The organism is Halomonas binhaiensis (assembly GCF_008329985.2).
GTDB lineage: Bacteria > Pseudomonadota > Gammaproteobacteria > Pseudomonadales > Halomonadaceae > Halomonas > Halomonas binhaiensis.
Map to the genome: position 1 here is coordinate 3,685,308 of NZ_CP038437.2, position 922,746 is coordinate 4,608,053.

The 922,746-nt window shown below is 57.7% G+C and carries 774 protein-coding genes, 12 tRNA genes, 6 rRNA genes, 1 other RNA gene, 3 pseudogenes, 1 CRISPR repeat array and 2 riboswitches (2 of these 799 running past the window's edge); of the genes and pseudogenes, 351 read left to right on the forward strand and 445 right to left on the reverse strand.

The genetic code is table 11. From position 1 onward, the window contains the following. The 4 genes from adk to ampD all read right to left on the reverse strand — a co-directional run. On the reverse strand, nt 1-391 hold the 5' portion of the coding sequence (gene adk / locus E4T21_RS16125) for an adenylate kinase (protein WP_149286020.1). The gene continues 266 nt to the left of window position 1, outside the view; only the first 391 of its 657 coding nucleotides appear in the window; its start codon is at nt 389-391; its stop codon lies beyond the left edge, outside the window. 337 nt (nt 392-728) lie between these two features. Then, on the reverse strand, nt 729-2,693 hold the full coding sequence (aceF, locus tag E4T21_RS16130) for a pyruvate dehydrogenase complex dihydrolipoyllysine-residue acetyltransferase (RefSeq protein ID WP_149286021.1): 1,965 nt from the start codon (nt 2,691-2,693) through the stop codon (nt 729-731). Between the two features lie 71 nt (nt 2,694-2,764). Further along, entirely contained in the window at nt 2,765-5,437 is a 2,673-nt protein-coding gene (aceE, locus tag E4T21_RS16135) for a pyruvate dehydrogenase (acetyl-transferring), homodimeric type (RefSeq protein WP_149286022.1), read from the reverse strand. Between the two features lie 345 nt (nt 5,438-5,782). Next, nucleotides 5,783-6,352, reverse strand: a complete 570-nt coding sequence (gene ampD, locus E4T21_RS16140; RefSeq protein WP_149286023.1) for a 1,6-anhydro-N-acetylmuramyl-L-alanine amidase AmpD — start codon at nt 6,350-6,352, stop codon at nt 5,783-5,785. Between the two features lie 253 nt (nt 6,353-6,605). On the opposite strand from ampD, the gene nadC reads away from it, so the two are divergent. Beyond that, a complete protein-coding gene (gene nadC, locus E4T21_RS16145; RefSeq protein ID WP_149286024.1) occupies nt 6,606-7,454 on the forward strand; it encodes a carboxylating nicotinate-nucleotide diphosphorylase in 849 nt (282 codons plus the stop codon). Between the two features lie 66 nt (nt 7,455-7,520). Here the strand turns inward: nadC and E4T21_RS16150 are convergent, their stop codons facing one another. Beyond that, complete coding sequence (locus E4T21_RS16150; RefSeq protein WP_338036101.1) at nt 7,521-8,084, reverse strand: GNAT family N-acetyltransferase; 564 nt, start codon at nt 8,082-8,084, stop codon at nt 7,521-7,523. 34 nt (nt 8,085-8,118) lie between these two features. Here E4T21_RS16150 and tsaA point away from each other — a divergent pair, with 34 nt between their 5' ends. Continuing rightward, complete coding sequence (gene tsaA, locus E4T21_RS16155) at nt 8,119-8,886, forward strand: tRNA (N6-threonylcarbamoyladenosine(37)-N6)-methyltransferase TrmO (RefSeq protein WP_149286025.1); 768 nt, start codon at nt 8,119-8,121, stop codon at nt 8,884-8,886. Between the two features lie 249 nt (nt 8,887-9,135). On the opposite strand, the gene purC is transcribed toward tsaA, so the two are convergent. The 4 genes from purC to dapA form a co-directional block, all read right to left on the reverse strand. Continuing rightward, a complete protein-coding gene (gene purC / locus E4T21_RS16160; protein ID WP_149286026.1) occupies nt 9,136-9,852 on the reverse strand; it encodes a phosphoribosylaminoimidazolesuccinocarboxamide synthase in 717 nt (238 codons plus the stop codon). 69 nt (nt 9,853-9,921) lie between these two features. Continuing rightward, nucleotides 9,922-10,716, reverse strand: coding sequence for an MBL fold metallo-hydrolase (locus E4T21_RS16165; protein WP_149286027.1), 795 nt, complete (start codon nt 10,714-10,716; stop codon nt 9,922-9,924). Further along, on the reverse strand, nt 10,716-11,681 hold the full coding sequence (locus E4T21_RS16170; protein ID WP_149286028.1) for a lipoprotein, NlpB: 966 nt from the start codon (nt 11,679-11,681) through the stop codon (nt 10,716-10,718). The genes E4T21_RS16165 and E4T21_RS16170 overlap by 1 nt, the downstream gene beginning before the upstream one ends. Before the next feature lie 93 nt (nt 11,682-11,774). Then, nucleotides 11,775-12,659, reverse strand: a complete 885-nt coding sequence (gene dapA / locus E4T21_RS16175; protein ID WP_149286029.1) for a 4-hydroxy-tetrahydrodipicolinate synthase — start codon at nt 12,657-12,659, stop codon at nt 11,775-11,777. A gap of 459 nt (nt 12,660-13,118) precedes the next feature. Here dapA and bcp point away from each other — a divergent pair, with 459 nt between their 5' ends. Then, a complete protein-coding gene (gene bcp, locus E4T21_RS16180) occupies nt 13,119-13,592 on the forward strand; it encodes a thioredoxin-dependent thiol peroxidase (RefSeq protein WP_149286030.1) in 474 nt (157 codons plus the stop codon). A gap of 131 nt (nt 13,593-13,723) precedes the next feature. Here the strand turns inward: bcp and E4T21_RS16185 are convergent, their stop codons facing one another. Then, on the reverse strand, nt 13,724-14,812 hold the full coding sequence (locus E4T21_RS16185; protein WP_149286031.1) for an AI-2E family transporter: 1,089 nt from the start codon (nt 14,810-14,812) through the stop codon (nt 13,724-13,726). Further along, on the reverse strand, nt 14,809-15,057 hold the full coding sequence (locus tag E4T21_RS16190; protein WP_149286032.1) for a sulfurtransferase TusA family protein: 249 nt from the start codon (nt 15,055-15,057) through the stop codon (nt 14,809-14,811). The genes E4T21_RS16185 and E4T21_RS16190 overlap by 4 nt, the downstream gene beginning before the upstream one ends. Before the next feature lie 188 nt (nt 15,058-15,245). Between E4T21_RS16190 and E4T21_RS16195 the strand changes: the two genes are divergently transcribed. Together E4T21_RS16195 and E4T21_RS16200 are read left to right on the forward strand one after the other, a co-directional pair. Further along, nucleotides 15,246-16,787: a M48 family metalloprotease gene (locus E4T21_RS16195; protein ID WP_149286033.1), complete on the forward strand. Its 1,542-nt coding sequence runs from the start codon at nt 15,246-15,248 to the stop codon at nt 16,785-16,787. After that, nucleotides 16,787-17,323: a DinB family protein gene (locus E4T21_RS16200; RefSeq protein WP_149286034.1), complete on the forward strand. Its 537-nt coding sequence runs from the start codon at nt 16,787-16,789 to the stop codon at nt 17,321-17,323. The genes E4T21_RS16195 and E4T21_RS16200 overlap by 1 nt, the downstream gene beginning before the upstream one ends. Before the next feature lie 63 nt (nt 17,324-17,386). Here E4T21_RS16200 and nadA read toward each other — a convergent pair whose 3' ends face one another. The 9 genes and pseudogenes from nadA to purL all read right to left on the reverse strand — a co-directional run bounded on the left by nadA (nt 17,387) and on the right by purL (nt 29,025). Beyond that, nucleotides 17,387-18,415 (reverse strand): quinolinate synthase NadA, encoded by a 1,029-nt coding sequence (nadA, locus tag E4T21_RS16205; RefSeq protein ID WP_149286035.1) that lies wholly within the window; start codon nt 18,413-18,415, stop codon nt 17,387-17,389. Between the two features lie 336 nt (nt 18,416-18,751). Beyond that, nucleotides 18,752-18,827 (reverse strand) — tRNA-Lys (locus tag E4T21_RS16210). A gap of 76 nt (nt 18,828-18,903) precedes the next feature. Then, nucleotides 18,904-18,979 (reverse strand) — tRNA-Lys (locus E4T21_RS16215). Nucleotides 18,980-19,073: 94 nt separating this feature from the next. Next, nucleotides 19,074-19,925 carry a 23S rRNA pseudouridine(2605) synthase RluB gene (gene rluB / locus E4T21_RS16220; protein ID WP_420827711.1) on the reverse strand — a complete coding sequence of 284 codons (852 nt, stop codon included), beginning with the start codon at nt 19,923-19,925 and terminating at the stop codon, nt 19,074-19,076. After that, nucleotides 19,918-20,976 (reverse strand): SMC-Scp complex subunit ScpB, encoded by a 1,059-nt coding sequence (gene scpB / locus E4T21_RS21710; RefSeq protein ID WP_149286037.1) that lies wholly within the window; start codon nt 20,974-20,976, stop codon nt 19,918-19,920. The genes rluB and scpB overlap by 8 nt, the downstream gene beginning before the upstream one ends. Before the next feature lie 176 nt (nt 20,977-21,152). Beyond that, nucleotides 21,153-22,013: pseudogene (locus tag E4T21_RS16230) on the reverse strand (segregation and condensation protein A); the annotation flags it as partial. A 273-nt stretch (nt 22,014-22,286) separates the two neighbouring features. Next, nucleotides 22,287-24,182: a DNA repair helicase RadD gene (gene radD, locus E4T21_RS16235; protein ID WP_149286038.1), complete on the reverse strand. Its 1,896-nt coding sequence runs from the start codon at nt 24,180-24,182 to the stop codon at nt 22,287-22,289. Continuing rightward, complete coding sequence (locus E4T21_RS16240) at nt 24,182-24,982, reverse strand: enoyl-CoA hydratase-related protein (RefSeq protein ID WP_149286039.1); 801 nt, start codon at nt 24,980-24,982, stop codon at nt 24,182-24,184. The genes radD and E4T21_RS16240 overlap by 1 nt, the downstream gene beginning before the upstream one ends. A 122-nt stretch (nt 24,983-25,104) precedes the next feature. Beyond that, nucleotides 25,105-29,025, reverse strand: a complete 3,921-nt coding sequence (gene purL / locus E4T21_RS16245) for a phosphoribosylformylglycinamidine synthase (protein WP_149286040.1) — start codon at nt 29,023-29,025, stop codon at nt 25,105-25,107. 159 nt (nt 29,026-29,184) lie between these two features. Between purL and mltF the strand changes: the two genes are divergently transcribed. Next, complete coding sequence (gene mltF, locus E4T21_RS16250; RefSeq protein ID WP_149286041.1) at nt 29,185-30,642, forward strand: membrane-bound lytic murein transglycosylase MltF; 1,458 nt, start codon at nt 29,185-29,187, stop codon at nt 30,640-30,642. 115 nt (nt 30,643-30,757) lie between these two features. Here mltF and tadA read toward each other — a convergent pair whose 3' ends face one another. Beyond that, nucleotides 30,758-31,258, reverse strand: a complete 501-nt coding sequence (gene tadA, locus E4T21_RS16255) for a tRNA adenosine(34) deaminase TadA (RefSeq protein WP_149286042.1) — start codon at nt 31,256-31,258, stop codon at nt 30,758-30,760. A gap of 82 nt (nt 31,259-31,340) precedes the next feature. On the opposite strand from tadA, the gene E4T21_RS16260 reads away from it, so the two are divergent. From E4T21_RS16260 to E4T21_RS16270, 3 genes are all read left to right on the forward strand, one after another. Continuing rightward, nucleotides 31,341-32,150 carry an acyl-CoA thioesterase gene (locus E4T21_RS16260; protein WP_149286043.1) on the forward strand — a complete coding sequence of 270 codons (810 nt, stop codon included), beginning with the start codon at nt 31,341-31,343 and terminating at the stop codon, nt 32,148-32,150. A gap of 39 nt (nt 32,151-32,189) precedes the next feature. Further along, on the forward strand, nt 32,190-32,708 hold the full coding sequence (locus E4T21_RS16265; RefSeq protein ID WP_149286044.1) for a GNAT family N-acetyltransferase: 519 nt from the start codon (nt 32,190-32,192) through the stop codon (nt 32,706-32,708). Between the two features lie 146 nt (nt 32,709-32,854). After that, nucleotides 32,855-32,930 (forward strand) — tRNA-Thr (locus E4T21_RS16270). A 119-nt stretch (nt 32,931-33,049) separates the two neighbouring features. Here E4T21_RS16270 and E4T21_RS16275 read toward each other — a convergent pair. The 4 genes from E4T21_RS16275 to E4T21_RS16290 all read right to left on the reverse strand — a co-directional run bounded on the left by E4T21_RS16275 (nt 33,050) and on the right by E4T21_RS16290 (nt 35,677). Then, nucleotides 33,050-33,775, reverse strand: coding sequence for a LecA/PA-IL family lectin (locus tag E4T21_RS16275; RefSeq protein ID WP_149286045.1), 726 nt, complete (start codon nt 33,773-33,775; stop codon nt 33,050-33,052). Nucleotides 33,776-34,197: 422 nt separating this feature from the next. Then, nucleotides 34,198-34,542 carry a carboxymuconolactone decarboxylase family protein gene (locus tag E4T21_RS16280; protein ID WP_149286046.1) on the reverse strand — a complete coding sequence of 115 codons (345 nt, stop codon included), beginning with the start codon at nt 34,540-34,542 and terminating at the stop codon, nt 34,198-34,200. Next, a complete protein-coding gene (locus tag E4T21_RS16285; protein WP_149286047.1) occupies nt 34,535-35,158 on the reverse strand; it encodes an FMN-dependent NADH-azoreductase in 624 nt (207 codons plus the stop codon). The genes E4T21_RS16280 and E4T21_RS16285 overlap by 8 nt, the downstream gene beginning before the upstream one ends. Before the next feature lie 27 nt (nt 35,159-35,185). After that, nucleotides 35,186-35,677 (reverse strand): GNAT family N-acetyltransferase, encoded by a 492-nt coding sequence (locus E4T21_RS16290; RefSeq protein ID WP_149286048.1) that lies wholly within the window; start codon nt 35,675-35,677, stop codon nt 35,186-35,188. A gap of 109 nt (nt 35,678-35,786) precedes the next feature. On the opposite strand from E4T21_RS16290, the gene pdxR (E4T21_RS16295) reads away from it, so the two are divergent. Next, a complete protein-coding gene (gene pdxR / locus E4T21_RS16295) occupies nt 35,787-37,202 on the forward strand; it encodes a MocR-like pyridoxine biosynthesis transcription factor PdxR (protein WP_149286049.1) in 1,416 nt (471 codons plus the stop codon). 68 nt (nt 37,203-37,270) lie between these two features. Here pdxR (E4T21_RS16295) and E4T21_RS16300 read toward each other — a convergent pair whose 3' ends face one another. From E4T21_RS16300 to E4T21_RS16310, 3 genes are all read right to left on the reverse strand, one after another. Further along, entirely contained in the window at nt 37,271-37,996 is a 726-nt protein-coding gene (locus tag E4T21_RS16300) for a 2OG-Fe(II) oxygenase (protein ID WP_149286050.1), read from the reverse strand. Further along, a complete protein-coding gene (gene ada, locus E4T21_RS16305; protein ID WP_149286051.1) occupies nt 37,993-39,063 on the reverse strand; it encodes a bifunctional DNA-binding transcriptional regulator/O6-methylguanine-DNA methyltransferase Ada in 1,071 nt (356 codons plus the stop codon). Before ada ends, E4T21_RS16300 begins: the two co-directional genes overlap by 4 nt. Nucleotides 39,064-39,188: 125 nt before the next feature. Continuing rightward, a complete protein-coding gene (locus tag E4T21_RS16310; RefSeq protein ID WP_149286052.1) occupies nt 39,189-39,968 on the reverse strand; it encodes a YiiX/YebB-like N1pC/P60 family cysteine hydrolase in 780 nt (259 codons plus the stop codon). Nucleotides 39,969-40,212: 244 nt separating this feature from the next. Here E4T21_RS16310 and E4T21_RS16315 point away from each other — a divergent pair, with 244 nt between their 5' ends. Next, nucleotides 40,213-40,848, forward strand: coding sequence for a glutathione S-transferase family protein (locus tag E4T21_RS16315; RefSeq protein ID WP_149286053.1), 636 nt, complete (start codon nt 40,213-40,215; stop codon nt 40,846-40,848). Between the two features lie 210 nt (nt 40,849-41,058). Beyond that, nucleotides 41,059-41,766 carry a fumarylacetoacetate hydrolase family protein gene (locus tag E4T21_RS16320; protein WP_149286054.1) on the forward strand — a complete coding sequence of 236 codons (708 nt, stop codon included), beginning with the start codon at nt 41,059-41,061 and terminating at the stop codon, nt 41,764-41,766. Nucleotides 41,767-41,879: 113 nt separating this feature from the next. Here E4T21_RS16320 and pcaG read toward each other — a convergent pair whose 3' ends face one another. From pcaG to E4T21_RS16365, 9 genes are all read right to left on the reverse strand, one after another. Beyond that, the gene (gene pcaG / locus E4T21_RS16325) at nt 41,880-42,512 is read right to left on the reverse strand and encodes a protocatechuate 3,4-dioxygenase subunit alpha (protein ID WP_149286055.1); all 633 of its coding nucleotides are present in this window, start codon (nt 42,510-42,512) and stop codon (nt 41,880-41,882) included. A 51-nt stretch (nt 42,513-42,563) separates the two neighbouring features. Next, complete coding sequence (gene pcaH, locus E4T21_RS16330) at nt 42,564-43,307, reverse strand: protocatechuate 3,4-dioxygenase subunit beta (RefSeq protein ID WP_149286056.1); 744 nt, start codon at nt 43,305-43,307, stop codon at nt 42,564-42,566. 113 nt (nt 43,308-43,420) lie between these two features. After that, nucleotides 43,421-44,353, reverse strand: coding sequence for a pca operon transcription factor PcaQ (gene pcaQ / locus E4T21_RS16335; RefSeq protein ID WP_149286057.1), 933 nt, complete (start codon nt 44,351-44,353; stop codon nt 43,421-43,423). Between the two features lie 97 nt (nt 44,354-44,450). Then, nucleotides 44,451-45,629 (reverse strand): alpha/beta fold hydrolase, encoded by a 1,179-nt coding sequence (locus tag E4T21_RS16340; protein ID WP_149286058.1) that lies wholly within the window; start codon nt 45,627-45,629, stop codon nt 44,451-44,453. A 97-nt stretch (nt 45,630-45,726) separates the two neighbouring features. Continuing rightward, the gene (locus E4T21_RS16345) at nt 45,727-47,049 is read right to left on the reverse strand and encodes a short-chain fatty acid transporter (RefSeq protein WP_149286059.1); all 1,323 of its coding nucleotides are present in this window, start codon (nt 47,047-47,049) and stop codon (nt 45,727-45,729) included. 147 nt (nt 47,050-47,196) lie between these two features. Beyond that, nucleotides 47,197-48,405, reverse strand: coding sequence for a 3-oxoadipyl-CoA thiolase (gene pcaF / locus E4T21_RS16350; RefSeq protein ID WP_149286060.1), 1,209 nt, complete (start codon nt 48,403-48,405; stop codon nt 47,197-47,199). A 12-nt stretch (nt 48,406-48,417) separates the two neighbouring features. Further along, on the reverse strand, nt 48,418-49,191 hold the full coding sequence (locus tag E4T21_RS16355) for a CoA-transferase subunit beta (protein ID WP_149286061.1): 774 nt from the start codon (nt 49,189-49,191) through the stop codon (nt 48,418-48,420). Then, the gene (locus tag E4T21_RS16360; protein ID WP_149286062.1) at nt 49,191-50,021 is read right to left on the reverse strand and encodes a CoA transferase subunit A; all 831 of its coding nucleotides are present in this window, start codon (nt 50,019-50,021) and stop codon (nt 49,191-49,193) included. Before E4T21_RS16360 ends, E4T21_RS16355 begins: the two co-directional genes overlap by 1 nt. 500 nt (nt 50,022-50,521) lie before the next feature. Next, nucleotides 50,522-51,856 (reverse strand): class-II fumarase/aspartase family protein, encoded by a 1,335-nt coding sequence (locus tag E4T21_RS16365; protein WP_149286063.1) that lies wholly within the window; start codon nt 51,854-51,856, stop codon nt 50,522-50,524. 117 nt (nt 51,857-51,973) lie between these two features. On the opposite strand from E4T21_RS16365, the gene E4T21_RS16370 reads away from it, so the two are divergent. The 5 genes from E4T21_RS16370 to E4T21_RS16390 all read left to right on the forward strand — a co-directional run bounded on the left by E4T21_RS16370 (nt 51,974) and on the right by E4T21_RS16390 (nt 57,405). Further along, nucleotides 51,974-52,759: an IclR family transcriptional regulator domain-containing protein gene (locus E4T21_RS16370; protein ID WP_149286064.1), complete on the forward strand. Its 786-nt coding sequence runs from the start codon at nt 51,974-51,976 to the stop codon at nt 52,757-52,759. A gap of 139 nt (nt 52,760-52,898) precedes the next feature. Continuing rightward, entirely contained in the window at nt 52,899-53,678 is a 780-nt protein-coding gene (locus E4T21_RS16375) for an IclR family transcriptional regulator (RefSeq protein ID WP_149286065.1), read from the forward strand. Between the two features lie 7 nt (nt 53,679-53,685). Further along, nucleotides 53,686-54,639, forward strand: coding sequence for an AEC family transporter (locus E4T21_RS16380; protein ID WP_149286066.1), 954 nt, complete (start codon nt 53,686-53,688; stop codon nt 54,637-54,639). Between the two features lie 134 nt (nt 54,640-54,773). After that, nucleotides 54,774-56,561 (forward strand): FAD-dependent oxidoreductase, encoded by a 1,788-nt coding sequence (locus tag E4T21_RS16385; protein ID WP_149286067.1) that lies wholly within the window; start codon nt 54,774-54,776, stop codon nt 56,559-56,561. Continuing rightward, nucleotides 56,548-57,405: a sugar phosphate isomerase/epimerase family protein gene (locus E4T21_RS16390; RefSeq protein ID WP_205423404.1), complete on the forward strand. Its 858-nt coding sequence runs from the start codon at nt 56,548-56,550 to the stop codon at nt 57,403-57,405. The genes E4T21_RS16385 and E4T21_RS16390 overlap by 14 nt, the downstream gene beginning before the upstream one ends. Nucleotides 57,406-57,446: 41 nt before the next feature. Here the strand turns inward: E4T21_RS16390 and E4T21_RS16395 are convergent, their stop codons facing one another. From E4T21_RS16395 to E4T21_RS16410, 4 genes are all read right to left on the reverse strand, one after another. After that, nucleotides 57,447-58,502, reverse strand: a complete 1,056-nt coding sequence (locus E4T21_RS16395) for a Gfo/Idh/MocA family protein (RefSeq protein WP_149286069.1) — start codon at nt 58,500-58,502, stop codon at nt 57,447-57,449. 15 nt (nt 58,503-58,517) lie between these two features. Continuing rightward, complete coding sequence (aroQ, locus tag E4T21_RS16400; protein ID WP_149286070.1) at nt 58,518-58,973, reverse strand: type II 3-dehydroquinate dehydratase; 456 nt, start codon at nt 58,971-58,973, stop codon at nt 58,518-58,520. Then, entirely contained in the window at nt 58,970-59,836 is an 867-nt protein-coding gene (locus tag E4T21_RS16405; protein ID WP_149286071.1) for a shikimate dehydrogenase family protein, read from the reverse strand. The genes aroQ and E4T21_RS16405 overlap by 4 nt, the downstream gene beginning before the upstream one ends. Before the next feature lie 84 nt (nt 59,837-59,920). Continuing rightward, nucleotides 59,921-61,780, reverse strand: coding sequence for a bifunctional sugar phosphate isomerase/epimerase/4-hydroxyphenylpyruvate dioxygenase family protein (locus tag E4T21_RS16410; protein ID WP_187775026.1), 1,860 nt, complete (start codon nt 61,778-61,780; stop codon nt 59,921-59,923). A gap of 629 nt (nt 61,781-62,409) precedes the next feature. On the opposite strand from E4T21_RS16410, the gene E4T21_RS16415 reads away from it, so the two are divergent. The 4 genes from E4T21_RS16415 (at nt 62,410) to E4T21_RS16430 (ending at nt 66,495) form a co-directional block, all read left to right on the forward strand. Next, nucleotides 62,410-63,477 (forward strand): tripartite tricarboxylate transporter substrate binding protein, encoded by a 1,068-nt coding sequence (locus E4T21_RS16415; RefSeq protein ID WP_149286072.1) that lies wholly within the window; start codon nt 62,410-62,412, stop codon nt 63,475-63,477. 93 nt (nt 63,478-63,570) lie between these two features. Next, the gene (locus E4T21_RS16420; RefSeq protein WP_149286073.1) at nt 63,571-64,047 is read left to right on the forward strand and encodes a tripartite tricarboxylate transporter TctB family protein; all 477 of its coding nucleotides are present in this window, start codon (nt 63,571-63,573) and stop codon (nt 64,045-64,047) included. Between the two features lie 15 nt (nt 64,048-64,062). Further along, the gene (locus E4T21_RS16425) at nt 64,063-65,565 is read left to right on the forward strand and encodes a tripartite tricarboxylate transporter permease (protein WP_149286074.1); all 1,503 of its coding nucleotides are present in this window, start codon (nt 64,063-64,065) and stop codon (nt 65,563-65,565) included. A gap of 210 nt (nt 65,566-65,775) precedes the next feature. Then, nucleotides 65,776-66,495 (forward strand): HAD family hydrolase, encoded by a 720-nt coding sequence (locus tag E4T21_RS16430; RefSeq protein ID WP_240349187.1) that lies wholly within the window; start codon nt 65,776-65,778, stop codon nt 66,493-66,495. Between the two features lie 86 nt (nt 66,496-66,581). On the opposite strand, the gene E4T21_RS16435 is transcribed toward E4T21_RS16430, so the two are convergent. The 3 genes from E4T21_RS16435 to E4T21_RS16445 form a co-directional block, all read right to left on the reverse strand. Then, nucleotides 66,582-67,841: a WD40/YVTN/BNR-like repeat-containing protein gene (locus tag E4T21_RS16435; protein ID WP_149286075.1), complete on the reverse strand. Its 1,260-nt coding sequence runs from the start codon at nt 67,839-67,841 to the stop codon at nt 66,582-66,584. Beyond that, nucleotides 67,842-69,047, reverse strand: coding sequence for a hypothetical protein (locus tag E4T21_RS16440; protein WP_149286076.1), 1,206 nt, complete (start codon nt 69,045-69,047; stop codon nt 67,842-67,844). Nucleotides 69,048-69,113: 66 nt separating this feature from the next. After that, entirely contained in the window at nt 69,114-70,619 is a 1,506-nt protein-coding gene (locus tag E4T21_RS16445) for a hypothetical protein (protein WP_149286077.1), read from the reverse strand. Nucleotides 70,620-70,969: 350 nt separating this feature from the next. Here E4T21_RS16445 and E4T21_RS16450 point away from each other — a divergent pair, with 350 nt between their 5' ends. Then, the gene (locus E4T21_RS16450) at nt 70,970-72,316 is read left to right on the forward strand and encodes a hypothetical protein (protein ID WP_149286078.1); all 1,347 of its coding nucleotides are present in this window, start codon (nt 70,970-70,972) and stop codon (nt 72,314-72,316) included. Nucleotides 72,317-72,398: 82 nt separating this feature from the next. Next, nucleotides 72,399-72,923, forward strand: coding sequence for a hypothetical protein (locus tag E4T21_RS16455; protein ID WP_149286079.1), 525 nt, complete (start codon nt 72,399-72,401; stop codon nt 72,921-72,923). Nucleotides 72,924-73,185: 262 nt separating this feature from the next. Here E4T21_RS16455 and E4T21_RS16460 read toward each other — a convergent pair whose 3' ends face one another. The 8 genes from E4T21_RS16460 to E4T21_RS16495 all read right to left on the reverse strand — a co-directional run bounded on the left by E4T21_RS16460 (nt 73,186) and on the right by E4T21_RS16495 (nt 85,245). Continuing rightward, nucleotides 73,186-74,205 (reverse strand): DUF6708 domain-containing protein, encoded by a 1,020-nt coding sequence (locus E4T21_RS16460; RefSeq protein WP_149286080.1) that lies wholly within the window; start codon nt 74,203-74,205, stop codon nt 73,186-73,188. A 293-nt stretch (nt 74,206-74,498) separates the two neighbouring features. After that, nucleotides 74,499-75,548, reverse strand: coding sequence for a DUF6708 domain-containing protein (locus tag E4T21_RS16465; RefSeq protein ID WP_149286081.1), 1,050 nt, complete (start codon nt 75,546-75,548; stop codon nt 74,499-74,501). 73 nt (nt 75,549-75,621) lie between these two features. Then, nucleotides 75,622-76,680 (reverse strand): DUF6708 domain-containing protein, encoded by a 1,059-nt coding sequence (locus E4T21_RS16470; RefSeq protein ID WP_149286082.1) that lies wholly within the window; start codon nt 76,678-76,680, stop codon nt 75,622-75,624. 108 nt (nt 76,681-76,788) lie between these two features. Then, nucleotides 76,789-77,841, reverse strand: a complete 1,053-nt coding sequence (locus tag E4T21_RS16475) for a DUF6708 domain-containing protein (protein WP_149286083.1) — start codon at nt 77,839-77,841, stop codon at nt 76,789-76,791. 3 nt (nt 77,842-77,844) lie between these two features. Further along, a complete protein-coding gene (locus E4T21_RS16480; RefSeq protein ID WP_149286084.1) occupies nt 77,845-80,556 on the reverse strand; it encodes a T6SS effector BTH_I2691 family protein in 2,712 nt (903 codons plus the stop codon). Next, nucleotides 80,553-81,458, reverse strand: a complete 906-nt coding sequence (locus E4T21_RS16485) for a DUF4123 domain-containing protein (protein ID WP_149286085.1) — start codon at nt 81,456-81,458, stop codon at nt 80,553-80,555. Before E4T21_RS16485 ends, E4T21_RS16480 begins: the two co-directional genes overlap by 4 nt. Before the next feature lie 6 nt (nt 81,459-81,464). Next, nucleotides 81,465-84,104, reverse strand: a complete 2,640-nt coding sequence (locus tag E4T21_RS16490; protein WP_149286086.1) for a type VI secretion system Vgr family protein — start codon at nt 84,102-84,104, stop codon at nt 81,465-81,467. A gap of 244 nt (nt 84,105-84,348) precedes the next feature. Further along, a complete protein-coding gene (locus E4T21_RS16495; RefSeq protein WP_149286087.1) occupies nt 84,349-85,245 on the reverse strand; it encodes a LysR family transcriptional regulator in 897 nt (298 codons plus the stop codon). A 245-nt stretch (nt 85,246-85,490) separates the two neighbouring features. Between E4T21_RS16495 and E4T21_RS16500 the strand changes: the two genes are divergently transcribed. After that, nucleotides 85,491-86,732, forward strand: a complete 1,242-nt coding sequence (locus tag E4T21_RS16500) for a benzoate/H(+) symporter BenE family transporter (protein ID WP_240349188.1) — start codon at nt 85,491-85,493, stop codon at nt 86,730-86,732. 124 nt (nt 86,733-86,856) lie between these two features. Then, the gene (locus E4T21_RS16505) at nt 86,857-87,903 is read left to right on the forward strand and encodes a DMT family transporter (protein ID WP_149286088.1); all 1,047 of its coding nucleotides are present in this window, start codon (nt 86,857-86,859) and stop codon (nt 87,901-87,903) included. On the opposite strand, the gene pobA is transcribed toward E4T21_RS16505, so the two are convergent. Continuing rightward, entirely contained in the window at nt 87,885-89,099 is a 1,215-nt protein-coding gene (gene pobA, locus E4T21_RS16510; protein WP_149286089.1) for a 4-hydroxybenzoate 3-monooxygenase, read from the reverse strand. The genes E4T21_RS16505 and pobA overlap by 19 nt on opposite strands. Nucleotides 89,100-89,242: 143 nt before the next feature. On the opposite strand from pobA, the gene E4T21_RS16515 reads away from it, so the two are divergent. Continuing rightward, nucleotides 89,243-90,196, forward strand: coding sequence for a helix-turn-helix domain-containing protein (locus E4T21_RS16515; RefSeq protein ID WP_338036102.1), 954 nt, complete (start codon nt 89,243-89,245; stop codon nt 90,194-90,196). A 98-nt stretch (nt 90,197-90,294) separates the two neighbouring features. On the opposite strand, the gene E4T21_RS16520 is transcribed toward E4T21_RS16515, so the two are convergent. The 4 genes from E4T21_RS16520 to salA form a co-directional block, all read right to left on the reverse strand. After that, nucleotides 90,295-91,584: a TRAP transporter large permease gene (locus tag E4T21_RS16520; protein ID WP_149287283.1), complete on the reverse strand. Its 1,290-nt coding sequence runs from the start codon at nt 91,582-91,584 to the stop codon at nt 90,295-90,297. Between the two features lie 13 nt (nt 91,585-91,597). Next, a complete protein-coding gene (locus tag E4T21_RS16525) occupies nt 91,598-92,125 on the reverse strand; it encodes a TRAP transporter small permease (protein ID WP_149286090.1) in 528 nt (175 codons plus the stop codon). Between the two features lie 5 nt (nt 92,126-92,130). Next, nucleotides 92,131-93,207 carry a TRAP transporter substrate-binding protein gene (locus tag E4T21_RS16530; protein WP_149286091.1) on the reverse strand — a complete coding sequence of 359 codons (1,077 nt, stop codon included), beginning with the start codon at nt 93,205-93,207 and terminating at the stop codon, nt 92,131-92,133. A gap of 136 nt (nt 93,208-93,343) precedes the next feature. Beyond that, nucleotides 93,344-94,567, reverse strand: a complete 1,224-nt coding sequence (gene salA / locus E4T21_RS16535) for a salicylate 1-monooxygenase (protein ID WP_149286092.1) — start codon at nt 94,565-94,567, stop codon at nt 93,344-93,346. Between the two features lie 515 nt (nt 94,568-95,082). Between salA and E4T21_RS16540 the strand changes: the two genes are divergently transcribed. Next, nucleotides 95,083-95,988 carry a LysR family transcriptional regulator gene (locus tag E4T21_RS16540; RefSeq protein WP_149286093.1) on the forward strand — a complete coding sequence of 302 codons (906 nt, stop codon included), beginning with the start codon at nt 95,083-95,085 and terminating at the stop codon, nt 95,986-95,988. A 16-nt stretch (nt 95,989-96,004) separates the two neighbouring features. Here the strand turns inward: E4T21_RS16540 and E4T21_RS16545 are convergent, their stop codons facing one another. The 4 genes from E4T21_RS16545 to E4T21_RS16560 all read right to left on the reverse strand — a co-directional run bounded on the left by E4T21_RS16545 (nt 96,005) and on the right by E4T21_RS16560 (nt 100,797). After that, complete coding sequence (locus E4T21_RS16545) at nt 96,005-96,907, reverse strand: LysR family transcriptional regulator (protein ID WP_149286094.1); 903 nt, start codon at nt 96,905-96,907, stop codon at nt 96,005-96,007. A gap of 43 nt (nt 96,908-96,950) precedes the next feature. After that, complete coding sequence (locus tag E4T21_RS16550; RefSeq protein WP_149286095.1) at nt 96,951-97,472, reverse strand: gamma carbonic anhydrase family protein; 522 nt, start codon at nt 97,470-97,472, stop codon at nt 96,951-96,953. A 14-nt stretch (nt 97,473-97,486) separates the two neighbouring features. After that, complete coding sequence (locus tag E4T21_RS16555) at nt 97,487-99,688, reverse strand: TRAP transporter permease (RefSeq protein WP_149286096.1); 2,202 nt, start codon at nt 99,686-99,688, stop codon at nt 97,487-97,489. Between the two features lie 134 nt (nt 99,689-99,822). Continuing rightward, nucleotides 99,823-100,797 carry a TAXI family TRAP transporter solute-binding subunit gene (locus tag E4T21_RS16560; protein ID WP_149286097.1) on the reverse strand — a complete coding sequence of 325 codons (975 nt, stop codon included), beginning with the start codon at nt 100,795-100,797 and terminating at the stop codon, nt 99,823-99,825. A gap of 364 nt (nt 100,798-101,161) precedes the next feature. Here E4T21_RS16560 and E4T21_RS16565 point away from each other — a divergent pair, with 364 nt between their 5' ends. The 6 genes from E4T21_RS16565 (at nt 101,162) to E4T21_RS16590 (ending at nt 107,172) form a co-directional block, all read left to right on the forward strand. Next, the gene (locus E4T21_RS16565) at nt 101,162-101,989 is read left to right on the forward strand and encodes an HTD2 family dehydratase (protein WP_205423405.1); all 828 of its coding nucleotides are present in this window, start codon (nt 101,162-101,164) and stop codon (nt 101,987-101,989) included. Then, complete coding sequence (locus E4T21_RS16570; RefSeq protein ID WP_149286099.1) at nt 101,989-103,152, forward strand: acyl-CoA dehydrogenase family protein; 1,164 nt, start codon at nt 101,989-101,991, stop codon at nt 103,150-103,152. Before E4T21_RS16565 ends, E4T21_RS16570 begins: the two co-directional genes overlap by 1 nt. A 65-nt stretch (nt 103,153-103,217) precedes the next feature. Further along, nucleotides 103,218-104,423 carry a CaiB/BaiF CoA transferase family protein gene (locus E4T21_RS16575; RefSeq protein WP_149286100.1) on the forward strand — a complete coding sequence of 402 codons (1,206 nt, stop codon included), beginning with the start codon at nt 103,218-103,220 and terminating at the stop codon, nt 104,421-104,423. Between the two features lie 18 nt (nt 104,424-104,441). Then, on the forward strand, nt 104,442-105,257 hold the full coding sequence (locus tag E4T21_RS16580) for an HpcH/HpaI aldolase/citrate lyase family protein (RefSeq protein ID WP_149286101.1): 816 nt from the start codon (nt 104,442-104,444) through the stop codon (nt 105,255-105,257). A 185-nt stretch (nt 105,258-105,442) separates the two neighbouring features. Beyond that, a complete protein-coding gene (locus E4T21_RS16585; RefSeq protein ID WP_149287284.1) occupies nt 105,443-106,192 on the forward strand; it encodes an electron transfer flavoprotein subunit beta/FixA family protein in 750 nt (249 codons plus the stop codon). An 11-nt stretch (nt 106,193-106,203) separates the two neighbouring features. Then, nucleotides 106,204-107,172 (forward strand): electron transfer flavoprotein subunit alpha/FixB family protein, encoded by a 969-nt coding sequence (locus E4T21_RS16590; RefSeq protein WP_149286102.1) that lies wholly within the window; start codon nt 106,204-106,206, stop codon nt 107,170-107,172. 446 nt (nt 107,173-107,618) lie between these two features. On the opposite strand, the gene E4T21_RS16595 is transcribed toward E4T21_RS16590, so the two are convergent. Then, nucleotides 107,619-108,083: an Lrp/AsnC family transcriptional regulator gene (locus E4T21_RS16595; RefSeq protein ID WP_240349189.1), complete on the reverse strand. Its 465-nt coding sequence runs from the start codon at nt 108,081-108,083 to the stop codon at nt 107,619-107,621. 226 nt (nt 108,084-108,309) lie between these two features. On the opposite strand from E4T21_RS16595, the gene E4T21_RS16600 reads away from it, so the two are divergent. Beyond that, complete coding sequence (locus E4T21_RS16600; protein ID WP_205423406.1) at nt 108,310-109,038, forward strand: AzlC family ABC transporter permease; 729 nt, start codon at nt 108,310-108,312, stop codon at nt 109,036-109,038. Nucleotides 109,039-109,053: 15 nt separating this feature from the next. After that, complete coding sequence (locus tag E4T21_RS16605; protein WP_205423407.1) at nt 109,054-109,383, forward strand: AzlD family protein; 330 nt, start codon at nt 109,054-109,056, stop codon at nt 109,381-109,383. A gap of 28 nt (nt 109,384-109,411) precedes the next feature. On the opposite strand, the gene E4T21_RS16610 is transcribed toward E4T21_RS16605, so the two are convergent. The 4 genes from E4T21_RS16610 to E4T21_RS16625 all read right to left on the reverse strand — a co-directional run bounded on the left by E4T21_RS16610 (nt 109,412) and on the right by E4T21_RS16625 (nt 116,192). Beyond that, the gene (locus E4T21_RS16610; RefSeq protein WP_149287287.1) at nt 109,412-109,732 is read right to left on the reverse strand and encodes an antibiotic biosynthesis monooxygenase family protein; all 321 of its coding nucleotides are present in this window, start codon (nt 109,730-109,732) and stop codon (nt 109,412-109,414) included. 54 nt (nt 109,733-109,786) lie between these two features. Continuing rightward, a complete protein-coding gene (locus E4T21_RS16615) occupies nt 109,787-112,855 on the reverse strand; it encodes a bifunctional diguanylate cyclase/phosphodiesterase (RefSeq protein WP_149286104.1) in 3,069 nt (1,022 codons plus the stop codon). 162 nt (nt 112,856-113,017) lie between these two features. Continuing rightward, nucleotides 113,018-114,880, reverse strand: a complete 1,863-nt coding sequence (locus tag E4T21_RS16620; RefSeq protein WP_187775027.1) for an ABC transporter ATP-binding protein — start codon at nt 114,878-114,880, stop codon at nt 113,018-113,020. Between the two features lie 127 nt (nt 114,881-115,007). Next, complete coding sequence (locus tag E4T21_RS16625; protein WP_149286106.1) at nt 115,008-116,192, reverse strand: M24 family metallopeptidase; 1,185 nt, start codon at nt 116,190-116,192, stop codon at nt 115,008-115,010. A gap of 186 nt (nt 116,193-116,378) precedes the next feature. Between E4T21_RS16625 and E4T21_RS16630 the strand changes: the two genes are divergently transcribed. Continuing rightward, nucleotides 116,379-117,101, forward strand: coding sequence for a YebC/PmpR family DNA-binding transcriptional regulator (locus E4T21_RS16630; RefSeq protein WP_149286107.1), 723 nt, complete (start codon nt 116,379-116,381; stop codon nt 117,099-117,101). A 190-nt stretch (nt 117,102-117,291) separates the two neighbouring features. Further along, nucleotides 117,292-118,431: a GGDEF domain-containing protein gene (locus E4T21_RS16635; RefSeq protein WP_149286108.1), complete on the forward strand. Its 1,140-nt coding sequence runs from the start codon at nt 117,292-117,294 to the stop codon at nt 118,429-118,431. Here E4T21_RS16635 and E4T21_RS16640 read toward each other — a convergent pair. Together E4T21_RS16640 and E4T21_RS16645 are read right to left on the reverse strand one after the other, a co-directional pair. After that, the gene (locus E4T21_RS16640) at nt 118,346-119,161 is read right to left on the reverse strand and encodes an META domain-containing protein (RefSeq protein ID WP_149286109.1); all 816 of its coding nucleotides are present in this window, start codon (nt 119,159-119,161) and stop codon (nt 118,346-118,348) included. The two genes, E4T21_RS16635 and E4T21_RS16640, sit on opposite strands and share 86 nt — an antisense overlap. A gap of 42 nt (nt 119,162-119,203) precedes the next feature. Then, complete coding sequence (locus E4T21_RS16645) at nt 119,204-119,668, reverse strand: DUF4399 domain-containing protein (RefSeq protein ID WP_240349191.1); 465 nt, start codon at nt 119,666-119,668, stop codon at nt 119,204-119,206. 478 nt (nt 119,669-120,146) lie between these two features. Between E4T21_RS16645 and E4T21_RS16650 the strand changes: the two genes are divergently transcribed. Further along, nucleotides 120,147-120,452: a hypothetical protein gene (locus E4T21_RS16650; protein WP_149286110.1), complete on the forward strand. Its 306-nt coding sequence runs from the start codon at nt 120,147-120,149 to the stop codon at nt 120,450-120,452. A 114-nt stretch (nt 120,453-120,566) separates the two neighbouring features. Here E4T21_RS16650 and E4T21_RS16655 read toward each other — a convergent pair whose 3' ends face one another. Further along, complete coding sequence (locus E4T21_RS16655) at nt 120,567-121,376, reverse strand: sulfite exporter TauE/SafE family protein (RefSeq protein WP_149286111.1); 810 nt, start codon at nt 121,374-121,376, stop codon at nt 120,567-120,569. A gap of 106 nt (nt 121,377-121,482) precedes the next feature. Here E4T21_RS16655 and E4T21_RS16660 point away from each other — a divergent pair, with 106 nt between their 5' ends. Then, the gene (locus E4T21_RS16660) at nt 121,483-122,253 is read left to right on the forward strand and encodes an AraC family transcriptional regulator (RefSeq protein ID WP_149286112.1); all 771 of its coding nucleotides are present in this window, start codon (nt 121,483-121,485) and stop codon (nt 122,251-122,253) included. A gap of 10 nt (nt 122,254-122,263) precedes the next feature. On the opposite strand, the gene E4T21_RS16665 is transcribed toward E4T21_RS16660, so the two are convergent. From E4T21_RS16665 to E4T21_RS16675, 3 genes are all read right to left on the reverse strand, one after another. Next, nucleotides 122,264-123,169 (reverse strand): NAD(P)/FAD-dependent oxidoreductase, encoded by a 906-nt coding sequence (locus E4T21_RS16665; protein WP_149286113.1) that lies wholly within the window; start codon nt 123,167-123,169, stop codon nt 122,264-122,266. 90 nt (nt 123,170-123,259) lie between these two features. Further along, nucleotides 123,260-123,697, reverse strand: coding sequence for an Rrf2 family transcriptional regulator (locus tag E4T21_RS16670; protein ID WP_149286114.1), 438 nt, complete (start codon nt 123,695-123,697; stop codon nt 123,260-123,262). A 129-nt stretch (nt 123,698-123,826) separates the two neighbouring features. After that, a complete protein-coding gene (locus E4T21_RS16675; RefSeq protein ID WP_149286115.1) occupies nt 123,827-124,543 on the reverse strand; it encodes an FMN-dependent NADH-azoreductase in 717 nt (238 codons plus the stop codon). Between the two features lie 115 nt (nt 124,544-124,658). On the opposite strand from E4T21_RS16675, the gene E4T21_RS16680 reads away from it, so the two are divergent. After that, nucleotides 124,659-125,555: a LysR substrate-binding domain-containing protein gene (locus E4T21_RS16680; protein WP_149286116.1), complete on the forward strand. Its 897-nt coding sequence runs from the start codon at nt 124,659-124,661 to the stop codon at nt 125,553-125,555. 2 nt (nt 125,556-125,557) lie between these two features. On the opposite strand, the gene E4T21_RS16685 is transcribed toward E4T21_RS16680, so the two are convergent. Both E4T21_RS16685 and E4T21_RS16690 read right to left on the reverse strand, forming a co-directional pair. Then, nucleotides 125,558-126,451: a dihydrodipicolinate synthase family protein gene (locus E4T21_RS16685; protein ID WP_149287289.1), complete on the reverse strand. Its 894-nt coding sequence runs from the start codon at nt 126,449-126,451 to the stop codon at nt 125,558-125,560. Nucleotides 126,452-126,599: 148 nt separating this feature from the next. Next, nucleotides 126,600-127,376: an AraC family transcriptional regulator gene (locus tag E4T21_RS16690; RefSeq protein WP_149286117.1), complete on the reverse strand. Its 777-nt coding sequence runs from the start codon at nt 127,374-127,376 to the stop codon at nt 126,600-126,602. A gap of 104 nt (nt 127,377-127,480) precedes the next feature. On the opposite strand from E4T21_RS16690, the gene E4T21_RS16695 reads away from it, so the two are divergent. Beyond that, entirely contained in the window at nt 127,481-128,632 is a 1,152-nt protein-coding gene (locus tag E4T21_RS16695) for a multidrug effflux MFS transporter (protein ID WP_149286118.1), read from the forward strand. Between the two features lie 17 nt (nt 128,633-128,649). Here the strand turns inward: E4T21_RS16695 and E4T21_RS16700 are convergent, their stop codons facing one another. Then, nucleotides 128,650-129,003, reverse strand: coding sequence for a VOC family protein (locus E4T21_RS16700; protein WP_149286119.1), 354 nt, complete (start codon nt 129,001-129,003; stop codon nt 128,650-128,652). 130 nt (nt 129,004-129,133) lie between these two features. After that, nucleotides 129,134-129,499: a MerR family transcriptional regulator gene (locus E4T21_RS16705; protein WP_149286120.1), complete on the reverse strand. Its 366-nt coding sequence runs from the start codon at nt 129,497-129,499 to the stop codon at nt 129,134-129,136. Nucleotides 129,500-129,587: 88 nt separating this feature from the next. Between E4T21_RS16705 and E4T21_RS16710 the strand changes: the two genes are divergently transcribed. Beyond that, nucleotides 129,588-130,403, forward strand: a complete 816-nt coding sequence (locus E4T21_RS16710; RefSeq protein ID WP_149286121.1) for an aminotransferase class IV family protein — start codon at nt 129,588-129,590, stop codon at nt 130,401-130,403. Nucleotides 130,404-130,532: 129 nt separating this feature from the next. On the opposite strand, the gene E4T21_RS16715 is transcribed toward E4T21_RS16710, so the two are convergent. The 7 genes from E4T21_RS16715 to E4T21_RS16745 form a co-directional block, all read right to left on the reverse strand. Continuing rightward, nucleotides 130,533-131,297 (reverse strand): ABC transporter ATP-binding protein, encoded by a 765-nt coding sequence (locus E4T21_RS16715; RefSeq protein ID WP_149286122.1) that lies wholly within the window; start codon nt 131,295-131,297, stop codon nt 130,533-130,535. Then, the gene (locus tag E4T21_RS16720; RefSeq protein ID WP_149286123.1) at nt 131,294-132,349 is read right to left on the reverse strand and encodes a FecCD family ABC transporter permease; all 1,056 of its coding nucleotides are present in this window, start codon (nt 132,347-132,349) and stop codon (nt 131,294-131,296) included. The genes E4T21_RS16715 and E4T21_RS16720 overlap by 4 nt, the downstream gene beginning before the upstream one ends. Next, on the reverse strand, nt 132,346-133,383 hold the full coding sequence (locus E4T21_RS16725) for an ABC transporter substrate-binding protein (RefSeq protein WP_240349194.1): 1,038 nt from the start codon (nt 133,381-133,383) through the stop codon (nt 132,346-132,348). The genes E4T21_RS16720 and E4T21_RS16725 overlap by 4 nt, the downstream gene beginning before the upstream one ends. A gap of 266 nt (nt 133,384-133,649) precedes the next feature. Further along, nucleotides 133,650-134,327, reverse strand: a complete 678-nt coding sequence (locus tag E4T21_RS16730; RefSeq protein ID WP_149286124.1) for a phosphoribosyltransferase — start codon at nt 134,325-134,327, stop codon at nt 133,650-133,652. A gap of 180 nt (nt 134,328-134,507) precedes the next feature. Next, nucleotides 134,508-135,410, reverse strand: coding sequence for a carbon-nitrogen hydrolase family protein (locus E4T21_RS16735; RefSeq protein WP_149286125.1), 903 nt, complete (start codon nt 135,408-135,410; stop codon nt 134,508-134,510). Between the two features lie 55 nt (nt 135,411-135,465). Next, on the reverse strand, nt 135,466-136,083 hold the full coding sequence (locus E4T21_RS16740; protein ID WP_187775028.1) for a GNAT family N-acetyltransferase: 618 nt from the start codon (nt 136,081-136,083) through the stop codon (nt 135,466-135,468). Further along, nucleotides 136,076-136,483 (reverse strand): ketosteroid isomerase-related protein, encoded by a 408-nt coding sequence (locus E4T21_RS16745; protein ID WP_149286126.1) that lies wholly within the window; start codon nt 136,481-136,483, stop codon nt 136,076-136,078. Before E4T21_RS16745 ends, E4T21_RS16740 begins: the two co-directional genes overlap by 8 nt. Before the next feature lie 173 nt (nt 136,484-136,656). Between E4T21_RS16745 and E4T21_RS16750 the strand changes: the two genes are divergently transcribed. Next, on the forward strand, nt 136,657-137,559 hold the full coding sequence (locus tag E4T21_RS16750) for a LysR family transcriptional regulator (RefSeq protein WP_149286127.1): 903 nt from the start codon (nt 136,657-136,659) through the stop codon (nt 137,557-137,559). A 69-nt stretch (nt 137,560-137,628) separates the two neighbouring features. Here E4T21_RS16750 and E4T21_RS16755 read toward each other — a convergent pair whose 3' ends face one another. The 8 genes from E4T21_RS16755 to E4T21_RS16790 form a co-directional block, all read right to left on the reverse strand. Beyond that, nucleotides 137,629-138,636 (reverse strand): ArsA family ATPase, encoded by a 1,008-nt coding sequence (locus E4T21_RS16755; RefSeq protein ID WP_149286128.1) that lies wholly within the window; start codon nt 138,634-138,636, stop codon nt 137,629-137,631. 125 nt (nt 138,637-138,761) lie between these two features. After that, complete coding sequence (locus E4T21_RS16760) at nt 138,762-139,064, reverse strand: cory-CC-star protein (protein ID WP_149286129.1); 303 nt, start codon at nt 139,062-139,064, stop codon at nt 138,762-138,764. Nucleotides 139,065-139,080: 16 nt separating this feature from the next. Then, entirely contained in the window at nt 139,081-140,760 is a 1,680-nt protein-coding gene (locus E4T21_RS16765; protein ID WP_149286130.1) for a carbon starvation CstA family protein, read from the reverse strand. A 228-nt stretch (nt 140,761-140,988) separates the two neighbouring features. Further along, nucleotides 140,989-141,918, reverse strand: a complete 930-nt coding sequence (locus E4T21_RS16770; RefSeq protein ID WP_149286131.1) for a nucleotidyl transferase AbiEii/AbiGii toxin family protein — start codon at nt 141,916-141,918, stop codon at nt 140,989-140,991. After that, nucleotides 141,902-142,690: a type IV toxin-antitoxin system AbiEi family antitoxin domain-containing protein gene (locus E4T21_RS16775; RefSeq protein WP_240349195.1), complete on the reverse strand. Its 789-nt coding sequence runs from the start codon at nt 142,688-142,690 to the stop codon at nt 141,902-141,904. Before E4T21_RS16775 ends, E4T21_RS16770 begins: the two co-directional genes overlap by 17 nt. 282 nt (nt 142,691-142,972) lie before the next feature. Then, nucleotides 142,973-143,545, reverse strand: a complete 573-nt coding sequence (locus E4T21_RS16780) for a nuclear transport factor 2 family protein (protein ID WP_205423408.1) — start codon at nt 143,543-143,545, stop codon at nt 142,973-142,975. Then, the gene (locus E4T21_RS16785) at nt 143,542-143,823 is read right to left on the reverse strand and encodes an Atu4866 domain-containing protein (protein WP_149286133.1); all 282 of its coding nucleotides are present in this window, start codon (nt 143,821-143,823) and stop codon (nt 143,542-143,544) included. The genes E4T21_RS16780 and E4T21_RS16785 overlap by 4 nt, the downstream gene beginning before the upstream one ends. 169 nt (nt 143,824-143,992) lie before the next feature. Beyond that, nucleotides 143,993-144,712 carry an SDR family oxidoreductase gene (locus E4T21_RS16790; RefSeq protein WP_205423409.1) on the reverse strand — a complete coding sequence of 240 codons (720 nt, stop codon included), beginning with the start codon at nt 144,710-144,712 and terminating at the stop codon, nt 143,993-143,995. A gap of 111 nt (nt 144,713-144,823) precedes the next feature. Here E4T21_RS16790 and E4T21_RS16795 point away from each other — a divergent pair, with 111 nt between their 5' ends. After that, nucleotides 144,824-145,699: a LysR family transcriptional regulator gene (locus E4T21_RS16795; RefSeq protein ID WP_240349196.1), complete on the forward strand. Its 876-nt coding sequence runs from the start codon at nt 144,824-144,826 to the stop codon at nt 145,697-145,699. Nucleotides 145,700-145,802: 103 nt separating this feature from the next. On the opposite strand, the gene E4T21_RS16800 is transcribed toward E4T21_RS16795, so the two are convergent. Then, the gene (locus E4T21_RS16800; protein WP_149286136.1) at nt 145,803-146,690 is read right to left on the reverse strand and encodes a LysR family transcriptional regulator; all 888 of its coding nucleotides are present in this window, start codon (nt 146,688-146,690) and stop codon (nt 145,803-145,805) included. Between the two features lie 135 nt (nt 146,691-146,825). Here E4T21_RS16800 and E4T21_RS16805 point away from each other — a divergent pair, with 135 nt between their 5' ends. Both E4T21_RS16805 and E4T21_RS16810 read left to right on the forward strand, forming a co-directional pair. Next, entirely contained in the window at nt 146,826-147,440 is a 615-nt protein-coding gene (locus E4T21_RS16805; protein WP_149286137.1) for a glutathione S-transferase family protein, read from the forward strand. Between the two features lie 223 nt (nt 147,441-147,663). Continuing rightward, complete coding sequence (locus E4T21_RS16810; RefSeq protein ID WP_149286138.1) at nt 147,664-148,074, forward strand: VOC family protein; 411 nt, start codon at nt 147,664-147,666, stop codon at nt 148,072-148,074. A gap of 141 nt (nt 148,075-148,215) precedes the next feature. Here the strand turns inward: E4T21_RS16810 and E4T21_RS16815 are convergent, their stop codons facing one another. Then, nucleotides 148,216-149,214 carry an alpha/beta hydrolase gene (locus tag E4T21_RS16815; RefSeq protein WP_149286139.1) on the reverse strand — a complete coding sequence of 333 codons (999 nt, stop codon included), beginning with the start codon at nt 149,212-149,214 and terminating at the stop codon, nt 148,216-148,218. Continuing rightward, nucleotides 149,211-150,155: an MBL fold metallo-hydrolase gene (locus E4T21_RS16820; protein WP_149286140.1), complete on the reverse strand. Its 945-nt coding sequence runs from the start codon at nt 150,153-150,155 to the stop codon at nt 149,211-149,213. The genes E4T21_RS16815 and E4T21_RS16820 overlap by 4 nt, the downstream gene beginning before the upstream one ends. A gap of 73 nt (nt 150,156-150,228) precedes the next feature. Between E4T21_RS16820 and E4T21_RS16825 the strand changes: the two genes are divergently transcribed. Next, nucleotides 150,229-151,152 (forward strand): LysR family transcriptional regulator, encoded by a 924-nt coding sequence (locus E4T21_RS16825; RefSeq protein WP_149286141.1) that lies wholly within the window; start codon nt 150,229-150,231, stop codon nt 151,150-151,152. A gap of 73 nt (nt 151,153-151,225) precedes the next feature. Here the strand turns inward: E4T21_RS16825 and E4T21_RS16830 are convergent, their stop codons facing one another. Continuing rightward, on the reverse strand, nt 151,226-152,068 hold the full coding sequence (locus E4T21_RS16830) for a putative RNA methyltransferase (protein ID WP_149286142.1): 843 nt from the start codon (nt 152,066-152,068) through the stop codon (nt 151,226-151,228). A gap of 300 nt (nt 152,069-152,368) precedes the next feature. Between E4T21_RS16830 and E4T21_RS16835 the strand changes: the two genes are divergently transcribed. Next, nucleotides 152,369-153,949, forward strand: coding sequence for a DHA2 family efflux MFS transporter permease subunit (locus tag E4T21_RS16835; protein WP_240349197.1), 1,581 nt, complete (start codon nt 152,369-152,371; stop codon nt 153,947-153,949). Between the two features lie 30 nt (nt 153,950-153,979). Then, nucleotides 153,980-155,137, forward strand: a complete 1,158-nt coding sequence (locus tag E4T21_RS16840; protein WP_149286143.1) for an HlyD family secretion protein — start codon at nt 153,980-153,982, stop codon at nt 155,135-155,137. Between the two features lie 120 nt (nt 155,138-155,257). On the opposite strand, the gene E4T21_RS16845 is transcribed toward E4T21_RS16840, so the two are convergent. Further along, nucleotides 155,258-155,998, reverse strand: a complete 741-nt coding sequence (locus E4T21_RS16845; protein ID WP_149287294.1) for a dienelactone hydrolase family protein — start codon at nt 155,996-155,998, stop codon at nt 155,258-155,260. Between the two features lie 215 nt (nt 155,999-156,213). Between E4T21_RS16845 and E4T21_RS16850 the strand changes: the two genes are divergently transcribed. After that, nucleotides 156,214-156,921, forward strand: coding sequence for a class I SAM-dependent methyltransferase (locus E4T21_RS16850; protein WP_149286144.1), 708 nt, complete (start codon nt 156,214-156,216; stop codon nt 156,919-156,921). A 14-nt stretch (nt 156,922-156,935) separates the two neighbouring features. On the opposite strand, the gene E4T21_RS16855 is transcribed toward E4T21_RS16850, so the two are convergent. Next, complete coding sequence (locus E4T21_RS16855) at nt 156,936-157,250, reverse strand: ArsR/SmtB family transcription factor (protein ID WP_149286145.1); 315 nt, start codon at nt 157,248-157,250, stop codon at nt 156,936-156,938. Nucleotides 157,251-157,271: 21 nt separating this feature from the next. Further along, on the reverse strand, nt 157,272-158,240 hold the full coding sequence (locus tag E4T21_RS16860; protein ID WP_149286146.1) for a cation diffusion facilitator family transporter: 969 nt from the start codon (nt 158,238-158,240) through the stop codon (nt 157,272-157,274). A gap of 228 nt (nt 158,241-158,468) precedes the next feature. On the opposite strand from E4T21_RS16860, the gene E4T21_RS16865 reads away from it, so the two are divergent. Then, entirely contained in the window at nt 158,469-159,326 is an 858-nt protein-coding gene (locus tag E4T21_RS16865) for an alpha/beta hydrolase family protein (protein WP_149286147.1), read from the forward strand. 113 nt (nt 159,327-159,439) lie between these two features. On the opposite strand, the gene E4T21_RS16870 is transcribed toward E4T21_RS16865, so the two are convergent. Together E4T21_RS16870 and E4T21_RS16875 are read right to left on the reverse strand one after the other, a co-directional pair. After that, a complete protein-coding gene (locus tag E4T21_RS16870) occupies nt 159,440-160,009 on the reverse strand; it encodes a GNAT family N-acetyltransferase (protein WP_149286148.1) in 570 nt (189 codons plus the stop codon). A 126-nt stretch (nt 160,010-160,135) separates the two neighbouring features. Then, on the reverse strand, nt 160,136-160,528 hold the full coding sequence (locus E4T21_RS16875) for a MerR family transcriptional regulator (protein ID WP_187775029.1): 393 nt from the start codon (nt 160,526-160,528) through the stop codon (nt 160,136-160,138). 108 nt (nt 160,529-160,636) lie between these two features. On the opposite strand from E4T21_RS16875, the gene E4T21_RS16880 reads away from it, so the two are divergent. Beyond that, nucleotides 160,637-161,545, forward strand: a complete 909-nt coding sequence (locus E4T21_RS16880) for an alpha/beta fold hydrolase (RefSeq protein WP_149286149.1) — start codon at nt 160,637-160,639, stop codon at nt 161,543-161,545. A gap of 105 nt (nt 161,546-161,650) precedes the next feature. On the opposite strand, the gene E4T21_RS16885 is transcribed toward E4T21_RS16880, so the two are convergent. Together E4T21_RS16885 and E4T21_RS16890 are read right to left on the reverse strand one after the other, a co-directional pair. Next, nucleotides 161,651-162,595 carry a pirin family protein gene (locus tag E4T21_RS16885; RefSeq protein WP_240349198.1) on the reverse strand — a complete coding sequence of 315 codons (945 nt, stop codon included), beginning with the start codon at nt 162,593-162,595 and terminating at the stop codon, nt 161,651-161,653. Between the two features lie 343 nt (nt 162,596-162,938). Next, on the reverse strand, nt 162,939-163,910 hold the full coding sequence (locus tag E4T21_RS16890; RefSeq protein WP_240349199.1) for a LysR family transcriptional regulator: 972 nt from the start codon (nt 163,908-163,910) through the stop codon (nt 162,939-162,941). A 90-nt stretch (nt 163,911-164,000) separates the two neighbouring features. On the opposite strand from E4T21_RS16890, the gene E4T21_RS16895 reads away from it, so the two are divergent. Together E4T21_RS16895 and E4T21_RS16900 are read left to right on the forward strand one after the other, a co-directional pair. Further along, nucleotides 164,001-164,654 (forward strand): hydrolase, encoded by a 654-nt coding sequence (locus tag E4T21_RS16895; RefSeq protein ID WP_149286150.1) that lies wholly within the window; start codon nt 164,001-164,003, stop codon nt 164,652-164,654. A 123-nt stretch (nt 164,655-164,777) separates the two neighbouring features. Next, a complete protein-coding gene (locus E4T21_RS16900; protein WP_149286151.1) occupies nt 164,778-165,611 on the forward strand; it encodes an alpha/beta fold hydrolase in 834 nt (277 codons plus the stop codon). Nucleotides 165,612-165,687: 76 nt separating this feature from the next. Here E4T21_RS16900 and E4T21_RS16905 read toward each other — a convergent pair whose 3' ends face one another. The 3 genes from E4T21_RS16905 to E4T21_RS16915 form a co-directional block, all read right to left on the reverse strand. Then, entirely contained in the window at nt 165,688-166,692 is a 1,005-nt protein-coding gene (locus tag E4T21_RS16905; protein WP_149286152.1) for a saccharopine dehydrogenase NADP-binding domain-containing protein, read from the reverse strand. Nucleotides 166,693-166,837: 145 nt separating this feature from the next. Beyond that, entirely contained in the window at nt 166,838-167,239 is a 402-nt protein-coding gene (locus E4T21_RS16910) for a VOC family protein (RefSeq protein WP_149286153.1), read from the reverse strand. A gap of 12 nt (nt 167,240-167,251) precedes the next feature. Beyond that, nucleotides 167,252-167,995, reverse strand: a complete 744-nt coding sequence (locus tag E4T21_RS16915) for an SDR family NAD(P)-dependent oxidoreductase (protein WP_149286154.1) — start codon at nt 167,993-167,995, stop codon at nt 167,252-167,254. 134 nt (nt 167,996-168,129) lie between these two features. On the opposite strand from E4T21_RS16915, the gene E4T21_RS16920 reads away from it, so the two are divergent. Beyond that, nucleotides 168,130-169,014: an AraC family transcriptional regulator gene (locus tag E4T21_RS16920; protein WP_149286155.1), complete on the forward strand. Its 885-nt coding sequence runs from the start codon at nt 168,130-168,132 to the stop codon at nt 169,012-169,014. A gap of 324 nt (nt 169,015-169,338) precedes the next feature. Here the strand turns inward: E4T21_RS16920 and guaA are convergent, their stop codons facing one another. From guaA to E4T21_RS16945, 5 genes are all read right to left on the reverse strand, one after another. Next, complete coding sequence (guaA, locus tag E4T21_RS16925) at nt 169,339-170,916, reverse strand: glutamine-hydrolyzing GMP synthase (protein ID WP_149286156.1); 1,578 nt, start codon at nt 170,914-170,916, stop codon at nt 169,339-169,341. 133 nt (nt 170,917-171,049) lie between these two features. Continuing rightward, a complete protein-coding gene (gene guaB, locus E4T21_RS16930) occupies nt 171,050-172,519 on the reverse strand; it encodes an IMP dehydrogenase (RefSeq protein ID WP_149286157.1) in 1,470 nt (489 codons plus the stop codon). 91 nt (nt 172,520-172,610) lie between these two features. Continuing rightward, the gene (locus E4T21_RS16935; protein ID WP_240349200.1) at nt 172,611-173,723 is read right to left on the reverse strand and encodes an ABC transporter substrate-binding protein; all 1,113 of its coding nucleotides are present in this window, start codon (nt 173,721-173,723) and stop codon (nt 172,611-172,613) included. Then, nucleotides 173,720-175,120 carry a sensor histidine kinase gene (locus E4T21_RS16940; protein WP_149286158.1) on the reverse strand — a complete coding sequence of 467 codons (1,401 nt, stop codon included), beginning with the start codon at nt 175,118-175,120 and terminating at the stop codon, nt 173,720-173,722. Before E4T21_RS16940 ends, E4T21_RS16935 begins: the two co-directional genes overlap by 4 nt. After that, nucleotides 175,117-175,785, reverse strand: a complete 669-nt coding sequence (locus tag E4T21_RS16945; protein ID WP_149286159.1) for a response regulator — start codon at nt 175,783-175,785, stop codon at nt 175,117-175,119. Before E4T21_RS16945 ends, E4T21_RS16940 begins: the two co-directional genes overlap by 4 nt. Nucleotides 175,786-175,956: 171 nt before the next feature. Here E4T21_RS16945 and E4T21_RS16950 point away from each other — a divergent pair, with 171 nt between their 5' ends. From E4T21_RS16950 to xseA, 5 genes are all read left to right on the forward strand, one after another. Then, nucleotides 175,957-176,961, forward strand: a complete 1,005-nt coding sequence (locus E4T21_RS16950) for a Bug family tripartite tricarboxylate transporter substrate binding protein (RefSeq protein ID WP_149286160.1) — start codon at nt 175,957-175,959, stop codon at nt 176,959-176,961. Further along, nucleotides 176,958-177,410, forward strand: a complete 453-nt coding sequence (locus E4T21_RS16955) for a tripartite tricarboxylate transporter TctB family protein (RefSeq protein WP_149286161.1) — start codon at nt 176,958-176,960, stop codon at nt 177,408-177,410. The genes E4T21_RS16950 and E4T21_RS16955 overlap by 4 nt, the downstream gene beginning before the upstream one ends. Before the next feature lie 49 nt (nt 177,411-177,459). Then, on the forward strand, nt 177,460-178,965 hold the full coding sequence (locus tag E4T21_RS16960; protein WP_149286162.1) for a tripartite tricarboxylate transporter permease: 1,506 nt from the start codon (nt 177,460-177,462) through the stop codon (nt 178,963-178,965). A gap of 61 nt (nt 178,966-179,026) precedes the next feature. Beyond that, nucleotides 179,027-180,097, forward strand: coding sequence for an AbrB family transcriptional regulator (locus E4T21_RS16965; protein WP_149286163.1), 1,071 nt, complete (start codon nt 179,027-179,029; stop codon nt 180,095-180,097). 127 nt (nt 180,098-180,224) lie between these two features. Then, on the forward strand, nt 180,225-181,577 hold the full coding sequence (gene xseA, locus E4T21_RS16970) for an exodeoxyribonuclease VII large subunit (RefSeq protein ID WP_149286164.1): 1,353 nt from the start codon (nt 180,225-180,227) through the stop codon (nt 181,575-181,577). Here the strand turns inward: xseA and glrR are convergent. The 7 genes from glrR to E4T21_RS17005 form a co-directional block, all read right to left on the reverse strand. Continuing rightward, nucleotides 181,546-182,931, reverse strand: a complete 1,386-nt coding sequence (gene glrR / locus E4T21_RS16975) for a two-component system response regulator GlrR (RefSeq protein WP_149286165.1) — start codon at nt 182,929-182,931, stop codon at nt 181,546-181,548. The genes xseA and glrR overlap by 32 nt on opposite strands. A gap of 113 nt (nt 182,932-183,044) precedes the next feature. Further along, nucleotides 183,045-183,689: a coiled-coil domain-containing protein gene (locus tag E4T21_RS16980; protein WP_240349201.1), complete on the reverse strand. Its 645-nt coding sequence runs from the start codon at nt 183,687-183,689 to the stop codon at nt 183,045-183,047. Then, entirely contained in the window at nt 183,686-185,212 is a 1,527-nt protein-coding gene (locus tag E4T21_RS16985; RefSeq protein WP_149286166.1) for a sensor histidine kinase, read from the reverse strand. Before E4T21_RS16985 ends, E4T21_RS16980 begins: the two co-directional genes overlap by 4 nt. Before the next feature lie 849 nt (nt 185,213-186,061). Then, a complete protein-coding gene (gene argA / locus E4T21_RS16990; protein ID WP_149286167.1) occupies nt 186,062-187,372 on the reverse strand; it encodes an amino-acid N-acetyltransferase in 1,311 nt (436 codons plus the stop codon). Nucleotides 187,373-187,591: 219 nt separating this feature from the next. Then, nucleotides 187,592-189,550, reverse strand: coding sequence for a tripartite tricarboxylate transporter permease (locus E4T21_RS16995; protein ID WP_149286168.1), 1,959 nt, complete (start codon nt 189,548-189,550; stop codon nt 187,592-187,594). Nucleotides 189,551-189,620: 70 nt separating this feature from the next. Beyond that, the gene (locus E4T21_RS17000) at nt 189,621-190,739 is read right to left on the reverse strand and encodes a type 2 periplasmic-binding domain-containing protein (protein ID WP_240349202.1); all 1,119 of its coding nucleotides are present in this window, start codon (nt 190,737-190,739) and stop codon (nt 189,621-189,623) included. Between the two features lie 67 nt (nt 190,740-190,806). Next, nucleotides 190,807-191,949, reverse strand: coding sequence for a 4-oxalomesaconate tautomerase (locus E4T21_RS17005; RefSeq protein WP_149286169.1), 1,143 nt, complete (start codon nt 191,947-191,949; stop codon nt 190,807-190,809). 150 nt (nt 191,950-192,099) lie between these two features. Here E4T21_RS17005 and E4T21_RS17010 point away from each other — a divergent pair, with 150 nt between their 5' ends. After that, on the forward strand, nt 192,100-193,014 hold the full coding sequence (locus tag E4T21_RS17010) for a LysR family transcriptional regulator (RefSeq protein ID WP_149286170.1): 915 nt from the start codon (nt 192,100-192,102) through the stop codon (nt 193,012-193,014). 99 nt (nt 193,015-193,113) lie between these two features. Here the strand turns inward: E4T21_RS17010 and E4T21_RS17015 are convergent, their stop codons facing one another. Next, nucleotides 193,114-194,379, reverse strand: a complete 1,266-nt coding sequence (locus E4T21_RS17015; protein WP_149286171.1) for an inorganic phosphate transporter — start codon at nt 194,377-194,379, stop codon at nt 193,114-193,116. Between the two features lie 78 nt (nt 194,380-194,457). Then, nucleotides 194,458-195,138, reverse strand: coding sequence for a TIGR00153 family protein (locus E4T21_RS17020; protein WP_149286172.1), 681 nt, complete (start codon nt 195,136-195,138; stop codon nt 194,458-194,460). Between the two features lie 115 nt (nt 195,139-195,253). On the opposite strand from E4T21_RS17020, the gene E4T21_RS17025 reads away from it, so the two are divergent. Then, nucleotides 195,254-196,132, forward strand: coding sequence for a CYTH domain-containing protein (locus E4T21_RS17025; protein WP_149286173.1), 879 nt, complete (start codon nt 195,254-195,256; stop codon nt 196,130-196,132). 20 nt (nt 196,133-196,152) lie between these two features. On the opposite strand, the gene E4T21_RS17030 is transcribed toward E4T21_RS17025, so the two are convergent. Both E4T21_RS17030 and E4T21_RS17035 read right to left on the reverse strand, forming a co-directional pair. Continuing rightward, the gene (locus E4T21_RS17030) at nt 196,153-196,773 is read right to left on the reverse strand and encodes an L-threonylcarbamoyladenylate synthase (protein ID WP_149286174.1); all 621 of its coding nucleotides are present in this window, start codon (nt 196,771-196,773) and stop codon (nt 196,153-196,155) included. A 98-nt stretch (nt 196,774-196,871) separates the two neighbouring features. Continuing rightward, complete coding sequence (locus tag E4T21_RS17035) at nt 196,872-197,786, reverse strand: PHP domain-containing protein (RefSeq protein WP_240349203.1); 915 nt, start codon at nt 197,784-197,786, stop codon at nt 196,872-196,874. Between the two features lie 275 nt (nt 197,787-198,061). Here E4T21_RS17035 and E4T21_RS17040 point away from each other — a divergent pair, with 275 nt between their 5' ends. Beyond that, entirely contained in the window at nt 198,062-198,361 is a 300-nt protein-coding gene (locus E4T21_RS17040) for a YciI family protein (protein ID WP_149286175.1), read from the forward strand. Nucleotides 198,362-198,613: 252 nt separating this feature from the next. Further along, nucleotides 198,614-200,668, forward strand: coding sequence for a bifunctional tRNA (5-methylaminomethyl-2-thiouridine)(34)-methyltransferase MnmC2/FAD-dependent 5-carboxymethylaminomethyl-2-thiouridine(34) oxidoreductase MnmC1 (gene mnmC / locus E4T21_RS17045; protein WP_240349204.1), 2,055 nt, complete (start codon nt 198,614-198,616; stop codon nt 200,666-200,668). Nucleotides 200,669-200,812: 144 nt separating this feature from the next. Here the strand turns inward: mnmC and E4T21_RS17050 are convergent, their stop codons facing one another. From E4T21_RS17050 to ccmA, 13 genes are all read right to left on the reverse strand, one after another. Beyond that, nucleotides 200,813-201,097, reverse strand: coding sequence for a YheU family protein (locus E4T21_RS17050; RefSeq protein WP_149286177.1), 285 nt, complete (start codon nt 201,095-201,097; stop codon nt 200,813-200,815). Next, nucleotides 201,094-203,163: an NAD-dependent DNA ligase LigA gene (gene ligA / locus E4T21_RS17055; protein WP_149286178.1), complete on the reverse strand. Its 2,070-nt coding sequence runs from the start codon at nt 203,161-203,163 to the stop codon at nt 201,094-201,096. Before ligA ends, E4T21_RS17050 begins: the two co-directional genes overlap by 4 nt. 109 nt (nt 203,164-203,272) lie before the next feature. Further along, complete coding sequence (locus E4T21_RS17060; RefSeq protein WP_149286179.1) at nt 203,273-205,027, reverse strand: cell division protein ZipA C-terminal FtsZ-binding domain-containing protein; 1,755 nt, start codon at nt 205,025-205,027, stop codon at nt 203,273-203,275. A gap of 223 nt (nt 205,028-205,250) precedes the next feature. Further along, on the reverse strand, nt 205,251-208,745 hold the full coding sequence (smc, locus tag E4T21_RS17065) for a chromosome segregation protein SMC (RefSeq protein ID WP_149286180.1): 3,495 nt from the start codon (nt 208,743-208,745) through the stop codon (nt 205,251-205,253). 3 nt (nt 208,746-208,748) lie between these two features. Further along, entirely contained in the window at nt 208,749-209,987 is a 1,239-nt protein-coding gene (ccmI, locus tag E4T21_RS17070; RefSeq protein WP_149286181.1) for a c-type cytochrome biogenesis protein CcmI, read from the reverse strand. After that, nucleotides 209,984-210,502 carry a cytochrome c-type biogenesis protein gene (locus E4T21_RS17075; RefSeq protein ID WP_187775030.1) on the reverse strand — a complete coding sequence of 173 codons (519 nt, stop codon included), beginning with the start codon at nt 210,500-210,502 and terminating at the stop codon, nt 209,984-209,986. The genes ccmI and E4T21_RS17075 overlap by 4 nt, the downstream gene beginning before the upstream one ends. Beyond that, nucleotides 210,493-211,041 (reverse strand): DsbE family thiol:disulfide interchange protein, encoded by a 549-nt coding sequence (locus E4T21_RS17080; RefSeq protein WP_149286182.1) that lies wholly within the window; start codon nt 211,039-211,041, stop codon nt 210,493-210,495. Before E4T21_RS17080 ends, E4T21_RS17075 begins: the two co-directional genes overlap by 10 nt. After that, on the reverse strand, nt 211,038-213,035 hold the full coding sequence (locus E4T21_RS17085; RefSeq protein ID WP_187775185.1) for a heme lyase CcmF/NrfE family subunit: 1,998 nt from the start codon (nt 213,033-213,035) through the stop codon (nt 211,038-211,040). Before E4T21_RS17085 ends, E4T21_RS17080 begins: the two co-directional genes overlap by 4 nt. A 5-nt stretch (nt 213,036-213,040) precedes the next feature. Beyond that, nucleotides 213,041-213,514: a cytochrome c maturation protein CcmE gene (gene ccmE, locus E4T21_RS17090; protein ID WP_149286184.1), complete on the reverse strand. Its 474-nt coding sequence runs from the start codon at nt 213,512-213,514 to the stop codon at nt 213,041-213,043. Next, entirely contained in the window at nt 213,504-213,782 is a 279-nt protein-coding gene (ccmD, locus tag E4T21_RS17095; RefSeq protein WP_149286185.1) for a heme exporter protein CcmD, read from the reverse strand. Before ccmD ends, ccmE begins: the two co-directional genes overlap by 11 nt. Then, nucleotides 213,782-214,522 (reverse strand): heme ABC transporter permease, encoded by a 741-nt coding sequence (locus E4T21_RS17100; RefSeq protein ID WP_149286186.1) that lies wholly within the window; start codon nt 214,520-214,522, stop codon nt 213,782-213,784. The genes ccmD and E4T21_RS17100 overlap by 1 nt, the downstream gene beginning before the upstream one ends. A 16-nt stretch (nt 214,523-214,538) precedes the next feature. Continuing rightward, a complete protein-coding gene (gene ccmB, locus E4T21_RS17105) occupies nt 214,539-215,258 on the reverse strand; it encodes a heme exporter protein CcmB (RefSeq protein ID WP_149286187.1) in 720 nt (239 codons plus the stop codon). Next, entirely contained in the window at nt 215,236-215,916 is a 681-nt protein-coding gene (gene ccmA / locus E4T21_RS17110; protein WP_149286188.1) for a cytochrome c biogenesis heme-transporting ATPase CcmA, read from the reverse strand. The genes ccmB and ccmA overlap by 23 nt, the downstream gene beginning before the upstream one ends. Before the next feature lie 212 nt (nt 215,917-216,128). Between ccmA and lexA the strand changes: the two genes are divergently transcribed. Further along, a complete protein-coding gene (gene lexA / locus E4T21_RS17115; protein ID WP_149286189.1) occupies nt 216,129-216,689 on the forward strand; it encodes a transcriptional repressor LexA in 561 nt (186 codons plus the stop codon). Then, entirely contained in the window at nt 216,689-217,309 is a 621-nt protein-coding gene (locus E4T21_RS17120) for an IMPACT family protein (protein WP_149286190.1), read from the forward strand. Before lexA ends, E4T21_RS17120 begins: the two co-directional genes overlap by 1 nt. Here E4T21_RS17120 and olsF read toward each other — a convergent pair. The 4 genes from olsF to E4T21_RS17140 form a co-directional block, all read right to left on the reverse strand. Beyond that, nucleotides 217,275-219,116: a bifunctional ornithine lipid synthase OlsF gene (gene olsF / locus E4T21_RS17125; RefSeq protein WP_149286191.1), complete on the reverse strand. Its 1,842-nt coding sequence runs from the start codon at nt 219,114-219,116 to the stop codon at nt 217,275-217,277. The two genes, E4T21_RS17120 and olsF, sit on opposite strands and share 35 nt — an antisense overlap. A gap of 311 nt (nt 219,117-219,427) precedes the next feature. Beyond that, nucleotides 219,428-220,750 (reverse strand): sodium ion-translocating decarboxylase subunit beta, encoded by a 1,323-nt coding sequence (locus E4T21_RS17130; protein WP_149286192.1) that lies wholly within the window; start codon nt 220,748-220,750, stop codon nt 219,428-219,430. 10 nt (nt 220,751-220,760) lie between these two features. Continuing rightward, nucleotides 220,761-222,569 carry a sodium-extruding oxaloacetate decarboxylase subunit alpha gene (gene oadA, locus E4T21_RS17135; protein ID WP_149286193.1) on the reverse strand — a complete coding sequence of 603 codons (1,809 nt, stop codon included), beginning with the start codon at nt 222,567-222,569 and terminating at the stop codon, nt 220,761-220,763. Nucleotides 222,570-222,680: 111 nt separating this feature from the next. Continuing rightward, entirely contained in the window at nt 222,681-222,929 is a 249-nt protein-coding gene (locus tag E4T21_RS17140) for an OadG family protein (protein WP_149286194.1), read from the reverse strand. A 198-nt stretch (nt 222,930-223,127) separates the two neighbouring features. Between E4T21_RS17140 and E4T21_RS17145 the strand changes: the two genes are divergently transcribed. Continuing rightward, nucleotides 223,128-224,156: a tRNA dihydrouridine synthase gene (locus E4T21_RS17145; RefSeq protein ID WP_149286195.1), complete on the forward strand. Its 1,029-nt coding sequence runs from the start codon at nt 223,128-223,130 to the stop codon at nt 224,154-224,156. A 131-nt stretch (nt 224,157-224,287) separates the two neighbouring features. Here the strand turns inward: E4T21_RS17145 and dbpA are convergent, their stop codons facing one another. From dbpA to E4T21_RS17205, 12 genes are all read right to left on the reverse strand, one after another. Then, nucleotides 224,288-225,691, reverse strand: a complete 1,404-nt coding sequence (gene dbpA / locus E4T21_RS17150) for an ATP-dependent RNA helicase DbpA (RefSeq protein WP_205423410.1) — start codon at nt 225,689-225,691, stop codon at nt 224,288-224,290. Between the two features lie 237 nt (nt 225,692-225,928). Then, on the reverse strand, nt 225,929-226,786 hold the full coding sequence (locus E4T21_RS17155) for a PA4780 family RIO1-like protein kinase (RefSeq protein WP_149286196.1): 858 nt from the start codon (nt 226,784-226,786) through the stop codon (nt 225,929-225,931). Between the two features lie 486 nt (nt 226,787-227,272). Further along, a tRNA-Arg gene (locus E4T21_RS17160) sits at nt 227,273-227,349 on the reverse strand. A gap of 46 nt (nt 227,350-227,395) precedes the next feature. Then, nucleotides 227,396-227,472, reverse strand: a tRNA-Arg gene (locus E4T21_RS17165). A 73-nt stretch (nt 227,473-227,545) separates the two neighbouring features. After that, nucleotides 227,546-227,638, reverse strand: a tRNA-Ser gene (locus E4T21_RS17170). A gap of 89 nt (nt 227,639-227,727) precedes the next feature. After that, nucleotides 227,728-227,931 carry a carbon storage regulator CsrA gene (gene csrA / locus E4T21_RS17175; RefSeq protein WP_149286197.1) on the reverse strand — a complete coding sequence of 68 codons (204 nt, stop codon included), beginning with the start codon at nt 227,929-227,931 and terminating at the stop codon, nt 227,728-227,730. A gap of 198 nt (nt 227,932-228,129) precedes the next feature. Continuing rightward, complete coding sequence (locus tag E4T21_RS17180; protein WP_149286198.1) at nt 228,130-229,380, reverse strand: aspartate kinase; 1,251 nt, start codon at nt 229,378-229,380, stop codon at nt 228,130-228,132. A gap of 165 nt (nt 229,381-229,545) precedes the next feature. Next, nucleotides 229,546-232,152, reverse strand: a complete 2,607-nt coding sequence (alaS, locus tag E4T21_RS17185) for an alanine--tRNA ligase (protein ID WP_149286199.1) — start codon at nt 232,150-232,152, stop codon at nt 229,546-229,548. Between the two features lie 196 nt (nt 232,153-232,348). Further along, nucleotides 232,349-232,816 carry a regulatory protein RecX gene (locus E4T21_RS17190; protein WP_149286200.1) on the reverse strand — a complete coding sequence of 156 codons (468 nt, stop codon included), beginning with the start codon at nt 232,814-232,816 and terminating at the stop codon, nt 232,349-232,351. Then, nucleotides 232,813-233,886, reverse strand: coding sequence for a recombinase RecA (recA, locus tag E4T21_RS17195; protein WP_149286201.1), 1,074 nt, complete (start codon nt 233,884-233,886; stop codon nt 232,813-232,815). The genes E4T21_RS17190 and recA overlap by 4 nt, the downstream gene beginning before the upstream one ends. Before the next feature lie 178 nt (nt 233,887-234,064). Continuing rightward, nucleotides 234,065-234,583 carry a CinA family protein gene (locus E4T21_RS17200; protein ID WP_149286202.1) on the reverse strand — a complete coding sequence of 173 codons (519 nt, stop codon included), beginning with the start codon at nt 234,581-234,583 and terminating at the stop codon, nt 234,065-234,067. A 116-nt stretch (nt 234,584-234,699) separates the two neighbouring features. Next, a complete protein-coding gene (locus E4T21_RS17205; protein WP_149286203.1) occupies nt 234,700-234,858 on the reverse strand; it encodes a YqaE/Pmp3 family membrane protein in 159 nt (52 codons plus the stop codon). 204 nt (nt 234,859-235,062) lie between these two features. Here E4T21_RS17205 and mutS point away from each other — a divergent pair, with 204 nt between their 5' ends. Then, a complete protein-coding gene (mutS, locus tag E4T21_RS17210) occupies nt 235,063-237,651 on the forward strand; it encodes a DNA mismatch repair protein MutS (RefSeq protein WP_420827712.1) in 2,589 nt (862 codons plus the stop codon). A gap of 445 nt (nt 237,652-238,096) precedes the next feature. Then, on the forward strand, nt 238,097-238,420 hold the full coding sequence (gene fdxA / locus E4T21_RS17215; protein ID WP_149286204.1) for a ferredoxin FdxA: 324 nt from the start codon (nt 238,097-238,099) through the stop codon (nt 238,418-238,420). Between the two features lie 134 nt (nt 238,421-238,554). Here the strand turns inward: fdxA and E4T21_RS17220 are convergent, their stop codons facing one another. From E4T21_RS17220 to zapE (E4T21_RS21565), 3 genes are read right to left on the reverse strand one after another with little or no spacing between them, the layout of a single operon-like run. Further along, nucleotides 238,555-239,022, reverse strand: coding sequence for a GNAT family N-acetyltransferase (locus E4T21_RS17220; protein WP_149286205.1), 468 nt, complete (start codon nt 239,020-239,022; stop codon nt 238,555-238,557). 31 nt (nt 239,023-239,053) lie between these two features. After that, entirely contained in the window at nt 239,054-239,656 is a 603-nt protein-coding gene (gene zapE / locus E4T21_RS21560) for a cell division protein ZapE (protein WP_275898206.1), read from the reverse strand. Beyond that, a complete protein-coding gene (gene zapE, locus E4T21_RS21565) occupies nt 239,545-240,243 on the reverse strand; it encodes a cell division protein ZapE (RefSeq protein ID WP_275898207.1) in 699 nt (232 codons plus the stop codon). Before zapE (E4T21_RS21565) ends, zapE (E4T21_RS21560) begins: the two co-directional genes overlap by 112 nt. A gap of 137 nt (nt 240,244-240,380) precedes the next feature. Between zapE (E4T21_RS21565) and E4T21_RS17230 the strand changes: the two genes are divergently transcribed. Together E4T21_RS17230 and E4T21_RS17235 are read left to right on the forward strand one after the other, a co-directional pair. Beyond that, complete coding sequence (locus E4T21_RS17230; protein WP_149286206.1) at nt 240,381-240,851, forward strand: DUF2946 domain-containing protein; 471 nt, start codon at nt 240,381-240,383, stop codon at nt 240,849-240,851. Between the two features lie 89 nt (nt 240,852-240,940). Next, nucleotides 240,941-242,335 (forward strand): PepSY-associated TM helix domain-containing protein, encoded by a 1,395-nt coding sequence (locus tag E4T21_RS17235; RefSeq protein WP_149286207.1) that lies wholly within the window; start codon nt 240,941-240,943, stop codon nt 242,333-242,335. Between the two features lie 85 nt (nt 242,336-242,420). Here the strand turns inward: E4T21_RS17235 and E4T21_RS17240 are convergent, their stop codons facing one another. The 14 genes from E4T21_RS17240 to E4T21_RS17305 all read right to left on the reverse strand — a co-directional run bounded on the left by E4T21_RS17240 (nt 242,421) and on the right by E4T21_RS17305 (nt 257,756). After that, nucleotides 242,421-243,347: a DUF808 domain-containing protein gene (locus E4T21_RS17240; RefSeq protein ID WP_149286208.1), complete on the reverse strand. Its 927-nt coding sequence runs from the start codon at nt 243,345-243,347 to the stop codon at nt 242,421-242,423. 131 nt (nt 243,348-243,478) lie between these two features. Then, nucleotides 243,479-244,834 (reverse strand): N-succinylarginine dihydrolase, encoded by a 1,356-nt coding sequence (gene astB / locus E4T21_RS17245; protein WP_149286209.1) that lies wholly within the window; start codon nt 244,832-244,834, stop codon nt 243,479-243,481. After that, nucleotides 244,831-246,300 carry a succinylglutamate-semialdehyde dehydrogenase gene (astD, locus tag E4T21_RS17250; RefSeq protein ID WP_149286210.1) on the reverse strand — a complete coding sequence of 490 codons (1,470 nt, stop codon included), beginning with the start codon at nt 246,298-246,300 and terminating at the stop codon, nt 244,831-244,833. The genes astB and astD overlap by 4 nt, the downstream gene beginning before the upstream one ends. Continuing rightward, nucleotides 246,300-247,343, reverse strand: coding sequence for an arginine N-succinyltransferase (astA, locus tag E4T21_RS17255; protein WP_149286211.1), 1,044 nt, complete (start codon nt 247,341-247,343; stop codon nt 246,300-246,302). Before astA ends, astD begins: the two co-directional genes overlap by 1 nt. Further along, entirely contained in the window at nt 247,343-248,413 is a 1,071-nt protein-coding gene (locus E4T21_RS17260) for an arginine N-succinyltransferase (protein WP_149286212.1), read from the reverse strand. The genes astA and E4T21_RS17260 overlap by 1 nt, the downstream gene beginning before the upstream one ends. A gap of 47 nt (nt 248,414-248,460) precedes the next feature. After that, complete coding sequence (locus E4T21_RS17265; protein WP_149286213.1) at nt 248,461-249,675, reverse strand: aspartate aminotransferase family protein; 1,215 nt, start codon at nt 249,673-249,675, stop codon at nt 248,461-248,463. 217 nt (nt 249,676-249,892) lie between these two features. Further along, nucleotides 249,893-250,876, reverse strand: coding sequence for a GlxA family transcriptional regulator (locus E4T21_RS17270; RefSeq protein ID WP_149286214.1), 984 nt, complete (start codon nt 250,874-250,876; stop codon nt 249,893-249,895). Between the two features lie 87 nt (nt 250,877-250,963). After that, nucleotides 250,964-251,521: an isochorismatase family protein gene (locus E4T21_RS17275; RefSeq protein WP_149286215.1), complete on the reverse strand. Its 558-nt coding sequence runs from the start codon at nt 251,519-251,521 to the stop codon at nt 250,964-250,966. Nucleotides 251,522-251,734: 213 nt separating this feature from the next. Next, nucleotides 251,735-252,709, reverse strand: a complete 975-nt coding sequence (gene ttcA, locus E4T21_RS17280) for a tRNA 2-thiocytidine(32) synthetase TtcA (RefSeq protein WP_149286216.1) — start codon at nt 252,707-252,709, stop codon at nt 251,735-251,737. A 147-nt stretch (nt 252,710-252,856) separates the two neighbouring features. Continuing rightward, nucleotides 252,857-253,096 (reverse strand): hypothetical protein, encoded by a 240-nt coding sequence (locus E4T21_RS17285; RefSeq protein WP_240349205.1) that lies wholly within the window; start codon nt 253,094-253,096, stop codon nt 252,857-252,859. Then, nucleotides 253,083-253,715 carry a 3'-5' exonuclease gene (locus tag E4T21_RS17290; RefSeq protein WP_149286217.1) on the reverse strand — a complete coding sequence of 211 codons (633 nt, stop codon included), beginning with the start codon at nt 253,713-253,715 and terminating at the stop codon, nt 253,083-253,085. The genes E4T21_RS17285 and E4T21_RS17290 overlap by 14 nt, the downstream gene beginning before the upstream one ends. Nucleotides 253,716-253,765: 50 nt before the next feature. Then, a complete protein-coding gene (locus E4T21_RS17295) occupies nt 253,766-255,589 on the reverse strand; it encodes a DUF294 nucleotidyltransferase-like domain-containing protein (RefSeq protein WP_149286218.1) in 1,824 nt (607 codons plus the stop codon). A 94-nt stretch (nt 255,590-255,683) separates the two neighbouring features. Further along, a complete protein-coding gene (locus tag E4T21_RS17300) occupies nt 255,684-257,462 on the reverse strand; it encodes a sodium:solute symporter family protein (RefSeq protein WP_149286219.1) in 1,779 nt (592 codons plus the stop codon). Nucleotides 257,463-257,498: 36 nt separating this feature from the next. Further along, on the reverse strand, nt 257,499-257,756 hold the full coding sequence (locus E4T21_RS17305) for a DUF4212 domain-containing protein (protein WP_149286220.1): 258 nt from the start codon (nt 257,754-257,756) through the stop codon (nt 257,499-257,501). 422 nt (nt 257,757-258,178) lie between these two features. Between E4T21_RS17305 and E4T21_RS17310 the strand changes: the two genes are divergently transcribed. Beyond that, a complete protein-coding gene (locus E4T21_RS17310; protein ID WP_149286221.1) occupies nt 258,179-262,117 on the forward strand; it encodes a hybrid sensor histidine kinase/response regulator in 3,939 nt (1,312 codons plus the stop codon). A 15-nt stretch (nt 262,118-262,132) separates the two neighbouring features. Here the strand turns inward: E4T21_RS17310 and E4T21_RS17315 are convergent, their stop codons facing one another. Next, nucleotides 262,133-263,683 (reverse strand): protein adenylyltransferase SelO, encoded by a 1,551-nt coding sequence (locus tag E4T21_RS17315; protein ID WP_149286222.1) that lies wholly within the window; start codon nt 263,681-263,683, stop codon nt 262,133-262,135. A 61-nt stretch (nt 263,684-263,744) separates the two neighbouring features. Next, a complete protein-coding gene (locus E4T21_RS17320) occupies nt 263,745-264,428 on the reverse strand; it encodes a GntR family transcriptional regulator (protein ID WP_149286223.1) in 684 nt (227 codons plus the stop codon). Nucleotides 264,429-264,654: 226 nt separating this feature from the next. Between E4T21_RS17320 and E4T21_RS17325 the strand changes: the two genes are divergently transcribed. The 3 genes from E4T21_RS17325 (at nt 264,655) to E4T21_RS17335 (ending at nt 267,845) form a co-directional block, all read left to right on the forward strand. Beyond that, entirely contained in the window at nt 264,655-265,713 is a 1,059-nt protein-coding gene (locus E4T21_RS17325; RefSeq protein WP_149286224.1) for a TRAP transporter substrate-binding protein, read from the forward strand. Nucleotides 265,714-265,863: 150 nt separating this feature from the next. After that, a complete protein-coding gene (locus tag E4T21_RS17330) occupies nt 265,864-266,499 on the forward strand; it encodes a TRAP transporter small permease (protein ID WP_205423411.1) in 636 nt (211 codons plus the stop codon). Then, nucleotides 266,499-267,845, forward strand: a complete 1,347-nt coding sequence (locus tag E4T21_RS17335) for a TRAP transporter large permease (RefSeq protein ID WP_149287307.1) — start codon at nt 266,499-266,501, stop codon at nt 267,843-267,845. The genes E4T21_RS17330 and E4T21_RS17335 overlap by 1 nt, the downstream gene beginning before the upstream one ends. A gap of 36 nt (nt 267,846-267,881) precedes the next feature. Here the strand turns inward: E4T21_RS17335 and E4T21_RS17340 are convergent, their stop codons facing one another. Then, nucleotides 267,882-268,073, reverse strand: coding sequence for a hypothetical protein (locus E4T21_RS17340; protein ID WP_149286225.1), 192 nt, complete (start codon nt 268,071-268,073; stop codon nt 267,882-267,884). Here E4T21_RS17340 and E4T21_RS17345 point away from each other — a divergent pair. From E4T21_RS17345 to E4T21_RS17365, 5 genes are all read left to right on the forward strand, one after another. Continuing rightward, complete coding sequence (locus E4T21_RS17345; protein WP_149286226.1) at nt 268,072-269,421, forward strand: malonyl-CoA decarboxylase; 1,350 nt, start codon at nt 268,072-268,074, stop codon at nt 269,419-269,421. The genes E4T21_RS17340 and E4T21_RS17345 overlap by 2 nt on opposite strands. Continuing rightward, nucleotides 269,418-270,983, forward strand: coding sequence for a malonate--CoA ligase (locus E4T21_RS17350; RefSeq protein ID WP_149286227.1), 1,566 nt, complete (start codon nt 269,418-269,420; stop codon nt 270,981-270,983). The genes E4T21_RS17345 and E4T21_RS17350 overlap by 4 nt, the downstream gene beginning before the upstream one ends. A 12-nt stretch (nt 270,984-270,995) precedes the next feature. Then, nucleotides 270,996-273,017 carry an alpha/beta hydrolase domain-containing protein gene (locus E4T21_RS17355; RefSeq protein ID WP_240349207.1) on the forward strand — a complete coding sequence of 674 codons (2,022 nt, stop codon included), beginning with the start codon at nt 270,996-270,998 and terminating at the stop codon, nt 273,015-273,017. A gap of 215 nt (nt 273,018-273,232) precedes the next feature. Continuing rightward, nucleotides 273,233-274,669, forward strand: coding sequence for a DNA-3-methyladenine glycosylase 2 family protein (locus E4T21_RS17360; RefSeq protein ID WP_149286228.1), 1,437 nt, complete (start codon nt 273,233-273,235; stop codon nt 274,667-274,669). Then, a complete protein-coding gene (locus E4T21_RS17365; protein WP_149286229.1) occupies nt 274,650-275,183 on the forward strand; it encodes a methylated-DNA--[protein]-cysteine S-methyltransferase in 534 nt (177 codons plus the stop codon). Before E4T21_RS17360 ends, E4T21_RS17365 begins: the two co-directional genes overlap by 20 nt. 100 nt (nt 275,184-275,283) lie before the next feature. Here E4T21_RS17365 and E4T21_RS17370 read toward each other — a convergent pair whose 3' ends face one another. The 3 genes from E4T21_RS17370 to E4T21_RS17380 all read right to left on the reverse strand — a co-directional run bounded on the left by E4T21_RS17370 (nt 275,284) and on the right by E4T21_RS17380 (nt 278,946). Further along, nucleotides 275,284-275,703 carry a helix-turn-helix domain-containing protein gene (locus tag E4T21_RS17370; RefSeq protein ID WP_149286230.1) on the reverse strand — a complete coding sequence of 140 codons (420 nt, stop codon included), beginning with the start codon at nt 275,701-275,703 and terminating at the stop codon, nt 275,284-275,286. Further along, the gene (locus E4T21_RS17375) at nt 275,700-275,993 is read right to left on the reverse strand and encodes a type II toxin-antitoxin system HigB family toxin (protein WP_149286231.1); all 294 of its coding nucleotides are present in this window, start codon (nt 275,991-275,993) and stop codon (nt 275,700-275,702) included. Before E4T21_RS17375 ends, E4T21_RS17370 begins: the two co-directional genes overlap by 4 nt. Nucleotides 275,994-276,071: 78 nt before the next feature. Then, a CRISPR array of direct repeats spans nt 276,072-276,519; the repeat unit is 28 nt; unit sequence TTTCTGAGCTGCCTATCCGGCAGTGAAC. A gap of 237 nt (nt 276,520-276,756) precedes the next feature. Then, nucleotides 276,757-278,946, reverse strand: a complete 2,190-nt coding sequence (locus tag E4T21_RS17380) for an OsmC domain/YcaO domain-containing protein (protein WP_149286232.1) — start codon at nt 278,944-278,946, stop codon at nt 276,757-276,759. 443 nt (nt 278,947-279,389) lie between these two features. Between E4T21_RS17380 and E4T21_RS17385 the strand changes: the two genes are divergently transcribed. The 5 genes from E4T21_RS17385 (at nt 279,390) to E4T21_RS17405 (ending at nt 284,221) form a co-directional block, all read left to right on the forward strand. Next, nucleotides 279,390-280,310 (forward strand): dihydrodipicolinate synthase family protein, encoded by a 921-nt coding sequence (locus E4T21_RS17385; RefSeq protein ID WP_149286233.1) that lies wholly within the window; start codon nt 279,390-279,392, stop codon nt 280,308-280,310. Between the two features lie 115 nt (nt 280,311-280,425). Beyond that, nucleotides 280,426-281,391 carry a Bug family tripartite tricarboxylate transporter substrate binding protein gene (locus E4T21_RS17390; RefSeq protein ID WP_205423412.1) on the forward strand — a complete coding sequence of 322 codons (966 nt, stop codon included), beginning with the start codon at nt 280,426-280,428 and terminating at the stop codon, nt 281,389-281,391. Between the two features lie 53 nt (nt 281,392-281,444). Next, nucleotides 281,445-281,948, forward strand: coding sequence for a tripartite tricarboxylate transporter TctB family protein (locus tag E4T21_RS17395; RefSeq protein ID WP_149286234.1), 504 nt, complete (start codon nt 281,445-281,447; stop codon nt 281,946-281,948). 3 nt (nt 281,949-281,951) lie between these two features. Beyond that, nucleotides 281,952-283,496 carry a tripartite tricarboxylate transporter permease gene (locus E4T21_RS17400; RefSeq protein WP_149286235.1) on the forward strand — a complete coding sequence of 515 codons (1,545 nt, stop codon included), beginning with the start codon at nt 281,952-281,954 and terminating at the stop codon, nt 283,494-283,496. Continuing rightward, nucleotides 283,493-284,221, forward strand: coding sequence for a FadR/GntR family transcriptional regulator (locus tag E4T21_RS17405; RefSeq protein ID WP_149286236.1), 729 nt, complete (start codon nt 283,493-283,495; stop codon nt 284,219-284,221). Before E4T21_RS17400 ends, E4T21_RS17405 begins: the two co-directional genes overlap by 4 nt. Nucleotides 284,222-284,420: 199 nt before the next feature. Here the strand turns inward: E4T21_RS17405 and E4T21_RS17410 are convergent, their stop codons facing one another. Both E4T21_RS17410 and E4T21_RS17415 read right to left on the reverse strand, forming a co-directional pair. Continuing rightward, nucleotides 284,421-285,278 carry a sigma-70 family RNA polymerase sigma factor gene (locus E4T21_RS17410; protein ID WP_149286237.1) on the reverse strand — a complete coding sequence of 286 codons (858 nt, stop codon included), beginning with the start codon at nt 285,276-285,278 and terminating at the stop codon, nt 284,421-284,423. Continuing rightward, entirely contained in the window at nt 285,278-285,751 is a 474-nt protein-coding gene (locus E4T21_RS17415; RefSeq protein ID WP_149286238.1) for a carboxymuconolactone decarboxylase family protein, read from the reverse strand. The genes E4T21_RS17410 and E4T21_RS17415 overlap by 1 nt, the downstream gene beginning before the upstream one ends. A 268-nt stretch (nt 285,752-286,019) precedes the next feature. On the opposite strand from E4T21_RS17415, the gene E4T21_RS17420 reads away from it, so the two are divergent. From E4T21_RS17420 to chrA, 5 genes are all read left to right on the forward strand, one after another. Beyond that, on the forward strand, nt 286,020-287,609 hold the full coding sequence (locus E4T21_RS17420; RefSeq protein WP_149286239.1) for an ABC-F family ATPase: 1,590 nt from the start codon (nt 286,020-286,022) through the stop codon (nt 287,607-287,609). A 422-nt stretch (nt 287,610-288,031) separates the two neighbouring features. Next, a complete protein-coding gene (gene recC, locus E4T21_RS17425; RefSeq protein WP_149286240.1) occupies nt 288,032-291,658 on the forward strand; it encodes an exodeoxyribonuclease V subunit gamma in 3,627 nt (1,208 codons plus the stop codon). Then, the gene (gene recB / locus E4T21_RS17430; RefSeq protein ID WP_149286241.1) at nt 291,655-295,734 is read left to right on the forward strand and encodes an exodeoxyribonuclease V subunit beta; all 4,080 of its coding nucleotides are present in this window, start codon (nt 291,655-291,657) and stop codon (nt 295,732-295,734) included. The genes recC and recB overlap by 4 nt, the downstream gene beginning before the upstream one ends. Further along, a complete protein-coding gene (recD, locus tag E4T21_RS17435) occupies nt 295,731-297,872 on the forward strand; it encodes an exodeoxyribonuclease V subunit alpha (protein ID WP_149286242.1) in 2,142 nt (713 codons plus the stop codon). Before recB ends, recD begins: the two co-directional genes overlap by 4 nt. Nucleotides 297,873-297,930: 58 nt before the next feature. Further along, nucleotides 297,931-299,157 carry a chromate efflux transporter gene (gene chrA, locus E4T21_RS17440; RefSeq protein WP_149286243.1) on the forward strand — a complete coding sequence of 409 codons (1,227 nt, stop codon included), beginning with the start codon at nt 297,931-297,933 and terminating at the stop codon, nt 299,155-299,157. Between the two features lie 26 nt (nt 299,158-299,183). Here chrA and E4T21_RS17445 read toward each other — a convergent pair whose 3' ends face one another. After that, nucleotides 299,184-299,897, reverse strand: a complete 714-nt coding sequence (locus tag E4T21_RS17445; protein ID WP_149286244.1) for a DUF3581 family protein — start codon at nt 299,895-299,897, stop codon at nt 299,184-299,186. A gap of 605 nt (nt 299,898-300,502) precedes the next feature. Here E4T21_RS17445 and nhaD point away from each other — a divergent pair. The 5 genes from nhaD (at nt 300,503) to E4T21_RS17470 (ending at nt 307,704) form a co-directional block, all read left to right on the forward strand. Beyond that, nucleotides 300,503-301,924, forward strand: a complete 1,422-nt coding sequence (nhaD, locus tag E4T21_RS17450; RefSeq protein WP_240349209.1) for a sodium:proton antiporter NhaD — start codon at nt 300,503-300,505, stop codon at nt 301,922-301,924. A gap of 233 nt (nt 301,925-302,157) precedes the next feature. Continuing rightward, nucleotides 302,158-302,697: a hypothetical protein gene (locus tag E4T21_RS17455; protein ID WP_240349210.1), complete on the forward strand. Its 540-nt coding sequence runs from the start codon at nt 302,158-302,160 to the stop codon at nt 302,695-302,697. After that, the gene (locus tag E4T21_RS17460; RefSeq protein WP_149286246.1) at nt 302,666-303,883 is read left to right on the forward strand and encodes a hypothetical protein; all 1,218 of its coding nucleotides are present in this window, start codon (nt 302,666-302,668) and stop codon (nt 303,881-303,883) included. The genes E4T21_RS17455 and E4T21_RS17460 overlap by 32 nt, the downstream gene beginning before the upstream one ends. Beyond that, the gene (locus E4T21_RS17465; RefSeq protein WP_338036103.1) at nt 303,883-306,735 is read left to right on the forward strand and encodes a bifunctional diguanylate cyclase/phosphodiesterase; all 2,853 of its coding nucleotides are present in this window, start codon (nt 303,883-303,885) and stop codon (nt 306,733-306,735) included. Before E4T21_RS17460 ends, E4T21_RS17465 begins: the two co-directional genes overlap by 1 nt. Nucleotides 306,736-306,903: 168 nt before the next feature. Further along, nucleotides 306,904-307,704, forward strand: coding sequence for a GNAT family N-acyltransferase (locus E4T21_RS17470; RefSeq protein WP_149286247.1), 801 nt, complete (start codon nt 306,904-306,906; stop codon nt 307,702-307,704). On the opposite strand, the gene E4T21_RS17475 is transcribed toward E4T21_RS17470, so the two are convergent. The 12 genes from E4T21_RS17475 to ltnD all read right to left on the reverse strand — a co-directional run bounded on the left by E4T21_RS17475 (nt 307,622) and on the right by ltnD (nt 320,475). Next, on the reverse strand, nt 307,622-308,809 hold the full coding sequence (locus tag E4T21_RS17475; RefSeq protein WP_187775031.1) for a DUF3541 domain-containing protein: 1,188 nt from the start codon (nt 308,807-308,809) through the stop codon (nt 307,622-307,624). The genes E4T21_RS17470 and E4T21_RS17475 overlap by 83 nt on opposite strands. Before the next feature lie 38 nt (nt 308,810-308,847). Next, the gene (locus E4T21_RS17480; protein WP_149287312.1) at nt 308,848-309,615 is read right to left on the reverse strand and encodes a trimeric intracellular cation channel family protein; all 768 of its coding nucleotides are present in this window, start codon (nt 309,613-309,615) and stop codon (nt 308,848-308,850) included. A 387-nt stretch (nt 309,616-310,002) separates the two neighbouring features. Further along, nucleotides 310,003-310,887 (reverse strand): NAD(P)-dependent oxidoreductase, encoded by an 885-nt coding sequence (locus tag E4T21_RS17485; protein WP_149286249.1) that lies wholly within the window; start codon nt 310,885-310,887, stop codon nt 310,003-310,005. A gap of 99 nt (nt 310,888-310,986) precedes the next feature. Then, nucleotides 310,987-312,447, reverse strand: a complete 1,461-nt coding sequence (locus E4T21_RS17490) for an aldehyde dehydrogenase family protein (protein WP_149286250.1) — start codon at nt 312,445-312,447, stop codon at nt 310,987-310,989. Nucleotides 312,448-312,537: 90 nt separating this feature from the next. Further along, nucleotides 312,538-313,812: a TRAP transporter large permease gene (locus E4T21_RS17495; RefSeq protein WP_149286251.1), complete on the reverse strand. Its 1,275-nt coding sequence runs from the start codon at nt 313,810-313,812 to the stop codon at nt 312,538-312,540. Next, nucleotides 313,809-314,372, reverse strand: a complete 564-nt coding sequence (locus tag E4T21_RS17500; protein ID WP_149286252.1) for a TRAP transporter small permease — start codon at nt 314,370-314,372, stop codon at nt 313,809-313,811. Before E4T21_RS17500 ends, E4T21_RS17495 begins: the two co-directional genes overlap by 4 nt. Before the next feature lie 64 nt (nt 314,373-314,436). Further along, entirely contained in the window at nt 314,437-315,462 is a 1,026-nt protein-coding gene (locus tag E4T21_RS17505) for a TRAP transporter substrate-binding protein (protein ID WP_149286253.1), read from the reverse strand. A 161-nt stretch (nt 315,463-315,623) separates the two neighbouring features. After that, entirely contained in the window at nt 315,624-316,595 is a 972-nt protein-coding gene (denD, locus tag E4T21_RS17510) for a D-erythronate dehydrogenase (protein WP_149286254.1), read from the reverse strand. 96 nt (nt 316,596-316,691) lie between these two features. Continuing rightward, nucleotides 316,692-317,528 (reverse strand): 2-oxo-tetronate isomerase, encoded by an 837-nt coding sequence (otnI, locus tag E4T21_RS17515; protein ID WP_149286255.1) that lies wholly within the window; start codon nt 317,526-317,528, stop codon nt 316,692-316,694. Nucleotides 317,529-317,555: 27 nt separating this feature from the next. Beyond that, a complete protein-coding gene (gene otnC / locus E4T21_RS17520) occupies nt 317,556-318,215 on the reverse strand; it encodes a 3-oxo-tetronate 4-phosphate decarboxylase (protein ID WP_149286256.1) in 660 nt (219 codons plus the stop codon). Beyond that, complete coding sequence (gene otnK, locus E4T21_RS17525) at nt 318,212-319,519, reverse strand: 3-oxo-tetronate kinase (protein WP_149286257.1); 1,308 nt, start codon at nt 319,517-319,519, stop codon at nt 318,212-318,214. The genes otnC and otnK overlap by 4 nt, the downstream gene beginning before the upstream one ends. Further along, the gene (ltnD, locus tag E4T21_RS17530) at nt 319,516-320,475 is read right to left on the reverse strand and encodes an L-threonate dehydrogenase (RefSeq protein WP_420827746.1); all 960 of its coding nucleotides are present in this window, start codon (nt 320,473-320,475) and stop codon (nt 319,516-319,518) included. The genes otnK and ltnD overlap by 4 nt, the downstream gene beginning before the upstream one ends. Nucleotides 320,476-320,732: 257 nt before the next feature. On the opposite strand from ltnD, the gene E4T21_RS17535 reads away from it, so the two are divergent. The 6 genes from E4T21_RS17535 to E4T21_RS17560 all read left to right on the forward strand — a co-directional run bounded on the left by E4T21_RS17535 (nt 320,733) and on the right by E4T21_RS17560 (nt 327,794). Continuing rightward, nucleotides 320,733-321,767: a LacI family DNA-binding transcriptional regulator gene (locus E4T21_RS17535; RefSeq protein WP_149286259.1), complete on the forward strand. Its 1,035-nt coding sequence runs from the start codon at nt 320,733-320,735 to the stop codon at nt 321,765-321,767. A gap of 225 nt (nt 321,768-321,992) precedes the next feature. Then, on the forward strand, nt 321,993-322,628 hold the full coding sequence (locus E4T21_RS17540; protein WP_149286260.1) for a MarC family protein: 636 nt from the start codon (nt 321,993-321,995) through the stop codon (nt 322,626-322,628). 672 nt (nt 322,629-323,300) lie between these two features. Beyond that, nucleotides 323,301-324,785, forward strand: coding sequence for a sugar ABC transporter ATP-binding protein (locus tag E4T21_RS17545; protein WP_149286261.1), 1,485 nt, complete (start codon nt 323,301-323,303; stop codon nt 324,783-324,785). Nucleotides 324,786-324,857: 72 nt separating this feature from the next. Further along, nucleotides 324,858-325,850: an ABC transporter permease gene (locus E4T21_RS17550; protein ID WP_149286262.1), complete on the forward strand. Its 993-nt coding sequence runs from the start codon at nt 324,858-324,860 to the stop codon at nt 325,848-325,850. A 139-nt stretch (nt 325,851-325,989) separates the two neighbouring features. Beyond that, nucleotides 325,990-326,985, forward strand: a complete 996-nt coding sequence (locus E4T21_RS17555; protein ID WP_149286263.1) for a substrate-binding domain-containing protein — start codon at nt 325,990-325,992, stop codon at nt 326,983-326,985. A gap of 38 nt (nt 326,986-327,023) precedes the next feature. Beyond that, entirely contained in the window at nt 327,024-327,794 is a 771-nt protein-coding gene (locus E4T21_RS17560; protein ID WP_149286264.1) for an SDR family oxidoreductase, read from the forward strand. 178 nt (nt 327,795-327,972) lie between these two features. Here E4T21_RS17560 and E4T21_RS17565 read toward each other — a convergent pair whose 3' ends face one another. From E4T21_RS17565 to rpiB, 14 genes and pseudogenes are all read right to left on the reverse strand, one after another. Continuing rightward, nucleotides 327,973-328,479 carry a FadR/GntR family transcriptional regulator gene (locus tag E4T21_RS17565; protein WP_187775196.1) on the reverse strand — a complete coding sequence of 169 codons (507 nt, stop codon included), beginning with the start codon at nt 328,477-328,479 and terminating at the stop codon, nt 327,973-327,975. Nucleotides 328,480-328,497: 18 nt separating this feature from the next. After that, nucleotides 328,498-328,734 (reverse strand): annotated as a pseudogene (locus tag E4T21_RS21715) (GntR family transcriptional regulator); the annotation flags it as partial. Nucleotides 328,735-328,742: 8 nt separating this feature from the next. After that, nucleotides 328,743-329,501: an SDR family NAD(P)-dependent oxidoreductase gene (locus tag E4T21_RS17575; protein ID WP_205423413.1), complete on the reverse strand. Its 759-nt coding sequence runs from the start codon at nt 329,499-329,501 to the stop codon at nt 328,743-328,745. 2 nt (nt 329,502-329,503) lie between these two features. Next, nucleotides 329,504-330,343 carry a sugar phosphate isomerase/epimerase family protein gene (locus E4T21_RS17580; RefSeq protein ID WP_187775032.1) on the reverse strand — a complete coding sequence of 280 codons (840 nt, stop codon included), beginning with the start codon at nt 330,341-330,343 and terminating at the stop codon, nt 329,504-329,506. After that, nucleotides 330,336-331,286, reverse strand: coding sequence for an NAD(P)-dependent oxidoreductase (locus E4T21_RS17585; protein ID WP_149286268.1), 951 nt, complete (start codon nt 331,284-331,286; stop codon nt 330,336-330,338). Before E4T21_RS17585 ends, E4T21_RS17580 begins: the two co-directional genes overlap by 8 nt. Nucleotides 331,287-331,296: 10 nt before the next feature. Further along, entirely contained in the window at nt 331,297-332,556 is a 1,260-nt protein-coding gene (locus E4T21_RS17590; protein WP_149286269.1) for a TRAP transporter large permease, read from the reverse strand. After that, nucleotides 332,553-333,137: a TRAP transporter small permease gene (locus tag E4T21_RS17595; RefSeq protein WP_149286270.1), complete on the reverse strand. Its 585-nt coding sequence runs from the start codon at nt 333,135-333,137 to the stop codon at nt 332,553-332,555. Before E4T21_RS17595 ends, E4T21_RS17590 begins: the two co-directional genes overlap by 4 nt. Then, on the reverse strand, nt 333,124-334,101 hold the full coding sequence (locus E4T21_RS17600; protein ID WP_149286271.1) for a TRAP transporter substrate-binding protein: 978 nt from the start codon (nt 334,099-334,101) through the stop codon (nt 333,124-333,126). Before E4T21_RS17600 ends, E4T21_RS17595 begins: the two co-directional genes overlap by 14 nt. 236 nt (nt 334,102-334,337) lie before the next feature. Then, nucleotides 334,338-335,336 carry a transketolase family protein gene (locus E4T21_RS17605; protein WP_149286272.1) on the reverse strand — a complete coding sequence of 333 codons (999 nt, stop codon included), beginning with the start codon at nt 335,334-335,336 and terminating at the stop codon, nt 334,338-334,340. A gap of 11 nt (nt 335,337-335,347) precedes the next feature. After that, nucleotides 335,348-336,208 carry a transketolase gene (locus E4T21_RS17610; protein WP_149286273.1) on the reverse strand — a complete coding sequence of 287 codons (861 nt, stop codon included), beginning with the start codon at nt 336,206-336,208 and terminating at the stop codon, nt 335,348-335,350. Between the two features lie 439 nt (nt 336,209-336,647). Further along, complete coding sequence (locus tag E4T21_RS17615; protein ID WP_149286274.1) at nt 336,648-338,321, reverse strand: hypothetical protein; 1,674 nt, start codon at nt 338,319-338,321, stop codon at nt 336,648-336,650. A gap of 340 nt (nt 338,322-338,661) precedes the next feature. Then, nucleotides 338,662-339,117 (reverse strand): sugar-binding domain-containing protein, encoded by a 456-nt coding sequence (locus E4T21_RS17620; RefSeq protein ID WP_240349211.1) that lies wholly within the window; start codon nt 339,115-339,117, stop codon nt 338,662-338,664. 418 nt (nt 339,118-339,535) lie between these two features. Then, the gene (locus E4T21_RS17625) at nt 339,536-341,254 is read right to left on the reverse strand and encodes a dihydroxyacetone kinase family protein (protein ID WP_149286275.1); all 1,719 of its coding nucleotides are present in this window, start codon (nt 341,252-341,254) and stop codon (nt 339,536-339,538) included. 152 nt (nt 341,255-341,406) lie between these two features. Further along, nucleotides 341,407-341,910, reverse strand: coding sequence for a ribose 5-phosphate isomerase B (gene rpiB, locus E4T21_RS17630; RefSeq protein ID WP_149286276.1), 504 nt, complete (start codon nt 341,908-341,910; stop codon nt 341,407-341,409). 321 nt (nt 341,911-342,231) lie between these two features. Here rpiB and tal (E4T21_RS17635) point away from each other — a divergent pair, with 321 nt between their 5' ends. The 3 genes from tal (E4T21_RS17635) (at nt 342,232) to E4T21_RS17645 (ending at nt 346,344) form a co-directional block, all read left to right on the forward strand. Then, a complete protein-coding gene (gene tal, locus E4T21_RS17635; protein WP_149286277.1) occupies nt 342,232-343,185 on the forward strand; it encodes a transaldolase in 954 nt (317 codons plus the stop codon). Nucleotides 343,186-343,393: 208 nt separating this feature from the next. Then, entirely contained in the window at nt 343,394-345,448 is a 2,055-nt protein-coding gene (gene tkt, locus E4T21_RS17640) for a transketolase (protein ID WP_149286278.1), read from the forward strand. A gap of 147 nt (nt 345,449-345,595) precedes the next feature. Further along, nucleotides 345,596-345,780: riboswitch (FMN riboswitch) on the forward strand. Between the two features lie 84 nt (nt 345,781-345,864). Beyond that, nucleotides 345,865-346,344, forward strand: coding sequence for a 6,7-dimethyl-8-ribityllumazine synthase (locus tag E4T21_RS17645; RefSeq protein ID WP_149286279.1), 480 nt, complete (start codon nt 345,865-345,867; stop codon nt 346,342-346,344). Nucleotides 346,345-346,426: 82 nt separating this feature from the next. On the opposite strand, the gene E4T21_RS17650 is transcribed toward E4T21_RS17645, so the two are convergent. The 3 genes from E4T21_RS17650 to E4T21_RS17660 all read right to left on the reverse strand — a co-directional run bounded on the left by E4T21_RS17650 (nt 346,427) and on the right by E4T21_RS17660 (nt 350,897). Continuing rightward, nucleotides 346,427-348,112 (reverse strand): glycerol-3-phosphate dehydrogenase, encoded by a 1,686-nt coding sequence (locus E4T21_RS17650; RefSeq protein WP_149286280.1) that lies wholly within the window; start codon nt 348,110-348,112, stop codon nt 346,427-346,429. Nucleotides 348,113-348,144: 32 nt separating this feature from the next. Then, the gene (locus tag E4T21_RS17655; RefSeq protein ID WP_149286281.1) at nt 348,145-349,731 is read right to left on the reverse strand and encodes an FGGY-family carbohydrate kinase; all 1,587 of its coding nucleotides are present in this window, start codon (nt 349,729-349,731) and stop codon (nt 348,145-348,147) included. 179 nt (nt 349,732-349,910) lie between these two features. Beyond that, nucleotides 349,911-350,897, reverse strand: coding sequence for a sugar-binding transcriptional regulator (locus tag E4T21_RS17660; protein WP_187775033.1), 987 nt, complete (start codon nt 350,895-350,897; stop codon nt 349,911-349,913). Between the two features lie 134 nt (nt 350,898-351,031). Here E4T21_RS17660 and E4T21_RS17665 point away from each other — a divergent pair, with 134 nt between their 5' ends. The 6 genes from E4T21_RS17665 (at nt 351,032) to E4T21_RS17690 (ending at nt 357,240) form a co-directional block, all read left to right on the forward strand. Further along, nucleotides 351,032-351,829 (forward strand): hydroxypyruvate isomerase family protein, encoded by a 798-nt coding sequence (locus tag E4T21_RS17665; RefSeq protein ID WP_149286283.1) that lies wholly within the window; start codon nt 351,032-351,034, stop codon nt 351,827-351,829. Between the two features lie 16 nt (nt 351,830-351,845). Next, entirely contained in the window at nt 351,846-352,655 is an 810-nt protein-coding gene (locus E4T21_RS17670; protein ID WP_149286284.1) for a triose-phosphate isomerase, read from the forward strand. 110 nt (nt 352,656-352,765) lie between these two features. After that, a complete protein-coding gene (locus tag E4T21_RS17675; protein ID WP_149286285.1) occupies nt 352,766-353,416 on the forward strand; it encodes a DUF2291 family protein in 651 nt (216 codons plus the stop codon). A gap of 11 nt (nt 353,417-353,427) precedes the next feature. Next, nucleotides 353,428-355,014, forward strand: coding sequence for a sugar ABC transporter ATP-binding protein (locus tag E4T21_RS17680; RefSeq protein ID WP_149286286.1), 1,587 nt, complete (start codon nt 353,428-353,430; stop codon nt 355,012-355,014). A 27-nt stretch (nt 355,015-355,041) separates the two neighbouring features. Beyond that, nucleotides 355,042-356,211, forward strand: coding sequence for an ABC transporter permease (locus E4T21_RS17685; protein WP_149286287.1), 1,170 nt, complete (start codon nt 355,042-355,044; stop codon nt 356,209-356,211). A 72-nt stretch (nt 356,212-356,283) separates the two neighbouring features. Beyond that, nucleotides 356,284-357,240 (forward strand): D-ribose ABC transporter substrate-binding protein, encoded by a 957-nt coding sequence (locus E4T21_RS17690; protein ID WP_149286288.1) that lies wholly within the window; start codon nt 356,284-356,286, stop codon nt 357,238-357,240. Between the two features lie 106 nt (nt 357,241-357,346). Here the strand turns inward: E4T21_RS17690 and E4T21_RS17695 are convergent, their stop codons facing one another. The 5 genes from E4T21_RS17695 to fabV form a co-directional block, all read right to left on the reverse strand. After that, nucleotides 357,347-358,927, reverse strand: coding sequence for an HAL/PAL/TAL family ammonia-lyase (locus tag E4T21_RS17695; RefSeq protein ID WP_240349212.1), 1,581 nt, complete (start codon nt 358,925-358,927; stop codon nt 357,347-357,349). Then, nucleotides 358,920-360,536, reverse strand: a complete 1,617-nt coding sequence (locus E4T21_RS17700; RefSeq protein WP_149286289.1) for a BCCT family transporter — start codon at nt 360,534-360,536, stop codon at nt 358,920-358,922. The genes E4T21_RS17695 and E4T21_RS17700 overlap by 8 nt, the downstream gene beginning before the upstream one ends. A gap of 345 nt (nt 360,537-360,881) precedes the next feature. Further along, complete coding sequence (locus E4T21_RS17705) at nt 360,882-361,328, reverse strand: acetyltransferase (RefSeq protein WP_205423414.1); 447 nt, start codon at nt 361,326-361,328, stop codon at nt 360,882-360,884. A gap of 106 nt (nt 361,329-361,434) precedes the next feature. Further along, on the reverse strand, nt 361,435-362,412 hold the full coding sequence (locus E4T21_RS17710) for a GlxA family transcriptional regulator (protein WP_187775034.1): 978 nt from the start codon (nt 362,410-362,412) through the stop codon (nt 361,435-361,437). Nucleotides 362,413-362,737: 325 nt separating this feature from the next. Then, entirely contained in the window at nt 362,738-363,937 is a 1,200-nt protein-coding gene (gene fabV / locus E4T21_RS17715; RefSeq protein WP_149286291.1) for an enoyl-ACP reductase FabV, read from the reverse strand. 208 nt (nt 363,938-364,145) lie between these two features. On the opposite strand from fabV, the gene E4T21_RS17720 reads away from it, so the two are divergent. Further along, complete coding sequence (locus tag E4T21_RS17720) at nt 364,146-364,532, forward strand: DUF7079 family protein (RefSeq protein ID WP_149286292.1); 387 nt, start codon at nt 364,146-364,148, stop codon at nt 364,530-364,532. Here the strand turns inward: E4T21_RS17720 and E4T21_RS17725 are convergent. Further along, nucleotides 364,529-365,020, reverse strand: a complete 492-nt coding sequence (locus E4T21_RS17725; protein WP_149286293.1) for a glutathione peroxidase — start codon at nt 365,018-365,020, stop codon at nt 364,529-364,531. The genes E4T21_RS17720 and E4T21_RS17725 overlap by 4 nt on opposite strands. 5 nt (nt 365,021-365,025) lie before the next feature. Further along, entirely contained in the window at nt 365,026-365,574 is a 549-nt protein-coding gene (locus tag E4T21_RS17730) for an NUDIX hydrolase (RefSeq protein ID WP_149286294.1), read from the reverse strand. A gap of 270 nt (nt 365,575-365,844) precedes the next feature. Between E4T21_RS17730 and E4T21_RS17735 the strand changes: the two genes are divergently transcribed. Next, nucleotides 365,845-367,548: an acyl-CoA dehydrogenase family protein gene (locus E4T21_RS17735; protein ID WP_149286295.1), complete on the forward strand. Its 1,704-nt coding sequence runs from the start codon at nt 365,845-365,847 to the stop codon at nt 367,546-367,548. Between the two features lie 5 nt (nt 367,549-367,553). On the opposite strand, the gene E4T21_RS17740 is transcribed toward E4T21_RS17735, so the two are convergent. From E4T21_RS17740 to E4T21_RS17770, 7 genes are all read right to left on the reverse strand, one after another. Then, complete coding sequence (locus E4T21_RS17740) at nt 367,554-368,162, reverse strand: LysE family translocator (protein ID WP_149286296.1); 609 nt, start codon at nt 368,160-368,162, stop codon at nt 367,554-367,556. A 94-nt stretch (nt 368,163-368,256) separates the two neighbouring features. After that, nucleotides 368,257-368,664: a nucleoside diphosphate kinase regulator gene (rnk, locus tag E4T21_RS17745; protein ID WP_149286297.1), complete on the reverse strand. Its 408-nt coding sequence runs from the start codon at nt 368,662-368,664 to the stop codon at nt 368,257-368,259. 208 nt (nt 368,665-368,872) lie between these two features. Next, nucleotides 368,873-369,943 carry an ACR3 family arsenite efflux transporter gene (gene arsB / locus E4T21_RS17750; protein ID WP_149286298.1) on the reverse strand — a complete coding sequence of 357 codons (1,071 nt, stop codon included), beginning with the start codon at nt 369,941-369,943 and terminating at the stop codon, nt 368,873-368,875. Nucleotides 369,944-369,952: 9 nt separating this feature from the next. Next, nucleotides 369,953-370,699 (reverse strand): arsenical resistance protein ArsH, encoded by a 747-nt coding sequence (gene arsH / locus E4T21_RS17755; protein WP_149286299.1) that lies wholly within the window; start codon nt 370,697-370,699, stop codon nt 369,953-369,955. Beyond that, nucleotides 370,696-371,109, reverse strand: coding sequence for an arsenate reductase (glutaredoxin) (gene arsC / locus E4T21_RS17760; protein ID WP_149286300.1), 414 nt, complete (start codon nt 371,107-371,109; stop codon nt 370,696-370,698). Before arsC ends, arsH begins: the two co-directional genes overlap by 4 nt. Before the next feature lie 7 nt (nt 371,110-371,116). Further along, nucleotides 371,117-371,467 carry an ArsR/SmtB family transcription factor gene (locus tag E4T21_RS17765; RefSeq protein ID WP_149286301.1) on the reverse strand — a complete coding sequence of 117 codons (351 nt, stop codon included), beginning with the start codon at nt 371,465-371,467 and terminating at the stop codon, nt 371,117-371,119. A 224-nt stretch (nt 371,468-371,691) separates the two neighbouring features. Continuing rightward, nucleotides 371,692-371,778: transfer RNA gene (locus E4T21_RS17770), tRNA-Leu, on the reverse strand. Between the two features lie 193 nt (nt 371,779-371,971). On the opposite strand from E4T21_RS17770, the gene E4T21_RS17775 reads away from it, so the two are divergent. From E4T21_RS17775 to E4T21_RS17805, 7 genes are all read left to right on the forward strand, one after another. After that, nucleotides 371,972-373,435 carry an SLC13 family permease gene (locus tag E4T21_RS17775; protein ID WP_149286302.1) on the forward strand — a complete coding sequence of 488 codons (1,464 nt, stop codon included), beginning with the start codon at nt 371,972-371,974 and terminating at the stop codon, nt 373,433-373,435. 163 nt (nt 373,436-373,598) lie between these two features. Continuing rightward, complete coding sequence (gene queA / locus E4T21_RS17780) at nt 373,599-374,636, forward strand: tRNA preQ1(34) S-adenosylmethionine ribosyltransferase-isomerase QueA (protein WP_149286303.1); 1,038 nt, start codon at nt 373,599-373,601, stop codon at nt 374,634-374,636. An 89-nt stretch (nt 374,637-374,725) separates the two neighbouring features. After that, on the forward strand, nt 374,726-375,844 hold the full coding sequence (tgt, locus tag E4T21_RS17785) for a tRNA guanosine(34) transglycosylase Tgt (protein WP_187775035.1): 1,119 nt from the start codon (nt 374,726-374,728) through the stop codon (nt 375,842-375,844). 66 nt (nt 375,845-375,910) lie between these two features. Then, complete coding sequence (gene yajC / locus E4T21_RS17790; protein ID WP_149286305.1) at nt 375,911-376,246, forward strand: preprotein translocase subunit YajC; 336 nt, start codon at nt 375,911-375,913, stop codon at nt 376,244-376,246. Between the two features lie 116 nt (nt 376,247-376,362). Next, a complete protein-coding gene (gene secD, locus E4T21_RS17795) occupies nt 376,363-378,213 on the forward strand; it encodes a protein translocase subunit SecD (protein WP_149286306.1) in 1,851 nt (616 codons plus the stop codon). Nucleotides 378,214-378,248: 35 nt separating this feature from the next. Continuing rightward, nucleotides 378,249-379,172, forward strand: coding sequence for a protein translocase subunit SecF (secF, locus tag E4T21_RS17800; protein ID WP_149286307.1), 924 nt, complete (start codon nt 378,249-378,251; stop codon nt 379,170-379,172). 228 nt (nt 379,173-379,400) lie between these two features. Beyond that, nucleotides 379,401-380,441, forward strand: coding sequence for a CNNM domain-containing protein (locus E4T21_RS17805; protein ID WP_149286308.1), 1,041 nt, complete (start codon nt 379,401-379,403; stop codon nt 380,439-380,441). Between the two features lie 107 nt (nt 380,442-380,548). Here E4T21_RS17805 and E4T21_RS17810 read toward each other — a convergent pair whose 3' ends face one another. Next, complete coding sequence (locus E4T21_RS17810; RefSeq protein WP_149286309.1) at nt 380,549-381,373, reverse strand: inositol monophosphatase family protein; 825 nt, start codon at nt 381,371-381,373, stop codon at nt 380,549-380,551. A gap of 204 nt (nt 381,374-381,577) precedes the next feature. Here E4T21_RS17810 and trmJ point away from each other — a divergent pair, with 204 nt between their 5' ends. The 15 genes from trmJ to E4T21_RS17885 all read left to right on the forward strand — a co-directional run bounded on the left by trmJ (nt 381,578) and on the right by E4T21_RS17885 (nt 395,994). Beyond that, the gene (gene trmJ, locus E4T21_RS17815) at nt 381,578-382,384 is read left to right on the forward strand and encodes a tRNA (cytosine(32)/uridine(32)-2'-O)-methyltransferase TrmJ (RefSeq protein WP_149286310.1); all 807 of its coding nucleotides are present in this window, start codon (nt 381,578-381,580) and stop codon (nt 382,382-382,384) included. Nucleotides 382,385-382,467: 83 nt separating this feature from the next. Next, the gene (gene cysE / locus E4T21_RS17820) at nt 382,468-383,460 is read left to right on the forward strand and encodes a serine O-acetyltransferase (protein ID WP_149286311.1); all 993 of its coding nucleotides are present in this window, start codon (nt 382,468-382,470) and stop codon (nt 383,458-383,460) included. 82 nt (nt 383,461-383,542) lie between these two features. Next, the gene (locus tag E4T21_RS17825) at nt 383,543-384,013 is read left to right on the forward strand and encodes an Rrf2 family transcriptional regulator (RefSeq protein WP_149286312.1); all 471 of its coding nucleotides are present in this window, start codon (nt 383,543-383,545) and stop codon (nt 384,011-384,013) included. A 34-nt stretch (nt 384,014-384,047) separates the two neighbouring features. Beyond that, nucleotides 384,048-385,208, forward strand: a complete 1,161-nt coding sequence (locus E4T21_RS17830) for an aminotransferase class V-fold PLP-dependent enzyme (RefSeq protein WP_149286313.1) — start codon at nt 384,048-384,050, stop codon at nt 385,206-385,208. Between the two features lie 7 nt (nt 385,209-385,215). Beyond that, nucleotides 385,216-385,542 carry a HesB/IscA family protein gene (locus E4T21_RS17835; protein WP_149286314.1) on the forward strand — a complete coding sequence of 109 codons (327 nt, stop codon included), beginning with the start codon at nt 385,216-385,218 and terminating at the stop codon, nt 385,540-385,542. Between the two features lie 312 nt (nt 385,543-385,854). Next, complete coding sequence (ndk, locus tag E4T21_RS17840) at nt 385,855-386,280, forward strand: nucleoside-diphosphate kinase (RefSeq protein ID WP_149286315.1); 426 nt, start codon at nt 385,855-385,857, stop codon at nt 386,278-386,280. Between the two features lie 78 nt (nt 386,281-386,358). After that, entirely contained in the window at nt 386,359-387,483 is a 1,125-nt protein-coding gene (gene rlmN, locus E4T21_RS17845; RefSeq protein ID WP_149286316.1) for a dual-specificity RNA methyltransferase RlmN, read from the forward strand. 135 nt (nt 387,484-387,618) lie between these two features. Further along, nucleotides 387,619-388,320, forward strand: a complete 702-nt coding sequence (gene pilW / locus E4T21_RS17850; RefSeq protein WP_149286317.1) for a type IV pilus biogenesis/stability protein PilW — start codon at nt 387,619-387,621, stop codon at nt 388,318-388,320. Between the two features lie 59 nt (nt 388,321-388,379). Beyond that, the gene (locus E4T21_RS17855) at nt 388,380-389,354 is read left to right on the forward strand and encodes a RodZ domain-containing protein (RefSeq protein WP_149286318.1); all 975 of its coding nucleotides are present in this window, start codon (nt 388,380-388,382) and stop codon (nt 389,352-389,354) included. Nucleotides 389,355-389,364: 10 nt separating this feature from the next. Further along, nucleotides 389,365-390,480: a flavodoxin-dependent (E)-4-hydroxy-3-methylbut-2-enyl-diphosphate synthase gene (ispG, locus tag E4T21_RS17860; RefSeq protein ID WP_149286319.1), complete on the forward strand. Its 1,116-nt coding sequence runs from the start codon at nt 389,365-389,367 to the stop codon at nt 390,478-390,480. 118 nt (nt 390,481-390,598) lie between these two features. Next, nucleotides 390,599-391,891: a histidine--tRNA ligase gene (gene hisS, locus E4T21_RS17865; RefSeq protein WP_149286320.1), complete on the forward strand. Its 1,293-nt coding sequence runs from the start codon at nt 390,599-390,601 to the stop codon at nt 391,889-391,891. A gap of 24 nt (nt 391,892-391,915) precedes the next feature. Then, complete coding sequence (locus E4T21_RS17870; protein WP_149286321.1) at nt 391,916-392,575, forward strand: YfgM family protein; 660 nt, start codon at nt 391,916-391,918, stop codon at nt 392,573-392,575. After that, complete coding sequence (gene bamB / locus E4T21_RS17875; RefSeq protein ID WP_149286322.1) at nt 392,572-393,723, forward strand: outer membrane protein assembly factor BamB; 1,152 nt, start codon at nt 392,572-392,574, stop codon at nt 393,721-393,723. The genes E4T21_RS17870 and bamB overlap by 4 nt, the downstream gene beginning before the upstream one ends. Continuing rightward, nucleotides 393,720-395,123 carry a ribosome biogenesis GTPase Der gene (gene der, locus E4T21_RS17880; protein ID WP_149286323.1) on the forward strand — a complete coding sequence of 468 codons (1,404 nt, stop codon included), beginning with the start codon at nt 393,720-393,722 and terminating at the stop codon, nt 395,121-395,123. Before bamB ends, der begins: the two co-directional genes overlap by 4 nt. Nucleotides 395,124-395,370: 247 nt before the next feature. Continuing rightward, a complete protein-coding gene (locus E4T21_RS17885; protein WP_149286324.1) occupies nt 395,371-395,994 on the forward strand; it encodes a hypothetical protein in 624 nt (207 codons plus the stop codon). Nucleotides 395,995-396,080: 86 nt separating this feature from the next. On the opposite strand, the gene E4T21_RS17890 is transcribed toward E4T21_RS17885, so the two are convergent. Beyond that, nucleotides 396,081-396,956: an ATP-binding protein gene (locus E4T21_RS17890; RefSeq protein ID WP_149286325.1), complete on the reverse strand. Its 876-nt coding sequence runs from the start codon at nt 396,954-396,956 to the stop codon at nt 396,081-396,083. A 251-nt stretch (nt 396,957-397,207) separates the two neighbouring features. Here E4T21_RS17890 and E4T21_RS17895 point away from each other — a divergent pair, with 251 nt between their 5' ends. Further along, nucleotides 397,208-398,017, forward strand: a complete 810-nt coding sequence (locus E4T21_RS17895) for a M48 family metallopeptidase (protein ID WP_149286326.1) — start codon at nt 397,208-397,210, stop codon at nt 398,015-398,017. A gap of 249 nt (nt 398,018-398,266) precedes the next feature. Here E4T21_RS17895 and E4T21_RS17900 read toward each other — a convergent pair whose 3' ends face one another. Continuing rightward, nucleotides 398,267-399,172, reverse strand: coding sequence for a YeeE/YedE thiosulfate transporter family protein (locus E4T21_RS17900; protein ID WP_187775036.1), 906 nt, complete (start codon nt 399,170-399,172; stop codon nt 398,267-398,269). Nucleotides 399,173-399,626: 454 nt separating this feature from the next. Between E4T21_RS17900 and E4T21_RS17905 the strand changes: the two genes are divergently transcribed. Genes E4T21_RS17905 through arfB form a run of 3 tightly spaced genes read left to right on the forward strand, consistent with a single transcriptional unit; the run spans nt 399,627 to nt 400,918 of the window. Further along, nucleotides 399,627-400,055 carry a guanyl-specific ribonuclease gene (locus E4T21_RS17905; RefSeq protein WP_149286328.1) on the forward strand — a complete coding sequence of 143 codons (429 nt, stop codon included), beginning with the start codon at nt 399,627-399,629 and terminating at the stop codon, nt 400,053-400,055. Next, the gene (locus tag E4T21_RS17910) at nt 400,055-400,495 is read left to right on the forward strand and encodes a barstar family protein (RefSeq protein WP_149286329.1); all 441 of its coding nucleotides are present in this window, start codon (nt 400,055-400,057) and stop codon (nt 400,493-400,495) included. Before E4T21_RS17905 ends, E4T21_RS17910 begins: the two co-directional genes overlap by 1 nt. A 9-nt stretch (nt 400,496-400,504) precedes the next feature. Beyond that, the gene (gene arfB / locus E4T21_RS17915) at nt 400,505-400,918 is read left to right on the forward strand and encodes an alternative ribosome rescue aminoacyl-tRNA hydrolase ArfB (RefSeq protein ID WP_149286330.1); all 414 of its coding nucleotides are present in this window, start codon (nt 400,505-400,507) and stop codon (nt 400,916-400,918) included. A gap of 42 nt (nt 400,919-400,960) precedes the next feature. Here the strand turns inward: arfB and aroE are convergent, their stop codons facing one another. The 4 genes from aroE to dprA form a co-directional block, all read right to left on the reverse strand. Next, entirely contained in the window at nt 400,961-401,779 is an 819-nt protein-coding gene (gene aroE, locus E4T21_RS17920; RefSeq protein WP_149286331.1) for a shikimate dehydrogenase, read from the reverse strand. A 38-nt stretch (nt 401,780-401,817) separates the two neighbouring features. Next, nucleotides 401,818-402,729 (reverse strand): oxygen-dependent coproporphyrinogen oxidase, encoded by a 912-nt coding sequence (hemF, locus tag E4T21_RS17925; protein WP_149286332.1) that lies wholly within the window; start codon nt 402,727-402,729, stop codon nt 401,818-401,820. A gap of 100 nt (nt 402,730-402,829) precedes the next feature. Further along, the gene (gene tsaC, locus E4T21_RS17930; protein ID WP_149286333.1) at nt 402,830-403,387 is read right to left on the reverse strand and encodes an L-threonylcarbamoyladenylate synthase type 1 TsaC; all 558 of its coding nucleotides are present in this window, start codon (nt 403,385-403,387) and stop codon (nt 402,830-402,832) included. Nucleotides 403,388-403,488: 101 nt separating this feature from the next. Further along, nucleotides 403,489-404,661 carry a DNA-processing protein DprA gene (gene dprA, locus E4T21_RS17935; protein WP_149286334.1) on the reverse strand — a complete coding sequence of 391 codons (1,173 nt, stop codon included), beginning with the start codon at nt 404,659-404,661 and terminating at the stop codon, nt 403,489-403,491. Nucleotides 404,662-404,949: 288 nt separating this feature from the next. Here dprA and def point away from each other — a divergent pair, with 288 nt between their 5' ends. The 6 genes from def to E4T21_RS17965 all read left to right on the forward strand — a co-directional run bounded on the left by def (nt 404,950) and on the right by E4T21_RS17965 (nt 411,161). Further along, on the forward strand, nt 404,950-405,462 hold the full coding sequence (gene def / locus E4T21_RS17940; protein WP_149286335.1) for a peptide deformylase: 513 nt from the start codon (nt 404,950-404,952) through the stop codon (nt 405,460-405,462). A gap of 143 nt (nt 405,463-405,605) precedes the next feature. Continuing rightward, the gene (fmt, locus tag E4T21_RS17945; RefSeq protein ID WP_149286336.1) at nt 405,606-406,601 is read left to right on the forward strand and encodes a methionyl-tRNA formyltransferase; all 996 of its coding nucleotides are present in this window, start codon (nt 405,606-405,608) and stop codon (nt 406,599-406,601) included. A gap of 20 nt (nt 406,602-406,621) precedes the next feature. After that, a complete protein-coding gene (gene rsmB, locus E4T21_RS17950) occupies nt 406,622-407,983 on the forward strand; it encodes a 16S rRNA (cytosine(967)-C(5))-methyltransferase RsmB (RefSeq protein ID WP_149287315.1) in 1,362 nt (453 codons plus the stop codon). Between the two features lie 48 nt (nt 407,984-408,031). Then, complete coding sequence (locus E4T21_RS17955; RefSeq protein WP_149286337.1) at nt 408,032-408,238, forward strand: dodecin; 207 nt, start codon at nt 408,032-408,034, stop codon at nt 408,236-408,238. A gap of 144 nt (nt 408,239-408,382) precedes the next feature. After that, on the forward strand, nt 408,383-409,756 hold the full coding sequence (trkA, locus tag E4T21_RS17960; protein WP_149286338.1) for a Trk system potassium transporter TrkA: 1,374 nt from the start codon (nt 408,383-408,385) through the stop codon (nt 409,754-409,756). 172 nt (nt 409,757-409,928) lie between these two features. Further along, nucleotides 409,929-411,161: a TraB/GumN family protein gene (locus E4T21_RS17965; protein WP_149286339.1), complete on the forward strand. Its 1,233-nt coding sequence runs from the start codon at nt 409,929-409,931 to the stop codon at nt 411,159-411,161. A gap of 176 nt (nt 411,162-411,337) precedes the next feature. On the opposite strand, the gene E4T21_RS17970 is transcribed toward E4T21_RS17965, so the two are convergent. From E4T21_RS17970 to E4T21_RS17980, 3 genes are all read right to left on the reverse strand, one after another. Next, the gene (locus E4T21_RS17970; RefSeq protein WP_149286340.1) at nt 411,338-412,132 is read right to left on the reverse strand and encodes a tRNA-uridine aminocarboxypropyltransferase; all 795 of its coding nucleotides are present in this window, start codon (nt 412,130-412,132) and stop codon (nt 411,338-411,340) included. 191 nt (nt 412,133-412,323) lie between these two features. Further along, nucleotides 412,324-414,066 (reverse strand): bifunctional isocitrate dehydrogenase kinase/phosphatase, encoded by a 1,743-nt coding sequence (aceK, locus tag E4T21_RS17975; protein ID WP_149286341.1) that lies wholly within the window; start codon nt 414,064-414,066, stop codon nt 412,324-412,326. Nucleotides 414,067-414,275: 209 nt separating this feature from the next. After that, nucleotides 414,276-415,754 (reverse strand): TrkH family potassium uptake protein, encoded by a 1,479-nt coding sequence (locus tag E4T21_RS17980; RefSeq protein WP_149286342.1) that lies wholly within the window; start codon nt 415,752-415,754, stop codon nt 414,276-414,278. Nucleotides 415,755-415,965: 211 nt separating this feature from the next. Here E4T21_RS17980 and E4T21_RS17985 point away from each other — a divergent pair, with 211 nt between their 5' ends. The 3 genes from E4T21_RS17985 to E4T21_RS17995 are packed head-to-tail and all read left to right on the forward strand — an operon-like array spanning nt 415,966 to nt 417,820. Continuing rightward, nucleotides 415,966-416,718 (forward strand): pseudouridine synthase, encoded by a 753-nt coding sequence (locus tag E4T21_RS17985; protein WP_149286343.1) that lies wholly within the window; start codon nt 415,966-415,968, stop codon nt 416,716-416,718. Then, entirely contained in the window at nt 416,715-417,581 is an 867-nt protein-coding gene (gene tcdA / locus E4T21_RS17990; RefSeq protein WP_149286344.1) for a tRNA cyclic N6-threonylcarbamoyladenosine(37) synthase TcdA, read from the forward strand. Before E4T21_RS17985 ends, tcdA begins: the two co-directional genes overlap by 4 nt. A gap of 14 nt (nt 417,582-417,595) precedes the next feature. Then, complete coding sequence (locus E4T21_RS17995) at nt 417,596-417,820, forward strand: DUF1653 domain-containing protein (RefSeq protein ID WP_149286345.1); 225 nt, start codon at nt 417,596-417,598, stop codon at nt 417,818-417,820. Nucleotides 417,821-417,998: 178 nt separating this feature from the next. On the opposite strand, the gene bfr is transcribed toward E4T21_RS17995, so the two are convergent. The 8 genes from bfr to E4T21_RS18035 form a co-directional block, all read right to left on the reverse strand. After that, nucleotides 417,999-418,481 carry a bacterioferritin gene (gene bfr, locus E4T21_RS18000; protein WP_149286346.1) on the reverse strand — a complete coding sequence of 161 codons (483 nt, stop codon included), beginning with the start codon at nt 418,479-418,481 and terminating at the stop codon, nt 417,999-418,001. Nucleotides 418,482-418,711: 230 nt separating this feature from the next. Further along, complete coding sequence (locus E4T21_RS18005) at nt 418,712-418,933, reverse strand: (2Fe-2S)-binding protein (RefSeq protein ID WP_338036104.1); 222 nt, start codon at nt 418,931-418,933, stop codon at nt 418,712-418,714. Nucleotides 418,934-419,244: 311 nt separating this feature from the next. Beyond that, a complete protein-coding gene (locus E4T21_RS18010; protein WP_187775037.1) occupies nt 419,245-425,184 on the reverse strand; it encodes a BapA/Bap/LapF family prefix-like domain-containing protein in 5,940 nt (1,979 codons plus the stop codon). A gap of 675 nt (nt 425,185-425,859) precedes the next feature. Continuing rightward, entirely contained in the window at nt 425,860-427,503 is a 1,644-nt protein-coding gene (locus E4T21_RS18015; protein ID WP_149286349.1) for an AGE family epimerase/isomerase, read from the reverse strand. A 382-nt stretch (nt 427,504-427,885) separates the two neighbouring features. Continuing rightward, complete coding sequence (locus E4T21_RS18020) at nt 427,886-433,390, reverse strand: Ig-like domain-containing protein (protein WP_149286350.1); 5,505 nt, start codon at nt 433,388-433,390, stop codon at nt 427,886-427,888. A 562-nt stretch (nt 433,391-433,952) separates the two neighbouring features. Next, entirely contained in the window at nt 433,953-443,315 is a 9,363-nt protein-coding gene (locus E4T21_RS18025; protein WP_149286351.1) for an Ig-like domain-containing protein, read from the reverse strand. A gap of 852 nt (nt 443,316-444,167) precedes the next feature. Beyond that, nucleotides 444,168-448,868, reverse strand: coding sequence for an Ig-like domain-containing protein (locus E4T21_RS18030; protein ID WP_149286352.1), 4,701 nt, complete (start codon nt 448,866-448,868; stop codon nt 444,168-444,170). Between the two features lie 514 nt (nt 448,869-449,382). After that, nucleotides 449,383-450,075: a pyridoxamine 5'-phosphate oxidase family protein gene (locus E4T21_RS18035; RefSeq protein WP_187775038.1), complete on the reverse strand. Its 693-nt coding sequence runs from the start codon at nt 450,073-450,075 to the stop codon at nt 449,383-449,385. Between the two features lie 106 nt (nt 450,076-450,181). On the opposite strand from E4T21_RS18035, the gene pdxR (E4T21_RS18040) reads away from it, so the two are divergent. Next, nucleotides 450,182-451,762 (forward strand): MocR-like pyridoxine biosynthesis transcription factor PdxR, encoded by a 1,581-nt coding sequence (pdxR, locus tag E4T21_RS18040; protein WP_187775039.1) that lies wholly within the window; start codon nt 450,182-450,184, stop codon nt 451,760-451,762. A gap of 13 nt (nt 451,763-451,775) precedes the next feature. Here the strand turns inward: pdxR (E4T21_RS18040) and E4T21_RS18045 are convergent, their stop codons facing one another. The 3 genes from E4T21_RS18045 to lptF are packed head-to-tail and all read right to left on the reverse strand — an operon-like array spanning nt 451,776 to nt 454,407. Then, complete coding sequence (locus E4T21_RS18045) at nt 451,776-452,264, reverse strand: RDD family protein (RefSeq protein WP_149286355.1); 489 nt, start codon at nt 452,262-452,264, stop codon at nt 451,776-451,778. Continuing rightward, nucleotides 452,261-453,325 (reverse strand): LPS export ABC transporter permease LptG, encoded by a 1,065-nt coding sequence (gene lptG, locus E4T21_RS18050; protein ID WP_149286356.1) that lies wholly within the window; start codon nt 453,323-453,325, stop codon nt 452,261-452,263. The genes E4T21_RS18045 and lptG overlap by 4 nt, the downstream gene beginning before the upstream one ends. Then, on the reverse strand, nt 453,322-454,407 hold the full coding sequence (gene lptF / locus E4T21_RS18055; protein WP_149286357.1) for an LPS export ABC transporter permease LptF: 1,086 nt from the start codon (nt 454,405-454,407) through the stop codon (nt 453,322-453,324). The genes lptG and lptF overlap by 4 nt, the downstream gene beginning before the upstream one ends. A gap of 502 nt (nt 454,408-454,909) precedes the next feature. Between lptF and E4T21_RS18060 the strand changes: the two genes are divergently transcribed. From E4T21_RS18060 to E4T21_RS18070, 3 genes are all read left to right on the forward strand, one after another. Next, nucleotides 454,910-456,442, forward strand: coding sequence for a leucyl aminopeptidase (locus E4T21_RS18060; protein ID WP_149286358.1), 1,533 nt, complete (start codon nt 454,910-454,912; stop codon nt 456,440-456,442). Nucleotides 456,443-456,678: 236 nt separating this feature from the next. After that, complete coding sequence (locus tag E4T21_RS18065) at nt 456,679-457,773, forward strand: branched-chain amino acid aminotransferase (protein ID WP_240349213.1); 1,095 nt, start codon at nt 456,679-456,681, stop codon at nt 457,771-457,773. A 151-nt stretch (nt 457,774-457,924) separates the two neighbouring features. Next, nucleotides 457,925-458,371, forward strand: coding sequence for a DNA polymerase III subunit chi (locus E4T21_RS18070; RefSeq protein ID WP_149286360.1), 447 nt, complete (start codon nt 457,925-457,927; stop codon nt 458,369-458,371). Nucleotides 458,372-458,452: 81 nt separating this feature from the next. Here the strand turns inward: E4T21_RS18070 and E4T21_RS18075 are convergent, their stop codons facing one another. Further along, nucleotides 458,453-459,316: an MBL fold metallo-hydrolase gene (locus E4T21_RS18075; protein ID WP_205423415.1), complete on the reverse strand. Its 864-nt coding sequence runs from the start codon at nt 459,314-459,316 to the stop codon at nt 458,453-458,455. A 335-nt stretch (nt 459,317-459,651) separates the two neighbouring features. Between E4T21_RS18075 and E4T21_RS18080 the strand changes: the two genes are divergently transcribed. Continuing rightward, nucleotides 459,652-460,734: an alpha/beta fold hydrolase gene (locus E4T21_RS18080; RefSeq protein WP_187775040.1), complete on the forward strand. Its 1,083-nt coding sequence runs from the start codon at nt 459,652-459,654 to the stop codon at nt 460,732-460,734. Between the two features lie 246 nt (nt 460,735-460,980). Continuing rightward, complete coding sequence (locus E4T21_RS18085) at nt 460,981-463,827, forward strand: valine--tRNA ligase (protein WP_149286361.1); 2,847 nt, start codon at nt 460,981-460,983, stop codon at nt 463,825-463,827. Between the two features lie 164 nt (nt 463,828-463,991). On the opposite strand, the gene E4T21_RS18090 is transcribed toward E4T21_RS18085, so the two are convergent. Next, on the reverse strand, nt 463,992-465,371 hold the full coding sequence (locus E4T21_RS18090) for an aminotransferase-like domain-containing protein (protein ID WP_149286362.1): 1,380 nt from the start codon (nt 465,369-465,371) through the stop codon (nt 463,992-463,994). Between the two features lie 206 nt (nt 465,372-465,577). Between E4T21_RS18090 and E4T21_RS18095 the strand changes: the two genes are divergently transcribed. Genes E4T21_RS18095 through E4T21_RS18105 form a run of 3 tightly spaced genes read left to right on the forward strand, consistent with a single transcriptional unit; the run spans nt 465,578 to nt 468,572 of the window. Next, on the forward strand, nt 465,578-465,883 hold the full coding sequence (locus E4T21_RS18095) for a Bax inhibitor 1 family protein (protein ID WP_187775041.1): 306 nt from the start codon (nt 465,578-465,580) through the stop codon (nt 465,881-465,883). A 2-nt stretch (nt 465,884-465,885) separates the two neighbouring features. After that, the gene (locus E4T21_RS18100) at nt 465,886-467,244 is read left to right on the forward strand and encodes a tripartite tricarboxylate transporter permease (protein ID WP_149286363.1); all 1,359 of its coding nucleotides are present in this window, start codon (nt 465,886-465,888) and stop codon (nt 467,242-467,244) included. A gap of 50 nt (nt 467,245-467,294) precedes the next feature. Beyond that, nucleotides 467,295-468,572 carry a hydroxymethylglutaryl-CoA reductase, degradative gene (locus E4T21_RS18105; protein WP_149286364.1) on the forward strand — a complete coding sequence of 426 codons (1,278 nt, stop codon included), beginning with the start codon at nt 467,295-467,297 and terminating at the stop codon, nt 468,570-468,572. Nucleotides 468,573-468,671: 99 nt separating this feature from the next. Here E4T21_RS18105 and E4T21_RS18110 read toward each other — a convergent pair whose 3' ends face one another. Both E4T21_RS18110 and E4T21_RS18115 read right to left on the reverse strand, forming a co-directional pair. Beyond that, nucleotides 468,672-469,937, reverse strand: coding sequence for a serine hydrolase domain-containing protein (locus E4T21_RS18110; RefSeq protein WP_205423416.1), 1,266 nt, complete (start codon nt 469,935-469,937; stop codon nt 468,672-468,674). A 229-nt stretch (nt 469,938-470,166) separates the two neighbouring features. Next, entirely contained in the window at nt 470,167-470,628 is a 462-nt protein-coding gene (locus E4T21_RS18115; protein WP_149286365.1) for an META domain-containing protein, read from the reverse strand. A gap of 151 nt (nt 470,629-470,779) precedes the next feature. Here E4T21_RS18115 and E4T21_RS18120 point away from each other — a divergent pair, with 151 nt between their 5' ends. The 4 genes from E4T21_RS18120 to E4T21_RS18135 all read left to right on the forward strand — a co-directional run bounded on the left by E4T21_RS18120 (nt 470,780) and on the right by E4T21_RS18135 (nt 474,712). Further along, nucleotides 470,780-471,184, forward strand: coding sequence for a DoxX family protein (locus tag E4T21_RS18120; RefSeq protein WP_149286366.1), 405 nt, complete (start codon nt 470,780-470,782; stop codon nt 471,182-471,184). 271 nt (nt 471,185-471,455) lie between these two features. Further along, a complete protein-coding gene (locus E4T21_RS18125) occupies nt 471,456-472,922 on the forward strand; it encodes a DASS family sodium-coupled anion symporter (protein ID WP_149286367.1) in 1,467 nt (488 codons plus the stop codon). A gap of 103 nt (nt 472,923-473,025) precedes the next feature. Next, nucleotides 473,026-473,469: an NfeD family protein gene (locus E4T21_RS18130; RefSeq protein ID WP_149286368.1), complete on the forward strand. Its 444-nt coding sequence runs from the start codon at nt 473,026-473,028 to the stop codon at nt 473,467-473,469. 199 nt (nt 473,470-473,668) lie between these two features. Then, nucleotides 473,669-474,712 carry an SPFH domain-containing protein gene (locus tag E4T21_RS18135; RefSeq protein WP_420827713.1) on the forward strand — a complete coding sequence of 348 codons (1,044 nt, stop codon included), beginning with the start codon at nt 473,669-473,671 and terminating at the stop codon, nt 474,710-474,712. Nucleotides 474,713-474,836: 124 nt separating this feature from the next. Here the strand turns inward: E4T21_RS18135 and gloA are convergent, their stop codons facing one another. Beyond that, the gene (gene gloA / locus E4T21_RS18140) at nt 474,837-475,277 is read right to left on the reverse strand and encodes a lactoylglutathione lyase (protein ID WP_149286369.1); all 441 of its coding nucleotides are present in this window, start codon (nt 475,275-475,277) and stop codon (nt 474,837-474,839) included. A 98-nt stretch (nt 475,278-475,375) separates the two neighbouring features. Here gloA and E4T21_RS18145 point away from each other — a divergent pair, with 98 nt between their 5' ends. Beyond that, entirely contained in the window at nt 475,376-475,930 is a 555-nt protein-coding gene (locus E4T21_RS18145) for a DNA-3-methyladenine glycosylase I (protein ID WP_149286370.1), read from the forward strand. Nucleotides 475,931-475,948: 18 nt separating this feature from the next. Next, nucleotides 475,949-477,082, forward strand: a complete 1,134-nt coding sequence (locus E4T21_RS18150; protein WP_149286371.1) for a metal-dependent hydrolase — start codon at nt 475,949-475,951, stop codon at nt 477,080-477,082. A 66-nt stretch (nt 477,083-477,148) separates the two neighbouring features. On the opposite strand, the gene E4T21_RS18155 is transcribed toward E4T21_RS18150, so the two are convergent. Then, complete coding sequence (locus E4T21_RS18155; protein WP_149286372.1) at nt 477,149-478,114, reverse strand: helix-turn-helix domain-containing protein; 966 nt, start codon at nt 478,112-478,114, stop codon at nt 477,149-477,151. Nucleotides 478,115-478,279: 165 nt separating this feature from the next. Between E4T21_RS18155 and E4T21_RS18160 the strand changes: the two genes are divergently transcribed. The 3 genes from E4T21_RS18160 (at nt 478,280) to eat (ending at nt 482,082) form a co-directional block, all read left to right on the forward strand. After that, complete coding sequence (locus E4T21_RS18160) at nt 478,280-479,698, forward strand: ethanolamine ammonia-lyase subunit EutB (protein ID WP_149286373.1); 1,419 nt, start codon at nt 478,280-478,282, stop codon at nt 479,696-479,698. Then, a complete protein-coding gene (eutC, locus tag E4T21_RS18165) occupies nt 479,688-480,521 on the forward strand; it encodes an ethanolamine ammonia-lyase subunit EutC (protein ID WP_149286374.1) in 834 nt (277 codons plus the stop codon). Before E4T21_RS18160 ends, eutC begins: the two co-directional genes overlap by 11 nt. Before the next feature lie 130 nt (nt 480,522-480,651). Then, nucleotides 480,652-482,082 (forward strand): ethanolamine permease, encoded by a 1,431-nt coding sequence (gene eat / locus E4T21_RS18170; protein WP_149286375.1) that lies wholly within the window; start codon nt 480,652-480,654, stop codon nt 482,080-482,082. Nucleotides 482,083-482,148: 66 nt separating this feature from the next. Here eat and E4T21_RS18175 read toward each other — a convergent pair whose 3' ends face one another. Both E4T21_RS18175 and E4T21_RS18180 read right to left on the reverse strand, forming a co-directional pair. Then, on the reverse strand, nt 482,149-482,754 hold the full coding sequence (locus tag E4T21_RS18175) for an FMN-dependent NADH-azoreductase (protein WP_149286376.1): 606 nt from the start codon (nt 482,752-482,754) through the stop codon (nt 482,149-482,151). 406 nt (nt 482,755-483,160) lie between these two features. Then, a complete protein-coding gene (locus E4T21_RS18180) occupies nt 483,161-483,910 on the reverse strand; it encodes an MliC family protein (RefSeq protein WP_149286377.1) in 750 nt (249 codons plus the stop codon). 274 nt (nt 483,911-484,184) lie between these two features. On the opposite strand from E4T21_RS18180, the gene E4T21_RS18185 reads away from it, so the two are divergent. Next, nucleotides 484,185-485,099 carry a LysR family transcriptional regulator gene (locus E4T21_RS18185; RefSeq protein WP_149286378.1) on the forward strand — a complete coding sequence of 305 codons (915 nt, stop codon included), beginning with the start codon at nt 484,185-484,187 and terminating at the stop codon, nt 485,097-485,099. Nucleotides 485,100-485,127: 28 nt separating this feature from the next. Here the strand turns inward: E4T21_RS18185 and E4T21_RS18190 are convergent, their stop codons facing one another. Continuing rightward, nucleotides 485,128-486,732, reverse strand: a complete 1,605-nt coding sequence (locus E4T21_RS18190) for an ATP-binding protein (RefSeq protein ID WP_149286379.1) — start codon at nt 486,730-486,732, stop codon at nt 485,128-485,130. A 4-nt stretch (nt 486,733-486,736) separates the two neighbouring features. Beyond that, nucleotides 486,737-487,456: a winged helix-turn-helix domain-containing protein gene (locus E4T21_RS18195; protein ID WP_149286380.1), complete on the reverse strand. Its 720-nt coding sequence runs from the start codon at nt 487,454-487,456 to the stop codon at nt 486,737-486,739. A 437-nt stretch (nt 487,457-487,893) separates the two neighbouring features. On the opposite strand from E4T21_RS18195, the gene E4T21_RS18200 reads away from it, so the two are divergent. The 4 genes from E4T21_RS18200 to E4T21_RS18215 all read left to right on the forward strand — a co-directional run bounded on the left by E4T21_RS18200 (nt 487,894) and on the right by E4T21_RS18215 (nt 493,262). Continuing rightward, nucleotides 487,894-490,782: a ribonucleoside-diphosphate reductase subunit alpha gene (locus E4T21_RS18200; RefSeq protein WP_149286381.1), complete on the forward strand. Its 2,889-nt coding sequence runs from the start codon at nt 487,894-487,896 to the stop codon at nt 490,780-490,782. Nucleotides 490,783-490,890: 108 nt separating this feature from the next. Beyond that, on the forward strand, nt 490,891-492,150 hold the full coding sequence (locus E4T21_RS18205; RefSeq protein WP_149286382.1) for a ribonucleotide-diphosphate reductase subunit beta: 1,260 nt from the start codon (nt 490,891-490,893) through the stop codon (nt 492,148-492,150). Between the two features lie 378 nt (nt 492,151-492,528). Continuing rightward, entirely contained in the window at nt 492,529-492,831 is a 303-nt protein-coding gene (locus E4T21_RS18210; protein WP_149286383.1) for a hypothetical protein, read from the forward strand. Next, the gene (locus E4T21_RS18215; RefSeq protein ID WP_149286384.1) at nt 492,831-493,262 is read left to right on the forward strand and encodes an NUDIX hydrolase; all 432 of its coding nucleotides are present in this window, start codon (nt 492,831-492,833) and stop codon (nt 493,260-493,262) included. The genes E4T21_RS18210 and E4T21_RS18215 overlap by 1 nt, the downstream gene beginning before the upstream one ends. Before the next feature lies 1 nt (nt 493,263). On the opposite strand, the gene E4T21_RS18220 is transcribed toward E4T21_RS18215, so the two are convergent. Both E4T21_RS18220 and E4T21_RS18225 read right to left on the reverse strand, forming a co-directional pair. Continuing rightward, nucleotides 493,264-495,342 (reverse strand): TRAP transporter permease, encoded by a 2,079-nt coding sequence (locus E4T21_RS18220; RefSeq protein ID WP_149286385.1) that lies wholly within the window; start codon nt 495,340-495,342, stop codon nt 493,264-493,266. A 135-nt stretch (nt 495,343-495,477) separates the two neighbouring features. After that, the gene (locus E4T21_RS18225; protein WP_149286386.1) at nt 495,478-496,500 is read right to left on the reverse strand and encodes a TAXI family TRAP transporter solute-binding subunit; all 1,023 of its coding nucleotides are present in this window, start codon (nt 496,498-496,500) and stop codon (nt 495,478-495,480) included. 942 nt (nt 496,501-497,442) lie between these two features. On the opposite strand from E4T21_RS18225, the gene E4T21_RS18230 reads away from it, so the two are divergent. The 3 genes from E4T21_RS18230 (at nt 497,443) to E4T21_RS18240 (ending at nt 510,069) form a co-directional block, all read left to right on the forward strand. Beyond that, nucleotides 497,443-499,077, forward strand: a complete 1,635-nt coding sequence (locus tag E4T21_RS18230) for a ShlB/FhaC/HecB family hemolysin secretion/activation protein (RefSeq protein WP_187775042.1) — start codon at nt 497,443-497,445, stop codon at nt 499,075-499,077. Nucleotides 499,078-499,193: 116 nt separating this feature from the next. Then, nucleotides 499,194-509,636, forward strand: coding sequence for a two-partner secretion domain-containing protein (locus E4T21_RS18235; RefSeq protein WP_149286388.1), 10,443 nt, complete (start codon nt 499,194-499,196; stop codon nt 509,634-509,636). A 10-nt stretch (nt 509,637-509,646) separates the two neighbouring features. Beyond that, nucleotides 509,647-510,069, forward strand: coding sequence for an SMI1/KNR4 family protein (locus E4T21_RS18240; RefSeq protein ID WP_149286389.1), 423 nt, complete (start codon nt 509,647-509,649; stop codon nt 510,067-510,069). A gap of 270 nt (nt 510,070-510,339) precedes the next feature. On the opposite strand, the gene E4T21_RS18245 is transcribed toward E4T21_RS18240, so the two are convergent. The 8 genes from E4T21_RS18245 to E4T21_RS18280 all read right to left on the reverse strand — a co-directional run bounded on the left by E4T21_RS18245 (nt 510,340) and on the right by E4T21_RS18280 (nt 517,972). Next, complete coding sequence (locus E4T21_RS18245) at nt 510,340-510,828, reverse strand: integrase core domain-containing protein (protein ID WP_149286390.1); 489 nt, start codon at nt 510,826-510,828, stop codon at nt 510,340-510,342. A gap of 285 nt (nt 510,829-511,113) precedes the next feature. After that, the gene (yddG, locus tag E4T21_RS18250) at nt 511,114-512,121 is read right to left on the reverse strand and encodes an aromatic amino acid exporter YddG (RefSeq protein WP_149286391.1); all 1,008 of its coding nucleotides are present in this window, start codon (nt 512,119-512,121) and stop codon (nt 511,114-511,116) included. Nucleotides 512,122-512,201: 80 nt separating this feature from the next. Continuing rightward, nucleotides 512,202-512,981, reverse strand: a complete 780-nt coding sequence (locus E4T21_RS18255; protein WP_149286392.1) for an AraC family transcriptional regulator — start codon at nt 512,979-512,981, stop codon at nt 512,202-512,204. Between the two features lie 11 nt (nt 512,982-512,992). After that, nucleotides 512,993-513,898, reverse strand: coding sequence for a LysR family transcriptional regulator (locus tag E4T21_RS18260; protein WP_149287320.1), 906 nt, complete (start codon nt 513,896-513,898; stop codon nt 512,993-512,995). Between the two features lie 30 nt (nt 513,899-513,928). Next, entirely contained in the window at nt 513,929-514,168 is a 240-nt protein-coding gene (locus tag E4T21_RS18265) for a hypothetical protein (protein WP_149286393.1), read from the reverse strand. 48 nt (nt 514,169-514,216) lie between these two features. Continuing rightward, entirely contained in the window at nt 514,217-514,375 is a 159-nt protein-coding gene (locus E4T21_RS18270) for a hypothetical protein (RefSeq protein WP_187775043.1), read from the reverse strand. A 37-nt stretch (nt 514,376-514,412) separates the two neighbouring features. Beyond that, nucleotides 514,413-515,216 carry an SDR family oxidoreductase gene (locus E4T21_RS18275; protein WP_149286394.1) on the reverse strand — a complete coding sequence of 268 codons (804 nt, stop codon included), beginning with the start codon at nt 515,214-515,216 and terminating at the stop codon, nt 514,413-514,415. Nucleotides 515,217-515,533: 317 nt separating this feature from the next. Then, nucleotides 515,534-517,972, reverse strand: coding sequence for a glucose/quinate/shikimate family membrane-bound PQQ-dependent dehydrogenase (locus tag E4T21_RS18280; protein ID WP_149286395.1), 2,439 nt, complete (start codon nt 517,970-517,972; stop codon nt 515,534-515,536). Between the two features lie 194 nt (nt 517,973-518,166). Between E4T21_RS18280 and E4T21_RS18285 the strand changes: the two genes are divergently transcribed. Further along, the gene (locus E4T21_RS18285) at nt 518,167-518,775 is read left to right on the forward strand and encodes a glutathione S-transferase family protein (RefSeq protein WP_149286396.1); all 609 of its coding nucleotides are present in this window, start codon (nt 518,167-518,169) and stop codon (nt 518,773-518,775) included. A gap of 127 nt (nt 518,776-518,902) precedes the next feature. On the opposite strand, the gene E4T21_RS18290 is transcribed toward E4T21_RS18285, so the two are convergent. The 4 genes from E4T21_RS18290 to E4T21_RS18305 all read right to left on the reverse strand — a co-directional run bounded on the left by E4T21_RS18290 (nt 518,903) and on the right by E4T21_RS18305 (nt 524,708). Further along, nucleotides 518,903-521,206, reverse strand: coding sequence for an ATP-dependent DNA helicase (locus E4T21_RS18290; protein ID WP_240349215.1), 2,304 nt, complete (start codon nt 521,204-521,206; stop codon nt 518,903-518,905). 107 nt (nt 521,207-521,313) lie between these two features. Then, nucleotides 521,314-523,005: a VRR-NUC domain-containing protein gene (locus E4T21_RS18295; protein WP_240349216.1), complete on the reverse strand. Its 1,692-nt coding sequence runs from the start codon at nt 523,003-523,005 to the stop codon at nt 521,314-521,316. Between the two features lie 105 nt (nt 523,006-523,110). Beyond that, entirely contained in the window at nt 523,111-524,151 is a 1,041-nt protein-coding gene (locus tag E4T21_RS18300; RefSeq protein ID WP_149286399.1) for an NAD(P)H-dependent flavin oxidoreductase, read from the reverse strand. Further along, nucleotides 524,148-524,708 carry a retropepsin-like aspartic protease family protein gene (locus E4T21_RS18305; RefSeq protein ID WP_149286400.1) on the reverse strand — a complete coding sequence of 187 codons (561 nt, stop codon included), beginning with the start codon at nt 524,706-524,708 and terminating at the stop codon, nt 524,148-524,150. The genes E4T21_RS18300 and E4T21_RS18305 overlap by 4 nt, the downstream gene beginning before the upstream one ends. 77 nt (nt 524,709-524,785) lie before the next feature. Here E4T21_RS18305 and E4T21_RS18310 point away from each other — a divergent pair, with 77 nt between their 5' ends. After that, nucleotides 524,786-525,397 (forward strand): flavin reductase family protein, encoded by a 612-nt coding sequence (locus tag E4T21_RS18310; protein WP_149286401.1) that lies wholly within the window; start codon nt 524,786-524,788, stop codon nt 525,395-525,397. Here the strand turns inward: E4T21_RS18310 and E4T21_RS18315 are convergent. Then, nucleotides 525,381-526,751, reverse strand: coding sequence for an MFS transporter (locus tag E4T21_RS18315; protein WP_149286402.1), 1,371 nt, complete (start codon nt 526,749-526,751; stop codon nt 525,381-525,383). The two genes, E4T21_RS18310 and E4T21_RS18315, sit on opposite strands and share 17 nt — an antisense overlap. A gap of 136 nt (nt 526,752-526,887) precedes the next feature. Continuing rightward, nucleotides 526,888-527,553: a hypothetical protein gene (locus tag E4T21_RS18320; protein WP_149286403.1), complete on the reverse strand. Its 666-nt coding sequence runs from the start codon at nt 527,551-527,553 to the stop codon at nt 526,888-526,890. 178 nt (nt 527,554-527,731) lie between these two features. On the opposite strand from E4T21_RS18320, the gene E4T21_RS18325 reads away from it, so the two are divergent. Further along, nucleotides 527,732-528,556: a helix-turn-helix transcriptional regulator gene (locus E4T21_RS18325; RefSeq protein ID WP_149286404.1), complete on the forward strand. Its 825-nt coding sequence runs from the start codon at nt 527,732-527,734 to the stop codon at nt 528,554-528,556. A 33-nt stretch (nt 528,557-528,589) separates the two neighbouring features. Here E4T21_RS18325 and E4T21_RS18330 read toward each other — a convergent pair whose 3' ends face one another. Then, nucleotides 528,590-529,840, reverse strand: coding sequence for a M20 family metallo-hydrolase (locus tag E4T21_RS18330; RefSeq protein ID WP_149286405.1), 1,251 nt, complete (start codon nt 529,838-529,840; stop codon nt 528,590-528,592). A 214-nt stretch (nt 529,841-530,054) separates the two neighbouring features. Between E4T21_RS18330 and E4T21_RS18335 the strand changes: the two genes are divergently transcribed. From E4T21_RS18335 to E4T21_RS18350, 4 genes are all read left to right on the forward strand, one after another. Continuing rightward, a complete protein-coding gene (locus E4T21_RS18335) occupies nt 530,055-531,470 on the forward strand; it encodes an aminotransferase (protein ID WP_149286406.1) in 1,416 nt (471 codons plus the stop codon). Between the two features lie 72 nt (nt 531,471-531,542). After that, nucleotides 531,543-532,889, forward strand: a complete 1,347-nt coding sequence (locus E4T21_RS18340) for a Na+/H+ antiporter NhaC family protein (RefSeq protein ID WP_149286407.1) — start codon at nt 531,543-531,545, stop codon at nt 532,887-532,889. Between the two features lie 8 nt (nt 532,890-532,897). Further along, complete coding sequence (gene aguA / locus E4T21_RS18345; RefSeq protein ID WP_149286408.1) at nt 532,898-534,001, forward strand: agmatine deiminase; 1,104 nt, start codon at nt 532,898-532,900, stop codon at nt 533,999-534,001. A gap of 112 nt (nt 534,002-534,113) precedes the next feature. Then, nucleotides 534,114-534,383: a hypothetical protein gene (locus E4T21_RS18350; RefSeq protein WP_149286409.1), complete on the forward strand. Its 270-nt coding sequence runs from the start codon at nt 534,114-534,116 to the stop codon at nt 534,381-534,383. A 411-nt stretch (nt 534,384-534,794) separates the two neighbouring features. On the opposite strand, the gene E4T21_RS18355 is transcribed toward E4T21_RS18350, so the two are convergent. Together E4T21_RS18355 and E4T21_RS18360 are read right to left on the reverse strand one after the other, a co-directional pair. Next, a complete protein-coding gene (locus E4T21_RS18355) occupies nt 534,795-534,989 on the reverse strand; it encodes a hypothetical protein (RefSeq protein ID WP_149286410.1) in 195 nt (64 codons plus the stop codon). Between the two features lie 201 nt (nt 534,990-535,190). Next, nucleotides 535,191-536,879 (reverse strand): BCCT family transporter, encoded by a 1,689-nt coding sequence (locus E4T21_RS18360; RefSeq protein ID WP_149286411.1) that lies wholly within the window; start codon nt 536,877-536,879, stop codon nt 535,191-535,193. Nucleotides 536,880-537,184: 305 nt separating this feature from the next. Between E4T21_RS18360 and E4T21_RS18365 the strand changes: the two genes are divergently transcribed. Continuing rightward, nucleotides 537,185-538,180: an LLM class flavin-dependent oxidoreductase gene (locus tag E4T21_RS18365; protein ID WP_149286412.1), complete on the forward strand. Its 996-nt coding sequence runs from the start codon at nt 537,185-537,187 to the stop codon at nt 538,178-538,180. Nucleotides 538,181-538,184: 4 nt separating this feature from the next. Here E4T21_RS18365 and E4T21_RS18370 read toward each other — a convergent pair whose 3' ends face one another. The 15 genes from E4T21_RS18370 to E4T21_RS18440 form a co-directional block, all read right to left on the reverse strand. Continuing rightward, nucleotides 538,185-539,663 carry an amidase gene (locus tag E4T21_RS18370; protein WP_149286413.1) on the reverse strand — a complete coding sequence of 493 codons (1,479 nt, stop codon included), beginning with the start codon at nt 539,661-539,663 and terminating at the stop codon, nt 538,185-538,187. 149 nt (nt 539,664-539,812) lie between these two features. Further along, nucleotides 539,813-540,289: a bacteriocin immunity protein gene (locus tag E4T21_RS18375; protein WP_149286414.1), complete on the reverse strand. Its 477-nt coding sequence runs from the start codon at nt 540,287-540,289 to the stop codon at nt 539,813-539,815. A gap of 158 nt (nt 540,290-540,447) precedes the next feature. Beyond that, nucleotides 540,448-541,923: a xylulokinase gene (gene xylB, locus E4T21_RS18380; protein ID WP_149286415.1), complete on the reverse strand. Its 1,476-nt coding sequence runs from the start codon at nt 541,921-541,923 to the stop codon at nt 540,448-540,450. A 29-nt stretch (nt 541,924-541,952) separates the two neighbouring features. After that, on the reverse strand, nt 541,953-543,422 hold the full coding sequence (locus E4T21_RS18385) for a mannitol dehydrogenase family protein (RefSeq protein WP_149286416.1): 1,470 nt from the start codon (nt 543,420-543,422) through the stop codon (nt 541,953-541,955). Between the two features lie 30 nt (nt 543,423-543,452). Further along, nucleotides 543,453-544,076 carry a nucleoside triphosphate hydrolase gene (locus E4T21_RS18390; protein WP_149286417.1) on the reverse strand — a complete coding sequence of 208 codons (624 nt, stop codon included), beginning with the start codon at nt 544,074-544,076 and terminating at the stop codon, nt 543,453-543,455. A gap of 17 nt (nt 544,077-544,093) precedes the next feature. After that, a complete protein-coding gene (locus E4T21_RS18395) occupies nt 544,094-544,876 on the reverse strand; it encodes an L-iditol 2-dehydrogenase (protein ID WP_149286418.1) in 783 nt (260 codons plus the stop codon). A 51-nt stretch (nt 544,877-544,927) separates the two neighbouring features. Beyond that, the gene (locus tag E4T21_RS18400; protein ID WP_149286419.1) at nt 544,928-545,608 is read right to left on the reverse strand and encodes an HAD-IA family hydrolase; all 681 of its coding nucleotides are present in this window, start codon (nt 545,606-545,608) and stop codon (nt 544,928-544,930) included. 68 nt (nt 545,609-545,676) lie between these two features. Continuing rightward, nucleotides 545,677-546,813 (reverse strand): ABC transporter ATP-binding protein, encoded by a 1,137-nt coding sequence (locus E4T21_RS18405; protein WP_149286420.1) that lies wholly within the window; start codon nt 546,811-546,813, stop codon nt 545,677-545,679. 13 nt (nt 546,814-546,826) lie between these two features. Next, nucleotides 546,827-547,597 carry a carbohydrate ABC transporter permease gene (locus E4T21_RS18410; protein ID WP_240349400.1) on the reverse strand — a complete coding sequence of 257 codons (771 nt, stop codon included), beginning with the start codon at nt 547,595-547,597 and terminating at the stop codon, nt 546,827-546,829. 122 nt (nt 547,598-547,719) lie between these two features. Next, a complete protein-coding gene (locus E4T21_RS18415) occupies nt 547,720-548,610 on the reverse strand; it encodes a carbohydrate ABC transporter permease (RefSeq protein ID WP_149286422.1) in 891 nt (296 codons plus the stop codon). Between the two features lie 72 nt (nt 548,611-548,682). Then, nucleotides 548,683-549,942, reverse strand: a complete 1,260-nt coding sequence (locus E4T21_RS18420; protein WP_240349401.1) for an ABC transporter substrate-binding protein — start codon at nt 549,940-549,942, stop codon at nt 548,683-548,685. A gap of 447 nt (nt 549,943-550,389) precedes the next feature. Next, entirely contained in the window at nt 550,390-551,337 is a 948-nt protein-coding gene (locus E4T21_RS18425; RefSeq protein WP_149286424.1) for a sugar-binding transcriptional regulator, read from the reverse strand. A gap of 51 nt (nt 551,338-551,388) precedes the next feature. After that, a complete protein-coding gene (locus E4T21_RS18430) occupies nt 551,389-552,744 on the reverse strand; it encodes a sensor histidine kinase (RefSeq protein WP_149286425.1) in 1,356 nt (451 codons plus the stop codon). 20 nt (nt 552,745-552,764) lie between these two features. Continuing rightward, complete coding sequence (locus E4T21_RS18435; protein ID WP_149286426.1) at nt 552,765-553,439, reverse strand: winged helix-turn-helix domain-containing protein; 675 nt, start codon at nt 553,437-553,439, stop codon at nt 552,765-552,767. 9 nt (nt 553,440-553,448) lie between these two features. Next, on the reverse strand, nt 553,449-553,793 hold the full coding sequence (locus E4T21_RS18440; RefSeq protein WP_149286427.1) for a PepSY domain-containing protein: 345 nt from the start codon (nt 553,791-553,793) through the stop codon (nt 553,449-553,451). Between the two features lie 281 nt (nt 553,794-554,074). Between E4T21_RS18440 and E4T21_RS18445 the strand changes: the two genes are divergently transcribed. The 5 genes from E4T21_RS18445 to E4T21_RS18465 all read left to right on the forward strand — a co-directional run bounded on the left by E4T21_RS18445 (nt 554,075) and on the right by E4T21_RS18465 (nt 558,173). Next, nucleotides 554,075-554,548 (forward strand): PepSY domain-containing protein, encoded by a 474-nt coding sequence (locus E4T21_RS18445; protein ID WP_149286428.1) that lies wholly within the window; start codon nt 554,075-554,077, stop codon nt 554,546-554,548. Then, nucleotides 554,541-554,906 (forward strand): hypothetical protein, encoded by a 366-nt coding sequence (locus E4T21_RS18450; RefSeq protein WP_149286429.1) that lies wholly within the window; start codon nt 554,541-554,543, stop codon nt 554,904-554,906. The genes E4T21_RS18445 and E4T21_RS18450 overlap by 8 nt, the downstream gene beginning before the upstream one ends. A gap of 323 nt (nt 554,907-555,229) precedes the next feature. Continuing rightward, on the forward strand, nt 555,230-555,700 hold the full coding sequence (locus E4T21_RS18455) for a PepSY domain-containing protein (protein ID WP_149286430.1): 471 nt from the start codon (nt 555,230-555,232) through the stop codon (nt 555,698-555,700). 187 nt (nt 555,701-555,887) lie between these two features. Beyond that, a complete protein-coding gene (locus tag E4T21_RS18460) occupies nt 555,888-556,601 on the forward strand; it encodes a carbonic anhydrase (RefSeq protein ID WP_149286431.1) in 714 nt (237 codons plus the stop codon). Nucleotides 556,602-556,655: 54 nt separating this feature from the next. Then, nucleotides 556,656-558,173: a SulP family inorganic anion transporter gene (locus E4T21_RS18465; protein WP_149286432.1), complete on the forward strand. Its 1,518-nt coding sequence runs from the start codon at nt 556,656-556,658 to the stop codon at nt 558,171-558,173. Between the two features lie 88 nt (nt 558,174-558,261). On the opposite strand, the gene E4T21_RS18470 is transcribed toward E4T21_RS18465, so the two are convergent. Further along, on the reverse strand, nt 558,262-559,080 hold the full coding sequence (locus E4T21_RS18470; RefSeq protein WP_240349217.1) for an ion transporter: 819 nt from the start codon (nt 559,078-559,080) through the stop codon (nt 558,262-558,264). A 202-nt stretch (nt 559,081-559,282) separates the two neighbouring features. Here E4T21_RS18470 and E4T21_RS18475 point away from each other — a divergent pair, with 202 nt between their 5' ends. Next, entirely contained in the window at nt 559,283-561,343 is a 2,061-nt protein-coding gene (locus tag E4T21_RS18475; RefSeq protein ID WP_149286434.1) for a TonB-dependent receptor family protein, read from the forward strand. 73 nt (nt 561,344-561,416) lie between these two features. Here E4T21_RS18475 and E4T21_RS18480 read toward each other — a convergent pair whose 3' ends face one another. After that, nucleotides 561,417-562,715, reverse strand: a complete 1,299-nt coding sequence (locus E4T21_RS18480; RefSeq protein ID WP_149286435.1) for an OmpP1/FadL family transporter — start codon at nt 562,713-562,715, stop codon at nt 561,417-561,419. 356 nt (nt 562,716-563,071) lie between these two features. Between E4T21_RS18480 and E4T21_RS18485 the strand changes: the two genes are divergently transcribed. Together E4T21_RS18485 and E4T21_RS18490 are read left to right on the forward strand one after the other, a co-directional pair. Next, the gene (locus E4T21_RS18485) at nt 563,072-563,497 is read left to right on the forward strand and encodes a MerR family transcriptional regulator (protein ID WP_149286436.1); all 426 of its coding nucleotides are present in this window, start codon (nt 563,072-563,074) and stop codon (nt 563,495-563,497) included. Next, entirely contained in the window at nt 563,494-566,055 is a 2,562-nt protein-coding gene (locus E4T21_RS18490; protein ID WP_149286437.1) for a heavy metal translocating P-type ATPase, read from the forward strand. The genes E4T21_RS18485 and E4T21_RS18490 overlap by 4 nt, the downstream gene beginning before the upstream one ends. Before the next feature lie 101 nt (nt 566,056-566,156). On the opposite strand, the gene E4T21_RS18495 is transcribed toward E4T21_RS18490, so the two are convergent. The 14 genes from E4T21_RS18495 to ffh form a co-directional block, all read right to left on the reverse strand. Further along, nucleotides 566,157-566,573, reverse strand: a complete 417-nt coding sequence (locus tag E4T21_RS18495; RefSeq protein WP_149286438.1) for a VOC family protein — start codon at nt 566,571-566,573, stop codon at nt 566,157-566,159. Nucleotides 566,574-566,706: 133 nt separating this feature from the next. Beyond that, nucleotides 566,707-566,958 (reverse strand): DUF2442 domain-containing protein, encoded by a 252-nt coding sequence (locus E4T21_RS18500; RefSeq protein ID WP_149286439.1) that lies wholly within the window; start codon nt 566,956-566,958, stop codon nt 566,707-566,709. Further along, nucleotides 566,939-567,175 (reverse strand): DUF4160 domain-containing protein, encoded by a 237-nt coding sequence (locus E4T21_RS18505; protein WP_149286440.1) that lies wholly within the window; start codon nt 567,173-567,175, stop codon nt 566,939-566,941. The genes E4T21_RS18500 and E4T21_RS18505 overlap by 20 nt, the downstream gene beginning before the upstream one ends. A gap of 115 nt (nt 567,176-567,290) precedes the next feature. Next, on the reverse strand, nt 567,291-569,000 hold the full coding sequence (locus tag E4T21_RS18510) for a single-stranded-DNA-specific exonuclease RecJ (RefSeq protein WP_420827747.1): 1,710 nt from the start codon (nt 568,998-569,000) through the stop codon (nt 567,291-567,293). A 209-nt stretch (nt 569,001-569,209) separates the two neighbouring features. Next, entirely contained in the window at nt 569,210-569,827 is a 618-nt protein-coding gene (locus tag E4T21_RS18515; protein WP_149286442.1) for a glutathione S-transferase family protein, read from the reverse strand. A 64-nt stretch (nt 569,828-569,891) separates the two neighbouring features. Further along, on the reverse strand, nt 569,892-571,283 hold the full coding sequence (thrC, locus tag E4T21_RS18520; protein ID WP_149286443.1) for a threonine synthase: 1,392 nt from the start codon (nt 571,281-571,283) through the stop codon (nt 569,892-569,894). Nucleotides 571,284-571,358: 75 nt separating this feature from the next. Continuing rightward, nucleotides 571,359-572,675 (reverse strand): homoserine dehydrogenase, encoded by a 1,317-nt coding sequence (locus E4T21_RS18525; RefSeq protein ID WP_149286444.1) that lies wholly within the window; start codon nt 572,673-572,675, stop codon nt 571,359-571,361. Between the two features lie 130 nt (nt 572,676-572,805). Continuing rightward, on the reverse strand, nt 572,806-573,534 hold the full coding sequence (locus E4T21_RS18530) for a DsbC family protein (protein ID WP_149286445.1): 729 nt from the start codon (nt 573,532-573,534) through the stop codon (nt 572,806-572,808). Between the two features lie 3 nt (nt 573,535-573,537). Continuing rightward, nucleotides 573,538-574,440 (reverse strand): site-specific tyrosine recombinase XerD, encoded by a 903-nt coding sequence (gene xerD / locus E4T21_RS18535; protein WP_149286446.1) that lies wholly within the window; start codon nt 574,438-574,440, stop codon nt 573,538-573,540. Nucleotides 574,441-574,606: 166 nt separating this feature from the next. Continuing rightward, nucleotides 574,607-574,963: a 50S ribosomal protein L19 gene (gene rplS / locus E4T21_RS18540; RefSeq protein ID WP_149286447.1), complete on the reverse strand. Its 357-nt coding sequence runs from the start codon at nt 574,961-574,963 to the stop codon at nt 574,607-574,609. A 124-nt stretch (nt 574,964-575,087) separates the two neighbouring features. Then, entirely contained in the window at nt 575,088-575,882 is a 795-nt protein-coding gene (gene trmD / locus E4T21_RS18545) for a tRNA (guanosine(37)-N1)-methyltransferase TrmD (RefSeq protein ID WP_149286448.1), read from the reverse strand. A 38-nt stretch (nt 575,883-575,920) separates the two neighbouring features. Further along, a complete protein-coding gene (gene rimM, locus E4T21_RS18550; protein WP_149286449.1) occupies nt 575,921-576,463 on the reverse strand; it encodes a ribosome maturation factor RimM in 543 nt (180 codons plus the stop codon). 146 nt (nt 576,464-576,609) lie between these two features. After that, complete coding sequence (gene rpsP, locus E4T21_RS18555) at nt 576,610-576,858, reverse strand: 30S ribosomal protein S16 (RefSeq protein WP_149286450.1); 249 nt, start codon at nt 576,856-576,858, stop codon at nt 576,610-576,612. Nucleotides 576,859-577,117: 259 nt separating this feature from the next. Continuing rightward, complete coding sequence (gene ffh, locus E4T21_RS18560; protein WP_149286451.1) at nt 577,118-578,503, reverse strand: signal recognition particle protein; 1,386 nt, start codon at nt 578,501-578,503, stop codon at nt 577,118-577,120. Between the two features lie 166 nt (nt 578,504-578,669). Between ffh and E4T21_RS18565 the strand changes: the two genes are divergently transcribed. Both E4T21_RS18565 and E4T21_RS18570 read left to right on the forward strand, forming a co-directional pair. After that, complete coding sequence (locus E4T21_RS18565; protein ID WP_149286452.1) at nt 578,670-579,470, forward strand: cytochrome C assembly family protein; 801 nt, start codon at nt 578,670-578,672, stop codon at nt 579,468-579,470. A 100-nt stretch (nt 579,471-579,570) separates the two neighbouring features. Next, nucleotides 579,571-580,866, forward strand: coding sequence for an HlyC/CorC family transporter (locus E4T21_RS18570; protein WP_149286453.1), 1,296 nt, complete (start codon nt 579,571-579,573; stop codon nt 580,864-580,866). 86 nt (nt 580,867-580,952) lie between these two features. Here E4T21_RS18570 and E4T21_RS18575 read toward each other — a convergent pair whose 3' ends face one another. Both E4T21_RS18575 and E4T21_RS18580 read right to left on the reverse strand, forming a co-directional pair. Next, complete coding sequence (locus E4T21_RS18575; protein ID WP_338036105.1) at nt 580,953-581,654, reverse strand: 1-acyl-sn-glycerol-3-phosphate acyltransferase; 702 nt, start codon at nt 581,652-581,654, stop codon at nt 580,953-580,955. Beyond that, nucleotides 581,651-582,271, reverse strand: a complete 621-nt coding sequence (locus E4T21_RS18580) for a TetR/AcrR family transcriptional regulator (RefSeq protein ID WP_149286454.1) — start codon at nt 582,269-582,271, stop codon at nt 581,651-581,653. The genes E4T21_RS18575 and E4T21_RS18580 overlap by 4 nt, the downstream gene beginning before the upstream one ends. A gap of 234 nt (nt 582,272-582,505) precedes the next feature. Here E4T21_RS18580 and E4T21_RS18585 point away from each other — a divergent pair, with 234 nt between their 5' ends. Next, the gene (locus tag E4T21_RS18585; RefSeq protein WP_149286455.1) at nt 582,506-583,192 is read left to right on the forward strand and encodes an SOS response-associated peptidase; all 687 of its coding nucleotides are present in this window, start codon (nt 582,506-582,508) and stop codon (nt 583,190-583,192) included. After that, the gene (locus E4T21_RS18590; RefSeq protein ID WP_240349218.1) at nt 583,192-586,119 is read left to right on the forward strand and encodes an insulinase family protein; all 2,928 of its coding nucleotides are present in this window, start codon (nt 583,192-583,194) and stop codon (nt 586,117-586,119) included. The genes E4T21_RS18585 and E4T21_RS18590 overlap by 1 nt, the downstream gene beginning before the upstream one ends. An 80-nt stretch (nt 586,120-586,199) precedes the next feature. On the opposite strand, the gene sbcB is transcribed toward E4T21_RS18590, so the two are convergent. From sbcB to minC, 4 genes are all read right to left on the reverse strand, one after another. Beyond that, the gene (sbcB, locus tag E4T21_RS18595) at nt 586,200-587,690 is read right to left on the reverse strand and encodes an exodeoxyribonuclease I (protein WP_149286456.1); all 1,491 of its coding nucleotides are present in this window, start codon (nt 587,688-587,690) and stop codon (nt 586,200-586,202) included. Between the two features lie 267 nt (nt 587,691-587,957). Beyond that, nucleotides 587,958-588,212, reverse strand: a complete 255-nt coding sequence (minE, locus tag E4T21_RS18600) for a cell division topological specificity factor MinE (protein WP_149286457.1) — start codon at nt 588,210-588,212, stop codon at nt 587,958-587,960. After that, entirely contained in the window at nt 588,209-589,027 is an 819-nt protein-coding gene (gene minD, locus E4T21_RS18605) for a septum site-determining protein MinD (RefSeq protein WP_149286458.1), read from the reverse strand. Before minD ends, minE begins: the two co-directional genes overlap by 4 nt. A gap of 78 nt (nt 589,028-589,105) precedes the next feature. Beyond that, nucleotides 589,106-589,858, reverse strand: coding sequence for a septum site-determining protein MinC (gene minC, locus E4T21_RS18610; protein WP_149286459.1), 753 nt, complete (start codon nt 589,856-589,858; stop codon nt 589,106-589,108). A 254-nt stretch (nt 589,859-590,112) separates the two neighbouring features. Between minC and E4T21_RS18615 the strand changes: the two genes are divergently transcribed. Then, nucleotides 590,113-592,899: a DUF349 domain-containing protein gene (locus E4T21_RS18615; protein ID WP_149286460.1), complete on the forward strand. Its 2,787-nt coding sequence runs from the start codon at nt 590,113-590,115 to the stop codon at nt 592,897-592,899. A gap of 116 nt (nt 592,900-593,015) precedes the next feature. Here E4T21_RS18615 and phbB read toward each other — a convergent pair whose 3' ends face one another. Next, entirely contained in the window at nt 593,016-593,762 is a 747-nt protein-coding gene (gene phbB / locus E4T21_RS18620) for an acetoacetyl-CoA reductase (RefSeq protein WP_149286461.1), read from the reverse strand. Nucleotides 593,763-594,011: 249 nt separating this feature from the next. On the opposite strand from phbB, the gene E4T21_RS18625 reads away from it, so the two are divergent. Then, nucleotides 594,012-594,088: transfer RNA gene (locus E4T21_RS18625), tRNA-Met, on the forward strand. A gap of 711 nt (nt 594,089-594,799) precedes the next feature. Continuing rightward, a complete protein-coding gene (locus E4T21_RS18630) occupies nt 594,800-595,729 on the forward strand; it encodes a tetratricopeptide repeat protein (RefSeq protein ID WP_149286462.1) in 930 nt (309 codons plus the stop codon). A 72-nt stretch (nt 595,730-595,801) separates the two neighbouring features. Here the strand turns inward: E4T21_RS18630 and E4T21_RS18635 are convergent, their stop codons facing one another. After that, complete coding sequence (locus E4T21_RS18635) at nt 595,802-597,001, reverse strand: MalY/PatB family protein (RefSeq protein WP_149286463.1); 1,200 nt, start codon at nt 596,999-597,001, stop codon at nt 595,802-595,804. Between the two features lie 53 nt (nt 597,002-597,054). Here E4T21_RS18635 and E4T21_RS18640 point away from each other — a divergent pair, with 53 nt between their 5' ends. From E4T21_RS18640 to E4T21_RS18665, 6 genes are all read left to right on the forward strand, one after another. Continuing rightward, the gene (locus E4T21_RS18640; RefSeq protein WP_149287323.1) at nt 597,055-597,486 is read left to right on the forward strand and encodes a hypothetical protein; all 432 of its coding nucleotides are present in this window, start codon (nt 597,055-597,057) and stop codon (nt 597,484-597,486) included. A gap of 156 nt (nt 597,487-597,642) precedes the next feature. After that, nucleotides 597,643-598,053, forward strand: coding sequence for an acyl-CoA thioesterase (locus tag E4T21_RS18645; protein ID WP_149286464.1), 411 nt, complete (start codon nt 597,643-597,645; stop codon nt 598,051-598,053). Continuing rightward, a complete protein-coding gene (gene ybaK, locus E4T21_RS18650) occupies nt 598,050-598,517 on the forward strand; it encodes a Cys-tRNA(Pro) deacylase (protein ID WP_149286465.1) in 468 nt (155 codons plus the stop codon). Before E4T21_RS18645 ends, ybaK begins: the two co-directional genes overlap by 4 nt. An 11-nt stretch (nt 598,518-598,528) precedes the next feature. Next, entirely contained in the window at nt 598,529-598,855 is a 327-nt protein-coding gene (locus tag E4T21_RS18655) for a hypothetical protein (RefSeq protein WP_149286466.1), read from the forward strand. After that, on the forward strand, nt 598,827-599,348 hold the full coding sequence (locus E4T21_RS18660; protein ID WP_149286467.1) for a DUF501 domain-containing protein: 522 nt from the start codon (nt 598,827-598,829) through the stop codon (nt 599,346-599,348). Before E4T21_RS18655 ends, E4T21_RS18660 begins: the two co-directional genes overlap by 29 nt. A 108-nt stretch (nt 599,349-599,456) precedes the next feature. Beyond that, the gene (locus E4T21_RS18665; RefSeq protein ID WP_149286468.1) at nt 599,457-600,020 is read left to right on the forward strand and encodes an LOG family protein; all 564 of its coding nucleotides are present in this window, start codon (nt 599,457-599,459) and stop codon (nt 600,018-600,020) included. A gap of 27 nt (nt 600,021-600,047) precedes the next feature. Here E4T21_RS18665 and E4T21_RS18670 read toward each other — a convergent pair whose 3' ends face one another. Further along, nucleotides 600,048-600,560: a hypothetical protein gene (locus E4T21_RS18670; RefSeq protein WP_149286469.1), complete on the reverse strand. Its 513-nt coding sequence runs from the start codon at nt 600,558-600,560 to the stop codon at nt 600,048-600,050. A gap of 50 nt (nt 600,561-600,610) precedes the next feature. Further along, nucleotides 600,611-601,135 (reverse strand): tetratricopeptide repeat protein, encoded by a 525-nt coding sequence (locus E4T21_RS18675; RefSeq protein ID WP_149286470.1) that lies wholly within the window; start codon nt 601,133-601,135, stop codon nt 600,611-600,613. A gap of 281 nt (nt 601,136-601,416) precedes the next feature. On the opposite strand from E4T21_RS18675, the gene E4T21_RS18680 reads away from it, so the two are divergent. Beyond that, complete coding sequence (locus tag E4T21_RS18680; RefSeq protein ID WP_149286471.1) at nt 601,417-602,448, forward strand: NADP(H)-dependent aldo-keto reductase; 1,032 nt, start codon at nt 601,417-601,419, stop codon at nt 602,446-602,448. A 158-nt stretch (nt 602,449-602,606) separates the two neighbouring features. Continuing rightward, nucleotides 602,607-603,383, forward strand: coding sequence for a peroxide stress protein YaaA (yaaA, locus tag E4T21_RS18685; RefSeq protein WP_149286472.1), 777 nt, complete (start codon nt 602,607-602,609; stop codon nt 603,381-603,383). Between the two features lie 107 nt (nt 603,384-603,490). Here yaaA and E4T21_RS18690 read toward each other — a convergent pair whose 3' ends face one another. From E4T21_RS18690 to E4T21_RS18740, 11 genes are all read right to left on the reverse strand, one after another. Further along, nucleotides 603,491-603,832, reverse strand: a complete 342-nt coding sequence (locus tag E4T21_RS18690) for a cupin domain-containing protein (RefSeq protein WP_149286473.1) — start codon at nt 603,830-603,832, stop codon at nt 603,491-603,493. A gap of 451 nt (nt 603,833-604,283) precedes the next feature. Beyond that, nucleotides 604,284-604,399: ribosomal RNA gene (gene rrf / locus E4T21_RS18695) — 5S ribosomal RNA — on the reverse strand. 97 nt (nt 604,400-604,496) lie between these two features. Further along, nucleotides 604,497-607,362: ribosomal RNA gene (locus tag E4T21_RS18700) — 23S ribosomal RNA — on the reverse strand. Nucleotides 607,363-607,636: 274 nt separating this feature from the next. Continuing rightward, nucleotides 607,637-607,711: transfer RNA gene (locus E4T21_RS18705), tRNA-Ala, on the reverse strand. A gap of 110 nt (nt 607,712-607,821) precedes the next feature. Beyond that, nucleotides 607,822-607,898 (reverse strand) — tRNA-Ile (locus E4T21_RS18710). A 71-nt stretch (nt 607,899-607,969) separates the two neighbouring features. Continuing rightward, nucleotides 607,970-609,507, reverse strand: a 16S ribosomal RNA gene (locus E4T21_RS18715). The 16S, 23S and 5S rRNA genes sit together here with 2 tRNA genes alongside, the layout of an rRNA operon. Before the next feature lie 570 nt (nt 609,508-610,077). Next, entirely contained in the window at nt 610,078-612,954 is a 2,877-nt protein-coding gene (locus tag E4T21_RS18720; protein WP_149286474.1) for an FAD-binding and (Fe-S)-binding domain-containing protein, read from the reverse strand. Beyond that, nucleotides 612,951-615,068 (reverse strand): hypothetical protein, encoded by a 2,118-nt coding sequence (locus E4T21_RS18725; protein WP_149286475.1) that lies wholly within the window; start codon nt 615,066-615,068, stop codon nt 612,951-612,953. Before E4T21_RS18725 ends, E4T21_RS18720 begins: the two co-directional genes overlap by 4 nt. A gap of 172 nt (nt 615,069-615,240) precedes the next feature. Further along, a complete protein-coding gene (locus E4T21_RS18730) occupies nt 615,241-615,921 on the reverse strand; it encodes a LutC/YkgG family protein (protein ID WP_149286476.1) in 681 nt (226 codons plus the stop codon). Beyond that, entirely contained in the window at nt 615,918-617,375 is a 1,458-nt protein-coding gene (locus tag E4T21_RS18735) for a LutB/LldF family L-lactate oxidation iron-sulfur protein (protein ID WP_149286477.1), read from the reverse strand. Before E4T21_RS18735 ends, E4T21_RS18730 begins: the two co-directional genes overlap by 4 nt. Then, nucleotides 617,372-618,127: a (Fe-S)-binding protein gene (locus tag E4T21_RS18740; protein WP_149286478.1), complete on the reverse strand. Its 756-nt coding sequence runs from the start codon at nt 618,125-618,127 to the stop codon at nt 617,372-617,374. Before E4T21_RS18740 ends, E4T21_RS18735 begins: the two co-directional genes overlap by 4 nt. Before the next feature lie 191 nt (nt 618,128-618,318). Between E4T21_RS18740 and E4T21_RS18745 the strand changes: the two genes are divergently transcribed. The 3 genes from E4T21_RS18745 to E4T21_RS18755 are packed head-to-tail and all read left to right on the forward strand — an operon-like array spanning nt 618,319 to nt 622,453. Further along, nucleotides 618,319-619,092, forward strand: coding sequence for a GntR family transcriptional regulator (locus E4T21_RS18745; RefSeq protein ID WP_149286479.1), 774 nt, complete (start codon nt 618,319-618,321; stop codon nt 619,090-619,092). Between the two features lie 6 nt (nt 619,093-619,098). After that, entirely contained in the window at nt 619,099-621,084 is a 1,986-nt protein-coding gene (locus E4T21_RS18750) for a sensor histidine kinase (protein WP_149286480.1), read from the forward strand. Then, complete coding sequence (locus E4T21_RS18755; protein ID WP_149286481.1) at nt 621,077-622,453, forward strand: sigma-54-dependent transcriptional regulator; 1,377 nt, start codon at nt 621,077-621,079, stop codon at nt 622,451-622,453. The genes E4T21_RS18750 and E4T21_RS18755 overlap by 8 nt, the downstream gene beginning before the upstream one ends. Here E4T21_RS18755 and E4T21_RS18760 read toward each other — a convergent pair. From E4T21_RS18760 to E4T21_RS18775, 4 genes are all read right to left on the reverse strand, one after another. Then, the gene (locus E4T21_RS18760; protein ID WP_149286482.1) at nt 622,429-623,100 is read right to left on the reverse strand and encodes a metal-dependent hydrolase; all 672 of its coding nucleotides are present in this window, start codon (nt 623,098-623,100) and stop codon (nt 622,429-622,431) included. The two genes, E4T21_RS18755 and E4T21_RS18760, sit on opposite strands and share 25 nt — an antisense overlap. A gap of 111 nt (nt 623,101-623,211) precedes the next feature. Further along, a complete protein-coding gene (locus E4T21_RS18765; protein WP_149286483.1) occupies nt 623,212-623,784 on the reverse strand; it encodes a gamma carbonic anhydrase family protein in 573 nt (190 codons plus the stop codon). Nucleotides 623,785-623,844: 60 nt separating this feature from the next. After that, entirely contained in the window at nt 623,845-624,873 is a 1,029-nt protein-coding gene (locus E4T21_RS18770; RefSeq protein WP_149286484.1) for a patatin-like phospholipase family protein, read from the reverse strand. 73 nt (nt 624,874-624,946) lie between these two features. After that, on the reverse strand, nt 624,947-626,287 hold the full coding sequence (locus E4T21_RS18775; protein ID WP_149286485.1) for a sodium-dependent transporter: 1,341 nt from the start codon (nt 626,285-626,287) through the stop codon (nt 624,947-624,949). A 110-nt stretch (nt 626,288-626,397) separates the two neighbouring features. Here E4T21_RS18775 and prlC point away from each other — a divergent pair, with 110 nt between their 5' ends. The 4 genes from prlC to E4T21_RS18795 all read left to right on the forward strand — a co-directional run bounded on the left by prlC (nt 626,398) and on the right by E4T21_RS18795 (nt 632,414). After that, nucleotides 626,398-628,446 carry an oligopeptidase A gene (gene prlC / locus E4T21_RS18780; protein WP_149286486.1) on the forward strand — a complete coding sequence of 683 codons (2,049 nt, stop codon included), beginning with the start codon at nt 626,398-626,400 and terminating at the stop codon, nt 628,444-628,446. Nucleotides 628,447-628,504: 58 nt separating this feature from the next. After that, nucleotides 628,505-628,750, forward strand: a complete 246-nt coding sequence (locus tag E4T21_RS18785; RefSeq protein WP_149286487.1) for a YheV family putative zinc ribbon protein — start codon at nt 628,505-628,507, stop codon at nt 628,748-628,750. A gap of 388 nt (nt 628,751-629,138) precedes the next feature. After that, nucleotides 629,139-630,119: a TAXI family TRAP transporter solute-binding subunit gene (locus E4T21_RS18790; RefSeq protein ID WP_149286488.1), complete on the forward strand. Its 981-nt coding sequence runs from the start codon at nt 629,139-629,141 to the stop codon at nt 630,117-630,119. A gap of 108 nt (nt 630,120-630,227) precedes the next feature. Next, nucleotides 630,228-632,414 (forward strand): TRAP transporter permease, encoded by a 2,187-nt coding sequence (locus tag E4T21_RS18795; protein WP_149286489.1) that lies wholly within the window; start codon nt 630,228-630,230, stop codon nt 632,412-632,414. A gap of 95 nt (nt 632,415-632,509) precedes the next feature. Here the strand turns inward: E4T21_RS18795 and metF are convergent, their stop codons facing one another. After that, nucleotides 632,510-633,355 (reverse strand): methylenetetrahydrofolate reductase [NAD(P)H], encoded by an 846-nt coding sequence (gene metF / locus E4T21_RS18800; protein WP_149286490.1) that lies wholly within the window; start codon nt 633,353-633,355, stop codon nt 632,510-632,512. A 250-nt stretch (nt 633,356-633,605) separates the two neighbouring features. Between metF and E4T21_RS18805 the strand changes: the two genes are divergently transcribed. After that, nucleotides 633,606-634,535 (forward strand): AEC family transporter, encoded by a 930-nt coding sequence (locus tag E4T21_RS18805; protein ID WP_149286491.1) that lies wholly within the window; start codon nt 633,606-633,608, stop codon nt 634,533-634,535. 75 nt (nt 634,536-634,610) lie between these two features. On the opposite strand, the gene E4T21_RS18810 is transcribed toward E4T21_RS18805, so the two are convergent. From E4T21_RS18810 to E4T21_RS18840, 7 genes are all read right to left on the reverse strand, one after another. Further along, nucleotides 634,611-636,029 (reverse strand): Na+/H+ antiporter NhaC family protein, encoded by a 1,419-nt coding sequence (locus E4T21_RS18810; RefSeq protein ID WP_149286492.1) that lies wholly within the window; start codon nt 636,027-636,029, stop codon nt 634,611-634,613. A 43-nt stretch (nt 636,030-636,072) separates the two neighbouring features. Then, on the reverse strand, nt 636,073-637,362 hold the full coding sequence (locus E4T21_RS18815; protein ID WP_149286493.1) for an NAD(P)/FAD-dependent oxidoreductase: 1,290 nt from the start codon (nt 637,360-637,362) through the stop codon (nt 636,073-636,075). 7 nt (nt 637,363-637,369) lie between these two features. Beyond that, on the reverse strand, nt 637,370-638,167 hold the full coding sequence (locus E4T21_RS18820) for an IclR family transcriptional regulator (RefSeq protein ID WP_149286494.1): 798 nt from the start codon (nt 638,165-638,167) through the stop codon (nt 637,370-637,372). 142 nt (nt 638,168-638,309) lie between these two features. Next, nucleotides 638,310-638,963: a glutathione S-transferase family protein gene (locus E4T21_RS18825; protein ID WP_149286495.1), complete on the reverse strand. Its 654-nt coding sequence runs from the start codon at nt 638,961-638,963 to the stop codon at nt 638,310-638,312. A 139-nt stretch (nt 638,964-639,102) separates the two neighbouring features. Then, on the reverse strand, nt 639,103-642,183 hold the full coding sequence (locus tag E4T21_RS18830) for an efflux RND transporter permease subunit (RefSeq protein WP_149286496.1): 3,081 nt from the start codon (nt 642,181-642,183) through the stop codon (nt 639,103-639,105). Beyond that, on the reverse strand, nt 642,180-643,301 hold the full coding sequence (locus E4T21_RS18835) for an efflux RND transporter periplasmic adaptor subunit (protein ID WP_149286497.1): 1,122 nt from the start codon (nt 643,299-643,301) through the stop codon (nt 642,180-642,182). The genes E4T21_RS18830 and E4T21_RS18835 overlap by 4 nt, the downstream gene beginning before the upstream one ends. A gap of 81 nt (nt 643,302-643,382) precedes the next feature. After that, a complete protein-coding gene (locus tag E4T21_RS18840; RefSeq protein ID WP_149286498.1) occupies nt 643,383-644,000 on the reverse strand; it encodes a TetR/AcrR family transcriptional regulator in 618 nt (205 codons plus the stop codon). A gap of 173 nt (nt 644,001-644,173) precedes the next feature. On the opposite strand from E4T21_RS18840, the gene E4T21_RS18845 reads away from it, so the two are divergent. Next, nucleotides 644,174-644,959 (forward strand): SDR family NAD(P)-dependent oxidoreductase, encoded by a 786-nt coding sequence (locus tag E4T21_RS18845; protein WP_149286499.1) that lies wholly within the window; start codon nt 644,174-644,176, stop codon nt 644,957-644,959. A gap of 33 nt (nt 644,960-644,992) precedes the next feature. On the opposite strand, the gene E4T21_RS18850 is transcribed toward E4T21_RS18845, so the two are convergent. The 3 genes from E4T21_RS18850 to ligB form a co-directional block, all read right to left on the reverse strand. Further along, nucleotides 644,993-645,823, reverse strand: coding sequence for a UDP-2,3-diacylglucosamine diphosphatase (locus tag E4T21_RS18850; protein ID WP_149286500.1), 831 nt, complete (start codon nt 645,821-645,823; stop codon nt 644,993-644,995). A 414-nt stretch (nt 645,824-646,237) separates the two neighbouring features. Then, nucleotides 646,238-647,659 (reverse strand): adenosylhomocysteinase, encoded by a 1,422-nt coding sequence (gene ahcY / locus E4T21_RS18855; RefSeq protein ID WP_205423417.1) that lies wholly within the window; start codon nt 647,657-647,659, stop codon nt 646,238-646,240. Nucleotides 647,660-647,787: 128 nt separating this feature from the next. Continuing rightward, on the reverse strand, nt 647,788-649,569 hold the full coding sequence (gene ligB / locus E4T21_RS18860; protein WP_205423418.1) for an NAD-dependent DNA ligase LigB: 1,782 nt from the start codon (nt 649,567-649,569) through the stop codon (nt 647,788-647,790). A gap of 297 nt (nt 649,570-649,866) precedes the next feature. On the opposite strand from ligB, the gene E4T21_RS18865 reads away from it, so the two are divergent. Then, nucleotides 649,867-651,555: an amidohydrolase gene (locus E4T21_RS18865; RefSeq protein WP_149286501.1), complete on the forward strand. Its 1,689-nt coding sequence runs from the start codon at nt 649,867-649,869 to the stop codon at nt 651,553-651,555. Nucleotides 651,556-651,663: 108 nt separating this feature from the next. On the opposite strand, the gene metK is transcribed toward E4T21_RS18865, so the two are convergent. Beyond that, nucleotides 651,664-652,884 (reverse strand): methionine adenosyltransferase, encoded by a 1,221-nt coding sequence (metK, locus tag E4T21_RS18870; protein WP_149286502.1) that lies wholly within the window; start codon nt 652,882-652,884, stop codon nt 651,664-651,666. 342 nt (nt 652,885-653,226) lie between these two features. Here metK and tkt (E4T21_RS18875) point away from each other — a divergent pair, with 342 nt between their 5' ends. After that, nucleotides 653,227-655,236, forward strand: coding sequence for a transketolase (gene tkt, locus E4T21_RS18875; protein WP_205423419.1), 2,010 nt, complete (start codon nt 653,227-653,229; stop codon nt 655,234-655,236). 115 nt (nt 655,237-655,351) lie between these two features. Here tkt (E4T21_RS18875) and E4T21_RS18880 read toward each other — a convergent pair whose 3' ends face one another. After that, nucleotides 655,352-656,404, reverse strand: coding sequence for a class I fructose-bisphosphate aldolase (locus tag E4T21_RS18880; RefSeq protein ID WP_149287326.1), 1,053 nt, complete (start codon nt 656,402-656,404; stop codon nt 655,352-655,354). 309 nt (nt 656,405-656,713) lie between these two features. Here E4T21_RS18880 and E4T21_RS18885 point away from each other — a divergent pair, with 309 nt between their 5' ends. The 9 genes from E4T21_RS18885 to E4T21_RS18925 all read left to right on the forward strand — a co-directional run bounded on the left by E4T21_RS18885 (nt 656,714) and on the right by E4T21_RS18925 (nt 665,846). Further along, nucleotides 656,714-657,166 (forward strand): CidA/LrgA family protein, encoded by a 453-nt coding sequence (locus E4T21_RS18885; RefSeq protein WP_149286503.1) that lies wholly within the window; start codon nt 656,714-656,716, stop codon nt 657,164-657,166. Beyond that, nucleotides 657,163-657,870 carry an LrgB family protein gene (locus E4T21_RS18890; protein ID WP_149286504.1) on the forward strand — a complete coding sequence of 236 codons (708 nt, stop codon included), beginning with the start codon at nt 657,163-657,165 and terminating at the stop codon, nt 657,868-657,870. Before E4T21_RS18885 ends, E4T21_RS18890 begins: the two co-directional genes overlap by 4 nt. Nucleotides 657,871-658,016: 146 nt before the next feature. After that, the gene (locus E4T21_RS18895; protein WP_149286505.1) at nt 658,017-659,042 is read left to right on the forward strand and encodes a type I glyceraldehyde-3-phosphate dehydrogenase; all 1,026 of its coding nucleotides are present in this window, start codon (nt 658,017-658,019) and stop codon (nt 659,040-659,042) included. A 42-nt stretch (nt 659,043-659,084) separates the two neighbouring features. Continuing rightward, nucleotides 659,085-660,251 (forward strand): phosphoglycerate kinase, encoded by a 1,167-nt coding sequence (locus E4T21_RS18900; RefSeq protein ID WP_149286506.1) that lies wholly within the window; start codon nt 659,085-659,087, stop codon nt 660,249-660,251. A 109-nt stretch (nt 660,252-660,360) separates the two neighbouring features. Then, nucleotides 660,361-661,425: a class II fructose-bisphosphate aldolase gene (fba, locus tag E4T21_RS18905; protein WP_149286507.1), complete on the forward strand. Its 1,065-nt coding sequence runs from the start codon at nt 660,361-660,363 to the stop codon at nt 661,423-661,425. A 343-nt stretch (nt 661,426-661,768) separates the two neighbouring features. Then, nucleotides 661,769-662,455, forward strand: coding sequence for an HAD family hydrolase (locus E4T21_RS18910; protein WP_149286508.1), 687 nt, complete (start codon nt 661,769-661,771; stop codon nt 662,453-662,455). 283 nt (nt 662,456-662,738) lie between these two features. Further along, nucleotides 662,739-663,761, forward strand: coding sequence for a LacI family DNA-binding transcriptional regulator (locus tag E4T21_RS18915; RefSeq protein ID WP_149286509.1), 1,023 nt, complete (start codon nt 662,739-662,741; stop codon nt 663,759-663,761). Nucleotides 663,762-663,789: 28 nt separating this feature from the next. Then, nucleotides 663,790-664,764, forward strand: coding sequence for a sugar kinase (locus E4T21_RS18920; RefSeq protein WP_149286510.1), 975 nt, complete (start codon nt 663,790-663,792; stop codon nt 664,762-664,764). 98 nt (nt 664,765-664,862) lie between these two features. After that, nucleotides 664,863-665,846 carry a 2-hydroxyacid dehydrogenase gene (locus E4T21_RS18925; protein ID WP_149286511.1) on the forward strand — a complete coding sequence of 328 codons (984 nt, stop codon included), beginning with the start codon at nt 664,863-664,865 and terminating at the stop codon, nt 665,844-665,846. A gap of 35 nt (nt 665,847-665,881) precedes the next feature. Here E4T21_RS18925 and E4T21_RS18930 read toward each other — a convergent pair whose 3' ends face one another. Next, nucleotides 665,882-666,619, reverse strand: a complete 738-nt coding sequence (locus E4T21_RS18930) for an NUDIX hydrolase (RefSeq protein ID WP_149286512.1) — start codon at nt 666,617-666,619, stop codon at nt 665,882-665,884. Nucleotides 666,620-666,767: 148 nt separating this feature from the next. Here E4T21_RS18930 and E4T21_RS18935 point away from each other — a divergent pair, with 148 nt between their 5' ends. From E4T21_RS18935 to E4T21_RS18950, 4 genes are all read left to right on the forward strand, one after another. Beyond that, nucleotides 666,768-667,400, forward strand: a complete 633-nt coding sequence (locus tag E4T21_RS18935; protein WP_149286513.1) for an adenylyltransferase/cytidyltransferase family protein — start codon at nt 666,768-666,770, stop codon at nt 667,398-667,400. 121 nt (nt 667,401-667,521) lie between these two features. Further along, nucleotides 667,522-668,901: a nicotinate phosphoribosyltransferase gene (locus E4T21_RS18940; protein ID WP_149286514.1), complete on the forward strand. Its 1,380-nt coding sequence runs from the start codon at nt 667,522-667,524 to the stop codon at nt 668,899-668,901. A gap of 198 nt (nt 668,902-669,099) precedes the next feature. Continuing rightward, nucleotides 669,100-669,798 carry an HAD-IA family hydrolase gene (locus E4T21_RS18945; RefSeq protein WP_149286515.1) on the forward strand — a complete coding sequence of 233 codons (699 nt, stop codon included), beginning with the start codon at nt 669,100-669,102 and terminating at the stop codon, nt 669,796-669,798. Between the two features lie 118 nt (nt 669,799-669,916). Continuing rightward, nucleotides 669,917-671,095 carry an acetyl-CoA C-acetyltransferase gene (locus E4T21_RS18950; RefSeq protein ID WP_149286516.1) on the forward strand — a complete coding sequence of 393 codons (1,179 nt, stop codon included), beginning with the start codon at nt 669,917-669,919 and terminating at the stop codon, nt 671,093-671,095. A gap of 70 nt (nt 671,096-671,165) precedes the next feature. Here the strand turns inward: E4T21_RS18950 and E4T21_RS18955 are convergent, their stop codons facing one another. From E4T21_RS18955 to rlmE, 23 genes and pseudogenes are all read right to left on the reverse strand, one after another. Next, entirely contained in the window at nt 671,166-672,677 is a 1,512-nt protein-coding gene (locus E4T21_RS18955; RefSeq protein WP_149286517.1) for a sodium:solute symporter family protein, read from the reverse strand. Further along, entirely contained in the window at nt 672,670-672,897 is a 228-nt protein-coding gene (locus tag E4T21_RS18960) for a hypothetical protein (RefSeq protein WP_149286518.1), read from the reverse strand. Before E4T21_RS18960 ends, E4T21_RS18955 begins: the two co-directional genes overlap by 8 nt. Before the next feature lie 126 nt (nt 672,898-673,023). Then, nucleotides 673,024-674,487, reverse strand: coding sequence for an amidase (locus tag E4T21_RS18965; RefSeq protein WP_149286519.1), 1,464 nt, complete (start codon nt 674,485-674,487; stop codon nt 673,024-673,026). Between the two features lie 116 nt (nt 674,488-674,603). Further along, the gene (locus tag E4T21_RS18970; RefSeq protein WP_149286520.1) at nt 674,604-675,527 is read right to left on the reverse strand and encodes a LysR family transcriptional regulator; all 924 of its coding nucleotides are present in this window, start codon (nt 675,525-675,527) and stop codon (nt 674,604-674,606) included. A gap of 90 nt (nt 675,528-675,617) precedes the next feature. After that, nucleotides 675,618-676,811 (reverse strand): MFS transporter, encoded by a 1,194-nt coding sequence (locus E4T21_RS18975; RefSeq protein ID WP_149286521.1) that lies wholly within the window; start codon nt 676,809-676,811, stop codon nt 675,618-675,620. 103 nt (nt 676,812-676,914) lie between these two features. Then, on the reverse strand, nt 676,915-679,047 hold the full coding sequence (gene pnp / locus E4T21_RS18980) for a polyribonucleotide nucleotidyltransferase (RefSeq protein ID WP_149286522.1): 2,133 nt from the start codon (nt 679,045-679,047) through the stop codon (nt 676,915-676,917). Between the two features lie 263 nt (nt 679,048-679,310). After that, on the reverse strand, nt 679,311-680,876 hold the full coding sequence (locus tag E4T21_RS18985; protein ID WP_149286523.1) for a porin: 1,566 nt from the start codon (nt 680,874-680,876) through the stop codon (nt 679,311-679,313). A gap of 56 nt (nt 680,877-680,932) precedes the next feature. After that, on the reverse strand, nt 680,933-681,856 hold the full coding sequence (locus E4T21_RS18990; RefSeq protein WP_149286524.1) for an alpha/beta hydrolase family protein: 924 nt from the start codon (nt 681,854-681,856) through the stop codon (nt 680,933-680,935). Between the two features lie 164 nt (nt 681,857-682,020). Further along, complete coding sequence (locus E4T21_RS18995; protein ID WP_149286525.1) at nt 682,021-682,815, reverse strand: SGNH/GDSL hydrolase family protein; 795 nt, start codon at nt 682,813-682,815, stop codon at nt 682,021-682,023. A gap of 302 nt (nt 682,816-683,117) precedes the next feature. Then, entirely contained in the window at nt 683,118-683,387 is a 270-nt protein-coding gene (rpsO, locus tag E4T21_RS19000) for a 30S ribosomal protein S15 (protein WP_149286526.1), read from the reverse strand. Between the two features lie 91 nt (nt 683,388-683,478). Beyond that, complete coding sequence (truB, locus tag E4T21_RS19005) at nt 683,479-684,435, reverse strand: tRNA pseudouridine(55) synthase TruB (protein ID WP_149286527.1); 957 nt, start codon at nt 684,433-684,435, stop codon at nt 683,479-683,481. Then, nucleotides 684,435-684,851: a 30S ribosome-binding factor RbfA gene (gene rbfA, locus E4T21_RS19010; protein WP_149286528.1), complete on the reverse strand. Its 417-nt coding sequence runs from the start codon at nt 684,849-684,851 to the stop codon at nt 684,435-684,437. The genes truB and rbfA overlap by 1 nt, the downstream gene beginning before the upstream one ends. Nucleotides 684,852-684,872: 21 nt before the next feature. Beyond that, nucleotides 684,873-687,422 (reverse strand): translation initiation factor IF-2, encoded by a 2,550-nt coding sequence (gene infB, locus E4T21_RS19015; RefSeq protein ID WP_149286529.1) that lies wholly within the window; start codon nt 687,420-687,422, stop codon nt 684,873-684,875. Between the two features lie 28 nt (nt 687,423-687,450). Further along, nucleotides 687,451-688,944: a transcription termination factor NusA gene (gene nusA / locus E4T21_RS19020; protein ID WP_149286530.1), complete on the reverse strand. Its 1,494-nt coding sequence runs from the start codon at nt 688,942-688,944 to the stop codon at nt 687,451-687,453. Between the two features lie 40 nt (nt 688,945-688,984). Then, the gene (gene rimP / locus E4T21_RS19025; RefSeq protein WP_149286531.1) at nt 688,985-689,446 is read right to left on the reverse strand and encodes a ribosome maturation factor RimP; all 462 of its coding nucleotides are present in this window, start codon (nt 689,444-689,446) and stop codon (nt 688,985-688,987) included. Between the two features lie 225 nt (nt 689,447-689,671). Beyond that, a tRNA-Met gene (locus E4T21_RS19030) sits at nt 689,672-689,748 on the reverse strand. Between the two features lie 114 nt (nt 689,749-689,862). Further along, nucleotides 689,863-689,949: transfer RNA gene (locus E4T21_RS19035), tRNA-Leu, on the reverse strand. Between the two features lie 178 nt (nt 689,950-690,127). Further along, nucleotides 690,128-690,490 (reverse strand): annotated as a pseudogene (gene secG / locus E4T21_RS19040) (preprotein translocase subunit SecG); the annotation flags it as partial. Nucleotides 690,491-690,494: 4 nt separating this feature from the next. After that, nucleotides 690,495-691,241 carry a triose-phosphate isomerase gene (gene tpiA / locus E4T21_RS19045; protein WP_149286533.1) on the reverse strand — a complete coding sequence of 249 codons (747 nt, stop codon included), beginning with the start codon at nt 691,239-691,241 and terminating at the stop codon, nt 690,495-690,497. Nucleotides 691,242-691,390: 149 nt separating this feature from the next. Further along, nucleotides 691,391-692,737 (reverse strand): phosphoglucosamine mutase, encoded by a 1,347-nt coding sequence (glmM, locus tag E4T21_RS19050; protein WP_149286534.1) that lies wholly within the window; start codon nt 692,735-692,737, stop codon nt 691,391-691,393. Next, entirely contained in the window at nt 692,730-693,590 is an 861-nt protein-coding gene (gene folP, locus E4T21_RS19055) for a dihydropteroate synthase (protein WP_149286535.1), read from the reverse strand. Before folP ends, glmM begins: the two co-directional genes overlap by 8 nt. 78 nt (nt 693,591-693,668) lie before the next feature. Then, nucleotides 693,669-695,654, reverse strand: coding sequence for an ATP-dependent zinc metalloprotease FtsH (gene ftsH, locus E4T21_RS19060; protein WP_149286536.1), 1,986 nt, complete (start codon nt 695,652-695,654; stop codon nt 693,669-693,671). A gap of 239 nt (nt 695,655-695,893) precedes the next feature. Beyond that, on the reverse strand, nt 695,894-696,586 hold the full coding sequence (gene rlmE, locus E4T21_RS19065) for a 23S rRNA (uridine(2552)-2'-O)-methyltransferase RlmE (protein WP_149286537.1): 693 nt from the start codon (nt 696,584-696,586) through the stop codon (nt 695,894-695,896). A 200-nt stretch (nt 696,587-696,786) separates the two neighbouring features. Between rlmE and yhbY the strand changes: the two genes are divergently transcribed. Next, nucleotides 696,787-697,113, forward strand: a complete 327-nt coding sequence (gene yhbY / locus E4T21_RS19070; protein WP_149286538.1) for a ribosome assembly RNA-binding protein YhbY — start codon at nt 696,787-696,789, stop codon at nt 697,111-697,113. 89 nt (nt 697,114-697,202) lie between these two features. On the opposite strand, the gene E4T21_RS19075 is transcribed toward yhbY, so the two are convergent. From E4T21_RS19075 to dapB, 5 genes are all read right to left on the reverse strand, one after another. Further along, the gene (locus tag E4T21_RS19075) at nt 697,203-698,117 is read right to left on the reverse strand and encodes a pirin family protein (RefSeq protein ID WP_149286539.1); all 915 of its coding nucleotides are present in this window, start codon (nt 698,115-698,117) and stop codon (nt 697,203-697,205) included. Nucleotides 698,118-698,296: 179 nt separating this feature from the next. Then, nucleotides 698,297-698,773, reverse strand: coding sequence for a transcription elongation factor GreA (greA, locus tag E4T21_RS19080; RefSeq protein WP_149286540.1), 477 nt, complete (start codon nt 698,771-698,773; stop codon nt 698,297-698,299). Beyond that, nucleotides 698,770-702,000, reverse strand: a complete 3,231-nt coding sequence (gene carB / locus E4T21_RS19085; RefSeq protein WP_149286541.1) for a carbamoyl-phosphate synthase large subunit — start codon at nt 701,998-702,000, stop codon at nt 698,770-698,772. The genes greA and carB overlap by 4 nt, the downstream gene beginning before the upstream one ends. A 64-nt stretch (nt 702,001-702,064) precedes the next feature. Further along, the gene (gene carA, locus E4T21_RS19090; protein WP_149286542.1) at nt 702,065-703,210 is read right to left on the reverse strand and encodes a glutamine-hydrolyzing carbamoyl-phosphate synthase small subunit; all 1,146 of its coding nucleotides are present in this window, start codon (nt 703,208-703,210) and stop codon (nt 702,065-702,067) included. 471 nt (nt 703,211-703,681) lie between these two features. Continuing rightward, a complete protein-coding gene (gene dapB, locus E4T21_RS19095) occupies nt 703,682-704,497 on the reverse strand; it encodes a 4-hydroxy-tetrahydrodipicolinate reductase (protein WP_149286543.1) in 816 nt (271 codons plus the stop codon). A 519-nt stretch (nt 704,498-705,016) separates the two neighbouring features. Here dapB and E4T21_RS19100 point away from each other — a divergent pair. After that, nucleotides 705,017-705,994, forward strand: a complete 978-nt coding sequence (locus E4T21_RS19100) for an esterase-like activity of phytase family protein (RefSeq protein ID WP_187775044.1) — start codon at nt 705,017-705,019, stop codon at nt 705,992-705,994. A gap of 61 nt (nt 705,995-706,055) precedes the next feature. Here E4T21_RS19100 and E4T21_RS19105 read toward each other — a convergent pair whose 3' ends face one another. Next, nucleotides 706,056-706,988 carry a DMT family transporter gene (locus E4T21_RS19105; protein ID WP_205423420.1) on the reverse strand — a complete coding sequence of 311 codons (933 nt, stop codon included), beginning with the start codon at nt 706,986-706,988 and terminating at the stop codon, nt 706,056-706,058. Nucleotides 706,989-707,100: 112 nt separating this feature from the next. Beyond that, the gene (locus tag E4T21_RS19110; RefSeq protein WP_149286545.1) at nt 707,101-707,376 is read right to left on the reverse strand and encodes a DUF2218 domain-containing protein; all 276 of its coding nucleotides are present in this window, start codon (nt 707,374-707,376) and stop codon (nt 707,101-707,103) included. A gap of 186 nt (nt 707,377-707,562) precedes the next feature. Between E4T21_RS19110 and E4T21_RS19115 the strand changes: the two genes are divergently transcribed. The 3 genes from E4T21_RS19115 to E4T21_RS19125 are packed head-to-tail and all read left to right on the forward strand — an operon-like array spanning nt 707,563 to nt 710,436. Further along, nucleotides 707,563-708,630, forward strand: coding sequence for an ABC transporter substrate-binding protein (locus E4T21_RS19115; RefSeq protein WP_240349220.1), 1,068 nt, complete (start codon nt 707,563-707,565; stop codon nt 708,628-708,630). Further along, nucleotides 708,623-709,693 carry a FecCD family ABC transporter permease gene (locus E4T21_RS19120; RefSeq protein ID WP_149286546.1) on the forward strand — a complete coding sequence of 357 codons (1,071 nt, stop codon included), beginning with the start codon at nt 708,623-708,625 and terminating at the stop codon, nt 709,691-709,693. The genes E4T21_RS19115 and E4T21_RS19120 overlap by 8 nt, the downstream gene beginning before the upstream one ends. Next, complete coding sequence (locus tag E4T21_RS19125; protein ID WP_149286547.1) at nt 709,687-710,436, forward strand: ABC transporter ATP-binding protein; 750 nt, start codon at nt 709,687-709,689, stop codon at nt 710,434-710,436. The genes E4T21_RS19120 and E4T21_RS19125 overlap by 7 nt, the downstream gene beginning before the upstream one ends. Here the strand turns inward: E4T21_RS19125 and E4T21_RS19130 are convergent. The 4 genes from E4T21_RS19130 to grpE form a co-directional block, all read right to left on the reverse strand. After that, nucleotides 710,414-711,295 (reverse strand): DMT family transporter, encoded by an 882-nt coding sequence (locus tag E4T21_RS19130; protein WP_149287328.1) that lies wholly within the window; start codon nt 711,293-711,295, stop codon nt 710,414-710,416. The genes E4T21_RS19125 and E4T21_RS19130 overlap by 23 nt on opposite strands. A gap of 165 nt (nt 711,296-711,460) precedes the next feature. After that, entirely contained in the window at nt 711,461-712,597 is a 1,137-nt protein-coding gene (gene dnaJ / locus E4T21_RS19135; protein ID WP_149286548.1) for a molecular chaperone DnaJ, read from the reverse strand. Nucleotides 712,598-712,776: 179 nt separating this feature from the next. Next, nucleotides 712,777-714,711, reverse strand: a complete 1,935-nt coding sequence (dnaK, locus tag E4T21_RS19140; RefSeq protein WP_149286549.1) for a molecular chaperone DnaK — start codon at nt 714,709-714,711, stop codon at nt 712,777-712,779. A gap of 255 nt (nt 714,712-714,966) precedes the next feature. Further along, nucleotides 714,967-715,602, reverse strand: a complete 636-nt coding sequence (grpE, locus tag E4T21_RS19145; protein ID WP_149286550.1) for a nucleotide exchange factor GrpE — start codon at nt 715,600-715,602, stop codon at nt 714,967-714,969. A 363-nt stretch (nt 715,603-715,965) separates the two neighbouring features. On the opposite strand from grpE, the gene recN reads away from it, so the two are divergent. Next, nucleotides 715,966-717,639 (forward strand): DNA repair protein RecN, encoded by a 1,674-nt coding sequence (gene recN, locus E4T21_RS19150; protein ID WP_149286551.1) that lies wholly within the window; start codon nt 715,966-715,968, stop codon nt 717,637-717,639. Between the two features lie 196 nt (nt 717,640-717,835). Here recN and fur read toward each other — a convergent pair whose 3' ends face one another. Next, nucleotides 717,836-718,279: a ferric iron uptake transcriptional regulator gene (gene fur, locus E4T21_RS19155; protein WP_149286552.1), complete on the reverse strand. Its 444-nt coding sequence runs from the start codon at nt 718,277-718,279 to the stop codon at nt 717,836-717,838. A 33-nt stretch (nt 718,280-718,312) separates the two neighbouring features. On the opposite strand from fur, the gene E4T21_RS19160 reads away from it, so the two are divergent. Continuing rightward, complete coding sequence (locus E4T21_RS19160; protein WP_149286553.1) at nt 718,313-718,792, forward strand: outer membrane protein assembly factor BamE domain-containing protein; 480 nt, start codon at nt 718,313-718,315, stop codon at nt 718,790-718,792. 11 nt (nt 718,793-718,803) lie between these two features. Here the strand turns inward: E4T21_RS19160 and E4T21_RS19165 are convergent, their stop codons facing one another. After that, on the reverse strand, nt 718,804-719,139 hold the full coding sequence (locus tag E4T21_RS19165; RefSeq protein ID WP_149286554.1) for an RnfH family protein: 336 nt from the start codon (nt 719,137-719,139) through the stop codon (nt 718,804-718,806). Then, entirely contained in the window at nt 719,129-719,563 is a 435-nt protein-coding gene (locus tag E4T21_RS19170; RefSeq protein WP_149286555.1) for a type II toxin-antitoxin system RatA family toxin, read from the reverse strand. Before E4T21_RS19170 ends, E4T21_RS19165 begins: the two co-directional genes overlap by 11 nt. Nucleotides 719,564-719,824: 261 nt before the next feature. On the opposite strand from E4T21_RS19170, the gene smpB reads away from it, so the two are divergent. Together smpB and ssrA are read left to right on the forward strand one after the other, a co-directional pair. Beyond that, complete coding sequence (gene smpB / locus E4T21_RS19175; RefSeq protein WP_149286556.1) at nt 719,825-720,310, forward strand: SsrA-binding protein SmpB; 486 nt, start codon at nt 719,825-719,827, stop codon at nt 720,308-720,310. Nucleotides 720,311-720,374: 64 nt separating this feature from the next. Beyond that, nucleotides 720,375-720,748: a transfer-messenger RNA gene (gene ssrA / locus E4T21_RS19180) on the forward strand. Nucleotides 720,749-720,865: 117 nt separating this feature from the next. Here ssrA and E4T21_RS19185 read toward each other — a convergent pair. Continuing rightward, nucleotides 720,866-721,771 (reverse strand): LysR family transcriptional regulator, encoded by a 906-nt coding sequence (locus tag E4T21_RS19185; protein ID WP_149286557.1) that lies wholly within the window; start codon nt 721,769-721,771, stop codon nt 720,866-720,868. Between the two features lie 140 nt (nt 721,772-721,911). On the opposite strand from E4T21_RS19185, the gene E4T21_RS19190 reads away from it, so the two are divergent. The 10 genes from E4T21_RS19190 (at nt 721,912) to modC (ending at nt 730,536) form a co-directional block, all read left to right on the forward strand. Continuing rightward, nucleotides 721,912-722,304, forward strand: coding sequence for a RidA family protein (locus E4T21_RS19190; RefSeq protein WP_149286558.1), 393 nt, complete (start codon nt 721,912-721,914; stop codon nt 722,302-722,304). 262 nt (nt 722,305-722,566) lie between these two features. Further along, nucleotides 722,567-723,532 (forward strand): LysR family transcriptional regulator, encoded by a 966-nt coding sequence (locus tag E4T21_RS19195; protein WP_149286559.1) that lies wholly within the window; start codon nt 722,567-722,569, stop codon nt 723,530-723,532. Nucleotides 723,533-723,619: 87 nt separating this feature from the next. Further along, nucleotides 723,620-724,654: a TRAP transporter substrate-binding protein gene (locus E4T21_RS19200; RefSeq protein WP_149286560.1), complete on the forward strand. Its 1,035-nt coding sequence runs from the start codon at nt 723,620-723,622 to the stop codon at nt 724,652-724,654. Nucleotides 724,655-724,760: 106 nt separating this feature from the next. Continuing rightward, nucleotides 724,761-725,267, forward strand: coding sequence for a TRAP transporter small permease (locus E4T21_RS19205; protein ID WP_240349221.1), 507 nt, complete (start codon nt 724,761-724,763; stop codon nt 725,265-725,267). Continuing rightward, nucleotides 725,264-726,541, forward strand: coding sequence for a TRAP transporter large permease (locus E4T21_RS19210; protein ID WP_149286561.1), 1,278 nt, complete (start codon nt 725,264-725,266; stop codon nt 726,539-726,541). Before E4T21_RS19205 ends, E4T21_RS19210 begins: the two co-directional genes overlap by 4 nt. Before the next feature lie 6 nt (nt 726,542-726,547). Then, nucleotides 726,548-727,303, forward strand: a complete 756-nt coding sequence (locus E4T21_RS19215) for a M15 family metallopeptidase (protein ID WP_149286562.1) — start codon at nt 726,548-726,550, stop codon at nt 727,301-727,303. Nucleotides 727,304-727,398: 95 nt separating this feature from the next. Then, nucleotides 727,399-727,779: a winged helix-turn-helix domain-containing protein gene (locus tag E4T21_RS19220; RefSeq protein ID WP_149286563.1), complete on the forward strand. Its 381-nt coding sequence runs from the start codon at nt 727,399-727,401 to the stop codon at nt 727,777-727,779. A 98-nt stretch (nt 727,780-727,877) separates the two neighbouring features. Then, nucleotides 727,878-728,687 carry a molybdate ABC transporter substrate-binding protein gene (gene modA / locus E4T21_RS19225; protein WP_149286564.1) on the forward strand — a complete coding sequence of 270 codons (810 nt, stop codon included), beginning with the start codon at nt 727,878-727,880 and terminating at the stop codon, nt 728,685-728,687. Nucleotides 728,688-728,699: 12 nt separating this feature from the next. Further along, a complete protein-coding gene (modB, locus tag E4T21_RS19230; RefSeq protein WP_149286565.1) occupies nt 728,700-729,395 on the forward strand; it encodes a molybdate ABC transporter permease subunit in 696 nt (231 codons plus the stop codon). A 10-nt stretch (nt 729,396-729,405) separates the two neighbouring features. Further along, nucleotides 729,406-730,536, forward strand: a complete 1,131-nt coding sequence (modC, locus tag E4T21_RS19235; RefSeq protein WP_149286566.1) for a molybdenum ABC transporter ATP-binding protein — start codon at nt 729,406-729,408, stop codon at nt 730,534-730,536. Between the two features lie 143 nt (nt 730,537-730,679). On the opposite strand, the gene E4T21_RS19240 is transcribed toward modC, so the two are convergent. Beyond that, the gene (locus E4T21_RS19240; protein ID WP_149286567.1) at nt 730,680-731,885 is read right to left on the reverse strand and encodes an MFS transporter; all 1,206 of its coding nucleotides are present in this window, start codon (nt 731,883-731,885) and stop codon (nt 730,680-730,682) included. 244 nt (nt 731,886-732,129) lie between these two features. On the opposite strand from E4T21_RS19240, the gene E4T21_RS19245 reads away from it, so the two are divergent. Beyond that, a complete protein-coding gene (locus E4T21_RS19245) occupies nt 732,130-732,483 on the forward strand; it encodes a hypothetical protein (protein WP_149286568.1) in 354 nt (117 codons plus the stop codon). A gap of 155 nt (nt 732,484-732,638) precedes the next feature. On the opposite strand, the gene E4T21_RS19250 is transcribed toward E4T21_RS19245, so the two are convergent. Continuing rightward, nucleotides 732,639-733,097 (reverse strand): ATPase, encoded by a 459-nt coding sequence (locus E4T21_RS19250; RefSeq protein WP_149286569.1) that lies wholly within the window; start codon nt 733,095-733,097, stop codon nt 732,639-732,641. A gap of 12 nt (nt 733,098-733,109) precedes the next feature. Next, entirely contained in the window at nt 733,110-733,499 is a 390-nt protein-coding gene (locus E4T21_RS19255) for a hypothetical protein (RefSeq protein ID WP_149286570.1), read from the reverse strand. Nucleotides 733,500-733,524: 25 nt separating this feature from the next. Between E4T21_RS19255 and E4T21_RS19260 the strand changes: the two genes are divergently transcribed. The 8 genes from E4T21_RS19260 to tal (E4T21_RS19295) all read left to right on the forward strand — a co-directional run bounded on the left by E4T21_RS19260 (nt 733,525) and on the right by tal (E4T21_RS19295) (nt 742,204). Then, complete coding sequence (locus tag E4T21_RS19260) at nt 733,525-734,157, forward strand: LysE family translocator (RefSeq protein ID WP_149286571.1); 633 nt, start codon at nt 733,525-733,527, stop codon at nt 734,155-734,157. Between the two features lie 137 nt (nt 734,158-734,294). Further along, nucleotides 734,295-735,023, forward strand: a complete 729-nt coding sequence (locus tag E4T21_RS19265) for an SDR family oxidoreductase (protein ID WP_149286572.1) — start codon at nt 734,295-734,297, stop codon at nt 735,021-735,023. A gap of 173 nt (nt 735,024-735,196) precedes the next feature. After that, the gene (locus E4T21_RS19270) at nt 735,197-736,135 is read left to right on the forward strand and encodes an ABC transporter substrate-binding protein (protein ID WP_149286573.1); all 939 of its coding nucleotides are present in this window, start codon (nt 735,197-735,199) and stop codon (nt 736,133-736,135) included. Between the two features lie 87 nt (nt 736,136-736,222). Beyond that, the gene (locus tag E4T21_RS19275; RefSeq protein WP_149286574.1) at nt 736,223-737,725 is read left to right on the forward strand and encodes a sugar ABC transporter ATP-binding protein; all 1,503 of its coding nucleotides are present in this window, start codon (nt 736,223-736,225) and stop codon (nt 737,723-737,725) included. Continuing rightward, complete coding sequence (locus tag E4T21_RS19280; protein WP_149286575.1) at nt 737,722-738,702, forward strand: ABC transporter permease; 981 nt, start codon at nt 737,722-737,724, stop codon at nt 738,700-738,702. The genes E4T21_RS19275 and E4T21_RS19280 overlap by 4 nt, the downstream gene beginning before the upstream one ends. A 46-nt stretch (nt 738,703-738,748) precedes the next feature. Continuing rightward, nucleotides 738,749-740,395 carry an FGGY-family carbohydrate kinase gene (locus tag E4T21_RS19285; RefSeq protein ID WP_240349222.1) on the forward strand — a complete coding sequence of 549 codons (1,647 nt, stop codon included), beginning with the start codon at nt 738,749-738,751 and terminating at the stop codon, nt 740,393-740,395. 9 nt (nt 740,396-740,404) lie between these two features. Beyond that, nucleotides 740,405-741,136, forward strand: coding sequence for an SDR family oxidoreductase (locus E4T21_RS19290; protein ID WP_149286576.1), 732 nt, complete (start codon nt 740,405-740,407; stop codon nt 741,134-741,136). A 108-nt stretch (nt 741,137-741,244) separates the two neighbouring features. Next, nucleotides 741,245-742,204, forward strand: coding sequence for a transaldolase (gene tal / locus E4T21_RS19295; protein ID WP_149286577.1), 960 nt, complete (start codon nt 741,245-741,247; stop codon nt 742,202-742,204). A 22-nt stretch (nt 742,205-742,226) separates the two neighbouring features. On the opposite strand, the gene E4T21_RS19300 is transcribed toward tal (E4T21_RS19295), so the two are convergent. Continuing rightward, nucleotides 742,227-743,225: a LacI family DNA-binding transcriptional regulator gene (locus E4T21_RS19300; RefSeq protein WP_149286578.1), complete on the reverse strand. Its 999-nt coding sequence runs from the start codon at nt 743,223-743,225 to the stop codon at nt 742,227-742,229. Nucleotides 743,226-743,768: 543 nt separating this feature from the next. Here E4T21_RS19300 and E4T21_RS19305 point away from each other — a divergent pair. Then, entirely contained in the window at nt 743,769-744,209 is a 441-nt protein-coding gene (locus E4T21_RS19305; protein ID WP_149286579.1) for a hypothetical protein, read from the forward strand. Nucleotides 744,210-744,282: 73 nt separating this feature from the next. Here the strand turns inward: E4T21_RS19305 and ampC are convergent, their stop codons facing one another. Next, the gene (ampC, locus tag E4T21_RS19310) at nt 744,283-745,485 is read right to left on the reverse strand and encodes a class C beta-lactamase (protein WP_149286580.1); all 1,203 of its coding nucleotides are present in this window, start codon (nt 745,483-745,485) and stop codon (nt 744,283-744,285) included. 223 nt (nt 745,486-745,708) lie between these two features. Here ampC and E4T21_RS19315 point away from each other — a divergent pair, with 223 nt between their 5' ends. Continuing rightward, nucleotides 745,709-746,923 (forward strand): MFS transporter, encoded by a 1,215-nt coding sequence (locus E4T21_RS19315; protein ID WP_149286581.1) that lies wholly within the window; start codon nt 745,709-745,711, stop codon nt 746,921-746,923. A 33-nt stretch (nt 746,924-746,956) separates the two neighbouring features. On the opposite strand, the gene hemB is transcribed toward E4T21_RS19315, so the two are convergent. From hemB to E4T21_RS19330, 3 genes are all read right to left on the reverse strand, one after another. Continuing rightward, nucleotides 746,957-747,931 (reverse strand): porphobilinogen synthase, encoded by a 975-nt coding sequence (gene hemB / locus E4T21_RS19320; protein WP_149286582.1) that lies wholly within the window; start codon nt 747,929-747,931, stop codon nt 746,957-746,959. Nucleotides 747,932-748,021: 90 nt separating this feature from the next. Continuing rightward, on the reverse strand, nt 748,022-748,801 hold the full coding sequence (locus tag E4T21_RS19325; protein ID WP_149286583.1) for a DUF899 domain-containing protein: 780 nt from the start codon (nt 748,799-748,801) through the stop codon (nt 748,022-748,024). 130 nt (nt 748,802-748,931) lie between these two features. Next, on the reverse strand, nt 748,932-756,320 hold the full coding sequence (locus E4T21_RS19330; RefSeq protein ID WP_187775046.1) for a DUF4781 domain-containing protein: 7,389 nt from the start codon (nt 756,318-756,320) through the stop codon (nt 748,932-748,934). A gap of 807 nt (nt 756,321-757,127) precedes the next feature. On the opposite strand from E4T21_RS19330, the gene E4T21_RS19335 reads away from it, so the two are divergent. Further along, complete coding sequence (locus E4T21_RS19335) at nt 757,128-757,319, forward strand: hypothetical protein (protein WP_149286585.1); 192 nt, start codon at nt 757,128-757,130, stop codon at nt 757,317-757,319. An 88-nt stretch (nt 757,320-757,407) separates the two neighbouring features. On the opposite strand, the gene nspC is transcribed toward E4T21_RS19335, so the two are convergent. Next, nucleotides 757,408-758,559, reverse strand: a complete 1,152-nt coding sequence (gene nspC, locus E4T21_RS19340; RefSeq protein ID WP_149286586.1) for a carboxynorspermidine decarboxylase — start codon at nt 758,557-758,559, stop codon at nt 757,408-757,410. 6 nt (nt 758,560-758,565) lie between these two features. Continuing rightward, on the reverse strand, nt 758,566-759,765 hold the full coding sequence (locus E4T21_RS19345; protein ID WP_149286587.1) for a saccharopine dehydrogenase family protein: 1,200 nt from the start codon (nt 759,763-759,765) through the stop codon (nt 758,566-758,568). A 257-nt stretch (nt 759,766-760,022) separates the two neighbouring features. Here E4T21_RS19345 and E4T21_RS19350 point away from each other — a divergent pair, with 257 nt between their 5' ends. From E4T21_RS19350 to E4T21_RS19390, 9 genes are all read left to right on the forward strand, one after another. Further along, nucleotides 760,023-760,463, forward strand: coding sequence for a DUF411 domain-containing protein (locus E4T21_RS19350; protein WP_149286588.1), 441 nt, complete (start codon nt 760,023-760,025; stop codon nt 760,461-760,463). A gap of 346 nt (nt 760,464-760,809) precedes the next feature. After that, on the forward strand, nt 760,810-762,291 hold the full coding sequence (locus E4T21_RS19355) for a TrkH family potassium uptake protein (protein ID WP_149286589.1): 1,482 nt from the start codon (nt 760,810-760,812) through the stop codon (nt 762,289-762,291). A 24-nt stretch (nt 762,292-762,315) separates the two neighbouring features. Next, nucleotides 762,316-763,689, forward strand: a complete 1,374-nt coding sequence (gene trkA / locus E4T21_RS19360) for a Trk system potassium transporter TrkA (RefSeq protein ID WP_149286590.1) — start codon at nt 762,316-762,318, stop codon at nt 763,687-763,689. Nucleotides 763,690-763,824: 135 nt separating this feature from the next. Further along, nucleotides 763,825-766,428: a bifunctional diguanylate cyclase/phosphodiesterase gene (locus E4T21_RS19365; protein ID WP_149286591.1), complete on the forward strand. Its 2,604-nt coding sequence runs from the start codon at nt 763,825-763,827 to the stop codon at nt 766,426-766,428. An 87-nt stretch (nt 766,429-766,515) separates the two neighbouring features. Next, nucleotides 766,516-766,968: a manganese-binding transcriptional regulator MntR gene (mntR, locus tag E4T21_RS19370; RefSeq protein ID WP_149286592.1), complete on the forward strand. Its 453-nt coding sequence runs from the start codon at nt 766,516-766,518 to the stop codon at nt 766,966-766,968. A gap of 218 nt (nt 766,969-767,186) precedes the next feature. Then, nucleotides 767,187-768,242, forward strand: a complete 1,056-nt coding sequence (locus tag E4T21_RS19375; RefSeq protein ID WP_240349223.1) for a metal ABC transporter solute-binding protein, Zn/Mn family — start codon at nt 767,187-767,189, stop codon at nt 768,240-768,242. Continuing rightward, nucleotides 768,239-769,042: a metal ABC transporter ATP-binding protein gene (locus E4T21_RS19380; RefSeq protein WP_149286593.1), complete on the forward strand. Its 804-nt coding sequence runs from the start codon at nt 768,239-768,241 to the stop codon at nt 769,040-769,042. The genes E4T21_RS19375 and E4T21_RS19380 overlap by 4 nt, the downstream gene beginning before the upstream one ends. After that, nucleotides 769,039-770,184 carry a metal ABC transporter permease gene (locus E4T21_RS19385; RefSeq protein ID WP_149286594.1) on the forward strand — a complete coding sequence of 382 codons (1,146 nt, stop codon included), beginning with the start codon at nt 769,039-769,041 and terminating at the stop codon, nt 770,182-770,184. The genes E4T21_RS19380 and E4T21_RS19385 overlap by 4 nt, the downstream gene beginning before the upstream one ends. Continuing rightward, nucleotides 770,181-771,332: a metal ABC transporter permease gene (locus E4T21_RS19390; RefSeq protein WP_149286595.1), complete on the forward strand. Its 1,152-nt coding sequence runs from the start codon at nt 770,181-770,183 to the stop codon at nt 771,330-771,332. The genes E4T21_RS19385 and E4T21_RS19390 overlap by 4 nt, the downstream gene beginning before the upstream one ends. A 26-nt stretch (nt 771,333-771,358) precedes the next feature. Here E4T21_RS19390 and E4T21_RS19395 read toward each other — a convergent pair whose 3' ends face one another. Further along, nucleotides 771,359-771,823, reverse strand: a complete 465-nt coding sequence (locus E4T21_RS19395) for a DUF2628 domain-containing protein (RefSeq protein ID WP_149286596.1) — start codon at nt 771,821-771,823, stop codon at nt 771,359-771,361. Nucleotides 771,824-772,017: 194 nt separating this feature from the next. Here E4T21_RS19395 and E4T21_RS19400 point away from each other — a divergent pair, with 194 nt between their 5' ends. Both E4T21_RS19400 and E4T21_RS19405 read left to right on the forward strand, forming a co-directional pair. Continuing rightward, nucleotides 772,018-772,692, forward strand: a complete 675-nt coding sequence (locus E4T21_RS19400) for a M15 family metallopeptidase (protein WP_240349224.1) — start codon at nt 772,018-772,020, stop codon at nt 772,690-772,692. Beyond that, nucleotides 772,689-773,276: a hypothetical protein gene (locus E4T21_RS19405; protein ID WP_240349225.1), complete on the forward strand. Its 588-nt coding sequence runs from the start codon at nt 772,689-772,691 to the stop codon at nt 773,274-773,276. Before E4T21_RS19400 ends, E4T21_RS19405 begins: the two co-directional genes overlap by 4 nt. On the opposite strand, the gene E4T21_RS19410 is transcribed toward E4T21_RS19405, so the two are convergent. The 12 genes from E4T21_RS19410 to E4T21_RS19465 form a co-directional block, all read right to left on the reverse strand. Then, entirely contained in the window at nt 773,257-775,065 is a 1,809-nt protein-coding gene (locus E4T21_RS19410; protein ID WP_149286597.1) for a TRAP transporter permease, read from the reverse strand. The genes E4T21_RS19405 and E4T21_RS19410 overlap by 20 nt on opposite strands. Before the next feature lie 237 nt (nt 775,066-775,302). Then, complete coding sequence (locus tag E4T21_RS19415) at nt 775,303-776,274, reverse strand: TAXI family TRAP transporter solute-binding subunit (protein ID WP_149286598.1); 972 nt, start codon at nt 776,272-776,274, stop codon at nt 775,303-775,305. Between the two features lie 374 nt (nt 776,275-776,648). Continuing rightward, the gene (locus E4T21_RS19420; protein WP_149286599.1) at nt 776,649-777,590 is read right to left on the reverse strand and encodes a sugar phosphate isomerase/epimerase family protein; all 942 of its coding nucleotides are present in this window, start codon (nt 777,588-777,590) and stop codon (nt 776,649-776,651) included. Between the two features lie 22 nt (nt 777,591-777,612). Continuing rightward, nucleotides 777,613-778,620, reverse strand: coding sequence for a Gfo/Idh/MocA family oxidoreductase (locus E4T21_RS19425; protein ID WP_149286600.1), 1,008 nt, complete (start codon nt 778,618-778,620; stop codon nt 777,613-777,615). A 90-nt stretch (nt 778,621-778,710) separates the two neighbouring features. Continuing rightward, on the reverse strand, nt 778,711-780,417 hold the full coding sequence (locus E4T21_RS19430) for a purine-cytosine permease family protein (RefSeq protein ID WP_240349226.1): 1,707 nt from the start codon (nt 780,415-780,417) through the stop codon (nt 778,711-778,713). A 312-nt stretch (nt 780,418-780,729) separates the two neighbouring features. Continuing rightward, a complete protein-coding gene (locus tag E4T21_RS19435) occupies nt 780,730-782,232 on the reverse strand; it encodes a CoA-acylating methylmalonate-semialdehyde dehydrogenase (protein ID WP_149286602.1) in 1,503 nt (500 codons plus the stop codon). An 85-nt stretch (nt 782,233-782,317) separates the two neighbouring features. Continuing rightward, nucleotides 782,318-783,217, reverse strand: a complete 900-nt coding sequence (gene iolE / locus E4T21_RS19440) for a myo-inosose-2 dehydratase (protein ID WP_149286603.1) — start codon at nt 783,215-783,217, stop codon at nt 782,318-782,320. Nucleotides 783,218-783,255: 38 nt separating this feature from the next. Then, the gene (gene iolD, locus E4T21_RS19445) at nt 783,256-785,106 is read right to left on the reverse strand and encodes a 3D-(3,5/4)-trihydroxycyclohexane-1,2-dione acylhydrolase (decyclizing) (protein WP_149286604.1); all 1,851 of its coding nucleotides are present in this window, start codon (nt 785,104-785,106) and stop codon (nt 783,256-783,258) included. Nucleotides 785,107-785,131: 25 nt separating this feature from the next. Then, complete coding sequence (locus E4T21_RS19450; protein ID WP_149286605.1) at nt 785,132-787,060, reverse strand: bifunctional 5-dehydro-2-deoxygluconokinase/5-dehydro-2-deoxyphosphogluconate aldolase; 1,929 nt, start codon at nt 787,058-787,060, stop codon at nt 785,132-785,134. A 408-nt stretch (nt 787,061-787,468) separates the two neighbouring features. Then, nucleotides 787,469-788,479, reverse strand: coding sequence for a Gfo/Idh/MocA family oxidoreductase (locus E4T21_RS19455; protein ID WP_149286606.1), 1,011 nt, complete (start codon nt 788,477-788,479; stop codon nt 787,469-787,471). 27 nt (nt 788,480-788,506) lie between these two features. After that, entirely contained in the window at nt 788,507-789,406 is a 900-nt protein-coding gene (locus tag E4T21_RS19460) for a sugar phosphate isomerase/epimerase family protein (protein ID WP_149286607.1), read from the reverse strand. 93 nt (nt 789,407-789,499) lie between these two features. Next, a complete protein-coding gene (locus E4T21_RS19465; RefSeq protein ID WP_149286608.1) occupies nt 789,500-790,315 on the reverse strand; it encodes a TIM barrel protein in 816 nt (271 codons plus the stop codon). 433 nt (nt 790,316-790,748) lie between these two features. On the opposite strand from E4T21_RS19465, the gene E4T21_RS19470 reads away from it, so the two are divergent. Both E4T21_RS19470 and iolB read left to right on the forward strand, forming a co-directional pair. Continuing rightward, the gene (locus E4T21_RS19470) at nt 790,749-791,639 is read left to right on the forward strand and encodes a MurR/RpiR family transcriptional regulator (protein WP_149286609.1); all 891 of its coding nucleotides are present in this window, start codon (nt 790,749-790,751) and stop codon (nt 791,637-791,639) included. Between the two features lie 33 nt (nt 791,640-791,672). Beyond that, nucleotides 791,673-792,476, forward strand: coding sequence for a 5-deoxy-glucuronate isomerase (gene iolB, locus E4T21_RS19475; protein WP_149286610.1), 804 nt, complete (start codon nt 791,673-791,675; stop codon nt 792,474-792,476). A 111-nt stretch (nt 792,477-792,587) separates the two neighbouring features. On the opposite strand, the gene iolG is transcribed toward iolB, so the two are convergent. Continuing rightward, nucleotides 792,588-793,574 carry an inositol 2-dehydrogenase gene (iolG, locus tag E4T21_RS19480; protein ID WP_149286611.1) on the reverse strand — a complete coding sequence of 329 codons (987 nt, stop codon included), beginning with the start codon at nt 793,572-793,574 and terminating at the stop codon, nt 792,588-792,590. Between the two features lie 292 nt (nt 793,575-793,866). Here iolG and E4T21_RS19485 point away from each other — a divergent pair, with 292 nt between their 5' ends. The 7 genes from E4T21_RS19485 to E4T21_RS19515 all read left to right on the forward strand — a co-directional run bounded on the left by E4T21_RS19485 (nt 793,867) and on the right by E4T21_RS19515 (nt 801,164). Beyond that, nucleotides 793,867-794,976, forward strand: coding sequence for an ABC transporter permease (locus E4T21_RS19485; RefSeq protein WP_149287334.1), 1,110 nt, complete (start codon nt 793,867-793,869; stop codon nt 794,974-794,976). Further along, nucleotides 794,976-795,806, forward strand: coding sequence for an ATP-binding cassette domain-containing protein (locus tag E4T21_RS19490; RefSeq protein ID WP_187775047.1), 831 nt, complete (start codon nt 794,976-794,978; stop codon nt 795,804-795,806). The genes E4T21_RS19485 and E4T21_RS19490 overlap by 1 nt, the downstream gene beginning before the upstream one ends. 13 nt (nt 795,807-795,819) lie before the next feature. After that, nucleotides 795,820-796,695, forward strand: coding sequence for an SDR family oxidoreductase (locus E4T21_RS19495; protein ID WP_149286612.1), 876 nt, complete (start codon nt 795,820-795,822; stop codon nt 796,693-796,695). Next, nucleotides 796,692-797,852, forward strand: coding sequence for a phytanoyl-CoA dioxygenase family protein (locus E4T21_RS19500; protein ID WP_205423421.1), 1,161 nt, complete (start codon nt 796,692-796,694; stop codon nt 797,850-797,852). Before E4T21_RS19495 ends, E4T21_RS19500 begins: the two co-directional genes overlap by 4 nt. Nucleotides 797,853-798,149: 297 nt before the next feature. Then, nucleotides 798,150-799,088 (forward strand): sugar ABC transporter substrate-binding protein, encoded by a 939-nt coding sequence (locus E4T21_RS19505; protein ID WP_149286613.1) that lies wholly within the window; start codon nt 798,150-798,152, stop codon nt 799,086-799,088. Between the two features lie 70 nt (nt 799,089-799,158). Next, on the forward strand, nt 799,159-800,325 hold the full coding sequence (locus E4T21_RS19510; protein WP_149286614.1) for a Gfo/Idh/MocA family protein: 1,167 nt from the start codon (nt 799,159-799,161) through the stop codon (nt 800,323-800,325). A gap of 437 nt (nt 800,326-800,762) precedes the next feature. Then, entirely contained in the window at nt 800,763-801,164 is a 402-nt protein-coding gene (locus E4T21_RS19515) for a (R)-mandelonitrile lyase (RefSeq protein ID WP_149286615.1), read from the forward strand. A gap of 40 nt (nt 801,165-801,204) precedes the next feature. Here the strand turns inward: E4T21_RS19515 and E4T21_RS19520 are convergent, their stop codons facing one another. Together E4T21_RS19520 and gap are read right to left on the reverse strand one after the other, a co-directional pair. Then, nucleotides 801,205-801,948, reverse strand: a complete 744-nt coding sequence (locus E4T21_RS19520) for a sulfite exporter TauE/SafE family protein (RefSeq protein WP_149286616.1) — start codon at nt 801,946-801,948, stop codon at nt 801,205-801,207. 120 nt (nt 801,949-802,068) lie between these two features. Continuing rightward, a complete protein-coding gene (gene gap, locus E4T21_RS19525) occupies nt 802,069-803,070 on the reverse strand; it encodes a type I glyceraldehyde-3-phosphate dehydrogenase (protein ID WP_149286617.1) in 1,002 nt (333 codons plus the stop codon). A 556-nt stretch (nt 803,071-803,626) separates the two neighbouring features. Here gap and E4T21_RS19530 point away from each other — a divergent pair. After that, entirely contained in the window at nt 803,627-804,103 is a 477-nt protein-coding gene (locus tag E4T21_RS19530; RefSeq protein WP_149286618.1) for a methylglyoxal synthase, read from the forward strand. A gap of 15 nt (nt 804,104-804,118) precedes the next feature. Continuing rightward, nucleotides 804,119-805,777, forward strand: coding sequence for a glucose-6-phosphate isomerase (gene pgi, locus E4T21_RS19535; RefSeq protein ID WP_149286619.1), 1,659 nt, complete (start codon nt 804,119-804,121; stop codon nt 805,775-805,777). Nucleotides 805,778-805,908: 131 nt separating this feature from the next. Here the strand turns inward: pgi and E4T21_RS19540 are convergent, their stop codons facing one another. Further along, nucleotides 805,909-806,304 carry a fluoride efflux transporter FluC gene (locus E4T21_RS19540; protein WP_149286620.1) on the reverse strand — a complete coding sequence of 132 codons (396 nt, stop codon included), beginning with the start codon at nt 806,302-806,304 and terminating at the stop codon, nt 805,909-805,911. Further along, entirely contained in the window at nt 806,301-806,684 is a 384-nt protein-coding gene (locus E4T21_RS19545) for a fluoride efflux transporter FluC (RefSeq protein WP_149286621.1), read from the reverse strand. The genes E4T21_RS19540 and E4T21_RS19545 overlap by 4 nt, the downstream gene beginning before the upstream one ends. 176 nt (nt 806,685-806,860) lie before the next feature. On the opposite strand from E4T21_RS19545, the gene E4T21_RS19550 reads away from it, so the two are divergent. After that, nucleotides 806,861-809,215, forward strand: coding sequence for a mechanosensitive ion channel domain-containing protein (locus E4T21_RS19550; protein ID WP_149286622.1), 2,355 nt, complete (start codon nt 806,861-806,863; stop codon nt 809,213-809,215). 60 nt (nt 809,216-809,275) lie between these two features. Here the strand turns inward: E4T21_RS19550 and E4T21_RS19555 are convergent, their stop codons facing one another. The 5 genes from E4T21_RS19555 to hemC all read right to left on the reverse strand — a co-directional run bounded on the left by E4T21_RS19555 (nt 809,276) and on the right by hemC (nt 815,048). After that, nucleotides 809,276-810,316 (reverse strand): DUF2167 domain-containing protein, encoded by a 1,041-nt coding sequence (locus E4T21_RS19555; protein ID WP_149286623.1) that lies wholly within the window; start codon nt 810,314-810,316, stop codon nt 809,276-809,278. A 214-nt stretch (nt 810,317-810,530) separates the two neighbouring features. Further along, on the reverse strand, nt 810,531-811,766 hold the full coding sequence (locus E4T21_RS19560) for a heme biosynthesis HemY N-terminal domain-containing protein (protein ID WP_149286624.1): 1,236 nt from the start codon (nt 811,764-811,766) through the stop codon (nt 810,531-810,533). Continuing rightward, nucleotides 811,763-813,307 (reverse strand): uroporphyrinogen-III C-methyltransferase, encoded by a 1,545-nt coding sequence (locus tag E4T21_RS19565; RefSeq protein WP_149286625.1) that lies wholly within the window; start codon nt 813,305-813,307, stop codon nt 811,763-811,765. Before E4T21_RS19565 ends, E4T21_RS19560 begins: the two co-directional genes overlap by 4 nt. 50 nt (nt 813,308-813,357) lie before the next feature. Next, the gene (locus E4T21_RS19570; protein ID WP_149286626.1) at nt 813,358-814,110 is read right to left on the reverse strand and encodes a uroporphyrinogen-III synthase; all 753 of its coding nucleotides are present in this window, start codon (nt 814,108-814,110) and stop codon (nt 813,358-813,360) included. Next, nucleotides 814,110-815,048 carry a hydroxymethylbilane synthase gene (gene hemC, locus E4T21_RS19575; RefSeq protein WP_420827714.1) on the reverse strand — a complete coding sequence of 313 codons (939 nt, stop codon included), beginning with the start codon at nt 815,046-815,048 and terminating at the stop codon, nt 814,110-814,112. Before hemC ends, E4T21_RS19570 begins: the two co-directional genes overlap by 1 nt. 281 nt (nt 815,049-815,329) lie before the next feature. Here hemC and argH point away from each other — a divergent pair, with 281 nt between their 5' ends. From argH to E4T21_RS19610, 7 genes are all read left to right on the forward strand, one after another. After that, entirely contained in the window at nt 815,330-816,760 is a 1,431-nt protein-coding gene (gene argH, locus E4T21_RS19580; protein WP_149286627.1) for an argininosuccinate lyase, read from the forward strand. Beyond that, nucleotides 816,757-816,996, forward strand: a complete 240-nt coding sequence (lptM, locus tag E4T21_RS19585; protein ID WP_149286628.1) for an LPS translocon maturation chaperone LptM — start codon at nt 816,757-816,759, stop codon at nt 816,994-816,996. Before argH ends, lptM begins: the two co-directional genes overlap by 4 nt. A gap of 2 nt (nt 816,997-816,998) precedes the next feature. Continuing rightward, nucleotides 816,999-818,267, forward strand: coding sequence for a diaminopimelate decarboxylase (lysA, locus tag E4T21_RS19590; RefSeq protein ID WP_149286629.1), 1,269 nt, complete (start codon nt 816,999-817,001; stop codon nt 818,265-818,267). After that, nucleotides 818,267-819,100 (forward strand): diaminopimelate epimerase, encoded by an 834-nt coding sequence (gene dapF / locus E4T21_RS19595; RefSeq protein ID WP_149286630.1) that lies wholly within the window; start codon nt 818,267-818,269, stop codon nt 819,098-819,100. The genes lysA and dapF overlap by 1 nt, the downstream gene beginning before the upstream one ends. A gap of 94 nt (nt 819,101-819,194) precedes the next feature. Continuing rightward, nucleotides 819,195-819,914 carry a DUF484 family protein gene (locus tag E4T21_RS19600; protein WP_149286631.1) on the forward strand — a complete coding sequence of 240 codons (720 nt, stop codon included), beginning with the start codon at nt 819,195-819,197 and terminating at the stop codon, nt 819,912-819,914. Then, nucleotides 819,907-820,824, forward strand: a complete 918-nt coding sequence (locus E4T21_RS19605) for a tyrosine recombinase XerC (protein WP_149286632.1) — start codon at nt 819,907-819,909, stop codon at nt 820,822-820,824. The genes E4T21_RS19600 and E4T21_RS19605 overlap by 8 nt, the downstream gene beginning before the upstream one ends. Continuing rightward, nucleotides 820,821-821,555 carry an HAD family hydrolase gene (locus E4T21_RS19610; protein WP_149286633.1) on the forward strand — a complete coding sequence of 245 codons (735 nt, stop codon included), beginning with the start codon at nt 820,821-820,823 and terminating at the stop codon, nt 821,553-821,555. Before E4T21_RS19605 ends, E4T21_RS19610 begins: the two co-directional genes overlap by 4 nt. Here the strand turns inward: E4T21_RS19610 and yihA are convergent. Beyond that, on the reverse strand, nt 821,552-822,172 hold the full coding sequence (gene yihA / locus E4T21_RS19615) for a ribosome biogenesis GTP-binding protein YihA/YsxC (RefSeq protein WP_187775048.1): 621 nt from the start codon (nt 822,170-822,172) through the stop codon (nt 821,552-821,554). The two genes, E4T21_RS19610 and yihA, sit on opposite strands and share 4 nt — an antisense overlap. Nucleotides 822,173-822,359: 187 nt before the next feature. On the opposite strand from yihA, the gene E4T21_RS19620 reads away from it, so the two are divergent. From E4T21_RS19620 to E4T21_RS19640, 5 genes are all read left to right on the forward strand, one after another. Further along, entirely contained in the window at nt 822,360-822,971 is a 612-nt protein-coding gene (locus E4T21_RS19620) for a c-type cytochrome (RefSeq protein ID WP_149286635.1), read from the forward strand. 152 nt (nt 822,972-823,123) lie between these two features. Beyond that, nucleotides 823,124-823,795, forward strand: a complete 672-nt coding sequence (locus E4T21_RS19625) for a thiol:disulfide interchange protein DsbA/DsbL (RefSeq protein ID WP_149286636.1) — start codon at nt 823,124-823,126, stop codon at nt 823,793-823,795. Then, nucleotides 823,792-824,652 (forward strand): endonuclease/exonuclease/phosphatase family protein, encoded by an 861-nt coding sequence (locus E4T21_RS19630; RefSeq protein ID WP_149286637.1) that lies wholly within the window; start codon nt 823,792-823,794, stop codon nt 824,650-824,652. The genes E4T21_RS19625 and E4T21_RS19630 overlap by 4 nt, the downstream gene beginning before the upstream one ends. Before the next feature lie 373 nt (nt 824,653-825,025). After that, on the forward strand, nt 825,026-825,376 hold the full coding sequence (locus tag E4T21_RS19635; protein ID WP_240349227.1) for a TRAP transporter small permease subunit: 351 nt from the start codon (nt 825,026-825,028) through the stop codon (nt 825,374-825,376). Beyond that, on the forward strand, nt 825,376-826,779 hold the full coding sequence (locus E4T21_RS19640) for a TRAP transporter large permease (RefSeq protein WP_149286639.1): 1,404 nt from the start codon (nt 825,376-825,378) through the stop codon (nt 826,777-826,779). The genes E4T21_RS19635 and E4T21_RS19640 overlap by 1 nt, the downstream gene beginning before the upstream one ends. Before the next feature lie 185 nt (nt 826,780-826,964). Here the strand turns inward: E4T21_RS19640 and E4T21_RS19645 are convergent, their stop codons facing one another. After that, a complete protein-coding gene (locus E4T21_RS19645; RefSeq protein ID WP_149286640.1) occupies nt 826,965-827,396 on the reverse strand; it encodes a YqaA family protein in 432 nt (143 codons plus the stop codon). A gap of 71 nt (nt 827,397-827,467) precedes the next feature. Between E4T21_RS19645 and thiD the strand changes: the two genes are divergently transcribed. The 4 genes from thiD to E4T21_RS19665 all read left to right on the forward strand — a co-directional run bounded on the left by thiD (nt 827,468) and on the right by E4T21_RS19665 (nt 831,425). Continuing rightward, nucleotides 827,468-828,298: a bifunctional hydroxymethylpyrimidine kinase/phosphomethylpyrimidine kinase gene (gene thiD / locus E4T21_RS19650; protein WP_149286641.1), complete on the forward strand. Its 831-nt coding sequence runs from the start codon at nt 827,468-827,470 to the stop codon at nt 828,296-828,298. A gap of 163 nt (nt 828,299-828,461) precedes the next feature. After that, nucleotides 828,462-829,307 carry a universal stress protein gene (locus E4T21_RS19655; protein ID WP_149286642.1) on the forward strand — a complete coding sequence of 282 codons (846 nt, stop codon included), beginning with the start codon at nt 828,462-828,464 and terminating at the stop codon, nt 829,305-829,307. A gap of 75 nt (nt 829,308-829,382) precedes the next feature. Then, nucleotides 829,383-829,820 carry a D-aminoacyl-tRNA deacylase gene (gene dtd / locus E4T21_RS19660; protein WP_149286643.1) on the forward strand — a complete coding sequence of 146 codons (438 nt, stop codon included), beginning with the start codon at nt 829,383-829,385 and terminating at the stop codon, nt 829,818-829,820. Between the two features lie 180 nt (nt 829,821-830,000). Further along, nucleotides 830,001-831,425, forward strand: a complete 1,425-nt coding sequence (locus tag E4T21_RS19665; RefSeq protein WP_149286644.1) for a uracil-xanthine permease family protein — start codon at nt 830,001-830,003, stop codon at nt 831,423-831,425. Here E4T21_RS19665 and E4T21_RS19670 read toward each other — a convergent pair. Further along, the gene (locus E4T21_RS19670) at nt 831,414-833,345 is read right to left on the reverse strand and encodes an ATP-binding cassette domain-containing protein (protein ID WP_149286645.1); all 1,932 of its coding nucleotides are present in this window, start codon (nt 833,343-833,345) and stop codon (nt 831,414-831,416) included. The two genes, E4T21_RS19665 and E4T21_RS19670, sit on opposite strands and share 12 nt — an antisense overlap. 80 nt (nt 833,346-833,425) lie before the next feature. On the opposite strand from E4T21_RS19670, the gene E4T21_RS19675 reads away from it, so the two are divergent. The 6 genes from E4T21_RS19675 (at nt 833,426) to E4T21_RS19700 (ending at nt 838,545) form a co-directional block, all read left to right on the forward strand. Continuing rightward, nucleotides 833,426-833,953: a TIGR02444 family protein gene (locus tag E4T21_RS19675; RefSeq protein ID WP_187775049.1), complete on the forward strand. Its 528-nt coding sequence runs from the start codon at nt 833,426-833,428 to the stop codon at nt 833,951-833,953. Between the two features lie 159 nt (nt 833,954-834,112). Further along, the gene (locus tag E4T21_RS19680; RefSeq protein WP_149286647.1) at nt 834,113-835,132 is read left to right on the forward strand and encodes a TRAP transporter substrate-binding protein; all 1,020 of its coding nucleotides are present in this window, start codon (nt 834,113-834,115) and stop codon (nt 835,130-835,132) included. A gap of 99 nt (nt 835,133-835,231) precedes the next feature. Next, on the forward strand, nt 835,232-835,810 hold the full coding sequence (locus E4T21_RS19685; RefSeq protein WP_149286648.1) for a TRAP transporter small permease: 579 nt from the start codon (nt 835,232-835,234) through the stop codon (nt 835,808-835,810). A gap of 105 nt (nt 835,811-835,915) precedes the next feature. Next, on the forward strand, nt 835,916-837,199 hold the full coding sequence (locus E4T21_RS19690) for a TRAP transporter large permease (protein ID WP_149286649.1): 1,284 nt from the start codon (nt 835,916-835,918) through the stop codon (nt 837,197-837,199). Nucleotides 837,200-837,247: 48 nt separating this feature from the next. Further along, nucleotides 837,248-837,688 carry a universal stress protein gene (locus tag E4T21_RS19695; RefSeq protein WP_149286650.1) on the forward strand — a complete coding sequence of 147 codons (441 nt, stop codon included), beginning with the start codon at nt 837,248-837,250 and terminating at the stop codon, nt 837,686-837,688. A gap of 77 nt (nt 837,689-837,765) precedes the next feature. Continuing rightward, on the forward strand, nt 837,766-838,545 hold the full coding sequence (locus E4T21_RS19700) for a BamJ family beta-barrel-assembly machinery protein (protein WP_149286651.1): 780 nt from the start codon (nt 837,766-837,768) through the stop codon (nt 838,543-838,545). 83 nt (nt 838,546-838,628) lie between these two features. Here E4T21_RS19700 and E4T21_RS19705 read toward each other — a convergent pair whose 3' ends face one another. Together E4T21_RS19705 and E4T21_RS19710 are read right to left on the reverse strand one after the other, a co-directional pair. Next, nucleotides 838,629-839,225, reverse strand: a complete 597-nt coding sequence (locus E4T21_RS19705) for an SCO family protein (protein WP_149286652.1) — start codon at nt 839,223-839,225, stop codon at nt 838,629-838,631. 132 nt (nt 839,226-839,357) lie between these two features. Beyond that, nucleotides 839,358-839,873, reverse strand: a complete 516-nt coding sequence (locus E4T21_RS19710) for a hypothetical protein (RefSeq protein WP_149286653.1) — start codon at nt 839,871-839,873, stop codon at nt 839,358-839,360. 147 nt (nt 839,874-840,020) lie between these two features. On the opposite strand from E4T21_RS19710, the gene E4T21_RS19715 reads away from it, so the two are divergent. After that, complete coding sequence (locus E4T21_RS19715) at nt 840,021-840,938, forward strand: AEC family transporter (protein WP_149286654.1); 918 nt, start codon at nt 840,021-840,023, stop codon at nt 840,936-840,938. Between the two features lie 593 nt (nt 840,939-841,531). Here E4T21_RS19715 and trmB read toward each other — a convergent pair. The 3 genes from trmB to thiS all read right to left on the reverse strand — a co-directional run bounded on the left by trmB (nt 841,532) and on the right by thiS (nt 843,490). Further along, the gene (gene trmB / locus E4T21_RS19720; protein WP_149286655.1) at nt 841,532-842,287 is read right to left on the reverse strand and encodes a tRNA (guanosine(46)-N7)-methyltransferase TrmB; all 756 of its coding nucleotides are present in this window, start codon (nt 842,285-842,287) and stop codon (nt 841,532-841,534) included. A 97-nt stretch (nt 842,288-842,384) separates the two neighbouring features. After that, a complete protein-coding gene (locus E4T21_RS19725) occupies nt 842,385-843,179 on the reverse strand; it encodes a thiazole synthase (protein WP_149286656.1) in 795 nt (264 codons plus the stop codon). 110 nt (nt 843,180-843,289) lie between these two features. Further along, entirely contained in the window at nt 843,290-843,490 is a 201-nt protein-coding gene (gene thiS / locus E4T21_RS19730) for a sulfur carrier protein ThiS (protein WP_187775050.1), read from the reverse strand. Nucleotides 843,491-843,663: 173 nt separating this feature from the next. Between thiS and E4T21_RS19735 the strand changes: the two genes are divergently transcribed. Then, nucleotides 843,664-844,056, forward strand: coding sequence for a DUF423 domain-containing protein (locus E4T21_RS19735; protein ID WP_149286658.1), 393 nt, complete (start codon nt 843,664-843,666; stop codon nt 844,054-844,056). A 29-nt stretch (nt 844,057-844,085) separates the two neighbouring features. On the opposite strand, the gene E4T21_RS19740 is transcribed toward E4T21_RS19735, so the two are convergent. Then, on the reverse strand, nt 844,086-844,499 hold the full coding sequence (locus E4T21_RS19740) for a PaaI family thioesterase (protein WP_149286659.1): 414 nt from the start codon (nt 844,497-844,499) through the stop codon (nt 844,086-844,088). A gap of 160 nt (nt 844,500-844,659) precedes the next feature. Next, a complete protein-coding gene (locus E4T21_RS19745; protein WP_149286660.1) occupies nt 844,660-846,852 on the reverse strand; it encodes a malate synthase G in 2,193 nt (730 codons plus the stop codon). A 290-nt stretch (nt 846,853-847,142) separates the two neighbouring features. On the opposite strand from E4T21_RS19745, the gene E4T21_RS19750 reads away from it, so the two are divergent. The 5 genes from E4T21_RS19750 (at nt 847,143) to E4T21_RS19770 (ending at nt 850,612) form a co-directional block, all read left to right on the forward strand. Then, nucleotides 847,143-848,147, forward strand: a complete 1,005-nt coding sequence (locus E4T21_RS19750; protein WP_149286661.1) for an alpha/beta hydrolase — start codon at nt 847,143-847,145, stop codon at nt 848,145-848,147. After that, nucleotides 848,120-848,662 carry a hypothetical protein gene (locus tag E4T21_RS19755; RefSeq protein WP_149286662.1) on the forward strand — a complete coding sequence of 181 codons (543 nt, stop codon included), beginning with the start codon at nt 848,120-848,122 and terminating at the stop codon, nt 848,660-848,662. The genes E4T21_RS19750 and E4T21_RS19755 overlap by 28 nt, the downstream gene beginning before the upstream one ends. A 563-nt stretch (nt 848,663-849,225) precedes the next feature. Beyond that, nucleotides 849,226-849,576, forward strand: coding sequence for a RidA family protein (locus tag E4T21_RS19760; RefSeq protein WP_149286663.1), 351 nt, complete (start codon nt 849,226-849,228; stop codon nt 849,574-849,576). Between the two features lie 48 nt (nt 849,577-849,624). Next, entirely contained in the window at nt 849,625-850,038 is a 414-nt protein-coding gene (locus E4T21_RS19765; RefSeq protein WP_149286664.1) for a cupin domain-containing protein, read from the forward strand. 163 nt (nt 850,039-850,201) lie between these two features. Further along, nucleotides 850,202-850,612 carry a carboxymuconolactone decarboxylase family protein gene (locus E4T21_RS19770; protein WP_149286665.1) on the forward strand — a complete coding sequence of 137 codons (411 nt, stop codon included), beginning with the start codon at nt 850,202-850,204 and terminating at the stop codon, nt 850,610-850,612. Between the two features lie 821 nt (nt 850,613-851,433). Here the strand turns inward: E4T21_RS19770 and rrf (E4T21_RS19775) are convergent. The 4 genes from rrf (E4T21_RS19775) to tyrS form a co-directional block, all read right to left on the reverse strand. Next, nucleotides 851,434-851,549, reverse strand: a 5S ribosomal RNA gene (rrf, locus tag E4T21_RS19775). Between the two features lie 97 nt (nt 851,550-851,646). After that, nucleotides 851,647-854,523: ribosomal RNA gene (locus E4T21_RS19780) — 23S ribosomal RNA — on the reverse strand. Between the two features lie 248 nt (nt 854,524-854,771). Then, nucleotides 854,772-856,309 (reverse strand): 16S ribosomal RNA (locus E4T21_RS19785). Between the two features lie 559 nt (nt 856,310-856,868). Beyond that, nucleotides 856,869-858,068 (reverse strand): tyrosine--tRNA ligase, encoded by a 1,200-nt coding sequence (tyrS, locus tag E4T21_RS19790; protein WP_149287338.1) that lies wholly within the window; start codon nt 858,066-858,068, stop codon nt 856,869-856,871. A 160-nt stretch (nt 858,069-858,228) separates the two neighbouring features. Here tyrS and E4T21_RS19795 point away from each other — a divergent pair, with 160 nt between their 5' ends. From E4T21_RS19795 to E4T21_RS19825, 7 genes are all read left to right on the forward strand, one after another. Next, nucleotides 858,229-859,359, forward strand: coding sequence for an anhydro-N-acetylmuramic acid kinase (locus tag E4T21_RS19795; protein ID WP_149286666.1), 1,131 nt, complete (start codon nt 858,229-858,231; stop codon nt 859,357-859,359). A gap of 137 nt (nt 859,360-859,496) precedes the next feature. Beyond that, the gene (locus E4T21_RS19800) at nt 859,497-860,192 is read left to right on the forward strand and encodes a YggS family pyridoxal phosphate-dependent enzyme (RefSeq protein WP_149286667.1); all 696 of its coding nucleotides are present in this window, start codon (nt 859,497-859,499) and stop codon (nt 860,190-860,192) included. Nucleotides 860,193-860,260: 68 nt separating this feature from the next. Continuing rightward, on the forward strand, nt 860,261-861,082 hold the full coding sequence (gene proC, locus E4T21_RS19805; RefSeq protein ID WP_149286668.1) for a pyrroline-5-carboxylate reductase: 822 nt from the start codon (nt 860,261-860,263) through the stop codon (nt 861,080-861,082). Nucleotides 861,083-861,167: 85 nt separating this feature from the next. After that, on the forward strand, nt 861,168-861,761 hold the full coding sequence (locus E4T21_RS19810; RefSeq protein ID WP_149286669.1) for a YggT family protein: 594 nt from the start codon (nt 861,168-861,170) through the stop codon (nt 861,759-861,761). Between the two features lie 60 nt (nt 861,762-861,821). Next, complete coding sequence (gene metX / locus E4T21_RS19815; protein ID WP_149286670.1) at nt 861,822-863,003, forward strand: homoserine O-succinyltransferase MetX; 1,182 nt, start codon at nt 861,822-861,824, stop codon at nt 863,001-863,003. Then, nucleotides 862,993-863,604: a methionine biosynthesis protein MetW gene (metW, locus tag E4T21_RS19820; protein ID WP_149286671.1), complete on the forward strand. Its 612-nt coding sequence runs from the start codon at nt 862,993-862,995 to the stop codon at nt 863,602-863,604. Before metX ends, metW begins: the two co-directional genes overlap by 11 nt. Further along, on the forward strand, nt 863,594-864,934 hold the full coding sequence (locus tag E4T21_RS19825; protein WP_149286672.1) for a hypothetical protein: 1,341 nt from the start codon (nt 863,594-863,596) through the stop codon (nt 864,932-864,934). Before metW ends, E4T21_RS19825 begins: the two co-directional genes overlap by 11 nt. A gap of 7 nt (nt 864,935-864,941) precedes the next feature. On the opposite strand, the gene sfsA is transcribed toward E4T21_RS19825, so the two are convergent. Both sfsA and E4T21_RS19835 read right to left on the reverse strand, forming a co-directional pair. Then, a complete protein-coding gene (sfsA, locus tag E4T21_RS19830) occupies nt 864,942-865,676 on the reverse strand; it encodes a DNA/RNA nuclease SfsA (protein ID WP_149286673.1) in 735 nt (244 codons plus the stop codon). Nucleotides 865,677-865,689: 13 nt separating this feature from the next. Continuing rightward, entirely contained in the window at nt 865,690-866,856 is a 1,167-nt protein-coding gene (locus E4T21_RS19835; protein ID WP_149286674.1) for an aminotransferase class I/II-fold pyridoxal phosphate-dependent enzyme, read from the reverse strand. A 281-nt stretch (nt 866,857-867,137) separates the two neighbouring features. Between E4T21_RS19835 and dksA the strand changes: the two genes are divergently transcribed. The 8 genes from dksA (at nt 867,138) to E4T21_RS19875 (ending at nt 874,177) form a co-directional block, all read left to right on the forward strand. Beyond that, entirely contained in the window at nt 867,138-867,575 is a 438-nt protein-coding gene (gene dksA / locus E4T21_RS19840; RefSeq protein WP_149286675.1) for an RNA polymerase-binding protein DksA, read from the forward strand. 108 nt (nt 867,576-867,683) lie between these two features. Continuing rightward, nucleotides 867,684-868,595: a tRNA glutamyl-Q(34) synthetase GluQRS gene (gene gluQRS, locus E4T21_RS19845; protein ID WP_149286676.1), complete on the forward strand. Its 912-nt coding sequence runs from the start codon at nt 867,684-867,686 to the stop codon at nt 868,593-868,595. Nucleotides 868,596-869,584: 989 nt separating this feature from the next. Beyond that, nucleotides 869,585-870,994 carry a polynucleotide adenylyltransferase PcnB gene (pcnB, locus tag E4T21_RS19850; RefSeq protein WP_149286677.1) on the forward strand — a complete coding sequence of 470 codons (1,410 nt, stop codon included), beginning with the start codon at nt 869,585-869,587 and terminating at the stop codon, nt 870,992-870,994. Then, nucleotides 870,991-871,494, forward strand: a complete 504-nt coding sequence (folK, locus tag E4T21_RS19855; protein ID WP_149286678.1) for a 2-amino-4-hydroxy-6-hydroxymethyldihydropteridine diphosphokinase — start codon at nt 870,991-870,993, stop codon at nt 871,492-871,494. The genes pcnB and folK overlap by 4 nt, the downstream gene beginning before the upstream one ends. Before the next feature lie 143 nt (nt 871,495-871,637). Beyond that, nucleotides 871,638-872,429: a 3-methyl-2-oxobutanoate hydroxymethyltransferase gene (gene panB / locus E4T21_RS19860; protein ID WP_149286679.1), complete on the forward strand. Its 792-nt coding sequence runs from the start codon at nt 871,638-871,640 to the stop codon at nt 872,427-872,429. A gap of 122 nt (nt 872,430-872,551) precedes the next feature. Further along, nucleotides 872,552-873,403: a pantoate--beta-alanine ligase gene (gene panC, locus E4T21_RS19865; protein ID WP_149286680.1), complete on the forward strand. Its 852-nt coding sequence runs from the start codon at nt 872,552-872,554 to the stop codon at nt 873,401-873,403. A gap of 9 nt (nt 873,404-873,412) precedes the next feature. Further along, nucleotides 873,413-873,793 carry an aspartate 1-decarboxylase gene (panD, locus tag E4T21_RS19870; protein WP_149286681.1) on the forward strand — a complete coding sequence of 127 codons (381 nt, stop codon included), beginning with the start codon at nt 873,413-873,415 and terminating at the stop codon, nt 873,791-873,793. A 9-nt stretch (nt 873,794-873,802) separates the two neighbouring features. Next, a complete protein-coding gene (locus tag E4T21_RS19875; RefSeq protein ID WP_149286682.1) occupies nt 873,803-874,177 on the forward strand; it encodes a translation initiation factor Sui1 in 375 nt (124 codons plus the stop codon). A gap of 6 nt (nt 874,178-874,183) precedes the next feature. On the opposite strand, the gene E4T21_RS19880 is transcribed toward E4T21_RS19875, so the two are convergent. Beyond that, nucleotides 874,184-875,041 carry an NAD-dependent protein deacetylase gene (locus E4T21_RS19880; RefSeq protein ID WP_338036106.1) on the reverse strand — a complete coding sequence of 286 codons (858 nt, stop codon included), beginning with the start codon at nt 875,039-875,041 and terminating at the stop codon, nt 874,184-874,186. Nucleotides 875,042-875,148: 107 nt separating this feature from the next. Between E4T21_RS19880 and E4T21_RS19885 the strand changes: the two genes are divergently transcribed. Then, nucleotides 875,149-876,057: a nuclease-related domain-containing protein gene (locus E4T21_RS19885; protein WP_149286683.1), complete on the forward strand. Its 909-nt coding sequence runs from the start codon at nt 875,149-875,151 to the stop codon at nt 876,055-876,057. 16 nt (nt 876,058-876,073) lie between these two features. Here the strand turns inward: E4T21_RS19885 and E4T21_RS19890 are convergent, their stop codons facing one another. Continuing rightward, nucleotides 876,074-877,411 carry a deoxyguanosinetriphosphate triphosphohydrolase gene (locus E4T21_RS19890; RefSeq protein ID WP_149286684.1) on the reverse strand — a complete coding sequence of 446 codons (1,338 nt, stop codon included), beginning with the start codon at nt 877,409-877,411 and terminating at the stop codon, nt 876,074-876,076. Between the two features lie 377 nt (nt 877,412-877,788). Here E4T21_RS19890 and E4T21_RS19895 point away from each other — a divergent pair, with 377 nt between their 5' ends. Both E4T21_RS19895 and E4T21_RS19900 read left to right on the forward strand, forming a co-directional pair. Continuing rightward, complete coding sequence (locus tag E4T21_RS19895) at nt 877,789-879,375, forward strand: peptide MFS transporter (protein ID WP_149286685.1); 1,587 nt, start codon at nt 877,789-877,791, stop codon at nt 879,373-879,375. A 3-nt stretch (nt 879,376-879,378) separates the two neighbouring features. Next, a complete protein-coding gene (locus tag E4T21_RS19900; protein ID WP_149286686.1) occupies nt 879,379-881,190 on the forward strand; it encodes an aminopeptidase P family protein in 1,812 nt (603 codons plus the stop codon). A 117-nt stretch (nt 881,191-881,307) separates the two neighbouring features. On the opposite strand, the gene ntrC is transcribed toward E4T21_RS19900, so the two are convergent. From ntrC to glnA, 3 genes are all read right to left on the reverse strand, one after another. Then, a complete protein-coding gene (gene ntrC, locus E4T21_RS19905) occupies nt 881,308-882,714 on the reverse strand; it encodes a nitrogen regulation protein NR(I) (RefSeq protein WP_149286687.1) in 1,407 nt (468 codons plus the stop codon). Continuing rightward, a complete protein-coding gene (gene glnL / locus E4T21_RS19910) occupies nt 882,707-883,756 on the reverse strand; it encodes a nitrogen regulation protein NR(II) (RefSeq protein WP_149286688.1) in 1,050 nt (349 codons plus the stop codon). The genes ntrC and glnL overlap by 8 nt, the downstream gene beginning before the upstream one ends. Before the next feature lie 430 nt (nt 883,757-884,186). After that, entirely contained in the window at nt 884,187-885,593 is a 1,407-nt protein-coding gene (glnA, locus tag E4T21_RS19915) for a glutamate--ammonia ligase (protein ID WP_149286689.1), read from the reverse strand. 636 nt (nt 885,594-886,229) lie between these two features. Between glnA and E4T21_RS19920 the strand changes: the two genes are divergently transcribed. After that, on the forward strand, nt 886,230-886,769 hold the full coding sequence (locus tag E4T21_RS19920) for a glycosyltransferase family protein (protein ID WP_149286690.1): 540 nt from the start codon (nt 886,230-886,232) through the stop codon (nt 886,767-886,769). A gap of 66 nt (nt 886,770-886,835) precedes the next feature. Here E4T21_RS19920 and E4T21_RS19925 read toward each other — a convergent pair whose 3' ends face one another. Together E4T21_RS19925 and nhaC are read right to left on the reverse strand one after the other, a co-directional pair. Further along, nucleotides 886,836-888,152, reverse strand: coding sequence for a D-amino acid dehydrogenase (locus E4T21_RS19925; protein ID WP_149286691.1), 1,317 nt, complete (start codon nt 888,150-888,152; stop codon nt 886,836-886,838). Between the two features lie 9 nt (nt 888,153-888,161). After that, nucleotides 888,162-889,667, reverse strand: a complete 1,506-nt coding sequence (gene nhaC / locus E4T21_RS19930; RefSeq protein ID WP_149286692.1) for a Na+/H+ antiporter NhaC — start codon at nt 889,665-889,667, stop codon at nt 888,162-888,164. A 323-nt stretch (nt 889,668-889,990) separates the two neighbouring features. Between nhaC and typA the strand changes: the two genes are divergently transcribed. The 7 genes from typA to E4T21_RS19965 all read left to right on the forward strand — a co-directional run bounded on the left by typA (nt 889,991) and on the right by E4T21_RS19965 (nt 897,765). Beyond that, nucleotides 889,991-891,817, forward strand: a complete 1,827-nt coding sequence (gene typA, locus E4T21_RS19935) for a translational GTPase TypA (RefSeq protein WP_149286693.1) — start codon at nt 889,991-889,993, stop codon at nt 891,815-891,817. 295 nt (nt 891,818-892,112) lie between these two features. After that, nucleotides 892,113-892,421, forward strand: coding sequence for a hypothetical protein (locus E4T21_RS19940; protein ID WP_149286694.1), 309 nt, complete (start codon nt 892,113-892,115; stop codon nt 892,419-892,421). A 335-nt stretch (nt 892,422-892,756) separates the two neighbouring features. Continuing rightward, a complete protein-coding gene (locus E4T21_RS19945) occupies nt 892,757-893,527 on the forward strand; it encodes an ABC transporter ATP-binding protein (RefSeq protein ID WP_149286695.1) in 771 nt (256 codons plus the stop codon). A gap of 155 nt (nt 893,528-893,682) precedes the next feature. Next, nucleotides 893,683-894,387, forward strand: a complete 705-nt coding sequence (locus tag E4T21_RS19950; RefSeq protein WP_149286696.1) for an ABC transporter ATP-binding protein — start codon at nt 893,683-893,685, stop codon at nt 894,385-894,387. A gap of 32 nt (nt 894,388-894,419) precedes the next feature. Further along, entirely contained in the window at nt 894,420-895,424 is a 1,005-nt protein-coding gene (locus E4T21_RS19955) for a branched-chain amino acid ABC transporter permease (RefSeq protein ID WP_149287340.1), read from the forward strand. Then, nucleotides 895,424-896,734 carry a branched-chain amino acid ABC transporter permease gene (locus tag E4T21_RS19960; RefSeq protein ID WP_149286697.1) on the forward strand — a complete coding sequence of 437 codons (1,311 nt, stop codon included), beginning with the start codon at nt 895,424-895,426 and terminating at the stop codon, nt 896,732-896,734. Before E4T21_RS19955 ends, E4T21_RS19960 begins: the two co-directional genes overlap by 1 nt. Before the next feature lie 239 nt (nt 896,735-896,973). After that, a complete protein-coding gene (locus E4T21_RS19965; RefSeq protein WP_149286698.1) occupies nt 896,974-897,765 on the forward strand; it encodes an acetoin reductase in 792 nt (263 codons plus the stop codon). A gap of 60 nt (nt 897,766-897,825) precedes the next feature. On the opposite strand, the gene E4T21_RS19970 is transcribed toward E4T21_RS19965, so the two are convergent. Next, nucleotides 897,826-899,031, reverse strand: a complete 1,206-nt coding sequence (locus E4T21_RS19970; protein ID WP_149286699.1) for an ABC transporter substrate-binding protein — start codon at nt 899,029-899,031, stop codon at nt 897,826-897,828. A gap of 194 nt (nt 899,032-899,225) precedes the next feature. Here E4T21_RS19970 and E4T21_RS19975 point away from each other — a divergent pair, with 194 nt between their 5' ends. The 3 genes from E4T21_RS19975 to E4T21_RS19985 all read left to right on the forward strand — a co-directional run bounded on the left by E4T21_RS19975 (nt 899,226) and on the right by E4T21_RS19985 (nt 902,646). Then, nucleotides 899,226-899,987 carry a dienelactone hydrolase family protein gene (locus E4T21_RS19975; RefSeq protein WP_149286700.1) on the forward strand — a complete coding sequence of 254 codons (762 nt, stop codon included), beginning with the start codon at nt 899,226-899,228 and terminating at the stop codon, nt 899,985-899,987. A gap of 256 nt (nt 899,988-900,243) precedes the next feature. After that, entirely contained in the window at nt 900,244-901,503 is a 1,260-nt protein-coding gene (locus E4T21_RS19980) for a dicarboxylate/amino acid:cation symporter (protein ID WP_149286701.1), read from the forward strand. Between the two features lie 93 nt (nt 901,504-901,596). After that, nucleotides 901,597-902,646 (forward strand): C45 family autoproteolytic acyltransferase/hydrolase, encoded by a 1,050-nt coding sequence (locus E4T21_RS19985; RefSeq protein ID WP_149286702.1) that lies wholly within the window; start codon nt 901,597-901,599, stop codon nt 902,644-902,646. Here the strand turns inward: E4T21_RS19985 and E4T21_RS19990 are convergent. After that, the gene (locus E4T21_RS19990; protein ID WP_149286703.1) at nt 902,617-902,883 is read right to left on the reverse strand and encodes a hypothetical protein; all 267 of its coding nucleotides are present in this window, start codon (nt 902,881-902,883) and stop codon (nt 902,617-902,619) included. The genes E4T21_RS19985 and E4T21_RS19990 overlap by 30 nt on opposite strands. A gap of 163 nt (nt 902,884-903,046) precedes the next feature. Here E4T21_RS19990 and E4T21_RS19995 point away from each other — a divergent pair, with 163 nt between their 5' ends. Next, a complete protein-coding gene (locus E4T21_RS19995; RefSeq protein ID WP_149286704.1) occupies nt 903,047-904,090 on the forward strand; it encodes a ChuX/HutX family heme-like substrate-binding protein in 1,044 nt (347 codons plus the stop codon). A 59-nt stretch (nt 904,091-904,149) separates the two neighbouring features. Here the strand turns inward: E4T21_RS19995 and E4T21_RS20000 are convergent, their stop codons facing one another. Further along, entirely contained in the window at nt 904,150-904,734 is a 585-nt protein-coding gene (locus E4T21_RS20000; RefSeq protein WP_149286705.1) for a DUF4202 domain-containing protein, read from the reverse strand. A 265-nt stretch (nt 904,735-904,999) separates the two neighbouring features. Further along, a complete protein-coding gene (locus tag E4T21_RS20005; RefSeq protein ID WP_149286706.1) occupies nt 905,000-905,548 on the reverse strand; it encodes an outer membrane beta-barrel protein in 549 nt (182 codons plus the stop codon). A 486-nt stretch (nt 905,549-906,034) separates the two neighbouring features. Between E4T21_RS20005 and E4T21_RS20010 the strand changes: the two genes are divergently transcribed. The 7 genes from E4T21_RS20010 to thiE all read left to right on the forward strand — a co-directional run bounded on the left by E4T21_RS20010 (nt 906,035) and on the right by thiE (nt 911,688). Continuing rightward, complete coding sequence (locus E4T21_RS20010; RefSeq protein WP_149286707.1) at nt 906,035-906,757, forward strand: metal ABC transporter ATP-binding protein; 723 nt, start codon at nt 906,035-906,037, stop codon at nt 906,755-906,757. Next, nucleotides 906,758-907,648: a metal ABC transporter permease gene (locus tag E4T21_RS20015; RefSeq protein ID WP_149286708.1), complete on the forward strand. Its 891-nt coding sequence runs from the start codon at nt 906,758-906,760 to the stop codon at nt 907,646-907,648. Nucleotides 907,649-907,686: 38 nt separating this feature from the next. Next, complete coding sequence (locus E4T21_RS20020) at nt 907,687-908,796, forward strand: metal ABC transporter solute-binding protein, Zn/Mn family (protein ID WP_149286709.1); 1,110 nt, start codon at nt 907,687-907,689, stop codon at nt 908,794-908,796. Nucleotides 908,797-909,073: 277 nt separating this feature from the next. After that, nucleotides 909,074-909,418: a hypothetical protein gene (locus tag E4T21_RS20025; protein ID WP_149286710.1), complete on the forward strand. Its 345-nt coding sequence runs from the start codon at nt 909,074-909,076 to the stop codon at nt 909,416-909,418. Nucleotides 909,419-909,500: 82 nt separating this feature from the next. After that, nucleotides 909,501-909,986, forward strand: a complete 486-nt coding sequence (locus E4T21_RS20030) for a C40 family peptidase (RefSeq protein ID WP_149286711.1) — start codon at nt 909,501-909,503, stop codon at nt 909,984-909,986. 76 nt (nt 909,987-910,062) lie between these two features. Next, nucleotides 910,063-910,162, forward strand: a riboswitch (TPP riboswitch). 34 nt (nt 910,163-910,196) lie between these two features. Continuing rightward, nucleotides 910,197-911,048: a hydroxyethylthiazole kinase gene (gene thiM, locus E4T21_RS20035; protein WP_240349228.1), complete on the forward strand. Its 852-nt coding sequence runs from the start codon at nt 910,197-910,199 to the stop codon at nt 911,046-911,048. Next, a complete protein-coding gene (thiE, locus tag E4T21_RS20040; RefSeq protein ID WP_149286712.1) occupies nt 911,038-911,688 on the forward strand; it encodes a thiamine phosphate synthase in 651 nt (216 codons plus the stop codon). The genes thiM and thiE overlap by 11 nt, the downstream gene beginning before the upstream one ends. A 135-nt stretch (nt 911,689-911,823) precedes the next feature. On the opposite strand, the gene E4T21_RS20045 is transcribed toward thiE, so the two are convergent. The 3 genes from E4T21_RS20045 to E4T21_RS20055 all read right to left on the reverse strand — a co-directional run bounded on the left by E4T21_RS20045 (nt 911,824) and on the right by E4T21_RS20055 (nt 915,369). Next, complete coding sequence (locus tag E4T21_RS20045; protein ID WP_149286713.1) at nt 911,824-912,699, reverse strand: DMT family transporter; 876 nt, start codon at nt 912,697-912,699, stop codon at nt 911,824-911,826. A 142-nt stretch (nt 912,700-912,841) separates the two neighbouring features. Beyond that, nucleotides 912,842-914,470, reverse strand: coding sequence for a D-alanyl-D-alanine carboxypeptidase (locus tag E4T21_RS20050; RefSeq protein WP_149286714.1), 1,629 nt, complete (start codon nt 914,468-914,470; stop codon nt 912,842-912,844). Between the two features lie 137 nt (nt 914,471-914,607). Then, the gene (locus E4T21_RS20055) at nt 914,608-915,369 is read right to left on the reverse strand and encodes a sulfite exporter TauE/SafE family protein (RefSeq protein WP_149286715.1); all 762 of its coding nucleotides are present in this window, start codon (nt 915,367-915,369) and stop codon (nt 914,608-914,610) included. A 384-nt stretch (nt 915,370-915,753) separates the two neighbouring features. On the opposite strand from E4T21_RS20055, the gene E4T21_RS20060 reads away from it, so the two are divergent. Next, on the forward strand, nt 915,754-916,275 hold the full coding sequence (locus tag E4T21_RS20060; RefSeq protein WP_149286716.1) for a peroxiredoxin-like family protein: 522 nt from the start codon (nt 915,754-915,756) through the stop codon (nt 916,273-916,275). A 102-nt stretch (nt 916,276-916,377) separates the two neighbouring features. Here the strand turns inward: E4T21_RS20060 and hglS are convergent, their stop codons facing one another. Next, nucleotides 916,378-917,718 carry a 2-oxoadipate dioxygenase/decarboxylase HglS gene (gene hglS / locus E4T21_RS20065; RefSeq protein WP_149286717.1) on the reverse strand — a complete coding sequence of 447 codons (1,341 nt, stop codon included), beginning with the start codon at nt 917,716-917,718 and terminating at the stop codon, nt 916,378-916,380. Nucleotides 917,719-917,998: 280 nt separating this feature from the next. On the opposite strand from hglS, the gene E4T21_RS20070 reads away from it, so the two are divergent. After that, a complete protein-coding gene (locus E4T21_RS20070; protein ID WP_149286718.1) occupies nt 917,999-918,937 on the forward strand; it encodes a LysR substrate-binding domain-containing protein in 939 nt (312 codons plus the stop codon). Here E4T21_RS20070 and E4T21_RS20075 read toward each other — a convergent pair. The 3 genes from E4T21_RS20075 to E4T21_RS20085 form a co-directional block, all read right to left on the reverse strand. Beyond that, a complete protein-coding gene (locus E4T21_RS20075; protein ID WP_149287342.1) occupies nt 918,931-919,659 on the reverse strand; it encodes an amino acid ABC transporter ATP-binding protein in 729 nt (242 codons plus the stop codon). The two genes, E4T21_RS20070 and E4T21_RS20075, sit on opposite strands and share 7 nt — an antisense overlap. A 299-nt stretch (nt 919,660-919,958) precedes the next feature. Beyond that, the gene (locus E4T21_RS20080) at nt 919,959-921,062 is read right to left on the reverse strand and encodes an amino acid ABC transporter permease (protein ID WP_149286719.1); all 1,104 of its coding nucleotides are present in this window, start codon (nt 921,060-921,062) and stop codon (nt 919,959-919,961) included. A gap of 1 nt (nt 921,063) precedes the next feature. After that, nucleotides 921,064-922,239, reverse strand: a complete 1,176-nt coding sequence (locus E4T21_RS20085) for an amino acid ABC transporter permease (RefSeq protein WP_149286720.1) — start codon at nt 922,237-922,239, stop codon at nt 921,064-921,066. A gap of 17 nt (nt 922,240-922,256) precedes the next feature. Between E4T21_RS20085 and E4T21_RS20090 the strand changes: the two genes are divergently transcribed. After that, complete coding sequence (locus E4T21_RS20090; RefSeq protein WP_149286721.1) at nt 922,257-922,436, forward strand: hypothetical protein; 180 nt, start codon at nt 922,257-922,259, stop codon at nt 922,434-922,436. Here E4T21_RS20090 and E4T21_RS20095 read toward each other — a convergent pair. Then, nucleotides 922,415-922,746, reverse strand: the final stretch of a protein-coding gene (locus E4T21_RS20095; protein WP_149286722.1) for an amino acid ABC transporter substrate-binding protein. Its footprint extends 700 nt past the window's final position; the window shows 332 of its 1,032 coding nt (coding positions 701-1,032); the start codon falls outside the window, past its right edge; it ends in the stop codon at nt 922,415-922,417. The two genes, E4T21_RS20090 and E4T21_RS20095, sit on opposite strands and share 22 nt — an antisense overlap.

Sequence of the window (922,746 nt, forward strand, 5' to 3'; positions counted from 1 at the left end):
GACCGGAAGCCGGGTGGCAACGACGCCCTGCCATACGGCTGACGATTTCCTCATCATCCACGGCAATCTCCAGCACATGATCAATCTTCACTCCGCCATCCTTCATGGCGTCGGCCTGTGGAATCGTGCGCGGAAAACCATCGAACAGGAAGCCCTTGGCACAATCCGGCTGAGCAATGCGCTCCTTGACCAGGGCAATGATGATGTCATCGGACACCAGCCCACCAGTGGTCATGATTTCCTTGACCTGCAGACCCAGCTCAGAACCTTCCTTGACTGCGGCGCGCAGCATATCCCCGGTAGAAATCTGGGGAATACCGTAACGTTCGCAGATGAACTTGGCTTGGGTACCCTTGCCGGCACCAGGGGCGCCCAACAGGATCAAACGCATTAGTGTTACTCCTATGAATGTCAGAAATATGAATGACAGAAATGAGTCAATGAAGAAATGAGATTTGGCGAACGATACCCGGGCCAGGGGGCCGACACAACCAACGAAGCGCTGTGACCACCACCAAATATTTCCCAATCACATTAATATCATACAGTTATAAAAAATATTGCACTTTGGTCCCGACTGCATATCTCAAGTCCTGTCTGGTACCAAACAAGGCATCAGACAGGGCTGCCAGCAAGACCGGGCCATAAGGCAACAAATAGAAACGGCGCCTTGCGGCGCCGCTTCTACAGCTATTGCCCGAACAGCAATCGGCTAGCCACTCGAGGTATCACAGCAACAGACGACGGACATCGCCCAGCAGTTGTCCCAGCAGAGTGGTAAAGCGCGCTGCGTCGGCGCCATTGACCGCACGGTGATCGTAGGACAGGCACAGCGGCATCATCAGGCGCGGCTGGAAGGCTGTACCATCCCATACCGGCTTCATGGAAGCCTTGGATACCCCGAGGATACCCACCTCCGGCGGATTGACGATCGGTGTGAACGCCGTACCGCCGATAGAGCCCAGGCTGGAGATGGTGAAACAACCACCCGTCATCTCTTCGCGCTTGAGCTTCTTGGTCTGTGCCTTCTTGGCCAGCTCCACAGACTCCTTGGCCAGGTCGATCAGCGACTTTTGATCCGCATTGCGGATCACCGGCACCATCAAGCCATCCGGGGTATCCACTGCGATACCGATGTGGATGTACTTCTTGTGCACCATGGTCTCGCCGTCGGCCTTGAGGCTGACGTTGAACTGCGGATACTTCTGCAGTGCATAGGCACAAGCCTTGATCATGAACGGCAGCGGTGTCAGCTTGGCGCCCTGGGCTTCTGCCTCGGCCTTCATCGACTTGCGGAAGGCTTCCAGCTCGGTGATGTCAGCTTCATCGAATTGCGTCACATGGGGGATGTTGACCCAACTGCGATGCAGGTTCATCGCGCCCATCTTGAGCAGGCGGCCCATGGGCTTCTCTTCTACTTCACCGAACTGGCTGAAGTCCTGGTCAGGAATCGGCGGGATGCCGTTACCACCACTTGCCGCAGCTGCAGCAGGCTTGGCTGCACCAGACATCACCTGTTTGACGTAGTTCTGCACGTCATCCTTGATCACCCGGCCCTTGGGACCTGTCGGAGTGACCAGACTGAGGTCGACACCAAGCTCGCGAGCCAGCATGCGAACGGCGGGACCTGCATGGACATTCTTGCTCGGCTTACCGGTCGCTTCGGCAGGTGCCGGTGCAACCGCTTGAGCCGCGGCCTGTTGAGGTGCTGCTGCCTGCTGAGGTGCCGCTGCCTGCTGAGGTGCCGCGGACTTCTTCACGACACTCCCAGCGACTTCGATATAACCGATCAGATCGCCTTCGGAAACCGTGTCACCTTCCTTGACGGACAGCTCGACCACCTTGCCCTTGAAGGGGCTCGGTACATCCATGGAAGCCTTGTCGGACTCCAAAGTGATCAGGGCGTCTTCGACATCGACTTCATCGCCAACGGCGACAGCCATCTCGATGATCGGTACATCGCTGGAGCCGGACAGATCCGGCACCCGGATTTCCTGGCGGCCGCCAGCAACTTCCTCGACCTCTTCCTCGGCCGCCGGCGCCTCTGCCGGAGCAGCAGGGGCAGCCGCTTCAGGAGCCGACGCAGGTGCTGATTCAGCCGCTGCGCCACCACTGACTTCCATGCTGCCGATCAGATCGCCCTCGGAAACCGTATCGCCTTCCTTGATTGCCAGACTGATCAGCTTGCCGGCATGGGGACTAGGGACATCCATGGAGGCCTTGTCGGACTCCAGAGTGATCAGGGTATCTTCCGCCCCGACCTCGTCGCCCACACTGACCGGTACCTCGATGATTTCCACATCGCTGGAGCCGCCCAGGTCAGGCACGCGAATCTCGACAGTCTGACTAGCAACCGGAGCTGCTTCGGCAGGAGCCGGCGCAGGCTCGGCAGCTGGAGCGGCAGGAGCCGCTGCAGGTTCCGGCTCGGCCTGGGATTGTGATTCAGCAGTCGCGCCTTCGACTTCCAGCTCGACGATGTCATCACCTTCGGAAACCTTGTCGCCTTCGGAGATCAGCACCTTGACGACCTTGCCGCCCTTGGGCGCAGGCACGTCCATGCTGGCCTTGTCGGACTCCAGGGTGATCAGGGTGTCTTCCGGGGCGATGACATCGCCAACTGACACCGCGACTTCGATGACTTCCACATCGGTATCACCACCGATGTCGGGAACTTTGATGATTTCGCTACTCAAGGTCGCGCTCCTTCAAACTCTTGACGGGGGCGAGCCCTCGGGGGCTCGCCATGCCACGGGATCTCGGCGCCTCACACCTCAAGCGGGTTCGGCTTGTTCGGATCGATAGCGTACTTCTTGAGGGCTTCGGCCACGACCTTGCGATCTATCTCGCCACGATCGGCCAACGCCTTGAGCGCTGCCACGGTGACGTAGTAACGATCCACTTCGAAGAACGCACGCAGCTTCTCGCGGGTATCGGAGCGACCATAGCCATCGGTACCCAGCACGTGGTAATCAGTCGGCACCCATGCACGCACCTGGTCAGCATACAGCTTCATGTAATCCGTAGAAGCGATGGCCGGTCCCTTGCGTCCTTCCAGACACTTGGTAACGTGCGGCTTGCCAGGCTCAGCTTCAGGGTTGATGAAGGCCTGACGATCCAACCCCAGAGCCTCACGGCGCAGCTCGTTGAAGCTGGTGACGCTCCAGATATCGGAACCGACGCCCCACTCCTCGGCCAGCATAACAGCGGCAGCCTCGACCTCACGCAGAATGGTGCCGGAGCCCAGCAGCTGGACGTGGCCATTCTTGCCTTCGGTTTCGCGGAGCAGGTACATGCCCTTGATGATATCCTCGGCAGGGATATTCTCCAGCTCAGGATGCTCGTAGTTCTCGTTCATCACTGTCAGGTAGTAGAAGCAGTTTTCCTTGTCGGAGAACATGCGCTTCAGACCATCCTGCACGATGACAGCAACCTCATGGGCATAGGTCGGATCGTAGGTACGGCAGTTCGGAATCATTGCCGCCTGCAGCAGACTGTGGCCATCCTGGTGTTGCAGACCTTCGCCATTCAGCGTGGTACGACCGGCAGTACCGCCGACCAGGAAACCGCGCGCCTGCAGATCACCTGCCGCCCAGGCCAGGTCACCGATACGCTGGAAGCCGAACATCGAGTAGTAGATGTAGAACGGCAACAGTGTGCAGTTGTTGTTCGCGTACGATGTCGCCGCCGCCATCCAGGCGGACATGGCGCCCGCTTCGGTGATGCCTTCCTCGAGGATCTGACCCTTCTGGTCCTCGCGGTAGAACATGATCTGGCCTTTGTCGACGGGTTCGTACTTCTGGCCTTCGGAGGTGTAGATACCCAACTGGCGGAACATGCCTTCCATACCGAAGGTACGCGCCTCGTCCGGGATGATCGGAACCACCTGCTTGCCGATCTTCTTGTCCTTCACCAGGCCGTTGAGGACACGCACAAAGGCCATGGTGGTGGAAATCTCACGACCCTTCGAGCCGCTGGTCTGGGAAGCGAAGGTCTTGTCGTCGAGAGGCGGAATTTCCAGTGCCTCGAAGTCGCTACGGCGCTGCGGCAGATAGCCACCCAGACGCTCGCGCTGGAGGTGCATGTACTTCATTTCCGGGGAATCATCCTCCGGCTTGTAGTACGGCACATCCTTGAGCTGCTCATCGGAAATCGGGATGCCGAAGCGATCGCGGAAGCGCCTGAGCGCTTCGTATTCCATAGTCTTGACCTGGTGCGCTTCGTTGGCGGCCTCACCATCGCCACCACCCATACCGTAGCCCTTGACGGTATGCGCCAGAATTACGGTCGGACGGCCATTGGCATTGGTCGTTGCCTCATGATAGGCCGCGTAGACCTTGAACGGATCGTGGCCACCACGGTTAAGCTTCCAGATGTCCTCGTCGGACATGTCCTTGACCAGCTCAGCAGTCTCCGGGTACTTGCCGAAGAAATGCTCGCGAGTGTACGCGCCGCCATTGGCCTTGTAGTTCTGGTAGTCGCCGTCGACCGCCTCGTCCATGCGCTTCTGCAGGATACCTTTCTTGTCCTTCTCGAACAGCGGATCCCATAGACGTCCCCAGGTGACCTTGAGCACGTTCCAGCCAGCGCCACGGAACACACCTTCGAGCTCATCCATGATGCGCGAGTTGCCGCGTACCGGACCATCCAGACGCTGCAGGTTGCAGTTGATGACGAAGATCAGGTTATCGAGCTTCTCGCGGCTGGCCAGGTGGATGGCGCCCAGAGATTCCGGCTCATCGCACTCACCATCGCCCATGAAGCACCAGATCTTGCGATCCTGCATATCATGCAGTTCACGAGAATGCAGGTACTTCATCACGTGAGCCTGATAGATGGCCTGAATCGGTCCCAGCCCCATGGATACCGTCGGGAACTGCCAGAAATCAGGCATCAGCCACGGATGCGGATAGGAGGACAAGCCATCGCCATCGACTTCCTGACGGTACTTGTCCATCTGCTCCTTGGTCAGGCGACCTTCAAGGAAAGCACGAGCGTAGATGCCAGGAGCCACGTGACCCTGGATATACACCAGATCGCCTTCGAAATCGCCGTTCGGAGCACGGAAGAAGTGGTTGAAGCCCACATCGTACAACGTCGCGGAGGACATGAAGCTCGCGATATGCCCACCAAGTCCAGGATTCGCACGGTTGTTGCGAATGACCTGGGCGATCGCGTTGTAGCGAATCAGTGAACGGATGCGACGCTCCATGAAGAGATCGCCCGGCATCGGGGCTTCACGGTGCACCGGGATAGTATTGCGATGCGGTGTCGTAACCGAGAAGGGAACCTGCATGCCATCACGGCGATAGCGGTCGGCCAGCCGCGTCATCAGGTAACGGGCGCGGTCCTCGCCCTCGCGATCCAGTACCGATTCCAGGGCGTCCAGCCATTCCTGGGTTTCGACCGGATCGAAGTCTTCTCTTGAACCAAGACTCATAGAACGTCTCTCCGAATGACGATGTGGGGGTCATTTGCCCCGCGATCGAGGCCAATGAGCGAGCGGAGAAAGGATCAGACTCTCATACCGCTGCGCAACGTCAGGCATGTAGTAATTTTACGAGATTTTCGTATCTTTCCGATGACTCGATGGCAGAAAGATACCGTAAACACCTGGGGCTGCCAATTGAAGCAGACATGGAAATATTTTTCAATACCGCCATATTGCACTGCAACACAACAACTTAGCCGCCTCTATCGCTCAGCAAATCGACGCCAGACAAGAACTTGTAAACAAACTAACGTTTGACAGCCATTGTCCTCGCGCAATATGCAAATTCGCTATTCATTGCTCTAACTCAGGGCATGCAAGACATTGACGCAAATATGCCCAGTCAAATGCTGGACCTGGATCAGTCTTGCGTAGTGGAGCTACACGGGCATGACTGGTGACACGCTGAGGGGTAATGTCCGGATAGCTCAGGAACAAGGTGTGGAGCACCTTGACCAGACACTGGTACTGAGCATCACTGTAGGCCGAAATTTCATCTCCCTCGAGTTCAATGCCAATGGAAAAGTCATTGAGCTCTCGGCGCCACCGGCGACCATCGAACCACCGCGAACGTCCTGCATGCCAGGCCCGGGCTTCAAAGGGGGCAAATTGAACGCATTCTCCATCACGCAGGATCAGAAGATGAGCAGATACCTGAAGTCCAGCAATGGTGGCGAAGTAAGGATGGGCCTCGCCATCAAGACGGTTGGTAAACAAGCGCTCTATGTCATCACCACCAAACTGGCCTGGCGGCAGGCTGATCGAGTGCAGCACTACTGCTGATACTTCTCCCTCGGGGCGCTGGTTTACATTGGGGGAAGGCACACAACGCACCCCTTCCAGCCAACCGTTAACGGATTTCATTGAATAACTCCTTGGAGAAAGGCGAATGCACCAGCAGATGCATGATGACAGCGACTTGCCCCGGCACGCCGGTGCCATCTCCTTCGTTTCCTTACTGGTTACAGCATGCGCGCCACAGACTTCAACATGAGAGAATTCCGGCCACCACTGTGCAGATGGAGCCGACACCCCAGCAGTGTGCAACATAGAGGCTCGCACAGGCATTTGTTAACCCCCTATAATGTCGCCTTCACGTCTTGCAGGACATAGCCCCATGCATTTTCAGGATGCCCTTGCCGAAGAAATTCGCAATAGTGCCGCCCGCATGCTCTCAGAGGATGTCGGCCCCATGGACATCACCGCTCAGTTGATTCCCGAGCAGAGCCAGGGCCGAGCCCGGGTCATCAGCCGCGAACCCGCCGTTCTGTGTGGTGTTGCCTGGGTCGATGAACTATTTCGACGCCTCGATCCACGGGTAGTTCTGACATGGCACGCAGCGGATGGCGATCGCATTCAAGCCAACCAGCCATTCCTTGAGCTGGAAGGCCCTTCACGCAGCCTGTTGAGTGGCGAGCGAGCGGCCTTGAACCTGCTGCAGACACTTTCTGCCACCGCAACACGCACGCGTCACTACGTCGACCTGCTGCAGGACACCGGCGTCAAGTTGCTGGACACTCGCAAGACCCTGCCCGGCATGCGTGTGGCCCAGAAGTATGCTGTTGCCTGCGGAGGCGGTACCAATCACCGCATTGGTCTGTTCGATGCCTTCCTGATCAAGGAAAACCATATCGCCGCTTGCGGTGGCATTGCTGCAGCGGTCCAGGAAGCACGCAACATCGCCAAGGAACTGACCGTGGAGGTCGAGGTAGAGAATTTTGACGAGCTGGACCAAGCGCTCGAAGCAGGCGCGGATGTCATCATGCTTGACAACTTCTCCCTGGATGAGATGCGGGAAGCCGTCAGGCGCACAGCCGGCCGCGCCACTTTGGAGGCCTCCGGCAATGTCGACGAAACCACCCTCAGGGCCATTGCCGAAACCGGTGTGAACTGCATCTCCAGTGGCGCCCTGACCAAGGATGTAAAGGCCATCGACCTTTCCATGCGCATGGTGGAAGAGTCCTGAGCAGGTAAGCGGACAGCAGTCGCAACACGCACCCTCTCCTTCAGTGCAGTTCAGCAGCGCGTCACTTCATGAGAGATTCTTGCTCATGTTGTGACGCGGCAGACGTTCTCCAGCACGTTCGACCCATTCCACGCCATGGCTGTCCCAGCCATGGCGCATCAGGTACTCAGCCAGTCCGAGGCTGGCGTCAATCGTCATGCGCACGGCCCCGCCTTCACGCAGGTTGCACTCGGCCAATGCCAACAGGGAACGACCTATACCCATCCCTGCCAACGATGGCCAGACATACAGCATCTCGACATTGGCCTTTTCCATATCCAGCTCGACAAAGCCGACGCAGCGCCTGTCACATTCCGCTACCAGAGTCCGGTAACGGGACTGGCGATCCATCCAGACACTGGCATCGCGCGATAATGCCGACGCCCAGGCCTGGCGCTGAGCCATCGTGTAGTGGCGGCTAGTGCCCTGCATGACCGCATGGTGAAACACCTCTGCCTGGTCCGCCGCATCATCTGACGTTGCCTCACGGTAGTGGATACGCGCCATGGGACCTGTACCTCGGGAAACAGGCGGAGGCATGGAAGAAGGCTGAATCGTGGCGCGATTTGAGCATGGCTTGATGTGTGACATGATGGCAACGCCTGTCGAATACATGAGACCGCGAATGGATCATTCAGACCCCACCGACACTTTCAACCTGACAGCTATCGGCAGGATTCATAGCGATTTTCCGGACAAGTTTGGCATACCACGCCAACCCGGCCTAGCCGATGAAGCAATCGCCCGCCTTATCCTTGCTCCACCCTTCAACGACCCACAAGCCGTACGTGGCCTGGAAGGCTTCAGTCATCTGTGGCTGACCTTCATCTTCCACCTGAGCCCGTCTTCTCATTGGAAACCCCTTGTGCGACCGCCACGCCTCGGCGGCAATACACGAATGGGGGTTTTTGCCAGCCGCAGCACGCATCGCCCCAACCGTCTCGGCCTGTCGCTGGTAGAGCTGCTTGATGTGGATACCCACAAGGGAGTCACGCTGACCCTGCGCGGAGCCGACCTGGTCGATGGCACCCCAGTGGTCGATATCAAACCCTACCTGCCATGGGCAGAATCGATCCCCCAGGCACGTACCGGTTTTGCCCCGGAAGCCCCGACTCTGTGCCCTGTGGCATTCTCCAGTGCAGCAGAGACTGTGCTGTCCGTACGTGCCGACGGTGACTCTCTGCGCCGTCTGATCATTCAGGTACTGGGGCAAGACCCCCGCCCGGCATATCGCGGCACCGAAGATGAAGATGAGCGTGATTACGGGGTCTACCTGCGCGACGTCAACGTGCGGTTCCGTGTTTCCCCCTTATCTGCTGGCAGCACCTTTCTCGTAGAAACCATCGAGCCACATGCACACGCCCCCGCATCACGCCGTACCATGCAGGAATAGCGCAGTACTATGCAGGAATAACGCCGTACTATGCAGGAATAGCGCAGTGCAGAAATATGCTGTTGGCATGCAACACGCAGCCGCCCCAAGACGCCATCGCCCTGAACCACAGTGCAGTTCAGGGCGATGCCAGTACCTCAAGACGAAGCCTCTCATCTGCTCGGCGGGTGTTAAGTCTGGATCCATGAACCCAGAACTCTGGGCTCAGTCCTCGGACTCAAGCTTTCAGGCCCGCTGCTGCAGAAGACCTCAGGCGCCGAAATCGACGCCGATGCGGCGACCAACTTCTTCATAAGCTTCGATCACACCACCAAGCCCTTGGCGGAAGCGATCCTTGTCCAGCTTTTCACGAGTGTCGGCATCCCATAGACGACAACCATCCGGAGAGAACTCGTCACCGAGAACGATGCTGCCCTTGAACAAGCCAAACTCCAGCTTGTAATCCACCAGCAGCAAGCCGCCATCGGCGAACAGCTTCTTGAGTACCTCATTGACCTTGAAGGTCAGCGCCTTCATCTCTTCCAACTGCTCGGCTGTCGCCCAGCCGAAAGTGACGGCCAGCGACTCATTGATCATCGGATCGTGAAGCTCGTCATTCTTGAGGAACAGCTCGAAAGTCGGCGGATTGAGTTCCTGGCCTTCCTCCACGCCAAGACGCTTCACCAGGCCACCGGCAGCAATATTGCGCACCACGCACTCGACCGGGATCATGTCCAGCTTCTTGACCACACACTCGGTATCGGACAACAGCTGCTCTACATGGGTGGGAATACCCGCTTCTTCCAGCTTGCCCATGATGAAGGCATTGAAACGGTTGTTGACCATCCCCTTGCGCTCCAGGGATTCCATGCGCAGGCCATCGAAAGCGCTGGTATCGTCACGGAAGTGCAGGATCAGACGGTCAGGGTCGTCAGTGGCGTAAACCGATTTAGCCTTACCGGCATAGAGTTCTTCAAGCTTTTGCATTATGGGCCTCCACAGGCGAAACAGGTGATGGAACGCCGTCTGAATTCAGTGTTCCTGGGAATTATAAAGTCAGTGGATCGCCTGCCAATCCAGGCCTTCATCCTGGTCGGCCACGGTCAGGCGGTTCGCATCGCCATCGAGCAGGGGCATCAATGCCTCCAATGCCAACTCGGGACGATTATTATGCTCGGAAAGATGCGAACAGACGATATGCTGCAGGCGGTCGAGCCCGATGCGCTTGAGTAGAGTAGCGGCCTGCACATTGGCCAGGTGCCCCCAGTCTCCTCCTACACGACGCTTGAGACTTGGTGGGTAAGGTCCTTCTGCCAGCATCTGTACATCGTGATTGCATTCCAGGACCAAGGCATCACACCCGGTGAAAGCCTGGCACACATGATCGCTGGGATGCCCAAGATCCGTAAGCAAACCCAGTCGCCTGCCAGCCGCACTGATGGTGAATTGAACAGGTTCTCGCGCATCATGAGGTACCGTGACTGGCTCGATACTGAAGCCTTTCACCTGGAATGCTGCCTGCGGAGTAATCCAGTGGCACTGTGGCAGGCGGCCAAGCTTGCCGGACAGCCAGGTACCCGGGGTGATATGAACAGGCAGTTGATAGCGCCTGGCCAATGGCCCTACACCGCGGACATGGTCGCCGTGCTCATGAGTGACCAGGACAGCGTCAAGCTGGCTGGGATCCATTCCCAGGCGAGCCAGCCGACGCTCGGTCTCCTTCAGTGCGAAGCCACAATCCACCAGCACATGTGACTCGCCATCACTTACCAGGGTGGCATTACCCTTGCTGCCACTGCCAAGGGAGGCAAAACGCAGCCCTCCCCCAGCCTTGTCCGACCACTGAGGCATCAGCGCAACAGGCCTGACACGAAGTCCAGCAGTTCACGCTGATCATCGGCCGACAGCGTCTCATCTTCAGCACTGCTGACCTGCATCACTGTGACACTGCCCTGTGGGGTCAGGGTCAGGTTGAGTCGATGTGTCGACTCCCACAGGCTCAAGGAAGTCAGGGAATCGACGAAGCCACGGGTGCGCTCGCTCTCGGTCACATAATCAATGACAAAACTCTTGCTGGTCTCATCAGCAGATACCAGCTCGCGGCGCCCTTGCATGTCGAAATTGTTGCTCAACTGGAAATTCAACTCTGCCCAGGCGCGATCGATCGCAAACGGCATGATCATGACCCAGTCATTGCCCCGCTTCTGGAGCTCCATCGACTGGGCGCCTGGAGCCTGCTGGGCAGACATGGAAGCAATGCTGGCAGAGGCGCTACGCGCCTCAAGGTGGCTCTGCAATTCGGTCAGGCACAGGGTATTGGTCTGTCCTGCCGTCTCACAGCGGATCTCACTGGAACCCTGGCGCAACCCCTGGCGCAATTCGATATCGGCATCGGCCGTTGAAATTACACCACGCGAGGCATCCTTATTGGTGACCTGCAGGCCACGCATCTGGGAGAAACGCTCCAGCTCAGGCCAGACTGCAGCGGGAGGAGCACCCACAACCAGCCAGCTACCAGCGGCAGATTCGCGCAAGGCAACCTGGCCGGCATTCACCGCGCTGCTGGAAGCCATGGTCTGCGGCAGAGGCGCTTCGAACTCACTTTCACGAGCATAGAACTGCCCTGCCGCCTCAGGCACTGGCATGATGTCGCGATAACGGCTGGTATCACGGGTCTCCGGGAGCTTCAGAGGAGCCGCCACCTTAGCACCGGCATAGTCCTCATTACGGTCATGGTAATAACCGTCCTTGGCACAGCCAGCCAGTGTTACAGCCACAAGCGCCACCAGCGGCAGTCCTTTCAGCGCAGAATTCATGCATCCACCTTGATTGATTAATAGGTCCAGTCACCGCTGCCCAGCAACACATCACGATCAGGGGCAGCGCATGCCGTGCCCCTCCGACAACCGTCAGTCGTCAATCAGACCAGCCGACTGCAGGGCACCACTGACAGTGGAATGATACTTCTCGGATAACCAGGTCAGCGGCAGGCGAATTCCAGTGTCGATGATTCCCATACGATGCAGCGCCCACTTCACCGGGATCGGGTTGCTCTCGATACCCAGGTTGGTGTGCAACGGCAGCAAGCGTGTATTGATCTGATGAGCCTTCTCTGCATCCCCGGCAATCGCAGCCATGCACAGCTCGTGCATCGCTTTCGGCGCGACATTGGCAGTGACAGAAATGTCGCCGTTGCCACCCATCAACATAAAATCGCAAGCAGTGGCATCATCACCGGAATAGAGCATGAAGTCACTGCCCTTGAGACGCTGAATCAGCTCCTGGGCCCGCTCCAGATTACCGGTGGCATCCTTGAGACCGACGATGTTATCCACTTCGGCCAGGCGCAGCACTGTCTCGTTATAGATGTCAGAGATGGTGCGACCAGGCACGTTATACAGAATCACAGGAAGATCACAGTTCTCGGCAATGGCCTTGAAGTGCTGATACATGCCTTCCTGGGTAGGCTTGTTATAGTACGGCGCCACGCTCAGGCAATAGTCGGCACCCACCTCTTTGGCATAACGGGTCAGCTCGATCGCTTCAGTGGTGTTGTTGGAACCCGTTCCGGCAATCACCGGAATACGGCCATCGACCTCTTCCACCACCGTGCGGATCACATCGAAGTGCTCGGCGAATGACATGGTGGCAGGCTCACCAGTGGTGCCCGCTGCCACGATGGCATCAGTGCCATTTTCCAGATGGAAGCTCACCAGCTTGCGCAGCACTTCCCAGTCAATCTCGCCATTACTCTTCATCGGTGTCGCCAACGCGACGATACTACCCGTGATCATCCTCGTTATTCCTCTCGATTTGTCGCCAAGGTGCCACGCAGGTATTGCCTTGCGCGCTGACGTGATAGCCCTGAATCCGGTGCATCAGGGGGAGCAACCAGCCTCAGGTGCTGTACAAAAAGCCGATGAGCCATGGACAAGATCGGGCCCGCCATCAATGGGCGATGTCTTTCCCGCCCCTGAGTGAGCGCATGACGAAACCGGTCAAAAGCAGAGCTTATGAGCTGAAAACAAGCATTTTGAGACCAGATTCGATGCAACGTCACCAACGTGCAGACACTTTCCGTACAGAGCCTAAAGGATAAATGGTACTCAGGCGGCTAGACCCTGTACAGCCGCGCGTACGGGAAACCTCGATAATCTCTGTTCGACAGGGCGACAACCGGTCATTGCCCTTTACAGAGTCCCCCCCTTTTCCGTCTAATCGGAAGCCTTTGAATCGCATGATGGAGAACCACCATGAGCCTGGAGATTGGCGCAGTCGTTCCGGATTTCACAACCCCGGCCACCGATGATACCGAAATCACCCTGTCACAGCTGCGGGGCAAGCAGGTAGTCATCTACTTCTACCCCAAGGCCAGCACTCCGGGCTGCACCACTGAAGGAGGTGACTTCCGCGATCGCAAGGCACAGTTCGATGCCGCCAACACCGTCATCATTGGCGTTTCTCGTGATGGCATTCGAGCGCAACAGAACTTCAAGAACAAGCAGGAGTTCAACTTTGCCCTGCTCTCCGACAAGGACGAGACCGTCTGCAACCTGTTCGATGTCATCAAGCTGAAGAAGCTCTACGGCAAGGAATACATGGGGATCGAGCGCAGCACCTTCCTGATCGACAGCGAAGGCAAGCTTGCCCAGGAATGGCGCAAGGTCAAGGTAAAGGACCATGCTCAAGAGGTTCTGGAAGCTGCCCAGTCGCTACATCAGGGCTAGCTAGAGGGCATCAGGACGAGCCCAGTACGCTTCACATCCTGCACTGTTCTGAATCAGGGCTCAAACCGACAAGGCCGGTCAATGACCGGCCCTGTCGGAAGTTGCTGCACCGCCATTTATTCCTTTACCTGCTATTCCCCTACCTTCTGGGCAATGCTGTGCTGCTGTATTCCCCTGGGCCAGGCATAGACCAGGGCCTTGAGTAAGGTTGCCAGGGGAATCGCAAAGAACACTCCCCAGAATCCCCAGATACCACCAAACACCAGCACGGCCAGGATGATGGAGACCGGGTGCAGGTTGACCGCTTCGGAGAACAGGATCGGCACCAGCACATTGCCGTCCAGGGCCTGAAGTACGCCATAGGCCACCAGGACATAGAGAAACTGGTCACCCAACCCAAAGTGGAACCCCGCTACAGCGGCCACTGGCAACGTTGCAACGGCAGCACCGATATAGGGAACCAGCACCGAGAAACCGACCAGAACCCCAAGCAGGGCCGAGTATGGCAGGCCAAACATGGCAAAGGTGAAGAAGGCCACTGTACCGACAATGATGATTTCAGTGGCCTTGCCGCGTATGTAATTGGCAATCTGGCTATCCATCTCCTGCCATACCCGGGTCATCAGATCCCGCTTCGTGGGCAGAAATGAAACAAGAAAGCCAATCAGCCTGTCACGGTCCTTGAGCAGGAAGAACACCAGGATAGGCACCAGGACCAGATAGATGATCAGGCTCATCAAGTTGCCCAGGGAAGCCAGTGATAATGACACGGCCCGCTGGCTCAACTGGGTTGCCTCGCGACTGATCACACCGATCCAGTGCTGGACCAGGTCAGGAGTGATCAGCTGCGGATATTCCTTCTGCAACTCATCAAGCATATCCTGGCCACTGGCAAACATGCGGGGCGCCTCTTGAATCAAGCTGGTCAACTGTTCCCAGACCAGTGGCAGCAGGATGAAGGCCATGGCCAGCATCACGCCGATGAAAGCAAGAAACACGATCAATACCGCCATCAGGTGCGGCACCTTGCGCCGAGTCAGCCCATTGACGGGCCCTTGCAGCAGGAAAGCCACTACCAACGCCGTGAGGAAAGGTGCCAATACCTGTCCAAGCCAGATCACCGCGGCAAATCCGGCGACCAACAGCGCGAGCAGCAGCACCGCTTCTTCGTCGGAAAAATAACGATCAACCCAATTGCGAACAACCGTGCGCAATGTCATGTGTTGGCCTTCCCTGCTTTTCGCAGCCAGTAATAATAAACGTCGTCGCGCACTTCCCGGCCTTCCAGCACATGCTCACTTTGTTCGGCAAATGTCTCGAAATCCCGCCAGGAGCCTGCATCCGTTGCCCTGACCTCGAGCAGTTGTCCGGCTTCAAGGTGCGCCAGAGCCTGCTTGGCCTTCAACAATGGGAGTGGACATGGAAGCCCGCAGGCATCTAGCACATTATCAGGTTGCACTGTCATGATCTCTCCCGAGAAAATGCTTGAATCATATCGACAAGCTATCAGCTGTCGTACTTTCCTGAACTAGGCAAGTCCTTGGGATTTAAAGGCACTTTTGAGGTCGAAGCAATGTCATACCCAAGCGCACTTAACATAAACTTGCCACTATACAATGTTGCCAACATGCAATGCTGCCAATGAGGTCGAAGATGCCTGTGCGAACTCTGTCACGCCCTTGTGCCGGCCTACTGGTCCTCGCGCTGGCCGTATGTTCCTCCTCCATGGCCACGGCATGGACGCTCAACGAACCCCGGGACGATGCCACCAGCAGTCAGGGCAGCAGCCTCTACGACTCCTCAGGCACTCTCGATAGCGATCAGAACGACTTCGAACTCCCCAGTCTAGTGGCCACCGGCAGCCAGGCCATCAGCGGAGAAGAGTATCGTCTTGGCCGTGCATGGCTGCGACAGTTCCGAGCCCACGTACCGGAGTGGCGCGACCCTATCGCACAGGACTACATCGAGTCACTGGTCAGTCGCCTGGTCCCCTATAGCGGCCTGCCTGGCGTCAATACCACTATCACTCTGGTAGCCAATGGCAGCCTCAACGCCTTTGCCGTCCCTGGAGGAGTAGTAGGCGTCAACAGTGGCCTGTTTGCCTTCGCACGCGATGAAGCCGAAGTCGCTTCGGTACTGGCCCACGAACTCGGCCACCTGTCCCAGCGCCACTATGCACGCAGCAAGTCTCGTGCCGAACAGACTCAGATTCCGGCCATGGCTGCCATGCTTGCCGGCCTGGTCGTGGCAGCCGCAGGTGGTGGCGATGTCGGCATTGCCGCCATGGCCGGCACCCAGGCAGCCATGATACAGGACCAGTTGCGCTACTCGCGGCGTTATGAACAGGAAGCGGATCGTATCGGTCTCCAGGCCATGACTCAGGCAGGATACGACCCGAATGCCATGATCGACCTGTTTCGCTCCATGCAACGCATGATGAGCCTGCAAGGTGGCACACCACCAGAGTTTCTGCTGACTCACCCTGTTACCGAGTCACGCATCAGTGACGCCGAAGAACGGGTTCGTCAGCTACACGCTTCCGTCACCCGGGGAGATGACCTGCAATATCATCTGATCCGAGCTCGCGCATTACTGGCAATTCACCAGCGCTCGCCTAATCAGGCCATGACGATTCTACACCAGGACAATGCTCCCCAGGCAGCCCAGCAATATCTCCAGGCATTACTCGATGCCGAATCCGGCAACATAGATGCTGCCCTGTCCAGTCTCGATCAATTGGCTCAGAGTCACCCGGATATCGCCATGCTGCCAGCCAGTGCCGCCCAGGTCGCCTTCGAAGGTGGCCGAACCAGTGATGCCATCGCGCGTGCCCAGCGCCAGCTGCGTCTCATGCCGGATTATTACCCAGCATCCCTGCTGCTTGGCGAAGCCCTGCTACAGCAGGACCCTGAGCGTTCTTATCAAGTCCTCAGCAACCTTTCGCGCCGACGCACGGAAGACCCTTCGGTATTCTCGCTGCTCGCAGAAGCAGCGGGACACAGCGGCCATCAAGCCTGGGGGCACCTGGCCCGGGCTGAACAAATGCAGCTCGATGGCGATATCGACCGAGCCATTCGCCAGCTCGACGTGGCCGAAGCCGTGGCACGCCGCAGCGACGACTTCAATGCCCAAGGCCGAGTCGTCCAGCGCAAGAAGGCGTTCCGCGAATATCGCGAGACCATGGAGAAATTCTGATGCAGCTCATGGAACACTTCATGCTGCTGGCCCGCTATAACCAGTGGATGAACACAAAAGTCTATGCAGCAGCGAGCCACCTGCCCACGGAAGAGCAGTGGAAAGATCGTGGCGCCTTTTTCGGCTCTATCCTGGGTACCCTGAACCACATCATGGTTGGCGACATTCTTTGGCTCAAGCGCTTTGCAACACATCCTTCATCGCATGCCTCATTGCACGGCATCGTGAGCCTGGCAATGCCCAGCAGCCTCGAGCAGATACTCATCGATGAATTCGAACCATTACACCAGCGTCGCAAATGGATGGACGAACAGATCATCAACTGGATCGAGCAGCTCTCCTACCGGGACCTCGATGACTCGCTCAGCTACCACAACATCCAGGGCACTCCCGCTACCCAACCCTACTCCAGTCTGATACTCCACTTCTTCAATCACCAGACCCATCACCGAGGACAGGTGTCCACGTTGCTGTTACAGGCAGGAGAAGACATTGGCAGCACGGACTTATTGGATCTGATAGCACAGCAACAGTGATCCCCAGATACAAAGACGCCCGCAGTCATGTCGGCTACGGGCGTCTTAAGCAAGCCGGCGTCGTCACGCCTGGAATTCAAGCATCCGGGTCAGAGGCTTGAGAGCCTGGGTGCGCAGTTCGTCACTGACGTCGATCTCCCCGCTTCCTTCACGCAAAGCCTCCGCCAGATTATCGAGCGCATTCATCGCCATCCAGGGGCAATGGGCGCAGCTACGGCACGTCGCACCATTACCAGCGGTTGGAGCCTCGAACAGCGTCTTGTCCGGCACAACCTGCTGCATCTTGAAGAAGATACCGCGATCGGTCGCCACGATCAGCTGCTCATTGGGCAATTCCTTGGCTGCCTTGATCAACTGGGACGTCGAGCCGGCCACATCAGCAAGGGATACCACAGACTCAGGAGATTCCGGGTGCACCAGAACGGCGGCATCAGGGTAAAGCGCCTTGAGGTCCTCGACCCCTTTGGCCTTGAACTCCTCGTGAACAATGCATGCGCCGTCCCAGAGCAGCATATCTGCCCCGGTCTTCTTCTGGATATAACCACCCAGGTGCTTGTCCGGGGCCCACAGAATCTTTTCCCCCTTGGCCTGTAGATGCTCGATCACCTCCACTGCGATGGAAGATGTCACCACCCAGTCGGCACGAGCCTTGACGGCCGCCGAGGTATTGGCATAGACCACCACGGTGCGATCCGGGTGCGCATCACAGAAGGCGGAAAACTCATCGATAGGACAACCCACATCCAGGGAACAGGTCGCCTCCAGAGTCGGCATCAGCACACGCTTCTCGGGAGACAGGATCTTGGCCGTCTCGCCCATGAAGCGCACTCCCGCCACCACCAAGGTGGAAGCATCATGACGCGCGCCAAAACGTGCCATCTCAAGGGAGTCAGCGACACAACCGCCTGTTTCCTCGGCCAGCTGCTGGATAGCATCATCGGTATAGTAGTGAGCGACGAGGACGGCATTCTGCTCGTTGAGCAAACGCTTGATTTCTGCAACGCGAGCAGCATCCTCGGCAGGGATACGGGTAGGGCAATAAGGGCGTGCGAGATAATCCCGGATCTCGGCCCGTGAAGTCATGACTGTCATCGTGTCTACCACTGTGACCAGCAGGGAATCCCCCTGCACATGAGCTTGTGCGCAGACAACTCTCCGTTGCTGCAACACGCCTGTGAAACCACCGGCCGCCCTCGACACCTTGAGAGCACTCGCCAGTAACTTCAACTATCGGCATCCCCATGCGTCTCTCGCCCTGGCGATGCCTCTCGTCGGCTAGGCCATCGAAACAACCACTGCAGTGCCTAGCAGACGAACATAACAAGATGATGACGCCAGGATGGCGATGATGCAAGACTAGAGACGCTATTCAAGCCTCGATACCCGCAAACAGAAACGGCCCCGTTCCGAGGAACGAGGCCGTAAATCTGGTGGGTCGTGTAGGATTCGAACCTACGACCAATTGGTTAAAAGCCAACTGCTCTACCAACTGAGCTAACGACCCGGCTCATGGCCTCTGCATTACACTTGATGATGTGTTGCCACTCCAACAAGGCAAGGCTGCCATGTACAGGTTCGGTTGGTGGGTCGTGTAGGATTCGAACCTACGACCAATTGGTTAAAAGCCAACTGCTCTACCAACTGAGCTAACGACCCGTCCCGAACGCGTGCAGATACTACGGATATACCCCTTTCATTGCAAGCACTTTTTTCGATAAAACATCAAAGTGCGTCGAGTGCCGTGCAGGTTTCAGCGTTTGCGACTGCGCTGCATCGTCTGTACCGGGCGACGCTTGTGCTTGTCGCGGCTCCAGCGATTACGCTCATCCGGTGTCAGTTCCGGAACCTTGCGTGTTTCCAGCCCAGCCACCTCAGCCAGGTCGTCGACCTCAGTCTGGGACAACTCCACCCACTCACCTGCCTTGGCACGCTTATCGAGGAAGATATTGCCATAGCGTACACGCTTGAGGCGGCTGACGGTCAGCCCCTGGGACTCCCATAAGCGGCGTACCTCACGGTTGCGGCCTTCCATGAGCACCACATGAAACCAGGTATTGATGCCTTCCCCGCCAAACTCCTGGACATCAGTGAAACGTGCAGGGCCATCGTCGAGCATCACGCCATCCACCATGGCCACCACATTCTCGCGCTTGACCTCTCCCATCACCCGTACGGCGTACTCACGCTCGACTTGGGTGGAAGGATGCATCAAGCGATTGGCCAGCTCGCCATCCGTTGTGAACAGCAACAGTCCACTGGTATTGATATCCAGGCGGCCAATGGCAATCCAGCGTTCTCCCTTGAGCCGAGGCAGACGGTCGAATACGGTACGCCGTCCCTCAGGATCCTTGCGTGTGCACAGCTCGCCTTCCGGCTTGTTGTACATGATTACTCGGCGCGGAACCTCTTCAGCAGCGCGCAGAGTGACCGGGCGGTCATCGAGGCTCACTTTGTCACGGGCCTCGACCCGGTCCCCCAAGGTAGCGACCTGGCCATTGACCTTGACTCGGCCATCTGCGATCGCCGCCTCCATCTCACGACGGGAACCCAGACCGGCACGGGCCAGGACCTTCTGCAGTTTTTCGCTGGTGGTGTTACTCATCGGTATCATTCTCGGTATCGGTGTATTCCGTGCCCGAGGCAGCGTCATCATCGACGCGACCGCGGGCCCGTTCGGACAACCTGGCTTCCAGATCAGCGAAGCTCAGGCCTGTCCGCTCAGACGCCATCTCGGCGTGACCATCGAGGCCTTCGGACATCATGTCGCTTGCTTCCATAGCAGCCTCTGTCCCCGAAGCTCCTCTCGCCTCTATAGAAAATCTCGTCTCGTCGTCATGCGATACAGCGACAAGACTTTCTATCCTGGTACGATCTTCAATATTAGTACTGCTTTCACTCTTGGTATCGCTGTCTACTCCGCCTTCCACTTCTTCAGCTTCCTGAGCTTCTGTTCTCATGGCTGCTGTCTTCTGGTCCTCTGACTCAGAAGGCTCTTCATCAGAAGACACTTCGCCAGATGACGCCTCACCAGAAAGCTCTTCATCCAGAGGCAGATCAGCCTGGGCAAGAAGAGGAGACGGCGGCGGAGGCAGATCCTCTTCCAGTTGCACCTCTTCAAACTGCTTGAGCTCGTGCATCGGCGGCAGTTCGTCCAGGGTCTTGAGTCCGAAGTCATCAAGAAAGCTGCGAGTTGTTGCATAGACGGCCGGGCGCCCAGGGACATCGCGATGCCCCACCACTCGAATCCATCCACGTTCCAGCAGCGTCCGCATGATCGAGCCACTGACCGTGACGCCACGCACTTCCTCGATATCCCCGCGAGTGACGGGCTGGCGATAGGCGATCATCGCCAGGGTCTCGAGCAGTGCTCGGGAATAACGCTGTGGGCGTTCATCCCACAGCCGTGCCACCCAGTTGGCCAGGCGCGGACGTATCCGTAGCTGGTAGCCTGAAGCGGTCTCGATAAGCTCCATGGCACCACGCACATGACGCTCGGTCAGGCGCTCCAGGGCCTCTCGCAACGCACGACGTGGCGGCCGTTCGTGATCATCGAACAGCAGTTCCAGGCGATCGAGCCCCAGCGGCTCCCCTGCAGAGAGCAATGCAGCTTCAATGATGTCATCCAGCGCATCGGGTGCTTCCATCACGCTCATGCGGGCTCTTCCCCTTTACCTGCAGATTCGCTCCAGACATCACCCTCAGGAACATCCAGGTCATCCTCGAGCTCATCGTCCAGGCCCCCAGGACGACCTTCAAGCTCGTCTTCATTTTCCAGCTCAGCCAGCGCCTCTTCCAGCTCTATGGCAGAGGCGACCGTATCACCAGCGCCAGGCTCATCAAAGGCACTTTCTCCGCCGTCCATATCATCCAACTCATCGAAGGGGGCCTCCTCGCCCTCTTCCGCCAGCCGCGCGCGCACATGAATCGGCGACAAGGCTTCGTTCTGGACGATTTCGATCATGGATTCCTTGGCCAGTTCCAGAATCGCCATGAACGTCACCACAACCCCCGAGCGCCCTTCCTCCAATGTGAATAGCGCCTCGAAGGGGGTGTAGCGCTCATGGTGCAATTTTTCCATGATGGCCAGCATGCGCTCCCGGGTCGACAGGACTTCTGTCTCGATATGGTGAGACTTGTTCAACTCGGCTCGGCGCAACAGCCCCGCCAGAGCACCGAGCAGTTCATCCAGCGCGACATCGGGATGAATCACCCGGGCTTCGAGCGGCGGCAAGCCTGCCTTGGCCGGAAACCAGTCGCGTCCTATCCGGGGCAGATCAGCCAACGACTCAGCAGCCAGTTTCAGCCGCTCATATTCCTGCAGACGACGTATCAACTCAGCACGAGGATCATCGTCTTCACTGCCATCTTCGCTCTTCGGGGGCCGGGGCAGCAGCGAGCGCGACTTGATCTCTGCTAACATGGCCGCCATCAGCAGATATTCGCCCGCCAGCTCGATTTCCATGGCCTTCATCAGTTCCACATACTCAATGTACTGATGCGTGATGGCAGCCACGTCAATCGACAGGATGTCGAGATTCTGGCGTCGAATCAGATACAGCAGCAGGTCGAGCGGGCCTTCGAAGGTTTCCAGGAAGACTCTCAGAGCCTCCGGCGGAATGTACAGATCTTCAGGCAGTTCGGTGATCGGCTCATCGAACAGGCGGCCCAACGCCTGAACCTGCGGCACCACTTCCTGGTCTTCTGCAGCGCTCTCACCCGCCTTATTGGCAGGATCGCTCGAACACTCGGCAGCCGCCTGATCGGCAACTTCCTGAAGCAAGGCTTGATCTGTCGTCGGCGAGTCACTCACGCGAGGCCCGTCTCCCGGAAAGTGCCGGCGGCACAAGGTTGGCGTCAATCGTTCAGTTTATCAATCTCCGCGCAGGGCTTCTATTTCGCGCAGAGTTTATATTTCGCGCGGGCTTCTCTTTCAGAAGCATCATCACCTTACAGGTGACACCGCCTACTGCAGATGACAGCACTCATGCCCGATAGCATCATCTGCATCCTGCTCGCCATCTGCACTCGCTGCCTTACGATAGCGCCCGACATAGTCGAACAGTTTCTCGCGTACCTTCCAATGGCGGCCCACCTTGCGCCCGACCACAAAGTCCGGTGCTCGCAAGCGCTGCTGTCCAGCGCAGACCTCCTGTGGTGACCTGGGCGACCAGGGTATCCCTGGAGCACGCGAGTGGTGGCGCAGGAACACTGCACCAAAGGCATTCCTCTGAGCAGCGGTTTCCAGAGCGAACCATTCATGCAGGGTGGCACCATCTTCATCGTGATAGGTCACCTTGAGACGAGGAAGGCCTCGGCCATTCACCACGGCATCCAACTGCATGCCACTGACCCTCAGCACCTTGGCATCGCGCAACTTCAAGGCCGCGCGCAGCTTGTCATCGGCATCGACCAGCAACGCCTGGCAGCCATGGCAACAACGTGCCGCAATATCATTCTCGACACCACACTCCCCGCAAACCTTGAAGCGAAAGCGGAAAGTACACTGCTGCCCGGCCGTACCCGCCCCTTCTGGGTCATCCACCAACCCCTGACAGCGGCGACCATAGTGTTCGATGACGATCTCACCGTCACGCTTGCCCCAGAACAGGTTGGCATGGCCACAGGCCGGACACTCGACCTGCACAGGCTCGCTATCGCTCTGTGGACGCGCTCCCCCGACTTCGGGCGCATACAGATCCCAGGGGTTACCGGCATAATCCAGCACCAGGCAATCGCTCTTGCCTGGCGACAAACGTAGGCCACGGCCGACGATCTGCTGGTAGAGGCCCACCGACTCTGTGGGTCTGAGAATTGCGATCAGGTCTACATGTGGTGCATCAAAACCGGTAGTCAACACGGACACATTGACCAGAAACTTGATGTGCCTGGCTTTGAACGCCTCGATCAAGCGAGTGCGTTCGTCACCATCGGTATTGCCAGTCACGAGAGCTGAGCTCTCCGCCGGCAGATATCCCATGATCTCCTGGGCATGCGGAACACTGGCCGCAAAGATCATCACTCCCTGGCGTTGCCTGGCATGCTCAACGACATCGGCAATGATGCCCGGCGTTGCTCGATTCCCCGAAACAATTCTGTTGATCTCTTCTTCACGGAACAGACCGCTTCCCCCAGGCACCAGGGATGAGAAATCATAATGCGCCACGGCGGCATCGACCTTCACCGGTTCGCAGAGAAAGCCCTGACGCACCATCAGGCGTAAAGGTTGCTCGAATACGCAGTCCCGGAAAAAGGCCTCGTCCTCACCACGCACCATGCCATGATAGTGACGGTGATAGATAAACCCTTGCCCAAGACGATAAGGCGTTGCGGTCAACCCCAGCACCTTGAGCCGCGGATTGCGGTTTCTCAGATGTTCGATCACCTTGCGATAACTGGAATCCTGCTCCAGGGACACCCGGTGGCATTCATCAATCACCAGCAGGGTAAAAGGGCCATATCTGGCCTCGGTATCGCTGACCGCGTCCAGATGCCGTACTACCGACTGCACCGAGCCAAAGACCACCTGGCGGTCGCTTTCCCTGCGCTTTAGTCCGGCACTGAAGATATCCGCCTGCAGGCCATAGGCCAGGTATTTGGCGTGATTCTGCTCGACCAGCTCACGCACATGCGCCAGCACCAGCACGCGCCCGCGAGCAAGGCGCGCCAGCTCGGCGATGACCAGCGACTTGCCACTGCCTGTCGGCAACACCACTACGGCAGGATCATCAGTGCCGCGAAAGTGCTGGATGACTCGTTGAACCGCGTCGCGTTGATAAGGACGTAGCTGTGGAACCGATGGCGGAACCGGTTGTGATGTCGATTGTGAAATCGGTTGTTGAGCCGGTTGTGACGATGTCATCACGCAAGCCGGGGCCGACGCCCTTCCAGGCGCGCCCGTGTTGCCTCGCGCTGCTCGGGCCCGCCTATCAGGTTACGCTGCAGACCGGACTCACGTTCCAGACATTCGCGTTCGCTCATTGCCGGGGCCTCGCGACGCAGACGACGCGCCGCCGCCACGGCCCTGGGGGAGCGGAGAGCCAGGGATTGCGCCAGCTCTCTCCCGCCTTCGCGAGGGTCTTCATCAAGCCGTGAGGCCAGGCCAAGAATCACGGCTTCTTCACCGCTCAAGTGACGCCCGGTCAGCATCATGTCATGGATGACATCCTGGCGCAGCGCGGCCCCTGAGACACTGACCCCCATATCGGCAACCAGCCCCCACTCAATCTCCGGCAGCGCCAGCGATGCCTCTGGATGGACAATACGAATATCCGCCGCCAGGGCCATCTGCAGACCTGCACCAAAGACATGGCCATGCAAGGCAGCAACCACGGGGCCCCCAACATCACGCCAGCCCAGCGCCAAGCGTTGAGCTGGCGTCATGCCGGTGGCATCCGGCTGAAGCAACCAGGCGATACGCTCAGGAGTCGATACCACTGCGGCCACATCCAATCCCGAACAGAAACTTTCGCCTTCGCCCAGCAGCACCACTGCACGCACACCGACCCGCTCGGCCAGCCACACCTGAGCTTCCAGCAAGGCGTCGATCATTGCGACATCCATGCAGTTGTGGCGTTCAGCATGATCGAGGCGCACTTCAGCCACATGATTGTCCAAGATCACCTGGAGACGATCGTGGAAAATCTTGGTAACAGCAGTCATGGCAGGCTCCTGGAGAAATAGTGTGGGCTAAATGATGCGTTCAACAGCAATGTTAGGCTCTCAATGCAAGTGCCGCCCGAAAAGGGCGGCACTCGAGACTGATTCAGCAAGTCATCCGTTGCTTACCCCAGCCATACCCGGGCGTTGCGGAACAGCCTCATCCAGGCACCATCCTGGCTCCACTCAGCCGGGCGCCAGGAGTTGGTCACCGCACGCACGACACGCTCGGGGTGAGGCATCATGATGGTCACCCGGCCATCTGCCGTGGTCAAACCAGTGATACCGGATGGTGAACCGTTGGGGTTGGCCGGATAACGTGTAGTGGCCTGGCCATAGTTATCGACGTAGCGCAATGCGACCTGACCGGAGCCCTGGATGCTGCGCAAATGGGCGCTGTCACGGAATTCGGCACGCCCCTCGCCATGGGCAACAGCGATGGGCAAGCGAGAGCCTTCCATACCGGCCAACAGAATCGAAGGCGATTTCTCGACTTCGACCATGGCCACACGCGCCTCGAACTGTTCGGACTCATTGCGAACAAAGCGCGGCCACGCCTCTGTGCCCGGAATCAGCTCCTTGAGCTGGGACAGCATCTGACACCCGTTACACACTCCCAGAGCAAAGCTGTCATCGCGGCCGAAGAAGCCAGCAAACTGTTCGCGGGCACGCCCGTTGAACAGCACTGACTTGGCCCAGCCACCGCCAGCCCCCAGCACATCGCCGTAAGAGAAACCACCACAGGCGGCCACCCCCTTGAAGTCCTCCAGGGACACACGGCCACTAAGGATATCGCTCATGTGCACATCCACGGCTTCGAAGCCAGCCTTGTCGAAGGCCCAAGCCATTTCCAGATGGCCGTTGACGCCCTGCTCACGCAGGATGGCTGCACGTGGACGCGTCACATTGATGAAGGGCGCTGCGATATCTTCATCCACATCGAAAGTCGTGGTCACGGACAGGCCAGGATCACGTGCATCGAGCAGATTATCAAACTCATTCTTGGCACATTCGGAATTGTCACGCAGTGCCTGCATGCGGTAGCTGGTCTCAGCCCAGCTACGCTGCATCAGCTGGCGAGTCGTCTCAAGCAGCGGCTCTTCGAACAGCGTGATACGGATCTGGTCGTCATAACGCGGGCGAGCGATGACGCCGCACGTTTCGATACCTGCCGCCGCGAACTGAGCCAGTACTTCCTCCGTATGCGCGCGATTGACCTGAATCACGGCACCCAGCTCTTCACTGAACAGCGCACTGGAAGCCCTGGAAGGTTCGTCGACCAGCCAGTCGAGCTTGATCTCGAGACCTGCGTGGGCAGCAAAGGCCATTTCCAGCAAGGTGACAATCAAACCGCCATCGCTGCGGTCGTGATAGGCCAGTATCTTGCCATCAGCATTGAGGCCCTGGATCACACTGAAGAACGCCTTGAGATCTTCAGGATCGTCCAGGTCCGGGCATTCATTGCCTACCTGGCCGTAAACCTGAGCCAATGCCGAACCACCCAGACGATTCTGGCCGGCTCCCAGGTCAATCAACAGCAGATCGCTTTCATCCTGCTCCAGGGAAATCTGCGGCGTCAGCGTGCGCATGGCATCCACCACCGGAGCAAAGCCGGTGATGTTCAACGTCAGCGGTGATGTCACTGACTTGTCTTCGCCTTCCTCCTGCCATGCGGTACGCATGGACATGGAGTCCTTGCCTACCGGCACAGCAATGCCCAGCGCCGGGCACAGTTCCATGCCCACGGCATGCACGGCATCGTACAAGGCCTGATTCTCGCCGGGATGATCGGCTGCACTCATCCAGTTGGCCGACATCTTGATATCGCCCAGCTTGGCAATCGGTGCCGCCGCCATGTTGGTAATGGCCTCGGCAACGGCCAGACGGGCACTGGCCGCAGGATCGATCAATGCGACAGGGCTACGCTCCCCCATCGCCATGGCTTCACCCGCATGGGTATCGAAACTGGCGGTGGTAACGGCGACGTCAGCGACCGGTACCTGCCAGGGGCCGACCATCTGATCCCGGGCGACCATGCCAGTAATCGAGCGGTCACCGATGGTAATCAAGAAACTCTTCGAGGCCACGGTGGGCAGCTTCAACACACGATCCAACGCCTCTCGCAGATCAAGGTTGTCCAGTTCCACACCGGGCAGCTCCAGGGTCTCGCGCTGGAATTCGCGGGTCATCTTGGGCGGTTTGCCGAACAGCACGCTCATCGGCAGGTCAACGGGCTGTGTGTCGAAGTGACCATCGGCCACTGTCAGATGATGAGCCTGCTGAGCCTCGCCGACCACGGCATAGGGACAACGCTCACGCTTGCACAGGGCATCGAACAGTTCGAGATTGTCTGGAGCCACCGCCAGCACATAGCGCTCCTGTGCCTCGTTGCACCAGATTTCCAACGGGCTCATGCCCGGCTCGGCATTGGGGACATCGCGCAGCTGGAACAGACCTCCACGGTCTCCATCCTTGACCAGTTCCGGCAGAGCGTTGGACAAGCCACCTGCCCCCACGTCATGAATGAAGCAAATGGGGTTCTGCTCTCCCAGCGACCAGCAACGGTCGATGACTTCCTGGGCCCGACGTTCGATCTCGGGGTTGTCGCGCTGCACCGAAGCAAAATCAAGATCGGCACTGGAGGAACCTGATGCCATGGAAGACGCAGCACCGCCACCCAGGCCGATAAGCATGGCCGGGCCGCCCATCACGATCAGCTTGCCGCCGACGGGGATCTCGCCCTTGGCCACGTGTTCCTGGCGAATGTTGCCGTAGCCACCCGCCACCATGACCGGCTTATGGTAACCGCGACGCTCGATGCCATTGGCCCCCAGGGCATCCTGCTCATAGGTACGCAAGAAGCCCGTCAGGTTGGGGCGGCCAAATTCGTTGTTGAACGCGGCACCCCCGATGGGACCTTCCAGCATGATGTCCAGGGCGCTGACGATGCGCTCTGGCTTGCCGTAGTCGAAAGCTTCCCAGGGCTGGACGAACTCGGGGATACGCAGGTTGGAGACGGTAAAACCCGTCAGGCCAGCCTTGGGCTTGCCGCCGATACCGGTAGCGCCCTCATCGCGAATCTCACCGCCTGCCCCGGTGGCGGCACCGGGGTGAGGTGCGATCGCCGTCGGATGGTTGTGCGTCTCGACCTTGGTCAGGATATGGATCGGTTCGACTTCTCCACCATAGGTGGCCCGTTCCCCCTCCTTGCCCGTCAGCGGAACAGCAAAGAAGCGCCGTGCGTCACTACCTTCGATCACAGCAGCATTATCGCTGTAGGCAGAAAGAATACCGTCAGGAGAAGCTTCGAAGGTGTTCTTGATCATCTTGAACAGCGAATGAGTCTGCGGCTCCCCGTCGATCAACCAATCGGCATTGAAGATCTTGTGGCGGCAATGTTCGGAGTTGGCCTGGGCGAACATCATCAGTTCAATGTCAGTCGGGTTACGGCCCAGTTCCCCGAAGGCATCGACCAGATAATCGATTTCATCATCGGCCAGGGCCAGCCCCAGCTCGACATTGGCCGCTTCCAGCGCCTTGCGCCCGCCTTCGAGAATGTCCACCTTGCCCAGAGGCGCTGGCTCATGGTGGGCAAACAGCTGGGCAGCATCAGAGGCATCACCAAGTACTGCCTCGGTCATGCGGTCATGCAGTCCAGCAACAATGGCCTCGAAGTGGCTTTCCTTCAGGGTTCCTCTGAGCGCGATGCGATAGGCGATACCACGCTCCAGCCGCCTGATCTGGGTCAATCCACAGTTATGGGCAATATCGGTAGCCTTGGAGGACCAGGGCGATTGGGTACCAATACGCGGAACCACCAATACCGCCAGCCCGTCCGTCAGCCGCTCTTCTGCATAGCTGGGACCATAGTCCAGGAGCTGTTCGAGCAGAGCATGCTCCGCAGGGCCAAGATCGCCTTCAACATCCACGAAATGTACATATTCAGCGTACAGTTCGGTGATCTCGGGAACGGATGCACGCAGGGTGGCCAGCAGCTTGGCATGACGGAAGGCAGAAAGGGCGGGCGCACCACGCAGTTGGAGCATATCCTGGAGCCTCTGAAAATCGACGAGAAGATGATGTGCCACAGCGGGCCTTATAGAGGGCAGTATGATACTGGAAAGCGGCAGATCGATAAATCGTCCGAGTGACAGTTCGTCGCACTGTGGGTAAGGTGACGGCTCAATAACCATGAACACGCCGATATGACCGATGGCTTTCACCGCCCTCGCCGCCGGGGCGTATTACTGTTGGCGGGCCTCGGCCTGGCCTTGTGGCCAGTCGATCCCACGCCTCCCCCCGGTGCGGCCTTGGAGGGCGTGAAGTCCCGTGATTTCCTGACTGTTCATACTCGCAATACGCCCTTGACCTATTACGAAGGACGTCTGGGGCCGACAGGTTTCGAGTATGAGCTGGTACGCCGTTTTGCTGACTATCTTGGCGTTAGCCTGACCCTGGAAGATGACCACAATGTCTCCAGTGTATTGGCTTCCGTACGCGAACAAGGTGACCTGGGGGCAGCCGCCCTGCCGCTGGATCCCGCCACTCCAGGCGTCATCTATACCCAGCCGGTGATGCTGATGCAGCCCATTGTGGTCTACCGGCGTGGCCTGCATCCCCCGCGCACTCCCGCCGATCTGGTCGGTCTGCAGATTGGCACCCTCAAGGGCACCGGCATCAGCCGAGTCATGCATGAACTGCAGGACAGTGTCCCCGAACTCAGTTGGAAAGAAGCAACCGATCTCGAGATTGCTTCTCTGCTGAAGCGCGTGGAAGACGGCAGCCTCGATGCCGCCGTGGTATTCGAACATCAGTTCCGCCTCAACCGCCTGTTCTTTCCTGAAGTCGAAGATGGCTTCAAGGTTGGCGAAAAAGTGGCCATGGCCTGGGCCCTGCCCGACAACCAGGGTATGGGGCTGATTGATGCCGCCAATGAGTTTCTCGTCACACTGCGCGCCAGCGGCAAGCTGGATATGTTGATCGATCGCTACTTTGGTCATGACGATTACCTGGAATACGTCGGCGCCAGGACCTTCATCCAGCATGTCCATGGCCGCTTGCCACGCTACGAGGAACTGTTCCGTGAAGCGGCACGACGGGAGAATTTCGACTGGAAGCTGCTGGCAGCAGTGGCGTATCAGGAATCGCACTGGAAACCCGATGCTACCTCTCCGACCGGTGTCCGCGGCATGATGATGCTGACCAACGCCACCGCCGAAGAAATGAATATCTCCAATCGCCTCGATCCGGCGGAAAGTATTGAGGGTGGCGCTCGCTATCTGCGCAGCATCGAGCAACGCCTGCCGGAGGAAATCACCGGAAATGACCGCCTGTACATGACCCTGGCCGCCTACAACGTGGGCCTGGGGCACCTCTACGACGCGCGCAAGATCGTCTCCATGCTAGGCCGGGATCCCGACCGCTGGGATGACATCCGCGACGCCTTGCCGCTGCTGCAGGAAAGCAAGTGGTACGAAAGAACGCGCCATGGTTATGCCCGTGGCAGCGAACCGGTCATCTATGTGCGCAATATCCAGCGTTATCTGGAAATACTCGATTACGTGGACCACAACCAGCAGCAGTTCCATCAGCTCAATGCGCGCCTGCCCGATGACAACGACAATGCACTGTTTCAGATCGTGCCGCCGAAGTCCAAGGGCTGAATGTCAGGACGGATAGAGAAGCCTGTTCAGGCCTGGAGTACACTGGCTGCCAACGCGCGACACGGCCTTCTTCTCTTTATTATTGGCTTTATTATTGGCTTTGTTATTCGCCCTCTTATTTGCCGTGATTTCGCGTATCGCCTTCCGCATCACCCGTTGAACCTTCACGACGCATGGCAAAGAACGCCTTGAGCAAACGTGACGCCTGGGTGGCAAGCACGCCGCCCTCCACTTCGACCCGATGAAAATACCAGGGTTGAGCGAATAGATTGGCCTTGGACTCGACCATGCCACTGCGTGGCTCCGCAGCGCCATAGACAACCCGCCTTACACGCGCATGGATGATCGCTCCCGTACACATCAGGCAGGGCTCCAGCGTTACATACAAGGTGCAGCCTTCCAGGCGATAGTTTCCGATGCGGGCGCCTGCATCGCGCAGCGCCTGGACTTCTGCATGAGCGCTGGGATCATGATTGGCCACGGGCGCATTGAATCCCCGTCCGATGATCTCACCATCAGCATTGACCACCACCGCACCTACCGGGACTTCTCCGGCATCGGCCGCCTGATGGGCGAGCTCTAGCGCCCGGTGCATGTAGAATTCATCGCTGCGCAAGATCATCGACTCCCGTAGAATGACTAAAACGACCGTATGACAGCCGGTCAAAACCTCACCGGCAAGGAAGGAGGATACCCGAATGTCGCAGCCCTTGACGGCTCTCGTCGATCTGCTCGGTCTGGAAAAACTGGAAGAGAACCTGTTCCGTGGCTACAGCCAGGACCTCGGGCTTCCCCAGCTGTTCGGCGGCCAGGCGCTCGGCCAGTCGATCTCCGCCGCCAGCCAGACCGTCGACACATCACGCAAGGTGCATTCCATGCACGCTTATTTTCTGCGCCCAGGTGACGCCCAGATGCCAGTGATGTACCAGGTCGACCGCGTCCGCGATGGTGGCAGCTTCACCACTCGCCGGGTCACTGCCATCCAGAAAGGCCGCCCGATCTTTTTCTGTAGTGCCTCTTTCCATGCCGAGGAGGATAGCATCAGCCACCAGCAGTCCATGCCGGCAGTGCCAACTCCCGAGGAACTCGATGGCAGCTCGCAGCTCATCCGCTTTCCCGGTCACCCGATTGAGTTCCTGCACCTGGAAGATTCCCCTGAGCCCGCACGAAAACGCTTGTGGTTTCGGCTAAAGGGAGAGCTTCCCGATGATCAGGCTCTGCACCGCTATCTGCTGGCCTACAGCTCCGACTTCAATCTGCTGACCACAGCACTGGTACCCCATGGGATCAATTTTCGCAGCCCCGAGATCCAGATTGCCAGCCTCGATCATGCTCTGTGGTTCCATCGCGATGTCACCGTCAACGACTGGCTACTGTACGACATGGAAAGCCCCTGGGCGGGTAGTGCCCGCGGCCTGGCACGGGGCAGCATCTACAATCGCCAAGGGCAGCTGGTTGCCTCCGTTGCGCAGGAAGGCCTCACTCGTCTGCGCCAGCAACAGACCTGAGATCAAGCGTGCCGATACCAAGCCATCAGGAGAACATGCGTGAACCTCCACATTCGCCCAGAATCTGCCGATGATCGCCAAGCCATTTCACGCCTGACCCAGCGTGCCTTTGAGCATGCTCCGCATGCCAGTCATACTGAGCACTTGATCGTTGATGCGCTACTGCTTTCTGTTTCCCTGGTCGCCACCAGGGATGACGAGGACGAGATAGTGGGACACGTCGCTCTTTCCCCGATCATGCTGTCCTCAGCACCTCCTGGATCAACGGCAGCCACTGGCTGGTATGGGCTGGGGCCGATTTCCGTGTCTCCTGAATGCCAGGGCCAAGGCATCGGTTCTCAACTCATGCAAGCGGCACTGCAGCATCTGGAAAAGACGGAAGCCAGCGGCTGCGTATTGCTAGGCGATCCCGCCTTCTATTCTCGCTTCGGTTTTCGCCCGCGCGATGAGCTGGTGCTTCCCGGCGTGCCCCCGGAATATTTCCAGGCCATTTGCCTGCGGGGAGACTGGCCCCGGGGCATCGTCAGCTTTCACCCAGCCTTCGATATCAGCCTCTAACCCTGGCAGACACCGGACAGGACCTTGAACTTGCGCCGTATCGAGGCTTGTATCAATTCCAAGCAGAAGGCTGATGTATCAGGCTTGGCGAAGGTTGGGACGAGTCACTATGCTGCGAAGCAGGTAGGCAACGCAGACATAGCATTGCCGGCATAGCTCAGTTGGTAGAGCAGCGCATTCGTAATGCGAAAGTCGGAGGTTCGACTCCTCTTGTCGGCACCAGAATTTATTTCCCAGACATTAAACTGATACAGCACCTTACCGAAAAAGTAAGGTGCTGTATGTGTTGTCCAACTTAGTATGTGTTGTCCAACTTAAGACTTATTACCGATATTTCTTTGTTATGCTCGTTTCACATCCATGTGGATGGAAAACTCCCCTCTATTATCGGCATGTGAACCAGGCTCATCATTCACAATAAATGAGACTTCTCCATCCTCCGGAACAACAAATTCAGACAGCTCTTTTCCTACAGGATAGTAAGTACCAGCTATTTTCATCACTACTGATGCGAGCTGCGCAGGAGGGAATATGGCATTTTTGCTCGATCCACGCATTGACCCATCGGGTCCTAATTCCTTGCCTTCTTGGGATATATGAATCCCTCCACTGGCCCTGATACTAATAACGTCACCCTTCTTCACGGCCATATTTGTTTCAACGCCATCTACACTATTTCCTGGCAGGACCCCATCCCAGGTTTCGGCATTAGACTGCGAGGCTTCAGCATAGACTTCGACATCAAACTCCCCAGAATTATCTGAGAAAGTTCCAGGTCTATCATTGAATAAAAATGAAATTTCACCAGCCTCAGGAACTTCCCAACGATAGAGATAATTTCCAACCGAGTATTTCGTGCCATTTATTACTGCGACCAGGGTAGCAATGGATTCAGGCAGGTCACTTCTACCTGCCGCTCCCTGAGGAGCTGCCCATGCATGCTCACTGCTTGCATACTTGACCCATCCGTTGGCCAGAATAGTGATGACGTCTCCCTTGCTCACCTTGACTCCGCTTGAAATTCCATTTTCTGCTGCGGCGCTAACATTTCCTGACCATAATTTCATGACAATTCCTCCAGATCCATCTGTCGATAAAGAAAACCCTCACACCTTCGGCATCTTGCCAAATAGGGTTTCCAATATTAAATTCCAATAATCTCTTGAGATAAATGTTATGTATAACATTTATACACTCACATATGTTGCAGGACAAAATCTAGCAGTAAACGTGAAATCTTATGTTATTTGTTTACACTTTTTTGTGCATGGATGTTGGTTAATCAAGGCGTGGTGTGATCATGATTTCATAAACCATGATAATACCGCCATATTTAGACAAACTGTTTAATATTATTTCTTGTCTCAGGCATTCATTCCCTGGCATCATCAATTACCACACACCTCCTGAACTTCAGTGTCGCACCCGCTGCGGGGCTCAGGAGGGTTGCGGGGCTCAGGAGGGTTGATGCCAGGCATTGGCCACGGCATCAGGTCATCTCGACAGGTGAGTGCGTGTCAGGAGCCTGGGTTTCAGATATTCGCGTCACTGCTTCGGCCCAAGCAAGTGCTGCACGTTCGCGGGCACTGTAGAGTTCGCTTACCTGCCAGCCAGCCAAGCTGTCCAGCTTGTGTGTCTCTTCACCTAGTTCGCGCAGTGTCGCTGCATGGTTCTGCAGGCAGAACGCGCAGCCATTGATCTGGGAAACGCGAAGGTAGATCAGTTCAACCAACCTGCGACCAAGACTGCTCTGATCCAGGCTGCGATATGCACTCAGCAGGTTTTCATAGGCTACCGGCGAGAGTTCTCCATAGGGAAGACGAGTATTACTCATGAGATTCTCCTGTAACGGACATCAAGGATGTTGCGTATTGATTCATCTGCTGCCGCGCCTGACTCGAAGCCGCATGACGAGCGTCATCGCCCTGGGCCAGGCCTTGCATGGCGATAAACTCCACTGAATGAATACCGATGGTCGATAGAACGTGGCGTAAATAGGGCGTTAGAAAGTCAGGCTGCATCGACATTTCCCCCTGGAAGATTCCACCGGCACTGACAAAGACGAACGTCGGGCGATCCCGTAGCAGGCCCTGCTTGCCCTGTGCTGTGGCGCGAAAACTACGATGAATGCGTACTACATGATCGATCCACAGCTTCAAAGCCGCTGGCACAGTGAAGTTGTGCATCGGCGTGGCGATGAGCAAGTAATCGCAGTGCTCGAGTTCGGCTATCAGGTTTTCGGAAATATTGAAGTGCGGGCTGGTATCTGGAGCCGATGTAACGATGGCATCGGCATAGTTGGCATCGATGGGCGGCAATGGCTCGCTAGCCAGGTCTCGTATCACCAATTGGGCTTGTGGATCCAGGCGAGCGGCATACTCCATGGCCAACCTGCTGCCCTGTGATGCTGTCCCATGAGGGCTGCATGCCAATAACAAAATGCTGTTCACGAAGGTACACCTCTCATTACCGTCCCGTTATCGTCCCGCTTCTTCTGACGTCTCTGTGGCGAGAGACAGACTGAAGTGCATGCCAGTAGCAAGCAGCCCCTGTCGGTAGTAGAAGCGCTGTGCCAGTGCATTACCCAATCCAGTATCCAGCACGACTCGCCGGCACCGATGCAAGTGAGCCACTTTCTGGATCTCTCCCAGCAAGGCAGCACCAATGCCATGACTTCGCTTGTCCGCTCGCGTCACCAGATCATCAACATAGAGAAAACGGCCATACATCAGGTTTTCCTGTAGCCGGTATCCCGCCAGCCCCACTGCTTCCCCACCTTCCCAGGCTGCCAGCAGCCGATAGTTCTGCTCGGCCTGGCGTGTCACCTGGTCGACAAAATCCTCGGCATGCGTCAGATGGGGGCGAAGCTCACGCATGAGAGCAAAGCAGGCACGTAACGTCTGAGGGCTGTCGGCATGCTGCAATATGGGTGCCTGCAGTGTATCGGAAGGTTGAATGGGTGAGTGCATAGAAGTCTCCTCATGAATTAATGACTACTCTATGCAGAAGATGGCCTATGCAATAGGTACAAAAACCGCCCAATCAAATGGGACAAGAAAGCCGAATGGGACAAGAAGAATGACGGATGTCTCGCCACCTGACCGAACGTTGGATACTCCTCTTTATTTACAGCTGTACCAGCGTTTCCAGGAAGCGATCCGCACGGGACGCTTGAAACCGGGAGATCGCGTGCCAGCCATTCGCAATCTGGCAAGTGAGCTCAACCTGGCAAGAGGTACGGTGGAGACCGCCTATCAATTGCTGATCAGCGAAGGCTATCTGGAACCTCGCGGACCAGCAGGCACCGTGGTGTCACCACGTCTGGACGCCGCTAATATTCTCATCCATCACTCCCGGAGCACCACTGTGCCCAGTGCCCAGGCATCCCAAGAGACCAGGCCAGGTTCTACGATCCTGCCCTTCCAGCTTGGTCTCCCTGCCCTGGATGCCTTCCCCCACGCACTATGGCGACGCCTGACGACCCGGCGGCTGCGAGAGCTCCGAGCGGACGACCTGAACTATCCCGATCCGCTTGGCTATCGCCCGTTACGCGAACACCTTTCTGCCTACCTGGGTATCTCGCGAGGTATTCACTGCGCTCCAGAGCAGCTATTCATCACGGCAGGATACAAGGGAGCCCTCAGCATGATCTGCCACTGCCTGATGGAGCATGACGACCAGGTCTGGTTCGAAGACCCTGGCTACCATCTTGCACGCCGCCAGTTGGAGCACGCGGGAGCAAGGCTAATTCCCGTGCCGGTAGATGAGCATGGCCTTGACGTGGACCATGGACAGCACTGCGCGCCTCAAGCCAGGTTTGCTGTCGTCACCCCATCTCACCAGAGCCCGCTCGGCAACGCTCTCTCCCTGCCTCGGCGCTTGGAACTGTTGAACTGGGCAGCCAGGGCCGAGAGCTGGATCATCGAGGATGATTATGACAGTGAGTATCACTACGAAGGCCATCCACTGCCGGCACTGAAGAGTCTCGACCAGCAACAGCGAGTGCTCTACATCGGCTCCTTCAGCAAGGTGCTGTTCCCAGGGCTCAGGCTTGGCTATCTGGTGGTTCCCGAGTCTCTGGTGGAAACGTTTCAACTGGCCTGCCACACCACATTCGGTGGCAGCCCGTGGCTATCTCAGGCCATCGTCAGTGACTTGATGCATGAAGGGCACTTCTCTCGCCATTTGAAAAAAATGCGCAGTCTCTACGCCCAGCGTCGAGCGGTTACGGCTGAAGCATTGCGCGAGTGCTTCGGCGAACGCTTGGAGATCAAGTTGAAAGCAGGTGGCATGCATCTTCTAGCCGAGCTGCCCTTGGCAACAGATGACGCTGCCATTGCAGCCCGAGTGCAGGCAGGCGGCCTGGCCGTGCAACCTCTGTCCCATTGGTGCATCGACGCCCAATGCTCTCCAGGGTTGCTGCTGGGTTTCACTAATGTCGCCAGCCGCGAGGAGGCGGGACAGCTAGCCAGAAAATTGGCAACACTGGTCTAGTGGCAGATCAATGCCACCGGAACCCAGTGTGTCCCTTCTTTACCACGGCAATCACCTTGGCATGGCACCTATCTGGCGTCATGAAAGATGATCCCCAGCGTATGGCGCTGGCCGCTTCGGACGGTACTGACGCCATGACGCATGTTGACGCGGTAGTCTCCGCGGGAGCCGCGAACCGGACGCTGATGGACTGCCAGGACGACGGCATCGCCCTGGCGCAAGGGCACTACCTCTACGCGACTTTGCATTCGGGGGCGCTGTTCTGTCAGCACGAACTCACCTCCGGTAAAATCCTGTTCGGGCTCGGAGAGCAGAAAGGCCATCTGCAGTGGGAAGGCCAGCTCGCCGTACAGGTCCTGATGCAGGCAGTTGAAGTCACCCTCGCCATATTGCAATAGCAGAGGTGTTGGACGGGTCTGTCCTTGTGTATGGCATTTACGCAGGAAAGCCTCCAGCGTGGCGGGATAGCGAGTATCGATGCCCATGCGCTCATTCCAGCGATTCGCGACTACCGCCAGGGGTGCATAAAGTCTTGCTCGCAGCTCCGCAATCAGATCCGGCAGAGGGTAGCTGAAATAGCGATATTCACCCCTGCCGAACCCGTGTCGGTTCATGTGGATATGGGCACGGAAGGCATCCTCTCGCACATAAAGCGCAGCAAGGTCGCGGCACTCGGCAGCCGTCAGAACATGGGGCAGGATGGCATAGCCATGCTCATCCAGTGCTGCCCCGACAGATGACCAGTCATGGCACGCCAGGCGATCCTGCAGCCCTGTGATGATTGCCATATTCATTCCCGCGCCTCCTTCTCCAGCAAAGCGCATTTGCGTGGCACGCCCCAGCGATATCCCGACAGGCTGCCATCGGCGCGCACAACCCGATGACAGGGAATAGCCACGGCAATCCTGTTGGCAGCGCAAGCTGCCGCCACCGCACGAACCGCACGAGGAGCGCCGATACGGCTGGCGATATCGCTGTAGCTGGCCGTCTGGCCGACGGGTATCTCGCGCAGGGCCTGCCAGACGCGAATCTGGAATGTCGTGCCTTGGATATCGAGCGGTAAATCCAGTCCGATCCGGGGCGCTTCGATAAAACCGACGACTTTCGCGATCAGGCTGGCAAAACCTGAATCGTCACCGATCAGATGCGCCAGGGGAAAGCGGTCCTGCAATTCACGCACCAGGGCGTCAGGATCATCGCCAAGGCTGATCGCGCAGATGCCCCTGTTGCTTTGCGCAACCAGAATGGCGCCCAGGGTGCATTGCCCTACCGCGAAGCGAATCTCGGCGTCTTTGCCCCCCTTCCTGTAAGCCGATGGTGGCATGCCAAGCATGTCGGAAGACTGCTCGTAAAAACGACTGCTCGCATTGAAACCAGCAGCATTGATGGCATCTGTAACGCTAGGGGAACCGGGCAATTCGGCGCGAACACGCCCGGCTCTATGTGCCGACGCATAGGCTCGGGGGGTCACCCCGGTAATCGCCTTGAACTGACGGTGAAAGTAATGCGGGCTCATGCCGACCCTTGCGGCCAGATCGTCGAGATGAAGCATCTCGTCGGCCTGCTCGATGATACGGCAGGCCTCAGCAACGATGGCGGCATTCGCCTCGGCCGAAGACTGGCCCTTGGGGTGACAGCGCAGGCAAGCCCGGAACCCTGCCGCTTCAGCGTCCTCTGCTGAACGATAAAAGGTCACGTTGTGGGGTTTTGCCCGGCGCGAAGGACAGGAAGGACGGCAATAAACACCCGAAGTCTTTACGCCGTAGACAAACTCCCCGTCGCTGGCCGGATCACGGGCAAGAACGCATTTCCAGCGCGGATCGCGCTCGGTTTCAGTGACGCTTTCTGTTACCTGTTTCATCGCTTACGTCCTGCTTCTCGGATGTCACATGAGAATAGGGGGTGTTGCTACTGGCCTCTTCCCGATACTTGCTTTCAAATCCCGCTCCCCTTATGACAGGAAATGCAGCTTGCGCTTTCTTGTCCTTAATCACACTCAGCATCCCCCGACCTGGAAAGAAGGGAAGGTTCTCCTCCCCAGATAAGCTGACGATGATCGAAATTGACATCGAGTGTCGGCTTGATGATCAGAAAATAGGGCGAGACATCGAAATCGCGAGGGACGAAATAGGAAAAGTGCCGAGGATAGAGCACTTCGAACTCCTGGTGCCCAGGGCTCAACGATTGCGCCGCTGCAATACGCGGCAGGATCGGGTAGCGGATTGACTGGAATGCCTCGGCAATCAAGGTCGAGCAAATCGCTCGAGTGGGGTCACCGCTACCGAGCGCCAGCATCTTTCTGCGCCAACGTACCGGCACCGGCGGAGTAGGCATCAGATAGCGCACCAGATCGATGATATTGCGCAAATCGTAGCAGCTACCCAAACGTTGAGCAGCATAGTCGATCAGTGCCTGACGCTCCTCTGGTACGAGCCCGACAGGACGACAGATACGGCAATGTTGCCCAGCGTAGCTCTCCAGACCAACACGACGCACACCATCATTGATATCGGCCTCGATCAGGCCGTAAGGGCCACCTCCGGACTCTTCGTATGCATTGCCCACATACAGCGCGGCATGAGACCAGGTAGATTGCGTCAGATACTTGATTGCCGTACTGATACGGGTATTGCCATCGATCAGCAGGACATCGCCAGGCTTCATGCAGGCCCTCAGATGCTCGATCTCAACGGGAGCCTGTATGCTTGCTGACTTGAGAGGATGGCTGAGATAACGACTCAACCACTTTCCGATACCTTCCAGCATATCGCCTCCTCACAGCCCGAATGCCTGGGCTCGTATGGTTGAGTCGAGCAAAAGGAAAAATACTTTCGTGCCCGGTCTTGTGGCTCCAACCTTCCATGGCAGGCCTGCAATGCGCCTGCCATGGCAAAACAGCTATGCTCTCTGATGTTCAAACATTCTGGCGACGATTCCCAGCTCTTTGCGCCAGCAGATCGTGAGATGCCTTAGACCAGCGCCACATCCCATCGCAGGAGAACATGACACCATGGCCAACAAGCCTGTCCTTTACGGTTTCGACGGATCGACCTATGTGCGCACTGTACGCATGGTGCTCGTCGACAAGAATATCGACTACGATCAGATCCCGGTACACGTACTCAAGGGCGAGCCCCGTGAGCCCGAACATCTTGCCCGCCACCCCTTCGGCAAGGTCCCGGTCATGGATATCGATGGTGTGCGGATTCGCGAGACAGATGCCATCTGTCGTTATCTTGACGATACCCGACCAGGTCCGTCGCCGGTCCCGCATACCGCCAAGGATCGCGCGCGGATGACGGAAATCATGAACCTGACCGAAAGCTATGGGTACAACGCCTTGCTGGGGGCTGCCGGTTACCATCTCTTCCCTGATTTTCTGGGGAATCCCGATGAATCCGTGCGCGATGCCTGTGTCCGGGACGGCGAGACATTCCTGAAACTGCTGATGGAAATCAAGGCATCCAGCCGTTGGCTGGCCGGAGATGCGCCAACGCTGGCTGACTATTATCTGGCGCCCATCCTCTTCTATGTTGCGATGACCCCAGAGGCCGACCATCTGATCGGTGTCGACGGGGTATCAGACTGGTGGGGGGCGATGCAGCAGGTCAAAAGCTACAAGGCAACAGAACCCGACCTTGGCTGACTGTTTTGGCTGACTGTTTTGGCTGACTGTTTTGGCTGACTGTTTTGGCTGACTGTTTTGGCTGACTGTTTTGGCTGACTGTTTTGGCTGACAGAGCTTTAGCTAAGTAGCGTGCTAAGATCTTACGTTCGCCGTGTCAAAAAAGAACAGATCACAAGCATCTATCATCCCCAATCCATCTCTATATCTATCACAACAAGGAACCCGTTCATGGTCGATTATGTTTTTGCCCCCCACCCCATTGCCAGCGTTGCCATTGAAGGAGATGACAAGCAATTCCCGGTGCGTCGCATCTTCTGCGTAGGGCGTAACTACGAGGCTCACGCCAGGGAAATGGGACGTGACCCAAGCCGTGAACCGCCTTTCTTCTTCACCAAGCCTGCCGATGCCCTGGTTCCCGACGGCAGCGAAGTCCCCTACCCTCCCCAGACCAAGAACTTCCAGTACGAAATGGAACTGGTCGTTGCCATCGCCAAGGACGGTTTCGAGATCCCGGTCGAAGATGCACACGACTACATCTATGGCTATGCCGTCGGCAACGACCTGACACGCCGCGACCTGCAGGCAGAAGCCAAGGAGCTCGGGCGGCCCTGGGATTGGGGTAAAGGGTTCGATGCCTCTGTGGTCATCTCGCCGATCAAGAAGGCCAGTGAGATTGGCCATCCCTCCAGTGGCCGCATCTGGCTGGCAGTGAACGATGAAATCAAGCAGGACCAGGATATTGCCGACTTGATCTGGAGCATTCCGGAAGTCATCTCCATCCTGTCGCAATCCATGCGCATTCGCGCTGGGGACCTGATCTACACCGGCACACCTGCCGGCGTTGGGGCACTTCAGGTAGGCGACCGCATCAGCGGCGGTGTCGATGGTGTTGGCAGCCACACCATGACTATCGTAGCGCCCAAGGCTGGCATATGAGCAATCCCCGGAAAGGTGTCTTCAAGGCACCTTTCCGGGGACTTTAATCACACAGGCCCTGCTACTGCAGGGCCTGTGTGAAACTTCACAAGAGCGTGATCCGGAAGCCAGCATCAGAAATCAAAAAATACCGTCTCACCTTCCCCCTGCAGACGTATATCAAGGCGATAGCGCACCTTGCCATCGACTTCTTCGCGCTTGGCGATCAGGGTCTGGCGACGTGCCGGTGACTCAATGGCATTGAGCACCGGACAAGCGGCATTGGCTTCAGCTTCGTCCTCGAAGTAGAGGCGTGTCTGCAAGTGAATATTGATGCCCCTGGCGAAGATGGCCAGATTGATGTGCGGGGCCATCACTCGGCCATTGGAAAGCGCCACGGCACCTGGCTTCACCGTGATCAATGACCACTCGCTATCCCCTTCTGCGGTCGTCGCCGTACGCCCGAAACTATTGAACGGCTTGTGCTGATCGTACTCCGGCTGATACTCGCCATGAGCATCGGTCTGCCAGGCTTCGAGCAGTGCATCACGCACCAGGTCACCATTGCCATCGATCACCTTGCCGATGACCTCGATATGCTCACCTTCGGCTTCGGGCCTGGCCATCTGGTTCCACAGCTCTTCATCACGCTTGGGCAAGCCGGCCACATGCAAGGCCAGACCGATATGTACATAGGGCCCAGCAGTCTGTGACGCTGTCTCGCGCAGCATCAGCTCACTGCAGGATACGGAATTCGGCTGTTGCATTGTCTTTGTCTCCATTCAGATTCTCAAACCTGTCACTGGTTTTCGAACCTGTCACTGGTTTTCGAAATAGGTCTGCAGTTCACCGCGCACCACGATATCGAAGCGGTAGGCCAGACTATCCATCGGACGGCTGCGCGCCATATCGAGCCGGGCAGTCATGGTCTCGACGGCTTCCTGATCGTTGAGCGTCTGCACAATGGGACAAAGCGGGATCAGCGGATCTCCTTCGAAATACATCTGCGTGATCAAGCGGGTGGAGATCGCCGGTCCCATCACGGAAACGTGAATATGCGCCGGGCGCCAGGTGTTGATGCCATTACCCCAGGGATAAGGGCCAGGCTTGATGGTACGGAAACGATACCAACCATCTTCATCCGTCAGGCAGCGCCCCACTCCACCGAAATTGGGATCCAGCGGCGCCAGATAGGCATCTTTCTTGTGGCGATAGCGGCCGCCGGCGTTGGCCTGCCACATCTCCACCAAGGTATGCGGGACAGGCTTGCCGAACTGATCGAGCACACGGCCGAACATGATGATGCGCTCGCCCACCGGCAAGCCGGGCTTCTCGGCATCGCGATGGTTGAGCAACAGATCATTGTCATGCGGCCCCATACGCAACTTGCGAAAATCGGGCCCCATCAGCTCGGACGCCGTCGGGTTCCACAGGCTCACCAGTGCCTGGCTGGGGGAGCGGGCCACGGAAGTCTTGTAGCCAGGAGCATATGCAGGGGGGTGCCAGTCGCGGTCGCGCTCCACATAGCGCTTGTTCAGTGCGCGCTTGTTATTATCTTGCATAGCAATTTATCTCTGAATGGAAAGCATAGAGGTACATCTTTGCCAGTGTGGCGCCCGCCAGGGCCAGTGCCAATTGACGTCTTCACCACCTCTCATAACCTATGGGTTATACCTCAATCTGCCGCCACCTCACGCAGGGTTTCGCAGAAGGCTTCCAGAGCCAGGCATGACTGCAGGCTGGCGTTGCGACACAACCCGACCGAGCCGCCCTGCTGCTCTATCGCCAGGTCAAGTTCGCACAATTCTCCTCGCCCTATCGCCTCCACGACGGCTTCTTCAGGCGCCACCCAGATGGCGTCGCTGCCTTGGGTATAACCGCGGCTGATGGAGAGTGACAGGGTCTCCAGCAAGCGGGATGGCAGGGTCATTGCCTGACGCACACAAAAGCTGTCGAGTTGCTGACGCAGTGTCGTCTGGGGCGGTGGCACCACCCACGGATAGACACTCAGGTCCTCAGCCACAAGTGGCGACACTCCTGCCAATGGATGCCCGGCTCGCACCACCAGCAGCAAGCGTTCGTAATAGAGATGCTCGAAGGCCAGATCCTGAATCTCGCGGGCCTCGGTCATGCGCCCGACGACAACATCCAGATCTCCACGGCGCAGCCGTGATAACAGAAAGGCACTGGATCCTGTTACTACATTGACCCCGACTTCAGCGAACCTGCCCTGGCCGTCATCGCTGCCCTTGGCATGCCAACGGCGCAATGCCTCTGGCAGCAGGCGGCTTTCCACCGTGGACAGCGCACCGACTCTCAGCCAGCGCGCACTTCGCTCCTCTTCACCCAGAGCCCCGACGCCTTCTTCCAGCGCCCGCATGGCAGGCCCGGCATGGCGCAACAAGGTCAGGCCGGCCTGGGTCAGTGCCACTCCCCGGGCCGTGCGCTCGAACAGGCTGGTACCCAGAATGTCCTCCAGCTCGCGAATCGCCTTGGACATGCCGGGTTGAGTGATGGACAAGCGCTCGGCAGCCCGAGCAAAGCTGCGCTGTCGGGCCACTTCAAGAAAGGCCTGCAAGTGACGCAGCTTGATACGCGCATTGAGCATTCGAGCCTCTCTGTCATTTGTCTGGGCGGTTACCCCTGCCTGCCCAATTTCTTTTTTACCAGCCCAGCTTCTTCTTTTACCGACCCAGTTTCTTCTTTTACCAACCCAGTTTCTTGGCCAGGGCAAAGGCATGGTTGGCAGCGGGGACTCCGGCATAGATGGCGACATGCATCAATACCTGACGCAGTTCTGCCTCACTCAGGCCGATGCGCTTGGCCGTCTTGAGATGAAGTTCCAGCTCTTCCCGCCCCAGGGCCGCCAGAATCGCGGTGGTGATCATACTGCGTTCGCGACGGCTGATGTCATCGTTGCTCCACAGCTCCCCCCAGGCCAGGCGGGTGATCATCTGCTGGAACGGTGCATCCAGGCTGGTGGCGTTGTGGCTGGCACGCTCCACATGCTCGGCACCCAGCACCTGCTTGCGTGTTTCCAGCCCGGTGTCATAACTCACGCCATGCTGGCCGACGTCTTCCAGCGCTGGGGACAGGATCGCCAGCAGCTTCTCGGCAAACAGCGCAGGCACTTCGACGGAAGGCACATGGCCGACACCTTCAAGAATTTCCACCGCGGCTCCAGCACACTCGGCAGACAGCGTTTCCAGCGCCTCCGGCGGTGTCGCCAGGTCTTCGCTGCCACCAAAGAGATGCACCTTCACTTGTTCACTGGCAGTTGCCAGCTTGCCAACAAAAGAGTGGCTACCCAGCATTTCGCAAAGACGGGCATAGGACTCATCATCGCCAAGCCCCATCTGCGTCATCCAGCCGGTCTTGAGTGCCGGATTGGCCTCGAAACAGGCAGCGGCAAACCAGCGCGGTACAATCTCACTGGACATCGCACCCAGGCCTTCCGTACGCACCCGCCCGGCACGCGTCGTCCACAGCTCACTGGTACCGATCACCGCGCCAGTGTTGGTCAAGGTGGCAGAGAGCAGACGTCCGCCATGTTCCGCCACCAGTTGCTGCCCTACCACGCCACCGATGGAAGTACCGACGAAGTGGAAACTCCCACCTCCGGCCACCTGATCCACCAGGGCCAGCACGTCATCGGCAAGGACCGCTGGCGTAATGGGGCCCGCCTGATCCGGCCAGGCCTGACTGACACCATGCCCAGGCAGGTCCCAGGTCAGCACACGATAACGCGGCAACAGTGCGGGGAGTACGTCATCCCATACGGCCTGGCTCATTCCCAGCGGATGAGCCATCACCACCAGAGGATTGGCTGCAGCGCCGAGCAGGCGATAGGCCACGTTACGACCATTGATCGTCACAAATGCCATGATTTTCTCCGTTTCCTATGACGAATGATTCAACTATCGTGTGTTTTCCAAGAACTGGCGTTTATTCAAGAACTGCGTGTTATCCAAGAACCGCGTGTTATCCAAAAACCGAAAGCGCAACAAAAGTCCCGGCAATCGCCACCCCTGAAATCAATAGCCACACCAGGCAGTAGCCCATGATGTCGCGGGCCGCGAGGCCAGCAACGCCAAGCAAGGGTAGCGCCCAGAACGGCTGAATCTGGTTGGTCCAGCCATCCCCCCAGGTAAACGCCATGATCGTCTGGGCCGGGTCAGCGCCAATGGCTGCCGCCGCCTCCATCATGATAGGTCCCTGAATCGCCCACTGGCCGCCGCCAGAAGGGATGAAGAAGTTGACCAGTCCCGCGGAGAAGAACGTCAGCAGCGGGAAAGTGGCTGGCGTGGCCACTGAAATGATGGCCTCCGAAAATGCCGTGACCATGCCCGAGTTGGTCATCATGCCAGCGATACCGGCATACAGCGGAAACTGCACGATGATGCCTCGTGCCGCACCGATGGCACGCTCGACAGCCTGAAGGTATTGCGCAGGATTCTTGTGCAGCAGAAGACCCAGCGCCAGGAAGATCAGAATCACCGTGTTGAGGTTGATGCTGAAACTGCCTTCGAGCCACTGACCACCAAGAAACGCTGCGATCAGCAAGCCGAGAAACAGGGTCGGCAGGCGGCTGTGCTCGACGCGATCGGAAGGAGTCATTGGCCGGTCGTCATGACTTGCCTGTCCAGACAAGGGTTTCTCTGCACTGCCCTTGAACTGGATGATGTTCTTCGGCTGTTTCTGCAGCAGGTAGAAGACCAGCAGCAAGACCAGCAGAGACGCCGTCAACGCAACGTTCCACCAGGCGTAGAGCGTCTCGGTCACTGGCACGATGCCGATGGCATCTTCAAGGAAATGCTCCGGTGTCGCGATGACCAGCGGAATCGATGACGAAGGTCCACGAATCAGCTCGCCACCATAAGCGGCAGCAACGATAAAAGGAAAGTGCAGGCCTATGACCCTGCGCCCCATCTCGCGGGCAAGAATGGCGCCTACCACCATGCCGAAGGCCCAGTTGAGGTAATAGCATACGAAGCTGACGACAATGGTCAGAACCAATGCCTGGCGCGGAGTGCTGGCTCTCTGAGTCAGACTGTTCAGCCAGCCCTGAACCAGGGGAGTCAACGCCAGCACATAGCCTGTCAGCAGCACCAGTGTCATCTGCATGCCGAAGGTGAACAGCGAAGAAAACCCCTTGCCCCAATAGGACGCCATGTCCAGCGGCGATGTACCCGTCGTGGTGATACCCAGCACAAACACAATGAAAGTCAGTATCACCGCCAGCACAAAGGCACTGGGCAGATAACGCTGAACAAAGCGTACCGACAAGTTGATTGCTGCATCCATAAGCCAACCGCCCCTTGTTTTGTTTATAAATCTGTTTTGTTTATAAATCGAAAGGCTTATTTTCCGCCGCCTTATATAAAAACCACCCAGCAAGGCCGAAGGCCTTGCTGGGTAGTTGCCCTGTCAGCGATGACAAGGGCGTCTCGCTCAGGCTCGCTCGATCAAGGTGGCGATGCCCTGCCCGACACCGACACACATGGTGCACAGTGCATAACGCTTGCCGGTTTTCTGCAGCTCGTGTGCTGCGGTCATCAGCAAACGCGCCCCGGACATGCCCAGCGGATGCCCCAGTGCAATTGCGCCACCATTGGGATTGACCCGGGGGTCATTGTCGGCGAGGCCAAGATCCCGCATGCAGGCCAGGGCCTGAGCCGCAAAGGCCTCATTGAGTTCGATGACATCGATCTCGTCCAGGCCGACGCCGGTACGTTCGAGCAGGCGGCGCACCGCGGGTACTGGTCCGTACCCCATGATGCGCGGCTCGACCCCTGCCGTAGCCATGCCAAGAATCCTGGCCATGGGCTTGAGCCCATGCTGGCGCACCGCGGCTTCGCTGGCCACCAGCATGGCCGCGGCGCCATCATTGACCCCAGAGGCATTACCCGCAGTGACACTGCCATTCTCACTGGCAAAAGGTGCCGGCAACTTGGCCAGCTTTTCGGCACTGGTACCCGGGCGCGGGTGCTCGTCAGTATCGAAGATCAGGGGATCCTGCTTGCGGCGCGGAACCTCGATGGCCACGATCTCTTCGGCAAAACGGCCAGCCTGCTGGGCCTTGTCTGCCTTGTCCTGGGAGCGGGCGGCAAAGGCGTCCTGATCCTGGCGCGAGATATTGAACTGCTGGGCCACGTTCTCGGCGGTCTCGGGCATGGAGTCCACCCCGTAGGCCTTCTTCATCGCCGGATTGATGAACCGCCAGCCAATCGTCGTGTCTTCGATCTTCTGCCCACGCGAGAACGCGCTATCCGCCTTGCCCATCACGTAGGGAGCACGCGACATGGACTCCACACCACCCGCCAGGGCCAGGTCCATTTCTCCAGCCTTGATCGCCCGGAAGGCCGTACCGACCGCATCCATGCCAGAACCACACAGGCGATTCATGGTAGTGCCGGGTACCGAGGTCGGAATCCCTGCCAGCAAGGCTGACATGCGCGCGACATTACGATTGTCTTCACCGGCCTGGTTGGCACAGCCCATGAAGACTTCCTCGATGGCAGCCGGATCGAGCTCCGGCGCTTCAGCCAGCACCGCCTTGAAGATATCGGCCGCCAGATCATCGGGGCGCACGCTGGCCAGGGTGCCGCCGAAGCGGCCGATGGCACTGCGGCGCGGATGACAAAGGTAGACATCCGTCATGTTCAATTCTCCCTATTTGCCTGCATGAGCGCGCGCAGTGCGTGCCTTCAGTTCACGTAATACTTCCAGCTCACGTTCGCTGGGCTCTGGCGTTGTCTCCAGTTCAGCCGCAAAGCGAATTTCCCAGCCGGTCGCTTCCTGGACCTGCTCGCGGGTCACTCCCGGGTGCAGGGAGACCACGGTCAGTTCGTGATCGTCAGGATCCGGCTTCATCACGCAAAGGTCGGTGATCACGCGGGTCGGGCCCTGGCCGATATTGGGCACGTTGTCACGTCCCTTGCCATCACGCCCAAAGCCCAGGGTAGTGATGAAGTCCACATCCTTGACGAAGGCGCGTGGGGAATGCTTCAGGGTGATGAACACTTCGCCGGCATTGGTGGCAATCTCAGGAGCACCGCCGCCCCCAGGCAAGCGCACCTTGGGCGCTTGATAGTCGCCGATCAACGTCGTGTTCAGGTTGCAGTAGCGGTCGATCTGGGCTGTGCCGAGAAAGCCCACATCGACCTTTCCGCCCTGCAGCCAATAACGGAACATCTCCGGTACGGATACCGTGGTCAGGGCCGATTCACACAGCTCGCCATCACCAATCGAAAGCGGCAACACATCAGGCTTAGTCTGCAACGTGCCAGATTCATAGATCAGGGTGACCTGCGGAGCATGGGTCAGGCGAGCCAGGTTGGCGGCTTCACTGGGCAGGCCGATGCCCACGAAACAAGCCATGCCATTCTTAAGCGCCCGGGCAGCGGTGACGGTCATCATCTCCGCGGAGGTATATTCGAGGCTCATCAGGCTTTCTCCCCTGCGTTCATGACATTTTCTTCAATCCACTTGGTGAAGGCTTCGCGGTCACGGGCGATGCCATCCCACTCCTTGTAGAAAGCGTTATCGCGCGGATAGTAGCCATGGGCATACGAGGGCAGAGAACCCTTTTCCGCCACGGCGACGGCGTCGATGGCCCATCCCGGAATGATGCAGGCATTGGGGTGATAGCCCGGCTCCTTGGTCAGGTCCTCGACAATCTCTTCCACGGTGACGATGGATTTTCTGGCGGCCAGTATGGCTTCCTTCTGCACCCCGATGATGCCTTCGACCAGCACATTGCCAGCACGATCGGCCTTCTGGGCATGCACAATGGAGACATCCGGACGCACAGAAGGCACTGCCGCCAGCCGCTCACCGGTGAAGGGGCACTCGATGAACTTGATCTGGTCATTGACGTTGGGCAGCTCACTGCCCACGTAGCCACGCAGCACGGCCAAGGGCAGGCCGGCAGCACCCGCCTCGAAGGCGCAGGCCATGGCGGCATGACTGTGCTCGAGAATCTCGATCTTGTTCGGCCAGCCCTTCTCTACGGCATCACGCAAGCGATGCAGGGACCCGACACCAGGGTTTCCTCCCCAGGAAAAGATCACCTTCTTGACGCAACCGGCACCGATCATCTGGTCATAGACCAGGTCCGGCGTCATGCGGATGAGTGTCAGATCACGCTTGCCCTGACGAATGACTTCATGACCCGCAGCGAAAGGAATCAGGTGGGTAAAGCCTTCCATGGCAACGGTAGCGCCATCCTCGACATAGCGTGCTACAGCGTCATGCAGGCTGAGAAATTCGGCCATGACTGCTCCTCAGGTTGTGACCGCCAGCACTCCCCGGGAGTCCCAGCGTTCTTGTTCGTATCAACGTGCTTGTATCAACGTGCTTGTATCAAAGTGCTCTCTGCAATTTGTTCACACATCTTGTTCGTATAACGAACTTATGTATTGCAATACGAACACAATATTCCTGAAGCAGGATGTCGTCAAACATCCAATACGGTTGCCTCAACCGAGCCGCAAGCGTGGGAACCGCAAGAAAAAGCCGGAAAAATCGCGCCATTGAGAAAGACCAGCGATAAAAAAAGCGGCGTCTTTCGACGCCGCTTTTTTAGACCAAAGTATGATTTTTTGAGAAAGGACAGAATGAAAAGTAGATACTAAACAGCAGAACTTAGGAAACGCTGCAAAAATCGACGAGCATGCTCAAACGCAAGGCGCCCGGAGCACAGGAACCGGAGCCTATGGGGTATAGGTGAGGATTCCGAGCACAGAGTAACGCAGTGATTGAGCTGCGCAGACATTTATGCAGCGTTTCCCATCAACCACTCCATGGCACGCCGTACCTGCTCCCTACTCGTGCCCACATACCCGGCAGGATCCGTAGCCTGCAACAATGCCTGATGATCGACCTTGCCCAACACCTCGGGATGACTCGCCAGCACGTCGGCATAGGACTTACCGCTCAAGCGGGCGCTTTCGGCAGCTTCAGCACTGATGCGCTTGGCAGCGTCCACTCCCAGGGCAGGTGTCAGTATCCGGGATACCGGCTCCGCCATGATGCCGCCTCCCGTCACGGCCAGGTTGCGCTGCATGGCGGCGGGGTTGACTTCCAATCCTTCGAGTAGCACCACGGTCTGCTCCAGGGCCCCTTCCAGCAGCAGCAGGCTGTCGATCAAGGGAGCCCATTCGGCATGCCACTCCCCCAGACCACGTTCAAGCGGCTGAGCCACGGCATTGAGCAGCACGCTGGCCTGGCCATGAACCTGGCGGGCAGCGCCACGGATCAGCGCACAGCGCACCGGGTTACGCTTGTGCGGCATGGAAGACGATTCGCCCATGCCTGGCGCCGATGGTTCTGCGACCTCCCCGATTTCCGTCTGCGTCAGCAGAGCGACATCCAGGGCCAGCTTTTCCGCTGCACCGGCTACCGCATCAATGGCAGTGCCCAGCGCGTGGATGGGCTGGCGGTCGGTATGCCAGGGCAACACGGCAGTATCCAATTCCAGTCGCTCGGCGAGGGCATCCATGAATGCCAGCCCTTGCTCATCCCAACCGGAATGCACCCCTACGGCACCACCAAACTGCACGGGTAGCTCTACTGCTGCCAGGCGTCGACGCGCTTGTTCCAGCCCGATGGCCCAATGCGCCACCTTGACCCCAAAGGTGATCGGCAAGGCCTGCTGCATCAGTGTGCGCCCTACCATGACCGTCTGTTCGTGGTCACGCATCAGCTCGATGGCCGCAGCACGGCAGCGCAGCAGCAGTTGATCCACCGCGCTCAAGCGTGGCTTGACCAGCAACATCAAGGCGCTGTCGACGACATCCTGGCTTGTTGCTCCCTGGTGAAAGTAGCGCTTGATATCGGCGGGCAGTGCACCACGTGCCTGCTTGACGAAGGGAATGGCTGCATTGCCTCCCGTGGCAATGCCTGCGGCAATGGCCTCGGCATCAAAGTCATGGGCTTCGAGCACCTGGCGCAGTTGCTGGCTGACACCTTCCGGTACGGCACCACGGGCTTGCTGCACATCGGCCAGCGCCAGTTCAAATGCCAGCATGGCCCTGATCATGGCCTGGGCGTTGCTCTCGCTCACGGCATGCTGACTCATGAAAGGGTGTTGCAGTAACGCTGCTGACATATCGTTGGCTCCGGCGGGATAAGACGAAAGACCGATTGTCGCACAAGTGTTCGCAATTCGAACACTGTGCTAGATTTATGAGGAAAACTCACTTCTACATCATGAGATGGAACGACGATGACATCAGAGCAAGAGACGCTCAGCCCCGACGACAGGGATTTCGTAACGGCCCTGGCCAGTGGCCTGGAAGTCATCCTGACCTTCGACAATGAGCATCCCCGCATGACCCTGAGTGAAGTCGCCAGCCGTACCGGCATGAACCGTGCCCGGGCCCGACGCTTCCTGCTCACTCTGCATGCCCTGGGTTACGTACGCAAACAGCAGCGCTACTTTGAGCTGGCACCCCGGGTCCTCCAGCTTGGCTACTCGTTCCTTTCCGCCAACGGTTATCGTAGCGTGATCCAGCAGGTGCTGGAGGACATCACCGCCCAGTGCGGAGAATCGTCATCCCTGGGTGCACTGGATGGCGACGATGTCATCTACGTGGCACGTTCCTCTGCCCCGCACCGCTTGATGGCCATCACCCTTTCCGTGGGAACCCGTCTGCCAGCGGCCCACACCTCCATGGGCCGTGTGCTGCTCGCCCAACTGCCCGATGATCAGCTCGACGCCTATCTCCAGCGGGTCCAGCTGGAACACCATACGGACAAGAGCATCACTGATCCGGCCCAGCTCAAGCAATGCCTGCTCAAGGTGCGCCAGCAGGGTTATGCCATTGCCGACCAGGAACTCGACCCCGGCCTGCGCTCCGTGGCCATCCCGGCTTTCGATGCCAATGGCAAACTGCTTGGCGCCATCAACATCAGTACCAATGCTGCCCGCGTGAGCTTCGACACCCTGGTGAAGGACTATCTGCCCCTGCTGCTCGAGAAAGGTCGTGAAATTCGCGCCTCGATCAGTTGAGCATGAGCCTCTCGCAATGACGTCAGGATGCATTTTTTGAACAGAATTCTAAAATAGTGTGTAGTTCAAGGATCGACAAGTTCAAATCACTGCTCACATATTCTGTTCAGTCACATATTCCGTATAGCGAGACATCACCATGGCCGGCAGCCTGATCGAACGCACCCTCAGGGTACTCGAAGCCCTTTCCACCGATGCCGATGGCCTGCCATTGCTGGTGGTCGCCGAACGCTTGGACATCCCCAAGAGCGCGGCTCACCGCATCTGCAATGAACTGATTCGCCTGGGGCATGTGCGCCAGGACCCGATCAGTCAGCGCTACAAGCTCACTACCAAGCTGGTCGGGCTGGGCTTGCGCTATCTCTCCAGCACGGGCGCTCCCGATATCGTGCAACCGGTGCTCGATCAACTGGCCCAGAGAAGCGGTGAGCTGGTACGTCTGTCGGTCATTGAAGGTCCTCGCCTGACCTGGATCGCCAAGGCCCAGGGCGCGCGCAGCGGACTGGTCTACGATCCGGACATGGGCAAGGAAGCCCCGCTGTTCTGTACCGCCAGTGGCCACGCCTGGCTGGCCGCGCTCAGTGACGCGGACGCCGAGGCCATGCTCGATGCCCAGGGCCTGGAAACCGATCATCCCGTGGGACCCAATGCGCCACGCAGCAAGCAAGAGGTCTTCGAGCATCTGAGTCAGGCTCGCCAGCGCGGCTATAGCTGGGCTCAGGACATCATGGGCCCTGGCACCGCGGCCATGGCGGCGTTGATTCGCCATCCACGAGACGGACATCCGCAGGGCGTACTGAGTATCGCGGGTCCCAGCGTACGCCTGGATGCAGCCCGGGTAGAGGAACTTGGCCCGGAGCTCATGAATGCCGCGGCAGAAATTTCCCAGGCCACACCGACATCACGCCTGTTCACCTGAGGCCTTCATGCTCGATATCGTCGCCATCACCGCGCCGATCTTCCTGATCATCGGCGCCGGATACCTGGCCATGGCCAGTCGCCTGCTCAACCGAGAGCAGATTCAGGGCATTGGCACCTTCGTACTCTATTTCGCCCTGCCGGCGCTGGTGATTCGAGCACTGACCCAGAACCCTCTCAGCGACGTCATCCAACCCAGCTATCTACTGGCTTATGGGCTGGGTTCATTGCTGGTCTTCAGCCTGGCCCTGGTGGTTTCACTGACACTGCGCCGCAAGTCGCTCAGCGAAAGCGCCCTGCTGTCCCTTGGCATGTCGGCCTCCAACAGTGGCTTCATCGGCTATCCGCTGGCGGCCACCGTACTTGGCGCCTCGCCTGCCGCCATCTTTCTGGCACTGAACATGGTGGTCGAAAACCTGCTCATCATTCCTGCCGCCCTGATCCTCGCCGAAGCCGGTCGCCAGAGTGGCGCAAGCATTTTGACCGTGGCCCGCAAGACCTGCGTGCGCCTGGTGCGCAACCCCATCCTGATCGGCCTGGCCGTTGGCCTGGCACTGGCCACATCGGAAATCTCGCTACCCGGCCCTCTGGTTCAGGTCATCGACATGCTGGCCAATGCTTCCGGCCCTGCGGCGCTGTTCGTCATTGGCGGCACGCTCTATGGGCTCAAGGTCGGCGGCATGGTCAACGATGTCGGTCAGATCGTTATCGGCAAGCTGCTGCTGCACCCTCTGGCTGTGCTCCTGCTGTTCATGCTGCAGCCTCCGGTGGATCCAGTGTGGATTGCCGGCGCCCTGCTGTTCGCCTGCAGTCCCATGATCAGTGTCTATCCCTTGCTCGGCCGCCGCTACGGCATGGCAGAAGTCGGCGCAGCCGCCCTGATGGTCGGTACGCTGAGCGCCTTCTTCACGCTGAGTGCCGCGATCTGGCTGATGCACCACTACGGCCTGCTGCCAGACTGATACGCCTTTCTCCAGTCATCCCTGATGTTGGTCTGACACCAGCCCTCTGTCAGGGATGACTACACATATGGGCTTATTGCAAATACTGGAACCTTGTTCTAGATTTGTTGCTTAGCCTGTTAATGAGATCTTCCATGCCTGACACTCAGCATCACTTCGACCTGGTCATCATCGGCTCCGGGGCTGCAGGCCTCTCCGCCGCAGTTACCGCCGCCTATCATGGGCTCAAGGTCGTGGTGGTGGAAAAGGCCAGCACCCTGGGCGGTGCCACGGCCTGGTCCGGGGGATGGATGTGGGTGCCACGCAACTTCCTGGCGCGTGATGCAGGCATTCACGAGGATGCCGCCACCATACGCACCTATCTGCGTCATGAGCTGGGGGAACGCTACGATCCAGCCCGTATTGATGCCTTCCTCGAATATGCCCCGCGCATGGTGGAGTTCTTCCACCACAAGACGGCTCTCAAGTTTGCCGGCGGCAATGCCATCGCCGATATTCACGGCAACACACCGGGCGCCGGAACCGGCGGCCGTTCGGTCATTGCCGCCCCCTTCGATGGCCGCGAGCTATCCCGGGAAACGCTGAACAAGCTGCGCCACACCATGCCGGAGACAGCATTCCTCGGCATGCCCATCCAGGCGGGAGCGGACCTGAAGGCCTTTCTCACCTGCATGCGCTCGGCCACATCGTTGTGGCATGTCAGCAAGCGTTTCACCCGTCATCTCTACGATCTGGCTCGCTACGGACGCGCCATGCAACTGGTCAATGGGGTGGCCCTGGTTGGCCGCCTGGCCAAGTCCGCGGAGGAGCTTGGCGTGGACATGCGCGTCAACTCCCCCGCCATACGTCTGCTCAAGGAGGATCACCACAACGGCGCCAAGGTCAGCGGCGTGGTGATCGACAGCCCGGAAGGCGAACAGACACTGCATGCCCGCTGTGGTGTCATCCTCGCCGCCGGTGGTTTTCCCTGGGATATCGAACGCCGTCGAGCGCTGTTTCCACGCACGCCAAGCGGCAAGGAACACTGGCCCTTGCCGCCCCCCTCGACCACTGGCGACGGCCTGCGCCTGGGCGAGTCGGCTGGTGGCCAGGTCGCGGACGATCTTTACTCAGCGGTCGCCTGGGCCCCCGTTTCGCTGGTGCCCTGGAAGTCATCGGCTCAAGACAAGATTCATGGCAGGGGCAGACAGCAAGAACGTATCGGTCACTTTCCGCACATCATCGACCGCGCCAAACCCGGCATCATCGCGGTACTCAGCAACGGCAAACGCTTCGTCAATGAAGCGGGTGGCTATTACGACTATGTCGACGCCATGATCAAGGCAGTGCCGGAAGGTGAGGAAGTGTGCTCGTGGCTGATCTGTACACACCGCTTCCAGCGCCGCTATGGCATCGGCATCACCCGGCCGGCGCCTGTGCCCTTCAAGCACTGGATCAAGAAAGGTTATCTCAAGGCAGGCAACAGCCTGCGCGAACTGGCTGCCGCCTGCGCCATCGACCCCGATGGCCTGGAAGCCACCGTGGCCGAATACAACCGCCACGCGGTACAGGGCGAAGACCCGCAGTTCGGCCGAGGCAGCACCCCTTATAACCGCAAGAACGGTGACCCCAAGCATGGCCCCAACCCATGCGTGGCGGCACTGGACGAAGGTCCCTTTTATGCCATCAAGGTGGTGCCTGGCAGCTTTGGCACTTTTGCTGGCCTCAAGACCAATGAACACGCCCAGGTGCTCGATGCACAGGCAGCCCCCATTACCGGCCTGTATGCCGCGGGCACGGACATGGCCAGCATCATGGGGGGCTATTACCCCGCAGGAGGCATCAACCTCGGCCCAGCCATGACCTTCGGCCATATCGCAGCCTTGCATGCCATTCGCCAGACCTTAGCCACCCGCACTGAAGATGCCCATGACTGCCGCTAACCCGTCCCATTCACCACGACAGTTTTCCCTGGCCGCTCTGACCGTGCTGGAGCTGTCTCCGCCGGATATGATCGAAGTGGCCGCCCAGGCGGGTTATGACGCCGTCGGCCTGCGCCTGATACCAGCGACAGCTGAAGAACACCACTTCCCTCTGGCCAGTGATGCTGGACTGCTCAGACGTACCCGACAGCGCCTCAGCGAAACCGACATCAAGGTGCTGGATATCGAGATTCTGCGACTCAAGCCCGATACCCGGGTCGAGCAGGATTTTCAGCATATTCTGGAGATAGGCGCAGAGCTTGGCGCCAGCGAAGTGCTGGTGGCGGGCAACGATGACGATGAAGCGCGCATGAGCGACCATTTCGCCGCGCTATGTGACATCGCCCGGCCTCTCGGGCTGCATCCGCATCTGGAGTTCATGCCCTGGACGGGGGTCAAAGACCTGGCCCAGGCCCGGCGCATCGTTGCTAGCGCCCGGAACGCCGGTCACGACAACGCCTGCTTGCTGGTCGATGCCTTCCACTTCAACCGTTCGGCCAGCCAGCTCGATGACTTGCGCCAGACACCTGATGAATGGCTGCGTTATATGCAGCTATGTGATGTCGTCGGCGCGATCCCTGACAGCATGGAGCAGATCCTGTTCGAAGCACGCCAGCAACGCTGCTTTCCCGGAGATGGCGATATCGACCTGAGACGTCTGCTGAACACCCTGCCACGCAGCCTGCCACTGAGCCTGGAAATTCCCACCGAGGCCTTGCGCCAGCAAGGTGTCAGCGCGCTAGAGCGAGCGCAGCGAGCATTGGAGAAAGCCAGAGTCGTGGTGGCCCGCACCGGGGATGCATAAGCACCGGGGGTACATAAACCCAGGACAGGCCCCCCTACACCCTACAACATCTCCTTCACCGCCACTCTGCGCCCTTCCCTGGCGGCCTTTTCCACTGCCAGGGTGGCGGCCAGGGTCATGACACCTTCGCGAGCATCGATCACCGGCCTTGCCTCACCGCGAGCCACGGCCACGAAGTGTTCGAGCTGCTCGGTGTAGCAGCGGGTGCGCGGTGGCTGCATGCGTTTCTGCACCAGTTCGCCGCGCCAGTCTGCGCCTTCGGAGTGTTGCCAGAGCGACATGCCGGGCACGCTCAGGCTGCCCTTCTGGCCACCGATGACATAGCAGTCACTGGGATAATGCGGGAAGTTGGGTGATTGCCCGGAGGCCACGTCCCACATGAAGGGGGAAGGCACTGCGTCACTCCCGACGAAGCTGCCGACGGCACCATTCTCGAAAGCCATGACCACAGCGAAGCTGTCTTCCACGTCAAAGCCACGAGCCTGGTTGGAAGTGACAGCCTGGACGCTTTCGATCTCACCGCACAGATAGCGCAGGATATCGATTTCATGAATCAGGTTGATCAGGATCGGGCCACCCCCGGCCTCGCGGCGCCAGGCCTGGTCGAAATAGTCATCATGCTTGCGACACAGCCACATGCCATTGAGCGCTACCAAGGGGCCCAGCTCACCGGCTTGAATCGCTCGCCGAGCTTCCACCATATCCGGGCTATGACGACGATGATGACCGACCAGCACCGGCACGCCGGCTCTTTCACTGGCCTCGGCCAGCGCCACTCCGGAGCCAAGCGTATCGGCGATCGGCTTCTCCATCAGCGTCGGCAGGCCACGGTCGATACAGGCCAGACCCGCTTCCAGGTGCAACGCATTGGGCAGGGCCACAATGACGGCATCCAGCCCACCACTATCGAGCATCTCATAGTAGTCGGCATGACACGGCACCCCTTGCTGTAGCGCAAACTCCCTGCCAGCCTCGGTGACATCGGCAATCGCTACCAGGCGGGTGTTGGGCGAGGCATTGACCAGAGCGACATGCTCACGGCCGATGACACCGGCCCCCATCACACCAATACGTAATGGAGAAGAACGTTCTGACATCTTGCCTCCAGAGGATTACCGGGATGAAGCCGCCTTGGCCTTGATCAACGCATCCAGGGCTGCCTGATATCCTTGCGTTCCCAGACCAGCAATCACGCCATTGGCGCGCAACGACACATAGGAATGGTGACGGAAGCTCTCGCGCTGGTGCACGTTGGAAATATGCACTTCGTAGACCGTACCCTCGAAGGCGTTGAGCGCATCGAGAATGGCCACCGAAGTATGGGTATAGGCGGCTGGATTGATGATGATGGCACCGGTGCCGTCCAGACGAGCCGCGTGAATGGCATCGATCAGCACGCCTTCATGGTTGCTCTGCAGGCAGTCGATGTCCCAGTCCGCCTGTACTGCCTTCTCACGCAGCGCGTTGTTGACGTCATCCAGGGTCTCGTAGCCATAGATTTCCGGCTGGCGGGTGCCCAGCAGATTGAGATTGGGTCCATGCAGTACCAGCACCTTGCCCTGACTCATGCGTCTTTCTCCTTCAGCAGTTCACGACGATAGTGAGCGAACAGAGTAGCAGCCTGAGCGTCGGCAGCGGAGCGCTTGTCCTGATCTTCACAGAACAGCTTGAAGGCATCGACGCCCTGGAACACGAACAGGCTGACACCACTCATGATGGCGGCACCGGCAACCTGGGCGGCAGCAACGAATTCGGTGACGGCCGGCACATAGACCGCATCGAATATCCAATGCTTCGCAGTGACCAGTTCCCTGGGCAGCGGGCAGCCGGGGCTCTTTTCATGACCGATGGGGGTGCAGTTGACCAACCCATCGCACTCGGGCACCACCTCGGCGACCTGCTCCGCATGAATGATCGAGGCCTTGAAGCCATGGGCACCAAGTTCATCGGCCAGCCGCTGCGACTTGCTGTCATCGAGATCCATCAGAACGATTTCCGTTGCGCCCAGGCTGGCCAGGCCAAAGGCAACTGCCTTGCCCACGCCGCCGGTGCCCAGTTGCAGCACCCGACCCGGTCGACGCTCGCCCAGGGTCGCACGAAAGCCGCTCATGAAGCCGGTGAAGTCGGTATTTTCGGCAATGATCTCGCCTTGCTCGAACACCAGGGTGTTGGCAGAACCGACCATGCTGGCTCCCTGGGAGGGCCGGGTCGCCAGCGTTACCGCGTCTTCCTTCCAAGGAAAAGTGACATTGACCCCACGATAGCCCTCCGCGATGACCTTGCGCACCTGGCTTTCCAGCGTTTCGATGGGCTGCTCGTTGGCATCGAAAAGATCATAGGTGGCAGGAATACCGGTCAGTTGGCCAAGCCTGACATGCAGGTCCGGCGAACTGGAATTCATGATGGCCTTGCCGATCAAACCAAGCTTCATCCTGATCTCCTGCTGTTCGTCGTTTTTTTGATCATCGTTTTTCTGTTCACCGCGATACGAATCATCACTTCACGAATCATCACTTCACGAAGCCTCGCGCCTGGCTGCCTGCGCCGCCAGGCGAATGCCGGCATTGGCCTCGCCGAACTGCTGGTAATGGCCGCGGCGCTCGACGATCTCGAAGAAGAAGCGCCCGAGGAAGGTCTCGGTATAGGCGTGGAAAAAATCACCCTCGTCATTGCGGTCGAAAAGAATGTTGCGCGAGCGCATCGCGTCCAGTAGCTCGGCATCGAGATCGAAGCGAGCTTCCAGGTCGTCGTAGTAGTTCTGTGGAATCTTCAGCAGTGGCAGCCCGCGGGCTTGGAATTCATCCACGCTGGCAAAGATGTCACGGCTGGCAAAGGCGATCTGCTGCACGCCTCCGCGAAACTCACTGAGGAAACGTCCGGGCTGGGTTTCCTGCACCTGGGACACGGTAAGCGGCAGGCGGATGCTGCGATCCGGGCTGATCACCGCCTGGCTGACCATCATGCCGTGCGGATCGACCATTTCATGCTCACTCGCCGCGCCAAAACCGAACACCGTATGGTGGAACAGTTTCCAGCTCAGCAGTTGAGTCGCTGGCAGCACATAGGACAGATGATCGATGCACACCAGACCGGCCTCATCACGACTTTCCTGATCGAACAGCTCAAAGTCAGTGCGCCATTGCAGGTCGGAGGCGGCATTATCGTCCACCAGATAGACCAGACTGCCTTCGATGCCTCGCAAGGCAGGAATCTCCATCTCGCCTTCGCCAACATGGCCGCGGAACTGAGGAGCCTTGAAGGCACGAGCCCGCTCCAGAGCCTGGGCCACATCATCGACCCGAAACCCTACCGCACACACGGAAGTACCGTGCAGTAGCCGGAAGGTGTGGGCGAAGCTGTCGGTCTCGAAGTTGAGCACCAGGTGAATATCGCCCTGCTTCCACAGTTCGACATTCTTGGAGCGATGGCGACCGACATGGCGAAAGCCCAGCGCATCGATGAACTCCCCCAGGGGAGCGGCGCTATCTTCATCGAGCGTGAACTCAATGAAATGCACGCCACGGTAATTGGGAGTGGCAGGCAGCGTCTTCGACCAGGGAGCTCCCTCCACCAGGCTTTCCAGCAGGATCAGGGAACGCAGCCCATCCAGTGCGGTGATCTCGGTCGGTGCCGCGCGGAAGGCATCACTGAAGATCTCCAGCGACAACGGACCGTCATAACCGGTCTTGGCCAGCTCGGTCATGAACGCCTTGAGCGGCATTCGCCCCTGCCCGGGGAAGCAGCGGAAGTGACGGCTCCACTGCAATACATCCATGTCCAGCAGCGGGGCATCCGCCAACTGGACAAAGAAGATCTTGTCCTTGGGAATCCGGCCAATTGCCGACAGGTCGCTATTGCGTGACAGGATATGAAAGCTGTCGAGCACCAGCCCCAGATGGGGATGATCGGCTCGCCGCACGACTTCCCAGGCATCACGGTAATCGGCGATGTGGCGCCCCCAGGCCAATGCCTCGAAGCCAATGCGAATATTGCGCTTGGCCGCCCGCTCGGCCAGCTCGCGCAGATCAGCCACTGCCTGATCCATGTCATCACTGGCCTGGGGGGAGACATTGCTGCATACCAGCAGGAAGTCGGTTCCCAGCTGTTCCATCACATCGAACTTGCGTTCGGCCCGCTGCAGGTTACGACTGCGACCGGGCTCTGGCATGCCTTCGAAATCGCGAAACGGCTGAAAGGCGACAATCGTCAGCCCCAGCCGCTCACACAATTGGCGGACTTCCTCAGGCGAGCCATCGAAGGACAGCAGATCGTTCTCGAAGATTTCCACCCCTTCGAAGCCTGCACGGGCGATGGCTTCCAGCTTGGTTCTCAGGTCGCCGCTCAGGCATACCGTGGCAATGGCACGCATTGTCATCCTCCAGGCTCCCTAGCCCATCATGCTGTGTCGAACAAACAGTACAGTGTCGAACAGTGCTGTATCGGACCCTACAGAGTAGAAAATATGGTCCCGAACGCTTCATCAAGCACTGTCTAATTCTAGAACATGGTTCCAATGTTCGCATTGCGACCTATTGAAACGCAATACGAACAAAGTAGAAGACGTGTTCAGCCACGCATGGCCAATCACTCATGGCAAAAAAGTACAAAGGCCTGTACAGAGAGTATGAAAGAGAATCCAGCCTGAAAGAGCACACCTTGTGTGCCAGCTACTATTGATCTGTCAGATTATCTTTGTCCGTCAGGCCATCGCCATTTCTCGGTCACGTTCTCCACCAGAAGGACACTCTGGAATAACAGAATGGAGAACCGATCAGGAGAGCCGGCCTGGTGACTCGCAGAGGAGACATTCGAGCCCAGCCTGCGCTGAGGGATTAAACATTGGTATAAGATAGCGGACCGCATCGTTGACACTTTTGGAACCAGATTCTAGTGTTCGCTATAAGAACATGTCGTTCGAACAGCGAACACAACCTGATCACCCTTGTTGCACACCCTTTTTCTGTCTTGGCCACCGCCAGAACAACAACTCCCGGAGGACACTTCATGTTCAAGCCTCTCGTCACCTCCATTGCCATCGCTGCCGGCACTCTGGCCTTTGCTGGCAACGCCTTTGCTGAATACCCGGATCGCAACATTCAGGGCACCATCCAATGGGGAGCCGGCGGCGCAACCGATAACGTCGTGCGCAGCCTGACACCCTATGTAGAAGACATTCTGGGCACCACTATCGTCTTGACCAACCGCCCGGGCGGTACCGGCGTGATCGGCATGAACCATGTCATGCGCCAGCGCCCCGACGGCTACAACCTGCTGTTCGGTGCAGAAAACCCTGAGCTCTACCAACTGATGGGGCTGGCTGACTTCTCCTACGATGACATGCAGCCGATCAACATCATCGCCCAGGGCCTGGTGGTGATAGCTGCACCGGCGGATAGTCCGTTCGACAGCCTTTCTGACCTGCTCGACTATGCCCACGAGCATCCCGGCGAGCTACGCATGGGTGGCACCGGCGCTGGCGGCCTGCCGAGCACGGTTCATGCCATGATCAACGCCGTGGATGAACTGGATGTACGCACCGTGACCTTCGGCGGCGACGGCCCCGGCATTACCGCCATGATGGGCGATCATATCGACTTCATGCCCTTGAGCCTGGCCGCGGCCGGCGAGCAGATTCGCGGTGGCAAGATGAAAGGCCTCGCCGTGCTGACCAAGGAAGAAATCGATGCCCTGCCGGGCGTGCCGCCGATCACCGAGGCGCTGCCGGATATCGCGGACTTCCTGCCATGGGGACCGTTCTGGGGCGTTTTCGTACGTAAGGAAACCCCGCAAGACGTGGTCGGCGTACTGCAGGATGCCTACCAGCAGGCGGTGGCCAGCGATGAGTTCACCCGCTTCCTGCGTGACTATGGCGCCGAGCCGCTCAACCTGAATGGTGATGAAGCCCAGCAATACCTGGATAACTGGCAGTCCGTCACCGCTTGGTCCATGTACGACGCTGATCCAGATAGCCTCAAGGCTACCCCTGAAGAACTGGAGATTCCGCGCCCAGCCGCTGCCAAGACTAAAGCGGCCGCTGAGGACGAAGCCGAATCCGAAGCCGCTGCGGAATAAGCGTTTCCATAACGCCTTTTCACGACGACGTTTCTCAACGATATCTCATGATCACCACGGGGGAGGCACCACGCCTCCCCTGGGAGCTTTTAGATGAGCAAGCACATCGAGCGTGTCCAGCCCGGTGAAAAGATATTTGACTGGCTGCTGCTGCTGCTGAGCATCGGCATTCTGTTCGAGGCCTTCCGCATCGATGGCGGACTCAAGCTCAATTCCGCCGGGTCCTTTCCGGTAGGGCTGGGCCTGGTGATGCTGGCTTCTTCTCTCGCCATCCTGTTCAGCCACCGTTATAAGCGGCGCGCGGAACATCTGCACAATGCTGCTGAAGAATTCCGGGCCTTCATTCGCGACCACTTCAAGCCTTATATCGTGGTATTCAGCGTTGCCGCCATTCTCTATCTGGCCGCTATCGTCTGGTTCAGCTTCTACCTCAGCACTGCTGTCTTTCTGGCCGCCATGTTCATCTTCCTGCGCCGGGGCAAGATCATCAGTTCTTTGGTCATCACCGCCTTGGCGACCGGGGTGATCTATGCCCTGTTCACCCTGGTATTCCGTGTCTACCTGCCCTGACATTCGAGGCATTCTATGAGTGATACACTCTCCTACCTGCTCATGGCCTGGCTCGATCCAAGCCTGCTCGGCCTGACCGCCCTCGGCGTGCTGGGCGGTATCTATATCGGTGCCATTCCGGGTCTTTCCGTGACCATGGCGGTATCGATCCTGATTTCCTTTACCTTTTCCTGGGACATCAACAACGCCCTGGCACTGATGGTCGGCATCTATGTCGGCGGCGTCTACGGCGGCTCCCGCACCGCCATTCTGTTGAACATTCCCGGCGCGCCCTCGGCGGTCACCACAGCATTCGATGGCTATCCCCTGGCCCAACGGGGAGAAGCCGGCAAGGCCATCGGCCTTTCTACCGTCATGTCGGTCATCGGCGGCATCATGGGTACCGTGGTACTCGCCGGCACCGCGCCCTATCTTTCCGACCTGTCGCTGCAGTTCGCCCCGCGCGATTACTTCCTGATTGCCGTGCTCGGCCTGCTGCTGGTCAGTTCCCTGTCCGGGAAGTCCCTGGCCCGGGGCATCTTCGCCGTTGCTCTCGGTGCCACCATCGGCCTGGTCGGCATGGACCCGGTCACGGCCCAGCCCCGCCTGACCTTGGGCAGCATGGAATTGATGGGCGGCATCTCCTATGTGGCAGTGATGATCGGCCTGTTCGGTGTCGCCGAAGCCCTGTACCAGTTGCATAACCTGGCCAAGGTGCCGGTCAAGCAGAACGTCGACAAGATCGTGCCGCCGCTGAACATGATCTTGAAGTTCCTGCCGCTATCGATGCGCGCGTCACTGATCGGGGTAATCGTGGGCGCCCTGCCCGGTACCGGCGGCGATATCGCCTCGCTATTCGCCTATGACCACGCCAAGCGCAGCGTCAAAAATCCCAGCCGTCCCTTTGGTGAAGGTGCCTATGAGGGTCTGGTGGCCCCGGAAACCGCCAACAATGCTGCGGTGGGCGGTGCCTATGTGCCGATGCTGACCCTCGGGATGCCCGGCGATGCGGTCACCGCAGTGATCATCGGTGCCCTGGTCATTCATGGTCTCAACCCCGGCCCCATGCTAATGATCGAGACGCCGTACATTTTCTGGTTCACCGTCGGCAATCTGGCACTGGCTAACATCTTCCTGCTGATCTTCGGCCTGACCGGGATCAAGATCTTCTCCAAGATCGTCGAAGTACCCAAGGCCATTCTGATTCCGCTGATCGTGGTGTTGTGCGTGGTCGGCGCCTACTCCATCAACAGCAACATGATGGATGTCTACTGGATGCTCGGTTTCGGTATTCTCGGTTACTGGCTCAAGGTGTTCGGCTTCCAGATGGGCCCTATCATCCTGGGCGTCATCCTGGGGCCGATGCTCGACGAGTCCTACCGCCAGGCCATGTCATCAGTGGGTGACCAGGGTGGCCAGTTCCTGCTGTCGCTGTTTACCAACCCGCTGTCGTTGATCCTCAGCAGCGTGACCATCCTGGTACTGCTCAGCAACACGCCACTCAAGGGCTGGGTGCTGGCACGTTTCAAGAGACAATGATGTGATGATCTGACCAGAGACACGCGGCCCCTTGCACTTTCCATTGTGGTACTGCCATTCCTGCATTTCCCCAGGGCCGCGTGTCGCGAATCACAGAACTGAGAGAACAAGACTTCGAGAACAGAGCTGAGAGAACAGAGCTGAGAGAACAGAGCTGCAACAACCGAACTGCAAGAACAGAGCCGCGAGAAAACAGGGGACAACTGATCCGTGAACGACGGCAGCTTTCGACCTGGCACGAACCAGGACATCAGCGCGCTGCGCACCGGTGACGCCCCCGGCTTCACCCAGTATGCCCTGGTCTTCGATTTCGATGGTGTGGTGCTGGATTCCGCCAGCCTGAAACGGCAGGCCTTCGCCGACCTCTATCGCGACGAGCCTGAAGAGAAATACCGCGCGGTGGTAGCCTACCTGAGCCGTCGAGGCGGCCAACCTCGCGAGGTGAAGTTCCGCCATATCGAGGCGCATATCCTGCACCGAGATGCCGGAGACAAGCGCATCCGCGAGCTATGTGAACGCTTCAAGCAAAGTGTCGAGCAGCGCCTGCTCCAGGCCCCCGCCATCTCAGGTGCCTTGAAGTTTCTCGAACGCTGGCGAGGCCAAGTGCCGATCTACCTGCTTTCCGCCACCCCTCAGGCCGAACTGACCTCCATCACCCAACGCCGCAACCTCTCCCACTATTTCCTCGAAGTCATCGGCGCCCCACCCGACAAAGCCACCGCCCTGCGCAACCTGATGACCCGCCGCCGCCACGCCCCTCATCAGACCGTGATGATCGGCGACTCCTACAACGACTTCCGCGCCGCCCGTTCCAATGGCGCCCGCTTCGTAGGCGTCACCGCCGACCCACACGCCTCCCCCTTCCCCAGCGATACCCTGACCACCCGTGACCTGCACGGACTGGAGGATGCTCTGCGGGGGTTGGGGTGAGGTATGTCGGGGGAGGGATGGCAATAAGGTGGTGAAAGGGAGAAAGGTGACGAAAGAGAGCTAGAAAGGATGATAGCCCTACCGCTTCATGGACGAAGCCAGCGGTAACCGTAATGATCTTCGGAGTTCGGGTAGCGGAACTCCAGAATGCCGGCTCCTGCCGGATCAAACACCCGCTTATCCTCGTAATAAGGCAGGTCTTCGATTGCCTTCCAGGTTTCACCTGCGTCTCGACTGAACAACATGTGTTGTCCATCTCCCCGCCCAGCCTCCATCAACAGTAGCTTGTCACTACCCTGCAAGTTGGTCAGTGGCGAACGGCCACTGGCCTTGATCGGTAACCACTCACCAGCGGACAGGCGATATAAGGTATAGCGTTCACGTTCCTCTGCACGGTAAATAGCGTACAGCTTGCCATCTGGACCACTGACGAGATCCCGCAGCTCACCAGGGCGTTCACCAGCATCAACGACCTTGCCGGTTTGATCAAACTGAAACATCACTATGGAGTGGGGTCCACGCCCCTGATCACTCACCATGGCGTAAATCCGCCCGGTTTCATCCATGTTCCAATGAAAAAATACCAGTGAATCGTTATGCAGCAGTACACGTAGCGGAGACTCACTCAACAGTGAACGAGCATTGACCAGCTCATTCCAGTGACTCCCACCATCCTCCGAGAAATAGAGTGATCCTGAATCAGCAGCCCAGATGCGCTCACCATCGATTCGCAGTACTTCAACAGTAATGGCACTATCAAGCACGTCTTGAGCAGCCAACCGCCAGTGCACACCGCTATCGTCAGAGACGAAAACACTTTGGTTATAAACCTTGGCGAGCTCGGCAAACAGATAGCAGCGTCCCTGTTTATTGCAGCCCATCCCAGAAACCTCGCCCTTCAAGCGCCCCACCACTTCCACTTGATTGCCATTGGTGCGCATCAGGTAACTCAAGCCTTGACGGCCAATCTCCCCCAAAAGAGCAACACTATGGCGCACTTGCCCACCAGTTTCCGGTACCACAAGACAATTGAACACGGGAAGGTGCGAACCGGTTTCCACTTCCCCCTGTGCAAGGCAAGAAGTACGGCATCCTCCCGCACTGGAACACTTTTCAACTTCGCCATCGCGGCCTCTCGACTCCACACTCAACAGGCTTCCATCGTTGGTGGCCGTGGCTTGAAGCGTATTCCATTCAACAGGCTCCTTGAGTTTCACCGAGAGCGTCTGTTCCGGCTCGACATGCCAGGCCTGGGCATAACCGACCATCAGATACCAGACAAAGGCGAAAGCGCCATAGCATAATGAAGCGGCATACAGCCACGGGCGAATCCATTCAGGCAGCATTCAGGAAAACTCGTTAATAACCGGGGAACGCCCATTGTGCAGACGCCACTGCAGCGCCAAGGCAACCACTTTTTCTACCGGTATCCCATGCAATGAGATCTTTCTTGAAGAGTGCCGCTGGATATACCAGATAATCAAACCAATGCCACTGAACATCATCATAAACATCATCATGAAAAAACTACTGATCTCAGCCAGTTCCACCCAGTCCCAATAATCTGGCCCCACCCCCCGAGAGTGCCAGTCATAAAGGGTAAAACCACCCAGGCACAGAGCCATGAATGTCACTATTCCTACTACTACCCCAAACGCAACTCGACGCGTCTGTGGTGAGTATGGGCTGCCATGATAATTCGCGTGAGCAATACCATCGGTAAGGTTGAGCACGCCATGCACCTCGCCATCGTCGACCATGGTCAGCAACACGATACGATCTGACTCTCCGATAAATAGTGGTGCTTGGCGCCGAAACACAAAGCTCTTCGAGCCAAGCATTCCCGACGATTCTGCCAGTGTGAACGTCTCTCCTGCACAGCGCAGCTGATAGCGCCTGATATTCTCGTCAATACGAAAGAGTCCTATCTCTGAGGCAACCCCCTGGATCAAGCCGACGCCACCATAAACACCGTCGTCAAGCGGTAGTGTGTCAGCCTCTGAACATGACGGCCCTTCGCTCAACACGATTGGCTTTCCGGCCTTCAATGCGACAAGCTCTCGCCGCAGTTTCCACTTTATCGGATGTAGCCATAGGACTAGCGCCACTAATGTAAATGGCAGAATGACTGTGCCAATGATACCAAGGAAGGTTTGGACCATAATCAGCATCGGTTTATCGCTTGGCATCATGAAAATCACTATCGACAGGGCAAGAATCAGCCCAACACCCAGCAATGGCCAACGCAAGTCCTGCCGCTCAGGTTCCCAGGATTCGCCATTGGCGAGCTGGAACCAGTGGAGCCAGGCACTGCCATCACGTAGACGATGTGCCCCAATTGTCAGTTGACCTCCCTTCCGAAGCTCCTGTTCAGGTAGACCGTACTCGAACTGCTCACTTAGAAAAAAGAAGACACCTTTATCCGTGCGTAGCCGGCACAGCGTACTGCCATCATGGATAACACGCTGCTTGAAATCTTGGCACTGGGCATTGACACAGAAGACCTCTCCAGCACGAACAACTCCCAAAGAACGAACAGCGGAAGCAATCATCGGTCGATCGCCCTATTGATAAATTTCAGTACAGTAATGGTGGTACATGGAATCAGATTACGCGGGTCATTCACTGGCGGAACCATCCTTGAATCGTCGTGTTGAAAAGTGCGAAATGTCCACGCCCTGCTGTCGAAAAGATGTCTCAAGAACCTGAACAACCTGAGCAAACTCCTCATCACTCATACCATGATAATCAGACGAAGCTACCATTAAGCGTGGTGAGGGCGTCATCTTCAACCAGTGTTCTACAAGCATCATGGGAAGACCTATCTCACCCTGTCTAATTCGGGCAGGAAGGTCAGAAATGTTGTGATATCGGATACGCCATGCTGAATCACTCATCAGAGATTTTTTGGCATCTTTTCGAGCCTGTCCTTCGGGCATAAGCATAAAGAAGAACAACTCTTTCTCACCTGGGATTGGCTGCATCGAGATATTTGATACATTCACCAGAGTCAGCTTGCCATCATGCCTTAGACCAATTCGATATCCTTCAACTTCGCCATTGCGCAGAAACCTGGAAATATCGCCTGCGATGTTCATCGTATCGATCGATGTAATGCCAATTTGATGCCGAGTGGAGACATTCGGTATCAGTACTGGCTTGATATTGCTTCCGATATCACGTCCCCAGAGATAGACCGGTCCTTTCTGCGTCACAGCATGCTGCAGCCTGCTGGAGCTGCGCTCGAGTGCCTGAGGTGCTTGCTGTTGCATCCTGGTAAATGGATCAGGCGCGATCACCGACTTGATCTCAGGTCCACAGGCCCGTACCAGATAGGCCAGCGACAACAGCACCATCGCGACAGAATAGAGCTTATGATCCCTGGCCAAATGCTGCTTGAAACGCACCCCTGCCTGGCGATTGGCCTCTCCCAGTTGCCTGGCAACCGAAGGCATATTCTGGTCTTGCCTTGCGGTACCCTTTCCAGGCGTTTGCATAGCAGATGGTTTCTGCTTCGCCTTGGTACTGCCGTTCGGGGCCATGTACCGCACAAAATCACGTGGCAAGAGGGATGGTGCGTGTTTTGTTTTTGCACCAAACAGTTGTTGCTTACCGGGCAGCCCTGCCTCGAAATACGCTTCAGTCTGTCCCCGCACCCCAGCCAATACGGCTTCGATGAAGGCGAGATAGTCCAACAAGTCTTCGGCGTAATAACGATTATCGAGATGAAAATGCAGCCGACGGCCACTCTTGAGTCGCAGACACAGCGATGGTGCTGTGGCGCCTTTGCGCCTCAGTGACACGTCACGGCCTTCGGCATGCCTGGTAATATCGCTAAAGTCGATTCGCCCGAAGAGCCGAGAGTCGAACCCCGTATGATCAAGTTCAACCATTTCCTCCTGGCCTCGTACTCGCCGGCCACGCCACCAGTAGAAAAGCACCGATACCAACCAGGCGCCAATCGCGACGGCTTCTACCCACCTGATCCATTCTTCGGACAATGCAACATTCAAGACAGGAAGGACAATCGCCAATAGTGCAAGGCCAACGCATGCGATCACCACTGCTATCCCGCTCAAGTCGGCTCGTACATGGTGATATTGCAGAATGATCGGTGGTTTCATCGGCTAGCGCTTTTTCGTCCATTGAAAAAGATCAAGTAGATATTACCTACCTGATGGCGAAGTCAGCCATTATATGAGAATACTTCTCGAGCGTCATGAACAGAGAGTTTCCATATTGCAAAGTTTCAACATCTCATCTAACCACATCAAATCATCCAGCCACACCAAAACATTGACTTCCTCTCTTATACAATGTGCCATTTCAGCCAACTGGACTTTTCTTGACCTTACTAGCTTCATTGCCATCACTTGGCTGTTACCCTTCGCTTTGTTACGGCATACTTGCTCTTCTCCATCATTTCTAAAATGACTATTCATTCATCCTGTTATCAGCCACCGCTTCCGACCCTATGACACTTGCCACCAGTGATACATCTCCTGCACATACCTCCGCTATCCCGCTTCGCCTGGGCTTCCGTGGAGGATTTCTTATCGTTCCTTTGTTACTGATCTGGCTGATTCAGACACCGTCTCCACAGAGCAACAGGGTAGTAATAACACTTCTTCTTGCATTTTTTTTCTTATGGTGGCTCAAGTTTCACTTCAAGAAGCGTCAGAAGATTGATGACTTGAACACTGTTGTGCGTCTTAACGTTATTTCTCTGCTTTTAGCAACCGTCGCCTTTCTGGTAGGTACAGCGTTATGCTGGCCATGGAATATCTGGCTGACCCGGATCGACGAAGCCTTGAAAGGTCATCGTCAGATACATATTTCCTCCTTGGAGCAGCTCCAACAATACCAGCCTCAATATAATGATGAAGTCATCATTACCGACCTGCCAGCTACCTGTGCCGCCGAAGAGCTCGACGATCGCTGGGGAGTATCCCATATATCAACTCGCTGGGATTGCAGCCGAGCAGTAGCTGGACCAATCCAACCCATCGGCGCCATTCATATCGATGACGATAAACGCACTGCACTTAGAGACTTGATCACACTCTACGACAGCGAATTCACTCAGCTGACTGGTGATGAATATGCCGCTCTATACAAAAACGTCCGTTATAGTAAATATTTGTATGCCCACCGTGAACATCAAGTTAATCACCTTGCAGAGTTAATCCATGCCGTGGCTTCAATCTGTCCAGGTTCCGATACGGACTTAGAACAGTGCGCTACGCTCAAGGATAAATTGCCTCTCGATGGCTATAACTGGGAACAGGCCGTAGCTCAGGCTAATAGCAACGTTCCTCTTCCTGAACGACTGCTGAATGATCAAGACTACGCCGTGCTGAAGAGAGACATGAGAGACATGGTGAGTGGTTTCTACGCACAGGTCATTCAGCACACCTGGAAAATTCTGAAGCAACAACAGTCTTCTTCCTTGCTACTGGATGATGCTGGTAAAAACGATAGAGTTGTCTTCTTTTCCCCGAAAGAATCCTCTAATACCATGGAAGAAGAACGTTTACCATACAACGACCTTTCTCAAAATGCTTCTGTCTGGAGCACTCTGAGCCGGGACTTGCAGCTAAGTGGCACAGCACGCCTGAGTGGCTACTGGGTCGCCAGCTACCCCAACGCTCAACCACCAATACTACTTCTCGATTCCAGCTACTTCTGGATCCCTCTATGGATCGCCGTGCTACCATTTATTGCGCTAAGTGCAGTTGCACTGCAGTGGTTCTACTGGCTATATAGAAGTCTCAAGGATTATCGCCGCTTAATGCGAAAAAGACAGGAAGCAGTATTGTGAACCATGGAATCGACTTCAACATAGCGCCATTTCAGCGACCATATATTCTGTAGTCGTACGCCACATAACAGGGATGTTTACAATGAGCGTAGTGGTTATTGGGGTTCTTGTAATTTTTGTCTTTTTCATTGCATTGGGAGCGCTTCTTTTACTGCTCTGGAGAGGCCTGCCTGGGCCGAAGACCATTGCCATCTCAGCTATCTTACTGTTTGGGTTGATGGTATGGCATGAAATTGACACCGTAACCCCTACGGCCTTGGCCAATTTCACATATGGCTTGCTTATTGGCAGTGGTTTTACACTTATATGGAAAGGCGGATTTCTGACGATAGGTAAAGTCGCCTCGTGGGAACCATCACATTCTTCCAAGGATCGGCTTCAAACCATTTTAATCCTTGGTGGTATCCTGGCCATGGTGGTTGGTATATTGCTTCTAATTGTATCTACAGGCTGGGTTACTACACTGATCTTCGGCTTCAATGTCGTTGCCACATGGCCACCATCACCGTGGGGGCTGCCTCCCTCAACAGGATTGGCAGGTCTCGCTCTCGGCGCAGGTTTACTTTGGGTAATTTGGGCATTTCTGCCATGGAAACGTCCGGCCTGACATTATTCAGCAAAATCATGTATCCCATCAATTAGAGCTGACAACCGGGAAACTCCCAGGCCACCAGTGGTGTTTTGCTCGATTTTTCTGACCGAAGCGTACTGGGCGCTCAGCATCGGTCAACGGCCGGTTGATGGGAAAGTGGTTTCTCTTTCCAAGTCCAGCGTAATCTATGTGTTACCTCGCCTAAAAAAACAAAGCCGGAGCGCCCACCACCGGCCTCGCCTTTCAGGTTCCAAAACCTGTCGATTGCTAATAACAACTAGAAAAGCTCCTTTACCACCCAAGCAATAGCAACGCCGTCTACCGCTAGTCCGATCATAAAACAGATCACTGGCCAACCCAGCTCCCAGAAGTCATATTTGCCATTACTGCGCCAATCCTTTTGATAGGGATCATCAGGATCCACCTTGCACTCAGCTTCTATCTCTTTAGGCCAGCATGGAACTTTACATGTGCACATGGAAAACCATCGACCAAGGACGTTTAGCGCTTCGATCGGGGACATCAATAATTGCATGAGCATGTGATTTGCAGTCGTGGAAAACACCCTAATGATTCCGAAAGCAAGCCCTTCACGCTGCCCATTAATGGGCAATAAAATCTCGGCAGTTTGATAACTTCTCTCTACCCCATCAGACTCTTCCATATAACATCTAATATACTCCCATAGCTGCAGTAAACCTTCCTCATCCCCCATATAAGGATAGCCAAGAGTAAACGTATCCTTTACACTCTCATTATTCTTATCTAATATATTTGCTCTGATATCATAAGATATTTGTCCCATCGTCAACTTATTCTTCATTTTACATATAAACAAGTCATCCCAACTTGCCTTAATAATTGTTCCATTTGGTCGATAAGCATAGACTTTTCGCGTCTTGCGATTCAGACGTATGGGGTAATGAGTCATACGAAACGCATCATGCTTTATGACCCAGACACCAGCCAAAACAATTAAAGAAAAAAGAAGAACAACAAATGCTCCCCCAGCCCAGATCTCAACAGTATTTTTCTCAATCATCAGCCAAAAAAAAGCAGCAACTCCCATTGAAAAAGGAATCATAAACATTAACCCAAGCCAACTAGAAAAACCTCTTCCAGCATACCATCGATCAACTAACTCCAGATAAGTATTATTAATTTTTATTGTTGACAGCCAATCCAGTGATTCTACTCCAACAGATTGCTTTTTACTTAGCTCTCCCTTTTCCTCCTCTACAGTCAAAGGGCGGTTTAGCTTATAAGCATTGAACCTATTCAGCCCAGTAAAATCCATTATCACCCGCACCCTATAGAATTAGTGTTTTTTCTCTTGATCGCCAGACTTAACACCCATGGCTTTCATTGCTAACTCAAACTGTTGCATTTCGCTCGTTAGATCTGCATACCGATCATTTTTCAGCTCACCAAATCAGCAACGCTCCCACAAGTGCTGCACCTATTGTCTTTGATGACCTCGACCAAAGCAGCGACTGCCCGCATTACGTTCAACTCGGACGCGAGAAGCAGCAGCCAATATCAGCCCATGCATATCGGCTGCCAAAAAGAGAATAAACTTCCCGCCCTGCACTAAGGACCAAACACGATGATCCAACCGATCACCCCCATGAAGGCTCCCACGCCAACAACCGTGCAGATCAGTGGCCAATACAGCTCCCACCATCCGATTGTGTCATTGTCGCGCCAGGTCAGCACGTAAGGGTCATCCGCATCCAGCTGGCTTTCCTGTTCCACCTCTGCCGGCCACTCTGGCACCTTGCTGGTCCACATCGCCAACATTCGGCCGACGGCGTTCAGGCCCAACACGGGCGAAGCGATGAACTGTAGCCATGGCCAATGAGCTGACCAGGCATAGTTCTGTACGATGCTCCAGCGCCAACCTTCCTTACGGCCATCTACCGGCACCAAGTAGCCTGTTTGCTCTTTGAGATGATGCCAGGTGCGTTCTACACCATCTTCCGCTTCCATATAGGGCTGCAGAAAGGCCCAAAACTTATCGATCGACTCGGCATTTCCCAGTAATGATGGATAGCCCAACGAAAACGACTCGCGTACCGTTTCGCCGTCAGCATCCAGCACATGGGCACGTAAATCATAGGTGTTACTGGTAATGGGACTCTTGGCTTCACCAAGAGTGAGGAACAGGTCATCCCACGGCACCGTCAGTACCGTGCCGTTCTGGCGGAAGAAATGCACTTGGCGCGTCTTGCGATTTAGGCGCATGGGATAATGGGTCCAGCGACCACATTCGGTGCGGATCAACCACCAACCACACCAGACAAGCCCCAGTGAAATAGGGAGCAAGACGATCATCATAAACCATAGCGCTTCACGTTCATCTGTCACCGGCGCCCAAAAAAATGCCCAAACAATAATACAGGCTCCAACAAGACTGAGTCCTGAAACAAACATCCCAAACCAAGTGTTGAACCCCTTGATCGAATACCAGCGATCCACCAATTCTATATAGCTACTGTTGCATTTTATGACCGATAGAAAATCCATCGGCGGCGCGTTGCTTGGCGTCTTCTGATGATAACGTGCGGCACGCTCGGCCTCGGTCAAGGGGCGGTCCACGGGAAAGCGGATATTGCGGTAATCCAGTCCAGCGTAATCCATCACTCAGGCCCGGTAGCAGCAGCCAACATCAGCCCATGCATATTGGCTGCTAAAAAGATAATAAACTTCCCGCTCAGCGCCAAAGATCAGACACAACCCAACCAATCACCCCCATGAAGGCTCCTACACCAATAACCGTGCAGATCAGTGGCCAATACAGCTCCCACCATCCGATCGTGTCGTTGTCGCGCCAGGTCAGCACGTAAGGGTCACCCGCATCCACCTGACTTTCCTGCTCCACCTCTGCCGGCCATTCCGGCACCTTGCTGATCCACATCGCCAACATCCGCCCGACAGCGTTCAGGCCAAAAAAAGGCGAAAACACCAACTGCAGGTAGGGCCAATGAGCCGCCAGCATAAAGCTACGTGCAATACTCCAACGCCAGCCCTCCTTACGGCCGTCTACTGGTACCAAATACCCGATATTCTCTTTGAGATGATGCCAGGTTCGCTCTACGCCATCTTCCGCTTCCATATAGGGCTGCAGAAAGGCCCAGAACTTATCGATCGACTCCGCGTTACCCAACGGAGAGGGATACCCTAGTGAAAACGACTCGCGTACCGTTTCGCCGTCGGCATCCAACACATGGGCACGAAGGTCATAGGTGGTGCCGCTGAGAGGACTCTTGGCTTCGCCAAGAGTGATAAACAGGGAGTCCCATGGCACCGTCAGTACCGTGCCATTCTGGCGGAAGAAATGCACCTGACGTGTCTTGCGATTCAGACGCATGGGATAGTGTGTATAGCCCATGCATTCAACTTTGAACGCATACCACGCACCGAACCAGGCGAATAAAAAAAGTACGACCGACAATAAAACCAAAAATATAGCTGGACCAAGTTCTGAAACCATCGGATCTCCTACAGGGAGAAAAACAGCATAAAGTAATGCACCTCCTGCAATCACTGCTGCTCCACCCAACATGACCGAAAGCCATGCCCAAAACCCTCGAATGGAATACCAGCGATCAACAAATTCGATATAGCTACTATTGAATTTGATCACTGAGAGGAAGTCCATCGGTGGTGCTTCTTTCGACTTCTTCTGATCGAAACGTGCTGCGCGCTCAGCATCGGTCAACGGACGGTTGATAGGAAAGAGATTCCTCTTTCCAAGCCCAGCATAATCCATAATTCAGGCTTTGATGTAGTTAAGGACCAGTTCCAATTCCAGCTCGGTCGACAGCAGCCAACATCAGCCCATGCATATTGGCTGCCAACAAGATAATAAACTGCCCACTCAGCGCCAAAGGTTGGACACCATCCAGCCAATCAACCCTACGAAGCCTCCTACGCCAATAACCGTACAGATTAGTGGCCAATAGAGCTCCCACCATCCGATCGTATCGTTGTCGCGCCAGGTCAGCGTGTAGGGGTCATCCGCATCCACCTGACTTTCCTGTTCCACCTCTGCCGGCCACTCCGGTACTTTGCTGGTCCACATCGCCAACATCCGCCCGACGGCGTTCAGGCCAAAAAAAGGCGAAAACACCAACTGCAGGTAGGGCCAATGAGCCGCCAGCATAAAGCTGCGTGCGATACTCCAACGCCACCCCTCCTTGCGGCCGTCTACTGGTACCAAATACCCGATATTCTCTTTGAGATGGTGCCAGGTGCGTTCTACACCATCCTCCGCCTCCATATAGGGCTGCAGAAAGGCCCAGAACTTATCGATCGACTCGGCGTTGCCCAACGGAGAGGGATACCCTAGTGAAAACGACTCGAGTACCGTTTCTCCATCGGTATCCAGCATATGAGCGCGCAGGTCATAGGTAGTGCCGCTGAGAGGGCTCTTTTCTTCACCCAAAGTCAGGAACAGGTCGTCCCATGGCACCATCAGTACCGTGCCGTTCTGGCGGAAAAAATGCACCTGACGCGTCTTACGATTCAAGCGCATGGGGTAGTGAGTCCAACGGCCACATTCAGTGCGGATCAGCCACCAACCACCCCAGACAAGCCCCAGTGAAATGGGAAGCAAGACGATCATCATAAACCATAGCGCTGCACGCTGATCAGTGACTGGCGCCCAAAAGAAAGCAAGTACGATCATAGTGGCAAAAAAAAGACCACCCAGTGCGACACATACCCCAAACCAAGTATTGAACCCCTTGATCGAATACCAGCGATCTACCAATTCTATATAGTGGTTGTTACATTTTATGACCGATAGAAAATCCATCGGCGGCGCATTGCTTGGCGTCTTCTGATGATAACGTTTCGCACGCTCGTCCTCGGTCAGTGGTCGGTCCACGGGGAAACGGATATTGCGGTAATCCAGTCCAGCGTAATCCATGTGTCAGCCTTTCATGTCATTAAGGGCCAGTTCCAACTCGTTCAGTTCCAACGTCGGGTCCTGGTAACGTTCGCCTTCCTTGAACTTGCCGAAATAGCACCGTTCCATCCAGTCTTGCACCTTATTGTCCTTGAAAATCTCGATCATGACGGCGATCACAATCACCAACACTACCAAGACAATACCCACACCTGTGGCGGCAGTGCCGAAAATCAGTGCACCCAGTTTCGTGAAGGCCACCATCGCAACAAAACTTGATATACCTGAAATGAAGAACATCGTGCCAACCCAGCCGTTCCCCTCTTGAATCTCCTGCCATCCCCGGATGCCATCCCATACCGCCATCACCACACCTGCGCCAATACCCAGGCCTCGGCCGGCAAAACGCAAGATGCGTCCAACATAACGCTCGATGCCTTTCCCCAGTCGGCTGCCTACCTTAGATGCGCTCTCCGACCATTTGCCCACCGTCTCCGCCAGTGTACCTGTCAAGCCCACAATGCCGGTGTGATAGCGCCAGCTGTTTTCGTTCTTTTCATGCGCCATGCCGCTGGCCAGGTCATCGGCCAGCTTGCCCAACGCCATGCATTGCAGAATACCGGTCACCACGCCCAAGCCGGCTTCGGTGGGCAGCAACTGGCGCCAACGCAGACGTGTCAGCTCTGTACGGTCGGCCTCGGTCAAGATCGCAGCCTCGGCGAAGTGTCGCGCATTGCCCTGAGCATCCTTTCCGGGGAAATCTCCAACGACTCTGGGGTCGGCCATGATCAGGTAGCGGTACTTGCCAGTACCTTCAAGGTGAGTCCCGTAGATACGCGCCTTGCGCATCTGGATATCGATCGCCCGGTTCAGGTCATCCAACGTTCCCACTTGTGGGTTGACCGCCATCATACGTGCGACCAGCTCCGCAATCGCAGCGCGTTTGCTCATCGTCACATCGGCCATAATCACCGGTGCACGGGCAATGACACCCATTGCCACCAGCGCTGGCCCCACAGCCTGGTCAACCGCATTGGCCGCCACCTTGGCGAAGGGGCCACCCAATGCGGCTGCCAGCCGTACTACCGCGTTCTGGCTGCCGTTGCGCAGGGCATCGAGTGCCTCGCCGTAACCGGTAATCAAGCCATCCCAGGGTAGCCCGCGCAGGGCATCTGGCTTCAGGCCACCCTGCAATGTCTCATCCCACTGTCCCAGTATCACCTCCTGGTGGTAACCCATGGCTCTCAGCACCAGGTTGCGTCGCTCAATCGTCTTGGCAGAAAGCCAACGGTGGTACAGCGCTGCACATGGAGAATACTCCTGCGTATCCTGAATACACAGCAACAGCGTATCGACAAAGGCAGCACCGGATTCGATATCGTTATCGTCGTGCTGGGTGTCCAGATGTTTGTGGAGGTTATCACTCTCCATCCACTGCACATGTGCCCGAGCCAACGGGTTAAGCTGTTCGATGTCGAGGGTACGCAATTCCTTTTTCCAGGCGCTCTCCCAGGATTGCAATTCCCCCATATTGAGCTTGTCGGTGTAATCGCTCCAAGCGTCTTCCCGAGCGGCAGCCAGTTGCTCGGGAGTGGGGTCACGAAAGCGTTCCAGCGTCTCTTGCTGCTGTTCGCGCACTCCAGGGACGAGCATTGCTGCCAACGCCATTCCACCGGCACCGGGACCACTGCCATATGCCAGTTGAATGGCTTGGCGCTCGGTACGATAGATCTGTCGATTTTCGGCGTCTTCGCGAATACTGTGGCGGATATTGGCAATGGCAGAGGAGATTGCCAGCGGTCGAATGTTCTTCGTATCAGCCATCTTCTCGTCTAGTTTTGCCCTCATCAGGCCTGCCAGATCAGCCGCGATGCCCACCGGATCGTCCAGCGCGACCATCAGTGGCGGCATGTCCAGCGGTTCGGCCTGTTCCTGGGCCCAGGCCACCAGACCTTCGACCTGATCATCCATGCCATGGATTGGCGCCGGGCTATGGCTGAAAGGATAATGCAATTGGTAGAGGTCACTACGCATCAAGGTGACAGGCGGCAGATTGGGTGACATCCATGGATATCTAGCTTCCGCCACCCGCTCGGCCAGCTCGGCTATTGGCGCGGCATGCTTGGCGCTACCGCCGCGCCATGCCGTCAACGAAAGCCTGCGCATATGGTCGCGCCGCTTCAGACCGCTGTCGCATATTTGGGCATTGGTGGCATGTTCCTTCCACACCCGCTTGGTCCAGGCGGTGTCGGAAAAGGCCAGATAGATATTATCGGCCTGTTCCGCATTGGGGATGGTGATGCAACGCCCGGGGTAGTGGTGCTCCGGGTTGGAGGTGCAGGTGAATTCTTCATCCTGGGTTGGCGGCTGCAATCTGCTGTCGATACTGCCCTGCGCCTTGTTCGGGTCCAGGCGCAGCAGCACGTCGTGTTTGATTTCCGTGACGTAGGGGAACAGATAACCCTTTTCTGTCACCACATAGCCAGACCAGCTGCCACGGGTTTCATTGAACACATACAGATAACCGCCGCGCACCAGGCGCAAGGTATAAGCCTGCCCATCCGGCAGCGCAATATCTGTCACGCCATCGCCAAACGGCCCGCTCAGCGCAGGGCCTACTGCTTCCCTGTTACCGCCGTCGGTACGCGTGATGGCATAACGCAAGGGCAGGATCGGCAGGCCCTTCTTCTGGCAATACGGGCACTCTGCAATCGTCTTGTTGTCTGCTTCGCTCATGGAGCCTCCTTGCGTATGTCACGGTCATCCAGCTCTGCGGCCAGATCCATCATCCTGGCATCATCGAGATCCGCACAGGCCTGGGTATAGGTCATCCCCGGCTCTCTCGCGCGCTTCAGGCAGGACAGAATAACGGGGTGGTCATGCATTCTGGGGTGGAAGCGTACCGCCTGTTCGGCGTATAGCTGGCGGTCGTCGTCTTCCGGCAATGGCCACTGTTCTGCCTGTTCAAGCAGGTTGTCGACCCATTGCCACAGCACAGCGTTTTGCTCCACTTCTGGAGCCAACAGCACCAACATCTCCAGCGTGCTGTTGAGTAGCGCCAGCCGATCGATGCACTGCCATTGTTCCTTGCTGAGAAACAAGTGATACACCTTGGGTGCCTCACTCGACTGATGGCGCTGGCTATGCCAGCGTCCGTCGTCATCCGGCCAAGTCCATGCATGCACCGGCCCCAGCAGCACATCCATTTGCTCGGCGTCCAGCTGCCAGCACAGGTGGCGAAAAACATAAGGATCGTAGAACCGCAGCCACCAATAGCGCGAATCGCCCTGGCGGCGCTGCTCCAGATGGTGCATGAGATGCCTGGCGACCCGCTCCGCCGGTGCATGGCTACCAAGCAAGGCACAGAAGAACGCAACACCACGCTGCCGGTGTCGTTCGATACGTTCGCGCAGGGCCAACCTCGCGTCTTTGGGCATCTCGTTCAAGCGCACCAGTTGCGGCAACAAGTGCGGGCGGGCGTTGACATTGGGAGTCAGTAGCGGCTCACAGGGCAGATCCGCCCAGTCTTCGGCATCAATAGACAACGGGTTAAGCAATGCATATTGGTGCACCAGCAAGGCGTCTTCCGGCAAGGTATCGACCGTACTCTGTCCTTTGGGGGCTTGGTATTGCCGCATCCTGCCTTAACCCCCTAACGGTGCAGCGCCGCTACGCTGCTGGTCGGCGCCTGTCAGTTGCGTTTCGCAGCCGCCTTCCGGCAGCTCCGGTATGGCACCGTCCATGCCCTGCGGGCCGGAAAAGGCTTGCTGTGCGCCTTTGATATCGACCTTGCCTGGGCAATGCACTTCGATATCGCCGCCCTTGATACGGATATACCCGCCACCGCTGGTGAGCAGGATTTCCTCGGCGGCTTCGATGCGCACCTTGCTCTCGGTCGAGGTGATCTTGACGTCCTTCTCGGCGGTCAGCGCCATTTCGTCGCTTTGGGCCTGGATATCGACCTTGCCCTTGGCGGCGAACAGCTTGATGCCAGCACGCTGCACAAACAGGGAAATCCTGTCGGAGATGGCGCCGATCAGGCTCTTGCCTGCGGCCAGGTTGATGTCATCACCGCTGGTCACGCTCAATGACTTGCCCTGGGCCAGATGGGTCGATTCCGGCGTGCTGGCGGCAATCCCTGCCGGTGAGCTCAGGTGCAGCCAAGGCGCCTTGAGATGCGCGGCCTCGCCGCGTCCAGCCTGACTGGCGCCACGGGCGGTGGACTGGTCCTGATCCGCGGCAGCATCGGCGCTGCCTGTATCGGCACTTCCATAAGCCCCCTGGGAGTCGTCACTGGCCTGCTTGAGATTGGTACGCGACTCGAGAGCGTCGGCATTGTGCTGGGTGGCGCTTTCACTCAAGGCGTCAGCCAGGCGATGCGCGCTCGAAAGCTGCTCGGTGGCCTGCGTCAGTTCAAGCTGGTCGCCAGAAGCGCCGAGTTGGCCCCAACTGGTCAACAGCAGGCCCTGATTGGCGCGGATGGCACCATAGGCATCGGAACGCAGTTCGAAGCCGGTGCCGCGGAAAGCACCGCGGGTATTGCCGTTCTGGTGAATCAGATAGCCAAGGTTGAGCTGGCTCTTGTCATACTCGGAATTGAGCCGCACCCGCTCCTGATCGGTGGCGTCGTCGAACACCAGTTCGTTGAACTTACCGCCCCGGTAGGTCTTGGTCTTGAAGCCGGACAGCAGGCCGTTGCTGTGCCATTCGGGGGTCTGGTCGCCGTTGTACACCCGGCCAGTGATGAGTGGCCGCGAGGGATCGCCCTCGAGAAAGCTGACGGTCACTTCCTGGTCGATACGCGGCACGAACACGCCGCCCCAACCGGCCCCGGCATTAGGCTCGGACACGCGCAGCCAGCAACTGGAATGGTCATTGCGCTGGCCCTGGCGGTCCCAGTGGAACTGCACCTTCACCCGGTTGAGGTGATCGGTATGGATCTCTTCGTTTTCCGGACCGACAACGATGGCCGTCTGCAAGCCGCTCAGCACCGGGCGCGGATGATCGAGAGAAGAACGGTACGGCTGACTGAGGCGCTGAGATTCGAAATCAACCAGGTAATGACCGGTACCGGCCTGCTGGTAGTCGTCACGGTACAGGCTGTCATCTTGCTTATCTTCAAGAGCTAAGCCATACGCCTTGCGTGCCTCGTCTATCTGTTTCTGCAGGCTGCCCGGCAGGGTATTGAGATGCACCGATACCGGCAGCGCATTTTCGGCATGAATGGTCAGGCCGAGCACCAGGAACTGGCGTTCGCTCTCGTTACCCTGCTCGTGGCGAGCATGCTGGCTGAGTTCGAACCACTGGCCGGCCTGTAGCTGGCGAACCCCGCCAGCCCCGTGAAACCGCTTGGCCTGGGATTCCAGGGCTTCCATGCGATTGACAGTCAGGCGCTCGCCACGTGGATAGTCGTGATAATGGTACTCGCCGGGATAGTCGTAGACTTCGATATCCGGCAGGTTGCCCTGGTCACGAATGGTGTCCAGACCCGTTCGCTTCTCCAGCCGTGGCTGCTTGTAGTCGAAGGTACCAACGCTGACACGCTTGGGTTGCTGGCGGCGCCGACCACTCCATTGAGTGATGGTGTCTTCTGTCTCCGTGGCATCCTGGCGATGGAAGCGGATGGTCTGCGGCGCAACCGCGGAACAGGTTGCGGGGTCATCGGTGAACACGATGCGATGGCCATCGGAATCATCATCTTCACCGGCATGTTCCGCATACCACCAAATGCCTTCTTGCTCCATGAGTCGACTGATGAAATGGAAATCCGATTCGCGATACTGCACTTCGAAGGAGCGAACGGGATACTCGCGGCGCAGATCAAAGCGCCAGCGCGCGGTATTTCCGCCCATGGCCGTCGTGTGAGGCTCGAACACCGCCTCGAGAATCTCGACGACGTTCTTGTCCTGGAAGATGCGGCTGTCGCGGCCCAGCTGGAGCATCGCCAGCCACGGTACCAGGGTCAATTGATAATAAAATACACCGCCATCCTCACCGAGCATGGCAGCCGACTCCACCAGCCCGGACAGCGGGCGGTACTGGCCATCGGCCTGGCGGATGCCCAATTCAGCGGGTTGCGCGATCAGGCTCTTGAGTTCGATATCGCCGCGCTGGGAAATGCAATCGAGAGTGTAGGAAAACGGTCGCGACAGGCGCTCTTCACCGACCAGACGATGCGGGATCAGATCCGTGCCGCCGAGCTTCAGGGTCAGCAGGCGTTCGTGCTGCGATAGCGGCCCCGACAGGATACGGGCCAGTAAATCACCGGTGTCATCCGTGAACATGATTGCGTTTTCCTCGATGCCGCTATGTTTTTCTTCGTGCCGCGATGTTTTTTCATGCCACTAGCAAGGGCAACGCAGCATATATTTACATGGCTCAATTGCAGTGTTGTGTTGCGCTGAGCGTGCACACTGATTGATTCAGCATTTCCCGAATGGAGCACATTACAGCAAGTACACAAAGTCGCCCACTGGAGACATCACTCACATCTTGTAAGTAATAACGTAATTGATTGTAAGAGATCGCTTACAATTCGCCTGAGAACAGCTCTACCAGCCAATCGATGAACACTCGCAAGCGTGGACTCAGGTGGCGATGGTGCGGATAGAGCACTGCCATGGGCAAAGGCGTCAGACGATACTGCGGCAGGATCTCGACCAGACTCCCCGCCTGCAGTTGCCGCTCGACATGGTAACGCGGCACCTGGATGATGCCAAAGCCCGCTTCACAGGCGGCCACGTAGGCTTCGCCGTGATTGACAGCGACATTGGCGGGCATATCCCAGGGCACTTCCTTGTCAGCAACGCGAAACGCCAGTGGATCCGGCCGTCCGGTGGTCGGCGACTGATAGGCCACGCAGCGATGGCCTTCCAGTTCAGCAAGTTCGGTCGGTACACCATGAAGATTCAGATACTCCGCGCTGGCACAGGTTACCTGCTCCAGGGTTGCCAAGGGCCTGGCGACCAGCGAGGAATCTTCCAGCACACCGATGCGCACCACACAATCCACGCCTTCACGCACCAGGTCGACCATGCGATCGCCAATACCGATTTCAAGCACAATGTCCGGGAAGCGCTGGTGAAAATCCGGTAACGCCGGCATGACCACCAAGCGCCCCAGGGACGCCGGCAGATCGACTCGTAGCCGACCATGCGGCTGGTGCGCCACCTGGGACAGCGCACTTTCGGTTTCTTCGATCTGGGCCAGAATGTCGCGACAGTGCTGATAATAGGACTGACCATCCAGGGTGGTGCTGACCTGGCGTGTGGTACGTTGCAACAGGCGCACGCCCAGGCGGGCTTCCAGCTGGCGAATGATGGTGCTGGCCGAGGCCCTGGATATTGCCAGTTGCTCGGCGGCCTGGGTGAAGCTGCCGAGTTCCACGACCCGGGCGTAGAGCCGCATGGCATCGAAGCGGTCCATGAATGCCTCAACACTGTTCAATGAGACTGAACAGTGTTGCCACTCCAGGTCTATTTATCAATTTTTCTTCACCCAATACGCTACGCCTCATAAGTTACGGACCATTCGTTACGAGCTATTCGTTACGAGCTATTTGTTACGAGCTATTTGCTACAAGCCATAAGCTACGAACCATAAGCGACAATCAACAAGCCGCCGTACAGCTCAAACAACAGGTCTACAGACAACAGGTGTACAAACAAAAGATGCACAAACAACAGATGTACAGAGACGTATCCCTGTCTACCGTGATGGCGGGATTTCTGGCGGTGCTGGTGTCTTATTCCGGCCCGATGATCATCTTTTTCCAGGCCGCCAACAGTGCCGATGTGTCCAATGCCATGCTGACCTCCTGGGTATGGGCGGTTTCCATTGGCGCGGGCATATCCGGCATTCTGCTCAGCCTGTGGCTCAAGGTTCCCGTGGTCACGGCATGGTCGGCTCCTGGAACCGCGCTGTTGATCACGCTGTTTCCGGGGATCACGCTGAATGAGGCGGTAGGTGCCTACATCAGCGCTGCTGTCATCCTGTTCGCGATTGGCATCAGCGGCTATTTCGACCGGCTACTCGCGGTCATTCCGCGGGGCATCGCCAGCGCCATGATGGCCGGTATCCTGTTCCAGTTCGGGGTCGGCATCTTCCATGCGGTTGAGGTCTCGCCAGCGCTGGCCTTTGGCATGATCGCGGCCTACCTGGTGCTCAAGCGCCTGTTTCCGCGTTACTGTCTGGTGCTGTTGCTGGCTGTGGGCGTAGCCCTGGCCGTTGTCTTCGAGGATGCCAGCCTGGAAGGCGTGAGCCTGTCGCTGGCCATACCGCAGTTCATCACCCCGGAATGGAGCTGGTCATCGACATTGAGCCTGGCCTTGCCTCTGGTACTGGTCAGCCTGAGCGGACAGTTCATGCCCGGCATGACCATTCTGCACACCTCCGGCTACAACACTCCGGCCCGCCCGATCCTGGTCGGCACCGGTATTCTGTCTGTGCTGGTAGCCTTCTTCGGAGGCATCACCATTGTGCTGGCCTCGATCACCGCGGCCCTTTGCACCAGCAAGGATGCCCACGAGAACCCCGACAAGCGCTATATGGCTGGCGTCGCCAATGGCGTCTTCTATCTGATCGGTGGTTGCCTGGCCGGTACCATCGTACTGCTGTTCACTGCCCTGCCGGCGACGTTCATCGCCGTGCTTGCCGGCCTGGCGCTGGTTGGCGCCATCGGCAACAATCTGATGGGCGCCGTCAATGCCGAGGATCATCGTGAAGCCTCACTGTTGACCTTCCTGGCCACCGCTTCGGGAATGTCTTTTGCTGGCCTGGGCTCTGCCTTCTGGGGAGTAGTGATCGGCGCTGTCACCTACCTGGTGCTGCACAAGCCCTGGCAACGCCAGATGATCACCGCCAAGCAAGCGGTTGCCGAGTCGCCAAAGCTCAAGTCTTCAAGCCGCCCATGAAGTGAGCTTCAAAGGTGGATTGAAAACGTGCTTCCAATTAGCATCCTAAAGATGCGCTGACCTTTCCTCGGTCAGCGCGCGGCCGTTGCCTTTTTCGCTCCCCTTCACTTCTGCGTGGTCCACCATGGCGTCCCGATCCCCCTCCGTGCCCCCATCCACTGCCGATGCCAATCCGCCGGAACCGGGCCTGGATACCAAGGGCCTGGAAGCCCAGAACTTGGAAGCGCAGAACCTGGAGACAAAGTACGACCGTCCGCTGAAGGGCATTGCCTATATGCTGGCGGCGGGGCTGCTGTTCACCATGCTCGATTCCAGCGTCAAGGCGCTGGCACAGGACTACTCTCCCGTGCAGGTGGTGTGGGCGCGCTATCTCGGCCACATGCTGGTACTGAGCGCCTATTTCATCTGGCTGGGCAAGCGCCGTGGCAGTGCCATGCTGAAGACGACTTCGCTGAGCGGCCAGTTCACCCGAGGGCTGTTGTTGCTTGGCGCCAGCACCTTCGCTTACCTGGCCTTTCGCACACTGCCATTGCTGCAGGTCTATGTGGTCAACTTCAGCTCACCGCTGCTGGTGACACTGCTGGCCATTCCGCTGCTCAAGGAAAGGGTCAATACCCTGCAGATGCTGGCCATTCTGCTGGGCTTCGCTGGCGTGGTGATCTGCGTCGGACCGATCGACTGGCGTTCCCAGCCGGCCATTCTGCTGCCCTTCGGCATGACCCTGTGCTTCGCCCTGTACCAGCTGAGCACGCGCAAGTTCGGTCGTGAAGATCATCCACTGACGTCACTGTTCTATGCGGGACTGGCCGGGGCACTGGTCAGCAGCGCCGTGGTACCGGCGTTCTGGTCGAGCATCGAGTTACGCCACTTCCCCTTGTTCGCTGCGGTAGGCATCTTCGGTGCAGCCAGCCAACTGGCTCTGATTCTGGCCATGCGTTATGCCCCGGCCTCGCTGGCTTCGCCTTTCCTCTATCTGCAGATTGTGTGGGCGGCGCTATTCGGCTACGTGTTCTTCGATGATGTGCCGCGCCCTGAAACCTGGGCCGGTGCTGCGTTGATCACCCTGGCGGGCATTGCCCTGGCCGTCACCAAGAGGCGCGCTCCCAAGCAGGCCAGCACGCCTCACTCCAGCGCTTCTCATTCCAGCGCTTCTCACTCCAACGACTCATAGGGCAGGCCAACGTAGTTTTCAGCGAAGGTGGTAAGGCCAGCGGTGGAACGGCTTACGTAGTCCAGCTCAGCCTGCTGCATGCGTGTATTGAAATCATCTTCGTCAGAGAAGGTATGCAGCATGGATGTCATCCACCAGGAGAAGCGCTCGGCCTTCCAGATGCGCCGCAGACAGGTCTCGGAGTAGCGCTCGATCAGGTCGGTACGACCTTCCTGATACACCTTGCACAGCAGGCGATAGAGCGTATTGACGTCACTGGCGGCGAGATTCAGCCCCTTGGCTCCGGTGGGCGGCACGATATGCGCTGCATCGCCGACCAGGAACAGGCGGCCGTATTGCATGGGCTCGACCACAAAGCTGCGCAGCGGAGCGATGCTCTTCTCCAGCGCAGGCCCCGTGACCAGGTCGCGGGCTGTGTCCTGCGGCAAACGACGCTTGAGTTCCTCCCAGAAGCGCTCGTCTGACCAGTCCTCCACTTTCTCATCCAGTGACACCTGAAGGTAATAGCGGCTGCGATGGGTAGAGCGCATGCTGCACAGGGCAAAGCCGCGCTCATGCCGCGCATAGATCAGTTCCTCGGACACCGGCGGGGTATCCGCCAGCAACCCTAGCCAGCCGAAGGGATACACACGTTCGAAGGTCTTGATGCGATGCTCGGGAATCGAGCGGCGCGAAACACCATGGAAGCCGTCACAGCCGGCAACATAATCGCAGTCGATGCGATAGCGCTCACCATCCTTTTCGTAGGTGATGTAGGGCGACTCCGTTTCCAGGTCGTGGGGCTGTACATCGTCGGCTTCGTAGATGGTCGTGCCGCCGCTGGTATCGCGCGCTTCCATCAGGTCCCGGGTGACTTCGGTCTGGCCATAGACCATGACCGTCTTGCCTCCCGTCAGTGTCTCCAGATCCACCCGCACCCGGCGATTGTCGAAGGCCAGTTCGACCCCTGAGTGAGGCAGCCCTTCGGCCTCCATGCGCTCTGCTACGCCCGCTTCGTGCAGCAGGTCGACCATGCCCTGCTCCAGCACACCGGCACGAATGCGGCTCAACACGTATTCGCCGCTCTTGCGTTCCACAATGATGTTATCGATACCCTGGCGCTGCAGCAGTTGGCCAAGCAGCAGGCCGGAAGGACCGGCGCCAATGATGGCGACTTGAGTCTTGTGGCGTGAGGGCGTTGAGGAATGGGGCGTCATGGGGCTGTCTCTTGTGCAATCGCGTTCTTGTGATAAGTTGCATTTTTCAATGAAACCCATCCTTTCTTAAGGCATGATTGGCAGCATTACTTGGACATTTCGCATATTCGCGCTAGACCTTCGTCGAACACTGAGAAACCATCATGGCAATGACTCCTCATACTGCGCTTGCTGACGACGCGCTTGCCGACAATGCTCTCGCCGATGACAGCGCTGTTCCGGTTTTCAAGCTATATGGTGAAACGCGGCCCTGGCCTACACCTGACTTGCTGCATTGCGAATCCATTCCCGAGCGCAGCCAGTTGCACAATTGGCATATCCGTCCCCACCGCCATGCCGACCTGTTCCACATCCTGCATGTTGCCAGCGGCAGTGTGACGCTGGAGCTGGAAGGTACCGCTCATACGGCCAATGGCCCGTTGGTCATCGTGGTCCCGGCCATGACCATCCATGGCTTTCGCTTCGCCGAGGATATCCAGGGCCACATCATCACCCTCGCCCGTCCTCTGGCGGAACGCTTCGTACATGTCCTTGAGCGGCAGGCCAAGGTCCTGGAACGTGCCGATTACCTGCGTCTGGAAGGAGACAACACTGCCCAGCGCGTCATGCAGCTGGTCGATCATATCGCGGAGGAATATCGCCACCCGGCAACGGGACGTACCAGCCTGCTGGAATCACTGGTGCTGGCATTGCTGGTGATGCTGTCGCGGCTCGGACACGATGCACCCAGTGCACGCTCCCATGGACTTCGGGCCGACAGCAAAGGACGTGAACATCTGGCCAGGTTCCAGGCGTTGATTGAAGCGCAGTATCGCCAGCAGCCCAGTATCGAGACCCTGGCCAGCGAGCTGAGCCTGACCAGCGCTCACCTCAATACCCTATGCCGACGCCTGGCCAACCGCAGCGCCCTGCAAATGCTGCATGAACGCCTGCTGCTCGAAGCCAAGCGCCAGCTCACCTACACCAACATGACCGTCAGCCAGGTTTCCGACTCGCTCGGTTTCTCTGAACCCGCTTACTTCACGCGCTTCTTCAAGCGACTCACCGGGCACTCTCCCCGGGCCTTTCGGCTAGGTCAGGAGGAGAGCGCGCATTGATGTACGGATACCAGGCCTGTTGTCGCCAAACCTGCAGCAGTCCGACCGGTTGTCATTAAACCGGTCGCCGTTATAGCGATGTCGTTATACCGACACCGCTATAACAACAGGAACGTGGTCAATACGGGGAAGAGAATCAGCAGTGCCAGGCGGATGAAATCCGAGACAATGAACGGTGCTACACCGCGGAAGATCTCACCCAGGCCAACATGCGGGGCCATGGCCTTGATCACGAACACGTTCATGCCCACTGGCGGGGTGATCAGGCCCAGCTCCACGGTCAGCACGGTGATGATGCCGAACCACACCGGATCGATGCCCAGGAACTGGATGATCGGGTACACCACCGGCACCGTGATCACCAGCATGGCGATGGAATCCATGAACATGCCGAGCAGGAAGTACAGCAACAGGATGCACAGCACCACCAGCATCGGTGACAGCTCGGCGGCATAGAGCAGGTCGCTGATCGAGAAGGAAATCCGCGACACCGAGATGAAATAGCCCAGCGTCTCGGCCCCCACCAGCATGAAGAACACCACCGCCGACAGGGCCAAGGTTTCCTGCACGCTCTGCCATAGCCCGGCCATGCGCATACCCTTGGCCAGGGCATACAACAGTGTGGCAAAGGCCCCGACACTGGCGCCTTCCGTAGGCGTGAATACGCCCTGGTAAATGCCCAGAATCATCACCAGAAATACGGCAAAGAATGGCACCAGCCCACCCAGGGAACGGAACTTCTCGCTCCACGCCGTCGGCTCGCCCGCCACTGCCAGCGATGGTTTCAGGCGCATCACCACGCTGACCGTCAGGGCATACATCACCAACCCCATCAGCCCTGGAATCAAACCGGCCATGAACATGTCACCGACGGATTGCTCGGTGAGAATGGCGTAGATCAGCAAGGCGATGGAAGGCGGAATCATGATCCCCAGGGTGCCACCCGCCGCCAGCGTGCCGGTCGCCAGACCACGGTGATAGCCGTAGCGCTCCATCTCCGGCAGGGCGACACGGGTCATGGTACTGGCGGTGGCCAGGGACGAGCCGGAAATCGCCGAGAAGATGCCGCAGGAGCCGACCGAGGCAATCGCCAGCCCGCCCTTCCAGCCACCGCAGATCACCCGGGTGGAATGGAACAGCTTGCCGGCCATGCCCGAATGCGCGGCCAGCACGCCCATCAGGATGAACATGGGCACGGCGCTGAAGCTGTAGTTGGACAGTACCTCTACCGGTACGGTCTTGAGCTGAGCGATGGCCGCACCCCAGCCGACTATCTGAGCAAAGCCGACCACCCCGACCAGCAACATGGTCAGCGCCACCGGCACACGCAGGGCCATCAACAGAAGCAGGCATCCAAGGCCAATGGCGCCGATCATCTCGCTGCTCATCTCAATACCGAGCTCAATCCCCATGCGACACCTCCACCTCGGCAGCGAACAGCATGCCCAGCAAAGCGTGGAGCAGGCTGCGCACTCCCAGCAGCAGGCTGAGCAGCGCGGCGACCAGATAGATGGGCCCCATCGGCAAACGCAGGTCCTGGGTAATTTCACCATGCTGGGTAGCCGCCATGGCCGATTCGAGCAGGCCGAAGAACAGAATCGCCCCCAGGGCAGCAAAGCCCAGCAGATAGACGCCATGCAGGCGATGCTTGAGCCTGTCGGGCAAACCGTGGGAGAACACTTCCACCACCACTTGGCTCTTTTCCACATTGGCCGCCATGGCCGCCAGCAAGGCATACAGCATCAGGTAGCTGACCAGCTCGACGCTGCCGCTCACGCGCAAGGCAATGGTGCCTTCGGTCAGTCGATACAGATAACGCGTGCTGACATCGGCGATCGTCACCGCCAGCAGGGCCACCAGGGCCACGCCAGCCACCAGCCGACACGACAGGGCCAGCCAATGGCTGGCCCGTTCCAGAAAGGTCTGCATGGTGATTACTCTTGTGTGGCCGTCGCTTGTGGGGCCGTTTCTTGTGTGACCGTTTCTTGTGTGACAGAACAGGCTTCGCTGGCATCCAGCGCTGCCTGGTAAACATCGTGAGCGTTATCGATGCCACGTTCTTCCAACTCAGCGAGATAGCCGTCAATGCCATCCTGCAGCGGCTTCTGCCAATCCGGATCCTGCAGCGGATTTTTCACCTCACGAATGGTATGACCAGCGTCCTCGGCTTCCTGCTTGCCTTCCACATCCAGCTGATCGAAGACGCCACCGGCCTTTTCTGCCCACTTCATGCCGGAGTTGGCGTCGATCACCGCCTTCTGTTCTTCGCTCAGGCTGTCATAGACGCGCTGATTCATGGTGGCAACGAAGATCAGCGTATAGAACGGCACCTCGGTGTGATAGTTGACCAGCTCATTGATGCGGAAGCCTTTCAGGCCTTCCCAGGGGAAACTCAGTCCATCGATCACGCCACGTTGCATGGCGGTGTAGATATCCGGCGCCGGCATGCCCACCGGGCTCGCGCCCATGTTTTCGAGGATATCCCCGGCCACTGCGGTCGGGCGGCGAATGCGCAGGCCTTCCAGGTCGGAAGGTTTCTGGACATCGGTATCGATGGTATGTATCCCGCCTGGGCCGGTGGTGAACATGAACAACGGATGGGTATCGGCATATTCATCGTCCAGATAGCCATCGTCATACAGGCTCTGCAGCACGCAGGCACCCTGGCTGGCACTGCTCGCGACACCGGGCAGTTCGACAATCTGCGATAGAGGGAAACGCCCCGCCGTATAGCCCTGGGCCGTCGCGCCGATGTCCGCAATTCCCTTGGATGCCGCGTCGTAGATGGCATCTGGCTTGGCCAGGGTGCCGGAAGGGAACATCTGCACCCGCAGCTCGCCACCGGACTCTTCCTCGATGGTCTTGGCCCAGGCTTCGAAGATGTCCTGATTGACTCCGGATGCGCCCGGCCAGAAGTGAGCCATGCGCAAAGTGGTCGCCGCTTGAGCAGCGGTGATGGTCAGGCCGGCAATGGAAGCCACCAGCAGGCAACGGGTCAAGGTACGTTTCATCGGCGGGGCCTCGGGGTTCGCATATCGAACAAATGTTCTTGTTGGTATAAATGCTACAAACGTTACCCGATGATCGAAGCAGGTGTTAAACGACTTTAGTTGTATTCATCATGCCCTGCCCTATGGATATGCCTGCCTAGCACCAACCAAGTTGCCCTTTTGCGTGGGCGACATCATCGAGAGGATCGTGCTGCCAGATCCAATCAAAACGGGATTCCAGATCGGACTTGATCCTGTGTTCATCTCGGCCAGTGTCCTGCCCGGCATATTCATAGACATCACCGGCCTTACGCTGCACCACATTCGGCTCTCGATCACAATCAGCATCCGTCAGCAGCTCAGCCAGCACGACGGCATCTTCCAATGCCTGACCGGCCCCTGAACCCTGATGCGGCAACATGGCATGTGCAGCATCACCAGCCAGCAACACCCGATGACGGCAGTAATGAGGCAGTTGCGGCAAGTCATGCAGGGCCCAGCGCGTCGGCTGTGGAATGCCTTCAAGAATCGCCTGTGAAGCCGGCCCCCAACCTTCGAAGTCAGCCAGCATCTGCTCCTGGCTCACACCAGTGACCCACGCTTCTCCTTCCGGCAACCGGGGATTCGGCGTCGAACGGTCAGTAATGAACGCCACCACATTGATCAGGGAGGAATGCTTCACCGGGAAGGTCAGGATGTGGCGATCAGGGCCAAGATACATCTGCGGCACCACGGCCAAGCGGGAATCGGCCCCCTTGGCCTGCATGGCAGACGCCAAGGTATCGCTGTCGATCATGCCCCGATAGGCATAGGTACCGCTCCACTGTGGACCCAGATCGCCATATTGCGAGGCAGGCAGGACATGCTCGCGAACAGCTGACTTGATGCCATCGAAACCGATCAGAGCATCGCAATGAAAGTCACTGCCATCCTCGAAATGCAGGGTGACGCCATCATCATCCTGCTCGATGGTGATACAACGCTTGCCGAAGTGAGCCGTGCCCTGCGGCAGATGCTGCACAATGGCATCGAGAAAATCGGCCCGATGCACGGAAGACTGCCCACACCCGGGCGCCAGCGAAGCGCTCAAGTATTCATCATCATGCCAGCGCCTCCACTCGAACCAGACATCCTCGCTAGGCGGTGGGGTCGAGTCAGCAATACTGCGATAAGCGTCTTCCAGGCCCAGCAGGCAGATACTGCGTACCGCATTGGGGCCGAAGGAAACACCGGCACCAATCTCGGAGAACTGCTGAACGGCCTCGAACAGGTGTACCTCCAACCCAGGGTCTCGGGACAGACCGACAGCCAGCGCCACGCCACCGATGCCGCCGCCGACAATGGCGATGGAAAGACGTTTGTTATCCGAACGGGATAGCATGATGATTAACCTCACGAAGCGAAGAGTGAACACCGCTTCACGCTACGACCCGCCCCATTCATTCACCACTCAACGCCTTTCATTTTTCCCATAAACAGCATTAATAAACTGTATTATCAATATATTAAAAGATATCTCGTCGAGCGATCTCGACCTATGTCCAATACGCTTTCTCTTTAGCCCACACGCACTTTAGGGAAGCGCTGGATAAATCGACGAGCATGCTCAATCGGCCATGTTCGTTCCCGACGAACAATCACACTTCCCACATCCATGTGGGTCGCAGGGCCCCCGAAGCACAGACTCGTAGTGCAGTGATTGAGTAGCGCAGGCATTTATGCAGTGTTTCCTTAAGACTGTCATCCACCCAGTGGATGAGCAGCATTCAGCTCACGACTCGAGCCGAATAAAGTATCTATTCGGCTCACCAGCAAAAGTCGAAGCAAAAAAAGGGAGAGACTCATGTGGCATGAAGGACATTCAGCAGAAGAACTCTCAGAAATAGGGCTGCGGTGATGCTCAAACTTTCCGACATCGACCTGAACCTGCTGGTGGTCTTTGATCTGCTCTATCAGGAACGCAACACTCGCCGTGTTGCCGAGCGCCTCAGCATCACCCAACCCGCTGTGAGTCACGCGCTGAAACGGCTCCGTACTCTGTTCGGCGATGAACTGTTCGAACGAACCTCTACGGGACTGGCACCCACTCCCGGGGCCGATCGGCTGTATGGTCCGGTCAGTGAGGCGCTAGTGCAGCTTCAAGAGACCATCAATCTGAGTGACGATTTCGAACCAGCCATCAGTCAACGTACCTTTCAGCTATCCATGACGGATATCGGCGAGATTGTTTTCCTGCCCCGTCTGATGCAGAAATTGGCCGTGGTCGCGCCAGGTATTCGCCTGAGCACGGTGCGCAGTCATAACGATGATCTCAAGCGCGACATGGAAGAAGGTCGCGTCGATCTGGCCATCGGTCTGATACCTCAGCTTGGTGCCGGCTTCTATCAACAACGGTTATTCATCCAGCGTTATGTATGCCTGATGCGACAAGGGCATCCTCTCGCTAGAGACAGCTTTGATCTTGATGCCTTCAATGCCGCTCAACATGCGGTAGTCATCGCCAGGAGTACCGGACACGGCCAGGTGGAAGACGGATTGGCAAAGGCAGGTATCACACGGCCCGTGTGCCTGGAAGTGCCCCATTTTGCTGCCGTGCCCTATCTGATCCGTGATACCGACATGGTGGTAACCGTGACCAGCAAGCTGTTCGAGGCAACAGGCGAAATATTCGGCCTGTGCGCATTTGACCACCCGTTGGATCTGCCCGAGATCACCATCAACCTGTTCTGGCATCGGCGCTTCCATCAGGATGCCGGCAACCGCTGGCTGCGTGGTCTGATCTTCGACATGTTTGCCGAATGAAAAAGCGAGTGAGCGATCACTGCTCGGGATAGTGGTGATAGCGCCGAATGGCACTGATCAAGGCCCTGGCGGACTCCGGCAATGATGCCAGCTCACGTACCACCACTGCGCGCTCCCGCTGTGCCCAGTCATCTTCCAGCTGTACCGTCTGCACCTGCATGGTCTTCTGGTAACGCATGGCGCTGGATTCCGGCAGGATGCCAATACCAACGCCAGCCTCGATCATGCGGCATGCAGGCTCGAAGCCATAGACCTGGATACGCAACGGCAGCGTCTCACCGATCTCATTGACCTGCGCCTTGAGGAACTGCAATAACGTGCTGCCTTCATGCAGGCCAACATAGGGAAAGCCAAGGGTATCCTTGAAGGCGATGATGTCTTCTTTCACCAGAGGGTGACCGGAAGGCACCACGACCACCAGGCGATCCATGCTGAACGGAATGATTTCCAACCCATGGATCTTGATATCGCCCGATGTCACACCTAGGTCGGCCGCACCATCCAACACCCCACGGAAGATGTCATTGGTCAGCCGTTCCTGAAGATCGATGGTGATACCCGGGCGATCACTGAGGAACTCCGCCAGGACTTCAGGCATGAATTCCGTCACCGCGGTGGTATTGGCGAAGATCCGTATATGCCCTGCTTCGCTGTTGGCGTATTCGGAAAAATCACTCTTCACATACTCGACCTGGCGCATGATCGCCCGAGCATGGTTCAGCAGTCTCTCCCCTGCCGGCGTCAGCTCCACCCCCTGGCTACCGCGATAGAACAGGCGGCTGCCAAGCTGGCCTTCAAAGGCCTTGATACGCGTACTGGCTGCCGCCGTGGAAAGGTTTGCCCGACGTGCGCCTCCGGTCAGGCTGGAGGCCTCTGCCACATGAATGAACAAGCGAATATCGGCTAGGTCGAAGTGCATCAGCCTCCTCCTGCAGTAAGTCCATGACCACAAACCTGTGCAATCAGCATTCCTGCAACTGGTCCAGACAGCGCCTGGCCAGTTCGACATAGCGCTGTGTTGCCTGATGCTTGCGTTGTATATCACGCTCGTCAAGCTGGCGGACCACCTTGGCGGGAGAGCCAAGCAGCAATGAAGCCGCTTCACAGCAGAACCCGGCCTTGACCATGGCGCAAGCCCCAATGATCGATGATGCGCCAATCACACTGCCATCCATGACGACCGCATTCATGCCAACCAGGACATCCTCGCCAATGTCACAGCCATGCACCACAGCACCATGGCCGATATGCCCCCTGTGCCGGATACGTGTCAGCGATCCTTCCGTGCCATGCACCACGCAGTTGTCCTGCAGGTTGGATTCCGGCTCCATGATGATGGCGCCGAAGTCACCGCGCAAGCTGGCTCCTGGGCCCACATAGCAGCCATCTCCTATTTCGACATGGCCGATCACCACCGCCATGGGATGCACAAAAGCCGCTGGCGATATGGATGGCCGGATACCCTCGAACATATAGACTGCCATGGCGTTCCCTCTAGTTAGTCGGCAAGACGCTGCGAACAGCTTTTCATCTCAGCGTTCGCATCACCGCGCCGGCGCTGGTACTGCCAGACAATCACCACTACCGCCAGGAACACTCCGCCCAGGTCGGTCTGCCATCCGCCTGCCATCATCGACAAACCCGCCACCAGCGCCACGATTCTCACGGGGGTATTCAGCGCCCCTAGCAGCCAGCCCTGTACGGCCGCTGCCAGCAAGTAAATGCCCAGGGCTCCTGTGACCAGCACGCGGGAAACTTCCAGCCAACTACCCTGCATCAGAATCGCCGGGCTGTAGAAGAACAGGAATGGCACCACGAAGGCCGCCAGGCCGAACTTGAAGGATGTCATGGAAGTCTTGAGCGGATCGGAGCCAGAAATCGCTGCTGCTGCATAGGACGCCAGGGCCACCGGAGGTGTGATGGCCGAAATCACCGCGTAATAGAAAACAAAGAAATGCGCCACCAGCGGTGAAATGCCGATTTCCTGCAATCCGGGGGCAATGACGGAGGCAGAAACCGCATAGGCCGCCGTGGTGGGCATGCCCATTCCCAGCAGAATACTGATCAGCATGGCAAACAGCAGTGCCAGGAACTGGCTGCTATCGGCAATTTGCAGCAGCAAGGAAGCAAAGCGTGCCCCCACCCCTGTCATGGAAATGACGCCGACAACGATCCCGGCACAGGCACAGACAGCCACCAGGGGAACCACCATGCGAGCTGACAGCGCCAAGGCGGCCAGGATGGCTCTGGGTCCCATGCGATAAGGCGTCAGCCAGGACACCACGGCCGCTGATACCATCGCCAGTGTGCCGGCACGAATCACCGAGTAGCCCATGAACAGCGTGGTGATCAGGATCACCACTGGCAGGAACAGATAGGCCTGCCGGAGCATCGGCGCAAGCCGGGGAAGCTCGTCACGACTCAGGCCATGCATTCCTTTGCGCCGGGCTTCCAGGTCCACCATGAAATAGATGGACAGAAAATAAAGCGCGGCAGGAATGATCGCTGCAAAGGCAATCTCGGTATAAGGAATACCGGTCACTTCCGCCATGATGAAGGCACCCGCCCCCATGATGGGAGGCGCAATCTGTCCGCCCGTCGAAGCGGCTGCTTCAATCGAACCCGCACTCCTCGGGGAATAGCCGACCCGCCGCATCAAGGGAATGGTCAGGCTGCCTGTCGATACGACATTGCCTGCCGACGTGCCATTGATCATGCCCATCAGGCCGGAAGCAAATACCGCGACCTTGGCGGGTCCACCTCTTGAGCGTCCTGCTACCGAGAAAGCGAAGTTGACGAAGTACTCGCCAACACGAGACTTCTGCAGGAAGGCGGCGAAAGTAATGAAAAGCACGATGTAGGTGGAGGACACGGCAATGGTCGGGCCCAGTACACCGTTGTCGGTATACAGGTAGGTGAAAAGCTTTTTCGCACCATAGCCATTGTGCTCCAGAATACCTGGCAGCCAGGGGCCAGCGAAGGCATAAGCAATGAACACTCCCGTGATCACCACCAATGCCATGCCCGCCACGCGACGCGTCAACTCCAGGATCAGCCCGATGCCTAGTGCGGCCATCCAGGCATCAATCCCCCCGATCAGCGGCGTTCCGGCAACCATTCGCCAGGAACTGAGGCCAGGAATGATGTAGGCCGCCACGGCCAATGCCAGAATGCCCAATGACACGTCAGCATGGTTCAGGCTGGCTCGGGGGCCTCTATAGCAGTAGCTGGTACTCAGTGACACCAGCAAGGCCAGCAGTGCCATGCCACCGAGGTAATGGCGTGCCAGCATGGCGGTACCATCCAGTGCAGCGTAATGCGGTTGCAGCCTCACAACCGCTACCATCAGCAACACACCCAGCGACAGCACCAGCGCCACAATGCCGAGCCCTCTTGCCCAAGGTGGCGCGTCTCCCACTGCTGCGAAATGGTGCGAAGATCCCAGCAACAGGAAACCGACCAGCAGGCCTGCTGCAATGTGCAGGATGCGATACACCCAGGTCTCGACGGGCTGGATGTTCAGTGCATATAGATGAAAGGCGATATAAGCCACACAGACCACGAAGACAATGGCAGCTGGCGTTCTTCCAAGGATACGTTCATTCCCTGCGGGCCTGACTTCATCGACAACTGCAGTGTCGAGAACATCAAGGCTTTCCTGCCCGGCCTCCCTTGCCGGCATCTCATTCTGGCTACTCATCACGACACCCCTTTCTCATCTCGACACCCCTTTCTCATCCCGACACGCTATGGGCAATGGGCAATCAATGAAATGACTGCAGGATTTCCAGGGGTAATCACATACCCAGGAGGAAATCCTGCAGTGAGCATGAATCATCCCTTGAGCTCATCCGGAATGTCGTAACCGTTCTCCTCGAACCACCTCACTGCACCGGGGTGGAAAGGAATCTGTGTGTTATAGATGACGTTCTCGGGAATCGTCTCGGCAGCCGAGCGATGCACCTTGAGCATGGCTTCATGGTTTTCCATCACAGCCTTGACCACTTCGTAGGCCAGCGATTCCGGCATATCGGCATTGACCACGACGAAGTTCCAGATGGATACCGTGGGGATATCTTCCGTGACGGCCCGGTAAGTACCTGCGGGGACAACAGAGCGGGAAATCTCGGAATATTCTTTTACGATCTTGTCGATATCATCCTTTGGAAAGCTGAAGACATTGATCTCTGACTGGGCTTCCAACTGACTGACAGATGACACAGGCAGCCCGGCACCGAAAGCAAAGGCATCCAGCAGGCCATCCTGCATCTGACCCGCCTGGTCACCGGAACCACCCTCAAGAGTGGTGATATCGTAGCCCAACAGGTCAAAGAACCGCGGCCAATAGACACTATTGGTGCCGCCGGCAGAACCAACGCCAGCACGCTTGCCTTCCAGGGCATCCACGCCGGAAATTGCGGAATCCTTCATGGTGCTGATATGAAAGATGGTCTGATACATGGGAAATAGTGCGCGAACCTTGTCATGCTTGACGCCAGGAAGGATAGGACTCTTGCCTTCGATGGCTTCCAGTGCCGGCCCCATCGTCACCAGGCCGAAGTCATGTTCACCCAGTTGAACCATGCTGACATTCTGTACTGGCCCCCCGGTGATTTCGGCACCGATATTGGTACCCAGCTTCTGATTGATCAGATTGGCCCACCCGGAGCCATAGATGTAATAGGTACCGCCTTGACTGGAAGTCCCTACGGTCATGCTGGATGGCCAGTCCGAGCGGTCATCGCCGACAGCAAATGCTGAAAAGAAAAGAAGAAGAGACGTGGAGAGAGCAAGCGTAATCTTGTTCATGATCGACCTCTGATTATTGTGTTTTTCGAGACACTAAAGATGCTTTTTGTTTGCAACTTGCTGTCTGCGAAGCCCAGCGCGCGAATTGAGCCTGCAACACCTATCCCCTGAGATGAAGTTGGATTTCTCAACACCCCCTTTCGGAAACACTTAATAGACTTTTGTCGAATAACATATATTTCTTATCATCCTGATTAGATGAAAATAAAATATAATCATATACCTATATATATCTCGTTCGCGGTACAGAGAGGATGGCGTTAGGAATTCCAGAACACCCGCTTATTGATTTACAAATTCTCTCCAGCACATGAGTTGCGCATCCTGAGCTTGTCGAAAAGCACAAGCGAACAGGATGGGCCATATGAAAATCGACAGTTGGGTAGGAAATCAGGAGGTCAGCAGAGACGTTATTGCGTCAACTCTCGTGTACAGAATTGCTACAACATTTTGTGAAGAGTCGCCCCGACCGGGAGAGGCTTTACCCCATCTCTGGCACTGGGCTTTCTTTCAGGAACCGGTTGTTGAATCCCAGTTGGGCGACGATGGCCATCCTGCCCGGGGACTGTTCCTGCCTCCCATAGAAGGACGCAACCGCATGTGGGCAGGCGGACGCGTCAATTTCCTCGAACCCTTGCGCGTGGATGCTCCTGCCGAGCGCCGCTCGACTATTACCAATGTTCAAGAAAAGCAAGGAAGGAACGGCGATCTGCTCTTCGTTACGGTAGAGCACACCTATGTGCAGAACGACATACTGTGTATTCGAGAAGAGCAGGACATTGTCTATCGCGAACCCAGTCCACCCAAACTTAGAAGCACCCTACCAGTCCCATCAACTAGCTGGCAGGACAACATCCAGCCCTCTCCGGTCATGCTGTTCCGCTACTCCGCGGTGACATTCAATGGACACCGGATTCATTACGACCAGCCCTATGTCACAGAGCGTGAAGGCTATCCTGGCCTCGTCGTTCACGGCCCCATGATTGCGACACTGCTTCTGCGCAGCTTCACGCGGCGCCATCCCGACAAGATCCCGCGCTATTTCTCCTATCGGGGGCTCAGGCCGCTGTTTGCCAATACAGGTTTCCATATAGGGGGCGTCGAGCGTACGGATCAGCAGTTTTCACTCTGGGCATTCAATGATGACGGCCCGGCACATCAGGCAGAAATACAATACCAGGAGCAACGCTAATGTTTATCCGTGACCCTGAATCTATCGAGGCCATCCGTGACGGAGTCCGTTGCCTCTGTGCCAATTTCGATGATGCCTACTGGCGCCAGGTCGACGAGGAAAAAGGCTTTCCTGAAGCATTCGTCAATGCCCTGACCGAGGCTGGATGGCTTGCCGCAATGATTCCAGAAGAATACGGCGGATCAGGCCTTGGGTTGACCGAAGCCTCGGTCATTCTCGAGGAGGTCAACCGCTGTGGCGGCAACTCCGGCACCGTTCACGGCCAGATGTACAACATGTTCACCCTGCTGCGGCATGGCAGTGAAGAACAAAAGCGCCAGTACCTACCCAGGATTGCCGCTGGTGAATTGCGCTTGCAGTCCATGGGCGTGACCGAGCCCACCACAGGCACGGATACCACCAAGATCAAGACCACTGCCGTGCGCCGGGGAGACAAGTACGTCATCAACGGCCAGAAGGTGTGGATCTCACGTATCCAGCATTCCGACCTGATGATCCTGCTGGCACGCACCACTCCCATCGACCAGGTACAGCGCAAGTCCTTGGGAATGTCGATTTTCCTGGTAGATCTCCATCAGGCCATTGGCAATGGCCTGAGCGTTCAGCCTATCCCCAACATGGTCAACCACGAGACCAATGAACTGTTCTTCGACAATCTGGAAATTCCCGCGGATAGCCTGATCGGAGAAGAAGGCATGGGGTTTCGCTACATTTTGGATGGCCTCAATGCGGAACGTACCTTGATTGCCGCCGAATGCATCGGCGATGGGCGCTGGTTCATCGACAAGGCCACCCGCTATGCAAGAGATCGCGAAGTATTCGGCCGGCCCATCGGCATGAACCAGGGCGTTCAATTCCCCATCGCCCAGGCCCATATTGACGTCGAGGCCGCCGACCTGATGCGCTGGAGAGCCTGTCATGAGTACGACAGCGGCCAGAATGCCGGTGCCAGTGCCAACATGGCCAAATACCTGGCCGCGGAAGCCTCATGGAAAGCCGCCAACGTGTGCCTTCAGACCCACGGTGGGTTCGGGTTTGCCTGTGAATACGACGTCGAACGCAAGTTCCGCGAGACACGTCTGTATCAGGTAGCCCCGATTTCGACCAACCTGATTCTCTCCTATGTTGCCGAGCACTTGCTCGACCTTCCTCGCTCGTTCTAGGGCCTGTCTGCAAACGAGACTCCCGCAGTGGGCATCCTGCTGGCTGCGGGCAGAAAGGAGTACTCATGCACGATACCACCACTTCCCCCCGGCCTCTCGATGGCATCACTGTCGTCAGTCTTGAGCACGCCATCGCTGCCCCGTTCTGTACACGTCAACTGGCGGACCTTGGTGCGCGAGTGATCAAGGTGGAACGGCCCAAGGTCGGTGACTTCGCCCGCAGCTATGACGAAAGGGTCTCCGGCCTGGCATCTCATTTTGTATGGACCAACCGCTCCAAGGAGAGCCTGACCCTCGACGTGAAGGCCGAAGAATCCAGCGATATCATGGAACGCCTTCTCTCCGAGGCGGATGTTCTGGTCCAGAACCTTGCTCCAGGCGCAGCCGCTCGACTCGGCCTATCTTTCGACAGCCTGCATGAGCGTTTCCCGCAGCTGATCGTCTGCGACATTTCCGGCTATGGCGATGACGGTCCTTACCGCGACAAGAAAGCCTATGACTTGTTGATTCAGAGCGAAGCAGGTTTTCTCTCGACGACCGGAAGCCCGGAAGAGGACGGAATGGCAAAGGCGGGCTGTTCCATTGCCGACATTGCCGCAGGCATGTATGCCTACTCCAATGTGCTATCGGCACTTCTGCTACGCGAGCGCACAGGCAAGGGCAGTCATATCGATGTCTCGATGCTCGAATGCCTGGTCGAGTGGATGGGCTACCCACTTTACTACGCCTATAAAGGTGCCACACCGCCGGCACGTGCCGGTGCTGCCCATGCCACCATCTATCCCTATGGCCCCTTCCCTGCCGGTGATGGGAATACTGTCATGCTCGGCCTGCAGAATGAACGCGAGTGGCAAACCTTCTGCGACGTTGTCCTGCAGGATTCTGTACTTGCCAGCGACCCGCGTTTCTCCAGCAATTCCCAGCGTTCTGCCCATCGCCAGAAACTACGTGAGTTGATCTGTCATGCCTTTCAGGAACTCAGCGCCGATGAGGTCATCGCCAGACTGGAAGATGCCAATATCGCCAATGCCCATGTCAATGACATGCATGACGTCTGGCAGCATCCACAACTCATGGCGCGCCAGCGTTGGACACAGATTTCCTCTCCTGCCGGCCCGCTGCCGGCACTCCTGCCGCCAGGACGCAGCAATGCCTTCATGCCTCGCATGGACGAGGTGCCTGATCTTGGTCAGCACAGTGTCGACCTGCTGCTGGAACTGGGCTTCAGTGACGACAGCATTTACCGCCTTGCCGCCAAGGGCGTCATTTGAATCACACGGAGAGCTACCATGAATTCGCCCCTGCAACGCTCTTTCCTGTTCGTCCCGGCGACTCGGCCGGAGCGGATCGTCAAAGCGCTGAACAGTGACGCCGATACGGTCATTGTTGATCTCGAAGACGCTGTCGCATCGCATGAGAAAGACCTGGCCCGCCACCATCTGGACGAATTCCTCCAGGCTACCCCTGAAGCCCGGGTACTGGTGCGCATCAACTCGACAGCGCAGGACATCAGGAAGGACCTGGCGGTATGCGCAAAGTTCTCCAATGTCTGCGGCATCATGCTACCCAAGGCCGAGACCTGCAAACAGATCGAACTGGTCGCCACCTGCCGCAAGCCGGTCTGGCCCATCATCGAAACCGCCAGGGGGCTGGTATCAATGACCAGCCTGGCCTTTACCAGTGGCATAGAAAGGCTCACCTTTGGTGCTCTGGACCTGGCGACAGATCTCAACCTGGAGCCAGGAAGCCCCGGCGCGGCGATTATCCTCGACCAGTGCCGCTATCAACTGATTGTCTGTTCTCGTTCCGCCAGATTGCCGTCTCCAGTGGAAAGTGTCGCGCCTCATATCCACGATACCGCCAAAGTGGAGCAGGCTGCGCAGAGGGCCGCCGAAATGGGGTTTTCCGGCATGCTCAGCATTCACCCAAAGCAGATACCCGCGATCCACAAGGCCTTCACTCCCAGCGGCGAATCCCTGGCCTGGGCACGCAAGGTACTGGATGCAGCCCAACACCATGACGGCGCCTTCCAGCTTGATGGCCAGATGGTCGATGAGCCGGTCATTATTCGCGCCAGAACGCTGCTGGCACGTGCTGGAGAGTGAGAACAATCGTCCTTTCTCGACAACCCGACGATCTACTCCAATGCCCCGGGCCAAACTGTCTGTCAAACAATCTGTCCGTCTAACAAGCAGTCCGTCTAACAAGCAGTCCGTCTAACAAGCAGTCCATCTAACAAGCAGCCCGTCAAACACGCCCATCAAACATGCGAACAAAAATGGAGCCTGATATGAAAATCCTCGTCGCGGTCAAACGCGTCATCGATTACAACGTCAAGATCCGGGTCAAGCCGGATCATTCCGACGTCGATCTCACCAACGTCAAGATGGCCATGAACCCCTTCTGTGAGATCGCCGTGGAAGAAGCGGTTCGCCTCAAGGAAAAAGGCGTGGCCAGCGAAATCGTGGCGGTGACCGTCGGTCCCAAGGCCGCTCAGGAACAGCTGCGCACCGCTCTGGCGCTGGGCGTCGACCGAGCCGTGCACGTGGAAACCGACGCGACGGTAGAGTCCCTCGCCGCGGCCAAGGCCCTGGCCAAGGTGGTCGAGGCTGAACAGCCGGGCCTGGTGATCCTGGGCAAGCAGGCCATCGACTCCGACAACAACCAGGTCGGGCAGATGCTCGCGGCGTTGAGCGGTATGCCCCAGGCCACCTTTGCCTCGCAAGTGGTCGTTGAAGGCGACCAGCTCAAGGTCACCCGGGAAGTCGATGGCGGCCTGCAGACCCTGTCGCTCAGTCTGCCGGCGGTGGTCACGACCGACCTGCGGCTCAACGAGCCGCGCTACGCCAAGCTGCCGGACATCATGAAGGCCAAGAAGAAGCCGCTGGAGGTCAAGACGCCGGCGGATCTGGGTGTGGATGTCGCCTCGCGCCTGACGCTGGTCAAGGTCGAGCCGCCGGCGGAACGCCAGGCCGGCATCAAGGTGGGTTCCGTGGATGAGCTGGTCGATAAGCTCAAGAACGAAGCCAAAGTGATTTAAGGGGAGATAGCATGAGTATTCTGGTCCTTGCCGAACATCACGATGGCCAACTGGCTGATGCGACAGCTCATGTAGTGGCTGCGGCCACACTTATCAACAACGCGATAGGTGGTGATATCGATGTTCTCGTCGTGGGAAACAGCACAGCGGGTGAGAATGTCGCCGCCATTGCGCAGGCGGCAGCCAAGCTGGAAGGCGTAAGCAGGGTGCGCGTGGCCGACAATGCCGTGTATGCGCATCAACTGGCCGAGCCCCTGGCGGATCTGCTCACGGCGCTGGCCGGTGACTACAGCCATGTGCTGGCGGCGGCTTCCACCACGGGCAAGAACGTGCTGCCGCGCCTGGCGGCACTGAAGGATGTGGCGCAGATTTCCGAGATCATTGCGGTCGTCAGCGCCGATACCTTCCAGCGTCCGATCTACGCCGGCAATGCCATTGCCACGGTGCAGAGCAGTGATGCGCTCAAGGTCATTACCGTGCGTCCCACGGCCTTCGATGCCGTGGATCAGAGTGGTTCCGCGAGCGTCGAAGCTGCGGACAGCTCGATCGACAACATCAGGGTCGCCAACCCCCAGTCCCGCTTCGTTGGTGAAGAGCTGGCGCAGAGTGATCGTCCAGAGCTGGGTGCCGCCAAAGTGGTCATCTCGGGTGGGCGTGGAATGGGCAGCGGCGATAACTTCAAACTGCTTGATGGAATTGCTGACAAGCTGGGCGCTGCCATCGGCGCCTCTCGCGCGGCGGTGGATGCCGGCTTCGTGCCCAACGACATGCAGGTCGGTCAGACCGGCAAGATCGTGGCGCCGGAGCTGTACATCGCCGTGGGTATCAGCGGCGCCATCCAGCACCTGGCCGGGATGAAGGATTCCAAGGTCATCGTGGCGATCAACAAGGATGAAGAAGCGCCGATCTTCTCGGTGGCTGACTACGGCCTGGTCGCGGACCTGTTCGAGGCACTGCCCGAGCTTGAGAATAGGCTGTAATAGCTACGAGCTACGAGCTACGGGCTGCGAGCTGCGAGCTGCGGGCTGCGAGCTGCGAGCTGCGGGCTGCGAGCTGCGAGCTGCGGGCTGCGAGCTCAGAGCTGCGAGCTGCGAGCTACGAGCTACGAGCTGCGGGCTACGAGCTACGGGCTGCGAGCTGCGAGCTGCGGGCTGCGAGCTGCGGGCTGCGGGCTGCGGGCTACGGGCTACGGGCTACGAGCTACGGGCTGCGGGCTGCGGGCTGCGAGCTGCGGGCTGCGGGCTAGGGGCTACGAGCTGCGAGCTGCGAGCTACGGGCTACGGGCTACGAGCGGCAAGCTGAGGGCTAGGAGCTAAGAAGAACGATACTCTCTCGCCGAGACACGTTCTCGGCGAGGTTCTCTGGTTCGTTGGCTCTTTGGTTTACCGGGTCTTTGGTTCACTGGGTCTTTCACCGCTGCGCCAATTCAAAGCTCGATCTTCAGGGTGTGCTTGACCTTCTGCATCGGGATATCTGTCTTGATGCTGTGTACCCCAGGAATGTTCGACAGGTGCTTGACCTGAAACTGGCGGTAGGCTTCCAGATCGGCCACGGCAATGCGCAACTGGAAATCGCAATCCCCTGCCATCAGATGACATTCCATCACTTCAGGCATGCCCTGCACTGCCGCAATGAAACGATTGACGGTGCCCTCGTCCTGGGCGCCCAGCCACACTCTGGCAAATACCGTCAGGCCAGCTCCTATCTGGGCCGCATCCAACAGCGCCACATAGCCTTCTATAACGCCGGCATCCTCCAACCGTCTCACTCGCCGCAGGCAAGGTGAAGGGGAAAGTCCAACCCTCTTGGCCAGTTCCACATTCTGCAGCCTTCCATCTTCCTGAAGTGCATTCAGGATACGCCGATCGATGCGATCCAGCTTGATTGGCACGAATGATCTCCTCAGCAAGTATATTTGGCATTAAATACCAATATTTCTTTCAATTGAAAAACAAAAGCAACCACATGCCACGCCAAAAGACGTACATTAGCCGCTCTTTATACTTTGGTTGGAGCTGCTCATGTCTTCCGATGCGACGCATGCACAAGCTATTGATTCTGAAACGTCTTCATTCGGCGCTTCATCCAGAGAGAGCAAGGAAATCAGGCGTGGTCTCATGGACGCCCTGCCCGTGATGATCGGCTTCATTCCCTTCGCGCTGGTACTGGGGGCACAAGCCTCGCAGAAAGGCCTGAGTATCGTGGAAGTGCCGCTGATGACCGGGCTGAACTTCGCTGGTGGCTCGGAATTTGCTGCCATCGGGCTATGGACATCGCCACCGCATCTGGCCCTGATCCTGGCCATTACCTTCCTGGTCAACAGCCGTCACCTGCTGATGGGCGCAACACTGGCTCCCCTGCTGCGCCACTTACCTAAACGCAAGGCATTCGCTGCACTGTTCTTCATGTGCGATGAAAGCTGGGCCATGGGCCTGTCCCATGCACGCAAGCGTGCCGAGGCCGGCCACATGATCCCCTTCAGCCTGCCTTACTATCTCAGCCTGTCTGCTGGTCTCTACCTTACCTGGGTCGTGTTCACGGCACTGGGCGCCGGGCTTGGGCCGATGATTGGCGACATCGAGTCGCTGGGCTTCGACATGGCCTTTCCTGCCGTTTTCCTGGTCTTGCTGCGTGGAATGTGGAAGGGGTTCCGCCAGGCTCGCCCCTGGCTGGTCAGCCTGGTTGTCGCTGCGCTGACCTATCTGCTGGTACCGGGTGGATGGTATGTGGCTGCCGGCGCGTTATCCGGCATTGTCGCAGCGTATCTGTGGGTGGAAGAGAACCCCCTGGAAGAGAAACCGGCGCAAGAGAAAGAGATGCAAGAAAAACAGGTAAAAGAGAAATAACTGGCCGAGGCTAACATGATCGAGACTGACCTGATCGAGACTAATTTGATCGATACCACGGTGCTGCTCACCATCGTGCTGATGGCCTGCGTAACCTATTTCACTCGCCTTGCAGGGTACCTGGTAATCCGCCGTGTCTCCCTCAGCCAAAGAGCCATCACCGTACTGGAGGCCGCTCCAGGGTGCGTGCTGGTTTCCGTCATCGCGCCCTACTTTGTCTCCGAGCGTCCAGCCGACCTGGCAGCACTAGCCATCACCCTGCTGGCTGCCACCCGCTTTTCCCTGCTGCCGACAGTGGTCATCGGCATCGTTTCCGCTGGCGTGCTGCGTCACCTGCTGGCATGACGCAGCACGCGAACATGAAGCAGGCCGCCTATAGGCCATACTCCCGCTCGACCTTGCAAATGCGGACACGAAAGGCGCTGTACCAGCGCTCACGCCCGAGCTTCTGGGCTTCACGGTGTTCAAGATTGGCCTTCCAGGCAGCAATGGCTTCCAGGCTCTGCCAGTAGGATACCGTGATACCCACGCCCTCCCTAGCAGACTCCACACCAAGGAAACCTGGCTGCTGGCTGGCCAGCGCGACCATGCGCTCGGCCATCTCGCCATAGCCATCATCGCCTTCGGTACGCAATGAAGTGAAGATAACTGCATAATACGGCGGTTTGGGTGTATTGGCTGGAACAGTGCCCATGGGGGCAGTCGCATTGCTGTCGACCATGAAAACCCTCTTGTCGGCGGGGAATCATCATGCGCAGGAGGTCTCTGGACCCTGGTCAAGAGGCGCGGGGATGCTGAACAGGTAACCCTGAAAGCAATGGCAGCCATTTTCCAGCAACCAGGCGCGTTGAGCCTCGTTCTCCACACCTTCTGCAATCACATCGAGTTCGAGAGTATGCGCCAGGGCAATGGTGCTTGCCACAATGGCTGAACTGGTACTGTTGTCCAGCACGTCGCGGACGAAGGACTGGTCGATCTTTAGCTGGTCCAGAGGTAAACGCTTGAGATAGGAAAACGATGAATAGCCTGTACCAAAGTCGTCGAGAGCGAAGGTCACGCCCAGAGACTTGAGCGCTATCATTCGTTGACGGATATCCTCATGGTCATCCATGAACAATGATTCCGTCACCTCGAGCTTGAGCTTGTTCGCTGGTGCTTTGGTTCTCCGCAGGATTTCATCGACCCGCTGCACGAAATCAGGTGCATGAAACTGCTTCGGGCTGACATTGACCGATAGGGAGAGGGTCGTCCACATGTCGCTCTGCGACCAGGCCACCAGCGTTTGACAGGCCGTTTCTATCACCCATAGACCAATCTGGTGGATCACCTGCTGTTGCTCGGCGATAGGGATAAACTCCGAGGGAGGCACCAGCCCGCGCAGAGGATGGCGCCAGCGTAGCAGAGCTTCAGCACCGATAGTCTTGCCGAATTCATCCACCTGGTATTGATAGACCAGGAAGAGCTCTTCATTGCCCAGTGCCTGGCCCAGATCCTTCTCCAGCTGAGTCCGCTGCCGGATGCGCTCCTGCATCTCCAGATCGAAGAAACAGGCCATGTTGCGCCCCAGGGACTTGGCCTGGAATAACGCCATATCGGCCTGGCGTAACAACTCATCTGCCGTCACATCATTACGCAGCAAGGTAATGCCGATGCTGGCGGTGACGGTCAACGTCTGGCCCGCCAGGGTAATGGGTTGTTCCAGTACATCCAGCAATGTCCGAGCCACGCATTCTGCCGCTCGACACTCCACCTGCGTACTCGCCTCCAGCTCGCCAATCAACACGACAAACTCATCGCCGCCAAAACGCGCCAGACTGTCACCCTCCTGCAGAACCGATTCCAGACGCTGTGCCATGCATTTCAGTAATTCATCGCCACCTTGGTAGCCCAGTGCTTCATTGACCTGCTTGAAGTCATCCAGGTTGAGGAATATCAAGGCACCAAGTTCCTCATTGCGGCGGTGACTGGCAAGGGCCTTATCGATGCGTTCCAGCATCAAGCGGCGATTGGGCAAGCCCGTCAAGGTATCGAAGAAAGCCAGCTGATGAATCTCTCGTTCAGCCGCCTTGCTCTCGCTGATATCACTCAGGGTTCCTACATAATGTGTGCACTGTCCACACTCATCCTTTACCGCACTGATGGTCAGCCACTGGGGGTAGGTTTCACCATTCTTGCGCCGACTCCAGAGCTCTCCCTGCCAACTGCCATATTCCAGCACCGCTCCCCACAGCCGCTGGTGAACCTCCTCTTCATGCAGCTCTGAGCTGAGCATGGATGGAGTCCTGCCCACGACCTCACTCTCTATATACCCAGTGATTCTGGTAAAGGTATGGTTGACCTTGAGAATATTTCCTTGAACATCAGTGATCATCATCCCGAGATGGGTTTCAAAGGCCAGTGCAGCGATACGCAACTGCACCTGCTGGGCCTGTTCCTCGGTCACATCCCGCACCACTGCCAGAACGCCGCGCAGCTCACCATGCTCTTCGTATACCAGAGGACTCAACAGGGCGCTGAAAAAATGCAGTTCGTCTCCCAGCTCAAGGCAATAATCGACAAGTTGGGGAGCCCGAGTAGACTCGACATCAGAGAGGGCAACATCAATCTGCACAGAAACATCCGCTGGCAGGACCTCGCGAATGTTCATGCCAAGCAGCTCTGACTTCGGTGTCAGAAGCATGCTTTCATCTCCGGCATGGATATAGACGAAATGCCCTGCGGTATCGAACACGAAGAGCATGTCCTGCATCGAGCCAATCAGTGCCCGCAGGCGAGCCTCTCGGCTCATGGCATCTTCCTGGGCCTTTTGGCGTTCAATCACTTCATACCGCAAGGCTTCCTTTGCCTGCCACAGGGCCAGAATGTGGCGAATCAGCCAGCCCCCCAGCAACGCCAACAGCAGGCCGGCAAACACTAGTGCCCATAACCGCTGGGTCCAGCCAGCAAGAAGCTCCTCGGTTCCCTGTCCCGATATCACCAATAAAGGAACAAAGTCTGTACGATGCGCAACATAGAGACGGTGCTTGCCATCCACACGCGATGCTCTGGAATACTCCCAGGGGCCTTCCCCATCCTGGAAGCTATCTGTCGTGCTGGCCGCCGCGATCACATTACCGAGCCTAATCTTTGCAGCTGGCTTACGTGTGACTAGACGTCCATTGGAGTCGATGATGGCAATGCTTTCTCCAGACTGCAGATCGATATCGCTCAGCATTCCATCAAGCTTTATTGGCATGATACGCGCCACAGCCAGAGCGCGGACCTCGCCACTGGCATCACGCAGGCGCAATGCCATCAGAATACGATAATCTTGCGCCTGTTCAGACCAATACAGAGGGGTGATCAACACATCACTGTGTGTCGATGACTGGAATCGAGGAGGAGACTGCTCCTGCCATAGCTCAGGGGGACCGCTGGCCCCAGAACTAGAAGTGGCAATAGTCCTGCCAGCGGTATCCATGACAAACAATTCATCGATGAAATCGAGACCAGAGCCACGCTTGCGCAGGAAGGCACTGACTTCGTCCGAGTGTTTCATGACTATCGGCTGCCCTGCGGTATCAAACAGATCGGACAGCCCTACCAGCACTTGTTCCGTCGTAGAAAAAGAGCGCTCTACCAGCTCTACGACCAGATCGCTTTTGGCGTGAAGACGCCCCCGCGCACCTTGAATCTCCGCAACATACTGTTCGCGTAGTAACCAGGTGATACTGCAGACCATTACCAGCAGGAAGGTAGCGTACAACACCACAGGCCACCAACGCCGCCCAAGGGGCCGTTTTTCGGAGGTAAGCCTGAATGAAGTACTGACTGGCATTGCAATGCCTCATAGGTAAAACGAAATGCATCACCTGCGTCTGCTGGCCTTTCTCACCGAGCAATGAATCCATTGGGCAAACGAATCCTTGGCCCTCAAGCTCGCTCAGCACTCAGGTCGATGCATTTTACGCTTACCTCGAAAAGCATCTTCTGCCTTCGGTCAAGCCTCCTCTGGAACCTCCACATCAATTCCTAAAAAACCACCAGACTGGCGCCGCCACAAGGAGGCATAGAGCCCACCCGCGGCCAGAAGACTGGCGTGATCGCCCATTTCGACAATGCGCCCGGCATCGATCACCACCAGGCGGTCCAGCATGGCAATGGTCGAAAGACGATGCGCAATGGCAATCACCGTCTTGCCTTCCATCAAGGTATACAACTGCTCCTGGATGGCTGCTTCCACCTCAGAATCCAGGGCAGATGTGGCCTCATCCAGTACCAGAATCGGCGCATTCTTGAGCAGCACGCGAGCAATGGCGATACGCTGCCGTTGCCCACCGGACAGTGTGACACCACGCTCGCCTACCAGTGCGTCCAGGCCGCGGCGACCATGAGGATCCACCAGCGATTCAATGAAGTCTCCGGCATGAGCCTGGCTCACTGCCCGCCAGATATCCTCGTCGGAGGCGTTCTCGCAGCCATAGCGCAGGTTGTCCCGCAATGATCGGTGTAACAAGGAGGTATCCTGGGTGACCATGCCAATCTGGTGGCGCAGCGATGTCTGGGTGACCCGGGAGATATCCTGGCCATCGATCGTGATACGCCCTTTCTCCAGATCATGAAAACGCAGCAACAATGACGCCAACGTCGACTTGCCAGCCCCGGAACGACCGATGATGCCAACTTTCTCGCCAGGTGCGATGTCGAGATCAAAACCATCGAATACGCGTACCCCCTGGCGACGGCCACGGGAATAACCAAAATGCAGGTTTTCGAAATGAATCGCGCCACGACTAACCTCAAGCTGTGTCGCATCCAGAGCATCCACGACTTCAGGGGAGCGGGACAGGGTATTGATGCCATCCTGAACGGTACCAATGTTCTCGAACAGTCCGGCCACTTCCCACAGGATCCAGTCGGACATGGCACGCACCCGCATGACCAGGGCAATGGCAACGGCCGTCACTCCTGGAGACACCCATTGCTGATGCCAGGCAAGTACCGCCAGTCCCGCCATGCTGACGAGCAGCATCGTATTGAGCACCGTCAAGGTGACGGTCAGCCCCGTGGCCAGACGCATCTGTCGATGCACGGTACTCATGAAGACATCCATGGACTCCCGTGCATAGTTCTGCTCCAGCGTCTCGTCTGCAAACAGCTTGATGGTCTGGATGTTGCTGTAGCTATCTACCACGCGGCCTGTCATTACTGCCCGGGCATCGGCCTGCTCCATCGATACCCTGCGCAGGCGTGGAATGAAGTGGCGCATCAATCCCCCATAGCCCAACAGCCAGATCACCAATGGCGCCATCAGCCAAGGCTCAGCACTACCCAGCAACAGCAGTGCGCCGGTGAAATAGACCAGCACATAGACCAGCATATCGAGAAGTTTGGTGACAGTTTCGCGCAGCGCCAACGCGGTCTGCATCACCTTCTGGGAAACGCGACCAGCAAACTCGTCATGAAAGAAGGCCAAGCTCTGGCGCAGCATCAGACGGTGCGACAGCCACCGCCCCAGCATCGGGTAGTTGCCGAAGACACCTTGATGCGTCAGCAAAGAACGCATCAACACCAGCACCGGCACCCCGATCAGAACCAGGACACTCAGGACCACCAGCTTGAGAGCATGCTGTTCGACAAAGGTGTCACGATCAGCCGTGGACAACCAATCGACCAACGTCCCCATGTAGTGGAAAAACAGTACTTCGGCTGCCGATACAAGAGCCGTCGCGACCGACATGGCCAACAGCAGGCCAAGGAATGGCCGTGAGTAGTACAGCACAAAGGGCCACAGACCCTCCGGCGGGGTCCGTGGCACTTCCTCTGGATAAGGGTTGACCAGATTCTCGAAGAAACGAAGCATGCATCGGGCCTCCATGCCGAAACAGGAACCCGACAGTGTAGCCCAGCCTTTTCTGTTAGCGGGATTTTTCTGTTAGCGGGATAAGATCTTTCTATGGATGCTCTGTATGGCGCTCGGTGGGGGCACTTTACCGAATCACCAATTGCCCATCGTGGCTGGTGATCGGTACGGCCCCCCGTTCGGTAACACGTACCGTATGACTCAGGCCTATCCCCCAGCGCCCAGGAGAACGCAGGCACAACGGGAGATGGAAGACCATGTCCTTGGCCAGGTGTCGCTGCTGACCGGGAGCGATAAAGCCTGTACCTTCTACCCAACTGGGTGGAAACTGGGCCCCGACCGCATAGCCGAACACGCCCGAGTGGAACAGGGTTTCCCGCCATGGCGCCAGCTCTTCCGCAGCCATCCGGGCAACCTCCTCGAAGCTGGCACCAGGCTGCATGGCATCGCACAACCGCTGTTGCAGCCGAAGGCATAACTCAGCCGCACGGCTCATCTCATCGTCTGGCTGACCAATGACCGCTGTTCGCATGCAGGGAGCCGTATAGCGCTGCCATACTGCGCCAAATTCCAGAAACACGACGTCGCCCTGGGCAATGACATGGCGCTTGTGGTTGACATGGATGAGGCCACTACGCGCGCCCACGGTGACAATGGGCCCAAGGCTGAAGAACTCACTGCCGGCGGCCAGCATGGCTCGTGCACCTTCCGCCGCCACCTCATTGTCCTGCACGCCTTCCGCGACCATATCGAGAGCAGACGTCAGGCCCGCTTCGGTCATCCGAGCGCTGCGCTCCAGGCAAGCCAGTTCCCGTGGACTCTTGACCAGGCGCAGCTCAGCCATCACTGCGGCAGTTCGGTCAACAAAGCATTCACTTCCCAGCCGCGCCTGCAAGCGCTGTATCACGCCAACACGCAGGCCACTTCCCAGCCCATCGAAGCCGACCTGGCGACAACCGCTGAGCGCATCCGCGAGCGGCCCGATCACCTCTTCCGGCGCTTCCCAGCGATAGCTCACCAGTTCGTCGACCTTGGCCGTCACTACGGCAGCGCCCGTCTCGATGGATGCCACCTGCAGCAAGGTATGCGTATCCGTCACCACCAGCGCAGCATGCACCGAGACTTCGAAGGTGTGATATCCACACAGATAGAAGATGTCAGCAGCGGAAGACACCAGCAAGGCATCCAATCCTTCACGCTGCATGACCTCGCGCACGCGGGCGACGCGCATGTCGAATTCGCCCTCCGGAAAGGGAAGTTCGCTGCGCGCATGGCGGGACAAGAGCATTTTCTGATAATCAAGATGATCCATGGCAAACTTCGCAGACCTCGGTCGCCATTGTTCACTCACGAAGGTTCCCCCACGAAGTGTAGACATCATCCTCATGGTTCGACCAATGCCTTTCGACAGAACACGCGTCTGGAGAATTTAGGGCTGTTCGCCCGGGGCAGCGTTTCGTAAAATCCCATCTTGTGTTTCACATTACAGGACAACGCAATGGGCAGGGCCTTCCAAAACCGCAAGGAATCCATGGCCAAGACGGCTGCGGCCAAGACCAAGGTCTACAGCAAGTATGGGCGTGAAATTTATGTATGCGCCAAGTCCGGGGGTACCGACCCCAACGGCAACCTGGCACTGCGCGGCCTGATCGATCGCGCCAAGAAGGACCAGGTGCCCTCCCACGTCATCGATAAAGCCCTGGACAAGGCTTCCGGTGCCGGTGGCGAGGATTATTCACCGGCTCGTTACGAAGGCTTCGGTCCGGGCAACATCATGGTCATCGTGGAATGCCTCACCGATAACCCCAACCGTACCTTCGGCGACGTTCGCGCCTGCTTTACCAAGACCAAGAGCAAGATCGGCACTCCCGGCAGTGTCAGCCACATGTTCGATCACCTGGCGATCCTGGCCTTCCCCGGCGACGATGAAGAAGCCGCCCTGGAAGCGTTGATGGAAGCGGAAGTCGACGTCACGGATATCGAAAACGAGAATGGCCTGATCACCGTCTTCGCTCCACCGACCGATTACGCCAAGACCCGTGAGGCTCTGCGCGCCGCTTTCGGTGATGTGGAGTTCGAGATTGATGAGATTCAGTTCCTGCCTCAGGCCGCCACACCGCTGGCAGACGATGACATCCCGATGTTCGAGAAACTGCTGGACATGCTCAACGAACTCGATGATGTGCAGAACGTCTACCACAGCGCTGAGATGCCTCAGTAATTCCTCTGATCAGCGTATGGCTGGTCCATATCGTTCCGGCACCCACTTCGTCTCATACGGTTTAGTAGCAGTGGGCCGGAACACTTGCCTTATTCTTTTTTCTTTCTTCCTCCCTACACTGACTGATTCAGCTCTCTGCTAAAGTACTATACACTTGTCCCTGCACAGCACGGTGCCTGAATCACGCTTTATGCCCCCATTCTCGGTTCCTGAACTCAACGTTGTCCTCGCCCAGGAATATCGCAAATCAGTGCTTGTTCAGTGGACGGCTGTCCTTGGCGCACTGGCGCATCTTTCCTTCATTCCCCTGTTCTGGGTCTATGGGCATCCTTATCTTGCGCTGCTCAATGTGCTGAGCGTCAGCATGTGGTGTGCTTCCCTGGTTGCCAACTACAAGGGAGCCCATCGACTTGCCATCTATCTGATTGCCACTGAGGCATATGGCCATGCTGCCATTGTCACAATAGTGCTGGGCAACATGCCCGGGTTTCATTATTACCTGTTACCCCTGGCTTGCCTGGCAGCACTCAGCCCGGCCATTACCCGCTGGAAATCGGCATTACTGGGAATGCTGGGCATGCTGCTGTTCATTCTGCTGGAGCGCCTGCCTGACGGATTCACTCCAGTTGAGGACGCTCCCGGCCTACCTCCCGCCATGGCGACCATCAATCTCACAGCGGCCCTGGCAGGGATGGTGTGCTTCGTCATCATCATCAGCTACCTGATTGAAAAACAGGAAAGAAGCCTGACCAAGATCGCCACTCGTGATGCGCTTACGGGGCTGTTCAATCGTCGTTTTGCCACTGACTATCTGCGCCAGCTCATGGAACAGCAACGCCGATCGCCATCGCCCTGCTGTCTGGCACTGATCGATGTCGATCACTTCAAGCTGATCAATGACGAGTATGGTCATCGGGTCGGTGACAAGTGCCTGGTACAGATAGCGGACATGTTGACGACTCACTTTCGCCGTTCAGACACCCTGTGTCGCTGGGGAGGCGAGGAGTTTCTGTTGATCTTCCCCGGTGCAGGACAACGTGAAATGTTGCCCGTCATAGAAAGCTTCCGCGAGCGTCTCAGAACCCAACCCCTACGGCACCAGGGCGAGCAGATCATCGTCACGATCAGCGTGGGGTTGACCAATGTCACGCCCGGCACGGCCCCTGACGCTCTGGTCAACCAGGCCGATAGCTTGCTTTACCAGGCCAAGGCAGAAGGCCGGGATCGTATTGTCAGTGGCAGCGTCAAAGATGAACCACCTCAAAACGTGCGACCACGTCCCCCTGGGAATCCCGAAAGTTCAAGCGATCAGCCAGAACCCGCCAACTGACACTCCGTTGCAGCACATCAATGAATGCCTGCTGTTGTGTCGATGCCTGGGCAGGACAATCGGCGCTTTCCACTTTGCCCCATTGCGGGGAAATCTCGATGGCCTGGGCAGAACGCTGATAGCTGCCTGACAACCATTGGCACCCTCCTGACCCTGTCAGGCTCATGTCAGTAGAGCGTAGCACCAGATAGGGTTCTCTCTGGCCTGCCGATACCGAGACTGCCTTTCCCTGGATCTCGATCAAGCGCCAGTATCGATTCTCCAGCGGCTCACCGACATACTCTGGCAGACGAGAAAGCCTGGCGCCGGGCTCAGGATCATCGCCCTCCGTTTTCATGAGGATCAAGTCACCATTCGGTTCGATCTGCCAGCGCATCTTCTGTCCATCGACATCCATGACCAGAAGTCCGTCCTGCTCCACCGCCCATTGCCCCTGGTCATGGAAACGTCGAAGCTCCCCCGGGCCCAGATAGACCCGTTTGAGAACGTAGTTGAGAGCGTCGTTGGGAACGTCGTTGGGAACGTCGCCGAGGGCATCGGAATCTTCATCGTCATCGAACAGGGATAGTTCGTAGCGAATCGCCTTGCAATCATCGCAGGGCAACTGCCCCAGATAGCTGGCCGGCAGCGCCCCCAGTTCCGAGGGCGCAGCTCTTTTAGTCTGGTCTGTGCAGGCCACGCAGAAAAGTGCCATGCCCAGCAGGGCACCAAACATTGAAATCCCTTTCATCCTTACCTTCCTGCATTGCCTGTACTAACCGTCGCGACTATATCACTCCACCTGGATGGTGATGACATCCGATGTGACGGGCGGATCGAAGCTGACATGGCGATAGTCATTGAACAACAACTGCAGAGTATGCTCTCCCGGCTCAAGCTCCAGCGTGGTTTCTGTCTGACCACCACCGAAGTGAACGGTATTGTCGGTGGCTGGCAGAGGAGCATCCAGATCCAGTGATTCAAGGGGGGTGTCGATCAACACGTGGTGATGGCCAGTATTTTCCATTTCGACACCGGAAGGTGCCACCCCCATACCTTCCAGCCCCATGCGTACAGTGACCGAACTGGAAACGGTATCGCCATCCGCAGGTGAAATGAAATACACCTTGGCGCCTTCTGGCGCAGCCAGTCGTTCCATCGAATCCTGTGCCATCGCCGATGAGGCCAGTCCACCACTCGCCAAGGCCAGCGCCAACATGGCCATGACACCACGATACGTGTAGCTATTGCTGTGCATGATTCCCTCCTGTTCTTCCTTTTCCTGAGTCTCTCCGGATAGAGAGGCTTTCCACTTTTACCTGCATTCTCCAGGCAAGGTTGGCTGCGCCCTGCGTTAATATGCAAGAACGCGCATCCAGTCTAGCAGCATGAAACCGACAAGGACGCGACATCGTTTGAAACAATGTGCCCACCATGGTGTCCGAAGTCATGACGTCCAGCACAACATAGACCAGCCTGGTGCGCCAATACGTCAGGCTACAGCGACATCAACCAATGTTGTGTCTCTCGTTTTCCATCCCCCAGCGAGGACTTACTAACGTCTTGCTCCGCATCAGTGAAGACATGGAGATTCGCGCTGGTAGAACAATAAACAGCGTGGCAACCTGTCCAAGGACACTTATGCTGTAACCTATACCTGCACTATCCATACCCCACGAAGGAGCAGCCAACCGACACGCGCTAAATCATCCCTACAGCCAGCAAGGAGGTTCGCTATGAAGGTGTACAAGGCAGAGTGGCAATGCACCCTGAACGTCACCGAAGGTGTGGACGCATCAGCCGGCTGGAGATACCGATTGGCTTGGTATCTACGCAATATTGCGGAACGTATTGATGGGGCGCAGCGCACCCTGACGCTAGATCTCAATGTCTGTCCCGAGATCGAATCAGGCGAGGTCGATACCTGCCTGGGCAAGGGCTTTGCTGTCTCTCAGCAATTGCTCATGGAACTTGCCCAGCATGCTGCCTGCGAAAGTGCCATGCGCGATACCAAGGCGGAACTTTTCGATGGCGATGAATGATAGGCATGCCTCTTGTCATCCGGGTTTTCCATCCACGCTTAGAGAATGAATAGCGGGCTCCACCAGCAAGCACTTGCTTACTTGCAAAGTGCTTGCTGGAGGAGTGCGGACGGATCAACTGATCACGAGCATGACCAGCAGAGCCAGAACCAGCAGCAACACATAGATCTTCGCGTGAGCATGGTCCGGAATACGGCCGATCCAGGCTGAGGCAAGCTGAATGCCAAGCCATGATCCCAACGCCAGCATCATGAAGGCTCTCAGATCGACATACCCTGCATGCCAAGGCCCCAGAGAGACATCATGCCTGGCCAGTAACACATAGGTGGTCGTCGCGGTGATGGCCATCGGCAAAGATAACGGATTGGCCATGGCTGTAGCCGCCGTCATGCTCGCCCCCCTTCTGCGCATGAGAGGAACCGTCATCACACTGCCCCCCACCCCCAGGAACGCGGCAATGACACCGATGACTGTACCTGCCGCAGCCGTGAACGAACGCCCCATCGGACGCATGTGCGATGTCTCTGCCTGCATGAACCCGGGCCGCAGGATGCTGTCCATGATCGTGACGGCCAGATAGACAACGAAAGCCCAGCGGACCCAGGATCCACTCAATGCCTGCGCCGCAGCCGCTCCACCAACAGCACCGATGGCAATGTAGCCGATCAGCGGCTTCACTTGATGCCATGCCAGTGTTCCCGCCCGCTGGTGCCGCCAGGTCGACAACAGAGCAGCAAAAATCATCACTGCCGTGGAGGTGGCCACCGCAATATGCATCGCAGATTGGCCGACTACGCTGTCTACGCCATAACTCATGACCAGCATGGCATACATCAGCGGAACGACGACGAAGCCGCCGCCAAACCCGAACAGCACCGTGGTGACACCCGCCATGCCTCCACATAGCAACAGCACGCTATACACTCGAAGCTCCCATCCGTTGATGTGTGCCATCGACGATAGCTTGTGCCGTGCTGGCTGACTCTCGAGGGCTGGACAATAATCATCTTGTTTCAGCCAGGAGAAGACGATGCTCAACACCCCGTTGCACAGCGTGGATCACATCGCACGCCCTATCGTGGCCATCGGCACCGACTACGCTCGCGGCACGCTGCTCGATACCCATGATCATCGTCGCGCCCAGTTCCTGTACGGCATGACAGGCTTGATGGAAGTCGAAACCGATGATGGGAGCTGGGTAGTGCCGCCCTATAACGGCGTCTGGATTCCTGCACGCAAGCGCCATCAGGTACGCATGCACGGTGTCAGCACGCGTAGCCTGTACATAGAACCGCAGGCAGCACCACGCCCTTCCAGCTACTGCGAAGTCCTGGTCGTTTCTCCCTTGCTGCATCAGTTGCTGCTGGCATCTGCCAACATGCCTGCGCAGTATGAAGAAGACGGACGCGATGGAGCCCTGGCACAACTGCTTCTGCATGAGCTGCGCCTGGCACAGACATTGCCACTGTTTGCCCCTCTGCCCCGGGAGCAACACCTTGCCAGGCTGTGCAAGAGCTTCCTGCAGCAACCCCACATTGGCACCCGTCCTGAGGACTGGGCCCGCCAACTGAACAAGAGCCAGCGTACCTTCAGCCGGCTGTTCCGCCAGCAGACAGGAATGTCTTTCGCCACATGGCGGCAACAGGCCTGCGTGATGGCCGCACTCCCCAGACTGTTGTCCGGTACACCGGTCACCCAGGTGGCGCTGGACCTCGGTTATGACAGCCCCAGTGCCTTCTCCAGCATGTTCCGCAGGGTCCTGGGAAAGTCACCTACGTCATTCGTGCATACATCCGTGTAATACCCGCATGTCACGCAAAGATGAGCTTACGGTGTGCCGATATCCCCGCTTGGGCGCCATCTCCCAGAGCAAAGGACACGCTGCCTGCCATACGCGCGGCATCACCGCACGCGAACACACCGGGTACCGAGGTTTCCTTGGTTTCATCGGTGACGATATATGGCCCCATGGGCCCCTCTTCCATGACACATCCCAACTGTTCTGCAATCGGGCTCGCCATGCGTGTGCGGCTGACGGTAAAGATTCCATCGAGCGCGATCTGTCTACCATCCTGCAGCTCGACCGTGGCCGTATCGACAATGCGCTTGATGCCTTGCGGCTCAATGGTCACTCCCTTGTCGATCAGCACTTGGTGCTCGTCTGGACCGGGTTGCAACGCCTGATTGGTGAACAGGGTCACATCCCCCCAATCCGGCAGCATCATGGCATGATGCAAGGACATGGGGCCCACGGCGATCACACCGATGCGCCCCTGCTCCAACTCATATCCGTGGCAATATGGACAATGGAATACGCTTTTCCCCCAACGTTGTTCCAGCCCTTCTATAGCGGGCAATTCATCGACCACTCCGGTTGCAATGACCAGCGTGGCAGCCTGAAAACACCGACCCGACGCGCTTTCCACTTCAAACCCCTGATTCCCATGGCGCGCCCGCAATGCCGAGTCTTCCCACCACTCGACATTGGGGTATGCCTCCACCTGGCGCCGCCCATCCAGGGCAATGGCATCAGGCGAACGTCCATCCTGACCGACCAGGCCATGGGACGATGCGGCAAAGCGATTGCGGCGTAACCCGGCATCCATGACCACCACTCGCTTGCGTGCCCTGGCCAATTGCATGGCTGCCGACTGGCCGGCATAACTGCCGCCAATCACGATGACATCTGCATCCCTTGCCTGCCGTTCAATGGTCATGATGTGACTCCCTGGGTTTGAGACTGGGTTGGAAACTGGAGTTGAAATTGAAGTGGAAGTGGAAGCTGTCATTGAAGGCTGAAGCTAGGCCTAAGCCCTGGACTGAATACGAAAGCGCCGACTGAAGTCATCCGACAGGTCAGCCAGCGTGACATCACCCAGGCGTTCGATCAGCAACGCTTCGGCATCACGGAAGGCCTCATCGAGTGCCTGGTTCACCGCCTGCTCCACCAGACATTGTGGATCCTCGACCCGGTGGCCCATGGCAAATACCGAAGGAGTGCCCACAGCATCATAGATATCGCGCAACGTGACCTGCTTCAGGTCACAAGTGATGGACCAGCCACCGCCGTGCCCTTTAACCGAGTCGACATAGCCCAGCTCACGCAGTCCGGCGAGCAAGCGCCGCACCACCACGGCATTGGTACGCAGGAAAGCGGCCAACTGCTCGGAGGTGAGCGGCTGGCCGCTGTGTGCCATGTGCAATAACACATGGAGAACGGAGGAAAGTCTGCTGTCTTTTTTCATGTAACAAACAATAGTACATGAAATCCGACCAGGCAAGCACCTCTAGATAAAAGCACCTCTAGATAAAAGCACCTCCAGATAAAAAGCACCTTCAGGCAAAAGCACCTGTGAGCAGCGGTGAGCGTATTCTCAGCCAGTCAGGCATTCCTGGTCTCTGCGCTGAACACCTTCAAGCGGCTTGTCACCGAGCTTGGCCACCAGCTCATCGACGGCTGCCTCTCCTTGCTGGATCGAAGCGGCCAGGCGGTGATCAGCAAACTCGTCGTACTCGATGGCCGCTTCATGCACATCGGTCACGCCGATGTAAGCAAACGCCGTGCGTACCGATGACTCCACATGGTTGCGATGAGCGATACGCCCACCGGGCTGATAGCCGTAGTCACCACGCGATGAAAGAATCACCAGTCGCTTGCCGGCATCCGCCAGCAATGGCCAGTACGGCTCACCTCCCCGGCTCCTGTCGAATCCGAATGTGCGCCCCACACGTACAATGTTGTCGATGTATGCCTTGAACTGCGCGGGAGGCCCAAAGTTGTACATCGGCACGCCTGCCACAATGATATCGGCCTGAAGCAATTCATCGATCAGCACATCGCTGGCACGCAGTTCCTCATGCATCCAGTCTTCGCGGGCATGCGCAGGGGTGAAGGCAGCATGTATCCACTTTCCCGTAATGGGAGACGGCGACTCCAGGCCAACATCTCGATAGATCACTCGTGTTTCCGGGTGCTGCGTTGTCCACTGCCTGACAAAGCGAGAAGTCAGTCGGCGTGAATGCGAACCATGGGCGGCAGTGTCAGAACCTCCTGGGCGAGCGCTGGCATCGATGTGCAATAGTGTGGTCATGTTCATCAAACTCCTTTCAGGTGATATATATTCATCAACTGCAAGTCTTGATGAAGCCAGTACACGCAACAAACGATATATTCTCAGCACATAGATGACATGAGATCACCCATATATGAGCATGCGCCTCCCTTCGCTGACGTCGCTTCGCGCTTTTGAGGCAGCCGCGCGTTTACGCAGCTTCAAGAAAGCGGCTGAGGAATTGGCTGTCACACCGACAGCCATCAGCCACCGTATTCGTGATCTGGAGGAGTACTTCGAAAGCCCCTTGTTTCTGCGCAAGGTGCGGGAAGTCGAGCTGACGCCCAATGGACTGACGTTATTCACTGCTGTACGCAACGGCCTGGAGAGCATTGCCGCAGGTGTCGAGCAAGTGCGCAATGCCGGCCGAGCATCGGTCACTTTATCCACGACGCCGGCATTCGCGAGCAAGTGGCTGGTGCCAAGGCTGGCATCGTTTCAGGCAGAACATCCCGATATTGACCTGCATGTTCATGCTTCCAACACACCGGTCAATCTGAATTCGGCAACAGCAGATCTGGCCATCCGCTACGGGCATGGTCCGTTCGAAGGTCTGGCAGCGACCTTATTGATGGAGGACCATTTTGCCCCGGTTGCCTGCCCCTCTCTGCTGACGACACTCGGCCAGGATGCCACGCAGTGGCCCTTGATCCACTTCGACTGGGATCGTCCTCTGATGGTAGATCTGACCTGGGATGCCTGGGCACAAGCCGCGGGATATGCCTCAGCAAGCCTGGAGCATGGCATCTGTTATTCCGAGGAAAGCCACGCGATTCAGGCCACCGTTGCGGGCCACGGAGTAGCACTATTGAGCCTGTTGCTGGTAGAGGAGGAACTCGACCAGGGGCTGTTGCGGGTCGTATCCGAGCCGGTTCTCAAGGGAATGTCCTATCACATCCTCAAGTCCCGCAACCGCCCAACATCAGAAGCCGTTTCCGCCGTGGAAGCATGGCTGACGCGTATGTCCCGACATGCGCCGGAAACCCCATGACATCACGTCAGTTCCAGTGCCTCGAGAAGCGTTGCCAGTTTCTGTTTGCCAGGACCATCCAGCGCCTTGAGAGGCAGCGGCAGACAGGGTGATTCGGTCAGGCCCTGAAGCTCGGCTGCTGCGGCCATGACACGCAGACTGCCACCATACTGGCCAAACAGCTCCCACAATGGTTGCAAGCGTTCGGACAAGCGCATGGCCTGGTGAACATCGCCACTCTGCGCGGCACGGGTAATCGCCAGAGCTGTTCGAGGGAATAGCCCGCCGATGACCGAGTACCATGCGTCGCAGCCCGCGTTCAGGCCCGTTGCTGCCAGGACATCACCACTGACGCCAATGGTCACATGCGATGGGATCAGTGCCCGAAGACGATCGACTCGTGCCTTGGCTGCTTCGGGCTCCACTGGCACACCGGGAATCTTGATCGAGCGTACATTCGGTAGCTGGGCAATACGACCGTGCAATTCGTCACTGAATTCAAAGTGTGTGGTCGTCGGATTGTCGTACACACATAACGGCACGGACAGGTGGCGTGTCACGCTGTCGAACAGGCCGAAGACTTCATCTTCAGACAACTTCTGATACGACATTGGCGCCAGCAATACACCGCTTGCCCCGGCTTTTTGTGCATCCTCAGCCGCATCCAGCACATCACGGGTACGCAGAGCGCCAATACCGACGATCACAGGCACCTTGCCGGCCTGTGCTACTGCAAGCTGTGTCACTTGTTCCCGCTCAGCGCGATTGAGATAGGCATAGCTGCCCGTCGATCCAAGCGCCCCGATGGAGTCGACCCCAGCAGCAACCAGGCGATCGATCAGCCGGGCAAACGCCGCCTCATCAATGCCGCTCTCATTCATCGGTGTCAAAGGAAAAGCACTGAGTCCGGAAAACATCATGAAAGCTCCCTATTCTTGTGGTCGACATCAAGTATCGAATAACTGTCGGAATCGAAAAGCACAAATACCACCTGCTTCACTACTCGGCGGCAACGATCATCCTTGGCAGATTGCACCGAGCCATAACATTGCTCCACTGATGCTATCACTCCGAGCTTTCATGCCGAGTTAGATAAGCCCGAGGAGAAAACCCTGTCATCTTGCGGAAGAAAGCGATGAAGGCGCTGTCACTGGTGAAGCCAAGCACACTGGCCACTCCCGTCGTGCGCGCTCCTCTTGCCAGTAACTCAATCGCCTTGATCAAGCGCCATTGTTGACGCCATTGCTGATAGCCAAGTCCTGTTTCGCGGCGAAATATCCTACCAATGGTCCTTTCACTGGCTCCCACCTGAGTGGCAAGTATCGCCAGAGGAGGCGGTAATTCGTGCAACGACATTCTGGCAAGACGACTATCCATCGGTAACGGCAAAAGCGTAGGCTCCCGACGTGCTGCATGAATTTCATCCAGACATACCGCTAAAAGATGGGCAGCGGGCCCTCCTTGCCAGTCGGTATCGAAGCGCGATAGAGCAATACGCTCCAGAATAGCCCTCAACAACGGCGTCACCTCGAGCACCTGGACACTTTCCGGCAATCCCCCAACCTGTTTGGTATCGAGGTAAATGGATCGATAATCCACCGTCTCCATCATCTCAGCCCGATGGGGTGCCGAAGGAGGAATCCAGGCAACACGCGTCGGCGGCAGCATGCATAATTGGTTCGTCAGGGTAATGCGAATACAGCCACGCTGGGCAAACAGCAGTTGCCCCATGTGGTGCTGATGGACACCTGAATCATGATGCCTCAGGTCGGCTGCGATACCCACCACAGGTTGCCCCAACACATCAGGTGAAAAAACGTCATCAGCCTGCAACCAAGCCATATCTGTCCGATCTCAAACATTTATTGTCATAATTGTTGTAACAGAGCATTTGATGCATGTCTAAGATCCATCGCCTCATATTCACTTACAGGCGATGAAAGATCATGCAACGCCCCTTTCCTCCCGGGCTTCCATTGGCCACAGCGCTGATGATGTTCCCCCAGGTCGTCGAGACCATCTATAGTCCAGCATTACCCGATATTGCCCGAGGCTTCTCCGTCACTGCGGAGCATGCGGGACAAACGCTATCGCTGTACTTTCTCGCCTTTGCACTCGGGGTGGTGACATGGGGGCGCTCATGCGATCAATGGGGGCGGCGTCCCACCATGCTGGCAGGGCTGTCACTCTACGGCGTAGCCTCTTTGGTTGCCTTGTTGAGCCCCAATTTTGAATGCCTGCTGATAGCAAGAATGTTGGCGGCATTTGGTGCAGCCCTAGGCTCAGTGGGTACGCAAACCATGCTTCGCGATAGTTATCATGGCGAAAAACTGGCCCGCATTTTTGCGTTGATGGGGGTGGCACTGGCTGCCAGTCCAGCTCTCGGCATGATCAGTGGCGCCGTACTGACAGATTATTCCGGTTATCAGGGTGTGTTTACTTGTCTGGCCATGCTCGCCGCAGTGTTGCTCGGCTGGTCCACTATCATGCTGCCAGAAACTCGCCCCCCGCGTATTGCCAGCGTATCGCTTACCCAGACGTTGATGATGATGCTCAAGGACCAGGATATCTGGAGGACAGCCCTGCTCGTGGCGTTATTCAATGTATGCCTCTTTGCCTACTATCAATTGGCTCCCTTCGACTTCAAGAGAATGGGGCTTTCAAATGAAATGTTTGGCTATAGTGGCATGGCCATGGCCAGTGGCGTTGGCCTGGGAGCACTGTTGAACCATTATCTGCTCAAGGCAGGGCGGTCATCGAGCTTCCTGGTGTTGCTGGCAGCATTGCTGGTCTTGATAGGCGCGATGGGAGTGACTATTGCATCGACATGGAGATTCATCATGCCGATGGTTCTGGTCGTGATGGCCTATGGCATTGCTATCCCCAATATCCTGGCAACAGCACTAGCGAATTATGCAGATCGTAAAGGAACAGCAGGCGCTGTACTTGGTCTTCTCTATTATTTAATGCTAGGTATCGGGCTGATGATGACTTCCGAGATCCAGCACCTTGGAGAAGTACTTTTCTGCTGTGGCATTGGTGCGTTGCTCTGCGCAATTCATGCGCATTTGGCAGCACCACGAACAACGACAAGCTAACATCCGAGCTTATTTTTTCAACCCTCATGCTGCAGAATATTGACCAGTTTTCCGAAGGGATCACGAACATAGAACCGTCGCACTCCCCATGGCTCGCTTACCGGCCCATATTCAATGGGAATACCCGCACTAATGAACCTTGCCAGTGCAGTATCCAGGTCGTCGACTTCGATCGACAGGTCAGGCACTGGCGTCCCTGAACCGCCCTCGTTTCCAAAGCTTACTTGAGCTTTCATCGTCGCATCTGAACCATATGTCTGGAACCAACCATGGTCCATGATCAGCTCGAGACCCAGTATGTCACCGTAAAAGGCCTTCGCTTTGTCAAGATCTGATGTCGCGATATTGGACATGATACGTTTGACTTTCATGCGCCGTCCCACCCATCTTTTCAGTTTTAAATAAATTGTTTTCAAGACCTTTTTTAAGATTTCTTATAAGAACCAGCTCCCAAAAGGGCTTCAACAAGCTTGTTTTTCTCACGCCACATGATCGAGCCATTTACTCCTGCTCGATTTCATGTCCTATTTCATACAAAAATGTCTCCAGAACTTTCCGGCTTTGCGCCAGCTCTTGCGCTTTCTGGTCGGCCAGGCGAATTTGTTCGTGCAAGGTATTGCGCAGCTCGTCACACGGTTCAAAGACGGGCCCGTCGCCTCTCACACACGGCAGGAACTGGCGGATCGTCGCCAGCGTCATGCCTGCAGAGCCCAGCAGCCTGATCCGTTCGACAGTGCGAATCTCTGCGGGATCATAATCACGATAGCCGCTTGTAGTGCGTTGTGGCTTGAGCAGCCCTTCGGCCTCGTAATAACGCAGCATGCGAACACTCACGCCGGTGCGCTTTGATAGTTCGCCTATTTTCATTGTCTCATTTCACCCCCTTGACTCTGACAGCGCTGTCAGGGTTTATGGTAGCGGCTCTTTGATGTGAATCCACTCAGGAGCAAACCCCATGTCCAATGAAGCCAGCATCTACCAAGCCCAGCTCGATGGCCGCCCCGTCACTCAGGCAGAACTGGTTCCCCTGGCCTTTTCAGGTTTCGCCCACTTTACGGCGATGCAGGTGCGAAGTGGCAAGGTCAAAGGGCTGGACCTGCACCTGGAGCGTCTGCGCAACGCCTCCACCGAGTTCTTTGGCAAGGCGCTACCCGACGAACAGCTGCAGTCTCGTATCAAGGCAGCCATCGATGAGAGCCCAGAAGACCTGTCATTGACCGTGACCGTCTTTTCTCGCCACGGCGAGTTCAGCGCAGGTAGCATGGATGTAGAACCCTCGGTTCTCGTTCGTACCAGCGCCCCATCCAATGGCCCTGAAGGGCCGCTGAGGCTGAGTATCGTGGAACATGAAAGACCTCTGGCCACCATCAAGCATGTTGGCGAGGCAGGCAAGACCTATTACCTGCACCAGGCCATTCGCCAGGGCTTCGACGATGCCGCATTTGCCGATCGCCATGGGCGCTTGAGTGAGGCGACCATTTGGAACCTGGTCTTCTGGGACGGTGAAACCGTTATCTGGCCAAAGGCGGATATGTTGCGAGGCACCATGATGAGCATCGTTCAGCGGCAACTGGAACGGCTTGGTATCCCCCAACGTCATGAAGACATCAGCGTCGGACGTCTTGCCGATTTATCCGGTGCGGCAGTGATGAACTCATGGACACCAGGCATTGCCGTAACCGCCATAGGGCCGCATGACATTGCGCAGGCCACCCCATTTATTCGCTTGCTGCATGAGGCCTATGAAGCGGAGCCAGGCAGCTTGCTTTAAGGCGCCCAGATATAAGACCCCCAACTGTCTGCCTGTCCAGCCGACAGTTGGATAGCTTGGTCTGGCGTCACTGCGTTCATCAAGAATAGTAAGATTTGGGAAGGGGCGATAGCGCCTGCGTCTCTCGCCTTATACCGCGTTGCGAAAACGCATGATCTGGCTGCCATTGATGGGATCATCAAGAATATCGGCATTCACTCCGAAGGTATGGCGCAATCTCTCAGTTGTCAGCACCCGATTGGGCGGGCCGATATCGATCAGACGCCCATTACCCATCACACCAACCCGGTCACAATCCATGGCTTGATTGAGGTCGTGCAAAGCGATGATCACGGTAACCGGTAGTTGCTTGACCAACTGCAGGATGGATAACTGGTGACGAATATCCAGGTGGTTAGTGGGTTCATCGAGTAACAGTATCTTCGGTTGCTGGGCCAAGGCGCGGGCAATATGAGCGCGCTGACGTTCCCCCCCAGACAGCGTGTTCCAGAGACGATCCGCCAGATGCTGCATGCCCACATCATCAAGGACGCGAGAAACGATAGCATTGTCCTGGTCCGACCATGGGCGCAACGGTGAGAGGAAGGGAGTCCGGCCCAGCGCCACCGCCTGTCGTACGCTGACTCGGTCAGTGGTTTCCGCATGTTGCTCTACCAAAGCAATGCAGCGAGCGATATCGCGCTGACGCATATTGGCCATGGACCGCTCATCGATCGTGATGGATCCAACCTGCGGCCTGGCCAGACCCGCGAACATCCGTAGCAAGGTCGTCTTGCCGGATCCATTCGGCCCAATCAGACCGAAGGTCTGGCCAGGCTCCACAACAAGGCTGACCCTATCCAGCAACTTGCGTCCATGGACTGTCCAACCGACTTGTCTGGCCGTCAGCTTCATCGTTTTCTCATCCCCCGAACCAGAATCAATGCAAAAGCTGGCGCTCCGACCAGCGATGTAATGACACCAATCGGCAGTACCTGCCCAGGCACCAGGACACGCGAGAGAATATCCGCCGCGACCAGGAACACCGCGCCTGCCAGTGCCGAAGCAGGCACCAGACGGGTATAGCGACTGCCAACGATAAAGCGCATGGCATGAGGTATCACCAGGCCAACGAAACCAATGGCTCCGACCATGGAAACCATGACGGCTGTCACCAACGCCATGGAGGTAATCAAGATGCCTCTTACTTGACGCACAGCGATACCCATCGAAGCGGCACTGTCCGTACCGAAGGTGAAGGCGTCCAGCGCGCGCCGGTACCACAGACATATCAGCAGACCGCCAAGCGCAACAGGCACTGCCAGCACGACATCATCCCAACGTACGCCAGAAAGGTTTCCCAGTAGCCAGAACATGATCCCGCGTGCCTGCTCGGCACTGGCCGACTTGGCAATGATGAAAGCGGTCAGAGCATTGAATAGCTGAGACCCAGCGAGTCCAGCCAGGATGATCGCCCCGGCAGCCTGAGAGCTGCGCCCGCCACTCGCAGCCTGGGCAAGCAGCAGTACCAGCCCAAAGGCCAGGCCTGCCCCGGCGAAGGCGCCAGCCGAAAGGGTCAAGGCTCCAGCCCCCATTCCCGCGATGGTCACTGCCACAGCACCGGTCGAGGCACCGGCCGAGATCCCCATCAGAAATGGATCCGCCAAGGGGTTGCGCAACAGCGCTTGAAGGACGAGGCCAGCCAGGGCGAGCCCCGCTCCACAGCAGGCCGCTACAATGGCGCGGCTGAGCCGATAGTTCCAGATAATGCCGTCATCGATTCTGTCAACGGCATAACCAGCCCCCCAGAGCCGGTTCGCCAATACCTTGAAGATCGTCTCAAGCGAAATTGAGGTCTCGCCAATCGCAGTGCCCGCTATTAAGACAGCAAACAACACTAGTGGGGCCAGCCACAACCAGCGCCACCCTGGCCGGACCCGGGAGCTTAATGCAATGGCTGAACTCATTGCTCGAAAGACATCGTGGACAAGGCGTCAGCAAGTACTTCAAGGCCAAAGAACGTACGCATGGTGGCACTCATGGCATGGGCGTCCATCTCCACAATGTGCCCTCTCTTGACGGCCGTCATCTCACGAGTCACCGGATCGCTGCGCAGAAATTCCAGCTTCGCGTCGACATCATCTGCGGGATAACGACGACGCTCCATGCGGGCCACCACGATGACATCCGGATCAGCCTTGGCAATGGACTCCCAACCAACGGTAGGCCATTCCTCATCAGACTGAATCACATTGCGGATGCCAAGCTTGTCCATCATGTAGCCTGGTGCGCCCAGTCGTCCCGCGACAAAAGGGTCGGTCGACAGTTCCGGGGACGAGAACCAGAACACGGCCGTCAGGTCTTCCGGTAGCTCAAGGCGTGCAGCATGGGCAATGGCGCCAGCTTCCCGAGCCTGAAGATCGGCCACCAAGGCTTTCCCCTTGTCTTGCACATCAAAGATCCTGGCCAGCTCGGTGATGCCCTTGTAGATCGATGCCGAGGAGAAAGCCGCAGTACGCGTTCCATCGCCTCCTGTGGCGTTGTTGTCCTTGCCATCGCAGTCAGCAGGCATGACATAGGTGGAGATACCAAGTTCATTGAACTGGTCACGGCTCGCTACACTTGCAGCTGGCCCGACATGGAGCTCGTACTGGACAGCAACAAGGTCAGGCTTCTTGCTCACCACAGCCTCGAAACTGGGATCATTATCGGCAATTCTCTCGATACCAGCATCAGCGTCGCGAAACTGCGGCAAGACCGGATTGAACCAGACGGAAGTCCCTTTGACCTTGTCAGCCAGCCCCAACGCATAGAGGATCTCAGTGGCCGATTGGCCGATGGTGACGATGCTCTCGGGGGCTGACTGAAAGCTGACTTCCCTGCCGCAATTGGTCACGGTGAGTGGATAGACGGAAGCACCCGCACTCGCATGAGCATCCGCACTCGCATGAGCAACGGGTAGAAGCCATAGCACCATCGATAAGTGGCGAACGAAGTTCATGCGCCGATTTCCAGATGATCGGGAATGGCAGTACTTGGTACGTTTTTCATGTCGTTGTTGCTCTTCATTCCGCTACAACCCTTCATGCCGCTGCTGCTCTTCATGTCGACACCTCTTGCAGACCATGATGCTAGAATCAAAAGAGATGTTATATCATAACAATATTGATGCAAAGCCCTCTGCACTTCAGCCGGCCCTGATATCAGTTCTTCTGACACTCATTCACCCAAAGCGACGATGCTGAGGTTTCATCACCTCGGGTTTCATCACCTCGGAGCAGCCCCTTGCCCCACGGCAATCAGGTCACCCTCGGCAAGCCAGGCGATAACCTGCTGATCACTCACCTGCTGAAAGTCGTCATAGTAGGGGCTGATGGAATAGAAAAGCTCAGGACTTTCGAGGCAGACAATCTCGTCGACTTCGCCTCGCAACTGCTGCAGCGTATCCTTGGGGGCTACGGGGACCGCCAGCACAAGTCTTTCCGGCTCGGCCTGACGCAATGCCTTGAGTGCGGCACGAACCGTGGCGCCAGTGGCGATCCCATCGTCGATGACGATGGCCGTCATGCCCTTCACACTGACGCGCTTGCGCCCTTTCAGGTAACTCGACCGGCGACGCTCGATTACCTCCAGCTCATGGGCCTTGAGCGCCTCGAACTCATCGTCGCTGACATTCGCGTGGTACTGGACATCCTCATTGATCACCACCTGAGGGGGATCACCATCAACCACTGCCCCCAGTGCCAGCTCAGGCTGATACGGCACCCCTATCTTGCGCACGAGCAGCAGATCTAGAGGTGCCTGGAGCACTTTGGCAATTTCCAGCGCGACAGGCACGCCACCACGCGGTAACGCTAGAGCGACCGGGTTTGTGTAATGCCTTTCCCTGAGACGTTCTGCCAGAAGCTGCCCCGCTTCCGTACGGCTGGCAAAGTGGCTGCCCATGATGACTTCCTGACGAAATGTACGCTGAACGACACTCGCCGCTTACCTATCAAGTCTCACCGTTTACCGATCAAGCCTGCCATTCATCTACCAGGTCTCACCGATGACCAAGCAAGTCTGCCATTCACTTATCAAGTCTAGTCCAGGGGAACGAAGCACAACGAAGATTCGCCTGGCGTTTCAGTCGACCGGCTCGTCCACTTTTCCCGTCTGCAGGATGGCCTGCCGAAACGCTGGCACAAACTGCCCATCCCAATCCCGGTCCACGGCGACCTGGGCCTGGACCCGGCTCTCTTCGAGCGCGTCAAAGTCAAGGTCGGCTACCGCCCACACCTGGTCACCCTGGGTGATGGCAAGAATACCGTCGTCGGGAAAGCCATGGTCCATCGGCGCATAGAGCGCGGCTTCGCCGGTATTCGTATCCAACGCCGGGCTCCACTCGGCATCCCCCGCGGTGACGGAATGTGCCACGAACATGCGGTTTTCCAGTGCCCGCGCCATGCAACCCACGCGTACTCGGGTAGCACCGGCAGCCAGATCGGTGCAGCTCGGTACAAGCAGCAGGCGGGCACCTGCCTCTTGCTGAGCCCGCACCGGCAGCGGGAATTCCGAGTCGTAGCACACGGCAATAGCGCTACGGATGCCGTTCATGTCGAACACGTTGAGGACATCGCCGCCATCGATCACTTCGGCAGCCTTCTCAAAACCGGTCAGTTGCAGCTTGTCCTGATACCCCTGCCGCCCATTCGGTGCAAACCACCATGCGCGATTGCGATATCGTCCATCACCCACTGCGGTGAGGAAGGTCCCGGCCTGAATGATCAGGCCCAACTCGCGGGACAAGTCCGCATACAGCGCTATCCAGTCCTGCTGAAAACGTTGCAGTGCCGCCAGCGATTTATGCAGGTCTCCCCGGATATCGTCCGCAAACATTCCTGCAAGCTCGAGCGAGAGGTACTCAGGCAGCACTGCCAGTTCCGCTCCTGCCTGCCTGGCTTCCACCAGCAGTTGACGCTGCCGGGCGGCGAATTGCTCAAAATCTTTCGGTGCCTGTACCGGGTACTTCGCTACGGCAACTCTCATGATGTCTTTCTCCCGGGCGTCTTTCTCGCAAGTGCCTTTCTCACATGCACTCCTCTCAATGCACATTCTCCAGAGGACGCAGCCAGAAGGTCAGGGCTTGCTCTGTTTCCTGCTCGTCTCCGATCTGCTTCCAGGCCAGCTGCATCTGCATGTCTGGATGCCGAACATATCCACGGCGGGTCCAGAATGGATCATTGGCACGGTAGTCGGCAGGGCGTCGTGGATCATCCTCGCTGCGATCAACCGCAGCGAAGGCTGTCCACTTGAAGCTGCCGAACGCACGGGCATGCGCCTCGCGCTCGTCGAAGAAGCGATGGCCCAGCCCTTGGCCGCGATATTCGGGCAGCAGAATGGATTCGCCGAAGTAGAAGACATCGTTCATATCCATGCCACGCTCGTGGAATGGTGCCTGGAAATCAGCTTCCGCCTCAGCCAGCGGCAGGCCGGTAGATGCGCCAACCACTCGTTCACCATCCAGCGCAAGGACAAGCAGAGCATCGGGCGTACGGGTATAGGTCTGCAGGTAATTGGCTTCGTAATCCACATCACCATCATAGAGATAGGGATAATCGCGAAATACCTCGATCCGCAGCTGCGCCACCGCCGATAGCCACTCGGCGATGTCACCTCCACGACATATAACCACACGCAGGCCAGGCCCCACCTCAGGCATCTCCAGCGACCTGTGCAATCCAGTCACCCAGGTTGTAGTAATTGGTGACTCGCGTGATCAGGCCATCGCGGATATCGAAGAATGCGCCCCCCGGAAGTACATAGCGCTGCTCGTTCGCCTCGGGCAACCCCTCGTCGGTGAACCGATAGGTACCATGCACGACATACTCGGCCCCTGCCCGCGAACCATCGGCACTTGGCATCACTACGATGTCATGCAACTGCTCGCTGTAACTGCGATCCATGCGTTCGAGGAAGGTGCGGAAAGCATCGCGTCCGATTTCGCGATCGCCCTGGTTGAGATCGTGCACCACATCGTCGGACAGCAGCGCGAGCATGGCCTCGCGGTCGCCACTATTGAACGCGGTGTAATAGGCATTGATCAGGTCCAGCGTGTTCATTCAGGTCTCCACATTGTTCGATCCGCTCTGTAAGCCATTCAATGGCCGGACAGCAGTATGGAAAGGCATGCGCATCGCTGTATATGGAATCATGTCGATTTCATAATTCCAGCTTGTGGAATAAAAGCCGCAGCATAGAATGACCCTGAATGGGGTCAGATCGGAACACCTCGATGCAGAACGAACTCGAATTGCTGCGAATCTTCCGGGCAGCCGCGGAATCCTCGAGCTTCCGCGAGGCAGCGGTCCGTCTCGGCCTGTCACCGCAGGGAGTCACGCGCGCCATCAAGCAATTGGAAGCGCATTACGGCGAGCTGCTGTTTCATCGCAATACGCGACAGGTGCGGATCACCGCCTTCGGCGAAACGCTGCTCGCTCGCTCCCGCCCCATACTTGAGCAGTTCGAGGATCTGTGGCGCCCTCCTGGCACCACAAAGGATGCGGTCCTCAGCGGTCTGGTCCGTGTTACCGCACCACGTAGCCTCGGTGCACGAGCCGTATTGCCCGCCATGAAACATGTCGCCGCCCATCATCCCGGTATCGTGCTTGATCTGCGCCTGTCAGACCGTATCAGCGATGCCGTCGATGAAGGCATCGATGTCGGCCTGCGGGTAGGCTTCATGCGTGATAGCCGATTTGTCGCCCGCCAGGCGGGTCGAATGCAGCTGCACACGGTGGCCAGCCCACAGTTGCTCAAGCGTACCGGGACACCACGCGATATCGACGAGCTGGCCCGTATGCCTGTCACGGCGGCACTCGATATCAACACCGGTCGGCCCTGGCCCTGGTACTTCAAGGGAGGACGACAATGGGTGCCGCCATCACCTGCCGTGATCGCCGATGACGCTGACATGGAGATGGGCGCAGTGCTGGCCGGTATTGCCTTCGCCCAGCTCGCTGATTACATGGCCCGCCCCTACATCGCCAGCGGTAAGCTGGTGAAAGTGCTGGAGGATCAGGCACCACCTGCATGGGGCTTGTACGTCTACCGGCCACAACGTGGGCCTGTTCCCGGGCGCGTGCGTGCCGTGTTCGATGCCTTGTCCAATGCCGTCAGCGAACTGGCCGGTGCCTAGACACTATCCGAGAAGCGTCTGTGATTGCGCCAGCAAATCGTCATCGAACAAGCCCTGCCAGAGGTCTCGTCAGAAGCCCGCGTCCTCAAGGTAGTCCGCCAGGGATTCCAGGATCTCCAGCCCCTGTACGTCGGTGGGCAGCCAAGGTAACCGTGGCCGCGGCAGATGGCCAAGTTCGGTGTCGATACGCTCGAGATAGCGGGCTTCCTGCTCACGACGGGCACTCAGGAAATCGCCATCGGCCTGCGCAGGAATCACTCTGTTGACCAGCGTGCCAGCCACCGGAATCTGGACCTCCTCCAGCGCTGCCACCGCGCGCACGGTCTCGAGGATCGGCAGACGCTCCGGAGTCAGCACGAAAAGAAATCCTGTCTGCCCAGCATCCTCGATACATCGCCGGGCACGATGAAAGAGCCGACGCCGCTCGATCAGCGTACGTGCCACATCGCGGGTGCGCTCGTCGAGATCGGACAGCGGGTCCTCCTGGGGGTCGTCAAAGGGTGTGGCCACATCCCGCCCCCGCTTGGGTGTCAGGTGGGAGAGGACCTTGCCGAGTTCCTCGGACTTGCGGCTGTGGGCCAGCAAGCCGTCGGTCCAGGCGACCATGGCTTCGGGAAGACTCAGGAGTCTCAATGTATGGCCGGTGGGGGCTGTGTCGATGATGATCAGGTCATGATCGGAGTCCTCCGCGGTGATCAGCCGCGACAATCGCTCCAGCAAAGCGGCTTCCTGAGTGCCCGGTGACTGTCGGGTCAGACGCATCTGGCGCTCCAGCTCCTTCATCATTTCCGGAGCAGCATAGCGGCGCATCTGTTGAGTGACCCTTGTCAGATAGGACTCCACCTCCGCATCAGGATCAATCTCCATGGCCTCCAGGCCGGGTAGCAGGCGTCGCGGAACATCGCCCAGTTCACGGTCGAAGACATCCCCCAGGCTATGGGCAGGGTCGGTGGAAACCACCAATACTCGCTGGCCACGCCGCGCAGCCAGCACCGCCAACGCTGCCGACACCGTGGTCTTGCCCACTCCCCCCTTGCCACCGACCCACAGCAAGCGTTTTTCCAGCAACTCTTTCATGCACCCTTTCATGTTTTTTCCTGTGTCCATTCCACGCCCTTTTCATTGACGCAATCATCCTCAATCACGGATACAGGAGGAGTGTCGCGCGGCAGCGGCCGACACCAAAGGAAACGCTGAATAAATCAGCAGCACCTGAAATGATCGAGCGGCGAGTGCTCCATGCCCATGCGCTTGTGCCAGTCGTGGAAGCGCTCCAGCAGTAGCGGCTGAAGCTCCAGGGTGTAGTAGGCCACCGGGTTGGGCATTCCCATCATCTCGGAGAACACCAACAGCATGAACAGGTCGTCTTCATCCCGCTGGGCACGGGCAATGGCCCCACGATAGCGGACAGAATAGGTTTCTTCGGCGAAGAATCGAGCCTGGCTCAGCCAGGCTCGAATCCGCTTGAGACGCGGATCATGCTCCTTGTCATCATCGTCATGCATTTGCTATCTCCCGGGCTCACTCCGGTTCGGCGGCCACCTCTGCACGCGAGCGCTTGAGTGCCGCGGCGCATTCCATGGCCACCAGGATGGCGGCAATCAGCACCACGATATCCATCAACAGCAGGAAGATATTGCCCTGCTCGTAGAAGGTCCGCAGTTGGAGCAGCAACGCGCCGATGGTCATCACCAACAGGAAGCACAGCGGTGCCAGGGTGTACCACATGGGGCGCCGCAGACGCACCAGCATCACCGTGATCACCAGCAGGGTCAGGCCCGCCAGCAACTGGTTGGTGGTACCGAACAAAGGCCAGATGATCATGCCCCCAGAGCCATCAGCACCACCGGCACCGAAGGCCAGCAGCAGGCAACTGCCCACGGCCAGCAGAGTGGCCGGTGCCCCTTTCTTCATCCAGGGCAGGTTATATATCTCGCCCCACTCCTGGAAAATATAGCGCTGCAGACGCAGGCCGGTATCCATGGTAGTGCCGGCGAATAGTGCGGCCATCACGGTGAGCAAGGTCGCCGCCGTGGCTTCAGGCATCCCCAGACCGTTGTGGATAATGTAGGCGCCACCTTGCACAAAGGCCGTGACGCCGCCGCTGCCGAAAGCGGTGTACATGGCCTGCCAGTCGGCAACAGAGGCAAAGCCGGCGGTGGCGGCCAGAATGGCGGCGAGTGCCAGCATGCCCTCGCCCACCGCACCGAAATATCCAACAAAACGGGCATCCGTCTCGCGATTCAACTGCTTGGAAGTGGTGCCCGAGGAAACCAGTCCGTGGAAGCCGGAAATGGCGCCACAAGCGATGGTCACGAACAACAGTGGTAACAGCGAGGGAGTGCCAGGCGGTACGTCGGTATTGAAGGCTGGCGCCACCAGAGTGGGATTGAGCAGCACCACGGCACCATAGAGCACAATCAGACCGATAAATAGCTGCAGACCATTGATGTAGTCACGGGGCTGCAACAACATCCACACCGGCAGCAACGAGGCAATGGCAGCATAACCAAACAACAGCAGAATCCAGGCAGCGTTGCCGGAAAGGCCTGGCATCACCTCGGTCGGCATCTGAATCGGCACGGAGGGTCCGACCCAGATCAATGCATAGAGGGCAATGACTCCCAGCACCGAGACGACGGGTAGGCTGAGAATACGCCGGTAAATCAATTGCCCGATGACTAACGCAACCAGAATTGCGCCCCAGACCGGAACCACGGCGCTGGAGAATTTCATCATCAACCCGGCGATGACCACCGCGAACACCGCGTTGACCATCAGCAGAACCAGGAAGATGACAATCATGAAGATGCTGCGGGCACGCTTTCCTACCACGTCGCCAGTCAATGAACCCACCGACTTGGCCTTGTTGCGTACACTGGCCCAGATGGCGCCAGAGTCATGCACCCCAGCAAAAAAGATCGTGCCCAGCACCACCCACAGGAAGGCCGGTAGCCAGCCCCAGATCACCGCAATGGCTGGCCCGACGATAGGCGCCGCCCCAGCCACTGAGGTGAAATGGTGACCCCACAGAATGAAACGGTTGGTCGGCACGAAGTCGATACCGTCTTCATATTCGTGGGCAGGTGTCTTGAAGTCAGGATCGAGTCGGTAGATCTTCTCGGCGATGAACTTCGAGTACACCAGGTACCCTGCCGCCATTGCGGCAAGACCCAGGACCAGCAGAACGATGGCGCTCATTCGACCCTCCATTATTGTTGTGGCAAGACCAGTCTGTCATGAATATAGCGATAGAGTTGTCACCATGGGGTACAACTATAGTCATGCTAACTATCATCATGATGCATACAGATCTTGCCTTTATTGGAAGATCATCCCTTTATTTGCTGAATGAACTCCGTCTCTCCCCCCCTAGTTGTAGGTCACGAACAGCCGAAACGCTCGCCAGTACTCCAATAACGTCATGCTTCAAGAAAGTTCGTACAACACCTGCTCCAGCTTCAATCGATCAGAATCCCGTTTGCTATTCGAGCGCCGAGCCAAATTGTGTAGTTTTCGCCGAACGCCGGGTAATTCTTGGGCCTCAGGTAATCCAATCAAGCCAAAATCAGGTTGCTCGTTTTCTAAAGACAAAAGAAAAGTGCTCGACGACTCATCCAGCCAAGCAGCGATCCGCGCCAATAGCCTTGCTCGGTACCTCAGCAGTTGGTCAGAGCTTATCGGTTTGGTCGTCATCCCCTTGAAATGAGTATCGAATATCGCTTCGAAATTCGAAGGTTCTCTCGGCGCCAGCATTTCCCAAGCAGGCTTGGGGCTGCAAGACAGGTAGACAAGGAAGGTACGCCATAGTGTTGTATCTGCTCGCTCATCTTCTAAAAGCAAGCCGATATCAAAGAGGTCACGTGGATGTTGTCGTGTCAACGCTGCAGCCAACTTGCCCGCATAGAGATCAGCGAAGTGGAGCACCTGCACAGAAGCAAAACCAAATGCTTCTTCCACTGTCGGTCTAACCACCAGCTCTCGCACCGGATGCACTGTGCCACGCATTACCGGTGTGGTCTCGATATGTACACGTGCTCGGCCACGACTGACCACCAGCCGCGTAACTCCTCGAGTCCTCTCACCCGCCGACAGCTGAACCTGCAGCTGAAGTGGACGAGCACTCAAAATATCTGCCAGTCGCTCCAGCGCGGCGGCAATGGATGCCGAATCCTCATTAAAATCACGTACCGGCAACCAAGTAAGATCAATGTCGACCGACAACCGGGGTAAATCATGTTCAAACAAATTGATCGCAGTCCCGCCCTTCAAAGCGAAACGTGGTTCCTGAGCAAGAAAAGGCAAAACATCGACCAGCAACTGCACGCGATCAAAGTAGCGCCTATCCCAAGTGCTCATCCAAATCTCCTGGTAATGTGATCTGATAAGTCGGATGCAGCTGCCCTCCAGGCACTAACGAGCGTTTTCCACTCCCCAGATCCACATCATCCATCTGAACATGCGATAGCCATGCATGGCGGTGCCTTTCCGCCAAAGCCAGAAACAAGCGCTTAGCCTTGATACTGCGACAATGACGCAGCAGCCTTCCAACCCGTTGCGGTCGCAGGGTCGTCATTCCTTGCATCAGCGCGTCGGCTTCATAGACCAAGGATGCCTCCGGGGGACCATCACACAACTCCAGCATGGCCCGTTCTGGCATAGCACAGACGACGCTTTCCACACTGGAACTGGCCTTGCTCCACCCCAGCCCCTGATCAAGCAGCAGGTTTTCAGACATCTCTGGAGAGAAACGAATCACAGGAAAATCAAAGATTTTCTTTCTGTAAGCCTCAAAATGCTCTGATAGCGGTAGCTTGGGTACCCATCCAGGAAGCCGATCCGGACCATATAGTGTCACGGTGGCGGCTTCTCCCAGCCTCAGGTAGTGTTCGTACCCTTGCCAGGCCAATGCAAAGCGCCCTCCCACATGCAGGGACAACCTTTCCCCGAATTGCAGGGTACGCACCACTCCCTCCCATTGCAGCCGTCCGCCCTTCCTCATGTAGACGCCACGTGCCGGCGACTCCAGCCAGCCACTAGCCACGTAACGCGCGACAAGGCTGCTGGAGTAGCCATGAGCTCGCAGCCAGCGGCTGGAAACCAGCTCAGCATCATCCAAGCTAGCCAACAATCGGTTTATAAGTCCTGAATTTTGCTTACTCATAGTGTGCAAAATATACCCATCGCAAACCGATGCCAATATCTAGGTCTATATCTATGGTTTATGAAATATGAATTTTACATGCTAATAGTGAGCATTTTTTTCTTTTAATAAACCCCCTGATACATCACACCTTTCTGAGCATGGAAATGAAAAAGCCGCCGGTGATGATTCACCAGCGGCTTGCCCCTCAAAACACCCGAGCGGCTGCTCCGGCAACATCCGGGAAAGCCCCCCCTTTTGGATTCTTCATCAGCCCTCCCTGGGTTCATTGCTGTTGACGGCTTCGCGGTACGCGGCGAGATCAAGGAACGCTTCAGCTCGGGTCACCACGCCGTCTTTCATCCAGAAGATCCACACAAACTCATTGCGGTAAGGCGCGCCGGAGGTTGTCGTTGCACTGCCATCGAAGCGCACGATGACAACATCCCCTTCCGCCCAGAGCGCGTGTACCTCAGGCACTATCGGTGTCTGGAGCCGACTCACCAACGGTGCCGATGCGCGTGACAAGAAATCTTCCTTGCCGTTGTAAGTACCCGCGACTGGATCCGAGCCGTGAATTGTCCAGATGACGTCGTCTGCGAGAAGGTCATTGAAGACATTTTCCCCATTGGCCCATGCTTCGAACGCACGTTGGACAATGTCACGATTGCGCTCCGTCTCTGTGCGCTCTATTGCTCCCGGGGAAGCCACCTCCTGTCCGCTTGGCTGGGACAGTGCCGGTGTCACAGTCAGAAGCGGCATCCCCCAGGCGACGGTATAGATGAGGGCAAGCCGGTAGAGTGGACGAGACTTGTGCAAAAACGAACGCGCGCGACTGTTCATTGCTCCGTCTCCTCTCGATGCATGATCATTCCAGCATGGTGCAGCACGCCGTCGATGAAGGTTCCGTCGGCGGTGAACCCCGTGTCGTCCCAGTACTCGATGTCATTTCCCGTGATTTCGTAGCGCCCCTGGTAGGCCTTTTCTCGCGTGCCACGCGCCTCGACATAACGACCATTGGCAAGCAACTGGTGGCGGATATAGCCATCCTTGGTGACCCACATGCCGACATAGGAGCGGTTTTGTGCATCGCTTTCGATAGGTTCCCGGTGGTGTTTCATTTGAGCGAGGCTCCTTTGTCGAGAGACGTCTGTGTCAGAGTGCCGAGCAGACCTTTCAGCCTGAGCAGTGACAGAAAACGAAGCCATTCCCAGCGCCAGCACAACAGCAATCGTTGGCGAAATGGGCTGGTGAGCGGACCTGGATGGATGAGAGCACATGACTCATCTCCTACATCGCGGCGGTAGGACGAACCACGATTTCGTTCACGTCAACGTCCTCTGGCTGTTCGATCGCGTAGCGGACCGCGCGGGCGATCGCGTCCGGCTGCAAGGCAATGGCCCGGTATGTCGTCATGGCCTTGGCTGCAACCGGGTCGGTGATCGTGGACGCCAGCTCACTCTCGACCACTCCGGGATGGATACAGGTGACGCGGAGCTTGCCATTTTCCTGCCTCAGCCCATCCGAAATCGCCCGTACGGCATACTTCGTCGCGCAGTAGACAGCCGCCGTCGGCACGACACTCAAGGCCCCGACAGAGGCAATGTTGATGATGTGTCCTGCCTCTCGCTCGTTCATTTCAGGCAGAACCGCGGCAATACCATGCAGTACGCCCTTGATGTTGACGTCGACCATCTGCTCCCACTCGTCGGTCTTCATCGAACTCATGAGGGACAGCGGCATGATGCCGGCGTTATTGATGAGCACATCGACACGCCCCCAAGCCGCTCGGGCTGCATCGGCAAAGGCGAGGACACTATTGCGATCCGTCACATCGAGATGGCAAGTCAGCACCTCGCCACCGCTTGCCGCGATCTCCGCGGCGATGCCCTCGAGCCGATCGACGCGCCGAGCCCCAAGCATGACCTTTGCTCCACTACCGCCAAGTTCACGTGCGATTCCTGCACCGATACCACTGGACGCACCCGTAATAAGAATGACCTTGTCCATGCTGTACTCCATTGTTGGATGACGTGGACAAGAGTGGACTTTTGCGTCTGTCGCCGGTATCTATCACTTACTTAACTCAATGGTTAGCAATGCTGGACAATGAAAATCGACATGAACCTTCTGCCGCTGTTCCTCGCCGTTGCAGAAGAGGACAACTTTCGCGCGGCAGCCGATCGGCTTGGTGTGACCCGTTCGGCCGTCAGCCAAGGAATACGACGGCTCGAGGATGCCTTCGGCACGGCTCTCGTCATTCGCACGACGCGATCGGTGCATCTGACGGAAGCCGGGGAGCGCCTGCACCAGGCCATGTCGCAGCCAATGTCGGATATCGCGACAGCACTCGATCAAGTCGCGGCTGAGGATGAGCCACGCGGCCTCCTGCGCATTGCGGTGACTTCCATCGCTGAGCGATTCCTGTCCGGCCCGCTCATCGCGGCCTTTGCACAGGCATACCCCCGGGTGACGATAGACGTCACTGTCACGGACGAGGAATTCGACATCGTGGCCGCCGGTTTCGATGCAGGCGTCAGGCTGGGAGAAGTCATCGAGCAGGATATGATCGCCGTGCCTCTGACAGGCAACCAGCGCGAGATGGCAGTTGCAACCCCCTCCTACCTCGCCAAGCATGGAGCCCCGACACATCCACGCGAGCTGGTGCATCATCGCTGTATCGGTTGGCGACCAGCCCCGAACGTCGCTCCTTATCGCTGGGAGTTCGAAGAAAATGGTATTCCCTTCGATGTCGCTGTCGAGCCACAGATCACCACCAATGACCTGCGCTTCATGCTTCGCTCTGCGCTGTGCGGGGCCGGGATCACCTTCGCCACGGAAGAGACTTTCCGGCCCTATGTGGAATCCGGTCAACTCATTCCGCTGCTGCAGGACTTTCTGCCGCCATTCCCCGGTTTCTTCCTCTATTTCCCACAGCGCCACAACATGGCGCCCAAGCTTCGAGCGCTGATTGATCATGTCCGGCAGTGGCAATAACAACCGAGGTTTCCGATTCGCTCTTCCTGGCAGGTAGCTTCGCAGCGTTCGAAATCAGCCCCCTGGTCAGGAGACAGGCCACGCTTGAAATCACACTCACCGACTACAGCGATATCCCCTGCAAGTGACGCTTCGCGGCTTCAATAAAAGCGCGTACGTTCGGGTGATTCTTGCGCCCACTTTGAAACAGCAAGGAAATGGGCAGAGCGGGTGCCGCATCATCGGTCAGGAGTCGTTCAAGCCGGCCTGCCGCGACATGATCGGCGATTTGATAAGACAGCGTCCGAACCACACCGAGCCCGGCGACGGCAGCGGAAACGGCCGCATCCACATTATTGACTGACAGACGCGCGGGGTTCCCGGAACGCCGGGCATCGTCGGGCCCCCACCCACGATGCGGCCCGACCTCGTCCTCGACTCGGATCAGGTCATGATGTCGCAGATCGGACTGAGACATCGGCCTGCCACGCGCAGCAAGGTAGTCCGGGCTCGCGCTCAACACGCGCTGAACCTGACCCACTCGCAGCATGTGGAGCGAACTGTCTGGCAGATCGGCGATACGAATAGCGATATCAATGCCTTCTTCGACCAGACGGACCACCCGATCCAGCAACAGAAGCCTGACCTGAAGATTGGGGTACAGCTGTAACAGCTCGACCACAACAGGCAGGACATGCAACCGGCCAAACATGACCGGAGCTGTCACCGTCAGCGTTCCGCGTGGCGTCGACTGGCCACCCTGGACGATGTCGACTGCCGCATCGATCTCGGCAACCCCTGCCCGGCACCGCTCCAGAAACAGCGCACCTTCTTCGGTCAGCCGAACACTGCGTGTCGTACGCATCAAAAGCTGAACGCCAAGACTCGCTTCCAGGGCCGCAATCGTCCGCGTCACCGTTGTCGGCGACATATTCAGCCGTCGTCCCGCTTCAGCGAAACTTGCATGCTCCGCCACACAGATAAACGTTCTTAGCGTTCGCAGCCGGTCCATCGCGCCTCCTCTATTTCTCCTCTTCCTCCAAGCATTATTGCCCAAAACCGCAATAATGAAGTGCGGATTCAACGGATTGTCCCACCTTGGGACGAAAGACAGAATAAACACATTGTTGCCAAGAGGATATTTGCCGTGAAGCTCTACCATTACCCACTGTCAGGACATGCGCATCGCGCCGCCCTTTTTCTCTCCATCACGGGGGTCGACCATGAACTGATCGAAGTCGACCTGTCAGCCGGTGTACACAAGCAACCGGACTTCCTGGCACTCAATGCGTTCGGCGAGGTTCCGGTGCTGGACGACAACGGCACTATCATCGCGGACTCACTTGCGATTCTTGTCTATATCGCGAGAAAGGTCGGTCCCTCCCACTGGTTACCCACGGATCCGACTGAGGAAGCCCAGGTGCAACGGTGGCTTTCGGTTGCAGCGGGAAAAGTCGCCTATGGCGTCTGCGCCGCTCGGCTCATCACGGTATTTGGTGCGCCCTTCAACGCTGACGAGGTGATCGAGCGCGCGCACGCCACACTCGCTGTCATGGAGCGGACGCTGGCAGACCACCACTGGATCGCCGGGACACACGAACCCAGCATCGCGGACATCGCACTTTATAGCTATGTCGAGCGGGCGCCCGAGGGGAATGTAGATCTATCTGGATATCCAAGAATCCAGGCCTGGCTGCGCCAGATCGAAGGCCTCCCCGGCTTTATTCCCTTCCAGCGGACCCGCGCCGGTCTCGAAGCCTGAATCGATCTCTTTATGTCAGGAGTCTTCAACGTCCCTGTATCAAGAGTCTTCAACGTGTCAGGAGTCATCAACGTTCCTGTATCAAGAGTCTTCAACGTGTCAGGAGCCATCAACGTTCCTGTATCAAGAGTCTTCAACGTGTCAGGAGCCATCAACGTTCCTGTATCAAGAGTCATCAACGTTCCTGTATCAGGTAGCCATCAACGTATAAGGAGACATCAACATGCGTTTTGACACACTACGCCTCGATCATGTCGGTATCCGCGTCACGGATCTTGCGATAGCGGAGGACTTTTACGCCAAGCTGGGCTTCACCCGCGATCCCGAGGAGTTCTCACCAGAGGCCAAGGCCTGTGGGCTGGTGCATCCCACTGGTCTGCGGATCCACCTGATCTACAACGGCCAGCCTGCAGAGGAAGGCAACGTGCTGCTTGATGCGCCGGTCAAGCGGCCCGGCTACACGCACGCCGCCTTTATCATCGACAGCATGGACGAATTGGTGGAGTGGCTGGCGCGCGAAGATATCGGCATCAGCGAAGGGCCGGTCATGATGGGCCACGGTCGCCGTAACGTCTGCTTTATCCGTGACCCCGACCTGAATGTGCTGGAATTCAATGAGATATTGGCGCACTAGCGTATGAAAGCGTCCAGCAATAAAGCGTAGACAACGACTGTTCCTTTTCCCGTTTCCAGGCTGAAGGAACAGCCGCTTTACCGTCAGACCCGTTTCTTTCGGGTAGCCGGTGGAAAAGGCGGTCTCTTATCTGCGCCCCTTCTATGCCCCTCTTGTTGGCTCTCGCAAGAAGGCGATGATGGCATCGAAGGCCTGCCAGCGGCCTGGTTCCATCAGGATCATATGAGTGCCGCTGCCAATCTCGATCCAACGTCGATAGCTAGCGTTATCAAGACGTGAGAACAGATCCTGCATCATGTCGAGTCGCACATCCTGGTCCCACTCGGCGTGCACCAGCAGTACCGGAGCGGTGATTGCTCCCGGGTCATAGAGTGGACGACCGGCAAGCCAATGTTCACGGGTATCCTGGATTGCCCCGCCAGGAGCCCGAATGGTGCCCGATTCGGGAGCATCCAGATCGGTGGCATTGGTCACTGCAGCCCACTGCTCGAACCAGCCTGGTGGCAACAAGGCCTCGTGCTGTTCTATCGGCACTCCCGTCAACCATGCCTCACGGAAGGCATCGACATTCACTGAACGCCAAGCCGTCAGCGGCTGGCCTGCATCGATGCGCAATGGTCGACTCGACAGCCATAACGGTGCTACCAGCACCAGTTTTTCGATGTACTCGCCATGCTGGCTGGCATAGATCCCTGCGACCGAGCCACCCCAGGACATGGCTACGAGATTGAGGCGCTCGATGGCATTTTCGTCAAGAATGTATTCGACTGCCGAAGCCAGATCTCGCGCTGCGACGCGAGCCGGTGTCAGTGGCGGGTTGGCATCGTCTGGCGCTGACATCTCGACCGGTCGAGTCGAACCTCCGTAGCCCCTGGCATCCACTGCCCAGACGTCAAATCCGGCCATGGCCAACACGTCCATGAACGAAGCGCCATCCACAGGAACGTCGAACAGGCTCTCGCTGGGAAAGGTGGCACCGTGCATCAGCAGCAACGTGTTGCACGAGCTGGGCTCGCACATATCGGAACGACGTCTCCGACGTAGCTGCAACTGGATACCGGAAGTATCGCTGTCAATAAGATATGTATCGCGACGTACTTCATCTCGACCTAGTTCATCCACCGAGGCGCCAGTGTTCATGCTTGGACTCCCTGAACGAACTGCCAATCGAAACCCTGTGCATGTCGGCTGACCCTGCCGACGGAACTGTCACCGAAGTGTGTAGTAAAGACCAGGGCATCGAGCTCGACGGCTTGACGCATGGCCTTGTCACGGGATTGCCTTGCGGCCTGCGCGAACTCGCAATACACCGAGTTGACCTCGGGATGTCGGAACTGCAATGGGTGGTGCATGATGTCGCCCCAAAACAGCGCCGTCTGGCCTTGAGAGGTCAAGGAGATGGAGGCATGGTCAATGCTGTGCCCAGGGGTGGAATGGAAGCGAAAGCCCTCAATCTCGGTATCGTCGATATCGATTCGCTGATCCAGCCCAGCCTCCACGATAGGCAGGACACTATCTTCAAAGACGCCGCCAATCGGCTCGTGTCCCGGCTCACCAAGCCCTGCCTGCCGCAGGATTGGCGCTACCGCATCGCGTTCCTGGGAAAGCGCCCGGTTATACGCGTATTCACGTTCGGAAAAGACATAGCGAGCATTGGGGAAGGTCGCCACCCAACTCCCGCCCTGTAGCGTGGTGTTCCAGCCAACATGATCGGCATGAATATGGGTCAGCAGTACCAGATCCACCGTCTCGGGCGATACGCCGATCGCCTTCAGTCGCTCCAGAAAGGGTTCATCGAGCTGATGGAACAGCGGTGCCGTTGGGCGCTGCTTGTCGTTACCAGTGGCCGTATCGACCAACACGGTGTGCGTCGGCGTCTGGACCACCCAGGCGTGGATGCTCTGGCGCAGCAAGCCGTGATCGGCGTCGAAGCTTCGCTCGCCCCAATGCATGGCGGCGCGGGCCAGTACCTGGGCATCGCCTTGCGGGAACAGCTGCTCGGTCTCGACAGTATCCAGGGCGAGTTCCGGCACTTTGGTGATCAAGGCATTGCCGACACGAAACGTTGTCAGAGGCGTCATGAGGTTTTCCTGTTGACTGATGACAGCAGCCAGGGTATTCCTGTCATCACCATTAGAAAAATCGATTCAAAGAATGCAGCCAATTGATCATTTCGATCTTCGTAACTTCGACCTGAACCTGTTGATCGCCTTCGACGCGATGATGCGCGAGCGCAGTGTGACCCGAGCCGCAGAAAGGCTGAAGATTCGCCAGCCGGCCATGAGCCACAACCTTTCGTTGCTAAGAACCCTGTTTCAGGACGAACTGTTCGTGCGTGTGGGGACGGCCATGCAACCGACAGCGCGGGCTCAAGCCTTGGCCAATCCGATAGCGCAGGCACTGAGTGCGATGCAATCGATCATCCATGACACCTCGGAATTCGACCCCGCACGTGACCAGCGTATCTTTCGAATGGGGTTCTCCAGTGAGGTAGAACTGCTGTTGATGCCAGAGCTTGCTTCGCATCTGCGTCAACAGGCTCCGGGAGTGAGACTCCATGGCCGCCCGGTGCAGCAGCGCGATGTCTACCGCATGCTGGATGACCGAGCGCTGGACCTGGCGATCGGTTGCTTCGACAGTCAGGCTCAGCGTTATCGACAACAATTGCTGTTCGAACAGTCGCTGAGTTGCGTGTTTCACCCCGACATGATGGCACTCGGAGAGACGGTCTCTCTCGAGGAATACTTGAACCTGCCGCATGCTCTCGTCAGCCTCAGCGAGAGTCTGCATGGCTGTCTCGAATCGGCACTCGATGCCGTCGGTGGCAAACTCAACGTGGCCGCTACCTCGTCGGAGTTCCTCGGCGTGCTGGGCATGATCGCGAACGCCCCGCTGATCGCTACGCTACCGACCCGAATGGCTCGACGTTACGGCAAGGCGTTCGGCCTGCGAGTGGCCCCGCTGCCGATGACGCTGACGGTACCCGACGTGTCCCTGGTGTGGACGGCTCAGGAGGATAACCACCCTGCATCGCAATGGTTGCGAAATGAGATTGCCGACATACTGGGACGGATGTAAATGATGTTCTAGGCCGGGTGTAAATGGTGTTCTAGATAGCGTATCGCGCACTTGGCGTGGTGGGTGTGACGGTTCACTGGCAGGTAAATCGCGTTATTTGCACATCCACGCTAACGGTCAGCGATTCCAATGCCGCGGCTCGCGCTCGCCCCTCGGCATTGGCACGGTGAAGATGTGGTGTCATGGCCAGCAGGTCAGCAATCTGTGCGGCATGGGCAAGATCGATCGTGTAGCTCAGCCTCTCGCAGGATGTCCGAGTAAAACCTTCCGGCACGCTATTGTCTTCGTTGCGCGGCGACTTGATCGTGGGATAGATAACTTCGCGTAATTCACGCAAGTGATCAGCGCCAGCATCAACCTGAAGCAGCTCACCGCCTGGCTTCAGCACGCGGGCAAACTCCGTGTATACGGGGAAGCCGAACATGCATAACACCCGCTCCAGGCTACACGTTTGAACAGGCAACTGAGCATTGGTGCCTACCACCCAGGTGGCAGCCTTCTGGCTTTTAGCAGCCGCGAGCACCGCCCACTTGGAGATATCCACACCCAGTAGCGCCAGCTTTTGGTCATCACCGGCGGCGCCTTCCAGCTCACGCAGGTAGTAGCCCTCTCCACTGCCGGCATCAAGGCAGTGCAGCGCCCTATCCGCAGGCGCTTCCTTCAGCACTGCCTGGGCCACAGCCTGGGCAATCGGCTGATAATGACCAGCCTCGAGGAAGCGCCGCCGCGCCGCGACCATTTCCTTGCTATCCCCGGGATCACGGGAACGCTTGCGCTGCACTGGCAACAGATGCACATAGCCTTGTCGAGCGATGTCAAAACCATGGCCAGCCTCGCAACACCAGGCGCCATCGCGTCGATGCAGCGGATCTCCATCCAATGGGCAAGCCAGTGCTTCGAACGCTATTGTACTCATGCTCACTTTTCTCTCTTCATCATCCTGTAGGCACACAGGTCATCATCCAGCCACATATTGTAAGCCGCTGCAGCGCCTTTTACCGCAGCTACCGCACCGGCTTCTTCTTGCTGTCCCCCTGTTTCTTTCTGCCCCCTGTGCTTCACTGCCAGGATACGCTAGCATCCTTAGCATACGAATTATAAACCCGCTATTGCACGTTGATGACCCGCAGCCCATCCGGGCCGGTGTCCCTCCGGATACCGGCCCGTTTCTTGCGCGTCAATGGGTCCCTCCCCGACTGCATGAAGGAGAGTCTCCTTGTCGAATGACACCTCTCTGCGCGAGACGCCCCCCATGACTCAGGTGGAACGTCTGTTCAAGCGCTATGGCCCTCGCTATCGATTATGGGTAACGCTCACGGTGATGCTGGGCCTGGTAGCGCTCGGTATGTCGATCACTATCGTCAATGTGGCGATTCCCTATATCAAGGGTGCCTTCGGCATGAGCGATTCCCAGGTACAGTGGCTATCCACCGGTTTCCTGGCCTCCACCACCGTATCGCTGCTGGTCGCACCCTGGTTGGTAGCCGCCATCGGCCAGCGTGCTACTTTCATGGGCCTTTTGCTGGTATTCATCGCAGCATCGATCCTCGGCGGCCTGGGCCAAGGCATGGCAACACTGGTCGCCGCCCGCATTATCCAGGGCGCGATGACCGGGTTGATCCGACCGGTGGCCATGCAGGCGTTGTTCGCTGCCTACCCCCCGGAAGGACGGGGCATGGCTGTGGCCATGTACGGCATGTGTCTGGGGTTGCCGTTGACGTTGGCAACGGTGATCGGCGGCTGGCTAGTGGAGAACTTCACCTGGCGATACGTATTCTTCATTACCCTGCCGATCTGCCTGGCGGCGGTAGCGATGGGCTATATTTTCCTGCCATCGCGTGAGCAGAAGGGGCCGCGTCCACCTTTCGACTGGGCGGGTGTCGCCATGCTCTTCGCCGCGGTCTTCTCCATCCTCACGGCGCTCTCCAACGGCCAGCGCTGGGGCTGGGACGATCCACGAGTGCCAGTGCTGGTGCTGTTCTCGCTACTCTGTGCCGCAAGTTTCATTGCCTGGCAAAGGCACACCAAACACCCGCTGCTCGACCTGGCGATCTTCCGCTACCGGATCTTCGTGGTCGGCGCCCTGGCGATGCTGCTATTCGGCGGTGCCTTCTACGGCGTGATGTATCTGCTGCCACAGTTTGTGCAGTCGGTCCTGCACTACAGCCCCATCACCGCCGGGATGATCTTCGTACCATCGACAGCAGTGCTCGGCGTTCTGGTGCCACTGGTAGGCTGGCTCAGCGACCGCCACCCACCACACTGGATCACCCTGCCGGGACTGGCTTGCACGGTGTTCTCGGTATGGCACATGGCACAGATGGACTGGAACACCTCCTTCGCTTTCCTGGCCGGCAGCATGGCGATCATGTCCATCGGCATGGCGTCCTTCCCACCACCCACGCTGTCCAATGCCATCGCTGCGCTTCCGCTGCAGCTTACCGGTCACGGCTCAGGAGCGATCAACTTCGCCATGCAGCTGGGGGGAGCGTTAGGTACAGCGGGCCTGGTCATTCTGCTCGACCGCCAGACAGCGCTGCATGGCCACCACCTGAATGCAGGCATCAATGCCAATAACGCCATGGCCAATGAACAACTCAGCTACTTGGCGGAGTTGACCGCCCGTCTCGGCATTCCAGATACCCAGCAGCAGACCATGGCGGGTTATCTGACAGGGCGCCTGGAGTCGATCTGGGCCTCGCTCCTCGCCTACCAGGATGGTTTCTGGCTACTGGTAGGCGTCCTGTTGATCGTCAGCATTCCCTCGGTGCTGCTCAGCCGCTGGCGGTATGCCTAATCCTTTTTCGCTCGTTCGAGGATCTTCGACATGACAACACCAAGCTCACAAGCCGCATCCCGCCGCTTGCCCAAAGCCTCCCGGCTAGCACTGCTCACCCTGTTGGTGCTGGCCTGTCTGATCTGGGCTGGCCTGGCGATTTATCACCGCCTGACGCATGTCAGTGCCCAGGATGCGCGGGTAATGGCCGATCAAGTCACCATCAGCAGCCGCCTGCCAGGCTGGGTCACGGATTTCACCCTTATCGAGGGAGACACTCTGGCCAAGAACGACATGGTCGCGCGGCTTTACAGCCAACCGGATGAGCGCCAGCTCGAGGCACTGCAAGCTGGAGTAGCCGCTGCACAGGCCCGGCTGAACTACCAGAACTCACGTCTGAAGCTGTCCCAGGCACAGCTCGAGGGCGGGCTGAATATCACCCAGCAGGAGCTGGAGGCCAGTCGAGCCGCCATGGATGCCGCCAATGCGCGTCTGGAGCAGGCTCGCAAGGACTATGAGCGCTCCAACTCCTTGCTGGCCAGGCACTCGGTCTCGCAGCAGCAACGTGACGAGGACTACTACGCCCTGCAATCTGCCCAGGCGGAGTCCCGCCAGGCCACCCAAGAAGTGGCCGTCAGCCAGGCTCAGGCCGACAACGCCCAGGTCGGCTTCATCAACGGTTCGCAGATGCCACTGCCCAATCCCGACGTGATTCGCGCCCAGTTGGAGATGGCGACTCAGGAGCTGGCCCAGGCTCGTTCCCAGGTGGCTCAGCAACAGTTGCGCCTCAGCGACCTGCAAGTGCCAAGCCCGATCGGCGGGATAGTCGACAAGACACTGATCGACGAGGGCGAATACATCAGCGCCGGTCAGCCGATCCTGATGATGCATAACCCCGACGCCCTGTGGGTCGAGGCCAACATCAAGGAAACCGATGTTGGCGAGCTGCGTCTCGGCCAGCCGGTCGACATCACCGTCGATGCCTACCCCAACGACGACTTCCATGGCCATGTCGCCGTCATCGGACGCGCCGCGACCAGCCAATTCGCGCTGTTGCCAGACCCCAACCCGTCCGGCAACTTCACCAAGATCACTCAGCGTATTCCTGTGCGTATTGCCCTGGATGATGGCCCCTTCGAGCTGATCGGCCCCGGAATGATGGTCGAGGTCGACATCGATGTCACCGTGGATGGCCAGCGCCATGGCTGACATCATCGCGACCATGGCATTCGGCTGAGACAAGGGAAGGTACAGAGACAAGAGAGGGCAACGTGCTTGCCCTCATCGTCGAGCTTGGCAGGGGAAAACCATCCGTCCTTGCCATACAACTCAGCGAAGCGTGCGCTCGAGCAGTTCGAACATCTCGGCCCACCCCTTGTCGGCCGCGGCCTTGTCATAGATGGGAAAGTCCGGCTTCATCCAGCCGTGAGACGCACCTCGATACAGTTCACTACGATACCTCACCCCAGCATCGCTCAACGCTCTCTCGAAACGTTCGGCCATTGCCGGTGGGTAGCTCTTGTCATTGTCGGCCACAGCGATATACAACTCGGCCTGGATCTTCGGTGCCAGCAGATGCGGGCTGGTGGGCTGGTCGGTGGCCAGATTGCCGCCATGAAAGCTCACCGCTGCCGCCACGCGATCCGGATAGTGGGCAGCGGCGGTGATCGCCATGCCACCCCCCATGCAGAAGCCGACCATGGCGACCTTGCCACCGATGACATCTTCACGCGCATCCAGATACTTCAGAAACGCCTCGGTATCCGCTGCTGCCTTATGGTTGTCGGTGCTGGCCATCAGCGGCCCGATCACGGCACGAAAATCGTCACCGGCAAAGATGTCCTTCGGTACCAGCGGGCCGTAGTTTCCCAAGCGGTAGAACAGGTCCGGCAACAGCACCAGGTAGCCACTAGCGGCGATGGTTTCTGCCATCTGCTTGAGCCCAGGCCGGATGCCAAAGGCATCCATATAGACAATCACTGCAGGCCATGGGCCTTGCCCTTCCGGGGTGAACACATAGGCAGGGCATTCTCCGTCCCTGGCCTGGAGGGTGATCTCGTCGTAGGTCATCGTCATGTCTCCTTGCGGCAGCGCCCTGACGCCTTGCTGATAAGCGTTTCGAGGTAATGGGTACAGCTCATGAAACGAGCCGCTCTCTCGACAGGAGCGGCCCATGGTAGCAGTGAACCCACTGTAATGGCCCAGTGACATCTGCCCCTTGCTTGGCGAGGCATGCAATAACATGTAACATCAAAGATTACGTCACATGCTCGTCTGGAGGAAACATGCAACGCAAAGAGCTGGAAGCGATCTTCGATCAACAAGCCGACGGTTACGACCAGCAATGGTCCAGACTGGCTCCGATTCGTGATGGATTGAACCTGCTGGTCAGCGCAGTGTTTTCCGGTCTTCCCGCCGATGCACGAGTGCTGTGTGTCGGGGCCGGAACCGGCTCCGAGATTCTCCACCTCGCGCAGCGCTTTCCCGAATACCACTTCACGGCCGTGGAGCCTTCCGCGTCGATGCTGGAAGTCTGCCGCCGCCGCACGGAGGAACACGGGATTGCATCTCGCTGCGAGTTTCACAACGGCTATCTCGAGACGCTGGCACCCTCGACGCCCTTCGATGCGGCCACCTCGCTCCTTGTGTCCCAGTTCATCATGGAAGAAGAAAAGCGGTCGGATTTCTTTCGCGAGATCGCCGGGCGGCTTCGGCCAGGTGGCTATCTGGCCAGCGCCGACCTGGCGTCAGACATGAATTCCCCGGAGTATCAAAGCCTGCTGGACGTCTGGGTGCAACTGATGAGCGCCGGGGATGTAGCCCCTGACACGGTAGAACGGTTCCGCGCCATGTACGGCCGCGACGTCGCAGTACTGCCACCCGAGCGCATCAGTGCCATCATGACAGCAGGAGGATTCGATGCACCGGTGCCATTCTTCCAGGCCGGGCTGGTTCACGCCTGGTATGCCAGGCGGACATCGAGTGGCATTTGATGACGCCATAGACACTAGTCATCCGTAGCGTCCTCCTCCACATGGCTCACCATGTCGACCAGCATGTCGCTTACATGGCTGTCGGCCACTTCGTAGAATACTTGCCTTGAGCGGCGTTCCCTTCTGACCAGTCGCGCTCCCCTGAGCAGACGCAAATGGTGGCTGACCAGTGTCTGGGACAGATCCAGGCTTTCCGAAATATCACCCACCGACTTGGCTTCGCGCAGGCAAAAGAACAGAATCCTCAGTCGGGTCGGTTCCCCAAGCAGATGAAAGGTTTCTGCCAGAATGGCAATGTCATTCTGTGACGGTGAATTCGCGTGATTCAATGACAGTCTCCTGCTGGGCGTTCAATGCTTATGTCCACAACTGCCATGCCCATCGGCTGAAGCCTGGGACAGGCTGCATGACTCGTCTTCGTCACTCCAGTCGAGAGCGACGGTGGCATGTTCAATCTCGAAACGAGACTTCAATTCCTGCTCGACCGATCTCACCACTGTCCGAGCATCGGCATCGCTCTCTGGCTGCACATGCATCGTGGCCAGAATACGCCCGGACGTGATCGACCAGACGTGAATGTGGCTGACAGTGGCGAGCCCCGGCACGGACTCGGTGAGATGGCGTTCGATCAGTTCTGGCGTCGCATTGTCGGGAGCGCCTTCCAGCAAGATATGCAGCGATTTGGCCAGGAGCTTCCAGGCACTACGCAAGATCAGCAAGGACACCACCACCGACAGAATGGGATCGATCGGAGTCCAGCCCGTGAAGTAGATCACTACGGCGGCAACGATCGCACCGACCGATCCGAGCAGATCGCCCAGCACATGCAGGGCCGCGCCCTTGATATTGACGTGCTCACTATCCCCACGCGTCAGAATCCAGAATACAACGACGTTGACCAGAAGCCCGACGACGGCAACGCCCAGCATCGGCCCGGCAAGAACGGCATGGGGTGCCTGGAAGCGTTGCCAGGCTTCATAGATGATCCACAACACGATGGCGAACAGGGTGACAGCGTTGACGAAGCCTGCAATAACCTCGAAACGCAGATAGCCAAAGGTCCGCTTGGCGTCCGCAGCACGCCGGCCAAAGCGAAAGGCGGCATAGGCAAGCGCCAGCGCCACGGCATCTGTCAGCATGTGCCCCGCATCAGCGAGCAGGGCCAGCGAGCCCGAGATAAGCCCCCCTGCCACCTCCACGATCATGAAGGAAAAGATCAGGAAGAACGACAATAGCACCTTGCGCTCGTTGCCCGCAGTGACCGTCGGCGCATGAGAATGATCGTGGTCGTGATGATCATGCGAGTGTGAATGAGCCATACCTGCCCCCCGGACGTTTTAATACAACACATGAATACATGTTCATATATTGTGCGTCAACACCCCAGATATGATCCCGCTGCCAACCACATAACGAAAAGCCACAAGTCATCAGGCTATCCAGGCTTCCAGCGGTAACCCGTTCTGCCCACTGACTAGCCAGTGCCTGATGGGAATGGCATGCTATGAACTCTCGCATTAAAACAATCGTTTGAATGAGAGGAAGAAATGGAAGCCACTCGCCATCAACTTGGCGCCCCCTGTCACCATCCGCTTGAATTGACATTGCACAAGGCGTCGAATGACATCAAAGGGGTCGTTCAAATCAATCCTGCTACGGGTGTCACAGAGCGGATGTATCTTCCATTCGCTCAATATCTGGCGGCTCAGGGGTTTGCCGTGGTCACCTTTAATTACCGAGGCGTCGGACTCCAGAGCATGGAGGCCAAGTCGGTGGATGCAGGATTCACCGATTGGGCTGACCATGACATAGAAAGGATAACGTCTTGGGTCAGTGAGCATTTCGACTCACTGCCGCATTTTGCCATTGGGCATAGCTTTGGTGGACATGCCATAGGGCTTTGCGAAAGTAGCCAGCGGCTCACGGCTGCTGTCACCATATGTTCTCAAGCAGGATGCTTGCGTTTTATCCGTCCGCTTCATGAACGCTGGAAGGTGGCTTTACTATTAAAGGTCATTGGCCCCGTCACAGCCAAGCTACTTGGTTACTTTCCAGGAAAAAGGCTCGGAGTGAGCGAGAATGTTCCGGCAAAAATCATGCAGCAATGGTCTCGCTGGACAAGCATGCCCAATTATTTCTTCGATGACCCGGAAGTGGATGCTGCCAAACGCTTTGCCAGGCCAGCCATGCCGCTGCTCGCGATAGGCATTGACGATGATCGATGGGCACCTTCCGAAGCCATTGATCTAATGACGTCATACTTCACCGGTTGTGCTGTCACTCGGATGCAACTTGGAAGTCATGAAAGCCAAGGAGCCCCAGTTGGTCATATGGGGTATTTTCGATCAAGACATGCCGACACTTTATGGCCGGTGATAGGACAATGGTTACACAGGCAGCTATGAGCCCCATTGGCGATAGATAGTCAGGGGCTACCGGGCCTGTTCAATCAGCCAACACCGCACCTGTCGATCTTGAAGGTGTCGATGATCTGCTCTTCAGTACGTCCCCTCTCATCTTACCTCTGCCTGGCTGTCATGGCCTGGTGGTCAGCAGACAGCATTCCATAAAGCGCCGAGTCAGACACAACGCCATTGATCTCCCAGCGTTGTCGAAGAAGCCCTTCTCTAATGAAACCGAGACGCTCCAATGTCTTCCCGGATGAAATATTATCAGGATCGATTTCTGCCTCGACCCGACGAAGCCCTAAGACATTAAAGCCGTAATCCAGAAGAGCCTCACCGGCCTCGGACACAAACCCTTTCCCCCAGTAGTTTCGCCCAATACCAAAACCAATTTCCGCACGCTTCGACTCTTTTTCATAACTGAACAGCATGCACTTTCCAATCAGCTCGTTAGTATCTTTTAGCACAACCCCGAGTATGATGGATTCCTGCCGAGCCATTTCTTCAGCACTAGCGTTGATAAAGTCATGTGCATCATCCAGTCCCTTCCATGGCGAAGTATTCCAATATTTCATCACTTCAGGATCAGAAAATATTCCGAGTAACGCCTGCGAATCCTCTAAGTTCAAAGGGCGCAGTAGCAGTCGCTCTGTATCAATGGTTGGCATGAAGTCTTGTGTCATACGACCCTCTTTATCAGACGATGCAAGAAGCATCGTTTCATGCACAAGGATGAACCGCAAGAATTCGGCAGTCAGCTGATTGAGAGAGATACGAGAGGAGAAAAAAAGGAGAACAAACGACAATATTCAGTCCAAGGGAGGCGCCGCTCCTTCAGCCAACATCTGGCGCAGACGCACACGTCGGCGCTCGAGATCGGCGATCTGACGTTCTATGGACGCAAGCCGCTTACGCTGGATCTCGGATGTCTCCGGGCAAGACATCGCCCCTTCGATCAAGAGCATGCAATCAGGAAAGCTTCGAATCTCGGCCAGGCTAAAACCTGCTGCAATCAGGCGTTGAATCTGTCTGACCTGTACAATCGCCTCGGTTGCTGGGAACACTCGATAGCCATTGCTGGCACGGGAGGAAGTGAGCAAGCCATGCCCATCATAATGGCGGATCGAGCGCACGCTCGCCCCCGTCTCCCGGGCGAGGTCGCCAATCGACAACCAACACTCTGACATTGAAGAATCTGGCATTGAAGAAGTAGCCTGGCTCATAGTTCAGCAGCATAGCATGGGGCTCTTGACCCTGACATCAGTGTGAGGGGGGATACTGCACGCCTTCCCCCTTCAGGAGCTTCTGTCATGCTTCACCTTATCGCGCTAGACGCACTCCGCAGGCTGGCCCTGATCAGCCTTCTGCTTATCGTCTCAACGACTTCATGGGCTGAAACGAAAACCTACACCATCACCGCACCAGATGGGGTCACGATCGCCGTTCAGGAGTCAGGCGCCCCGGATGGCCAACCCGTCATCCTCATTCATGGTCTTCTTGGCAGCCACCTGAGCTGGGAAGCCCAGGTGAGAAGTCCAGCGCTTCAAGGCTACCGCCTGATCACCTACGACCTCCGCGGTCATGGCGTATCCGGAATGCCCAGCAGCCCAGAGGCGTACACGGATGGGCGCCGCTGGGCGGACGATCTGGCAGCGGTGATTGCAGCCTCGAATGCCCACAACCCCGTGTTGGTCGGATGGTCTCTGGGCGCCGCCGTCATCACGAACTACCTGGCCGCATACGGCGACGGTCGCATCGCTGGTGCACTATACGTTGGCGGTGTGATTGAGCTACAACCGGATCAAATCGTGGCGCATCCAGCGGTATACCATGGTCTTAGTTCAGCGGACTTAAGAACACACCTGGACGCTGAGCGCGAGTTTCTTGCACTGTGCTTCCAGACTCAGCCCGACACTGTTACCTTCCAACGCCTGCTGGCCAACGCGGCCCTGGCCTCACCCACAATGCAGGACGCCGTACCTTCCATGACCATCGCCGTTGCAGAGGGGCTGGGCGCGACGCGCAAACCGATGCTGCTCCTTTACGGTACGCAAGATGCACTCGTGCATCCCGAACCTTCTATTGCACGAGCGAAAGCCTTGAACTCGAATATTCGCAGCATCATGTACTCTCAGTCTGGCCATGCTCCGTTTCTTGAGGAAGCCGATCGATTCAATCGCGATCTATCCGCTTTCGTCGATGAAGTGACACAACCCTGAACCCTCTTCTTGTAGCAAGTGCCACTGCTGAGCTGACTCAGCAGTGGCATGGGTTACCTGCCGACGAACATGGGCCGCGACCGGCCATAATGTGCGATGCCCCGCTCAGCCCGGAAGGGGAATGTGCTCATCCCGGTCATCAACGGGGAGATCGAAACGTCCCTTGCCCCAGTTCTGCGCACTCCATTCGGCCTTGGCTTCTTCGATACGCTCCATGGAGGAGGCAACAAAGTTCCACCAGATATAACGTGGCCCGTCGAGCGTCGCGCCACCGAGGATCATCAACTGCGCGCCTCTGTCTCCGGCCGCGACCGTGATCCTGTCACCAGGACGGAAGACCATCATCTGAGGCGCCTCAAAATCCTGGCCAGCGACCGAGATAGAACCTTCCACGATGTAGATGCCCCTGTCCTCATGATTGTCCGGCATCGGCAGTCGGCCTCCTGCTGCGAGCTTCACATCGGCGTAGAAGGTATCCGAGAACAGCGTCGCAGGCGCGCGCTTGCCGTAGGCATTCCCTAGGATAAGTCGAACGGAGACGCCCTGGTCCTCGATGAGCGGAAGCGCCTCCTTACCGTGATGCTCGAACATCGGCGCCATGTCTTCATGACTTTCGGGCAGGGCTAACCAGGTCTGAATGCCAAGCACGCTGTGTGGTCCGCTTCGGCTCGCTGCTGACGCTCGCTCCGAATGGGAGATTCCACGCCCAGCGACCATCCAGTTCAGCGCGCCCGGGCGGATGATCTGGTCGGAACCGATGCTATCGCGGTGATGGAAGTCACCGCGATACAGGTAGGTAACAGTACCAAGGCCGATATGCGGGTGCGGACGAATATCAATGCCCTGCCCAGTCAGAAACTCGGCCGGCCCGACTTGATCGAAGAAGATGAACGGCCCGATCATCTGCCGTTTCGGCGCAGGCAAGGCGCGCCGAACCTCGAAGCCACCAATGTCTCGGGACCGCGGAACGATAAGGGTATCGATCACGTCGATGCCCAACTCATCAGGGCAGCCTGGTTCGATTGCAGGGTTCCAGCTCATGCGCGTCATCCTCTCCTGGACAGCCTCAACGATGTGAGGCAAAGGCCGGGGGTCGATCAATATGCACTGCGCGAGCGGGTTGAGCGCTCCCGGCAACGACTTGCCAATCTAGCGAGCTCCCCTCTCCATCACTAGCCCCGTCATGCATGAAACACTGTTGCCGGAAGTGGAACTCGAAGGTAATACCGCTGAGCTCGGCGGCTCACAGTAGCGCGCCGCCCTTTTGATGAGGTCGATCCCTGGCGGACAATGCAGATCTGAATCAGTCGGGCATGATGACCTCGGATCAGCCCTCGACCACCGCCGTCTCGGTTCCCGCGCGGCCGAAATATGGCTTCGCGCTGTTCATGCCTTAGCGTCCAGGGCCCCAAAGGTGAGGAGCTTGCTCGAAGCACTCGATCAGGAGTTCGGTGAGGACCCGTATCTTCCGGGCGGGATGTTGACCTGGCGGGCGGATGACATAAGCCCCTGCTGGCGGTGGTGGATGGTTTGTCATGATCGGTACCAGCGCCCCGGAGGCCACATATTCATGGGTGAGGCAGTCAGGCAGGTAACCGATACCGAGCCCGGCAACCGCGGCGGCCACAAGAGCAGTGCCGTTGTCAGCCTTGAAGTTTCCCTGTGGACGCACCGTGATGACCTTGTCGCCATCCATGAGTTGCCAGGCTTCGGTGCCCTGCATGAGGGCCTGATGGGCAACGAGTTCTTCCGGCGTCTCGGGTGCTCCATGCGCCTCGATATAGTCCGGACTCGCGACGAGCTTCCCATAAATCGGGCCAATGCGTCTGGCGATCAAGTTGGAATCCTGAAGATAGCCAACCCGTATCGCACAATCGTATCCCTCTGCAATGAGGTCAACGAAGCGATCGCTGTAGCAGGCTTGGATATGAAGCAGAGGGTGACGTCGCGCCATTTCCGCAAGCATGGGAGCGAAGTGAGTCGGGCCGAAAGAAAGCGGTACGGCAATTCGCAAACGGCCGCGAAGGTCGCCGGCGGGCAGGATCGTTTCCCTGGCCACATCAATCTCAGCACAGACCCTGGCTGCATAGTCTCGGAACGTGGCACCAGCCTCCGTGAGAGCGGCACCACGGGTAGTTCGAGCAAGCAGCTGGACGCCAAGTTCCGCTTCCAGCCGGACGAGTCGTCGACTGACGATTGACTTGGAAACGCCGAGCCGACGTGCAGCGGGTGATACTCCTCCAGCATCAGCCACTTCGACGAATGTCTGCAGCTCTTCGATGTCCATCGAGGCGTTCCCCATTTCGCGACATAGCTTGTCGCAGATGGACACTACCGCATCTCGCCTTGGAACGGCAATGTCCATCTAGGCAGCACCGCAATCGGCGCATGCCTTTCGGTAAATCAAACTCGTCGATACATCAAACTCGCTTATAACGGCAACTAGAGGATGATCATGACTTTTCGTAACGGCCTTGCGTCGCTTCTTCGTCCCGAGGACTCAGTGCTTGTTCTGATCGATCACCAGCCCTACCAGCTCGCGAACGTGAACAGTCACGAACCACAGATGGTGGTCAACAATGCGACGGCGCTGGCCAAGGCCGCCAAGGCCTTCGGCGTACCCACCATCCTGACCAGCGTTATCGCGGATCGGGGCGGTCTCATCTTTCCCCAGATCACCGATGTGTTTCCCGATCAGGAGGTGATTGATAGGACATTCATCAACACCTGGCAGGACCAGAAAGTGGTGGACGTGGTCAAGGCCACCGGCCGCAAGCAACTGATCATTGCTGGCCTGTGGACAGAAATCTGCGTCGCGATGCCAGCGATCCAGGCTCTTGGTGAAGGTTGGGACGTGACAGTCGTCACTGATGCCTCGGGCGCCGTTTCGGTAGAGGCACACGAGGTTGCCATCCAGCGCATGATCGGGGCTGGCGCGAACATGATGACCTGGCTGGCTGTAGTGTCCGAATGGCAGCGCGACTGGGCCCGGACAGAGCATGCTGCCGAGCTGTCGGAGTTACTTGTGCAGCATGTCGGTGGCAGCGGAATAGCCCTCTTGTGGGAGCAACAACTCCTCAACACACCGGTACCGAGCAAAGCAGGCTGATCTGAGCGGGGGTGATGGGAATCCTGAACCCGATGAGGAGATCCTCATCACCCCCGTCTCATTCCCCTTCTATTCTTTCTCTGTTGCAAAGCCCAAACCGCTTTTGATCAAGAGGAAACCGCAATGGCGACAATCACCGCTCAGGACGGCACGAATATCTTCTACAAGGACTGGGGAGCGAAGGACGCCCAGCCCATTGTCTTCCACCACGGCTGGCCGCTTTCATCGGACGACTGGGACAGCCAAATGCTGTTCTTCCTCTCGCAGGGTTATCGCGTCGTCGCGTTTGACCGGCGCGGGCACGGCCGCTCCGACCAGACCGATACCGGCAATGACATGGACACCTATGCGGCCGATACGGCAGAACTGGTGAACGCACTCAACCTGAGAGAGGCGATCCATATCGGTCATTCGACCGGTGGCGGCGTTGTCGCACGTTATGTCGCTCGAGCAGAACCAGGCCGCGTCGCCAAGGCAGTTCTGATCGGAGCGGTGACGCCGGTCATGCTTCAGTCGGCATCCAATCCGGAAGGCACCCCTATGGAGGTGTTCGATGGCTTCCGCAGCGCTCTGGCGTCCAACCGCGCCCAGTTCTTCCGCGACGTGCCCTCAGGTCCGTTCTACGGGTTCAATCGCGAAGGCACCGAGATCCAACCAGGCCTGATCGATAATTGGTGGCGTCAGGGCATGGCGGGTGGCGCCAAGGCCCAGTACGACTCCATCGAGGCTTTCTCCGAAACCGACTTCACCAGCGACCTTCAAGCGATCGATATCCCTGTATTGGTGATGCATGGTGAAGACGACCAGGTTGTGCCGATCGCAGCATCCGCTTACAAGGCCATCGACTTGCTGCCAAACGGTACGCTCAAAACCTATCCCGACCTGTCGCATGGCCTGTTCGCCACACACCCCGAGCAGATCAATGCCGATCTGCTTGAGTTCATCCGAGCCGGTTAGCCTGCTTCTCATGAGGGAAAGAGCCTCCTGCCCTGCAAGCTGCGCATCCGTTCAATCGCTCAAGATCGCGACGCTATCAATACTCATCAGGCAGAAGATCAGTAATCCGCGTATCGGCAATGGTCTCTGCGAAGACATGGCCGAACAACCCGACGGGCGTTTGAAAGCCGGGCCGAACCTCACCCGCAAGCACACGCCGGGCAGCTTCCGCTGCCGCCATGGCGGTAAAGGTGTAGCCATTCACCGTATCGAGCACCGAGTACACTACATTGCCGTCCGTGTCGGAGACCTCAACGGCTGCCCGGTACCGATTCGCCGCTCGCTCTTCGGTGCCGGGACCGGCAGGCAGGTCCTCGATGTCTCCGCTCGGAAATGCCCCAGCAGTGACATGAACAAAGGTCTCGATATCAGTCACGCCCGTCGCCTGGTGAAGAGTCACGAGATCAGGAAGGGTCACGGGAACCGAGGATTGCGGCCCCTTGCCAAAGTCAAAATCGCGCACGTCCTCGGAGCTACGCACAACGAGTTCACCGTCGACGAGATGGAGCGTCTCCGTCACGATGTTCTGGCTCGCACTGATCGCCGATCCCCTCGACATTCCTCCCGCCACATGAAGGGCAATACTGATCTTGTGTGGATCCTTGATCCGCGCGACAGCATGGCCTGCGAGGCTCCCCAGCATCGCAACACTGCCTCCACTTCCCGGCAGCAGCATCACACCCGCGGCACGAGCTTGGCCGTCGAGCGCCAGCGCCTGCCGATAGGTATCGATTTCGGCCGAGAAATCGAGGTAATGAACTCCGGCACGGATCGCGGCAGACATGAGCGGCTCGGCTGTGTTGTTGAACGGCCCGGCGGTGTTGAGCAGAACGGAAATACCTTCAAGGCCTGTTTCGATGGCACCGGAGTCATCCAGTGCAAAGAGCCGCACATCGGTGCCGAGACGCGCGGCCAATACCTCAAGCGCCGCCCGGTCTCGATCACGGCCGGCGAGAACGAGGTCGAGTCCTGCGGATGCAGCGTGCTCCGCCGCCATGCTACCGGTGTAGCCGGCAGCACCATAAATCATCAGTTTATTCATTGGGGCTCCGACTTCTGTCCTGATTAATCCATTTCCAACAGGCCGATCTCATGCCCAGAATCGCCGGTAAAATCGACCTTTACGTGCACCCGGTTATCAGCGCCCGGTCGCACTACGAAGCTTGTCTTTCTGCTGGGCCATTACGTCAACTCTCGTGCTGCCAACTCTTGTAGACGAATTCCAGGCTGTAACCATCCAGGTCCCTGACCTGAGCCGCGTAATAGCGTGGATCGTAGTGAAGCTGCGGCCCGGGAGGGTGTATCTCTGTTGCGCCAGCCATCAATGCCTCGGCATGAGCGGCATTCACCATCGCCTCGGAGTCTGCAACGAAGCCAACATGCACCGCTTCAGGCGCAGCCGCCCCCTGACTCAGCCAGAAAAACACGCGGCCCTTTGCCCCAAAACCTTTCAGGTCCGGGTGATGCGCAGGGCCATGTTTGCCGTCATAGTCGAGTCGGCTGGTGATTCCCAGAACGGGAAGCACGCGTTCGTAGAATGCGATAGAACGATCGGTGTCGCTGACCGTGAGGAAGATATGATCAAGCATGGGACACTCCTTTCAGATGATGTAACCGCCGGAAACTTCGATGTTTTGTGCATTGATCCATGCACCATCCTCGGTCAACAGCGAAGCAATCACACGAGCGACCTCCTCCGGTTCACCGACCCGGCCAAGCGCCGTCTGTGAGGCCAACAGGGTTTCGAATGCTTCATTCAGCCCACCGCCCAGCTCAGTACGGATCGGTCCCGGCGACACCGAATTGACTCGAATGCGACGCTCACCGAACTCCCTGGCCATATAGCGAGACAGTACCTCCAGCCCACCCTTGAACGTCGCATAAGGCGCGACACCTGACGTTGCCACGCGTGTGGTTGCACTGGTCAGGTTGACGATGCTGGAACCTTCCATCAGTAGCGGAAGCAACGTTTGGGTCAGGAAGAACGGTCCTTTGAGATGCACACTCAGCAGACCATCAAACTGCTCCTCGGTAACGGTCTCGATCAGGTGGTACAGACCATAGCCAGCGTTATTCACCAGCCCACTCAGCGACCGGGAGTTCCACTTGGCCTCCAGGGTCTGTTCCACCACTTGTCGGAAGTTCGCGAAAGACCCGACATTGCCAACATCCAGGGGAAGCGCGACAGCCTTGCCGCCCTCTGCCTGGATTTGACTGACCACTGTGTGGGCGGCATCCGGGTTGCGGTTATAGGTAAGTATGATGCCCATTCCTCTGCGGGCACATTCCAGTGCAGTGCTTGCGCCGATGCCCCGACTACCGCCAGTGATCACGATGATGCTCATGTGTCGCTCCAATGAAGACCAATGCCTACACGATAAGCATCCACGCGCATTCCCACTCACCGGTTCCTGTCGCAATCCTGCCTATTTCTGCTTATCCGCTTGTTCCTGAGTCGAGGCTAACGTTCAATGGAGCCATGGAAGAACAACTGAACGAACTTCGAAGCCTTGCTGCTCATGCGGAAAATCGCCGGACCGAAACCGGTATTCCGCGTGTGGCGATGGTCCAGGGAGCCATCCCAGAGCACGAGCTTGCTGCCGTGTACGATCCGATGGTCAACCTGATCCTGCAGGGCAGCAAGTCCATGACCGTGGGCGAGCAGACCCTGCACTACGATCCCGCGACCTATTTCGTCATGTCTGTCGATCTTCCAGCAGCCGGCGTCATCCGTAGCAGCACTTCTGGCGCGCCCTATCTCGCCGTCAGCCTGACCCTTGATGCTCCTCTTCTGACTGGCCTGTTGTCGGATCTCCCCAATACCGCCAACAGAGTCGGGCAGGATACGGGCTTCTCAGTCGCGGCAGTGACGCCGGAACTTCTTGATGCCTGGGTACGCATGTTGCGCTTGATGAAGCAGCCATCCGATATTCCTGCGCTGGCACCGGCCTATGAGCGCGAGATCCTCTACCGAGTTCTTCAGGGGCCGATGGGGTGGATGCTGCGCGATATCGCAACGCCTGATACCGCACTTGCCCGAGTGAACCAGGCTATCCAACGCATTCGTCGCGAGTACGAAAAGCCCTTACGAGTGGAAGAGCTCGCTGCAGATGTCGCCATGAGCGTGTCGGCGTTCCATCGCCACTTCAAGGCAGTGACAGCACTCAGCCCCTTGCAATATCAGAAGCAAATTCGACTGCTGCAAGCACGCACACTGCTCATTGCCGCGGGGTACAGCGTCACTGCAGCTGCGCACGAAGTCGGTTATGAAAGCCCGACGCAGTTCAGTCGAGAATATGCACGCACCTTTGGTATGCCCCCGGCGAAAGATACGACACGGATCATTACCAGCATGAAGGCCTAGGACTCGAGTGCCAGCAACAACCAAGGCACGTATCAAGCCTTTCACAACGGCACAAGTTCAGTTGCGTTCCGCAAGCGTGGGCTACCACCCGCTTCAATACGCCACCCTTGAGCCTCGGCAGGCGTCTCACAACTTTAGCTGAATCCCCTGTCAGGCACTGCAGTCACGCGTGATGCGAGCCGATAGCTGCGAAATGCTCTCCAGCCGTTGATCGGTGCCTATCGGTGTAACTGCCATATGTGAAAAAGCCGCCGGTGATCTCTCACCGGCGGCTTTTTCGTCAAAGTACTTGAGCAGTTGCTCTAGCTAGTACCTAACGTGTGATCATTCCCACTCAATCGTCGCGGGCGGCTTGCTTGATACGTCGTAGGTCACGCGGGAGACGCCGGGCAGCTCGTTGATGATGCGGTTGGACACCTTCTCCAGCAGTTCGTAAGGCAGGTGGGCCCAACGGGCGGTCATGAAGTCGATGGTTTCCACGGCGCGCAGGGCGATGACCCATTCGTAACGACGACCGTCGCCGACCACGCCGACGGACTTGACCGGCAGGAACACGGCGAAGGCCTGGCTGGTCTTGTGGTACCAACCGGAAGCGTGCAGTTCTTCGATGAAGATGGCGTCGGCATCGCGCAGGATATCGGCGTATTCCTTCTTCACTTCGCCGAGGATGCGCACGCCCAGGCCCGGTCCCGGGAAGGGATGACGGTAGACCATGTCGTACGGCAGGCCAAGTTCGAGACCCAGCTTGCGCACTTCATCCTTGAACAGTTCGCGCAGCGGCTCGACCAGTTGTAGCTTCATGTCTTCCGGCAGGCCACCAACGTTATGGTGCGACTTGATCACATGGGCCTTGCCGGTCTTGGCGGCGGCAGACTCGATCACGTCCGGATAGATGGTGCCCTGGGCCAGGAATTCGACGCCTTCGATCTTGGCGGATTCCTCATCGAATACTTCGATGAAGGTGTTACCGATGACTTTGCGCTTCTGCTCGGGATCGCTGACACCTTCCAGCTTGCCGAGGAACAGCGACTCAGCATCGGCACGAATCACGCGCACGCCCATATGCTTGGCGAAGGTTTCCATGACCTGATCGCCTTCGTTCTTGCGCAGCAGGCCATTGTCGACGAATACGCAGGTCAGCTGGTCGCCGATGGCCTTGTGCAGCAGCGCTGCCACCACGGAAGAATCGACACCACCAGAAAGTCCCAGCAGTACATGACGATCACCGACCTGGTCACGCACTCGAGCGATCTGGTCTTCAATGATCTGTGCCGGCGTCCAGTTGCACTCGCTCTGACAGATATCCACCACGAAGTGCTCAAGGATTCGCTGGCCCTGCAGGGTATGCGTCACTTCCGGGTGGAACTGCACACCGTAGAAGCGCTTTTCTTCCCAGGCCATGGCAGCGATCGGGCAACTGGGCGTAGAAGCGGTAATGGTGAATTCCTTGGGCGCTTCCGCCACCTTGTCACCGTGGCTCATCCACACATCCAGCAGGCCACGGCCAGTCTCGTGGTCGACGTGGTCCTTGATGTCCTTGAACAGGGCGTTCTCGGCATCTACACGAATCTGGGCATAACCGAACTCGCGCTTGTTGGAGCCTGCAACACTGCCACCCAGCTGCTCGGCCATGGTCTGCATGCCATAGCAGATGCCCAGTACCGGCAGTCCCATCTCGAACACGCAATCGGGGGCGCGCGGAGAGTCCAGTTCGGTCACCGACTCCGGGCCACCGGCAAGAATGATACCGTTGGGCTGATACTCGCGGATTTCTTCTTCGCTGATGTCGAAGGCGCGAACCTCGGAGTAGACACCGATTTCCCGTACCCGACGCGCAATCAGCTGGGTGTACTGGGAACCGAAGTCGAGGATCAGGATCTTGTGGGCGTGAATATCGGTCATCGGACTTTCCTGGTAGAGGAACCTGAAACGTTACGGAAAGCGAAAAGCTGGAAGCGGTGCCTGCCCTTGCAAGGACCGACCACTCCCAGCTCGTTCATGCGGCCTGGCGAGTCATTGCTCAATCAGGACGCTACTAGCCAACACGATAGTTGGGCGCTTCCTTGGTGATCTGGACGTCATGGACGTGAGACTCGTTGAAGCCGGCAGCGGTGATCTTGACGAACTCCGGCTTGGTACGCATCTCATCGACGGTGGAACAGCCGGTGTACCCCATGGAGGCACGCAAACCGCCCATCAACTGATGGACGATGGCGCTCATCATGCCTTTGTAAGGTACGCGACCTTCGATGCCCTCCGGCACCAGTTTCTCGACACCGTCATCCTTGTCCTGGAAGTAGCGGTCGCTGGACCCCTGGGTCTGGGACATGGCTCCCATGGAACCCATGCCGCGGTATGCCTTGTAGGTACGGCCCTGGAACAGCTCGACCTCACCGGGAGCTTCCTCGGTGCCGGCCAACAGGCCACCGACCATGATGCAGCTGGCACCCGCGACCACCGCCTTGGCAATATCACCGGAGAAGCGGATGCCTCCATCGGCAATCAGCGGGATATCATATGGCTCGAGAGCTTCGGCAACGTTGGCCACGGCACTGATCTGGGGAACACCGACACCAGCGACGATACGTGTGGTACAGATGGAACCCGGGCCGATCCCGACCTTGACCGCGTCCGCTCCCGCTTCGGCCAGTGCCTTGGCAGCAGCAGCGGTAGCGATGTTGCCACCGATGACCTGAATCTGCGGATAGTTCTCCTTGACCCAGCGCACACGCTCGATCACGCCCTTGGAATGGCCATGAGCGGTATCGACCACGATGGCATCCACACCGGCTTCGGCCAGGGCGGCAACACGATCGGGCGTGTCAGGGCCAGTACCGACCGCGGCACCGACCAGCAGACGACCATCGGCATCCTTGGCTGCATTGGGGAAAGTACGAGCTTTCTCGATATCCTGGAACGTGACCAGGCCACGCAGGTGGAAGTCGTCATCCACGACCAGCATCTTCTCGACGCGGTGCTCCTGCATCTTGCCCTTGATCACATCCAGCCCAGTGCCTTCCGCTACCGTGACCAGGCGCTCACGCGGGGTCATGATATCGGCCACGCTATCGCCATGATTGGGCTGGAAGCGCATGTCACGCTCGGTGACCAGACCGACCAGGCTCTCGCCTTCGACAACAGGGAAACCAGAGAAGCCATACTCCTTCGCCATGGCCAGCAGATCGGACAGCTTGGCCTTGGGTCCCACGGTGACCGGGTCCTTGACGATGACGCTCTCGTGCTTCTTGACCTTGCGCACTTCCGTCGCCTGCTGGGCGATTGTCATGCTCTTGTGGATGATGCCGATGCCGCCTTCCTGCGCCATGGCAATCGCCAGGCGCGCTTCGGTGACAGTGTCCATGGCAGCGGAAGCGAGAGGAATGTTGAGGAAGAGGTCGCGCGTCAAGCGGGTCCGGAGACTGACATCCTTGGGGAGGATTTCGGAGTAGCCGGGAACGAGCAATACGTCGTCAAACGTAAGTGCTTCTTGGGCCATACGTAACATAATCGGCAACACCCACAGGCTGGTAGGAGGGAGATAAGTTAATCGAGCATTATAACGTTTTGACGACGTTTCGGGCAATGTGCTCTAGCGATTACCTAGGGATCAAGGCGCCACTTTCTCGTTCATGTCTCTCGTCCACGGCCTCCCTGTCCCCGGAGAAAGCCTGCCGCCAGTGCTCGATGAAGGCTTCACGCCTGGCGGGGTCGACGAAGGCCAGCAGTGAGGCATTGATAGGGATCGGATACAGGCGATCTCCTACTTGCCCGAGCAAGCGAGCCGCGGTGTAAGGCCCCTTGATCCCTGGCCGAATGCTGAACATCGGCGTCTGCCCTGCGAGTACGCCCTGCCCTTCCTCGCTGAGCAGGAAATTGACGAATGTCGTCGCAGCGGCAGGATGTGGTGCATCCCGATGCACGAACACCATACGCATCATGACCAGGCTGTAATCCGTGGGAATCTGGACGATGACATTGGGGTGTTCCTGGGCATAGACCAGGGCATAGGAGCCCAGCAGGTTATAGCCTAGCCAATAACGTCCGCTATCTATGCCCTCAAGCATGCGCAGGGTATTCTCCAGCGCCTCTGTCTCGACCCTCCCCATGCTGGTCACCAGATCCCAGAAACGCGAAGAATAGCGCGCATCCTGCTGGAACAATGTGTATCCGATGCCACTGTTAAAAGGCGAATAGGTCACGACCCGACCGCGCAGAAGGTTCTGTCGGGAATCCAGCAACTCAAGCAGGTCCGCATGGGTTTCCGGGGGCAGAACATGACGGGAAAGCTCGAGATGGTAAGCCATCACAATAGGTTCGAAAGTGAAGCCGAAGACTTCATCGCGCCATTTGGCCCATTCCGGCCAGTTGCGTGTCTCCTCGCTATCCAGGTGGCGCGCCAGCCCCGCATTGACCTGGGCCATCTGCCAGGGCATCGCCGAACTGATCACCACATCCGGTGGATTTCCCTCGGTGACACTGCGGTCAACCTCCAGGGAGCTCCGGTCGCGATATTCGAACTGAATATGCGGATAGGCGCGGCCAAAGGCCTCCAGCAGCGGCGCCACTACCGCTTCATCCAGCGCCGCAGCGATCACCAGCTTGGATGGCGGCGGAACACTGCCCTTGGGCCGTTCCACGACCAGCCACATGGAGGCCAGCCCAATAACCAGCAAGACAGTGGCCGCCAGGCTGATACGCAGGGCAGTCATGAGGCCTCCTCCTCTGCCAGGCGTAAGCGCAACTCAACAACGAGCCCTGACGGCGACAGGTTCGCTACTTTCAAATGACCGCCAAGACGCCGAGCGATGCTATCGACAATCGCCATACCCAGCCCCGAACCCTCGGTTCCCTGCCTGCCCAGACGCTCAAAGGGTCGGCACAGGCGTTCCAGCTGTTCTTCGGGCACACCGGGGCCATCATCACGAATCGTCAGGCAACCTTCGTTTTCTTCTCTCCGCAGCCCCAGAGTAATGCTGCTGCCAGCCGGCGTATAACGCAGTGCGTTATCGATGACATTGCCGATCAACTCGCGCAACGCCCAGGCTTCCGCTTCCACCCACAACGGCTGGGTCGGTAACGTATCAAGCCCCAGGTCATGCCTATTGGCTTCATCGCGCCCCGCCCATTCCAGAGCAACATCCCTCACCAGTCCGCACAATTCCACACGCTGGCGCTGCGGCGCGTCATCAAGATGGCGCAAGCGCGCCAGCGACAGTAATTGTCCAGCAAGTCGACTGGTACGTTCGGCGCTGCCATGTACCTCTTCCAGCGCTGCGCGCCACTGTCCAGGGTCCGAGCTGCGCAGCGCCAGTTCACTGATGGTCTGCAAGCCGGCCAGTGGCGTCTTGAGCTGATGGCTGGCATCGGCGGTGAAACGCAGCAGCACTTCTCGTCCTTCACGTTGGCGTGTGAACAGTTGATCCAATGTCTGAACCAATTCATGCATTTCCTTGGGCACTTCGGCGTCCAGCGGACGCATGTCGTCAGCCTCGCGCAGACGCAACTGGTGACGCAGGCGACGCAAAGGCATCAATGCCACGCGTATGGTCAGCGCCATCAGAACGCCGGCCAGCAACACCATGGCAAGGAAACGCGATACTGCTTGCTTGAACAGCGTAAGGGCCAGTGTTTGACGTCCACCGAGCGTGTGCCCGACCCAGACCTGAACCGGTCCCTGGCTGACCCACCCAGGCGCTGACACTTCGCGACCGTAGACACGCAATTCGCCATAGGCGGTATGCAATGCCGTTTCCAGAGGGGCCTTGCGCACGCTGTCACGCAAGGCTTGCGGAATCGTCACCTCCCAGTTGGAGGACAAGCGACGTTCTTGGCTATCGAGAACGGCATAAAACACTCGTTCCTGAGAACTGGTGGCAAGGATCTGCAACGCCGATACAGGAATCACCACTTCCGGGCGTCCATCCTGCCACTGGACGGCCTCGGAGATGCTCAAGGCGGCCGCCTCGAGTTGCGCATCGAACGCACGGTCCGCCGCCTGACGGCTGCTGACCCATGCTTCGATCATCAACAAAGCACCAAGCCCGATGACGGTCACCAGCAACCAAGCGGCCATGCGCCGCTTGAGCGAACCAGTGACGACAATCACCCCTGCTCTTCCTCGAGACGATATCCCAGGCCACGAAAGGTGCGGATGCGCAAACCACTTCCCTTGAGCCGCTTACGTACTCGGCTGACGTAGACTTCCAGTGCATTGGAGCCAACTTCGCCAAAACCGAACAGGCGGCTTTCCAGTGTCTCCCGAGGCACGATGTTGCCGGCATGCAGCAGCAGGCTCTCCACCAGCAGGCGCTCGCGGTGAGGCAATGACAGGGCACAACCGTCAAGGCTTGCTGCCCCTGTTGCCGGGTCGAACATCAGCGGTCCAAGCCTCAACAGGTTCTCGGTTCGCTGCTGGCTTCGGCGCAGCAATGCGCGGACCCTGGCTTCCAGTTCCGCCAACTGGAACGGCTTGGCCAGATAATCATCGGCACCAAGATCCAGCCCGCGTACACGATCATCCAGGTTATCCCTGGCCGTCAGAATCAGTACCGGCGTGGAATCTCCTCGCTCACGCATCTCTTCCAGCAACCCCAGTCCATCACCATCCGGCAGGCCCAGATCCAGCAGCAGCAAGTCGAATGCTCCCTGGTGTATGGCCTCCTTTGCCGTGCGATAGGTCGAAAAGGTCTCGACGGTATTGCCAAGGGACGTGAGAGCCTGAGTCAGGGAACGCGAAATCAATGAATCGTCTTCGACAACGAGAAGGCGCATACGACCAAAGTCTCGGTAAGAAGGGGTCAAGATGACAGGTAGATGAAAGCTCCACTGCCTAGCATCGAAAACTTCCAGCATCTGCTTTTTCTGAACGACAGCTGTTCTCGCTGAACGATAGCTGTTTCCGCTGAACACCCAAACACAACAAGATGCATTCAGGAGTCCGCCATGAAGATTACCACATCGTTCCCATTGCGCCGTTCCCTCCCATTACTGGCCTGCACAGCGCTTGGTACCGTTCTGCTCGGTGGCGCAGGAGTCGCTCAGGCTGCCGAAAAGACCGAGTGCATTGCACCAGCAAAACCTGGCGGTGGCTATGACCTGACCTGCCGCCTGGCCGCCAATGGCCTGCTCGATGCCAAGCTGATCGATGCCCCCATGCTGGTCACCTACATGCCCGGCGGTATCGGTGCCGTGGCCTACAACCATGTCAACGGCGTGCGCAAGGATGACGGCAATATGATTGTCGCGGCCAGCACGGGCGCAGCCGTCAACCTCGCGCTGGGCAAGTTCGGCCAGTACGATGCCAGTGAAGTGCGCTGGCTGGGGGCGCTGGGTGTTGATTATGGTGCCATCGTGGTCAAGGCCGACGCTCCCTGGCAGAACCTCGAAGAGCTGATGACAGCACTCAAGGAAAATCCTTCCCAGGTCGCTTTCGGGGCTGGCGGCAGCATCGGTAGCCAGGATTGGATGAAGGCGGCACTTACCGCCCAGGCTGCGGATATCGATCCCAAACGCCTGCGTTATGTCGCCTTCGAAGGGGGCGGTGAAGCTCTGGCAGCGCTGCTGGGCAATCATATCCAAGTGTTTACCGGCGACCTGTCCGAGCTCAAGTCTCAGCTCGAGAGCGGCGACATCCGTGTCCTGGCGGCGCTATCTGAAGAGCGCATGGATGGGCCCTACGCTGATATTCCTACTGCTGCAGAACAAGGCTATGACGTGGAGTGGCCGATCTGGCGCGGCTACTACACGGGCCCAGAAGTCAGCGATGAAGACTATCAGGCCTGGGTGGATCGCATCCAGAAACTGGCCGAAGATCCCGGCTTCGCCAAGCTGCGTGAAGACCGTGGCCTGTTCCCCATGGATATGGTCGGTGATGAGTTCGACGCTTACGTCAAGCAGCAAGTCGCTGACTTCAAGGAGCTGGCGCAACAGGTGGGGCTGACCCAATGAGCAACTCCACCAGCCAGGCAGCGGACCGCTGCCTGGGCATTGCCTTGATCGTCCTGGCGGCATTCTGTGCCGCCCATGCCTTATCCCTCCATGTGCCCTTCAGCTATGACCCGGTTGGCCCCAAGGCTTTCCCTCTGGGGCTATCGATCCTGCTGGGCCTGTTGTCCCTGGTGCTGATCTTTCGCCCAGGCCTCAACGGCCATTGGCCGGATGGCCGCCTGGCACTGAAGCTCTGCGCAGTACTCGCTCTGCTGCTGGCCTATGCCCTGCTGTTCCCGCGCCTGGGGTACGCCGCCAGCTCGTGCATTGTCATCACGCTGCTGGCACGCCTGTTCTCTGCCTCATGGCGGCAGGCCATCATCACCGGTGTTCTCATGGCCCTGGGCAGCTACTGGCTGTTCACTCAGGGGCTGGACATCACCCTGCCTAGTGGCACCTGGCTGAGTTAGCAGTTTCTGGCCGAGGCAGCCATGCCCCCGCCAAGAATGAGGTATTTCCATGTTCGACTTTCTGATCGAAGGCTTTTCTGTCGCCCTGACACCACTCAATCTGGGGCTCGCCTTCCTTGGTGCCTTGCTTGGCACCCTGTTCGGGGCCCTGCCAGGCATCGGCCCGATCAATGGCATTGCCATCTTGATGCCGCTGGCCTACACGCTGGGCCTGCCGGCTGAATCAGCCCTGATCCTGCTCGCGGGCATCTATACCGGCGCCGAGTACGGTGGCCGCATGTCCAGCATTCTGCTCAATGTGCCTGGTGATGCCGGTGCGGTAATGACGACACTGGACGGCCATCCGCTGGCCAAGAAAGGTCTGGCGGGACCTGCACTCGGGCTTTCTGCGGTCAGTTCCTTCGTTGGCGCGACCATCGCCATTCTCGGCCTGACCCTGTTCGCCCCCCTGCTGGCCCAGGTGGCAGTGATGTTTGGCCCCGCCGAGTTCTTCGCCTTGATGGTATTCGCGTTTTCCTCCATGGCCGTGATGATGGGCAAGGACCCGATCAAGACCGCCATTGGTGCCGTGCTTGGCGTGATGATTGCCATGATCGGCGTCGACTCCGCCACCGGTGTCATGCGCTACACCTTTGGCATGCCCGAGCTGTTCGACGGTGTCGACTTCGTTGTCATGATCATTGGCCTGTTTGCTATCAGTGAAATCCTGTTGATGCTGGAACACGCCAGTCGCCCGGATGATGACGGTAAACTGCCTCCCCTGGGGCGTGTGTTCGTGTCCACCAAGGAACTGCTGCTGTGCAAGGGCACCATGCTGCGTTCAGGCCTGCTGGGCTTCATCATCGGCGTGCTGCCCGGGACAGGTGCTTCGGTGGCCGGTGCGGTATCCTATACCACGGAAAAACGGCTGAACGACAAGCACGGCACCTTTGGCAAGGGCGACATGCGCGGCCTGGCCGCTCCCGAAGCCGCCAACAATGCTTCTGCTGCGGGCTCCTTTGTGCCCATGCTGACGCTGGGTATCCCTGGATCTGGCACCACGGCAGTACTGTTGGGCGCGTTGATGCTCTATAACATCACTCCTGGCCCGACCATGTTCAGCGATAACCCGGAAGTTGCCGGAGGCCTGATTGCCTCACTGTATATTGGCAACCTGGTGCTGCTGGCACTCAACCTGCCACTGGCAGGCGTTTTCGCCCGGGTGCTGACCATTCCCCGCTGGGTTCTGGTACCTGCCATCGCGGTCCTGTCCTTCGTCGGTGTCTATCAGCTGCATTCCGACCTGGCGGCGATATATCTGATGCTGATCATCGGTATTGTCGGCTACCTGCTGCGCAAGCTGGGCTTTTCGCTGGCACCGATCATCCTTGGCTACGTGCTGGGCGGACTGATGGAAGACAACTTACGCCGTGCACTGGCCATCAGTGGGGGAGACACGAGCATCCTGTGGCAATCCGGCATCTCGTTATTCCTGTGGATTGCTGCCACCGCACTGCTGGTGCTGCCCTGGTTGTTGCCCAAGCTCATGGCAGGACGCAAGGCCGGCAATGCTTGAACCTTTCATGCTCCGGGATCCATGGATCCTGGAGTGTCTTTCTTCTCATCCAGGAGCTTGAATGTCGCCCCCTTCGCCCATCGCCATGTCTGGCATCCTGCGTTATATCCCCACTCTGGTACTGGGTGGCCTGGGGGGATTCGTTGCCTACTACTTGAATATGCCTCTGCCTTGGCTGCTGGGCGCGCTGATCACGACGACAGCCGTCAGTCTTGCCGGTATTCGCCTCGGTTCTCCAGGACGTGTGCGCAAGGCAGTGCTGGTGGTCATTGGCGTGATGCTGGGATCTGCCTTCGCCCCCGGCGTGGCCAGTGATTTCGCAGCCTGGTCAGGTAGCCTGATCATCATGCTGATCGCGACCGCCAGCATGATGGTAGTCGCGGTCTGGTTCTCCCACCGGATTGCCGGACATTCGCTGGATACCGCCATTTATGCAGGGGCTCCAGGTGGCCTGTCATCCCTGTTGCCCATGGCGCAGGAAGCCGGTGCCGACCTGCGTGCAGTGGGCATGACACATGCCGTGCGCATCCTTGTGCTGCTGGTGTCCATTCCGCCATTGCTCAATCTGATTGGCCACGTGGATATCAGCGCGAGTCGCAGCAATGCCAGCCAATGGCTCAGTTTTCCGGGACTGGAGGATACCGGCTGGCTTGCAGGTGCTGCCGTGGTGGGTGTCGTCATCGGCCGTCTGCTGCGCTTGCCCAACCCACTACTGTTCGGCCCGGCCCTCGCCTCCTCTGTCCTCCACCTGAGCGGTACCACCCATGCCGTGTTACCTCCTGCCCTGATCGCCTTGGCTCAGGTGATCATTGGTACTTCGGTGGGCGTACGCTTTGTCGGTGTCACGCTGAGAGAAATGGCCAGGCAACTTGGCCTGGCCCTGATACAGGCAATAATGCTTACCTTGCTGGCCGTGGCGGCAGCATGGATCGGGCATGAGCTAACCGGCTATTCTGTGGCAGCGGCCTTGATTGCCTACATGCCAGGCGGGGCTCCCGAGCTCAGCCTGGTCGCCCTGGCGCTCAATATCGAGCCAGCCTTTGTCACCTCGCACCATCTGTTGAGAATCACGGTACTACTGATCACCCTGCCGCTATTGGTCGGTTGGTTGACACCCAGGGTCGCCCGCTAGACAGCAGGCGATGCTGCGACACGAGGATCGCTCGGTTCATGGTAGGCTGGATACAGGTTTTACTGCTGCCCTGTTCTCATGTCAGCCCGCTTTCACCTCAGCTCCGCCCGGCGACAAGGAAGCTCCCATGAACGATGCCCCTCAGGACATTCTCTCTGTCAGCGACCTCAATCGTCGTGCTCGCCAGGCCCTGGAAGCCAACATCGAGGAATGCTGGGTCGAGGGGGAGCTGTCTGGTGTTTCTCGGCCGTCATCAGGCCATGTCTACTTCACCCTCAAGGACGACCGAGCCCAGGTGCGTGCCGTGCTGTTTCGCACCCGCGGCCGCTTTGTGTCGACGCCGATGCGCGATGGCGACCTGGTTCGCGTGCGTGGACGGATCTCGCTGTTCGAACCGCGGGGAGACTATCAACTGATCGTGGAAGCGGTACAGGCGGCGGGGATTGGGGCTCTGCTTGCGGCTCTCGAGGCACTCAAGACCAAGCTGGCCGGGGAAGGTGTGTTTACCAATGACCGCTCTCTGCCATACCCACCGCGCCACCTGTTGGTACTGAGTTCAGCCACCGGTGCTGCCATTCGCGATGTCCTGGCCGTCCTGCGAGCACGCTGGCCACTGGTCAATGTCACTCTGATTCCGGTGCCCGTACAGGGTAGCGAGGCAGCTCCAGCCATGATTTCTGCGCTGGGCCTGCTCAACCGGCAGTCGACACTGGATCCCCAGCAGGATGTCGTGTTGATCACACGCGGAGGCGGGAGCCTGGAGGACCTCTGGGCCTTCAACGATGAGCATCTCGCCCGGGCCATCCACCACTCACGCCTCCCGGTCATGGCCGCGGTAGGCCATGAGATCGACTCCAGCATCGCCGACCTGGCCGCTGATGCCAGTGCTCCCACGCCTTCTGCCGCGGCCGAGCGTCTGGTCCCCATGCGTGACACCATGCTCCAGCGCTTGAGCCAGCTTGAAGTCCAGATGATTCGCGCACAGCGCAGGCGTCTGGAGGTCGAAAGCCAACGCCTGGATCATCTTCGCCTTCGCCTGCGCCATCCAGGTGAGCACCTGCAGCGCCAGCACCAAACACTGCTCCAACTGCAACGCCGCCTGCAGCGCGCCATGCAGGATACGCTCGACCGTTGTTCCCGCTCCCATCACGAACTCGCCCACCGCCTGCGCTTGCGCTCCCCTCAAGCGACATTGCATGAGGCCCGCACCCGACTGCAACGCCTCGAGCAACGCTTGATCAATGCACAGCACCATGCCCTGGAACGCCATCGCGAGCAGTTGGCTTCGCGCATGCGCCAGCTACATGCCGTCAGCCCGCTCGCAGTCCTTGGTCGCGGCTATGCCATCCTTGCAGACGACGCTGGCCGAGTGATCCGCTCAGCGAATCAGACTCGGCCAGGTGAAGTGCTCGACGCCCGGTTGGGCGAAGGGGAATTGACGCTGACGGTCAGTGCTGTACGTTCTGAGCCCCGGGCTTGAAGGCAGAAGGCTCCAGTTCATGACGCGACAACAGCTTGTAGAAGTCGGTGCGATTACGTCCGGCGATCCGTGCGGCTTGCGTCACATTGCCTTCGGTAATCTTCAGCACCTTGACCAGATAACTGCGTTCAAAACCGGCACGGGCATCATTGAAGGTAGGCAGCGCGTTATCTTCTGCCACGAGCGCCTGAGCCACCAGAGCTTCAGGAATCATCGGAGCACTGGACAGTGCCACGCACTGCTCGACCACATTGACCAGTTGACGCACATTACCGGGCCAGGAACTGGTCGCCAGCAGGTTCATGGCCTCCGGGGAAAAGCCCTTGACGAAAGGCTTGTGGCGCGAAGCGGCCTGGGCGACCAGGTGCTTGACCAGTAGCGGCACATCCTCGGCACGATCCTTCAATGGCGGCAACTTCAAGTTGACGACATTGAGGCGGTAGTAAAGATCCTCGCGAAACTCCCCTTCGTGCATGGCCTGATCCAGATCGCGGTGTGTCGCAGACAGCACGCGCACATCCACCGGTATGGAAGAGGTCGAACCCAACGGGCGCACTTGTCGCTCCTGCAGGACACGCAACAGCTTGACCTGTAGCGACAGCGGCATGTCACCGATTTCGTCAAGGAACAGAGTACCGCCATCGGCTGCCTGGAACAGTCCGCCATGTTCACTGATCGCGCCGGTAAACGCCCCTCGGGCGTGACCGAACAACTCACTTTCCAGCAGTTGCTCAGGCAAGGCGCCACAGTTGATGGCAACGAATGGCTTGTCGGCCCTTGAGCTTGCTTTATGGATGGCATTGGCCAGCAGTTCCTTGCCCGACCCGGAAGGGCCAGTGATCAGAACACTGACATCAGAACCTGCCACCATGCGGGCCTGTTCCAGGATGCGTTCCATTTCCGGGCTACGGGTGATGATTTCATCCCGCCAACTGTCATCACCCTCACCGGTATTGGTCAAATGCGCCAAGGCATCGTCAATGGCACCGAACAACTCATCGCGATCCACCGGCTTGGTCAGAAAGCTGAAGACTCCCTGACGCGTGGCACTGACGGCATCGGGAATAGAGCCATGAGCCGTCAGGATGATGACGGGCAGGCCTGGCATACGACGCTGAATTTCCTGAAACAACGCCATGCCATCCATTTCATCCATACGCAGGTCGGACAGCACCAGGTCCGGACGCGCCTCATCCAGCCGCTTCAGAGCATCACGTCCGCTCTCCGCCGTGGTCACACGATAGCCACGGCTTTCCAGGCGCATACCCAACAGTTTGAGCAAGCTGACATCATCGTCAACCAGCAGAATGTGGGCCGATATCTTAGCGCTTGGCGTCGTTGCAACGTGTTTCATTTCGGAGTCTCCACAGGGCCTTTCCAGACCCCTGTCTATCGCAGGTTGATGCTTTTTCCATCTGCTAGCGCAGATAGATGATCAAGTCGACCTGCCGATGCAGATTGATACTACTATTCCACCTGCTGACGCAGGTTAATGTTTTGCTCAATGGCAGTTAGAGCTTCAAGTTTCTTGGCAAGTTCCTGATTCTCCTTGCGCAGTTGAGCTACTTCGTCATCGTTGTAGCCAACACGCCCCTGCAATGCGAGGCGTCCTTCCAGCTCATTGCGCCAGTAGCGCATAAGCGGTTGCAGCTCCTCGGGCGCCGACTCCAGGTCCGACTTGAGCACACCCGATGCCTCGCGCCACTGGGACACGGAGCCCCAGGCCTGCACGACAGCTCGAGCCAGGCGCTGCTCAGGCGCGTATCCTTCGGTACGCCCCAGCATATCCGTGCGCCATTGGTGATCGCCGCGCTGGGAAGCCAGGCCAAAGGCGACCCAGTTTTCCAGCATGCAGTCCGACTTCGCAAAGTTCGGCACCACGTTGTTACTGGCATCGTTACTGGCATCCACAGCACACTTCAGGGATGAGTCCTCAACCACAGTGGGTGTTCCATCACGTCCCTGCAGTATCAATGCATCGCATCCTGCCAAACCCGTAAAGCTGACAAGGAGGACCGCCAGGGCCAGGCGTTCCATGCCTTTGTGGAAAAGCGGGCTGTCGCTCCATGGATGACGACATCCGCATAACAGGGTCTGCGCCCTCGTAATCATAAGGTCAGGTTCCTTGCGTCCTTGCCCGACGACGCGGGCTCATGTCGTGATTGTTGCAATTGTCGTGATTGCTGTGCTGCCTTGCTTCCCTCATTGGCAGGCAGCGTCAAGCGAAAGCAGACCGCGAGATCGGAGTCATCCACCAGGGCCAATGCTCCGCCTTGCAGGCGGGCGCAGTCGGCAGCCACGGAAAGGCCTATTCCGGAGCCCTTCAATGCGCCCTTGCGCTTTGCCTGACCCTGATAGAACGCCTCGAACAGATGAGGACGATCCTGCTTCGCAATAGGGTCGCCACTATTGGCAACTTCCAGTTCCAAGCGGTCATGCAAGGCTTTGGCGCGAATCACCAGCTCTCCACCATCCTCACCATATGCGATGGCATTGGATATCAGGTTGTCCAGCACTCGGGCTGTCGCCTGATGGTCAGCGAACCAGTTGAGAGGCCCGGGAAAAGCCTCGACGCGCATCTCCTTCGACTGGAGAGCCAGACGATGCTTGGCTAACACCTCACTCACGACAGTGGCCATGTCGAGACGCTCAATCTCGGCATTGCGTGAGTGCTGTATCAAATTATAGTCAAGCAGTTGCTCGATAAGGCGCTGCAGCTCTCCTCCGCTGGCATCCAGCAATCTGAGAACTTCATGCTGTTGTTCGGTCAACTCTCCGACCACGCCATCAGACAGCAACGCCGTACCTTCCCTCACACTGGCAAGAGGTGTTTTCAATTCATGTGACATATGGCGCAGGAATTGCTGCTTCTGCGCTTCCAGCTCCTCGAGTCGCATTGTCAGCCAGTCGAGCCGCTCGCCAAGCACCACCAGTTCTGCAGGCCCTTGCACCCGCTTCACTTTTCCATCCTCTTGACCGGCACGACCGGTGCCAATGCCCAGAATACGACGCTCGAGCTGTCGCACAGGACGAGTGATCAAGCGGGTGAATAACAGCATCAGCAGCAGACTGGACGTTACCAGCGCAGCCGTTTGCCACCACAGGCGTCGTTGCACCTGTATGGCCCGTTCACGAATATCATCCAGGCGCTCATCAATGCGAAGGTTGGTGGCCTTGCGCATGCCCTCTACGTTTTTCGAGAACGGTTCGAACCAGCCCAGGGCCTTCTCATAGGCTTCTGCATCAAGCTTCGGCAATGTCGCCAAGTCATCCAGCAACTTTTCCAGGGCTACCACATGCTCTTCATCTACCAGCAGCAAACGCTGCTGGGTAAGCAACTGACGAAACTCTTCCAGTCGCTCGTCATAGATATCGAGCAGGCTCTGTTGCTGAACCACTGCGTACTGACGCGCACCACGTTCTATTTCCACCGCCAGCGAACTCAATGTCCGCGCACGGCGGGTTTCTACCACAGCCTGGCGTGCACTGACTTCGGCTAATCGCGACCACTCGGATAACGCCTGGCCTGCCTGGTACATCAGCACGCCAAGAGGAAGCATGACCACGACAAAGGCCAACAATACTAATTGCAACAGTGAACGGGGGCGCCATCGGCGCGAGGCAGCAGAAGTCATGTCCAGCGTTCTATGAAGAAAAGTGAATGAAGCGTCCATCAATTCCTCCACAGAATACCAGAAGTGGGGTCCCAAACCCTCGTCATCACTTGTCGTAATCCATCCTTCTTCACCAAGAAAGGCTCCCTAAAAAAAGGGCCGGCATAGCCGGCCCGAATACGCAGGGAACTGAAGGGGTTGAAAAACCGATCAATCGATAGCCTGGTCCACCCATTGAACGACCTTCCAGTGGCCCGAAGGCCCGAAGCCGCACCAACGCCTACATCACCAGGAACCAGGTCGTTGGAGCATGGATGGCAACCATCCAGCCTCGTTCATCGCACTGACACCTTTCGGGCACCAGCGCTAAATTCTCCCCGATAAGGGGGGCATCCATGCCAGAGCATCCTTGCTCTTCACGATACCTATCCATGCCATTCAGGCCGGTACCGTCTCATCGCAACCTTTGTGTCGCACATCTCGCGCGGAGCAGACGCTGGACACTTTTCGGGACACACAGGGCAGTGATTTCCCGAAGAGCGATCCGGGAAGAAGCATGGCCGGAGCCGACTTCTTCCCCTGCTCTCCAAGTCATATAGCCAGCATCGTGCCAATTATAAAAATATTTATATTTATCATTATGTTGTAATGATCTTGTTTTTCTCTTCCAGCGCTATCGAAGCAGATGTCGATAAAACAGCAGGAGAAACGTCTCCAAACGGCAACGCAAATATCACAGTTTTTAGGTAACTTATAAAAATCAATAGATTATCTCGTCTCCATATGGAGACATCGCAATAAGACCAGAGTACGAAGAAGAACCACCGCCCGAGAGTCGGGCGGTGGTAGAGGGAAAGATGATTCGGTGTTCTAGAGTGCCTTGAGCAAGACTTTCGACTTCCTCGCATGGTTGTATGCATCCCGCTTGAGCGGTGGCAACTCTTCCAGAGTTGCCTGGATGAAACCATGCTCCAGAAACCAGTGGGCAGTATGAGTCGTCAGGGCGAACAGACTATCCATTCCGCGCCGCCCGGCAATGCGTTCGACTTCGGCCAAAAGACGCTCACCACGAGCACCACTGCGATAGTCCGGATGCACTGCGACACAGGCAAGTTCACCGAGTTTACTGCCATCAAAGCGATGCAGGGCGGCACATCCAATGATCATGCCGTCGCGCTCGATCACCAGGTAGTCATCGATATCATGCTCGAGCCTTTCACGAGAACGAGGCACCAGCATCCCCCGCCGCTCCAGAGGCTCAAGCAGCTCGAGCAGGCCACCGATATCACTCACCTCGGCCATTCGCAGCTGCTCATAACGATGCTGAGTGATCATCGTGCCCACCCCGTCGCGAGTGAACAGCTCACCAAGAAGAGCATCGGCATCACGCCAGGACAGCAGATGGGTGCGTGACACACCATGCAACGCTGCTTCGCAGGCAGCCCCCAGATGGCGAGCCAGTTCACTGTCAGGAGATGCAGACTGCAATAGCGGCGCTGCCTCGGCAGGACTCAGCTGACGCAGCAGCAGCCCCGCTTCATCCCGCAAGCCATCGGCCTCACCCAGCAGGATGAGCTTGTCCGCATTCAGTGCCACGGCAGCATGTTGTGCCACATCGGCGGCATCCAGGTCGAAGACCTCTCCTGTGCTGGAATACCCTAGCGGAGGCAGCAATACCAGGGCCTTCTGCTCCAGCAATGCCCTGATACCCGCCGCTCGCACCCTGCGTACTTCACCGGAGCGATGAAAATCGACACCGTCACGCACCCCCAGGGGCTTGGCCATCACCAGGTTGCCCGACACAGCGGTCAGCTCGATGCCATGCAATGGAGTATTCGGCAGTCCCAGCGATAACCGTGCCTCAAGCCATAGGCGCTGCTCTGCCGCCACCCGTTCCACCTTGGCCATGATCGCCTCATCCGCCACCCAGCGCCCGGCATGGCGCTCTGGCGTAATCCCCTCCTCGGCCAACGCGGCATTTACCTGGGGGCGAATGCCGAATGCAACGACCAGGTTCACCCCCAGGGTATGCAGCAAGGCCAAGTCTTGAATCAGCGACTCCCCTCGCCCAGCGGCCATGGCCTCACCTTCAATCAGCACAACAAAGGTTCGGCCTCGGTGTGCATTGATATAGGGAGAAGAGTGGCGAAACCAGTCAACGAAGGAAAAGCGCGTGTTCAATGTTGTGAGAACTCCAGCAAGGGCAGGGTTGTAGAATCAAGTATCTACGCACTATATCAGACGATAGTGAGCACCGGAGAGGCTCTGGAATACACGGCAGCAAAAATGCATAAAATGACAACGGCGCCTCTTCTTCGCCGTATCTCAATGAGCATATTGAAATGAAGAAGAGGCGCCGCTTCAGGTTGGCTTTAGACTGGCTTCAGATGGTAGAGAACACTACTGAAACAGCAGAGGATCGAGAACACCTGCAGGATAGGTCAATGTCAGGATATGCCCCATGCCCACAAGAAAGCCTGCGATGCACATGGCCATGCCGGTTGCTATCCAAGGCTTGACCCGCGCGACCAGCAACAGGAAAAGCAAGGAGAACAGCGTCGCGGTCAAGACAAACCCCAGCGCCAGGATAGCGCCAATCAGCAAAAAGAACCCTCCAATCCAGAGCAGTTGAACGGCAATGGTCTGCTTCACCCAAGTGACCGGATGCATCAAGTTCCGAGCCATCTCGCACACAAGCGACAATACCAGGATGCCAATGGCCAGCCATGGCATGATCCCGCCGGTCAACGACAGCCCCCAGGTATCGACCAGAGCAACACCGGCCAGCAGCAACATGCCTGTGATGATGACCAGATCAACTCTCCCAAGGGAGTTGGTGCCACTGGGCTCACTGCCAGAGGTTTCCTCATCTGTTCCGGATGCGACTGAACGACGATTCAACCAAGTACGCTTGAGCATGGGCATGAACAGGATCGCGACAATCAATGCTCCGATAATGATGACCCCGGGGCGCGAAAACGCCGCCGTCCCCTGGAACTGAACTGCCTGATAGAAGTAGTTTTCAGCCCCTGGGGCAAGCACGAAACCGATCAGGAAAGCCGGTCGCGACCATCCTGCCTGCTTGAACAGGATTCCCATGGCCCCGATTGCGCCCAATGCCACAAGGTCGGCGACTGAACGAGTCGACTGATAGGCAGCGAACATGATCAGCACCAGGATGACTGGCGCCAGGATGGTAAAACGGACCCGTGTCAGACTTGCCACTGGTCGTGCCAGTACCAGACACAACGCCGCTCCCAGTACATTGGCCAGTGCCAGCGACCAGATGATGGTGTAGGTCAGGTCGAGATGCGTCTCGATCATTCCAACCCCTGGCTGAAGGCCCAGCAGCAGCAGACCGCCCAGAAAGATTGCCGCAGTTCCTGAGCCAGGTACTCCAAACAGCAATGTTGGCACCATGGCTCCACAGGCACAGGCGTTGTTTGCTGATTCTGGTGCAATCACACCACGTATATCCCCCTTGCCGAACTGAGACTTGTCGCGAGCAGACTGAACGGCATGGCCATATGTCATCCAGTCGACCACAGATCCTGCCAAGCCGGGAATCGTACCCACGAGACTGCCAATGGCAGCACAGCGCGCAACGAGCCCTTTCTGCTCACGAACATCTCTCAGCCCTCGCGCCCATCCTTCTCCCAGGCGACAAGGACTCTCAGAGATAGCACCACGCTTGAGCAACAGCTCGACAATCTCAGGCAGAGCAAAAATCCCCAGCCCGACCACAACCAACGGCAGGCCGTCATAGAGATAATCGAGTCCAAAATTTAGCCGAAACTCGCCTGTCGCAGGAGCCATGCCGATAATCCCTACCAGCAGGCCCAGCCCACAGGCAGCAAGTCCCTTGAACAACTCCTTCCCGGACAGCACCGCTACCATGGAAAGCCCCAGCAGGGTCAGCATGAATAGCTCTGATGATGAGAAGGACAGCACCAACGGTCGTGCAACGACGATGAACGCGGAAAGCACTACTGCCCCGAGCAACCCTCCAAGCATCGATGACAGGAAGGCACTGGACAGCGCGCGCGCAGCCTGGCCGCGCTTTGCCAAGGAAAAACCATCGACCACGGTGGCCTGAGAAGCGCTGGACCCAGGAATACCCAGCAATACTGATGCAAAGGTATCACCAGTGGGAATCACTGCCACCAGGCCCATCAGCATACCCAGGGCAACGGATGGTTCCATGCCATATAGAAAGGGCAGCAACAATGACATTCCGGCAATACCGCCAAGGCCCGGTATGATGCCGACCACCAGTCCCACCAGAACGCCGGTGGTCATGAATAGCAGATGGGAGACAGTAAACAACTGACTCAAGCTGGACAGCATGACATCAATCATGACAGTCACTCTCTCTTGAAATGAGTGGAATCCAGCCCTGATAGCGCACCATCAAGGCCACGGATGACTATCAGATCGAAGCGCCATGTTCGGTCTTGAGCCAGTTGACGAGCCATTCGCGCGTGCTGTCCTTGAGATCCATGGACTCATCCAGATGGCGCTGCACCACTTCTCCGATCACCGGCTCGTAAGGACCAAGCTGGGCTTGGGCTTCTTGCTTGAAGGCATCGCTGGCCACGAACTCCCTGGCGGCTTCACGATAGGTATCGATCAGTTCCTGAGGAGCATCCTTCGGTACCATCACCAGCTTCTGCAACGTGTAGCCGGAGGCAAAGAACTTGCGATAAGCGGTGTACGCCTCACCCGTTGGCATCTGGTTATCATTCAGAGAGGCATAGACTTCCAGGAAGGTCGGCAACTCAGGGAATGCGGGGTCGCGCACGATGTCTCCCTGTTCATCAAGTATTCCCAGGGAAAACAGCGGAATCGCCTTGCCGGCCTCGACCAGCGGCTGCACGCTGCTCAGGTATGCGGAAGTTGTCTGGAAATCAATGTCCGCCTCACCGCGTTCAAAGGCCAACCGCCCTTCTCCTCGACTGCGCATACCGAAAACGGCATCCACATCTACACCGAGAAGATCCAGCGCCAGCAGCACCGGCAGCTCGACCCCTGTCGGACTCTGGGCAGCCAGCTTGACCGGCGACTTCAACATGCTCGCCATCACTTCATCGGCGGACTCTCCCAGGCGAGGCTGTGCGTACACCACACCTCCTGTTGGCGTGGCCAGAATCGGTGTCCAGTCTGCATAGTCGTAGCGAACTCGAGGGTCACCCAACATGGCGGGATATTGAGTGGAAGCAGATGTCCCGATCCAGTTGTCTCCCTTATGGCTAGCCCTGATCGAAAAGATATTGGCGCCGTTGATGGATCCCCCTCCAGGTACGTTATCGATCACTACTGTTGGGTTGTCCGGCAGGTTCTGGCTGAACCAGGGAGCAAAAAAGCGTGCCCAGACATCCGTCCCACCGCCCACTCCGAAGGGGATTGTCCATTTGATCTGTGAGGGCACTTCCGTGGATGCCTGGGCCTGCGGGGAAACGGTTGCCGAGATAGCCACGGCGGACATGGCAATGGCCAATGTCACACCAAGTGAGAATTTGCGCTGAGCAATAAATGCAGGGATATGCATGGCGTGATACCTCATGATTAAAGTTGTTATGTGATCCTGATGCTGTGCTTGAATCCTGGCGGGTGCATCAGGAGCCCAGGGCAATGTCTACCACAGGGCCTGATGGCAGAGGCGCTACCTTCCTCTGGGGTAACGCATAGAAGAGTGTCCCGCTCATGATCTTGCGGGCTGTACGCACCAGGGATACCTGGGCCAGTTCATGGGCATTGCCGTCACGATGTTCGACTCGGAGCTCCATGACACCGGACGGATGCTCAATGCACACATCACACAGACACTGTCCTTGGCTGATTCGGCCAGCTTGAAGGGCAATGCGATTGGCGATGGTGCCTGGCACACTGACGGCGGCCGATACCGCTATGCCACCGGTGACGGCAATGGCCTTGTGGCATCGGGTAGGTACGAAGTAGCGGGCGGTGAGAACGCCTTCTTTACTGCGTGGTGCTGACAGCACCACCGGCTTGGGCAACACACTGTCACGGACATCTCCCAGTCCCATGCGCTGCCCGGCTTCAAGACGCAGGTATTCCAGTCTCGCCAGGAGCTCTGCATCCATATCCATCTTTTCAGGAGTCTCATCGCCTTCCAGCCCCAGGTCATGCGCAGCCACCATCATGACCGGCGTGGCAGCGTCGAGACAGCTGACCTCGGTACCGTCGATCATCTCCATGGCTTGGCCAGTGGGTAAGAGCGCTCCCGTCTTGGAGCCGGCAATATCGAGAAAACTCAGACGAATCCCCGCTGCCTGACCAGGCACACCACTGATTCGGGTGTTGCCTTCATATATCACTCGGCGCCCGGGAGTAGGCACATGGCAGTCGATCAGGCGGTGGGTATTGATGTTGAAGACACGAACGATGGTCACCCCGTCTTCAGGCTCCACCAGGCCGGCCTCAATGGCATAAGGGCCAACAGCAGAAAGCATGTTGCCGCAGTTGGGACTGAAATCGACATGACGCTCAAGGACGTTGACCTGGGCAAAGAGGTAGTCGATATCGGCATCATCGCGCTCCGAACACTCGACAATGGCTACCTTGCTTGTCAGAGAGTTACCGCCACCGATGCCATCTATCTGCAGTGCATGCCCCGAACCCATGGCATTGAGCAGCAGTTCACTCAACTCCTGCTGACTCTGCGGCAGGTCACGCCTCCTCAGGAAAGGGCCACGGGAAGTACCACCACGCATGATCACACAGGGAATGCTGTTCATGAGCCTTGCACCATTGTTCGGTCGTTAGTGGTGCAAGGATTGCAGCGGGCAAATCATGCTTCAAATGCAAATATCCGCCTATAATAATCACAAAATCACATTAATTAGAAATACGCATTAATATGGCCAACACCATGCAAGGAAGAGCATATGCAACATCGATTAGAGTTCCTTGACCTGCAAGCCTTCGTGCAAGTCGCGGAACTTGGCACCTTTCATGAAGCGGCCAACCGCTTGCACTTGTCACAACCGGCGTTATCTCGGCGTATCCAGAAGCTGGAAGAAGTCCTCGAAGTCACCCTGCTCGAACGCACGACGCGCCGCACTCGCCTGACTCCGATCGGCATCGATTTTCTGGCCAAGGCAAGGCGCATGCTCGATGAGTACGAATCATCGATTCTTGGCATCCGAGATCTGGCGACCCACCAGAAAGGCACCATCACCATCGCTTGCCTGCCGACAGCAGCGTTCTACTTCCTGCCTAGTGTGATCCGCGAATTCAACACAGCCTGGCCAGGTATTCGCATCCGTATTCTGGACGTCAGTGCCCATCAAGGACTGGAGAAGGTAGTTCGCGGAGAAGCAGATTTTGGCATCAACATGTTCAGTGCCCAGACCTCAGAGATATCATTCACCCCCCTGCTGAAAGACCCCTTTGTGCTGGCACTGCGTGCCGACCACCCCTTGGCAGGCAAGCAGCATCTGGAATGGAGCGATCTCGAGCAGGTCCGTCTGATCACCGTGAGCCGGGACAGCGGCAATCGAACGTTGCTGGACAACGCTCTGGCACCGACCGGCATTCATCTCAATAGCTTCTACGAGGTTCAACACCTGTCGACGTCTCTGGGCCTGGTGGAGTCAGGTCTTGGAGTGGCGATTCTGCCGCGCATGGCCATGCCAGGCCCTGATCACAAGACACTGTGTGCCAAGCAGCTACCACCGCCATATATTCATCGCACTATTGGCCTGGTGCGCAGCAATGCACACAGCCTGTCTACCACCGCTCAGCTGTTCATCAACATGCTCCTGGAACACTGGGCAGAAGAAGCCGTCAGCCCTGAATAAAAAAACGGCGCCCCTTCTTCACACAGTGTCGGTGAAGAAGGGGCGCCGCTTGAAGCAAGGTCAGGGGATGACTAGCTCATTGGCCGTGTCGAGCCTGAATCAGCCAAAGATACCCTTGAACATGAAGAAGAAGGCGATGGCCAAGCCTGCGCCGGCCGGCAGAGTGATCAGCCAGGACATCACGATGGTGCCCAGCACACGCATGTTGAGAGCGGCAATACCTCGAGCCAGACCGACACCGAGTACAGCGCCTACCAGAGTGTGCGTGGTGGAGATCGGCAGGCCAGTACCGGAAGCCAATACTACCGTAGTGGCAGCAGCCAAGGTCGCGGCAAATCCGCGGCTCGGCGTCAGTTCTGTGATACCGGTGCCAACCGTGGCAATGACCTTGTGGCCATAGGTGATAAGGCCCGCCACGATACCACCGCCACCGAGGATCAGCACCCACCAGGGAACAGAAGCGGAACCTCCGACATCACCCTGGGTATTGACCACGCTGATCACTGCAGCCAGCGGACCAACGGCATTGGCCACATCATTGGAACCATGAGCGAAGGCCATGGCACAGGCGGTGAAGATCATCAGCACGCCGAAAACCCGTTCCACGCCCTGGAAACCGAAAGCGTCAGACTGACGCTGACTGCGTGCGATACGCTTCTCGCGCTGGATACCGATGAACATCAATACCAGGCCAAGCAGCACCGAAAGCAACAGACTCTGAGTGAAGTTCAGATGCAGACCGACATGCTTGAGCCCTTTGGTCAGTGTCACCATGGAAACGATGAACCCCACCAGGAACACGTACATGGGTACATAGCGCTTGGCGGCAGCAAAGGGATCCTCGGCGTCGAAGATCATGCTCTGGATGGACTTGAACAGCATGAAGGCAATGGAGCCAGCAAGCAGAGGAGAAACCACCCAGCTGGCAGCAATCTGACCGACCTTGCTCCACCCTATGGCATCAATACCGAGTCCGGCCAAGGCAAAACCGACAATGGCGCCAACGATGGAATGAGTCGTGGAAACCGGCCATCCCTTCATGGAAGCGATCATCAACCAGGTGCCAGCAGCCAGCAATGACGCCAGCATGCCGTAGATCAGAAGCTGAGGATCTTGTTCGAGTAGTGCAGGGTCGATGATGCCCTTGCGGATCGTCTCTGTGACCTGGCCGCCTGCCAACCAGGCCCCCAGGAATTCAAAGACAATGGCGATCAGGATCGCCTGTTTGATGGTGATTGCCCGGGAACCAACAGAGGTCCCCATGGCATTGGCTACGTCATTGGCGCCAACGCCCCAGGCCATGAAAAAGCCAAATGCGCAGGCCAGTAGGATGAAGATATCACCGTGCTGGGCAATGATCGACATGGGGGAATATCCCTCGTGTATCTATCTAGAAAGGAGCTAAAGCGAAGAGACCGCCCTGGGGCGGCCTGTCGTTGTTCATCAGTGCGCAGTCATGATCTGCAGTCGGCTACCCACACGCTCGGCGCGGTCAGACAGCTCACCGATCCACTCGATGATCTTGTAGAGGAACATCACCTCCACCGGAGGCAGATCGGCCTCCAGGGCGAACAACTGACGACGAATGGCGATCTGTTGCTCATCGGCACGATTCTCCAGGTCATGGAGGTCGCGAATCAGCTTCTGCATCAGGTCGCTGACATTGCGTCCGAAGCCGGACTCAAGCAGATCCTGAAGCTCTTCCAGAGCCTGACGAGCCTTGGCGACACACGATACAGATGTCTCGATGTAATCACGCATCGGTGCGGCCAGCTCACTGGGGACACGCATCTGGCGACCGAGCATGATACCGGTGATATCTCGAGCCTTGTTGGCAATCTTGTCCTGGACGCTGATCAAGTCGAGCAGGTCGGAACGTGATACCGGCAAGAACAGGGTGTTAGGCAGATTCAGGCGCAACTCAGTCTTGAGCGAGTCGGCTTCGTGCTCGAGCCTGGTGATGGCTTCTCGATGCTGGGTTGCCGCTTCCCAGTCACCCTGGAGGGTAGCTTCGAAGAAAGGCAGCAAGGCGGCAGAGCAATCATGGGCCTTCTCGATATGTGCCAACAGAGGTTGGAACGGAGAACGACCGAACATCGCGGAAAACGGGTTTGTTGTCACCATAGTGAATCACAGACACTGGGAAATGGCGGCGTTAGTATAGTGATCCCCTGCTGTCACGTCATGGAAAACTTTCGGCCATGTCCCGATCAACCTTGTCTTTGCCACGAGGCCCAGAATGAGCAACGAAGTCGAAATGAAGCTGGCCCTCGGGCCCCTGGGGCCCGACTACTTGCACCGCCATCCTATTCTGGCGGGCGTCCCTTCACACCGCCGCACCCTGCTCAATACCTACTTTGATACTCCCGAAGGCGACCTCCAGCGCATGCGTGTGGCACTGCGCTTGAGGTGCAGCGGTGATGCCTGGGTGCAGACCCTGAAAACAGGTGGCAAGGGCGGCGGAGGCCTATCGGTACGAGGAGAGTGGGAATGGCCTGTGCCTGGCCCACACCTGGACCTGGAAGGCCTGGCAAGGCTGCCAGCGGTACAGGCATTGGATCAAAGCCTTCTCGCCAAAGTGCAGGAGCGCTTCACCACCGACTTCGAACGCGACACCTGGGACATCGAATATCAGGGTAGCCAGATCGAGATTGCCCTGGATCAGGGTGAGATAACGGCAGCCGGACACAAGGTCCGGATTCGGGAAGCGGAACTGGAACTCAAAGCGGGAGACAGTGCCTCGCTACTCGCTCTGGCCGATGAACTTGCTGCCAGTGTACCGCTGCGTCCTTCGGACACCAGCAAGGCAGCACGAGGATCCGCCCTGCTCACCGGGAGCTGGAAGCTTCCCGAAGCCAGCGCGCCAGCCCATTGGCTACATCGCGCTACGGTCGCCATGGATGCGTACAGTGACACGCGCGAGAGCGACTGGCTGACTCAGGCGGCCACAGCGCTGGAACGACTCGCCGAAACTGTCCCCAAGGCTGGCCATATCGCTCTTCATCTGCGCACTCATCAACTGCACAATGATGATGAAGATGACTGGTTGAGCCCAGAGGTCGGTGCCGCCCTGCTCACTCTCTCACGCCAACTTCCGGACAGCACCGAGATGTCATGAGCAGGGCATTCACTTGCCCCTCACGTGAAGGGCGAGATGTCTCCCCGCCCTTCACGCACGATGACCGGAGGCAACTCACGGAGATCTATGACACTGGTGGGTTCCAGGTGACAGGCTCCGCCATCGATGATCAGGTCGAGGTGTGCACCAAAACGCTCACGGATTTCCTCGGGATCGGTCATCGGCAACTCTTCCCCCGCTGGTATCAAGGTCACACTCATCAGCGGCTCTCCCAGCCCCGAGAGCAACTCCCTGGTGATGGCATGGTCCGGCACACGGACGCCAATGGAGCGACGCTTGGGGTGCAGCAGCAGGCGTGGCACTTCCGTCGTGGCATTGAGAATGAAAGTGTAGGAGCCCGGTGTATGCGCCTTGAGCAAACGAAATACCGCATTGTCGAGCTTGGCATAGGTACCAATTTCTGAAAGATCAGAACACACCAGTGTGAAGTTGTGCTTGTCATCCAGGGAGCGTAGCCACTTGATCTTCTCGATGGCCTTCTTGTCGCCAAGATGACAGCCCAGGGCATAGCCAGAATCGGTGGGGTAGGCAACCACTCCCCCTTTGTTGATGATCTCTACCGACCGATCGATCAGGCGCTTATGAGGGTTGTCCGGGTGGATCTGGAAATATTGGGTCATGGGCGCATCCCTTCTTCGGTGTTTTCATTTTGATGTTTTCGTTTTCCAGCCTAGGCAACTCCCCCCTAGGTTGTGCATAAAAAGTCGAATACAAGTATTTACGCCATGTTTCCCTGGCGCCGCCACTGTGCCAGACGCTCATGCGTCCACACCGGTGCAACGGCAGTACGTGGTATCGGGCTCATGGTTCCGGGTGCCAGCGGCCCGCCAGGAAAGTGGAAGTCACTACCCAACGAGGCCAACAGGTCGTATTCCTGTAACTGACGGGCCAGGTCTCGGGTCGCATCGGGATTCTGATAACCGCTGACCAGCTCTGCAGCCTGGCCTCCGGCACGACGAAATTCATCCAACAGCAGGCCACGCTTGCGCCGGGTCATCTTGTAACGCAACGGATGAGCCAACACGGCCACCCCTCCCGCATCAAGAATCCATGTCACCACCTCGGACAGATATGGCCAGTGAGACTTCACATCTCCCACCTTGCCGTTACCCAGATATTTCTTGAATGCACTGGCCAGGTCCGGCACCAATCCGTCTTCCACCATCACATGGGCAAAGTCCGGGCGGCCCAGTGGACGCTCTCCGGCTCGCGCATGCGCCTTGGCCAGCGCATCCTTCAAGCCAACCTTTTCCAGGCGCTTGGCAATGGCTTCCGCACGTGTGTTCCGGGCACGGGACTGGGACTCCAGTCCCTCCACCAGAGTCCCCACCGCGCCTGATGGCAATAACCCGACCACATGAATGTTGGCTCCACGCCATTGCGCAGACAGCTCCGTTGCCGGCAACACGGATATACCACACTGCCTGGCCTCTTTCTGTGCATCTTCAACCCCATCCAGGGTGTCATGATCGGTCAGGGCAATATGGGACAAGCCTCTCTCGGCACAGAGCCTCACCAATTCTTCAGGAGAAAGAGCGCCATCAGAGGCGGTAGAATGCATATGCAGGTCGACGCTCAATGCGTCTCCCTCGAAAGTCTCGGGCAGTAGTGGCATGGTCGGGAAAGCGCTCATCGGCATGACGCCGGCGGGCGTCTTTGACAGAATATGTGCTTATGGTGCTCGCACGACCACCCAGGGTCAATTGCGGCACTATAGGTCATCCCCTCACAACAGCAGCACATGAATCGGCGAGCGGGATGAAAAGGCGCATATTGCACTGCCCCTTTGCCCCATTCACAGACAACAAACTGGGGTGGCCTTCGAGATGTTGCGAGGGGTAGCCGCCAGACATGGTGGCGATAGCATGGTGATTCACCTGCGCAGCCATTTATGACGAGGATTATTCGATGCTCTACGCAATCATCAGTGAAGATGTACACGACAGCCTGGAACGGCGCATGGCAGCCCGCCCCGATCACCTGGCACGACTCGAAGCCCTGCGCGATGAAGGACGTCTGGTGATGGCAGGCCCCCACCCTGCCGTAGACAGTGAAAACCCGGGAGAAGCGGGATTTACCGGCAGCCTGGTCGTTGCAGAGTTCAGTGATCTGGCCACGGCCCAAGCCTGGGCCGATGCCGACCCCTATCATATTGCCGGTGTCTACGCCAAAGTCGTGGTCAAGCCGTTCAAGAAGGTTCTGCCTTGAGCAATACACAGGCCCCAATTCCTGTGTGCATGAATCATCTGACTGTAGCCACCATGCCGGGCGGCTCCTCTTCGAGCCGCCCGGCATGAATCACTCGCTCCTTGTGAACGACCTGGCAGAGTTTTCCCACCGGAGTTTTACCCACAGCGTCTGTGGAAAAGTTTGTTGAAACACCGCGGACGCTTTTGCCAAGCCCCCATGTCACGGCCATGTCACGCCGATGATCAAATTTTGACCGCAGGAAGTATCCCCGTGTCTATCGCTCCAGATGGCCTGCCAGCACTATGTGCCGCCGAACTCGCTCACCTCGATTGGCGCTCAGATGACACCGGTGAAAGCAGCCCTCACTCCCAGGCCTTCGATGACGTCTACTTTTCCCGTCATGATGGTCGTGCCGAGACAGAGCACGTTTTCATTGCTGGCAATCACTTGCCGGAGCGTTTCGCTGCCTGGCAGGCATCCCGCCCCTTTGTCATCGCTGAAACGGGATTCGGTACAGGCCTCAACATGCTTTGCGCCTGGGCAGCATTCGAACGTCATGCTCAAGCGGAGTCTCGCTTGCATCTGGTCTCTACCGAATGTTACCCCATGGGACGAGATGATCTTGAACGAGCCCTTGCTGCCTGGCCGGATCTGGCTGACAAGGCTCGAGTCATCATCGCCCAGTGGCCCGCTCCCGTCAGTGGGGTGCATCGCCTGATACTGTCGTCACGGGTCATTCTCGATCTGCATATTGGCGACAGCACTGAGCGACTGGCCCTGCTGGACGGCCAGGTCGACGCCTGGTTTCTGGATGGCTTCGCCCCTTCCAAGAACCCGGAAATGTGGCGCCCTGAATTGTTCGAGCAAATGGCTGCTCGTTCTCGTCCCAACGCCACCTTCGCCACATTCACCTGCGCCGGCATCGTCAAACGTGGCCTCAAGGCTGCAGGCTTCGCATGGCGCAAGGTGCCGGGCTTTGGACGCAAGCGGGAGATGCTTGCCGGGGAGATCAGTACACCGGCCCAGGATGCACGGCGTAATTCCACCCCCTGGTTCCATCCTCCCGCTCCGCATTCAACCCAACATATCGCGGTGATCGGTGCCGGCATTGCCGGTTGTACTGCCGCAGAGGCTCTGGCCCGGCGCGGCATTGCCGTCACGCTGATCGATGCCCACGGCCCCGGTGCAGAGGCCTCCGGCAACGAGCAGGGCGCGCTTTATGTCAAGCTGGCTGTAGATACCAACCACCAGAGCCGCACCTATCTCTCCGGCCTGCTGTATAGCTACCGCTGGCTGTCTCGCCTGGATCCCGCTCATCGCCTATGGCAACCGAGCGGCGTGCTGCAGCTCGCCACCAGCGAGCAGGAAACCAGGCGCCAGATACGTTTCCTGGAGCACCATCCATTACCTGCAGACGTCGTGCATGCCGTGGATGCCGAGCAAGCTTCACGCCTGGCGGGTGTCTCCATTGATCATGGCGGCCTGTTCTACACCCTGGCGGGCTGGGTACGCCCACGTCTGTTGTGCGAGAAGCTGGCTTCCGGGCCAGGCATTCGTCAGATACGTGCAAAAGTTACTCAACTGGAACACAGGGACGAAGGCTGGTTGCTGACGCTTGATGGCGAACAGCAAGCACTGACTGTCGATCAGGTTGTAGTCGCTACCGCCGCCGACAGCACACGGTTTGCCCAGCTCGAGGGCCTGCCACTGCAGCCCGTGCGCGGCCAGGTCAGTCGTATGCCGGTAGCCGAGATGGCCACACCCGCCACGGTGATCTGTGCCGGAGGGTATCTGGCGCCCCCCTTGAATGGCTGGCTGACCTTCGGTGCCACCTTCACACCGAACTCCAGCGACAGAACGGTAACCGCCGAAGATCACCGGGCCAACTTGGACGAGCTTGAGCGAACCCTCCCCGGTTACCTCAAGCACCTGGCGGATAACGGATTGGCCATCACACCTGATGCATTGGAAGGACGCGCTGCGGTACGTGCCGCCAGCCCGGATAAATCACCCTATGCCGGGCCAGTACCCATGCGGGATGCCTGGCTGGAAGACTACGCTCGCCTGGGCAAGGATGCGACACGCATACCGAACACTGCCGGCCAGTACTATCCGGGCATGTGGATCAGTGCCGCCCATGGTTCCCGAGGCCTGGCCAGTGCCCCGCTATGCGCAGAGCTGCTGGCTTCACGCATCTGCGATGAGCCCTTGCCCCTGGAACTGCCCCTCGCGGATCACCTGCATCCAGGACGCCGGATCATCCGCGACCTGATACGCGGTAAGCGAGGAAGCGGCGGGCGGCGAGCTGTAAGCTGTAAGCCATGAGCCCAGGCACCAAGTGAAAGCCCCTGCAGTGATTGAGCTGCAGGGGCTTTTGTCTGTGATCCATGGGAGGCTCTGGGCAGCTCGTAGCTCATAGCTCGTAGCTCGTGGCTCGTAGCTCGTGGCTCGTGGCTCGTGGCTCATAGCTCATAAGATCGCGTCATGGTCGCCCTCTTCCTCGTCATCCGCCAGGTCGCGACCGAAAGCCCGCCACTGGGCCAGGGTCAGTACCTCGGTGGATTCGGTCTTGAGGTCATGGGCAATGATCAGTTCACTGCGTTCAAGCTGGTCCTTGAGCTGGGCGACCCAGCCTCTCATGCCGCTTCCCGTGTCGGTGGTGTCATAACCCTGGCGGGTGACGAAGGTCTCAAGCAAGGCATCGAGGGTTTCGGCCGGCAGCATGCGGTAGGGGACTTCAATAAAACGGCTCATGCGTCACTCACTCCATCATCTTCTTCGTCCCCAGCTGGCATGGCTTCCCACTCGGCAAGGCGGACAAGAAACGTATCCTCGTCAATGACGGGTACGCCCGCCTGCTCGGCCTTGGTCAGCTTGCTGCCCGCTCCGGGACCGGCAACCAGGCAACTGGTTTTCTTCGATACGCTACCGGCGACCTTGGCACCCAACGCCTGAAGCCTCGCCTTGCCTTCGTCCCGAGTCATGCTTTCCAGTGTGCCAGTCAGCACCCAAGTCTGGCCTTCCAGGGGCGTGGCCCTTTGCTCGATCACGGTTTCATCCCAGTGCACGCCCGCTTCGATCAGGGCCCTGATCGTCTCGATGTTGTGCTCTTGTTGAAAGAACGTCGCCACATGGGCCGCCACGATCGGTCCTACATCATTGACCTGCTCCAATGTCTCACGCCCGGCTTGCATGAGCGCCTCCAGAGTACCGAAGTGAGCTGCAAGGTTAGCTGCTGTGGCTTCGCCCACCTCACGAATCCCCAGAGCAAAGACAAAGCGCGCCAACGTCGTGCCACGCGCCTTGTCCAATGCTGCCACCAGATTATTGGCAGACTTCTCGGCCATGCGCGGTAAATCGGCCAGTTGTTCAGCAGGGAGGAGGAACAGGTCTGCAGGCGTCATTACCATCTCTCGGTCGACCAGCACATCGATCAGCTTGACCCCAAGCCCATCGATATCCATGGCACGCCGGCTGGCGAAATGCTTGAGCGCCTCCTTGCGTTGGGCTGCGCAATACAGGCCACCTGAGCAGCGCGCTACCGCTTCACCCTCGACACGCTCGATTTCCGAGTCACACACGGGGCAACGGGCAGGAAATACGATGGGGCATGCATCTGCCGGACGCTCACCCTCGATCACCCGCACAACCTGGGGAATGACATCGCCAGCCCGGCGGATGGCAACGGTGTCGCCAATCATCACTCCGAGACGTTCAATCTCGTCAGCATTGTGCAAGGTTGCATTGGATACTGTCACACCTGCCACGTTGACAGGTTCCAGGCGTGCCACCGGAGTAATGGCACCGGTACGGCCGACCTGAAATTCCACATCATTGAGCCGCGTGGTCTGCTCCTGGGCTGGAAACTTGAAGGCAATGGCCCAGCGCGGCGCCCGTGCGACAAAACCCAGTTCCCGTTGCAGGCGCAGATCATCAACCTTGATCACCGCACCATCGATATCGTAACCAAGCCCATCACGGCGCTCACCAAGACGATGGCAATAGTCGATGACACCCTTGGCCCCTTTTACCACTTTCAGTTCGCGACTGACCGGAATACCAAGCGATGCCAGGCGCTGCATCAGTTGGCTATGTGTTTCATCACCAGCCTGAGGCTCAAGGCGGGCAAGTTGATAGCCGGAAAACTCCAGCGGACGGGTCGCCGTCATCTTCGGGTCGAGCTGACGCAGGCTCCCGGCAGCAGCATTACGGGGATTGGCGAAGACTTTGCCATCCTGCTCTCGAGCACGTTCGTTCATGGCCTCGAAGCCCGCGTGGCTCATGATGACTTCGCCCCTGGCTTCAACCAGGGCAGGCACATTCTCGCCACGTAACTGCAAGGGAATGGAACGCAGCGTCTTCAAATTGGACAGGATGCCCTCTCCAGTACGCCCATCTCCTCGCGTCGCCCCACTGACCAGCGTCCCATTTTCGTAGACCAGAGACACCGCTGCTCCATCGAGCTTGGGCTCACAGCTGAACACCAGGGATTCAGGATCGACTTCCAGTCGCTCCGCCACACGTTCGACAAAGGCACGCAGCTCATCATCACTGAACGCATTGTCAAGCGACAACATGGGAATGGCATGGGTTATCTGAGGAAAACCATCGGCAGGCTGGGCGCCAACCCTTTGCGTAGGTGAATCCGCTGTCACCAGCTCAGGATGCTTATCCTCGAGTTCCTGCAGGCGACGCAGACGACGATCGTACTCGGCATCGGTCAGCAGCGGATCATCGAGCACATAGTAACGGTAATTGGCGTCATTGAGTTCGGCGCGCAGCCGGCTGGTTTCGTCGAGGATCGAAGCGTCGGTGGTCATGGGAACCTTCAGCGGAACGTGTTGAGCCTGGCCATTCTACCCCAGAATGAAAACAACCCCATGTTTCCATGGGGTTGTTTTCTTCAGGCTGAAGAAACATCAAGGCCGATCAGTTCGCCTGGTAGCGATGCAGGCGATGGCGACGTTCGAACTCCTGAACCCGCTGACGGGCAAATTCTACCGTCTGGGCCGTCATCACACTGCGATTCTCATCTTTCAGTTCACCGCCCAGGTGACGAACGATGACCATTGCCGTTTCGACCATGGCTTCGAAAGCCGCAGATGTGTCATTGGCACTTGGCAATGGCATCAACAGGGTGACACCAGGTGTGGAGAACTCATCCATGGCTTCAATCGGGAAAATCCCCGGCTTGAGTACATTGACCATGGAGAATTGCAGCGCACTGTCAGCATCTGCCGTCTCGAAGCGATGGAAAATGCCCATATCGCGGCTATAGCGTAAGCCGCAGGCCATCATCAGCTCCAGCAGCGTGGAGCCCGGGAAGCCACTGTCATCGCGCGACATTACACTGATGACGATGATTTCCTCGGCGTTGCTCAGGGCATCGCGAGCATGTTCAGCCTTGACATCATGACGCAAGGCCTTTTCCAGTACAGGATGCGTCCGGACCTTGCTGTAATCCGGCTCATCCCAGGCAGGCTCCATCGCTTCGTCAAACGTGACGTCTCCGCGAACCTCGCTGTAGCCATGGTCCTCAATGTCATCCATGGTTTCACGTGCAGGTCCTGCAGTGAACTGTGGCTCTGCATACTGTCCGCGGTCAACATTCGGCTCGCGACGCGGTGAAAACAGCGGATCGTTATCATCCAAGGAAGGCGCTGCTGCTGCCTGGGCTTCCTTGGCCGCTGCCTTTTCCGCTGCCTTCTGCTCAGCCAGGCGCGCTGCTTCGGCAGCTTTCTCTGCTTTCAACTGCTGGCGACGCTCACGCTCTACCCGCTTGTGCTCGCGGCGCTCGGCCAGGTTCTTTTTCATGGAAGCACTGAAGCGCTGCATGGAAGAACCGACCTTGCGGGAACGAGACTTCATGGAATCGCCGATACCTTCGAAATCGACCAGGCGATATTGGTCCTCATCGAAATCATCATGGTCAGCCGGATCAGCAACCAAAGGTTCATGCTCGGAAGCTTCCGCGACGACATCATTCGCATCGCCGCTTCCCAGTACCGGCTCGGTACGCTTGTCCTTGCCAGCTCCCGCTTGTTCAGCTTCAGCCTTTACAGAGCCATCGGCCCCAGTCGTCACCGACTCGGCCTTGTTATGGCTGGGCGCATCTGCCACTGGCGCTTGCATGTCGGAGGAAGCCGCTGGAACCTCGGAAGCTGCAACAGGCTCTCTAGACGTCTTATCGGGCTCGACCTTATCAACCTCGACCCTGGCCTCTTGCGACGCCGCGGCCGCTCCTGAGGAGCTCCCAAAAGACGTGACTCCGGATTCAAGACGCACACGCGGCTTTTCCACCCGGCTCCCGTCTTCTACGCCTTGACTCTGCGTGTGGCTCTTCTGAGCCTGCCGAAACTCATGCAGCACACGGGAAGGTCCCGGATGCTCCTGACGTTCCAGCTTGGGTTTCTGTTGCGGCCGGGAGGTGGCTTCAGCGGGTCTGACGACGCGCGCCCCTCCATTGGGCAACTCCCAATTGGCGTCTTCGTCGACGGTTTCCTCACCGGCTCCGCCACCAGACATGCTGGTACGCTCACCGGCGTCTACGCCGTTCGAGACATCCATCCCCACTGCATCCAAGCGGGGAGTGCGACGCTGACGCTGCAGGCGACGAACCCCATCAATCACGATGAGTGTCACCAGTGCCAGCCCCAGAATGATCAGCCACTCTCTAAGTTCCATGGGTCGTCATGCCTTTGCTAAGGCGCCATGCCTGAAGGTTATTCGTCAATAGCATAGCGTGATCGCGAAAAAAAGGGCCACTTTTTTGTTTGTCAAGCGCCGATTTTTTTGCCGGTCTTCTCAACAATGCCCTTCGCATTCGCCCTTCCAACTCCCTCTGCTTTCTTTGCTTTGCAATATTATCGCCGTTTAGCAAACATTTCTTTACAGCATCTCAGACACGTCACGCCTCGGCAAGAGCTGCGGCCTCATCCACATCCACAGATACCAAACGTGACACACCTGGCTCCTGCATTGTCACCCCCATCAATCGCTCTGCAGCTTCCATTGCAATCTTGTTATGGGTGATATAGATGAACTGAACGCTCTCTGACATTTCTTTCACCAACTTTGCGTAACGACCAACATTGGCATCATCCAAAGGAGCATCAACTTCATCCAACATACAGAACGGTGCCGGGTTCAATTGGAAGATCGCAAATACTAGTGACAACGCAGTAAGGGCTTTTTCTCCCCCCGAAAGCAAATGAATCGTGCTGTTCTTCTTGCCAGGAGGTCGTGCCATGATCGCCACACCTGTCTCAAGCAAATCCTCTCCTGTCAGCGTCAACCATGCGGTTCCACCACCGAAGACCCGCGGGAAAAGAGACTGAAGACCAGCATTGACCCGTTCAAAGGTGTCACGAAAACGTGTCCGCGTCTCCTGATCGATACGCCGAATCGCCTTGTCCAGGGTTTCCAGTGCCTCGTTCAATTCAGCCTGCTGGGCCTGCAGGTAGTCGCGACGCTCAGCCTGCTGCTCGTACTCTTCGATGGCCGCCAGATTGATCGCCCCCAGGCGTCGAATCTTGTCGCCCAGTTCCTCCAGGCGAGTCTGCCAGGCAGATTCGGTAGCGTTGGGATCCAGTCCTTCGCCAAGAAGGTCGGCATCATGCCCCAGCTCCTTTAACTGCTCATCCTGGCTTTCTGCCTTCAACGCCAATGCTTGAACCTGCATACGGGCTTCCTGCAGGCGCTCGCGAATTCCTTCCAGCTGTCTCTCGTGTCCCTGGCGAGCGTGCTCATCGTCGCGCAGACGCTCGACCAGTGCTGCCGCCCGGGCCCGCGCTTCATTGAGATCCCTTTCTTCCCGCTCCCGCCGATAGAGCAGTTCGTCGAGTTGCTCGCGGCGTTCTTCGCCCGGCTCCTGCAGGCCTTCGCGGGTTTCCTCCAGCTCAGCGATGCGTTCCTCGAGACGGGTTCGGGTATCGCCTGCCCGCCCCTGCTGTTCGGCCAGGCCAGCACGTTCCGTGGTCAAGCGCTGGTATTCCAGGGTCAGTTGTTGAGCCCGCTCACTCAGGGGACGCTGGCGGGTACGCAAGGACATCAACCGCTCGCGAGCCTCTGTACGCTGACGCTCAAGCCGCTCGCGAATCTCTGCGCCTTCCTCCAGCCGGCTCATGGCCGCCTGCCATTGCTCGCGCATTTCCTCGATGGCCAGCCTGGCCTCTTCATCAGCTTCGGCCAGGCTCTCCAACTCTTCGTGGATCTCGGCGCCTCGACTCGACAGGTGCTCCAGACGGCTTGCCAGCCCACTATCCTGAACCGCCAGTTGCTGACGCTCCTGGTCCAGCCCACGCTCTTCCAGACGCAACTGCTCAAGGGTTTCCTCAGCAGATTCAACCTGAGAGACTGCCTGATCGCGCTGCTCTTCGAGCAGTTCCAGACGCGCTTCTACCTCAGCGAGCTCCTCGGAGACTTCTCCCAGGCGACGGCGGCTGACCAGCAAGGCATCGGGACCTTCCCCGGCACCGCGCTGACGTACCCAGCCACGACCAAGCCACAGCCCATCAGCAGTGATAAAGCTCTGTCCTGCTGCCAGATCGCTACGCAGCTCCCAGGCCTGGTCTCGCGACTCGGCACAGCGAATACCGGCCAACCATTCTCCGGCCGCTCCGGCGCCAGACACCTTGACTGCCAGGCTGTCGGCAGGGGCCGAAACATCTGCATGGTCGAGCAACACCAACTCGGCCTGCAACGCAGGGCTCAGCGCCTCACGGACCTGCGACAGCGATGTCAGTCGAGCCTTGAGCCATGGCGCCAGAACCCAGGACACAACTTCTTCCCAACCGTTTTCCACGGACAGGCTTTCACCCAAACGTGGCAATGCTCCCAGGCCATGTTCGCTCAGATGGCGATCAAGCCCCTCGTCGTGCTCAGCCAAGGCCGCCTCAACCAATGCCTCGAGAGACGATATTTCCCCTTGCAGGGCACTGCGCCGAGAGCGTTCACGTTCACGGTTGGCATCGTGTTCACTGAGAGTCTGCCGGCCTTGCTCACGCTGAGCAGCAAGCTGTTCACGACGTTCTTCCAGGGTTTCCTTGCGCTCATCACAGGCAGCCAGGCGCTCCTTGATTTCATCGCGCTGGGCCGAAAGCCCTGCAATATCGGGCAGCTCATCCAACTGCTGACGGCGCTTGGCACGCTCGGTCGCCACCCTCTCCAGGCGGCTTTCCAGCTCACGCAGTCGGTCCTGGCTACGTTCGGCAGCCAGGCTATCGGAGCGCCAGCGCTCATTGAAAGCGTCCCACTCGGCATCAGCTTCCTCTACTGCCGGTTCAGCTTCCTCGAGAGCGGCCTCCAGCTCAGCCAGTTGCTCAGCCAGTTCTTCCTGCTCCGGCCCCAGGGTTTCCAGACGCTCTTCCAGACGCGTCAGGCGCTGGTCATCGTCCTCTCCCAGCCGGGCCAGTTCCTTGAGTTCACGACGGGCACCTTCCAGGTCACGGGCCAGTTGCTGATCACGCGAACGGGAGTGCTCGAGCTCTTGCTCGATCCGGGCAATAGCCGTGGTGGTTTCGTAGAAGCTTGACTGGCGAGTATCCAGCTCCTGGGCCAGGCCGTCGTGTTCGGAGCGCACCTCTTCAAGGCGCGTCTCACATTGACGCATGCCAAGGATCTCTCGCTCGACAGCGGTTTCCAGCTCAGCAACTCGGCTGTCCTGTTCACTCTGTGTGGCTCGCAGTGCCCTGCCACGTAACAGGGCAAGCTCGCCCTTGACCCGGTGCTCTTCCGTCTTGAGCGTCTGATAGCGCTTGGCCGCCTCAGCCTGACGACGCAGGCGCTCGAGCTGCTTGTCCAGTTCTTCCCGGATATCCTCGAGACGGTCCAGGTTCTCCTGAGTACGGCGCATGCGATTTTCCGTTTCGCGGCGCCGCTCCTTGTACTTGGAAATACCGGCGGCTTCTTCCAGGGTCGAGCGCAGATCTTCCGGTCGCGCTTCGATCAACCGGGAGATCATGCCCTGACCGATGATGGCATAGGAGCGCGGTCCCAGGCCGGTCCCCAGAAAGAGATCCGCAATATCGCGGCGACGGCACTTCTGGCCGTTGAAGAAATAGTTGGACTGAGCGTCTCTGGTAACCTGACGCTTGACCGAGATTTCGGCGTACTGAGCGTAGGCTCCACCCATGGAACCATCGCGATTGTCGAACACCAGCTCCACTGAAGCCATGCCTACCGGTTTACGCCCGGTCGAGCCATTGAAGATGACGTCGGTCATCGACTCGCCACGCAGGGTCTTGGCCGACGACTCCCCCATCACCCAGCGCACCGCGTCGATGGTATTGGACTTGCCGCAACCATTGGGGCCGACGATGGCGGTCATGTTGCCATCGAAAGGCACCGTCACTGGGTCGACAAAGGACTTGAATCCTGACATGCGGATCGACGTCAGACGCATGGGCTACTCAATCACTTGATCAATCGTAAGCGCGACAGGATCCGCATCTATGCCGGAGACTGCAACCTTTTGTTGCTCTCCCCATAGGTCTCCAGGTTGCGGCTGGGCCTGCCCAGAGCGCGAGACACGCGCCACCAGGCGCACCTCCTGGGCATCAGCAAGGCTGGCCATGGGCGACATGGCATCGCTCACTCCAAGGGTCAGGGTCAACGGCAACTCACCCAGGTTCACCTGGCGAATGGCCAAGGGCGGCAGGCGCCCATCACTGTCTCGCGCGACCACGAAGACCGAGGTGTCTGCCGGCAGATCTGCCCCGATGCCATCAGCCAGAGACAAGTGCACCTGTATGCTGGCAGCAGCCTCCATTGCCTTGTCACTGCCACTGGAGGCCGCAGCAATCCTTGCCTGGGCGACAGCAATACCTTCGCGCATGGCACCGGCCACCGCCGGGGGAAGATCAGCCGCCAGAGCACGCCGCCAATAGTCGATAGCATTGTCAAAGTCTTCATGCTCGAAGGCATCGATGCCAAGCAGCCCCATCACGGTAGGCTCATTGGCATTCTGGGCCAGGACTTCATCGACCAGAGACTGGACTTCAGGCGTCAACTGACGCCCCTGCTGGAAATATTCCAACTGGGCCAGTTCCGCCAACCACCACGGATGACGTCCATCCAGAGCAATCAACTGCTGCAAGGCATGGCGAGCTTGTTCCAGTTGGCCACCATCGCGGTATAGCGGATACAGTGTGCGCCAGACCTGAGGGTTATCCGGTTGCTGTTTGGCCTGCTGTTCAAGCGCCGCCACAAACCCGGCAGGGTCTCCATTCTGGCGGGCCTGTTCGATGGTCCGATACAAGGCCAGATTTCCCGCAGCACCTTCTTCGTGGTACCAGAACAGACTCGCCACGACCACCGCCAGCAGAACCAGAGGCACGACAAGCTTGCCGGAAGTGACGCCCTTCAAGGACGATTTTTCTTGCCGGGAAGCATCATCGAGCAGGCTGCGTTGCAGTTCACGCAGATCCTCGGCAAAGCGCTCGGTATTGATGTCGCCCCGTGCGTAGGCCTCCTCCAGAGAGGCTTCCCTGCGGCGATAGATAGCCACATTCTGGGCGGTAACATCATCACGGGCTTCCACGGCCTGCTGTACCCGCGCGACACTTCCGCTGCGTCTCAGAGGCAACATCAACAACCAGGCCGCCGGCACCAGCAACAGGGCAAAGATAATCCACAGTTCGATCATTTGCCCTCCTTGTGAGAATGCCGCTCTCCAGCCATATCATCCGCTCCAATCAGAGCATCCAGGCGACGCCTTTCTTCGTCGGACAGCTCTGCGGCCCGCATATTGCGGCGCGAACGAACCAGTACGGCCACCACCAAGGCTCCTACCAGGATCAAGGCGCCAGGCAGCCCCCACAACAGCAACGTTCGCCCTTCAAGGCGAGGATTGTAAAGCACATAGTCGCCGAAGCGCTGGACCATGAAGTCGATGATTTCCTTGTCCGAGCGCCCTTCCTGAAGTTGCTGGTAAACCCTCTCGCGCATATCTGCCGCAATGGGTGAATTGGAATCACCAATGGCTTGATTCTCACACTTGGGGCAGCGCAACGTGGCCGACAGGTCATCGAAACGCTGTTCCATGACTGGATCATCAAAGGTTCGCACCTCAATGGCGGCCGAGGCGCTTCCCGCCGCACCAGCCAGGTAGAGTGCCAGCATGGCCATCAGAGCCAGGGAGGAGATATGTCTCAACGCCATTTTTCTACCTCCGGCAAGATCACCTTGCGAACATCTTCCGCAGTGATATAGCCCGTATGGTGATAACGGATGACGCCGTCGGCATCGACCAGGAAACTCTCTGGCGCGCCATAGACACCAAGATCAAAGCCAAGCGTTCCTTCAGGATCGAACACATTGATCTCGAACGGATTCCCGAACTGGCGCAGGAAGTCTTCTCCCTTTCTGCGTTTTTCTTCCTCGGTAGCCCCTTCCTCCTTGTAATCGACTCCGACCAGACGCACACCCTGCTTGGCCAGGGCAAGCAGTTGAGGCATTTCCTGCCGGCAAGTCGGGCACCAGGAGCCCCATACGTTGACCAGCGTGACTTCTCCCTTGAGCAACCCTTGATCGACGATGCGCTGCGGCTCGCTCAAGGTGGAAAGCTCGAAGACAGGAAAATCACGTGCGATCAGGGCTGAATCCCGTTCTGATGGATTGATCGAAAGGCCACGAAAGAGGACCACGCCCAGTACCAGGAATACCAGCAGGGGCAACAGCAGCATCAGGCGTCGCTTCATACCGCTGCCTCCTCACGAACTTGGGCAATATCTGTCTGGGCCTGACGATCCACCTGCTTGCGCCGGTAACGCCGGTCAACCACGGCAATCAAACCACCGGCTGCCATCAGCAGGGCCCCCAGCCACAACCAGCGCACAAAAGGCTTGATCTGAATGCGCAGCGCCCAACTGCCATCCCCCAGGTCTTCTCCCATGGCGACATAAAGGTCCTGGAACAGGCCAGGACGCAGGGCCACCTGGGTCATGGGCATGCCTCGAGCAATATACAGACGCTTTTCCGGGGTCATCACGAAACTGGTTGCACTACTTTCGCCGCCACGACGAACTTCCAGTGTCGCCACTTCGGCAATGTAGTTGGGGCCTCGGCGCTCTTCGAGATGGGACATGGTGAAATGGATACCGCTGACATCGACACTATCACCCTCTGCCATGCGAACATTGCGCTCGACGGAATAATTGGAGACCAGCGTCACGCCGATAATCGTTACCGCCAGCCCCAGGTGCCCGATGACCATTCCCCAATAGGCGGGGGTCAGCGCTTTCATGCCAGCCCAGCGCGAACCGCTGCGAGCGCTCTTGTCCCACAGATCGCGCACGAGAGAAAGTACCAGCCACAAGGCAATGGCCAGGCCGATGGATACCTTGAGATCCCATTCGCCGTGATAGACCAGCGGCAGCACGGCCGCGATCAACAATGCCACCAGCCCCGACAGCCACAGGCGAGCAAGCAGCTCGCGCCCTGCCATGCGCTTCCACCGGGCCACCGGACCAAGGCCCATGAAAATGCACAAGATCACGGTCAATGGCACGAACAACGCATTGAAGTAAGGCGGGCCGACACTGATCTTGCCCAATTTCATGGCATCGAGAATCAACGGGTAGATGGTCCCGAGCAGAACCGTGACCGTCATCACCACCAGCAGGATGTTGTTGACCAGCAGCAAGGCATCTCGCGACAGCCAGGTGAAAGCGCCTGGGCGGCTGACGCGTGGCGCACGCAGTGCAAACAGCAGCAACGATGCACCCACGGTGATCCCAAGCAGGACCAGGACAAACAAGCCACGAGCCGGGTCATTGGCAAAGGCATGAACGGACGTCAACACACCGGAGCGAACCAGGAAAGTGCCCAGCAACGACAGCGAGAAGGTCATAATCGCCAACAACACTGTCCAGCTCTTGAAGGTTCCACGCTTTTCGCTCACCGCCAGGGAGTGGATCAGGGCCGTACCGGCAAGCCAAGGCAGCAGCGAAGCGTTTTCCACCGGATCCCAGAACCACCAGCCTCCCCAGCCCAGCTCGTAATAGGCCCACCAGCTACCCAGGGCGATACCCACCGTAAGGAAAGCCCAGGCGATATTGGTCCAGGGGCGAACCCAGCGTGTCCAGGCAGCATCCAGCCGACCACTGAGCAATGCGGCGATGGCAAAGGCAAACACCACGCTGAACCCGACATAACCTGTGTACAGCATGGGGGGATGCACGATCAGGCCAAAATCCTGCAATAGTGGATTGAGGTCAGCACCATCTGCAGGTACATCAGGCAGCGAACGATCGAAAGGATTGGAGGTAAATAGCACGAAGGCCAGGAAGCCAAGACTGACCAGTCCCATGACACCCAATACCCGTGCCACCATGTCCGGCGGCAGGCCGCGGGAAAAGCGGCTGACGGCATAGGTCCAGGCGGACAGAATCAAGCTCCACAGCAATACGGAGCCTTCATGGTTGCCCCATACGGCACTGAACTTGTAATACCAGGGCAGCATGGAATTGGCATTGTTGGCCACGTTGATGACACTGAAATCATCAAGCAGATAGCTGGCCGTCAGACAACCATAGGCCAGCAATAGAAACAGGAACTGTCCCGTTGCCATCGGCCAGGCATAGGCCATCCATAATGGGCGCCGGGTAGCCGCCCCGGCCAGGGGCATGACTGCCTGAACGGCAGCCATCAACAAGGCAATGATCAGGGCATAATGGCCAACTTCAGGAATCATCTCGATCATGGAGCCTCGCCGCTGGTCGCCATTTTCTTGTAGTCCTCGGGCTCATATCCCGAACGTTTCAAGGCCTCGGCCACTTCCGGGGGCATGTAGTTTTCATCATGCTTGGCCAGTACCTGATCGGCGTTGAGTTCATGCTTGTCATTGAGCTTACCGACTACTACCACTCCCTGTCCTTCACGGAACAGGTCGGGCAGGATGCCGCTGTAATGCACAGTCACATCGTCGACGTAGTCGGTAATCACGAAGCTGACCTGCAGGCCTTCCTGCGAGCGCTTCATACTGCCTTTCTTGACCATCCCTCCGGCACGAATCTGACGCTCGACAGGTGCCTCTCCGGAAACGATCTGTACCGGGCTGAAAAACAGATTGATATTGCTGCGCAAGGCATACAGCGTTAGCCCGATCGCCACCCCGCACAAGGCAACGAGCCCCACGATCAATAACAAACGATTGCGCCGCTTAGCTCTCATTTTTTTCTACCCTCTCCGCAGCACTACCATCGCGGCTTTCATCCAACGTCCTCGACACACCGCCAGCACCTGTTCCTCCTGCCCACTCCGACCGGGCAGCGACTTCCCTTTTCAACTGGCGGTGCAACATGCGTCGTACCTGGCGGCTTTCCCGCCACACCAGTAACAGGCTCAAACCAAGAAGCCCCAGGCTTATCCCCCAGGCACTCCATACATACGGACCATGGCGCCCCATGGCAAGGAGCTCAGCCAGTGAGTCGAAAGCCATCAACCCGCCCTCTCGAACAAGTCTCGCACCCAGCGCTTGTGCCTCTCTCTGCGCAGGATCTCGCTACGCAGTCGAGTCAACGTCCAGGCAATGAACAAGGCATAAAAGCCCAGCACCATGATCAGCAGCGGCAACCACATCTCCATTGGCATGGCCGGGCGTTCAGTGATAGTGAAGCTTGCTGGCTGGTGTAATGTATTCCACCACTCCACCGAATACTTGATGATGGGAATGTTGATCACGCCGACCATGGTCAGGACCGATGCTGCCTTGGCCCCACTTTCCAGGCGCGGAAAGGCACTACGGATCAGAATCACACCGCCATACAGGAACAGCAGAATCAGCATCGATGTCAGACGGGCATCCCATTGCCACCATGTGCCCCAGGTTGGTTTGCCCCAGATCGAGCCACTCATCAAGGCGATAAAGGTCATCAAGGCTCCAAGTGGAGCCATCATGGCTGCCGCCATGTCAGCCACTTTGATCTTCCATACCATGAAGACCATCCCAGCTGCGGCCATGGCGACGAAGATAGTCTGAGCGAGGAAAGCCGCAGGCACGTGAATATAGATGATGCGAAAACTGTTGCCTTGCTGATAATCCGCAGGTGCATAAGCTAGGCCCCAGATGCTGCCAACGATAATCAGCATCAACGCCATTGCCCAGCACCAGGGAGATAGACGGCCTGAAATGGCATAACACCAGGGTGGTGAACCTAGTTTGTGCACAAAAGTCCACATAAGAGCCTCTTGTTGTTTAACCATGAAGACTGATGCGCAGCGAAGCGGCAATGGCGATAGGTACCAGCATCAGCGCCAGTGCCAACATCGCTCCGAGAATCGCCAGATGAGATAGCCACACCCCACCTGAGACAGCCGTACCAATAGCACCAGTGCCAAAGATCAGCACCGGCATGAACAAAGGCAATACCAATAAGGCCAGCAGCATACCCCCTCTGGCCAATCCCACAGTGAGTGCTGCACCGATAGCGCCGATCAGGCTGATGCAGGCACTTCCCAGGGCCAAGGATGCCATCAAGGCAACAAAACTCCCTTGTGGCAACGCCATCGTCACACCCAGTAGTGGCGCCATCAGTGCCAGCGGCAGCCCCGTAACCAACCAATGCACCAGCACCTTGGCAAGAACCAGAACAGCAAGCGGATGCGGCGAAAGCAGCAGTTGCTCGAGAGTGCCATCGTCATAGTCACTGCGAAACAGGCCATCCAGGGAGAGCAGTGCCGACAGCAGCGCAGCAACCCACAGCACGCCTGGCGCTATCAGTGACAGTCGCTCCGGATCCGGAGAAATCCCCAGAGGAAACAGGGTGATGACCATGGCAAAGAAAACCAATGGCGTCAGCACATCACCTGGCCGCCGGGCCATGACCAGCAGATCACGTCGAGCTGTAGCCAGTAATGCCTGCCATAACCCTTCGCCGTTGGCTTCGACGACATCAAGCGGACGAAGTTGCATCATGCCGTCGCCCCCCTCCCGGCGCACAGGTGCCTTGATATTGCCCCAAGTGGAGACGCCGCAGGTCAGGAATATTGGACAAGGCATGGTGCGTCGTCACCAGTACTGCGCCTCCTCGATGTGCATGCTCCACCAGGCGCTGTTCGAGAATGGCCACCCCGGAGACATCGATGGCAGTGAAGGGCTCATCCAGTACCCATAGGGCCCGTGGAGATAACTCCAGGCGTGCCAACGCCACCCGACGTTGCTGGCCAGCAGAAAGCTGGCCGCAGGGGATATCCTCGAAGCCGCTCAATCCAACCCTTTCCAGCGCCTGCTCGCAGGCACCCATGGATATCGGCTCTGCTGCCATGGCCTGATACCAACGCAGGTTTTCAAGCGCAGTCAGGCTCTTCTTGATGGCCGGGGCATGCCCGATATAGAGCAGATTGCTCAATAGCTCGGCCCGGGCACGCCGCAGGGGCTTTCCCTGCCACAGCACTTCGCCTTCCACGTCGCTGACCTGTCCACACAGGATCTTCAGCAAGGTCGTCTTGCCACTACCGTTGGGGCCTTCTACACGCAGCACCTCACCATCGGAAAGTCGCAGGTCCAGACCGTGAAACAACCAGCGCCCATCACGCTCACAAGCGAGTTGCCGGGCTTCCAGACACAGACTCAAAACACACCCTCTCGCAAGCCCCGGGACGAATATAAAAAGTTTTTCCAAATACGCAATCGACTTTACACGGATTGGTCATACCGAGCTACCCACCACAAGGAGCATAGACATGGAGATTCATCGATCAGGCTTGCGCCTTTTTCAGACACTGCTATGCTTCGTCAAAACACTGTATGTATCGACAGGTTTTTGCCGCAGGGAGACCAAGCGCCATGACCAATGCAACAGTCGCAGCAACAAGCACAGCGAAAACAATCAACGCAGTTGGAACAACCTGTACAGACGGGACAACCTGTACAACGAAAACGCTTTTCCTGGAACGCCTCCCCAATCTGCCCATTGCCGAAAGCTGGGCCCAGATCGAGGCCAGCGACGATACTGATGGCATGATGGAGATACCCTTGATCGGTCATGTCTCCGCAGGATTGCCCATCGAAGCATGTCGCGACGACCGCACACTGCGAGTTCCTTCGCGTATGGTCCGGCGCAATACTTACGCCCTCCAGGTACGCGGAGACTCCATGATCGATTGCAATATCTTCGATGGAGATGTGATCATCATCGAACGTCAGGAAAGCGCCGAGAACGGCGAAACTGCTGTTGTGATGATCAATGACCAGGAGGTCACCCTGAAAAAGCTGTATATCGAAAAGAGCGGTGTTCGTCTACAGCCCGCCAATACCAGCATGCCCCCTATCTATTTGAAGAACAGCGACATTCGCGTTCTGGGCCTGGTCATGGGCGTGGCCCGACAGGCGGAGATGGCTGCCTGATGCGATACCCTGTACCGGACCTGGCAGCCGATGCCTGGTTCGAGAGCGAGATAGAAATTGAACGCAGCCGTTTCATTACCTGGCTAGCCCACGCGCCGGATGTTCCCGCTTTTGACCAACTGCTGGCTGAAGCGCGGAAAACACACCCCAACGCCTCTCATCATTGCACGGCCTTCATCGCCGGCCCTCCCGGGGAACAGGTGCATATCGGCTTTTCCGATGATGGCGAGCCCGGCGGCACAGCTGGTCGCCCGATGTTCCAGGCGCTCAGCGGCGATGGCATCGGCCAGGTAGCCGCTGTAGTGACGCGTTATTTCGGAGGAATCAAGCTTGGCACAGGAGGGCTGGCTCGGGCCTATACCCAAGCCGTGGTCACGGCCTTGGCTGAAGTACCCCGGCGGGAAGAGACAGAACGCAAGCCCGTCAGAATTCGCATTGACTTCGCTGGTGAAGCGGAAACCCGTGACTGGTGCCGGCAGCGTGACATCTGCATTGATGATGCAGACTATGGTGCCGAGGGCGTCATGCTTACCCTCGGCTGGCCACGGGATGACAGCGTCGACCTGACGACCCTGACTTCGCGCCTCAAGGGAAGGCTGCAGCTCCAGTCTGACGAGTGACTGGCGCATCAGCCAGGGGCTTGGTCGCGCTCGTCCTGGAGGGAGCTTCCTCGACAACCGAATCCTTCTCGCGATTCCGTGTCGTCATGACGGTAGCATCTCCGATATAGCGAGCCCGCTTTTCCGGTTTCAGGCGCGTCACATCTACTGCTACCAAGCCATCGATGCAGTAACTGAAACCGGTGTCCACGCCAAAGGCATGGAAACGCACTCCCCCCTCTTCGGCCACCTCTACATACTGCTTGTATAGTGCAGGAACCCCAGCTCCCATGGCTTGCAGAGCCTCCTTGAGACGTACAAAGTCCTCGCGTCGACTGTTTCCGACAAACAACCGCTCAGCTTCGTGTCTTCCGGCATCAGACAACTGGCATGGAGCCTTGGGACGAATGGCGTACTCGCCATCTCCATGATAATGACGGTAGTAACTGACCAACAGCTCCTTGGCCAATGGCGGCATGTGGTTGGGTATGGTCACAGGGCCGAACAACCAGCGAACTTCGGGATGCGCACGCAGGTATGCGCCAAGCCCGAGCCACAGGTAATCCAGGCTTCGTCGCCCCCAGTAACGCGGCTGAACGAAGCTCCGCCCCAGCTCCAGCCCGTTGCGCCACTCGCTCATCGGCGCTGACTCCAGATGAAAGATGGTGGCGCTATACAGCCCTGAAATGCCCTTGGCATCAAGGATTCGTCCAACTTCTCCCAGGCGATAGGCACCGGCAATTTCCAGGTCCTTGTCATCCCACAGGACCAGGTGACGGTAATGTTCGTCATATTCATCCAGATCACGCCTGAGGCCCGTACCCTCGCCCACACGGCGAAAGGCAATCTCGCGCAAACGACCTATCTCACGCATCACCGCAGAATCAGGTTGATAATCAAACAACAGTATCTGCTTGCCATCCGGTGTTGCGCCAAGGTGTTCAGCACCGGCCAGCTCCTCGCGCAATTGCTGACGCTTCTCCGGATGAGCAATTCCGGCCTCGCCGACGAACACCCCCTTCTTGGCCTTGCCCAGGCGATAGACATGCTTGCGCAACAGCTTGAGCTTGGCCGGCGCACTCAGATCATCGCGATCGAAGCGCTCCAGGGTGATGGAACCGCCTACCTTGAGGGCAATCTGGCGCCCCCTCTGGTGGAACATTTCATGAGGAAGCAACAGGGTACCCAGCGGTGAATACAACCAGGCCAGGGAATAGAAAAGACTGGTATTACGCCCTCCCACATGCACCGGCACGATGGGAGCATTGGTCTTGCGCGCTGCATGCAGGAAGCCGGACATCCATTTACCATCCTTGATACCCGAAGGACTGGCTCGGGACACCTCTCCTGCGGGGAAGACGATCACGGCTTGTTCAGCGTCCAGAGCATCCACAATGCCCTGCAGGCTCTTGCGGAACCCCCTGCGCGACAGGTTGTCCACCGGCAGCAGACGCGAAGCCAGGGGCTCGATCTGCAATAACAGGTCATTGGCTACGATCTTCACGTCAGGGCGCACGTCTGCCACCATGCGCACCAGTGCCAGCCCGTCCAGGGCACCCAAAGGATGATTGGCAACGATCACGACCCGGCCTGTCACCGGAATATTGTCGCGCTCCTTGGAAGACAGGGTGTAACCGAAGTTGAGGTATTCCAGGACACGATCGATGAATTCAAGCCCACCAGCACGCTGATGGCGGACGAGAAAGTCATTGATTTCCTGCTCATGGACCAGACGCTTGAGCGCCGCGACCAGCAGGCCGCGGCACCAGGCGGGCCAGCGCTTGACACTCGGCGCCTTGGCCCGGAGCGCTCCTTCGATATCGATCATGCCCCCACCCCCTTGTTTGGCAATATGGCCAGACTAGGGCGGGCTCATGACAGTTGGATGGCCAGACCAGGACGGAGAAATGACAGTGCGATGCGAGCCGTAAGCCGTAAGCCGTAAGCCGTAAGCCGTAAGCCGTAAGCCGCGAGTGTCGAACTGCGAGTCACGAGCAGTCCAGTGCCGCTCTGTGGATCATCGACAAGAATGGGGGTTCGGGGTTACTTGCAGCTTAAAACTTACAGCTTATAGCTCGTTTATAAGCAACCTGACCGGCACCCTCCGGAGAGCAGGGCACCGGTCATTACAGGACAAACTTACCCCAGGTACTTGATCATCACCCCTGCAGCCACCGCTGAACCGATGACTCCAGCCACATTGGGGCCCATGGCATGCATCAACAGGAAGTTATGGGGGTTGGATTCCAGGCCGATCTTGTTCGACACCCGTGCCGCCATGGGTACCGCCGAAACCCCGGCAGAGCCGATCAAGGGGTTGATCGGATGCTTGCTGACAGCATTGAGCAACTTGGCCATCAGCACACCACTGGCCGTACCGATACCAAAGGCAACAATGCCAAGGCCGAGAATACCCAGCGTCTCCACTGCCAGGAAACGCTCAGCCATCAGTTTCGAGCCGACGGACAGACCGAGAAAGATGGTCACCGTATTGATCAGCGCATTCTGGGCCGTATCGGAAAGCCGCTCGACCACACCACATTCGCGCATCAAGTTGCCGAAGCAGAACATGCCCAGCAAGGGTGCAGCATCAGGCAAGAACAGCACGACCAGAATCAGCAGGACCAGCGGAAACAGAATCTTCTCGACCTTGGAGACCGGACGCAGCTGGGTCATGACGATCTCACGCTCCTTGGCAGATGTCAGAGCGCGCATGATCGGCGGCTGAATCAACGGCACCAGAGCCATGTAGGAGTATGATGCCACCGCGATGGCACCCAGCAGCTCCGGTGCCAACAAGCTGGACACATAGATCGAGGTCGGACCGTCAGCACCACCAATGATACCAATGGCAGCCGCCTGCTTGAGCGAGAAGTCCATCCAGCCCATGCTGGTCAGCCCCACTGCACCCAGCAAGGTAGCAAATATGCCAAATTGAGCCGCAGCGCCAAGGAACAGCGTGCGAGGGTTGGCCAGCAACGGACCGAAATCGGTCATGGCTCCGACCCCCATGAAGATCACCAGAGGTGCGATGCCCGATGCAATGGCAACGCTGTAGAACTGATACAGCATGCCATGCGCATACCCCGCATCCATGGCCTGGTCATTGGCAGCGCGTAGCAAGGCAGGAGAAATATCTGCATGCAACGCTTCGCCTACCGCATGCCGCCAGCTTTCCATATCGGCACTGCCCGGTAGTGCAACTCCAAGCGTCTGGGCCAACTGCTGAAGCAGGGCTGAATTGCCCAGGTGAGCCGCTTGCTCCGCAGCCGACATGGCAAGCCCCGCCTCGGGAATATTGGCCAGGATGCCACCAAACCCGATGGGCACCAGCAACAGCGGTTCGAATCGCTTGGCGATGGCAAGCCACAGCAGCAACAGCCCCACCACGATCATCACCGCCTGGCCGAGACTCAGGTTATACAGTCCGGAGCCGTACCAGAGTGTCAGAATCTTCTCCATGAAATGACCCTCAAAGTACGACGAGCGTATCGCCGACGGCGACACTATCGCCCTCGGACACCTTGACCGCCGACACAGTGCCGGCATTGGCCGCCCGAATCTCGGTCTCCATCTTCATGGCTTCAAGAATGATCACCACATCACCTGCGGCCACGCTGTCTCCCGCCGAGACATTGACCTTGAAGATGTTGCCTGCCAATGGCGCCGTGATGGCTTCACCTGAAGATGCCGCGGGCGCCGTCGACGCTGCAGGTTCCGGCGTGGCGCTGGCCTCACTGATCTGGGTGATATCGCCACCTTCGCTGACTTCGACAACATAGGCACTGCCATTGACCTTGACGGTATAGGTCTCGGACCCAGCCTCGGACGCCGGCACACGGGAAGCAGCAGGAACCACTGCCTTATTGCTCTCGCCAGCCTCGGGTGCAGGCTCGAAGGCCTCGGGGTTATCACGATTGCTCAGGAACTTGAGGCCAATCTGCGGGAACAGGGCATACGTCAGCACGTCGTCGACTTCCTGCTCCCCCTCAGCCAGACGAATGCCTTCGGCCTTGGCCTTTTCGCGCAACTCGCCGGCCAGCCTGTCCATTTCCGGTGTCAGGTTGTCAGCAGGACGACAGGTGATCGGCTCGCCACCATCCAGTACCCGGCCCTGCAACTCTGTGTTGAAGGAGGAAGGCGCACAACCGTATTCCCCCTTGAGCAGTGCCTGAACTTCCTTGGAAATGGACTTGTAACGCTCGCCCATCATCACATTCATCACAGCCTGGGTGCCGACGATCTGCGATGTCGGTGTGACCAGAGGAATGTAGCCAAGATCCTCGCGCACCCGTGGAATCTCTGCCAGTACCTCATCCAGCTTATCGCCTGCCCCCTGCTCCTTGAGCTGGCTCTCCATGTTGGTCAGCATGCCCCCCGGCACCTGAGCCACCAGGATGCGCGAGTCGATCCCCCTGAGAGAACCCTCAAAGGCAGCATACTTCTTGCGCACTTCACGGAAATAGGCCGCGATGTCTTCGAGCAGCTCCAGATCCAGGCCGGTATCACGCCCGGTACCCTGAAGTATCGCCACCACCGACTCGGTGGGGCTATGCCCATAGGTCATGGACATGGAAGAAATGGCAGTATCGACATTGTCGATGCCGGCTTCGGCAGCCTTGATGGCCGTCGCAGTGGACATGCCAGTGGTAGCATGACACTGCATGTGGATAGGTATATCAACAGCCTGTTTCAGGCGAGACACCAGCTCGAAGGCATCGTAGGGCTTGAGCAGACCTGCCATGTCCTTGATGCACAGGGAGTCCGCTCCCATGGCGGCGATACGCTTGCCAAGCTCCACCCACCCTTCCAAGGTATGCACAGGGCTCACGGTGTAGGACATGGTGCCTTGAGCATGCCCCCCGACCTTGCGCACAGCCTGAATAGCACGTTCCAGATTGCGTGGATCGTTCATGGCATCGAAGACACGGAACACATCCACGCCATTGACCTTGGCTCGCTCGACAAAGCGATCGACCACATCATCGGCATAGTGGCGATAGCCCAACAGATTCTGCCCACGCAGCAGCATCTGTTGAGGTGTATTGGGCATGGCTTCCTTGAGCGCGCGGATACGTTCCCAGGGATCCTCGCCCAGGTAGCGAATACAGGCGTCGAAGGTGGCTCCTCCCCAGGATTCCAGAGACCAGAAGCCAACCTTGTCCAGCTTTTCGGCGATGGGCAGCATGTCATCTAGACGCATGCGGGTAGCGAACAGCGATTGGTGGGCATCGCGAAGGACGACATCAGTGATGCCGAGCGGGCGTTGAATCTCGCTCATCGTCGGTTCCTTGAATGTGTTGGAAGTTATCGTTGAAAGCGTCAGAGAAACCTATGTCCAAGCCATGAGGGCTGCTACAATCGCCGCCCCGTGTAGGCCTGTGGAATCACCCTAGCGACGATGGCGCTGGCGATATTTGTGCACTGCCGCTGAAATCGCGGCGATCAAAGCCTCGTCTTTCTTGCCTGAGACATCAGAAGATTGGCCGGCTACTGCTGGAAGGCTTGGCTCGGGCTCAGGGAAAAAGCGCCCGAGAACTCGAGACATCAAGGTGGTGGCAATCACCAGCACCGTAAGAAAAACAAAAACGAAGCCCATTCCGAGCCCCATCAGGGCAAGACCTTCATTTAGCAACGGCATTCAGAATCCTCCGGATTAGCGCAAGAAAACTCTTCGAGTTGTCGTGATTTTCGCAAAATTGCCGTATTTATAACGAATTCATTGTTATAGCCTGCCACATTCCCGGCCCGTGACAATGGCGTAAAGGTAGCAGCTTTGGTTGTTAAATTACTACATAATGACCAGGGCCTAGACAAAGGTCGTATAGGTCTAGCACCCATGGAAGGCGTCATCGACGCTCACTGCCGCGACCTGCTCACCCGCGAAGCAGGCTTTGACTGGACCGTCACCGAGTTCGTCCGCGTTGTCGACGCGCGCCTGCCACCCCGTGTCTTCTATAAACACTGCCCAGAGCTGCTGCACAAAAACTGCCCAGAGCTGTTGCACAAAAACCGCTCAGGGCTGTTGCATAAAAACCGCTCAGGGCTGTTGAACCCACCCGCAACACCCTCCGGAATCCCTGTACATCTGCAACTGCTGGGGTCGGATCCAGATGCCCTGGCTGCCAATGCTCATCAGGCACTACGCCTGGGAGCCATCAGCCTGGACCTGAACTTTGGCTGCCCGGCCAAGCTCGTCAACCGTCATGACGGCGGGGCCTCCATGCTACGCGACCCAGAGCGCCTCTACCGTGCCGTGGACGCCGTCCAGAGTGCCGTAGGCGACCACATCCCGGTGACCGCCAAGATCCGCCTGGGATTCTCCGACCGCCGACTGGCTCTGGCTTGCGCTCAGGCCGCAGAAGCCGGAGGCGCCGCACAACTGGTGGTACATGCCCGCACCCGCAACGAAGGCTATCGCCCTCCGGCTCACTGGGAGTGGATCGGGCGCATCCGAACCCGACTTTCCATACCTGTCGTCGCCAATGGCGACATATGGAGTCTAGAAGATTACTGGAAAGCCAGAACTCTCTCGGGTTGCCGCGATGTCATGCTTGGGCGCGGCGCCTTGGCCGACCCCTGGCTGGCCCCTCGCATTCGCCACTGGCAGCTCACCGGGCATCGCCTGCCACCGACCAGCTGGCCCCAGCGCGCTAGCCTGCTCAGTGCATATGCTGCAATGCAGCGTAATACACTACCAGACAAAGTAGTAGTCTCGCTATTGAAGCAATGGCTGAATCACATGCGCGCTCGAAACCCCGAAGCCGCCCAACGTTTCCAGGCTTTGCGCCGCATTACTGATCTCGACACCTTCCTCGACGGACTCAACCAACCGACGCCCTCGGCCATTGCCGTCGGCCAGTCATGAACATGAAAGTCCTCCCCGCTACCTACGCACAATCCTTCAGGGATTATTTGACTGCCAGGGAGAGGTCACTGATGACATTACTGCTGATGACCTTACTGCTGACCGCATTTCGGGGCATATTGGCCTAGCGCTCAGACACCCACAATCCGCGCGCGGAATTTACGGCCTTTCAGCTTTCCATTGGCAAGCTTGCCCAGCGCCTTTTTGGCGACCTCTCGCTCCACCGCTACAAAAGTAGAGAAATCAAACAACTGAATTTTTCCGATCTGAGCTGCGTCAATACCACCCTCCCCAGTCAGCGCACCAACAACATCCCCTGCACGCACCTTCTGCTTCTTGCCACCATCGATCTGCAGCGTAGACATCACCGGCCGTGAAGCCACAAAGCCCTTGGGCAACGGCGGAACTTCCTGCAGCGTTATTGACTGCTGCGTCAACGCCTCCAACCGCTCCAGCTTGTAGATCTCCTTCTTGCTGACCAGCGACAGCGCCACACCCTTCTGTCCCGCCCGCCCGGTGCGACCGACCCGGTGCACATGCACCTCCGGGTCTCGTGAGAGGTGGTAGTTCACCACCACAGGCAACTCCTCAATATCCAGCCCGCGCGCGGCCACATCCGTCGCCACCAGAACGGAAGCGCTGCCGTTGGCAAACAGCACCAGCGTACAATCACGATCCTTCTGCTCCATATCTCCATGGAGCGCGAGCGCAGAGACGCCGGCACGCTTCAGCGCCTGCGCAGCCTCATCGGCTTCCTTCCTGGTATTGCAGAAAACCAGTGCCGATGAAACATCGAAATTGGCCAGCAACTGATATAGCGCTGCAGGCCGCTCCTCGTTGTTCTCCACCTGGTAGTATTTCTGCTCGATCGTGTTCTGGGTGTGCGCCGAGGTGACTTCCACCTTGACTGGATTGCGCAGCACCCGCGTCGCCAATGCATCGATGGTGTTAGGGTATGTGGCTGAAAACAGCAGCGTCTGCCGCTGCGATGGCAACTCCGCCAGAATCTGGTCCAGCACTGCCTGAAAACCCATATCCAGCATCCGGTCCGCTTCGTCCAGCACAAGAGTCTGCACCCCTTGCAGATCGAGATTACCCTTGCGTAGATGATCTTCAATTCGCCCGGGCGTACCCACCACGATATGCGCCCCATGCTTGAGCGAGCCGACCTGCGGCCCGAAGGGCATACCGCCACATAGCGTCAGGATCTTGATGTTATGAATAGTCCGCGCCAGCTTGCGCAACTCCCTTGCCACCTGGTCCGCCAGCTCGCGGGTAGGACACAATACCAGTGCCTGCACTCGGAATTGCCCTACCTGCAGCTTGTGCAGCAGGCCCAGACCAAAGGTCACGGTCTTGCCTGAGCCGGTCCTGGCCTGGCCGATCACATCCCGCCCATCCATAATCGCCGGCAGCGCAGCGGCCTGAATTTCCGTCAGGCGGGTATAGCCGAGATCCTCCAGGTTTGTCAGCAGAGACTGCTGTAGTGGCAGGGACTGGAAATCGCGTGGGTGGTTGGTGTCAGAGGTTGTCAAAGCAGGGACTCATTTGGTTTGGTTTGGAAGGCGAGAGGGAGGGCAGCGCATTGTAGGTTAGCGCGGGGCAATCTTCTGGTGGAAATGAGCGTGAGCCGCATTGGGCTCATTCCGGTTCCCTGCCCTTACCCCAGGCAGCCTTCGCCACCGGGGCACGGTGCATACTGTTGGCGGCAAACACACCGAGGAAGCGTGTCAGGTTGACACGCGGCTTGAGCACAAGGGCCGATAGGCTCGTCAATCGTCGTTCTGTTCATCCCAGGTCGGCGCCATGCGCTCGGCCTGCTCTTCACGCACGTCATCAATGACGGCCATCAGATTCCCGACATCGACACTGGTCGTGTCATGTTCAAAATGCCCAGTAAGGGAGCTGTCCGGGTGCAGCTCACCCGCCTCATAGAGCGCCCAGACCTCCTTGCCGTAATCGGTAGACAATAGCTCCGGAGCGAAACGGCCGAAATAGGCGCGCATATTGTCGACATCGCGCTCCAGCATCATGGCAGCGCTGTTGTTGCCGGCAGCATCCACCGCCTGGGGCAAATCGATGATCACCGGGCCGTGGCGGTCCACCAGCACGTTGAACTCGGAAAGGTCACCATGTACCAGGCCGGCACACAACATGCGCACGACATCGGCCATCACCTGGCCGTGGTAGTCGCGGGCCTGCTCCGCGCTCAGCGTGACATCATCCAGCCTCGGGGCGGCGTAACCCTCGCCGTCGGATACCAGCTCCATCAGCAGTACGCCATTGACGAAGCCGTATGGCCGAGGGACGCGAACGCCGGCCGACGCCAGCCGATACAGGGCATCGACTTCAGCATTCAGCCAGGCCTGTTCATGTTCTTTCTGGCCGTAGCGAGACTTCTTCGACATCGCACGTGCACGGCGACTGTTGCGCACCTTGCGGCCTTCCTGGTACTGCACCGCTTGCTTGAAGCTGCGCTGCCTGGCTTCCTTGAAAACCTTGGCACAGCGCAAGTCGCTACCGCAGCGCACCACATACACCTGCGCTTCCTTGCCGCTCATCAACTGGGCGATGACTTCATCGATCATGCCATCATCGACCAGCGGTTGTAATCTCTTGGGTACTTTCATGGTTCTTGGCAATCCGTCCTATTCGGTCCTGAATTCAACCAATAAGTACAGCACCCGCTGCATCCAGGGTTCCCGAGTTTGCACCCAGAAAAACCTGCGCCGGTGTCCGAGACGCTTTCGTGGGCGATTGTTCAGCTTGTTTACCGATCATCGTACCTCGGCCTTGCACCCCACACCTCTTCGGAAGCACCTCTTCGGAAAGTACCGCCACAACAGGCCTTCACGACACCTTCGCTCTTCAGACTTCACCTCGCAATGGCCCCTTACCGCTCGACCAGCACTACCCACTGCTCGGCGTGCTGGGGGAATCCCCCCAGCACCTCTCTCAAGACCAGCGCCAGTCAAGGCGCTATGGGCTATGCCTAGCGCGCAAAAAAACACCCTCACAAGGAGGGTGGACAAACGATCGCGACCAGACAGCAACTCCGTCCGCCAACCGGTCAGCAAAAACAGAAAACCCGCCCTCATCGAGGACGGGTAGGAATCTGGCGCGCCCGGGAGGATTCGAACCTCCGACCACCTGATTCGTAGTCAGGTACTCTATCCAGCTGAGCTACGGGCGCGTAGGCAATGCGAGTCAATAACACAAGCACTGCAATGATGTATAAATGGCGCGCCCGGGAGGATTCGAACCTCCGACCACCTGATTCGTAGTCAGGTACTCTATCCAGCTGAGCTACGGGCGCATACCTACATCTGATACCACATCTAACATGTACCAACTTCGAGATCAGTTCTCAGAAAGAACTTGAGCCCGAATGGCGGAGAGGGAGGGATTCGAACCCTCGATGGGGCTATAAACCCCATACTCCCTTAGCAGGGGAGCGCCTTCAGCCACTCGGCCACCTCTCCCTCATCGGCACGGTGCGTATCCTACCGATATCCCAAGGCTTTGTCCAGCCTAATGATAAAAAATCTTCTCACCAGGCCAGGCAGCAGCATCATTCACCGCTGTCCCCATCGGTGGTGCCACCACCGGCCTTTTCACGCTGGATTCTCTGGTAGATCTCTTCGCGATGCACCGCAACATCCTTCGGGGCATTAACGCCGATACGCACCTGGTTTCCCTTGACCCCAAGAACAGTGACTGTGATGTCATCACCAATCATCAGGGTTTCGCCAACGCGGCGGGTCAGGATAAGCATGACTGATCTCCTTCTCAGACCAATAACGAGAGTCGCTTCAACACCCCAGGCTCAGCCGAGACAACTCTATATAATTATGTAAATTGCAGGCGACAACGACTCATGACACCTGATTGTCCCGTTTAAGGGAAGCCCAGACATCACTTTAGGATATCCAGGCCTACCTTAAGCGTAGAAGGTGTACGCGATGGCGGAAGCTTATTCGCTCTCGATATCAGCTTTGTCGAGACCAAAAGCACTATGCAGGGCCCGAACCGCCAGTTCCATCTGCTTTTCATCGATCACAACAGAGATCTTGATTTCAGACGTGGAGACCATGCGAATATTGATGTTCTCTTCAGACAACACCTTGAACATCTTGGAAGCGACACCTGCATGAGAGCGCATGCCAACACCCACCAAGGATACCTTGGCAATGTTATCGTCGCCACGCAGCTCACCACCACCAAGATCCGGAATTACCTGTTCTTCAAGGATGCGCATGGTCTGCTTGTAGTCACCCTTGGCCACAGTGAAGGTGAAATCCGTGTAATCACCAGCCGGAGCAACATTCTGGACAATCATGTCCACTTCAATGTTGGCATCGGCAATCGGACCCAGGATACGAGATGCCACACCAGGCACATCAGGAGTATTCAACAGGGTCAGCTTGGCTTCATTAGCGGTGAAGGCGATACCGGAGATCAGCGGTTCTTCCATAGAGTCCTCGTCTTGTTCTGAGTCTGCAACAATCAGGGTGCCGGGACCGTCCTCGAAGCTGGACAGCACACGCAGCGGAACATTGTACTTGCCGGCAAATTCAACCGAACGAATCTGCAATACCTTGGAGCCGAGGCTGGCCAGCTCGAGCATTTCCTCGACAGTAATGGTATCCAGGCGCTGGGCCTTGGAGCAGACGCGCGGGTCAGTCGTATAGACACCATCTACATCGGTGTAGATCTGGCACTCGTCGGCCTTCAGGGCTGCAGCCAACGCCACACCGGTCGTGTCGGACCCCCCACGCCCCAAGGTGGTGATGTTGCCTTCTTCATCAACCCCTTGAAAACCGGCCACTACCACAACACGACCTTCATCCAGGTCCTCGCGCATTTCATCGGTTTCGATGCGCTGAATACGTGCCTTGGTATGGGCACTGTCGGTGAGAATGCCTACCTGCGATCCAGTGTAGGAAGTAGCGGGCACACCAAGCTTGTGCAACGCCATGGCCAACAGAGAGATCGTCACCTGCTCACCGGTGGATACCAGCATGTCCATCTCGCGAGGCGTCGGATCTTCGTTGATCTCGTTGGCTAGACCAATCAAGCGGTTGGTTTCACCACTCATGGCTGAAAGCACGACCACCACCTGATGGCCTGCGTCACGAAAGCCCTTGACCTTCTCGGCAACCGCTTTGATCCGCTCGACAGAGCCGACTGAAGTACCACCGAATTTCTGTACGTATAGTGCCATATATGCCGATTTCCTCGCTCGCTGTACTGTTCAGGAAGCCCGGGCTGATCTGCACTGTTGCCAGCACATCCAGCAAGCCCCCATGTATGAATGAACTCTTGTATCGAGTGTCGTCAGAGGCAGAAAAAAGGCCGGGGAGCCACAACGTCTTCCCGGCCATCAGGCTCAGAGTTTGGCTTCAAGCCACGCAGGCACACTTTCGAGTGCCGCTGGCAATGCCGCTACATCACTTCCTCCCGCCTGGGCCATGTCAGGACGACCACCACCCTTGCCACCGACTTGGCTGGCTACGTGATTGACCAGTTCCCCGGCCTTGACCTTGGAAGTCAGATCCTCTGTTACGCCTGCGATCAAACTGACCTTGCCAGAATCCTTGTCGGCTACACCGAGCACCACCACTCCGGAACCCAGCTTGCTTTTGAGTTGGTCGAGCATACCGCGAAGATCCTTACTGGATACCCCTTCCAACTGAGTGGAAAGCACCTTGATACCCTGAACATCCCGGGCCTGACCAAGCATGTCGCTACCGGCAGCACTGGCAAGCTTGGCCTTGAGGCGTTCCAGCTCCTTTTCCAGGCCACGGTTGCGCTCGACCAAAGATTCTACACGCTCTTCCACCTGTTCCGGCTTGGCCTTGAGGCGGGCAGCGACACGCCCCAACGTCGCTTCCTGATCCGCAAACCAGGCCAGGGCACCCTCACCGGTAATAGCTTCAATACGGCGAACACCAGCGGCGATACCACTCTCTGCCACGATGTGGAAACAACCGATATCGCCACTGCGGCGCACATGCGTGCCACCACACAGCTCGATGGAAAAGTCATCTGCACCAATCGTCAGCACTCGCACGCTATCTGCATACTTGGCCTCGAACAGCGCAGCCGCTCCCTTGGTCTTGGCTTCGTCCAGCGTCATGCTCTCGACTTTCGTATCGGCGTTGGCCAGAACCTGCTCATTGACCAGACGCTCGACCTCGGCCAGTTGCTCCGCTGTCACTGCCTCGAAATGGTTGAAGTCAAAACGCAGGCGCTCAGGCGTCACCAGTGAGCCCTTCTGCTGGACATGCTCGCCCAGCACCATGCGCAAGGCCTTGTGCATCAAATGAGTCGCGGAGTGGTTGCGCACGGTGGCGGCACGCAAGGCCGGATCGACCTTCGGTGCCACGTCGGCCCCCACCACCAACTGACCTTCCAGCATCAGGCCCTGGTGAAGGTGGTGACCAGACTGCTTCTGAGTATCGTTGACCAGGAAGCGGCCGCCATCGGTGTAGAGATAGCCGGTATCCCCCACCTGGCCACCGGACTCACCGTAGAAAGGTGTGCGGTCCAGCACCACCGTCCCTTTCTGCTCGGCGCCCAGGCTTTCCAGTGCATTGCCCGCAACATCATAGATAGCAACGACCTTGGCACTGTCTTCCAGGCGATCATAGCCAGTAAAGTCTGTCTGACCATCCAGCTCGATGGTGACACCGTAGTCAGCACCGAACTGGCTCGCAGCCCGCGCGCGCTCACGCTGGGCTTCGAGTTCGCGCTCGAAGCCAGCCTCGTCCAGCGTTACACCACGCTCGCGACAGACATCAGCCGTAAGGTCATACGGGAAACCGTAAGTGTCATAGAGCTTGAACACGGTTTCACCTGGCAACACATCGCCAGACAACCCCGCCAGTGCGTCTTCCAGCAAGCCCATGCCGTGATCCAGGGTGCGGGCAAACTGCTCTTCTTCCTTGAGCAACACACGCTCGATCTGTTCGCAAGCCTGATGCAGCTCCGGATACGCATCGCCCATTTCTGCATCAAGGGCAGTCACCAGGCGATGGAAGAAGGCACCCTTGGCGCCCAGCTTATGCCCATGGCGCACCGCACGACGAATGATACGACGCAGCACATAGCCGCGACCTTCATTGGACGGCAGAACACCATCGGCAATCAGGAAGGCACAAGAACGAATATGGTCGGCAATAACGCGCAAAGACGGCGTCTTGGTATCGGCATGACCAGTCGCTTCGGCAGCCGCTGCCAGCAGGTTCTGGAACAGGTCGATCTCATAGTTGGAGTGCACGCCCTGCATCACCGCAGCAATACGCTCCAGCCCCATGCCCGTATCGATGGACGGCTTGGGCAACGGGTTCAGGTTGCCCTGGGCATCGCGATCGTACTGCATGAACACCAGGTTCCAGATCTCGATGTAGCGGTCACCGTCTTCATCGGGGCTTCCAGGAGGGCCTCCAGCCACCTCTGGGCCATGATCATAGAAGATCTCAGAGCTGGGGCCACAAGGGCCTGTGTCACCCATCTGCCAGAAGTTGTCCTCGTCCAGCTTGGAGAAGCGTTCTGGATCGACGCCCATCTCGTCCTTCCAGATACGCTCGGCCTCGTCATCGCTGATGTGTACCGTGACCCACAGCTTTTCCTTGGGCAAACCCAGCACTTCCGTCAGGAAGGTCCAGGCAAAACGAATCGCATCGCGCTTGAAATAGTCGCCGAAGCTGAAGTTGCCCAGCATCTCGAAGAAAGTGTGGTGACGAGCGGTGTAACCGACGTTATCCAGGTCGTTATGCTTACCGCCAGCACGGACACAACGCTGCGCTGAAGTGGCACGAACGTAGTCACGCGGATCACGGCCAAGGAACACATCCTTGAACGGAACCATGCCAGCATTGGTGAACAGCAAGGTCGGGTCATTGCCCGGCACTAGAGAACTGGACGGTACGCGGGTGTGGCCGTGTTCCTCGAAGTAACTCAGAAAGGCCTGTCTGATGTCTGCGCTATTCATGAAATATCCGTGGCGATGAGCGGGGTACGCGTCGAGCCCACGGCACGCTGCCGAGGCACGCCGACGACCTCACGGGGGTGAACTCAGCAGGAAACGAGCCTGCGATTTCAGGACCCCAAGGTGTCGAAAGGGGGAATATTATAACGCAGATGTCAAGCGACTAAAGTGGCGGGGCCATTGAAAGTCATTAAAACACTCAATCGCGACGGCTGAGTGCCTTTCTCACTTGCTCGAAAGTGAAGCCGCGCGACGCAAGAAAGCGCTCTCGACGGCCCTTTTCCTTTACAGGCAACGTAGCAAAATCCTCTTCGCCGAAGCGCCGTTGCAGCACTTCTCGCGCCTGTTCTTCCCAATCGACGCCCAGGTCGCGCTCGATCTGCGCCAGGACCTGACTGGCCATGGATCGATCAATGCCTCGCAGAGAAATATCCGCCAGCATCTTCACGACCCCTTGGCCACGTTGCACCCGACCTCGCAGAAAGCTTTCAGCAAAACGTTCATCGCTTTGCAGTCCCTGCATCTCCAGATCGTTCAGCGTGTCGCTGATGACACTGGAGGCATGCCCCCTGGCCTTCAGGCGTTCCACCAGCTCCTGGCGCGAATATTCGCGTCGCGCCAGCAGCCGAATGGCGTCATCACGGGCAGTTGGCTGCGCTGGTGTCACAGCAGGTCGTCACCCAGATCATCCACACCAGACAGCGTGGCTACCGGTGCTTCCTCTTTTTCCTGCTTGGGCTCAGGCTGAGTCAACAACTGAGCACGAATCTGAGTTTCAATCTCGGCCATGATCTCGGGGTTGTCCTCGAGGAACTGGGCAGAATTGGCCTTGCCCTGCCCGATCTTGTTGCCGTTGTAGCTGTACCACGCACCCGCCTTGTCGACCAGTTTGCATTGCACCCCCAGGTCAATGACCTCTCCAGCATGGTAAATACCCTTGCCGTAGAGGATCTGGAACTCGGCCTGGCGGAATGGGGGAGCCACCTTGTTCTTGACCACCTTGACCCGGGTTTCATTGCCCGTGACCTCATCGCCCTGCTTGACCGAGCCAGTACGACGGATATCGAGGCGCACGCTGGAATAGAACTTCAGCGCATTACCACCGGTCGTGGTCTCAGGGCTGCCAAACATGACCCCGATCTTCATGCGAATCTGGTTGATGAACACCACCATGCAATTGGCATTCTTGATGTGGCCCGTGATCTTGCGCAGAGCCTGGGACATCAGGCGAGCCTGCAGGCCCACATGGGAATCGCCCATCTCGCCTTCGATTTCCGCGCGTGGCGTCAATGCCGCCACCGAGTCGATGATGATCACATCGACACCGCCGGAACGTACCAGCATGTCGCAGATTTCCAGGGCCTGTTCGCCAGTATCCGGCTGAGACACCAGCAGGTCGTCCAGGTTGACACCCAGCTTCTCGGCATAGCTGGGATCCAACGCATGCTCGGCATCGATGAACGCGCAGGTCTTGCCGTCCTTCTGGGCCTGGGCAATGACAGAAAGGGTCAGGGTCGTCTTGCCGGAAGACTCCGGACCGAAGATTTCGACAATACGGCCATACGGCAGTCCACCGATGCCCAAGGCAATGTCGAGACTCAGGGAGCCGGTGGAAACAGAAGGCATCATCACCCGCGGCGCATCACCCAGGCGCATCACGGTTCCCTTGCCGAATTGGCGCTCAATCTGGGAAAGAGCGGCGTTCAACGCCTTGCTGCGGTTGTCGTCCTGGGCCATGTGGGAGCTCCTGTCTTGAACTAGCGCCTGATTGCCAGCATTGATTAGTGGCGGCGGTCAGCAATCGAAAAATCGAGTAAGAGTACTGTATGACTGAACAGTAGTATGACGAAAAATACAGGCTTCGACCAGCCCTTGATTGAGCCAATTTCAGTGAGGCTGTGATAACAAGGGCGGCTTATGCGCCGGCTTCAAGCGCCTGAATCAGCCCCAGCAACGCATGGCGTACGGCCTGCTCGCGGACTTCTCCACGCCCACCTGGGAAGCAGCAGCTCTCGGTAGATACCCGGCCATGTGCTGACCAGGCAAACCACACCAGTCCTACTGGCTTGTCGGGAGTGCCGCCTGAAGGTCCAGCAACGCCGCTGACCGCCACACCGAGTTCGGCACCACTATCCTGGCAGGCTCCTTGAACCATGGCCTCAACCACCGCCTGGCTGACAGCACCATGTTGCTCCAGAGTCGCTTCTGGAACTCCCAGCAGACGAGTCTTGGCCGCATTGGAATAGGTGACGTAGCCTGTCTCGAAATATGCCGAACTGCCGGAAATATCAGTGATGGCGGCAGCCACACCTCCTCCGGTGCACGACTCAGCGGCAGTCACCGCCACGCCCTGGGCCAGACATACTTTCCCCAAGCGTTCAGAAAGCATCATCAACGGCGTAGAAGGAGCAGTAGAAGGAACATCAGATGGCATCGGGACGCTCCGGAAACTGTGTTTAAGCAGTCACAGCCCATGGGGATCGGAAGCTTTCCGGCCCCATGGGCATTCTGCTATTCAATGATTCGGTGGATGGCCGTATTCGACGATGATCAATATTTGGTAATAACCCAGATAGCGTGAATGATGCCCGGGATGTAGCCGAAGATGGTCAACAGGATATTGAGCCAGAACTGCAGGCCGAGACCAACCTGGAGAAATACGCCCACCGGGGGAAGCAGAATGGCCAACAGAATGCGAACGACATCCATATGCATGACTCCTTGGTAAATATCTACAAAGAGTAGCCTTGGCGCTCTTCGTAGAGCAACACTCAGCCAGCAATCATCATGCTATGTGCACGATTGCAAGTACTGGATTACGGATGCTGGGCAGTGTTTGCCCATGCTATTCTGAGCGGCCAAATGCGCCATCAGCAGAGCGCCACATCCATGTATCAGGAAAGTCCCTAGCCCATGAACGACATGGCCAAGCCCAGCGCCCCCACTCATACGCCGATGATGAGCCAGTACCTCAAGATCAAGCGTGAGCATCCCGAGGTGCTGCTGTTCTATCGCATGGGGGACTTCTACGAACTGTTCTATGACGACGCTAAGCGCGCTGCTGCGCTGCTGGACATTACCTTGACCCAGCGCGGGCAGTCCGCCGGCCAGCCGATCCCGATGGCAGGCGTGCCTTACCATAGTGCAGAAGGTTACCTGGCACGCCTGGTCGCCGCTGGCGAGTCCGTGGCCATCTGCGAACAGATTGGCGATCCAGCCAAGTCCAAGGGGCCTGTAGAACGCAAGGTCGTACGCATCGTCACCCCCGGAACCCTCTATGACGAAGCGTTGCTCGACGCCCGCCGCGACAACCTGCTTGTCTCGCTGGCACCACTGGGAGAGCGCCTGGGACTGGCGTGGCTGGAGTTGTCCAGTGGACGTTTCAGCGTGCTGGAGGTCGAAAGTGAAGCAGAAATGCTTTCCGAGCTGACCCGTCTCGACCCTGCTGAACTGCTGGTTCCGGAAAGCCAGAGCCTTCCGCCAAGCCTGGCCGAGCGTCGGGGATTGCGTCGCCAGAGTGACTGGTTGTTCGACCTGGAAAGCGCCACCCGTGCACTGTGCAACCAGTTTGGAGTCCAGGACTTGCGCGGTTTCGGCTGTGCACACCTGTCAGCCGCCATTGTTGCCGCCGGTGTACTGGTGGAATATGCCCGGGACACTCAGCGCAGCGCATTGCCTCATGTCACCGCCATCGGCGTCGAGAACCGCGATGATGCAGTCGTCATCGATGCCGCCAGCCGCCGCAACCTGGAAATCGATACCAATCTCAATGGCACTGGTGACAACACACTGGCCAGCGTCCTCGATACCAGCGCCACCGCCATGGGCTCACGCTTGCTCAAGCGCTGGCTCAATCGCCCACTGCGAGATCGTGCCCAGGTCCAGGGGCGGCAGGCGGCCATCGCGCTGTTGCTCGATCGTGATGATTACGAACCCCTGCGCGATGATCTCAAGGCCATCGGCGACGTAGAACGTATCCTGGCCCGCGTTGCGCTCTACAGTGCCCGCCCTCGGGATCTGGCTCGCCTGCGGGATGCGCTCAACGCCCTTCCCGCACTTCAGGCCAATCTAGCCAATTTCGATGACGGCACCGCGCTTGACGAGATTCGCCACCATATACGCCCTTATCCGGAACTGGCTGACACACTCAACCGGGCCTTGATCGACAACCCTCCGGTCGTGATCCGGGATGGCGGCGTCATTGCAGAAGGCTTCGATGCCGAGCTTGACGAATACCGCGGCCTGGCGGAACACGCCGGCGACTACCTTGTGCAACTGGAAACACGGGAAAAGGCTCGCACCGGCTTGAGTGGACTCAAGGTCGGCTATAACCGAGTGCATGGCTATTACATCGAAATTCCCCGTTCACAAGCCAAGGAAGCACCGGCAGATTATGTGCGTCGCCAGACGCTGAAGAATGCCGAACGCTTCATCATTCCTGAACTCAAGGAATTTGAAGACAAGGCGCTGTCGGCCAAGTCCCGCGCTCTGGCAAGGGAAAAGTTGCTGTATGAGGCCTTGCTCGACGAGCTCAATGCCGAACTCTCCCCTCTGCAGGCCACCGGCCGTGCTCTGGCGTCCCTTGACGTGCTTTGTGCTCTGGCCGAACGTGCTCGCGCCCTGGACTTCGTCCGCCCGACCCTGTCCGAAGAATCCGGCATAGCGATCTCCGGCGGTCGTCATCCCGTCGTGGAACACGTCAGCGATGGTCCCTTCGTGCCCAACGACCTGCGTCTGGATAACGAACGTCGCATGCTGGTGATCACCGGCCCCAACATGGGGGGTAAATCTACCTACATGCGCCAGGCCGCACTGATCACCCTGCTGGCTCACACGGGCAGCTTCGTACCCGCAGACGCAGCAACTGTCGGCCCAGTGGATCGTATCTTCACCCGTATCGGCTCCAGCGATGACCTTGCTGGTGGCCGTTCCACCTTCATGGTGGAGATGACCGAGACCGCCAATATCCTGCACAATGCTACTGAATGCAGCCTGGTGTTGATGGACGAGATTGGCCGCGGCACCAGCACCTTCGATGGCTTGTCACTCGCCTGGGCCAGTGCCGAACACCTGACCAGCACTCGGGCCTTCACCTTATTCGCTACCCATTACTTCGAAATGACCGCCTTGGCGGATCAGGCATCCAGCGTCGCCAATGTGCACCTGACCGCTACCGAGCACAATGACGGCATCGTCTTCATGCACCGGGTAGAAGAAGGTCCTGCCAGCCAGAGTTATGGCCTGCAGGTCGCCCAGCTTGCAGGCGTACCTCAGAATGTCATTGCACGCGCGCGAACCAAGCTGGCCAGCCTCGAGCAACAGGAAGTCGACCATAGCCGCCCCGCCGCTGGCGGCAATGTATCTCCGGATGCTCCTCAGCAGGCTGACTTGTTCGCCAGCGCTCCGCACCCGGTTGTGGAACGGATTGGCCAGTTGCAGCCCGATGAGCTCACTCCTCGCCAGGCATTGGTATTGCTGTACGAGCTGAAAGCCAACCTTTGACCCTGTCTTTTTCCGCAAAGGCCCGGGACAGGCATTGCAACGCTTGCCCCGGGCCCGACCCGGAGACTAGAATGTGGCAGCAAAGGACCGTGACTTATAAAAAGCCATTGGTTAATAACCAATGGCGATAAGAGAATGCTCGCCAGGTCACCTTGCGGCGAGCCCAGGCAAGCCCTCGAACGGCGTGAAAAAGGCCATGCGCCAAGGCTTTTGTGCTCAATCCTTTAGTGATTGGTCCTGAAGCATATCGCCCAATAGAGTGGATAATAGCCTGAAGAGTGAATAATAGCCTGAAGAGTGAATAGAGCCCCTTGATGAGAACTTCTGGCTTGATCGAGAATTTCTGACTTGATCGAGAGTTTCTGAAGAGCGGGCCTGTAGCGTACTTACCCATCATATTTGAGTATCACCGGCAGCCAATCCGGTGAGAGGAAGGGAGACTGGCATGGCATTCGTCGTCACCGAAAACTGCATCAAGTGCAAGTACACTGACTGTGTTGAAGTATGTCCGGTGGACTGCTTCTACGAGGGCCCGAATTTCCTGGTGATCCATCCTGACGAATGCATCGACTGTGCACTGTGCGAGCCAGAGTGTCCTGCCGAAGCCATCTTCTCGGAGGATGAATTGCCGGAAGGTCAGGAGCAGTTTGTCGAGATCAACGCCGAACTGGCTGAAGTGTGGCCGAACATCACCGAGAAGAAAGATGAGCTGAAAGACGCCAAGGAATGGGATGGCAAGGAAGGCAAGCTGGAGCATCTCGAGCGCTGAACCAGTACCCGCCAATGTCTCCCATGCAAAAAATCGCCAGGTTCATGCCTGGCGATTTTTTTGTCTCGAGATAGAGGTTGAGCTAGGAAGTGGTTGAACTAGGGCTAGTGACTGGACTAGAGATAGTGGCTGGATTAGAGAGGTTGATACATGACCGTCACATCTTCGCCACGATAGCTGAGCGCTTCGAGATCCCGCCAACCAAGTCGACGATAGAGCGACTGCTGGTCTGGCGTATAAAGATATAGCCGATTGACACCATGTTCACGGGCCTCATCCTCGACACGACGCACCAGGGCCGAAGCCAGCCCCTGACCGCGCTGCTCAGGCAACACGAAGACAGAAGCCAGCCAGGGAGAATATTCCCGGCGGATGCTCATGTCATCCGGCGACAGGCTGGCCGTGCCGACTGGCTTTCCATCACGCATGGCCACGAATACCGAAGGTACACCGCCATTGCCACAGAAGCTGGCCACTTCCTTGCTCCAGCTTTCGAAATCACTATCAGGGTGTAGATGCCCCCAGGCCTCATAGGTCCAGGCAGCCACCTTAGCCAGATGAGGAGAGTCAGCCTCCAGGCGCTCGATGGTCCATGCTCGCATTACTCGATTCCTCCTTGACGTGTCTTTGTCTTCAGCCGCGTCCAAAACGTTCAAGCTGCATTTCGCTGAGGCGGCTCAGGGTGCGTCGAAAGGCAAAGGCAAGATGGCCATCGGGATAGAGTTCGTCCATCGGCACTTGCGCTTCAATCACCAATGGAACACCGCGGTCATAGCACTCATCCACCAACGCGATGAAACGCCGCACACCATCATCCTTGGGCGATAGTGGCGGCAACTGTCGGTCACCGGCCTGAACCTGCTCGCTGGCATCTTCGGTACCCCGGGCAATACGTGCCGGCTGCGCACATCCGGCAAGGGCTGGTACCTGCCCCAGCATCAGCACATCGAAGCGGTCACACAGGGCAATGAAATCCAGGGCTGCCAGGGGCGCTTCACACAGAGCAGCGTAATCGCACCAGAGCACCTTCCTTCCCATGCCACGGGCCTCGATGGTACGGCTGCCCACCCTCAGCTCCACATCTCGACGGGCATCAGGATCAAGCGCGGCAAGCTGATCCGCCATCACGCTGGGTTGTCCTTCACGCTGAACAAAGTACCGCTGACAGGCAATACCAGGGTGCTCGCGATGGTCGACTCCCCCATCCAGGTGCACCAACACCATATGCTGTTCCATGGCCGCGATCGCCGGCAGCAGACGATCACGATTGTAACCATCGCGATAGAGCTCTGCCGAGGCTGATTGGAGGTCGCGATCACGACCAGGTCACGCTCAAAAAGCCGGATCAACAGACCACCAAGCAAGGTAGCATCGGCAATATCCTCTACATACAGCTCATCAAGGCACAGAACCTTGACTTCCGCGACCAGCTCTTCGGCCAGGGCGGCCAGAGGATCCGGCCGCCCCCGCCAATGAAACTGGCGCTGGTGTACCCAACGCATGAAATGATGGAAGTGCCAGCGCCGAACAGGAACCGGGCATGACAACACGAAACGATCCATTAGCCAGGTCTTGCCCCGCCCGACACTTCCCCACAGGTAGACACCGGCTATCGCACGGCCATCCGCCTTGAGTGACGAGCCCTTGAGGGCCTGATGACACTCATCCAGCATTTCGACGGCACGCCATTGAGCCGCATCCTCGACGATACGCCCCGCCTCCAGGGCTGCCTGGTATGCCTCCACGGGAGACAATGGCGATGTCACGCTGGTCAAAACGCTATCATCGGCTTGCATGACAACGGTGGGGCTCGAATTGGGCACGTATCTCCTCCTTGTTTGCTGCGTCACTACACCACAGGCATAGGCAGCACTTCGCGGGTCGCCTATAGTAGGCTGTCATATTCATTTGATCTGGCATTCACCGCCCTCATCCATCACTCCGCTTGAACGGCCTCTCGATGTTGTCACGCAGTGCTCGCTTCCAACGCTGGCTTGGCTATCTGGCCCTGTTCGCCATGCTGATGATGTTTATCGGCCCGGTGATCAGCCAGACCCAACGCCTGCTCCTGAGCGAAGCCAGCGCCAGAATGGCTGCAAGTACAGGCGTTGATGCAAGTCCGGGGGTTGATGCCAGCACAGGCGTTGGTAAAAGTACCAGGACATCACACGAGCATCACCACGGTCATCATGGTGATTCGCCATTCAGCAGTCTGCCTGGCAGTCCTGAATCAGGCTCTCACCACGATCTGTCCGCCTGTGGCTATTGTGTGCTGTTCACTCTGGTACCGGGGCAGGCAATCGCAGTGGTCCTGCCCGACCTGATTCCTCCTCGGAATGCCCCCCCCGTTGCCATCAATGGCACTCGAGCGCCGCCCTCACGGGCGTACACTCATCCTGAAACCCGCGCCCCACCTGCCCTCTTCTCCTGAATGATTTCGGCGTCTTCCATGACTCAGGCCTTTATCTGTGCCCAGTGACATGGAGAGACAGTATGCCTCCAGGAAAAGAGAATCCAAAAATGCACTCCGCTCATTCTCGCGAAGCCCCACCAAAGGCTTCCTGGGCACCTGCGCTTAAAGCGCTGGTGATCCGCCTGCATTTCTATGTCGGCCTGCTGGTCGGTCCTTTCATCTTCTTTGCAGCCCTCAGCGGCACGCTGTATGCGCTAACCCCGGCACTAGAGAAGATGCTTTACCAGCATGCATTATCAACAGGCACCGTGACGTCTGACGTCGCGCCTCACTCCCTGGCTGAGCAAATTGGTGCAGCACAGCAATATCTGGGACATGACGTTCTGCCCAGCGCCGTGCGTCCCGCTCCCGAAGCTGGGGCCACGACCCGGGTCATGTTCAGCGACCCAAAGCTGAAGTCAGGTGAGCATCGCGCCATCTTCATTGACCCGACCAACCTCGAGGTTCGGGGCGACCTGACGGTCTACGGTACCAGTGGCGTGCTGCCACTGCGCAAGACTATCGATCAACTCCACCGCAGCCTGATGCTTGGCGATCTCGGCCGCCTTTACAGTGAACTGGCTGCATCCTGGCTATGGATCGCTGCCCTGGGAGGGTTGGCCATCTGGTGGTTCAGCCCAAAGGTGCCCAGGCAAGATTCGAGCAAGCTTAGCCGTAGCGCCAGACGTCTACGCACACGTCGTCGTCATTCTACTCTCGGCCTGGTGCTGCTGGTGGGTCTGCTGGGGCTATCCGCCACGGGCATGACCTGGTCGAAATGGGCGGGAGACAACTTCTTCACGCTGCTCAAGATCGGCGGCTGGACGACTCCCCGTGTTTCCGTGGAGTTGGATGCCTCGGAGAGTGCCAGCACAGATCCCCATGCCGGGCATCATGATCACAGCGTATCTCATGCCGGCCACGCTATCCCTCTGGATGATTTCGATCATGTATTGACCCAGGCCAGGAGCGCAGGACTGGATGCAGGCCTTATCGAGCTGATAGTGCCAGGCGAGCAGCAGGCCTGGAAAGTGCGTGAAATCGACCGCAGTTGGCCAAGCCAGGTGGATGAGGTCACCGTCCATCCCAGCAGTTTCCAGGTGCTCGAACAGGTGGCCTTCTCCGACTACCCGCTGATGGCCAAGCTCACTCGCTGGGGGGTCGATGCGCATATGGGGGTATTGTTCGGCCGTCCCAACCAGTTGCTGCTGACCGCATTGGGTATCGGCATCATGACCATGGTGGCCTGGGGTTATGCCATGTGGTGGAGGAGGCGGCCTTCTGTGTCTCAACCCTTGTGGCACACCCTCGGCAGGCTGCCTTTCCCTGCTCTGCTGTTGACCGGCATCATCAGCCTCGGCCTTGGTTATGCCATGCCGGTGATGGGCGTCAGCCTGCTGGTCTTCCTGTTGATCGATGGCGTGCGCAGCCTGGCCAGTACACGTCAGGCCACAACGGCCTGACACCTCCTGGGCACATCATGAAAACGAGACGGGCGCCGAAAATCGGCGCCCGTCTCGTTTGTCAGCAACCCCTCATCGAAACCGCTCAATGTTTGCCACGTACCTTCTGCACCCCGGTCACGACGGCAACCAGGACAGCGCCAACCACCACACCGAAAAGGCCATTGCTGAGCATCGGCACGACACCATGCAAAATGGCATCAACGCCGGGAATGGACACATCCGCTTCGGCGATATCCTCGATCATGTGATGTACCGCGGGAATGCCATGCGCAAGGATCCCCCCGCCAACCAGGAACATGGCCAAAGTGCCGAAGATCGACAATCCCTTCATCAGTAATGGTGCGCCCTTGAGCAGCATCGCACCGATCGACTTGGCCACGGAGCCATCCTTGCCGGAAAGATAGAGGCCAAGGTCATCGAGCTTGACCAGGCCTGCCACCAGCCCATAGACACCCACGGTAATCAGCAGTCCAATGGCAACCATCACCGCAATCTGGGTCGTCAAGGGTGCATGGGTCACCGTACCCAAGGATATGACGATGATCTCTGCCGAAAGAATGAAGTCGGTACGAATAGCGCCCTTGATCTTGTCCTTCTCGAAGGCGCGTATGTCGGATTTAGCATCCGCCAGGGCCTTGAGGCGAGCCTCATGCTCCACTTCTTCCTCATGCTTGTGCAGGAACTTGTGAGCCAGCTTCTCGGCGCCCTCGAAACATAGATAGGCACCACCGATCATCAGCAGTACCGTCACCAACCAGGGCAGAAACGCACTGATCAGCAACGCTGCCGGAATCAGAATGGCCTTGTTGAGCAAGGATCCCTTGGCTACGGCCCACACCACCGGCAACTCACGATCGGCCTTGACGCCACTGACCTGCTGGGCATTAAGCGCAAGATCATCACCCAATACCCCAGCGGTCTTGTGGGCCGCCACCTTGGTCATCGCACCAACATCGTCAAGTAACGTGGCGATATCATCAATCAGCGTCAGCAGACTACTTCCGGCCACAGAGGCTCCCTCCTTGGGTTGCGAAGATATGAAGATTGAAACTCAGCATACCCCACAAATGCGAACCCCGCCGATAGCGGCGGGATTCGTTGGAACATGCAAACTGGCACGGCAAACTTTCGGATCAGGATTCAGCCTCGCTGGAATGGGTACACCGGCCCGATCTGCAGAATGCGTGTCAGTTCATCCAACGCCGCCAGGCATTCCTCGGCCAGCTTGGGATCGGCCAGGTCCTCTGGCGCCAGGCGCTCACGGTAGTGACGCTCGACCCAATCCACCAGTTCTGCATAGAGCGTATCATCAAGCATCACTCGGCCAGCAATGGCCTCTCGCTCGGCCTGGTTGAGCACCACACGCAGCCGCAGGCAGGCAGGGCCGCCTCCATTGCGCATGCTCTGCTTGACGTCCTTGACCACCACCTCGGAGATAGGATTATTGCCCGCCAGTAGATAATCCTGAATGAAGCGCCATACCGCTTCGCGTTCCTGGCATTCTCCTGGCACGACCAAGGTCATGCTGCCATCCGCATTGGACAGCAACTGGGAGTTGAACAGGTAAGTGGACACGGCATCCTCGAGGCTGACAGCTTCCAGCGGCACCCGTACCGGGATCAGCGGCGTAGACATCTTGGTGCGCAACTCGTCCAGCACAGCCTCTTCGTCGCGGAAAGCCAGCTCATGATAGAGCAGCACCGGTCCATTACCTACAGCAATGACATCGTTATGGAACACACCAGCATCGATGGCCTCAGGATGCTGCTGAGCATAGACCACCTGATCATCGCTCAAGCCATGCTGGCGAGCGATCGCCTGACTGGCTTCCAGCGTCTGGCGGGCCGGAAAACGACGGGGCTCAACCCCGTCGCCACCGAACGCCTGGCGTCCATAGACGAACAAATGCACACCTGGTTCACCATACTCACCGCACAAGCGGGTATGGTTGGCCGCGCCTTCATCAGAAAAGGCCGGAGTGGCTGGCAACGACGGATGATGGGCAAAATGCTCCTGGCTGGCAAAGATCGCCGCCAGAACGCGCCCAGTGGTTTCCGGCTCCAGATAACGATGGAAGCTGGACTGCAGGTTGGCAGGAGTGAAGTGCACACGAGCATCCTTCACATCACGGCTTGGCGTTATAGTCCCCGCATTGGCCGTCCACATGCTGGAAGCGGAACACACAGCACGCAACAACTGAGGGGCCTGCTCGGCAGCCTGCGCCAGCACCTGGGCATTATCACCACTGAAACCCAGGGCTCTCAGAGCCCCCAGGTCCGGACGCTGCTGAGGAGGCAGGACACCTTGGGCGTAGCCAGCGTCCTTCAGCGCCTTCATCTTGGCCAGCCCCTGGAGTGCCGCTTCCCTGGGATTGGATACCAGGCCGCCATGAGACATGGAGGCAACATTGCCATGGGCCAACCCAGAATAGTTGTGAGTCGGGCCAACCAGGCCATCGAAGTTGACTTCAATGTAATTGTTATCTTCGGCGTTCACAGACTGACTCCCGGAGGCAGCTTGTCGGGCAGGTTAAGGTCTTCGCTTTCCACGGAAGCCACCGGGTAAGCGCAGTAGTCAGCGGCATAGAAAGCGCTGGGGCGATGGTTACCACTGTCACCCACGCCACCGAAGGGCGCATCACCAGAGGCGCCGGTGGTCTGGCGATTCCAGTTGATGATGCCGGCACGGATGTGCAGCAGGAAATCGTCCCAGTCGGCACGCTCGCCGCCAATCAGGCCAGCCGACAGGCCATAACGCGTGTCATTGGCCAGTTGCAGGGCTTCATCCCAGCTCTTGTAACGGTATACCTTGAGCAATGGACCAAAGTGCTCTTCATCAGGCACATCGACGCCAGTGACATCGACCAGGCCTGGGCTCAACAGGCTTGTGCCTTCCTTGAGGCGCGTCATTCGGGCCAGCACCTTGCCACCGCGATTTTCCAGATCGTCCTGGGCAGCCAGCAGGCCATCGGCAGCAGCCACACTGACCAGGCCGCCATAGAATGGCGCCTCCTCAGAGAAGGGATCGGCGACACGCAGGCGCTCGATGGCCCGGGTCAGCGAGGCAACCAGGCTATCACCGCTAGCGCCTTCTGGAATCATCAGGCGACGGGCACAGGTGCAACGCTGGCCGCCAGACAGGAATGCGGACTGCAGAATGGTCAGTACTGCGGCATCTTCATTCGGCACATCCTTGACCACCAGCGGGTTGTTGCCGCCCAACTCCAGGGCCAGCACCTTGCCCATCTGGCCAGCGAACTGGCGGTGCAACAGACCACCGACCTTGGCACTGCCGGTAAACAGCAGGCCATCGATACCCAGGTCGGCTGACAGCGCCTGACCGACCTCGGCCGCGCCCTGAACCAGGTTGATCACCCCATCAGGCAACCCTGCTTCCAACCAGCATTGCAGAGTCAGGTCCGCTGTCTGCGGTGTCTGCTCGCTAGGCTTGAATACGACCGTATTACCTGCCAGCAGCGCCGGAATGATATGCCCGTTGGGCAGGTGGCCCGGGAAGTTGTATGGGCCGAATATCGCCATCACCCCATGTGGACGATGACGCAGCACCGCATGAGAGTCGCCGAGGTCACGCTCACGCTCTCCTGTACGCTCCTCTCGGGCGCGAATGGAAAGTGCCACCTTGCCGATCATCGCGCCAACTTCCGTGCGGGCTTCCCACAGCGGCTTGCCGGTTTCATGGGCAATACTGGCAGCAAGGTCCTCACGATGAGTCTCGAGCACTTCACGGAAACGTTCGACCAGGGCCTGGCGCTGTTCCTGGGGGCTGCGCGCCCATGTCGAAAAAGCCCGACGGGCGGCGGCCACTGCCGAAGCGACCTGCTCGGCACTGGCAGCAGCGCCCTGCCACAGGGCCTCACCACTCACCGGATCAATCTTGGTGAAGACATCTCCCTGACCGTCCTGCCACTGGCCGTCGATCAGAATTTTCTGGGTCGGCTTCATCACGCCTCCTCGTCAGTATCCAGGATGCGCAGGGTGTCGCCGGAGACGACCTCAAGCCTGCGAGCTTCATTTTCATTCAACGTCATGACGCCATTGGCGTCGGGACCACGTCCCACCCAAGCGGCACGGAACCCGGCCATGCTGGTGGTAGCCGCCAGCCACTGGGGTCGTCCTGTACTCTGTGCATTAGGGTCAATCTCGACCCGGGCGTGGTGCGACAGACGCACGCCCTTGACGTCATCGATATAGGCTTCCACGGTGGGGCCGCCATCAAAGATGTCGATATAGCCTTCCCAGCGCAGCCCCTGCTTCTTGAGCATGGCCAACGCCGGGCGAGTCTGGTCATGAACCTGGCCGATACAGGCACGCGCCTCTTCGGACAGGAATGGGGTATAGATCGGGAACTTGGGCATCAGCTCGCCGATGAAGCTCTTTTGCCCCATCCCGGTGAGGCGATCGGCTTCATTGAAGTCCATGGGGAAGAAATTGCTGCCCAGGCATTCCCAGAAAGCACTGCGCCCGTTCTCGTCGAAACGTCCGCGCATTTCGGCAAGCACCTTGTCCGGAAAGCGGTCTCGGAACTCAGCCATGAACAGCCAGCGCATCATGGACAACATGGCGCCGTTGCGTTCCTTGCGCCGATCATCACCACGGTATTGCGGACGCAGGAACAATGATGCGACTTCAGCGTCACCGGTATGATCGGAGCTCAGGAACAGCGTATCGATGGTGCGATGCAGATCGAGCTGCTTGGATGAGTGAGCCAGAGTACCCACGCGATAGTGGTAAAACGGCACTTCGCGCCCCACCTGGCCGTCGATGGCACAGCATCCTGCCAGCTTGCCCTGCTCTTCATCTTCAAGGACAAAGAAGTACAGACGCTGGTCAACCGGCGTAGCTTCAGTGAAGGAGCGGGTCGCCGAGGCAATCTTCTCGGCAAGAAATTCACGATTGTCCGGAAGTGAGGTAAAGCCCACACCGGTCTCTCTGGCCAGTGACTGCAGTTCGTCGAGATCGCTGTCGCTAATCGGTCGAATACGCATTACAGCTCTCCCTCATCGTATCCTGGATCCAGCTCACTGCCAGGAAGCGTCAGCGGCGCAACCAGCACAGCACGACCCTCTTCCACACCAAGCAGCTCTGCATGCTGCGGCGACAGCATCAACTGCCCCGTCGGCGACAACGCATAGCGCGCGACAATGCAGCGGAAGTCATCAAGACGCTGGTTGGCGATCATCGCTGGCTCGGCATCCGGCAAGGTATGCTCTGGCCGAATGCGTACTGGATGCCAGGCAGCACGACGGAAGCTCTCCAGACGCACTCTTTCGCCCTTGACGATGGGGCCTGCATCGAACAGGTCCACATGGCGCGAGCGCAGGAAGCCCTCGGCCAGCATCTCGTCCAGTGCCGGTTCATGAGCCGGGTGCTCACGGCCGATAGCGGCACGGGCCTGGGGAGTCAGCAAGGCAAGATACAGCGGAAACTGCGGCATCACTTCAGCAATGAAGCTCTTTGAGCGCACCCCGGCGATGTAGTTGATGTCCTGGAAGTCACGCACGAAGAAATGACGTCCGACGCTATTCCAGAACGGTGATTCATTGTCATCGTCCAGGTAACCCGGGAACGCCATCGCCAATACTTCAGCAAAGCGTTCCGGATACTGGGCGATGAACATCAGCCGTGCGCGACGCAGCAGGCTCTCGGCACTGGTGCCCTTGTAGCGGGCATCAAGTGATAGCGCGCACAGCAGGCTGGCATCGGACACCTCGTGGGACAAGGCCAGCGTCTGAACTTCACGGCGCACATTGAGCTGATGCGAGGCGTGGATTAGGGTTTCCTGACGGTAGGTATAATAGGCCTCGTTGGCACCTGCCAAAGCACGGATGGTAGCCGTGCCCACCACTTCGCCTCTTTGCGTATCCTCGAGCACGAAGGTGTAGTGCTCGTCACCAGGGCCATCAACCTCAGCGGCGAACGCCCGCTGGGAGCGCGCAATGCGCTCCTCAAGGCGGTCACGATGAGCGGGCAGATTGGTCAGCCGCGGCGTCGCACTCCCTGCCAGCCGTTCAAGGGCTGGCAGGTCGGAAAGCCGCGTGGGGCGAACGACCAGCATGGGGTTGCCTCCTCGCAAGGCGCTTGCATCCGATTGACTATCTGCCATCACTTGCCTGCGACCAGGCGTGCAATGGCACGCTCAAGACGCTGCATACCTTCGGCAATATCGGCTTCCGGAATCACCAGGGAAGGAGCCATGCGCAACACATTGGGACCAGCAACCAGCGCCATCAGGCCTTCTTCAATGGCCAACGGCAGGATGTCCTTGGCGCGATCCTTGTACTCCGGCGCCATCTCGGCACCAATCAGCAGGCCCATGCCGCGAACTTCCTTGAACACCCCATGCTTGCGATTGATGGCTTCGAGATGTTCACGGAACAGGTCATGACGCTTGGCCACGCCTCCGAGAACTTCAGGAGTATCGATGTGGCGGACAGCAGCCAGGGCCACGGCAGACGCCAGGGCATTGCCACCGTAGGTCGAGCCATGCGTTCCAATCGCCATGGCAGGGGCCACACGGTCAGTGGTCAGCATGGCGCCCACCGGGAAGCCACCACCCAGGCTCTTGGCACTGGTCATGATGTCCGGCGTCACCCCATAGTCCATATAGGCATAGAAAGAGCCGGTACGGCCAACCCCTGTCTGTACTTCGTCGAAGATCAGCAGCGCATTGTGGGCATCACACAGCTCACGCAGCCCCTCGAGAAACTCAGGTGTTGCCGGCTTCAGCCCGCCTTCACCCTGCATCGGTTCCACCATGATGGCGCAGGTATCGTCGTTGATCAGCTCACGCACGCTGTCCAGGTTGTTGAACTCGGCGTGAACAATTCCTCCCGGTACCGGGCCAAAGCCCTGGGAATACTTGGGCTGGCCACCAACGCTGACCGTAAAGAAGGTACGGCCATGGAAGGACTGGCTGAAGGAGATGATCCGGCTCTTCTGCTCGCCATAGTTGTCATGAGCCCAGCGGCGTGCCAGCTTCAGCGCAGCTTCGTTGGCCTCTCCACCGGAAGAACACAGGTAGGCCTTGTCAGCGAAGGTACGCTCGGTCAGCTCACGAGCCAGTTCCAGAGCAGGCTCATTGGTGTAGACATTGGACAGGTGCCAAAGCTTGTCGGCCTGGGCCTTGAGTGCATCGACCAACACTGGATGGCAATGGCCCAGAGAGTTCACCGCGATACCACCGGCAAAATCGATATATTCACGACCTTCCTGGTCCCACAGGCGACTACCCTCGCCGCGTACCGGAATGACCTTCTGCGGTGAGTAGTTGGGCACCATGTACTGATCGAAGTCGGCACGGGTCGGGGTATGGCTCATGTGGGCTCTCCGCTTGTTCGGTGATGACATCCGTTCTGGAACACTCCAGCGACGGGAGGTGTTTCATTGTGTCATTCGAGTATAGGGAGAGCCGGGATTTCAGGCTTTCAGCAATGGGACCCAGATTTTCATAAAGGCTGAAATCCGCCACTAGACAAAGGCGAAATGCTGGAGAAAACGCGTGCGCAAGAAAGACCGTCAGGAAGTCCTGCGGCGCTCATGACTGACAGCAGCGGCGCCGCCATACACCCGGCGAGTCCTGCTCGTAGCGTCCCCAGACCCGGCGTAGCTGGCGATCATCCTGCAACCCGACACGTTCAGCGATATCCGCAAGGCCAAGTGATGTTTCCTGCATCAAGCGCCGGGCCATGTTCAAGCGTAGACGCGCCAGATACTCCGGCAACGACATGCCAGTGAGCCGTTGAAAGCGCCGGCGCAGATGACGCTCGCTGAGTGCCACTTCTGCCGCCATTCGCGGCATGTCCCAATCCTGTTGCGGCGCTTCGGTCAGGCGGTCCTGCAGTCGATGAATACGAGCATCCACATGATTGCGCCCTTGCAGCCAGATGCCTAGTTGCGGCTCCTGACCGCTGCGACGCAGATAGAGCACCATCTCCCGGGCAACTGCCAGGGACAATTCATGGCCAAAGCGCCGAATCAGCCAATGCAGCATGGTGTCGATGCCGGTGGAAATACCGGCGCTGGTCAGTACCCGTCCATCATCGATGAAGATGCAGTCACGCTGGACCCTGGCAGCTGGCGCCAGCCTGCTCAGACGCTCGACGAGATCATGATGAGTCGTGCAGCGATGGCCGCCCAGCAGCCCCGCTTCAGCCAGCAGCAGCGTGCCGGAACAGATGCCCATGACCTGGCCCGGTTCATGGCCTCGCTGGCGTAGCCAGTCGACCGCTGCCTGCTGCATGCTGGGGTCGATGGCTGCCGCATACTGCCCCGGCACCACCAACAGGTCGAGGTGTTCAAGGGACTCCGGTAACGGCTGCATGCCACTCAAGCGCAAAGGGCCCAGCCAGTCTACCGACTCACAAGGCCCGAAATAGCTCACCTCGAAGGAGGATGACAGGCGCTGGGCGCAGTGCAATACCTGCCAGGGCCCGACCAGATCCAGCGGCACCTGCCCTGGCAACATCAGGATACCTACCCGACATCTTGGTGAATGTATTGCGGCCTCGCGAGCGGTCATGCGCCTCCTTCTTTCTATACAAACGGTGGCCAAGCGGGAGCGCGGTCCTGAGTACCACATTGATGTGCCGCGTCAGACCAAAGCACGTCAGACCAAAGCACTGCGGTACTCTTTCGCCAGTGTCGCCACATCGACAATTCGGGCAAAACGCCCTTCCAGCACCAACTCTGTACGCGCCTTGATCTCATCCGCCGACCAGGTTACGCCGTGTCGCGTCATGGCAAAGGTCAAGGTCGCCTCGCTGACAAAGTCCACCTCAAACCCGAGATCGCTGGCAACACGCGTGGTGGTCTCGCAACATTGCTCGGTACGAATACCACTGACCCATAGCCGGGTAATGCCATGTTCGCGCAACCAGGCCTCCAGTTCAGTATCGGTGAAGGCATTATGCACATTCTTGTGGAAAGTCACCGCGGCCGGATCCTCGAAGCCTGACAGAGGATAAATGAGCCCATGTTCAGGATCGAAGGGACCATCACTCCCCGGTTCCTGGTGAAAGATACGCACCAGCGGCATCCCCAGCTCACGAGCCAGGTCCAGCAAGGACCGCTGAGCATCCTGCCATGGGCCAGTCGACTCAGGCGTCCAATAGTCACGCGCAGTGAAAGAAGCTTGTACATCGACAAGAAACAGCGCTGTGGACATGAGAGTCTCCTAAGGGGTAGCAATGAAAGGAGCTACCACTCTAGCCGCTGGACTCGCTATCACCGAGGGGGGATTCGGACCCTGAGCGGACAATTTCGGACAACCCGCTGACACAGCCGTAACGACTACCCTATCGCCACATGAAAAGGGCGCATCCTGCGGATGCGCCCTGAGACTGCTGATAACCCACTCGGGCTATTCCGCCCTTATGCATCACGCCTCATTGAGGATATCAATACGATTCGCTCTGCGCTCCGCCTGCACGTTCTCCAGGCCTTCGAAATCGAACAACTCGCGATCGGCCAGCTGCGACGGAGCAACATTGGTCACTGCCTTGAACATGGTTTCCAGACGGCCTGGGTGCTTGGCTTCCCACTCTGCCAGCATTTCCTTGACCACCTGACGCTGCAGGTTAGGCTGGGAACCACACAGGTTGCAGGGAATGATGGGGAATGCCATCTGTTCAGCGTAGGAGGCGATATCAGCCTCACGGCAATATGCCAGCGGGCGGATGACAATGTTCTTGCCATCATCGGACAGCAATTTCGGCGGCATCGCCTTGAGGCTGCCAGCGAAGAACATGTTGAGAAACAGTGTCTCGAGGATATCCTCGCGATGGTGCCCCAGGGCAATCTTGGTCGCACCGATCTCTTCGGCAAAGCCATACAGCGAACCCCGCCGCAGGCGCGAGCACAATGCGCAGGTCGTCTTGCCTTCCGGGGTCTTTTCCTTGACCACCGAATAGGTGTCCTTTTCCAGAATGTGGTAATCCACCCCCGTGCCCTCGAGATATTCGGGCAACACATGCTCGGGAAAACCCGGCTGCTTCTGGTCCAGGTTGACCGCTACCAGAGAAAAGTTCACCGGAGCATTACGCTGCAGGCTACGCAGGATCTCGAGCATGGTATAGCTGTCCTTGCCGCCGGACAGGCAGACCATGACCTTGTCACCTTCCTGGATCATGTTGTAGTCGATGATTGCATTACCGACCTGCCGGCGCAGGCGTTTCTGCAACTTGTTGAACTCGCGCTTCTGCTTGGCCGTGGGTTCATTGTCCCCGGCTGCCGCTACGTGCTCCTCGGCGTCATCATCAGCACCGACCAGGGGCGCGGGCGTGCCTACCAGAGTAGAGGAAGGATCAAACAGTTCGGCGGGGGACGTCGCTGCGGACACGGTAGCTGCGGACATGATCGGAGAACATCGGCTGGAAAATGAAGGGGCGCCATTCTACCACTGCCCTGGCATTCTCGCGAAATAATGGGGCATGCCGACATGCCCCATCCCACCTCAATTCGCTTATTTCCTGAACCGCCAGATAGTTATATCTAAAAGTAGTTAGATCAAACCCAGCACCAACACATACCTCACCACAATCCCCAACAGCAGCATGACGATCCCCGCTCGTTGCCAGGCATGTTCGCCACGGCTGAGTGCCAGGCGCCTTTCCCAGAAACGCACCACCGCACGAAAATCCCGGGTGCGACGGGCATACTGGAAGTAGGCAAACAGCACCATGCCCAGGCCTGACAACAACAGCACGGGTTCAACGACAGAAAACACGTCAACTGGATTCATGAGTTTTCTCCAGCAAGGCGCCGCTTTGTAAACGCACATGCATCAGGGCCGTCGTCACTGCATCACCCAGTGCGGTGTGTCGTCCCATCACGGGCACATCCAGTTGCCTGGCAACTTTCTCGAACTCCGGCTGGATGATCAGCTCGGGGTGGCTGCGCCGCATGTGCTTGCGGTATTTCTGGGCCACATCCACCACGGCATTGGGTAGTGAGAACCCCAGGTGGGCCTTGAGGTAGCGATCGAGAATGGCCAAGTCAAAATCGATGCACCAGCCTACGAGAGGCCGATTGCCGATGAAGTCGAGCAGCTGCGACAGCGCTTCCTCGATGTCCAGGCCATCATCCAGGTCCATCTCACGCAGGTGATGAATACGAATGGAGTCCCCGGTCAGCGTCTCAGGCTTGGCCAGACGCAAATCGAGGGATTCGCTGGTCAGTACTCGATCATCACGTATACGCACAGCCGCGATCGATACCAGCTCCGCTGTCTTGGGATCGAGCCCGGTGGTCTCGCAATCCAGGGATACCAGTTCGTTGCCGGTATAAGGGTTGAACAGCCAGGCATAATCACCATTGGCCTGGCGGCGACGGTCAGCAACGCGTCTTAAAGCTCGCAGCATAGGGGTCTCTCCCAATCGTGATAGCCATCCTTGCCAAGGCGAGTCAGCACTCATGCATACTCCAGGTGATAGCGATGCGACAGTCTTGCCTTGAACTCCTTGACGATATGCAAGGCTTCTCGCAGCATGTCCCGCTCCAGCGATGACAATTTCTGCACCACAACCTTGTCATCAGCATCACTGGCATCATCACCATGTTTCCTGGCCTCAAGCTGCGCACGCAGGCGCAGCTCACTGAACAGCGCATGAGCCTCGCCCAGATCTTCCGCTGTTTCCCTTTCTATCCGCCCATCCGCCACCAGAGCATCCAGGCGCCCCAGTGTCGAAGTGGCTCTTATTCCGCGCTCCAGTGCCATGGTGCGCACACCATGAACAATGGGAAAAATGCCTCCTTTCTTGATGTCTATGCCATGCTCTGGCTTCTTGAGCGTTCCGAACAGGGTCAGAGGCGTAGAAAAACGCAGCACTCCCCTGGCGAAATGGGTCAACAACAGCTCGTTGCCTCGGGTTTCTTCAATCAATACGTCACGCAGATGCGCGCTCAGGCGCAGATCACCGGCCACTCCATCCGCATCCAGCAGAATTGCCAGGCGCATCAGGCTGTTCGCATCCAGGCGCTCGACCCAGGAGCGAATGCGTTGCCGCCATTGCACCAATGTCCCTACCCAGTCGGGATTCGAGACCATGATGTTACCTGGACAGCGTGGATAACCCAGATCAGTGAGCACCTCCGTGAAGCGCTGGGCATCTTCTCTCAGGCTTGACCAGTCATGGCCATCGGCCAGGATCAGTGCGTTGTCCTGGTCGGTCTTGAGCATCTGCTCCCCCCGACCTTCACTACCCATGACCAGCAGGCAGGCAGCCTGGCTCCGGCTTTCGCCCATGGTGAAGTCCCAGGCTTTACTGACAATGCGACCATTGAGGGCAGCCAACATGCCCATGGCAAAACGCATGCGTACGCCCTGGGCCAGCAATGCCTGAATCAGTTCCGGAGTACGCTGACTCGCCCGGCTCAAGTCCTGCAGACTCTGGGCCTGCTCCACTTGCAGGCTGACCACATAGCTGCGGCTGGAAAAGAAGCTCAGTACATCAGTGAGTTCGACTACGCCCACTAATGCCCCGTCCTGCATTACCACCACTCTGGCCACCTTGTGCCGGGTCATTTCAATCAGCGCTTCAAACAGATACTGGCTGTGCTCCACAGCTACAAGGCGCAGGTTGGCGATGTCTGCCACAGCACTGGTTGGTGGGCGTCCAGACGTCACCAAGGCTTCGAGCAGGTCGGTCTTGGTGATCATGCCAAGCCCCTCCGGCTCCTCCACCAGCAGGCTATCGGCCTGGCTATCGCGCAAGGTCTTCACGGCCTCATCAATACGCGTGGTGTGACCGACCACCAATGGCTCACGCATGCATTCACTGACTTTCGCCAACATGAAACCTGCCAGCGTGATACCACCTTCCGAGCGACGTTCGGCCAACATGCGCGTCTTTTCTGTCAGACGCTGACGGAAGTACTCGGCGAAAACCGTATTGCTGTCACACAACGACAGGAACAGCTCTCGCGACATCAGATAACAAAGGCTTTCCTGTTCGGCGACAAAACGATAGCGACTGCTGCCATTGAGCACGCTGATGGCACCAAACAGATCACCTCTGGTGTAATGACCAATTCGGGCTTCCCCTGGCCCGCTTTCGGGGTCCAGCTCCGCGACTTCGCCCTTGAAAATGACAAAGACGAACTCGCCGGACTGACCTGCCTCGAGGATCACTTCATCACGCGAGAAATACACCAGGTCGAGCCCCGCACGCACACGCTCTTGCTGAACATTATCAAGCAAGGAGAATGGTGGTTCGGACAGGTCGATGTCGACCATGATGCCCTCCTGCTGCTATCCCAAGCCCGCCTCCGGCCCAAAGGCCGGAGGCGGGTCATCCCTGGATGAAAGAAGTTCCCTTCCTTCTGTGTGGTCAGTGAGCGTGAGCTGTACCTGATCCGCGAGGTACACGTACATGCTCGACCAGATCCTGAATCTCCTCGGGCGGTGCTTTCGTCACACGAGACACCACGAAAGCCACGATAAAGTGGAAGATCATGCCCAGAGTACCGATACCCTCAGGCGAGATGCCGAACCACCAGATCGAAGGATCAGGGTTGATGAACTTGGTGTAGACGATATAGCTGAAGGTGAAGGTCAAACCCACGACCATGCCGACAATGGCACCTTCACGGTTCATGCGCTTGTCGAAGATCCCCATCAAGATGGCCGGGAAGAACGATGAAGCCGCAAGACCGAAGGCAAAGGCCACCACCTGGGCAACGAAGCCTGGCGGATTGATACCGAAATAACCCGCGATGACGACCGCTACCGCAGCGGCAGAGCGTGCCGCAATCAGCTCTCCCTTCTCGCTGAGGCCAGGGTTGATCTGCTTCTTGATCAGGTCATGCGACACCGCCGCCGAAATCACCAGCAACAGGCCCGCAGCCGTGGACAGTGCCGCAGCGATACCGCCAGCAGCCATCAATGCGACCACCCAGGCCGGCAACCCGCCGATTTCAGGGTTGGCCAAGACAATGATGTCGCGGTCGATATAGACTTCACCTGCACTATCTGTCGGAGTGTTGGTGATCACCCGCTCGCCATGCTCACCTCTGGCACCATCATCGAACGCCGGCTTGCCCTCGAATGGGTCTCCGGCCCCCATCTGCACCTTGCCATCACCATTCTTGTCCAACCAGCCGATAAGGCCGACGCCTTCCCAGCTCTTGAACCAGTGCGGTATTTCCTCATAGGAGGTTTCATTCACCGTATCGATGATATTGGTTCGTGCAAACACACCAACTGCCGGGGCAGTGGTATACAGCAAGGCAATGAAGATCAGCGCCCAACCGGCACTGATACGTGCATCACGCACACGCGGCACAGTGAAGAAACGCACGATGACATGAGGCAGGCCCGCCGTACCGCACATCAGTGCCGCAGTGATGAAGAACACATTGATCATCGGCTGGCTGCCATCGGTATAAGGCGTAATGCCCAGCTCATCGAGCAGCCCATCGAGACGGTCGAGAATGTACTGGCCTGTGTCATTGCCAGCGGCATCGACATAGGTAGACCCTAGTCCAACCTGGGGCAGGATATGACCTGTCATCATGATCGACAGGAAAACCGCCGGCACAATAAATGCGGTGATCAGCACGCAATACTGCGCCACCTGAGTGTAGGTGATGCCCTTCATGCCACCGAGGACAGCGTAGAAGAACACGATGACCATACCGATGACGACACCGACATTGACATCCACTTCAAGGAAACGGGCAAACACGATTCCCGTTCCTCGCATCTGCCCTGCCACATAAGTGAAAGAGACGAAGATCACGCAGATGACCGCAACGGTGCGGGCCACATTGGAGTAGTAACGGTCACCGATGAAATCAGGCACCGTGAACTTGCCGAACTTGCGCAGATATGGGGCCAGCAGCATCGCCAGCATTACATAGCCACCGGTCCAGCCCATCAGGTAAACCGAAGCGTCGTATCCCAGGTAGGCAATCAGGCCAGCCATGGAGATAAAGGACGCAGCTGACATCCAGTCAGCAGCAGTCGCCATGCCATTGGCAGCAGGGTGAACCCCTCCACCAGCGACATAGAAATCCTTGGTCGAACCGGCCCGAGACCAGATGGCAATACCGATATAGAGCGCGAAGGAGGCCCCCACGAATATATATGTCAGCAGCTGTACATCCATAAATTGCTCCCTTGATTGACATTATTGTTAGGGGAATCACTGCTCGTGGACGTCGAATTCTTCATCCAGCCGATTCATTTTCCAGGCATAGAAGATGATCAGGCCAATGAAGCAATAGATGGAACCCTGCTGGGCAAACCAGAAGCCAAGCTTGAAACCGAAGAAACGGATCTCATTGAGCTGATCGACCAACAGAATTCCAAAGCCATAGGAAACGACAAACCAGACGACCAAACAGCTGATGATCACTCTGAGGTTACGTTTCCAGTAGGCCTGTGCGCTCTTGTCTAGCATAAGGCTACCCTCATAAAGATGGTTTAATCACTAATTGCCCCTTTAAAGGCGACAGTTAAGCTTGAATCAAAGACTAGCCAAGAGCCTGCATTCGCATAACGAAAACTTTAGTCGAAAGCGTTATATGCATCGCAACACATATTTTAAAAATAATTAAAAATCATACAGATACACTTTATTTTAAAATACTATCCAATGGTCTATCGATACAAAGGTGCAATGCACCATAGTCGAATTGCTAGAGCAACATTATTAATTTCTAAACAAAGGTACTATGGCCAATATTCGACAAAAGGCGATAAGTAGCATCTTGCCTACCTCTATCGACAATCACTTGACTGAAGCGACTGAGCTGACGTATCTGCTTTTCCCGAGACGCGCTGCAATAGCGTAGAATGGCCGCTGATGTCGAGGAGATGCCCATGTTCGTCGGTTGGTTGTTGATTCTTGTCTCTCTGCTATATATCGCTGTGCTGTTCGCCATCGCCTGGCGTGGCGATCGCCATGCTCGGAAGCAGGGGGCCAGTCAACGCCGTCCTCTGGTCTACAGCCTGGCATTGGCCATCTACTGTACCTCATGGACATTTCACGGCGCCGTTGGCCAGGCCGCTACTTCTGGCTGGTCTTTCGCCAGTATCTTCGTCGGCCCGATCCTGACGTTCCTGCTATTCTGGCCGGTACTGGCAAAGATGGTGCGGGTTGCCAAGCACCAGAACGTCACTTCCATCGCTGACTTCATTGCCTCACGCTACGGCAAGACCCAATCCCTGGCTGCCTTTGCCAGCCTGGTAGCCCTGATCGGCACCCTTCCTTACATCGCCCTGCAGTTAAAGGCGGTGTCGACATCCTTTACCTTGCTGACCAGCGCTTCGGACATTACCCGGGCCCCGCTGTTCGGAGACACGGCCTTTTATGTGGCCATTGTCATGGCCATCTTTGCCATTCTGTTTGGTACCCGCCATACCGATGCCACCGAACACCATGAAGGCCTGATCCATGCCGTCGCTTTCGAGTCGTTGGTCAAGCTGGTGGCATTCCTGGTCCTGGGGGCCTATGTCACCTGGGGCATGTTCGATGGCCTCGGCGACTTGCTGTCCCGCGCCAACACTCAGCTGGAACTCCAGCGTCAATTGGAACAACAGGATTTTGGCCAGAGCTTCTGGGCCCAGACACTGCTGGCCATGCTGGCGGTCCTGTGCCTGCCTCGCCAGTTTCATGTCACGGTGGTGGAAAACACCCACCGCGACGATGCAGCCCGGGCTCGCTGGATGTTCCCACTGTACCTGGTGGCCTTTGCCTTCTTTGTTCTCCCCCTGGCTGCTGCCGGTCTGACACTGTTTTCCGATACCGATATTTCTCCGGATACCTATGTATTGATGCTACCGGTATCCGCCAATCAGACCTGGCTAACCCTGCTGACCTTCATCGGTGGATTCTCTGCCGCCACGGGCATGGTCATCGTCGCAGCGGTGGCGGTCTCGATCATGATCTCCAACGAGATTGTCATACCGGCCCTGTTCCGCCTGCGCTGGTTCGACACCAAGGCCAGGGACTATGGCCGCCTGGTACTGCGCGCACGGCGAATCACCATCGCTGTGGTGCTGGCCATGGCGTATGTCTTCTATCAATTGATCGGTGAGTTCACCTCGCTGGCCTCCATCGGCATGCTGTCCTTCGCCGCCGCCGCCCAGTTTGCCCCAGCAGTGATTGGCGGCCTGTACTGGAAACGCGGCAATCGCCTCGGGGTCATTGTCGGCATGAATGCCGGCTTTGCCATCTGGGCCTATACCCTGCTGCTGCCTGCCATGATCCATACCGGGGTTCTGCCCCATGCCTGGCTGGACGGTGGCCCCCTGGGCATGTCCTGGCTCTCGCCCACATCTCTGTTCGGCCTGCGTGTCGGCGACAGCTTCACTCACGGGGTCATGCTGTCCCTGGGCGTCAACCTGTTCGCCTATATCTTCATTTCGCAGGTCACTCCCCAGCGCGTGGTGGAGCGTATTCAGGCATCGTTGTTCGTCGACAGCGTCGAGACCCGCCAGACATCGGTCAACCGTCCCTGGACCGGGGCCACCACGGTGGGCGACCTAAAGGTACTGTGCCAGCGCTTTCTCAGCGCCTCTCAAGTGGATCGTGCTTTCAGTGACTATGCCCGGCGCAACGGCAAGGCGCTGGAGGACAACAGCCGTGCCTCGATCGACGTGATCCAGTTCACCGAGCGCTTCCTGGCGTCGGTGCTGGGTGCCTCCTCTGCACGCATCGTGGTTAACTCCGCCCTGCAAGGTCGCGGCATCGGGATTTCCGATGTCATTTCGATCGTCGATGAAGCCTCGCAGGTGCTGGAGTTCAACCGTGCCCTGCTCCAGGCCACCATCGAGAACATCAATCAGGGCATCAGCGTGGTGGATCAGAACCTGCGCCTGGTGGTCTGGAACCAGCCCTATCTGGAACTGTTCCGCTTCCCCGACCATTTGATCCGGGTCGGAGCCCCCATTGACCAGATCTTCCGCTACAACGCCCACAATGGCGAATATGGCCCCGGCGATCCCGAGGAACACGTCCAACTGCTGCTGGACAATATCCGCGAGGGCCAGCCGCATCGCTATGTGCGCTATCGTCAGGACGGCAGCGTGCTGGATGTCCAGGGCAACCCCATGCCCGGCGGTGGGTTCGTCTACACCTACCAGGACATCACCCAACAGAAGCGCACCGAAGAGGCCCTGATCCGCTCGGAAAACAATATCCGCATCTATACCGACAATGTGCCGGCATTGATTGCCTACTTCGATCGCGAGTGCCGTTACCTTTTCACCAACCGTGCCTATGAGCAGGCCTTCGGCATCGACCGAAACGATGTCATCGGCAAGCCTATCCATCAGGTGATGTCCGCCGAAATGGCTGACGAGCGCATGCCCTGGATCGAGCAGACCCTGCAGGGAGAACGGGTCACCTTCGAGGTGTCTCTATCAGGCGATACGACTCGCTATATGCTGGTGACCTATACCCCGCACTTCGGCGAGAGCGGCGCCATCCTGGGTTTCTTCTCTCTCTATCAGGACATCACTGAACGGCGTCTGGCGGAAATCGCCCTCAAGGAAACCAACGAAACCCTGGAAGAACGGGTGCGCGAACGTACCCAGGCACTTTCCGAGGCCAACGTCGCCCTGCGCCAGGAAAACCGTGTGCGCGCCGAGGCCGAACAGGCACTGCGCCAGGCCAAGCAGGTCGCTGAAGATGCCAATGCCTCCAAGACCCGCTTCCTCGCCGCGGCCAGCCATGACCTGCTGCAACCGCTGAATGCCGCCCGCCTGTTTACCTCGGCCCTGTCCCAGGAAATGGACGCGGCAGACATGAAACGCACCATCGGCCATATCGACAGCTCACTGCAATCGGCCGAGGAGCTGCTCAGTACCCTGCTCGATATATCCAAGCTGGATGCCGGCGCCCTGACGCCACGCCGCAGTCATTTCGCTCTGGCCGATATCCTGCGTCCGCTGCAGGCCCAGTTCGCCGTCATGGCCGAAGACCGCGGGCTGGACCTCAGGATGGTAGCGACCCAGCTATGGGTAGACAGCGACAGCCAGATGCTCCGCCGTATCATCCAGAACTTCCTGTCCAACGCTATCCGCTATACCCAGGAAGGCCATGTGCTGCTGGGTGTGCGCCGCCGAGGAGAACGCATATTGGTCGAAGTCTGGGATTCCGGCCCAGGCATCCCTGAAGCCAAGCAATCAGAAATCTTTCAGGAGTTCCGTCGCCTCGACCAAGCCACGCGGCACAAGGAAAGCGAGAAAGGCCTGGGCCTGGGGCTGTCGATCGCTGACCGCATGAGCCGGGTTCTCGATCACCCCATCCGGGTACGCTCCTGGGTCGGCATCGGCACCGTATTCTCGGTCAGTGTACCTCGGGTCGAAGCACGCGAGACGACAGCAGAGACAGAGACAAGCCCCGTACGCAAGGCCGGCAACAAGCTGGCTGGCAAGCGCATCCTGTGCATCGACAACGAAACGCTGATTCTGGAAGGCATGAAGGCCATGCTGTCAGGTTGGGGGTGCGAGGTGTTCACCGCCACCTCCATCGGAGGTGCGAAGTCGGTACTGCGTCACCTGGGCAGTGATCCGGATGCCATCCTCGCCGATTACCACCTGGATAATGAGGTCACCGGCATCATGGCCCTGGATGCACTGGCTGAACGCCTCGAGGATGCCGTACCCGGCATTGTCATCACCGCCGATCGCACGGAAGAAGTTGCCGAGGAAGTCCGCCGCAGCGGTTTCCAGCTATTGCTCAAGCCCGTGCGCCCCGCGGCCCTGCGTGCCCTGCTGACGAGGACACTGCAGGCCAGCAAGGCACCGCAATAGCGTGAGCCAAGCTGATCATGTGCCGCAGAACGTTCTCAACACTCGTTCTGCTGGCCGTGGAGGCTCGAGGAAACCTGGGTCATCAGGCATGGAGAAGGGCTGGGTGACCGCTTCAAGCAGGCGTTCGAAAGGCGTGAAATCATCGTCGTCAGCCGCGGCTCGAATGACCTTTTCCACCAGGTGATTACGTGGAATGACTAACGGATTGGTCGCTTCCATCCGGCGCCGGATCTCGCTTTCCGTCAGCACTTCGCGGGCCAGGCGCTGACGCCAGCGAGGCAACCAGGCCTCCAGTGCCTTGGCGCCTTCGCCCTGTCCATTGACGCCAGTGCCATCACTGAAGCCTGCGCGTAGCTCGTTCTCAAGATTGTTCTCAAGTGCAGAGCCGCCTTCAGGTGAGATGGCCCCGGCCAGGTGCCGGAAGGTCAAGGTGAAATCGGCACCGGCCTTGTCCATGGCATCCAGCAGGGCTTCGCCCAGCGCCAGATCATCACCATCTGCTATCTCGCTGGAAGCACTCAAGCCCAGCTTGGCCCGCAACACCGTCGTCCATTCTCGTTGATAGATGTCGCTGAATGCCACAATCGGCTTGGTCGCCAGCTCAATGGCCTTCTGCTGATCCTCGTCGATCAACGACAGCAGGGTTTCGCCAAAACGCGCCAAGTTCCATTGCGCAATGGGGGGCTGATTGATCCAGGCATAACGCCCACCTTCATCAATGGAGCTGAATACCGTGCGCGGATGAAACTCGTCCATGAAGGCACACGGACCATAATCGATGGTCTCGCCAGAGATCGCACAATTGTCGGTATTCATCACGCCATGAATAAAGCCCAGCCCCTTCCACTGCGCGACCAGGCGCGCCTGGCGGGCAACGACAGCTTCCAGCAGCGCCAATGCCTTCTCACTCCAGGAGGCTTCCTGAAGATCATCCAGCAGATTGGGGTAATGGCGCTCGATGGCCAGATCGACCAGAAGCTCCAGCGCTTCCCGGTCACTACGCACGGAAAAATACTGGAAGGTGCCGACACGCAAATGACTGCTGGCGACCCGGGTCAGCACGGCTCCCGGTTCGGGCAGTTGACGAAGCACCATTTCACCCGTGGATACTGCTGCCAATGCGCGGGTGGTCGGCACACCAAGGGCATGCATGGCCTCGGAAACCAGATACTCGCGCAATACGGGGCCCAGCGGAGCACGACCGTCGCCACCGCGTGAAAAGGGAGTGCGCCCAGCCCCCTTCAGTTGCACCTCGTATAGCCCGCCATTGCGATGTTTCAGCTCACCTAGCAGCAGCGCCCGGCCATCACCAAGCTGGGGCACAAAATTACCAAACTGGTGGCCTGCATAAGCCGCGGCAACAGGCTGGGCACTCTCAGGCACAGCATTGCCAGATAATGCTTCTGCGACACGTTTCCCATCGAAGGCATCGAGATCAAGCCCCAGTTCCTCGGCAAGGGCATGATTGAAGGCCAGCAAACGCGGGGCGGTCACCGGTGTCGGCTCACACTCGGCGCGCATGCGAGACGGCAGAGAAACATAGCGATGGTGAAAAGCGGGAAACATGGCGGGGCCCCATCAGGTAACAACGGATTCTTTAAAGCGAGCTCTTTTACATGAGACGGTATCAGTTGGTCGCAACGTCCGCACGCCGTTCCATCTCTCTCACACTGGACACAAAGTCACTGAAGCGCTCGCCCTGGATCAGGACATGATCACGCAGTGTCCGCTCAGCCTTTTCGGCATCACCTTCTTCTATGGCAGCAAGAATCTCGCTGTGTTCATTCAGCGAACTCTGCATGCGGCTGCGCACCTGCAACTGCAAGCGCCGGTAGGGTTTCAAGCGTTGCTTGAGCGAACGGGCTTCATCGGCGAGAAAGGCATTGTGACTGGAGGCGTAGATACAGGCGTGAAATTCCTCGTTCTCATAATAATACTCATCGCTATCTCCTGACTCGCAGGCCTCTCGACAGCGTTCGTAGGCCTGGCGCAACCCGGCCAGTTCCTGCTCGGTGATGCGCCGGGCCGCCAGCCGACCACACATGCCTTCCAGTTCGGCCATTACCTCGAACATTTCGATCAGCCGATCCAATCCTACCCGGGCAACGAACGTCCCTTTCTTCGGCGATACCGTGACCAGCCCACTGGCCACCAATTGCTGGATAGCCTCACGCACTGGGGTGCGGGACACATTATAGATACGGCACAAGGCTTCCGGATCCAGTCGCTCTCCTGGCGCACGACGTCCATTGATGATGTCATCCTCAAGCGAATCTCTCAGCCGCTGGGCATTGGACGGTTTCTTGCTCATGCCTCTTCTCCTGGCTCCTGACGTCCCTGCATCCAAGTGTTGTCCTGATGAGGTCGAAAAACCGGTGAGGCGCCACTGTGCACCTCATCGCTCACCACCTTGGTCTAACCCTCGGCGTTTGACACTGATATACACAAGGTCTATTGAAGTATACATCAGCACGCCTGATGCATTTTCACTTCAGTGAAAGATACAACAATAACACCCCTTTCCAGGAGTCACTCCTATGAAACGCCAAGCTCCTAAGAAACGCCAAGCTTCTACCCCAACCACTTCTGTCTCAACCACTGCTACCTCAGCCATTTCCATCTTGATCATCGCTGGTCTCACATTGGCAGCCCCTGCCCTTGCCACAGCAGAGACAGTGCTGCGTGTTTCCCACCAGTTTCCCGGTGGCAAAGGTGATGTCCGCGACGAGATGGTCCAATTGATGGCCAAGGAAGTCGCAGCTGCCGATGTCGACCTCAAGTTGCAGGTATACCCCGGTCAATCACTGTTCAAGGCCAGTGAGCAATGGGGCGCATTGGTGCGTGGCCGACTGGATATGACCTCACTACCGCTGGACTATGCCAGCGGCCGTCACCCGGAATTCTCCGCCACCTTGATGCCAGGCCTGGTGCGCAACCATGAGCGTGCCGAACGCCTCAACGACTCTGAATTCATGGGCATGATCAAGGAAGTGATCCAGGATGCCGGCGCTCGGGTCCTGGCCGATGCCTGGCTTGCCGGAGGATTCGCCTCCAACAAGCAGTGCATCACCTCGCCTGATAGCGTGAAAGGCCAGACACTGCGTGCCGCTGGCCCTGCCTTCGAGGATATGCTGAGTGCTGCCGGGGCCTCTATTTCTTCCATGCCTTCTTCCGAGATCTATACCGCGATGCAAACCGGCGTGCTGGACGCCGCCAATACCTCATCGGGCTCCTTCGTCTCCTATCGCCTCTATGAACAAGCCAGCTGTCTGACGGCACCAGGCGAGAACGCGCTATGGTTCATGTACGAGCCCATTCTGATTGCCGAGCAAAGCTGGAGCCGGCTCAACGAAGCACAACAGCAGGCACTGATCGATGCCGGCGAGAAGGCCGAAGCCTATTTCTCCGAACAGGCAGCGGAGCTCGATCAGAAGATGATCGATGTGTTCAAGGAAAATGGTGTCGAAGTGGTGGAAATGTCGCCTGAGGACTATCAGAGCTGGCTCGATATCGCTCAGCAAAGCGCCTACAAGAATTTTGCCGAGAACGTCGACAATGGCCAGGCACTGATCGACGCCGCACTGGCGGTGGAGTGACATCACTGGGTTGAAAGCATCAAGCACAACTTGCTCTCAGCCCACCGACAAGAAGCAGGCTCCCGCCCGAGGCTGCTGACAAAGGTCATGAACAATAGTTTGTCAGCAGGCTGGCCCAGGAGCCTTGTTACCGTCACCTTCGGAGGTTGCATGCCTCATTCCACCTCTGGTCATGCCCAGCCGAGAGATCCCCGCGGTCATGGGCAGTCCCTTGTGTGTCGTCTGATCAATGCCTATTGCCACCTGATGGATCGCCTGTCCATTGCGGCAGCGGTCCTGGCTGCAGCCCTGCTGGGCCTTGGTGTACTAGCGGTCTGCCACATGATCTTTGTCCGCTACATCTTGGGCGCAAGCACCAGTTGGCAGACCGAGTTCTGTGTCTTTTCCATTTCCGCTGCCATGCTGTTGGGCGCTCCCTACGTGCTGCTGACAGGTGGCCATGTTGCGATAACAGCCCTGCCCGACGTTCTGCCGCCATTACCTCGCTTCGTCATGAACCTGATCGCCTCGCTGGTCGGCCTGGGATTCTGCATTGCCCTCGCCTACGGCGCCTGGCTGTATCTGCTCGAAGCCTGGCATGCAGGCTGGACCACCGGCACGGTGTGGAACCCTCCTCTTTGGCCGGCACTATTGCCCATTGCCCTGGGTGCAACGCTGCTGGTGACCCAGTATCTCGCGGAGATTGCACGCGCCAGGATCTTGCCATCCAGCAAAGGCTTGTCACCCAGAAAAGGCTTGTCATCCACTGAAGACTTGCCACCTTCCAAAAATCAGGAGGCGCGATGATGGACCCAGTGACCAGCGGTATCTTCATTGTCGGTGCATTGTTCCTGCTGATGGCCATTGGCACGCCGATCGCCTTCGCCCTGGGTGGCGTGTCCCTGACAGCCCTTGTCATGACCCGCGGCATGAGTGAACTGACCTACTTCGGCGAAACCTTCTACGGCAGCCTGGCCTCCTTCAGTTTCGTGGCCATCCCCATGTTCATCCTGATGGGAGCCGCCGTTGCCTCTTCTCCCACCGGGCGTGATCTCTATCGCTCGCTCGACCTGTGGCTCGGCAAAGTGCCTGGAGGTTTGGCGATTTCCAATATCGGCGCCTGTTCGATCTTTGCTGCACTATCCGGATCCTCACCCGCCACCAGTGCCGCCATCGGCAAGCTGGGTATTCCGGAAATGCGCAAACGTGGCTATCCCGATGGCGTGGCTGCCGGCAGCATCGCTGCAGGTGGCACCCTGGGCATCCTGATTCCGCCTTCGGTGACCATGATCGTCTATGGCATTTCCACGGAAACGTCCATCGGCCGCCTGTTCATTGCCGGGGCCGTGCCCGGCATCATGCTGGCGTTGCTGTTCATGATCTGGACGCTGATTGCCTGCCGCATGGGGGGTTATGGCGCACCCAGCGCGACAATGGAGGCTGCCTCCCGACTCAAGAACCACTTGCAGGACAATGTGGAGGGGAACCTCAAGGCACTGGTACGCGTGCTGCCTTTCCTGGTCGTGGTGATGCTGATTCTGTTCGCGCTGTACGGCGGCGTTGCCACACCATCGGAAGCAGCAGGTGCCGGGGCCTTTCTGTGCCTGGCGCTGGCCATCCTGGTCTATCGCATGTGGCAGGTGAAGCCACTGAGCGGCATCATGCGTGACGCCCTGCGCGAAAGTGTGATGATCATGTTGATCATCGCCTGTGCTGAAATCTTCGCCTACACATTGTCGTCACTGTTCATCACCCAGACCGTGGCTGAATCGATTGCCTCGCTCGAGGTCAATCGCTGGGTGCTGATGGCACTCATCAACCTGTTCCTGCTGGTCGCCGGGTTCTTTCTACCACCGGTCGCCGTGATCGTGATGACAGCCCCGATCTTGCTACCGATCATTGTCGCAGCCAACTTCGACCCTTACTGGTTCGCCGTGATCCTGACCATCAACCTGGAAATCGGACTGATCACCCCTCCGGTAGGACTCAACCTGTTCATCATCAAAGGCATCGCACCGGATATTTCCCTGCGAGACATCCTGCTGGGCAGCCTGCCCTATGCCCTGTGCATGGTGCTCGGCATCATCCTGCTGTGTTTGTTCCCGAGCATCGCTCTGTGGTTGCCAGACCTGATCATGGGGGCCGGAGGTTGATCCTTCACGCTCTAGTGAATAGCGAATACACAGGGATCAAGACAACAACGGGGGCAATGGCAATGAAAGGAAAAGAAACAGGAACAGCAACAGGACAAAGGACAGGCGCAAGGCAAAGACCAGGTGCAGAGCAAAGACCAGGTGCAGTGCAAAGACCAGGTGCAGTGCAAAGACCAGGTGCAGTGCAAAGACCAGGTGCAGTGCAAAGACTAAGGAGCCAGACACCATGAACTTCAGCTTTCTCCAGGAGCTGTTCAGTAACATTACCCAGCGCGACGCACTGCTCCGAAGGCGTGGCGGTACGGGTTCCACCAGTCACCGCCAGGTGGTGGAAGCCTGCCGTCGCCTGCTCGACAGCGATGGTGAAGCCTCCAGCATCAGCCTGGCCAGCCAGGCCTTGAATGGTTACGCCCAGCTCGACGATAACGGGAAAAGTCGTTTCTTCCATTGCCTGACCGAAGATTTTTCCGCCGACCCTTCCGCTGTGGATGCCGCCTACGAAGCCTACAAGGCCACTCGCGGCAATACCGAACTGCAACACCTGAATGAAGCGAGCGAACCGCAACGCCAGGAGTTATTGCGCCGCCTCAACCTCACCGCTGGCGGCACTTATGACCTGGTGCGCATGCATGCGGACCTGCTCTCCCTGATCCGTTCTGAACCAGGGCTTCGCCCGCTGGATGCAGACTTCATTCATCTGTTCACCTCCTGGTTCAATCGCGGCTTCCTGGTGCTCAAGCGCATCGACTGGAACACCCCTGCCGCTATTCTGGAAAAGATCATTCACTACGAAGCCGTCCATGAAATCTGCGACTGGAATGACCTGCGCCGCCGCCTGGATGCCCGCGACCGGCGCTGCTTCGCCTTCTTTCATCCAGCCACTGGCGATGAACCCCTGATCTTCGTCGAAGTGGCCCTGACCAAGGGCCTGCCGGACCGTATCCAGCCGATTCTCAACGCCAGTCACGCAGCCATTGAAGCAGAGGACGCCGACACGGCAGCCTTCTTCGGCATCAGCAATTGCCAGACAGGGCTGCGCGGCATCTCCTTCGGCAACTTCTTGATCAAGCAAGTGGTCCAGGAACTCAGCAGCGAACTACCCGGACTCAAGAACTTCGTCACCCTGTCACCGGTACCAGGCTTTCGCGCCTGGCTTGATCAGCAGCGCGAGGAAAATCGATTCAACGAGGAGATCCACGAAGTCCTTGATGACCTCGACCAGGAAGGCTGGCAACAGGACAGTGATCGCCTCAAGGCCCTTGGCGATGTGATTCGCCCCCTGGCGGCCTACTACCTGACCAAGCAACGCAATCCTCACGGCCTGCCACTCAACCCCGTCGCTCGCTTTCACCTGGGCAACGGCGCACAGCTACACCGTATCAATTGGCCAGGCGATGTATCGCACAAGGGCATCACCCATGGCGCAGGCCTGATGGTCAATTACCTCTACGTGCCCGATGACATCGAACGCAACCACGAGCAATACACCACCGAAGGCAAGGTGGTCTGCTCATCGACAGTACGTGATCTTGGCCGACGTGCGCGCAAGCATCTCAAGGGAGAACCCGTTACATGAACCACAACCTCTTTGCGACCTTTGAACAACGTATGACAGCCCGGGGCCAGGCACCTTTCATTACGACAAGGAAAGACATAACTAAAGACATAACTAAAAACATAACTACGCGGGAAAGTCGCAACTATTCCTATGCCGAAGCCCTCAGTGTCAGCTCCAAGCTGGCCGGCGCCCTGGTGGCCATGGGCGTCGCTCCCGGCGACCGGGTTGCCGTTCAGGTCGACAAGAGTCCCGAAGCGATTCTGCTGTATCTGGCCTGTCTCAAGGTCGGTGGTGTCTATCTGCCCCTCAACACAGGCTATACCTCGGAGGAAATTCGCTACTTCCTCAGCGATGCTGAACCGGCCTTGTTTGTATGCCGCCCCGCTGCCCTGGATGCCGCTCGCACAGTCGCGGCCGAATGCGGCAATGTGCGTGTCGAAACCCTAGGCACGGCGGCGGAAGGCAGCCTGATGGCGGCGACGGCAAAGGCCACAGCACATGACACCATTACCCCGCGCGCCAGCGATGACCTGGCGGCCATCCTGTATACCTCCGGCACGACCGGCCGCTCCAAGGGTGCCATGCTGACCCATGCCAACCTGGGCTCCAATGCGCTATCGCTGGTCGAAGCCTGGCGCTTTACCGAGCAGGACCGCCTGATCCACGCCCTGCCCATCTTCCATACACATGGTCTGTTCGTTGCCTGCAACGTCATCCTGATGGCCGGAGCCAGCATGCGCTTCCTGCCCAAGTTCGACGTCGACGTGATCTTCGAGGAATTGGCCGAAGGCACGACCATGATGGGCGTTCCAACCTTCTATACTCGCCTGCTCAAGGATCCGCGCTTGACCCGAGAGGCCTGCGCCAACATGCGCCTGTTCACTTCGGGCTCAGCCCCCTTGACGGCAGAAACGCATCAGGATTTCGAGGCGGCCACAGGCCATGCCATTCTCGAACGCTATGGCATGACCGAAACCAACATGAACACTTCCAACCCTTATGATGGCGAGCGCATTGCCGGTACTGTCGGCATGCCATTGCCGGGGGTGGAAATTCGTATTACCGAGCGTGAAGGAGGACATCACAAGCCCCTGCCCCAGGGCCAGATTGGCATGCTCGAAGTGCGTGGCCCCAACGTGTTCAAGGGCTACTGGCGCATGACGGAAAAGACCCGGGAGGAACTGCTGGAAGACGGCTTCTTCATTACCGGCGACCTGGCCCTGGTAGACGAACGCGGCTATGTGCAGATCGTCGGCCGCGACAAGGACCTGGTCATCTCCGGCGGCTACAACGTCTATCCCAAGGAAGTGGAAGGCCATATCGATGAAATGGCAGGTGTCGTGGAGTCTGCCGTCATTGGCTTGCCCCATCCGGATTTCGGCGAAGGCGTTACCGCCGTTGTCGTTGCCGAGGAAGGTGCAGCACTCCAGGAAGATGCCATCATCGCGGCTCTGGCCGACAAGCTGGCCAAATACAAGCAGCCCAAGCGGGTGTTCTTCGTCGACAGCCTGCCACGCAATACCATGGGCAAGGTGCAGAAGAACCAGTTGCGCGAGCGATTCGCCACCACTTATCAGTAGTGAGGAAGCCACGTGACTCAAGCAAGGATGCGGATATTGGCGGCCGGTGCCATGGCGATGGCCGGGACACTTGCCTCTCAAATGGCGACAGCCAAAGTGGAAGAATTCGAGGTCATCGATACGGTCTCACCGGCCTTCGAAGGCGCCACATTCGGTAATGTAGGGCAGTACGAACGGATCAATGCCATTGCACACTTTGCCATCGATCCCGATTCGCCGCGAGGGCGCTCCATTGTCGATCTTGATCAGGCTCCCATCGATGATGATGGCCTGGTGCGCTACTCGACAGAGGTCATCATGCTTCGGCCTGTCGATGCGTCCCGCGGCTCAGGCGTGCTGTTCTACGATGTCCCCAACAGAGGCAACACCCTGGGCCCGATATTGATGAACCTGGCAGACAATTCGACGCCGCCAGTCAGTGCTGCAGATACCGGAGACGGCTTTCTGTTGAAACAAGGCTATACCGTGGTCTGGAGTGGCTGGCAAACCGGGCTTCCAGACGATGCCATCAATCTGATGTTGCCGCAGCTTGATGGTGTGACCGGGCAGAGTCGCGAGGAATTCATCTTCGACACGCCGGGTACACGCGATACGGTACCGCTCAGTTACCCCGTGGCCAACAGCGATCCAGACAAGGCAACGCTGTCGGTTCGGCTGCACCCTACCGAGCCACGCTCGACCGCCCCAGGGCTGAGCTTTCGCTATCTTTCCGACAGCGAAGTGGAGATCACCCGTCCGCAAGGGCTGGATGCCGGCGCCATCTACGAATTCATCTATCCTGCCAAAGGTGCCCAACCGACCGGGCTAGGGTTCACCGCAACCAGCGACCTGATTTCCTTCCTGCGCGGCAATCCTGGTCATGACACCGAAACTCCGCTTCAGGGAATCAAGGCCGCCATGGCCCTTGGCATTTCACAATCTGGCCGCTATCTGAGGGATTTTGTCTACCAGGGCTTCAACGCAGACGAAAGCGGAGCTCGTGTCTTTGATGGTGTCATTCCGCACATCGCGGGCTCGCGCAAAACCTTTACCAATTATCGCTTTGCCCAGCCAGGCCGCTATTCCCGCCAGCACGAGGATCACGATTTCCCCGGAGACCAGTTCCCGTTCAGCTATGCACAGGTGACCGACCCCATCAGCGGGCGTAGCGACAGCATTCTGGCCAATTGCACCGCGACCGATACCTGCCCGAAGATCATGCACACGGATACGTCCACCGAATTCTGGCAAGCGCGCGCGGCACTGGTTTCCACTGCCCCAGATGGCACCCCCCTGGCATTACCCGATTCGGTAAGGCTCTATTACTTGAGTGGCTTGCGGCATTTTGCTCCATTCTCGGAGAACATCGCTCTGGAACAGAGTTCCTCAGAGCAAAACCCGGACACCCCGCTTTGCCGCTTCTCTCAGAACCCGGTCAGCGCATCGCCTATCATGCGAGGGTTGCTGACAGCCATGAAAAACTGGGTAACCAAGGATCTCACGCCTCCCCCATCACGTTATCCCAGTGTCTCGGACAATACTCTGGTGGATCTCGCGGAACTTAACCTGCCAGAACTGCCCTCAAGCGATTTCATCCCGGCCTACAACGAACTGCGCCTGCGCGATCACGGCAGCCTGCCGCCAACCGCCGGGCCCACATATCCGGTGTTGGTCCCGCAACTGGATGCTGACGGAAATCCGCAGGGCGGTATCGCAACACCGAGGGTTGCCGTACCACTGGGTACTTATTGGGGCTGGAATCTTCGCAACGAGGGTTATGCTGGCGGAGACCTGTGCGGATTGGCGGGCAGCTTCATTCCCTTCTCTCAAGGCAAGTTTGCTCAAGGCACATCCGCTCAAAACACATTTGCTCAAGGCACAACGGAGGGAAACAGCCGCACCAGCCTAACCAAGCGCTATGCCAATCAGGATGACTATGCCCGTGCGGTGCGAGATGCCGCGTCAGCACTGACAAAGGATGGCTACATGCTCAAGGAAGACATCGACCTGGTGACGGAGAGGGCCTTGCAGGATTTCCAGGCCGTTGCCCCGTAACCATGCGCGCCCAGTAACACACGGCCCTGGTCCCTTCGCAACAGCCACCTCACGACATCCGCGTGCGCCCAGCGACATGGGCGCTTCTGGCATACAGGGTTGATGATCCAGTGCCGATTCCGGCTAGTCTTGTCAGCATGGCCGGATACACTGCTATCAGAATCCTGGATATCAGAACACGGGATATCAGAATCATGTATCTGGAGGCGCCTTCCATGTCTTCCTCGCTCACCCTGGCTCCCGACCAGTGCCGTCGCGCTCGACTGGCCAGGGATGCCCGCTTCGATGGATGCTTTTTCGTCGGAGTGGTCACTACTGGCATTTACTGCCGCCCTATCTGCCCGGCGAAAGCTCCTCTGGAACGCAACGTGCGTTACTTCGATACGGCATTCGCTGCCGCGGAAGCGGGCTTTCGACCTTGCCTGCGCTGCCGTCCCGACAGCGCCCCGGGCTCACCCGCCTGGCGCGGCACCGACACGACATTACGCCGTGCATTGCGCCTGATCGATGAAGGCGCTCTGACGGATGGCAACATGACCCAACTGGCCGAACGCCTCGGTATTGGTGAACGCCATCTGCGCGGTCTGTTCCAGCGCCGCTTTGGTGTCTCTCCCAAGGCCTATGCGCTGCATCGTCAGTGTCTGTTCGCCAAGCAACTGCTGCATGAAACTCAATTGCCCATCACCGAGATTGCCTTTGCCAGCGGTTTTTCCAGTGTGCGACGCTTCAATGACACCTTTCATTCACGCATCGGCCTGTCTCCACGGGAAGTGCGCCGACAGCAGAAGACTCACGACACGCCAGGTATCGAGCTCAAACTCAGCTATCGACCACCATACGCCTGGGAGACCTTGCGCGACTTCTATGCTCAGCGCTCGATCGAAGGAATGGAGTGGGTTGGCGACCATTACCTGGGGCGGCATTTCCAATGGGGCAGCGCCTCGGGAAAATTCACGGCCTATTTCGATGAACCTGGGCCAAACAATGAACCAAGCCAACGCCATGGACGCCATGCCATGCGTGTCGAACTGACACTGGATGACCTGCGCCAGTTGGCCCCCGTGGTCGCCAATATCCGCCGTGTCCTCGACCTGGATGCGGACCCTGAGGTTATCGCAACCGTCATCGAACCCACTATCGAACGCTCGTCAATAGAGGGGCTGCCCAAGCCATCCCTGGTGAGCGGATTGCGCCTGCCCGGTATCTGGTCGCCTTTCGAAGCCAGGATACGCGCCATTCTCGGGCAGCAGGTCAGCATCATCGCAGCACGACGCCTGACCCAGACATTGGTGAATACCCTGGGCGAACCCGCCAGCGACGGTGGTCGTCATTTCCCCACACCCAGCGCCATTGCCCAGGACGACCTAGCATTTCTCGGCATGCCGCAACGCCGCCGACAGACTCTGAAAGACCTGGCCACCGCGATCATGAATCAGCAAGATAGCGAGAGCATTCCAGGTATTGGCCCCTGGACTCGTGACTACGCCCGCCTGCGCGGCGACTCGGATCCCGATGTCTGGCTCCCGGGCGACGCCGGGGTGAAGCGAGCCTTGAAACAGTTGCCTTGCGTCGATCCGGAAAGTGCCACGCCATGGCGCAGTTACCTGCTACTTCAACTATGGAATCTCGATCATGAGCATCAAGCCCGCTGAATACGACACACTAAGCCAGTACGCCGGCCTCGATATCTACTATCCCCCCGAATCCGCCGCATTGGGCTGCCTGGTGATCGCCGCCAGTGGCAACGGCCTCGCGCACCTGGATTTTGCCGACGAAGAGCAGGTCCAGATGCTGTCCCTTCGCCCCAACGAACATACCGACACCTGCAAGGCCCAACTTGGCGAATATTTCCAGGGCAACAGAAAGGATTTCGACCTCAACCTGGACGCCGCCGGAACCGACTTCCAGCGTCAGGTATGGCAGGCCCTGACCACCATTCCCTACGGCGAAACCCGCAGCTATGCCGAAATTGCCGAGGGGCTTGGCCGTAAAGGCGCCCAACGCGCCATCGGCATGGCCAATGGCCGTAACCCCATTGCCATTGTCGTACCCTGCCACCGCGTCATCGGCAGCGATGGCCGCCTCACCGGCTACGCCGGCGGCATCGGCCGCAAACAGTGGCTGCTCGCCTTTGAAGCAGGAGAAGTCCCATTGGGATTGTGTTGATGAGCCAGAACTGGAAGACAAAAGAGGACACCTGAACTTCAGATGTCCTCTTTTATTGAAGTGTCTGAATGGTGCCTGAATGGCGGCCGATCCCAGGCTTTTACCTGCTTTCTGAGATGCTGCGGAAGGCATCGGCAGACACGCCAAATCGCTCAGAAAGTTCGCATATCTGACGCCAGTTCAATTGGCGTTTACCGGAGAGAATCGCCGACACAACCGATTGAGCACCTACCTCAGGTAAATCGCTCTGCGTGATGTCGTGTTCAGCCATGAGATAGCGCAAGACTTCCACACCGGATGCCTGCGGAATGGGGCGATTGGCTTCATCATATGCCTCAATGACATCACCAAGCCGCAGCGCCAGGCTGGCCAATGGATGGTCCTCGTCATCACCAACCACCTCAAGCAGTTCATCCAGGGCCGCCACCTTGGCATCATAGTCCTCTTCATCATGCGGCTCTGCGAGCAGTGGAGCAATGTGTGCCCAGTGTGCGGCAGCCTGATCAAGAATGGCATTCATGGGTCACTCCTCCATTTTCCTTTGTCGTACTCGGCATGATCGAGAATGTGGCGAATGAACACTCTCTTGGCCCGGTAGTGCACCGTGGCAATCAGCCTGATCTTGTTACCACCAATATCAAATACGTGATAACTCCCTACCTTGTCAGCAGCAGGGAAGATGCCCTTCATTGCAGCGAAGTCCTTAGGCTCCGAGGTTTTCATGAGTCGATACCATGAGTTCAGAGCCGTCGCCGCATGTGGCCACCTCTCCATGGCTTCCCAGATGCGCTTCTGCGTGATGATGTGCATGGAAACCTTCCCTGTCTTGACAGGGAAAGCGTATAGCACATTGCTATATATAGCAATGTGCTATGGCCAGCCTTTTAATTTCTGAGCTGCCTGTGCGGCAGTGAACGTACCGTCCGCGAAGTGTGCCGCTATCTGTCCTTTCTGAGCTGCCTATCCGGCAGTGAACGTCGAACACCTTGCCGTAGTCAGCTATCTTCTTTTCTGAGCTGCCTATCCGGCAGTGAACCGCCTCACATACTATCTCGAAGAGGAGCTTGATTTCTGAGCTGCCTATCCGGCAGTGAACGTCCAGCAACGCGGCCACGTTGACGATTCGACTTTCTGAGCTGCCTATCCGGCAGTGAACTTTGTTCAGTGCGTCGATCATGACGTCCGTTTTTTCTGAGCTGCCTATCCGGCAGTGAACGGTGGATTATGACCACTTTTGCGGAACAAATATTTCTGAGCTGCCTATCCGGCAGTGAACGAAGACGTGTCACGGATGTTGTCAATGTTTTGTTTCTGAGCTGCCTATCCGGCAGTGAACTAGGGCAACATTCTGCTAACAAGTTGATTTCTATGCAACAAGCTTGAACTTTATGGCATTCACCCTTTTTTGACACAGGCTCCTAACCCATTGTTTTTCAACAACCGAAAATGACTGCTGAAAAAAGGGTCAGGATTTGGGGCATAACCTTCCCTGGTATCAGCCTTGAATGCTGCCGAGGCTGTGCGGGATGAATTCCCGACACAGCCTGCGCGATTTAACGGTATTTCCCAGTAATCAAGACTTCCCGGCCAGTGCGGCACGTGCTGCATGCAGCTTCTTGTAGCTCTCGATCAGGCGCTGGTGCTTGTCCAGCCCCTCCAGTTGCATGCTGGTCGGGGTCAGGCCTGGGAAGCGCACCTCGCCATTCACTGAATCCACCACTGTCTGCATGGTGTCCTTGCCGAACATGCGCTCAAGGTTGAAAAGATAGTCGTCCAGTTCGAGCTCATCGTCGATGACGATCTCCAGTGCGGCCTGCATAGCCTGGTAGAACAGGCCGCGCTCGACGGTATTGTCGTTGTACTGCAGGAACATCTGGGTCCGTTCCAGCGCTTCCTCGTGCTGCTGCAGCGCCAGGTGAATCAGCAGTTTCAGCTCGAGAATGGTGAGCTGTCCCCATATGGTGTTCTCGTCAAACTCGATGCCGATCAGCGTGATGATATCCATGTGCTCATCGATCTGGCTTTCTTCCAGGCGTTCGAGCAGATCGGCGAGTTGTTCGTCACTCAGCGAGTGGATAGTGAGGATATCTTCACGGTAATCCAGGGCCATGTTGGTGTTGTCCCAGATCAGGTCCTCCACCGGGTAGACCTCGGAATAGCCCGGCACCAGAATGCGACATACCGGTGCGCCCAGGTCCGTATGGACAGCCATGTAGGCCTCCATTCCCAGCTCCTCCAGGATCCCCATCAAGGCACTGGCTTCCTCATCATTGGTGCCTGAAAAGTCCCACTCGCAGAATTCGAAGTCGTGCTTCGAACTGAAGAAGCGCCAGGACACCACGCCGGAAGAATCGATGAAGTGCTCAACGAAGTTGTTTGGTTCGGATACTGCCAGCGAGTTGAAGGTCGGTGGCTGAAAGTCGTTCAGCCCCTCGAAGCTGCGGCCCTGCATCAGCTCGGTCAGGCTGCGCTCCAGCGCCACATGGAAACTCGGATGGGCACCGAAGGAGGCAAAGACGCCGCCGGTCTTCGGGTTCATCAGGGTGACGCAGGCCACCGGAAAGCGCCCGCCCAACGAGGCATCCTTGACCAGGATCGGAAAGCCCTGAGCTTCCAGCGCCTGCACACCTTCGAGAAGATCGGGATATTGCTGCAGCACTTCCATGGGGACATCTGGCAGCGCGATTTCCTGTTCGATGATCTCGCGTTTCACCGCGCGCTCGAAGATTTCCGACAGGCACTGCACCTGGGCTTCGGCCAGCGTATTGCCAGCGCTCATGCCGTTGCTGAGATAAAGGTTCTCGATCAGGTTGGAAGGAAAATAGACCACTTCACCATCGGACTGGCGCACGAACGGCAGCGCAACGATACCGCGCTCCGCGTTGCCGGAGTTGGTATCGATCAGGTGCGAGCCACACAGCTCACCGTCCGGGTTGTAGATGTCCAGGCAGTAGTCGTCCAGCAGTCCTTCCGGCAGGGCATCATCCAGCCCCGGCTTGAACCATTCCTCGTTGGGATAGTGGACGAATTCGCTATTGGCGATCTCCTCGCCGAAGAACTGGTCGTTGTAGAAGAAGTTGCAGCTCAGGCGCTCGATGAACTCGCCCAGTGCCGAACACAGCGCGCTTTCCTTGGTAGAGCCCTTGCCATTGGTGAAGCACATCGGGGAGGCCGCATCGCGAATATGCAGCGACCACACATGTGGCACGATATTGCGCCAGGAAGCGATCTCGACCTTCATGCCGAGCCCTTCCAGAATGCCGGTCATGTTGGCAATGGTCTGCTCCAGCGGCAGGTCCTTGCCTTCGATCCAGGTATTGCTGCCACCCTCCGGTGCCGCCATCAGCAGCGCCTGGGCATCCTCATCGAGATTATCGACGGTCTCGATCTGGAACTCCGGCCCGGTCTGCACCACCTTCTTGACCGTGCAACGGTCGATCGCACGCAGAATGCCCTGGCGATCCTTGTCGGAAAGATCCTCAGGCAACTCGACCTGAATCCGGAAGATCTGGTTGTAACGGTTCTCCGGATCGACAATGTTGTTCTGCGACAGGCGGATATTCTCGGTGGGAATATCCCGCGCCACACAGTAGACCTTGACGAAATAGGCCGCGCACAGCGCAGAGGAGGCCAGGAAATAGTCGAACGGACTCGGCGCCGAGCCGTCTCCCTTGTAACGGATCGGCTGATCAGTAATGACAGTGAAGTCGTCAAACTTCGCTTCAAGCCGAAGGTTGTCGAGAAAGTTGACCTTGATTTCCATGGGCAGTGCACCGGATGTGTAAATTTTGGCGTTGCTGAGCGTCAGGAGAGCCGAACGTCAGGGAAAAAGCGACGATTGGATCGCTCAAGCATGTTTGCCGTGTTTCCGCATCCCGCCATTATCCAGCTTTTGCCCCGCCCCGTCTTGGGGCTCCGCGAGAATTCGCCCACCAGTCCCCTCGGCACGCCCTTCCCTATCCAGTCCGCCATCACTGGCTGTCAACTTGCCACGCCTGACACTCTCCTTATCGGCATAAATTTGTCATGTTGTAATCATACTTTAGACGCAGGAAATATGCCTTATTTTTACTATTTAGTTGATTATATTGATTTTTTGTAAATCACCAGAAAACCAACTTGTTTGACAAATTTTCATATCAATACCTAACCTTCCCATCCTCTGGTGGTTGACAATGATCAGCCCTATCACGAAGGAGGGTTCCGATGTCCAAGCAAGAATCACGCTCACGAGTCGAACAGGCCTTGGCGGGTGTATCTGGGGTACATGTGACCCCGTATCAGGAAGACGGTCGTATCAATCATCAATTACTGAGCAAGGTCGTTGACGATATCGCGCAATCAGGGGTTCACAACATCGTCACCGGGGGCAATACGGGAGAGTTCTATGCTCTGACCCTTGATGAGATCGAGACCGTCTATCGCCTGGCCGTCGACAGCAACAAGGGAAGAAGTGTCGTCACCGCAGGAGTCGGACGCAGCCAGGCTGACGCCATTCATCTGACCCACGCAGCCCAGGCAGCCGGCGTCGATGCCATCATGGTCCATCAGCCACCGGATCCGTTTGCGTCACCGCGCATGCTCACCTCATACATTCGCGGCATTGCCGATGAAACCGACCTGCCCATCATCGCCTATGCACGTAATCCGGGATTGACGCCTGGCGACTTTGCCACGCTTGCCGAAATCGACAATGTCGTTGCCATCAAATATGCCATTCCCGACCCACTGCGCATGGCCGAATGCATTCGAGCAACGCAAGGGACATCTCTGTTGTGGATCTGCGGACTGGCTGAAAGCTGGGCATTGCCCTTCTATGCCTACGGCGCCAGGGGGTTCACCTCGGGCCTGGTCAACGTCAACGCCAGACTCACTATGCAATTCCACCAAGCACTCGAAGACCAGCGCTGGGAAGAAGCCCGTCGGCTAATCGATCTCATCGCCGATTTTGAAGACATGCGCACGCTGGAACAGAACGGCACCAATGTCACGGTCGTCAAGGAAGCCATGCGTCTGCAGGGAAGTGACGTTGGCCCCGTGCGTCCCCCGGGGGTGGATCGACTCCATGCGCCCCAGGCTCATAGCCTGAACAACATACTCGAAGGATGGGCATCCACTCAGGCATAACCCGTCAATAGATTCCCAGCACCCATCAATTTCCAGCACCCATCAATTTCCAGCATCAATTGATTTTCAACGCCAATTGACTGCCAAGAACAGTAATAAACATGGAGATTCGTGCATGCCAACTCACAGATTCATGAACCGGCTGATTTGCCTTGTGGGCGCCTCTCTGCTGGCGTCATCCGCTATCGCGGCAGACTTCCCCCAACGCGACATCCGCTTGATCGTGCCCTGGGCTGCTGGCGGAGGTACCGATGGTATCTCGCGCAAGATCAGCAACCTCGCCGAGCAGGACCTGCCGGCTTCTATCTATGCCGAAAACATCACCGGTGCCGTCAGCGCCACTGGGCTCACCCAGATGATGCGTGCCCGCCCTGATGGCCACACGCTCAGTGTGCTGACCTACGACAGCGTGATCACCATACCTCGCGACGAACTGGTACCGGGCTACTCTCTCGACAAGATGACACCCATTGCGCGCATCACCCAGGAGGCTGATGCCATCGTCGCCTCCAAGCAGTCCGGAATCGAGAGTCTCGAGGAGCTCATCGAGACCGCCAAGGCCAAGCCTGGCACTGTCCGTATCGGGGTCATGCCCGAGGGGTCGGGTCCATATCTCGCCGCACGCCGCCTGGAGAACACGACCGGAGCCGACTTCAACATCATTACCTACCCGGGCGCCGCCGCTGCCGAATCAGAAGCCCTGCTGTCCGGCGAGATCGATGCTGCCATCGCCAGTCTTGGCGACTTCGCAGGACTGATTGAATCTGGAGACGTAAAGGGGCTGGTGGAGCTCTCCTCCGAGCAGAACCCGACCTATCCGGATGTACCACCGATCAGTGAAAACGGTATCGATCTGGAGTCCGGCAGCTTCATCGTTCTGGTGGCCCCGGCCAACACGCCCGAAGATGCCATTCAGACACTGGAAGCGGCCTATCGGAAAGCATACGACAGCGATGAATTCCAGCAGTGGATTTCCCAGATAGGCGTTACCCCAAGCTGGCTGGGGTCCGATGAGGTTGGCGACTGGATGCTTACTCGTCAGGAACAGGTGTTCGCGCTAATGGACGAGCTGGGACTTTAATTCATGCGGCCTGGCCTCCGCTCAAGGAGGCCTTTCCATCAGGATGACCCATCATGAACCAGTACAAGACCAGCAAGATACCTGAAGTCGCTTTCCCTGCTATATTGTTCGCGACCTCCCTCGGCTATCTGGCATATTCTCTTCTGCTTGGAGCACCGGTAAGCAAAGGCCTTCCTAGCCCTTTATTCTTTCCAACGGTTCTGGGAGCTGTTGCTCTTCTCCTCTCCACCACTCTGCTGTATAGAGCTATTCGTTCATTCAAGAACAGCTCGCGAGAAGCCAAGAAAGATGAAACCAAGAAAGATGAAATAGCGAAGGAGGAAACGACAGAGCTAAGGCCAGCATTGATCGTTATTGCAACCATTGCATATATCTCAATATTCAACTTCTCTGGATATTTCCTGTCGTCTTTATTCTACATTTTCTGCATTATTTCTATCTTCTCGGATCTCAAGAAGCCGCTCATCACAGCAGTGGGAAGCATCATTATAACCGCCATGGGACTTGTGGTTTTTGAGTATATCTTCCGCATCCGCCTGCCTGGCATTCTGGGGTGATATATGGATTTCACGCTTCTCGTCTTCAGTAGTTTTTCAGAATTATTCAATCCCGTCACACTTATATATGTTGTATCAGGCTTTCTGATAGGGACGGTCTTTGCCGCCATCCCCGGCCTGACAGCCACACTGGCTCTGGCACTCTTGCTGCCCCTGACGTATAGCCTCGATCTCACCACGGCCTTGATGGCCTGTGCCAGTATCTACATGGCAGGCATGTGTGGCGGCAGCATTACCGCAACGACCATCAACATCCCGGGCGCGCCATCATCCATGATGACTGCGCTGGAGGGGTATCCCATGCAGCAACGCGGACAGGGGGCCCAGGCTCTGGGCCATGCGTCGCTGGCCTCGATGATCGGTGGCAGCATTGGTGCCCTGCTCCTGATCATGCTTGCCCCCTTCGTCGCTCAAGCATCGTTGCTGGTGCAGACCGCCGGCAAGTTCTCCCTGATCGCCTTTGCCCTGATCGTCATTGTCATTGCCCAGCGAGGTCGCATTGTAAAAGCCGCCATGGCGGCCTGCCTTGGCCTGATGCTGGCAACGATCGGGCTCGACAGCATGGTTCCCATGGCGCGCTTCACCTTCGGGACAGAGGCGCTGACGGCAGGCATTGACCTGATGCCGGTCATCATCGGCACCTTTGCCATCAGTGAGTTGCTGATCCAGGCCAGAACCGTTGCCGAACACAAGCGTCTACGCCGTGAAGCTCTCCAGACTCCGACCATTCGCCGGCGGGACTTCGTGCCGCCACTGTCCTCGATTCGCGATATCGGCCTCTGGTGCTACATCAAGTCATCACTGATTGGCTATCTGGTCGGCACCTTGCCCGGAGCAGGCGGTTCCATGGGCAGTTTCCTTGCCTATGCCGAAGCCGTGCGCACATCTCGCGAGCCCGAGCGTTTCGGCAAGGGCAATCCCCAAGGCATTGCTGCAGCCGAGAGCGCCAACAACGCCGTCTGTGGTGGCGCCCTGGTTCCCATGCTGACCTTCGGTATTCCAGGCGATCCTATTACCGCCATCGTACTCGGTGTGTTGATCATCAATGGTATCCAGCCAGGCCCTCAGCTATTGGCAGATCAGGCTGGGCTGATTGCTCCCATGCTGGCCTCGCTTCTGTTCAGCGCCATTGTGCTCATTCCCCTGACACTATTTCTCATCGGGCCGTACTTCATTCGCATCGTCTCCATACGCAAGGACATGTTGTACGGTGCCATCGCCCTGCTTGCCGTGGTTGGCAGTTACGTTGCCACCTACTCGGTCTACCAGATGGGGCTGACCCTCGCGCTAGGCGTTCTTGCCTATTACCTTCGCAAGCATGGCTACCCCGTTATCACGCTGCTACTGGGCTTTATTCTTGCACCCAACCTGGAAGAGTTTCTCAGAAGATCGCTGACACTTTCCCAGGGAGATCCATCCATTTTCTTCACCAACATGGATAGTCTGTTCTTTATTGTTCTCACTTTGATTTTTGTCTACTTTCTCGCCATAAAACGCCCAGTTCAATATAATTCAGACAATAGAAGCACTAGCGGAATTACCAAATGAACCTTGATAAAAGCAGCATCCTCGGGACACCTCCCCGAAGAGAGAAACTGGCTGACAAACTTTATGGAAAACTTATGCAGGCCATCATTGATGGCCAGTTCAAGAAAGGCGAAAAGTTGCCATCAGAGCACCGCATATGTCAGCACTACTCGGTTTCTCGCCCTGTCGTCAGAGAGGCGCTGATGCGCCTCCAGGCCGATGGCATCATCATTTCTCGCCAAGGCTCAGGCAGTTTCATTCAACGTATTCCTCCCGCTGGTCTCATTCAGTACGCCGATGCCTCTGATGTCTCTCTTCTGCTCAAGAGTTACGAGGTCAGAATCGCGCTGGAATGCGAGGCCAGCGCGCTGGCGGCGGAACGGCGCAATGAAGGACAGCTGATCCAGCTGCGCGATGCACTCAAGGGAATGGAAGAAGACTTTTCACAAGGCCGCATCGCCAGCGAAGCGGACTTCACCTTCCATATGGTGATTGCAGAAGCCACCGGGAACGATATGTTCCCGAGCATTCTCGAATCCATTCACATCGATATCGAAAAGGCCATGACCATGGCCTTGAGCATCACGCAAAGCGCCAGCCAGGAACGTATCGACCGGGTCATAGGCGAGCATCGCATGATTCTGGAAGCCATCGAGCAGAGAGACAGCGACGGCGCTCGACTGGCCATGCGCTGCCACATCAACGGAGTCCGCAAACGCGTCACGGATAACCTCAGCGATACATGATGTGGCGACGGAAAAGCGCAGTGATTCGCACGCATAGGCACTTAAGCAGGCTTCCGATGGAAGCGCTGAATAAATCAGCCGAGCGTGATGAGGCACAAGGCGCACGGAGCACAACAACCGGAGCCTATGGGGTATAGGTGAGGATTGTGAGCACCGCGCAACACAGTAATTCGCACGCATAGGCATTTATGCAGGCTTCCTAATGCAGATGCCTCAACTTGTCAGGATTCCTCACCACATAGATGGCAGAGATCCTGCCGTCTTCAATATCGAGCGCTGTCGTCTGGAACTCGCCATCGGCTTCCAGCGTGATGAACCCCGGCAAGCCATTGACGAACCCGGTACGCACCAGTGTCGATCCGTGCTCCCGGAGCTTGTCCGCGAGAATTTGCTGAAACTTCATCACGGCATCAAACCCGAAAATGGGCGTGATGGCTGCAGCACGCTTGCCACCGCCATCGGCATGCACACTGATATCGGCAGCCAGCATGTCACCAAGGGCCTGCATATCGCCGCTGCGCGACGCGACGAAGAAGGCCTTGGCAATCTCCAGGCCCTGATGCCTGCTCACCTGATAACGCGGTCTCTCCTCACGCACATGGGTACGTGCACGGGCGGCGAGCTGGCGACAGGCGGCCACATCACGCTGAATGGTCGTGGCGATTTCCTCGTATGCCAACCCGAACACATCGTGCAGCAGGAACGCCGCTCTCTCGAGCGGCGATAGACGTTCCAATGCCAGCATCAAAGGCAAGGTAACGTCTTCTTCCTCCTCCTCTTCCACCACCGGCTCGGGGAGCCACGGGCCGACATAGGTCTCGCGCTGATGCCGTGCCGACTTGAGCTGATCGAGGCAAAGCCGTGTGACCGTGCGACGCAGAAACGCTTCGGGCTCCATCACCTCACCGCGGTCGACCTTCATCCAGCGGATGAAGGCCTCCTGCAGAATGTCCTCCGCGTCAGCGACAGAGCCGAGCATGCGGTAGGCAACGCGCATGAGTCCTGGACGCAGGGTATCAAAACCGACGACGGCATCTTCATGTCTGGCATCCGTCATCAGGCACTCACCCTGGCCACGCTGGCTTTCACTTCGGCAGGATCGACCCAGACACCGAACCCGGTAGCGATACGATTCCAGCCATTGATGACACTGAGTATCAAGGTAAGCTTCACCTGCTCCTCCTCGTTGAACTGATCCTGCAGGGCCTGATAGGCAGCATCCCGCGCATGCCCTTCCGAGAGTCGCGTCATCGCCTCGGTCCAGCCAAGTGCGGCACGCTCACGATCGGTATAGCAGGGAGCCTCACGCCATGCTGCAAGCAGATTGATGCGCTGTTCGGTCTCACCGTTCTCTCGCGCAAACACGGTATGCATGTTGAGGCAGTTAGCGCATCCGTTGATCTGGGAGGCGCGGATCTCGACGAGTCCGACAAGCGTCGGATCCATACTCTTGTTGATGGCAATTGACACACGCTGCCAATCCATCATCAGGGAAGGTGCGGCGGCAAAGGGGTCAACTTTCACCGTCATGGTTCGTCTCCTTCAGAGGGTTTCGATACATTCAGAGGGCTTCGATACATTCAGAACGTTTCGATACCTAGACGAGTGAAGAACCACTGATGTGACATCACATCGAAAATCTGCGGGTATCTACCGCATCACACATCACCATGACACCGAATAGAACGGGAGCTTGGGTGGATAGCACCATGGTCTGACGCGTACAATATGCGCTCCACTTTGGTCGAAGCGTCGGCCCAAGTCCCTCATTCATGTTCCTCCCGCGAGATTCTCCGCTGTGCTCTCTACCGCCAACATCACCATGCAGTTTGGCCCCAAGCCGCTGTTCGAGAACGTTTCTGTCAAATTCGGCCAGGGTCATCGCTATGGCCTGATCGGGGCCAACGGTTGTGGCAAGTCGACCCTGATCAAGATTCTCGGGGGCGACCTGGAGCCTACCAGCGGCCAGGTGATGAAAGACGCCACCACACGACTGGGCAAGTTACGCCAGGATCAGTTCGCCTTCGAGAACGAGCGTGTCATCGATACGGTGATCATGGGTAACGAAGAGCTGTGGTCTGTCGCGGCCGAGCGTGAGCGTATCTATTCGCTGGCCGAGATGAGTGAAGAAGATGGCATGGCGGTGGCGGATCTCGAAGTGCGCTTTGCCGAACTCGATGGCTATACCGCCGAGTCGCGTGCCGGTGAGTTGCTGCTTGGCCTGGGCATCCCCCTGGAACAGCATGATCAGCCGATGAGCGTGGTCGCTCCGGGCTGGAAGCTCCGGGTACTGCTGGCCCAGGCTCTGTTCAGCGACCCCGATGTGTTGCTGCTGGATGAGCCGACCAACCATCTCGATATCAATACGATTCGCTGGCTTGAGGATATCCTCAAGGCGCGTTCGTCGACCATGATCATCATCTCTCACGACCGCCACTTTCTGAACAGCGTCTGTACCCACATGGCGGACCTGGACTACGGCGAGCTGCAGCTGTTCCCAGGCAACTACGATGAGTACATGACCGCTGCCACTCAGGCGCGCGAGCGTCTGCATAACGAGAATGCCAAGAAGAAGGCCGAGATTGCCGAGCTCAAGCAATTCGTCAGCCGTTTCTCGGCCAATGCCTCCAAGGCCAAGCAGGCAACCTCGCGCCAGCGCAAGATCGACAAGATCCAGCTCAATGAGGTCAAGCCCTCATCACGCATCAGCCCCTTCATTCGCTTTGAGCAGAACAAGAAGATTCATCGCCAGGCGTTGGCGGTAGAAGCACTCTCCAAGGCCTGGGACGACAATGTACTGTTCGATCGCTTTGACCTGAGAGTCGAAGCGGGAGAACGCATCGCCATCATCGGGCCCAACGGCATCGGCAAGACCACCTTGCTCAACTGCCTGGTCGGCGCGATGGCGCCTGACACCGGCGAGGTAAAATGGACCGATGCGGCTGAAGTCGGTTATTTCGCCCAGGACCACGCGGCGGACTTCGACGGTGGCGAGACGCTGTTCGAATGGATGCAGCAATGGACGACCGCCGGTGAACAGACAGTGCGTGGCGCCCTCGGCCGGATGTTGTTCTCCAACGACGACATCGGCAAGTCTGTCAAAGTCATTTCAGGTGGTGAGCAAGGACGTATGCTGTTCGGAAAGCTCTCGCTGCAAAACCCCAACGTGCTGGTCATGGATGAGCCCACCAACCACCTGGACATGGAGTCCATCGAGGCGCTCAACCTGGCATTGGAGCACTATCCTGGCACCCTGATTTTCGTTAGCCACGACCGAGAGTTCGTCGGCTCGCTGGCCACGCGCATCATCGAGATGAAAGACGATGGCATCGTCGATTTCAGCGGCAGCTATGATGACTACCTGCGCAGTCAGGGCGTGTTCGGCTGAGGAATATCTGAATAAGTGCCTACGCTACTCAATCGCTGCGTTGCGCGGTGCGCGGAATCCTCACCTATACCCCATAGGCTCCGGTTGACCATCCTTTGGATGTTCTCTCCGCTACGCTTCGGGTCTGTGCTCCGGGCGCCTTGCGCTTGAGCATGCTCGTCGACTTATTCAGAGTATCCCTAAGCCTATCTCTCCTTACTTTCCTTCACTCATGAAGGGCAATCCTCGCTGCCCTTCATGAGTCATCAGCCCCAACTCCGTTCTTCCATGCCGAATCGTCGCATACTCGACGCGGAAGGCTGTTGCCTCGGCGTCAGTGACCCGGCAGGTCGTTGTTCAACGAGACGGTGATGCTTCCCGCCTTTCACAACACCGTGGTTTACGGCACCATTTCCCCAGCACAGTAACCTCAAGGAAGCCGCATGGCGCAGTCGACTGCCCTCACACCGGGATTCATGGTGATCCATGGCAATCACCTGGAAGCACTGCGCGACCTGGCGGTGAACTGGATGCGCCAGCATCCGCTGGGACCGCTGGAAAACGAGGTGCTGCTGGTGCAGAGCAACGGCATCAGCCAATGGCTCAAGTTGGCGCTGGCCGCCAATCCGGAGGACGGTGGCTGCGGTATCGCGGCGGCACTGGATGTCACCCTGCCGGCGCGTTTCCTGTGGCAAGCCTATCGCACGGTGCTGACACATTTGGATGGCCCCGATTCGGTGCCTTCCACATCGCCCTTCGACAAGTCACGCCTGACCTGGCGGCTGATGCGCCTGTTGCCCAGCCTGCTGGACGCCCCAGATACTGCTGAAGCGTTCACTCCATTGAAGCGCTTTCTCGATACCGACGATGACCAGCGCAAGCGCCACCAGTTGGCCGAGCGCCTGGCGGACCTGTTCGACCAGTATCAGGTCTATCGCGGTGACTGGCTGGAAGCCTGGTCCAATGGCGATGATGTACTGATCGATGCACGAGGCCAGTCCCGCCCACTGCCGCAAGACCAACACTGGCAAGCGGTGCTGTGGCGAGTGCTGCGTGCCGATATTGGCGAAGCCGGTATTGCCTCCAGCCGTGCTGGCGTCCACCAGCGCTTTGTCGCTGCCTGCCAGTCTCTCGATGATTCGACGCGTCCAGCAGGGCTGCCACGTCGAATCATGGTATTTGGTATCTCGTCGTTGCCCAGCCAGACCCTGGAGGCCCTGGCCGCCCTGTCGCGGATGTGCCAGGTCGTGCTGTGCGTGCATAACCCTTGTGAGTTCTACTGGGCCGATATCATCGAACACCGCGATCTGTTGCGTGCCGCCCGGCGTCGCCAGCAGCAGCGCCCCGGCATGCCACTGGATCTCGACGACAGCCAGATGCACCTTCACGCCCATCCCTTGCTCGCAGCCTGGGGCAAGCAGGGCCGCGATTACCTGCGCCTGCTCGATGAGTTCGATGAACACCAGCAATATGCCAAGCTGTTCGAGAACGATGCACTACGCATCGACCTGTTTGAACCACATGCCCTGCCCGATGGCCGCCAGCAACTGTTGCATCAGTTGCAGGATGATATTCGCGCCCTGCGCCCGCTGAGTGAAACTCAATCACTTTGGCCCGCGGTTGAAAAAGAAAAGGATGTTTCACTGACATTCCATATTGCGCACAGCCCATTGCGCGAAGTGGAAATACTCCACGATCAGTTGCTCGCCGCTTTCAGTGCCGATGAAACCCTCAGGCCACGAGACGTGCTGGTGATGGTACCGGAGGTGGATGCCTATGCAGCGGCAGTGACATCCGTGTTCGGACGTCTGGAAAGCGACGACCCACGCTACATTCCCTTTACCCTCTCCGACCAGGCCAGCCGCCATCGCCAGCCACTGGCCATCGCCGTGGAAACCCTGACCCGGCTGCCAGAGCTTCGCCTTTCGGTATCGAACCTGCTCGACCTGCTCGAAGTGCCAGCCGTGCGAGAACGCTTTGCCATCCGCGAGGACGATCTCCCGGTGCTGGAACGCTGGATCGCGGGTAGCGGTATCCGCTGGGGACTGGATGCCGAGCAGCGCCAGAGCCTCGACTTGCCAGGAGGGTTGAGCCAGAACACCTGGACCTTTGGCCTGCGCCGTCTACTGCTGGGCTACGCCGTGGGAGAAGGGGCAGCAGATGAACCGACACCAGCGCCAGGACAGGATACGGCCTGGCACGATATCGCGCCCTACGGTGACATCGGCGGACTGGAAGCCGCCTTGGCTGGCCCGTTGGTGCGTCTGATCGACACCCTCGAACATCATTGGCATGCGCTTTCCACACCGACGGATGTAGGCAACTGGTGCATCCGGCTGCGCGCGCTGCTCGACGATTGCCTCAGCCCGGTGGACGATAACGACAGCAACCTGCTCAGCCGTCTCGATCTAGCCTTGGAAACCTGGCATGAATCGGCTATCGAAGCGGACTTCGATGGCGAGATTCCCCTGGCGGTGGTGCGCGAGCAATGGCTGACGACCCTGGACGACGGCGGTCTGTCCCAGCGCTTCCTGGCCGGTGCCGTCAATGTTGCGACCCTGATGCCCATGCGCGCCATTCCGTTTCGCCATGTATGGCTGCTGGGCATGAACGATGGCGACTATCCGCGTACCCAGATTCCCCAGGACTTCGACCTGATGGGCCAGGACTATCGGCCCGGGGATCGTTCGCGTCGGGAGGATGACCGCTACCTGTTTCTCGAAGCCCTGCTCTCCGCCCGGGAGCGCCTGTCCATCAGTTGGGTAGGACGCAGCATTCATGACAATAGCGAATGTCCCCCATCCGTACTGGTCAGCCAGCTGCGCGATCACCTGGCCCGGGGCTGGCAACTGGACGAGAGCGATGAAAATGGCAGTACCGCCCTGCTGGAGCACTTGACCACCGAGCACCCGCTGACGCCTTTCAGCCCTCACTATTTCATGGGCCAGCCACACCTGTTCAGCTATGCCCACGAGTGGCGTCAGGTGCATGATCGTGATGCCCTCACGGACCAGGTCATTGCTCCCCTGCCAGCCTGGGAAGCCAACGCCCCCCTGACACTGGCTCGCCTGTCCCGGTTGCTGGACGACCCCGTCGCTACGTTCTTCAACCAGCGGCTTGGCGTCCGGCTGGCCTTGCCGGAGTCTGGCCGGCTCGACCAGGAGCCCTTTGCCTTGAATGGCCTGGACAGATGGCAGTTGCAAGACACGCTGATCCAGGCCCAGCGCAGGGCCGTCGACAGTACTGAAGGCGGTGAAGACGACAGGCACCAGGCTCGTCAGGATGCCTTGTACAGCACACTGGATCGGCTGGCCCGGGAAGGTCATCTCGCCATGGGGGGCTTTGCCGAACGTATGCGTCAGCACCTGGTCGAGCCCATGGATGAATTGTTCGAGCTATATGCCCGAACCTGCCAACGCTGGCCCCATGCCCATCAGGTCGCCACCCCGGTTTCCCTGACACTGGGAGGTCTGGAAATCGAGGATGTCATCGATGAACTTCGCCAAGACGCTGATGGCCAGCGCTGTCGAGTGGTATTGCTGACATCCAGCTTGATTCGCAACAACCGTTACCACTGGAAGCATTGGGTCCGCCCCTGGGTGGTGCATCTCGTGGCTCAGATCTGTCTCGGCCCGACCACCACCCGCCTGCTGTCCCGCGTGGGAGATGGCCATCTGCCCCCACTGTCCGCCGATGAGGCACAGTCCTGGCTCGGCAACATTGCCACCGTCTGGCATCAAGCGATGTGTCGCCCGCTACCCTTGGCCAGAGATTCGGCTTTCGCCTGGCTGCGCAAAGGCGGAACTCCTGCAGCCATGTCTCGTATTCTCGAGGGACAGTCTGAAAAAGCGGATGAAGCGGCCCTGGATGATGCCTGGAAAGTCCTGGTAGGCAATGAATTCCAGCCTGGGGAATTCCCTCGCAATGCTTACCTGACCCGTGTCTGGGCCGGACCAGAAGCCCTGATCAATGAGCATGGCAATGAATTTGCCGCTCTCGCCGAATCGCTATATGGGCCGCTCAGCCGTCTTGCGAGGTCCGGGGAAGCTGACAATGGAGGCAACCAATGACCACCAGCATCATGCTTGATCCGGTCACGCTGCCTCTCGACGGCAACCGGCTGATAGAGGCCAGCGCCGGGACCGGCAAGACCTTTACCATCGCCTTGCTGTACGTGCGCCTGGTCCTCGGCCCCAGACCCTGCACTGCCGATGGCGAACCGGATACTGCTGCCTTTCCACGTCCGCTGACACCGCCTGAAATTCTGGTGGTGACCTTTACCAATGCCGCCACACTGGAGCTACGCGACCGCATTCGTGCACGCCTGGTGGAAGCGGCAGAGCTTTTTCAACAACCCGTTCAACAACCAACTCAACAACAGGCGCCGCAATCAACAGAGCCGCAGGATGCCGACAACGCAGGCGATCCCCTGGTGCGCCTGCGCAACCAGTGGCCACAGGAACACTGGCCCGCCTGTGGTCGGCGCTTGCAACTGGCCGCGGAATGGATGGACGAAGCGGCCATCTCGACAATCCATTCCTGGTGCCACCGCATGCTCAGCGAGCATGCCTTCGACAGCGGCAGCCTGTTCTCGCTTTCCCTGGAAACCGATCAGAGCGAACTGGAACTGGACGTCGCCCGTGACTATTGGCGCACCTTCCTCTATGCATTGCCCAGCGAATATCTCGACCAGCTCACGAGTCATTGGGAAACGCCGGAAGCCCTGCACAAGGCCCTGGGAAGATTGTTGCCCCATGCTGAAAGCCTGGACGAAGCTCCAGTTCCTCTGGAAACCTTTGAGCATGTCAGTGCCGAAACCGAGCACTGCCTTGCCGAACTCAAGGCACCCTGGCCTGCCTGGCTGGATGAGATGGAGGCCGTACTTGAAGATGCTGCTTCGCGCAAAGCCTTCAATGGCCAGAAGTTCAACTCCCGGAGTCGCGCCAACTGGCTCGCCGCCCTGCGCCAGTGGGTGGAAGATCCAGGCCAGAAACAGCCTGTCCTGAGCGATGCCGCCTGGAAACGTCTCACCCCGCAAGGCATGGCCGATATCTGGAAAGAGGGTCCACCGCCGGACTTGCCCGCCCTGAATGCACTGGCCGAACTGCCTGCGCACTTGAACGACCTGCCCGACGCCTACCCGGCACTGGTCAGTCACGCGGTGCGCTGGATGGCGGAGCGCCGCCGCCAGGCCCAGGCCCGCCGGGCAGAAATTGGTCCCGATGACCTGCTGATTCATCTGGATCGAGCGCTTTGCGGAAGCGATTCCGCTCAGGCTGGTTCTCAAGCCGACTCTCAGAGCAAACGGCTGGCCGAACGTATCCGGCGTCAGTTTCCCGTGGCCATGGTCGACGAGTTCCAGGACACCGACCCGGTGCAATATCGCCTGTTTGATCGTGTCTATCGGCTCAGTGGCAATGACAGCCCCGAGGAGGAAATCGAGCCGAGCGCCGTATTGCTGATTGGCGACCCCAAGCAGGCCATCTACGCTTTCCGTGGCGCCGATATCCATACCTACCTGGAAGCCCGGCATGCCACCCAGGGACGTCATGCCACACTGGGCAGAAACTTCCGCTCCACCGAAGCCATGGTCCGCGCCGTCAACCACTGCTTCGCGCAGGCCGAAGGTTATGCCAGTGGCGCATTCCTGTTTCGGCATGGCACCGACAACCCCTTGCCCTTTGTACCCGTGGCAGCCAACGGTCGCGACGAAACCCTGATGGACAATGGCACGTCATTACCTGCCCTGACGCTGTGGTATCAGGACAGCGAAGACGACGTATCCGGGGGTAGCTATTCCAAGGGCAGCGACTCCAAGGGCAACTATTCTAAAGGCCACTACCGCGAGACCATGGCCGAAGCCTGCGCCAGCTATATGACCAGGCTGCTGATCGGTGCCCGCGAGGGGCGTACCGGCTTCAGCTCTCCCACAACCGACTCTTCCACAACCGGTTCTTCAACAGACAAGCATGCTGAGTTGCGGGAGTTGACACCGGGCGAGCTGGCGGTACTGGTCAACAATGGCAGCGAAGCGCGCGCCATTCGCCAGGCCCTGTCGCGGCGGGGAATAAAGAGTGTCTATCTGTCGGACAAGGACGGCGTCTTCGCGACGCCAGCCGCTGTGGAAATCGAAACCTGGTTGCGCGCTGTCAGCCATCCGGACGATGGGATGGCCTTGCGCGCCGCATTGGCCACCCCCAGCTTGGGGCTACGCCTGGATGAGCTGGATGCATTGTCCAGTGCGCGGGAGCAGGATGACCTGGCCTGGGAACGCCGGGTGCTGCAGTTCCGAGACTATCGCCAGCGTTGGCGGCGACAGGGGGTCCTGCCGATGCTTCGCCGCCTGCTGGGCGACTTCAATGTCGCGGCCCGCCTGCTGGCCGACCAGGAGCGTGGCGAGCGCCATCTCACCGATCTGCTGCACCTTGGAGAGTTGCTTCAGCAAACCAGTCAGGAGCTGGATGGCGAGCATGCGCTGATCCGCTACCTGGCCGAGGGCCGACAGGCAGACCCCGCGCGGGATGATCGCCACCGGCTACGCCTGGAAAGTGATGCTGACCTGGTGCAGGTCGTGACCATCCACAAATCCAAGGGGCTGGAATACCCCCTGGTGTTTCTACCCTTCATCGCCAGTTTCAGGGAACAGAAAAAGACCGATGTCCCATTGTGGTGGCACGACGGCCAGCACAAACGACTGGCCCTGCAAGCCAGCGACGAGATTCTCGAACACGCTGACCGAGAACGCCTGGCCGAGGATCTGCGCAAGCTGTATGTGGCCTTGACCCGGGCACGTCACGCCTGCTGGCTTGGGCTGGCTCCATTGCCGCAACTCGAACGCAGCGCCATCGGTTACTTGCTCGGCGGAGGCGAAGCCCTGGGGCCGAACAACCTGAAGATGGTGCTGTCGCGCCTGGCTGCCGGAGAAGCCTCCATTGCCCTGACCGCTTTGCCGGAAGCCGACACCACCCGGCTCACATCCGACACTGACAACGTACTGCTCGAACCTGCCCGAACCCCACGACGGGCGGCCAGGGAGCACTGGTGGATTGCCAGCTATTCCGCACTGCAGCTCGGCAGCTTGCGTAGCTCTACCTCCACCGCTCAGCACAGCTTGATGCTGGATGACCGCATCGATACGGCTTTCCAGGCTATTGAGTCTCCCGGCGATACACTGCAAGACAGCGAATCCCGGAAGCACGCCGAACCCACCACCGCCTTGGAAGCCAATGTCCGCGAGCTGGCCTTCGAGCCGGATGATAAACGCGGTGCCATGCTCCCCGCGGCCACCAGCTTGCACCGCTTTCCCCGCGGGCCCGCCGCAGGCACTTTCCTGCATGGTCTGCTCGAGTGGGCAGGCGAGCAGGGGTTTGCTAATGCCCTGGAGGAGCAACGCTTGGCCGACATGGTCCAGCGCCGCACCCGCCTGCGCGGGTGGGAAGACTGGGCCTCCCCCCTGTGCCAGTGGTTGACCCAGCTTGTCTCGACCCCGCTACCTCTTCCTTCGGCGCCCCCTATGGCACTGCAAGATATCCATGGCTACCAGGTCGAACTGGAGTTCTGGCTTGCCAGCCACAACGTCGACACCCGGCGCCTGGATGATCTGGTCAGCGCCAATCTGCTACCCGGCCATCCTCGTCCACGCCTGGAGGCCGATACCCTGAACGGCATGCTCAAGGGGTTCATTGATCTGGTGGTGGAGCACCATGGTCGCTTCTACGTGGTGGATTGGAAATCGAACTACCTGGGTGATGACGACTCGGCCTACCATGCCGATGCCATGCGCGATGCCGTCCTGAGCAAGCGCTACGATGTCCAATACGCCCTTTATCTGCTGGCCCTGCATCGCCTGCTGGCTGCGCGACTGCCTGACTACGATAGTCAGCAGCACCTTGGCGGTGCCATCTACGTGTTCCTGCGTGGTATCACCGCCAGCAGCCGCGGCGTTCATGCCGAGTGTCCAGCGCCCGCCTTCATCACGGCATTGGATGAGCTGTTTCGTGGTGCACCTTCAGTGACGAAAGAGCCTTCAGCCAAAAAAGAGCCTTCAGCTAAAGAAGAGCCTTCAGCTAAAAAAGAGCCCTCAGCTAAAGAAAAGCCTTCAGCGATAAACGAAACGCCCGCAGCCAAAGGAGAACATCGCCAATGAGCCAGCATCACCCCGCCCTGAGCGATCGCGGCACGTTGCTTGCCCTGCTCGATCGTTGGGTGACACGCGGCTGGCTCAAGGAACTGGACCGGACGTTTGCAGAGTTCCTTGTCCAGGAATGTCCCGATGCCCCGCCGTTGTTGCTGCTGGCAGCGGCGCTGACCAGCCATCAACTGGGCCGGGGCCACTTGTGCCTCGACCTGGCCGAGACCTTGAACGTTCCCGACCTAGCCCTGTCCTTGCCACCGGAAGGAGATGGGCTGGAGGACCTGCCACCTCTGCCAAGCCAAGTGCTGGCCGAATTGAGCACGGACGAATGGGCTGCGGCTCTGGCACACCCGCAACTGGTCGGTCATGGGCACGGAGTAACCCCCCTCGTCGCAGAGAGCGTCGGGCATGACGCTAACATCACGACACGCCTGTATCTGCGCCGCTACTGGCAGCATGAGCAGGATATTCGACATAGCATCTCTGCCCGTCTCGAAACGGCAGCATCGAATCCTGACGACTTTGCCACGCCCCTGGATGCGTTGTTCCCCCGCGCCACAGACATCGATTGGCAACGCCAGGCCTGTGCCCTCGCTGCCCGCTCGCCATTCGCCGTCATCACCGGGGGACCCGGTACCGGCAAGACCACCACCGTCGTCAAGCTGCTGGCCCTGCTGCAGAGCCATGCTCTCAAGCAAGCCGGCCGAGCCTTGCGCATTCGCCTGGCAGCCCCTACAGGCAAGGCAGCGGCCCGGCTCAATGCCTCCATTGCCGCCCAGGTGGAAAACCTGATGCTGGATGGTCTCAGCGAGGATCCCCAGCGATTGCGCGATGCCATCCCCAGCGAGGTTGTCACATTGCATCGCCTGCTGGGCTCACGCCCGGACACTCGGCGCCTGCAGCACAACGCACAATCGCCTTTGGCACTCGACATGCTGGTGGTGGACGAAGCATCCATGGTCGATGTAGAGATGATGGCAGCGTTGCTCAAGGCTTTGCCAAACCAGGCACGCCTGGTACTGCTTGGCGACAAGGATCAGTTGGCTTCGGTGGAAGCCGGAGCCGTGCTGGGAGACTTGTGCCGACGCGCCGAGGGCGGCCATTATCTCCCGGAAACTGCCGCCTGGCTTCGCACCGCCACCGGCCAGAGCCTGCCGAATGATGTCATCGATGCCAACGGCCTCAACCTGGATCAGGTCGTGATGATGCTGCGTGTCAGCCACCGCTTTGACGCATCAAGCGGCATTGGACAACTGGCCAAGGCCGTCAATGCCGGGGCTCCAGATGCCGCTCGGCGCATTCTCAACCAAGGCTTTCCGGATCTGGTCGGCCTGTCGCTGTCCGCCGATGATGCAACCACGGGGAAACGGCTTGAACAGCTGGTTGTCGAGGGGTCGGCTCACAAGGCAGGCAATGCAGCAAAAGGCTACCGTCATTATCTGGATGTCATGCTCCGGACACGCCCTGCACATCAAGCCGCCGGCACGCCTGACATGAATATCGACGGCAATGTCAGCCACAGCAATGCCAACGACGGCAACCTGGTGTGGGATGACTGGGCCAGGCGTGTGCTCCACGCTCATGGCAGTTTCCAGTTGCTGTGTGCCTTGCGCCGGGGACCATGGGGAGTGGAAGGGCTCAATATCCGGATTCGCCAGGCCCTTTCCCGTAGCGGCTGGTTGCCGGGCTGGACCGCCGAGGTGTCGGAGGAAACCTGGTATCCCGGCCGGCCTGTCCTGATCACTCGTAATGACTATGGCCTTGGCCTGATGAATGGCGATATCGGCATCACCCTGGCCCTCCCTGACCCGGAGCATGCTAGAGGTACCACGCTTCGAGTTGCCTTTCCGGCGACGGATGGCAGTGACCGCATTCGCTGGGTGCTACCCGCCCGCCTGCGCGATGTCGAAACAGTTTTCGCCATGACAGTGCACAAGTCACAAGGCTCCGAGTTCGAGCACACCGCCCTGGTCCTGCCGAATGCCCCCAACCCCATCCTGACTCGGGAACTGGTCTACACCGGCATCACCCGAGCCCGACACTGGCTGACACTGGTGGAAAACGGGCACGGCATCCTCGACCAGGCCATCACCCGTCGGGTGATACGCGCCAGCGGCCTGAATTGGGAGCCTTCTCTATTCCCATCATGACCCTGTCATATGAACGCGCCAGGATGATCGCTCAATGAACACCAGCAGATGACGCTACATGACGACCTCTTCCTCGTATTCATCCTTGCGTGAAATTTTCCGCGCCTTCCTGGTGTTGGGGCTTACCTCCTTCGGTGGCCCCGTGGCCCATCTTGGATATTTTCGCCAAGCTTTCGTCGCTCGCCGAGGATGGCTGAGCGAAAGCAGTTATGCCGACCTGGTGGTGCTATGTCAGTTCCTTCCCGGTCCGACAAGCAGCCAGGTAGGGTTATCCATCGGCCTGATGCGCGGAGGACTCAAGGGGGCACTGGCTGCCTGGTTGGCTTTCACCCTGCCTTCTGCCCTGGCCATGATGCTATTTGCCCTCGGAGCTTCCGCCATGGGCGGGCCACTGGGCGAATCGCTGATACATGGTCTCAAGCTGGTAGCAGTGGTGATCGTGGCCCAGGCCGTGCTGGGCATGGCGCGCAGTCTTTGCCCCGATGCCATTCGGGCTTCCATTGCGGCCCTGGCCATCGTAATGATCGCCATGGCTGATCACATTGGTGCAGCAGTATTTGGCCAGGTCATCGCCATCGCGAGTGGTGCCCTGATCGGGTGGGGCCTGTGGCGTGATGAGAAGGAACATGACGCCTCTGCCCACAAGGACCTTCAGATGGTGTTTGGCGTCCCGCTCCCACCCTGGTTGCCTGCCCTGTCGTTGAGCCTGTTTGTCGTGCTATTGGCAGGGCTGCCGCTGCTGGCTCTGGTGAGTCAACACCTGGGGCTGGGGCTGGCAGATGCGGCCTTCAGAGCCGGTGCTCTGGTGTTTGGCGGTGGCCATGTCGTGCTGCCCCTGCTGGAAGCCGAGACAGTCGGGCCGGGCTGGGTGACACAGGATGCCTTTCTGGCGGGATATGGTGCAGCACAGGCAGTACCCGGACCGTTATTCACCTTTGCGGCCTACCTGGGAACCGAGGCAGGAGATGGCAGCCTGTTACTCGGCCTGGTGGCGCTGATCGCGATTTTCCTGCCGGGAACACTGCTGGTCACAGGATTGCTGCCACTATGGCAACAACTCCGTACCCGTCGTGGTCTACAGGCCGCCATGCGTGGGGCCAATGCAGCCGTCGTCGGCCTGCTGGGGGCGGCACTCTACGACCCGGTATGGAAAACCGCCGTGACCTCCATGAGCGACCTGTCCATCGTCGTCATCGGGTTCGTCATGCTGGTGGCCTGGCGCCTGCCACCCTGGACTGTCGTGCTGTTGTGCCTGGGCATCGGACTGATCCAGGGGCTGATCTGAGTGCACTCAAACCTGGCCCCGAGGATTCAGGCAGAGACCGTGTGGGCTGCCTTGAGGCGATAGAACTCACTGACGATATCGTCCATAGCCTCGGCATCATAGGCGCACAGGCCACTGACCACGAGTTTCTTGGAGCCCACGCCGATATCCTCTCCGTCGGCCTTGATGCCAAATTCCAGGCTGACATCCCCCCGTTTGCCAAGCACGGCAAGCTCGGAGTCGCGAAGCTGCAGCTCGGGTTGCAATGCATCGAGCCTGTCCAGTGAAAAGCCCATGCTGTCGTAGATCACCAGCGGGCGCTTGGGATTGAACATCACGCCATGCTGCTGCATCAGCGGCTTGAGGTAGTGAGGAAAGTTCTTGCCCGAAAATGCTACATAGCAACGTGTGAAGGCTTCGATCACGCTGGCGTCCTGAGTGGTCTCACCGCGCCGCATCACTTCGAGATAGCACTTGCCTTCGTCATCGAAGACGCGAATCACACCATCATCACTAGAAGCAAAGGTCAGCGAGCGGTCTGCTCCCACCATGGCCAGGAAACGAAAACTCATATGCTGGGACAATCCGAAACGCGATAGCACCAGGGCGAACAGCAGGTCGCCAGGCACGCAGAAACGCCGTGCCCCCGGGGTATGAATGGGGTTGAAATCACCCGCGATGCGCTTGGCAAAGCGGCTTGCCTGGTCGGCCGAAATCAGAATGCGATCGTCGACACAGCGGTGAAATTCGTCGAGAAACATGTGACAAACGCCTGGCTGGATCATGAGAGAAGGAGAACGTTCCTGCTCCCCCGAACCCGCATAATGCCATAGAACATGCCCTCTGAGCAGGCAAATGGCGTGACCGAGCGACGCACAATGGGCGTATTGCCTTATTCAGCGTACTTTGCTTTGCACTTTTGCCTTCGCCTCGCGCCTCTCATCGACGCCCTTCAGATGAACATTAAGGCAGGAGTCCTCCCCCACCTTTTGCCGCATATTGCGCCGCAAAAGCCTGTGCTAGGCTCAATCTCGATTTCTCACCTTTTCCATACACTTAGGAATCGCTGAATAAATCAGCCGAGCGGAATGAAGCACAAGGCGCACGGCGCGCAACAACCGGAGCCTATGGGGTATAGGTGAGGATGGTGAGCACCGCGCACCAATTCGCAGGGAGCGAATTGGAACATCCTTCGGATGGCCCGAAGGGTAGCCGCCATGGATGGCGGCTATAGCACAGTGATTCGCACGCGCAGGCATTTATACAGTGTTTCCCTTACTCGGGACTCGTCGTCATGATAACCAACAACGCGACACCTGAACGTCCAAGCCTCAGGATGACATATTCCTGTCAATGGCCGGCCCTCATGGCTACCGCTCTACTATTGCTAGGGTTCAGCGGTGCCAGTCATGCCGTTACCGGTGAACTGAACCTGACAGGCTCCACGACAGGCTTCCTTGCCGTGGCCGTTTTCGTGGTGGCCTATGGTCTGGTCATGGCGGAAGAAAAACTGCACATGCGCAAGTCCAAGCCGGTCCTGGTGGCTGCTGGCATCATCTGGGCATTGATTGGTTGGGTTTATGTGCAATCAGGACTGCCGGATGAGGCGGAGCATGCCTTCCATGCCACCTTGCTGGAATTCTCGGAGTTGATGCTGTTCCTGCTGGTCGCCATGACCTACATCAACGCCATGGATGAACGCCAGGTATTCGATGGACTGCGAGCCTGGATGGTGCAAAAAGGCTTCAGCTATCGCAGCCTGTTCTGGCTGACCGGCGGGTTGGCATTCATCATCTCGCCTGTCGCCGATAACCTGACGACCGCCTTGCTGATGTGTGCCGTGGTCACCAAGGTGGCCGAGGGCGACCGCAAGTTCATCAACCTGTCCTGCATCAATATCGTCGTTGCCGCCAATGCTGGCGGCGCCTTCAGCCCCTTCGGCGACATCACCACATTGATGGTGTGGCAAGCGGGCCTGGTCCAGTTCCAGGAGTTCTTCGAGCTGCTGGTGCCATCATTGGTCAACTTCCTGGTCCCGGCTCTGGCCATGACGCTGTTCATTCCCAAACGCACGCCTGAAAGCCTGGATGAGGCGGTGGAACTCAAGCGCGGTGCAAGGCGCATCATTCTACTGTTCCTGCTGACTGTCGCCACGGCCGTTGCCTGCCATACGCTGCTGCATCTGCCACCGGTGCTGGGCATGATGACCGGCCTCGGTTACCTGCAGTTCTTTGGTTACTACCTGCGCAAGAGCTTGCCTCGGTCCCTGGATCGCAAGCGTACCCAGTATGTTCAGCGAGGCGACTGGCGGAAGCTGGAGCAGTTGGGCAGCGTCGTGCCTTTCGACGTCTTCAATCGTATCGCTCGTGCCGAGTGGGACACCTTGCTGTTCTTCTATGGCGTTGTCATGTGTGTTGGCGGGCTTGGCTTCATGGGCTATCTGGGGCTGTTGTCCGATGTCATGTATACCCAGTGGAACGCAACCTGGGCCAATATCGCCCTGGGCATCATGTCGGCCGTCATCGATAACATTCCCGTCATGTTTGCCGTGCTGACCATGGAGCCCGACATGTCGCATGGCCACTGGCTGCTGATCACACTCACCGCAGGTGTTGGCGGCAGTTTGCTATCCATTGGCTCTGCTGCCGGCGTGGCCCTGATGGGGCAGGCTCGTGGCTACTACACTTTCATGGGCCACTTGCGCTGGACGCCCGTCATCGCACTCGGCTATGCCGCCAGCGTGGCCACGCATTTATGGCTTAACCAGGCCAGCTTCACTCTCCCCTGATCCCCTCCGTTCCTCCCACTGACGCTGGCTTTTCGCCAGCGTCAGTCATTTTTTCGCCGTCTTTTTTGAAGATTATGTCGTTTTATTAGATATTTACCTTGTAAAGATGTGGTATAGACTAATCTTTTAATCACTAAAACAACGCAACCACCAAGAATAACTCTGCAGCAGGGAACCTCTCCCTATCCGGGCAAGGCCCATAAGCCCCGGCTCAGTGGAGAAGTGGAGTCACTATGGCCTGGCAGTCGTCGCTCCTGGCGCAAATGTGGAAGCAGTACACATCCGGCCTCTCCGAGAGAGGCGGACCTAATCTATTGCGGCGAGCAGCCTTGCAAGGGCTATTCGTCGCAGGCTTGGCCTATCTGGCAATCTCGCTCGGAAGCACACCTGCCGTTGCTCAGGTGAGCTCGCGACAGGACATATTGGTCATTGCCCATCCCGGCGTAGCCTCACGCAGGCTCGACCGTGACACGCTGCGCGCGCTGTTCGCCATGCGCCAGCGCACCTGGCCAGACGGTAATGCGGCTCAGGTCTTCGTATTACCCAATGATTCATCCACTCATGCGACATTTGCCAAGGAATGGCTGTCCGTTTACCCACATCAACTACAACTGGCCTGGGACCGCATGGTCTTTTCCGGGACAGGTCAGGCGCCCCACCGTGTCCGTACACAGCGGCAAATGGTGGCTGCGGTGTCATCCACACCAGGCGCTATTGGTTACATCAACAGGGAGTACCTGGATGAAAGCGTCCAAGTCATCAACGTGGAGTAGAGCCGCAGGCGGCACCCTCGCCGTAGCAATCTCTGCGCTTGGCGTCTCGCCATCCATGGCAACGGATACCAATGCTCTGGACTCGCTGCAGTTGCATGGCTTCCTCAGCCAGGCCTATATCGTTACCGATCACAACAATTTCTTTGGCTCCAGCAGCGATGGCAATGGCAGTTGGGATTACACTGAACTCGGCTTCAACGCTTCCTTGCGTCCAACCAAGAACCTGCTGATCGCCGCCCAGGCATTGAGCCGCCGTGCAGGCAAAGACGATGATGGTTCGCCGACACTCGACTACGGCATCATCGACTGGCAGATGCTATCCACGGCAGACCAGACCTTTGGCATCCAGCTTGGCCGCTTCAAGAATCCCCTCGGCTTCTACAACCAGACCAGGGACGTAGCCTTCACTCGCCCCAGCATTCTGCTTCCTCAATCCATCTACTTTGACCGTACACGCTCCGTTGCCATGTCAGGTGATGGCGTGAGCCTGTATCACGAAGCGCGCCTCGACAATGGTGGCCTGCTGCACAGCCAGTTTGGCGTCGGCAGGTCTCAGGCCGGCGACGACGCGGAAAGCAGTCTGGGACTGGACGACCTGCCTGGCTCTCTGGAAGGAGACCTTTCGGTCATTGGCCAGGTTCGCTACGAACATGACGGGGGACGTATCGTGCTGGCGGTGAGCGCCGCATCCGTGCACGAGAAGTATGAATCTCCAGGCGACTTTCCCGGTGACGGTGAATTCTCCTTTCAGCCAGTGATTCTCTCCGCCCAGTACAATGCAGAACGTTGGAGCCTGACAGGCGAATACGCCCTGCGCAGAGTAGAGACCAGCGGCTTCAATGCCTTCGATGACATCAGCCAGACCGGGGAAAGCTGGTACGTACAATACACTCGTCGCTTCCTGGATGACTGGCAATGGCTGGTGCGTTACGACACTCTCGTCCACAACCGCAACGACCCCAATGGCCACAAGTACGAGGCGGCAGGTTTCGGCCCGGCGTATTCCCAATATGCCGATGACCTGACCTTTGGCGTGCAGTGGACACCTCATCCCAATGTGATGTTGTCAGGTGAATACCATCACGTTGACGGTACGGGATGGTTGTCATTGCAGGATAACCCCGACTCATCTCAGACCGAACAGATCTGGAATATGTGGCTGATGCAGCTGTCGCTGAGGTTCTGATGAACATGGCCAAGGATCATGATGCTCCCCGGCGCCCTCGCCCCAGCCTGACCTGGCGGGTGGTCATGCTGTCCAGTCTGCTCCTTGTCGCCTTGGCAGTACTGATCACTTATCTTTCCTGGGCGAACATGAACAAGCAGCTCGACAGCGACCGCCAGGAGCAGGTCGAGCAACATCGACGTGAACTGCACTTTGCCCTGTCCCGAGCGGAAACCAGTCTGAAGCAACTTGCCGGTGTCGTCGCCGCCGCACCCCAGCTTAGCCAGGCCCTGGAAGCCTCCGATGCCTTGGCAGTAGACGCAGCCCTGTCGTCACAGTGGCCTACGCTGCAGCTGGAATCCGGCATCGAGGAAATCCGTGTTTACGATTCCTCCAACCACCTGTTGTTCAAGCAGGGGACACCAACCCTGGAGGATGAAAAGGACTTCCGTGCCTGGACTGCTCAGGTCATGGGCCAGGAAAGGCCGCTGTCGACACTGCGCTGCACCCCGCAGTGCTTCCACTATGCAGCGGTCCCCATACTAGGTGATGGTGGCAGCGTCGGTAGTCTCGTGATATCCAGTTCCCTGGCTTATGTCACTCGCCAGGCCAAGGAGTTATCGAGCAGCGAAACCGCGCTGGTCGTCAATCATACTCGTGGCCCCGTGGATGCACGGCCCGAGAGGCACATCGATTCCTGGAACGCCTGGGTCATCGCGGTGACCAATCAGGATGTCAGCATGCCCATCCTGCATCAGGCAGCCCCCAAGATTGCATTGCAGGACCTGGAAACTACGCCTTGGCGCTTGACTCACAGTAGCCGGGAACTGGAAATATCTGCCATACCCATCCTCCCTCAACCAGCTCGCGCATCATCAAACAACGCAACCAGCGCCTATTTTCTCCTGGTCTCGGATGTCACTGCGCAGATCAACGCCATCCGCCTCGATACCCGCACGCTGATGCTGGCCAGCCTGTTTGGCTGGCTATCAGCAGAGTTGCTGCTGCTGGCCATCCTGCTCAATCCCATGGCCCGGTTACGGCGCATAGCTGCCGTTCTGCCCCCTTTGGCCAGCGGCGGGTTCGATCAGGTACGCGCGGCCTTATCCCCCAAGAACAAGCTGTGGCCTGACGAAATCGATATCCTGGAGCACAGTACCCTGTCCCTGGCCAACCAGCTTGACCTTCTTCAGCAGGAAGTCCAGATACGTGGTGACGAGCTGGCCCAGAGGGTCAACGAACTGGCCCGAGAGCGCGACTTCATCAGCAGCCTGATTGACACAGCCCAGGTCTTCATCGTGACGCTGGATGATGAAGGGCGTATCAACCTGGTCAATGCCCACCTCGAAGAGAAACTGCAGACCCCCGCTTCAACACTGCTTGGCCGACGGTTCGATGACGTCTTCCCTGATGAAGGCGCAGCACAACCCTCCTCCAACGTGACTGAGCTGCGTTATGAAGAGCGGGAACTGGTCATTCCCAGTGGCGAATGCCATACCATCATCTGGCATCACAGCCCTTTCCCTCGTGATAACGAAAACTCCCAGGCACGCATCTCAGTCGGCCTGGATATCACTGAACGCAAGGCTGCCGAGGCCCGGCTGACCTGGTTGGCGGAACGCGATCCACTGACGGAACTGTATAACCGGCGCTTCTTCCAGGAAGCACTCAACAAGGCACTGGCCCAGGGCCATCATGGCTCTGTACTGCTGTTCGACCTGGACCAGTTCAAGGAAGTCAACGAGCTGAGTGGTCACCATGCCGGGGACCGCATGCTGCATGAGGTTGCCCGCCTGCTGCAGCAGGAGTATACCCACCGTGGTACCGTGGCCCGGCTTGGAGGCGATGAATTTGCTCTGCTGCTGACAGGCGTCGACAGCGACCAGACCATCAGTGTCGCCAAGCACCTCAATCAACTGCTGGACAGCTTGAGCTTTGTGGCGGAAGGCCACCGCCATCGTATCTCGGCCAGCATCGGCATCGTGCAGTTCCCTACCCACGGCACGACACCTGCAGACCTGATGGCAAGCGCCGACATGGCCATGTACAAGGCCAAGGAGAATCCGCTACAACGCTGGCATCTGTTGTCGGCACTGGCCAATGCCCGCGATGAGCTCAATGAGCGTGTCTACTGGTCCGAACGAATTCGTCGCGCGCTGGACGACGATGATTTCGTACTGATGGTGCAACCCATCGTGCATATGAAGAGCCATAGCATCCGCCACTACGAAGTACTGCTGCGCATGCGCGATGGCGACCGCCTTATTCCCCCTTCACGCTTCATTCCGCTTGCCGAGCACAGTGGCCAGATCATTGCCATCGACCGCTGGGTGCTGCATCACTGCGTACAGGCTCTGGCGCACCTGAAAGGCATCAGCCTGGCAGTCAACCTTTCGGGACAGTCACTGCATGACGAAGGTCTCAATCAGTTCCTCGCCGACGAGCTCGCTGAATATGATGCCGATCCTCACCATCTGATTCTGGAAGTGACGGAAACCGCGGCAATTACCGACTTTTCCACCGCACGCGGCGTACTGCAGAGCATGCGTGACCTGGGTTGCCATACAGCCCTGGACGATTTTGGTGTCGGATTCTCAAGTTTCCATTACCTGGGTCAGCTACCCGTGGACTACATCAAGATCGATGGATCATTCATCCGTAGCCTGGCGGTCAGTGCCGACAGCCGAGTGATCGTCAAGGCGGTGGCTGATATTGCCTTCGGGTTCGGCAAGCAGGCCATTGCCGAGTACGTCGATCACGAAGCATTGATTCCCCTGCTGACTTCCTACGGAATCGAGTACGGACAGGGCTTCCACCTCGGTCAACCTGTGCCGATGGAAGAAGCTTTCGGCTTCGACCCGGTCAAGCTTTAGCCAGTCACGCTTTCGTCAGTCAAGCCATAGCCAACCATTTCGAGCCTCGGCCAGGAAACGGATAACCACAGAAATGGACGAAAACAGGAAATAAATAGGTATCCGCCTTACGATTGTAAGGTTCAACATTTATAAAACTAGCGAACAAACACCAGGGACACCCCATTCATGTCACAAAATACGAGAGCTGAAGAGAGGCACGTCAAGGGTGAACAGTTGTGCAAACGCTTTGCCAAGGAATTTCGCTGTTCTCTAGCCGAAAGTGATCACGACCGACAACGTGTCTATGCATTGCGCCATCAAATCTATCTCGGCGAGATGCACTGCAACTTGCCGGAAGACCCAGAGAAACGCCTGGAAAGTGATGAGTTTGATCAGCACGCGCTGCATTGCATGATCGAACACCGCGAAAGCGGGCAACTGGCTGGTTGCATGCGCCTTGTCATCCCACACCCGGACCAGGACAACCGTATGCCGGTGGTCCACGTGGCCGGCCCGCAATTCACCCGGCCAGAACTCCACCCCAGTCTCTTTCCCAGCACGACTATTTGTGAAATCTCCCGGCTGGCCGTCGCCCCTTCCTTTCGCAAACGGGCGGTCACCTTCCCCCTGGTCATGATCGGCCTGTTCCTGAGCAGCTCCGCCCTGGCGGGTCTGACCCATCGCCGCAACATCTATGCATTGATGGAACCCAGGCTGCCACGTCTGCTGGCACAATCCGGATTCCGCTTTCACACCGTCAGCGAAGGAATCCATTACTACGGCATACGCCATGCTTACTACATTGATCATGTTCAGGCAGAACAGGAGATGCACCACGAGCTCGATGACCTGTACCAGTACATCAGAGGTCTCCTGGCTGACCAGCTACAGGCCCGTGCCAGCGTCACGGGTGAAAGGCAGAAAGATCCACACTCCTGCTCAGATCAGGTCCTGGAGTTAGCTCAGCCCCCCAGCCAAATACCATGATCGCCAGTACATTGCGATGCTCGCCGAGCTCCAGGTCGACATCGTCCGTGGTGGAAGGAATGATCCCGGAAACCGGATCCCTGGCAGCGGCAAGATGTGCGCGAATCTGCTCTACCAAAGGGTGATTTTCATTACCGGTGAGTAGAAAACACAGCGCCACTTCCGCCAGGATATCCTCCTTGGCTCGGCCAATCAGGGACGGAGCTTCACGCTCGAAGTCCTCCAGTATCCACTCGACCTGATTTTCAGGGACCAACCGCTGATAGTAACGACTGCGAGCAATGATGATGTGGGTGAGCCCATACAGCCAGTTGCTGTACTCATCCTCATCGAGCTTGGCGACGCGCTGCGGCGAGTATTGTTCCTGGAATGCGCCCAGCACCTCTTCACGCAGGTCCATCAGGCCAAGGTGATAGAGGAAGGCCACCTGGTTGGCGACCTGCGCGGCATACACCGATATCACCTCAGGGTCCGTCAGGAAGCTACGCCAGTCCACCGCCATGACAGCCGCATTCAGCGACTCGCGGGTTTCCTCGGGGATCAGCGGCAGAATATCGTGGTACTGGGCCTGGGCCAGACGGAACAGCAGACGCCGGGGCAGCATCATTTCGGTACGGCTGGCAAACATCTCCTTGCGCTGACGATCCCTGACAGAATCCGTGGGAAAGCTCTCGTACAGTTCCTGGTTACGCTGTGCCACAAGAGCGGGGTCTTTCACCAGCTGCGCATCACTGGCCAGGTCTGCCAACAGGCTCTCACCATATTCGCGATTGAGCGGCAGATACTGCGACTCTCCGGTCAAACGCCATAGGCGCTGGACATAATGGCGTTGCTTGTCCTCGGAAAGCTGATCCAGATTGTCTTCATAGACATCGCGCATTTCAGCGGCAATGCGTGCGTAATCATAGGACTCTTGCGCACTGCCGCTGGCCTGAACCTGCTGATCCAGAGGCGCAGTTGCTTGGCTGACCGCCTGTGCGGATGCAACATCCGCGACCTGGGCTTGCCCCGTTACCTGCTCGGCAATTGCCACACCCTGTGCAGCACTGAAGCACAGGGTAAAAAGCAGGATGAGCCTGGCTGATGACCGTCCCTTGATTTTCATTGTCATTACTCCTGGACTGACCCTATGTCGAGCCTACCCTAGCGGGAACTCTCTTCATCATTATCCGGCCACAGGCTTTGCGCCTTGCTGCGGGATACCATTCTCACTCTCAGCTTGGGACGGGAAGCTGGAGGAGCCGAAGTTTGAACGACATTGGTCGTTGGTGCATCAACATCAGGTTCTGTTGCCTCGCTTGTCTCCCGCGGAAGCTGTGGCTCAATCACCACCCAAGCGAACAACGGTAATGCCAGGTTCCAGTAAATCGCTGCCAAGCGTAAGCCCAGGGTCGTCACCAACGACAGCACAATGGCCAGGGAGCCAACACCAAGGTTGATCAACAGTACGTAGACCATGCCACCTGCTATCGCTGCCGTGGCGTAGATCTCCCGGCACAGCACCATGGGCACACGCTGGGCCAGCACATCACGGATCACACCACCGACCACTCCCGTGAACAGCCCCATGGACACTGCCACGACGCCGGGCATGCCCATCAGCAACGCCTTGTTGGCACCGATCACGACAAACAAGGCAAGACCAAAGGCATCTGCCACCGGCAGGATACGGCGATCGAGGCGATGAATATAACGAAAGCCAATCAACGAACCGATGACAGTCGCCAGCACCACCCAGATATAGGTCGGGTCAGTAATCCAGAACACCGGTAGAACACCCAGCACCAGATCCCTGACCGTGCCACCGCCAATTGCCGTCACGGCAGCCAGTATCAGCATGCCAATGGGATCCATGCGCGAACGACATGCCAGCAGCACCCCCGACAGAGAAAAGACCACAGTTCCCGCCATATCCAGCCAATAGACAAGTATGCTGTCCACGACAACTCCATACGTTGCCAAGTGATATACGCTGCCGACCTAATAAATCAGCATGTTATGCATGCATGAGCAGCATAACCTCATCCTGCTCCCATACAGGGTGACTTACGACCAAGGTCGCCCCTGAAGCGTGCAGGCCCCAAACTATTCTTGATACTCCCTGATCTTGATAGCGCATTCCTGATCGAGCATGGCAGCCTACCGCGCCATCCTGGCTGCCGTGAACAGCAGACTGGATGGCACGGTAAGAGATAGAACGGTAAGGGATGGGGTGGTTCAGCCGCGCGGCAGAAGATATGGCGAGATAAGCAGCAATGTCTGTCAAGAACCTTGCTGACAAGGCCGCGATCTCTGGTCTCAGGACTTCTCGGCCAACAGCGCAATCAACTCCGGCACCAGGCGCTCGCCATGCCCTGCATCCACCACTTGCCGATAGAGCGAGACGATGGCATCGGCCACTTCCTTCGAAGCGCCCAGGTCCGCGGACATCTGCTGGTAATAGCCCACATCCTTGAGTGTATTCGACAGACTGAAACGAAACCCCGATGGATCATGGTCACTGATGAACGGGCGCATGCGCTCCAGCACCACCCCACCGCCACCGCCATTACCCAGCACTTCGAGCAGTACGTTATCGGCGATATCCGCCCGCCGGGAAGCCGCGACGGCTTCGGCCAGTACGCTGGTGAAGCCCAGGGAGACGAAGTTATGCAGCAGCTTGAGCGTGTGTCCTGACCCTACCGGGCCGCCATGTGTGATGTGTTCGGAGAAGCTTTCCAGTACAGGCCGCACTTCCTCAAACAACGTATCCGGGGCACCCACAATCAGGTTCAGCCTTCCTTCAGCCGCTTCCTTTGGCGTGCGCGTCATGGCGGCATCCATGAAGCGACCGCCTGCTGCTTCCACACGCTGAGCAATCACCTGGGTAGAAGCAGGAATTGCCGTGGAACAGTCGATGATGACCTGCCCGGGACTCAGGCCTTCAAGCACGCCACCGGTCTCGAACAACACCGCTTCCACCTGAGGCGTTCCGGTGACACACAGAATCACCACGTCGGCCACTCTGGCCACATCGCATGGACTCCCCTCGGCACTGGCGCCCGCTGCCATCAGGTCTGCACAAGGTTGATTACCGGGATGCTCCAGAAAACTCAGCCGGTGCCCCGCTCGCAACAGGCTCTGGGCAATACCGTGCCCCATCAGGCCAACACCAATCAGACCGACATGTGTTTGTGACTGCATGATCTCTCCCTGGAAAAGTCTGGTTCAATGCCTGAAGGCCAAGCGGCGATGACTGCCACAGGTCTCTCAGGCAATCATCCCGCGGCCAGCTCAAGGGCATCAGCCGTGACGAATCGCGACTGTCTTGATTCGGGTATAGCTCCTGAGTCCTTCGAAGCCCTTCTCGCGCCCATGACCTGAGCGCCCGACACCACCAAAGGGCAATTCGACGCCACCGGCAGCGCCATAGTTGTTGATGAACACCTGTCCACTACGGATAGCCTTGGCCAAGCGCAACTGACGTCCACCATCACGGGTCCAGACGCCCGCACACAGGCCAAAATCCGTCGCATTGGCCAGGCGAATGGCATCGGCTTCATCCGCAAACGCCTGAACCACCAGCACCGGCCCAAATAGCTCCTCGCGACTGACCACATGCCCTTGCGGTACTTCCGTCAACAGATGCGGTACGACGAAATGGCCATCCAGTGGGGCGTCATCCGCCAATTGCCCCTTCGCCGTAATGGTGATGCCGTCCTTCACGGCAGCATCGATCAACGCCACCACCTTGTCCTGCTGCCGAGCGTTGATCAGCGGACCACAGTCAGGGTCGCGCTCGCCGACATCGCAGCGCAGAGCCTCGAAGCGCGCCTTGAGCTGCGCCACCACTTCGTCATGAATCGAGGCTTCCACCAACAGCCGGCTCCCTGCAGAGCAGGTCTGTCCCGCATTCTGGATGATGCCTCGTACCACGGCCTCTAGTGCGGCCTCTCGATCGGCATCGGCAAATACCAGTTGAGGCGACTTGCCTCCCAGCTCCATGGTCACCGGTACATGGTGCTCAGCACAGGCCTGAGTCACACGAGTGCCGGTCTGCGGAGACCCGGTAAAGGACAGGTGGTCGATATCCGGATGCTCCGCCAGGGCAGCCCCCGCTTCACTACCAAGCCCAGGCACCACATTCAACGCCCCCTCAGGAAGGCCACTCTGTACTGCCAGTTCCGCCATGCGCAGGACACTAAGGCAAGCATCTTCGGCCGGCTTGAGCACACAGGTATTGCCTGCGGCCAGGGCAGCCGCGACGCAGCGTCCGAAAATCTGTGCGGGATAGTTCCAGGGAATGATCTGGGCACAGACTCCCCAGGGTTCGCGCAGCGTCATCACAGCATAATCATTGGCGAACGGCAGCGTTTCCCCATGCAACTTGTCGGCAGCCCCGGCATAGAAGCGAAAGTATTTCGCACAAGCGGCAATATCCCCTTTGGCCTGGGTCATGGGCTTGCCAGTGTCGGCACACTCCAGCCTGGCCAGATTCTCGGCATCCGCTTCGATAGCATCGGCAAAGGCATACAACCACGCTCCACGCGTACCGGCTGACCAGCTCGCCCATGCCCCCAGCTTCCCTTCGAAGGCGGCTCGAGCCGCCGCCACGGCAGCGGCAACGTCATCAGCCTGGCAACGTGCGATAAAGGCGATGGTGTCACCGGAGGCCGGACGCTGGACAGCCAGGGTTTCGGAGGTATCACGCCATTGCCCGCCAATCAGGGCTCCACAGGGAGGTGTGATGGGTAGTGAGAACATTGAACCAACTCCTTTGGCAAAACGTAGGATCCTCAGACCAACTGCCTGTTAGGGCCAATCACGACGACTTACAGAGGCTCCTTCATGAATTCAATACAACAGCTCAACCAGCCCGAGCGAAATCCACGGCAGATAGGTGATGGCCATCAGACAGGCAAACACCACCAGTACGAAGCGCAGCAGCCAGGGCATCAGCTCGTCAATGGACAGCTTGGCCACGGCACAGGCAGCAAACAGGTTGACCCCGAGTGGTGGGGTGAACATGCCCAGTGCCAGATTGACCACCACGATCAGGCCGAAATGTACGGGGTCGATACCGTACTGCACCGCAATCGGTGTGAAGATCGGCGCCAGCACCAGAATCGCGGCGGATGTCTCGACGAACATCCCGACCACCAGCAACATCAGGTTGACGGCCAGCAGAAAGCTCACCGGGCTCGCAAACACTTCCGTCACCCAGGCCGCCACATGCCCCGGCAGTCCTGAGCGACTGATCAGGAAGCTGAACAGTGCCGCCGCAGAGATGATCAGCATGACCGTTGCCGTGGAGATGACGCTCTGACGCAGAATCGGCAGCAACTCCGCCAGGCTCAATTCACGATAGACGAGCCCACCGACCACCAGAGCATAGACCACGGCAACCGCCGAGGCCTCAGTGGGAGTGAAGACACCGCCATAGATACCGCCGATGACAACCACCGGCATCAACAGCGCTGCCCAGGCACGGCGAAAGGCCTGGGGAAACGCCGCTCGGTCTTCACGATCACGCAGCCCATAGCCACGCAGTTTGCAGAACACATACAGAAACAGCAGCAGAGCACCACCAATCAACAGCCCCGGACCGACACCGGCAATGAACAGCCGACCGATGGAGGTATCGGTGCTCACACCATAGAGAATCAAGGGAATCGACGGCGGAATCAGTACGCCCAGTTCCGCCGACGAAGCCTGGATCGCAGCCGCCAGAGGACGAGGATAGTCATGCGACACCATGGCCGGAATCAGGATCGAGCCAATCGCAAAGGTGGTCGCGACACTGGAGCCTGAAACGGCAGCAAACAGCATGCAGGTCAACACACAGGTCATCGCCAGGCCACCCTGCAAACCGCCGACGATTGACTTGGCCAGGTCCACCAGGCGCTGGGAAATGCCACCCGCCGACATCAGGTTGCCCGCCAGGATGAAGAACGGAATCGCCATCAGCGGGAAGTTGTCGATACCAACGAACATCTGCTGGGGCACCATCAACAAGGGAAAGCGGGTGAAGAACTCTATGCCGATGATCGACGCCAGCAGGATCGACACGGCAATGGGAACACCCAGGGCAAACAGAATGATCAGGGACAGACCGATGGCAGCATTCATGAGCGCACGTTCTCCGTATCATTCTTCATGTCATCGTGCTGCACGGAGGAGTCCTGGACGTCGATTTCCGCTCCTTTCGATGGCTCTCGGCCATTCAACTGAGCCAGCAGCCTGGCCACCACCGACAGTGATGAAAACGCCGCCCCTACCGGAATGGCAGCATAGATCCAGGCAATCGTGATCCCCACACCGGACAGTGTTTGGGAACTGACCCTCAAGGTCATATGGGTGCCGTACACCACCAGTACCATCAGGACGATGAGACAACATATGGCGATGAACACTTCGATCCACTTGATCGCCTTTTCAGGTACCAGCTTGTAGATCGCCTCCACCGCCATCATGTAACCGCCGCGAAAGCTGGCCGCCGCCCCCAGAAACACGCACCAGATCATGCTTGAGCGGGCCATGACTTCGGACCAGGTAGATGGCGCATCGAGGACAAAGCGCGTCAATACCTGATAGAACGCCAGGCTGACCGAAGCGATCAACATCAGCACCGCCACATACAGAGCGCACTGCGATAGCGTGCGCTCGAAGCGCAGGAACAGGTCCAGCATCAGCACTCCCTCCAGAAAACGCTTTGCCGGGCACGAGGCTCAGCCATCTCGTGCCCTGCCTGTTTCAGGATTCGCTACACTCGCTGCCACGAATGCGGTCCAGCCATTCGCTGCCGTACTCGTCGGTGTAGATCTTGTAGGCCGGCTGAACCGCCTCACGGAAGGGTGCCTTGTCGATGTCACGCACCACGCTCATACCTTTGCTTTCAAGCTCGTCGACGCCTTCGGTTTCCAGCCGGGACACCATCTCCCGGGTTGCTTCAGCGCCAGCTCGGGCTGCTTCGATGAACCAGCCTTTCTGCTCATCGTTGAGCCCATCCCACAATATCGGGGAACCCAGCATGATGGCGGGTGAATAGACATGGCCCGTCAGCGACAGATGATCCTGCACTTCCCACAGGTTGCTGGTGAGAATCACCGAGATAGGGTTTTCCTGGCCATCGACCGTACCCTGTTGCAGGGCGGTGAACAGTTCCGGGAACGCCATTGGGGTCGGATGTGCGCCCATGGCCTTGAACGCCGCCATGTGCACTTCGTTTTCCATGGTCCGGATCTTGAGACCAGCATCGTCCTGAGGTGTCTTGATGTCGCGCACATTATTGGTCATGTGGCGAAAGCCATTCTCACTCCAGGCCAGGCCGACAAGGTCATGTTCGCCGACCTTGTCGAGCAGCTCCTGGCCTATCTCACTGTCGAGTACGCAGCGGGCATGGTCGTAGTCATCGAACAGGAACGGCAGATCAAGTACATAGGATTGTGGAACGAAATTACCCAAAGGCCCGGTGGACGTGATCACGGCATCAATGGTGCCGATCTGCAGCCCCTCGATCATGGCCCGCTCACCTCCCAGTGATCCCGAGGTGTGCTCCTCGACCACAAACTCGCCTGTGGAAAGTTCTTCCAGCTTGGCCTTGAAGGCATCGACACCCGCGGAATAGTGGGAGTTGTCCGACAGTGTGTGCCCGACATTGATGGTCTGGACCGCCAGCGCCGGAAGCGACAGGCAAAACAATGCCGGCAGCGTCATGCCCGCCAGCCTCTGGGGCAAGCGCAGGGCGGAGGAAGTAGCTGGGCGTGCTTGTATTGTCATTGTTATATCCTTTTGGCTTTATTGCTCAGGGAACACGAGGCTGCGGACAAGCTACTGCGCTCGACCATCTGGCATTGACATTCGCCTTGCCTGGCCATTGCTCGTCACCTTTATCAGTCGCCTCTCACTGCATAAATACCTGCTGCGTGCGTATCAGTCGGTTATCCCGCTTGTTCTGAAATGAAAGCATCCACCACCGCGTCGAAGTCGTCGTCAGCTCGGAAACCCAGGCGCAGCGCCTTGGCGGTATGGAAGCGTCCTGGCCAACTGGCAACGATAGCCGTCACACCTTCATCAGGTTCATGGTGCACTCGTGACAGCGCCTCCTCACCGCCCTTGCGCTGCAAGGCATCGAGCATATCGGCAACGGTTACCGTAATACCGGGTAGCATCAATGCACGGCATGCGCCCAGCTCAGCAGCATCCACTTCAGCGCCATGTACCAGGCACTCGACCACCCGAGCGGGCGACATCACGAACAGTTCAAGATCAGTGGGAACCGGGCATATTGCCTCTTCGTCGTTGAGCGGCTCACGCAGAATGCTGGACGCAAAACTGGAAGCCGCTGCGTTGGGCCGGCCAGGACGAATGACAATGGTCGGCAGGCGCAGCACCCGACCATCGACCAGACCTCGGCGACTGTAGTCATTGATCAGCAACTCACACATGGCTTTCTGGGTGCCATAGCTGCTCTGTGGCATCAAGGCGGTCATGTCATCGAGCACATTGGGCAATTGGCCGCCATACACTGCCACGGAGCTGGCCATGATCAGGCGTGTCTGGTTCAGGCCTCGTGCCCGACAGCCTTCGAGCAGGAAACGGGTGGTATCGAAATTCACTCGCATGCCCAGGTCGAGGTCGGCCTCGGCAGCAGAGCTGACGACAGCAGCCAGGTGATAGATGACATCAGGGCGCTCGTCCAGCAGCGTATCCCAGGCGTCGGGGGCACTCAGGTCCCGCGAAGCGGTGGTAATGGCAAGCTCTGGCGGTGTCGTGTGATCGACCGAAGGCGCCACCTGATCCACCAGTGTCATGCGTGTCAGCGTGCGTCCATTGAGCTCGCCCCTGGCAATCAGGGCCTTGATCAGGCGCTGACCAAGAAATCCGGCTGCTCCAGTGATCAGAATATGCATAAGTGCGCCGCCTTGTAGTTACAGAAATAAGTTACAGAGATAAGTTACAGGGATGGGTTACAGAGATAGGTCACGGGAATAAGCCTCGGAGATGCGTCACAGAAAATTACCCGCAGCGGAACTGCCTGCGACTGGCGTCGCAGACTCCAGACCATAGGCACGCCCCCAGCCCAGTCCTGCCAGCGTCTCGCCCGCGGGACGATACTCACAGCCAACCCAACCGCCGTAGCCAAGCGCTTCGAGTCGCTCCAGCACTGCCGGATAGTGGACTTCGCCCCGGTCAGGTTCGTGGCGTTCTGGCACGCCAGCGATCTGGACATGCCCGATGCGTGAAAACTGGGTTTCAAGGTGACGGATCAGGTCCCCTTGCACGATCTGACAGTGATAGACATCGAACTGGACCTTGAGATGGGAAGAAGCAATCTCGTCCACGATGTGGCGCGCCATTTCCTGGGTCTGGAGAAAGTAACCTGGCATGTCACGCCCATTGATGGGTTCGATCAACAAGGTGCGTCCCGCCTGCTCGCAAGCCCTGGCAGCGTGACGCAGATTGCCGAGATAAGTCTGCAGGTGTGCCTGCCGAATGCCTTGATCGGCACCATCAGGCAGCACTCCGGCCATGGCATGCAGGCGCGGACAGTCCAGGACAGCGGCGTATTCCAGCGCCCGCTCGAGGCCCTCTCGAAACTCGGTTTCACGCCCCGGCAAACTGGCCAGGCCGCGCTCTCCTGCACCCCAGTCTCCAGGCGGCAGATTGAACAGCACCTGTGTCAGGCCATGAGCCTCCAGACGCTGCCGAATCTCCTCTGCGTCATGGGCATAGGGAAAAAGGTATTCGACGCCCCGGAAACCGGCTTCAGCCGCTGCCGCAAAGCGATCGAGAAAGTCATGTTCCTGGAACATCATGCTGAGATTGGCAGCCAGGCGAATCATGTTTGTCCTCAACGATAAGAGCGGCTCTCAATCCCGTGGAAAGCGGGCTTCAAGCTCAGCAATCTGTTCATGGGTCAGGCAGCGCGGATTGTGTCCTCGCAACAGCAGAAACAGCTTGGCCGTTTCTTCCAGCTCTTCGGTGGCATATACCGCTGCCTCCAGTGACTTACCCGCCACTACCGGGCCATGGTTGGCCAGCAATACCGCACTGTGCTTGCCCGCCAGCCCTTTGACGGCATCACCCAATTTCGGGTCTCCCGGGACGTGGTAAGGCACCAGCGGCAGTTTCCCTACGCGCATGACGTAATACGCAGTCAGTGGTGGAATACAGTCGTGAGGGTCGACATCCGGCAGGCAGGACACCGCCACGGAATGCGTCGAATGCAGATGCACAATGGCCTGAGAGCGCGGACGCTCGGCATACATTGCCATGTGCAAGAAGCTTTCCTTGGTCGGCTTGTCACCATCGACCCACTCGGCAGAGGAAGAAAGCCGCGAGATACGCGCAGGGTCCAGATGTCCAAGACAGGCATTGGTTGGTGTCATCAGCCACCCGCCATCTGCCAGGCGTACACTGATGTTGCCACTGGAACCCATGGTCAGGCCGCGCTCGAACAGAGACTTGCCATACTTCACGATCTGCTCACGCAGCAGATTGTCGTCGCGATGCTTGAGGATCTCGCTCATGCCGTATGCCCCTCCAGGTCCGCGGCATCCAGAGATTGAAAGGCGCGGCTAAAGATATCGACGCCGCCAAAATTTCCGGACTTGAGTGCCAGGGATAGCGTGCGGCCATTGACCTGGGCCTGTGTCCAGGGCACCCCCACATCGATCTGCGGGCCAATGCGCAGCTCGCTCAGGGCCAGAGCCGACACAACCGCGCCAGAAGTCTCCCCACCCGCTACCAGCAGACGCCCGACGCCTTCCTTCACCAGCGTGACAGCCAGCCTGGCCATGGCGGCTTCGACCACGGCTCCCGCCTTGGCCACACCCAGCTTCTGCTGAGCAGCCTTGATGCTCTCCGGGGCAGCCGAGGCATAGATCAACACCGGCTTATCCGGGTGCTGGGCATAATGATCGCGAGCAAAATCCAGTGCTGATTCAATGGCAGCATCACTGGCAGCCAGTTCCAGGGGATCCAGCGCCAGCCCCGAATGGTGTTCAAGGAAATGCGCCACCTGGCCCAGGGTTGCCCGGGAGCAACTGCCGGACAGCACCAGTTGATAGCCTTCGGCACGAGACAGTCGAGCCGCATTTTCCTGCGCCATCAGCCAGCCCTTGCGGCGATACTGTGCTGGCAGTGCCAGCCCAAGCCCCGAGCCTCCGGTGACCAGTTCATGGTCTACACAAGCCTCGGCCAGCACATCGAGATCGGCATCATCCAGCGTATCGCAAATCACATGACGCACCTCTTCATCGTGCAGTCGCTCCAGGCGTTCCCTGACAGTGCCAGCACCTGCCGCGATGGCAGCATGTGACACGGCTCCTACTCGATGCGATGTCTGGCGCCCCAAGACCCTGACCAGATCAGCATCGGTCATGGGATTTAGCGGATGGTCCTGCATGCCGCTGTCATTGAGCAGGCGATCCCCCACAAACAGGTGTCCTTGATACACCGTACGCCCGGTGGCGGGAAAAGCCGGCACCATCACGGTCTGTTCGGCGTTAAGTCGATCCAGCAAGGCATCGGCCACCGGGCCGATATTGCCCTGACCGGTGGAATCGAACGTCGAGCAGTACTTGAAGAAGATCTGCTTCGCGCCCCTGGCCTTGAGCCAGCCCAACGCAGCCAGGCTATCGGCAATGGCCTCGTTGACAGGGCAAGAACGTGACTTCAGCGCCACGACCACGGCATCCACGTTATCCGGCAAGGCCCTGTCTCCCGGCACCCCCAGCACCTGGACCGTACGCATGCCAGCACGTACCAGGTTGTTGGCCAGGTCAGTGGCCCCGGTAAAGTCGTCGGCGATAGCTCCCAGTACCAGGCTCATGATGTCTCTCCCGCCTCAAGGCAGGCATCATTGGCTGCTGGCAGCGAAAAGCCTGCCGTTGCTTCATAGACCTTGATCACGGCAGCATCGTCCTCACGCCCCAGCCCCATGCCGCTGGCAGCAGTGAACTGCTGCAATGCGCTTGCTGCCAGCGGCATGGCAAGGCGCAATTCACGCCCGGTGTCATGCACGATGTTCAGGTCCTTGACGAAGATATCCACCGCAGAGAGCGGGGTGTAATCGCCATCGAGGATGTGCGGCACTCGGTTCTCGAACATCCACGAGTTGCCTGCCGACTGAGTGATGACCTCATAGAGACGACGGCCATCGATGCCCATTCTCAGCCCCAGCGCCATGGCTTCGGCCGCTGCCGCAATGTGCACGCCGGCCAGGTGTTGATTGACCAGCTTGACGCTGGAGCCGGCCCCCGGTGCATCGCCCAGGTGGTGCACGGTAGCAGCCATGCCCTCAAGTACCGTGGCCGCCTTGGCAAAAGCCTGTGAACTTCCGGATGCCATCACCGATAGCTCACCACGGTTGGCCTTGGCGGCTCCCCCGCTGATCGGCGCATCCAGACACTCCAGCCCCATCCCGGCCAGGCGCTCACCCAGCGACGCAGCATAGGCCGGAGCCACAGTGGCACACTGGACCACCAGGCTGCCGGGGGTCAGTCTGCCTGCCAGCCCTGGTTGCTCTTGGGTGCCAAACAGTACCGCTTCAACCTGAGCGGAATTGACCACCACCAGCAGCACGACGCTACACGACTCCGCCAGTTCCTGTGGAGACGCCACGCTGCGCCCGCCCTCGGCCTCGAAAGTCCTGCAGGCCTCGGCCGAGACATCGCAACCCACTACCTCGAGCCCGGCCCGCAGCAGGGAGCGGGCGATACCCATGCCCATGGCGCCCAGGCCAACAACCCCGACCCTCTCTCGGCCTGTCATCGACCTGCTCTTCATCGATGCAGGTCTTTCAGAATCAAGGGAGGGCGGCGAGTCGTGGCTCATGGAAAAGTCCTCAGTCGCGTATAGAAGGCTTGGCGTCATTGCCACCGGCGTGTGGGTGAACGGTGGCATCGATTAAATGTTAGCGCTAACATTTTGTAGCCAAGAACACCGGACATCGCAATACTCAAATACCAGTCATCGACCAAGGTATAAGCAAGTAGAGCACTCCGGTATACCATCAGGGAAGTGCAGAACAGAGACACCAACACATGACCGACCAACCATCTACGGAACGCAGGCGGCGCAAGGGACTGGACAGCCCGACGCTCAGCGATGTGGCCAGAGAAGCCGGGGTCTCCTCGATCACCGTGTCACGGGCGCTCAACGATCCTGACAGCGTTCGTGCCAACACACGCAAGAAAATCGAAGCGGCCATCGACAAGGTCGGCTATGTGCGCAACATGGTGGCAGGAAGCCTGGCCTCGGCCAGTTCGCGTTTCATTCCCGTCATCGTGCCGTCACTCTCCAACGTGGTTTTCGTTGAGGTGATCCAGGGATTGCAGGCCACTTTTGAACAGCATGGTTACCAGATATTGTTGGGCAACACCGATTACAGCATGAAGCGAGAGGAAGAGCTGATCCGCACTTTCCTTGGCTGGTCGCCGACGGCCCTGGTCACTACCGGCCTGCGCCACCAGGAAAGCCTGAGCAACCTGCTCGCACGCTATCAGCGACCACTGGTAGAGATCATGGAACTGGGCGATGCCATCGACATGAACGTCGGCATGTCCCACTACCAGGCCGGGCACTGCATGGCCGATCACCTGGTATCCCGGGGCTATCGCCGCATTCTCTATGCTGGCACCCAGATGCAAGGCAACTATCGCACACGACAGCGGTATGAAGGCCATCGCGAGCGCCTGCTGCAAGCCGGGCTCGACGCCCCCTTGATGGAATGGCAGAGCCCAAGCCATTTCGAGCTCGGTGCCACAGCACTGGATGCCGCGCTAAGCGAATATCCCGATATCGAGGCTATCCACTTTACTGATGATGTCATGGCCTCCGGCGCCTTGCTCCACGCCACGAAAAAGGGCCTCAAGATACCCGAGGACATTGCCATTGCCGGCTTCACCGGCCTACCGTTCGGCCAGGCACTGAGCCCCCGCCTGACCACCGTTGTTTCCCCACGCGAAGCTATTGGCCGGCTTGCCGCCACCCAGATCATCACACGACTGCAAGGCCAACAACCGAAACAACGCAGCATCGACGTGGGTTTCGAACTGATTGTTGGAGAAAGCAGTTGAGATGATGCCGAGTTTCGCCTGCCATGCCAGGACTGGATTCGCCCATGGCCTGAATGATGAATGGCCGCTGCAATAGCGTGACGCATTCGATGGCACTTGCACTACTGAAGAGAAACTTCCCAAACCACGATGGGAAAGCTCTTGTTCGGATCACTCCCCATACCAGAACCATTAAGAGGCTTCTATGATTGGCCGACAAAACTCCTTTTACAACGAGATAACATCATGGAAGGCATGCTATTTCTCAAATCCATTGGTGCGCTTTTTGCCATCATGAACCCATTCATCGTATTGCCACTTTTTCTGTCAATGACAGACAAGATGGACATAAAAACCCAACGATCAACTGCCGTAAAAGTTGCCATTTCCAGCACAATACTATGCATAGTAATTGCTTTTTCCGGACAACGTATTCTAGAATTCTTTGGCATTGAAATTGATGATTTTCGTGTAGCAGGCGGCATTGTCCTGATGCTTATTTCGCTAGGAATGCTGAATGGAAACAATGCTCCATCGCACTGCGGATCTTCAGAGGAAGATGTTACCAAGGCAGTGGTGGATGATATTTCTTTTTATCCGCTGACATTCCCCATGACGATTGGTCCTGGGACCATTGCCACCATTATCGTATTTACTGGATTGGTACACGATACACGTGATGCGATAGCGCTAGGCGCGTCGCTGGCTATTGTGCTGGCAGCCATGGCCATCGTGCTGTGGTTTTCATCTGATATCGGCCGCCATATGTCCCAGAACCTACGCGTCATAATGACTCGCATAATGGGAATGATCCTTGCAGCAATATCGGTCGAGATGGTAGTAGAAGGGCTACAATCCCTATTCCCTGGCCTTATGGGCTAAACTTTCCCCTTCCATTCAGGTTATTCGGTCATGATCAATCGCATGGCTCAGACTACCCTAGGGGTTCTGTGATCAAGACCTGTGATTGAAGATGATCAGCGGGGTATCGAAGCGGCCATCGACACAAACGCTGGCATACCCCGCTCCCAGGTCGACCACTGCAAAGGCGTTCATGGATACCCTGAGAAGCTGTCGTCATTGCCGACTTCACCGACCTGCCATTCGGTCAGGCCCTCCCCCTCGCCTGACCACCCTGACCACCGTTGTTTCCACTCGCTAGGCCACAGGATGGTCTGTCGGTGCACAGGACCATCACACGCCAGGAAGATCAGCAATCGACACAACGCAGTATCGATGTGGGATTCGAATTGATTGCCAGAGAAAGTTGATTGCCGGAAAGAGTAGCTCCGCCGCCTCTCACCTCCCCCTCATCTCCCTTGCCTCTCATCTCCCTTGCCGATCAAACGAACACATCCAACACATATGAACAAAAGATGCCGGAATGAAATATTGTTCACCTACTGAACAAGGACAATATTTTTTATATAAAACAATGAAAACAATATTATATAGACTAATGTCTAGGCAATGGTCACGATCATTTCTTTGACTCAATAGGCCAAATCCACCATACATAGGCTCACACATTGAACATATGAACAATGGTGGATCATGAGTTCTCCTTACCTCCTGCATGCAGAAGGCATCCGCAAGTCTTTCTCTGGAGTCCCTGCCCTGATGGATGGCCGTCTGGCCCTGCGCCACGGTACCGTACACGCTTTATGCGGTGGTAATGGTGCCGGCAAGTCCACCCTGCTCAACACCTTGATGGGCATCCTTGAGCGCGATGCAGGCACGGTCAGGATGGATGGACATGAAGTCCACTTCAGCAGCCCTCACGATGCACTGAAAGCAGGCATTGCCATGATCAGCCAAGAGCTGGAGCCAGTTCCCGAGATGAGCGTGGCAGAGAACATCTATCTCGGCCGCGAACCTCGCACACGCCTCGGGCTGGTCGATCATCGCACCATGCATCGACAGGCACGCGAGTTACTCACCTCCCTGGAACTGGACCTGGTGCCTGAAGCCAAGCTGGGTAGCTTGAGCATCGCGGACATGCAAATGGTGGAAATCGCCCGCGCAATTTCCCAGGATGCCCGCGTCATCATCATGGATGAGCCGACTTCTGCCATTGGAGAACGGGAAACCGAACTGCTGTTTGCCGCCATCGAACGCCTGAAGCAGCGAGGAGCAGGCATCATCTATGTTTCCCACCGCATGAATGAGCTATATCGCATCGCTGACGACTACACCATCATGCGCGACGGCACCTTCATTGAATCCGGCGCCATGGCGGACATAGACCGCCATCGCCTGATCACCACTGTTCTGGGCAAGGAATTGGATGAAGAGTTTGCCAAGTTCAACCGCCCCAGCGACACCCCCCTTCTCGAAGTCGATGGATATGGGCGTGGCAATGTATTCCAGCAGGTATCTCTACAACTGAGGTCCGGGGAGATTCTCGGTATTTTCGGGTTGATGGGCTCCGGGCGCAGCGAGTTTCTCGACGCCCTGTTTGGTGCCACCCCTGCCGAACACGGCGAAGCGCGCCTGGAGGGAGTTCCATACCACCCGCGCCACCCAGGTGATGCCATGCGCGCAGGCTTTGCCTATGTCACCGAGGACCGCAAAGGCAGCGGCCTGGTGATGGATGCCAGCATCAAGCGCAATGTCACTCTGGCTTCCATTGCCGAAGTCGCACATTCCGGCCTGATCAATGAAACCCGGGAAAACCTCGCGACCCGTCCTTTCATCGACAGGCTGCAAATCAAGGCCAGCTCCATCGACATGCCGGTACGGCAGATGAGCGGAGGCAACCAGCAGAAGGTCGTGCTGGCCAAGTGGCTACAGACCAACCCGCGAATCCTCATGCTCGATGAACCTACTCGAGGTGTCGATGTAGGAGCCAAGCGCGAGATTTATGCCTTCATGTCGGAGTTTGCCCAGGATGATCGCGCCATTCTCATGACGTCATCGGAAATCCCGGAAGTATTGGGCATGAGCGACCGCGTGATCGTATTCCGCAAAGGCCATGTCAGCGGCGAATTATCTGGCGCAGAACTGACGCAGGAAAACCTGGTACGCCTGTCTTCCTGACGCTTACGGCAACTCACCTGCAAGCACTACACAACTTCTACAAAAACCCAAGAAACGGCGAGGAACCTTGCCATGTCACAGTCTTCATCCCTGACCTCCGCCCCGCCTTCCAAGGGCAAGCCAAATCATAGCCTGGCATCCTTCATGAGCAACTATGGCATCGTGATTGCCTTCGTCGTGCTGTGCCTGGTGCTGTCCGTGGTCTCGCCATATTTTCTTGGCGTCAACAATCTGCTCAATGTGCTGCGCCAGGTATCGATCAATGGCGTCCTGGCCATCGGCATGACCTTTGTCATTCTGACCCGAGGCATCGACCTGTCCGTCGGCTCCATGATGGCCTTTTCCGCCATGGTTGCCGCCAGTTTCGCCGGGGCCGGCGCCGACTATTCCCTGATCCTGCCTATTCTTCTCGGCCTGGGAGCCGGCTTGGTGCTGGGCAGCATCAATGGCGTGATGGTGGCACGCTTCGCCATTCCGCCGTTTGTCATGACATTGGGCATGCTAAGCATGGCGCGCGGACTCACTTACATCTACAACGACGGCATGCCGATCTCCAGCCTGTCATCACACTTCCTGTGGCTCGGCCAAGGCACCGTGGCTGGCATTCCCGTACCAGTCCTCCTGTTCGCGACGGTTTTCATCCTTGCCTGGTTCGTCCTGCGTTACACCACCTTTGGCCGCTACGTCTATGCCGTGGGCGGCAACCCCACTGCCTCTCGCCTGTCGGGGATCAACGTGCGCCGCATCACCTTCTCTGTCTACGCCATTTCCGGTGTCCTCTGCGGGCTGGCCGGCCTGATGATTGCTGCACGCACGTCCGCCGCCCTTCCCCAGGCAGGGGTGGCCTATGAGCTCGACGCCATTGCCGCTGTTGTGATTGGCGGCACCAGTCTGGCGGGAGGCAAGGGGCGCATCATTGGCACCCTGTTCGGCGTGCTGATCATCGGTGTCATCAACAACGGTCTCGATCTTCTCGGTGTGTCGTCCTTCTATCAGCAGCTGGTCAAGGGCGCCATCATCGTCATCGCCGTCATGCTCGACCGCTCGCGCATAGCAAATGCCTGATGCTCTGTATCTAAATCACATAGCGGAATCACGCAGCCGAATAAGCCGCTGCACGACACGCAGGCGATCCCCTGCAGCAATCGCAACGAACCGCAACGACGAACCACGATACGACAGCTCGCAAACGAGGTAGATCACAATGAACAAGCTTCTCGCAGGATTCGCCTTTTCCGCCCTCGCAGCCGCCACCTCAACCGCCGCCCTTGCCGCAGACCCCATTCGCATTGGAGCGGCAACCTACGGCCTTCAAGGTGAGTTCATGCAGTTGTGGAGCAACGCCCTGCAGGATCATCCGGCAGTCAAGAGCGGCGATGTCGAAATTACCGTGTTTGACGGCCGCTACGACGCGCTGGTGCAATCCGGCCAGTTCGACAGCATGATCACCCGCCAGTACGACGCCATTCTCTTCGTCCCCATCGATGCCAATGCTTGCGTCGGCCCTGTCATCCAGGCCACCACGGCAGGCATTCCCGTCATCGGCTCCAACACCCGCTGCAATACCGATCAACTTGCTGCCTTTGTCGGCTCCGATGACGTCCTGGCCGGCCAGATGGTGGCAGAGGAAGTCATCGACAAGGTGGGCGATACAGGAAAAGTCGTCGTCATCGAAGGGCCTATTGGACAGTCTGCACAAATTGATCGTGGCAAGGGCATCGACAATGTCCTCGCCGAACACCCCAATGTCGAAGTCCTGGAGCGGCGCACGGCCAACTGGTCCCGCGCAGAATCCTTGTCACTGATGGAAAACTGGCTGACGGCTCATCGTGGAGAAATCGATGGTGTCATTGCCCAGAACGATGAAATGGCCATCGGTGCCATTCAGGCCATTCAAGCCAGCGGCCTCTCCCTCGACGACATCAGCGTGGCTGGCGTGGATGGCATCACCGATGCACTGAAAGCCGTGCAACAAGGCCAGATGGCCACCATCCTGCAGGACGCTACTGCCCAGGCACAGGGAGCACTGGACGTTGCCTTGGCAAAATTGGGCAAGGCTGATGAACTGCCGCAATCCGATACCTGGACTCGATACCCCGACCTTGCCTGGAATGATGGTGAAAGCGATACCTACAACATTCCCTGGACAGTGGTAAGCAATGACAATGTCGAATCACTGCTCGCTCAGCGCCAGCAGTGACAGGCTGCCCATTCACAAGGTAACGAGGAGCCTTATCCATGTCCTTCCATTACAGCCTGTCACTCAACGGCAAGGTAGCGTTGGTTACCGGCGCCGCTGCCGGCATAGGCAAGGCCATTGCCGAAGCCTATCTCGACCAGGACGCAAAGGTCGTGTTGATAGATCGCAACCCTGATATTCAGGGCATTGCTACTCAGCTCTCCCACCAGGCAGGAAAGACTGGGAACGCTGTCGGCATCGTCTCCGACCTGACCGATAAGCAGAGCCTGGAAAGCGCTGTGCAGGAGGCTATTTCAGCATTTGGCAGGATCGATATTCTGGTCAACTCTGCAGGCGTCGTGGAGCTTGAACCAGCGGAAACCATGTCTGAAGCCAACTGGGACAAGACGTTGTCGATCAACCTCAAGAGCGTTTTCATGATGTGCCAGGCTGTCGGTCGCCATATGCTTGAACGCGGAACTGGACGCATCATCAACTTGGCTTCCCAAGCTGGTCTGGTTGCCCTGGACCAGCACCTGGCCTACTGCGCAAGCAAGGCTGGTGTCATTTCCCTGACTCAGGTACTGGCACTGGAATGGTCTCCTCGGGGCATCAATGTCAATGCCATCTCCCCCACCGTGGTACTTACTGAACTAGGCCGCAAGGCCTGGGCAGGGGACGTCGGCGAAGCCATGAAACAGAGGATTCCTACCCGCCGCTTTGCCGAGCCAGAGGAAATCGCCATGGCGGCACTGTATCTGGCCGGTCCTGGCTCCGGCATGATCAGTGGCGAAAACCTGGTGATAGATGGTGGCTACACGGCTCAGTAAAACAACACCGCCGTTACGCTCACAAAGAGACAAGGCCACCAGCAAGGTGGCCTTGTCGCATCCGAACACCCGGCTTCCTGCCAGCAGGAGTCCAGCGATAACTCACTCTTCCGCCAGGTTGCTTGGCACCTGGCTATAACTCATTCTTCCGCCAGGCTGCTTGGCACCTGGCTATAACTCATTCTTCCGCCAGGCTGCTTGGCACCTGGCTATAACTGCGCATCGTCTGCTGGTTCCAGGTCTCGAAGTGCTGATCCATCGCCTGGCGAGCCATCTCACGGTTGCGTGTCTTGACAGCAGCCACAATGGCGACATGGGTTTCGTTGGTCTTTTCCTGAGAAACAGGAGACTGGCGAGCCAGCACTCGGCGTTGATGAAGCACTTTCTTCAGCACCGATGAAAGCCCCTGAAAGATGATCAATATGGCCGGGTTCTTGGCCATGATGGCCAGCTGTTCATGGAACTCATAATCCGCCTGAAGCCCTTCCATCACATCCGTGGAGTTGACGATCTTGTCACATAGAGCTTCCAGGCGATCCAACTCATGATCCTGATGATTGACGGCAGCTGCCTGCACAATTTCCCGTTCAAACATTTCCCTGGCAGTTTCCAGATGATCCACGGAAATGTAATTGAGCTTTAGCGCCAGTTCAAAATACAGTTGGATAAAAACAGGCTCAGGCATTTTCAGGAAGGTACCACTTCCTTGCCTGCGTTCGATAAACCCAAGACTGTGCAAGACAGAGAGAACGTTTCTCACTGAAGTCCTGTGCATATCGAAATGCTCACACAAGGCTCTCTCTGGAGGTAGCTTCAAACGACCATCTTTGGAGAGCTCGGAGACAGAAACAAACTCTTTTAGTCTGTCCAACAGATTCGGATCAATATCACTCATACCATTATCCAATACTGCCCCTGGCGAGGCGCACAGTGGCAGCATAGCATTACTCAGTGAATGTGCATGCCACCATTCACATCTATGGTAGCACCGGTGATATAGCCGGAAAGGTCAGACGCCAGAAACAGGAAAGCCTTGGCGACATCTTCCGGGGTGCCGAGGCGGTTGAGCGGAATACCTTCCAGAATCTTCTGTTTCATGGCGTCATCCAGCTTGCCCCCTGTGATATCCGTGGCGATCAGGCCTGGGGTCACGGAGTTGACGCGTATTCCATAAGCACCAAGCTCACGCGCCATGGCCTTGCCCAACCCCAGCATGCCAGCCTTGGCAGCGCTGTAGTGAGGCCCACCAAAGATCCCGCCTCCGCGCTGCGCAGAAACGGACGACGTATTGACAATGGAACCGGATGCCTGATGTTTCATCTGCGGGGTAACAGCCTGAGACATGTAGAGCATCCCCCTCAGATTGACGTCAAGGATTTTATCATAATCCTGGGGCTGAATTTCATCGAATTTCACAGGTTGGGTGATCCCCGCATTGTTGACCAGGACATCAATACGGCCAAATTTTTCCACTACGGCATCAGCCACCTTCTGGCAGTCTTCCTTGCTGGTGACATTACTTACCATGACAAGGCATCGGCCAGCTTCGAACAAAGCACGAACCTCATCACAAGCCTGTTCATTGACATCGGTAATCACGATATTGGCGCCATGCTCATAGAACAATTTTGCGGTACGCAGACCAATGCCATTGATACCCGCCGCCCCAGTGACAATGCATACCTTATTTTCAAGCAATTGTGACATTTTCATATCTCCTGATTTATATCGCTCACCCACTCAATAGAGTGTTTTATTTTGTCTTCTATCTCTGACATTGGCACACAGAAATCCAGGCGCCATGGTTGTGCATCCGCGTCACGCCTAAGACGAAAAGGAAGCTCCAGAGAAAATGGAATACTCCTACTGAACAGTTCCTTGACCAGCGGCGCCTCATCGATGTCGCCCATTCCCAGAGAAGTAAAGACAATGCCGTCCTTCACTCTGGAACAGGACTTGATATGGAAATGGTCAACATCAGAGATTGCGGCAAGCGAATCCGTCAATGGATCCAGGTCAGGACAGTGGGAAAGAAGGTTGCCTACATCGAAGTTGATTCCGAAACTTTCGGACGCCAAGCGCTGTATCATCGGGCGAAGATCACTCGAGTTGTCGATCAGGTTTGCCACCCTGTTCCCCGGATTCTCCAGCAGAATGCGAATACCGTGGGCTCGTGCAATAGCAGCCAACTGGTCCGCCTGGGCCAGAAAAGTGTCGCTGGAAGCCATGGACGCTGCATTGGTGATCACATAGCGGGCACCCAGCTCGGCAGCAAACCGGCAACGCGCCTCCAGCCGCTGGCAGGCATTGCGCTCGCCAAGGTCGATGTGACCTGAAAAATACCGGCATTCCTGATCGTGGCGACGCATCTCCGCTTGCAGTTCACGTGCATAGGCGACACTGAGATCGTCATCGGTAAAGGCCTCGACATAACCTTCAATGAAAGCGACCTCGACCTGCCTGACGCCACAACGGGCCAATGACGGAAATATCTCTTCGAAAGCGTAGCCATCATAGGCTGCCGTACTGACAGACACGTAACTAGGCATCACCTTCCCCAGCCTGAGCGGTTGCATCCGAATCCTGTTCATTCAACAACTGCCCATTCAACAACTGATAAGTGCGAATGACCTGGCTGTCGTCGAGCCGGCCTTCACCACGCTCGGAAGAAGCGACAAACAATTGATAGGCGGACTGGGCCAGAGGCGTATAAGCCCGCGACTGCCTGGCGGCCTCGCAGACGATGCCAAGATCCTTGCAGAAGATATCGACGGCGCTGGTCACCTCACCAGGCGGCAGGATCATGCGCGGGCCGCGATCATTGATCATCCAGCTGGAGGCAGCAGAACCTCCGAGCATGCGCACCATCACATCCAGATCGAGACTATTCTTTTCGGCCAGTGCCAACGCTTCGGCCGCCACTGCAATATGCACACCACACAACAGCTGATTGACGGCCTTGAAGGCAGAGCCCTGCCCCACCCGATCACCGGCATGGAAGAGATCACGCCCCAGTACTTCAAAGGCTCGCTGGCAGGCGGCCAGGGCTTCGGGCTCACCCGCAGACATGATGGTCAGGCTCCCGGCCCTGGCTCCCACAACACCGCCGGATACCGGCGCATCGACATAGTGCAGGTCGGTACGCAAGGTCTTGAGGTCGGCGTGAATAGCAGCAGCGTCTCCCGGCGCGATGGTCGACATCTGAATAATGCAGGCTCCGGGCTTCAGAGCTTCAGCCATGCCCTGGTCAAACAATAACTGCCGTACCTGATCGGCATTGACCACCATGATGAGCAGAGCATCCGCTTCGCCCAGGCGACGGACGGTATGCGTCAGCGCATCTTCATTTAATGACACATCACCATCGCGATAGAACACCTCGACACGACCAGCATCGACATCATAGGGCAGTACTTCGAAGCCCCCTTCCCGGAGGTTGGACGCCATGGGCCAACCCATGGCGCCAAGTCCGGCGAAGACAATCGTTTCCATGTCAGCTTCCTCAGTAGATGATCAGGGCAGGAACGTAGGACACCAGCAGCAACACGATGAGAGCCACCAGATAGAACGGTACGAGCTCCTTGACCACCGTGCCAATCCGCTCCTTGGCAATAGCCGAGGCAACAAACAGCGTGGTTCCTATGGGCGGTGTGAACAGACCGATACTGAGGTTGACGCACATCATGATGCCCAGTTGCACCAGGTCCAGGCCGATGGCATTGGCAATGGACACCAGGGTCGGGCCCAGCAGCAGAATGGCAGCCGGCAGGTCCAGGAACATACCGATGAACAGCAGCAACAGGTTAATGGCCAGAATGATCAACAAGGGATGCTTGAGATACTCCACCGCCCAGTTGGCCACCGCTTGAGGGACGCCACCGGATGTCAGGATATAGCCGATGATATTGGCCGCCGCGATGATCAGCATGACCACACCGGTGGTGATCACCGTATTGGTGAGAGCCGCCATGACCCGGGCACCAGTCAGGTCCCGATAGAGCAGTGAACTGACCACGATGGCGTATGCCACGGCGATGATGCTGACTTCCGTGGGCGTCGCAATACCGGCTCGCAGCAGCACCAGGATGAACACCGGCATCATCAGGGCAGGCAAGGCACCGAGGATGGTCGAACACACCTGGGCCCGAGTGTATTTCATCTGCAGGCGTGGAAAGCCCCTGCGCTTGCCGGTGAAGTAACAGGCCGCCATCATGCCGAAGGCCAGCAGCAGCGCCGGTATCACGGCCGCGATGAACAGCGAGGCAATCGAAGAGTTCGATACCACCGCGAACAGGATCAAAGGAATCGAAGGCGGCATCAGTCCGGCAATCACCGATGAAGAAGACGTCACTGCCGCACCAAAGGCGCCTGGATAACCTTCCTTCTTCTGCCACGGAATCAACATTGAGCCCAGCGCAGAAGCCTCGGCAACAGATGAGCCGGATACACCACCGAAGATGGTGGAACCAACGACGGAGACCTGCCCCAGGCCACCGTGATACTTGCCGACCAGCATCGAAGCCAGGCCAACCAGCTTCTGCCCCAGCTTGCCGGACATCATCAGGCTGCCGGAGAGGATGAAAAAGGGAATGGCAAGCAAGGGAAAGCTTTGCGTCGGCTGAAAGATCTTCATGACCGCCATGCTGGATGGCAGGGAGCCAAACACGGAAAGTGCCGCCCAACCACTGATGACCAGGGAGTACCCCACCGGCATGGCCAACAGCATGAAGATGATGAAGCCAAGCAACATATTGATGGTCATAGCCCTTCCTCCCCATGGGATACCTGGGACTCGGAGTGCCCGGTCAGCAGCAACCCAATGTTGATCAACGCCACCAAGGCCAAGGCAGCAAAGCCGATCACCACCGACCAGTACGCCCACGACATGGCAATATGCGTGATGGGCAAGCGCTGGCCGCCAGCGATCTCAATGACATTCAGCCCATGGAAGGCCATGGTCGAGAAGGCCACCAGCGCCAGGCCATCAACGGCCAGGGTCACGAGCAGCTTCATCGATGCCGGCAGGCGCGCAATCACGATCTCGACGCCGATGTGCTCATTTCTGGCAGCGGCCGCGACAATGCCGCACATGGTCAACCACGGGAAAAACAGATTGGGAACCTCGGCCACCCAGCCCAGGTTGGTCGACAGCACATATCTCACGATCACTCCGGCCATGAGTGCCAGGAACATGACCACAATAGAGACGATGGCACCCCATCTGGCGACCTGATAGATCAGTTGTTTCGAGCCCAGCATCAGTGAAGCGACCGCAGCCACTTCACTGATGCGGCTCTCCTCGGAGAGCTTCATCACTGCCACCTCCCGCTCACTGAGCGTCACCACGGGCTTCCTTCACGACCAGGTCGACGAGTTCTGGATACTTCTCACGCCAGGCGTCATACACACCAGCAGTCGCCTCGACAAAAGCGGGCTTATCGATGTCATTGAACTTGACCCCAGTCTCTTCCATCTTGCCGCGAAGCTCTTCATCCGCCGCGAGCGATGCCTGGCGATTGAATTCCCCTGCCTGCTCAGCAGCGTCCACAATCACTGCCTGGTACTCAGGGGATAGGGTGTCCCATACCATCTTGCTCATGAGCACCGGGGTGGACTCATACTTATGCCCCGTCATGGAGATGTATTTCTGTACCTCATGCAGTTTGGATGAATAGATATTCATCAGTGGATTTTCCTGGCCATCCACCACACCCTGCTGCAGAGCGATATATAACTCGGAAAAATTCATGGGTGTTGGATTGGCACCCAGAGACTCGAAGATATCCACTGTCATTTCATCTGGTGGAGTGCGGATCTTGAGTCCTTTCAGGTCTCTCGGTTCATTGATAGGGTGTTTGTTATTACTGACGTTTCGGATGCCATTATCCCAAAGTGCCAGTAACACCAGGCCCTTTTCTTCAGCCATCTTTTTCAGCTCATCTCCGACTTCTCCATCCATGACTCGCCACGCATCCGGCAGGGAGTCAAACAGAAAAGGCAGGCCGAGAACTGCAAACTGCGGGACCACTGAGGATGTCGTTCCCTGGGAATTGGCACTGAATGCCAAGGTTCCCAGACGCATCTGGGTCAGCGCTTCTACATCATCTCCATATTGCGCATTCCCTCCCACATCAATCTTGATCTCGCCATTGGTTCCTTCTTCCACCAATTGGGCGAACTTCTCGGAGGCCTCCCACTTAGGGTTTCCTTCAGCGGCATTGTGCGCCATTTGAAACGTCTGGGCTGCAAATGCTGATGAACCGACAAGCACTGAGCTGGCAATTAACATACTGCTGATCAATTTCATGACAGTAGCTCCTATTTTCCACTGCTCTTGTATATTTATTCTTGAATATCGATCTTAAACACCCACTTACCACCTACAAAAAATCAAACCGCCTACAGATAAAACACTTCAGATTTAAAACAAGACAACAATTTCGCAGAAAGCACATCACCTATAAGTTCAACACACCATTTACCCTTCTCAACTTACCTCTAACCGATTACAGCCCGACATTTCACAAAAGCCTGATACAAGCTCTATCCTCTAACGGAGGCTTCCACTCTTTTCACGACTTCCTTTGTAGAAATTCCGTAGCGGTCGTGAAGCGTGGGTAAGGCACCGGCTTCCAGGAACTCATCCGGCAACCCAATCTGTTCGAGATTTGCGTTGAGCTTGCTGCGCATCAGCAGCGCGGCAACAGACTCTCCCAGGCCGCCTACCACGGAATGGTTCTCTGCAACGAAGACAGGCTTGCCACTGTGACGGCGCACTTCATCCACAATTGTCTGCCCATCCAGAGGCTTGATGGTCGGGCAGTGAACCACCGTTACCTTGATGCCCTTTTCCAACAACTCATCCGCAGCTTCCACGGCACGCATGGTCATGAGGCCGGATGAAATGATCAGCGCATCCCCGCCATCAATCAGGCGCTTGGCCTTGCCAATTTCGAAGCGATAGTCATCGAAACGATCCAGAACATTGGGCACCTTTCCGCGCAGCAAGCGCATGTAGACAGGCCCATCGAACTCGACCATGGCAGCGACCGATTGCTGAATATCAATCGCGTCACAGGGGTCAATGATGGTCAGGTTAGGCATGCCGCGGAAAATGGCGATATCTTCCGTCGCCTGGTGGCTCGGTCCATAGCCAGTGGTCAGGCCTGGCAATGCACAGACGATCTTGACGTTGAGGCGCTCTTCAGCAATCGCCATGCAGATGAAGTCGTAGGCGCGACGAGAAGCAAACACGCTGTAGGTCGTGAGGAACGGAATAAAGCCTTCACGAGCCATGCCCGCGCCAGCGCTCATCAGCAGCTGCTCTGCCATGCCCATCTGATAGAAGCGCTCAGGAAACTCCTGGGCGAAAATATGCAAGTCGGTATATTTGCCCAGGTCCGCTGTCATCCCGACAATCTTGTCGTTATCGCGCGCGGCTTCCACCAACGCATGCCCGAATGGAGCCGATGTCGTCGGCTGCCCTTCTGCGGCAATGGATGCAATCATTGCCGAAGTTTTCAGTTTCTTCTTGGCCGCCATCTCTGCTCTCCTCACTTGATCCCGTAGACTTCGTCCAGCTGCTCCAGCGCCAGGCTCCACTCGTTTTCATCCACACGAATGAAGTGCGTCTTGTCACGAGTTTCGAGCAGCGGTACGCCACACCCCATCAAGGTGTCGCAGATAATGACGCGGGGCTTGTCGGACGAACTGCCAATGGCAGCACTGAAGGCGTGCATCAAGGCGCCAAGATCGTTGCCATCCACGCGCCAGGTTTCCCAACCGAAAGCGGCCCATTTATCGGCAATCGGCTCGTAGTTGAGCACTGTCGAGGACTTGTCATCGGCCTGCTGATCATTCACATCGACAATGGCGATGAGGTTGTTCAGCTGCCAATGGCCAGCGGAAGCCGCCGCCTCCCAGGTAGAGCCCTCGTTGAGCTCGCCATCCGACAGCAGGTTGTAGACCAGTGAGGTGCTGTTCTTGCGCTTCAGCCCCAGCGCCATCCCTACCCCGATGCCCAGGCCATGCCCCAGAGACCCACCGGTGATCTCCATGCCAGGGGTATAAGCTGCCATGCCTGACATGGGCAGGATGCTGTCGTCACTGCCGTAGTTCTCGATTTCGCTCTCACTGATGATTCCCGCTTCAATCAATGCGGCATACAGCGCAATGGCGTAATGGCCGATGGACAGCAGAAAGCGATCACGGCCTTCCCACTCAGGGTCATCGGCCTTGAACTTGAGCGCCTGAAAATAGGCAACGGCCAACACATCAGCCACACCCAGCGCCTGGCCGACATAGCCCTGCCCCTGAACCTCTCCCATCAGCAGCGCATTGCGCCGAATGCGATAGGCATGCTGCTTCAGCTTTTCAATGTCCTTGGCGTCACTATCTGACAACGAGGCATTCATTGGACATCCCTCTAAATTGGTTGACCAATTCAAGGTAGCCTCGTTGAGGGAAATTAAAAATGCCACTTTGGTCTATGCACAACGAACACACTAACAACATGTTTTTATTATAAATTCTTGCAAAAATCCCTTTTATTTCAATAGAAAGCACATTCACTGAAGATAGAAATAAATTTGTTGACCAATCAGATCAACTCACACGAAACAGGCGGATACGCTGCGTGCTCACTGCTCAGCAACCGGCGATGCGCACGGACGCACGAACAGCAAAAAGCGCACCAAAACCAACAACGGGAAGGCCGGGAAGATCAACAAAAGGAAGGGAAAGAAAAACAAAAGCCACCTGAGCGGTGGCTGGATGCTGGCAAGCAGCGCCTATCATCGACAGTGCTGCCCAGAGGGGCTAGAGCCTATGTTTCATCATTATCCCGGACGGATCTCACTGCGGTTGATCGAGAAGCGTCTCGGCGACCCTGCTCAAAGCATGAAACTTGGCTTCACTAATATCCATCATTTGCACAGTGGAGAGTGCCTCACCAAGCAGGCCTACCTTGGCTTGCACTTCAGAAACGTCCAATAGAATACTGTTCCTGGTACTATCATCAGCAATGGATTTCGCCATCGCTATGACAGACGAAGACGTTGTGCTAACCGCATCTTTCTGCCCCTTTTCAGCCTGGGCAGTAGCGATGGCAACAAGCACTTGACTGGGACTGAAGTTAATATACGTCACACGCTGGGCAACCTTTTCAGCCTCAGCCAATGCCTCATTCGCGGCATTTTCTCGCCCCACCATGGCCTGGGCAATAGCAAGGGCTGAAAAACTATCCAGCTTTCCATAGCCATCTTCAAGGGAATACGCCACCTCTGAGGCAGCCGCAAATGTTGCATCAGCCGCTTCTTCTCTACCTGCTTCAGCCTGCGCCTTTGCGAGCTCCAGAAGACTACTCAGCCTGGACTCATCATTCCCAATGGCGTCAATGCTCTGTGCAGCAGCCGCAAATGTTGCATCTGCAGCATCCTCTCGCCCTGCTTCAGCCTGGGCTTTTGCAATAACGGCAAGCATGGATGACTTATCCTTGCCATCTGCTATAGCCTGCGCGGCTTTTTCAGCATTGCTAAAGGCAGTATCAACCGCACCCTCTCCACCCGCTTCAGCTTGAGCCAATGCAATGACGGTAAACACATAAGACTTCACCGCATCATCCGATATCGCTTCTGCCGTTGAGAACGCCTCAGCAACCTGGCCCGCTTCGGCCTGAGCCTTCGCAACACGCATAAAAGCATCGTACTTCAACTGTTTTAGATCGTCCGGCATCCGAGCGACAGCTGAAAATGCATCAGATAACCGGCCCGCTTCAACCAGCCCTTTCCCGATAGAGTAAAGTGCGTAAAGCTTAAACCTACCATTTGATATCTGTTCTGAAGTTGAGAGTGCCTCATTCAACTGGCCGGCCTCGACCTGAATACTCACTATATAATTCAGTGCAGCGGACCGTTCTATATCATTCGACACCCGGCCCTGAATTTCGGTCGCATCATCAAGTATTCTACTCAGGGCTTCTTTTTTCCCCACCAAGGCATACGCTTCCGCGGTATAGTCCAAAGCTTCAAGCTTTGACATGCCAGCAGGCATAGCGCTCACAATTCCCTCGATGTCTTCAAGCGTCTCAGCCGCCGAATCCAATTGCCCGGCCTTTTCCTGTAGCTTTACGATACCCACAAGACCACGAACCTTATATAAATCACCTTTCAGCTCGTGAGACTCGTCAATCGCCATCCGGATAACACAATCAAAGCCATCAATTGCACACAGGTCCTGCTGGATGATATCAAGTGACAGTATATTTCCATCGGCCACTTCCAGCTCGCCACCTTCTGCCAGCGTCTTGGCGAATACGCTGCCAGGGTAAGTCTCAATAAGCTCTTTCAATACTTGCCTGGCTTCGATCAGCTTTTCCTTCGCGTCATTGCCATCGAGAGTTCCTGCACTGGTATAAGCCGTTGCTGCTTTTTCAAGCAAACCCGCCTCATCAGCCACAACCGAAAAAGGCACTATCAAAACAGCACCCAGCACTAAAACTCGTAGAAACTTCCCTGCGAAATTAATCATAGGCATCCTTTAAAACAAGCCATATGCAATAATTTTCTCGACCATGTCACCAACAGGTCTCGAAGTATTGGTTATTGTGACGACACCTTCACTGGGCTACACGGCAAGCCAAATAATGTCATGAAAGCCTCGGAACAAGTTTTCCTCGCCACTGAATAATCTCTTCCTCGGCACCAAGTTCAGACGAATATCTGTGCTCACGCATGAAGTTATTGATCCGACTTATTCTTCATTCACGAGCCATGGCATTGCCAAAGCCGTCACAGTCAACTGTGAATAGTCTTGAACGAGACAGCAACGACACTTACAGAGGTTATTGACCACAGGCAGGAAAACACAACTACCCCAGCTCCACCTCTTCCCCCCTCTGAGTGGCTTCATCAAGGCGAATGATGGTATGGGCATTGGTCGCGCTAGTGGCAAGGGTGTCAATCACGCCGGTGCGCAAGGCACCGAGAATACCCACTGCCTTGGTGTGCTCGCTGGCAATGGCGACCACGTCGGGAATGCGGGTCAGGTCCTGGATATTAAGGCCGATGACGCGCCCCTGCATCGGAGTCACGGAGGGACGACCATGGATGTCGATGAAGTCATAGCCCATCATGTCGCCGACCGTGCCTGACAAACGCGCCTCGGCGATTTCCTGAGGCGTGAACCAGCCCATGCGCACCATATTGCTGTTCTCGCTGACATCGCCCACGCCGATCAGGGCAATATCAGCCCGGCGTGCACGATCCAGAGTCTGGCGCACAGTAGAATTCTCATACAACGCATCACGCAGCTCGCTGTTCTGCACCAGGGCCGGTGCATACAGTGTTTCGCTCTCACAGACGCAGCGCCGACCGCCGATGGCACAGACGCAGGGTGATCAGCACCGCACCCAAGCCGCCATTGCCCATCATGCAGATGACCAGGCTCCTGACGCTGTTCCCCACTGCCACGAGTGCACGCTTGAGCAGACGTGGATAGAGTCACGTACAAAGCGATATCGGCGGAGTCCTGACGCTCATTCATGTTGTGTTCCCGACCTGGCTTTCAGCGCGTCACCTTAGCATAACCTGAGCGGATACCTCTCAGTCTGAAAAAACCTGTCTGAAAACTCAGTCAGAAAGCTCAGTCTGAAAAACCTGCCTGACTAAATCCCACCCGACTAATCCAGCCCGATGACTCGATGAAATGCCGGCAATGCTTTGAAGCACACCCTGAAGTAACACTCACGAGCAGCGCTGAATCACCGGCACCAGCGCCGTGACAATCAACGCCAGTGATGTAGCACCTGCATCTGGCGTGCCGAGGCTCTTTTCCGCCAGGGGCCGAGCACGCCCTACCCTGGGCAGCAGTTCCGCAGTCGCCTGGGCCGCTTCTTCCGCCCGCTGAGCCGCTCGCTCCCAGGTCACCGCGACACCATCAGCAGCATGTTCCGCCACGGCCTCGGCAAAAGGCACCAGCACGTCTACCAGTGTCTTGTCTCCGGGCACCGCCTTGCCGAAGCTCATGACGTTATCACTGGCAGCAGACACCCCTCGCACCAGGCGATCGACATTGAGCGGAAGGTCATTACCCAAGGCCTCACCGATGGAAGACAGAATGACACCCCAGATCGCACCGGAAGTTCCGCCTGCCCGATCAGCCCAGCGCTCAGCAGCAAACGACAGCACCGTTTGCGCACCAGCGCCTTCTGCCAGGGCCTCTCGGGCCGCCTCGAGACATGCCTTGCTGCCTCGCTGCATACCGATGCCATGATCGCCATCACCCGCTATGGAGTCGATGCGCCCCAGCTCTTCCGCATGCGCATCGACAGTGGCCACCAGCGTTTCCAGGGCAGATACCACGCCTTTGGCCAACTGCCTGGATGCCTCGCTGGCAGGCGGTATTTCCTGTCGCTCCATCGCTTCCAGTTCGGCAGGATCCAGCGCCTCAGCCGCCGCCACACTGCCCTTGCGATAGGCCGGAGTGTCGGCAGGCGCTTTCCATCGTTGTTCCATCTCATCATCCAGCCAGAACAGGGTCAACGACACACCGGCCATATCGAGACTGGTGACCATTTCCCCTACCTCTGGCTCGATGATGGTCAGGCCCGCCTCATGCAGCAATTCATCGACACGCCGATAGACGACAAACAGTTCTTCATACTTGACCGTACCAAGCCCATTGAGGATGGGAACCACCCGAGCACCCTCACGCTCGATGCCTGCCGGCACCTCCTCAAGCAGGCGCGACACCAGGGCCTCGGCAAGACCATCCGCCGTGGGAATATCCTGCTCGCTGACACCAGGCTCACCATGAATCCCCAGTCCGATGGCCATCCTGCCCGTTGGCACATGGAATAGCGCGTCTTCCGCCCCTGGCAACGTACACCCATCGAATGCCACACCGAAGGAGCGCGTCCGGCGATTGGCTTCCTCGGCCACTGCCACTACTTGCTCAAGCGAGGCACCAGCCTCTGCTGCTGCTGCAGCGGCCTTGAACACCGTCAGATCACCTGCGATCCCCCGACGCTTGTCGAACTCTTCCAGTGATGCACTGGCCACATCGTCTGTAATAGTGACGATTTCGCAGGGAATGCCTTCTGCAATCAAACGTTCTCGCGCCTGGCCGAAGTGCAATACATCACCGGCATAATTGCCGAAGGTCAGCAGCACACCACCGCCGTTATCAGCAGCCTTGGCCACGGAATAGACCTGCTGGGCCGAGGGTGATGCAAACAGGTTGCCCATGGCCGCTCCGTGAGCCAGCCCCTGCCCGACAAGGCCGGCAAAAGCCGGATAATGGCCACTGCCACCGCCAATGACGACAGCCACACTACCCGGTTTGCTACGCGTGCTGCGCACGACGCCGCCGTACACCGCCATCAGCTTGTCGCGATGAGCGGCCACCAGCCCCAGGCGGGCCTGTTCAGGAAAATCACTGGGATCGTTGTACAGAATGGTCATGGGATATTCCCCCTGGACAGAGCGGCTGCCGAACCTGGCTGCAGGTGGCCAATGCTTTTTTGTGTCATGGACGCCATGTCATGGGCATGGCGTCACTGAAGAAGCGTATTACTGAAGAACCTTATTCCTGAAGAGCTGTAGCACCCGCAAACTTATGCCTCTGGTGAAGGTGCTCCTGATGAAGAAGGCCCCGCGAGACGCTCTTCATATTCATGAATCTTGGCGACCTTCTCGGCGGATGGCCCACCCGGAAATGACTTGCCGAGGAAGGTGGTGACGATATCCTTGGCCAGCTCCGGCCCTACGACTCGAGCCCCCAGCGTCACGATCTGGGCATCATTGCTGGTACGAGCCTTGCCCGCCGAATACGTATCGTGAGCCTGGGCCGCACGAATGCCTGGCACCTTGTTGGCCGAAATCGCCACGCCAATGCCCGTGCCGCATACCAGCACGCCGCGATCGAAGCGCCCTTCCTTGATCGCAGTCGCCACCTCGATGGCCACATCGGGGTACAGGATCGGCTCAGCATTGAAGGTACCAAAATCTTCAACCTGGTAGCCCTGCTCCTGCATATGCGCAATCAGAATTTCCTTGAGAGCGAAGGCCGCCTCATCACCACCAATGGCAACCTTCAAGGAAGACGCAGTATCAGACATAGGGTTTCTCCTCCGGTGAACGTCTCGGATCCTGCCGAACATATGCTCAAAGTATCACCAGACGAACATATGTAAAACCTGTTGCACAAAAGAACAGTGAAAGAGAGCAGCCTCCACACCTGCTACGCAGCAACCAACCTCACTTAGAATCGTTTAAAAACAATCATATAACCACAACATCTTCATAAACGCTGGACAATTACACCTTTGGTCTAATGATCACAACCAGATCATTCGTGCATTATTCTTTGACTCTCTCAGGCCAACACGCTATTCATTTGATCAGGAGATGATCAGATTCCCACACAAGGAGTCTCTGCCATGTCATGCCTCGATGCCCTGCGCCAGCATTCCCTCGTTGTCGCCGACACCGGCGACCTCGACGCCATCAAGCGTTATCAGCCGCAGGATGCCACCACCAACCCATCGCTGATCCTCAAGGCCTTCAAGCTCCCCGGCTATCAAGAGCTGATCAATGACGTTCTCGGCCAGATAGACAACAGTGGCACTCTGGCGGACAGGGCAAGCCGGGCGGTGGATCACTTGTCCGTTGCCATGGGCAGCGAGATTGCCGCCCACATCCCTGGTCGCATTTCCACCGAAGTCTCGGCACGGCTTTCCTTCGATACCCAGGCCAGCATTCGCAAGGCCCACGAACTGATCGAGCGCTATCAGCAGCGAGGCATTGGGCGTGATCGGGTACTGATCAAGCTGGCCTCCACCTGGGAGGGTATTCGTGCAGCGGAGGTGCTGGAGAAGGAAGGTATTCAGTGCAACCTGACCCTGCTGTTCAGCGATGCCCAGGCTCAGGCCTGTTTCGATGCAGGCGTGTTCCTGATTTCTCCCTTTGTTGGCCGGGTCAGTGATTACTACAAGCAGGCCACAGGCAAGACATTCCAGGCTGACGAAGATCCCGGCGTGCGCTTCGTGCGCAGCGTATGCCAACGCGCCAGCAGCGGTGGCTACTCCACTGTCTTGATGGGCGCCAGCTTCCGTAGCGTGGAGCAGGTCCTGGCTCTGTCTGGCTGCCCACGACTGACGATTGCGCCGGAACTGCTGGAGCAGCTGGCCTCCAGCCAGGGCAATGCCGCTCGGGCCATCCCCTCCACCGAGCCCTTCTCACCGCTTGCTCAACCTATCGGACACAGCGACTTCCTGTGGCACCACAACGCCGATGCCATGGCCGTGGACCGCCTTGCCGACGGCATTCGCCGCTTTGCCGAAGACCAGAGCAAACTCGAAGCCCTGATCGCAGAACGACTCGCGAAGCCGTAAGCCATGAACACAAGCCGCGAGCATCGAGCTGCGAGTAACGAGCAGTCCAGTGCCGCTTGAAGCCCGTAGCTCGAAGCTCGAAGCCCGTAGCTCGAAGCCCGAAGCCCGTAGCTCGAAGCCCGTAGCCCGTAGCCCGTAGCTCGTAGCCCGTAGCCCGTAGCCCGTAGCTCGTAGCTCGTAGCTCGTAGCTCAAGACAATGGATTTCCCATGACGATTCGATTCCAGCTTGCCAATGCCATTCGCGCTCTATCCATGGATGCCGTCCAGAAGGCCAACTCCGGCCACCCTGGCGCCCCCATGGGTATGGCTGACATCGCTGAAGTGCTGTGGAACGATTACCTTGTCCACAACCCGAACGATCCCAAGTGGGCCGATCGTGACCGCTTCGTGCTGTCCAACGGCCACGGCTCCATGCTGTTGTACTCCTTGCTCCATCTGACCGGCTATGAGGACATGAGCCTCGAAGAGCTGCAGAACTTCCGCCAGCTCCATGCCAAGACCGCCGGTCACCCCGAATACGGCTACGCCGGTGGCATCGAAACCACCACCGGCCCTCTCGGCCAGGGCCTGGCCAATGCCGTCGGCATGGCCATGGCCGAACGCACCCTCGGCGCTCAATTCAACCGCCCTGGCCATGACATCGTCGATCACTACACCTACTGCTTCCTCGGCGATGGCTGCCTGATGGAAGGCATTTCCCACGAAGTGGCTTCCCTGGCCGGAACCCACAAGCTGGGCAAGCTGATCGCCTTCTATGACGACAACGGCATCTCCATCGATGGCGAAGTCGAAGGCTGGTTCACCGACGACACGGCCAAGCGTTTCGAAGCCTACGGCTGGCACGTGGTGCCTGCTGTCGATGGCCACAAGCCGGAAGAGATCAAGGCCGCCATCGACATGGCCCGGACTCAGGACGACCGCCCCAGCCTGATCATCTGCAAGACCGTGATCGGTTTCGGCGCACCCAACAAGCAGGGCAAGGAAGATTGCCATGGCTCGCCGCTGGGCGAGGCCGAAGTCGCCGCTGCACGTGAACAGCTCGATTGGCCCCATGCGCCCTTCCATATCCCCGAGCCGATCTACCAAGCCTGGGATGCCCTGGAGAAAGGCCGGGCGGCCCAAGAGGCCTGGCAGACCCGCTTCGACCGCTACGCCGAAGCGCACCCGGAATTGGCCAAGGAATTCCTGCGCCGCATGCAGGGCAAACTGCCCAGCGAACTGCCTACCGAGGCCATGCTGCAGAAGGCTCAGGACGACGCGGAAAGCATCGCCTCACGCAAGGCCTCGCTCAACTGCCTCAACACCTTGGGCCCGGCCCTGCCCGAGCTGCTCGGTGGCAGTGCTGACCTGGCACCGTCCAACCTGACGTTCTGGAACGGCGCCAAGGCCATCACTGGCGAGCTTTCTACACATCCTGCCGCAGGTTCTTCCCAAAACCCCGCCGCAGGCGCTTTCGACGGCAACTACCTGCACTACGGGGTACGCGAGTTCGGCATGGCGGCGATCATGAATGGCATCGCCCTGCATGGTGGCTTCATCCCCTATGGCGCGACCTTCCTGATCTTCATGGAATACATGCGCAACGCCGTGCGCATGGCGGCGCTGATGGGCAAGCAGGCCATCTATGTGTTCACCCATGATTCCATTGGTCTGGGTGAAGACGGCCCGACTCACCAGCCCATCGAGCAACTGACCAGCCTGCGCACAACACCAAATCTCAGCACCTGGCGTCCCTGCGATGCCACCGAGACCGCCGCGGCCTGGGGGGCGGCCATCAAGCGTCAATCCGGCCCCACCGCCTTGATCCTGTCGCGCCAGAACCTGCCGCATCAGCCGCGCACCAAGCAGCAATTGGCCGACATCCAGCGCGGTGGCTATGTGCTCAAGCACGAGGCCGATACACACCAGGGCAAGCCGGAGCTGATCCTGATTGCCACCGGTTCCGAAGTGACCCTGGCCATGGACGCTGCGGCCGAACTGGAAAAGCAAGGCCGTGCAGTGCGCGTGGTGTCGATGGCTTGCTGCGATGTGTTCGATCAGCAGGATGCTGGCTACCGCGAATCTGTAATGCCTAACGCGGTACGTGCACGCCTGGCCGTAGAGGCCAGCCACCGCGACTACTGGAGCAAATACGTCGGCCTCGATGGCGATGTCGTGGGCATGACCACCTTCGGTGAATCCGCCCCAGCGGGCGAACTGTTCAAGCACTTCGGCTTCAGCGTCGAGAATGTAGTGAAAAAGGCGCTAGCCCTAGTGAGCTGAGCCTCCTTGGCGCAGACTGATAGCAAGAGACTCGACGCGAACTGGCACACTCTTTAGAATGTGGTGCGTCGCAATATGTGCGGCAAATGGGTCAATAAGCTCGTTGGCATGACTCGTAAACAGAGTTTATGCACTCAGCTTGGCGACATAAGTTCTCAGGGCGGGGTGAAAGTCCCCACCGGCGGTGATCTCTCGAACGGCGCCACTTCAAGCGCGCCAGAGAGTCAGCCCGCGAGCGCCCTTCTGCCACCATGATGAACTGGCGGAAGGGGTCAGCAGATTCGGTGAGAATCCGAAGCCGACGGTGATAGTCCGGATGGAAGAGAACGGTAGCAAACGCTTGGCATTGCCTGGACAGGCGGTGTCAGCGTCGGCGTCCGCTTGCCCTGATTCTGGTGATTTGTAGAGGAAAAACCATGAATCAGCCTAATGCTAGTCAAACTCCCCGCATCGCCTTCATCCAGGCCAGCTGGCATGACGATATCGTCGGCCGTGCACGGGAATCCTTCATTGCCACCCTGGCCGAAAAGCATGCCATCGACGCTTCCCAGGTCGATGTATTCAGCGTTGCTGGTGCCTACGAGATTCCGCTTCAGGCCAAGATGCTGGCCAAGAGCGGCCGTTATTCCGCCATCGTTGGCGCCGGCTTCGTCGTGGATGGCGGTATCTATCGTCATGATTTCGTCGCCCAGGCAGTCATCGACGGCATGATGAAGGTCCAGCTCGACACCGAAGTCCCGGTGCTCTCCGTGGTGCTGACTCCCCACCACTTCCATGAGCATGCCGTGCACACCGAGTTCTTCCACGAGCACTTTGTGGTCAAGGGACGTGAAGCCGCCGATGCCTGCGCCTTGACGCTGGAAAACCAGCGCAAGCTCCAGCAGCTGTTCGTGTGATACAAGCTCGGGTTACTTTTCGGTACACCTGAAAAACGGCGCCGCAGGGGTAACCCCTGCGGCGCAAAAGAAGGCGTAAAGGTTATTCACTGACCACGCGCCTTTTCTCCTTTATCGTTACCCTATCAGCCGCACTTTTCTGTGCTTTCGCCCAAGCCCTGACCCGGGCAACCTCTTCATCATTCATTACCAGGTACAGCTTGGTGCGCCGCTCAAGCATGTCTTCTGCCGTGCAAGCCCACTCCTGCTCCATCAGGTAGCGTGCTTCCCGCGCGTATAGATCCGCCCCGAGCTGCTCCCCGAGGTCCTCATAGCCCTTGGCTTCCCCCAGAATCTGCCGGGCGATAGTGCCATACAGGCGCGCATAACGCTTGAGCGTGGCATGCTCAAGCCAAGGGTAATCATGTTCCAGACCAGCAAGAAAGGCGTCGAAATCAGCCCCGGGCATGTCGCCGCCGGGCAAAGGAGAAGCGTCATTCCAGGCCTCGCCCATCTCCGGGAAATAGGGGCGCAGTTTTTCCAGGCCATGCTCTGCCAGCTTGCGATAGGTCGTGATCTTGCCGCCGAACACTGACAACAGTGGCGCTTTACCGTCTTCATCGGTGATATCGAAGACATAATCCCGAGTCACCGCCGAGGGGTTCTCCCGCGAGTCATCGAACAAGGGACGAATGCCGGAGAAGCTGTCGAGGATATCGTCACGGCTGTATGGCTCGGCAAAGTAGCGGTTGACCACCCCCAGCAGGTAGTCGATTTCATTGTCATCGATCGCCACCTTGTCCGGATCACCTTCATAGACAATATCCGTGGTGCCTACCAGAAGCTTGTCGCCCTCGTAGGGATTGACGAAAATCACCCTCTTGTCATCGTTCTGCAGCAGGTAGGAGTTTGCGGTGGCATAGCGCTTGGGCACAATGATGTGACTGCCCTTGACCAGCTTGACGCGATCTCTGTCGGCTTCGCTCTTGTCCACACGCCCTTTGTCTGCATTGCCCTTGTCTATATTAACTTTGCCTGTATTAACTTCGCCTGCACTAACTTCGCCTGCATCGACTTTGTCTACGTTACCCAGGGCTCCCTTGAGCACCTGATCCACCCAGGGTCCCGCAGCATTGATCACCGCTCTGGCGCGTAGCCGAATGGTCTCTCCATTTGATTCGAGACCTCCGTCAGGATGACGGCAGCTCAGTTCGACCTGCCAGTAGTCGCCCTGACGCACGGCAGAAGCACAGGACGCACGGGTATGAACCTTGGCCCCTAGGCGCTGGGCATCCAGGGCGTTGAGTATCACCAGCCGAGCATCATCGACCCAGCAGTCCGCATACTCAAAGCCCTTGGGAAAATCGTCCTTGATCGCCTGGCCTTCGGGGCAGCGCAGCATGTTCAGACTGCGACTGCCGGGCAACAGGTCATCCTTGCCCCCCAGGTGATCGTAGAGAAACAGGCCTGCGCGAATCAGCCAGGCGGGGCGCTGTTCGGGGCTATGAGGTAACACGAAACGCATCGGCCAGATGATATGTGGCGCTTTCTTCAACAACACACTGCGCTCTCGCAAGGCCTCCCGCACCAGTCGAAACTCGTAGTATTCCAGGTAACGCAGCCCGCCATGCACCAGCTTTCCGCTACGTGATGAGGTGCCCTGGGCCAGGTCGTCCTTTTCACACAACACCACGGAGAGCCCTCGCCCTGCCGCATCCTGGGCGAAACCCGCACCGTTGATGCCTCCGCCGATCACCAGCAGGTCATAGAGAGGATCTTGTTCGCTCATCCACATGTCTCCTTCCGGACGCACATCCGGTTCTAAAACTCGGCAGTAACGCGCTCGAAATGGCGCCAGAAACCATCGGCATTGGCATAGGAACGGCGATAGACACCGAACATGCGCTCATAAAGGTTCTGCAGGTCGGGATCAGGCATGACCCTTTCTTCTGCCAGGAACGGCGTCACCCAGGTCTGGCAGGCATCCGCCAGAGTGCGGTGATGGCCCAAACTAAGGCTGGCCACCATGGCGGCTCCCGCCGCCCCCGTTTCATCCCGGGTCAATGTCCGCACCGGTACCCCCATGACAGCAGCAAGGATGCTGCATAGCGTCCGGGAGCGTGCCGCACCCCCGGTCAGACGCAGCTCCTCCGGGTGTGCTTCCAGTGCGTGATAGCAATCACGGGCAGCAAAAGCGACGCCTTCATAGATGGCACGCACCATATGCAACTGATGCGTACCACTGTCGAGCCCCAGGAATTGGGCCCGGGCGCGGGGGTTGAAGAATGGACCCCGCTCACCATTGGTACTTATGAAAGGGTGGTAGATGACCCGCCCTGGTTCCGTGCGGGCCAGAGCATCATCCAGGCGCGGCAGCAGACCCTCCGCATTGAGCGGAGTTTCCCCCAGGGCCTCGAGCATCTCGTTCAAGCCCTTGAGGAACCATTCAAGATTGAGCGTCGCCGCCATGTTCGAGCACAGCTGAACCCAGGTTTGCGGCGCCACACAGGGCATGGTGTAGCAGGACTGGTTGCTGAGCACGACATCACGCATGTCCTCGCGCACGGTGAGATGCGCCCCGGTGCTGCCGATGATGCTGCAGGCCACACGCTTGCCCGGCTCATAGACACCGGCACCCAATGCCGTAGCCAGCATGTCCACCGGCGCCAGCACCACCGGAAGCCCCGCTCGTACGCCAATGGCTCGGGCCACGTCAGCATTCAGCGCAGCATGCTCCTGACTGCCATCGACGATGGGAGGCAACAGGTCGCGATAGCGGGACAGGCCGAAGCCTTCCAGCACCTCTTCGCTATAGTCGCCACTACGGTAGTCGCCATAGGTCCACAGCGCTTCCGCCGGATCGGTGGCACGCTCTCCAGTGAGACAGAAGTACAGCCAGTCCTTGCAGTGGAAGACCGTGGCGGCCTTGGCCATCTGCTCAGGATGATGTGTCTCGAGCCAGGCCAGTTGGCCGCTCTGCAGTGACTGGTTGAGCCCTGTTCCCGTGCGCCGATAGGCTTCGGGGCCAGTCCGCGTGGCACGCCAGTGGGCAACGATGTCGCTGGAACGCTTGTCGAGCCAGAGCAAGGCATTCCCCACAGGATGACCTTCGGCGTCGATCATCCAGGTGCCATCGCCCTGACCGGTCACGGCAATGGCTGCCAGGCGAGGCACCAGTTGCGGATGCTCCCCGAGCAATGTGGTGAGCGTGGTCAAGGCGGCATCCCAGGTGCCGGAAAGGCTCTGCTCCACCCCGCCCGAAGCGGACTGATGAAGCTGATTACTGCATTGAGACTTGGCCAGTTCCTTGCCCTGGCCATCAAAAGCCACGGCCTTGATCACCGAGGTACCGGCATCCAGGCCGATGATCACATCGGTTTCCAGCGAAGCTGGCACTGTGCTTGGCATGCGCGTATCTCCCGCTTGTTTTTATCGCTGTCATTCTTTGTCGTCGTTCTAGTCGTCGTTGTTGTCTTTATCGCTTAATGGCTATCGTTCTGCTGACTGTCACGCTGATGACTATCGTTGCCTGCCTGGCATCGTTGCCTGCCTGACATTGCTGTCGCGCTCTCGGCGCTCCCCGGTCTTTATAGGGAGTCTGATGAAGCGTCTGCTGAGGCGAGAATCCGGCGAGCAACGGCTTCGTCGGTGATCAACCCCTTGAGCAGACCGCTGGCCAGCACTGCGCGGATCGCCTCGACTTTCTCTTCTCCCCCGGCTACCGCAACGATGTGGTGGCGACGGAGTTGCTCCATGGACAATCCCAGAGCACGCTCATTGATGCCGCACTCGACACGCTGTCCATGCGCATCCAGAAACTGGCCCAGGATCTCGGCCACGGCTCCCGCTTCGCGCAGGCTCTCCGCGGCGGCCTCGTCGATCTCCCCCAGTTCCATCAACAACGAATGCCCCATGTCCGGTACGGCACCGAGCCCGACCATGGTCAAGTCAGCCTGCACAGCAACCCCCATCACATCCTGGACACTGCGCTGAGCCATCAGCACTTCGCGATGCTGGGCGGTATCGGCGAACAGCGGCACGGGCAGCAGATAGCCTTCGCCACCGGTCTTGTCGACCAGCCGGTGGATGACGTCATAAGGGTTGAGGGACATCTTGCGCACCACGCTGCCGAGCACTGGCACCATGCGTACGGCGGAGCAATCCATCACCGGCAGGCAATTGACCATCTCTGCCAGACTGCGCCCCCAGCCCAGACCCAGTACGTCCACACCCCCAGATTCCAGGCGAGATTTCAGGTAATGCGCGGCAGCACGCCCCAGATTGGCCTGGGCATTTTCTGCCTCGGCAGGCAGCTCCGGCACCACGATGCAAGTTTCGAGGTCCATCTTCTCCTTGAGTCCATCCTCCAGGAGGATCAGGGCTTCCGGCGATCCTTCGATAAAGACCTGCACGGCGCCCATGTCATGGGCCATGGCCACCAGGCGGTGGACCTTCATCCGCGATACCCCAAGGCGATCCGCAATATCGGCCTGGGTATAACCCCCTACATAGGACAGCCACGCAGCACGCAGTGCCAAGTCGGCTTCGCTATGGTTTTCAGGTCTCGGTTTCACGTTCTTTAGTCTCGTTTTTTTCTGCTGCTTTGAAATTTTGTTCATTGGCTGTTAAAAATCACGTTAGTGAATCTTTGATAGCGAGTCAACGCCATCATCCATACCTGCACGGGGAACCCTGGACGGAGACCACCATGCTCAAGTTCGCCACCAACCTCACCTTCATGTTCACTGAGGTGCCTTTCCTGGAACGCTTCGCCATGGCGCGCGAGGCCGGTTTCCGTTATGTGGAGTTCCACAACCCTTATCCATTCTGCACAGACACCGACACCATCCGCGCGGCGGCAGAAAGTGCCGGTGTCCAGATAGCCCACTTCAACCTGCCTGGCGGAGACTGGGAAGCAGGAGAGCGTGGCATCGCGGTACTGCCCCAGCGCAGCGAGGAGTTTCGCCAAGGCGTCTCCAGCACCATTGCGACAGCCCAGCGCCTGGGTTGTCGCCAGCTCAACTGTCCGCTGGGCTATCCCGATGGGCAAACCTCTGCACAGCAACAGCAACACACCTTGATCGACAACCTGCGTTACGCGGCTCAAGCCACACAGGACGCGGGTATCACACTGCTGGTCGAGCCACTCAACCCGATCACCCACCCAGGCTATCCCCTGGTCAATACGACCCAGGCCATTGCGCTGCTCGAACAAGTGGATCACCCCAACCTGATGATTCAGCACGATTTCTATCAGATGCAGCGCTCTGAAGGGGAACTGACCGCCACCTTGAATCGTTACCTCGATCGCATCGGTTTCATTCAACTGGCCGACAACCCTGGGCGCCACGAACCCGGCAGCGGGGAAATCAACTACCGCCACCTGTTTGCCGAACTTGAACGGCTCAAGTTCGACCGGCTGATTTCTCTGGAATACAGCCCACGCACCAGCACGCTCGAGTCCCTGGGCTGGATCGAGGAATACGGCCTGTCACTCGCCCACTGATTAGCGGAGATTGCCCATGACAACGCCAAACGCAACATTTTGGATCGGCACCAGCTGGAAGATGAACAAGAACCTGAGCGAGGCTGCCCACTATGTCGAACAGATAGCCCAGGCCAGGATTTTCCATGATCCACGCCTGCAAGGGTTTGTGATCCCGCCCTTCACTGCCCTGGCCCAGGTGTGCCGTGATCTCGCTGGCAGTCCGATAAAAGTTGGTGCCCAGAACATGCATTGGGCAGAGAGCGGCGCCTTTACCGGCGAAGTCTCGCCAGGCATGGTCGCCGATTGCGGCGCCACGATCGTCGAGCTGGGCCACAGCGAACGACGCGAGTACTTCGCGGAAAACGATATCGACCTGAACCGCAAGGTCCACGCCGCCCTGAACAAAGGGCTGACCCCCTTGCTGTGCGTCGGTGAAACCAGCGAAGAAAAAGCCCTGGGCGCCGCTGCCGAAACGGTGGTACGCCAATGCCGCATGGCGCTGGCGGGTGTCGATGGCCATGACCTGGACCGGGTGTTGATTGCCTACGAACCCGTATGGGCCATTGGCGAGAACGGCGTCCCAGCCAGTGCCGAATATGCTGCCCACATGCATCGCCAGATCCGTCAGTCACTGCCGACCAACTCCCGGGGTGAACCGCTGACCGTGCTCTATGGAGGCAGCGTCAACGCCGAGAATTGCGAGGAACTGGCCGCACTGGACGATATTGGTGGCCTGTTCATCGGCCGTAGCGCCTGGCAGGCGGAAGGCTTGGTGGATATCGCCACCCGGGCATTGGGTGCACGTTTCGGTGCCCACAATATGCCCACGACCAACACAGCGTAATCCTGGGTCTGAAATCCAGCTCAGCCTCAGTAACTGGATGCATTGGCGAACCTGACAACCCAATCCATCACTCATTTCATAACTCATTTCATAACAACAGAGGTCGCAACATGAGCACGTACGCCAGTCTCAGTCCGCTGCCCACGAAGAAGCGTCGGCGAGTTGTCGGAATCGCCATCGTTGCCGTGCTCCTTGGCGCCATGGCACTGGACACCAAGATCGTGAAAATCGGCTCCGAAGCAGATAGCCGCCAGGCAGGCTTTTCCGCCGAGAGCTTTGGTGCCGAACAGTTTCCATTGATTCGTGACGATGTCAGTTCCCGCGCGGTCGATGCCGTCACCCTGGCCAATGCCATCAGCACAGACCAGCAGGCCGCCAGCGAGCAATACGGTGTCGCCACCGATATCGGTCCTGTCATGCCGGTGTCATTCAACGGCGTCGTCGGAGAAGGCAAGTCCGGTATCTACAACATCGAGGTCGAAGGCCTGCCGGATTCCCTGGGCATTCGTCTGCAGACCGGCCCTGCCATCAACGGCACGGACCTGCGCGATGCGACCGGCACCATCAAGTTTGGCCAGTTCACCAACCAGATCGAGTATCAGAACGCCGGATCTGCCATCAACAACGAGATGAAGAAGCAATTGCTGGCGGACATTGACACCTCAAGCCTGAGCGGCAAGAGCATCAGCGTCATTGGGGTATTCAAGTTGATCAACCCAGACAACTGGCTCGTCACTCCGGTCAGTCTCGAACTCCAGTGAGGCCTTCGATCATGACCCATGCATCCTTGACCGACCCACAGCAGAACGATTCGACCCAGCCCTCTTTCCTCGACGAAGGCAAGATCGGCGACCCTATCCTCTCGGCACGAAACATCGCCAAATCCTTCGGTAATGTGCATGCCCTGAAGACGGTGAACTTCGATATCCATCGTGGTCAGGTCACCACGCTGTTTGGCGAGAACGGTGCCGGAAAGTCCACCTTGATGAAGATTCTTTCCGGTGTCATGCAGCCCACTTCCGGCGACATTCTCCTCGAAGGCCAGCCGGTGCACTTCGCTTCCACCACCGAAGCCCAGCTCCATGGCGTGTCGATCATCCACCAGGAACTGAGCCTGGCACCCAACCTGAATGTACGCGACAACATCTTCATGGGACGTGAGCTGATCGGCCCCATGGGCGTGGACTTTGCCGAGGAAGAACGTCAGACCCGCCTGCTGATGGAAGAGCTGGACGAGCCGATAGATCCGCTGACGCCAGTGGAGGAACTGCGCCTGGGGCAGCAGCAGATTGTCGAGATTGCCCGTGCGCTATCGACCAAGTCTCGCATCCTGATCATGGACGAACCCACCTCTGCGCTGTCTGCTTCGGAAGTGGAAGTGCTGTTCCGGGTCATCGCCGACCTCAAGCAACGCGGCGTGTCCATCGTCTATATCTCTCACCACCTGGAAGAGGCACTGCAGATCACCGACCACGCTGTCGTGTTGCGCGATGGCAGCATGACGGCCTACGCCCCGCGCCAGGACATCGACCTCGAGTGGATCGTGCGCAACATGGTGGGCGAAGGGTTTGATCTTGGCTCTCCACCCAGTGGCTACGACATGGGCGAGATAGCCCTGTCCCTGCAGGACATCAGCGTGACCGACCCGACAAATCCTGATCGAGCCCTGGTCAACCAGCTGTCACTGGACCTGCGCGCGGGAGAAATCGTCTGTATCTACGGCCTGATGGGTGCTGGACGCACCGAATTGCTCGAAAGCGTCGCCGGACGCATGCCCATCAGTGGCGGCAGCGTTCTGCTTGGCCCTCACGATGTCTCCCAGCTGACCATCGCACAGCGTATCGAGCAGGGCCTGGTACTGGTACCGGAAGATCGCCAACGCGATGGTCTGGTGCAGACCATGCCAGTGGGCCAAAACCTGTCGCTGGCCAGCATTGGCGCCTTCACCCGTGGGCTTTTCACTTCCGTGGCTCGGGAAATGGAAGTGATCGAGGACTCCATTCGCAACGTGCATATCAAGACCGACGGTGGCAGCGCCGAGATCGGCAGTCTTTCCGGAGGCAACCAGCAGAAGGTGGTGATCGGCAAGATGCTGGCCACGCATCCGCGCGTGGTGATGCTCGATGAACCCAGCCGCGGCATCGACATCGGCGCCAAGGCGGAAGTGTTCAAGCTGCTGGCCGAAGGTGCCAGGCAGCAAGGCCTGGCCGTGCTCTATTCCACCTCGGAAGTCGGCGAGTGCCTGAGCATCGCCCACCGCATCCTGGTGATGAGTCGCGGAAGTATCGTCGCCGAGTTCTCGGCCGACGTCACCAAGGAACAGATCATGGCTGCCTCCGGTGAGTCCGTGGCCGCCTGAACCTTTGAATCAGCGGAGTGCAAGACAATGTCCAACAACAGCCCAGCCGCAACCCACGCGAAACCGTCCACGACACAGGCGCGCCCTCAGAAAGGTTTCGACCTGGCCCGTCTGCTTCTTGATGGACGCGCCTTCTTCGCCCTGATTGCGATCATCATCATTTTTTCCGCGCTATCGCCGGTTTACTTTTCCGCCAGCAACTTCCTGACCATGTCGTCCCATGTGGCGATATTCGGCCTGCTGTCCATCGGCATGCTGCTGGTCATCCTGACCGGTGGCATCGATCTCTCGGTGGGCTCGACCCTGGGGTTGGCAGGCGTCTTCGCTGGCTTTCTGATGCAGGGTGTGTCCTTCGAAGCTTTCGGCGTGATGGTCTATCCGCCGGTGTGGGTTGTGGTCATCCTGACCTGCGCGCTTGGCGCCTTCATCGGTGCCATCAATGGCGTGCTGATTGCCTATTTCAAGGTGCCTGCCTTCGTCGCCACCCTGGGGCTGCTGTATGTCGCCCGTGGTGCTGCACTGCTGATGACCGATGGCCTCACCTACAACAACCTGAGCGGAGACCCGGCCCTGGGCAATACCGGCTTCGACTGGCTCGGTTTCAATCGCCTGCTGGGCGTGCCGGTAGGCGTCTGGGTACTGGCTGCCGTTGCCATCCTGTGCATGCTGGCACTGAATCGCACCCCCTTCGGCCGCTGGGTCTATTCCACCGGAGGCAATGCCCGTGCCGCAGAGCTGTCCGGTGTGCCGGTCAAGAAGGTCAAGGTCACGGTCTACGTGCTATCCGGCATTTGCGCAGCCCTGGCTGGCCTGGTGCTGTCCTCTCAGTTGACCTCTGCCGGCCCGACTGCCGGCACCACCTATGAACTGACGGCCATCGCAGGCGTGGTCATCGGCGGTGCCGCCCTGACGGGCGGGCGCGGCAATATCCGCGGCACTCTGCTGGGTGCTTTCGTCATCGGCTTCCTTTCCGATGGGCTGGTGATCATCGGTGTGTCGGCCTACTGGCAAACCGTGTTCACCGGCACTGTCATTGTGCTTGCCGTCATGCTCAACAGCGTCCAGTACAGCGGCCGCAAGGCCAAGAACTCGTCCAAGGACACCTCGCAGAAGACACCACAAGACGAGGAACCTGGAACGACACATGCCCACCACGGCAGTAGTCAGGCAACGTCACGGACTGCCAAGGCAACGTGACCCCTCGACCACTGTCATCACTTGCATCATGTGTACGACCACTGACAACCACAAACCAGAAGGTGTATCGCTATGCTCATGAAAGGAAAGCGTCTGCTGATCGCAGCTCTCGCCATTGCCACCCCACTGATGGTGGGTACCGCCAGTGCCCAGGACAAGGGGCTGATCTCGATCATCGTCAATGACTCATCCAATCCCTACTGGTTCACCGAAGGCGAGGTGGCCAAGAAGACGGCCGAGGAACTCGGCTATCAGGCCCATGTCAGCTCTCATGTCGGTGATACCAACAAGGAAAGCAACCAGGTCGACACCGCCATTACCAACCAGGCCAAGGCCATCATTCTCGATCCGGCCAATGCCGACGGTTCCATCGGCGCGGTACGCAAGGCAGTGAATGCCGGTATTCCCGTATTCATCGTCAATGCAGAAATCAACCAACAGGGGCTGGCCAAGGCGCAGTTCGTTTCCAACAATGCCCAGGGTGCAGCCATCGGGGCCCAGCAATGGGTCGAAAGCGTCGGCGATGAAGCCAACTATGTGGAACTGAAAGGAGCACCCTCCGACAACAATGCGGCGACCCGCTCCAATGGCTTTGAAACCGTGCTCAGCCAGTACCCCGACCTGACCAGAGTCGCTGGAGACGTAGCCAACTGGGACCGCACCCAGGGCTATAACAAGATGCAGAGCATGCTGCAGGCCAACCCGGATATTCAGGGGGTGATCAGCGGCAACGATGAAATGGCCTTGGGGGCCATCGCTGCACTCAAGGAGTCTGGCCGCCTGGATGGCGTCGTGGTCGGTGGTTTTGATGGCTCTCCGGATGCCATCGAGGCAATCAAGTCCGGCGAACTGGCCTACACCGTACTGCAGCCTGTCGCCATCTTTGCCGAGGAAGCCGTGCGCCTGGCCGATACCTTCATCAACACCGGGGAAACAGGCCTGGAGAATGAGAAGAAGCTGTTCAACTGCATCCTGGTCACCCAGGACAACGTGGACAAGTACAGCTCACCTTTCGTGCTCGACCAGTAGCACTGAGACAGCAGTGCTCGATCAGTAGCACTGGGACAGCAGTGTTCGGTCAGTAGTTTGTCAGCAGTCTCGAACGCCCCCGATTGGGGGCGTTCTTCATCTGGATTCAGCCGACATAGCCGGCGAACGGGCTCAGGCTATGCGGGTGCCTTAGCCAGGCGTGCAAGTTCTCGATATCCCGGTGCAAGGGATGTTCTTCCATGTAATAGGCCACCTGTTCACGGATCAGTCTCCGCGCCAGCTCCGTTCCCGAAGCAAAGCCCGGTGCTTCAATCAGGTCGAGCGCCTGGGCAGCAAGCAGCATTTCGATGGCGAGGATCTGATAGGTGTTCTCCAATGCCTGATCCAGCTTCAGCGCTGCACTCTCGCCGAAGCTGAGATGGTCTTCCTGCAGTCCTGATGTCAGGAAGTTGTCGACCACTGCCGGCTGGGCCAGGCGTTTGTTGTCTGCAGCCAGGGAAGCTGCCGTGTATTGGGCAATCATCATGCCCGACTTGATACCGCCTTCCCGCGTCAGGAAGGCAGGCAGGTCATTGGCCTGGGGAGTCACCAGGCGATAACTGCGGCGTTCGGACATCGAGCCCCACTCGGCCACTGCCATGGCCAGCACGTCACAGGCCATGGCCACGGAAGCACCATGGGGGTTGGCCTGGGAAACAATTCGGTAGTGGCCATCTTCTGCGATGACCAGGGGATTGTCGGTCGCTGACTGCAGTTCAAGATCGATCTGGCGCGTGGCATGCTCCCATTGATCTCGGCAGGCACCATGTACCTGGGGCATCGAACGCAGGCTGAGCGCATCCTGCAGATGGTCTCCCTGGCACTGCTCCAACCATGGACTATCCGTCAGCAGACGGCGCAGTATCCCTGCGGAATGCTGGACCCCGGGGTGGCGCTTGAGCCCTGTCACCGCCGGGTCCAGTGCATCACGCTGGCCGCGCAGTGCCTCGAAGCTCATTGCCCCGGCAACCTCGGCCCAATCCGCGACACGCGCCGCATCGTCCAGCACCAGGCAGGCCAGCCCTGTCATGGCAGGCGTCCCATTGACCAGACTCAGGCCATCTTTCGGCCCCAGTTCCAGTGGCGTGATAGCGTGTTGACGCAGCACCTCGGACGCCGCCATCCGCCCGCCTTCGACCAGCACTTCTCCCTCGCCGATCAGCACCAGGCCGATATGGGCCATATGCGTGAGATAACCTACGGAGCCTCGGGACGGCACCCACGGCACGATGTTGGCATTGAGCAGCTGGACAAGCCTTTCGACCAATGCCGGACTGATACCAGAATGGCCATGAGAGTAGTTGATGACGGCACAGCACATGATGGCGCGGACCTGATCCTCACGCAGGGGGGCACCGACACCGCAGGCATGGCTCATCAACGTATGCTTCGACAGGCTCGATAGCGCTTCACGTTCCAGCACCACATGGCACAGAGCACCAAGCCCGGTGTTGATGCCATAGTGAGGCACTGTACTGGCCGCAACCTGCTCAACGACGTCTCGGGCTTGCTGCACTCTTTCCCGACAAGCGCGAGACAACACCAGGGGAGCCGCATGGCGGGCAACATTCACCACATCCCGCCAGGACAAGGGAATATCGCCAATCACAACCTGCTGGTCCATCCGCTCATACTGGTCCATCTTCTTCTGCTTGCCCGACATCATTTGCATGGATACATCACTCATTGCGAGCTCCTTGCGTCGCGACGCGGCCGTCTGGCTCAGCATCCGCCTCGGGGACGCCCTTGATATGTCCGTGGAGCACCTTGGCTGCCGATATCAGGATCAGTGCAAACAGGAACACCACCGTAAAGCCACCGGCTGCCGCCAGGTACTTGATGCCATCGACACCTTGAGCACCACCGCCAAAGGCCACCATCAGATAGGCAATGGCGCTGATCGACAGCCCCCAGATGACCTTCTGGCTTCTGGGTGATTCCTCATCCGCGGTGATGTTCCGCGTGCAGATGGTCGCAATGGTGGCCGACATGGAGTCCGCTGCCGTGGCGAAGGAAAGAATCAACGTGAATATCGCCATCGGCACCAGCAACCCGGACAGCGGAATGTTCTGCAGAAAGCCCCACAACCCCGACACCGCGCCATGCTCCTGCACCACGGAGATCAGGTCGAGCGTGCCATCGAGCTGCCACTTCAATGCCGAGCCACCCCAGATGGCGAACCAGACGATGCCAAAGGCGGAAGGCAGCACCCAGTTGATAATCAGGAATTCACGCAGGGTTCGGCCGTAGGAAATGCGCGCCAGAAACAATCCCATCAATGGTGCGTAGGCGACCCAGATGGCCCAGTCATACATCGTCCACCAGGTCACCAGCGCTTCACCACCGGATTCCTTGGTGTCGAATGACCAGCTCAGCAGATGATTGAGCCAATAGCCGAAACTGGTCGTGGATAGGCTGAGAATGTAGGTCAGAGGCCCCACCACGATCAGGATGGCCAGGAATGCGTAGAACACATAGGCATTGATCGATGACAGCCAGCGAATGCCTCGCTTGAGCCCTGATACTGCGGAAATCACGAAGATACTGGTGATCACCAGCGTCAGTACCAGCCAGGTGACAGGGTTGGAGGCAATGCCGTATTGCGCCTGGATGCCGGAGCCGATAAGCGCCAGGCCAGCGCCCATGGAAGATGCCAACCCCAGGGTGATAGCCAGCACCGAAATCACATCGATGAGGCCTCGCACCCAGGGTGCATCGCCGTGGCGGCCAAGCACTGGAGCGACCGTGGCGGATATCGAGAAGCGCATGCCACGGTTGTAGTGCATGTAGCCAATCATCAGGCCAACGATCGAGTAGATGGCGTAGGGGATGAAACTCCAGTTGTGGAAGCTGCGAGCCATGGCAAAGACGGCCGCGTCATTGCTGCCGGCGGCAAAGCTCTGCTGGCTGAGCTCACCATAGATATTGCCCAGGTAGATGACCGGCTCATTGACCGCATATGTCACCACACCGGTGGCAATCCCTCCGGTCAGTGCCATGGCGAAGGTCGCTGGCATGGAAAACCGGGGCTTGGCGTGCTCTCCCCCCAGGCGGATGCGCCCTGCCCGGGAAAAGAAGAACACGCAAGTGATCACCAGGGCCGATACCGCGATCAGCTGATACAGCCAACCGAAGTCGGATAACGATATGTAGAAAATCTTCCGCGTGATTTCCACCAGCAACTCGTTATTCGTCATGCCGACAATCACGGCCAGGATGACGATGGAAAAGACCGGAAAAAACACCTTCTTGTTGAGAGATTTCTTGTCGGGCAGCTTGTTGTCATTGTTCGGCATGCGAAGGATTCCTTGCAGCACGGCCGAGAGGCGTCGTCGAACCACCCTCGGCATGGGTCAGTGGGCCTGTCGATGCTACATACGCAGCACAATATGTATATACATTAAGATGAAATCGACCGCCATTATTTTTTCCTAGACACAAAATCGGCAGGAAACACCCCGGGAGACCAAGGGCGGCATGCTTGAGCCCGCACTTATGTATATACATATAGAGGAGAATCCAGAACATCTCTCTGGATTCGTCAGATGGGGAGATCACGAAAGACCATGGAATCGACGTGCGTCAGTCGTTATGGCTGCAGCATCATTGATTCAGCTGTTTCTGATTCGTCCGTTACTGGCTCATTCGTTACTGGGATAGCGCAAGTGAATCAGCGGATAGGGGCGCCCCTGATCGTCGGTAGTGGAACGCCCCGTACGCTGAAATCCCATGCGCTCATAGAAACCCACTGCCTGGACATTCTGTTCATTGACGTCAGTGCTCAGCGCAGGACACAGACTCAGGCCATGCTCGACCAGAGCTCGCCCCACACCGGCCCCGCGGTGCTCGGGATCCACAAACAAGGCATCCATGTGGCAGTCCGTGAGCAACATGAAGCCAAGCCCCCTATCCTGGCTGTCGACGGCCAGCCATAAGGGAGCATTCGGCAGGAATCTCTCCAGCTCCTGCTCTATATCGTGTCGGTCCTGCTCGGAAAGGAAATCGTGAGTCGCATCCACGGCTCCCCTCCAGATTCGCATGGCGCATTGTCCATCCGCAGCAGTCGAGCGACGAAACTTGATAGCCATGGTCTTCATTCCTTGAAGCTTCCTCAGCGTCAATGGGTGGTAATCCTGGCTGGCAGTAGTCCCGGCGGGTGGCAACCCCGGTTGGTGGCAATCAGCGGAGCAAGAATCAGCCCAGTCGCTCTTCCCTTGGCGTCATGCCAAAGTGGTTGCGATAGGCGGTGGAGAAATGGGCAGCAGAGGAAAACCCTGTCTGCAGGGCAATTTCTCCAGCCGGTCGATCACTTTCACGCAGCATGCGCCGGGCTTTCTGCAAGCGCAGATCAAGATAATAGCGACTCGGCACTGACTTCAGGTATTTCTTGAACAAGCGTTCCAGCTGACGGCGGGAAATCCCGAGGTGTTCGGACAGTTCATGGGTCGTCAACGGCTCTTCAATGTTGGCTTCCATCAACTGGACCGCCTCGATCAAGCTCTCCGGGGCATGAGCCAGGCGTGAACGCAAAGGCACCTGCTGAGGCTCATCGCCCATGCGGATGCGTTCCATGACGAAGTATTCCGAGATCCGCGTCGCCAGCGCCGGACCATGCTGACTTTCCACCAGGGTAATCATCATGTCCATGGCCGCAGTACCTCCCCCGCAGGTAATGCGATCACGATCAATCTCGAACAACTGCTGGGAAAGGCGCACCCGGGGATGAGCCTGTGCGAAAGCCTCAAAGCGCTGCCAGGGCAAGGTGGCATGATAGCCATCCAATAGCCCAAGCCGCGCCAGTGCCTCGGTGCCGCCCCCAATTCCCCCCAGCACGACGCCAGCCGCGGCCAGGCGCTTGAGCCAGGCTGCCAGCTCGTCGGGTATTCCTGCCGGCAGCTTGGCCGGCCCGCAGACCAGCACCATGTCAGGCTGCACCGGAGAGTCATCAATGGAGGCTTTAGGTTGCACGGTTTGCTGTGAAGCACTGGTCACCGTCTCGCCAGAACAGGAATAGCTGGTCAGACGATAGAGTGTCTTGCCATACAACAGGTTGGCCACATGCAGAGGTTCAGTGGCGCAGGCATGAGCCAGCAGGGAGAACCCGGGCATCACCACAATTCCCACCTGGCGCAACAATGCCGGTGAACGAGTGGTGATCGAAGGGTTGGGCATGGGAAAATCTCAAAATAATGCTGGCGATAAACCCATTCTACGTTAGCCGAGCGCATACATCAGCGCTGATTCACTTTGTGCATAAGGTACACCGCCGGAGGCATATCCGGCGGCGTACAGGAAGCGTTGCATAAATGTCTGCGCAGCCCAATCACCACGTTGCGCGGTGCGCGGAATCCTCGCATATAACCCATATGCTCCGACTCCTGTGCTCCGTGCGCCTTGCGCTTGGGCATGCTCGTCGATTTATTCGCGCTTTCTTAGCGTGGCGCTATCGATATCGGTCACGAGCAGATTGTGCCATCAGCGCTTGCCATGATGCGTTTTACAGCTGGACGACGTCGAAGTTCACCTCCGGATTGACATCCGCGTCGTAATCCACGTCCTTGCGCTCGAAGCCGAACAGCTTGAGGAACTCATGCTTGTAGCCGGAATAGTCGGTAATGGTGGACAGGTTCTCGGTGGTGACCTTGGCCCACAGGTCCTTGCAGGCCTGCTGAACATCGTCACGCAGCTCCCAATCGTCCAGGCGCAGGCGGCCATGGTCATCGGTCGCCAGGCCCAGGCCGCCATAGAGACGTTCGCCGAACAGGCGATTGAGCTGCTCGATGGTACCCTCGTGGATATCCTGTTCCTTCATGATCTTGTAGACCATGGCGATATATAGCGGCATCACAGGAATGGCGGCACTGGCCTGGGTCACTACCGACTTCAGCACGGCCACGTTGGCACCGCCGCCACTGGTCTTGAGAGACTCATCGATGGCAGCAGCAGCACGATCGAGGTCTTCCTTGGCTTTGCCCAATGCTCCATGCCAGTAGATCGGCCAGGTGATTTCGGTACCGATATAGCTGAATGCCACACTGCGGGCGCCTTCAGCCAGCACACCGGCCTCGGCCAATGCCTTGATCCACAGTTCCCAGTCCTCGCCACCCATCACCGCGATGGTATCTTCGATTTCCTGCTCGGTAGCCGGCTCCACCGATGCCTCGATGATGGTGTCCTTGTTGGTGTCGATGGCGGTCGCGGTGTAGGTTTCGCCGATGGGCTTGAGGCTGGAACGCTTGAGTTCTCCTGTATCCGGCAGTTTGCGCACCGGAGATGCCAGGGAGTAGACCACCAGGTCGATCTGTCCCATATCCTGCTTGATCAGTTCAATGGCCTTGTCACGAGCTTCATGGGAGAAGGCATCACCATTGATGGACTTGCTGTACAGTCCTTCGGCCTTGGCAAACTTGTCAAAAGCGGCAGAATTGTACCAACCCGCAGTACCCGGCCTGCTTTCGGTGCCAGGCTTTTCGAAGAACACCCCGAGCGTGTCAGCTCCATAGCCAAAGGCGGCAGTGATACGCGCAGACAGACCATAGCCACTGGATGCTCCGATCACCAGCACCTTCTTCGGCCCCTTGGACGTATCGAGACCACGGGCACGTGTCGCCTCGATCTGCTCGAGAACATTCTTCTCGCAGCCGACAGGATGGGTTGTGGTGCAGATAAAACCGCGGACCTTGGGCTTGATGATCACGACATACCTCTTCGTTCTACGCGGTTCCCTGCGAGAACCGCTTTACTCAAATAGGAAGTGGAAACCGCTTCCCTCTGTATTGGTGCAATAACGTATTGATGCAATAACGCGTTAATGCGTCATTCTAGCGAGCCACGTCCACGCTGTCCGCACTTGTGGTGACAAAGCCTCTGGTGCACCATCCCCTCCACCGTTCGAGGAGAAGTCTATGGACGCACAAACCCTGGTCGATGAACGCGGCGAATTGTGGCTGGCCCTGGCCCCGCTGTGGCTGGAGCGAGAGCCTCGCGAGGCCGATTATGCCCGCATGGTGGAAGTCATCACCCGTCACGACATCAGCCTGAAGGAACTGGAGTGGATCTTCCGCCTGGAACTGGCGCCTGTGCTATCGCGCTCACAGATGTCAGTGGCAGGCGAATGGAGAAAGTTTGACGACCTGCAGCTGATGAAGCGCCTGGTCGCCCATAACCTGAGACTCAAGGGTTGGCGACGCAAGACCTGGGCACTGTTCTCGGGGCTGACCACCATGATGACACGCCACCGCTTCAACGAGCTGGTAGAACGTGTCGCCGTTGCGCGTGGTGAGGCCGTTTAAGCGATAGGCTCATCCAACGCTTCCTCCAACACCACCAGCATGGCATCCGCACCATCTTTTGGTGCAAAGCGCCGTATTACCCGGCCGTCACGTGCCACCAGAAACTTGGTGAAGTTCCACTTGATCGCCCGGGTCCCCATCACGCCCGGTGCGGCTTCCTTGAGCTCACGAAACAGAGGATGCGTCAGGGAACCATTGACAGCCACCTTTTCCATCAAAGGAAACGTCACGCCGTATTGGCGTTCACCAAAAGTACAGAACATTTCAGCAGACTCTGGCGATTGACGACCGAACTGATTGCAGGGAAACCCCAATACCGTGAAGCCGCGTTCACGATGCTCACGGTATAGCGCTTCCAGCTCAGCCAATTGCGGGGTGAAACCACATTTGCTGGCCACATTGACGATCAACAGCACTTGTCCCCTCAAGGCCCGCAAGTTGAAGGGCTCGCCGCTATGGGTGCGGCATTCATGATCATGTACGCTCATCTGAATCACCACCTTTCCCGCTCGCGCAACCGGCGCACGGCAAGCAGAGTATCCGGCGTCACCCCAGGCAGGGCCATGGCTTCATCAGGCTCGACCCAGAACACCTGGGCCACTTCTTCTTCTTGCAGCTCCAGCGGGCCATCGTGGACCACTCCATAGACACTACCGAAGATATGATGGCCATCCTGGCGATAAACAAACGCCAACTCTTTACCCAGTTTCACTTTTCTGATGCCTAGCTCTTCAGCCAGTTCCCGCTCTGCAGAATGACGCACTGCCTCTCCGGCACATACCACCCCCCCTGCTGCCAGGTCGATACCACCGGGAAAAACTTCCTTCTGCAGCGTCCGGCGCTGGGCACACAACAATCCTGCAGAGTTACGCACCACAATATAGGTTGCACGGTGCCAATAGCTCATGCGTCGCATCTGCGCACGCCATGCACTGCCGCACGGCCGGTTGCGGGCATCGACCAGCTGGATCCGTTCCCTGGCGGTCACCTGGCTGACAGATGCCTCAGCGACGTTGGCGGCAGCAATGCTATCCATGGACATGGTAAGGCTCCGTGCAAAAGCCATCAGACTACCCGCGCTGCGCAAATGCGTCACCTGCTTGTATGCAGGATCACTTTGACCTCTCGTAACTCGCAACCCATGCTCAAGAAAGCACAGTCAAGAAAGCACACCTACATCTAGACAGCATACTTAATATCCAGGAAGGGCACTTATCCAGAAAGCGTACCTATATCCAGAAAACATACTGATGAAAGCATGTCCTCATGAAAATGCACTTCCATAACAGCATAGTTCCAGGAGGGCTCCTCCATGTCCAAGGATGCCGACCGAGCCATCAGTCGTGAAACGCATGAGTCGGGCGACCATGCTCCCCGCGAACGTCTTGCCACGCATGAGGTGGTCAATCAGCCCTGTATTGGCGGAGACTTCAATGCTTTCAGTGACGATATGCCCTTGCGCCACCTAGCGGCCAGGGAGGCTCCGGAATGGATCGTCCAGCACCTCACCACTCTGGGACAGCAGGTCGGCAGCAGTGACGTTCAGGCTCTGGGTGAAACCGCCAACCGTCACCCTCCAGAACTTCACCTGTTCGACCGTTATGGCCGACGACTGGACGAAGTGTACTACCACCCGGCCTATCACGCGCTGATGCGACTTGCCATCGGCCATGGCATTCATTCTATTGCTTGGCGGGAAGAAGGTCGCGGTGGGCATCAGGCCCATATAGCAGGCCTTTACCTGATGACCCAGGCAGAAGCTGGTGTATGTTGCCCTGTCACCATGACCCACGCGGCATTACCCGTATTGCGCCAGGACACCCGACTCCCGGCTCTCTGGACACAGGGCCTGATGTCGACCGACTACGACCCTCGACCACTACCCGCTACGGCCAAGAAGGGACTGACCTTCGGCATGGCAATGACCGAGAAGCAAGGAGGGAGCGATGTTCGCGCCAACACCACCCGGGCCGAGGCCTGCGAGGATGGCTGGAGGCTCGTTGGTCACAAGTGGTTCTGCAGCGCCCCCATGTCCGATGCCTTCCTGACCCTGGCCCAGCATGATGAAGGCCTGAGCTGCTTCATGGTGCCACGCTTCTCCCCGGACGGTGAGCGCAACCCCATGGAGATCCAGAGGCTCAAGGACAAGTGCGGCAATCGCTCCAATGCTTCCGCCGAAATCGAATACCTCTACGCTTGGGCACAACCCATTGGCGAGCCCGGGCGCGGCATTGCCACCATTCTGGAAATGGTGCAGCAGACTCGCCTGGATGCTGCCACCGCCCCCATCGGCATGATGCGTCAGGCATGGCGCGAAGTCTGGCATCACCTCAACCAGCGCAAGGCCTTTGGCACGACGCTGACAAGGCAACCTCTGATGCGCATTCTGCTTGCCGATATGGCTGTGGAAATTGAAGCAGGCCTTGCCTTGTGTCTGCGCACCGCACGCGCCTTTGATCGCGCCAGCCAGGGCGACCGTCACGAAGCAGCCCTGGCCCGACTGCTGCCTAGCCTGGCGAAGTATTGGCACAACAAGCGCGGCCCAGGATTCATGGCGGAGGCCATGGAGTGCCTGGGCGGTATCGGTTATGTCGAGGAGGCGCCACTGGCACGGCTGTATCGAGAGGCCCCGGTCAACTCCATCTGGGAAGGTTCTGGCAATGTCATCTGTCTGGATGTACTGCGTGTGCTGGCACGTCATCCTGAGTCTATCGATGCATTACGCCAGGAATTCGCTCCCATTCACCATCAAAGCTCGGTACTGGACCGTGCACTCGGCGCACTTGAATGCGAGCTCCCGGCTCCAGTGGAGGATCTGCTGCCACGAGCACGCTGGATCACTCAGCGCCTGGCACAATGCTTCCAGGCCAGGTTGTTGCTCGAGCACTCGCCGTCATGCATTGCCGAGGCATATTGTCGTTCGCGCCTCGGCAACGAGGCCAGTCCAGCTTATGGTGTGTTACCGAGGGGCACTTCGGTTGACGAGATCCTGCAGCGCGCCATACCCGCCGCTTGAGCGACTCATCCCAGCACGACCCGAATGGCAATACCGAGCAGCAAGACGCCTGTAATACGGTTGATCCAGTGAGCCCGGGCCTGCAGCCATGGCAGGACACGAGAATGAGACAGGCCCAGCGCCACCAGGATGTACCAGCCGCCATCAATGAGCATGGCCGTCAGCACAATGATCGCGCGCTGCCCAGCCCCCATGTCAGGCGTCACAAACTGGCTAAGCAGCGCCACGAAGAACAGGATCAGCTTGGGGTTGGCCAGCGCCACCATCAGCCCATCCCTGGCGGCATGCCCCATGCTGGTCTGTGCAGCCTGCGCATGCAGCGCTCCCCCACGTCCTGCCCGCAGAGCCTTGATGCCTAGCCAGGCTAGATAGGCGGCACCGCCCCAGGTGATCACCTGAAAAAGGGCAGGATGACGCTCGATCACTGCCCCCAACCCCCAGACCGTCAGCAACGCGTAGAAGCCGACGCCAAAGGCATGGGACACCCCCGCGATGACCCCTGGAGCTCGACCGCCCCCCAAGGTGTGGCGCAATACCATAGCCAGACTGGGACCTGGCGACATCGCTCCCATGGCACAGATGGCAGCCAAGGACATCCACAGTGATAGCGGCATGAACATTCCTCGTCAGTTCCCTATAACGGAAACGAAAATGTAAGCGTAACACCACTTCACAGACATGCAGATCATCACAAGGTCATGATGGCCCTTAGCGGTGATATTCATGCTCTCGCTCGGGCTGCCACAGGATCTCTTCCAGACGCCAACGACGCACACCAGACGTTGTTCTAGGGCCATCCCATTGCTCTCCAAGGCGCCGCCCCAGCAATGATGCTCCCAACGGTGCCATCACCGAAATCGCACCTGGCGTCGATGCCAGGGCATGAGGATAGACCAGTGTGCGTGCCAGCGACTCGCCGCTACTGACATCCGTGATGCGCACTTGGCTGTTCATGCTGACGACATCCGACGGCATGTCTTCTGGATCCATCACTTCCGCCATCAGCAGATATTCTTCCAACGTCTCGGCGACCGCTTCATCCTGCTGCTCGACAGCGTCGATCAGCCGCTGCAAACGCTCGACATCCAGGCGATTGATGACCCTTGGTGAATGCATACGACCTCCTAACCCGGGCCTGGCATGGACCGGGACAACAAGAAAAAAAGCCCTCCTCCACAAGGGAGAAGGACTCGTTCACTTGATGAGCATACTGCAGCCAACAAGATTAAGGAATGGGGGTAATCTCGGCTCTACCAGTCAGTGGCGCAATGCGATGAGAGGAATCCGTTTTGCCAGGCAGGTGACGTTCATCTCACGCGGTTCTCTACACCGGAAATCGATCTCGGGTGTTGTTGGCAATTCGCACCAGAACCAGCATCAAAGGCACCTCCACCAACACCCCGACCACCGTGGCCAATGCCGCTCCGGACTGCAGGCCAAACAAGGCAATGGCGGCGGCCACGGCTAGCTCGAAGAAATTGCTTGCTCCGATCATGGCTCCCGGCGCAGCAATACAGTGACGCACCTTCCAGAGTCTTGCCCAACCGTAGGCGATGAAGAACACCAGAAAGGTCTGGACGACCAGCGGCACCGCGATCAGGGCAATATGCAGGGGATTGGCCAGGATGACCTCGCCCTGGAAGGCAAACAGGAGCACCAGGGTGACAATCAGGGCCGCAGGAGTGATTGGCGCCAGACGCTTGAGAAAGACCGACTCATACCACGGCTGACCATGACGATTGATCAGCGTGCGCCGCACCAGATAGCCTGCACTCAGGGGAATGACGATATACAACACCACCGACAGAATGACGGTATTCCAGGGCACTTGAATATCTGAAATCCCCAACAGCAGAACAACGATAGGAGCAAAGGCAAACAGCATGATCAGGTCATTCAGAGAGACTTGCACCAGAGTGTAGGCAGCATCCCCTCGGGTCAGATAGCTCCATACGAATACCATGGCCGTACACGGCGCAGCACCCAGCAAGATAGCTCCCGCCAGATACTCACTGGCAAGTGACGGCTCGATCCAGGGCTTGAACAGCACCATCAGGAAAAACCAGGCAATGGCAAACATAGTAAATGGCTTGATCAGCCAATTCACTACGGTCGTGATCGCCAGCCCCTTGGGCTCCTTGCGCACGCCTGCCACGGCATTGAAGTCGATCTGAGCCATCATCGGAAAGATCATCGCCCAGATCAGCATGGCGACAGGAATGGAGACCTGAGCATATTCGAAGCGTGCGAGAGCATTGGGCACCGATGGTGCAAACTGCCCAAGCGCGACACCCGCGACAATGGCCAGCGCTACCCATAGAGACAGGTAGCGTTCGAACAGGCCCATACCACCGGACGTTTCCTCTGCTTGTGTGGCCATATGCTGCTCACTCATGATGCCGCCCTATACAGAGCCCTGGTTAACGCGCTGAGACACTTGTTCAGCACTCTCTACCCGCTCGGAATAACGGTCGGTCAGGTACTCGCTGCGCCCCCGAGTCAGCAAGGTAAACTTCACCAGCTCTTCGCATACATCCACGATACGCAGATAGAGAGGCGAAGACTTCATGCGACCGTCGTCATCGAACTCGGTGAAAGCCTTGGGTACCGAAGACTGATTGGGGATCGTCAGCATGCGCATCCAGCGCCCCAGAATGCGCATTTGATTGACCGCATTGAAACTCTGGCTTCCGCCACATACCTGCATCAATGCCAAGGTCTTGCCCTGGGTCGGACGTATTCCACCAAGAGACAGAGGAATCCAGTCTATCTGGGCTTTCATGATGGCCGTCATCGCCCCATGCCGTTCCGGGCTGACCCACACCATGCCCTCTGACCATGCGGCAAGATCGCGCAGCTCTTGAATTTTTGGGTGATCGGCGCCAGTGGCATCGGGCAAGGGAAGGTCCCTTGGGTCGAAGGTCCGTACTTCGCAGCCAAACCAGCGCAGCAAACGCCCCGCTTCCTCCGCGACCAACCGGGAGTATGAACGTTCGCGCAAGGAACCATACAGCACCAGAATTCGCGGAGCGTGCTGCGCCTCCCCCGGGGCGACCAACATGCCTTCGTCGATGGGACGAAGCTGCTCCGGGTCTATATTGGGAAGGTCATGATTGGGAAGGTCATGCGGCGTTATCGTTGTCAGTGTCATTGCCCGGCTCCAGCACGCTGCACCACTTCCCCATCTTCCTTCACGAAGCGCTCGACAGGGTTTTCCAGCAGGTCCAGTACTGTCTCCGAGGGGCGGCATAGCCTGGCCCCTTTCGCTGTCACGACAATGGGGCGATTGATCAGGATCGGGTGCTCCATCATGGCATCAATCAGTTGCTCATCGCTCAGCCCAGGGTTATCCAGCTTCAGTTCGTCATATGGCGTGCCCTTGCGACGCAGCAAGTCCCGAGGAGCGATTTCCATCATCGACAGGAGCTCCACGAGACGCGCTCGACTCGGAGGGGTCTGGAGATACTCGATCACCTCCGGGACTTCACCGGAAGCCTTGAGCATTGCCAAGGTATTGCGCGAGGTACCGCAGTTCGGGTTGTGATAGATCTGGGGATTCATAACCGCCTCATCTAGTCTCTTGGTCCGGAATGCAATCGCTCAATGACATGCCTAGAGGACCGCACACTTCTGGGTGGCCCCCACAGCAATCACGTACTAGAAAGCGGATCGCTTCCTGCATATGCTTCAGGTTGGCCCTGTAGATGATCGACCGACCTTGGCGCTGCGACGCTGCCAACCCTGCGCGTGTCAGCACCGCCAGGTGCGCTGACATGGTGGCGTGGGGCACAGACAGTTGCCGTGCTATTTCCCCGGCCGGAAGCCCTTCAGGTTCGTGCCGCACCAACAGGCGAAAAGCCTCCAGTCGCGTTTCCTGAGCCAGGGCGGAAAAGCTTTCGATGACGTTTGAAATTTCCATATTTCCAAAAATATGGAAATATTGATTCAACGTCAAGCATCCAATGACTTCGTCATTCCCTGTTTGGAGGGTTATCCGTGAAGGCTCGCCATGCGCACGGGAATGGACGAGAAGATCAAACACTAATTTAGGTCAAGTACTGACCACTTAGGTCAAACACTGACTAACTAAAGCAGAGGGGTAAAAAAACAAAAACAGCCGCTCGTAAGCGACTGTTTTTAATGTGGTACCGGTGGTCAGACTCGAACTGACAAGGGCTTGCACCCGGCGGATTTTGAATCCGCTGCGTCTACCAATTCCGCCACACCGGCAATGGGCGATGATTATACTCAGGACTCATTCCAGGTCAATGGATTTGCTGAGGTTTTATGACATTCACCGATCTCTTGTTAAGCCTGCTAAGATGCCGCGCAAGCTGGAACATTCCCGTAGCAAGGAAAATTCCCATAACAAGTAGCTACCAGCTCGATCTACCTATCGATGCCCCCTGCCCAGGAGACCGCCATGGCAGCTTCTCGTAATCACGCTGTACCCAGCTCATCCGTGGCCAGCCGTATTGGCTTGGTGCTTGGTCCGCTGTTTCTTCTCATCACCCTGCTACTTCCAGCCCCCACGGGCATGGCGCCAGCCGCCTGGCACTGTGTGGGCATGGCATTGCTGATGGCTTGCTGGTGGTCCACTGAGGCGATTCCCATTCCCGTCACCTCTTTGTTACCCATCGTGCTGGCACCTGCCCTCGGCATTTCCGATATCAAGACAGCCTCGGCGGCCTTTGCCAACCCGATCATCTATCTGTTTCTCGGTGGCTTCCTGCTCGGCATCGCCATGCAGACCTGGAGCCTGCACCGACGTATTGCCCTGCATGTGCTGCAGGCTGTAGGAAGTCAGCCACGCCGTCAGGTGGCCGGCTTCATGATCGCCACTGGCTTTCTGAGCATGTGGGTGTCCAACACGGCAACCGCCATCATGATGCTGCCCATCGGCATCTCCGTACTGAGCCTGATGGAGCGCTCCGATCCGGCTGAGCTCCGCCGTTTTGCCACTGCCTTGCTGCTGGGTATCGCCTACTCGGCCAGCATCGGCGGCGTAGCCACGTTGATTGGCACCCCGCCCAATGCTTTGCTGGCTGGTTACCTGGCCCAGGAGCAGGGTATCGACCTTGGCTTCGCCCAGTGGATGCTGGTGGGCCTGCCAATTGCCGTGGTGATGATGGTGACGGCCTGGTGGTGGCTGACTCGTCGCGACTTCCAATTAGTGATTGGAGATGATGAAGGCGGAAACATGCATGACATGATTTCCAGGCAGCTCCACGACATGGGACCGATGAGCAGCGCCGAACGCCGTGTGGCCATGCTGTTTCTTGCCGCCGCAGCGGCCTGGATCGCGCGACCGTTGCTCAACAGCACAGGTTTGTCCTGGCTATCAGATACTTCCATCGCCATCGTGGCCGGCATGGCCCTGTTCCTGATTCCCAGCGGTCGTAACAAGGGCGAGAAGCTGATGGTATGGGAAGATGCCGTCAAACTGCCCTGGGGCATTCTGCTGCTGTTTGGGGGTGGCCTGGCACTGGCAAGCGCCATCAGCAGTTCAGGACTGGCAGAGTGGATCGCCAATCAACTATCGATGCTGGGCGCCTTGCCGTTGCTAGCCGTCATCACTGGTGTGGTGCTGGTAATCATCTTCCTCACCGAGGTAACGTCCAATACCGCGACAGCGGCTGCTTTCCTGCCACTGCTCGGCGCATTGGCCCTGTCACTGGATATTCCGATCATGCTGATCACGGTGCCTGCCGCCATAGCTGCCAGCTGTGCCTTCATGATGCCCGTGGCCACGCCCCCCAACGCCATCGTGTTTGCCACTGGGCACATGAAGATTCAGCCCATGATCCGCGCCGGCTTCGCACTCAACCTGCTGAGCACAGTGATCGTCACCTTGATGGCCTATGCATTGATTACCTTGTTGTGGTGAACGCCTGCGGATGAGGGCGCCCTGCATTTTTCCTGCTGAGACGCCATCCCGCGTGTTTCGGGGCCTTCAGGGCCCCGAAAATCCTGACGCGGCGGTCAGGAAAGGGTATCCTTGTGCGCCGCAACCTTTTCTACCCCATCGTTAAAACGACTTGCGAACCTCCATGCAGCGCTCCGATTTTCACTTCGAGCTTCCTGAAGAGCTCATAGCCCGCTATCCGTCCGATGAGCGCAGCGACTGTCGTCTGCTGTGCGTCGACGGCGCCAGCGGCCACCTCGACCATCGCCGCTTCCCTGATCTCGTGGATCTTCTCGAAGAAGGCGATCTGCTGGTGTTCAATGACACTCGCGTGATCCCCGCCCGCCTGCATGGCCACAAGGCCAGTGGAGGCAAGGTCGAGATGCTGCTGGAACGCCCGCTGGATGCCCATCGTGGGCTCGTGCACCTGCGCTCCAGCAAGTCACCCAAACCTGGCACGGAACTCCATTTCGAAGGCGGCATCCAAGCCGTGGTCGAAGGGCGCCACGACGCGCTGTTTGAACTGCGTTTCCTGGGTGATACACCGATGATCACCCTGCTTGAGCGTCACGGCCACATGCCGCTGCCGCCATATATCACTCGCCCGGATGAAGGAAGTGATCGCGAACGCTATCAGACCGTCTATGCCCGCCGTGATGGTGCCGTCGCAGCTCCCACTGCCGGCTTGCATTTCGATGAAGCCCTGCTGGAACGTCTTGCGGCCAAGGGGATCGAATCCGCCTTCGTCACCTTGCATGTGGGCGCAGGCACCTTCCAGCCCGTGCGCGTCGACGATATTCGCGAGCACAAGATGCATAGCGAATGGCTTGAGGTCGGCGACGAAGCCTGTGCCAAAGTGCGCAAAGCCAGGGCGGCTGGCAAAAAGGTGATCGCCGTAGGCACAACCAGCGTGCGCTGCCTGGAAACTGCCAGTGCCGGCGGGAATATCACCCCCTACAGTGGCGACACCGATATCTTCATCTATCCGGGCTATCAGTGGCGCTGTGTGGATGCACTGATCACCAACTTCCACCTGCCGGAATCGACCCTGCTGATGCTGGTGTCGTCCTTCTCCGGCTACGATACCGTGATGACGGCATACAAGGAGGCAGTAGAACAGCGTTATGCCTTCTTCAGTTATGGCGATGCGATGTTCCTGACTCCCGCGTCGCCACGTTTTTGACTCCCGTTTCTGGATGCCAGACCAGCCGTTCTTGAGCCCCCGCAGACCCGGGCATGGAGTAACTTCAGATCATGCGTAAAGAATGTTTCATGAGCTTCGAACACCTGGCCAGTGATGGCCGGGCACGCAGGGGCCGTATCACTTTTCCTCGGGGCACCATCGAAACCCCGACCTTCATGCCTGTCGGCACCTACGGCACGGTCAAGGGCATGACGCCAGACTCCGTCAAGGAAATTGGCGCCGAAATCATCCTTGGCAACACCTTTCACCTATGGCTGCGCCCGGGTACAGAGGTGATCGAGAAGCATGGCGACCTGCACGATTTCGCTCAGTGGGACAAGCCAATCCTCACGGATTCCGGTGGCTTTCAGGTATTCTCCCTCGGTGAAATGCGCAAGATCACCGAGGAAGGTGTGCATTTCCGATCCCCCGTCGACGGCTCCAAGGTCTTCATGGGGCCCGAGGAGTCCATGGCCGTACAGCGCTCCCTGGGATCGGACATCGTCATGATCTTTGACGAATGCACGCCCTACCCGGCGACCCACGACGAAGCTCGCAAGTCCATGGAGATGTCCCTGCGCTGGGCCAAGCGTTCGCGCACCGCCCACGCCGATTCACCTTCAGCGCTGTTCGGTATCATCCAGGGCGGCATGTATGCAGACCTGCGCGAGCAGTCCCTCAAGGGACTCGAGGACATCGGCTTCGACGGCTATGCCATCGGTGGATTATCAGTAGGCGAGCCCAAGGACGAAATGATCAAGGTCCTCGACTATCTGCCAGAGTGGATGCCCGCGGACAGGCCTCGTTACCTCATGGGAGTCGGCAAGCCAGAAGACCTGGTGGAAGGTGTACGCCGTGGCGTGGACATGTTCGACTGCGTGATGCCGACCCGCAATGCGCGTAACGGCCATCTGTTCACCTTCGAGGGAACCATCAAGATCCGCAACGCCAAGTACCGCCATGACACTCGTCCTCTCGAAGAGGACTGTGACTGCCATACTTGTCAGCATTTCTCCCGCGCTTACCTGCACCATCTTGACCGTTGCGGTGAGATGCTCGGGGCAATGTTGAACACTATCCACAACCTGCGTCATTACCAGCGCGTGATGGCCGGTTTGCGCGGTGCTATCGAAGCGGGTACATTGGCGGACTTCGTGGAAGGGTTCTACGCGCAGCGCGGGCTGCCGGTACCCCCTGCTCCGAATTGATCCACGGTCGGCATATGCCGGCCGTATCCATACTTACCCACGAATCCTTTCAGGAGAGTTTCATACATGCTGGATTTCTTTATCTCCCCGGCCATGGCAGAAGGTGGCGCAGCTGCTGGTGGTGGCATTGCTCAGATTGTGATGCTGGTCGGCTTCGTACTGATTTTCTATTTCCTGCTGTGGCGCCCTCAGGCCAAGCGTGCCAAGCAGCACAAGCAGCTGATCGCCAGCCTGTCCAAGGGTGACGAGATCGTCATCGGTGGTGGCCTCATGGGTCGCATCACCAAGGTCAGCGAAGATGGTGATTATCTGACCATGGAAATTTCCGAAGGTACTGAAGTTTCCGTTCAGAAGAGCGCCGTAGCCGCCGTTCTGCCCAAGGGCACCATCAAGTCCATTTAATCGGCTGCCTGACCCCGCACACGGTGTGGGGTCTGCCCATGTTGATGCGGGGCCAGCCCGGCTGCCTCGCGTCGGCCTAGCCGTCTTTTCGTCAGCAAATTGAGGGCAAAGCCCCGATGCTCAATCGTTACCCCCTATGGAAGTACCTGCTGATCCTGGTAGTGCTTCTTGTCGGCCTGGTCTATTCCCTTCCCAATCTGTTTCCTGCCGACCCTGCCGTTCAGATCAGCAGCGACCGAGGCGAACTGACCCTCGACGAGTCCCAGCGAATGGGCCTCGAAGATGCCCTTTCTGCTGCCAACATTGAGGTCAAGTCTGTCGAGGAAGAGCCTAACAGTCTCCTCATTCGCCTCAGGAAGGCCGACCAGCAGATCAATGCCCGAGACCTGATCAGCCAGAGCCTTGGCGAGGATTATGTCGTGGCGCTCAACCAGGCTGAATCCACTCCCGACTGGCTGTCTTCATTGTCCGCCTCGCCCATGTCCCTTGGTCTCGACCTGCGTGGCGGAGTGCACTTCCTGCTCGAAGTCGACATGGATGCCGCGGTCAAGCAACGCCTTGAAGTCAACGCCAGCGCCATGCGCGAGAGCCTGCGCAAGGAACGCATTCGCTATCGCAACAGCGAAGTCGATGGCGACACCATTTCCATGGACTTCATGGATGCCGAGGATCGTGATACTGCTCGTCAGTTGATCAGCCGCGAGTTCCCCAACTTCCAGTACCTGAATGTCGAACGTGAGCGTGGCGCTGGGCTGTCCATGACCATCAGCGAAGCCGCGATCAAGGAAATTCAGGATTATGCGATCAACCAGAACCTGACTACGCTGCGCAATCGTGTCAACGAACTGGGAGTCGCCGAACCGCTGGTCCAGCGCCAGGGCCCTGATCGCATCGTCGTCGAGCTGCCGGGCGTACAGGACACTGCTGCGGCCAAGCGTATCGTGGGCGCCACCGCCAACCTGGAGTTCCGCCTCGAGGCTCGCCCCGACACTCCAGACAACGAGACCGAGTCCCTGTCCTTCCGCAACGAGCCCAATCGCAGTGCGGACCTGATGCGTGATGTCATCATCTCCGGCGACAGTGTTTCCAGCGCCAACCGTGGTTTCGATGAAAATGGCCGCCCTCAGGTCAACATCAACCTGGACGGTACTGGTGGCACGCTGATGAACCGCGCCACCCGCACCAATATCGGGCGCAACATGGCCGTGGTGTTCATCGAGCACAAGACGCATGATCGTACTGTGATCAAGGATGGCAAGGAGGTCGTGGAGCGCGAACCGTATACCGAGCGCGGCATCATCAGCCTGGCCACGATTCAGAGCGCCCTGGGCAACAGCTTCCGCATCACCGGCCTGGATTCGCCGACCGAAGCGGGCGAGCTGTCCCTGTTGCTGCGTTCCGGCTCACTGGCGGCACCGATCTACTTCGTTCAGGAACGCACCATCGGCCCGAGCCTGGGTGCCGACAATATTGAGCGTGGTCTGCTTTCCGTTCAGGTCGGCCTGTTGCTCGTCGTGCTGTTCATGCTTATCCGCTACAAGGCCTTCGGCCTGATTGCCAACGTTGCACTGGCTTTCAACCTGACGCTGCTGGTCGCCGCCATGTCACTGCTCGGGGCCACCCTGACATTGCCCGGCATTGCCGGCATCGTCCTTACCTTGGGCATGGCCGTGGACGCCAATGTCTTGATATTCGAGCGGATACGGGAAGAGCTGCGTAGTGGAATGTCGGTCCAGCAGGCCATTCATGCAGGCTACGAGAAAGCTTTCACCTCGATTATCGATGCCAACCTGACCACCTTACTGGTCGCCGTGATTCTGTTCTCTATCGGCACAGGGCCGGTCAAGGGCTTCGCCGTCACCCTATCACTGGGCATTCTGACGTCCATGTTCACTGCCCTTCTGGTGACCCGTGGAATGGTCAATCTGGTCTATGGCGGCCGCCCACTGAAGAAGATCTGGATCTAGTCCATGGCCCATTGTAATCACTACAGGGAGAGGACATGAAAAACCTCACCAACCTGAATATCGACTTCATGGGCCGTCGCCGACTGGCTTACGCCTTCTCGGCGCTGACCCTGCTGATCTCGATCATCTCTCTGGCCGTGAATGGCCTGGCACTGGGCTTGGACTTCACTGGCGGTACTCTGGTGGAAGTGCATTACGCTACAGCTCCGACCCTGGACAGCGTGCGCCAGGCATTGCAGGGCGGTGGTTTTCAGGATGTTTCCGTGCAGACCTTCGGTGCTGCCAATGAAGTACTGATCCGCCTGCAGCAAGCCTTTGACGCCAGTGTCGGCCAGCAGGTCACCAGTCTGCTGACCCAGGACGGCACCCAGGTAGAGCTGGTACGTGCCGAGTTCGTTGGTGCCCAGGTCGGCGACCAATTGCGCGACCAGAGCGGCCTTGGCATGTTGCTGGCCATGGGCGGCGTCATTCTCTATGTCGCCTTCCGCTTCCAGTACAAGTTCGCCCTCGGCGCACTGCTGTCACTGGGTCACGATGTCATTGTCGTGCTCGGCGTCTTCTCGCTGTTCCAGCTCGAGTTCGACCTTACCGTGCTGGCGGCGGTATTGGCGGTGATCGGCTATTCACTCAACGACACCATCGTGGTCTACGATCGCATCCGTGAAAATATCCGCAAGTCACGCATCGATGACATGCCGCAGATTTTCAATGAAGCGATCAACCAGACCCTGGCACGGACCCTTGCCACCTCCGGCACCACCATGCTGGTACTGGTGGCACTGTTCCTGCTCGGTGGCGATCTGATCCACAACTTCTCCATTGCCCTGCTGGTCGGTATCGGCCTGGGTACATTCTCTTCCATCTACGTCGCCGCAGCACTGCTGATTCAGCTCAATCTGCAGCGTAAAGACCTGATTGCGGAGAAGAAGGAAGATCCCGAGGCTGAAGAGCTGCCATAAGCCAGCCGCTCAGCTCTGAATAGCAATCAGCTCTGGAAAACAGTCAGTTCTGGAAAACAGTCAGTCCTGGAAAATAAAGAGCCCCGCTACCTACCCGGCAGCGGGGCTCTTCCGTATTCGGTGCTGCACACTGGTCGCTCAATATCCCTTGCCTTGAAGCACACAGCTGTCAGATGATAGCGGCGATGCCGCAAGCGGCATCATCCCTTGGTCACCTATAGAGGCTACATGTTACTCCTGGCTGCATTTGCCACCATCTCCATCGGCGTATCCTTCCTGTGCTCCGTTCTCGAAGCCGCACTGCTATCATTGACCCCGAGCTACATTGCCCAGCTCAAGGACAGTAACGAGCGGTTGCATCGGCGCCTTGCAGCTCTCAAGCAGGACATCGACAGACCACTTTCTGCCATACTCACGCTCAATACCATTGCTCACACAGGCGGTGCCACCGGCGTCGGGGCCCAGGTAACGGTTGTCTTCGGTGAAGCCTGGCTGGGTATCGCATCAGCCGTGATGACACTGCTGATCCTGGTACTGTCTGAAATCATTCCCAAGACCATCGGTGCCGCCTACTGGCGCCAACTGTCGCACTGGCTACCAGCCTTTCTGGTACCCATGGTCTGGATATTGCGGCCTTTCATCTGGTTGTCCGAACTGATTACCCGGCGTATCACGCACAGTGCCAATGACACGGACATGCGCGGGGAGATCAAGGCCTTGGCAAGCATCGGACTGGATGAGCAGGCGCTGGATCGCGATGAAGCCCGCACTATCATCAATATTCTGAACCTGCATGAAATCAAGGTGAGCAGCGTGATGACACCTCGCACGGTGTGCGCCACGGTTCGTCCCTCCATGACGGTCGCCGAGTTCGACCAGGAACTGTCGCGCTCGCCGTTCACCCGCTTTCCGGTCATGGATGGTGGTGAACAGTCGCTGGGCTACGTGCACAAGGCAGACACTTACCATGCCGACGACCAGGCAACCATGAAGGATGTCATGCACGCCGCGCCATCTATCAGTGCCAACGACAGTGTCGAAGGCATCTTCATCATGATGCAGCGCGAACGGCAACACCTGGCGGTGGTCTACGATGACCTGGGCACCTGGGTCGGTATCGTCACCATGGAAGACGTCTTTGAAACCATCCTGGGCCAGGATATCGTCGATGAGACGGACAACATCACCAACATGCGCAAGTATGCCAAGCAGCGCTGGACGCAGCGCAAACAAATGGCTCAGCCTACACAGCAACCGCCTGTCGACTGATCGAATAGCCAGGGCAATATATAGCCCGAAAATAAAAAACCGCCCCGCAGCCAAGCTGCGGGGCGGTTTTCATGTCATCAGTAACTTAATTCATCAGTAACTTATCGTCACTCCTGCTCATCTCGCCCAGGGGTGTGCGCAACATGAGGGGCAAGGGTCTTGATCAGAGCCTTGAACAAGCGCGGATTGGCTGCCATCAACGGCCCATCGGCGCTTACGCTGGGGCGACCATCCGGCGTACCAATCAAGGCGCCAGCTTCCTTGAGGATCAGGGTACCGATATCCAGGTCCTGCTCATCGATGCCAAGCACGAAAACGGCATCGGCCCGGCCAGCGGCCACATGGGCGATATCAAGCAGACCACAGGCACTGGACTGGAGCTGATCCGCAACCGGACCAAGCTGCTGGACCAACGTCATGTAGGTCGGCAGATAACGGGAACGCAGGTGATTTTCAGGCAGGCTCATGGACAGACGCGTGCCACCGGTGGTGTGAGTCTTGGTGACTCGCAGACGCTTGCCATTGAGTTGGGCACCACGACCACGGCTGGCCAGGTACTCATCGTCGCTGAAAGGACAGATCACCACCGCATGCTCCGGCCGGCCCTTGACCAGACACACCACGGAAATCGCAAACTCAGGAGAAGCCACGCTGAGATTGGAATAGCCATGGAAAGGTTCAATACGCCACAGGATGTCGCGCCCCTCATCTTCACCGGAACGATGAGGCGTGTAGCGGCCGCTGATGCCGTGCTGGGGGTAACCACGAGATAGCTGACGAACGATCAGCGCCTCTGCATTACGGGCACTGTCCTCGAGAAGACGATCGAGGTTGTGTTCTTCATGGGCATTCTCGATTCGCTCGCGAATGCGCAAAAACTGCTCGCCGGCACTACGTGCTGCACGTAGGGCGTACTGGACCATCGGATGCATGATCAGGCCTTTGGAGTCGGTGGTGTTAAAGAACGGAGTCGCTATCGGGAACGTCGCTGTATCAAGGACGATACCGTGTCATGAACAAGAGGCAAAAAGGACTCGGCGCGAATCCTAGCAGAAGCTTGTCACTAACGCCACGCAAAGTGGCACCTCATGATAGACTTTTGGCCTTATCGTTTTCCCAGCACCACAGGGCCCAGCATGCTTGATCGAATCCGTATCGTTCTCATCGGTACCAGCCACCCCGGCAACATCGGCGGAACCGCCCGCGCCATGCATAACATGGGGCTCGCAGACCTGGCCCTGGTTTCCCCGCGCTGTGAAGTCGTCACCGCGGATAGCGTATCGCGTGCTTCCGGCGCCGATGCGCTGGTGCACCAGGCTCGCGTCGTCGATAGCCTGGAGGACGCCGTCAGCGACTGCTCTCTGGTCGTCGGCGCCAGTGCCCGCTCCCGCACCCTGCCATGGCCAATGATCACTCCGCGCGAACTGGGCGCTCGACTGCCCAAGGAGCTCGCCCAGCCACAGGCTCGGATTGCCCTGGTCTTCGGTCGTGAGGACAGCGGCCTGTCCAACGCTGAACTGCAGCGCTGTCACGCTCACGTGCACATCCCGACCAACCCGGACTTCAGCTCCTTGAACCTGGCCGCGGCAGTACAGGTGCTTGCCTATGAATGCCGTCTGAGCTGGATAGAGCAGCCGGATGCAGCGCCAGAGCAGAGCGATGAAGAACTCTCTCAACCACTGGCCACCCACGAAGAGCTCGAACACTACTTCGCTCACCTGGAGCGCACCCTGGTCGGCATTGGCTTTCATGATCCGGCCACGCCACGCCAGTTGATGGCCCGCCTGCGACGCATGACCCTACGCTCGCGCCCCGAGCGCATGGAACTCAACATCCTGCGCGGCATTCTCAGTGCCACTGAAAAGGCAACCGGCCAGAAATCCCTGGGAGGCAGAACAGGGAATTCTTCTTGTGATGCGGAAGATGATGCGCCGCACAAGTAAATGAAAACTTGAATAGGGTCGCCACAAGCCTCATATAGAAAGGCTAATCTTATAAATACCCCGCGACCCAAGGACCGCCACACATGTTTCAACGCCTACGCGAGGACATTAACAGCGTATTTGCCAGGGATCCGGCGGCACGCAATTTCCTCGAGGTTCTGACCAACTATCCGGGGCTGCATGCACTGATGCTGCATCGACTGTCCCATTCGCTGTGGAAGCACAACCTCAAATGGCTGGCGCGCACCCTGTCGACGATCGGGCGTTGGCTGACCGGTATCGAGATTCATCCAGGTGCCACCATTGGCCGGCGCTTCTTCATTGACCACGGTATGGGTGTGGTGATTGGCGAAACGACGGTAGTCGGTGATGACGTGACCCTGTACCAAGGCGTTACTCTGGGCGGCACCAGCTGGAACAAGGGCAAGCGCCACCCGACCCTGGAAGACGGCGTTATCGTCGGCGCCGGCGCCAAGATACTGGGTCCTTTCACTGTAGGTACCGGTGCCAAGATTGGTTCCAATGCCGTGGTGACCAAGGAAGTCCCGGCCGGCGCCACAGTGGTAGGCATCCCTGGCAAGGTCGTCAAACGTGCCGAGCCGGACACCGAGCCGACGCTGGAAGTCGACCCCGAACGCCGCGCCGCCATGTGCCAGAAGTTCGGCTTCGATGCCTACGGCATCAGTCAGGACATGCCCGATCCGGTCGCAAAATCGATTCAAGCCATGCTCGACCACATGCATGCCGTCGATGAGCGCATCAACACCATGTGCCAGACACTGCGCAAGGTCGATGAGAACTATCGCTCCAGCCAGATGCCGGAACTGCGCGACGAAGATTTTGCCGACATGCTGGAAGACCTGGACTGCGGTGCCCCGCAGACGCCAGCCAACGCTGACAGAGATGCATCGACAGATACACCACAGCCGTCAGCCAAAGCTCCACAAACACCAGAGGCGCCTGAACAGCAGAAGCCATCTGAAAAGCAGGCAGGCAGCAAGCCATCGGCAGCAGAAAAAGGCAAGCAGACCGCCGATACCTTGAGCGATGGCGATGAACCTCGGGAGAATGGTTGACCGTTACACTCGGTCTTTCTCATAATACCCTTTCCGATCATCCAAGCTGTCCACGTTGTGACGACAGCCAAGGTGTTGCCTCATGCGCCTGACCACCAAGGGACGTTACGCCGTTACTGCCATGCTCGACATGGCGGTCAATGATGATGGCGACCCCATTTGTCTTGCCGACATCGCCTGCCGTCAGCAGATATCGCTGTCGTACCTGGAGCAGCTGTTTGCCCGCCTGAGGCGTGCCGGCCTGGTGGAAAGCGTGCGTGGCCCTGGTGGCGGTTATCTGTTGACCGAGTCTCCTGACGCCATTTCCGTGGCCCGGGTTATCGAGGCCGTCAACGAGTCTGTCGATAGCACACGCTGCGGCGGCCAGAGCGACTGCCAACAAGGCAGTACCTGCCTGACCCATCATTTATGGTTCGAACTGTCCGAACGCATCCAGGACTTTCTCGATAACGTCACGCTTGGTGAATTGGCCAAGCGCCAGGATGTGACTGACATTGCCGTTCGCCAGCGCCACCGACAAGTGGATAACGGTATCCTGGCTTCTGCTCCTTGACCTTTATGCCACACAGTCTGATTGCTGCGAGCCTATGAAAGCACCTGCCTATCTCGATTATGCCGCCACCACTCCCGTCGACCCGCGTGTTGCGGAAGTGATGAGCCGCCACCTGACGATGGACGGCATCTTTGCCAATCCGGCGTCACGCAGCCATATGCCCGGCTGGACAGCCGAGCAAGCCGTGGAGAACGCCCGTCGTCAGGTAGCAGACCTGATTCAGGCCGACCCCCGAGAGATCGTCTGGACCAGCGGCGCAACCGAGTCCGACAACTTGGCCATCCTCGGCTATCTGCGCGCCAACCGTGAGCGCGGCCGGCACATGGTCACTTCGTTGATTGAGCACAAGGCTGTCATCGATTCGGCCAAGGCTGCAGAAAAGGAAGGCTTCGATGTCACATGGCTGACACCGCAACAGGATGGCCGCATCACCCCAGAACAACTGGCCTCTGCCATGCGTCCGGACACCGTCCTGGTGTCGTTGATGGCCGTCAACAACGAGCTCGGCACGATCAATGACATTGCCGCCCTGGCCAAGGTGGCTCATGAACATGGCGCAGTGCTGCATGTAGACGCCGCCCAGGCCTCTGGCCGCATTGCCTTGAATGTGCGCGAGCTGGGTATCGACCTGATGTCCCTGTCCGGACACAAGCTCTATGGCCCCAAAGGCATTGGCGCACTCTTCGTCAAGCGCGATCCTGACATGCGTATTGAAGCGCTGATTCATGGCGGTGGCCACGAGCGCGGCATGCGCTCAGGAACGCTGGCGACGCACCAGATCGTCGGCATGGGAGAGGCATTTGCCATTGCCTCACGGGAAGGCCCGACAGATCAGGCACATATCACTGCTCTGCGTGACCGGCTGCTGGATGCCCTGGCAGGACTTGATGGTATCCATCACAATACGGACATTCAGACTTCCGTCCCCAATATCATCAATCTGGGATTCGATGGTGTAGATGGCGAGTCGCTGCTGATGGCACTTCGCGATATCGCCATTTCCACAGGATCGGCGTGCAACTCCGCCAGCGTGGAACCATCCTACGTTCTCCGTGGCATTGGCGTTCCTCGACGCCTGGCCCTATCTTCCCTGCGCTTGAGCTTTGGACGTTTCACCACCGAAGACGATATCGACCGCGCAGCCCAGGCACTTCGCCAAGCCCTGATCGGCCTGCGTGAACGCGCTACACAGTGAGGTTTTCATGGCACAACTGACTATCACACCTTCTGCTGCAGACCAGATCCGCCGTGTCCTCGATGAAAGGGGCCATGGCCTGGGCCTGCGCGTATCAGTGAAGCCCAGCGGTTGTTCAGGCTACAGTTACGTTCTCGATTTTGCCGACGAAGCCGACGCCAATGACGTGGCTTTTGAAGATCATGGCGCTTGCGTCTTTGTCGCGCCAGATGCGCTCGAAATGCTCGATGGCAGCGAAGTCGACTATGTCAACGAAGGACTCAACCGCTTCTTCCGCTTCAACAACCCCAACGTCAAGGATCAGTGTGGTTGCGGCGAAAGCTTCAGCGTCTGACCCGGTCAGGAAAGTCCCTGGGATGGCAAATGGTTATCGAGGCACTGGAAGACTCGGAACAAGGTTTGAAACCTTGAGACAAAGGGACTTGAGGCCTTGAGACAAAGGGACTTGAGATAAAGGGCTCAAGATAGTAAGTCTCGATAGTGTTCAATGCCTCTGACTAAGGCTATAATGCGCCCGCCTTCGGCGAAGCGGGAAATCCCCACGCCGCATCCCAAAATTGCAGTGTCGCGCCGCTCCCGCATAGCGAGAGCGGCGCGCCGTTATCTCTCTGAACAAGTCTGTTCAACATAAAACTGGAGCTTTCCCATGGCCCTCGAGCGCACTCTGTCCATCATCAAGCCTGACGCTGTCGCCAAGAACGTTATCGGCGAGATTCTCACTCGCTTCGAAAAGGCTGACCTGAAGATCGTCGCTGCCAAGATGATCCAACTGTCCCAGGAACAAGCCGAAGGCTTCTACGCCGAGCACAAGGAACGCCCCTTCTTTGGCGATCTGGTATCCTTCATGACATCAGGCCCGGTCGTCGTTCAGGTTCTCGAAGGTGACAATGCCATCGCCAAGAACCGTGAGCTGATGGGTGCCACCAACCCGCAGGAAGCCGCTGCCGGCACCATTCGCGCCGACTTTGCATCCTCCATCGATGCCAATGCTGTTCACGGCTCCGATTCTCCGGCTTCTGCCGAGCGTGAAGTGGCCTACTTCTTCGCTGCTGACGAGATCACTTCTCGTTAAGGCTTATTTGCCCAGAAAGCCCTCCGCGGGGAGGTACCTCACCTTCCCGCCTCTTCTGCCCCGACCCACCGACTGCCTATGACCACCACCGCCCCCCTACGTACCAATCTGCTCGGCATGACCCGCGAGGAGCTGGAAGCCTTCTTCGTCTCCATCGGCGAGAAGAAATTCCGTGCGACCCAGGTAATGAAGTGGATTCACCATGAAGGTTGCGATGATTTCTCGGCCATGACCAACTTGTCCAAGGCGCTACGTGCACGCCTGGCTGAGACGGCTGAAATCCGTGGTCCCAAGGTGGTCTACGAAGGAACGTCCAACGACGGTACGCGCAAATGGGTCGTTGAAGTCGAGGATGGCAGTTATGTAGAGACGGTGCTGATTCCTGCCGACAACGGCAAACGTCGCACCCTGTGTGTCTCTTCCCAGGTAGGTTGCTCTCTGGATTGCAGTTTCTGCTCCACGGGCAAACAAGGTTTTCAGCGCAACCTGACTGCCGCCGAGATCATCGGACAGGTCTGGGTTGCCTCCCGCAGCGCGGGCCCCTGCCGTGATACATCTCAGCGCCCCGTCACCAATGTGGTAATGATGGGCATGGGGGAGCCGCTGCTCAACTACGACAATGTCATACCCGCCATGAAGCTGATGCTGGATGACTGTGGTTATGGTCTGTCCAAGCGTCGCGTGACACTCTCCACCTCGGGTGTCGTTCCGATGATCGACCGCCTGGGCGACGAACTCGACGTCAGCCTGGCCATTTCTCTGCATGCAGCCAACGATGAGCTGCGCAACGAGCTCGTGCCGCTCAACCGCAAGTACAACATCCGCACGCTACTTGACGCCTGTCAGCGCTACCTGAAAAAGTGCGATGACACTCGCCTGGTCACTATCGAGTACACCGTGATCAAGGAGGTCAATGATCAACAGGAACATGCCCAGCAGCTTGCCGAACTGCTGCGTGAGCTACCTTGCAAGATCAACCTGATCCCGTTCAATCCTTTTCCTCATTCCGGCTACGAAAAGCCTTCCCGCAATCAGGTGATGCGCTTTCAACAGTGGCTGTATGAGCTGGGTTACACAGCACCGATCCGCTCCACACGTGGCGACGATATCGATGCAGCCTGTGGCCAGTTGGTTGGACGAGTCAAGGACCGCACACGACGTCACGAGCGTTATATCCAGTCGATTCAGATCGATGCCGACTGAACCTCTGCCAGCTTGACTTCGTGAGGGTGTAGCGCTTTGATGGTCGGGCTTTTTCTCCGCCTCTGGAGAAATACCTGCCTTGTGCTGACGATGGGGCCAGCACGGATGACACCAGTCCGACATGAAGAGGATGCCATGACGCACCGACCGAGCACACCCAGGGTACTTGCCTGCGGCCTTCTCGCTGCGTTGGTATTGTTCGGTGTATCGGGTTGTGCCAGCACTTCATCCACCAGTTCAGACAATAGTCCCGTCATGGCCTACCGGGAGTTGGGCGAGGCATACCTGCAGGATGACAATCTGGTTCGCGCTGCAACTGCACTGAACCGAGCCCTTGCTCTCGATCCCAACGATCCTGGGGCACTTCAGGCGATGGCGCTTGTCTATCAACAGCAGGGCGAGAACGAGCTGGCTGATGAGTACTTCCAGCATGCTCTGGACGAAGACCCGAACTTCACCCGAGCACGCAACAATTACGCCGCCTTCCTGTATGATCAGGGGCAAACGGAATCTGCCTGCCATGAATTGGAGCAGGCTGCCATGGATATACACTACGACCATCGCGCCCAGCTGTTTGCAAACCTGGGGCGATGTCAGTGGGAACTTGGCCGACTGGCGCCAGCCCGGGCAGCCCTTGTACGGGCACAGGAGATTGATCCGCGCCAGCCACTGAGCTTTCTCACCATGGCAGAGCTGGAATATGCACAGGGCAACCTCGAACATGCCCAGACACAATTGAATCGCTATGTTCACCTCGTCGGGGTGACACCGGACTCCCAGCATCTGGCGACTGCCATTACTCAGGCTATAGCTGCGGAGCAGGGCAAGAATTCTTGAATGATGTTCGCCACTAAACACATGTTGATAACTGTTTTCAAAATGAAGGATGCTCAGCCATGAGCGACACCCCACACAGCGAACCCGATGTCATCCCGTCTCAGGCTCCCGCATCCCCCGGTGCCATTCTGCGTCACGCACGCGAAAGCCAGGGGCTTTCATGCAGCGAAGTAGGGACAGCGCTCAACCTGCGTGCTGCTGTGATCGAAAGCCTGGAAATGGACACCTACGACGAGGTGCCAGTGGCGGCCTATCGTCGCGGCTATCTGCGCAGCTACGCACAACTGCTGGGTGTCGACGTCAAGCAGGTGATGGACCTGTACCAGGCACGCATGGGCAATGAAGAAATAGAGCGCAAGGTCACACCGGTATACATTGCCAAGCCTCCCTCGCGCTTAGGTGCCTGGCTGTTCCGCCTGATGACCCTGGTCGTCATTGCTGGTGTTGTTGGCCTTACCTTGATGTGGTGGCAAAGCCGTGGTGGCAGCGAGCCCCCCACTGTCGGGGACAATGGCCCTGTATCGGTAGACAGCATCGATGGCAGCCGCACAGAGACCAGCCCTGAGCCAGACGAGGCACAGCCACAGCCCACGCCTGAGACTGACAGCGCCGCTGCGGTGGCTGAAGAAGCTGCCGAGACTGAGACTGCAGAACCACAGACCTCGGCCATCGTCGCGGCAACCGAAGCGGCCGCGGAGCAGGAAGCAGAGGCACAAGCGGCAGCACCCGACGCCAATGCCGAGGAAGAAGCCAATGCTACTTCAGCGCAGGAAGCTGGCAGCGACGCTAGTGCGAATACCCTGCAGCTGTCGTTCAATGAGCAGTCCTGGACCGAAATCTATGATGGTACCAACACCAGAGTCCTGAGCGGACTGCAAGGTGCCGGCACCAAGGCCACAGTAGAAGGCGAACCACCCTTCCGCCTGGTCATTGGCAACGCTTCCGGCGTTGAGCTGAACTACCGTGGCGAAACTGTTGACCTGCGCCAGCGCGCCGGTGCCAGCAATGTCGCCCGCTTTACTCTGGGGGAGTGATTTCACCGCCATGCATTCACACTCACCGATCCAAAGACGCCAATCCCGCCAGATCCATGTCGGCACTGTTCCGGTAGGAGGTGGAGCCCCCATCTCTGTGCAGAGCATGACCAACACCGACACCCTGGATGTGGAAGCGACTCTTGCCCAGATTCGCGCCCTTGAGCAGGCCGGAGCGGACATTGTCCGAGTATCGGTGCCCACCATGGAGGCGGCCGAAGCCTTCGGCAGAATCAAGCGCGGCACCCAGGTTCCTCTGGTAGCCGATATCCACTTTGATTACCGCATCGCCCTGCGTGTAGCCGAACTTGGTGTCGACTGCCTGCGCATCAATCCAGGCAATATCGGTCGTGAAGACCGGGTCAAGGCAGTGGTTTCAGCTGCTCGGGACAACGGCATTCCGATTCGCATCGGCGTCAATGCAGGCTCCTTGGAAAAGGACCTGCAGAAGAAATACGGCGAACCAACACCACAGGCTCTGGTCGAATCCGCCATGCGTCATATCGATCACCTGGAGCGCCTAGATTTCCCGGATTTCAAGGTCAGCGTCAAGGCGTCTGATGTGTTCATGGCCGTCGCCGCTTATCGCGACTTGGCACAACGCATCGAGCAACCCTTGCACTTGGGTATTACCGAGGCAGGCGGGCTGCGCTCAGGAACGGTGAAGTCCTCCATCGGGCTGGGCATGCTGTTGATGGATGGTATTGGCGACACCATTCGCGTGTCCCTGGCCGCCGATCCGGTCGAAGAGATCAAGGTCGGCTTCGATATGCTCAAGAGCTTGCGCCTGCGCGCCAAGGGCATCAACTTCATCGCCTGCCCCAGTTGCTCGCGTCAGAATTTCGATGTCATCAGCACGATGAACGCCCTGGAAGAGCGCCTGGAAGATGTACGGACGCCACTGGATGTGGCCGTCATCGGCTGCGTCGTCAATGGTCCAGGGGAAGCCAAGGAAGCCGACCTCGGCCTTACTGGCGGCAGCCCTAACAACCTCGTGTACATCGATGGAAAACCGGCCAGCAAACTGCGCAACGATCATCTCGTCGATGACCTGGAAGCGCTGATCCGCGAGAAGGTTCGTGAAAAGGAAGCTGCCGAACAGGATGTCATCGTCCGCCAGGGCTAGTCAGTTCGCCAATAGCGGTCGCCGACAACATGGCGAAGCACGCATCGCGAATCGCATGAGAAGGCCCCCAGAGTGTTCAGGAAGTGCCCGATAGGGCATTTCCTTTAAGGAGTCAGCATTGAGCAAGAAGATCCAGGCCATCCGTGGCATGAATGACCTGTTACCGGACCAGTCTCCGGTATGGCAGTACTTCGAAAGTCAGGTTCAGGCGTTGATGAAACGCTATGGCTATGACGAGATCCGCACGCCCATCGTCGAGCAGACGGCTCTTTTCTCGCGCTCCATCGGCGAAGTCACCGATATCGTCGAAAAGGAGATGTACACCTTCGAGGACCGCAATGGCGACAGCCTGACACTGCGTCCTGAAGGTACTGCCAGTACGGTGCGGGCCGCCATGGAACATGGCCTGTTGCACAACCAGACCCAACGCCTGTGGTACCAGGGCCCGATGTTCCGGCATGAACGCCCGCAGAAAGGCCGTTATCGCCAGTTCCACCAAGTCGGTGTCGAGACTTATGGCCTGGACGGTCCGGACATCGATGCCGAGGTCATACTGCTGTCAGCGCGGCTGTGGAAGCAGCTAGGCCTGTTCGAACATGTCACCCTGGAGCTCAACTCCCTGGGTTCCAACGAAGCACGTGCCGCCTATCGAGACCTGCTTGTCTCTTACTTCGAGCAGCATCATGAGCTGCTCGACGAAGATTCCCGGCGTCGCCTGACCAGCAACCCTCTGCGCATTCTGGACTCGAAGAATCCGGACATGGCAGAGATGCTGGCCGGTGCCCCAAGGTTGATGGACCATCTTGACGCAGAGTCCCGCGAGCACTTCGAAGCCCTCACTGCCCGCCTCGATACCGCGGGTATCGACTACGTCATCAATCCGCGCCTGGTACGCGGGCTCGACTATTACTGCCGCACCGTGTTCGAGTGGACCACCAATGCGCTCGGCAGCCAAGGCACAGTTTGCGCCGGTGGCCGTTATGATGGGCTGGTCGAACAGCTGGGCGGAAAACCGACCCCAGCGGTAGGCTTTGCCATGGGAATCGAGCGCTTGATACTCCTGCTCGAGACGCTGGACATCGTACCGGCAGAAGCGCGAGCCCCCCTGGATATCTATGTACTGGGCATGGACGAGTCCGCAGATGGTGCCGCCATGGCGCTGGCCGAACACCTGCGTGATGATTCGCCGAAGCTGAATGTACAGCTGCACTGCGGCGGCGGCAGCTTCAAGAGCCGTATCAAGAAAGCCGACCGCAGCGGAGCCCGTATCGCCTTGCTGCTGGGAGAAAGCGAGCTGACAAGCGGACAGGTAGCGGTCAAGTTCCTGCGTGACGACCGTGAACAGTGTCTTGTCGCCCAGAGCGCATTGGCTACAACCTTGGATTCCCTGCTGTCCACAGCGACCGCATGACGACAGATCAAAAGGAGACCGCCCGTGGCGGACCTGAGAAGCGAAGAAGAACAGCTTGATGCTATCAAGCGCTGGTGGAAGGAAAACGGTACGGCCCTGATCGTTGGTGCAGCCCTGGCTGCAGCAGGTGTGTTCGGCTGGAAGTACTGGCAGGATTATCAGCACAACCAGGCCGTTGCTGCCTCAGTGACATATCAGCAGCTACTTGACCTGGCCAGCCGTAATCAGCTCGACGACAGTGCACGAGCCCAGGCCAAACAACTGAGTGAGCAACTCGGCAATGAGCACGGTGACAGCCTCTATACCGATCTCGGCCTGCTGCTGAATGCACGGGTCCAGGTGGATGCTGGTGAGTTCGAGGCTGCCAAGTCCAGCCTGGAAACACTGATCAACGACGACAACGATGCCTACATTGTCGGCATTGCCCGTCTGCGTCTGGCCCGATTGCAAAGTGCTCAGGGTGAGAATGATGCCGCCCTGGCCACATTGGACGGAGACATTCCCGATACTCTCGCTGCTCAGCGCGCCAATATCCGTGGCGACGTCTACTATGCCAACGGCCAGCAAGACCTTGCTGGCGAAGCCTGGAATGAAGCCCAGAACCTGTCAGAGCAAAGTGGTCAGCCGTTGTACGGCATCGCCCTCAAGCTTGATAACCTGGGTGACAAGGAGGTCACGCTATGAAGCCCATGAAAGCCCTGGCAGCCAGCGCCGCCATTACTGCCCTTCTGGCCGGCTGTGCCAGCGATGTGGAGCCCCGTTTCAAGCCCAAGGAGCTGCAATCCATTTCAGCTTCCACCCAGGTGGAAGAACGCTGGAGCGAAAGCGTCGGCAAGGGCCTGGGCAATGCGACCTACCCCATCGAGCCTGCGCTTGATGGCAACACTCTCTTCGCTGCCGATGAAAGAGGGCTGGTTGAAGCTCTCAACACCTCGAATGGCGACACTCGCTGGGAAATCGAACTCGATAACCCGGTATCCAGTGGCCTGACAGCACGGGAGGGTGTGCTTTATCTGGCCACCCGCAATGGCCAGGTGGTTGCTATCGATCAGTCCAATGGCAAGGTCAAGTGGCGTACCCGCGTATCCAGCGAAGTGCTGGCAGCCCCTCAGCCAACGACCAACCTGCTGATCGTGCAGGCCGTGGATGGCAGCGTCACCGCCCTGGACCGTGTCAGTGGCGATCGCCAGTGGACCTATCGTGCCAACATGCCAGCACTGTCACTGCGCAGCGTCGGCACCCCTACTGCCATCGACCAGGTCACGTTTGCCGGCTTTGCCAACGGCCACCTGGCTATCCTGGATAACCGCAGTGGGCAGCAGCTTTCCGAGCGCACCATCGCTGTCTCCACTGGGCGCAATGAAGTCGACCGTCTGGTTGATGTCGCTGGCCAGCCCGCGTTGACTCCGGATGGTCGCCTGTTCGTGACCAGCTATAACGGCCGGACAGTGGCTCTCAACGCTCAGAACGGTGAAACCCTGTGGTACAAGGAAATGTCCAGTTACCACACTCCTGTTCTGGTCGGCGAGACACTCTATGTGGTCGATGAGGCCAGCCGCCTGACGGCCTTCGATGCCGGTAGCGGTGGCGAACTGTGGACCATGGATGATCTCTATGGCCGCTCCCTTACTGCCCCCGCCTATGCCGATGGACGCATCGTAGTCGGCGACAACGAAGGGTACGTGCACTTCATCGACGCCGACAGTGGCCGCTTGGTGGGACGTACCCGTATCGATAAATCTGGTATCAGCGTACGCCCTGTTACCGATGGCAAGCGCGTATATGCTCTGGCCAATGACGGAAGCCTGGAGGCTCTGGACATCCGCCCATGACCCCCGTGATCGCCCTGGTCGGCCGCCCCAATGTCGGCAAATCGACCCTGTTTAACCGCCTGACCCGCTCGCGGGATGCCCTGGTTGCTGATTTCCCTGGTCTGACCAGGGATCGCAAGTATGGCAATGGCATGCTTGGCAACAAGGCCTATACCGTCATCGATACTGGCGGTATCAGCGGCGATGAAGAAGGCATCGATGCAGCGATGGCGGAGCAGTCCCTGCAAGCCATCGATGAAGCCGATATCGTATTGTTCCTGGTCGATGCTCGGGCCGGCCTCAATGTGGCTGACGAGGCTATCGCCAACCACTTGCGCATCAACCAGAAAAAGACCTGGCTGGTGGTCAACAAGACAGATGGCCTGGAAGAACATTCCGCCATGGCCGACTTCTGGCAGTTGGGGCTGGGAGATCCTCGCCCCATCGCCGCAGCCCATGGCCGCAATGTGACCACGCTGATAGACGAGGTGCTCGCACCTTTCCCCGAACGCGATATGGACATCCCTGCCGACACCGGTACCAAGGGTATTCGTATCGGGGTGATCGGTCGCCCCAATGTGGGCAAGTCGACGCTGGTCAATCGCCTGCTGGGCGAAGATCGTGTTGTCGTCTTCGACGAGGCTGGCACCACTCGTGATGCCATCGAAATCCCCTTCGAACGTCACGGCAAGCCATATGTGCTGGTCGATACTGCCGGTGTCCGCCGCCGCAAGAACGTTCACGAGGTGGCCGAAAAGTTCTCGATCATCAAGACCCTGGATGCGATCAAGGAATGCCATGTTGCCATCATGGTGTTGGATGCTCGCAGTGGGCTTGTCGAACAGGATCTGCACCTGCTCGACTACGTGCTGACGACCGGTCGTGCCCTGGTACTGGCAGTCAACAAGTGGGACGGACTGGAACAGGAAGCCAAGGAAAAGATGCGTGCTGAGATCAAGCGCCGTCTAGGCTTCGCCGACTACGCCGAGCTGCATTTCATCTCTGCGCTACACGGTACGGCGGTGGGTGATCTTTACCCGTCCATCGAGAGAGCTTTCGCTTCAGCCAACAGCCACTGGTCCACCAACCGCCTGACCACACTGCTGCAGGATGCCGTCGAACAGCATCAGCCGCCCATGGTCAATGGTCGCCGAATCAAGCTGCGCATGGCCCACCAGGGTGGCTCCAATCCGCCGATCATCGTGGTCCATGGCAACCAGACTCATCAGTTGCCCGAAGCGTACAAGCGTTATCTGACCAATACCTTCCGTAAGGTATTGAAGGTACGCGGCACCCCGATACGCTTCGAGTTCCGTTCCGGCAAGAACCCTTTCGACAGCATGGCAGATGCTTCAGACCGCGAGAAGGCCAAGAAACGCGAGCTGAACCGCACCAAGGATGCCCGCAAGTCCCGTCGTTAATGGCAGACTGGCTAGAGCGGCTTCTTTAGAAGAAAGAATCTCGCCAGAGAAGCTCTCCATCAAGAGAAGCCCTCCATCAAGAGAACCTCTCTACCAAGATAAGCCCCCCCACCAAGGGGAACAGCACTACCCTATAAGTGCTGTTCCCCTGGTTCACGACTCGTCTTACTCTAGTACCCGATCACCAACTGTGCCGAACAGGGCACCCTGACGCCACGACTCCTCTGACTGGTCGGAGATATCCTTCATGCTGAGCCGTTCTACGCGCCGTGTACGGCGTATCCGTCTGCTTGTCCCTTTCTGCCTGACCTTCATGCTGGCAGGCTGCTTCACGCTGCCCACGGCAGGCCTGTATGCCTTTCGGCTTGCCGTGACCTCTCTGGGGGTGGAGAACGTCAAGATCGGCCCGCTTTCCATCAATGCCGGCCTCGATACCAGCGATATCACCTCTCTGGTGTTATCCAGCCTTGGCGCAGGCAGTCTACCGGTGCAGGCCACCATGGCATTGGGGCTAGGCTTGCCTGTCGGCATGCCTGCCGTGGAAATGTCCGGCTTCAAGTGGACGCTGGACATGCCCGGTGTAGAGCAGGTCAGCGGTGACTATCAGGAAAACGTGACGCTTACTTCAGGCAAGGATGCCAATCTGCGCCTGCCGATCAGCTTTGACATCTTTGGCGACAGAGAAGAGCTAAAGCCCATGATCGAAATGGCTGCCCAGTTGGCGCGCCAAGGAGAACTGCCCGCCGGCAGCCAGCTTGCCATTACCCCTGGCGATCTGACGGGACTGGGCATGACCCTGCCTTCAGGGTTGCTTACCCCCACCATTCGCCTGAATGTGGGTGAGGATGGCAGCCTGACCCCCCAAGGCTAGCCTCCACGATTACCTGAACAGCCCTCACAGCAACGCACCGCCAATAGGCGGTGCGTTACTGTGAGGAGCGGCAATATTTCCCGCTGTCAGAGGCCCTCATGCAGCCGACGCTTACCCACCCAGTCAGTAGCAAACTGATAGGCACAGCGCCCGCTGCGTCCACCACGCAAGGTAGCAAAGCGCACGGCAGCCAGTTGCGCCTCTTCGTTCCAGTCACCCGAGCGCCCCAGACGCCCAACCCAATGCTGGCAGGTATCCAGATAGCTCTGTTGATTGAATGGGTGAAAGGCCAGCCATAGGCCGAAACGGTCTGACAGGGAGATCTTCTCTTCCACTGCATCACCATGATGCAGCTCTTCTCCATCCGAGGTGAGATGGGATGCGTCGTTATCGCTCATATGTTCAGGCAGCAGGTGACGACGATTGGACGTGGCATAGAGCAGAACATTGTCCGGCGGGCCGGTCAAAGTACCATCGAGCACACTCTTGAGCGCCTTGTAAGCATCATCCGAACCTTCGAAGGACAGGTCATCGCAATACACCACAAAACGTGCAGGCTCCCGGCGCAACTGCTCTACCAGCACTGGCAGGCCAGCCAGGTCATGGCGGTCCACCTGTATCAGGCGCAACCCTTCATCCGACAGGCTGTTCAACAGTGCGCGCACCATGGATGACTTGCCGCTGCCACGAGACCCCCACAGCAACACGTGATTGGCCGGCAGCCCCTTGAGAAAGGCCCGAGTATTGGCCAGCAGGGCTTCTTTCTGACGTTCAACACCGACCAGATCATCGAGACTCATGGCGTCACGAGGCGGTACGGGAACCAGATGCCCTCCCAGGGCATGTCGTTGCCATAGCGCGGCAACATCCCGCGTCCAATCGACGCGCGGTGGTGTATCTGGCAGCCAGGGCTCGAGCCGGTCCAGAACCTGCATCAAGCGCTGGGTGAAGTCGGTGTCCATGCTGTTTTCTCCTTACTCTTCCGCAGTGCTTTTGCTCGCACTGTCTTGATTCTGAATTGCATTGCGGCGGCCAGATATCGGCCAAGGGCCACAAGCGTAGGGCATTGGCGACAGATTGTGCATGCTTTTGCGATTGACCATCGCCACGGGACAGGTATCTTGACAACATTACTCGCCTTTCCTGTCGGAGCCACCGCCGCATGCTCACCCCATGATCCGGTGTTTCCGCAGTTACTCTCAAGGAGTCGATCATGAGATTGATGAAATCCCTCGGCGTGTGTGCGCTGATGGTGTCAGTGGCTGCCTGTACCACGTCTCCCACTGGACGTAGCCAGTTGCTGATGATGAATGATCAGGAGCTCGACCAGATGGGAGCTCAGGCCTTCCAGCAATACCAGCAGGAGCTGCCCAGCGTAAATGGGGCTCCGCTCGAGTATGTACAGTGCATCACCCGCAATATCGTCGCAGTCTTGCCTCCGGAAGAGCGCGATCAGAATTGGCAGGTCAAGGTTTTCAAGTCTGATGATGCCAACGCCTTCGCCCTTCCCGGCGGTTATGTAGGGGTGAATACCGGGCTGCTCAAGGTCGCCACCAATCAGGATCAGGTAGCAACGGTCATCGGCCACGAAATCGGCCATGTCCTTGCCCATCACGCCAATGAGCGAGCCTCTACCCAAGGCCTTACTCAGTTAGGCATGTCTGTGGGCGGCTCCCTGCTCGGTGCTGGTGGCGGGGCTGGAAGTGATGCGGCCATGGCCGCCATGGGCATGGGTGCCCAATACGGTATCCTGCTGCCCTTCTCTCGCAGCCATGAAAGTGAAGCCGATACCATCGGTCTGGATCTGATGGCCAATGCAGGCTTCGATCCTCGTGCGAGCATCGACCTGTGGCACAACATGGCGGCTTCCGGCGGTGGCCAACCGCCTGAGTGGATGTCCACCCACCCGAGCAACAGTGGCCGTATCTCCGGCCTGGAAGCCCACATGTCCGAGGCCATGGCACTCTACCAGCAAGCCCAGGCGGCAGGACGAGTGCCTCAGTGCAAGGCTCCCTCTGCCTGAGACCATGCAGGCTGAGTCTGGCCAGCTAAACAAACAAAAGGAGAGCCCTCAGGGGCTCCCCTTTTTTTCTGGTCGAAAGCTTTGCTGACAGAGAACTTTTCTGACAGAGAGCTTTTCCTAACAGAGAGCTTTTCCTGGCAGAGCTCGAGACGCGGAAATGATGCCGCACCACAAGCCGCATTACTCCTGCTGCCTATAATGGCTGCTGTAGCGTTCACAACGTCTCTGCGTGACTGTCGGCTGTCGATATCACAGGGCTTTCTTTCGGCAAAGGTAACGCTGCTCTATCGCCAACCCCAACCAGATACCGGCAATCATGCTGGCCAAAGCAAGAGCGGCAGCAGGAGAACCGGAAGGCAGCGCCAATAGTAGCTGGCTATCATTGCCACCAAGAGCCAGAGCACTCCCCACGCCCATGACACTACCAGCAAGAAGATGCTTGGCCCAACGTGTCGGGCCGCTCTGATACTGACGCCAGGAGACCCGCGGAGTTGCCGCGAGAATCATTCCGGCCACCAATGCAATACTGATCAACACCCGTTGCATATCCGGCCATGGCAGTCTTCCTGTCAGCACCCGGGTACTGACCTGCTCAATCAGTTGGCTGGGAGACCAGGAAGGCTCCATTATCCCGAGAACCCCAGCTGTTGCCCCGAAAACCATCACACCGGCATAGATGCGACGATGACTTGGCGCCAACCGCCAGATGATCAGTACTGACCCGACTGCGGCAATACCAATCAACCACCATGGTGGAGGGTGGGCACCACCGAGAGATTGATATTCGATAACAGGTGACAGCCAACCCAGCCACCACCAGCCCAATACCCAGCCGGCCATGGTGGCCAGCATATGATAGTGACCACGTGACAGTGCCGTCAGTGTGGAGAGGGTACATCCCTGATTGAAAGCAGCCGCAATGCCAAAAAGTCCTCCACCAAGAGCAAATGGCCACGTACTGGCATAACGGGTGATGCCTTTGCTCCATGGCGTATCGGTAAATACCGGTGTTGCCAGCCAGAACCACACACCACATCCCAGTATCACAATAAGCAGCCCCGGCTGCCTGGTTCTCAAGCGTTGTACGGACTTCACCATGCATAGTCCGGTGCGCTGTGCCAATATTCCCAGCAATGCGGCCAGCAGCAATATCATCAGTAGCTTCTCCTCGGCTGTACTCCCAGAGCTTCGATGATCTGGCGAGTCTACTTGAATCAGGTCAGCCATTTGTGGCCTGAATGTCTGTCTCCGCTTGTGACTGCCAACCAAGCATCGAAGCCCTGGTCGGTTCAGCTCTGGTAACCAAGCGCTTTCGGCAGGCCCACCAAGGGTGAGGACATTCCGTCACTGGCAGATGGCTTAGGGGCATGCACAGATCACGCTTGTCTTAGACGGCCTTACACTGCAGAACTTTCTGCAACTTCGACCAATGTCCAGCGCCAAGCAGTCACCGTGGTACAGGAAAACCGCACCGCCGGTGTGTGGAAATCGAAACGGTACGAGTTTTCTCTTTTATGGCAACATATTGAGTCAAGCATCAATAACGAAATAAATGGCTTTCGAGAACCAAGCATTACCCACTCATGAAGGGACGACAGGGAACGCCTCCATGCTGAAACGATTACTGATGATTGCCGTGTTGGCCATTGCCGGGTTGGTGATTTACGAGGACCCTGGGCATTGGCTGGGAGACACTGCCCAGGACTCGAACACCCAGACGATCGAGCAGACCACACCACAAGCCGACAGCCAGCAGGCAGGCTCAGGGCATCTGGAAGGCCAGGCGCAGATCGACGCCACCATGCGCCTGATCGACAACGGAGGCCCATTCCCCTACTCACAGGACGGCACGGTCTTCCAGAACCGTGAAGGACGCTTGCCGAATGAGCCTCGGGGCTACTATCACGAATATACCGTCGAGACACCTGGACTCGATCACCGTGGTGCACGGCGAATTGTCACTGGAGGCAATCCACCGGAAATCTTCTACTACACCGCGGATCACTACGATTCCTTCATTGTGCTGGAAGAACGCTGATGAGCATTCAACTTCCTCAAAATGGCGTCTACCGGCTGTCGGCCCAAGCAGCCGAAAGCCTGGACGCGACCGTCGTTCCACAGGTCGTCGTGCTGAACTGGCACAAGCTGCCGGTAACGCAATGGAGCAGGGATGAGCTTCTGGATGGGCTGGCCCGGGGACTGAACTTCCCGGATCACTTTGGGCACAACTGGGATGCTGCCTGGGACTGCCTGACAGAATTGACCTGGCAGGCCGGCGAACACAAGATCATTGTATTGCCCAACACCGACCAGTCCTCGCACGACACTCAGGCAATGACCACCTTCCTCAACCTGATGGGAGAGGCTTGTGAGCATTGGAAGGAACAAGGACAGCAGTTGCTGGTATTGATTGCCTGGGATGAAGGCAGCCCTGTCCCCGAGTGGTTGTCAGGCGTGCCCGTCTTGGCGGATGAGTGAGTCTTCACCATGCTTCGCCTTTCCAGTAACGTGACCATCCCCGCCCGAGAAATCGAGATCACCCAGATTCGTGCCCAGGGCGCGGGCGGGCAGAACGTCAACAAGGTGGCTTCAGCGGTTCATCTGCGCTTCGATGTACCACATTCCAGCCTGCCCCCCTTCTACAAGGAACGGCTGCTGGCCATCACCGACAGCCGCATCACACAGGATGGCGTGATCATCATCAAGGCTCAGCGTTATCGTACTTTCGAGCTCAATAAGGCCGATGCCCTGCAAAGGCTGCATGACATGATCACGGATGCCACCAAGACACAGAAGACACGCCGGGCAACCAAGCCCAGCAAGGGCTCCCAGAAACGGCGGATGGACAGCAAGACCCGCCGCGGTAATACCAAGGCGCTACGCGGCAAGATACGCGACTAGGGGAATGTCGGAATAAGTGTCTGCGCTTGCTCAAAACCAAATTTACGCCTTGAGCTGCTCGCGCAAGGCAGACAGCACAGGGGCCGTGGAAGGCACCACTCCACGCCACTGAGCAAAGGATGCTGCAGCCTGCTCTACCAGCATGCCCAATCCATCAACGCAACGTGCCCCCCTGGCTTCGGACCATGCCAGAAATACCGTAGGCTCAGCGCTGTACATCATGTCGTAGGCAAAGGCACCATCATTGAACAGCGTCTCTGGCAAGGGTGGCAGATCCCCCGCCAGACTGGCACTAGTACCATTGATCACAACATCGTAGCGGCCGCCAATCGCATCGAACCCGCTACCCAGAATATTGCCCAGATCCGTGAAATCCGCTGCCAGTGACTCAGCCTTGTGTGCAGTGCGATTGGCAATATGCAGTTCACTGGGTGATTCTCCAAGCAGAGGCGCCAGCACACCTCTTACGGCTCCTCCAGCCCCCAGCAGCAGCACTCGTGCTCCTTCAAGCTGAACGCCATGGCGCTTGAGGTCCGCTACCAGTCCAACACCATCCGTGGTGTCACCATAGACACGGCCATCCGCTTCCAGCTTGAGTGTGTTCACTGCACCTGCCCGTCTGGCCTGGTCACTAAGACGATCGCACAGACGATAGGCATCTTCCTTGAACGGCACTGTGACGTTGGCTCCTTTGCCTCCATCCGCGACGAAGGTACGCCAGGCGCCGGCAAAATCATCCACAGGCGCTTCAATGGCGATATACATCATGTCCTGGGCGGTTTCCGCAGCAAAAGCCTTGTGAATAGCCGGGGACTTTGAATGGGTTATGGGGTGGCCGAATACACAGTAACGATCGGTCATCGAGATTCCTCATCAGGGGCTGAACACACGTCAGTCCATCATTCATTTAACCAGTCGCGAGGGCGCAGGTAGTCATCGAGTTCAGCCTCGGCGGAGCCCGGCTCGGGGTGATAATCGTATTCCCAGCGAGCAAGAGGAGGCATCGACATCAGAATGGATTCGCTACGCCCCCCGCTCTGCAGGCCAAACAGCGTGCCACGATCCCATACCAGGTTGAACTCCACGTAACGCCCTCGGCGGTATAGCTGAAAGTCCCGCTCGTTCTCTCCCCAGGGCTGGTGACGACGGCGTTCGATGATCGGCAGGTATGCCTCGAGAAAGGCGTCTCCCACCGCGCGCTGAAAGGCAAAGCAACGCTCGAAGCCCCACTCATTCAAGTCGTCGAAGAACAGCCCCCCTACGCCTCGGGTTTCACCACGATGCTTGAGAAAGAAATAGTCATCGCACCAGGACTTATAGCGGGTATAGACATCATCACCAAAGGGCTGGCACAGACCTTGGGCGACCTGATGCCAGTGGCGGACATCCTCCAGATGCGGATAGTAGGGGGTCAGGTCAAAACCACCGCCAAACCACCATACCGGCGGCTGGCCTTCGGCTTCGGCAATGAAAAAGCGCACATTGCCATGGCTGGTGGGCACATGTGGATTGCGTGGATGCAGCACCCAGGACACGCCGACGGCGTGGAAGCCGCGACCGGCCATCTCTGGACGCGCCGCTGTTGCAGAAGGCGGCAGCTTGTCGCCATAGACATGGGAAAAGTTCACCCCGCCCTTCTCGAACAGAGCACCCTCCTCGATCACCCGCGTGCGACCACCACCGCCGCCTTCACGCTGCCAGGCATCCTCATGAAAGTTGGCAGAGCCGTCGGCCCCGGCCAAGCCCTCGCACAGGCGATCCTGAAGATCGAGCAGATAATGTTTCACCGCATCAAGGTTAGGCTGGGTCACAGGACCTCCGATTGGCTTTCAACTTTCACTACATTCAAGCACGCCATTCAAGCTTTCATCAGAGGCATTTTACTGCCGCCTGATGCTCGCCGACTGCGACTCATGCACGCAGTACGCTGCCGCTCAACAAGTCCCGAATAGTACTGGGACGAGGATTGCCACCCAGCGCACCGGGAACGATGGCATCAAGCTGTCCGGCAAAGATCTCGCGAATATCGGCTTCGCTCATTGCAGGGTCCTGCCCAGCGCGATTGGCAGACGTAGACACCAGCGGACCGCCAAATGCCTGGCACAGTTGACGCACCCCCGGATGATCACTGACGCGCAACGCTACCTTGTCATGCTCTCCACGCACCAGCGCTGGCGTGCGGCCATTGTCCGGTACCAACCAGGTATTGGGACCCGGCCAGCTTGTTTCCAGTATCTCGCGTTGCGGGATGGTCAGTTGATCGAGCCAAGGGGCAAACTGCTCAATGCTGGCAGCTACCAGAATCACTCCCTTGGCAGGATCACGTTGCTTGAGCTGCAGCAGCCGGGTCAATGCATCCGGGTTATCCGGATCGCACCCCAACCCCCAGACGGCTTCAGTGGGATAGGCAATGACACCGCCGCGCTGCAGTGCCTGCACCGCGGTATCGAGAACGGCAGAATCGATCATGACGACTCAATCAGGGCTTAAGTGATGGGCCGTTATCCTAACATGTGCATGGAAGGAGCCTAAGGGGTCTGTGCATGAATTCCCGCGCGCAGGAGGAAAGATCAAGCCGCCTGTCGCACCCAACCTCCCGGCACCAGCGCTACCAGCCCTTCCATTTCCAACTGGGTCAGTTCGCGCTGGCAAGTGGCGACATCACAGCCCGCCAGCTCGATCAGGACATCCACCGGCGTCGGTGTCTGACTGAGCCAACGCAGCAACGGTGATGATGCTTCCATCGCTCGGGCATGACGGCTCGCCTCATCATTATCTTTCTGGCTTGCCCGGACAGTACCACCTCCCCAGCTATCGGCAGCCTCATCTTCCGCTCTCTCGATGAATGCTGCATGCCCCAACCGGGGACCCCAGCCGGACAACGCCTCAATGACATCATCCATGTCACGCACCAGAGCGGCACCTTGCCGGATCAGATGCAGGCAACCACGAGACTGGGGCGCATGAATCGATCCTGGCAACGCCATGACTTCCCGCCCTTGTTCCAGCGCCAGGCGAGCACTGATCAGCGAACCACTCTGTTCTGCTGCCTCAACCACCAGCACGCCACAGGACAATCCCGTCACGATGCGGTTGCGGCGAGGAAAGTCGCCCGGATAAGGCTTATAGCCGGGAGGGCGCTCCGCCACAATCAGGCCGTTCTCACGCTGCAATCTTTGATAGAGCCCAGCATGACGGGGAGGATAGATCACGTCGACGCCGCCGGGCAGCACGGCAATGCTGGCCCCCCCGGCATCCAGTGCTGCCTGCTGGGCTACGCCATCGATTCCCAGCGCCATGCCGCTGGCGATGCACCAGCCCCGCCCAGCCGCTGCTGATGCAAAGCTCTTGGCGCTCAATAGTCCCTCTCGGGTCGGCCGACGCGACCCTACGATGGCCAGTTTAGGAGAAGGCAGAACGTTGATGTCACCGAGGGCCCACAGGACCGCAGGTGGATCGGCTATCTGCTCCAGCAACGCTGGCCAGCATGGATGTTCAGGGCTGAGTAGATGGTGATCGAGCCCCGCAGCTTCCCATTCCAGGGCATTCTGGACACTGGCATACAGCGGGCTGCGTTTCGGGTGATCAAGCCACAGGCGCAGGGCTGTCGCCGCTGCCGTCGGCATATGGGCCAGCCATCCGGTTGGCCATGGCGGGTTCTGCTGGCGCAAGGCCGCCAGCCTGACCAGGCCCAGCCGGGGCAAAGAGCCGAGCACCAGCCATTCAACACAAGTGAGCGTCATCCTTGAGCACTCCATATGGCAGCTTGATGAATTATCGAGACAATGACTGAATTCGACTGACCATTGGTCAGTTGACGATAACTCGACTGACTATAGAACGTTGATGGATAGCGCTCTTGAGGTAACTACGCTGTCTCAATCATCCCCAAGGACTCATGCGTGTTATGCCATATGCGTGTTATAGTGAACGGCTATGACAAGGATTGAGGGAACCCTATATTCCTGAACCGATCCAACGTCATACAATGCATCCATTCTCTATTTTCCAGCGACGATGGTAATGACGTCATGGCCAAGCTCCCCATTCTCGAATTTCCCGACGAACGCCTGCGCACCAAGGCTGCGCCGGTAGAAAGCGTCGATGACGAGGTCCGCAAGTTGGTCGACGATATGCTGGAAACCATGTACGCGGCCCCGGGTATCGGCCTTGCTGCAACCCAGGTCGATGTACACCGCCGCATCATCGTCATTGATGTCAGTGAAGACCAGTCCACACCGTTGGTACTGATCAATCCTGAATACACTCCCATTGGTGAAGAGCGCGAACCGATGCAGGAAGGTTGCCTGTCGGTACCAGAATACTTCGCCGAAGTCCCGCGCGCGCTCAAGGTCCACCTCAAGGCCCTGGACCGCGATGGACAGCCTTATGAGATCGAGGCTGACGGCTTGCTCGCTCATTGCATCCAGCATGAAGTGGATCATCTGGAAGGCGTACTGTTCGTCGATTACCTGTCACCACTGAAGCGTGACCGGGTGATGAAGAAGATGCAGAAACGTCATCGCATGATGCAATCTGCCTAAATAGCTACCTGAATACCTAAATAGCTACCTGAATAATTGCGACAGATCGAAACCAGGGCCGGCAAATGTGATTTGCCGGCCTTCGTCGTTTGGGCCACTCTCCGTTAACATGTACCAGCACTTCTTCCGCCAAGGCTCCAAACATGACTCAACCGCTGCGCGTGATTTTTGCTGGTACCCCTGACTTCGCTGCCGACAACCTGGCAGCACTACTGGCAAGCCAGCATGATGTGATTGCTGTTTATACCCAACCCGATCGCCCTGCAGGACGTGGCCGCAAGCTGACACCGAGCCCAGTCAAGGTCCTGGCCCAGAAGCATGGCATCGAGGTCTTTCAACCTAGTAGCCTCAAGGGTGAGGGCGAACAGCAAGCACTGGCAGCCCTTGATGCGGATATCATGGTGGTCGTGGCCTATGGACTGCTGCTGCCCCAGGCAGTACTCGATATTCCGCGCCTTGGCTGTATCAACGTCCACGCATCATTACTGCCCCGCTGGCGAGGAGCCGCCCCCATCCAGCGAGCTATCGAGGCAGGCGATACACAGAGTGGCGTCACCATCATGCAGATGGATGCGGGCCTGGACACCGGTGATATGCTGATGATCCGTACTACCCCGATCACGAAGACCACCACTGGCGGCGAACTCCACGACACTCTCGCCAAGCTCGGCGCAGAGGCCCTGATCGAAACCCTGGATGCCTTGACCGCAGGCGGGCTTGCACCAACGCCACAACCAGAAGCAGGCGCGACCTATGCCGCCAAGCTATCCAAGGCCGAAGCTGAGCTGGATTTTCACCAGGATGCCTCGGCACTGGCCGCCCGGGTTCATGCTTTCAACCCCTGGCCGGTCACCTGGTGTGCCCTCGGCGATGACCGCCTGCGCATTCATCTTGCCCATGTGCTGGATGATGGCGAAGCCACTGTTCCCGGCACCCTGGTCAGTCATCAAGGTGGCCTGATCGTGGCCTGCGGCAAGGAAGGCCGCGAGCGTCTGGCCATTACCCATGCCCAGTTACCTGGAGGCAAGGCACTACCCGTAAGCGAGCTGTTGCGCTCCCGCGCTGACCGCTTTCCTATTGGATCGACTTTCGGTCACCCCCAAGCTGATGGCAAAGCCAACACGGAGGCACCTTCATGAGTGATGCCGACATTCGTCACATGACGACATCCAGATCCGGCCGTCACCAGAACCGTGCGACCAATGCTCGTAACGACAAGGGCGAATGCGTACGTTTCTCGGCCGCCAAAGCCTTGGTGCCAGTCATCACAGGCAAGGGCTCCCTGGCTTCCATGGATGAGCATCAGGTGGTTGCCAAGGACCGCGCCCTGTTCAAGGCCATGTGCTTCGGTGTATGCCGCACCCTGCCCCGACTCGAGGCCATCGCCTCACAGTTGCTGGAGAAACCCTTCAAGAGCCGCGATGCCGATGTACAGGCGCTGTTGCTGCTTGGCCTCTTCCAACTGCTGTACCTGCGTATACCTGCCCATGCTGCCGTAGGCGAGACAGCCGGAGCTGCACGCTTGCTGGGCAAGTCCTGGGCGACCCGCGTGCTCAATGGTTGTCTACGCCGTTTTACTCGGGAATCCGCAACGCTGCAGGCCGAAGCGGACCGGGATCCTGCCGTGGCACTGTTGCATCCGCGCTGGTGGGTGAAAACCATGCGCCAGGCCTGGCCGGATGATTGGAAGGACATTCTGGAAGCCAACAATCAGCCCGGTCCCATGACCCTACGAGTCAATCGTCGTCTCAGTGACCGCGAGGCCTACCTGGAAGAACTCGGCGCTGCGGGAATCTCGGCACATCTATGCGCTCATGCTCCGGATGGCCTGACTCTGGAAACGCCGATTGATGTGGATAGCCTGCCCAATTTTCGTCAGGGGCATGTCAGCGTTCAGGACGAAGCTGCACAAATTTCGGCAGTACTGCTCGGTCCCGCCATCGCTCCACGTCCCGGCGCCAGAGTGCTGGATGCCTGCTGTGCCCCAGGCGGCAAGACAGCGCATCTGCTGGAGTTGTTCGATATTCAACTCCAGGCCATCGATTCAGATTCCACTCGTCTGGCCCGCGTCGAAGATACTCTGACCCGCCTGGGGCTGTCAGCCACCCTGGCCCAGGGAGATGCCACCGAGCGTGACTGGTGGGATGGCACTCCCTTCGATGCCATTCTGCTTGATGCCCCTTGTTCCGGAAGTGGCGTCATCCGGCGTCATCCGGATATCAAACGCCTGCGCCGCCAGGGCGACATTACCCAACTGGCCGAGTTGCAGGCCAAACTGCTCGATAATCTCTGGCCATTGCTCAAGCCTGGCGGCACGCTGCTGTATGCCACCTGCTCGGTGCTGCCAATGGAAAACAGTGAGCAGATAGCAGCGTTTCTCGAACGCACACCGGATGCCCGTCCGCATATGCCAAGCGGAATCAGTTGGGGACGTGAAGCCGGAGCCGGACGCCAGCTGTTACCCGTGCCCAACAGCCACGATGGCTTCTTTTATGCCAGACTCCTAAAAGAAAGCGCATAACGGGACATAATGGAATTTGAATGATGGAAGATAAATAGGGGGAATGTCATGAGCCAACATGTCTACAAGCAGGTCGAGTTGACGGGTTCTTCCGAGACCAGTATCGAAGATGCTGTCCAGCGAGCGATTTCCAAGGCTTCCGAGAGTATCCACAATCTACGCTGGTTCGAGATCACCAATACTCGTGGCCATATCGAGAATGGCCGAGTGGCTCACTGGCAGGTAACGATGAAGGTGGGCTTCACGTTGGAATGACCATCTGACATGCCGCCATCATGGGCAGGTCAATGCTCCTTGCTGCCCTGATGGCCTCTCTCTCACAACCCTGTTGCCCAAACGGGCAGCTGAGTTATGCTGCGATTTCATTGCAGCGCATCATACGCCCCAGACAGGACAACGATGAAGATCATCATTCTCGGTGCTGGCCAGGTCGGCGGCACCCTGGCGGAGCATCTGGCTCGCGAGGATAACGACATTACGGTGGTGGATACCGAAGGTGTTCGCCTTCGAGAACTGCACAACCGTCTCGACATCCGCACTGTGGCCGGCCCGGCTTCCTATCCCACAGTACTGCGCCAGGCAGGCTGTGAAGATGCTGATATGTTGATCGCGGTGACCAGCTCCGATGAAGTCAACATGGTGGCCTGTCAGGTTGCGCATACCCTGTTCCGTACTCCAACCAAGATTGCCCGGGTACGTGCCACCGCCTATCTCGCTCGCCAGGGGTTGTTCGCCCATGAGGCGATACCTGTCGATGTACTGATCAGCCCTGAGCAGGTAGTCACCGACCACATTCGCCGCCTGATCGAGCATCCTGGCGCATTGCAGGTACTGGAATTCGCTGGCGGCCTGGTTCAGTTGGTGGCTGTACGCGCTTACTACGGAGGTCCGCTGGTCGGTCAGGAACTGGGCTTCCTGCGCCGCCACATGCCCAATGTCGATACTCGGGTTGCTGCCATCTATCGCCGCAACCGGGCCATCATTCCACGTGGTGATACTGTCATCGAGGCAGATGACGAGGTGTTCTTCATCGCCGCGCGCAAGGACATTCGAGCAGTAATGAGCGAACTGCGCCGTCTCGATCGTGACTTCCGCCGAGTGATCATCGCCGGAGGCGGTAATATTGGCGAGCGTCTGGCCGAGCACCTGGAGCACAGCCATCAGGTCAAGATCATCGAGTTCAACCTGGAACGCTGTACCCAGTTGTCCGAGCGTCTCGACCGCACAGTGGTCCTTCATGGCAGTGCCACCAACAAGCGTCTGCTGGAAGAGGAAAACATCGAGGACTGCGATATCTTCTGTGCACTGACCAACGACGACGAAGTCAACATCATGTCGTCGATGTTGGCCAAGCGCATGGGGGCCAAGAAGGTGCTCACTCTGATCAACAATGCCGCCTATGTGGATCTCGTGCAAGGCGGCGAGATCGATATCGCCATCTCCCCCCAGCAGACCACCATTTCCAGCCTGCTGACCCACGTGCGCCGTGGCGACATCGTCAATGTCCACTCGCTGCGCCGGGGAGCTGCCGAAGCCATCGAGGCCATCGCCCATGGCGACAAGCAGTCCTCCAGGGTGGTGGGTCGTGCAATTGGCGAGATCAAGCTGCCTGCAGGCACCACCATTGGCGCTATCGTGCGCGGCAAGGAAGTGTTGATCGCCCATGATGACGTGGTGATCGAAAGTGGTGATCACGTCATGCTGTTCGTGGTCGACAAGCGCAAGATCAGGGATGTCGAACGCCTGTTCCAGGTCGGCTTGACGTTCTTCTAAGCCATTCAGCACCGATACGATCAGCATGAGGAGAGTGCGAGCCGCCTGCTGATCATGGAACCTGGAGGGTATCTCCAGAGTCTTAACAGTCCTGTACTTGATTGGGGCAGGTTGGCCTGCCTCGAGCGTTCGTGGATAATCGATCCTTCATTTGTTTCAGGCCCTGAGGCCCATGTCCGAAACCGAAGATACTCTGATCGCCGAGCGGCCACAGACTGACGGTGGTCCGCGTCGCGATGTGCAAGTGGGTGACACCACCTTTACCCTGCTGGGAACCGCTCATGTCAGTGCCGAAAGTGCCAATGAGGTGCGAGCGCTGATCGCCTCTGGCGAGTTCGACGCTGTCGCCATCGAATTATGCGATGCCCGCCATCACAACCTGGCCAACCCTGATGCACTGGGCGAACAGGATCTGTTCCAGATCTTCCGCCAGGGCAAGGCTGGCATGGTGGCCGCCAACCTGGCTCTGGGCGCATTCCAGCAGCGCATTGCCGAACAGTCCGGCATCGAACCCGGTGCCGAAATGCGCGCCGCTCTGGAAGCCAGTCAGGAAAAGAACCTGCCACTGCTGCTGATCGACCGAGACGTGGGCGTCACCCTCAAGCGTATTTACCAGAATGTCCCCTGGTGGCAGCGCTTCAATCTGATTTCAGGATTGCTGGGCAGTGTGCTGTCGCGGCAGGATGTCTCCGCAGAGGAAGTCGAACGGCTGAAGCAGGGCGATGTACTGGAGTCCACCTTCAGCGAATTCGCGGCTGAATCGGAGACGCTCTACACCCCACTGATCAGCGAACGTGATCGTTACATGGTCATGCGCCTTGCCCAACAGTGCCCTCCTGGCGAGTACCAGCGTGTACTGGTCGTCATCGGTGCGGGCCATCTCAAGGGTATGGCGGAGCACCTGGAGGGGCCTGCTCCTGTCGATCCTGCCGCCGAGATCGAAGCGCTGGAAAGCGTCAAGCCGCGTTCCAAGGTATGGAAGCTGATTCCCTGGCTGATCACCGCCCTAGTACTCACTGGTTTTGCCATCGGCTTCTCGCGCAACACTGACCTTGGCTGGCAGCTGGTAGGCGAGTGGTTCGTGATCAATGGCGTGCTGGCAGGCATTGGAGCACTGATTGCCCTGGGGCACCCCGTCACCATCATCGCCTCGGTATTCGCCGCTCCTCTTACCTCACTGAACCCTACCATCGGTGCTGGCTTTGTCGCCGCCGGAGTAGAATTGGCCATGCGCAAACCCAAGGTACGCGACTTCGCCACCCTGCGTCACGACGTAACAGAAGTGAAAGGCTGGTGGCGTAACCGCGTTTCTCGCACCCTGCTGGTGTTCCTCGGCGCCACCATAGGTTCTGCCGCCGGCACTTGGATCGCAGGCTTGCGTATTGCCGGCAACCTGCTTGGCTGATCAGCCTGTTGGCATGAACATGCTTGAATGGAATAGCTTGAATAGAAACAAGGAACGGCTTGGATAGAAACAACAAGGGCGCCCGGATCGGCGCCCTTGTGGCTTGTTCCACATCAGCGGCCTCTCACATTAGCTATTTCCCACATTCGCTATTTCTCGCATTGGCTGTTACGCCATCACGCTTGGCTACCTGAAGCGCATTGCTGCGCGTGGCGCTTTTCCAGCAAACGCTTCATCGCGGGACTGGGTGTTTCGATCTTTTCGTAGCGACGACTGCAGGCATAGCTGTGATTGAAGGCATCAAAATAGTCATCCAGGCTATTGGCAGCCTCGCTTTCCCCGGCCTGACGCAGCAACTCGGCAGCGACTTCAGCCGTGCATAAATGCGCATCGGAAGCGGGCTTGCGCAGCCGGTAGCGTGTCAGTCGCTGGGTACGTAGCGGCAATACCGGCAAGCCGTCGAGATACGGACTCTTGCGAAAGATTCGCCGCGCCTGACGCCAGGTACCGTCCAGCAGGATCAGCACTGGAATACGCTGCTTCCGTTCATGCTTCACTGCCTCGATATCAACGACACGGTGAGCGTAGTCCGGCTGGTCGTCGGGAAACACCACAAAGGGAGCATAACGCTCATCGGTCAGCAGACTCAGCAGTACTTCATCCGGCGCTGTGCGATACCAGGTAAAGACACGCGTCGGGGCCAGCACATCGGCAATCAGACGACCCGTATTGGTTGGCTTGTTATGTTCCAGCGGGTGAGTGATCAGCCACACCTGCACGCCACTTTCCGCCTCGACCTTATAGGGGCACAGGCAGTTCAGCTCCGGCAACTTGCACCCTTCACAACGAATGACAAAGCTGCCACGAGCCTTGAACTCACGCCGTGGCGGACGAGGATGCCCGGTTGCGGGGTCGACATGCTGAGGACAGTTATCGGCCATCTCAGGCGCAGAAGACGAGGAATCGGGCATGGGTACACAGATCGGTGATTCGAAGGGCGCCTAGTCTAACACTCTCACCGACAACTCACCGCCAAGTTCCTTATGCTTCCGCCCTCATTTCTAAGGCCGATTGACTCGCTTCGCTCGCCCTTCGGCTGTTGTCTCCGCTACGCTCCGGCTCAACACGGCATGAACAAGCGCAGACACTTTTCGCACAGAGCCTAATACGTCAGTTCCCCTTGGTCCTCCGCAAAACGCTGCTTGTTGCGGTAGGGGTAAACATCAATGACCTGGCCACTGGCGATGGCATTCTGCAGCCCTTTCCAGTAGTCCGCGTCAAACAGCTCTGGATGCAGCTCGTAGAACAGCTTGCGCAAGCGTATATCAGCAAACAGGAACGGGCCGAACTCTTCGGGAAAAATGTCATTGGGCCCCACGGAGTACCAGGGCTCGTCAGACATTTCCTGTTCAGGGTACAGCGCCTCGGGAATATGCCGGAAGTTGCATTCGGTCAGGTAGCAGACCTCATCGTAATCGTAGAAGATCACTCTCCCATGACGCGTCACACCGAAGTTCTTCAACAGCATGTCGCCCGGGAAGATATTGGCCGCAGCCATCTGCTTGATGGCATTACCGTAATCCTTGAGTACCGCGCGCGTTTCCTCCACATCACACTGTTCGAGATACAGATTCAGCGGCGTCATCATGCGCTCGGTATAACAGTGCTCGATGATCACCTTGTCATCCTTGAGCCTCACCGTGGATGGAGCCACGGCCAACAACTCATCCAGACAATCCGGATCGAAATGATCCCGCCGTGACACCAGATAGGTGAACTCCTGGGTATCTGCCATGCGCCCTACCCGATCATGCCGCTTGACCAGGCTATATTTCTCGCGCACGTTCTCGCGACTCATTTCCTTGGTCGGATCGAAGCGGTCCTTGATGATCTTGAACACGGTTCGGTGGGAGGGCAGCATGAACACCGCCATGACCATGCCGCGTACCCCTGGCGCAATGATGAACTTATCCTCGCGCCTGGCAACCTGGCGATTGAGTTCACGAAAGAACTCGCTTTTACCATGCTTGAAGAAACCGATAGCGGCATACAGCTCATTGAGCGGCTTGTCCGGCATCAACACCTGCAGGTAGCGGACAAACTCTCCCGGAACAGTCGCGTCCACCTGAAAATACACCCGGGTGAACGAGAAGATGATCGATACTTCCTGAGGCTCGATAATCACCGTATCCAGCTTCAGGCCCTTGCCTTCATCGTGGAGAATCGGCAAGACCAGAGGTACCTGAGTATCACCAGCCAGAATGCGCCCGACCAGATAGGCCCCTTTGTTGCGATAGAAGACGCTCTTGAGCCATTCGATTTCGGCGTCTGCCGCGTCACGCAGCGCCACCGGCAGATGGGTGGACAGAAACTCCCCTGCCAAGTGCGCGCACAGGTCCAGGTCGACGAATGGCACCTCGAACCCTGCCTCCACCAGCACGCCCTTCACAGCAGCTTCCCAGTCTCCTTCAGCCTTGCGATGGTGACATAGTTCAATGCCGGAATGATGCGGCGCACTATCCAGGGAAGAATAGACGAACATCCAGTCGTCGCGAATATGGCGATGATGGAAAACCGAGCAGAACAGTGAGTTGAAATAGGTTTCAGCCAGCTCGTAATCCAGTCGCTGACTGATCATCTCAGCATAATGCTGCTTGGCTTCTCGCCAGCACTCGCAATGAGTAAGAGAGTCTCCGTCGATGGTGCGCCTGAGCTTGCCCAGCGTTTCATCGACTTTTTCCTGATAGAGGTTGATACGTTCCGCGGACGCCTGCTGAGCCTCTTTCCATGCGGCCTCTTGAAAGCGCCTTCTGGCATCCAGCGTAATCAGCTTGAAGCGTGAACGATATTCATCAAACCCATGCAGGATGGTAGCGGCAAGACGGTAGGCGGGTGACAGTTTCATCGCAGGGCTCCCGGCAGATATCAGCTCAGAGTGCAGAATCTCGCCACATCATGCGAGACGACCAATGTCGACTGTCATGTTGCCCTGCAACATACCTCAAACCTAGCCCCCCTGCACATCAAAGCACAGGATAAGGTTGATTCATCAGAAACAAGGCTGTCCTTCCTTGGTAATAGCTTCTGCCTGAACGGTTATTTCTGCCAGAACGGTTACTTCTGCCAGAACATCGGCGTCAGCAATACCAGCACGGTCAAGATTTCCAGGCGCCCCAATAGCATGCCAAAGCTCAATAGCCATTTCGCCGCATCCGGCAAGGTGCCGAAATTGCCCGCTGGCCCAATGACATCTCCCAGGCCTGGGCCGACATTGGCGACAGCGGTGGCAGCTCCGCTCAAGGCGGTCACGTAATCAAGCCCGAGCAGAGCAAGGGCCATGGCCAGTCCAGCAATCGTCAGGAAGAAGAAGAAGGAAAACGCCACGACGCCACGGCCCACATCATCGGACAGGGGAAGCCCATTGAAGCGGGAAACAAAGACTCCACGCGCATGGATCAAGTAACGCAGCTGACTGAGCAGCATCTTCATCGAAATCTGAAAACGGAAAATCTTCATTCCACCCGTTGTCGAACCACTACATCCACCGACAAAGGTCAGGTAGAAGAAAGCCATCACCGCCAGTGGTCCCCACTGCATATAGTCATCGCTGGCATAACCCGTGGTGGTCACCACCGATACCACATTGAAAGCCGTGTGAGTAAGGGACATGAAGGGAGCTTCACCACGCGAGACCCGATACAACGTGATGCACAGTACCACCACTACCAGCAGAATCAGCAGGCCGCGCACCTGTTCATCACGCCACAGAGCCTTGGGAGAACCACGCAGGCAGCGGATATAAAGCACGAACGGCAAGGAGCCACAAAGCATGAACAAAGTGCCCATCCAGATCAGGTGAGGTTGGTCACTATACGCGCCGAAAGAGGCATCACTGTTAGCGAAGCCGCCGGTGGCAACCGAGGTCATGGCATGCACCACGGCATCCAGAGGCTGCATTCCCCCAAGCCAGTAAGACAGCATGGCCAGCAGCGTTACCCCGACATAAATGCCCAACGAAGCCTGGGCAATACCACCGGTGCGTGGCAAGACTTTATCTGACCAGTCGGAGGACTCGGTCTGAAACAGACGCATGCCCCCCACTTTCAGGAACGGCAGGATGGCAATCCCCATGACGATGATGCCGATGCCCCCCATCCACTGCATCAGCCCTCGCCATAGCTTGATGCCATCGGACAGGTGCTCGATCCCACTGAGTACCGTGGAGCCCGTGGTCGTTACCGCAGACACCGACTCAAAGAACGCATCCGTGATACCAAGCTCAGGCACTCCGAAGACCAGAGGAAGGCTGGCAAAAGCACAGATCGACAGCCAGCTCAGCGTGGTCAGCACAAACATCTGCTGCGTCTTGAGCGCAATATGCACGCCACGGGTCAACCACCAGCTCAGGCTTACCGTGACCAGCAATACCACCAGTGCGAGTCCGAAGGCGTGAGTATCCGCATCGCCCTCGAAGTGCAGCACCAGCCAGGGCACCAGCATGAAGACCGCGAGGACCAGCCACAACAAGGACAATACCCGGAGCACCGGCGCCCAATCCCACCACCAGCGCCTGACTTGGTTCCCTCCCGCCATTCACAGTCCCCCGGTATCGTCACGATAAAAGCAATATGATGAAAATCAGATGATAAAAACAACGTCATGCAATGATTCGCGGCGCCCATCATAGACCAACAGCATACAATTGCGAGACCTCTGGTCGAGCAGATGCGCTTTTCGAGGGTGACAGGTGCCGCCATGGCGGAGACAATAAGCCTCCTTGTGCCAGCATCTTCTTTGACAGAGCATCCCCTTGTCCCTACCCATCCTATTTCAGGACGATCATCTGGTCGCGGTACACAAGCCCTCCGGGCTCCTGGTTCACCGCAGTCCCTTGGCAGGCGCCGAAAGCGACTTCCTTGTCCAGCGCCTGCGTGATCAGCTGGGCCAGAAGGTCTATCCGGTTCACCGCCTGGATCGTCCAACATCAGGAGTGATTGTCTTCGCCCTGAGTAGCGAAGTGGCGGCCCGGCTCAACACAGCCTTCAGCGAACGCCTTGTGGAAAAGCGCTATCTGGCGGTGGTACGAGGCATCGGCCCGGAAGAACAATGCATCGAGCGGCCCCTGCGCGAAGAGGATGGCTCGCGGCCCAAGGCCGAGATGCCAGCACTCGATGCCACGACCGTGGTACGCCGCCTGGATAGCGTAGAATTACCCGTACAGGTCGACCGTTATCCACAGGCACGTTATTCACTGATGGTGGCGAACCCTCTGACAGGACGACGTCATCAGATTCGTCGTCACCTTGCGGGGATTGGCTATCCCATCATCGGCGATGCCAAGCACGGCAAAGGCAATCATAATCGCTTCTTCCGCGAAGCACTGGACTGCCCTCGCCTGTTGCTGGCCGCTGTGGGGCTGCGCTTCCAGCATCCCATGACAGGCCACCGACTGGTTTTGGACTGCCCATTGGATGACACCATGACGCGGCTGTTCGACCGCTTTGGCTGGAATGCCCATCTACCCCGCCCTGCCGCCATAGAGACAATGATTTCATGACCGAGGACGCCATGAACGATGACGTTTCGCTCACCACACCTTCTGCTACAGGCCCCGAGAATGTCACTTCCGATGGTGTGACTGCGGGCGACTACGACCTGCGCTTCGGTGGTATCCGGCGGCTCTATGGCGCCACGGGAGCTGCACGCCTGGCCGATGCTCACGTTGTGGTCGTGGGTGTCGGTGGCGTCGGTAGCTGGGCGGTGGAGGCCCTGGCCCGTTCTGGTATCGGCAAACTGACATTGATCGACCTGGATGACGTTTGCGTCTCCAACGTCAACCGTCAATTGCACGCTCTGGACGGCACCATAGGACGCCCCAAGGTGGAAGTCCTGGCAGAACGCTGCCGTGCCATTCATCCCGCTATCGAGGTGATCGCTGACATCGCCTTTGCCACGCCAACCAATCTGGCCGAACGTATCCCCGAGGATGCCGATCATCTGATCGATGCCATTGATAGTGTCGCCGCCAAGGCCGCGCTCATCGCCTGGTGCAAAAGACGCAAGCTACCGATCACCGTCACCGGCGCAGCAGGCGGCCAGACTGACCCAACCCGCATTCGAGTTGCCGACCTCACCCGTACCGAGCATGACCCCTTGCTGGCCAAGGTACGCTCCCAATTGCGCCGAAATCATGGTTTTTCACGCAATCCCAAGCGCCGCTTTGGCGTGGAATGCGTCTATTCCGACGAACAACTGGTCTACCCCGGCAGCGACGGCGAGGTTTGCCACACCAAGCCCGGTGCTGGTGATTCAACCCGTCTGGATTGCGCAAGCGGCTTTGGCGCCGCCACCTTTGTCACCGGCACCTTCGGCTTCACTGCAGCCGCTCGCGCCTTGGCTCGCCTGACGCGAAACACTTGAAAGGAACCCCTACCATGACAGCCTCCCTCGTTCCCGGTATCTATCGACACCACAAGGGCCTGCTCTATGAAGTCATGGGTGTTGCCCAGCATAGTGAAACCGAAGAACCACTCGTCGTCTACCGCGCCTTGTATGGCGACTACGGCCTGTGGGTCAGGCCCTTGGACATGTTTCAGGAAAGCGTCGAGAAGAATGGCCAGCGGGTCCCCCGTTTTGCGCTGGAAAGAGCCTTCAGCTAAGTGAAATAAAGAGCCTTTAGCTAAGTAAAATAAAGAGCCTTCAGCGAAGCGAGGTAAACGACCTTCAGCGGAGATGGCCGAAGCACTACCTGTAGGATAGACAATCCAAGCATAAAAAATGGGAAGGCCATCGGCCTCCCCATTTTTATATTGCAGCAACAAAGAAGCTGTCAGCGGATCACTCGCCACCCGCTTCATGCATCTGCTTCTGCAGGTAATTCTGCAAGCCAACCTTGTCGATCAGGCCAAGCTCGGTTTCGATGATGTCGATATGCTCTTCTTCATCATCAAGGATCTGGCGGAACAGGTCGCGGCTGACGTAATCCTTGATCTGCTCGCAGTAGGCAATAGCCTCGATCAGGTCATTGCGCCCCTGGTGCTCGATTGTCAGGTCACTCTCGAGCATTTCCTTGGTGTTCTCGCCAATGTGCAGCTTGCCGAGATCCTGCAGGTTGGGAATACCTTCGAGAAACAGGATACGCTCGATCAACACATCGGCATGCTTCATTTCCTCGATGGATTCGTCGTACTCCCACTTGGCCAGACGAGCCAGGCCCCAATCCTTGTACATCTTGGCATGCAGAAAGTACTGATTGATGGCCACCAGCTCATTCCCGAGCACAGTGTTCAAATGTTCGATGACTTTAGGATCGCCCTTCATTGTGCCTCTCCTCGTTGCAATGGCGCGTCCGAGGCCGGCCCTAATTAGGAAAGCACCTCGTCCTACGACAACAAGCTGGCACGACAAAACCGGCCTTACCAGCTCCTTTAAGAGCCAGTATAGGCCGGAAATATAAAAATTCAATTAAATCAATTAGTTGAAAAAGGCAAAGTAAACGATAGTGATTGCCAACTCAGATGCCTTTTTACAACCGTTCCCACTATGGTGGATCACACTGCATACGCCAGGTGCTGTACCTCCTGGCTAAGCTTCTCATGAATGGCCTCACGTACGATCTGCTTGCCTACACAAGCGCACTTCCCGCACTGCGTTCCGCAGCCGGTTTCGCGCTGGACCTGACGCCAGCTGTGTGAACCATCCTCGACACTCTGGCGGAGGTGGCGGTCACTGATCCCTTTGCATAGGCATACATACATAAGACTCAACCTCATTCTCTGGAAGCACCCTATTGTTCATGCCGAGAGGTGCGCCTTCGGCTCATGCTTCCCTTTCGATAGAGAATGTAAATGATTCCCATAGCGATAACAACCTTTTTGCTAACAGTTCCTATTTGCGCACGCTAATCAATTGAATTCACATAATTTTCACCCAACAGAAAACAACCCTCCGTTTTTCAGCCATCAAAAAAGGGCCGCCGAGGCAGCCCAAAAACTCTTCAAGGAAACAACACGATCAGAGCCTCCCTGGCGGGGAACATGATACCCCCCGCCAGGTGACAGTACCTGCTTTCAGCAATGGAGCATCAACTGACCACCAACTGGTGATTGGCCAGCAGCGTGGCTAGGTCCGTTTGCACACCAGACAGGGTAACGATAGTGGTCATCTCATGGGCAATTCCAGAACCATCCAGGTCGATGGCAATTTCCGTGTCACTGCCCTGCACGGTCACTTTCAGGTAATCCTCAATATCCCCCGCCTCTGGATCCAGCACACCATTACTGGCACTTGCTGAGCCATAGTATGCACTCCCAGACAGCAGGTCACTGAGGTCAATGCGATCCGCATCAGCAGTATTGCCCCAACTGCCGAGAGTGAAACCACTGACTCGATCAGCTCCATTACCACCGGTAGCATCAGCAGCATCCAACATGCGGAACACCACGGAGTCATTACCGCCATTGCTGATAATGAAGGTATCGTCGCCACCGCGACCCTCCAAGCGGTTATTGGCTACAGACCCCGTCACCACATCATTCCCGCTACCACCTGAGAACGACTCGATGTCCTTCAGGGTCGATGTATTGAAACCCGTGTCCTGGGCTTCGTCACTGGAGAGATCCAGTGTTACACCTGTCACGGCTACGCCAAAGTCAATGCGGTCATCGCCACCAATATCTGACCACTTTGCACCATCAATTGTATTTTCCCAACCACCCGCACCATCGTAGACATCATTGCCTGCCGTGGCGGTAAAGATATCGTTGTAGCCTGTACCAACGAAGGATCCATCATGGCTTTCACCACCCCGCTCAGCAGTCAGCACATAGTTGGTGAACTCACCTTCCGCCGGACTCAAACCACTCCAGCTCTGGTTGACCGAGGCATCGACATCACTACGCACGCCATCTTGGATGCGTATCAGCTCTGCACTGTAGGTTTCGTTAGGATCCAGACCATAGAAATACACCAGCCCCGTAGAGAAGGTACTCAAGCCTGTCGACGGATTGATCTGCTGAGTGGCCACACGATTACCGGAACTGTCATACAGGTTGACCGTATTGCCATAAAACACATTGAAACCTTCCTGATCAACAATGCGCAGAGCTATGTAAGTATCGCGATCCAGCTCATTGGTATTCATATCAGACCACCAATGGCCATCAGTATCGATACTCAGAATGTCCTGACGACCATCCCAATCATAGTCAACAACCGTTGATCCTTCTACGATACGACCTTCATCATAAGTCAGGGTATCGATATCGGCCTTGGTCCAAGAAAGGCCATCGCCATCATTGAGAGATAGGGTTGCTCTAGTCTTATCATGCTTACCATCCCCCATCTGAGCGATATCAACATCACCATCCATGTCCCAATCCAAGCCCAACGCGATGCTGGAATACGAATAAGCCCTGGACCCTTCATCATTCTCGTAGCCCCCCAAATCTACGAACTTATACCCGTCAGAGAACGTCCCGTCGCCATTATTTAACGCTAATGCTGGATCGTCACTGCCAAAGTTACTTCTTGATGTCCATGCGTCCAGCTGTCCATCATTATTATAATCAGCAGTAAGTATAGCCCATGTACCATCTGAAGAAGTCCCTCCATTTGAACCAGAGGACGAGAAGAACTTATCGATCAAGCTAACTCTTTCAAATGTATTATCAGACTTATTCTCCAAGACCTGAAGATCACTATAGCCAGAGCCATTTTCATTAATACGGCCGATAATATCCACAGCTCCATCATTATTATAATCAACAACTCCCGCAACTAGCGCATGGTCATATATTTGATAATCATCATCCGTTTTATTATTTGCACTTACCTCGGTAAAAGTGCCATCTTTATTATTCCTCATGAAGGCAGTGGTGGAAATCAGACCATCTCCAGCACGTGCAAAATCGACATAACCATCACCAGTCATGTCCAGTGCTACTATACCTCCATAAGTCTTGCTTGATCCCTGCTTCCAGAAAGGTAATATGGCTTCCACACTGTAGGTCCCATCGCCGTTGCCCTTCCACAGGTTTGAATAGTCGCCTTGGTCGCGTACGGATACCAGGTCCATATCCCCATCACGGTCAATGTCCCCGCTGGCATAACGCACATCCGCATCAGCGATGATACTGGACTGGGCATAGTCATTACGATCCGCACCTTGCTGGGTAAAGACTTGCTGTTGGGTCGTCATCCGCCAAGTACCGTCTTCACTCAGTGCCAGGCTCATGCCCAGGGTTTTATTGTTATCCGTCGTGATATCTTCGTGTACATAATGGGTGAACTGCATGGCCCCCGAGATATCCGAGTCAGGTGTTTCCGCCCAGGGGCTAGCGATATGCACTTCCCCGCTACCATAATGCGTGGTGCCTTCGAAGGCATCCACTATCTTGGTCTGTACAGCATAATTACCAAGAGCCAGTTCCTCGCCAGCGGGTAATTGCAGCGACCAACGCTCTCCGTCCACTACCACTTCACCGCGGAGATTACTGTATGTCCGTCCATTTAGGGTGACGAACAACACATCATCACCATCTAGAGGAGCACTCAATGAACCTATAACGTTTGGCAACGCACCAAATCCGGTAAATTCTACTTCTGCGTATTGCTGAACATCACCCATTTCAGGATTACCATCATGGTTGGCATCGACCGTCACCATAAAGTCATTGCTGACAATCGCGCTCGTATCGCTTTCAACATGTTTGATACGCGCGGAGAATTCATAGTCGCCATCAGCTAGTGATGCGGGCAAGCTCATAGACCATGAAGTACCATCGACCTTGGCATTACCGATATAGTGTTCCGTACCGGGCACTTTTCGGCATATCACCTGTATCTCGTACCCCTCGTTCAGCGGAGCATCCAGAGTACCATGCAACGTGATTGTCTTGTCATCGGTCTCTGAACCACTGGGCATTTTACCGACTTCCGGTCCGACATTATCGGTGAATGTATCAATACTGATCGAGGTTGCCCCGGGATCGTCCAGTATCACGGTGCGATCTACACTATGAGCACTACCCGCTGTGTCGGTCGCCACAGCAGTGACCTTGGTCGCACCGTCGAGACCATTCCAGGCTTCGGAGGGAACGTTTACCGCCCAGTGGCCGCTTTCATCAGAGGTCGTAGTATACTTCTCACCATTTACTGTCACTACCAGTTCGGAACCAGCCAAGGCAGTACCGTCAATGGTGATGTCCGCGGCTTCTTCAGCCGCATCAATAACATCGTCACCTGTGACAGGATAGATAGTAACCGGAACCACGGAGATCGGATGTTCAACCGAGTCGACATTGCCAACACTATCAGTCGCCACTACCGTAACACTGGTTGCATCATCAAGGCCGTTCCATGCTTCAGTGGGAACATCTATAGCCCAACGACCATCCTGGCCGGCAGTGGTATTGAACTGTTCACTACCTAGAGTGACCTCTATCTTGGAGCCCGGTTCAGCGATGCCGTCAATGGTAACGCCCGCTGCAGCTTCATCTGCTTTGACAATATCATCCCCCGTGACTGGGTTCACGAACGGTATACCTCCAGTCACGATAAGGACAGGGTGATCAATCGCCGCTGTGTCGCCATCAGGCTCGGTAACTACGACGGTGATGCTCTCTTCCCCGTTCGCCCCATCCATCACGTATTGAGGGATATCGACGGCCCAGTTACCTTCCTTATCAGCTGTGGTCGGAAACTTCTTGCCATCGACTACAACCACCACCTCGGCACCTGGGGTCGTTGTGCCATCAATCACCACGCCATCGGTGACCTCATCACCAATGATGACATCGTCTCCGGTAACAGGGTTGACGGTGATTGGCACATCGTCCACACCCACGGTGACCGGGTGATCGATCACACCAGTACTGCCATCCGGCTCAGTCACCTCTACGGTGACATTGCCATCGTTTTCCTTGGCCCAGGCCTCGGCTGGAATATCCGCTGACCAATTGCCCTTGTCGTCAGCCTTGGCAGGGAACTCCTCATCACCAACCTTCACCACAACATCAGACCCCGGCGTGGTAGTCCCATCAATCGTCACGCCACCAGTGGCTTCTTCGCCGGTGATAATGTCATCCCCGGTAACCGGATTAACTGTGATTGGCACAGTGTCCGCGTCAGCGTCAGCGTCAGCATCGGCATCGGCATCGGCATCGGCGTCAGCATCCGCATCGGCGTCAGCATCCGCATCGGCGTCGGCATCGGCATCGGCATCGGCATCGGCGTCAGCATCCGCATCGGCGTCAGCATCCGCATCGGCGTCGGCGTCGGCGTCGGCGTCGGCGTCGGCGTCGGCGTCGGCGTCAGCATCCGCATCGGCGTCGGTATCATCCGTGTCGATAGTGACTGGGTAGTCAATTGCCGCAGTGTCGCCGTCTGGTTCAGTGACGACCACGGTGATGCTGTCTTCACCGTTAGCCCCGTCCAGAGTTTCTTCAGGAATATCCACCGCCCAATTGCCATCGCCATCAGCAGTCGTCGGGTATTCCTTACCATCGATCACTACGACCACCTCTGCATTCGGGGTCGTTGTGCCATCAATGGTCACCCCATTGGCGGCTTCTTCATCAGTGATGATGTCATCACCGGTAATCGGATTAACCGTGATCGGCACATCATCGGTACCAATGATGACGGGATGATCTATCTCTGTCGTATTGCCGTCTGGATCGGTGACCACCACGGTGATGCTGTCGTCACCGCCGGCTCCATCCAGGGTCTCTGCAGGAATATCCACCGCCCAATTGCCATCACCATCAGCAGTCGTCGGGTATTCCTTGCCATCGATCACTACGACCACCTCTGAATCCGGGGTCGTCGTGCCATCGATGGTCACGCCATTGGCAGCTTCTTCATCAGTGATGATGTCGTCACCGGTAATCGGGTTAACCGTGATCGGCACATCATCAGTGCCGATGATGACCGGGTAGTCAATTGCCGCAGTGTCGCCATCCGGTTCAGTGACGATCACCGTGATGCTGTCGTCACCACCGGCTCCATCCAGGGTTTCTTCGGGAATACCTACCGCCCAGTTGCCATCGTCATCGGCGGTGGTCGGGTATTCCTTGCCATCGATCAATACGACCACCTCTGAATCCGGGGTCGTCGTGCCATCAATGGTCACGCCATTGGCCGCTTCTTCATCAGTAATAATGTCGTCACCGGTAATCGGGTTAACCGTGATCGGCACATCATCAGTACCGATGATGACCGGGTGATCTATTTCTGTTGTTCCGCCCTCTGGATCGGTAACGATCACGGTGATGCTGTCGTCACCGCCTGCCCCATCCAGGGCTTCTTCGGGAATATCTACCGCCCAGCTGCCATCGCCATCGGCGATGGTCGGGAATTCCTTGCCATCGATCACCACGACAACATCTGAACCGGGGGTAGAGGTGCCATCAATGGTCACACCACCAGCTGCGTCGTCATCAGTGATGATGTCATCGCCGGTTATCGGATTGACCACAACAGCGGGATCGTTTCCGCCACCATCATTATCATCGTCGCTACCGCCCTTGCTGCTACCACCATGGCCAGCACTGGCGGCGAGTCCAAGCAAAGTCACTGCCAGACCAGCGCCGATCAAAGGGATCAGGGCACCGCCATCGACATCGCCGTACAGCAACGGCTCAATGCCTGTCGTCAAAGGTTCTACGTTGGCCGCCAACTCGATCACTTCGCCCTGGGCAAGCTGATCTGTCATTGCCGCATCATCAAAGATGACATGCTGCACCGCTTGGCCGTCCTCGCCAGGCTCGCCAAAAACCAGTTCACTGTGATTGCCTTCCGCATCCTTTTCAAAGAACTGGGTGCAACGAATCGTGCTTCCATCCTTCATATGGATAATCAGGTCATTTCCCATGCGTTCATAACGCAGGACATCCTGAGTGTTACCCTGCACCAGCACGACACTGGACTCTGCGATATTCAGGGTAATATTGGCACTATCACCTTGTTTGAATGACTGATGAACGTGCTCTTCTCGTGAAATGGTTTCAATGATTCTTTTCATGGTCATATTCTTCCTTGAAACAAAAACGATGAACAAAAGGACTATAAAAGACTATTTTTCAATAGCCTTTATCAACATCATTCACCTGGATAACCTCATTGTCGTTAACAAAGAAAATACTTGAACTTTTATGAGCCATGACAAGGGTCAAGTACTGAGTCAAGCTATTTTCCTCCTTGAGTCTTGCATAAGGAGAAATAGACGGGATTAAGAAGAATCTCTGTGTCAAGTAGGGGAATTCTTATTCGCTATCGCACAAGCGCCATACAATTACGCACAAAAGACAAATTACTAGAGTGCATTCATATACTTTTGTAAGGAATTTCCCACACACGAGAGTAATTGGCACAATCATCATAGCCTGGTAACTCTTCATCCAATAAAAACACCTCTTCCAGAGTAGGCTTATGGCTGACTCTGGAAGAGGCGCTACCAAAGGAATCTATCTAGACGCCTTGGTTATAACATGTCAGTGTTGTGATAAATCACCGGATCCAGATCTACGACAAAAAATGGTGCTTCAGCGAACTGACCATATGCTATTTTTTGAATATATCCAGTAACAATTAATTGTCTAATATTTAAACTACTTATCAGCTAAATCACTTAAGTATAAAAATTCTTTCATATATGAGCTGCCAATCTACATAGTCAGTGAGTAGTTGCCATATCTCTCTATTTCTTTTCCAGAAATCCTAAATACGCCACAAACCCGGAAAGATAGTGTTCCACATCATCAATTCGCACCCTGAAGGCATGATGACGAATATAGAAACTTCCCAAAATTCTCTCTGGGTTCTTGAAATACATGGCATATTCCGGCCAGAAATGACCATTGAGAAGATACTCCGCACGAGTCTCAAGAGCGCGATAGAACTTGTCGATATCCAACTGATCAAGAAGGTGCCTATGAGTATCATTCTCCTGAATTCTGCAGATCATCTTTTCTGCCGCCATCATAAGCTCAAGAAGCGTCGGAAAAGTGGTAATACGATTCATCATGAAATCCAGATAGCCAGCCACATTCTGGATACCAAAGCGGTAATATTTCTCTTCCGGCCTGTACCTTGTCAATTCATTGACACAATAGCTCAGCCAGTGATCATGAGCCTTCCAGGTATCATTGGCGATAAAGTGGTTGAAGGCTTTTTCTACTATCTCGATCCAGCGTGGGTCCTTGGTCAAGCCATAGGCTCTCATCAGGCCAAATGCCGCCTCCCCCTCGTAATAGATGATACGGAACCTCTCCTTGATACTTAGATCGGGGTAATTAAGGACGTGGATAAAAGCTCCTGTATCAGGGTCTTGCATAAACCGGATACCCAGAGCCAGGCGCTCGATCAGCCCAAGGTAAGCCTCATCGCCCGTCAGTTCCGTATACTTGGCCAAGGCCAGCAGGCAGACAGCATTGCCACCTAGTTTCACTTCGCCACCCTGGTCGACGAGAAATGCCGCCTCGTCGCCATTATGCAAGGATGCATTCTGGATTAGAGTCCCAGTGAGATAGTTGAGTGAGCGGTCTATGGATGCCTTGAGCGTTTCGTCTCGAGTGACCTCCCACGCTTCCAGCATGGAATAGGTGGTACTGGCATGCCGCAAGGTGTTGTAGGCATTGATAGGCCTGTCGAAGCATGGGTGCCAACCATAGTAAAACTGCCCACTGGATTGCACTTGCGTAGAAAGATAATGACTGCTCCTCTGAATCAGACCGTATATAGCCTGTGGATCCATGGGCTCCATGCGCCTTCCCGCATTTTTTCCTGCAGGAAAAAGCAGTCGAGGCGATTCATCTACAGAACAAAACACCCCTTGCGTATCCAGCACATACACATCATCAGAAAAGTTTGGCACATAGTCCTTGTACCTTTTTCTGGCATATATCTCGAAGTTTTTCTTGTTGATTACTGAATGAGAAATCTGATTACCGCCATATAGCATGGCGTTGGCATTGATTTCCTGTTCTAAAAACACTTTATGGAAACCACTGTCCAACGCCAGGCCATGGCGAAAATAATTGCGTTTGACTTTCTTTAACCGAGTATCCAGTTCTTTCCAGGAAATTTTCTCAGCAGACCTCACCCAGTCAATTCTTAGCCATCCAGTCTGTAGTCTATCTTTCTCCGCTTGCCTTCGGCATTTGAAAACAGCTTTCCCCCACGCCTTATGGAAGGTATCTGCTGAAGCATTGACGATGCTTGCTCTATTCTTTCCATCACTCATGGAGATAAAAATAGTGTACGAGGGCATAGGGATTTTCAGAGCTTCTATATTGTCTTTTACTAGGGGTAATGCCTTGGCCAACAACTCATTCAACGACATGATGCTCTACCTTTTCCCTTAGTGATTAGTGTGCGTGATGAATAAGCCTGGCACTCGCGAATTCTTAGTCTAACCGTATGACTATCTTCAGGTTCTTACTCAATATTTGAAGCGGAGAGACACTATCTCCATTTGCAATGAGGTAACAGCATATTGATGCAGGGTCACCCAGCCTGTAGGACTCGCCCTATTTGATAGTCAGTAAATTCTTATTTCATGTTTCGTTTCTATTAGTTTCGTCTCCGCTCTATGCTAATCAATTCTTGATGTGACATTGAAAAAACGCCGAGCCATGTGGCCCGGCGTTCACCCTACTGTTTATCGCTAGCGAAGAGCATGCTCCACGTCAGCTCGATGCCTTGTACCGCTCTGATTATTCACCTTAATTGACGATCAGTTGGTGATTGGCCAACAATGTTGCCAGGTCCGTCTGCACACCAGACAGGGCCACCAAGGTGGTCATCTCATGGGCACTACCAGTTCCATCACGGTCGATGGCAATTTCTGTATCACTACCATTCACCATGACACTGAGATAATCAGCGATATCCCCTGTTTCCGCATCCAGAACATTACCAGTAGCGGTTGCTGCGCCATAGTAACGACTATCGGCAAGCAGATCGCTAAGATCGATACGATCAGCATCCAGCGTATTGCCCCAGTTGCCTAGGGTGAAACCACTCACCCGGTCAGCCCCATTACCACCTGTAGCATTAGCAGCATCCAGCACATTGAACACTACCGAGTCATTACCACCATTGCTGATAACGAAGATATCGTCGCCACCACGCCCCTCGAGACGATTATTGGCAGCAGAACCGATCACTACATCATTCCCGTTACCGCCGGAGAACGACTCGATATCTTTCAGGGTCACGATATTGAAACCGGTGTTCTGAGCCACCGTACTGGACAAATTCAGACTAACTCCGGCAGTAGCCGCACCGAAGTCGATGCGGTCACCCCCTCCAATATCCGACCAACGGGCGCCACCTACCGTGTTTTCCCAACCACCAGCACCATCATAGACATCATTGCCTGCCGTGGCGGTAAAGATATCGTTATAGCCTGTCCCCACAAAGGTGCCATCGTGGCTCTCACCATCCCGCTCAGCGGTCAGCATATAATTGGTGAACTCACCTTCCGTCGGACTCAAGCCACTCCAGCTCTGGTTGACCGTGGCATTGACATCGCTGCGTACCCCATCCTTGATGCGCACCAGCTCCGCACTATAGGTCTCGTTGGGATCGAGGTTATAGAAGTACACCAACCCGGTAGAGAAAGTACTCAAGCCTGTCGACGGATTGACCTGCTGGGTGGCCACCCGATTACCGGAACTGTCATATAAATTGACCGTATTGCCATAAAACACATTGAAGCCTTCCTGATCAACAATACGCAGAACTATATAAGTATCACGATCCAGCTCATTGGTATTCATATCTGACCACCAATGGCCATCGGTATCGATACTGAGAATATCCTGACGCCCATCCCAGTCATAATCGACAACCGTAGCTCCTTCCAAAACACGGCCTTCATCATAAGTCAAGGTATCGATATCAGCCTTGGTCCAGGAAAGGCCATCACCATTATTCAGCGATAGAGTAGCTCTGGTCTTATCATGCTGGCCATCTCCCATCTGAGCGATGTCCACATCACCATCCATATCCCAATCCAAGCCCAATGCGATGGTAGAATACGAATAAGACCTGGACTCTTCATCATTCTCATAGCCACCCAAATCTACGAACTTATACCCATCAGAGAACGTCCCGTCACCGTTATTTAACGCTAATGCTGGATCGTCACTGCCAAAGGTGCTTCTTGATGTCCATGCATCTAGATTTCCGTCATTATTGTAGTCCGAGACAACAATAGACCATCCATCAGCCGATGAGTCTTCTCTATCCGAGCCTGCTGAATTAAAGAATTTATCAAGCAGATTGACCCGTGTAAAAGTATTATCTGCATTATTATTCATAACCCCAAGTGAAGAATATGAATTAGTATTTTTACCAATACGTCCAATAAGATCAACAGCCCCATCATTATTATAGTCAGAAAGACCAACAATCATGGAATTGTCATATATTTGGTAATCATCATCTATGAGATTATTTGCACTTACCTCAGTAAAAGTACCATCTTTATTATTTCTCATAAATGCTGTTGTTGAAAGCTGACCATTTGCAGCCCGTGCAAAGTCGACATAGCCATCACCGGTAAAGTCCAGAGCCACTATACCACCAAATGTACCTTTTTGGCCTTGTACCCAAGGGGAAATTATTTCACTGGTATAAGTTCCATCTCCATTGTTTTTCCATAAGTTAGAGTAATCACCTTGATCACGAACGGAAACCAAGTCCATATCCCCGTCACGGTCAATATCTCCACTGGCGTATCGTACATCGGCATCAGAATGAATCTGGGTTTGTGAATAGTCATTACGATCCATACCCTGCTGGGTGAAGACTTGCTGCTGAGTCGTCATCCGCCAGGCACCATCACCACTCAACGCTAAGTTCATACCCAGGGTGTTATCATTATCGGTCGTGAGATCCTCACGTAAGTAATGGGTGAACTGCATGGCCCCCGAGATATCCGGGTCAGGCGTTTCCACCCAAGGGCTGGCAATATGCACTTCCCCACTACCATAGCGCACAGTACCAAGGGACTCATCAACCACCTTTGTTTGTACGGCATAATTGCCTAGTGCCAGTTCTGCTCCAGCCGGCAGTTGCAAGTGCCAACGCTCACCATTCAGCTCCACTTCTCCGTTCTTGCTGCTATAGGTGCGACCGTCCAAGGTAACGTACAACGTTTCATTGCTATTCAGCGCTTCATTCAGCGAGCCATTCACCTTTGGCAGAGGACCAAATCCGGTGAAGTCCACTATGGCATGAGGAATATCACCGAGCGACAGCGTCATCGCAAAATCATTGCTGCGGGACACATTACTTCCCGCGCTCACAATTTCGGCACTGAATACGTGTGTACCCTCTTGCAGGGTCGGCACTGCATAACTCCACGTCAGACCACTAGCCAGGGCTTTGCCAAGATATTCGCCATTACGGTAAATATGTATCTCATCTCCTGATCTCAATACCTCGTCCAATGAGCCATTCAGTGCTACTCGATCATCATCGGTCGACGCACCATTTGGCATATCACCTGTCATGACTCCGACATCATCAGTGAAGCTGTCGATGGTGATAGCAGCCGCTTGCGGGCCAGTATCGGCATTCGGGTCGTAGGTCAGGTTGAATACCTGATCAACCGTCGCTACAGCGGCACTCGCTGCGTCAACAACCGAAGCGGCTACACTGTACTTCCCGTATTGCCCTGTTTCATCCAATGCCAACGGCAGCTCGAAGGTCCAGGAGGTACCGTCGACTATCGCATAGCCCGTCTTGGCCTTATCGCCACCAACAGCATCATTGTAATAAACGACCTCCACTCGCTGGCCATCCTGCAGCGGCGCATCCAGCGAGCCGTTCAATGTGACCAGGGTATCGTCTGTGACCGAGCCGCTGGGCATATCTCCCTGAACCGGGCCAACATCATCGGTGAAGCTATCGATGGTGATAGTAGTCACCGGCACCAGGCCTTCCACGCTGACATCACGCTCGACATTCGCCGGGTTACCCGCCTTGTCGCTTACGCTGACGGCCACGGTGTGCTCACCATCCGCCAGGGCCATGACATCCTTCGCGCCGATATACAGTTCCCAGTTACCATCCGCATCCACGGTCGTGGTGTAGCTCTTGCCATTCAGCTCGACCGTGACCACTTCGCCGCCAGTCAGACCTGTAGTGGTGCCGCTGACTTCCAGGGCCTGCTGCTGTTCGGCGGCATTGATGATGTCGTCCCCGGCCAGCGGGTTCAGACTCAGGGTCGGGGCTTCGGTATCCAACAGCACATCGCGGGTGGCGCTGCCGGAACTGCCTGCACTGGAAACTTCCGCGCTAACCGTGACATTGCCATCGGCCAGGTTGGCCCAGGCATCGGCAGAGACCGGCACCGACCAGGTGCCATCAGCAGCCACGTATCCTGTGTACTGCTGGTCACCGATGCTCACGGTGACCACCGCACCTGCCGGGGCCTGTGCCGCGCTGCCGGTAATCGCCAGTTCGCTCGCGGCCTCCGCGGCATTGATCTGGTCATCGCCGGTGATCGGGTCGATCACCACGAAGTTGGCGCCCTGCTCGGAGTTCACCACCACGAAGTCGGTCGCCTCACCGGTGTTGCCGATCGGGTTAGTGGCGCTCACTGAGACAATTTTCAGGCCGTCATCGAACGTCGACACTTCAAGGCGCGAAAGCCCCAGGAACCAGCTGCCATCGGCTTCGACCTCGGTGGTATAGATGTGCTCACCGATGGCGATCGTGACGATGGAGCCTTCGTCCAGCCCGGTCGAGGTACCACTGACTTCCAGTGACTGGGACAGTTCAGTCGCATCGATAACGCCGTCACCGGCCAGCGGGCTGTTGATCGTCACCGTCGGTGTCACGGTGTTGACCACCATGGTGTGCTCGCCGCTGGCCGGGTTGCCGGCATGGCTCTCGACCGTGGCGGTCAGCGTGTGCTCGCCATCGCTCAGTGCGGCCACATCACCGGCACGGACCACGACGGACCACTCGCCAGAGGCGCTTACGGTGGAGGTGTAGGTCTGGCCATCCAGCTCGACGCTGATCACCTCACCGCCCTGCAGGCCGGTGGTCGTGCCGGAAACTTCCAGGGCCTGGCCATGTTCAACGGCATTGACGATGTCGTCTTCAGACAGGGTGTTGATGGCCACGCTCGGTATCTGCGTGTCCAGTGTCATCTCGCGCGTGGCACTGCCACTGTTGCCGCCAGCGTTGGTCACCGTAGCGGTCACGCTGATGTCGCCGTCGGTCAGGCGCTGCCAGATATCGGCCGGGACATCCACGCTCCACTGGCCCTGGGCATCGACCACGCCGGTATACTCGCGGTCCAGTACGCTGACCACCACTTCATCGCCTGCCGAGGCGTTGTTCACCGAACCGGTCACGCTCAACGGCATCTGAGCTTCGGCGGCGTTGAGCAGGCCATCGCCAGCCAGTTCATCGATCGTGACCTGCACCCCACCGGTAATGACGAAGACTGAATGACTATCCTGCACCACTGCACCGCTGGCACTCGTAACGCTGGCGGCAATACTGGCCACGCCAGCCGGCACCGCGATCATGTCTTCAGCCAGTACCACCACCTTCCAGCTACCGTCCGCTTCCACGGCGGTGGAGTAGGTCTTGCCATTCAGCACCACCAGCACCACATCATCCGTCTGCAGACCAGTGGAGGTACCGGTAATTTCCAGGGCCTGGCCATATTCGGCGGCACTGATGACGTCATCACCCGCCAGGGGTGCGTCAATGCTCAGGCTCGGGGCCTCGTCGGCCAGCAGTACGGGGGCTTCGGCCTGCAGGGTGGAGACTTGCACGTCCGCCTGCCCTTCACCCAGCGTTTCATCACCGACATTCGCCAGGGTCTGGGCCAGTGCTTCCGGAAGTGCAGCCAGTTGCGGCGTCAGTACCACGGCCTCATCGGCAGATGCTGCAGCCGCCTGGTCCCGGGCTTGAGAAAAGGTGACGTGGGTGGCTGTCTGAAGTGTATCGCCAAGTACCAGATCACTTGTCTGGCCCTGGGCATCCGCCTTGAAGAACTGGGACAGTTGAATGACACGCTCGTCATTATGAATCAGCAGGTCATTGTCCACTCGCTCGTAGTGAGTAGTATCTGTCACCGCTTCGTGCACCATTACTACGCTGGGCTCAAGGATGGGGACGAAGACCTCGTCTGCCACTGAGCGTACGGGCTGGCGTGTCTGATTGGCAAGGGTGATTAGACTCAGCATTGTTTCCATGGAAGCCCCTTTCGACTAGATCTGTTTGCAAGACAAACAGCAAAGTTTTTTCGATAAAAACTTTTCACTCAGATAGTTGAGTGATTTTTCGAGTTGACGAACACAATGACGGAGGATGATCAGAGAAACTGAGAGAGAGGTACATAAAGTGCATATGATTTTATATAATCCATATGATGCATATACAAAATCCTTTATCTCATAATATCACCTACCGTTACCGCTTCGTAAAATGCTGGCATACAACGCAAATAACAAAACTAAGAAAATTCCTACTTCCAAGGATTTAACTTCCTATTGGAGTTAATATGATATCATCTAATATAAATACATATACATTACAGCACAGATACGTCTTATTTAATATAAGGCAGTTATTTGTTTAACTAAAATCCATCAATATATATAGTTATTTATAATTATGCTGAAATAAAAAAAGGACCGTCAAAGACGGTCCAAACCTAGGGGGCATTCATTAAAAACGAGTACAGCCTGCCGCTTTTCGCTGGCGAGGGACATGCCCCCGCCAGCTTGATGCAGTGTACTGCTCTGATAGCTCGCCTTAGTTGACGACCAACTGGTGGTTGGCCAGTAGTGTTGCCAGATCCGTCTGCACACCAGACAACGTCACCATGGTAGTCATCTCATGCACGCTTCCGGTCCCATCACGATCGATAGCAATCTCGGTATCACTGCCTTCCACCGTTACCTTGAGATAGTTGGCCAGCGCCTTGGCATCCACCTCTCCGTCAGCCGCACCTTGGTAGCCACCATCCACCAGCAACTCGCGCAGATCGATACGATCGGCATTCGACGTGGCATCCGCCTTGCCAACGGTAAATCCACTTACACGATCGGCCCCATTGCCACCGGTGGCATCGGTTGCGTCCAGCAGGCGATAGGTCAGGGTGTCATTGCCACCGTTGCCAATGGTGAAGTGATCATTGGCTTGCGTACTTTCCATTATGTCGTCAGTGCTGGTGCCAGCAACGACATTGTCTACCAAGGCTTCTTCATGACTTGTGACCAACGGCGCTGCAACGGGTTCACTCAGCGCGGATGCCACCGCCCCAACATCGTCTCCTGTCACCATGTCATCATGAGCACTCAACAAGTTCAGGCGCGGCTGCAAGTCAGCACCGAAAGAACCACCTTCCACCTTGATATCGTCAAGATAGATCAGCCTGAAAACATCATTTGATCCGACACTAAAGTGTACAGAGGCAAATTCGTTTCCGTACGGCAAGGTTATCGATGTGTACGTTGAGCCATCGGGTGTTTGATAAGTCTTATTCTCTGAATAAATGTATTGGCCTTGGGCATTATAGAAGCGGGCCGTTACAACATCTTCCGAGTCACCATACCTGAAAGAGATCTTATTGGCTGTCCATCCATTATTTAATGTCAGCTGCGCACCAGCATCAGTCACCTTCAGCGCAGATGATTGATTATGGTAGATAATCCCCCCATCACCTTTTGGTATAACCGATGCACTTCCTGTTACTGTAAATAAACCAAACTTAAGCCCTTGTTCCGAACTATACCCCTCAAAATCCTCAGGGTTCTTGAACTTCGGAGCATCAGCATTGGCATCGATCGTCACCATCTGGCTGGCCAAGTTTCCTATATTGCCTGTCTTCGTTTCGATGGTACGAGCCTGGACATTGTGCTGTCCTTCGGACAAGGCACTAGGAACGACATAACTCCAATTGGTCTGGTTGACTGTGGCAAAATCCCAGGTCTTGCCGCCATCGACGCTGACCTGCACGCGGTTACCGGAATACAGAGTATTGCCCAGAGTGCCATGGATCGTCAGGGTCGTGTCACTGGTAATGAAGTCACCAGCCGTACCGGTATCATCTGAAATAGCCGTGATGCGTATGGTGGCCGCCGGAGGTGTAGTATCTACCAGCATTGCCCGCTCTGCATTCGCAACGTTACCGACAGCATCACGCACGGAAGCAGTCACTGTCTGCGTGCCGTTAGCCAGGCCAGCGACATCTCCTGTCGGCACATTAATGGACCAGCTTCCATTGGCCGCCACGGTGGCGGTATAGCTCTTGCCATTCAGCGTGACGTCAACCGACTCACCACCGGAAAGCCCCGAGGTTGCACCACTGACCGTCAGAGCCTGCGTGTACTCAACAGCATTGACAATATCGTCTCCCGCCAGGGTATTGATCGTGATGGTTGGTGCAGAAACATCTACCGTCACCATCTGGCTGGCCATGTTGCCCACATTGCCTGTCTTCGTTTCGATGGTACGAGCCTGGATATTATGCTGGCCTTCGGACAAGGCATTCGGGACGACATAACTCCAATTGGTCTTGTTGACCGTGGCATAATCCCAAGACTTTCCGCCATCGACGCTGACTTGCACGCGGTTACCGGCATACAAGGTATTGCCCAGGGAACCGTGGATTGTCAGCGTCGTGTCACTGGTAATGAAGTCGCCAGCTGTACCGGTGTCATCTGAAATAGCCGTGATGCGTATGGTCGCCGCCGGTGGCGTGGTATCCACCAGTACTGCCCGCTCAGCATTCGCAACGTTCCCGACAGCATCACGCACGGAAGCAGCCACCGTCTGCGTGCCGTTGGCCAGGCCAGCGACATCGCCTGCCGACACATTGACGGCCCAGTTACCATTGGCCGCCACGGTGGCGATATAGCTCTTGCCATTCAGCGTGACGTCAACCGTTTCACCACCAGAAAGCCCAGAGGTCGTACCACTGACTGTGAGTGCCTGCGTGTATTCAACAGCATTGACAATATCGTCTCCCGCCAGGGTATTGATCGCAATCGCCGGCCCTGCAGCATCTACCGTAATGCCAAACACATTGCTTTCAGCAATAACAGCACTATCATCAATACCACTATTATTGCTATCCCACACATAAGCGACTAAATCATGTACGCCGTTGATCAGTGCATTTGTTGATGGCACTGCATAGGACCATGATGTAGCTGTGATCTGAACATCTTGAACAGCAGAGTTAGCTATTACCTGGCCTGTCGATTTATCAGCGATGACCAGTTGATAACCTTCTTTCAGTGGTGCATCCAGAGAACCATACAATGTCGGCGTCGCATCATCCGTGACCGAGCCACTGGCGGTCACGTCACCCGTCGCCGGCCCTTGATCATCAACAAAACCATCGATGGTGATTTCAGAAACGACCGAAGGCGTGGTATCCACCTGCACCGTCCGTTCCGCACTGACGCCCGCTGCCGATGACGAAGCACGTACCAGATAGGAACCATCTCCCAAGCCAGCAATGTCATTGGACGACAGATTGATCTGCCAGCTTCCATCGGCTTGAATCTCTGCCAAAAAAGGCAACTGGGAGCTTTCGCCCGCAACGGAGATGGCAATCTTGGTACCTGCTACCAGACCCGTGCTATCACCACTGATGGTCACCGATGTCGCGGCTTCCTGTGCATCGATGATATCGTCACCCGCGACCACATCAATCGTCAGAGTGGCAGCTGGCTTGGTATCGATGGTCATGGTGACCTGGTCCGGCTGACTCCAGTTTCCTGCCTCATCGATCAGACGCGCCATGACCTCATACTGACCATCCGCCAGCGCCTGCCCGACCGCATACTCCCAGGAGCCATCCGCCGCAGGCGTGGACGCCGTATCCCAGGTCTTACCGCCATCGAGGCTGACTTCCACTCGAATCCCTGCATACGGAGCCGCACCACCGGTGCCTCCGGAAATCACTGGTGTGGTGTCGCTGGTGATGAAGTCACCAACCACTCCGGTATCTTCGGTGATGCTGTCGATGGTGGCGACTCGCACCGGCGGCCTGGTATCCACGATCACGACCTGGCTGGCCATCTTGCCGACATTACCAGCGGGATCGATTGTCCGCGCCATTACGTCATATTGACCATCTGCCAGCGTTTGCTCCGGGGTGTAGCTCCAGTCCCAATTACTGTTTCTCTCGGCATCGTTCCAGGTAGCACCACCATCAAGACTGACTTGAATTTTGTTGCCGGGATATAAGCTGTTATCCGTCGTGACAAGGTGGATCGTCAGCGACGTATCACTCGTGATGAAATCACCGACCACTCCAGTATCATCGGAAATGGCAGTGAATTGGATCCCCGTCGTCGGAGGCACAGTATCCACCGTGACCGAGTGCTGGGTGCTGATGCTATTACCTATTCCGTTGATAGCGCTGGCAGTGATCACCACCTGACCTTCCGGCAAGGCAGCGACATCTCCCGCGGACACGCTCAGTGCCCAGCCACCATCCGCTGCTACCGTGGTGACATAGTCTTTGCCGTTGAGCGCGACGGTGACACTGGTTCCTGCTGCCAGCCCTGAAGAGCCTCCGGTGATCGTCAAGGGCTGTTCATGTTCAACAGCATTGATCACATCGTCCCCTGCCAGCGGGGCCATGATGCTCAGAGCAGCACTATCACTTGCGGCCACTACACTGATGTCACGCGCAGTACTTGCCTGATTACCCGCAATATCTTCTACGGTAGCAATCACGCTGTAATCGCCATCAGCCAGCGCCGAAACATCACTGGCAGGCACGTTCAATGACCAGCGGCCATCGGTCGCCACGGCCGTGGTGTATGTCTTGCCATTTAATGTGATCTGGACTGTCTCGCCGCCATCCAGCCCCTTGGTGGTGCCACTGACCACCAGGGCCTGCCCATGCTCCGTGGCATTGACAATGTCATCTCCTGCCAGAACATCGATGGCGATAGTCGGTGCAGTGGTATCGATGATCATGGTCACCGTGTCCGGCTGACTCCAGTTCCCTGCCGCATCGATCAGGCGCGCCATGACATCATACTGGCCATCTGCCAGTTCCTGCTCGACCGCATACTCCCAGGAGCCATCTGCCGCAGGCGTGGAAGCCGTATGCCAAGTCTTACCACTATCGAGGCTGACTTCCACCCGAATATCGGCATACGGAGCTGCACCACCGGTGCCCCCGGAAATCACTGGCGTGGTGTCGCTAGTGATGAAGTCCCCGGCCACACCCGTATCGTCCGTGATGCTGTCGATAGTAGCGACTCTTACTGGTGGCGTGGTATCCACCGTCATCGTCACCGAGTCTGGCCGACTCCAGTTCCCTGCCGCATCCACCAGGCGTGCCATGACCTCGTACTGGCCATCCGCCAGTTCCTGTTCAACCGCATACTGCCAATAACCACCCGAATTCGGCTTGATACTCCCCTGCCATGTCTTACCACCATCCAAGCTGACCTCTACCCGCATCTCAGGATACGGAGCACCATTTGTGCCTCCCGATATCACTGGCGTAGTGTCGCTGGTGATGAAGTCTCCCACAACGCCGGTATCGTCCGTAATCCCCGTGATATTGGCGACTTTCGAAGGAGGCGTGGTATCCACTGTGATCGTATGCTGGGTGTCAACCGTATTTCCTGCATCACTAGTAGCACTAGCGGCGATGACTACGCTGCCTTCTGGTAAGGCACCGACATCTCCCGCGGGCACGCTAAGTGTCCAGCTACCATCCGACGCCACAACAGCGGCATAGTCCTTGCCATTCAGGCTGACACGCACCACATCACCACCAGCTAGCTCGGTAGAGGTACCACGGATATCCAGCGGCTGGTCATGCTCGGCAGCATTGATCACATCATCACCAGCCAGCGGCGTGGTAATCGTCAGGGTCGGGAACGTATCCGCCGCACTGTCAACATGGATCGTAAAGTCATTACTTCGGGCAATAAGAGTCGAGTTGCCATCTACAGTGGATGACCACGCGAAAACGAATAGGTCATGCACACCATTGGATAGGGCATGATCTTCCGGAAAGGTAAAGGACCAGGACGTATCGGTGATCTGGAAATACTCTGGATTTTTAGTTGAACTCGCTATCACCGCATTATTGGCTTGAGACGCGATGAGAAGCTCATCACCCTCTTTCAGCGGGGCGCTGAGAGAACCGAACAATGTCGGTGTCGCATCGTCTGTTACCGCACCACTGTTTGTCACTTCCCCTGTCACCGGCCCTACATCGTCGATGAAGCCATCGATGGTCAGAGAAAACGCTGGAGTGGACTCCAGCAAAGCACTACGTTCTGCATCATTACGGTTGCCGACACTGTCGGTCGCAGTGGCCGTAACGCTGACCTCTCCTTCAGGCAGGCTCTCCCAGACCTCCGCTGGCACCATCACCGACCAAGCGCTGTCACTGCCTGCTGTGACGGTATACTCATTACCGCCTACCTGAACCACGACCTCCGCGCCCGGCTCTGCTGTGCCACTGATCGCCACGCCGGCCGCCGCCTCCTCGGCATTGATCACGCCATCGTCACTGATCGGGTCGATGGCAAGTGCAGGCAACGCAGTATCCACCGTGACCTGATGGCTGGTATCAACGGTGTTGCCTGCGCTATCCGTGGCACTGGCCGCGATCACTACTGCCCCATCCGGCAAGGCACTGGCATCCGCCGCCGATACAACCAGTGCCCAGCTACCATCCGACGCCACAACAGCGGCATAGTCCTTGCCATTCAGGCTGACACGTACCACGTCATCAGCAGCAAGGCCGGTAGAGGTACCACGGATTTCCAGCGGCTGGTCATGCTCGATGGCATTGATCACATCATCGCCGGCCAACGGCGTGGTAATGGTCAGGGTCGGGAGGTTACCCGCCTCACTGTCGACGTGGATCGAAAAATCATTACTCTCGACGACAAGGCCATAACTGCCATTATCAGGCCTTGGTGCCCATACGTAGGCATATAGGTCATTCACCCCTTCAGGTAGTGCAAAGTCTTCTGGCAGGGCAAAAGACCATGATGAATCCGTGATCTGGAAATCATCCTGGAACACCGGAAGGCTGGAGTTACCGATAACGTCTCCTGTTTTTGAGGCAATGACTAGCTGGTAGCCGTCCTTCAATGGTGCATTGAGAGAACCGAACAGTGTCGGTGTCGCATCGTCTGTCAGCGTGCCACTGGTCGTGACTTCCCCCGTCACCGGCCCCACATCATCGATGAAGCCATCGATGGTCAAGACACTCAGCGAGGTCTCCAGCAGAGCACTGCGTTCCGCGCCACTGCTGTTGCCGACACTGTCGGTCGCAGTGGCTGTAACGCTGATCTCTCCTTCAGGTAAGCTTTCCCAGACTTCTGCAGGCACCATCACCGACCAAGCGCTGTCATCGCCAGCGGTGATGATATATTCGTTATCACCTACCTGAACCACGACCTCCGCGCCAGGCTCTGCCGTACCGCTGATGGGCACGCCAGCCGCAGCCTCCTCGGCATTGATCACGCCATCGTCACTGATCGGATCAATGGCAAGCGCTGGCGGTATGGTATCCACCGTGACCTGATGGCTGGTATCAACGGTGTTGCCTGCGCTATCCGTGGCACTGGCCACGATCACCGCCGTCCCATCCGGCAGCGCACTGACATCCGCCGCCGACATGGCCATGGACCAGCTACCATCCGCTGCAATGCCTGTGCTGTAGGTCTTGCCGTTGAGTTCCACCGTCACCAACGTGCCTGCCGCCAGGCCTGTTGACGCTCCGGTGATCGGCAGGAGCTGCTCATGCTCGGCAGCATTGATCACATCATCACCGGCCAGCGGCGTAGTGATAGTCAGGGTCGGGAGGCCCGATGCCGCTACGGTGATATCACGCTCGACATTCGCCGGATTGCCTGCGGCATCACTCACGCTGGCGGTCACACTATGCTCACCATCCGCCAAAGCCGTGACATCCTTCGCGCCAATGTATAGCTCCCAGTTACCATCCGCACTCACGGTCGTGGTGTAGCTCTTGCCATTCAGCTCGACCGTCACCACTTCGCCGCCAGACAACCCTGTGGTGGTACCGCTGACACCCAGCGCCTGCTGCTGTTCGGCGGCATTGATGATGTCGTCCCCGGCCAGCGGATTCAGCGTCAGGGTCGGAGCTTCGGTATCCAACAGCACATCGCGGGTGGCGCTGCCGGAACTACCTGCGCTGGAAACTTCTGCCGTGACAGGGACGTTGCCATCGGCCAGGTCGGCCCAGGCATCGGCAGAGACTGGCACCGACCAGCTGCCATCGGCAGCCACGTATCCGGTGTATTGCTTACCATCGATGGTCACGGTGACCACCGCACCTGCAGGGGCCTGTGCCGCGGTGCCGGTAATCGCCAGTTCGCTCGCGGCCTCTGCGGCATTGATCTGGTCATCGCCGGTGATCGGGTCGATCACCACGAAGTTGGCACCCTGCTCGGAGTTCACCACCACGAAGTCGGTCGCCTCACCGGTGTTGCCGATCGGGTTAGTGGCGCTCACTGAGACAATTTTCAGGCCGTCATCGAACGTCGACACTTCAAGGCGCGAAAGCCCCAGGAACCAGCTGCCATCGGCTTCGACTTCGGTGGTGTAGTTATGATCACCAATAGAAACATTGACGATCGAGCCTGCATCCAAGCCGGTCGAGGTACCACTGACTTCCAGTGACTGGGACAGTTCAGTCGCATCGATAACGCCGTCACCGGCCAGCGGGCTGTTGATCGTCACCGTCGGGGTCACGGTGTTGACCACCATGGTGTGCTCGCCGCTGGCCGGGTTGCCGGCATGGCTCTCGACCGTGGCGGTCAGCGTGTGCTCGCCATCGCTCAGTGCGGCCACATCACCGGCACGGACCACGACGGACCACTCGCCAGAGGCACTTACGGTGGAGGTGTAGGTCTGGCCATCCAGCTCGACGCTGATCACCTCACCGCCCTTCAGGCCGGTGGTCGTGCCGGAAACTTCCAACGCCTGACCATGTTCAACGGCATTGACGATGTCATCTTCGGCCAGGGTGTTGATGGCCACGCTCGGTATCTGCGTGTCCAGTGTCATCTCACGTGTGGCACTGCCACTGTTGCCGCCAGCGTTGGTCACCGTGGCCGTCACGCTGATGTCACCATCGGTCAGGCGCTGCCAGATATCGGCCGGGACATCCACGCTCCACTGGCCCTGGGCATCGACCACGCCGGTATACTCGCGGTCCAGTACGCTGACCACCACTTCATCGCCTGCCGAGGCGTTGTTCACCGAGCCAGTCACGCTCAGCGGCTGCTGAGCTTCGGCGGCGTTGAGCAGGCCATCGCCAGCCAGTTCATCAATCGTGACCTGCACCCCACCGGTAATGACGAAGACTGAATGACTATCCTGCACCACTGCACCGCTGGCACTCGTAACGCTGGCGGCAATACTGGCCACGCCAGCCGGCACCGCGAGCATGTCCTCGGCCAGTACCACCACCTTCCAGCTACCGTCCGCTTCCACGGCGGTGGAGTAGGTCTTGCCATTCAGCACCACCAGCACCACATCATCCGTCTGCAGACCAGTGGAGGTACCGGTAATTTCCAGGGCCTGACCATATTCGGCGGCACTGATGACGTCATCACCCGCCAGGGGCGCGTCAATGCTCAGGCTCGGGACCTCGTCGGCCAGCAGCACAGGCGCTTCGGCCTGCAGGGTGGAGACTTGTGCGTCTGCCTGCCCTTCAGCCTGTTCTTCACCTTGTGCTTCAGCCAGTTTTTCACTATTAGCATTGGCCAGGGTCTGGGCCAGGGCCTCCGGAAGCGCGGTCAGTTGCGGTGTCAGCACGACGGCCTCATCGGCAGATGCCGCGGCCGCCTGGACCTGGGCTTGAGAAAAGGTGACGTGGGTGGCCGTCTGCAGCGTGCTGCCAAATACCAGATCACTTGTCTGGCCCTGGGCATCCGCCTGGAAGAACTGGGACAGTTGAATAACACGCTCGTCATTATGAATCAGCAGGTCATCACCCTGACGGGCGTAGCTGACAACACTGCCGGCTGACTCATGCACTCGCACCACACTGGGTGTATCGAGTACCAAAGTGACGATCCCATGGGTCGAAGAAATGGACTGACGCACATGCTGATCACGGCTGATAATGTCAATCATTGAGGGCATAATAAGCCTCCTTGTCTCGATGCAATACAAGTCAAATATGGGAAATCGGGAAATAGGCAAGAAAAACGGCTACTGCCTGGGGCACGACAAGCGATAACCCCGTAGTTTGATGACGCGAGCTTTGATAGCCAGCTGCTAATAATCCAGCTTTAAAACCCAGTCTATATAACCAGGCATTTATCACCGAACATATTAAAACTATTTAGCCAATATTTGTTATCCAACACTTCTTACAACTCCTCTTGACTAATGCTTTTTTACCACTCTCAATCCACATACTTTCTATTCACCACCCTCATGCTGACCACACCCGATCGGGCCACAAAAAGCACGCCACCTTACATTGAAAACGGTTATATCAATCTGCATAAACACTATGACAAAACACACTAAACAAGGAACAAACGCACCTCTTTAAACCATTCACAAATAGCCTAAAGAGGGAAGGAAAATACAACAAAATAGCAAAAAAAATCCTACAACAATCATAACCTTATGTTTTTTATGAGAAACATATTATTCATCTATAATATTATCTGGAACTACAGCATATACCGGACCTAAAACCGGCATATGATCACAACCTTCAGGCAATGATGGAGCAGACTCATGACAAAGCATCAGAGAAGAGACCATAAGATCGACTCCGGCTGATACAGGTATTCTCTCCCTTGAAGGGCCTATTGATACTTCCAGTTCGAAAAAGCAAAAGACATGCAAGTTGAGATGGCATGAAAAAAGGGCCGCTATGGCGGCCCAAGGTTACCCACTAGGGATGGGTAGGGAATGGAAATTTCACTTTGTACGACACATCAGCCTGGCCCACGGAGGTTCCTCCGCGGGCCAGGTGACTTAGCTAACCACCAGCTGATGATTGGCCAACAGCGTGGCCAGGTCCGTCTGCACACCGGAAAGCGTCGCCAAGGTGGTCATCTCATGTGTGGTACCCGCGGCACCATCACGGTCGATGGCAATCTCGGTATCGCTGCCTTTTACTGTCACCTTGAGATAGTCGGCCAGCGCCTTGGCATCCACCTCACCACCGGCAGCACCTTGATAACCGCTGTCGGCCAGCAGCTCACTGAGATCGATACGGTCAGCATCCGACGTGCTATCCGCCTTGCCGACAGTAAAGCCTCCGACATGATCAGCACCGTTACCACCCGTGGCATCGGTCGCATCCAGCAGGCGATAAGTCAGGGTGTCATTGCCACCGTTGCCAATGGTGAAGTGATCGTTGGCGGCAGTACTTTCCAGCTGATCATCATTCACCGTGCCAGCAATGGTGCTGTCGTCAGTATCCAGAGCTGCATTGTGGAGCGCTGTGATATCGTCCCCTTGGAGGCTCTCGATTCCTTCATGCTGAACAGCAGCCACGTCAGGGCTATATTGCCATGCGAAATTATCTATGACGACTCCTGCCATTTCATCTTCTATATTAAATCGGATGTGGTCAATATGAACTCCTTCAGGTGCTTCATAGGTAAAGTTGTAAGGTCCTGATGGGCCAACTTCGTTTATTCCTGTCAGCTTTTCTGTCGCAATACGATTACCATTGGCATCATAGATCTCGACAAAAGCGTCATAGTTCACATACTTGTATTGGAACGAGAAAGAATCAATCAAGCCACCAAACGATACATCACCAATGCTTCCTTCTCCGGCACTACCAGCTTCAGTGACATAACCCTTGGCAATTATTGATGTGCCTTGAATAGGGTCAATTGCGACTTCAAATACACTCCCACTTTCCTTGCCAACATTATTTTTAACTCCAGTCAACGTCAGACCTGAAGCATAGGTATATGATTCTCCTTCGCTAATATAGGAAGTGCCTGCTTCAAAATCTTCCGTCCCAACTTTACTCCCCCATACGAAGTTGTCCATGACAACTCCCGCCGCTTCATCCTCAAAGTCAAATCGGATGTGGTCGACATAGACGCCTTCCGGCGCGTCATATGAGAAAATGTAAGGTCCAGAGGGACCAATTTCATTGATACCAGTCAGTTGCTCTGTCGTAATAAGGTTTCCATTGGCATCATAGATTTCTACAAAAGCATCATAATTTACATACTTGTATTCGAAAGAAAATGAATCAACCAACCCACCAAATGATGCTCCCCCTATACCTCCCTCTCCAGGATTTCCTGATATATTGGAATAACCTCTAGAAATGATTGAGGTACCTTGGATCGGACTAGGAGCCTCTTCATATACGAGGCCGTCTCCAGCTCGACCTTTAATTCCTGTTAACGTTAGGCCTGAAGCATAAGTGTATGACTCTCCTTCCTGAAGAGAAGGGGATCCTTCTACTTCAAAATTCTCCGAGCCTCTGACAAGAGTCAGTTGAGCATCGACAGTCAAGACACGCTCTGTACTCTCAGCATTCCCAGCAGCATCATTCACCGAAGCCGTGACGGTATATTCCATATTCTTCAGTGCTGAAACATCATCTGCTGGGACGTTCAGCGACCAAGTACCATTGGTCGCCACAGCCGCGGTATAGCTCTTGCCATTCAGCGTGACTTGAACTTGCTCGCCACCAACAAGACCACTGGTAGAACCACTAACGATCAACGCCTGCTTATGTTCAGTGGCATTGATGATATCGTCTTCTGCCAGGGTCCCGATCACAATAGTCGGCGCAGTGGTATCCACAACCATGGTCACCGTATCTGGCTGGCTCCAGTTCCCTGCGGCGTCGATCAGACGTGCCATGACATCGTACTGACCATCCACCAGGTCCTGTTCGACCGCATATTCCCAGTAGCCATCCGCCGCGGGTGTGGAAGCCGGCTGCCAGGTCTGACCACCATCCAGACTGACCTCCACCCGGATATCGGGGTTCGGAGCCGCCCCACCGGTGCCGCCCGAGATCACCGGCCTGGTGTCGCTAGTGATGAAGTCGCCCGCGGTCCCGGTATCCTCTGTGATGCCCGTGATCGTAGCGACTCTCACCGGCGGCATGGTATCCACCGTGACCTGATGACTGGTATCAACGGTGTTGCCTGCGCTATCCGTGGCACTGGCCACGATCGTCGCGATGCCATCAGGCAGAGCCCCCACATCCTCGACGGGTACGATCAGCGTCCAACTGCCATCGACCTCTACCGTGGCGGAGTAGTTCTTGTCATTCAGGGTGATATTGACTGGCTCTCCAGCGGTAATGCCTGTGCTGGTACCTCTGATTTCCAGCGGTTGGTCCTGCTCTGCGGCATTGATCACACCATCACCTGCCAGCGGCGTAGTGATGGTCAAGGTTGATTGGCTGGCCGCCGCTACGGTGACATCACGCTCGACATTCGCCGGATTGCCTGTGGCATCGCTCACACTGACGGCCACGGTATGCTCACCATCCGCCAGAGCCATGACATCCTTCGCGCCGATATACAGTTCCCAGTTACCATCCGCATCCACGGTCGTGGTGTAGCTCTTGCCATTCAGCTCGACCGTGACCACTTCGCCGCCAGTCAGACCTGTAGTGGTGCCGCTCACCCCCAGCGCCTGCTGCTGTTCGGCGGCATTGATGATGTCGTCCCCGGCCAGCGGGTTCAGGCTCAGGGTCGGGGCTTCGGTATCCAACAGCACATCGCGGGTGGCGCTGCCGGAACTGCCTGCACTGGAGACTTCCGCGCTAACCGTGACATTGCCATCGGCCAGGTCGGCCCAGGCATCGGCAGAGACCGGCACCGACCAGCTGCCATCGGCAGCCACGTATCCAGTGTATTGCTTACCATCGATGGTCACGGTGACCACCGCACCTGCTGGGGCCTGTGCCGCGGTGCCGGTAATCGCCAGTTCGCTCGCGGCCTCTGCGGCATTGATCTGGTCATCGCCGGTGATCGGGTCGATCACCACGAAGTTGGCACCCTGCTCGGAGTTCACCACCACGAAGTCGGTCGCCTCACCGGTGTTGCCGATCGGGTTAGTGGCGCTCACTGAGACAATTTTCAGGCCGTCATCGAACGTCGACACTTCAAGGCGCGAAAGCCCCAGGAACCAGCTGCCATCGGCTTCGACTTCGGTGGTGTAGTTATGATCACCAATAGAAACATTGACGATCGAGCCTGCATCCAAGCCGGTCGAGGTACCACTGACTTCCAGTGACTGGGACAGTTCAGTCGCATCGATAACGCCGTCACCGGCCAGCGGGCTGTTGATCGTCACCGTCGGGGTCACGGTGTTGACCACCATGGTGTGCTCGCCGCTGGCCGGGTTGCCGGCATGGCTCTCGACCGTGGCGGTCAGCGTGTGCTCGCCATCGCTCAGTGCGGCCACATCACCGGCACGGACCACGACGGACCACTCGCCAGAGGCACTTACGGTGGAGGTGTAGGTCTGGCCATCCAGCTCGACGCTGATCACCTCTCCGCCCTGCAGGCCGGTGGTCGTGCCGGAAACTTCCAGCGCCTGACCATGTTCAACGGCATTGACGATGTCGTCTTCAGACAGGGTGTTGATGGCCACGCTCGGTATCTGCGTGTCCAGTGTCATCTCACGTGTGGCACTGCCACTGTTGCCGCCAGCGTTGGTCACCGTGGCCGTCACGCTGATGTCACCATCGGTCAGGCGCTGCCAGATATCGGCCGGGACATCCACGCTCCACTGGCCCTGGGCATCGACCACGCCGGTATACTCGCGGTCCAGTACGCTGACCACCACTTCATCGCCTGCCGAGGCGTTGTTCACCGAGCCAGTCACGCTCAGCGGCTGCTGAGCTTCGGCGGCGTTGAGCAGGCCATCGCCAGCCAGTTCATCAATCGTGACCTGCACCCCACCGGTAATGACGAAGACTGAATGACTATCCTGCACCACTGCACCGCTGGCACTCGTAACGCTGGCGGCAATACTGGCCACGCCAGCCGGCACCGCGAGCATGTCCTCGGCCAGTACCACCACCTTCCAGCTACCGTCCGCTTCCACGGCGGTGGAGTAGGTCTTGCCATTCAGCACCACCAGCACCACATCATCCGTCTGCAGACCAGTGGAGGTACCGGTAATTTCCAGGGCCTGACCATATTCGGCGGCACTGATGACGTCATCACCCGCCAGGGGCGCGTCAATGCTCAGGCTCGGGACCTCGTCGGCCAGCAGCACAGGCGCTTCTGCCTGCAGGACGGAGACTTGCACGTCCGCCTGCCCTTCACCCAGCGTTTCATCACCGACATTCGCCAGGGTCTGGGCCAGGGCCTCCGGAAGTGCAGCCAGTTGCGGCGTCAGTACCACGGCCTCATCGGCAGATGCTGCGGCCGCCTGGTCCTGGGCTTGAGAAAAAGTGACGTGGGTGGCTGTCTGAAGTGTGTCGCCAAGCACCAGATCACTTGTCTGGCCCTGGGCATCCGCCTGGAAGAACTGGGACAGTTGAATGACACGCTCGTCATTATGAATCAGCAGATCGTCACCCTGACGGGCGTAGCTGACGACACTGTCGGCTGACTCATGCACTCGCACCACACTGGGTTCTACAATCTGAAGAGTGACGGTGTTGTCCAATGAGGAAATCACCCGGTGCTGGGAGCCAGCACGGCTAATAAGTTCGATTGTCATTTTCATGAAAGAGTCTCTTGCCTCCTAGGGTACGGGGTAGCAACACCAATATTTGCCCCCCAACAACGTCCGCTCTTTTCTTGAGTCAGCCTTGAACAAGGAACATCAAGAACACCAGCCCATGCCCAAAATAGGCCGGTAAGCACACGCATACTTGGCAGAGAAGTCTGTCACAGCCGACATTCCATAAAACCGGGATGCTTCCTACATGAAATTGCCACACCTCGTACTACGGAGGGAAAAAATCCAATGAAACTCACTAAATTGTACTAACAAGAGGGTAACGGCATGAATTTATTGAATAATCTCACATACCTATAATAACAAGTGGCACTAAAAAGAATTAATACAGTAGTGCTATAACGCACTACAAGCAGACCGAAACATACTGATTTGAAAAGAGACAGGGTCCGCGAGTACTTCCACGAAAATACTCACGCCCCTGCCAACCATTCCATCAAGATTCATGAAGATTGCTGTCCAGCATAGTTAGACAGCCCGATTAGACAGGCCACCATGATTAGAAAAGCCCCTCACCCAGCACTGGTCTCTCCTGCTCCTTGGTCACATGTGAATCCGGCAAGGCCTTGCCCCATATAGACTCCCTCGGCACGACGCCTGCCCAAGCTGGCCAGTCAAGGTCAGCCTCATCGTCGACCGGCATACCACTACGCACCTTCAGGGACGCTTCATTGATTGGAATACGCGACACACCTGTCGCTGCCAACTCCTGACGGGTCATCGGGCGTAGCTGTGCCCACCGGCCTGGGTACAGCTTGTCCACAAAACGCTCCAGATGAAGGGCTTTCTGTTCGTCGTTGGTGATTTCCTCTGGTATCCCGAACAGGGTCAACGAGCGATAGTTCACCGAATGATGGAAGGCTGAACGTGCCAGCACCAAGCCATCCAATGCACAGATATTGATGGAAACCTCTGTATTTCCACGGCCTTGACCAGGACTGACGACGTTTCGAGCCAGTCGATGCCCATGCCAATACAGGTGATCACCTTCTCGCCAATGACAGGTCGGCGTGACCACGACATGTCCTTCCACCAAATGAGCCAGGTGACACACTACGCTATGGTCGATCAACGCATAGGCCGCTTTGCGATCAAAGGATGCCCGATTGGCACCACGCTTGATTTTGGTGCGGCCGGTTACCTTCAAGTCCGGCATGCTGTTTTGATCTGACATGACACTTTCATCTGACATGATGCTCTCCTCTAGCCATGTAGAAATTTGCTCGTACGAAACTCGCTGGTCCGCAAGAGATTGTTCCAGACTAAACTGACCTGGATACTCAGAAGAGAGCCAGTTGGTGAAAAAAATACAAGGCCAGAAGAAGCTGACAGCTTCCGGACTGCGACTCACTTGGAGTCGCAACGGAACCGCCATCTATGCGCAGTTGATCGAACAGGTCATTGCCGCGATTCACGACGGCCGGTTGCAGCCAGGGGAGCGTTTACCATCATCGCGCCAGCTCGCTGATACCTTGGGGGTGTCGCGCACTACAACGGCCCGTGCGCTGGACCAGCTACTGGCTGAAGGCTATGTCACCAGCGAGCCACGCCGCGGCTTGTTCATCGCTCACTCTGCCACTGATCTTGCCCGGCCCAGTTCACGCCGTTCTATCTCTCCCTCTCGCGTGATCACGGAACCTGCTCGCCCTTCCCGCTTCACCGAGACAGCCTCTGGCATGCCACACTCTCCCGGAGAGACCCGTTATCGGCTGTCTGCACTTCCTGACTATCGCTTGTTCCCTGCCCGTGCCTGGGCAGCCAGCCTGCGCCGTAGCTGGCTATCTCCCTCACGGGAAGTCTTGCACGGTAGTGCTCCTGGTGGGCTGTTCGTGTTGCGCGAGGCGATTGCGGAATACCTTCATCAGGTACGTGGCGTGACGGTAGCCGCTCAGCAGATTGTCGTTACCGGCGGCAACCGCGATTCATTGAGCCTGGTCTGCCATGCTCTGAAGATCACCGCTGCGGATGCTGGCTGGTGGCTCGAAGCCCCTTGTTACCCCCCCATACGCGAAGCCATTGACCATTACGGCAAACATGCCCGCTGGCTGGCCCTGGATGATGAAGGACTGACGCTTCCTCCTGGCCCAGGGCCTGACATAGTGGTCTGCACCCCTTGTCAGCATTTCCCCTTGGGTACAGGCATGAGCCGCCAGCGCCGCCAAGCGTGGCTACAGCGCTTGTCAGAGGGGAACACCTGGATGGTAGAAGATGATTACGACAACGAATTCCGCTACGAAGGTGCGGCTACAGTCCCGCTGTTCCAGGCTGACCATTCCGAGCACACCCTGCTGCTGGGCAGCTTTTCAAAGGTGATGTTCAAGGGCTTGAGACTGGGCTATATCGTCGCCCCTCCCAGCATGTGCGCCACTCTTGAAGCTTCGCAAAGTGCATTGGGCAATACGGCCTCGTTGGCCATGCAGCCTGCTCTGGCAGATTTCATGCATCAGGGGAATTTCGGACGCCACCTGAACCGTATGCGCAGACATTATCGCCAACGACGGGATGCATTGCTGGTGCTGCTGGAAGAGTACTTGTCGACGTGGTGCGAGTGGGATTTGCCCGCTGGGGGTATGCATGTTCTGGTACGGCTACGTCCGCCGCTCAATGAAGCACTTCCAGAGAGCAGGGTACCTTCTGACAAGACTCAGGCAACCACAAGGTCCTGGGACCAGTGGATTGCAGAGACATTACGTCATGAGGGCATCGCGATCGACCCGCTGTCACGCTATTACCCAGCCGACAGAGGCTCTCCGGCCAACCGCGGTCAGGACATATTGGTGAGGACGGGGTTCATTCTCGGTTTTACCGACTGGAATGAGGCAGATGCACACCATCTGCTGGGGCGCCTGAGAAACGCATTGGAGCATCTGGTGACATGAAGGGAGGGTCAGGTCAGGATCCACTACCTTTTACAGCCTTGGGCAGTACCACCACCTGACTGCCTGAGACCATATCGCTCCAGCTGCGCCGCTGGCCATCGAACAGTACCCACAGATACCCCAGGCCAAACACCAGGAAAGACAGCGTGCCCACAGCGAACCGTATCATGGCCTGGCGCAGGCTGATGGGGGCTCCGTCCTGTCCTTGTACCCGCAGGCGCCAGGCCTGCATGCCGAGTGTCATGCCCCCCCGGCACCAGAAGAAGGCAAAGAACAGAAATGCCGAACCCAGCATCAACATGCGCAAGGTAAAGACTTGCCAGTTTCCCTGTCCTACCGCTTCTGCTGGCAGACCAAGCAGCTTGCGCACCACCAGCACATGCAATGCGCTGATAGCGACCCAGATGGCCAGCACCAGGAAGCCATCGTAAAGCATGGCGCCAAGGCGCCGGCCAAGTCCCGCCGGCCATACATCGTCGAGTTGGGTGAAGTACCTGCTCATCCGCTGCGCCGCAGCAGGTACAAACCGAACACCACGCAGAGCATCGTCGGCGCCAGCACTGCCCAGGCTGGAGAAAAACCGAACACAGTAGAAGCCGGCGCCAGCAGGTCCTGCATGTACTTGAAAATCAGGCCGGTGATTACGCCATAGAACACCCTGGTGCCGGCAGCCACACTGCGTAGCGGACCGAACACGAAAGAGGCAGCGACCAGCACCAGAGAAGCCATGGTCAGCGGCATCAGCACCTTCTGCCAGAAATACAGCAACGGCTGTGTCGCCCCTTGACCTTCCGCTTCCAGATACTGGGCATAGGCCCACAGTTCGGAAGGCGCCTGGGTTTCTACATCCCGCAGCAGGCGTGCCAGCTGCTGGGGCGACATGGCCGTATCCCAGCGCATGGTAGGCACGACCTCAACCCGCGTGCTGTCCTCGCTGATGTGTGTCACGGCAACCTCCTGGAGCTGCCAGTGATCATCCTGCCAGACAGCCTGCTTGGCCGTGGTCACGGAAAGCAACTTGTGGTTGTCGAAGTGGTACCGGGTCACGCCAAGCACGGTGTCATCGGAACGAATCGTGGCGAAACGGTAGAAGTCATCCCCTTCGCGCTGCCATCCCCCCCTTTCGGTAATCAAGGTGCCTGCACCTTGCTGCTTCTGCACTCTCCAGGCTTCGGCAAACTGTTCCGTACGGGGACTGACGAACTCGGCAACACATAGCACGATGACGACAACCAGAATGATCGGCTTCATCACGCCCCACAGGATGCGGGTCAAGGAACGCCCTGCAGCACGCATCACTGTCAGTTCATTGCTCGACGCCATGCTACCCAGGCCAATCAGGGCACCGATCAACACGCCCACTGGCGAGTACTGGTAAAAACGCCAAGGCAGACGCATGCACAGATAGACCAATACATCGAAGGCACCATAACCCCCTTCGATATCACCGAGGTTATCGATATAGGCAATGATCAGGTCGAGGCCTAACAGCACTACCTGCACCACGATGATGGCAAAGAGAACATTGCGAGCGATGTAGCCATCCAGGCGATCGAGAATCATCCGCTCATCCCCTTGCGTTGGGCATTGAAGGTCAACAGCAGGCCAATGGCCAGGAACGCCAGGTGAATCGGCCACATGCCGATCACTCCTGGAATCTTGCCTTTACCTACAGCATCCATGGTCGCCAGCAACAGGCTGAGATAGGCCACATAGATGAAGATCGCCGGCAGCAGCTTGGCAAAACGACCCTGGCGTGGATTGACCTTGGACAACGGCATCGCCAGCAATGTCAGGATCAGCACCATCACCGGAGCGCCCAAGCGCCACTGTAGCTGCGCCATGGCTTCTGGATCGTCGATGCCTTTCAGCAAATCCGTTGTGGTCGCAAACTCGGCATCATCGGTCTCGACCGCTTCGGAAGCCCTCGTCAGGCGCACAGCATAAGTGCCGAACTCCAGGCGCTCTGCTTCGGCACGCCCAGCTTCCACGCTATAGCGGTCACCATCTTCAAGTACCAGATAGCGGCTACCGGTATCCTCGTCGGTAGTCTGGTACCCCAGGGAAGCGCGAGTCACCACGTTTTCCGGCGTTCCATCACTACGCTTCTGGGATTCACTGATGAACACTTCCTGCAGGCGTCGGTCATCCTCGTCCACATCATTGGCATAGGCAGTCCGCCCACTGCCGAAGCTCTGGAAGCGTCCAGGCGTCAGTGACGAGAAATCCACATTGCTGCGCTGCTCTTCCAGCAGCAGCTCGTTATGCAGCGAGCTTGTCGGAGTCAACCACATGCTGCACGCCCCCACCAGGACAGCAACGATGAGGGCTGGCAGCAGGGTCACGGTCAACAGCCGGTTGGGGCTGGTGCCACAGGCCACCAGCACAGTGATCTCACTGTTGAGGTAAAGCTGTCCGTACGCCAGCAGGATGCCCAGAAAGAAAGACAGCGGCAGAATCAGCTCAAGAAATCCTGGCATGTGGAACAGCATCAACGTTCCCAGGATGCTGACAGGAATATCGCCATCAGCGGCGCTGGTGAAGTAGCGAATGAAGCGACTGCCCATGATGACCAGCAACAGCACGCCCGCCACAGCAGACATGGTCAGCAGGATCTCGCGCGTCAGATAACGAAATATGATCAAACTTTACTCCTGGGCTCCTGGGCTCCTGGCCAAAGGCATCACGCCTTGTGCTTGTTCCATCTCGTACTTTCCCGTCTTGTACTTTCCCGTCTTGTACTTTTTCATCTCGTCCTTGCCTAGTGTAACCACCCTTCGACCACCAGGGGGTGCCGACTTGATAATACTGCTCATATCGTCGACCTTAATCACCTGCGCCGATAACCATGCATTGCCGGCAATGCGTGGGGTACACTGGCCAGGAGGCGACAACGGAAACTCAGAGTGAAGAGAGTGCTGACCCAGCATGACAAGCGAAGGCCAGGCTGTTTGAAACCCTCCGAGATCGTAAGCATGCTTTAAAAATCAGCAGCTTACGGAGAACTTCCGGAAAGTTTCAATCGCACAGGACCTAACGTGCAGTTGCGTTGGCGGTTGAGCCAATAGTGCGTCAGCAGTCTCGTGAACAGTGTTTCCTATGCCTGCATTATCCCGAATCCCTCTCAGCTTGTCTTGTGGAGTCAGCATGGAATTCCCTGTTACGACGGCCAACCCTGTCAAAGTCGAAACCGCCTGCATGGTGGTCCCGGTGTTCAAGGACGGCGAACTGCTCCCGGCTGCAGCCAAGCTCGACGACGCCAGCGAGCGCCTGATACAGCAACTGATCGAGCGCGGCGACTTCACTCCTGGACTGGGCAAAGTACAGTTGGTTCCGTTTGCTCCCGGCCTGTCTGCGGAGCGCCTGCTGTTGGTCGGCCTTGGTGAGCGCGCAAAATTTCAGGAAGGTGCCTTCTGCAAAGCGGCCGATGCAACGTTCACAGCTCTGGGACAACTCAAGCTCGACGACGTTGCCGTGACCCTGACCGATGCACCGGTTGAAGAGCGTGACGTCGGCTGGAAAGCTGGCAAGATTGCCGAAAGCGCGCTGCGAGCCCGCTACCAGTTCAACGATTTCAAGAGTGAACCCGCCCCTGCTCCGACCCTCGAGAGTGTCGGCATCCTGCTCAGCAACGGGGATGACATCGATGTCGCGCAGCAAGGTGCTCGCATCGGTGAGGCCGTGGGCCAAGGCATCAACCTGACACGCCAGTTGGGCAACCTGCCCGGCAATGTCTGCACCCCACGCTACCTGGCGGCTCAGGCCGAGCGCATGGCGGCAGAATCTGGCGGCGCCATGTCCGCGGAAATTCTCGACGAGGAAGCCCTGGAGGCCCTCGGCGCCCACTCTCTGCTGTCCGTGGGCCGTGGCAGTGAAGAACCCTCACGCCTGATCGTGATGCACTATCGCGGTGCCGATGATGCCGAGGAAGCCCCGCATGTGCTGGTTGGCAAGGGCATCACCTTCGATACCGGCGGTATTTCGATCAAGCCCGGCGCCGGCATGGACGAAATGAAATTCGACATGTGTGGTGCCGCCAGCGTTTTCGGCACCATGGCCGCTATTCTTGCCATCAAACCCAAACTCAATGTGATCGGTGTCGTTGCCAGTGCCGAGAACATGCCCGATGGCCGTGCCACCAAGCCCGGCGATATCATCAAGACCCTCAAGGGCCTGTCCGTGGAAGTGCTCAACACCGATGCCGAAGGTCGTCTGGTGTTGTGTGATGCGCTGACCTATGCCGAACGCTTCAAGCCAGCCAGCGTAGTCGATATCGCCACCCTTACCGGCGCCGCGATCATCGCCCTGGGCCACCAGGCGACAGGGCTGATGGCGAATGATGATGACCTGGCGCTGGACCTGCTCGATGCCGGCGTAACTGCCTGGGACCGCGCCTGGCACCTGCCACTGTGGGACGAATATCAGGAACAGTTGGATTCCAACTTTGCCGATCTGGCCAATATCGGTGGCCGGCCGGCTGGCACCATCACTGCCGGCTGCTTCCTGTCGCGTTTCGCCACCGAATACCCCTGGGCCCATCTGGATATCGCCGGTACGGCCTGGAACAGTGGCAGCAACAAGGGGGCTACTGGTCGCCCTGTGGCATTGCTGACTCGTTACCTGCTTGACCGTGAAAACGAGCTCAGCGGCATCGAGAATGAAGCAGGCGGCTCCGAGTAACGGCGGTCTACTCGGGCTATACACGATCAAGAACGCGATACGATCAAGAACCGCAGTAAGACCCAAAACCACGACACGGCGCCTGACTACCTCAGTCTGGGCTTCCACAACCTAAGGGCGCTGTGTCATTCTGAAAATATTGGGCGACACTGATTATGGTGTCGCCCGCCTTTTTCCCCGAGACGATAGGCACCGGCCATCGCCACGGTGAGACTCGTTTTTTTGGAGAACGCCCCGTGTCCACCCAAGGTTTCTCGCTCGAACCCTCAGCCAAGCCGACTGCCGAAAGCGTCCTTGCCAGCATCCTTGAGAATCCCGGCTTCGGTCGTTACTTTACTGACCATATGGCCCATATCCGCTGGACAGAAGCAGACGGTTGGCACGGCCATCAGGTGCGCCCCTACGGCCCCCTGACCCTGGACCCCGCAGCGTCGGTGCTGCATTACGCCCAGGAAATCTTCGAAGGCATCAAGGCCTATCGCCATGCCGATGGCAGCGTCTGGACCTTCCGTCCGGAAAAGAATGCGGCACGCTTCCGCACCTCGGCCCGTCGCCTCGCGCTCCCCGAGCTGTCCGATGAAGACTTTCTCGGTGCCATCAAGGCCCTGGTCACTCAAGACAGAACCTGGGTGCCTACTCCCGCCAGTGAAGCGGAAGAGTCCAGCCTTTATCTGCGCCCATTCATGATTGCCAGCGAGGCTTTCCTGGGAGTCCGCCCGTCCAAGGAAGTCGACTTCTACGTCATTGCTTCCCCCGTGGCGGCATATTTCAAGGGCGGCGTGAAACCGGTATCCATCTGGCTGTCGTCCAACTACAAGCGTGCGTCTCCCGGAGGCACCGGTGCGGCCAAGTGCGGCGGCAACTACGCAGCGTCCCTGCTGGCGCAGAAAGAAGCTGCCGAGCATGGCTGCGACCAGGTCGCCTTCCTGGACGCCGTCGAAAACACCTGGATCGAAGAGCTGGGCGGCATGAACCTGTTCTTCGTCACCAAGGATGGTCGTCTGGTGACGCCTCGCCTGACCGGCACCATTCTGGAAGGCGTAACCCGTGACTCTCTGCTGACCCTGGCCAAGGAAGAAGGCCTGACACCAGAGGAACGCCCGATCAGTATCGATGAATGGCGTGATGGCGTCGCTTCCGGAGAGATCACGGAAGTCTTTGCCTGCGGTACCGCCGCCGTCATTACCCCCATTGGCAAGCTGGTCAGCGAAAACGGCACCATCGAACATCCGGAAGGCAATCAAGTTGCTGCCCGCCTGCGCAAACGCCTGCTGGATATCCAGTACGGCCGCGCCGAAGATACGCATGGCTGGCTGACTCGCCTGGCTTAAGCCATCAAGCATCGAGCCACGAGCTTCGAGTCGCGAGCCAGTAGGCTCGTAGCTCGTAGCTCGTAGCTCGTAGCTCGTAGCTCGTAGCTCGTAGCTCGTAGCTCGTAGCTCGTAGCTCGTAGCTCGTAGCTCAAATTATCAGACCCCGGCCATGACCAAAGTCGATTTCTACATACTTCCCGATACCACCCTCGAGGCGCGCCTGGATTTCGCCTGTCGCCTGACCGAAACCATCGCTCGTAAAGGTTATCGGCTTTACCTGTTCGCCGAAGACGAGCGCATGGCGCGTGAACTGGATGACCGCTTGTGGGACTTCCGCCCGGATGCCTATGTGCCCCATGCGCTGGAAGGCAGTGACGAAGCTCAGGGTGTGGCCATTACCATCGGTTGGCAGGGCCCCCCGGCCAGCCTCGACCCGCCCCCTCAGGCCATGCTCAACCTGTCTCCGGAAATACCCGAGTGGTTCTCGCGTTTTGAACGGGTGGCAGAAATCATCAACCAGCATCAGGAGGTGCTCAGCACCAAACGTGAATGCTGGAAGACCTACAAGCAACGCGGCTATCCCGTGACACCACATCACTTGAATGGACAGCGGTAGGCAACAGCTACTACTGGGCCAAATGGCTCTGGCCCAGTGATAGTGCCGTGTGGCTGAGCGTAAAAACTATCCAGACAGAGCCTAGATTTCCATCAAGTCCCGGCCCACGATCACCTCTCCCGAAAAGCCCTGCTGAGCCGCCTCGCGCCAGACGTCATCCTCGATGAAGGGATAACCTCCCGGAACGAAGTGCGACAGCACCAGGGTCTTCACCCCAGCCTGCTCAGCAATGCTACCCACCTGCGCCACCGATGTATGACTTGCCTTCAAATGCTCCATCAGGCGGTCGGCCTGGGGCTCGGTGCTGACGAGCTGTTCCAGGGACGGTACATGCATGACTTCATGCACCAGCACATCGGCACCCTTGGCAAGTTCGATCAGCGCCGGCGTGGGAGCGGTGTCACCAGAAATGACGATGCTTCTGTCCGGAGTGTCAAAACGGAAGGCAAAGGATGGCGTGACTGGGGGATGCTGGACCAGAACACTGGTCACCTTGACACGTTCGTCTTCCATCACGATACCGGGTTCACTGTGCTCGTGAACGCGATACATCTGCGAAAACGGAGCACGCCCTTCATCCTCGACCCTAATGTCGATATCCCCCCGGTTGAGACTGGCAAAGTCCTCCATCATCTGCTTGGCCGGTGGTGGCGCATAAATGTCTACCGCATGGTTCAGAGGCCCGCTCCAGGCAAGGAATATGGCATTTCCTAAATCTGCATTGTGATCCGAATGGTGATGGGTGAGAAAAACCGCCTCCAGGCTATTCAGATCGATACCCGCCTTGACCAGTTGCCTGGCCACACCGTTGCCGGCATCAATGAGATAGGTATGACCATCCACCACAATGGCCTGGCTCGGAGCCGCGCGATTGGCCTTTGGCGTCGGCCCTCCTGCCGTTCCCAGCAGTATCAGGCGAGAAGAGGAGGATGGCGTTGCCGCCATCGCAGTTGTCACCATCGTTGTTGTTACTATCGTTGCAGCGCTTCCAAGGGAGGCCATTGCAGCACTGGCCGTTCCCCATTTAAGCAGTGTCCGTCTCGAGAACATGGGCAGATCCTGGCAGGTAGTCGTTTGAAACCATACGCAGGGAAATGCACTATGTTCAACTGGTTTGCTGGCTATCGTTGTACTGGTGACGTGTACCGGTGACTTGTGCCGATGAAGAGCAGTCACGAGCCGCCATGCTGCATCATTCACCCGCTTGTAGACGTAGACATTGACGTAAAAGACAGACATAAAAGACCGCCGTGAAAGATTGACGTGAAAAGGAGCTGCGCATGTACACCGCCCTACCCGACACACACCTTCGTAATCGTTCGAAATGGTTGGCCGCTGTCGGTTCTACCATCGGTGGTCTCACCTTGGCGGGAGCCGCTCTCATGGCCGGGAATGCCCTCGCGGACACATCAAGTGATGATGCACCTGTCTATGGCGGGGAACTGGAAGGCTTCGAGTACCCCTATCCGGTACAGCGCTTCACCTTTCAGTCACAGCAACAGAACCTGCAGATGGCTTACCTGGATGTCGCGCCCGAACAGCCTAATGGCAGAACCATCGTACTGATGCATGGAAAGAACTTCTGCGCAGCCACCTGGCAGGATTCCATCGAGCGCCTGACGAAAGCAGGATATCGCGTCATTGCCCCGGACCAGATCGGTTTCTGCAAGTCGTCCAAGCCACAGCAATACCAATTCAGCTTTCATCAGTTGGCGCAAAACACTCATCAGTTGCTGCAGCAGCTCGACATCGACAATGTCACCGTGATGGGTCACTCCATGGGCGGCATGCTGGCCAGTCGCTATGCGTTGATGTACCCGGAGCAGACCCAGCAACTGGTGCTCGTCAATCCTATCGGGCTCGAAGACTGGAAGGCGAAAGGCGTGCCGTATCAAAGCATCGACGATGCTTTTGCCGCCGAGAAACAGAAAACAGCGGAGGCCATCCGTAGCTATCAGCAATCCACATACTATGTGGGGGACTGGAAGCCCGCTTATGACCAGTGGGTCGAAATGCTGGCCGGCATGTATGCCGGGAAGGATGGAGAAATCGTTGCCTGGAACCAGGCACTGACATCCGACATGGTGTTCACCCAACCCGTTGTCCATGAGTTCGAGCAGATTCAGGTCCCAACCCTGCTGTTGATCGGTGAGCAGGATAATACTGCAATCGGCAAAGCGTTGGCCTCGCCAGAAGTACAGGACACCCTGGGCCATTATGATGTGCTGGGTGAGCAAGCCGCCGAGCGCATTCCCGACGCTACTCTGGTGGAGTGGCCGGAGCTGGGCCACTCACCGCATATCCAGCAACCGGATGAATTCCACGCAGCCTTGCTGGAAGGTCTCCAGTCGATAGAAGACTGAAGGCGCCATTGCCCACGGGCCTAGTATCGCCGCTTGTCTTTGCTCCATGCCTACCTCCAGCCCGTGGGCAACCCGCTCGTAGCTCGTAGCTCGTAGCTCGTAGCTCGTAGCTCGTATCCACCATGACGCGGATGGTGCCTTCGAGGTATAATCGGCCCCATTTTTCTAGTTGCTGACCCAGATTCTCTTGCAGGGCATTTGCTGAGCACTGCGAGACGAGTACCTTACAGAGCACCGCGAGCATCCATGGACAAGACATACCAACCCGAGCAGATCGAATCACGCTGGTACCAGCGTTGGGAGAACGACCAGCGCTTTGCGCCGTCTGGCCAAGGCGAGCCCTATGCCATCATGATCCCGCCGCCCAACGTCACCGGCAGTCTGCACATGGGACATGCTTTCCAGGACACCATCATGGACACCCTGACCCGCTGGCGGCGGATGCAGGGGCGCAACACCCTGTGGCAAGTGGGTACCGATCATGCCGGTATCGCCACTCAGATGCTGGTCGAGCGCAAGGTGGCCGCGGAGGAAGGCAAGAGTCGTCATGACCTGGGCCGCGATGCCTTCATCGACAAGGTATGGGAGTGGAAGAACGAGTCCGGCGGCCAAATCACCCGTCAGTTGCGTCGCATGGGCGCCAGCGTCGACTGGAGCCGTGAGCGATTCACCATGGATGACGGCTTCTACAAGGCGGTGCAGGAAGTCTTCGTGCGCTTGTACGACGAAGGCCTGATCTACCGTGGCAAGCGTCTGGTCAACTGGGACCCGACCCTGAACACGGCGATCAGCGATCTGGAAGTGGAAAACCGCGACCAGCAGGGCCAGTTCTGGCATTTCCGCTATCCGCTGGCCGATGGCGTCAAGACCGATGCCGGTCTCGATTATCTGGTAGTTGCTACCACCCGCCCGGAAACCCTGCTCGGCGATAGCGCTGTGGCGGTGAACCCGGAAGACGAACGCTACGCTTCGCTGGTCGGCAAGTACGTCGAGCTGCCGCTGGTCGGTCGGCGCATTCCCATCGTCGCCGATGAACACGCCGACATGGAGAAAGGCTCCGGCTGCGTGAAGATCACCCCGGCCCACGACTTCAACGACTATGAAGTCGGCAAGCGTGCCGGTCTGCCGCTGATCAACGTGTTCACCAAGCACGCCCATATTCTTGAAGCGGCTGAAGCTTTCGATCTTCAGGGCCGCCCGCTGGCCGATGTCGATACCCAACTGCCCAGTGCCTATGCCGGCATGGATCGCTTCGCTGCGCGCAAGGCAGTCGTGGCCGACATGGAAGCTGCCGGCCTGCTGGAAAAGACCGAGACAGTCAACAACACCCTGCCCTACGGCGACCGCTCCGGCGATGTCATTGAGCCACTGCTCACTGACCAATGGTTCGTGGCCGTGGAAACGCTGGCTAAACCGGCTATTGAAGCGGTGGAGAACGGCGATATCCAGTTCGTGCCCAAGAACTACGAAAACATGTACTTCTCCTGGATGCGCGACCTGCAGGACTGGTGTATTTCCCGCCAACTGTGGTGGGGACATCGCATCCCGGCCTGGTACGACGCCGAAGGCAACGTCTACGTCGCCCGCACGGCGGAAGAAGCGCGTACCAAGTACACCCTCGCCGCTGATCTCGAACTGAGCCAGGACGAAGATGTACTCGACACCTGGTTCAGCTCCGGCCTGTGGACCTTCGGTACCCTGGGCTGGCCCGAGCAGACACCGGAACTGGCCACCTTCCACCCGACCAGCGTGCTGGTCACTGGCTTCGATATCATTTTCTTCTGGGTCGCACGGATGATCATGCTGACCCTGAAGTTCACTGGCCAGGTGCCGTTCAAGCAGGTCTACGTGCATGGCCTGGTGCGCGATGGCCAAGGCCAGAAGATGTCCAAGTCCAAGGGCAACGTGCTCGACCCCATCGACCTGATCGATGGCATCGACCTGGAAGCCCTGGTCGAGAAGCGTACCGGCAACATGATGCAGCCGCAGAAAGCCAAGGCCATCGAGAAAGCCACACGTGGCGAATTCCCGGATGGCGTCGAGGCTCACGGTACCGATGCGCTGCGCTACACCTTCCTGTCCCAGGCCACGACCGGACGTGACATCAAGTTCGATATGGGCCGCCTGGACGGCTATCGCAACTTCTGCAACAAGCTGTGGAACGCCTCCCGCTATGTGCTGATGAATGCCGAAGGCGAGGATTGCGGTGTTGATAATGGCCAGGTCGAACTGTCGCTGGCAGATCGCTGGATCGCCTCCCGACTGCAGCAGACCGAGGTTCTGGTCACCAAGGCGATGGAAGAATTCCGTTTCGACCACGCCTCTCAGGCACTTTACGATTTTGTCTGGAACGAATACTGCGACTGGTACCTGGAGCTTTCCAAACCCGTGCTGTGGGATGAAAACGCCAGCGCGGAAGCCAAGCGCGGTACCCGTCGCACCCTGGTGCGCGTACTGGAAGCCATTCTGCGCCTGGCTCACCCGATGATGCCTTACATCAGCGAAGAGATCTGGCAGCGTGTTGCACCTCTGGCGGGGACTTTCTCCGCAGAGGGTGACTCGATCATGAACCAGCCGTGGCCGGTGGCAGATGAAAGCAAGATCGACGAGTCTGCCACCCGCGATATCGAGTGGCTCAAGGGTGTCATCATCGCGGTGCGCAACATCCGTGCCGAGATGAACATCGCTCCCGGCAAGCCGCTGGATGTCATGCTGACCAAAGGCGAAGCTGCCGACCAGCAGCGCCTGGAAGCCAACCGCCTGTTCCTGGCCAAGCTGGCCAAGCTGTCGTCCATCAACTGGCTGGACAACCCGGCGGAAGCGCCACTGTCCGCCACCCAGCTCGTCGGCGAGATGGAAGTGCTGGTCCCCATGGCCGACCTGATCGACAAGGATGCCGAACTGGCTCGCCTGACCAAGGAAATCGACAAGCAGGACAAGCTGATCCAGGGCATCGAGAGAAAGCTGTCCAATGAAGGCTTTGTCGCCAAGGCTCCCGCGGTCGTGGTCGAGAAAGAGCGCGGCAAGCTGGCCGAGTTCCAGGCTGCCCGTCGCCTGCTGGTAGAACAGCACGAGAAAATCTCCGCGCTATAAACCAGCCTGCATAGCAATATCACGGACGCTCAGCCGTCCTGACCCCATCAAGCCCCGTTCGGCTCATTGCCAACGGGGCTTGATATTGAGCCAGTCAGATATTCTGCGTCTCTGCGCGGGTCGTGTTTTCAAGAACAGATTCCGCAGGGAGCATTGCCACCGAATCAGCCCTGGTATTTCAGCTCTCGGGCCAGGAACTCCAACAACCGGTGATCGGCAGCATGGGCGATATTCACCCGCATGGCACGGCCACTATTCTCATCCTGGCCCAGGGAGAACAGCGGGCCAGGTGCAATGAAGATGCCGTACTGTGACGCGCGCTTGGCCAGGCTCACTGCCTCCATGCCCGGGGGTAGCTTCACCCACAGATAGAGCCCTCCACCGGAACCTTGAATATCCGTCAGGCCAATGGCGGACAGCTCCTTCACGGCAATGGCCGTGGCCTTGCTGATACGCTCGCGCAACTGCTTGAGGTGACGGCGATAGCGTCCCCGCAGCATCAGGTCGTGGACCAGCATTTCGGTCAGTGCCGAGGAGTTGACGACGGTAAGCATCTTGATGTCGGTGAGCACCTTGATCAGCGACTCGCTGCCGGCGATGAAGCCACAACGCAGTCCCGTCGACATGGTCTTGGAAAATGAGCCGAGATAGATCACCCGCTCCAGACCGTCCAGCGCGGCCAGACGGGGCGTGGCACGAGGCAGGATATCGGCGAAGATATCGTCCTCGACCAGTATGACCCCATGGCGATTGGCGATATTGACCAGGCGATGCATGTTGCTCAGCGACATGCTGCTGCCGGTGGGGTTATGGGCGTTGGGCTGCAGAAAGAACAGTCGCGGACGGTACTGCCGTATATGCTCCTCCAACTGGTCCAGATCCGGGCCATCGCGGCGGCGAGTTACCCCGACCAGTCTCGCCCGTGCCAAGCGCAGCTTGCCAAACAGCGGATAATAACCAGGAGACTCCACCAGCACGCTATCACCAGGGGCGACAAAGTGGCGGATGATCAGATCGAGAGCATGATTGGCGCCAAAGGTCATCAGCAACTGAGATGCCGAGACATGTACCGAGCGCTCGACCAGTGTCTGGGCAATCAACTCACGCAACGCCGGATAACCCTGAGGCTGTCCGTACTCGATCTCCACCTCATCGTTATGGACACCCCCACGCTGCCGCAGGCGACGCGCCAGCTCCAACCCCGCCGTCCAGCTGCTGGGCACGCGGCCATCACCGGCGCGCACGCTGAAACGTCCCTCCAGTTGCTCACGCAACAGGCTGACCGTATCGACGGCCTCCGAGACGTATTCCGTCTTCTCCACCACTTTGAGTGACTTTGGCCGCGAGACGAAGAACCCGGAGCCTCGTTTGGCTTCGAGATAGCCCATGGCCGTCAGTCGGTCATAGGCGTCGATGATGGTGTTCTTCGATACGCCGAACTGTCGCGCCGCTTCACGAATCGACGCCACTCTGGCCCCCGGCTGCAACCGACCTTCATCGATGGCCTTGAGGATGGAATCGGCGACCCGCCCTGCCCTGGACATCGATAACGCTCCTCTCCAATTCAACAACTGTACCCATTCTTCTACTGGAACAGTACCAGCCAACTGGACACAAACTGTACCTTTTTCTAACGACCATAAGCGGTAATGCTGACCACTTGACTGACGATACCACCGCTGGCGACTCGGCGGCTGGTAGACAGGAGCCCCCGTCTCCTCAATAACGATAACAGAACCAGGTAATCATCATGCCAGACGCCACCTCCAGCAGATCGTACCTGCAGGTATGGGACGACACTGTCACTCTGCGTGACCTGCTGCTGTCTTTGATCATCACCACCACGCTATGCCTCGGCGGTTACATCCTCGCTCCTGAACGACCACCACTGCCATTGATGTTCGGCCTTGGCGGCGCCCTGCTCGGCTTCGTCATATCGACCATTGCTTTCCGCCCCAAGCGCAGGGTGGATGAAGAGCCATCGAGCGGGGTAAGTGAAGAGCCATCGAGCGGGATAAATACAACGTCACCCGGCGATACCGTCGAGGAGGTGTGATCATGGATCCCGTTCTCATCCTGCAGATGATCGTGGCAGCGGTCATCGCCGCTGTCGTCTACACCGCTATCGGCGTCGCCCCCGGTACCGACGAGACTGCCGTACTGGCTCCAGTCACCCTGGCGTTGATCGTGGCCGGCATCCCGCTACCGGTGGTATTGGCCTTCTTCATGGCGGCCATCGTGGCCAAGAAACTCACCGACTCGATCCCGGTCGCTGTCGCCGGCATTCCCGGCGGAGTCATGTCGGCGCCCATGGTCGAACATGCCATGATCCTCAAGCGCGAGGGCCAGGCCACGCTATCCATTCGCAAGATGGCCTCTGGCTCGGTGATCGGCACCCTCGTCGCCCTGCCGATCAGCCTGTTGCTGGCAGCCCTGCTGACACCCCTGGCCGATGTGGTAGGCCAGTACGCCAGCCAGATCTTCTTTGCCGGCGCTATCTTCCTGGCCCTGATGAGCAAGGCCCGCTTGATCAGTCTGATCAGCATTCTGTTACTGGCTGTACTGATTCAGGCCCTGCGCCATTTCTACTGGGGCATGGGCATCATTCCCGAGGACAAGGTGGTATTCATCTCCTTCTTTCTCGGCATCACCATCGGCCCGATGATGCTCAACCTGCTGCAACTGACGGTTGGCAGCGAACGCGACAAGCTCAAGAGCAATGAGCCGAAGACCATCACTCTACAGCGTCAGGACAAGACCGAAAGCCAACGCTGGCCCAACCCGTTCAAGGTGCTGACGCCTCAGGAATCCGCTTCAGCAGCGGTCAGTTCCACCATTGGTTCCGCGACCTTCTTCATGAGCCCGGTCGGCATCACTATCTTTCTTGGCGAGGTCATGTCGAGCCTGGCCAAGGGCAAGGTCGCCAAGGCCTGCAGAGCCATTTCGTCCATGGATGCAGTGACCAATGCCTCGTATATTGCCGGCATCCTGATTCCGCTGGCAGCGCTCGGGATTCCGATGAGCCCGATGGCCATCGGGCCAGGTAACGCCTTCTTCAACGCACCGCCGGTGCTGACGCTGGAAAACAATGCCCACCACTTGATGAGCTTCAGCGATATCACCATCGCCAGCATCATTGGTGCTGCCGTTGCTCTGTTGCTGACCTATCCCATCGCCGTGCGTTATGCCCGCGCCATTTGTGCCTTCGTGTTCCGCCATATTCCTCACGAAGCTTTCATTGGCACCTTCTTCGCCCTGGTCATGCTGTTGGCCTACATGGACGCAGGTACCGTCGGCATCCTCGGCGTACTGGTGCTGGCGCTGGTTTCCGGTGTGCTCAATCGTTGGGGCGTCAACTATGGCGTGCAGTTCATGACCCTGTATGCCGCTCCCTGGCTGATGGGCCTGATTGCCTGACAACACGTTCTGCTCGATCCCCTTTTATCTCTGGCTACGGAAATCCTTTCATGACCGCAACATCTTCACGTATTCCCGGCTTCTATCGCTTGAGCCTCGGAGAGCGCTTCGAACAGGTTAATCAGCGTGTGTCGCTTCCCGAAGAGGCGCGCCAGCACTTCGCCAACACCGGAAACCTCAGTGCCCAGACCGCCGATTCCTTGGTCGAGAACGTCATCGGCACCTTCAATCTGCCTCTCGGCATCGCCACCAACATGATGATCGATGACGAGGAACGCCTGATTCCGATGGTCACCGAGGAGTCTTCAGTGATCGCCGCAGTGTGCAATGCAGCACGCCAGTGCCGCAGTAGTGGAGGCTTCATCACCAGCTACTCAGCGCCGGTGATGATTGCGCAAATACAGCTCACTCAGGTGTCCAACCCGGCATTCGCGCGTCTACGGATCCTTGAGTCCATCGAGCAGATCCGTCAGATCTGCGATGCCACCGATCCGGTACTGCTCAAGCATGGCGGTGGATTGCAGGATGTCGAGGTGCGCCAGGTCGACGACATGCTGGTGGTGCATCTGCTGGTTGATGTCCGCGACGCCATGGGGGCCAATGCGGTCAACTCGATGGCCGAAGCGGTGGCACCATCACTCGCCGAGTGGAGCGGCGGCAAGGCCGGCCTGCGTATCCTCTCCAATCTGGCGGATCGCCGTGTGGCCCGTGCCCGTGCCATCTGGCGTCTGGATGACATTGCCGTCGAGGGACTAAGCGGCGAGGACGTGCGCGACGGCATGCTGTCGGCCTATCGCTTCGCCGCCCTCGACCCCTACCGTGCAGCCACGCACAACAAGGGCATCATGAATGGCGTCAGCGCCATTGTCCTGGCTACCGGCAACGATACCCGCGCCGTCGAGGCCGGCGCGCATGCCTATGCCGCTCGCCATGGCAGCTACAGCTCACTGAGCCACTGGGAATGCGATGTGGACGGCAACCTGTGCGGCAGTCTGGAGTTGCCCATGCCGGTAGGCCTGATCGGCGGCGCCACACGCCTCCACCCTACGGCCCAGTACAGCCTGAACATTCTTGGCGTTTCCAGTGCAGAACAACTGGCTCGCACCATCGCTGCAGTAGGGTTGGCACAAAATTTTGCGGCCATGAAGGCACTGGCGACCACCGGTATCCAGAAAGGCCACATGGCCTTGCATGCCAAGAACATTGCCGTGATGGCGGGTGCCGCAGGCGAAGAGATCGACACCATCGCCAGCGCACTCGTCAAAGGGGGCAAGGTACGTATGGATATCGCCGAGCAGCTCCTTGGTGAACTGCGCAAGAATGCCTGACAAAGCTGAATAGCCGCAGCGGTCTCATCACAAACAAACTGCCCCGCCCAAAAAAGATGGGCGGGGCAGTTTCGTGAGCAAACAGTGCCGAGTTCGGGTTTACTGCTCATCCAGAGTTGTCACTACCGCATCGAAGAACACCATGGGATCGATGACTTCCTTGCCGGTCGGCTTGGGTTCTGCGGCATTCTGGGCAATCACGATATTGTGGGCCGGATTGACATAGACATATTGCCCCTGGATACCCACGGCAGAATAGGCGTGGTCCTCTTCCGAGGGTTTGGTCCAGCCCGTCCACCACATGTAGCCATAGTCGAGTGTTTCGCCTCCCGCCAGTTGGGTCGGCTGGGTCGCTTCTTCGATCCAGCCTTCCGGCAACACGCGTTGTCCATCGATCACACCACCATCGAGCATGAACTGGCCGAAGCGCGCATAGTCACGCAGTGTCGCACTGATACCGCTGCCACCGATTTCCACACCATCCGGTGATTCCAGCCACCAGGTAGCATCGCTTTCCATGCCATAAGGCTGCCACAGCTTTTCCGATAGATATTCGGCTAGTGGTCGCTTGATGGCTCCATGGATCACTTCGGCCAGGATCTGTGTTTCACCTGTGCTGTAATTATTGACGGTACCCGGATCGGCAGCACGCGGCAGTTGCGACATGACCTCCATGGCACCCCCCGGCTGCTGGGCAATCTGGGCGCGCAGTAGATCGCGCCGGTCCGAGTTCACATCGGTATAGGTCTCGTTCCAGGCCACCCCTGACGACATCATCAGAATATTGCGCAGACTCACGCCATCGTAGGCACTGCCCTTCAACGCAGGGACATAATCAACCACCTGCGCATCAAGACCATCGATCAGGCCATCCTTGATCGCCATGCCGGCCAGGGTCGAGGAAATCGACTTGGCAACAGACATCGACATCCAGCGTGTATCGGGGCCATTACCACGCTGATAGGTCTCGTAGACGACTTCTCCATCCTTGAGGACCACAAGCCCGGTGACATTATTCAGCGCCAGATAGTCATAGATATCGTATTGCTTGTCGTCAGCCGTGAAAGTCAGGTTCTCGAACGCAACGGGAGCTTCCACCAACGGGCGAGGATCATCCCCCGCTTCAATGATTCGCGAAGGAAACAAGCGATCGATATTGCGATAGGTATTGACCGCCATATCCGGTGTGAGATGCCCACTGTAGACCGCTTCGACATCACCGATAGGCTCTTCGGCATGCCGATATTCATTGGCCATGGCTGCGGAAGACACGGCAATACCTAGTGGCAATGCCACGGCCCATGTCCAATGCCTTGACCGACGATGCTTGCTTCCCATCTGGGTAATGGAGTGTCCGCGCTGCATGCATGTCCTTGTCGTTTGACAGAGCATGTCACTTCTCCTTGTTGTGTCAGCACCTTCTTGTGTTGTTGGCTTCTTCATTGCGGGCGTAAAGAATATTCACCAGCCAACACAAGCTAGTTGAAGAGCTGATACGCGGCAAGCAGGACGGTGGGATATCGCCACCATCCTGCTCTATCACTCATGGGTCAGGATGAAATACCGCCACCACTACGGTTCAATACACCATGGCTCAATGTGCCAGCCGAAAGCCACCAAGCACCAGGGAGTTCGGGCCGAAGAAGACAATGCGATCATGATCGATCAGGTAACGATATGCCTGGCCGAAAATATTCTGCACTCGAGTGGCGTCCGCCATCTGCGGACAGGCTTTTCGCGTGGATGCCAGTTCACTGAATTCGATGCGCTGGCTGTCGCCAAAGCTGACGGTACCCGTGAGGTTATTGCAGCCATCACTGCCACTGACACTCCCATCCGCAGCCACCTTGAAATAAGGTGTCGACGGCATCGAGACACGCTCATCGGTACCTATCAACAGCAAATTCCAGCGCTTTCCGGCTATGGTTTCCGGAACGCCTGCATCGGGGTCTGCCTTCCCATCGCCCCCGGAAGATGGAGGTTGACTGGAACACGCAGCCAACAATAGCGTTATCACTGCTAACGCAGCTAGCTGGCGAACTCGTATCAGGGTCATGCTATCTTCCTTAATCACTGAAAGAGAAAATAGTTGCTGAAAGAAAAAATGATTCAGCCAGCCGCTAGTGTGCCGCAGCCTAACCACCAGGGAAATGGTACCGCGGCGATTTCACACAGCAATTTCATGACTTCGGTATAAGGACGCTACCATGCTGAACGCTCTCAACAACGATGCTCTGGGCAAACTGATCCTGCGCCTGGCGCTGGGTATCTTGATCCTGTTGCATGGAATCTCGAAGCTGGTCAATCCAGACAGCCTCTCCTGGATCAGCGATACACTCGCCTCCCTTGGTCTGCCCACCGTATTGGCTTATGGCGTACTCCTTGGCGAGGTCATTGCTCCATTGATGGCGATAGTCGGCTGGCATACGCGTATCGCCGGCCTGTTGATTGCCGGCAATATGCTGGTGGCCATCTACCTGGTACATATGAACCAGCTGTTCAGTCTGACCGACAGTGGCGGCTGGGCACTGGAGCTGCAAGGCATGTTCCTGTTCGGTGCCTTGGCCATGATGTTCATGGGCAGCGGACGCATGGCGATCAAGCCGGATTGACCCTCCAGGGGCATGCCCACATGCCCCACCCTCTTTACTTCCTAGCAGTCACCATGGCCTCCTCGGCGCCATGTTGCGCTTCATGGCGCCGACCACCCGGCCTGCGGCCCTGCTCGCGAGGCCCTGTGTCGCCCTTGATCCGCACTAATTCAGGTGTTGATGGGGATCAGGCCCCCAACACGCTCGTTATGGGTTAATGAGTGAGAGCTGCTTTCTGGTGTCCCAGGCCCGACGAGGGCCGAGGACGGACATCCATCCTGTCTGGAGGATCATGATGCGTCCCTTCGCCCCCATCCCTACCGCCATTGCCCTGATCATCGGGCTGGCCATCTGGTTCGTGATTCCCGTCCCTGACGGCGTTGCCCCCGAGGCCTGGCATCTACTGGCTATTTTTGTCGCCACCATTGCGGCGATTATCGGCAAGGCAATGGGCATCGGTGCCCTTGCCATGATCGGGATCACGCTGGTTGCCATCACTGGCGTCACCAATCCCGATAGTCCCAAGGGCGCGATACTGGATGCACTGTCTGGCTTCTCCAATCCACTGATCTGGCTGATCGGCCTGGCCATGATGATCTCCCGAGGCCTGGCCAAGACCGGACTGGGCAACCGCATCGGCTATGCCTTCATCTCCATCTTTGGCAAACGAACCCTTGGCATCGGCTATGCCCTGACTCTCGCCGAGCTGACCATTGCACCGATCACGCCCAGCAATACCGCACGTGGTGGCGCTATTATTCACCCCATCATGCGCTCGATTGCCGATAGCTTCGGTTCCTCTCCGGAGCAGGGCACCAGCGGCAGAATCGGTCACTATCTGGCGCTGGTGAACTACCACGCCAACCCGATCAGCTCCGCCATGTTCATCACCGCCACCGCCCCCAACCCATTGATCGTTGACCTGATCAGCAAGACCACCGGCGGCAGTTTCAGTATCACCTGGACCCAGTGGGCACTGGCAGCACTGGTACCTGGCCTCGTGGCCCTGCTGGTAATGCCATTGGCGCTCTACTTCCTGTATCCCCCGGAGCTGAAGCGCACACCGGATGCCACCCAGTTCGCTCGGGACAAGCTCGGCGAGATGGGTCCCTTGTCAGGGCAGGAATGGATCATGATCGGTGTTTTTGCCATGCTGCTTCTGCTGTGGGCCGGTATTCCCGCCATGCTATTCGGCCCAGGCCTCGCGGTGAACGCAACTACCGTGGCCCTGCTCGGCCTATCTATCCTGCTGATCAGTGGCGTCCTCACCTGGGACGATGTACTCAAGGAAAAGTCCGCCTGGGACACCATCGTATGGTTCTCGGCCCTAGTAATGATGGCTTCCTTCCTCGGCAAGCTGGGATTGATCAGCTGGTTCTCTGGCGTCATCCAGCAGGGTATCGCCAGCTTCGAAATGGGCTGGTTTGCCATGACCCTGGCACTGGTGGCAATTTTCTTCTACACCCATTACTTCTTCGCTAGTGTCACCGCCCACGTCACCGCGATGTTTGGCGCCTTCCTTGCCGCGGGTATCGCCCTGGGCATTCCGACCCCATACCTCGCCCTGATGATGGCCGGGGCTTCCTCACTGATGATGTCGCTGACCCACTATGCGACCGGCACCGCGCCAATCATCTATGGCTCCGGCTACATCGAAATGGGCGCCTGGTGGAAGGCTGGATTCATCATGAGCCTGATCAACCTCGCCATCTGGATCACCGTCGGCAGCCTGTGGTGGAAAGTGCTCGGTTACTGGTAAACCAGAGCGCAATACACAGTCTCCTTGCAGCGGGCACCACCGCAGAGCAGAATCGGGAAGGTGACAGGATGTCACCTTCCCGATTCTGCCTTGTGAGGCGTCGATGGACCTGCTCAACCCTGCTCTGTTGTGGTTACTGCTTGCACTCGCCATTCTCGTGATCGAGTTGCTTACCGGTTCCTATGTACTACTCGCCATTTCCCTGGCCGCTGGCTTGACGGCTGCCGCGGCCTGGCTGGGGCTTTCTCTGGCCAGCCAACTGATCGTCATGGCCCTTGGCTGTGGCATCTTGGTGCCGCTTGCCATAAGGCGACTCAGGAAGCGTCAGAGCAAATCCACATTTGGCGTCGCAGGAACCGGCAGCAATACCGGTCAACGCTTCGTGGTAACACAACGCGATTACGATGGCGCTGCCTGTATCAAACTCGATGGAGACTTCTATCGGGCTGTTCTCGAAACCAGCGAAGAACCTGAGCTAACACCAGGCGATCCAGTGATGCTGGTGCGCTTCGATGGCACTCAGGCCATCGTCAAGCGCAGTCACTGATACGATAAAAAACTATCCTTGAATTCCACCCAAAGGAAATACTGAATAAATCAGCCGAGCGGGATGAAGCACAAGACGCACGGAGCGCAACAACCGGAGCCTATGGGGTATAGGTGAGGATTGTGAGCACCGCGCAACGTAGTGATTCGCACGCGCAGGCATTTATGCAGCGTTTCCCCAACGCAAGGGAACTGCCACCATGTACCTGCTTTCCGACCTCAGTCCGGGACTCGTCATTTCTCTCATCATCGCTCTGATTGCACTCATCGTGGTGTTCAAGGGCCTGCTCATCGTGCAGGAATCAGAAGTCATTGTGATAGAGCGCCTCGGTGCCTATAACCGCACTCTGCAGCGCGGCGTCAACTTCATCATTCCATTCCTCGACAAGCCGCGCCCGATCAAGATGGTGCGCTACAAGCGTCACGGTGCGGAATTCATTCCTCTGATGACCCACGAGGCTCGCATCGATCTGCGCGAGTCGGTAATGGACTTCCCCTCCCAGCCGGTCGTCACCACCGACAACGTGACCGTCCGTATCGATGGCGCTATCTATTTCCAGATTGTCGATCCCGCCAATGCGGTCTACAAGATCGAGAACATGAGCCAGGCGGTGGAGGTTCTCGCCAAGACCACGCTGCGCTCCGTCGTGGGTCAGATGGAGCTCGACAAGATCTTCGAGTCCCGCGCCGAGGTGAACGCACAGATCAAGGAGCAGATGGAGGAGCCCGCTTCCAAGTGGGGCGTGGCGATCAATCGCATCGAGGTTCAGGACATCGAGATGCCCGAGGAGGTCAAGGAGGCCATGCACCTGCAGATGTCCGCCGAGCGCCGCCGACGTGCAACGGTCACCGAAGCGGAAGGTGACAAGGCAGCAGCCATCGCCAAGGCTCAGGGGCAGAAGGAATCCGCCATTCTCAATGCCCAGGGCGACAAGGAAGCAGCGATCCTTCGGGCCCAGGGCGAAAGCCGTTCGATTGAGCTGGTACTCAATTCCATGGGTGAGGGTGAAAAGAGTTCCAGAACCGTTATTGGCTACTTGCTTGGCCAATCCTATATTTCCATGCTGCCAGAGATGGCCAAGAACGGTGAACGCATCTTCGTTCCTTATGAGAGCTCTGCACTCCTCGGCGCCATGGGTGCCTTCCGGGATCTCAATGTCGACGACTCCGAGATCAGCAATATTGCCCGCCGCGCGGCGGCCACAGGAGGCATTGCCGGCGCGGCCAGCGGTGCATCCAGCTGACCTCGAAACGATTCCGGGTAGCCTGATGGCTACCCGGAACGCATAGCGCTATTCATCATCTCACGCCATGGCAACGAATAACCGTGATGGTGAATAGCGATGAGTCAGAGCTGACAGAATGTTCTTACCAGCTACCGGTATTCTCCATGGATGCCCACGGCTCCTGAGCCGCTAGTGGCTCGCCCTTCTGCAGCAACTCGACAGAGATACCGTCCGGGCTGCGAACAAAGGCCATGTGGCCGTCACGCGGTGGGCGGTTGATGGTCACGCCGTTATCCTGGAGTTTCTGGCACAGGGCATAGATATCGTCGACCCGATAGGCCAGATGACCGAAGTTGCGCCCACCCTGGTATTCTTCGGGATCCCAGTTGTAGGTCAGCTCCAGTTCTGGCGCCTGGAGTTCGGCCGAGCGAGACTCATCTTCCGGCGCCGCCAGGAATACCAGGGTAAAACGTCCTTTTTCATTATCTTTGCGCCTGACTTCCTTGAGCCCCAGAAGGTCGCAGTAAAAGCGCAGCGAAGCGTCAAGGTCGCTGACACGAACCATGGTGTGCAAGAATTGCATCTTTACTCTCCTGTTGTTGACTGCCCCGGTTGAAGGGCCAAGTTGAATAGCCGCCTGGATAATGGGTATATCAGTGACAGGTATCAAGGACACGATACATGAGTGACTACTGTGACACCGCACCAGGCCACCCGTTTCATGGCCCTTATCACGACAACGAGTATGGCTTTCCCATTCATGATGAGTCAGTGCTGTTCGAACGCCTGGTGCTGGAGATCAATCAGGCAGGCCTGTCCTGGCTGACCGTGCTGAAGAAGCGTGCGGCGTTCCGCTCCGCCTTCCGTGACTTCAATGTAGATAGCGTTGCCGCCTTCAATGATCGTGATCGCCAGCGGCTGCTGGATGATGCCGGCATCATTCGCAACCGGCTCAAGATCGATGCAGTGATCCACAATGCACAGGTCATTCGCCATCTGCGAGAAAGCCATGGTGGCTTCCAGGCCTGGCTTGACGTGCACCACCCACTCACTCATGCAGAGTGGGTCAAGCTGTTCAAGCGTACATTTCGGTTCACCGGCCCGGAAATCGTCAAGGAATTCCTGATGAGTGCCGGGTATCTGCCTGGCGCTCATCGTGACGACTGTCCGGTACAGGCCAGGATACTGGCAACCACTCCTCCCTGGGCGCAGACGGATGCCCTCAGGCCCGAGTGATCCATAAAGGACCGCATCATGGATTCGGTTACCCAGGCTGCCCTAGGTGCCGCCATTGGTGGCGCAGTGATGGGGCGACGCCTCGGACGCAAGTCGCTGTTGATTGGTGCTGCCCTGGGTACCCTCCCGGACCTGGATGTCATCATTGACTACGGTGACGCCGTAGCCAATGTCACTTATCACCGTGGCTTTAGCCATTCCGTCTTTCTGTTGACGGCACTGGCAACACTGCTGGCCTGGCTGGCTCGACGTTTCGCCCCACCAGGCGATATCCGCTTCGCCCACTGGTGGCTCATGTTCTGGCTGTGCCTGGTCACCCATCCAATGCTGGATGCATTGACCACCTACGGCACCCAGATATGGTGGCCACTAGCAGTGGATCATCCTACCGCCTGGCCGCAGCTGTTCATTATCGATCCGCTGTTCACCTTGCCCATGCTGGTCGCCATCACAATCGCCCTGTGTTCAGGAACCCTGCAGCGAGTTCTCCGTGCAAGCCAATGGGGATTACTGGTATCGGCGCTATATCTGCTCGCTTCGTTCGGAGCAAAGCAGTGGGTGGAACTGAAGGTCTCTCCGGCCCTGGCTCAGGCAGGCATGGTGCAGGCTCCCCGGCTGGTACAGCCGGCTCCCTTCAATATTCTGCTATGGCGGGTCACTGCCGTGGATGGCGACCGCCAGGCCGAAAGCCTGGTCGGCCTGTTCGATGGCAATTCAACCCCCATGGTCGAAGTCTTTTCCCGTGGAGCGGCCCTCGAAGCCGACGCCCTCGCCTTGCCCAGCGGGCAGCGATTGAGCTGGTTTGCCGGCCCCTTTCTGCGCTACGAGACATGGGAAGAAGATGACCGGACCTGGCTGGTAGCGACGGATCTCCGTCTTGGATTCCCTGGCTTTCACCATTTTCGCTTTGTCCTTGCCGAACGTCAGGACGACGCCTGGGTCGCGGTGAACTCCCGCATGTTGAATGCCACGGATCCGGCACAACCGCGGGAACAACCCCTTGGCCAGCTGTGGCAACGCGCCCTGTCACCCAGCCCTCCGTTATGCCTGGGGCTGCTTGAAGCCCCTCGCTGGCTCCTTGCATCTCCCGCCCCCTGTGCCAAGGATGCGCATATGGGCACGGCAGTGGAGATGGCCAACGATCGTTCTTGATGTAGCCATTCTTGATATGGCTGCGCTTGATTCAAACGTGCCAGTGCTTGCCCGGTCTGATCTCGCTCATCGAATGCTGCTCCGGCATCGAGCGAGCGTATCAGACGGAGATTCACCAAACAGCTGACGATAGTCCTGGGCAAACTGACCCAAGTGGTAGAAGCCCCAATCGCTGGCTACTTCCGTCACCGTTGCATGCCCATCGGCAGCGGCCAGCCGGCGACGTACCCGGTTGAGTCGCGTCATGCGCAGAAAGCGGCTGGGACTGATGCCCAGAATACTGGTAAAGCTGTATTGCAAGGTGCGCTGGCTGACGTTGGCAATCTTGCATAGCTCCATGAGCGTCACCGGAGGCGACGGACAGACCTGCAAATGCTCGCGAATGCAGTCCACTACTTGGCGGCGGTGTTGGTAGCTGGGGGTCACCTGAGTATTCGGTCGCTCCTCATGCACGATTTCCAGCAATGCCAGTAACAGGATTTCCTGATGAACGGCAACGGAAAGATGCTCCCTGGGCCTGGCCAGCAGATGCTCGATCAGGAAGGCCACTGCCTTGCGTGTATGCTGGGACAGTACCAGGCGTGACAGGACTTGCGGAGAGGCTTGCAGCATATCCAGCACCTCGGCCCCGGCTAGCCCACCCAGCAAGCGTTTGTCGATGACCAGCCCATAGATGGCGAAGTCATCCGGTGTGACGAGCTCGAAGTCATGCGCGCCAGGCTGGCACATCACCTCATCATCCCCCACGGGACGGCCATCGATACGACACCCCTGTCGATATGCAGGAATACCCAGCCACAGGGAATTCGGCCACACGTTGCACTGCTGCCACACCGCATGGCTCGTGTATTCCTTGAACACCTGCATGCCGCCTAACTGGATCTCATCAATGCGTCCATAAAAGGCACCACCACTGAACTGATCATATTCCTGGGACCAGTCCGTCAGGTTATGGGCATGCTCATCGGCATCCCAGGACTCCCACACGCACCGTTTTGGTGCGTTTTGCACTGACTCGTTGTTCAACAACATGCATCGTCACTCCTCCTTCCTGCCATCTCGCTTACACAGAAAGGCAACCGTTTGTTTTTATATGGAAATTCCAGCTTTGCCGGGAATTGATAGTGTCCCTTGGGCAAGCCCTCTACTTTGAATATGCAATTCTCGCTCCGTTCTTCCGCTCCATCGGAGACGACCATGTCCAAGGAATTTCTCTATACACTAGGCCACCGATGCTACCGCTTTCGCAACCTTGCCGAGCTGATGGCCAAGGCGACTCCCGCACGTTCGGGAGACCGCTTGGCAGGTGTCATTGCCGAGTCTGCCGAAGAAAGGGTGGTTGCGCAGATGGCCTTGGCCGAGCTGCCGCTGAAGGTATTTCTGGAACATCACCTGGTGCCGTATGCAGAAGACGAAATTACTCGCCTGATCATCGACACCCATGATGCTGCAGCCTTTTCGTCGATCGCTCATCTCAGCGTAGGGGATTTTCGCAACTGGCTGCTCAGCGATCTGGCAACTCCCGAAAAGATTGCCGAGGTGCGCGCGGGCATCACCCCGGAAATGGCCGCCGCGGTCAGCAAGATCATGCGCAATCAGGACCTGATCCTGGTGGCTCGCAAGTGCCAGGTCACCACAGCCTTCCGCAACACCATTGGCCTGCCGGGACGGCTCTCCACGCGGCTGCAACCTAACCATCCCACCGACGATGTGACTGGGATTGCGGCCAGCATTCTCGATGGCCTGCTCTACGGCAATGGCGATGCGGTCATTGGCATCAACCCTGCCACCGACAATGTTGCCCAGAGCATCAAGCTGATGAAGCTGATGGATGAGGTGATCCAGAAGTACGACATTCCCACCCAATCCTGTGTGCTTACCCACGTCACCAACACGCTGGAGGCCATCGAGCAGGGAGCTCCCGTGGATCTGGTGTTTCAGTCCATCGGAGGTACCGAGGCCACCAATGCCAGCTTCGGTTTCAATCTCGCCACAATCGCCGAGGCTCAGGATGCCGCCCAGGGACTAAAGCGTGGCACTGCCGGCAACAATGTCATGTACTTCGAAACCGGCCAGGGCAGTGCACTATCCGCCAATGCGCACCATGGCCTCGATCAACAGACCTGCGAAACTCGCGCCTACGCTGTGGCACGCCACTTCGATCCTCTGCTGGTCAACACCGTCGTTGGCTTCATCGGTCCGGAATACCTGTTCGACGGCAAGCAGATCATCCGCGCCGGACTTGAAGACCACTTCTGTGGCAAGTTGCTTGGCGTCCCCATGGGATGCGACATCTGCTATACCAACCATGCCGACGCCGATCAGAATGACATGGATAACCTGCTGACCCTGCTGGGCGTCGCCGGGTGCACCTTCATCATGGGCATTCCTGGGTCAGACGATGTGATGCTCAACTACCAGACCACCTCTTTCCACGACGCGCTTTACGCCCGCCGTGTCCTCGACCTGGCGCCAGCCCCTGAATTCGCTGACTGGCTCACCAGAATGACCATATTCGATGACATCGCGGGGTATCGTCTCAACGACGGCTTGCCGCAACCCTTTGCCCGTTCCCTGGCCAACCTTCCTTCACAGGAGGCTGACCATGAGCGCTGACAAGCCGTCTCGCCCCGTCACTGACAATCCCTGGCATCTCCTGCGCCATTTCACCGACGCTCGCATCGGTCTCGGCAGAGCGGGTATCAGCCTGCCCACCTCCCGCTCCCTGGAATTCCAGTTGGCACATGCCCAGGCCCAGGATGCCGTTCATCTGCCGCTGGACGTGGATGACCTCTGCCATCAGCTTGAAGTAGAAGGTCCTCTCTCCTCGGCCATGCCCATCCAACGCCTGCACAGCCAGGCCTGCGACCGCCAGACCTACCTGCAGCGTCCTGACTGGGGGCGACGCCTGAATGATGCCTCGCGAGAACAACTGAAGCAGGCCACCGATGCTGCGCAATCTTCCTACGACCTGGCCATTGTCGTGGTGGATGGGCTGTCTTCCTTTGCCACGCAGCGTAATGCCGTTCCCTTTCTGCGCTGCCTGGGCGACTGCCTCGACAACGACGACCACAACTGGTCACTCGCGCCATTGACGGTGGTGGAGCAAGGGAGAGTCGCCATTGGCGATGAGATCGGCGAAATGCTCAATGCCAATGCGGTGCTGGTCCTGATCGGAGAACGTCCCGGGTTGAGTTCACCTGACAGCTTGGGGCTCTACCTCACCTGGGGACCGAGAATCGGCCTCACCGATGCTTACCGCAACTGTATTTCCAATGTACGCCCGGCAGGCCTCGCCTTCTCCGAAGCCAGCCGACGACTGGTGTACTTGCTGCGCGAGTCGCGAAAACTGGAGCTATCTGGTGTGAAGCTCAAGGATCGTACCCAGGACGATGTGATCGACACATCGGAAAGTCCAGGCAACTTTTTGATCTCCTGACTTCCAGATTTCCTGACACGCCATCATCCCTGGATGGCAGCAGTTCAAGGCAGTTCGCATCATGTCTCGATGCAAGCAGCCACGATGAAAATAACCACGATGCAAACAACAATGACAAGAGAGTTATCCCATGACGGACTCGACGATTGATCAAGAGTATCTGGCCAAGCGCCAGTTGAAGAAGGGTACCGCTGGTTGGGTGTTATTGGCGGGGCTCGGTGTGTCCTACGTGATTTCCGGTGACTTTGCCGGCTGGAACTTCGGTATCGGTGAAGCAGGCTGGGGCGGCTTCGTGATTGCCGCCGTGCTGATGGGCATCATGTATTTCGCCCTGGTGCTGGCACTGGCAGAAATGTCTGCGGCCATTCCTGCCGCCGGAGGAGGGTACAGCTTCGCCCGTCAGGCCATGGGGCCAGCAGGAGGTTATCTGACCGGACTGGCGGTATTGATAGAGTACGCATTGGCGCCAGCAGCCATTGTCATCTTCATCGGCGCTGCGGTGGAAGAGCTGTTGGGAATCAATGGCCCTCTGGTGTACGCCTTGTTCTACGCGATCTTTATTGGTATCCACCTGGCCGGGGTGGGAGAAGCCCTCAAGGTGATGATGGTGATCAGCGGCCTTGCCGTCTTTGCCATTATCGCCACGGCCCTGGCTCTGCTGGGTGCGTTCGATGCCTCGCGGCTCTTCGACATTGCCCCGAGCGATGCCGCCGGAGCCAGTGCTTTCCTGCCCTTTGGCTGGACCGGCGTATGGGCGGCGCTACCCTTCGGCATGTGGCTGTTCCTGGCTGTGGAAGGCGTTCCCCTGGCAGCAGAGGAGTCCAAGGATCCTGCCCGTGATGTACCACGCGGCATCATCGGCGCCATGCTGTTCCTGGTGGTCACTGCCGTGCTGGTGGTCGTACTGCTGGCTGGTGCTGCCGGAGCCAGTGCCATCGGCCAGAGTGGCGTGCCGTTGGTTGATGCCTTGAAAATGGCGGACCACCCGACCCTGGCCATGCTGGTCAATGTGCTGGGCCTGGCAGGCTTGATCGCCTCTTTCTTCTCGATCATCTACGGCTACAGCCGCCTGGTGTTTGCCCTGTCACGGGCGGGGTATCTTCCGCGCATGCTGTCACTGACCAGCAAGCGCAAGGCACCGACCTGGGCACTGGTCATTCCGGGGGTATTTGGCTTCCTGGTGTCACTCAGCGGAGAAGGTGATCTCATCCTTGGCATGGCGGTGGTCGGTGCCACCCTGTCCTACTCACTGATGGCTCTCAGCCATATCCTGCTGCGTATCAAACGCCCCGACATGCCTCGCCCCTACAAGACACCTGGCGGCATGCTGACTTCTAGCGTGGCACTGGTCCTGTCACTGGTGGCATTGACGGGAGTCTACGCTTTCGACCCTCGCGCCTTCTTCTACACCCTGGTGCTGTTTGTGGCCGGTGCAGCCTATTACTTCCTCTACAGCAAGAACACCCTGGTCGCAAAAACCGCCGAGGAAGAGTTCCAACTGGTCGCCAACGCAGAAAGTGACCTTAGCGACGATGCAGCCTTGGGTACCACTCCAAGCTGAGATCACTTGGCTCAAACGCCAGGGGCGCCCAAATGGGCGCCCCTGGCGTTTTAACTGATGACGGGGCTAAAGCGCTGCCACCAAAGCCTCGATTTGGTTGTGGGCTTCATTTAGTGCAGCTTCCTTGATCTCGTCGCCCATGTTCAGGCCTTCGGCGTATACCGTATCAAGCTCGGTGATACCAATCATCCCCAGCAGCTGGGTAATATGCGGTGTCTGGGTGTCCATCGCAGTGCCGGCATACTTGCCACCACGAGCCGCCAGCAGGATCGCGCGCTTGCCTTCGACCAGACCCAAAGGACCATTTTCCGTGTAGCGGAAGGTCTTGCCTGCGTGCAAGATGCGATCGAACCAGGCCTTGAGCTGCGATGGAATGCCGAAGTTGTACATGGGTACAGCCAGCACAACGACATCATGTGCCCGCACTTCAGCGATCAATGCATCGGAAACCGCAGCAAGCTCGCGTTGCTCGCTGGTGCGCTCTTCCTCAGCAACCTGCCAGCTGGACAGCTCCGCGATATTAAGGTGAGGCAGGTCATCCGCCACCACATCACGGATCGTCAGTTCAATCTCGCCACGCTGCTCAGCGAGGCGTTGGAAATGCCGAGCCAGGCCCAGAGACTGACCGTGGTCGCCAAGAATCGAAGAAGTCACAACGAGAACGCGGGTCATACGGAACCTCCAAGAATTGTCGTATTGCAATGAGGCTGAGTATAAGCCCGATTTTTTCGATAAAAAGCGCAACATTTCATGCGAATCATTCGAAAAATACGACTGAAGCGCCATAAAGGCGCTTCAATCCAGGTACCTGTTCCCGTCTTACCTTCTCTCAATGCCCCAGGCATTCAGGCAGCTTTTCATTTGGGAAGTGCTGAATAAATCAGCCGAGCGGGATGAAGCACAAGGCGCACGGAGCGCAACCACCGGAGCCTATGGGGTATAGGTGAGGATGGTGAGCACCGCGCACCAATTCGCCAGGAGCGAATTGGAACATCCTTCGATGGCCCGAAGGGTAGCCGCCATGGACGGCGGCTATAGCCCAGTGATTCGCACGCGCAGGCATTTAGGCAGCGTTTTCTCAGGGAGCGATGCCCTGCCCACACCCCCGATACTGCTCACCATTGAGTGTCAGAGTGACCTTGGCCGGCCAGGGAGTACCGGACATGTCATCAAAACAGGCTCCCGCTTCGATACGCGCTTCAAAAGGTGCATCCGAACGGCCGCTGACCAGAATCACTCGACCGGCCTCGTTATCCAGTGTGGAAACACGATATGGCAGTGAGGCTTTGCGCTCACCGTAATCCAGAGACAGGTCGATCTTTGGCACGTCATTGGCCAGGCTCATGCTCCACCCCGGCTCGTTCCCCGTGGCATAAAACATGACCCCGGGCTTTTCCGCACGACGCAGAGAATCACGCTGGACCTGGGCCTGGCACTCAAGACGGCCTCGCGTATTCTCTACCGTCGCTTCATCCCCCTTGAGCCAGACGCTGAGGTCGCCGTTCTCATAACGGCTGCCGCTGGCGACGACGGTCTGCGGCAACTGCTGGCCACCTGCACTGGACCACACCCGCAGCGCATCGGGCTGCGCAGCCGTAACCAGATTCTGGGAAGGACTACAGCTCCAGCCGACGAAGTTCGTTGCTTCACCAACGAACAGCGACGATGGCAGATACGGCGCCTTGGCGCTCTTGCCCGGGGTCGAGCCCCAGATTGAACTTGCACCACCGTTGCTGGTTTCCTGCTGGGTGTTCGTGGTACTGACACACCCGCTCAGACTGAAAGTGCCGATCGCGGCGGAAAGCATGAGGACAGCGGAACGCTTCATGCGGGGCTCCTGTTCTTCTAAGTAAAACTGTTCCCTGAAGCTGCTTACTCTATCAGCCCTGGCCAATATCCAGCAGCAATGTTTTCGCTTCAGCGACACCAGACAAACCATGAGGAGCAGACAGGAACATGACTTTTCATCATGTGGATTCATGGTTGTATGAGCACATGATCAAGATGCCACTGGCCAGTAGGCAGTGAGTCAAACTAAACTTGTCAAACTTTTATATGAAAAGGGCTCAGGGGACGCGGGACCGTTTCCCATATATATACTCATGCTCGAACTCCGCCATCTCCGTACACTGGTGGCACTGCGTGACGCCGGCTCCCTGGTTGAAGCTGCCGAACGCGTGCACCTGACTCAGTCTGCACTATCCCACCAGCTCAAGGATCTCGAAGAGCGTCTGGGCAACCCCCTGTTCATGCGCAAGACACGGCCGGTGGAATTCACCCGGGCCGGATTGCGGCTATTGAGCCTGGCCGAGCAGATTCTGCCGCAGGTGCGCATGGCCGAGCGCGACCTGGCCCGCCTGGCCGGCAATGAACAAGGCCGGCTGCATATGGCCATCGAGTGTCATAGCTGCTTCCAGTGGTTGATGCCCACGGTAGATCACTTCCGTGACCACTGGCCAGAAGTGGAAATCGATATTCCTGGCGGACATCACTTCGACCCCCTTCCCGCTCTGGCCCGGGAACAGCTTGATCTGGTCATCACGGCAGATCCTCAGCCTCTGCAAGGTGTCCATTACGAGCCCCTCTTCCGCTACCAGGGACTCCTCGCCGTAGCACGCCAGCACCCACTGGCCGACAAGCCCTTCATCGAGCCGGCCGACCTGGCCGACCAGACCCTGATCACCTATCCGGTGGAGCGTTCACGGCTGGATGTGTTCACACAGTTTCTCGATCCTGCCGGCATCACCCCCCGAGAGGTGCGCACCGCAGAGCTGACCATCATGATGATGCAACTGGTGGCCAGCGGACGAGGCGTCTGCGCACTACCCAACTGGGCACTGACCGAGTATCTGGAGCGCGATTACGTCAAGGCAGTCAACCTGGGAGAACACGGTGTCTGGAGCACCCTGTTCGCAGCCATTCGCGAGGACACTCGTAGCGCACCCTGGATGGAAGACTTTCTGCGCACCGCAAGGGAGACGTCTTTCAGGGTGCTGGAAGGCATCAAGCCTGCCTGAAGGCAGGCCCGGCGGCCACCTGGGAGGCTCAAGGACGCCGGGGAAGCATCAGGGAGAACCGCGCTCCTTGCAGGCTTGGGCTTTCATCCACCATGACGCTGCCTCCGTGCCAGGCCATGATCTTCTGCACAATGGATAAACCGAGGCCATAACCGCCAGAACTGCGGGTACGGCTGTCATCAAGGCGGGCGAAGGGCTTGAAGATGTCCTGACGCGCCTGCGGCGGCACCCCATCTCCATCGTCTTCCACGTCCAGTCGAACCATCCTCGATTCTTCGCTCAGGGTGACCTTTACCTTGCTATGAGCATGGCGACAGGCATTGGCCACCAGATTCTGAATGGCACGCTGCAGATAACGGGCATCGCCGTTGACTTCGATATCTTCCCCTGGAGCAAGCTGCAGTGTCACAGCGCCATGCAATGACTCGAGCGACTCGATCACTCGATGGCTGACTTCACGCAGGTCAACCAGTGTCGCCGAGGTTTCCACACCACTGATGGTCTCGCTATCGAGGCGAGCATAGGTGAGGATCTCGTCGATCAGGTCATCCAGCTCATCAATATCGTTGTCCACGCCCCGAAGCTGACTACGAACCAGTGGATCGTCCGACATGTCCTCCACCATCTGGGTCGCAAAGCGAATTCGGGCCACCGGCGTTCTCAGCTCATGGGATACGGCACGAATCATGTCCTGCTGGGCACGCAGCAAGGATTGGACCTGGGATGCCATGCCATTGAAGGCCATGCCGACTCGACCGAGGAAATCACTGCTTTCCACCTTGACCCTGGTATCCAGGCGCCCGCTGGCCAGGCGGGTAGCGGCCATTTCCAGACGGGACATACGAGCTTCGATACCCCGCACGATCATGTAGATGGCCAGGGCCAGCGCACTCATCAGCAGCACCAGCAACGACACCAGCAGCGCAGGTGGTCGCGACTCATAGGACTCCATCGGCCCGACGGTCAGCCAGGAAGGAGGTTCTCCTTGCGGGTGAAGCTTCATGAACAGTGCCACCGACCAGCGCTCCGGTAACAGATGCAGAACGACTTCACCATTATCAAGCTGTTCAGAAGGCTGCTCACCCAAGGCTTCGGGAGGGGTATTTGCCAATGAGATCGGGAAACCGCTTGCGGTCAGCATGTCGAGTCGTGCATTACGTGCCGCCCCATCGACAGCTGCCAGCCAGTTGCCGGCCAGCATGGTCATGCCGCGCAACTGCCGCTCGCTCATTCCCATCAGGGACGCTTCAAGTACCATGCCGCTACCGGGAACAAGGCGCACAAATCGCCAGCCTTGCTCCCCGCTATATTCGACCAACACCCCGCCTCGCTCCAAGCGGATACGCTCGAAGTAGCTTGGTGCATAAGACGCAATGGAGACCAGAGACAAGGACATGTCGAGGGCTTCAGAGTAGCGCGTCAACCAGGCTTCACGCTGACCAGCGGGCTGTTCCGCAATCACGCTGGTCAGTAGCTGCATGGGTGCTGCAGCGAGGTTCTCGCGGTAGTACTCGACCCGCACCTTGTCGACAAGAATGAGGCCCAGCATGGCCAGGCCCAACGCCACGACCAGAGTGGCCGCCAGCATGACATATACTCGCAGGAAAGTGCTGTCGACCAAGGCCCTGCGCATGGCGTCAGTTGTCCTTCACGAACAGATACCCTTTGCTCCTCACGGTCTTGATGCGGTGAGGATGATGAGGGTCATCACCAATTTTTGGCCGAATGCGCGACACCCGCACATCGATGGAACGATCCTGGCCGTCGTAGCGAATGCCGCGCAGCTGGGAGAAGATTTCCTCCCGAGTCAGCACGCGTCCGGCATGGCTGGCCAGCAACCACAGCAGATCGAATTCCGCACTGGTCAGGTCAATGCGACTTCCTTTCAGCCAGGCTTCCCGAGTGGCATTGTCGATTTCCAGATCACTGAACATCAGCCGGCTCTCGTCGCTACTGTTGCTGTCGCTACTATCCCGTCGTCGCAACAATGCCCGCATACGAGCCAGCAATACTCGCGGCTGCACCGGTTTGGGCACGTAGTCGTCGGCCCCCATCTCCAGGCCGAGCACCTGATCGAGATCGTCAGTACGCGCGGTCAACATCAGGATGGGACCTAGGTAATCGTTGCGTACACGCCGGCAAATCGACAGCCCATCCTCGCCGGGCAGCATCAGATCGAGAATTACCAGATCCGGTTGAATATCAAGAATTCGTTGTACGCCACGCGCGCCATCTCCTTCCACGGTGACACGAAAACCATTGGCTTCGAGATAGTCCCGGGTCAGATTGGCGAGGCGCTCGTCGTCCTCGATGATCAGCACGTGATCCTGTTCACGCAGGTCTGGGCGGTCTTCCATAATTCCCCGGTTCCTTTTTGTTGCGTTGATTTTGTTGCATTGGTCTTGTTGCACAGACTGTACTGCTTTGGCTCTCTTTCGGCCAAAGCATTCTTTTTCGGGCCGACATGATGAGCCAGTCGTTAAACATCACGTAAGAATACCGCAAATTTTGGACATCGCCTTCCCCAAGTACAACTGACTCTCATCAAGCGCCAGGCCGCCCCACTGCTGGCCTCATGAAAAAAGCAAAAGTTGCCCTCTGGATGACCACATCTCATCCACAGAGTTATCCACTTGATGAGGTGGCAAAACCACACTATCTTGTGTTCGAAATCCCATGAGGCACCATATAGTGTGCCTCTACCAATCTCACTCCATACTGTCAACCACCGTTTTTCAGGTGGATATTTTTACTTCGAGACTTATTCGACATTCAGGTAGGGAACCTCGGCGCCATGGATACACTCGCTTCTCCGGACCACTCATCCGTCTCCGTCACTGCCCCCCAGGCGCTGCGTGTCATCAAGCGCACAGGGGATGTGGTGTCGTTCGACGCCGGCAAGATCGCCGTGGCCATGAGCAAGGCATTCATTGCCGTTGAAGGCGACAACGCTGCGACATCATCTCGGGTTCGCGAGTTCGTCAAGGAATCTTCCGACAGCATCCTGCAGACGTTTGCCCGCCGCATGCCGGATGGTGGCACCGTGCACATCGAAGATGTTCAGGATCAGGTCGAACTGGCCCTGATGCGTAGCGGCGAGCAGAAAGTCGCCCGTGCCTACGTGCTGTATCGCGAAGAGCATACCCGTGCCCGCGAGGCCAGTGGCATCGCCAAGCCTCATCCGACCCTCAATGTGACCCATGCAGATGGCACTGTCCGTCCGCTGGACCTGGGTCGTGTCGAGACACTGGTATTCGACGCCTGCGCAGGCCTCGAGCACGTCGACCCCAACAAGATCGTCCAGGACTCCCTGAAGAACCTGTATGACGGCGTCTCCGTTGATGGTGTCTCCCAGGCACTGATGATGACGGCCCGGACCCTGGTCGAACAGGATCCCAACTACACCTACGTTACCGCCCGGCTGCTGCAGGACAACCTGCGTCGTGAAGCATTGAGCTTCCTCGAGATTGCCGAAGATGCCACCCATGGCGACATGGCTGAGCTGTACAAGCCGGCACTCAAGGCCTATGTGGCACGTGGCATCGAATTCGAGCAACTCGACCCCAGGCTGGGCGAATTCGATCTGGAACGCCTGGGTGAGGCACTGGATTACAACCGCGATAACCAGTTCACCTATCTTGGTCTGCAGACACTCTATGACCGCTACTTCATCCACAAGGATGACGTGCGTTATGAGCTGCCCCAGGTGATGTTCATGCGCGTGGCCATGGGGCTGTCACTCAACGAGGATGATCGCGAAGCCCGCGCCATCGAGTTCTACGAGTTGCTGTCCAGCTTCGACTACATGTCTTCCACCCCGACGTTGTTCAACGCCGGTACCCTGCGTAGCCAGCTGTCCAGCTGCTACCTGACCACCGTACCCGACGACCTTGAGCACATCTACGGCGCAATCCGTGACAATGCCCTGCTGTCCAAGTGGGCTGGCGGCCTGGGCAATGACTGGACTCCGGTTCGCGCGCTGGGCTCTTACATCAAGGGGACCAATGGCAAGTCCCAGGGTGTCGTGCCATTCCTCAAGGTGGTCAATGACACTGCTGTCGCGGTCAATCAGGGGGGCAAGCGCAAGGGGGCAGTCTGCGCCTACCTGGAAACCTGGCACCTGGATGTCGAGGAATTCCTCGAGCTGCGCAAGAACACCGGTGACGACCGTCGTCGTACCCATGACATGAACACCGCCAACTGGGTGCCGGACCTGTTCATGAAGCGCGTCTTCGACGACCAGGAATGGACCCTGTTCTCGCCGTCCACCTGCCCGGATCTCCACGACCTCTACGGCGTTGCCTTCGAGAAGCGCTACGCGGAATACGAGGAGATGACCCGCAATGGCCAGATCAAGCTGTTCAAGCGGGTCAAGGCCAAGGACCTGTGGCGCAAGATGCTGTCCATGCTGTTCGAGACAGGCCACCCCTGGATCACCTTCAAGGATCCGTGCAACATCCGCAGCCCGCAAAGCCATGCCGGTGTTGTGCACAGTTCCAACCTGTGCACCGAGATTACCCTCAACACCAGCATCGATGAGATCGCTGTCTGCAACCTGGGCTCCATCAACCTGGCCCAGCACGTGGTCGATGGCCAGCTCGATGGCGACAAGTTGAAGAAGACCGTGCGCACCGCGGTACGCATGCTCGATAACGTTATCGACATCAACTACTACGCGGTACCGCAGGCCAAGAACTCCAACTTCAAGCATCGTCCGGTGGGCCTCGGCATCATGGGCTTCCAGGATGCGCTCTATGCCCAGGGCATTGCCTACGCCAGCACCGGTGCCGTGGAGTTTGCCGACCGTTCCATGGAGCTGATCAGCTATCACGCCATCGAGGCCTCCAGCGACCTGGCAGCCGAGCGCGGCCGTTATGATAGCTTCGAGGGCTCGCTGTGGAGCCAGGGCGTACTGCCCATCGACTCCGTCGACAAGCTCAAGTCCGAGCGTGGCGAAAAGTACATCGAGGTCGACACCAGCACTACCCAGGACTGGGAGCATATCCGCGAGAAGGTACGCAGCCAGGGGATGCGCAACTCGAACGTGATGGCCATCGCACCCACGGCGACCATCTCCAACATCTGTGGCGTCACTCAGTCCATCGAGCCGACCTACCAGAACCTGTTCGTCAAATCGAACCTGTCTGGCGAGTTCACCGTGGTCAACGCCTACATGGTCAACGACCTCAAGGAACGTGGCCTGTGGGATGAGGTCATGATCAACGACCTCAAGTACTACGACGGCAGCGTACAGCCCATCGACCGCATCCCGGAAGACCTCAAGGCCAAGTACGCCACCGCCTTCGAAGTCGAGCCCAAGTGGCTGGTCGAGGCGGCCTCACGTCGCCAGAAGTGGATCGATCAGGCTCAGTCGCTGAACCTCTATATCCAGGGCGTGTCCGGCAAGAAACTCGACGTGACCTATCGCATGGCCTGGTTCCGCGGCCTGAAGACCACCTACTACCTGCGCGCCCTGGGCGCCACTTCGGTAGAGAAGTCCACGGTCAACCGCGGCAAGCTCAACGCTGTAAGCAATGGTTCTGCTCCTGAAGCGCCAGCAGCGGCTTCCTCTTCGGCACAGCCTGAGCCACGTGGCATCGACGACTTTCTCCAGGGCAAAGGTGGCCAGCGTCCACCGTCTGCCGGAGAGATTGATGAGCTGGGCTGCGAAGCCTGCCAGTAATCCAACAGAAATGGCGGCTCTGCGCATCGAGAGCCGCCTAAATACAGAGCTGCAATGAGGCTGCTCGAAGCTCGAAGCTCGCAGTCATCAGGAACCGGAGATATTTACATGCTCAACTGGGACGAGTTCCACGAGGACGATACCAGCGTCACCGAAAAGCCTGCCGCCACCAAGGCTCCGGCATCCGCTGTGAAGCCGGCGGCTGAAGCCGTACAGGAAAGTGCTGGCAACGCTTCCAGTAACACTTCCAGTGACTACAAGGTCGCCGAGGAAGATCGCCTGGCTCGTGCACGCCAGGCTCTGGAAGAGCTGGATGTTGCCGCGGGCCTCGAGGAGCTGGAAATGGGCGCTGCCCGGATCGAGGTCGACGACAAGCGCATGATCAATGCCCGCGCGGACCTCAACCAGTTGGTGCCGTTCAAGTATGAATGGGCCTGGCAGAAATACCTGGATGGCAGTGCCAACCACTGGATGCCCCAGGAAGTGAACATGAACGCGGACATCGCGCTGTGGAAAAGCACGGACGGCCTGACGCCGGACGAGCGCCGCATCGTCGAGCGTTCACTGGGCTATTTCTCGACTGCTGATTCGCTGGTAGCCAACAACCTGGTCCTGGCGGTCTATCGCCTGATCACCAATCCCGAGTGCCGCCAGTACCTGCTGCGTCAGGCTTTCGAGGAGGCTATCCATACCCACGCCTATCAGTACTGCGTGGAGTCCCTGGCCATGGATGAAGGCGAAGTCTTCAACATGTACCGGGAAGTGCCGTCGGTCGCAGCCAAGTCTGCCTGGAGTCTCAAGCATACGCAGTCGCTATCGCGTCCGGACTTCAACACCGGCACCCCGGAAACCGACCAGGAACTGCTGCGCAACCTGATCGCTTTCTACTGTGTCACCGAAGGCATCTTCTTCTATTGCGGCTTCAGCCAAATCCTGTCCATGGGTCGCCGCAACAAGATGACCGGTGTCGCGGAACAGTTCCAGTACATTCTGCGTGACGAATCCATGCACCTGAACTTCGGCGTCGACATGATCAACCAGATCAAGATCGAGAATCCGCATTTGTGGACGCCTGAATTCCAGGACGAAGTCACCCAGATGATCCTCGAAGGTACTGAGCTGGAAATCGCTTATGCCCGTGACACCATGCCCCGCGGTGTGCTCGGCATGAATGCTGCGATCATGGAAGAGTACCTGCACTTCATCTGTAACCGCCGCCTGGCTCAGATCGGGCTCAAGGAACAGTTCCCAGGTGCCCAGAACCCCTTCCCCTGGATGAGCGAGATCATCGATCTGCGCAAGGAGAAGAACTTCTTCGAGACCCGTGTCACCGAATACCAGGTCGGTGGCGCTCTGAGCTGGGACTAACCCACCACCAGGATCAGGGAGGAAAGGCAGCGTCAGAAGCACGAATAACGGAAAGTAAGAGGAAACGCTGAATAAATCGGCGAGCATACTCAAGCGCAAGGCGCACGGAGCACAGACTCGAAGCGAAGCGGAGAGAACATCCTTCAGGATGGCCCCGAAGGGGTGAGAAACCGCAGGTTTCGAGTCAACCGGAGCCTATGGAGTTATAGGTGAGGATTTCGCGCACCGCGCAACGCAGCGATTGAGTAGCGCAGACATTTAGACAGGGTTTCCTAAGGCAAGCGTCTCACCAGCGGTAACCTAGCCACGAAAATGGCCTGTATGCGGTTTGTCATGTCACCGACTGCATACAGAGCCCAACTGAAGAGGGAGTTACTTATGCCGGTATCCCACCATCGTCTTCAGCGTGACCCCAGAGCCTGGCAGACGGCTCTGGACCAGGCCCTGGCCGCCCATGATGGCGAACGCGCCCTGGCACGTTATGAGCATCTGGCTCATGCCTTTCCTTCACCGGAATACGATCCGCGTGATGAGAGCCACCCTCACCTCAACCTGGATGCCCTCAAGCGCTGGGCACTGTATCGCGGCTGGCAGGCTCGTCCAGCCACCGACCGCGCCCAGGAAGGTGAGGTCTACCGTCCTCCTGTGCGCTTTATTCGTGTAATGGGTAAGTACCATTGATGGCGGCTTCCGATACCCTTGCCATTCGCACCTTGCACATCGCCGCCGCCCTGATCCTCGATGGGCGGGGGCGATTGCTGCTGGTACGCAAGCGTGGTACCCAGGCCTTCATGCAGGCAGGAGGCAAGATCGAACCTGACGAAACACCGGAGGCAGCACTACGCCGGGAACTGCATGAGGAACTTGGTGGCACTCCGACCCAGATCCATTACCTGTGCGAAACCTTTGCCCCGGCGGCCAATGAGCCGGGGTATCGGGTTCACGCACATCTGTTCAACGTGACCATGTCAGGCGAACTGTCTCCGGCTGCAGAGATCGAGACCCTGCGTTGGGTCACACTGCAGGAAGCGCGTCAGCTTCCCCTTGCGGCGCTGACCCGCGACCATGTCCTGCCATTGGCGGAGAGCCTTGTCCTGCAGCCCCTGGTTTGAGTCACCTCATCTTGCCCTTTCGCGGCATCACTACCTGACGTAATGTCACCGCCCCCAATATTCCTATGCCAATCAGGGTGGAAGTCATATGGGGGGCAATCAGCAGGAATGCGGCTATCGCGAGCACCACTCGCTCAATCGCATACAAAGGGCCGCGCAACCAGTTGGTGATGGCCGCGGACAGGGACAGAATGCCCAGCATCGCGCCACCGGCGGCGAGCAAGAATGCCTGAACCGTGAACTCGGGTGTCACGATCAGCAAGGCAGGCGAGAATACGAAGACAAAAGGTACCAGGGCCTTGCCCATGCTGAGACGGAAGGCGGTATTGCCCGCCTTGAAGGCATTGGCCCCGATAATACTCGATGCAGCATAGGCAGCCAGTGCCACCGGAGGCGTCACATCCGCCAGCACTCCGTAGTAGAACACGAAGAAATGCGCGACCAGCGGTTGTACGCCCAGCAGACCCAATATCGGTGCTGCCACGGCCACCATGATGATGTAATTGGCTGTCGTCGGAATGCCGCAGCCCATCAGAATGCAGACGACGGCTGTCAGCATGAGTGTGAACAGCAAGGTGAGCGTCGGTATTCCCATCACCTCGAAGGGAAGCACGGTGAGCAGATCATGCACGGCTGATGCCCAGCCACTGGCCAGGCCAGTGACCATATAAGCAATCTTGAAACCCACGCCGGTAAGCGTCACTACGCCAATGATGATGCCCACCAGCGCTGCCGCCGCCGTAATCGGCAAGGACTGCCTCGCGCCTTGAATGAACCCTTCCCAGACACCGATGGCCGCCACCTTCAAGCCAGCCATGACGCCATGCGCCTGAACCGACTGGATGACCAGCACACCCATACAGGCCGCGATGCCCCAGAACGCCGCCAGGAAGGGGGTTCGCCCGCGCATCAGCATCACAATCAGCAGAATCAATGGAATGATCGATAGCCAGCCCTTTCGAATCACCTGCCAGGCATTGGGCAATTCTTCCTTGGTCAATCCTCTCAGCCCGAGGCGGCGAGCCTCCAGATGCACTTGCAGCAAGACACCGAAGAAATGCATGAACGCAGGAACGATAGCCGCCAGCAGGATGGTGGTCAGTGGCATGCCGAGATACTCGATCATCAAGAACGCCACTGCACCCATCACTGGGGGAGTAATCTGCCCCCCGGTGGACGACGCTGCCTCTACTGCAGCGGCAAAGTGGCGTGGATAGCCAATCCGGGCCATGGCTGGGATCGTCAAGGCTCCCGTTGTCACCGTATTGGCAATCGAGGACCCGGAAATGGACCCCAGCAAGGCAGATGACACAACGGAGACCTTGGCCGGCCCACCAGCAAAGCGCCCGGTCACGGCTGACGCCACATCGATGAACAGCTGGCCAAGGCCAGTGCGGGTCGCCATGACACCGAACAGCACAAAGTGGAAGACATAGGTCGCGATGACGCCCAGTGCCGTGCCATAGATGCCCTGAGACGTCAGGTATAGATGATTGACAAGGTCCGGCCAGTCCGCCCCTGGATGCACGAAAATGCCCGGAAACGACCGCCCGAAATAGGCATAGCACATGAACAGGATGGCAATGACGGGCAATGGCCAGCCCATGGAACGGCGTACCGCTTCCAGCAGCACCAGAATGAGGATGCTGCCCATCACGATGTCGATGGGTAAAGGATTGCCAACCCGGAAGGCCAGCTGGTCATAGATCCATGGCACATACAATGACGTGACGGCCGCCGCAATAGCCAACACCCAATCCAGCAGGGGCAGGCCCATGGGCGCCCACCAGCCTGGTCGCGTCTCGCGTCGGCTGAAAGCGGAAAAGCAGAAAAAGACCAGTGCCAAGGTCACCGCCATATGCAGTCCACGGTGAAAAGTTGTCCGTGGAATGCCGAAACCAGCGGTATAGAAGTGGTAACACGCCAGCAGGAACAACACACTGCTGGTAAAGATAGTGAGTGCCCTGCCAAGCTTGCGAAAGCGCTGCTCTGGATCGAACCGGGCTTCCAGCTCCTGTGGCTGCACTTGCTTCAATCCACTGACATCCGCCTTCTTGTCGTTATCATCTGGCGCCTGCATCTTGTGCCTCGTCAGTTGCTGAGGCAAGGCGCCGGACGGCGCCTTGCCTTGCTGCTCGTCTCGAATACGTGACTTAAAGGAAGCACTGCATCAATCAGCCCTTCCCATGCACGACATTCCAGTGAGCAATGCCTGTCACTGCAGGACACCAGCCTCCTTGTAGAATTTCTCGGCACCTGGATGGAAGGGAATACCGACGCCAGAGGTGGCTGAGTCCAACTGGATCAGTTTGCCCTTGGCATGTCCCGCATCGAGCAGTGCACGAGTATTGTCGTTCCATAGCGCCTGGGTAATGTTGTAGACCAGTTCCTCAGGCAGGTCTGCACTGGTCACCCACTGCGCACCCACGGAAAGGGTTGCCACATCAGCATCCTGGCCTTCATAGGTACCTGCAGGCACGTTATCTGCCGTAAAGAAGCTGTATTGCTCCAGGATGCCATCGGCACCTTCCCCGCTTATCGGGATCAGCCTCACATCATGCTGGCTGGCCAGCTCCGCAATGGCACCGGCAGGATAACCGCCAACAAAAAAGAAGGCGTCCATGGCACCATCGCGCATCCGATCTGCCGCCTGATCAGGCTTGAGAAATTCAGCATCAATGTCCTTTTCGCCGAGTCCGAAACCCTCCAGCACAATCCGTGCATCTACCAAGGTGCCCGAACCAGGCTCATCCAGTGACACACGCTTGCCCTTCAGGTCTTCCACACTCTCGATTCCTGATTCTGCACTGGCCACCAGATGCAGGCTTTCGGGATATAGATTGGCAATCATGCGCAGTTTGTCCGCCGCCGGCTTGCCCTCCCATATCCCGGTACCGGTCTGCGCCCAGGTCACCACATCGGCCTGGGCAAAGCCGCTTTCCAGAGTGCCACCCATGATGGCGTTGATATTGCCGACCGAACCATTCGAGGCAACTGCCGTGGCCACCAGACCAGGCACGCCACAGGAGCCACCTTCTTCACAACTCCGGGAACCCGGAGGGTTGGAGATAGCATTCGCGATCAGGCCACCTATCGGATAATAGGTACCGGCCGTACCACCGGTACCGATACGGAAAAAGGCCATGTCCTGAGCACTGGCACTGCTTATTGACAGTCCTATTGTCAGAACAAGGCCTAGCAGCATTTTGATGTATTGAAATTTGATGTGTTTAAACATGGTAGGTATGCCCTCTTGTTGTAGTAATACGGCACAATAGCCGTCAGCACTTTCATGCTAGGCCAGCTATCCCCTCCTTGCGCGAGGACAATGACCCACCGAACCAAAAAGCTGACGGCAGGCTACCGATCACTTCACTTTCGAACAGCTTGTGTCCTGGCACACCTCCCCCAGCGCCAGCAGCTACCAGCAACGGTATAAAGCCCTCCTCCTCGGGGTGAGAACTGCGGCCCCGGGAGCCTGTGTCCACTATGCCAGCAGCTGTCACACTCAGGTTCCGGCTGAGCAATGGCACTGCTCAGCGATGCATCAAAGTTGCGGGATGATGGGGCGATCTCATTTCCCGACATGGACTATCGAAACCCGCGCGTGGCAGCAGAGGAATGGGGCCTATATGGCCGGGGCAGCATCAAGAAGGCCAGTACAAGTTTTAGAAGAGCTGAACACCATCGAAGAGGTCACGATGACGCCACTCAATACTGGAGAAGTGAAATTACGCAGGGAGCCAACATCAGAAGATTGATAGTAGAATGCCCTTCTACCGGCTGTCATATGTCATTCCTAGAGCGGATATCAGCACAAAGTAGCAATCTGTCTGGAGCAAGAGAATTTGTACGATATCACGTACAAATAGAGCGCTGAAAACGTACACCTCTGAATCCCCTTCTGCTATCTGAGCACTGGTAAAATACTTCATTCAAGCGTTCGACTGTCTGTCATCTGAGTCAGGCAGGATGGCCGCTATTCTGCGCTCGTCGCGTCGAAAGACGTTAACGATGCCTGTTACCCAGGGACAAGCGGCCAGGAGGGCTCATGACGCCATCACCATCTCGAACGAGGCATCACTCAGCAAGTGCTTCTTGGTGGCGTTTGTCCTGGTTACCAGTCGCTGTATTGATCTGGCCTGCAGTGGGGACAGCGCAGCAGCTTCCTCCTGGTGCAATGCCACCTGAGACTATCAACTCCCTCAACCGCAATTTCCTGCGCGATGACCAGCGCCGTCTGCTGGAAGAGCAGAGTGAAAAGCTGGAGCAACTGGAACGCCTGCCCGGGCGTGATGCTCGCCCCACTCCCTCTGCGTCGGAGCCCTCTACAAAGTGCGTCCAGGTTGATGATATCGCCCTGGAGGGTGTCACTCGTTTCAATGCCGAGCAGCAACAAGCCTGGGTGGCATCTTTCGAGGGACGCTGCCTGAAGGTGGATGACATCAATGCTCTGCTCGGTGACATCACCAACGCCTATGTCGACCGTGGCTTCGTGACCACACGTGCCTATGTGGCCCAGCAGGACCTGACCCAGCGCCAACTGAAGGTGGTGGTGTTCGAAGGCCGTATTGAAGCCCTGGAGAGTGTCGGGGATGTGCCGACCGCACGGGAACTGGCCATGGCGTCGCCGACAGGTGCAGGGGACCTGCTCAACCTGCGCGACCTGGAACAGCTGGTTGACCAGTTGAGTCGTCTGCCATCGCGGCAGTCGACCATGGAACTGGTACCAGGAGAGGACGTTGGCAGTAGCCGTGTCCAGCTTGCCAGCGAAGGCGGCCGCCCGGTGCGCTTTTCGCTGGGGCGCAATAATGACGGCACCGAGGACACCGGCGAGCAGCAATGGGCGCTGGGCTTTGAGTGGGACAGCCCATTGGGGCTGGCCGATCAACTGCGCATGCAGTGGGGCCATGATGTCACGGAGGATTCCGGCATCGGTTCCCGGGATGGCTATATCCATTACAGCGTGCCGTTCGGTTACTGGTATGTCTCCTACAGCTATACCGAAAGCGCTTACAACAGTTTTGGACAAGCCGATGGTCAGGTCTTCGATTACGACGGTTCCAGCCAGCGCCACCAAGTGATGGCTCAGCGCTTGTTGTACCGCGACCAGGTCAGCAAGACCTCAGCCAATATTGCTCTGAGCCGGGTGACAACACGCAACAACATTGATGGTAGTCGCACGGCCATCAGCAGCCAGCGGCTCGCCGATGTGACCCTGGGCCTCAACCATGGTCGCCGCGTGGGCAGTGCCCTGGTCAATGCCGATCTGCAATGGAGCAAGGGGCTGCGTAATTTCGGTGCCCAGCATGACGAAAACACGCCTCCAGGGGATCCGAAAGCCCAGTTCGAGAAGACCATGCTGACGCTGAGTGCCGTACAGCCCTTCTCGCTGTTCGATCAGTCGCTGCGCTTCACCAGCCTGGCCCATGGCCAGTGGAGTGACGACGTGCTGTATAGCCCCTATCGCCTGACGATTGGTGGGCAGGAATCCGTACGCGGCTTCAAGGAACAGTCCTTGAGTGGCGACAGTGGCGCTTACTGGCGCAACCAGGTCAGTTGGCACCTTCCGCTGGAAAAGGCGCGTCCCGTATTCCACAGCATGGAACTGTCACTGGGCTATGACATGGGCGTGATTCATCACAGTGACTATAGCTTCGGCGTGAATGGCCGTATGACCGGCTATGCCGTGGGGTTAGGCCTACAGGGTGAACATCTTGCCGTGGATGTCAGCGCCGCCCATTCACTGGAACGTCCTGAGTTCATTGAGGACGACGAGACCCCGGTGTACTTCAACGTGACGGCCTTTCTGTAACGCCAGGGCCGGTAAAGAAAAAGCAAGAACACAAAGAAAAAGAACAGCAAGGGAGCGCAGGCGTTCATGCCGTGCTTCCTCAGCAAGAAAAACAAGCTTCACGTAGGGACTCCGCCATGCCACTGCCCGCTCGCTTGACCCGCCTGCTGACGTCATCACATCCCCCAACGGAAACCCGCTTCCGTCCGGCGACACGCTATTGGGCCATCCTGCTGATCAATGCGCTGTTCTGGCAGCCGGTCATCGTGCTGGCCGAAGGGATCAAGGTGGCCCCCGGCAGTGGCAACACCCAACTGGACCGGGCAGGCAATGGTGTGCCGGTGATCAATATCGCCACACCCAATGGCAAAGGCGTCTCGCACAACACCTTCAGCGACTACAACGTCGACAAGAACGGGCTCATTCTCAACAACGGCCGGGACAAGTTCGTCGATACCCAGTTGAGCGGCAAGATTCTCGGCAATCCCAACCTGCGCGATCGTGCTGCGCAGTTGATCATCAATGAAGTCAATAGTGGCAACCCCAGTCGCCTACAGGGTTACACCGAAGTCGCCGGGCAGCGGGCCAGTGTGGTGGTGGCCAACCCCTTTGGCATCACCTGTAACGGCTGCGGCTTCATTAATACGCCGCAGGTCACGCTGTCTACCGGCAAACCCGTGTTCAAGGATGGCGATCTTGACCATTTTGCTGTCGACCAGGGCCAGGTGACCATCGAAGGTCTCGGGCTGGATGCCGAAGAGGTCGACCGCTTTGACATCATCACCCGTGCTGCCAAGCTCAATGCCGAGATTCACGCCAACGAGCTGAATATCGTCACCGGGGCCAACGATGTCGATGCCGACAGCCTGGCGACCACACGCCGCGCGGGCACCGGCGAGGTACCGAAACTGGCCATCGACTCGTCGGCCCTGGGTGGCATGTACGCAAACACCATTCATTTGGTGGCTAATGAGTCTGGCGTTGGGGTAAAAGTGGCCGGGAACATGGCCGCCAGTGGCGGGGATCTTCGCATCGATGCCAACAGCCAACTGGTCGTGGCCAATGCCTCCAGTACCGGACAAATCGTTGCCAAGGCACAAAGCATCACGCTGGACGGTGATGTGCATGCCCATCAGGCAGCGAATGTACAGGCACGGGATAATCTTGCGGTAACAGGCACACTGACCAGTGCGGGTGACATCCAGGCCAAGGCCGGGCAACGCCTGACCAATAGCGGCCTGATCGTGGCTGGCATCGAAGACAACACGCGCCACGCCGGGCGTAACCTGAACCTTGAGGCCGGTCAGCTCGACAATCAGAATATCCTTGACGCCACCCAGCAGCTTGGCATCCACGCCAGTCAGGTGACGAACACGGGCGATGTGGTGGCGCAGACCGTCAAGGTCAATACCAGCCAACGCGTGACCAACCACGGCTTGCTGGAGGGAGATAACGTCTCCCTGACCAGCGGCACCATCACCAACCAGGGCCAGGATGCCCGCATTGCCGGCTCTCGTTCACTGAGTCTCGACAGCGACGGGCTAGCCAACAGTGGCACGATCCAGTATGCCAAGGATCAGGACGTCGACCTGGATCTGGCGAGTTTTGATAACAGCGGCGGCACGCTGGTGCTGGATGGCGGCGATCTGACCGGTAACGCCGGTGTCTTCGTCAATCAGGGCGGCACATTGGGCGCGAATGTCATCGACCTGGAGGCGACCAGTGTCGATAACAGCGCCGGTGGGCAGATAGAAGCCCGTGAGCTGACCCTGAATGCCACCGGGACCATTAACAATGCCCAAGGGGTCATGCTGGCAGACAACGCCCTCACCCTTGACGCCGCCAGCGTGGGTAACGCCCAAGGCACCCTGTCCGGGAATACAGTTGATATCACGACCACGCATGACCTGAGCAATCAAAAGGGCCTGATCAGCGCCGAGAACGGACCGCTGACACTCAACGTGGGCGGCCTGTTGAACAACGTCGCCGGCACCGTGCAATCGCCCCAGAGCAACCTGACCATTACCACCGCCTCGCTGGATAACCGCGATGGCGAACTGCTCGCAGAGCATACCCTCACCGCCCATGTCAGCGGCAAGGTCGATAATCGTGCCAATGGTGGCGAAGGCGGTTTCATCAATGCCTCCCATGTTGACCTGACCGCAGGCGAACTGGACAACAGTGACAGCCTCATCAGCGCAGCGCGTGATGTCACGCTGGATGTGGCGGGCAGGCTGACCAATACCCGGGGCCATGCCCAGGCAGGCCAGGTGTTGACACTGGACGCGGGCAGCGTGGGTAACGCCCAAGGCACCCTGTCCGGGAATACGGTGGATATCACGGCCCGCCATGATCTAGGCAACCAGAAGGGCCTGATCAGCGCCGAAAATGGCCGGCTGGCCCTGAATGCCGGTGGCACCGTCAGCAACGTGGCAGGCACCGTGCAGTCCCGCCAGGGCGACCTGCAGCTCACCGCCGATGAGGTGGACAGCCGCGATGGCGAGTTGCTGGCCCAGGGCCTGGTGAAGGTCACGGCTAGCGGCGTGATCGACAACAGCACTCAGCAGCAAGACGCCCCTTCCACGCAAGCCCGTGAGGATGCCCCTTCCGGTGGGGTGATCAGTGGCCAGCAGGTCACGCTGAAGGCCGCGCAGTTGAGCAATGCCGAGGGGCTCGTCGAGGGCGAGCGCGTCGATCTGACCCTGGCCCGGCTCGATAACACATCGGGCACCATCAGTGCCGAACGCGACCTGGCCCTGACCATGGGCGAGTGGGTGCATAACGTCGGTGGCCGACTACAGACGCTCGACGGTGACCTGACCCTGAAAGGCACCGGCACGTCTTCTCAACGCCCCTCCAAACCCATCATCGACAACACCCAGGGGGTCATGGTCGCGCGTTACCTGAACCTGTACCAACTGGATAGCGTGACCAATCGCCAGGGTCAGATCGTCGGTGATCGCGTTCATCTACAAGCGGCTTCCCTCAATAACCAACAAGGCACCATCGCGGCAGGTGGTCAGCAGACTGACGATACACTGACGTTGACCCTTGGCGGCGCGTTGTCGAACACCGGCGGCACCCTGCAAGCGATGCAGGACACCACGCTGATCGCCGGAAGCCTGGGCAATACCGGCGGGGACATCTCCGGGCGCGATGTCCATCTGACCATCCGCGGAGATATCGATAACGCCACCTACAAGAATGCTGGAGGCGTCATCAGCGCCGAGCGCCACCTGACCGCCAATGTCGGCGGGCAATTGACGAACACCCAGGGCATCCTGCAGGCCGTGCAGGGCGACACCACCTTGACCGCCGATTCGCTCGACAATGCCAACGGCAGAATATTGGCGCAGCAGGCACTCGATGTCACCAGTGATGCGGCGTTGATCAATGCCGCCGGTACGCTACTCGCCATGCGCGGCGACATGGACCTGACGGCAAGCTCTCTGGATAACCGAAACGGCCTGCTGGTCGCCGGTCAGGTGGATGACAATGGCCAGTTGACCACCACCCAGAACCTGAGCGTTCAACTGGGCAACGGCACCCTCGATAACCGCCAGCGTGGCCAGATCATTGGCGATGAGGTCACCCTGCGCCTGGCTCGGCTCAACAATGGCGATGAACACACGGCGGCCGATCAGGGCGGCGTGATCGGGGCCGATTCTGCCCTGAACCTCTACCTCAGCGAGTGGTTGCGTAACCGCCAGGGCAGCCTGCAGGTGGTCGATGGCACGCTAGCGTTACATGGTGCCGGCACACAGGTCGACAACACCCAGGGCTTCATCAGGGCCAAGCACCTGGCGCTCGGTGACGCCGACAAGCCGCTGGGTGACATCACCAACGCGGGCGGCACCCTGGCCGCAGATAGCGTCACGCTGAATGCCGCCAACCTCGACAATACCCAACAGGGCCTGATCATTGCCGAGAAAAATGACCTGACGCTTCACCTGAGCGGCGCACTCCACAACCAGGGCGGCAAGCTGCAATCCGATGGCAACGCCAGCCTGACAGCAGACGGGATCGATAACCGCTCAGGCGGCGTCATTCTGGCCGACAACATCACCCTGAACGCTGTGCGCCTGCTCAACCAGCAGGGGGCCATTTTAGGAGAAGGCCAGGACTCGACCCTCACCCTGAGCGGCACCTCAGCCTCTACCCCCGGCACCGATCCCGGCACTGATAGCGCGGTATTGGAAAACGCCGGCGGTACGATCGATATCAAAGGCGGCAACTTGATCATCAATGCCACCGCCGGACACATCGACAACCGCGGCGGTTGGCTGGGGGCCGATGCCCTCGCCCTCCATGCCAAGGGGCTGAACAATGGGCCATCAAGCGATGGCCAGAAGGGACAAGTGGTGGCCACACGTGGCGACCTGCAGCTCCATGTCGATGCCATCGAGAACCAGGGCGGTACCCTGCTCGCTCAAGGTGGCTTCCTCAGCGCAGACTTCACCACCCTGCGTAACCAGGGCGGCATCGTGCAAGGCGATAACGTCAGGCTGACCGGTCAAAGCGTCGAGAACGACAACGGCCAGATCGCCGCATTGAACGGCGATGCCACGCTGACCCTCACACAAAAACTCAGCAACCTGGGCAGCAAGATTCTCGCCCTGGGCAAGCTATTCATCGGCACCTCGCCAGATCGCCCGGAAGGCGAGCCAGGCCAGGCTACCCCGGTCATCGATAACCGCCAGGGCGGCCAGCTGGCCGGTAACACCGTGTTCCTGCGCGCCGGTACGCTGGACAACCGCGATGGTGGCATCATCGAAGCCACAGGAATTGACGCGAAAGAAGCGCTGAATATCACCGCCGATAATCTGAGCAATAGCGCGGGCTATATCAACAGCCTGGGTGGCGACAACAGCCAGATCCTCGTGGCAGGCACCCTGAACAATGCCGGAGGTGCGATCGAACTGGCCAGCCACAATGCTACGCTCGATGCCATTACCTTCAACAACCAGCAAGGCGTGGTGAAGCATGCTGGCAACGGCCTGCTCACGCTGATTGCTGACCGTTTGAACAACACTGACGGCAACGTCACAGGTACCGGCAGCGCCACCGCCACCCTGGACACGCTGGAGGAGGGTTCAGGCCTAGGCACCTGGCAGTTCAACGATGCCCTGACCCTGGCTTTGCAGCAGGCCCTAGTGCTGAAGGAAGGCGATCGCATTGCCACGCCGGGTGCACTGATCCTGAAGGCGACTCGTCTGGACAATGCCGGTGAGCTGCTGGCCAACGGCAACCTGCGGATCGACACCACCGATAAAGAGACGGATCAGCGAGGCGATGTCACCAATACCGGACGGATATCCTCGCTGGGCAACCTCACCCTCATCGCCCATGACCTGACTAACATCGCCACCCCCGGCGATAAGGAAAGCGGCCGCATCGCCAGTGGCGGCACGTCCACCTATCGCCTGAGCGGCAACCTCGATAACCGAGGCCGACTGGTCAGTGTGGGTGATCTCGATATCCTCGCCGCGAATCTTTATAACCGCGGCACCCTGGGCAGCCAGAACGCCCTGACGATCACGGTGACCGACTGCATTCAAAACGGCCAGAAAGACTGCAACGGCCAGAATGCCCTCAACGAAGCGAACAATGCCCTGATGTTCGCCGGGGGCGACATGAACCTGTACGCCAGCCGGTTGATGAACGCCTACAGCGATATCTACGCCATGGGCGACCTGACCTTTGCCAAGAATGCCGATGGCGAGCGGGCTGACAGTCTGGAGAATCGCTCTGGCAACATCGAAGCCGAAGGCAACATGACCCTGCTGGCCGAGAATATCCTCAATACTCGTGATGTGCTGACGGTGGAGGAACAGCCCGGGGATGGCCAGACGATGGAGGTCGAAAAGGCCCTGGTGAGGGGCTATGACATCAAGCATGGCACTCAAAACTGTGACGGCTATGGTGGCTCACCGTGCAAGGTGCCGAATGAAGAGAGGGACAAGTATCACTATACGGTGACGGTTACAGAGCAACGCGAATCGAAAATAACGGATGACTCCGATCAGGGAGTGATTGCGGCAGGTGGTAACCTGTTGATGGAAGGAGAAGACATCACCAACGACAGCAGCTCAATGCTGGCCAATGGCAATGTGACCATCATTGCCGATAAGACTTTCACCAACAAGAGTGCACAGAACACCCGGACAGAGCAGACCACGACCTATGAGTTTGACCTGAGTAAATATTCCTTGGAGTGGGAGAATCAGGCCAGTAATGGTTGGGAGCCGGTTGTGGTGCCTAACGAAAAGGTTGCGGAGTTCGATCGTGAGGTGGCCGACTGGATGGCCAAGGGTGGGGTGGACGAGAACGGCGAGGCTCTGCCCCTGCCGAAGCGCCTGAATGATGGCAATAAGACACCGGACACCCCCCCTGTTGTCACGGTACTGGACGGTGGTGCCCATGCCATTGTTCAGGCAGGCAAGAAGGTCACCATCAAGGCCGGTGAGCGCATTCAAAACGGCGAGATCAACGAAAACACCCTCTCCCAGATCAACGGCCAGTTGGGCGATACCTCCACGGGAGGGCCGGTCAGTGATGTCACCCTGACCCTCAACCGTCGCACGAAGACGGCTGAAGCCATCGAGGCCAATAACACAACCAGCGTGGAACGCAGCAGCGTCGACAAGGATGACCGCCTGGCGGCGGCGGGCCTGGATAGCACCACCGCGCAGGTGGATACGGCCAATGGCGCCGACCCCACGGCCCCGCAAGGCAGCAGCATGCAGGCTGCCGGAGATCTTCAAGCGCCGGACTATCGCGAGGTGGCGTTTGAGCGCGTGTCTCCCACCGAACAGGGCGGCTTCCGCCTGCCGGAAGGCGAGTTTGGCCTGTTCGTGCAAAGCCCCGAGGCCAACAGCCATTACCTGATCGAGACCAACCCGGAATTCACCACGCTGGACGGTATTCTGGGGTCCGACTACCTGCTCGACAAGCTCGGCTACACCGATGACAGCGCCTATCGCCTGCTCGGCGATGGGCGTTATGAGAGCCGCCTGATTCGTGATTCGGTGCTCAATGCCACCGGTTCGCGCTATCTCGAAGCCGGGCTTGACGACGACTATGCCCAGTATCGCTACCTGATGGACAACGCCATTGCCGCACAAGAGGCGCTGAACCTGAGCATCGGCGTGGGCCTGACTCCGGCGCAGACCGCCGCGCTGACCCACGACATCGTGTGGATGGAAGAGCAGGTCATCAATGGCCAGAAAGTGCTCGCCCCGGTGCTGTACCTGGCCAAGCTGGATGAACGCAATGTGCGTGGCGGTAGCATCATCCAGGGCCATGATGTCGAAATGATCACTGGTGGCGATCTGGTCAATGTCGGCACCATTCGCGCTGATAACGACCTGTCCATCGACAGCGGTGGCTCCATCCTTCAGGGCGGCCTAATCGATGCCGGCAACCAGCTCGACCTGCATGCCCGCGACGATATCCGCAATGCGCTGGCTGGGGAAATTCGTGGCGGCGATGTCAGCCTGCGCACCGACCTGGGCGACATCATCAACGATCGCCTGGCCGTGGCGGGGGGTGTCGCTCGCGATTACCGCACCTATCTCGACCAGGGCGGATTGATCAATGCGCGCGACAGCCTGACCCTCGATGCGGGTCGTGATGTGATCAACCGTGCTGATCTGATCAGTGGCGGTGATGCCCGCATCAGCGCGGGACGTGATGTGCGCTTCGAAGCGGTGGCGGACGTGACGCATCGCCAGACCGGTGAAGGCATCAACGCCGTCTACCGCGACACTACCGTCCAGCATGGCAGCCAGTTGATCAGCGGCGGCGATACAAGCGTGGTCGCTGGCAAGGATATTGCCATCACCGCCAGCAGCGTCGAATCGGGTGGCAGCCTGGATATGGCGGCGGGCAACGACATTGTTCTGGATGCGGCACAGAACAGCGATGCTGTCGATGCACGTCGCCACTATTCAGAGCATATCGAGCAGCAAGGCACCACCCTGGCTGCGGGTGCCGATGCCACCCTGCGAGCTGGCAATGACGTGACCGCGATCGCCGCCAAGGTCGATGCCGGAGGCGATATTGCTGTGGCGGCGGGCAACGATATCACCCTGGCGTCTGCCGCGAACAGCAGCGACGAGGCCTCAGCTACGGCCCGGAAAAAACGCGTCGACAGCCACACCCGCCAGCAGGGTACCAAACTGACCGCGGGTGGCGATGCCAGCCTGGAGGCCGGGCATGACGTAGCGATCGTGGCAAGCCAAGTGGCCGCCAACGACAGCGCCTATGTGTATGCCGGCAATGACGTGACCCTGGCCGCAGCCAACGATGAGGACTACACCCTCGACAAGAAACACTCCAGCGGTGGCGGCTTCTTCGGCAGCCAGAAGACCAAACGTGATGAGGTCAGTGAAACGCGGGCGGTGAGCAGCGAGATCACCACTGCCAATGGCGACCTGGTCATTGCCAGCGGTGGCGACCAGACCTACCAGGGCGCACGCCTGGACAGCGGCGACGACCTGATCCTCAACAGTGGCGACGAGATCCACTTCGCCAACGCCAGCGACCTGATCACCGAATCCCACACCAAGGACAAGAGCAGTTTTGCCTGGCAGTCCGCCAAAGGGGAAGGCAGCACGGTGGAAAGCCTGCGCCAGAGCCAACTGGAAGCCAAGGGCGAACGCATCATCCAGGCCGCCCAGGGCATCACCGTGGACCTGCCCCAGAACGGCGAGATCACCCAGCAGAGTGTCAGCCAGACCATCGATGCCCTGGTGCAGGCCGACCCTGAACTGGCTTGGCTCAAGGACATGGAAGCACGTGGTGATGTCGATTGGCGTCAGGTCAAGGCGATGCGTGACAGTTGGGACTATGACCACGCCGGGCTGAGTGGTGCCGCCCAGTTGGTGATTGCCATCGTGGTGACCTACTTCACCGCCGGCGCCGCCAGTGGTGCGGTGGCCGCCGCCGCAAGCTCAGCGGGGGCCTCGACCGCCGCAGGCGCAGCCTGGGCGGCGGGGGCAGCAGGAACAGGGGCAGGCATCGGCTGGGCCAATGCCGCCGCCACCGCCGCCATTACAGGTATAGCCAGTAATGGCGCGGTCAGCACCATCAACAATAAAGGCAACCTGGGCCATGCACTGGATGACACCTTCTCCAGCGATGCCGTGCGTGGCTACGCCGTGGCGGGCATCACCGCCGGGCTGACCAATGGGTTATATGGCGATTGGACCAATACGCAGGTCGGCTTGCCTACCGCCGTAGAGGGCACCCAAGCGGTCAACGCGGCTAGCGGACTCAGTACTTGGCAGGGCGTCGGCCAGTTCACCGCCAACCAGGTCCTGCAGAACAGCACTTCCGCCCTGCTCGACCGAGCACTCGGCGGCGACGCCGACCTGGGTGATGCCCTGCAGAATAGCCTGGCCAATGCCTTTGCGGCGGCAGGCTTCAATGCCATCGGCGACTTCACCCAAGGTAACGCCAACTTCCAGGAAGGCAGCCTGAGCAAAGCTGCCCTGCATGCGGTCATGGGCGGACTGGCGGCCGAAGCCACCGGCGGCGACTTCAAGACCGGCGCCCTGGCCGCCGGTATCAACGAACTGCTGGTCGACAAACTGGCCAATGAATACGCCGGCATGTCGCCCGACAAAAAAGCTGGCCTGCTGGTGATGAACTCCCAGATCATCGGCGTACTGGCTGCCGCTGCGACGGGAGGCGCCAACGACACCGACAACCTGCAAACCGGTGCTCAGGTCGCGGCCAATGCGACGCAGTATAACTACCTGAGACATGACCAGGTGGATGCTTATGCGAAAGAGCTAGAGGGATGCGCTGAACGAGGGGACTGTGCAGACATACGTAAGACATATGTCGACAAAAGTCTACAGCAGCAGCAAGAGCTCGTAGCGCTCTGTGCTGCTGGTGCTGATGCCTGTCAAACCATACGTAGTCAATTGCTGGCCGATGAAGGTGCCTTCTACTCGTCTCTAGAACGGCTCGACCAAGTTGCTGTGGGAGAGGCTTCCCGAGACCCCATTTTTGCTAGGATGCAGTATATCGACGCTGTTGCAGCAGGGGCGGAAGAAGAGGTTGTCCAGGATCTCATGGCCCACGCTGGCCTGGATCGAGAAGAGGCAAGCTATCTGAAGGATGTAGCCGTTGCTACTGTTGCAGCTTCTACATCATTGCTTGGTCGGGGGGGAGCAACTCAAGCGGCTAACGTAGCCACCCAAAGGGACGTTGCTGGATACTTTCAACAGAATCGGAAATTCTGGACGCAGGAACCAATTCAGTTCAGTGGAAACAAGGTCTATCAGAGAAATGATCTGATTGATCCTAATAGAGTTGATTTGAAGTCTGGAAAAACAAACTTAGAGCTTATGCAAGCAGGACGCGCTCCGTTCGGACCTGATGGTAGACCTATCAACTTGCACCACTTAACGCAAAAGCAAGATGGGAGTATTGTGGAAGTGACACAGACACTTCACAGCAGCAACCATGGAACGTTGCACATGCCTAATACTGTTCCGTCTGGCATTAATAGAGCAGAGTTCAATGCTTGGCGCAGGAATTACTGGAAAAACCGAGCAAACGATTTCTAGAGGATAAATAATGGCTATCACTATCGATGATGTGATCGAAGAGATTAATAATGCTGATGATCCAAATGGGAGGAATCAGCCCTTGCCAACTGATTCTCTAATAGATAAATATGAAAGATTGTCAGGACTCTCTTTTCCTGATGAATACAAAAAATTTTTGAAAACTGTCAGTAATGCCTTTGTTGGATTCATGTCTCCTCTTACGCTTAATGAGAAAATGGAAGAAAAGTATGGAGACCTTTTATTTTCCATCCGAGAAGGCAGAAAAGTTGGGGTGCCAGAAAATTGGTTACCAATTTGTGAAGACAATGGTGACTATTATTGCATAGTGCCAGATGGAAGAGTTCTCTTCTGGGATCACAACGGTGCAACTGATGAATCGTGGCCCAATTTAGCCACCTGGGCGAAAGAGGTTTGGTTGGAAGGAAACTGACTGTCGAGGGTGTTGTCCCGTCCGCACTGTCCACGATAGAAAGCTAATGGTTTTCTGTTGAAAACCACCTCATTTTCTCCCGAAGCTTTGCTGAAACCTCCTTCGCTGTATGGACAGCGTGGGAGGTTTTGCTATGTTGGCGGTTGAATCTTGATCAATCTATGCAATTTCTCTCATCTCCCATATTCCACATGCACGCCAACCGTGGACAGTGAACCTGCCTATTCTTCTCAATGAATTTTTGATGGCTTTCGGGGCTGTTTGGCTTGCCTACGGCGGAAACCACCAGCCATTGATTCTGCCATCCCAAATGCTAATCCACTGCGGTGCGTTGGTGGATTTGGCTCTGCCTTCCCACACTTCTGCTGGCGTAAATCCACCCAGGTGTTGATGAGGTCTGGCGTGGTTATACCAGCCACGAAACTCCCTCATCATGATCTCAAGGTTGATGTGGCTGGCAGGAATAATATCGTCAAGATGGCGTTTTAGGGTGCCGAAAAAGCGCTCGATTCTTCCATTCTGCCAAGGGCAATGCCGGTCAATGGTCTGCAAGTGAATACCGAGCAGTGACAGGCCCGCCTTGATCAATATGCTGTTGAAACACGCTTCATTATCGACGCGTATCCGCTGCGGCAACCCGAAACGACGGAAAGTTGCGATCAGCTCGCGCAGAATCGTCAGGCTGCGTTTGTTTTCCAGCACGCTCAGTCGCAGGCAGGCGCGAGAACCGTGATCGAGCAGCCTCTGCCAACTTGGCATGTGGGCTCTCTTTTCTGATGGATCACCTCTTAGATAATACCGTGCGCTCCTTCGTGCTGGGGGTGGCCAGAAGGTTGACGTATTGTAGTGGTTGGCGGCTAATCAAGTTATCTCGTCCACTGTCCACGCTAGCAGACATAGATCTCTTCAGTGCGACGCTGGGCGCTGCCCAGTTTTTCCCATCTCTCCTGCGAATCTCGTGGCATGGCATCCTCGCGCCCGGTGGTTCCATGCATCGACGATACCACAACCCCAACCTTCCCCAGAGCCAACCAAAGAAGTGACTCAGGGCACTTTGAACAGCCGCCCCAGCCAGCCACTTCCAATGAGCATGCCAAGCGTGATCAGCAATGCCGCCAGCCCTAGCCACAGGGTGGCCTGGGCATAGCCCGTCACGACCAGGACCAGGGTCGAAAGCAAGGGGGTGAAATAGGACAGCAGCCCCAGCAGGCGCAGATCACCATGCTTGACGCCGATATCCCAGGTAAAGAAGGCACTCCCTACCGGCCCCAGCCCAAGCCCAATGACACCCAGCCATGCAATGCCTTCAGGCCAGCGAGTAGTCTCGAAGGCCAGATGACACACTCCTGCTAGCACTGCGGTGGCCAGACAGAAGCCACCCACCGCAGCGGTAGGCACATGGCTCGTCGCCCGAGACAACACGGAATAGCCACTCCATAGAAAGGCGCAGGCAAAAGCTGCCAGATACCCTAATGTGCTGCCACCCGCATCCACGTCTCCACCGATCAGCAATGCTGCCCCACAGAATCCCAGCAGGCTCCCCACCACATGAATGGCGCGCAGGCGCTCACCCGGCAACAACGCCACGAACAGCACGATCAGCAAAGGCCATAGGTAGCTGATCAGACCCGCATTGGCAGGCGGCGCATTCTGCTGGGCAACGAAATACAGCGCGTGGTAGCCGAACAAGCCCACCACACCCAACAGCCAGATACGTGGCGGCTGGCGCATGGCAGCAAACAGCGACTCCCCGCGGACGCCTAGATAGGCGGCAAAGCAGATGAACGCAATGGCGAAGGCAAGCGAAGTCAGTAGAAACGGCGGCACCGGCCCCGCCAACTGGGTCAATGCCGCGAGCAATGCCCAGTTGAGTACCGTGGAGGCGCCGATCAAGGTGGCGCGGCGTTGGGCGCCTGAAGCTTGAGTGGCGCGGCGTTGGGCGCCTGAAGCTTGAGTGGCGTGGTCTCGGGTGCCTTGAGCTTGGGCACTGCGGTGCGGGATACCGCGGTCTGCATGCTGGCTGACATCACCTTCGGTTGAAGTAGATGACATCTCGGGTTCCCCTGTCACGAACGTTTACCCGAGTGTGCTCTAGTAAGCGCGACCAGACTTGTCGAATCCTGACCTGTCTCTCATTTCTGTCGTCGAGCGCGCCACTGGCGCGGCGAACAGCCGTATTGCTGACGAAATGAACGAGAGAAATGGGCACTGTCATGAAAGCCGCAGGCCAGCGCAATGTCGGTCAGGGATGCCAGCGAGTCCTGCATGCGCTGTCGGGCCAGAGCCAAGCGCTCGCGCATCAGCCAGGTATAAGGCGCTACCCCAGTCAATGTACGAAACTGGCGCGCAAATACCGCTTCCGCCAGATGGCACATGGCCGCCATCTCTGCCACTTTCCAGGGATAAGCCAGATCCGCGCGTAACGCTGGCAACAGTCGCAACAGACGCAGACGTGGTGGTGCGCTCCCTTTGCTCCCAGATACGCCCAGGTAACGGTCCACTGCGCTCAGCCAACCCACCAGTGTCTCATTGCTGGGTACATCGCGGGTGGCAGATGCGCTATGGGCCGTATGCCGTGGCAGCCTCGATGCCTCCTTCACAAGCGCAGGAGGCAGACGCCATCCGCTACCGACGGATGATGTGAACAGCCTCTCCAGAGCTAGTTCCTGGCACCAGGCCTGAGGCAGATCCAGCACCAGGATATCGTTGTCGCCAGGGGCCAGATAATGGTGCATGGCACCACTGGCAACCGGGGCCACGACACCAGACCCGACACGCACGGCTCGCCCATCCACTTCCAGTTCCACGACGCCACTGACACCCAACAGCAGTTGGTGAAACTCATGGCGATCACTCAGCACGTGATCGGGGTAGGATCTTGTTTCAATGACCGGACAGGCTAGATGGCTCATTGGCCGAAACCTCAGACTTCCACATGCGGGGCCAATAGTTCAGACAACCACTCGGCAAAAGCATCAATGCGCGAGGTGCGATGGCGTCGATTGGGATACACCAGCGACACCGGCATACTGGCAGCTTGCCAGGCGGGCAGCACTTCGACCAGACGGCCCTGTTGCAGCGCCTCGGAAACATCATAGCGCGGCACCTGGATGATCCCCAACCCTGCCAGACAGCAGGCAATATAGGTCTCGGCGTTATTCACCAAGACCCTGCTGGACAGTACGATCTCACGTTGTTGGTCCTGCACGGCAATGTCGAAGGCTTGCTCCCGACCACTGTCTGGCGAGCCATATCCCACCATATGATGTCCTGTTCGTAGATCTTCCGGCTGCTCAGGACAACCATGGCGGGCAAGATAGTCAGGGCTGGCACAGTTGACCATGGCAACTCGCCCCAGCGAACGCACCACCAGGCTAGAGTCGCTCAGCTCTCCGAAGCGCAACGCACAATCGATGCCTTCCGCCACCAGGTCAATGTGTCGGTCGGAGCTCCCCAGCACCACATCGAGGCGTGGATGGCGCTGCAACCATTGCGGCAATGCCGGAGCAATCAGGCGGCGTGCAACACGGCTGGGAACATCCACCGAAAGCCGCCCTGCCACTGCTTCCCGCCGCTCCTGGAACAATGCTTCCAGGCCCTCGATATCCGCCACCAGCGCCTGAGCCCGGGGCAACAGTATCTGACCATCCTGAGTCAGTCGCACCTGCCGGGTAGTGCGGTGAAACAGGCGTGCACCCAAGGCACTTTCCAACCGTTGGATCGCCAAGGATACCGTGGCCCTGGGCCAGTCGAGGACATCGGCCGCACGCGTAAAGCTGCCCATTTCTGCCACACGCAGAAAAGCCCGCAGCTGTTCAGTTCGGTCCATCACGCCCCTCTCACCGGTCTTGAGTCCTCTTCAACCTTTTACCCGCCACCATCCCAACCCCACCGGAATGCCATACACAAAGGCATGCACCAGCAGTTCTTCTCCCAGCGCATAACCATGCGACAGACCAAGATTCAGGTTCCAGCCACAGACCCCCAGCCACACCAGGCTGAAGATCCACATGGCGGACCGTCGCTTGGCGCCGGTATAGCGCCACAGCAGCAATGCCAAGAGGATAATGCCCATGGCAATGATCAACAGGCTTCTCATGATGCCCCTCGTTCCGATTCCCTGGCAGGCGGCGCCCGCATAGCATCATCATAGCCAGCATTGGCCATAACGTACTGACAGGAAACGAATGGACAGTGAAAGGAAGGGAACAACAGCGGTATCTACAACGACATCTACAGCACCAACGACACCGGGAGCTACAGGCTCCCCGGTGCCATGTGCCATGTGCCATGTGCCATGTGCCATCCATGATGCTCGTGGGATGGCGCAGTGATGACCTGGCTTACTTGGTGGTGTAACCACCGTTGAGCAGCAACGTCTGTCCCGTCATCCACCAACCATCGGTCACCAGATGACGCAATAACGGCACCACATCCTCGATATCCGTCAGGCCGGTCTTGCTGAAAGGAGACAATGCGGCAGCCGTCTTGTGGTAAGCCACGGCATCTTCACCTTCCTGACCATAGAAGAATGGCGTATCCATGGGCCCCGGCCCTACTGCCGTCACGGAGATACCACGCTCGCCGAACTCCTTGGCGGCAGCGCGGGTGAAATGCTCCACTGGCGCCTTGGCACCGGCATAGGTGGAGTAGAACGGTGTGAAAGCCCCCAGCAACGATGTCACCAACGTGACGATCCGTCCGTGGTCCTCCAGCACTCGGCCTGCTTCCTTGAGAAAGAAGAAGGCGCTCTTGGCGTTGATGGCGAACATGGTGTCATACTCGTCTTCGCTGATCTCCAGCATTGGCTTCTTGAGCACCATCCCCACCGTGTTGATCGCGACATCCACCTTGCCAAAGCGGGCCTTGACCGCATCAAACAGCTCAGCGACTGCCTGGGCTCGAGTCAGATCCCCTTGAAATAGTTCACACTCTGCGCCCAATTCCTGCACCGCGGCCTGAGTTTCTTCCGCCGCAGCTCGCGAGGCATCACTGTTGTAATGCACGGCCACCGCTTTAGCGCCATGATTGGCCAGGTCTCTGGCCAGCAGCCCTCCCAGGTTCTTGGCCCCACCAGCAATGAGTACCACCTTGCCGTTGAGAGAGTGGCCGTTGAGAGAGTGGTCGTTGATAGAATGGTCGCGCATAGGAAACATCTCCACACAATGCATGTTTAGTGTTGTCTAGGCTAGTTCGCGACGTGCGGCGGATCATTCAGCTTTGCTGTCAACACTATCCATGTATTGCCAACAATGTATTACCAACACCGTTTTACCGACAAGGTCTTACCAACAAGCTCTTATCAGCAAGCTCTTTATCAGTAATCTCTTATCAATAAGGCCTTATCAACGACGGCGCTTTTCCTCTCCTTCACATGTGTGATCGGCATAAAAAAGACGCCTTCAACAAGCGAAGACGCCTTTTATCAGCAGAAGAAACGGTGATCGTCTATCTTGCCCTGAATCTATTCTGGCAGCGCATATCCAATCACATAGTCCCCAAGCTTGGTACCGAAGGTGCCATGACCGCCGGCAGTGACCACGACATATTGACGTCCATCTGCACCACGATAGGTCATGGGCGTGGCCTGGCCTCCGGCTGGCAGGCGTGATTTCCACAGCTGTTCACCCGTGGTGATGTCATAGGCGCGTACATACTGGTCCAGGGTACCGCTGAGGAAGGTGACACCACCCGCAGTCGTCATCGGGCCACCCAGCGCGGGCACTCCCACTTCGAAGGGTACCGGCAGGCCAAAGGGCATGCTGTCACGCGTGGTACCGTTGCGATGCTTCCAGGCCACCTGGGGTTGCCCGCCACCCGACAGATCTATGCCCGCGACTTCACCCCAGGGCGGAGCCTGGCACGGCAGCGCCAGCGGGGACAGCAAGGGGCCCATTTCCACAGCATAAGGTGCGCCCTTATTGGGTTGCAGGCCCTGTTCACTGGCCGATCCTTGGCCTTCCTCGACCTGGTCACGAGGGATCATCTTGTCGACGAAAGCCAGGTAGTTGGGAGAGGTGAAAATCGCCTGGCGCACCGGGTCCACGGCAATACCGCTCCAGTTGAACACGCCGACATTGCCCGGATAGACGATGCTGCCCTCCAGCGATGGCGGTGTGTACTGCCCTTCATAACGCAGCGAATGGAACTTGATCCGACAGATCATCTGGTCCAGCGGTGATGCCCCCCACATATCCGCCCCTGTCAGAGGCTCCGGCAGCAGGTTCAAGCGCGAACGCGGCTGTGTCTGGGCTGTCCAGTCACCCTCCACGGCGCCCTGGGGAGCAGGCAGCTCATCGATGGGTACAATGGCTTCCCCCGTCTCACGGTTGAGCACATAGAGGCTGCCTTGCTTGGTCGGCTGGATGACAGCCGGCACCTCCTCGCCATTGATGGTGAGATCGATCAGTACCGGCTGGGCTGGAGTATCCATATCCCACAGGTCGTGGTGGACAAACTGATGGACCCAGGACAGCTTGCCAGTATGGACATCCAGTGCGACCAGACCTGCGCTGTAGCGCTCGTCATCCTCGCTGCGGTCCGCTCCCCACTGGTCTGGTGTTGCATTGCCCATCGGCAGATACACCAGGCCCAGCTCTTCATCGACACTGAACGGTGCCCAGACATTGGGGGAATTACGCGTATAGACTTCGCCCTCCGCCAGGGGGGTGGTGTCATCCGGGTTGCCGCTATCCCAGTTCCATATCAGCTCGCCACTGCGTACATCGAAAGCACGAACTACACCAGAAGGCTCGTCGGTGGAACTGTTATCGGTGACATGCCCGCCGAGAATCACCAGGTCTTCCGTCACCACCGCCGGTGAAGTGGAGTAATAGCCGCCAGGATCGAAGGGGCCGATATTCTGTGTCAGGTCGACTTCGCCATTGTCACCAAAGCTCTCGCAGCGTTCCCCCGTATCTGCATTGAGGGCGATCAGGCGAGCATCCGCTGTGGGTACGAAGATACGCCGAGGACACATGACATCCGTATCGCTGAGCATCGGCTCGGCTTCCTGGCTCGAAGCCAACTCAGCAGCATCCTGGGCAGAGCTACCAGCACTGGTATCGCCGCCATATTGCGCCACATCGTAGTAGCTCACCCCACGACAGGTCATGTGGGCCCAGCGCGAGAAGTTTTCCGCGCCCATGGTGCTGATCTCAGGATCGAAGGTCCAGTCGGTTTCTCCTGTATCGGGGTCCAGTGCCATCACCCGACTATGCGAAGTGCAGATGTAGAGACGGTCGTTGACCTTCAGCGGAGTGTTCTGGTTGGTAATCTCAGGAGGAGAGTCCGGCGTTGCTGTATCTCCGGTCTGGATACGCCACACTTCCTTGAGCTGGGCGACATTTTCCGGAGTGATCTGGTCCAGGGCGGAATAATGGGTACCGGCATTGGTACCGCCATAAGCGACCCAGTCATCACCGGCAACCTGGCTGGGATTGGGTGAAGATGCAGGAGCAGTGCCAGTGATCTGCCCTTCGGTGCTCAAAGGATCCTTGAGCTGAGTGGCAATGGCCACGCCAATGGCAAACAGTACCGCCAGCGACAGACTACCACTGGCAAGCAAGCCACTACCTCGCCGCCACCAGGGCAGCAGCATCAGGATACCGATGGCACACAGAATCGCGACTCGTGGTACCAGTTGCCACCAATCCAGGCCAACTTCCCATAGGGCCCACAGGGTCGTGCCAAACAATACCAAGGCATAAAACCACAAAGCATGGGGGCTGCGCTTCATCATCAGCGCCCCGGACAGGACCAGGCCGGCACCGGCAACCAGGTAATACACGGACCCACCCAGCATCACCAGATAACCGCCTCCAGCCAGCAGGGCCAGGCCCAGTAGAAAAATCAAGGCCCCCAGCAACCATGCAGGTCCCCGGCTCATGGGTCGACGTTCCATCGTGTTCTCCTTGTCTCGCGCTGACATCATTCCAGCGAACCCCTGCCCTATCTCTGGGTCAGACGTAACATATCGAGTAAATTGAAATATTGATTTTCTAAGTTGGGATATTGCTTATCTAACTAAGATAGAAGATAGAAGCCCTCCCAGACACAGCGCCAAACACTTCCCCCAGGGACTTCAAGGACTGCATTATGAATCTTTATGGCGATAGTCGATCAGGAAACTGTTACAAAATCAAACTTTTGGCATCGTTTCTCGAGATTCGGATGGTATGGATCGACGTGGATGTCCTGGTCGGAGAAACACGCCGCGAGGACTTTCTCGGGCGTAATCCCAATGGCAAGATTCCTCTGCTTGAGCTTGATGATGGACGCTGTCTGTCTGAGTCCAATGCCATTCTTCACTACCTGGCGGAAGGTAGTGGCTGGCTACCGACGGATCGTTACGAACACGCAAAAGTGCTGCAATGGCAAAACTTCGAGCAATACAGCCATGAGCCCTATATCGCGGTAGCGCGCTTCATTGCCGTCTATCAGGGCCTACCCGAAGAACGCCGTAGTGAATACGAGTCCAAGCATGAAGGTGGCTACAAGGCCTTGAGCATCATGGAACACCAGCTGGATGCCACTCCTTTCCTGACGGGCGAACTTCCGACCATTGCCGATATTTCGCTGTATGCCTACACCCATGTGGCACACGAAGGAGGTTTCGAGCTGGACAGTTTCCCTGCCATTCGCGCCTGGCTCAAGCGTCTCGAGGCACTGCCGGGGTATGTCCCCATGAGCGGCAGCGGTCCTTGAAGCTTTATCTGACAAGTACCTGATCTGACAAGTACCCGATCTGGCAAGCACCTGATGGCAAGTGGCTCATCTGACAAATGCTTATGCTTGGCTTGCCAGTCCCGGTGTTACTGGGGGAATGGTCGTGCTATCCCGGGCGCCACCAGCGTGGCAATCGTGAACGTATGTCTGCACGACCATAGCGGTCATCCATCAGTACTACCACGCCGCTATCCTCGGGGCCACGGATCACTCGACCTGCCGCCTGGACCACCTTGATCAAGCCGGGAATGCGATAGGCATAATCATCGCCACAGCCAAAGCGTACCTCCAGGCACTCCTTCAGGGCCTCCTGGCGTGGTTCATTGGGCGGTAATCCCAAGGTGGCGATAAAAGCGCCAATCAGCCGCTCACCAGGCAAATCGACACCTTCAGCGAAAGCGCCCCCCAACACGGCGAAAGCAATGCCGGACTCGCCCGGGCGAAAGGACTCAAGGAAACCTTCTCTTTCCTGCTCGGTCATTCCCCGACGTTGAGCACGTTGGGGAACATCAGGATAGGCCTCTGCCAGTGCTGCCCGAACTTGTTCCAGATAAGCGAAGCTGGAAAAGAATGCCAGATAATGGCCAGGACAGTGCCGATACTGCTCGGCCATGGTCGCCACTACGCCCGGCAATGATGACTTTCTGTCGCGGAAGCGGGTCGACAGCTGACGGCACACCCGCACCTCCAGTTGCTCTGCAGCAAAAGGAGAATCGATCTCCTGCCATACTGCATTTCCCGGTAGCCCCAGCAGGTCTCGCTGATAGCTCGCTGGTGCCAAGGTCGCGGAAAACAGCACCGAGGCATGGGCAACCTCAAAACGTGGTGCTAAAAAATCGGCAGGAATGACATTGGCAATACCAAGCCGTGAGTCGCCTCGCCCCATACGGACGAGCTCGCACAAGGAATGGCCAGCAAAACTTTCAGCCAAGCGCGTGAATGCCAATGCATCGAACATCCATTCTGTCAGCCCGGGAGTGACTTCATCGGGATATTCTCCAAGGTAATCGCTGATGGCTGCACACGCGTGTTGCAGGGAACTGATGACGTCACCCGGCAACTGATCCAGTGACCGCCATAGCGGCGCGTCACGGGCCCCCGCGTCTTCGCCTCCCTGTTCACGGATCAGTTCCTGCCAACGGCGCATCACGCTGCCCAGAGAACGCTGAAGTGGCTTGGGAGCGCTCTTCCTCAAGCGTGCCAATTGCTTCTGGTCCAACCCTGCCGAATACATGCCCCTGGCCCGATCGATCAAGTTGTGGGCTTCATCGACCAGCAGACCCAGGCGCCATCCCTGCATCTGACACAGTCCGTGCAAAAGTGCACTGGCATCGAAATAGTGATTCACATCCCCCACGGCCACATCGCACCAACGCGCCATTTCCTGGCCCAGGTAATAGGGACACACCTCATGCTTCAAGGCAATCTGGCGCAACCCCTCCCGATCAAGCCAGGCATGTTGTGCTGCCGCCTTGCGCGCTTCGGGCAGGCGATCGTAAAAGCCCTGGGCCAGAGGACAGGATTCACCATGGCAAGCCTTGTCGGGATACTCGCAGGCCTTGCCCCTGGCGATCAACTCGACCACACGCAAGGGAATCCTGCTTCGCGCCCCCAGTTGTTCCAGGGCACTGAGCGCCACCCCGCGCCCTGGGGTCTTCATGCACAGAAACGCGATACGATCGAGCCCTTGGTAGGGCATGGCCTTGAGCATGGGAAACAGCGTGCCAAGCGTCTTGCCAATACCTGTAGGGGCCTGCGCCAGCAAGGTTCGGCCTGTCGCTCCCGTCTTGTAGACCTGCTCCGCCAGGTGGCGCTGACCAGGACGGAATTCAAAGTGTGGAAAGCCCAAGGCTTCCAGAGCCTTATCCCGGCGCTGACGATGGGCTGCCTCGGCTTCCCCCCAGGCATGCCAAGTGCGACATAGCGCTTCAAGCTCGGTCCATAGCACTTCGGCATCAACCGTGTCGGAAAATCGAGTCTCCTTGCCATGCACCAGGTCCAGGTAGACCAGCGCCAGATGTATCCGCGAATGCCCGTGCTCCCGGCACCACAAGGCGCCATAGGCACGCAGCTGGGCCCAGTGCAATGCTCGCTGATTGACAGCCATGCGCTCCAGGCGACCACGATGGGTCTTGATCTCCTCCAGGCATTCCTCCTGGTTGCCCTGGGCGGTATCCACGCCATCGATACGCCCCTGGACACGAATGCCGCACACCACACCGCTCACCGCCACTTCAGAGCGATAACCGGGCCCTCGCGAAGCGACCACCCGGGCATGGCCATCCATGCCTTCCCGGGCAGAAGGAGATGGAGTGAAACGATGATCCAGGTCGCCGCGACGCGCAGCGAAATCGCACAGGGTGCGGACCCCGACGTGTCTTTGCGCTGAAGGCTCTTGATGAACCCCCACTGATGGCTCTTGATCACACCAAGCTGATGGCTCTTGATCACACCAAGCTGATGGCTCTTGATGAAAACCCGCTGATGGCTCTTGATGAAAACCCGCTGATGGCTCTGTCATGTTTCCTCCCACTGTACATGGCACACTTCAGCGGGAATGGCATGACGGGAAAAGAAGGCTAGCCAGCGTTTCTGGTTATCCTGCAGGCGATCTCCCGGCCCTTTGACTTCGATCAGCCGATAGCGGGGTCCCTCTGTTGCGTCCGGCAGGAATTGAATCAGGTCGGGCAGTCCTGCCCGATTGGCGGCAGGATCATGCAACAGGCGTTCGCACATCGCCTTCAAGTGTTCGGCACTCACATGCTCTAAGGCCAGGGTAATCAGCTCTTCATCCAGCCACCCCCAATTGACGAAAGGATTGGCTATGCCGTATTTGTCTCGCCAGCGAGCCAGGATGATGTCCCGGTAACGCCCATCGTCCAGCATCCTGAGCGCCGTATCGAACAAGGGACGGCGGCGGCTGACAAAATCAGGCTGACGCAAATCCGCCGGGGCATGGTGGAAAGGGTGGAAAAAGGCACCCGGTAAAGGGGCAAAGATGGCCTCCCAGCACAGCAGGCCGAACAGGCCGCTGATCAAGGCATTTTCCACATAGAACAGCGGGGCTTTTTGGCTACCCATCTGCTGACATACGGCCGCTTCCACACTTCCGCTGTCATGCAATGACGAAATGGGTAACCTGGCGACCCTGGTGAGCGTTGGTGGCACCGCCTCACGTACCAGAGCCGACAAGACAGGCTTTCCAAGACGCTTGCACAAGCGCGGCACAAGGCGCTCGAGCGCTTGGCGTTCGCTCTCATCAGCAGGCTTCAGAACGGCATCGCAAGCTACTTCGAATGCTTGCTGGTAGTCGCCACGTCGCTCCATCAGGCGCATACGCCTGATACGTGGCTCGCCTTTTCCTGCCAGGGCATAGCACTCCAGCGCCAGCGGTTCTTCTCCATCACGCTGAGCCTGTTGGCCCATCCGATACAGCAAGCGAGCGCGCCGAGCTTCCAGCCAGATATTGCCTTCAGGCACGATGGGTAACCCGGCCCACAGTGCCGCCACGGGCTCGCCTTCCTCCAGACGCTCTCGCAGCCGGTGCAATGCTAGATAGATGTCGACATCGGTACGTTGCTGAAAGGCCCTGGACCCAACATCCAGGGCAACTTTCTCGAACCGGGAGATTCCCAGTTCGGCGAGCACAAAGTCCGACCAGCTCTGCTGCAGATTGCCAAAGAACATCAGGCGCAGGCGGTTGCACACTGGCATCACTGTCAGCCTGATCAAGGGCTCGTTGAAAGCAGGCCACCACTCGCTCATCGGCCTGTCATATCCTTCCAGATCGGCAAGTGCCTCACGCAAGCGAAGCTTGGTGATCGAGCCAGGCAATCCTTGATCGGCAATTTGCTGCGCAAAGGCATGGCGCAGCTCGGGGACACGCAGCAGGGAAAATAACTCATCAAGATCGATGCCAGGATCCAGCTCGATCAGCCCGGCACTTTCCAGACCCTGGATCGCCACAGCAATATCACCCACTTCCGGATAGCTGAACAATTCCGGCCGGAACAGCTCGCCCTTGCGTGACACCATGCGCACCAGCAGGGCTTGGGAGGGTTCAGGCAATGCCGTGAAGCGGGCAATGAAAGTGTGCTCTTCCTCTCCCAGCAGGTCGATATAACGATGACAGACCCAGGCAATGACAAATTGAAAGTGGCGCAGGTAATAGCGGGGATCATCACGCAGGTCGTCTGACAGCTGGTTCAAGAGCTCAGCCAATCGTTCATCTGACGACCCGGCGGGGCCATCAGATGACTCCACATCGTTCACGACAAGCATCGATGGACGCATGGAAGGACACACGGAAGAGTACTATGACGGTGATGGAAGCTTCGATGCCAGCCAGGCCAGTTGCTCAGCCGCTGGCACCTCGCGGCAGCCCTGCCGGTTCTCTCCACTCCACAGTGGCGAGAAATCCCCACGGCACTGGGACTCTGCCGCGGCTCTCAATTCACACAGGCTCCCCGTGACCAGGGGAAAGTCCGGTACTGCTGTGCTGAGCGGGCCCAGCTCGCGCATGACCCGATTGACGATCCCTCGCGCGGGGCGGCCCGTCAGCACATTGGTAATCGCGGTGGGTGTATCCGGCTCCAGCAACGCACGACGATGGACGGCCCTGGTGGTGGCCTCGGGACAACACAGGAAAGCCGTGCCCACCTGCACCGCCTCAGCCCCTAGTGCCAAGGCGGCTTCCACAGCATCTGGATCACCGATCCCGCCTGCGGCGATGACGGGAACAGAAACCGCTTCGAGAATCCTGGGCAGCAAAGTCATGGTGCCCATCTGCAGGCTCAGGTCGTCACTGAGGAAGTGGCCGCGATGACCACCCGCCTCAATACCTTGCGCAATGATGGCATCCACCCCTTGTTGTTCCAGCCATCGTGCTTCCTCCACCGTTGTGGCACTGGACAACACCAGGGCCCCTGTCGCTTTGACACGCTCAAGCAGAGCCGCCTCGGGCAGACCAAAGTGGAAGCTGACCACTGCCGGACGATGTTTCTCCACCTGCGCGCAGGCTTCTTCGTCAAAGGGGCGTCGAGAAGGTGTATCACTGGGAGGAGGTGGCTCAATGCCCAGTTCCTGATGATAAGGTGCCAGGCTCTCCCGCCAACGCTGCAACCTCTCGGGCTGTGGTTCGGGCAGGTGATGACAGAAGAAATTCACGTTGAGCGGGCCCTGCCCTGCGATTTCGGTCAAGGCTTGATCCAGACCCTCCATCGACAGCATGCCCGCAGGTAGCGCACCTAATCCACCTGCGGCTGTCACCGCCAGGGCCAGTGCTTCATCCTGAGCACCAGCCATCGGGGCTTGAAGGATGGGATAGCGCAGTCCCAATCGTGCGATCAGGTTCATTGAGATAACTCCATATTGGACGGCACAGCCGCCTCTTCTTCGAGGCGCTCTGGCGCCTTGAGTTCAAGAGTGTCGCCACGCATGGTGATGTCGAAGTGACGTAGATAACTCATGCCGAGCAACACCGTATCTCCTTCCAGGCCGGGACCGAAGGAACCACGCACCTGATGTGCCGTGAGGCCGCCAAGGGAAACACTGTCCAGCAGCGTCAGGTGGCCTCTCACCCGACCATTGGCCGTATGAAACCAGGCCTGGCCCTGGGCCGGCAGATCCAGGCGTGCTGCCAATGATTCCGGGATAGCGACAATGGTCGCGCCGGTATCCACCAGAAACGTCACTGGCTCACCATTGATATGGCCCGGAGCCACGAAATGACCATTCGCGCCACGTTGCAGGCGCAACGTCTCTCCAGGCGCCACGGAGACCAGGTCGGCATTGGGGTTGAAGCGCCCGTCGATCCAGGCATTCACCCACCAGGTACCAAAGCCCATGAGCAGCACCCAGAACAGCAACATCATGATCAGGCCTGGACCACGACCGGGTGCTCGTATCGACATAAAGATTCCCCACCAGTTCCTGAGCACAGTTTACCCGCTATCATGCAGGCATCCCTATCTCTGTGGAGGAACCCGGCTTGAGCAGCACTTTCACCATCGAAGAACTGAACAGTGGCCTGATTTATCGCCTGTTCTCAGGAGCCATCGCCCCGCGTCCCATTGCCTGGGTATCGACGATCAGCGCTGCCGGCATTGCCAACCTGGCCCCTTTCTCGTTTTTCAATGTCGCCAGTGTCGATCCGCCCGTGCTTGCCTTCTCCCCCTTGCTCAACGCCGAAGGTGTGGCCAAGCATACTCTCTCCAATCTCAAGGAAGTCGGTGAGTGTATCATCCATATTGGCGGCGAATCCCTGGTTTCACCGCTCAATGATTCCAGCGCCAGCCTGCCAGCGGAGGCAGATGAATTCGAACATGCAGGATTGACCAAGGCCAGCCTTGGTGACCTGCGTGTACCGCGAGTTCTCGAGGCACCCATTGCTTTTGGCTGCAAACTGCATGACATCGTGCATTTCGGCAATCGCCCCATGGCCGGTAACCTGGTATTGGCAGAAGTCGTGGTGATTCACGCAGAGCCGAAAATATGGGATGGCCGCTACGTCAACAATGACACCCTTCGCCCTGTCGGGCGCATGGCCGGTAGCGACTACGCACGCACGACGGACCTGTTCGCTCTCAAGCGTCCGGGGTGATGTGATTGCGCTTGAGCTCCCACTCGCGTGCCGCCCCTTGCCCCCTGGCCTGATTGACCTTCAGGCAGATCAGGATGGCAATGATGAAGAAGGCGGCACACAACAGCACGGAGGACTGAAGCCCGACCAGAGACTGCAGCATCCCCAGGCCGATGATGCCGACCACTCCGGCGACCTTGTTGGCTTGTCCCCAGAAACCGAAAAACTCGGCGGATTTCTGCTGTGGCGAAAACAAGCCGACCAATACGCGACTGGCCGACTGGCTCGACCCCAGGCTAAGCCCTGCTAGACAGCCCACGACCAGGAACAGTTGCTGAGCCTCCCAGTTGACGCCAAAGATTGCATTGATCCACGCCGTCACCTCCGGTGTTGCCCAGATGGCCAGAACAGCCAGCACCCACAATACCAGAGTGAACAGGTAGGTCACCCGGGTACCGATACGATCCTGAATAAAGCCAAAGCCAAGGGCACCCGCCGCCGCCGTGATCTGCACGATGATGAACATCAGGTTGCGTGTACTTTCATCCCAGCCGATCACCTGCGCACCATAGATGAAGGCGAAGGCAATAATGATGTAGACCCCAGCCATGGAAAACATCACCGAGACCAGGAACCAGGCCAGATCACGGAAATGTCGCAGTTCCTGGAAGGTGGTCGATACACGCTGCCAGGCAATGGCCGTGAAACTTTGCTGATGAGGATGGGGCTGAGCGCGCTCCTTGACCCACAGGAAAGTCGGAATCGCTGCCAGTAGAAAAAAGACCGCAGCAAAGGGCCCAACCCAGCGAATGCGCTCGAAATTCTCTGCACTGCTCTCACCCAGCACCGCCAGAGTGAAGCCGGCGGCCACCATCCCTCCTACATATCCCAGCGCCCAGCCGAAACCGGAAATACTACCGAGCTTCTCAGGAGGACCGAGTCCAGGGAGGAAAGCGGCAATAAAGGACTCACCCATGGAATAGGCATAATTGGAGAGGGTAATCAGTACCACGCCCAGCAGCACATATCCCGGCTCGACGAAGTAGAGCATTGCACTGGTCACTATCGTCGCAAGATAACTGATGAACAGAAACTGCTTCTTGGAAGCCCTGTAATCCATCACCGCGCCACACAACGGTCCGGTCACCACCACCAGCAGGAAGCTCGCTGCCAGGGCCAGGCTCCACAAAAAGTTGGCAAGACGGTAACCGTCTCCACGATCGCCCACGATCACCGTCGTAAACAACTCGCCAAATACGACCGTGATGATCAGCAAGGTGTATGCCTGGTTGGCGAAGTCGAACATCGCCCAACCGAAGATCTCGCGTCGCGTTACTGGAGGAGACTGGGGCGAATCTGCAGCGGTCACGCTCATGTTGCCATCCTGTGGGCCTGGGAGGCACACAATACCAGTCACTCCCCTACAAAGGCCATTGCCACGATCATGCGGAGAAAGTGCTGTCGCTGACGGTCGTGACTAATGAGTCGCCCAATATTACTAAAGTAAAATTTCACTTTATCCATAATTTATGGTCATGGATATATTTCACTCTTTCTCCATAACCCATCGTCTTATCTGCACCAAGGAAGTGGTATAGGCTGGCTATCTTTTCGACACTGGGTGTTCTCACCCTCTCTTCGATTCTCTTGAGCAAGACGGCCGCCATATGCACGTTGGGCCGGACAAAATTGTCTACATCATCTTTCAGGTAACCTAATTCACTGGCCAGAGGTTCCCATTGACCATAGTGTATGTTCATTGGCCTGAACGAACTGTTCCACCAAGGGTTATTCCAAGGATCATTCCATAGGTCAGTATGATCTCGACAACCATAGGAGGCCTCTATATAAGCAATGGAAGCCAATAAATTGGGATCTATTCCTACTTCATGGGCAACTTCATAATACATGAAGTCGCCACCATAAATTTCATCGAAGAAATCCACCTCAATGCCAAGATGGCTATATGATGCACGAGGTTCATGAGCTATCTCGAAAATAGCAGGAGTATTGTAGATGATACTCTGACGGCGGCCAGCTTCGGTATTGATGATAGGGACCTGCCTCCCTGCGCTCTGTTCCTGCAGCCTGCCCCCCAAGGGACCTCCATTGGAGGTTCTGTCTGATTCGGTTCTCTGCTCCTCAGGCAAGCCTGGAAAAGTGTGTAATTTTCGCATCTTCTGTACCCTGCGTTGTATATTTTCTTTCCTCCATGCTGGGCACAGGTTGCTGAAGGACATAGCCAGCCATAGATGAACTTGGGGTAAGAAATTTCTCAAAGGCTGATAGGCTCGCCCTTTGCGTCAGTTGCTCTGTTTTGCTCTACTGCATTGACTTTGCCTGACTGAAAAGACCATGAACCCATCCGATTTGCTGGCGACCAGCACAAGCCAGGAGTGGCATCAAAGTCTTGCCACCTTGATTCGCAGTGCTGCCGACGCTGACTTGCCACGCCGCCTGGAACAGGCCTTGCAGCGCCTGATCAACTTCGACACCGTCGTCCTGCATGCTTATCGCAATCGTAGTCGACCAATGGTTATCCACGACAATTACCCCCCTCATCGCCGTGAGGCGGGTGTGGATAAATATCTGAGCAGAATCTACCTGCTGGACCCCATCTTCCTCGCCACCGAGTCGGGCATCGATAGCGGCGCTCACCGCCTCAAGGAACTGGCACCCGACCGCTTCGAGAGCAGTGAGTATTACGATCACTACTATCGAAGCCTGGGGCTCAAGGACGAAGTCGGGCTCTTTGCTCGGGTCTCGGACGATACGGTCATGGTGGTCTCGTTGGGCTTCAGTGCCGAGTCCCCGCCTCTGACTCGGCGGAGCATGCAGACACTACGCAACCTGACTCCCGTGGTCGCCGCCCTGCTTAGCCAATTCTGGACCTGGCAAAGCACCCGCTTCGACGATGCCATGACCACCGCAGAACCGGTGGATCTGGCCTTTTCCAGTTTCGGTCAAGGCCAGCTCACACGCCGAGAGCAGGAAATCGTGCAATTGCTGCTGGCCGGACACTCGGCCAAATCCGCAGCCAGGGAGCTCGGTATCAGCGACGGCACAGTGAAGGTCCATCGCAAACACCTCTATCAGCGTCTCGGCGTGTCCAGCCAGGCCCAGTTGTTTCGCACCTTTCTCGACCATGTCGCCCTGATATCACGCCAACATCGTCAGTAGTACCATCCCTGCTGGAAGTCGCACACAACGCTCCTACTGCCGCGCTCTTTCCAGCAGCACATCGCATAATACCTGAGCCCCCATGGCACATTGCTCTGGAGAAGCATACTCCGCCTCGTTGTGGCTGATGCCGTCCCGACACGGGACAAAGATCATGGCTGTCGGCGCGACACGCGAAACATAAACGGCATCGTGCCCGGCTCCACTCATCATGCGCCGATAAGACATCCCCCTGCCCTTGGCTGAACGTTCCACACTGTCGATGCAGTCTTCATCAAATGCCACGACCGGCGATACCCATAGCGGCTCGGTACGAAATGTCACGCCAAAGGCTTCTTCAAGCTCCGCCACTTCGCTCTCGAAACGCTTTTGCAGTTGATCCAGCTGTTGTTCATTGCCATGGCGCAGATCGACACTCATGCGAACCTCACCTGGCACGACATTGCGCGAAGCGGCAGTAATCTCCAACTGCCCAAAGGTCACCCGTGTGGCACCGGACGTATCTGCAAGTGCATGGGCATAGAGCCGATCGATCAGACGCGCAGCTGCAGCCAAGGCATCATGCCTCAGGCTCATGGGTGTCGGGCCTGCGTGGGAAGACTGACCTGCAATGGTCAGGTCAAACCAGCGCATTCCCTGTACGCCGGTGACGACACCTATCGATTCTCCGGCATTCTCGAGTACGGGTCCCTGCTCGATATGCAGTTCAATGTAGCTGCCCAACCCAGGCTCACCCAATGCCAGCCCCCGAGGCAGGCCACTCTGCTCAAGCGCCTGCCCAATGCTGATGCCATCGCTGTCGGTGATGGCCAGAGTATCTTCCAGCTTGAAGACGCCAGCGTAGGTCCCCGATGCCACCATGGCCGGGGCAAAACGGCTGCCTTCCTCATTGGTCCACACCACCAGCTCCAACGGACGTTCGGTAACGATGCCCTTGTCATTCAAGGTACGAAACACCTCCAGGCCAGCCAGCACACCCAGAATGCCATCAAAGCGCCCGCCCTTGGGCTGCGTGTCCAGATGACTGCCGGTCGCGACCGGAGGCAAATCGTTACGGAGCCCCTCGCGGCGAATGAATAGATTGCCGACCGGATCCAGGCGCCACTGGCAGCCGAGTTGCTCGCACCAGTCGATCAAAAGACGTCGGCCCGCGGTGTCTTCAGCCGTCAGGGCCAGGCGGCAGCTCCCACCGCCATCGGTGGCACCGATCTCGGCCATGGCCATCAGGCTGTCCCACAGGCGCTGGGAATTGATCTCGGGGGAAGGCAATGACGTCGCAGTCATGGGCCAGGACTCCTGTTGTTATGAGGACTGTTATGAAGATGGATATTGCTGCCGTTCAAGAAGCGCTGAATAAATCGGCGAGCATGCACAGGCATGCATGCACTGTGTCCTTCATTGTGGGGAGGCGCTGGCCGTTCACGACATACCCCCATGAGGATATGTCACCTGCACGCCGCCTCTAGCGAGACTGACCTCATTCAACAGGAGGTCTCCAATGACAACGCATACGCCCTCATCCGTTCCCAACCAGCCCCTCGATGCCCAACGCCTGTGGCGCCAGGACAAGGATCACTTCATCCACCCTTTCACTGATTTCAGCGTGTTTCACGAAAAGGGCTGTGAGCTGATCACTGACAGCGAAGGGGTTTTCGTCTCCGATATTCATGGCAACCGTTTCATCGATGGCATTGCTGGCCTTTGGTGTGTCAATGTTGGACACGGGCGCAGCGAAATCGGCCAGGCAATGGCCGACCAGGCCACTCGCATGGCCTATTTCTCCACCTTCAACAACTTGTCCAATGCCCCCGCTGCGGCACTTGCCGCCAAGCTCGCCGAGCTTGCCCCGGCGCACCTCAATCATGTGTTCTACACCTGCGGTGGTTCCACCGCCAACGATGCCACCATTCGTCTGGTGCACTACTACTTCAACCGACTCGGCAAGCCAACCAAGAAGCGCATTCTGTCACGCCGCAACGCCTATCACGGCACGACGTACCTGTCTGCCAGCCTGACCGGCATTGAAAGCAACAACTGGGAGTTCGACACTCTCGACCATCTGGTCACTCACGTCAGTGAAGCCAACCTCTACCGGCGTCCTGAGGGCATGAGCGAAGACGCTTATTGCGACCATCTGGTCAAGGAATTCGAAGACACCATCGCCAGCATCGGCGCCGATAACATTGCTGCCTTCATTGCTGAGCCGATCATGGGCGCCGGCGGGGTACTGGTGGCGCCAGACGGTTACCATGCCCGCATGCAGGCCGTGTGCCGCGCCAACGACATCCTCTACATTGCCGACGAGGTCGTGACCGGTTTTGGCCGACTGGGCCATTTCTTCTCTTCCGAAGCGGTATTCGATACCCAGCCCGACATCATTAATGTGGCCAAGGGATTGTCATCCGGCTATGCCCCACTCGGCGCCACCCTGATCTCCGACAAGCTTTACGAGGTCCTGGGCACACCGCAGGGCAAGGGTGGTGTCTTGAGCACAGGCTTCACCTACTCCGGGCATCCTGTCAGCTGTGCTGCTGCCTTGAAGAACATCGAGATTCTGGAGCGGGAAAATATCTGCGCCAACGTGCGCCAGGTCGGCCCCTACCTCGAACAGGCGCTCAAGAGTTTAAGCCATCACGCCACCGTGGGGGATGTTCGCGGCAGCCACTTCATGATGTGCATCGAGAATGTCGCCGACAAGGCCACCAAGGAACTGTTGCCGTTAGAAGCCCGTGTGGGAGACCGAGTCGCTTTTGAAGCCCAGAAACGCGGCTTGATCATTCGACCGGTGGGCCACCTCAATGTGGTGTCTCCCCCCCTGATCTGGACTCGGGAAACCATCGATACCGCAGTGGCCATTCTGGACGAGGCCTTGGCCGCCACCACCGCATCTCTCCAGGCTGACGGTTACCTGTAACCCTCGCCGGAAAACCTCCGCTCCCCCGACAACAGGCCGCCGCAAACGGCGGCCACAATAATTGGAGCTCGTATGGATAATTATGGCGTTCTGAGCCTGATTCCCACCATTGTGGTGCTGGTCATGGCCATCATCACTCGACGAACCATCGAATCCCTGCTGGCTGGATCCCTGGTCGGCCTGTTGATGATTTCCCCTTCGCAGGTCATCAGCCAGGGTTCCGATATTCTGCTCAACGTGCTCGGCAATGACACCGTCACCTGGATCATTCTGGTCTGTGGCCTGTTCGGTAGCTTCATCGCCCTGCTGGTACGCACCGGCGGAGTGTTGAGTTTTGGTGACGCCATGACCAAGCGCCTCACCTCACGCCGCCAGAGCCTGCTCGCGACCTGGTTCCTGGGCCTGGTGATCTTTGTCGACGACTACCTCAACGCTCTGACCATCAGCGCTTCGATGAAGAAAATCACGGATCGCTACGGTATATCCCGGGAAAAGCTGGCCTATATTGTCGACTCCACCGCGGCCCCTGTATGCATTCTGGTGCCATTTTCCACCTGGGCGGTCTTTTTCGCCGGCCTTCTGGAAGATAACCAGGTCACCAGCAATGGCATGTCGCTGTATATAGCATCCATTCCCTACATGGCCTACGCCTGGGTGGCCGCCGCTATCGTTCCCCTGGTGGCCATCGGGATGTTTCCGGATTTCGGCCCGATGAAGACAGCGGAAATCCGAGCCCGCAATGGCCAGCCTGTTCCCGATGGCGGAGAAGAACATGCCCTGGAACTCCAGGATAACGGTGGCACCACTCCCCACCTGATCAACTTTCTGCTGCCGATTGCCAGCCTGATCTTTGCCACCTGGTACTTCGACATCGATATCCTGCGTGGTGTCATGGTGGCCCTGGCAGTGACTCTGGTCTTGATTGCCAGCCAGCGCCTGCTCAGCTTCAACGATACCTTCGATACCGCCCTGGAAGGCTTCAAGGCCATGATCATGCCGCTTGGCACCTTGGTTGCTGGCTTTACCCTCAAGGAAGTCAACGATGTCCTCGGTCTCACCGAAGTGGTCATCCATGCGGTCGAGCCACTGATGACCCCCGGGCTATTGCCTGCAGTGGTCTTCGTCACCATGGCGTTCCTGGCCTTCGCCACAGGCTCCTTCTGGGGGTTGTTTGCGGTTGCCATGCCCATTGTGCTGCCCCTGGCGCAAAGCGTTGATGCCAACATGCCGCTGGTCGTCGGTGCCCTGATCTCGGCCAGTGCCTTCGGCAGCCACGCCTGTTTCTATGGCGACTCCACGGTGCTGTCTGCGCAGGGCAGCGGATGCAGTCCCATGGCCCACGCCCTGACCCAGTTACCCTATGTCCTGATTGCCGCGGCCCTGGCCACCGGTGTATTCCTGTTTATCGGTCTACAGTGAGTTCTTTCATGAACACCATCATTTCTCCTACTCCAGCCGAACAGGGCTGGTCCATGCCAGCGGAATTTTCCCCCCACGATGCTTGCTGGATGCTGTGGCCACAGCGGCCAGACACCTGGCGACTGGGTGCCAAGCCGGCTCAGCAGGCCTTCGTCGAAGTGGCGACGGCCATCAGCCACAGCGAGACAGTCTACGTCGGTGTGAATGATGACCAGTACGAAAATGCCCGCCATCAACTGCCCGCACAGATACGCGTCGTGGAGATTTCCAGCAATGATGCCTGGATGCGCGATGTCGGCCCGACCTTTCTCACTCATCCCGAGAAAGGCCTGGCCATGGTGGACTGGGAATTCAATGCCTGGGGAGGACTCAAGGATGGGCTCTATTTCCCATGGGACAAGGACCGGCGCATTCGCCAGAAGATTGGAGAAATGCTGGGGGTACCGTGTTTCAAGGCAGGAGTGGTTCTGGAAGGCGGTGCGATTCATGTGGATGGCGAAGGCACCCTGATCACGACCGAGGAGTGCTTGCTCAACCCCAACCGCAATCCGGGCCTGACACGTGACGAGATGGAGCAGGTACTGTGTGCCTATCTGGGTGTCAGCAAGGTGATCTGGTTACCCCGAGGGTGTCATTTGGACGAAACCAATGGCCATGTGGATAATCTTTGCTGCTTCATCGCGCCATCCGAAGTTGCCTTGACCTGGTGCGACGACACTTCGGATCCACAGTATGAAATCTGCCGTGAGGCCTTGTCCGTACTGAGCTCGTCGGTCGATGCAAAGGGTCGCACCCTTACGGTCCATCGTCTACCCCAACCCGGCCCTCTGTATATCGCCGAGGATGAAGCCAGCGGCATCGATCGCCTTGCCAGCTCCCACCCGCGTCAGCCTGGAGACCGCATGGCTGCGTCCTACGTCAACTTCTACATCGGCAACCGTGTCGTGGTGATGCCCCTGCTGGACCCTCAACGAGACGCCGAAGCCAACGCCATTCTTGAAAAGCTGTTCCCGGGGCGTCGAGTCGTAGGGGTCCCGGCGCGGGAAATCCTGCTCGGAGGCGGTAATATCCACTGTATTACGCAACAGCAACCGGCATTCGGCAAGAAATGAGGAGAGGTCGTCGCCAGCAAGAGACATTTTAGAGAAAGATCAATATCTTGAGAAACTAGAACAGTGTTCGATAAGATTCGTCTCAACAGCGTATTCAACAGGAGGCGCAATCATGAACAAGCATATCAAGACTCTCTCTTCCATCATGTTGGCGGGTGTCATGGCTCTGAGCCTGAGCGCCTGCGGTACCAGCACTGGCGGACGCGCCTTGAGTGGTGCCGGTATCGGTGCAGCCGTGGGTGCTGGTACTGCTGCCGTGACCGGTGGCAGCATGAGCAAGGGCGCCATCATCGGCGGTGGCCTGGGTGCCGCGGCGGGGGCCATCACGGATTCCGACGACATCGACCTGAGCCGTGACAAGCACCGCCGCTATCGCTACTGAGCAGCAGTTAAGTTACTAAGCGGCAGCTTGACGACCGGATAGACCTGATGACGATAGGATAGGCGGGCTCGACTACGGGCCTACCAGGACAAGGAAGCCCTGTATCGGGCGATACAGGCGTCACCTGTGCGAAAATCTCGGGACGAGATGCCTCAGGATGAGGTTGCCCCAGGATGGGCATCATCTACCTTCTGCGTTACGCTTTTCCAACGACTCTATTCCAGCCCCTCTTCTTCCATTCCTGCTGATGCCAGGATGGTTTCCTCTCTTCTTCGCCTGCTCAAGATGCCCCCATGGCTGATGGCAAATCCCGTTCAGGGCTGTTGATAAAAAAGCCGCTCAAGGTTGTTCTATGGAAAAACCGCTCAGGGCTGTTCTATGAGACCGCTCAAGGCTGCTCTATAAAACCGCTCAGGGCTGCACAAACAACGACATGCCCAGCGCCACCGCTCCGACGATGACAGCAGTGATAACCGCGATAGTGACGACTCGATCCAACCAGCGATCCAGTCTGCCGTCATGCGGTACCGTTTTCCTGCTGCGTTGACGGGAGGTGCGATGAGAAGTGCGGCGTGGCGTGGCGCCACGGGCGTGAGAAGAAGGCATGCCCCAGATTCCTTTCACTTATGTGGAAAGCTTACGCTCTCCTGGTCGTACTGACCACCATGTCAGTAGCCCGGTGTACAATTTTCTTCCCGGCTTTTTATTTCTTGCATCTGCCTGCTTCTTCAAAACAACGCCGACACACAAGGCGTCGGCGTTGTTGGTCAAAATGAGACCAGGCTTCCTGCTATCGGTTCCATCTCACTATCGGATCGGAACCTCCTGGGGCACTGGAGTCCCTGGAAAATCATCATCCTCTTCCAGCAGGTCATCGTCTTCCTTGAGCGCTTCTTCTGGCGGCGGCATGCCTTGCTCCTTGGCCAGATCACAGGCTTCGAAAGCGTCGGCTCCCACTGGCATCTCCTTGTAATGGTTATAAAGTCCTTCGAGCATCAGCTTGCGATCCTTGCGCAGCTGCTTCATCAGGACGATGACCATCAGGAACAGGATAAAGGTGAAAGGTAGTGCCGATAGTACAGAAGCGGATTGCAGCCCCTTGAGTCCTCCGCCTCCGGTGACGATCAATGTCAGGCAGATGGCCGCAATCAACACTCCCCATAGCACTCGCTTGTAGAGAGGTGGGTTCATCGAACCATTATCGGTCATCTGAGCGACGATATACGTGGCAGAGTCCGCCGATGTCACAAGGAAGATGAAGATCAGCACCATGGCCATGACAGAAAGCAGGCCAGAGAACGGCATCAGGTCGAACATCTTGAATAGTGCGACGGTGATGTTGTCCTGTGTTGCCGCAGCCAGACCAAGGTTCTCGGTCGCCAGCTCCATGTGAATCGCGGTACCGCCGAAGATCCCCAGCCATACACAAGCCAGAACCGGGGGCACGAACAGAACACCAAAGACATATTCCTTGATCGTGCGACCACGGGAGATACGTGCCACGAAGGTACCCACGAAAGGTGACCAGGCAATGACCCAGGCCCAGTAGAAGATGGTCCAGCTCTCTGCCCAGGAGTTGCCGTCATAGGGAGACATGCGCAAACTCATGACAAAGAAGTTCTGTAGATAGTCACCGAGCCCCAGGGTAATGGTCTCGAGAATCTTCAGGGTCGGGCCAGTCACCAGCACATACAGCATCATCAGGATGCACAGCACCATGTTGAGGTTCGACAGGCGCTTGATGCCCTTGTCCAGACCCGACCAGGTCGATGCCATGTAGGCGACGAACATGCAGGCAAGGATGATGAACTTCCACAGGCCATTTTCCGGAATGCCAAATACTTCATGGAGCCCGCCATTGGTCTGCAGCACTCCCAGGCCCAGGGAGGTGGCCACTCCCATCACGGTGGCAACGACAGCAAATACATCGAGCATGCCACCAAAGCGTTGTAAATACGGACGTTTGGCTGTCAGAGGACGCAGTACCACCGAGACCAGGCCTGCCTGTTCCTTGCGAAACTGATAATAGGCGATGACCAGCCCGACCAAGGCAAAGGCCGTCCACTGATGGATGCCCCAGTTGAAGAAGCTGTATTGAATCGCGTAACGCGCGGATTCCACGCTTTCCGGAGGCACATCTCCATAGGGGGGCGATATGTAATGGGTCATGGGTTCTGCCATGCCATAGAACACCAGCCCGACCCCGAAGCCTGCCGCCAGCAACATGCTGACCCAGGAAAAGAAGCCATATTCCGGCTTTTCATCCTGAGGCCCCAGGCGCACCTTGCCATATTTGCTCATGGCAAGGCCGAGCAGGAAGATCATGATGACGAATACGGATAGCAGATAGAACCAGCCGAACAAATGTACGACGGAACTGAGTGCGGCGCCCGCGACGTTGCCAAACTCCACGGGAAAGATGGCACCAAGAGCCACCAGCACCAGTATGATGATGGCGGAGACATAGAAGACCCGCTGTCCTTCGTTTTGTTGCATAACGCCTTCCTAATTATTGACACTTATTGGGAAGGCCTGTGCAGCGCCGCACCGGCCGTGTCCTACGGACGGAAGCTCTTCTAGCAAAGCATTCTAGCAAAGCATTGCCAGGCGGCCTTTGCAGACCCATAGCAAGATAACAGTTAAAATGTTATCGATATGTTGGAGGCAAGCCCCCTAGCCAGCATACCTAACATGACGCCAAGGGTAGCTGGATTCGCCACTTTACTACCGATAGGGCATAAAAATCTCCACCCCTTGCCATCATTACGTGCAAACCCCCTGACTTTTGGCGGTCTCACACTATGTCTCGACTCAGAAGCACATCACTATCCGTTCTCGACCTGGCGCCCATTCGGGATGGAGGAACCATTGCCGAAAGCTTTCAAGACAGTGTTCACCTGGCGCAGCTCGTCGAATCATTGGGCTTTACCCGTTTCTGGCTAGCCGAGCACCACAGCCTGGAAGGTATCGCCAGTGCAGCTACTTCAGTGCTGATCGGCCACATCGCTGGAAACACGTCACAACTACGCATCGGCAGTGGTGGCATCATGCTGCCCAATCACTCACCGCTGGTGATCGCAGAACAGTTCGGCACTCTGGAAACGCTCTATCCTGGGCGCATCGACCTGGGGCTGGGCCGAGCACCTGGCGCCGACGGGGCCACCATGGCAGCCCTGCGCAGGGACCCCTATGCTGGCGCTGAAGACTTTCCCCAGCGCCTGGCCGAACTGCAGAAATTCCTCGGGGACGAGCAACCAGGCCAACGCGTGCGCGCGGTTCCTGGCCAGGGCACCAAGGTGCCTCTCTGGCTACTTGGCTCAAGCCTGTACAGTGCTCAGTTGGCCGCACGGGAAGGCCTGCCCTTCGCCTTCGCTGCCCAGTTTGCTCCGGCTCAGCTCGACGAAGCTCTGCATCTCTATCGCACTCAGTTCCGTCCTTCTGATGTGCTGGAGAAACCCCACGCCATGGTCGGGCTACCGGTCATTGCTGCGCAAAGCGATGCACAGGCCAATTTCCTCGCCAGCACGGCACGCCAGAAGTTTCTGGGCATGATCAGGGGCAAGCGCCAGCGCGCCCAACCCCCGGTCAAGGAGCTGGACTGGACGCCCATGGAGCGTCATCAGGTGGAAGGATTTCTCGGGGCCTCCATCATCGGCGGGCCGGACACCGTACGCCAAGGGCTGGAGCGCTTCCTTGAGCGTACCGGTGCCGATGAGCTGATGCTCAACACCGATACCTATGATATCGAGGATCGCCTGGAGAGTTATCGCATCGTGGCCAGCATCTGGAGGGAATGAACGGTCAACGCCAGTCGGGTTCCTGGGCCAACCATTCCGGCCCAGCAGCCTCGAAGGCTGCCGCATAGCGCAGCAGCTCAAGCTCCTGGCGGGGAGGAGCAATCAACTGCAGGCCCATGGCCTTGCCCTGTTGATTGAACCCTGCCGGGATGCTGATTACCGGGCAACCCGACAATGATCCCGGTATGACCACTTCCATCCAGCGATGATAGGTATCCATGGAACGCCCTCCCACCTCTTTCGGCCAAGGTGTATGCACATCAAAGGCAAAGGTCTGGGCACTGGGTAGCGCCAGCACATCGAAACGTTCGAAGAGCTTGAGCAAAGACGCATACCAGGCGCTGCGGGACACGTTAGCCTCGTGCACTTCCAGTGCTGAGCGTTGCATGCCCTGTTCGATCTCCCACTGCGCCTCGGGCTTGAGGGCCTGACGAGTGTCCGGGTTCGACCAGGTCGACGCCAGCTTGCCAGCCACTGCCCACTGCCGCAGGACCAACCAGCTCTGCCACAGGCGTTGTGGGGAAAAGTCAGGAATCAAGGGTTCCACCTCGGCGCCCATGCCTGAGAAGACATTCAGCGCGCCCTTGCACACATCAAGCACGCCAGCCTCCATCGGAAGATAACCATTCCAATCGCCAACCCAGCCGATGCGCATGCCTTTTGCCGCCCTGGTATTACTGGACTCCTGGGCAAATCTTGCAAAAGCCGCAGGGTCATCCTGCAATGACAATGGCTGGCTGGGGTCAGCACCGGCCTGAATGGCCAGTAACTGGGCCAGATCCGCCACACTGCGAGCCATGGGGCCTTCAGTGGCCAACTGATGGCCAAAGACATCGAAGGCGGGACCATAGGGAACTCTGCCGAAGGATGGGCGCAATCCGTACACATTGTTGTAGGCGGCCGGGTTACGCAATGACCCCATCATGTCACTGCCATCGGCCACCGGCAGCATGCGCATGGCCAGCGCTACAGCCGCACCGCCACTCGAACCACCCGCACACAAACCATGATCATACGCATTACCAGTGGCACCAAAGACACTGTTGTAGGTCTGCGAGCCCAGGCCAAATTCGGGCGTGTTGGTCTTGCCAATGAAAATGGCCCCCGCGTCACGCATGCGCTTGACCATCAAGCCATCATCGGCAGGCGTCTTGCCGGCAAACAACGGGGACCCCATCGAAGTAGGGATATCGCGGGTGGGAGACAGGTCCTTGATTGCCTGGGGAACGCCATGCAGCCAGCCCCGTGAATGGCCCTGGGACAACTCACGGTCACAGGCTTCGGCCTGTGCCAGCAGCATCTCATCGCTGACTCTGGAAATGATGGCATTGACCCTGGGATTGACTCTGTCGACATGCCCCAGATAGGCCGCCATCACCTCGCGACAGGAAACCTCTCGGGAGTGAATCGCACTGGACAGCGCCGATGCGTTCCAGGACAGTATTTCAGTATCGGCTGATGGACCAGAAGCGGGCAATGACATGGAAGAACCTCGCAGGCACGAATATTGTTTGTCAGGGTCTCAAGATATAACAACCTCAATGTTGTATACATCATTCGTCAAGGAAGAAACATGTCACCCCATGGGCAAGGCATCTTGTGCATGCGTCATCCGCATGGTGTTGCATTCGCTTACGTGACGTCATCGACCGTGGGGCACGCTTTTCTCCACCACCGTTTATGTCGACTCCACCTTCTGCCACTGAAGGGTGAAATTCCGTGCCTGATAGTCGCGTCGTGGCTGAACTCCGACAACCCCCGTGCCTTTCTCCATTGTTGGATCACTTCCAGAACCCCTTCTGGAGAATCTTCCTTGTCGGATGATGGATAGAAGATGAGGTCTCTGACATAAGGGTAGCGGCTGACCTGCTCTACATGGGATACCAATTGATCCATATAGACGCCCAGTTCGGCAATTGACATGTCCTTTCGAACCGGAAGAGCAAAAATCTCCCACAGCAGATCGAGAAACTCTGTTTCGGTGTAATCAGAAAACGTTTGTTTTCCGGCAAGGTGCCACTTGACGCCATCTATCCTTCGCCAGGGTGCCTGTTGTGTATCGTGCCGGCTGCCGCCATTACGGCAGCCGAGCCACCGGAAAAGTCTCATCTCTATCTCCTTGCCCGAAAGTATCTTTCATCTTTCTCATGTTGGGCATGGAGACGGCCTTGTCACAATCGTCCAGAGATAAAGAATACGTAAGACTTTTCCGAAAACACTCTCCTCATTACAAACTCACTCAGCGAGGCGGCCACCTTCCTCAGTTTTCACACAACACCGTACAGTCGATTCTGGGTGTCGAGATAACACTTGAAGGCTTCCTCGTAGGCTTCGCCGTTACGGGAGTCGGGATCCACTTGGGCCGCACCATCCAGATGAACCAACTGCTCACACAGGGCATCAAGCTCACCGACACCCACACACCATGCAGCTTGAATGGCAGCACCAAGAGCCGCCGCATCCGTCACCGTGGGACACACCACCTGAGATTGGGTGACATCGGCAACGATCTGACGCCAGGCAGCGCTTTTGGCCCCTCCCCCGATAAGACGAATCTGACTGACCTGGGAGGCCAAGGGGCCAAGCAGCTCCAAGCCATAGCGCAGGCCGAAGGTCGCCCCCTCGACCACTGCGCGACACAGGTTCTGCGGGGTTGTGTTGACGCTGGTCAGACCGTGGAACGAAGCAGATGCCTCAGGCAATGTCGGTACCCGCTCACCATTGAAGAATGGCAATACCGTGACGCCACCAGCACCGATGCGCGAAGCTTCTATCGCTGCGTTGAAGGCGGCGATATCAAGCCCGAACAGCTCTCGTACCTTGGTCGTCGCCGAGGTGACATTCATCGTACAGATCAGTGGCAACCAGCCGGTATGACTGGCACAGAAGTTGGCTACCTGTGCATCTGCCTCGACAGAGGCCGGGGAATGAGCACACACCGTTCCCGAAGTGCCCAAGCTCATGGTCACCATGCCCGGTGCAATATTACCGGTGCCAATGGCTCCGAGCATGTTGTCGCCACCACCACTGGACACTACAACCCCATCACGCAGGCCAAGCTCCCGCGCCAGCTCGGGCCGAACCTGCCCCGCCGCTTGTCGAGAATCGATCAGGCGAGGCAACACTCGGTCTGGATCAAGCTCCGGCGCGATCATGGAGAAAACCTGGTGATGCCAGCAACGTTTTCGGGTATCGAAGTACCCCGTACCCGAAGCATCACCGGCTTCGGCCACCTTCTCGCCGGTCAGCCAAAGGTTGAGATAATCATGGGGCAACAACAGGCTGTTGATACGGGCATAGGCATCTGCCTGGTGCTGACGCAACCATGCTACCTTGGAAGCGGTATAGCCTGTCTGCAGTACCAGACCAAGCTTGTCCAGACAGCCGGCTTCTCCGCCCAGGGCCTCCTTGAGCGCCTCATTTTGCACATGCGTTTCGGTATCGCACCATAGCTTGGCGGGGTATAGCGGCTGGTCATTGGCATCCAGGGCTACCATGCCATGCTGTTGTCCCGACACACCGATGCCACGGATATCTCCCGCTTTCACACCAGCACGTTGCAGCGCCTCATGAAACGCCCCGAGAAAGGCCTTTATCCACTCTTCAGGGTTTTGTTCCCGGCGCCCATTGTCTCCTTCGACAAGCTGGTGAGGTCGACTACTCTCCCCCAGCAAACGACCGGCATCCACATCCACCACCACCACCTTGGTGCTTTGGGTTCCGCAATCCACTCCCACGTACATGCGCTTATCGCCCTCTCGAAGAGTTGCCGTCAGACAAATGATTCAAGGGTAGCCCGTGCCCCCCTTTCATGCAGGGATTCCAATGTATCGAGATAGGCAGAGACGAAACGCGGATCATCCACAAGGTCTCCGAACAGCTCGCGGTTTTCGATAAAGGCCGTCGGCCTGCGACGGTTTTCGCCAGCAATGGCCATCAGCGAATCCTTTAGTCGATCAACCACTTCGATGGGTTCTCCGGCCTCATCGACACCTTCAGCATAACGCGCCCAACTGGCCACTACCGCGGCAGAGCGCCTTATGTCACCGCCATGCTCCAGTTGATGACGTATGACGGGCACCAGCCATTTGGGGATACGATCAGAACTCTCGGCACACAGACGTGCCAGGGTATCCTTGATTTCCGGGTTGGCAAAACGCTCGATCAAGGTCAGGCAATATTGCTCTAGATCGACGCCTGGCACCGGCTCCAGAGTTGGACTGCCTTCCTCTCTCATATAGCCCAACAGGAAATCGACGAACAATGCATCCTGACAGACTTCATGAGCATAGCGATATCCGACCAGATACCCGAAATAGCACAATGCCTGATGACTGGCATTGAGCAGGCGTAATTTCATCAGCTCATAGGGCATGACATCTGCCACGACCTGCACACCCACCTTTTCAAGCTCCGGGCGACCTGAAACGAAGTTATCCTCCAGCACCCATTGGCTGAAGGGTTCGCACACCACGGGCCAGGCATCCTCGATGTTGAAACGTTGCTGGAGCTCGGCGATGTCGTTGGGCGTCGTGACCGGAGTGATACGGTCGACCATGGAGTTGGGGAAAGGCACATGATGCTCGATCCACTGCGCCAGCTCTGGATCCCGTGCCTGGGCAAAGGAGCCGAACATCGCTCCAGCTACCTCACCATTGCCCTGGATATTGTCACAGGACATCACGGTGAAAGGCGCAACACCTCGTTCGCGACGGCGACGCAACGCTTCAACCACCAGACCAAAGCTGGTACGAGAAGACTCTGGATGGCGCAGGTCGTGCTGAACATCAGGGTTGTCCAGGTCGAATGCTCCCGTGACGGGATGGAAGTTGTACCCGCCTTCCGTCACGGTGAGTGAGACGATACGAATGTCAGGGGCCGCCATGGCCTCAATAACGGCCTCGGGGTCATCCGGAGCAAACAGATAGTCGAGCATGGCGCCCATTACCCGAGGCTCGTAGCTGCCATCCGGGTGCTTGACCACCAGGGTATAGAGATAGTCCTGGCGACTCAGGGCATCACGCATGCGGCTGTCCCCAGGCATCACGCCTACGCCGATAATGCCCCAGTCCCGGGCCAGACCCTGTTCCATCAGGGTGTCCACATACATGGCCTGGTGAGCGCGATGAAACCCACCAACACCAATATGCACAATGCCCGGCGTGATGTGGTCACGATCATAGCCAGGGCAAGCCACACGCACGTCAAGCTGGCCCAGCGTCGCTTGGCTGAGTCGAGTCATGGCAAAGTCTCCCGATATATTGAGGCGTTATCAGTCCCAGACCAGATCGGCAGCTGCCGAGCAAGCCTTGATCAGCCGGGTATTGAGCATGTCCTTGTCGCGAGCCTTGGCGATGGCTCCTGCCTGGTCCTGGCCCATGCCTAGCCAGCGCTGGATCAGGCGCTGCTCCAGCACTTCGTCATCGACATGGAGAAACAGGCTGAAATCGAAATAGTCCCGCAACGCAGGCCAAGGACCTTCTTCCAGCAACAGATAATTGCCTTCGACGATGAGAATTCTCTGGCGAGGAGTAATCACTCGTCCTCCGGCACGCGACAGGTCCAGAGGCCGGTCGAATACCGGTACTGCGACATCACAGTCCGCGGACCTGAGCCGAGCTAGATCGTGGCGCAAGCCCGCTGCATCAAAGGTCTCGGGAGCTCCCTTGACGGGCAGAAGTCCCATGGGCTCGAGGACCGCGTTGTCGTAGTGGTAACCATCCATCGGCACCACCGCCGCCACTCCGGGCCGACGTTCATTGATGGCGCGTTCCAGCCAGGCTGAGCGATAGGACTTTCCGGCACCAGGGGGCCCTGCCAGGGCGACGATATAACGCTTGCGCCCTTCAGCCGCTGCCATCAGTCGTTCAGCGACACTGTCGATGGAAAGATTCATGGAAGGACTCTCCGTTTTCAGCTCATCCAGTTGCCGCCATCGACATTGAGCGTCTGCGCGACTACATAATCGCTGTCAGCACTGGCCAGAAACACGGCCGCACCGGCATGATCTTCCGGGCGCCCCATGCGTCCCATGGGGACTGCCTCACCGACCAGGCGTTTCTTCTCACCCAGGGGGCGCTGCTCGTACTTGGCGAACAGGGCATCGACCTCCTCCCACATGGGGGTATCTACCACCCCGGGAGCAATGCCGTTGACGCGAATACCGTGCTTGACCAGATCAAGCCCTGCAGACTGCGTCAGGCTGATCACTGCAGCCTTGGTCGCGCAGTAGGTACTGACTAGAGCCTCTCCTCGCCGCCCTGCCTGAGACGCCATATTGATGATGCGTCCTGCGCGCTCCTGCTCGACCATGGACTTGGCCACCGCCTGCAAAGTGAAGAACAGGCCTTTGACGTTGACGGCAAACTGACGGTCGAAGCTGCTTTCCTCGACGTCCAGCACAGGAGCCATATCAAAGACAGCAGCATTATTGACCAGAACATCAATGCCACCGAACTGCGCTGTCACCTCTGTCACCATGGCATCGATGGAAACCCGGTCACAGACATCCAGTCGCACCCCCAGCACCCGCTCTCCACCATTCAGATGGATGATGGCTTCCTCTATGGCGGCAGTATCGACATCTGCCACCACGACCCGGGCGCCCTCCTGCAGATAACGTTCGGCAATGGCCAGCCCGATGCCTCTCGCCCCCCCTGTAATCACCGCCACCTGATTGTCCAGCTTAGCTGTCATGCTGTTTGCTCCTGTTGGCAAAGACTTAATTCAAAGGACCACAAGGTCACATCAAGCCTTGAGCCGTTGTTCACTGCGCCAGTCCTCCACCAACCCGGGTAGCTCCGCCATGCGCTGCATGACTCTCCATACCCCGAGTTCGCTCAGCCTGTCTGCCTGTCCTGCCGGTACGTGGCTGGCACCGACAAAGCCGATCACCGTCATGCCTGCTGCTCGCGCGGCTCGGGCCCCGGATACCGAGTCCTCGACGACCAGGCAGTTTCCTGGCATGACGCCCAGCGTATTTGCCGCCAGCTGATAGACAGCCGGGTCGGGCTTGGGACGCTCGACCTGTTCCGCACAGAAGATCGGCGCACCCTGCAAGACGCGATCCAGCCCGGTCTTGGACAGAGATGCCACCACTCGGCAACGGCGGCTGTTGGAGACCACAGCCTTGGGCAAGTCCACCACCGTTATCGCTGCCGCGGCGCCCTCGATAGCATCGAGTTCCTGGGCCAGGCGCGCTTCAATTTCATCATCGAGCAGCGCCAGCGCAGCCTGAGGCAACGCATGAGCACTGAGAGCCTCGAGCCCCAGCAGAATGGCCTCAGTCGTCTGGCCAAGTGCCTGGGCCAGGGCCTGCTCCACATCAACATCTGGCAACCACTCACTGAGACGTTCGATCAGAGTCGCTTCGGCGATCACCTCGCTATCGACCAGTACGCCATCACAGTCGAAGATCAAGGTCTGCATGGGCGTTCCTTCTTGTAGATGGATTCGATCCAGTTCCAATGTCTGGGCCCTCAAGGCTGACGCATCCTTCAGGCCCTCGAGTCAGCACGATTGTCCTGACGCGTCAGCGATGCCAGGGGATGTCGCTCCAGACTCTCCAAAGCCAGGCCATCAGCGTCGAACAGGTGGGCACGCGAGGCGGCGAAGCCGAAGCGGATATCATCGCCAACACGATGAGCAACATCGCCATCCACCATCAGAGTGACCAGCTGGCCCTCGGTCTCCACGTACAGGGACGTCTGTCCGCCCAGGCGTTCAATGACGCTGATTCGGCCACTGAGCGCTCCCTGCTCATCCAGTTCAAGGTGTTCCGGACGGATACCCAGTTCCATGGCGGCATCGCGGGCAACACCTTCGCCATTGGCCGGCACGCATACGCTCCCTCCGCCCGGCAGGCGAACCTCGACCCCGGAGGCACCAACGCCTTCGGCTACCGCGGGCAGGAAGTTCATCTTAGGCGAGCCGATGAAGCCGGCCACAAAGCGATTGCGGGGATGGTGATAGAGCTCCATGGGCGACCCCACCTGCTCGACGACACCGCCCTGCAGGACCACAATCTTGTCCGCCATGGTCATGGCTTCGATCTGGTCGTGGGTGACATAGATCATGGTGGCCTTGAGCTCTTCATGCAGTCGCGCCAGCTCTATGCGCATCTGCACGCGCAGTGCGGCATCCAGGTTGGATAACGGCTCATCGAACAGGAAAATGCTGGGGTTACGCACGATCGCACGGCCAATGGCCACACGCTGACGTTGACCACCGGACAGGGCCTTGGGCTTGCGTTCGAGCAATGGCTCGAGCTGGAGGATCCTGGCGGCTTCCAGCACCTTCGTGCGGCGTTCATCCTTCGATACACCAGCCAGCTTGAGGCTGAAGCCCATGTTGTCCTCTACCGTCATATGCGGATAGAGGGCATAACTCTGGAACACCATAGCCAGACCACGCTCAGCCGGCCCCAGGTCATTGATGCGCTGGCCATCGATCAGCAGGTCTCCAGAACTGGTGCTTTCCAAGCCGGCAATCATGCGCAACAGGGTCGACTTGCCGCAGCCGGAAGGGCCGACGAACACCACGAATTCCTGGTCCTTGACCTCCAGGTCGACCCCCTTGATGACCTGGGTGTCGCCAAAGCTCTTGACCACATTGTTGAGAGTGAGAGTTGCCATCTTGTTCGTCCCCTTATTTCACAGCACCGAAGGTCAGACCACGCACCATCTGTTTCTGGGTCAGCCAGCCGAAGATCAGAATCGGCGCAATGGCCATGGTCGACGCAGCGGACAGCTTGGCCCAGAACAAGCCCTCGGGACTTGAGAAGGAAGCGATGTAGGCGGTCAGCGGGGCCGCCTTGGAAGTGGTGAGATTGAGGCTCCAGAAAGCCTCGTTCCAGCTGAGGATCACCGACAGCAGGCCGGTGGAGGCGATGCCGGGCAATGTCAGAGGCAAGAGCAGGTACCACACCTCCTGCAGGGTGCCGGCACCATCCATGCGCCCTGCTTCGAGAATGTCCTTGGGCAGATCCTTGAAGAAGGTGTAAAGCATCCACACCACGATCGGCAGGTTCATCAGGGTATAGACAATGATCAGCCCCGTACGGGTATCGAGCAGGCCCACATCACGGAAGATCAGGTAAATCGGTACCAGGACCCCTACCGAAGGCAGCATCTTGGTGGAAAGCATCCACAGCAACGTGCCTTTGGTGCGCTTGGTCGGCAGAAATGCCATGGCATAGGCCGATGGAATCGCAATCAACAGCGCCAGCAGCGTGGAGCCAAAGGACACCGCGACGCTGTTGAGCGCGAACTTCAGATAATCCGCACGCCCCTGAACGGCGGCATAACTTTCCAGCGTCGGGCTGAAGATCAGCGTCGGATCCGCCACCGCATCCGTCTCGGTCTTGAAGCCAGTGATGATCATCCAGAAGATCGGGAAGAAGATCAGCAATGCCACCATCCATCCCAGCAGTGCGATCCCCACCTTGCGCCAGCGTTGGGCACGGGCTGCATCACCGATACTGATGTGTGCAGGAGCGGCGGCGGTCTTGGCAGTTGTCGTCGTACTCATTGATATCACCCTCAATTTTCCAAGTTCTTGGCCACCATGCGGACCAGGAAGATGGCGACGATATTGGCCAGGATGATGGCAATCACCCCGCCGGCAGAAGCGGTACCCACGTCGAAGTCGAGCAGCGCGCGGATATAGATGAGATAGGCCAGGTTGGTGGTCGCCAGGCCCGGGCCGCCCGAGGTGGTGACGAATATCTCGGCGAAGATGGTCATCAGGAAGATCATCTCGATCATGATCACCACGCTGATGGCCCGCTTGAGATGCGGCAGAGTGATATAGAAGAAGATCGCCAGGGGCCCTGCGCCATCCATGCGCGCTGCCTCGACCTGATCATCATCCAGAGACTGCATGGCGGTCAGCAGGATCAACAGAGCAAAAGGCAGCCATTGCCAGGCGACGATGATGATCACTGAGGTCAGCGGCAGGCTGGAGAACCAGTCGATCACCGGCAACCCCAGGCTTTCGGACAACCAGGCCAGCACCCCGTTGGACGGATGCATCATCATGTTCTTCCACACCAGAGCACTGACCGTCGGCATGACGAAGAAGGGGGATATCGCCAGCACCCGGGCAATCCCCCTGCCCATGAATTCTTGCTGGAACAGCACCGCCAGCAGGGTGCCACCGACAACGGTGATGGCCAGTACCCAACCCACCAGCAGCAGCGTCGTGCCCATGGCCGACCACAGCGCAGGATCGGTAAGCAGGAACTCGTAGTTTTCCAATCCGGCAAAACCGCCCATGCCAGGCATCAGCAGGTTGTAGCGCTGCAGCGAGAACCACAGTGTCATCGCCAGCGGCACTATCATCCACAGGAACAGCAAGGTCACCGCAGGTGCCTGAAGCGAGAGAGTACGCAACCCTCCGACAGTGCGGCCGGAAGCTCGTGTCTTGATCATGGGAAGTCACTCACAGGGAAGTGGAGTACAGCGGCGGGCGAAGCAAAACCGCCCGCCGCACAGCAGTCTGGCCTACTCGATATAGCCAGCCCGCTTCATGTTGCGTTCAGTCGCCCCCTGGACTTGATCCAGGGCTTGCTCCACGGGCATGTCACCGGCCAGCGCCGCGGCGATCATCTGCCCTACCTGAGTGCCGATAGCCTGGAACTCGGGAATGGCGACGAACTGCACCCCGACATAAGGATTCGGCTCCAAGGTGGAATCATTGGGATCCGCGTTACGGATGGCATCCAGCACGAAACTGGCGAAAGGCGCAGCCTCCTGATACGCAGGGTTCTCGTAAGTGCTTTCCCGAGTGCCTGGCGGCACGCTGGTCCAACCCTTGGTCTCACCGACCAGTTTCACGTAATCCTGGGAGGTAGCCCAGGTAATGAAGGTCTGGGCAGCTTCCTTGTGCTCGGAAGAGGCAGGAATGGCAAGCGACCAGGACCATAACCAGTGGGATCCCTTGGGCGTCTCGGCTACCGGGGCAGGTGCGAAACCCAACTGCTCGGCAACCTCTGACGCATTGGCGTCATACAAGCGCCCTGCCGCAGAGGTGGCATCGACCCATATGGCGCAGTTGCCACGAGAAAACAGTGCAAGGTTCTCGTTGAAGCCATTGGAAGTAGCCCCAGGGGGGCCATAGTTCTGCATCAGGTCGACATAGAAGGAGATGGCCTCCTTCCAGGCTTCGCTGTTGATCTCCGGATTCCAGTCCATATCGAACCAGCGACCACCGTAGGTATTCACCAGGGTGGACAGGAAGGCCATGTTCTCGCCCCAGCCAGGCTTGCCACGTAGACAGATACCCGCCATATCATTATCCGGGTCGTTGAGCTGCTCGGCCCAGCCACGCACCTGCTCCCAGGTCGGCTGTTCGGGTACCTCGATACCGGCCTGCTCGAACAGATCCTTGCGGTAATACATCATCGAGCTTTCGGCATAGAACGGTAAGGCATAGAGCGTGTCACCATGGCTCAGACCATCGCGTACCGGCTTGATCAGATCGTCGACCTGATACTCTTCCGGAAGATTCTCCAGCGGCTCCAGCCAGCCACGTTCGCCCCAGATCGGCACTTCATAGGTACCGATGGTCATCACATCGAACTGACCGCCCTGGGTCGCAATGTCCGTGGTCATACGCTGGCGCAGTACATTCTCTTCCAGCACCACCCAATCCAGGGTGATATCGGGGTGCGCCTTTTCGAACTCCTTGGTCAGCCCCTGCATGATGATCATGTCATTGTTGTTGACCGTTGCGACCGTGATGGTTTCCGCTTGGGCCGCCATCGCGCTTAGTGAGGCAACCCCTGCCAGAAGCACCTGAGATGTCACTGGCCTCCGCCAGAAAGATTTTCCTGCGAGATGGGGAAGAATAGGCAGGCAATGGTTCATGGCGCGCTCCTGATCATATGGTCGTCAAGCGAGATTGTTGTTGTGGAATCGACTGTTGTGGAATCGACTGCTGTGGAGTTGACGGCTGTGAAGTTGACAGCAGAGTAGCAACCCAGGCGGCAACCGTTGTTCAAACATCAATTTCTGGTCAGACATCAATTTCTGGTCAGACACCAACAATTGATCAAACACCAATAATTGATCAAACACATCAACGAATGATCAAATGATCGGACAAGAGGCAAAAAAACGCAAAGCCAATACACTTAGACTTTAGCAGCAGCCCTGAAACGTCAGGAGATAAAGGCATCTGAACGGAACGACGATATCTGAACAGAACGACTATAGATGATCGACCACAAAGCGTGCGGCATGCTCATCGGTGATCAGGCCGTTGAGCCAGCCTCCACGCAGGGCCGCGAGAATGCCTGGCCCCTTTTCACGCCCACCAGCCAGGGCAACCACAGGCAGGTCGTGGAACATGGGTAACGGCAGGCTGGTCACTCGCCGGGTGATGGAGCAGTCAATGACTTCGCCATTGGCATTCATTGGCCACCCCAGCAATTCGCCCACCGCATCAAGCGCCAACAGCTCCTTCAGCTCATCTGCACTGATGAAGTGATCCTGAAACAGCGTCGCCTGGGGATCGATACGCCCGACGCCGATAAAGGCCGCTGCAGCCTGTGTCGCCACATTCCCAATGGCACGAAACAGAGGCTGGGACAGCAATGATTCCTTTTCCTCCACCGAGGTGGCCACAACTGGGGTAGGCAACAGGAAGCGCTCGCCCCCCGTCTTGTCAGCCGCCACCATGACACCGTCATAACGGTTGGCTGAACCATCGCGGGCAACATTTCCCACCAGGGAAACGAAACGGTGTTGGGGACGATCGATGCGACTGAGGGCCTCGGCAGTCGCCCGGATAGATCGCCCGGTGCCCAAGGATAGCGTCTGAGGTTCGCTACGCTCGATGAACTTCGAGAGACGCTCGGCTCCTGCGACGGCCAAGTAAGGTGTGGTATCGGCAGCACCGGTAGCTGCCGGTACCACATCACAATAATCGAGCCCGAAGCGCGTGCGGATCGCTTGGGAAAGCGCCGTACAATGGGCAATGGGGTGATCGATATGGACCTTGATCAGCCCTTCCTGACGCGCCAGGGCAAGCAGACGTTGAACACCCGGACGGGATACTCCCAGCTGTGCGGCAATATCATCCTGTGTACAACCACCAACATAGGACAGCCAGGCTGCCCGAGCTGCCTGATCCAATTTGACTTCGAACTTGTCCACGCCACGCCTCGCTGCCAATCGTACGTCGCTGCATCATCGCAAGGTCTGCGCTCATGCACAACGCGCTCCTGGCAACCATACCTCTACGGAAAGCCCGCCGAGACTGGCCTCCCCCAAGGTCAGGCGACCGCCATACAGCGTCACCAGGTCTTCGACGATAGCCAGCCCCAGTCCACTGCCAGGACGTTTCTCATCCAGGCGAACCCCTCGGGCCAGCACAGCCTGGCGCTGTTCCTCCGTCATCCCCGGGCCATCATCTTCCAGTAACAGGCAGGCGCCATCGCCTTGCAGACGAAAGCTCAACGCAACACGACCGGAAGCCCAGTCAAGGGCATTCTCAAGCAGGTTGCCTGTCAGCTCCTGAAGATCCTGAGGATCGACACGCAGCATCAGGCCAGGAAGGAAGTTCCGCTCCAGATGCTTTCCCCGGCGCTCTGCCAGGCGCGCAAGTCCACCCACGACTGGGGCCAACACCTTTTCGACATCGATACTGGCGGTCAACGCGGCACTTCCTGCTGCACTCGCCCGGGCCAGATGATGGCGTACCGCGGCATCAATGCGAGAGACTTCTTCTCGAACCTGGCGTCGCGCCGCCTCAGGCAGGCGATCAGCCTGTGCCTGGAGCACGCTGACCGGCGTCTTCAGTGCATGAGCCAGATTGCCGGCTGCTGCGCGCCCGCGTTCGATCAGGCGACGGTCATGATCAAGCACTTCATTCATGGTCGTTGCCAACTCGCCAAGCTCGCCTGGCAGCTGGGTTTCAAGACGTTCACGGTTGCCCGACTTCACCTCAGCAAGGTCGTCATGCAACGCACGCAAAGGTGCAAGCCCCCAGCGAATCTGCAACACCAGACCACTCAGCAACAAGACACTCAGGGCTACCAGCGATAGCCATAGCAACCATTCAAAACGAGCCATTTCGGCAGTCAGTTCCCGGCGCGTCACTGCCAGGCTGACATGCACTGGCTTCTTCTGCCCTGGCACCAGCAACGTCTGTTCCACCATGCGTAGCGACTGTCCACGCGGTCCCTTGATGGTCCTCCAGCTAATCCCGGAAAGACGGCCCAGCGGCAATCTCTGATCCCACAGCGACCGGGAGGTACGGGTAAAGGCGTCACCATCACTGACCTGCCAATACCAGCCGGAATAAACCTGTTCGAACCGGGAATCGGCCATGCGGTCGTTGAGGGTAAGGGTTCCAGTAGTGCGATCCAGCTCGAAGGAAGCCAGCAGCACCTTGTGCATGGAAGCCAGGCGCTCATCGAACGAAGCCGAAGCGGATTCACGAAAGCTGAACGACAGCCCAAGGCCAACGATGGGCACAATCACCAGCACCAGGACGATGGAGGCAACGATCAAGCGCCGTGCCAGGGTCCAGTTACCGGCCCTGGAGGATACTTTTCGCATGGAAATACGCTTGGACACACTCACCCTGCCGCAGAATCGACAGCCACCAGACGATAGCCCTGGCCGCGCAATGTCTGGATACGCTCACCTCCCAGCTTGCGCCGGAGACGACTGATCTGCACATCAATGACATTCGAATCCGGTTCATGATCACGGTCATAGACATGCTCGGACAACTCGGCACGGCTGACGACACGTTCCTGGGCATGCATCAGATAGGCCAGCAGGCGGGACTCCTGGGCAGTCAGCGTCACTGGACGCCCGGCCAAGGTGACACTGCCTGTATGCGTATCGAAATTGAGGTCTCCCGCGCTGAGTACTGGATGTGCATGGCCATGGCTACGGCGAACCAGTGCACGCAGGCGGAACAGCACTTCCGCCGTCTCGAAGGGTTTGGTCACATAGTCATCGGCGCCAGCTGAAAAGCCCGCAGCCTTGTCCGACCAGCGCTCCCTGGCGGTGAGCACCAGCACCGGAAGATCGATGCCATCCTCGCGCCACTGGGATAACCAGCGGGTGCCATCACCATCCGGCAGGCCAAGATCAAGCACCACCGCATCGTAGCGCTCAGTGCGCAACAGAAAGTCTCCATCTCCGCCTGTAGCGGCCAGTTCCACCAGCAGCCCGCCATCCTTGAGCGACTCAGCCAAGGCTTCGCCTAGCGCCTGATCATCCTCTATCAGCAAGATCTTCATCGGCTTTCCTTATTGATTGGCTCCTGGGGGTGTCTTTTGCATCTCCCGGATGCCGACGCCTTCGATGCCGATAAGATCGCCGCTGACAGCATCAAATTCAAACTCCACAATCTGCCCGTTCGGTCCAACCATCTCGACTTCGTAGGTGATCTCACCGTCATCGCGCTCCAGCTCTACCTCCAGCACCTGGCCTTCGTAATGCGCTTCCAGCCAGTCGAGTACCTGGGGCAGCCCCACCAGATGGCCATCCGCCACCTGCTGGTGGAGGTCCTTCCATTCATCTGCATCATCATCATCGACATGAAGCATGACATCGGAGTCATTCCGGCTTTCTACTGCAGAATCATTCGCCATGTCTTCTCTGACGGAAGGCGTTTCCTGACCTGCGCCCGCAGGACTCATGACCACCCAGCTGACAGCCCACAGCACCGCAAGCAAGCACACAGCAATGGTAGATCGAATCAGTATTTTCATAGCATGTAGTGTCGCCCAGCCAAGATGAATGAAACATGAATATCACTGTCAGCTTAGTGACAGGTCGACTCTGAGAGGATGGCTTCATTCGCCCAATAGTGCACGAATCAACCGTGCACCCAGGCGACCCATATTTAGCAGGACCCAGAGGAAGTAGCACTATGAAAAAGACGTTGAGTTACAGCCTGGCCGCCCTGACGCTCTCCGGCACTGTGAGCACCTCTGCCCTGGCGGATGACAAAGGCATCTCCCGGGAAGAACTGAACCGTCTGTTGCAGAGTGCCAGCGACTATGGATTCACCAACTACGACGAACTCGGCGTCGACGATGGCCAATTCGAAATCGAAGGCTGGCGCAAGGACGGCTGGAGGCTCGACGTCGATATGGCGCTCAATGATGGCAGTCTTCTGCGGGAGCAGCAGCGTCAGAGCCAGATTCCTGACTGGAGCCTGAGTGGCGATGAAGTCAGCAAGGCTCTGGACAGAGCACAGAACGAAGGACTGGAGCTTATCGTCGGTCTGGACGCCAATCAATCCCATATCGAAGTGGACGGCTACGGCACGGATCACCAGGAAATCGAGATACGCCTGAACCGCGACACATTCGATGTTGATGGAGTCGAATACGATGATTAATGAAGAGCATTTCACTCACGCTGATGAATACCGCGAGAACAGCGCTTGGCGCCAGGCCAAGCGTTGGCAGGAAAAAGTTCGCCAGTCGACTCGTCCCGTCAGGCGACCTGGGATACTGCGGATGACCTTGACCTGGATTGCCTGTCTGTTCACCTTGATGGTCGCTGGGATACTGGGGCTGATTTTCTCTCTGATTGGCCTGGCTCTGATACCGCTGATTCGCCATCGAGTGAAGCGCCGCATGGAGAACCTGCGGGCAGAGCAAGCCGAGGATGTCACCCCAGGGTTTTCCTCCCGGCCATCCTCAAGTCACTCATCCCAGGTATGGGAAGGCCAATATGAGATCAAGCATCCCTGATGCATTCGCTATGATTCCGCCATATAGCTGAATGTCATTAATTGATATATGAAAATTTCACTCCCGTAGCAGGCTTCGCTCGCTGCGGGAGTGGTCCTGAAAGCCGGAAGCTCTATATATCCAGGATGTTGGTTGTTATTCCATACAGGCATCGTAATGCTGAAACAGCCCTGGAGTTAATGAAACATTAATTCAAATGTCAGTTTTCCTGCAGAGGGGAATGCCACACTATTAAAAGCCACGCCATCAACACACATCATCAGCACTAAAACATAAACAAAGGAATGTAACAGCAAGACTCGCTGACACAAGGACATGTCATCATGAACAAGACCCTGATTACCGGGCTTATAGCCCTGACTCTATCGATTTCCACTATGGCAAATGCCGACAGCAGTGCCAGTCGTGCGGATATTGAACACCTGCTACAGGATGCCAAGAGCTACGGTTTCACGCGCTTCGAAGAACTTGAAGTTGATGACGAAGACCGTTTCGACGTGGAAGGCTGGCGACAGGATGGCTGGCATCTGGACATCGATTTGTCACTGAATGACAACCGCATACTGAAAGAGCAGCAGCGCAAGAGCGAGACTCCCGATTGGAGCCTGAGTCATGATGAAGTCATTCAGGCGCTGGATGCTGCACAGCAATCTGAGCTGGATGAAATTTCGTCTATAGAGGTTGATTGCACAGGCCGTATAGAGATTGAAGGATACAATTCTCAACATCAGGAAATAGAATTATACATTGATAGAAAGACCTTTGAAGTTATCGGGGTCGATAAAGACATCTAATCGTATTCAATGGTTATAAGGATACGATTATTTTTTATATATCCATCAACAACAATGATGATCGTAAGCATCATCAACCTATTTCGGCCATATACCCCCTGACGGGCGACATATTGAGAAGAGTTCTTCGCTATCACATTTGTCATGGCCAATATCGTCACATCCACTAATGAAAGGAAGCATTACAATGCAAGATCATGGAAGGAATCCAGCCGACGAATCTCGCAACGCTGACGCGGCTCTGCAGGATATCATTCAGGGCTTTCAGAACTTTCACCAGAATGTATATCCGCAACAACAGACACTCTTCAAGCGCCTGGCCAAGGCTCAGCAGCCACACGTCATGGTCATTACCTGTGCCGACTCACGAATTGCACTGGAACTGATCACCCAAAGCGCGCCAGGTACTCTGTTCGTTACGCGCAACGTCGGCAATGTCGTCCCCCCTTATGGCCAGATGAATGGTGGAGTATCCACCGCCATCGAGTACGCAGTACTCAGCCTGGGGGTGAAACACATCATCATTTGCGGACATTCCGACTGCGGTGCCATGAAAGCCGTGCTCAATCCGGCTAGCCTGGATGGCATGCCAACCGTCAGGGCCTGGTTGCGCCATGCCGAAGTCGCACGCAGCGTAGTCGAGACCAACTGCGGCTGCGCAGGCCACGACACCCTGGGCGTCTTGACTGAAGAAAACGTCGTGGCTCAGCTTGACCATCTGCGCACCCATCCATCTGTCGCTGCCCGCCTGGCCAGTGGCCAGCTCAATATCCACGGCTGGGTGTATGACATAGAAAGCTGCACCATCCGCGCCTATGACGCTGCCAAACGCCGTTTCCTGCCACTGGATGGCAACGATGTCCCTTCTGCGACACCGCAACCCCGTTACGCCAATGCTTGAAACTCTGCGCAATCACCGTAGCCCCTGACATTCATCGGCTCTGGAGAAAGCCTCATGAAGATGTTTCGCACTCTACCGCAAGACGCAATGGCCTCTGTCGTAGTCTTTCTTGTTGCACTCCCTCTGTGCATGGGCATCGCCATCGCTTCAGGCATGCCCCCGGCCAAGGGCCTGATCACCGGTATCATTGGTGGACTCATTGTTGGTTTCCTTTCTGGCTCCCCTCTGCAGGTAAGTGGACCGGCAGCCGGTCTCGCCGTGCTGGTATTCGAACTGGTTCGCACCTATGGCATGGCAGTTCTCGGCCCTGTGCTGCTACTGGCAGGATTCATTCAACTACTCGCAGGCCTGCTGCGCCTGGGGGGTTGGTTCCGAGTCACGGCCCCGGCAGTGGTATCCGGCATGCTGGCGGGTATCGGTATTCTCATCGTGCTATCACAGCTCCACGTGATGTTCGATGCGGCTCCCCTGGCTTCTGGCCTGGATAACCTGCTCGCCTTTCCTGGTGCGCTAATGGAGGCTTTCAGCCTGACGGGCGAAGGCAACGCAGTCGCCGGACTGATCGGCATTGGCACGATCGCCAGCATGTGGCTATGGGAACGTTACCGCCCCACGGCATTGCGCTTCTTGCCCGGTGCACTGGTCGGCGTCAGCTTGGCGACGTTTCTCAGTCTTTGGCTGGCGCTACCTATCAAACGTGTGGAACTACCGGCCAACCTGGGCGATGCCATCGACTGGATCACCCCGCAGAGCCTTGCCAGCCTGGCCGATCCGCAATTGCTTGTCGCCGCTCTGGCTCTCGCCTTCATTGCCAGCGCCGAGACATTACTGTCGGCCGCTGCCGTCGACCGGATGCATTCTGGACCACGTTCACAGTTCAATCGTGAACTCTCGGCACAAGGCATCGGTAATATGCTGTGTGGCGCCTTGGGTGCCCTACCGATGACCGGCGTCATCGTGCGCAGCTCCGCCAATGTCCAGGCGGGTGCACGCGGACGAGGCTCTGCCATTCTCCATGGACTCTGGTTGCTGGCACTGGTCTCCTTGCTGCCGAGTGTGCTGCAGAGCATTCCTATCGCCAGCCTAGGCGGCGTACTGGTCTACACCGGCTTCAAGCTGGTCGACCCCAAGGCGATTCGCAACCTTGGTCAGTATGGGCGTATCCCGCCACTGATCTATGTCTCTACAGCACTATGCATCGTTGCGACTGATCTGCTGACCGGGGTATTGGTAGGCTTTGCACTGACCTTGCTGAAGCTGTTGTGGAGTGCTTCGAAGATCCACACCAGGCTGATAACGACGGATACCAACCGGGCCGAACTGCATCTGAGCGGCACTGCCACATTCTTGCGTGTGCCACGTCTGGCCAAGGTCCTTGCTGATATCGAACCCAGCACTCACCTGCGCATCTGCATGGATCAGCTCCATTACATTGACCATGCCAGCATAGAGCTTCTCGAAGACTGGGGGCGCTCTGCCCGCACCCAGGGAGGCAGCCTGGAGATTGTCGGCGAAAAAGAGTTGAAACATCGTGTCGAGGGTCGACAAAGGGCAGCACTGGCACAACCCTGAGATATGTCGTCTCATCGTGTGTCGTACTAACAATGGCCCGGGCAATGATGCCCGGGCCATTGCGTGTTATCACTGGAGGCTGAGATTATCAGGCGTCACCCTCTTCCTTGCCTGCTGGCAAGGGTGCTGCTGTTTCTCCTGCCAATGCCTGGTCTTCTTCCCGGGCACCTCGCTGCACAGCCAGTTCATCACGCAGCAAGGACACTTCCTGACGCAACTCGATAATTTCCTTGTAAAGTTCCCGCATCATCTGGCGATTGGCTCGATGCAAGCGACCACTTTCATCTTCCTGCTCATCCACGAACAACGAACCGACATAAGCCGCAAAGCTACCGAACAACCCGACCCCCGCGACCATCAGCATGATGGCTACCACCCGGCCCAGGGTGGTGACAGGGTAATAATCGCCATATCCCACCGTCGTCACGGTGACAATAGACCACCAGATCGCCTCCTCGGCAGTGTTGATGGAGCTTCCTGGGTTCGGTCCCTCGACCAGCAAAATCACCGTGGAACCTATGATGATCAGCACAACCGACGCCGAAGCGACAGAGGCAAAGATTCCCTTGGCCTTGTTGCGAAACAGCAGTTCCCAGATCGCATGCATCGACTTGAATGCCCGCAGCAACCGGATGACCTGGATGACCCTCAGCGCACGCCCAGCATAGAAATAGCCAACAGGAATGCTCGCCAGCAGATCGATCCACCCCCAGCGCATGAAACGCCACTTGCTCTCGGCGGCCCGAAAACGAACCACGAAATCGGCAAAAAAGAAGATACAGACCAATACATCCAGCTTGTCGATCAGCGTATCGATTTCTTCCGGTAGCTCATATAAAGACTGGACCACCATGGCGCCGATGACATAGATGGACAACAGCACGATCAGCAACTGAAACAGGCTCAAGCGTTCATGTTTCATGGAATTGGATAATTTTTAGTGGCAGCAAGTCTTCGACATTATGCCAAGTATCCTCGACTTCCTAGAGACTTTTCAGCTGATTTTCCCGCTATAGCATTTACTGCGTAGGCGATATTGAGTGGAGGATAATATGCATCTTTTCTAGAATGCGCTGACATTCTCTGCTTGCCCTCATGAAAGGATGCTCATGCCCCGCCCGCTCATCACTCTAGTGGCTCCCGCCATTGTCCTGGGTTCCTCTCACGCCTTGGCACAGGCACTTCCCGACCATGCCACCGAGCTGGCACCCGTCACGGTCGAAGCATCACGCCTGTATCGCGAACTCTATACCACCCCCATGGCCGTATCCGAAGTCGATGAACAGGCCATCAGCCAGGGCCAGCAACGGGTTCGTCTCGATGAATCCCTCGCTCTGGTGCCAGGTTTGTTCATCCAGAATCGTGATAATTTCGCTCAAGGGCAGCGGGTTTCCATCCGAGGTTTTGGTGCTCGAGCCCCTTTTGGTGTGCGCGGTATCACCATCCTGATGGATGGCATTCCCTATACCCTGCCTGACGGCCAGGCTCAACTGGATGCCATCGACCTGGACAGTGCACGTCAGATCGAAGTGATCCGTGGTCCCGCAGCAGTACAGTACGGTAACGCGGCTGGGGGCGTAGTCTCCGTGACAACCGCAGATGGCCGGGGGGAAGGCCCTTCTACCACGCGATTACATGCCAGCGGAGGTAGTGATGGCTATGCAAAACTGGCCGTACAGAACGGTGGAGAAAATGGTCCCTGGTCCCACCACATCAGTGCGTCCTGGCTACAACTCGATGGTTATCGGGACCACAGCCGGGCCGAAAAGGCACTGTTTGATGCCAAGCTGCGCTATCAGCTGGATGACGACCGAGCCTTAGGCCTTACCCTCAACCTGCTCGACAACCCTGTCGCCGAAGATCCTGGTGGCCTGACCAGAGAACAGGCCGACGACGATCCGCGCCAGGCTGGCCGCTTTACCGAAGACTACGATACTGGCCAGAAAGTCGACCAGCAGGTAATTGGGCTGCACTATGAGGACTTGGCCTTCGGCCCTGGAGCGCTCTATCTACGTGGCTTCACCAGTTGGCGAAACTTTGAGCAGCAACTGCCCTACCCCGGGGACAGCCTGATCGACTACAAGCGCAACTACTATGGCGGCAGCGCAGAGTACCACCAGCGCATGCACCTGGGTGATCTGCCGCTGGATGTCATGTTCGGCATGGATGTTGCCCACCAGGAAGACGACCGCCACCGTCGTGAGATCGCCTTCGATGGCAGTGATCTGGGAGAAGTCGCCAACGAGAGCCAGAGCGCCGACTCGCTGGGGCTTTTCGCCCAGGGCGACCTGGCCTTGAGTGATGCCTGGACATTATCGTTGGGAGGACGCTTCGATCATGTCGCGCTGGAAGTGGACGACGACTATCAGGACGACGGCGACCAGAGTGGCAAGCGTACCTTCGACGAAACCAACGGCAGCCTGGGTATCAGTTATCGCTACCTGCCTTATCATCAGATTTATGCCAATACCAGCACAGCATTCGAAACCCCGACCTTCTCCGAATTCGCCAACCCCGATGGCACCGGCGGCTTTAATCCAGATATCGAGCCACAACGCGCCTGGAGCAGAGAGTTGGGGGCTCGAGGCAGCCTGGGTGAACTGGATTACGACGTAGCCTTGTTCTCCATTGACGTCAAGGATGAGCTGGTTCCCTATGAAGGCAGCAGCGGCCGCACTTTCTATGACAATGCTGGCGATACGTCCCGAGATGGTATCGAAGTCGCATTAGGCTGGCAGCCACTGGATAGCCTGCGTCTCGACTCTGCCCTGACCCTGGCGCGCTATCGCTTCGATCATGTGTCCGGCTCCAATCTCGACGGCAAGCGCCTGCCCGGCCTGCCGGAGACCACCTGGAATACTCAACTGACCTGGTTTGGCCAGGGCAGCGATGCCGCACGCCGCTTTGCCACTCTGGAAACCCAGTATGTCGGTGACATGGTGGCTGACAATGCCAATCAGGTGGATGTCGATGACTACTGGCTGGTCAACCTGCGTGCCGGAGACGGCTGGCGCCTGTCTTCCGGTAATGTTGTGTCCGGCTACATCGGTATTCGCAACCTGTTCGATGAGGCTTACTACGCCAACGTCCGCATCAACGCCAATAATGATCGCTACTTCGAACCGGCTCCTGACCGCTCCTTTTATGCAGGTCTGGAGTTGACCTTCTAGCCCCCTGATCGTCCTGAAACGATAGAACCCTCTGTAGAGAGGGTTCTATCTTCAACTGGCGACTCGGTCAGAATCAGAAACGATAGGTGACCTGGGCACCAAAGCCATGGGCAGAGTTGTCGTAGTCTGCCTTATAGCTGCCACGCAGGGGATCTTCCTGAGACAGCTTGGCATTATCTTCGTCGAGGTAGGTGTAGGCCACGTCCACCGTCAGATTCTGGACCGGCGTCCATCCCGCGCCAAGGGAATAGATCATACGATCACCGGACGGCACGCGAACGGTACGGTCTTCATCTCGAATGGGCGATTCATCATAGGCCACGCCACCGCGGAGCACCCACTGGTCGTTCGCCTTGTAGCTGGCACCCAGGGCGTACTGCATGCTGTCCTTGTAGTTCTGGACTTCTTCTATCTGTCGGATGTCATTCTTGACCACCAGCTCATCGAAGCTGCTCCACTCGACCCGTGTCACACCGCCCATCAAGGTCCACTTGTCGTTCAGCTCATGGGTCACCGACAAGTCCCAAGTAGCTGGCAGGCTTACTCCGAGGGAAGCATCCGTACTCAGTGAAGCCGAGACAGGAATTGTACCGAGAACGGGATGGTCATATGGGACAACCTGGTTCTCGAAGGAGGCATCCCCCTCGAGGTCGTAGTCCACCTCGGAATGATAGGCAAGGCCGAATGTCGTGTGCTCCCAGGGCTTGTACATCAGACCCCAGGTAAAGCCCCAGGCTTCATCGTCACCATCAACCACCACTCGACCATCGCCAGCTACCGAGGTGCTGCCATCCGGATTCACGACAGTAGCACCACCAGGCGTACGGGAACCCAACTTGCCTTCGATACGGTTGTAGGTCACGCCGAAGCCAGCGGAGACCTGGTCACTGAACTTGACCGAGATGGTCGGCTGAATAGTGGCAACCTCTACATGGCTGTAATCGCCAAAATAGCGCCCCTGGAAGTCCGACTCGTAGTCGGTAATCAAGCCAAAGGGCGCATAAACCCCCAGGCCGAAGTGCAGATGGTCATTGATCGGCTGCACGTAATACGCAAAGGGAATCGCCTTGTCCGGCACCATGTCTCCGTCATTGGTACCAGTGGCAGTACCAGAAGCACTATCGATATCCGTACTCGGCATCAGATAGGTCACACCACCCGTGATCTGGGCTTCGTCGAGGAAGGACATCCCCGCCGGGTTGCCATAGACAATAGAGGCATCATTGACCGTCGATGCGCGTCCGGCGAATGAGGTGCCCTGTCCACTGACGCTCTGCTCGTTCAACTGAAAGGCGCCAGCCATGGCCTGGGATGAAACAGCGGTGGCAGCCGCTGCGATGGCGAGGGTGAGGGGTTTGAACTTGTTGTGCATTATCTCGACGTCCTATATCAGCAAGCTGGTCGTTATCTGTTGTTCAACCGCGCACCCGCTCCACAGGTTACGGCTTGTAATGAGTGTTTGCGATAGACGTGGAGAGTTCAAGGCCAAACGTTCGTTTTAAACCTATATTTGCTCATACTTTGGTCAAATGCCGCACACTCTTCCATGAAATTCAAATAGATACATATATGCGTATTTTACGTCATGCTGATGGAAAAACACCTTGACCTTTGTGTTACTCAAAGGTTTTACACTGCATCCTGATCTTGATATCTACGTTTCTCATCAACAAATTCCTCATCAATACATTCCTCACCAATACATTCCTCAATAAAGAGGAGAGGCAGATGAAAGTCAGTGAACTCGCTCGCCAGGCCGGCGTCACCGCTGAGACAGTGCGTCACTACACCCGCGAAGGATTGCTGGCACCAAGCCGCGACCCTGGTAATGGCTATCACCACTATGATCGCCAGGACCTGGAACGCCTCGGCTTCATCCAGCGTGCCCGGACCCTGGGCTTCAGTTTGTCCGAAATCCACGACATCCTCGGTCACGCCGACCACGGTGACTCGCCTTGCCCGATGGTGCGCGACTTGCTGGCCGCCCGCCTGCCTCAGATCCGCCGCCGTATTCGTGAGCTTGAGGAACTGGCCTCGCGCATGGAGCAGGCCATGAAAACCTGGGAAAAAATGCCCGATGGTGTTCCCGATGGACATAGCCTTTGCCGTTTGATCGAAAGCGTACCGACGCCATCACAGGAGGAAGACGCATGAATGCACCAGCCCCCAAGATTCGTCATGTCCCGGCAATGAGCTGCCAGGGCTGCGTCGGTCGTATGCGCAAGGCCATCACCGCTGCCGACGATGCTGCCTTGGTGGAAGGCATGCCTGACGCCAAACGTCTGGAGGTCGCAACGCAGCTATCCGATGACCAGCTCGATGCAATCCTGCGCGACGCTGGCTACCCTGCTGAAGAGACCACTGCAGAGGATGATGAAGAAGATGCTGGAGCCATGCCCGAGGCAGACAGCTCTTGGCCATCGCCGTCAGGCAAGGGGGAACTCCAGCAGGAATTGAGTGAAACCACCTCTTCCACCCAGCACCTGTCGATTCAGGGAATGACCTGCGCCAGCTGTGTTTCCAGTGTGCAGAAGGCACTGGCCGCAGTTCCTGGGGTAGAAAATGCCGAGGTCAATTTCGCATCTCATAGCGCACGGGTACGCGGCTCTGCCGACAGCAGCGCCTTGATACAGGCGGTAGAGGCGACCGGTTACAGTGCAGAGCCCATCGTCAATCTGCGCCAGGCCGAGCAACGTCGCGTCGAACATAACCAACGTGAATATCGGCGCATGCTGCGCGGCAGCCTGCTGTCTCTGGCACTGGCCATACCTCTGATGATCAGCATGCTGCTGTATCATCCCGCCCCCATTGGCATGGCTCGTGTTGGCTGGGGAGCGGTCGGCCTGGCCACACTGGCCATCCTGGCTGGCCCCGGCAGGCACTTTTTCACCAATGCCTGGAAAGCTGCCCGCCATCACCAGGCCAACATGGATACCCTGATTGCCATTGGCACCGGAGCGGCCTGGCTATATTCCATGGCGGTGGTGATTGCAGCTCCCTGGCTGCCGAAGATCGCCCATGGTCTCTATTTCGAAGCCTCTGCCATGATCATTGGCCTGGTTCTTCTGGGCCATGCCCTGGAGCTCAAGGCGAAAGGCAAGACTTCAGAAGCCCTGCACCGCCTGCTTGACCTTCAGAGCCAGAGCGCTCGAGTCGTACGCAATGGCAAGGAAGTCGATCTGCCTATCGACGATGTCACGGAAGGTGACCTGGTTCGAGTACGCCCAGGAGAGCGCCTGCCCGTTGATGGCGAAGTGGTCGAAGGGCAAAGCCATATCGACGAGTCCATGCTCACTGGTGAGCCCTTGGCCGTGTTGCGCAGCCCCGGCGACGAGGTCAACGCAGGCACTGTCAACGGCCGAGGATCCTTGCTCTATCGGGCGACACGCGTGGGTGCCGATACTCGCCTCGGCCGCATCACCGAGCAGGTCGCCACGGCCCAAGGCTCCAAGCCTCCGATTGGTAACCTGGCAGACCGGGTGTCGGCCGTGTTCGTACCCAGCGTGATGATTCTGGCAGTGCTGACCGCCCTGGCTTGGTATCACTTCGGGCCCGAGCCGCATGTCATTCACATGCTGGTCACAGCGACCACTGTCCTGATCATTGCCTGCCCCTGTGCCTTGGGCCTGGCGACCCCTCTATCCACCATGATCGGTGTCGGCAAGGCTGCCGAACATGGGGTGCTGATACGTTCTGGTGATGCACTGCAGACGGCCAGCCGAATCACGACCCTGGTGGTCGACAAGACCGGCACCCTCACTGAGGGTAAACCCCAGGTCACCGGCAGCCGTGTTGTACAAGGAAACGAGCGTGAGCTGCTGAGCTTGGTGGCCGCCCTGGAAAGTCGTTCCGAGCACCCGCTGGGAGAAGCGTTGGTCCACCACGCAACAGGTGTCCTTGGTGAGGCAACCACTATGCCAGAGATCAGTGACTTCCAGAGCGTGACCGGACGTGGTGTGACCGCTCTGGACAGCGATGGGCATGCCCTGGCCTTGGGCAATGAGCGCTTGATGCAGGATGCTGGCGCCAACCTGGCCGCCCTTGGTGAAGATCGCGAGCACTGGGAATCCCAGGCTCGCAGCCTGGTCTACCTGGCTGTAGACGGACGGCTGGCAGCCGCCTTTGCCATTCAGGATCCGCTGCGTGCCGACAGCCAAGAGGCGATATCTCGACTCCAGCAGGAAGGCCTCAAGGTCGTCATGCTGACGGGAGATAACGCCGCTACTGCACAAGCCATTGGTGCCCAGGTCGGTATCGACGTGATCAAGGCCGACTTGACACCAGAGGACAAGCACAGCGAAATCGAACTCCTGCAGCGCAATGGTGAAGTGGTAGGCATGGTCGGCGATGGTATCAATGACGCTCCGGCACTGGCCCGGGCCGATGTCGGCTTCGCCGTGGCCCAGGGCAGCGATGTCGCCATCGAAAGCGCTGGCATCACCCTGATGCGCTCATCTCTTCATGGCATCGCTGATGCCATCGAGATCAGCCGGGCAACACTATCCAATATCAAGCAGAACCTGTGGGGGGCCCTGGGCTACAACACCTTGTGCATTCCTATTGCAGCGGGGGTGCTCTACCCGTTCACTGGCATGCTGTTGTCACCCGTGATTGCTGGAGCGGTCATGTCGCTGTCATCGATTACCGTAGTCGGTAACGCCAACCGCCTGCGCCTGGCGCGCATCGGCCAATGCACGGAGGGAAACTCATGAGCCTGATCATTACCCTTGCCGGACTTGGCTTGATTGCCCTGATCGTGTGGTGGTTCTGGCTAAGCCATTGATAGGGGAAAGCCGGGCTTTATCGGGAAAGCCTAGTAGTTTGGCCAGATACCCGGCGTAGCCAACTCCAAAAGATGGCCGTCGGGATCACGAAAATACAGGCTCTCACCGCCTTTGGGCCAATGGGTGCGCCCTTCGATGGCCACGCCATGAGCGCTGAGGGTCTGCTCCCAGTCCTGCAGGCCATCTGCATCGATGGAAAACGCCATATGCACCGGTCCATTACCATCATGCGGTGGAATCGTCCCCATCTCCTGGGGCAGGACAACGGTTTCCCGGGTTTCTCCTTCGAGGAAAAGCAGCAGTACGGAAGGTCCTACCTCATAGGCTGTGAAGCGATGATCCGCAGTAAAGGGAGACAGGCCCATCACTTCCTCGAAGAAAGCTCGAGCACGGGACATATCTGCTACATAGAGTGCCGTTTCCAGCACGGCATTAAGCTGAGGCATGCTCGCCTCCTCTGCGCCAGCAATGATGAAATCTTTACCTGTATGTCCACAGCTTAGGTCATATGCCAAGGCTATCCGTACTGGCGACCTGCACTAGCAGGCCTCGCCATGTTCGATCATCAGTTGCAGGGATTCATGGCGCCTTTCGGCCTTGCAGCAAACCTTCTGTACTCAGATCTTCATCGATGTCCGGCCAATGAATGGCATAACCACCGCCAGCCAACTCCCAGTTATTGCGCTGCTCGGGAGTCGCATTGGCCAGCCGAGGGTACCATGCGAGAGGCACTGCAATAGTGCGGCCATCCATCAAGTCAACGATTAGACGCTTGTCATCAACAGTGACAGACATGACCCGCAGGTCTGTATCAGATACCAAAGAATGCATGCCAAGCCTCCTGTAGCGTCTCTTGATGCTCGCGCACTATACGCTGAATCTTACCCACCTCTTTCGCCGAAAAGCCAATATTGCGGGCAATGGTAATATCATGCAGCCATATCTTGGCGGAGGCACTGCTGTAGTCTACATGTACATGCGGTGGCTCATCTGGCTCATGACTATAGAAGTAAAAACGAAAGCCATTTTGTCGCAGAACAGTGGGCATAAGAGCACTCCATGCGCGTAGTGCTCAGAATACAAGGAAGGCTCTTCTTTCTGTTTCCTTTACTAACCCATGACGACCACGTCCAAGAACGATCAATGCTTCACACTAAATCTCTTCAGCCCTTGGCCTCGCCATGTTCGATCATCAGTTGCAGGGACTCACGTCCACGGTATCGATTGCGATTGAGCTTGTAGGCACAACGCAGGGTGGCACCTTCCGAGAAGGAAGGCAGCTCGCCAGGTACAAGAGCACGGAACCAGATGGCCTTCCAGCTCATACGCCCCAGGGACAATTCCATCATCAAATGGCTGCCATCTCCCACTGGCCGCAGTCGTTCGACGATAAACTCGCCTTCGAACAAGGGAGATTCGAATTCCCTCCCATAGGGACCCAGAGCTTCGATTTCATCCAGGGTGGCAAGATCCAGCTGAGCGATGCTCAGCTCGCCATCGGTATATATCCTGGGAGCCAGTTCAATACCCTCCAGTTGCTCCCCGGCTGCCTGGAGAAAGGCCCTGCGGAAATCGGCGAGGCAAGACAAGGGAACTCCGACGCCCGCAGCGCCACGATGCCCGCCAAAGCGCGGCAGTGTCTCTGGCGCTAGTTCATGGGTACGCTGCAAGGCATCGCGCAGATGAAGCTGCTCTATCGAACGGCCAGAACCTGTCAGCATACCGGCCTCGGCAGCGGGGGTCAGAACCAGTGTAGGCCGTCCATAGGCCTGCACCAGGCGCGAGGCCACAATACCCTGCACACCAGGATGTCCATCTTCCAGATATACCACGATAGCCGGAGCATCCTCGAGCAATGCAGATTTCGCCAGGACCTTGGCGTCTTCGACCATATCAGCCTCGATGGCCTTGCGCGCCTGATTGTCATCATCCAATACAGCCAAATGCCTGTGAGCGACATCATCACTGCCTGCCAGCATGAAGTGCAACGCGGCATAGGGATCATCCAGGCGAGAACGAGCGTTGATGCGAGGGCCCATCTGGAAACCCAGCGTCTCTGCATTGAAAGGGATACTATCCGCTCCCAGCCGCTCAGCCATGGCTCGCCAGCAGGGCTCATTCATGCGGTTGATCAACGTCAGGCCATGACGCACGACAGCCCGGTTGATGGCACTGCCCCCCAGGGAGACACAGTCGGCCACCGTACCAAGGGCCACATAGGACAGCCAGGGAGAAAGCTTGGGCGTATCCGCCTCCAGCACCCCTTGCTCGATCAGGGTTGCCCGAGCCAGCGACATCACCAACCAGGCCACCATGCAACCAGCAATCGTGGCATCCGGATAATCGCAGTCACTGCGGGTTGGATTGACGGTCGCATATGCAGAAGGCGGTGGGCCTTCGATGGGCAGCGCATGATGATCACTGACCACAACATCGATCCCGGCCTGCTTGAGCCGAGCGATACGAGGTTCATCGGATGAGCCACAGTCGGCAGTGATGACCAGGGTGGGGCGTGGAGAAAGCTTCAGAGTACGTTCTACCAGCGGCATGCTGATGCCATAACCATCATGGATACGATGGCCGATCAAGCTATGCAGGCGCTGCCGAGGCACTCCGAATAGTTCATTGAGCGTACGCCGAATCACCACATGGGAGGTGATGCCGTCCACGTCGTAGTCGGTGAGAATTCCAATATGCTCACCTTCCGCTACCGCCTGAGCAATGCGCTCGGCCGCCCGAGAGCCATCCGCCAGCCGCCCAGGGTGTGCCAGATGGCGCAAACCAGGATCCACCAAGGCCTCAATGTCACCGGTATAGTCACGCAAGCGGCCTACCAGTATCCGAGCCTGCAGCTCCGTCAACCCTGCCGCCATAGCACGCTGATGGAATGCTTCGTTGAATGGACGAGCAAGAATCAAGGGACGCGGCAAGGCCTCATTCCCCGCGACTGGCAAAGATGACATGGAGTTCTCTTGATAAGTAAGCGTCAAGCCGCAAGCTACGAACGAGCCTGCGGCGTTGGCCCTGAGGCTCGTAGCTCGTAGCTCGTAGCTCGTAGCTCGTAGCTCGTAGCTGAATATTGTCAGGTCAGCGGCAACATGACATGCGCCCGGTAACCAGGACGCTGCGTCAGGCGTTGATACCAGGCTTCCAGGTGCGGCAGCTCAGGGCGTTCGATATCCATGTTGAACCAGCCGTAGGCATAACACCCCATGGGAATATCGCCAATGGCAAACTCATTGCCGGACAACCACTCCTGCTCGGCCAGCACATGGTCGACGACAGCCAGTTTCTCACCGGTGACAGCAAGACCCCGGGCCATGGCAGCATGGTCACGAGTCTCCTCAGTCTTGCGTACCTTGTTCTGGAAAAGATCGCGGAATGGACCGGACAAGGTGGACAGGACCCAGTCCATCCACATGTCGCTGCGCGCCAGGCTGGCCGGGCTGTGGCTACCCAGCTTGCCATCACCATAAGTGGCCAGCATATAACGCAGAATGGCATTGGACTCCCATATAACCAACTCGCCATCTTCCAGAACAGGAATCAGGCGGTTGGGATTCAGCGCCTGATACTCCTTGCTGTCGAGGCCTCCGAAGGGACCTCCCATGTCCACGCGTTCTAACTGCAAGCCAAGCTCATGAGCACACCACATGACCTTCTTGACGTTGACCGAGTTATCACGACCGAGTAGACGCATCGACAACCTCCCTTGTCCTTGAAGCAAACCCAAGCCTTGGAACACCCATCAAACGCGGTACTGATCAGCTGCGACGATGCTCGGCGACATAGGCCTGTACCGCACCGAGCTCTGCTGGCAATACACTATAGCGCTCTTCCCGCTCCAGCAGGTCTTCCATATGTGGCGGCAGAGGCACGCCTGGGAATCCTGCCTTGACTACTGCCTCGGCAAACTTGGCGGGATGGGCCGTTGCCAGCGTGATCATCGGCGTAACAGTATCGCTGCGCTCGCGCTCCGCTGCACGGTAACCCGTGGCGGTATGTGGATCGAGAATTTCCTGAGTCCGGTGATGCGCTTCACGAATCACTTCGAGAATGGTGGCATCATCGATGCTATGGCTGGAAAACTTGCCACGCAGGCGCTCCAGCGGAGCCTCTGCCAGCACTGTCGGTTCATTCTGGAAACGCATCAGCAGTTCAGCAACGGCATTGCCATCACGCTCGTAGGCTTCGAACAACAGTCGCTCGAAGTTGGACGACACCACGATATCCATGGACGGTGCCAGGGTCGCCAGCAGCTCCTTCTTGGAGAAGTCATTGTCCGCGAGGGTACGATGAAGGATGTCATTGGCATTGGTGGCAATGATGAACTGCTTGACCGGCAGCCCCATACGGTAGGCCACATAACCGGCAAAGACATTACCGAAGTTGGCCGAGGGGACACAGAAGCTGACTTCACGCTGGGGAGCACCGACCGCGACAGCAGATGCCACGTAGTACACCACCTGGGCCATGATCCGTGCCCAATTGATGGAGTTCACTGCGACCAGGCGGGTGCCATTGAGGAAGCTCTGGTCGGCGAAACTGGCCTTGACCATAGCTTGGGCATCATCGAAGTTGCCCTCAATAGCGATGTTGAAGACATTGTCCGCCAGCACGGAAGTCATCTGGCGCCGCTGCACCTCCGATACCCGGTTATGCGGGTGGAGGATGAAGATGTCGAGATTATCGCAGTGGCGGCAACCCTCGATGGCAGCAGAACCTGTGTCACCGGAAGTTGCGCCCATGATCACCGCACGCTCGCCACGCTTCTTCAGGAAGTGGTCGAGAATACGACCGAGCAGTTGCAAGGCAACGTCCTTGAATGCCAAGGTCGGGCCATGGAACAGCTCAAGCAGGAAGTGGTTGGCATCCAGCTGGTTCAAAGGCACTACAGCATCATGGCTGAACGTGGAATAGGCATCCTCGATCAGGCCACGCAAGGTGGCATCATCGATCTCGCCGCCGACAAAGGGCTTCATCACCCGGAAGGCAATCTCGGCATAGGACAGGCCCGCCATCTCGGCAAGGTCTTCCTTGCTCAGGGTCGGAAAGGTCTCAGGCACATAGAGACCACCATCGGATGCCATGCCGGTGAGCACGACGTCTTCGAAGGAAAGTGCAGGCGCCTGCCCGCGAGTGCTGATATAACGCATCTTGTCTTCCTTGCTGCGGCAGGTGGCCGCGGCCTATGAATCCAGCGAAGGTGACGCCATCGGCGTCACCGGGCTTCAGTCCTGTTCGTCGAGGCTTTCCACGCGGATACGAGTGACGGAACCCGCGATATCGGCCAGAGCTTCGATACGGCGAATGGCCTCGTTCATGTGCTTTTCCAGCGTACGATGGGTCAGCAGGATGATCGGCACCAGTTCACCCTCGGTTGCCTCCTGCTGGATCAACGCTTCGATGGAGATACCTTCCTCGGAAAGGATCGTGGCGACACGCGCCAGCACACCCGGCCGATCCACAGCCAGCAGGCGCAGATAATAGGCCGTGGTGATATCTTCCATGGGCATGATCGGCAGCGAATCGCAGTCACCGTCGACACCACTGAAGGCCAGATAAGGCGTACGATAACGGTGCTCGGTGGAAATATCGCGAGCCACATCAAGCAAGTCAGCCACTACCGCAGAAGCTGTCGGCTCAGCGCCGGCTCCCGCTCCATAGTAGAGCGTCGGTCCCACAGCATCGCCCATTACAGCGATAGCATTCTTGACCCCATGAACATTGGCCAGCAGGCGCTCCTTGGGAATCAAGGTAGGATGAACACGCAGCTCCAGACCATGATCAGTACGCTTGGAAATTCCCAGGTGCTTGATGATATAGCCCAGATTATCAGCCTGCTCGACATCTTCCGCAGTGACTCGGGAAATGCCTTCGGTATAGGCCTTGTCGAACTGAAGCGGCACACCATAAGCCAGTGAGGCCAGAATCGTCAGCTTGTGAGCAGCATCGATGCCTTCGACATCGAAAGTGGGATCTGCCTCGGCATACCCCAGCGCCTGGGCCTCGGCAAGTACGTCCTCGAAGGTTCTCCCCTCATCACGCATGTGCGTGAGGATGTAGTTGCCGGTGCCATTGATGATACCGGCCACCCAGCTGATACGGTTGGCACCAAGTCCTTCGCGCAAGGACTTGATCACCGGAATCCCTCCGGCCACCGCCGCCTCGAAGGCCACGATGACGCCCTTCTTGTGAGCCGCCTTGAAGATCTCGTTGCCGTGCACGGCAATCAGTGCCTTGTTGGCCGTCACCACATGCTTGCCATTTTCAATGGCAGTGAGCACCAGATCACGAGCCACATCGTAACCACCGATCAGTTCCACCACGACATCCACGTTGGGATTGGATGCCACGGCAAAGATATCGTTGGTGGTATTAATACCGGTAAGGTCGCAGGCAGGATTGGGACGACGATGAGCAACCTGCTCAATCACAATAGGCCGCCCGGCACGCCGCGCAATCTCATCAGCATTACGTGTCAGGACATTGAAGGTTCCGCCTCCGACGGTACCCAGGCCACAGATTCCCACTCTCACCGGTTTCAAGATGTTTCTCCCTCAATTGGTTGTTTCTGCCTACGGCAGGTGTCGCAGCAAATGTCCCTCGAGGACATGGCCTGGGTGAAGATCCCAGGCTCTTTGTCGGTATGAAACGCTATCAGTACCTGGTGCCTTGTCAGCTCTTGACGCCCAGCATGCCTGCCAGGCGATCAGCAGGCACATAACCTGGCACCAGACGACCGTCGGGCAGCACGATGGCAGGTGTGCCCTGCACGCCCATTTCCAGTCCCAGACGATACTGTTGCTCCACGGGATTGTCGCAGCTTGCAGCCTCTTCAGGAACCTCTCCCTGCTTCGCCGCGGTCAAAGCTTCCGTGCGATTGTCGGAGCACCATACACGAGTCAGCTCACGAGCTCCTTCGCTGAGCATGCCGCCTCTCGGGAAAGCCAGATAATTGACCTGAATGCCCATTTCATTGAGCTTGGGGACTTCCTCGTGGAACTTGCGGCAATACGGGCAGGTTGTGTCAGTGAACACATGAATCACCGCCTTGGGTTCATCTGCCCCTCGGTAAATGACCTGATCGTCGTCCGCAATGGCAGTCAGCCTGTCGGCGCGGCGCTCATTACGCTTTTTCTCGGACAGATTGACCAGGCCTTCGGGGCCATTCTCATACAGATCGCCAAGCAGAAAATAGCTGCCTTCAGAGTCGGTGTAGAAAGACTCGCCACTGGTAAGATGAACCTCATAGAGGCCTTCCATGGGAGACTCGAGCACTTCCTCGACAGGCATCTCCTTGCCGTCGACCTCGAGATTCTGCAGCTTGGAGGGCACGGCAGCCTGGGCCAAGCCTGCACAGGACATCGAGATGGCCAGGGTCATGGCGGGAAGAGTACGATTCATAGATCAGCCTCGAGGATGATGGTCGGCATGCAGGGCTTCCAGTCTTGCCTGCGCCACATGTGTATATATCTGGGTTGTCGAAAGGTCGGCATGTCCCAGCAGCAACTGTACGACACGCAAGTTCGCCCCATGATTCAATAAATGAGTGGCGAATGCATGCCGCAGAGTGTGCGGCGATAATGGGCGGTCAATACCAGCCACCTTGGCGTAATGCTTGATCCGATACCAGAAGGTCTGGCGAGTCATGGTCGCATCGTGGCGACCGGGGAACAACGCCGGCCTGGTGATATCCATCATCAATGCACCACGCGCTTCACGAATGTAGCGCTCGAGCCAGTGGGAAGCCTCTTCACCAAGCGGCACCAGCCGATCCTTGTCGCCCTTGCCGCGCACCCGGACCACCCCCTGACGCAGATTGACGGCATCAGTGGTCAGTCCGACCAATTCACTGACCCGCAACCCGGCACCATAGAGGACTTCCAACATGGCCCGATCGCGCATGCCAATGGCAGTATCCAGTTGCGGGGCTGCCAACAGGCGCTCGACTTCCTGCTCCTCGAGCGTATCTGGCAGTGACGGCCTGACCCGCGGTAGCTTGATTCCGGTCAGCGGATCCTCAGTGATGCGCCCTTCTGACAGCGCCCAGCGATAAAAACGCCTGAGACTCGCCAGCAAACGCGCGTTACTGCGCAACTGGTAACCATTGGCCCTGCGCTCACTCAGCCATCGCGGCAATAGAGACTCATCTGGGCTCAGCAATTCCCCGCCCTGCTGCTCAACCAGATAAGCTGCCCACGCATTCAGATCGTGCCGATAGGCTGACAGGGTATGCTCGCTGGCACCTTGCCCAAGCCATAAATCGTCGAGAAAAGTATCGATCAGAGCATCGGCCGTTTGCTGGGTCATCAATTATCGCCTTGGCATTCCCTGGCTCAATGACAAGACACCCCGCCCCGCAGAGAGCGGTGACGGGGTGTCAATCAAAGCAGCATGAAGCGCTGATATGGGTGGAGCACCAGATGCATCAGCATGACGCCATGAGGCGCCCCTCCCGATCAGGCATTCAGCAGCCTTAAGCCAGCTTTTCCTTGATGCGCGCAGACTTACCGCTACGCTCACGCAGGTAGTACAGCTTGGCCTGACGCACGTCACCACGACGCTTGACAGCAATGGAGTCAACCAGCGGGCTGTAAGTCTGGAAAGTACGCTCAACGCCAACACCGTGAGAAATCTTGCGCACGGTGAAAGCGGAGTTCAGGCCGCGATTACGCTTGCCGATAACCACGCCTTCGAAGGCCTGCAGACGCTCACGGTTACCTTCCTTGACCTTGACCTGAACGACAATGGTGTCGCCCGGAGCGAAGTCAGGCACCTGCTTGCTCATCTGCTCGGCTTCGAGTGCCTGGATCACCTTGTTCTTGCTGCTCATATCGTCAAACTCCTGAAAATGTTGTGACTCACCGATCGATAGTGGATGCCGGTGGGTCGTGATCCCGGCACTCGCAGCACGAGAGCGGGTCGGTTTGTGACGCGAATCCGCAGAAACCCGGGACTCAGGACGGCCCTGTTTCCGAGGAAGCGGATTGCACCTCCGCCTGATCGGCGTATTCGTCCATGAACTCTTTCAACAACGCTTGCTGTTCCGGTGCCAGTTCCTTGCCTTCCAGCAAGTCCGGTCGACGCAACCAGGTGCGTCCCAGAGACTGCTTCATGCGCCATCGGCGAATATTGCCATGATGGCCACTGAGCAGGACTTCCGGAACCCGCCGCCCATCGATCACCTCCGGGCGCGTATAGTGCGGGCAATCCAGCAACCCATCATTGAACGAGTCCTCGACCGCGGAATCCTGATGCCCCAATACGCCAGGCACCAACCTTGCCGCCGTGTCGATCAGAACCATGGCCGGCAGCTCACCGCCGCTGAGCACATAGTCTCCGATGGACCATTCTTCATCGATATCCGCTTCTACCACACGCTCATCGATGCCTTCATAACGTCCAGCCACCACGACAAGAGGCGGACCTGAAGCCAACTCCTGCGCCCCCTTCTGATCAAGCCTGCGCCCCTGAGGGGACAGGTAGATCACTCGCGGCCGCTGACCAGTGGCCTGCTCGGCACGCGCACGGGCGTCATGAATGGCGCTGCGCAGGGTGTCAACCTTCATCAACATACCGGGGCCTCCGCCATAGGGGCGATCATCCACAGTACGATGACGGTCAGTGGCATAGTCCCTGGGGTTCCAGAACTCCACCGTCACCTGGCCTTTCTCGACCGCTCTCCCGGTAACGCCGTGGCAAGTAATCGCCTCGAACATCTCGGGAAACAGTGACACTACACCAATCCACACAGCACTAGTCTCCTGTCGGTACTACCGATGACCCAGCATCAAAAATCCGGGTCCCAGTCGACCAGCATCTCCCTTGCTTCCAGATCGACATGCTTGACCACATCGTCGGGTAAGAAGGGAAGCAGACGCTCACGATCATCCGGGGCACCCTCGCCCTTGACGACCATGACATCATTGGCACCGGTCTCGAACAGGTAGGCCAAACGCCCGAGGCATACACCTTCCAGCGTGATGACCTTGAGGCCTTCCAACTGATACCAGTAGTACTCGCCACTGTCGAGCTGAGGCAATGCTTCCTTGGGCAACAGAATTTCCGCACCGGCCATGGCTTCAGCCTGGCTACGATCATCTATGCCCTGAAGACAAGCCACCAGGCTTCGCCCTTGGCGACGCCCCTGCTTGAGACGATGGTGTGAAACCTCTCCATCACGGCGGAGCACCCACTCGGCATAATCGAGAATGCCTTCCATGGGGGAGGTATACGAATACACCTTCATCCAGCCCTTTATGCCATAAGGACTGGTCAGCTTGCCCAACACGACGTAGTCGTCGGCCGATTGGCGCACAGCGCTTTGGCTCATTGGCGACTCCATGACTCCTGCTGACGACAAACTGATTCACACCTTCTGGAAACACTGGCGACGCATACCGTCAGCCTATTTCCAGTTACCTTACTGCATGGTGACATTCAGCAGGCTTCGCTGTGTCACCTCGACCTGGATGACACTCAGGCCTGCTTGCGTGCTTCCTTGACCAGCTCAGCGACGCGACCAGACAGCTGGGCGCCCTGGGACTGCCAATGAGCAATGCGATCCAGATCGACGCGCAGACGCTCTTCCTGGCCACGGGCAACAGGATTGAAGAAACCCAGACGCTCGATGAAACGGCCATCGCGGGAGTTGCGGGAGTCGGTCACGGTCAGGTGGTAGAAGGGACGCTTCTTGGCGCCACCACGTGCCAGACGAATGGTAACCATACGTTGACTGTCCTTCGGTTGAACTACGATTGATAAAAGCGCATACGATGACGAAAACATCGCCACCACAGTGCGCTCACGACACGACAAGGGCCGCGAAAAACACGGTCCTTCCAGTGAAGAGGCGGTATTTTACGGAAAAGCAGCCATCATGGGAACCTTTTTCCGCCCCTCCTTGCAAGGCACGGGCAACAAAGGCCCTATCGCCCTCCACCCCTGGTGACCAGGATACAGCGCATCTCAAGGGCTTACCCTCGGCTCAGCGCCGGGGCATACCCCCAGGTCCGCCCATGCCACCGCCGGGCCCCATCATTCCAGACATGCCCCGCATCATCTTCTGCATGCCGCCTTTCTTGCCTGCCTTCTTCATCATTTTCTGCATCTGCTTGTGCTGCTTGAGCAGACGGTTGAGGTCCGGCACCTGCAGGCCTGCACCTGCCGCGATACGGCGCTTGCGCGAACCATTGATGATGTCCGGCTGGTGACGTTCGGCAGGCGTCATGGAATTGATCAACGCTTCAAGCTTGCCCAGCTCCTTCTCGGGACCAGGCCCCTGAGCCAGTTCAGCCATCTGCCCCATGCCTGGCAACTTGCCAAGCAGGCCACCCATGCCCCCCATCTTCTTGAGTTGCTGGAGCTGTTCACGGAAGTCCTCAAGGTCAAAGCCTTGCCCCTTCTTGACCTTCTGCGCCAGCTTCTGGGCTTTTTGCTTGTCGACAGTGCGCTCGGCTTCCTCGATCAGGGAGAGCACATCGCCCATGCCCAGAATACGCGAGGCCACACGATCGGGGTGGAAAGGTTCCAGTGCATCAACCTTCTCGCCGACACCCATGAACTTGATCGGGCGCCCCGTAACATGGCGTACCGACAAGGCTGCACCACCACGAGCATCACCATCCGCCTTGGTCAACACCACACCTGTCAGCGGCAGGGCATCGGCAAAGGCCCGTGCTGTATTGGCGGCATCCTGACCGGTCATGGCATCGACCACAAACAGGGTCTCGGCCGGATCGATAGCCTGATGCAATGCCTTGATCTCATCCATCATGGCCTCATCGATGGCCAGACGACCGGCCGTATCAACGATCACCACATCATGGAACTGAATCTTGGCGTGCTTGATTGCCGACTCAGCAATATCCACCGGCTTCTGGTCAGAGCTCGACGGGAAGAAGTCGACTTCGACTTCCTTGGCCAGAGTTTCAAGCTGATCGATGGCTGCCGGGCGGTAGACATCGGCCGAAACCACCAGGACTTTCTTCTTTTCGCGCTCGCGCAGAAAACGCGCCAGCTTGGCCACGGAAGTGGTCTTGCCTGCCCCTTGCAAGCCCGCCATCAGCACGACGGCAGGAGCGCCCTTGAGGCTCAGCCCCTCATTGGCCTCGCCCATGGTCGCTTCCAGCTCTTGCTGAACGATCTTGACGAACTGCTGGCCTGGCGAGAGGCTGCGCGACACTTCCTGGCCCACGGCACGTTCACGCACCCGCTCGATGAAAGCCTTGACCACTGGCAGAGACACATCTGCCTCAAGCAACGCCTTGCGCACCTCGCGCAAGGTATCCTTGATATTGTCCTCGGTCAGGCGCGCCTGGCCCTTGATGGACTTCAGCGTCTGAGATAGACGCTCGCTGAGATTCTGAAACATGAACTTCTCCAACGGTGCGCCATCGCGCAGCCTGAGCATTTGGGGATGAATTATACGCCTACTCGGTCCCGGGCTCCATGCGTTGGCTGTCAGCGAGAATGAGATACGTTATAGTAGGCCCTCGCAGGGCATCCCTCGATTTTAACAAGGCGCACGGACAGCAAGCATGCAGGCGTTTCCATTGGCCTTGATGGCCTTCGTCTTTTACCTGGCCGCTGCCTCATGGCAGGCTCTTACCCTATTGCGTCGCGTACCACCGCGAAACCTTCTGGTGCGCGGCCTCGGCGGCCTGGCCGTGGCACTGCACCTGATAGTGTCCATTGGACTGCTAATGGCAGATGGCTCATTGCTGCCTGGCTTCTCGACCAGCGCAGTATTGATAACCGGCCTCGCTGGGCTGTTGCTGCTGGTCCTCAGCATGTTCAAGCCCGTACTGAATATTGCCGCCGCTCTTTTCCCATTCTCTGGCCTGGTGCTGCTGCTGGGCACCGAAATGCCGACGCCGGCCAGCACGAACGGCATGACACCCGGCATTGCCCTGCACGCGGCCAGCTCTGCCCTGGCCTTTGCCGTTCTAGCCATTGCAGCCCTTCAGGCAGTTCTCGTCGGCATCCAGAACAAGGCCCTCAAGCATCATAGAATCCGCGGCGTGGTTCAAGCACTGCCGCCGCTGACGACGATGGAAAGGGTATTGTTCGAGATGATCTGGGTCGGCATGGGGCTGCTGACACTTGCCATTGGCAGCGGCATCATCTTCCTTGATGACATGTTTGCCCAACACCTGGTACACAAGACCGTACTGTCGCTGCTTGCTTGGTTGGTATTCGCCACCTTGCTGATCTGCCACCACCGTCTGGGCTGGCGAGGCATGCGTGCCGTACACTGGACACTGGGCGGTTATATCGTCCTGTTACTGGCCTATTTCGGCAGCAAATTTGTGCTTGAAGTGTTGCTAACAGCCAACTGATGCCTGACCCTCAACCATGAACTGAGCATAGTGTTGCCTTGACAGGTTGCCATCACCCCCCTACAAATCGAACCTCACCCGTGACCAAGGACCCGACGTCTTGAACGACGACTTCCCCCTGGGATTGCTGTTTGGCCTGCTATTCGTGCTGATTGCACTTTCCGCCTTCTTCTCCAGCTCCGAGACCGGCATGATGTCGATCAATCGTTATCGACTGAGTCATCAAGCAGGCAGAGGGCAGAGCAGCGCCAAGCGCGTCATGCGCCTATTGACCCGCCCGGACCGCTTGATCGGCGTCATCCTGATTGGCAACAACTTCGTCAACAACCTGGCAGCCTCCATCGCCACCATCATCGCCATCCACTTCTTTGGCGACGTCAGTGGGCCCGCTATCTCCACCGCCATTCTCACCATTGTGGTACTGATCTTCGCAGAGGTAACCCCCAAGACCTTTGCTGCGGTAAAGCCTGAGCGCATTGCATACCCGGCTTCCATGATCCTTGAACCCTTGCTCAAGTTGCTCTATCCGCTGGTTTGGGTGGTCAATACCATTTCCAATGGATTATTGCGGCTGCTCGGCATCAAGAGCATCGAGGGAGGGGCCGACCACCTGACCCGGGATGAACTGCGTACCGTCGTGCATGAAGCGGGCACCATGATTCCCCGCCGGCACCAGGGCATGTTGCTGTCTATACTCGACCTGGAAAATGTCACCGTGAATGACATCATGGTGCCGCGCCACGAGGTCGTAGGCATCGACCTGGATGACGAGCTGGACGACATTCTGACCCTGATCCGCACCAGCCAGCACACTCGCCTGCCTATCTACAAGGGCGACATCAACAACATCATTGGCATGCTTCATCTCCGCAATGCCGCGCGTTTTCTGTCCCTTCCGGAGGTGACCAAGGCGGCCATTGTCCAGGAAGCTCGCGAGCCCTATTTCATCCCTGAATCCACTCCATTACACACCCAATTGCTCAACTTCCAGACGCAGAAACGGCGCATTGGCATTGTGGTCGACGAATACGGGGATGTGGAGGGTCTGGTGACCCTGGAAGACATTCTTGAAGAGATCGTAGGCGAGTTCACCACTGATGTTGCAGCCATGGACATCGGCATGCAACCACGCCCCGATGGCAGTCATGTGATCGAGGGTACCGCCAACATCCGCGATATCAACAAGGCCTTGGGTTGGCAGTTACCCACGGATGGCCCCAAGACCATCAATGGCCTCATCCTGGAACATCTGGAGTCTTTCCCCAACGGCCCGACCAGCCTTCAGATCGGCAACATTCGTATGGAGATTCTGGAAATCCGCGACAACCTGATCACTTCAATATGTTGCTGGCCAGCCGCAGTCAGACGACCGGCTGACGACGCCAACGAGAAGTAAGCAAAAGGCGTTTCAGGAGTGAGACCCCACCTGACTTCCAACGCCTGCATTTGAAACCTGCACAAGGGCATTGCACTGGCATGCCCTCACTGGTTGCCGGTCCATTGGTCAGCTTCAGCCTTCAGTTCCCGAACCTTACTTTCCAGCAACTGCCGAGTAGCCAACTCTGGTGCAACTGGCTCACCAAAATACAGGGCAACCTGGGCACGGAAACGCCTGGGCCACCGAGACAAGGCCCGGCCATGACGATGAGATGTCCAGGAACCCCATAAGCCGGACATGGCAGCAGGAATCACTGGTACAGGATCTCGCGTCAGGATCAGGTCCAAACCACGGCGAAACGTGTTTATTTCACCTGAGGTGGTCAGACGTCCTTCTGGAAACAGCATGACGACATCACCACGGCGCAATGCCCGACTGACTTCATCCAGGGCGCGACGTACATTACCTGGATCCCGCCTGTCGGATTCCACCGGGATCGCACCCACCATGCGAAATAGCCAATTGAGATACTTCGACTCATAGATCGGCTTGTCCATCATGAAGCGCACCGGCCTGGGGCAGCCACCGCCTATCACCAGGGCATCAACAAAGCTGACATGGTTGCACACGACCAATGCCGCACCATGGCGAGGGATATGAGAGCGCCCCCGAAAGCGCAGGCGATAGAGTATATGAATGAGGCCAAACACCATGCAACGCAGATGCACCGCCGGGTGACGGAAGAAGTGCCAGATATAGGCCGCAAAAGCGAGGACGACGAGAGCCCAGAGAAAAATCGATATCACGGAGTACTGAATTTATGGGCCAAGCCCGCCAAGGTGGTATCCAATAATTGGTCCAGCAGTTCTTCAACGGCAAAGGCCCCTCCTTGCCAATAGCCGAGGCGATCATTCAGCCCTAGCTGGACCAGGCCGTGAACACTACCCCACAGCGTACGAGCCAGACGGCGGGCCTCAAGATCATCAAGGTTGGGCTCATACTCCTTGAGCGCCTCTTCCACTCTGGAAAACAGGGCCTCGATCATGTCGCTCTGGCGCTGATCCAGCTCACCTTCCTGCGCCAGCGGATAATCGAACAGCAGCTGCCAGCGATGGGCAGCCTGGCGTGCAAAGGTCCAGTATCCCAAGGCCAGGGCCTTTAGCCGCTCGGCCGGCGGCGTCGTATCGGCCAGCAAGGGCTCGATGACACAGCGCAGACGCCCCAAGCTTTCCAGATTGACATGCTGCAACAGGTTATGGAAGCTACCGTACAGCTTGAGCAAGGTACTCGGCGCACAGCCCACATCCCGGGCCAGGGAGCGCAGGGAAAGTTCATGCACAGGCTGATCGGCCAGCCATGCATCGCAGGCGGCCATCACCTGAGCGTGAAGCTCTTCTGGAGCATGCTGTCTGGGACGGGCCATGAGATTCCTCACACATGCTGCCGTCTGTTCAAGCGGCAGTCATTTTGTCATGTTATCCTGAGGATAACTTAATCGAACAGTGTTTTCGACAGCTTATTCATCCAGCCGTTCCAATGTCGCCTCTTGCATCCACTGTTACTCATTCAGTAAAGCGCTTAGTGCAAAGGTTCCCTTCGAAGGCTTGGCACTCCATCATATGCTGCTCTTATTCGCCTCCGGGCAACCTTGGAAATCATGACTGGACGGCTCTACATCCCACACTCCTGCATCGAAAGCGCACTACCGGACATGATCGCGCCAGTGGCGACAATATCCGGTGTCAATATGGCACCGCGCCAGGCACTGTCAGCCATTCGACTGGAATCCGGGCGACCGACGCTTGCCCAGCTGTTCTGGGGCCTGACACCTCCATGGCTCAAGGTGCTTGATCACGCTCCTCATTGCGCACGAGCTGAAAACCTGGGCAAGCGCACCATGTTCCGGGAAGCCTTTCGGGCACGACGCTGCCTGATACCGGTGGCAGGCATGTATGCCTGGCGACCAGGCCCTGGCTACAAGCAACCGTACCTGATCACTCGCTCCGACCGAGGGCCATTACTGCTGGCCGCGATCTGGTGCCGGTTTCACACTACGCTTTGTCATTACAACGATTCCTTTGCCCTCATTACGGTGCCATCCCCAACCTTTCTGGAACCACTTTCTGAGCGCCTGCCAGCCATCATCTCAAGCGATGATGCCGCCACATGGCTGACCCCAGACAGCAACCAGGAGGCTCTTGAAGGGTTACTTAAGCCAACGTCTGGGGAACTGTTGGGCGCCTTCCCGGTATCTAGACGTGTAAACAATCCGCGCGAACAAGATCCATCATGCGCGCACCCCATTGGCAGAATGATGCGCCAGTTACCTGAACAGGAGAGCTGATGGCCGCAATATCCCCCCGGCGAGGCGTCTGCGTCCTCGCCACTACGTTATTGATGACATTGACGCCTTTGGCGTCATCCTTGAGTCTGGCAGCCACTGCTTCCGAGGCCACTCCCCCTGTCGATGCCAGCGAGGCCATTGCCCAGGTTGCCCACCCCATCGTCAGCCCTCATGACACCCGCGACTATCGCGTCGTGACGCTGGATAACGGCCTGGAGGTCCTGCTGGTCAGCGACCCGGAGGCGGACAAGGCCGCTGCATCCATGAACGTTTCCGTGGGCAGCGCCCAGGACCCGGACGACCTTCAGGGCCTGGCCCATCTGCTTGAGCACATGCTGTTCCTGGGTACCGATGCATTCCCGGACAGCGATGCCTACCAGAGCTATATCACGCAGCATGGCGGTACTCACAATGCCTTCACTGCTTCACAGGACACCAACTATTTTTTTGAAGTAGAACCCAAGGCCTTTTCCGGGGCTCTGGAAAGGTTCAGCCACTTTTTCATCGATCCTCTGTTCAACGCTGACCGCCTGGGCAATGAGCGCCAGGTAGTACATTCCGAATATCAGTCCCGCTTGCGCGACGATGGGCGCCGCGGAAATGAAGTCCTGGACACTCTGCTCAACCCTGCCAACGCTACCGTCGGCTTTTCAGTAGGCAGCACCGAGACATTGGCCGATCGCCCGAAGGGCGAACCCAGTCTGCGTGATCGAATCATCGACTTCTATCAGAACCACTATGGCGCAGGCGTCATGCACCTGGCCATTGTGGCGCCATTGTCCATGGACACGCTGATCAAACTGGTCAACGATAACTTCAGCGCCATCCCCAATCGCGACCTGGAGCGGCAAGCCATTACCGAGCCATTGGCGGATGAGTCCCATCTGCCACTGGCAGTAGAGTTCAAGTCACTTCGCGATAGTCGTCTGGTGAGCTTCATGTTCCCCGTGCCAGACTCGATTCTCACCTATCGAACCAAACCTGCCGGCTACATCGCCAATCTGCTCGGTCACGAAGGGCCTGGCAGTCTGCTCAGTCGACTGCGTGAAGAAGGCTGGGCGGATGCCCTGTCCGCAGGCGTCGCTCACGGAGATGGACAGCATGCGCTGTTTTCCGTGGATGTCAGCCTGACGCCGGAAGGCGCCAAGCATATTGATAGTATCCAGGCTAGCCTGTTTGCCACTGTCGGCCTGATCCGTAATCAAGGCATCAGCGAAGCTCGCTATGACGAGCAGGCCAGTCTGTCGGAGCAAGCCTTCCAGTTCCAGCAGCATGGCGGCGCCATGAATGAAGCCACGCGCTTGTCCATGAGTCTGACGCTTTATCCTCTCAAGGATGTCAATCGTGAGAGCTTCCGCATGGATGGCCTCGACAAGTCCGAGGTGGAAGAACTGCTCGACGATCTTCGCCCAGAGCGTATGCTGCGTCTGTACAGCGGCCCTGAGGTGGAAAGCGAGCAACGCACCACCTACTACAACGTCCCCTGGAAGGAAGTATCTCCGGGCATCAGGGCAGCCGACCCCCTGGATGGTCTGGCCTTGCCCGAGCCCAACCCCTTCATCGCCCAAGATCTGAGCCTTCTCGATGTCCATCAGGAGCGTCCGGAGGCATTGATCGACACAGATCAGGCGGATGTCTGGTTCAAGGCCGATAACGAGTTCGACACTCCAGAAGTCTCCTGGCGCTTCAGTTTGCAAAACCCACAAGCCAGTCAGACGCCACGCCAGGCGGTGCTTACTCAGTTGCTGGCGGGATGGCTCAATGACAGCCTCAATGAGCATCTGTATGCAGCTCGTCTTGCAGGCCAGGGCTATGATGCTTATGCCCACGCTCGTGGCATGACCTTGTCTTTCAACGGCTGGCGCGACCGTCAGGACAAGGTCATCGACGCAGTGCTGGAACAACTCCAGCATGGCAAGATCGACGATGACAGCGTTGCTCGAGTTCGCTATGGCCTGTCACGTGGCTGGCGCAATGCTCCTCAGGATCCGCTCTATTACCAGGGCCAACGCATTCTGACCGAGACACTGATGAGCCCCCAGTGGTCCCCCAGAGCACAGCTCAAGGTCCTGGAAGGCATTGATGCCGACGACCTGCGCAAGTATCGAGACACCTTTCTTGCCAACCTCCACTTGCAGGCATTGGCTGTAGGCAATACGGATGCAGATCTGGTCCAGAAGGAAGCCAAGCAAGTCATCTCGGCCCTTTCTCCGCAACTGACAGCTGACGAGATTCCTGATCTGGAAGTGCTCCAGGCAGATAATCTCGCGACGCTGACCCCTGACTCCAGTCGCGAGGAGTCCCTGTTGCTGCGCTACCTCCAGGGCCTGGATCAGTCCATCGAAACCCAGGCTCGAATGGCCGTATTGGGTAAGCTGCTGGAGACACCGTTCTATCAGCGCCTGCGCACAGAGCAACAGCTGGGCTATGTCGTCAGTGCTGGTTACTCTCCTTTGCTGAGAGCTCCAGGCATCAGCCTGCTGGTGCAATCACCGACAACCCGCAGCGAAGAGCTGACCAAGCATGTCGCCGCCTTCCTGTCAGGTATTCCGCAATACCTGAGCGAACTCCAGGATGACGACCTGGCCACCTATCGTCAGGCGGTGCATGACGGCATCGTCCAGCGCGACACTAGCCTGGGAGGACGAGCCAATCGCCTGTGGAATGAACTTTCCTTCGGCGACACAGCCTTTGATCGCCACGAGCGTCTGGCCAAGGCTGTGCTCGACGTCACTCCCGACGAGCTGCTATCAACCTGGTCGACCCTGGATCAGCACGTTGTCGATGTCGCCTTTGATCCTGGCGCCAAGCCCAGCGATACCAGAGATCTCAAGGCCCAGCTCCCGGTATTGCCCGAGGATGACGATGGCACGTCCACCAAGGATGATGAGAAGGCAGCGGAGGCTCAGCCCGCTAATCATCAATAGGTTCTTGTCGTCACTTCTTGCAATAAAACGCCCGGCCAGTGGCCGGGCGTTTTATTGCAGTTGCCGGAGCTGTACCGCGATCAACCAAATGCCTGAGCTGGCATAATCGACTCGACGAACATCACCAGTTCCTCAAGAAGCTGACGCTGGTGGTCGGACAAGGAAGTCTGGTTCAAGCGCTCCAGCTCACGGGCGAAATCCTTGAGCGTCAGACTGGAAAGCGCCGGATCATTCATCCTCTCCCAGCGATAGGCTTCCCACCGCTGCTGCTCTTCCCCTGTCAGGGTGTCCGGATAGCTACGCGCACGATAACGAAACAGCATCTCTTCCAGGCGCGGATCCTGGAAGGCAAAACGTGCATCCACCAGGTCCCAGGGATCCATGCTCCGCACCCGCTGCATCTGCTGGCGATCACTAGGCGAGAAAAAGCCTCCTGAATAAAGCATCAGATCAGGATCTCGCGGCGGCTCCGGAGGGCCTTCCGAGAAAACCTCACTCACTTTGGCAGCGATATCCGGATCGCCTGCCAAGCGACGAAAATGCTCCCGGCACTGTTCCATATCCAGGCCCAGGCGCTCGACAATCTCGCCATATTCACCTTGATGAGGACCAGAGACATCCTTCAGCGCACTGGACGGGAACACCACGGGACACTTGTTGACATGAATGACCTTGAGAGGGATACGACTGACACCTTCTGCAAGATCATCATTGCTGACGAATACACGTTGGCGAATCTCTGCTGCCGACAGGCGCAGCATTTCGGATGGATCGAGCGACAGGTCGTAAACGATGATGCCATTGCTGTTGGTCGGGTGTACCGTCAGCGGCAACACAAGGGCACCACAGGCACGACTGGCAGGATAGCGACGCGAAATATGCAAGACGGGTTTACGTGAGACAACATCCAGGCGCTTTGCCGCCTGGCGCTTGTTGCGAAGAGACAGCAAGTAGTCAAACAGATTGGCATTCCGCTCACGAAGCAGGCGCGCCAGAGCAATGGTGGCACGCACATCGGCAAGAGCGTCGTGGGCCCCGGCATGCTCGATGCCATTGGCCGCCGTCAGGTCTTCGAGGCGGAAGCTGGGAGCCCCATCTTCCCGCTGAGGCCATTCGATACCTTCAGGGCGCAAGGCATGGAAAGCCCTCACGATATCAATCAGGTCCCAACGAGAATTGCCATTCTGCCATTCCCTGGCATAGGGATCGATCAGATTGCGGTAAAACAGGTGGCGGCTGACTTCATCGTCGAAACGCAGGCTGTTATAGCCCAGCACACAAGTACCAGGCACGCTCATCTCAGTTTCAATGGCACCAGCAAATTCGGCCTCGGGCACCCCCTTGCGCCTTGCCTGCTGAGGTGTGATACCAGTGATCAGGCACGCCATAGGGTGTGGCAAGGCATCATCAGAGGGCTTGCAGAAAAATTCCACAGGCTCACCGATCTCATTGAAATCGGCATCCGTGCGAATGGCAGCGAACTGCGAAGGACGATCGCGGCGAGGGTCAGCCCCGAAAGTCTCGTAATCGTGCCACAAGAAAGTCAGCGGAGCGGCGGTCGGCTGCGCCATGGGCAAGAGGTCTCCACGCGGCTGAAAAGACAAAACCAGAAGGCAAAACGCTGAACAGCCTAGCACAGCCCAGGCCTGGGCCGAACTCGTGAGTCACCAGGATAGCCAGGCAAGGCATCTCAATCCGGTTCTTCTCTGCCCGGCCATAGATACAACTAACCGCACCCCGGCATGACCCTGGGCGCGGGTTGCACTGGACATCCGTTACACCCGCCTCTCCATGAGACTCAACTGCATGCCATGAGACTCAACTGCATGCCATGAGACTCAGCTGCGTGGCAGAGTAACGTTCAACTCAAGTACTGAGCAGTTGTCTTCACTGTCCAGAGACATGTTGATGGCATCGTCGTCCACACTGACGTAGCGGCGAATGACTTCCAGCAACTCCTTTTCGAGCAACGGCAAGAAGTCTGGCTGACCACCTCGCTGACTACGTTGGTGGGCGACGATGATCTGCAAGCGCTCCTTGGCGACGGAAGCGGACTTCTTGCGCTCGCGCTTCAGGAAATCAAGTAGTTTCACCGACGGCCTCCTCCGAACATGCGGCTCAGCAGGCTTTTCTTCTGGAACTCGTGGAAGCGCAGAGGCACATCCTCGCCCAACAGGCGCCCTACGGTGTCCAGGTATGCCTTGCCGGCATCACTGTTGCCATCATGCGCCACCGGGATCCCCTGGTTAGACGCACGCAGTACCGCCTCGGACTCCGGAATCAGGCCAATCAGATCAATGGCCAGTATTTCGCGGATGTCTTCAAGGTTGAGCATATCGCCCTGATCAACCCGGCCCGGGTTATAGCGTGTGATCAGCAAGTGCTCCTTGATGGGATCCTTGCCTTCTTCAGCACGACGGGTCTTGGAAGACAGCAGACCGAGGATACGGTCGGAGTCACGCACCGACGACACTTCAGGGTTGGTTACCACGATCGCTTCATCAGCAAAGTACATGGCCAACTGAGCGCCTCGCTCGATGCCCGCCGGCGAGTCACACAGGATATAGTCAAAATCCTTCGACAGAGTCTCAAGGACCTTTTCTACACCATCCTGAGTCAGTGCATCCTTGTCCCGGGTCTGGGATGCCGGAAGAATATGCAGATTGTCGACTCGCTTGTCGCGGATCAGGGCCTGACTGAGGCCGGCCTCTCCCTGGATCACATTGACCAGGTCATAGACCACACGGCGCTCACAGCCCATGATCAAATCGAGATTCCGCAGGCCGACGTCAAAGTCGATCACCACGGTCTTGTTGCCTCGCAGCGCCAGGCCAGTGGCGATGGCTGCCGCACTGGTAGTCTTACCGACCCCACCTTTACCGGAGGTCACAACGATGATCTTGGCCAAGTGTCACATCCTGTCTTGGTAATATGTTGGTCCTGCCACCGCGATTCGAATGATGCGGCGGCACGTCCTAATCAAACATTATGCCAGAGGCTTGATGCCTAACTGATCGTCATCTAGGACGACTTGCACGGCAGTGCCAAGTAGCTGCGGATCGATGTCTTCGAGTCGCTTGTAGTTTCCAGCCACGGAAAGCAGTTCAGCATGGAGTTCTCGACAGAAGATACCCACACGAGCATCTCCATGAATCCCTGCCAATGCTCGCCCTCTCAGTGCACCATAGACATGCACATTGCCAGCAGCCAACAGCTCTGCCCCCGCATTGACCGACCCCACTACGACAAGATCACCATCCGGCGCCGTCACCTGCTGTCCAGAACGCACGGTGCCACGATAGACACGCCCGACTCCACTCTGGGGCACAGCCTCGACGATCTCGGTCGGTTCTTCTGCCGTTTCGTTGGCTGTCTCGGTAGGAGGCACGCTTTCCAGTGTGCGGCTGCGACCGCTATCCTGGGGGGCAAACCAACCGAGGCCCAGCGCCCAGGCGGACTGCCGGACCGGATCGGCACCTCCACGCACCGCTACCGGCAGCAGCTTATGGGCACGGCACACGGCACAGATTCTTTCCAATGCCAGATGGGGCTCATCGAGCTTCTCGACACTCAGCACCACGGGTGTGTGCTGGAAGAAAGCCGGCGACTGAGACAGCTTGCCCTCCAGTTGCTCCCGAATACGCTCCGGATCCGCACTGGAAAGCTCCATCACTGTCATCGGCAGCATGCCGCCCTTGAACGTAAACGCCATGCTCTCCCTGTCCACTTTGAGGCTCATTGCCGGACTCCACGTCAGGTATTGATCGGGTGACGTCACACAGTGCAGGTATGATACCTCTCAGCAAGTGTGATACCCCTCCACCGATCATAAGCTGCAATTAACGTAATGTCAGTGTCTCTATTTAGACACAACAGCACGCACCGGGACTTTTCTGCTGTCTGCGCGCATGATTAGATAAACTCATCAAGGACTATAGACATCCAAGTGCTATAGCCCCTAGGTACTTCTTCACTTTTTCGCCAGGACGCCTCATGCCAGGACTCCTTCGTCGTCTTTTTTCGCCTCGCTGGCAACATTCCGACTCCGCCGTTCGTCGCGAGGCCGCCGCTCGCCTGGCCTTCAGCTCCCAACGAGAGGCGCTGGAGCAACTCGCACAGGATCCTGAACCGGATGTGCGCCTCGCGGCCCTGCAGCGCATCGAGGACCCTGAACACCTCTTGGCCATGCGCAGCAAAGGGCAAGGCTCCAGAGAGCTGGACCAACACCTGTGTGCCCTGCTTTGCGGGCGCATTGGAAATATTGACCTTGCCCGCCGGCAACATATGGTGGGAACCATCGATGACCCGGAGCTTCTTGAAGTCGTAGCTCTGCAAGGTGATAACCAGCAACTGCGCCTGAGCGCACTACAGCATATCAATGAGGAAAGCCTCCTGATCCGACAGGCCTGCGACAACAGTATCGCTGCCATACGGCATGCTGCCGCCAAGCGCATTACATCGGAAGAAGGCCTCAAGATACTCGCTCATTCGGCCCGCCGCGATCGCCATGTCATGCGCGATGCACGTGACAGGCTCAACCGTCTACGAGCTGATGCCAATGCCATCCAGCGCGCCAAGGAGCAACGCGAGTCGCTGCTCAACGCCCTGGAGCAGCATAGCAAATCCACCTGGGAGCCACTTTACGCTGGGCGCTTCCGTCACCTGGAACGGGAATGGAACAAGCTTGCCAGCCTACCCGACGCATCCCAGGAAAACCGGTTTCAGGATGCCTGCCTGCGCTGTCGCAAAGTGATACAGGATCACGAGGCGCAAGAGCATGCTCTCCAGAGCAGCCAGCAACAGCGTGAACAGGCTGACCAGGAGCGTGAAGCGCTGGTAATGGTCCTGGAGGATAGCCTGCAGGCTCTGTATCAGGGCGAGACGCTTACGGACCAGGATCTCGCCAGCTTGCGTTCGCAAAAGCAGATCACAGCAAGCCGCTGGCAATCCCTTTCCGAACTGCATTTGGCCAATGAGTCCCTGCGCCAGCGCTATGATACAGCGCTCAAGACCTATGATCAGATCCATCAAGCTTACCAGCGTCTCTACGAGCATACCGATGCATTAAAAGCCGCGATCAAGGAAGGCAATGAAGATGAACTGACCACACTGGTCATCGCCTGTGACTGGCCTTCCGGCCTGCCGTTGGACAAGCGCCTTGCTCGCGCAGTGCATTATTTACATCTGGAACGTGACCTGGCCCAGAAGGAAGACGATAGTGAGACTGAGCAACGTATCGAGCGCTTTGATGCCGAACTTGTTCGGCTGGAAAAGCTGCTTGATGACGGCTCCTTCAAAGGCGCCAGCCGCCTTCACCAGCGTCTGCGTCATTTGTCCGAACATTTACCCGCATCCGCGGAGTCCCAGCACGCAAGACTCAAGCGCCTAGGCGCTCGCCTCGCGGAGTTACGCGACTGGCGAGGCTTTGTCGCCAAGCCCAAGCGTGAGCAGCTATGCCAAGCAATCGAGACGCTGAAGCAGAACACTCAACTTTCGGAGCGTGACCGGGATCACCGCCATCGCCAACTGGTCAAGGAGTGGAAGGCTCTCGGCGACGCTGCGGCCAGCCGGGAGCATTCCGAACGTTTCCGCACGGCTTCCGACCATATCCGCGCAACCCTGGAGGAATGGCACGAGCATCAGCAACAGGAACGCTTGCGCAATCTAAAGGAACGCGAGGCGTTGTGCGAACAGCTCGAGGCTCTGCTTGAGCAACCTGCCGCCCAAGCGGACCCGGATGCTCTACGCCTAATTCGCGACCAGGCACGTGATCGCTGGCACCGGACATCTCCAGTGCCTCGCGACCAGGCTGAGAGCATCGGTCGACGTTTCGGACGCATCCGTCACCATCTCCAGGCGTTAATTGATCGGCGGGCCAATGAAATTGCCGAGGCCAAGCGCGCGTTGATCGAAGAGATCCAAACCCTTAGCCAGGCAGGGCTCAGCGCAGAGCAACGCGCAAGCCGTGCCAAGGCCTTGCAGCAACGCTGGCGTGAACTGGGTCGCGCTCCCAAAGGAGAAGAACAGGCCTTGTGGCGCCAGTTCCGTCACCTGTGTGACAGGATCTTCGCTGACCGGGATGCCAAGCGTGACGATAAAGCGCAGAAGACCAAGGAGCGCCTCGACCAGATGCAAGCGCTCATCGATCGCCTCGACGCCTGGCAGCCCACGTGTAGCCAGGATGCGTCCTTCCTCGATCAAGCGCTGGGCGAAGCGCAGACTCTGGAGCCCTTGCCGTCCGGGCGACGTACCGAAGGCATGAGAAAACGCTGGACGGGTATTGTGCGCGCCCGGCGTGAGCGCCTGGAGCGTATTGGCGTAGCCGAAAAAGTCAATCGATGGCGCCAGCTCACGCCGTTGATAAATGCACATCTGCACGCCGATAACGCAGCCCTGTCGGGCCAACATCATGATGATGTGGAAGTCCCCGAGGGCCTCGATCTATCCAGTGCCTTGCTTCGGGCACACAACCAACGCAATGCGGCTCGTCACCACTCTCCTGCAGAGAGTGATGTTGCAGAACGCCTGACAAGATTGCGGGTACATCTGTCGCTACTGGCAGGCGGGCCTGTTCTCCATCAGGAAGAACCTCTGCGTCTGGCCATCCAGGTCGAGCGCCTGAACGACAATCGGGGCCAAGTCCCTGAGCGCGCCGATGAGCTCGCTTCAGTACTTTGTGAACTGTTGGCTACTGGCCCAGTTTCTTCCGGCCTATGGCAACGAGAGGTCGGCGAACTGGACCGACTGCTGGATAGCCTGACCCAGCTACCTCCCCCCTGAACCGACACGCCTTTCCTCACATGGCTCCCCAGAAGGGGGAGCCACCTGACTCACACTGTCGAGATACACCCCATGATTGCTTCCCCCTTTCTTCAGGAAGGGGGCAAGCAAGCTGATCAACCCATGAACTGGCCACCATTGATGTCGATGTTGGCGCCAGTGATGAAGCCATTGTCCTTGTCAGCGAGGAAAGCCACCAGACGCGCAATTTCTTCGGGTGTTCCATAACGCTTCATAGGAATGGTTTCACGGATAGCTTCCCGCACTTTCTCGGGAATTTTCATGATCATGTCGGTGGCAATGTATCCAGGAGATATCGTGTTGACCGTTATGCCCTTGGTTGCCGTCTCCTGAGCCAGAGCCATGGTCAGGCCATGCATGCCTGCCTTGGCAGCGGAGTAGTTGACTTGGCCAAACTGCCCTTTGCGGCCGTTGATGGAAGATATGTTGATGATGCGGCCGTAGTTCTGCTCGAGCATCATCTCAATCACACTGCGGCAGGTGTTGAAGACACTATTGAGATTCGTATCAATAACGACATCCCATTGCTCGGGAGTCATCTTCTTCATGGTGCCGTCGCGTGTGATGCCCGCACAATTGACCAGCACAGAAACAGGGCCATACTTGGCCTCGATCTCTTTTACTCCTGCCTGACAGGCGTCGAAGCTCGTGAGATCCACTCCAGCCACGTCGATGTTCTCGTAACCATCTGCCCTCTGGCCCTCTAACCAGGACATGGCCTTCTCTGGATTGTTGTAACCAGCAATCACTTGATATCCGGCGTCTGCCAAGGACCGACAAATTGCACTGCCGATACCCCCGGTTCCTCCGGTGACCCATGCGATATTTTTCTGCTGAGTCATCTCGACCTCCCTGATTGGTCTTGTTGCACCACCGTCCTTTTCAATGGCGATGGCGTCTGTGCTCCGACTGCGTACCATCCACGACCCTCATTGGCCGCTACTCTCAATGGTGCCTGGTGGAGCTTACAATTCAACGACAACTTCACCATGCAGTATGGACTACTGCGGTAAATCAAGAAGGCCAATCTGAATCAATCTTTATGCAGTGTTGACTTTTCCGCCTAAAGTCGTAGAATGTGCTCACGTTGATGCGGGGTGGAGCAGTCTGGTAGCTCGTCGGGCTCATAACCCGAAGGTCATCGGTTCAAATCCGGTCCCCGCTACCAATATTTAGAGAGAGGCCAGATCCAAACGGATCTGGCCTTTTTCGTTACTGCGGGATGGACCATCAAGCCGCTCGTCGGGCTCAGCTCTTCATCACCCCGGGAAGGTCATCGGGTCACATCCGGTCCCCGCCACCCATATTCAGAGAGAGGCCAGATCCAAACGGCTCTGGCCTTTTTCGTTACTGCGGGATGGGCCATCAAACCGCTCGTCGGGCTCGGCTCTTCATCACCCCGGGAAGGTCATTGGGTCACATCCGGTCCCCGCCACCCATATTCAGAGAGAGGCCAGATCCAAACGGCTCTGGCCTTTTTCGTTACTGCGGGATGGGCCATCAAACCGCTCGTCGGGCTCGGCTCTTCATCACCCCGGGAAGGTCATCGGTTCACATCCGGTCCCCGCTACCAATATTCAGAGAGAGGCCAGATCCAAACGGATCTGGCCTTTTTCGTTACTGCGGGATGGGCCATCAAACCGCTCGTCGGGCTCGGCTCTCCATCACCCCGGGAAGGTCATCGGGTCACATCCGGTCCCCGCTAACAATTATTCAGAGAAAAGCCAGGTCCAAACGGATCTGGCTTTTGTTGTACTGGCAGGCAAGAGCCTGCACGATGTTCAAGCCAACCTGATATCCTGCTCGACACCGTACATCTTGAAGTTGGCTGCTTCCGCCCGCATGTTGTATTCAAATTCTTCTTACACAAGGTCTAGCCATGCCCATCGTCGACCCGCGCACCGGCGACACCATCAGTGCAGCTGCCGAGCCCAACACTGCCCATGTTTCCGCACCGCAGGACAGCGATCTGATTCTTGAAGTTGATCGCAGCAATATCCAGCAAGTGTTGGAATTGTCCACGCGCGTACCGGTTCTCCTGGACTGCTGGGCACCATGGTGTGAGCCATGTAAGAATCTGATGCCCATACTGGAGAAGCTGGTCAGAGAGTATGCCGGCGCATTCCTGCTGGCCAAGCTGAATATCGATGATAATCAAGAGATTGCCGCTCAGCTTGGCGTTCGCTCAGTACCCGATGTCAAGCTCATCAGCCAAGGGGGACTGGTCGATCAGTTCCAGGGAGCTCTGCCAGAAAAAGAGATACGTGAATGGCTGAGTCGTTACTTCCAGGCCCCAGAAAACGCCTCTCTCAGCCCGGAAGAACAGGCCGAACAGGCGCTCACCGAGGGAGATACAGCCACGGCAGGAGCCATCTACGCTGAACTGATCCAGCAAAACCCCGAGCAGTACAGCCACATGATCCAGCTGGCCAGAGTGCGCGTTGCAGAGAATCGTAACGATGAAGCTCGTGAGCTGCTTGATGCACTTCCGCCCGAAGAGCGTGACGCACCAGCCGCACGGGGCGTACGTGCCAGCATAGAGTTTGGTGAGGAAGCTCCAGGTGCCGAGACGCTGGCTGCCCTGGAAGGTCGTGATGATAGCGAGGCCAACTACTTGAGAGCCCTGCGTCAGGTAGCGGATGCCAATTACGAAGAAGGCCTGGAAGGGCTGCTGGCAGTAATGAAGAGCGATCGTACTTATGGCGATGACCTGGCCAGGAAGACCCTGCTGCGAGTCTTCGACGCCCTGGGCGCCGACCATCCTCTGACAGTGACGTATCGCCGCAAGCTGTTCGCCCTTCTCTACTGAACGACCAGATGCAATGAGCCCCGTGACACAGAGCAATGAAGATGCGTTGCGTCACGGGCCTCTTGTACAGCATCAGGCCAACAGGTTATCCATTCGCTCCAATGCCTGTTCCAACTGCTCAGCAGTAGTCCCGAAGTTCAAGCGCACGAAACCCGGATAACCAAAGGCCGCTCCATCAGATAATGCCACGCCTGCTCGATCAAGAAGGGCGATAGCTGGCGATGACTCGTTACCAAGCCTTGACTGGCGCAGATCCAACCAGGCCAGATAGGTGGATTGGGGAGCTTTGAAGCCGACTCCCGGCCAGCGTGCCACACGCTCCGCCAGAAGCCGTCGATGCCCACGCAACACCTGCAGCAACTCCTGGCGCCACGGCTCACCATGGCGATATGCCGCTTCAGCGGCCACTAGACCCAGCACGTTGGCATCCGGCATCAGCCCCTTGGCAACATCACGAAAGCGCTTTCTGAAGGATGCGTTCGGAATCACTGCACATGCCGCCGTCAATCCTGCCAAGTTGAACGTCTTGGACGGAGCCCACAACGTCACACTACGTTCGGCAAGACCAGGGAAAACCTCCGCCAGAGCACGGTGCTGTGCGCCTTCATCGAGCAACAGGTCACAATGCAGCTCATCAGACACCACGATCAGGTCATGCCGCTCTACAAGCGCAGCCAATCCGGCGAGCTCTTCATGAGTCCACTGACGCCCCGTAGGATTATGTGGATGGCACCACAGGAGTAAGCGCGTCTCATCGGTGATTGCTGCTTCCAGCGCATCAAGATCCAGCGACCAGCCCTCGTCCTCTCCAGGGGACTGCAAGTCCACCGTCTGCGGCAGCCGCCCAGTATGTCTGGCGACCTGCAGGAAAGGTGGATAGATCGGGGCCACGGTGAGCACACCATCACCTGGCTCAGTAAAGGCCAGGCTGGCCAGATGCAACGCCGGGACAACCCCGGGAAGCCAATGTTGCCAATCCTGCTGAATCTCCCAGCCATAATGGCTCACGCTCCAGTCACATAACGCCTGTCGCAACGACTCTGGAACCAGGCCGTAGCCAAAGACACCATGAGCTACTCGCTGCTGGATCGCTTCGATCACCGCAGGCGGAGAACGAAAATCCATGTCTGCCACCCACAAGGGCAGGATATCATCGGCGTAGGTATGCCACTTCTGAGAAGGCCACTGAGGTCGCACCCTCTCAGTATCCAATGATTCAATATGATGATGGGGCTGCCGACGATCGACAGGCGTGGCAAAATCGAATTTCATGATGTCTCCCTGACAAACTCACTTCTACAAAAGAAGCACCTATGCCTCACACCATGCCGCATCACGGTTTCTACGCCAAGGTCTGCCAAGGGATGCCGGCCCTGATCCATCAGTGGCTAACTCACGGTCGTGGCGACGCTGACCGCTTGGCCCTGATCCTGGCCGAAACCGCTCGCGTGGCTGGCCTCGGTGACCCGGGAGAAACGCCCGATGGCAACACCTTGAGCCTCTGGGCCAGAGGCAACGGTGCGGAACCGCCGCACTGGGCTGTACGTACAGCCTTGTTCCTGCTGGTGCAGATGCCCGCCAAACCCGTACCAGACACGGATACGGAAGCCTGTGCCTGGGCATACTGCTGGTTGCGCAATCGTGATTTCCATGACCGCGACGCCGCCCTGGCTGCTCTGCCCGAGCACCTGCGCGAGGTCATGGCCCCCGCAATCACTGCCGCCTGGAATGATCGCCAGGGGCTCAGATTGGTATAGATCCACACAACAAGCCATGCCCCTTCTCAGACACAAACCAAAAGAACCAGGCATAGAACCAAAAGAAGGCTTGACCAAGCGCTTGCTCGGCACAATGCTGATTGTTTCTCGGCTAATAGTTCATCTGCATCATAAACATTAGGGGAGCATGCATTCATGATGACCTGCACCATTGAACCAGCCTTCTATGACACCGACGCCCTGGGCCATATCAACAATACCCGAGTCCCAGCCTGGTTCGAACTGGCTCGCAATGAACTGTTCCGTCTGTTCACCCCCAACCTGGATCCACGCCAATGGCGTCTGATCCTGGCACGAGTGGAAGTCGACTATCACGCGGAACTTCATTACGGGCATGACGTCACTATCCATACCTTTATTTCACGCTTGGGCAATAGCTCTTTCACCGTCACCCAGGAAGCACATCAGAATGGACAGGTGACCAATACCGGACATACCGTAATGGTACACTTTGACCACCAGACCAAAAGCGCCATTCCCATTGAAGGGGAACTGCGTCAGGCACTGGAGTCCCATCTCGAGACAAGAGCAACCGAACCTGCATGACACCAGCCATCAAGACATTGGAAAAAGCCAGAGTCTCCTTCGATGTCGTCAGCTACGAACATGACCCCCGCTCTCCGGCTTACGGAGAAGAAGCCGCACAAGTGCTAGGCCTGAACCCTCGGGAAGTGTTCAAGACGCTGCTGGCTCGGCTGGATGGCGACAAGCTGGTGGTAGCTATTGTTCCCGTCGTGGGTCAACTCGACCTCAAGGCCTTGGCCAAGGCAGCCGGTGCACGCAAGGCCAGCATGGCAGAGCCGCAGGATGCCGAACGAGCCACTGGCTATGTGGTTGGCGGCATCAGCCCTCTGGGACAGAAGAAACGCCTGGCAACCTTCATTGATATCAGTTGCCAGGATTACCCGGCCATTCATGTCTCGGGGGGGCGTCGCGGTCTCGAGATCCGCCTGGCCCCGGATGACCTCACCAAATTGACCGGTGCTCGTCTGGCACCGATCTCTCGTTGACCGAGAACGCTATGGCGATTCGCTATACTCTATGGCTTGAGCCCGAGGCCACGGAACGACATCAGGCAGCCGAAGCGGCATTGGAAACCTGGTTTTTCGAACGCTTCGCTGACTATCCTCACATCCGCTTGTTCGGGGCTGATCCCTACGATTATGATGCCCCCTTCAACCGACTTTATGACGTACTGATCTCTCGCGCAGCCGAATATATCGAGCGCGAGCAAGCCTACGTCCCCACTCCCGAGCAGCTCAGTCGTGCCTTCTATCGCGCGGTGGGGCGCTCCACGAAATTCGTAAGGGACAACCCTGATGGTAATCCGCCCCGAGACAGCACCTGACGAGGCCCAATTGGCCATCATCGCCGAACAACTGGGCCGCGCTCCTCGTGGTATCGAGGCCCTTGCGGCCACTGATGGAGAAGGCACTCCACTGGTATTGCGCATGGCTCCCATCGTTGATGGCAAACCCTTTCCGACCCTGTTCTGGCTGAGTTCCGAATTGCTCAAGGTCGAGCTTTCACGCATCGAGGCTGCTGGCGTCATCAAGTCACTGGAAGCACGGCTGCAGGAAGATGACGACTTCCGTGCCGCTTACCATGCCAGCCATCAGGACTATATTGAAACCCGCTGGCGCCTGATGAGCGACGCCCAGCGGGCTGCTGTTGAGCAATTGGGCTATACAGATATCCTGCGCGAACGAGGCATTGGCGGTATCGCCAATCATGACCAGGTACGTTGCCTGCACACACAGTATGCTCACCATCTTTGCGGCGACAACGTCATCGGCCAATGGCTCGACGAGCACTACGGCATCATCGACTTGCTGCCCTAGCGCCAAGGATCCAGAGCTATCCCCAGTGCGATAAAGAAAAGCTCCATTAACTAGCGTCTCTCTTTCCACACGAGACTTGTTGCAATGCCGTCCTCAAGGAGATATCCCATGGCAAGGATCTGCGTATATCTTGGCTCACGACAAGGTGAAGACCCTGGATTCATGGACGCTGCGCGCCGTTTCGGCCAATGCCTTGGCGAGCGTGGTCATGGACTGGTCTATGGCGGCGCCAGTGTTGGCCTTATGGGGGCCCTGGCAGATGCTGCCCTGGAGGCAGGAGGGGAGGTGATCGGCGTCATGCCACACCACCTGGTGAACAGAGAACAGGCACATCATGGCCTGACCCAACTGATCAAGGTCGCAGACATGCATGAACGCAAGGCACAGATGGCGGAACGTGCCGACGCTTTCGCCATCCTTCCAGGAGGAATCGGCACGCTGGAAGAGTTCTTCGAGACCTGGACCTGGCGCTACCTGAACCTTCATGACAAACCCATCGGTGTACTCGACACCAACGGCTTCTATCGCCCCTTGCTGGAGTTTCTCGACACGACGGTGGCCCAGGGCTTCCTCAACGCGGATACTCGGGCGGAGCTTGTCAGCGAATCCACCCCGGAGATCTTGCTGAGCACACTGGAAAAGCGCCTTAGTGCCACTCCATCACCAGGCTAGGCCCACAAGATTGACCAGAGTGGTATATCAGTCCTCGGCACTGAGCTTCAAGGTGCGGGCATAAGTCAGCTGTAGCAGCTTGGCATCGTCACCTGCTCTGTGCCGACGAATATCGCCCTCTTCGAGCATAGCTTCCTTCACATCGCTCCAGATCGCCATCTGGCGCTCGTCAAGCAGGCGACGCAATGCTTCGAGTCGGAACCGCGGGATCATGCCGGCATGATGGAAAAGCAGTGACAGCCAGGTGTTATCGTAGCCCCAGCTATCACTGTAGACGGTGCCGATATCATGCAGCTCATCATTCAACCATTGAGCGACATGACGCACAGGGTATCCCTCGCGCTCAAGCCGTGCCCGGGAAATGCCATGCAGTAGCTCGGCCTTGGGATCCCAATGTGTCCATTCTTCGAGAGGCTGGATCAAAAAGGCACAGCTACTGCCATCAGGGCGCGCAATGCCAACTTCGATGGGGTAGCTGCCGCGTCCGAATCCGGACGCTTCGATATCCAGCAGTGTCGGTAGCGTCACGGGTTGCGACATCCTCAAGGTGACCATGGGGACAGTCAAGGCGACTGCCCTTGTAGAGTCCCTTAGTGTCGCTTTTCAGCTTCCATCTTGTCCAGTTGATCGCGTTGCTGCACAACCTCTTTGCGGGCCTGTACCAGGCTGGCCCAGTAGGCCGCCTTGCCCTGGTCAACATTCAGGGAAAGCTCTCCCAGTCGATAGGCTCTCTCCAGGCGAGAAGCCGCCAACGCATTGCCAGCCTCTCCCGCCCGAGCATACCAGGTAACCGCATGGTCGTGACGCGGCGGGTAAAGGGCGCAGCCATATTCATGGATCTGGCCAGCCTGGTATTGAGCATCAGAATCGCCACCATGGGCAGCCTGAAGCACGTAGCGAGCACCACGCGCCTTATCTTGAGGAGCTCGGGAGCGGTGAAACAGCATATGACCATATAGCGACAAAGCCGCCGGATGGCCGGCTTCCGCACAACGCTGGAACAAACGCATGGTCAGTTTCTGAGTACGCGGCGAGTGAGGCAACCAGCTGGTATGAAACAGCTGCTGGGCCAAGCGATACTCGAGCCGCGTCCTCAGGGATGATGCCTGCTGCATGACAATAATCCTGGGTCCAAAGAATTCGGAAACATGGCCAGCCACCATCCCGTGACCAGCAAGCCATTCCGTCAAGACAAAAACTGTGCCGTAAGTTCCTCCACGACAGGGCGGCAAGCATACGCCTAAGGTCGAAGCGACTCAACCCCTCAATGTTTGCAGGCTAATCTCAGCCAGATGTACCATGCCAGCTTATCATTACCTGTGTTATAGCAGTGCCATGCTCCCTCCCGCGGCAATATGCCACGGGATGTTCACCCTATCCCCTTCAAGGAGTCAGCATGCAGACGCGCCCCCTTGGTGACACCGGCATCAATGTCAGCCGGCTGTGCCTAGGTACCATGACATTCGGTGAACAGAACACCGAGAAAGAAGCTCATGAACAGCTCGACCGAGCTATCGCCTTCGGTATCAACTTCATTGATACCGCCGAGATGTACCCTGTGCCTCCCAAGGCCGATACCCAAGGTCGTACCGAGCAGTACATCGGCTCTTGGCTCAAGGGCCGAGGCACCCGAGACGATGTGATTATTGCCACCAAGATTGCCGGCCCGGGAATGGAGCATATCCGAGACGGTTCCCGCTTTACCCGCGAGCACGTTCAACGTGCAGTAGAGGACAGCCTTGCCCGGCTGCGGACCGACTATATCGATCTCTACCAGTTGCACTGGCCAAGCCGCCATACCAACTTTTTCGGCAGATTGGGCTATACCCACAACGAGGATGAGCAGCCTACCCCCCTGGAAGACACGCTTCTGGCACTCAAGGAACAGGTCGATGCGGGCAAGATCCGCGCAATCGGTTTATCCAATGAGACCCCCTGGGGAGTGATGCATTGCCTGCATCTGGCCGACAAGCTGGGACTCCCTCGAGTTGCTTCCGTGCAGAACCCATATAACCTGCTCAACCGCACCTATGAAGTCGGTCTAGCGGAATTTGCCCATCGTGAAAACGTTGGCCTGCTGGCATATTCACCGCTTGCCTTTGGAGTACTCTCGGGCAAATACCTGGACGGAGCCCGACCTCCCAAGGGCCGCCTCACCCTGTATGAGCGCTTCAAGCGCTACACCTCCCCACGAGCCGAACGCGCCGTCCACGCTTATGTGACTCTGGCTCGGGAGCATGGTCTCGACCCAGCCCAGATGGCCTTGGCCTATGTCAACTCCCGCACTTTCCTGACCAGCAATATCATCGGTGCAACAACGATGGAGCAGTTGGAAAGTAACCTGGCCAGCGAAGCATTATCCCTGTCCGAGGAGGTTCTTGAGGGCATTGAGTCGATTCATACAGACACCCCCAACCCATGCCCTTGATTGAGAGCCGGGTAGCGAAATAACAGGTATCGGGATAAAGGTCTCCGACTATCAGGTCCATAGCCCCGGTCAAACCCGGGGCTTGTTACAATGGGCCCAGATTTCCATACCATTCAAGCATTAGCACTGCTATCAACAACGACCTCAGGAGAGAGGGCATGCTCAGCGTGATCTCACCAGCCAAGACGCTGGATTTCGAGACCCCTGCCACTACCGACACCCATACTCAACCAGCTTATCTGCAACATAGCCAAAGGCTGATCGATATTCTGCGCGATTACACACCTGCACAGATTTCGGAGCTGATGGGCGTCAGTGACAAGATTGCTGGCCTCAATGCCGCTCGCTTTGGGGAATGGCAAACACCCTTCACGCCAAGCAATGCAAAGGTCGCTGCTCAGGCATTCCAGGGGGATGTCTATGTCGGCCTGCAGGCCGACACATTCAATGAAGATGACAACGCCTTCGCTCAGGATCATCTGCGCATTCTGTCCGGTTTGTATGGCTTGTTGCGCCCTCTGGACCTGATTCAGCCTTATCGACTGGAAATGGGTACGCGACTGAAGAATCCCGCAGGCAAGGACCTCTACGCCTTCTGGAAGGAGTTCCTGACCAAGGAACTCGACCAGGCTATTGCTGCCAGCGGCAACCTCGTACTGGTCAACCTGGCCTCCAATGAGTATTTCAAGGCTATCGATGCCAAGAAACTCAATGCCGAAGTTGTGACTCCCGTATTCAAGGATCTCAAGAACGGCCAGTACAAGATCATCAGTTTCTATGCCAAGAAAGCCCGTGGCCTGATGGCGGCCTGGATGATCCACAAGCGCCTGGAGGAAGTAGATGGGCTCAAGGACTTTAATGTTGCAGGTTATCGGTTCAATGCGGCAGAGTCCCAAGGCAAGACCCTGGTCTTCACACGCGACACTCCGGCTTGAGACACCTTTTAGATAAAACAAGAACCCCGGCTATCTCTCGATAGCCGGGGTTCTTTCAGCCAGAGCACAAAACCTGATGGCTCATGCCCAGCCATTCCGCCCCTGCATCAGTCATTCTCGACTTCCATGAACTTTTCCATGAAGTCCTTTCGCGGAGGCGTCCAGGTTGAGATCAACACACCCTCCCCACTTAAACACTCAAGGTTATGCTCGACACCAGGAGGGATAGTCACGGCATCTCCCGCACCCACCTGAATGACTTCACTTCCATTGATGGCATTAAACTCACCAGACACGAAAACATTAACTTCTTCATTCGGATGGTGATGTCCACTGGGGAAACCTTTCCCTGAAAACCATAGCTTGGCCGTCAACTGCTGATCCGAGCAGGAAAGCACCTGTATGGTGACGTCATCGCTAAGCTTGTACTTCTTATATACCTTCCTCATCACGGTTCCTTTCTAATACCGACGTTGAGCTCAAATATTTCACATTCACTAATCTGTTACCCATAGGGTATTACTCTCTAGCTTGTAGGATATTTCTTATAGTAAGAAATGAGCAGAGCGGTTACCTGGAGAGACAGGCTATTAGCGCCTGTCGAAAGCAGGGGGAAGATGTGAGCTTCGAGCTTCGAGCTTCGAGCTACGAGCTACGAGCTACGAGCTACGAGCTACGAGCTACGAGCTACGAGCAGCATGGTGACACCACTGAGGGCCGTAAACGCAACAACCCCAGCCATCGCTGATGACTGGGGTTGCTCTGAATATTGCGGGCTTGAGCGGCCTGGTGCCACAGCACGGCTCGCTGCCCGAGCGCAGCGTGCTCGTCGCTCGTCGCCTGCCTCAGAATGTGAAGAACCCCGACCATCTTTTGATGATCGGGGCTTCTCGAATAAATGCCTGACGATGACCTACTCTCACATGGGGAGACCCCACACTACCATCGGCGCTGAGCGGTTTCACTGCTGAGTTCGGCAAGGGATCAGGTGGTTCCCACTCGCTATGGTCGTCAGGCGAAAAACGGCAATGCATATCATGCTGACCGACACGTTCCAACGTACCCGTCAATTGTTTGTCGTGATGTCATCGACCAAAACCCCTTGGGTGTTATATGGTCAAGCCTCACGGACCATTAGTACCGGTTAGCTCAACGCCTCGCAGCGCTTCCACACCCGGCCTATCAACCAGCTGGTCTTGCTGGGTCCTTTAGGAGGCTCAAGGCCTCAGGGAGATCTCATCTTGAAGGGGGCTTCCCGCTTAGATGCTTTCAGCGGTTATCCCGTCCGTACATAGCTACCCGGCGATGCCACTGGCGTGACAACCGGAACACCAGAGGTACGTCCACTCCGGTCCTCTCGTACTAGGAGCAGCACTTCTCAAATCTCCAACGCCCACGGCAGATAGGGACCGAACTGTCTCACGACGTTCTAAACCCAGCTCGCGTACCACTTTAAATGGCGAACAGCCATACCCTTGGGACCGACTTCAGCCCCAGGATGTGATGAGCCGACATCGAGGTGCCAAACACCGCCGTCGATGTGAACTCTTGGGCGGTATCAGCCTGTTATCCCCGGAGTACCTTTTATCCGTTGAGCGATGGCCCTTCCATACAGAACCACCGGATCACTAGAACTCATTTCGTACCTGCTCGACGTGTCTGTCTCGCAGTTAAGCACCCTTATGCTCTTGCACTCAATGCACGATTTCCAACCGTGCTGAGGGTACCTTCGTGCTCCTCCGTTACTCTTTGGGAGGAGACCGCCCCAGTCAAACTACCCACCACACACGGTCCTCGAACCGGATAACGGTCCTGAGTTAGAACGCCAATGATGCCAGGCTGGTATTTCAGTTGGCTCCACTCGATCTGGCGACCGAGTTTCAAAGCCTCCCAGCTATCCTACACAAGCAACATCAGCGTCCAGTGTGAAGCTGTAGTAAAGGTTCACGGGTCTTTCCGTCTAGCCGCGGGTACACAGCATCTTCACTGCGATTTCAATTTCACTGAGTCTCGGTGGAGACAGCGTGGCCATCATTACGCCATTCGTGCAGGTCGGAACTTACCCGACAAGGAATTTCGCTACCTTAGGACCGTTATAGTTACGGCCGCCGTTTACCGGGGCTTCAATCAGGAGCTTCGCGTGAGCTAACACCATCATTTAACCTTCCGGCACCGGGCAGGCGTCACACCCTATACGTCCTCTTACGAGTTTGCAGAGTGCTGTGTTTTTAATAAACAGTTGCAGCCACCTGGTATCTTCGACTGCTTCGGGCTCGAGGAGCAAGTCCTGTCACCCTGATGCGGCGTGCCTTCTCCCGAAGTTACGGCACCATTTTGCCTAGTTCCTTCACCCGAGTTCTCTCAAGCGCCTTGGTATTCTCTACCTGACCACCTGTGTCGGTTTGGGGTACGGTCCCACTGTATCTGAAGCTTAGAGGCTTTTCCTGGAAGCGTGGCATCGATGACTTCCTGACCGTAGTCAGTTCGTCTCGTCTCTCGGCCTTAGGGATCCGGATTTGCCAAAATCCCCAGCCTACTGACTTTCACCAGGACAACCAACGCCTGGCTCACCTAGCCTTCTCCGTCCCCCCATCGCAATACAGTGAGGTACGGGAATATTAACCCGTTTCCCATCGACTACGCCTTTCGGCCTCGCCTTAGGGGCCGACTCACTCTGCTCCGATTAGCGTCGAACAGAAACCCTTGGTCTTCCGGCGGGGGAGTTTTTCACCCCTTGTCGTTACTCATGTCAGCATTCGCACTCGTGATACCTCCAGCAGACTTCTCAATCCACCTTCATCGGCTTACACGACGCTCCTCTACCGCTCGTCATTCGACGAACCCGTAGCTTCGGTACCTGGTTTAGCCCCGTTACATCTTCCGCGCAGGCCGACTCGACTAGTGAGCTATTACGCTTTCTTTAAAGGATGGCTGCTTCTAAGCCAACCTCCTAGCTGTCTAAGCCTTCCCACATCGTTTCCCACTTAACCAGGATTTCGGGACCTTAGCTGACGGTCTGGGTTGTTTCCTTTTCACGACGGACGTTAGCACCGCCGTGTGTCTCCACGCTTGCACTCACCGGTATTCGGAGTTTGCCTCGGGTTGGTAAGTCGGGATGACCCCTAGCCGAAACAGTGCTCTACCCCGGCGGTGATACGTGAGGCGCTACCTAAATAGCTTTCGAGGAGAACCAGCTATCTCCGGGCTTGATTAGCCTTTCACCCGATCCACAAGTCATCCAAATCTTTTCAACAGATCCTGGTTCGGTCCTCCAGTTGATGTTACTCAACCTTCAACCTGCTCATGGATAGATCGCCCGGTTTCGGGTCTATTTCCAGCGACTGGTCGCCCAGTTAAGACTCGGTTTCCCTACGCCTCCCTATACGGTTAAGCTCGCCACTGAAAATAAGTCGCTGACCCATTATACAAAAGGTACGCGGTCACAGAACGAGTCTGCTCCCACTGCTTGTACGCATACGGTTTCAGGATCTATTTCACTCCCTCTCCGGGGTTCTTTTCGCCTTTCCCTCACGGTACTGGTTCACTATCGGTCAGTCAGGAGTATTTAGCCTTGGAGGATGGTCCCCCGTCTTCAGTCAAGGTTTCACGTGCCTCGACCTACTCGATTTCACAACACTCAGGTTTCGGCTACGGGCTATCACCCACTATGGCCAGACTTCCCAGTCTGTTCGCCTACCAGTTGTGTTGCTTAAGGGCTGGTCCCCGTTCGCTCGCCGCTACTAGGGAATCTCGGTTGATTTCTTTCCTCGGGGTACTTAGATGTTTCAGTTCCCCGGTTCGCCTCTTGTACCTATGTATTCAGTACAAGATACCCAGCTTGTGCTGGGTGGGTTTCCCCATTCAGAAATGTCCGGGTCACAGGTTGTTTGCCACCTCGCCGAACCTTATCGCAGGCTGCCACGTCTTTCATCGCCTCTGACTGCCAAGGCATCCACCGTATGCGCTTCATCGCTTGACCATATAACCCCAAGGGGTCTGTCAATCGATGACGATCACGACAATTGCCGGATACGCTTGAAACGTATCGTTGCTCTTTCTCCGGGAAGAGAAAGAGACTTTGTCAGCATGATATACATTGTTAAAGAGCGTTTAGAGCCATAAGCTCTAAGCTGTAAGCTCCAAGGGGACAGCTTTGTTCAGTGTCACCTCAAGCCTATAGCTTAGGACTTATTATCAGACTGTATGGTAGCGTCTTTTCTTACCGCTAAAGCTTAAGGCTTATTGCGGCAAGATGGTGGAGCCAAGCGGATCGAACCGCTGACCTCCTGCGTGCAAGGCAGGCGCTCTCCCAGCTGAGCTATGGCCCCATTCTGAGCTTTAAGCAACAAGCCTCAAGCTGAAAGAAAACCTCGCACTGAATAGCTCTTCCATGCCAGGGTTACTTACAGCTTCAAACTGATGGCTTCCAGCTTGAACTTGGTGGGTCTGGGCAGATTTGAACTGCCGACCTCACCCTTATCAGGGGTGCGCTCTAACCAACTGAGCTACAGACCCAAACAGTCATTGCTCTATCTTGATCAGGTAATTCATTGTGAGCACTTACCGACAGTCAGTGACTTGTCGATTAAGGAGGTGATCCAGCCGCAGGTTCCCCTACGGCTACCTTGTTACGACTTCACCCCAGTCATGAACCACACCGTGGTGATCGCTCCCCCGAAGGTTAAGCTAACCACTTCTGGTGCAGTCCACTCCCATGGTGTGACGGGCGGTGTGTACAAGGCCCGGGAACGTATTCACCGTGACATTCTGATTCACGATTACTAGCGATTCCGACTTCACGGAGTCGAGTTGCAGACTCCGATCCGGACTGAGACCGGCTTTTCGGGATTAGCTCCACCTCGCGGCTTCGCAACCCTTTGTACCGGCCATTGTAGCACGTGTGTAGCCCTACCCGTAAGGGCCATGATGACTTGACGTCGTCCCCACCTTCCTCCGGTTTGTCACCGGCAGTCTCCCTAGAGTTCCCTGACCGAATCGCTGGCAAATAGGGACAAGGGTTGCGCTCGTTACGGGACTTAACCCAACATTTCACAACACGAGCTGACGACAGCCATGCAGCACCTGTCTGAGAGTTCCCTGAAGGCACCAATCCATCTCTGGAAAGTTCTCTCGATGTCAAGGGTAGGTAAGGTTCTTCGCGTTGCATCGAATTAAACCACATGCTCCACCGCTTGTGCGGGCCCCCGTCAATTCATTTGAGTTTTAACCTTGCGGCCGTACTCCCCAGGCGGTCGACTTATCGCGTTAACTGCGCCACAAAGCTCTCAAGGAGCCCAACGGCTAGTCGACATCGTTTACGGCGTGGACTACCAGGGTATCTAATCCTGTTTGCTACCCACGCTTTCGCACCTCAGTGTCAGTGTCAGTCCAGAAGGCCGCCTTCGCCACTGGTATTCCTCCCGATCTCTACGCATTTCACCGCTACACCGGGAATTCTACCTTCCTCTCCTGCACTCTAGCCTGACAGTTCCGGATGCCGTTCCCAGGTTGAGCCTGGGCTTTCACAACCGGCTTATCAAGCCACCTACGCGCGCTTTACGCCCAGTAATTCCGATTAACGCTCGCACCTCCGTATTACCGCGGCTGCTGGCACGGAGTTAGCCGGTGCTTCTTCTGTGAGTGATGTCCTTCCTCCAGGGTATTAACCCGAAGGCCTTCTTCCTCACTGAAAGTGCTTTACAACCCGAAGGCCTTCTTCACACACGCGGCATGGCTGGATCAGGCTTTCGCCCATTGTCCAATATTCCCACTGCTGCCTCCGTAGGAGTTCGGGCCGTGTCTCAGTCCCGATGTGGCTGATCATCCTCTCAGACCAGCTACGGATCGTCGCCTTGGTGGGCCTTTACCCCACCAACTAGCTAATCCGACATAGGCTCATCCGATAGCGCAAGGTCCGAAGATCCCCTGCTTTCCCCCGTAGGGCGTATGCGGTATTAGCCTGGGTTTCCCCAGGTTATCCCCCACTATCGGGCAGATTCCTATGCATTACTCACCCGTCCGCCGCTCGACGCCTGGAAGCAAGCTTCCATCGTTTCCGCTCGACTTGCATGTGTTAGGCCTGCCGCCAGCGTTCAATCTGAGCCATGATCAAACTCTTCAGTTAAAAGCTTGATAGTCCATTGAGTGGACCAAACTTGGCTCAAGGTTCAAACGTCTCGTTTGACGAGTCGCTTGCCTTGATATTCAGTGACTTGTCACCAACATATCGGCAAGCGCCCACATGAATTACCTGATCAATTGTTAAAGAGCATCTCGCTGTCTTACGACTTGATCCGTTTCGCGGATCGCCCTGCGAGGAAGGCGTATTCTACAGACTCAGAAGCTTTCGTCAAGTGCCTATTTTTCAAGGCTCTGCTTCATCGAAGCAGTGAGACAGAAAGTCTGAACGAGCGCCTCATCAGCGACCCGTTTCGAAGTGGCGAACATTCTACTGATTTCAGCCTGTCCGTCAAGCGAAAGATTTTACCGAGCACTTAAAAAGTCTTTTCAAATCAACCGCTTTTACCACCTCTTACCGCTGGTGACGTTGTCTCGTCCCCGGCAGCGGATGCGTACTTTACGGATTTCACTGGGTCCCTGCAAGGACTTTCTGTAAAAAAGTTTCAGGGCAATGACGCGACCATGAATCTGGCATGACATTCACTTCTTTCGACCCCACCTTCGATACCTACTGTCAGGCTTTTGCGGGCAGGCTTGCCCTGTCGAGAAGGTCAAGAATGGAGTAGTAGGCGATGCCTGAATGCTGAGTCAGCCCCATCTCGCAAGTACGCGAATTGGATACACCAAACGCACAGCCTTCGACGGCTTGGGCCAGTGTCTGCAGAGCAGAGGCATTCAATTCGGGGACACGCAGGCCCTTGTCACCCGCAAAGCCGCAACACGCAATATCATCAGGGACCACCACGTCCCGGGCACAGGCCTGGGCCAGAGCAATGAAACGGCCCGCCAAACCTTTACGGTGGCTCGAGCACGTCACGTGAACGGCTACGCGCTCATTCAGGGGAGCAAGCTCAAGCCGTGGCAACAAGTGATCATGAGCAAATGCGACCGGCTCCTGGACCTTCAAACGGGCATCCAGATGATCCTCGGCCTGCAGGCTGCAAGGGCTGGTATCGAAAAGAACAGGGTAACGACCATTCTGGCTGGCAATCAGCAACTCTCTGTTGAGTTCCCGTGCTTTATGGATGGCCTCATTGGCCATGCCCTTGGAGTTGAAAGCCATGCCACAACATAAATGCCCCGGCATGGCCGGGATAATGACGTCGTAGCCAGCTTTATCCAATAATTTCAGAGTGACATCCATCACGGCCCGGGAACCCCCATCGCTCCCCAGGACACGAGTGGCACAGGAAGGGAAATAGACCACCTTGTCCGGCCGGCCACGATCACCCACTCGCCCCAGCAGTTTGATCGGCGCCGCCTTGGGCAGTGCAGGGATCCACTGAGGCAGTTGGCCACCACTAAGCCGGTTCATGCCCTGGCTGATCGCGGACATTGCTCGATGCCCCAGCAGTTGCCTGCCAATCCATTGCAGACGCAGCCCCGTGCGCGCAAACCGCGTCGCTCCGGAGAAATGATGTCCAATGCGGCGAGCCAGCATTGCCCGACCTTGCAGGCGTTCTTGGCGCATCCTCAATACAAGTTCCCCGGTATTGATATCGACAGGGCAACGAGTACTGCACATTCCATCTGCAGCACAGGTAGTATCGAGGTCATAGCCGGAATGGTCTTCATAGGCAGCAAGCCAGTCTTGCTCAGCGTCGCTGAGCGCCTGATCCCCTGCTGCCTGCAACTCTTCCAGCCTGGCTCGCTCTCGGACAAGGGCAATACGCTGGCGCGGAGTGAGCGTCAGATCACGCGACGGACATACCACTTCGCAGAAGCCACACTCTATGCAATGGTCAACGATCTCATCAGCCGCCGGGAGCGGCTTGAGATTCTCGAGATGGAGATTGGGGTTCCGACTGAGCATCACCTCGGGGTTGAGCAAGTGACACGGATCGAACAATGCCTTGATCTGCCACATCAGGGCATAGGCCTCCGCCCCCCACTCCAGCTCAACAAAGGGAGCCATGTTTCGTCCAGTTCCATGCTCAGCCTTGAGCGAACCACCAAATTCCACTGCTACCAATTGCGCCACATCTTTCATCAGGGCGGCATAGCGCTCTTTTTCACCCGGTTTTTCGAAACCTTGCGGGAAGACGAAATGCAAATTGCCTTCCAGGGCATGGCCAAACAGGATGACATCCTGATAGCCATGGCGATGGAAAGCTTCAGTCAAGGCAGCGACGCCTTGCTCCAGGCATTCGATGGGAAAAGCGACATCCTCGATGACAACTGTCGTGCCTACCTCACGCACAGCCCCCACTGCAGGGAACAACCCCTTGCGTACCTTCCAGTACAATGCATAAGTGTCAGGATTCGTGGTAAATGCTATCGGCTCCAGGGTCGTTATACCCTCCAGCACCTGCTGCACTTCTTCAGATGCATGCTTCACCGCTGCATCACTCTCTCCGCGAACATCCACCAACAACGCCGTTGCACCTGGCGGCAGGCCACGCAGGTTCTCAGGCATACCCGGCGCATGATCCACTGCACGCAAGGCAGCCCGGTCCATCAACTCTACGGCCACCACTGAGGTCCCTCGCAGGACCATGGCCGCTCGACAGGCACTGGACAGGTCAGGGAACAACATCAGCGCCGCTGCTTTACATGGCGGCTCGGGTACAGTCCGGTAGGTAAGACTGGTCAGGCAACCTAACGTCCCCTCGGAACCAATCATCAGATGAGAGAGGATATCCACGCCATCGCGGAAGTCGATCAGGCTATTGAGCGCATATCCAGTGGTGTTCTTGAGCCGATACTTGTGCTTGATGCGACGGGCGAGATCCACATCTGTACGAACATTGGCGGAGATGCGCTCCAGCCCTTCCACCAGAGGCGCGTGATTTTGACGAAAGGCCGTCACGCTGTCGGGGTCCGCCGTATCGAGAATACTTCCATCGAGCAGCACAACCCGAAGGCTATCCAGGGTGTGATAGCTGTTCTGTGCTGTGCCACAGCACATGCCGGAAGCATTGTTAGCGGCAATCCCTCCAATCATGCAACTGGAGATCGATGCGGGATCCGGGCCAATCTTGCGCCCATAGGGCGCCAGCAGCTCATTGGCTCGAGCACCGATGACGCCTGGGCCAAGGCGTATTCGAGCCCCATCATCCAGCACCGTAGCATGGCGCCAGCCTTGGTGGAGCTGAATCAGAACACCATCGGTCACCGCCTGCCCTGACAGCGAGGTCCCGGCGGCCCGAAAGGTCATCGGCCACCCTTCTTCGCGGCAGGCCTCAATCACCGAAACCAGCTCCTGCTCATTCTCGGGACGCACCACCAGGCTAGGCACCAGGCGATAGAAACTTGCATCAGTCCCATAGGCCAGCCGCCTGAGGGGGTCTCGGATCAGACGCTCCTCAGGCAGTCGTGTGCAAAGTGTCGAGATCAGGTGATCAAGAGGTCCTCTCGGAGGAGGTTCACTCGACACATGATGCGCTATCATCCCTTCACATCCACTCGCACGACACCACTGGCACCTTCGTAACCCGTCACCACCACTTCGTAGGTCCCCGGCTCTAACTGCGTCTCGATCATGGAACCCAGCTCGGTGCTCCCGCTATCATCATCCTGAAGGCTGATGTTTTCACCTTCCAGTTGCAGCAGCGTATCCACGGAATCCGATTGAGTTTCAATGCTGATGTCACTCGTTTCTTCCACTACCAGTTGATAGGTCAGAGAGCTACCGGGAAGCAATTGGCCATACACCGTCTCGCCGGCACGAACCTCACCGCTTGAACGGATCTCGCCATCGAATGGCTGGGTCTTCAATTGAAGAGTGAAAGCGCCGCTGCCGCCATAGCTGGATGCCTCGACCTCATAAGTGCCTGCCGCCAGCACCGCGTGAATCCGGGCATCGGTACGCCCACCGCTGTCATCGTCACGCAGTTCGATATCAGACCCCGTCATTCCCAACAACGCATCGAATTCATTCGAGCGCATATCCAGAGTCACTTCCGTCGGTTCATCGAGGGTGAACTCGTAGTGGTTGGAGCCACTCGAGGAAAGCCTTCCTCTCACGGTTTCATCCGCTGTCAGTTCACCGCTGTCCTGCTGTTCACCATCAAAGGGAGTTACCATGGTCTCCATGCGGAACATTCCAGAAGCCATTCCATCGTAACTGCCGGCCGTGACCTGATATTCCCCAGGTTCGAGCATACTGGTGAGCTGAGAGTTGGTATTACCACCGCCGTCATCGTCACTCAGGGAAATACCATTGCCTTCAAGATACAGCATGGTATCGAAGGCCGTTGAGGACAGCTTGATGGTCACTTCCGATGGCTGGTCCAGAGACAGCGTATAGACATTACCTTCTCCTCCACCGGCAATACCCAGAAGGCCCTGGCCTGGCGTCAGCTCGCCGCTGTTCTGTACTTCACCATCGAAAGGCGTGGTTACCAGCTCGATGTCGTACGTGCCGCTATCTTCATAGCTGGTCGCTTCAACGCGGTATTCTCCAGGCATCAGTACAGTGTCGAGCATGGAATCGGTGCTGTTGCCGGAATCATCAATGCTGATGTCTGTCTGCTCACCGCGGACATTTAGGATAGTGTCGAAATCACTCGACCTCAGGTTCAGTTTGACCTGAGTGGGCTCAGTGATCTCCAAGGTATACTCATTGCTTGGGGAATCTTCCGTCAGAACGCCGCTGATCCGGTCGCCATTGCGCAGAGGGCCGGAATTGCGCTGGCCCCGGGAGAGGTCAGAAACCCCTAGTCCCAGGCGGAAGCCATCGCCAACACTTACCAGGCTATCTTCACACTTGGTATTGACCTGCTCCTTGGCCAGTTGTCCTGGCTTCAGATTGACTTCGTAGTCTCCTGGTTCAAGGAAGGTCTCCAACGTCTGCTGGTCATCCGCACAACGCGCGGCCTTTTCCGACACATTATCCCCAGTGAGAGTCAGCGCAGCGCCACGAGCACCGGATAGCGCCAGTTCAACACGACTGGCTTCCTGCAGACTGAAAGAATAGGCGGTGCTTTCCTGGCCGAGATGCCCTGCTACAACCTGGCCATCCTTCAACGCCGCAGCATCCTCCTCGCCCTCGCCAGCCGGCTCGGCTTCCGCTGGCTGCTTGCCAGGCTTCAAGGACCAAGGGCCAAAGGCTGCCATATCTCGCCCGCTTACCACCACCAGAGAACAGCTGTCAGTGGGTGAAAGCAGCAACTGCACCTGTTGATCAGAGGAAGAATGGGCATCACCAAGCCAGCCTCCCGCTTCATCGAAAACAGTGACATCCGCAGCAAAAGGTGCATCCAACTGGTAGAGCGCGCCGGACGAATCGGCATCCTTGTCTGCACAAACCCAATGGCTACCCTGGCGGGAACCATCCTTCAGGTTAACTTCGCTGGCAGAGCTCAGTTCACCTTCGATCGCTTGCCCAAGACTCACTTCAGGAGCCTCGATAAAACGTGTCGATGGGCTTTCACCGCCATCATCACAGCCGACCAGCAAGGCTCCTGCAGCAATCACCCCTACCGCCGCACCAGAAGCTCTACCGAACTGACGTACTGCCTGGGCCATGGGGCGCCTGTCACTACGGGGGAATTCTCGGTCCATCTCGTCGTCACTCCTGGTTGTAGCGCATAAAGGCGCACGATAAGCAGTGTGAAAAACAACCAGTGCCCTTCACTGCCCACAACATATATCGGAGTCAGCCGTGACACCAGATAGATCTATCCAGAGGAGGTATTTCAACCGTGATACCGGAAGAATCTTCCCGATGATGGTGTCAATGCCTCAAGATCACCACCAGCTCACGTGGACCATGCACGCCATAGGCCAGTGTCTGCTCGATATCAGCCGTCTTGCTCGGCCCCGAGACCAATAGAGCATTGGTGGGCATACTGCCCGCCCACTCATGGTTGACCATGACATCATGGAAAGTATCTTCGATAGCCCCTGCATCGAGGATCGCAATATGCACAGGCGGCACCAGACTGAGCAAACGTGGTTCGTCTGCCGTCGGCCACAGCCATAGGCTGCCCGTCTCGGCAATAGCGCCCCGGGTCGAGGTAAGGCCAGCATCTACCTGGGAAAACAGTTCCTGCTGCCAGCTTTCGACATCTCGGGCTGCATCTACCAATGCAATATCCGTTTTTCCATCCAGAGCCCGGCGCGCCTGTCTGGCAACCTCATGTTCATGGCCCAGGGCCAGGCGCTTGATGCCTTTCTGCTTCAACACTTGGTACAACGTCTCGGTCCAGTCATCTGTTTCACAATGGATCACTTCTCCATGCACGGAAGTGAGCCAGCGCTCGAAGCGCTGTAAGCGTTCCTGGGGTGACCACCCTCGTTCCCTGATGACAGAAACATCGGCCTCCGGTATCACGATCCCTCTGCCATCATCGCGTTGCATGTGCTCTGCATGTCCCTTCCGCAATCGCTCCAGGATACGTTCTCTGGCCGTCATGCTTCGTCCTCCTGTTGCCCCTGCCGCCTGTCCTTGTGTTTAGCCCTCTGTTTGATCAGGGTATGCAAGGACGCCTTGGCAGGCTTCGGAGCTACCCGGCATTCCGTCCAGGGACCTAGATGACTTGGCGCCAGACCACGCAACTTGCCCGCAACGATGCTGGCTCCACGCCACGCAGCGGGGTGCGTGGCCAACCACTGCCAGCTTTTCCAGGCGGTCACTTCCTTGGCCGAGCGTTTGACACCGGCACCTGGCACATTCCCTCGCCCCTCACCCACGGATTCACGTCGCAGGCGCACCAACAGGTCGGGGATTGGAATCTTCACCGGACACACCTCACCACAGGCGCCACACAGGCTCGAGGCAGTAGGCAGGTCCTTGGTGGCCTCCAGTCCCATCAGGTGAGGCATCAGAATGGCACCGATCGGGCCTGGGTACGTCGTACCGTAGGTATGCCCGCCCACCCGGGTATACACCGGACAATGGTTCATGCAGGCACCACAACGGATACAGCGCAAGGTGTCGAGCAACTCGTCATCCTGGTAGATCCGCGACCGGCCATTGTCCACCAGCACCAGGTGCACCTCTCGCGGACCATCCCGCTCATCTTCCTTGCGCGGAGAGGTGATCATGTTGAAATAGGTGGTGACATGCTGGCCTGTCGCCGAGCGCGTCAGCAAGGCATACAGAGGCGGGACATCTGAGAGATTCTCGACCACCTTCTCGATACCCGTCACGGCAATGTGAATTGGCGGTACCGTGGTCGTCATGCGGCCATTGCCTTCATTTTCCACCAGGCACAAGGTACCCGTCTCGGCCACTGCGAAATTGACGCCGGACACGCCGACATCCGCTGCCATGAAGCGCTCGCGCAACTGTGCACGGGCAGCCGCGGTCATGGCATCCACATCACGGGTAGGAGCCGTACCGGTATGCTCGTGCATGATGGTCGATATTTCATCGGTATTGAGGTGAATAGCCGGCATGATGATATGGGAAGGTGTCTGCTCATTGAGCTGCACCAGATACTCTCCCAGATCCGATTCCAGCGCATCGATACCCGCCTCTGCCAGATGGGCGTTGAGATGCATCTCCTCGGATACCATCGACTTGCCCTTGATCACTGATCGCGCGCCATTATCCTGGCAGATCCTGGTGACAATACGGCAAGCCTCCTCGCCATCTTCAGCCCAGTGCACATGAATGCCGTTGGCTTCGCACTTGGCTTCCAACTGCTCCAGCAAATCCGGCAATCTGGACAAGGCACGCAGGCGTACACTCGCCCCCAGGGTTCTCAGTGCTTCGAGATCCCAGTCCTCGAATGCCTGACGGCGCTTGTCCATCAAGCCATCCATGGCCTTGCGAAAGTTGGCCCGTATCTGGGGATTACCCAATGCATCATGAGCCTGGCGATGGAAAGCTTCAGGAGTAAACGTCTGCACTGGCTGGCTCATGAACACCTCCGCCACAGATAAGAGGCAATATGCTCGCCCTGCAAGGGGCTATCGCGGTGCGCCAGGTGCCCGGCGATGTTCATCAGACAGCCACAATCGGATGTAACAAAATGCTGAGCACCAGCTTCTTCCAGTGCACGCCCCTTGTCCTCGACCATGGCAGCAGAGACCTCCGGATGACGAACCGCAAAGGTCCCGCCAAAGCCACAACACTCTGCAGCACGCTCCTGCTCGACCAGTTCCACCTGCCCTAGTCTGGCGAGCAACGCCGGGCCAGTCTCGGCCAGCCCCATCTCGCGGCGGGCACTGCATGAAGTGTGCATGGCAATCCGCTCAGGAGCGCCTCGGTCTTCCAGTTCGATATGGCAGACATGTACCAGGAACTCGGTCAACTCGAAGACCCGTGAGGCGACTTCCTGAGCCTTCCGTTCTTCGGGACAGCCAGCGAACAGCTGCGCGTAATGCAGACGCATCATGCCGCCACAGGACCCAGAGGGAACCACAATCGGCCAGGGCTCAGGAAACAGGTCAAGCTGGGCCCGAGCAACCGCACGAGCTTCATCATGATATCCCGAGGTATAAGCCGGCTGACCACAGCAGGTTTGATCTTCGGGAAAAAGCACCTCGATCCCCTGCTTCTCAAGCAGGCGGACCGCGTCCATTCCTGCTTCAGGGAAAAACATGTCAATCAGACAGGTCCCGAACAGATAAACCTTATCCGGGCACGGAGGATAATGTCTGGTGGCCGTCATCGGCGGAACCTCTATAATTGGTAATACCAATTGACAATTAAAGTTCAATGCACATTAGGGGGCCACTGGCTTCGTGTCAAACACACCGTCCTCCATCACGCCTGAATAGCGGTAATGGCAACGCAATCTCGTTACCATGTGGCTAGCGATTCAACCAACTCGGTACTCATCCGGTACAACAGGACCTCTCCATGGCCTATCAGCCCGTGCGCCAGCCTCGTCTGGCCGATGCCATCACGGAACGACTCGAAGCCCTGATTCTTGAAGGTAGCCTGACTCCTGGTCAGCGTCTGCCACCGGAACGGGAACTGGCTGAACGTTTTGGCGTTTCACGCCCTTCTCTACGCGAAGCCATACAGAAACTGGCCGCTCGCGGCCTGCTGGTCAGCCGCCAGGGCGGCGGCACCTATATCACCGAATCCCTCAACACCGGCTATAGCGACCCTCTGCTCGATATGTTGACCCGGCATGGCGAGTTTCACCTCGATCTGCTGGAGTTTCGTGACGCCATGGAAGGTTTATCCGCCTACTATGCAGCGCTGCGCTCAACGCCTGCCGACAAGGACACGCTGATACAGCGCTTCGAGGAGCTTGAAGCCAGCTTTCTTGGCGAGAACCCTCGCGACGAGGCCAAGGCTGATGCCGCGTTCCATCTGGCGATCGCGGAGTCAGCACATAACATTCTGCTATTGCACACCATGCGCGGCATTTTTCATCTGCTCGAACGCAGCATCGCCAACAACCTCGGGCATCTGTTCGAGAAACCCAACGCCCGCCCGACACTGATGAAGCAGCACAGAGCCCTGCTTGATGCCATTCTCGATGGGCGCCCCGAAGATGCCCAGTCCAGGGCTCATGAGCACCTGGTCTATGTCGAAGAAGGATTGCTTGATGCAGAGCGTGCGGAAACCCGGGCCCAGCGTGCGTTGCGCCGCGCCAAAGCGATGCCCCCAAGGTCACGTTGAACCGTCATGCTCCCATTGCCTTCTCATATCACCCGAGCCCTGTTGTGGTTGCTGATCCCGGCAGGGCTGGTGCTGTGTCTATGGCAGTCTGCCCAACTCGCACGCGAAACAGCGCTGGAGTCTCTGCAGCGCGATGCCAGGAATGAATTGCGCCTATCCGCTGCCGGCCTGACCGGCTACCTGTCTCGTCACGAGTACCTGCCTGAGCTATTGGCCAGTCGAGAAACCGTCCAACGTTATCTCAGCGGTCCCCGCACACAGGACACGATGCCGCTCAACCAGCTGCTTGACCGCTTCCGGCGTACCACTAACGTTTCCGACATCTATCTGCTGGACAATGAAGGAACCACTTTAGCCGCCAGCAACTGGCATCGCCCTGATACTTTCATCGGCGTGAACTACAGCTTCCGCCCCTATTACCGCGATGCCATCAATGGCAGAAACGGACGTTTCTATGGCCTGGGCGTGGTTTCCCAAGATCGTGGTTACTACTTCTCTGCCCCGGTATGGGCCGATGACCTCAATCCCGATGCATCCCCGGTAGGCGTCATGGTGGTCAAGATTCCCATCAATGAGATCGAGGCAAGTTGGAAAAACCCTGATACCGAACTATTGGTCGTTGATCACAACGACATCGTGTTCATGGCCAGCCAACATGAATTGCGCTTGAAGGCTCTGCACCCACTGGACGAACTGCGCCGCCAGACATTACAGGACACGCGCCGATATGCCGACGAACCATTGGAGCCCATGGGCCTGACAGAAGGTGAGCATCTGAGTGACGATACCCAACTGGTCGGTTTCGATCATGGCCTCCTTGCCGGCAGCATGTACCTGAGCCTGAGCCAACCGCTGCCGCAGTTGGGCTGGTCCATGCATATCCTCAAGCCACTGACTTCTGTCACCGAAGCCCAATGGCTGGCCATGCTGCTCGGAGGCGGGCTGTATGGCATGCTGATGCTGGCAGGCGGAATCAGCTGGCAGCGTTACCGCCTGCGTCGTGAACGCGAAAAGTTCGCCGACCGTGAGCGCGCGACCCTGGCCAGGGCCAGAGATGAACTGGAACGTAATGTGGCCCGCCGCACTCAGGACCTTGTCGCCACCAACCGCCTTTTATCCGATGAGATCGAGGAGCGCAGACGAACCGAGGCAACGCTGCGCCAGACACGCGATGAACTGGTACAGGCTGCCAAGCTTGCCGTGCTTGGCCAATTGGCTGCCGGTATCAACCATGAGCTCAACCAACCTCTCGCGGCCATCCGCGCCTATGCCGAGAATGCACGCATCTTTCTCGACCGAGACAAGGTGGATACTGCCGATGCCAACCTCAGCCAGATCGTCGAACTCACCAAGCGCATGGCCGATATCAGCGCCCAATTACGCCAATTCTCGCGCAAGAGTGGCGACCGCCCTACCGCTGTCTCGGCACCAGCCTGCTTCGACTATGCCTTGCGTCTGTTCCAGACTCGCCTGCGTGAGCAGCATGTCAACGTGGCCCATGACTATCCCGAGGATGAGCTTTGGGTGCTGGCCGACCTGGTCCGCCTGGAACAGGTGCTGGTCAACCTGATCGGCAACGCCCTTCAGGCCATGACAGAAACAGACGGGCCATGCCTGACGCTAGGCATTGCCAGGGAAGGGAAACAAGTTCGCATGTGGGTGGATGACAATGGTCCCGGCATCCCGGAACAGCAGCGACAGCATATCTTCGAGCCTTTCTATACCACCAAGGCACCTGGCTCTGGCCTGGGCCTGGGCTTGTCAATCTCAGCTCGTATCATCGACGATCTCGGTGGCAGCCTGACCGTCACTACTTCTCCTCAAGGAGGGGCGCGCTTCGTCATTCTGTTGCCCGAGGCGGGTAGCGCTCCCGCCTCCCGACCGCATGCCTCCGACAGCACCGCTTCGCCGACGGCAGGCTCGACAACAATGAATTCAACAACAATGAATTCAACACCGCCAAACTCAACAAAAGGTCAGCTCCATGAATGATGCTCTACCGGTGATGATCATTGATGATGAAGAACATCTGCGCTTCACCGTTGCCCAGACGCTGGAGCTGGCCGGCTATCAACCTCTGACATACCAAAGCGCCGAGGCAGCCCTGGCTGACCTTGATCACGATTTCCCCGGCGTACTGATCAGTGACATTCGCATGCCTGGCATGGATGGCATGATGCTGCTGCGCGAGGTCCATCAACGCGACCCGGACCTGCCCGTCGTGCTGATCACCGGTCATGGCGATATTTCTACTGCCGTCGAGGCGATGCGTCAGGGGGCCTGGGACTTTCTGGAGAAACCCTTCCCCGGAGAACGCCTGGAAGAAGTCGTGAAACGTGGTATCGACAAGCGCCGCTTGAGCCTCGAGAACCGCTATCTGAAAGCAGAGCTGGAAGCTCAGCAATCCGCACCTGGCCCTCGGCTGGTAGGACGCACCCCCGCCATTCAGCGCCTCGCCGCCATGGTGCAACGTATCAGCCAAGTGGAAACCGATGTGCTGCTGTTTGGTGAAACTGGAGCGGGCAAGGATCTCGTCGCCCGGGCGATTCATGAACGTAGTTCGCGCAGCGCCAAGCCTTTCGTCGCCATCAACTGTGGAGCCGTGCCGGAAAGCATCATCGAATCCGAACTGTTCGGCCACGAGAAAGGCGCCTTTACCGGAGCCGTAGAGCGACGCGTGGGCAAATTCGAATATGCCAATGGCGGCACGGTCTTTCTCGATGAAATCGAGTCCATGCCACTGTCATTGCAGGTCAAGCTGCTACGAGTGCTGCAGGAACGAATGGTGGAGCGGCTTGGCAGCAATATACCGGTCCCGTTGGATATCCGCGTCATCGCCGCCACCAAGGTCGATCTCAAGCTGGCCTCCGAGGCCGGGGACTTTCGTGAGGATCTATATTACCGGCTCAACGTGGTCACTCTGCCGATTCCTCCATTGCGCGAGAGACGCGAAGACATTCCGCTGCTGTTCCAGCACTTCGCCGCCGTGGCCGCCAGCCGCAGCGGGATGGAAGCCCCGCCGCTGGATGCCTCCGGTGTTTCTGTGCTGCTGGCCCATGACTGGCCAGGCAATGCACGAGAATTACGCAACCTGGCAGAACGCTATGTGCTGCTGGGCGCCACCTGTGACCACCGCCTGGACAACCTGATGCAGGGTGTCGACAGCGATGGTGGCGAGCTGACGCTACCCCAGCAGGTGGATCTCTTCGAAAAGCAGTTGATCAGCCAGGCGCTGGATCGCCACCGTGGCCATGTCATCGAGGTGTGCAGACAACTGGGAGTACCACGCAAGACGTTATACGACAAACTGCGCAAGCACGGCCTCAAGGCGGAGCATTATCGCCATAACGCCACGCCTTGAGACCAGATATCCATGAACGACTGCCAAGGCGGCATCCAATAGCCAAGCGCTACCACCATGATCAGCATGATGGCGGAGTTTACGGGTTCTCTATAGTCGAACAGCTTCAAGGCCGTGCCAAAAGAACGCTTTATGCGAGTGCCTTCCAGGTCGACACTGTAAAGCTCGTCCAGCAGCAGGTGAATCAAGAAGCCTACCACCAGTGCCACCCCCAGGCTCCAGGCCAGAGTGGCGGCCTCTCCCAGCAATTGATAACTGGCCACGCTGGTAGCCAGACCACATAGCACGGCGGCCAGCAGCGAATGCCAGATACCGCGATGGACGGAGAACTGCTTGAAGATCGGCGCCAGCACGTAGCGCACCGCGAGATAGAGTCCTCCACAGGTCACCAGCAGGGTGCCAGCTTCCAGCCAAGGACGCAGGAGTACCGCTCCTGCGATCACTGCCAGCACGGCAGCAACACTGAACACCAGGCGCACGGCATGGGAGTGATCGGAATCCACATCCGGCAAGATGCCTCCGAAGGCCGTCAGCAGGGCTGCCGCCACGGCCTCTCCTGGCGCCAGCAGCTGTGCTTGCCAAGCGGCCACAGCCAGCGCGGAGCCACCTACTGCGGCCACACTGAGATGAGTGCGAAAGTCGGCCATGCCAGGCAATCTCCTTGAATCTCGTCAAATACTGGATAAATGACCAGATTATCGCCTGACAGTTCAATTATAACAATGCGTTAGAAACACAAGGATATATTCGGCACTTTCTTACCGTTCAGCGACGCCAGGAGCACCGGATATGTACTGATCCTTCAGCTTCACGTAATTCCCCGCGGTATAAGGGAAGAAGGCCCGCTCTTTGTCTTTCAAGGGCCGTAGCGCCTTGGCCGGGTTGCCGGCATAGACATATCCGCCCTCCAAGCGCTTGCCCGGCGGCACCACCGCACCAGCGGCGATGATCACCTCGTCTTCGACTATCGCCCCATCCATGACGATAGCCCCCATGCCGACAAGAATGCGGTTGCCCAGCGTGCAGCCGTGCAGCACTGCCTTGTGGCCGATCGTGACCTCATCGCCGATAGTCAGGGGGTGTCCATCCGGATTGAAGTCACTGGAGTGGGTGATATGCAGCACGCTGCCGTCCTGCACGCTGGTGCGAGAACCAATGCGAATACGGTGCATGTCACCGCGAATGACCGCCATGGGCCATACCGAACAGTCATCACCCAGTTCTACATCACCGAGCACCATGCATTGCGGATCGATATACACACGTTCACCAAGTCTTGGTGAATGTCCCTGCCAAGGGCGCAGTGTTGGATAACCTGGAGTACTTGCCATTATTTCCTTCTCCTTGTGCGGTTCATCGAAGCGATGGAAAGTGTCTTGCGCGCATCGGCCTCAGGCCTCGGTATCCTGGTAGACACTCTCCGTATCCAGGGTGGAGTGACATCCCAGAGCATCGAAGTGCTCTCCCAGCCAGGCGGCAGCGGCCTTGCGCCCCTGATCACGCAAGTGGCAAAGGAAAGCCCATTCCGTGTTGAGCTTGCTTGAGGCCGAGAGCTCCGACAGCGCGTCATCTCCACCGATGCGATGAAATAGGGTGCCAGCATAACAGCCAATCTCGACGCCCTGGCTGACCATGAGTTTCTGCATCATGTCGATCAAGCGCATTTCCTTGATCAATGAGGCATTGAACGTGATCTCATTAAGCCGATTGTGAATCTCGGCAGCCGTATCAGGCACTTGTTCTCGGCGAATGGGGTTGATCTGCACAATGACGATATCCCGGGAACTACAGTGCTGCATCAGCGGCAACAGGCTCGGGTTCCCCATGTAGCCACCATCCCAGTAGGCTTCACCATCGATCTCTACTGCCTGATAAAGGCTGGGAATGCACGCCGAGGCCATGACGGCGTCCAGGCTCATCTCCTCGCGGCGGAAGATACGCTGCTTGCCGCTGCGCACATTGGTGGCCGCAACGAACAGCTTGAGCGACGGACAGCTGCGCACATGATCAAAATCGACACGTTCAGCGACGATGTCGCGCAGCGGGTTCAGATTCAAGGGGTTGAACTGGTAGGGCGAAACCAGTCGGCCCATCAGGTCCATCGCGACATAACCGGGAGAGTGGTCGAGGCTCCAGTTGCCCAGCCAGGCATCCAGCAGAGTACGCTTGATCGGGCTGGTGATACCTGCCTGGCTGACCGCACTCCAGAAATCATGCAGCGCATCCCGGGCAGTCTGTTCATTGCCACGGGTCAGGGCATCGGCGATGACAGCTGCATTCATGGCGCCTGCACTGGTACCGCTGATCCCCTCGATATCGATACGAGGATCTTCGAGCAACAGGTCCAGCACTCCCCAGGTGAAAGCACCGTGGGCACCTCCTCCCTGGAGAGCCAGATCAATACGCTTGCGTTCAGTCATTTTTCTTCCCTGCTCGCTTCATCGAAAATACGACACCAGCGGCAGAGAAACGCTCAACCTGGCATGTCTCCGTCTACACCAAGCCGCTGATCAGCACCACAATCACCAGTGGAATCGAAATCCAGCGTAGCACGATGCGCCACAGGCGGAAGCCATTGGGCCCTGCATCCAGTGCACGCAGGGCCTCCTGCTCCGGCATCACCCAGGCAGCAAAGATAGCAATCAACAAACCGCCCAGGGGCAAGAAGATTTCCGGGGGAATGGTGCTGACCACATCAAAGAAGTTCATCGATCCGAGAACATGAAAGTCCGATAGGGTCGAAAAGGACAACACGCACAGCATCCCCACGAGCCACACGCATACACCAGTGACCAGGGCCGCACGGCGACGCGTCATCCCCCAACCGATCAACGTCGCCACAATCGGCTCAGCCAGGTTGATCGAAGATGTCCAAGTGGCCAATACCAGCAGCAGGAAGAACAACCCCAGCCAGAAGGCGCCAAATGGCAGATCAGCAAAGGCCACCGGCAGCGTGATGAACATCAGCCCCGGCCCCTCGCCTGGGTCCATGCCTTGTGTGAAGACCACCGAGAAAATCGCGATACCAGCCAGCAGGGCCACGATAACATCGAGTATCGCCACAGCGGCTGCAGCACCCGGCAGGCTCTGATGATCCGGCATATAGGCGCCATAGGCCATCAACGCACAGGCCCCCACCGCCAGAGTGAAGAAGGCATGGCCCATGGCATGAATGAAGACCATGGGCGTGACAGCGGAGAAATCCGGAGTGAACAGCCATTCCAGCGCAGGGCCAAAGCCATCCATGGAAATTGCATGGCCAGCAAGCACGAACAGCAATAGATACAAGGCTGGCATCAGCAGGTTGTTGAGACGCTCCAGCCCCTTGGAAACCCCGGCGGCCACCACCAGCATGGTCAACACCAGGAACAGCGTATGATCCATGGCCATGCGCAACGGATTGGCGAGGAAGTCTCCGAACCCTGCACCGACCTGGTCCGCGCTCATTCCCTGGAAACCACCGGAAAATGCAGTGACCATGAAGTCCATGGCCCAGCCGGATACCACCGAATAGAAAGACAGAATGCAGAACACCGTGAAGGCACCAAACAGGCCCAGCCAGCGCCAATGTTCACTGCGCCCAGCCTGACGAGCCAGCTTTCCCAGGGACAACATGGGACTGCTGCGTCCGGCACGACCAACCAGGATCTCCGCCATCATCACCGGCAGACCCAGAAGTACCACGAAACCGATATAGATCAGCAGAAAGGCGGCACCACCGTTTTCACCGGTGATATAGGGAAAGCGCCAGATATTGCCCAGTCCTACAGCGGCCCCTGTTACCGCCAGGATAAAAGCACGTCGCGAACTCCAGCGCTCCAGCGTTTGGTTCATGTTGTTCTACATCCAGTCCACAATTCGAAGTGCGCAAGACTAGCACATTGAAACCCGCGACTGGTGCCCGCATCTAAAGAGAACTTGAAACCTTCCATAAAGAGGTGCGTATGTCCCGTAACCCCCTGCTCGAAAGCCATGCCCTGCCGCCCTTCGGCGACATCCGCCCAGAACATGTGGAAGCCGCAGTGGATACACTGCTGGCAGAGCTGCGCCAGGGTGTCGAGGCACTGGTGACTCGCGCCGAACAGGAAACACCTCGCTGGGAGACACTGGCGGCACCTCTGGAAGCATTGAACGATCGCTTGTCCCAGGCCTGGTCTCCGGTATCGCATCTCAACAGCACCATGAGCTCACCCGAGCTGCGCGAAGCGCATGATGGTTGCCTGCAGAAACTGTCCGAATACAGTACCTGGCTGGGTCAGCACGAAGGACTGTGTCAGGCCTGGCAAGCCCTGAAGGACGGCCCGGCATGGGCAGACCTGGACGAGGCTCAACGCCGCACCATCGATAATGCCCTGCGCGATTTCCGCCTGGCCGGTGTCAGTCTGCCCGCCGAAAAGAAGCAGCGTGCAGCCGAGCTACGCTCACGGCTGTCCACCCTGGCCAGTACCTTCTCCAACCAGCTGCTCGATGCAACACAGGCCTGGTCGCTGGACCTGGAAGATGACCAGCGCCTCGAGGGTCTCCCGGAAAGCGCGCTCGCGACCTTGGCCGCCAATGCCGAAGCCAAAGGGCTCAGCGGTTATCGACTGACCCTGGACTTTCCCAGTTTCTATCCCGTCGTCAGTTATGCCAACGACCGGGAATTGCGCCGTGAAGTCTATACCGCCTTTGTCACCCGAGCCTCTGACCAGGGCCCCAATGCCGGCGAATATGACAATGCGCCGATCATGGTAGAAACCCTGCGCCTGCGTCGTGAACTTGCCGAGCTACTGGGCTTTGACAGTTACGCCGACTACTCCCTGGCCACCAAGATGGCAGAAGGTCCCGAACAGGTGCTCGGCTTCCTGGATGACCTGGCCGCCCGCGCCCTGTCCCAAGGTAAACAAGAGTTTACTGAACTCGAAGCCTTCGCCAGGGACGAGTTGGGCCTGGGTGACATCCAGCCCTGGGATATCGGCTATGCCAGCGAGAAACTGCGCGAGGCCCGCTATGCCATTTCCCAGGAACAGCTGAGGCCCTACTTCCCGGCACCCAAGGCGGTGAATGGCCTGTTTGCCGTGGTCGAGCGTCTCTACGGTGTACAGGTGGAAGAAGATACGACAACGCCAACCTATCACCCGGATGTGCGTTTTTATCGCCTGTTGGAAAATGGCACGCCCATTGCTGGCTTTTACCTGGACCTGTACGCCCGTGAAGGCAAGCGTGGCGGAGCCTGGATGGACGAATGCCGGGTTCGCCGTCGCCAGGATGGCCAATTGCAACTACCGGTCGCTTACCTGGTCTGCAACTTCACGCGCCCCGTGGGCAACAGACCCGCTCTGCTGACCCATGATGAAGTGACTACCTTGTTCCACGAATTCGGACACGGCCTGCATCATATGCTGACCCGTCAGGAAGTGGCCGATGTCTCCGGAATCAACGGCGTGGCCTGGGATGCCGTGGAACTGCCAAGCCAGTTCATGGAGAACTTCTGCTGGGAACGCGAAGGCCTGGACCTGATTTCAGGTCATGTGGATAGCGGCGATACCCTGCCTGATGAGCTGTTCGACAAGCTCACGGCCGCCAAGAACTTCCAGTCGGCCATGGGATTGTTGCGCCAGGTCGAGTTTTCGCTGTTCGACTTCCGCCTGCACCTGGAGCTGGCCGCTCCCAGCGCAGAGGACATCCAGGATCTGCTCAATACGGTACGTGAAGCGGTATCGGTGGTACCCAAGGTTGACTTCAACCGCTTCCAGAATGGTTTCTCACATATCTTTGCCGGTGGCTATGCGGCTGGCTACTACAGTTACAAGTGGGCGGAAGTACTTTCTGCCGATGCCTGGAGCGCGTTCGAAGAGAGCGGTATCTTCGATGCCACCACCGGGTCTCGTTTCCGTAAGGAGATCCTGGAACCAGGCGGCGCTCGGGATGCCGCCGAACTGTTCCGCGCGTTCCGTGGACGCGAACCGAGCATCGACCCGCTGCTGCGTCATAGTGGCATCAAGGCCGCCTGATCCATTTACCCTTCATCCGTGCCCTGTGGAAGGGCACGGATGAGCCACCGGAGGCTACATGTCCCTCAAGAAACGTTTCATTGCCGGTGTCGTCTGTCCTCGCTGCGCCGAGATGGACCGCATTCGTGCCTGGGAACAGAACGGGGTGCGCTATCGCGAGTGCGTCAATTGCGACTTCTTCGAACAACTGCCGATCGAGGATAACACTCCTCAAGAGCTCGAAACCCGAGTCAATCGCCCCCAGGAATCATCTCCCAGCGAAGAAATCAGCACCGTCAAGATCATCGACCCCAAGCTGCACTGAGCCATCCTGCCGCAGATGTCGGGTCGATCGCGACCCTCTTGTCTCCCTTCCTCGACTGACTCGTGGGCAACACTCATGAGTCAGTGCCGAATCCATTGGCTCACCGGCTCACCAACCGATCGGTGCGTTGAAAGAAGCAGGCTCCAACATCAATGAGCGGAAATCCGCACACTCCATGCTGAGTGGCGTGCGGGTTTCCGCCATTTCGTGGCTTATTCATTTTCGACTTTCGTCTGAACATGCATTTCCAATCATTTGATTTTCCTACACAAGCTCATTTCAGGCACAACCATTGCGATAAATAACCTCGACAACCGGCCTAGGCTGGAAGACGACACAGCTACATCACAACAACATCACCACAACAACATCGCATTGGAGACATGCCATGAACACCACTACCCGGATCCTGACCGGAGCCATCGCCTCTTCTCTGCTACTGGCCGGCACGGCTCAGGCCGAACGCGAGGATTGGCCCCAGAACTTCACGGTAGGCACGGCAAGCCAAGGTGGCACTTACTTCGTCTATGGCTCCGGCTGGGCCAATCTGGTTGCTGATCAACTGGGAGTTTCCGGCGGTGGCGAAGTCACCGGCGGCCCGACCCAGAACCTGGCTCTGGTCCAGAGTGGCGATGTCGCCTTCGGACTCACGACCATGGGCCCTGCCGCCGATGCTGTCGAGGGCAAGAGCCCGCTGGCCCCAGGCGTCAAGATGGACAACGTCTGCGCGCTGTTCCCGATGTACGAGACACCGTTCTCCATCGCCGCGCTATCCTCCAGCGGCATCACCTCCATCTCGGAGATTCCCGATGGTGCTCGTATCGGTTTCGGCCCAGCCGCCTCCACTTCCGATACCTATTTCCCGGCTATTCTTGAAGAGCTTGGCGTAAATTTCGAGCGTCGCAACGGCGGATGGTCCGATCTTGGCGGACAGCTCCAGGATGGCCTGCTCGACGTCGTCGCCTTTGCCGCAGGCATTCCGATCCCGGCCGTCAGCCAGCTGGAAGTCCAGACTGACGTCAACATCATCGAATTCACCGAGGAAGAGCAGCAGCAGGTCCTCGACAAGTTCCCGGTCTCGGCTTTCTCCATCCCGGCCAGCACCTACACCACGCTGGATCATGATGCCCGTGCGGTCTCCATGTGGAACTTCGCCATTGGCGGCTGCGACCTGCCCGAGGACTTCGTCTACGAAGTCACCAAGGTGACCATGGAAAACAACGACAAGATGCAAAGCGTCCATCGCAGCGCTGCCACCAGTATCCCCGAGAACATTCAGTACAACACCGTACTGCCGTTCCATCCTGGTGCTGTCCGCTGGTATGAGGAAAACGGCTACGAAATCGACCCGAAGCTCGTCAAGCAGTAAGGGAGGGCCATCCCGTGGGCAACCACGGGATGGCTTCCATCGCTGATGTTCGGCAGACCCTGATTCTCCCCCTTTCAGGGTTTGCTTTACCTTTCAAGGTATTGCTCCATGTCCCACATTCCTGATCCTTCCCGCAACGAACATGGCGCCGAAGAGCCACTTGAGCCCATCGTGGCCGAGGGTGTCGACGAAGAGCCCGTTGAACCCAATCGCCGTCTTTACGATGGTTGGAAATGGTGGCTGTTCGGTGCTCTGGCCGTGGCTTATGCCACTTTCCACCTGGTGTCCCTCAATCTCTATCCCATAGAGACCTGGTCGTTTCGTATCATTCACGTTTGCGGTGCCTTGATTCTGGGCTTCGGTCTCTACACCGGTTCCCGCTTTGTCTCCGATGGCGAGAAAGGCGGGGTTCCCGGCTGGTCGAATGTACTGGCCCTGGTCATGTTGATTCCGGCCGGTTATGCACTGATCCAGGTGATACTGATGCGCCAGGCCATGGCAGGAGGTGCCATGCGCATCGAACCAGCCATCGAGAACTGGCATTTTGGCGCACCGCTCATCGCTGCAACCGTGGTCGCGATTGTTCTGTCGTGGTTGCATCGCCAGCAGCGCAACAGCCTGTTGCTGGCGGATGTAGTACTGATGGTCTGTGCCCTGGCCTCCGCCGGCTATCTATTGGTGATGTTCAACAGCCCATTACGTGCTTCTACTGGCACGGCTTTCGCACCCATGGGCATCTCCTGGGCAGCCATCGCCGGTTCGCTACTGATACTCGAAATGACTCGGCGCGTGGCTGGCATGGCACTGGTGGTGATTGCCGCCATTTTCCTGGCCTATGTCTTTGCCGGCCCCTACCTGCCAGGCTTCCTCGGATATCCAGGGCTTTCTGTGGGGCGCTTCTTCAGCCAGGTCTACACCGATGCTGGGGTACTCGGCCCGACCACTGCCGTTTCCTCGACCTATATCATCCTGTTCATCATCTTTGCCGCCTTCCTCCAGGCTTCCAAGGTCGGTGACTATTTCGTCAATTTTGCCTTCGCTGCTGCCGGCCGCGCTCGTGGTGGTCCAGCAAAGGTGGCCATCTTTGCTTCAGGCCTGATGGGCATGATCAATGGCACCAGCGCCGGTAACGTGGTGTCCACGGGTTCCTTGACCATTCCATTGATGAAGAAAGTCGGTTATCCAGGGCGCAGCGCTGGAGCCATCGAGGCAGCCGCATCCACTGGTGGGCAGATCATGCCACCCATCATGGGCGCAGGAGCCTTCATCATGGCCGAGGTTACTGGTATTCCCTATACCGAGATCGCCATCGCCGCCGTGATTCCCGCCATTCTGTACTTCGCTTCGATCTACTTCATGGTCGACTTCGAGGCCGCCCGCAAGGGCATGAGCGGCATGCGCAAGGATGAAATTCCGCAATTTGCCCGGCTCGCTCGTCAGGCCTATCTGTTTGCGCCCATCATCATTCTCGTCGTCGCCCTGTTCATGGGTTACTCAGTGATTCGCGCGGGTACCATCGCCACTGCTGCTGCTGCGGTGGTCAGTTGGATATCACCGCACAAGATGGGGCTTCGGGCCATCATCACAGCCCTGCAACTGGCTGGCACCATGGCCATCCAGATCATCGCCGTATGTGCCTGTGCTGGCTTGATCGTCGGCGTCATTGCCCTGACCGGGGTCGGTGCGCGCTTCTCCTCGCTGCTGCTTGGCCTGGCGGGATTCAGTCAGCTTCTGGCCCTGTTCTTTGCCATGTGCATCAGCATTCTGCTGGGAATGGGCATGCCCACCACCGCAGCCTACGCCGTAGCGGCTTCGGTGGTCGCCCCGGGCCTGATCAACATTGGCATCGAACCGCTGGTTGCCCACTTCTTTGTCTTCTACTTCGCTGTGGTATCGGCCATCACACCGCCAGTGGCGCTGGCCTCCTATGCAGCAGCAGGTATCTCCGGAGACAACGCCATGGGAACGTCAGTCGCGTCGTTCAAGATCGGACTGGCAGCCTTCATCGTGCCATTCATGTTCTTCTACAGCCCGGCCATGTTGCTGGAAGGTAGTTGGCTGGAGATCCTGCGTGTCGGTCTGACCGCTACTCTGGGCATCGTCCTGCTGTCTTCCACCGTGCAGGCATGGTTCTTCGGTCCACTAAGATCCTGGCAACGCCTGGTGGCCCTGGTCGGAGCGCTGTTCCTGATCTATGGCGGTATTTATACCGATGTGGCAGGCCTGGCCATTGCCGCAGCCCTGTACATGATGCAGAAAGCCCACGGCGGAGGTACCAAGACAGTAACGACCTGAGACGGCAGTCGCTACCGGGTTGCGGTCAGCGTAACGGAAAACGGCCCTGCCAGATGGCAGGGCCGTTTCCGTGTCCAGCGTTGTTGTTGTCTTGTTTAACGCCCCGTCAGGTTCTTGATGACCTTCAACGTCGGCTCAGCCTGATTAAGGGTATAGAAGTGCAGGCCTGGGGCCCCACCATCCAGTAGACGTTCACACAGGTGAGTAATGACTTCCTCACCAAAGGCGGCAATGGCATCGCTGTCATCGCCATAGGCTTCCAGTTGCTTGCGAATCCAGCGCGGAATCTCGGCACCACAGGCATCGGAAAAACGCGCCAGTTTGCTGTAGTTGGTAATCGGCATGATGCCTGGCACGATGGGGGCTTCGACGCCCAACTGGCGGGCCCGCTCGACAAAATGGAAGTAGGCGTCAGCGTTGAAGAAATACTGAGTGATGGCCAGGTTAGCGCCAGCCTTCACTTTACGTGCGAAATTCTGCAGGTCGGCTTCAAAATTCGATGCCTGCGGGTGAGCCTCCGGGTAGGCCGCTACAGCAATCTCGAAATGGTCACCAGTTTCTTCGCGAATGAATTCAACCAGTTCATTGGCATAGCGCAGCTCACCGATGCTGCCCATTCCGGATGGCAGATCACCACGCAGGGCCACCAGGCTATTGATGCCCTCGTCCTTGTAATGGTTGATCAGGTCGCGGATCTGGGACTTCGCACTACCTACGCATGACAGGTGAGGAGCGGTAGAAATACCGCATTGGCGCACGGCCTGAACGGTATCGATCGTGCGATGCTGAGTAGAGCCGCCGGCGCCATAAGTCACGGAGAAGAAGCGCGGATTGCGTTCCGCCAGCATGTCACGGGCCTGCATCAGCTTGTCACGCCCAGCGTCGGTGTTAGGCGGAAAGAATTCGAAGCTGATACCCAGCGGATGCTGTTGTGCGCTCATCTCAATGTCCTCGTCACAATAGACGGTAGGTAAGTTGGATCATGTGAGAGATATTGTGACGGCAGCGCAGCAAAGCGACCAATGAAAAGTTTAGCGGCTCACTATCAATTCCATTCATATAAAAATCAAAACCAACATAACCAATAGTTCTAAATCAGCTCTCACCTGTTGATGCGACCTGACAAGCGCTCAGCACAACGGCATCATGAACGCCCGCTTTGAGATGCTGCTTCTGATAAGGACATCGCCAATGGCACTTGACCCATCTGCCCTCATGGGCCCCCTTTGGACGCTGCTCGCCTTTGTCGCCCTCGGCATACTGGCAGCCCGTGGCCTGAAGGTGGACCCGCGCCCTGTCGCCACCTTGCTGATCTACCTGATTGCCCCCGTCACGTTCTTTCGTGCCCTGGTCCTGGGTGGTCCGACACCCGCCTACCTGGGGCTGACGGCAGCACTGTTCATCACGGCAAGCCTGGTGGCCCTGTGCGTCAACATCCTGGCCAAGCGCGCGCTACCGGCAGAAGAAGGCGCAGTACTGGCCTTTTCCTCCGGCACGGGCAATACCGGCTACTTCGGCCTGCCGGTGGCGTTGGTGCTGCTGCCACCGGATGGCGTCACCCTGTATCTGTTCTGCGTACTTGGTGTCACCCTGTATGAATTCACTGTGGGTTTCTATCTCAGTGCCCGTGGCCGCTTTTCCGTCCGCGACAGCTTGCTCAAGATCCTGCGTCTGCCGCTGATTTATGCCTTCCTGGCCGCCCTCGCCGTCGAAGCCATAGGTATCGAAGTTCCTACGGCAGTGACAGAGGCACTCAGCGTGTTCCCTGCCACCTACACCTTGCTTGGCATGATGATCATCGGCATGACCCTGGGTCGGGTCTCGCTGCGTTCCCTGGACGGGCGCTTCATCGGGGCCTGTGTGGCGGTACGCTATGTACTATGGCCACTGCTGATGCTGGGAGTGGTGCTGGCGCTGAACATGGCCTTTGACCTGGCACCAGAGCTGGCCATGGCACTGCTGCTGGTTGGCGTGGTCCCCATGGCCGCCAACGTCGTCGTCGTGGCCATGGAGCTTGGTATCGCACCGGAAAAAGGCGCCTTGGCAGTGCTGATCACCACCTTGGCAGCCCCATTGGTCATCCCTCTTTATCTGGGTGCCATGCTGCCACTGGTCAGTTAGGGAACCGAACCTGGCACATGCCTATGGCAGCCTGGGGGCCAAGCTGCCAAGGGCGACCTAGGCGCTACCTATGCATTAGGCTACCTCGATCCACCAGAACCCTACCGCCAGGTAGGCCACCAGGGCGATGACCGCGACAGCGAGGGCAAAGGGGATCTGCGTCTTGATGTGATCGATGTGGTCAGAGGCTGCCCCGGTCGACGCAAGAACAGAGGTATCCGACAGAGGAGAGCAGTGGTCGCCAAATACACCGCCCCCGGCGACAGCCGCCACCGTGGCATAGATCAATGGCGTGATGGCATCGCCGGTGAAATTGAAGGCCACAGGAACCGACAGCGGCATCATGATGGCGAAGGTCCCCCATGACGTGCCTGTGGAAAAAGCGATGACCGCCGCAATCAGGAAGGTCATGGCTGGCAGCAGCGCTGGTGTCAGCCAACCTTGGGTAAGCTCGACGATGTAGTCTGCCGTGCCCATGTTCTTGGAAAGCTGATTGAGCGAATAGGCCAGGGCCAGGATGATGATCGCCGGCATGACGCCTTTCATTCCCGACGTCGCTGTTTTCATGATGTCGTTGAAAGGGATGCCCTGCAGCCGCATCACAATGCCGAGAAAGACGGCCGCTGCCAGGAAGGCTTCCATGGTCTTGGCCGAGCCTGTGGTGGCGAAGGTACCGATTGCCACCCCGATGACAACCAGCACCGGCATGAAGAAATTGAGCAGCAGCGATGTCCGTGCTGCGGGGTAGGGTTCAATGTCCGTCAGCTCCTCACCCAACAGGGGTTCGGCGCCATCGCGCAGCACCTTGTTTTCTTCCTGAGCGCGCTTCTCGGCTTTCTTCATCGGGCCAAACAACGGAACGATACCCACAATCACCAGCCCGACCATGGCAACCGAAAGCCAAGCATAAATGTTGAAGGGAATGGCATGCAGGAACACCGACATCGCCTGCTCAGCATTCTCGATCGGCCCCATGCCGATGAGCAGGCCAGCAATGAACACTGCCCACCCGGTGATCGGCACCAGCACACTGACCGGCGCTGAAGTGGAGTCAGCGATATAAGCCAGTTTCTCCCGTGACACCCGATAGCGATCGGTGAGCCCGCGCATGGTGCTGCCAACGAACAACGGGCTGAAGTAATCGCTGAAGAACACGAACATGCCCATTACCCAGCCAATGAGCTGCACCTTGATGCGTGTCAGGGCGCGACGTTCTACCCAGGCCGAGAAATTCTGAATGGCCCCCGTGCGCTGGAAGAAGGCAATGACGGTGCCAATGAACAGCTCAAGCAGCAGAATCCAGGAAAAACTGGTGGTACCGAGCGTTTCCTTGAGCAGCGTAGGAAAGCCCATCAACCCCTCGCCCATCGCCATGACACCGACGAAGCACGCAACGGCGAGAGAGAACACTGTATTGCGGGTGATAAAGGCCAGGATGATGGCCAAGGTAGCAGGGACTATCGAAAGCATGCCGAGATGCGTCGTGGCGTCCATATGATCCTCGTTTATTGTTATGCAGCAGGGTGTCGTTCAAACGTCAGGTTTCGCGCTCTGCGCGTTTCCGCTCCAGGGCGGATATCAATTGAAAACCGAGATGGCGAACCGGCTCAGGAGGCATCCAGCTGGCTTTGCCAAACAACTGGTGGATAGGTTCGACGGTCTGGCCGAGCGCATGACGCGCCAAGGCATCACCGAGGAACGTCCCCTTGACGATGCCCCCACCATTGCAGCCCGCCGAGACATACAATCCAGGGTGTATTTCCCCCCACAACGGAGCACCGTTGTGGGTCAGACCGGTGGTTCCCCCCCAGACGTAATCGAAGCCAGTACCGGCCAGCTCGGGGTAGCGCCGAGCAAGACTTCGAGCGAGGCCTGCAGCAATGCGACGATTACTGTCCTCCTGCTCATAGCTATATCGGGAGCGAATCATCAGCCGCCCATCATGGGTGGTACGCAGTGTGCAACCGAGCCGATGTGCAGGAAGAAGCCCCCAGTCCTGAGGTATCAGGCGAGCACGAGTGGACTCGGGCAGTACCGGCGTGACCGCGGCGTAGGTATAGATGGCTGTCAGCCGGGAAGCATCGGCGCCAAGCGCGCGAGAAAAAGCGTTGTTGGCCAGAATGACGTGTTGCGCCTGAATCTCGGCTTCAGCCGTACGGACACACCAAGCACTCTCCGCCTTGCTCACACTAATGGCAGGGCTGTTCTCGTATATGCTCACGGAATCCGGCAAGGCATCGGCCAAACCTCTGATCAGCGCCGCCGGCTGGACCAGGTAACAGTCGGGAGAATAGAGCCCTTGGGCGTAATAACTGGTGCCAATTCGCTCCTTGAGCGCTTCTCGTGACAAGCGTTCATAACTCAACCCCGCCGACTCGAGAAACGCCTGATAGCTCTTCAGCGATTGCATACCTTGCGCTGTAGCCGCAGCCCGGTATGTGCCAGCGTGCTGCAGGTGGCAATCGATACCGTGCTGTTCCACCTTGTGGCGCAGTTGAGCCATGGTCTTCCGGCTCAACGCATTGAGTCGAGACATGCGCTCGAGTTCGCCGGGAGACGCATCGTTGGCCAGTGCAACCTCCAGCATGAAACCGGAATTGCGCCCCGGACTTCCCTCCCCCAACCGGTCAGCATCCAGCACCAGAACTCGGTCATTCGGACGTGCCTCCGCCCAGGCACTGGCAGCTGCCAATCCGGTATAACCAGCACCGACGATGACAAGTTCGGCAGTCAATGAACCACGCTCGCCAGGAGGGACGGGGCGCTCGGCAAGTTGTGCATTCCAGCCACAGGGGCGTTCATGTACGGGGACAGAAAGGTAAGCCATGTATCCGTTACTCGATATACAGAAGGCCGTGGGCCTGTTGCACCAATTCACGTACCTCCTCGTGCATGCCTTGAAGGACGCTGTGCTTGTGGGTCTCGGTCATGCGCGACTTGAGCATCGAGCAGCTCATGGCACCCAAGGGATGGCCGCCATGATCGAGAATGGGGATAGCCAGGCCGGTGTACTCCGGCAGATGAGAGCCTTCGACGCCGCGCGCATAGCCGACCGAGCGCAGGTGATCGATCTCCATCGCAATGTCGTCCAGTGAAATGTGGTACTCGTGTTGAAGACGCTCGGCGTTACGCTTGAGGATGGACGCGCGCTCCTCATCCCCGAGATAGGCAAGCAGCGCGATGGAGGCCTGGCCGACGCCAAGAGGCACTCGCCCCCCGGTCGCGCGGACGAAGCTACCCACCGGATACTCACCGTTCTGGACTTCCAGACAGACGGCATTCAAGCCATCAGCAGCAAACAGGTAGAAGCTGTCCCCGAAACGCTGGGCCAGAGACAGCAGACGCGGACGCGTCAGGTCCCGCAAGCCAGCGCCATTGCCCGCCTGGGAACCCATCACCAGCAGCTCATAGCCAAGCAGGTAGCGACCCCTGACGGGGGCAGCCCTGAGGAATCCTTGATCCTTCAAGCCTTTCAGCAGGCGATAGATCGTCGGTCGGCTGAGCTCCAGGGCATCCAGGTAATCCTCGATGCTTGCACCACGGTAGCCACACGCAGCCGTGATCTGCAGCACCTGCATGGCGTGCATCAGCGTAGATGGGCTTTGGCCTGTAGCAGTAGGTCTGGGCGTCATGACAGAACGCCTATGTCGCGGAACCAGACCACAGATTAGCGAGATATAATCGAAAGTTCGTCTCGTATATTGAGACTTTCAGGATGATGCCGCATGTTGGCAGGCCCACGAAGGGGCCCGCCATTAATGCCTGACGATCAGGTCAGGCAGAAAAAACCGGTTCCACCAGCACGCGCCTGGTCGATGCCCGGTCCTTGAGGCGCGCGACATAAGCCTGAACCTTGGGTGCCTCATTGACCAAGGGCTGGGCCGGGGCCATGCCGACGAGATAATCCAGCATGGGTGCCGCGATAACATCGGCCAGGGTAAAGCTGTCCCCTACCAGGTACCCATCATCACGTAGTTGGTCTTCCAGAATGGCGAGCGTATTGACCACTCCGGGCTCGGCTTCGCGAACCTTGTCCATGCTCACCTCGCCCCCCACGATCTGGGGCATGACAAACTCCAGCAAGTAGCGGCGAACCAGGGCCTGGTCGACCTGTACCGCCAGTGCCGAACACCACTGATCCACCAAGGCACGCTGCCAGGGGTCTGCTGGCTGCAGGCTCGGGCCATCAAAACCAGCGTCAAGATAACGGCAGATGGCAACCGTTTCATACAGTTTTCGTTCTCCATGGAACAATACCGGCACCTTACCGAAAGGGTTGACCGAGAGATGTTCCGGAGAATGCATCTGGTACTGACGGCCTGAGTGCTCAAGACCGACGCTATAGTCGATGCCTTTTTCTTCACACACCAGCATCGCACTGCGCACAAAGTTGCTGAATGCAGGCCCAAGAATATGTACAGCCGCCATGGTCGGCTCCTGTGTAGGGTGAGGGTTTTCCCCCTGCAGAATGGCAGGCATCGCAATATATTCAAGAGCGTTTTGTGGCATGGAGTTCAGCGGCCGTCCCGGTAGAGGGTAAGTCGGGCCCCACGGCACCAGGCTCCGCTTACCCCTCGGAAACAACATGCTCATCTCTCTGCGCCGGTTTGATCCTGAACCAGATAGCGTACAGCGCTGGCAGGAACACCAGAGTCATGACCGTTCCGCCAAAGGTGCCGCCAATCAAGGTGTACGCCAGGGTTCCCCAGAACACTGAATGGGTAAGTGGAATGAAGGCCAGCATGGCGGCAAGTGCTGTCAGGATCACCGGACGGGCCCGTTGCACAGTGGCCTCGATCACGGCATCGAAAGGTGCCAGCCCCTCCTTCTCATTGCTGCGGATCTGGCCAATCAGGATCAGGGTATTGCGCATCAGAATGCCGGAAAGTGCGATCAACCCGACCAGTGTGTTGATACCGAATGGCTGCTGAAACACCAGCAAGGTCGGAATGACACCAATCAGCCCCAGGGGCGCGGTGGCAAACACCATCACCATCGCCGAGATCGAGCGCACCTGGAAAATGATGGTAATCAGCGTAAACGCGATCATGATCGGGAACACCGGAAGCAGAGCACGATTCGCCTTGCCGGACTCCTCGATGGAACCGCCCATCTCGATTCGGTACCCCCCGGGTAGTTCGGCAATGACTGGCTGCAGCTTCTTCCACACGACAGTGGATACATCGGGAGGCTGCAGCCCCTCGGCAATATCGCCTTGCACGGTGATGGTCGGTGTTCGGTCGCGGCGGCGCAGGATCGGGTCTTCCATGCGCACCTCCACGGAGCCGATCTGAGATAGCGGTATCCGTTGGCCTGCCGTGCCCACCAGGGTGAAGTCAGCAAGCTTGCCTGGGTCAAGGCGCCGGTCTCCGGAGGAGCGGGCCATGACCTGCACCGAACGGATGTCTTCGCGCACCTCGGTGATCGGGACACCACTCAGCAGGAACTGCAGCTGTTGCGCCACGTCGCGGGACGTCAGGCCGATGCTCTGGAGCCGGTCCTGATCGAACGTGAAGTGCAGCGTGGGGACACGTTCTCCCCAATCACTGTTGACCGTCCTCATCTGAGGGCTCGCCTGCATTACCTCACGCACCTGAGCAGCAATGTCGCGCAGCTTGTCAGGATTTGGCCCCATCACACGGAAGGCCACCGGGAATGGCGAGTAAGGGCCAAACACCAGTTGAGTAACACGCACGCGGGCTTCCGGCGCCAGCCCATCGACCACTGCCTGTCGCAACTTTATCTTGAGTGCCTCGCGTGCCTCTTCGTTCTCCGTCAGTACAACGATCTTGGCAAAGGAAGGATCGGGCAGCTCCGGCGACATGGCAAGGTAGAAGCGCGGCGCTCCCTGTCCGATATAGGCGGTCACGATATCGGCTTCCGGCTGCCTGGCCAGCCAGGCTTCGACTTTCTCGGTCGCTGCGCTGGTCTGCTCGATGGCGGTGCCATATGGCATTTGCACCTCGACCAGCACCTCCGGACGATCGGATGTCGGAAAGAACTGCTTCTGCACCACATTCATGCCCAGAACCGCGACCGCGAATGCGGCCACCACGCCACCCGCAACCCACCACTTGCGCTGGATCACCTGCCTCAGAAAACGACGAAAGCGGTTATAGCGCGGTGTGCTGTAGATCGCTTCGTGCCCACCCTCAACCGCCTTGATATTCGGCAACAGTTTCACGCCCAGATACGGTGTGAACACGACAGCCACAACCCAGGAGGCGATCAGGGCGATACCCACGATCCAGAACATGTTGCTGGTGTACTCGCCAGCGGTCGACTTGGCGAAGCCATTGGGCATGAAGCCAATTGCCGTCACCAGAGTTCCGGCGAGCATGGGCGCGGCCGTATGGCTCCACGCGTAGGCCGCCGCTCGAACGCGGTCATAGCCTTCCTCCATCTTCACGACCATCATCTCGATGGCAATGATCGCGTCATCGACCAGTAGTCCCAGCGCCAATATCAAGGAACCGAGGGTAATGCGGTCGAAGTCCTTACCGGTTGCCGCCATGACGATGAACACCACCGCCAGGGTCAAGGGAACCGCTGCCGCAACCACGATGCCAACGCGCCATCCCATGCTGAGAAAGCTCACCAGCATGACGACACCGAGGGCGACGAAGAACTTGATCATGAACTCATCGACAGCCGCGCGAATATTGACCGATTGATCCGTGACCTTGGACAGGCTCATGCCCAACGGCATCTCTTCGTTGATTGCCGCCGTTTCCGCCTCCAGCGACTCACCTAGCTCGAGGCCGTTCCATCCTTCACGCATCACCACACCAAGCAACAGCGTCGGCTCACCGTTGTTGCGAACCAGGAAAGTGGCCGGGTCCTCATAGCCGCGCTTCACTTCGGCGATATCGGACAATTTCAGCGTGCGGCCCTGCACTGTGATGGGGGTATTGCGGATATCATCCAGATCGTCGATGGCGCCATCCAATCGAATGAAGACCTGTGGCCCGCGAGCTTCGACCGAGCCAGCGGGGGTCATGACGTTGCGGTTATTGAGAGCAGCGAAGATATTCCCCGGTGATACACCAAGGGTTGCCAGCCGGTCTGAAGAGAACTCGACGAAGATGCGCTCCGCCTGCTCGCCGATAATGTTCACCTTCTTGACCCCCGGCACATGCAGCAGCCGTTGTCGCAGGCCTTCCGCGTCGCGGACAAGGGTGCGCAGAGGCTCGCCCTTCGCCTTCAGGGCATAGAGGGCAAAGGTCACGTCGGCATACTCGTCGTTCACCATTGGGCCAATGACGCCACGCGGTAGGTTCGGTGCCTCATCGCCGAGTTTCTTGCGCGCCTGATAGAACTGCTCGGAAACGTCAGCAGGCGGTGTACTGTCACTCAGGACCACTTTGGTGATGGCAAGTCCCGGTCGGGTGAAAGTCTCGGTGCGGTCATACCAGCGGAGTTCTTGCATCCGCTTCTCCAGCCTTTCGGCAACCAGGTCCTCCATCTCCTGTGCAGTCGCTCCCGGCCATGCGGTGACGACGGTCATCTGCTTGACCGTGAAGGCAGGATCTTCCGCACGGCCCAGGCCGAGAAAGGCCAACGTACCGGCAACGAAGATCACCAGCAGCAGGAACAGGGTGACGGAGCGCTCACGTACAGCGATGGCAGAGAGGTTGAAACCACTCATGGCTGCTCTCCGCTATTGGCTACCACCTCGGTTACGCTGTCACTTTCGCTGAGTCGAACCTGTTCACCCTCGTGCAGTAGATGCGCACCGAGCGCCACGACTCGATCCCCGGCCTCGAGACCACCAATGATCGACGCCGCTTCATCCCCCAGGGCAGCAACCTGCACGGCACGCCAGGTAACCTGAGAGGGATCACCTTCAACGAGCCATACGCCTGGTCCCTTGCCCGGATCAAAGATCGCACCTATCGGTACCTGCAAGGCAGATGCAGGGCGACCATCAGGAATCTGGATGGTGACGGTCGAGCCCAACGGAGCGTCCGCCAGCGCCCCCTCCAATACGTATCGAGCCTCGAAAGTTCGCGTTTGAGGATTTGCTGCATCCGACAACTGGCGCAGGCTCGATGGACCAGTCAGCCCGCTGCCATACAAGGTCGCCTGACCCAGAGAGCCGAGAACGGGGCGCAGGGTTTCAGGCAGATCAATGACCGCCTCGCGAAGCCCGGCATGTGCCACCCGGACGACAGCCTGGCCAGCAGCGACGACCTGTCCCGGCTCCGCCAGAGTCTCCACCACCACACCATCCGCATCAGCGAGCAGAACAGCGTAGCCCTCTTCGTTGCTGGCCACATCGGCCCGGGCCTTGGCGGCATTGAGCTCCGCGCGAGCCGAATCAGCAGCCGCCCTGGCATTGTCGTAGGCCGATGCCGAAACGGAGCCCTTGGCAACGAGAGCACGATAGCGCTCTGCGTCCTCCGCTGTCTGACGCGCACGCGCTTCAGCGGCAGCTACAGCCTCCTCCTCAGCGCGGCTGGCGAGCCGTAAATCCGAGGGATCGATACGCATGAGCGGCTGTCCACGTTCGACGGTCTGCCCGGTATCCACCAAGCGTTCCGTGATCTTGCCAGGAACCCGGAAGCCAAGATCACTTTGCACCCGTGCGGCAACGACTCCGGTGAAAGAGCGCTCCACCGGACCAGAGGTTGCCACCGTCGCAATCCGCACGCGGGGACTCTGCGTTCTCGGGTCGCTGGAAGACTCGGCATCACTGCAGGCTGCCAACGCAATGGGCAGCAAGCCAATGACGGCGAGAAATGAAATAGCACGACGCTTGAGCATGGAGATCTCCGGGGAAACGGACATCTCCAGTTTATGACTAGTGACCAATTATGTAAATAGTCACTAGTCAAGTTCGCTAAGCTAAGGAGCCAGGCTACGCAGCACCAGATTCGAGAGCTGCACGGGCGCATCCTCGACAAGATCGAGATTGTGCTGGAGCAACAGCGGGTTCACGTAGGGCAGCATGACCAGAAAGATCGAATGCACCGCCTCGTCCAATGGCGTCTTGCGCTCGAACTCGCCGCTCTCGCGCCCTTCGCGGATGATCTCCGTCAGAATCTGTTCGATACGTTGCACATAGGCCCGAGCAGAAGACCACCCCTCGCCAGCGGAATGAGCAGCAATGTCGTACAGCTTACGATCATTGAAGAACAGGTCCGTGGCGGTAGACACCAACGCATTGAACATGCTGCGAAATTTTTTCGTCGGTGTGGAAGCCTCCACCACCGCTTCCTCTACTGCCGCGACGATAGCCTCCAGAGTCTTGGAGCAGATGGCCTCGCCAATGGCCTGTTTGGAATCAAAGAACTTATAGATGTAAGCCTTGGAAAAGCCTATCGATCTGGCCAGGTCAGAGACGGTCGTTTTCTCGTAACCGTAGTGGCTGAAATGTTCTTCAGCAGCCACCACTATCTGCTCGCGAACATTGTGGTCGGCAGGCCCTCGCGGCTGCGGGGCGGGAGATTCGATTTCACTCATAAGAACACCACGTCTCGACATTCTGGATTGACAACTAGTGACCATATTGGACTATAGTCACAAAGCAATTCAACTCCCGAAGAACTCGCATGTTCACCCGGGTCCATGATGAAAACAGCCATCGTTTCTAAAGCAATCTATCCATTACCGAATACAGACTACAGGTAAGCAAAATGACCGCACCAGACACCTCATGGGTACTCATCACGGGGGCATCGAGTGGCTTCGGCGAGGAATTTGCTCGTCAATATGCCGAGCAAGGTCGCTATCTGGTTCTGGTGGCTCGCCGACTGGACCGGCTTCAGGCACTCGCCGAAACACTACGCCGGCAGTACGACATTGAGGTCGTCGTGGAACAGGTCGATCTTGCGGATGTGGCAGAAGTCATCCACTTGCACCGGCGTCTCCATGAACAGGGCATTGCGATCGATATCCTGATCAACAATGCCGGACATGGACTGCAAGGTCCGTTCGTGGATAACCCGTTGGATGATGCGTTGGCGATGGTACAGCTGGATGTAGCAAGCCTGACCGCAGTCACCCACGTCTTTGCTCAAGACATGCGTGCGAGAGGGCGTGGAAAAATCCTGCTGGTAGCCAGCCTGCTGGCTTACCAGGGCGTGGTGAACTTCGCCGTCTATGCCGCCGCCAAGGCCTATGTATTGCGCCTGGGCGAAGCACTACATCGCGAACTCAAGCGTGATGGCATCACCGTGACAACGCTTTGTCCGGGCCTGTCGGATACTGGCTTCACCAGTGTGGCCCAACAGAAGATCACACCTGGGTTGAAGCGTTTGATGATGCAGCCGGCCCCCGTGGTACGCATCGGCATCCGAGCTTTGCAGGCCGGACGCATCAGCGTTGTGCCAGGCTGGGCCAACAAAGCCTTTGTGGTCCTTACATGGGCGACGCCACGACGTCTGCACCAGGCGCTTCTCTCCCGAGCGATGAATGGATGAGCCCAGCGATGGGAGGGCCATGAAACAACGAGTTCAGGCCCGAACCAGGTCAGTATCATCCTGAGCGGGTGTACCTCGTCCACCCACAGGCTGGGCTTCCATCGCCGGCTCATGCTCGATCACTTCACCTTGCCAATCGATCAGGGCCAAGCGACCGTCGGGGCGCTCGATCAGAGCCGTGCAATGTTCCACCCAATCGCCATCGTTGCAGTAGAGCACGCCATCCCGGGCACGGAAGCCGGCCTGGTGGATATGCCCACCGACATAACCGTCGAGGCCTTCACGCCCCGCCTGATGGAGCGCTGCCTGCTCGAACTGGGCAACATAACGCTGTGCGGCACCGATTCGCCCCTTGACCGCTGCGGACAAGGACCAATAGGGCATGCCCAGGGCAGAACGCACTCGATTGACCCAGCGATTCAGGGATAGCACGAACTGGTGCATGCCATCGCCCAGCGCCATCACCCAGGGCGCCAGACGTACATGAGTATCGAATTCATCGCCATGACTGACCAGCAAGCGGCGCCCATCAGCCGTTTCATGAATGGCCCTGCGCTCGATGCTGACCCGATGAACCTTCAGCCCACACAGACGGCGCAAGGCAGCATCGTGATTGCCAGGAATATAGATGATTTCGCAGCCACTGCGAGCAAGGCGAAGAATACGTGCAACCAGGCGCTGCTGCTGGGCAGGCAATGCCGCACGGCGATGCATGGCAATCAGGTCAATGACATCACCGACCAGGTACAGGCGCTCGGGCCGCACCCTGCGCAACAAGCGTGAAAGCAGCTCCGCCTGGCAATCCCGAGTGCCGAGGTGCAGATCGGAAATGAAAAGGGTACGAACCGTCAGCGTGGTAGCCATGAGCGTTCTCCTGATTGCGCTCATTTAGGGAGGCGCTGAACAAATCGGCGAGCATGTTCAAGCGCAAGGCGCACGGAGCACAAGAACCGGAGCATATGGGGTATATGTGAGGATTCCGCGCACCGCACAACGTGGCGATTGAGCAGCACAGGCATTTGTGCAGCGCTTCCTAGACTGACAAGCCGCCATGACGACCCCATGGCGGCTTAATGACGATCCTGTTTCCAAAGCGTAAGCCGTAAGCCGTAAGCCGTAAGCCGTAAGCCGTAAGCCGTAAGCCGTAAGCCGTAAGCCGTAAGCCGTAAGCCAATGATTCAAAAAGCCTTATATCGATTGCAATGATTTTTCACTTATAGCTTATAGCTTATAGCTTATAGCTCCACAGCTTACAGCTCATGGCCCGACCTGCTCGTATCAGTATCTATAATGCTCAGGCTTGAAGGGGCCCCCTACAGGCACATTGGTGTATCTGGCCTGCTCTTCTGTCAACCGGGTAATCACGCCACCGAATCCTTCCACCATGTAACGCGCGACTTCTTCGTCCAGATGACGCGGCAATACCGTGACATCGATGGCGTCCTGCTTCTCGGATGCAGGAAGATCGGCAAAGCGCCGCTCATACAGATGCATCTGCGCCAATACCTGGTTGGCAAAAGAGCCATCCATGACCCGGGATGGGTGGCCGGTGGCATTGCCCAGGTTGACCAGCCGTCCTTCCGCCAGCAGATAGAGCACGTTGCGACTATCTGCATCTATGGGCTGGTCTGGTCCAGCGTCACGATAGATCTTGTGGACCTGGGGTTTGACTTCCTCCCACTGCCACTTCTCACGCATATAGGCGATATCGATTTCACTATCGAAATGGCCGATGTTGCACACTACGGCACCGTTTTTCAGCGCTCCCAGCATGGCGGCATCACAGGCGGCGATGTTGCCGGTACAAGTCACGACCAGGTCAGTCCTGCCAAGCAGCTCACGGTCGACACTGGCCTCCCCCTGGTTGATCCCACCGCGATGGGGAGACACGACCTCATAGCCATCCATGCATGCCTGCATGGCACAGATGGGGTCAACTTCTGCAACCCGCACGATCATGCCTTCCTGGCGCAATGATGCCGCTGAGCCCTTGCCGACATCACCATAACCCATGACCAGGGCCTGCTTGCCTGCCAACAGGTGGTCAAGACCCCGCTTGATGGCATCATTCAGGCTATGGCGGCAACCGTACTTGTTGTCGTTCTTGGACTTGGTCACAGAATCGTTGACGTTGATGACAGGAACCCGGAGCGTGCCATCAGCCCACATCTCCAGCAGGCGATGGATCCCCGTCGTCGTTTCTTCACTGATACCGTGAATCGCATCCAGCTTCTGGGGGTGACGCTCATGCAGCAACTGGGTGAGATCACCGCCATCATCGAGCACCATGTTCGGCGTCCAGCCATCGGCGCCTTCCACGGTCTGCTCGATGCACCACCAGAATTCATCCTCGCTTTCCCCTTTCCAGGCGAACACGGGAATATTCGCCGCCGCAATGGCTGCAGCGGCATGGTCCTGAGTGGAAAAGATATTGCAGGATGACCAGCGCACGCTGGCGCCCAGATCTATCAAAGTCTCGATCAGCACTGCCGTCTGGATGGTCATGTGAATGCAGCCGGCGATGCGAGCCGCCCTGAGTGGCTGGGCGGCATGATATTTAGCGCGAATCGCCATCAACGCCGGCATCTCGCTTTCGGCGATTCGAATTTCACGCCGCCCCCACTCAGCGAGACCGATATCGGCGACACGATAATCGTTGAAGGAGTGGTCCATGGGGGCTACCTGCTGCATCTGGGTCATCGCTGCCTCCTGCTGCTGTGACGGGAAGTTTTGCTTACCTCACTATAGGTGGCTATTCCATTAGCTCGCCAACCACTAGTCTCAAGCCCCTTAAGCGTAGTTTCCCTTCGCCATGGCTATCCCTGCATTCATCCACTCCCCCGTGCGTTTTCAGTACTCATGACAAAACCATCGACCCCCTGCGCCGATAGAGTGGCAGCCAGACGTTCCACTTCAGGATGGGAAAAAAAAGCGACGAGATCCGCAGCCCGAGCGGGCCCGACACCTGGCAGCCGGCGCCATGCCTGCTCACTGCGCATGGCAAGATCCTCCCAGTTGCTTGCTGCCCCGGCATCCCAACCCGGAGGCACTCCCAGGGCCACCAGCCATGAGCGGAAACTCCGCTTTTCAGCACGCTGGAACTGAGCGAACAAGCGCTGGGACTTGGCTCTTCCAAACCCCGGCAGCCGAGCCAACTGTTCGATATTGAGTGATTGCCAGCCCAATAAGTCGTCAACCAGAGCAGCATTCACCAGCGCTTCCCAAACGCCAGGCCCGGCACCTGAAAGGTTCAGCCCTTTGCTCCCTCCCAGCCATGCCAGACGGGCAAGAAACTGCTGTCGGCACCCTTCAGCGGGATGCCAACAGCTCATCTGGTTGTATCGCCATTCATCCGGAGGCATGACCGCTATCCTGGTATCTGTTCGCCATGCCACACGGCTGACCTGGGGAATGGTCAGCCCGGCCATCTGCACCACGACGTGATCGCCTGGCAACACATCCAGTTCACGCCAGTGGGCCACACTTCCCAGGCTGAGCTGGCGCAGGGTCCGTCCATCCAGATTGACAGGCACCAGGCGAGCCAACGGGGTAATGCGCCCAGTGCGCCCAACGCTGAAACGAATATCCCGTACTTCAGCCAGCGCTTCCCGGGGCGGATACTTCCAGGCCAACGCCCACTGCGGAGGTCGGTTATCCCAATGACGGCCATCGGGGCGCCTCCCCTGATGCAATACAATGCCATCCGTAGCGAAGGGCAATGGCTGACGATACCAGCGCTCCCGCCAGGCACTGACATCGTTGATGTTCATTACCGGCTGGGTAAAAGCACGAATACCGTCAAAACCCAGGCGCTCGAGCCCAGCGAGCCGCGCCGGCATGTCTGCCGGCCCCAGCGGCCAGGCCCAGGGGAAAAAGCCGATCTCTTTTGCGGTGGACATTTCCAGACTATCCCGAGCCAGCCATCCGGCCACCCGGTTGCGGGCGCCAGCGCCCCCTTCATCATGCTGGCGATGCCCATCAAGACGCTGATACAGCTCTCCCTGGAAGATCAGCTCAGCGTCGACGGCATAATCTCGCCAGACAGCAGGCAGACGCTGAGGAATGGCGGCAATACGGTAGGCATGGCGCGTCCAGTCCTGACCACGCAGGCCATCACCACGGCTGATCATCCGGGTCAGGCGCCCCTGTGTATACACCAGGGTCACTGCCACTCCATCGACCTTGGGCTGGATCCAGACATCCGAGTGATGCGCTATCCAGGTGCTCACTTCCTTTTGCCCTACGGCTTTTCTTGCGCCGGTGTGGGCGACCGGATGGGAAATGGTGGCACCTTCCGGTGTCGGTAACGTCATGTCATGGGACACCACGACATCCGGGAAGCAGCGACGCCATGCTTGCCACTGCCGAAGGGCCTGATCATAGACATCATCACTGATGGGCGAGCTGCCATCATGGCGATAGCCTTGGTTCCACACCTCCAAGCGTGCACCGAGCTCGCGAATTTCCTGCTGTGCCTGCTCCGCATCCCATCCCGGGCATGCCGCCCATGACGGTGAGACTGACACGATGGCCAGCCACGCGATCAGTAAGTTCACCACCTTGCTCCACGGCACCGCTCCACGTCCTTGTGCTTCCATCGCATCCTCCATGCTGACGCTCCTTATTCATCCTTGAGGCTAGGAGGCATTGGGCGGGAATGGAGATGGCACGCCTGGCACGAACAAGAAGCGTCACAGCGACAGCTTGTTTGGCACAGCTTTTGGTACAACAACAGGTTTCATAAACGCGACATGAAATACATTTTTTTCTGATTTAGACATGGCTAAATTTCAGATAGCGACAATGCTGTTCATGAGCATCCACGGCTCATTCCTGAACCGTTCAGCGACCCCTCCGCTTTACGCTTCAGTCATTACAACCAGTCATTACAACCATGGAGCCACGCAATGCGATGGAACAAGATTCTTCTGGGCATCTCATTGGCATCAGCCAGCCTTGGGGCCCAGGCAGCTTCCTCTCTTCTGGTCAATGCCAACGGCTACGGTTTCGATGAGAACCGTCAGTTGGTGGCGTTCTCCACGCTCTACCTGGAAGACGGCAAGGTCGTCGCTCGTGGCGGCGAGAGCCTCGCTGAGCAATATCCTGAAGCCGAGCAGCGTATCGATGTCCAGGGCAAGACGCTGATACCAGGCCTCATCGATGCCCATACCCACCTGATGGGATTGGGATACAGCCTGCTTGAAGCGGATCTCAGGGATCTCGATTCGGCCGAGGAAAGTGCCGCTGCCGTTGCCGAATTTGCCACAGAACATCCTGACTTTGAATGGCTACGTGGAGGCGGTTGGAACCAGGAGCTATGGGATGGCAAGCAGTTTCCCACCGCTGCGGACCTGGACGCTCACATAGCGGATCGTCCTGTGGTGCTTCAGCGTGTCGACGGTCACGCCATCTGGGTCAACAGCCGCGCCATGGAGCTTGCTGGTATCGACGCCGACAGCCAGGCGCCGGAAGGCGGCGAAATCCTGCGTGATGAAAGTGGCCAGCCTACTGGCGTGTTCATCGATAATGCCGAGGCGCTGATCACTGACAAGATTCCGGCCCGCACGGAAGCGGAAATGAGTGAAGCCTACGACACTGCCGTCAAGCATGTTCAGCAACTTGGCATCACAGGTGTCCATATCGCCGGCGCAAGCTCGCAGGAACTGGATTTCTACCGTCAGCGCAAGGCGCAGGAATCCCTGGGCATTCGTCTTTATCCGATGATCTCGGCCAAGGACGACAAGCTGGAGGAATGGCTGGAACAGGGCATCATCGATGACCCAGAAGACTGGCTCGACATTCGCAGCATCAAGATCTTCGCCGATGGCGCCCTGGGCAGCCGTGGTGCGGCCCTCACCGATCCCTACAGCGATCGCCCGGACTCCCGTGGGCTATTGATCGAGGACGAGGACACGCTGGCCGGACTGGTCGACAAGGCAGTACAGCATGGCTTCCAGGCCAACATGCATGCCATCGGGGATCGTGCCAACAATATCGCCCTGAACATCTATCAGGCGCAACAGGAACAGACCCCACAAAGCCGGGACTTGCGCCACCGCATAGAGCACGCCCAGGTGGCCAGCGTGGATGACATTCCGCGCTTCGCCGAACTCGGCGTCATTCCCTCCATGCAACCGACTCATGCCACCAGTGACAAGAACATGGCCGGTGACCGCCTGGGTGAAGAGCGACTCGCCGGAGCCTACGCCTGGCGCTATTTCCTGGACAGCGGTAGCCACATCGCAGGTGGTTCGGACTTCCCGGTCGAGCCTGCCAACCCCTTCTATGGTCTACATGCCGCGGTCACCCGCCAGGATCGCGACGGCCAACCGCCCGGAGGCTGGCTTCCCGGCCAGAAGCTGACCATGGCGGAGGCCCTGCGCAGTTTCACTGCAGATGCCGCCTTTGCCGCCCATCAGGAGGAGAGCCTTGGTAGCCTGCTGCCAAATCAATGGGCAGACTTCATCATCATCGACAAGGACATCATTCGCGATGATCCTGCCACGGTTTCCGACACTCAGGTGCTCGAAACCTGGATCAGTGGCAAGCCTATCCATCAGTCCGAAGACGCCCCATCACAGGAGCAGTTGATGTAGTTGACCACGGAAGCAATGCCCTGAAACGCCACAGCCCCACTGGCTAGCTACCAGTGGGGCTGTGTTCTTCCACTTCCAGGGCTGTGCTACCCCACGAAGAAGATTTCCTTATAGACCAGCGGCAGCACGCAAGGTATCCGCGCGGTCTGTCTTCTCCCAGGGGAAGGCAGTGAAGGTCTCGGTGTGCGTTTTCCCGTTCGTGTCGGTCCAGGTATAACTGGTTTCGAAGGGTTCGCGACCGAAGTGACCATAGGTAGCGGTCAGTTGGTACATCGGGTGCAGCAGGTCGAGCATCTGGGTAATGCCACTGGGGCGCAGGTCAAAATGCTCACGCACCAGTTCGACAATACGCTCGTCGCCAATTTTCCCGGTCCCGAATGTGTTGACCGATACGGAAGTCGGCTCAGCCACGCCAATGGCGTAGGACACCTGAATTTCACAGCGCTCGGCCAAGCCGGCAGCGACGATGTTCTTGGCCACATAGCGCCCGGCATAAGCCGCACTGCGGTCGACCTTGGACGGGTCCTTGCCAGAGAAAGCACCGCCGCCGTGACGCGCCATGCCGCCGTAGGTGTCGACGATGATCTTGCGGCCGGTCAAGCCACAGTCACCGACGGGTCCACCGATGACGAACTTGCCCGTGGGATTGATGTGGTACTGCGTGCTGTCACTCAGCCATTGCTCAGGGATCACCTGCTCGATGATCTCGCGCTTGACCACTTCACGCAGTTTTTCCTGATCAATATCAGGATCATGCTGCGTAGAAAGCACCACGGCATCGACAGCACAGGGCTTGCCGTGCTCATCGTAGCGGAATGTCAGCTGGCTCTTGGCATCCGGACGCAACCACGGCAGCAGGCCACTCTTGCGCATCTCGGCCTGACGTTCCACCAGACGATGGCTGTAGTGGATCGGCGCCGGCATCAGGGAATCCGTCTCGTTGGTGGCATAGCCAAACATCAGGCCCTGATCGCCAGCCCCCTGATCATCGGGGTCCTCGCGGTCAACACCCTGGGCAATCTCGACACTCTGCTTGCCGATCAGGTTGAGTACGCCACAGGTTTCGCCGTCAAAGCCAACGTCGGAAGAGGTATAGCCGATTTCGGTGATCACCTTGCGGACCAGCTCTTCCAGGTCAATCCAGGCGGAGGTGGTGATTTCACCCGCCACGATGGCCACACCGGTCTTGACCAGGGTTTCACAAGCGACACGGGCGTTCTTGTCGCGGGCGATCAACGCGTCGAGCACGGCATCAGAAATCTGGTCGGCGATCTTGTCCGGGTGTCCTTCGGACACAGACTCGGAGGTGAACAGGGAGTATTCGCTCATGGCGTCCTAGACCCTCTACATGATTGGGTGACAGCGTCTGGGCTCGATGCCAGGGATAAGATGAGGGGCCTATGTGTCATCATAACCAGACACACTGGCTGCCCGCGGATTCTACACGTTTGCTGTATATGTTCACAGCCTGGAAGGCCCTCCCAGTGGCTGACTACACAAGCACTACACAAGGATATTTGAAGGCCAGCCACTTCTCGGCGACAATAAGCCACCGTATTTGACTGTGCCACATTGGCACGCACCAGCCAGAATATTCAGAAATACGTCCGGTCGCGCCCCAGGCCAGGCCGTGTCATAGCATATTGTCGCCACAGGCGAGGAGCTGCCCCCATGCCGTCCCGTTTCGAACTGGCCAACGCCATTCGCGCTCTATCCATGGATGCCGTCCAGAAGGCCAACTCCGGCCACCCTGGCGCCCCCATGGGTATGGCTGACATCGCCGAAGTGCTGTGGAACGATTACCTTGTCCACAACCCGAACGATCCCAAGTGGGCCGATCGTGACCGCTTCGTGCTGTCCAACGGCCACGGCTCCATGCTGTTGTACTCCTTGCTCCATCTGACCGGCTATGAGGACATGAGCCTCGAAGAGCTGCAGAACTTCCGCCAGCTCCATGCCAAGACCGCCGGTCACCCCGAATACGGCTACGCCGGTGGCATCGAAACCACCACCGGCCCTCTCGGCCAGGGCCTGGCCAATGCCGTCGGCATGGCCATGGCCGAACGCACCCTCGGCGCTCAATTCAACCGCCCTGGCCATGACATCGTCGATCACTACACCTACTGCTTCCTCGGCGATGGCTGCCTGATGGAAGGCATTTCCCACGAAGTGGCTTCCCTGGCCGGAACCCACAAGCTGGGCAAGCTGATCGCCTTCTATGACGACAACGGCATCTCCATCGATGGCGAAGTCGAAGGCTGGTTCACCGACGACACGGCCAAGCGTTTCGAAGCCTACGGCTGGCACGTGGTGCCTGCTGTCGATGGCCACAAGCCGGAAGAGATCAAGGCCGCCATCGACATGGCCCGGACTCAGGACGACCGCCCCAGCCTGATCATCTGCAAGACCGTGATCGGTTTCGGCGCACCCAACAAGCAGGGCAAGGAAGATTGCCATGGCTCGCCGCTGGGCGAGGCCGAAGTCGCCGCTGCACGCGAACAGCTCGATTGGCCCCATGCGCCCTTCCATATCCCCGAGCCGATCTACCAAGCCTGGGATGCCCTGGAGAAAGGCCGGGCGGCCCAAGAGGCCTGGCAGACCCGCTTCGACCGCTACGCCGAAGCGCACCCGGAACTAGCGCGTGAGTTCTTGCGCCGTCAGGCCAGCACCCTGCCCAGCGAGCTCAACTGCGTGGCACAGGTCGAAGCTGCTCAGGAAAAGGGCGAGAATATTGCCTCACGTAAGGCCTCGCTCAACTGCCTCAATGAACTGGGACCGCAGTTGCCGGAGCTGCTCGGCGGCAGTGCTGACCTGGCACCGTCCAACCTGACGTTCTGGAACGGCGCCAAGGCCATCACTGGCGAGGATGCCGACGGCAACTACCTGCACTACGGGGTACGCGAGTTCGGCATGGCGGCGATCATGAATGGCATCGCCCTGCATGGTGGCTTCATCCCCTATGGCGCGACCTTCCTGATCTTCATGGAATACATGCGCAACGCCGTGCGCATGGCGGCGCTGATGGGCAAGCAGGCCATCTATGTGTTCACCCATGACTCCATCGGCCTTGGTGAAGACGGCCCGACTCACCAGCCCATCGAGCAACTGACCAGCCTGCGTTCCACCCCGAACCTGCTGACTTGGCGTCCCTGCGATGCCACCGAGACAGCAGCGGCCTGGGGGGCGGCCATCAAGCGTCAATCCGGCCCCACCGCCTTGATCCTGTCGCGCCAGAACCTGCCGCATCAGCCGCGCACCAAGCAGCAATTGGCCGACATCCAGCGCGGTGGTTATGTGCTCAAGCACGAAGCTGAAACGCACCAGGGTCAGCCGGAGCTGATCCTGATTGCCACCGGTTCCGAAGTGGCCCTGGCCATGGACGCTGCAGCCGAACTGGAGAAGCAAGGTCGTGCAGTGCGCGTGGTATCCATGCCCAGCACCTACCGCTTCAGCGGCCAGGAAGCCGAGTACCGCGACAGCGTGTTGCCACCCAGCGTGACCAAGCGCATTGCCATCGAGGCAGGTCATGCCGACTTCTGGTACAAGTTCGTCGGTCTGGAAGGCCGTATCATCGGCATGAGGAGCTTCGGTGAATCCGCTCCCGCGGGAGAACTGTTCAAGCACTTCGGCTTCACCGTCGAGAACGTGCTCAAGCAAGCCAACGAGCTGCTGGAAGCCTGATATCGAATACCTGCCTATGTGTTAGATAACAAGGGCGCGGCCAATCGGCCACGCCCTTGTTGTTAGTTCATAGTGTGTTAGCTCATGGAGTCTAGCCTATGCAGGCCCTCAACCATCAAGCGATAGAAACATCCGGGGCCAGGTATACATCCTGAATGGCATTGAGCAGGGCCACGCCATCACGCATGGACTTCTGGAAGGCCTTGCGCCCAGAAATCAGCCCCATGCCGCCAGCACGCTTGTTGATGACCGCGGTGCGCACTGCCTGGACCAGGTCGCCCTCGCCACTGGAAGCACCGCCGGAATTGATCAGCCCGGCGCGTCCCATGAAGGCGTTGGCTACCTGATAACGCGCCAGGTCGATAGGATGGTCGCTGGTCAGCTCGGTGTAGACCTTGTCATGAGTATGGCCAAAGCCGATCGTGCGATAACCGCCGTTGGTTTCCGGCAACTTCTGCTTGACGATATCGGCCTTCAAGGTAGCTGCCAGATGCACGGCCTGACTGGTGAGATCCGACGCAAGATGATAGTCGGTGCCCTCATGCTTGAAGGCAGGGTTGCGCAGATAGGCCCACAGCACGGTCACCATGCCGAGTTCATGAGCACGCTCGAAGGCCGCGCTGATTTCCTCGATCTGGCGTCGACTTTCCGGCGAGCCAAAATAGATCGTCGCCCCCACTGCGACGCAGCCCATGTCAAACGCCTGATCGACCTCGGCAAAAAGCGTCTGGTCATACATTGCCGGGTAGGTCAGTGTCTCGTTGTGATTGAGCTTGAGCATCATCGGGATACGATGAGCGTAACGCCGCGCTACCGATGAGAGTACCCCCAGCGTCGACGCCACAGCATTGCAGCCACCCTCGATGGCCAACTCAACGATATTGGCCGGATCAAAATAGGCGGGATTAGGGGCAAATGAGGCACCGGCTGAATGCTCGATCCCCTGATCCACAGGGAGAATACTGAGATATCCAGTGCCACCCAGGCGACCATGGTTGAACAACGCCTGCATGTTGCGCAGTACGACAGGTGAACGGTCGGAGTCCATCATCACCCGATCGACGAAATCTGAACCAGGCAAGTGCAGGCTCTCCCTGGGAATGCCGCGGCACTCATGAGTCAACAGATCTTCAGCCTCGGCTCCCAGCCAACTGGCAATATCGCTCATCATCTATCTCCCTATGGCTCCGGCGAGCTCAATGGCTCGGCCTGATAATGTCTGTTCTCGGCAATGCGTCATCGATAGCGGTAAACTCTGCATTTTCGTTTGGCTCAAGCCCTAGCCATCACAGGCCTTGACCACCGAATGCCGAGGTTCCGGACGACGCCTCTGTCGCCCTGTGCGGTAGATACACCTTCACAGCGTAGCGGATGACGCTCTATCGAGAGAGTGGCAACAGATCTGGACCCCACAAGGCAGTAAAACGTTCATTCAACTTGATACTCACCACAAACAGTTGATCAACGAGGACTCGCAATGCAGTTCCTGCACGGATTCCTGTGGCTGATAGCGTTCTGGCTGATCGGCAGTCTGCTGGTACAACTCGGCCATCTGCCCCTTTCCCCTGGCGTCATCGGACTGGTGCTGCTGACGCTGTACTTTGTTGCCCGTGGCCGGGTGCATGGCACCATCGCCAGTGCCTCACAACCGCTGATCATGATGCTCGCCATGCTGATCATGCCGGGCGTCGTGGGGGTTTTCCAAGTACTGGACCAGATCAGTGAATATTGGCTGGCGGTCATGATGTCACTGGTCCTTGGCACCTTGCTGAGTGTCGCCAGTACCCTTTGGCTGATACGCCGACTACTGCCACACACCTCGGAGCCCCGACACGCAGCCCTTCTTCAAGACGACATCCCCCTTCAAGACGAAACTCCCCTTCGAGCAGAGGGCGCATCCAGGACAGGTTCTCAGGGAGAACGCCCATGAGCCACGACTTCACCCACTGGCTACAGCAACCATTGTTTTCCATTGCGTTGTCGATAGGTGCCTACCTGACAGGCCTTAGGATCTTCCAGCGTCTCGGCAACCCTGGCTGGTGCCCGCCGGTACTGATCGGTGCCCTGCTGGTCGCGCTGCTGCTATGGCTACTGGGCATCCCTTATGCTTCCTATCAACAGGGTGCCGAGTGGCTGATGTTGCTGTTGGGTCCTGCCACCGTGGGGTTGGCTGTTCCGCTATATCAGCAGATACATCATATCCGTGCACTGTGCCTTCCCTTGTTGGTTTGCCTGCCGGTCGCCTCGGCGCTGGCCGCCTTCTATGCGATTGTCATCGCGTGGGCGCTGGGCGCTCCACCTCAACTGCTCGCATCTCTAGCCCCCAAGTCCGTTACTGCACCCATTGCCATGGGCATCACCTCGACCCTGGGCGGATCCATCCCGATCCTGATGGGCAGCCTGCTGATCACAGGCGTCGCTGCCACGACCTTTGTCACTCTGCTAGGCCGCTGGATGCGCATCGATGATCAGCGTCTGCTGGGGCTGGCCCTCGGTATCAACGGCCACGCCATCGGGACTGTCCGCGCCTTCGAGATCGGCCCGACTGCCGGCGCCTTCGCTTCGCTGGGAATGACGCTCACCGGAATACTGACGGCGCTGATGCTGCCACTGGCCTGGTACCTCGCCACCTGACAGCCAGTAAAGATTCAGCCCAGATACATTCCGCCATCCTCAGATACATTCTGCCTATCGTTGAGGACAGCATGCAGGGCGACGTCACGGTAAAGTTGAGATAGACTTTTGCGCCTGAATACCTCGACCGAGAGATCACGGAGCCCATGCCTCAACGCATCGCTATCAACGGTTACGGCCGAATCGGCCAGTGCGTCCTGCGCGCACTGATCGAGCGGGGTGATCTCGACCTTGAGGTGGTCGCGCTCAACGAGCTCTCCGGTATCGACACCATTGCCTACCTGACCCGTTACGACACTACCCATGGCCGCTTCCCTGGCCATGTCACCAATGACGCCGATCATCTGGTCATCAACGGCAAGCGCATCCGGGTCCTGTCCGAAGCTGACCCCGATCGTCTGCCCTGGAGAGAGCTTGGCGTCGACCTGGTACTGGAGTGCTCCGGTAGCTTCAAGGATCGCATGACGGCAGAACGCCACCTGGCAGCAGGTGCCAGGCGCCTGCTGTTTTCCCAGCCTGCCGAAAGCGATGTGGACGCCACCATCGTCAGCGGAATCAATGATGCTGACCTGCACGCCGATGCCCGCATCATTTCTGCAGCTTCATGCACTACAAACTGCCTGGTGCCGGTTCTCACCGTGCTCGACGAGGCGCTGAGCATCGAGCATGGTGTCACGACCACCATTCACTCGGCCATGAACGATCAGCCGGTGATCGATGCCTATCACCAGACAGACCTGCGTCTGACGCGCTCGGCCATGCAATCCATCGTGCCGGTGGACACTGGCCTGGCCCTGGGCATCAACCGCTTGATGCCGCACCTTGCTGAACGTTTCGAGTGTCTGCACATGCGAGTGCCGACAATCAACGTATCGGCCATGGACATGTCGATCTGCGTCAGACGCGATACCAGTGCCAAGCAAGTCAATCGCCTGCTGCACGAAGCAAGCGAGTCCCGGCTTTCCGGACTGCTCGGCTTTGCCGACGAACCCACAGCCTCGATCGACTTCAACCACGACCCACGCTCCGGTATCGTAGATGCCACTCAAACTCGGGTGGCCGGAGGTCGCCTGATCAAGCTGCTTTGCTGGTTTGACAACGAATGGGGCTTTGCCAATCGCATGCTCGACGTCGCCAGCAACATTGCCGCTCTGGACGCCGCTACGGCCTGATGACCTGATACACCCCAAGCTTCTCAGACGAGGATCTGCTGAATGAATGTGCACAAGATGACCGACCTGAACCTCCAGGGTCAGCGAGTACTGATCCGCGAGGATCTCAATGTACCCATCAAGCACGGCCAGGTAACCAGCGATGCCCGCCTGCGCGCCAGCTTGCCAACCATCAAGGCAGCCCGTGATGCCGGGGCCAAGGTGCTGTTGATGAGCCATTTGGGTCGCCCCACCGAAGGCGAGCCTGCCGAAGAATTCAGCCTGGCCCCGGTAGCCGACTACCTGAGCGAGCTGCTGGGCAGCCCGGTACGCTTGGTCAGCGACTATCTGGAACAGGCGCCGAGCCTGCAAGATGGCGAAGTGGTATTGCTCGAGAATGTGCGCTACAACGTCGGCGAAAAGAAGGATGATGAAGCGCTGGCCAAACGCTACGCCTCCTTGTGCGACATCTATGTGATGGATGCCTTTGGTACCGCCCACCGTGCCCAGGCCTCTACCCATGGTGTGGCCCGTTTTGCCCCCACGGCCTGTGCCGGCCCACTGCTCGCAGCAGAGCTGGAGGCCCTGGAAAAGGCACTGGCCAATCCTAGGCGTCCGATGACCGCCATCGTTGGTGGCTCCAAGGTGTCGACCAAGCTGGATGTGCTCAATGCCTTGTCCGAGAAATGCGACCAGTTGATCGTAGGCGGTGGCATCGCCAATACCTTCATTGCCGCAGCCGGATATAACGTCGGCAAATCCCTTTATGAAGCCGACCTGGTTGACCAGGCCAAGGCGCTGATGGCCAAGGTCGAGATTCCGCTGCCGACGGATGTCGTGGTAGCTACCGAGTTCTCTGACTCGGCTGAAGCGATCACCAAGCCGGTCGACCAGGTGAACGACGACGAGATGATTCTCGATATCGGACCGGACACTGCCTCCAGGCTTGGCGCCATGCTGCAAGATGCCGGTACCATTCTGTGGAATGGCCCCGTGGGCGTGTTCGAAATCGATCAGTTCGGCGGGGGCACCGAGGAACTGTCACGAGCCATTGCGAAAAGCGCTGCCTTCTCCATCGCCGGTGGCGGTGACACCCTGGCAGCCATCGACAAGTACGGCATCGCAGAACAAGTGTCTTACATCTCTACTGGTGGCGGAGCCTTCCTTGAGTACGTCGAAGGCAAGGAACTGCCAGCCGTGGCCGCTCTGGAAGCAGCCGCTGGAGCATAATTCAACACAATTCCGCTCCATGACGCAGGCGAACCCGCGAAGATCAAACCCAATAGCCCGGTGCACCACAGAGTGCACCCTTCCATTTCTTCAGTAAAAGGTATACCCCATGGCACTTGTCAGCATGCGCCAACTGCTGGATCACGCCGCTGAGCACGGTTACGGCGTTCCGGCCTTCAATGTCAACAACCTGGAGCAGGTCCGCGCCATCATGGAAGCGGCTGATGCCACCGACTCGCCGGTTATCCTGCAGGCTTCTGCCGGCGCGCGTAAATATGCCGGTGCGCCCTTCCTGCGCCACCTGATCCTGGCGGCTACCGAAGAATTCCCGCATATCCCGGTGGTCATGCACCAGGATCACGGTACCAGCCCTGCCGTATGCCAGCGTTCTATCCAACTGGGCTTTTCCTCGGTGATGATGGACGGTTCCCTTGGCGAAGACGGCAAGACCCCGACTGACTATGACTACAATGTCGATGTCACCCGCCGCACCGTTGACATGGCACATGCCTGTGGCGTCTCCGTAGAAGGCGAACTGGGCTGCCTGGGCAGCCTCGAAACTGGCATGGCCGGGGAAGAAGATGGCATTGGTGCCGAAGGCAAGCTGGAGCATGACCAGCTGCTGACTGACCCGGAAGAAGCTGCCGATTTCGTCAAGGCAACGGGCGTTGATGCCCTGGCCATCGCTATCGGCACCAGCCACGGCGCCTACAAGTTCACTCGTCCGCCGACAGGTGACACGCTCTCCATCCAGCGTATCAAGGAAATCCACGCCCGCATCCCGGACACTCACCTGGTCATGCATGGTTCTTCCAGCGTGCCTCAGGAATGGCTTGCCGTGATCAATGAGTTCGGCGGCGCCATCCCCGAGACCTATGGTGTTCCGGTGGAAGAGATCGTCGAAGGTATCAAGCATGGCGTGCGCAAGGTCAATATCGACACCGACCTGCGCCTGGCCTCAACCGGTGCGGTACGCCGTTTCCTGGCCGAAAACCCTGCCGAATTCGATCCCCGCAAGTACCTGGCACTGACCACCAAGGCCATGAAGGAAGTCTGCATGGCCCGTTACGAGGCCTTCGGTACTGCTGGCAATGCCAGCAAGATCAAGCCGATCAACCTGGAAGCCATGTTCCAGCGCTACGCCACTGGCGAGCTGGATCCCAAGGTCCGCTAACGCACCATGACAGGAAGTGCTGCTTCAGGCAGTGTTTCCCTGGTGATCGATATGCCTCGGCGAGTAGCCGAGGCATATCCATATGCAGCACAGGGAATATCAGGGGGAAGCACAGAAAGCACGAGGCAACGGATCGATGTCATAAAGCGAACATTCGTGTCGACTCCTTGTACCCCCACTGCAAGCCCCGCCAATCATGCATTTCAGGTATGAGTGGTGTGAAATGCCGACACTGCAAAAACACTGTTCAAAAATTATGGTTTTCGGCTTCGAACCCAGGCAGAATCCAAAAAAATCTGCAACACTGTTCGATAACTCCTGAATTACCTAGCGAGGTCCCAGCATGTCTCGCCCTCTCTGCCTATTGTTCGACTGTGACGGTACTCTGGTCGATAGTGAACCGCTACTCGCCACCGAAATGGCGACGAGCCTGACCGCTGCAGGCTTGCCGTTTCGCGCAGAGGACTACATGGGAGGATTTCGTGGAGCCCGCTTCCGCCATATCGTGGCAGAGCTCGAAGCCCAGTACGGCAAGGTTGATCCAGACCATCTCGAGTCCCTGGAAACCACCATGCGTGCCAACCTGAATCACCGCCTGGCGACCGATCTTGTCCCTATTGCCGGTGCCCCCGAGGCCTTGGCGGCATTATCCAGCTTTCCCATGGGCGTGGTCTCCAACGGTCCCGAGAACAAGGTACGCACATCGCTCAATACCGTGGGCCTGAGCGAGACATTCGGCAACAGCCTCTTCAGCGGCTACACGGCCAACTGCTGGAAGCCCGATCCCTGCCTCTACCTGCATGCTGCCAGCATCATGGGCTTTGCTGCCGAAGACTGCATCGCCATTGATGATGCCATCGTCGGCGTCCAGGCAGCCCTGGCTGCCGGCATGACAGTGGTCCACCTCAATCGTTTCCCTGATGCTGAGGAAACGCCTGAAGGCGCTCACATGATCACCAGCATGTACCAGTTACCTACGGTGATCGGTCGCCTGCGCAAGGAACGTGAACGCCGCGTCGCTCATGCCTGATGACTGATGACTGATGACTGATGACTGATGACTGATGACTGATGACTGATGACTGATGACTGCATCGGCACGACACCCTGCATCATGACGCGGACCGCTTCGCTCCTCATCATTATTTGATCTCCGCTACGTGAAAGCTCTCTATACCTTTGTCTAGTGAGTGTTCTCTTGCTGCAAGCACGCTTCATCCTTATGCTGTGGCAAAAATGGGAACGTTCCCATTCACATGTTCTCATATCCGCCACTGCAATCAGCAGTGATCAGACAGCAGTGATCAGACAACATGCCTCAGCCACCAAGACGCGCCACGATTCTCGAAGTTGCCCATGAAGCAGGCGTTTCCAAGACCAGTGTTTCTCGTTATTACAGCGGGGAAAGAGAGCGGTTGTCGGAAACCATGCGTGAGCGCATCGTCTCAGCAGCCGAGCGCCTGGGCTACCAGCCCAACCCGATGGCACGAGGGCTTAAAGGGGGACCATCCGGGCTGGTCGGCATGTTGGTCGCAGATATCCGCAATCCGTTCTCCGTTGCCATCATGCATGGTGTTGAACAGGCCTGCCGCCAGGCTGGACTGTCGTTGATGGTATGCAATAGCGACAACGACCCGAACCAGGAAAAAGCCCAGCTCGCCTTGCTGTCTTCCTATCGCATTGAAGGTCTGGTGGTGAATGCCGCAGGACGTCACAGCGAGGCACTGCACTCCCTTGCCCAGAGTGGTACTCCACTGGTGCTGCTGGATCGTACTCTGAGTGATGTCAATGCCGACCAGGTCGGTTTGGATAATGCTGCGGCAGTGGATATGGCTCTCGATCACCTGGTCGAGCGTGGATACGGCCGAGTGCTGTTCATTACAGAACCTCCGTCCCTGGCCAGCTCCCGTCAGGCCAGGCTTGAACGCTTCCAGGCTCGCTGTGCAGCACTTAAATTGCCGGCCAACACTCTGATCACCGAGGTCACAACCCCCCGGCATATCGAACAGGCACTGAAGGAGTTTCATCGCACCCGAGGCCCTCGCCCCGCCATTCTGTGTGCCAATGGCCAGATCACCCAGGCTGTCATCCGCAGCGTGAAAGTGCTGGGTCTCGCTGTGGGGGAAATCGGCGTCCTCGGTATTGACGAGCTGGACTGGTGCGACCTTACCGACCCCGGCATTACCACTCTGGCCCAGCCTACCGATGCCATCGGCAAGGCGGCCATAGACTGTCTTCGCCAACGCCAGACAGGTAGCGGCGATCCGCCCAGAAGCCACCTTTTCCTGCCTCGACTCATTGCTCGGGGTTCGACCCAGCCACCATTGCTTGCTTGATGCGCAGTCACTTTTTCAGGACACCACGATGACGAACTCCATTTCACCCGAGATTCTTTCATTTGGCGAAGCCATGGCCCTGTTTGTCGCTGATGGGCCTGGCGACCTGGCCACGGTCGAAAGTTTTTCACGCGGTATCGCTGGAGCCGATACCAACGTTGCCATTGGCCTGTCACGCCTGGGCTTTCATGTCGGCTGGTTGAGCCGAGTGGGTAATGACAGTTTCGGCCGCTACCTGCGGGCCAAGCTGGAAGCCGAAGCACTCGACTGCCGCCATCTGATCATCGACCCGGACCATGCTACCGGCCTGGTCTTCAAGGAACGCGCCCTGGATGGTGCCGATCCCAAGGTCGAGTACTTGCGCAAGAACAGTGCCGCAAGTCACTTGAGTCCCGCCGATGCTGCCAATATCGACTTCTCGGCCCTGCGCCATCTGCACGCTACAGGGATTCCCCCGGCCGTATCTGCCAGTTGCCGTGAACTGTCCTGGCACCTGCTCAAGACCGCCCGTCAGCATGGCGCCAGCGTGTCCTTCGACCCCAACCTGCGCCCCAGCCTCTGGTCCAGCGAACAGGAAATGCGTGACACCCTCAATGCCATGGCAGCCCAAGCCAACTGGGTGCTGCCGGGACTCGCCGAAGGTCGCCTGCTGACCGGCCAGCAAAGCGCCCATGACATTGCAGGCTTCTACCTGAACCAGGGAGCCGAAGCCGTGGTGATCAAGCTGGGGCCTGAAGGCAGTTACTACCGGGGCATCCTGGCAGGTCATGAAGAGGAATTCACCGTCGCTGGTGTTCCTGTACAGGAAGTGGTCGACACCGTCGGTGCCGGAGACGCCTTCGCCGTTGGCTTTGTCAGCGCCATACTCGACGGCCTTTCTCCTCACCAGGCCTTGCGTCGAGCCAACATCACCGGTGCCGAGGCCGTCCAGGTCATCGGGGACATGGAAGGTCTCCCCGACCGCAAGCGCCTGGCAGCACTCGAAGCTGTGGCAAAGGTGTGATACAACTTTAATATAATATGTATTACATACATTGTATCTGCCCTTGCTTCCCGGTGGCGTCAAGGGCCTGACCTGCCCCATATCATTCAGGAGTCGTCATGACCAAACGCATTCTGGTGTTTCGTGAACTCAGCGATGAACAACTGGCTTCATTGCGCCAGGATTTCAGCGTGGATTATCTGCCTGACACCCAGAGTGCTGATGAGCCGGCCTTTATCGAGGCCCTGAGTCAGGCACATGGTCTAGTCGGCTCCAGTCTCATGATCACGCCAGAATTGCTGGATCAAGCACCGAACCTGGAAGCCATCGCCAGTATTTCCGTCGGCTACGATAACTACCCGGTGGATGAACTGACCCGCCGCGGCATCCTGCTTTGCAACACTCCGGATGTACTCACCGAGACAACTGCCGATACAGGGTTCCTGTTGATCATGTGCACTGCACGTCGCGCCATCGAACTGGCCGAGCTGATCAAGCAAGGTAACTGGACCAGCAACATCGGTCGCAACCTGTTCGGTACGGATGTACACGGCAAGACCTTGGGCATGATCGGCCTTGGCCGCATTGGTGCCGCGATAGCCCGTCGCGGCGCCTTGGGTTTCGGCATGAACATTCTGTACACCAAGGCGTCTCCCAAGCCTGAACTGGAAAGGGAACTGGGCGCTCGCCGCCTGGAAATGGATGAACTGCTGGCCGAGGCCGACATTGTCTGTGTCACCGTGCCACTGACCGCCGAGACCGAAAAGCTTTTCGGTGCACGCGAATTCTCCCGGATGAAGCCTGGCGCTATCTTCGTCAATATTGGTCGCGGCAAGGTGGTTGATGAAGCCGCCATGATTCAGGCATTGGAAGACGGCACACTACATGCCGCTGGTCTGGATGTGTTCGAGCAGGAGCCTCTACCGGCGGGCTCGCCCTTGAGTAGCATGAAGAATGTGGTGGCACTGCCGCATATCGGTTCTGCCACTCACGAGACCCGCAACGCCATGGCCCAGCGTGCGGTGGACAATATCCGCCTCGCTCTCGACGGCAAGCGCCCTCTCAGCCCAGTCAATGACCAGATACTGCTTGAGCGGAACTGACGGAAACGACTTGGCGTGATGGCTGACACCATGTGTCATGCCGTTTCCCCGAACACTCTGGCAAAAAGATGCTTTTCCGAACCTCGTGCCGGAACATATAGCGCAGCAGGGCGGCCTCGGCCGCCTTCTGGAGACGCCTCTCCCGCCTCTTCCAGAATCTTGGCATTGAGAATACGGCGGCGGAACGATTTCTTTTCCAGCTGGGTATCCATCAGCAGCTCGAAGGCATTCTGTAACTGGGTCAACGTGAATGGCCGCTTCAGCACATGTACAGGCAGCACCGTATAGGCGGTCTTGTTCTTCAATCGGTCTCGGGCGGCTTCGATCAATGCAGCATGATCAAAGGCCATGGCCAGCTCATCAACCCACTGCACAGGCCACCAGCGTGCATCGGTGACACTTTCCATGAACTCCGCCGTCGGCGCCCATGGGACCAGCGCCATGTACAGCACCGTGACTGACCAGCCCCGTGGATCTCGGGCGTCATTGCCCAGGCTGCACACCTGCTCAAGGAGAGGCGCATCGACGCCGGTCTTGTCCTTCAACTTGCGCCGGGCAGTAGCATACAGATCCGCATCCCCCCCCATATTGATGAACCCGCCGGGCAATGCCCATCGCCCCTTGCAGGGAAACTCCCCTCGTTGCACCAGAAGTACCTTCAGCTGTGCCTCATGCAAGGTAAAAATGGCCACATCGACACTGACCAGAGGGCCGCTGTAATGGCGGCTATCATAGTGTTCGAGAAACTCAGCTTCAGATTGCCAGGAGGACATGGACATGGCCTTGATTAATTAGTGGCTATAAGCCAATAATAGGCCGTACTCTATATCCTGGCAACTGGGTTTTGATAGCTGGGTTCTGATAACTAGAGCCCTGATAACTGAGCCGCTCTACAAGGAACCTGAGTAAGGAGCTTGAGTCATGTCACGCAACTTCGACTTTGCAGTATTCATCGGTCGCTTCCAGCCCTTTCACAACGGCCACCTGCATGTACTGTCCAGCGCACTGCATCAAGCCGATCGAGTTATCCTGCTGATCGGATCTGCCTGGCAGCCACGCAGTCTGCACAACCCCTGGACCCATCAGGAGCGGGAGAACATGGTGCGTGCCTGTCTGTCCGAGCATGACAACCAGCGATTGTCATGCCTGCCTCTGGAGGACGTGCCAGAAAGTGACGATATCTGGGTTCAGACGGTCAATGCCATAGTGGCAAACTTGAGTGCAGCCTGTTCTGCACCCCACATTACCCTGGTTGGACATCACAAGGATGCCACCGGGTTCTACCTTGACCTGTTCCCGCGCTGGGCTCGCCTGAACATGGAAAACCACCTCTCCATCAGCGCCACACCCATTCGCACGAGCTACTTCAGTGCCTCGACACATGGTGCAGCAAAGGCGGCTATAGCGGCCCTGAACACCAAGGGCATGCTGCCTGGCCCGGTAGCAGACTGGTTGCGGGATTTTGCCGATAGCCATGACTTTTCCCGCCTGCACCATGAGGCAATGATGCAAACCATTGGGCCATCACGAACGGCAGACGTGAAAATTTTTTGATTTATTTATTGGCTTATAGCCACTATATTAAAAGACAAGCGGCGGGAACCGCCGCTTCAACCAGCAAGCACGAGCGATGGACAGACCAATGCTCGCGCTCAATGACCGGAGGAGCTCCGTCATGCGCAACCTGATCCTCAATACGGATTCCTACAAGACCTCGCATTTTCTGCAATATCCGCCTGGCGCCGAGTACGTCTCCAGCTATATCGAGTCCCGTGGTGGTGTCTACCCGGCGACCCTGTTCTTCGGCTTGCAGGCCTTTCTCAAGGAATACCTCAGCCGGCCTATCGATATCGTCGATATCGAAGAAGCCGAAGCGGTATGCCTGGCCCATGGTGTTCCCTTCAACCGCTCTGGCTGGGAATACATCCTGAGCGCCTATCAGGGTTACCTGCCCATCGAGATCGAAGCCGTTCCAGAAGGCACCTTGCTGCCGACCGGCAATGTGATGGTGCAGGTCATCAATACCGACCCTCAATGTGCATGGTTGACCAGTTATGTGGAAACCGCGCTGTTACGTGCCGTGTGGTACCCCACCACAGTGGCCACGGTGTCACGCCAGTGCCGCGACACCATTCAGCGCTACCTGCAGGAAACCGCCGACACCACCGATGGCCTGCCCTTCAAGCTGCACGACTTCGGTTCCCGTGGCGTCAGCTCCGAGGAAAGCGCCGCCCTGGGTGGCGCTGCCCACCTGGTCAATTTCATGGGCACCGATACCCTATCCGGCATTCTCGCTGCACGTCGTTATTACTCAATCGACATGGCCGGTTTCTCGATTCCTGCCGCTGAACACAGCACCATCACCAGTTGGGGGCAGGAAGGCGAGACCGACGCCTACACCAACATGCTGGATCAGTTCTCCGGAGACGGTCGCATCGTTGCGGTGGTGAGCGACTCCTGGGACTTATGGCATGCCATCGACAATATCTGGGGCGGAGAACTCAAGACACGCGTTGAACAGTCCGGCGGCACCCTGGTGGTACGTCCCGACTCTGGCGAGCCTACCGAGGTAGTTCCAGAGGCCATCGAACACCTGATGACCCATTTCGGTTACCGGATCAATAGCAAGGGCTATCGCGTACTGCCTGACTGCATTCGCCTGATTCAGGGAGATGGTGTCGATGCCGATTCCATTGCCGCTATTCTCGCCATCATGAAGCAACGGGAACTGAGTGCCGACAACATTGCTTTTGGCATGGGAGGTGCCCTGCTGCAGAGGCTCAATCGCGATACCCAGAAATTTGCCATGAAAGCCTCGGCTATCTGTATCAACGGCCAGTGGCATGATGTCTACAAGGACCCTGTCACCGATCCGGGCAAACGCTCCAAGCGTGGACGATTGGCCCTGATCCATGATGATGCCCAGGGTTACCAGACCGTACGCGCTGACGAACTCGGCACGCGCGCCAACCAACTGATGACCATATTCCGCAACGGCAAGATCTTGAAGGAATGGACTTTCGAGGAAGTACGCCAGCGGGCCGCACAAGGTTGATCAGGTAGAAGATGCATCACATCCGCTGACTTCAATTTCCCGCATTCTGTAGCGCAGGGAGTGAAGGCACAGGAGTCGGACAAGGGAGCCATCCAGCGAAGTTGTCCAGGCACCGCCCCCGGATACCGATCTCCGGTACACTGGGGCGGTGCTTTGCATATTGCATATGCTTTCCATCCAGCCATCATCGAGGTATCCATGCCCGAGCCCATCGCACCGCTGTGTCTGCTGTTCGATTCAGACGGCACCCTGGTTGATAGCGAGATTCTGCTGGCCGAAGTCATGGCCGAGACACTTCCACCTTTCGGCCTGCCTTTTTCAGCGACTCAGTATATGGAAGAGTTTCGAGGGATACGTTTCCTCGACATCGTGCAGACACTGGAGAAACGCTTCACCCTCCTGGAGGAGGCACAGCGTGGGCGGCTCGAGCAGAATATGCGAGAACGCATGGCCGAGCGCATGATCGCGGAACTGGAGCCGATTGCCGGGATGCCGCAGGCCCTCGATCAATTGCGCACATTCCCCAAGGCAGTGGCATCCAATGGTCCCCTGGCCAAGATTCGTTGTGCCATGCAGGCCAGCGGCCTGGCCGAGCACTTTGGCGAATACCTTTTCAGTGCCTATGAGCTCAAGGTATGGAAGCCTGATCCAGGACTGTACCTGGCCGCTGCCGAAGCGATGGGATACTCACCTGAGCGTTGTGTTGTCATCGATGACGCTGCCGTAGGTGTCCAGGCAGGACTGGATGCGGGTATGCAGGTCGTGCACCTCAACCACTTCCCGGATACCGAAAGCACGCCCTCGGGGGCGATCAGTATCACACACGCTAGCCAGCTGGTTGGCGTTATCAATGACATAGCGACATCCGTTGTGCCCTGCCAGCTATCGCCCCAGTAATGTCATTTACACTGGCTATACTAAAGTCCCCTCTCAGATCAAGTTTGTGGGATTGTGGCACTGCACCAATGTCCCTATGCTGAGGTAATTGCCCGTTAACGTGTCAGGAGACTACTCCATGCAAGAAGTCGTGATCGTTGCCGCCCGCCGTACTGCTGTCGGTAGTTTTGGAGGCTCGCTATCCGGCATTCCTGCCAGCGACCTCGGTGCTGCCGTGATCAAGGATGTGCTGGCCCAGACAGGAGTCGCTCCAGAGCAAGTCGATGAGGTCCTGCTGGGCCAGGTATTGACCGCAGGTACCGGTCAGAACCCGGCTCGCCAGGCTGCCATCAAGGCAGGTCTTCCAGACAGCGTACCTGCCATGACCATCAACAAGGTATGTGGCTCAGGCCTCAAGGCTCTGCACCTGGGGGCACAGGCCATCATGCTTGGTGATGCCGATGTCATCATCGCTGGCGGCCAGGAAAACATGTCACTGTCGCCCCATGTTCTGCCCAACTCCCGCAATGGCCAACGCATGGGTGATTGGAAAGCCATCGATTCCATGGTCCACGATGGCCTGTGGGATGCCTTCAACAATTTCCATATGGGTATCACTGCCGAAAACCTGGCAGAAAAATACGCTATCTCCCGCGAAGAAATGGATGCCTTCGCATCAGGCTCCCAGGCCAAGGCTGCGGCGGCCATCGAGGAAGGGCGCTTCAAGGGTCAGATCGTTCCGATCGAAGTCCCCCAGCGCAAAGGTGACCCACTGGTCTTCGATACCGATGAGAATCCTCGTGCCGTCAGTGCCGACAAGCTGGCCACCATGCGCCCGGCGTTCAAGAAGGATGGTACCGTCACTGCCGGTAACGCTTCTTCGCTCAATGATGGTGCTGCAGTGGTGATGCTCTGCTCCGCCGAAAAGGCCAAGCAACTTGGTCTTGAACCATTGGCCCGCATCAAGGCCTATGCCAATGCAGGCGTGGATCCGGCCATCATGGGCATCGGCCCGGCACCGGCGACTCGCCGCTGTCTGGAAAAAGCCGGCTGGAGCATTGATGACCTAGACCTGATCGAGGCCAACGAAGCCTTCGCCGCCCAGGCACTGTCCGTGAACAAGGAACTGGGCTGGGATGCCGACAAGATCAATGTCAATGGGGGCGCTATCGCCATCGGCCACCCGATCGGAGCCTCCGGATGCCGGATTCTGGTGACTCTGGTACACGAGATGATCCGTCGTGACGCGAAGAAAGGCTTGGCCACGCTGTGTATCGGTGGCGGCCAGGGTGTTGCACTGGCCATCGAACGTTCCTGATCGTTCCTGGTAGGTAGTTCATCATAAGAGAGCCCGCGCATTAGCGCGGGCTCTCTGCGTCTCTCCCCCGTCACGATTCTGCGCGGACAGCCACCTTTTCCGCATTGACTTCAGAAAGCTGATACCAGGGGGCGGCAATACGGAAGAAGCGCTCCACAACCTCCGCCGGTGCAGGACGGGTCAGGTGCGATACCACCAGGAACACCGGTAGATTGACCATCAGCCCCCAGAACCCGCCATGAATCCCGAGCGGGTGTGGCCAGATGGTGATCAGGAGCACCGTCACCACAAAACCACTGAGAATGCCGGCCATCACTCCCCATGCCGTGGCTCGCGGCCAGAAGAACATGCCGATGAAGGCAGGCAACACCTGGGAAGCAAACCCCAACCCGATCAGCAGGATCATGACCAGGTTGCCAGGCTCGGCAATCGCCAATGGCGCGATGATCAGTGCCATCAATGGAAAGATCATCCAGCGAGCAAGATGCCCGGCGCGCGCGTCGGATATCTTGAACCAGGGTTGCAGCACATCCTTGCTCCACGACAGCGCGACGGAATGAATGAAGGGCTCGGATGACGACATGGATGCCGCCAGGGTTCCTGCCCCCAGCAGCCCCACCAGCACGGCAGGGAGATGGGCCATGGCATACTCCAGCACCACGGTGTCGGCACGCGCCAGCTCAGGCAATGAGTAGATGCCGATGAACCCCACCACGATCATGGGCAGAATCACCAGATAGTAGGTGGGAAGCAACGTCGCACTGAGGCGAATGGTGCGGGCCGATGTACCACTCATCCATTGGGTCCATACCGGTGGCATGAACGACAGCATCGAAACGATGATAGAAGTTGTCCAGAAGGCAAAACTCATGTCCCCACCACCGCCCGGAAGGACAAGGAAATCCGGGTTGCGCTCGAGCACTTGAGTGAATACCGCCGAGAAGCTCCATTCTCCCGTGGCGGTATGCGCCGACCACAGACCAATGATCCAGGCGACAACGATCATCAACACCCCTTGGAAGACATTGGTCTTGCCGATGGCACGCTGGCCACTGACATACAGATAGATCGCGATGGCACTCAACACCAGCAACACACCAGCCCATACCGGAATTGCACCTCCGCTCATCACCAGCAGGATGTAGGCAGAGCCGATGGTCTGCAGCACGGCATAGGCAATCGAGCCGATGGACATCACCAGCGCAGCAAGTGCACCGAGGGCCGGGCTCTGGTAGCGATCAGTAATGGCACTGGCCTGGGTGACATGACCAAAGCGTGCGCCAAAGGCCCAGACCTTGGGCCCGAAATACCATGCCACCAGTGCCAGATAGCCCAGGTAGATCACGACATAGAGCACAGGAACGCCCTTGGCATAAGCCCAGCCTGGCGCGCCCATGAAGGTATAGGCACTGACACTGCCCGCAGCAATCAACAGATAGAGTGTCACGGGTCCCATGCTGCGCCCAGCCACTCCCCACTCCTCCAGCGAGTTCATGCGGCGCCCACCGCGAGCGGCAAGTCCGATCGCCATGGCGATGGCAATGTAGCCAATGGTGATCCATAACGGCACGGAGCTAGTCATCCCCTCTCTCCCCGATCAGCAGGTTGCCAAGCCACATCATCAGGCTGCAACTGAGCAGGACAACATAGCTCCACACCAGCAATTTCGGCATTCCAGCCACCAGTACCGCCTGATTGACCCAGCCAATCACCGGCCAGATGCCGGCCAGAATCACACTGACAAAACCAATCAGGACCAGCCAGCCTCTCCAGCTGGTGGGACGAACAAAGGTTGGGCGCATGATGATATTCCTTGTCAGCCTGCCATGCTGGAATGCGCTGCGGAGCATGGCCTGTTCCGTGCCACAGGCGCTGCCTGGCACCCAGGCGGACATTATCGCGTAATTGTTGTCACCGCATGCCAGGCATCATGCCTGGCATGGCCAATTTGATAGCGTACCCTGCCACTTTTCGAAGGCACTGGCCAACTGCAGAGCACGCATGTCTTCGAACTTTGGCGTGATGATCTGCAGGCCGATCGGCATGCCTGCATGACTGAATCCAGCATGGATGGCAATCGCAGGCTGTTCACCCATGTTCCACGGCACCGTGAACACAATATGTTCGAAAGGACGAGAGGGATCATTGGAAGGAGACGGCCATTCGGCAGGAAACTCGACATTCGGCGAGACAGGTGAGATCACCGCATCCAGTTGGTCAAACGCTGCCTCGGTGGCACGCCGCATGGCCAGGGTCTGTTCGAAACCTCGAACCACCTTGACGGGATCCAGCCCACGGCCCTCGTCCGCCCAGGCGAGAATTTCCGGTAGCACCTGCTCACGCTGCTGCTCGGTAAGCGTCAGCAATTCACTCCATTGCCGCGCCCGCCAGAAATCATTCAGGCCATCGAGCATGTCACGTGACAGCACAGGCCCCACCGGCACGATATGTGCCCCCGCTTTACGGAAATGAGCGACGCCATCCTCGACACAACGCTGAACCTGCTCGTCCACCGGCAGACCACAGCCAGCCTCCATCATGACACCAATCCGCATGCCACGGACATCGATGTCCAGGGCTGACCAATCGATCTGCTGGGGTGGAAGGCGCATGGCATCACGCCGATCGGTACGCGCAACCGTGGCCATCATCAGCGCCGCATCCGCCACTGACCGGGTCATTGGTCCAGCACAGCGGCCGACATAGTAAGGATCGACAGGCACTCGCCCCAGGCTTGGCTTGAATCCGACCACACCACACCAGGCCGCTGGCAGGCGGATCGATCCGCCGATGTCGGTACCCAGATGCAGGATACCGAATCCTGCTGCTGCCGCAGCTCCGGCACCAGAGCTCGACCCTCCCGGGTTGAAATCAGGGTTCCAGGGGTTTCGCGTCAGGCCATGGAAGGATGAGCGGCCGGATGACAGCATGCCGTAATCCGGACAGGTGGTCTTGGCCAACAATAGCGCGCCATCTTCATTGAGACGCGCTGCCGCAGGCGCATCTTCATCGGCAGGAGGATGGTCTCCGGCAAGCGTACCATGTGGCACTGGTGTGCCACGGGTGGCAATCAACTCCTTGAGCGTTACCGGAATGCCATCGAGCGGGCCGCAGGGTGCCTGCCTAGCCCAACGTTGGGTCGATACTTTGGCCGCAGCAAGAAAACGTTCTGGATCGTAGTCATAAAGAGCATTAATTCGCCCCTCATGGCGCTCGACATGAGCGATCAGGAGATCGGCATACTCCGATGGAGAGACTTGTCGCGAACGATAGGCATCCAACAATTGTGCAGCCGTCCAGCTCAAGGCTTCGTGCTGCGATGCTTGAGCGTCTGCCGCTTGATGATCTGTGGTCTGGTGGTCTGTGGTCTGGTGATCTGTCGCTTCATGCATTGTTATTGTTCCTCCCTTGCCGTCACTGAATCAGCATGGAAGGAAAGGCCCATCACAGCCAATGCAATAAATGGGTCACGGTGCTCACAATTTGTGTCCACACCACAGCCGACTGTCTAGTTATGTGCCATATCAGCGGCATTTCCATCCAGTTCCACCAACGCCTCCTCCAATCGGGCTAGACAGGTACGAACGGCAAGGCTGGGGGAATGATGACGGTAGACACACAAGTCGACACGGGTCTGCTCCAGCTCTCCTGGGTGCAGCGCCACGGCGACGAGCTGGCCTGCCTCACACTCCTGAGCCACCGTAATCAAAGGCAACAACAAGATAGCCGCTCCTTGTCTGGCAAGGGCTTTCTGGGTCTCCAGCGACGAGGTCGTATAGGCAATCTGCATATTCAGCTTGCGGTCACGAGCAGCACGATTGAGTGCTTGCCGTACACCAAAGGAATCATCCGGCACAGCCAGCGGGTAGCCTTCGATATCGGAAAGCCCCAACGCAGATGTCCAGGCCAGAGGATGGCCCGGCGCCATGACTGCATAGTGCTCCAGCTCTGCGCTGGCCACCCTGACCACATCGTCACGAGGCGGCAGGAAATAGGCCAGGCCGATATCCGCCTTCCCGGAGCGTAAGGTCTCGATCACACCACCTGCGCTGGCAATGCTGACATCAAATGTCAGTTGTGGATACTCGCTCTGCAAACCAGCAAGCGCAGGGGTCAGCAACTGCGCTACCACACCCTCGGATACCTCTACAGAGACTCGCCCAGTGCAGCATCCCTGCAAGTCGGCAATGCGTGCCGCCAGCCTCTCCATATCACGCAGAGTGCGGCTCGCCTGATCGGCCAACAACTCCCCTGCAGGTGTCAGACGCACCCCTTCATGGGTGCGTTCAAGCAGCTCCGCGCCAAGCTGGTGCTCAAGCTGATCGATCTGACGTGAAACAGCGGTCGGTGCCACATGCAGCCTGGAAGCCGCTTGTCGCAATGAATGGCAGCGCGCCACAGTATCGAAATACTTCAATGCCCGCCACTGCATGTGTCACCCTCCACTTTCGGTTCAGCCACCCGCTACATATAGAAAGCACGACATATTTATTCATCCCTAAACAGTTTCGTACAAGAACGATCAACGCGCCCCCAATACTGAAGGAGGAGTACGCATTACCAGCAGTGCAGCCAGTACGAACATCACACCTGACGAGCACAGCACCGTGGTCAGACCGAAGGCATCCACGACCTGCCCACCTGCCATGGCGCCGATACCGATGGACAGATTGAAGACAAAGGCCATCAGGGCGGTAGCCGCTTCTGGATTAAGCGCCGCCTTCAACACCCAGGTCTGCAAGCTGACTGAGATACCACCAAACACCAGCCCCCACATCATCAACAACACGGTTCCCATGGGTGCCTGAGGCGCCAGCCAGGGAAACGCCAGGGCCACCATCGCCAGCAGGCTGGGAATCAGCAACACCGTCGTATGAGTGCGGCGTGCAGCGGCATTAGCGGCGATGAAGTTTCCGACCATGCCAGCAGCGCCATACAACAGCAGCAAGGCACTGACCTGCGCCAGCGGGATACCGGCGATGGTTTGCAGAATCGGGCTGATAAAGGTGTAGGCTGCAAAGTGACCAATCACGACCAATGCAGTAACGATGGCACCAACACGCATGCCACGGCTGGCAAATTGCCCTGTCAAGCTGGCCAAGCGCACTGGTTGATGGGCTGGCAGAGGAGGAAGCAGCCACCAAAGTCCCAGTGTCACCAGGAGACTGAGTCCGCCCATGGCAGCGAATGCCACACGCCAGTGCGTCACGTCACCCAGCCAGGTACCGGCAGGCACCCCCAATACAGTGGCCCCGGCTACACCACTGAAGATCAGCGACATGGCACGCGGCACCTGAGCCAGAGCCACCAGCCGTGAGGCCAGCCCCCCGGCGATGGCCCAGAATCCTCCGATACAGATGCCAATCAATACTCGAGTGGCCAGCAGTAGTGCAAAGCTGTCAACGATCGCTCCCAGTACACTGGCCAACGTCATCAGCAGCATCAGCGAAGTCAACAACAGACGACGGTCCATGCGACCTACTGCCATGGGCAATAGCGGCGCAGCAAAGGCTGCCACCACACCTGGAACGGTGATCATCAAGCCCGCGCTTCCTTCACTCACGCCCAGTGACTCAGCAACCTGAGACAACAAGCCAATGGGTAACTGCTCGGCAGTGACCAACAGAAAGATACCGATCATCACCGCAACCACTGCCAACCAGTCGCGACGACCAGTGTGGCTTTTGGGTGCTGCTGTAGATGTTGCTTGCGTCATGCTTCTCTCATTGCTCTCTCAGGATCGTTATCTCAGTCTCATCGCCGCAAACAGAAACGCCCCCGTGGCGTCAGCAACGGGGGCGTTCGGCAGAGCAGATTGACTAGATTTCTGTCTCTGCCTGTTCGGATGCGAACGCCGCCTTCTCTTCTTCGGTGATTTCCTTGAGGGTCAGCTTGACGCGATTGCGGTTGTCGATGTCGAGCACCTTGACCACGACCTCATCACCCTCGTTGAGGTAGTCACGCACGTCGTTGACACGCTCGGGAACGATCTGTGAGATGTGCACCAGACCATCGGTACCCGGCATGATGTTGACGAAGGCACCGAAGTCAGCGATACGCACTACCTTGCCGTGATACAGCTTACCGATCTCGGCTTCAGCGGTAATGGCCAGAACGGTGTCGATGGCCTTCTTCGCCGCCTTCTTGTCCTCGGCATAGATACGCACGGTGCCGTCATCATCCAGGTCAATGGAAGCGCCAGTATCTTCACAGATCTTGCGAATGGTGGCGCCGCCCTTGCCGATGACGTCACGAATCTTGTCCGGATCGATCTTGATCGTGGCCATGGACGGCGCATTCTCGGAAACTTCAGCACGGCTATTGGCAATCACCGCATTCATCTGCTCGAGAATATGCAGACGAGCGTCATGGGCCTGGGTCAAGGCGGTCTCCATGATCTGCTCGTCGATGCCTTCAATCTTGATGTCCATCTGCAGCGCCGTCACGCCTTCAGCGGAACCGGCCACCTTGAAGTCCATGTCGCCGAGGTGATCCTCGTCGCCAAGAATGTCCGTAAGCACGGCAAAGCCGTCATCATCCTTGACCAGTCCCATGGCGATGCCGGCTACCGGAGCCTTGATCGGCACACCAGCATCCATCAGCGCCAAGGAAGAACCACACACGGAGGCCATGGAGCTGGAACCATTGGACTCGGTGATCTCGGACACTACGCGGATGGTGTAGGGGAAGTCATCTTCCTTCGGCAGCATGGCCTGAACACCGCGGCGAGCCAGACGGCCATGGCCAATCTCGCGACGCTTGGGACCGCCCATGAAACCCGCCTCACCTACGGAGTAGGGAGGGAAGTTGTAATGCAACAGGAAACGTTCCTTGCGCTCGCCTTCCAGCGATTCGATCAACTGGGCATCGCGCAGAGTGCCAAGGGTGGCAATGACGATGGCCTGGGTCTCACCACGGGTGAAGACAGCGGAACCATGGGTCTTGGGCAAGCTTCCAACTTCAATGGCCAGCGGACGCACGGTCTTGTGGTCGCGACCATCGATGCGCGGCTCGCCCTTGATCACGCGGGAGCGCACTACACGCTTTTCAAGACCAGCAAAGCCTGCTTCCACATCAGATGCTTCGAACTGACTCTCTTCGCCACCAGCAAGCAGCTCGACAGCCTGAGCCTTGAGTGCAGCCAATGCGTCCTGGCGCTGCATCTTGTCAGTGATGCGATAAGCTTCACCGACCTTGGCTTCAAATCCAGTACCCAGGGCATCCTTGAGCGCAGTATTTTCAGCTGCCGGCTGCCAATCCCACTTGGCCTTGCCTGCCTCTGCCACCAGCTCGTTGATTGCCTGAATTACCGTCTGCATTTCCTGGTGGCCGTAAAGCACAGCACCCAGCATTTCATCTTCGAGCAGCTCTTCGGCTTCGGACTCCACCATCAACACGGCTTTCTCGGTGCCGGCGACAACCATGTCCAGCTCGGAGGCGGCCAGCTCTTCGACAGTGGGGTTGAGGAAATAACCGCGGTCTTCAGTAAAGCCTACTCGCGCAGCGCCGATAGGACCATTGAACGGCACGCCGGAAATGGCCAGGGCTGCTGACGTACCAATCATGGCAGCGATATCAGGATCCTGGTTGCGGTCGGTAGACATGACCGTACAGATGACCTGTACTTCATTCATGAAGCCCTTGGGGAACAGCGGACGGATCGGACGATCGATCAGTCGAGAAGTCAGAGTTTCCTTCTCGGTAGGACGTCCTTCACGCTTGAAGAAGCCGCCGGGAATCTTGCCGACCGCATAGGTCTTTTCCTGATAGTGCACGGACAGCGGGAAGAAGGACTGCGCGGGGTTTGGCTCCTTCCTTGCCACCACGGTGCACAGCACCACGGTGTCGTCCATGGTAACCATTACGGCACCGGTAGCCTGGCGGGCGATGCGCCCGGTTTCCAGAGTGACGGTACTGCGACCGTACTGAAATGTCTTTTTGACCGGATTCACGGCGACTTCCTTTACTTTTCAATGTTAGGGTCGTTTTGACTCGGCCAATATTTTAGGGGTTAAGGCGACATAGGGCCACCAGTTACACCACTTTAGCGACAAATAAGCCAATGCAAATACCCTTGGCCACTTTCTCTCCTCCCGCCTTCCCGGATTTTGAGACAAGAAACGGGCAGCCTGTGCTGCCCGTTTCGACCTTTCCGAGACTTATCGGTGCACCGTTGTCCGCCACACAGGGCTCCATGACATATGACGGAACCTTATCAGAACACCACCTGCAATCGGGCCGACAGCGTGTTGCCATCATCCAGCCCTTTGAAATCACCACTGCGATTGTGGGTATCCCAGAGCGTGTAGTCGAACATGACCCGAGACCAGTCATTCGGATACCAATTCAAGCCGAGTGTCGTCGAGCTGCCGTCCCCACCTGGGTAATCCGGAGCATCATAGAAGTCCAGTTCCTGGTAGCGAGCAGCAACCTGAAAGGCACCCAGTCCTCCTGCCGACACTGGGTCGTTGACCTCGGGCAGGCGCCAGACACCGGACTTCCTGGAATAACCATGAGACTCCCCTGTCAGGAAGTAGCTGGTCTGAACACTCCAGGCGTCGTAGTTCATGCTTTCACCGCCAGCGGAGTCACGCTGATCCACAGTGCGCTGCCCATATTCCGCAGCGGCGGCAAACGAGCCGAGCGATGTCGCCAATTCCAGCCCGTAGGCACTGCTCGAATCCGGGTCACTGAGCTTGCGGCTGCGGATAGTGACGTTCTCATTGAAATGATCCGCGGCATCAACGTTCTTGAACACCGAATCATCACTGGGATCGAAATCCTCGTAGAAGCCCCAGCCTCCCAGATGAATCATGTCCGTCCCATCGTGCCAGGGGTTCCAGTGGGCGCGTGTCATGTACGTGGCGGTATCGGAATGGTCGGTGTCAGCACCTAGCCTGCCGTTGGTCACCGCAAACGAGGCGTGCCAGTCTCGGCTGTCGCCGTATATCTTGCCCTTCACCCCCAGGCCGTATGCACCACGGTCCGGCGTGATGGCACTGCTGACGAAGTTACGCTCCATGAACCAGGTATTGTTGGACGAGGTCGCCCCATCCAGCGAGCGATCATCGTATTTGTTGCCCACGTAAAGCACCACATCCTCATCGCCCCAGTTGAACAGGCTCGAGAGGTAGGCATCACGCACACTGGCGTCGTTGCCCGCCAGGTCATAGCCAATCTTGTAGCCAATTCTCTCCGACAGTTGACCGGAGATATCCAGTCTCAGGCGCCGCGCTTCCGTACCACTGATGTTGCGCTCGTCGCTGCTGTCGTCAAAACGCGAGCCGTTGGTGGTCGATGCGTCAAACTGCAGCCGTCCACCAATCTTCAAGCGACGATTGCCATCGGCACTGATGAATTCAGGCCCGCCATCTGACCAGTCGATATACGACTGGTCTGCCTGAGCCGCCTCCAGCAAGGCCACTTGACCCTGCAGCTCTTCAATGTCCGTGCGATCCTTCTCTGTTGTTGTAGAGGCTTGAGTCGTCACCGGCACACTCGTCACTTCAGCATCTGTCATTACTGGTACCGCATGACGCTGAGCAAACGCATTACTATCAACGCCTGCCCGAGCTTCGAGCTGCACCAGGCGTGCCTGCAGGTCCTCAAGCTGCTGCGCCTGACGCTCCAGCATCTCGGACTGGCGCTTGACCAATTCTGCAAGTTCGGCCGATGTTGTGCCGCTGGCTAGTGCACTGCTGCAGACAGCAAGCAATGCCAGCAGCCCGAAGACGGCAACAGACCGCATGGCAAAGAGGCCTGGTGTAAAGAGTTTGAGCATGATTTTCCCTTGGTCGTGAGGGGAGTTTTCTGCTTATGCATGCAGAGGCGCCGACATCAGCGTGCCCGCAAAGCGATATAACGGGCCGCGAAGGCTGTCATCTGGTCAGGACTATGTGTCACACCAGGCATGACCCAATGCTTCCAGTTGAACGCAGTACCCAAACGTTGGGCTCGGCTTCTGGCAAACTCGAAGTAATGGCGGGTCCGCTCCACTCGCGTCGCTCCCTGGGCATTGGCCAGAGACGTCTGGCGCATGACGGTGTGAAGCGTCGCCGTATCCGCTCCACCAGCCAGCAACAACATGGGCTGGGCAAGATAGGCCTTGATGGCAGAGGTATCCAACATCGGCACTCCTCTAATGCCATAGGGCCACTCGATGGTCTCATCCGGCATGGTGTACCAACCTGCTGCGCCGATAATGATCTCTTCGGCATGTGATTCCGGCATGAACATGGCGAAACGATGGGCAACCTGTGCACCAGCACCGTGGCCATACAGATAGTAAGTCTCATGACGGTTGGTACTGCGATGGGTTCTGAAGTCAGCAAAGACCCGCTCGATGAGCGTGAAGACCCATAGCTCCGGAGGGTTCATCTGCTCAGGCTGGATGAAGCCGCGGCTCTCTTCAGCCGACGTGGCCTGGAATACATTGCCCAGGTTGAAACCATTGCCACCTGGATAGGTATCCGAGCTGAACCGTGGAGCCAATATCATCAGCCCTTCGCGCTCGGCAAATTCCACCCAGCTATCGCGATATGCCTCCGCATCACGGCGTAATCCATGCAGTACGAGCACAATTGGCATATCTGCGTCATAGCGGCTCGGCTGATAGTAATAGACACTGATTTTCTGCTGGGTGGCAGGATCGTCGAATTCGTAGTGGCCGGAACCTGCGTCCAGGCCAGTCACACGCTCATTGGCATGAACTGGCGACAATGGCAGGCACAGCACTGCCAGTGCGAACCAAAGCATTCGCATCGTTATCCCTCTTTTATTGGATTTATTCGGACCGGTAGGCTTGGGCAGGGCTTCCGTGCCTCCCCACCCACGCCTCATCTGCTGGCATACTCTCTATCTGCCGTATTCTTTTCCGGCGCACTCTTTCCTGCGTACTGCCTGCTGTCGTGCTGCTTGCTGCCGTGCTACCTGCTGTAGTACTCCTCGACAGTGTCTTCGGCGACCTGCTGCAGAAAGGCAGCGTCATCTGCGTCGATGCGGCCATAGTAGGTGTAGGGGTTACCGACGATAGATGTGTCATAAAGCGCAGCGAAGACAGTGGCTGCTGCCAGATAGGTACCCTCAGGAGTGGGATGACTGCCATCGTACTCGACATGCAATGCCAGCTCCGGGCGCTGCTCATAGGCTTTCTGGAAGGCAAGGCCAACCGGAATCACCAAGGCCCCGACCTCATTGCCGACCGTGGTATAGAGATCCTCGATCTTGTCGATCATATCGGGATCGTAATTGTCATGATCCTTGCCATAGGCAGGTGTCATGTAGAGCACGGTCTCTGCCCCCGTCGCTTCGATAGCCTGATGATCCTGGATGACCGCATCATGGAAAGCCTGACGTTTCTCGTCTGTCAGGGCGGCACTGCTGTGCCCCTGGAGAACGACAACATCAAACGGATCGGGCAGCCCCAGTGCACCCGGGAACAGGTAACTTTTTACATCATGCTGGGACAGGTACGCCCCGGAAATAGTCGCGGATTTGCTGTTGAGGCTATCCACCATCTCTGGGTAAGCGGCCTCCGCCATTCTCTTGACGTAATTGTGCAGGCTGTTGTTGTAGTACTGGTAACTGTTGCCGACGTATAACAATTGCTTCGGGTTGGGGGAATCGAGGGTATCGACCTGAGGCTTGGCATCTGCCATGGCAAATGCAGGAAACACAGCGATCAAGGTGAGAATGCCGGCTCCAATAAAGGATGCTTTCATTGATATTGTCTCCATCCTGGGACTGATTTGCGAAAAACCGAGGTATTTCATGGCCACACACCTCAGCATCCCCAAGAAAGAGCAAACTACATTCCTTTTATAAGCTTTCTCTTCTATTTCAAATGGCTGAAAGAAACACTTTCAACAAAAGTCGAAAGGCTCCCGTCACTTGATGGATGGGAAGTCACACAGATGAATAGCGAGTGCTGTGTGGGAAACCGCACATTGCATTGTGGTACAGCCCTAACGCAAAACGGGCGGCTCCAGAGGAGCCGCCCGTTTCACTGTCTGACACTAATTTCTTAGCGACGCAGACCCAGTCGCTGAATCAGAGACTGATAGCGTTCGAAATCCTTGCGCTTGAGGTAGTCCAGCAGCTTACGACGCTGGTTGACCATGCGAATCAGGCCACGACGAGAGTGGTGATCCTGCTTGTTGGTCTTGAAGTGGTCCTGCAGGCCATTGATGTTGGCGCTAAGCAGGGCAACCTGTACCTCAGGGGAACCGGTGTCGCTGTCACCACGACCGTATTCCTTGACGATTTCAGCTTTCTGTTCGGCGGTAAGTGCCATCTGTCTCTCCAGTAAGCAATATGCCTAAATGATAAAGGTGAGAGACCACGCATATTTGCAGTCTCTCTTGATGACCTGCTCCTCGAAAGGATCAGGTTTGCCCAGAGCCCGCTACAAACGAACTCAAAAGGCGCCGGGGAACGACGTCCCCGGACGACTCTACCCCACCAAGACCCACGAAGGTCTCACCGTGATAGAGACGAATCAGTGCACGGTCGGCAGTGCCAGGCATCTCCGGTGCAAGCTCACCACGCGCAATCTGACCATAGCGCATGGCCTTGGCGCCAGATTCGCTCAACCGATGAGCAGCAAGATGTCCGAGCAAGCAGTCGACCGGCATCAATTGTGCTTCCAAAGCCGCTTGATCAGGCAGTGCTTCCAGCGCTTCGAAATCCTGCATACCGCTGGCGTCGAAGGGGCCACTCTTCAATCGGCGCAGCTGCGAGATATGGCCTTCACAGCCTAAAGCCCGAGCCATATCCTCGGCCAGGACACGCACATAAGTCCCCTTGCTGACTCTGACTTCCAGGTCGAAACAGGGGCTTTCTCCAGCCAAGGATACGCAAAGCAGCCGCGCATCATACACCTTTATACGCCGGCTTGCACGCTCGACGCTCTTGCCTTCACGGGCCAATTCATACAGCTTGCGCCCCTGATGCTTCAGTGCCGAATACATTGGCGGCAACTGATCCTGCTCGCCAATGAATCCAGCCACCATGGATGCCACATCACTTTCTTCCAGCGCTGGTACCGGACGACAAGCAATCACCTCGCCCTCAGCATCGCCGGTATCGGTACTCGTCCCCAATTCGACTCGGGTCCGGTAGACCTTATCCGCTTCCAGCAGGTGCTGTGAGAACTTGGTGGCTTCGCCAAACAACACTGGCAGCAACCCGGTAGCCATCGGGTCCAGAGTACCGGTATGCCCGGCTTTCTGGGCCTGAAACAGGCGACGTGCCCGCTGCAGTGCATAATTGCTGGACATGCCCTTGGGCTTGTCCAGCAACAACACACCATCAATTGGCAAGCCGCGACGACGACGCGCCATCAGTCCTTGCCCTCGCCCTCATTCTGGCCTTCGCTGTCCTCATCCTCAGGACGATGAGAGCGATCACGAGCCACTGCTTCATCGATCAGAGCCGACAGGTGTTGCCCGCGGACCACGCTTTCATCGTAGTGGAAGCGCAGTTCGGGGACATGGCGCAGCTTGATACGACGGCCAATCTGAGTACGCAGAAAACCCGCTGCACGACGGAGGACCTGAAGATTCTCCTTGATGCGCTCCGGAGTCTGCTCGCCAAGCAAGGTGACATGAATATCGGCATAGCCGAGATCCCGACTGACCTCTACCCCACTGACGGTGACCATGCCCAGGCGTGGATCCTTGATCTCACGCTGGATGAGCACCGCCAGCTCCTTCTGGAGCTGGTCGGCAACACGGTCAGTACGCTTGAATTCGCGCATGGATAACGACTCCTCGAACGCTTACAGAGAACGTTCGACCTTGACCTGATCGAAGACCTCGATCTTGTCATTGACCTGGACATCATTGTAGTTCTTCACGCCGATGCCACACTCCATGCCCATGCGCACTTCCTGGACGTCATCCTTGAAGCGACGCAGGGATTCCAGCTCGCCCTCGTAGATGACCACGTTGTCGCGCAGGACACGGATCTTCTTGTTACGGTACACGGTACCTTCAACCACCATGCAGCCAGCAACGGCACCAATCTTCGGTGCACGGAAGACATCGCGAACTTCAGCCACACCAACGATCTCTTCCTTCCACTCAGGCTCGAGCATACCGCTCATCGCCTGCTTGACCTCATCGATCAGCTGGTAGATGACGCTGTAGTAGCGCAGCTCCAGGTTCTCGCGTTCGATGATCTCACGAGCAGAAGCATCGGCACGTACGTTGAAGCCCAGGAGGATGGCTTCACTGGCCAGTGCCAGGTTGGCATCAGTACCGGTAATACCACCAACACCAGAAGACACCACGGAGACCTGCACTTCATCGGTGGACAGTTCTTCCAAGGCACCACGAATCGCTTCCAGAGAGCCCTGGACATCCGCCTTGAGCACGATGTTGAGCTTGGCAGCCTCTTCCTGGCCCATCTGCGAGAACATGTTCTCAAGCTTGGCCTTCTGCTGACGAGCCAGACGCACTTCGCGGTACTTGCCCTGACGGAAGTTGGCAACTTCACGTGCCTTCTTCTCATCGGCCACGACCATGAAGTCATCACCCGCTTCCGGCGTACCATCCAGGCCCTGGATCTCGACCGGCATGGCAGGACCGACTTCATCGACCTGCTGGCCGAGCTCATTGGTCAGTGCGCGTACGCGACCATAGTGCAGACCCGCCAGTACGATATCGCCCTTTTTCAAGGTACCGTTCTGGACCAGCACGGTGGCAACCGGACCACGTCCCTTGTCGAGACGAGATTCCACCACGACACCTTTGCCCGGAGCTGACGGCACGGCCTTGAGCTCAAGAACCTCGGATACCAGGTGAACCGCCTCGAGCAGACTCTCGATGCCATCACCGGTCTTGGCCGAAACATGAACAAACTGAGTATCGCCGCCCCATTCCTCGGAAATGACGCCGTGCTGAGACAGCTCATTCTTGACCCGATCGGGATCGGCATCCGGCTTGTCCATCTTGTTGACTGCCACCACCATCGGAACTTCCGCGGCCTTGGAATGCTCAACCGCTTCGATGGTCTGAGGCATCACGCCATCGTCGGCAGCGACCACGAGAATAACGACGTCAGTGGCCTTGGCACCGCGGGCACGCATGGCGGTAAAGGCCGCGTGTCCAGGAGTATCAAGGAACGTGACACCGTTGTTGTCGTCCTCGACATGGTAAGCGCCGATGTGCTGGGTAATACCCCCGGCCTCACCAGTGGCCACCTTGGCACGACGGATATAGTCGAGCAGAGAGGTCTTGCCGTGGTCGACGTGGCCCATGACGGTCACTACCGGAGAGCGCGTGATTTCTTCGCCCTCGTAGGAGATCGCCTCGAGAACCGCAGTCTCCAGAGCATCATCCTTGACCAGCTTGGGCTTGTGGCCCATCTCTTCAACGACAATCGCTGCCGTGTCCTGATCGATGGTCTGGTTGATAGTCACCGCTGCGCCCATGGTGAACATGGCCTTGATGACTTCATTGGCCTTGATCGACATCTTGTCGGCCAGGTCCGCCACCGAAATGGACTCAGGAATGGACACTTCGCGCACGATCGGCTGGGTCGGCTTCTGGAAGCCATGCTTGCCATTGCCCTGGGTGGAGCCGCCACGACGACTGCCACGACGCTCGGCACGCTTGGCTTTCTTGCCACCGCCACGACGACGTTCCTCACGATCGCTGCGATCGTCATCATCGTCACGACTGCCTTTCTTGCCCCCCTTGCCTGCGGCCTTCTTGACGGCAGCACGGCGCACATCACCGCGACCTTCCTTCGGCGGTGCCGGTGGCTCATCGGTAGCAGCGGGCTCAACTGTCGTCAGTTCAGGAACGGGAATCTCAGGCTCGATATTCGCTGCTGCCTCGGCCTTAGCCTTGACTGCCTCAGCTGCCGCCTTCGCTTGCTCAGCTTCACGAGCAGCCTGATCAGCCGCACGCTTGGCAGCTTCTTCAGCTTCCTGAGCTTCTCGACGAGCCTGGGCTTCCGCCATATCGCCAACCAACTGACGCGGACCGTGGTCCTCGGCCGCAGCCGGAGCTTGCTCTTCGGCCTCTTCGCGCTTGACGTAAGTACGCTTCTTGCGCACCTGCACTTCAATGGTCTTGCCGCGCTCGTTGGTCTTGATCTTGCTACGTGTCTTGCGAGTCAGGGTAATGCGGTTGCGCGCCCCCAGACCAGCACCGCCACCATGGCTCTTGGTCAGGAAGTCGAGCAGCTTGCGCTTGTCTTCCTCGGATACAGCGTCACCCTCGGACTGGTGATCCAGACCGGCTTCTTTCATCTGTTCCAGCAGACGAGGCACTTCACGCCCCACCTTTGCTGCAAAATCCTTAACGGTCATCTCTGACATTACGACCCTCCTCAGCCCGTGACCTTTTTTACTGTTCGCTCTCGAACCATGGCGCACGGGCAGTCATGATCAGTGCCGCGGCACGCTCTTCGTCCAGTTCCTCGATGTCCATCAGGTCATCGACTGACTGCTCGGCCAGATCCTCCATGGTCCGGATACCCTTGCTGGCCAGGATGAGGGCCAAGTGACGCTCCATCCCTTCCATTGCCAGCAGATCATCTGCCGGCTGGGCACCATCCAGCTCCTCCTCTGAAGCGATGGCCAAGTTCAAGAGCTCGTCTTTGGCGCGAGCACGAAGTTCCTCGATGAGGTCCTCGTCGAACTCTTCAATTTCAAGCATTTCCTCGACCGGTACGTAGGCCACCTCCTCCAGGGTGGTGAAACCTTCCTCGACCAGCAGCCGGGCGACATCATCCTCGATGTCCAGATGCTGAACGAAGTGCTCGACCAGGCTGTCGATTTCCTGATCGCGCTTGGCCTCGGCTTCGGCTTCGGTCATGACGTTGAGACGCCACCCTGTCAGCTCTGAAGCAAGGCGCACGTTCTGTCCGCTCCGGCCAATGGCCTGAGCCAGATTATCCTCAGCGACAGCCACATCCATGGAGTGGGTATCTTCATCCATAAGGATCGAAGCCACATCAGCCGGCGCCATGGCATTGATCACCAGTTGAGCGGGATTGTCATCCCACAGCACGATATCGACACGCTCGTTCTGAAGTTCGGACGATACCGCCTGAACCCGAGAGCCGCGCATGCCGACACAGGCACCAACCGGATCGATACGACGGTCGTTGGTCTTGACCGCAATCTTTGCCCGGGACCCCGGGTCACGTGCTGCACCTTTGATCTCGATGAGCTGTTCGGCGATCTCTGGAACCTCGATCTTGAACAGTTCAATGATCATCTGCGGATTGGTCCGAGACAGAATCAACTGAGCGCCACGCGCATCAGCATCAACCTTGAGCAACAGCGCACGAACGCGTTCGTTCATGCGATAACGCTCGCCGGGAATCATCTCACTGCGCGGCAGGAACGCTTCCGCATTGTCGCCCAGGTCAATGATAAGTCCGTCACGTGTCGTCTTCTTGACGATCCCCGCGACCAGCTCACCTTCACGCTCGGCGTAAACGCGCACAACTTCGGCACGCTCAGCCTCTCGCACCTTCTGCACAATGACCTGCTTGGCAGTCTGCGCAGCAATGCGGCCAAAAGCGGCATTCTCAATCTGCTCTTCGACCACGTCACCAAGAGCCAAAGGTGGATCGCGGCGCTGGGCGAAGGTCAGCTTGATCTGAGTATCCGGACCGTCGAAGTCATCGTCTTCGACCACTTCCCAACGGCGGAAAGTCTCGTATTCTCCCGTCATGCGGTCGATATGCACGCGAACGCTGACTTCCTCATCTTCGAAACGCTTGCGCGAGGCACTCGCCAGAGCAGCTTCGACGGCCTCGAAAATGACTTCGCGGGGAACCCCTTTTTCGTTGGAGATCGCGTCAACGACCGCCAGAATTTCTTTGCTCATGCCTTAGCCTCGCCTGATAACCTGTCCTTGTTCGTAAGCATCATGAACCGAACTGCGGCACAATCCGCGCCTGGTCGATGCCATCAATGGGAAAGCAATATTCCTCGCCATCGATCTGTACCAGCACTTCATCACCTTCGACCCCGGCGAGCAGCCCTTGAAACTTGCGCCGCCCTTCATAGGGGGCACGCAACTTGAGGCTGACCTGATGGCCGGCATAGCGGGTGAATTGCTCAAGGGTGAACAGCGGGCGATCCATACCGGGAGAGGACACTTCCAGGCGATATTCGCCAGCAATGGGATCCTCGACATCCAGCACGCCACTAACCTGCCGACTGATGTCAGCACAGTCATCGACGTTCACGCCATTCTCGTGATCGATATAGATCACCAGGCGTGAGTGTTTTCCCTGGGATAGATAATCAATACCCCAGAGTTCGAACCCCATGGCCGTTACCACAGGTTCGATCAGCGCTTCGAGCGCAGAATCCTTGATGGCCACGAATGAAAGCTCCTACAGCCGTTGCATCAGCACCTGGCCGGGAGTGAACAGGAAAGTCAGGTGGCTGATTGGCGTTGCGCTTCCCTGGCCTTTACTGCTTATCCCAGGTCAGCGAACTGCTAACAAAAAGCCCCTTCACAGGAAGGGGCTTTTACAAGAAACCTGTCATCATTCTAGCAGAATCGGCATACCCCTTGAGGACACCGAATAGCACCTGCTGGAAGATGGTAGCGGGGACCGGATTTGAACCGATGACCTTCGGGTTATGAGCCCGACGAGCTACCAGACTGCTCCACCCCGCATCAATCTAGGCCGGTGAGTATACGCATGCTTGACTAGCGCGTCAAGCCCTCACCACACTGCCAACCCTGAAAAAAAGAAGATCGCGAACAACATATAACATCACGAGACTTCGATGGTGCCGAAGGCGGGACTTGAACCCGCACGACCATAAGGTCACTACCCCCTCAAGATAGCGTGTCTACCAATTCCACCACTTCGGCTAGGGAGGCGGAAGGATCAGCTATTGCTGTCCTCCAGCACTGGCGCAGTATTATCCATATCGCTGCCGTTGCCGTCAACCTCCGGAGCGACATTTTCGCCTTCTTCCGCAGGTGTACTGCCCTCTTCGTCAGAAGCGCCTGACTCCAGAGCAGGCACATCACCTGCCTCGCCTGGTGCAGCGCTCTCGTCGGCAGCTGGAGCACCCTCATCATCGAGCGTCGGAGCACTATCCTCGAGTGCCGGGGCATTGTTCTGCTGCTCGATCACCTCGGCGGCAGGGATACCCGCTTCATCCGGGGACACAGGGTTCGTCCGGGAAGCGAAGTAGGCCAGAGTCAGGGAGGTGGCAAAGAAAGCTGCAGCGAGCACAGCTGTCGCCTTGGACAGGAAACCGCCACTGCCGCGAGAACCGAATACTGTCTGAGAGGCACCACCACCAAAGGATGCACCGGCCTCTGCTCCTTTACCCTGCTGCAGCAGGATCAGAGCGACCAGAGCGATGGCGATCGCCACATGGATCATGAGAATAGCAACTTGCATGGATTTAACCTGCTGACTGACAAATGGCTAGAAAATCGTCGACCTTCAGCGATGCTCCGCCGATCAGGCCGCCGTCGATATCGGCTTGAGCCAGCAATTCCGCCGCATTGTCCGGCTTCATGCTGCCCCCATAAAGTATCTGCATACTTTCGGCCAGGCCGGCGTCATACTGCGCCAGGCGCGCACGAATGGCCGCATGCACCTGCTGAGCCTGTTCCGGGGTCGCAGTACGTCCAGTACCGATCGCCCACACGGGTTCATAGGCCAACACCAGGGTACGGCGTTGCTCAGGCATCAGCGCATCCATCACCGCCTCCAATTGCCCCAGCACCACAGCTTCGGTCTGCTCGGCATCGCGCTCTTCCAGGGTTTCCCCCAGGCACAACACCGGCTTCAACCCGGCAGACAGAGCCGCCTGAACCCGTGCCAAAACGGCAGCATCGTCCTCACCGAACAAGGTGCGCCGCTCGGAATGCCCCACCAGCACCATCTGCATGCCAAGATCACTCAGCATGCTGCCACTGACTTCGCCGGTATAAGCGCCATCGCTCTTGTCACTGAGCGTCTGGGCACCTATCGCCATTGCCTTTGGCAAACGTGCGCGAGCAACGCTCAGGTAGGGAAAAGGAACCATCAGCGCCAACTCGACACCAGCAGGCAACTCGGTATGCGATAACGTCTCGGCAAAGCTTTCAACCAGTTCCAGTGAGCCGTTCATCTTCCAGTTGCCGGCAATCAGCGGTGCACGCATAGGACATCCTCTTTCAAGGTGGGCCGAAATGGTATAGGAGCAGCGAGCTACGCTCAAGCATCAAGCTGTGAGCACGATGCTTATCGTGCCCTTGCCTGTCGCTCGCAACCCGTCTCTTTCCAGATAGTTAGCAACGAAAACGGCGAAGGTTACAGGAGCTCGCGCACACCTTCGGCCAAGCGCTTGGCGAACCCTTCTACATCAAGGTGTGGACGGCCTTCGACCATGACCCGAATCAAGGGCTCTGTACCAGATGGACGCAATAGTACCCGCCCTTGGCCAGCAAGCTCCTTTTCCACGGCCGCCACAGCTTCTTTCAGACGCGGGTCCGCCATCACCTTCCTGGCACTGGTGCCATCAGGCAGGCGCACATTGACCAACGACTGCGGCGCCTTGTCAAAACCATTCAACAGGCGCGACAACGACTGCTCCTCGCGCACCATGTAGGACAACACCTGCAGCGCCGACACAATGCCATCACCCGTGGTCTGTACATGGCCACAAACGATGTGCCCGGAAGACTCACCGCCCAGCTGCCAGCCATTGGCCGCCAAGCGCTCCATGACGTAACGGTCCCCTACCTGGGCACGTTCGAAGGGGACTCCCATCGCCTCGAGAGCGGCGGCGAGCCCGAAGTTGCTCATCAATGTCCCGACCACACCACCGACCAGCTCTCCACGCTGGTGGCGATCCTTGGCGATCAGGTAAAGCATGTCGTCGCCATCGATTTCATGGCCATCGGCGTCCACCATCAACACCCGGTCACCGTCACCATCGAAAGCCACACCAAGATCCGCACCTTGCTGAATCACCGCGGCTCGCAGTGCGGCCGGGTGCGTGGAACCAACTTCGCGGTTGATATTCATGCCATCAGGGCTGGCGCCAATCAGAGAAACCCTGGCGCCCAGTTCTTTGAATACTGCAGGAGCAATGTGATAGGTGGCGCCATGAGCACAGTCGAGCACGATATTCAGTCCATGCAGGCTGACACGCTCGGGAATGGTCGACTTGCAGAACTCGATATAACGACCGGCAGCATCATCGACCCGGGTCGCCTTGCCCAACTCATCCGGCGCCACAGTGGTCAACTCTTCCTCCAGGGCAGCCTCGATACGCTCTTCGACTTCATCTCCCAGCTTGGCACCGGCAGCAGAGAAGAACTTGATGCCGTTGTCCTGATAGGCATTGTGCGACGCGGAGATGACTATCCCCGCATCGGCTCGAAAAGTACGTGTCAGATAGGCAATGCCTGGCGTCGGCATCGGCCCGAGCAGCATGACGTCGACACCCGCTGCGGACAAGCCGGCCTCCAGCGCCGACTCGAACATGTAGCCGGAAATACGCGTATCCTTGCCGATCAGCACTCGGGCACGCTGGCGCCGAGGCTCGATCACCCGACCTGCAGCCCAGCCAAGCTTGAGCATGAAGTCCGGTGTGATTGGCGCCTGCCCAACACTGCCACGAATGCCGTCGGTGCCAAAATAGCGTCTAGCCATAGGACTTCCCTTCCTCGAGTACGGCCCAGGCCATGTTTACCGCATCCACGTGGGCCGCCACATCGTGAACACGCAGAATCCGTGCGCCACGCTCCACGGCCAAGGCTGACAGAGCCAGGCTACCGGGCAGGCGCTCTTCCACCGGTCGTTCCAGGACCTTGCCGATCATACTCTTGCGGGACATTCCCACCAGCAGCGGCAGCTCGAGTTCCTGCAACTTTTCCATACGGTGAAGCAGGCGAAGATTATGCTCCACAGTCTTGGCAAAGCCAAAGCCCGGATCGAGTAGAATCCGCTCGCGGCGAAGGCCAGAGCCTTCACATGCAGCAACACGCTGCGCAAGGAAAGTCATGACCTCATCTTCCACCGCCCCTTCATAGTGCGGTGCATTCTGCATGTCGCCAGGCTCGCCCAGCATATGCATCAACACGACGGGCAATCCAGTGGCAACAGCAGCCTGCATTGCGCCTTCACGACGTAGATTGCGCACATCATTGATCATGCCAGCTCCGGCACGAGCAGCTTCACGCATCACCTCTGGAGTGGAGGTATCCACGGAGACAAGAGCGTCAAGTTCACGCACCAGGACCTCAACCACCGGCAATACCCGATCCATCTCCTGCTGCGCACTGACGGCCTCTGCACCGGGGCGAGTAGACTCCCCGCCCACATCAATGATCGCAGCCCCCTCTGCAATCATCTGCCCGGCATGCCGCAGGGCATCATCCGTGGCCAGGTGCCGCCCCCCATCCGAGAAGGAGTCTGGCGTGACGTTGAGGATGCCCATGATATGCGGATAGGACAGGTCTAGGCGATGGCGGCCACAAGACAGCATAGAGGAGGAGGTTTGCATCTTTGGGGTCCTGCTGGATACAACGGATGAAAACGGAGAGGCGCCCCTCTGGGCGCCTCCATAACCTGGTATCGGGAATCAGCTGCCGGCAGGGCCACCCAGCGGATCGGAAGGACGACGTCCAGGTGTATCGTCGTCTTCTTCATCCCCCTCTACATCAGAGGCTTCGGAAGAGTCTGCTTCTTTACTCGGCTCCCCCGTTACCGGAGAGCCGCCATGAGTCCCATTGTCATCCCAATCCTTGGGCGGACGCGGAGCACGACCTTCCATGATGTCCTTGAGCTGGTCGGCATCAATGGTCTCGTACTGCATCAGCGCATCAGCCATGGCATCGAGCTTATCGCGATTCTCGTGCAGAATACGCTCGGCCTCGGCATAGCATTCATCGATGATCTTGCGTACTTCCTTGTCCAGGCGAGAGGTCGTCTCTCCCGACTTGAGCTTGCTGCCACCCTGCATGGAACCGCCGAGGAACTGATGAGACTCGTCCTCGTCGTACATGATCGGTCCCATCTCTTCCGACAGCCCCCACTTGGCCACCATGCTGTGCGCAAGTTCCGTCGCACGCTTGATGTCATTGGAAGCGCCAGTGGTGACACCATTCGGCCCCAGGGTCATTTCTTCGGCGATACGACCACCGAACAACGAACAGATCTGACTGATGATCTGCTGACGGGACAAGCTGTAGCGATCCTGTTCAGGCAGGAACATGGTCACACCCAGAGCGCGGCCACGGGGAATGATAGTGACCTTGTAGACCGGGTCATGCTCCGGCGCGACCAGACCGATGATCGCGTGACCTGCCTCGTGGTAGGCGGTATTGAGCTTCTCTTTCTCGGTCATGACCATGGAGCGCCGCTCGGCCCCCATCATGATCTTGTCCTTGGCCAGCTCCAGTTCTTCCATGCTCACCAAACGCTTGTTACGGCGCGCGGCGAACAGTGCAGCCTCATTGACCAGGTTGGCCAGGTCAGCACCGGAAAAACCAGGTGTACCACGGGCGATAAAGGACGGCTTGACGTCGTCGGCCAACGGCACCTTGCGCAGATGCACATTGAGAATGTGCTCGCGACCACGGATATCCGGCAGCGGCACGACCACCTGGCGGTCGAAACGCCCAGGACGCAGCAGGGCTGGGTCAAGAACATCAGGACGGTTGGTCGCAGCGATGACGATGATGCCTTCATTGGCCTCGAAGCCATCCATCTCGACCAGCAGCTGGTTCAGCGTCTGCTCACGCTCGTCATTGCCGCCGCCCATGCCTGCACCACGCGAACGGCCTACCGCATCGATCTCATCGATGAAGATGATGCAGGGAGCCTGCTTCTTGGCCTGCTCGAACATGTCGCGCACCCGAGAAGCACCCACACCGACAAACATTTCGACGAAATCAGAACCGGAAATGGAGAAGAACGGTACCTTGGCTTCACCTGCAATGGACTTTGCCAGCAACGTCTTACCGGTACCCGGAGGCCCCACCATCAGCACACCGCGCGGAATCGTACCGCCAAGGCGCTGGAACTTGGTTGGATCACGCAGGAAGTCAACCAGCTCTTCCACCTCTTCCTTGGCCTCATCACAGCCGGCCACATCGGCAAAGGTGGTCTTGATCTGATCCTGGGAAAGCAGCTTGGCCTTGGACTTGCCGAAACTCATCGGCCCACCCTTGCCTCCTGCTCCACCCTGCATCTGGCGCATGAAGAACATGAAGATGGCCAGAATCAGCAGAATCGGGAAGCTGGCGATCAGCAGCCGCGTCCATATGCTCTGCTCCTCAGGCTTCTTACCGACCACTGTGACGTTGTGCGACAGCAGATCATCCATCAGCTTGGGGTCCTCTGCTGACGGGCGGATGGTCTGGAAGCTGGAGCCATCGGATCGCTCACCATTGATGGTGTAGCCATCGATGGTGACGCTACGGACCTGCTGGTTCTGCACCTGCTCAACGAACTGGGAATAGTTCATTGTGTTGGGTGCGTTTTCGACGCTGAAGTTGTTGAACACCGTCAGCAGCACGGCTGCGATGACCAACCACAGAATCAGGTTCTTCGCCATGTCGTTCAAGGGACTACCCTCAATTGCAAGAATCTGTCAGCCCTAAGGTGCCTATCACTAAGTGTTGACACTACCAAAAGCGTTGACACTACAAGTTCGACACTACAGGAGCCTGGCTTGTTCGGCCAGTAATGCAGATGAACCGCACCTAACGGGCAGCACTACATATTACTTTGCCAAATACCGATGAATTTTTCCGGCTATCGCCTCAGTAGCCATCTTCTATCTAGAAGAATAGTCGTCGTCCATCAGCCACGAAAATTCTCTGCCAGCAAATACACCTCGCGTGAACGTGCACGTGAGGCACCTGGCTTGCGCGTTACCACTCGATCGAAGCTGCCGCGCAAATCCTTTAGATAGGCATCGAAGCCCTCGCCCTGGAACACCTTTGCCACGAAGCGGCCTCCAGGACGCAATGTCTGTCGAGCAAGATCAAGCGCCAGCTCCACCAGATACATGGCCTGAGGCTGATCAATTGCTGCCATACCACTCATATTGGGGGCCATATCCGACATCACAAGGTCTACCGGACGATTTCCTAGTACAGAAAGGATTTCCTCAAGCACACTTTCTTCGGTGAAATCCCCCTGAATGAAGTCGACACCCGCCAGAGCGTCCATCTCGAGGATGTCCGAAGCGATCACCACGCCATCATCACCAACTCGATCAGCGGCAATCTGACTCCAGCCACCTGGCGCGGCCCCTAGATCGATGACCGTCATACCGGGCTTGAACAGCTTGTCTTTCTCATCCAGCTCGATCAGCTTGTAGCTGGCCCGGGAGCGATAGCCATCCTGCCAGCTCTGCTGTACGTAGCGATCATCGAAGTGCTCCTTGAGCCAACTTGCGCTGCTCTTGCTGGCATTGCTCTTGTTGACATTGCTCTTGCCTCCACGCTTGGTAGAGGAAGAAGACGTCTGAGAGGAACGCTTGGATGCCACGCAATCACCTGGAAACAGCTACGGGAAAATATCGTCCACACGCCCCGCCGCCCCATGCCTGGGTTTAAGGGTCTACAGGATGTGGAAAATCAGCCTGCGGGACGACATATTCCAAGAAGAAAATATCGTGACGCTTCCGCCAAGGGCGAATTCGCCGTAACATGTGCAGTCGCGCCAATTTTGGGAAGAAGCAAGATACCATGAGCTTGTCACAGGCACAAAAGAAAGCATTCCGTAGCATTGGTCACCACCTGGACCCGGTAGTGACGGCATCGGAACACGGCATCTCCGAGGGCCTGCTGGCCGAACTCGACCGGGCGCTGAATGACCACGAGCTGATCAAGGTGAAGCTTGCCATTCCAGATCGTGACGACCGCACTGCGGTGCTCGACGAACTGGCCAAGGCCAGCAAGGCCGAGATCATCCAGAAAATCGGCAAGGTTGCCCTGCTCTACCGCGCCAACCCCAAGGCCAATCCGAAGCTGTCCAATATTACACGCTTCGCCGATCACCACGGCCGCCACTGAAAGCCGTAAGCCGTAAGCCGTAAGCCGTAAGCCGTAAGCCGTAAGCCGTAAGCCGTAAGCCAGCCTATCTGGCGTAGCTTGCGGCTCGGCTATTCCGGAAGAGGAATAAATTCTTCCTCATCTCCAGGTACTTTAGGAAAGGCACCGCTCTTCCAGTCTTGCCTGGCCTGTTCGATACGTTCCTTGCGGCTGGATACAAAGTTCCAGTCGACGTAGCGCCTGGACATCTTTTCTCCACCGATAATTCCGATGCGACACTCTGTGACGGCCTCCAGGATCACGCCGGCGCCTGCGGCACAGACTGCCAGAGAATGCTCGGGAATCTCGGTTACTCCTGCCCTCACCTCTCCCTGAGCAGTATACACAGCAAGCTCCTCTGCATGCGGCAAGGCAAGACGCTGCCCCGGCTGTAGATACGCCTCTACATACAGCGTCTCAGCATAGGTCTTCACTGGTGAAGTGACGCCATAGGCCGTTCCCATCATTACTCGCAATGACACACCTGCGGCTTCCAGTGCGGGGATAACGGAAGACGGATAATGATAGAAAGCAGGGTCGATCTCTTCGTCTTCCTCCGGCAGAACCAACCATAATTGCAGACCATGCAGGCGACGGGGCGCGCGAGTGAGCTCAGGGCGCTCACGCTCGGAGTGAGTGATTCCCCTCCCCGCCACCATCAGATTGATATCCCCCGGGCGAATGGGCTGCACACTGCCCAGGGAGTCCCGGTGCAGAATTTCACCTTCAAACAGATACGTGACCGTTGCCAGATTGACATGAGGATGAGGGCGCACATTGATACCCTCGCCAACGGGAAAGTCAGCCGGCCCCATGTGGTCAAAGAATATCCAGGGCCCCACCATCTTGCGCTTGGCCGTTGGCAAGGAGCGGCGCACCGAGAAATTGCCAATATCCTTTTCGCGGGTCTCGATCAGCAACTCGATCTCACCTGAGCACTGCTCATATTCACACCACTGCTCAGCATTGTCGGTAGGATTACTCATGCCACGCTCCCCAGAGGCCTTTCACAGAGGCCTTTCACAGAGGCTTTTCACAAGGACTTTTACACAGGCTCTCGACTCAGCTTAGCCCACGGTCTTCATAAGAGGAGCATCCATGAAAAAACCCCGGCGGCCACTGGCCACCGGGGTTTTCCTGAGCGCTTGCCGAGAGGCGTTTCGGCTTACAGATGATCGACGCCGGAAATTTCATACTCCACTTCACCACCCGGAGTACGAACGACGACTATCTCGCCTTCTTCCTTGCCAATCAGAGCACGGGCAATGGGCGAAGTGACAGAGATACGGCTCTGCTTGATGTCAGCCTCATCCTCACCCACGATGCGATACGTTACTTCCTCGTCCGTATCGAGGTTGAGCAGCTCCACCGTGACACCAAAAATCACCTTGCCCGTCTTGGGCAGCTTGGTGACATCAATGACCTGGGCATTGGACAGCTTGCCTTCGATCTCCTGGATCCGGCCCTCGATAAAGCCCTGCTGCTCGCGAGCGGCATGATATTCGGCGTTCTCCTTGAGATCGCCATGCTCGCGGGCCTCGGCGATGGCAGCAATCACCTGCGGGCGCTCCACGCTCTTGAGCTGTTCAAGCTCACTGCGCAAACGTTGCTCACCGGTGACGGTCATCGGGACCTTGTTCATGAATTCGCTCCTGCATGCAGTTCTTGTAGCCGCCGCACGGTAATGGCATTGCCATATTCGAGCGCCATGCAAACAGCACTAGCCCCTGCCAGGGTTGTGGCATAGGGAACCTTGTGAGCAAGTGCAGTGCGGCGGATCACCGAGGAATCATTGATGGCCTGACGGCCCTCGGTGGTATTGACGATATAGGCAATCTCGTCGTTCTTGATGGAATCGACGATATGTGGCCGGCCTTCATAAACCTTGTTAACAACCTCGACAGCAATGCCAGCCGCTTCCAGAGCAGCAGCGGTGCCACGGGTCGCACAGAGTGTGAAGCCCAATGTTAACAGAGAACGGGCCACATCGATAATCCCTTCTTTATCCGGCTCGCGCACAGACAGGAAAGCCTTGCGCTCGCCCGTCAGAGGCGGAATCGCCTCGCCAGCACCAAGCTGGGCCTTGTAGAAGGCCTCGGCAAAGGTCTCACCAGAACCCATGACCTCACCGGTAGACTTCATCTCCGGAGACAGTATCGGGTCAACGCCCGGGAATTTGACGAACGGGAACACCGCCTCCTTGACGCTATGGAAGTGCGGCACGATCTCACGCTCGAAGCCCTGCTCGGCCAGCGTCTTGCCCGCCATACAGCGAGCGGCCACCTGCGCCAGGGAGGTTCCAATACACTTGGACACGAACGGCACGGTCCGCGAGGCACGAGGATTGACCTCGATGATGTAGATCTCGCCATCCTGCCAGGCCAGCTGCACGTTCATCAGGCCCTTGACACCCAACTCGACGGCCATGCGCCTGACCTGCTCGCGCATCTCATCCTGAACATCCTGAGGCAGCGAGTATGGTGGCAACGCACAGGCGGAGTCGCCAGAGTGCACACCAGCCTGCTCGATATGCTGCATGACACCGCCGATGACCACCTGCTCACCATCGGACACCGCATCGATATCGATCTCGATGGCAGCATTGAGGAAGTGATCCAGCAGCACCGGGGAGTCATTGGAAACCTTGACCGCATGGGTCATGTAGTTTTCCAGCTCAGAGGCGTCGTAGACGATCTCCATGGCACGCCCGCCCAGTACGTAGCTGGGACGCACGACCAGCGGATAGCCAATGCCTTCGGCCTTGACCAAGGCTTCCTCGAAGCTGCGTGCAGTCGCATTGGGCGGCTGCTTGAGACCCAGCTTATCGATCATCTGCTGGAAACGCTCACGATCTTCAGCACGATCGATCGCATCCGGCGTGGTACCGATGATCGGAACACCGGCCGCCTCAAGCTCCCGCGCCAGCTTCAGCGGAGTCTGGCCGCCGAACTGAACGATGACACCCGCAGGCTTTTCCTTGTCGGCAATCTCGAGCACATCTTCCAGGGTCACAGGCTCGAAATACAGACGATCGGAAGTATCGTAGTCAGTGGACACGGTCTCCGGGTTGCAGTTGACCATGATGGTCTCATAGCCATCATCGCGCATGGCGAAGGCTGCATGGACACAACAGTAGTCGAATTCGATGCCTTGGCCGATACGGTTCGGGCCACCACCCAGCACCATGATCTTCTGGCGATCAGAGACCTCTGCCTCGCACTCCTCTTCGTAAGTGGAGTACATGTAGGCCGTATCCGACGCAAATTCCGCAGCACAGGTATCGACACGCTTGTAAGCCGGGCGGATGCCTGCAGCCTGGCGCGTCTTGCGGAACTCCTTCTCGGAAACTCCCAGCAACCTGGCCAGGCGGGCATCGCTGAAGCCTTTGCGCTTGAGACGGAAGATCTCCTGGGCGCCGAGGTCGGACAGCGAGCGCTCAGCTACCTGCTGCTCCGTCTTGACCAGATCTTCGAGCTGGACCAGGAACCAGGGGTCGATGTTGGTCAGCCCAAAGATCTCCTCCAGGCTCATGCCGGAGCGCATGGCATCGGCAATGAAGAAGATGCGATCGGCACCGGCGGCCTGCAGCTCGCCCTTGATCAAGGCCATGTTGTCATCACTGAACTCGGTGACGATGGGGTCGAGACCATCATTACCGGTCTCCATGCCACGCAGTGCCTTCTGCAAGGATTCCTGGAAGGTACGGCCAATGGCCATCACCTCACCCACAGACTTCATCTGAGTCGTCAGGCGATCATTGGCCTGCGGAAACTTCTCGAAGGTGAAGCGCGGAATTTTGGTGACGACATAGTCGATGGACGGCTCGAAGGACGCCGGGGTCTGACCACCGGTGATGTCGTTCTGCAGTTCATCCAGGGTGTAACCCACTGCCAGCTTGGCAGCGATCTTGGCGATCGGGAAACCGGTCGCCTTGGATGCCAAGGCTGAAGAACGGGATACCCGAGGATTCATCTCGATGACCACCATGCGGCCAGTCTGCGGATCAACACCGAACTGAACGTTGGAGCCGCCGGTCTCGACACCGATCTCGCGCAACACCGCCAGAGAGGCGTCGCGCATGATCTGGTATTCCTTGTCGGTCAGCGTCTGGGCCGGCGCCACAGTGATCGAGTCACCAGTGTGCACACCCATCGGGTCGAAGTTCTCGATCGCACACACGATGATGCAGTTGTCGTTCTTGTCACGAACGACCTCCATCTCGTATTCCTTCCATCCCAGCAGGGACTCGTCGATCAACAATTCGTGGGTCGGAGAGAGCTCAAATCCGCGGTGGCAGATTTCCTTGAACTCATCCTTGTTGTAAGCCACGCCACCACCGGACCCACCCATGGTGAAGGACGGACGAATGATCACCGGAAAGCCCAGTTCACCCTGGATTTCCCAGGCCTCTTCCATGCTGTGGGCAACCTTGGCCCGCGGGCATTCCAGGCCGATATTCTTCATCGCCTGATCGAAGCGGTTACGGTCCTCAGCCTTGTCGATGGCATCGGCATTGGCACCGATCATCGCCACACCATACTTCTCGAGCACACCGTGACGATCCAGGTCGAGTGCGCAGTTCAACGCGGTCTGGCCACCCATGGTCGGCAGAATGGCGTCCGGGCGCTCGACCTCGATGATCTTCTCCACCGTCTGCCAGGTGATCGGCTCAATGTAGGTAGCATCGGCCATGACCGGGTCGGTCATGATGGTGGCCGGGTTGGAGTTGACCAGGATGACGCGATAACCCTCTTCACGCAGCGCCTTGCAGGCCTGGGCTCCGGAATAGTCGAACTCGCAAGCCTGGCCGATGACGATGGGACCTGCGCCGATGATGAGGATGCTGCTGATGTCTGTACGCTTGGGCATGGTGCTTCCCGCTAGAAATTTGGTCTATGAGCTGATGACGACTGCAATACCTTTCACACAAGCCTCAGCGGCGTGCGCGCATCATCTCGATAAAGCGATCAAACAGGGGCGCCACGTCACGAGGACCTGGGCTCGCTTCCGGATGTCCCTGGAAGCTGAAGGCTGGTTTGTCAGTGCGCTCGATACCCTGCAAGGTGCCGTCGAACAGTGAACGATGAGTCGCGCGCAGAGTGTCCGGCAATGTCGCCTCATCAGCAGCGAAACCATGGTTCTGACTGGTGATCATTACATGCCCGGTATCGAGATCCTGCACCGGGTGGTTGGCTCCATGGTGGCCATGCCCCATCTTCACAGTGGTAGCGCCGCTGGCCAGGGCCAGCAACTGGTGCCCAAGACAGATGCCAAAGATCGGCGTTTCGGTCTCGAGCAGCTCCTGGATGGCCTTGATGGCGTAATCACAGGGCTCGGGGTCGCCAGGTCCATTGGACAGGAAAATTCCATCCGGATTCAGCGCCATCACCTCGGCAGACGGTGTCTGGGCAGGCACCACGGTCAAACGGCAGCCACGACTGGCCAGCATGCGCAGGATATTGAACTTGACGCCATAGTCGTAGGCCACCACATGGAAAGGACGCTCTTCCTTGGTGGTATCGGCATAGCCTTCACCCAGAGCCCATTCACCTTCCGTCCACTCATAGCCTTCCGTGCATGACACCACCTTGGCCAGATCCATGCCCTTCAACCCCGGGAAGGCACGCGCGGCTTCCAGTGCGCGGGCTTCTGCATCCGCTCCTTCCGCTTCTGCGCCCGCCAGGATGGCACCGTTCTGAGCGCCCTTGTCGCGCAGAATGCGGGTCAGGCGACGAGTATCAATATCGGCGATACCGATGACGTTGTGGCTGGAGAGGTAGTCGGACAGGCTCTGGGTGGAGCGAAAGTTACTGGCAACAAGAGGAAGATCACGGATAACGAGGCCGGCTGCCGCGATGCTGGAGGATTCAACATCCTCTGGGTTGATGCCGGTATTGCCAATATGAGGATAGGTAAGCGTAACGATCTGACGAGAATAAGAAGGGTCGGTGAGAATTTCCTGGTAGCCGGTCATGGCCGTATTGAACACCACTTCACCACTGGTCTGCCCATCAGCGCCAATGGCCGTGCCGTGGAATACGCTGCCATCTTCCAAGGCCAAAATCGCGGGTTTGTTCAACGCTACGTCCTCCCAAAGAAACTCGTCAAGGTGCCTGTTCGCTCAACCACTGGCGCGCAAAGGCGCCGCCCTTCGCTACCATTAAAAGTAGCCCGGACCATCGTTTGAAGTGTGGTTCTTGGGAATCACCACGATAACTCCGCCTGGTGGCATGAAATCCTTCGCACACGTAGACGCTTATCGCGGCGTTTCCCTAAAAAAGCGGGACGAAACCCGGTACATGACCGGTTTCATCCCGCTTGTTGTCATTCGCTCGGAATGCTGTGCCGGAGCCATCGCCGCCCCCTTGGGGGAAGGCAATGCTGAGCGAGGAATACCAAGCGCCCGGCCAAAATTTTTGCAATGCTACAGTATCTTCAGCGTTTTTTCTACAGGCATGATGCCAATAATAGATCTGGAAGACCTGACAAGCTCGACACACCACCCCGCTCAAGATGTCTCATGAAACATGTCTCATGAAACATGGACGCCTTACAGGCCCAGCACATCGGACATGGTGTAGTTGCCACTGCCCTGCCCGCACACCCAGCGAGCTGCACGCACAGCGCCCTTGGCAAAGGTCATGCGACTGGATGCCTTGTGAGTGATCTCGATCCGCTCACCTTCGGTGGCAAACATCACCGTATGCTCACCCACGATATCGCCTGCCCGCACTGTGGCAAAGCCGATTTCCTTCGGGTCCCGAGGGCCGCACTGGCCAACTCGTTCAAAGACACCATGCTCCTTGAGATTGCGCCCCAGCGCCTCTGCCACCACTTCCCCCATCTTCAGCGCCGTTCCGGATGGCGCATCCACCTTGTGGCGATGGTGAGCCTCGACCACTTCGATGTCGTAACCTTCGTCACCCAGGGCCTTGGCCGCCGTCTCAAGCAATTTCAGTGTCAGGTTGACCCCCACGCTCATGTTGGGCGCAAAGACCATCGGCAGGCGTTCGGCATAACCTTGTAACTCGGCCAGTTCCGCATCACTCAGGCCAGTGGTACCAATGACGATGGCCTTGCCGTGTTCGGCACAGAAGGCCAGGTTGGCCAGCGTTACCTTGGGCGCAGTGAAGTCGATAAGCACATCGAAATCATCCACTATCGCTGCCAGGGAATCCGCAGCAGCCACACCCTGACGCCCAATGCCTGCAAGCTCTCCCAAGTCAGCCCCTGCCAGGGAACTTCCCGGAGACACCGTGCCCCCGGCAAGGACCGCTCCATCATCCTGGACAACCGCATTGACCAGGTTGCGACCCATGCGGCCGGCAACACCAGCAATGGCGATACGAGGGGCATTGGCAGTCATTCGGCAAAATCCTCAAAATCAGTGACACAGAAGGAAGCCCGCCATCTGGAAAACTCATCTGCAGAGCTCATGTTCATGTGAAGAACTCATGTACATGTGGAAAGCTCACGTAAAGAACAGCAGGCTTCCAAAGGAAGCGCTGAACAAATCGGCGAGCATGCTCAAAAGCTATGTTCGTTCCCGACGAACAATCGCACTTCCCACATCCATGTGGGTCGCAAGGCGCCCGGAACACAGACCCGTAGCGAAGCGGAGAGAACATCCAAAGGATGGTCAACCGGAGCCTATGGGTATAGGTGAGGATTCCGACCGGGCTGGCGTACCAGCACCGCGTAACGCAGTGATTGAACAGCACAGGCATTTATGCAGTGTTTCCCAAATAATGCGGGTGAAATACGATCGCAGTATAACAACCCGACAGGCAGGCGTCTGTGTTACCCAAGGAAGGAATTCAACATGGCGGCAACCTCCCGGTTCACCACACCCCCAGCATGGCCAGGCTGCCTACGAAGCCTGATCATGGCCTACAGCCCTGCGATACTGCTATGGACGCTGGCAGGCTGCTCTCAACAGGTACAACCCTCGACCCTGGCAGGTGCCAATGCCATCAGAGGCGCAGAGCCAGAAGCCACTGGCATTGAGATGTGCGGCACCCTGAAACTGCCCGGACACTGGCCCGGCACCGATCTTCCACTTGGAGGGTTGTCTGCTGCCGGCTGGGACAATGATGAGCAAGTCCTGTATCTGGTCTCGGACCGGGGACGCCTGCATGCTACCCGCCCAGTATTCGACGACGACACGCTGATCGACCTGAACATGGTAGACAGTGCGCTGCTCCTGGACGGCAATGGCGACCCCCTTCGCGGCAAGGACGTCGATGCGGAATCCCTGGTCGTCCTGCACGCCAATGACGACATACCTGGCAACAGCGAACTCCTTATCGGTTTTGAACAGGACCACCGCCTGCAGTCCTTCATGCCCAATGGCCAACCTGTCGGCGATCCTTTACGACCACAGGGTGCTCAAGGCGCCGACGCCAATGCCGCCATGGAAGCCCTGACAGAAATACCCGGACTGGGCATCATTGCCGGACTCGAGTCTCCTCCAGAGGGTACCGATGACAAGGTCACGCGGTTGTTCACCATTGACGACCAGCAGCAGTGGCACTATCCACTAACCAGTGCCGTCGGCAGCGCACTCACGGACATGGCGCCCATACCGACCAGGACCGGAGAGCCGCCCGCCGCGCTGATGCTGGAGCGCGCCTATGCACCACCTCATCCACTGGTAATCAGTCTGAGCAAGGCCGAACTGCTGACCCCGCCCGACATTCGCGTGACACGCATCACCAGCCTGTCCAGCAGTGAAGGCTGGCGCCTGGACAACATGGAAGGCCTCGCCGCCCTGCCCGACTCACGCTTCCTGATGGTCAGCGACGACAACTTCAGCATCCTGCAGCGTAGCCTGGTCACCTGCTTCCGCCTTGCCGGGTCTTAAGAACAGGTCTTATGAATAGGCCTTAAGAGCAGGCCTTATAAGCAGGCTCTAGAAATCCACATTACTTGGCACAGGCAATTTTCGAACGCGACCGGACGTCACGCTGCAGCAGCAGGACGATGGCAATGACAACCAGCGTGCTGCCCGGCAGCCATACCAGCGAAATACGCTCAGGCTCTGCCCAGAACAACAGCAGCATGGAAACGAAAGGCACCAGATAACCGTATGCCGTGACCGCAGCAGGCGTCAGGATTGCGGTGGCTCGCTGTTGCAGCCAGAAGGTAACACCACTGGAAAACAGGCCAAGATAGACGACCAGGGCCAGATCCCCCCAGGTCATGCGTGTCAGCGCCACAGGCGAATTGAACACCAACCCCAGCATGCCGATGAGTGCGCCACCAAGAACCAGGCTCCACAGGGTTCTTACGCCAGCATGTGGCGATACCCAGCTCCGAAGCAACCCATACTTGGATAGTACCGGATACAACGCCGAAGCGATGCAGCCGACAAAAAAGACCGCCTCTCCCACACCAAACTGTATCTGCGTGACATCGCCGCCAGCCTGCGCCCAAGCCAGGGCCATTGCTCCCAAGGCCCCTAACGTCAGCAACGCCAGCAGAGCGCGAGCCGGGTGCTCGACCCCGAGCCAACGACCCAGCACATAAGCCAACAACGGCACGCTGACAAACAGCGTCGACATGGATAAGGCTGTAACACGATGAGCCACCCAGAACATGGCGCCGAAGAAACCGGCCAGACATAACCCCATCAAGGCATAGAGAACCAGGCCCGAACGCGTTGGTACAACGCCTGGGGCACGCAGCACCAGGGGCAACACTGCCATTGCGGCAATGGCAAAGCGTAGGGATGTGAGCAGCAAAGGCGGCAAACCTTCCGTCAGCAACCCTACTGCTGGAAAGGAAAATCCGACCAGCAACGCCCACAGCAGCATGCCCAGATGGGCGCTCCATACGCTGGAAGATGGTGATGCCATGACGCCGCTCCCGTTGTCTGCCTGTCCAGAATAGCAACCTCAGGATAACTGCGATGGCTTTTCACGCCCCTTCGAGGACGCTCTACAGAGTCACTGACTCAAGTGCACAGCGTCATTGCCAATGGATGCTGAGCTCTTCCTTGCCTGCCATTCGCTCCAGGTGGCTGGCCACCACACCTTTCAGGAGCTCGAGGCGCTCATCGTCATCAGCCTGCAAGTCGACTTGCAGGACATTTTCACCGGCATTCATCAGGCATAGACCGCCATCGAACACGATCTTGCCTTGTTCAGCATCCACTTCCAGCTTGTGCGCCCAGTGCTTGCACAGCCGGTTGATCAGACGCTGACCGGATTCAGTACTGACTCGGGCAACAGATTGACTAGACATATCATTACTCCACAAACACAAATGACAATGATACGCATATCTTATATGCTGCCGCCCTTCCCAATGCGCAACATGGCGTTCGTCAGTACGGTCCCAATGAACGTCATGCGCCAAGCGACCAAGATCTCCAATATGCGCCTAATACCAAGCATCGTATCCTTGATCCCTGCTTTTTGCCTGAGCGGCATGGCTTTGGCTGAGCAGACCACCATCACCGATGTCGCAGGCCGGCAGGTAAGCATTGATGTGCCCGTGGAACGCGCCATTCTTGGTGAAGGGCGGCAAATCTACCTTTTGGGCGCTCTCCAGCCCGAAGCCCCCTTTGACCACGTCGTGGGATGGCGTGAAGACTTCTCTCAGGCAGACCCGGACAACTACGCCCGCTATGCCGAGAAGTTTCCCGAGCTCAAGGAACTGCCAACCTTCGGTGGCTTCAAGGACGGCACCTTTGACGTCGAGCAGGCGGCAGCCCTGCAACCTGATGTCATTCTGATGAATCTGGAAGCCCGCGCAGCCACGGAAGATGCCGGCTACGATGCCAAGCTGGCCGAACTGGACATTCCCATCGTCTATGTCGATTTTCGTGAAGACCCCATTGCCCATACCACCCCCTCGATGCGTCTGATGGGCCAGTTATTTGGCAAGCAGGAAGCCGCCGAGGAATTCATTGCCTTCTCTGAAGCACAGATGGCCAGGGTCACCGATGTCATCAACGCCCACGACCCGGAACGTCCCAAGGTTTTCATCGACCGTGCAGGGGGTTACTCCGATGACTGCTGCATGAGCTTTGGCCCTGGCAACTTCGGCGACTATGTCGAGCTGGCCGGTGGCAGCAATATCGCTCGCGACATCATCCCTTCGACCTTCGGCACCCTGAATCCCGAGCAGATCATCTCCTCCAACCCTCAACAGGTGGTAGTGACCGGCGGGAGCTGGGACGCCTATGTTCCGGGAGGCAACTGGGTGGGCGTAGGGCCAGGAGCGGACCCTGTCGAGGCTCGCCGCAAACTGGAGGCTCTTACCGAGCGCACGGCCATGACCGGCATCGATGCCGTGAAGGATGGCAATGTGCATGCCATCTGGCACCAGTTCTACAACAGCCCCTACTATTTCGTGGCTGTTCAACAACTGGCACGCTGGTTCCACCCAGAACTGTTTGCCGACCTCGATCCGGACGCCACCATGCAAGAACTGCATGATCGCTTCCTCCCTGTCGATTACGAACCTGGTTATTGGGTGTCACTGGATGACTGAAAGCAGCCCCTCAACCTCGACGCTCACCAGGGAGCGAGATTTCTACCGCGCCCTGGTATGGCGTCGCCAGCTGATACTCGCGGGGCTGTTGATAGCTCTGGTCTTCAGCCTCTGTGTCGACTTGGCCCTGGGCCCGGCGCGCTACAGCCTTGGCGAAGTGTTTACCGCTCTGCTGGCTCCGGACTCGGTAAGTGATCAGGTACGGGTCGTATTGTGGGAAATCCGCATGCCGGTGGCACTGATGGCTCTGGTCGTGGGAGCCAGTCTTTCCATCGCTGGCGCGCAGATGCAGACCATCCTCAGCAACCCTCTGGCCAGCCCTTTTACCCTGGGTATCTCCGCAGGCGCCGGCTTCGGCGCTGCCCTGGGACTGGCCTTTGGTGTCGCGTTAGTGCCTGCTGCCATCGATTACGTGATCCCGCTAAATGCCTTTCTGATGGCCATGCTGACTTCCTTCCTGATCCATGCTCTGAGCATGCGGCGTGGCGTCACCATCGAGACCATCATATTGCTGGGCATCGCCATGGTGTTCATCTTCAACTCGCTGATGGCCCTGATCCAGTTCTTTGCCAGTCAACAGGCTGTCGCGGCTGTAGTGTTCTGGACCATGGGTAGCCTGACCAAGGCTACCTGGCCAAAGTTGTGGATGTCACTCGCCGTACTCTGCGTGGTCGTCCCGCTGCTGGCAAGGCATGGCTGGGCACTGACTGCCATGCGCCTGGGGGATAGCAAGGCCGAGAGCCTTGGCGTCAAGCCTCGTGCCTTGCGGCTCGAAGTTCTGGTATTGGTATCACTACTGGCCGCGATAGCGGTTGCCTTTGTCGGCACCATCGGCTTCATCGGGCTGGTTGGCCCACATATCGCTCGCATGCTGGTCGGCGAGGATCAGCGTTTCTTCCTGCCTGGTTCAGCACTATGTGGCGCGCTGATTCTATCGATCGGCTCTGTCCTGTCGAAGGTGATTCTCCCCGGCACCGTCATTCCCATCGGTATCATCACCTCGCTGGTAGGCATCCCTTTCTTCCTGTTCCTCATCCTCGGGCGCAAGAAAGCATCATGGTAACGCTCAGACTCCATCAGGTCGGCGCCAGTTATGGCCGCAAGCAGATACTTTCAGGGATCACCACCCCGACACTGAAGGGCGGCCAGGTAGTGGCTCTGCTGGGTCCCAATGCGGCCGGAAAATCGACGCTGTTCCGGCGCATTCTCGGGCTGCTCAAGGGTGATGGAAAGGTGGAAATATCCGGCACGACCTCCCATCGCCCGGTGGCGTACATGCCCCAGGACACTGGTGTCAGTGCAGTCCTGACAGTCTACGAAAGCGTCCTGCTGGCCCGTATGCAGGGCCGCAGCCTGAAAGTGCAGCAGGATGACCTCGATGCCGTTGAACAAGCCCTGCGTGAGCTTGGCATTCTTGCGCTAAGTCAGCGTGATATCGGCGACCTCAGCGGCGGTCAACGGCAGATGGTCGGCGCAGCCCAGGCACTGGTACAGGACCCCGAGATCCTGCTGCTGGATGAGCCCACTTCGGCTCTGGACCTGCATCGCCAGATCGATTTGCTATCGATCCTGCAACGCTTGGCCCAGGAGCGCCAAATGCTGATCATCGTCGCTATTCACGACCTTGGCCACGCTCTACGCTTCACTGATCAGGCTCTGGTCATTGCCAATGGCAACTTCGTTGCTTGCGGACCTACGACACAGGTTGTCACCACCGAGATGCTGCGTGATGTCTACCAGGTCATTGCTCGTATCGAGAGCTGCTCGCGAGGGCAGCCACAGCTTATTGTCGAGTCGGCCGTCTGAAACGACGCCCTTCAAGGGCGGCAAGCACTGCACCAGCAACAATCAGGGGCAATGCCAACACAAAACCCGTTGACAGGGGCAGGCCAAACAGCAGCAGATCAACCAGCACAGGCCAGATCAACGCAATGTACTCAAACGGGGCCAGTCGAGAAGCCTCGGCAAAGCGTAATGCCAGCGTCATGGCGATATGGGCAGCCCCACCAAACAACCCCGCCAATACCAGCAGCAGCAGTTGCTCGGTCGTCACGGAAGGCCAGCCCAAAGGTAACGTCGCCAGGCCGGCAAGAGCCGAGGTCAACACGAAGTAAAAAGCAATGGCGCCTGCCGTTTCGGTACGCGAAATACGCCGCACGGTCAGCAAAGCACCCGCAGTGAGTACTGCCGACACCACCCCCAGTACATAGCCGGACGCCTGGCCAGTACCATCACCAAGGCCAGGCAGCACCAGCACCAGCACACCCGTCAACGCCAGCCCCAAGGCAGCAACACGGTGCAGGCTCAGCCGCTCACCCAGCAGGACCACGCCGCCCAGGGCCATGATGACCGGGCTCAACTGAGCCAACAGTGTCGTCTCTGCCACCGGCAACCTGGCCACGGCCGCAAAGGAGGCAAACATGGCTGCCGCCCCCAGGCCAGAACGCAGCACATGCCCCAACGGTCGACGCGTCGCCAGACCCGCAGGAAACTCCTTGCGCCAGGCAAGGAAAACCACAATCGGTATCAGGGCGAACAGTGAGCGAAAGAACACGATCTGCCCCAGCGGGACAGTGTCACTAAGCAGCTTCACGCAGACCAGCATGCCAGTGAACAGCATGCCCGACAGCACTCGGAGCATGATGCCCAGACCGGCACGATCCATAGCATCTGTCACGGGACCATTCCTTGGTGGGTATTAGGAAAACAGGCTGGCCACCGCTGCCCCAGAGCCTCGTTTATCCCTCACGGATAAACGAAGCTCTGGAATAACAACGATGGCCAGGAGGAGGCATGCCATCCAGGCGTCGAAGACGCTTTCAGAGCATCCTTAAGACTTCATGTCCTCGAAGAACTTCTTCACGCCATCAAAGAAGCTCGATTTCTTCGGTGAGTGCTGGTTATTGCTATCGCCCAGGCTGTCCTGGAACTGGCGCAACAGGTCCTTCTGCTCTTCACTGAGCTTGACCGGGGTCTCCACCACTACACGGCACAACAGGTCACCCGCGGGGCCACCACGAACCGGTTTAACGCCCTTGCCACGCAAGCGGAACAGCTTGCCTGTCTGGGTCTCGGGCGGAATCTTGAGCTTGACCCGGCCATCCAGAGTCGGCACTTCCAGCTCTCCACCCAGGGCAGCATCAACGAAGTTGATCGGCACTTCACACTGCAGGTGGCGCCCATCCCGTTCGAAGATATGGTGGGGCTTGATGGCAACCTGAACATAGAGATCACCGGGCGGACCACCGTTGACACCCATCTCGCCTTCGCCATTGAGGCGAATACGATCACCGGTATCCACACCAGCCGGAATCTTCACCGACAGGGTGCGGGTTTCACGCACGCGGCCATCACCATGACACTTGTGGCACGGCACCTTGATGTGCTGACCAGAACCATGACAGGTCGGACAGGTCTGCTGCACGGCAAAAAAGCCCTGCTGCATGCGCACCTGGCCATGCCCCTGACAGGTCGGACAGGTCTCCTTGGTGGATCCCGGTTCGGCACCACTGCCATCACAACGGTCACATTCGATATGGCGCGGCACACGAATGTCGACACTGGCACCCGCCACGGCGCTTTCCAGGTCCAGCTCCAGGTTGTAGCGCAGGTCGCTGCCACGCTGGGGAGCATTCGGATTGCGCCGACCACCTCCACCACCGAAGATATCGCCGAATACATCGCCGAAGATGTCACTGAAACCACCAGCGCCTGCGCCGCCAAAGCCTCCCGCCCCCTGGCCATCCACACCGGCATGACCGAACTGGTCATAAGCCGCACGTTTCTGGCTGTCCGTCAGGACTTCATAGGCTTCAGAGACTTCGCGAAACTTTTCCGCCGCACTCTCATCGCCATTGTTGCGATCAGGGTGATATTTCTGTGCAAGACGGCGATAGGCCTTCTTGATGTCTTTAGTATCGGCACTGCGCTCGACGCCCAGCACCTCGTAGTAATCTCGCTTTGACATTAGTCGTCTCGCTTGGGAAACGCTGATTTATTGCTGCGTTGATTCATTGCTACGTTCGCGACATAAATCGGCAGTTCCCCTGGACAAGGGGGCTGTCCGCCTCCGTCACGACTCTCAGGAACACCAACGCGGGAGTCAGGCCCCCGCGCTGGTGTCATCCGAGATTCCGATGTCGTGGTTTACTGCTTTTTCTGGTCGTCATTGACTTCTTCGTACTCAGCGTCGACCACGTCATCTTCCTTCTTGGCGTTGGCACCAGCTTCCTCGGCACCCTCGGCCTGCTGAGCGGCTTCCGCCTGCTCTGCATACAGCTTCTGGGCCACCGCGCCGGATGCCTCGGTCAGAGCATTGAGCTTGGCCTCGATAGCATCCTTGTCATCCCCCTTGAGGGCTTCTTCAAGCTCGCTGATGGCGCTCTCGACAGACTGCTTCTCTTCGTCGCTGATCTTGTCAGCGGCGTCTTCCAGCGTCTTGCGGGAAGCATGGATCATGCCATCGGCCTGGTTGCGCAGCTGTACCAGCTCCTCGAACTTCTTGTCCTCGTCAGCATGCGCTTCGGCATCACGCACCATCTGATCGATCTCATCATCGGACAGGCCGCTGGAGGCCTTGATGACGATGGACTGCTCCTTGCCGGTAGCCTTGTCCTTGGCGGACACATTGAGGATACCGTTGGCATCCAGATCGAAAGCCACTTCGATCTGCGGCACACCACGTGGTGCCGGCGGAATGTCGGAGAGATCGAAACGACCCAGCGACTTGTTACCGCTGGACTGCTTGCGCTCACCCTGCAACACATGGATGGTCACGGCAGTCTGGTTGTCGTCGGCAGTAGAGAACACCTGAGTCTTCTTGGTCGGAATGGTGGTGTTCTTCTCGATCAGCGGCGTCATCACGCCACCCAGAGTTTCGATACCCAGGGTCAGCGGCGTCACGTCGAGCAGCAGCACGTCCTTGACGTCGCCACCCAGTACACCACCCTGGATAGCCGCACCCACGGCCACGGCTTCGTCCGGGTTGACGTCCTTGCGTGCTTCCTTGCCGAAGAACTCGGCGGCCTTGGCCTGCACCATCGGCATACGGGTCTGACCACCCACCAGGATCACATCATCGATCTCGGAGGCGGAAAGTCCAGCATCAGCCAGTGCGGTCTTGCACGGGTTCAGTGAACGCGCGACCAGGTCTTCGACCAGAGACTCGAGCTTGGCACGAGTGACCTTGACATTCAGGTGCTTCGGGCCAGTGTTGTCAGCCGTGATGTACGGCAGGTTGACATCGGTCTGCTGAGCGCTGGACAGCTCGATCTTGGCCTTCTCTGCAGCTTCCTTCAGGCGCTGCATGGCCAGATTGTCGCCGGACAGATCGATACCACTGTCGGCCTTGAACTGGTCAACCAGATAGTTGATCAGCTTGAGGTCGAAGTCCTCACCACCGAGGAAGGTGTCACCGTTGGTCGCCAGCACCTCGAACTGAGTCTCGCCGTCGACGTCGGCCACTTCGATGATGGAGATATCGAAGGTACCACCACCCAGGTCATACACCGCGATGGTCTTGTCTCCACGAGACTTGTCCATGCCGTAGGCCAGGGCAGCCGCGGTCGGCTCGTTGATGATGCGCTTGACCTCGAGACCGGCAATACGACCGGCATCCTTGGTCGCCTGACGCTGGCTGTCGTTGAAGTAGGCCGGCACGGTGATGACCGCTTCAGTGACCTTCTCGCCGAGATAGTCTTCGGCGGTCTTCTTCATTTTCTTCAGCACTTCGGCACTGACCTGAGGCGGAGCCAGCTTCTTGCCCTTGACCTCAACCCAGGCGTCACCGTTGTCGGCTTCGGCGATGGCATAAGGCACCATCTTGATGTCCTTCTGGACGACATCGTCCTTGAAGCGACGGCCGATCAGGCGCTTGATGGCGTAAAGGGTGTTCTCCGGATTCGTCACTGCCTGGCGCTTGGCCGCCTGTCCGACAAGTGTTTCTCCGTCGTCGGTGTAGGCAATGATGGAAGGCGTGGTACGTCCGCCTTCGGCGTTCTCGATTACCTTCGCGCTGTCGCCGTCGAGCACAGCCACACAGGAGTTGGTGGTACCAAGGTCAATACCGATGATGCGTCCCATAGGAAATCCTCGAATTCAATGTCTTGCGAATCTGATGTCTTAAGTTGATGACTTAAGCGACTGTCTTGAAACAGGGGCCCTGATACTTGAAACAGGAGCCCGGGCCTTGGAGAAACGCTGTCCAGTCATTTATTCGTAAATGCCGATCTGCCGTTTCTCTATTTAGCGTTACCGACTATTTGGGGACCATTGTCGACGCTTTCAAGGCCCCGATACGTCTTTTATCGACGCATCCATAAACCTCACTTGCATTGATCAGCCGGCTGTCTGGCTGACCACGACCATCGCCGGACGCACCAGGCGCCCATTGAGCACATAACCCTTTTGCATCACATCGATCACCGTGTTGGGATCGACCGCAGGGTTCGGCACCATCGCCATGGCTTCGTGCAACTGAGGATCAAAAGGCTCGCCCTGTGGCTCCAGCACTTCGACGCCGAACTTGCCCAGCACATCAAGCTGCATCTTCAGCGTCATCGAAACGCCTTCACGATGGACCTCTGCGGCGTCCGACCCCATGGACTCCAGTGCTTTCTCCAGACTGTCGACGACCGGCAGCATTTCCTTGATGAACTTCTCCAGGGCGAACTTGCGGGCCTTTTCGGCTTCAGCCTCTGCACGGCGACGCACATTCTGGGCCTCCGCAGCAGTGCGCAGCAATTGATCCTTGGCTTCGGCCAGGTCCTGTTCTAACTCTTCCACGCGAGTGGCCATCAGCATTTCGGGATCTTCCACGATACCTTCATCCTCAACCAGGGCTTCATGACCAGCTTCCTGCTCAGCCACTACCTCCTCGCCCTGTGTCGCAGGAGTGTCTTCACCCTCTACCTCGGCGGCCTGGGTCGAGTTGGCGAGCTCTTCTTCCTGCTGGGTATGGGGATCTTTGGCCATCTGAGCCTCCTGAAAAACGACATATGGCGGCAAACAAGCACCGCTTTCCAAACTGGGTCGATGGTTCGACCGATGGTTGAGGAGGGATATGGGGATGCCTGCTGCAATCTCAAGCCCTTTAGCCATGAAAGCGAGCGAGAAAAATATCGACGTGTGTTGAGTCACCGGCCGGACTACTGTATAAACAGCCATGATAGTGGATGAATACACAGTATTTTTGGAGTAAAAAGCACGTTCTTGTCACAGTAGGGCACTCGCCGCACTAGATTTCGCCACGACAGAACGTTCATCACAACACTTCCGTCACCGATCTCGCCGCCACTCAGCCTGCTTTCCATACCCCGGCGGTTTCAGGAGGCCCGTATGCTGACCGAGCTTGCCATTCGTGACTTTGCTATCGTCGATCATCTCGAACTGGAACTGGATGGCGGAATGACGGCCATCACGGGGGAAACCGGAGCAGGCAAGTCCATTCTGCTCGGCGCCCTCGGCCTGTGCCTTGGAGAGCGCTCCGATGCCGGCAATGTGCGTCATGGCCAATCCCGCGCCGATCTCTCGGCACGCTTCGATATCAACGCGCTGCCCGCCGCCCGGGAATGGCTGGAGAATCGCGAACTCCCCAGCGAAGACTGCCTGCTACGCCGAGTCGTGACCAAAAGCGGCCGCTCCAAGGCGTGGATCAATGGCCAGCCAGTCACGATTGCCGACCTCAAGTCTCTGGGTGAAAACCTGATCGAAATCCATGGCCAGCATGCCCACCAGGCCTTGCTTCGCGAAGAAACACATCTACGCCTGCTCGATGATCTGGCGGGGCATCGTTCAAGCGTCATGGAGCTGGCAGAGCTATACCGCCAGTGGCAGGCCACGCGCCGCAAGCTCAAGCGCCTGTCCGAGGATGGAGACGAGCTGCGGGCCCGGCGCCAGCTGCTTCGTTATCAGGTTGACGAGCTGGAACAGCTGGCTCTGGGTGATGATGAGCTGGCGAGCCTGGAAGAAGAGCAGCAGAACCTGGCCCATGCCGAGATGCGCCTGACAGAGTCCCAGTTCGCACTGAACTGCTGTGACAGTGAAGAAGGTGGTGCCCTGCCCATGCTCCGCCAGGCAATGCAGCGCCTGTCGGCCTTGCCCGGCAGTGACAAGGGTTCACTGGCAAACGCCATTGCCATGCTCGGTGATGCCAGCATCCAGTTGGAAGAAGCCGGGAGAGAGTTGGGCCAGTTGGTGGCCAATGTCGAACTCGACCCGGAACGCCTGGCCTGGGTAGAGCAGCGCCTGAGCGAGACACATCGCATCGCCCGCAAGCATCATCTCAGCCCTGAAGAGATTCCCGCACTGCACCAACGGCTCAGCCAGGAACTGGCTGGCCTGGAAGGCAGCGATGACGACCTTGAGGAGCTCAGCCAGGAAGCCGACACCCTGAAAGCTCACTGGCGGGAGCTGGCCGAGAAAGTCAGCCTCTCACGCCAGCACGCTGCCAAGCGCTTCGGCACGGAAGTCCAGCAACAACTCGCTTTTCTGGCCATGGGCAAGGCGCGCTTCGAGGTAGAAGTCTGTCGCAGGGAAACCGCCGCCCCGGATGGCATGGATCAGGTTCGCTTCCTGATCGCCGCCAACCCCGGCCAGCCACCACGCCCCCTGGCCAAAGTGGCCTCAGGCGGCGAACTGTCGCGTATCAGCCTCGCGATTCAGGTCATTGCCGCCCAGCATTCCACCATTCCCAGCCTGGTATTCGACGAAGTGGATGTCGGCATCTCTGGCGCCACTGCCGAGATTGTCGGTCAATTGCTGCGCCGCCTGGGCCATGGCGGCCAGGTCCTGACCGTCACCCACCTGCCCCAGGTGGCTGCCCAGGCGCACCATCACCTTCATATTCAGAAACAGACAGAAGATGACACCGCCTTGTCACGCATGGCGCTGCTCGACGAAGCCGGCCGTGTCGGCGAGCTGGCCCGAATGCTGGGGGGCGTGACGCTCTCCGACCAGACCCTGGCACATGCCAGGGAGATGCTGAATGCCAGCCAGGGCGCTCAGCACTGAGATCATCCAGCACTAAAACCACTCGGCACTAGGACCTCTCAACGCCTCGGTACAAATCAGTTCGGTACAAAGCAGTTCAGTACAAAACAGTTCGACACGAAACAGCCAAACAAAAAGCAAAGAGAGCCCTGGACCGTGATGGCCAGGGCTCTCTCGTTACAGCCGAGATAGCTGATAAAACGCTCGTTGAAGCGATTTATTTCTTGATGCTTTCCTGGCGGGTCGCCTTGGAACCTCGAGGACGGACATACAGCACCAGAGCATGATCGACCAGCTCATAGCCGTGCTCTTCAGCGATCTCTTGCTGGCGACGCTCGATGGTCTCGTCGAAGAATTCGATGATCTCACCGCTCTCCAGACACACCATATGATCATGGTGTTCTTCATGAGACAGCTCGAAGACAGCGTGACCGCCATCAAAGTTATGCCGAACCACCAGTCCAGCAGACTCGAATTGAGTCAGCACACGATAAACCGTGGCCAACCCCACATCCTCACCAGCTTCAAGCAATGTCTTGTAGACATCCTCTGCGCTCAGGTGATGTTGATCGGTAGCAGATTCGAGAATCTGCAGGATCTTGACGCGTGGCAAGGTGACTTTCAGTCCGGCCTTGCGCAGTTCATGGTTCTTGTCGGCCATGGTTGCTCTTCGCAGTATCAGGTAGGGTCGGGTATGATCGACCGAACCCACGATAGTGAAGAACAGGCGCAAATGCAAAAGTTGACCGGAATTGTCACCCTTTCACTGGCCCTGGCTCTGTCCAGCGGCTGTACTTATTTCAGCGTTTACAAGCGCGATCTCACCCAGGGCAACCTGGTGACCACCAGCATGGTCGACCAGTTGCAAGTTGGCATGAGTCGTCAGGATGTCGTTGATGTCATGGGCTCTCCACTGGCTGAAGCGCCTTTCAGCTCTTCCCAGTGGGACTATGTCTATCGTCTGGATGAGGCCTATGGAGACGTCAAGGAGCGTCGTCTGACGCTGACCTTCTCTGGTGACCAGTTGACCAATATCGAGCGCGAAGGCGATTTTTCCATCTCGCCGACCAGCAAGCGCCATGAAGGCGGTATCGGCCCGACTAGCGGTGGCGGAGAGGGCGACCCCAACCCCAACGACATCGAGCCGATCATCAACCGCGCGCCTCCTCGCTGAAGCAGCACTTTTCAGCGTTTGGCACCTTTCGCCGCCCGTTCGGCCCTGGCTACCTTGGGGTCGATGATCAACGGGCGGTAAACTTCTACGCGATCCCCTGCGCGCAGCTCATGGTGCTCGGGATCGCGTAGTGCTGTCCCGAAAATGCCGAGTGCCGCCTCGCGAAAGGTGTCATCAGGCACTCCAGGGAAAAGCGCATCCAACGTTGCCTGCAGCACGGCCTGCCTGGCAGTGGTGCCTGGCTCCACCTCCAGACTCACGATGCGCTGCTCATGCGGCAAGGCAAAGGCAACTTCCACATGGATCTTACCTACTCCCTCGGGTGCAACACCGGTATCAGTTGCCATAAATCTGATCTGCCCGACGGGTGAAGGCATCAACCTGCTGACCGGCAATCTGTTGGAAGACCTTGCCAAAGGCCATGCCCAACAAGCGGCTGGAGAACTCGAAGTCCATTTCCAGGCTCACCTTGCACACGCTCTCGCCCATGGCAATGAACTTCCAACGTCCGGTGAGCTTCTTGAATGGTCCCTTGACCAGGTTCAGCTCGATGCGCTCCGGCTCGAACAGCCGGTTGCGCGTGGCAATGGTCTGCTCGAGACCAGCTCGCCCAAGCGTCATTTCTCCTATCAGATGTGACTCGTCCCGTTCCAGCAGCCGTGCTCGACAGCATCCTGGCAAGAACTCCGGATAACGCTCGAAATCATTGACCAAATCGAACATCTGCTTGGGGGTGTGCCGCACCATGGCGGAACGATTGACCGTTGGCATTGACCTCTCCGCTGACTTCAAGGGGCCCAAGGCGTATCATGAGCGGTTATTTCAGCCTTGAATGGTACCATGCTTCGCCCCATATCGAAGTGAGCGCTGGAGCAGCACTGCTTCCAGGCAACCGGCCGCCGTCCCGGGACAAGCCAACGGAATGCCGCTCCCACGAGGCCGGCCGGGGCATCTGTGCCATACCGAGGTACCTTCCACATCATGGCAGGTGCTTATCAAGGCCTACACAGGGTTTGTACACCAAGAGGTTCCATGGCCAACAAAAAGGGAAAGGGTCCCAGCAGTAACGTCATTGCCCAGAACAAGAAGGCACGTTTCGAGTACCACATCGATGAGGTATTCGAAGCCGGTGTTGCCTTGTCCGGGTGGGAGGTCAAAAGTCTGCGTGCCGGCAAGGCCCAGTTGACCGATACCTATATTCTGGTCAAGAACGGTGAGGCCTGGCTGCTGGGCAGCCACATTACACCGCTCAACACCGCCAGCACCCATGAGCTGGCCGACCCGACACGTACTCGCAAGCTTCTGCTGCATCGCAAGGAGATCGCCAAGATCTTCTCGCGCACCCAGGACAAGGGGCACACCTGTGTGCCGCTCAAGCTGTACTGGAAGGGCCCGCTGGTGAAGTGCGAGCTGGCTCTCGTGACGGGCAAGAAGCAGCATGACAAGCGAGCCACCGAGAAAGATCGCGACTGGCAGCGCCAGAAAGGCCGTGTCATGCGTGACCAGAACCGTGCATGACACGGCATCGATACAGGCTATGGCGCTTGTCATGGCCTGTCTGATATACTGAGCGAGCGTTATTGGGGGCGACATGGCTTCGACGCTGATGGCAACCCCTTAGGTGCATGCCGAGAGCGTGATGTATCTCGTAAATCCAACATCACGATTAAATAGTCGCAAACGACGAAAACTACGCTCAGGGCGCTCTGGCAGCTTAAACCCCTGCCCGTCCTACCCAGAAGCATCGCGCCTGGTCGTTGCCGATGGGACATGAGCTCGTATAGCCGGGATCGCGTTTGGTTCTGTTCTCGCGCCAAACGTTAAACTTTAGAGAAATCGCACGCTGGAATCCTGCCCGTTGGAGTCCAGAGTGTTAAATCAAATAACGGAACTAAGCATGTAGAGCCGATGGGCGAGTGTCGGCGGACGCGGGTTCGATCCCCGCCGCCTCCACCAATATCCGACTGAAGCCACCTTGACCGGGTGGCTTCTTTCGTTTCAGTCCCCTTTCGTTTCAAGCTTCTTTCGTTTCAAACTACAGGGACGAGTGCTAGCGCTCTCGCGTCTTTTGGGTCACAGGCGCGTACTTGCCATCAGGCCTGCGACCCAGTCGATGAACACTCGCAATTTGGCGCTGACGTGCCGGTTCGGTGGAAATGCTATGTACATCGGCATCGGGTCGAGATGCCAATCATCGAACAGGCGCACCAACTCGCCGCGTGCCAGGTGCTCCGTGGCCATGTAGTGAGGGAGCCACAATACTCCGAGACCCGCCAGTCCTGCCGCCAGATAAGCGTTGCCATCGTCGACAGCGATGACATAGCGACCATGTACCTTGAAGCTTTCACCGTTGCGATGCATCGCGAAGGGAGGAGCCTTGCCGGCGTGAGCCCATATGAAGCCCACGATACGTTGGTGGTCGAGTGCAAGTTCCTTGGGGTGTGATGGTAAGCCTGCGCTCTCCAGGTAACTCGGCGCTGCGTACACCCCAAGTTGCAACTCACCCACGCGGCGCGCGACCAGAGACAGGTCGGTCAGCTCTCCTCCGCGCACGACACAGTCCACGCCTTCACCAATCAGGTCCACCTTGCGATCACTTACGCCCATGTCGAGTTGAATGTCAGGATATTGAGCGTAGAACGCGGGCAAGGCTGGTATCAGGATCATGCGCGCCAGAGGGCTGGGAACGTCCACTCGCAATCGCCCCCTGGGCAATGCTGAAGCACTCGACAGGCTGGTTTCGGCATCGTCCATGTCCTCCAGCAGTTTCACGACGCGATCATAGTAAGCGGCTCCGTCGGCCGTCACGTTGACCTTTCGCGTAGTGCGATTGAGCAGCTTTACACGCAGTCGTGTTTCAAGGCTCTGGACGAGCTGCGACACGCTGGCCTTGTTCATATGAAGCGACTCGGCCGCCTTGGTAAAGCTGCCTGTCTCCACCACGCGCGCGAATGCCTGCATTGCGTTGAAGCGGTCCATTTCCTTTTCAGGGCCTCGCCATTGTTTGGATATGACAAACAGTGTTTGTCGTTCATGGGCGTTTATCCACCAGGCGTAGGCACATAAGGTTTCATGACCACGGCCCCCGAGTCGTCATCAACCCATTGAAGGAGAGACTCATGACACAACGCGACGCCGTTTTCCCCGCCGATCGACATGCCCTTTACACATCACACGCCTATTCTGCAGCAATCAAATCAGGCGACCTCCTGTTCGTATCCGGTCAAGTCGGCAGCCGCAGCGATGGCTCTCCCGAGCCGGACTTCGAGGCCCAGGTACGCCTGGCATTCACTAATCTCGAGGCAACCCTGCAAGCAGGTGGATGCGGGCTTGACGATATCGTCGATGTGACCACCTTCCATACCGACCCTGAGCATCAGTTCGACACGATCATGGCCGTCAAGAGCGAAGTCTTCCCGGAAGCGCCTTATCCGAATTGGACGGCAATCGGCGTCAACTGGCTGGCGGGATTCGACTTCGAGATCAAGGTCATTGCCCGTATTCCCGGCTGAATATCACCAGGCCAGGGCTTTACAGCAGCATGAACGCGATATGCCGTGCGGGCCTTGCATGGCATATCCTGCACCGCTCGAGCCGGTGTATGACCGCCATCGAGAAAACAGCAGGAGCGCTGCTGTTTAGCTCCTGAACGACAATCGACCGTTCGCACCATCCGGCTACCCAGCATGGACAAGGCCATGCCCGCGATCAAGAATGAACCCTTGGCCAACGCTGCCCCGGCGCTTGGGATATTCGATAACAAGTCTCATAAAAATGCTAAACCACAAGGCTTTGGGTTATCTGTACGAGGTCGTGCGACGCGGTTCGATTCGGCGCGCATCCGCCTATCTTAATGTGGATCCCTCGGCGATCAGCCGACAGATCCGTCATCTCGAAGAGGATGTTGGTAGCCCCTTGTGTGAGCGCCATGAAAACGGCATGCGGGCCACAGAGGCAGGCTACCTGCTGATTGATCACTATCATCAGCAACAGGCAGCGGAAGATGCAACGCTGTCGCGCGTGAGCGAACTGCAGGGCTTGCGACGAGGAGAGGTTCGCATTGCGGTGGGTGAAGGCTTCATTGCCGACCTTATCTCGGCACCACTGCAGAGCTTCATGGCCCAGCACCGAGGCATTGATATAGAAGTCCATATGGCAGGAGTCAATGAAGCGATGACGCTGGTCAAGGATTTCGAAGTGGACCTGGCTCTGCTTTACGCTCCTCCGGAAGACCCTCTGCTGCATTGCCATGTCGAAACCCGCCAACCCCTGGATTTGATTGTTCCTGCCAACCACGCGCTGGTTTCTCGGCAGCAACCCTTGACGCTGGCAGAGGTGACGCGCTGGCCACTGGCGCTGATTGATGCCTGTACCGGCATGCGTCAGATGGTGGATATCGCCGCCCGGGCCGAGCATGTGCATCTAATGCCACGCCTGCGGACCAATTCGGTTTCCGTGCTCAAGAATTTTGTACGTTCCGGAATCGGGGTGACATTCATGCCGGAACTGACCGTGCAGGAAGAGCTTCGCCAGGGCGATATCTGCCTTCTGCCCATGCAACCGGCAGTACTGGCTGGTGCCCGGGCACAGATCGTTACCCGGCGCGGACGAGAACTGACAGTAAGCGTCAGGGCATGCCTGGATCATCTGCGCCAGGGATTGCGCTTCTTCAGCGCAGATGCTCCCAGGGTACTGAATGCAAGGTGTGGACGGAAACGCAACGCCTCGCAGGTTGAATAGTCAACGCCTGTACCAATAGATTGGAAAAGTGCGCAGTGCGAAGCACATCTTGCAAGGTGTCATCCCATAACAACAAGGAGTCAACAGATGTACAGCATACTTTCCCGGCGTGTTTTGATGGGGGCTTCCCTGGCGGTGTGCCTTGGCACTTCAGCACTTTCCCAGGCCTGGGCGCAAACGATCAACCTCAGCTACAACGGAGCGCCGGACCCCGACAAGAATGCCGTTCATGTCTTTGCCGACAACCTGAAGAAACTGGTTGAGGAAAAGACCCAAGGCGATCTGGAGATCAAGCTGTACCCCAACAGCATGCTGGGTGAAGAGCAGGAGAGGATGGAGCAGGTGATAAGTTCACCGTCCCTGAACATTGCATCCTTTGCCGGCATGGCGCCGATTGTCCCGGAGATATATGTCAGCGCCACCCCTTTCCTGTTCGAGGATTTTGCTACCGCGCGGAGCTTCTTTGATGAGGGCCAGTACTGGCAGCAGGTCCAGGATGATTTCCGTGAACGTAGCCAAGGGTCGGAAATTCTTTCAGTCGTCGAAGAAGGGGGATTTCTTGCCTTCACCAACAACAAGCGTCCCATTCATGGCCCTGACGATTTCGATGGCCTTCGATTCCGGGCCATGGACCCCAGCCAGGTAGCTCTGTATGAAGCCTTCGGTGCCTCAGGTACGCCGATTCCCTGGACAGAAGTCTATATGGCACTGAAAACCGGGGTTGCCGATGGCCAGATGAACCCGCCCATGTACGTCATCCTGGGCAGCCTGTCCGAAGTGCAAAAATACCTGACGCTGGCCAACATTCAGTATTCCGACCAGTTCCTGATCGCCAATGGTCAGTTGCTGGAAAGTCTCAGCGACGAGAACCGCCAAGCCCTGCTGGATGCCGTAGAGCAGGCCAACCAGATGGCGCGGGTCGAGAATGAAAACAAGGTAGACGAACGCATCGCATACCTGCAGGAACAGGGCATGGAAGTTATCCGCCCCAGCGCCGAGGACATGGAAGCATTTCGTGCCAAAGGCCAGCCAGCCTATCTCAAGTGGCTGGAAGAGGAACAGGGCATGGACCATGAACTGATCAAGACAGCCTTCAAGGATGCTGGACAGCCCTTGGAATAAGCCTGTATCGCGTGTCATCGCGATGGTGTGCGAGGTAACTCACATGCGCTTTCAGCGGTAGCGCCTGGTTGGCTACCGCCTCTTCTCTTCACTCAGGTGAGATGTCATGAAGTCTTCTCTGATGGCGTGCCGCAGCCAAGTGCTGCGAACGCTGCGCGGGCTGTCGATTTCGGTGGCCGTCCTGCTGCTGGCCGCGACCGTGTTGATCATTCTCTATGGCGTGGTGATGCGCTACCTGCTGGGTGGATCACCGATCTGGATGGATGAACTCTCTCGCTTTCTCATCATTGCCAGCGTGATGTTTGCGCTGGGAGCCGTGTGGGTGGAAGGCGGGCATATGCGCGTATCTCTGCTGGAACGCGTGCTGCCGGGTTTCTGGGCGCGATGCTTGGTTGTCTACCAGTGGTTGCTGACTCTGGTATTGAGTGGTGGTGCGGCCTGGCTGAGCTATCGCTATGCCCAATCCACGACGATGTTCTCCACTCTGGGATTGGGCATTTCACGCAGCATCCCCCTTATGACGCTACCTATCGGGTTTTCACTCCTGTTCGTACAGACACTCTGCTATGGCCCCCACCCACTGCGCAATGAGCTGGAGGAAGCCGCGTCATGATCTGGGCAATGCTGGCGGTATTCGTGGTGCACGTGCTTCTGGGGCTGCCGCTGTTCCTGTCGCTGCTGACCACGGCGGTGGTGGGCTTTGCATTTGTCGACCCCTCAATGCTGGCTCGCCTGGGGCCACAGCAGTTCTTTGGTGGCATCAATGTCTTTTCATTGATGGCGATTCCACTGTTCATCCTGGCAGGCAACCTGATGAATGCCAGTGGATTGACGGAACGACTGATGCGCCTGGCACGCTTGCTTGTCGGCCATCTGCGCGGCGGCATGGGACACGTCAATGTGGTGTCCAGCGTGTTCTTTGCTGGCGTGAACGGTTCGGCGGTGGCGGACACCTCCGCGTTGGGCTCACTACTGGTGCCGTCCATGCGCAAGGAGGGCTACTCGACATCCTTTGCGGCGGGGTTGACGGCCGGAAGCTCGCTGATCGGCCCGATCATCCCACCGAGCATATTCATGATCCTGTATGCCTCGTTGACCAATACCTCAGTGGGCAAGCTGTTTCTGGCAGGCGTGGTCCCCGGGGTTCTTCTGGGCATCGCCTTCATGCTGATGAACGCCTGGTATGCGCACCGTCATCAGCTTCCTGTGCGCACCCGCAAACCGACATGGCGCGAAGTGATGGGAGCGGTCCGTGGCGCCATGCCGGCCCTGGTAGCCCCTTTCATCATTGTCTCGGGCATCGTGCTCGGGTTCGTGACACCCACGGAGTCCGGGGCACTTATCGTGGCCTACGTGATTGCCTGCGGGCTATGGCTTGGCCCACTGCGTATGGAACAGATCTGGAAAGCACTACGCGAAACCGCCAAGCTGACCTCTGCGATTTTCGTGATCATGGCCGTGTCGAGCATTGTCAGTTGGCTGCTTTCCTCGGCCCAGGTGCCGATGCAATTCGTCAGTATCCTGACTCCCTATGTCGATAGCCCGGTGCTGATTCTGCTGCTGTTGAGCGCGATCACCTTCGTGACAGGCATGTTCATGGAGGAAGTCTCGGCGCTGATGCTGCTGACCCCTATCTTCATGCCCGTGGCCATGGCTGCCGGTGTTGACCCTGTGCACCTGGGCGTGATCATCACGCTGAATATCACCATTGCACTGATCACTCCCCCCATGGGGGCCTGTGTCTTCGTGGCGGCAGCGGTCAGTCGCCTGGATATCACTTCCCTGTTCCGTACCATCTGGCCTTTCGTGCTGGTGGCCTTGCTGGTGCTGTGCCTATTGATCCTGTTTCCTGGCCTGACACTGTGGCTGCCAACCTTTCTGGGATGAGTCACGATGACATCTGCTAACTCTGCAATACCTGCTCGTCCCGATCCGGTATGGGACGAAGTCTCTGCTCTGCCGATACAGGGCGATGACTCGGCCCTGATTCCCATGAGCCTGACACCGCTGCCGATTCGTGTTTACCCCGCCTATGCCAAGCTGGGTATCCCGGGAGCTATTCCGGAATGCTATGTTCGCCCCGAAGTACATCGGCGCCTGTTGATGGCAGCGCACTCATTGCCCGCCGGAGTATCTCTGGTGGTGCTGGATGCCTGGCGTCCCTGGCGGGTACAGCAATACCTGTTCGAGACGCTGTTCGAAGCCATCGGCACTCAGCATCCCGAATATGACGAGGCAGCACTGCTCACCCATACGCGTGAGTTCGTGTCACTCCCCAGCCGCGACCCGCAGGCCCCCAGCCCGCATTTAACCGGAGGTGCTGTGGATGTCACGCTGTGCGATCAGGAAGGACGCCTGCTGGAAATGGGTACGGGGTTCGACGAGGCAATCACAGCATCCCATACCGACCACTTTGAACGGCATGCGCCCCAGGATGAGCGTCAGCGCCTGGCACACAAGAATCGACGCCTGCTGCACCATGTCATGCTGACAGCAGGGTTTACCAACCTGCCCAGCGAATGGTGGCACTATGACTTCGGCGATCAACTGTGGGCCTGGTATCGCGGCGAGGCCGCAGCACTGTATGGCCCGGCAGAGGTTGAAACCCTGGAAAGCCGCTGGCGCAAGCAACTATGCACGCCTCACTGAGCCGATGCAGGGGCCGTTGAGCGACAGGATGAACATTCCCCCCTGTCGCGGTGCCCGCTACCATGGCGTGAAATACTCTGCCCAGTGGAACCCACATGACGCGTACCCGCCATGACCAACCCTGTTTCCAGCTCCGCCTGGTGATCGATAGAGATGTTGTTCTCGGTCCGGGCAAGGCCGACCTGCTGGAACGCATCGATGCGTGCGGGTCAATCTCTGCTGCAAGCCGCGATCTGGGCATGAGCTACAAGAAAGCGTGGCAGCTCATCGACACCATGAACCGATATTTTCCTTCACCACTGATTGCTACCACCGCTGGTGGCAGCCAGGGAGGCGGTGCCCAGGTCACTCCGCTGGGGCGAGAGGTGCTCGACCACTATCGCGCCCTGCAGCGTGACCTTGAACCCGGCACTTCCCGCCATGCCCAAGCCCTGATGGCGCTACTTCCCCAGGATCTCCCGCCCTCCGGGGATTAGATTCGGTCTTGAAAGAAGCTGCACCCGCTCATGCTTGGCAAGCGGTCTCATCCCTAATATAGTCTCCGTTATTTCCAATCGTACATAACGGAGTCGCCATGCTCGGCCATAGACCGGAGTTCCTGCTGTCCGCTCGCCAGTCCCTGTTGGCCTTGCTGGCGATCTCCTCGCTGGCCACCGCTTCGTTGGCTCAAGCAGCAACCCTGCATGTTTTAGCGGCCGCCTCTCTGACCGATGCCATGGATGATGCTATCGAGATCTATACAGCGAACCATCAGGAGGTCTCCATCGTGCCGATCTATGCCTCCTCCTCCACACTGGCACGGCAGATCGCCAGTGGGGCTCCTTCCGACCTGTTCATTTCCGCCAATCTCAAGTGGATGGACTGGCTGGAAGAACAGGATGTCGACCTTCAGGAGCGTGCCAACCTGCTGCAGAATCGCCTCGCTCTCATCGCCCCGGCCGCCAGTGACGTCACCCACTTCATTCCCGGCAAGGATGGCTCCATCAAAGACCTGATCGGAGCCGATGACCGCCTTGCCGTCGGTGATCCCAGCCATGTTCCGGCAGGTATCTATGCCCAACAAGCGCTGGAGTCGTTGGGCGAATGGCAGGCAATGGAGCCGCGCCTGGCCCGTGCCAACGATGTGCGTGGCGCGCTTGCGCTAGTCGAGCGTGGAGAAACTCCCGTGGGTATCGTCTATCAGACCGATGCTGAAGCCAGCGACGGAGTGCGCACGCTGGGCCTGTTTCCTCTGGAGAGTCACGAGCCCATCGTTTATCCAATCGCCCAGGTCGGCGCCAGCGAGAACGATGATGCCGAGGCTTTCCGTGCCTGGCTTGAAGGCCAGCAAGCCCAGGATATCTTCACCACCCATGGCTTCATGCCTGCCTCTGGCAACGAGTAGAGACGCTCTGGCTTGCTTACTTCAGCCGAGTGGGACGCCATTCTGCTTAGCCTGAAGATCGGCATCAGTGCCGTGGGCTGGATCCTGCCTCCCGGCATTGCCATCTCCTGGCTACTGGCGCGTCATGAGTTTCGTGGCAAGGCACTGCTCGACGGCATCGTGCACTTGCCATTGGTGCTGCCTCCCGTGGTGGTCGGCTACCTGCTGCTGATCTCTCTGGGTCGTCAGGGCGTGGCAGGACAGTGGCTTTACCAGTGGTTCGGTGTCTCCCTGCCCTTCACTTGGCAAGGTGCCGCCATGGCCAGTGGTGTCATGGCATTCCCCCTGCTGGTGCGAGCCGTTCGCCTGTCCCTGGAGGCAGTCGACCCCAAGCTGGAAGCTGCTGCCAGCACCTTGGGCGCCAGCCGCTGGCGTATCTTCTTCACCATCACGTTGCCACTCTCTATCCCCGGTCTATTGACTGGCTCCCTGCTCGCCTTTGCGCGAGCCTTGTCCGAGTTCGGGGCCACCATCACCTTTGCCTCCAACATACCTGGCGAAACCCGCAACCTGCCCCTGGCGCTCTACTCCCTGATCCAGACACCAGGAAAGGAAGCCGCCGCCGCTCGCCTGTGCGTCCTGGCCATCGTCATTGCCATGCTGTCGCTATTGGCTTCGGAGTGGTTGGCTCGCCACGCAAAGCACCGCTTGCGCGAGCGGGACAGCTGAGGACAAGCCCATGCATATCGCCCTGGAGACCCATCAGGATCGCCTGAAGAAACCCGCCACAGGCCTGCAGCTCGATGTCCGAAAACGTCTGGACAGCTTCTCACTGAATGCCAAGCTATCGTTGCCCGCCCATGGCGTCAGCGCGCTGTTCGGTGTTTCTGGCAGCGGCAAGACTAGCCTGCTGCGTCTCATTGCCGGGCTTGATCGTCCTGACGACGGCAGCATCCGCATCGGCGAGCGCCTGTTGGTGGATACCCGGCGGAATGTTTTCCTTCCCCCCCAGCGCAGGCACATCGGTGTGGTCTTTCAGGAAGCCCGGCTATTTCCGCATTATCGTGTGCAGGGCAATCTCACTTATGGCATGCCTGCCTCAGCACGCTCACGCTTCAGTGATATCGTCGAACTACTGGGTATCGGCTCACTGCTCGACCGGCTGCCAGGCATGCTTTCCGGCGGAGAGGCCCGGCGTGTCTCCATCGGCCGTGCGCTATTGACCGACCCAGACCTTCTGCTGATGGATGAGCCTTTGACAGGGCTGGACGGCTCACGCAAGCAAGAGCTACTGCGCTACATTCTCTCGCTGACTGGCGAACTCGAAATTCCCATTGTCTATATCAGCCACGATCCCAAGGAAATCAGTGCCATCGCCGACCACCTGGTACTGATCGAAAACGGCAGCGTCATCGCCAGCGACTCCCTGGACCGGGTGCTGAACCGTATTGACCTGACGTCCCAGCTCGGAGGTTTCGACGCCGCCTCGGTACTAGAAACGCAGGTGAGCAGGCATGATCAGGAGTATGGGCTGACACACCTGACTCTCGATGATGGACAGGAACTGGTCGTTCCCCGCCTTGATGCTTCACCAGGTACCCGGCTCAGAGTCCGAATACCCGCCCGTGACGTGGCACTGGCACTATCGGCTCCCCAGGGCACCAGCTATCGCAATCAACTTGATGTGATGATTGAACGAATCGGGACCTTGCCTGACAACCCCGCTGCGGTAGAAATCCTGCTTGCAGCAGGTAATCAGCGGTTACGCGCTCGCCTGACACGCAAGTCACACGATGAGATGGGGCTCGCAGAGGGCACTCTGGCAACAGCATTGATTCGCAGCGTGGCTTTCGACATACGTCAGTGTTGAAGCGACTTTCGAGGGAAACCATACAGAGCCCAGCCCTATTTATGACTTAAGCTCTCATGTCATGAATAAGCTCTCATGACTAAGCTCTCATGATCAGGTTCTTATGACTCAGCTCTTATGACTTAGCTCTTTTAACTAAGCTCTTATGACCAAGTTCGGGGCTGTCGCACGGGATTCCAGGCCAGGCAGATCAGGGCAACAATACAAAAGCCGGCTCCTGCGTAGAAGGTGACGGAGGCTCCAAGCTGGTCCCACAGGAAGCCAGCAATCACACTGGCAAACAGCATAGCGATGCCGCTGACCAGGTTGAAGAAGCCGTAAGCCGTGCCACGCAGGTCGGCGGGTGCGGTATCAGCCACCATTCTTGCCAGTAGCCCCTGGGTGATGCCCATATGCACGCCCCACAGCGCAACGCCCGCAAGGATGACACTCCAATGGTCATCCACTGCAAGTACCAGGTCGGCCACAATCAGCACAACCAAGCCTAGTGCCAGCAAGCTGCGATGACTGACGCGGTCGGAAAGTTCGCCGAACGGATACGCCGACAGCGCGTAGACGAGGCTCATCGCCACCATTACCAACGGCACCAGTGCGATGGGTACACCACTCTGCTGAGCGCGCAGGACCAGAAAGGCTTCACTGAAGCGGGCCAGCGCAAATACCGCACCAATGCCAACGACCCACCAATAGGGCGTCGTGAGACGACGCAGGTTCTCGCGCCGAACCGGGTTCGTGCGCTTGTCGGACGAGACGTGTACTGGCTCGTGCAAGCCAAAGATGAGCAATGCGACACTCGCCAACCCAGGAATGACCGCGATCCAGAAGACAGCACGGAAATCGTTGGCCCACAACAGCATCAGGCCGACGGCCAGCAATGGCCCAAGAAAAGCACCGACAGTGTCGAGCGACTGGCGCAGACCAAACGCTGCCCCCCGAATGTGTGCTGGCGTCAGGTCAGCCAGCAAGGCATCACGCGGAGCCCCCCGAACACCCTTTCCGACACGATCGAGCAGCCTAGCAGTCAATACGATGCCGGCGGTCGGTGCCATGGCAAACAGCGGCTTGGTCAGTGCCCCCAGGGCATAGCCGAACACGGTGAGCCCCTTGCGCTTGCCCAGATAGTCGCTCAGCACACCGGAGAAAACCTTGACGATCAGCGCGGTGGATTCAGCCAGCCCTTCAACCAAGCCAACCACTAAGGCGCTCGCCCCTAGCGTCGTGACCATGAACATTGGTAACAGGCTATGAACCATCTCAGACGAAATGTCCATCAGCATACTGACGAAGCCGAGCACCCAGACCCCAGTCGGGACCTGGCTCAGGGGGGGGCCGCCATTGCTTGTTTGCATGCTTGTTGTCCCTGCTACCCTGCCCCGATGGATCGTATTGTCGATACCTATTTTAGATGCCGCTGATAGTCCTTATCCAAGCCTGATGCCCGGCGAGCTTTCCTGTTACTAATCTGGATCGGATCTTTAATCACAGAAATGGGGAAGACCGTAAGCGCTTCTTAAGTCTTGAGCCATATCATTGCCATGTCACAGTGCTATACAAGGGATCTGTCAGTGCTACCCAAGAAGAGGAGTCAACACCATGGTGGCGACAATGCAAGGTATTGACCACGTCGTGGAATCGGAAGAGCTCTCATGGCTGTGCAGCTGGATAGAGGTCCATGAGCGTGAATACGACCACAATGTACGGCATCTGCTGGCCAGGATGCTGGTCGTGATATGTGCTCTCTTGCTGTTGTGGGGCGTTCTCGGTTTCTCACTTTCAAGCGTGGTGACCGCCTGCACTATAGCGATCTTCTTTGCCTGCTACTCGTCTGTGTCGGCGTTCTTTGATGATTATCTTGCCAAGGGAATGGCCTCAGACAGTCATAGTGGAATGAGTCACTTTTCTCTGGCGATCGCCACAGCCTCCATATTTCCACTCGTGCTGTGGTAAAAGCATGGCCTTCGCTTGTCACCCACTTGGTCAATGCCATGGGGAGCACCAATTGACATTAGAACATAGCGATAGAAAGCCCCTGGATTCCAGGGTCTTTCCATGGATATTTTGCCGATATCCCAGGCTTGGCTTCCAGCTAATATTGCCGACAGTCAAAGGTCTCTTGTCAGATTCGACTGAAAGGCCAGGCGCTTCGCCTCGTGTTCCTCCAGTCGCAAGAGGTCACGAACCAAGTCTCGTGCTTCAGTGATCTCGGCACGCCCTTCCAGATAACGATAAAGCTGGATGACCTGGTCATGAAACGAAAATATTTCCTCGCAAATCTCATCGAAGCTCATCTTGGCATAAGGCATGGTGCATTTCTGGTGGGGAGCAATAGGGGTATGTGACAGATAGTCGTAGACCCAGGTATGCAAGGCTTTCGGATCAGCCTGTCTCTCGAAAGCAGCTACCGTCTTCTCAAGGGTCTTTTCATGATCCGACAGGTATTCCAGCAACCACTTGGCCCGAGTTTCCTCCTGATGAGAGGAACAGTGCTTGAGGCATTGCGCCAGATGGGCATGGAGCAGGCGAGTCCACTCGATTAGATCCTGAAATGTTTCAACATTCATGAGCTGACCTCACTATTGGAAATTCGACTTCACCTCTTTAGCTAGACTGAGTGAATACATCCTTTCTCCACTTTGCATGAACAATTTGCACAACATCAGGTCACCAGAACGCATCCAGGCCTGAAGCGCGACATGAAAATAGCTCCTCTCGACGGGGTGATGGCTACGACCGCCAGCCATTCGACCAGAAACAAGAAGCGGGCAAGCATTGCCGGGACTGCCACAATAAATCATGGCGCTTCTTTTCCCCCCTGTTTCTATCCATTCTGGACCCAAATAATATTTCTTGCAGATATCGATCATCTGCTTGCACCTCTCAATCAACGACGCATCAACCCTGTCCACCTTCTTCGTCTGCGAAAAGATATTTACCTCAGCAAAACCATATGGCTGACTTGGCATAACGCTCTCATTCGGAGACAGCCCCGTGGACTTCCAGCTCTGGCTCACCTTCGCAACGGCCTCCATCGTTCTGCTGCTGATCCCCGGCCCTACGGTGCTGCTGGTGTTGAGCTATGCCATCAGCCAGGGGCGACAAGTCGCCCTGGCCACAGTGGCCGGTGTCGCCCTGGGGGATCTTCTCGCCATGAGTGCCTCACTGGCCGGGCTCGGTGCCCTTGTTCTTGCATCAGCGACACTGTTCACCATACTCAAGTGGATCGGGGCCATCTATCTTGCCTATCTTGGCATCAAGCTGTTTCGCAGCGCCCCTTCCAGCGCTCTCGGCGTGTTGGCGGAAGCTCCTGCCACCACACCCGCAAGGGTATTCGCCCATTCGGCAATGGTGACCGCATTCAACCCGAAATCCATCGTCTTCTTCATTGCCTTCGTGCCGCAATTTATCTCACCAGAAACGGCACTGCCTCCGCAGTTCGCCCTGCTCATCGCTACCTTCGTCAGCTTCGCCGCACTCAACACACTCGCCTACGCTCTGCTGGCGGACAAGTTGCGCCGCCGGATCGCACGCCCCTCGGTTCTCCCCCATCTGACCAGGCTGGGTGGCGTAGCACTGGTCATCATGGGAGTGGCCACAGCAGCGGTTCGACGCTCCACTCCCTGAGCTCATTAGCGCTTCCTCACTGACTAGACATTGGTCTTAACCCCGTTGATTTCTTCTCGACGGGGTAGCTAGGCTGGATGAATGTTGACGTTAACATTTTAGCAATGACGTTCCATGACGACGAGAGGAGAGATGTGATGACAAACGCATTGACGGGCAAGGTAGCTGCCATTACCGGAGCGGCATCAGGCATCGGGCTGGCCACCACCAGGGCAATGATCGCGGAGGGCGCCCGTGTGGTCCTGATCGATCGTGATAAAGGGGCCTTGGATGCCATCTGCAAGGAACTTGGCGAAGCCGCTATCCCCCTGGTCATCGACCTGCTTGACCCGAAGGATTGCGCCACACTGCTTGCACAGGTTCTGGAGAAGGCAGGCCAGCTCGACATCCTGCATGCCAATGCCGGTAGCTACATCGGCGGAGACCTGACCGACACGGACCCAGATACCATCGATCGGATGCTGAACCTGAACGTCAATGTGGTGATGAAGAACGTGCTCAATGTCCTGCCCTACATGATTGAGCGTGGCACAGGAGACATCATGGTCACGAGCTCGGTGGCAGGACATTTCCCGGTTTCCTGGGAACCGGTATATGCCTCGTCGAAATGGGCCATCAACAATTTTGTCCAGACCACGCGTCGCCAGGTCAACAAGCACGGTATCCGTATGGCGGCGGTCTCCCCTGGCCCTGTCAACAGCGCCTTGCTGGCCGACTGGCCAGAGGAAAACCTGCGCAAGGCCAAGGAGTCCGGCAGCATCATTGAACCGACCGATGTGTCCGACGCCATCATGTTCATGCTGACGCGCCCCCGCCATGTGACCATTCGAGACATGGTGGTCCTGCCCAGCAATTTTGATATGTGAATTGCTTGAATATGTGAAGTGCTTGGACAGTGCCAGTCAGCATTAGACATTGGTCAAAGGTCCGTTGATTTAATCCCGAGCGCTACCTAGCCCGCAAAATGTTGACGTTAACATTTTTGATTGCCGTAGCGTCTCACCTCGCAGCGCGACAACAACAAACCCTGGAGCGAGCCATGAAAATCCGCGTATTCCCTGCCGCATTTCGCAACACAGCCCTGATTGCCGCCAGCTCGGCGGCACTGGTCGCTGGTACCAGCGTTGCCGCACAAGAACCCCTGAAGATCGGCATGTCATTTCAGGAGCTCAATAACGAGTACTTCGTCACCATGCAGGAAGCGCTCGAAAGTGCTGCCGAAAGCCTCGGCGCAGAAGTGATCACCACCGATGCCCGTCATGATGTCGCCAAGCAGGTCAGCGATGTCGAGGACATGGTCCAGCGGGGTATCGACATCCTGCTGCTCAACCCCGCTGACTCTGTCGGCGTCGAGACAGCGGTCCTGGCAGCCAAGGAAGCTGGTGTCACCACTATCGCCATCGATGCCCAGGCCAATGGCCCAGTGGATGGCTTTGTCGGCTCCAAGAACTACGATGCCGGCTACAAGGCCTGCGATTACCTGGCCCAACAGCTCGATGGCGAAGGCAAGGTGGCCCTGCTCGATGGTATTCCAGTGGTGCCGATCCTGCAGCGTATCGAGGGCTGTACGGCTGCGCTTGAGGAATACGATGGCATCGAGGTCGTCGACAAGCAGAATGGCCGCCAGGAGCGTACTCATGCCATGACGGTCACCGAAAACATGCTCCAGGCCCACCCGGATCTCAATGGTCTGTTCAGCGTCAACGACATTGGCTCACTGGGAGCATTGATCGCTATCGAAGCCAGTGGCCAGGACATCAAGCTGGTCAGTGTCGATGGTCACCCCGAGGCCATTGAGGCTATCAAACGTCCGGACTCGGCGTTCATTGCCACCTCAGCGCAATATCCTCGCGACATGGTGCGCCTGGGTCTCGGCCTGGGCCTGTCCAAATACTGGGGTGCCAGCACCGCGCCTTCGGAAATCCCCATCGACGTGAGCCTGATCGACCGCGACAAGGCTGCCGACTTCAGCTGGTAACGCCTTGTCCATTGGTCTCCCTTCCAGACGCTGACAACGTGTGCCGCCAATAGCGGCACATGAGACTGCTGACAACGGGCACCCGCCATGACGCCATTACTTTCCTTGAGGAACATCTCGAAGTCGTTTCCCGGGGTGAAAGCCCTGCAGGATGTGTCGCTTGATGTTCACGCCGGCGAAGTCCATGCCCTGCTCGGCGAAAACGGAGCAGGCAAGTCGACCCTGATGAAGATCCTCTGCGGCATACATCGCCAGGACGAGGGCGAGATCTTCATCAACGGTACACCGTGTGATTTTCATAACTACCAGGACGCTCTCAATGCGGGCGTCGGCATCATCTTCCAGGAATTCAGCCTGATTCCTCATCTGGATGCCGTGGACAATATCTTTCTGGGGCGCGAACGACGCAACCGCCTTGGCTTGCGTGACCGGCCCCGCATGATTCGTGAGGCACGCCACCTGTTCGAACGCTTGAAGGTCGCGATTCCCATGGACTGCCCTGTCGGGGAATTGAGCGTCGCGGATCAGCAGTTCATCGAAATTGCCAAGGCCCTGTCGCTGGATGCCCGCATCCTGGTCCTCGACGAACCGACTGCAACCCTGACACCAAGCGAGGCCGACCACCTGTTCTCGATCATGCGTGAACTACGCGAACAACAGGTCGGCATGGTGTTCATCTCCCATCACATGGAAGAGATCTTCACTATCTGTGACCGTGTCACCGTCATGCGTGATGGCGAAAAGGTGGACGACTGCGACACCATCTCGACCACTCCCGATGACCTGATAGAGAAGATGGTCGGTCGGCGCGTCGAGAACATCTTCCCTGAACGCCGCTGCGATGCCGACTATAACGATGTGGTACTGGACATTGAGGCCCTGCGCCTGAATGCCAAGGGCCCGGAGTGCTCGCTCAAGCTTCATCGAGGAGAGATTCTCGGTTTCGCCGGTCTGGTGGGGTCTGGCCGCACCGAGCTAGCCATGGGCCTGATCGGTGCGACACGTCCTGCACATGCCAAGGTCAGCATGGAAGGCCAGCCGGTAAAGCTCCGCCACCCTGCCACTGCGCTGAAACAGGGGATTGGCCTGCTGCCCGAAAGTCGCAAGACCCAGGGCCTGGTCCTGCCGTTCTCGTGCCGCGACAACATTTCCTTGAACAACCTGCCCCAGTTCCAGGGCACCCTGCCACTGATCAAGCGCCGCCAGGAGTCACGTACTGCCGCGGAGTTGATGGCATCGGTACGCGTCAAGGCTCCCAGTCCTGAAACGCCAGTCAAGGACCTCAGCGGCGGCAACCAGCAGAAGGTGGTCATCGCTCGTTGGCTGGGCCACCAATGCAAGGTGTTGATCTTCGATGAGCCGACTCGCGGCATCGACGTCGGCGCAAAGTCGGAAATCTATGCCCTGATGAAAGAACTCACCGCCCAGGGGGTATCGATCATCATGATTTCCTCTGAATTACCTGAAGTGCTCGGCCTGTGCGACCGTGCCGCCGTCTTCTATCACGGCCGCATCGCCGCTGAACTTTCTGGCGACGAGCTCAACTCACAATCCATCATGCATCATGCCACGGGGGGACTCAGCTCATGAACCAGCTCGCCTCAGCCTCCGGCACCGCCCGTCAGTCCTTCAAAACGCGACTGGCCCTCTGGCGCCGCACTCCGATCTTCTACCCACTCGTCGGCTTTATCGTTGTCTTCATCGCCATGGCGGTGATCAATGACAACTTCCTGACCGCGAGCAATCAGATCAACCTGATACGCCAGGCATCCATCATCGCGATCATCGCCGCAGGCATGAGCCTGGCCATTCTTACTGGTGGCATCGACCTGTCGGTCGGTCCGGTCATGGCGTTGTCAGGAACGCTCATGGCCGGCCTCATGATTGCCGGCATGCCACCGGCATTGGCCATTGTCCTTGGCCTGCTGATCGGCGCCGCCTTCGGTGCCTTCAATGGTATTTTCGTGGCCTTCGCCGGTATGCCTCCGATCATCGTCACCCTGGCCACCATGGGCATTGCACGCGGCCTGGGGCTGATCTACACCGGTGGCTATCCCATCTCTGGCCTGCCGCCTGAATTCGCTTTCTTCGGTCGTGGCAGCCTGGCCGGCATCGAGATGCCGATCCTGATCATGATCGCAGTCTATGCATGCGGCTATGTGCTGCTCAGCCATACCGCGACAGGGCGCTACCTGTATGCCATCGGCGGCAACGAAGAAGCCACCCGGTTATCCGGCATCCGAGTGTCACGCTACAAGCTGCTGGTCTACATTCTGAGCGGCACCACTGCCGCCATCGCCGGACTGATCCTGACCTCGCGCCTGATGAGCGGTCAGCCCAACGCGGGAGTCGGCTTCGAACTCGACGCCATCGCTGCCGTCGTCCTGGGAGGCGCTGCCATCACTGGTGGCCGCGGCATGATCCTTGGCACCCTGGTCGGGGCCATGCTGCTCGGCGTGCTCAACAACGGGCTCAATCTGATGGGGGTATCGCCCTACCTTCAGAATGTCATCAAGGGGCTGATCATTCTGCTGGCCATCTACATTAGCCGTAAACGCGCGCCCTGAGCCGCGCCACGGCACTCCGGCAGAGCATCAGACAACAGGAGGTCCCATGGATACCGTCATTGGCATTGATATCGGCACCCAGAGCACCAAGGCACTGGTGATCGATCAGCATGGCCGCATCCTCACCGAGCATAGCCATGGCTACCACGTCGACACCCCTCGCCCGCTCTGGGCCGAACAATGGCCAGAGGTGTGGTGGGAGGCCGTGCTCGTCTGCCTGCGGGCCTGCCTGGCAGCCCCCGAGGTGGACACCGATCAGGTCAAGGGCATCTGTGTCAGTAGCCTTTATGGTGGTTCAGGCATACCGGTCGATGCCGAGATCCGGCCACTGCACCCTTGCCTGATCTGGATGGATCGCCGAGCCGAAGCCCAGGTCCAGTGGGTGAAGGAGCATATTGACCTGAGCCGCCTGGAAGCTGTCACCGGCAATGGCGTAGACAGTTATTACGGCTTCACCAAGATGATGTGGCTCAAGGCTGAACGCCCGGACATCTGGGAGCAGACGAAGTTCTTGTTGCCGCCCAACAGCTACATCAACTATCGCCTGAGCGGAGAAGTCGCCATCGACCATAGCTCTGCCGGCAATATCGGGGGTATCTACGACCTCGCGGCCCGCTCCTGGTCCCAGGAGATGCTCGATGCCCTGAACATTGAGCAGGATAAACTGCCGACCCGGCTGGTGGATTCGGGCGACTCGGTCGGCGGCCTGCTGCCGCAGCTGGCCGTATCGTTGGGACTAGTTGCAGGTATTCCCGTGATCGCCGGGGGCGTGGATGCGGCCATGGCCACGCTGGCGGCTGGTGCCACCCGTCCCGGCAACCACGTGGCCATGCTCGGGACCAGCATGTGCTGGGGGCTGATCAACCAGCACGTCGATGCCGGCCAGGGCTTGATCAGCATGCCGCATGTGCTCAATGGCCACCGCGACCTGTACACCTTCGGAGGGGCCCTGACGGCCGGCGCCTCAGTCAGCTGGTTTGTCGATACCTTTTGTGCAGAAGGCCAAACCACTGACGGCGCGAGTGACAAGGTCTTTGAACAGCTCGAGCCGCTGGCTCGGGAGCTTCCTCCCGGGGCCGATGGCCTGCTTTTCCTGCCCTACCTGATGGGCGAACGCAGCCCTGTATGGGATGCCCAGGCCAGTGCCGGCTTCATCGGTCTCAGCCTGTATCACCGCCGTCATCATCTGTATCGCGCCGTTCTGGAAGGCGTCTCCTTCGCCCTGCGTCACAACATGGAAGCAGGTACCCGTCAGGGAGTGGCCCTTGATCCCTACCTGATCGTCGTTGGCGGAGCAGCACGCTCGGACCTGTGGATGCAGATCATTGCCGATGTGACCCGCATGCCGGTCTACACCTATCGCGAAAACGTGGAAGCAGCCCTTGGCGCCGGGCTGCTGGCCGGAAAGGCCTGCGGCCTGTTCGAGCTTGAGGCTTCCGAGTCGGATTCATCCAGGCCTGATTCATCCAGGCTTTCTTCATCCGGACAGGGCTCATCCGATCATGACCAGGCGGAGACTGCCACAACACAGCCCTTCACCACGGGCCAGCATGGCACGCTGGTCCAACGCGCGCTGCCATCTGACGATGCCGCGCATCGCTACGATGAACTGTTCGCCCTGTATTGCCAGTTGTATCCCGCACTCAAGCCGATCATGCACCGCCTCAACGCACATACCACCCCAAGCGAGTGAGCCCCCGGAATGAATTTCGAACTCCACAACCTGCGTATCCTTGTCACAGGCGCCACCAGCGGCATCGGGCTTGATATTGCGCACGCCCTTGCCGAGCTTGGCGCTGATCTGGTGCTGTTCGGTCGCGACCGCGACAAGCTCGCCGAACTCGAGACGTCTCTGGGTGCCCGCATTCAGGCACTCGACATTACTGACTCAGCGGCAGTCGCCGAAGCCTTTTGCGCGATGCCGCCTCTCGATGGTCTGGTCAACTGTGCCGGTATCTCGATTCTCGACGATGTTCTGGACGTCAAGGCAGAGGACCTCGAACGGATTCTTGCGACCAACGTGACGGCCAGTGCCGTGGTCACCCGAGAAGCGGCACGCAACATGATCGAACATGGTCGTCCGGGCAGCATCGTCAATGTTTCCAGCCAGGCCGCCATGGCCGCACTGCCGGGCCACCTCGGCTACTGCGCCTCCAAGGCCGCCATGGACGCCATGACGCGTGTTCTGTGCCTCGAACTGGGGCCCAAGGGTATTCGCGTCAACAGCGTCAATCCGACCGTGACCCTGACCCCCATGGCGGAACGCGCCTGGTCGGATCCCGCCAAGCGTGAGCCCATGCTGGACGCCATTCCCCTGGGACGTTTCGCGACACCCCGGGAAGTCTCACTGCCGGTGGCCTTCCTGCTCAGCCCAGCCGCCTCGATGATCAGTGGTGCTTGCCTGCCAATCGACGGGGGCTTCACCTCTCACTAGGGAAACGTTGGATCAATGCCTGTACCACTCAGGCCAGACGACATAGGCAGCCTTGCTAGCCAAGACGCTTTTCTAAACCCATGATTTTCTCAGCTGACGGAGTTTTCTGTGCCACATCAACTCGATGCCCTCAGGCAACATTCTCTAGTCGTTGCCGATACCGGTGACCTGGAAGCCATCAAGCGTTATCGCCCCCAGGATGCCACGACCAATCCCTCGCTGATTCTCAAGGCCTTCGAGCTCCCCAGCTACCAGGCATTGATCAATGAGGAGCTGGCGACACTTCAGGCTGAATCCAGCCATCCACAGCCAGCGCATGCCGTTGACCGCCTCGCCGTGGCCATGGGCAGCGAGATCACCAAGGTAATACCGGGCCGCGTATCTACCGAAGTCGCCGCCCGGCTTTCCTTCGACACCCAGGCCAGCATTCGCAAGGCCCACGAATTGGTCGAACTCTATGAGCGGCGCGGCGTGACCAGAGACCGGATTTTGATCAAGCTGGCCTCCACCTGGGAAGGCATTCGTGCCGCGGAGGTCCTTGAGAAAGAAGGCATTCAGTGCAACCTGACCTTGCTGTTCAGCGATGCCCAGGCCCAGGCCTGCTTCGATGCCGGTGTTTTCCTGGTCTCCCCCTTCGTCGGTCGCGTCAGTGACTGGTACAAGCAGGCCACCGGGCGAGACTTCGCCCCGGATGAAGACCCTGGTGTGCAGTTCGTGCGCGGTGTCTGTCAACGCGCGCGCCAAGGTGGATATGAAACCATCGTGATGGGCGCCAGCTTCCGTACCGTCGACCAGGTACTGGCGCTGGCCGGTTGTCCGCGACTGACCATTTCGCCGACATTGCTGGAGCAATTGGCCAAGCGTCAGGGAGAAGTGAAACCGGGCAGATCAATGGGCCATGGCGGAGGACCACGCCCAGTGGCACTCACCGAGTCCCAGTTCCGCTGGGGCCACAATCAGGATGCCATGGCCAATGACAAGCTTGCCGAAGGCATCCGCGGCTTTGCCGAAGACCAGGATCGTCTCGAAGCCCTGATCGCCAGACGCCTGACCACACAGCACTCATGAGCGTGCCATCAAGTACACCGGCTTAAAGTAGCAAGGAGGCCGACACCACCACCTCACGCACCTCAGCTTGAGGATCCTCGATCTGCTCGAAGAGCAGGTGCACGGCCTCTCGCCCTGCCCGGTATGTGTCATGGGCCGCGCAGGGTACCGATACGTCAAAGATGTCGGCATAGGGCAAGCGGTCGACGCCCACCACCATTACACGATCCCGGGAGATGCGAGCATCGTGAAGCGCTCGCATTGCGCCCAGGGTAATCAACTGGTTGAAGCCAAAGACCGCATCAGGCAGCGCTTCCTTGCGCAGATACGCCGCCATCTCGCGATAGGCGGGCTGCAAGGTGTAATCCCCTGCCCGCTGCTCAAGCGTCAACGCCACGTTGGCCTCTCGATAGGCGTCTTCGAAACCGGCAAGTCGTTCTATCGAAATACGTGAATCGCGTGGCCCCGTCAGCGCCAGCACTCGTTGAATCCCCCGACTGGCCAGTAGCTCACCAAGCAGTCGGCCCGCATGGCGATTGGCCAGCACCACACGACTGAAGTCGGGAATCGCCAGGATACGATCAAGCATGACCACCGGCAGTTTGGCCTGCCGCAGCCGATCGAGATAAGCCGGGTGATATTCTGCACCATCGGATACCGGCGACAGAATGATACCGGCCACCTGATAGCTGAGCAGGGTCTCGATCGCCACTTCTTCGAGCGCCGGAGAGCCATCCGTGTCGATGAGCATGATGGTGTAATGACGCCGCTTTGCCTCACGGGAGATCGCCTTGATCACCTCGCTATAGAAAGGGTTATCGACACTGGCCGTGACCAGGCCAATCAAGCGATTCTCTCGACTGCGCAACTGGCTGGCAAAGGCATTGGGCACGTAGCCCAGTTCCTGGGCGGCGGCGAGAATCTTCTCGCGGGTTTCCGGCTTGACCAGATGAGGCTTGTTCAGGGCACGCGACACCGTCATGTTGGTCAGCCCCACATGCTTGGCGATGTCGGTGATGGTCACCTTGCCGCGTCTTGCCATGCTCTACCTCTGTCCCATTGCCCCTGCGGAAACACTGCTGAGACAACACATGTCACACAGGAAGCCAGCATCATAGTTGAATGCCATGCATGCACGTTTCGCACAGATACTTTCCTTACAGAGAGGCCAGGCAGGGGCATCAGCGCGGCCGCGACCATCGATCAGGAACTTCATCCGCTCAACCTTGTGATACAAATCAGATGCTTGGCAACCCACAAGATAGGGATTATGTCAGAAAGCGGCGACAACTGCCTGGCGAAAGTGGTACGGCGAGTGTTCACTTCATGTCGGAAAAGACACCCCACGCTAGTGAATTCTGCACAGAGAAAAAGGCTCACCATCCTGTGCACAATACCACTTGAACCTCCATTCTTTGCTTATATCGGCAACGCGATGAATCTTGTCGGCATCAACCCACATGAACGATAGACAGCACACGGAAGTGAGCTAGCTTTATGAATGATACTTGCCCGTTCTCCGCGAAATAGAGACAGGCATATCATTAGATCAAGGACACATGCTAGATCATCAAGGAGATACCACATGTCCAAGGTTCTGCACTCCACTACTATGTTCTGTGCCGCGTTGTTTGGCAGTTCTCTGATGCTGTCAAGCATGGCGATGGCCGACAGTAGTGAGGCCATGCAAGAGGAGAGGAAAGCTCTTGAAGAGCATGCCAGTGAAAGCGTGCACACTGAAACCATCATAGAAGAAGAAGACTCTGTGCTTCTTGAAGATGACGGTAGCGTCGTGGAAGAAAGTGACATCACCATCGAGGAGGAATCGGAAGTCACTGGTCAACTGCCAGATGATCCCGAGTTGGTGGAAGATGGCGAAAGTGCTGCCATGCAGGAGCTCCGCGAGAACATGACGCAGGACGAGGCCTCGGGCCAACTGCCAGATGATCCAGAACTGCTGGAAGACGGTGAAAGCGCTGTCATGCAAGAGCATCGCGAGAGCATGATGCAAGACAAGCAGGAGTAGCAGAAGGGCTGCCAGCTGCTGCCAGGAACAAGGAAGGGCTCACAGGCAGCCCTTCCTCAGATATGCTGATTCTCTAACGCTCTTGATCTCCCTCCTGCTCGAGGCCAGCCAGAATGGCATGGGCAGCTGCGACCCGTTCTGCAATGGAGTAATTGCGGTTCGCCAACAGCACGACGCCCAGCTCACGGGATGGCACAAAGGCCGCATAAGCACCGAAACCATTGGTCGAGCCTGTCTTGTTCAACAGCACTTCTCCTGTAGGCGCCTGCGGAGGCTCCAGAGGTTCGACCTCGTGTGGCTCAAGGGCCATCTCCGCTGAATTGCCGGCCTGCAGTTGCTCAAGTTTCAGCGGATAGGAATACATCTCCCAGCCTAGCCCTTGGGTCATGCCTCCCACCTGGTAGAAACCGGTATGTGTCGTTTCAATGGCCTTGCGCAGCGGTTCATCCAGGCCTTGCGGGTGCAGGTTCACCTCGATGAATCGGATCAGGTCTGTGGCACTGGTCTTCACACCATAGGCTTCGACATCCAGCATGCCTGGATTCACTCGAATCGGCTGATCTTCCTTTGAATAGCCCCAGGCATAGTGCGGTTGCTGATCATCCGGCACCTGGATATAGCTGTGCGCCAGGCCTAGCGGTGGAAACAGCTGCTTCTCCATCAGATCGGGAAACGGCTCGCCAAGACGGTTCGCCACCAGGTAGCCAAACAAGCCAATACTCGGATTGGAATAAAGGCGATGGGATCCCGGTGCATAGTCAGGTATCCAATCACGATAATAATCGAGCATCTGCTGCTGATCGGTCACTTGCTCGGGAAACTGCAAGGGCAGGCCACCGGCTGAGTAGGTCGCAAGTTCGAGCAGGCTGATGTCATCGAAGCTCCCTCCGGTCAGGGCGGACCAATGGCGGCTGGCAGGGTCTTCCAGGGACAGTTTCCCTTCAGCCTGAGCGTAGGCACCCAAGGTGGCAGTGAAGGTCTTGCTCAGCGAACCGATTTCGAACAGCGTCTCATCGTCCACGGGGACTTCTCGCTCGCGGTCCGCCAGTCCGTAATTGAAGACACGCCGCTGCCCTTGCCAGGTGACAGCAACGGCCATGCCTGGAATATCGTGGGCCTGCATCATCGGTAGAATCGTCGCGTCCACCAGGGATTTGACCTGATCGCTCCCCTCTTCCCCAGCGACGGCATCATTGGCTACCCCATGGCTGGCTGCGAGTAGCAGCACGACTGCAGCGGATATACGCCACCATGGCCCTATCGTCACCTCACGCATACATTCGCTTCCTTGTATTGGTTCTTCAAAGGACCATGAACCCGATATGGCTCAGCAATTCCTGAAACTAGCACCACCATTCATAACAGACAGGAATCAATAACATAAACAATATGAATTGTTTTTATTTATCGCCTTTCCTTATGCTCACTTCATGGATGGTCAGCCACTTGCTTATCCATTCATTCCATCCGTTCTTCGTACATCATGAGTCGAAAAGACAATGCCAGCACAGTCTGCTGCATGGAAGGTCAACCTGTGGGTCTGTGGTTCAGGGTCGTTCATCAATATCGTCGCCATGACCATCATGTTGCCCTTTCTCCCTCACTACCTCGGCACTTTAGGCGACTATTCCCAGGGTGAAACCTTTCTCTGGTCCAGCCTGGTCTATTCCTCGACCTTCATCACGGCCGCCCTGTTTGCCCCCCTCTGGGGACGACTCTCCGATCGCTATGGCTGCAGGATCAACCTGATACGTGCCAGTATCGGCATGTTGCTGTGCATGACGCTGATGGGGCTGGCTACCAGTGCCTGGCAAATGGTCATCCTGCGCCTGCTTGCCGGAGTGGCCGGTGGCTATACCTCCGGGGCCACGATCCTCATGGCCAAGGAAGCTCCCGAGTCCCGCGCCGGCCATGCCCAGGGCGTGCTTTCTGCCTGTATCCTGGCCGGAAGCCTCGCAGGTCCGATACTGGGCGGCTTTCTATCAGCCTATGTAGGCATGCGTGAGGCGCTGTTCATTACCGGTGGCCTGATCTTTTTCAATGTCCTGGCGACAACGCTGCTGATCAAGGAGACACAGGTTGCCCAGGTATCGCGGGGGAATACAGCGGCTCCAGCCAGCCCGTTCAATCACACGGTCTGGGCACTATTGATTGCCACCATGGGGCTGCTGGTCGCCAACCTGTCGATTGAGCCCATCATCTACAGCATCGTCAGTGGCATGAACCACTCTCCGCTGGCGGCCACTTCGGCAGCAGGCATTGTGCTTGCCGCCACCGCTCTGGGCTGCTTGCTGTCGTCGCTGATGCTGGGCTCATTCGCCGATCGCTTTGGTGCCATGCGCGTTGCCATGTATGGCTTCGGCATTGGCGCTCTCTTGATCGTTCCTCAGGCCTTCGTCACCGATGTCTACACACTGACGCTGCTGCGTTTCGCCATGGGCCTGGCCCTGGGCGGTGTATTGCCCTGCCTGAAGGCGGCACTCAAGCATGCTTATACCGATGCCGGCCATCTTGGGCGTGTCATGGGACTGTCGACCTCCTTCCAGTACATCGGCCAGGTGGCGGGCCCCATGATGGGCGGTATCGTGGCCGCCACCTGGGGAACGGCGCCGGTCTTCCATGTGACCGCCGCCGTGGCATTGCTGTGCGCCATTCTCATTGCTGTCAGCATGCGCCGCAGCCGTGATCACGACAGCCAGGCCATCACTTCATGAGCATCAGGCTGCCAGATCACAGCCCTTCTTCAGTTACAGCCCTTCTTCGAGCAACTGAGGGGCAAAGTAGGTCATGATCAGATCAGCACCGGCACGCCGCATTGAACCAAGCGTTTCGCGCACCACGGCCGATTCGTCGATGACACCTTGTTCGGCAGCGAACTTGATCATCGCGTATTCACCACTGACCTGATACGCCGCCAGCGGCAGCAGGCTGTTACGGCGGATATCTGCCATGATGTCGAGATAGGCCAACGCCGGCTTGACCATCAGCAGGTCGGCCCCTTCCGCCTCATCCATCAACGACTCGCGCAAGGCTTCCCGACGATTCATCGGGTCCATCTGATAGGTCTTGCGATCGCCCTTGAGTTCGGTACCCGCGGCTTCGCGGAAAGGCCCATACAGAGCCGAGGCCAGTTTGGTGGAATAGGCCATGATGGGAATTTCTTCGAAGCCAGCAGTATCCAGCGCCTGGCGAATCGCCGCGACCTGGCCATCCTGAGCAGCAGAAGGCGCAATGATGTCGGCTCCAGCCCTGGCTGCCGCCACCGCCTGAATGCCCAGGTTATGGATGGTCAGGTCGTTATCGACGCTATTGCCCTTGAGAATGCCGCAATGTCCGTGGCTGGTGTACTCGCAGAAACAGATATCCGGGATCACTACCATGTCCGGCACGGCTTCCTTGATGGTGCGCACCATGCGTGAAACGAGACCATTCTCGTCCATCGCATCGCTGCCATGCTCATCCTTGTGATGCGAAATACCAAACGGCATGATGCTTTTGAGCCCCAACTGGCTCAGGCGACGCGCCTCATCGGCCAGCTTGCTTTCCGGCACCCGGGATTGTCCGGGCATGCCGGCAATTGGCGTGAATTCATCGCTGCCTTCTTCCACAAAGATCGGGTATACCAGATGCTCTGCGCGCAAGGTTGTTTCTCGCACGATATCGCGCAGTGCTTCACTTCGGCGTAAACGGCGCAGGCGGGCCTGAGGAAATTGAGCAGGCATACAACACTCCTTCAATGATCGGGCGATTGACAACACCTTGGTGACGGCCGACCAGTATATAGCAAGCTAAGAAAACGCCGAAGTGAGCGCTCAAGGTTCAGCGTATTCATCATGGCGGCGCCACCAGATACCGCCTGACTCATTACGCCCTTTCGGGGCGCGATCAAGCCACTGGTAGGTTCCCCACAGGCTATCCAGTCCACGCGCATAGGTGGAGTATGTGTGATAGACGATACCGTCTTCCAGCACCAACGCGCTCATGCCGGGCATGTCACGTTGAAACGTGGCGACATCGGTTCCGCAGGTGGCAGCAAAACGAGCCTCCTCGCTTTCACCACCGCCTTCCTCGCCCGAGCGCCAGGCCTGAACTGGTTCCTGGCGGTAGTTATATTCAACCTTGCCTTCGCGTTGCTGCTCCTCGCTGAACCAGACGTTGAAATCAGCATTGAAATCGCTGCCGTATGAGGACACCCAGGGAAAGCTCCAACCCATTCTCTCCTTGTATGCCTGCAACTTGGCCAGTGGTGCCCGCGATACCGCCAGCAGTGTGACATCGTGGTGGGCCAGGTGGACCACGAAGCCATTGAAACCATCGGCAATCATCGAGCAGGAAGGACAGCCCGCCGTGTAATCGGGACCAAACATGAAGTGATAGACGAGAAGCTGCGAGCGACCTTGAAACAGCTCGGGCAACGAAGCATGTCCCTCATCCGTTTCGAACCGATACGCCTTGTCGATGCGAACCCAGGGCAACTGCTGTCGCCTGAGCGCCAGCTCGTCGCTTTGCCGAGTGAGCTGCTTCTCTGCCTGGAGCAGATCGAGCCGCGCAGCCAGCCACTCTTCACGGGTTCCGATGTTGTGCTTTGGCATGGGCATGTTACTTCCTCCATTTTGTTGACCATGGAAAGTATTTAGTCCAAGACCAGCGAATGGAGGGAGTAACAATCGTGACGGGATTATCGGGATGCCGGGAAGTTGCAAGCTCCCCGACATCAAGGCCCTAGGCAGCAGGCAAGTACACGCGATCTCCCGGAAAGATCATGCTGGGGTCGAGAATATGGTCCAAGTTGAGCATCACGACCTGTTCGATATCGCGCTTCTGCTGCACAGCAATTCCGCCCAGTGTCTGGTTTGGCTCCACGATGACGAAGGCATAGCTCCCTTCCAGGAGAGGGTTGATGCGTCCGCCATCCTCCGCGACGCTATCAGCCTGAGATTCAATGTCTTCTACCACGGCCAGACCAGGCGCTTCCTCGACTCCAGGCTGCTTATCGAGCACTGGAGTAGCATTCTCGCGCTCAGCGTCAACCACAGGTGCCGTGGAGGGCGAGAAGTCGGAGGGCACATAGCCGAATAGCTCATCATCGATATCTTCCGGCTCCTCCGACATATGTTCATTGGCCAACTTCACCCCAGCCATGACGGAGCTCGGAATCATGGTGCCACTGAAGCCGATGATCGTGGCGAAATCCTTCTTATCTATTTCCCATTTCTTCAGTTTCGCCGGAATGAATCGATCAAGGGATAGAGAAGGCGTCGGTAGCCAGTCTCCGAGTTTCTTCCCGAGACGAGAGTCTCGAAACCACAAGCGAGTAACCGCCCCTGTCAGCAAGGCATTCATGGTAACGTCGTACACGCTCCCCTTGGTCATGCCTGCCTCTATACCAATACCGCCCCCTAGTGCAAAGGGCATCAGCGCCACATCATCCGCCCAAGGCATGACCTTCTTGCCCGTCGAGGCTTCTTCGAGGCTTTTGGTGAGATAGATGGAGAAACCCAACAAATTGGCGCCATCTTGTACATTATTCATTCCAGGCTGACTCCCCGACACCTGGAATTGAACGCCCCCATCACCCGTAGAGACATAGTGGCCGAGTATCCCGGCATGGCTGATCGAGAATGTCACGAACTCGACACCACGCAAAGTACGCCCCAACCCCGTATCCACCGCCGTGGCGTCCGGGGCGACACTACGGACAAGCAAGCTGGCTCCCCGAACACCGGATGCCAAGGCGTTCAGTGGAGCTGATATCTCGGGAGGTCCTAACGACAAGCCGGCTCCGATCCCCCCGACAGTTGCTAGCAAGTTACGGATCGCCTTTTCATGGCTACGCGCAGATAACCAGGTACCGTTACTGCCGTTATAGATGGAGAAGTCGTGGGGTTCGGCTTTATAGCCTTGCTTATCAGGGTTGATCGCCCTACCAAGTTGCTTAGCCGACTTGTCGGTCACCAGAACATAGACTTCGCCGTCGAAATGTTCGGTATGCAGCACCCGGCCATTTCCATGGAGCTGGACGGTCTGACGGCCAGCGTCATTACGGGTCATGGTAAAAGTGACCGGCTCCATAGGCCCTTTCGGTCCTTTGCTCCGATCAACATTATTCTTGTTGATATGCCCACTTTCACCCACAAACCCACCACGCCGCACTTTCCCTTCGTGCAACACAAAGCCACTGGCACCCAATCGTTCTGGTTGAACGAAGTGCACATAGTGCCCCGGTGGCAAGGCACCATCCACCGAAGCCTGGTTCAAGACATTCAGATCGTTGAGTCGATACAGACGAGACAGCTTTTCAGGCGGTGTGGCGTCACCATGCCGAGAAAACAGCTTGTCCGGGATGAGTGGACCGGCAGGTTGCGAATCTGGGCGCGAAGCTCTCAACGACTTTGCACTCATGCCGACACCAAAGATGCCGCTGCCCAGTCCCGCCAGAGCATCCGCTCTCTCAAGCCCTGTCATGTCATCCCAATTCGCCAGGATGTTGTAACCGGAATAGCCCATCAACGGGATGCCGACACCCATTGCGGCCCGGTCGAGGCCTTTCGCGGTATTGAACGCAAAGTTATTCGCACGTAGCTGATCGGTAGCGCTTCGATATATGGGGTTCTGACTCAAGAACCTTTCCGAGGTATTGACGGCACCGATGCTGGTTCTCGCTGACACGCCGATCGGTGTTCCTGTGCGAGCCAGTCCGGCAAAACGGAAAGCGCTCGACCCCATCGGCAGCACAGAGGTCACCAGCATCGCCCCTTGCATGAGACCTTCGGTGCTGGCCAGCGGCCGGCCATGTTCATGCATTTCATGCAGGTTATGAGCACTGCGGGCGCCAAAGTAGGCGCCTCCGGCAAAGGCTATCGGTGCCGCTATCGGTGCCAGCGGGGGAATGAAAGAGGCCACCGTGGCAATACCGGTACCAATGCCGATGACAGGATCCAGCCATTCTTCAGCGAAGCTCAGTTCTCGGGCCTGTAGCCATTCATACCTGGCGTTGCCATCGGCATCGGTCAGCCGGTCGAGGTCCTTCGGCGCATAGATATGGCCACTGTCGGACAGGTAATTATTGTGACGATAATCATCGAAGTTGCGGTACTTGCTGCCGCTCTCATCGACCAGCCAGATCTTGCCGTCCTGATCCTCGAATCTGAACAGTGCCGTATCACGCACCCCTTCACTTTTATCGCGATAGAGAAGCGGGATGATATCGACCTCGACATCATCACCAGCGATATCGCGGATCTGGTCGATCACCGGATCCACCACCTCCGAGTTCACATCCTCCGATGCTCCCGCGCCTAGCGCTTGACTGATCCACTGCCGAGCATCCTTGTCGTCCATGGACACTGAATCCGGCAGCTCATTCTGGTTGTCTGTGATGGCTTCATTTGCCACCACGGGATTCTCCTGGAAAAGGCGCTCTTGCTGTTGCGCCCATTGCTCTGGGTCAAGGCGATCATCCAGGGACTCGCCACGCAGGAAGTCGTTCCACCGACCCGCTTCATCCAACTGATCACCGACTGCCTCGGTGCTTTCCAGAGCCTCACGCAAGTCGGATACATTACTCTGTGGCCCAATACTCTCTGTAAGGGGCACACCATTCTGCGTCAGGCCATTGCCGCCAAGCCCCACCTGGGCAAGGCCAATCTGTGTCGACAGCAGGGCTGCCTGGCTATCTACCTGATTCTGTCTTGCTTGCATCAACGCGCCGTGGGTGCCATTGGCCTCGAGGTAGACATCTTCCATCTGCCACGCGGCTGAAACCTCTCCTTCATGCTCGATCGAGTAGACGTCATCGACCAGTTTCCAGGTCGAAGGCCTTGATGAACGATAATCTGATTCTTCTAATGTCAGTCGCGCTTCTTCGATACCTACCTGGGTCGACGCCAGATCGTTCTCGGCCGTGTTCAACGCCCTAAGCGCCATTGCCACATCCGGGTGCACCCAGCGCTGTTCACCTTCCAGCGTCACCAGTACGGGTGTTACATCATCATCAAAGGTATCGACCAGCTTTTCCGTCGTGCCACTGCCGTGCTCATCCAATGCGTCATTGCTCGCGGTTTCGGCAGTGTCGACCTCCTGCTGCACATCCTTCAATGGATCTTCTTTGTCGCCGGCATGCTCTGTCCACCAGTCGGCCCACCGCTGATCGAGCTTCTGTTCCGCCTCTGTGCGCCCCTCCGGAGCCTCGCCCGGGGCATAGGTCAGCTGGAATTCATAGGGGTCATCCCGGTCTTCATAGTGATTTCTTAGCCACAGCTGACCATTGTCGTCGACGAAGTAAGCTGTTCCCTCTCCATTCAATTTGCCGGTGGAATCATACGACTGCGTATTACCGTGCCATTCTCCCGGCTCACTAAAGCCATTAGGGTCGAGGTGCTCTGGATGCTGCTCGCCATACAGCTCTCTGGCCCGCGCCAGGATATCCTCGCCATCGTTCAGTGCATTGCGCGCCGCGACGAGTTCGCGTTGTGCGGCGGCCACCTCTGGATGAACCCAACGCATCTCGCCATCGATCTCGACCTGTTCGGCGTTCTCTCCGCCCGGTACCACCGAACCCTCGCCATGCTCGTCGATGGCATCGTCGAGTGCCTGTTCCAGATCAGGAATGGAATCCTCGAGCGCAGCAGCCGTCCCGCGATCCTGCTCGATGCCTATCTCGGTGAGCGTACGCTCTGCATCGGCAATTTCCCGAGAGACCTGTACCAGGCTGCCATCCCCGCTATAACGGATCTCTTTCCAGCTCGCCCAGTCCTCATCGAATTGCTGCTGGGTTTCGGTGCGTGTCGGTGATCCACTGCTGCCAGGTTCATAGGTCAGTTGGACTTCCAGGGGCTCATCCCAGTTCTCGTAGGTATTGACAAGGTAGAGCTGGCCATCGCGCTCGACGACCTGCTGATCCTTCAAGGCTCCGCTGGGGTCTTCATTCGGAGGTCCTGCCCGATTCGGTGTGACTTTGGTGAAGCCCTCAGGCTTGAAGTAATCGGGGTGTCGTTCACGCACCTCATCAAGGAGGCGGGTTTCAAGATCCGGATTGACATTCCGCTCCTGAGCGAACTCCTGCCAGGCCTGATTGGCGTCACGCTGCGCCTGGGTCAGGTCCTCGGGCTCCTCGCCTTGAGCATAGGTGAGTTGCTTCTCTACCTCATTCTTGTCGTAACCTTCGCCATAGGTGTTGACGACATAGAGCTGGCCATCGCGCTCGACCACCCTGGTATCCGTCAGCTCGCCTGACTCCCATTCATGCTTGGAGTCCATGGCGCCGGTGCGTGTCTCCGAGTAACCATCGGGATCGAAATATTTGGGATTGGCTTCGCGGAAGGCAGCCAGTGCATCGTCCTGCAACTGTCCCGGCTTATCACCGACTTTCAGTTCATGCCACTGTTGATTGAGTTCCTGCTGGGCTTGTGACAATCCATTGGATTCATTGGCAGGGTTCTCGGTGAGCTTCTTGTAAAGAGGCTCATCGCGGTCCGCATAAACATTTCTCAGGTATAGCTGGCCGTCCTTTTCCACCACGGACTGGTGCAGCAGCTCCCCGGTATCTTCCTTTTCACCCATGGGATTGGCAGGGCTGCCTGACTCGGTGACTTCTTCGAAACCTTCTTTCTGGAAGTAATCCTCGTAGCTTTCGTCACCACGATAGATCTCGAGCGCTTCTTCCTTGAGTCCATTGGCTTCCTCTTGCAGGCCTCGATACTCTTCCTGCAGATCGAGATAGTTGATCCAGGCATTGGCGTTTTCCAGGCGTTCCTGAGCTTCTGCCAGGCTTCCTTCAGGTTTCTGCGGGTCCCAGCGCAAGCCATGGGGAGCGAGCAACTCATTGATCCGCTCGCTTGCATTGTCCATGGTCGCTTTATTATTCGGGTCCAGCGCATAGACGTTGACCTGTTCCTGATGTTGCCAGGCTTGTGCCTGGGCCTGAGTCAGGGCAACACGTGCATCCTCAGCCTGCTCAAGAGGCTCGACCAACCCTGGGTCCACCCATACCCATTTGCCGTCATACTGCATCGGCACCCAGGCCTCGCCATTAGAGGTTTCCTCGTCTGGCGGGATACCCAGGGGATCACTGTCACTGGTGTTGTCACCCTCCTTGATGACGTCGCTCTCATCACCACCCTCCCCGACGATCTCATCGATGGCACGCTGAACGGCCTCTTCTTTATCCCCAAGATCGGTTTTCAGGTCCTCGATCTCTTTGATCTTGCCGTCATCGGTGCGATCCACCAGCATTTCCTCGATGACCGCCTGGAGCACCTTGTCCTCATGTGAGTCATCGGGATTGAGCTTGAGCAACTCTTCCGCCAGGGATTGTTCCTCCGTACCTCGGGCAATCGTGAATTCCTTGCCGTCCTCATCGCGGTGCAAGGTCAGATCGCCATCTGGCGGAGTAGTCAGGGTATAACCGTTGTCCGTGACTTCTGTGGTTGTCTTGTCATCGGCATCCACGCGGGTGGTGGTTTCACGACCATTCGTTTCAGTGACCGTTTTGGTACTACTGCCATTGCTGTACTGGGTGGTGCGGGTTTCGGTGCCATGGCTGTCAACCGCCAGTGAGGTCTCGCGGTTCGTACCGCGTCCACTGCTGTAACTGGCGATGACGTCCTCGGCATCATCGGCACCGACGATCTCGGTGGTGTACTGCTCTCCGCCATTGGCCAGCTCACCGGTGCGTGTCTCGACGACATAACCAGTGGCACGTAGCTGGGCTTCTACCTGGGCTTGGTTCAGCCCCTGATCCTCGGCGATTTCCTCGATGCTCTTGCCACTGGCCACCGCGGCCACGATGTCATCGATGCCTTCGCGGCTGATGTCCTGGCTATCGTCCAGCTCTGTGCGCTTGCCATCTTCGTCGATGATCGTGGTAGTGGTCTTGTCGTCATCACCGGTGACTTCCTCGACCGTGACGCCATTTTGCTCGTAGGTGACCGTGGTGGTCTTGTTACCATCGGCATCCTCGACGGTGGTGGTCTCACGACCATCTGTTTCAGTGACGGTTTTAGTGGAACTGCCATCGGCATGCTCGGTGGTCGTGGTCTTGCGACCATCTCTCTCGGTGACCGTTTGCGTGGTACTGCCATCATTATTCTGGGTACGTCGGGTCTCGTTGCCCTCGGCGTCGGTCACCACCGACGTGGTGGTACCAGAGGGCGCTGTCTCGTGGCTGACGATCTCTTCGCCACCCTCTTCAGCAGTAATGCGTGTGGTCGAGGTCATGGCAGGGCCTTCGCCCTCGGTCCCTGTTTCATATTCGTAACCGGCAGCCTCGATCTGGGCAATTACCTGCTCGGGAGACAGTCCCTGGGCTTCGGCAATATCCTCGATGCTCTGGCCGTCGGCAACACCTTCGACGATGTCGTTGATGCCCTCGCGGGTAGTGTCCTGCTCGGGTTTCAGTTCCGTGCGCCGACCTTGCTCATCGATTACCGTCGTGGTGGTCTCGCCATCGGCATCGGTGATTTCTTCGACGACGACACCATCCTGCTGCTCGGTGAGCTCGTGCTTGGCAACCGTGTCACCGCTTTCCGGATCGCTGATCTCGGTGGTGCTTTCATGGCCGTCATCGGATTGCGTTTCTTCGACTTCCAGACCATCCGACTCAAGCTGGGCGAGGACCTCTTCGCGGCTGATGCCATAGTCCTCGGCCACCTGGGCAATACTCTTGCCGTCGGCAATATCCGAGGCAAGCGCTTCAGCGTCTTCGGTGCTGAGGCCATTACCATTATTGGTCCCTGGGTTATCGACCTGGGTGACATCAAACGTCGGCCCCTGGCCACTGGTGTCGAGCAGCGGGTACTGGGCCTGGAAGGGGGCGTTATCCAGATAAGGCTGATTGGTCTGCTGGGCCAGGAATGGTTGTGAGTAGCTAGGCGAGTAGACACCCAGCCCCTCGCCATTATTCAACGGCGGTTGATAGTGGAACACCGGCGCCTGGAAACCTGTATTCCAGGCAGGTGTGGTATCAAAAGCCGGGGTATACCTCGGCATGGGAGGAGGTGGCGGGGGAGGACTCTGGATCTTGCTGAAAATCGCCGAGCCGAGGATCGAGGAAAACGCATCCGCGGCATCGGGCTGGAACAGTTGACGAACACTGCGTACCAAATTGATCAAAGCTCTTCTCCTTCCTCGACCCAAGGGGCGAAGGCAATCGGCCATCAGCCGAGCAAAGCCTTCCCTGCCTCGGGGATGGGGCTTTGAATCAATTTAGACCCACAAGCAGGAAAAAGTGAAAGGATTAGTGCTTTTTGATTACATTTTTTCTACGTGAGCAATGCCGCACGCCGACTCAGGGCTTCTCGACAAGAAAGAACCTCAACCCCCTCCCCAGGATATTTTTACATGCACGCCCCCTTACAGAAAAAATCATCCGCTTACTCGCTACAATCCAGTGAATACAACATGTATGTCGCGTTATTTGCAGAACATGGCGTCCTTCCCGCGACCGATAGGCATCAGGCGGAATGCTGAATACCGTGACCACACCGGCATTGAATGCTTTACGACTCTGGTTTCCCGCCTTTCTCTGGTTTGATTCCTACTATGTGGTTTGCGCCGGACTATTCGCTTCACATTGGTTACGGTTCAGCCCACAAGCTGGAGGAACACCACAATGGTGCTCGGTGTACTCAATCGGGTACTGAAATCCTTCCAGTACTTGAGCAACTCCTGGCTGGCCATTATCCGGCTGCTTTAGGTCTATTAAGTGCTTAAAGGCTTAGAAGCATTGATTGACGGGTATGCTCCATGAAAGAAAACATGGAATTTTTAAGCTCATTCAAATAGTAAAGTAGGATCACTTTTCCATACTTTACTTTTCATTGGACATATAAAATGGGAACAACATAACGGCATTAAGGTAGAGATAAACGGCCAGGATGTGCAATTCTTTGGTTAGCCCCCTTTGATGAAGGAATATCCATGTACTCTATCTTGCGCATATCGGCTGCCGCGTTGGCAGCTATCGCCTTCGGGGTTCTCATGTCGCGGCTACAAGCGAACCTGGCCAATGATCCGTTATTGTCCTTTGCCTCTTATGGGCGCTATGCACCTGAAATTCTGGGAGCCATTATCGGAGTCGGGACCTGGTCACTGCTGGGAGAAAGCCGCTAAAGACAAAAAAATGCCACGATCTGAAAGACCGTGGCATTTCCATCAAGGGCATTGCAGGCACCTGGACGAAAAGCCCAGGCAGCAAACATCAACTAAGCCGCTGCATATAATCTACATAGCCGAAAGTACGCACTGTACGCACTTCACGACTATGTTCATCTACCCGACAGATTGATGGCAGACGAATACCATTGAACGTCGTGGTCTTGACCATGGTGTAATGCGCCATATCGGTGAACACCAGACGGTCACCAATCTCCAGCGGACGATCGAAGGAATAGCGGCCAATCACATCACCGGCCAGACAGGTCGTTCCGCCCAGACGATAGGTATGCGCCTTTTCTCCAGGTTCGCCACCGCCAATGATCTGCGGCCGATAAGGCATCTCCAGCACATCAGGCATATGCGCCGTAGCCGATGTATCAAGAATGGCGATAGGGCCATCGTTCTCGACAATATCAAGTACGCTGCACACCAGATAGCCCGTGTTAAGCGCAATCGCCTCACCTGGTTCCAGATAAACCTGAAGGTGTGGATAACGCTCACGGAAGTCACGAATTACTCGAACCAGCCGATCGACGTCATAGTCTGGCCGGGTGATGTGGTGACCACCACCAAAGTTCATCCAGCGCATGCCTGGCAGATACTGGGCGAACTTGGCCTCGAAGGCTTCCAGCGTATGCTCTAGAGCATCGCTATTCTGCTCACACAAGGTGTGAAAATGCAGTCCCTCGAGTCCTTCCAGATCTTCCGGCTTGAGATCCACGGCCCGCGTACCGAGCCTCGACCCTGGAGCACAAGGATCGTAAAGGGCCACTTCAGCCTCGGAATATTCCGGGTTGACTCTCAGGCCACAGGATACACGGCGCGGAGCAGCGGAAACTTGCTGACGGAAACGACGCCATTGGCCGGGAGAGTTGAAGCTGAGATGGTCGGCATAGCGCAGCACAACCGCCATCTCTTGTTCGGTGAACGCAGGGGAGTAGGTATGTACCTCGCCGCCGAAGGTCTCGGCGCCGAGGCGTGCTTCATCCTGCCCACTCGCAGTGGTGCCTGCCAGGTACTGGCTCACCAGCGGGAAGGTATCCCACATGGCAAACCCCTTGAGTGCCAGCAACACCTTGGCACCACTGCGCTCCTGGACCTCCTTGAGGAGCTCCAGGTTCTTGCGCAACAGGGCATCGTCCACCACATAGGCAGGTGACGGGCAAGCGTGGATGTCGAAGGGATAATCGGCCATCGCGGATCAGCCCAGCAGATCCACGTCGGGATCCAGCTCTACCATTTGCCACGGCAGACCCATGTCACCAATGCGTTCCATGAAGGGGTTGGGGTCCAGCTGTTCGACGTTGAACACCCCTTCACCCTTCCAGATGCCTTCCAGCATCAGCATGGCGCCTGTCACGGCAGGCACACCTGTGGTGTAGGAAATGGCCTGAGACTGCACTTCGGCATAGCATTTCTCGTGGTCGCAGATGTTGTAGATATACACCTTGCGACGCTTGCCATCCTTGATGCCATCAAGGATGACACCGATGTTGGTCTTGCCCTTGGTACGCGGCCCCAGGGATGCCGGGTCTGGCAGGATGGCCTTGAGGAACTGCAACGGAGTGACTTCACGGCCTTCGAACTGGATCGGCTCGATAGACGTCATGCCGACATTCTCCAGCACCTTCAGGTGGGTGATGTACTTGTCGGAGAAAGTCATCCAGAAGCGAATTCGCTCGATTCCCTTGATGTTCTGGGACAGAGATTCCAGCTCTTCGTGATAGAGCAGATAAATGTCCTTGTCACCAATGCCATCGAAGTTGAAGGAGCGCTTCTCGGCCAGAGGAGCGGTTTCCTTCCATTCACCCTTTTCCCAATAGCGACCATTGGCCGTGATTTCACGGATATTGATCTCGGGATTGAAGTTGGTGGCGAACGGATAGCCATGGTCACCGCCATTGGCGTCCAGGATATCGATACGATGGATTTCGTCGAACAGGTTCTTCTGGCCATAGGCGCAGTAGATGTTGGTCATGCCCGGGTCGAAGCCACAACCCAGTGTGGCCATGTTGCCGGCCTTGGCATAACGTTCCTGAAAGGCCCATTGTTCCTTGTACTCGAACTTGGCCTCATCGGGGTGCTCATAGTTGGCAGTATCCAGGTAGGGCACACCAGTGCGCAGGCAGGCTTCCATGATGGTCAGGTCCTGATAGGGCAGGGCCACATGGATCAGCACATCGGGCTTGAATGACTCGATCAGCGCAACCAGGGCGTCGACGTCATCAGCGTCCACCTGGGCAGTCTGAATCGGGCGATCCAACTGAGCGGCAATGGCCTTGCACTTATCTTCGTTGCGGCTGGCCAGGCAGATCTCGGCGAAAACTTCAGGATGTTGTGCGCACTTGTGAGTGACGACACCGCCGACGCCACCGGCGCCGATAATCAGGACTTTGCTCATGGGTATCGAATCCAGATCGGGAAAGTTCAACGGTGATAGGGCCTTATCGGTAGTGGGCCGCAACAGCGCACCCCGACCCGATGCCACCCCGGTCCAGGCCTCGTCCGGCTGTTATATGGCCGACGAGGGCGCAGATAATGGGCCCCTATGAGGCTGGTATCAAGTGGTTTTCACGTCAAGATATTCCTTGACCCTAGGGTAGCCCCCAGGTTTTAGGCTAGGGGGTCGCCAGGTTATCCGCAAAGGGAGACATTCTGATGAAACACCGCGCCTCTGCTATTGCACTCTGTGCCGCATTATTGACCGGAACGGGAGCTGCCCACGCCGCCCTACCGGAGGAAGCCACGCTATACAAGAATCCAGGATGCAGTTGCTGTGATGAGTATGCGAAACACCTTGAGGAAATGGGCGTCTCGGTAGAGGTTGTCGAACATGAGGTCCTGGCCGAGATCAAGCAGCAAGCCGGTGTACCGCATGGCCTGGGTTCTTGCCATACGATCAAGATGGGAGACCACTGGGTTGAAGGTCATGTGCCAATGGAAGCTCTGGAAGCCTTCTTCAAGGATACCCCGCAAGCGGATGGCATCGGCCTGGCCGGCATGCCGATAGGCACGCCAGGAATGCCCGGAGAGAAGCAGGGTCCCTTTGAGGTCTACCTGTTCGACGACCAGCAGTCGACACCTTACATGGAGCTGTAGCACCCCGACTCTCACTGCAGCGATTCCGAGCGGGTACCTCTCACCTCTCGCGCTCAGTCCCTCGCCTGTTCCATTGCAGTCCTGCCCAATGGCCGGCCATGATGCAGCCTTGAAGCGCTAAAAAGAGCGCTACATAACGCAGCGTGACCGGCCATGATCATCATGCTGCTCTGCTGCCTATGTTTCCTCGCTTGTGTTTCCTCGCCTGTCTTGCCGAAAGACATGCGAAAAACACCTCGCAGCGAGATGTTTCCGTGCATAATTTTACGGAAATTTTAGACTGTATTGTGGTGACATAGCGCATCTTGCCGCCCAAGGAGCATCTTTTTCATATGGACGTGAGGTCATGAGCAAACCCCAGCGAATCCTAACCGAGTGGTGGCTCGGGTGGGCTCCTATTCTCAAGATCCTGGCCGTACTCTGGGTCATTTTGGCCCTGTTCATGGTCGCCCCTTGGGTCATCCTGGTCATCGAGGGTGATCCGGATGCCACCGCCTTTGCCATGTCCATTGGCATCATTCTGGGTGCTTCCGCCCTGACACTGCTTTCCACATGGCGCATAGCAGTCGAACTCAAGCCTTGGCAGATGTTCCTGATCACGACCACCAGCTGGGGCACCATGAGCTGTTTCGCCAGCTTGCCGCTGATCCTCGGAGCGCCTCAGTTGAGTGTCACCGACGCCGTCTTCGAATCCGTGTCGGCGATTACCACGACGGGTTCAACCATCCTCACAGGCATCGAAAATCTCTCCGATGGTCTCAAGCTATGGCGAGGCATCATGCAGTGGCTGGGAGGCATCGGTATCATCGTGATGGGCATCGCCATCCTGCCCTTCCTGAAAGTGGGGGGCATGCGCCTGTTCCAGACCGAGTCATCCGACTGGTCGGACAAGGTCATGCCACGCACAGGGGGGATTGCCAAGGCAACGCTGTCCGTCTACACCGGCTTCACTGCGCTTGCCGCAGTGGCCTACCTGTTGGGAGGAATGGCCCCTCTTGATGCGTTGGTGCATGCCATGACGTCCCTGGCCACCGGAGGCTTTGCCAATAGCGATGCTTCTTTCGGTGCCTATGCCGATCGTCCCTGGCTGTTGTGGATGGGGTCATTTTTCATGCTTTGCGGTGGCTTGCCCTTCGTGCTCTACATACGTGTCCTGCGCGGCTCCCGTGGTGCACTATGGCGTGACGCCCAGGTCCGCGGCTTCCTGCTGTTTCTGGCCATCGTGATCCTGGTGCTCTCCCTGTGGCGTATGTGGAACGGCACGGATGCCTTCTCTGCACTGACCCATGTTGCCTTCAACGTGATCTCGGTCGTCACCACGACAGGTTATGCGTCTGACGACTACACACTGTGGGGCCCTTTTGCGATCACGGCCTTCTTCTATCTCACCTTCATGGGAGGCTGCAGCGGTTCTACCAGTGGCGGCCTGAAGATATTCCGCTTCCAGATCGCGACCCAGATGCTGCGTAATCAGTTGCACTTCCTGATCCATGCCAGTGGTGTGTTCCGTGCCCGCTACAATGGCCAGCCGCTGTCCGATGACATCAGCCGTGGGGTACTGGCCTTCTCGTTCTTCTATTTCCTGACCATCGCCGCTATCGCTCTGATACTGTCGATCATGGGGCTGGATACGATAACTGCCGTCACCGGCTCTGCCACTGCCGTCGCCAATGTCGGCCCGGGCCTGGGAGACATCATTGGCCCTTCAGGTAACTTCGCGTCCCTGCCAGCCGCTGCCAAATGGTTGCTGTGCGCAGGCATGCTGCTAGGACGGCTCGAGATTCTCACGGTACTGGTGTTGTTCACCCCCATGTTCTGGCGCCGCTGACCCCGACATTACGGAGATTTGGATATGAAAATCATCATCCTCGGCGCAGGACAGGTCGGCGGCACTCTGGCGGAACACCTGGCCCGCGAAGACAACGACATCACGGTGGTGGACCATCAGACCTCGCTCCTTCGAGAGCTGCACAACCGCCTCGACATTCGTACCGTGGCCGGCTCCGCCTCCTATCCCCCTGTGCTACGCCAGGCAGGCTGCGAGGATGCCGACATGCTGATCGCGGTGACCAATTCCGATGAAATCAACATGATTGCCTGCCAGGTCGCTCACTCCCTGTTCAATACTCCGACCAAGATTGCTCGGGTACGTGCTGCTGCCTACCTGAGCCGCCAGGGACTGTTCGCCCAGGAAGCCGTACCCATTGATGTACTGATCAGTCCGGAACAGGTGGTCACCGACCATATCCGCCGCCTGATCGAACACCCTGGCGCACTGCAGGTATTGGAGTTCGCTGGCGGCCTGGTTCAACTGGTGGCAGTGCGCGCTTACTACGGTGGTCCACTGGTCGGCCAGGAACTGGGCTTCCTGCGCCGCCACATGCCCAATGTCGATACCCGGGTTGCTGCCATCTATCGCCGCAACCGAGCCATCATTCCGCGTGGCGATACCGTGATCGAGGCTGATGACGAGGTGTTCTTCATCGCCGCACGCAAGGACATCCGTGCAGTAATGGGAGAACTACGCCGTGCTGATAGAGGGTTCCGCCGGGTGATCATCGCTGGTGGCGGCAATATTGGTTCTCGCCTGGCCGAACACCTGGAGCACGGTCACCAGGTCAAGATGATTGAATACAGCCTGGAACGCTGCACCCAGTTGTCCGAGCATCTCGACCGCACGGTGGTCCTCAACGGCAGTGCTACCGATAAGCGCCTGTTGGAAGAGGAAAACATCGAGGACTGCGATATCTTTTGTGCACTGACCAACGACGACGAAGTCAACATCATGTCGTCGATGCTGGCCAAGCGCATGGGCGCCAAGAAGGTGCTCACCCTGATCAATAACGCGGCCTATGTGGATCTTGTGCAGGGCGGCGAGATCGATATCGCCATCTCACCCCAGCAGACCACCATTTCCAGCCTGCTAACCCATGTGCGCCGTGGCGACATCGTCAATGTCCACTCGCTACGCCGGGGAGCCGCCGAAGCCATCGAGGCCATTGCCCACGGCGACAAGCAGTCCTCCAAGGTGGTGGGACGCACCATCGGCGAGATCGAATTACCCGCTGGTACCACCATTGGCGCCATCGTGCGCGGCAAGGAAGTGTTGATCGCCCGTCGTGACGTGGTGGTCGAGAGCGATGACCATGTCATCATGTTTGTGGTCGACAAACGCAAGATCAAGGACGTCGAAAGGTTGTTCCAAGTGGGGCTGTCCTTCTTCTAAGTGCAAGAGGAGTACTGCTTCTAACCCATAAGAAGCATGCTCCGGCTCCAACTGCACACCCAGGATATTTTGCTGTTACATTGAGATCATGCGCATGAAAGCGCACATTGACCTCAACCTGCACTGGCATCCTGGATGTATCCAACCTTCATTACCCATCCGCAGATCACTCAAGCTATCCAGAGCGAACACGCTGGCTGGCTTGTTTTCCTGTCTTGGGTAGTGGCATTGACGACCGTCTACGCCTCGATAGTCATGAGCGAGCGAAGCCGTACTACCTTTAGCGCTGGATATCGCCGACTTGGCTGGATAGGTGGCGGGGTGATGATGGGACTGGGGATCTGGAGCCTGCATATCACTGGCATGCTCGCTTATCAGTTTCCTTTCCCCGTGCACCACCGCCTTGGCCTGACCCTGACGGCATTGATCCCGGCAACCCTTGCAGGAGGAGTCGCTCAATACGCCATGTCACGCCCCTCTGCTCCTGTCTGGCAGCAGGCCATAGCAGGCTGTCTGTTCAGCCTTGGCATCATCATTGTCCACTATGTCGGCTTCCTGGCCATCGACATGCCGGCAACGCTGTATCTGGCGACAATACCCACCATACTGGCTTCCATCGCCACACTCGTCCTGGGAGCCGCCACCCTCGCGGCCTTCCATGACGCTCGCCAGTTGCCGACCTTCAAGGGGTTCAACATTGGCCTGATATTCATCGGTGTCATGATGGCCGCGGTGATGTGCGGGATCCATTACCTCTATATGCATGCGGTGTACTTCCTGCCCTTGATCGAGGGAGTCAATCCTGAGCTGTTCTCCGATAATGATGCCTTGCTGGCAGCCATTGTCGCCGTCGTGTCTACGTTACTTGCCCTCGGAGCCCTGACGTCAGTCCTGGTAGAACGTAAACAACAGAGCAGCATCAAGATCCTTCAGGACACTCAACACCGCCTGGAAGAAGTGCTTGATTCCATGCATGACGGCGTCATCCTGCTCGACAAGAGGGCTCGAGTGGTAATGTGCAACCACTCCTTCGAATCACTCACCGGTCTCTGTCTTGCCGACCTGCAGAATCGTTCACTACTACGCTTGAGCTCCGTGCTGCGAATTGACCATCAACGTGGCGATATCCTGCGTTCTCTACGTCAGAGTGGTGTCTGGGCAGGAGACGTGGAAGTACGCGCCATACAGGGCCACCGCTTGCCTGCCCGCCTGAGCATCAACCAGGTGCTGGCCGGCGATGGAGACTCCGGTGGTGATGCCACCACCTATCCCGCCTCCAGCTATAATACATCCGGCCACAATGTCGCCAGCTACAATGCGGCCAGCTACTACGTTGCCACGCTGTCGGACACTACCGCCCATCATGACGCACAGCGTCGTCTGCACTATCAGGCCCATCATGACGCCCTGACAGACCTGCCCAACCGGATTGCCTTGTGCGAACGCATCCAGTCCCTGCAACTGAGCAGTGGCGACTCCGGCCGTCATGTCATGTTGCTGCTGGTGGATATCGATAATTTCAAGGGCATCAATGGCTCCCTCGGCCAGGCGACCGGTGATCGCCTGCTCAGGGCCCTGGCAGCGCGTTTGAAACCCTGGGCCCGCCATGCCAGAGACCTGGCCAGATTCAGCAGCAACGAGTTCGCGCTACTCTATGAAGGACTGTCTGCCGATGTCGAAAAAGCCGAGGTCCAGGCTCGCACCAAAGCCAGCAGTGTTCTGAATGCACTCAACGGCGACTACTCAATCGCGGGTGAGCGCCATACCTGCCGTGTCAGTGGTGGCTTTCTCACCTTCCGGGGTTCTCAATGGAGCTCGGAGGAGCTGCTCAAATACGCGGGGCTGGCCTTGCTGGGTGGCAAGAGCGAAGGGACTCAACGCCCGTGTGCCTTTGTACCGGACATGGTTGAGCGCATGAACTCACGCCTGCGCCTGGAGCGTCAGCTTCAAGATGCCATCCAAAGCGAGCAATTGCGTCTCTATCTCCAGGCCCAGGTCGATGACAGCGGCACACTATTGGGTGCCGAGGCACTGGTTCGGTGGGAGCACCCCGAGCATGGACTCATTGCCCCCAGCGCATTCATCGAGGTCGCCGAAGATACCGGCCAGATCGTCGAACTGGGTAGCTGGGTGCTGCGCCAGGCTTGCCACACACTGGCTGAATGGCAGCGTCATCCTGGCCGTCGTCAGTGGCAGTTATCCGTCAATGTCAGCATGCGCGAGTTTCAGCGCCAGGACTTCATCGATACGATACGCCAGACCCTCGAAACCAGCGGAGCGCCCCCTACCCACCTGACCCTGGAACTTACTGAATCTTTGATGCTGGGTGATAACTACCCCGTCATTGACGTGCTCACGCAGTTGCGTGCCATTGGAGTGCGGCTTTCCATCGATGACTTCGGTACAGGGTATTCCTCTCTGTCCCATCTCAAGAGCCTGCCTCTGGATGTCTTGAAGATCGACAGCACTTTCGTCAGGGACCTGGGTGACGACCCCAATACGGCACCGATTGTCGAAACCATCATCACTCTGGCTAGAACGCTTGGGTTGGATGTCATTGCCGAGGGAGTCGAAACGCCGCAACAGAAGCAGCGTCTGATCGAACTGGGCTGCCAGCGTTTCCAGGGTTACCTGTTTTCGGCCCCCCTCCCGGTGGACGAATTCGTTGCACGTTTCGAAGCGGACGACATCGCGCGAACCCCGCCTCCCTCCTCGACAGGAACCAATACCCTGCGCTAAGCCTTCTGAACTTGGAGAGCGTGGAACTTGCATTGAGCGCTCCAACTGAGAAGATAGTGGCTCCTGTCCCAAGGCGCAGCCATTGCCATGTCCGAACCACTCAATCACGATGACCAGCGTATGTCGCTCATTTCACCGGAAAGCCATGTCGAGGGCTTCCGCAAGGCGCGTGATGCGCGTCGCACTGAGCTCATCGAAGATTATGTGGAACTGATCTCGGACCTTATTGCCGACGGTGGCGAAGCTCGTCAGACCGATATTGCTCAGCGCCTGGGTGTCGCTCAACCTACCGTTGCCAAGATGCTCAAGCGTCTCGATGAAGAAGGCCTGATCATCAAGCGCCCTTATCGCGGTATTTTCCTGACCCCTAAAGGCGAGGCACTGGCCAACGCCAGCCGTCAACGCCACCGCATTGTCGAAGCGTTCCTGATCAAGCTCGGAATCACCCCTGAGACGGCTCGGGTCGATGCTGAAGGCATCGAACACCACGTCAGCGCCGAGACCCTGGCCGCTTTCGAGAAGTTTCTCGCCCAGTCCTGAGTACTGCATCAATGATGTGCCATAGCCATCATTGATGCTTGCCATAGTCGGAATCGACTTGACCCGAGCTGCTTTTCGCGGCAAAACTTAGCCAAGTCTATAAATCATAGCAAAGTGGTCGAACCGGCCTGCCGACGGCTGTTGTCTTCGCTACGCTCCGGCTCAACGCAGCATGAACAAGCGCAGACACTTTTCGCACAGAGACTAAGGAGGCCTCCATGCGCCTGACCGCCCTATCAACCCTACTGGCCATGTTGGCCAGCGCTGGCGTCTGGGCCAATAGCACCGAAGCCTCCTCAGGTTCACAAGACCCGCTCAAGGACGATTCACAAGCCCCGCTCAAGGACGATTCACAAGCCCCGCTCAAGGCTGTTGTCACCATCGGCATGCTGGGCGACGTGGTAAAGGAAGTGGGGGGTGAGTGCGTGGCGGTAACGACCATGATGGGGCCGGGGGTGGATCCGCATCTTTATCAGGCCAGTGCACGGGACATCCATCAGTTGGGCGAGGCGGAGTTGATTCTGTACAGCGGGTATGAACTCGAGGGGCGCTTGAGCAAGGTGCTGAATGGTTTCTCGCGCAGGAAGCCCACCGTGGCCGTAAGTGAAGAGGCGATCCCCGAAGATGAAGTTATCCACAGCCAGGACAGCTATGGCGTCGACCCCCACCTGTGGATGGATTCAGCGTTATGGGCCCGAACCGTACCAGTGGTGGCCGAGGTACTCAGCAAGTATCGCCCGCAATGTGAAGATGCGATTCAGTCCCGGGCTGAGTCCTACACTGCTGAACTCAGCGCCCTGGATAACTGGATCCAGACGAGCGTCTCGAGCATTCCCGAGCAGCAACGCATTCTGGTGACAGCCCATGATGCCTTCAACTACTACGGCCGCGCCTATGACATCGAAGTCGCGGGTATTCAGGGCCTGTCCACGTCAACGGAGAGTGGAGTAGCAGACATCCGGCGCATGGCCAGGCTGGTAGCCAAGCGCCAGGTTCCCGCCATGTTCATTGAAAGCACCATCAACCCCCGTACCGTCCAGGCAGTGATCGATGCCGCTGCGGATACAGGGCACCAGGTCAACATCGGCGGAGAGCTGTATTCCGACGCCATGGGAGAGGATGGCACGGCCGATGGCACCTATATCGGCATGCTGGTGGCCAATACCCGAACCATCGTCGAGGCCCTGGGAGGACAGCTGTCTCCTCTCCCCGAGGCCCTCGATGAATGGCAGCAGCACTGGCGAGGCGTAGATACAAGAGGCGCAGATACATGAGCGAAACACTCCACGAACCGAATCTCGCCCTGCACGTCGAGGACTTGACCGTCAGCTATCACGGCAAGCCAGTGCTGTGGGACATCGATTTCAATGTGCCGCCTGGTGTCATGGCCGCCATCATCGGCCCCAACGGCGCCGGCAAGAGCACGCTGATCAAGAGTGTGCTGGGCCTGGTGCCGAGCGTTGCTGGCCATATCACGCTACATGGCCTCTCCTACCGCCGGGCCCGCCGCCGGGTGGGATACGTCCCCCAGCGTTCCAGTGTCGACTGGGACTTCCCGACCACGGCCCTGGATGTGGTGATCATGGGGCTCTACGGTCGCCTGGGATGGTTGAAGCGTCCCGGACGTCGTGAGCGCAACGAGGCCATGCAGGCCCTGGAGATGGTCGGCATGCAGGACTTCGCCACACGCCAGATCAGCCAGCTGTCTGGCGGACAGCAGCAACGTGTTTTCCTGGCCCGGGCCCTGGTACAAAAAGCCGATGTGTATTTCCTCGACGAGCCCATGGCCGGCGTCGATGCGACGACGGAACGCGCCATCGTCGATATCCTTCGCCGCCTGCGTGACGAAGGCAAGACCGTGATCGTCGTTCACCACGACCTGCAGACGGTACGCAGCTATTTCGATTGGCTGGTGATCCTCAACGTCCGCGTCATTGCCCAGGGGCCGGTCGAGAAGATTTACACCGCCGAGCATCTGAGGCGCGCCTACGGCGGACAGATCGCTCTGCTCGATGATGTCCCCACAATCACCGACGATGCCACCTCAAGGGCAGAAACGGAGCCATTGTCATGACACTGCTTGCCTTGCTGGGTGACTATACCCTGCAAAAGGTGGCAATCGGCGCCGCCTTGCTGGGCCTGATCAGCGGAGTGCTTGGCAGCTTCGCCGTACTACGCAAGCAAAGCCTGCTCGGCGACACGCTGTCACATGCCGCCCTGCCAGGCGTGTGCCTGGGCTTCATCATTGCAGGAGGGCGCGAACTCGGCAGCATCCTGACCGGAGCTCTGGTCACAGGCACCCTCGCCGCCCTGACCATGCTGTTGCTGACCCGCATGAGCCGACTCAAGACAGATGCTGCCCTGGGTGTCGCCCTGAGCGTCTTCTTTGCCGTGGGCGTGGTCCTGCTGACCTACATCCAGGGCGGCAACAACGCCTCCCAAGGCGGCCTGGACTCCTTCCTGTTCGGCCAGGCTGCCGCCACGCTGACCAGTGACTTGTGGGTCATGGCAACCATCACCGCCATTGCCCTGGCGCTGGTCACGGTCCTGTGGAAAGAGTTCAAGCTGGTGTCCTTCGACCCTGAGTTCGCCGCCTGCAGCGGTTTGCCGGTGATATTGCTGGAAGCAACCATGACGGTGATGATCGCCCTGGCGGTGGTCGTCGGCCTGCAGATGGTCGGTGTCGTACTGATGGCGGCCATGATCATCGCACCCGCCGTAGCCGCCAGGCAGTGGACCAAGCGCCTTGAACACATGGTGCTGCTGGCGGCTGCCTTTGGCATTGTCGGTGGCGTGTGCGGGGCCGTCATCAGTGCCATGGGGCCTGGCCTGGCTACCGGCCCGCTGATCATCCTCAGCCTGTCTCTGATCGTGGTGGTCTCGCTGTTGTTGGCTCCTGGCCGTGGTTTTGCCTGGGAGCTGTACAAGCTGCGCCGAGACCGGCGAACCCTGCGCACCCAGCAAGTCCTGACAACTCTGTACCGTCTGGCCCGGCATCACCGAGACCCGGCCTTTCGTTCAGACCAGGGCATGGTCGATGCCTATCACGGCACTAATACCCGCCGTGCCCTGCAATACCTTGCAGGGAAAGGGTGGGTCAGGTTCGAATCTCCTCATGCGGGCGACCCCGCCACCCAGCCGCACTGGGCCCTGACTGAGTCGGGCCGCCACGAAGCCGAGCGCATCTTGACCGAGCTGGAGGGAGCAAGCCGATGATCACCAGCCTGCTCGATACATTTTTCAACGACATCGACCTGATGATCATGCTCGTCGGTGCCCTGGTCGGTATTGCCTCCAGTCTGGTCGGCACCTTCCTCGTTCTGCGTGGCAGTAGCATGCTGTCGGATGCCATCGGCCATTCCATCGTGTTCGGCATCATCCTAGTATGGCTGATCACCCATCAGACCAGTGGTCCCTGGCAGATCCTCGGAGCGGCACTGACCGGACTTCTGACCGTATTTCTCAGCGAACTGCTGATCAATACTCGCAAGGTCAAGGCCGATGCCGCCATCGGTCTGGTATTCCCGGTACTGTTCTCGCTGGGCATCCTGCTGATCAATCTCTACGCCAGCGATGTGCACATCGACGCCCATACAGTGCTGCTGGGCGAGATAGGCTTTGTCTGGCTCGACACGCTGTCGATCGCGGGTCATGACGTGCCCCGGGCGATAGTGACCATGGGTAGCATGACATTGATCAATGCCGCCTTCATCGGCCTGTTCTACAAGGAACTCAAGCTCGCCACCTTCGATGCCCCCCTGGCCAAGGCATTGGGATTTGCCCCAGGTATCCTGTTCTACGTGTTACTGCTACTGACCAGTGGCACTGCAGTCGCCGCCTTCGATGCGGTAGGCGCCGTGCTGTTCGTGGCCTTTGTCATCGTGCCGCCCTCCGCAGCCTATCTGCTCACTGACCGACTGTGGCTCATGTTCCTGTATGGCGCCCTGATCTCAGTGGCCTCCAGCATCAGTGGCTACTACCTGGCAGTATGGTGGGATGTTTCCATTGGCGGCATGATGGCGGTGATGACAGGCGTCTTTCTGGCTCTGGCCTTCCTCTTCGGCCCCCGCTACGGCATGGCGGCACAGTGGTTTCGCCGACGCCAGCAACGGGCACTCAACGACAGCCGCACCCTCGCGGTACACCTTTACAATCATGAAGGAGGGCCTGAGCAGGATGTGGAAAACGTCACCCAGGCCCTGCGCGAACACCTGCTGTGGAGCAGTTCTCGTGCCAATCGCGTGGTGGAACGCTCCTGCCAACGCCAGTTGATCACGCTACAAGGCGAGCGCCTGGCGTTGACAGAAACCGGACGCTACCTGGCCCGAGAGATCCTCGAGCCAGGACAGCACAACAATCGTTAACTCACCGATGTGGCAACAGGATAGCCTCAGGCCTTGAGGCTATCCGAACCATCACCAGATGGCTTCTCGGTATTTGACGACGTGCTGGATGGCAGGGCATCGGCGCCCCCGGCCCCAGAGGAGCCGCCCCCTTGGTCATCGCCCACCTGAGCATAGAAGGCCAGGGCCTGGTCCACATTCTTGGCCTCCACCATGTGGCGATAGGCAAAACCACGCGACTGCAGCCGATCTTCGTACCAACCGTTGCCTTTGGCACACACCACCAGATGGAATGCCACGAAACCCAGGTTCGCCACGATGTTGGCCATCAGGGCATCCGCAGGTATGACCATGGCCACGACAATCGACGCACCAATGATAGCGGCGACGAGTAGCCATAGTGTCTTGTATAGCATCCAGAAGATGCCAAAGAAGAATGCCGGCCAGGACCACCCGACCTTGACCGCTTTCAACCCCTTGGTGGGGTGCTCATAAATCATGAATTGCTTCATGCGACGCTCCTTGTCGTAATCTGATAGCAAGAGTGAGATGAGTCCGAGACTGTCTTACCAAGATACCTCAACCAGAGTGAACCGTAATATTGAACAACATCTCCTGCGACCAACCTATACCTCGATCAGCCGAACCTGATTGGGCGGCACTCGGCAACATTCCCATCACAGGGAGCGATGAACCGCTGGTTCCCGTGAGTCTGGCCCCTGCACCGCTGAAAGTATACCCAGCCTATGCTCGCATGGGCATTCCTGGTGCGATCAATGAATGCCATCTACGTGAAGGGGTCTATCGGCGCTTGCTGGCGGTGGCGCGCGCTCTACCTGCCGGACTGACATTGCTGGTACTGGATGGCTGGCGTCCATGGCGCGTGCAGGAGTACTTGTTCGAAGCCCTGTCGGAAGCCATCCGCGAGATACACCCAGCCATCAGTGACGCTGAACTGCTCGAGCACACCCGCGAATTCGTCGCACTACCCAGCCAGTCCGCGGACGCCCCCAGTCCTCACCTGACAGGAGGCGCAGTAGACGTGACGCTGTGTGATGCAGATGGCCTGCCACTGCCCATGGGAACGCTCTTCGATGCCGCCCTTCCTACCTCGCACACTGCTGCTTTCGAACACCGCACCGAGCTCAACGATGACGAACGTGCAGCACGCGACAACCGACGCCTGCTGTATCACGCCATGACAGCTCAGGGCTTTACCAACCTGCCCAGCGAATGGTGGCATTTCGACTTCGGCGATCAACTGTGGGCGCACTACAGCGGGCAGGGCCAGGCACTGTACGGCCCAGCAGAGCTGGATAGCATCGAAAGCCGCTGGCGGCGCCAGCTCCAGCAGCAGGCTCAGGATAGAGACGGCAGATGACCATGATACGTATCGCCACCCTCGGCCCTGCCGACAGCAATCATGCCTTTGTCTTGTCACGCTATCTGGTACAGCGTGGGCTTCAAGATAGCGAGGTCACCCTGATCGATGACTTCCCCCAGGCATTCGCTGATCTGGAGAAGGGTCACTACGACTACCTGCTGCAGGTCAGTGCTCATTTCAGCCATGGTGATTGTGTCGGCCACTTCATGCACCGGGTCTTTCCCGTCGACACCTTCATTGCTGCCAGTCGCCCGCTGGCCCTCGCCGTCCGGCGTGATGTCGAGCAGCCCACTAGCGTTCTGCGCCAGCCCGCCACTCGCTTTTACACTGACCTGAGCCAGTGGCAGGAAATCGATGCCTCCACCACGGTGGAGGCCCTGGAGCGTTTACGCGCGGGCCAGGCCGATGCCGCGATTGTGGCCGAAGACGCGGTAGAACGCTTCGCCGATGAACTGACCTGCCTGCGTCGTCTGGGCGCGGCACTGGATACTTGGGTGCTGTACGCCAGTCGACCGCTTTCCTGTCTGTCCCTGCATGACAACCCTGCCCTGCAGGAACATTTCAATACGGTGCGGCGATGACTCCCGCACCCACCAGGACCAGCAAGGCTCGAAGCATGGGATGGAAGCGTCCGATCAGGCCATAGGACAACGCACCAAGGCCAACCAGCACAGCCAAGCTGGTCGCTACCGCACGCAGCGGATCATCACCCAGCGCCAGCAGTGCGGGATGGGCGACCATGGCCAATGGAATCACATAAAGCCCCACCCCCAATGCCATCGCCTTGGCCGCCACCTTGAGCCAGTTCTCATCGGCCATGCCTGCCGCAATGAAGACGGCACCACATACCGGAGGTGTGATGGTCGACAGCAGCGCGAACCAGAACACGAACAGGTGCGCCGTCAATAACGGCAGGCCCAGCTCGGTCAAGGCAGGCCCCGCAACAGACACACAGATGACATAGGCCGCAGTGGTAGGCACTTCCATGCCGAGGATCAGGCAGGCCAGCGCAGTCAGCAGCAGTGCCGGCCATAGCTCCCCACCCGATAGCCCCAGAATGCCGGACGTCACCTTGACGCCCAGGCCGGTGATGGCCAGCACCCCGATCACCAGCGAGGCACACAGGATGATGGAACCGATGGTGGCAATCTGGCGGCCAGCAATGACAACCGCTTCGGACAGGCGCGCAAGGAATGCTCTCCCGGATACCTCCAGCCTGGCATTCAGGAACAACAGGGCAACGCCGACGAAGATGGCGACGCTGGCGGCGTACTGAGGCGTGTTGCCCGCATGAAAGATACGTTCCAGCAACACCGCAAAAGGCAGCGCGAAGAATAGCGCCGTCATCGCGACATCGCGCCCTGCCGGGCGGTCCTCGGCCGCCACCGGGCGCAGGTCATGGCGCGTGGCAAAGGCATTGATGCCCAGCCATACCGCGGCAAAGTACAACCCTGCCGGCAGCAAGGCAGCGGCCATGATGGAGGTATAGGGTGTCCCGGTCAGTTCCACCATGACAAAGGCCCCCGCCCCCATCAAAGGCGGCATGATCTGGCCACCCGACGAAGCGACCGCTTCCACCGCAGCCGCCAATGAACGCGGATACCCCAGCCGGGCCATCGAAGGAATGGTAATCGCCCCGGTCGAGGCGACATTGGCCGATGCCGAACCGGAAATCGAACCCATCAAGGCCGATGAGATCACCGAGACCTTGGCCCCGCCACCGGTCAGGCGTCCGGCCACGGCGCCTGCCAGATTCATGAAGCCCTTGCCCGCTTCCCCCGCATTCAATACAGCGCCGAAGATGACAAAGATTGCCACGACACCAACGCTGACCGCCGTGAGTTCTCCCCACAGCCCACTTTCCGCAATGGTCAGCGAACCCACGAAGCTGGCCATCGGCAGCCCCGGGTGGCCGAACTCTCCAGGGATGTACTGACCGAATGCACCATAGGCCAGGGCCACGAGCGTGACCAGTGGCAGTGGCCAGCCAATCGCCCGGCGGGCGGCTTCCAGTACCACCACGATCAGCAAGGCGCCCATCGCCATCTGCCATGGGGTATCGATGAAGCCATACTGATCGGCCAGCGCCTGCTGGTTAAGGGCAATCCATGCGCAGGCGGCAACCGCCAGTACGCTGAGCACCAGGCCACTGATACGCTGGCCACGGGTGCGGGCCGTAAACACCAATACCCAGGGCACAATCAATGCCATGTGCAGTGGCCGGCTGACCAGTGCCGGTGTCAGGCCATAGAAGATCAGGCCAAGATGAAAAAGGACCGAGACACTGCCAAGCAACACCCATGGCCAGTGCGTAGGGGTGGCGCCAGTGGAGGTTTCCACAGGCGCCGCTTCAGATTGAGAAGTACGCATGAACAGTCACAACAGAGTCAGAGACCGCTGACAAACTACTGCACTCGACCATGCAGCGTTGAGCCGGAGCGAAGCAGAGACAACAGCCGAAGGCTGGCCCGAAGGGCGAGCGAAGCGAGTCAATCGATCTCAAAGTGCTCATTTACGTCTTGTAAACTGCGCTTTCTCGGTGGATTTCGCCTTGCCTGGCCATCGCTCGTGACCTTTGTCAGCAGCCTCTTCAGGAAAGTATTGCCCTCAGCGCAGCGCTTCGGGCACCTCGATACCGGCCTCATCGTAGTAGCGCAACGCGCCCGGATGCAGCTTGCCTTCCAGGTTGGCCAGCATCTGTGGACGGATGCCGCCCCACCACGGAGATGTCTTGGCCATTGCCTCGCGCCGCTCCCAGAAGGTCCTGGTCAGGGTGTAGGCAGTATCATCGTCCATTGCCGTCGTGGCATAAGCCACCACCGGCAGCGACGTGGTCAGTACATCCTGATCGATACCCGCATAAGTGCCGGCAGGAATCACCTGCGGTGTGGCCCCGGTCTGCTCCACCTGCGATTCAGAGAACGACACCAGTCCGACAGCATGGCTGGCGGCAGTTTCGATGACATTGGGTGCAGGGAAGGAACTGGCCGTTGCATAGGCATCGATCTGGCCATTCTTCAGCGCATCAGGCGCACTGCCGACATCCGCATTATCGACATCCACCTTGTCCGTCAGCCCGAACAGGTCCAGATAGCGGGCCGCCTCGCGAGCACCAAAAGACCCCTGGCCAATCAGCAGGTGCTTGCCCGCCAGGTCCTCCAGCGACACCACATCCTGCTCGCCAGATACGACGAAATGCATGGTCAGCGATGGGATCGGGAACAGGGCACGGATATCCTGGAAGCGCGGGCTCTGGCGCTTCTCGAATGGGCCGCTGGACTCTCTGGCCTTGCTTACCAGCCCAGGCGGTGCAGTGAAGACATAATTGCCCGGGCGCGCCATGACTTCCATGACGTTCTGCACCGACCCCTGGCTCTCTTCCAGTGTCAGGGTCATGGCGCCATCGGTACCTTGCTTTATGGATTCCGCCAGTTCCACGCCCATCTGGTAATAGGCCGTTCCCGCGGATGCGGATTTGTAGGTCAAGCGCGTATCAGCCTGAGCATTCAGGGATATGGTCAATGCAGCGGCCCCCAGCAGAGCGCCCGCGACTGCCTTCAGGCGTGGAAGTTGCAGCATGCTATCTCCATTATTTCAGTCGTTATTGTCTTGGCCCCCATCAGGGCTCCAGTATCCAGCGCAGCCAGCATAGGCCACCGCACCGGCGCATGCTAGCCGAAGCGCTCTCCAATCCGACAGTGGCAAGGAATACGGGGCAGCGACAAAAATGGCGCTGCTCTTTTTCCCGAAGCAGCGCCATCTCATGCATTGCGTTGTTTTGGTGATTCAACGTTTTGGTAATCAACGTTCCGGTGGCCTGACTTTCAGACTCAGGCTACTCGTCTGCGGCCCGCACCTCTCTGCGACGCTGAATCATTGCCGAAGCCCTGGTCAGAGATGTCGTCAAAACACCTTGGACACCTTGTCACGCCTTGCTGGGAAAGTGAGATATCTCAACGGCTGATGGTCTGCTGCAAAGCATTGATGGAGGATTGGATGCCTGCCTCAGTGGACATGGTGAAGTCTTCCATCTCAAGGCTGACCCAGTCGTTGTAACCGACCATGCGTACAACAGAGAAGAACTCCTTCCACCACTGCAGGTCATGCCCGGCCCCGACGGCAACGTAGTTCCATGCTCGGTTGGCAATGTCATCGACTCCCTTGAGCTCCAGCAGACCATTGACCTCGGCCAGACCGCGTTCAATACGCGTGTCCTTACCGTGGCAATGATGGATTGCCTCCCCTAACGCTCGAGCTCCAGCGATCGGACATGCCCCTTTCCAGAACAGATGGGACGGGTCAAGATTCATGCCGACCTTCGTCCCCACTTCATCGCGCAGCCGGAACAGGGTTTCAGGGTTCCACACCAGCATCGCCGAAAAGTTTTCCAGTGCGAATTTCTCGACACCTACCTCGTCGGCGAGCTTGACGAGCTCATGCCAATAGGGGAACGCGCAATCCTCCCACTGATAGCGATCTCGTTCCGGCATCTCATCGGGCCAGCTCTTGGTGTAGACCAGCCAGTTCGGCACACTATCCCCCGTCGCTGCGGCAGGCAAGCCGGACATGGTCACGACTTTCTTCACGCCGATCTCACCGGCCAGGCGAATGGTCTGCTCAATCTCCTTGCGATGACGTTCACCAAGGGCACCAGGATCCAAAGGGTTGCCGGAACAGTTGAGTGCTGCGATTTCGAGGCCCCGAGCCTCAATTTCCTTGAGCCTAGTGTTCAACAGGCTCTTGTCGGCCAATAGTTTGTCGGCGCGAAAATGTGGCGCCGAAGACCAGCCCCCGCCAGTCATCTCGATACCTTCAACGCCAAGCTCGACACACTTGTCGAGCATGGCAGTGAAGGAGATATCTCCCATAACATCGGTACAGATGGACAGTTTCACGATCAACCTCGTAGTTCGAATATCAGTTGTTGTAAAAGGCGGGACGTTCGGGAAGCTTGATAGGTTCTATCTGGCCGGAATGCCTGGCTTTGACACAGGCATCGCTGGTAACTGCAGCGACTAGCCCATCCCATGCGGTAGGCCCTTGACGCTTGCCCTGTGCCGTAGCATCGATCCATTCCTGGAACTCGACATTGAAGGCGTCGATAAATCGATCCTTCCAGTGTGTCATCACCGGCTCACTCGCTTGGGCATTGCGTCGGACGGGAACACTGGTGGGCTGTGGAAGGTCAGCGACACCACGCTCACCAACCACTTCGCAGCGAATATCGTATCCGTACTGGCAATTGAGGAAGCTCTCGATCGTGATGACTCGTCCCTTGCGCGTACGCAGAATGACCAATGAAGGGTCCTGCAGGTCTCCCGACACCAGGCTCGAAGCCACCGGTTGGATCACCTGAGCGCTGACATAGTCATCATCCAGCAACCAGCGCATGACATCGAACTCATGCACGCAGGAATCGATCAAGCCCATGTCACCAGAAAAATTGGCTTGAGCATTACGGTGCGCGCACTTGGCTAATAGCGGCCGTCCAATGCCATCCGAATCCAGCAATGCCTTGAGCTGACGATAAGCGGCATCGAACCTACGCATGAAGCCGACCTGTACCAGTGGTCGCCCTGCAGCGACTTCCGCCTCGACAATACGCATGCACCCTTCCGCCGTGGTCGCCAGCGGCTTCTCACAGAACACGGGCTTGCCCGCGGTAATTGCCGCCAATACGAACTGCTCATGGGTCGGCCCCCAGGAGGTCACAACCACAGCATCGACATCCTCCGCCTGGATCACTTCCTCGCCGGATGCGTAAGCACGAGCCTCGATACCAACATCGCGAATCGCTGTCTCGGCTTGTTCTATCGAAACATCACTCGCGGCCACCACTCTGGCACCCTTGAGGGTGACGGCAAGTCGGTGCATATGCTCCTTGCCGATGGCACCAGTACCAATAACGCCGATAGAAAGTGTCATGGTTTCAGCTCCTTGAGAATAGAGTTCAAGTCATGAGTCGCGTGGGCCCCGATGGACGCTCTCGCGACTCATGATCTGTAGTGACAGAGGCTATTTACTGACTTCGCGACGGCGCTGAATCCAGATGGTTGCCGTAACGAAATAAAGCAGTGTCAAGGGCACCAACAGCCATTTGTAAGTTTCTACATACTGCAGTGCAGCAGCTGACTCTCCCAGCCATGCCCAGAAACTGGCCAGGACCATGACCAGCAGGCAGGCAAATGCAGTCCAGTAGAGAGGGTCACGGCGATTAACCGGAGGATGTGGCTGTGGTGTTTCCCCGGGCAGTTCCGGGGGATCTACCGGGCCATAGGCTTCTGCATAGTGATCAATATCAGCCTCAACCCTGGCAACAGACCTGCGACACAGCAACGGATAGAGAAAGAAACTGATACCCCATACGGGGATGAACACGGTGAATAGATGGACCTGCGGAATGGCAATAAGCAACGCGCCAAGGATTGCACCAACAACCCAAGTCTGAATGGCAGGCTTGTTGTCGGTCTCCCCTTGATGCTCGCGCCACAACGGACGGATCCCCGCCCTGGGCAAGGCAAAGTGCTCAGCCGCGATGATGGCGCCAACCGGAGCCATGGCAATCACGAACCAAGACAACACGTTCAGCAATGAACTGAAAGCAAAGGGAAAACAGGCAAGCATGGTGGTAACGACGCCCACAGCCACGTTGACGGCATAGGGTTTGTGACGATGAAAGACTGATTGGAAAGCCAGACCAGAGCGATACAGGCTGGGAATCGAGGTCGTCCAACCCGCTATCACCACCGCGATCAAGCCCATGCCCCCCAACAGTCGGAAGGCAATCGCACCGGGATCAAGGTCCACCAGGCTCTCCTTGAGTAACATGGCGGAAGTGGCACCAAGGATACCGGCACAGACCCAGGCCATGAAGTGGCCGATGTACATGCCTGCAGCAGAGAAGAAGCCATAGGAGCTCTTGCGTGCAAAGCGCAGGATGCTCATGTCACTCATGCCCAGATGCATTGGCAGGTTGATTCCCCATGCCCAGGCGGCAATCACCCACATATTGATGCCTGGCTCACCATCAGGAGTCGATCCTGTCCAGACCAGACCATCAAGCACAGCACCGAGCCCGGTCATGCCTTGCTCAGCACCGAGGTGGGTAACGATGGGTACCGACAGAATACCGCTGACCAGGAACATGATCGCCATCCACGGCGCACAGACCGTTGAAAAGTTGGCGATGCGCTTGAAGCCCTTGAGGGTCAACCATACGGTAAAGGCGCCCACGAACAATGCCAATACCACAAAGCTAATGCTGGTGGGGTAAAGCCCCGTTTGCGGAGGAATGTCGGTCAGCACACGGAAGGCCGAGGCCGAGACCGTGATCATGGCACCCGCAATCACCGCGTAGAACAGGCCATTGATCAGGTTATAGATCAGGGAAACCTTCTTGCCTGCAAGGCGTGCCAGATACCAGTACACGGTCATGCGGGCGCGGGTCGCTACCGGAGCGCAGATCAGTGCCCAGGACAGTACCGCCATGAAATTACCGAGGATAAGCCCCCAGATCAGGTCACTGGTGGAAACCCCCAGCGAAACCAGGGCCGCACCGATGACAAACTCGGTGCCGGCAACATGTTCACCGGAATAGGAACCAAGGAAGTACTTGCCGCTCAACTGCCGGCTGGGGGGAATACGCTGATACTCGAGCTCTTCACTCTGGGCGCTGTCGTCCGTCTCCACGGAAGCGACCGCCTCTGCCGATTGTGCATTCATAGCCATTGTCCACTTATTCTTGAATGTCGGCACAGAACAGCCATGCCTCTGGACTGCGACCCGGGCACCACTACTTTCAGATACGCCAATTCAGGGAAATGACCGTAGATAGCTGTTACCCACACCGCTGACTAGAACATACATTCCACAACTTAACTAAATCAAATATATTATTCTATACTTTGGTATATATAGAACATTTATTCCATTGCAATATCGCTGCTCTGCCTTGCCCAGGCAGCATATGCAAAACAACGACGGCAGCACCGGGCATCCTGGCCCGGTACTGCCGTCATCTACCTGCTACCAGCCTTAGTGAGTCGGCATAGTGAACTGGTTGCCGCCGTCACGTACATCGCTTGGCCAACGCTGGGTAATGGTCTTCATGCGGGTGTAGAAACGCACTCCATCCGGGCCATGCATATGCAGCGGGCCAAACAGGGAGCGTTTCCAGCCGCCGAAGCTATGGAACGCCATAGGTACGGGGATGGGTACGTTGACCCCGACCATGCCCACCTGGATGCGCTCGCAGTACTGGCGGGCAGCATTGCCATCGCGGGTGAAGATGGCGGTGCCGTTGCCGTATTCATGGGCATTGACCATGGCCACGGCGGCTTCCAGCGTGTCTACGCGGGAAATGGCCAGCACCGGACCAAAGATCTCTTCGCTATGGATACGCATGCCCGGCTTGACGTGGTCGAACAGGGTGCCTCCGACAAAGAAACCATCACCGGCTCCCTCGATGACACTCTCCCGGCCATCAACGACCAGCTCGGCACCTTCATCAATCCCGGTCTGGATATAGCCGACCACTTTCTCCAGGTGCTCACGAGTGACCAGCGGGCCCATGTCGTTTTCCTGGCCGTCGACTATGCCGGGCCCCACGCGCAGCGTGGACAGACGCTCGACCAGCTTGGCTCGCAGGCGCTCGGCTGTCTCCTCGCCCACCGGCACAGCCACGGAAATGGCCATGCAGCGCTCGCCGGCAGAGCCATAGGCGGCTCCCATCAGCGCATCGACCGCCTGGTCCATATCCGCATCCGGCATCACGACCATGTGGTTCTTGGCACCCCCCAGCGCCTGGACACGCTTGCCATGGGCCGAGGCAGTGGCATAGATGTACTGGGCGATGGGCGTGGAGCCGACAAAGCTGACCGCCTGGACACGCTCATCGGTGAGTAGCACATCCACGCTTTCCTTGTCGCCATTGACCACGTTGAAGACGCCATCCGGCAGGCCGGCTTCCTTGAGTAGTTCGGCCAGACGCAACGGCGTCGACGGATCCTTCTCGGAAGGCTTCATGACGAAGGTATTACCGCAGGCCAGCGCAACCGGGAACATCCACATCGGCACCATGGCCGGGAAATTGAACGGCGAAATACCCGCGCAGACGCCCAAGGGCTGCATCAGCGAGAAGCTGTCCACACCAGTGCCCACATTCAGCGAGTGCTCGCCCTTCTGCAGATGCGGAATGCCACAGGCAAACTCGACCACTTCCAGCCCACGTGTCAGCTCGCCCTTGGCATCGGAAAAGACCTTGCCATGCTCGGAGGAAATCAGTCGGGCCAGCTCATCGGCATGCTCTTCGACCAGGGCCTTGAACTTGAACAGGATGCGCGCGCGGCGTAGCGGGGTGACCCGTGACCAGCCGGCAAAGGCTTCGTCGGCAATGCGAATGGCTTCACGGGTTTCATCGGCACTGGAAAGCACCACCTGCCTGCTCACTTCACCGCTCGCCGGGTTGTACACGGGAGCCGTGCGCCCACTGTTGCTGGCGGCGACCTGGCCGTTGATGAAATTCTCTACTGTGGTCATGTATGGCTACTCTTCGAAATCTGTTGCTGAATGGGTCCAGGCTCAGCCTGACAGGTGCTTGTGTCCAAAAAGCGCCTGTGCTCCATCATCCATTGATGGTCAGGCCTGCCTCGGCGCAGAAACGCTTGAGGTTGTCGCATCCCATACGGGCGTAGGTCAGAGGGTGGGCCACGGAAGGATCCTGCTCGGCCTCGACCACCAGCCAACCTTCATAACCGACCTTGACCAGTCCCTTGAGCAACCGGGTGTAATCGATGAAGCCATCTCCCGGCACGGTGAACATGCCGTCGAGCACGCCTTGCACGAAGCTGCGGTTGCGGTTGCGTACATCGGCAAGGACTTCGGCACGAATGTCCTTGCAATGCACGTGGTTGATGCGGGCCGAGTGGCGCTCGAGCACGGCAAGCGGGTCACCACCGGCGCCGACCATATGTCCGGAATCCAGCAGCAGACCCAGCGCCGGTCCTGTCTCGGCCATCAGCCGGTCCACATCGGCTTCGGACTCGATGACGGTGCCCAAATGGTGGTGATAGGCAATCTGCACGCCTTGAGCCTGGCAGTGTTCAGCGACCTGATTGAGACGCTCAGCCAACAGAGCCCACTGCGCGTCGCTGAGGGTTGGGCGATGGGACATCGGCGTATCCATCTGACCATGCACACAGTCCGTCACCTCACAGAACACCATGACCTTGGCGCCCAGCGCTTTGAGCAGCTCCAGGTGCGGCGTCAGGTTGGCGATTTCCTCCTCGGCCGTACGCGTCAGCAACTCAGCGCTGTACCAGCCGGACACCAGGGAAAGATCGTGGTTATCCAGAATCGGGCCCAGTACTGCGGGATCACGAGGGAACTTGTGTCCCAGCTCGAAACCTGCAAAGCCAGCCTCGTGCCCTTCACTCAAGCACACTTCCAGAGGAGTATCTCCCCCCAGGGAAGGCAGATCATCGTTGGTCCAGGTCAGTGGATTGATGCCCAGTCGTACGCTCATGGCATGCTCCTGAAGAAATAAATATTTATCGATCTAGTTCAGAGGTTCTTCGCCTGACGCGCCTTGTACGACTCATACCGCTCACGGGCCTGGCGCACTTCCTCGCGGGGCGAAACTTCAGGCACCGCGACATCCCACCAGGCGCCACCCTCCTGGGTGTCATTGAGTCCGTCGGTGTCGATGGCGATGACATAGCTGATATCGGAAACCTTGGCCCGCTCCAGCGCTTGCTCCAGCTCCTGGATATTGGCGACCTGCTCGGAGCGTGCACCAAGCGCCGCAGCATGGGCGGCAAAGTCGGTCTTGGGCGCTCCCGCCTCAACACTGAGGCAGTCTTCAAGCCGGTTGTTGAAGCCAGGCCCGCCACAGAACTGCTGCAGGCGATGAATGCAGCCATAGCCTCGGTTATCCAGCACGACTGCGATGATCTTGTAGCCCAGCATCACCGAAGTGGCGATTTCCGAGTTCATCATCAGATAGGAGCCGTCACCGACCATGACGAACACTTCGGAATCCGGCATGGCCATCTTGGTCCCCAGGCCGCCGGCCAGCTCATAGCCCATGCAGGAATAGCCGTATTCCATGTGATAGCCACGATGAAAGCGGGTCCGCCACAGCTTCTGCAGCTCGCCAGGCAGGCCGCCGGCAGCGCACACCACAATGTCGCGCTCGCCGGCGGCACGGTTGACCGCCCCTACCACCTCGGCATCACAGGGCAGGTCGGTCCCCCGATCAGCAGTGACCCGATCCACGGTGGCATTCCACTCGTCACGCAGGTTTGCAGCGAGTTCGACCCATGCAGCTTCCGGCTGCCAGCCATCGAGCCCGGCCGTCAGCTCCGGCAAGGTCAGCCTGGCATCGCCTACCAGCGGCTGGCCGCGATGCTTGACCGCATCGAACGAGGCCACATTGAGGCACACAATCTTCGCCTGCGGGTGCATCAGCGTCCGGGAGCCGGAGGCGAAGTCACCAAGGCGAGTGCCTATGGCAATGACCAGGTCGGTTTCGGCGGCCAGAGCGTTGGCAGAAGTGCTGCCGGTGACACCCAGGGTGCCAACGTTGTGGGCATGGTCCCAGGGCAGCGCGCCCTTGCCTGCCTGGGTCTCGGTGACCGGCAGGCGATAGGCGCTGGCAAAGGCATCCAGTTCCTGCAGCGCCTCGGCGTAATGTACCCCGCCACCGGCGACCACCAATGGACGTTTGGCCTGGCGAATCAAGGCAATGGCATCGGCCAGCTCGTCCCGATCGGCAGCCTGACGGCGCAGGCGATGAACCTTTTCGGCAAAGAAATGCTCGGGGTAGTCGTAAGCCTCGGTCTGGATATCCTGGGGCAACGCCAGGGTCACCGGGCCACACTCCACCGGGTCCGTCAGCACACGCATGGCCTGAGGCAATGAAGTCAACAACTGCTCTGGGCGGGTGATGCGGTCAAAGAAACGACTCACCGGCTTGAAGCAGTCGTTGGAGGTCAGTGTGTGGTCGTGGAAATTCTCCACCTGCTGCAACACGGGGTCAGGCTTGCGCGTGGCGAAGGTGTCGCCCGGCAACAGCAACAACGGCAGGCGATTGACATGGGCCACGGCCGCCGCAGTGACCATGTTGACCGAGCCCGGCCCTGCCGAGGCAGTGCACGCCATGATCTGACGCCGATTGAGCGTCTTGGTGTAGGCAATGGCGGCATGCGCCATGGCCTGTTCATTATGGGCGCGATATGTCGGCAGGGTCTCTCGGGCCTGATACAGCGCCTCACCGATGCCCGCCACATTGCCATGCCCAAAGATCGCCCATACGCCCGGGAACAGCGGCTTGATCTCTCCGGCGATCTCGACCTTCTGAGCCTGCATGTAACGAATGACGGCCTGTGCCATGGTCAGTCGAATGGTGCTCATAACCTGATTCCTCACATCATTTCTCTCATGCGCCCTTGGCAGCGTTCTGGCGCGCCTTCCAGCTCGCCACCAACTGCAGATAGTTCTCGACCACGGCATCGATCAATTGCTGATCATCGTAGTCACCGGCCAACCACTTGCGGCTTGGCTCGGCGAAGATGCTGCGGCCTACGGCGAAGCCTTTGCAGACATCGACACCCGCGCTGTCCATGAACCCCTTGCTGAGCGTTTCGATGGGCGCATCCAGGCCCAGCATCACCACGCCCCGGCAATGGGGAGCACGTACGGCCAGCAGCTCGGAGATACGTCGCCAGGCAGCCGGTGTCTGGGGCGGCAGCTTCCACCAGTCCGGGTAGACGCCCAGGTTGTAGAACCGCTGCATGGCATTGAGGAAAGTGTCGTCGTTGCTGTTCAGGTCCTTGGGGGGAATGATTTCCAGCAACAACTCATGGCCGGTCTGCAGACAGGCGTCGTACAGTTCCATGACCTGGCGCTCCTGGGTACGGCGCAGGCTGACCTGGTCTTCCGGGTGATAGAACACCAGGCACTTGACGATATGTTCCCGCGGCCAGGTCGCCAGGCGCGCACCGATATTGCGCCCGCCTTCCAGCTCGATGGGACGCGAACTGGGCAGCTCCACGGGGCGTCCGATCCACCATCCACGCCCAGTGACATCATTGAGTGCCGCCTGGCCATAGGTATCATCGATCAGCACCCCGACCTGGCTGTCACCAATCTGCCTGGCGCCTTCCTCCGTCGCCCTGACCAGCAAGCGCTTGAGCGGCCTGATCTGCTCAGGCGATGCACCTGCCTCGCGGGCAATATCGAACAACTGCTTGCGATGATCGAAGGCCAGGATGCACAAGTCATTCCATTCGACATTGCTCCGCTGGGTCGTCACCCGGTGCAAGTGATTGAGGCGCACATCCAGGTCCGGACGCGGAATGCTCTCAGCCCGAGCCAGGTAATCGTCGAGTTCCTCAGCACTGGGAATGGCGGGTGCACAACCGTGGCGGGACACCACCAGCGCACCGCAGGCATTGGCGTATGCGCAGCTCTCGGCATGCGTGCGCTCGTTCAGCCAACCGCGCAGGAAGCCACTCATGAAGGCATCGCCGGCACCCAGCACATTGAGCACTTCGACACGCACACCGGTATGCAATTCGAAGTCATCCTCGCTATCAGGAATCTCAGCGTCGAGAACGGTGCAGCCCTGGGCACCCAGCTTGAGCACGATGGTGGCATCGGTCAGCTCACGAATATGCTTGAGTGCCGTGATGGTGTCCGTGCTGCCACCAGCGATGTGCACTTCTTCTTCCGTACCGACCACCAGGTCCAGATCCGGCAGAATGGTCTGCAGGTGACGACTGACACCGTCGTCGGAAATGAAACGAGTTTCGCCATCCCCCAGGGAAGTCAGCCCCCAAAGCACCGGGCGGTAGTCGATATCGAGAATGACCTTGGTCCCCGCCGCCTTGGCGTATTCGATTGCCGTCTTGCTGGCCTGATACGTGCCTGGCGTCGAAAAATGAGTGCCTGTGATCAACAGCGCCTTGCTCGAAGCGATGAAATCCGGGTCGATATCCTCGGCACTGATCGCCATGTCCGCACAGTCATGGCGGTAGAAGATCAACGGAAAGGTGTCCTGGTCCTTGATGCCCAGAATGACCAGACCTGTCAGGCGCTCCTTGTCGGTATGCACCTGGCTGACATCGACGCCGACCCGTGCCAGCTCTTCACGCACGAAACGACCCATGTGTTCGTCGCCGACCCGAGTCAGCATGGCCGACTTGAGCCCCATGCGTGCGGTGCCATAGGCGATGTTCGCCGAAGAGCCACCGAGGTACTTGTTGAAACTGGACATGTCCTCGAGGCGGCTGCCGACCTGCTCGCCATAGAGATCGACGGCAGCTCGGCCCAGACAGATCAGATCCAGTGGTTTGTTGGTATTCATGCGAGCACCCTGGCTGTGAGGAAACGCTGATTTGTGGTTCTGGCGACACGCTCTTGGAACATACGTTCTGGGAGATACGCCCTGCGATCAACCGGATGTCCATTGGGCGCTCTTTTTATGCACAAGCTTTTATTCACACGCTTTTATGCACATATGCTCATCGCACAAATCGCCGTTTCCTGGCTTGTGTTGGAAGATTCAGTCCAATCATTTCATCTTTAGATCATACTAGAATCTTTATTCCATTCGTTCAATCTTCGGAATGCATGATTCATTACTTCTTTGGTCGCATGCCGATGACCACATGCAAACGGGGCTATCCATGCCCCTCCAGGCAGCACTGGATGGATAGAAAAACGCCCCGTCAACAGCACGGCTGACGGGGCGTCATTTCCCAGGATCGACCGATTATGCGTAGAACGCCGGACGTTCAGGCAATTCAATACGTTCGATCTGTCCACTCTGCTGTGCCTTCACGCAGGCATCACTGGCTACGGCAGCGGCAAGGCCATCCCAGGATGAAGGCCCCTGGATATCGCCACTGGCAGTGCCATCGATGAAGGCTTGCAGCTCGACACTGAATGCATCGGCAAAACGATCCTTCCAGTCCTGCAGAATGTCGGTGGACAGCCTGCCCGCCTGGCGATATTCCAGGCTCTCGGGTTGAGGCAGGCTGGCGATGCCCTCCTCACCCACCAGTTGGCACTGAATATCGTAGCCATAGCGGCAGTTGACGAAGACTTCTACATCGATACGCACGCCCTTGGCGGTTTCCAGCAGTACGATCTGCGGATCTGCCACCTTGTCATGCGCGTAGCGGGTCTTGCGCGGAAATACGACCTGGGCACTGACAAAGTCGTCGTCCAGTAGCCAGCGCAACACGTCCAGCTCATGCACCAGCGTGTCTTCAATGGCCATGGGAGTGATGTAGCGCTCCGGCACTTCCGCATTGCGGTGCGCCGCATGAATCATCAACGCCTCACCCAGCTTGCCGGCATCCAGCACTGCCTTGAGCTTGCGATAGCCAGTATCGAAGCGACGCATGTAGCCGACCTGGACAAGCCGGCGTCCGGCCGCGATCTCGGCTTCGATGATGCGCTGGCAACCTTCGGCGGTAGTGGCCAACGGCTTCTCGCAGAATACCGGCTTGCCAGCCTGGATAGCGGCAATCACATAGTCTTCATGCGTCGGTCCCCAGGAGGTGACCAGAATGGCATCGACATCCGTGCCTGCGATCAGCGCCTCACCACTTTCATACACATGGGCTTCGCCACCAAGGCGTTCGACCAGATGATGGGCATTGGCCTCATCGACGTCGGCGACAGCGCTGATCCGCGCCCCGGTCAATTCTTGTGTGATACGCAACGCATGAGCCTCGCCGATCATGCCGGCGCCGATGATACCGATATTGACGGTCATGGAAGTCTCCTCAAAATGTGTCGTGGCTCAGCTATTCCAGTACTTGTCGATATACCGCTGGATCTCCTCGCGCATGAAGCGCGAGGAGTCCTCGGCACGTTCTTCCCAGGCAAATACGCAGCTGGAAAAGACGCCATCGAATCCGATTTCATGCAGAGTCTTGAAGAAAACATCCCAGTCGATCTCGCCTTCACCGATATCCAGGTGCTGGTGCACGCGGGCCGCGGAGCCTGGCGGGTTGACGATGTAACGCAGTTGCGACGAAGCCTTGTGATTAAAGGTATCAGCCACTCGCGCATGCACCAGCACATCCCTGGTCATGCGGATGGTCTCGGCAAGATCATCGCCATAGAAGAAGGAGTGCGGCGCAATATAGGAGCACTTCACTGACGGGGAGTTGATGGTCTTGATGATGTCCACCGCCGGTTCCATGGTTTCGATCCAGTCTTCCGGGTGCGGTTCGATGCTCAGCGTCAGCCCTTCTCGCTCCAGCATGGGTACCAGCACCTCCATGGAACGCCAGAAGGCATTCTCGCAGGCCTCGGGGGTATGAATGCCATCCCGGTCGACAGTGGAACGCTCCGGCGAGCCGCCACGACCGAACTCGGAAACCAGCAGATCACATTCCATCTCGACAGCGATTTCGATGGTGCGCTTCCAGTTGTCCATGGCCATCTCCCACTCATCACGGTAGGGGCTGGACCAGCGATACATGGGCTGCAGCGTGGCCAGGCCAACGCCATGATCCTTCATTGCCTTCTTGAAGGAACGCACACGCTCGGGATATACCCGCGGCCGCGTCCACCAGGCGAGGAAATCCGGGCGAGGCGAAAGCTCGATGTATTCATAGCCCAGCTCGGCTGTCAGACGGCACGTTTCCTCGAGCGAGAGGTGCCGGTGCATATGGGGGTCGAGAGCGATTTTCATGGCGCAGCTCCTCTATGAATGGCGCGTCGATAAGCGCACGTCCTGCCAATCAGGGCGATTGCATATCGCGTCGTCGGTTTTCTCGGGTTGGCATCAGGCGCCAACGTGCTCTCGCAGGAACGCGATGCTGTCCTTGAGCGCGGCAATGGGATCGTCAGCCGCATGTACACTGTCGGCAAAAGGCTCGAAAGAGACATGGCCGTGATAGCCGCCTTGCAGCAATTGAATCAGCTGGCCTGCGTTATCCAGGCGGTCAGCCTCACCCACCAGCAGGCGGTCACCATCGAGCATGGCTGCGAAATCCAGCCCTGGATCTTCGATACCGGAAACATGCACAAGCCCGGTACGCTGAGGATACAGTTCGGTCTCTCCTGCGCCTTGATGATGGAAGGTGTCATGAACCAGCGAGAAGCGCTCACCCAGCCCCAACTCATCAATGACAGCAATGGCCTCGCGCTTGAAACGCAATGTGGAGAACGGAAAGCCCAGTGGTTCCACGAAACCTTTAAGGCCCTGCCGGCCAAGAATGCCATCCAGTGCCACCAGGGCCTTGCGCATGTCCGTGGGGGCCCCGCTGCCATCGCTATCCACCAAGGGACACAGCACCAGCCCTTGACCACCGGCCGCAGCAGTCAGCGCAGCCAGGCGTTCCGCCTGATCTGCACGCTCGGCATTCCACACATTGAAGGGATAGAGCGCATTGAGACTGAGCACGGTCAGCCCCAGCTCCTTGGCCCGAGCACCTACGGTGCAGGCCTGGTCCAGGCTAGTCAGGCTGTTGTCACCCACGTCATTGCGCAGCTCGATGGCATCGATATCGAGTGCAATCGCAGCCTGCATCAGCTCTTCAATGGAAAAACGCGGGTAAATCATATGATTGAGAGCAAAACGAAGCGAAGAGCTGGCCATGGTGTTCGTCCTGTAAAGAGATACGCTGGGGAAACGGCGTGGCTACCGACAACTACGGATCTGTCGTGCCGTGAATGCACCGCAGACTAGAACACACATTCCAAACAATCAATAAAAAGAATTTTTCATTCTCGACATTTCAGACAGTCAGAGAAAATCAATTAATTTCATTATTAATCAATATGATAAACAAGAAATGCTTGTACCGAACAAGGCATTACATCGCTCCAGAATCGACTAAAGGACAAGACGCAGAGGCCCAATTACCTTCACAATGCTCTCAAATCGTCACAATGCTCTCAGGAATGGATGAAACGTTTTATTTTCGTTCTATACTAAAGCATCAATGGAATTTTTATTCCGGATCAATCAGGATGAGTGGAACCGCAGCATCCGGCGCCCTCCGGAATGACCGCAGACAGAGGGGTACTCCATGTCCCAGCCAGTGTCTCAACTACCGCAGGATTTTGCTGCGCTGGAAGCGCAGATCACAGAGCAATACCCGAGGTTGAGCCGGCGGCTGCAACAAACCGCACGCTTCATGCTCGATCATCCTCAGGAAGTGGCCTTCGCCACTGTCGCGAAACTGGCCGAACAGGCAGGCGTCACGCCTTCAACGCTGATTCGTTTTGCCAACAGCTTCGGTTTCAAGGGCTTCTCCGATATGCAGAAGCTGTTTCGCTCACGCCTGGTGGAAGAACTGCCGAACTATACCGAGCGCATTCATGCGGTACGCACTGCGACGGGCGAGACCCCCAGCGGCGCTCAACTGTTGTGGGAGTTCGCCGAAGCCAACCGGGAAGTGCTGGAACAGTTGCCCGGGCGCATCGATCCGCGCCTGCTGGAATCCGCTCTGGATATTCTCGAGCGTGCAGAAGCGATCCATGTCATGGGCACCCGGCGCAGCTTCGTGGCCGCCAGCTACATCAACTATGCGCTCAACCATATCGATAAGCGCAGTCATCTGGTCAGCGGGCTGGGCGGCATGCATGCCGAGCAGATCAAGTCCATCAGTCCCAAGGATGCTCTGCTGGTGGTGAGTTTCTCGCCCTATGCCCAGGAAACCCGCGATGCGGCAGACCAGGCCCACGAACGTGGCGTACCGCTGATCGCCATCACCGACTCCAGCCTCAGCCCGTTGGCGCGAGTGGCCGATGTCACTCTGGTGGTTCAAGAGGCAGAGGTGAAGAGCTTTCGTGGACTGACGGCAACTCTGTGCCTGGCGCAATCCATGGCCATTGCACTGGGCATGCGCAGTGACAGCGCCGCTGAATCCACACGCAATGCATCCGTCAATCATGACAGCGCCCCGGCATCGGGATGATGCCGGGCCAGACCACACCTTGAGGAGATATCCATGAGCTCGCTTCTCGTACGTCCCCACGCGCCCGACAACGATGGCCGAGTGCTCGAAGTCACCCCTGAATCCGCGGGCTGGGAGCATGTCGGCTTCCGTGTCCACAAGCTCGCCAAGGGACAGACCCTCACCGGCGAGACGGGTGATCGGGAGCATTGCCTGGTGCTGCTGAGCGGACGCGCCAACATCGCCGGTGGCGGTGAGCGCTGGGACAACATCGGCGAGCGCATGGATGTCTTCGAGAAGATACCGCCCTATTCGGTATACCTGCCCAATGGTGTGGACTTTGCGATTGAAGCCCTGACCGACATAGAACTGGCGGTATGCAGTGCGCCAGGCAAGGGCAACCATGGGCCGCGACTGATCGCGCCAGAACAGGTCAAGTGCTCGACCCGTGGTGGCGGCAGCAATACCCGTCATATTCAGGATATCCTGCCGGAGACAGAAGCGGCCGACAGCCTGCTGGTGGTTGAGGTCTACACACCGGAGGGCAACTGGTCGAGCTATCCGCCACACAAGCACGATGTGGATAACCTGCCTGAAGAGTCGGTGCTGGAAGAAACCTACTACCACCGCCTCAACCCTTCCCAGGGCTTCGCCTTCCAGCGCGTCTATACCGATGACCGCTCGCTGGACGAGACCATGGCCGTGGAAAACGGTTGTTGCGTGATGGTACCACGGGGTTACCACCCCGCCGGCACTCCCCACGGCTACGAACTGTACTACCTCAACGTCATGGCCGGGCCCAAACGCGAGTGGAAGTTCAAGAATGACCCTGAGCACGAGTGGATCGTGCAGCGCTGAACTCCACTACACAACTGAAGCCAGCACCGAACGTCTCTCTTTGCCCCGCATATCCGCGGGGCTTTTTTGTCTACGGGGTCCTTTGTGTCAGCGGAGTCCTTTCCAGCCGAATCACGCAAAGCGAATGACGCATTCTTCTTCCAGGGAGCGTTGAGCAGCATCGGCCAGCCTGAGGGCTTCGACACCGTCATCGATGGTCGCACGGGGTACGCGCCCCTCCTTCCAGCTTCGATAGAAGTCATCGAGCTCACCGCGGTAGGCCTCGGCATAGCGCTCCAGGAAGAACCATTTGGGTGGCTCCTCAAGCTGCCCTTGCGTGCCGATAATCTTGAGCCTCGTATCGGTTTCGTTCTCGGCTTGCAACATGCCCCCGCTACCAAAGGCTTCGATGCGCTGGTCGTACCCGAAGCAAGCCCGGCGTGACACGCTGATGGTGCATAACCGGCCGGACACCGTTGTCATCACCACTACTGCGGTATCCACGTCCCCCACTTCAGCAATGGCGGGATCGACCAGACAGCTGCCAGTCGCATGCAAGGTGGCGATGGGCTCATCCAACAGCCAGCGTGCCATATCGAAATCGTGGATCATCATGTCGCGGAAGATACCGCCAGAGCCCGCCAGGTAGTCAGCAGGAGGCGGCGCCGGGTCACGGCTGGTGAAGCTCAGCACTTCCAGGTTACCGATGCGCCCGGATGCCAGGGCCTGCTTGAGGGCCCCATACTGAGGGTCATGCCGACGATTGAAAGCCAGGGCACAATGCACACCAGAATCTGCGATGGTTTGGGCACTACGCTCGGATGCCGCCAGGTCAAGCGCGATAGGTTTCTCGCATAGTACGGCCTTGCCTGCGGCCGCAGCACGTTCCAGATAGTCGATATGCGTACTGGTGCTCGAGGCAATCAGTACGGCATCGATCTCGGCATCGGCAAAGACGTCATCGACACGTCTCACCACACTGCTGTATTTACGGGCCAAAACCTCTGCGTTCTGCGCACAGGCATCCACGACAGCCGCCAACTCGATCTGCGGATGAGCGCAGATCGAATCAGCGTGGACCTTGCCAATCCGACCTGCCCCGATAAGTGCGAGTCTCATGTTGTTTCCCTTTGACTGATGGGCCTTTCAAGCAGAGCGATACGCTCACGGAGTGATAAAGCCGCGCCTGCAGCACGGTTCCTGGAAAGGATGGATCAAAGGGAATAAAAATTCCGACTATACCAAAGTATAGAATTTTTAGTTTGAAACAATACCACACGGAATCTACATTTCATTCAGCGCTTCAAAAGCGTGATTGCACTCAGCTGCAGCACACCGACCACTGCATAGAGATCCACGACGCCGGACAACAACAATGACAGTCAGAACCGCGGACAGTGAGCACCACGCCATGAACAGCACAACTTCCCAAGACACGTCAGACGAGCGCCTGCAACACATCAATCCCTTCAAGAAAGCCTTGCACCGTCCAGAATTCGGCGCTGTCGCCGGCACCATTCTGGTCGTTCTGTTCTTTGTTTTCGTTGCCTCGGGCACTGGCATGTTCTCCGGGGCCGGCGTGATCAACTTTCTTGAAGTATCCGCTCAACTGGGGATCATTGCCGTCGCGGCAGCCCTGTTGATGATCGGCGGAGAGTTCGATCTGTCGATCGGCTCCATGATCGGCTTTGCCGGCATGCTGATCGCCATTCCCGCCGTGCAGTACGGCTGGCCACTCTGGGCGGCGCTGGCATTTGCCTTCAGCTGTGCACTGGCCATTGGTGCGCTCAATGGCTGGCTGGTGGTACGCACCGGCCTGCCGTCCTTCATCGTTACCCTGGGTTTTCTGTTCATTCTGCGCGGCGTTGCCATCGGCGTACCGCGCCTGCTGGCCAACCGCACTCAGATAGGCGGAGTGCACAATGTCATCGGCGATGACTGGTTCGCTGCCCTGTTCACGGGAGAAGTCGGCCAAGGCCTGTTCATCTGGCTGGCCAATATTGGCGTGATCGGGACCAATTTCGCAGGCAATCCGATCGTCAGTGGCATACCCGTTTCCATCGTCTGGTGGCTGGGGCTTACTGGACTGGCGACCTGGGTGTTGCTGTTCACCCGTTTCGGCAACTGGATCTTTGCCTGCGGCGGAGACAAGACGGCGGCCCGCAATGTCGGCGTACCGGTCAATACCGTCAAGATCGTGCTGTTCATGTTCACTGCCTTCTCCGCCTGCGTGTTCGCTGCCCTGCAGGTCATGGACACCGGCTCCGCCGATAGCGTGCGCGGCATCCTCAAGGAACTCGAGGCCATCATCGCGGTGGTCATTGGCGGTGCACTGCTGACTGGAGGCTATGGCTCGGCCATTGGTGCCAGCTTTGGCGCGCTGATCTTCGGCATGGTGCAGATGGGCATCTTCTACACCGGGGTCAATACCGACTGGTTCCAGGTCTTTCTCGGCGCCATGTTGCTGATCGCTGTGCTGTTCAATAACTACGTGCGTCGCAAGGCGCTGGAGGCCAAGTGATGAACGCTCCCGCTCCCATGATCGAAATGCGCAAGGTCGACAAGCACTTCGGCAGTGTCATCGCACTCAGTGATATCTCGATGAAAGTCCACTCAGGCGAAGTCATGTGTCTGCTCGGCGACAACGGTGCCGGCAAGTCGACCTTGATCAAGACCCTGTCTGGCGTACACCAGCCAACTCATGGCGAATTCCTGGTCGATTGCAGGGAGGCCCATTTCACGTCCCCTTCTGATGCGCTGGATGCCGGTATCGCCACGGTGTTCCAGGATCTGGCCATGATTCCGCTGATGTCGATCACACGTAACTTCTTCATGGGACGTGAGCCCACCGTAGGTTGGGGACCACTACGTCGTGTCGACTGGAAGTTCGCCGACCGGGTGGCCCAGGAAGAGATGGCGAAAATCGGCATCGACGTACGCGACCCTGGACAACCGGTAGGCACTCTCTCAGGCGGTGAGCGCCAGTGTGTGGCCATCGCCCGCGCGGTGTACTTCGGTGCCAAGGTGCTGATTCTCGACGAGCCGACGTCGGCACTGGGCGTCAAGCAGGCATCCGTGGTGCTGCGCTATATCGCCAAGGCCCGTGCCGATGGCCTGGCAGTGATCTTCATCACTCACAATGTCCATCACGCCTACCCCGTGGGGGATGCCTTCACCATTCTGAAACGTGGCACCAGCCTGGGGACATTCCGCAAGGAAGACGTCAGTCGCGAGGAAGTGCTCAACATGATGGCTGGAGGTGCCGAACTGGAGAGTCTCGACGCGGAGTTGGCCGAGTTCCAGCGAGCCGACGACCAGGCCCGCTCACCATCCGCCAGTGCCGTGGCCTGAGGGAGCGACCGCCATGTTTTCCGATCACCAGGACAAACTCCATCAGCACAAGCCGCTGGCAGGACAGGTGGCCATCGTTACCGGATCGACCCAAGGGCTTGGTGAAGCCGTTGCCCGTCACCTGCTGGGCCTGGGTGTGTCAGGACTGGCGCTGTGCGGGCGCCAGCAGGAACGAGGGGAGCAACTAGCACAAATTCTGGATGAGCAGAGCCAATGCCGCGTGGTCTTCGTTGCCACGGACCTGACACAGGTCGCCGACTGCCGCCAGTTGGTAGCAACCGCCGATGATGCCTTCGGCCGAATCGACATGCTGATCAATTGTGCCGGCAACACGGAGCGCGGCACGCTGCTGGACACTGACGAAGCCACCTATGATCGCCTGTTCAGCGTCAATACCAAGGCCCCATTCTTTCTCATGCAGGAAGTCGCCAGACGCATGATTCGCGATGGTATCGAGGGCCGTATCGTCAACATTCTCAGCATGTCCGGCCACGGTGGCCAGCCGTTCATCTGTGCCTATAGCGGCAGCAAGGGCGCCCTGGCCACTCTGACACGCAACGCCGCCTACTCGTTGCTGCGTAACCGCATTCGAGTCAATGGGCTCAATATCGGCTGGATGAATACACCCGGCGAGCATCGCATTCAGACCGTCACCCATGGAGCTGAAGAGGACTGGCTCGAACGGGCCGCTCGCCAGCAACCTGCGGGACGCTTGCTGGAGCCTGAGGAAGTCGCCAGTTCCGTGGCTTTTCTGGTGACAGCAGCCTCTGGAATGATGACGGGTGCCATCATCGACCTCGACCAGAGTGTGCGCGGCTGCTACGACAGCGCCCCTCAACCACAGGCCGCGATGACGGTTGCCGCCACTTCTGGGGAGGTGTCTTCATGACTCGGCAACCTCATTTGATCGAGCAAGACATGCTCGATGCCCAAGCCTTCGAACAACTGTGCATGACGTTGACGATCCCGGTGGACTATCCCCAGGCTGAACGCATCGAAGCCGGTATTCCGCTCTACTCTGCAGAAACAGCACGCCGATGCATATCTTCACCCCGGCAACGTCGTGCGTTACTCGATGAATGGCACCACTGCCTGGCCGAAGGCCCTGGAGTACTGGCCATTACCGGCATGCTGGATACCGCCATCGTCGATCGTGCCACCGAGACCTTCCTCAAGTTGATCGAGCAGGAGCGAGATATCGGCAACCGTGGTGATCACTTCGCGACCCCCGGCAGCAATGACCGGTTGTGGAACGCCTTCCAGAAACATGGGGAAATGGACCCTGAGGGGTTTATCGATTACTACGCCAACCCTGTACTGGCCCTGGTCGCCGAAGCCTGGCTGGGCCCTGGCTACCAGGTTACCTCGCAAGTCAATGTGGTCAGGCCGGGAGGGCGCGCGCAACAGCCTCATCGTGATTACCACCTGGGGTTTCAGAGTGAAGCACAGGTCCTGCGTTACCCGCTCGGGATGCAGGTGGCTTCCCAGCACCTGACCCTGCAAGGCGCCGTGGCCCATGATGACATGCCACTGGAAAGCGGGCCGACCCAATTGCTGCCCTGGTCCCAGCGCTATGCACTCGGCTATCTGGCCTATCGGGATACTGCCTTCCAGCAAGTTTTCGAACGCCATCACGTGCAGTTGCCACTCAACAAGGGTGATGGTCTGTTCTTCAATCCGGCCCTGTTCCATGCCGCCGGTGATAATGACAGCGACAACCTGCGTCGCATGGCCAATCTGCTGCAGATTTCCTCTGCATTCAGCCGTGCCATGGAAAGCGTCGACCACGACCGGCTGATCCGCACCTGCTACCCATCGTTGCGCCAACGTTTTCAACGCGATGGCTGGAATGCCGAGATGCAGGCCTGTGCGGATGCGCTGGCCGAGGTCTATCCATTTCCCGCCAACCTTGACCGCACACCACCACAAGGTGGCATGGCGCCAGACAGCCAGCGCCAGCTGCTGGCCACGGCACTGGAGGAAGACTGGCAGGAAGCACGTCTGCATGATGCGCTTGCCCGCCTCGCTCAGGATCGCCAGGCCTGACGATCCTTGTTCATTCACCTAGAAGCACAATCAACAGCCGCTCAGCATGAGCTTTTATCAACCACCGCCTTAACAACGGATTCTTTCAACTGACCCACCGACTGACTCTTTCAACCGACTCTACCAACAACAGCAATAAAGGAAGCGCTGAATAAATCGACGAGCATGCTCGATCACAAGGCACCCGGAGCACAGGAGCCGGAGCCTATGAGGTATAGGTGAGGATTCCGAGCACCGCGTAACACAGTAATTGAGTAGCGCAGGCATTTATGCAGTGTTTCCTAAAGGGAGCTTGCCATGAAACTTACTTCTATCCTTGCCGCCGGCGCCATTGCCCTGACTGCCAGCAGCCATGCCCTGGCCCAGCAGGATGATCAACTCAACTTCATTGCCGTCACCCATATCACCGCCGGAGACCCCTTCGGCAACGTACTCAAGCGCGGCTTTGAAGATGCCGCCGAAGAGCTGGGAGTGTCGTTACGCTATAACTCGCCGGCCCAATACGATACTTCACAGATGCTGCGCATGATCGAGCAGGCCATAGCCACTCAACCCGATGGTCTGGCCGTGACCATCCCCGATGCCAGTGCCTTTGCCAAGCCGATCCGCAAGGCCATCGAGTCCGGAATTCCTGTCGTGGTCCTGAACACAGGCGAGGACATCAGTCATGAGCTCGGCGCCTTGAACTACGTCGGCCAGAGTGAATACCGTGCCGGCAAGCTGGCGGGAGAACGCATGCGCGAAGCAGGCGTGGAGCATCCTATCTGCATCAACTTCGCACCAGGACAATCCCAGCTGGACGCCCGTTGCCAGGGCTTTACCGATGCCTTCGAAGGTGCTGCGGAGCAACTTTCGACCACCCAGGATCCCACCGCCATCACCAATGCGGTGATGGCACACCTGAACAGCAACCCGGATACCGATGGCGTTCTCAGCCTTGGTTCCCTGGCAACCGTACCGCTGATCACGGAATTCCAGAAGCAGGGCGCCATGGGCAAGATCGCCTTTGCCACCTTCGACCTTGCCCCGGAAACGCTGGAAGCCGTGCGTGATGGCGAGATGCTGTTCGCCATGGACCAGCAGCAGTACCTACAAGGCTACCTGCCCGTGCAGATCCTTGCTCAGTACAACCGCTATGGTGTGGTGCCAACTACCGACATCCAGACCGGCCCCAACTTCATTACCCAGGACAATGCAGAGCAGGTGATCGAGTTGACCAAGCAGGGTTATCGCTGAAGAAGGGCTGAACTCCTGACACGGAAACAATGGACGGCCCAGACCTTGCTCCAACAGACCGGAACACACCATGACAACGAGATTGAATATCGGCCTGATCGGCAGTGGCTTCATGGGACAGGCGCATGCCGATGCCTATCGCCGCGTACGTACGCTTTATCATGACTTGCCGCTGCGCCCTCACCTCTATGCCATTGCGGACCAGGGCCAGGAGGCAGCACAAGCCGCCGCTGCACGACTGGACTTCGAACATGCCTATGGCGACTGGCGCGATATGGTGGCAGATCCTAATGTCGACGTCGTCGATGTGACCTCGCCCAACGCGCTGCACTTCGAGATGGTCATGGCCGCCATCGAACATGGCAAGCACGTCTACTGCGAGAAACCCTTGGCCATGGATGATCATCAGGCCGAGGCCATGGCCTGCGCGGCCCAGGCTCGTGGCGTCAAGACCATGGTGGCGTTCAACAACACCAAGACACCGGCGGCGCTACTCGCCCGTCGCTTGATCGACGAAGGCGCCATCGGCACCCCGACACGTTTCCGTGGCACTTTCGACCAGGGCTTCTTCAATGATCCCGACCTGCCCTGGTCTTGGCGCTGCTCGCGCCAGCAGGCAGGCACCGGTTCGCTGGGTGATCTCGGCGCCCACACCATCAGCGTGGCGCAATTCCTGATGGGGGATGTTGCCGAGGTCTGCGCCCAAAGCCAGATCCTGTTTCCGGCTCGGCCCTATGCCGGCGACAACGTCGGCTATGCAAGCAAGGCAGTAGACACCAGCGAACAGCGCGAGGTCGAGAACGATGACCAGACCCAGGCGCTGGTGCGCTTTGCTTCAGGTGCTGCGGGGGTGATCGAAAGCTCACGCATTGCCGCCGGCAAGGTGTTCGGTATCACCTGGGAGATCAGCGGCACCGAGGGAACACTGATGATGGATGGTGAGCGTTTCAATGAGCTCAAGGTGTTTCGCTATAACGAGCCACGTGAGGAGCGCGGTTTCAAGACCCTCCTGGCCGGCTCCCAGGTGCCTCAATTCAGGGCTTTCTTCCCTTTCGACTATGGCGGCGGCGGTATCGGCTATTTCGACGTCAAGGTCATCGAGGTGCATGACCTGATCCAGGGGCTGGCCAGCGATGACGGCTGTTTCCCGGACTTCGCCTTTGGCCGCCACAACCAGAACATCATCACCGCCATAGATACATCTTGCCTGGAGCGCTGTTGGGTGCCGGTTCGGTAAACCGTCGAAATGAAGGCATAGCCAGAAAATCTCCGACCTTTCAGGGGCTCGACATCAGTGACAGCCCCTTCTTTTTTGTGCATGCCTTGAAGATGGTGAGGAGGAGTCCCCTGATTAGCCATACGATTAATTAGCACAGCTAATAAGTCCTATCGAATTATTGCGCGTTATCTTCATGAGAGACATGGTTTAACGTGTCTTCTTCGCAGCAGGAAAGCGCTGCCTCCATCGCTCTGGCCCTACCCCTGAACGCAGCGTGATCCCGCCATGACAGCCATGAGCCATCTGGCCATCCAGGAAAGTGAGGGTGATTCGGTCGTAGACTGGATGGAGCCGGTTGCCGATGCTCAGTATTTCTGCGAATAACGAGCGAATGCCAGCGAGCAACTTCTCGGTAACGCTGCAAAATACATCACGTTGAAAGCAAGGAGTTCATCATGAAAATTACGCGCGCAGGTACAAACCCATCCGCCAAAGGCCCCGCAGACTGGTTCAGCGGTACGGTTCGGGTAGACCCGATGTTCAATCAGGCCGATCCGGACCGGGTGCAGGGCGCCCATGTCACCTTCGAGCCCGGTGCACGTACTGCCTGGCATACCCATCCGCTGGGTCAGACGCTGATCGTGACCTTCGGTCGTGGGCTGGTTCAGCGCTGGGGCGGCGCAATCGAGGAAATTCACCCCGGTGACGTGGTCTGGTTCGAGCCAGGCGAGAAGCATTGGCATGGTGCAGCCCCCGACGTCAGCATGAGCCATATTGCGATACAGGAGGTTCACAATGGTGAGGTCGTCACCTGGATGGAGCATGTGAGCGATGATCAATATACCGGCCGCTCCTGAGCGCCGATGATGACCGGTGACATCCGCTCACTGTCCCAGGCTAACCCAGCGCCTTGAAAATCAGCTGCACACCGACAATGGCCATGGCCAGGATCACCAGACGATAGAACAACCGTTCATTGACCCGGTGATGCAGCCACACACCACTGCGAATCCCGAGCCAGGCCACGGGTACCAGTGCCAGAGAGGCCCAGATACTGGTGGTGTTGATCTCGCCTAGCCACAGATAGGGCGGCAACTTCATCAGGTTGACGGCCGCGAACACCAGGGTGGTGGTCGCGATGAAGGCGGTCTTGTCCAGCCGCCGGGGCACCAGATAAAGGTTCATGGGTGGCGCACCGGCATGGGCAATGAAGCTGGTAATGCCGGTGGCAATGCCTGCTGGCCAGGCCCAGACAGTGGAAATCGGTCGGGATGCCGACGGCTTGAATACCATGTAAGCGACGAACAGCAGCGATATGACGCCCAGCACCAGGCGCACATGGTCAGCATCGAGGCTGTCCGCTACCAGGGTAGCTACCACGACACCAATTGCCATTCCGGGTATCAAACGCTTTACCTCGGCCCAATTCTGTCGGCCCCACCAGGCCTTCACCGCTAGGCCATCCATGACAATCAAAAGCGGCAGCAGCAAGCCTGCGGCAGCAATCGGATCAATGGCCAGCGCCATCAACGGCACCGAGAGCGTACCAAATCCACCGGCAAAGCCCCCCTTGGACACCCCTGTCAGATATGTGGACAAGATGATCAGAAGCCAGGCAATCCATGAATAATCAGGCAGCATTGGTGCTCCTCAGGCGCAAAGACGCCGGAGCCTGTAAAGGCGCCGGCGTTTCTTTCTCGTATTTATTGTATTAGAGAATCACATTCTCACAGCAATAAACAACTGCGCTGGCTAATGATTTCAGCCTACGGCCTGCATGGCCAAGGCCGTATCCAGCATACGGTTGGAGAAGCCCCACTCGTTGTCGTACCAGGCCATGACCTTGATCAGGCGACCATTGACGCGAGTGTGGTTGGCATCGAAGGTCGAGGAATTCGCATCGTGATTGAAATCGATCGAGACCAGTGGCTGAGCGTTGATGGCCAGCACTGGCGATGCTTCAGCGGCCTTGGCCACAATGTCATTGATCTCTTCACGGGTGGTATCGCGGGAAGCGGTAAATACCAGGTCAACCAACGACACGTTGATGACCGGTACACGCACAGCCAGACCATCGAACTTGCCCTGCAGCTCCGGCAGTACCTTGCCTACCGCAGCGGCAGCGCCCGTCTTGGTCGGGATCATGGAATGCGTGGCACTACGTGCGCGGTACGGATCGGAGTGATACACATCGGACAGGTTCTGATCGTTAGTGTAAGCATGCACCGTGGTCATCAGACCATTCTCGATGCCTACTGCATCGTTCAATGCCTTGGCGACCGGCGCCAGGCAGTTGGTGGTGCAGGAAGCATTGGAGACAATCTTGTGTTCAGCGGTCAGCACCTGCTCGTTGACACCGAAGACGATGGTAGCGTCACAATTAGGGCTAGGGGCGGAAATCAGTACCTTTCCAGCGCCAGCCTCCAGGTGCTTGGCAGCCGCTTCGCGCTTGGTGAACAACCCGGTGCACTCCATGACCAGGTCAATGCCAAGGGCAGCCCAGGGCAGGTTAGCCGGATCGCGCTCGGAAAGAATGGTGATGCGATCCCCATCGACGCTGAGACTTTCTTCGTCGTGCTCTACTTTGAAAGCAAAGTGGCCATGCACGGTGTCGTGGCGCAACAGATGGGCATTCAGAGAAGGATCACCTAAATCATTGATGGCAACGATCTCGACCTTCTCGCGATAACCGTTTTCATACAAGGCACGCAGTACATTGCGTCCAATTCGACCAAACCCGTTGATGGCAACCTTGAGCGTCATGGCGAGACCTCCATTGACTAGAACTAGAAGCGATGAAAAGTGATGCAAGAACCATCCAGGATCTGTCTTGAAACCATCTACAGCGACTATCTGTACAGAGACTACCTATAGTTGGTAACTCTGCGCCTGGTGACAGGAGTATCACTGTCGCTCTACGAGCAGTGAGGCTTTCCATATCGCCACGCCTGACAATTTGTCGACCGGTATCGCTTTTCCTGACAGTACTCAACGACTTTCAGACAAACCCTAGGACTCGACGGCAGACGGGCTCCTTCCATGAATCCCCACTGGGACGTCGTCATTAGCCAACACTTTGGTACATGCACCACAAGGACTCAAGTGTTTTTTGTTAAAATTACAACATAAAGTGGTACTACCTCATATGGAGCCAGACAAATACTGCGGAAAATCTGCGATTTATCGCTTTAATCACGATTCAGCTCATCCATATAGACCTTAGTCGACCTTAGTCGCCGTAGTAATATTACCTTCAAAGCACTATGGTGACATTTCGACAGGTGACTCTTTTTCACTGCCCTGTTTCCGGAGGCTCGTCATGACCCCAACCTTCCCTGCCAATCAGGCTCGCCGCACCCTTCCGGCACGTAAGCGCATTGCCCTTGTCGCCCACGATGGCAAGAAGGAAGAAATGCTGGCCTGGGCTGAACGCTGGAATGACACACTGAAGCAGCATGAGCTGATTGCCACTGGAACCACTGCAGCGCGCCTGAGCAAGGCCCTGGAGCTTCAGGTAGAAGGCCTGATGAGCGGCCCACTGGGTGGCGACCAACAGATTGGAGCGCGCATCACTGAACAGCGCCTCGACCTGCTGGTCTTCTTCTGGGACCCCTTCGCCCCTCAGCCTCACGACCCGGACGTCAAGGCGTTGCTGCGCCTGGCAGCCCTGTGGAACGTGCCCGTGGCCTGCAATCCATCCAGCGCTGACTTCATGATGAGCTCGCCCTGGTTGAACCAGGACTATGAGATGAACATTCCTGACGCTGGCGCCTGGATATCCGCGCGCAGCAAATAACAAGAGGAACAATCAGTGTTTCAGCTGACCCGTAGTGTGACCTGGCAATCCCTGCTGCGCCTGCACCAGGAAACCGCCAATGACCGTATTCGCGATTACTTTACCCAGGACCCTCAGCGCTTCGACAAGATGAGCCTGAAGGTTGGGGGCCTGTTTCTTGACTATTCCAAGCACCAGATCTCCGATGAGGTACTGGATAAACTGCTGGAACTGGCCCATCACTCGGCGCTGGTGCAGCGCCGGGCCCAGATGTTCTCCGGCGATATCATCAATGTCACTGAAGACCGCCCCGTTCTGCATACTGCCCTGCGCAACCTGGGCGATCAGCCGGTCATCGTCGATGGCAAGGATGTGATGCCAGAGATCCACGCGACCCGCGAGCAGATCAAGCGCTTCTCCGAAGCCGTACGCAGCGGGGAATGGAAAGGCTACAACGGCGAGCGCATCCGCGATGTGGTCAACATCGGCATCGGAGGTTCCGACCTGGGGCCCAACATGGCCTGCCGTGCTCTGCTCAAGTACCGCCATCCGGATCTCAACTTCCACTTCGTCTCCAACGTGGATGGTGCACATATTCAGAAGGTGCTGCGTGGTCTCAACCCGGCGACGACCCTGTTCATCGTCTCGACCAAGACCTTCTCCACCCAGGAGACTCTGCTCAATGCCCGCACCGCACGCCGCTGGTTCCTGGAGCAGGCAGGCGAAGACGCGGACATCGGGGCACATTTCGTGGCCGCGTCCACCAACCGCAAGGCCGCCATGGAATTCGGCATTCGCGAGGAAAATGTCTTTGAATTCTGGGCCTGGGTCGGTGGGCGCTACTCCATGTGGTCCTCTATCGGCCTGCCCATCGCATTGGCCATCGGCTTTGAAGGCTTCATCGAGATGCTGCAGGGTGCCTGGGAGATGGATCAGCACTTCCTGAATGCACCGCTGGAACAGAACATGCCTGTGCTGATGGCCTTGATTGGCATCTGGTACATCAACTTCGTGGGCGCGGAAACCCAGGCTATCGTGCCCTACGATCAGGCTCTGCATCAGCTGCCCGCCTTTCTCCAGCAGCTCGACATGGAGTCCAACGGCAAGTCAGTGGATATTTTCGGGCGTCCGGTGGATTACAAGACGGGTCCCATAGTCTGGGGGCAGACGGGTTCCAACGGTCAGCATGCCTTCTTCCAGTTGCTCCACCAGGGCACTCGCTATGTGCCCATCGACTTCATCGCCTCACTCAAGCCAGAGCCAGGCGTCGAAGAGCATCACTTCGCCCTGCTCACCAATATGCTGGCCCAGGCCAATGCCTTCATGGAAGGCAGCCTCCAGGGAGGAGATCTCGATCCCTATAGCTGCCCAGGAAACCGCCCCTCCAGCGTACTGCTGCTCGATGAGCTGACTCCTGGCAACCTGGGCGCCTTGATCGCGCTCTATGAACACAAGGTATTTGTTCAGGGAGTCATCTGGAACATCAATTCCTTTGACCAATGGGGCGTCCAATTGGGCAAGCGTATCGCCGGCGAGATCAGCGAACGCATCGACGAGCGCAGCCAGGACTTCGATGCCTCGACCCAAGGCCTGCTGGGACTGGTGCGTGCGCACTTCCCGCCCCAGAACAAGTCACCGGACAAGACTGCCGTAACGCCCAAGGGAAGCAGCAAGGCCAAGCGCAAGGCGTCCTGATCCCTTCCTGCAGCCCAAACTCGAATCCCTTAAGGGTGAGGCTGCCTTCGGGCAGCCTTGTTGCTTTAGCAAACTCTGTGACCTTTCAGCAGGGTGACTCTTTCAGTTGGATAAATCATTCCGTCAAAAAGCTATTGCGCAGCAGCCCGCCGCGCGCTGCGGTCACCCAACCAGGCTGCTCCCAGCCAGGTTGGCACACTGATCCCGACATAGAGTGCAGCCCACCCGGCCCGGCCGTCACTGACCAGAGTCACCGCTTCAAGACTGAACAGAGAAAATGTCGTAAAGCCACCACAGAAGCCAGCGACTAGAAAGGGATGGAGGCGGGCCACTCGCCCATGTTCATGGAGACTGGCATGAGTGGCAAAACGCGCAATCAGCCAGGAACCTATCACATTGACCATCAGCGTCGCCCAGGGGAAAGATGTCGTGACGAAAGAGGCAACGGCCAGCCCCACCCACATGCGGCATACTGCACCAAGGGCACTGCCTGCACCTACCGCCAGATAGATTGGCCAGCTCTTCATGAGGCAGCCACCACATTCCAGCCCAAGGCTGCTGCGGCAAGCCCCAGCAGCAACGTCATGCCGACGTTGCTCAATGCTGCCAGAGAGCGGCGCTCACGTAACAGGTCCAGGGTCTGCAGGCTGAGTGACGAAACGGTGGTAAAGCCGCCGAGCACACCGGTCAGCAAAAACATGGCGGCAAGCGAGCCTTGTGCAACCAGCCCACCCAGCACCCCGATGACGAAGGCCCCTGCCAGGTTGACGATCAGGGTTCCCCAGGGAAAACGGCTGCCCAGATGGCTCGCCGACCAGCGACTGATGTAGAGCCGCCCCATGCCCCCCACGGCACCTCCGGCTGCGACCAGCAGTGATATCCCCAAGAACGCCCATCCCTGTCCCATTGTCACTCCCGAAAAAAGTCACGAACCCCACACCCACATGCTTGTCACATGATTCATATGCCGATGCGGCACACGAAAGACAGAAGCGCTTACTGACGATATGTTAGCCTGCGCTCAACTTTCTCCCATACCACCATTATCGAACAGGCCCACCGATGAAAGGAGATCCTCGAGTGATGCCCTCACGCATCTGCGCCCTATTACTGAGTGCTCTATTGCTGATCATGACGACAGCCATACCTGCACTCGCCCAGCCCGCTGAGGCTCCGCCAGCAGAGGACGGCGCCGGAGCACCGGCATATTCCACCCTTGCCGACATGCTGGAAAATGAACAGGCCCGAACCCAACTGATCGAACAACTGCGCCAACTTGCCGCAGAAGAAGTTCCGGAGGCAGCCCCCCCCGATAGCGCAGAGGTCGTTGGCGCCAATTTGCCTGCTCAGTTGGCTACTCTGACCAGCAAGACCGTGAGCGAATTCGGCGAACAATTCGACAATCTCGTCTCCTCTCTTGGTGCACTGTTCGATGGCTCCCTGACATCAAGCTCGCTGGATCTTGGTTTGCTGATGACGGCAGCGCTCAACCTGGGCCTGGTGATCATCGCCACCTTCGTTCTGTTCCTGGCCATTCGCCGCCTGGTGCGTCCATTGTTCGCCCACCTGAGCCAATGGTCGCTGAATGGGCAAAGCCTCTATCCCATCGTGCGGCAAGTCCTGTGCTCCGCGCTTGCACTGTTGATCGATGCCATGGCAGTGGGCCTGGCCTATGTCGGTGGCAACCTGGCAGCGACCTTCATCATTGGTGAGACCGGCAGCCTTTCCACCCAGGCATCGCTGTTCCTCAATGCCTTCCTGGTCATAGAACTGCTCAAGGCGGGGATGCGCATGCTGTTCGCTTCACGCTATGAAGGCATTCGCCTGCTGCCAATTGGCGCCAAGGACGCATCCTACTGGAATCGCTGGATCGCTCGCCTGATTGGTCTGGCCGGCTATGGCCTGATGGTCGTAGTGCCGTTGATCAGTCTCTACCTATCAGCGAGCCTCAGCAAGGGTGCTGGCGCCCTGATCATGTTGGGTGCCTGGTTCTATGCCATCATCGTGATTCTGATCAATCGGATCAAGGTACGAGATGGACTGCTCAGCGTAGCCCAGCGTGCGACCCTGCCTGCGTCGAGTGTGGCTATCGGGCTTCTGGCCCGTACCTGGCATCTGCTGGCCATCGTCTACTTCACCGTAGTGCTGATGCTGACGTTGACCCAGCCGGAAAAAGCACTGCCCTATGTCCTGATCGCAACGGCCAAGTCGCTTGCCATCGTGCTCGTTGCCAGCCTGGTATCCCGAGGTATTTCCCAGATCATCGGCCGGCGCATCACGCTGTCCGATGAGTTGCGCCAGAAACTACCGCTGCTCGAACCACGGCTCAATTCCTATATCCCCACGATGTTACGGGTCATCAACATCCTGATTCTGATCACCGCCGCCATGTGCCTGGCGAATGCTTGGGGGCTATTCGACATTGCCTCGTGGTATGCATCGGAATCCGGACGCAACCTGGTCACCAAGACCTTTAATGTTGCCGTCATCCTGATCGTGGCAGCCATTGCCTGGATTTCTCTGGCCAGCCTGATTGAACATAAGCTCAATCAGGCTACCAGCAACGGCCAATCTTCGGCTCGAGCCCACACCCTGCTGTCGCTATTCCGTAATGCACTGGCCATCGCCCTGGTCACCATGACACTGATGATCGTGCTGTCAGAGATCGGCATCAACATTGGCCCGCTGATCGCGGGTGCTGGGGTATTGGGCCTTGCCATCGGTTTCGGTGCCCAGAAACTGGTGCAGGACATCATCACCGGCATCTTCATTCAGGTCGAAAATGCCATGAATACCGGAGACGTCGTTACCCTTGGCGGCATTACCGGTACTGCCGAAAAGCTGAGCATTCGCTCGGTGGGTGTGCGTGATGTCAACGGCACCTTCCACCTGATTCCCTTCTCCAGCGTAGATGTGGTGTCCAACTACATGCGCGGCTTTGCCTATCATGTGGGTGAGTACGGTATCGCCTACCGCGAGAGCATCGATGAAGCCATCATTGCCCTGCACAATGCCTTCGATGAGCTGACCACGGATCCGGAACTGAAGCTGGAGATTGTCGCCCCACTGGAGGTGCAAGGTGTCACGGCGCTGGCTGACAGCGCGGTTCACATCCGCGTGCGAATCAAGACCACTCCTGGTATGCAGTGGGCCATAGGCCGCGCGTACAACCGTCTAGTCAAATTGCACCTGGACGATGCTGGTATCGAGATCCCCTTCCCGCATACCACCGTGTACTTCGGCGAAGACAAGCAAGGCCAGGCCCCTGCCGCCAATCTACGTCTGGTGGACAAGAACGGCTACGCGTCTCCCGAGTCATCAGCTCCCCAGGCGGGCGAAGACGGCAGCGTCCAGGCTCCCGAAAGCCACGCCGCCCCCGAAGAGGCAGAGATCAAGTCCGCCTTCAAGGGTGACTATCCCGATAGTCCAGAAACCTGAAGCACTTTCCATAACTTTGCCCTGAAACAAAAAACCCACGGAATATATCCGTGGGTTTTTTTATAGAGACATCAAACGATTGCGTTTTTTCACCCGCCTGCGCGCCCCAACAAGCCAGCACACCAGCAGCATGACGATCACCAGCGGCCCCCAGAGCCCAGCCAACCAGCTACCTGCTACCATCAACGGCCTCGGCTCTCTGATCGCCCTGCCGACAATCAGCTCAGCAAGGCCGTATTCTGCAAGGCGGTCCGAGGCAGCATCAAAGTCCTGATAGCGTTTACCCTCCTTGAACTCGATCGCTGCTCCCAGCTCATCGATAGCGCGCTTGCCCTGTGCAAGGAATGCCCTGCTGGTCACCAGGCTCAGTGCGATATAGCCTTCACGGCCAAGCTCATGGCGGCTGTAGTTGATGATGCTTTCGTTGATGATGCTTTCGTTGATGATGCTTGCGTTGATGATACTTTCACGGCTCGAGGCGCTATCTCGCATGCTGGTCTGCATGCGGGCTTCGATAGCCCAAAGTAAGCGGTGGAGCTTTACATCATAGGCAGGCGTTTCCACCCAGCCGACCACTTGAACAGGAGGGATACCCAACTTCCCTCGCCGAGCATTATCCGCCTCGGTTCCCTGGCGCAGTCCTGCAAGCAGTTGTTCCGTGTCCCACGGCTGGTCATCGCTTCTTTTGATATACCCCGATGCCACATACTCGACATCGACATACCACTCCACCTCTTCCACAAGTGGAAAGATCACACCCAGCTCATCAGCCGAGGGCTGGTTGCCGACCTTTGCCATTATCTTCCTGGCCCAAGGCTGAGGCATGAAACCATATCCCGAAGGAAGGTCCAGGCTGGCCTGATCACTCAGGGCAATCGTCATCGGCCCCAGATTCATTGCTGACAATGCCTGTACCCAGACATCAGAAAGCTGTACCGCGGTATCTTCGGCCAGCGTCTCCTGATCAGAAGATACCGCTTGCTCCCGGCTCTCCTGATGGGCCTGCACCTGAGTAGACAGCAGCACAGCAGACAGCAACAAGGCGAGAATCGCACATGTACTCGCCCATTTCATGTGTGTCATCACCGTTATGCTTGCCATCAACGCACTCCCTGCTCATCGGCCTCACTTGCACACAGCCACCAGCATAAGCAGCGCGTATCACCGGGGACAGGCGCTCCTGCCTAGGCATAGCGATAGAGCACAGGATCATGCATTTGGAGCCCGAAGCAGCCCACCAAAAGACACACCCCATGGAGGGGCTCTCCATGGGGTGTGTCTTTTGGTACAGGTCTCGGGAGTTTTACCTGAGCACTCAGGCTTGAGCAGCCTGTTGAGCATCGCTGGGCTGCGGGAGCGATGGCAGCGACTTGTCGAGAAGCTCGACGCTCTGACGATAATAGAGCTGGCTCTTGTTGTGCTCACCGAGGTTGGCGTATAGGCGCGCCAGTTCAGCACACGCCACACCACTGGAACGCTGACGCAAGCTGGCTTCGAAATATTCCTGAGCCTTGCCCCAGTATGCATTACGCAGTGCCAGGCGACCCAGGGTAAGCAGCAGGTCCGGATCGTTGGGGCGCTCTTGTAGCCACTTCTCTGCAGTTACCAGTTGGCGTGAGGCATCTACATCCAGCAGGCCATAGCGCAGAACCAAGCGGCTGTCCCAATGATCCTTGAGCGAATGACGCAGCAGGCGTTCAGCAATGACCTGCTGATCGCCACGCACCAGAGCCTCGGTGTAGAGCACGATCAAGTCGACATTGGAACGCAGGTGCTCAGGCATATCAGCCCACAGATTGCGCACCCGGTCGACGTCTTCCGGATTACGCGTCTCACGCATGATCAATTCGCTATAGGCCTGCAGCTCCAACGCCTCGCGTTCTTCACGGGCAATCAGTTGCTGGTCAGCCAGGCGTGGCAGCAAACGACGCAACCCTTCCCAGTCACTGACACTGATATAGGCCTGCTTGAGCTGCTTGAGCACCTGAGGGTGGCGCGGCAAGTGACGATCCAGCCGCGTCAGCACCGCCAGCGCCTCTTCATACTGTTGACGGTCCAGCATCAACTGCGCCTGCATCATGCCTACGGCAGGATCGGCACCATCGGTGCTCAGGTGTGCACGCTTGAGCAGAGTGTCAGCCTGCTCATAGCGCCCCTGATAATGGGCTGCCAACGCAGCTGACAAGTAGTTGACCAGTGGCGTACTGGAATCATCCGCCGCCTTGACCAAGGCCTTCTCGGCACGCTTCCAGCGACCCTCGGCGAGCGCCACCAGGCCACGCACAGTACGCTTCATGGCCTTGCGGTTGCGGGTCCGTGCATTCCAGACCTTGAAACGGCTGACTGGCCGGGTCATGCGCATCAGCACTCGCAGCGCGAAGTGCAGCACAATAAAGAGTGCCAGAAGGATCACCAGCCCAAACCAGAATGAGGTCTGGAAGGAAGTATCCCCCACCCGAACCAACCAGTAACCGGGCACTGACATCATCAGCTGGCCAAACAGTGCGCCCACTGCCAAGCCAAGCACAATGAGCAGAATCAGCTTTCTCATGCGTCATCCCCCTGGCCTTTGGCAGTCGCTTCAAAACGCTGTTCGATGAAACGGGCCAGTGCTTGCTGGGATGCACTGATATCGGGCAACTCAGGATGGATGGAAGCCCCCTTGAGTTCATCAAGCTTGCTCAGGACTGCCTGTACCTTCTGGTCATCCAGGTCATAGTAGGAATTGAGCAGGCCCTCTGCCTTCTTCAGGCTGGTCTCGTAAAGGTCCTGTTCTTCCTTCAGCAGAGCCAGTTGAGACTGTTCCAGAATCAGGCGCAGGCTCTGACGCAGATAAGTCTCCTGCTCTGGTGTGATCAGCGTTTCCATGGGTTGATCGTGATGCCGGACCACCACCAGGTCCTTCAGCTCTTCTCCGACTCGGGCCAGCTGCTTCTGCCAGGCTCCGGTAGGCGCTTCCGCAATGGTAGTGTCAGCAGTGAACTCTTTTATGTCCTGAGCCAGCGGCAGGCCAGCGACCTGCTCCTGCTGGGCATTCAGTGCCAGATACAGACCGGTACGATCGACACGTGGCACGGACTGCAGCTCCGCCAACTCCTCGGCAATGGCACGGCGCACCGGAACCAGGGCAGGATTGTCGGCCTCTTCCAGACGATTATCGGCAGTACGCAACAGGGCAACAGCACCTCCCACATCGCGCTCCAGTTGCAAGCGCTGGTTGGCCAGCCGCAGCAGATAGGCGGCTTCGGCGTGGAGCCAATCACGCTCGTCGGTTTTCTGTTTCTTGGCCAGCTCCATCAACACGCGGTCAAGCGTCTGGTTGACGTCGGCCTTGTAGTCGGCAAATTCACTCTGAATACCGCCGATGGTCTCGTTCACGCTGGTCTTACGCTGTTCCAGGTTGCTGTGCAGTTCGTTGGACAGCTCCTGCACCTGGGCCACGCTGGGAGAGTTTTCCTTGAGCTGGTCAAGTCGCTCGGACATGGCCTGCTGCAGCTGCCAGCCCTTCCAACCAATGAACAGCACTCCAGCAATCAGGATCAGCACCAGAATCAGGGCAATGACCCCGGCCTTGCCACCACCAGAGCCAGAGGACGTTGTCTTGCTGCTACCACCGGAACCACCACTGCCAGCGGAGGAAGACGACTTGCTCGATCCACCAGTCTTGCTCGAGTCAGCAGGCTTGCTGTCACTGGCCTTGCTGGCACTCGCCGTTGTATCACTCTTGGCAGGTTTCACGTTGGCAGGCTTGCTGGCTGACGAGTCCTTTTCGGAAGGCTTGCTCTCCTTGGCCGTGGACGATGGGCTATCGGCTGCCTTGGATGCTTCAGGCTTGGCATCATCCACAGCAGCTTTCGGGGACGGCTCCGCAGCAGTAGAAGTGGATGAGGGTATCGATGTGGTCGTGGACGACGATGTCGCAGTGGAAACATAGCGTTCACCACCACCTTTGGTACGTCGTCGCGAACGTCGCTGGCCACTCCTCGTGGTACCGCTCGAGCCTTCCTTGCCCGCAGCCGAGTCGCCTGCTCCATTCGGGGCAGTTCCGGACGGGGTCTGCTGTTCGTCCTTATCGTGCTGTTGATTGCTCATCTGTCGCTAGCCCTTGTTCGAGATCTTCATTCGCCGTCCTAGACTCCCCACTACCTGGGGTTGCAGGTTCCGGCTGCCGCCGCTGCCATTGCCGCAGGAGATGCGCCGGATGCCACTACCACGTCGCGAAACCCTAGTTGTTCGGCCAGTGTAGCCAACCGCTGGCTGGATACGATAAGCGGTTGGTACAACGCAGTCTTTGAACACCATCTTGCCAGATGTTCAAGAATTTCTCCGCTACTGACTACCAACGCCCTATATTGTGCCGAACTGAGGCGCCATTGCTCTGCCTTGGAAGGTTCCATCAACCGCCGTCGATAGACTTCCAGGCGAGTCACGCGCGCTCCCCGTTCGGCCAGGGTATCAGCCAGTAGTGTTCGGCCGCCTTGACCGGCGACCAGTAAAACCTTCTGTTCATCAAGCTGACGCAATGACCCCAGCGCCAACAACCCCTCGCTGGTTTCGTTTCCCACCGAGGGCATTCTGATACGAACCCCCAGTGCCTGATACAACAAGGAGGCAGTTGCCTCACCCACTGCATATAGCGCCAGGCCCTGAGGCAGTTGCGGCCAGTAACGATCCAGGGCCTCTATCAGACACTCGGCGGCAGCGGGACTGATCACCACTACCTTATGAAACTGGTCAATATCGAGCCACACTGCGCGCATGCCCGCTGATTCCGGCACAACTTCCTGTGTCATCACTTCTATCCGCTCCACTTCCAGGCCATAAGCCTGGATAGCCGCAGCCAATGGCTCGGCCCGGCTACCGGGTCGGGTGATGATGACAGGGCAGTCAACCATCAGTGCTGCCCATAGATATTGGCAAGAATCTCGCCAGCTCCCTGGTCGAGCAACTCCTCAGCGACGCGAATCCCCAATGCCTCTGGCTCTTCTGCCGAACCACGGCTTTCAGCACGCAGTACGCGGGTTCCATCGGGATTGCCCACCAGTGCCCGCAGCCACAGGGTCCGCTCGTCCTCGAGCACAGCATAACCTGCTATCGGTACCTGACAACCACCTTCAAGGCGGGTATTCATTGCCCGCTCGGCACGTACCCGAGCAGACGTTTCCGGATCGTCCAATGGCACCAGCAGCGATACCAACTCAGCATCATGCATCCGGCACTCGATACCCAGGGCCCCTTGCCCACACGCAGGCAGGCAGACTTCCGGGGGCAGTTCCTGCGCAATGCGATCTCCCAGCCCCAGGCGCTTGAGCCCGGAGGTGGCCAATAGAATGGCATCGAAATCGCCTGCATCAAGCTTGCTCAATCGGGTTTGCACATTACCGCGCAGGCTGAGAATTTCCAGGTCAGGGCGTGCTTCGCTCAACTGCAGGCCACGACGCAGGCTGGAGGTACCGACACGTGCACCTTCTGGCAGTTCGTCCAGGCAAGCGTAATGGTTGGAAACGAGGGCATCCGTAGGTTCCGCCCCCGCCAGGATGACTGACAACCCGAGACCTTCGGGAAACTGCATCGGCACATCCTTCATCGAATGTACGGCAATGTCAGCCCGGCCATCCAGCATGGCCTCTTCGAGCTCCTTGACGAACAATCCTTTACCACCGACTTTGGCCAAAGGAGTATCGAGAATCTTGTCGCCTCTGGTCGACATGGCAACCAGTTCAATTTCAAGCCCCGGATGAAGCGCCTTCAAGCGATCGCGCACATGCTCGGCTTGCCACATGGCCAGCGGGCTTTTGCGGGTCGCGATACGCAGTGTCGACGTATATTGCACTTGTTTCTCCCTGACCGGACGGCCTGTCCACCGGCTTTGCTTTATATAGTGAAAGGAATGCCACCATCATAATGCACCACCGGTATCAGTAAAATCGAAGTCCCATTACTGGCAGGTATCCCGTCTGTCATTATCATCACCCTCCCCCTCGCCACAGGGTGCGACTCTGGTACACTTTCAGCATATCTCGACGCCGTTCCAAGGCACGCTGGCCACTCAGCCAGGTCGTCCCTGATGGACCCGAGCGTCGCTCGCGAACCCGATGCAGGAATTCCAGCCCAATGAGCCAGACCACCAATCAGTCCTGGGGCGGCCGCTTCAGCGAACCTACCGATGCCTTTGTCGCCCGCTTCACTGCCTCGGTCGACTTCGATCAACGCATGGCACGTCACGATATCCAGGGCTCCATTGCCCATGCCACCATGCTGGCACGCGTCGGCGTGCTCAGTGAGGACGAGCGTGACGCCATCGTAGCAGGACTCAAGGAGATCCTGCAGGAAATCGAGGCAGGCACCTTCGAGTGGTCAGTCGCATTGGAAGACGTGCACATGAATATCGAAGCGCGTCTGACGCAAAAAATCGGCATTACCGGCAAGAAACTGCATACGGGCCGTTCTCGCAATGATCAGGTGGCAACGGATATCCGGCTGTACATGCGTGATGAAATCGATGCGGTGGCCGCCGAACTGGCCCGCTTGCGCGCCGGCCTGATCGAACTGGCCGATCGCGAGGCCGATACAATCATGCCCGGCTTCACCCATCTGCAAACAGCTCAGCCAGTGACGTTCGGACATCACCTGCTGGCCTGGCAGGAAATGCTGGCCCGTGACCACGAGCGCCTGCTTGACTGCCGCAAGCGAGTCAATGTGATGCCATTGGGCGCTGCCGCCCTGGCCGGCACCACCTACCCCATCGACCGTCACCTGACGGCTGAACTACTGGGTTTCGAGCGTCCCGCTGAAAACAGCCTGGATGCGGTCAGTGACCGCGACTTCGGCATCGAGTTCGCGGCCTTCGCCAGCCTGCTCTTGATGCACTTGTCACGCATGAGCGAAGAGCTGGTGCTGTGGACCAGTGCCCAGTTCGACTTCATCAACCTGCCAGACCGCTTCTGCACCGGCTCCTCGATCATGCCGCAGAAGAAGAACCCTGACGTGCCGGAACTGGTGCGTGGCAAGACGGGGCGTGTGTACGGTCACCTGATCGGTCTGCTGACACTGATGAAGTCTCAGCCACTGGCCTACAACAAGGACAACCAGGAAGACAAGGAGCCCTTGTTCGACACCCTGGACACTGTGCTTGGTTGTCTGCGCGCCTTTGCCGACATGATTCCGGCCATCGAGTCCAAGAAGGACTCCATGCGCGAAGCCGCTCGCCGCGGATTTTCCACGGCCACCGACCTGGCCGACTACCTGGTGCGCAAGGGAGTCGCATTCCGTGATGCCCATGAAATCGTCGGGCTGTCCGTGGCCTACGGTATCCAGAACCACAAGGACTTGTCCGAGATGAGCCTGGATGAATTGCGCCAGTTCTCTGACGTGATCGAAGCCGACGTTTTCGAGGTGCTGACCCTGGAAGGTTCCGTAGCCGCACGTAATCACATCGGTGGCACCGCACCCGATCAGGTTCGCGCTGCTGCCCAGCGTGCTCGCGACGCTCTGGCCCAGTACGTGACAACCCAGCAGGCAACGACAGAGGAGCATGACCAATGAGACCGACTTCTGTTGTTGTTGCGCTGCTGTTGGGTGCTCTGCTGGGCCTGTCGGGATGCGGTCAGAAAGGACCTCTGTACCATCCTGATGACGAGGAAGCCGCCAAGCGCTACGACCCGGCCAGCCAGCTGGAGCAAGACCAGCAAGACGAGGAGGAGACTGAGCAGGACACCTCTGACGACGGCACTCAAGACAGCACGACTCAAGACAGCACTTCATCGGCGGGCGAGAACTGAGAATGGATCATTTCGAATATCGTGACGGCCAGCTCCATGCCGAGCAGGTGCCCCTGGCACGTATTGCCGATGAAGTGGGAACCCCCTGCTATGTCTATTCCCGGGCCACCCTGGAGCGTCACTTCAAGGCCTACCAGAATGCCCTGGGTGAACACCCGCACCTGATCTGCTATGCCGTCAAGGCCAACAGCAACCTGGCCGTGCTCAACGTGCTGGCACGCCTGGGCGCTGGCTTCGACATCGTCTCCGTAGGCGAGCTGGAACGCGTACTGGCAGCAGGCGGAGATCCTGCCAAGGTGGTGTTCTCCGGTGTCGCCAAGCAGGAAGACGAGATGGCCCGGGCCCTGCAAGTGGGCATCAAGTGCTTCAACGTGGAGTCGCGTCCTGAACTGGAACGACTTGACGCAGTAGCTGGCCGTCTCGGCGTCATTGCTCCGGTTTCCCTGCGCGTCAACCCTGACGTGGACGCCGGCACTCATCCCTATATTTCTACCGGCCTCAAGGACAACAAGTTCGGTATCCCGGTGGAGCAGGCCTTCGAGGTCTATCAGCAGGCAGCTTCTCTGCCGAACCTGCGTGTCGCTGGCCTGGACTGTCATATCGGCTCTCAGCTGACGGACACCGCGCCGTTCCTTGATGCTCTGGAACGCCTGTTGCTGCTTCTCGACCGCCTGCGTGAACAAGGTATCGAAGTCGATCACCTGGATCTCGGTGGAGGCTTGGGTGTGCCTTATCGTGATGAAACGCCACCCGAACCCTTCGCTTACGCCTCTCAGTTGCTCGATCGCCTGGCTCGCTGGGAAGGTGGCAAGCAACTGACCCTGCTGTTCGAACCGGGGCGCTCCATTGCCGCCAATGCAGGCACAATGCTGACTCGGGTGACATACCTCAAGCCCGGTGAGACCAAGAACTTCGCCATCGTCGATGCAGCAATGAATGATCTGATTCGACCAGCGTTGTATCAGGCCTGGCAGGCCATTCTCCCCGTTGACACCCGCGAACCCCGCGACGCAGCCATCTATGATGTCGTTGGCCCCGTATGCGAAACGGGAGATTTTCTCGGTAAAGAACGTGAACTGGCCATCGCCCCGGGAGATCTGCTGGCAGTGCGTTCCGCCGGAGCCTATGGTTTCGTCATGGCGTCGAATTACAACAGTCGCCCTCGGGCCGCTGAGGTCATGGTCGATGGCGATTGTTATCAGGTCGTGCGCAAGCGCGAGACATTGAGTGATCTGTGGGCCGGCGAAACGTTGCTGGAGGATCCGCGCTGATGCTACTGCACTTCACCAAGATGCATGGGCTCGGCAACGATTTCATGGTTGTCGACCTGGTCACCCAGCGGGCCCGACTGGATGCTGATGAAGTCCGGCGCCTGGCTGATCGCCGATTCGGGATTGGCTTCGACCAGCTGTTGATCGTCGAGCCCCCCCGGGATCCCGACATGGACTTCCGCTATCGTATCTACAACGCCGATGGCAGTGAGGTAGAAAACTGCGGCAACGGAGCGCGCTGCTTCGCTCGTTTCGTACTCGACAAGCGCTTGACCCATAAGCGCCAGATCAAGGTGGAAACCGCAGGTGGGCCTCTGGTGTTGAATGTTCTCGACGATGATCAAGTCAGTGTCGATATGGGGACGCCACGCTTCACTCCTGAGTCGTTGCCTTTTGAGGCCGACGCAGACCTGCTGCGTCATGGACTCGATGTAGACGGCGAGCATGTCGAAATTGGCGTAGTATCCATGGGCAACCCCCATGCGGTTCTGCGCGTCGATAATGTCGATAGCGCTCCCGTCGAACATCTTGGGCCGGTCATCGAGGCACACCCCCGCTTCCCCAAGCGGGTCAATGTCGGGTTCATGCAGGTGGTATCCTCTCAGGAAATTCGCCTGCGGGTCTTCGAACGCGGTAGTGGCGAGACCCTGGCGTGTGGCACCGGGGCGTGCGCGGCAGTTGCCAGCGGCATTCGTCAAGGGTTGTTGACGAGTCCCGTCAAGGTGCGACTGCCTGGGGGCGACCTGAGCATTCGCTGGGACGACGATGGCTCACCGTTGATCATGACGGGCCCCGCAGAGCGGGTTTACGATGGTCGAGTGCTATTGAAATAGGGATCGGGCACCGATTATCCATAAATAAAGACCCATCCATGAATAATAAGGTCTATCGATAAATAACAGGCCGTTTGCAAGGGAGAACAACCCCATGTCTCAAGCTGCCCCCGAGCCGCGCAAGACCCTTGACCCGGATCGCGTGGCCGAATGGCTGGCTCGGCACCCGGATTTCTTCGTCGGGCGCGAGGGCCTGTTGCAGCAGCTCACGGTGCCCCATCCCGAAACCAAAGGCGCCACGTCTCTGCTTGAGCGTCTGGTACACGACCTGCGCCAGCGCTCTCAGAGTGCCGAACAACGTCTTGAGCAACTGCTGGATTCAGCACGCCATAACGAGGCCCAGTATCGACGTACGCGAGAGCTGATGCTGGCGTTGCTGGAAGCAGAGGACAACGATGCACTCGGCCAGGCCCTGTCGACTCATTTGAGCGAACGCTTCCAGACTCCGGCCGTGTCGCTATGGTGTCCTGCCAGCCTGACTGACAATGCACCCACGCCTCCTCAAGCACCGCGCCATGTGCTGGATGAACATACCGGCCAACGTCTGGCTGCCATGCTCGAAGGGCGCGTCAGTCGCTGTACTCGTATGACACCTACGGATTGGAAGCGCCTGATTCCCCATGCCAAGGCACCTACCAAGACAGGCTCCTGCGCCATCGCCAAGTTGACCCTGGGCGAACCCCAGGGATACCTGGTACTGGCCAGCCCCGATCCGGAGCATTTCTGCGCCAGCATGGATACGCTATTCACCGAATATCTGGCGGATGTTCTCGTGCGCCTGTCGACAAGGCTCAATGGACACCCTCATGGCTGACCATCCGCCGACAGGCAAGCTGGAAGGAGAGGTAGCCGAATTTCTTGAAGAGCTCGGCCAAACAGCCTCTCCCGCAACTCTGGATGCCTATCGACGCGACCTTGGTGCATTGTTGGCCTATCGCGCAGAGCAAGGGCTGGAAGCTACGCCACTGGATAGCAACAGCATTCGCCGCTTCCTTGCCTCCGAGCGAGCACGAGGCCTGGCTCCGCGTAGTCTGCAACGTCGCCGGGCTGCCCTGTCACGTTTCTGTGAGCACCAGATCAAGCACCAGCGCCTCACACATAATCCCGTGACACTGAATCGTGGTCCACGAACCCCTCGAGATCTGCCCAAACCCGTTGACGTGGACCAACTGGCCCGTTTTCTCGATACGCCCCATGATGGCTCTCCGTTATCGGTGCGCGACCAGGCCATGCTGGAGCTGCTCTATTCCAGTGGCCTGCGCCTGGCGGAGCTGGCGGCGCTGGACCTCAGCGATCTGCAATCCCAGCGTGTACGCGTGGTAGGAAAGGGCTCCAAACCACGCCAGGTCCCGGTAGGACGGCGTGCTCGAGAGGCCCTGCAAGTCTGGCTCGCACTGCGCATTACTCTGGCAGCAGAAGGGGAAACGGCCTTGTTCGTCGGCCAGCAGGGCAAGCGCCTCGGCCATCGTGCGATTCAGAGCCGGTTGGTCACGCAGGCCAGGCGTCGTGGCCTGCCAGAACACCTGCATCCGCACCGGCTGCGTCATTCCTTTGCCAGCCATCTGCTGGAATCCAGCCAGGACCTGCGCGCCGTGCAAGAGTTGCTCGGCCACGCAAACCTTTCGACCACACAGGTCTATACTCGGCTCGACTGGCAACATCTGGCGCAGAGTTATGATCAAGCTCATCCTAGAGCCAAGCGCAAAGACCGAGACCTCTCATGATCAAGGCTCTGACCTTCGACCTCGATGACACCCTGTGGGATAACGATGGTGTCATGCACCGCACCGAACACGGTCACTTCGAATGGCTGGTAAGCGAGCTGGCTGCCTGGCAACAGCGTCGGGGCGAACCACTGACACCCCCCATCTCGCTGCAGGATTACCAACGTGAGCGAGTGGCACTGGGTAAACGCTGCTGGACGCGACGCGGGGATTTTACCTGGTTGCGTGAACGAACCCTGGCCCATCTGCTGGAAGAAAATGGCCTGAACAGAGCCAGCGCTCATCTCTGGGCGGCTCTCGCCATGGCTCACTTCCACACCTTGCGCGTAAAGGTTGCTCCTTTCCCTGGAGTCGACGACATGCTCGGCAGGCTCAGGCAGAGCTATCGCCTCGGCAGCATCACCAATGGCAACGTGGCTTTCCAGCGTATTCCTCTGTCACGCCACTTCCAGCACCGCATTGCCGCCGGAGAGCTGCTTGCTCCCAAGCCAGACCCTCGCCCATTCCTGGCCATGCTTGCGTTGCTTGGCGTGAAGCCCCATGAAACACTCCATATCGGAGACTCATGGGAAGAAGATGCCATACCTGCCCTGCGCCTGGGCATGCAGGCAGTGTGGATCGCTCCAACCGAACTTCTGGTCAACGATCCCCTGCCACTTGGCGTGGTGCGCTTGCCCCAGGTGACTGAGCTCGAGGCACTGCTTGCTGCCGACGGGGGCTGGCGCCACTAGCCTGCGACACCTGTTTCATCTTCCATCCAGCTGTCCAGGCGCTGATGGACGTCTTCCACGCCCTGACGCTTGAGGGAAGAGAACAGCTGGATGCTGATCAGGTCCTCCCATTCACGCAGCCTTGAACGCACCTGTTGCAGAGCATTCTTGGCGGCCCCCTTCTTCAGCTTGTCAGCCTTGGTCAACAGGATATGCACTGGCAGATCACGATCATCTGCGACCTCGAGCAAGTCGAGATCAAACTCGGTCAGGGGGTGCCGGACGTCCATGACCAGCACCAGTCCCTTGAGTGAAGCTCTCCGGTGCAGGTAATCCGACAGATGGCGCTGCCATTCCTGCTTGATATTCTCTGGCACCTTGGCGTAACCATAACCGGGGAGATCGACCAGACGCCGATCGACATCATCCCCCAGGGAGAAAATGTTGATCAGTTGGGTTCGGCCAGGGGTCTTGGAAGTTCGCGCCAGCGCCTTCTGCTGGGTGATGGCATTGATCGCACTGGACTTGCCCGCATTGGAACGTCCAGCAAAGGCGACTTCCACACCGCTGTCGACCGGACATTTGGCGAGCGTGGGTGCACTGGTCAGAAAACGAGCCGTGGAATACTTGAGCGGCATGGGAAGAGAACATCCTGCTGGTAAGAAGATAAGAAACCCGATGATGGAGACATTGTGTCTCATCGGCAGCGATTGATTATAGTGAAGCCATTGGCGTCAATGCTCGGGCACCCCATCATACCATCGTGCCCTTATGGTCGCCGGCGAAAAGAGCACATAAAAACGACCACAGGTAAGTGAGCTAGCGATGAGACGAATATTGGCAAGCCTGGCAATTCTCATTGGTGCTACCAGCACCGCCCATGGCGACGCTCAGAGCGACGCCAATGCCGACGCCGGTCGCGACAAGGCCAAGGTATGTTCCGCCTGTCACGGCCCGACTGGGCAGAGCCCTGCTCCATTGTTTCCCCATCTTGCAGGCCAGCATGAATCCTATCTCGCCCAGCAGATCATGGATATTCGGGACGGTAAGCGCCAGGTGCCGCAAATGGCTGCCATGGTGGCAGGATTCAGTGACCAGGATGCCTGGAATGTGGCAGCTTTCTTTGCCAGCCAGGAACTCCCGCAGGGTGAGGCTTCCCCGAACCCGGAGCAGCTCGAACGAGGACAGGAACTCTATCGTGCTGGCGATATCGAGCAAGGCATTCCTGCATGCTCCTCCTGCCATGGACCTAGCGGTACAGGCATTGCCTCGGCTGGTTATCCGGCATTGTCCGGGCAGTACTCCGACTACATCGTGACCAGCCTCAAGGCCTATGCTGCCGGCACTCGGGACAATGACATCATGACCGATGTGGCCACCAAGCTGGGCGAGTCCGACATGCAGGCCGTAGCCAACTATATTCAGGGGCTACGCTAGATCCAGGTGCCGCGCAGTGATCGAGGAAAAAACATGCAATGCCGAGTAGCAGGTGCGGGGAACCTTGGCGGCATTGTAGACTCAAAACAGCGTTCTTTTATCGACCCTCAGGAACTGGGGGTCAGATATTCCATACAAGGAGAGAAGGTCTCATGTTGAAGTCTTTTTTGGTTGGTCTGGCTGGCCTTGGCTTGTCGACATTGGTTAGCGCGGCCCCGCTGACCGAAGGTAAAGACTATACTGTATCCCCGAATCCGGTCGAATTGAGCACCGACAGCACCAAGATCAATGTGACCGAGATCTTCTGGTATGGCTGCCCGCACTGCTACGACCTGGAAGAACCGCTCAATGCCTGGGTTGCAGAGCTTCCCGATGACGTCGATTTCGAGCGCATGCCTGCCACCCTGGGAGACACCTGGGTCAAGCATGCCACTGCCTTCTATGCCGCCAAGCAGTTGGGAATCCTCGATAAAGTCCACGCTGACTTCTTCGATGCTCTGCATCAGCAAGGCCAGAAGCTGACCGAGCCGGACGATATTGCCGAATTCTTCAGCAACTACGGTGTCAGTAAGGAAGATGCCCTGAGCGCACTGAATGGCTTCGGTGTGAAGTCGGAGCTCAACCGTGCCAGCGCCACTATGCGTAACCTCGAGCTGATGGGCGTTCCGGCACTGATCGTCGATAACCGCTACATCGTGTCCCCCAGCAGTGCTGGAAGCCTGGAAAACATGCCCAAGGTGGCCGAAGCTCTGATTGATCAGGTCCGTGAAGAGCGCGCAGCAGGGACCGACAATTCCGAACAGGAAGAGGCTAACCAAGAATGACCTTCAAGGCCGGCGTGGCAATACCTGACACATCCTTGCCAGAGGAGCAGGATCACCTCAAGCTGGTGACCTTCAACCTCCAGGTGGGTATTCAGACGTCGGCCTACCATCATTACCTGACTCGCAGCTGGCAGCATCTGCTGCCACACCCTGAGCGCCAACAGCGTCTCGACATCATCGCCGAGACACTGTCCCGCTTCGATCTGGTCGGGTTGCAGGAAGTCGATGGTGGCAGCATTCGCTCGAACCAGGTTAACCAGGTGCATTACCTGGCCGAATCCGCTGGCTTTCCCCATCACTACCAGCAGCTCAATCGCAACCTGGGTCGCCTGGGACAACACAGCAATGGCTTGTTATCCCGCCTCGCCCCCAGCCGGGTGGAGGAGCACCGTTTACCCGGCACACTGCCAGGACGTGGCGCCATTCATGCGCAATTTGGCGAAGGACCAGATGCGCTGCATCTGTTTATCGTCCATCTGGCCCTGGGGCAACGCTCGCAGACGCGCCAGCTCGACTATCTCAGCGAGTTGATCTCTCCCTTGAAGCATGTCGTGATGATGGGAGACATGAACTGCACTCCTGAGCGCATCCAGGCCCACGACCGTTTCTGTGATGCCTTCCCGTTGCATCCTGTCGAGCCTGCACTGAGCTATCCTTCCTGGCGCCCTCGCCGTGCGCTGGACCACATCCTGCTGTCTTCTTCTCTGCAAGCAGACAAGATTGAAGTGCTCGATCACCTGTTTTCCGACCATCTTCCGGTGGCGATCGATGTTCATCTACCCTCGGCCTGCCGCCGGGCAATGCTCACCTGCAACAGCGCAAAGTCTGCCATCGCTGCTGCACACCCCGCTCTCTGAGAAACGCTGAACGAATCAGCACCAGCAACCAGATGCCAGCCCTGCGCTTTCTCTGAACCTAGTATGCAGGACTGCGATCACTCGCGCGCCTAGAAAGCATCGACCTTCACTTTCATGACATCCTTCAGCGGCTTACCGTATAGTCGGCACTTAGCCTGTGCAGGATGATCACGCCATCCAGCACAACGATAATAAAGGGCAACACCACGCCTCCATTCGCCTGCTTCATGTGCGCGGTGTTGTCCAAGCAATGGATACAGCAGCGAGTTCCCCATGACCCACTTCCGCGGCTTACCGAGGCCTCTTGCCGCCCTCGACGCCTTTTCCGACTACTTGGGCAAGGCCTTGTCCTGACTACTGGATTGTCAAGGCCTTGTCCTGGCATGACGGCCATGTGCGCGTCGATATTTTCTATCGCGACATGTCGCCGCGCAAAAAGGCCTGGGTCGACCTGCTTGGCACTGTGTTCCTGCTATTGCCGGTAATGATCTTCACCATTGCAGCCAGCCTTGGCTATGTCGCCAAGTCCTGGGCCATTTTCGAAGGCTCACCGGATGCTGGAGGCATTCATGGGGTTTTCCTGCTCAAGACACTGATTCCCCTGTTTGCCGGATTGATGATCGTGCAGGGCCTGGTCGAGATCCTGCGTAATGCATTGATCATCTCGGGGCGCCTCGATCCCAGTACGAAAGATCACGATGCTGCGGACGAGGAGCGCCTGTGATGATGGAATACATGCCCCTGGTGCTCTTCGCCGCCATCTGCATTGTCCTGATGTTCGGCTATCCCGTCGCCTTGTCGCTGGCCGGTACCGCGCTGGCCTTCACTGGACTCGGCTATGGCCTGGAAGCCATTGGTATCGATGCCAACTTCGATGCCAGCTACCTGAACGCCTTTCCCAATCGCCTCTACGGGATCATGACCAATGCGACCTTGCTGGCAGTGCCACTGTTCGTGTTGATGGGCGTGCTGCTGGAAAAGTCCAAGGTTGCTGAGACCTTGCTTGACGCCATGGCCTTGCTGTTCGGCTCGCTGCGCGGTGGGCTCGGCATCTCCGTGACTCTGGTCGGCATGCTGCTGGCGGCCTCTACAGGTATCGTCGGTGCGACGGTAGTGACCATGGGATTACTGTCACTACCGACCATGCTCAAGCGCGGCTACAGCCCGTCCCTGGCCACCGGCACCATCTGTGCCACCGGAACGCTGGGACAGATCATCCCGCCGTCCATCGCTCTGGTGCTGCTTGGTGACGTACTGTCTTCTGCCTACCAGCAAGCTCAGCTGGCCATGGGCATCTTCAGCCCTAAAACGGTGTCCGTGGGAGACCTGTTCATGGGAGCCCTGGTTCCTGGCCTGATCCTGGTGGCGGTCTACATGCTCTATGTCAGCCTGGTCGCCTTTTTCAGACCCGATGCCGCTCCCCCCGCAGATCGTGAAGAGCTGATGAAGGAGCTTGGGCATGGCGATGGCCTTGGCCTGCTGTTGCTCAAGGGCCTGGTACCGCCCATCGTGCTGATCATTGCCGTTCTGGGCTCGATCCTTGCCGGCCTGGCCACTCCCACCGAGGCATCGGCCGTAGGCGCTTTTGGAGCCTTCGTTCTGGCTCTGGCCTATCGTCGCCTCGATCTGGAAACACTCAAGGATGTGCTGCGTACCACGACCCATGTGACCACCATGGTGTTCTTGATCTTGATCGGCGCAGCCCTGTTCTCGCTGGTCTTCCGCGCCTACGGTGGTGAAGAGCTTGTCACCCATGTCTTCGAAAGCATGCCCGGCGGAGTCGTCGGCGCAACCATCGTCGTCATGCTGGTGATCTTCCTGCTGGGCTTCATTCTCGACTTCATCGAGATCACCTTCGTGGTGGTACCCATCGTTGGCCCCATTCTACTGGCCATGGGCCTCGACCCGGTGTGGCTCGGCATCATGATCGCCATCAACCTGCAGACCTCCTTCCTCACCCCACCCTTTGGTTTTGCGCTGTTCTACCTGCGAGGCGTCGCACCAGCGTCATTACCGACTTCTGCCATCTATCGCGGTGTCGTGCCATTTATCGTGCTGCAGCTGGGCATGTTGGTGGCTCTGTCGTTCTTCCCGCAGTTGGCCACCTGGTTGCCCAGCAAGTTCTGAGTGAAAGCTCGCTGCAAGCCGCAACAGCCAGGAGCGGTGGAACCAATGGCATGATGGCTTCGGGGTTGAAGGTGCCCTCGGCCCATCAAGTGGGCAAAGGCACAGGGTCGCTTGATGCGACCCTGTGCCTTCTTGGTGTCAGTGGAATGCGGGATGTGAGCCGAAAGAAGGCCTGCCCAAAGGCATCATTCACAGTAACCGGCCAGAAAGCGCTCCGCCAGCCACAGCATCAGGGCATATCGGCCTCCCTTGGCCACGACAATCCATAGACAGGCACGCCACCAGGGCAGCCTGGCGATACCTGCCAGCACCGTCAGCGGATCCCCGATGACAGGCAGCCACGACAGTAACAGGCTGAGTTCGCCTCCGCGCAGGTACCATCCCTCGGCTCGCGCCAAAGCCTGCGATGAGACAGGGAACCAGCGCTTCCCTTCCCAATGGCGAGCATAGCGCCCCATGGCCACATTAATCAGGCTGCCAAGCGTATTCCCTGCCGTCGCGGTAAGCCACAGCCCTGATGGCGTTGCACCTTGACACCAGAGTGCCGCCAGCCAGGCCTCCGAGCCACCTGGAAGCAAGGTGGCTCCGGCCAGGGCGACCACGAACAGGCTCAACATGTCGTATCAGGTCCAGGCAGAGAAAAGAAAAGGTGTATGCTGTGGCTCACGCTATGACTCGGGCTAGATTCATGTCTGTACCTTCTCCCATTCCCCACACTTTGACCATTGCCGGCTCTGACCCTTCCGGAGGCGCAGGCCTGCAAGGCGATATCAAGACGCTTTCCGCTCTCGGAACCTATGCAACCAATGTGATCACGGCAGTGATCGCTCAGAACACCTGCGGAGTGCGCGAGGTCCATCCTGTGCCGGCCTCGGCGATTCGTACCCAGCTGGATAATCTGCTCGACGATGTCCGTATCGATGCCGTCAAGATCGGCATGGTGTCCAGCCGCGAAGTGGCCGAAACGCTGCGAGAAGCTCTGGAAGCCCGTCGCCCCCGCTGGATAGTACTCGACCCGGTAATGGTAGCCAAAAGTGGCGACATCCTGGTCGATGCTGCTGGTATCGAGGCAGTCCGCGATATTCTCATTCCCTTGGCCGATGTCATTACCCCCAATCTTCCTGAAGCTGCCGTTTTGCTGGAAGTGACGCCACCCACCACCCCCGATGCCATGGAAGCCATGCTGCCAGGGCTGAAAACCCTCAAGTCACCTTATGTGCTGCTCAAGGGGGGCCACCTGGCCGGCGATAGTTGTCCTGACCTGCTGGCCACACCGGAGGGCGATCATTGGTTGCCGGCACCTCGCATTGAAACCGACAACCTGCATGGTACCGGGTGTGCTCTTTCGTCAGCTATCGCTGCGAAGCTCGCTCACCTGCCGGCCGATGCCGGCCATGAACGCATCGTTACCGCTATCGGTGAGGCCAAACACTGGCTGCATGAAGCGCTGGACGCCAGCCGTCAACTGGCAGTGGGTCATGGGCGCGGACCAGTGCATCATTTCCATGCGCTATGGTGATCCTTCACCACATACGTTCATTGCATCGCAAGAACTCTCATTAGTATCCGCTCAGGGGCCCTCGAGGCCACTGAATATCATGGGCCAGAGCTTTATCGTATCTTGCGTGATCCTGCATGGGCGCCCATGCTAAGAGCTCACCTGCTGGTGTGGGAGATGTGTCATGGCTCGAACCCTGCTGTTTGCCTGCGATCTGTCTGCTGAAAATCGGTCGGCCTTCGGGCGCGCCATTCGCTTGGCCAGCGAGCAAGGTGCTCATCTGGACATCCTGCATGTCCTAGACCCTTATCTGCCTCACCGAGTCCTGCACGACCTGGAAAGTGCCGTGGTTGCTGACATCCAGTCGATCATGACCGACCTCCGCGAAGACTACGCATTCGAAGAACCCGCTCACCTGATCCAGACCGTCACCGGCGCGCCCTATGCGGAAATCATTCGCGAAGCCCATGAGCGCCAGGCCGATATGATCATCCTCGGTACCCATCGCAAGCGAGGACACCCGGATCTGATCGGTGGGACAACCCTTGCACGAGTATTGCGTAGTGCCCCCTGCCCCGTTCTGATAATAAGCCAGCCCCCAGCAAGGGCATGGCATGACATTCTGGTACCAGTAGACTTCTCCTTGGCCTGCCGACGCACCTTGCATGAGACTCTGTGTCGCTTTCCTGAAGCGCGCCTGAAGCTGCTGCATGCCTGGAATATTCCCGGTGAACGCGAATTGGGCTCTGACAGTGGCTTCGCACTGTGGAGAGACCAGGAAGTTTCGCGTCTTCGCCGACAACTGGAGCAGGACGTCGATCAGCTGATGAGCGAATTCGAACAAGTGCCAGAACTGGAACTCGTTCTCGAACAGGGGAATCCCCTGGAAGTGCTGATGTCCCACCTCAGACATCAACCGCCGGACTTGCTGGCGTTGAGCAACCACAACCCATCCGAGCAGTGTGGTCAGATCATCCTGCACCTGCTGTCGGAACTGCATTACGACATCATGGTGTGCAGGGCTTGGTGAGCGACAGGGGGCACCTGATCATCCATCCGTGGTAGGCTCCGGCGCGATATATGACAAGCACCAGGAACCTGCCCAATGAAAGCTTTGATCCAACGCGTGCAGCGTGCCAGTGTGGAAGTGGACGCACGCATTGTCGGCGCCATCGACTCCGGTCTGCTGGCATTGATCGGTGTGGAGAAGGGAGATGATGAGGCCGCTGCGGACCGTTTGCTGCACAAGCTGCTTCACTACCGCGTATTCAGCGATAGCGAAGGCAAGATGAACCTCAACCTGCAACAGGCTCAAGGCGGCCTGCTGCTGGTGTCCCAATTCACCCTTGCTGCCGATACTCGCAAGGGCCTGCGTCCCGGCTTTTCCAGCGCAGCGCCTCCTGCCGAGGGTGATCGGCTGTTTCATTATCTGTTGAACCAGGCTCAGCAATGCTGGCCCCATGTTGCCAGTGGAGAATTCGGCGCCAACATGCAGGTTTCATTGATCAACGATGGACCTGTCACTTTCCTCCTGGAAAGCTGACCAGCTTCATGTAAATCAATCACATATATTGCCGTTGCGGTGTTATTCCACAACGGTGATATGTGTCACTCTTCTTATCCCTTGGTCGTATTTTGCCGTTATGTGCTGGCCCCCGAGGCTGGTTTTTGGAAATATTTACCAAATATCCAATGTATACAATAACTGGCAAAGAGCGTATCCATGACAACTCACCGCAGCAGGTCCGTCTTCGACTTCTACGGTCGCCCTCCCCTGACTCGAGCTCTGCCACTCTCACTCCAGCACATTCTTGCCATGGTCATGGGCACCGTGACAGTGCCCATCATCGTGGCAGGCACCGTGGGAGCTTCCAGTGCAGAAACCCTGCTATTGATCCAGATTTCCCTGCTGGCATCAGGTATTTCCACCCTGATCCAGCTATATGGTGTGTACCGTTTTGGTGCTCGACTGCCGACTATCTTCGGGGTCGGTTTCGCCTATGTGCCAACTCTCACTGCCGTCGGATCGCAATTCGGTATCAGTGGCATTCTCGGCGCACAGCTGATCGGAGGCCTGGCAATGTTGCTGGTCGGCGTGGGCATTCGTCCATTGCGACACCTGTTTCCCCCGGTCGTCGCTGGCGTGGTCGTCCTGGTGATCGGCCTGTCCCTGTATGACATTGCCATTCGCTACATGGCAGGCGGAATAGGGAATCCGCACTTCGGTGAACCTGCTCAATGGGCCGTGGCGCTGGCAACGCTATTCGTCGTGCTGTGCATCTCTCAGTTTGCACGCGGCTTCATGAAACTTTCGGCCATCGTCTGTGGCATTCTTGTCGGATACGGGTTGTCCCTGGCCCTGGGCATGGTGGACTTCAGCCCCATACATCAAGCGTCCTGGTTCAGTGCTCCACAGCTGATGCCCTTTGAACTGACGTTTCCCGCTGCCGCGGTCATCTCCATGGTGATCATCTGCGTGGTCAACTCGGTACAGACCATTGGCGATCTTTCCGCCACTACCATCGGCGGCATGAACCGGGAGTTGGGAGAAAAGGAACTGTCCGGAGGTCTGCTGGGCAATGGCCTGTGCACTCTGGTGGGTTCCCTGTTCGGCGCCTTGCCCACATCCTCCTATAGCCAGAACGTCGGCATCATCGCCATGACCAAGGTCGTCAGCCGCACAGTGCTGGCCCTTGCTGCCGTGTTCATGCTACTGGCCGGGGTCATTCCCAAGTTCGGCGCTCTGATGACCACCATTCCCTATCCTGTGCTGGGTGGTGCCACTATCACCGTCTTTGGCATGATCACCATGACAGGCATCCAACTGCTGACTCGTGATGAACTGTCGTCACGCAACATGACTATCGCCAGCCTGGCCCTGGCCTTGAGCCTGGGCGTCTATGCTGCCCCCGAAGCCCTGGATGCCCTGCCACCCATGCTAAAGCTGGCGATCGGCGGCTCTCCCGTCGTCGTCGCAGCCATTACCGCCGTCACGCTCAACCTGCTCCTGCCCAAGCGCAGCCTGGACGATGAACACCAGGAACGTGAACGCATTGCAGCCAAGATGAATGCCTCCGATCATCAAGGCGCCAAGTCAAGTCGCAAAGCCAAGTCCGATACCGGGGCCAAGTCGGTATCAGCCCGCTAATTCCTGACTCATTTGCTCCAATGCCTCCTCGGCGGCCAGCCATTGCTGCTCCAGGTCGTCGAGGCGGCTCTTCAACTCTCCCTGGCGCGCCAAGCTGTCGGTAAGTTCGGTCTTGCGCTCCTCTGCCGTGTAGAGCTCAGGATCCGCTAGACGCCCCTCGACGGCAGCCAGTTCTTCCTGCACTTTTTCCATGGCCTGCTCAGCCTTGTCGCGTTCACGCTTCAACGGTCTCAGCTTCTCGCGCAGCTCTGCTGCCGCCCGGCGCGAGGCCTTGCGATCTTCCCTTGGCGCCTCGACTGCCTCGGCCTTTTCCTCCCGGGCCTCTCGGCGCGTCGCATCCAGCCGCTGCTTGAGCCACAGGCGATAGTCTTCCAGGTCGCCGTCAAAAGGCTCGACACGATGGTCGGCGACCCGCCAGAACTCATCCACGGTGGCCTTGAGCAGGTGCCGGTCGTGTGACACCACGATAACCGTCCCCTCGAAAGCTGCCAGGGCCTCGGTCAGCGCCTCGCGCATCTCCAGGTCGAGGTGGTTGGTAGGTTCGTCGAGCAGCAACAGGTTGGGCTTCTGCCAAGCCACCAGGGCTAGCGCCAGGCGGGCCTTCTCTCCTCCGGAGAACTGGCCAACTTCGGCAAAGACATCATCACCTGGGAAGCCAAAACCTCCCAGGAAGCTACGAATTTCACTATCCGCCGCACGGGGAGACAAGCGCTGCACGTGCTGGAATGGCGTCGATGCCAGGTCCAGCCCTTCGAGCTGATGCTGGGCGAAGTAGCCGATGGCCAGATGTTCGCCGGGTATTCGTGTACCTGCCAGCAATGGCAGTGCCCCGGTAAGCGACTTGATCAAGGTCGACTTGCCCGCGCCATTCGGGCCAAGCAAGCCAATGCGCTGCCCCGGCAAGAGGGTAAGGCGCACCTGCTCAAGCTGCACATGCTCGTTATCGGCAGTGCGATAACCGAGGGTGGCCTCATCCAGCACCAGCAGAGGATGAGACGTCTTTTCGGAAGAGGGCAAGGTGAAATGGAAGGGAGAATCCACATGAGCCAACGCGATGGTGCCCATGCGCTCGAGCATCTTCAAGCGACTCTGGGCCTGACGGGCCTTGGTGGCCTTGTAGCGGAAGCGTGCCACGAACTTCTCGATTTCCTCGCGTCGTGCCTGCTGCTTGGCAGCAACCGCCTGTTGCAGCGCCAGCTTCTCTGCGCGAGTGCGCTCGAAAGTCGTGTAATTGCCACGATACAGCACTAACTGTTGGCGATCGAAGTGCAGAATGTGGTCGCACACCGCATCGAGAAAGTCGCGATCGTGAGAGATGAGCAGCAAGGTCCCGGGATAACGGATCAGCCATTGTTCAAGCCACAGCAATGCATCCAGGTCCAGGTGGTTGGTCGGCTCATCGAGCAGCAGGACGTCAGAAGGCATGAACAGGGTCCGTGCCAGATTGGCTCGCATGCGCCAACCACCGGAAAAGGCAGACAATGGCTGGCTCAGCTGCTGCTGGGAAAAACCCAGTCCGACCAGCAGCTGTGCTGCACGGGAAGGGGCACTATACCCATCCAGCGCCTCGATGGTGCCATGCAGCTCGGCTTCTCGCTGATGATCTCCACTGACCTGGGCATCGGCCAAAGCGGCCTCGGTACGGCGAAGCTCCGTGTCGCCATCGAGCACGTAATCGACGATGGGGCGCGACAGGGCCTCAACCTCCTGGGCCATATGCGCAATGCGCTGCCCGCCACTCATCTCGACGTTACCCTTGTCGGCGCTGATCTGTCCTAGCACCAGGCTGAACAGGCTGGACTTGCCGGCGCCATTAGGCCCGACAATGCCCACCTTGTAGCCAGCGTGCAGGGTTACGTCGGCCCCTTCGAACAGTGGCTCGGCTCCACGTTGCAGAGTCACTTGGCGCAGTGCAATCATCAAGACTCCATAAGGCATCCACCGCAACACTCAGCAGCATGGGCGGCGATGCCACAATCAAGTATGTAAAGGTCGCTATCTTGGGCACCAATTCTACCCAATTCGGGACACAACTGCGTCAGCGCCTGACAGCACAGCCTTTATGGACGTTTGCTGTCGACTTCTATGCCCGCTCGGGCGTCGAGCAGGCCTGCCTCAGCCTGCAGGATGAGCATGGCTGGGATGTGTGCGAACTGCTGTGGCGTTGCTGGCTTTTTCAGCATGGGGCACAAGCCGGCGAGCTGGCTCCAGAGATACATCGCTGGCAAGCCGACGTCACGCAGCCCCTGCGCAGGCTCCGTCGCAAGCTCAAGCCAGAGTCATGCCGCTCTACGGCTGTCTACAACCTGCGTGAGCAAATCAAGCAATCCGAGCTTGCGGCGGAGAGAGAGACCATGAACAGGCTCATGAAAATCAGCCTCAAAGATAGCACGTTAACGCCTCTTCCCGAGCCTCTTCCAAGTCTGGAAAAAGTTCTACTTTCTGACCATGAATTAAAGAAAAAATCGCAAGTTAGACTGATTGCAACGCTGGAAACCCAGCTTGACCCTCTTTGCTACCCACGCTAGCCTGAAATACATCGCACGGGATATTTCTCTTGATTTTCAGTGTCCGCTGAACAGGCAGCGCTACTGCTTTGCTGCTGTATGCGCAACATGATTTTGACATTGAAGTGAAAGAATTTTCACAAATTTCGCCCAGACAAGCCCTTAAATGGAGCCACAATAATGAAGGCAAAACACCTTTTCACCAGTGCCGGCATCGGCGCTCTGATGCTTGGCCTGTCCTCCTTCGCCATGGCTGATACATGGCGCTATGCCCACGAAGAATATGAGGGCGACGTACAGGACGTCTACGCTCAGGCATTCAAGAAGTACGTCGAAGAGAACTCGGATCACACTGTTCAGGTCTACCGTTTCGGTGAACTGGGCGAGTCCGATGACTTCATGGAGCAGGCCCAGAACGGCATCATCCAGTTCGTTGACCAGTCCCCCGGCTTCACCGGATCCCTTATCCCATCTGCCCAGATCTTCTTCATTCCCTATCTGCTGCCTACCGATGAAGAGACCGTGCTCAAGTTCTTCGACGAGAGCAAGGCCATCAACGAGATGTTCCCCGAGCTTTACGCCGAGCACGGCCTGGAGCTGCTGAAGATGTTCCCCGAGGGCGAAATGGTGGTCACGGCAGACACCCCCGTCACCTCTCCGGAAGACTTCAAGAACAAGAAGATCCGCACCATGACCAACCCACTGCTGGCGGAAACCTACAGGGCTTTCGGAGCAACCCCGACCCCGCTTCCCTGGGGTGAGGTATACGGCGCCTTGCAGACAGGGGTCATCGATGGTCAGGAGAACCCCATCTTCTGGATCGAGTCCGGCGGCCTGTACGAAGTGTCTCCCAATCTGATCTTCACTGGTCACGGCTGGTTCACTACCGCGATGATGGCCAACAAGGACTTCTATGATGACCTGTCCGATGAGGACAAGCAGTTGGTGCAGGAAGCCTCCGACTCTGCCTATGACACCACCATAGAGCACATCAAGGGCTTGGCAGAAGAATCCTTGACCAAGATCGAGGAAGCTTCTGACGACGTCACGGTGACCCGTCTCACCGATGAGCAGATTCAGGTCTTCAAGGAACGAGCTCCCCAGGTGGAAGAAAAATTCCTGGAAATGACGGGAGATACCGGCAAGAAGCTGCTTGACCAGTTCAAGGCCGATCTCAAGGCCGTAGAGGGAGAGGGCTAATACCAGCCCCAGTCTTCCAAGGGGGCAGCTATGCTGCCCCCTTGTTGTTTCGGGAGGTCTCTTTTCCGGGCTATCTACCCATCAAGAGAGAAACACACCATGACTGACGAAGAAGCCGAAAAGAATTACCACTCTGGGTTGCCTGGCATTCTAGGCACAATCGATACCCTTATCAGCAAGGTCGAAGCGGTCATCCTCGCTGCTGGTGTGCTGCTGATGGCATTCAACACCATTGCCAATGTCATCGGCCGTTTTGTATTTGGCGAAAGCATCTTCTTCAGCGGGGAGGTCAATCGCATCCTGATCATCATGATCACTTTCGCGGGCATTGGTTATGCTGCTCGGCACGGTCGCCACATCCGCATGTCGGCAATCTATGACGCTCTACCAGTAGGTGGACGTAAGGCACTGATGATCTTCATCTCTCTATTCACTTCGCTGGTGATGTTCTTCCTGTTGTATTACTCCGTCGTCTACGTTCTCGACCTTTACAGCAAGGGGCGCGTTCTTCCAGCACTCAGCATCCCGATTTTCATCATCTATATCTGGGTTCCTGTTGGCTTCCTGATCACGGGAATTCAGTATTTTCTCACTGCTATCAAGAACATGATGTCCAGAGACGTCTACCTCTCCACTGGGGTGATAGATGGTTACAAGGATACGGAGACCGAGGTCTGATCGAGCGATGTGCCGGAATTCATTGATTGCCTGCCCACAAGCTTTCCTCAAAAGGGCAGGGGCTGTTCTCGACTTTGAGACCATGGTTTCAAGAGGAATGCGTCCATGACAACAATAATGATCGTTACCATGATAGCCCTGTTGCTGCTGGGCTTTCCCATGATGATTCCGCTGATCACTGCGGCAATCATCGGTTTCTACATGATGTTCAATGGTCTGGGTCAGATGGATACCCTGATCCAGCAGATGATGGCCGGCATCAGGCCCGCTTCGCTGATCGCCGTACCCATGTTCATTCTGGCGGCGGATATCATGACACGCGGCCATTCCGCTGATCGTCTGATCAATATGGTCATGGCCTTCATCGGCCATATCAAAGGCGGCCTGGCGGTTTCCACCGCCGCGTCCTGCACCCTGTTTGGTGCCGTCTCTGGCTCCACCCAGGCAACCGTGGTAGCGGTGGGCTCACCCTTGCGCCCACGCATGCTCAAGGCCGGCTACTCCGATTCCTTCACCCTGGCCCTGATCATTAACGCCAGTGACATTGCTTTCCTGATTCCTCCAAGCATTGGCATGATCATCTACGGGGTCATCTCCGGAACCTCGATTGGTGAACTGTTCATTGCCGGGATTGGCCCAGGGCTGCTGATCTTGTTGATGTTTTCTATCTACTGCGTGTTATACGCAGTGATTCGGGATGTCCCCACCGAGCCCAGGACCTCCTGGCCAGAGCGCATGAAAGCCGTCTACCAGGCACTCTGGCCGCTGGGTTTTCCTGTCATCATCATCGGCGGGATCTATGGCGGCATCTTCAGCCCTACTGAAGCTGCTGCAGCCTGCGTGCTTTACGCCATATTCCTGGAATTCGTGGTATTTCGCTCGCTCAAGGCCTCCCAGATCTATGCTATCTCCAAGTCCACGGGCCTGATCACCGCTGTCGTGTTCATTCTGGTCGCCGTGGGGAACAGCTTCTCCTGGATCATTTCCTTCGCTCAGATTCCTCAGGCCCTGCTCGAGGCCGCAGGTATCAATGAGGCGGGCCCCACCGGGGTGCTGATCGCGATCTGTGTGTCCTTCTTCATTGCCTGCATGTTCGTCGACCCCATCGTCGTCATTCTGGTACTGACGCCTATTTTTACGCCGGCTATCGAAGCTACCGGCCTGGATCCTGTACTCGTCGGTATCCTGATCACGCTGCAGGTCGCGATAGGCTCGGCAACACCACCCTTCGGTTGCGATATCTTCACCGCGATTGCCATCTTCAAACGTCCTTACCTGGACGTGATCAAGGGCACACCTCCCTTCGTGCTATTGCTGATCCTTGCCGCTGCGCTGCTGATCATGTTCCCGCAGATATCTCTGTTCCTGCGCGATGTTGCCTTCCGCTAGCCATGAGCCGTTGTGTAGTTAGCCGTTGTGTAGATAGGAGGTCCTGCGATGTTTCATCGAATTCTGGTAGCGGTAGATGGTTCCAAGGGTGCCTTGAAAGCTCTGGAAAAGGCGGTAGCTCTGCAACTGCTGACAGGCGCGGAGATATACATATTGTGCGTTTTCAAGCACCACAGCTTGCTGGAAGCATCACTTTCCATGGTCCGCCCTGATGAGGTTGATATACCCGACGATGCGCTCAAGGAGTACGCCACCGAAATCGCGGTACAGGCCAAGTCCAGGGCCGTTGACATGGGAGTTGCTGTCGAGAAGGTCCGCGCTTTCGTCAAAGGAGGGCGTCCATCGCGCACTATCGTGCGCTTTGCGCGCAAGCGAGAGTGCGACCTGGTCGTCATTGGAGCACACGGCACAAACGGCGATAACATACTGCTGGGTAGTGTTTCCCAGCGTGTCGCCGGGTCGGCCAGTTGCCCGACACTTGTGGTTTAGTGCGGAACCAATGGCCAACTGTTACAGTCTCATCACCGACATTCACTCGTAGTGCTTCACGAAGCTAAAGGATTTCCATGAAGAGACTGCTGACTACCGCCTCCCTGATCGCCCTGCTGGGTGCAGCCCCACTGGCCTTCTCCGCTCCGGAAACCGATCAGGAGAAACTCAGCTATAGCCTTGGTGTAACTCTCGGCCAGAGCATTCAGCAAGATGTTGAAGACCTCGACACCGAGGCTTTCACTGACGCTGTTAACGATGTGTTTGCAGGCGGCGAACTGCAGATGAGCGAAGACGAGATTGCGGCAGCACTGACCAAGTTCCAGCAGGAGGCCATGGCCAAGCGTGCCGAGGAGCAGAAGAAGCTGGCCGCAGAGCTCGAGAAAGAGGCCAAGGCCAATAAGGAAGAGGGCGACAAGTTCCTCGCTGAAAACGGCGAGAAGGAAGGCGTCACCACTACCGATTCCGGTCTGCAGTACAAGGAACTTGAGTCCGGCGACGGCGCAACCCCGGCCGATGGCGACACCGTCAAGGTCAACTACGAAGGCAAGCTGATCGATGGCAAAGTGTTCGACAGCTCCTATGAGCGCGGCGAGCCTGTGTCCTTCCAGGTCGGCCAGGTGATCGAAGGCTGGCAGGAAGCCCTGAAGATGATGAAAGTGGGCGATACTTGGGAAGTGGTCATCCCTGCCGAGCTAGCCTATGGCGCCCGTGGTCAAGGTCCGATTGGCCCGAACCAGACCTTGATCTTCAAGGTTGAACTGCTTGATGTGACACCTGCCGCAGAAGCGGAAGGTGCTGAAGAAGACAAGGCAGCAACCGAAGACAAGGCAGCAGAAGAGGAAAGCGAAGGTTAAGCTAAGCGCTTGGTCTCCCCTCTGCTCGATCCTGCTCATCGCCAGCCTTTCAGGCTGGCGATGTTCTTTTCGCCCAGGCTATTTCAGTCGCTGGCAAGCACATCAGCCAACGCTGCTTGCAAAGGAGCAGGAGTCGGCGAATGGAGCACCCGCTGCAATACTCTTCCTTGCGGATCTACCAGATAGAGATATGCCGTATGGTCGATCGTGTATTCTCCTTCGGAGTCCTCCGCTTCGACCTTGCGCCAGACCACATCGTAACGTCCGGCAATATCCTCGAGCTGTGTTCGGTTTCCCGTAGCCCCGATAAATCCATCACCGAAGAACCCCAGATATTCTCGTAGCCGCTCAATGCTATCCCGCTCCGGATCCAGGGATATCAAGACAGGCACAACTCGCTTCTGCTGTTCATGAGGGAGGCTATCCAGGGTTTGGCGCATTACCGAAAGGCTCATGGGGCAGACATCGGGGCACCATGTATAGCCGAAGAACACGACAGCAACCTGATCATCGGCTAGCGATGCCAGCGAGAAGTCCCCTTCGGTCGAGGCCAGTTCAATTGGCCCACCGGCGATCAGCCCCTCAGGGGAACGGCTTTCCCAAGGCTTGAGCGTCCATAGCACCGCGGCAGCCAGAATGACAATGGCACCAGCCCCCACCCCCAGGTAACGTCGATTCATGAACCTCTCCATGCCCTTGTCTGCTCGACTTCGGCTATTGTTCTGTTTTAGCTAATTGCTCTATTCCGGCTAATTGTTCTATTTCACTGGCTAACCTGTGATATCGCTTTTTTCCGGCACCCTTCACATCCGCTAACTCATGTTTCCGGGATATTGCACTTCAAGATCGAACCAGCTTCCCAGAGGGCCTCTCGGGGTGTCCAGTACCACAAGTACCCGCCACATCATACGGTCCCGGGTGCAGATGCCCACTTGGCCTTGGCCTTGAAAATGTCCAGACCCAGACGCTGTCAGAGGAAAACGATGTACTCCCATGTCCATGTCGACACCTTCGAATGAGACCACCGCTCCAGTGGCCTCGATACCGCTTATCTGAACATCCAATGGCAATGGCTCCAGCGGACGAATATCGCCGTCAACCGGGATGGATAGCGTAAGGCGAGCCCCATCCCCAAGGTCGGCACTACAAGAGCCACGGTGTAGATCACAGGATTCAACCTGTTCCGGCACATGCCACTCCACCGCCTCATGGCCAGCGATTTCATAGCGCAACAGGTACCATAGGGCCATGCCCAACGCGATGAGTGTCAGCGTTATCAGCAACGTCAGCCGGGGCCTGCGTGTGGAACTGAACTTGCTCGGAAGCATGGGCACTAGAGCCTATCGATACAAAAGACGGAACGCATGCCAAGCGCAGGCATACGGTAAGCTTAACAATAAAGTGCCACTAAGCCTCATGGATGTCCTGCGCGTTGATGTCGCAGTGCCCGCACGAGGTTCACAAAGGGAGTCATCATGGCAGGTATCGCCGAAGCATTAGGACCTTTGTTTCTTCTCATCTTGCTTGGTGCTGTGCTTGGGGCCCTGCGCATCCCCGGCGGGGATTTCTGGACGCGCATGGAGAAACTGATCTACTTCCTGCTATTCCCCGCCATGCTCATCGCCACCCTGGCGCGGGCAGACATTTCACGAGTACCTGTCGTCAGCATTGCAATAACCCTGCTGGGTGCCATGGCCGTATTCAGCGCTCTGCTCTGGTGGGCCAGGCCTCGACTGGGTCTGACGGCTGCCGCCTTCACCTCTGTCTTCCAGGGGGCTGTTCGTTTCAACACCTACGTCGGTGTCGCTGGTGCCGCGGCCCTGCATGGCTCCCATGGCGCTACGGTTGCAGCTGTGGCATTGGCCTTGATGATTCCCGTCGTCAATGTGCTCTGCGTACTGACCTTCATTGCCGCAGGAACTCTCGGCCGCTCCGGCTTCTGGAAGAGCCTCGGCGCACTGGTTCAGAACCCTTTGATACTGGCCTGTCTTGCAGGTATCGGGTTAAACCTCTCAGGCATTGGCCTTCCTGGATGGAGTGCCGGTAGCCTGGAGCTTCTGGGAAGAGCCGCCTTGCCTTTGGGGCTAGTAGCAGTGGGTGTTGCACTCCGGCCTCACGCCTTGCTTCGCAGGGATCTAGGTCTATGGGTCTCGAGCTTGGTCAAGCTCGTCCTGATGCCTGTACTGGTCCTCATATTGGGTTGGGTGTTTGGCCTGGACAGAGTCAGCCAGGATGTGGCCTTGCTGTTCGCTGCCCTGCCTACAGCAACGTCGGCCTACATCCTGGCCCGACAGCTTGGTGGCGACGCCGATCTCATGGCAGGGTTGATCACCGCTCAAACACTGCTGGCCATGCTGACACTACCACTGTGGATGCGTCTGGTAGGAAGCTGAAAAGCATTCTGGCCAGGCAGAGCTTGGCAAAAAAACCTGAATAAAAAAAAGTCTCATTCATGTTGACGAGTAAATGAGAATGGTTTAGTTTCAATTCATCGGCGTTTAATGAGCCGCCGGTGCCAGACACAAGGCTTGCCAGTCGTTGTCTGGTTTCTCCTCCTCATTGCTAGTCACGGTCCTTTCGCCGCTCCTGAATCAGGAGCGGCTTTTCTTTTTTCTTCCACCACTGCGTGATGGCTTAGCGACATGACGCAATCATCTTTCGATACGGCTCTTCATTGGCGAAACGGAAAGATGAAACAGACAGGTAAAACGGCACAGCAAACGCATAAATAAAAAATATTCTCGTTTGCGTTGACGTCTAAATGAGAATGGTTTAACTTCAATTCATCGGCGTTTGATGAGCCGCCGGTGCCAGACACAAGGCTTGCCAGTCGCAGTCTGGTTTCTCCTCCTCATTGCTAGTCACGGTCCTTCGCCGCTCCTGAATTCAGGAGCGGCTTTTTAGTATCGACTACGAGAGAAATAGCGGTATCGCCTGGAGAAACACGCTTTTGCCTGGCTTGGCAGGGGGTCAATTGCTGCGTGGGCTAGTCGCGGCGATAAATCAGATCCCATACCCCATGTCCCAGACGTTCCCCACGAGCCTCAAACTTGGTCAAGGGCCGAAAGTCCGGGCGAGGCACATAAGGGGAGGTTTCAGGCTCTGCTGTGTTGGTATAGCCGGGAGCAGCATCCATCACCTCCACCATCCACTCTGCATAAGCCTCCCAGTCGGTTGCCATATGCAAGGTACCTCCCGCTTTCAAGCGGGTGCGAATCAACTCGACAAAGGCAGGCTGTACAATACGGCGTTTGTGATGTTTCTTCTTTGGCCAGGGGTCAGGAAAGAACAACTGGAATGTCGTCAGGCTGTCGGCAGGCAAGCATTGCTCAAGCACCGCCAAGGCATCTTCACGGTACACACGGATATTGGTCAGCCCTCGCTTGTCCGCTTCATCCAACAGTTTGCCGACCCCCGGTGCATGAACTTCAATACCGATAAAGTCGACTTCCGGATGCCGCTCGGCTTGTTCAATCAGCGACTTCCCCATGCCGAAGCCCACTTCCGCCACGCGAGGGGCAACACGGCCAAATAACGTATCCAGGTTTTGAGGACCATCAGCAATGGTGAGACCTAAACGCGGCCAAACTTCTTCCAGTCCACGGGTCTGCGCTTCCGTCATGCGTCCGGCGCGGATAACGTAGCTCTTGATACCTCGACGATGCAATGGAGCATCAGGAGATTCTGGGCCTGTTGTCTTGGACGCAGAAGAACCTTCGTCCTGGTGTTGGGGATCCGTCATACAGGGACATACTCTATGAATCTTGAAAAAAGGACTCAACGGCGGACCTTCTGGCGTCCGCCACCAAGCTCAGCATGTAAATTGGACAGCCTTGTCACTATTCGTTGATACGGCCAGCAGAGGGCGAGGAGGCTTCGGCACCATCACGACGCGGCATGCGCCCTGCGAGGAAGGCCTGACGACCGGCAACTACAGCGTGTTTCATTGCCTGTGCCATGAGCACAGGGGCACTGGCATGAGCAATGGCTGAATTCATCAGCACACCATCGCAACCCAGCTCCATCGCCATGGCGGCCTCGGACGCAGTACCAATTCCAGCATCAACCAATACCGGCACCTGGGCTTGCTCGATGATCAGGCGCACGTTGTAGGGGTTCTGGATTCCGTGACCAGAGCCGATCAAAGAGCCGAGCGGCATGACCGCGCAGCAGCCGATAGCTTCCAGTTCCTTGGCCACAATGGGATCATCACTGGTATAGACCATCACGTCGAACCCTTCACCCACCAGGGTTTCAGCAGCCTTCAGAGTTTCCACCACGTTGGGATAAAGGGTGTTGTCGTCGCCCAGTACTTCGAGCTTGACCAGCTTGTGGCCATCCAGCAATTCTCGGGCCAGGCGGCAGGTGCGTACGGCATCCTTGGCGGTATAACAGCCAGCGGTATTGGGTAGCAGGGTATAGCGGTCAGGTGAGATGACATCAAGCAGGTTGGGTTGACCGGCCTCCTGGCCAAGGTTGGTTCGACGCACGGCGAAGGTGACTACGTCAGCCCCGCTGGCAGCTATGGCCTGTCCGGTCTCCTCGAAGTCCTTGTATTTGCCGGTACCAACCAGCAGACGTGAAGAAAAGGTATGGCCGGCCACGCGGAACGGGCTGTCCTGAATCTCGGTCATGAATCCTGTTTCCTGGGTCAAAGGCCTGTACGCAAATAACTGCTCTTGTTGGCGCAGTGGGTACAAGACCTGGGTGATGTACGGAAGGCTCTGGCAGCAGGCGGTTATTACTAGCCACCGCCAATGGCATGAACAATCTCGATACGATCACCATCATTGAGAGATGTCTCTGCGTGCAAGCTGCGCGGCAGAATATCCTCATTGAGTTCGATAGCAATACGCCGCCCACTCAGGCCGAGCGACTCGACCAGATCTGCGACTGTCTGCGTATGCTCCAAAGCATGTGGCTCACCGTTGAGCTGAATCTGCATGGCCACCTCGTTGTTGAACTTGGCCGTTATTACGTTTGCCTATTGCTAGGCGTGGATGTTGAGCTGGGTCATCAAAACACACGGCCCTTCATTGTAGCGGTTTGCGGCCTATCGGGGTACGGTTGGCACCTATGCATACGTCTCATCAACCAGGCCGAGAAGAGGTTCAAGTCATGCAGGAGCGTCGTTGGTGGGCCACGCTGGCCATCTCAGGTGCAGTAGTTGTCATACTAGGAGCCTTCGCTGCCCATGGCCTGTCCGGTCGACTTCCATTGCGCCTGGAAAATGCCTTCATAACCGGTGTGCGTTATCAAGCCTGGCACACCCTGGCGGCCATGGCGTTGTTGGCCTGGCGTCAACATATTCGCTTCTTCGCACAGCACCTTGCCTTGATGCTGTGGGCAGGAGGGGTATTACTGTTTTCCGGATCGCTCTATGCCATGGCCATCGCCGAACTCTCCGGGCATAGCCTCGGTGCCTTCGGCATCATCACACCCATAGGGGGGCTTCTGCTGATTGCAGGGTGGGTAACACTGACAGTCGGCATATTGCGTCAGGGGCGTTAACCTTCCTCTTCCATGGCTATCTGACCGGCTCAATCACCATCGGGCAGTACATATGTCGCCGTGATATGGGCGACCGGTGCCTCATCGCCATCAGAGAATAGCTGTACCTCGCCGACAGCCAGACGCCGCCCAAGCTTGATGATCCGGGCATTGGCAATCAAGTCGCGATCGCCCCTGGCTCGGCGTAGAAAGTGGCAGTTGAGGTCTGTCGTCACGGCCATGGGTTCGGGGCCGACCTGTGCCAGGATAGCCACATAAAGACAAACATCTGCCAACCCCATCATGGTCGGCCCAGATACACAGGCCCCCGGTCTCAAGTGCTCGTCTTCAATGGCCAGGCTCATCGTGGCCCGCATATCCCCGACAGCTTCGATGGTGCCCTGTCGTTGAGGAAACACTTCATCTAGAAAGTCCTCGATAGCGGCGGCTGTCATCACGGTCATGGGGCTCTCCCTGAGTCAGTCCTTGTTCCACGATAGCGCATGCGTGCCCGAAGCTCTTCTTAATAGCAAGATCTGCTTACATAAGATGACGCCCCATCGTCAAGCGATGAGGCGTCGAAAGGAACACTCAGCTTGGCCTAGGAGGAATCTGCTGTATTTCCTAGGCGCCCTTGGCCTTATGCACCAGACGCCAATGGTGCAGAAGCGGTTCCGTGTAGCCAGCAGGCTGTTCACATCCCTTGAAGATCAAATCAGTCGCCGCCTGGAAAGCGCAAGAGCCCTCGAAGTTACCTGTCATGGGAGTATAGTTCGGATCCCCCTGATTCTGAGCATCGACCACTTCAGCCATACGCTCCAGAGTCTTCTTGACCTGGTCGATAGTGACCACATCATGGCGCAGCCAGTTGGCTATGTGCTGGCTGGAGATACGCAGGGTTGCACGGTCCTCCATCAGCCCTACATCATGAATATCCGGCACTTTGGAACAACCGACACCTTGCTCCACCCAACGCACCACATAACCGAGAATGCCCTGACAGTTGTTATCCAGTTCTTGTTGCCGCTCAGCATCACTCCAGTTGGGGTCGGCTGCCACAGGTACGCTCAGCAGTCCTTCCAGCAGTTCGTCGCGCAAAGCGCTTTCGTCCTGCTTCTCCAGTTCTCGCTGAACAGCAGACACATCCACTTGATGGTAATGCAGCGCATGCAGGGTCGCTGCAGTAGGAGAAGGTACCCAGGCAGTATTGGCCCCCGCCTTGGGATGACCGATCTTCTGCTCGATCATGGCCGCCATCAGGTCCGGCATGGCCCACATGCCCTTGCCGATCTGAGCACGGCCACGCAGGCCACAAGCCAGGCCAACCAGCACATTGCTGCGCTCATAGGCTTGAATCCAGGCCTCTCCCTTCATATCACCCTTGCGCACCATCGGTCCCGCGGCCATCGCGGTATGCATTTCATCGCCAGTACGGTCCAGGAACCCTGTGTTGATAAACACCAGACGTTCGGATGCAGCTTGAATGCAAGCTTTCAAGTTGACAGAAGTACGCCTCTCTTCATCCATCACCCCCACCTTGAGGGTATTTCGGGCCAGGCCCAATACATCCTCGACGCGATCAAACAGGGTATTGGCAAAAGCGACTTCCTTGGGACCATGCATCTTCGGCTTGACGATGTATACGGAGCCAGTGCGGGAGTTTCGCGCTGCCCCCTCCGGCTTCTGCAAGTCGTGCAGAGCAATCAAGGACGTCACGATACCGTCGAGGATACCTTCCGGGAGTTCATTGCCGTCGGCATCAAGCACTGCCGGAGTGGTCATCAAGTGACCAACATTGCGCACAAACAGCAGTGAACGACCAGGCAGAGTCACTTCACCGCCGTCAGGCGAAGTCCAGCTCAGGTCAGGATTCAGGGTTCTGGTAAAGGATTTCCCCCCCTTGGTCACTTCACTGGAGAGGTCGCCTTTCATCAAGCCAAGCCAATTGGCATAGACATCGACCTTATCCTCCGCGTCCACGGCTGCGACGGAGTCCTCGCAATCCATGATGGATGTCAGTGCAGACTCCAGCTTGACGTCCTTGACCCCTGCCGGATCAATCTTGCCGATGGGATGCTCCGCATCAATCAGGATTTCCAGATGCAGCCCATGATGGGCCAGCAATACAGAGGTCGGCGCCGAAGCCTCACCCCGATAACCAATCAGCTTGCCGGGCTCTTTGAGGCCGGTCTCACGACCGCCTGCCAGGGATACCACCAGACGGCCATCTCTCAGGACATAACGCACCGCTTCACGGTGCGAGCCGGTGGCCAAGGGCACAGCCTGATCCAGCACATTGCGAGCGTAGGAAATGACTTTCTCACCACGCTTGGGATTGAAGCCGGTACCTTTTTCACAGCCATCTTCTTCGGAGATGACATCGGTACCGTAGAGAGCATCATACAAGCTCCCCCAGCGGGCATTGGCCGCATTCAGGGCATAACGGGCATTGTTGACGGGCACAACCAGCTGTGGACCAGCCTGTACAGCGATTTCACGATCCACATTTTCTGTCGTCACCTGGACACTGGCCGGAGTCTCGACCAGATAGCCAATGCTCTCCAGAAAAGCGCGATAGGTCGCCATATCAGTGACCCGGCCTGGGTACTCGCGATGCCAGGCATCAAGCTTGCTCTGCAGCTCATCGCGTTCAGCGAGAAGAGCGCGATTGACTGGTGCCAGGTCGTGGAAAATCTCGTCCACCCCTTTCCAGAAGGCCTCCGGGTCAATGCCGGTGCCCGGTAGGGCTTGCTCATTGATGAACTGATCCAGTTCAGCTGCCAGCTGAAGGCGATGGCGGGTGATGCGTTGCGTCATGAGTGAAGCTCCTCGTATGGCCAGGGTGCCCCCCTTGGCACCGAATGACCGGACTGGGAAGGTAGACTGCTCACGAATAATTTTGTGGAAAATTATTCCATATGTAAACCCACAGCCTTGTTCCAGATGCCAGAGCTAGACCAAATGATAATCCTCCAGCCCTGTATTACGCCCTTGAAGGGAAGGAATTCACTGCAATTGGTGTCCAAGCAGATACTCATCCTGCAATAAGAAACAGTGGTGCCAAACCTGAAGCCTAGTTAGCATGGAAGCTCTTGCTGGAGATCACGATGACCGATTTCACTTCTCTTGAGGAAATCACAACCCTTCTTTCAGTGGGGCCGGACACTCTTGGCAATGGCTCGCCACTTGCCTCCTATCTGGCACACTACCGGCTCGCCAAGCTGCACCAGGATGGTATCAGTCTCCAGGTGGGCAATATCACTACAGCACGCTTTCGCCTGTGGACTCAGGTCTGGACTCCTCCGGCCCCGCGCGGCACAGCTATCATCGTACATGGATACTACGACCACCTGGGTCTCTATTGTCATTTACTCAAGCTGCTTCTGGACGAGGGATTACAGGTTGTCTTGTGGGATCTCCCTGGCCATGGCTTATCCAGCGGAGAGCGTGCCGACATTGATGATTTCGACGATTACATCGACTGTCTGAAGAGCATACAGCAGTATCTCGATAGCGAAGGTCTGGCGACAGGTCCGTGGATCGGGCTAGGCCAGAGCACGGGTGCAGCCATTCTGTCCACGGATGCGTTAACTCGCGGTGATGATGGGCACTGGTCAGCCCTGGTCCTTCTCGCGCCACTGGTACGCCCCATGGGCTGGACACGTGCAGCCTGGGTACACAGCCTGGTAGGACCATTCATTGGCAGTGTCCCACGCAGGTTCCGCGCCAATACCAATGATGCCGACTTCGCTACTTTCCTGCGCGAACATGACCCGCTGCAGCCTGTACGTTTGCCGACCAGTTGGGTCAGTGCCATGCGCCGCTGGATACCTCGGTTGATGGAGCTTCCACCGAATCATATCCCAACTCTGATCCTCCAGGGAGATCAGGATCTGACCGTCGATGGCAATTGGAATCTTCGTGTGCTGGAAAAGAAATTCCTCAACGCCAGGGTTCACCGCCATAACGATGCACGGCATCATCTGGTCAATGAAGCTGCGCCCATCCGTGACGAGCTGTTCAAGCACGTACGCGATTTTCTGAATGAGCGGCTCCCCCCCAGCAACAGGAATGCAAACAGTCGATGCTCAAGCGCTCAGGACACGCACTGAAAAGAACTTTCTCTAGCCTGGCCTTCCCATATAGCCCTCTGCTGCTATTGGCAATGCTGGCCTTCTTCACAACGGGATGTGTCAGTAGCTCACAGACACCTGACCCCATGCGCCAGGCACTCCTTGGCTTGGGCCAGCAGGCTGCCAAGGAGCTGACCACATCACCTGCTCTGGATGGCACGGCGCTGCGTGACCAAACCTTTCTGCTGTCGCCTCCCAACGTGGACCATCGCCTGACTGTCGATGAAACCCGAGTGAAGGAAAGTCTGACGCGTGGGCTTCTGGGGGTCCAGGATGGTCCCCAGGTGCTTGACTGGCAGCCTGCCGATACCCCCGGAGTCGGTACCAACCAGTGGCTCGTTGATAGCCGCCTGATCGCCGATGGCCCTCGTCTCCAGCTCTCTGACCGCGAGCTTCTACCTTATCGCTTCGAGCTTCGCCTTCGCAGACCCGGAGATGGCGCTGCCCTCTGGTCGACGGTAGTCAACGGGGCATTCGATGCTGACGCTTTATAACGCGCTTTTACCATATCTATAAGCTCATATACTCCTCCCATTCTACCAGTATGCCGTATTGTCTTGTTATTCCCGGGAATAAGGGTAATACGGTATATCAGTACCTTACTCTCACTCGACGTAGATCTAGACGAGCTCCTCAGACTTCATCTAACCCATTGCCCCGGAAACCGTGGGTTTCACCAAATGAATGATCTCTAGGAAGAGTCAGTTCAAAGTACCCAAATAAAAATAAAAGTGGAAAAATCCCCCTAGAAATTATGATTTTTCAAATGCCTCACGAGGTAATTTCTTACAAGCTCTTGAGAAATGAGAATCTTGCAGAAATAAGATGAAGAGAATAATTTTTATCTATGGTTTCTCATGGATATATACGAAGGGCTTCCGAACACTATATTCGGCCTATAATAGGTTGTATCATAAAATTTTAATATCCAGAGTGCATGAACAAAGTATTCCTATGGAATTATAATATTAATTAATTATAAGCCCATGAACCACAAATCAGCAACACTAACATATAAAATAAAACAATAATATCAATCGCATAACCAGGAGACACAATGAAAATCAAAAGATTTGAGCAGAGTGCTCGTATGAGCCAGGCATCGCAAAGCGGTAACCTTCTAGTTCTTTCTGGGCAAGTGTCTTCTGGGAAGACGGTCACCGAGCAAGCAGAAAGCCTTCTGAAAAATATTGATGACTTGCTAGAAAGGGCTGGAACCGATAAGAGCAATGTCATTTACGCAAACATTTTTCTAACAGACATGGATGATTATGAGGCATTCAACCAGGTCTGGGACAAATGGGTTGCCAGTGAACAAGGCCAGGTACCGTCACGAGCAGCCATACAAGTTGTTCGCTTAGCAAGTCCTGATTGGGTGGTTGAGGTTCAGGTATTTGCCCGTGCCTGAGCTAATTTATGCCTTGTACAAGACAAGGACAATTCATAGGAGAGCAAGATGAAAGAAGTACAATTCCCCAAAGCCCCTGTTCAGCTCAATGATGAAGAAATATCAACAGAGCTAGCCTCTATCGATATTCCAGATATCGTCGTTCCTGATTATGGAAAGCCTCTTCTGGAAAGACGTATGCGTTGCCGACTTCTCGAATGTCGCCCCGGTGGAACCATCGCCATTCATTCACATGAGAATCGCCCTGCCATCCTCTACGTACTCGAAGGTACAGGGGTAGAACATACTAACCAATCGAAGGATCCTGTTAACTGGAAAGCAGGTGACTGCTTCTCAGAGTACAATGATGTCGAACATTGGGTAAAGAACACTTCCGACAAGAACCCATTGAAAGTTCTCACATTTGACCTTCTTGACGATGGTCCAAAACCAGATAGCTCCGACTGCGGTAGCGGCTGTTAATAAACCAACACTCTTGTGTTCATGACATCATCAAGAGGCAGTCTTCATGACTGCCTCTTGATGTAGGACTTGTGAGAAATAATTGAGGTTATAAGTATAATCAGGATAGCCAAATAGCATATAAATAACATTTATTACTCAAAAAACACCCACGGAGTAAAATATGCCACAGAATAATAATCTCACACTGCGCGGTCGCAACATCATGAATCAGCTTGAGCCAGGATTGGCTGACAAACTGACTAATTCATTGAAAGAGCTGGATGAAGACCTTCCAAGTATCATTACGGACTTTGTATTTGGTGCTGTTGTTGGTCGAAAGGGGCTAGATATCAAGATAAGAGAAATGCTGACAGTAGCATCCCTGGTGAGCCTAGGAAATGCACATGATCAACTAGAATTACACATGAAGGGAGCGCTGAATGTAGGCGTCACTCCCCAAGACTTGTTGGAAGTGGTTATTCAGATGTCAGTATATGCAGGGTTTCCCGCATTTCTAAATGGTCTGACGGCATACCGTGCGGCACTAGCAGCAACGGGGCATGCTCTACCAGCAGCTTCAGGGCTGAAATGATAACAACACCGTTGCTTATGTACCCTATACTCTCAATTTTCAAGAAGATTCAGAGGTAGTGGGAAGGGAAGTGACATTCTTCTATCTAAGCAAGCCAGATCAAGCTTCCCTTATGATGTTGAGTTGAGCTGAGCCTTACCAAGTACTAGGGCTTCATGGTCTCGTCAAGAATGCACGGCCCACCTCGGCCCTATTTTAACGATCAGTGTCTTTCTGAAGGGGTGTCTGATGACTCATGATCACTGGTGTCCTTGAGCCCAGTGAGAGAGGCGCCCTACTTTTCATTTCACGCCTGAGACTCACCCTCCGCGTCCGCCTGAAGGCGGCTTCTGTACGTTCTCGGCGTACAGGCCATCGCTATCGCCAGATATGCAAACGCCCCGAACTCATTGAGCCCGAGGCATTCTCGAATAAATGCCTGACGATGATCGGGGCGGCCATCCGCGACTCTCACATGGGGGTGAGACCAGTCGGGACTCACGGCATCGTCGCGTGGCTGAACGAACGTCCCTTAGCGCCTATCGAAAGCAGGGGGAAGATGCGAGCTACGAGCTACGAGCTACGAGCTACGAGCTACGAGCTACGAGCTACGAGCTACGAGCTACGAGCTACGAGCAGCATGGTGACACCACTGAAGGCCGTAAACGCAACAACCCCAGCCATCGCTGATGACCGGGGTTGCTCTGAATATTGCGGGCTTGAGCGGCCTGGTGCCACAGCACGGCTCGCTGCCCGAGCGCAGCGTGCTCGTCGCTCGTCGCCTGCCTCAGAATGTGAAAAACCCCGACCATCTTCCGATGATCGGGGCTTCTCGAATAAATGCCTGACGATGACCTACTCTCACATGGGGAGACCCCACACTACCATCGGCGCTGAGCGGTTTCACTGCTGAGTTCGGCAAGGGATCAGGTGGTTCCCACTCGCTATGGTCGTCAGGCGAAAAAGGCAATGCATATCATGCTGACCGACACGTTCCAACGTATCCGTCAATTGTTCGTCGTGATGTCATCGACCAAAAACCCCTTGGGTGTTATATGGTCAAGCCTCACGGACCATTAGTACCGGTTAGCTCAACGCCTCACAGCGCTTCCACACCCGGCCTATCAACCAGCTGGTCTTGCTGGGTCCTTTAGGAGGCTCAAGGCCTCAGGGAGATCTCATCTTGAAGGGGGCTTCCCGCTTAGATGCTTTCAGCGGTTATCCCGTCCGTACATAGCTACCCGGCGATGCCACTGGCGTGACAACCGGAACACCAGAGGTACGTCCACTCCGGTCCTCTCGTACTAGGAGCAGCACTTCAAATCTCCAACGCCCACGGCAGATAGGGACCGAACTGTCTCACGACGTTCTAAACCCAGCTCGCGTACCACTTTAAATGGCGAACAGCCATACCCTTGGGACCGACTTCAGCCCCAGGATGTGATGAGCCGACATCGAGGTGCCAAACACCGCCGTCGATGTGAACTCTTGGGCGGTATCAGCCTGTTATCCCCGGAGTACCTTTTATCCGTTGAGCGATGGCCCTTCCATACAGAACCACCGGATCACTAGAACCTACTTTCGTACCTGCTCGACGTGTCTGTCTCGCAGTTAAGCACCCTTATGCTCTTGCACTCAATGCACGATTTCCAACCGTGCTGAGGGTACCTTCGTGCTCCTCCGTTACTCTTTGGGAGGAGACCGCCCCAGTCAAACTACCCACCACACACGGTCCTCGAACCGGATAACGGTCCTGAGTTAGAACGCCAATGATGCCAGGCTGGTATTTCAAGGTTGGCTCCACTCGATCTGGCGACCGGGTTTCAAAGCCTCCCAGCTATCCTACACAAGCAACATCAGCGTCCAGTGTGAAGCTGTAGTAAAGGTTCACGGGGTCTTTCCGTCTAGCCGCGGGTACACAGCATCTTCACTGCGATTTCAATTTCACTGAGTCTCGGGTGGAGACAGCGTGGCCATCATTACGCCATTCGTGCAGGTCGGAACTTACCCGACAAGGAATTTCGCTACCTTAGGACCGTTATAGTTACGGCCGCCGTTTACCGGGGCTTCAATCAGGAGCTTCGCGTGAGCTAACACCATCATTTAACCTTCCGGCACCGGGCAGGCGTCACACCCTATACGTCCTCTTACGAGTTTGCAGAGTGCTGTGTTTTAATAAACAGTTGCAGCCACCTGGTATCTTCGACCGCTTCGGGCTCGAGGAGCAAGTCCTGTCACCCTGATGCGGCGTGCCTTCTCCCGAAGTTACGGCACCATTTTGCCTAGTTCCTTCACCCGAGTTCTCTCAAGCGCCTTGGTATTCTCTACCTGACCACCTGTGTCGGTTTGGGGTACGGTCCCACTGTATCTGAAGCTTAGAGGCTTTTCCTGGAAGCGTGGCATCGATGACTTCCTGACCGTAGTCAGTTCGTCTCGTCTCTCGGCCTTAGGGATCCGGATTTGCCAAAATCCCCAGCCTACTGACTTTCACCAGGACAACCAACGCCTGGCTCACCTAGCCTTCTCCGTCCCCCCATCGCAATACAGTGAGGTACGGGAATATTAACCCGTTTCCCATCGACTACGCCTTTCGGCCTCGCCTTAGGGGCCGACTCACTCTGCTCCGATTAGCGTCGAACAGAAACCCTTGGTCTTCCGGCGGGGAGTTTTCACCCCTTGTCGTTACTCATGTCAGCATTCGCACTCGTGATACCTCCAGCAGACTTCTCAATCCACCTTCATCGGCTTACACGACGCTCCTCTACCGCTCGTCATTCGACGAACCCGTAGCTTCGGTACCTGGTTTAGCCCGTTACATCTTCCGCGCAGGCCGACTCGACTAGTGAGCTATTACGCTTTCTTTAAAGGATGGCTGCTTCTAAGCCAACCTCCTAGCTGTCTAAGCCTTCCCACATCGTTTCCCACTTAACCAGGATTTCGGGACCTTAGCTGACGGTCTGGGTTGTTTCCCTTTTCACGACGGACGTTAGCACCCGCCGTGTGTCTCCCACGCTTGCACTCACCGGTATTCGGGTTTGCCTCGGGTTGGTAAGTCGGGATGACCCCCTAGCCGAAACAGTGCTCTACCCCCGGCGGTGATACGTGAGGCGCTACCTAAATAGCTTTCGAGGAGAACCAGCTATCTCCGGGCTTGATTAGCCTTTCACTCCGATCCACAAGTCATCCAAATCTTTTTCAACAGATCCTGGTTCGGTCCTCCAGTTGATGTTACTCAACCTTCAACCTGCTCATGGATAGATCGCCCGGTTTCGGGTCTATTTCCAGCGACTGGTCGCCCAGTTAAGACTCGGTTTCCCTACGCCTCCCCTATACGGTTAAGCTCGCCACTGAAAATAAGTCGCTGACCCATTATACAAAAGGTACGCGGTCACAGAACGAGTCTGCTCCCACTGCTTGTACGCATACGGTTTCAGGATCTATTTCACTCCCTCTCCGGGGTTCTTTTCGCCTTTCCCTCACGGTACTGGTTCACTATCGGTCAGTCAGGAGTATTTAGCCTTGGAGGATGGTCCCCCCGTCTTCAGTCAAGGTTTCACGTGCCTCGACCTACTCGATTTCACAACACTCAGGTTTCGGCTACGGGACTATCACCCACTATGGCCAGACTTCCCAGTCTGTTCGCCTACCAGTTGTGTTGCTTAAGGGCTGGTCCCCGTTCGCTCGCCGCTACTAGGGGAATCTCGGTTGATTTCTTTTCCTCGGGGTACTTAGATGTTTCAGTTCCCCCGGTTCGCCTCTTGTACCTATGTATTCAGTACAAGATACCCAGCTTATGCTGGGTGGGTTTCCCCATTCAGAAATGTCCGGGTCACAGGTTGTTTGCCACCTCGCCGAACCTTATCGCAGGCTGCCACGTCTTTCATCGCCTCTGACTGCCAAGGCATCCACCGTATGCGCTTCATCGCTTGACCATATAACCCCAAAGGGTCTGTCAATCGATGACGATCACGACAATTGCCGGATACGCTTGAAACGTATCGTTGCTCTTTCTCCGGGAAGAGAAAGAGACTTTGTCAGCATGATATACATTGTTAAAGAGCATTAGAGCCAGAGCCCTAAGCGGTGAACATTGCCATTTCAGTGGCAACATGCACGACTTAACGCTCGATCGATCAGGTAATTCATGTGAGCACTTACCGACAGTCAGTGACTTGTCGATTAAGGAGGTGATCCAGCCGCAGGTTCCCCTACGGCTACCTTGTTACGACTTCACCCCAGTCATGAACCACACCGTGGTGATCGCTCCCCCGAAGGTTAAGCTAACCACTTCTGGTGCAGTCCACTCCCATGGTGTGACGGGCGGTGTGTACAAGGCCCGGGAACGTATTCACCGTGACATTCTGATTCACGATTACTAGCGATTCCGACTTCACGGAGTCGAGTTGCAGACTCCGATCCGGACTGAGACCGGCTTTTCGGGATTAGCTCCACCTCGCGGCTTCGCAACCCTTTGTACCGGCCATTGTAGCACGTGTGTAGCCCTACCCGTAAGGGCCATGATGACTTGACGTCGTCCCCACCTTCCTCCGGTTTGTCACCGGCAGTCTCCCTAGAGTTCCCTGACCGAATCGCTGGCAAATAGGGACAAGGGTTGCGCTCGTTACGGGACTTAACCCAACATTTCACAACACGAGCTGACGACAGCCATGCAGCACCTGTCTGAGAGTTCCCTGAAGGCACCAATCCATCTCTGGAAAGTTCTCTCGATGTCAAGGGTAGGTAAGGTTCTTCGCGTTGCATCGAATTAAACCACATGCTCCACCGCTTGTGCGGGCCCCCGTCAATTCATTTGAGTTTTAACCTTGCGGCCGTACTCCCCAGGCGGTCGACTTATCGCGTTAACTGCGCCACAAAGCTCTCAAGGAGCCCAACGGCTAGTCGACATCGTTTACGGCGTGGACTACCAGGGTATCTAATCCTGTTTGCTACCCACGCTTTCGCACCTCAGTGTCAGTGTCAGTCCAGAAGGCCGCCTTCGCCACTGGTATTCCTCCCGATCTCTACGCATTTCACCGCTACACCGGGAATTCTACCTTCCTCTCCTGCACTCTAGCCTGACAGTTCCGGATGCCGTTCCCAGGTTGAGCCTGGGCTTTCACAACCGGCTTATCAAGCCACCTACGCGCGCTTTACGCCCAGTAATTCCGATTAACGCTCGCACCTCCGTATTACCGCGGCTGCTGGCACGGAGTTAGCCGGTGCTTCTTCTGTGAGTGATGTCCTTCCTCCAGGGTATTAACCCGAAGGCCTTCTTCCTCACTGAAAGTGCTTTACAACCCGAAGGCCTTCTTCACACACGCGGCATGGCTGGATCAGGCTTTCGCCCATTGTCCAATATTCCCACTGCTGCCTCCGTAGGAGTTCGGGCCGTGTCTCAGTCCCGATGTGGCTGATCATCCTCTCAGACCAGCTACGGATCGTCGCCTTGGTGGGCCTTTACCCCACCAACTAGCTAATCCGACATAGGCTCATCCGATAGCGCAAGGTCCGAAGATCCCCTGCTTTCCCCCGTAGGGCGTATGCGGTATTAGCCTGGGTTTCCCCAGGTTATCCCCCACTATCGGGCAGATTCCTATGCATTACTCACCCGTCCGCCGCTCGACGCCTGGAAGCAAGCTTCCATCGTTTCCGCTCGACTTGCATGTGTTAGGCCTGCCGCCAGCGTTCAATCTGAGCCATGATCAAACTCTTCAGTTAAAAGCTTGATAGTCCATTAAGTGGACCAAACTTGGCTCAAGGTTCAAACGTCTCGTTTGACGAGTCGCTTGCCTTGATATTCAGTGACTTGTCACCAACATATCGGCAAGCGCCCACATGAATTACCTGATCAATTGTTAAAGAGCATCTCGCTGTCTTGCGACTTGATCCGCTTCGCGGATCGCCCTGCGAGGAAGGCGTATTCTACAGACTCAGAAGCTTTCGTCAAGTGCCTATTTTTCAAGGCTCTGCTTCATCGAAGCAGTGAGACAGAAAGTCTGAACGAGCGCCTCATCAGCGACTCGTTTCGAAGTGGCGGACATTCTACTGATTTCAGCCTGTCCGTCAAGCAAAAGATTTTACCGAGCACTTAAAAAGTCTTTTCAAATCAACCGCTTTTACCACCTCTTACCGCTGGTGACGTTGTCTCGTCCCCGGCAGCGGATGCGTACTTTACGGATTTCACTGGGTCCCTGCAAGCGTTTTTTGCAAAAAGATAACCACCAAAGTCGAAGGCATTGAGACCATCCATGGATGGTCTCAATCACACGCTGTACTTTTACTTTACTACCACTCGTGCATAGCGCTTTTTACCAGCCTGAATCACGTAGCTTTGGCCAACAGCCAGCATATGATCCCTAGGCACCACATCCCCATCGACCTTAACCCGGCCATTACCCAGCATGTCCTTGGCCTGGGCACTATTGCTGGCCAAGCCGGAACGATTGAGCACAGCGGCAATAGGTGCCTGCGCTGCGCCTTCGAAATCAATCTCCACTTCAGGCAAGTCATCCGGCAATTCGCCTTCTGCCAGCTGGTTCCCTGCACTGCGATGCGCATTGGCCGCAGCTTCTTCACCGTGATAGCGGCCTATCAGTTCCCGTGCCAGCTCCATCTTGATATCACGGGGGTTGTCACCACGCTCGATGCGCTCCTTGAGTTCAGCGATTTCTGCATTGTCCTTGAGGGACAGCAGCTCAAAGTAACGCCAGATCAGGGAATCAGGCATCGACACCAGTTTGTTGAACATTGCACCAGGGGCTTCATCCACACCCACATAGTTACCCAGTGACTTGGACATCTTCTGTACGCCATCGAGGCCTTCCAGAAGCGGCATGGTGATGACGACCTGCGGTTCCTGGTCAAAATGCTTCTGTACTTCGCGGCCCATCAGCAAATTGAACTTCTGGTCTGTCCCGCCAAGTTCCACATCCGCTTCCAGCGCGACAGAGTCATATCCTTGCACCAGCGGATAGAGGAACTCGTGAATCGAAATGGATTGCCCACCCTTGTAACGCTTCTCGAAGTCGTCACGCTCGAGCATTCTCGCCACGGTGCTCTGGGCTGCCAGCTCGATCATGTCTGCTGCGCTCAGCTTGGAAAACCACTCGGCATTGAAGCGAACTTCGGTCTTGTCTGGATCAAGGATCTTGAACACTTGTTCCTTATAGGTCTGGGCGTTGGCCTTGACCTCTTCTTCCGTCAAGGGTTTGCGAGTGATGTTCTTGCCGGTCGGATCACCAATTCGTCCAGTGAAATCACCAATCAGGAAGATAACTGTGTGCCCAAGATCCTGAAACTGACGCATCTTGGTCAACAAGACACTATGCCCCAGGTGCAGGTCAGGAGCGGTCGGATCGAAGCCCGCCTTGATACGCAGCTTGCGCCCGGAAGCCAGCTTCTTCTCCAGCTCATCTTCCAGAAGGATCTCATGGGTGCCGCGCTTGATCAGCGCAAGGGCATCAGCCACATCGGTCATTGGTGTCCACTCCTGAATGGGTTTGGCCTGCTCGATAGCTCCATGCAGCACCTGCATCGTGCAGCATTCATGTCGCGCAAGAAGCTTGGCGGACCTGGGCATATAAAGAATGGCGGGGATGTTACCATGAACTTTTCCTTCCAGTTGAGACACGAGCCCCATGCAACGCTTCATTGGTCTAATGTCCGGAACCAGCCTGGACGGTATCGATGCTGCTCTGGTCAGCTTCGATGAACAGGGAACTCCGCATCTGGAAGCCTCCTACGGGGAAGCAATGCCAGAGGAGTTACGCAGCATTCTATGGCGCCTGTGCCACCAGGACGCAGTCGCCTTCGCTGATATCGCCTTGGCGGAAGAAGGCTTTTGCCAATGCCAAGCCAAGGCCGTCATGGCACTGCTCGAGCAACAGCATCTGAGTGCTGACGACATCACTGCCATCGGCAGCCACGGCCAGACCATCGAGCATGCCCCATACGGTCATGCTGGGGGCCCCTCTTATACCTTGCAGCTGGATAATCCCAGCCGCCTGGCGGAACTCACTGGCTGCGCTGTCGTCGCCGACTTCCGCCGCCGCGACCTGGCAGCAGGTGGCCAGGCCGCTCCCTTGGCGCCGATTTTCCATGAAGCCGTGTTTCGCCACCCGCATCACTGGCGCCTGGTACTCAACCTGGGAGGCTTCGCCAATCTGACCCTGCTTCCCCCTCTCGGCAATCAGCGTGCACCACTGGGATTCGATACTGGTCCGGCCAATGCTCTCCTGGATGCCTGGCATGAGCGCCACAATGGCGGTGCCTTTGACGCCGACGGTCGCTGGGCATCCAGCGGCCAGGTCAATGACACCCTGCTGATGCACATGCTCAACGATCCTTTCTTCCGCTTGCCACCACCGCGCAGCACCGGACGAGAGCTGTTCCACCTCGGCTGGGTCGAACAGCACTTGCAAGGCAACGAGCCTCCGGAAGATGTCCAGGCTACATTGGCCGAGCTTACCGCCGCTAGCATCGCAGAAGGCGTGGAAATGGCACGTGAGCGCCTTGATGCACCTTCCACCATGGAACTGGTGCCTTGTGGTGGAGGTGCTCGAAACAGCGACCTGCTGCGTCGCTTGATGGCCCGTCTGCCCAACACTACCTTGCTTGACGCAGATGTACTGGGCTGGCCAGCAGATTGGCTGGAAGCCGCCTGCTTTGCCTGGCTGGCCCGCCAGCGCCTGCTTGAGCAACCCGGCAACCTGCCTTCCGTCACAGGTGCAGCAGGGCCCAGGGTTTTGGGTGGTATTTATGCGCGTTAGAACATACTTGCCGCTTTCGTTCCCGGCTTTGCCGAGCACTAGGGCAGTTGGGTAATATCCACTTGTTTTCCATCAGTGTTGCGCCCACTTTTCTATAGGTTGCGCGGCAACCACCATGGTAGTGAGACACCGCATCCATGACTGCAACAATTGCTGAATCCTTGTCCTCGGCCCGACAACGTCTGTCCCAGGCCTTGCAAGATGCTGGACGCAACGTTGACGATGCACTTCTGCTAGCCGTCAGCAAGACCAAACCAGCCGACATGCTGCGTGAGGCCTATGAACACGGCCAACGCAACTTTGGTGAGAACTACGTTCAGGAAGCCATCGACAAGCAACACCGCTTGGGTGACCTCGACGACATCGTCTGGCACTTCATCGGACCTCTTCAGTCGAACAAGACCCGTGAAGTTGCCAGCCACTTTGACTGGGTCCACAGTGTCGACCGTGAAAAAATTGCGAGACGGCTATCTGAGCAACGTCCGGAGGAAATGGGGCCGCTCAATATCTGTCTGCAGGTAAATATCAGCAGCGAAGCGTCCAAGTCAGGCGTATCACTGGACAAGTTGGATGAACTGGCCCGACAGGTCGCGGCATTGCCACACCTAAGGCTGCGCGGCCTGATGGCAATTCCAGCGCCAGCCGATAACCCTCGACAACAGCGTGAACCCTTTGCCCATCTGCGTCAGACCTTCGTACATCTACGCGAGCTCCTCCCTGATGCGCCATTGGATACCTTGTCGATGGGCATGAGCGCAGACATGGAAGCCGCTGTTTTCGAGGGAGCCACCATGGTGCGTCTGGGCACAGCTATCTTCGGTGCACGGGATTAACCCACAGAACACGCTATCAACTGGAATCAGCTGAAAACAATGGCTGCACATAATCACAGGAGCCTTGCATGGCCAGCAATGTGACCTTCATCGGCGCCGGCAACATGGCCAGCGCGATCTTCGGCGGCATGGTACAAAGCGGTTATCCCGCTTCCGCCATCACCGCAACCGCGACAAGCAAGGCGACTCTGGAGCCTCTGACCAAGCAGCTCGGCATCAACACCACTACTGATAATCAAGCCGCTGTGGCAGAAGCCGATGTTGTAGTAATGTCAGTCAAACCACAGATCATGCACACCGTATGTGCAGACTTGCGCGACGCGATCCAGGCACGCAAGCCGTTGATCATTTCGATAGCAGCAGGCCTGACGTCAGACACGCTGGAAAGCTGGCTGGGAGGGGAACTGGCTATCATCCGCTGCATGCCCAACACTCCGTCACTCGTCGGTGCAGGTGCTGCCGGGTTGTATGCCAACACCCTCACCAATGCCGAGCAGCGCGCCCTGGCAACGGATCTGATACAAAGTGTCGGCATCGTCGAATGGGTCGATGAGGAACACCTGCTCGATGCAGTAACCGCTGTATCTGGCAGCGCACCGGCCTATTTCTTCCTGATGTTCGAGGCGATGGAAGAAGCTGCCACCAGGCTCGGATTACCCGCAGCAAGCGCACGTCGCCTGGCCATGCAGACGGCCTTCGGGGCAGCATCCATGGCAATGAACAGCGACAAGAGCCCGGCTGAGCTCAAGCGTAATGTCATGTCGCCAGGTGGTACGACAGAGCGCGCAATTGATCATCTGGAGCACGCAGGTCTGCGCGAAGCGCTGGACGGTGCCATGCAAGCCTGTGCAAAGCGCGCTCAGGAAATGGCCAGGGAACTGGCCAAATAGCGCTCTCTTGAGCAGGCTATGGCAATGCCGATTTTGCATAGCAACAGAGCCAGTACCTTACACATTACATGACGGAGGAGCCCATATGGGCAGTCAACTGGGAAGCGCCGGTATCTCGCTGATCAACACCCTCATCAACATCTATCTGCTTCTGCTGATGCTGCGCTTCCTGCTGCAGGCCTCGCAGGCGGATTATTACAATCCGCTCAGCCAATCACTGGTCAAGATCACACAACCTGTGGTGCGCCCCTTCCAGGGAGTTCTGGGTCCAGTGATGAAACGCTTCGACCTGGCCACTCTTGTTGCTGGCTTTCTGGTCAAGGTGATCAGCATTGTCATCCTGCTCAAAATAGCCGGTGCCGGAATGCCTCGCCTGGACGGCCTTGCGCTTGCTGGTGTTGCGGCCGTGCTTGGCACCATCCTAAAAATCTATTTCTTTGCCTTGATCGTGATGATCATCCTGAGCTGGGTCGCCCCTCGTGCCAGCCATCCTGCAGCGGTACTGGTGATGCAGCTAGTCGAGCCGATCATGGCCCCCGTGAGGAAAGTGATTCCGCCTCTGGGCATGCTCGACCTATCACCTATTGTGGTGTTTATCGGCATTAATTTGATCGATGGTATTGTGGTAGGACAGCTGGTACGTGCTGCTGGCCTCCCTGGCTTGCTGGTAGGGCTCTAAGCCCTGCCTCCCTTGCCTCTTATAATTTCAATTGAATCTCTACTGGACACGAAACGACTGATGCCCGAGCTACCTCGCGATTCGGTCGGACTGGTGACGCCGCAGACGGCGCACTTTGACGACCCTCTGCTTCTGGTATGCGGCAAGACGCTGCCGTCCTATGACCTAGTCTATGAGACCTACGGTACGCTCAATGCCGAGCGCAGCAATGCCGTCTTGATCTGTCATGCCCTCTCCGGCCACCATCATGCGGCCGGTTATCACAGTGAAACCGACCGCAAGCCCGGCTGGTGGAATACCCATATAGGCCCAGGCAAGTCCATCGATACCAACCGTTTCTTCGTCGTATCGCTGAACAATCTCGGGGGCTGCCACGGCTCCACGGGCCCCTCCAGCACCAACCCTGAAACGGGGCGCTTGTGGGGGCCTGATTTCCCCATGGTCACGGTCAGCGACTGGGTCAATAGCCAGGTCCGCCTGGCTGACCATCTTGGCATCGAACGTTTTGCGGCCATTGTCGGTGGCAGCCTGGGGGGTATGCAGGTACTACAATGGACGCTTTCCTACCCGGAACGCCTGGCCAATGCCGTTGTCATCGCTGCCACGCCTAAGCTGTCAGCACAGAACATTGCCTTCAACGAAGTCGCCCGCCAGGCCATTCGCTCGGACCGCGACTTCCATGACGGCTGGTATGCCGAGCATGACACCTTGCCCAGACATGGACTCAAGCTGGCTCGCATGGTCGGGCACATCACCTATCTGTCCGAAGACGCCATGGGAACAAAATTTGGACGCGAGCTGCGCTTTGACGATCTCAATTTCGGCTTCGACGTAGACTTCGAGGTAGAGTCCTATCTGCGTTACCAAGGTGATGCCTTCTCCACCTCGTTCGATGCAAACACATACCTGCTGATGACAAAAGCGCTGGACTACTTCGACCCCGCTGCAGCTCATCAAGGAGATCTGGCCAAAGCCGTCGCACCTGCCCAATGTCCGTTTCTGGTCGTCAGCTTCAGCACTGACTGGCGTTTCCCTCCGTCACGGTCCAAGGAACTGGTCAACGCACTCATCCGTTCAGGCAAGTCCGTCAGCTACGCCAATATCGACTCGCCCCATGGCCACGATGCCTTCTTGATGCCAGAGCCACGTTATCAAGACGTGTTCTCCGGCTTCATGAACCGCATTGCCAAGCAACTTGGGCTGAAGCCTGCGCAGGCACAGGAGGCCGCTCATGCGTTCTGATCTAAGTGTGATCCATGATTGGGTTCCGCAGGGCTCACGGGTGCTTGACCTTGGCTGTGGCGATGGTACCTTGCTGCATGCCCTGGCACAGGATAAAGGCGTCAGTGGCTATGGCCTCGAGATAGACCCCGATGGCATCACCTCCTGCATTGCCAAAGGTGTGAATGTCATCGAGCAGAACCTTGATGATGGCCTGGCCAACTTCGATGACAATTCCTGCGACCTCGTGATCATGACCCAGGCGCTGCAGGCGCTTCGGCGCCCTGACCTGATGCTCGATGAAATGCTGCGCGTTGCCAGGGAATGCATCATCACCTTCCCCAATTTCGCCTACTGGCGTCACCGTGTGCACCTGGGGTTGCGTGGTTATATGCCAGTATCCAAGACACTGCCTCATGCCTGGTACGACACTCCCAACATTCACCTGTCGACCTTCAATGACTTCGAGGCACTGTGTCGTGACAAGGAGCTTGCCATCATTGATCGTGCGGTGGGTATCAAGGACCATGAAGGAAGACTGATGTCTCGCTTGTGGCCAAACCTTTTCGGAGAAATCGCTATCTTCCGAGTTTCAAGGCGAAATGCTGCCAGTGGCCAATAATCAGGCCCAACCACTATCTTCAGCCGTCGTCTGCTCTCGATTGGGCGATGCACTGAACGCCTGTGCCCAGGGCTCAACGGAAGGTCTTGAGTCCCTGGCCCGCCAGAGCGTTCCCTGTCTGGTAGCCATTGCAGAACAGTTTCTCGATCACCATGACGAGATCGCGGACGTCGTCCACGATACTCTGGAGCTCGCCTGGCATAACATATGGCGTTTCAATGCTGCCAAACATGGTCCTCAGCACTGGTTGATGCACATCTTCGGCTCCCGCCTCAACAGCCAACTGAGTGCCCCTCATACGCAGCCCGAAGACGATGCATCGACACTGCGTATTGATATCGACAGAGTCGAACTGCCTCCGCCGGTGCACATGAGCGAAGCGCTATCGGCTGAGCACCTGTGTGCCATGGCCGAGCAGCTCCCACCAGCGGTTATCAGCGAACATCTGAGAACACGCCTGACTACTGCTCTGGAACTGCTCAGAAGCACACGTGACATGCCACTCACCCCCAACGGCGAGCCGGCAGACCCGCGCCTCTTCGATCCCATCCTGGCGCCACGTATGCGCCTGTCGCGCATAGCCAACCGCACCATGGGGGTTCTGGATGGCTATATAGGAAAACCGCTGGAACAAGGGCTCTTGAGCCTGTGGCTTCATCAAGCTCCCGGCAATACCTGGATCGAGAAACGGGGGCTGCCAAGGCATGCCATCGAAGAACGCTACAGTCGGCAGTTGGACGTTAAGGTAGCTCCCAGAGAGCTACTGCGCCAGGTCAACTACCCTCTCTCGTTTCCCGATCGCAAGATACGCCACCGGGTAGGCAGTCGCCTGCTGTGGGAAGGCGACTGGGATGTGCCACTGAGCCATGCCCTTTCCAGCCGGCGCACTCATTTCATAGCCGACATCTGGCACCACCGCCGCCACCCCAATCACAGTCGCAGTTATCACTACCTGGCCGGACGCCTGGCACGCGGGAACCCCATTGCTTCTCACTCCGACGGTATCATGCTCGACCGCCCGGAACGCATCCTGGCCTATCTACGGCGCTATCTGCTGTACATGGAGTCCATCATCTGCTTTGGTTTCGACAATACCTTGGGCAAGGACCCGCTGGGTGTCGCCGTGAATCGCCAGGGCGAGTTGATCAAGATCAACAAGGGATTGCACCGCCTGGCCATGGCTCAAGTCCTCGGCATACCCAACGTCACTCTCAAGGTTCGCGCCATCCACCGCCAATGGTGGCAGCGCATCGCTGACGGAACCCAAGGCCAAGAAGCGCTAGACAAGGTGCTCTCGGCCTTGCCCTATTGCCAGCCCCTGGGCGACTGATCACCTGTCACGTCAGTCTGACCGGTAGCGCCTGCCCCAGCACAATCGCCCTGGGCTGCCTATCCTCACTACACTCGACTCTGATACCGAAGGCCATGATCTCGACACCCTGCCCCGCGACCCTCAGCAGGGTTTCCGCATAGGCAGGATCCAGGTGAGCGGCCGGTGCCACGTCGGGAATAGCCTCATGGGCAACAAGAAACAGCAGGACCGCGCGATGCCCTTGGGCTGCAAGTGCGGCAAGCGCTTCGAGGTGCTTGCGCCCACGCTCACTGACGGCGTCGGGGAAATAGCCATGGCCGTCCTGCTCCCGCAAAGTGACTTGCTTGACCTCGACGAAGCAGCTTCCCAGCCGGTCATCATCCAGACGAAAATCGAGTCGCGCGCCTTCCACCTTGGCTTCTCGCTTGAGTCGCGAGTAATCCGCCAGCGCATCTGGGACCTGCGCCCCTCTCAAGGCTTCCTCGACAATCCGGTTGGCTCGCCCAGTATGCACAGACGCCAGCGCCATGCCGCCCCCGGGCTGCTCCAGTTCGATCAATTCCCACGTCCATTTCAGTTTACGCTTGGGATCTTCACTGGAAGACAGCCATACCCGGCTACCTGGCACGTTTACCGCACGCATGGAACCTGTATTGGGACAATGAGCCACCACCTCACGACCATCATCCAGCCGGATATCGGCAAGAAAGCGCTTGTAACGCTTGAGCAGCACACCGCTGTAGAGTTCAGGGTAATCCATGAGCGTTCTTCCCTCAGCTACCCTGGCGGCTCAAGAAGCGCCCCAGTCGGGTGACAGCTTCCTGCAAGCGCGGAACAGAGGTCGTGAAGGCGATTCTTACGTGGTGCTCCCCACCCTGCACAGCAAAGTCCGTCCCCGGAGTAATGGCCACATTCTCTTCCTCCAGCAGGCGCAGACAGAAGTCCTGGCTGTCATTGCTGAAGGCAGAAATATCCAGCCACAGGTAGAAGGCTCCCTGAGGCGGCAACGAGGGTGCCAGCTGCAGCTTTGCCAACGCCTCCAGCAAGGCATCGCGGCGTGTTGCCAGTTCCTGGCGCCGCTGCTCCAGCAACGCTCGACACTCCGGCGAGAAAGCTGCCAGGGCAGCATATTGGGCGGGAGTAGAAGCTGCCAGGAACACGTTCTGCGCCAGGCGATTCAACGGCTCCAGCGCTGCTTCCGGCGCTACCAGCCAGCCCAGGCGCCACCCGGTCATGCCAAAGTACTTGGAAAAGCTGTTGACGACAAAAGCATGCTCGCTGAGTGATGCAACCGACAATGGCGCCATTCCATAGTTCAGCCCCTGATAGATCTCGTCCACCAGCAGATACCCACCTCGCCCCTCGACCTCCCGGGCTACTGCGGCAAGCTCGGTTCGCGGCAGCACATGGCCTGTAGGGTTGGATGGCGACGCCAGCATGGCCAGGCGCGTCGTGTCACGCCAATGTTCCGCAATAAGCCCGGCATTGAGCTGCCAGCGACTGGATGGTCCCACAGGCACTACATCGACTTCGGCACCTGCAAGGGCCATGAAATGACGGTTGCATGGATAATTGGGATCAGCCATCAGCACTCGATCACCCGGCCCCATCAACAATTGGCTCGCCAGCAGCAGAGCACCAGAGGCACCTGGCGTGATGATGATGCGTTCCGGCGAAACCGTAGCGGCGAAATGTTCCCGATAGTGCTCTGCAATAGCTTCTCGCAGAGGCATGATCCCCGCGGCTGGTGTATAACGAGTACGTCCTTCTTCCAGCGCACGCTGTCCGGCCTCGATCACCTGGGGAGGAGTAGGAAAGTCAGGCTCACCAACTTCCAGGTGAATGACATCGTGACCAGCCGCCTCACGCCTCTGTGCCATTTCAAGCAAATGCATCACACGAAACGGGGCCACCCGTTCCAGCCTGGCATTCCAGGACATTGGAAATCTCCTAACAAAAGAACGGCGGAAAAGGCTACGGCGAACTCCACAGCATGACAGAGAGTCTAAGGATGCAATAAGCAAGTCGTCGAGGGGGACAGCCCTCAAAGCGATACTTTGTCGTTACCGAAACAACACATAAAGATGGATATATGGCAAAACTAACCCTCTTAGGTGTTGCATTACGTCCAAATATTCGCTAAACAAGCTTCCCTTTGGCGTGAGATACCTTAGCCTAGCGTGGGTATTGATCAGCAGACACTAAAGTAAGAGGCAGTCCCATGCCAGTAGCAGAGAAAAAGCCGGAAGCGCCCAAGAAATTCACCCCGTATGAACCGGCGGCGGGTGAAGAGTACATGAACGAGAAGCAGCTTGAGCACTTCCGACAGATCCTGCTCGGCTGGAAACAGGAATTGATGGAGGAGGTCGATCGCACTGTTCGACACCTCCAGGAAGAGGCGAACAACTACGCCGATCCTGCCGACCGAGCCACTCAGGAGGAAGGCTTCAGCCTCGAACTGCGCACACGCGATCGTGAGCGCAAGCTGCTGAAGAAGATCAACGAAACCCTCGAGAAGATCGATGAGGACGATTACGGCTTCTGTGAAGCCTGTGGCGTAGAAATTGGTATTCGTCGTCTTGAAGCTCGCCCCACCGCCACCTTGTGCGTGGACTGCAAGACGTTGGCCGAGCTGAAAGAGAAGCAGTTGGGTGGCTGATAAGGAACCCACTTTGTTGCTTAGACCACGGGCACCCAAAAGGTGCCCGTTCGCGTATTTGGCAGCGCCTGCTGCTATGGCTATGGAACCGTCTCGGAGCCGACGCTCATGGCTGAAACTCTGATACTCCCCGAGCCCCCTCACGGTCGTTTTGCTCCAACCCCGACGGGCCCCCTGCATGCAGGCTCGCTGCTGGCCGCTGTTGCCAGTTACCTGGATGCGCGACATTGTGGTGGTCGCTGGTCCGTGCGTATTGAAGACATTGATCCACCGCGCTGCCCTCCCGGAGCCGATACGACCATCCTGCAGCAGCTTGAAACCTACGGCCTGCACTGGGACGGCGAAGTGAGCTACCAGCATGACCGTGGCGAAGCTTACACCACTGCTCTGGATGCATTGATAGAGCAGGGCCTGGCCTACCCATGCAGTTGCTCCCGCAAGGAATGGCGCCAGCATGCCGTCTATCCGGGATGGTGTCGAGAAGGCGTTCGTCGCCCGAGTGCTCCCAAGGCATGGCGCCTGCGCACGGATCGTTGCCGGCGCCCTGTTAGCTGGCATGACCGGGTCTACGGCCACCAGACGTTCCACCCCGAGCTCCTCGGCGATGTTGTCATCAAGCGAAAGGATAACCTTTGGGCCTATCAGATCGCCGTGGTAGTGGATGATGCAGAACAGTGCATTACCGATGTAGTACGTGGCGCAGACCTGCTTGATAACACCCCATGGCAGATTCAGCTGCAACAGGCCCTTGGCCTGCCAACACCACGTTATCTGCATCTGCCATTGGTGATGGGCGATGATGGCCAGAAGCTCTCTAAGCAGAACCTGGCCCAGCCGCTCCCCCATGAACCGGACCAGGTTCGTGCCTTGCTGCACCGTACGCTACAAGCCCTTGGACAGGATCCTGATCCTGAATTGGCCCATGCCACTGTGGATGAGCAACTGGCAGAAGCCCTTGCCCACTGGACCCCTAGCGCTATTCGTCCCGGAGCTATTCCACCCGGAGAAGTTCAGGCATAAGCGCCTCTCCTCATCGCCCATCCTGTCGAGGTAGGCACCTCCCTCCTTTGGTTCATACGACCATGGTGCAAGTGTCTGTAATCACAAATACAGGCATTGTAGGCCCTGCACGCTAGCTCCCTCTGTTGTGCACCGGTTGAGAACATTATCCCTGACGGGTGCGCCATTTTGGGTAGCAAGAGATGACACTAATGCCTCGGCAGCTTTCCTACTACCAAACATAAATAGGTAAGCTGCTGTTAAAGAAGAAAAAAATCAAAGTAGGCACGAGATCTGCATAGTCTGGGTAAGAACAAGAATCCGGCGATCGAGCGTCATAAGAGAGCAGCCAACAAGAACAATACTGCCAACGCCGATCAGATCCGCCGAACAATAACAACGCTTCCTCGAGAAGCTGGCGGAATGGGCATTTCGCATCGCGGACCAACAATAACAACAAGGTTCAGCAGGCGATCTGTTTTCGCCCTAACAATAACAACAAGGCGAAGTCCGGCATGCCCACCGGAACCAGGACGCGACGCACCAGAAACGACATGCAACAAGAACAATATGTCGTCAGAGTGCAACTCCCGGCAACAATGCCAATAATCCGGGAGGAGGCATGATCTTCATGCCGTCGTGGTTGGATTATTGTTTTGAATACGAGACGGTCGCCCCCAGGAGCGCCAAATAAAGATAACAGCATGCGAACCTGACCTCACCTTGGTGACTGTGGTGCGTATTCAAGGCGATGCGCCATCACGAAGAAGAATCAGCAGCAGGGATGCTGCATCCTGCTTTGATGGGGGAGGCCATAGGCCTCCCCCTTCTTCTGTTCGGTTTTGTCTCTCTAACGCTCCCCAATGACCAGGATCTGCTGGGTATGCAGTGCTCGGTCAGCCATACAGTGCCACCCCATCAAGCACGACGATAATCTGGCCTTGCCTTTGCAAGGGGGGTAGCGTCCGCTAAACTCTCATTTTTCTTGTTCCGCGAGTCGAAATCGCCGCATGATCAAAGGATTTGCCCGCTTTTTGCAAAGTCCAGGAGAGCGCCTGCGCTCCCTGTTCGGCGCCTCGGAGGCCGCCGGAGGCCCATCAACACCTCGCGTCATTCCTCGCGATGAGCACCCAGTGTCCCGCCGTCAGTTCAGCGAAGCGGCCCTCAAGGTGTTGTATCGCCTGCATAATGCCGGCTTTGAGGCCTTTCTGGTTGGTGGCTGCCTGCGCGATTCCCTGCTGGGTCTGAATCCCAAGGATTTCGACGTTGCCACCGATGCCACTCCGGAAGAGGTCAAGCAGCTGTTCCGCAACTCTCGGATCATTGGCCGCCGTTTCCGTATCGTTCACGTGCGTTTCGGCCGCGAAGTCATTGAGGTAACAACCTTCCGTGGCAAGCCCAATGACGATCACGGCGAACATCTCGCTTCCCAATCCGATGCAGGCCTCCTCTTGCGTGACAATGTGTGGGGCAATATCGAAGAGGATGCGCTACGTCGCGACTTCACCGTCAATGCCCTTTACTACAGCATCGCAGACTTCTCTATCCACGATTTTGCAGGTGGCCTGTCTGATATCGAGTCACGCACTCTGCGCTTGATCGGCGATCCAGCGACCCGCTATCGCGAAGACCCCGTACGCATGCTGCGAGCCATGCGTTTCGCCGCCAAGCTCGACTTTCACATGGCGCCTGAAACCGAGGCTCCCATTCGTGAAATGGCGCCACTGCTGCTGCAAATCCCCCCTGCGCGCCTGTTTGATGAAGTACTCAAGCTGTTTCTTTCTGGTGAAGGCCTGAAGACTTTCCGCTTGCTGCGCGAATACCACTTGTTCGCCATGCTGTTCCCGGAAGCCGATGAGTGCATCAATGAGCATCACTGGGCCGAAGTACTGATCGAGCAAGCACTTGGAAGTACCGATCGACGTATTCGCGATGATCGACCGGTGACTCCTGCATTCCTGTTGGCGGCCTTCATGTGGGGGCCGGTCCAGATCCGTCAGGCACAGCTCGAAGCCGACGGAATGCCTCCGGTGCCAGCGCTCCAGACAGCAGCCCAGCAGGTTATCAGCCGCGAGTTGCAACACGTGTCCATTCCCAAGCGATTCAGCATGCCGATGCGGGATATCTGGGACTTGCAGCAGCGCTTGCCCCAGCGTCGCGGCAAGCGTGCCTTCCAGACACGAGAGCACCCGCGTTTCCGTGCTGCTTATGACTTTTTGCTGCTACGAGAGACCTCAGGGGAAATGCCTCCAGGGCTGGGCGCTTGGTGGACGGCCTTCCAGGAAGCAGATGAACACGAACAACGGCGCCTGTTGCATAGTGTCGGCACAGATCCAGCCAGCAGCCCGACTCGTCCGCGCAAGCGCCGCCGCCGGCGCCGTCCTCGTTCCAATACTTCCAACTCGCCATCAGAATCATGAGTGAATCACTGGCCTGGATCGGCATCGGCAGTAACCTTGATTCCCCCCATGAGCAGGTCCAATGTGCCCTGGAGGAGCTTGATCGACTTCCCCTGACACAGCGGGTCGCGGCTTCACGCCGCTATATCAGCCGTCCGGTCGGCCCCCAGGACCAGCCTGATTTTGTCAATGCCGTAGCCGTACTGCGTACCCGTCTGACGCCACTGGCACTGCTTGACCAGCTACAGGCTCTGGAACAACGCCATCGCCGCGTGCGCAAGCAACATTGGGGCCCTCGTACCCTGGACCTCGACCTGCTGATGGTCGACGACCAGCACTGCTCGCACCCCCGCTTGCTGCTGCCACACCCGGAAATGACCAAGCGAGCTTTCGTCATCCTGCCCTTGGCAGAGATTGCACCAGAAGACTTCACACTGCCCGATGGACGCCAACTGGCGACGCTGGCGGAGCAGTTGGCCATGGAGTTGGCCGATGATGATCTGCGCCCGGTATCGGCTTGAGGCCGCACAATAGCCCGTTATTGGCACGGATCGGATATGCACTATCGACACACCAACCCTCATCGGTAACAATCCGCGGTGACTCCGATGGCGAGGTCAGGTTCTGCCAGCATCTCGTCCCACCGCCAACACGAGAACACGCCATGACTTCCGTCACCCTGAGTTCACTGAAAGCGCGCAAGCGCGCGGGTGAAGCATTCAGCTGCCTGACAGCCTACGACGCCTCCTTCGCTGCTATTGCCGACAAGGCCGGCATTGACGTGCTACTGGTCGGAGACTCCCTGGGGATGGTGCTGCAGGGGCATGGCAGCACATTGCCGGTGACCATGGATGATATCCTCTACCACACTCGCTGCGTCGCCCGTGGCAAGAGCAATAGTCTGCTGATGGTCGACCTCCCCTTCATGGGCAACCCGAGCCGCGAAAGACTGCTGGAAAATGCCGCAGACCTGATGCGTGCTGGTGCCGAGATCATCAAGGTGGAAGGTGAGGGTTGGATGGCCGATGACATTCGTGAGCTGACCCGGCGAGGCGTCCCTGTCTGTGCCCATCTTGGCCTGACTCCGCAGTCCGTGCACCAGCTTGGAGGTTACAAGGTCCAGGGCCGGGAAACAGATGCCGCCCAGCGCATCATCGACGATGCCAAGCTTCTGGTTGAAGCCGGGGCCTCCATCATCCTGCTCGAATGTGTACCAGCAAGCCTCGGCCGTGCTGTCACGGAAGCCCTGGAGGTGCCTGTCATCGGTATTGGCGCAGGTCCGGATACTGACGGCCAGATCCTGGTGATGCATGACATTCTTGGCATTTCACATGGCCGTATGCCGCGCTTCTCCAAGAACTTCCTGGAAGGCAATGCAAGTATCGAGGCTGCTTTTCGCCATTATCATGAAGATGTCCTGGCGCGCCGCTTCCCCGCCTCCGAGCATTGCTTTTAAAAGCTGGAATTTCAAAAGCTTTTAATTTCAAAAATTTCGAACAAAAGCGTTTATAACGAGAAAAAGAGCTTTGAAAACGAGTTTCTAAAGCTGGCTTCCTGGCTCCAAGCAGAGATACCTTCATGCGTTCTTACGACGACATCACAACCCTGCGCGAGGCGTTGGCAATCTATCGCCGCTCAGGTAAACGCATCGGTCTGGTACCGACCATGGGCAACCTCCACCAGGGCCACCTGGCGTTGGTAGAAAAAGCCCGAGCCACCAGCGATGTTGTGGTCACTTCCATATTCGTCAACCCGCTGCAGTTCGGCCCCAGCGAAGACCTGGACAACTACCCCCGAACACTGGAAGCAGACAAGGCCAAACTCCAGGCTGCCGGCTGTGACATCGTGTTTACCCCTACGCCACAGTCCATGTACCCTCACGGCATGGGCAACCAGACCCTGGTCAAGGTCTCAGAAGTCAGCGAAGGGTTATGTGGCGGATCACGACCGGGGCATTTCGATGGCGTTTCCACCGTCGTCAGTATGCTGTTCCATATCGTTCAACCGGATGTGGCTTGCTTTGGCGAGAAGGACTATCAGCAGTTGGCCGTTATCCAACGCATGGTCCGCGACCTGCACCTGCCTATCGAGGTCATCGGAGTACCCACTGTCCGCGAACCTTCGGGGCTGGCCATGTCTTCACGCAACGGATATCTCAGCGAGACTGAGCGCAATACCGCTGCTGGTCTGCAACGCACACTGGGTGAGATCCGCGATGCCCTGGAGAGTGGCGCCAGTATTGAGGAAAACCTTTCTCAAGGCATCGAAAACCTGCGGCGCCAAGGCTTCGAGCCGGACTATCTGGAACTGCGCGCCAAAGACCTCAGCAGCGTGACCGAGAACACGCGTGAGGCCGTCCTGCTGGTGGCGGCACGACTAGGCTCCACACGCCTGATTGATAATTTGTCCCTGACCTTGCCGCGCAATTGAGGAACCGTCATGCATACCATCATGCTCAAGGCCAAGCTGCACATGGCCCGTGTCACCCACGCTGTGCTCAACTACGAAGGCTCATGTGCCATCGATGGCGAGCTGCTGGACCTGTCCGGCATTCGTGAAAATGAACAGATCCAGATCTACAACGTAGAAAACGGCCAACGCTTCACTACCTATGCCATCCGTGCAGAGGAAGGCTCCAAGGTCATCTCCGTGAACGGTGCCGCAGCACATCTGGCCAGCGAAGGTCAGCGCGTCATCATCTGTGCCTACGCCCATTACAGTGAGGCTGAGCTGGAAAATCACAAGCCGTCCCTGGTCTATCTGCAGGAAGGCAACGAGATCAGCCATACCAGCAACGCCATTCCTGTACAGTTGGCTTGAGAGGACATCATGGCATCACTGCGAGACCAGCTGGGTGGGCTGGTCTACTCTACCGAGCATGGCGATATCTGCCCTACATGCCGAGAACCGAGAAAAGCCTGCCGATGCGCTGAACAGGCGGATGAACAGCGCTTGGCCGAACTCGATGGCATCGTGCGAATTCGTCGGGAAACCAGTGGCCGCAAAGGCAAGGGTGTGACGACGGTCAGCGGCGTGCCCCTTGCTGAAAAGGAACTCAAGGCGCTCGCCAAGCAGCTGAAACAGCGGTGCGGTACGGGGGGAGCTCTCAAGGATGGCGTGATAGAGATCCAGGGAGATCACCGCCAGGTACTGAAAGCCGAGTTGGAGAAACAGGGGTTTAGGGTAAAGCTCGCCGGCGGCTAGGGATCCTTAGGACCATGCCAGGGCATGCAGCACTTCGGCCGCTGGAGCCTCGACTTTCAGCGTGAATAGCTCATCCCCTCTGGTACGCCCGAGATTGAGGCAGGCAACAGGACGCTGCTCTCTGACACTGGCCTGCACAAAGCGAAAGCCGGAATAGACCATCAGCGATGACCCGACCACCAGCAGGGCATCGCTGTCCTCCAGCAAGGCATAGGCATCTTTCACGACTCGAGTGGGCACATTGTCGCCGAAAAACACCACATCAGGTTTCCAGATACCATTGCCGCAATAGTCACAGTCCGGCACATCGAAGGAAGAAAAATCCGTCTCCAGATCAGCATCGCCATCTGGAGCCGCCAAATCTGCACGAGCAGCATCCAGCCATCGAGGGTTACGCCTGGCCAGTTCTCCATGCAGGGCATGGCGCATCTGGCGCGCCCCGCAGCTCATGCACACGACAAGACCAGCACGACCATGCAGATCGATCACCCTGCGAGATCCCGCACGTTGATGCAGGCCATCGACATTCTGGGTAATCACCCCAGCCACCTTGCCCTGTCGCTCCAGTTCCGCCACCGCATGATGCGCCAGGTTGGGGGTTGCCTCGTTGAGCACTCGAAAGCCGATCAGGGCTCGCGCCCAATAGCGCTGACGCGCTGCAAGGCTGGTCATGAAGGTACGGTGCTGTACCGGGGGTGAGCGCTTCCAGTCACCACTCGCATCGCGATAGTCAGGTATGCCACTTGCTGTGCTGATACCTGCACCGCTCAACACCGCTACCCGAGCATGTCGGGAAAAGAAGGCTTCCAGCGCCTGCATACCCGTCATGGATGGATTGACGGCATGCATTGACGGCTCATTCACCAGGAAACCTCCTTCATGACGGAACAGGCAAGCGAATTTGCCGTAGCTGCGCAGGCCTTCGGTTGTCTACAATGGACGCTATTCTTCTGCAAGGAAAAGGACAGTCCATGACCTGGGTGTATTATCTGCTGCCGCTGATCTTCCTTTTCCCGCTTGCTGCCGCAGCGGTAGTGGTGATAGCGCTGCGCAGTCTGCACGATGCCCGGGTTCACTCCCCATTTGATGCTCATCCGTTGCGAGAGCCAGGCCAGAGCCTGCGAGACCGTCTCGACAAGGCTTTCTCCATATTGTTTCTCAATGCTTCTCTGGGTCCGATAATAACCTTGGCGCCATTGGTCTATGGCATGGGGCGCATGCTGTTCTCCCGCCAGCAGAACTGGGTCGAGTGGGCACTCTACGGCGCACTGTGCACTGTGCTGGCCATCTTTGTCAGCCTGCGCCTGATTCGCGACTATCAACGCATCCGCCGACTCAAGCTGGGCCTGGCATGTGAGCTGGCAGTAGGCCAGGAACTGGATCACCTGATTCATCCCGAAGCACACCCTTACTACGTATTCCATGACGTGCCTGCCGACACCTTCCTTATCGACCATGTGGCCGTCACACCCCATGGTGTCTTCGTCATCGAGGTCAGGGCCCGCACACCGGCCATGACACCCGACGGTACGATTCGCAACAGCGTCACCGTCGAGCATGAGCGCCTGCGCTTTCCGGGCTGGAATGAACGCAGGCCACAACACAAGGCACGCCAGGCGACACGCTGGGTGGCATCCTGGCTGAACCGTGAACTCGGCCAACCAGTACCAGTACATGGCATCCTCGTATTGCCGGGCTGGAAGATCCGTCATGAAGCCCACAGTGCAGACCTGGAAGTCCTCAGTGGAGAAGGCCTTGCTGCACACATCGATGCCATCCGCACCGGCTCCATCCAACAGGATGTGCATGATCGCATCATCAATGCACTGCATCAGCGCACCTTGAGCGCCCAGAACCCAGCCCTGGCGCCCAGCATATAAGTCGTCCGTCCGGCAGTCACTCTCCCCTCAGCCGTCCTCCCATCTCCTGGGCCAGGTCTACGGCATAGTGGTCGGTCATGCCTCCAATGAAGTCCAGCATACGCCGGTAACTGGTATATAGTGACCAGGACTGGCGTGGGGTGTTTTCTCCTATCAGTGCCAACACGCGTTGGTGCTTGAAACTGGAGCGCCCTGTGTAATGCAGTTCATGGGCCGCACCAATGAAGGCTTCAAGCAGGATGCCCAGCGTGGTGTAAGCGCCAATCTCCAGCTTGGCCTTGCGTGTATTACAGAAGATGCGTTTGCGTGCCAGCTCCTTGGCCAGCTTGACCCCCCAGTCCAGGTCCGGATGACACAGTTCCAGCAGGTCATCACGCAGTGACCCCGCCAGCAGCTCGCTCTCATGGGCGACAAATACACGACCGACATCGGTAACGGCCCTTTCCATGGCAGCTCCGCGCAAGGCTGCAATACGCCGCCGCTGAGAAACACCGTCCCGCTTCATGTCGGCGTAGTCGACAGGTTCGCCTCCCGCAATCTGGGTCAGAATCTCGGCCACCTCATCGAAGCCAAGGATGTCCATTTCCACCCCATCCTCGAGATCGAGCAGGGCATAACAGATATCGTCAGCGGCCTCGACCAGCCAGGCCAGTGGGTGCCGGCACCAGCGATGCTCTCCCTGGGCAATCAGGCCAAGGTGATCAGCCACTTGAGTCAGCAGCGGTAACTCACTCTGATAACAGCCGAACTTGCCGGCCTGGCCACCATGAGTAACCGTCCAGGGGTACTTCAGCAATGTTCCCAACGTGGCAGCCGTCAGTCGCATGCCACCACGGAACTGGTTGTACTCAACCTGAGTGACGATGCGAAACCCCTGGGCATTGCCTTCATAGGTCAGCAGGTCCTGGCGCTCCAGGTCCGAGAGCCCATCCAGCAGGCCACTCCCGGAGTTCTCGGCACTCTTGAACCAATCACGAATGGCATATTCACCGGCATGACCAAAGGGTGGATTGCCGATGTCATGCCCCAGGCAAGCCGCCTGAACGATCACGCCTAGATCCGCCGGGGTGATCCATTCAGGCAAACGGTCGCGCAGCAGTTCGCCCACGCTCATGCCCAGGGAACGGCCAACACACCCCACCTCCAGGGAATGCGTCAGACGAGTATGGATATGATCGTTGTCGGTCAATGGATGTACCTGAGTCTTGCGCCCCAGGCGACGAAAGGAACCAGCAAAGACAATACGATCATGATCCTTGTGGAAAGGACTGCGCCCCACTTCGTCTCGAGTGGCGCCACGTGGATCATGCAGGCGGATGGGATCGAGCAAACGCTCCCAGGTCATGGACTTCATGGGCACTCCTCCTTGAGTACTTCATTCTGGCACCGAGATCTGTCTCTGACCATGTTCACCCTCTCTCATTCATTCGCCCCTTTCACCTGTACTCATTCACATCAACCTGCCCAGACATACCGCTTTCTTCCTGGAGCAACCACACCAACGAACAGCAGCTCCAACCGAACCGACACAGCTACCTCATCAGGTGAATTGCACGGGAATCCCCCGGCACTTGATTGATCCACGGCAGCTGTTATCGGCATTTGGCGATTTATTGTCAGATCTTCCCGGTCATTCTTTGCAGAAGCCCGCGCACTTCATGTCATTCGCCATTCGTGAACAGCTTCTGCCATAGGCCGTCTCTACTTCCGTTCCTGTAAAGGTCAATCAGCATGCGATCCTCTATCCCTCCCACCTCCTCTGGAGCGGACAAGGGCTTCTTCGGCCATCCAAGAGCCCTCGGCCCCCTATTCTTCACCGAAATGTGGGAACGTTTCTCTTTCTATGGCGTTCGACCCATGCTGGTGCTGTTCATGGCTGCACCGCTGCTGAGTGGTGGCCTGGGCTTCGACGCAAAGACTGCTGCCGCCATCGTTGGTATCTATGGCGGGGCCGTATACCTAGCAGCACTGCCCGGCGGTTGGCTGGCCGACAACTGGCTCGGCCAGCGCCGCGCCGTGTGGTATGGCTCCATCCTGATTGCCCTGGGTCACCTGTCCATTGCCAGTTCCGCTCTATTGGGCCCGGTTACCTTCTTTGTCGGCCTGATTCTGATTGTCATGGGAACCGGACTATTCAAAACCTGTATCTCGGTGATGGTCGGCAGCCTCTATGATGAAGACGATGCACGCCGTGACGGCGGTTTCGCGATCTTCTACATGGGCATCAATCTCGGCAGTCTGGTGGCGCCACTGTTGACCGGCTGGTTGATGGAAACACGCGGCTGGCACTGGGGCTTCGCCACTGGCGGAACCGGCATGCTGGTGGCACTTATCCTGTTCCGCCTGTGGGCCGTACCTGCCATGCGCCGTGCTGACGCCGCTCGAGAGCGCCCCTCGAGCTGGGATGCGCCCGCCGTCAAACGCCGCCATGTCGGCAAGTACGTACTCGCAGCGGTCGCCCTTGTGGCTGTGATGGTGACGCTGGTCGCCGCAGGCATTGTGCACATCAATCCTCGCGCGGTGGCCGAAGCCATGACCAGCGTGCTGATCCTCTGTTCACTGTTGTTCTTTGTCTACCTGTTGTTCTTCTCCGGCCTCGATGGAGAAGAGCGCAAGCGGGTCGCGGTCTGCCTGGTGCTGGTGGTCGCAGGTGCCTGCTTCTGGGCCGCCTTCGAACAGCAACCGACCTCATACAACCTGTTCGCCGCCCAATATACCGACCGCAGCGCTTTCGGCTGGGAAATTCCGACCCTGTGGTTCCAGTCGTTGAACCCGGTCTTCATCGTACTGCTCGGCCCCCTGTTAGGCTGGCTGTGGCCGGCGCTGGGCAGGCGACATCTCGAACCCGGCAGCCCAATCAAGTTCGTGCTGGGTCTGCTGCTGGCTGCCATTGGTTTCGGCATCATGGTGCTGGCGGCACGCGAGGTCATCTCCAGCAATGGCCTGGTCTCGCCGCTATGGATCGTCGGCAGCATGCTGCTGCTGACACTGGGAGAGCTGTGCCTGTCACCGGTAGGGCTGTCGACCATGTCTGGCCTGTCACCTCAGCGTACTCAGGGCCAGTTGATGGGATTGTGGTTTACCGGCGCGGCGCTGGGGAATCTGGTGGCAGGACTGATCGGCGGTCACGTCAATCCCGAGGAACTGCAGCAGATGCCCGAGCTGTTCTCCCGCTCAGCCATCGCCCTGGTGGTCTTCGCCGTGATCCTGCTGTTGCTCGTTCCCGTGTTCAAGCGCATGCTGAGGCACAATCGTATAATCGACCCTCGCGCCCCCACTGAAGGCGGCGCTGAAGCCACTGTCCGATCCGGAGTTTGAAGCATGCCATCTGCCACTACCCCAGTAGCCGCCAGTCGTCTTGCTGCCCTGCGTGAAGCGATGCAACGCCATGGTATCGATGCCTGGTGGTTGCCTTCCAGTGACCCTCACCATAGTGAGTATCTGCCCGAGCACTGGGCAGGCCGAGCTTGGCTAACCGGCTTCGATGGTTCCGTGGGCACATTGGTGGTGACGCAGGATGACGCCGGTCTCTGGGTCGACAGTCGCTACTTCGTCCAGGCCGAGGCGCAACTGGCCGGCTCAGGCATCCGCATGATGAAGCTGGCCCAGGGACAGGCTTCTGCCCCCATCGAATGGCTGGCCGAAAAGCTGCCACAAGGCGCCATTCTGGGCTACGACGCTCAAGTCGTGTCGTTGGCTCATGCCCGCCAGATGGAAGAGATCCTTGGCGATGCAGGTATCTTGCAACGCGGCAACCTGGACCTGCTCGACGACATCTGGAGCGGCCGCCCCGAACTTCCGAGCGCACCGATCCGCGCCCATGCGGCACAGTATCTGGACGAATCACGTGCCCAACGGCTGGCCGGGGTACGCGAGGCCATGATTGAGCATGGTGCCGACTGGCACCCGGTCTCGACCCTCGATGACATTGCTTGGCTGTTGCAACTGCGCGGTGCGGATGTGGGCTTCAATCCGGTGTTCCTCGCTCACCTGCTGGTCAGCCGCGACAGTGCCACCCTGTTTGTCGCCCCCGGCAAGCTCGATAGCGAACTGAGCGCAAGCCTGGCCAACGATGGCATCCAGATCAGCGGCTACAGCGACTGGTCCAGCGCCCTGGCTGCACTGCCGCCCAGCCAGACCACGCTGATCGATCCGGCCCGCTTGTCTCTGGGGACCCGCCAGGCGTTGCCCAGGGACATGAAAGTGGTGGAGGCTTTCCAGCCCAGTACCTTGGCCAAGGGCGTGAAAACCGATCTCGAGCTAGGCTGGGTACGCAAGACCATGGAACTCGATGGCGCCGCCCTGTGCCGATTTTTCGCCTGGCTGGACAAGGCACTTGCCACAGGGGAACGGGTCACCGAGCTGACCATCGATGAACGCCTGCGTGAACAGCGCCAGCGTGCCGAGACGTTTGTCTGCGAAAGCTTCAGCACCATTGCCGCCTTCAACGCCAACGGCGCTTTGCCACACTACCACGCCACCGAGGAAGCACATTCGGTGATCGAGGGGGATGGCCTGCTGCTGATCGACTCCGGTGGTCAGTATCACGGCGGCACCACCGACATCACGCGCATGGTGCCCGTGGGCCAGGTCTCCGCCGCTCAGCGTGAGGACTGCAGTCTGGTCCTCAAGGGCATGATCGCCCTGTCACGCGCACGCTTCCCGCTGGGTATCGCCGCGCCACGGCTGGATGCCATCGCCCGCGCGCCGCTGTGGGCCACTGGTCGCGACTATGGCCATGGCACTGGCCACGGTGTCGGCTACTTCCTGAATGTTCATGAAGGCCCACAGGTGATCAGCTCAGGAGCACCAGCAGCCGAGCATACGGCCATGCAGCCTGGCATGATCACGTCCAACGAGCCGGGGGTGTATCGTCCAGGCCAATGGGGCGTGCGGATCGAGAATCTGGTAGCCAACCGCCCGGCACCGGACAGCGAGTTCGGCGACTTTCTCGAGTTCGAGACATTGACGCTGTGCCCCATTGATACCCGTTGCCTGAACCTCGAGCTGCTGGACAGCGACGAGATCCAATGGCTCAACGCCTATCACGCCGAGGTTCGAGAGCGCCTTGCACCCCACCTCGAAGGCGAGGCCCTGGCATGGCTGAACGAGCGCACCAAAGCAGTAAGCTGACGAGCTTCGAGCTGCGGGCCGCGAGCAGCCCAGCAGCGTCTCGTAGCTCGTAGCTCGTAGCTCGTAGCTCGTAGCTCGTAGCTCGTAGCTCGTAGCTCGTAGCTCGTAGCTCGTAGCTCAGTCTTCCGCCAGCGAGGGCAGCAATACCTTGAGTTTTCGCGTCAAGGTATTGCGCCCCCAACCCAGCAACTCTGCAGCTTCTCCCTTGCGCCCGCCGGTATGCTTGAGAGCCGTTTCGATCAGGATCTTCTCGAAGTCCGGCACGGCCTCTTCAAGCAAGTGTGTATGGCCGGCAGCCAGGGCATGATCAGCCCAGTTGCGAAAGGCCTCGCGCCAATCTCCGGAGACAGTACTACCATCGCCCTCGGTAAGCTCTGGCGGCAGATCCTCGACCAGAATCTCTCGTCCAGAGGCCATCACCGTCAGCCACCGGCAAGTGTTCTCCAGTTGGCGTACGTTACCGGGCCAGTCGACCCGAGTCAGGTGAGCTTCGGCTTCAGGGGTCAGTACCTTGACGTCGGTAGACAATTCTCGTGCCGCCTCGGCCAGGAAATGACGGGCCAGGCGCGGAATATCCTCGCGCCGCTGGGCCAATCTTGGCAGATGCACACGGATCACGTTGAGACGGTGGAACAGGTCCTCACGAAAACGCCCATCGGTGACCAGGGATTCCAGATTCTGGTGAGTGGCAGCGATGATTCGCACGTCGACGCGTACCGGTGTGTGACCACCTACTCGATAAAACTCGCCATCGGCCAGCACACGCAGCAACCGGGTCTGGGTCTCCGCGGGCATATCGCCGATCTCATCGAGAAACAGGGTGCCACCATCAGCCTGCTCGAAGCGCCCCTGGCGCTGGCCGCCGGCACCGGTAAAGGCCCCTTTTTCATGACCGAAAAGCTCTGACTCGATCAGGTCTCTCGGAATCGCTGCCATGTTCAAGGCGATGAAAGGACGTCCCGCCCGCGGGCTATGCTGATGGAGGGCACGGGCAACACGCTCCTTGCCGGTACCAGACTCCCCATTGATCAGTACAGTGATATGAGAATGGGCCAGGCGGCCAATGGCGCGAAAGACTTCCTGCATGGCCGGTGCTTCGCCAATGATCTCGGCGTCCAGTCCTTCGGGTACGCTGACCGGACGCTGGCGTTCACGTGCATGAGCTACTGCACGCCGCACCAGAGCCAGGGCCTCATCCACATCAAATGGCTTGGGCAGATACTCGAAGGCACCTCCCTGGTAGGAGGCCACTGCGCTATCCAGGTCAGAGTGAGCGGTCATCACGATGACCGGAAGATCCGGATGTATCTCGCGCACCTTGGCCATCAGGTCAAGACCATCGATGCCTGGCATGCGAATGTCCGTCACCAGCACATCAGGGGGGTCCTGCAGCAGCCGATCCAGTAACCGGTCGGCACGGTCGATGGTTTCGACGTTGAGGTCGGGCTGAGCCAGGGCGCGCTCCAGCACCCAGCGAATGGCACGATCGTCGTCGACGATCACAACGCGTGCAGCATCAGTCATGACGCTTCTCCAGTGGAATCAGCAGTCGAAATTCAGTGCGTCCTGGTTCGGAATCGCATTCAATCAGCCCACGATGCTGGTGCAGAATCGATTGAGCAATGGACAGTCCCAGTCCACTACCTTCAGCGCGTCCAGACACCATGGGATAAAACAGGGTTTCATGCAGCTCGCTGGGAATGCCGGGGCCGTTGTCGGTCAAGCTCAACTCGCACACCAGGCGATGACGCTGGGCGCCGAGGGTAAACTGGCGCCGGGCTCGGGTGCGCATGATCAGCGTCGGCATGGGCGTGGCCGATTCGGTCAAGGCCTGAACCGCATTACGCGCAATATTGAGTACCGCCTGGATCAGTTGAGCCTCGTCACCATGCAGTTCCGGCAGACTGGGATCGTAATCTCGCTGGATATTCACGGATGGCTCTTCGGCCAGCACCAGAGAGCGCACGCGCTCCAGTACCTTGTGCACGTTGAGAGGCTCATCATGCCTGATTCGATTAGGCCCCAGCATGGAGTCGACCAGATCACGCAGCCGATCGACCTCTTCGATGATGATATGGGTAAACTCCTTGAGCTGCGGCGCATCCACAAGATCTCGTTCAAGCAGTTGCGCCGCCCCCCGAATCCCCCCAAGCGGGTTCTTGACTTCATGAGCCAGCCCCCTGGCCAGAATCTTCATGCTCTCCTGGCGTGACTGCAGGGCTTCTTCCCGGGAAATTCTCAGCAACCGGTCAAGTGGCTGCATTTCCAGCAACAGTTGGTCGGCAGACAGAGGGGTCACGGTATAATCCACCGTCAGGATCTCTCCTCCGGCGATACATAAGCGTGCCTCACGCTGGGTATAGGGGTGCAAGGCGTCCCGTGACTTGGCCAGCACCTCACCGATATTGTCCTCTCCTGCCAGCAGGTCAGGTAGGTACTGACCATCGAGCCGACTAAGGCTCAGGGCCAGCAATGATTCAGCGGCTGGATTCATCCAAGTCAGTCGAAGCCCACCATCAAGCAACAACACCGCTGTGGAAAGATGTTCAGTGATGCCCTGGATCATGCCTTTCAAATCTCCTGTGCAACATGCGCACACCATTTGCCGGCCATGGGCACGTACTCCCTACCCTGATGCACTACGCTGTACACCCCTTGCCTGCTACCAGTACAACCAGCAAACGCTTGATGCTCATCGCTTCGTGCCGGGTCACTAACAACCTCTAAAAGAGGTAGCAAGAACTGGGCCAGCTCCAAGGTAGCGCGCTGGTGCCGAAGTGGCGCTTCTATGCACCATAGTAGTGCACCACTCTGGTGCATCACCATGATTACCGCTCTAAAATGTGCCGTCTTGTAGTAAGGCAACGTAGCCAGACTGGGCAAAAATAAAGCGGGCTCCGCATTGCGGAGCCCGCTTCCATATGGATTCGACATAACGGAAGAGGCCAACTGCTGCCTGACAGTTCGTCTTCCACCGCTGTCTTTAGCAGCTGTCTTTAGCAGCTATAGTACATGTCGAACTCGACCGGGTGCGTCGCCATGCGAATGCGCTCGACGTCCTGGGACTTGAGTTCGATGTAGGCATCGATCATGTCGTCGGTGAACACTCCACCCTCGGTGAGGAAGGCGCGGTCGGCATCCAGAGCTTCCAGGGCCTGATCCAGACTCTCGGCCACGGTCGGGATGGCCTTGCCTTCTTCCGGCGGCAGGTCATACAGGTTCTTGTCCATGGCATCGCCAGGATGAATCTTGTTCTTGATACCGTCGATACCCGCCATCAGCAGCGCTGCAAAGCACAGATAGGGATTGGCTGTCGGGTCAGGGAAACGTACCTCGACACGCTTGGCCTTGGGGCTGGAAGTGTACGGGATACGAATCGAGGCAGAGCGGTTACGTGCACTGTAGGCCAGCATGACCGGTGCTTCGAAGCCCGGTACCAGACGCTTGTAGGAATTGGTGGAAGCGTTGGTGAAGGCGTTCAGCGCACGAGCATGCTTGATGATACCGCCGATGTAGTACAGCGCCATTTCTGACAGGCCAGCATACTGGTCGCCAGCAAACTGGTTGACCCCGTCCTTCCAGAAAGACTGGTGGACATGCATACCACTGCCGTTATCACCAACCAGCGGCTTGGGCATGAAAGTCGCTGTCTTGCCGTAGGCATCGGCAACGTTGTGCACGACGTACTTGAGCGCCTGCACTTCGTCGGCTTTCTTCACCAGAGTGTTGAAGGCAACACCGATTTCGTTCTGACCGGCATTGGACACCTCATGGTGGTGAACCTCGACCTTCTGACCGATGGCTTCCAGGGTGTTGCACATGGCACCACGGATATCGTGGAAGCTGTCGACCGGGGGAACCGGGAAGTAGCCGCCCTTGACCCGCGGACGGTGCCCCAGATTGCCACCTTCCACAGCGCGATCGGTAGACCAGGCACCCTCCCCGGAAGAAATCTTGTACATGGCGCCTTCGATGTCGGCCTTCCAGTGAACCTCATCAAAGATGAAGAACTCGGGCTCCGGGCCAAAGAAGGCGGTGTCGCCCAGACCAGCAGACTGCAGATAGGCCTCGGCGCGCTTGGCGATGGAGCGCGGATCACGCTCGTAGCCCTGCATGGTGGCCGGTTCGATGATGTCACAGACCAGCACCACAGTAGTGTCTTCGGTGAACGGATCGAGATAGGCAGTGCCATCTTCCGGGCGCAGAATCATGTCAGACTCATTGATGCCCTTCCAACCAGAGATGGAGGAACCATCGAACATCTGACCGTTTTCGAAGAACTCTTCGTCCACGTCACGGGCAGGAATAGTGACATGCTGCTCTTTACCACCGGTATCGGTAAAACGCAGATCGACCCACTTCACATCATGTTCTTCAATCAGGGCAAGTGTCTTTTCTGACATGCGGTCCTCCAGTTGAGCTTGTCTTGTATTCAAGGGCTCGTAGTTGGGTGCTCAGGTAGTTAGGTGCTCGTAATTCAAAAAACAGAGTTCAAAAAACTGAATTCAAAGCCAGGCACGAGTGTTCCGACGGGTCGGCCATTCGCCATGGTTGCCGCTTCCAGAGCAGGGGTTCCTCTACTCTTTCGGAGTAGCGAATCTGTTGTAGCACGCTACTGGGCGGCTGCCCACGGTCGCCTGTGCGACATGATCTCACTTGCCATTCACAATGCAGACTGCGTGCCAAAATTGCACCACCAAGGGTAGAAAAAATCTCAACAATTTGATTTTGCGAGTTATTTATTTTTCATCACGTGCGCCACGATGGTTCAACCTGGGCCTTCTGGGTGTTGTGACCATGAAATCCCAACCTCCAAGGCACCAACATGGTGCACAAAGAAGCAAAAAGCACCATATCAGGGCATGCGCAGTCCCGAAGAATCCTGAGTCCCGAGGAGCGCGCAGGCACACAGTCATGTGACTGTTACACAAAGCCTGCTAACTTTCCTACTGGAACTAAATGCAACTCAAATATACACTTGTTTACATGTTGTATTCATGTTGCTCTACGGCAGCGACCTACCTATATGGAGCGTCGTCGTGTACTTCAGCCTGATCATCGATGCCAGATCCTCGGGAAAAGCCCTCAATCATCTACTCTGCCAGGCGTCCAGGGTAGCGTCTCTATATTCTGGCCACAGTGAAATCCTGGTGGTGGACGATGGTGTGCTCGATCGGCAGCTTTCCAGACCAGGCACTCCTGGCTGGAAACTGGACAACTGTCGCATCATTCACTGTTACTCGGATTCACTGGGGCAGCGACTCAACCTGGCTGCCGCCTATAGCCGTGGGCGCATGCTGGGATTCTGCTTTTCCGAGTGTGATCCGGACTGGGGAAAACGCTTGGTGGCAGCCGCCAATAGCGACCAGAAGAACAGTGCCATTGCCCCTCGTCAGGCTCAATGGAGCTGGTGCCCATGGCGCTGGAGAAAGGGGGAACCCCCTCATGCTCTGGGTGTAGAACGAGAGTGGTTCGATCTCCTTGGCGGCTTCGACCCGATCATGGAAAAGGGTGTTCTTCAAGATCTCATCAGCAGGCTCAAGGCTTGCCATGCAAGCACCATCACGCAATACGCCTGACTTCACTCCGGCCGGTGTGCCCAACAACCGCTCTTGAGCCACACCTCCAGGAAGCGCAGAGCCTAGTCAGCGCAGAAAGCGTTCAGGACGAAAAGGGGCAATATCTATCGCAGGCGTCCGCTCTGCCACCAGATCAGCCGTGATCTCAGCACTTGCCGCGGAGAACGTCCAGCCGAAGATACCATGTCCGGTATTCAGCAACAGATTGGAATACTTGCCACGTCCGAGTATCGGTGGGCCGTCTGGTGTCATGGGACGAAACCCTGCCCACGGCGTTGCCTTATCTAGCACGGCGACACCAGGAAAGCGCATGTCGACGGCTTCTTTCAGTGTGTCTATGCGAGAGGCCGGCAAGCATCGATCGAAGTTGGCCAGTTCTGCAAAGCCAGCCACCCTGACTCTCTGCCCAAGACGGGTGATCACTACCTTGAAGCGATCATCGATCACCGTAGATCTCGGCGCCATGACATCATCCGCCAGGGCTTCATCGCTCAATGGCGCTGTGATTGAGTATCCCTTGACCGGATAGATCGGCATGCGCTGCCCTATCAATCGCCCCAGGGCCCGGGACTGACAACCGGCACAGACCACAAAAGCATCTGCAGGCAAGGTCTTCGCCGCTGAACTCGACCACGCATCTCGCCCAGAGGCCTGTTCCCGTGGCAACACGGACACACTGACCACTCTCCCCTGACGGCACTCGGCATCGACCACCTCGCTATCGAACAGGAAGCGCACGCCCATGGCTCGGCAGTGTGCGGCCAGGGCCTGGGTGAACAAGTGACAGTCGCCTGTACCATCGCCACTGATACGCAGGCCACCTCGCACCGGACCTCCTCGACGCAGACCAGGCTCATGGGCGTAAATATCATCGGCGCCCAGCCAGTGATGGCCTATGTCCATTTCCTCCAGCAGCGGCATCAGGGCGCGCAAGGCGGCTTCTGCCTTTGCGTCACTGGCCAGGTCGATCAGCCCTGCATGACCACCATCAAACGCCAGTGGCACCTGACGCTCGATGTCTGCAAAACACTCGCGGCTGTAGCTTCCCAGACGGATCAGGGAGCGCTCATTGGCCGGAAACAACCCGGGGGTGCGAGCATGACGCCATGTTTGGGCCAGAAAGCTCAAGGTACGAATGTCGGGAGGCAACTTCAGCTTGAATGGCCCTTTAGGTGTCCACATCCACAGTATAGCTTTGCGGACCATGCCGGGATCCGCCCAGGGATAGACATAGCCATAGGAACGCTGGGCAGCATTGGCCCGGCTGGTCTCGAGGCCCGGCTCAGGCAAGCGCTCGATGACCGAGACATTATGGCCATCCCTGGCTAGGCAATAGGCGGTGGTCACTCCCGTGACCCCCGCACCGATGACGGCAATATCCATATCCGTTCCTTAGCTGGCTTCGCCTTCCGCGGGCCGTATCTCCTGTACCAACGCCTTTTCATTTTCTTCGATCCGGGTAATGCGGATACCGAACATGGCATAGCCAATGGCCAAGGCGACATTGATCAGGTTGAAGAAGGCGAACGGCAGATAGCTCAGGGTGGCGACCCCCAAGGTGGCTGCCATATATGCACCACAGCTGTTCCAGGGAATCAGGGGCGAGGTGATGGTGCCGCCATCCTCCGTGGCACGGGATAGATTGACCGGCTTCAGGCCACGGCGCTGGAACTCGGCACGATACATGCGTCCCGGCAGCGTGACGGAGAGATACTGATCACCCGTCACCAGATTGGAAGCAAAGCAGGTCAGCACACAACGAATGATCAGCGACCCTGCGCTGTTGGCACCCGCCACGAGCGCTGCCACCAGGCGCTGAAGCATGCCAAGCCGCTCGATGACCCCACCAAAGGCCATGGCCGAAATGACCAACCACAGTGTGGTCAGCATGCTGCTCATGCCGCCCTTGGTCAGCAGCACATCGATGTTGTCATTGCCGGAATGGGAGACATAGCCATCGAACAGCGCGGTCCATACCCCTTTGACCAGATCGGTGGTGGTGGCAGCATCGGCACCTATCAGCGTCAGCACAGCATGGGGCTGGAACACCAGCGCAAAAATGACGCCCAAAGTAGCACCGATGAAGACGGCTGGCAGTGCCGGCATCCGCGCAATAGAAAGCCCCAGCAAGACCAGCACTGGAATCAATAGCTGCGGCCCCAGGTCAAACTGCGCAGCCAAGCCTTCACGCATGACCACAATCTGTTCCGGCGTGCTCATGGCGGCAGAACCATCCAGACCGAGCACCACAAAGCCGACCAACGCCAGGCCCAGACTCGGCAATGTTGTCCAGCTCATGTGACGAATATGCTCGAACAGATCGGCACCAACCGCCGCTGGCGCAATATTGGTGGTATCGGACAGCGGTGACATCTTGTCACCGAAATAGGCTCCGGAAATGATCGCACCAGCGGTGATCGGCAACGACAGGCCGAAGCCCTCGGCAATACCGACCAGCCCCAGGCCGATAGTGCCTGCCACAGACCAGGAACTGCCGATGGACAATGCCACCAGGGCACACAACAAGCAGCACGATGCATAGAAATAACTGGGCGACACCAGTTCCAGGCCATAATAGATCATGGCCGGTACAGTGCCTGCGAGAATCCATACGCCAATCAAGGCGCCGATGGTCAACAGGATGAGCATGGCGGGAATGGCAACATAGATACCATCGGCAAAGCCGGATTCAATGCTCTTCCAGCTATGTCCGTTCTTGAGGCCAAAACAGGCAGCGATCATGGTGCCGATCAGCAACACCACTTGAGCTGGTCCCCAGGCGGCATCTGCTCCGAACAGCGCCACTGCAAGAATCAACAATGCAATGGTGGCTGTCACCGGGATCAGCGCATCGAATAGAGGTAATACATCTGGAGATCGTTGGTTGTCAGGGGTCATGACGAATTAGGCCCGCATCTTGTCGTTGGCTTAGGCGAATCGCTTCGCAAAAGGAGCCACCGGGTAGGTGGTCCTGCGAGAACAGTCGCAGTGCATCTGCGGCAAACAGGTGTACCTGCAGATGCCAAAACCAGGTATCGAAGAAAGCTCAACGCTTTACATGAAAAAGACATAGTCGCCGGAACAGCTTGTCCCAGCGGGAGTTTTTCCTAAAGACGCGCAAGGATACAACGTAGGTAGCAGAGAATCGATCCAACAAAGCTGGTAGCCGTCATCAACCAGGCTCTATAATACTGCCCCAATTTTCCCAGCAGGATCCCGTCGTGATCGAGAATCTTCGCAACATAGCCATCATCGCTCACGTCGACCACGGCAAAACCACTCTGGTCGACAAACTTCTCAGCCAATCCGGCACCCTGGACCGAAAGGCCGAGGGTCAAGAGCGGATCATGGACTCCAACGACCAGGAGAAAGAGCGTGGTATCACCATCCTGGCCAAGAACACGGCGATCCGCTGGATGTCCCCGGACGGCCAGGACTATCACATCAACATCGTGGATACTCCTGGGCACGCCGACTTCGGTGGTGAAGTCGAGCGCGTCATGTCCATGGTCGATTCCGTGCTACTGCTGGTAGACGCGGTAGACGGCCCCATGCCACAGACCCGCTTCGTCACCCAGAAAGCCTTCGACCAGGGCCTCAAGCCGATTGTAGTGGTGAACAAGATTGACCGTCCTGGCGCACGCCCGGACTGGGTCATCGACCAGATCTTTGATCTGTTCGACAACCTCGGAGCCACCGACGAACAACTCGATTTTCCGATCATCTACTGCTCAGCCCTCAACGGCATCGCCGGTAATGAGCCGGATGAGCTGGCCGAGGACATGACGCCAATGTTCCAGGCCATCGTCGATATCGTCGAGCCGCCCAAGGTCGAGCTGGATGGCCCTCTGCAGATGCAGATCTCGGCGCTGGACTATTCCAGCTATGTTGGTGTCATCGGCCTTGGCCGCATCACTCGTGGTGCTATCTCGGTCAACCAGCAGGTGGTCGTCATCAACAAGGAAGGTCAGACCCGCCGCGGCAAGGTTGGCCAGGTCATGACTCACATGGGTCTGGAACGTGTCCAGACCCAGCAGGCTACCGCTGGCGACATCGTCTGTATTACCGGTATCGACGAACTGGCGATTTCCGACACCATCTGTGACCCGGCTGCCGTCGAGGCCCTGCCGCCCCTGAGCGTTGACGAGCCGACCGTGTCCATGACCTTCCAGGTCAATGACTCACCATTTGCCGGCAAGGACGGCAAGTTCGTCACCAGCCGCAACATCAAGGATCGCCTCGACCAGGAGCTGATCCACAACGTGGCCTTGCGCGTCGAGCAGGGCGACTCCCCGGAGAAGTTCATCGTCTCCGGTCGTGGTGAGCTGCACCTCTCGGTATTGATCGAAACCATGCGCCGCGAAGGCTTCGAGCTGGCCGTGGGTCGTCCGGAAGTCATCATCCGCGAGATCGACGGAGAAAAGCAGGAGCCATACGAAGAAGTCATCATCGACTGCGAGGAGCAGCATCAGGGATCCATCATGGAAGAGCTCGGCTACCGCAAGGGCGAGCTCAAGAACATGAACCCTGACGGCAAGGGGCGTGTACGCCTCGACTTCATCATCCCTGCGCGTGGCCTGATCGGCTTCCGTGGCCAGTTCCTGACCCTGACATCCGGCACCGGCATCCTGACCAGCCGCTTCGATCATTATGGTCCGCTGCGCCCTGAAGCCGCCATCGAGCGTCGCAACGGTGTGCTGGTATCCATGGTGCCTGGCAAGGCCCTGGCCTATGCCCTGTATGCTCTTCAGGATCGTGGCAAGCTGATCATCGATCACGGCACCGAGGTCTATGAAGGCATGCTGGTGGGTATCAACAATCGCGCCAACGACATGGTAGTCAACCCGACCAAGGGCAAGAAACTCGACAACATGCGTGCTTCCGGCAACGACGAGAACATCGTCCTGACGCCTCCGGTTCGCTTTACCCTGGAACAGGCCGTCGAGTTCCTCGATGACGACGAACTGGTCGAGATCACTCCCAACCATATTCGTTTGCGCAAGAAGTTCCTGACCGAAAACGAACGCAAGCGTGCAAGCAAGAAGTAAGCTAGCCCAAGGCCGCTGCAGAGATCTGCAGCGGCCTTTCCTTATGCGGCTTGCGCCGCTCAGGTTAATCAGCCTTAAGCCTGCCTGCCGCTTCTACATCAAACCATCGCCATCAACCGGCCACGCTTAATCCCACTATGGCGGAGCCGGACTATGCTGAAAGTATCCCTCCCCTCTTCCACGGAGGAGTGGCCTGAGCTATGTTCGCTACTTTCATCATCCGCCCATTTCGTGAAACGACTTCACGGCGCCCTTGGCTAAAACATCATGGATTCAGACACAAGGAGAAACATGCATGCATAAACACGTCGAATGGGATGACCCAGGTGCTGATAGTGTCCAGAAATACTTTGCCGACAAGCCTGACGAATATCCGACAGCCCACATCGGCAGTATCGTAGCTGGCCGCTATCATGGTTATTCGGTGCGTGTACGTGTCGAAGCCCGGACTGAGGAAAACGGTGTAAGTGTCAGTATCGGCAACGTGGTCGCGCTTATCTCGGTACGTACAGGGGAGCGCACCCAAGGCATCGGCGACCTGTCCATTGGCGATACTGTACGCCTGCCCGACGATCATCGCGCCCTGGCTCCACATAGCCTGTGATGACCGCATGCCGCCACGGCAGCGTCACGTAGCACCGAGGCTCAGGCCTTGTCTGAAAAGCCGACGAGCATCAAGACAGAACCAGGACCTTGCCTTACGAAGCCTGCCCCTCCTTGGCGCAGGCTTCGTTGCGTTCATCCATCAGGAACCCTGCGACCAGGGCAGGTCAAACTAGATACAGGTCAAACAAATAGTGCCACCAACGCAGGCTAAACGCTTCACCCCTGGCCAATAACCCCTGCTGTGGCGCAAAGTGAAGATTGTCGGAACACTGCAACGCAGCGATATATCACAACCACAAATCAAAACAACAAATCAAAACAACAGGACATCTCATGGCTACCATCATCGATGTTCGTCATGTCCATAAAGCCTTCGGTGGCCTGAAGGTCATCAACGATTGTTCCTTCCAGGTGGAACAAGGCTCCATTACCGGACTGATCGGCCCCAATGGTGCGGGCAAGACGACGTTATTCAATATCATCGCCGGAGCGCTCTCCCTGGATTCAGGGCAGATCATCTACAACGGTGAAGACATCACCAATCACCCCGCCAATGAGCTGTTCCACAAAGGCCTGTTGCGCACCTTTCAGATCGCCCACGAATTCACCAACCTCACTGCCTTGGAAAACCTGATGATGGTGCCGCCACATCAGACAGGTGAATCCTTGGCCAGAGCCTGGTTTTCTCCACGTCAGGTGTATAAGCAAGAAGCCGAGATCAAACAGCGAGCGCAGGAAGTGATTGAATTCATTGGCCTCAAGCATGTGCGCAATGAATTGGCGGGCAACCTGTCCGGAGGACAGAAAAAGCTGCTCGAACTCGGCCGTACCATGATGACGGATGCCAGGGTCGTGCTGCTCGATGAAATCGCTGCCGGGGTCAACCGCACCCTGCTGGGCGACTTGATGACCAGCATCGAGAAACTCAACCGCGAACTCGGTTACACCTTCCTGGTGATCGAGCACGATATGGACATGATCGCCCGCCTCTGTGACCCCGTGATCGTCATGGCACAAGGCGCAGTGATGGTGGAGGGCTCAATCGAAGAGATCCAGAACAACCCCGACGTCATCGAGGCCTATTTCGGCGCAGGTGCAGCCTGAGTCAATTACTGCTTTATTAGGAGTAACAAGAAAAGAAGCAACGCCTGTCAATAACAACAATTCGCTAACAACATCGCGGACTCCATGGATTGAATGTAAGGCCAGTACCTACCTTGCCTCCTTCCATGATCCCGTAAACCTAGAGACGCAGAGCGATGCCACTACTCGAAGCGTGCGGCGTGCATGGCGGCTATGGGGGCATGAACATCCTGCATGGGGTGGATATCTCCATTGAGGCCAATGAGGTTGGCGTCATCATCGGCCCCAATGGGGCTGGAAAATCCACCATGCTCAAGGCCATCTTCGGCCTGCTCCAGGTCACCGAAGGTGAAATACGACTGCGTGGTGCCCCTATCCACAACCAGCCTCCTAATCGCCTGGTGAAACTCGGTATGGGGTTCGTTCCCCAGGAACACAATGTCTTTCCCAGCTTGAGCGTGCAGGAAAACCTGGAGATGGGGGCCTATCTCAAGCCAGGCTCCATCAAGCACAACCTCGGCAATATCTACGAGTTTTTCCCCCCACTGAAAGACAAGCGCCGACAACCTGCAGGCGAGCTGTCCGGCGGTCAACGCCAGATGGTTGCCATGGGGCGAGCACTGATGGCTGAGCCACAGCTGCTACTGCTCGACGAGCCTACCGCGGGACTCTCGCCCAAGTACATGAACGAGATCTTCGAGCGGGTAAAAGAGATCAATTCTGCAGGCGTCGGCATCTTGATGGTGGAACAAAATGCCAAGCAGGCCCTGGCCATTGCCGACAAGGGCTTCGTCCTGGCAGCAGGCCAGAACCGCTTTACTGACACGGGCCAGGCACTACTGGCCGACCCGGATGTGGCCAGGAGTTTCCTCGGTGGCTGATGCTGCTTCATTTGTTGCGCGGAGATATCACCGTGAATGAGTTCGTGTTCTTCATCAACAATGTGGTGATTGCCGGCAGCGTCACTGGATCAATCTATGCCATCGGTGCAGTGGGCATCACGCTAGTGTTCGGAATCATGCGTTTTGCTCACTTCGCTCACGCCGACATGATGACCCTGGGCGCCTTCATCGTATTGCTGCTCACCTCGATGTTTCCGTCCGCAGGGAACGCCTTCGGCATGCCTACGGCCATCGTTATGCTGCCTCCGGCCATCATCAGTACAGCGTTGATCGCAGTGCTGATCGACAAGACCTTCTACAAGCCAATGCGCGCCCATGGAGTAAAGCCTATTGTCATGGTCATTGCTTCCCTGGGAGTGACCTTGATGCTGCAGGGTCTGATTCGCTTGTTCACCGGCACGGGATCCCAGAGCCTGTATGTCGATGATCGCAAGGAAATCTTCCGCATTGCCGTACCCATTGAAGGAGTACGCATGCCAGTAGTGCTAACTGAACCTCAGATCTATCTCTTTGTCCTGACGGTGATTGCCGTCACCGCACTGCACCTCTTCCTGTCTCGCTCAAGGCTGGGCAAGGCCATGCGCGCCATGTCCGACAATCCTGACCTGGCCCGATCCTCAGGCATCAATACCAACACCATCGTGGCGGTGACCTGGATGATCGTCGGCGGCCTGGCCACCATCGCCGGAACCTTACTGGCCATGGATGTGACCTTCAAGCCCGACCTGAGCTTCCACATTCTTCTGCCGATCTTCGCTGCTGCCATCGTGGGAGGGGTCGGTCAGCCCTTCGGCGCCATAGCCGGCGGGTTTGTCGTCGGCTTTGCCGAGACGCTTGCCGTGTTCAACTGGAATGTCTTGTTACGACCCTTCCGTGACAGTTTGCCAACCTGGCTCGAACTCCCCAGCAATCTGGCTTTCGTCGGGACTGAATACAAGATTGTGGTGCCATTCTTCATCCTGGTCGCCATTCTGGTGTGGCGCCCCACCGGCATCTTCAAGGGCAAGGTGATCTAATGAGTGCACATAATCCCCATCGCCGCGAAGTCGCCGTCTCTCCCAAGTCTTTCCCGTTCAGGGAATGCATCATGCTGACTGCCATCGTCCTTGCCGTGGGAGCGGTATTCCTCGCCATGGGAACACCCTACAGCGTGCGCATGCTGGTGGAAGCCAGCTGCTACGCCATCCTGGCTCTGGGCCTGACCATCCAGTGGGGCTATGCCGGTCAGTTCAATGCTGGTGTCATGGGTTTTGTCGCTCTGGGCGGCTTTTCCACCATGCTGTTCACCGTGCCCGTCAATCATGCCTTCTGGGATAGTGACCTGCCGGGGGAACTGGGTAGAGTACTGCTCTACCTGGTCGCCGCCAGCCTGGTGGTCATTGCAGCTTCCCGCCTTAACCGGCTGGGCCTGCCAAACTGGCTGCGAACCCTGATCACCATCGTGCTGGCATTGGTCCTGTACATGGTAGTGATCAGCCAATTTCGAGCCGTCACCGACGACATCCAGCGCCAGGCAGACTTCATCGGCGGCTTCGGCATGCCAGTATGGCTGGGCTGGGCCGTTGGCGCCGCCCTGGCCGGAGGTGTCGGCTATCTCATTGGCCATATCTGTCTTGGCCTGCGCAGCGACTATCTGGCCATCGCGACGCTTGGCATCGCCGAGATCATCAAGGCCTTCCTCAAGAACTCCGACTGGCTGACCCGGGGCACTGCCACCGTATCCCCTCTGCCCTGGCCCGTACCTGGCCCTGGCGAGATGGGGTTCACGCTGGCCAGAGCGGCCTATCTGTCGGTGACGGCTGTGATGATCGCGATCATCTTTGTCCTCCTGCAGCGCGCCTATAACGCGCCCTGGGGGCGCATGATCCGGGCCATCCGTGACAATGAAGTGTCTTCTGCTGCCATGGGCAAGGACATCAACCGCCGGCGCCTGGAAATCTTTGTTCTTGGTTGCATACTGATGGGGCTCGGCGGTGCGGCTCTGGGAAGCTTCAATGGCCTTTTCGACCCTCAAGGCTACCTGCCCTTGAACCACACATTCCTGGTACTGGTGATGGTGATTCTTGGCGGCCCAGGCAACAATCTCGGCACTATCTTTGGCGCCGTGGCGGTATATATCATCTGGATCATGTCGGAACCCCTGGCATTGTATGTCATGGACCTGGCAACCAGCTTCGGCCATGCCCACTTTGGCTGGGATATTCCGCGCAATATGGAAAGCCGTGCTCTCCAGGCCCGAGTCTTCGTCATTGGCCTGCTGATCACGGTGGTGCTGCGAGTTGCTCCCAAGGGCCTGCTACCAGAGAAGATCAGGCACCACGGTTGACGCTTTTTTACACTTTAGTCGACGTAGTAGCCGACTATTACCCCGTTTCCTGTGGAGTGGATAGAGTGAAATCACAACAGAAATGTTGTGATTTCACTCGAGGTTTATCGACATATCGCCATGCCTTGTCTCGGATAAAAATCTTTCAAAAAAGAAATGCTTTCCGAGCATGCTTTCTAGGAATTTCATGCCGATATCATGAGACACCTTGTCCGAAATTCCGCCCGCGGAGAAATGTCATGACAGCTACTCAACCATCTCGCAATATCATTGTTACCGGCTCGGCTCGTGGTATTGGCAAGGCGATTGCCTTACGACTCGCCGAGGATGGCCACAATATTGTCGTCAACGATACCGAAGCCAATCGCCATGCTCTGAATGATGTTGCTGCTGCCATTCGCGACCTGGGCCGCCAGAGCGTTGCCATTACGGCTGATGTCACCAGCGAGGAACAGGTCCAGCAGATGATCAGCCAGACAGTCGATGAGCTCGGCTCACTGGATGTCATGGTGGCCAACGCAGGTATTGCGCATGTGGAGTCGCTGCTGAAGCTGCGAATGGAAGACTGGGACAGAGTCATGGATGTCAATCTTCGCGGTGTGTTCATCTGCTACAGGGAAGCTGCCCGCCAGATGATTGACCAGGGTAATGGCGGCAAGATCATTGGCGCAGCATCGATTGTCGCCTACCGCCCATTCGCCCTGCTCAGCCCCTACTCCGCATCCAAGTGGGCAGTCCGCGGACTTACCCAGGGCGCCGCCATGGAATGGGCGAAATACGGCATTACCGTCAACGCCTATTGTCCAGGCATCGTCGGCACTGACATGTGGGAACTGATTGACGAGAAACTCGCAGCCGAAGAAGGTTGGGAGAAAGGTGAAGCGCTGAAGACCTACTCCAATGCCATTGCTCTTGGGCGTGTATCCGTCCCGGAAGATGTCGCCAAATATGTCTCCTATCTTGCTTCATCTGACTCGGATTACATGACGGGTCAATCTGTGATGATCGATGGGGGAATACAGTTCTCCTGATCCCTGAATGAACAAGCCCCGCTCACTTTTCCGTGAGCGGGGCTTGTTACCATTCAAGGTTTACTCGACGATACCTTTAGCCGTGAACGCGCCATCTTCCACGGCCATCTCCTGCACGACACCAGGAACATCACCGCTTTCATCGAAGTCCTGCGTGCCACCAGCACCTTCGTAGTTGATATCCTGGCCATCGGCTATCAGTTGCTTGGCCTTTTCCCACTCGCCGGGGAGTATGACCTCGCCAGGAGGGGAAGCGACCTCACGCAATGCCGCGGACACGCCCTCGCGATCCGCACTGCCATTCTTTTCAATCGCCAATGCCAGCAGGAAGGCAGCATCGTAAGCCTGGGCCGCGAACACGGCACTCGGATCAATTTCCGCCTCATCGGCCAGCTCCCGGAACAGCTCCGTGCCAGGCAGCTCGGGACTGCCAGGACGGGTTGCGATCATCCCTTCAAGCACATCGGCACCCAGGGCATCGACCAAGCTGTCGCCGACCATGCCATCGCCACCGACATACTGTGTGAAGGTGCCACTTTCATAGGCCTGGCGCAGAACGGTCTGGCCCGAAGTATCGGCATAGGCCAGCACGACCAGGACGGGAGCCCCAGTAGCAGACAGCACTCCCAGCTCACTACGATAATCGGCACGATTGTCTTCGTGGGCGAGATTTTCCAGTACCGAGCCACCTCCGGCCTCGAAGCCTTCCTTGAAAGCCCCGGCAAGGCCTCGCCCGTAGTCGTTGTTGACGTATGTCACCGCAACTTCATCGATGCCTTTCTCCAGCAGCAGCTTGGCCAGCACCTCTCCCTGGTAGGCATCGGAAGGCACCGTACGGAAGACCAGGTCATTGTCATCCAGTGTCGTCACTGCAGGGGCCGTGGAAGCTGGTGAAACCATGGTGACACCGGCGGGAATCGCGACATTGTTGGCCGCTGCCACGGTGGCGCCTGTGCATAGCGCACCAACAATGGCCGTGACCTGTTCAGTATTGACCATGCGGTCAGCGGCATTGGAGGCGGCTGAAGCATCACCACAGGTGGTATCCCCTGTCGGCATCACTATATCCTGACCATCCAGAAGGCCGCCTTGGGCGTTGACATGGGTGATCGCCAGTTCAGCTCCATCAAAGATGGGCGGTGTCAGGGTTTCGATACCCCCGGTAAAGCCACCTAGAAAGCCGATCTTGACCTCGGCATATGCCATGCTGCCAATAGCCAGAGTGGTCGCAGCGACCGCCGTTGTCAGTACACGCTTGTTCATGATTGTTATCTCACTCGTGGTTGTACTGAGGTTGTATGTACTCTTTCAATCTGGAAGGCACCCGGAGAAAACACAAGTTCGTCCACCAACGTTTATTCGGCTGTCCTTCTATACTGCTTTCACCCTTACTGCTCTCACCTATCGCCAATACCGTGCAGATACTGATCGTTGACACCTGACATGCCCCGGAGTCTTCCATGAACCTGCTATCTCGCTTGAGCCTGTCCTCCTCTCTCTTATGCAGCATCGCCCTGGCGCCTGGTGCCTGGGCGGGAGAAACCGTCGACTATTCTGTAGACGGTGAAGATTTCCAGGGTTACTTCGCCAGCGCTGGTGACAAGGCAAAGGGTAGCGTGCTGGTGATCCACGACTGGAATGGCCTTGATGACTATGAGCGCAAGCGTGCCGACATGCTGAGCGAAGCTGGATACGACGCCTTCGCTATTGATCTTTATGGCGCAGGCAATCGTCCGGTGGATACCGCCGCAAAGAAAGCCGAAACCGAGGCCTTGTATGAAGATCGTGAACGCATGCGCAAGCTGACCCTGGCAGGCCTGGCGCAGGCCCGTCAGTCGGGGGCCGCCCAGAATACCGTGGTCATGGGCTATTGTTTCGGTGGCGCCGTGGCACTGGAGCTGGCTCGTTCCGATCAAGCCGAAGATGTACATGGCTATGCCACCTTCCATGGGGGACTGGCCACCCCGGAAGGACAGAGCTATCTTCCCGACACCCCTCCCATCCTGATTGCCCATGGGGGGGCCGATACCTCCATTCGCATGGATCAGGTCGCTGCATTATCCGAAGAGCTCGAAGCGGCGCAGGTTCCTTATGAAATTCAAGTCTACTCGGGCGCGCCCCACGCCTTCAGCGTATTGGGTAGCGATAGCTATCAGGAGCGCGCCGACCAGGCTTCCTGGGCAGCCTTTCAGGCGCTTCTGCAACGCACCCTAGGCACATAGCACTGAACAAGGATCTGCTACGCTCATCCTCTCGCGGGCCATGGTGGGCGTATCCAGGACCAGACAAAGGCACCAAGAAAGACCAGACGGAAAAGGATATTTGGACGTGACACTCCATCATTTTCTGTAGAATGCCCCGCCTATACCGACCGACTGCCGAGAAGGTACTGGGAGCAAGCCCCATCAGCCCCTTGTCGACAGGCGGCGGTCATTGTTTCGAACCTTGCGGGCAATCGCCCCTCATTGGAGCCTGAACATGCCTCAACCCGCCTCCTCAGTCCGCCCCGGACTGTGGCGCCGCATTCCTCTCTGGCAGAAAATTCTTGCTGGTCTGATATTGGGCACCCTCGTCGGCAGCCTGATGGGAGAGCAGGCCAGCATCTTCAAGCCGCTTGGCGATATCTTCATCAGCGCCATCAAGATGCTGATTGTGCCACTGGTATTCTCCACTCTGGTGGTGGGTATCGGTGCCATGCGCGACCCTCAGAAAATGGGCCGTATCGGTGCGCGCACCATTGCGCTGTACCTGATCACCACCGCCTTCGCCATCGCCATTGGTCTGTTTGCTTCCTGGCTGTTCCAGCCCGGTGTCGGCCTTGAACTCAGCTTCGACAAGGCATCGGCAGATGCCCAGGAAGCTCCGAGCCTGGTCGAGATTCTGGTAGGCCTTGTACCCCAGAACCCTGTCGATGCCCTGGCTACCGGCAATATCCTGCAGATCATCGTGTTTGCCATCGGTCTGGGTATCTCCCTGACCCTGATCGGCGAGAAAGGTGAGCCTGTACTCAAGGTGTTCGAGAGCTTTGCCGATGCCATGGTCAAGCTGACCAGCCTGGTGATGGCCATAGCACCCTTTGGCGTATTCGGCCTGATCGCCAATGTGGCCGGCAGCTATGGAGCCGAGGTACTGCTGCCGCTGGTCAAGGTCATTGGCGTGGTCTACCTGGCCTGCGTTGTGCACGTGCTGGTCGTCTATTCCGGACTGCTGGCGTTGCTGGGCCGCCTCAATCCAATGCGCTACCTGAAAGGCATTCTTGACGCCCTGGTGGTGGCCTACTCCTCAGCATCTTCATCCGGCACATTGCCCGTATCCTTGCGCTGCGCCACCAAAAACCTGGGCATTTCTGAGGGCGTGGCAGGTTTCGTGCTTCCGGTAGGTGCCACCATCAACATGGATGGTACCGCGATCTACCAAGGCGTCGTGGCAGTCTTCATCGCTCAACTGATCGGCGTCGACCTGAGCCTGGCGGATTACGGCATGATCATCGTCACCGGCACCCTGGCATCCATCGGCACAGCAGGGGTACCCGGAGCAGGCTTGATCATGCTGTCCATTGTCATGGCCCAGATCGGCCTGCCTCTCGAGGCCTTGGCCGTGGTAGCGGGCATTGACCGCATCCTCGACATGGCTCGCACCAGCGTCAATGTCGCCGGAGACCTGATGGTGACAACACTGGTCGGCAAGAGCGAAGGTGAGCTGGACGAAGACGTCTATAACGCCACCAGCAAGTCCTGACCTCTCGCTATGCGCCGGCCAGGCCGGCGCATAGCGAGCACCGAGCTGCTACAGTGACAAGGCCACTCGACGTTGTTCGTCAGCGAGGCCCACATGCACGTCACCGAACTCTCCGGCAGCCGCTTCGACATTGGCCACACCCATGCCCGCCTGCATCGCCAGGCGATCATCGATAGCATCGATGTCTACGATCGCATGTTCCACGACATGGTCGGGTTGCATTGGCACGAGGCCCGCCTCGATGCCGAACGCTTCCTGCCCATGATCGAACAACGCTTTCCCGAAATTCTCGAGGAAATGGCAGGACTCGCCCAGGGCATCGGCGGCGAACTCCTGGATATCCTGACCCTGAACTGCCGCAGTGAGATTTCTCTGACCAGAGCCAGCGGCGGCTGTTCAGCCGTATCGATCCTGCAACGGGAAGCCCAGTGGCTGGCCCAGAACTGGGATTGGCGGGCAGACCAGGGCAGGCACCTGGTCGCCCTGCGCATTCGTGGGGACGATACTCCGGCCCTGATCAGCATTGGAGAAGCCGGCATGGTGGCCAAGATAGGGCTCAATGAGTGTGGTATTGGCGTGGCACTCAACGCGATTCGTTCCGCCACCTGTGGCGACGGACTGCCCATCCACGTGGCATTGCGCAGGATTCTCGAAAGCCGTTCCTTTAGCGCAGCCGAGGCCGTGGTCAATGCCGGTGTGTGTGCACCCGCTCACTTCCTGATTGCCGATGGCCAGGGGCACAGCCTGGGGTGTGAAGTTCACTCAGGATCCCCAGGACGACTGGAACCACGCGATGGCGTCGTGACGCATACCAACCACCTGATCAGCGATGCCGCCACTCACTGGCTGGACGACTATCCCAAGCCAGACTCCTGGACACGCCTGGAACGCCTGAACGAACTGGTCGAACAATTGCCTCGCGATCATGCCCTCGATCCCGAACGGCTATTCGCGATGCTGGGCGACCACAGCGAGGGCCGTGAATCGTTATGCCGTCACTTCGATCCCAGCGAGCCAGAGACCGAACGCATGGAGACACTATTCAGTGTGGCCATGAATCTCACCTCACGTGAACTGTGGCTACGCTTCGGCAAGCCCTGTTCGACGCAACGATCAGTGCGCCTGACGCCCATACAGGTGTGACCCCTGCTCTTCCGGCAACTCTCCCTTGAGATACTGCTCGGTCGTCAGCAGGAACAGGCGCCGGAACAGTTCATGAATCGCCTCTTCACGTCGCATGGCCAGAAGCTCCGGATCAGTATCCGGATCCTCTGCTACATTCGGATATTCCCATGCCATGCGCATGGATCCTGAAGTGACGTCGAAGATTTCAAGTGTAGGGTTGGCGCCGTGCAGTGCGGTCTTGATGCGATAGGACATGACAGCCTCCTGATAGTCAGACCATGATTCCGATCATCAATGTTCAGATCACCAATGCGGGTCTCCATAGAGAAATCCAATGATAATCATTGTCATTTGCAATATGGTCGTATCAAGGTGTACTGTCAAGTTTGAACTGATGGATCAGTGACAAGAGGCTCCCATGAGCGACGACAAACGCAACGCTATCCTCGAGGCACTATATGCCATACGCGACACGGCTCCCTACACGCCTGCCATCGGCATCGCCGAGCGCCTGGGTATCAGCGAAGGTGAACTCCAGGCAGCTCGTCTAGGCCAGAACGTGATCACGCTCCCTCATTCGCCCCAGGACATCGCCGCCCGCTTGCATACCCTGGGCCCGGTCAAGGCACTGACACGTTCAACCCTCGCGGTACTCGAACAGAAGGGAGAATATCCCTCCCTGAGCGGTGGCGATCAGGCTGGACTGTTGCTGAATCCCGGCGGCCTCGATCTGCGCCTGATATTTGCCCATTGGCACTGGTGCTGCCTGATCCGTGACTCACTTCCTGATGGTGAGCGCCTGAGCCTGCAGGTGTTCGACCAGCATGGCCGTGCCGTGCACAAAGCCTTCTGCCTGGAAAGCGACTCAGTCTCGGCATGGCAAGCCCTGTGGCTGGAAGGTAGTCACCACCCTCCCTGCTTCACCGGGGAGCAGCTGCCACAGCCCTCTTCTTCCCCGACCAGCCCTCCGCAGGGTCTTGCAGAAGATTGGGCGGGGCTCACTGACGTGCACCAGTTCTTCGGCCTGCTGCGACGCCACAAACTCAGTCGTCGCGATGCCAATGCACTCATGGAAGGGCGCTTCACGCGCGCACTGGCCAGGCACAGCATCGAACACCTGCTGGGACGAGCTGCGTCGACAGTTCAATCACTGATGCTATTCGTGGCGAGTCCTGGCTGCGTGCAGATTCGTAGCGGATGCATCCCTGCCCCTGAGCGCAAGCGAGGCTGGCTCAATCTGTTTGCAGAGGACGCCACCCTGCACCTTGATGACACCAACATTGCGCAGGTATGGACCGTGTTCAAGCCAAACCGCGACGGTGGTGTCACCAGCCTTGAAGCGTTTGATGCTGATGGCCAACTGGTTTTGCAGATCTTCAGTGAACGCCGTGAAGGCAACCCTGAGTCAACTGCCTGGCGCAAGCTGCTCGACGACCTCAACCACCGCGAATCGGCGGCATGAGGCCATACCAATGTGCAAGCTGTGGAGTGACCTACTTCGACTCCTGAACAGCCCGGCCTTTAGCCCGCCAGAGCTTCTTCCACCAGAGCACGGGCATCTCCGTCCATGGGCAAGGCCAGCGCCAACTCATGGGCCCTGGGCGACATCTTGGCCCATGTCTTCTGCACGATGCGGATCAAGTGATCGTGGTCGACCTGGTGGGAAAAGTCGGCAAAGTAGTTTTCCAGAAATACCAGGCAAGCACAGTCTTCCACTGCCTGAGTACCGGGGTCACGTCCTAGCCCTTGCTTGCGAATCATGCGCGCGGTCTCTTCTGCATCCTGTGTGCTGTAGCCCGCTGCTACCAACGCTTCGGTGGCCAGTTCAGCAGCCCTTTTACCTTGGTCGCGCCGCCAAGTCAGGTAACCGATGCGCCCCTCCGGGTATTGGTTACGGGGCACCTCCCAACGCTTGAGATGCTGAGCCCGCACCGCCAGGGTCAGACACTCTCCAGGTGCCTCCACCAACTGCTCGAGCCAAGCACTCATGCGTTCAGCGTGCCATAACTCCAGCGGTAGCGACTGACCATTTACCTCTACTCTACGCGGGTCTTCAGCATGCATGGTGTCCAGCGCACTCAGCGCTTTGTTGTATGGGGTCGTCATGTCGCCTCCGGATCAGGAAAACGCTGAATAGGGCAGCCAAGGCTGTCACGGTTGTTTCCTATAATACTTTCATATGACTAGCACTTTCACATGGCCAGCACTTTCACATGGCCAGCACTTTCTCATGGTGAGTATTTTTATGGCCAGGACGACACGGCCAAGGAATCAGCATGCCAGAAGGAATCGAGATGGCAGAAAGAGTCCACATGACAAAAGGGCCGATGCAAAGCATCGGCCCTTTCTGGAGTCTGTCTGCGCAGCAGGGTCAGAAGGTGTAGACGACACTGCCGGTAATGCTATCGATATTGCCGAGGTCATCGGTGTCAATTCGCTCGACTTCAAGGCGACCTGTCACGTCGAACAACTGCATGCGCGCACCCAGCCCGTATACCGGATCGGTACCGGAATAGTCATGGTCGAGATTATGACCGCGACGCTCACCTTCCCAGTCAGCAAAACCCGCTTTGCCATACACACCTAGCGGCCCGAAGCTGAGGCCTGCAATCCCCATGGCTTGCCAGCTCTCTATTTCCAGAGTAGCGCGAGTATCATCGACCTTGCCGTTGAGCTCACCGCTATTGAGGTATGACAATTCCGCGCCAATATCGAGGAAGGGCAGCCAACCGAAGTTGTAGCCCGCAAACACCTTGCCGAGGCCTGTTTCGTCATCAAAATCATCATCGCCCTGCATCTGTCCAGCGCCAGCGCCAATATAAAAACCACTATTGCCACCAGCGATACAACTGGACGACGTAAACAGGCCAAAGCCCAGGCCCATGGCCAATAGCGCTGCCAGACGCACCTTCAATGACATGACACAGCTCCGTATGATATTCATCGCCTGGCATGCACCCCTCAATCGCCAAGCATCAGTATTTCAGTTTATCTCGAAATCGGCGCTTGTGCAGGTCCTATATCAACAGTTCAGCAAAAAGTTCCCTGTCATGCTGTCATAGGCAATCCCCTATTCGTAGCAAGCATCATTATTTGTGGGCAGTACCATGGCTTGCAGGAAGTGCCATTGATTGCAGGAAGTGCCATTGATTGCAGGAAGCACCCTGGTGGTACGAGTTTCCATGGACACGGGCTTAGCATCCCGGCAGCACTTTTGTTATGTTATAGCCTTTCTGTCAGACCTTCCCTGTTTCGGAGTTCCCTTCATGTCCCACCGTCACCGCCCAGAAGGGCCGTGTCACTTTTCGCTGATGTCCTTATCGGTGGGACGTCGGCTGATATATGCCCTGATCCCCCTGACACCCCTGTGGCTGGCGGTCTCCTGGTCCGCGGGATGGTGGCACTGATGTCACGCCTGCAACTCAAGGACCTCCAGTTGGCCCGTGGCGGGCGCACAGTGCTCGAGCATATCGACGGGACCTTCCAGGATGCAGCCATCACCGCTCTGGTCGGTGCCAATGGTGCCGGCAAGAGCACCTTGATACAGGCCATCATGGGCACTCTCACTCCCGTATCTGGCTCCGTGGAATGCCAGGTACCTGCGGTACGTCGAGCCTGGTTGCCCCAGCAGCTCGCTCTCGACCTGAGCTTTCCGATGAGTGTCGAGGAACTGATCATGACCGGCACCTGGCCCAGCCATGGTGCCTTCAAGGGTTACTGTGGCGCGCACTATCGCCGTGGCCGCGAAATCATGACTCGCCTGGGCATTTCACACCTGGCCCATCGCCCTCTGGGCGAGCTGTCCGGAGGCCAACGTCAGCGCGCCCTGATCGGGCGCACCTTGATGCAGGAAGCAGAACTGTTATTGCTTGATGAGCCATTCGCCAACGTCGATACCGACACTGTGGACGTATTGATGGAGGTACTGCGCGATATGGCCAGGCAGGGCGCCACCATTCTGATCGTCCTGCACGATATGGCCCACCTGAGCAAGCTGGCCGATGACGTGCTGATCCTGGCTGAAGGCCATGGTCGCTGGGCCACGCCAGATGCACTGCTCGACCGTTATACCATTGGCCAGCTGTCGCGCCCCCCGCGGCTTCCCCTGAGTTTCCCAGGAACCCACTGAATGCTAGAAACCCTCTACGCCTGGTTTATCGCTCCTTTCGACTATGCCTTCATGAACCGTGCTTTGGTGGCTAGCCTGGCATTGTCGCTGGCAGCGCCTCCCCTGGGAGTCTTCCTTGTGCTCCGCGGCATGAGCCTCATCGGTGATGCCATGTCCCATGCCATCCTGCCAGGCGTGGCGCTGGGATTTCTGCTGGCGGGTTTCTCTCTGCCCGCCATGAGCTTGGGTGGCATGCTGTCCGGCATCCTGGTGGCTCTGCTCGCCGGTAGCGTTTCGCAGATGACGGGGCATCGGGAAGACGCCTCCATGGCCAGCTTCTTTCTCATCTCATTGGCGGGTGGTGTCATGCTGGTCTCGCTTGCCGGCAGCAGTGTCGACCTGACCCACGTACTGTTCGGCTCGATACTGGCAGTGGACAGTACCGCGCTGCTGCTGATCGCGTTGATCAGCAGCCTGATCATCATCATCTTGGCCGTGATTTTCCGGGCTTTGGTGGTGGAGTGCCTGGATCCCTTGTTCCTGCGGGGGCAAGGGGTGCGTGGCGGGCTGGTCCACAGCATTTTCCTCGGTCTGGTGGTATTGAACCTGACCGCCGGTTTTCAGACCCTGGGCACCTTGATGGCCGTAGGCCTGATGATGCTGCCAGCTACCACCGCACGCTTCTGGAGTACCCGCCTGGAAGGACTGATCGTGATCTCGGTGCTGGTTGCCCTGGTATCCAGCAGTGGAGGCCTCCTGCTGTCCTACCACCTCAGCCTGCCATCCGGTCCCGCCATCATTCTGCTGGCCGGTGTGGCCTATCTGTTCTCGGCGATATTCGGTCGCCACTACAGCCTGACTGCTCGCCGGCGCCGTCGAGCCTCGCCGCTTGGCGCCGACATGAACGAATGACATCAACCTGCACCATCGCCTTACAGGAGTCACCCATCATGCCATTGCCATCTGCATTGCCCTGTGCCAAGTCTCGACTCATCGCCGTAGCCCTCGCCACCCTTGGGTTTACCGCACTGGCGCAGGCCCAGCCGGTTCAGGTAGTGACCAGCTTCAGCATACTGGCCGACATGGCTCGCAATGTCGGTGGCGAGCACGTGGAGGTGACATCCCTGGTGGGTCCGGATAGTGACCCTCACGTCTACATGCCCAGTCCCAGCGATGCGCGCGCCCTGGCCGAAGCGGACCTGGTCGTATTCAACGGCCTGCAGTTCGAAGGCTGGATGAGTCGCCTGCTGGACTCCAGTGGCTATCAAGGCAAACTGGTGACAGCAAGCGAAGGTACCAGACCTCTGCCTTACAGCGGCCTTTCCATGGAACATGCCGACGATCACGCAGATCACGCAGATCACGCAGATCACGCAGATCATCAAGAGCATGAAGAACATGCCGGGCACGATGAAGAAGAACATCACAGCAGCCACGGAGAGCATGCAGAGGAGCACGCCGAGTCCGAGGCACATGCAGACCATGAGCATGGCAAGTTCGACCCACATGCCTGGCTGGACCTGGGAGCAGGAGCCATCTACGCCGCCAATATCCGTGATGGTCTGATTGCCGTCGATCCCGAGCATGAGCAGGATTATCGTGCTCAGGCCGATGCCTATATCAAGGAAATCAAGGCGATGGATGCCCATATCCACGAGCTGCTCGACGCCGTACCGCATGATACCTATGTCATCGTTGACCACGCCGCCTTTGGGCACTTCCAACGAGCCTATGGCATCGGCTTCCTGTCGCCGGTCGGTATCTCTACCGATGCAGAGCCCTCTGCCGCCGATCTGGTCAAGCTGATCGAGATCATCAAGCAACGCAATATCCCGGCACTGTTCCAGGAAAACATGGTGGGGCCGGCCCTGATGCAGCAACTGTCAGAAGAGACTGGCCTGCCTATTGCGGGCACTCTCTACACCGGAGCCTTGTCCGAAAGTGGGCCAACCTCCCACTATTTGGGCATGATGCTGCACAACGCTGAAGTGCTGCATGCCGGCCTTGCTGATGCCCAGCATCAGCAAGAGGGTCACCAGGAAGAACACCACGAGCACTGAACCTCGATATCCAGGGGCAGGATGCCCACAAAATAGCGACAGCGCATTGACTCTCGAGACGGCCAGGTAATCTGCGACGTCATCGTTCTGTTGCGAATAGCCCTGTCACGACAAGGGGGAGACATCCGTCTCCCCCTTTTTCGACCGTTGCGGCAGCTGTTCGGACATGTAGGGCAGCTCTCAGCAGGCGCCATGCAAAATTGGGTTTGCCAGATACACGGACCTGGACCAGTCTAAACAAAGGCAACCTTCATTGCCCTTGATGAGGCAGTTCACCATGTCCAATATCAGCGATACCCTGGGCCGGCAGATTACCTTCAAGGAGCTGGTCTACGCCCTATCCCATGGCTTTTCACCCATTGTCGAAGTCGAGTCCATGGATGGTATCTGTACCGTGCGCTTTCACCATGCCAATGGCGTGTCTGAACTTTGCGATGAACATGGCGAGACACGCACCTTTCTCGGTACAGGAGAAGTCCGTGAAGTCCTTGGCGAAACAAGACTGACCCATGGCGTACTGACCTGGGCCGACCAGTGTGGTGATGAAATGATCGGCGTGCCGGGCCACCCCATGACCCCAGATGAAATGCTGGCCAGCGGTACACGCATTTCCTTCCGATAAGGAAATCGGGATATTGGCGCTTGGCTCACTACCGCCAACAGGCTACCTTTGTACGGCATCCATCTCAGCAAGGATCGCGCCAATGATGCCTGCGCCTTTTCCCTTCGTTCGCGTCCTGCCCTGGCTACTGGCGATGTTGGTCATGGCTGGCTGTTCTTCTCCTCAGCTTTCGACCCAGGATGGCTCCCAAGGCTTGTCCATGGAACGCGCTCTGGTGCTGACGGAAGCCAGGAGCGCGATAGGCACGCCCTATCGCTACGGGGGCAACGACGAACGCGGCATGGACTGCTCCGGCCTGGTCCAGATGGCTTACTCCAGGGCAGGCATCTCGGTGCCACGCACCTCCCAGTCTCAATATGACAACCTTCCCCCCATCGACTCTGCCCGGCCGGGAGACCTGCTGTTCTTCTCCACAGGCAAGGGGTCCGGGGTCAGCCACGTGGGCATCTACATGGGCGATGACACCATGGTGCATGCTCCAGGTAGCGGACGTAGGGTGACCACTACGTCCCTTGCCCTGGATTACTGGTCCGAACATTTCGTCGGTGCCGCTGCTCCCGCACCATAAGGGCTCATGCATCAACGCATCTTACAGCGGGTCTCTGCGCTGGCTTTACAGCATCGCGCAGAACAAGGATAGTGAAAGCCTTCGACAGGGGCGCCGAGCGATGGCCGCACGGCTGAGATGTACCCTTTGAACCTGAACCGGATCATACCGGCGGAGGGAGTCGACATGGCATGATGCCGTGTCTCCACCTGCCTCCGCCCGGAGGCAATGATGTCATCCCGCTCTTCCATGCCATCCAGCTCGGCTAACGCAACGCTCTCACCGGACGTTCTCGGTGTTCATCTGCAGGAACTCCGCCAGGCCCCACCGTTGGTTCATAATCTGACCAACTTTGTCGCCATGAACAGCATGGCCAATATCCTGCTGGCACTGGGTGCATCGCCTGCCATGGTTCATGCTCCAGAGGAAGTCTCGGAATTTGCTGCTCTGGCCGATGCCGTGACCATCAATATCGGCACGCTCTCGGCAGGCTGGGTCGAGTCGATGCTCATGGCAGCACACAGCGCCCGGCAACATGGCAAGCCTTGGGTATTCGACCCAGTCGGGGTTGGTGCCACCCGATATCGCCGCGATGTCGCGGCGCAACTACTTGCCCTGAAGCCGACTGTCATTCGAGGCAATGCCTCGGAAATCATGACCCTGGCACACCAGGCCGATAGTGGTCGCGGCGTTGACACTACCGCCGGTACTGATGAGGCTCTCCAGGCGGCCATTGCCTTGGCCAGCGCCACATCGGCGGTGGTCGCCGTCACCGGAGAGATCGATCTGGTGACCGATGGCCAGCGGTTGGCCCGTATTTGCGGGGGTCATGAACTGATGCCACGGGTGACCACGCTAGGCTGCAGCCTGACAGGAGTGATCGCCGCCTTCATTTCCAGTGGCCGCGACACCTTCGAGTCCACCATCGCTGCATTGGCCTGCTATGCAGAAGCCGGGCGCCAGGCAGGCCTTGCTGCCAACGGCCCCGGCAGCTTTTCCAGCGCCTTCCTCGATGCCCTGTACAACCTCAACGAAAGCACCTTCTCTCATCTCGCCCCCGTGGAGATCAATCATGTCTGCTGAACGCCGCTTCCGTCCCGAACAGCTCGCCATCTATCTGGTGACTGACCCAGCCTTGTGTGCAATCCAGGGTCTGGAGGACACCGTGATGGCTGCCGTGCGTGGAGGCGTCACTCTGGTACAGCTGCGCGACAAGCATGCCAGTGACGCCGAGCTGATCACTATCGCCCGACGCCTCAAGACATTGCTGGACGGATCCGGCGTTCCCCTGGTGATCAATGATCGTGTCGAGGTTGCCCTGGCGGCAGAGGTTGATGGCGTGCATCTGGGCCAAGGGGATGGAGATGTCGGCGAAGCCCGCCGTCTGCTGGGGGAACAGGCCATCATTGGCCTATCGGTGCAGAATCATGCCCAACTGGACAAGCTGGACCGCTCCACATTGGACTACCTTGGATTGGGCCCGGTATTTGCCACCGCAACCAAGAGCGATCATGCCACGCCATTGGGCTTCTCTGGACTGGCGCAGCTGGTCAGCGCCAGCCCCTTGCCCAGTGTCGCCATTGGTGGCCTCAAGGCCGAACATGCCGCCCAGGTACGTGCCAGTGGCGCCGACGGCATGGCCGTTGTCTCCGCCATCTGCGGGCAACCCGACCCTCAGGTCGCGACTCAAGTGCTGGTGAAGGAGTGGAAGGGCGCAACCTGAGGCGAGTTTCAAGCTACGAGCTCCGAGCGACAAGCCTCGAGCTGTTCAGTACCACTCCATGGATCACAGACAACAGCCGAGGTTTCAACTCGAGCGCAGCGTGCTCGCGGCTCGAGACTCGTAGCTGGAAGGGACTCAGACCGTAGGTCGCCTCTTCAAGGAAGTGCGTCCTTCCTGATAGGCAATCGATAGCCCGCTGCCAATGATCAGCGTGCCGCCGATCAACACCCAGATATCGGGCACCTCACCCCAGATGCCCCATCCCAGCAGCACCGCCCATAGCATGGCGGTGTAATCGAAAGGCGCGGCAATGGCCGCAGGAGCATGGCGAAAAGCCAGAGTGATAAAGACGGTGGCGCCCACTCCCAGGGTGCCTGAAAGCAGAAAGCCAGGCCAATGCCACGCCATTGGCGTCTGCCATACAAAAGGCAGCATGAAGCTGGAAAGCACAAAGGGCACCAGGGCCATGTAGAAGACCATGGCCCAGAGATACTCTCGCGTCCCGTAGCGGCGCGACGTGATCATCATCAATGCGTAGAACAGAGCGGCTCCCAAGGCAAACAGAGCCCCAAGAGAGATTCCTGAAAAACTTGGCCTCACGACTACCAGCACCCCCACAAAGCCGATCAGGGAAGCCAGTATCACCGGAGGCTGGACCTTTTCATTCAGCAAGGGCACCGACAGCAGGCTGACAAACAGCGGCGCTGCAAAAGCAATGGCCGTCGCTTCCGCCAATGGCATCATCGTCAGTCCTGTCACGAAGCAGGCCATCGCCCCCGCATAGATCAAACCACGCACCAGATGCACCTTGGGGCGTCTGGTGCGGAGCTTGCCCAGTCCTCCGGAGAAATACGCCAGCAATGCGATCAGTGGCAACGAAACCAGCGTACGGAAGAAGATGATCTGGATCGTTGAATAACTGGCCCCCAACCATTTGGACACAGCATCCCCCAATGCCAGACACAGCACCCCAAGACACATGTAGGCAATGCCCTTGAGCGATGGTGACACAGCTCCTCCTCGAGACAGACATCATTCTTGATATGAACATTCTGGAAATAGACAACAACGCCGATGCACTAGGCATCGGCGTTGGAGAACGCTAGACAATCAAACGCCCTGAACGCATGCAACAGGGCGGTTGCGAGGCAGGCTACAAGCTGGCTTGCACCACCATGCAGTCCATGCCCTGCTGCTGCAGACTCTGGCAAGCGCTGCGCGCCTGATTTTCCTGCAGATCCACGACCCGGGCACGATAGACACCGGTACTGTCGGCACGAGCCACAGATACCCGGGCATTTGCCATCTGGGACGAGATCTTTTCCGCTGCTTCACTGGCCTGCACACGGGCATGATCAGCATTGCTGAAGGCGCCGACCTGCACGCCCCAGTCACCCTGGCCCTGAGACTGCACTGAGGGCTGGGACTGCGTAGTTGCCGGAGCCGCCGATGCTACCGCGACACTACGGCCGGCCGTAGGGGTCGAGTAAGTTGAAGCAGGCGGGGAAGTGGACGCCACACTCGGACGATCAATCAGCTGACGCAAAGGGTCCGATGCTGCGCTGCTCCCTGAACTCCCACCCACGCTCGATGTGGAAGAAGCCGACGAGGAAGAATAGCGTGCCGATGAGCCATAAGTGGACGACGAGCCGGATGCAGACGCATAAGAGGCGCTAGACGAATAGCTTGGTGTCGTCGAGGCATAGCTGGATGTGGACGTCGCCGGCTGAACCACTCTTTCGACACGCGACGGCTGCACCGCTGTATTTGCCGGGGCGCGTGTCGTCGCAGCAGCGCTGTATGCAGAGGTTGCTGGCGCTGTAGACGAGACACTGGCGACCTGAATCTGACGCGAGGGCGTGGCGGGCTGGAAGCCATGTGAAGACTCCATCAACTCGCCACCGGAGAAATTGGTATCGGCCAGAAAACCACGGCCATTAAGCAAGGAGGCGCGCATGAACCCACGATCCAATACGCTCATCATCTGCTCATCGCGGGATGCAGCGGTATATCCGCCCATGACCACCGCCACCATGCGCTTGCCGCTGTGCACGGAAGATGTCGCCACATTGAAGCCCGAGGCTCGGATGAAGCCAGTCTTGAGGCCATCAGTACCCGGATAGTTCTTGAGCAGACGGTTATGCCCGGTGTGTCGAGTGCCCTTCCAGGTGAATTCCGTCAGCGCAAAATAGTGGTAGTACTGCGGAAAATCACGGATCAAATGCATGGACAGGATGGCCATGTCCCGCGCCGTCGTCCTCTGACCGTCATCCGGCAGTCCCGAGGCATTGCGGAACGTGGTGTTTCGCATGCCCAGTTCCTGAGCCTTGCGAGTCATCATGCTGGCAAATTGGGATTCTGTTCCACCCAGGGATTCCCCGACCACCACCGCGACGTCGTTGGCTGAGCGCACCACCATGGCTTCGATGGCCTTCTCTACCGGAATGCTCTGACCAGACTTCAACCATAGCTTGGTTGCCGGCATGGAGGCTGCATGGGATGACACTGCCAGGGGAGTTGTCATGGTCTTGGAGCCACTTTCCAAGGCCTCGAACAACATATAAAGCGTCATCATCTTTGTCAGAGAAGCAGGATAGCGAGGCTCATCTGCATTCTCGGCATACAGAATCTCATTAGTTTCGGCATCGACCACGATACCGGCATAACGCGGATTGGCCCACACTGTGCCTGACGCCAGGCTCAGGACCAGGCTGGCAACCAGCGCTAGTATCAGCGAGGTGGCCGAGCGCCACCCGGTACTCCTTGCGGACACCATTATCATTCCCCAGAATTTCCAGCTTGCTCTGAGAGCATTATGACCCACTTGGCTGATCTGTACAGGCCAAAGCGCGGGAAATCCTCGGAATTATCGTCTTTTAACCGCAAAAAAGTCCCACAAATGACGGTTGGTAGACATTCTCAGCTTGTCAGTCGGGTGACACCCAGCCACACCAGACGCAGAGCCAGCACCGTCAGTATCCAGCGGAAAGCAAGGTCGAAGCGCTGCTCAGACAGGCGCGATAGCAAGCGCAGGCCCAGCCAGGTGCCCACTACCCCAGACAGGACCATCAACACCATCAACCCCAGCCAGTCACGGAAGACGAAACCCGCCACGCCGAAGACAAAGGCCTTGCTCAGGTGCTGCAATGTCATGCAAGCAGCAAAAGTGGCCACCGTGGACTGGCGTCCGCCACCACGTTGCTTGATGAATGAAGCCACCATGGGCCCCGAGGCCCCCACCATACTGGAAAGCAGTGTCGTCACGGCACCGGCGACGAGTGTGCCGAAATGGCCCAGTGCGCGCTGAGGCAACCCTGGCCCCCAGATGGTAAACAGGACAAATCCCGCGATGGCCAGCTCCAATACCCCTGCCGGCAAGCGAATCAGCAACCAGCTGGCCACCAGGGCTCCGATGATCGCCCCGGGGACAAAACTTGCCAGGGCTTTCCACTCCACATGACGCAGCGTCATGGCCAGGCGTCCACCATTGGAGCCCAGCTGCACCATGCCATGCACCGGAATCAATGCCGATGCCGGCATCACCTGAGCCATGGTCATGATCAACAGGGTACCTCCGCCAACCCCCATGGAGGCGCTGATCATCGAAGTCAGCGAGGACAACACTACCAATAGCAAGTTGATATCAGTGGACAACGGGGAGAGTTGGAGGAGCGGCGCCATTCGCGATCCTTTCTTATGATCAAAGGCCTGAAGCATACTCGAAGACAGCATTTGCACATATCCGAGCACAAGGTTTCCGCCACAGAAGGCCATCCACCGGTAAAGGACAAAGCACCGGCACTGCAGAAGGCTGGCAGCACCGTTCGTACCTGAGCGGATAGAGCCCCCTGGCTCAGCCGAACAGTCAGGGGGCAATCATATTTCACGACGCTCCAGTGTCGCTCGACGAATCGCCGGTGAGTCCGCGTCTCGCCTCGTGTTTCACGAAGCAGTAATCCGCAGCGAGCGGGATATAGAACACAGCATTGACGCTGATATTACCCTACCCCAAGCTCTAGCCTTGTCTGCATTGACAAGCTCTGGCAACCAGGAAAGTGATTCACAATGACTGCTCAAAAAATTATGCCCGGACATCCAACTCCGAAGATAAACCTTCGCTCGATCACAGGAGAGCAAATGCAGCTTGGCGGTGAAGGAAAATGGCAGTTGGCTGTCGTTTATAGAGGTCGGCATTGCCCGCTTTGCCGTGAATATCTGAAGACACTCAACAGCATGCTTGAAGCCTTTCAGGAGGCAGGCGTGGAGGTGATTGCTGTTTCTGCCGATCCTATCGAACGAGCTACGGGCACAGCCAATGAGGAAAACTGGCGCTTTCCTGTAGCTTATGCGTTATCTCCAGACCAGATGCGCGAGCTTGGACTGTATGTCTCCGAGCCGCGCTTCTCTCAGGAAACGGAATGGCCTTTCGCGGAGCCGGGTCTGTTCGTAACCAATCCCGACGGTTTATTGCAGATCGTGGACATCTCGAATGCGCCTTTTGCACGCCCCGACCTCCAGATTGTTCTGAATGGCCTGAAGTTTATCCGCGAAAAGAACTACCCGATCCGTGGCACCGTAATGGTCTGAGCGCGCTGCAATATCCTGGCAGGCCTTTCGGGCTGGTAGCGCAAGCGCTGCCGCCCCGAAAGGCCTGTAGTGCCAGTGTTGTCATGTGGGTCAGGGCTGGATTCAGCCCACCAGACCCAACGCCTTCAGCGATGCAGCCTGTCGTTCGGCATAAAGTGCCAGCTCATCGGTGACAGCGGCGCCCAGCGCCTCCTCAAAGGCCTCACGATTGGCATTGCCCTGACCAACTTGCCCTTCCTCTCCGCCGAGGTTGGACTGGAAGATACCGGCGGCAGACACCGGCAGAAAATCTTCATAGGTGATGGGATCGGCAATGATCGTCCCCGCCGCCAACAACTCCTCAAGCTTTCCTTCAGCCTGCGACTCTCCGGGGGCCAGGCGATACTCGAAGAAGGCCAGCCCTTCGCGACGCAGGATGGTGTCGTCATCAGGGAAGGCCTCGAAGACGTCGGCCAAATGCGCCTGGTGAGCCTCATTGTCTGCGCCTGTAGCCGCCTGACGCGCCTCATTGAGCAGGCGGTCATATAGTTCACGCCCCCTGGGCGTGAGCGCCATGCCACGCTGTTCGATCTCACCGAAACGAGCAGTATGCGAGCCCTCAGCATCGCCAACGAAGCGCGTGACCTCTTCCAGCGCCTTGAAGCTAGTCTGGCGCAGCAGGATCGGGCACTGGCGACGGGGTGGGCCCTCGATCACCACCTTGGGCGACATGCCAGCCGCGGGCATCCGGCGCTGAACTTCATCAATGTCCAGGGTTCGCGGCGTCAGGTGGTTAATGTGCGGGCCACGGAAGCACACCACATCGGCAATCAGACGGTGAGCGGCATGCAGGTCGTCATAGGTCGCGCGATCCACCGTGGCATGCTGGTGCCAACGGAAGGTCTCCAGTGCCTCGGCGACAAACCGGTCTGCCTGATCGCTGGTCAACCCGCCCTCGTTCTCGAAAGCGGCAATCAGCTCCCGCACCCCCGGTGTAAAGATATCGCGCTGTGCGAGTATATCGGCGGCACGCTGGCGCAGGGCGGCATCCTCGATCAACTCCAGGCGCAGCAATGACGTGAACAGGCGGAAAGGATTACGTGCCAGGGCTTCGTCCTCGACTGGGCGAAAAGCCGTGGAGTGCACCGGAACGCCTGCCTCGGACAGGTCGTAATAGCCCACCGGGTACATGCCCATCACCGCGAACAGGCGACGTAACATCGCCAGTTCCTCAGCCGTACCCACCCGAATCGCGCCATGACGCTCGACACCGAGGCGTTCCAATTCACCACGGGCCTCAAGGCTGGCCTTGAGTTCAGGTCGTGCTTCCAGTGTCTCGCGATTGACGGTCTCGACCAGCTCCAGCAGGGTGCCATACTGCGGCACTTCGGCCTGATACATGGCCGACATGGCACGCGAGAAACGGTCACGAATCTCATTGGAGGAAACGAAAGAGGACGACATGGAGGCTCTACCTGATGTGTGGGAACGCATGGGGATGGTTTGCAAGGAGTCATGACGGACAGGGATGCAGCGCTTCCATAGGACGCCGGTACATCCGACTCATATGGCCATGAAAGCAAAGCCGACAACAGACGACAAACGAAAAAAAGCACGCTTTGCATTCCATTATGGAATGCCTGGTGCGAATATCATATCTGCTACGGATGCTAGCCTATAGTGGGAACAGCAGGTTGAAGGAGCACCTCTTTCAGCACACTTTATTCATTCTTGAAACTCTCTCATGAAAGCTCGTCACCTTCCTTCCACAGTTACCATACAGTGCTTCGAGACCGCAGCGCGGCACCTCAGCTTTACCCGTGCCGCCGAAGAGTTGAGCATTACCCAGAGTGCCGTCAGCAAGCAGGTGGCGCAGTTGGAAGATGTGCTGCAGCGCAAGCTTTTTCGCCGCCTGAGGCGCAGTCTGGTGCTGACGCCGGAAGGCGCGCTGTACCTGAGCGAAGCGCGCAAGATTCTGGCCCAGCTCGAGATGTCGACCAATACCATCCAGACCTGGAGCGGCCAGGGCGAAGTGCTGAAAGTCGCGACCTTGCCGACTTTCGGCAGCCGCTGGCTGGCACGCCATCTCCCCGCCTTCCTCGAAGCCCGCCCACAACTGACCCTGCAGCTCACCGATCGTGTCGAGGCCTTCGACGTTCATGGTGAAGGCCTCGATGTGGCCGTGTTCCACGGCCATGGCAGTTGGCCAGGGCTCGAATGCCACCGACTGTTTGGCGAAGAGGTCGTTGCGGTGGCCGCCCCGCATTACCTGGTCGAGCGGCAGCCGGATGCCGCCCGGGCCTTCGGCGACTGTCGTCTGCTGCACCTCGCTACCCGCCCTGCAGCCTGGCACCACTGGTTTGCCGGCCAGAGCATCCGCAGCGAGCGCAGCTACTACGGTACGCGGGTCGAGACCTTCCACACCCTGATCCAGATGTTGATCAACGGTGCCGGACTGGGGCTAGTACCGCGCTTCCTTATCGACCAGGAACTGGGCAGCGGCCAACTGCAACTCGCCTCTCCCCACGTCCTGACCACTCCCGACGCCTATTACCTGGTTACTCCGGAAGCCCTCGGCGAGCAGCCACACGTCAGGCACTTCATCAACTACCTGGTCGAGCGGGCTGCACAGTCTCCGCCTCTTACTCCACCCCATACCACGCCCCATCAGCGAGCTCAGTGACCAAGGATCTGGCTGAGGAACAGCCTCGTCCGCTCGGAGCGCGGGGCACTGAAGAATGTCTCCGGCGGTGCTTCCTCAAGGATCTGGCCCTGGTCCATGAAAATCACCCGATCCGCTACGGTTCTGGCAAAGCCCATCTCGTGGGTCACACAGAGCATGGTCATGCCATCCCTTGCCAGCTCGACCATGACATCGAGCACCTCCTTGATCATCTCCGGATCGAGAGCCGAAGTCGGTTCATCGAACAACATGACTTCCGGCTTGAGACACAGCGCCCGGGCGATGGCGACGCGTTGCTGCTGACCGCCGGATAACTGGCCGGGATACTTGAGGGCCTGATCGGCAATCTGTACCCGTTCGAGATACTCCATGGCAGTCGCCTCGGCCTCCTTCCGCGGGCGCCGCTGCACCCAGGTCTGGGCGATACAGCAGTTGTCCAGCACCGACAGGTGAGGAAACAGATTGAAGTGCTGGAACACCATGCCGACATGGCGGCGAATCTGCTCGATGCGCTTGACGTCTTCGGTCATATGCATGCCATCGACCACGATATCGCCCTGCTGATGCTCCTCGAGATGATTGATGCAGCGAATCAGGGTCGACTTGCCGGACCCTGATGGCCCGCAGATGACGATACGCTCCCCGCGTTCAACCTTGAGGTCGATATCCCGCAGCACATGAAAGTCGCCATACCACTTGTTGAGCCCGGATATCTCGATCATCGCCGGCTGGTCGGAAGCCGAGACCGGTGATGTACCTTCCGGCATAGAAGTGGCTGATTGAGAAGACATCATCGTTACTCCCGAATCATTGGAATTGTTGTGAGCGTTACGAGCTTCGAGCTTCGAGCTTCGAGCTTCGAGCAGCATGGTCCAGGGAAGCGCTGAATAAATCAGCCGAGCGGGATGAAGCACAAGGCGCACGGAGCGCAACCACCGGAACCTATGGGGTATAGGTGAGGATGGTGAGCACCGCGCAACGTAGTGATTCGCACGCGCAGGCATTTATGCAGCGCTTCCCCTCAATGGCCACGATGCAGGCGCCTCTCCATATACTGACTGTAGCGCGACATGCTGAAGCAGAAGATCCAGAACATCAGTGCCGCAAAGACATACCCTTCCGTCGCGAATCCCAGCCAATCGCTATCGGTCAGCCCGGCACGGATGATCGCCAGCAGGTCGAACAAGCCAATGATCAACACCAGCGAGGTGTCCTTGAACAGCGCGATGAAGGTGTTGACGATGCCGGGAATCACCAGCTTGAGCGCCTGGGGCAGGATGATCAGCCCCATCCGTCGCCAATAGCTGAGCCCCAGCGCCTTGGCAGCTTCCTCCTGGCCCTTGGGGATTGCCTGAAGGCCGCCTCGCACCACCTCGGCCATGTAGGCGCTCCAGAAGAACATGATGCCGATCAGTGCCCGCAGCAGCTTGTTGAACTCGACCTCGTTGGGCACGAACAGCGGCAGCATGACCGATGCCATGAACAGCACAGTGATCAGCGGTACGCCACGCCAGAACTCGATGAAGACGATGCACAGGCTTCTGACCAGCGGCATCTGCGAGCGGCGCCCCAACGCCAGCAAGACGCCAAGCGGCAATGAGCCGACAATCCCCACCGTTGCCACCGTCAGCGTCAGCATCAGGCCACCCCAGCGGCGAGTCGGGACATGGGGCAGATCGAACACCCCGCCCACCAGCAACAGCCAGGCAATGATCGGGAACCCGACAAGGGCAAAGACTACCACCCACTTTCTGGCCGGCATGCGCGGAATCGCCAGCCAGGCAATGGTCGCCGCCATCAACGCCAGGGTGATATCGACCCGGTAGCGCTCTGCCACGGGATAGAAGCCATAGACAATGGTTTCGAAGCGCGCACTGATGAACACCCAGCAGGCCCCTTCACCAGAGCAGGCCTCGCGGCTATCGCCGAGCCAGTCGGCATTGATCAGCGCCCACTGAACCAGCGGTGTCAATGCCCACACCAGCAGTGCCAGCGTCAGCAGGCTGACGATCGAGTTGACCGGACCATTGAACAACCGCGAGCGCAGCCAGCCGACCAGACCATGGTGGCTGTCCGGCGCCGGACGCGCTGCAATCAAGGTATCTCGCGCAGTGGAATCGTTCATGCTAGCGCTCCTTGATCAGGGTGCGGGCGTTGTAGAAGTTCATGAACGCCGACACCACGAGACTGATGGTCAGATACACCGCCATGGTGATGGCAATGATCTCGATCGCCTGCCCGGTCTGGTTCAGGGAAGTACCAGCGAAGACCGCCACCAGGTCGGGATAGCCGATCGCCGTCGCCAGTGACGAGTTCTTGATCAGGTTCAGATACTGGCTGGTCAGCTGCGGCACGATGACTCGCATGGCCTGGGGTATCACCACCTTGCGCAAGGTGATATTGGCCGGCAACCCGATGGCCCGCGAGGCCTCGACCTGGCCGGAGGGCACCGACTGGATGCCCGAGCGCACGATCTCAGCGATGAAGGACGCCGTATAGATCGATAGCGCCAGCCACAGCGCCATCAGCTCGGGAATGATCGTGATGCCGCCACGGAAGTTGAAACCCTTCAGTTCCGGCATCTCCCAGCTCAGTGGCGAACCACTGATGACAAAAGCCAGCAGCGGCAGACCGACAATCATCGCCGTGCCGACCCAGTACACCGGCAGTGCCTTGCCGGTGCGCTCCTGCAGACGTCGTGCGTAGATTGCAAAGGCAATACTGGCAACAACCGCCACCGTCAGCGCTGCCAGCGTCAGCCCGAAGCCCGTTTCAGGCACCGGTGCCGGCACCACCAGGCCACGTACATTAAGAAACACCGCCTCCATCAATGACAGGCTCTGACGCGGGCTGGGCAATGCCTGGAGCACCGCGAAGTACCAGAACAGAATCTGCACCAACAGCGGAATATTGCGAAATATCTCGACGTAGGCAGCCGCCAGGCGCGCCAGCAGCCAATTGGGTGACAGGCGGGCAATGCCAACAGCAAAGCCAATGATGGTCGCTGCCACGATGCCCATGGCCGAGACCAGCAACGTATTGAGCAGGCCAACGATAAAAGTGCGCCCGTAGGTGCTGTTGCCGGGAAAGTCGATCAGCGTCTGGGGTATGGAAAATCCAGCTCGCTCGTTCAGGAAGGCAAAGCCGGTGGTAATGCCGCGCTCATCCAGGTTGGTCAGGGCATTGTTCACCATCATGGTAATCAAGGCCACCAGACCAGCAAGCAGTAACGCCTGGATGATCAGAGCACGGAACGCAGGGCGCCGCCACAGAGGGACGTGGCTGGCAGGGGGTATCGACATGACAGGCCTCTGACGCAATGGCTCGACAATGTCGCGGAGGCAACCCGCGCCATCATCCAGTCAGTTGGGAAACCGGACCGCAGCCCGCGACCTTGACGCCGCAGAGCCCGGTCAACTCACGGGTCGGCCCGGCAGGTGATCCCGCCCACACGGGATGCAACCTGCCGGGTCGGGCTCAGCGAATCGGCGGTGCGTAGAGAATCCCGCCCTGATCCCACAATGCGTTCAAGCCACGGCTGATCTTGAGTGGTGAGTTGGCCCCTACGGTGTCATCGAATACTTCGCCGTAGTTGCCCACCTGGGAAATGATGTTGTAGACCCAGTCGTTGCTGAGCCCCAACTGCTCGCCATAGGTCCCTTCCACCCCCAGAAGACGTGCCACCTGAGGATTCGGCGGATCATTCTTCATCTGCTCGACATTCTCGCGGGTTACCCCAAGTTCCTCGGCATTGACCATGGCGAATACCGTCCACCTGACGATGTTGAACCACTGATCGTCGCCTTGAC

Coding starts and splice junctions, on each gene's coding strand:
- E4T21_RS17060 (WP_149286179.1), bottom strand. CDS start 205,027: ATGGAACTTAGAGAGTGGCTGATCATTCTGGGGCTGGCACTGGTGACA.
- E4T21_RS17140 (WP_149286194.1), bottom strand. CDS start 222,929: ATGCCGTTGCTAAATGAAGGTCTTGCCCTGATGGGGCTCGGAATGGGC.
- E4T21_RS18120 (WP_149286366.1), top strand. CDS start 470,780: ATGCTGAACGCTCTCAACAACGATGCTCTGGGCAAACTGATCCTGCGC.
- E4T21_RS19280 (WP_149286575.1), top strand. CDS start 737,722: ATGAACCAGCTCGCCTCAGCCTCCGGCACCGCCCGTCAGTCCTTCAAA.
- E4T21_RS18585 (WP_149286455.1), top strand. CDS start 582,506: ATGACTGGACGGCTCTACATCCCACACTCCTGCATCGAAAGCGCACTA.
- E4T21_RS18195 (WP_149286380.1), bottom strand. CDS start 487,456: ATGGAAGACCGCCCAGACCTGCGTGAACAGGATCACGTGCTGATCATC.
- E4T21_RS18510 (WP_420827747.1), bottom strand. CDS start 569,000: ATGGCGGCAGGGTTGACGGAGCTGCAGGCTCGGATACTGGTAGGCCGC.
- E4T21_RS16935 (WP_240349200.1), bottom strand. CDS start 173,723: ATGACTGCCCTGCGTATCAGCCTGGCGGCCACTGTCTTGCTGGTTATT.
- E4T21_RS17005 (WP_149286169.1), bottom strand. CDS start 191,949: ATGAACAGCATTCCCTGTGTGATCATGCGTGGTGGTACTTCCCGTGGC.
- aroQ (WP_149286070.1), bottom strand. CDS start 58,973: ATGAGTCAGGGCAAGGTGCTGGTACTGCATGGACCCAATCTCAATCTG.
- E4T21_RS19985 (WP_149286702.1), top strand. CDS start 901,597: ATGCACGTCACCGAACTCTCCGGCAGCCGCTTCGACATTGGCCACACC.
- E4T21_RS19620 (WP_149286635.1), top strand. CDS start 822,360: ATGAGACGAATATTGGCAAGCCTGGCAATTCTCATTGGTGCTACCAGC.
- E4T21_RS18105 (WP_149286364.1), top strand. CDS start 467,295: ATGACCGCAACATCTTCACGTATTCCCGGCTTCTATCGCTTGAGCCTC.
- pilW (WP_149286317.1), top strand. CDS start 387,619: ATGACGCACCGACCGAGCACACCCAGGGTACTTGCCTGCGGCCTTCTC.
- tal (WP_149286277.1), top strand. CDS start 342,232: ATGTCATGCCTCGATGCCCTGCGCCAGCATTCCCTCGTTGTCGCCGAC.
- E4T21_RS18305 (WP_149286400.1), bottom strand. CDS start 524,708: ATGTCGATACGAGCACCCGGTCGTGGTCCAGGCCTGATCATGATGTTG.
- E4T21_RS17995 (WP_149286345.1), top strand. CDS start 417,596: ATGACAGCCTCCCTCGTTCCCGGTATCTATCGACACCACAAGGGCCTG.
- E4T21_RS19895 (WP_149286685.1), top strand. CDS start 877,789: ATGCGATCCTCTATCCCTCCCACCTCCTCTGGAGCGGACAAGGGCTTC.
- E4T21_RS18235 (WP_149286388.1), top strand. CDS start 499,194: ATGCCACTGCCCGCTCGCTTGACCCGCCTGCTGACGTCATCACATCCC.
- E4T21_RS17710 (WP_187775034.1), bottom strand. CDS start 362,412: ATGCCCAACCCTTCGATCACCACTCGTTCACCGGCATTGTTGCGCCAG.
- E4T21_RS17675 (WP_149286285.1), top strand. CDS start 352,766: ATGAGCACGTACGCCAGTCTCAGTCCGCTGCCCACGAAGAAGCGTCGG.
- E4T21_RS17645 (WP_149286279.1), top strand. CDS start 345,865: ATGAATCAGCCTAATGCTAGTCAAACTCCCCGCATCGCCTTCATCCAG.
- E4T21_RS19200 (WP_149286560.1), top strand. CDS start 723,620: ATGTACAGCATACTTTCCCGGCGTGTTTTGATGGGGGCTTCCCTGGCG.
- E4T21_RS17670 (WP_149286284.1), top strand. CDS start 351,846: ATGACAACGCCAAACGCAACATTTTGGATCGGCACCAGCTGGAAGATG.
- E4T21_RS17775 (WP_149286302.1), top strand. CDS start 371,972: ATGGCAGCTTCTCGTAATCACGCTGTACCCAGCTCATCCGTGGCCAGC.
- alaS (WP_149286199.1), bottom strand. CDS start 232,152: ATGAATAGCGCAGACATCAGACAGGCCTTTCTGAGTTACTTCGAGGAA.
- E4T21_RS17765 (WP_149286301.1), bottom strand. CDS start 371,467: ATGGAAATTTCAAACGTCATCGAAAGCTTTTCCGCCCTGGCTCAGGAA.
- E4T21_RS18970 (WP_149286520.1), bottom strand. CDS start 675,527: ATGCAGTGGCGGGCATTGAAGTATTTCGATACTGTGGCGCGCTGCCAT.
- E4T21_RS19190 (WP_149286558.1), top strand. CDS start 721,912: ATGACACAACGCGACGCCGTTTTCCCCGCCGATCGACATGCCCTTTAC.
- glnA (WP_149286689.1), bottom strand. CDS start 885,593: ATGTCAGAAAAGACACTTGCCCTGATTGAAGAACATGATGTGAAGTGG.
- thiE (WP_149286712.1), top strand. CDS start 911,038: ATGTCTGCTGAACGCCGCTTCCGTCCCGAACAGCTCGCCATCTATCTG.
- E4T21_RS18035 (WP_187775038.1), bottom strand. CDS start 450,075: ATGTCAGATGAAAGTGTCATGTCAGATCAAAACAGCATGCCGGACTTG.
- E4T21_RS16465 (WP_149286081.1), bottom strand. CDS start 75,548: ATGGATTACGCTGGACTGGATTACCGCAATATCCGCTTTCCCGTGGAC.
- E4T21_RS18190 (WP_149286379.1), bottom strand. CDS start 486,732: ATGCGCAGGGCCTTGGTCGACAGCACTTTCCTGCGAGTATATGTCATG.
- E4T21_RS18900 (WP_149286506.1), top strand. CDS start 659,085: ATGAATGTGCACAAGATGACCGACCTGAACCTCCAGGGTCAGCGAGTA.
- panD (WP_149286681.1), top strand. CDS start 873,413: ATGCATACCATCATGCTCAAGGCCAAGCTGCACATGGCCCGTGTCACC.
- E4T21_RS18950 (WP_149286516.1), top strand. CDS start 669,917: ATGCAAGAAGTCGTGATCGTTGCCGCCCGCCGTACTGCTGTCGGTAGT.
- E4T21_RS18995 (WP_149286525.1), bottom strand. CDS start 682,815: ATGAAAGCATCCTTTATTGGAGCCGGCATTCTCACCTTGATCGCTGTG.
- ccmE (WP_149286184.1), bottom strand. CDS start 213,514: ATGAGAGCTAAGCGGCGCAATCGTTTGTTATTGATCGTGGGGCTCGTT.
- E4T21_RS19315 (WP_149286581.1), top strand. CDS start 745,709: ATGCCAGCACAGTCTGCTGCATGGAAGGTCAACCTGTGGGTCTGTGGT.
- E4T21_RS20010 (WP_149286707.1), top strand. CDS start 906,035: ATGTCACGCCTGCAACTCAAGGACCTCCAGTTGGCCCGTGGCGGGCGC.
- E4T21_RS16860 (WP_149286146.1), bottom strand. CDS start 158,240: ATGGCTCATTCACACTCGCATGATCATCACGACCACGATCATTCTCAT.
- E4T21_RS16575 (WP_149286100.1), top strand. CDS start 103,218: ATGCACGATACCACCACTTCCCCCCGGCCTCTCGATGGCATCACTGTC.
- E4T21_RS16865 (WP_149286147.1), top strand. CDS start 158,469: ATGGAAGCCACTCGCCATCAACTTGGCGCCCCCTGTCACCATCCGCTT.
- E4T21_RS18930 (WP_149286512.1), bottom strand. CDS start 666,619: ATGTCCTCCTGGCAATCTGAAGCTGAGTTTCTCGAACACTATGATAGC.
- E4T21_RS17585 (WP_149286268.1), bottom strand. CDS start 331,286: ATGGAAACGATTGTCTTCGCCGGACTTGGCGCCATGGGTTGGCCCATG.
- E4T21_RS16565 (WP_205423405.1), top strand. CDS start 101,162: ATGAAAATCGACAGTTGGGTAGGAAATCAGGAGGTCAGCAGAGACGTT.
- E4T21_RS18015 (WP_149286349.1), bottom strand. CDS start 427,503: ATGTCGTTGAATGAGTTGTTGGCCAAGGCATTACCCCTAGTAAAAGAC.
- dnaK (WP_149286549.1), bottom strand. CDS start 714,711: ATGGGACGCATCATCGGTATTGACCTTGGTACCACCAACTCCTGTGTG.
- E4T21_RS16345 (WP_149286059.1), bottom strand. CDS start 47,049: ATGGATGCAGCAATCAACTTGTCGGTACGCTTTGTTCAGCGTTATCTG.
- E4T21_RS17485 (WP_149286249.1), bottom strand. CDS start 310,887: ATGCAGTCACAAACACATGTCGGTCTGATTGGTGTTGGCCTGATGGGG.
- E4T21_RS16450 (WP_149286078.1), top strand. CDS start 70,970: ATGACACTTGCCACCAGTGATACATCTCCTGCACATACCTCCGCTATC.
- tyrS (WP_149287338.1), bottom strand. CDS start 858,068: ATGACCGATGTGGCTGATGCCCTTGCGCTGATCAAGCGCGGCACCCAT.
- E4T21_RS17740 (WP_149286296.1), bottom strand. CDS start 368,162: ATGCCGCTATCACTGTGGATGTCCTTGGCTGCCATCTGTGCCATGGGA.
- E4T21_RS18805 (WP_149286491.1), top strand. CDS start 633,606: ATGGCACTTGACCCATCTGCCCTCATGGGCCCCCTTTGGACGCTGCTC.
- arsB (WP_149286298.1), bottom strand. CDS start 369,943: ATGAGTGAGCAGCATATGGCCACACAAGCAGAGGAAACGTCCGGTGGT.
- E4T21_RS16590 (WP_149286102.1), top strand. CDS start 106,204: ATGAGTATTCTGGTCCTTGCCGAACATCACGATGGCCAACTGGCTGAT.
- iolG (WP_149286611.1), bottom strand. CDS start 793,574: ATGAGACTCGCACTTATCGGGGCAGGTCGGATTGGCAAGGTCCACGCT.
- E4T21_RS19640 (WP_149286639.1), top strand. CDS start 825,376: ATGATGGAATACATGCCCCTGGTGCTCTTCGCCGCCATCTGCATTGTC.
- E4T21_RS18025 (WP_149286351.1), bottom strand. CDS start 443,315: ATGCCCTCAATGATTGACATTATCAGCCGTGATCAGCATGTGCGTCAG.
- metX (WP_149286670.1), top strand. CDS start 861,822: ATGCCCGAGCTACCTCGCGATTCGGTCGGACTGGTGACGCCGCAGACG.
- E4T21_RS16580 (WP_149286101.1), top strand. CDS start 104,442: ATGAATTCGCCCCTGCAACGCTCTTTCCTGTTCGTCCCGGCGACTCGG.
- trmJ (WP_149286310.1), top strand. CDS start 381,578: ATGCTTGATCGAATCCGTATCGTTCTCATCGGTACCAGCCACCCCGGC.
- E4T21_RS19380 (WP_149286593.1), top strand. CDS start 768,239: ATGAGCGAAACACTCCACGAACCGAATCTCGCCCTGCACGTCGAGGAC.
- bcp (WP_149286030.1), top strand. CDS start 13,119: ATGAGCCTGGAGATTGGCGCAGTCGTTCCGGATTTCACAACCCCGGCC.
- E4T21_RS19275 (WP_149286574.1), top strand. CDS start 736,223: ATGACGCCATTACTTTCCTTGAGGAACATCTCGAAGTCGTTTCCCGGG.
- ligA (WP_149286178.1), bottom strand. CDS start 203,163: ATGACCACCGACGCTTCGATCCTCGACGAAACCAGCCGGCTGCGCGCC.
- E4T21_RS16395 (WP_149286069.1), bottom strand. CDS start 58,502: ATGTCAGAACGTTCTTCTCCATTACGTATTGGTGTGATGGGGGCCGGT.
- E4T21_RS18690 (WP_149286473.1), bottom strand. CDS start 603,832: ATGAGGAAGGTATATAAGAAGTACAAGCTTAGCGATGACGTCACCATA.
- E4T21_RS17835 (WP_149286314.1), top strand. CDS start 385,216: ATGGCACAACTGACTATCACACCTTCTGCTGCAGACCAGATCCGCCGT.
- E4T21_RS16830 (WP_149286142.1), bottom strand. CDS start 152,068: ATGAGTACAATAGCGTTCGAAGCACTGGCTTGCCCATTGGATGGAGAT.
- E4T21_RS16315 (WP_149286053.1), top strand. CDS start 40,213: ATGGCCAACAAGCCTGTCCTTTACGGTTTCGACGGATCGACCTATGTG.
- E4T21_RS18720 (WP_149286474.1), bottom strand. CDS start 612,954: ATGATAGCGCATCATGTGTCGAGTGAACCTCCTCCGAGAGGACCTCTT.
- E4T21_RS17275 (WP_149286215.1), bottom strand. CDS start 251,521: ATGTCCACAGCGCTGTTTCTTGTCGATGTACAAGCTTCTTTCACTGCG.
- E4T21_RS19725 (WP_149286656.1), bottom strand. CDS start 843,179: ATGACCGAGATTCAGGACAGCCCGTTCCGCGTGGCCGGCCATACCTTT.
- proC (WP_149286668.1), top strand. CDS start 860,261: ATGGCCAGCAATGTGACCTTCATCGGCGCCGGCAACATGGCCAGCGCG.
- E4T21_RS19455 (WP_149286606.1), bottom strand. CDS start 788,479: ATGACCGTCAATATCGGTATCATCGGCGCCGGCATGATCGGCGAGGCT.
- E4T21_RS16435 (WP_149286075.1), bottom strand. CDS start 67,841: ATGCTGCCTGAATGGATTCGCCCGTGGCTGTATGCCGCTTCATTATGC.
- E4T21_RS18755 (WP_149286481.1), top strand. CDS start 621,077: ATGAATGATGCTCTACCGGTGATGATCATTGATGATGAAGAACATCTG.
- E4T21_RS17565 (WP_187775196.1), bottom strand. CDS start 328,479: ATGCCTGAGCCTGTTTTTATCCAACTGTATTTTGAACTGGCGCTAAAG.
- E4T21_RS19900 (WP_149286686.1), top strand. CDS start 879,379: ATGCCATCTGCCACTACCCCAGTAGCCGCCAGTCGTCTTGCTGCCCTG.
- E4T21_RS19740 (WP_149286659.1), bottom strand. CDS start 844,499: ATGACCGTGATGACAGCCGCCGCTATCGAGGACTTTCTAGATGAAGTG.
- iolD (WP_149286604.1), bottom strand. CDS start 785,106: ATGAGCACCATTCGACTGACCATGGCACAGGCCGTCATTCGTTACATG.
- E4T21_RS19105 (WP_205423420.1), bottom strand. CDS start 706,988: ATGGCATCACCATCTTCCAGCGTATGGAGCGCCCATCTGGGCATGCTG.
- gluQRS (WP_149286676.1), top strand. CDS start 867,684: ATGGCTGAAACTCTGATACTCCCCGAGCCCCCTCACGGTCGTTTTGCT.
- E4T21_RS19770 (WP_149286665.1), top strand. CDS start 850,202: ATGCCACAGAATAATAATCTCACACTGCGCGGTCGCAACATCATGAAT.
- E4T21_RS19755 (WP_149286662.1), top strand. CDS start 848,120: ATGCTCAAGCGCTCAGGACACGCACTGAAAAGAACTTTCTCTAGCCTG.
- E4T21_RS17560 (WP_149286264.1), top strand. CDS start 327,024: ATGTCCTTCCATTACAGCCTGTCACTCAACGGCAAGGTAGCGTTGGTT.
- gap (WP_149286617.1), bottom strand. CDS start 803,070: ATGACGCTCAAGGTTGCCATCAACGGGTTTGGTCGAATTGGACGCAAT.
- E4T21_RS18115 (WP_149286365.1), bottom strand. CDS start 470,628: ATGACCCTGATACGAGTTCGCCAGCTAGCTGCGTTAGCAGTGATAACG.
- arfB (WP_149286330.1), top strand. CDS start 400,505: ATGCTTCGCCTTTCCAGTAACGTGACCATCCCCGCCCGAGAAATCGAG.
- E4T21_RS18660 (WP_149286467.1), top strand. CDS start 598,827: ATGGTAATCCGCCCCGAGACAGCACCTGACGAGGCCCAATTGGCCATC.
- E4T21_RS16665 (WP_149286113.1), bottom strand. CDS start 123,169: ATGACCATTGAACGGCAGGCAAGGGATGCAGATGTCATCGTGATTGGC.
- E4T21_RS19220 (WP_149286563.1), top strand. CDS start 727,399: ATGACGCGTACCCGCCATGACCAACCCTGTTTCCAGCTCCGCCTGGTG.
- E4T21_RS19365 (WP_149286591.1), top strand. CDS start 763,825: ATGTATCCAACCTTCATTACCCATCCGCAGATCACTCAAGCTATCCAG.
- recD (WP_149286242.1), top strand. CDS start 295,731: ATGAGCCAGCATCACCCCGCCCTGAGCGATCGCGGCACGTTGCTTGCC.
- pcaH (WP_149286056.1), bottom strand. CDS start 43,307: ATGCAAGATAATAACAAGCGCGCACTGAACAAGCGCTATGTGGAGCGC.
- E4T21_RS20090 (WP_149286721.1), top strand. CDS start 922,257: ATGGCTCGACAATGTCGCGGAGGCAACCCGCGCCATCATCCAGTCAGT.
- E4T21_RS18030 (WP_149286352.1), bottom strand. CDS start 448,868: ATGAAAATGACAATCGAACTTATTAGCCGTGCTGGCTCCCAGCACCGG.
- E4T21_RS17890 (WP_149286325.1), bottom strand. CDS start 396,956: ATGGACACCGACTTCACCCAGCGCTTGATGCAGGTTCTGGACCGGCTC.
- E4T21_RS16585 (WP_149287284.1), top strand. CDS start 105,443: ATGAAAATCCTCGTCGCGGTCAAACGCGTCATCGATTACAACGTCAAG.
- E4T21_RS19950 (WP_149286696.1), top strand. CDS start 893,683: ATGCCACTACTCGAAGCGTGCGGCGTGCATGGCGGCTATGGGGGCATG.
- E4T21_RS17600 (WP_149286271.1), bottom strand. CDS start 334,101: ATGAAATTGATCAGCAGTATGTTAATTGCCAGCTCAGTGCTTGTCGGT.
- bfr (WP_149286346.1), bottom strand. CDS start 418,481: ATGAAGGGCGATCCTAAAGTCATCGAACATTTGAACACTGTGCTCGGG.
- E4T21_RS18110 (WP_205423416.1), bottom strand. CDS start 469,937: ATGCAGCGCGGACACTCCATTACCCAGATGGGAAGCAAGCATCGTCGG.
- E4T21_RS19485 (WP_149287334.1), top strand. CDS start 793,867: ATGAACAGCACAACTTCCCAAGACACGTCAGACGAGCGCCTGCAACAC.
- E4T21_RS16955 (WP_149286161.1), top strand. CDS start 176,958: ATGAGCAACTCCACCAGCCAGGCAGCGGACCGCTGCCTGGGCATTGCC.
- E4T21_RS17910 (WP_149286329.1), top strand. CDS start 400,055: ATGAGCATTCAACTTCCTCAAAATGGCGTCTACCGGCTGTCGGCCCAA.
- dnaJ (WP_149286548.1), bottom strand. CDS start 712,597: ATGTCAAAGCGAGATTACTACGAGGTGCTGGGCGTCGAGCGCAGTGCC.
- E4T21_RS18565 (WP_149286452.1), top strand. CDS start 578,670: ATGCAGGCGTTTCCATTGGCCTTGATGGCCTTCGTCTTTTACCTGGCC.
- E4T21_RS17295 (WP_149286218.1), bottom strand. CDS start 255,589: ATGGTCGACATCGACCTGTCCGAACCACCATTCTCCTTGCTTGATAAT.
- E4T21_RS16500 (WP_240349188.1), top strand. CDS start 85,491: ATGCACAAACAACAGATGTACAGAGACGTATCCCTGTCTACCGTGATG.
- greA (WP_149286540.1), bottom strand. CDS start 698,773: ATGAACAAGGTCCCGATGACCGTCACCGGTGAGCAACGTTTGCGCAGT.
- E4T21_RS17480 (WP_149287312.1), bottom strand. CDS start 309,615: ATGGCGGGAACTGTGGTCTTTTCTCTGTCGGGGGTGCTGCTGGCATGT.
- E4T21_RS16600 (WP_205423406.1), top strand. CDS start 108,310: ATGGACGCCCTGCCCGTGATGATCGGCTTCATTCCCTTCGCGCTGGTA.
- E4T21_RS17075 (WP_187775030.1), bottom strand. CDS start 210,502: ATGGCGTTGAGACATATCTCCTCCCTGGCTCTGATGGCCATGCTGGCA.
- E4T21_RS19960 (WP_149286697.1), top strand. CDS start 895,424: ATGAGTGCACATAATCCCCATCGCCGCGAAGTCGCCGTCTCTCCCAAG.
- E4T21_RS19570 (WP_149286626.1), bottom strand. CDS start 814,110: ATGGTTGACTGCCCTGTCATCATCACCCGACCCGGTAGCCGGGCCGAG.
- E4T21_RS19325 (WP_149286583.1), bottom strand. CDS start 748,801: ATGCCAAAGCACAACATCGGAACCCGTGAAGAGTGGCTGGCTGCGCGG.
- E4T21_RS19335 (WP_149286585.1), top strand. CDS start 757,128: ATGTACTCTATCTTGCGCATATCGGCTGCCGCGTTGGCAGCTATCGCC.
- E4T21_RS16275 (WP_149286045.1), bottom strand. CDS start 33,775: ATGAAATTATGGTCAGGAAATGTTAGCGCCGCAGCAGAAAATGGAATT.
- E4T21_RS19205 (WP_240349221.1), top strand. CDS start 724,761: ATGAAGTCTTCTCTGATGGCGTGCCGCAGCCAAGTGCTGCGAACGCTG.
- E4T21_RS19940 (WP_149286694.1), top strand. CDS start 892,113: ATGCATAAACACGTCGAATGGGATGACCCAGGTGCTGATAGTGTCCAG.
- ndk (WP_149286315.1), top strand. CDS start 385,855: ATGGCCCTCGAGCGCACTCTGTCCATCATCAAGCCTGACGCTGTCGCC.
- E4T21_RS16485 (WP_149286085.1), bottom strand. CDS start 81,458: ATGCGGCAATACCAAGCCCCCAAAGGACAGAGTACGGTCGATACCTTG.
- trmB (WP_149286655.1), bottom strand. CDS start 842,287: ATGACGGATCCCCAACACCAGGACGAAGGTTCTTCTGCGTCCAAGACA.
- E4T21_RS19550 (WP_149286622.1), top strand. CDS start 806,861: ATGCCCTCACGCATCTGCGCCCTATTACTGAGTGCTCTATTGCTGATC.
- E4T21_RS18240 (WP_149286389.1), top strand. CDS start 509,647: ATGGCTATCACTATCGATGATGTGATCGAAGAGATTAATAATGCTGAT.
- ispG (WP_149286319.1), top strand. CDS start 389,365: ATGCATTCACACTCACCGATCCAAAGACGCCAATCCCGCCAGATCCAT.
- E4T21_RS19465 (WP_149286608.1), bottom strand. CDS start 790,315: ATGGCCAGCTCTTCGCTTCGTTTTGCTCTCAATCATATGATTTACCCG.
- E4T21_RS19630 (WP_149286637.1), top strand. CDS start 823,792: ATGACCTTCAAGGCCGGCGTGGCAATACCTGACACATCCTTGCCAGAG.
- E4T21_RS19390 (WP_149286595.1), top strand. CDS start 770,181: ATGATCACCAGCCTGCTCGATACATTTTTCAACGACATCGACCTGATG.
- E4T21_RS17535 (WP_149286259.1), top strand. CDS start 320,733: ATGACCGACCAACCATCTACGGAACGCAGGCGGCGCAAGGGACTGGAC.
- E4T21_RS18670 (WP_149286469.1), bottom strand. CDS start 600,560: ATGTCGCAACCCGTGACGCTACCGACACTGCTGGATATCGAAGCGTCC.
- E4T21_RS17825 (WP_149286312.1), top strand. CDS start 383,543: ATGCGCCTGACCACCAAGGGACGTTACGCCGTTACTGCCATGCTCGAC.
- E4T21_RS18630 (WP_149286462.1), top strand. CDS start 594,800: ATGCCCATCGTCGACCCGCGCACCGGCGACACCATCAGTGCAGCTGCC.
- xerD (WP_149286446.1), bottom strand. CDS start 574,440: ATGACCCAGCAAACGGCCGATGCTCTGATCGATACTTTTCTCGACGAT.
- E4T21_RS17680 (WP_149286286.1), top strand. CDS start 353,428: ATGACCCATGCATCCTTGACCGACCCACAGCAGAACGATTCGACCCAG.
- queA (WP_149286303.1), top strand. CDS start 373,599: ATGCAGCGCTCCGATTTTCACTTCGAGCTTCCTGAAGAGCTCATAGCC.
- E4T21_RS18010 (WP_187775037.1), bottom strand. CDS start 425,184: ATGAAAAGAATCATTGAAACCATTTCACGAGAAGAGCACGTTCATCAG.
- E4T21_RS18330 (WP_149286405.1), bottom strand. CDS start 529,840: ATGACTGCGACGTCATTGCCTTCCCCCGAGATCAATTCCCAGCGCCTG.
- rsmB (WP_149287315.1), top strand. CDS start 406,622: ATGACGACATCCAGATCCGGCCGTCACCAGAACCGTGCGACCAATGCT.
- E4T21_RS17035 (WP_240349203.1), bottom strand. CDS start 197,786: ATGAGCGCTTTCCCGACCATGCCACTACTGCCCGAGACTTTCGAGGGA.
- E4T21_RS17380 (WP_149286232.1), bottom strand. CDS start 278,946: ATGGAAATCAAGGTCAACTTTCTCGACAACCTTCGGCTTGAAGCGAAG.
- recB (WP_149286241.1), top strand. CDS start 291,655: ATGACCACCAGCATCATGCTTGATCCGGTCACGCTGCCTCTCGACGGC.
- smc (WP_149286180.1), bottom strand. CDS start 208,745: ATGCGTCTGACGTCGATCCGCATGTCAGGATTCAAGTCCTTTGTCGAC.
- E4T21_RS18405 (WP_149286420.1), bottom strand. CDS start 546,813: ATGGCAACTCTCACTCTCAACAATGTGGTCAAGAGCTTTGGCGACACC.
- E4T21_RS17335 (WP_149287307.1), top strand. CDS start 266,499: ATGGACCCAGTGACCAGCGGTATCTTCATTGTCGGTGCATTGTTCCTG.
- E4T21_RS17205 (WP_149286203.1), bottom strand. CDS start 234,858: ATGGATGTCGTTCGCATTCTGTTGGCCATTCTGCTTCCCCCGGTGGGC.
- E4T21_RS19700 (WP_149286651.1), top strand. CDS start 837,766: ATGAAGAGACTGCTGACTACCGCCTCCCTGATCGCCCTGCTGGGTGCA.
- ybaK (WP_149286465.1), top strand. CDS start 598,050: ATGACACCAGCCATCAAGACATTGGAAAAAGCCAGAGTCTCCTTCGAT.
- E4T21_RS18955 (WP_149286517.1), bottom strand. CDS start 672,677: ATGACTAGCTCCGTGCCGTTATGGATCACCATTGGCTACATTGCCATC.
- dapF (WP_149286630.1), top strand. CDS start 818,267: ATGCTACTGCACTTCACCAAGATGCATGGGCTCGGCAACGATTTCATG.
- E4T21_RS16760 (WP_149286129.1), bottom strand. CDS start 139,064: ATGCATGACGATGATGACAAGGAGCATGATCCGCGTCTCAAGCGGATT.
- E4T21_RS18490 (WP_149286437.1), top strand. CDS start 563,494: ATGAATGCACCAGCCCCCAAGATTCGTCATGTCCCGGCAATGAGCTGC.
- olsF (WP_149286191.1), bottom strand. CDS start 219,116: ATGATCGATATCGAAGGAGCGCTCCGGGCCAAGGCGCCGAGTGTCAAG.
- E4T21_RS18880 (WP_149287326.1), bottom strand. CDS start 656,404: ATGAGCGATATTGCCAGTTGGCTGGGAGCCGAGGCTGAAGATCTGTTG.
- E4T21_RS19115 (WP_240349220.1), top strand. CDS start 707,563: ATGGCTTTGGCTGAGCAGACCACCATCACCGATGTCGCAGGCCGGCAG.
- E4T21_RS16800 (WP_149286136.1), bottom strand. CDS start 146,690: ATGGACCGGCTGCGAACGCTAAGAACGTTTATCTGTGTGGCGGAGCAT.
- glrR (WP_149286165.1), bottom strand. CDS start 182,931: ATGAAACACGTTGCAACGACGCCAAGCGCTAAGATATCGGCCCACATT.
- E4T21_RS16440 (WP_149286076.1), bottom strand. CDS start 69,047: ATGATTGCTTCCGCTGTTCGTTCTTTGGGAGTTGTTCGTGCTGGAGAG.
- E4T21_RS17400 (WP_149286235.1), top strand. CDS start 281,952: ATGGATTTCACGCTTCTCGTCTTCAGTAGTTTTTCAGAATTATTCAAT.
- rpsO (WP_149286526.1), bottom strand. CDS start 683,387: ATGGCACTTACCGCCGAACAGAAAGCTGAAATCGTCAAGGAATACGGT.
- mutS (WP_420827712.1), top strand. CDS start 235,063: ATGAACGACATGGCCAAGCCCAGCGCCCCCACTCATACGCCGATGATG.
- E4T21_RS16515 (WP_338036102.1), top strand. CDS start 89,243: ATGGCAATGACTCCTCATACTGCGCTTGCTGACGACGCGCTTGCCGAC.
- E4T21_RS16885 (WP_240349198.1), bottom strand. CDS start 162,595: ATGACGCGCATGAGCTGGAACCCTGCAATCGAACCAGGCTGCCCTGAT.
- E4T21_RS17545 (WP_149286261.1), top strand. CDS start 323,301: ATGAGTTCTCCTTACCTCCTGCATGCAGAAGGCATCCGCAAGTCTTTC.
- E4T21_RS18495 (WP_149286438.1), bottom strand. CDS start 566,573: ATGCCTCAGCTTAATGCCGTGCTGGAAACGGCACTCTATGTAGCAGAT.
- E4T21_RS18935 (WP_149286513.1), top strand. CDS start 666,768: ATGTCACGCAACTTCGACTTTGCAGTATTCATCGGTCGCTTCCAGCCC.
- E4T21_RS18325 (WP_149286404.1), top strand. CDS start 527,732: ATGAACCCATCCGATTTGCTGGCGACCAGCACAAGCCAGGAGTGGCAT.
- otnI (WP_149286255.1), bottom strand. CDS start 317,528: ATGATTCGCCTGGCTGCCAATCTCAGCATGATGTTCCAGGAACATGAC.
- pcnB (WP_149286677.1), top strand. CDS start 869,585: ATGATCAAAGGATTTGCCCGCTTTTTGCAAAGTCCAGGAGAGCGCCTG.
- E4T21_RS18890 (WP_149286504.1), top strand. CDS start 657,163: ATGAGCCACGACTTCACCCACTGGCTACAGCAACCATTGTTTTCCATT.
- tpiA (WP_149286533.1), bottom strand. CDS start 691,241: ATGCGTGCACCGCTGATTGCCGGCAACTGGAAGATGAACGGCTCACTG.
- E4T21_RS19415 (WP_149286598.1), bottom strand. CDS start 776,274: ATGCTGCAACTTCCACGCCTGAAGGCAGTCGCGGGCGCTCTGCTGGGG.
- E4T21_RS17885 (WP_149286324.1), top strand. CDS start 395,371: ATGCTGAGCCGTTCTACGCGCCGTGTACGGCGTATCCGTCTGCTTGTC.
- bamB (WP_149286322.1), top strand. CDS start 392,572: ATGAAGCCCATGAAAGCCCTGGCAGCCAGCGCCGCCATTACTGCCCTT.
- E4T21_RS20075 (WP_149287342.1), bottom strand. CDS start 919,659: ATGATCGAGATATCCGGGCTCAACAAGTGGTATGGCGACTTTCATGTG.
- E4T21_RS18180 (WP_149286377.1), bottom strand. CDS start 483,910: ATGAAGCGTTCCGCTGTCCTCATGCTTTCCGCCGCGATCGGCACTTTC.
- E4T21_RS17555 (WP_149286263.1), top strand. CDS start 325,990: ATGAACAAGCTTCTCGCAGGATTCGCCTTTTCCGCCCTCGCAGCCGCC.
- E4T21_RS18415 (WP_149286422.1), bottom strand. CDS start 548,610: ATGATCAAGACACGAGCTTCCGGCCGCACTGTCGGAGGGTTGCGTACT.
- E4T21_RS19375 (WP_240349223.1), top strand. CDS start 767,187: ATGCGCCTGACCGCCCTATCAACCCTACTGGCCATGTTGGCCAGCGCT.
- E4T21_RS17700 (WP_149286289.1), bottom strand. CDS start 360,536: ATGCCGAACAATGACAACAAGCTGCCCGACAAGAAATCTCTCAACAAG.
- E4T21_RS18265 (WP_149286393.1), bottom strand. CDS start 514,168: ATGAGAAGCCTGTTGATCATTGCCATGGGCATTATCCTCTTGGCATTG.
- thiD (WP_149286641.1), top strand. CDS start 827,468: ATGTCTGTACCTTCTCCCATTCCCCACACTTTGACCATTGCCGGCTCT.
- E4T21_RS18750 (WP_149286480.1), top strand. CDS start 619,099: ATGCTCCCATTGCCTTCTCATATCACCCGAGCCCTGTTGTGGTTGCTG.
- guaB (WP_149286157.1), bottom strand. CDS start 172,519: ATGTTACGTATGGCCCAAGAAGCACTTACGTTTGACGACGTATTGCTC.
- E4T21_RS17475 (WP_187775031.1), bottom strand. CDS start 308,809: ATGAAAATCAAGGGACGGTCATCAGCCAGGCTCATCCTGCTTTTTACC.
- E4T21_RS18355 (WP_149286410.1), bottom strand. CDS start 534,989: ATGCCTTCTTCTCACGCCCGTGGCGCCACGCCACGCCGCACTTCTCAT.
- fur (WP_149286552.1), bottom strand. CDS start 718,279: ATGGCCGACAAGAACCATGAACTGCGCAAGGCCGGACTGAAAGTCACC.
- E4T21_RS16200 (WP_149286034.1), top strand. CDS start 16,787: ATGCAGCTCATGGAACACTTCATGCTGCTGGCCCGCTATAACCAGTGG.
- glmM (WP_149286534.1), bottom strand. CDS start 692,737: ATGGCTAGACGCTATTTTGGCACCGACGGCATTCGTGGCAGTGTTGGG.
- E4T21_RS16530 (WP_149286091.1), bottom strand. CDS start 93,207: ATGAAACGTACCTTGACCCGTTGCCTGCTGGTGGCTTCCATTGCCGGC.
- denD (WP_149286254.1), bottom strand. CDS start 316,595: ATGCATATTCTGATCACTGGAGCAGCCGGATTTCTTGGTCAGCGCCTG.
- chrA (WP_149286243.1), top strand. CDS start 297,931: ATGACGACCTCTTCCTCGTATTCATCCTTGCGTGAAATTTTCCGCGCC.
- E4T21_RS18840 (WP_149286498.1), bottom strand. CDS start 644,000: ATGAGTGAAATCGAATCTCCCGCCCCGCAGCCGCGAGGGCCTGCCGAC.
- phbB (WP_149286461.1), bottom strand. CDS start 593,762: ATGACTCAGCAGAAAAATATCGCATGGGTCACCGGAGGAACCGGGGGT.
- E4T21_RS17955 (WP_149286337.1), top strand. CDS start 408,032: ATGAGCCAACATGTCTACAAGCAGGTCGAGTTGACGGGTTCTTCCGAG.
- E4T21_RS17495 (WP_149286251.1), bottom strand. CDS start 313,812: ATGAATGCTGCCATCGGTCTGTCCCTGATCATTCTGTTTGCCCTGGGT.
- E4T21_RS17655 (WP_149286281.1), bottom strand. CDS start 349,731: ATGCCAAGCACAGTGCCAGCTTCGCTGGAAACCGATGTGATCATCGGC.
- E4T21_RS17610 (WP_149286273.1), bottom strand. CDS start 336,208: ATGAATGCCTCGTTGTCAGATAGTGACGCCAAGGACATTGAAAAGCTG.
- E4T21_RS17665 (WP_149286283.1), top strand. CDS start 351,032: ATGCTCAAGTTCGCCACCAACCTCACCTTCATGTTCACTGAGGTGCCT.
- E4T21_RS18615 (WP_149286460.1), top strand. CDS start 590,113: ATGCCAGGACTCCTTCGTCGTCTTTTTTCGCCTCGCTGGCAACATTCC.
- E4T21_RS19290 (WP_149286576.1), top strand. CDS start 740,405: ATGAATTTCGAACTCCACAACCTGCGTATCCTTGTCACAGGCGCCACC.
- E4T21_RS18680 (WP_149286471.1), top strand. CDS start 601,417: ATGCAGACGCGCCCCCTTGGTGACACCGGCATCAATGTCAGCCGGCTG.
- E4T21_RS18655 (WP_149286466.1), top strand. CDS start 598,529: ATGGCGATTCGCTATACTCTATGGCTTGAGCCCGAGGCCACGGAACGA.
- E4T21_RS19405 (WP_240349225.1), top strand. CDS start 772,689: ATGACCATGATACGTATCGCCACCCTCGGCCCTGCCGACAGCAATCAT.
- hglS (WP_149286717.1), bottom strand. CDS start 917,718: ATGTCGTCCTCTTTCGTTTCCTCCAATGAGATTCGTGACCGTTTCTCG.
- E4T21_RS16690 (WP_149286117.1), bottom strand. CDS start 127,376: ATGGCTTGGTTGCAGGCTGATGACGTTTTTTCACCTGATGTGTTGGGG.
- E4T21_RS18915 (WP_149286509.1), top strand. CDS start 662,739: ATGCCTCAGCCACCAAGACGCGCCACGATTCTCGAAGTTGCCCATGAA.
- minC (WP_149286459.1), bottom strand. CDS start 589,858: ATGAGCCTCAAAGTGGACAGGGAGAGCATGGCGTTTACGTTCAAGGGC.
- E4T21_RS18640 (WP_149287323.1), top strand. CDS start 597,055: ATGCCGCATCACGGTTTCTACGCCAAGGTCTGCCAAGGGATGCCGGCC.
- eutC (WP_149286374.1), top strand. CDS start 479,688: ATGAGCGCTGACAAGCCGTCTCGCCCCGTCACTGACAATCCCTGGCAT.
- E4T21_RS17455 (WP_240349210.1), top strand. CDS start 302,158: ATGGCCTGGCAGTCGTCGCTCCTGGCGCAAATGTGGAAGCAGTACACA.
- E4T21_RS16260 (WP_149286043.1), top strand. CDS start 31,341: ATGTCGCAGCCCTTGACGGCTCTCGTCGATCTGCTCGGTCTGGAAAAA.
- fdxA (WP_149286204.1), top strand. CDS start 238,097: ATGGCATTCGTCGTCACCGAAAACTGCATCAAGTGCAAGTACACTGAC.
- E4T21_RS17970 (WP_149286340.1), bottom strand. CDS start 412,132: ATGCCCGATTCCTCGTCTTCTGCGCCTGAGATGGCCGATAACTGTCCT.
- E4T21_RS18765 (WP_149286483.1), bottom strand. CDS start 623,784: ATGGCAAGTACTCCAGGTTATCCAACACTGCGCCCTTGGCAGGGACAT.
- rnk (WP_149286297.1), bottom strand. CDS start 368,664: ATGCATTCACCAAGGGTCATCAATCGCCTGGATGTCGAGCGTTTGCAG.
- E4T21_RS16525 (WP_149286090.1), bottom strand. CDS start 92,125: ATGCAGACCTTTCTGGAACGGGCCAGCCATTGGCTGGCCCTGTCGTGT.
- E4T21_RS16875 (WP_187775029.1), bottom strand. CDS start 160,528: ATGCCAGATTCTTCAATGTCAGAGTGTTGGTTGTCGATTGGCGACCTC.
- E4T21_RS18085 (WP_149286361.1), top strand. CDS start 460,981: ATGGACAAGACATACCAACCCGAGCAGATCGAATCACGCTGGTACCAG.
- E4T21_RS18815 (WP_149286493.1), bottom strand. CDS start 637,362: ATGGCTTACCTTTCTGTCCCCGTACATGAACGCCCCTGTGGCTGGAAT.
- E4T21_RS18135 (WP_420827713.1), top strand. CDS start 473,669: ATGTACCTGCTTTCCGACCTCAGTCCGGGACTCGTCATTTCTCTCATC.
- E4T21_RS19610 (WP_149286633.1), top strand. CDS start 820,821: ATGATCAAGGCTCTGACCTTCGACCTCGATGACACCCTGTGGGATAAC.
- E4T21_RS17395 (WP_149286234.1), top strand. CDS start 281,445: ATGAACCAGTACAAGACCAGCAAGATACCTGAAGTCGCTTTCCCTGCT.
- E4T21_RS17360 (WP_149286228.1), top strand. CDS start 273,233: ATGTCTTCCTCGCTCACCCTGGCTCCCGACCAGTGCCGTCGCGCTCGA.
- E4T21_RS19490 (WP_187775047.1), top strand. CDS start 794,976: ATGAACGCTCCCGCTCCCATGATCGAAATGCGCAAGGTCGACAAGCAC.
- E4T21_RS19965 (WP_149286698.1), top strand. CDS start 896,974: ATGACAGCTACTCAACCATCTCGCAATATCATTGTTACCGGCTCGGCT.
- pdxR (WP_149286049.1), top strand. CDS start 35,787: ATGACGGATGTCTCGCCACCTGACCGAACGTTGGATACTCCTCTTTAT.
- E4T21_RS16445 (WP_149286077.1), bottom strand. CDS start 70,619: ATGAAACCACCGATCATTCTGCAATATCACCATGTACGAGCCGACTTG.
- E4T21_RS18045 (WP_149286355.1), bottom strand. CDS start 452,264: ATGAGCAGGTACTTCACCCAACTCGACGATGTATGGCCGGCGGGACTT.
- E4T21_RS16390 (WP_205423404.1), top strand. CDS start 56,548: ATGACTGCCGCTAACCCGTCCCATTCACCACGACAGTTTTCCCTGGCC.
- E4T21_RS19980 (WP_149286701.1), top strand. CDS start 900,244: ATGCCTCAACCCGCCTCCTCAGTCCGCCCCGGACTGTGGCGCCGCATT.
- infB (WP_149286529.1), bottom strand. CDS start 687,422: ATGTCAGAGATGACCGTTAAGGATTTTGCAGCAAAGGTGGGGCGTGAA.
- E4T21_RS16550 (WP_149286095.1), bottom strand. CDS start 97,472: ATGGCAGTCTATATGTTCGAGGGTATCCGGCCATCCATATCGCCAGCG.
- E4T21_RS17465 (WP_338036103.1), top strand. CDS start 303,883: ATGAACATGGCCAAGGATCATGATGCTCCCCGGCGCCCTCGCCCCAGC.
- E4T21_RS17370 (WP_149286230.1), bottom strand. CDS start 275,703: ATGAATGCCATTCTTGATCAGGCTGCCGCACACTGGGCACACATTGCT.
- E4T21_RS17580 (WP_187775032.1), bottom strand. CDS start 330,343: ATGCCTAGTTACGTGTCTGTCAGTACGGCAGCCTATGATGGCTACGCT.
- E4T21_RS16480 (WP_149286084.1), bottom strand. CDS start 80,556: ATGAGCGAAGCAGACAACAAGACGATTGCAGAGTGCCCGTATTGCCAG.
- E4T21_RS19750 (WP_149286661.1), top strand. CDS start 847,143: ATGACCGATTTCACTTCTCTTGAGGAAATCACAACCCTTCTTTCAGTG.
- E4T21_RS18200 (WP_149286381.1), top strand. CDS start 487,894: ATGGATACACTCGCTTCTCCGGACCACTCATCCGTCTCCGTCACTGCC.
- recC (WP_149286240.1), top strand. CDS start 288,032: ATGGCGCAGTCGACTGCCCTCACACCGGGATTCATGGTGATCCATGGC.
- pcaG (WP_149286055.1), bottom strand. CDS start 42,512: ATGCAACAGCCGAATTCCGTATCCTGCAGTGAGCTGATGCTGCGCGAG.
- aroE (WP_149286331.1), bottom strand. CDS start 401,779: ATGACCGATCGTTACTGTGTATTCGGCCACCCCATAACCCATTCAAAG.
- ligB (WP_205423418.1), bottom strand. CDS start 649,569: ATGGAGGATGCGATGGAAGCACAAGGACGTGGAGCGGTGCCGTGGAGC.
- E4T21_RS16415 (WP_149286072.1), top strand. CDS start 62,410: ATGTTCAAGCCTCTCGTCACCTCCATTGCCATCGCTGCCGGCACTCTG.
- E4T21_RS17505 (WP_149286253.1), bottom strand. CDS start 315,462: ATGACAATACAAGCACGCCCAGCTACTTCCTCCGCCCTGCGCTTGCCC.
- E4T21_RS18665 (WP_149286468.1), top strand. CDS start 599,457: ATGGCAAGGATCTGCGTATATCTTGGCTCACGACAAGGTGAAGACCCT.
- rplS (WP_149286447.1), bottom strand. CDS start 574,963: ATGAGCAGCAAGAACAAGGTGATCCAGGCACTCGAAGCCGAGCAGATG.
- E4T21_RS17100 (WP_149286186.1), bottom strand. CDS start 214,522: ATGTGGACTTTTGTGCACAAACTAGGTTCACCACCCTGGTGTTATGCC.
- E4T21_RS18095 (WP_187775041.1), top strand. CDS start 465,578: ATGCCAGACGCCACCTCCAGCAGATCGTACCTGCAGGTATGGGACGAC.
- otnC (WP_149286256.1), bottom strand. CDS start 318,215: ATGAGCGAGATCCTCAAGCATCGCGACGACAATCTGCTGCGTGAGCAG.
- E4T21_RS16570 (WP_149286099.1), top strand. CDS start 101,989: ATGTTTATCCGTGACCCTGAATCTATCGAGGCCATCCGTGACGGAGTC.
- E4T21_RS19605 (WP_149286632.1), top strand. CDS start 819,907: ATGGCTGACCATCCGCCGACAGGCAAGCTGGAAGGAGAGGTAGCCGAA.
- E4T21_RS18945 (WP_149286515.1), top strand. CDS start 669,100: ATGCCCGAGCCCATCGCACCGCTGTGTCTGCTGTTCGATTCAGACGGC.
- E4T21_RS16725 (WP_240349194.1), bottom strand. CDS start 133,383: ATGAACTTCGTTCGCCACTTATCGATGGTGCTATGGCTTCTACCCGTT.
- E4T21_RS17500 (WP_149286252.1), bottom strand. CDS start 314,372: ATGCTGGACCTGTTCCTGCGCTTCGAGCGCACGCTATCGCAGTGCGCT.
- E4T21_RS17470 (WP_149286247.1), top strand. CDS start 306,904: ATGTCACAAAATACGAGAGCTGAAGAGAGGCACGTCAAGGGTGAACAG.
- E4T21_RS16785 (WP_149286133.1), bottom strand. CDS start 143,823: ATGAAACACCACCGGGAACCTATCGAAAGCGATGCACAAAACCGCTCC.
- E4T21_RS16895 (WP_149286150.1), top strand. CDS start 164,001: ATGACTTTTCGTAACGGCCTTGCGTCGCTTCTTCGTCCCGAGGACTCA.
- E4T21_RS17330 (WP_205423411.1), top strand. CDS start 265,864: ATGCCTCATTCCACCTCTGGTCATGCCCAGCCGAGAGATCCCCGCGGT.
- E4T21_RS18460 (WP_149286431.1), top strand. CDS start 555,888: ATGCAAGATCATGGAAGGAATCCAGCCGACGAATCTCGCAACGCTGAC.
- dapA (WP_149286029.1), bottom strand. CDS start 12,659: ATGATCACGGGTAGTATCGTCGCGTTGGCGACACCGATGAAGAGTAAT.
- E4T21_RS16710 (WP_149286121.1), top strand. CDS start 129,588: ATGTCCAATGAAGCCAGCATCTACCAAGCCCAGCTCGATGGCCGCCCC.
- E4T21_RS18435 (WP_149286426.1), bottom strand. CDS start 553,439: ATGAAGATCTTGCTGATAGAGGATGATCAGGCGCTAGGCGAAGCCTTG.
- E4T21_RS19165 (WP_149286554.1), bottom strand. CDS start 719,139: ATGGCAACTGATACCGGTGTTGCACCCGAGGGAGTAGGTAAGATCCAT.
- E4T21_RS20050 (WP_149286714.1), bottom strand. CDS start 914,470: ATGATAATGGTGTCCGCAAGGAGTACCGGGTGGCGCTCGGCCACCTCG.
- E4T21_RS18885 (WP_149286503.1), top strand. CDS start 656,714: ATGCAGTTCCTGCACGGATTCCTGTGGCTGATAGCGTTCTGGCTGATC.
- E4T21_RS18480 (WP_149286435.1), bottom strand. CDS start 562,715: ATGCACAACAAGTTCAAACCCCTCACCCTCGCCATCGCAGCGGCTGCC.
- E4T21_RS18350 (WP_149286409.1), top strand. CDS start 534,114: ATGAACAAGCATATCAAGACTCTCTCTTCCATCATGTTGGCGGGTGTC.
- E4T21_RS17290 (WP_149286217.1), bottom strand. CDS start 253,715: ATGCTGCGAGCTTTAAGACGCGTTGCTGACCGTCGCCGCCAGGCCAAT.
- E4T21_RS18485 (WP_149286436.1), top strand. CDS start 563,072: ATGAAAGTCAGTGAACTCGCTCGCCAGGCCGGCGTCACCGCTGAGACA.
- tsaA (WP_149286025.1), top strand. CDS start 8,119: ATGGATCATTCAGACCCCACCGACACTTTCAACCTGACAGCTATCGGC.
- E4T21_RS19690 (WP_149286649.1), top strand. CDS start 835,916: ATGACAACAATAATGATCGTTACCATGATAGCCCTGTTGCTGCTGGGC.
- E4T21_RS18790 (WP_149286488.1), top strand. CDS start 629,139: ATGAACACCACTACCCGGATCCTGACCGGAGCCATCGCCTCTTCTCTG.
- E4T21_RS18940 (WP_149286514.1), top strand. CDS start 667,522: ATGCGCAACCTGATCCTCAATACGGATTCCTACAAGACCTCGCATTTT.
- E4T21_RS18175 (WP_149286376.1), bottom strand. CDS start 482,754: ATGACCCGCGTTCTCGTTGTGACTTCTTCGATTCTTGGCGACCACGGT.
- rpiB (WP_149286276.1), bottom strand. CDS start 341,910: ATGTCTGATACTGCGTCTTCCTTGAAGGTTGCCATTGGTGGTGATGAG.
- E4T21_RS19515 (WP_149286615.1), top strand. CDS start 800,763: ATGAAAATTACGCGCGCAGGTACAAACCCATCCGCCAAAGGCCCCGCA.
- E4T21_RS19505 (WP_149286613.1), top strand. CDS start 798,150: ATGAAACTTACTTCTATCCTTGCCGCCGGCGCCATTGCCCTGACTGCC.
- E4T21_RS16410 (WP_187775026.1), bottom strand. CDS start 61,780: ATGACAATGCGTGCCATTGCCACGGTATGCCTGAGCGGCGACCTGAGA.
- aceE (WP_149286022.1), bottom strand. CDS start 5,437: ATGAGTCTTGGTTCAAGAGAAGACTTCGATCCGGTCGAAACCCAGGAA.
- E4T21_RS18835 (WP_149286497.1), bottom strand. CDS start 643,301: ATGCTCAAGCGTCGTGCTATTTCATTTCTCGCCGTCATTGGCTTGCTG.
- yaaA (WP_149286472.1), top strand. CDS start 602,607: ATGCTCAGCGTGATCTCACCAGCCAAGACGCTGGATTTCGAGACCCCT.
- E4T21_RS20085 (WP_149286720.1), bottom strand. CDS start 922,239: ATGTCGATACCCCCTGCCAGCCACGTCCCTCTGTGGCGGCGCCCTGCG.
- E4T21_RS18430 (WP_149286425.1), bottom strand. CDS start 552,744: ATGCGAAAAGTATCCTCCAGGGCCGGTAACTGGACCCTGGCACGGCGC.
- prlC (WP_149286486.1), top strand. CDS start 626,398: ATGTCCCGTAACCCCCTGCTCGAAAGCCATGCCCTGCCGCCCTTCGGC.
- radD (WP_149286038.1), bottom strand. CDS start 24,182: ATGACATCGTCACAACCGGCTCAACAACCGATTTCACAATCGACATCA.
- E4T21_RS18635 (WP_149286463.1), bottom strand. CDS start 597,001: ATGAAATTCGATTTTGCCACGCCTGTCGATCGTCGGCAGCCCCATCAT.
- E4T21_RS19925 (WP_149286691.1), bottom strand. CDS start 888,152: ATGGATATTGCCGTCATCGGTGCGGGGGTCACGGGAGTGACCACCGCC.
- xylB (WP_149286415.1), bottom strand. CDS start 541,923: ATGTACGTGGGAGTGGATTGCGGAACCCAAAGCACCAAGGTGGTGGTG.
- E4T21_RS17730 (WP_149286294.1), bottom strand. CDS start 365,574: ATGTCCATGGATAGCATTGCTGCCGCCAACGTCGCTGAGGCATCTGTC.
- gloA (WP_149286369.1), bottom strand. CDS start 475,277: ATGCAATTCTTGCACACCATGGTTCGTGTCAGCGACCTTGACGCTTCG.
- E4T21_RS16810 (WP_149286138.1), top strand. CDS start 147,664: ATGCGTTTTGACACACTACGCCTCGATCATGTCGGTATCCGCGTCACG.
- rlmN (WP_149286316.1), top strand. CDS start 386,359: ATGACCACCACCGCCCCCCTACGTACCAATCTGCTCGGCATGACCCGC.
- E4T21_RS17080 (WP_149286182.1), bottom strand. CDS start 211,041: ATGAAGCGACGCCTGATGCTGCTGTTGCCCCTGCTGGTATTCCTGGTA.
- ffh (WP_149286451.1), bottom strand. CDS start 578,503: ATGTTTCAGAATCTCAGCGAGCGTCTATCTCAGACGCTGAAGTCCATC.
- E4T21_RS16605 (WP_205423407.1), top strand. CDS start 109,054: ATGATCGAGACTGACCTGATCGAGACTAATTTGATCGATACCACGGTG.
- E4T21_RS19710 (WP_149286653.1), bottom strand. CDS start 839,873: ATGCTTCCGAGCAAGTTCAGTTCCACACGCAGGCCCCGGCTGACGTTG.
- E4T21_RS16950 (WP_149286160.1), top strand. CDS start 175,957: ATGAAGATTACCACATCGTTCCCATTGCGCCGTTCCCTCCCATTACTG.
- nhaC (WP_149286692.1), bottom strand. CDS start 889,667: ATGACCCCTGACAACCAACGATCTCCAGATGTATTACCTCTATTCGAT.
- E4T21_RS16910 (WP_149286153.1), bottom strand. CDS start 167,239: ATGCTTGATCATATCTTCCTCACGGTCAGCGACACCGATCGTTCTATC.
- E4T21_RS18770 (WP_149286484.1), bottom strand. CDS start 624,873: ATGACTGAACGCAAGCGTATTGATCTGGCTCTCCAGGGAGGAGGTGCC.
- E4T21_RS19975 (WP_149286700.1), top strand. CDS start 899,226: ATGAACCTGCTATCTCGCTTGAGCCTGTCCTCCTCTCTCTTATGCAGC.
- E4T21_RS16770 (WP_149286131.1), bottom strand. CDS start 141,918: ATGAGCACTTGGGATAGGCGCTACTTTGATCGCGTGCAGTTGCTGGTC.
- fba (WP_149286507.1), top strand. CDS start 660,361: ATGGCACTTGTCAGCATGCGCCAACTGCTGGATCACGCCGCTGAGCAC.
- E4T21_RS16720 (WP_149286123.1), bottom strand. CDS start 132,349: ATGAGTTCAGCCATTGCATTAAGCTCCCGGGTCCGGCCAGGGTGGCGC.
- E4T21_RS16545 (WP_149286094.1), bottom strand. CDS start 96,907: ATGCACTTCGACCTAGCCGATATTCGCTTGTTCATTCATGTGGCAGAG.
- E4T21_RS16705 (WP_149286120.1), bottom strand. CDS start 129,499: ATGAAAATAGGCGAACTATCAAAGCGCACCGGCGTGAGTGTTCGCATG.
- E4T21_RS20025 (WP_149286710.1), top strand. CDS start 909,074: ATGTCCAATATCAGCGATACCCTGGGCCGGCAGATTACCTTCAAGGAG.
- E4T21_RS16730 (WP_149286124.1), bottom strand. CDS start 134,327: ATGGGCAGCCACTTTGCCAGCCGTACGGAAGCGGGGCAGCTTCTGGCA.
- E4T21_RS17405 (WP_149286236.1), top strand. CDS start 283,493: ATGAACCTTGATAAAAGCAGCATCCTCGGGACACCTCCCCGAAGAGAG.
- E4T21_RS19250 (WP_149286569.1), bottom strand. CDS start 733,097: ATGAATGTTGAAACATTTCAGGATCTAATCGAGTGGACTCGCCTGCTC.
- E4T21_RS16880 (WP_149286149.1), top strand. CDS start 160,637: ATGCTTCACCTTATCGCGCTAGACGCACTCCGCAGGCTGGCCCTGATC.
- rpsP (WP_149286450.1), bottom strand. CDS start 576,858: ATGGTTACCATTCGTCTGGCACGTGGTGGCGCCAAGAAGCGTCCCTTC.
- E4T21_RS17350 (WP_149286227.1), top strand. CDS start 269,418: ATGAACCACAACCTCTTTGCGACCTTTGAACAACGTATGACAGCCCGG.
- ttcA (WP_149286216.1), bottom strand. CDS start 252,709: ATGTCCGCAGCTACCGTGTCCGCAGCGACGTCCCCCGCCGAACTGTTT.
- mltF (WP_149286041.1), top strand. CDS start 29,185: ATGACCGATGGCTTTCACCGCCCTCGCCGCCGGGGCGTATTACTGTTG.
- E4T21_RS17180 (WP_149286198.1), bottom strand. CDS start 229,380: ATGGCACTATACGTACAGAAATTCGGTGGTACTTCAGTCGGCTCTGTC.
- E4T21_RS19765 (WP_149286664.1), top strand. CDS start 849,625: ATGAAAGAAGTACAATTCCCCAAAGCCCCTGTTCAGCTCAATGATGAA.
- E4T21_RS17550 (WP_149286262.1), top strand. CDS start 324,858: ATGTCACAGTCTTCATCCCTGACCTCCGCCCCGCCTTCCAAGGGCAAG.
- E4T21_RS17000 (WP_240349202.1), bottom strand. CDS start 190,739: ATGCATATCCCTGCATTTATTGCTCAGCGCAAATTCTCACTTGGTGTG.
- E4T21_RS18850 (WP_149286500.1), bottom strand. CDS start 645,823: ATGGCTACCACGCTGACGGTTCGTACCCTTTTCATTTCCGATCTGCAC.
- E4T21_RS19510 (WP_149286614.1), top strand. CDS start 799,159: ATGACAACGAGATTGAATATCGGCCTGATCGGCAGTGGCTTCATGGGA.
- E4T21_RS19685 (WP_149286648.1), top strand. CDS start 835,232: ATGACTGACGAAGAAGCCGAAAAGAATTACCACTCTGGGTTGCCTGGC.
- E4T21_RS16685 (WP_149287289.1), bottom strand. CDS start 126,451: ATGTTTTCCGGACTCAGTGCTTTTCCTTTGACACCGATGAATGAGAGC.
- ccmB (WP_149286187.1), bottom strand. CDS start 215,258: ATGATGCAACTTCGTCCGCTTGATGTCGTCGAAGCCAACGGCGAAGGG.
- E4T21_RS16320 (WP_149286054.1), top strand. CDS start 41,059: ATGGTCGATTATGTTTTTGCCCCCCACCCCATTGCCAGCGTTGCCATT.
- E4T21_RS20005 (WP_149286706.1), bottom strand. CDS start 905,548: ATGTCATTGAAGGTGCGTCTGGCAGCGCTATTGGCCATGGGCCTGGGC.
- E4T21_RS19500 (WP_205423421.1), top strand. CDS start 796,692: ATGACTCGGCAACCTCATTTGATCGAGCAAGACATGCTCGATGCCCAA.
- E4T21_RS18465 (WP_149286432.1), top strand. CDS start 556,656: ATGAAGATGTTTCGCACTCTACCGCAAGACGCAATGGCCTCTGTCGTA.
- E4T21_RS19560 (WP_149286624.1), bottom strand. CDS start 811,766: ATGAGAAAGCTGATTCTGCTCATTGTGCTTGGCTTGGCAGTGGGCGCA.
- tsaC (WP_149286333.1), bottom strand. CDS start 403,387: ATGATCGATTCTGCCGTTCTCGATACCGCGGTGCAGGCACTGCAGCGC.
- E4T21_RS17685 (WP_149286287.1), top strand. CDS start 355,042: ATGTCCAACAACAGCCCAGCCGCAACCCACGCGAAACCGTCCACGACA.
- E4T21_RS19170 (WP_149286555.1), bottom strand. CDS start 719,563: ATGCCAACGGTCAATCGTTCCGCCATGGTGCGGCACACCCCCAAGCAG.
- E4T21_RS19625 (WP_149286636.1), top strand. CDS start 823,124: ATGTTGAAGTCTTTTTTGGTTGGTCTGGCTGGCCTTGGCTTGTCGACA.
- E4T21_RS18420 (WP_240349401.1), bottom strand. CDS start 549,942: ATGGCGGCCCAAGCGGAAACCATCACGGTCGCAACGGTCAACAACAAT.
- E4T21_RS17305 (WP_149286220.1), bottom strand. CDS start 257,756: ATGCTAGACAAGAGCGCACAGGCCTACTGGAAACGTAACCTCAGAGTG.
- E4T21_RS19520 (WP_149286616.1), bottom strand. CDS start 801,948: ATGCTGCCTGATTATTCATGGATTGCCTGGCTTCTGATCATCTTGTCC.
- folP (WP_149286535.1), bottom strand. CDS start 693,590: ATGCAAACCTCCTCCTCTATGCTGTCTTGTGGCCGCCATCGCCTAGAC.
- E4T21_RS17980 (WP_149286342.1), bottom strand. CDS start 415,754: ATGGCGGGAGGGAACCAAGTCAGGCGCTGGTGGTGGGATTGGGCGCCG.
- E4T21_RS16850 (WP_149286144.1), top strand. CDS start 156,214: ATGCAACGCAAAGAGCTGGAAGCGATCTTCGATCAACAAGCCGACGGT.
- ahcY (WP_205423417.1), bottom strand. CDS start 647,659: ATGACCCAGATGCAGCAGGTAGCCCCCATGGACCACTCCTTCAACGAT.
- E4T21_RS16790 (WP_205423409.1), bottom strand. CDS start 144,712: ATGGACAAGGTCATTCTTATTACGGGTGCGTCCAGTGGTATCGGTGCA.
- zapE (WP_275898206.1), bottom strand. CDS start 239,656: ATGGAACAGCATATGGTGTTGGTGCACCTGGATGGGGGAGTCGACCAT.
- E4T21_RS19705 (WP_149286652.1), bottom strand. CDS start 839,225: ATGAATCGACGTTACCTGGGGGTGGGGGCTGGTGCCATTGTCATTCTG.
- E4T21_RS19425 (WP_149286600.1), bottom strand. CDS start 778,620: ATGACACTTTCTATCGGCGTTATTGGTACTGGTGCCATCGGCAAGGAG.
- xseA (WP_149286164.1), top strand. CDS start 180,225: ATGAACGATGCCCCTCAGGACATTCTCTCTGTCAGCGACCTCAATCGT.
- E4T21_RS18370 (WP_149286413.1), bottom strand. CDS start 539,663: ATGTCATTGCCCGCTTCTGGTCCATCAGCCGATACTGAAATACTGTCC.
- E4T21_RS16150 (WP_338036101.1), bottom strand. CDS start 8,084: ATGTCACACATCAAGCCATGCTCAAATCGCGCCACGATTCAGCCTTCT.
- E4T21_RS18820 (WP_149286494.1), bottom strand. CDS start 638,167: ATGACGCCCAGACCTACTGCTACAGGCCAAAGCCCATCTACGCTGATG.
- E4T21_RS18760 (WP_149286482.1), bottom strand. CDS start 623,100: ATGGCCGACTTTCGCACTCATCTCAGTGTGGCCGCAGTAGGTGGCTCC.
- E4T21_RS18300 (WP_149286399.1), bottom strand. CDS start 524,151: ATGAACCTGATCGCACGATTGGGACTGCGCTATCCCATCCTTCAAGCC.
- E4T21_RS16900 (WP_149286151.1), top strand. CDS start 164,778: ATGGCGACAATCACCGCTCAGGACGGCACGAATATCTTCTACAAGGAC.
- E4T21_RS19345 (WP_149286587.1), bottom strand. CDS start 759,765: ATGAGCAAAGTCCTGATTATCGGCGCCGGTGGCGTCGGCGGTGTCGTC.
- folK (WP_149286678.1), top strand. CDS start 870,991: ATGAGTGAATCACTGGCCTGGATCGGCATCGGCAGTAACCTTGATTCC.
- E4T21_RS19160 (WP_149286553.1), top strand. CDS start 718,313: ATGATCGACCGAACCCACGATAGTGAAGAACAGGCGCAAATGCAAAAG.
- E4T21_RS17340 (WP_149286225.1), bottom strand. CDS start 268,073: ATGGTGTCTGGCTCCTTAGTCTTTGCACTGCACCTGGTCTTTGCACTG.
- E4T21_RS19435 (WP_149286602.1), bottom strand. CDS start 782,232: ATGACCACAGTAGAGAATTTCATCAACGGCCAGGTCGCCGCCAGCAAC.
- metW (WP_149286671.1), top strand. CDS start 862,993: ATGCGTTCTGATCTAAGTGTGATCCATGATTGGGTTCCGCAGGGCTCA.
- E4T21_RS19565 (WP_149286625.1), bottom strand. CDS start 813,307: ATGAGCAATCAACAGCACGATAAGGACGAACAGCAGACCCCGTCCGGA.
- E4T21_RS16310 (WP_149286052.1), bottom strand. CDS start 39,968: ATGCTGGAAGGTATCGGAAAGTGGTTGAGTCGTTATCTCAGCCATCCT.
- E4T21_RS18825 (WP_149286495.1), bottom strand. CDS start 638,963: ATGGCGGCTGTACATATTCTTGGGCCTGCATTCAGCAACTTTGTGCGC.
- modA (WP_149286564.1), top strand. CDS start 727,878: ATGCTCGGCCATAGACCGGAGTTCCTGCTGTCCGCTCGCCAGTCCCTG.
- E4T21_RS16905 (WP_149286152.1), bottom strand. CDS start 166,692: ATGAATAAACTGATGATTTATGGTGCTGCCGGCTACACCGGTAGCATG.
- yhbY (WP_149286538.1), top strand. CDS start 696,787: ATGAGCTTGTCACAGGCACAAAAGAAAGCATTCCGTAGCATTGGTCAC.
- E4T21_RS16455 (WP_149286079.1), top strand. CDS start 72,399: ATGAGCGTAGTGGTTATTGGGGTTCTTGTAATTTTTGTCTTTTTCATT.
- E4T21_RS16815 (WP_149286139.1), bottom strand. CDS start 149,214: ATGAACACTGGCGCCTCGGTGGATGAACTAGGTCGAGATGAAGTACGT.
- panB (WP_149286679.1), top strand. CDS start 871,638: ATGACTTCCGTCACCCTGAGTTCACTGAAAGCGCGCAAGCGCGCGGGT.
- E4T21_RS19885 (WP_149286683.1), top strand. CDS start 875,149: ATGACCTGGGTGTATTATCTGCTGCCGCTGATCTTCCTTTTCCCGCTT.
- E4T21_RS18100 (WP_149286363.1), top strand. CDS start 465,886: ATGGATCCCGTTCTCATCCTGCAGATGATCGTGGCAGCGGTCATCGCC.
- E4T21_RS16355 (WP_149286061.1), bottom strand. CDS start 49,191: ATGAGCCTCGAATATACCTCCGCGGAGATGATGACCGTCACCGCTGCC.
- E4T21_RS18155 (WP_149286372.1), bottom strand. CDS start 478,114: ATGTTGTTGAACAACGAGTCAGTGCAAAACGCACCAAAACGGTGCGTG.
- E4T21_RS19185 (WP_149286557.1), bottom strand. CDS start 721,771: ATGGACCGCTTCAACGCAATGCAGGCATTCGCGCGCGTGGTGGAGACA.
- E4T21_RS16365 (WP_149286063.1), bottom strand. CDS start 51,856: ATGTCAGCAGCGTTACTGCAACACCCTTTCATGAGTCAGCATGCCGTG.
- E4T21_RS16980 (WP_240349201.1), bottom strand. CDS start 183,689: ATGATTACGAGGGCGCAGACCCTGTTATGCGGATGTCGTCATCCATGG.
- dapB (WP_149286543.1), bottom strand. CDS start 704,497: ATGACTGCCAATGCCCCTCGTATCGCCATTGCTGGTGTTGCCGGCCGC.
- E4T21_RS20015 (WP_149286708.1), top strand. CDS start 906,758: ATGCTAGAAACCCTCTACGCCTGGTTTATCGCTCCTTTCGACTATGCC.
- nspC (WP_149286586.1), bottom strand. CDS start 758,559: ATGGCCGATTATCCCTTCGACATCCACGCTTGCCCGTCACCTGCCTAT.
- E4T21_RS18735 (WP_149286477.1), bottom strand. CDS start 617,375: ATGAGCCAGCCAGTGCAGACGTTTACTCCTGAAGCTTTCCATCGCCAG.
- E4T21_RS18515 (WP_149286442.1), bottom strand. CDS start 569,827: ATGCGTCTACTCGGTCGTGATAACTCGGTCAACGTCAAGAAGGTCATG.
- E4T21_RS19470 (WP_149286609.1), top strand. CDS start 790,749: ATGTCCCAGCCAGTGTCTCAACTACCGCAGGATTTTGCTGCGCTGGAA.
- E4T21_RS19735 (WP_149286658.1), top strand. CDS start 843,664: ATGCAGGAGCGTCGTTGGTGGGCCACGCTGGCCATCTCAGGTGCAGTA.
- E4T21_RS19745 (WP_149286660.1), bottom strand. CDS start 846,852: ATGACGCAACGCATCACCCGCCATCGCCTTCAGCTGGCAGCTGAACTG.
- E4T21_RS18845 (WP_149286499.1), top strand. CDS start 644,174: ATGACCGCACCAGACACCTCATGGGTACTCATCACGGGGGCATCGAGT.
- E4T21_RS16750 (WP_149286127.1), top strand. CDS start 136,657: ATGCAGAACGAACTCGAATTGCTGCGAATCTTCCGGGCAGCCGCGGAA.
- tkt (WP_205423419.1), top strand. CDS start 653,227: ATGCCGTCCCGTTTCGAACTGGCCAACGCCATTCGCGCTCTATCCATG.
- E4T21_RS16280 (WP_149286046.1), bottom strand. CDS start 34,542: ATGAGTAATACTCGTCTTCCCTATGGAGAACTCTCGCCGGTAGCCTAT.
- E4T21_RS17130 (WP_149286192.1), bottom strand. CDS start 220,750: ATGGAGAAGATTCTGACACTCTGGTACGGCTCCGGACTGTATAACCTG.
- E4T21_RS16375 (WP_149286065.1), top strand. CDS start 52,899: ATGGCCGGCAGCCTGATCGAACGCACCCTCAGGGTACTCGAAGCCCTT.
- E4T21_RS18385 (WP_149286416.1), bottom strand. CDS start 543,422: ATGACTCGACTCAGCCAAGCGACGCTGGGCCAGCTTGACGTGCGTGTG.
- E4T21_RS17015 (WP_149286171.1), bottom strand. CDS start 194,379: ATGTCGATCATTGCCCAGCACGGTGATATCTTCATCCTACTGGCCTGC.
- E4T21_RS16845 (WP_149287294.1), bottom strand. CDS start 155,998: ATGACCTACGACGAGATCACCCTCCAGGCCAGGGACGGAGAATGCCCT.
- nadA (WP_149286035.1), bottom strand. CDS start 18,415: ATGACAGTCATGACTTCACGGGCCGAGATCCGGGATTATCTCGCACGC.
- E4T21_RS18080 (WP_187775040.1), top strand. CDS start 459,652: ATGTACACCGCCCTACCCGACACACACCTTCGTAATCGTTCGAAATGG.
- E4T21_RS16625 (WP_149286106.1), bottom strand. CDS start 116,192: ATGGATCATCTTGATTATCAGAAAATGCTCTTGTCCCGCCATGCGCGC.
- E4T21_RS16755 (WP_149286128.1), bottom strand. CDS start 138,636: ATGAAAGAGTTGCTGGAAAAACGCTTGCTGTGGGTCGGTGGCAAGGGG.
- E4T21_RS18365 (WP_149286412.1), top strand. CDS start 537,185: ATGTCTCGACTCAGAAGCACATCACTATCCGTTCTCGACCTGGCGCCC.
- E4T21_RS19395 (WP_149286596.1), bottom strand. CDS start 771,823: ATGAAGCAATTCATGATTTATGAGCACCCCACCAAGGGGTTGAAAGCG.
- E4T21_RS16920 (WP_149286155.1), top strand. CDS start 168,130: ATGGAAGAACAACTGAACGAACTTCGAAGCCTTGCTGCTCATGCGGAA.
- E4T21_RS18985 (WP_149286523.1), bottom strand. CDS start 680,876: ATGCTCAAACTCTTTACACCAGGCCTCTTTGCCATGCGGTCTGTTGCC.
- E4T21_RS18775 (WP_149286485.1), bottom strand. CDS start 626,287: ATGAACCAAACGCTGGAGCGCTGGAGTTCGCGACGTGCTTTTATCCTG.
- E4T21_RS17615 (WP_149286274.1), bottom strand. CDS start 338,321: ATGATTAATTTCGCAGGGAAGTTTCTACGAGTTTTAGTGCTGGGTGCT.
- E4T21_RS17605 (WP_149286272.1), bottom strand. CDS start 335,336: ATGGCGGCCAAGAAGAAACTGAAAACTTCGGCAATGATTGCATCCATT.
- E4T21_RS17625 (WP_149286275.1), bottom strand. CDS start 341,254: ATGACCATTCTGTACAACGATCCCAGTGATTTTCCTGAACAGGCCCGC.
- lysA (WP_149286629.1), top strand. CDS start 816,999: ATGGATCATTTCGAATATCGTGACGGCCAGCTCCATGCCGAGCAGGTG.
- cysE (WP_149286311.1), top strand. CDS start 382,468: ATGTTTCAACGCCTACGCGAGGACATTAACAGCGTATTTGCCAGGGAT.
- E4T21_RS17460 (WP_149286246.1), top strand. CDS start 302,666: ATGAAAGCGTCCAAGTCATCAACGTGGAGTAGAGCCGCAGGCGGCACC.
- E4T21_RS18530 (WP_149286445.1), bottom strand. CDS start 573,534: ATGAATCGTACTCTTCCCGCCATGACCCTGGCCATCTCGATGTCCTGT.
- lexA (WP_149286189.1), top strand. CDS start 216,129: ATGACCAATGCAACAGTCGCAGCAACAAGCACAGCGAAAACAATCAAC.
- E4T21_RS16370 (WP_149286064.1), top strand. CDS start 51,974: ATGACATCAGAGCAAGAGACGCTCAGCCCCGACGACAGGGATTTCGTA.
- E4T21_RS18395 (WP_149286418.1), bottom strand. CDS start 544,876: ATGACAGCTAAGCTGGACAATCAGGTGGCGGTGATTACAGGGGGGGCG.
- ltnD (WP_420827746.1), bottom strand. CDS start 320,475: ATGAAGAGCAGGTCGATGACAGGCCGAGAGAGGGTCGGGGTTGTTGGC.
- E4T21_RS17690 (WP_149286288.1), top strand. CDS start 356,284: ATGCTCATGAAAGGAAAGCGTCTGCTGATCGCAGCTCTCGCCATTGCC.
- E4T21_RS16915 (WP_149286154.1), bottom strand. CDS start 167,995: ATGAGCATCATCGTGATCACTGGCGGTAGTCGGGGCATCGGCGCAAGC.
- E4T21_RS17325 (WP_149286224.1), top strand. CDS start 264,655: ATGAAACGCCAAGCTCCTAAGAAACGCCAAGCTTCTACCCCAACCACT.
- E4T21_RS17855 (WP_149286318.1), top strand. CDS start 388,380: ATGAGCGACACCCCACACAGCGAACCCGATGTCATCCCGTCTCAGGCT.
- E4T21_RS18830 (WP_149286496.1), bottom strand. CDS start 642,183: ATGAGTGGTTTCAACCTCTCTGCCATCGCTGTACGTGAGCGCTCCGTC.
- E4T21_RS18225 (WP_149286386.1), bottom strand. CDS start 496,500: ATGTTTAAACACATCAAATTTCAATACATCAAAATGCTGCTAGGCCTT.
- E4T21_RS18390 (WP_149286417.1), bottom strand. CDS start 544,076: ATGAATCTTTCCATCGACAGTGTCGCTGAACGACTGATGGCAGCGGCT.
- yddG (WP_149286391.1), bottom strand. CDS start 512,121: ATGTCATCTACTTCAACCGAAGGTGATGTCAGCCAGCATGCAGACCGC.
- E4T21_RS16640 (WP_149286109.1), bottom strand. CDS start 119,161: ATGAAAGGGATTTCAATGTTTGGTGCCCTGCTGGGCATGGCACTTTTC.
- E4T21_RS16615 (WP_149286104.1), bottom strand. CDS start 112,855: ATGCCAGTCAGTACTTCATTCAGGCTTACCTCCGAAAAACGGCCCCTT.
- E4T21_RS16695 (WP_149286118.1), top strand. CDS start 127,481: ATGCAACGCCCCTTTCCTCCCGGGCTTCCATTGGCCACAGCGCTGATG.
- E4T21_RS18070 (WP_149286360.1), top strand. CDS start 457,925: ATGACCAAAGTCGATTTCTACATACTTCCCGATACCACCCTCGAGGCG.
- pcaQ (WP_149286057.1), bottom strand. CDS start 44,353: ATGCTCAATGCGCGTATCAAGCTGCGTCACTTGCAGGCCTTTCTTGAA.
- E4T21_RS16650 (WP_149286110.1), top strand. CDS start 120,147: ATGAAGGTGTACAAGGCAGAGTGGCAATGCACCCTGAACGTCACCGAA.
- E4T21_RS19995 (WP_149286704.1), top strand. CDS start 903,047: ATGAGCGACGACAAACGCAACGCTATCCTCGAGGCACTATATGCCATA.
- rbfA (WP_149286528.1), bottom strand. CDS start 684,851: ATGCGCGAATTCAAGCGTACTGACCGTGTTGCCGACCAGCTCCAGAAG.
- E4T21_RS19305 (WP_149286579.1), top strand. CDS start 743,769: ATGTCCAAGGTTCTGCACTCCACTACTATGTTCTGTGCCGCGTTGTTT.
- iolE (WP_149286603.1), bottom strand. CDS start 783,217: ATGAGCGTACGACTGGGCATCAATCCACTGACCTGGACCAACGATGAT.
- E4T21_RS17410 (WP_149286237.1), bottom strand. CDS start 285,278: ATGACGGATGCCAGACATGAAGATGCCGTCGTCGGTTTTGATACCCTG.
- aguA (WP_149286408.1), top strand. CDS start 532,898: ATGAACACCATCATTTCTCCTACTCCAGCCGAACAGGGCTGGTCCATG.
- hemB (WP_149286582.1), bottom strand. CDS start 747,931: ATGCCTGCTCAATTTCCTCAGGCCCGCCTGCGCCGTTTACGCCGAAGT.
- trkA (WP_149286590.1), top strand. CDS start 762,316: ATGAAAATCATCATCCTCGGCGCAGGACAGGTCGGCGGCACTCTGGCG.
- E4T21_RS19195 (WP_149286559.1), top strand. CDS start 722,567: ATGCTAAACCACAAGGCTTTGGGTTATCTGTACGAGGTCGTGCGACGC.
- E4T21_RS18130 (WP_149286368.1), top strand. CDS start 473,026: ATGGACCTGCTCAACCCTGCTCTGTTGTGGTTACTGCTTGCACTCGCC.
- E4T21_RS19355 (WP_149286589.1), top strand. CDS start 760,810: ATGAGCAAACCCCAGCGAATCCTAACCGAGTGGTGGCTCGGGTGGGCT.
- metK (WP_149286502.1), bottom strand. CDS start 652,884: ATGAGCGAATACTCCCTGTTCACCTCCGAGTCTGTGTCCGAAGGACAC.
- E4T21_RS16170 (WP_149286028.1), bottom strand. CDS start 11,681: ATGAATTCTGCGCTGAAAGGACTGCCGCTGGTGGCGCTTGTGGCTGTA.
- tcdA (WP_149286344.1), top strand. CDS start 416,715: ATGACCGAGGACGCCATGAACGATGACGTTTCGCTCACCACACCTTCT.
- E4T21_RS19350 (WP_149286588.1), top strand. CDS start 760,023: ATGAAACACCGCGCCTCTGCTATTGCACTCTGTGCCGCATTATTGACC.
- mntR (WP_149286592.1), top strand. CDS start 766,516: ATGTCCGAACCACTCAATCACGATGACCAGCGTATGTCGCTCATTTCA.
- aceK (WP_149286341.1), bottom strand. CDS start 414,066: ATGAAACTGTCACCCGCCTACCGTCTTGCCGCTACCATCCTGCATGGG.
- E4T21_RS16620 (WP_187775027.1), bottom strand. CDS start 114,880: ATGCTTCGTTTCTTCGAGAATCTGGTCAACCCTTATCCAGAGGAAGTG.
- E4T21_RS18590 (WP_240349218.1), top strand. CDS start 583,192: ATGGCCGCAATATCCCCCCGGCGAGGCGTCTGCGTCCTCGCCACTACG.
- E4T21_RS18500 (WP_149286439.1), bottom strand. CDS start 566,958: ATGCATTCTTTGGTATCTGATACAGACCTGCGGGTCATGTCTGTCACT.
- nusA (WP_149286530.1), bottom strand. CDS start 688,944: ATGAGCAAAGAAATTCTGGCGGTCGTTGACGCGATCTCCAACGAAAAA.
- E4T21_RS18255 (WP_149286392.1), bottom strand. CDS start 512,981: ATGAGCCATCTAGCCTGTCCGGTCATTGAAACAAGATCCTACCCCGAT.
- E4T21_RS17415 (WP_149286238.1), bottom strand. CDS start 285,751: ATGACGGTGAAAGTTGACCCCTTTGCCGCCGCACCTTCCCTGATGATG.
- sbcB (WP_149286456.1), bottom strand. CDS start 587,690: ATGGCGCAGCCGACCGCCGCTCCGCTGACTTTCTTGTGGCACGATTAC.
- guaA (WP_149286156.1), bottom strand. CDS start 170,916: ATGACCGATATTCACGCCCACAAGATCCTGATCCTCGACTTCGGTTCC.
- E4T21_RS17725 (WP_149286293.1), bottom strand. CDS start 365,020: ATGAGCGTACATGATCATGAATGCCGCACCCATAGCGGCGAGCCCTTC.
- arsH (WP_149286299.1), bottom strand. CDS start 370,699: ATGACACTGACAACGATAACGCCGCATGACCTTCCCAATCATGACCTT.
- E4T21_RS16780 (WP_205423408.1), bottom strand. CDS start 143,545: ATGAACAGTCGCGCGCGTTCGTTTTTGCACAAGTCTCGTCCACTCTAC.
- E4T21_RS18205 (WP_149286382.1), top strand. CDS start 490,891: ATGCTCAACTGGGACGAGTTCCACGAGGACGATACCAGCGTCACCGAA.
- iolB (WP_149286610.1), top strand. CDS start 791,673: ATGAGCTCGCTTCTCGTACGTCCCCACGCGCCCGACAACGATGGCCGA.
- E4T21_RS20070 (WP_149286718.1), top strand. CDS start 917,999: ATGAAAGCTCGTCACCTTCCTTCCACAGTTACCATACAGTGCTTCGAG.
- E4T21_RS19800 (WP_149286667.1), top strand. CDS start 859,497: ATGACTGCAACAATTGCTGAATCCTTGTCCTCGGCCCGACAACGTCTG.
- E4T21_RS19715 (WP_149286654.1), top strand. CDS start 840,021: ATGGCAGGTATCGCCGAAGCATTAGGACCTTTGTTTCTTCTCATCTTG.
- dtd (WP_149286643.1), top strand. CDS start 829,383: ATGAAAGCTTTGATCCAACGCGTGCAGCGTGCCAGTGTGGAAGTGGAC.
- ampD (WP_149286023.1), bottom strand. CDS start 6,352: ATGAAATCCGTTAACGGTTGGCTGGAAGGGGTGCGTTGTGTGCCTTCC.
- E4T21_RS16985 (WP_149286166.1), bottom strand. CDS start 185,212: ATGACTTCTGCTGCCTCGCGCCGATGGCGCCCCCGTTCACTGTTGCAA.
- E4T21_RS19450 (WP_149286605.1), bottom strand. CDS start 787,060: ATGAATACCAACAAACCACTGGATCTGATCTGTCTGGGCCGAGCTGCC.
- E4T21_RS19695 (WP_149286650.1), top strand. CDS start 837,248: ATGTTTCATCGAATTCTGGTAGCGGTAGATGGTTCCAAGGGTGCCTTG.
- E4T21_RS18285 (WP_149286396.1), top strand. CDS start 518,167: ATGAATCTTTATGGCGATAGTCGATCAGGAAACTGTTACAAAATCAAA.
- E4T21_RS19075 (WP_149286539.1), bottom strand. CDS start 698,117: ATGAGTAATCCTACCGACAATGCTGAGCAGTGGTGTGAATATGAGCAG.
- E4T21_RS18675 (WP_149286470.1), bottom strand. CDS start 601,135: ATGCAGCAGGCATCATCCCTGAGGACGCGGCTCGAGTATCGCTTGGCC.
- lptG (WP_149286356.1), bottom strand. CDS start 453,325: ATGATTCTCGATCGCCTGGATGGCTACATCGCTCGCAATGTTCTCTTT.
- E4T21_RS17895 (WP_149286326.1), top strand. CDS start 397,208: ATGAGATTGATGAAATCCCTCGGCGTGTGTGCGCTGATGGTGTCAGTG.
- E4T21_RS16945 (WP_149286159.1), bottom strand. CDS start 175,785: ATGCGCCTTCTCGTTGTCGAAGACGATTCATTGATTTCGCGTTCCCTG.
- E4T21_RS19410 (WP_149286597.1), bottom strand. CDS start 775,065: ATGCGTACTTCTCAATCTGAAGCGGCGCCTGTGGAAACCTCCACTGGC.
- E4T21_RS19110 (WP_149286545.1), bottom strand. CDS start 707,376: ATGTCTAGTCAATCTGTTGCCCGAGTCAGTACTGAATCCGGTCAGCGT.
- E4T21_RS18795 (WP_149286489.1), top strand. CDS start 630,228: ATGTCCCACATTCCTGATCCTTCCCGCAACGAACATGGCGCCGAAGAG.
- astA (WP_149286211.1), bottom strand. CDS start 247,343: ATGCGTATTCGACCGATTAGCGACAGCGATCTCGACGAACTGCAGTCA.
- E4T21_RS17040 (WP_149286175.1), top strand. CDS start 198,062: ATGCTCTACGCAATCATCAGTGAAGATGTACACGACAGCCTGGAACGG.
- E4T21_RS18075 (WP_205423415.1), bottom strand. CDS start 459,316: ATGGCGGCAACGCCATCCTCCTCTTCTCGCCTGATACTGCTGGGAACG.
- E4T21_RS20055 (WP_149286715.1), bottom strand. CDS start 915,369: ATGGCGCCGCTCCTCCAACTCTCCCCGTTGTCCACTGATATCAACTTG.
- secD (WP_149286306.1), top strand. CDS start 376,363: ATGCTCAATCGTTACCCCCTATGGAAGTACCTGCTGATCCTGGTAGTG.
- argH (WP_149286627.1), top strand. CDS start 815,330: ATGAGCCAGACCACCAATCAGTCCTGGGGCGGCCGCTTCAGCGAACCT.
- E4T21_RS16185 (WP_149286031.1), bottom strand. CDS start 14,812: ATGACATTGCGCACGGTTGTTCGCAATTGGGTTGATCGTTATTTTTCC.
- E4T21_RS17155 (WP_149286196.1), bottom strand. CDS start 226,786: ATGAAAGTACCCAAGAGATTACAACCGCTGGTCGATGATGGCATGATC.
- E4T21_RS16290 (WP_149286048.1), bottom strand. CDS start 35,677: ATGCACTCACCCATTCAACCTTCCGATACACTGCAGGCACCCATATTG.
- E4T21_RS18505 (WP_149286440.1), bottom strand. CDS start 567,175: ATGCCCACTGTTCTGCGACAAAATGGCTTTCGTTTTTACTTCTATAGT.
- E4T21_RS18360 (WP_149286411.1), bottom strand. CDS start 536,879: ATGCAACAAAACGAAGGACAGCGGGTCTTCTATGTCTCCGCCATCATC.
- E4T21_RS19835 (WP_149286674.1), bottom strand. CDS start 866,856: ATGTCCTGGAATGCCAGGCTGGAACGGGTGGCCCCGTTTCGTGTGATG.
- purC (WP_149286026.1), bottom strand. CDS start 9,852: ATGCAAAAGCTTGAAGAACTCTATGCCGGTAAGGCTAAATCGGTTTAC.
- E4T21_RS19385 (WP_149286594.1), top strand. CDS start 769,039: ATGACACTGCTTGCCTTGCTGGGTGACTATACCCTGCAAAAGGTGGCA.
- E4T21_RS17345 (WP_149286226.1), top strand. CDS start 268,072: ATGAACTTCAGCTTTCTCCAGGAGCTGTTCAGTAACATTACCCAGCGC.
- E4T21_RS18975 (WP_149286521.1), bottom strand. CDS start 676,811: ATGACGCAAGCAACATCTACAGCAGCACCCAAAAGCCACACTGGTCGT.
- E4T21_RS17650 (WP_149286280.1), bottom strand. CDS start 348,112: ATGAGCGAACAAGATCCTCTCTATGACCTGCTGGTGATCGGCGGAGGC.
- E4T21_RS19130 (WP_149287328.1), bottom strand. CDS start 711,295: ATGGATCGTGCCGGTCTGGGCATCATGCTCCGAGTGCTGTCGGGCATG.
- E4T21_RS19990 (WP_149286703.1), bottom strand. CDS start 902,883: ATGTCCTATCGCATCAAGACCGCACTGCACGGCGCCAACCCTACACTT.
- E4T21_RS19665 (WP_149286644.1), top strand. CDS start 830,001: ATGACAACTCACCGCAGCAGGTCCGTCTTCGACTTCTACGGTCGCCCT.
- E4T21_RS16630 (WP_149286107.1), top strand. CDS start 116,379: ATGGGCAGGGCCTTCCAAAACCGCAAGGAATCCATGGCCAAGACGGCT.
- E4T21_RS17145 (WP_149286195.1), top strand. CDS start 223,128: ATGGAAGGCGTCATCGACGCTCACTGCCGCGACCTGCTCACCCGCGAA.
- E4T21_RS17230 (WP_149286206.1), top strand. CDS start 240,381: ATGTTGTCACGCAGTGCTCGCTTCCAACGCTGGCTTGGCTATCTGGCC.
- E4T21_RS19875 (WP_149286682.1), top strand. CDS start 873,803: ATGGCATCACTGCGAGACCAGCTGGGTGGGCTGGTCTACTCTACCGAG.
- E4T21_RS17085 (WP_187775185.1), bottom strand. CDS start 213,035: ATGATTCCTGAAGTTGGCCATTATGCCCTGATCATTGCCTTGTTGATG.
- E4T21_RS18320 (WP_149286403.1), bottom strand. CDS start 527,553: ATGCGAAAATTACACACTTTTCCAGGCTTGCCTGAGGAGCAGAGAACC.
- nhaD (WP_240349209.1), top strand. CDS start 300,503: ATGGCTACCGCTCTACTATTGCTAGGGTTCAGCGGTGCCAGTCATGCC.
- E4T21_RS18785 (WP_149286487.1), top strand. CDS start 628,505: ATGTCCCTCAAGAAACGTTTCATTGCCGGTGTCGTCTGTCCTCGCTGC.
- E4T21_RS17285 (WP_240349205.1), bottom strand. CDS start 253,096: ATGAATCCAGTTGACGTGTTTTCTGTCGTTGAACCCGTGCTGTTGTTG.
- E4T21_RS17050 (WP_149286177.1), bottom strand. CDS start 201,097: ATGAGCCGTTTTATTGAAGTCCCCTACCGCATGCTGCCGGCCGAAACC.
- E4T21_RS16380 (WP_149286066.1), top strand. CDS start 53,686: ATGCTCGATATCGTCGCCATCACCGCGCCGATCTTCCTGATCATCGGC.
- sfsA (WP_149286673.1), bottom strand. CDS start 865,676: ATGGATTACCCTGAACTCTACAGCGGTGTGCTGCTCAAGCGTTACAAG.
- E4T21_RS16540 (WP_149286093.1), top strand. CDS start 95,083: ATGCTCAAACTTTCCGACATCGACCTGAACCTGCTGGTGGTCTTTGAT.
- ada (WP_149286051.1), bottom strand. CDS start 39,063: ATGAAACAGGTAACAGAAAGCGTCACTGAAACCGAGCGCGATCCGCGC.
- E4T21_RS16555 (WP_149286096.1), bottom strand. CDS start 99,688: ATGAGTAGCCAGAATGAGATGCCGGCAAGGGAGGCCGGGCAGGAAAGC.
- E4T21_RS18150 (WP_149286371.1), top strand. CDS start 475,949: ATGGATTCGGTTACCCAGGCTGCCCTAGGTGCCGCCATTGGTGGCGCA.
- E4T21_RS18730 (WP_149286476.1), bottom strand. CDS start 615,921: ATGACGGCCAGAGAACGTATCCTGGAGCGATTGCGGAAGGGACATGCA.
- E4T21_RS17965 (WP_149286339.1), top strand. CDS start 409,929: ATGTCCGAAACCGAAGATACTCTGATCGCCGAGCGGCCACAGACTGAC.
- E4T21_RS16995 (WP_149286168.1), bottom strand. CDS start 189,550: ATGATTGATGTCATGCTGTCCAGCTTGAGTCAGTTGTTTACTGTCTCC.
- E4T21_RS18925 (WP_149286511.1), top strand. CDS start 664,863: ATGACCAAACGCATTCTGGTGTTTCGTGAACTCAGCGATGAACAACTG.
- E4T21_RS17735 (WP_149286295.1), top strand. CDS start 365,845: ATGTCCAAGGATGCCGACCGAGCCATCAGTCGTGAAACGCATGAGTCG.
- recA (WP_149286201.1), bottom strand. CDS start 233,886: ATGGCCCAGGACGACAACCGCAGCAAGGCGTTGAACGCCGCTCTTTCC.
- E4T21_RS18185 (WP_149286378.1), top strand. CDS start 484,185: ATGCTCGAACTCCGCCATCTCCGTACACTGGTGGCACTGCGTGACGCC.
- rimM (WP_149286449.1), bottom strand. CDS start 576,463: ATGAGCCAAAGCGCTGTGCGCCAATCGGCCGACGACTACGTCGTGTTG.
- E4T21_RS20020 (WP_149286709.1), top strand. CDS start 907,687: ATGCCATTGCCATCTGCATTGCCCTGTGCCAAGTCTCGACTCATCGCC.
- E4T21_RS18910 (WP_149286508.1), top strand. CDS start 661,769: ATGTCTCGCCCTCTCTGCCTATTGTTCGACTGTGACGGTACTCTGGTC.
- scpB (WP_149286037.1), bottom strand. CDS start 20,976: ATGAGCGTGATGGAAGCACCCGATGCGCTGGATGACATCATTGAAGCT.
- E4T21_RS20000 (WP_149286705.1), bottom strand. CDS start 904,734: ATGACGACCCCATACAACAAAGCGCTGAGTGCGCTGGACACCATGCAT.
- E4T21_RS16190 (WP_149286032.1), bottom strand. CDS start 15,057: ATGACAGTGCAACCTGATAATGTGCTAGATGCCTGCGGGCTTCCATGT.
- E4T21_RS18280 (WP_149286395.1), bottom strand. CDS start 517,972: ATGGAACGTCGACCCATGAGCCGGGGACCTGCATGGTTGCTGGGGGCC.
- E4T21_RS19265 (WP_149286572.1), top strand. CDS start 734,295: ATGACAAACGCATTGACGGGCAAGGTAGCTGCCATTACCGGAGCGGCA.
- E4T21_RS19810 (WP_149286669.1), top strand. CDS start 861,168: ATGGGCAGTCAACTGGGAAGCGCCGGTATCTCGCTGATCAACACCCTC.
- def (WP_149286335.1), top strand. CDS start 404,950: ATGGCCAAGCTCCCCATTCTCGAATTTCCCGACGAACGCCTGCGCACC.
- E4T21_RS18740 (WP_149286478.1), bottom strand. CDS start 618,127: ATGACGGCCACCAGACATTATCCTCCGTGCCCGGATAAGGTTTATCTG.
- E4T21_RS16520 (WP_149287283.1), bottom strand. CDS start 91,584: ATGAGCAGCGAGATGATCGGCGCCATTGGCCTTGGATGCCTGCTTCTG.
- E4T21_RS18230 (WP_187775042.1), top strand. CDS start 497,443: ATGCCACCTGAGACTATCAACTCCCTCAACCGCAATTTCCTGCGCGAT.
- E4T21_RS19210 (WP_149286561.1), top strand. CDS start 725,264: ATGATCTGGGCAATGCTGGCGGTATTCGTGGTGCACGTGCTTCTGGGG.
- E4T21_RS18725 (WP_149286475.1), bottom strand. CDS start 615,068: ATGGACCGAGAATTCCCCCGTAGTGACAGGCGCCCCATGGCCCAGGCA.
- E4T21_RS18990 (WP_149286524.1), bottom strand. CDS start 681,856: ATGCGAATGCTTTGGTTCGCACTGGCAGTGCTGTGCCTGCCATTGTCG.
- E4T21_RS16240 (WP_149286039.1), bottom strand. CDS start 24,982: ATGACTGCTGTTACCAAGATTTTCCACGATCGTCTCCAGGTGATCTTG.
- E4T21_RS16745 (WP_149286126.1), bottom strand. CDS start 136,483: ATGAACACGCTGGACCTGATCAATGCCTATTACACCGCGTTCAATAGT.
- E4T21_RS17390 (WP_205423412.1), top strand. CDS start 280,426: ATGCCAACTCACAGATTCATGAACCGGCTGATTTGCCTTGTGGGCGCC.
- E4T21_RS18895 (WP_149286505.1), top strand. CDS start 658,017: ATGCCTCAACGCATCGCTATCAACGGTTACGGCCGAATCGGCCAGTGC.
- secF (WP_149286307.1), top strand. CDS start 378,249: ATGAAAAACCTCACCAACCTGAATATCGACTTCATGGGCCGTCGCCGA.
- E4T21_RS16360 (WP_149286062.1), bottom strand. CDS start 50,021: ATGGCCGAATTTCTCAGCCTGCATGACGCTGTAGCACGCTATGTCGAG.
- ampC (WP_149286580.1), bottom strand. CDS start 745,485: ATGCGTGAGGTGACGATAGGGCCATGGTGGCGTATATCCGCTGCAGTC.
- E4T21_RS17365 (WP_149286229.1), top strand. CDS start 274,650: ATGAGCATCAAGCCCGCTGAATACGACACACTAAGCCAGTACGCCGGC.
- E4T21_RS18745 (WP_149286479.1), top strand. CDS start 618,319: ATGGCCTATCAGCCCGTGCGCCAGCCTCGTCTGGCCGATGCCATCACG.
- E4T21_RS16795 (WP_240349196.1), top strand. CDS start 144,824: ATGAACCTTCTGCCGCTGTTCCTCGCCGTTGCAGAAGAGGACAACTTT.
- E4T21_RS18020 (WP_149286350.1), bottom strand. CDS start 433,390: ATGGAAACAATGCTGAGTCTAATCACCCTTGCCAATCAGACACGCCAG.
- E4T21_RS18335 (WP_149286406.1), top strand. CDS start 530,055: ATGACAACGCATACGCCCTCATCCGTTCCCAACCAGCCCCTCGATGCC.
- E4T21_RS16740 (WP_187775028.1), bottom strand. CDS start 136,083: ATGCCTGAGGTGGGGCCTGGCCTGCGTGTGGTTATATGTCGTGGAGGT.
- E4T21_RS16560 (WP_149286097.1), bottom strand. CDS start 100,797: ATGAACAAGATTACGCTTGCTCTCTCCACGTCTCTTCTTCTTTTCTTT.
- dprA (WP_149286334.1), bottom strand. CDS start 404,661: ATGACGCTCACTTGTGTTGAATGGCTGGTGCTCGGCTCTTTGCCCCGG.
- E4T21_RS18340 (WP_149286407.1), top strand. CDS start 531,543: ATGGATAATTATGGCGTTCTGAGCCTGATTCCCACCATTGTGGTGCTG.
- otnK (WP_149286257.1), bottom strand. CDS start 319,519: ATGAGCCTGGTACTGGGAGCTATCGCCGACGACTTTACCGGGGCCACT.
- E4T21_RS17810 (WP_149286309.1), bottom strand. CDS start 381,373: ATGCATCCGATGGTCCAGTACGCCCTACGTGCAGCACGTAGTGCCGGC.
- E4T21_RS19495 (WP_149286612.1), top strand. CDS start 795,820: ATGTTTTCCGATCACCAGGACAAACTCCATCAGCACAAGCCGCTGGCA.
- E4T21_RS17310 (WP_149286221.1), top strand. CDS start 258,179: ATGTTCGTCGGTTGGTTGTTGATTCTTGTCTCTCTGCTATATATCGCT.
- E4T21_RS19285 (WP_240349222.1), top strand. CDS start 738,749: ATGGATACCGTCATTGGCATTGATATCGGCACCCAGAGCACCAAGGCA.
- E4T21_RS17705 (WP_205423414.1), bottom strand. CDS start 361,328: ATGGCTATCAAGTTTCGTCGCTCGACTGCTGCGGATGGACAATGCGCC.
- E4T21_RS16735 (WP_149286125.1), bottom strand. CDS start 135,410: ATGAGAGTTGCCGTAGCGAAGTACCCGGTACAGGCACCGAAAGATTTT.
- E4T21_RS16495 (WP_149286087.1), bottom strand. CDS start 85,245: ATGGACCGCTTCGATGCCATGCGGCTCTACGCCCGGGTCGTGGAACTC.
- E4T21_RS19125 (WP_149286547.1), top strand. CDS start 709,687: ATGGTAACGCTCAGACTCCATCAGGTCGGCGCCAGTTATGGCCGCAAG.
- E4T21_RS17260 (WP_149286212.1), bottom strand. CDS start 248,413: ATGCTGGTCGTTCGCCCCACGCGGCTTTCCGACCTGCCAGCCCTTGAA.
- E4T21_RS17320 (WP_149286223.1), bottom strand. CDS start 264,428: ATGAGCAAGAAACCGTCCAATGCCCAGCGGCTGAGAGATTCGCTTGAG.
- E4T21_RS16470 (WP_149286082.1), bottom strand. CDS start 76,680: ATGGATTATGCTGGGCTTGGAAAGAGGAATCTCTTTCCTATCAACCGT.
- E4T21_RS17805 (WP_149286308.1), top strand. CDS start 379,401: ATGTTACTCCTGGCTGCATTTGCCACCATCTCCATCGGCGTATCCTTC.
- E4T21_RS19120 (WP_149286546.1), top strand. CDS start 708,623: ATGACTGAAAGCAGCCCCTCAACCTCGACGCTCACCAGGGAGCGAGAT.
- E4T21_RS17375 (WP_149286231.1), bottom strand. CDS start 275,993: ATGCACATCATCACGCAGAAGCGCATCTGGGAAGCCATGGAGAGGTGG.
- recN (WP_149286551.1), top strand. CDS start 715,966: ATGCTGACCGAGCTTGCCATTCGTGACTTTGCTATCGTCGATCATCTC.
- E4T21_RS18445 (WP_149286428.1), top strand. CDS start 554,075: ATGAAAAAGACGTTGAGTTACAGCCTGGCCGCCCTGACGCTCTCCGGC.
- E4T21_RS16300 (WP_149286050.1), bottom strand. CDS start 37,996: ATGAATATGGCAATCATCACAGGGCTGCAGGATCGCCTGGCGTGCCAT.
- E4T21_RS19670 (WP_149286645.1), bottom strand. CDS start 833,345: ATGATTGCACTGCGCCAAGTGACTCTGCAACGTGGAGCCGAGCCACTG.
- E4T21_RS16635 (WP_149286108.1), top strand. CDS start 117,292: ATGCCCCCATTCTCGGTTCCTGAACTCAACGTTGTCCTCGCCCAGGAA.
- E4T21_RS16765 (WP_149286130.1), bottom strand. CDS start 140,760: ATGAGCGCCATCGTTCTGCTGGTCCTGGGTCTTGCCGCAATGGCGGCA.
- astD (WP_149286210.1), bottom strand. CDS start 246,300: ATGAAGCCGACCCAGAAAATTCTGATCGACGGCCAGTGGCAGGACGGT.
- E4T21_RS18580 (WP_149286454.1), bottom strand. CDS start 582,271: ATGGCCCGTCCCAGACAGCATGCTCCAGAAGAGCTTCACGCTCAGGTG.
- E4T21_RS19795 (WP_149286666.1), top strand. CDS start 858,229: ATGCAACGCTTCATTGGTCTAATGTCCGGAACCAGCCTGGACGGTATC.
- E4T21_RS16405 (WP_149286071.1), bottom strand. CDS start 59,836: ATGAAGCTTGGTTTGATCGGCAAGGCCATCATGAATTCCAGTTCGCCG.
- carB (WP_149286541.1), bottom strand. CDS start 702,000: ATGCCCAAGCGTACAGACATCAGCAGCATCCTCATCATCGGCGCAGGT.
- E4T21_RS18125 (WP_149286367.1), top strand. CDS start 471,456: ATGATGCGTCCCTTCGCCCCCATCCCTACCGCCATTGCCCTGATCATC.
- E4T21_RS17590 (WP_149286269.1), bottom strand. CDS start 332,556: ATGACCATCAATATGTTGCTTGGCTTCATCATCTTCATGCTGTTGGCC.
- pobA (WP_149286089.1), bottom strand. CDS start 89,099: ATGACGCCCCATTCCTCAACGCCCTCACGCCACAAGACTCAAGTCGCC.
- trkA (WP_149286338.1), top strand. CDS start 408,383: ATGAAGATCATCATTCTCGGTGCTGGCCAGGTCGGCGGCACCCTGGCG.
- E4T21_RS17010 (WP_149286170.1), top strand. CDS start 192,100: ATGCAACATCGATTAGAGTTCCTTGACCTGCAAGCCTTCGTGCAAGTC.
- E4T21_RS16825 (WP_149286141.1), top strand. CDS start 150,229: ATGCAGCCAATTGATCATTTCGATCTTCGTAACTTCGACCTGAACCTG.
- yihA (WP_187775048.1), bottom strand. CDS start 822,172: ATGCCGCTCAAGTATTCCACGGCTCGTTTTCTGACCAGTGCACCCACG.
- E4T21_RS16680 (WP_149286116.1), top strand. CDS start 124,659: ATGAGCATGCGCCTCCCTTCGCTGACGTCGCTTCGCGCTTTTGAGGCA.
- E4T21_RS18220 (WP_149286385.1), bottom strand. CDS start 495,342: ATGCAGGCGCCAGATGATAACGACAAGAAGGCGGATGTCAGTGGATTG.
- E4T21_RS17445 (WP_149286244.1), bottom strand. CDS start 299,897: ATGTTTCTCGACGAATTTCACCGCTGTGTCGACGATCGCATTCTGATT.
- E4T21_RS16340 (WP_149286058.1), bottom strand. CDS start 45,629: ATGGCATTTGTGACGATCAATGGTCGTAACGTGGCCTATCGCCTGCTC.
- E4T21_RS20060 (WP_149286716.1), top strand. CDS start 915,754: ATGACTGCTCAAAAAATTATGCCCGGACATCCAACTCCGAAGATAAAC.
- E4T21_RS18210 (WP_149286383.1), top strand. CDS start 492,529: ATGCCGGTATCCCACCATCGTCTTCAGCGTGACCCCAGAGCCTGGCAG.
- purL (WP_149286040.1), bottom strand. CDS start 29,025: ATGCTCCAACTGCGTGGTGCGCCCGCCCTTTCTGCCTTCCGTCATGCC.
- pcaF (WP_149286060.1), bottom strand. CDS start 48,405: ATGACGGATGTCTACCTTTGTCATCCGCGCCGCAGTGCCATCGGCCGC.
- der (WP_149286323.1), top strand. CDS start 393,720: ATGACCCCCGTGATCGCCCTGGTCGGCCGCCCCAATGTCGGCAAATCG.
- thiS (WP_187775050.1), bottom strand. CDS start 843,490: ATGCAGATTCAGCTCAACGGTGAGCCACATGCTTTGGAGCATACGCAG.
- E4T21_RS17020 (WP_149286172.1), bottom strand. CDS start 195,138: ATGGTGACAACAAACCCGTTTTCCGCGATGTTCGGTCGTTCTCCGTTC.
- E4T21_RS16670 (WP_149286114.1), bottom strand. CDS start 123,697: ATGAAAAAAGACAGCAGACTTTCCTCCGTTCTCCATGTGTTATTGCAC.
- lptM (WP_149286628.1), top strand. CDS start 816,757: ATGAGACCGACTTCTGTTGTTGTTGCGCTGCTGTTGGGTGCTCTGCTG.
- E4T21_RS16890 (WP_240349199.1), bottom strand. CDS start 163,910: ATGGACATTGCCGTTCCAAGGCGAGATGCGGTAGTGTCCATCTGCGAC.
- E4T21_RS17235 (WP_149286207.1), top strand. CDS start 240,941: ATGCACTCCGCTCATTCTCGCGAAGCCCCACCAAAGGCTTCCTGGGCA.
- E4T21_RS17695 (WP_240349212.1), bottom strand. CDS start 358,927: ATGAGTGATGTATCCATGCAAATGATGTCGGGCAAGCAGAAGAAGATG.
- E4T21_RS17265 (WP_149286213.1), bottom strand. CDS start 249,675: ATGAGCCATACCCCGACCCGTGCCGACTTCGATCAGTACATGGTGCCC.
- E4T21_RS16660 (WP_149286112.1), top strand. CDS start 121,483: ATGCTCAACACCCCGTTGCACAGCGTGGATCACATCGCACGCCCTATC.
- E4T21_RS16645 (WP_240349191.1), bottom strand. CDS start 119,668: ATGCACAGCAATAGCTACACGTATCGTGGTGTCATGGCCATGTTGGCG.
- E4T21_RS17905 (WP_149286328.1), top strand. CDS start 399,627: ATGCTGAAACGATTACTGATGATTGCCGTGTTGGCCATTGCCGGGTTG.
- E4T21_RS18920 (WP_149286510.1), top strand. CDS start 663,790: ATGACGAACTCCATTTCACCCGAGATTCTTTCATTTGGCGAAGCCATG.
- E4T21_RS16820 (WP_149286140.1), bottom strand. CDS start 150,155: ATGACGCCTCTGACAACGTTTCGTGTCGGCAATGCCTTGATCACCAAA.
- E4T21_RS16165 (WP_149286027.1), bottom strand. CDS start 10,716: ATGCCTCAGTGGTCGGACAAGGCTGGGGGAGGGCTGCGTTTTGCCTCC.
- modC (WP_149286566.1), top strand. CDS start 729,406: ATGCATATCGCCCTGGAGACCCATCAGGATCGCCTGAAGAAACCCGCC.
- E4T21_RS16385 (WP_149286067.1), top strand. CDS start 54,774: ATGCCTGACACTCAGCATCACTTCGACCTGGTCATCATCGGCTCCGGG.
- E4T21_RS16460 (WP_149286080.1), bottom strand. CDS start 74,205: ATGGATTTTACTGGGCTGAATAGGTTCAATGCTTATAAGCTAAACCGC.
- E4T21_RS19300 (WP_149286578.1), bottom strand. CDS start 743,225: ATGGCAAGACGCGGCAAGGTGACCATCACCGACATCGCCAAGCATGTG.
- E4T21_RS16195 (WP_149286033.1), top strand. CDS start 15,246: ATGCCTGTGCGAACTCTGTCACGCCCTTGTGCCGGCCTACTGGTCCTC.
- E4T21_RS19530 (WP_149286618.1), top strand. CDS start 803,627: ATGACCCCAACCTTCCCTGCCAATCAGGCTCGCCGCACCCTTCCGGCA.
- E4T21_RS19240 (WP_149286567.1), bottom strand. CDS start 731,885: ATGCAAACAAGCAATGGCGGCCCCCCCCTGAGCCAGGTCCCGACTGGG.
- E4T21_RS19680 (WP_149286647.1), top strand. CDS start 834,113: ATGAAGGCAAAACACCTTTTCACCAGTGCCGGCATCGGCGCTCTGATG.
- tkt (WP_149286278.1), top strand. CDS start 343,394: ATGACGATTCGATTCCAGCTTGCCAATGCCATTCGCGCTCTATCCATG.
- E4T21_RS19655 (WP_149286642.1), top strand. CDS start 828,462: ATGGCTCGAACCCTGCTGTTTGCCTGCGATCTGTCTGCTGAAAATCGG.
- smpB (WP_149286556.1), top strand. CDS start 719,825: ATGGCCAACAAAAAGGGAAAGGGTCCCAGCAGTAACGTCATTGCCCAG.
- E4T21_RS19945 (WP_149286695.1), top strand. CDS start 892,757: ATGGCTACCATCATCGATGTTCGTCATGTCCATAAAGCCTTCGGTGGC.
- E4T21_RS16715 (WP_149286122.1), bottom strand. CDS start 131,297: ATGAAGCTGACGGCCAGACAAGTCGGTTGGACAGTCCATGGACGCAAG.
- E4T21_RS18005 (WP_338036104.1), bottom strand. CDS start 418,933: ATGAGGTTGAGTCTTATGTATGTATGCCTATGCAAAGGGATCAGTGAC.
- E4T21_RS18450 (WP_149286429.1), top strand. CDS start 554,541: ATGATTAATGAAGAGCATTTCACTCACGCTGATGAATACCGCGAGAAC.
- E4T21_RS17315 (WP_149286222.1), bottom strand. CDS start 263,683: ATGTTTCCCGCTTTTCACCATCGCTATGTTTCTCTGCCGTCTCGCATG.
- E4T21_RS19245 (WP_149286568.1), top strand. CDS start 732,130: ATGGTGGCGACAATGCAAGGTATTGACCACGTCGTGGAATCGGAAGAG.
- eat (WP_149286375.1), top strand. CDS start 480,652: ATGACGGACTCGACGATTGATCAAGAGTATCTGGCCAAGCGCCAGTTG.
- E4T21_RS19540 (WP_149286620.1), bottom strand. CDS start 806,304: ATGAAGAGCTGGCCAATCTATCTGGCGGTAGGTGCAGGCAGTGCCCTT.
- E4T21_RS18315 (WP_149286402.1), bottom strand. CDS start 526,751: ATGAGCGTGACCGCTGCAGATTCGCCCCAGTCTCCTCCAGTAACGCGA.
- E4T21_RS19270 (WP_149286573.1), top strand. CDS start 735,197: ATGAAAATCCGCGTATTCCCTGCCGCATTTCGCAACACAGCCCTGATT.
- E4T21_RS18060 (WP_149286358.1), top strand. CDS start 454,910: ATGGAATTCCCTGTTACGACGGCCAACCCTGTCAAAGTCGAAACCGCC.
- nadC (WP_149286024.1), top strand. CDS start 6,606: ATGCATTTTCAGGATGCCCTTGCCGAAGAAATTCGCAATAGTGCCGCC.
- dksA (WP_149286675.1), top strand. CDS start 867,138: ATGCCAGTAGCAGAGAAAAAGCCGGAAGCGCCCAAGAAATTCACCCCG.
- E4T21_RS16960 (WP_149286162.1), top strand. CDS start 177,460: ATGTTCGACTTTCTGATCGAAGGCTTTTCTGTCGCCCTGACACCACTC.
- E4T21_RS18215 (WP_149286384.1), top strand. CDS start 492,831: ATGGCGGCTTCCGATACCCTTGCCATTCGCACCTTGCACATCGCCGCC.
- E4T21_RS17830 (WP_149286313.1), top strand. CDS start 384,048: ATGAAAGCACCTGCCTATCTCGATTATGCCGCCACCACTCCCGTCGAC.
- E4T21_RS18455 (WP_149286430.1), top strand. CDS start 555,230: ATGAACAAGACCCTGATTACCGGGCTTATAGCCCTGACTCTATCGATT.
- E4T21_RS17030 (WP_149286174.1), bottom strand. CDS start 196,773: ATGACCCAATATTTCCAGATCCACCCGGACAACCCTCATAAGCGCCTG.
- E4T21_RS18375 (WP_149286414.1), bottom strand. CDS start 540,289: ATGAGACTTTTCCGGTGGCTCGGCTGCCGTAATGGCGGCAGCCGGCAC.
- panC (WP_149286680.1), top strand. CDS start 872,552: ATGCGTTCTTACGACGACATCACAACCCTGCGCGAGGCGTTGGCAATC.
- glnL (WP_149286688.1), bottom strand. CDS start 883,756: ATGATCCAGGGCATCACTGAACATCTTTCCACAGCGGTGTTGTTGCTT.
- ccmI (WP_149286181.1), bottom strand. CDS start 209,987: ATGATCGAACTGTGGATTATCTTTGCCCTGTTGCTGGTGCCGGCGGCC.
- E4T21_RS17300 (WP_149286219.1), bottom strand. CDS start 257,462: ATGGATGTACAGCTGCTGACATATATATTCGTGGGGGCCTCCTTCGCG.
- rluB (WP_420827711.1), bottom strand. CDS start 19,925: ATGAGTAACACCACCAGCGAAAAACTGCAGAAGGTCCTGGCCCGTGCC.
- E4T21_RS16840 (WP_149286143.1), top strand. CDS start 153,980: ATGACAACACCAAGCTCACAAGCCGCATCCCGCCGCTTGCCCAAAGCC.
- ntrC (WP_149286687.1), bottom strand. CDS start 882,714: ATGACTGATGCTGCACGCGTTGTGATCGTCGACGACGATCGTGCCATT.
- thiM (WP_240349228.1), top strand. CDS start 910,197: ATGTCATCCCGCTCTTCCATGCCATCCAGCTCGGCTAACGCAACGCTC.
- E4T21_RS17720 (WP_149286292.1), top strand. CDS start 364,146: ATGGACGCACAAACCCTGGTCGATGAACGCGGCGAATTGTGGCTGGCC.
- E4T21_RS17200 (WP_149286202.1), bottom strand. CDS start 234,583: ATGCCATCTGATGTTCCTTCTACTGCTCCTTCTACGCCGTTGATGATG.
- E4T21_RS18245 (WP_149286390.1), bottom strand. CDS start 510,828: ATGCCAAGTTGGCAGAGGCTGCTCGATCACGGTTCTCGCGCCTGCCTG.
- E4T21_RS16675 (WP_149286115.1), bottom strand. CDS start 124,543: ATGACCACACTATTGCACATCGATGCCAGCGCTCGCCCAGGAGGTTCT.
- truB (WP_149286527.1), bottom strand. CDS start 684,435: ATGGCGCGTCGTCGTCGCGGCTTGCCAATTGATGGTGTGTTGTTGCTG.
- fmt (WP_149286336.1), top strand. CDS start 405,606: ATGACTCAACCGCTGCGCGTGATTTTTGCTGGTACCCCTGACTTCGCT.
- E4T21_RS16490 (WP_149286086.1), bottom strand. CDS start 84,104: ATGTTCACGGATGACACCGGTGATTTACTGGCCCGTATCCTGTCGGGG.
- E4T21_RS18270 (WP_187775043.1), bottom strand. CDS start 514,375: ATGGCACATGGCACATGGCACATGGCACATGGCACCGGGGAGCCTGTA.
- E4T21_RS18145 (WP_149286370.1), top strand. CDS start 475,376: ATGAGTGACTACTGTGACACCGCACCAGGCCACCCGTTTCATGGCCCT.
- metF (WP_149286490.1), bottom strand. CDS start 633,355: ATGAGCGCACAACAGCATCCGCTGGGTATCAGCTTCGAATTCTTTCCG.
- E4T21_RS19555 (WP_149286623.1), bottom strand. CDS start 810,316: ATGGCAAGCATAACGGTGATGACACACATGAAATGGGCGAGTACATGT.
- E4T21_RS19600 (WP_149286631.1), top strand. CDS start 819,195: ATGTCTCAAGCTGCCCCCGAGCCGCGCAAGACCCTTGACCCGGATCGC.
- E4T21_RS19760 (WP_149286663.1), top strand. CDS start 849,226: ATGAAAATCAAAAGATTTGAGCAGAGTGCTCGTATGAGCCAGGCATCG.
- ccmD (WP_149286185.1), bottom strand. CDS start 213,782: ATGGCTTTCGACTCACTGGCTGAGCTCCTTGCCATGGGGCGCCATGGT.
- E4T21_RS17220 (WP_149286205.1), bottom strand. CDS start 239,022: ATGCGAGCATGGACCATCGAGCGCCTGGAGGCTGACTCTCCTCATCTG.
- E4T21_RS19100 (WP_187775044.1), top strand. CDS start 705,017: ATGGCCTACAGCCCTGCGATACTGCTATGGACGCTGGCAGGCTGCTCT.
- E4T21_RS18475 (WP_149286434.1), top strand. CDS start 559,283: ATGCCCCGCCCGCTCATCACTCTAGTGGCTCCCGCCATTGTCCTGGGT.
- E4T21_RS19545 (WP_149286621.1), bottom strand. CDS start 806,684: ATGGGACAGGGATGGGCGTTCTTGGGGATATCACTGCTGGTCGCAGCC.
- E4T21_RS20030 (WP_149286711.1), top strand. CDS start 909,501: ATGATGCCTGCGCCTTTTCCCTTCGTTCGCGTCCTGCCCTGGCTACTG.
- E4T21_RS18440 (WP_149286427.1), bottom strand. CDS start 553,793: ATGGCGAATGATTCTGCAGTAGAAAGCCGGAATGACTCCGATGTCATG.
- E4T21_RS16870 (WP_149286148.1), bottom strand. CDS start 160,009: ATGACACAAGACTTCATGCCAACCATTGATACAGAGCGACTGCTACTG.
- E4T21_RS17270 (WP_149286214.1), bottom strand. CDS start 250,876: ATGACCGCTCGCGAGGCCGCAATACATTCACCAAGATGTCGGGTAGGT.
- E4T21_RS16965 (WP_149286163.1), top strand. CDS start 179,027: ATGTCGCCCCCTTCGCCCATCGCCATGTCTGGCATCCTGCGTTATATC.
- E4T21_RS19255 (WP_149286570.1), bottom strand. CDS start 733,499: ATGCCAAGTCAGCCATATGGTTTTGCTGAGGTAAATATCTTTTCGCAG.
- E4T21_RS19890 (WP_149286684.1), bottom strand. CDS start 877,411: ATGAAGTCCATGACCTGGGAGCGTTTGCTCGATCCCATCCGCCTGCAT.
- E4T21_RS17120 (WP_149286190.1), top strand. CDS start 216,689: ATGCGATACCCTGTACCGGACCTGGCAGCCGATGCCTGGTTCGAGAGC.
- E4T21_RS19460 (WP_149286607.1), bottom strand. CDS start 789,406: ATGAAAATCGCTCTCGACCCCCATATGCACCGGCACCTCTCGCTCGAG.
- grpE (WP_149286550.1), bottom strand. CDS start 715,602: ATGGCCAAAGATCCCCATACCCAGCAGGAAGAAGAGCTCGCCAACTCG.
- E4T21_RS18275 (WP_149286394.1), bottom strand. CDS start 515,216: ATGCGCGACCATTCTATCAACGACCACTCTCTCAACGGCCACTCTCTC.
- E4T21_RS17025 (WP_149286173.1), top strand. CDS start 195,254: ATGAGCAACGAAGTCGAAATGAAGCTGGCCCTCGGGCCCCTGGGGCCC.
- E4T21_RS18960 (WP_149286518.1), bottom strand. CDS start 672,897: ATGCGCCCAACCTTTGTTCGTCCCACCAGCTGGAGAGGCTGGCTGGTC.
- E4T21_RS16425 (WP_149286074.1), top strand. CDS start 64,063: ATGAGTGATACACTCTCCTACCTGCTCATGGCCTGGCTCGATCCAAGC.
- E4T21_RS17385 (WP_149286233.1), top strand. CDS start 279,390: ATGTCCAAGCAAGAATCACGCTCACGAGTCGAACAGGCCTTGGCGGGT.
- E4T21_RS17575 (WP_205423413.1), bottom strand. CDS start 329,501: ATGTCACAATTGCTTGAAAATAAGGTATGCATTGTCACTGGGGCGGCG.
- csrA (WP_149286197.1), bottom strand. CDS start 227,931: ATGCTTATCCTGACCCGCCGCGTTGGCGAAACCCTGATGATTGGTGAT.
- thrC (WP_149286443.1), bottom strand. CDS start 571,283: ATGCGTTATATCAGCACTCGCGGGCAGGCGCCTGCACTTTCCTTCGAA.
- E4T21_RS18410 (WP_240349400.1), bottom strand. CDS start 547,597: ATGGTGGCATTGCTGATCTTCTTCCCGATCTTCTGGATGATCATCACT.
- E4T21_RS16420 (WP_149286073.1), top strand. CDS start 63,571: ATGAGCAAGCACATCGAGCGTGTCCAGCCCGGTGAAAAGATATTTGAC.
- E4T21_RS16475 (WP_149286083.1), bottom strand. CDS start 77,841: ATGGATTACGCTGGACTGGATTACCGCAATATCCGTTTCCCCGTGGAC.
- E4T21_RS19430 (WP_240349226.1), bottom strand. CDS start 780,417: ATGAATGCACAATCGGCAGAGGCGGTCGCTTCCGTGGAGACGGACGAC.
- E4T21_RS20080 (WP_149286719.1), bottom strand. CDS start 921,062: ATGAACGATTCCACTGCGCGAGATACCTTGATTGCAGCGCGTCCGGCG.
- E4T21_RS18810 (WP_149286492.1), bottom strand. CDS start 636,029: ATGGACGCCACGACGCATCTCGGCATGCTTTCGATAGTCCCTGCTACC.
- tgt (WP_187775035.1), top strand. CDS start 374,726: ATGAGCTTCGAACACCTGGCCAGTGATGGCCGGGCACGCAGGGGCCGT.
- salA (WP_149286092.1), bottom strand. CDS start 94,567: ATGCTATCCCGTTCGGATAACAAACGTCTTTCCATCGCCATTGTCGGC.
- E4T21_RS18965 (WP_149286519.1), bottom strand. CDS start 674,487: ATGCATGAAGCGACAGATCACCAGACCACAGACCACCAGACCACAGAT.
- E4T21_RS18865 (WP_149286501.1), top strand. CDS start 649,867: ATGCGATGGAACAAGATTCTTCTGGGCATCTCATTGGCATCAGCCAGC.
- E4T21_RS16505 (WP_149286088.1), top strand. CDS start 86,857: ATGGCGTCCCGATCCCCCTCCGTGCCCCCATCCACTGCCGATGCCAAT.
- arsC (WP_149286300.1), bottom strand. CDS start 371,109: ATGAATCCCCAGATCTATCACAACCCGAACTGCGGTACCTCGCGCAAT.
- E4T21_RS19645 (WP_149286640.1), bottom strand. CDS start 827,396: ATGTTGAGCCTGTTCGTGGTCGCCCTGGCCGGAGCCACCTTGCTTCCA.
- E4T21_RS16610 (WP_149287287.1), bottom strand. CDS start 109,732: ATGGGCACTGTTCCAGCCAATACACCCAAACCGCCGTATTATGCAGTT.
- oadA (WP_149286193.1), bottom strand. CDS start 222,569: ATGAGCGAGATTCAACGCCCGCTCGGCATCACTGATGTCGTCCTTCGC.
- E4T21_RS19215 (WP_149286562.1), top strand. CDS start 726,548: ATGACATCTGCTAACTCTGCAATACCTGCTCGTCCCGATCCGGTATGG.
- E4T21_RS16700 (WP_149286119.1), bottom strand. CDS start 129,003: ATGAAAGTCAAACGTATCATGTCCAATATCGCGACATCAGATCTTGAC.
- yajC (WP_149286305.1), top strand. CDS start 375,911: ATGCTGGATTTCTTTATCTCCCCGGCCATGGCAGAAGGTGGCGCAGCT.
- E4T21_RS17540 (WP_149286260.1), top strand. CDS start 321,993: ATGGAAGGCATGCTATTTCTCAAATCCATTGGTGCGCTTTTTGCCATC.
- E4T21_RS17900 (WP_187775036.1), bottom strand. CDS start 399,172: ATGATATTGCTGCTGGCCGCATTGCTGGGAATATTGGCACAGCGCACC.
- E4T21_RS18400 (WP_149286419.1), bottom strand. CDS start 545,608: ATGCAGACCTTGATCTTCGACTGTGATGGCGTACTGGTCGATAGCGAG.
- E4T21_RS18090 (WP_149286362.1), bottom strand. CDS start 465,371: ATGTCCAGGGCAGGGCGGGTCGCCGATTCCATCCTCAAGGCCATCGAT.
- E4T21_RS18260 (WP_149287320.1), bottom strand. CDS start 513,898: ATGGACCGAACTGAACAGCTGCGGGCTTTTCTGCGTGTGGCAGAAATG.
- E4T21_RS18645 (WP_149286464.1), top strand. CDS start 597,643: ATGATGACCTGCACCATTGAACCAGCCTTCTATGACACCGACGCCCTG.
- E4T21_RS18160 (WP_149286373.1), top strand. CDS start 478,280: ATGTCCAAGGAATTTCTCTATACACTAGGCCACCGATGCTACCGCTTT.
- E4T21_RS17490 (WP_149286250.1), bottom strand. CDS start 312,447: ATGTTCTCACTACCCATCACACCTCCCTGTGGAGCCCTGATTGGCGGG.